The 893128-nt window shown below is 67.6% G+C and carries 869 protein-coding genes, 11 tRNA genes, 3 rRNA genes, 1 pseudogene, 1 riboswitch and 1 other annotated feature (2 of these 886 only partly in view); of the genes and pseudogenes, 435 read left to right on the top strand and 449 right to left on the bottom strand.

Annotated features, from left to right (window positions below; all coding sequences use genetic code 11):
* A protein-coding gene (locus ACW17W_RS04710; protein WP_492079584.1) for a M20/M25/M40 family metallo-hydrolase crosses the window boundary here: on the top strand, nucleotides 1-340 show its 3' portion. The gene continues 1625 nt to the left of window position 1, outside the view; 340 of the gene's 1965 nt are visible here — the last part of the coding sequence; its start codon lies off the left edge, out of view; its stop codon occupies nucleotides 338-340.
* Nucleotides 341-351: 11 nt separating this feature from the next.
* Here ACW17W_RS04710 and ACW17W_RS04705 read toward each other — a convergent pair whose 3' ends face one another.
* On the bottom strand, nucleotides 352-1272 hold the full coding sequence (locus tag ACW17W_RS04705) for a hypothetical protein (RefSeq protein ID WP_492079583.1): 921 nt from the start codon (nucleotides 1270-1272) through the stop codon (nucleotides 352-354).
* Between the two features lie 237 nt (nucleotides 1273-1509).
* On the opposite strand from ACW17W_RS04705, the gene recA reads away from it, so the two are divergent.
* The gene (gene recA, locus ACW17W_RS04700) at nucleotides 1510-2592 is read left to right on the top strand and encodes a recombinase RecA (protein WP_492079582.1); all 1083 of its coding nucleotides are present in this window, start codon (nucleotides 1510-1512) and stop codon (nucleotides 2590-2592) included.
* Nucleotides 2593-2876: 284 nt separating this feature from the next.
* On the opposite strand, the gene ACW17W_RS04695 is transcribed toward recA, so the two are convergent.
* Nucleotides 2877-3227 (bottom strand): thiol-disulfide oxidoreductase DCC family protein, encoded by a 351-nt coding sequence (locus ACW17W_RS04695; RefSeq protein ID WP_492079581.1) that lies wholly within the window; start codon nucleotides 3225-3227, stop codon nucleotides 2877-2879.
* 127 nt (nucleotides 3228-3354) lie between these two features.
* Between ACW17W_RS04695 and ACW17W_RS04690 the strand changes: the two genes are divergently transcribed.
* From ACW17W_RS04690 to ACW17W_RS04675, 4 genes are all read left to right on the top strand, one after another.
* On the top strand, nucleotides 3355-3585 hold the full coding sequence (locus tag ACW17W_RS04690; RefSeq protein ID WP_492079580.1) for a hypothetical protein: 231 nt from the start codon (nucleotides 3355-3357) through the stop codon (nucleotides 3583-3585).
* Nucleotides 3586-3641: 56 nt separating this feature from the next.
* Nucleotides 3642-4265 (top strand): hypothetical protein, encoded by a 624-nt coding sequence (locus tag ACW17W_RS04685; RefSeq protein ID WP_492079579.1) that lies wholly within the window; start codon nucleotides 3642-3644, stop codon nucleotides 4263-4265.
* 147 nt (nucleotides 4266-4412) lie between these two features.
* On the top strand, nucleotides 4413-7064 hold the full coding sequence (gene alaS / locus ACW17W_RS04680) for an alanine--tRNA ligase (protein ID WP_492079578.1): 2652 nt from the start codon (nucleotides 4413-4415) through the stop codon (nucleotides 7062-7064).
* A 262-nt stretch (nucleotides 7065-7326) separates the two neighbouring features.
* Nucleotides 7327-9126 carry a DUF885 domain-containing protein gene (locus tag ACW17W_RS04675; protein ID WP_492079577.1) on the top strand — a complete coding sequence of 600 codons (1800 nt, stop codon included), beginning with the start codon at nucleotides 7327-7329 and terminating at the stop codon, nucleotides 9124-9126.
* Nucleotides 9127-9131: 5 nt separating this feature from the next.
* Here ACW17W_RS04675 and ACW17W_RS04670 read toward each other — a convergent pair whose 3' ends face one another.
* From ACW17W_RS04670 to ACW17W_RS04660, 3 genes are all read right to left on the bottom strand, one after another.
* The gene (locus ACW17W_RS04670) at nucleotides 9132-9698 is read right to left on the bottom strand and encodes a DUF2939 domain-containing protein (RefSeq protein WP_492079576.1); all 567 of its coding nucleotides are present in this window, start codon (nucleotides 9696-9698) and stop codon (nucleotides 9132-9134) included.
* Between the two features lie 49 nt (nucleotides 9699-9747).
* Nucleotides 9748-10407 carry a DUF2939 domain-containing protein gene (locus tag ACW17W_RS04665; protein ID WP_492079575.1) on the bottom strand — a complete coding sequence of 220 codons (660 nt, stop codon included), beginning with the start codon at nucleotides 10405-10407 and terminating at the stop codon, nucleotides 9748-9750.
* A 184-nt stretch (nucleotides 10408-10591) separates the two neighbouring features.
* Nucleotides 10592-11812, bottom strand: coding sequence for an NADP-dependent isocitrate dehydrogenase (locus ACW17W_RS04660; RefSeq protein WP_492079574.1), 1221 nt, complete (start codon nucleotides 11810-11812; stop codon nucleotides 10592-10594).
* Nucleotides 11813-12001: 189 nt separating this feature from the next.
* On the opposite strand from ACW17W_RS04660, the gene ACW17W_RS04655 reads away from it, so the two are divergent.
* The 3 genes from ACW17W_RS04655 to ACW17W_RS04645 all read left to right on the top strand — a co-directional run bounded on the left by ACW17W_RS04655 (nucleotide 12002) and on the right by ACW17W_RS04645 (nucleotide 14259).
* On the top strand, nucleotides 12002-12136 hold the full coding sequence (locus ACW17W_RS04655; RefSeq protein WP_492079573.1) for a hypothetical protein: 135 nt from the start codon (nucleotides 12002-12004) through the stop codon (nucleotides 12134-12136).
* A gap of 85 nt (nucleotides 12137-12221) precedes the next feature.
* Nucleotides 12222-13355, top strand: a complete 1134-nt coding sequence (locus ACW17W_RS04650) for a DUF1176 domain-containing protein (RefSeq protein ID WP_492079572.1) — start codon at nucleotides 12222-12224, stop codon at nucleotides 13353-13355.
* Nucleotides 13348-14259, top strand: a complete 912-nt coding sequence (locus ACW17W_RS04645) for an NAD(P)/FAD-dependent oxidoreductase (protein ID WP_492079571.1) — start codon at nucleotides 13348-13350, stop codon at nucleotides 14257-14259. Before ACW17W_RS04650 ends, ACW17W_RS04645 begins: the two co-directional genes overlap by 8 nt.
* 21 nt (nucleotides 14260-14280) lie before the next feature.
* Here ACW17W_RS04645 and ACW17W_RS04640 read toward each other — a convergent pair whose 3' ends face one another.
* The gene (locus ACW17W_RS04640) at nucleotides 14281-14445 is read right to left on the bottom strand and encodes a hypothetical protein (RefSeq protein WP_492079570.1); all 165 of its coding nucleotides are present in this window, start codon (nucleotides 14443-14445) and stop codon (nucleotides 14281-14283) included.
* A gap of 98 nt (nucleotides 14446-14543) precedes the next feature.
* On the opposite strand from ACW17W_RS04640, the gene ACW17W_RS04635 reads away from it, so the two are divergent.
* Nucleotides 14544-15491: a LysR substrate-binding domain-containing protein gene (locus ACW17W_RS04635; RefSeq protein ID WP_492079569.1), complete on the top strand. Its 948-nt coding sequence runs from the start codon at nucleotides 14544-14546 to the stop codon at nucleotides 15489-15491.
* On the opposite strand, the gene ACW17W_RS04630 is transcribed toward ACW17W_RS04635, so the two are convergent.
* From ACW17W_RS04630 to fliQ, 6 genes are all read right to left on the bottom strand, one after another.
* Complete coding sequence (locus tag ACW17W_RS04630; protein WP_492079568.1) at nucleotides 15488-17287, bottom strand: DUF885 domain-containing protein; 1800 nt, start codon at nucleotides 17285-17287, stop codon at nucleotides 15488-15490. The genes ACW17W_RS04635 and ACW17W_RS04630 overlap by 4 nt on opposite strands.
* 88 nt (nucleotides 17288-17375) lie before the next feature.
* Nucleotides 17376-19226: a DUF885 domain-containing protein gene (locus ACW17W_RS04625; protein WP_492079567.1), complete on the bottom strand. Its 1851-nt coding sequence runs from the start codon at nucleotides 19224-19226 to the stop codon at nucleotides 17376-17378.
* Nucleotides 19227-19333: 107 nt separating this feature from the next.
* Nucleotides 19334-21433, bottom strand: a complete 2100-nt coding sequence (cckA, locus tag ACW17W_RS04620; protein ID WP_492079566.1) for a cell cycle histidine kinase CckA — start codon at nucleotides 21431-21433, stop codon at nucleotides 19334-19336.
* A gap of 57 nt (nucleotides 21434-21490) precedes the next feature.
* Nucleotides 21491-22579: a flagellar biosynthesis protein FlhB gene (gene flhB / locus ACW17W_RS04615; protein WP_492079565.1), complete on the bottom strand. Its 1089-nt coding sequence runs from the start codon at nucleotides 22577-22579 to the stop codon at nucleotides 21491-21493.
* Nucleotides 22572-23351, bottom strand: a complete 780-nt coding sequence (gene fliR / locus ACW17W_RS04610; RefSeq protein ID WP_492079564.1) for a flagellar biosynthetic protein FliR — start codon at nucleotides 23349-23351, stop codon at nucleotides 22572-22574. The genes flhB and fliR overlap by 8 nt, the downstream gene beginning before the upstream one ends.
* 9 nt (nucleotides 23352-23360) lie before the next feature.
* Nucleotides 23361-23624 (bottom strand): flagellar biosynthesis protein FliQ, encoded by a 264-nt coding sequence (fliQ, locus tag ACW17W_RS04605; protein WP_492079563.1) that lies wholly within the window; start codon nucleotides 23622-23624, stop codon nucleotides 23361-23363.
* A gap of 294 nt (nucleotides 23625-23918) precedes the next feature.
* On the opposite strand from fliQ, the gene ACW17W_RS04600 reads away from it, so the two are divergent.
* From ACW17W_RS04600 to ACW17W_RS04585, 4 genes are all read left to right on the top strand, one after another.
* A complete protein-coding gene (locus ACW17W_RS04600; protein WP_492079562.1) occupies nucleotides 23919-24773 on the top strand; it encodes a DUF6065 family protein in 855 nt (284 codons plus the stop codon).
* Nucleotides 24774-24836: 63 nt separating this feature from the next.
* On the top strand, nucleotides 24837-25424 hold the full coding sequence (gene folE, locus ACW17W_RS04595) for a GTP cyclohydrolase I FolE (RefSeq protein ID WP_492079561.1): 588 nt from the start codon (nucleotides 24837-24839) through the stop codon (nucleotides 25422-25424).
* 10 nt (nucleotides 25425-25434) lie between these two features.
* Nucleotides 25435-26292, top strand: coding sequence for a 2OG-Fe(II) oxygenase (locus ACW17W_RS04590; protein WP_492079560.1), 858 nt, complete (start codon nucleotides 25435-25437; stop codon nucleotides 26290-26292).
* Between the two features lie 59 nt (nucleotides 26293-26351).
* The gene (locus ACW17W_RS04585; protein WP_492079559.1) at nucleotides 26352-27503 is read left to right on the top strand and encodes an acyltransferase family protein; all 1152 of its coding nucleotides are present in this window, start codon (nucleotides 26352-26354) and stop codon (nucleotides 27501-27503) included.
* A 14-nt stretch (nucleotides 27504-27517) separates the two neighbouring features.
* Here the strand turns inward: ACW17W_RS04585 and fliE are convergent, their stop codons facing one another.
* From fliE to flgB, 3 genes are read right to left on the bottom strand one after another with little or no spacing between them, the layout of a single operon-like run.
* Nucleotides 27518-27817 carry a flagellar hook-basal body complex protein FliE gene (gene fliE / locus ACW17W_RS04580; RefSeq protein WP_492079558.1) on the bottom strand — a complete coding sequence of 100 codons (300 nt, stop codon included), beginning with the start codon at nucleotides 27815-27817 and terminating at the stop codon, nucleotides 27518-27520.
* An 11-nt stretch (nucleotides 27818-27828) separates the two neighbouring features.
* Nucleotides 27829-28215: a flagellar basal body rod protein FlgC gene (gene flgC, locus ACW17W_RS04575; protein ID WP_492080258.1), complete on the bottom strand. Its 387-nt coding sequence runs from the start codon at nucleotides 28213-28215 to the stop codon at nucleotides 27829-27831.
* A 46-nt stretch (nucleotides 28216-28261) separates the two neighbouring features.
* The gene (flgB, locus tag ACW17W_RS04570; RefSeq protein WP_492079557.1) at nucleotides 28262-28669 is read right to left on the bottom strand and encodes a flagellar basal body rod protein FlgB; all 408 of its coding nucleotides are present in this window, start codon (nucleotides 28667-28669) and stop codon (nucleotides 28262-28264) included.
* Nucleotides 28670-28804: 135 nt separating this feature from the next.
* Here flgB and ACW17W_RS04565 point away from each other — a divergent pair, with 135 nt between their 5' ends.
* From ACW17W_RS04565 to ACW17W_RS04555, 3 genes are all read left to right on the top strand, one after another.
* A complete protein-coding gene (locus tag ACW17W_RS04565) occupies nucleotides 28805-29080 on the top strand; it encodes a FliO/MopB family protein (protein ID WP_492079556.1) in 276 nt (91 codons plus the stop codon).
* The gene (gene fliP / locus ACW17W_RS04560; protein ID WP_492079555.1) at nucleotides 29077-29904 is read left to right on the top strand and encodes a flagellar type III secretion system pore protein FliP; all 828 of its coding nucleotides are present in this window, start codon (nucleotides 29077-29079) and stop codon (nucleotides 29902-29904) included. The genes ACW17W_RS04565 and fliP overlap by 4 nt, the downstream gene beginning before the upstream one ends.
* 118 nt (nucleotides 29905-30022) lie before the next feature.
* A complete protein-coding gene (locus ACW17W_RS04555) occupies nucleotides 30023-30301 on the top strand; it encodes an HU family DNA-binding protein (protein WP_492079554.1) in 279 nt (92 codons plus the stop codon).
* A 71-nt stretch (nucleotides 30302-30372) separates the two neighbouring features.
* Here ACW17W_RS04555 and ACW17W_RS04550 read toward each other — a convergent pair whose 3' ends face one another.
* On the bottom strand, nucleotides 30373-33183 hold the full coding sequence (locus tag ACW17W_RS04550; RefSeq protein ID WP_492079553.1) for a tetratricopeptide repeat protein: 2811 nt from the start codon (nucleotides 33181-33183) through the stop codon (nucleotides 30373-30375).
* 129 nt (nucleotides 33184-33312) lie between these two features.
* On the opposite strand from ACW17W_RS04550, the gene ACW17W_RS04545 reads away from it, so the two are divergent.
* Both ACW17W_RS04545 and ACW17W_RS04540 read left to right on the top strand, forming a co-directional pair.
* Nucleotides 33313-33690 carry a hypothetical protein gene (locus ACW17W_RS04545; RefSeq protein ID WP_492079552.1) on the top strand — a complete coding sequence of 126 codons (378 nt, stop codon included), beginning with the start codon at nucleotides 33313-33315 and terminating at the stop codon, nucleotides 33688-33690.
* Nucleotides 33691-33763: 73 nt separating this feature from the next.
* Nucleotides 33764-34174, top strand: coding sequence for a DUF983 domain-containing protein (locus tag ACW17W_RS04540; RefSeq protein ID WP_492079551.1), 411 nt, complete (start codon nucleotides 33764-33766; stop codon nucleotides 34172-34174).
* 157 nt (nucleotides 34175-34331) lie between these two features.
* Here ACW17W_RS04540 and rpmB read toward each other — a convergent pair whose 3' ends face one another.
* On the bottom strand, nucleotides 34332-34628 hold the full coding sequence (rpmB, locus tag ACW17W_RS04535; protein ID WP_492079550.1) for a 50S ribosomal protein L28: 297 nt from the start codon (nucleotides 34626-34628) through the stop codon (nucleotides 34332-34334).
* Nucleotides 34629-34851: 223 nt separating this feature from the next.
* Here rpmB and ACW17W_RS04530 point away from each other — a divergent pair, with 223 nt between their 5' ends.
* On the top strand, nucleotides 34852-35310 hold the full coding sequence (locus ACW17W_RS04530) for a DUF3617 domain-containing protein (protein WP_492079549.1): 459 nt from the start codon (nucleotides 34852-34854) through the stop codon (nucleotides 35308-35310).
* An 84-nt stretch (nucleotides 35311-35394) separates the two neighbouring features.
* Here the strand turns inward: ACW17W_RS04530 and ACW17W_RS04525 are convergent, their stop codons facing one another.
* Nucleotides 35395-35955, bottom strand: a complete 561-nt coding sequence (locus tag ACW17W_RS04525; RefSeq protein ID WP_492079548.1) for a CarD family transcriptional regulator — start codon at nucleotides 35953-35955, stop codon at nucleotides 35395-35397.
* Nucleotides 35956-36298: 343 nt separating this feature from the next.
* Complete coding sequence (gene fdxA, locus ACW17W_RS04520) at nucleotides 36299-36640, bottom strand: ferredoxin FdxA (RefSeq protein WP_492079547.1); 342 nt, start codon at nucleotides 36638-36640, stop codon at nucleotides 36299-36301.
* Nucleotides 36641-36824: 184 nt separating this feature from the next.
* Here fdxA and ACW17W_RS04515 point away from each other — a divergent pair, with 184 nt between their 5' ends.
* Complete coding sequence (locus ACW17W_RS04515) at nucleotides 36825-37457, top strand: YceI family protein (protein WP_492079546.1); 633 nt, start codon at nucleotides 36825-36827, stop codon at nucleotides 37455-37457.
* Here the strand turns inward: ACW17W_RS04515 and ACW17W_RS04510 are convergent.
* Genes ACW17W_RS04510 through ACW17W_RS04500 form a run of 3 tightly spaced genes read right to left on the bottom strand, consistent with a single transcriptional unit; the run spans nucleotide 37447 to nucleotide 40524 of the window.
* Nucleotides 37447-37722, bottom strand: coding sequence for an RNA-binding S4 domain-containing protein (locus tag ACW17W_RS04510; protein WP_492079545.1), 276 nt, complete (start codon nucleotides 37720-37722; stop codon nucleotides 37447-37449). The genes ACW17W_RS04515 and ACW17W_RS04510 overlap by 11 nt on opposite strands.
* A 12-nt stretch (nucleotides 37723-37734) precedes the next feature.
* A complete protein-coding gene (locus ACW17W_RS04505; protein ID WP_492079544.1) occupies nucleotides 37735-40239 on the bottom strand; it encodes a helicase-related protein in 2505 nt (834 codons plus the stop codon).
* A 57-nt stretch (nucleotides 40240-40296) separates the two neighbouring features.
* Nucleotides 40297-40524, bottom strand: a complete 228-nt coding sequence (locus ACW17W_RS04500) for a hypothetical protein (RefSeq protein WP_492079543.1) — start codon at nucleotides 40522-40524, stop codon at nucleotides 40297-40299.
* 322 nt (nucleotides 40525-40846) lie between these two features.
* Between ACW17W_RS04500 and ACW17W_RS04495 the strand changes: the two genes are divergently transcribed.
* A tRNA-Arg gene (locus tag ACW17W_RS04495) sits at nucleotides 40847-40923 on the top strand.
* A 315-nt stretch (nucleotides 40924-41238) separates the two neighbouring features.
* Here ACW17W_RS04495 and ACW17W_RS04490 read toward each other — a convergent pair.
* The 11 genes from ACW17W_RS04490 to ACW17W_RS04440 all read right to left on the bottom strand — a co-directional run bounded on the left by ACW17W_RS04490 (nucleotide 41239) and on the right by ACW17W_RS04440 (nucleotide 55132).
* Nucleotides 41239-41619 (bottom strand): hypothetical protein, encoded by a 381-nt coding sequence (locus ACW17W_RS04490; RefSeq protein ID WP_492079542.1) that lies wholly within the window; start codon nucleotides 41617-41619, stop codon nucleotides 41239-41241.
* 274 nt (nucleotides 41620-41893) lie between these two features.
* Nucleotides 41894-42964, bottom strand: a complete 1071-nt coding sequence (locus ACW17W_RS04485) for a branched-chain amino acid aminotransferase (protein WP_492079541.1) — start codon at nucleotides 42962-42964, stop codon at nucleotides 41894-41896.
* Between the two features lie 242 nt (nucleotides 42965-43206).
* Nucleotides 43207-45714: a S9 family peptidase gene (locus ACW17W_RS04480; protein ID WP_492079540.1), complete on the bottom strand. Its 2508-nt coding sequence runs from the start codon at nucleotides 45712-45714 to the stop codon at nucleotides 43207-43209.
* 101 nt (nucleotides 45715-45815) lie between these two features.
* The gene (locus tag ACW17W_RS04475; RefSeq protein ID WP_492079539.1) at nucleotides 45816-48170 is read right to left on the bottom strand and encodes a TonB-dependent receptor; all 2355 of its coding nucleotides are present in this window, start codon (nucleotides 48168-48170) and stop codon (nucleotides 45816-45818) included.
* A 144-nt stretch (nucleotides 48171-48314) separates the two neighbouring features.
* The gene (locus tag ACW17W_RS04470; RefSeq protein WP_492079538.1) at nucleotides 48315-49196 is read right to left on the bottom strand and encodes a hypothetical protein; all 882 of its coding nucleotides are present in this window, start codon (nucleotides 49194-49196) and stop codon (nucleotides 48315-48317) included.
* Nucleotides 49193-50143: a glycosyltransferase family 2 protein gene (locus ACW17W_RS04465; RefSeq protein WP_492079537.1), complete on the bottom strand. Its 951-nt coding sequence runs from the start codon at nucleotides 50141-50143 to the stop codon at nucleotides 49193-49195. Before ACW17W_RS04465 ends, ACW17W_RS04470 begins: the two co-directional genes overlap by 4 nt.
* 8 nt (nucleotides 50144-50151) lie before the next feature.
* Nucleotides 50152-51291 (bottom strand): GNAT family N-acetyltransferase, encoded by a 1140-nt coding sequence (locus tag ACW17W_RS04460; protein WP_492079536.1) that lies wholly within the window; start codon nucleotides 51289-51291, stop codon nucleotides 50152-50154.
* A gap of 98 nt (nucleotides 51292-51389) precedes the next feature.
* On the bottom strand, nucleotides 51390-51962 hold the full coding sequence (locus ACW17W_RS04455; RefSeq protein ID WP_492079535.1) for a hypothetical protein: 573 nt from the start codon (nucleotides 51960-51962) through the stop codon (nucleotides 51390-51392).
* A 13-nt stretch (nucleotides 51963-51975) separates the two neighbouring features.
* On the bottom strand, nucleotides 51976-53394 hold the full coding sequence (locus tag ACW17W_RS04450) for an MBOAT family O-acyltransferase (protein ID WP_492079534.1): 1419 nt from the start codon (nucleotides 53392-53394) through the stop codon (nucleotides 51976-51978).
* Nucleotides 53394-54230 (bottom strand): GDSL-type esterase/lipase family protein, encoded by an 837-nt coding sequence (locus tag ACW17W_RS04445; protein ID WP_492079533.1) that lies wholly within the window; start codon nucleotides 54228-54230, stop codon nucleotides 53394-53396. The genes ACW17W_RS04450 and ACW17W_RS04445 overlap by 1 nt, the downstream gene beginning before the upstream one ends.
* Entirely contained in the window at nucleotides 54227-55132 is a 906-nt protein-coding gene (locus ACW17W_RS04440; RefSeq protein ID WP_492079532.1) for an SGNH/GDSL hydrolase family protein, read from the bottom strand. The genes ACW17W_RS04445 and ACW17W_RS04440 overlap by 4 nt, the downstream gene beginning before the upstream one ends.
* Nucleotides 55133-55323: 191 nt before the next feature.
* Between ACW17W_RS04440 and ACW17W_RS04435 the strand changes: the two genes are divergently transcribed.
* The 4 genes from ACW17W_RS04435 to ACW17W_RS04420 all read left to right on the top strand — a co-directional run bounded on the left by ACW17W_RS04435 (nucleotide 55324) and on the right by ACW17W_RS04420 (nucleotide 58096).
* Entirely contained in the window at nucleotides 55324-56028 is a 705-nt protein-coding gene (locus tag ACW17W_RS04435) for a CoA transferase subunit A (protein WP_492079531.1), read from the top strand.
* Nucleotides 56029-56056: 28 nt separating this feature from the next.
* Nucleotides 56057-56431, top strand: coding sequence for a four helix bundle protein (locus ACW17W_RS04430; protein ID WP_492079530.1), 375 nt, complete (start codon nucleotides 56057-56059; stop codon nucleotides 56429-56431).
* Nucleotides 56432-56492: 61 nt separating this feature from the next.
* Complete coding sequence (locus ACW17W_RS04425) at nucleotides 56493-57146, top strand: 3-oxoacid CoA-transferase subunit B (RefSeq protein WP_492079529.1); 654 nt, start codon at nucleotides 56493-56495, stop codon at nucleotides 57144-57146.
* A 95-nt stretch (nucleotides 57147-57241) separates the two neighbouring features.
* Nucleotides 57242-58096 carry a toxic anion resistance protein gene (locus ACW17W_RS04420; protein ID WP_492079528.1) on the top strand — a complete coding sequence of 285 codons (855 nt, stop codon included), beginning with the start codon at nucleotides 57242-57244 and terminating at the stop codon, nucleotides 58094-58096.
* 1 nt (nucleotide 58097) lies between these two features.
* Here ACW17W_RS04420 and ACW17W_RS04415 read toward each other — a convergent pair whose 3' ends face one another.
* The 8 genes from ACW17W_RS04415 to flgK form a co-directional block, all read right to left on the bottom strand.
* The gene (locus ACW17W_RS04415) at nucleotides 58098-58736 is read right to left on the bottom strand and encodes an ABC-type transport auxiliary lipoprotein family protein (RefSeq protein WP_492079527.1); all 639 of its coding nucleotides are present in this window, start codon (nucleotides 58734-58736) and stop codon (nucleotides 58098-58100) included.
* A complete protein-coding gene (locus ACW17W_RS04410; RefSeq protein WP_492079526.1) occupies nucleotides 58733-59671 on the bottom strand; it encodes an MlaD family protein in 939 nt (312 codons plus the stop codon). The genes ACW17W_RS04415 and ACW17W_RS04410 overlap by 4 nt, the downstream gene beginning before the upstream one ends.
* Nucleotides 59672-59683: 12 nt before the next feature.
* The gene (locus tag ACW17W_RS04405) at nucleotides 59684-60433 is read right to left on the bottom strand and encodes an ABC transporter ATP-binding protein (RefSeq protein ID WP_492080257.1); all 750 of its coding nucleotides are present in this window, start codon (nucleotides 60431-60433) and stop codon (nucleotides 59684-59686) included.
* Nucleotides 60434-60516: 83 nt separating this feature from the next.
* The gene (locus ACW17W_RS04400) at nucleotides 60517-61632 is read right to left on the bottom strand and encodes an ABC transporter permease (RefSeq protein WP_492079525.1); all 1116 of its coding nucleotides are present in this window, start codon (nucleotides 61630-61632) and stop codon (nucleotides 60517-60519) included.
* Between the two features lie 88 nt (nucleotides 61633-61720).
* Nucleotides 61721-63208, bottom strand: coding sequence for a UdgX family uracil-DNA binding protein (locus tag ACW17W_RS04395; protein ID WP_492079524.1), 1488 nt, complete (start codon nucleotides 63206-63208; stop codon nucleotides 61721-61723).
* On the bottom strand, nucleotides 63208-64449 hold the full coding sequence (locus ACW17W_RS04390; protein WP_492079523.1) for a putative DNA modification/repair radical SAM protein: 1242 nt from the start codon (nucleotides 64447-64449) through the stop codon (nucleotides 63208-63210). Before ACW17W_RS04390 ends, ACW17W_RS04395 begins: the two co-directional genes overlap by 1 nt.
* Nucleotides 64450-64508: 59 nt before the next feature.
* Complete coding sequence (locus ACW17W_RS04385; protein WP_492079522.1) at nucleotides 64509-65438, bottom strand: flagellin; 930 nt, start codon at nucleotides 65436-65438, stop codon at nucleotides 64509-64511.
* Complete coding sequence (flgK, locus tag ACW17W_RS04380; protein WP_492079521.1) at nucleotides 65438-67561, bottom strand: flagellar hook-associated protein FlgK; 2124 nt, start codon at nucleotides 67559-67561, stop codon at nucleotides 65438-65440. Before flgK ends, ACW17W_RS04385 begins: the two co-directional genes overlap by 1 nt.
* A 425-nt stretch (nucleotides 67562-67986) precedes the next feature.
* Here flgK and ACW17W_RS04375 point away from each other — a divergent pair, with 425 nt between their 5' ends.
* From ACW17W_RS04375 to sciP, 4 genes are all read left to right on the top strand, one after another.
* A complete protein-coding gene (locus ACW17W_RS04375; protein WP_492079520.1) occupies nucleotides 67987-69771 on the top strand; it encodes a flagellar hook-length control protein FliK in 1785 nt (594 codons plus the stop codon).
* A gap of 3 nt (nucleotides 69772-69774) precedes the next feature.
* Nucleotides 69775-70440 (top strand): flagellar hook assembly protein FlgD, encoded by a 666-nt coding sequence (locus ACW17W_RS04370; protein ID WP_492079519.1) that lies wholly within the window; start codon nucleotides 69775-69777, stop codon nucleotides 70438-70440.
* Between the two features lie 29 nt (nucleotides 70441-70469).
* Nucleotides 70470-71942, top strand: coding sequence for a flagellar hook protein FlgE (gene flgE / locus ACW17W_RS04365; RefSeq protein WP_492079518.1), 1473 nt, complete (start codon nucleotides 70470-70472; stop codon nucleotides 71940-71942).
* Between the two features lie 173 nt (nucleotides 71943-72115).
* Complete coding sequence (gene sciP / locus ACW17W_RS04360) at nucleotides 72116-72400, top strand: CtrA inhibitor SciP (RefSeq protein WP_492079517.1); 285 nt, start codon at nucleotides 72116-72118, stop codon at nucleotides 72398-72400.
* A gap of 73 nt (nucleotides 72401-72473) precedes the next feature.
* On the opposite strand, the gene ACW17W_RS04355 is transcribed toward sciP, so the two are convergent.
* Nucleotides 72474-73124, bottom strand: coding sequence for a hypothetical protein (locus ACW17W_RS04355; protein WP_492079516.1), 651 nt, complete (start codon nucleotides 73122-73124; stop codon nucleotides 72474-72476).
* Between the two features lie 131 nt (nucleotides 73125-73255).
* Here ACW17W_RS04355 and mnmA point away from each other — a divergent pair, with 131 nt between their 5' ends.
* On the top strand, nucleotides 73256-74473 hold the full coding sequence (gene mnmA / locus ACW17W_RS04350; RefSeq protein ID WP_492080256.1) for a tRNA 2-thiouridine(34) synthase MnmA: 1218 nt from the start codon (nucleotides 73256-73258) through the stop codon (nucleotides 74471-74473).
* Nucleotides 74474-74480: 7 nt separating this feature from the next.
* Nucleotides 74481-75062, top strand: coding sequence for a hemerythrin domain-containing protein (locus tag ACW17W_RS04345; protein ID WP_492079515.1), 582 nt, complete (start codon nucleotides 74481-74483; stop codon nucleotides 75060-75062).
* Nucleotides 75063-75093: 31 nt separating this feature from the next.
* On the opposite strand, the gene ACW17W_RS04340 is transcribed toward ACW17W_RS04345, so the two are convergent.
* Nucleotides 75094-75585: a winged helix-turn-helix transcriptional regulator gene (locus ACW17W_RS04340; protein WP_492079514.1), complete on the bottom strand. Its 492-nt coding sequence runs from the start codon at nucleotides 75583-75585 to the stop codon at nucleotides 75094-75096.
* Nucleotides 75586-75761: 176 nt separating this feature from the next.
* Here ACW17W_RS04340 and ACW17W_RS04335 point away from each other — a divergent pair, with 176 nt between their 5' ends.
* The gene (locus ACW17W_RS04335) at nucleotides 75762-76619 is read left to right on the top strand and encodes an acyl-CoA thioesterase (protein ID WP_492079513.1); all 858 of its coding nucleotides are present in this window, start codon (nucleotides 75762-75764) and stop codon (nucleotides 76617-76619) included.
* A 65-nt stretch (nucleotides 76620-76684) separates the two neighbouring features.
* Nucleotides 76685-77872: a thiolase family protein gene (locus tag ACW17W_RS04330; protein WP_492079512.1), complete on the top strand. Its 1188-nt coding sequence runs from the start codon at nucleotides 76685-76687 to the stop codon at nucleotides 77870-77872.
* Between the two features lie 2 nt (nucleotides 77873-77874).
* Here the strand turns inward: ACW17W_RS04330 and ACW17W_RS04325 are convergent, their stop codons facing one another.
* Nucleotides 77875-79080: a TetR/AcrR family transcriptional regulator gene (locus tag ACW17W_RS04325; protein WP_492079511.1), complete on the bottom strand. Its 1206-nt coding sequence runs from the start codon at nucleotides 79078-79080 to the stop codon at nucleotides 77875-77877.
* 228 nt (nucleotides 79081-79308) lie between these two features.
* Between ACW17W_RS04325 and ACW17W_RS04320 the strand changes: the two genes are divergently transcribed.
* On the top strand, nucleotides 79309-81939 hold the full coding sequence (locus tag ACW17W_RS04320; RefSeq protein ID WP_492079510.1) for a TonB-dependent receptor: 2631 nt from the start codon (nucleotides 79309-79311) through the stop codon (nucleotides 81937-81939).
* 44 nt (nucleotides 81940-81983) lie between these two features.
* Nucleotides 81984-82850, top strand: a complete 867-nt coding sequence (locus ACW17W_RS04315; RefSeq protein ID WP_492080255.1) for a tyrosine-protein phosphatase — start codon at nucleotides 81984-81986, stop codon at nucleotides 82848-82850.
* A 17-nt stretch (nucleotides 82851-82867) separates the two neighbouring features.
* On the opposite strand, the gene zapA is transcribed toward ACW17W_RS04315, so the two are convergent.
* Both zapA and ACW17W_RS04305 read right to left on the bottom strand, forming a co-directional pair.
* Nucleotides 82868-83194 (bottom strand): cell division protein ZapA, encoded by a 327-nt coding sequence (zapA, locus tag ACW17W_RS04310; RefSeq protein ID WP_492079509.1) that lies wholly within the window; start codon nucleotides 83192-83194, stop codon nucleotides 82868-82870.
* Nucleotides 83194-83523, bottom strand: a complete 330-nt coding sequence (locus ACW17W_RS04305; protein ID WP_492079508.1) for a hypothetical protein — start codon at nucleotides 83521-83523, stop codon at nucleotides 83194-83196. The genes zapA and ACW17W_RS04305 overlap by 1 nt, the downstream gene beginning before the upstream one ends.
* Nucleotides 83524-83675: 152 nt before the next feature.
* Between ACW17W_RS04305 and tkt the strand changes: the two genes are divergently transcribed.
* Complete coding sequence (gene tkt, locus ACW17W_RS04300) at nucleotides 83676-85625, top strand: transketolase (RefSeq protein WP_492080254.1); 1950 nt, start codon at nucleotides 83676-83678, stop codon at nucleotides 85623-85625.
* Between the two features lie 178 nt (nucleotides 85626-85803).
* Nucleotides 85804-87000, top strand: coding sequence for a formate-dependent phosphoribosylglycinamide formyltransferase (gene purT, locus ACW17W_RS04295; RefSeq protein ID WP_492079507.1), 1197 nt, complete (start codon nucleotides 85804-85806; stop codon nucleotides 86998-87000).
* On the opposite strand, the gene ACW17W_RS04290 is transcribed toward purT, so the two are convergent.
* Together ACW17W_RS04290 and ACW17W_RS04285 are read right to left on the bottom strand one after the other, a co-directional pair.
* Nucleotides 86971-88329, bottom strand: coding sequence for a S41 family peptidase (locus ACW17W_RS04290; protein WP_492079506.1), 1359 nt, complete (start codon nucleotides 88327-88329; stop codon nucleotides 86971-86973). The genes purT and ACW17W_RS04290 overlap by 30 nt on opposite strands.
* A gap of 64 nt (nucleotides 88330-88393) precedes the next feature.
* Nucleotides 88394-89020, bottom strand: a complete 627-nt coding sequence (locus tag ACW17W_RS04285; protein ID WP_492079505.1) for an EF-hand domain-containing protein — start codon at nucleotides 89018-89020, stop codon at nucleotides 88394-88396.
* A 127-nt stretch (nucleotides 89021-89147) separates the two neighbouring features.
* Here ACW17W_RS04285 and ACW17W_RS04280 point away from each other — a divergent pair, with 127 nt between their 5' ends.
* The 7 genes from ACW17W_RS04280 to rpoH all read left to right on the top strand — a co-directional run bounded on the left by ACW17W_RS04280 (nucleotide 89148) and on the right by rpoH (nucleotide 97586).
* On the top strand, nucleotides 89148-89858 hold the full coding sequence (locus ACW17W_RS04280; protein WP_492079504.1) for a response regulator: 711 nt from the start codon (nucleotides 89148-89150) through the stop codon (nucleotides 89856-89858).
* Between the two features lie 41 nt (nucleotides 89859-89899).
* Nucleotides 89900-91435, top strand: a complete 1536-nt coding sequence (locus tag ACW17W_RS04275; protein ID WP_492079503.1) for an ATP-binding protein — start codon at nucleotides 89900-89902, stop codon at nucleotides 91433-91435.
* A 124-nt stretch (nucleotides 91436-91559) separates the two neighbouring features.
* Nucleotides 91560-92567 (top strand): type I glyceraldehyde-3-phosphate dehydrogenase, encoded by a 1008-nt coding sequence (gene gap, locus ACW17W_RS04270; RefSeq protein ID WP_492079502.1) that lies wholly within the window; start codon nucleotides 91560-91562, stop codon nucleotides 92565-92567.
* A gap of 189 nt (nucleotides 92568-92756) precedes the next feature.
* Nucleotides 92757-93953, top strand: a complete 1197-nt coding sequence (locus tag ACW17W_RS04265) for a phosphoglycerate kinase (protein ID WP_492079501.1) — start codon at nucleotides 92757-92759, stop codon at nucleotides 93951-93953.
* 355 nt (nucleotides 93954-94308) lie between these two features.
* Nucleotides 94309-95379 carry a class II fructose-bisphosphate aldolase gene (fba, locus tag ACW17W_RS04260; protein WP_492079500.1) on the top strand — a complete coding sequence of 357 codons (1071 nt, stop codon included), beginning with the start codon at nucleotides 94309-94311 and terminating at the stop codon, nucleotides 95377-95379.
* A 57-nt stretch (nucleotides 95380-95436) separates the two neighbouring features.
* Nucleotides 95437-96447 (top strand): RluA family pseudouridine synthase, encoded by a 1011-nt coding sequence (locus tag ACW17W_RS04255; RefSeq protein WP_492079499.1) that lies wholly within the window; start codon nucleotides 95437-95439, stop codon nucleotides 96445-96447.
* A gap of 251 nt (nucleotides 96448-96698) precedes the next feature.
* The gene (gene rpoH, locus ACW17W_RS04250) at nucleotides 96699-97586 is read left to right on the top strand and encodes an RNA polymerase sigma factor RpoH (RefSeq protein ID WP_492079498.1); all 888 of its coding nucleotides are present in this window, start codon (nucleotides 96699-96701) and stop codon (nucleotides 97584-97586) included.
* 49 nt (nucleotides 97587-97635) lie between these two features.
* On the opposite strand, the gene ACW17W_RS04245 is transcribed toward rpoH, so the two are convergent.
* From ACW17W_RS04245 to ACW17W_RS04210, 8 genes are all read right to left on the bottom strand, one after another.
* On the bottom strand, nucleotides 97636-98382 hold the full coding sequence (locus ACW17W_RS04245; protein WP_492079497.1) for a response regulator: 747 nt from the start codon (nucleotides 98380-98382) through the stop codon (nucleotides 97636-97638).
* Between the two features lie 156 nt (nucleotides 98383-98538).
* Nucleotides 98539-99834, bottom strand: coding sequence for an adenylosuccinate synthase (locus ACW17W_RS04240; protein ID WP_492079496.1), 1296 nt, complete (start codon nucleotides 99832-99834; stop codon nucleotides 98539-98541).
* A 72-nt stretch (nucleotides 99835-99906) separates the two neighbouring features.
* Entirely contained in the window at nucleotides 99907-101064 is a 1158-nt protein-coding gene (locus ACW17W_RS04235) for a phosphoserine transaminase (protein WP_492080253.1), read from the bottom strand.
* 16 nt (nucleotides 101065-101080) lie between these two features.
* Nucleotides 101081-102016, bottom strand: coding sequence for a DnaJ C-terminal domain-containing protein (locus tag ACW17W_RS04230; RefSeq protein WP_492079495.1), 936 nt, complete (start codon nucleotides 102014-102016; stop codon nucleotides 101081-101083).
* Nucleotides 102017-102137: 121 nt separating this feature from the next.
* Nucleotides 102138-105836 carry a baseplate multidomain protein megatron gene (locus ACW17W_RS04225; protein ID WP_492080252.1) on the bottom strand — a complete coding sequence of 1233 codons (3699 nt, stop codon included), beginning with the start codon at nucleotides 105834-105836 and terminating at the stop codon, nucleotides 102138-102140.
* Nucleotides 105751-106365, bottom strand: coding sequence for an NlpC/P60 family protein (locus tag ACW17W_RS04220; RefSeq protein WP_492079494.1), 615 nt, complete (start codon nucleotides 106363-106365; stop codon nucleotides 105751-105753). The genes ACW17W_RS04225 and ACW17W_RS04220 overlap by 86 nt, the downstream gene beginning before the upstream one ends.
* The gene (locus tag ACW17W_RS04215; protein WP_492079493.1) at nucleotides 106362-107012 is read right to left on the bottom strand and encodes a phage/gene transfer agent baseplate hub protein; all 651 of its coding nucleotides are present in this window, start codon (nucleotides 107010-107012) and stop codon (nucleotides 106362-106364) included. The genes ACW17W_RS04220 and ACW17W_RS04215 overlap by 4 nt, the downstream gene beginning before the upstream one ends.
* A 1-nt stretch (nucleotide 107013) precedes the next feature.
* On the bottom strand, nucleotides 107014-107634 hold the full coding sequence (locus ACW17W_RS04210; RefSeq protein ID WP_492079492.1) for a phage distal tail protein, Rcc01695 family: 621 nt from the start codon (nucleotides 107632-107634) through the stop codon (nucleotides 107014-107016).
* A gap of 88 nt (nucleotides 107635-107722) precedes the next feature.
* Between ACW17W_RS04210 and ACW17W_RS04205 the strand changes: the two genes are divergently transcribed.
* Nucleotides 107723-108409 carry a DUF805 domain-containing protein gene (locus ACW17W_RS04205; protein ID WP_492079491.1) on the top strand — a complete coding sequence of 229 codons (687 nt, stop codon included), beginning with the start codon at nucleotides 107723-107725 and terminating at the stop codon, nucleotides 108407-108409.
* Between the two features lie 4 nt (nucleotides 108410-108413).
* On the opposite strand, the gene ACW17W_RS04200 is transcribed toward ACW17W_RS04205, so the two are convergent.
* From ACW17W_RS04200 to ACW17W_RS04165, 8 genes are all read right to left on the bottom strand, one after another.
* The gene (locus tag ACW17W_RS04200; protein WP_492079490.1) at nucleotides 108414-108971 is read right to left on the bottom strand and encodes a phage tail tape measure protein; all 558 of its coding nucleotides are present in this window, start codon (nucleotides 108969-108971) and stop codon (nucleotides 108414-108416) included.
* Nucleotides 108964-109155, bottom strand: a complete 192-nt coding sequence (locus ACW17W_RS04195) for a phage tail assembly chaperone (protein WP_492079489.1) — start codon at nucleotides 109153-109155, stop codon at nucleotides 108964-108966. Before ACW17W_RS04195 ends, ACW17W_RS04200 begins: the two co-directional genes overlap by 8 nt.
* Nucleotides 109155-109448 (bottom strand): GTA-gp10 family protein, encoded by a 294-nt coding sequence (locus ACW17W_RS04190; RefSeq protein WP_492079488.1) that lies wholly within the window; start codon nucleotides 109446-109448, stop codon nucleotides 109155-109157. Before ACW17W_RS04190 ends, ACW17W_RS04195 begins: the two co-directional genes overlap by 1 nt.
* On the bottom strand, nucleotides 109445-109861 hold the full coding sequence (locus ACW17W_RS04185) for a phage major tail protein, TP901-1 family (protein ID WP_492080251.1): 417 nt from the start codon (nucleotides 109859-109861) through the stop codon (nucleotides 109445-109447). Before ACW17W_RS04185 ends, ACW17W_RS04190 begins: the two co-directional genes overlap by 4 nt.
* A gap of 46 nt (nucleotides 109862-109907) precedes the next feature.
* A complete protein-coding gene (locus ACW17W_RS04180; protein WP_492079487.1) occupies nucleotides 109908-110315 on the bottom strand; it encodes a DUF3168 domain-containing protein in 408 nt (135 codons plus the stop codon).
* Nucleotides 110312-110620, bottom strand: coding sequence for a head-tail adaptor protein (locus ACW17W_RS04175; protein ID WP_492079486.1), 309 nt, complete (start codon nucleotides 110618-110620; stop codon nucleotides 110312-110314). The genes ACW17W_RS04180 and ACW17W_RS04175 overlap by 4 nt, the downstream gene beginning before the upstream one ends.
* A complete protein-coding gene (locus ACW17W_RS04170; RefSeq protein WP_492079485.1) occupies nucleotides 110617-110883 on the bottom strand; it encodes a head-tail connector protein in 267 nt (88 codons plus the stop codon). Before ACW17W_RS04170 ends, ACW17W_RS04175 begins: the two co-directional genes overlap by 4 nt.
* A 150-nt stretch (nucleotides 110884-111033) precedes the next feature.
* Complete coding sequence (locus tag ACW17W_RS04165) at nucleotides 111034-112290, bottom strand: phage major capsid protein (protein ID WP_492079484.1); 1257 nt, start codon at nucleotides 112288-112290, stop codon at nucleotides 111034-111036.
* 99 nt (nucleotides 112291-112389) lie between these two features.
* On the opposite strand from ACW17W_RS04165, the gene ACW17W_RS04160 reads away from it, so the two are divergent.
* On the top strand, nucleotides 112390-113256 hold the full coding sequence (locus tag ACW17W_RS04160) for a hypothetical protein (protein WP_492079483.1): 867 nt from the start codon (nucleotides 112390-112392) through the stop codon (nucleotides 113254-113256).
* Here ACW17W_RS04160 and ACW17W_RS04155 read toward each other — a convergent pair.
* From ACW17W_RS04155 to ACW17W_RS04125, 7 genes are all read right to left on the bottom strand, one after another.
* Nucleotides 113237-113668: an HK97 family phage prohead protease gene (locus tag ACW17W_RS04155; RefSeq protein ID WP_492079482.1), complete on the bottom strand. Its 432-nt coding sequence runs from the start codon at nucleotides 113666-113668 to the stop codon at nucleotides 113237-113239. The two genes, ACW17W_RS04160 and ACW17W_RS04155, sit on opposite strands and share 20 nt — an antisense overlap.
* A gap of 47 nt (nucleotides 113669-113715) precedes the next feature.
* Nucleotides 113716-113943: a hypothetical protein gene (locus ACW17W_RS04150; protein WP_492079481.1), complete on the bottom strand. Its 228-nt coding sequence runs from the start codon at nucleotides 113941-113943 to the stop codon at nucleotides 113716-113718.
* Nucleotides 113940-115085: a phage portal protein gene (locus ACW17W_RS04145; RefSeq protein WP_492079480.1), complete on the bottom strand. Its 1146-nt coding sequence runs from the start codon at nucleotides 115083-115085 to the stop codon at nucleotides 113940-113942. Before ACW17W_RS04145 ends, ACW17W_RS04150 begins: the two co-directional genes overlap by 4 nt.
* 82 nt (nucleotides 115086-115167) lie before the next feature.
* Complete coding sequence (locus ACW17W_RS04140) at nucleotides 115168-116391, bottom strand: DNA-packaging protein (protein ID WP_492079479.1); 1224 nt, start codon at nucleotides 116389-116391, stop codon at nucleotides 115168-115170.
* Complete coding sequence (locus tag ACW17W_RS04135; protein ID WP_492079478.1) at nucleotides 116306-116635, bottom strand: hypothetical protein; 330 nt, start codon at nucleotides 116633-116635, stop codon at nucleotides 116306-116308. The genes ACW17W_RS04140 and ACW17W_RS04135 overlap by 86 nt, the downstream gene beginning before the upstream one ends.
* 222 nt (nucleotides 116636-116857) lie before the next feature.
* Complete coding sequence (locus ACW17W_RS04130) at nucleotides 116858-117277, bottom strand: YcgN family cysteine cluster protein (protein ID WP_492079477.1); 420 nt, start codon at nucleotides 117275-117277, stop codon at nucleotides 116858-116860.
* A 56-nt stretch (nucleotides 117278-117333) separates the two neighbouring features.
* Entirely contained in the window at nucleotides 117334-117693 is a 360-nt protein-coding gene (locus tag ACW17W_RS04125) for a type II toxin-antitoxin system HicB family antitoxin (RefSeq protein WP_492079476.1), read from the bottom strand.
* 72 nt (nucleotides 117694-117765) lie between these two features.
* On the opposite strand from ACW17W_RS04125, the gene ACW17W_RS04120 reads away from it, so the two are divergent.
* The 7 genes from ACW17W_RS04120 (at nucleotide 117766) to ACW17W_RS04090 (ending at nucleotide 125708) form a co-directional block, all read left to right on the top strand.
* Entirely contained in the window at nucleotides 117766-118140 is a 375-nt protein-coding gene (locus ACW17W_RS04120) for an endonuclease domain-containing protein (protein WP_492079475.1), read from the top strand.
* A gap of 119 nt (nucleotides 118141-118259) precedes the next feature.
* Entirely contained in the window at nucleotides 118260-120086 is a 1827-nt protein-coding gene (locus ACW17W_RS04115) for an ABC-F family ATP-binding cassette domain-containing protein (RefSeq protein WP_492079474.1), read from the top strand.
* A gap of 689 nt (nucleotides 120087-120775) precedes the next feature.
* Nucleotides 120776-121816, top strand: a complete 1041-nt coding sequence (locus tag ACW17W_RS04110) for an ABC transporter substrate-binding protein (protein WP_492079473.1) — start codon at nucleotides 120776-120778, stop codon at nucleotides 121814-121816.
* Nucleotides 121809-122570 carry an ABC transporter ATP-binding protein gene (locus ACW17W_RS04105; protein ID WP_492079472.1) on the top strand — a complete coding sequence of 254 codons (762 nt, stop codon included), beginning with the start codon at nucleotides 121809-121811 and terminating at the stop codon, nucleotides 122568-122570. Before ACW17W_RS04110 ends, ACW17W_RS04105 begins: the two co-directional genes overlap by 8 nt.
* Nucleotides 122567-123328 carry an ABC transporter permease gene (locus ACW17W_RS04100; protein ID WP_492079471.1) on the top strand — a complete coding sequence of 254 codons (762 nt, stop codon included), beginning with the start codon at nucleotides 122567-122569 and terminating at the stop codon, nucleotides 123326-123328. Before ACW17W_RS04105 ends, ACW17W_RS04100 begins: the two co-directional genes overlap by 4 nt.
* A gap of 203 nt (nucleotides 123329-123531) precedes the next feature.
* Nucleotides 123532-124578, top strand: a complete 1047-nt coding sequence (locus tag ACW17W_RS04095; RefSeq protein WP_492079470.1) for a hypothetical protein — start codon at nucleotides 123532-123534, stop codon at nucleotides 124576-124578.
* The gene (locus tag ACW17W_RS04090; protein WP_492079469.1) at nucleotides 124575-125708 is read left to right on the top strand and encodes a DUF2336 domain-containing protein; all 1134 of its coding nucleotides are present in this window, start codon (nucleotides 124575-124577) and stop codon (nucleotides 125706-125708) included. Before ACW17W_RS04095 ends, ACW17W_RS04090 begins: the two co-directional genes overlap by 4 nt.
* Nucleotides 125709-125798: 90 nt before the next feature.
* Here ACW17W_RS04090 and ACW17W_RS04085 read toward each other — a convergent pair whose 3' ends face one another.
* Both ACW17W_RS04085 and ACW17W_RS04080 read right to left on the bottom strand, forming a co-directional pair.
* On the bottom strand, nucleotides 125799-126200 hold the full coding sequence (locus tag ACW17W_RS04085) for a Ros/MucR family transcriptional regulator (protein WP_492079468.1): 402 nt from the start codon (nucleotides 126198-126200) through the stop codon (nucleotides 125799-125801).
* A 180-nt stretch (nucleotides 126201-126380) separates the two neighbouring features.
* Entirely contained in the window at nucleotides 126381-127619 is a 1239-nt protein-coding gene (locus tag ACW17W_RS04080; protein WP_492079467.1) for a DUF2336 domain-containing protein, read from the bottom strand.
* Between the two features lie 252 nt (nucleotides 127620-127871).
* On the opposite strand from ACW17W_RS04080, the gene ACW17W_RS04075 reads away from it, so the two are divergent.
* The 4 genes from ACW17W_RS04075 to mdoH all read left to right on the top strand — a co-directional run bounded on the left by ACW17W_RS04075 (nucleotide 127872) and on the right by mdoH (nucleotide 134131).
* On the top strand, nucleotides 127872-129095 hold the full coding sequence (locus tag ACW17W_RS04075; protein ID WP_492079466.1) for a class I SAM-dependent methyltransferase: 1224 nt from the start codon (nucleotides 127872-127874) through the stop codon (nucleotides 129093-129095).
* Between the two features lie 26 nt (nucleotides 129096-129121).
* Nucleotides 129122-130216, top strand: a complete 1095-nt coding sequence (locus ACW17W_RS04070; RefSeq protein WP_492079465.1) for a CaiB/BaiF CoA transferase family protein — start codon at nucleotides 129122-129124, stop codon at nucleotides 130214-130216.
* Nucleotides 130217-130271: 55 nt separating this feature from the next.
* Nucleotides 130272-132086, top strand: a complete 1815-nt coding sequence (locus tag ACW17W_RS04065) for an acyltransferase family protein (RefSeq protein WP_492079464.1) — start codon at nucleotides 130272-130274, stop codon at nucleotides 132084-132086.
* Nucleotides 132087-132208: 122 nt separating this feature from the next.
* On the top strand, nucleotides 132209-134131 hold the full coding sequence (gene mdoH, locus ACW17W_RS04060; RefSeq protein WP_492079463.1) for a glucans biosynthesis glucosyltransferase MdoH: 1923 nt from the start codon (nucleotides 132209-132211) through the stop codon (nucleotides 134129-134131).
* A 17-nt stretch (nucleotides 134132-134148) separates the two neighbouring features.
* Here mdoH and gcvA read toward each other — a convergent pair whose 3' ends face one another.
* Nucleotides 134149-135078 carry a transcriptional regulator GcvA gene (gene gcvA / locus ACW17W_RS04055; protein WP_492079462.1) on the bottom strand — a complete coding sequence of 310 codons (930 nt, stop codon included), beginning with the start codon at nucleotides 135076-135078 and terminating at the stop codon, nucleotides 134149-134151.
* A gap of 80 nt (nucleotides 135079-135158) precedes the next feature.
* On the opposite strand from gcvA, the gene ACW17W_RS04050 reads away from it, so the two are divergent.
* Nucleotides 135159-136166, top strand: a complete 1008-nt coding sequence (locus tag ACW17W_RS04050; protein WP_492079461.1) for a cysteine synthase A — start codon at nucleotides 135159-135161, stop codon at nucleotides 136164-136166.
* Between the two features lie 2 nt (nucleotides 136167-136168).
* On the opposite strand, the gene rlmJ is transcribed toward ACW17W_RS04050, so the two are convergent.
* Entirely contained in the window at nucleotides 136169-136993 is an 825-nt protein-coding gene (gene rlmJ, locus ACW17W_RS04045; RefSeq protein WP_492079460.1) for a 23S rRNA (adenine(2030)-N(6))-methyltransferase RlmJ, read from the bottom strand.
* Between the two features lie 143 nt (nucleotides 136994-137136).
* On the opposite strand from rlmJ, the gene ACW17W_RS04040 reads away from it, so the two are divergent.
* Nucleotides 137137-138174, top strand: coding sequence for a DNA topoisomerase IB (locus ACW17W_RS04040; protein ID WP_492079459.1), 1038 nt, complete (start codon nucleotides 137137-137139; stop codon nucleotides 138172-138174).
* Between the two features lie 23 nt (nucleotides 138175-138197).
* On the opposite strand, the gene tdh is transcribed toward ACW17W_RS04040, so the two are convergent.
* The 12 genes from tdh to ACW17W_RS03980 all read right to left on the bottom strand — a co-directional run bounded on the left by tdh (nucleotide 138198) and on the right by ACW17W_RS03980 (nucleotide 149840).
* Nucleotides 138198-139250 (bottom strand): L-threonine 3-dehydrogenase, encoded by a 1053-nt coding sequence (gene tdh / locus ACW17W_RS04035; protein ID WP_492079458.1) that lies wholly within the window; start codon nucleotides 139248-139250, stop codon nucleotides 138198-138200.
* Complete coding sequence (locus tag ACW17W_RS04030; RefSeq protein WP_492079457.1) at nucleotides 139247-140440, bottom strand: glycine C-acetyltransferase; 1194 nt, start codon at nucleotides 140438-140440, stop codon at nucleotides 139247-139249. Before ACW17W_RS04030 ends, tdh begins: the two co-directional genes overlap by 4 nt.
* A gap of 112 nt (nucleotides 140441-140552) precedes the next feature.
* Nucleotides 140553-141419, bottom strand: coding sequence for a DUF4232 domain-containing protein (locus ACW17W_RS04025; RefSeq protein WP_492079456.1), 867 nt, complete (start codon nucleotides 141417-141419; stop codon nucleotides 140553-140555).
* A 34-nt stretch (nucleotides 141420-141453) separates the two neighbouring features.
* Nucleotides 141454-142437: an oxygen-dependent tRNA uridine(34) hydroxylase TrhO gene (trhO, locus tag ACW17W_RS04020; RefSeq protein WP_492079455.1), complete on the bottom strand. Its 984-nt coding sequence runs from the start codon at nucleotides 142435-142437 to the stop codon at nucleotides 141454-141456.
* A 95-nt stretch (nucleotides 142438-142532) separates the two neighbouring features.
* Nucleotides 142533-142609, bottom strand: a tRNA-Met gene (locus ACW17W_RS04015).
* Nucleotides 142610-142710: 101 nt separating this feature from the next.
* A 5S ribosomal RNA gene (gene rrf / locus ACW17W_RS04010) occupies nucleotides 142711-142825 on the bottom strand.
* 73 nt (nucleotides 142826-142898) lie between these two features.
* Nucleotides 142899-145683, bottom strand: a 23S ribosomal RNA gene (locus tag ACW17W_RS04005).
* 221 nt (nucleotides 145684-145904) lie between these two features.
* Nucleotides 145905-145980: transfer RNA gene (locus ACW17W_RS04000), tRNA-Ala, on the bottom strand.
* An 87-nt stretch (nucleotides 145981-146067) separates the two neighbouring features.
* Nucleotides 146068-146145 (bottom strand) — tRNA-Ile (locus ACW17W_RS03995).
* Between the two features lie 176 nt (nucleotides 146146-146321).
* Nucleotides 146322-147782, bottom strand: a 16S ribosomal RNA gene (locus ACW17W_RS03990).
* The 16S, 23S and 5S rRNA genes sit together here with 3 tRNA genes alongside, the layout of an rRNA operon.
* Before the next feature lie 823 nt (nucleotides 147783-148605).
* On the bottom strand, nucleotides 148606-149031 hold the full coding sequence (locus ACW17W_RS03985; RefSeq protein ID WP_492079454.1) for a CBS domain-containing protein: 426 nt from the start codon (nucleotides 149029-149031) through the stop codon (nucleotides 148606-148608).
* 134 nt (nucleotides 149032-149165) lie between these two features.
* Nucleotides 149166-149840, bottom strand: a complete 675-nt coding sequence (locus ACW17W_RS03980; RefSeq protein ID WP_492079453.1) for a rhomboid family intramembrane serine protease — start codon at nucleotides 149838-149840, stop codon at nucleotides 149166-149168.
* Nucleotides 149841-149957: 117 nt separating this feature from the next.
* On the opposite strand from ACW17W_RS03980, the gene hfaA reads away from it, so the two are divergent.
* From hfaA to ACW17W_RS03960, 4 genes are all read left to right on the top strand, one after another.
* Entirely contained in the window at nucleotides 149958-150422 is a 465-nt protein-coding gene (gene hfaA, locus ACW17W_RS03975; RefSeq protein ID WP_492079452.1) for a holdfast anchoring protein HfaA, read from the top strand.
* Nucleotides 150423-150426: 4 nt separating this feature from the next.
* Nucleotides 150427-151428 (top strand): holdfast anchoring protein HfaB, encoded by a 1002-nt coding sequence (gene hfaB, locus ACW17W_RS03970; protein WP_492080250.1) that lies wholly within the window; start codon nucleotides 150427-150429, stop codon nucleotides 151426-151428.
* Nucleotides 151355-152608, top strand: a complete 1254-nt coding sequence (gene hfaD / locus ACW17W_RS03965; RefSeq protein WP_492079451.1) for a holdfast anchor protein HfaD — start codon at nucleotides 151355-151357, stop codon at nucleotides 152606-152608. Before hfaB ends, hfaD begins: the two co-directional genes overlap by 74 nt.
* Nucleotides 152609-152777: 169 nt before the next feature.
* Complete coding sequence (locus ACW17W_RS03960) at nucleotides 152778-155669, top strand: M16 family metallopeptidase (RefSeq protein WP_492079450.1); 2892 nt, start codon at nucleotides 152778-152780, stop codon at nucleotides 155667-155669.
* A gap of 157 nt (nucleotides 155670-155826) precedes the next feature.
* Here ACW17W_RS03960 and ACW17W_RS03955 read toward each other — a convergent pair whose 3' ends face one another.
* On the bottom strand, nucleotides 155827-156909 hold the full coding sequence (locus ACW17W_RS03955) for a hypothetical protein (RefSeq protein WP_492079449.1): 1083 nt from the start codon (nucleotides 156907-156909) through the stop codon (nucleotides 155827-155829).
* Nucleotides 156910-157012: 103 nt separating this feature from the next.
* Here ACW17W_RS03955 and ACW17W_RS03950 point away from each other — a divergent pair, with 103 nt between their 5' ends.
* Nucleotides 157013-157618, top strand: a complete 606-nt coding sequence (locus tag ACW17W_RS03950; protein ID WP_492079448.1) for a PAS domain-containing protein — start codon at nucleotides 157013-157015, stop codon at nucleotides 157616-157618.
* A gap of 21 nt (nucleotides 157619-157639) precedes the next feature.
* On the opposite strand, the gene ACW17W_RS03945 is transcribed toward ACW17W_RS03950, so the two are convergent.
* Nucleotides 157640-158167 (bottom strand): gamma carbonic anhydrase family protein, encoded by a 528-nt coding sequence (locus ACW17W_RS03945; RefSeq protein ID WP_492079447.1) that lies wholly within the window; start codon nucleotides 158165-158167, stop codon nucleotides 157640-157642.
* Between the two features lie 355 nt (nucleotides 158168-158522).
* On the opposite strand from ACW17W_RS03945, the gene ACW17W_RS03940 reads away from it, so the two are divergent.
* Nucleotides 158523-159293, top strand: coding sequence for a PhoH family protein (locus ACW17W_RS03940; protein WP_492079446.1), 771 nt, complete (start codon nucleotides 158523-158525; stop codon nucleotides 159291-159293).
* A 54-nt stretch (nucleotides 159294-159347) separates the two neighbouring features.
* Here the strand turns inward: ACW17W_RS03940 and ACW17W_RS03935 are convergent, their stop codons facing one another.
* The 3 genes from ACW17W_RS03935 to gyrA form a co-directional block, all read right to left on the bottom strand.
* Nucleotides 159348-160577 (bottom strand): cation:proton antiporter domain-containing protein, encoded by a 1230-nt coding sequence (locus tag ACW17W_RS03935; protein ID WP_492079445.1) that lies wholly within the window; start codon nucleotides 160575-160577, stop codon nucleotides 159348-159350.
* 130 nt (nucleotides 160578-160707) lie between these two features.
* Nucleotides 160708-161511: an aminotransferase class IV gene (locus tag ACW17W_RS03930; RefSeq protein WP_492079444.1), complete on the bottom strand. Its 804-nt coding sequence runs from the start codon at nucleotides 161509-161511 to the stop codon at nucleotides 160708-160710.
* Nucleotides 161512-161668: 157 nt separating this feature from the next.
* A complete protein-coding gene (gene gyrA, locus ACW17W_RS03925) occupies nucleotides 161669-164440 on the bottom strand; it encodes a DNA gyrase subunit A (protein WP_492079443.1) in 2772 nt (923 codons plus the stop codon).
* A gap of 237 nt (nucleotides 164441-164677) precedes the next feature.
* Here gyrA and ACW17W_RS03920 point away from each other — a divergent pair, with 237 nt between their 5' ends.
* Nucleotides 164678-165190, top strand: coding sequence for a superoxide dismutase family protein (locus tag ACW17W_RS03920; RefSeq protein ID WP_492080249.1), 513 nt, complete (start codon nucleotides 164678-164680; stop codon nucleotides 165188-165190).
* Between the two features lie 23 nt (nucleotides 165191-165213).
* Here the strand turns inward: ACW17W_RS03920 and ACW17W_RS03915 are convergent, their stop codons facing one another.
* The 17 genes from ACW17W_RS03915 to ACW17W_RS03835 form a co-directional block, all read right to left on the bottom strand.
* On the bottom strand, nucleotides 165214-166170 hold the full coding sequence (locus ACW17W_RS03915; RefSeq protein WP_492079442.1) for a DMT family transporter: 957 nt from the start codon (nucleotides 166168-166170) through the stop codon (nucleotides 165214-165216).
* Nucleotides 166171-166291: 121 nt separating this feature from the next.
* Nucleotides 166292-166789, bottom strand: a complete 498-nt coding sequence (gene ssb, locus ACW17W_RS03910; protein ID WP_492079441.1) for a single-stranded DNA-binding protein — start codon at nucleotides 166787-166789, stop codon at nucleotides 166292-166294.
* 144 nt (nucleotides 166790-166933) lie between these two features.
* Nucleotides 166934-167335: a hypothetical protein gene (locus ACW17W_RS03905; RefSeq protein WP_492079440.1), complete on the bottom strand. Its 402-nt coding sequence runs from the start codon at nucleotides 167333-167335 to the stop codon at nucleotides 166934-166936.
* 1 nt (nucleotide 167336) lies between these two features.
* On the bottom strand, nucleotides 167337-168020 hold the full coding sequence (locus ACW17W_RS03900) for a hypothetical protein (RefSeq protein ID WP_492079439.1): 684 nt from the start codon (nucleotides 168018-168020) through the stop codon (nucleotides 167337-167339).
* Nucleotides 168021-168092: 72 nt separating this feature from the next.
* Nucleotides 168093-170819, bottom strand: coding sequence for an NHL repeat-containing protein (locus ACW17W_RS03895; protein ID WP_492079438.1), 2727 nt, complete (start codon nucleotides 170817-170819; stop codon nucleotides 168093-168095).
* Nucleotides 170820-170889: 70 nt separating this feature from the next.
* On the bottom strand, nucleotides 170890-171735 hold the full coding sequence (locus ACW17W_RS03890) for a flagellin (protein WP_492079437.1): 846 nt from the start codon (nucleotides 171733-171735) through the stop codon (nucleotides 170890-170892).
* A 151-nt stretch (nucleotides 171736-171886) separates the two neighbouring features.
* Nucleotides 171887-172165 carry a flagellar protein FlaG gene (locus ACW17W_RS03885; RefSeq protein ID WP_492079436.1) on the bottom strand — a complete coding sequence of 93 codons (279 nt, stop codon included), beginning with the start codon at nucleotides 172163-172165 and terminating at the stop codon, nucleotides 171887-171889.
* A gap of 87 nt (nucleotides 172166-172252) precedes the next feature.
* Nucleotides 172253-172957, bottom strand: a complete 705-nt coding sequence (locus ACW17W_RS03880) for a flagellin (protein WP_492079435.1) — start codon at nucleotides 172955-172957, stop codon at nucleotides 172253-172255.
* A gap of 122 nt (nucleotides 172958-173079) precedes the next feature.
* Complete coding sequence (locus ACW17W_RS03875; protein WP_492079434.1) at nucleotides 173080-173775, bottom strand: flagellin; 696 nt, start codon at nucleotides 173773-173775, stop codon at nucleotides 173080-173082.
* A 119-nt stretch (nucleotides 173776-173894) separates the two neighbouring features.
* Nucleotides 173895-174602, bottom strand: a complete 708-nt coding sequence (locus ACW17W_RS03870; RefSeq protein WP_492079433.1) for a flagellin — start codon at nucleotides 174600-174602, stop codon at nucleotides 173895-173897.
* Nucleotides 174603-174822: 220 nt separating this feature from the next.
* Entirely contained in the window at nucleotides 174823-175050 is a 228-nt protein-coding gene (locus ACW17W_RS03865) for a hypothetical protein (RefSeq protein WP_492079432.1), read from the bottom strand.
* 7 nt (nucleotides 175051-175057) lie between these two features.
* On the bottom strand, nucleotides 175058-175486 hold the full coding sequence (locus ACW17W_RS03860) for a hypothetical protein (protein ID WP_492079431.1): 429 nt from the start codon (nucleotides 175484-175486) through the stop codon (nucleotides 175058-175060).
* Complete coding sequence (locus tag ACW17W_RS03855; RefSeq protein ID WP_492079430.1) at nucleotides 175483-175866, bottom strand: M15 family metallopeptidase; 384 nt, start codon at nucleotides 175864-175866, stop codon at nucleotides 175483-175485. The genes ACW17W_RS03860 and ACW17W_RS03855 overlap by 4 nt, the downstream gene beginning before the upstream one ends.
* Complete coding sequence (locus ACW17W_RS03850) at nucleotides 175863-176156, bottom strand: hypothetical protein (RefSeq protein WP_492079429.1); 294 nt, start codon at nucleotides 176154-176156, stop codon at nucleotides 175863-175865. Before ACW17W_RS03850 ends, ACW17W_RS03855 begins: the two co-directional genes overlap by 4 nt.
* Nucleotides 176153-176317, bottom strand: a complete 165-nt coding sequence (locus ACW17W_RS03845; RefSeq protein ID WP_492079428.1) for a hypothetical protein — start codon at nucleotides 176315-176317, stop codon at nucleotides 176153-176155. The genes ACW17W_RS03850 and ACW17W_RS03845 overlap by 4 nt, the downstream gene beginning before the upstream one ends.
* 3 nt (nucleotides 176318-176320) lie before the next feature.
* A complete protein-coding gene (locus ACW17W_RS03840; protein WP_492079427.1) occupies nucleotides 176321-177802 on the bottom strand; it encodes a DUF2793 domain-containing protein in 1482 nt (493 codons plus the stop codon).
* A 122-nt stretch (nucleotides 177803-177924) separates the two neighbouring features.
* Nucleotides 177925-178398 (bottom strand): DUF4112 domain-containing protein, encoded by a 474-nt coding sequence (locus ACW17W_RS03835; RefSeq protein ID WP_492079426.1) that lies wholly within the window; start codon nucleotides 178396-178398, stop codon nucleotides 177925-177927.
* A 69-nt stretch (nucleotides 178399-178467) separates the two neighbouring features.
* On the opposite strand from ACW17W_RS03835, the gene ACW17W_RS03830 reads away from it, so the two are divergent.
* Complete coding sequence (locus ACW17W_RS03830) at nucleotides 178468-179427, top strand: endonuclease/exonuclease/phosphatase family protein (RefSeq protein ID WP_492079425.1); 960 nt, start codon at nucleotides 178468-178470, stop codon at nucleotides 179425-179427.
* Here the strand turns inward: ACW17W_RS03830 and ACW17W_RS03825 are convergent.
* From ACW17W_RS03825 to ACW17W_RS03800, 6 genes are read right to left on the bottom strand one after another with little or no spacing between them, the layout of a single operon-like run.
* Entirely contained in the window at nucleotides 179402-180631 is a 1230-nt protein-coding gene (locus ACW17W_RS03825) for a CCA tRNA nucleotidyltransferase (protein WP_492079424.1), read from the bottom strand. The genes ACW17W_RS03830 and ACW17W_RS03825 overlap by 26 nt on opposite strands.
* Nucleotides 180628-181269 carry a CoA pyrophosphatase gene (locus ACW17W_RS03820; protein ID WP_492079423.1) on the bottom strand — a complete coding sequence of 214 codons (642 nt, stop codon included), beginning with the start codon at nucleotides 181267-181269 and terminating at the stop codon, nucleotides 180628-180630. The genes ACW17W_RS03825 and ACW17W_RS03820 overlap by 4 nt, the downstream gene beginning before the upstream one ends.
* Nucleotides 181266-181832, bottom strand: a complete 567-nt coding sequence (locus tag ACW17W_RS03815; protein WP_492079422.1) for a DUF1285 domain-containing protein — start codon at nucleotides 181830-181832, stop codon at nucleotides 181266-181268. The genes ACW17W_RS03820 and ACW17W_RS03815 overlap by 4 nt, the downstream gene beginning before the upstream one ends.
* A gap of 45 nt (nucleotides 181833-181877) precedes the next feature.
* A complete protein-coding gene (locus ACW17W_RS03810; protein WP_492079421.1) occupies nucleotides 181878-182378 on the bottom strand; it encodes a GNAT family N-acetyltransferase in 501 nt (166 codons plus the stop codon).
* A 60-nt stretch (nucleotides 182379-182438) separates the two neighbouring features.
* The gene (locus ACW17W_RS03805; protein WP_492079420.1) at nucleotides 182439-183215 is read right to left on the bottom strand and encodes an enoyl-CoA hydratase; all 777 of its coding nucleotides are present in this window, start codon (nucleotides 183213-183215) and stop codon (nucleotides 182439-182441) included.
* Nucleotides 183212-184336 (bottom strand): MBL fold metallo-hydrolase, encoded by a 1125-nt coding sequence (locus ACW17W_RS03800; protein WP_492079419.1) that lies wholly within the window; start codon nucleotides 184334-184336, stop codon nucleotides 183212-183214. Before ACW17W_RS03800 ends, ACW17W_RS03805 begins: the two co-directional genes overlap by 4 nt.
* A gap of 199 nt (nucleotides 184337-184535) precedes the next feature.
* On the opposite strand from ACW17W_RS03800, the gene ACW17W_RS03795 reads away from it, so the two are divergent.
* The 9 genes from ACW17W_RS03795 to ACW17W_RS03755 all read left to right on the top strand — a co-directional run bounded on the left by ACW17W_RS03795 (nucleotide 184536) and on the right by ACW17W_RS03755 (nucleotide 195525).
* Nucleotides 184536-185540, top strand: a complete 1005-nt coding sequence (locus ACW17W_RS03795) for a hypothetical protein (protein ID WP_492079418.1) — start codon at nucleotides 184536-184538, stop codon at nucleotides 185538-185540.
* Nucleotides 185541-185687: 147 nt separating this feature from the next.
* On the top strand, nucleotides 185688-186635 hold the full coding sequence (locus ACW17W_RS03790; RefSeq protein ID WP_492079417.1) for a hypothetical protein: 948 nt from the start codon (nucleotides 185688-185690) through the stop codon (nucleotides 186633-186635).
* 111 nt (nucleotides 186636-186746) lie between these two features.
* On the top strand, nucleotides 186747-187553 hold the full coding sequence (gene xth / locus ACW17W_RS03785) for an exodeoxyribonuclease III (RefSeq protein WP_492079416.1): 807 nt from the start codon (nucleotides 186747-186749) through the stop codon (nucleotides 187551-187553).
* A gap of 42 nt (nucleotides 187554-187595) precedes the next feature.
* Nucleotides 187596-188120 carry a hypothetical protein gene (locus tag ACW17W_RS03780; RefSeq protein WP_492079415.1) on the top strand — a complete coding sequence of 175 codons (525 nt, stop codon included), beginning with the start codon at nucleotides 187596-187598 and terminating at the stop codon, nucleotides 188118-188120.
* 221 nt (nucleotides 188121-188341) lie between these two features.
* Nucleotides 188342-189250, top strand: coding sequence for a cobalamin biosynthesis protein CbiG (locus ACW17W_RS03775; RefSeq protein WP_492079414.1), 909 nt, complete (start codon nucleotides 188342-188344; stop codon nucleotides 189248-189250).
* Between the two features lie 75 nt (nucleotides 189251-189325).
* On the top strand, nucleotides 189326-190036 hold the full coding sequence (locus ACW17W_RS03770; protein ID WP_492079413.1) for a DUF969 domain-containing protein: 711 nt from the start codon (nucleotides 189326-189328) through the stop codon (nucleotides 190034-190036).
* Complete coding sequence (locus ACW17W_RS03765; protein WP_492079412.1) at nucleotides 190033-191001, top strand: DUF979 domain-containing protein; 969 nt, start codon at nucleotides 190033-190035, stop codon at nucleotides 190999-191001. The genes ACW17W_RS03770 and ACW17W_RS03765 overlap by 4 nt, the downstream gene beginning before the upstream one ends.
* A 3-nt stretch (nucleotides 191002-191004) precedes the next feature.
* Entirely contained in the window at nucleotides 191005-192021 is a 1017-nt protein-coding gene (locus tag ACW17W_RS03760; protein WP_492079411.1) for a DUF2891 domain-containing protein, read from the top strand.
* Nucleotides 192022-192153: 132 nt separating this feature from the next.
* On the top strand, nucleotides 192154-195525 hold the full coding sequence (locus tag ACW17W_RS03755) for an amidohydrolase family protein (RefSeq protein ID WP_492079410.1): 3372 nt from the start codon (nucleotides 192154-192156) through the stop codon (nucleotides 195523-195525).
* A gap of 3 nt (nucleotides 195526-195528) precedes the next feature.
* Here the strand turns inward: ACW17W_RS03755 and ACW17W_RS03750 are convergent, their stop codons facing one another.
* Entirely contained in the window at nucleotides 195529-196272 is a 744-nt protein-coding gene (locus ACW17W_RS03750; RefSeq protein ID WP_492079409.1) for a LytR/AlgR family response regulator transcription factor, read from the bottom strand.
* A complete protein-coding gene (locus ACW17W_RS03745; RefSeq protein WP_492079408.1) occupies nucleotides 196269-197513 on the bottom strand; it encodes a sensor histidine kinase in 1245 nt (414 codons plus the stop codon). Before ACW17W_RS03745 ends, ACW17W_RS03750 begins: the two co-directional genes overlap by 4 nt.
* A 201-nt stretch (nucleotides 197514-197714) precedes the next feature.
* On the opposite strand from ACW17W_RS03745, the gene ACW17W_RS03740 reads away from it, so the two are divergent.
* The 4 genes from ACW17W_RS03740 to ACW17W_RS03725 are packed head-to-tail and all read left to right on the top strand — an operon-like array spanning nucleotide 197715 to nucleotide 200132.
* On the top strand, nucleotides 197715-198149 hold the full coding sequence (locus ACW17W_RS03740) for a DUF3592 domain-containing protein (protein WP_492079407.1): 435 nt from the start codon (nucleotides 197715-197717) through the stop codon (nucleotides 198147-198149).
* Between the two features lie 29 nt (nucleotides 198150-198178).
* Nucleotides 198179-198955, top strand: a complete 777-nt coding sequence (locus tag ACW17W_RS03735) for a ricin-type beta-trefoil lectin domain protein (protein ID WP_492079406.1) — start codon at nucleotides 198179-198181, stop codon at nucleotides 198953-198955.
* Nucleotides 198955-199545: a hypothetical protein gene (locus ACW17W_RS03730; RefSeq protein WP_492079405.1), complete on the top strand. Its 591-nt coding sequence runs from the start codon at nucleotides 198955-198957 to the stop codon at nucleotides 199543-199545. The genes ACW17W_RS03735 and ACW17W_RS03730 overlap by 1 nt, the downstream gene beginning before the upstream one ends.
* Nucleotides 199542-200132 carry a hypothetical protein gene (locus tag ACW17W_RS03725; protein WP_492079404.1) on the top strand — a complete coding sequence of 197 codons (591 nt, stop codon included), beginning with the start codon at nucleotides 199542-199544 and terminating at the stop codon, nucleotides 200130-200132. The genes ACW17W_RS03730 and ACW17W_RS03725 overlap by 4 nt, the downstream gene beginning before the upstream one ends.
* Here ACW17W_RS03725 and ACW17W_RS03720 read toward each other — a convergent pair.
* Entirely contained in the window at nucleotides 200129-201001 is an 873-nt protein-coding gene (locus tag ACW17W_RS03720) for a WecB/TagA/CpsF family glycosyltransferase (RefSeq protein ID WP_492079403.1), read from the bottom strand. The genes ACW17W_RS03725 and ACW17W_RS03720 overlap by 4 nt on opposite strands.
* Nucleotides 201002-201127: 126 nt before the next feature.
* On the opposite strand from ACW17W_RS03720, the gene ACW17W_RS03715 reads away from it, so the two are divergent.
* Together ACW17W_RS03715 and ACW17W_RS03710 are read left to right on the top strand one after the other, a co-directional pair.
* Nucleotides 201128-201880 (top strand): glutamine amidotransferase-related protein, encoded by a 753-nt coding sequence (locus ACW17W_RS03715; protein ID WP_492079402.1) that lies wholly within the window; start codon nucleotides 201128-201130, stop codon nucleotides 201878-201880.
* Nucleotides 201881-201910: 30 nt separating this feature from the next.
* Nucleotides 201911-202378 carry a hypothetical protein gene (locus tag ACW17W_RS03710; protein ID WP_492079401.1) on the top strand — a complete coding sequence of 156 codons (468 nt, stop codon included), beginning with the start codon at nucleotides 201911-201913 and terminating at the stop codon, nucleotides 202376-202378.
* A 7-nt stretch (nucleotides 202379-202385) separates the two neighbouring features.
* Here ACW17W_RS03710 and hemF read toward each other — a convergent pair whose 3' ends face one another.
* Nucleotides 202386-203264: an oxygen-dependent coproporphyrinogen oxidase gene (gene hemF / locus ACW17W_RS03705; protein WP_492079400.1), complete on the bottom strand. Its 879-nt coding sequence runs from the start codon at nucleotides 203262-203264 to the stop codon at nucleotides 202386-202388.
* A gap of 69 nt (nucleotides 203265-203333) precedes the next feature.
* Here hemF and ACW17W_RS03700 point away from each other — a divergent pair, with 69 nt between their 5' ends.
* The 4 genes from ACW17W_RS03700 to argF all read left to right on the top strand — a co-directional run bounded on the left by ACW17W_RS03700 (nucleotide 203334) and on the right by argF (nucleotide 208197).
* Nucleotides 203334-204632 carry a M20/M25/M40 family metallo-hydrolase gene (locus ACW17W_RS03700; protein WP_492079399.1) on the top strand — a complete coding sequence of 433 codons (1299 nt, stop codon included), beginning with the start codon at nucleotides 203334-203336 and terminating at the stop codon, nucleotides 204630-204632.
* Between the two features lie 63 nt (nucleotides 204633-204695).
* A complete protein-coding gene (locus tag ACW17W_RS03695; protein ID WP_492079398.1) occupies nucleotides 204696-205943 on the top strand; it encodes a dipeptidase in 1248 nt (415 codons plus the stop codon).
* 161 nt (nucleotides 205944-206104) lie between these two features.
* Complete coding sequence (locus ACW17W_RS03690) at nucleotides 206105-207280, top strand: aspartate aminotransferase family protein (RefSeq protein WP_492079397.1); 1176 nt, start codon at nucleotides 206105-206107, stop codon at nucleotides 207278-207280.
* Nucleotides 207277-208197, top strand: coding sequence for an ornithine carbamoyltransferase (gene argF / locus ACW17W_RS03685; RefSeq protein WP_492080248.1), 921 nt, complete (start codon nucleotides 207277-207279; stop codon nucleotides 208195-208197). Before ACW17W_RS03690 ends, argF begins: the two co-directional genes overlap by 4 nt.
* A gap of 108 nt (nucleotides 208198-208305) precedes the next feature.
* Here the strand turns inward: argF and ACW17W_RS03680 are convergent, their stop codons facing one another.
* Complete coding sequence (locus tag ACW17W_RS03680) at nucleotides 208306-208809, bottom strand: pyridoxamine 5'-phosphate oxidase family protein (protein WP_492079396.1); 504 nt, start codon at nucleotides 208807-208809, stop codon at nucleotides 208306-208308.
* 83 nt (nucleotides 208810-208892) lie between these two features.
* Complete coding sequence (locus ACW17W_RS03675; protein ID WP_492079395.1) at nucleotides 208893-209132, bottom strand: hypothetical protein; 240 nt, start codon at nucleotides 209130-209132, stop codon at nucleotides 208893-208895.
* Nucleotides 209133-209319: 187 nt separating this feature from the next.
* Between ACW17W_RS03675 and ACW17W_RS03670 the strand changes: the two genes are divergently transcribed.
* The 3 genes from ACW17W_RS03670 (at nucleotide 209320) to ACW17W_RS03660 (ending at nucleotide 214117) form a co-directional block, all read left to right on the top strand.
* The gene (locus ACW17W_RS03670; RefSeq protein WP_492079394.1) at nucleotides 209320-212196 is read left to right on the top strand and encodes an SEL1-like repeat protein; all 2877 of its coding nucleotides are present in this window, start codon (nucleotides 209320-209322) and stop codon (nucleotides 212194-212196) included.
* Nucleotides 212197-212378: 182 nt separating this feature from the next.
* A complete protein-coding gene (locus ACW17W_RS03665) occupies nucleotides 212379-213302 on the top strand; it encodes a sulfite exporter TauE/SafE family protein (protein WP_492079393.1) in 924 nt (307 codons plus the stop codon).
* Nucleotides 213302-214117 carry a TIGR02186 family protein gene (locus ACW17W_RS03660; protein ID WP_492079392.1) on the top strand — a complete coding sequence of 272 codons (816 nt, stop codon included), beginning with the start codon at nucleotides 213302-213304 and terminating at the stop codon, nucleotides 214115-214117. Before ACW17W_RS03665 ends, ACW17W_RS03660 begins: the two co-directional genes overlap by 1 nt.
* Before the next feature lie 214 nt (nucleotides 214118-214331).
* On the opposite strand, the gene ACW17W_RS03655 is transcribed toward ACW17W_RS03660, so the two are convergent.
* Nucleotides 214332-215573 (bottom strand): PQQ-dependent sugar dehydrogenase, encoded by a 1242-nt coding sequence (locus tag ACW17W_RS03655; RefSeq protein ID WP_492079391.1) that lies wholly within the window; start codon nucleotides 215571-215573, stop codon nucleotides 214332-214334.
* Nucleotides 215574-215752: 179 nt separating this feature from the next.
* On the opposite strand from ACW17W_RS03655, the gene ACW17W_RS03650 reads away from it, so the two are divergent.
* Nucleotides 215753-215829, top strand: a tRNA-Met gene (locus tag ACW17W_RS03650).
* Between the two features lie 313 nt (nucleotides 215830-216142).
* Here the strand turns inward: ACW17W_RS03650 and ACW17W_RS03645 are convergent.
* The 4 genes from ACW17W_RS03645 to ACW17W_RS03630 all read right to left on the bottom strand — a co-directional run bounded on the left by ACW17W_RS03645 (nucleotide 216143) and on the right by ACW17W_RS03630 (nucleotide 224253).
* Nucleotides 216143-216697, bottom strand: coding sequence for a hypothetical protein (locus tag ACW17W_RS03645; RefSeq protein WP_492079390.1), 555 nt, complete (start codon nucleotides 216695-216697; stop codon nucleotides 216143-216145).
* A 73-nt stretch (nucleotides 216698-216770) separates the two neighbouring features.
* Nucleotides 216771-218042, bottom strand: coding sequence for an ammonium transporter (locus ACW17W_RS03640; protein ID WP_492080247.1), 1272 nt, complete (start codon nucleotides 218040-218042; stop codon nucleotides 216771-216773).
* A 242-nt stretch (nucleotides 218043-218284) separates the two neighbouring features.
* Nucleotides 218285-222814, bottom strand: coding sequence for a glutamate synthase large subunit (gene gltB / locus ACW17W_RS03635; RefSeq protein ID WP_492079389.1), 4530 nt, complete (start codon nucleotides 222812-222814; stop codon nucleotides 218285-218287).
* Entirely contained in the window at nucleotides 222811-224253 is a 1443-nt protein-coding gene (locus ACW17W_RS03630) for an NAD(P)-dependent oxidoreductase (RefSeq protein ID WP_492079388.1), read from the bottom strand. Before ACW17W_RS03630 ends, gltB begins: the two co-directional genes overlap by 4 nt.
* A gap of 264 nt (nucleotides 224254-224517) precedes the next feature.
* On the opposite strand from ACW17W_RS03630, the gene ACW17W_RS03625 reads away from it, so the two are divergent.
* On the top strand, nucleotides 224518-227358 hold the full coding sequence (locus ACW17W_RS03625) for a M16 family metallopeptidase (protein WP_492079387.1): 2841 nt from the start codon (nucleotides 224518-224520) through the stop codon (nucleotides 227356-227358).
* Nucleotides 227359-227460: 102 nt separating this feature from the next.
* Here ACW17W_RS03625 and ACW17W_RS03620 read toward each other — a convergent pair whose 3' ends face one another.
* Genes ACW17W_RS03620 through ACW17W_RS03610 form a run of 3 tightly spaced genes read right to left on the bottom strand, consistent with a single transcriptional unit; the run spans nucleotide 227461 to nucleotide 233382 of the window.
* Entirely contained in the window at nucleotides 227461-228897 is a 1437-nt protein-coding gene (locus tag ACW17W_RS03620) for an efflux transporter outer membrane subunit (RefSeq protein WP_492079386.1), read from the bottom strand.
* Entirely contained in the window at nucleotides 228897-232172 is a 3276-nt protein-coding gene (locus ACW17W_RS03615; protein ID WP_492079385.1) for an efflux RND transporter permease subunit, read from the bottom strand. The genes ACW17W_RS03620 and ACW17W_RS03615 overlap by 1 nt, the downstream gene beginning before the upstream one ends.
* Nucleotides 232173-232176: 4 nt before the next feature.
* Nucleotides 232177-233382 (bottom strand): efflux RND transporter periplasmic adaptor subunit, encoded by a 1206-nt coding sequence (locus tag ACW17W_RS03610; RefSeq protein WP_492079384.1) that lies wholly within the window; start codon nucleotides 233380-233382, stop codon nucleotides 232177-232179.
* Between the two features lie 149 nt (nucleotides 233383-233531).
* Here ACW17W_RS03610 and ACW17W_RS03605 point away from each other — a divergent pair, with 149 nt between their 5' ends.
* The 11 genes from ACW17W_RS03605 to ACW17W_RS03555 all read left to right on the top strand — a co-directional run bounded on the left by ACW17W_RS03605 (nucleotide 233532) and on the right by ACW17W_RS03555 (nucleotide 244945).
* Nucleotides 233532-234110, top strand: a complete 579-nt coding sequence (locus ACW17W_RS03605) for a TetR/AcrR family transcriptional regulator (protein WP_492079383.1) — start codon at nucleotides 233532-233534, stop codon at nucleotides 234108-234110.
* A gap of 238 nt (nucleotides 234111-234348) precedes the next feature.
* Complete coding sequence (locus tag ACW17W_RS03600; protein ID WP_492079382.1) at nucleotides 234349-234510, top strand: hypothetical protein; 162 nt, start codon at nucleotides 234349-234351, stop codon at nucleotides 234508-234510.
* 107 nt (nucleotides 234511-234617) lie between these two features.
* Nucleotides 234618-236387 (top strand): dihydroxy-acid dehydratase, encoded by a 1770-nt coding sequence (gene ilvD / locus ACW17W_RS03595; protein WP_492079381.1) that lies wholly within the window; start codon nucleotides 234618-234620, stop codon nucleotides 236385-236387.
* Nucleotides 236388-236390: 3 nt separating this feature from the next.
* Entirely contained in the window at nucleotides 236391-237398 is a 1008-nt protein-coding gene (ilvC, locus tag ACW17W_RS03590; RefSeq protein ID WP_492079380.1) for a ketol-acid reductoisomerase, read from the top strand.
* 25 nt (nucleotides 237399-237423) lie between these two features.
* Complete coding sequence (gene ilvG, locus ACW17W_RS03585; protein WP_492079379.1) at nucleotides 237424-239136, top strand: acetolactate synthase 2 catalytic subunit; 1713 nt, start codon at nucleotides 237424-237426, stop codon at nucleotides 239134-239136.
* Nucleotides 239133-239387 (top strand): ACT domain-containing protein, encoded by a 255-nt coding sequence (locus tag ACW17W_RS03580; RefSeq protein WP_492079378.1) that lies wholly within the window; start codon nucleotides 239133-239135, stop codon nucleotides 239385-239387. Before ilvG ends, ACW17W_RS03580 begins: the two co-directional genes overlap by 4 nt.
* Complete coding sequence (leuC, locus tag ACW17W_RS03575) at nucleotides 239387-240823, top strand: 3-isopropylmalate dehydratase large subunit (RefSeq protein WP_492079377.1); 1437 nt, start codon at nucleotides 239387-239389, stop codon at nucleotides 240821-240823. Before ACW17W_RS03580 ends, leuC begins: the two co-directional genes overlap by 1 nt.
* Nucleotides 240816-241412, top strand: coding sequence for a 3-isopropylmalate dehydratase small subunit (leuD, locus tag ACW17W_RS03570; protein WP_492079376.1), 597 nt, complete (start codon nucleotides 240816-240818; stop codon nucleotides 241410-241412). The genes leuC and leuD overlap by 8 nt, the downstream gene beginning before the upstream one ends.
* Entirely contained in the window at nucleotides 241412-242515 is a 1104-nt protein-coding gene (gene leuB, locus ACW17W_RS03565) for a 3-isopropylmalate dehydrogenase (RefSeq protein ID WP_492079375.1), read from the top strand. The genes leuD and leuB overlap by 1 nt, the downstream gene beginning before the upstream one ends.
* 304 nt (nucleotides 242516-242819) lie before the next feature.
* The gene (locus ACW17W_RS03560; protein WP_492079374.1) at nucleotides 242820-244169 is read left to right on the top strand and encodes an ammonium transporter; all 1350 of its coding nucleotides are present in this window, start codon (nucleotides 242820-242822) and stop codon (nucleotides 244167-244169) included.
* Nucleotides 244170-244252: 83 nt separating this feature from the next.
* Nucleotides 244253-244945, top strand: coding sequence for a TorF family putative porin (locus ACW17W_RS03555; protein WP_492079373.1), 693 nt, complete (start codon nucleotides 244253-244255; stop codon nucleotides 244943-244945).
* Between the two features lie 132 nt (nucleotides 244946-245077).
* Here ACW17W_RS03555 and ACW17W_RS03550 read toward each other — a convergent pair whose 3' ends face one another.
* Genes ACW17W_RS03550 through ACW17W_RS03540 form a run of 3 tightly spaced genes read right to left on the bottom strand, consistent with a single transcriptional unit; the run spans nucleotide 245078 to nucleotide 246840 of the window.
* On the bottom strand, nucleotides 245078-245713 hold the full coding sequence (locus ACW17W_RS03550) for a DUF1190 domain-containing protein (protein ID WP_492079372.1): 636 nt from the start codon (nucleotides 245711-245713) through the stop codon (nucleotides 245078-245080).
* A 4-nt stretch (nucleotides 245714-245717) separates the two neighbouring features.
* Complete coding sequence (locus tag ACW17W_RS03545) at nucleotides 245718-246131, bottom strand: DUF350 domain-containing protein (protein ID WP_492079371.1); 414 nt, start codon at nucleotides 246129-246131, stop codon at nucleotides 245718-245720.
* A 49-nt stretch (nucleotides 246132-246180) separates the two neighbouring features.
* Complete coding sequence (locus tag ACW17W_RS03540; protein ID WP_492079370.1) at nucleotides 246181-246840, bottom strand: YjfK family protein; 660 nt, start codon at nucleotides 246838-246840, stop codon at nucleotides 246181-246183.
* Between the two features lie 157 nt (nucleotides 246841-246997).
* Here ACW17W_RS03540 and ACW17W_RS03535 point away from each other — a divergent pair, with 157 nt between their 5' ends.
* The 4 genes from ACW17W_RS03535 (at nucleotide 246998) to ACW17W_RS03520 (ending at nucleotide 252273) form a co-directional block, all read left to right on the top strand.
* Complete coding sequence (locus ACW17W_RS03535) at nucleotides 246998-247690, top strand: YjfI family protein (RefSeq protein ID WP_492079369.1); 693 nt, start codon at nucleotides 246998-247000, stop codon at nucleotides 247688-247690.
* 14 nt (nucleotides 247691-247704) lie between these two features.
* Entirely contained in the window at nucleotides 247705-248445 is a 741-nt protein-coding gene (locus ACW17W_RS03530; RefSeq protein WP_492079368.1) for a PspA/IM30 family protein, read from the top strand.
* Between the two features lie 207 nt (nucleotides 248446-248652).
* A complete protein-coding gene (locus tag ACW17W_RS03525; RefSeq protein ID WP_492079367.1) occupies nucleotides 248653-249846 on the top strand; it encodes a glutathionylspermidine synthase family protein in 1194 nt (397 codons plus the stop codon).
* Nucleotides 249847-249930: 84 nt separating this feature from the next.
* The gene (locus ACW17W_RS03520; protein ID WP_492080246.1) at nucleotides 249931-252273 is read left to right on the top strand and encodes a glycoside hydrolase family 3 N-terminal domain-containing protein; all 2343 of its coding nucleotides are present in this window, start codon (nucleotides 249931-249933) and stop codon (nucleotides 252271-252273) included.
* Nucleotides 252274-252282: 9 nt separating this feature from the next.
* Here the strand turns inward: ACW17W_RS03520 and ACW17W_RS03515 are convergent, their stop codons facing one another.
* Nucleotides 252283-253764, bottom strand: a complete 1482-nt coding sequence (locus ACW17W_RS03515; protein ID WP_492079366.1) for a SulP family inorganic anion transporter — start codon at nucleotides 253762-253764, stop codon at nucleotides 252283-252285.
* Between the two features lie 38 nt (nucleotides 253765-253802).
* Nucleotides 253803-253866: a sequence feature (sul1 is cis-regulatory element that is thought to sense ions involved in sulfur or methionine metabolism; They are found in Alphaproteobacteria), on the bottom strand.
* 166 nt (nucleotides 253867-254032) lie between these two features.
* Between ACW17W_RS03515 and ACW17W_RS03510 the strand changes: the two genes are divergently transcribed.
* Genes ACW17W_RS03510 through ACW17W_RS03500 form a run of 3 tightly spaced genes read left to right on the top strand, consistent with a single transcriptional unit; the run spans nucleotide 254033 to nucleotide 256790 of the window.
* Nucleotides 254033-255169, top strand: coding sequence for a beta-ketoacyl-ACP synthase III (locus tag ACW17W_RS03510; RefSeq protein WP_492079365.1), 1137 nt, complete (start codon nucleotides 254033-254035; stop codon nucleotides 255167-255169).
* Nucleotides 255169-255852, top strand: a complete 684-nt coding sequence (locus tag ACW17W_RS03505) for an iron-containing redox enzyme family protein (RefSeq protein ID WP_492079364.1) — start codon at nucleotides 255169-255171, stop codon at nucleotides 255850-255852. The genes ACW17W_RS03510 and ACW17W_RS03505 overlap by 1 nt, the downstream gene beginning before the upstream one ends.
* Complete coding sequence (locus ACW17W_RS03500) at nucleotides 255849-256790, top strand: DUF6999 family protein (RefSeq protein WP_492079363.1); 942 nt, start codon at nucleotides 255849-255851, stop codon at nucleotides 256788-256790. Before ACW17W_RS03505 ends, ACW17W_RS03500 begins: the two co-directional genes overlap by 4 nt.
* On the opposite strand, the gene ACW17W_RS03495 is transcribed toward ACW17W_RS03500, so the two are convergent.
* Entirely contained in the window at nucleotides 256787-258043 is a 1257-nt protein-coding gene (locus tag ACW17W_RS03495; RefSeq protein ID WP_492079362.1) for a TMEM43 family protein, read from the bottom strand. The two genes, ACW17W_RS03500 and ACW17W_RS03495, sit on opposite strands and share 4 nt — an antisense overlap.
* A 140-nt stretch (nucleotides 258044-258183) precedes the next feature.
* Between ACW17W_RS03495 and ACW17W_RS03490 the strand changes: the two genes are divergently transcribed.
* Nucleotides 258184-261981 (top strand): hydantoinase B/oxoprolinase family protein, encoded by a 3798-nt coding sequence (locus ACW17W_RS03490; RefSeq protein ID WP_492079361.1) that lies wholly within the window; start codon nucleotides 258184-258186, stop codon nucleotides 261979-261981.
* A gap of 15 nt (nucleotides 261982-261996) precedes the next feature.
* On the opposite strand, the gene ACW17W_RS03485 is transcribed toward ACW17W_RS03490, so the two are convergent.
* Nucleotides 261997-262446, bottom strand: coding sequence for a tRNA (cytidine(34)-2'-O)-methyltransferase (locus ACW17W_RS03485; RefSeq protein WP_492079360.1), 450 nt, complete (start codon nucleotides 262444-262446; stop codon nucleotides 261997-261999).
* A 194-nt stretch (nucleotides 262447-262640) separates the two neighbouring features.
* On the opposite strand from ACW17W_RS03485, the gene petA reads away from it, so the two are divergent.
* From petA to recQ, 5 genes are all read left to right on the top strand, one after another.
* Nucleotides 262641-263195 carry a ubiquinol-cytochrome c reductase iron-sulfur subunit gene (gene petA, locus ACW17W_RS03480; RefSeq protein ID WP_492079359.1) on the top strand — a complete coding sequence of 185 codons (555 nt, stop codon included), beginning with the start codon at nucleotides 262641-262643 and terminating at the stop codon, nucleotides 263193-263195.
* 14 nt (nucleotides 263196-263209) lie between these two features.
* Nucleotides 263210-264538, top strand: coding sequence for a cytochrome b (locus ACW17W_RS03475; protein WP_492079358.1), 1329 nt, complete (start codon nucleotides 263210-263212; stop codon nucleotides 264536-264538).
* A gap of 5 nt (nucleotides 264539-264543) precedes the next feature.
* Nucleotides 264544-265416, top strand: a complete 873-nt coding sequence (locus ACW17W_RS03470) for a cytochrome c1 (protein WP_492079357.1) — start codon at nucleotides 264544-264546, stop codon at nucleotides 265414-265416.
* Between the two features lie 117 nt (nucleotides 265417-265533).
* On the top strand, nucleotides 265534-267222 hold the full coding sequence (locus ACW17W_RS03465; RefSeq protein ID WP_492079356.1) for a M28 family metallopeptidase: 1689 nt from the start codon (nucleotides 265534-265536) through the stop codon (nucleotides 267220-267222).
* A gap of 95 nt (nucleotides 267223-267317) precedes the next feature.
* A complete protein-coding gene (gene recQ / locus ACW17W_RS03460; protein ID WP_492079355.1) occupies nucleotides 267318-269216 on the top strand; it encodes a DNA helicase RecQ in 1899 nt (632 codons plus the stop codon).
* A 28-nt stretch (nucleotides 269217-269244) separates the two neighbouring features.
* Here recQ and trhA (ACW17W_RS03455) read toward each other — a convergent pair whose 3' ends face one another.
* The 5 genes from trhA (ACW17W_RS03455) to ACW17W_RS03435 all read right to left on the bottom strand — a co-directional run bounded on the left by trhA (ACW17W_RS03455) (nucleotide 269245) and on the right by ACW17W_RS03435 (nucleotide 274405).
* Nucleotides 269245-269916, bottom strand: coding sequence for a PAQR family membrane homeostasis protein TrhA (gene trhA / locus ACW17W_RS03455; protein WP_492079354.1), 672 nt, complete (start codon nucleotides 269914-269916; stop codon nucleotides 269245-269247).
* Between the two features lie 77 nt (nucleotides 269917-269993).
* Nucleotides 269994-270752, bottom strand: coding sequence for an ABC transporter ATP-binding protein (locus ACW17W_RS03450; protein ID WP_492079353.1), 759 nt, complete (start codon nucleotides 270750-270752; stop codon nucleotides 269994-269996).
* Nucleotides 270749-271762, bottom strand: a complete 1014-nt coding sequence (locus ACW17W_RS03445) for a FecCD family ABC transporter permease (RefSeq protein ID WP_492079352.1) — start codon at nucleotides 271760-271762, stop codon at nucleotides 270749-270751. The genes ACW17W_RS03450 and ACW17W_RS03445 overlap by 4 nt, the downstream gene beginning before the upstream one ends.
* Nucleotides 271759-272709, bottom strand: coding sequence for a TroA family protein (locus ACW17W_RS03440; RefSeq protein ID WP_492079351.1), 951 nt, complete (start codon nucleotides 272707-272709; stop codon nucleotides 271759-271761). The genes ACW17W_RS03445 and ACW17W_RS03440 overlap by 4 nt, the downstream gene beginning before the upstream one ends.
* A 4-nt stretch (nucleotides 272710-272713) precedes the next feature.
* Entirely contained in the window at nucleotides 272714-274405 is a 1692-nt protein-coding gene (locus ACW17W_RS03435; protein ID WP_492079350.1) for a phosphatidylglycerol lysyltransferase domain-containing protein, read from the bottom strand.
* 131 nt (nucleotides 274406-274536) lie between these two features.
* On the opposite strand from ACW17W_RS03435, the gene ACW17W_RS03430 reads away from it, so the two are divergent.
* On the top strand, nucleotides 274537-275019 hold the full coding sequence (locus ACW17W_RS03430) for a superoxide dismutase (RefSeq protein WP_492079349.1): 483 nt from the start codon (nucleotides 274537-274539) through the stop codon (nucleotides 275017-275019).
* Between the two features lie 75 nt (nucleotides 275020-275094).
* Here ACW17W_RS03430 and ACW17W_RS03425 read toward each other — a convergent pair whose 3' ends face one another.
* Nucleotides 275095-275346: a GlsB/YeaQ/YmgE family stress response membrane protein gene (locus ACW17W_RS03425; RefSeq protein WP_492079348.1), complete on the bottom strand. Its 252-nt coding sequence runs from the start codon at nucleotides 275344-275346 to the stop codon at nucleotides 275095-275097.
* A 181-nt stretch (nucleotides 275347-275527) separates the two neighbouring features.
* Here ACW17W_RS03425 and ACW17W_RS03420 point away from each other — a divergent pair, with 181 nt between their 5' ends.
* On the top strand, nucleotides 275528-275911 hold the full coding sequence (locus ACW17W_RS03420) for a helix-turn-helix domain-containing protein (RefSeq protein WP_492079347.1): 384 nt from the start codon (nucleotides 275528-275530) through the stop codon (nucleotides 275909-275911).
* A 64-nt stretch (nucleotides 275912-275975) separates the two neighbouring features.
* Nucleotides 275976-276761 (top strand): histidinol-phosphatase, encoded by a 786-nt coding sequence (hisN, locus tag ACW17W_RS03415; protein ID WP_492079346.1) that lies wholly within the window; start codon nucleotides 275976-275978, stop codon nucleotides 276759-276761.
* Between the two features lie 62 nt (nucleotides 276762-276823).
* Here hisN and ACW17W_RS03410 read toward each other — a convergent pair whose 3' ends face one another.
* From ACW17W_RS03410 to ACW17W_RS03400, 3 genes are all read right to left on the bottom strand, one after another.
* Nucleotides 276824-277876, bottom strand: coding sequence for an alpha/beta hydrolase (locus ACW17W_RS03410; RefSeq protein WP_492079345.1), 1053 nt, complete (start codon nucleotides 277874-277876; stop codon nucleotides 276824-276826).
* The gene (locus ACW17W_RS03405; protein ID WP_492079344.1) at nucleotides 277873-278769 is read right to left on the bottom strand and encodes a class I SAM-dependent methyltransferase; all 897 of its coding nucleotides are present in this window, start codon (nucleotides 278767-278769) and stop codon (nucleotides 277873-277875) included. The genes ACW17W_RS03410 and ACW17W_RS03405 overlap by 4 nt, the downstream gene beginning before the upstream one ends.
* A 175-nt stretch (nucleotides 278770-278944) precedes the next feature.
* The gene (locus tag ACW17W_RS03400) at nucleotides 278945-279760 is read right to left on the bottom strand and encodes a class I SAM-dependent methyltransferase (RefSeq protein WP_492079343.1); all 816 of its coding nucleotides are present in this window, start codon (nucleotides 279758-279760) and stop codon (nucleotides 278945-278947) included.
* A gap of 253 nt (nucleotides 279761-280013) precedes the next feature.
* Between ACW17W_RS03400 and ACW17W_RS03395 the strand changes: the two genes are divergently transcribed.
* Nucleotides 280014-280478, top strand: coding sequence for an Hsp20 family protein (locus ACW17W_RS03395; RefSeq protein ID WP_492079342.1), 465 nt, complete (start codon nucleotides 280014-280016; stop codon nucleotides 280476-280478).
* A 55-nt stretch (nucleotides 280479-280533) separates the two neighbouring features.
* Here ACW17W_RS03395 and ACW17W_RS03390 read toward each other — a convergent pair whose 3' ends face one another.
* The 4 genes from ACW17W_RS03390 to ACW17W_RS03375 are packed head-to-tail and all read right to left on the bottom strand — an operon-like array spanning nucleotide 280534 to nucleotide 284452.
* On the bottom strand, nucleotides 280534-281784 hold the full coding sequence (locus ACW17W_RS03390) for a pentapeptide repeat-containing protein (protein WP_492079341.1): 1251 nt from the start codon (nucleotides 281782-281784) through the stop codon (nucleotides 280534-280536).
* Nucleotides 281781-283052 carry a pentapeptide repeat-containing protein gene (locus tag ACW17W_RS03385; protein ID WP_492079340.1) on the bottom strand — a complete coding sequence of 424 codons (1272 nt, stop codon included), beginning with the start codon at nucleotides 283050-283052 and terminating at the stop codon, nucleotides 281781-281783. The genes ACW17W_RS03390 and ACW17W_RS03385 overlap by 4 nt, the downstream gene beginning before the upstream one ends.
* A 60-nt stretch (nucleotides 283053-283112) precedes the next feature.
* Nucleotides 283113-283742, bottom strand: a complete 630-nt coding sequence (locus ACW17W_RS03380) for a bifunctional diaminohydroxyphosphoribosylaminopyrimidine deaminase/5-amino-6-(5-phosphoribosylamino)uracil reductase RibD (RefSeq protein ID WP_492079339.1) — start codon at nucleotides 283740-283742, stop codon at nucleotides 283113-283115.
* Nucleotides 283739-284452 carry a 2,3-bisphosphoglycerate-dependent phosphoglycerate mutase gene (locus tag ACW17W_RS03375; RefSeq protein ID WP_492079338.1) on the bottom strand — a complete coding sequence of 238 codons (714 nt, stop codon included), beginning with the start codon at nucleotides 284450-284452 and terminating at the stop codon, nucleotides 283739-283741. The genes ACW17W_RS03380 and ACW17W_RS03375 overlap by 4 nt, the downstream gene beginning before the upstream one ends.
* 278 nt (nucleotides 284453-284730) lie before the next feature.
* Here ACW17W_RS03375 and ACW17W_RS03370 point away from each other — a divergent pair, with 278 nt between their 5' ends.
* The 3 genes from ACW17W_RS03370 to ACW17W_RS03360 all read left to right on the top strand — a co-directional run bounded on the left by ACW17W_RS03370 (nucleotide 284731) and on the right by ACW17W_RS03360 (nucleotide 288434).
* Nucleotides 284731-286230, top strand: coding sequence for a phosphomannomutase/phosphoglucomutase (locus ACW17W_RS03370; RefSeq protein ID WP_492079337.1), 1500 nt, complete (start codon nucleotides 284731-284733; stop codon nucleotides 286228-286230).
* An 81-nt stretch (nucleotides 286231-286311) separates the two neighbouring features.
* Nucleotides 286312-287619 carry an FAD/NAD(P)-binding protein gene (locus ACW17W_RS03365; RefSeq protein WP_492079336.1) on the top strand — a complete coding sequence of 436 codons (1308 nt, stop codon included), beginning with the start codon at nucleotides 286312-286314 and terminating at the stop codon, nucleotides 287617-287619.
* A 251-nt stretch (nucleotides 287620-287870) separates the two neighbouring features.
* Nucleotides 287871-288434, top strand: coding sequence for a peptidase S14 (locus ACW17W_RS03360; RefSeq protein ID WP_492079335.1), 564 nt, complete (start codon nucleotides 287871-287873; stop codon nucleotides 288432-288434).
* 3 nt (nucleotides 288435-288437) lie between these two features.
* Here ACW17W_RS03360 and glmM read toward each other — a convergent pair whose 3' ends face one another.
* On the bottom strand, nucleotides 288438-289787 hold the full coding sequence (gene glmM, locus ACW17W_RS03355) for a phosphoglucosamine mutase (protein ID WP_492079334.1): 1350 nt from the start codon (nucleotides 289785-289787) through the stop codon (nucleotides 288438-288440).
* A 156-nt stretch (nucleotides 289788-289943) separates the two neighbouring features.
* Between glmM and glmS the strand changes: the two genes are divergently transcribed.
* From glmS to ACW17W_RS03335, 4 genes are all read left to right on the top strand, one after another.
* Nucleotides 289944-291761 carry a glutamine--fructose-6-phosphate transaminase (isomerizing) gene (glmS, locus tag ACW17W_RS03350; RefSeq protein ID WP_492079333.1) on the top strand — a complete coding sequence of 606 codons (1818 nt, stop codon included), beginning with the start codon at nucleotides 289944-289946 and terminating at the stop codon, nucleotides 291759-291761.
* Between the two features lie 84 nt (nucleotides 291762-291845).
* Complete coding sequence (locus tag ACW17W_RS03345) at nucleotides 291846-292724, top strand: UTP--glucose-1-phosphate uridylyltransferase (protein WP_492079332.1); 879 nt, start codon at nucleotides 291846-291848, stop codon at nucleotides 292722-292724.
* A 119-nt stretch (nucleotides 292725-292843) separates the two neighbouring features.
* Nucleotides 292844-294082: an argininosuccinate synthase gene (locus tag ACW17W_RS03340; protein WP_492079331.1), complete on the top strand. Its 1239-nt coding sequence runs from the start codon at nucleotides 292844-292846 to the stop codon at nucleotides 294080-294082.
* Between the two features lie 109 nt (nucleotides 294083-294191).
* Nucleotides 294192-294632: a hypothetical protein gene (locus tag ACW17W_RS03335; protein ID WP_492079330.1), complete on the top strand. Its 441-nt coding sequence runs from the start codon at nucleotides 294192-294194 to the stop codon at nucleotides 294630-294632.
* A gap of 80 nt (nucleotides 294633-294712) precedes the next feature.
* On the opposite strand, the gene ACW17W_RS03330 is transcribed toward ACW17W_RS03335, so the two are convergent.
* Nucleotides 294713-296002, bottom strand: a complete 1290-nt coding sequence (locus ACW17W_RS03330) for a PQQ-dependent sugar dehydrogenase (protein WP_492079329.1) — start codon at nucleotides 296000-296002, stop codon at nucleotides 294713-294715.
* 125 nt (nucleotides 296003-296127) lie between these two features.
* On the opposite strand from ACW17W_RS03330, the gene ACW17W_RS03325 reads away from it, so the two are divergent.
* The 3 genes from ACW17W_RS03325 (at nucleotide 296128) to ACW17W_RS03315 (ending at nucleotide 298117) form a co-directional block, all read left to right on the top strand.
* Nucleotides 296128-296745, top strand: a complete 618-nt coding sequence (locus ACW17W_RS03325) for a hypothetical protein (protein ID WP_492079328.1) — start codon at nucleotides 296128-296130, stop codon at nucleotides 296743-296745.
* Nucleotides 296746-296795: 50 nt separating this feature from the next.
* A complete protein-coding gene (locus ACW17W_RS03320) occupies nucleotides 296796-297440 on the top strand; it encodes a LysE family translocator (RefSeq protein WP_492079327.1) in 645 nt (214 codons plus the stop codon).
* A gap of 92 nt (nucleotides 297441-297532) precedes the next feature.
* Nucleotides 297533-298117 (top strand): CC0125/CC1285 family lipoprotein, encoded by a 585-nt coding sequence (locus ACW17W_RS03315; protein ID WP_492079326.1) that lies wholly within the window; start codon nucleotides 297533-297535, stop codon nucleotides 298115-298117.
* Nucleotides 298118-298160: 43 nt separating this feature from the next.
* Here ACW17W_RS03315 and ACW17W_RS03310 read toward each other — a convergent pair whose 3' ends face one another.
* The gene (locus ACW17W_RS03310; RefSeq protein WP_492079325.1) at nucleotides 298161-298901 is read right to left on the bottom strand and encodes a DUF6065 family protein; all 741 of its coding nucleotides are present in this window, start codon (nucleotides 298899-298901) and stop codon (nucleotides 298161-298163) included.
* 57 nt (nucleotides 298902-298958) lie between these two features.
* Here ACW17W_RS03310 and ACW17W_RS03305 point away from each other — a divergent pair, with 57 nt between their 5' ends.
* The gene (locus tag ACW17W_RS03305; protein WP_492079324.1) at nucleotides 298959-299483 is read left to right on the top strand and encodes a prolyl-tRNA synthetase associated domain-containing protein; all 525 of its coding nucleotides are present in this window, start codon (nucleotides 298959-298961) and stop codon (nucleotides 299481-299483) included.
* Nucleotides 299484-299657: 174 nt separating this feature from the next.
* Here the strand turns inward: ACW17W_RS03305 and ACW17W_RS03300 are convergent, their stop codons facing one another.
* Together ACW17W_RS03300 and ACW17W_RS03295 are read right to left on the bottom strand one after the other, a co-directional pair.
* Nucleotides 299658-301703, bottom strand: coding sequence for an OPT family oligopeptide transporter (locus ACW17W_RS03300; protein ID WP_492079323.1), 2046 nt, complete (start codon nucleotides 301701-301703; stop codon nucleotides 299658-299660).
* Between the two features lie 112 nt (nucleotides 301704-301815).
* Entirely contained in the window at nucleotides 301816-302643 is an 828-nt protein-coding gene (locus ACW17W_RS03295; RefSeq protein WP_492079322.1) for a phosphatase PAP2 family protein, read from the bottom strand.
* Between the two features lie 193 nt (nucleotides 302644-302836).
* Between ACW17W_RS03295 and mutM the strand changes: the two genes are divergently transcribed.
* From mutM to ACW17W_RS03270, 5 genes are all read left to right on the top strand, one after another.
* Nucleotides 302837-303700, top strand: coding sequence for a bifunctional DNA-formamidopyrimidine glycosylase/DNA-(apurinic or apyrimidinic site) lyase (gene mutM, locus ACW17W_RS03290; protein ID WP_492079321.1), 864 nt, complete (start codon nucleotides 302837-302839; stop codon nucleotides 303698-303700).
* 120 nt (nucleotides 303701-303820) lie between these two features.
* The gene (locus ACW17W_RS03285; protein WP_492079320.1) at nucleotides 303821-304375 is read left to right on the top strand and encodes a DUF1697 domain-containing protein; all 555 of its coding nucleotides are present in this window, start codon (nucleotides 303821-303823) and stop codon (nucleotides 304373-304375) included.
* Between the two features lie 99 nt (nucleotides 304376-304474).
* On the top strand, nucleotides 304475-304963 hold the full coding sequence (locus ACW17W_RS03280; RefSeq protein WP_492079319.1) for a hypothetical protein: 489 nt from the start codon (nucleotides 304475-304477) through the stop codon (nucleotides 304961-304963).
* Nucleotides 304963-305148, top strand: a complete 186-nt coding sequence (locus ACW17W_RS03275) for a hypothetical protein (protein WP_492079318.1) — start codon at nucleotides 304963-304965, stop codon at nucleotides 305146-305148. The genes ACW17W_RS03280 and ACW17W_RS03275 overlap by 1 nt, the downstream gene beginning before the upstream one ends.
* Nucleotides 305148-305390, top strand: a complete 243-nt coding sequence (locus ACW17W_RS03270) for a helix-turn-helix transcriptional regulator (RefSeq protein ID WP_492079317.1) — start codon at nucleotides 305148-305150, stop codon at nucleotides 305388-305390. Before ACW17W_RS03275 ends, ACW17W_RS03270 begins: the two co-directional genes overlap by 1 nt.
* Nucleotides 305391-305393: 3 nt before the next feature.
* Here the strand turns inward: ACW17W_RS03270 and ACW17W_RS03265 are convergent, their stop codons facing one another.
* The 3 genes from ACW17W_RS03265 to ACW17W_RS03255 form a co-directional block, all read right to left on the bottom strand.
* A complete protein-coding gene (locus ACW17W_RS03265) occupies nucleotides 305394-306383 on the bottom strand; it encodes an SDR family oxidoreductase (protein WP_492079316.1) in 990 nt (329 codons plus the stop codon).
* A gap of 132 nt (nucleotides 306384-306515) precedes the next feature.
* Nucleotides 306516-306872 (bottom strand): hypothetical protein, encoded by a 357-nt coding sequence (locus ACW17W_RS03260; RefSeq protein WP_492079315.1) that lies wholly within the window; start codon nucleotides 306870-306872, stop codon nucleotides 306516-306518.
* A gap of 119 nt (nucleotides 306873-306991) precedes the next feature.
* Complete coding sequence (locus tag ACW17W_RS03255) at nucleotides 306992-308851, bottom strand: monovalent cation:proton antiporter-2 (CPA2) family protein (RefSeq protein WP_492079314.1); 1860 nt, start codon at nucleotides 308849-308851, stop codon at nucleotides 306992-306994.
* 197 nt (nucleotides 308852-309048) lie between these two features.
* On the opposite strand from ACW17W_RS03255, the gene ACW17W_RS03250 reads away from it, so the two are divergent.
* Nucleotides 309049-310929, top strand: coding sequence for a vWA domain-containing protein (locus tag ACW17W_RS03250; protein WP_492079312.1), 1881 nt, complete (start codon nucleotides 309049-309051; stop codon nucleotides 310927-310929).
* An 82-nt stretch (nucleotides 310930-311011) separates the two neighbouring features.
* Here the strand turns inward: ACW17W_RS03250 and ACW17W_RS03245 are convergent, their stop codons facing one another.
* Nucleotides 311012-311392 carry a GIY-YIG nuclease family protein gene (locus tag ACW17W_RS03245; protein WP_492079310.1) on the bottom strand — a complete coding sequence of 127 codons (381 nt, stop codon included), beginning with the start codon at nucleotides 311390-311392 and terminating at the stop codon, nucleotides 311012-311014.
* 156 nt (nucleotides 311393-311548) lie between these two features.
* Between ACW17W_RS03245 and ACW17W_RS03240 the strand changes: the two genes are divergently transcribed.
* On the top strand, nucleotides 311549-312751 hold the full coding sequence (locus ACW17W_RS03240; RefSeq protein ID WP_492079309.1) for a winged helix-turn-helix domain-containing protein: 1203 nt from the start codon (nucleotides 311549-311551) through the stop codon (nucleotides 312749-312751).
* Between the two features lie 179 nt (nucleotides 312752-312930).
* Entirely contained in the window at nucleotides 312931-313989 is a 1059-nt protein-coding gene (locus ACW17W_RS03235) for a sensor histidine kinase (RefSeq protein WP_492079307.1), read from the top strand.
* On the opposite strand, the gene amaB is transcribed toward ACW17W_RS03235, so the two are convergent.
* Entirely contained in the window at nucleotides 313973-315490 is a 1518-nt protein-coding gene (gene amaB / locus ACW17W_RS03230; protein ID WP_492079305.1) for an L-piperidine-6-carboxylate dehydrogenase, read from the bottom strand. The genes ACW17W_RS03235 and amaB overlap by 17 nt on opposite strands.
* A 137-nt stretch (nucleotides 315491-315627) precedes the next feature.
* Between amaB and ACW17W_RS03225 the strand changes: the two genes are divergently transcribed.
* The 3 genes from ACW17W_RS03225 to ACW17W_RS03215 all read left to right on the top strand — a co-directional run bounded on the left by ACW17W_RS03225 (nucleotide 315628) and on the right by ACW17W_RS03215 (nucleotide 319298).
* The gene (locus ACW17W_RS03225) at nucleotides 315628-316041 is read left to right on the top strand and encodes a CBS domain-containing protein (RefSeq protein ID WP_492079303.1); all 414 of its coding nucleotides are present in this window, start codon (nucleotides 315628-315630) and stop codon (nucleotides 316039-316041) included.
* A 129-nt stretch (nucleotides 316042-316170) separates the two neighbouring features.
* Nucleotides 316171-316785 carry a hypothetical protein gene (locus ACW17W_RS03220; protein ID WP_492079301.1) on the top strand — a complete coding sequence of 205 codons (615 nt, stop codon included), beginning with the start codon at nucleotides 316171-316173 and terminating at the stop codon, nucleotides 316783-316785.
* Between the two features lie 104 nt (nucleotides 316786-316889).
* On the top strand, nucleotides 316890-319298 hold the full coding sequence (locus ACW17W_RS03215) for an ATP-binding protein (RefSeq protein ID WP_492079299.1): 2409 nt from the start codon (nucleotides 316890-316892) through the stop codon (nucleotides 319296-319298).
* A gap of 48 nt (nucleotides 319299-319346) precedes the next feature.
* Here ACW17W_RS03215 and ACW17W_RS03210 read toward each other — a convergent pair whose 3' ends face one another.
* The gene (locus tag ACW17W_RS03210; RefSeq protein ID WP_492079297.1) at nucleotides 319347-319826 is read right to left on the bottom strand and encodes a peptidase S1; all 480 of its coding nucleotides are present in this window, start codon (nucleotides 319824-319826) and stop codon (nucleotides 319347-319349) included.
* A 229-nt stretch (nucleotides 319827-320055) separates the two neighbouring features.
* Here ACW17W_RS03210 and ACW17W_RS03205 point away from each other — a divergent pair, with 229 nt between their 5' ends.
* The 7 genes from ACW17W_RS03205 to ACW17W_RS03175 all read left to right on the top strand — a co-directional run bounded on the left by ACW17W_RS03205 (nucleotide 320056) and on the right by ACW17W_RS03175 (nucleotide 328140).
* Nucleotides 320056-321855 (top strand): long-chain-acyl-CoA synthetase, encoded by a 1800-nt coding sequence (locus ACW17W_RS03205; protein WP_492079295.1) that lies wholly within the window; start codon nucleotides 320056-320058, stop codon nucleotides 321853-321855.
* 122 nt (nucleotides 321856-321977) lie between these two features.
* Nucleotides 321978-322847 (top strand): flagellar motor stator protein MotA, encoded by an 870-nt coding sequence (gene motA / locus ACW17W_RS03200; protein ID WP_492079293.1) that lies wholly within the window; start codon nucleotides 321978-321980, stop codon nucleotides 322845-322847.
* A 350-nt stretch (nucleotides 322848-323197) separates the two neighbouring features.
* Nucleotides 323198-323506: a hypothetical protein gene (locus ACW17W_RS03195; protein ID WP_492079291.1), complete on the top strand. Its 309-nt coding sequence runs from the start codon at nucleotides 323198-323200 to the stop codon at nucleotides 323504-323506.
* Nucleotides 323507-323608: 102 nt separating this feature from the next.
* Nucleotides 323609-325408 carry an FAD-dependent 5-carboxymethylaminomethyl-2-thiouridine(34) oxidoreductase MnmC1 gene (gene mnmC1, locus ACW17W_RS03190; protein ID WP_492079290.1) on the top strand — a complete coding sequence of 600 codons (1800 nt, stop codon included), beginning with the start codon at nucleotides 323609-323611 and terminating at the stop codon, nucleotides 325406-325408.
* 71 nt (nucleotides 325409-325479) lie between these two features.
* A complete protein-coding gene (locus ACW17W_RS03185) occupies nucleotides 325480-325893 on the top strand; it encodes a DUF6491 family protein (RefSeq protein ID WP_492079288.1) in 414 nt (137 codons plus the stop codon).
* Nucleotides 325894-326045: 152 nt separating this feature from the next.
* Nucleotides 326046-326714 carry an exopolysaccharide biosynthesis polyprenyl glycosylphosphotransferase gene (locus tag ACW17W_RS03180; RefSeq protein ID WP_492079286.1) on the top strand — a complete coding sequence of 223 codons (669 nt, stop codon included), beginning with the start codon at nucleotides 326046-326048 and terminating at the stop codon, nucleotides 326712-326714.
* A gap of 103 nt (nucleotides 326715-326817) precedes the next feature.
* Complete coding sequence (locus ACW17W_RS03175) at nucleotides 326818-328140, top strand: UDP-glucose dehydrogenase family protein (RefSeq protein WP_492079284.1); 1323 nt, start codon at nucleotides 326818-326820, stop codon at nucleotides 328138-328140.
* A gap of 82 nt (nucleotides 328141-328222) precedes the next feature.
* Here ACW17W_RS03175 and cpdR read toward each other — a convergent pair whose 3' ends face one another.
* Nucleotides 328223-328579 (bottom strand): cell cycle two-component system response regulator CpdR, encoded by a 357-nt coding sequence (cpdR, locus tag ACW17W_RS03170; RefSeq protein ID WP_492079282.1) that lies wholly within the window; start codon nucleotides 328577-328579, stop codon nucleotides 328223-328225.
* Nucleotides 328580-328702: 123 nt separating this feature from the next.
* Between cpdR and ACW17W_RS03165 the strand changes: the two genes are divergently transcribed.
* Nucleotides 328703-329578, top strand: a complete 876-nt coding sequence (locus tag ACW17W_RS03165; protein WP_492079280.1) for an N-formylglutamate amidohydrolase — start codon at nucleotides 328703-328705, stop codon at nucleotides 329576-329578.
* 304 nt (nucleotides 329579-329882) lie between these two features.
* On the opposite strand, the gene ACW17W_RS03160 is transcribed toward ACW17W_RS03165, so the two are convergent.
* Entirely contained in the window at nucleotides 329883-330578 is a 696-nt protein-coding gene (locus ACW17W_RS03160) for a DUF599 domain-containing protein (RefSeq protein ID WP_492079278.1), read from the bottom strand.
* A 134-nt stretch (nucleotides 330579-330712) separates the two neighbouring features.
* On the opposite strand from ACW17W_RS03160, the gene ppa reads away from it, so the two are divergent.
* The 3 genes from ppa to ACW17W_RS03145 are packed head-to-tail and all read left to right on the top strand — an operon-like array spanning nucleotide 330713 to nucleotide 334199.
* On the top strand, nucleotides 330713-331276 hold the full coding sequence (gene ppa, locus ACW17W_RS03155; RefSeq protein ID WP_492079276.1) for an inorganic diphosphatase: 564 nt from the start codon (nucleotides 330713-330715) through the stop codon (nucleotides 331274-331276).
* Between the two features lie 41 nt (nucleotides 331277-331317).
* Entirely contained in the window at nucleotides 331318-333213 is a 1896-nt protein-coding gene (gene cobT, locus ACW17W_RS03150; RefSeq protein ID WP_492079274.1) for a cobaltochelatase subunit CobT, read from the top strand.
* Nucleotides 333210-334199: an esterase-like activity of phytase family protein gene (locus ACW17W_RS03145; protein WP_492079272.1), complete on the top strand. Its 990-nt coding sequence runs from the start codon at nucleotides 333210-333212 to the stop codon at nucleotides 334197-334199. The genes cobT and ACW17W_RS03145 overlap by 4 nt, the downstream gene beginning before the upstream one ends.
* On the opposite strand, the gene ACW17W_RS03140 is transcribed toward ACW17W_RS03145, so the two are convergent.
* The 4 genes from ACW17W_RS03140 to ACW17W_RS03125 all read right to left on the bottom strand — a co-directional run bounded on the left by ACW17W_RS03140 (nucleotide 334186) and on the right by ACW17W_RS03125 (nucleotide 336328).
* Nucleotides 334186-334443 carry a hypothetical protein gene (locus tag ACW17W_RS03140; protein WP_492079270.1) on the bottom strand — a complete coding sequence of 86 codons (258 nt, stop codon included), beginning with the start codon at nucleotides 334441-334443 and terminating at the stop codon, nucleotides 334186-334188. The genes ACW17W_RS03145 and ACW17W_RS03140 overlap by 14 nt on opposite strands.
* 153 nt (nucleotides 334444-334596) lie before the next feature.
* Nucleotides 334597-335187, bottom strand: coding sequence for a demethoxyubiquinone hydroxylase family protein (locus ACW17W_RS03135; protein WP_492079268.1), 591 nt, complete (start codon nucleotides 335185-335187; stop codon nucleotides 334597-334599).
* On the bottom strand, nucleotides 335171-335707 hold the full coding sequence (locus ACW17W_RS03130; RefSeq protein WP_492079266.1) for a disulfide bond formation protein B: 537 nt from the start codon (nucleotides 335705-335707) through the stop codon (nucleotides 335171-335173). Before ACW17W_RS03130 ends, ACW17W_RS03135 begins: the two co-directional genes overlap by 17 nt.
* A gap of 45 nt (nucleotides 335708-335752) precedes the next feature.
* Nucleotides 335753-336328 (bottom strand): YqaA family protein, encoded by a 576-nt coding sequence (locus tag ACW17W_RS03125; RefSeq protein ID WP_492079264.1) that lies wholly within the window; start codon nucleotides 336326-336328, stop codon nucleotides 335753-335755.
* A gap of 171 nt (nucleotides 336329-336499) precedes the next feature.
* Here ACW17W_RS03125 and hppD point away from each other — a divergent pair, with 171 nt between their 5' ends.
* Nucleotides 336500-337600, top strand: coding sequence for a 4-hydroxyphenylpyruvate dioxygenase (hppD, locus tag ACW17W_RS03120; RefSeq protein WP_492079262.1), 1101 nt, complete (start codon nucleotides 336500-336502; stop codon nucleotides 337598-337600).
* Nucleotides 337601-337783 (top strand): hypothetical protein, encoded by a 183-nt coding sequence (locus ACW17W_RS03115; RefSeq protein ID WP_492079260.1) that lies wholly within the window; start codon nucleotides 337601-337603, stop codon nucleotides 337781-337783. It begins immediately after the preceding gene.
* 42 nt (nucleotides 337784-337825) lie between these two features.
* Here ACW17W_RS03115 and ACW17W_RS03110 read toward each other — a convergent pair whose 3' ends face one another.
* Entirely contained in the window at nucleotides 337826-338539 is a 714-nt protein-coding gene (locus tag ACW17W_RS03110) for a GNAT family N-acetyltransferase (RefSeq protein WP_492079258.1), read from the bottom strand.
* Here ACW17W_RS03110 and ACW17W_RS03105 point away from each other — a divergent pair.
* From ACW17W_RS03105 to ACW17W_RS03060, 10 genes are all read left to right on the top strand, one after another.
* Nucleotides 338525-339718 (top strand): isoaspartyl peptidase/L-asparaginase family protein, encoded by a 1194-nt coding sequence (locus ACW17W_RS03105; RefSeq protein WP_492079256.1) that lies wholly within the window; start codon nucleotides 338525-338527, stop codon nucleotides 339716-339718. The genes ACW17W_RS03110 and ACW17W_RS03105 overlap by 15 nt on opposite strands.
* Entirely contained in the window at nucleotides 339715-339987 is a 273-nt protein-coding gene (locus ACW17W_RS03100; RefSeq protein WP_492079254.1) for a hypothetical protein, read from the top strand. Before ACW17W_RS03105 ends, ACW17W_RS03100 begins: the two co-directional genes overlap by 4 nt.
* Nucleotides 339988-340099: 112 nt before the next feature.
* Entirely contained in the window at nucleotides 340100-340852 is a 753-nt protein-coding gene (locus ACW17W_RS03095) for a hypothetical protein (protein ID WP_492079252.1), read from the top strand.
* Between the two features lie 66 nt (nucleotides 340853-340918).
* Nucleotides 340919-341929 carry a fumarylacetoacetate hydrolase family protein gene (locus ACW17W_RS03090; protein WP_492079250.1) on the top strand — a complete coding sequence of 337 codons (1011 nt, stop codon included), beginning with the start codon at nucleotides 340919-340921 and terminating at the stop codon, nucleotides 341927-341929.
* Nucleotides 341930-341998: 69 nt separating this feature from the next.
* Nucleotides 341999-342535: a CcdC protein domain-containing protein gene (locus ACW17W_RS03085; protein ID WP_492079249.1), complete on the top strand. Its 537-nt coding sequence runs from the start codon at nucleotides 341999-342001 to the stop codon at nucleotides 342533-342535.
* Entirely contained in the window at nucleotides 342532-343371 is an 840-nt protein-coding gene (locus ACW17W_RS03080; protein ID WP_492079247.1) for a hypothetical protein, read from the top strand. The genes ACW17W_RS03085 and ACW17W_RS03080 overlap by 4 nt, the downstream gene beginning before the upstream one ends.
* A 74-nt stretch (nucleotides 343372-343445) precedes the next feature.
* Nucleotides 343446-343530 (top strand) — tRNA-Leu (locus tag ACW17W_RS03075).
* 96 nt (nucleotides 343531-343626) lie between these two features.
* Complete coding sequence (gene dusA / locus ACW17W_RS03070; protein WP_492080245.1) at nucleotides 343627-344616, top strand: tRNA dihydrouridine(20/20a) synthase DusA; 990 nt, start codon at nucleotides 343627-343629, stop codon at nucleotides 344614-344616.
* 74 nt (nucleotides 344617-344690) lie between these two features.
* Nucleotides 344691-345368, top strand: a complete 678-nt coding sequence (locus ACW17W_RS03065) for a hypothetical protein (protein WP_492079245.1) — start codon at nucleotides 344691-344693, stop codon at nucleotides 345366-345368.
* 22 nt (nucleotides 345369-345390) lie between these two features.
* Entirely contained in the window at nucleotides 345391-346215 is an 825-nt protein-coding gene (locus ACW17W_RS03060; RefSeq protein WP_492079243.1) for a sulfite exporter TauE/SafE family protein, read from the top strand.
* A gap of 52 nt (nucleotides 346216-346267) precedes the next feature.
* Here ACW17W_RS03060 and ACW17W_RS03055 read toward each other — a convergent pair whose 3' ends face one another.
* Nucleotides 346268-346819 (bottom strand): TIGR02281 family clan AA aspartic protease, encoded by a 552-nt coding sequence (locus ACW17W_RS03055; protein WP_492079241.1) that lies wholly within the window; start codon nucleotides 346817-346819, stop codon nucleotides 346268-346270.
* 87 nt (nucleotides 346820-346906) lie between these two features.
* Nucleotides 346907-347155 carry a DUF1289 domain-containing protein gene (locus ACW17W_RS03050; RefSeq protein ID WP_492079239.1) on the bottom strand — a complete coding sequence of 83 codons (249 nt, stop codon included), beginning with the start codon at nucleotides 347153-347155 and terminating at the stop codon, nucleotides 346907-346909.
* A 175-nt stretch (nucleotides 347156-347330) separates the two neighbouring features.
* Between ACW17W_RS03050 and ACW17W_RS03045 the strand changes: the two genes are divergently transcribed.
* Nucleotides 347331-347486, top strand: a complete 156-nt coding sequence (locus ACW17W_RS03045) for a hypothetical protein (RefSeq protein WP_492079237.1) — start codon at nucleotides 347331-347333, stop codon at nucleotides 347484-347486.
* Nucleotides 347487-347588: 102 nt separating this feature from the next.
* Nucleotides 347589-348404 carry a crotonase/enoyl-CoA hydratase family protein gene (locus ACW17W_RS03040; protein ID WP_492079235.1) on the top strand — a complete coding sequence of 272 codons (816 nt, stop codon included), beginning with the start codon at nucleotides 347589-347591 and terminating at the stop codon, nucleotides 348402-348404.
* An 8-nt stretch (nucleotides 348405-348412) separates the two neighbouring features.
* Here ACW17W_RS03040 and ACW17W_RS03035 read toward each other — a convergent pair whose 3' ends face one another.
* From ACW17W_RS03035 to ACW17W_RS02960, 16 genes are all read right to left on the bottom strand, one after another.
* Nucleotides 348413-348949 (bottom strand): periplasmic heavy metal sensor, encoded by a 537-nt coding sequence (locus ACW17W_RS03035; protein WP_492079233.1) that lies wholly within the window; start codon nucleotides 348947-348949, stop codon nucleotides 348413-348415.
* Nucleotides 348946-349383, bottom strand: a complete 438-nt coding sequence (locus ACW17W_RS03030; RefSeq protein WP_492079231.1) for a hypothetical protein — start codon at nucleotides 349381-349383, stop codon at nucleotides 348946-348948. The genes ACW17W_RS03035 and ACW17W_RS03030 overlap by 4 nt, the downstream gene beginning before the upstream one ends.
* A 2-nt stretch (nucleotides 349384-349385) precedes the next feature.
* Nucleotides 349386-349955 (bottom strand): RNA polymerase sigma factor, encoded by a 570-nt coding sequence (locus ACW17W_RS03025; RefSeq protein WP_492080244.1) that lies wholly within the window; start codon nucleotides 349953-349955, stop codon nucleotides 349386-349388.
* A gap of 65 nt (nucleotides 349956-350020) precedes the next feature.
* The gene (locus ACW17W_RS03020; RefSeq protein ID WP_492079229.1) at nucleotides 350021-350875 is read right to left on the bottom strand and encodes a hypothetical protein; all 855 of its coding nucleotides are present in this window, start codon (nucleotides 350873-350875) and stop codon (nucleotides 350021-350023) included.
* Between the two features lie 46 nt (nucleotides 350876-350921).
* A complete protein-coding gene (locus ACW17W_RS03015; RefSeq protein WP_492079227.1) occupies nucleotides 350922-353840 on the bottom strand; it encodes a bifunctional [glutamine synthetase] adenylyltransferase/[glutamine synthetase]-adenylyl-L-tyrosine phosphorylase in 2919 nt (972 codons plus the stop codon).
* Nucleotides 353837-355270 (bottom strand): sensor histidine kinase, encoded by a 1434-nt coding sequence (locus ACW17W_RS03010; protein ID WP_492079225.1) that lies wholly within the window; start codon nucleotides 355268-355270, stop codon nucleotides 353837-353839. The genes ACW17W_RS03015 and ACW17W_RS03010 overlap by 4 nt, the downstream gene beginning before the upstream one ends.
* A gap of 100 nt (nucleotides 355271-355370) precedes the next feature.
* Nucleotides 355371-356042 carry a response regulator transcription factor gene (locus tag ACW17W_RS03005; RefSeq protein WP_492079223.1) on the bottom strand — a complete coding sequence of 224 codons (672 nt, stop codon included), beginning with the start codon at nucleotides 356040-356042 and terminating at the stop codon, nucleotides 355371-355373.
* 96 nt (nucleotides 356043-356138) lie between these two features.
* Complete coding sequence (locus ACW17W_RS03000) at nucleotides 356139-357686, bottom strand: trypsin-like peptidase domain-containing protein (protein WP_492079221.1); 1548 nt, start codon at nucleotides 357684-357686, stop codon at nucleotides 356139-356141.
* A gap of 124 nt (nucleotides 357687-357810) precedes the next feature.
* The gene (locus ACW17W_RS02995; RefSeq protein WP_492079219.1) at nucleotides 357811-358308 is read right to left on the bottom strand and encodes a cytochrome c-type biogenesis protein; all 498 of its coding nucleotides are present in this window, start codon (nucleotides 358306-358308) and stop codon (nucleotides 357811-357813) included.
* 8 nt (nucleotides 358309-358316) lie between these two features.
* Entirely contained in the window at nucleotides 358317-360341 is a 2025-nt protein-coding gene (locus tag ACW17W_RS02990) for a heme lyase CcmF/NrfE family subunit (RefSeq protein ID WP_492079217.1), read from the bottom strand.
* Entirely contained in the window at nucleotides 360338-360829 is a 492-nt protein-coding gene (gene ccmE, locus ACW17W_RS02985) for a cytochrome c maturation protein CcmE (RefSeq protein WP_492079216.1), read from the bottom strand. Before ccmE ends, ACW17W_RS02990 begins: the two co-directional genes overlap by 4 nt.
* 70 nt (nucleotides 360830-360899) lie before the next feature.
* Nucleotides 360900-361769, bottom strand: a complete 870-nt coding sequence (gene ccmI, locus ACW17W_RS02980) for a c-type cytochrome biogenesis protein CcmI (protein ID WP_492079214.1) — start codon at nucleotides 361767-361769, stop codon at nucleotides 360900-360902.
* Nucleotides 361770-361857: 88 nt separating this feature from the next.
* Complete coding sequence (locus ACW17W_RS02975) at nucleotides 361858-363228, bottom strand: hypothetical protein (protein WP_492079212.1); 1371 nt, start codon at nucleotides 363226-363228, stop codon at nucleotides 361858-361860.
* A gap of 91 nt (nucleotides 363229-363319) precedes the next feature.
* Nucleotides 363320-364756: a sensor histidine kinase gene (locus tag ACW17W_RS02970; protein ID WP_492079210.1), complete on the bottom strand. Its 1437-nt coding sequence runs from the start codon at nucleotides 364754-364756 to the stop codon at nucleotides 363320-363322.
* Nucleotides 364753-365433 (bottom strand): response regulator transcription factor, encoded by a 681-nt coding sequence (locus tag ACW17W_RS02965; protein WP_492079208.1) that lies wholly within the window; start codon nucleotides 365431-365433, stop codon nucleotides 364753-364755. The genes ACW17W_RS02970 and ACW17W_RS02965 overlap by 4 nt, the downstream gene beginning before the upstream one ends.
* 1 nt (nucleotide 365434) lies before the next feature.
* Nucleotides 365435-365770: a hypothetical protein gene (locus tag ACW17W_RS02960; RefSeq protein ID WP_492079206.1), complete on the bottom strand. Its 336-nt coding sequence runs from the start codon at nucleotides 365768-365770 to the stop codon at nucleotides 365435-365437.
* Nucleotides 365771-365881: 111 nt separating this feature from the next.
* On the opposite strand from ACW17W_RS02960, the gene ACW17W_RS02955 reads away from it, so the two are divergent.
* Both ACW17W_RS02955 and ACW17W_RS02950 read left to right on the top strand, forming a co-directional pair.
* Nucleotides 365882-366037, top strand: a complete 156-nt coding sequence (locus ACW17W_RS02955; RefSeq protein WP_492079204.1) for a hypothetical protein — start codon at nucleotides 365882-365884, stop codon at nucleotides 366035-366037.
* A gap of 129 nt (nucleotides 366038-366166) precedes the next feature.
* Nucleotides 366167-366598: a hypothetical protein gene (locus tag ACW17W_RS02950; RefSeq protein ID WP_492079203.1), complete on the top strand. Its 432-nt coding sequence runs from the start codon at nucleotides 366167-366169 to the stop codon at nucleotides 366596-366598.
* Nucleotides 366599-366681: 83 nt separating this feature from the next.
* Here the strand turns inward: ACW17W_RS02950 and ACW17W_RS02945 are convergent, their stop codons facing one another.
* The 12 genes from ACW17W_RS02945 to tolB all read right to left on the bottom strand — a co-directional run bounded on the left by ACW17W_RS02945 (nucleotide 366682) and on the right by tolB (nucleotide 378553).
* Nucleotides 366682-367269 (bottom strand): nucleotidyltransferase family protein, encoded by a 588-nt coding sequence (locus ACW17W_RS02945; RefSeq protein ID WP_492079201.1) that lies wholly within the window; start codon nucleotides 367267-367269, stop codon nucleotides 366682-366684.
* Nucleotides 367266-368066, bottom strand: coding sequence for a bifunctional hydroxymethylpyrimidine kinase/phosphomethylpyrimidine kinase (thiD, locus tag ACW17W_RS02940; protein WP_492079199.1), 801 nt, complete (start codon nucleotides 368064-368066; stop codon nucleotides 367266-367268). The genes ACW17W_RS02945 and thiD overlap by 4 nt, the downstream gene beginning before the upstream one ends.
* Before the next feature lie 165 nt (nucleotides 368067-368231).
* Nucleotides 368232-369026: a dihydropteroate synthase gene (gene folP / locus ACW17W_RS02935; RefSeq protein ID WP_492080243.1), complete on the bottom strand. Its 795-nt coding sequence runs from the start codon at nucleotides 369024-369026 to the stop codon at nucleotides 368232-368234.
* Nucleotides 369027-369052: 26 nt separating this feature from the next.
* Nucleotides 369053-369652 (bottom strand): YdeI/OmpD-associated family protein, encoded by a 600-nt coding sequence (locus tag ACW17W_RS02930; RefSeq protein ID WP_492079197.1) that lies wholly within the window; start codon nucleotides 369650-369652, stop codon nucleotides 369053-369055.
* Nucleotides 369652-369954, bottom strand: a complete 303-nt coding sequence (locus ACW17W_RS02925; RefSeq protein WP_492079195.1) for a winged helix-turn-helix domain-containing protein — start codon at nucleotides 369952-369954, stop codon at nucleotides 369652-369654. The genes ACW17W_RS02930 and ACW17W_RS02925 overlap by 1 nt, the downstream gene beginning before the upstream one ends.
* A gap of 3 nt (nucleotides 369955-369957) precedes the next feature.
* Entirely contained in the window at nucleotides 369958-370602 is a 645-nt protein-coding gene (locus tag ACW17W_RS02920) for a hypothetical protein (RefSeq protein WP_492079193.1), read from the bottom strand.
* A gap of 251 nt (nucleotides 370603-370853) precedes the next feature.
* Nucleotides 370854-372872 carry an ATP-dependent zinc metalloprotease FtsH gene (ftsH, locus tag ACW17W_RS02915; protein WP_492079191.1) on the bottom strand — a complete coding sequence of 673 codons (2019 nt, stop codon included), beginning with the start codon at nucleotides 372870-372872 and terminating at the stop codon, nucleotides 370854-370856.
* A complete protein-coding gene (gene tilS / locus ACW17W_RS02910; protein ID WP_492079189.1) occupies nucleotides 372869-374206 on the bottom strand; it encodes a tRNA lysidine(34) synthetase TilS in 1338 nt (445 codons plus the stop codon). Before tilS ends, ftsH begins: the two co-directional genes overlap by 4 nt.
* A 74-nt stretch (nucleotides 374207-374280) precedes the next feature.
* Complete coding sequence (locus ACW17W_RS02905; RefSeq protein ID WP_492079187.1) at nucleotides 374281-375156, bottom strand: tetratricopeptide repeat protein; 876 nt, start codon at nucleotides 375154-375156, stop codon at nucleotides 374281-374283.
* Nucleotides 375157-375196: 40 nt separating this feature from the next.
* The gene (locus ACW17W_RS02900; RefSeq protein WP_492079185.1) at nucleotides 375197-376300 is read right to left on the bottom strand and encodes a DUF3667 domain-containing protein; all 1104 of its coding nucleotides are present in this window, start codon (nucleotides 376298-376300) and stop codon (nucleotides 375197-375199) included.
* A 138-nt stretch (nucleotides 376301-376438) separates the two neighbouring features.
* Nucleotides 376439-376990, bottom strand: coding sequence for a peptidoglycan-associated lipoprotein Pal (gene pal / locus ACW17W_RS02895; protein WP_492079183.1), 552 nt, complete (start codon nucleotides 376988-376990; stop codon nucleotides 376439-376441).
* Nucleotides 376991-377146: 156 nt separating this feature from the next.
* A complete protein-coding gene (gene tolB, locus ACW17W_RS02890; RefSeq protein WP_492079181.1) occupies nucleotides 377147-378553 on the bottom strand; it encodes a Tol-Pal system beta propeller repeat protein TolB in 1407 nt (468 codons plus the stop codon).
* A 140-nt stretch (nucleotides 378554-378693) separates the two neighbouring features.
* On the opposite strand from tolB, the gene ACW17W_RS02885 reads away from it, so the two are divergent.
* Nucleotides 378694-378921, top strand: coding sequence for a CopG family transcriptional regulator (locus ACW17W_RS02885; RefSeq protein WP_492079179.1), 228 nt, complete (start codon nucleotides 378694-378696; stop codon nucleotides 378919-378921).
* Nucleotides 378918-379352, top strand: coding sequence for a TA system VapC family ribonuclease toxin (locus tag ACW17W_RS02880; protein ID WP_492079177.1), 435 nt, complete (start codon nucleotides 378918-378920; stop codon nucleotides 379350-379352). Before ACW17W_RS02885 ends, ACW17W_RS02880 begins: the two co-directional genes overlap by 4 nt.
* Before the next feature lie 12 nt (nucleotides 379353-379364).
* Here the strand turns inward: ACW17W_RS02880 and ACW17W_RS02875 are convergent, their stop codons facing one another.
* From ACW17W_RS02875 to ACW17W_RS02855, 5 genes are all read right to left on the bottom strand, one after another.
* Nucleotides 379365-380186 carry a hypothetical protein gene (locus ACW17W_RS02875; protein WP_492079175.1) on the bottom strand — a complete coding sequence of 274 codons (822 nt, stop codon included), beginning with the start codon at nucleotides 380184-380186 and terminating at the stop codon, nucleotides 379365-379367.
* Between the two features lie 3 nt (nucleotides 380187-380189).
* Nucleotides 380190-380675 (bottom strand): ExbD/TolR family protein, encoded by a 486-nt coding sequence (locus tag ACW17W_RS02870; protein WP_492079173.1) that lies wholly within the window; start codon nucleotides 380673-380675, stop codon nucleotides 380190-380192.
* A 2-nt stretch (nucleotides 380676-380677) separates the two neighbouring features.
* Nucleotides 380678-381424 (bottom strand): protein TolQ, encoded by a 747-nt coding sequence (gene tolQ / locus ACW17W_RS02865; RefSeq protein ID WP_492080242.1) that lies wholly within the window; start codon nucleotides 381422-381424, stop codon nucleotides 380678-380680.
* A gap of 311 nt (nucleotides 381425-381735) precedes the next feature.
* Nucleotides 381736-382209 (bottom strand): YbgC/FadM family acyl-CoA thioesterase, encoded by a 474-nt coding sequence (locus tag ACW17W_RS02860; protein WP_492079172.1) that lies wholly within the window; start codon nucleotides 382207-382209, stop codon nucleotides 381736-381738.
* On the bottom strand, nucleotides 382209-382586 hold the full coding sequence (locus tag ACW17W_RS02855) for a hypothetical protein (protein ID WP_492079170.1): 378 nt from the start codon (nucleotides 382584-382586) through the stop codon (nucleotides 382209-382211). The genes ACW17W_RS02860 and ACW17W_RS02855 overlap by 1 nt, the downstream gene beginning before the upstream one ends.
* Before the next feature lie 129 nt (nucleotides 382587-382715).
* On the opposite strand from ACW17W_RS02855, the gene ACW17W_RS02850 reads away from it, so the two are divergent.
* Nucleotides 382716-384281 carry a serine hydrolase domain-containing protein gene (locus ACW17W_RS02850; RefSeq protein WP_492079168.1) on the top strand — a complete coding sequence of 522 codons (1566 nt, stop codon included), beginning with the start codon at nucleotides 382716-382718 and terminating at the stop codon, nucleotides 384279-384281.
* A gap of 368 nt (nucleotides 384282-384649) precedes the next feature.
* Here ACW17W_RS02850 and ACW17W_RS02845 read toward each other — a convergent pair.
* The 6 genes from ACW17W_RS02845 to ACW17W_RS02820 form a co-directional block, all read right to left on the bottom strand.
* Nucleotides 384650-385839, bottom strand: a protein-coding gene (locus tag ACW17W_RS02845; RefSeq protein ID WP_492076467.1) for an IS3 family transposase whose coding sequence is annotated in 2 segments (ribosomal slippage) — nucleotides 384650-385581 and nucleotides 385581-385839 — 1191 coding nt in all. Because the reading frame shifts where the segments join, the coding sequence is not laid out codon by codon here.
* Between the two features lie 60 nt (nucleotides 385840-385899).
* Complete coding sequence (gene ruvB / locus ACW17W_RS02840) at nucleotides 385900-386898, bottom strand: Holliday junction branch migration DNA helicase RuvB (protein ID WP_492079166.1); 999 nt, start codon at nucleotides 386896-386898, stop codon at nucleotides 385900-385902.
* Between the two features lie 163 nt (nucleotides 386899-387061).
* Nucleotides 387062-387679 (bottom strand): Holliday junction branch migration protein RuvA, encoded by a 618-nt coding sequence (gene ruvA, locus ACW17W_RS02835; protein WP_492079165.1) that lies wholly within the window; start codon nucleotides 387677-387679, stop codon nucleotides 387062-387064.
* Nucleotides 387680-387875: 196 nt separating this feature from the next.
* Nucleotides 387876-388400, bottom strand: a complete 525-nt coding sequence (gene ruvC, locus ACW17W_RS02830) for a crossover junction endodeoxyribonuclease RuvC (protein WP_492079163.1) — start codon at nucleotides 388398-388400, stop codon at nucleotides 387876-387878.
* A 27-nt stretch (nucleotides 388401-388427) separates the two neighbouring features.
* On the bottom strand, nucleotides 388428-389891 hold the full coding sequence (locus tag ACW17W_RS02825) for a hypothetical protein (RefSeq protein ID WP_492079161.1): 1464 nt from the start codon (nucleotides 389889-389891) through the stop codon (nucleotides 388428-388430).
* Between the two features lie 197 nt (nucleotides 389892-390088).
* Nucleotides 390089-390862, bottom strand: coding sequence for a YebC/PmpR family DNA-binding transcriptional regulator (locus ACW17W_RS02820; protein ID WP_492079159.1), 774 nt, complete (start codon nucleotides 390860-390862; stop codon nucleotides 390089-390091).
* Between the two features lie 249 nt (nucleotides 390863-391111).
* Between ACW17W_RS02820 and ACW17W_RS02815 the strand changes: the two genes are divergently transcribed.
* A complete protein-coding gene (locus tag ACW17W_RS02815; RefSeq protein WP_492079157.1) occupies nucleotides 391112-391348 on the top strand; it encodes a hypothetical protein in 237 nt (78 codons plus the stop codon).
* A 12-nt stretch (nucleotides 391349-391360) separates the two neighbouring features.
* On the opposite strand, the gene ACW17W_RS02810 is transcribed toward ACW17W_RS02815, so the two are convergent.
* Together ACW17W_RS02810 and ACW17W_RS02805 are read right to left on the bottom strand one after the other, a co-directional pair.
* Nucleotides 391361-392665 (bottom strand): acetamidase/formamidase family protein, encoded by a 1305-nt coding sequence (locus tag ACW17W_RS02810; RefSeq protein WP_492079155.1) that lies wholly within the window; start codon nucleotides 392663-392665, stop codon nucleotides 391361-391363.
* A gap of 321 nt (nucleotides 392666-392986) precedes the next feature.
* Nucleotides 392987-393421, bottom strand: a complete 435-nt coding sequence (locus tag ACW17W_RS02805) for an acyl-CoA thioesterase (protein ID WP_492079153.1) — start codon at nucleotides 393419-393421, stop codon at nucleotides 392987-392989.
* Between the two features lie 99 nt (nucleotides 393422-393520).
* Between ACW17W_RS02805 and ACW17W_RS02800 the strand changes: the two genes are divergently transcribed.
* On the top strand, nucleotides 393521-394678 hold the full coding sequence (locus ACW17W_RS02800; protein ID WP_492079151.1) for a zinc-dependent alcohol dehydrogenase family protein: 1158 nt from the start codon (nucleotides 393521-393523) through the stop codon (nucleotides 394676-394678).
* 226 nt (nucleotides 394679-394904) lie between these two features.
* Here the strand turns inward: ACW17W_RS02800 and ACW17W_RS02795 are convergent, their stop codons facing one another.
* The 5 genes from ACW17W_RS02795 to ACW17W_RS02775 are packed head-to-tail and all read right to left on the bottom strand — an operon-like array spanning nucleotide 394905 to nucleotide 398008.
* Nucleotides 394905-395540 carry a class I SAM-dependent methyltransferase gene (locus tag ACW17W_RS02795; protein WP_492079149.1) on the bottom strand — a complete coding sequence of 212 codons (636 nt, stop codon included), beginning with the start codon at nucleotides 395538-395540 and terminating at the stop codon, nucleotides 394905-394907.
* The gene (locus tag ACW17W_RS02790) at nucleotides 395537-395932 is read right to left on the bottom strand and encodes a type II toxin-antitoxin system VapC family toxin (protein WP_492079147.1); all 396 of its coding nucleotides are present in this window, start codon (nucleotides 395930-395932) and stop codon (nucleotides 395537-395539) included. Before ACW17W_RS02790 ends, ACW17W_RS02795 begins: the two co-directional genes overlap by 4 nt.
* Nucleotides 395929-396171, bottom strand: coding sequence for a type II toxin-antitoxin system Phd/YefM family antitoxin (locus ACW17W_RS02785; protein ID WP_492079145.1), 243 nt, complete (start codon nucleotides 396169-396171; stop codon nucleotides 395929-395931). Before ACW17W_RS02785 ends, ACW17W_RS02790 begins: the two co-directional genes overlap by 4 nt.
* A gap of 32 nt (nucleotides 396172-396203) precedes the next feature.
* Nucleotides 396204-397055, bottom strand: coding sequence for a ribokinase (locus tag ACW17W_RS02780; RefSeq protein WP_492079143.1), 852 nt, complete (start codon nucleotides 397053-397055; stop codon nucleotides 396204-396206).
* Nucleotides 397052-398008, bottom strand: coding sequence for a nucleoside hydrolase (locus tag ACW17W_RS02775; protein ID WP_492079142.1), 957 nt, complete (start codon nucleotides 398006-398008; stop codon nucleotides 397052-397054). The genes ACW17W_RS02780 and ACW17W_RS02775 overlap by 4 nt, the downstream gene beginning before the upstream one ends.
* A 140-nt stretch (nucleotides 398009-398148) precedes the next feature.
* Here ACW17W_RS02775 and ACW17W_RS02770 point away from each other — a divergent pair, with 140 nt between their 5' ends.
* The gene (locus ACW17W_RS02770) at nucleotides 398149-401013 is read left to right on the top strand and encodes a M16 family metallopeptidase (RefSeq protein WP_492079140.1); all 2865 of its coding nucleotides are present in this window, start codon (nucleotides 398149-398151) and stop codon (nucleotides 401011-401013) included.
* Nucleotides 401014-401164: 151 nt separating this feature from the next.
* Here the strand turns inward: ACW17W_RS02770 and cuyB are convergent, their stop codons facing one another.
* Nucleotides 401165-401824: a cysteate racemase gene (gene cuyB / locus ACW17W_RS02765; protein WP_492079138.1), complete on the bottom strand. Its 660-nt coding sequence runs from the start codon at nucleotides 401822-401824 to the stop codon at nucleotides 401165-401167.
* A gap of 119 nt (nucleotides 401825-401943) precedes the next feature.
* On the opposite strand from cuyB, the gene ACW17W_RS02760 reads away from it, so the two are divergent.
* Nucleotides 401944-402414, top strand: a complete 471-nt coding sequence (locus ACW17W_RS02760) for a type II toxin-antitoxin system PemK/MazF family toxin (protein ID WP_492079136.1) — start codon at nucleotides 401944-401946, stop codon at nucleotides 402412-402414.
* A gap of 151 nt (nucleotides 402415-402565) precedes the next feature.
* On the opposite strand, the gene ACW17W_RS02755 is transcribed toward ACW17W_RS02760, so the two are convergent.
* Nucleotides 402566-402994 carry a winged helix-turn-helix transcriptional regulator gene (locus ACW17W_RS02755; protein ID WP_492079134.1) on the bottom strand — a complete coding sequence of 143 codons (429 nt, stop codon included), beginning with the start codon at nucleotides 402992-402994 and terminating at the stop codon, nucleotides 402566-402568.
* 97 nt (nucleotides 402995-403091) lie between these two features.
* Between ACW17W_RS02755 and ACW17W_RS02750 the strand changes: the two genes are divergently transcribed.
* Entirely contained in the window at nucleotides 403092-403826 is a 735-nt protein-coding gene (locus ACW17W_RS02750; protein ID WP_492079132.1) for an SDR family NAD(P)-dependent oxidoreductase, read from the top strand.
* A gap of 184 nt (nucleotides 403827-404010) precedes the next feature.
* Entirely contained in the window at nucleotides 404011-404790 is a 780-nt protein-coding gene (locus ACW17W_RS02745; protein WP_492079130.1) for a hypothetical protein, read from the top strand.
* Here the strand turns inward: ACW17W_RS02745 and cuyA are convergent.
* Nucleotides 404787-405788 (bottom strand): D-cysteate sulfo-lyase, encoded by a 1002-nt coding sequence (cuyA, locus tag ACW17W_RS02740; RefSeq protein ID WP_492079129.1) that lies wholly within the window; start codon nucleotides 405786-405788, stop codon nucleotides 404787-404789. The genes ACW17W_RS02745 and cuyA overlap by 4 nt on opposite strands.
* 103 nt (nucleotides 405789-405891) lie before the next feature.
* A riboswitch (TPP riboswitch) is annotated at nucleotides 405892-406000 on the top strand.
* A gap of 80 nt (nucleotides 406001-406080) precedes the next feature.
* Between cuyA and thiC the strand changes: the two genes are divergently transcribed.
* Entirely contained in the window at nucleotides 406081-408084 is a 2004-nt protein-coding gene (gene thiC / locus ACW17W_RS02735) for a phosphomethylpyrimidine synthase ThiC (protein ID WP_492079127.1), read from the top strand.
* Between the two features lie 43 nt (nucleotides 408085-408127).
* On the opposite strand, the gene ACW17W_RS02730 is transcribed toward thiC, so the two are convergent.
* A complete protein-coding gene (locus tag ACW17W_RS02730) occupies nucleotides 408128-410392 on the bottom strand; it encodes a Rab family GTPase (RefSeq protein ID WP_492079125.1) in 2265 nt (754 codons plus the stop codon).
* A 924-nt stretch (nucleotides 410393-411316) separates the two neighbouring features.
* On the opposite strand from ACW17W_RS02730, the gene ACW17W_RS02725 reads away from it, so the two are divergent.
* From ACW17W_RS02725 to ACW17W_RS02715, 3 genes are all read left to right on the top strand, one after another.
* Nucleotides 411317-411823, top strand: coding sequence for an ATPase (locus tag ACW17W_RS02725; RefSeq protein ID WP_492079123.1), 507 nt, complete (start codon nucleotides 411317-411319; stop codon nucleotides 411821-411823).
* A complete protein-coding gene (locus ACW17W_RS02720) occupies nucleotides 411820-412017 on the top strand; it encodes a hypothetical protein (RefSeq protein ID WP_492079121.1) in 198 nt (65 codons plus the stop codon). The genes ACW17W_RS02725 and ACW17W_RS02720 overlap by 4 nt, the downstream gene beginning before the upstream one ends.
* A 172-nt stretch (nucleotides 412018-412189) precedes the next feature.
* On the top strand, nucleotides 412190-412690 hold the full coding sequence (locus ACW17W_RS02715) for a hypothetical protein (protein ID WP_492079119.1): 501 nt from the start codon (nucleotides 412190-412192) through the stop codon (nucleotides 412688-412690).
* Nucleotides 412691-412709: 19 nt separating this feature from the next.
* On the opposite strand, the gene ACW17W_RS02710 is transcribed toward ACW17W_RS02715, so the two are convergent.
* The gene (locus ACW17W_RS02710) at nucleotides 412710-413402 is read right to left on the bottom strand and encodes a DsbA family oxidoreductase (protein ID WP_492079117.1); all 693 of its coding nucleotides are present in this window, start codon (nucleotides 413400-413402) and stop codon (nucleotides 412710-412712) included.
* A gap of 352 nt (nucleotides 413403-413754) precedes the next feature.
* Here ACW17W_RS02710 and ACW17W_RS02705 point away from each other — a divergent pair, with 352 nt between their 5' ends.
* Nucleotides 413755-414132 (top strand): hypothetical protein, encoded by a 378-nt coding sequence (locus tag ACW17W_RS02705; RefSeq protein ID WP_492079115.1) that lies wholly within the window; start codon nucleotides 413755-413757, stop codon nucleotides 414130-414132.
* A gap of 22 nt (nucleotides 414133-414154) precedes the next feature.
* On the opposite strand, the gene ACW17W_RS02700 is transcribed toward ACW17W_RS02705, so the two are convergent.
* The 3 genes from ACW17W_RS02700 to ACW17W_RS02690 form a co-directional block, all read right to left on the bottom strand.
* Nucleotides 414155-414949, bottom strand: coding sequence for a hypothetical protein (locus ACW17W_RS02700; RefSeq protein WP_492079111.1), 795 nt, complete (start codon nucleotides 414947-414949; stop codon nucleotides 414155-414157).
* 478 nt (nucleotides 414950-415427) lie between these two features.
* Nucleotides 415428-416195, bottom strand: coding sequence for an ABC transporter permease (locus tag ACW17W_RS02695; RefSeq protein WP_492079109.1), 768 nt, complete (start codon nucleotides 416193-416195; stop codon nucleotides 415428-415430).
* The gene (locus tag ACW17W_RS02690; protein WP_492079106.1) at nucleotides 416195-417142 is read right to left on the bottom strand and encodes an ABC transporter ATP-binding protein; all 948 of its coding nucleotides are present in this window, start codon (nucleotides 417140-417142) and stop codon (nucleotides 416195-416197) included. Before ACW17W_RS02690 ends, ACW17W_RS02695 begins: the two co-directional genes overlap by 1 nt.
* Before the next feature lie 156 nt (nucleotides 417143-417298).
* Here ACW17W_RS02690 and ACW17W_RS02685 point away from each other — a divergent pair, with 156 nt between their 5' ends.
* Both ACW17W_RS02685 and ACW17W_RS02680 read left to right on the top strand, forming a co-directional pair.
* Nucleotides 417299-417889 carry a lipocalin family protein gene (locus ACW17W_RS02685; protein ID WP_492079104.1) on the top strand — a complete coding sequence of 197 codons (591 nt, stop codon included), beginning with the start codon at nucleotides 417299-417301 and terminating at the stop codon, nucleotides 417887-417889.
* 8 nt (nucleotides 417890-417897) lie between these two features.
* A complete protein-coding gene (locus tag ACW17W_RS02680) occupies nucleotides 417898-419217 on the top strand; it encodes a PQQ-dependent sugar dehydrogenase (protein ID WP_492079103.1) in 1320 nt (439 codons plus the stop codon).
* 65 nt (nucleotides 419218-419282) lie between these two features.
* On the opposite strand, the gene ACW17W_RS02675 is transcribed toward ACW17W_RS02680, so the two are convergent.
* The 3 genes from ACW17W_RS02675 to ACW17W_RS02665 are packed head-to-tail and all read right to left on the bottom strand — an operon-like array spanning nucleotide 419283 to nucleotide 422249.
* Complete coding sequence (locus ACW17W_RS02675; protein ID WP_492079101.1) at nucleotides 419283-420299, bottom strand: HlyD family secretion protein; 1017 nt, start codon at nucleotides 420297-420299, stop codon at nucleotides 419283-419285.
* A 22-nt stretch (nucleotides 420300-420321) separates the two neighbouring features.
* Nucleotides 420322-421080 (bottom strand): ABC transporter ATP-binding protein, encoded by a 759-nt coding sequence (locus tag ACW17W_RS02670; RefSeq protein WP_492079099.1) that lies wholly within the window; start codon nucleotides 421078-421080, stop codon nucleotides 420322-420324.
* On the bottom strand, nucleotides 421077-422249 hold the full coding sequence (locus ACW17W_RS02665) for an ABC transporter permease (protein ID WP_492079097.1): 1173 nt from the start codon (nucleotides 422247-422249) through the stop codon (nucleotides 421077-421079). The genes ACW17W_RS02670 and ACW17W_RS02665 overlap by 4 nt, the downstream gene beginning before the upstream one ends.
* Nucleotides 422250-422494: 245 nt before the next feature.
* Here ACW17W_RS02665 and ACW17W_RS02660 point away from each other — a divergent pair, with 245 nt between their 5' ends.
* The 3 genes from ACW17W_RS02660 to ACW17W_RS02650 all read left to right on the top strand — a co-directional run bounded on the left by ACW17W_RS02660 (nucleotide 422495) and on the right by ACW17W_RS02650 (nucleotide 427388).
* The gene (locus ACW17W_RS02660; RefSeq protein WP_492079095.1) at nucleotides 422495-424579 is read left to right on the top strand and encodes a S46 family peptidase; all 2085 of its coding nucleotides are present in this window, start codon (nucleotides 422495-422497) and stop codon (nucleotides 424577-424579) included.
* A 182-nt stretch (nucleotides 424580-424761) separates the two neighbouring features.
* Entirely contained in the window at nucleotides 424762-426864 is a 2103-nt protein-coding gene (locus ACW17W_RS02655) for a S46 family peptidase (RefSeq protein ID WP_492079093.1), read from the top strand.
* A complete protein-coding gene (locus tag ACW17W_RS02650) occupies nucleotides 426861-427388 on the top strand; it encodes a GNAT family N-acetyltransferase (protein ID WP_492079091.1) in 528 nt (175 codons plus the stop codon). Before ACW17W_RS02655 ends, ACW17W_RS02650 begins: the two co-directional genes overlap by 4 nt.
* Here the strand turns inward: ACW17W_RS02650 and pgsA are convergent.
* The 9 genes from pgsA to ACW17W_RS02605 form a co-directional block, all read right to left on the bottom strand.
* Nucleotides 427385-428041 carry a CDP-diacylglycerol--glycerol-3-phosphate 3-phosphatidyltransferase gene (pgsA, locus tag ACW17W_RS02645; RefSeq protein WP_492079089.1) on the bottom strand — a complete coding sequence of 219 codons (657 nt, stop codon included), beginning with the start codon at nucleotides 428039-428041 and terminating at the stop codon, nucleotides 427385-427387. The two genes, ACW17W_RS02650 and pgsA, sit on opposite strands and share 4 nt — an antisense overlap.
* A complete protein-coding gene (locus tag ACW17W_RS02640; RefSeq protein WP_492079087.1) occupies nucleotides 428038-428499 on the bottom strand; it encodes a PIN domain-containing protein in 462 nt (153 codons plus the stop codon). The genes pgsA and ACW17W_RS02640 overlap by 4 nt, the downstream gene beginning before the upstream one ends.
* A gap of 1 nt (nucleotide 428500) precedes the next feature.
* On the bottom strand, nucleotides 428501-428737 hold the full coding sequence (locus ACW17W_RS02635) for a type II toxin-antitoxin system Phd/YefM family antitoxin (protein ID WP_492079086.1): 237 nt from the start codon (nucleotides 428735-428737) through the stop codon (nucleotides 428501-428503).
* Nucleotides 428738-428785: 48 nt separating this feature from the next.
* Nucleotides 428786-429412: a carbonic anhydrase gene (locus ACW17W_RS02630; protein WP_492079084.1), complete on the bottom strand. Its 627-nt coding sequence runs from the start codon at nucleotides 429410-429412 to the stop codon at nucleotides 428786-428788.
* Between the two features lie 68 nt (nucleotides 429413-429480).
* Nucleotides 429481-429792: a YdeI/OmpD-associated family protein gene (locus ACW17W_RS02625; protein ID WP_492079082.1), complete on the bottom strand. Its 312-nt coding sequence runs from the start codon at nucleotides 429790-429792 to the stop codon at nucleotides 429481-429483.
* Nucleotides 429793-429828: 36 nt separating this feature from the next.
* Nucleotides 429829-431745 (bottom strand): excinuclease ABC subunit UvrC, encoded by a 1917-nt coding sequence (uvrC, locus tag ACW17W_RS02620; protein WP_492079081.1) that lies wholly within the window; start codon nucleotides 431743-431745, stop codon nucleotides 429829-429831.
* A 39-nt stretch (nucleotides 431746-431784) separates the two neighbouring features.
* Complete coding sequence (locus tag ACW17W_RS02615; protein ID WP_492079079.1) at nucleotides 431785-432231, bottom strand: DMT family transporter; 447 nt, start codon at nucleotides 432229-432231, stop codon at nucleotides 431785-431787.
* 28 nt (nucleotides 432232-432259) lie between these two features.
* Entirely contained in the window at nucleotides 432260-433162 is a 903-nt protein-coding gene (locus ACW17W_RS02610) for an alpha/beta hydrolase (RefSeq protein WP_492079077.1), read from the bottom strand.
* Between the two features lie 90 nt (nucleotides 433163-433252).
* On the bottom strand, nucleotides 433253-433726 hold the full coding sequence (locus ACW17W_RS02605) for an NUDIX domain-containing protein (protein ID WP_492079075.1): 474 nt from the start codon (nucleotides 433724-433726) through the stop codon (nucleotides 433253-433255).
* 88 nt (nucleotides 433727-433814) lie between these two features.
* Between ACW17W_RS02605 and ACW17W_RS02600 the strand changes: the two genes are divergently transcribed.
* The 9 genes from ACW17W_RS02600 to ACW17W_RS02560 all read left to right on the top strand — a co-directional run bounded on the left by ACW17W_RS02600 (nucleotide 433815) and on the right by ACW17W_RS02560 (nucleotide 438270).
* Nucleotides 433815-434222 (top strand): acyl-CoA thioesterase, encoded by a 408-nt coding sequence (locus ACW17W_RS02600; RefSeq protein ID WP_492079073.1) that lies wholly within the window; start codon nucleotides 433815-433817, stop codon nucleotides 434220-434222.
* A 9-nt stretch (nucleotides 434223-434231) separates the two neighbouring features.
* Nucleotides 434232-434366: a hypothetical protein gene (locus tag ACW17W_RS02595; RefSeq protein ID WP_492079071.1), complete on the top strand. Its 135-nt coding sequence runs from the start codon at nucleotides 434232-434234 to the stop codon at nucleotides 434364-434366.
* Nucleotides 434359-434784 (top strand): dihydroneopterin aldolase, encoded by a 426-nt coding sequence (locus ACW17W_RS02590; protein ID WP_492079069.1) that lies wholly within the window; start codon nucleotides 434359-434361, stop codon nucleotides 434782-434784. Before ACW17W_RS02595 ends, ACW17W_RS02590 begins: the two co-directional genes overlap by 8 nt.
* Nucleotides 434781-435542, top strand: coding sequence for an SDR family oxidoreductase (locus tag ACW17W_RS02585; protein WP_492079067.1), 762 nt, complete (start codon nucleotides 434781-434783; stop codon nucleotides 435540-435542). The genes ACW17W_RS02590 and ACW17W_RS02585 overlap by 4 nt, the downstream gene beginning before the upstream one ends.
* A 97-nt stretch (nucleotides 435543-435639) precedes the next feature.
* Nucleotides 435640-436182, top strand: a complete 543-nt coding sequence (locus ACW17W_RS02580) for a 6-pyruvoyl trahydropterin synthase family protein (protein WP_492079065.1) — start codon at nucleotides 435640-435642, stop codon at nucleotides 436180-436182.
* A gap of 11 nt (nucleotides 436183-436193) precedes the next feature.
* Entirely contained in the window at nucleotides 436194-436577 is a 384-nt protein-coding gene (folB, locus tag ACW17W_RS02575) for a dihydroneopterin aldolase (protein ID WP_492079063.1), read from the top strand.
* A gap of 173 nt (nucleotides 436578-436750) precedes the next feature.
* Entirely contained in the window at nucleotides 436751-437533 is a 783-nt protein-coding gene (locus tag ACW17W_RS02570; protein WP_492079061.1) for a hypothetical protein, read from the top strand.
* Nucleotides 437534-437551: 18 nt separating this feature from the next.
* A complete protein-coding gene (locus tag ACW17W_RS02565; protein WP_492079059.1) occupies nucleotides 437552-437956 on the top strand; it encodes a hypothetical protein in 405 nt (134 codons plus the stop codon).
* Nucleotides 437953-438270, top strand: a complete 318-nt coding sequence (locus ACW17W_RS02560; protein WP_492079057.1) for a GNAT family N-acetyltransferase — start codon at nucleotides 437953-437955, stop codon at nucleotides 438268-438270. The genes ACW17W_RS02565 and ACW17W_RS02560 overlap by 4 nt, the downstream gene beginning before the upstream one ends.
* Nucleotides 438271-438336: 66 nt before the next feature.
* Here ACW17W_RS02560 and ACW17W_RS02555 read toward each other — a convergent pair whose 3' ends face one another.
* Nucleotides 438337-438681, bottom strand: coding sequence for a hypothetical protein (locus ACW17W_RS02555; protein ID WP_492079055.1), 345 nt, complete (start codon nucleotides 438679-438681; stop codon nucleotides 438337-438339).
* Between the two features lie 119 nt (nucleotides 438682-438800).
* Here ACW17W_RS02555 and ACW17W_RS02550 point away from each other — a divergent pair, with 119 nt between their 5' ends.
* From ACW17W_RS02550 to ACW17W_RS02530, 5 genes are all read left to right on the top strand, one after another.
* Entirely contained in the window at nucleotides 438801-439565 is a 765-nt protein-coding gene (locus ACW17W_RS02550) for an electron transfer flavoprotein subunit beta/FixA family protein (RefSeq protein WP_492079053.1), read from the top strand.
* Nucleotides 439565-440494, top strand: a complete 930-nt coding sequence (locus ACW17W_RS02545) for an electron transfer flavoprotein subunit alpha/FixB family protein (protein ID WP_492079051.1) — start codon at nucleotides 439565-439567, stop codon at nucleotides 440492-440494. The genes ACW17W_RS02550 and ACW17W_RS02545 overlap by 1 nt, the downstream gene beginning before the upstream one ends.
* 164 nt (nucleotides 440495-440658) lie before the next feature.
* Nucleotides 440659-440955 (top strand): autorepressor SdpR family transcription factor, encoded by a 297-nt coding sequence (locus ACW17W_RS02540; protein ID WP_492079049.1) that lies wholly within the window; start codon nucleotides 440659-440661, stop codon nucleotides 440953-440955.
* Entirely contained in the window at nucleotides 440952-441326 is a 375-nt protein-coding gene (locus ACW17W_RS02535) for an ammonium transporter (protein ID WP_492079047.1), read from the top strand. The genes ACW17W_RS02540 and ACW17W_RS02535 overlap by 4 nt, the downstream gene beginning before the upstream one ends.
* An 8-nt stretch (nucleotides 441327-441334) precedes the next feature.
* Nucleotides 441335-441640: a DUF167 domain-containing protein gene (locus ACW17W_RS02530; protein ID WP_492079045.1), complete on the top strand. Its 306-nt coding sequence runs from the start codon at nucleotides 441335-441337 to the stop codon at nucleotides 441638-441640.
* Here the strand turns inward: ACW17W_RS02530 and ACW17W_RS02525 are convergent.
* Both ACW17W_RS02525 and ACW17W_RS02520 read right to left on the bottom strand, forming a co-directional pair.
* The gene (locus ACW17W_RS02525; RefSeq protein WP_492079043.1) at nucleotides 441628-442644 is read right to left on the bottom strand and encodes an NAD-dependent epimerase/dehydratase family protein; all 1017 of its coding nucleotides are present in this window, start codon (nucleotides 442642-442644) and stop codon (nucleotides 441628-441630) included. The genes ACW17W_RS02530 and ACW17W_RS02525 overlap by 13 nt on opposite strands.
* Nucleotides 442645-442724: 80 nt before the next feature.
* Nucleotides 442725-442799 (bottom strand) — tRNA-Val (locus ACW17W_RS02520).
* Nucleotides 442800-443053: 254 nt separating this feature from the next.
* Between ACW17W_RS02520 and ACW17W_RS02515 the strand changes: the two genes are divergently transcribed.
* Nucleotides 443054-443130 (top strand) — tRNA-Arg (locus ACW17W_RS02515).
* A 221-nt stretch (nucleotides 443131-443351) separates the two neighbouring features.
* On the opposite strand, the gene ACW17W_RS02510 is transcribed toward ACW17W_RS02515, so the two are convergent.
* On the bottom strand, nucleotides 443352-443666 hold the full coding sequence (locus ACW17W_RS02510) for a hypothetical protein (RefSeq protein ID WP_492079041.1): 315 nt from the start codon (nucleotides 443664-443666) through the stop codon (nucleotides 443352-443354).
* Nucleotides 443667-443754: 88 nt separating this feature from the next.
* Nucleotides 443755-444192, bottom strand: coding sequence for a helix-turn-helix domain-containing protein (locus ACW17W_RS02505; protein WP_492079039.1), 438 nt, complete (start codon nucleotides 444190-444192; stop codon nucleotides 443755-443757).
* Nucleotides 444193-444270: 78 nt separating this feature from the next.
* On the opposite strand from ACW17W_RS02505, the gene ACW17W_RS02500 reads away from it, so the two are divergent.
* From ACW17W_RS02500 to ACW17W_RS02475, 6 genes are all read left to right on the top strand, one after another.
* Complete coding sequence (locus ACW17W_RS02500) at nucleotides 444271-444531, top strand: helix-turn-helix domain-containing protein (RefSeq protein ID WP_492079037.1); 261 nt, start codon at nucleotides 444271-444273, stop codon at nucleotides 444529-444531.
* Between the two features lie 93 nt (nucleotides 444532-444624).
* Entirely contained in the window at nucleotides 444625-444825 is a 201-nt protein-coding gene (locus ACW17W_RS02495; RefSeq protein WP_492079035.1) for a hypothetical protein, read from the top strand.
* Nucleotides 444822-445394: a hypothetical protein gene (locus tag ACW17W_RS02490; protein WP_492079033.1), complete on the top strand. Its 573-nt coding sequence runs from the start codon at nucleotides 444822-444824 to the stop codon at nucleotides 445392-445394. Before ACW17W_RS02495 ends, ACW17W_RS02490 begins: the two co-directional genes overlap by 4 nt.
* 54 nt (nucleotides 445395-445448) lie before the next feature.
* On the top strand, nucleotides 445449-445688 hold the full coding sequence (locus tag ACW17W_RS02485; RefSeq protein WP_492079031.1) for a hypothetical protein: 240 nt from the start codon (nucleotides 445449-445451) through the stop codon (nucleotides 445686-445688).
* 640 nt (nucleotides 445689-446328) lie between these two features.
* Complete coding sequence (locus ACW17W_RS02480) at nucleotides 446329-447330, top strand: hypothetical protein (protein WP_492079029.1); 1002 nt, start codon at nucleotides 446329-446331, stop codon at nucleotides 447328-447330.
* 151 nt (nucleotides 447331-447481) lie between these two features.
* Entirely contained in the window at nucleotides 447482-448231 is a 750-nt protein-coding gene (locus tag ACW17W_RS02475) for an SOS response-associated peptidase family protein (protein WP_492079027.1), read from the top strand.
* Nucleotides 448232-448701: 470 nt separating this feature from the next.
* On the opposite strand, the gene ACW17W_RS02470 is transcribed toward ACW17W_RS02475, so the two are convergent.
* The 10 genes from ACW17W_RS02470 to ACW17W_RS02425 form a co-directional block, all read right to left on the bottom strand.
* The gene (locus ACW17W_RS02470) at nucleotides 448702-450021 is read right to left on the bottom strand and encodes a hypothetical protein (protein WP_492079025.1); all 1320 of its coding nucleotides are present in this window, start codon (nucleotides 450019-450021) and stop codon (nucleotides 448702-448704) included.
* 38 nt (nucleotides 450022-450059) lie between these two features.
* A complete protein-coding gene (locus tag ACW17W_RS02465; RefSeq protein ID WP_492079023.1) occupies nucleotides 450060-450659 on the bottom strand; it encodes a hypothetical protein in 600 nt (199 codons plus the stop codon).
* A gap of 653 nt (nucleotides 450660-451312) precedes the next feature.
* Nucleotides 451313-452239 carry a hypothetical protein gene (locus ACW17W_RS02460; RefSeq protein ID WP_492079022.1) on the bottom strand — a complete coding sequence of 309 codons (927 nt, stop codon included), beginning with the start codon at nucleotides 452237-452239 and terminating at the stop codon, nucleotides 451313-451315.
* On the bottom strand, nucleotides 452236-453156 hold the full coding sequence (locus ACW17W_RS02455; protein WP_492079020.1) for a hypothetical protein: 921 nt from the start codon (nucleotides 453154-453156) through the stop codon (nucleotides 452236-452238). The genes ACW17W_RS02460 and ACW17W_RS02455 overlap by 4 nt, the downstream gene beginning before the upstream one ends.
* 513 nt (nucleotides 453157-453669) lie before the next feature.
* Nucleotides 453670-454770: an endonuclease NucS domain-containing protein gene (locus tag ACW17W_RS02450; RefSeq protein WP_492079018.1), complete on the bottom strand. Its 1101-nt coding sequence runs from the start codon at nucleotides 454768-454770 to the stop codon at nucleotides 453670-453672.
* Nucleotides 454757-455551, bottom strand: coding sequence for a restriction endonuclease subunit S domain-containing protein (locus tag ACW17W_RS02445; protein WP_492079016.1), 795 nt, complete (start codon nucleotides 455549-455551; stop codon nucleotides 454757-454759). Before ACW17W_RS02445 ends, ACW17W_RS02450 begins: the two co-directional genes overlap by 14 nt.
* Nucleotides 455548-457005 carry a type I restriction-modification system subunit M gene (locus ACW17W_RS02440; protein WP_492079014.1) on the bottom strand — a complete coding sequence of 486 codons (1458 nt, stop codon included), beginning with the start codon at nucleotides 457003-457005 and terminating at the stop codon, nucleotides 455548-455550. The genes ACW17W_RS02445 and ACW17W_RS02440 overlap by 4 nt, the downstream gene beginning before the upstream one ends.
* A gap of 3 nt (nucleotides 457006-457008) precedes the next feature.
* The gene (hsdR, locus tag ACW17W_RS02435; protein WP_492080365.1) at nucleotides 457009-459459 is read right to left on the bottom strand and encodes an EcoAI/FtnUII family type I restriction enzme subunit R; all 2451 of its coding nucleotides are present in this window, start codon (nucleotides 459457-459459) and stop codon (nucleotides 457009-457011) included.
* A gap of 136 nt (nucleotides 459460-459595) precedes the next feature.
* On the bottom strand, nucleotides 459596-460147 hold the full coding sequence (locus ACW17W_RS02430) for a recombinase family protein (protein WP_492079012.1): 552 nt from the start codon (nucleotides 460145-460147) through the stop codon (nucleotides 459596-459598).
* A 125-nt stretch (nucleotides 460148-460272) separates the two neighbouring features.
* Complete coding sequence (locus tag ACW17W_RS02425) at nucleotides 460273-460713, bottom strand: hypothetical protein (RefSeq protein WP_492079010.1); 441 nt, start codon at nucleotides 460711-460713, stop codon at nucleotides 460273-460275.
* 131 nt (nucleotides 460714-460844) lie between these two features.
* On the opposite strand from ACW17W_RS02425, the gene ACW17W_RS02420 reads away from it, so the two are divergent.
* Nucleotides 460845-462008 (top strand): SIR2 family protein, encoded by a 1164-nt coding sequence (locus ACW17W_RS02420; RefSeq protein WP_492079008.1) that lies wholly within the window; start codon nucleotides 460845-460847, stop codon nucleotides 462006-462008.
* The gene (locus tag ACW17W_RS02415) at nucleotides 462005-463846 is read left to right on the top strand and encodes an ATP-binding protein (RefSeq protein WP_492079006.1); all 1842 of its coding nucleotides are present in this window, start codon (nucleotides 462005-462007) and stop codon (nucleotides 463844-463846) included. Before ACW17W_RS02420 ends, ACW17W_RS02415 begins: the two co-directional genes overlap by 4 nt.
* Before the next feature lie 34 nt (nucleotides 463847-463880).
* Here ACW17W_RS02415 and ACW17W_RS02410 read toward each other — a convergent pair whose 3' ends face one another.
* Nucleotides 463881-465653, bottom strand: a complete 1773-nt coding sequence (locus ACW17W_RS02410) for a site-specific integrase (protein WP_492079004.1) — start codon at nucleotides 465651-465653, stop codon at nucleotides 463881-463883.
* Between the two features lie 291 nt (nucleotides 465654-465944).
* On the opposite strand from ACW17W_RS02410, the gene ACW17W_RS02405 reads away from it, so the two are divergent.
* Nucleotides 465945-466742 (top strand): tryptophan 2,3-dioxygenase, encoded by a 798-nt coding sequence (locus ACW17W_RS02405; RefSeq protein ID WP_492079002.1) that lies wholly within the window; start codon nucleotides 465945-465947, stop codon nucleotides 466740-466742.
* 74 nt (nucleotides 466743-466816) lie between these two features.
* Entirely contained in the window at nucleotides 466817-467368 is a 552-nt protein-coding gene (locus tag ACW17W_RS02400; RefSeq protein WP_492079000.1) for a PA2169 family four-helix-bundle protein, read from the top strand.
* Between the two features lie 69 nt (nucleotides 467369-467437).
* On the opposite strand, the gene rplS is transcribed toward ACW17W_RS02400, so the two are convergent.
* The 5 genes from rplS to ACW17W_RS02375 form a co-directional block, all read right to left on the bottom strand.
* Entirely contained in the window at nucleotides 467438-467866 is a 429-nt protein-coding gene (rplS, locus tag ACW17W_RS02395; protein WP_492078998.1) for a 50S ribosomal protein L19, read from the bottom strand.
* Between the two features lie 4 nt (nucleotides 467867-467870).
* On the bottom strand, nucleotides 467871-468623 hold the full coding sequence (gene trmD / locus ACW17W_RS02390; protein WP_492078996.1) for a tRNA (guanosine(37)-N1)-methyltransferase TrmD: 753 nt from the start codon (nucleotides 468621-468623) through the stop codon (nucleotides 467871-467873).
* Between the two features lie 3 nt (nucleotides 468624-468626).
* On the bottom strand, nucleotides 468627-469304 hold the full coding sequence (locus ACW17W_RS02385) for an NYN domain-containing protein (protein WP_492078994.1): 678 nt from the start codon (nucleotides 469302-469304) through the stop codon (nucleotides 468627-468629).
* A 189-nt stretch (nucleotides 469305-469493) separates the two neighbouring features.
* Complete coding sequence (locus ACW17W_RS02380; protein WP_492078993.1) at nucleotides 469494-471332, bottom strand: DUF885 domain-containing protein; 1839 nt, start codon at nucleotides 471330-471332, stop codon at nucleotides 469494-469496.
* 72 nt (nucleotides 471333-471404) lie between these two features.
* Nucleotides 471405-473087, bottom strand: a complete 1683-nt coding sequence (locus ACW17W_RS02375; RefSeq protein WP_492078991.1) for a thiamine pyrophosphate-binding protein — start codon at nucleotides 473085-473087, stop codon at nucleotides 471405-471407.
* 222 nt (nucleotides 473088-473309) lie between these two features.
* On the opposite strand from ACW17W_RS02375, the gene ACW17W_RS02370 reads away from it, so the two are divergent.
* Complete coding sequence (locus tag ACW17W_RS02370) at nucleotides 473310-473714, top strand: YidB family protein (RefSeq protein WP_492078989.1); 405 nt, start codon at nucleotides 473310-473312, stop codon at nucleotides 473712-473714.
* 3 nt (nucleotides 473715-473717) lie between these two features.
* Here the strand turns inward: ACW17W_RS02370 and truA are convergent, their stop codons facing one another.
* The 7 genes from truA to ccmA all read right to left on the bottom strand — a co-directional run bounded on the left by truA (nucleotide 473718) and on the right by ccmA (nucleotide 478204).
* On the bottom strand, nucleotides 473718-474473 hold the full coding sequence (gene truA / locus ACW17W_RS02365) for a tRNA pseudouridine(38-40) synthase TruA (RefSeq protein WP_492078987.1): 756 nt from the start codon (nucleotides 474471-474473) through the stop codon (nucleotides 473718-473720).
* A complete protein-coding gene (fmt, locus tag ACW17W_RS02360; RefSeq protein WP_492078985.1) occupies nucleotides 474473-475402 on the bottom strand; it encodes a methionyl-tRNA formyltransferase in 930 nt (309 codons plus the stop codon). Before fmt ends, truA begins: the two co-directional genes overlap by 1 nt.
* Nucleotides 475403-475547: 145 nt before the next feature.
* Nucleotides 475548-475784, bottom strand: a complete 237-nt coding sequence (locus ACW17W_RS02355) for a hypothetical protein (RefSeq protein ID WP_492078983.1) — start codon at nucleotides 475782-475784, stop codon at nucleotides 475548-475550.
* Entirely contained in the window at nucleotides 475784-476365 is a 582-nt protein-coding gene (locus ACW17W_RS02350) for a peptide deformylase (RefSeq protein WP_492080364.1), read from the bottom strand. The genes ACW17W_RS02355 and ACW17W_RS02350 overlap by 1 nt, the downstream gene beginning before the upstream one ends.
* Before the next feature lie 52 nt (nucleotides 476366-476417).
* The gene (locus ACW17W_RS02345) at nucleotides 476418-476825 is read right to left on the bottom strand and encodes an acyl-CoA thioesterase (RefSeq protein WP_492078981.1); all 408 of its coding nucleotides are present in this window, start codon (nucleotides 476823-476825) and stop codon (nucleotides 476418-476420) included.
* 6 nt (nucleotides 476826-476831) lie between these two features.
* Nucleotides 476832-477500, bottom strand: a complete 669-nt coding sequence (gene ccmB, locus ACW17W_RS02340) for a heme exporter protein CcmB (protein WP_492080363.1) — start codon at nucleotides 477498-477500, stop codon at nucleotides 476832-476834.
* 80 nt (nucleotides 477501-477580) lie between these two features.
* Nucleotides 477581-478204 carry a heme ABC exporter ATP-binding protein CcmA gene (gene ccmA, locus ACW17W_RS02335; protein WP_492078979.1) on the bottom strand — a complete coding sequence of 208 codons (624 nt, stop codon included), beginning with the start codon at nucleotides 478202-478204 and terminating at the stop codon, nucleotides 477581-477583.
* 390 nt (nucleotides 478205-478594) lie between these two features.
* Here ccmA and acnA point away from each other — a divergent pair, with 390 nt between their 5' ends.
* Nucleotides 478595-481330, top strand: a complete 2736-nt coding sequence (gene acnA, locus ACW17W_RS02330) for an aconitate hydratase AcnA (RefSeq protein WP_492078977.1) — start codon at nucleotides 478595-478597, stop codon at nucleotides 481328-481330.
* Nucleotides 481331-481385: 55 nt separating this feature from the next.
* Here acnA and ACW17W_RS02325 read toward each other — a convergent pair whose 3' ends face one another.
* The 4 genes from ACW17W_RS02325 to katG form a co-directional block, all read right to left on the bottom strand.
* Nucleotides 481386-481919 carry a hypothetical protein gene (locus ACW17W_RS02325; RefSeq protein ID WP_492078975.1) on the bottom strand — a complete coding sequence of 178 codons (534 nt, stop codon included), beginning with the start codon at nucleotides 481917-481919 and terminating at the stop codon, nucleotides 481386-481388.
* Between the two features lie 208 nt (nucleotides 481920-482127).
* Nucleotides 482128-482904, bottom strand: a complete 777-nt coding sequence (locus ACW17W_RS02320; RefSeq protein WP_492078973.1) for an alpha/beta fold hydrolase — start codon at nucleotides 482902-482904, stop codon at nucleotides 482128-482130.
* Between the two features lie 72 nt (nucleotides 482905-482976).
* Nucleotides 482977-483876, bottom strand: coding sequence for a hydrogen peroxide-inducible genes activator (locus tag ACW17W_RS02315; RefSeq protein ID WP_492080362.1), 900 nt, complete (start codon nucleotides 483874-483876; stop codon nucleotides 482977-482979).
* 99 nt (nucleotides 483877-483975) lie between these two features.
* Entirely contained in the window at nucleotides 483976-486225 is a 2250-nt protein-coding gene (katG, locus tag ACW17W_RS02310) for a catalase/peroxidase HPI (RefSeq protein ID WP_492078971.1), read from the bottom strand.
* Nucleotides 486226-486485: 260 nt separating this feature from the next.
* Between katG and ACW17W_RS02305 the strand changes: the two genes are divergently transcribed.
* Nucleotides 486486-487040, top strand: a complete 555-nt coding sequence (locus ACW17W_RS02305) for a peroxiredoxin (protein ID WP_492078969.1) — start codon at nucleotides 486486-486488, stop codon at nucleotides 487038-487040.
* A 267-nt stretch (nucleotides 487041-487307) separates the two neighbouring features.
* Nucleotides 487308-487841: an alkylhydroperoxidase, AhpD family gene (ahpD, locus tag ACW17W_RS02300; RefSeq protein WP_492078967.1), complete on the top strand. Its 534-nt coding sequence runs from the start codon at nucleotides 487308-487310 to the stop codon at nucleotides 487839-487841.
* Between the two features lie 56 nt (nucleotides 487842-487897).
* On the opposite strand, the gene ACW17W_RS02295 is transcribed toward ahpD, so the two are convergent.
* Nucleotides 487898-488521, bottom strand: a complete 624-nt coding sequence (locus tag ACW17W_RS02295) for an SCO family protein (RefSeq protein ID WP_492078965.1) — start codon at nucleotides 488519-488521, stop codon at nucleotides 487898-487900.
* Between the two features lie 131 nt (nucleotides 488522-488652).
* Here ACW17W_RS02295 and ACW17W_RS02290 point away from each other — a divergent pair, with 131 nt between their 5' ends.
* Together ACW17W_RS02290 and ACW17W_RS02285 are read left to right on the top strand one after the other, a co-directional pair.
* Nucleotides 488653-490161, top strand: coding sequence for an ActS/PrrB/RegB family redox-sensitive histidine kinase (locus tag ACW17W_RS02290; RefSeq protein WP_492078963.1), 1509 nt, complete (start codon nucleotides 488653-488655; stop codon nucleotides 490159-490161).
* A 66-nt stretch (nucleotides 490162-490227) separates the two neighbouring features.
* Complete coding sequence (locus ACW17W_RS02285) at nucleotides 490228-490785, top strand: ActR/PrrA/RegA family redox response regulator transcription factor (protein ID WP_492078961.1); 558 nt, start codon at nucleotides 490228-490230, stop codon at nucleotides 490783-490785.
* Nucleotides 490786-490803: 18 nt separating this feature from the next.
* On the opposite strand, the gene mmcB is transcribed toward ACW17W_RS02285, so the two are convergent.
* The 3 genes from mmcB to thpR are packed head-to-tail and all read right to left on the bottom strand — an operon-like array spanning nucleotide 490804 to nucleotide 492385.
* Complete coding sequence (gene mmcB / locus ACW17W_RS02280) at nucleotides 490804-491247, bottom strand: DNA repair putative endonuclease MmcB (RefSeq protein ID WP_492078960.1); 444 nt, start codon at nucleotides 491245-491247, stop codon at nucleotides 490804-490806.
* Nucleotides 491248-491288: 41 nt separating this feature from the next.
* Nucleotides 491289-491846, bottom strand: coding sequence for a GNAT family N-acetyltransferase (locus ACW17W_RS02275; protein ID WP_492078958.1), 558 nt, complete (start codon nucleotides 491844-491846; stop codon nucleotides 491289-491291).
* The gene (gene thpR / locus ACW17W_RS02270; protein ID WP_492078956.1) at nucleotides 491846-492385 is read right to left on the bottom strand and encodes an RNA 2',3'-cyclic phosphodiesterase; all 540 of its coding nucleotides are present in this window, start codon (nucleotides 492383-492385) and stop codon (nucleotides 491846-491848) included. Before thpR ends, ACW17W_RS02275 begins: the two co-directional genes overlap by 1 nt.
* A gap of 125 nt (nucleotides 492386-492510) precedes the next feature.
* Here thpR and ACW17W_RS02265 point away from each other — a divergent pair, with 125 nt between their 5' ends.
* A complete protein-coding gene (locus tag ACW17W_RS02265) occupies nucleotides 492511-493260 on the top strand; it encodes a Bax inhibitor-1/YccA family protein (protein WP_492078954.1) in 750 nt (249 codons plus the stop codon).
* 57 nt (nucleotides 493261-493317) lie between these two features.
* Here ACW17W_RS02265 and ACW17W_RS02260 read toward each other — a convergent pair whose 3' ends face one another.
* The 4 genes from ACW17W_RS02260 to ACW17W_RS02245 all read right to left on the bottom strand — a co-directional run bounded on the left by ACW17W_RS02260 (nucleotide 493318) and on the right by ACW17W_RS02245 (nucleotide 497846).
* Nucleotides 493318-493674 carry a DUF2794 domain-containing protein gene (locus ACW17W_RS02260; protein WP_492078952.1) on the bottom strand — a complete coding sequence of 119 codons (357 nt, stop codon included), beginning with the start codon at nucleotides 493672-493674 and terminating at the stop codon, nucleotides 493318-493320.
* A 309-nt stretch (nucleotides 493675-493983) separates the two neighbouring features.
* On the bottom strand, nucleotides 493984-495429 hold the full coding sequence (locus ACW17W_RS02255) for a trypsin-like peptidase domain-containing protein (protein ID WP_492078951.1): 1446 nt from the start codon (nucleotides 495427-495429) through the stop codon (nucleotides 493984-493986).
* A gap of 52 nt (nucleotides 495430-495481) precedes the next feature.
* Nucleotides 495482-496930 (bottom strand): sensor histidine kinase, encoded by a 1449-nt coding sequence (locus ACW17W_RS02250; RefSeq protein WP_492078949.1) that lies wholly within the window; start codon nucleotides 496928-496930, stop codon nucleotides 495482-495484.
* Nucleotides 496931-497003: 73 nt separating this feature from the next.
* Nucleotides 497004-497846, bottom strand: a complete 843-nt coding sequence (locus tag ACW17W_RS02245; RefSeq protein ID WP_492078947.1) for a response regulator transcription factor — start codon at nucleotides 497844-497846, stop codon at nucleotides 497004-497006.
* Between the two features lie 128 nt (nucleotides 497847-497974).
* Here ACW17W_RS02245 and ACW17W_RS02240 point away from each other — a divergent pair, with 128 nt between their 5' ends.
* Nucleotides 497975-498751 (top strand): DUF3313 family protein, encoded by a 777-nt coding sequence (locus ACW17W_RS02240; RefSeq protein WP_492078945.1) that lies wholly within the window; start codon nucleotides 497975-497977, stop codon nucleotides 498749-498751.
* A gap of 26 nt (nucleotides 498752-498777) precedes the next feature.
* On the opposite strand, the gene ACW17W_RS02235 is transcribed toward ACW17W_RS02240, so the two are convergent.
* Nucleotides 498778-499968, bottom strand: a complete 1191-nt coding sequence (locus ACW17W_RS02235) for an acyl-CoA dehydrogenase (protein WP_492078943.1) — start codon at nucleotides 499966-499968, stop codon at nucleotides 498778-498780.
* Nucleotides 499969-500128: 160 nt separating this feature from the next.
* On the opposite strand from ACW17W_RS02235, the gene ACW17W_RS02230 reads away from it, so the two are divergent.
* Complete coding sequence (locus ACW17W_RS02230) at nucleotides 500129-501319, top strand: CaiB/BaiF CoA transferase family protein (RefSeq protein ID WP_492078941.1); 1191 nt, start codon at nucleotides 500129-500131, stop codon at nucleotides 501317-501319.
* Between the two features lie 48 nt (nucleotides 501320-501367).
* Here ACW17W_RS02230 and ACW17W_RS02225 read toward each other — a convergent pair whose 3' ends face one another.
* From ACW17W_RS02225 to ACW17W_RS02180, 10 genes are all read right to left on the bottom strand, one after another.
* On the bottom strand, nucleotides 501368-501748 hold the full coding sequence (locus tag ACW17W_RS02225; protein ID WP_492078939.1) for a hypothetical protein: 381 nt from the start codon (nucleotides 501746-501748) through the stop codon (nucleotides 501368-501370).
* Nucleotides 501749-501864: 116 nt separating this feature from the next.
* Entirely contained in the window at nucleotides 501865-503376 is a 1512-nt protein-coding gene (odhB, locus tag ACW17W_RS02220) for a 2-oxoglutarate dehydrogenase complex dihydrolipoyllysine-residue succinyltransferase (protein ID WP_492078936.1), read from the bottom strand.
* Between the two features lie 65 nt (nucleotides 503377-503441).
* The gene (locus ACW17W_RS02215) at nucleotides 503442-506462 is read right to left on the bottom strand and encodes a 2-oxoglutarate dehydrogenase E1 component (RefSeq protein WP_492078935.1); all 3021 of its coding nucleotides are present in this window, start codon (nucleotides 506460-506462) and stop codon (nucleotides 503442-503444) included.
* 218 nt (nucleotides 506463-506680) lie between these two features.
* Complete coding sequence (gene sucD, locus ACW17W_RS02210) at nucleotides 506681-507583, bottom strand: succinate--CoA ligase subunit alpha (RefSeq protein ID WP_492078933.1); 903 nt, start codon at nucleotides 507581-507583, stop codon at nucleotides 506681-506683.
* 18 nt (nucleotides 507584-507601) lie between these two features.
* Entirely contained in the window at nucleotides 507602-508027 is a 426-nt protein-coding gene (locus ACW17W_RS02205) for a PIN domain-containing protein (protein ID WP_492078931.1), read from the bottom strand.
* Nucleotides 508011-508274 (bottom strand): ribbon-helix-helix protein, CopG family, encoded by a 264-nt coding sequence (locus ACW17W_RS02200; protein WP_492078928.1) that lies wholly within the window; start codon nucleotides 508272-508274, stop codon nucleotides 508011-508013. Before ACW17W_RS02200 ends, ACW17W_RS02205 begins: the two co-directional genes overlap by 17 nt.
* 59 nt (nucleotides 508275-508333) lie before the next feature.
* Nucleotides 508334-508828 (bottom strand): hypothetical protein, encoded by a 495-nt coding sequence (locus ACW17W_RS02195; RefSeq protein ID WP_492078926.1) that lies wholly within the window; start codon nucleotides 508826-508828, stop codon nucleotides 508334-508336.
* Nucleotides 508829-508836: 8 nt separating this feature from the next.
* The gene (sucC, locus tag ACW17W_RS02190; protein WP_492078924.1) at nucleotides 508837-510027 is read right to left on the bottom strand and encodes an ADP-forming succinate--CoA ligase subunit beta; all 1191 of its coding nucleotides are present in this window, start codon (nucleotides 510025-510027) and stop codon (nucleotides 508837-508839) included.
* 129 nt (nucleotides 510028-510156) lie between these two features.
* Entirely contained in the window at nucleotides 510157-511710 is a 1554-nt protein-coding gene (locus ACW17W_RS02185; protein ID WP_492078922.1) for a spinster family MFS transporter, read from the bottom strand.
* A 114-nt stretch (nucleotides 511711-511824) separates the two neighbouring features.
* Nucleotides 511825-514035 carry a TonB-dependent receptor gene (locus ACW17W_RS02180; RefSeq protein WP_492078920.1) on the bottom strand — a complete coding sequence of 737 codons (2211 nt, stop codon included), beginning with the start codon at nucleotides 514033-514035 and terminating at the stop codon, nucleotides 511825-511827.
* 187 nt (nucleotides 514036-514222) lie between these two features.
* Here ACW17W_RS02180 and ACW17W_RS02175 point away from each other — a divergent pair, with 187 nt between their 5' ends.
* A complete protein-coding gene (locus ACW17W_RS02175) occupies nucleotides 514223-514954 on the top strand; it encodes a TetR/AcrR family transcriptional regulator (RefSeq protein WP_492078917.1) in 732 nt (243 codons plus the stop codon).
* A gap of 9 nt (nucleotides 514955-514963) precedes the next feature.
* On the opposite strand, the gene ACW17W_RS02170 is transcribed toward ACW17W_RS02175, so the two are convergent.
* Entirely contained in the window at nucleotides 514964-515626 is a 663-nt protein-coding gene (locus tag ACW17W_RS02170; protein WP_492078916.1) for a DUF2141 domain-containing protein, read from the bottom strand.
* A 78-nt stretch (nucleotides 515627-515704) separates the two neighbouring features.
* Here ACW17W_RS02170 and ACW17W_RS02165 point away from each other — a divergent pair, with 78 nt between their 5' ends.
* The gene (locus tag ACW17W_RS02165) at nucleotides 515705-516490 is read left to right on the top strand and encodes a LytTR family DNA-binding domain-containing protein (protein ID WP_492078914.1); all 786 of its coding nucleotides are present in this window, start codon (nucleotides 515705-515707) and stop codon (nucleotides 516488-516490) included.
* A 57-nt stretch (nucleotides 516491-516547) separates the two neighbouring features.
* Here the strand turns inward: ACW17W_RS02165 and ACW17W_RS02160 are convergent, their stop codons facing one another.
* The 4 genes from ACW17W_RS02160 to ACW17W_RS02145 all read right to left on the bottom strand — a co-directional run bounded on the left by ACW17W_RS02160 (nucleotide 516548) and on the right by ACW17W_RS02145 (nucleotide 519492).
* Complete coding sequence (locus ACW17W_RS02160) at nucleotides 516548-518017, bottom strand: carotenoid oxygenase family protein (RefSeq protein WP_492078912.1); 1470 nt, start codon at nucleotides 518015-518017, stop codon at nucleotides 516548-516550.
* 33 nt (nucleotides 518018-518050) lie between these two features.
* Nucleotides 518051-518482 (bottom strand): DUF2141 domain-containing protein, encoded by a 432-nt coding sequence (locus ACW17W_RS02155; RefSeq protein ID WP_492078910.1) that lies wholly within the window; start codon nucleotides 518480-518482, stop codon nucleotides 518051-518053.
* A gap of 421 nt (nucleotides 518483-518903) precedes the next feature.
* Nucleotides 518904-519140: a zinc-finger domain-containing protein gene (locus ACW17W_RS02150; RefSeq protein WP_492078909.1), complete on the bottom strand. Its 237-nt coding sequence runs from the start codon at nucleotides 519138-519140 to the stop codon at nucleotides 518904-518906.
* Between the two features lie 94 nt (nucleotides 519141-519234).
* Nucleotides 519235-519492, bottom strand: a complete 258-nt coding sequence (locus ACW17W_RS02145; RefSeq protein WP_492078907.1) for a hypothetical protein — start codon at nucleotides 519490-519492, stop codon at nucleotides 519235-519237.
* A gap of 179 nt (nucleotides 519493-519671) precedes the next feature.
* Between ACW17W_RS02145 and ACW17W_RS02140 the strand changes: the two genes are divergently transcribed.
* The gene (locus ACW17W_RS02140) at nucleotides 519672-520646 is read left to right on the top strand and encodes an ABC transporter ATP-binding protein (protein ID WP_492078905.1); all 975 of its coding nucleotides are present in this window, start codon (nucleotides 519672-519674) and stop codon (nucleotides 520644-520646) included.
* Nucleotides 520647-520724: 78 nt separating this feature from the next.
* Here the strand turns inward: ACW17W_RS02140 and ACW17W_RS02135 are convergent, their stop codons facing one another.
* Nucleotides 520725-521144, bottom strand: coding sequence for a Tat pathway signal protein (locus tag ACW17W_RS02135; RefSeq protein ID WP_492078903.1), 420 nt, complete (start codon nucleotides 521142-521144; stop codon nucleotides 520725-520727).
* Between the two features lie 59 nt (nucleotides 521145-521203).
* Complete coding sequence (bioB, locus tag ACW17W_RS02130; RefSeq protein ID WP_492078901.1) at nucleotides 521204-522277, bottom strand: biotin synthase BioB; 1074 nt, start codon at nucleotides 522275-522277, stop codon at nucleotides 521204-521206.
* 671 nt (nucleotides 522278-522948) lie between these two features.
* Between bioB and ahcY the strand changes: the two genes are divergently transcribed.
* Nucleotides 522949-524340 (top strand): adenosylhomocysteinase, encoded by a 1392-nt coding sequence (gene ahcY, locus ACW17W_RS02125; protein ID WP_492078899.1) that lies wholly within the window; start codon nucleotides 522949-522951, stop codon nucleotides 524338-524340.
* Nucleotides 524341-524418: 78 nt separating this feature from the next.
* On the opposite strand, the gene ACW17W_RS02120 is transcribed toward ahcY, so the two are convergent.
* Nucleotides 524419-525555 carry a hypothetical protein gene (locus ACW17W_RS02120; protein ID WP_492078898.1) on the bottom strand — a complete coding sequence of 379 codons (1137 nt, stop codon included), beginning with the start codon at nucleotides 525553-525555 and terminating at the stop codon, nucleotides 524419-524421.
* 70 nt (nucleotides 525556-525625) lie between these two features.
* On the opposite strand from ACW17W_RS02120, the gene ACW17W_RS02115 reads away from it, so the two are divergent.
* The 7 genes from ACW17W_RS02115 to recF all read left to right on the top strand — a co-directional run bounded on the left by ACW17W_RS02115 (nucleotide 525626) and on the right by recF (nucleotide 531844).
* Entirely contained in the window at nucleotides 525626-526144 is a 519-nt protein-coding gene (locus ACW17W_RS02115; protein ID WP_492078896.1) for a GNAT family N-acetyltransferase, read from the top strand.
* Between the two features lie 9 nt (nucleotides 526145-526153).
* Nucleotides 526154-526360, top strand: a complete 207-nt coding sequence (locus ACW17W_RS02110) for a twin transmembrane helix small protein (RefSeq protein ID WP_492078894.1) — start codon at nucleotides 526154-526156, stop codon at nucleotides 526358-526360.
* A 46-nt stretch (nucleotides 526361-526406) separates the two neighbouring features.
* Entirely contained in the window at nucleotides 526407-526979 is a 573-nt protein-coding gene (locus tag ACW17W_RS02105; protein WP_492078892.1) for a cob(I)yrinic acid a,c-diamide adenosyltransferase, read from the top strand.
* A gap of 124 nt (nucleotides 526980-527103) precedes the next feature.
* The gene (rpsT, locus tag ACW17W_RS02100; RefSeq protein ID WP_492078890.1) at nucleotides 527104-527373 is read left to right on the top strand and encodes a 30S ribosomal protein S20; all 270 of its coding nucleotides are present in this window, start codon (nucleotides 527104-527106) and stop codon (nucleotides 527371-527373) included.
* 496 nt (nucleotides 527374-527869) lie between these two features.
* Nucleotides 527870-529294: a chromosomal replication initiator protein DnaA gene (dnaA, locus tag ACW17W_RS02095; protein ID WP_492078888.1), complete on the top strand. Its 1425-nt coding sequence runs from the start codon at nucleotides 527870-527872 to the stop codon at nucleotides 529292-529294.
* Nucleotides 529295-529446: 152 nt separating this feature from the next.
* On the top strand, nucleotides 529447-530565 hold the full coding sequence (gene dnaN / locus ACW17W_RS02090; protein ID WP_492078886.1) for a DNA polymerase III subunit beta: 1119 nt from the start codon (nucleotides 529447-529449) through the stop codon (nucleotides 530563-530565).
* Between the two features lie 136 nt (nucleotides 530566-530701).
* Entirely contained in the window at nucleotides 530702-531844 is a 1143-nt protein-coding gene (gene recF, locus ACW17W_RS02085; protein WP_492078884.1) for a DNA replication/repair protein RecF, read from the top strand.
* A gap of 3 nt (nucleotides 531845-531847) precedes the next feature.
* Here recF and ACW17W_RS02080 read toward each other — a convergent pair whose 3' ends face one another.
* On the bottom strand, nucleotides 531848-532522 hold the full coding sequence (locus ACW17W_RS02080) for a hypothetical protein (protein WP_492078882.1): 675 nt from the start codon (nucleotides 532520-532522) through the stop codon (nucleotides 531848-531850).
* A gap of 148 nt (nucleotides 532523-532670) precedes the next feature.
* Between ACW17W_RS02080 and ACW17W_RS02075 the strand changes: the two genes are divergently transcribed.
* The 4 genes from ACW17W_RS02075 (at nucleotide 532671) to polA (ending at nucleotide 540223) form a co-directional block, all read left to right on the top strand.
* Nucleotides 532671-533111, top strand: coding sequence for a VOC family protein (locus tag ACW17W_RS02075; protein WP_492078880.1), 441 nt, complete (start codon nucleotides 532671-532673; stop codon nucleotides 533109-533111).
* Nucleotides 533108-533725 (top strand): DUF6655 family protein, encoded by a 618-nt coding sequence (locus tag ACW17W_RS02070; protein ID WP_492078878.1) that lies wholly within the window; start codon nucleotides 533108-533110, stop codon nucleotides 533723-533725. Before ACW17W_RS02075 ends, ACW17W_RS02070 begins: the two co-directional genes overlap by 4 nt.
* A gap of 156 nt (nucleotides 533726-533881) precedes the next feature.
* Nucleotides 533882-537205, top strand: coding sequence for an autotransporter domain-containing protein (locus ACW17W_RS02065; protein WP_492078876.1), 3324 nt, complete (start codon nucleotides 533882-533884; stop codon nucleotides 537203-537205).
* 114 nt (nucleotides 537206-537319) lie between these two features.
* Nucleotides 537320-540223: a DNA polymerase I gene (gene polA, locus ACW17W_RS02060; RefSeq protein WP_492078874.1), complete on the top strand. Its 2904-nt coding sequence runs from the start codon at nucleotides 537320-537322 to the stop codon at nucleotides 540221-540223.
* 276 nt (nucleotides 540224-540499) lie between these two features.
* Here polA and ACW17W_RS02055 read toward each other — a convergent pair whose 3' ends face one another.
* The gene (locus tag ACW17W_RS02055; protein WP_492078872.1) at nucleotides 540500-543598 is read right to left on the bottom strand and encodes a metallophosphoesterase family protein; all 3099 of its coding nucleotides are present in this window, start codon (nucleotides 543596-543598) and stop codon (nucleotides 540500-540502) included.
* 238 nt (nucleotides 543599-543836) lie between these two features.
* On the opposite strand from ACW17W_RS02055, the gene ACW17W_RS02050 reads away from it, so the two are divergent.
* From ACW17W_RS02050 to ACW17W_RS02020, 7 genes are all read left to right on the top strand, one after another.
* Nucleotides 543837-545921, top strand: coding sequence for a terminase large subunit domain-containing protein (locus ACW17W_RS02050; protein ID WP_492078870.1), 2085 nt, complete (start codon nucleotides 543837-543839; stop codon nucleotides 545919-545921).
* A gap of 88 nt (nucleotides 545922-546009) precedes the next feature.
* Nucleotides 546010-547803, top strand: coding sequence for an ATP-binding protein (locus tag ACW17W_RS02045; RefSeq protein WP_492078868.1), 1794 nt, complete (start codon nucleotides 546010-546012; stop codon nucleotides 547801-547803).
* Between the two features lie 50 nt (nucleotides 547804-547853).
* Complete coding sequence (locus ACW17W_RS02040; protein WP_492078866.1) at nucleotides 547854-549077, top strand: BaiN/RdsA family NAD(P)/FAD-dependent oxidoreductase; 1224 nt, start codon at nucleotides 547854-547856, stop codon at nucleotides 549075-549077.
* Between the two features lie 217 nt (nucleotides 549078-549294).
* Nucleotides 549295-550371: a DUF3800 domain-containing protein gene (locus ACW17W_RS02035; RefSeq protein WP_492078864.1), complete on the top strand. Its 1077-nt coding sequence runs from the start codon at nucleotides 549295-549297 to the stop codon at nucleotides 550369-550371.
* Between the two features lie 243 nt (nucleotides 550372-550614).
* Nucleotides 550615-551007: a hypothetical protein gene (locus ACW17W_RS02030; RefSeq protein ID WP_492078862.1), complete on the top strand. Its 393-nt coding sequence runs from the start codon at nucleotides 550615-550617 to the stop codon at nucleotides 551005-551007.
* 3 nt (nucleotides 551008-551010) lie between these two features.
* Nucleotides 551011-551610 carry a hypothetical protein gene (locus ACW17W_RS02025; RefSeq protein WP_492078861.1) on the top strand — a complete coding sequence of 200 codons (600 nt, stop codon included), beginning with the start codon at nucleotides 551011-551013 and terminating at the stop codon, nucleotides 551608-551610.
* Nucleotides 551607-551729, top strand: a complete 123-nt coding sequence (locus tag ACW17W_RS02020; protein WP_492078859.1) for a hypothetical protein — start codon at nucleotides 551607-551609, stop codon at nucleotides 551727-551729. The genes ACW17W_RS02025 and ACW17W_RS02020 overlap by 4 nt, the downstream gene beginning before the upstream one ends.
* Nucleotides 551730-551931: 202 nt before the next feature.
* Here ACW17W_RS02020 and ACW17W_RS02015 read toward each other — a convergent pair.
* The 4 genes and pseudogenes from ACW17W_RS02015 to ACW17W_RS02000 all read right to left on the bottom strand — a co-directional run.
* Nucleotides 551932-552567, bottom strand: a pseudogene (locus tag ACW17W_RS02015) (IS1595 family transposase); the annotation flags it as partial.
* Between the two features lie 145 nt (nucleotides 552568-552712).
* Nucleotides 552713-553570, bottom strand: coding sequence for a sterol desaturase family protein (locus ACW17W_RS02010; protein ID WP_492078857.1), 858 nt, complete (start codon nucleotides 553568-553570; stop codon nucleotides 552713-552715).
* A 1-nt stretch (nucleotide 553571) separates the two neighbouring features.
* Nucleotides 553572-554027, bottom strand: a complete 456-nt coding sequence (locus ACW17W_RS02005; protein ID WP_492078855.1) for an EF-hand domain-containing protein — start codon at nucleotides 554025-554027, stop codon at nucleotides 553572-553574.
* A 159-nt stretch (nucleotides 554028-554186) separates the two neighbouring features.
* Nucleotides 554187-554678, bottom strand: a complete 492-nt coding sequence (locus tag ACW17W_RS02000; protein WP_492078853.1) for a hypothetical protein — start codon at nucleotides 554676-554678, stop codon at nucleotides 554187-554189.
* Nucleotides 554679-554829: 151 nt separating this feature from the next.
* On the opposite strand from ACW17W_RS02000, the gene ACW17W_RS01995 reads away from it, so the two are divergent.
* The 3 genes from ACW17W_RS01995 to ku all read left to right on the top strand — a co-directional run bounded on the left by ACW17W_RS01995 (nucleotide 554830) and on the right by ku (nucleotide 557981).
* Complete coding sequence (locus ACW17W_RS01995; protein WP_492078851.1) at nucleotides 554830-555534, top strand: response regulator; 705 nt, start codon at nucleotides 554830-554832, stop codon at nucleotides 555532-555534.
* On the top strand, nucleotides 555534-556877 hold the full coding sequence (locus tag ACW17W_RS01990; protein WP_492078849.1) for a sensor histidine kinase: 1344 nt from the start codon (nucleotides 555534-555536) through the stop codon (nucleotides 556875-556877). The genes ACW17W_RS01995 and ACW17W_RS01990 overlap by 1 nt, the downstream gene beginning before the upstream one ends.
* Nucleotides 556878-557072: 195 nt before the next feature.
* Nucleotides 557073-557981, top strand: coding sequence for a non-homologous end joining protein Ku (gene ku, locus ACW17W_RS01985; RefSeq protein WP_492078847.1), 909 nt, complete (start codon nucleotides 557073-557075; stop codon nucleotides 557979-557981).
* A 24-nt stretch (nucleotides 557982-558005) separates the two neighbouring features.
* Here the strand turns inward: ku and ligD are convergent, their stop codons facing one another.
* Together ligD and ACW17W_RS01975 are read right to left on the bottom strand one after the other, a co-directional pair.
* Complete coding sequence (gene ligD, locus ACW17W_RS01980) at nucleotides 558006-560579, bottom strand: DNA ligase D (RefSeq protein WP_492078845.1); 2574 nt, start codon at nucleotides 560577-560579, stop codon at nucleotides 558006-558008.
* Between the two features lie 122 nt (nucleotides 560580-560701).
* Entirely contained in the window at nucleotides 560702-562414 is a 1713-nt protein-coding gene (locus ACW17W_RS01975; RefSeq protein WP_492078843.1) for a hypothetical protein, read from the bottom strand.
* Nucleotides 562415-562607: 193 nt separating this feature from the next.
* On the opposite strand from ACW17W_RS01975, the gene chvI reads away from it, so the two are divergent.
* The 11 genes from chvI to ACW17W_RS01920 all read left to right on the top strand — a co-directional run bounded on the left by chvI (nucleotide 562608) and on the right by ACW17W_RS01920 (nucleotide 570075).
* Nucleotides 562608-563312 carry a two-component response regulator ChvI gene (gene chvI / locus ACW17W_RS01970; RefSeq protein ID WP_492078841.1) on the top strand — a complete coding sequence of 235 codons (705 nt, stop codon included), beginning with the start codon at nucleotides 562608-562610 and terminating at the stop codon, nucleotides 563310-563312.
* Nucleotides 563281-565008 carry a two-component sensor histidine kinase ChvG gene (gene chvG, locus ACW17W_RS01965; protein WP_492078839.1) on the top strand — a complete coding sequence of 576 codons (1728 nt, stop codon included), beginning with the start codon at nucleotides 563281-563283 and terminating at the stop codon, nucleotides 565006-565008. Before chvI ends, chvG begins: the two co-directional genes overlap by 32 nt.
* Nucleotides 565005-565481, top strand: coding sequence for an HPr kinase/phosphorylase (locus tag ACW17W_RS01960; protein ID WP_492078837.1), 477 nt, complete (start codon nucleotides 565005-565007; stop codon nucleotides 565479-565481). The genes chvG and ACW17W_RS01960 overlap by 4 nt, the downstream gene beginning before the upstream one ends.
* Before the next feature lie 123 nt (nucleotides 565482-565604).
* Nucleotides 565605-566009, top strand: a complete 405-nt coding sequence (locus ACW17W_RS01955) for a PTS sugar transporter subunit IIA (protein WP_492078835.1) — start codon at nucleotides 565605-565607, stop codon at nucleotides 566007-566009.
* Entirely contained in the window at nucleotides 566009-566287 is a 279-nt protein-coding gene (locus ACW17W_RS01950) for an HPr family phosphocarrier protein (protein WP_492078833.1), read from the top strand. The genes ACW17W_RS01955 and ACW17W_RS01950 overlap by 1 nt, the downstream gene beginning before the upstream one ends.
* Before the next feature lie 6 nt (nucleotides 566288-566293).
* The gene (locus ACW17W_RS01945) at nucleotides 566294-566782 is read left to right on the top strand and encodes a nucleoside-triphosphatase (protein WP_492078831.1); all 489 of its coding nucleotides are present in this window, start codon (nucleotides 566294-566296) and stop codon (nucleotides 566780-566782) included.
* 74 nt (nucleotides 566783-566856) lie between these two features.
* Nucleotides 566857-567663 carry a cytochrome b/b6 domain-containing protein gene (locus ACW17W_RS01940; RefSeq protein ID WP_492078829.1) on the top strand — a complete coding sequence of 269 codons (807 nt, stop codon included), beginning with the start codon at nucleotides 566857-566859 and terminating at the stop codon, nucleotides 567661-567663.
* Nucleotides 567660-568433, top strand: a complete 774-nt coding sequence (locus ACW17W_RS01935; protein ID WP_492078827.1) for a molybdopterin-binding protein — start codon at nucleotides 567660-567662, stop codon at nucleotides 568431-568433. Before ACW17W_RS01940 ends, ACW17W_RS01935 begins: the two co-directional genes overlap by 4 nt.
* Nucleotides 568415-569173: a TonB family protein gene (locus ACW17W_RS01930; RefSeq protein ID WP_492078825.1), complete on the top strand. Its 759-nt coding sequence runs from the start codon at nucleotides 568415-568417 to the stop codon at nucleotides 569171-569173. Before ACW17W_RS01935 ends, ACW17W_RS01930 begins: the two co-directional genes overlap by 19 nt.
* A gap of 148 nt (nucleotides 569174-569321) precedes the next feature.
* A complete protein-coding gene (locus ACW17W_RS01925; RefSeq protein ID WP_492078823.1) occupies nucleotides 569322-569738 on the top strand; it encodes an Hsp20 family protein in 417 nt (138 codons plus the stop codon).
* Between the two features lie 76 nt (nucleotides 569739-569814).
* A complete protein-coding gene (locus tag ACW17W_RS01920; RefSeq protein ID WP_492078822.1) occupies nucleotides 569815-570075 on the top strand; it encodes a DUF1150 family protein in 261 nt (86 codons plus the stop codon).
* A gap of 24 nt (nucleotides 570076-570099) precedes the next feature.
* Here ACW17W_RS01920 and ACW17W_RS01915 read toward each other — a convergent pair whose 3' ends face one another.
* The 3 genes from ACW17W_RS01915 to rpoN all read right to left on the bottom strand — a co-directional run bounded on the left by ACW17W_RS01915 (nucleotide 570100) and on the right by rpoN (nucleotide 572991).
* Nucleotides 570100-570564 carry a PTS sugar transporter subunit IIA gene (locus tag ACW17W_RS01915; RefSeq protein ID WP_492078820.1) on the bottom strand — a complete coding sequence of 155 codons (465 nt, stop codon included), beginning with the start codon at nucleotides 570562-570564 and terminating at the stop codon, nucleotides 570100-570102.
* 86 nt (nucleotides 570565-570650) lie between these two features.
* Nucleotides 570651-571346 (bottom strand): ribosome hibernation-promoting factor, HPF/YfiA family, encoded by a 696-nt coding sequence (hpf, locus tag ACW17W_RS01910; RefSeq protein ID WP_492080361.1) that lies wholly within the window; start codon nucleotides 571344-571346, stop codon nucleotides 570651-570653.
* 106 nt (nucleotides 571347-571452) lie between these two features.
* Nucleotides 571453-572991, bottom strand: coding sequence for an RNA polymerase factor sigma-54 (rpoN, locus tag ACW17W_RS01905; RefSeq protein ID WP_492078818.1), 1539 nt, complete (start codon nucleotides 572989-572991; stop codon nucleotides 571453-571455).
* 168 nt (nucleotides 572992-573159) lie between these two features.
* On the opposite strand from rpoN, the gene ACW17W_RS01900 reads away from it, so the two are divergent.
* The 3 genes from ACW17W_RS01900 to ACW17W_RS01890 all read left to right on the top strand — a co-directional run bounded on the left by ACW17W_RS01900 (nucleotide 573160) and on the right by ACW17W_RS01890 (nucleotide 575194).
* Nucleotides 573160-573975 (top strand): DUF805 domain-containing protein, encoded by an 816-nt coding sequence (locus ACW17W_RS01900; protein ID WP_492078816.1) that lies wholly within the window; start codon nucleotides 573160-573162, stop codon nucleotides 573973-573975.
* A gap of 90 nt (nucleotides 573976-574065) precedes the next feature.
* A complete protein-coding gene (lepB, locus tag ACW17W_RS01895) occupies nucleotides 574066-574875 on the top strand; it encodes a signal peptidase I (protein WP_492078814.1) in 810 nt (269 codons plus the stop codon).
* 82 nt (nucleotides 574876-574957) lie between these two features.
* Complete coding sequence (locus tag ACW17W_RS01890; RefSeq protein ID WP_492078812.1) at nucleotides 574958-575194, top strand: DUF4287 domain-containing protein; 237 nt, start codon at nucleotides 574958-574960, stop codon at nucleotides 575192-575194.
* 4 nt (nucleotides 575195-575198) lie between these two features.
* On the opposite strand, the gene ACW17W_RS01885 is transcribed toward ACW17W_RS01890, so the two are convergent.
* From ACW17W_RS01885 to ACW17W_RS01865, 5 genes are read right to left on the bottom strand one after another with little or no spacing between them, the layout of a single operon-like run.
* Nucleotides 575199-575552, bottom strand: coding sequence for a hypothetical protein (locus ACW17W_RS01885; RefSeq protein WP_492078811.1), 354 nt, complete (start codon nucleotides 575550-575552; stop codon nucleotides 575199-575201).
* Nucleotides 575553-575570: 18 nt separating this feature from the next.
* On the bottom strand, nucleotides 575571-576365 hold the full coding sequence (gene lptB / locus ACW17W_RS01880; protein ID WP_492078809.1) for an LPS export ABC transporter ATP-binding protein: 795 nt from the start codon (nucleotides 576363-576365) through the stop codon (nucleotides 575571-575573).
* Nucleotides 576366-576396: 31 nt separating this feature from the next.
* Nucleotides 576397-576888, bottom strand: a complete 492-nt coding sequence (locus ACW17W_RS01875) for an LptA/OstA family protein (protein WP_492078807.1) — start codon at nucleotides 576886-576888, stop codon at nucleotides 576397-576399.
* Between the two features lie 32 nt (nucleotides 576889-576920).
* Nucleotides 576921-577610 (bottom strand): LPS export ABC transporter periplasmic protein LptC, encoded by a 690-nt coding sequence (lptC, locus tag ACW17W_RS01870; protein WP_492078805.1) that lies wholly within the window; start codon nucleotides 577608-577610, stop codon nucleotides 576921-576923.
* A 28-nt stretch (nucleotides 577611-577638) separates the two neighbouring features.
* Nucleotides 577639-578253 (bottom strand): ribonuclease D, encoded by a 615-nt coding sequence (locus ACW17W_RS01865; RefSeq protein ID WP_492078803.1) that lies wholly within the window; start codon nucleotides 578251-578253, stop codon nucleotides 577639-577641.
* 205 nt (nucleotides 578254-578458) lie between these two features.
* Here ACW17W_RS01865 and ACW17W_RS01860 point away from each other — a divergent pair.
* A tRNA-Leu gene (locus ACW17W_RS01860) sits at nucleotides 578459-578545 on the top strand.
* Nucleotides 578546-578670: 125 nt separating this feature from the next.
* Nucleotides 578671-579660, top strand: a complete 990-nt coding sequence (locus tag ACW17W_RS01855; RefSeq protein WP_492078801.1) for a complex I NDUFA9 subunit family protein — start codon at nucleotides 578671-578673, stop codon at nucleotides 579658-579660.
* Between the two features lie 18 nt (nucleotides 579661-579678).
* Here the strand turns inward: ACW17W_RS01855 and ACW17W_RS01850 are convergent, their stop codons facing one another.
* Entirely contained in the window at nucleotides 579679-580479 is an 801-nt protein-coding gene (locus ACW17W_RS01850; protein WP_492078799.1) for an undecaprenyl-diphosphate phosphatase, read from the bottom strand.
* A 113-nt stretch (nucleotides 580480-580592) separates the two neighbouring features.
* Here ACW17W_RS01850 and ACW17W_RS01845 point away from each other — a divergent pair, with 113 nt between their 5' ends.
* Genes ACW17W_RS01845 through queG form a run of 3 tightly spaced genes read left to right on the top strand, consistent with a single transcriptional unit; the run spans nucleotide 580593 to nucleotide 583546 of the window.
* The gene (locus ACW17W_RS01845; RefSeq protein WP_492078797.1) at nucleotides 580593-581636 is read left to right on the top strand and encodes a cation diffusion facilitator family transporter; all 1044 of its coding nucleotides are present in this window, start codon (nucleotides 580593-580595) and stop codon (nucleotides 581634-581636) included.
* Nucleotides 581637-581686: 50 nt separating this feature from the next.
* Nucleotides 581687-582370, top strand: a complete 684-nt coding sequence (gene fzlA, locus ACW17W_RS01840; protein WP_492078795.1) for an FtsZ-binding protein FzlA — start codon at nucleotides 581687-581689, stop codon at nucleotides 582368-582370.
* A gap of 36 nt (nucleotides 582371-582406) precedes the next feature.
* Nucleotides 582407-583546, top strand: a complete 1140-nt coding sequence (gene queG / locus ACW17W_RS01835) for a tRNA epoxyqueuosine(34) reductase QueG (RefSeq protein WP_492078793.1) — start codon at nucleotides 582407-582409, stop codon at nucleotides 583544-583546.
* Between the two features lie 13 nt (nucleotides 583547-583559).
* Here queG and bamJ read toward each other — a convergent pair whose 3' ends face one another.
* Together bamJ and ACW17W_RS01825 are read right to left on the bottom strand one after the other, a co-directional pair.
* Nucleotides 583560-584102, bottom strand: a complete 543-nt coding sequence (gene bamJ / locus ACW17W_RS01830) for a BamJ family beta-barrel-assembly machinery protein (protein ID WP_492078791.1) — start codon at nucleotides 584100-584102, stop codon at nucleotides 583560-583562.
* Nucleotides 584083-585285 carry a threonine ammonia-lyase gene (locus ACW17W_RS01825; protein ID WP_492078789.1) on the bottom strand — a complete coding sequence of 401 codons (1203 nt, stop codon included), beginning with the start codon at nucleotides 585283-585285 and terminating at the stop codon, nucleotides 584083-584085. Before ACW17W_RS01825 ends, bamJ begins: the two co-directional genes overlap by 20 nt.
* 192 nt (nucleotides 585286-585477) lie before the next feature.
* Between ACW17W_RS01825 and ACW17W_RS01820 the strand changes: the two genes are divergently transcribed.
* The gene (locus ACW17W_RS01820) at nucleotides 585478-585981 is read left to right on the top strand and encodes a hypothetical protein (protein WP_492078787.1); all 504 of its coding nucleotides are present in this window, start codon (nucleotides 585478-585480) and stop codon (nucleotides 585979-585981) included.
* A 130-nt stretch (nucleotides 585982-586111) separates the two neighbouring features.
* The gene (locus ACW17W_RS01815; protein WP_492078785.1) at nucleotides 586112-586309 is read left to right on the top strand and encodes a hypothetical protein; all 198 of its coding nucleotides are present in this window, start codon (nucleotides 586112-586114) and stop codon (nucleotides 586307-586309) included.
* Nucleotides 586310-586354: 45 nt separating this feature from the next.
* On the opposite strand, the gene ACW17W_RS01810 is transcribed toward ACW17W_RS01815, so the two are convergent.
* The 3 genes from ACW17W_RS01810 to rplU form a co-directional block, all read right to left on the bottom strand.
* A complete protein-coding gene (locus ACW17W_RS01810; RefSeq protein ID WP_492080360.1) occupies nucleotides 586355-586888 on the bottom strand; it encodes a GNAT family N-acetyltransferase in 534 nt (177 codons plus the stop codon).
* 168 nt (nucleotides 586889-587056) lie between these two features.
* Nucleotides 587057-587353, bottom strand: coding sequence for a 50S ribosomal protein L27 (rpmA, locus tag ACW17W_RS01805; RefSeq protein WP_492078783.1), 297 nt, complete (start codon nucleotides 587351-587353; stop codon nucleotides 587057-587059).
* A gap of 99 nt (nucleotides 587354-587452) precedes the next feature.
* Nucleotides 587453-587992: a 50S ribosomal protein L21 gene (gene rplU, locus ACW17W_RS01800; RefSeq protein WP_492078781.1), complete on the bottom strand. Its 540-nt coding sequence runs from the start codon at nucleotides 587990-587992 to the stop codon at nucleotides 587453-587455.
* A gap of 189 nt (nucleotides 587993-588181) precedes the next feature.
* On the opposite strand from rplU, the gene ACW17W_RS01795 reads away from it, so the two are divergent.
* The 10 genes from ACW17W_RS01795 to ACW17W_RS01750 all read left to right on the top strand — a co-directional run bounded on the left by ACW17W_RS01795 (nucleotide 588182) and on the right by ACW17W_RS01750 (nucleotide 598395).
* Nucleotides 588182-589513, top strand: a complete 1332-nt coding sequence (locus ACW17W_RS01795) for a class I SAM-dependent methyltransferase (protein WP_492078780.1) — start codon at nucleotides 588182-588184, stop codon at nucleotides 589511-589513.
* A 76-nt stretch (nucleotides 589514-589589) separates the two neighbouring features.
* Nucleotides 589590-590249, top strand: coding sequence for a hypothetical protein (locus tag ACW17W_RS01790; protein WP_492078778.1), 660 nt, complete (start codon nucleotides 589590-589592; stop codon nucleotides 590247-590249).
* Nucleotides 590250-590322: 73 nt separating this feature from the next.
* Nucleotides 590323-591294: a cation diffusion facilitator family transporter gene (locus ACW17W_RS01785; RefSeq protein ID WP_492078776.1), complete on the top strand. Its 972-nt coding sequence runs from the start codon at nucleotides 590323-590325 to the stop codon at nucleotides 591292-591294.
* A gap of 150 nt (nucleotides 591295-591444) precedes the next feature.
* Entirely contained in the window at nucleotides 591445-592545 is a 1101-nt protein-coding gene (locus tag ACW17W_RS01780) for a CobW family GTP-binding protein (protein WP_492078774.1), read from the top strand.
* Entirely contained in the window at nucleotides 592542-592748 is a 207-nt protein-coding gene (locus tag ACW17W_RS01775; RefSeq protein ID WP_492078772.1) for a DUF2093 domain-containing protein, read from the top strand. Before ACW17W_RS01780 ends, ACW17W_RS01775 begins: the two co-directional genes overlap by 4 nt.
* Nucleotides 592745-593713, top strand: coding sequence for a WD40 repeat domain-containing protein (locus ACW17W_RS01770; protein ID WP_492078770.1), 969 nt, complete (start codon nucleotides 592745-592747; stop codon nucleotides 593711-593713). The genes ACW17W_RS01775 and ACW17W_RS01770 overlap by 4 nt, the downstream gene beginning before the upstream one ends.
* Nucleotides 593714-593763: 50 nt before the next feature.
* Nucleotides 593764-593895: a hypothetical protein gene (locus tag ACW17W_RS01765; RefSeq protein WP_492078768.1), complete on the top strand. Its 132-nt coding sequence runs from the start codon at nucleotides 593764-593766 to the stop codon at nucleotides 593893-593895.
* Nucleotides 593892-594596 (top strand): monofunctional biosynthetic peptidoglycan transglycosylase, encoded by a 705-nt coding sequence (mtgA, locus tag ACW17W_RS01760; protein WP_492078766.1) that lies wholly within the window; start codon nucleotides 593892-593894, stop codon nucleotides 594594-594596. The genes ACW17W_RS01765 and mtgA overlap by 4 nt, the downstream gene beginning before the upstream one ends.
* 75 nt (nucleotides 594597-594671) lie before the next feature.
* Nucleotides 594672-596627, top strand: coding sequence for a M2 family metallopeptidase (locus tag ACW17W_RS01755; RefSeq protein WP_492078764.1), 1956 nt, complete (start codon nucleotides 594672-594674; stop codon nucleotides 596625-596627).
* Between the two features lie 148 nt (nucleotides 596628-596775).
* Nucleotides 596776-598395, top strand: a complete 1620-nt coding sequence (locus tag ACW17W_RS01750; protein ID WP_492078762.1) for a pilus assembly protein TadG-related protein — start codon at nucleotides 596776-596778, stop codon at nucleotides 598393-598395.
* 35 nt (nucleotides 598396-598430) lie between these two features.
* On the opposite strand, the gene ACW17W_RS01745 is transcribed toward ACW17W_RS01750, so the two are convergent.
* Nucleotides 598431-599342: an isopenicillin N synthase family dioxygenase gene (locus ACW17W_RS01745; protein ID WP_492080359.1), complete on the bottom strand. Its 912-nt coding sequence runs from the start codon at nucleotides 599340-599342 to the stop codon at nucleotides 598431-598433.
* 220 nt (nucleotides 599343-599562) lie between these two features.
* Here ACW17W_RS01745 and ACW17W_RS01740 point away from each other — a divergent pair, with 220 nt between their 5' ends.
* On the top strand, nucleotides 599563-600237 hold the full coding sequence (locus ACW17W_RS01740; RefSeq protein ID WP_492078760.1) for a YiaD family glycine zipper/OmpA-like lipoprotein: 675 nt from the start codon (nucleotides 599563-599565) through the stop codon (nucleotides 600235-600237).
* A gap of 160 nt (nucleotides 600238-600397) precedes the next feature.
* On the top strand, nucleotides 600398-600613 hold the full coding sequence (locus ACW17W_RS01735; protein ID WP_492078758.1) for a hypothetical protein: 216 nt from the start codon (nucleotides 600398-600400) through the stop codon (nucleotides 600611-600613).
* Nucleotides 600614-600839: 226 nt separating this feature from the next.
* Here ACW17W_RS01735 and ACW17W_RS01730 read toward each other — a convergent pair whose 3' ends face one another.
* Nucleotides 600840-602015, bottom strand: a complete 1176-nt coding sequence (locus tag ACW17W_RS01730; protein WP_492078756.1) for an OmpA family protein — start codon at nucleotides 602013-602015, stop codon at nucleotides 600840-600842.
* A 324-nt stretch (nucleotides 602016-602339) separates the two neighbouring features.
* On the opposite strand from ACW17W_RS01730, the gene argB reads away from it, so the two are divergent.
* Genes argB through dapD form a run of 3 tightly spaced genes read left to right on the top strand, consistent with a single transcriptional unit; the run spans nucleotide 602340 to nucleotide 604812 of the window.
* Entirely contained in the window at nucleotides 602340-603269 is a 930-nt protein-coding gene (argB, locus tag ACW17W_RS01725) for an acetylglutamate kinase (protein WP_492080358.1), read from the top strand.
* On the top strand, nucleotides 603266-603952 hold the full coding sequence (locus ACW17W_RS01720; protein ID WP_492078754.1) for a pyrimidine 5'-nucleotidase: 687 nt from the start codon (nucleotides 603266-603268) through the stop codon (nucleotides 603950-603952). The genes argB and ACW17W_RS01720 overlap by 4 nt, the downstream gene beginning before the upstream one ends.
* A 2-nt stretch (nucleotides 603953-603954) precedes the next feature.
* Nucleotides 603955-604812: a 2,3,4,5-tetrahydropyridine-2,6-dicarboxylate N-succinyltransferase gene (dapD, locus tag ACW17W_RS01715; RefSeq protein ID WP_492078752.1), complete on the top strand. Its 858-nt coding sequence runs from the start codon at nucleotides 603955-603957 to the stop codon at nucleotides 604810-604812.
* 25 nt (nucleotides 604813-604837) lie between these two features.
* On the opposite strand, the gene ACW17W_RS01710 is transcribed toward dapD, so the two are convergent.
* Both ACW17W_RS01710 and ACW17W_RS01705 read right to left on the bottom strand, forming a co-directional pair.
* Nucleotides 604838-605998 (bottom strand): hypothetical protein, encoded by a 1161-nt coding sequence (locus ACW17W_RS01710; RefSeq protein ID WP_492078750.1) that lies wholly within the window; start codon nucleotides 605996-605998, stop codon nucleotides 604838-604840.
* 155 nt (nucleotides 605999-606153) lie between these two features.
* A complete protein-coding gene (locus ACW17W_RS01705) occupies nucleotides 606154-607335 on the bottom strand; it encodes an acetyl-CoA C-acetyltransferase (protein ID WP_492078748.1) in 1182 nt (393 codons plus the stop codon).
* 237 nt (nucleotides 607336-607572) lie between these two features.
* On the opposite strand from ACW17W_RS01705, the gene trhA (ACW17W_RS01700) reads away from it, so the two are divergent.
* The 3 genes from trhA (ACW17W_RS01700) to ACW17W_RS01690 all read left to right on the top strand — a co-directional run bounded on the left by trhA (ACW17W_RS01700) (nucleotide 607573) and on the right by ACW17W_RS01690 (nucleotide 609487).
* Nucleotides 607573-608277: a PAQR family membrane homeostasis protein TrhA gene (trhA, locus tag ACW17W_RS01700; RefSeq protein ID WP_492078746.1), complete on the top strand. Its 705-nt coding sequence runs from the start codon at nucleotides 607573-607575 to the stop codon at nucleotides 608275-608277.
* Between the two features lie 95 nt (nucleotides 608278-608372).
* Nucleotides 608373-609068: a polyhydroxyalkanoate synthesis repressor PhaR gene (phaR, locus tag ACW17W_RS01695; protein WP_492078744.1), complete on the top strand. Its 696-nt coding sequence runs from the start codon at nucleotides 608373-608375 to the stop codon at nucleotides 609066-609068.
* On the top strand, nucleotides 609065-609487 hold the full coding sequence (locus ACW17W_RS01690; protein WP_492078742.1) for a hypothetical protein: 423 nt from the start codon (nucleotides 609065-609067) through the stop codon (nucleotides 609485-609487). The genes phaR and ACW17W_RS01690 overlap by 4 nt, the downstream gene beginning before the upstream one ends.
* A gap of 372 nt (nucleotides 609488-609859) precedes the next feature.
* Here the strand turns inward: ACW17W_RS01690 and ACW17W_RS01685 are convergent, their stop codons facing one another.
* Entirely contained in the window at nucleotides 609860-610360 is a 501-nt protein-coding gene (locus ACW17W_RS01685) for a hypothetical protein (RefSeq protein WP_492078741.1), read from the bottom strand.
* 179 nt (nucleotides 610361-610539) lie between these two features.
* Between ACW17W_RS01685 and hslU the strand changes: the two genes are divergently transcribed.
* From hslU to ACW17W_RS01665, 4 genes are all read left to right on the top strand, one after another.
* Entirely contained in the window at nucleotides 610540-611838 is a 1299-nt protein-coding gene (gene hslU / locus ACW17W_RS01680) for an ATP-dependent protease ATPase subunit HslU (protein WP_492078739.1), read from the top strand.
* Between the two features lie 211 nt (nucleotides 611839-612049).
* Nucleotides 612050-613216, top strand: coding sequence for a dual-specificity RNA methyltransferase RlmN (gene rlmN, locus ACW17W_RS01675; protein ID WP_492078737.1), 1167 nt, complete (start codon nucleotides 612050-612052; stop codon nucleotides 613214-613216).
* A gap of 162 nt (nucleotides 613217-613378) precedes the next feature.
* Nucleotides 613379-614584, top strand: coding sequence for a saccharopine dehydrogenase family protein (locus ACW17W_RS01670; protein ID WP_492078735.1), 1206 nt, complete (start codon nucleotides 613379-613381; stop codon nucleotides 614582-614584).
* Nucleotides 614584-615762 (top strand): carboxynorspermidine decarboxylase, encoded by a 1179-nt coding sequence (locus ACW17W_RS01665; RefSeq protein WP_492078733.1) that lies wholly within the window; start codon nucleotides 614584-614586, stop codon nucleotides 615760-615762. The genes ACW17W_RS01670 and ACW17W_RS01665 overlap by 1 nt, the downstream gene beginning before the upstream one ends.
* A 31-nt stretch (nucleotides 615763-615793) precedes the next feature.
* Here ACW17W_RS01665 and ACW17W_RS01660 read toward each other — a convergent pair whose 3' ends face one another.
* From ACW17W_RS01660 to ACW17W_RS01650, 3 genes are all read right to left on the bottom strand, one after another.
* Nucleotides 615794-616057: a hypothetical protein gene (locus tag ACW17W_RS01660; RefSeq protein ID WP_492078731.1), complete on the bottom strand. Its 264-nt coding sequence runs from the start codon at nucleotides 616055-616057 to the stop codon at nucleotides 615794-615796.
* Nucleotides 616058-616211: 154 nt separating this feature from the next.
* Complete coding sequence (gene argJ / locus ACW17W_RS01655) at nucleotides 616212-617642, bottom strand: bifunctional glutamate N-acetyltransferase/amino-acid acetyltransferase ArgJ (RefSeq protein ID WP_492078729.1); 1431 nt, start codon at nucleotides 617640-617642, stop codon at nucleotides 616212-616214.
* Nucleotides 617639-618661, bottom strand: coding sequence for a peptidylprolyl isomerase (locus ACW17W_RS01650; protein ID WP_492080357.1), 1023 nt, complete (start codon nucleotides 618659-618661; stop codon nucleotides 617639-617641). The genes argJ and ACW17W_RS01650 overlap by 4 nt, the downstream gene beginning before the upstream one ends.
* A 250-nt stretch (nucleotides 618662-618911) precedes the next feature.
* Here ACW17W_RS01650 and secA point away from each other — a divergent pair, with 250 nt between their 5' ends.
* Genes secA through ACW17W_RS01630 form a run of 4 tightly spaced genes read left to right on the top strand, consistent with a single transcriptional unit; the run spans nucleotide 618912 to nucleotide 623564 of the window.
* Nucleotides 618912-621767, top strand: coding sequence for a preprotein translocase subunit SecA (secA, locus tag ACW17W_RS01645; RefSeq protein ID WP_492078727.1), 2856 nt, complete (start codon nucleotides 618912-618914; stop codon nucleotides 621765-621767).
* A 56-nt stretch (nucleotides 621768-621823) separates the two neighbouring features.
* The gene (locus tag ACW17W_RS01640; RefSeq protein ID WP_492078725.1) at nucleotides 621824-622108 is read left to right on the top strand and encodes a ribbon-helix-helix domain-containing protein; all 285 of its coding nucleotides are present in this window, start codon (nucleotides 621824-621826) and stop codon (nucleotides 622106-622108) included.
* Nucleotides 622109-622110: 2 nt separating this feature from the next.
* The gene (locus tag ACW17W_RS01635) at nucleotides 622111-622395 is read left to right on the top strand and encodes a type II toxin-antitoxin system RelE/ParE family toxin (protein WP_492080356.1); all 285 of its coding nucleotides are present in this window, start codon (nucleotides 622111-622113) and stop codon (nucleotides 622393-622395) included.
* 5 nt (nucleotides 622396-622400) lie between these two features.
* On the top strand, nucleotides 622401-623564 hold the full coding sequence (locus ACW17W_RS01630; RefSeq protein WP_492078723.1) for an aminotransferase class V-fold PLP-dependent enzyme: 1164 nt from the start codon (nucleotides 622401-622403) through the stop codon (nucleotides 623562-623564).
* A gap of 3 nt (nucleotides 623565-623567) precedes the next feature.
* Here ACW17W_RS01630 and ACW17W_RS01625 read toward each other — a convergent pair whose 3' ends face one another.
* Nucleotides 623568-624539 (bottom strand): hypothetical protein, encoded by a 972-nt coding sequence (locus tag ACW17W_RS01625; RefSeq protein ID WP_492078721.1) that lies wholly within the window; start codon nucleotides 624537-624539, stop codon nucleotides 623568-623570.
* A gap of 173 nt (nucleotides 624540-624712) precedes the next feature.
* Between ACW17W_RS01625 and ACW17W_RS01620 the strand changes: the two genes are divergently transcribed.
* Nucleotides 624713-625708: an LLM class flavin-dependent oxidoreductase gene (locus ACW17W_RS01620; RefSeq protein WP_492080355.1), complete on the top strand. Its 996-nt coding sequence runs from the start codon at nucleotides 624713-624715 to the stop codon at nucleotides 625706-625708.
* A 26-nt stretch (nucleotides 625709-625734) separates the two neighbouring features.
* On the opposite strand, the gene ACW17W_RS01615 is transcribed toward ACW17W_RS01620, so the two are convergent.
* Together ACW17W_RS01615 and ACW17W_RS01610 are read right to left on the bottom strand one after the other, a co-directional pair.
* Nucleotides 625735-627000, bottom strand: a complete 1266-nt coding sequence (locus ACW17W_RS01615; RefSeq protein ID WP_492078720.1) for a glycosyltransferase family 4 protein — start codon at nucleotides 626998-627000, stop codon at nucleotides 625735-625737.
* 28 nt (nucleotides 627001-627028) lie between these two features.
* Nucleotides 627029-628024 (bottom strand): KpsF/GutQ family sugar-phosphate isomerase, encoded by a 996-nt coding sequence (locus ACW17W_RS01610; protein WP_492078718.1) that lies wholly within the window; start codon nucleotides 628022-628024, stop codon nucleotides 627029-627031.
* Nucleotides 628025-628234: 210 nt separating this feature from the next.
* Between ACW17W_RS01610 and otsB the strand changes: the two genes are divergently transcribed.
* The 3 genes from otsB (at nucleotide 628235) to ACW17W_RS01595 (ending at nucleotide 632327) form a co-directional block, all read left to right on the top strand.
* Nucleotides 628235-629011 (top strand): trehalose-phosphatase, encoded by a 777-nt coding sequence (gene otsB, locus ACW17W_RS01605; RefSeq protein ID WP_492078716.1) that lies wholly within the window; start codon nucleotides 628235-628237, stop codon nucleotides 629009-629011.
* Nucleotides 629008-630804 (top strand): glycoside hydrolase family 15 protein, encoded by a 1797-nt coding sequence (locus tag ACW17W_RS01600; RefSeq protein WP_492078714.1) that lies wholly within the window; start codon nucleotides 629008-629010, stop codon nucleotides 630802-630804. The genes otsB and ACW17W_RS01600 overlap by 4 nt, the downstream gene beginning before the upstream one ends.
* Before the next feature lie 77 nt (nucleotides 630805-630881).
* A complete protein-coding gene (locus ACW17W_RS01595; RefSeq protein WP_492078711.1) occupies nucleotides 630882-632327 on the top strand; it encodes an alpha,alpha-trehalose-phosphate synthase (UDP-forming) in 1446 nt (481 codons plus the stop codon).
* Between the two features lie 49 nt (nucleotides 632328-632376).
* On the opposite strand, the gene ACW17W_RS01590 is transcribed toward ACW17W_RS01595, so the two are convergent.
* Nucleotides 632377-632985, bottom strand: a complete 609-nt coding sequence (locus ACW17W_RS01590) for a glutathione S-transferase family protein (RefSeq protein WP_492078709.1) — start codon at nucleotides 632983-632985, stop codon at nucleotides 632377-632379.
* Nucleotides 632986-633163: 178 nt separating this feature from the next.
* Here ACW17W_RS01590 and ACW17W_RS01585 point away from each other — a divergent pair, with 178 nt between their 5' ends.
* The gene (locus tag ACW17W_RS01585) at nucleotides 633164-633937 is read left to right on the top strand and encodes a helix-turn-helix transcriptional regulator (RefSeq protein ID WP_492078707.1); all 774 of its coding nucleotides are present in this window, start codon (nucleotides 633164-633166) and stop codon (nucleotides 633935-633937) included.
* Nucleotides 633938-634018: 81 nt separating this feature from the next.
* Here the strand turns inward: ACW17W_RS01585 and ACW17W_RS01580 are convergent, their stop codons facing one another.
* Both ACW17W_RS01580 and ACW17W_RS01575 read right to left on the bottom strand, forming a co-directional pair.
* Complete coding sequence (locus ACW17W_RS01580) at nucleotides 634019-635221, bottom strand: acetyl-CoA C-acyltransferase (RefSeq protein ID WP_492078705.1); 1203 nt, start codon at nucleotides 635219-635221, stop codon at nucleotides 634019-634021.
* 222 nt (nucleotides 635222-635443) lie between these two features.
* A complete protein-coding gene (locus ACW17W_RS01575) occupies nucleotides 635444-636349 on the bottom strand; it encodes an SDR family NAD(P)-dependent oxidoreductase (protein ID WP_492078703.1) in 906 nt (301 codons plus the stop codon).
* 243 nt (nucleotides 636350-636592) lie between these two features.
* Between ACW17W_RS01575 and ACW17W_RS01570 the strand changes: the two genes are divergently transcribed.
* The 6 genes from ACW17W_RS01570 to aguB all read left to right on the top strand — a co-directional run bounded on the left by ACW17W_RS01570 (nucleotide 636593) and on the right by aguB (nucleotide 644570).
* Nucleotides 636593-637759, top strand: a complete 1167-nt coding sequence (locus ACW17W_RS01570; protein ID WP_492078701.1) for an OmpA family protein — start codon at nucleotides 636593-636595, stop codon at nucleotides 637757-637759.
* Nucleotides 637760-638135: 376 nt separating this feature from the next.
* Nucleotides 638136-639395, top strand: a complete 1260-nt coding sequence (locus ACW17W_RS01565; RefSeq protein ID WP_492078699.1) for a capsular polysaccharide export protein, LipB/KpsS family — start codon at nucleotides 638136-638138, stop codon at nucleotides 639393-639395.
* A gap of 189 nt (nucleotides 639396-639584) precedes the next feature.
* Nucleotides 639585-642071 carry a TonB-dependent receptor gene (locus ACW17W_RS01560; RefSeq protein ID WP_492078697.1) on the top strand — a complete coding sequence of 829 codons (2487 nt, stop codon included), beginning with the start codon at nucleotides 639585-639587 and terminating at the stop codon, nucleotides 642069-642071.
* A 145-nt stretch (nucleotides 642072-642216) separates the two neighbouring features.
* Nucleotides 642217-643200, top strand: coding sequence for an agmatine deiminase family protein (locus ACW17W_RS01555; RefSeq protein ID WP_492078695.1), 984 nt, complete (start codon nucleotides 642217-642219; stop codon nucleotides 643198-643200).
* 55 nt (nucleotides 643201-643255) lie between these two features.
* Nucleotides 643256-643633 carry a four helix bundle protein gene (locus ACW17W_RS01550; protein ID WP_492078693.1) on the top strand — a complete coding sequence of 126 codons (378 nt, stop codon included), beginning with the start codon at nucleotides 643256-643258 and terminating at the stop codon, nucleotides 643631-643633.
* Between the two features lie 34 nt (nucleotides 643634-643667).
* Nucleotides 643668-644570, top strand: coding sequence for an N-carbamoylputrescine amidase (gene aguB / locus ACW17W_RS01545; protein ID WP_492078691.1), 903 nt, complete (start codon nucleotides 643668-643670; stop codon nucleotides 644568-644570).
* Between the two features lie 16 nt (nucleotides 644571-644586).
* Here aguB and ACW17W_RS01540 read toward each other — a convergent pair whose 3' ends face one another.
* The 4 genes from ACW17W_RS01540 to ACW17W_RS01525 all read right to left on the bottom strand — a co-directional run bounded on the left by ACW17W_RS01540 (nucleotide 644587) and on the right by ACW17W_RS01525 (nucleotide 647425).
* Entirely contained in the window at nucleotides 644587-645540 is a 954-nt protein-coding gene (locus tag ACW17W_RS01540; RefSeq protein ID WP_492078689.1) for a right-handed parallel beta-helix repeat-containing protein, read from the bottom strand.
* A 10-nt stretch (nucleotides 645541-645550) separates the two neighbouring features.
* Entirely contained in the window at nucleotides 645551-646372 is an 822-nt protein-coding gene (locus tag ACW17W_RS01535) for a phosphatase PAP2 family protein (protein WP_492078688.1), read from the bottom strand.
* Between the two features lie 26 nt (nucleotides 646373-646398).
* Nucleotides 646399-646947, bottom strand: coding sequence for a hypothetical protein (locus ACW17W_RS01530; protein ID WP_492078686.1), 549 nt, complete (start codon nucleotides 646945-646947; stop codon nucleotides 646399-646401).
* Nucleotides 646948-647068: 121 nt separating this feature from the next.
* On the bottom strand, nucleotides 647069-647425 hold the full coding sequence (locus ACW17W_RS01525) for a ribonuclease (RefSeq protein WP_492078684.1): 357 nt from the start codon (nucleotides 647423-647425) through the stop codon (nucleotides 647069-647071).
* Nucleotides 647426-647757: 332 nt separating this feature from the next.
* Between ACW17W_RS01525 and ACW17W_RS01520 the strand changes: the two genes are divergently transcribed.
* Nucleotides 647758-648207, top strand: a complete 450-nt coding sequence (locus ACW17W_RS01520; protein ID WP_492078683.1) for a PadR family transcriptional regulator — start codon at nucleotides 647758-647760, stop codon at nucleotides 648205-648207.
* Between the two features lie 165 nt (nucleotides 648208-648372).
* Here ACW17W_RS01520 and ACW17W_RS01515 read toward each other — a convergent pair whose 3' ends face one another.
* Both ACW17W_RS01515 and ACW17W_RS01510 read right to left on the bottom strand, forming a co-directional pair.
* Complete coding sequence (locus tag ACW17W_RS01515) at nucleotides 648373-649425, bottom strand: 1,9-bis(guanidino)-5-aza-nonane synthase (protein WP_492078681.1); 1053 nt, start codon at nucleotides 649423-649425, stop codon at nucleotides 648373-648375.
* Nucleotides 649426-649541: 116 nt separating this feature from the next.
* Nucleotides 649542-650807, bottom strand: a complete 1266-nt coding sequence (locus ACW17W_RS01510) for a type III PLP-dependent enzyme (protein WP_492078679.1) — start codon at nucleotides 650805-650807, stop codon at nucleotides 649542-649544.
* Between the two features lie 290 nt (nucleotides 650808-651097).
* Between ACW17W_RS01510 and phnC the strand changes: the two genes are divergently transcribed.
* The 4 genes from phnC (at nucleotide 651098) to ACW17W_RS01490 (ending at nucleotide 654957) form a co-directional block, all read left to right on the top strand.
* Nucleotides 651098-651895, top strand: a complete 798-nt coding sequence (phnC, locus tag ACW17W_RS01505) for a phosphonate ABC transporter ATP-binding protein (protein WP_492078677.1) — start codon at nucleotides 651098-651100, stop codon at nucleotides 651893-651895.
* A complete protein-coding gene (gene phnD / locus ACW17W_RS01500; RefSeq protein WP_492078675.1) occupies nucleotides 651892-652902 on the top strand; it encodes a phosphate/phosphite/phosphonate ABC transporter substrate-binding protein in 1011 nt (336 codons plus the stop codon). The genes phnC and phnD overlap by 4 nt, the downstream gene beginning before the upstream one ends.
* A gap of 29 nt (nucleotides 652903-652931) precedes the next feature.
* On the top strand, nucleotides 652932-653807 hold the full coding sequence (gene phnE / locus ACW17W_RS01495; RefSeq protein ID WP_492080354.1) for a phosphonate ABC transporter, permease protein PhnE: 876 nt from the start codon (nucleotides 652932-652934) through the stop codon (nucleotides 653805-653807).
* 85 nt (nucleotides 653808-653892) lie between these two features.
* Entirely contained in the window at nucleotides 653893-654957 is a 1065-nt protein-coding gene (locus ACW17W_RS01490) for a substrate-binding domain-containing protein (RefSeq protein ID WP_492078673.1), read from the top strand.
* Nucleotides 654958-655099: 142 nt separating this feature from the next.
* Here the strand turns inward: ACW17W_RS01490 and ACW17W_RS01485 are convergent, their stop codons facing one another.
* The gene (locus ACW17W_RS01485; protein WP_492078671.1) at nucleotides 655100-656200 is read right to left on the bottom strand and encodes a glycosyltransferase family 4 protein; all 1101 of its coding nucleotides are present in this window, start codon (nucleotides 656198-656200) and stop codon (nucleotides 655100-655102) included.
* A 129-nt stretch (nucleotides 656201-656329) separates the two neighbouring features.
* Entirely contained in the window at nucleotides 656330-656791 is a 462-nt protein-coding gene (locus ACW17W_RS01480; protein ID WP_492078669.1) for an Lrp/AsnC ligand binding domain-containing protein, read from the bottom strand.
* Nucleotides 656792-656911: 120 nt separating this feature from the next.
* Here ACW17W_RS01480 and putA point away from each other — a divergent pair, with 120 nt between their 5' ends.
* Nucleotides 656912-660043 carry a bifunctional proline dehydrogenase/L-glutamate gamma-semialdehyde dehydrogenase PutA gene (gene putA / locus ACW17W_RS01475; protein ID WP_492078667.1) on the top strand — a complete coding sequence of 1044 codons (3132 nt, stop codon included), beginning with the start codon at nucleotides 656912-656914 and terminating at the stop codon, nucleotides 660041-660043.
* Here the strand turns inward: putA and ACW17W_RS01470 are convergent.
* Both ACW17W_RS01470 and ACW17W_RS01465 read right to left on the bottom strand, forming a co-directional pair.
* Nucleotides 659991-660245 carry a hypothetical protein gene (locus tag ACW17W_RS01470; RefSeq protein WP_492078665.1) on the bottom strand — a complete coding sequence of 85 codons (255 nt, stop codon included), beginning with the start codon at nucleotides 660243-660245 and terminating at the stop codon, nucleotides 659991-659993. The genes putA and ACW17W_RS01470 overlap by 53 nt on opposite strands.
* Nucleotides 660242-660811, bottom strand: coding sequence for a hypothetical protein (locus ACW17W_RS01465; protein ID WP_492078663.1), 570 nt, complete (start codon nucleotides 660809-660811; stop codon nucleotides 660242-660244). Before ACW17W_RS01465 ends, ACW17W_RS01470 begins: the two co-directional genes overlap by 4 nt.
* A gap of 86 nt (nucleotides 660812-660897) precedes the next feature.
* Between ACW17W_RS01465 and ACW17W_RS01460 the strand changes: the two genes are divergently transcribed.
* On the top strand, nucleotides 660898-662037 hold the full coding sequence (locus ACW17W_RS01460) for a winged helix-turn-helix domain-containing protein (RefSeq protein ID WP_492078661.1): 1140 nt from the start codon (nucleotides 660898-660900) through the stop codon (nucleotides 662035-662037).
* On the opposite strand, the gene ACW17W_RS01455 is transcribed toward ACW17W_RS01460, so the two are convergent.
* Genes ACW17W_RS01455 through ACW17W_RS01445 form a run of 3 tightly spaced genes read right to left on the bottom strand, consistent with a single transcriptional unit; the run spans nucleotide 662034 to nucleotide 665274 of the window.
* Complete coding sequence (locus ACW17W_RS01455) at nucleotides 662034-662948, bottom strand: hydroxymethylglutaryl-CoA lyase (RefSeq protein ID WP_492078659.1); 915 nt, start codon at nucleotides 662946-662948, stop codon at nucleotides 662034-662036. The two genes, ACW17W_RS01460 and ACW17W_RS01455, sit on opposite strands and share 4 nt — an antisense overlap.
* On the bottom strand, nucleotides 662945-664663 hold the full coding sequence (locus ACW17W_RS01450; RefSeq protein ID WP_492078657.1) for an ArnT family glycosyltransferase: 1719 nt from the start codon (nucleotides 664661-664663) through the stop codon (nucleotides 662945-662947). The genes ACW17W_RS01455 and ACW17W_RS01450 overlap by 4 nt, the downstream gene beginning before the upstream one ends.
* Nucleotides 664660-665274 (bottom strand): DUF2867 domain-containing protein, encoded by a 615-nt coding sequence (locus tag ACW17W_RS01445; RefSeq protein ID WP_492078655.1) that lies wholly within the window; start codon nucleotides 665272-665274, stop codon nucleotides 664660-664662. The genes ACW17W_RS01450 and ACW17W_RS01445 overlap by 4 nt, the downstream gene beginning before the upstream one ends.
* 89 nt (nucleotides 665275-665363) lie before the next feature.
* Here ACW17W_RS01445 and ACW17W_RS01440 point away from each other — a divergent pair, with 89 nt between their 5' ends.
* Together ACW17W_RS01440 and ACW17W_RS01435 are read left to right on the top strand one after the other, a co-directional pair.
* Complete coding sequence (locus tag ACW17W_RS01440; RefSeq protein WP_492078653.1) at nucleotides 665364-666107, top strand: glycosyltransferase family 2 protein; 744 nt, start codon at nucleotides 665364-665366, stop codon at nucleotides 666105-666107.
* A 224-nt stretch (nucleotides 666108-666331) separates the two neighbouring features.
* The gene (locus ACW17W_RS01435) at nucleotides 666332-666757 is read left to right on the top strand and encodes a hypothetical protein (RefSeq protein ID WP_492078652.1); all 426 of its coding nucleotides are present in this window, start codon (nucleotides 666332-666334) and stop codon (nucleotides 666755-666757) included.
* Between the two features lie 115 nt (nucleotides 666758-666872).
* On the opposite strand, the gene hslV is transcribed toward ACW17W_RS01435, so the two are convergent.
* Complete coding sequence (hslV, locus tag ACW17W_RS01430; protein ID WP_492078650.1) at nucleotides 666873-667445, bottom strand: ATP-dependent protease subunit HslV; 573 nt, start codon at nucleotides 667443-667445, stop codon at nucleotides 666873-666875.
* 145 nt (nucleotides 667446-667590) lie between these two features.
* On the opposite strand from hslV, the gene ACW17W_RS01425 reads away from it, so the two are divergent.
* Together ACW17W_RS01425 and ACW17W_RS01420 are read left to right on the top strand one after the other, a co-directional pair.
* On the top strand, nucleotides 667591-667995 hold the full coding sequence (locus ACW17W_RS01425; protein ID WP_492078648.1) for a BLUF domain-containing protein: 405 nt from the start codon (nucleotides 667591-667593) through the stop codon (nucleotides 667993-667995).
* A gap of 36 nt (nucleotides 667996-668031) precedes the next feature.
* Nucleotides 668032-668784: a HesA/MoeB/ThiF family protein gene (locus tag ACW17W_RS01420; RefSeq protein WP_492078646.1), complete on the top strand. Its 753-nt coding sequence runs from the start codon at nucleotides 668032-668034 to the stop codon at nucleotides 668782-668784.
* Nucleotides 668785-668878: 94 nt separating this feature from the next.
* Here the strand turns inward: ACW17W_RS01420 and ACW17W_RS01415 are convergent, their stop codons facing one another.
* Nucleotides 668879-669865 (bottom strand): 2-hydroxyacid dehydrogenase, encoded by a 987-nt coding sequence (locus ACW17W_RS01415; RefSeq protein ID WP_492078644.1) that lies wholly within the window; start codon nucleotides 669863-669865, stop codon nucleotides 668879-668881.
* A gap of 98 nt (nucleotides 669866-669963) precedes the next feature.
* On the opposite strand from ACW17W_RS01415, the gene ACW17W_RS01410 reads away from it, so the two are divergent.
* From ACW17W_RS01410 to ACW17W_RS01395, 4 genes are all read left to right on the top strand, one after another.
* On the top strand, nucleotides 669964-670524 hold the full coding sequence (locus tag ACW17W_RS01410) for an SH3 domain-containing protein (RefSeq protein WP_492078643.1): 561 nt from the start codon (nucleotides 669964-669966) through the stop codon (nucleotides 670522-670524).
* Between the two features lie 84 nt (nucleotides 670525-670608).
* Nucleotides 670609-671148, top strand: coding sequence for a 3-hydroxyacyl-[acyl-carrier-protein] dehydratase FabA (gene fabA, locus ACW17W_RS01405; protein ID WP_492078641.1), 540 nt, complete (start codon nucleotides 670609-670611; stop codon nucleotides 671146-671148).
* Nucleotides 671149-671233: 85 nt separating this feature from the next.
* Nucleotides 671234-672463, top strand: a complete 1230-nt coding sequence (gene fabB / locus ACW17W_RS01400) for a beta-ketoacyl-ACP synthase I (protein ID WP_492078639.1) — start codon at nucleotides 671234-671236, stop codon at nucleotides 672461-672463.
* 14 nt (nucleotides 672464-672477) lie between these two features.
* Nucleotides 672478-673230 carry a DUF3800 domain-containing protein gene (locus ACW17W_RS01395; protein WP_492078637.1) on the top strand — a complete coding sequence of 251 codons (753 nt, stop codon included), beginning with the start codon at nucleotides 672478-672480 and terminating at the stop codon, nucleotides 673228-673230.
* 179 nt (nucleotides 673231-673409) lie between these two features.
* Here the strand turns inward: ACW17W_RS01395 and ACW17W_RS01390 are convergent, their stop codons facing one another.
* Entirely contained in the window at nucleotides 673410-675008 is a 1599-nt protein-coding gene (locus ACW17W_RS01390; RefSeq protein WP_492078635.1) for a response regulator, read from the bottom strand.
* A gap of 227 nt (nucleotides 675009-675235) precedes the next feature.
* On the opposite strand from ACW17W_RS01390, the gene ACW17W_RS01385 reads away from it, so the two are divergent.
* Together ACW17W_RS01385 and ACW17W_RS01380 are read left to right on the top strand one after the other, a co-directional pair.
* Nucleotides 675236-676033, top strand: a complete 798-nt coding sequence (locus ACW17W_RS01385; RefSeq protein WP_492080353.1) for an enoyl-ACP reductase FabI — start codon at nucleotides 675236-675238, stop codon at nucleotides 676031-676033.
* A 136-nt stretch (nucleotides 676034-676169) separates the two neighbouring features.
* The gene (locus ACW17W_RS01380; RefSeq protein WP_492078633.1) at nucleotides 676170-677345 is read left to right on the top strand and encodes a benzoate/H(+) symporter BenE family transporter; all 1176 of its coding nucleotides are present in this window, start codon (nucleotides 676170-676172) and stop codon (nucleotides 677343-677345) included.
* 3 nt (nucleotides 677346-677348) lie between these two features.
* Here the strand turns inward: ACW17W_RS01380 and ACW17W_RS01375 are convergent, their stop codons facing one another.
* The gene (locus ACW17W_RS01375) at nucleotides 677349-678053 is read right to left on the bottom strand and encodes a glutathione binding-like protein (protein WP_492078632.1); all 705 of its coding nucleotides are present in this window, start codon (nucleotides 678051-678053) and stop codon (nucleotides 677349-677351) included.
* A gap of 159 nt (nucleotides 678054-678212) precedes the next feature.
* Here ACW17W_RS01375 and ACW17W_RS01370 point away from each other — a divergent pair, with 159 nt between their 5' ends.
* Entirely contained in the window at nucleotides 678213-678386 is a 174-nt protein-coding gene (locus ACW17W_RS01370; RefSeq protein WP_492078630.1) for a YegP family protein, read from the top strand.
* A 30-nt stretch (nucleotides 678387-678416) separates the two neighbouring features.
* On the opposite strand, the gene rimM is transcribed toward ACW17W_RS01370, so the two are convergent.
* The 5 genes from rimM to ACW17W_RS01345 all read right to left on the bottom strand — a co-directional run bounded on the left by rimM (nucleotide 678417) and on the right by ACW17W_RS01345 (nucleotide 682869).
* Entirely contained in the window at nucleotides 678417-678944 is a 528-nt protein-coding gene (gene rimM / locus ACW17W_RS01365) for a ribosome maturation factor RimM (RefSeq protein WP_492078628.1), read from the bottom strand.
* Between the two features lie 100 nt (nucleotides 678945-679044).
* Nucleotides 679045-679638, bottom strand: a complete 594-nt coding sequence (rpsP, locus tag ACW17W_RS01360) for a 30S ribosomal protein S16 (protein WP_492078626.1) — start codon at nucleotides 679636-679638, stop codon at nucleotides 679045-679047.
* Nucleotides 679639-679663: 25 nt separating this feature from the next.
* Nucleotides 679664-681217: a signal recognition particle protein gene (gene ffh / locus ACW17W_RS01355; RefSeq protein ID WP_492078624.1), complete on the bottom strand. Its 1554-nt coding sequence runs from the start codon at nucleotides 681215-681217 to the stop codon at nucleotides 679664-679666.
* A 219-nt stretch (nucleotides 681218-681436) separates the two neighbouring features.
* Nucleotides 681437-682489: a hypothetical protein gene (locus ACW17W_RS01350; RefSeq protein WP_492078622.1), complete on the bottom strand. Its 1053-nt coding sequence runs from the start codon at nucleotides 682487-682489 to the stop codon at nucleotides 681437-681439.
* A gap of 71 nt (nucleotides 682490-682560) precedes the next feature.
* On the bottom strand, nucleotides 682561-682869 hold the full coding sequence (locus ACW17W_RS01345; protein ID WP_492078620.1) for a PadR family transcriptional regulator: 309 nt from the start codon (nucleotides 682867-682869) through the stop codon (nucleotides 682561-682563).
* 242 nt (nucleotides 682870-683111) lie between these two features.
* Between ACW17W_RS01345 and ppc the strand changes: the two genes are divergently transcribed.
* From ppc to ACW17W_RS01330, 3 genes are all read left to right on the top strand, one after another.
* Nucleotides 683112-685835, top strand: a complete 2724-nt coding sequence (gene ppc, locus ACW17W_RS01340) for a phosphoenolpyruvate carboxylase (RefSeq protein ID WP_492078618.1) — start codon at nucleotides 683112-683114, stop codon at nucleotides 685833-685835.
* Nucleotides 685836-686059: 224 nt separating this feature from the next.
* The gene (locus ACW17W_RS01335) at nucleotides 686060-686371 is read left to right on the top strand and encodes a UrcA family protein (protein WP_492078616.1); all 312 of its coding nucleotides are present in this window, start codon (nucleotides 686060-686062) and stop codon (nucleotides 686369-686371) included.
* 255 nt (nucleotides 686372-686626) lie between these two features.
* Nucleotides 686627-686947, top strand: a complete 321-nt coding sequence (locus ACW17W_RS01330) for a UrcA family protein (protein ID WP_492078614.1) — start codon at nucleotides 686627-686629, stop codon at nucleotides 686945-686947.
* A gap of 87 nt (nucleotides 686948-687034) precedes the next feature.
* Here the strand turns inward: ACW17W_RS01330 and ACW17W_RS01325 are convergent, their stop codons facing one another.
* Nucleotides 687035-689233, bottom strand: coding sequence for a M3 family metallopeptidase (locus tag ACW17W_RS01325; protein WP_492078612.1), 2199 nt, complete (start codon nucleotides 689231-689233; stop codon nucleotides 687035-687037).
* Nucleotides 689234-689384: 151 nt separating this feature from the next.
* Between ACW17W_RS01325 and ACW17W_RS01320 the strand changes: the two genes are divergently transcribed.
* Entirely contained in the window at nucleotides 689385-690242 is an 858-nt protein-coding gene (locus ACW17W_RS01320; RefSeq protein WP_492078611.1) for a glutamate racemase, read from the top strand.
* Between the two features lie 17 nt (nucleotides 690243-690259).
* Here ACW17W_RS01320 and ACW17W_RS01315 read toward each other — a convergent pair whose 3' ends face one another.
* Nucleotides 690260-691999 carry a gamma-glutamyltransferase family protein gene (locus ACW17W_RS01315; RefSeq protein ID WP_492078609.1) on the bottom strand — a complete coding sequence of 580 codons (1740 nt, stop codon included), beginning with the start codon at nucleotides 691997-691999 and terminating at the stop codon, nucleotides 690260-690262.
* A gap of 51 nt (nucleotides 692000-692050) precedes the next feature.
* Nucleotides 692051-692254 (bottom strand): hypothetical protein, encoded by a 204-nt coding sequence (locus ACW17W_RS01310; protein WP_492078607.1) that lies wholly within the window; start codon nucleotides 692252-692254, stop codon nucleotides 692051-692053.
* 123 nt (nucleotides 692255-692377) lie between these two features.
* Between ACW17W_RS01310 and ACW17W_RS01305 the strand changes: the two genes are divergently transcribed.
* The gene (locus tag ACW17W_RS01305; RefSeq protein ID WP_492078606.1) at nucleotides 692378-692554 is read left to right on the top strand and encodes a hypothetical protein; all 177 of its coding nucleotides are present in this window, start codon (nucleotides 692378-692380) and stop codon (nucleotides 692552-692554) included.
* Here the strand turns inward: ACW17W_RS01305 and yihA are convergent.
* From yihA to rpmH, 4 genes are read right to left on the bottom strand one after another with little or no spacing between them, the layout of a single operon-like run.
* Complete coding sequence (gene yihA / locus ACW17W_RS01300; protein WP_492078604.1) at nucleotides 692551-693228, bottom strand: ribosome biogenesis GTP-binding protein YihA/YsxC; 678 nt, start codon at nucleotides 693226-693228, stop codon at nucleotides 692551-692553. The genes ACW17W_RS01305 and yihA overlap by 4 nt on opposite strands.
* Nucleotide 693229: 1 nt before the next feature.
* Nucleotides 693230-695062 carry a membrane protein insertase YidC gene (gene yidC / locus ACW17W_RS01295; RefSeq protein WP_492078600.1) on the bottom strand — a complete coding sequence of 611 codons (1833 nt, stop codon included), beginning with the start codon at nucleotides 695060-695062 and terminating at the stop codon, nucleotides 693230-693232.
* Nucleotides 695059-695481, bottom strand: a complete 423-nt coding sequence (gene rnpA / locus ACW17W_RS01290) for a ribonuclease P protein component (protein ID WP_492078598.1) — start codon at nucleotides 695479-695481, stop codon at nucleotides 695059-695061. The genes yidC and rnpA overlap by 4 nt, the downstream gene beginning before the upstream one ends.
* A gap of 55 nt (nucleotides 695482-695536) precedes the next feature.
* Complete coding sequence (rpmH, locus tag ACW17W_RS01285; RefSeq protein WP_013268133.1) at nucleotides 695537-695671, bottom strand: 50S ribosomal protein L34; 135 nt, start codon at nucleotides 695669-695671, stop codon at nucleotides 695537-695539.
* Nucleotides 695672-695775: 104 nt separating this feature from the next.
* Between rpmH and ACW17W_RS01280 the strand changes: the two genes are divergently transcribed.
* The 3 genes from ACW17W_RS01280 to ACW17W_RS01270 all read left to right on the top strand — a co-directional run bounded on the left by ACW17W_RS01280 (nucleotide 695776) and on the right by ACW17W_RS01270 (nucleotide 700547).
* Nucleotides 695776-696513 carry a TVP38/TMEM64 family protein gene (locus ACW17W_RS01280; protein ID WP_492078596.1) on the top strand — a complete coding sequence of 246 codons (738 nt, stop codon included), beginning with the start codon at nucleotides 695776-695778 and terminating at the stop codon, nucleotides 696511-696513.
* A 46-nt stretch (nucleotides 696514-696559) separates the two neighbouring features.
* Nucleotides 696560-698047: a sensor histidine kinase gene (locus ACW17W_RS01275; protein WP_492078594.1), complete on the top strand. Its 1488-nt coding sequence runs from the start codon at nucleotides 696560-696562 to the stop codon at nucleotides 698045-698047.
* A gap of 283 nt (nucleotides 698048-698330) precedes the next feature.
* The gene (locus ACW17W_RS01270; RefSeq protein ID WP_492078592.1) at nucleotides 698331-700547 is read left to right on the top strand and encodes an AGE family epimerase/isomerase; all 2217 of its coding nucleotides are present in this window, start codon (nucleotides 698331-698333) and stop codon (nucleotides 700545-700547) included.
* A gap of 22 nt (nucleotides 700548-700569) precedes the next feature.
* Here ACW17W_RS01270 and ACW17W_RS01265 read toward each other — a convergent pair whose 3' ends face one another.
* The 3 genes from ACW17W_RS01265 to ACW17W_RS01255 form a co-directional block, all read right to left on the bottom strand.
* Nucleotides 700570-700716, bottom strand: a complete 147-nt coding sequence (locus tag ACW17W_RS01265) for a hypothetical protein (RefSeq protein WP_492078590.1) — start codon at nucleotides 700714-700716, stop codon at nucleotides 700570-700572.
* 1088 nt (nucleotides 700717-701804) lie between these two features.
* The gene (locus ACW17W_RS01260; RefSeq protein WP_492078588.1) at nucleotides 701805-703094 is read right to left on the bottom strand and encodes a glycosyltransferase family 4 protein; all 1290 of its coding nucleotides are present in this window, start codon (nucleotides 703092-703094) and stop codon (nucleotides 701805-701807) included.
* Nucleotides 703095-703813: 719 nt separating this feature from the next.
* Nucleotides 703814-704989, bottom strand: a complete 1176-nt coding sequence (locus tag ACW17W_RS01255; protein ID WP_492078586.1) for a polysaccharide biosynthesis/export family protein — start codon at nucleotides 704987-704989, stop codon at nucleotides 703814-703816.
* A 335-nt stretch (nucleotides 704990-705324) separates the two neighbouring features.
* Here ACW17W_RS01255 and ACW17W_RS01250 point away from each other — a divergent pair, with 335 nt between their 5' ends.
* On the top strand, nucleotides 705325-705495 hold the full coding sequence (locus ACW17W_RS01250; RefSeq protein ID WP_492078584.1) for a hypothetical protein: 171 nt from the start codon (nucleotides 705325-705327) through the stop codon (nucleotides 705493-705495).
* 99 nt (nucleotides 705496-705594) lie between these two features.
* On the opposite strand, the gene ACW17W_RS01245 is transcribed toward ACW17W_RS01250, so the two are convergent.
* The gene (locus ACW17W_RS01245; RefSeq protein ID WP_492078582.1) at nucleotides 705595-706815 is read right to left on the bottom strand and encodes a class I SAM-dependent methyltransferase; all 1221 of its coding nucleotides are present in this window, start codon (nucleotides 706813-706815) and stop codon (nucleotides 705595-705597) included.
* A gap of 260 nt (nucleotides 706816-707075) precedes the next feature.
* Here ACW17W_RS01245 and ACW17W_RS01240 point away from each other — a divergent pair, with 260 nt between their 5' ends.
* The 4 genes from ACW17W_RS01240 to ACW17W_RS01225 all read left to right on the top strand — a co-directional run bounded on the left by ACW17W_RS01240 (nucleotide 707076) and on the right by ACW17W_RS01225 (nucleotide 712001).
* Entirely contained in the window at nucleotides 707076-708002 is a 927-nt protein-coding gene (locus ACW17W_RS01240) for a GDP-L-fucose synthase family protein (protein WP_492078580.1), read from the top strand.
* Between the two features lie 93 nt (nucleotides 708003-708095).
* Entirely contained in the window at nucleotides 708096-710261 is a 2166-nt protein-coding gene (locus ACW17W_RS01235) for a glycosyltransferase (RefSeq protein WP_492078577.1), read from the top strand.
* Nucleotides 710258-711415 carry a glycosyltransferase family 4 protein gene (locus ACW17W_RS01230; RefSeq protein WP_492078575.1) on the top strand — a complete coding sequence of 386 codons (1158 nt, stop codon included), beginning with the start codon at nucleotides 710258-710260 and terminating at the stop codon, nucleotides 711413-711415. The genes ACW17W_RS01235 and ACW17W_RS01230 overlap by 4 nt, the downstream gene beginning before the upstream one ends.
* 7 nt (nucleotides 711416-711422) lie before the next feature.
* Nucleotides 711423-712001 (top strand): NUDIX hydrolase, encoded by a 579-nt coding sequence (locus ACW17W_RS01225; protein WP_492078573.1) that lies wholly within the window; start codon nucleotides 711423-711425, stop codon nucleotides 711999-712001.
* Between the two features lie 19 nt (nucleotides 712002-712020).
* Here the strand turns inward: ACW17W_RS01225 and ACW17W_RS01220 are convergent, their stop codons facing one another.
* A complete protein-coding gene (locus ACW17W_RS01220; RefSeq protein ID WP_492078571.1) occupies nucleotides 712021-712827 on the bottom strand; it encodes a WcbI family polysaccharide biosynthesis putative acetyltransferase in 807 nt (268 codons plus the stop codon).
* Between the two features lie 86 nt (nucleotides 712828-712913).
* Here ACW17W_RS01220 and ACW17W_RS01215 point away from each other — a divergent pair, with 86 nt between their 5' ends.
* The 6 genes from ACW17W_RS01215 to ACW17W_RS01190 all read left to right on the top strand — a co-directional run bounded on the left by ACW17W_RS01215 (nucleotide 712914) and on the right by ACW17W_RS01190 (nucleotide 721211).
* The gene (locus tag ACW17W_RS01215) at nucleotides 712914-713669 is read left to right on the top strand and encodes a DUF6492 family protein (protein ID WP_492078569.1); all 756 of its coding nucleotides are present in this window, start codon (nucleotides 712914-712916) and stop codon (nucleotides 713667-713669) included.
* 171 nt (nucleotides 713670-713840) lie between these two features.
* Nucleotides 713841-717356 carry a coiled-coil domain-containing protein gene (locus ACW17W_RS01210; protein ID WP_492078567.1) on the top strand — a complete coding sequence of 1172 codons (3516 nt, stop codon included), beginning with the start codon at nucleotides 713841-713843 and terminating at the stop codon, nucleotides 717354-717356.
* A 305-nt stretch (nucleotides 717357-717661) separates the two neighbouring features.
* The gene (locus ACW17W_RS01205) at nucleotides 717662-718438 is read left to right on the top strand and encodes an ABC transporter permease (RefSeq protein WP_492078565.1); all 777 of its coding nucleotides are present in this window, start codon (nucleotides 717662-717664) and stop codon (nucleotides 718436-718438) included.
* Nucleotides 718439-718483: 45 nt separating this feature from the next.
* On the top strand, nucleotides 718484-719647 hold the full coding sequence (locus ACW17W_RS01200) for a KpsE/RkpR family capsule polysaccharide export protein (RefSeq protein ID WP_492078563.1): 1164 nt from the start codon (nucleotides 718484-718486) through the stop codon (nucleotides 719645-719647).
* Complete coding sequence (locus ACW17W_RS01195; RefSeq protein ID WP_492078561.1) at nucleotides 719644-720321, top strand: ABC transporter ATP-binding protein; 678 nt, start codon at nucleotides 719644-719646, stop codon at nucleotides 720319-720321. The genes ACW17W_RS01200 and ACW17W_RS01195 overlap by 4 nt, the downstream gene beginning before the upstream one ends.
* Nucleotides 720318-721211 carry a hypothetical protein gene (locus tag ACW17W_RS01190; RefSeq protein WP_492078559.1) on the top strand — a complete coding sequence of 298 codons (894 nt, stop codon included), beginning with the start codon at nucleotides 720318-720320 and terminating at the stop codon, nucleotides 721209-721211. The genes ACW17W_RS01195 and ACW17W_RS01190 overlap by 4 nt, the downstream gene beginning before the upstream one ends.
* 8 nt (nucleotides 721212-721219) lie before the next feature.
* On the opposite strand, the gene ACW17W_RS01185 is transcribed toward ACW17W_RS01190, so the two are convergent.
* The 3 genes from ACW17W_RS01185 to ACW17W_RS01175 all read right to left on the bottom strand — a co-directional run bounded on the left by ACW17W_RS01185 (nucleotide 721220) and on the right by ACW17W_RS01175 (nucleotide 723758).
* Nucleotides 721220-722401 (bottom strand): glycosyltransferase family 4 protein, encoded by a 1182-nt coding sequence (locus tag ACW17W_RS01185; protein WP_492078557.1) that lies wholly within the window; start codon nucleotides 722399-722401, stop codon nucleotides 721220-721222.
* A gap of 4 nt (nucleotides 722402-722405) precedes the next feature.
* Entirely contained in the window at nucleotides 722406-723287 is an 882-nt protein-coding gene (locus ACW17W_RS01180; RefSeq protein ID WP_492078555.1) for a hypothetical protein, read from the bottom strand.
* A gap of 309 nt (nucleotides 723288-723596) precedes the next feature.
* On the bottom strand, nucleotides 723597-723758 hold the full coding sequence (locus ACW17W_RS01175) for a hypothetical protein (RefSeq protein ID WP_492078553.1): 162 nt from the start codon (nucleotides 723756-723758) through the stop codon (nucleotides 723597-723599).
* Between the two features lie 87 nt (nucleotides 723759-723845).
* Between ACW17W_RS01175 and ACW17W_RS01170 the strand changes: the two genes are divergently transcribed.
* From ACW17W_RS01170 to ACW17W_RS01160, 3 genes are all read left to right on the top strand, one after another.
* Nucleotides 723846-725648: a hypothetical protein gene (locus ACW17W_RS01170; RefSeq protein WP_492078551.1), complete on the top strand. Its 1803-nt coding sequence runs from the start codon at nucleotides 723846-723848 to the stop codon at nucleotides 725646-725648.
* Between the two features lie 2 nt (nucleotides 725649-725650).
* On the top strand, nucleotides 725651-726823 hold the full coding sequence (locus tag ACW17W_RS01165) for a glycosyltransferase (protein WP_492078549.1): 1173 nt from the start codon (nucleotides 725651-725653) through the stop codon (nucleotides 726821-726823).
* Between the two features lie 93 nt (nucleotides 726824-726916).
* Nucleotides 726917-728146 carry a WcbI family polysaccharide biosynthesis putative acetyltransferase gene (locus ACW17W_RS01160; protein WP_492078547.1) on the top strand — a complete coding sequence of 410 codons (1230 nt, stop codon included), beginning with the start codon at nucleotides 726917-726919 and terminating at the stop codon, nucleotides 728144-728146.
* 15 nt (nucleotides 728147-728161) lie between these two features.
* On the opposite strand, the gene ACW17W_RS01155 is transcribed toward ACW17W_RS01160, so the two are convergent.
* Entirely contained in the window at nucleotides 728162-728902 is a 741-nt protein-coding gene (locus ACW17W_RS01155; protein ID WP_492078545.1) for a hypothetical protein, read from the bottom strand.
* Between the two features lie 28 nt (nucleotides 728903-728930).
* Between ACW17W_RS01155 and ACW17W_RS01150 the strand changes: the two genes are divergently transcribed.
* The 13 genes from ACW17W_RS01150 to arfB all read left to right on the top strand — a co-directional run bounded on the left by ACW17W_RS01150 (nucleotide 728931) and on the right by arfB (nucleotide 741629).
* A complete protein-coding gene (locus tag ACW17W_RS01150; protein WP_492078543.1) occupies nucleotides 728931-729899 on the top strand; it encodes a glycosyltransferase family 2 protein in 969 nt (322 codons plus the stop codon).
* On the top strand, nucleotides 729896-730510 hold the full coding sequence (locus ACW17W_RS01145) for a PI-PLC domain-containing protein (RefSeq protein ID WP_492078541.1): 615 nt from the start codon (nucleotides 729896-729898) through the stop codon (nucleotides 730508-730510). Before ACW17W_RS01150 ends, ACW17W_RS01145 begins: the two co-directional genes overlap by 4 nt.
* Nucleotides 730507-731136 (top strand): HAD family hydrolase, encoded by a 630-nt coding sequence (locus tag ACW17W_RS01140; protein ID WP_492078539.1) that lies wholly within the window; start codon nucleotides 730507-730509, stop codon nucleotides 731134-731136. The genes ACW17W_RS01145 and ACW17W_RS01140 overlap by 4 nt, the downstream gene beginning before the upstream one ends.
* Nucleotides 731133-731888 (top strand): glycosyltransferase family 2 protein, encoded by a 756-nt coding sequence (locus ACW17W_RS01135; RefSeq protein WP_492078537.1) that lies wholly within the window; start codon nucleotides 731133-731135, stop codon nucleotides 731886-731888. The genes ACW17W_RS01140 and ACW17W_RS01135 overlap by 4 nt, the downstream gene beginning before the upstream one ends.
* Nucleotides 731878-732210, top strand: a complete 333-nt coding sequence (locus ACW17W_RS01130) for a hypothetical protein (RefSeq protein ID WP_492078535.1) — start codon at nucleotides 731878-731880, stop codon at nucleotides 732208-732210. The genes ACW17W_RS01135 and ACW17W_RS01130 overlap by 11 nt, the downstream gene beginning before the upstream one ends.
* Nucleotides 732211-732274: 64 nt before the next feature.
* Nucleotides 732275-733261 (top strand): GDP-mannose 4,6-dehydratase, encoded by a 987-nt coding sequence (gene gmd / locus ACW17W_RS01125; RefSeq protein WP_492078533.1) that lies wholly within the window; start codon nucleotides 732275-732277, stop codon nucleotides 733259-733261.
* Nucleotides 733262-733345: 84 nt separating this feature from the next.
* Nucleotides 733346-734266, top strand: a complete 921-nt coding sequence (locus ACW17W_RS01120) for an NAD-dependent epimerase/dehydratase family protein (protein WP_492080352.1) — start codon at nucleotides 733346-733348, stop codon at nucleotides 734264-734266.
* A gap of 160 nt (nucleotides 734267-734426) precedes the next feature.
* Nucleotides 734427-736571, top strand: a complete 2145-nt coding sequence (locus tag ACW17W_RS01115; RefSeq protein ID WP_492078531.1) for a glycosyltransferase — start codon at nucleotides 734427-734429, stop codon at nucleotides 736569-736571.
* Nucleotides 736572-736608: 37 nt separating this feature from the next.
* A complete protein-coding gene (locus ACW17W_RS01110) occupies nucleotides 736609-737457 on the top strand; it encodes a CatB-related O-acetyltransferase (RefSeq protein WP_492078529.1) in 849 nt (282 codons plus the stop codon).
* A gap of 327 nt (nucleotides 737458-737784) precedes the next feature.
* A complete protein-coding gene (locus ACW17W_RS01105) occupies nucleotides 737785-739281 on the top strand; it encodes an amidohydrolase (protein ID WP_492078527.1) in 1497 nt (498 codons plus the stop codon).
* Nucleotides 739281-740648, top strand: coding sequence for an amidohydrolase family protein (locus ACW17W_RS01100; protein WP_492078525.1), 1368 nt, complete (start codon nucleotides 739281-739283; stop codon nucleotides 740646-740648). The genes ACW17W_RS01105 and ACW17W_RS01100 overlap by 1 nt, the downstream gene beginning before the upstream one ends.
* 124 nt (nucleotides 740649-740772) lie before the next feature.
* Nucleotides 740773-741234 carry a YaiI/YqxD family protein gene (locus ACW17W_RS01095; RefSeq protein WP_492078523.1) on the top strand — a complete coding sequence of 154 codons (462 nt, stop codon included), beginning with the start codon at nucleotides 740773-740775 and terminating at the stop codon, nucleotides 741232-741234.
* A complete protein-coding gene (gene arfB / locus ACW17W_RS01090; RefSeq protein ID WP_492078521.1) occupies nucleotides 741231-741629 on the top strand; it encodes an alternative ribosome rescue aminoacyl-tRNA hydrolase ArfB in 399 nt (132 codons plus the stop codon). The genes ACW17W_RS01095 and arfB overlap by 4 nt, the downstream gene beginning before the upstream one ends.
* A 6-nt stretch (nucleotides 741630-741635) precedes the next feature.
* Here arfB and ACW17W_RS01085 read toward each other — a convergent pair whose 3' ends face one another.
* Genes ACW17W_RS01085 through ACW17W_RS01075 form a run of 3 tightly spaced genes read right to left on the bottom strand, consistent with a single transcriptional unit; the run spans nucleotide 741636 to nucleotide 744580 of the window.
* Nucleotides 741636-742142 carry a hypothetical protein gene (locus ACW17W_RS01085; protein ID WP_492078519.1) on the bottom strand — a complete coding sequence of 169 codons (507 nt, stop codon included), beginning with the start codon at nucleotides 742140-742142 and terminating at the stop codon, nucleotides 741636-741638.
* Nucleotides 742143-742175: 33 nt separating this feature from the next.
* Nucleotides 742176-743792 carry a 2-polyprenylphenol 6-hydroxylase gene (gene ubiB, locus ACW17W_RS01080; protein ID WP_492078517.1) on the bottom strand — a complete coding sequence of 539 codons (1617 nt, stop codon included), beginning with the start codon at nucleotides 743790-743792 and terminating at the stop codon, nucleotides 742176-742178.
* Nucleotides 743780-744580 (bottom strand): class I SAM-dependent methyltransferase, encoded by an 801-nt coding sequence (locus ACW17W_RS01075; RefSeq protein ID WP_492078515.1) that lies wholly within the window; start codon nucleotides 744578-744580, stop codon nucleotides 743780-743782. The genes ubiB and ACW17W_RS01075 overlap by 13 nt, the downstream gene beginning before the upstream one ends.
* 106 nt (nucleotides 744581-744686) lie before the next feature.
* Between ACW17W_RS01075 and ACW17W_RS01070 the strand changes: the two genes are divergently transcribed.
* Together ACW17W_RS01070 and ACW17W_RS01065 are read left to right on the top strand one after the other, a co-directional pair.
* Nucleotides 744687-744989 carry a 4a-hydroxytetrahydrobiopterin dehydratase gene (locus ACW17W_RS01070; RefSeq protein WP_492078514.1) on the top strand — a complete coding sequence of 101 codons (303 nt, stop codon included), beginning with the start codon at nucleotides 744687-744689 and terminating at the stop codon, nucleotides 744987-744989.
* A complete protein-coding gene (locus ACW17W_RS01065) occupies nucleotides 744986-745771 on the top strand; it encodes an SDR family oxidoreductase (RefSeq protein WP_492078512.1) in 786 nt (261 codons plus the stop codon). Before ACW17W_RS01070 ends, ACW17W_RS01065 begins: the two co-directional genes overlap by 4 nt.
* Nucleotides 745772-745907: 136 nt before the next feature.
* Here the strand turns inward: ACW17W_RS01065 and ACW17W_RS01060 are convergent, their stop codons facing one another.
* The 4 genes from ACW17W_RS01060 to ACW17W_RS01045 all read right to left on the bottom strand — a co-directional run bounded on the left by ACW17W_RS01060 (nucleotide 745908) and on the right by ACW17W_RS01045 (nucleotide 749049).
* Nucleotides 745908-746378, bottom strand: coding sequence for a PaaI family thioesterase (locus tag ACW17W_RS01060; protein ID WP_492078510.1), 471 nt, complete (start codon nucleotides 746376-746378; stop codon nucleotides 745908-745910).
* A gap of 76 nt (nucleotides 746379-746454) precedes the next feature.
* A complete protein-coding gene (locus ACW17W_RS01055) occupies nucleotides 746455-747012 on the bottom strand; it encodes a DUF3035 domain-containing protein (RefSeq protein ID WP_492078509.1) in 558 nt (185 codons plus the stop codon).
* A 91-nt stretch (nucleotides 747013-747103) separates the two neighbouring features.
* A complete protein-coding gene (gene lspA / locus ACW17W_RS01050; RefSeq protein ID WP_492080351.1) occupies nucleotides 747104-747634 on the bottom strand; it encodes a signal peptidase II in 531 nt (176 codons plus the stop codon).
* A 71-nt stretch (nucleotides 747635-747705) separates the two neighbouring features.
* Nucleotides 747706-749049, bottom strand: coding sequence for a hypothetical protein (locus ACW17W_RS01045; RefSeq protein ID WP_492078507.1), 1344 nt, complete (start codon nucleotides 749047-749049; stop codon nucleotides 747706-747708).
* A 181-nt stretch (nucleotides 749050-749230) separates the two neighbouring features.
* Here ACW17W_RS01045 and ACW17W_RS01040 point away from each other — a divergent pair.
* The 3 genes from ACW17W_RS01040 to ACW17W_RS01030 all read left to right on the top strand — a co-directional run bounded on the left by ACW17W_RS01040 (nucleotide 749231) and on the right by ACW17W_RS01030 (nucleotide 751065).
* Nucleotides 749231-749307 (top strand) — tRNA-Arg (locus tag ACW17W_RS01040).
* Between the two features lie 85 nt (nucleotides 749308-749392).
* On the top strand, nucleotides 749393-749935 hold the full coding sequence (locus ACW17W_RS01035; RefSeq protein ID WP_492078505.1) for a hypothetical protein: 543 nt from the start codon (nucleotides 749393-749395) through the stop codon (nucleotides 749933-749935).
* 176 nt (nucleotides 749936-750111) lie between these two features.
* Nucleotides 750112-751065: a DUF808 domain-containing protein gene (locus ACW17W_RS01030; RefSeq protein WP_492078503.1), complete on the top strand. Its 954-nt coding sequence runs from the start codon at nucleotides 750112-750114 to the stop codon at nucleotides 751063-751065.
* A gap of 291 nt (nucleotides 751066-751356) precedes the next feature.
* Here ACW17W_RS01030 and ACW17W_RS01025 read toward each other — a convergent pair whose 3' ends face one another.
* The 6 genes from ACW17W_RS01025 to ACW17W_RS01000 form a co-directional block, all read right to left on the bottom strand.
* Complete coding sequence (locus tag ACW17W_RS01025) at nucleotides 751357-753123, bottom strand: CHAT domain-containing protein (RefSeq protein ID WP_492078501.1); 1767 nt, start codon at nucleotides 753121-753123, stop codon at nucleotides 751357-751359.
* Nucleotides 753124-753157: 34 nt separating this feature from the next.
* Nucleotides 753158-753808, bottom strand: a complete 651-nt coding sequence (locus tag ACW17W_RS01020; protein WP_492078499.1) for a hypothetical protein — start codon at nucleotides 753806-753808, stop codon at nucleotides 753158-753160.
* A 180-nt stretch (nucleotides 753809-753988) separates the two neighbouring features.
* A complete protein-coding gene (locus ACW17W_RS01015) occupies nucleotides 753989-754735 on the bottom strand; it encodes a DUF1223 domain-containing protein (protein WP_492078497.1) in 747 nt (248 codons plus the stop codon).
* Between the two features lie 158 nt (nucleotides 754736-754893).
* Nucleotides 754894-757071 carry a prolyl oligopeptidase family serine peptidase gene (locus tag ACW17W_RS01010; protein WP_492078495.1) on the bottom strand — a complete coding sequence of 726 codons (2178 nt, stop codon included), beginning with the start codon at nucleotides 757069-757071 and terminating at the stop codon, nucleotides 754894-754896.
* Between the two features lie 17 nt (nucleotides 757072-757088).
* On the bottom strand, nucleotides 757089-759275 hold the full coding sequence (locus ACW17W_RS01005; protein WP_492078493.1) for a prolyl oligopeptidase family serine peptidase: 2187 nt from the start codon (nucleotides 759273-759275) through the stop codon (nucleotides 757089-757091).
* A 101-nt stretch (nucleotides 759276-759376) separates the two neighbouring features.
* Nucleotides 759377-760207: a potassium channel family protein gene (locus ACW17W_RS01000; protein ID WP_492078490.1), complete on the bottom strand. Its 831-nt coding sequence runs from the start codon at nucleotides 760205-760207 to the stop codon at nucleotides 759377-759379.
* Nucleotides 760208-760323: 116 nt separating this feature from the next.
* Here ACW17W_RS01000 and dapF point away from each other — a divergent pair, with 116 nt between their 5' ends.
* Entirely contained in the window at nucleotides 760324-761175 is an 852-nt protein-coding gene (gene dapF / locus ACW17W_RS00995; RefSeq protein WP_492078488.1) for a diaminopimelate epimerase, read from the top strand.
* A 73-nt stretch (nucleotides 761176-761248) separates the two neighbouring features.
* Here dapF and ACW17W_RS00990 read toward each other — a convergent pair whose 3' ends face one another.
* Entirely contained in the window at nucleotides 761249-761632 is a 384-nt protein-coding gene (locus tag ACW17W_RS00990) for a hypothetical protein (protein ID WP_492078486.1), read from the bottom strand.
* 83 nt (nucleotides 761633-761715) lie between these two features.
* Complete coding sequence (gene rph, locus ACW17W_RS00985) at nucleotides 761716-762456, bottom strand: ribonuclease PH (RefSeq protein ID WP_492078484.1); 741 nt, start codon at nucleotides 762454-762456, stop codon at nucleotides 761716-761718.
* A 103-nt stretch (nucleotides 762457-762559) separates the two neighbouring features.
* Between rph and hrcA the strand changes: the two genes are divergently transcribed.
* Both hrcA and grpE read left to right on the top strand, forming a co-directional pair.
* Nucleotides 762560-763663 (top strand): heat-inducible transcriptional repressor HrcA, encoded by a 1104-nt coding sequence (hrcA, locus tag ACW17W_RS00980; protein WP_492078482.1) that lies wholly within the window; start codon nucleotides 762560-762562, stop codon nucleotides 763661-763663.
* Nucleotides 763664-763704: 41 nt separating this feature from the next.
* Nucleotides 763705-764301, top strand: coding sequence for a nucleotide exchange factor GrpE (grpE, locus tag ACW17W_RS00975; protein ID WP_492080350.1), 597 nt, complete (start codon nucleotides 763705-763707; stop codon nucleotides 764299-764301).
* On the opposite strand, the gene ACW17W_RS00970 is transcribed toward grpE, so the two are convergent.
* The 4 genes from ACW17W_RS00970 to ACW17W_RS00955 all read right to left on the bottom strand — a co-directional run bounded on the left by ACW17W_RS00970 (nucleotide 764298) and on the right by ACW17W_RS00955 (nucleotide 768728).
* Entirely contained in the window at nucleotides 764298-766319 is a 2022-nt protein-coding gene (locus ACW17W_RS00970; protein ID WP_492078480.1) for a S8 family peptidase, read from the bottom strand. The two genes, grpE and ACW17W_RS00970, sit on opposite strands and share 4 nt — an antisense overlap.
* Before the next feature lie 307 nt (nucleotides 766320-766626).
* Nucleotides 766627-767547 carry a dienelactone hydrolase family protein gene (locus tag ACW17W_RS00965; RefSeq protein ID WP_492078478.1) on the bottom strand — a complete coding sequence of 307 codons (921 nt, stop codon included), beginning with the start codon at nucleotides 767545-767547 and terminating at the stop codon, nucleotides 766627-766629.
* A gap of 66 nt (nucleotides 767548-767613) precedes the next feature.
* Entirely contained in the window at nucleotides 767614-768246 is a 633-nt protein-coding gene (locus ACW17W_RS00960; protein ID WP_492078476.1) for an alpha-ketoglutarate-dependent dioxygenase AlkB, read from the bottom strand.
* Between the two features lie 59 nt (nucleotides 768247-768305).
* Nucleotides 768306-768728, bottom strand: a complete 423-nt coding sequence (locus tag ACW17W_RS00955) for a hypothetical protein (protein WP_492078474.1) — start codon at nucleotides 768726-768728, stop codon at nucleotides 768306-768308.
* 363 nt (nucleotides 768729-769091) lie between these two features.
* Between ACW17W_RS00955 and dnaK the strand changes: the two genes are divergently transcribed.
* From dnaK to dapB, 3 genes are all read left to right on the top strand, one after another.
* Nucleotides 769092-770996 (top strand): molecular chaperone DnaK, encoded by a 1905-nt coding sequence (gene dnaK, locus ACW17W_RS00950; protein ID WP_492078472.1) that lies wholly within the window; start codon nucleotides 769092-769094, stop codon nucleotides 770994-770996.
* 174 nt (nucleotides 770997-771170) lie between these two features.
* Nucleotides 771171-772376, top strand: a complete 1206-nt coding sequence (gene dnaJ, locus ACW17W_RS00945; RefSeq protein WP_492078470.1) for a molecular chaperone DnaJ — start codon at nucleotides 771171-771173, stop codon at nucleotides 772374-772376.
* A gap of 22 nt (nucleotides 772377-772398) precedes the next feature.
* The gene (gene dapB, locus ACW17W_RS00940) at nucleotides 772399-773148 is read left to right on the top strand and encodes a 4-hydroxy-tetrahydrodipicolinate reductase (protein WP_492078468.1); all 750 of its coding nucleotides are present in this window, start codon (nucleotides 772399-772401) and stop codon (nucleotides 773146-773148) included.
* Between the two features lie 115 nt (nucleotides 773149-773263).
* Here the strand turns inward: dapB and dut are convergent, their stop codons facing one another.
* Together dut and coaBC are read right to left on the bottom strand one after the other, a co-directional pair.
* Nucleotides 773264-773713 carry a dUTP diphosphatase gene (dut, locus tag ACW17W_RS00935; RefSeq protein ID WP_492078466.1) on the bottom strand — a complete coding sequence of 150 codons (450 nt, stop codon included), beginning with the start codon at nucleotides 773711-773713 and terminating at the stop codon, nucleotides 773264-773266.
* 5 nt (nucleotides 773714-773718) lie between these two features.
* A complete protein-coding gene (coaBC, locus tag ACW17W_RS00930; RefSeq protein ID WP_492078464.1) occupies nucleotides 773719-774945 on the bottom strand; it encodes a bifunctional phosphopantothenoylcysteine decarboxylase/phosphopantothenate--cysteine ligase CoaBC in 1227 nt (408 codons plus the stop codon).
* Nucleotides 774946-775061: 116 nt separating this feature from the next.
* Between coaBC and ACW17W_RS00925 the strand changes: the two genes are divergently transcribed.
* Nucleotides 775062-775586: an S-type pyocin family protein gene (locus ACW17W_RS00925; protein WP_492078462.1), complete on the top strand. Its 525-nt coding sequence runs from the start codon at nucleotides 775062-775064 to the stop codon at nucleotides 775584-775586.
* 34 nt (nucleotides 775587-775620) lie between these two features.
* Here the strand turns inward: ACW17W_RS00925 and ACW17W_RS00920 are convergent, their stop codons facing one another.
* The 13 genes from ACW17W_RS00920 to ACW17W_RS00860 all read right to left on the bottom strand — a co-directional run bounded on the left by ACW17W_RS00920 (nucleotide 775621) and on the right by ACW17W_RS00860 (nucleotide 791157).
* Nucleotides 775621-776046 carry a helix-turn-helix domain-containing protein gene (locus ACW17W_RS00920; protein WP_492078460.1) on the bottom strand — a complete coding sequence of 142 codons (426 nt, stop codon included), beginning with the start codon at nucleotides 776044-776046 and terminating at the stop codon, nucleotides 775621-775623.
* 276 nt (nucleotides 776047-776322) lie between these two features.
* Complete coding sequence (gene lnt / locus ACW17W_RS00915; RefSeq protein WP_492078458.1) at nucleotides 776323-777996, bottom strand: apolipoprotein N-acyltransferase; 1674 nt, start codon at nucleotides 777994-777996, stop codon at nucleotides 776323-776325.
* Complete coding sequence (gene ybeY / locus ACW17W_RS00910; protein WP_492078457.1) at nucleotides 777986-778453, bottom strand: rRNA maturation RNase YbeY; 468 nt, start codon at nucleotides 778451-778453, stop codon at nucleotides 777986-777988. Before ybeY ends, lnt begins: the two co-directional genes overlap by 11 nt.
* 6 nt (nucleotides 778454-778459) lie before the next feature.
* Nucleotides 778460-779461 (bottom strand): PhoH family protein, encoded by a 1002-nt coding sequence (locus tag ACW17W_RS00905; RefSeq protein WP_492078455.1) that lies wholly within the window; start codon nucleotides 779459-779461, stop codon nucleotides 778460-778462.
* Nucleotides 779451-780854: a tRNA (N6-isopentenyl adenosine(37)-C2)-methylthiotransferase MiaB gene (gene miaB / locus ACW17W_RS00900; protein ID WP_492078453.1), complete on the bottom strand. Its 1404-nt coding sequence runs from the start codon at nucleotides 780852-780854 to the stop codon at nucleotides 779451-779453. Before miaB ends, ACW17W_RS00905 begins: the two co-directional genes overlap by 11 nt.
* Nucleotides 780855-780907: 53 nt before the next feature.
* Complete coding sequence (locus tag ACW17W_RS00895; protein ID WP_492078451.1) at nucleotides 780908-781393, bottom strand: Fur family transcriptional regulator; 486 nt, start codon at nucleotides 781391-781393, stop codon at nucleotides 780908-780910.
* Nucleotides 781394-781416: 23 nt separating this feature from the next.
* The gene (locus ACW17W_RS00890) at nucleotides 781417-781878 is read right to left on the bottom strand and encodes a GNAT family N-acetyltransferase (protein ID WP_492078449.1); all 462 of its coding nucleotides are present in this window, start codon (nucleotides 781876-781878) and stop codon (nucleotides 781417-781419) included.
* Entirely contained in the window at nucleotides 781875-782543 is a 669-nt protein-coding gene (gene tsaB / locus ACW17W_RS00885; RefSeq protein WP_492078448.1) for a tRNA (adenosine(37)-N6)-threonylcarbamoyltransferase complex dimerization subunit type 1 TsaB, read from the bottom strand. The genes ACW17W_RS00890 and tsaB overlap by 4 nt, the downstream gene beginning before the upstream one ends.
* A gap of 8 nt (nucleotides 782544-782551) precedes the next feature.
* Nucleotides 782552-783112 carry a NifU family protein gene (locus tag ACW17W_RS00880; RefSeq protein ID WP_492078446.1) on the bottom strand — a complete coding sequence of 187 codons (561 nt, stop codon included), beginning with the start codon at nucleotides 783110-783112 and terminating at the stop codon, nucleotides 782552-782554.
* A 44-nt stretch (nucleotides 783113-783156) separates the two neighbouring features.
* Nucleotides 783157-783624 carry a universal stress protein gene (locus ACW17W_RS00875; protein ID WP_492078444.1) on the bottom strand — a complete coding sequence of 156 codons (468 nt, stop codon included), beginning with the start codon at nucleotides 783622-783624 and terminating at the stop codon, nucleotides 783157-783159.
* Nucleotides 783625-783714: 90 nt separating this feature from the next.
* Nucleotides 783715-788616, bottom strand: a complete 4902-nt coding sequence (locus tag ACW17W_RS00870; RefSeq protein ID WP_492078442.1) for an NAD-glutamate dehydrogenase — start codon at nucleotides 788614-788616, stop codon at nucleotides 783715-783717.
* 199 nt (nucleotides 788617-788815) lie between these two features.
* Nucleotides 788816-789658 carry an outer membrane protein gene (locus tag ACW17W_RS00865; RefSeq protein WP_492078440.1) on the bottom strand — a complete coding sequence of 281 codons (843 nt, stop codon included), beginning with the start codon at nucleotides 789656-789658 and terminating at the stop codon, nucleotides 788816-788818.
* 350 nt (nucleotides 789659-790008) lie between these two features.
* Nucleotides 790009-791157 (bottom strand): AI-2E family transporter, encoded by a 1149-nt coding sequence (locus tag ACW17W_RS00860; RefSeq protein WP_492078438.1) that lies wholly within the window; start codon nucleotides 791155-791157, stop codon nucleotides 790009-790011.
* A gap of 138 nt (nucleotides 791158-791295) precedes the next feature.
* Here ACW17W_RS00860 and ACW17W_RS00855 point away from each other — a divergent pair, with 138 nt between their 5' ends.
* Genes ACW17W_RS00855 through ACW17W_RS00845 form a run of 3 tightly spaced genes read left to right on the top strand, consistent with a single transcriptional unit; the run spans nucleotide 791296 to nucleotide 793842 of the window.
* Nucleotides 791296-792849 carry a helicase HerA-like domain-containing protein gene (locus ACW17W_RS00855; RefSeq protein ID WP_492078436.1) on the top strand — a complete coding sequence of 518 codons (1554 nt, stop codon included), beginning with the start codon at nucleotides 791296-791298 and terminating at the stop codon, nucleotides 792847-792849.
* A complete protein-coding gene (locus tag ACW17W_RS00850) occupies nucleotides 792846-793409 on the top strand; it encodes a GNAT family N-acetyltransferase (RefSeq protein ID WP_492078434.1) in 564 nt (187 codons plus the stop codon). Before ACW17W_RS00855 ends, ACW17W_RS00850 begins: the two co-directional genes overlap by 4 nt.
* Nucleotides 793410-793428: 19 nt before the next feature.
* Nucleotides 793429-793842, top strand: coding sequence for a hypothetical protein (locus tag ACW17W_RS00845; protein ID WP_492078432.1), 414 nt, complete (start codon nucleotides 793429-793431; stop codon nucleotides 793840-793842).
* Here the strand turns inward: ACW17W_RS00845 and ACW17W_RS00840 are convergent.
* Both ACW17W_RS00840 and timA read right to left on the bottom strand, forming a co-directional pair.
* Entirely contained in the window at nucleotides 793839-795020 is a 1182-nt protein-coding gene (locus ACW17W_RS00840; protein ID WP_492078430.1) for an MltA domain-containing protein, read from the bottom strand. The genes ACW17W_RS00845 and ACW17W_RS00840 overlap by 4 nt on opposite strands.
* Nucleotides 795020-795640, bottom strand: a complete 621-nt coding sequence (timA, locus tag ACW17W_RS00835; protein ID WP_492080349.1) for a TIM44-related membrane protein TimA — start codon at nucleotides 795638-795640, stop codon at nucleotides 795020-795022. The genes ACW17W_RS00840 and timA overlap by 1 nt, the downstream gene beginning before the upstream one ends.
* Before the next feature lie 213 nt (nucleotides 795641-795853).
* On the opposite strand from timA, the gene secB reads away from it, so the two are divergent.
* Complete coding sequence (secB, locus tag ACW17W_RS00830) at nucleotides 795854-796360, top strand: protein-export chaperone SecB (protein ID WP_492078428.1); 507 nt, start codon at nucleotides 795854-795856, stop codon at nucleotides 796358-796360.
* Nucleotides 796361-796554: 194 nt separating this feature from the next.
* On the opposite strand, the gene dnaQ is transcribed toward secB, so the two are convergent.
* Genes dnaQ through ACW17W_RS00805 form a run of 5 tightly spaced genes read right to left on the bottom strand, consistent with a single transcriptional unit; the run spans nucleotide 796555 to nucleotide 800217 of the window.
* Complete coding sequence (gene dnaQ, locus ACW17W_RS00825; RefSeq protein ID WP_492078426.1) at nucleotides 796555-797280, bottom strand: DNA polymerase III subunit epsilon; 726 nt, start codon at nucleotides 797278-797280, stop codon at nucleotides 796555-796557.
* Between the two features lie 6 nt (nucleotides 797281-797286).
* Nucleotides 797287-797919: a dephospho-CoA kinase gene (coaE, locus tag ACW17W_RS00820; RefSeq protein WP_492078424.1), complete on the bottom strand. Its 633-nt coding sequence runs from the start codon at nucleotides 797917-797919 to the stop codon at nucleotides 797287-797289.
* Nucleotides 797916-798749 (bottom strand): shikimate dehydrogenase family protein, encoded by an 834-nt coding sequence (locus ACW17W_RS00815; RefSeq protein ID WP_492078422.1) that lies wholly within the window; start codon nucleotides 798747-798749, stop codon nucleotides 797916-797918. Before ACW17W_RS00815 ends, coaE begins: the two co-directional genes overlap by 4 nt.
* Nucleotides 798746-799291 carry a Maf family protein gene (locus tag ACW17W_RS00810; RefSeq protein WP_492080348.1) on the bottom strand — a complete coding sequence of 182 codons (546 nt, stop codon included), beginning with the start codon at nucleotides 799289-799291 and terminating at the stop codon, nucleotides 798746-798748. The genes ACW17W_RS00815 and ACW17W_RS00810 overlap by 4 nt, the downstream gene beginning before the upstream one ends.
* Before the next feature lie 56 nt (nucleotides 799292-799347).
* Complete coding sequence (locus ACW17W_RS00805) at nucleotides 799348-800217, bottom strand: pyruvate, water dikinase regulatory protein (protein WP_492078420.1); 870 nt, start codon at nucleotides 800215-800217, stop codon at nucleotides 799348-799350.
* 500 nt (nucleotides 800218-800717) lie between these two features.
* Between ACW17W_RS00805 and hemE the strand changes: the two genes are divergently transcribed.
* From hemE to ACW17W_RS00750, 11 genes are all read left to right on the top strand, one after another.
* Nucleotides 800718-801752 carry a uroporphyrinogen decarboxylase gene (gene hemE / locus ACW17W_RS00800; RefSeq protein WP_492078418.1) on the top strand — a complete coding sequence of 345 codons (1035 nt, stop codon included), beginning with the start codon at nucleotides 800718-800720 and terminating at the stop codon, nucleotides 801750-801752.
* Nucleotides 801749-802813 (top strand): ferrochelatase, encoded by a 1065-nt coding sequence (gene hemH / locus ACW17W_RS00795; RefSeq protein WP_492078416.1) that lies wholly within the window; start codon nucleotides 801749-801751, stop codon nucleotides 802811-802813. Before hemE ends, hemH begins: the two co-directional genes overlap by 4 nt.
* Nucleotides 802810-803280 carry a HemJ family protein gene (locus ACW17W_RS00790; RefSeq protein WP_492078414.1) on the top strand — a complete coding sequence of 157 codons (471 nt, stop codon included), beginning with the start codon at nucleotides 802810-802812 and terminating at the stop codon, nucleotides 803278-803280. Before hemH ends, ACW17W_RS00790 begins: the two co-directional genes overlap by 4 nt.
* A 308-nt stretch (nucleotides 803281-803588) precedes the next feature.
* Nucleotides 803589-805001 (top strand): transcription termination factor Rho, encoded by a 1413-nt coding sequence (gene rho / locus ACW17W_RS00785; protein ID WP_492078412.1) that lies wholly within the window; start codon nucleotides 803589-803591, stop codon nucleotides 804999-805001.
* Between the two features lie 68 nt (nucleotides 805002-805069).
* Nucleotides 805070-805306: a DUF6489 family protein gene (locus tag ACW17W_RS00780; RefSeq protein WP_492078410.1), complete on the top strand. Its 237-nt coding sequence runs from the start codon at nucleotides 805070-805072 to the stop codon at nucleotides 805304-805306.
* A gap of 79 nt (nucleotides 805307-805385) precedes the next feature.
* Nucleotides 805386-806690 carry a tRNA uridine-5-carboxymethylaminomethyl(34) synthesis GTPase MnmE gene (gene mnmE / locus ACW17W_RS00775; RefSeq protein ID WP_492078408.1) on the top strand — a complete coding sequence of 435 codons (1305 nt, stop codon included), beginning with the start codon at nucleotides 805386-805388 and terminating at the stop codon, nucleotides 806688-806690.
* Between the two features lie 78 nt (nucleotides 806691-806768).
* On the top strand, nucleotides 806769-808631 hold the full coding sequence (gene mnmG, locus ACW17W_RS00770; protein WP_492078406.1) for a tRNA uridine-5-carboxymethylaminomethyl(34) synthesis enzyme MnmG: 1863 nt from the start codon (nucleotides 806769-806771) through the stop codon (nucleotides 808629-808631).
* A complete protein-coding gene (gene rsmG / locus ACW17W_RS00765; protein ID WP_492078404.1) occupies nucleotides 808631-809242 on the top strand; it encodes a 16S rRNA (guanine(527)-N(7))-methyltransferase RsmG in 612 nt (203 codons plus the stop codon). Before mnmG ends, rsmG begins: the two co-directional genes overlap by 1 nt.
* Nucleotides 809235-810089: a ParA family protein gene (locus ACW17W_RS00760; protein ID WP_492078402.1), complete on the top strand. Its 855-nt coding sequence runs from the start codon at nucleotides 809235-809237 to the stop codon at nucleotides 810087-810089. Before rsmG ends, ACW17W_RS00760 begins: the two co-directional genes overlap by 8 nt.
* A 36-nt stretch (nucleotides 810090-810125) precedes the next feature.
* On the top strand, nucleotides 810126-811016 hold the full coding sequence (locus ACW17W_RS00755) for a ParB/RepB/Spo0J family partition protein (RefSeq protein WP_492078400.1): 891 nt from the start codon (nucleotides 810126-810128) through the stop codon (nucleotides 811014-811016).
* 26 nt (nucleotides 811017-811042) lie between these two features.
* Nucleotides 811043-811228 (top strand): hypothetical protein, encoded by a 186-nt coding sequence (locus tag ACW17W_RS00750; protein WP_492078398.1) that lies wholly within the window; start codon nucleotides 811043-811045, stop codon nucleotides 811226-811228.
* Between the two features lie 217 nt (nucleotides 811229-811445).
* Here the strand turns inward: ACW17W_RS00750 and holA are convergent, their stop codons facing one another.
* The 4 genes from holA to ACW17W_RS00730 form a co-directional block, all read right to left on the bottom strand.
* On the bottom strand, nucleotides 811446-812498 hold the full coding sequence (gene holA / locus ACW17W_RS00745) for a DNA polymerase III subunit delta (RefSeq protein ID WP_492078396.1): 1053 nt from the start codon (nucleotides 812496-812498) through the stop codon (nucleotides 811446-811448).
* A 17-nt stretch (nucleotides 812499-812515) separates the two neighbouring features.
* Nucleotides 812516-812998: an LPS assembly lipoprotein LptE gene (gene lptE, locus ACW17W_RS00740; protein ID WP_492078394.1), complete on the bottom strand. Its 483-nt coding sequence runs from the start codon at nucleotides 812996-812998 to the stop codon at nucleotides 812516-812518.
* On the bottom strand, nucleotides 812998-815586 hold the full coding sequence (gene leuS, locus ACW17W_RS00735; protein WP_492078392.1) for a leucine--tRNA ligase: 2589 nt from the start codon (nucleotides 815584-815586) through the stop codon (nucleotides 812998-813000). Before leuS ends, lptE begins: the two co-directional genes overlap by 1 nt.
* A gap of 173 nt (nucleotides 815587-815759) precedes the next feature.
* Nucleotides 815760-816215: a DUF3576 domain-containing protein gene (locus ACW17W_RS00730; RefSeq protein ID WP_492080347.1), complete on the bottom strand. Its 456-nt coding sequence runs from the start codon at nucleotides 816213-816215 to the stop codon at nucleotides 815760-815762.
* Between the two features lie 409 nt (nucleotides 816216-816624).
* On the opposite strand from ACW17W_RS00730, the gene ACW17W_RS00725 reads away from it, so the two are divergent.
* Nucleotides 816625-817020 (top strand): NtrZ family periplasmic regulatory protein, encoded by a 396-nt coding sequence (locus ACW17W_RS00725; protein WP_492078390.1) that lies wholly within the window; start codon nucleotides 816625-816627, stop codon nucleotides 817018-817020.
* On the opposite strand, the gene ACW17W_RS00720 is transcribed toward ACW17W_RS00725, so the two are convergent.
* Nucleotides 817021-817698, bottom strand: a complete 678-nt coding sequence (locus tag ACW17W_RS00720) for a thiamine phosphate synthase (protein ID WP_492078388.1) — start codon at nucleotides 817696-817698, stop codon at nucleotides 817021-817023. It lies immediately after the preceding gene.
* Between ACW17W_RS00720 and ACW17W_RS00715 the strand changes: the two genes are divergently transcribed.
* Both ACW17W_RS00715 and ACW17W_RS00710 read left to right on the top strand, forming a co-directional pair.
* Nucleotides 817697-818413: a YggS family pyridoxal phosphate-dependent enzyme gene (locus ACW17W_RS00715; RefSeq protein WP_492080346.1), complete on the top strand. Its 717-nt coding sequence runs from the start codon at nucleotides 817697-817699 to the stop codon at nucleotides 818411-818413. The genes ACW17W_RS00720 and ACW17W_RS00715 overlap by 2 nt on opposite strands.
* Before the next feature lie 61 nt (nucleotides 818414-818474).
* Nucleotides 818475-819161: a response regulator transcription factor gene (locus ACW17W_RS00710; RefSeq protein ID WP_492078386.1), complete on the top strand. Its 687-nt coding sequence runs from the start codon at nucleotides 818475-818477 to the stop codon at nucleotides 819159-819161.
* Nucleotides 819162-819227: 66 nt separating this feature from the next.
* On the opposite strand, the gene ACW17W_RS00705 is transcribed toward ACW17W_RS00710, so the two are convergent.
* Nucleotides 819228-820085, bottom strand: coding sequence for a hypothetical protein (locus ACW17W_RS00705; RefSeq protein ID WP_492078384.1), 858 nt, complete (start codon nucleotides 820083-820085; stop codon nucleotides 819228-819230).
* Nucleotides 820086-820175: 90 nt separating this feature from the next.
* Here ACW17W_RS00705 and ACW17W_RS00700 point away from each other — a divergent pair, with 90 nt between their 5' ends.
* Nucleotides 820176-821585, top strand: coding sequence for an SLC13 family permease (locus tag ACW17W_RS00700; RefSeq protein ID WP_492078382.1), 1410 nt, complete (start codon nucleotides 820176-820178; stop codon nucleotides 821583-821585).
* Nucleotides 821586-821593: 8 nt separating this feature from the next.
* Here the strand turns inward: ACW17W_RS00700 and ACW17W_RS00695 are convergent, their stop codons facing one another.
* The 6 genes from ACW17W_RS00695 to ACW17W_RS00670 form a co-directional block, all read right to left on the bottom strand.
* Nucleotides 821594-822388: an exodeoxyribonuclease III gene (locus tag ACW17W_RS00695; RefSeq protein WP_492078380.1), complete on the bottom strand. Its 795-nt coding sequence runs from the start codon at nucleotides 822386-822388 to the stop codon at nucleotides 821594-821596.
* Between the two features lie 298 nt (nucleotides 822389-822686).
* Nucleotides 822687-823322, bottom strand: a complete 636-nt coding sequence (locus tag ACW17W_RS00690) for a LolA family protein (RefSeq protein ID WP_492078377.1) — start codon at nucleotides 823320-823322, stop codon at nucleotides 822687-822689.
* 285 nt (nucleotides 823323-823607) lie between these two features.
* On the bottom strand, nucleotides 823608-826025 hold the full coding sequence (locus tag ACW17W_RS00685) for an FtsK/SpoIIIE family DNA translocase (RefSeq protein WP_492078375.1): 2418 nt from the start codon (nucleotides 826023-826025) through the stop codon (nucleotides 823608-823610).
* Between the two features lie 195 nt (nucleotides 826026-826220).
* Entirely contained in the window at nucleotides 826221-827009 is a 789-nt protein-coding gene (locus tag ACW17W_RS00680; protein ID WP_492078373.1) for a GIN domain-containing protein, read from the bottom strand.
* Nucleotides 827006-827635, bottom strand: coding sequence for a DUF1700 domain-containing protein (locus tag ACW17W_RS00675; protein WP_492078371.1), 630 nt, complete (start codon nucleotides 827633-827635; stop codon nucleotides 827006-827008). Before ACW17W_RS00675 ends, ACW17W_RS00680 begins: the two co-directional genes overlap by 4 nt.
* The gene (locus ACW17W_RS00670) at nucleotides 827632-828012 is read right to left on the bottom strand and encodes a PadR family transcriptional regulator (protein WP_492078369.1); all 381 of its coding nucleotides are present in this window, start codon (nucleotides 828010-828012) and stop codon (nucleotides 827632-827634) included. The genes ACW17W_RS00675 and ACW17W_RS00670 overlap by 4 nt, the downstream gene beginning before the upstream one ends.
* 244 nt (nucleotides 828013-828256) lie before the next feature.
* Between ACW17W_RS00670 and coxB the strand changes: the two genes are divergently transcribed.
* From coxB to ACW17W_RS00585, 17 genes are all read left to right on the top strand, one after another.
* Nucleotides 828257-829237 carry a cytochrome c oxidase subunit II gene (coxB, locus tag ACW17W_RS00665; protein ID WP_492078366.1) on the top strand — a complete coding sequence of 327 codons (981 nt, stop codon included), beginning with the start codon at nucleotides 828257-828259 and terminating at the stop codon, nucleotides 829235-829237.
* 19 nt (nucleotides 829238-829256) lie between these two features.
* On the top strand, nucleotides 829257-830942 hold the full coding sequence (gene ctaD, locus ACW17W_RS00660) for a cytochrome c oxidase subunit I (protein ID WP_492078364.1): 1686 nt from the start codon (nucleotides 829257-829259) through the stop codon (nucleotides 830940-830942).
* Between the two features lie 170 nt (nucleotides 830943-831112).
* Nucleotides 831113-832087 (top strand): heme o synthase, encoded by a 975-nt coding sequence (locus tag ACW17W_RS00655; protein ID WP_492078362.1) that lies wholly within the window; start codon nucleotides 831113-831115, stop codon nucleotides 832085-832087.
* 54 nt (nucleotides 832088-832141) lie between these two features.
* Nucleotides 832142-832381, top strand: coding sequence for a hypothetical protein (locus ACW17W_RS00650; protein ID WP_492078360.1), 240 nt, complete (start codon nucleotides 832142-832144; stop codon nucleotides 832379-832381).
* Nucleotides 832378-832941: a cytochrome c oxidase assembly protein gene (locus tag ACW17W_RS00645; protein WP_492078359.1), complete on the top strand. Its 564-nt coding sequence runs from the start codon at nucleotides 832378-832380 to the stop codon at nucleotides 832939-832941. Before ACW17W_RS00650 ends, ACW17W_RS00645 begins: the two co-directional genes overlap by 4 nt.
* Nucleotides 832942-833036: 95 nt before the next feature.
* Complete coding sequence (locus ACW17W_RS00640; RefSeq protein WP_492078357.1) at nucleotides 833037-833915, top strand: cytochrome c oxidase subunit 3; 879 nt, start codon at nucleotides 833037-833039, stop codon at nucleotides 833913-833915.
* A 5-nt stretch (nucleotides 833916-833920) separates the two neighbouring features.
* A complete protein-coding gene (locus ACW17W_RS00635; protein ID WP_492078355.1) occupies nucleotides 833921-834301 on the top strand; it encodes a DUF983 domain-containing protein in 381 nt (126 codons plus the stop codon).
* Nucleotides 834298-835014, top strand: coding sequence for an SURF1 family protein (locus tag ACW17W_RS00630; protein ID WP_492078353.1), 717 nt, complete (start codon nucleotides 834298-834300; stop codon nucleotides 835012-835014). The genes ACW17W_RS00635 and ACW17W_RS00630 overlap by 4 nt, the downstream gene beginning before the upstream one ends.
* Nucleotides 835015-835061: 47 nt before the next feature.
* Nucleotides 835062-836276 (top strand): M16 family metallopeptidase, encoded by a 1215-nt coding sequence (locus tag ACW17W_RS00625; protein ID WP_492078351.1) that lies wholly within the window; start codon nucleotides 835062-835064, stop codon nucleotides 836274-836276.
* Nucleotides 836277-836287: 11 nt separating this feature from the next.
* The gene (locus ACW17W_RS00620) at nucleotides 836288-836902 is read left to right on the top strand and encodes a GNAT family N-acetyltransferase (RefSeq protein ID WP_492078349.1); all 615 of its coding nucleotides are present in this window, start codon (nucleotides 836288-836290) and stop codon (nucleotides 836900-836902) included.
* Nucleotides 836903-836945: 43 nt separating this feature from the next.
* A complete protein-coding gene (locus tag ACW17W_RS00615) occupies nucleotides 836946-838595 on the top strand; it encodes a putative bifunctional diguanylate cyclase/phosphodiesterase (RefSeq protein ID WP_492080345.1) in 1650 nt (549 codons plus the stop codon).
* Nucleotides 838596-838662: 67 nt separating this feature from the next.
* Complete coding sequence (locus tag ACW17W_RS00610; RefSeq protein WP_492078347.1) at nucleotides 838663-838923, top strand: type II toxin-antitoxin system ParD family antitoxin; 261 nt, start codon at nucleotides 838663-838665, stop codon at nucleotides 838921-838923.
* A 70-nt stretch (nucleotides 838924-838993) separates the two neighbouring features.
* Nucleotides 838994-839245: a type II toxin-antitoxin system RelE/ParE family toxin gene (locus ACW17W_RS00605; protein WP_492078345.1), complete on the top strand. Its 252-nt coding sequence runs from the start codon at nucleotides 838994-838996 to the stop codon at nucleotides 839243-839245.
* On the top strand, nucleotides 839242-839991 hold the full coding sequence (locus ACW17W_RS00600; protein ID WP_492078343.1) for a DUF72 domain-containing protein: 750 nt from the start codon (nucleotides 839242-839244) through the stop codon (nucleotides 839989-839991). Before ACW17W_RS00605 ends, ACW17W_RS00600 begins: the two co-directional genes overlap by 4 nt.
* Before the next feature lie 73 nt (nucleotides 839992-840064).
* Nucleotides 840065-841135 carry an NAD(P)-dependent alcohol dehydrogenase gene (locus ACW17W_RS00595; RefSeq protein ID WP_492078341.1) on the top strand — a complete coding sequence of 357 codons (1071 nt, stop codon included), beginning with the start codon at nucleotides 840065-840067 and terminating at the stop codon, nucleotides 841133-841135.
* Nucleotides 841136-841224: 89 nt separating this feature from the next.
* Nucleotides 841225-841950 carry an acetoacetyl-CoA reductase gene (gene phbB / locus ACW17W_RS00590; RefSeq protein WP_492078339.1) on the top strand — a complete coding sequence of 242 codons (726 nt, stop codon included), beginning with the start codon at nucleotides 841225-841227 and terminating at the stop codon, nucleotides 841948-841950.
* A gap of 47 nt (nucleotides 841951-841997) precedes the next feature.
* Complete coding sequence (locus ACW17W_RS00585; RefSeq protein WP_492078337.1) at nucleotides 841998-842801, top strand: DUF4908 domain-containing protein; 804 nt, start codon at nucleotides 841998-842000, stop codon at nucleotides 842799-842801.
* A 45-nt stretch (nucleotides 842802-842846) separates the two neighbouring features.
* On the opposite strand, the gene gloB is transcribed toward ACW17W_RS00585, so the two are convergent.
* Entirely contained in the window at nucleotides 842847-843590 is a 744-nt protein-coding gene (gene gloB / locus ACW17W_RS00580) for a hydroxyacylglutathione hydrolase (RefSeq protein ID WP_492078335.1), read from the bottom strand.
* Nucleotides 843591-843640: 50 nt separating this feature from the next.
* Here gloB and ACW17W_RS00575 point away from each other — a divergent pair, with 50 nt between their 5' ends.
* The 5 genes from ACW17W_RS00575 to ACW17W_RS00555 all read left to right on the top strand — a co-directional run bounded on the left by ACW17W_RS00575 (nucleotide 843641) and on the right by ACW17W_RS00555 (nucleotide 848358).
* Nucleotides 843641-844426: a methyltransferase domain-containing protein gene (locus ACW17W_RS00575; RefSeq protein ID WP_492078333.1), complete on the top strand. Its 786-nt coding sequence runs from the start codon at nucleotides 843641-843643 to the stop codon at nucleotides 844424-844426.
* Between the two features lie 9 nt (nucleotides 844427-844435).
* Nucleotides 844436-844954 carry a SixA phosphatase family protein gene (locus ACW17W_RS00570; RefSeq protein WP_492078331.1) on the top strand — a complete coding sequence of 173 codons (519 nt, stop codon included), beginning with the start codon at nucleotides 844436-844438 and terminating at the stop codon, nucleotides 844952-844954.
* 3 nt (nucleotides 844955-844957) lie between these two features.
* Nucleotides 844958-845305, top strand: a complete 348-nt coding sequence (locus ACW17W_RS00565) for a DUF952 domain-containing protein (protein ID WP_492078329.1) — start codon at nucleotides 844958-844960, stop codon at nucleotides 845303-845305.
* Nucleotides 845302-846339 carry a quinone-dependent dihydroorotate dehydrogenase gene (locus ACW17W_RS00560; protein WP_492078327.1) on the top strand — a complete coding sequence of 346 codons (1038 nt, stop codon included), beginning with the start codon at nucleotides 845302-845304 and terminating at the stop codon, nucleotides 846337-846339. The genes ACW17W_RS00565 and ACW17W_RS00560 overlap by 4 nt, the downstream gene beginning before the upstream one ends.
* An 81-nt stretch (nucleotides 846340-846420) precedes the next feature.
* On the top strand, nucleotides 846421-848358 hold the full coding sequence (locus ACW17W_RS00555) for an ATP-binding protein (protein WP_492078325.1): 1938 nt from the start codon (nucleotides 846421-846423) through the stop codon (nucleotides 848356-848358).
* On the opposite strand, the gene ACW17W_RS00550 is transcribed toward ACW17W_RS00555, so the two are convergent.
* Together ACW17W_RS00550 and ACW17W_RS00545 are read right to left on the bottom strand one after the other, a co-directional pair.
* On the bottom strand, nucleotides 848335-848724 hold the full coding sequence (locus tag ACW17W_RS00550) for a very short patch repair endonuclease (RefSeq protein WP_492080344.1): 390 nt from the start codon (nucleotides 848722-848724) through the stop codon (nucleotides 848335-848337). The two genes, ACW17W_RS00555 and ACW17W_RS00550, sit on opposite strands and share 24 nt — an antisense overlap.
* A 100-nt stretch (nucleotides 848725-848824) precedes the next feature.
* Nucleotides 848825-849307, bottom strand: coding sequence for a peroxiredoxin (locus tag ACW17W_RS00545; RefSeq protein WP_492078323.1), 483 nt, complete (start codon nucleotides 849305-849307; stop codon nucleotides 848825-848827).
* A gap of 157 nt (nucleotides 849308-849464) precedes the next feature.
* Between ACW17W_RS00545 and ACW17W_RS00540 the strand changes: the two genes are divergently transcribed.
* On the top strand, nucleotides 849465-850034 hold the full coding sequence (locus tag ACW17W_RS00540) for a YqgE/AlgH family protein (protein ID WP_492078321.1): 570 nt from the start codon (nucleotides 849465-849467) through the stop codon (nucleotides 850032-850034).
* On the opposite strand, the gene ACW17W_RS00535 is transcribed toward ACW17W_RS00540, so the two are convergent.
* Nucleotides 850031-851815, bottom strand: a complete 1785-nt coding sequence (locus tag ACW17W_RS00535) for an amidohydrolase (protein WP_492078319.1) — start codon at nucleotides 851813-851815, stop codon at nucleotides 850031-850033. The genes ACW17W_RS00540 and ACW17W_RS00535 overlap by 4 nt on opposite strands.
* A gap of 81 nt (nucleotides 851816-851896) precedes the next feature.
* On the opposite strand from ACW17W_RS00535, the gene ACW17W_RS00530 reads away from it, so the two are divergent.
* The gene (locus ACW17W_RS00530) at nucleotides 851897-852328 is read left to right on the top strand and encodes a DUF488 domain-containing protein (RefSeq protein WP_492078317.1); all 432 of its coding nucleotides are present in this window, start codon (nucleotides 851897-851899) and stop codon (nucleotides 852326-852328) included.
* Between the two features lie 13 nt (nucleotides 852329-852341).
* Here ACW17W_RS00530 and ACW17W_RS00525 read toward each other — a convergent pair whose 3' ends face one another.
* From ACW17W_RS00525 to flbT, 4 genes are all read right to left on the bottom strand, one after another.
* Nucleotides 852342-854333: a M1 family metallopeptidase gene (locus ACW17W_RS00525; protein ID WP_492078315.1), complete on the bottom strand. Its 1992-nt coding sequence runs from the start codon at nucleotides 854331-854333 to the stop codon at nucleotides 852342-852344.
* Between the two features lie 71 nt (nucleotides 854334-854404).
* Entirely contained in the window at nucleotides 854405-855667 is a 1263-nt protein-coding gene (locus ACW17W_RS00520; RefSeq protein ID WP_492078313.1) for a multidrug effflux MFS transporter, read from the bottom strand.
* A 366-nt stretch (nucleotides 855668-856033) separates the two neighbouring features.
* A complete protein-coding gene (gene flaF / locus ACW17W_RS00515; protein ID WP_492078312.1) occupies nucleotides 856034-856378 on the bottom strand; it encodes a flagellar biosynthesis regulator FlaF in 345 nt (114 codons plus the stop codon).
* Nucleotides 856341-856763 carry a flagellar biosynthesis repressor FlbT gene (flbT, locus tag ACW17W_RS00510; RefSeq protein WP_492078310.1) on the bottom strand — a complete coding sequence of 141 codons (423 nt, stop codon included), beginning with the start codon at nucleotides 856761-856763 and terminating at the stop codon, nucleotides 856341-856343. The genes flaF and flbT overlap by 38 nt, the downstream gene beginning before the upstream one ends.
* Before the next feature lie 161 nt (nucleotides 856764-856924).
* On the opposite strand from flbT, the gene ACW17W_RS00505 reads away from it, so the two are divergent.
* The 9 genes from ACW17W_RS00505 (at nucleotide 856925) to ACW17W_RS00465 (ending at nucleotide 863476) form a co-directional block, all read left to right on the top strand.
* On the top strand, nucleotides 856925-857392 hold the full coding sequence (locus ACW17W_RS00505; RefSeq protein WP_492078308.1) for a hypothetical protein: 468 nt from the start codon (nucleotides 856925-856927) through the stop codon (nucleotides 857390-857392).
* Entirely contained in the window at nucleotides 857389-857586 is a 198-nt protein-coding gene (locus tag ACW17W_RS00500) for a hypothetical protein (protein WP_492078306.1), read from the top strand. Before ACW17W_RS00505 ends, ACW17W_RS00500 begins: the two co-directional genes overlap by 4 nt.
* Before the next feature lie 92 nt (nucleotides 857587-857678).
* The gene (locus tag ACW17W_RS00495) at nucleotides 857679-858551 is read left to right on the top strand and encodes an AAA family ATPase (RefSeq protein ID WP_492078304.1); all 873 of its coding nucleotides are present in this window, start codon (nucleotides 857679-857681) and stop codon (nucleotides 858549-858551) included.
* Nucleotides 858552-858672: 121 nt separating this feature from the next.
* A complete protein-coding gene (locus tag ACW17W_RS00490) occupies nucleotides 858673-859554 on the top strand; it encodes a methyltransferase type 11 (protein ID WP_492078302.1) in 882 nt (293 codons plus the stop codon).
* 155 nt (nucleotides 859555-859709) lie between these two features.
* Nucleotides 859710-860303, top strand: a complete 594-nt coding sequence (locus tag ACW17W_RS00485; RefSeq protein WP_492078300.1) for a YfbR-like 5'-deoxynucleotidase — start codon at nucleotides 859710-859712, stop codon at nucleotides 860301-860303.
* A 3-nt stretch (nucleotides 860304-860306) separates the two neighbouring features.
* Nucleotides 860307-861278, top strand: a complete 972-nt coding sequence (locus ACW17W_RS00480) for an NUDIX hydrolase (RefSeq protein ID WP_492078298.1) — start codon at nucleotides 860307-860309, stop codon at nucleotides 861276-861278.
* A 102-nt stretch (nucleotides 861279-861380) separates the two neighbouring features.
* Nucleotides 861381-861470: transfer RNA gene (locus ACW17W_RS00475), tRNA-Ser, on the top strand.
* Nucleotides 861471-861557: 87 nt separating this feature from the next.
* Nucleotides 861558-862226 (top strand): DUF6538 domain-containing protein, encoded by a 669-nt coding sequence (locus ACW17W_RS00470; protein WP_492078296.1) that lies wholly within the window; start codon nucleotides 861558-861560, stop codon nucleotides 862224-862226.
* 60 nt (nucleotides 862227-862286) lie between these two features.
* Nucleotides 862287-863476, top strand: a protein-coding gene (locus tag ACW17W_RS00465) for an IS3 family transposase (protein WP_492076467.1) whose coding sequence is annotated in 2 segments (ribosomal slippage) — nucleotides 862287-862545 and nucleotides 862545-863476 — 1191 coding nt in all. Because the reading frame shifts where the segments join, the coding sequence is not laid out codon by codon here.
* A gap of 15 nt (nucleotides 863477-863491) precedes the next feature.
* Here ACW17W_RS00465 and ACW17W_RS00460 read toward each other — a convergent pair.
* On the bottom strand, nucleotides 863492-864157 hold the full coding sequence (locus ACW17W_RS00460; protein ID WP_492078294.1) for a hypothetical protein: 666 nt from the start codon (nucleotides 864155-864157) through the stop codon (nucleotides 863492-863494).
* 189 nt (nucleotides 864158-864346) lie between these two features.
* Here ACW17W_RS00460 and ACW17W_RS00455 point away from each other — a divergent pair, with 189 nt between their 5' ends.
* The gene (locus tag ACW17W_RS00455; protein ID WP_492078292.1) at nucleotides 864347-865045 is read left to right on the top strand and encodes a hypothetical protein; all 699 of its coding nucleotides are present in this window, start codon (nucleotides 864347-864349) and stop codon (nucleotides 865043-865045) included.
* A 631-nt stretch (nucleotides 865046-865676) separates the two neighbouring features.
* The gene (locus tag ACW17W_RS00450) at nucleotides 865677-866759 is read left to right on the top strand and encodes a hypothetical protein (RefSeq protein ID WP_492078290.1); all 1083 of its coding nucleotides are present in this window, start codon (nucleotides 865677-865679) and stop codon (nucleotides 866757-866759) included.
* A 78-nt stretch (nucleotides 866760-866837) separates the two neighbouring features.
* Here the strand turns inward: ACW17W_RS00450 and ACW17W_RS00445 are convergent, their stop codons facing one another.
* Nucleotides 866838-867914, bottom strand: coding sequence for a phosphotransferase family protein (locus tag ACW17W_RS00445; RefSeq protein ID WP_492078288.1), 1077 nt, complete (start codon nucleotides 867912-867914; stop codon nucleotides 866838-866840).
* Nucleotides 867915-867940: 26 nt separating this feature from the next.
* On the bottom strand, nucleotides 867941-869455 hold the full coding sequence (gene glpK, locus ACW17W_RS00440) for a glycerol kinase GlpK (RefSeq protein ID WP_492078286.1): 1515 nt from the start codon (nucleotides 869453-869455) through the stop codon (nucleotides 867941-867943).
* 104 nt (nucleotides 869456-869559) lie between these two features.
* On the opposite strand from glpK, the gene ACW17W_RS00435 reads away from it, so the two are divergent.
* Nucleotides 869560-870549 (top strand): threonine ammonia-lyase, encoded by a 990-nt coding sequence (locus ACW17W_RS00435; protein WP_492078284.1) that lies wholly within the window; start codon nucleotides 869560-869562, stop codon nucleotides 870547-870549.
* Nucleotides 870550-870623: 74 nt separating this feature from the next.
* Nucleotides 870624-871079 carry a MaoC family dehydratase gene (locus tag ACW17W_RS00430; RefSeq protein ID WP_492078283.1) on the top strand — a complete coding sequence of 152 codons (456 nt, stop codon included), beginning with the start codon at nucleotides 870624-870626 and terminating at the stop codon, nucleotides 871077-871079.
* On the opposite strand, the gene mnmH is transcribed toward ACW17W_RS00430, so the two are convergent.
* The 4 genes from mnmH to ACW17W_RS00410 form a co-directional block, all read right to left on the bottom strand.
* Nucleotides 871069-872136: a tRNA 2-selenouridine(34) synthase MnmH gene (gene mnmH, locus ACW17W_RS00425; protein ID WP_492078281.1), complete on the bottom strand. Its 1068-nt coding sequence runs from the start codon at nucleotides 872134-872136 to the stop codon at nucleotides 871069-871071. The two genes, ACW17W_RS00430 and mnmH, sit on opposite strands and share 11 nt — an antisense overlap.
* Nucleotides 872136-873188, bottom strand: coding sequence for a selenide, water dikinase SelD (gene selD / locus ACW17W_RS00420; RefSeq protein ID WP_492078279.1), 1053 nt, complete (start codon nucleotides 873186-873188; stop codon nucleotides 872136-872138). Before selD ends, mnmH begins: the two co-directional genes overlap by 1 nt.
* 71 nt (nucleotides 873189-873259) lie before the next feature.
* Nucleotides 873260-874192: a Gfo/Idh/MocA family protein gene (locus ACW17W_RS00415; protein ID WP_492078277.1), complete on the bottom strand. Its 933-nt coding sequence runs from the start codon at nucleotides 874190-874192 to the stop codon at nucleotides 873260-873262.
* A gap of 5 nt (nucleotides 874193-874197) precedes the next feature.
* The gene (locus ACW17W_RS00410; RefSeq protein ID WP_492078275.1) at nucleotides 874198-875361 is read right to left on the bottom strand and encodes a DegT/DnrJ/EryC1/StrS family aminotransferase; all 1164 of its coding nucleotides are present in this window, start codon (nucleotides 875359-875361) and stop codon (nucleotides 874198-874200) included.
* A 163-nt stretch (nucleotides 875362-875524) separates the two neighbouring features.
* Here ACW17W_RS00410 and ACW17W_RS00405 point away from each other — a divergent pair, with 163 nt between their 5' ends.
* Nucleotides 875525-876046, top strand: coding sequence for a D-glycero-alpha-D-manno-heptose-1,7-bisphosphate 7-phosphatase (locus ACW17W_RS00405; protein WP_492078273.1), 522 nt, complete (start codon nucleotides 875525-875527; stop codon nucleotides 876044-876046).
* A gap of 110 nt (nucleotides 876047-876156) precedes the next feature.
* Entirely contained in the window at nucleotides 876157-877041 is an 885-nt protein-coding gene (locus ACW17W_RS00400; protein WP_492078271.1) for an alpha/beta fold hydrolase, read from the top strand.
* A 101-nt stretch (nucleotides 877042-877142) separates the two neighbouring features.
* On the opposite strand, the gene prfA is transcribed toward ACW17W_RS00400, so the two are convergent.
* Nucleotides 877143-878210 carry a peptide chain release factor 1 gene (gene prfA, locus ACW17W_RS00395; protein WP_492078269.1) on the bottom strand — a complete coding sequence of 356 codons (1068 nt, stop codon included), beginning with the start codon at nucleotides 878208-878210 and terminating at the stop codon, nucleotides 877143-877145.
* Between the two features lie 224 nt (nucleotides 878211-878434).
* On the opposite strand from prfA, the gene ACW17W_RS00390 reads away from it, so the two are divergent.
* Together ACW17W_RS00390 and ACW17W_RS00385 are read left to right on the top strand one after the other, a co-directional pair.
* On the top strand, nucleotides 878435-879043 hold the full coding sequence (locus tag ACW17W_RS00390) for a response regulator (protein WP_492078267.1): 609 nt from the start codon (nucleotides 878435-878437) through the stop codon (nucleotides 879041-879043).
* Between the two features lie 78 nt (nucleotides 879044-879121).
* Nucleotides 879122-879898 carry a sulfite exporter TauE/SafE family protein gene (locus ACW17W_RS00385; RefSeq protein WP_492078265.1) on the top strand — a complete coding sequence of 259 codons (777 nt, stop codon included), beginning with the start codon at nucleotides 879122-879124 and terminating at the stop codon, nucleotides 879896-879898.
* Between the two features lie 43 nt (nucleotides 879899-879941).
* Here the strand turns inward: ACW17W_RS00385 and ACW17W_RS00380 are convergent, their stop codons facing one another.
* Together ACW17W_RS00380 and ACW17W_RS00375 are read right to left on the bottom strand one after the other, a co-directional pair.
* The gene (locus tag ACW17W_RS00380; protein WP_492078263.1) at nucleotides 879942-880481 is read right to left on the bottom strand and encodes a hypothetical protein; all 540 of its coding nucleotides are present in this window, start codon (nucleotides 880479-880481) and stop codon (nucleotides 879942-879944) included.
* A complete protein-coding gene (locus ACW17W_RS00375; RefSeq protein ID WP_492080343.1) occupies nucleotides 880478-880747 on the bottom strand; it encodes a hypothetical protein in 270 nt (89 codons plus the stop codon). Before ACW17W_RS00375 ends, ACW17W_RS00380 begins: the two co-directional genes overlap by 4 nt.
* On the opposite strand from ACW17W_RS00375, the gene ACW17W_RS00370 reads away from it, so the two are divergent.
* A complete protein-coding gene (locus ACW17W_RS00370; protein ID WP_492080366.1) occupies nucleotides 880659-881009 on the top strand; it encodes a hypothetical protein in 351 nt (116 codons plus the stop codon). The genes ACW17W_RS00375 and ACW17W_RS00370 overlap by 89 nt on opposite strands.
* Here ACW17W_RS00370 and ispG read toward each other — a convergent pair.
* From ispG to ACW17W_RS00350, 4 genes are all read right to left on the bottom strand, one after another.
* A complete protein-coding gene (gene ispG / locus ACW17W_RS00365) occupies nucleotides 881006-882160 on the bottom strand; it encodes a flavodoxin-dependent (E)-4-hydroxy-3-methylbut-2-enyl-diphosphate synthase (RefSeq protein WP_492078261.1) in 1155 nt (384 codons plus the stop codon). The two genes, ACW17W_RS00370 and ispG, sit on opposite strands and share 4 nt — an antisense overlap.
* 124 nt (nucleotides 882161-882284) lie before the next feature.
* Nucleotides 882285-883301: a helix-turn-helix domain-containing protein gene (locus ACW17W_RS00360; protein ID WP_492078259.1), complete on the bottom strand. Its 1017-nt coding sequence runs from the start codon at nucleotides 883299-883301 to the stop codon at nucleotides 882285-882287.
* A 304-nt stretch (nucleotides 883302-883605) separates the two neighbouring features.
* Complete coding sequence (gene ptsP / locus ACW17W_RS00355) at nucleotides 883606-885813, bottom strand: phosphoenolpyruvate--protein phosphotransferase (protein WP_492080342.1); 2208 nt, start codon at nucleotides 885811-885813, stop codon at nucleotides 883606-883608.
* Nucleotides 885814-885939: 126 nt separating this feature from the next.
* Nucleotides 885940-887214, bottom strand: coding sequence for an aspartate kinase (locus tag ACW17W_RS00350; RefSeq protein ID WP_492078257.1), 1275 nt, complete (start codon nucleotides 887212-887214; stop codon nucleotides 885940-885942).
* 106 nt (nucleotides 887215-887320) lie between these two features.
* Here ACW17W_RS00350 and ACW17W_RS00345 point away from each other — a divergent pair, with 106 nt between their 5' ends.
* The 4 genes from ACW17W_RS00345 to ACW17W_RS00330 all read left to right on the top strand — a co-directional run bounded on the left by ACW17W_RS00345 (nucleotide 887321) and on the right by ACW17W_RS00330 (nucleotide 889407).
* Nucleotides 887321-887941 (top strand): hypothetical protein, encoded by a 621-nt coding sequence (locus ACW17W_RS00345; protein ID WP_492078255.1) that lies wholly within the window; start codon nucleotides 887321-887323, stop codon nucleotides 887939-887941.
* Nucleotides 887934-888305 (top strand): type II toxin-antitoxin system VapC family toxin, encoded by a 372-nt coding sequence (locus ACW17W_RS00340; RefSeq protein ID WP_492078253.1) that lies wholly within the window; start codon nucleotides 887934-887936, stop codon nucleotides 888303-888305. The genes ACW17W_RS00345 and ACW17W_RS00340 overlap by 8 nt, the downstream gene beginning before the upstream one ends.
* Nucleotides 888306-888317: 12 nt before the next feature.
* Nucleotides 888318-889091 (top strand): bifunctional 2-polyprenyl-6-hydroxyphenol methylase/3-demethylubiquinol 3-O-methyltransferase UbiG, encoded by a 774-nt coding sequence (ubiG, locus tag ACW17W_RS00335; protein ID WP_492078251.1) that lies wholly within the window; start codon nucleotides 888318-888320, stop codon nucleotides 889089-889091.
* Nucleotides 889092-889182: 91 nt separating this feature from the next.
* Nucleotides 889183-889407, top strand: coding sequence for a hypothetical protein (locus ACW17W_RS00330; protein WP_492078249.1), 225 nt, complete (start codon nucleotides 889183-889185; stop codon nucleotides 889405-889407).
* Between the two features lies 1 nt (nucleotide 889408).
* Here the strand turns inward: ACW17W_RS00330 and ACW17W_RS00325 are convergent, their stop codons facing one another.
* The 7 genes from ACW17W_RS00325 to ACW17W_RS00295 form a co-directional block, all read right to left on the bottom strand.
* Nucleotides 889409-889885 (bottom strand): GNAT family N-acetyltransferase, encoded by a 477-nt coding sequence (locus tag ACW17W_RS00325; RefSeq protein WP_492078247.1) that lies wholly within the window; start codon nucleotides 889883-889885, stop codon nucleotides 889409-889411.
* Nucleotides 889886-889896: 11 nt separating this feature from the next.
* Entirely contained in the window at nucleotides 889897-890385 is a 489-nt protein-coding gene (locus tag ACW17W_RS00320) for a DUF6265 family protein (protein ID WP_492078245.1), read from the bottom strand.
* A gap of 29 nt (nucleotides 890386-890414) precedes the next feature.
* Complete coding sequence (locus tag ACW17W_RS00315) at nucleotides 890415-891233, bottom strand: AraC family transcriptional regulator (RefSeq protein WP_492078243.1); 819 nt, start codon at nucleotides 891231-891233, stop codon at nucleotides 890415-890417.
* Between the two features lie 172 nt (nucleotides 891234-891405).
* On the bottom strand, nucleotides 891406-891840 hold the full coding sequence (locus tag ACW17W_RS00310; protein ID WP_492078242.1) for a DUF1178 family protein: 435 nt from the start codon (nucleotides 891838-891840) through the stop codon (nucleotides 891406-891408).
* Nucleotides 891837-892703 (bottom strand): carbon-nitrogen hydrolase family protein, encoded by an 867-nt coding sequence (locus ACW17W_RS00305; protein ID WP_492078240.1) that lies wholly within the window; start codon nucleotides 892701-892703, stop codon nucleotides 891837-891839. Before ACW17W_RS00305 ends, ACW17W_RS00310 begins: the two co-directional genes overlap by 4 nt.
* A 3-nt stretch (nucleotides 892704-892706) precedes the next feature.
* Nucleotides 892707-892964 (bottom strand): glutaredoxin 3, encoded by a 258-nt coding sequence (gene grxC / locus ACW17W_RS00300; protein WP_492078238.1) that lies wholly within the window; start codon nucleotides 892962-892964, stop codon nucleotides 892707-892709.
* 87 nt (nucleotides 892965-893051) lie between these two features.
* On the bottom strand, nucleotides 893052-893128 hold the 3' portion of the coding sequence (locus ACW17W_RS00295; protein WP_492080341.1) for a ComFC family protein. The gene runs 703 nt beyond the window's last position; the window shows 77 of its 780 coding nt (coding positions 704-780); its start codon lies off the right edge, out of view; its stop codon occupies nucleotides 893052-893054.

The raw sequence follows: 893128 nt of genomic DNA, 5'->3' as shown, positions 1-893128 counted from the left end.
GCCCGCCCTGCTCGCCGCTGCCGCCCTGGCCGCGTCCATGGTCATCAGCGCCCGGCTGGTCGGTCCGGTCGCCCTGATTGCGCCGGCGATCGCCACCGTTCTGGGCGGCGCATGGATCGTCTATCTGGCGCACCCGGTCTTCCTCGGCGTCGGCATGGATCTCCCGGGCGTGCTCGCCCCGCTGGCCCTGCTGGCGCTGGTGTTCGCCTATCCGTTGGGGCGGATCATTCCGGCGCCGCGCCTGCTGGCCGCGACCGCCTGTGCGGTATTGATCCTCGGGACCGGCGTGAGCCTGTGGGCGCAGGTCGCGGAGCCCGCGCCGCCGTCCTCGACGCAGTGAATCCAGCGGGTTCAGTCGCCCGGGCGGGCGTCCCGCTCCCGCGCCTTCCGCTCCATCCGGTTGATGATGTCCACGCTCTGCATTGAGGCGGAGCGCCGGTCGTCGCTGGCGTAGAGGGCCTGCACAAACGCCACGTCCTGTTCCGTCAGCACCGCCTCCGGATCGCGCAGCCCCTCCGGCCCGACCAGCGACAGCACGCCATCGCCCTGCCCTTCGCCCGGATCGCGACGATCCACCGCCACCGTATAGGCGAGATAGTCGATCAGGGGCTGACGCGGCGCCGCCTCCGCGACCCTGGTGTCGACGACGACCATGGCGCGATCGATCTGCGCGCCGGTGCTGAGATCGATGCGGGAATAGGGCAGGGACAGAATCGCGCCGCCGCCGCCGCCGGTCAGCATTGAGCGGCCAACGGGCGTGGGCGTCCCTCCCGACTCCCCGCCCGGCGCCCCGGTCATCATACTCATGGCGCCGGGCGCCAGGTCGCCGCCATAGGTGATGCGGTGCATCCAGCTCATCCTGCGGTCCGGATCAACGAACGCCGCCATGGATTCCGCATTGTTGCGAAACAGGCCGAAACGGTGCCGACGCGCCACCCCTTGTGAAAATTCCGCCGGCCGGTCGGTGATCGCAATCACCGCATTCGCGGTGCACCTCGGCCCCGCGACCGGCACGTCCAGAACCTTCAGGGTTGCGGCGATACCCGCCTCCAGAGCCCGTGCGTCCTCGCGGTCCGGGCCGATGACCCGAACGCAGACCGGCGAGGACCATCGCGCGATCTGCGCGACCTGCTGCCCGCTGCGCCGGGGCTGGATTGTCCCGGAGACATAGGCTCGAGCGGCGTCCCGCACGCCATGGACGACCACATCGTCCACGGTCGAGGGCGCAGCGCCCTCCTGCCCCGCCAAAAGCATCAACACGAGCAGGATCATGACGCCGCTCCATTCCGCCCCCCGAACCTGACACGCCCCGGCCGCCTCATCAACGTCCGGGGTCGGCCGGCCCGACCTACGCCAAAACCGGACGTATCGTGCGGACGGACGGCGTCAGACCCGAAAGAACATATTGGCAACCGGCCGAAACCATGTTCTAGTTCTGTTCACGGACAGCGGGACATTTCCCGGCCTGCCGGCGGGTCGACGGGAATCATGGCAAGGGACACGAACAAGATGGCATCGCAGGCGGCATTGAAATTGGTGGGCAAGGACGACGGCGACAAACAGCGCGCGCTCGAGGCGGCGATCGCCCAGATTGATCGCGCCTTCGGCAAGGGCTCGGTCATGAAGCTGGGCAAGGGCGGGGTGGTGGCGGAAATCCCGTCCGTCTCGACCGGATCGCTGGGCCTGGACATGGCGCTGGGCATCGGCGGCCTGCCGCGCGGTCGGGTGATCGAGGTGTTCGGTCCGGAGTCCTCGGGCAAGACCACCCTGGCCCTGCACACCGTGGCCGAGATCCAGAAGGCCGGCGGCACCGCCGCCTTCGTCGACGCCGAACATGCCCTCGATCCGGGCTACGCCCAGAAGCTGGGCGTCAATCTCGACGACCTGCTGGTGTCGCAGCCCGACACGGGTGAACAGGCGCTGGAGATCGTCGACACCCTGGTGCGCTCGGGGGCCGTGGACATCGTGGTGGTCGATTCCGTCGCCGCCCTGACGCCGCGCGCCGAGATCGAGGGCGAGATGGGCGACAGCCTGCCGGGCCTCCAGGCCCGCCTGATGTCCCAGGCCCTGCGCAAACTGACCGCCTCCATTTCCAAGTCGAACTGCATCGTCCTGTTCATCAACCAGATCCGTCACAAGATCGGCGTCATGTACGGTTCGCCGGAAACGACGACGGGCGGCAATGCGCTGAAATTCTACGCCTCGGTCCGCCTCGACATCCGCCGCACCGGCGCGATCAAGGACCGCGACGAGGTGGTCGGCAACACCACCCGGGTCAAGGTGGTCAAGAACAAGGTGGCCCCGCCGTTCCGGGAGGTCATCTTCGACATCATGTACGGCGAGGGCATCTCCAAACTGGGCGAGATCATCGACCTGGGCGTCAAGGCCGGGATCATCGAGAAGTCGGGCAGCTGGTTCAGCTATGACTCGACCCGGATCGGCCAGGGCCGCGAGAACGTGCGGACCTTCCTCAAGACCAATCCGGATATCGCCGCCTCGATCGAAAAGGCCGTGCGCGCCTCGACCAACAAGATCGCTGAAGAGCTGCTGGGCACGCCCGAGCCCGACGAGGGCCAGGACCTCGAAGGCTGATACCTCCGGACCAGGAAGTGCACGAAAGTGCACTTCCTTTTTAACGTCTCCCCTCGATCATCCTCCCCCGACCCGGGGGAATACCAGACACTCCGCCCGGCTGGTCCTCGCGACCCGCCACCGACCCTTGTGGGGATCGGCCGGGTGGAGCAGGGCCGTCCGGGGCAACCCGGGCGGCCCGACCCTGTCAGCCCACCCGTGATCGGCCCCTCATCGCCATCCCTCGGGATCGCCAGTCGCCGCCCGTCACCAGCTGCCTGCGTTCGCCGGACGCCCTTGCGGCTTCACGGTCCGCGCAGCGCCCGCTGCAGCCGGGGCCTGACCTTCAAAAACCCGATATAGAGATGTTCCAGCCCGGCCAGCACCAGCCGGTTGCGCGCCAGATGCCCGAACGGGGCCAGCAGGGGGATGGCCCGCCACATGGCGGCGAAGGCCTCGGCGCCGGACACCATCCGTCCGTTCTCGCGAGCATGAAACCGGGCCAGCAGCTCGGCCCGGTCGACGGGGCACGTCCCCTCTCCCGTCGCCACATCGGTGAACCGGATCGCGCCGCGCCGGTCCAGCCGCCGCAACAGATGGATCTCCCGCCTGCACAGCGGACAGTCGCCATCGAACCAGACTTCAAGCCTTGCCATCAAACCGTCCTACGCCTCCTGCTAGCCTGCGTCTCCACCCTGCGACGCCATGTCCGCACGGCTCCCCGGCCGAAACCGGCGAACCCTGCCACTGCGGGCCGACTGACCGTCCTGAAGGAAAGACCCCATGACCGACGACGACATCCAGACCCTGAGCCAGTTCAATCTCGCCGAGGCCGACGACGGCTATCTGCTGGAGATCGGGGGCGACGGCGGGGCCCTGGTGCGTCTCAAGGCCAGCGCCGAACAGATCGACGCCATCATCGAAGCCCTCGACGCCCTCCTGGCCGACGATGATGCGGCCGATGCCGTCGACGGCGAAACCAAGAGCGATGAAGCCGTGGCGGACAACGGGTAAATCAGCCCTGACCGGACCACGATCAACACCACACCCTGACCCGGGAAGCCGCAGTCATGACATTCGACAGCTACAGACCCTTCGCCGCCGCACTGATGGCTCTCGGGCTCCTGTCCACCCAGGCCGGGTGCATGACCCTGGCGGCCTACTCGCTGGCGCAGGAGGAGCGAAAGGCCGATGTCATGCGCCGGATCGATCCCGCCGCCCATGCCTGGGCCCTGGCCGACGCCGCCCCTGTCAGCGGCCGGGTCGCGGTCATTTCGGAGTATGAGCAACAGTACGGGACGCTCCGGCGTGTTCCCGCCCGCACCCTGACCTGTGCCGGCCACGAGGTCAGCCTGATACCCGATACGGAACAGATGCGCTGGCAGGTCGGGCGTCTCTATACCCTCAGGGTGGTCGACCGGGGCGACTGGGTCTGGCCGGCCATCCAGTTCAACTCATGGCCGACGGACTGGTCGCCCTATATCCGGTCCACCTCCTGCCGGGCTGACGGATCGTTCACCTTCCCGTCCGTTCCCGACGGCCGCTACCTGCTGATCACAGAGATCACCTCGCCCCAGCCGGCCGATCCCGGGTCCGGCGGCCAGATCCTGAAACCGGTCGTCGTCAGGACGGGGGTCCCCGTCGATGTGACGATGCGATCCGGCTACCTCAACGGGCCGCTCATCCCCCGCTAGAGAGCCCCCTGGCCCGCATCCCGCCATCGACGGCAGCGCAAACCCGCCCCGCTGCGCCGATCCGGTTCCAGCAATGATGCGTTCCGGGTCAAACCCCTATATGACGCCCGTTCGTCCATCGTCGCCCGATCGAAACCGAAGACCACCATGACCACCCTGAAGCAGATCCGTTCGACCTACCTCGATTTCTTCGCCGCCGACGGCCACGAGAAGGTCCAGTCCGCGCCCCTGGTGCCGCAGAACGATCCGACCCTGATGTTCGTCAATGCGGGCATGGTGCCGTTCAAGGACTATTTCACCGGCGCGGCCGTGCCGCCGTATCCACGCGCCACCAGCTCCCAGAAATGCGTCCGGGCCGGCGGCAAGCACAACGATCTGGACAATGTCGGCTACACCGCCCGGCACCTGACCTTCTTCGAAATGCTCGGCAACTTCTCCTTCGGCGACTATTTCAAGGACCACGCCATCGAGCGGGCCTGGGAACTGGTCACCCGGGATTTCGGCCTCGACCCGAAACGCCTGCTGGTCACCGTCTATATCGACGACGATGAGGCCGCCGCGATCTGGAAAAAGGTCACCGGCTTCTCTGACGACAAGATCATCCGCATCGCCGGGTCCGACAACTTCTGGGCCATGGGCGACTCGGGTCCCTGCGGCCCCTGCACCGAGATTTTCTGGGACTATGGCGACCACGTGCCCGGCGGCCCTCCCGGAAGCCCCGACGAGGACGGCGACCGCTATGTGGAGATCTGGAACAACGTCTTCATGCAGTACGAGAAGGAGAACGACCAGATCGTTCGCAACCTGCCCAAGCCCTCGGTCGACACCGGCATGGGTCTGGAGCGGATGACCTCGGTGCTTCAGGGCAAGAATTCGGTGTTCGACACCGACCTGTTCCAGACCCTGATCGCGGCCTCGGAAGACGCCACTTCCACCCGGTCGGACGGCGACCATGCCGCCAGCCACCGGGTCATCGCCGACCACCTGCGGTCCTCCTCCTTCCTCATCGCCGACGGGGTCACCCCGTCGAATGAAGGCCGCGGCTATGTCCTGCGCCGCATCATGCGCCGCGCCATGCGCCACGCCCACCTGCTGGGGGCCTCGGACCCGCTGATGCACCGTCTGGTCCCGACCCTGGTCTCGGAAATGGGCGAGGCCTACCCCGAGCTGAAGCGCGCCCGGCCCTTCATCGAGGACACGCTGAAACAGGAGGAGATCCGTTTCCGCACCACCCTCGGCCGCGGCATGGCCCTGTTCGACACGGCGGTTCAGGGCTTCCGCCCCGGCGACATGCTGGACGGCCAGACCGCCTTCACCCTGTCCGACACCTATGGCTTCCCGCTCGACCTGACCCAGGACGAGGCCCGCCGTCGCGGCTATTCGGTCAATATCGACGGCTTCGAGGCCGCCATGGCCGAACAGCGCCAGCGTTCGCGCGAACACTGGAAGGGCTCGGGCCAGACCGCCAACACCAACGAATGGCTGGCGATCCGCGACCGTCTGGGGCCGACCGTCTTCACCGGTTATGAGGCCATCGACGGCTCGGGCGAGGTCCTGGCCCTGATGAAGGACGGCGTCCCGGTCGATGCGGCCGCAACCGGCGACATCGTCGAGGTCCTGTTCGATGCGACCCCCTTCTATGCCGAAAGCGGCGGTCAGGCCGGCGACCACGGGACGCTCGAATGGCCCGGCGGCGCGGCCGAGGTCATCGACGTCAAGAAGCACGCGGGAGACCTGCACGTCCTGTCGGCCCAGATCACCACGGGCCGGCTCGAACTGGGCGCCCGCGCAGTCCAGTCGGTCGATGCCGAAAAGCGCCGCACCAGCCGCGCCAACCACTCGGCCGCCCACCTGCTGCATACGGCGCTGAAGAATGTGCTGGGCGCCGCCGTGGCCCAGAAGGGCCAGCTGGTCGATGCTGATCGCGCCCGTTTCGACTTCAGCCACAACGCCCCGGTCACCGAGGCCGAGCTGACCGCCATCGAGACCGAGGTCAATGCCGTCATCCGCCAGAACCTCCCGGCCGAAACGAAGCTGATGGCCCCGCAGGAGGCCATCGAGGCCGGCGCCATCGCCCTGTTCGGCGAGAAATATGGCGATGAGGTCCGCGTCCTGACGCTCGGCCGGTCGCTGGTCGAGGCCGGCAAACCCTATTCGGTCGAACTGTGCGGGGGCACCCATGTGGCCCGCACCGGCGACATCGCCCTGTTCAAGATCGTGCAGGAGACCGGCATCGCCGCCGGCGTCCGCCGGATCGAGGCCCTGACCGGCGAGGCCGCCCGCCAGTATCTGCTGGGCCAGGCCGGGATCGCCCGGTCCCTGGCCCAGTCGTTCAAGATCCAGCCCGCCGACCTGCCTGTCCGGGTCGAGGCCCTGACCGGCTCGGTCAAGGCCCTGGAGAAACAGGTCGCCGAGCTGAAGAAACAACTGGCCCTCGGCGGCGGCGGGGCATCGGCCAACGCCGCCCCGGAAGAGATCAACGGCGTCAAACTGATCGCCCGCGTCCTCGACGGCGTCGACGGCAAGGGGCTGCGCGGCGTGGCCGAGGAGTTCCGGACCCAGGTCGGCGCCGGCGTCGTCGCCCTGATCGGCGTCACCGACGGCAAGGCCGCCGTCACCGTCGCCGTGACCTCTGACGTCACCGACCGCGTCAACGCCGCCGACCTCGCCCGCGCCGCCGTTCTGGCGATGGGCGGTCAGGGCGCCGGCGGCAAACCCGACTTCGCCCAGGGCGGCGCCCCGGACGGGTCGAAGGCCGAGGCCGGTCTGGCCGCCATCCGGGCCGCTCTGGCCGGCTGATACTTCAACGCGCTTCCCTCTCCCGGCGGGAGAGGGCTTGAGCGCCCGGGAGCGAAGCGATCGGTCTTTGCGCGAAAGGGTGAGGGGTTACGGTGCTTACCGGCTGCCGCCTTATCCCCTCACCCGCCCGCGCCAGAACGGATTCTGACGCATCCGTGCGCGGCCTCCCTCTCCCTATGGGAGAGGGCACTATAAAGACGCCGCCATTGACGAACCCCGCCGCATCGGTCCCCATGCCGTCTCGAAACACACAGGGACTCGCATGAACCATCTGGCCGCCGCCGGCTTCGCCGCACTTCTGCTCAGCTCCGTGTCCGGCCTCGCCGTGGCGCAGACGGCCACCCCCGCGATGGCGACAGCCCCGACACCCGCTTCCAATGCGGCGCTGGCGACCCTGCTCACCGACTACGAAGCCTTCCTCAAGACCAATGACCCCATCAGCGCGGGGCTGGAGGGGGATCAGGCGGCCAAGTCGAAGCTGCCCGACATCAGCCGCGCGGCCGAGGTGGCGCGCAAGGCCCCGCTGGAGGCGCTGAAGGCGCGGGCGGAGGCCATTCCGACCGCCGGCCTCTCGTCCGGGGACAGCCTGAACCGCGCCTTCCTGATCTGGGTGCTGGACCGGTCGATCCGGGCCATAGAGTTCGACAGCGGCCGTCTGGCCTTCGATTCCGAAGGCGGGATCGGCCAGATGGCCAACTACCTCGCCTCCCTGACGCGGATCACCAACCGCGCCGACGCCGACGCCTGGATCGCCCGGCTGGAAGGCCTGCCCAAACTCTATGACGAGGGCCTGGCCAACGCCCGGCGCGGGCTGGAGACCGGCTTTACCCAGCCCCGGTCCGTGGTCGAGAGCATGCTGATCACCCTCGGCAATGAGGCGGCCTACACGGCCGACACCGAACCCCTCATGAAGCCGTTTGCCGCCCTGCCCGCCTCCATCCCGGCGGCGGACCAGACCGCCCTGCGGGCCCGCGCCGCCGCCATCGTCGCCGAACAGATCGCGCCCCGCCGCGCCGCCTGGCTGGCCTTCGTGCGTGACGACTACCTGCCCGCCGCCTCGGCCGTGGTCGGCATAGGCTCGCGTCCGGGCGGCAAGGCCTATTACGCCTTCCAGGCCCGCTCCTACACCACCACCGACCTGACCCCGGACCAGATCCACCAGATCGGACTCGACGAGGTCGCCCGCATCCGGGCCCGCATGGATGGGGAGATGAAGGCCTCGGGTTGGACCGGCGACTTCGCCGGCTTCCTCAACCACCTGCGCACCGACCCGAAATTCTACGCGACCTCGCGCGAGGACATGATGGAGAAGGCGTCGGAGATGGCCAAACGGGCCGACGGCGGCCTGCCGGCCCTGTTCCGCACCCTGCCCCGCCTGACCTACAATGTCCGGCCCGTGCCGTTAGACATCGAGGCCACCTATACGACCGGCCGCTATAACGGCGGTTCCCTCGCCGAGGGTGTCCCCGGCGGCTATATCGTCAACACGGGCAAGCTGGATCAGCGGCCATTGTACGAACTGCCGGCCCTGACCCTGCACGAGGCGGTCCCCGGCCACCACCTCCAGATCGCCCTGCAACAGGAGGCGGCGGAGGGCCCCTGGTTCCGCAGGAACGTCGACGTCACCGCCTTCACCGAGGGCTGGGGCCTGTACTCCGAATTCCTTGGCGAGGAGATGGGCTTCTATCGCACGCCGGAAGAGCGGTTCGGCCGCCTGTCTTATGAGATGTGGCGCGCCTGCCGGCTGGTCGCGGACACCGGCATGCACTGGATGGGCTGGACCACGGAACAGGCGCGCGCCTGTTTCACCGACAACTCGGCCCTCTCGCCGCACAATATCGAAACCGAGTTGCAGCGCTATATCGGCTGGCCGGGTCAGGCCCTGGCCTACAAGATCGGCGAGATCCGGCTGCGCGAAATCCGCACCCGGGCCGAGGCGGCCCTGGGCGACCGGTTCAACGTCCGCGACTTCCACGACGCCCTTCTGATCGACGGCCCCCTGCCGCTGGACCTTCTGGACCAGCGGATGAACGCCTGGATCGAGACGCAGAAGGCGAAGTAGGCGCGTCAGGCTCGGGGCGGCAACTCCACGCCTGACAGCTTCCAGTCAAACAACCCCCGGCGCGTCATCAGCAGGCGCAGGGGCTGTTCGGGCCGGTCCTCGCGGGTCAGGCGAATGACGAAGGTGTTCAGGTCGCGATAGCCATAGGCGCGGTGCAGCCGGCTGTCGGTCGGCTTCGGCCCCGGGTCGGACCCGCGCACCGCATCGCGCGCCACATCGCGCGTTTCTGGCCTCTGCCCCGTCCGCACCACCTCGGCCACGACGCGAGGGGTGACCAGGGCGTCGACGGCGCTGTCCATGAAACTGGGCGCCAGGATCATGCCGAGGCCGCCCAGCCCCGTGCCGAGATCGCCGGCCTTGTCGCGCAGTTCGTCGCGCATGGCGCCGCTCATCTCGGACTTCAGGCTCTGGCGCAGGGCCGGAAAATCGACCTTCCGCTCCAGCGCCGTCGCATCGCCCGCCTCTGCCGCCCGGACGAGCGACTGCACAGCCAGCACCGGAGATCCCAGGAAGGCGGCCGCAAGGACGACGACCGCGAGGAAGACGACGCCGGTCAATAGTTTGCGGCTCATAGGGGCTCCATTGGGGTCTGCACACTCAACGCATTCGAGGCCTGGCCGTTCACCCGCCCACGACCGCTGTTGTGCGGTCCGGCAGGCCGATATGCACCAGTCTCCACTCAAATGGTCCGCGCCGCTCGAAGGTGAAGACCGTTCCGGTCGCCGCCTGAGGATCGCGCACGTCGAGGCGCGCCCGGTTGACGCTCCAGTAGACCGGCCGGGGGCGGGATCGCCGCGTCTCTGGCGCAGCCGCGGCGCCCGCCAGACCGAACCGGGGCGAGGCCCGGCCATGGCCCAGAGACAGGGCCTCCAGCGCCGCCGGCGCCAGATAGGCCTCCACATCCGGTCCTGCGGGCGCGGCAGGCTGAACCGCCTGATCGAACTGGCGGCGAATGGCGCCGAGGGGGTCCTGAAGGATCGAAGGGGCCGGCGTCTGGGGTGCCGGACGGCTCGACAACTGCGGTCGAAGCGAGGCGCGAACGGCGTCATAGTCGATCAGCTGGGCCAGACCCTGCACATCCCCGGCCCCGGCCGCCGCCCGGATGCCATAGAAGGCCACAAGGGGCGCGGCGAAGAAGGCGACGACCGCGACCACCAGCCCGACCGTGATCACATTCAGGATCAGCCGCTTGACCGAGGGGCGTCGTCCCTCCGCCTCGCGCTCGACCCGCGCCTGCTGCCAGACGGTCGGACGGTCATCGGGGGCGGGCGGCGAGTTCAAGACAGGGGATCCGATCCAACGATACAGACAAGGCTACGGCGGATTTCGACAAGGGCAAGCGTGACCGCTTCGACAGGGCGCAAAAACGCCCGCCGGATCGCTCCGGCGGGCGTATTCGATCCAATTTGCGCGCGCTCAGACCGCGAGCGGCCGCGTCACGCGCATGGCGCCGGAAAGCCGGTTCTCAACCGATGTCGGGCAGGGCGGCCTTCAGGTTCTCGGCGACCTTGTCGAGGAAGCCCTCGGTGGTCAGCCACCCCTGTTGATCGCCGACCAGCAGCGCCAGGTCCTTGGTCATGAAGCCGGCCTCGACGGTCTCGACGACGACCCGTTCGAGGGTCTCGGCGAAGGTCATCAGCCCGGCGTTGTCGTCCAGCTTGGCGCGATGCTTGAAGCCGCTGGTCCAGGCGAAGATCGAGGCGATCGAGTTGGTCGAGGTGGCCTCGCCCTTCTGGTGCTGGCGATAGTGGCGCGTCACGGTGCCGTGAGCGGCCTCGGTCTCCATCACCTTGCCGTCCGGCGTCATCAGGACCGAGGTCATCAGACCCAGCGAGCCGAAGCCCTGGGCCACGACGTCGGACTGGACGTCGCCGTCGTAGTTCTTGCAGGCCCAGACGAAGCCGCCCGACCACTTGATCGCGGCCGCGACCATGTCGTCGATCAGCCGGTGCTCATAGGTCAGGCCGGCGGCCTTGAATTTGTCAGCGTATTCGGCGTCGAACACCTCCTGGAAGATGTCCTTGAAGCGGCCGTCATAGGCTTTCAGAATCGTGTTCTTGGTCGAGAGATAGACCGGGAAGTTGCGGTTCAGGCCGTAGCTGAACGAGGCGTGGGCGAAGTCGCGGATCGAGTCGTCCAGGTTGTACATCCCCATGGCGACGCCGGCCGACGGGAACTGGAACACCTCATGCTCGATGACCGTCCCGTCGTCGCCGGTGAAGGTCATCATCAGCTTGCCGGGGCCGGGAACGAGGAAGTCGGTGGCCTTGTACTGGTCGCCGAAGGCGTGACGGCCGACGATGATGGGCTGGGTCCAGCCGGGCACCAGACGGGGCACGTTCGAGCAGATGATCGGCTCACGGAAGACGACGCCACCCAGGATGTTGCGGATGGTGCCGTTCGGCGACTTCCACATCTTCTTCAGGCCGAACTCCTTCACCCGGGCCTCGTCCGGGGTGATGGTGGCGCATTTCACGCCGACGCCGTGCTTCTGGATCGCGTGGGCGGCGTCGATCGTCACCTGGTCGTCGGTGGCGTCGCGGTGTTCCATCCCCAGATCGTAGTAGTCCAGTTCGACGTCCACGAACGGGAAGACCAGCTTGTCCTTGATCCACTGCCAGATGATGCGGGTCATTTCGTCGCCGTCGATGTCGACGATGGGATTGGCGACCTTGATCTTGGCCATGCGATTTGCGCCTCTGACGTTTGGGAAAAGCAGGATTGCGGCGGGTATAGCGAGGCGCCGACGGCTGCGCAAAGGGTCAGGCGTCACGTCTTGGCCCTGCCCCGAAAAAGTCATCCGCCCACGACCGAACTTCGGCGATTGCAGCGGGTTTATTCGATCCCCGGGTTCGTGCGTTCGAAGGCGTGTTTGATGATCGATGAAATCGAGACCCTGACCCAGAGATGGATCCTCGCCTTCTGCGAGGCGCCGGTCCTGATCGATGTCGAGTTGATGCGACGCCTGCTGGATGAACATGACGCGCGCGATCCCCGGCTGTCATCATGACGTCGCTTGCAGCTCACGGACGCGAGGCACACTATCCTGGCCGTATTCGCCCTGGCTGAGTGGCGTACCAACGGGAGACAACGGGATGCGCTGGACAGGACAGGACCGCAGGCTGAAGACCGGTCGCGTCGCGCTCGCCGCGCTGGCGCTGGCGGCCTGCGGGCAGGAAGCGGCGGATGCCCGGACATCCGGGCAGGGCGCATCGCCCTCCGACGCCGGCGAGCTGGCGGCGGCGGCGGCGCCCGCCATGCCATCCGAGACGAAGACTTTCCGCGACTGGTTCGCCGTCTGCGACAATGGCAACGACTGTATGGCCTTCGGCCCTGCGGCCGGAGACGGAGCCACGGGCTGGGTGCGCGTCCATATGCCCGCAGGGCCAGAAGCGCGCCCTGACGTCATGGCGGGCTTCTGGCCGGCGGAGGGCGATCCCGCGACGACGTCCATCCGCGTCGCGATCGACGGGCGGATATTCGCCACGGCGACGCGCCAGCCGGACGAACCCGACGTGACCCTGTCCGACCCCCTCGCGGCGGTTACGGCCCTGACCGCAGGACGCGCCATGACCCTGACACTGGGAGAGGAGGTCCAGGCCATGAACCTGTCCGGCGCCTCGGCGGCCCTGCTGTGGATCGACGAGCGTCAGGGACGGCTGGACACGGTCACGGCCCTGGTCCGAAAGGGATCGAAGCCGGCGTCGGCTGTGCGTGCGACGCCCGCCCTGCCGCGGGTGACCGCCGCACCCGCCGTCTCCCAGACCGGGTTTGGCGATACCGGCCAGATCCTGCCCGCCGCGATCGAGGCGACAACGGAGGCGAAACAGTGCCGCGCCGACACCGACTTCTCCCCCGAGATCCAGAAGGAGGTCCAGTCCGCCAGGCTGGACGCGTCCACCGAACTCTGGGGCGTGCCCTGTTTCGTCGGCGCCTATAATTTCGGAACCCGCTACTTCCTGACCGGGCCGGGCGGCTCCAACCCTCGTCTGGTCAGTTTCAAGGGGACGGGCGAAGCCGAGGACGTCCTGACCAACGCCGGCTATTCGGCCGAGACCCGCACCCTCAGCCAGTTCGCCAAGGGACGGGGCATTGGCGACTGCGGCGTCGCCACGACCTGGACCTGGACCGGCCGCGAATTCACCCTCACCGAGGAAAGCGTCATGGGCGAATGCTGGGGCGCGGGGGCCGAACGCTGGCCGACGACCTGGCGCAGCCGCAGTGAGTGACCCGCGTGATCCCGACGTTCTGATCGTCGGCGCCGGACCTGCTGGCCTGACCGCAGCGACCTATCTCGGCCGTTTCCTGCGCCAGGTTGTCGTCGCCGACGGCGGAGAGACCCGCGCCGACTGGATCCCGCTCAGCCACAACATGCCCGGCTTCCCCGCCGGCATCAGCGGAACCCACATCGTCCGCCGCCTGCGCGAACAGGCCGAAGAGTATGGCGCTGTGATCGAGGCGGGGGCCGTGGAGACCCTGCGCGCCGTCGAGGGCGGTTTCGTCGCCTCGCTGAACGGCCGGGATCTGAACGTCAGGGCCGTGCTGCTGGCGACCGGGGTCGTCGACCATCATCCGGACCTGCCCGGGGTGGAGCGGGCCATCCAGCGCGCCCTCGTCCGCATCTGCCCGATCTGCGACGGCTATGAGGCGCGGGACAAGGCCGTGGCCATCATCGGCAAGGACGACATGGGGGTGCGCGAGGCCGCCTTCCTGCGCACCTACACTGATCGCGTCACCCTGATCCACGTCGGATCGCCGGGCGACCTGAGCGAACGCGAGGCGCTGACCCGGTTGGGCGTCGCCCTGGTCGAGACCCCGATCGACAACGTCGAACTCGAAGGCGACCGGGTCACGGCCCTGTCCTGGGGCGGCCGCAAGACGGCTTTCGATCTGGTCTATTCGGCCCTGGGCACGTCGCCGAACGCGTCCCTGGCCGAGCGCCTTGGCGCCTGCACCGGCGACGACGGCCGGATGGTGGTGGACTCCCATCAGCTGACCAGCATCCCGGGCCTCTACGCGGCCGGCGATGTCGTGCGGGGTCTGAACCAGATCGCCGTCGCCACCGCCGAGGCCGCGGTCGCGGCGACCGCCATTCACAACGAACTGCGCACCGAAGACGGGCAGACGGTCTGAGAAGGACGGGGGCGCGCGGTCTCAGGCCGAACCGTCGTCGCGCGCGCGCAGGCTCCAAGGCATGACCACCCGGTCGCGCGGGAGCAGGGACGCCACGATCACGGCGCGGGCCGCGCGGACCAGCGACGGCAGAAGGCTCACCCAGCCCCACATGACGTCCTTATGAGTGCGATGCGCCTCTTCCATGTCAGCCCCCTGTGTTTGCCGCCTGCGATGTTCGCAGAATGGGCTTGACCGCACAGGGCGGCAAACCGGATGATCGGATAGATACACAAGGCTTGCTTATGTCCGGACCGCGAACGAACGATCCCCTCTCCGGTGTGCCCCTGGCCTCGATCCGGGTGTTCGAGGCGGCTGCGCGCCTGAAGAGCTTCACCCGGGCGGCCGCCGAACTGGGCATGACCCAGGCGGCGGTGAGCTGGCAGATCAAGGCGCTGGAGACGAAGCTGGGCCTCAGCCTGTTTCGCCGCCTGCCGCGCGAGGTCGCCCTGACCGAGCCCGGCGAGCGACTGGCCCGCGCCGCGACAGAGGCCATGCTGTTGCTGCGCCGCGCCTTCGCCGACCTGACCGAGGCCGACCAGGGGGTTTTGTCGATCACCGCCCTGGCGACCCTGGCCAGCCAGTGGCTGGCGCCCCGGCTCGGCGCCTTTCAGGTGGCCAACGCCGGTCTGGCCGTGCGCGTCGACACCTCCAGCCAGTTGCTGGATCTTGAACGGGACAATTTCGATGTCGGCATCCGCGCCGGTTCGGGCGACTGGCCGGGGCTGGAGGCCGCGCGGTTGATGCCCGGGGTCTTCACCCCGCTCTGCACCCCGGAACTGGCCGCCTCTCTGGATCTGACCGCCCCGTCGCGCCTGATCGCGGCGCCCCGCATCGGCGACGAGAAGGAGTGGGCCGTCTGGTTCGCCGCTGCAGGGGTCGCAGATGTCGGTCATCCGTCGGTTCGGCTGCGGGCCGACTTCCAGGCGCTGGAGGTGGCGGCGGCCCTCGGCGGTCAGGGCGTCGCCCTCGCCTCTCCCATCCTCTATGCGCGGGAGATCGCGTCCGGGATGCTGGTCCAGCCCTTTCCAGACCTCGTCGAACTCAGCCTCGGCTACTGGATCGCCTGGCCCGCCGACCGGCGGCGATCGCCCAAGATCGCCCGCTTCCGCGACTGGCTCGTCGCCTCAGCCTCTGACGACGCCGCCATCCGCGCCGCCGAGGCCCGGCTGGCGCAACAGAGGGGCGGTTAGGCCTTCATCCGGGCTTCCAGCACCGCCAGCGGCAGGGAGCCGCTTTCCAGCACCCTGTCGTGGAAGGCGCGCAGGTCGAAGCCGGGCCGGGCCTCGGCCTCGGCCCGCAGGCGGGCGATCACGGTGTGGCCGACCTTGTAGGAACAGGCCTGACCCGGCCAGACGGTGTAGCGGTTGATCTCGCTGTTGGAGGCGTCCAACGGCTTGGCGCCCGAGGCGGCCATGTATTCGACGGCCTGCTCGCGGCTCCAGCGTTCCGAATGCAGGCCCGTATCGACCACCAGCCGCACGGCCCGGAACAGATACGACATCAGGAAGCCGGCCCGGCCCAGCGGGTTTCCGGCATAGGCGTCCAGATCGTTGGCCGCGACCGCCTCGGCATACAGGGCCCACCCCTCGTTATAGGCTGAGAAGCCGCCTGCCCGCCGCCAGTTCGGCAGGTCGCCCGACTCGCGTTGCAGCGCCACCTGCAGGTGATGCCCCGGCGAGGCCTCGTGATAGGTCAGGGTCGGCAGGGCGAAGCGCGGCCAGTTCCCGCTGTCGCGCAGGTTGATGTAATAGGCGCCCGGCCGCGACCCATCCAGAGGCGGCCCCTGGTAATAGCCGCCCGGCGCCCCTGACTGGATCGACATCGGCACACGGCGGATCTCGACGTGTGACTTCGGCAGGCGGCCGAAGACCTGCGGCAGTTTCGGCTCCAGCGCCGCCACCTGTTCGTTCAGCCAAGCCAGCAGCTCTTCCTTGCCCGCGTCGGTATTGGGGAAGAGCTGGGCGGGATCCTTGTTCAGCCCCTGGATGCGCTCGCCGACCGTGCCCCGGGTATAGCCCTGACTTTTGAGGATCGTATCGATCTCTGCGCTGATCTCTGCCACCTGTTCCTTGCCCAGGGCGTGGATCTCGGCGGCCGTCAGGGTCGTGGTGGTATTGGCCTTCAGCCCGTTGGCGTAGAAGGCCTCGCCCTCGGGCAGCCGCCACACCCCGGCCTCATGCCCCGCCCGGGGTCGGATCGCCTCCAGCGTCTCGAGCTGGCGGGCCAGCGCCGGCTTGACCTTGCCGTCGACGATGGCGGCGGCGCGGGCGTCATAGCCGGACAGGTTCAAGGCGGCGGTCTTGCGCGCCAGAGACCGGATCATGGCCAGATCGGCCGCGTTCGTATCATGCAGGGTCCGCACCTGCGGCAGCATCCGGTCGATGATGAAGTCGGGCGGGATGACGCCCAGACCGGCGTCCTCGCGCACCTTCTCCGTCTCCCCGTCCAGCACTCCCGCGAAGGCTTCCAGCCGCGACAGGAAGGCCTCGGCGCCCGCCGCATCCTCGACGCGGTGCTGGTTGTCGAGGAAGTCCGGCGTCTCGAAATAGGCGCCCGACAACTGGGTCACGACATAGGGCGAGGGCCGCCCCGGCCCGGAGCCATAGGCGAAACGGGCCGTCTCCGCCGAGGTCTCGCGGCCGAAGGCGGCGATGGCGTAGTTGAGTGCGCCCGCCTCGCTGAGCCCGGTCCGGTCGAAGATCTGCAAGGCGGCCCAACGGGCGATCGCCTTCTCGCGGTCCTTGCGGATCGCCTCGGGCCCCGCCTCACCCAGTTTCGACGACAGCCCCGCACGGGCGCCGCGATCCAGACCCAGATTGGTCGCGCGTTCCGGCGACTCGTCGATATCCGCCTCGAACCAGCCATCCAGCAGGGCATTGAGCCGCGTATCGGCGTCATCTTCCGCCCGGGCGAATCCCGGAGCGAGCGAGGGCGCGACGACCGCCGTCGCGGCGGCGGTCATTAACAGGCGGCGGCGGTCGATCATGGCGGTCTCCTCGCGGGCCCCACGCCCGCGCTCACAGTGGCCGGTCTTCAGGGTCGCGTCTTCAGTCCAAAGGCCGCAGCCGGCGAGGTCAGGCCTGGGCCCGCTCCCAGTCCGCCATGACCCCGCGCAGAACCTCCAGCGGCACGCCGCCGACGCCCAGCAGGGTGTCGTGGAAGCCCTTGATGTCGAACTTCGATCCCAGTCGGCGTTTCGCGCCCTCGCGGATATCGACGATGGTCGTATGGCCGACCTTGTAGCTGGCGGCCTGGCCGGGCCAGACGCAGTAGCGTTCGATCTCGGTAGTGACCGAGCTTTCCTGATCCCCGGTGGCGGCGACCATGAAGGCGATCGCCCGCTCGCGGCTCCAGCGTTTGTGGTGCAGGCCGGAATCGACAACCAGACGCGTGGCCCGGAACATCAGCGACTGCAGATAGCCGATCTGGCCCCACGGATCGCCCTCATAGACGCCCATCTCGTCCGCCAGCTGCTCGGAATAGAGGGCCCAGCCCTCGGAATAGGCCGAGAAGCCCATGATCTTCATGAGCATCGGCGTGTCGTCGTTCTCCTGCTGGAGGGCGATCTGATGGTGATGGCCCGGCGTCGCCTCATGATAGGTCAGGGTCGGCAGGGTCCATTTCGGCCACTCGGCCGTGTCGCGCAGATTGATGTAGTAGGCGCCGGGCCGCGATCCATCGAGCGCGGGCGAGTTGTAGTAGCCGCCGGGCGCCCCGGCCTCGATCGCCTTGGGCACGCGCCGGACCTCGACCAGCGACTTGGGGATACGGCCGAAGTACTCGGGCAGCCGGGCCTCCATCGCCACGATCTGGGTATTGAGATCGCGCAGCAGCTCTTCCTTGGCCTCGTCGGTGTTTGGATAGATGAAGCGCTGATCCTTGCCCATGGCGCCGATCCGCTCGCCCACCGTGCCCTGGGTCATGCCCTGGGCCTTCAGGATGACGTCCGCGCGGGCCGACAGTTCGGCCAGCTGGGCCAGACCCATCTCATGGACCTCGTCGCCCGTCATATTGGTCGTGGTGAAATAGCGAAGGCCGAAATTGTAATAGGCCTCGCCGTTCGGCAGCCTCCAGGCGCCGGCGTCATGGGTGGCGGTCGGCTGCACCGCCTTCAGCGCCTCGATCTGCCGGTTCAGGGCCGGCAGGACGTCAGCATTGACGATGCCGGTCGCCCGGCCCGCCCAGTCGCCGGCCAGCCCCTTCTCGCCCGCCCGGCGGACGATGGAGGCGACCAGGGTCAGCTGGTCGACCGGCGTCCCCGTAATCGCATTCATCTGGGTCAGGGTCTTGGCGATGATGAAGTCCGGCGGCACGGCCCCGGCGGAATACTCCGCCTTCATCCGCTCGGTTTCCTGATCAAGCGCCGTGCCGAAGGCCGACAGGCGCGACAGATAGGCCTCGGCGTCGTCGGCCGTTTCAATGGCGTGCTGGCTGTCGAGGAAGTCCGGAAGGCTCTGATAGGTCCCGCCAAGCTGGCTGACGGTATAGGGCGAGGGGAAGAAGCCGCCGCCGTAGGGGAAGTCATAGCCGGCCACGACGGTTTCGCCGAAATACTTCAGGGTATCGTAGTGGACGGCCGGGGCGCCGGTCAGGCCGGACCGGTCGATGGTCGCGAGCTTCGTCATGGAGGCGCGGAAGTCGGCCTTGTCGGCGTCGATCCTGGCCTGGGACCGGTCGTCCAGCTTCGACTTCATCGCCGCATTGGGACCCTTGTCGAAGCCGAGGCTCGTCAGGGTCTCGGGCGAGGTCATGACCATCTTCTGGAAGATGCTGTCCATCAGGGCGGTCAGCTGCCCCGCCGGACCTGCTGCGGGCGCGGCCGCCGTCTGGGCCAGACCGGCTGCGGGATGGGCCAGGGCCTGACCCGAGGCCGACAGGGCGGCGCCGGCAGCGGCGGTGAACAGAAGGCGGCGACGATCGATCATGGCGGGCTCCGGAAATGCAGGGACAATGGATCGCTCCGCCAGCCATACGGCAAGTGAATTCGGGGCCGCAAACCGTCAGAAGGCGTCACGCCTCGGGAAAACCGGCGTCAGAAGCCTGACGTCTCGATCCCGACCGCGTCCGGCTCGCGGTGCAGCTCCTGCTTGACCCGCTCGGCCAGGGTCTTGATGTCCAGCGGCTTGGGCAGGAACGACACCCCGACCTCGTCCTGCAGCAGGTCCGAGAAATCGCTCTCGGCATAGCCCGAGATGAACATAACCGGCGCGTCGCCCAGATACGGGCGGGCCTTCTTGAGCAGGGACGGCCCGTCCAACCCGGGCATGATGACGTCGGAAATCAGCATGTCGATCTTGCCGGCCCATTCCTCCGCCAGCTCCAGCGCCTGTTCGCCATCCTCGGCCTCGATCACCTCATAGCCGCGCTGACGCAGCAGTTTGGCCGCAATCACGCGCACCGAGGCCTCGTCCTCGACGAACAGGATGCGGCCTGCCCCGGACAGGTCCCGGGGCGCGGACTTGGCCTTGACCGCGATCGGCGCGGCCTCGACCAGTTCCTCGACCGTGGCGGCGGGCAGGAAGATGCGGAACGCCGCCCCCGCCCCGGTCAGGTTGGCGACCGTGATATGGCCGCCCGCCTGCTGGGCGATGCCATAGACCGTCGCCAGTCCCATGCCCGTGCCCTCGTTGACGGCCTTGGTGGTGAAGAAGGGCTCGAAAATCTTGTCCAGCAGCTCGGGCGGCACGCCGGGCCCTGTGTCGGACACCTCGATCAGGGCGCTGTCCCCCTCCGGCGCCGCCCGCCAGCCCAGGGTCTGGGCCTGGTCCCGGGTCAGCCGCCGGGTCTTGATGGTGACCACGCCCGCGCCCGGCTCGACCACCCCGCGCATGGCGTCGCGGGCGTTGACGGCCAGGTTCATCACCGCCGTCTCCAGCTGGCTCTTGTCGGCCAGAACCACCGGCAAATCGCGGCCGTAGTCGGTCTCCAGCCGGACGTCCTCGCGCAGCAGCCGGCGCAGCAGCACCGTGAACTCCGACACCAGCTCGCCCAGATCCAGCCGCTCGCGGCGAACCGTGGACTTGCGCGAGAAGGCCAGCAGCTTGCGCACCAGATCCGCCGCCCGGATCGCCGTCTGGCGGATCTCGTTCAGCCCCTCATAGGACGGATCGCCGACCGGATGGCGCTCCAGCAGGCCCGACAGCTGCATCTGGATGGCGGTCAGCAGGTTGTTGAAGTCGTGCGCCACCCCGCCCGCCAGCTGGCCGACGGCCTGCATCTTCTGGGCCTGCGAGAGTTGCAGCTCCATCGTCTTCTGGGCCGAGACGTCGAACAGCCAGACCCGTCTCCGGTCGCCTTCCGGCGCGACATAGAGGTGCAGCATCCGGTCGGGGAAGGCCCTGGGGACCAGATCGACCGGCCCGCTGGAGCCCGCCTCCATCGCCTTGCGCGCCGCCGTGACGCTGCCGGGATCGAACAGATGGCCGAAGGCGGCGTCGCGGGCGGCGTTGGGGCCGGTCAGCACGGCCAGCGCCGGGTTGGGCTCATCGGCCCGGCCGGCGAACAGATCCTCGCCCGCAATCACAGCCGAGCCGAACGGGGCCCCGGCGGCCATGGCCCGGCCTTCGCCATTGTCGGCCATCAGCGGGCGCGAGGACGGCGCCGCCGGGGACGTCAGGGCCGCCTCGGGCGCCTGTCGCACCAGGAACCGCCCCTCGCCCGCCTGACCGATCAGGACCTCGATCTCGCGTGCGCCCAGGGTGATGATGGCGCGGCCCTCGCCGCCCTTCCGCGCCTGGGCGAAGGCCATGTACAGCGCCTGCGCCGGCTTGCCCCGTGCCGTGCGCACATGGGGCAGGGTCGCGGTGGCGCCGTTCTGCCCGGCCCATGCGGCGTTGAAGGCCAGCACCTGCCCCCCGGCCCAGACCAGGGCCGCCGGCTCGGCCATGGCCTCCAGCATCTCCAGGGCCACGTCTCCGGCGGGACGGCGCGCGTCCACACGGCCGAAGGCGAACAGCCCGATCAGGGCTACGGCCGCCACCGTGACCAGCAGGACCAGCCCGGGCGTCGTCAGCGGACCCGCCCGGAAAGCCGGCCAGGCCAGGGCTCCGACCGCCACGGCGAAGCCCACGCCCATCACGACCAGTAACGGATCGAAGGCGCGACGCGACGGACTGTGAACGGCTCCGGTCATGCGACCTCACGGCGAATCAGTGCGCTGATCATATCCCCAAACGCCGTCGTTCTCGCCTCAGGAGAATCCGCGCCGCTTCCGCTTCTGCATGACGAAGCCGATGACCTTGGCGGCGGCCTCGAAATGTTCGCGCGGAATCGTCTCGTCGACATCGACGACGGCGTAGAGGGCGCGGGCCAGAGGCACGTTCTCGACGATCGGAACATCGTGTTCGCGCGCCACCTCGCGGATGCGCAGCGCGACCGCGTCGACGCCCTTGGCGACGCACAGGGGGGCGGCGTCGCCCTTGTCCGGCTCGTATCTCAGGGCCACCGAATAGTGGGTCGGGTTGGTGACGATGACGGTGGCCGTCGGGACGTTCTGCATCATCCGCTGACGGCTGCGCTGCATGCGGATCTGGCGCAGCTTGGCCTTGATGTGGGGGTCGCCCTCGGACTGTTTGTAGTCTTCCTTGACCTCCTCCTTGGTCATTCGCATCTTTTTGGCGAAGCGCAGCTTCTGCCAGATGAAGTCCCCGCCGGCGGTAAAGCCCATGAACACCAGGGTGGCCGCCAGCAGCGACACCGCCAGATCGCGCGCCAGGGGCAGGATGGCCAGGGGGCTCATGGCCGCCAGGTTCTCCATCTCCCGCGCATGGGGCTTGAGCACGAACCAGCAGATCACACCCACGGCGACCAGTTTCAAAAGGGTCTGGGCGAAATGCATCAGGCCGTCCGGCCCGAAGATGCGCTTGAACCCGTTCATGGGGTTCAGCGTCTCCCATTTCGGCTTCAGCTTCTCGGCCGAAAAGATCAGCCCCCCCACCTGACCGACATTGCCGCCCACCCCGCCGAGGATGGTGGCCATCATCACCGCCCCCAGAAAGGGAGCGGCCGCCCACAGGGCCCGCATGCCGATCTCGACCCCGGCGCCGGTTTCCAGCCCGCCGATCATGGTATGGGGCGCGGCGATGAAGGGCAGAAGCTCCTCCGCCATCCGGCCGCAGAACCAGCCGCCGCCGATCAGCAGCACGGCGGAGGCCCCCATCAGGCTCAGGGTCTGCCCGACGTCCGGGGACTTGGCGACATCGCCCTTCTTGCGGGCCTCGTCGAGTTTCCTGCCGGAGGCCTCTTCGGTTTTGGACTCGGGATCGGCGCCTTCAGCCACCGGCGCCTCCCGCCCCTGCCGCAAACACCCGCGCCAGAACGCGGTAGCGGTCGATAAATACTGTGCCCATCACCCCCAGCGACAGGGCGAAGACCGACAGCCCCAGAATGACGCTGAGCGGCGCGGCGGCGAAGAAGACCTGGAACGACGGCATGACCCGGGCCACCAGCCCCGACGCCAGGTTGAAGATCAGGGCGAAGACGATCACCGGCGCCGCCAGCTGCACGCCCAGGGCGAAGCTGTCGGCGACCGTCCGCACCGCCATCCGGGTGAAGTCGCCCATGATCAGCGGCTTCATCGGCGGGATCACCTCATATGATCCCACCAGGCCGGCGATGAACAGGTGATGGGTATTGGTCGCAAAGACCAGAACCGTCCCGAACAGCATCAGGAAGGCGGCGATGGTCGTGCCGGGCTGGGCCTGCAGCGGATTGGCCGTCTGGGCGAAGCTGAGCGTGGTCTGCAGCGAGACGATCTCGCCCGCCGTCGCCAGGGCCGACATGAAGATGCGCAGCATATAGCCGACCATCAGCCCCGTGACGGCCTCACGGATCACCCACCCGGCCATACCCCCGATGGTCGCCGGCAGGGGCGGCAGGCCCGGGGCCACGACGGGCCACAGCACCAGCGAAATCAGCAGGGCCAGCGACAGCCGGATGCGCGGCGGCACATAGGCCTCGCCGATCCCCGGCAAGGTCAGCAGCATGGCCCCGATCCGGGCGAAGATCAGACCGCCGGCCCAGACCTGATCGGCGGTCGCATAGGGTTCCATGCGCGGTCGCTACATCCCCGCGATGCGGGCCGCGATGGTCCGCATGAACCCGCCCAGAAGGGCGCCCATCAGCGGGAGGAACAGCAGCAGGGAGACGAAGATGGCGATGATCTTTGGGGCATAGACCAGGGTCTGTTCCTGGATCTGGGTCAGGGCCTGGAACAGGCCGATGCCGACGCCGACCACCAGACCGACCAGCAGGACCGGCGCACACAGCTGGATCGTCAGCCAGATGGCGTCGCGACCCACATCCAGAACTTCAGCGCCGTTCATCGTCAAACCCCACTCGATACCGGGCAGAAAATGCCGGGAGCGTGGTTAACGGGAGGTTAGGGAGCCGCCGATTGTGCAGACGAACCGCCGCCGTCGCGGGCCCGCATCGCACGCCAGCGGTCGGAGCTGGCCGGGTCGGTTCGACCCCGAACGCGGCCCCTGATCGCGGCTTGCAGCCTGCCGCCCATGCGCCGCCCGCCCGGGACCGCACACCCGGACGACAGGGCGGCCCGCCCTTACGAGCCGATACGGCCCATGCCATATTGCCGCGTCAACCGTCGGGAAGGGTCCGGGATGAGGAAGCGGCTCAAGGGGTCAGCGCCGGAGCGGCCGCGTGGCGCGCCCGCCCGGGCGGCGGAGACCGAGCTGGTCTGCTATGTGCGCGAGGGCTGGACCCCGCGCCTGGCCCCCGCCTCTCCGAAACGCGAATGGATGAGCGATACGCCGGAGAGTTTCGCCTACCGCTGCCTGCCCCTCGCCATCGCCAACACCCACGGCTGGGTCATGCTCAGCCCTTGCGGGTTCAAGGCGCGCTGGCACGGCGGCGTGGACGCCCGTTCGGTCGAGATTGTTCTGGATCCGGGCAGCGACCCGAAGAAGGGTCCGGTCTCCCTGTTCGGCAGCGGCGCCCTGACGTTCCATGCCGACGGCATCTTCCGCACGTCGGAAGGCTGGAACCTCTGGGTCAGCGGCCCGCCCAACGCCATGAAGGACGGAATCGCCCCGATGGGCGGAATCATCGAGACCGACTGGTCGCCCTACACCTTCACCATGAACTGGCGGTTCACCCGTCCCGACGTCTGGATCCGGTTCGAGGAGGATGAGCCGTTCTGCTTCTTCTTCCCCACCCCGCGCGGCGTGCTTGACGGGCTGAAGCCGGAGCTTCGTCCCATGGAGGACCAGCCCGAACTTCTCCAATCCTATGACGCCTGGCGCGACTCTCGCCTCGCCTTTCAGGAATGGGTCAGGAAAACCCGGCCCAAGGCCCCTGCCGACCAGTGGCAGAAACTCTACTATCGCGGCCTGCATCCAGAGGGTCACCCCGGTCCGGCCGACCATGAATCCAAACTGCGGCTGTCGCCGTTCCGCCAGACCGGATCGCGCCGCGTCTGTCCCGTCAAACATGAGGGCGGGCCAAAGCGCGGATGACCCCGCCTGCGGCGAAATGGTCGCCCCCTCCCCCTCACGCCTGCCGGCGGCTATATGCGCCCCATGACTGATCAATCCTACCCGCAAGTCTCCGCCGCCGAGGCCGAGGCCGCCGTCCGCACCCTGATCAAATGGGCCGGGGACAATCCGGACCGCGAGGGGCTGCTCGACACCCCGGGCCGTGTCGCGCGCAGCTACCGGGAGCTGTTCTCCGGCTATGAGACCGACCCCCGCGCCTATCTGGAGCGGACCTTCGAGGAGGTCGGCGGCTATGACCAGATGGTGGTGCTCAAGGACATCCGCTTCGTCTCCTTCTGCGAGCATCACATGCTCCCGGTCGTCGGCGTGGCCCATGTCGCCTATCTGCCGACCGACCGGGTCGTCGGCATCTCCAAACTGGCGCGGGTCGTGCGCGGCTTCGCCCGCCGCCTGCAGATCCAGGAAAAGATGACGGCCGAGATCGCCGGCGCCATCCAGGAGGTGCTGCGCCCCCATGGCGTCGGCGTGGTCGTCGAGGCCGAGCACAGCTGCATGACCCTGCGCGGCGTCAACGCCCCGGGGACGACCCTGACCACCTCCACCCTCCTGGGCCTTTTCAAGGACGACCCCCGCACCCGGGAGGAGTTCCTCAGCCTGACGCGGCGGCGCTGAGCCCGTCGTGATGGAGTCGGTCGATCCCTGCTGGCGTCCTGCCGACCTGGACCGACTGGCGGCAGGAGGCGACGCCGAAGCTGAACACCGGGCGGCCCTCCTGGCGGGCATCGGTCTGGGCCGCCCCCATGATCTCGCCACGGCCCTGCGGCGTCTCGGTCGTGCGGCTGAACGGGGGCACGCCGTGGCGCAGGGCAGTCTTGCGGTCCTCGAGGCCGAACCCGGCGGCCTCGAGGCGTGGCTGCATCCACCCGCCCCGCGCCTCGTCAGCGAACGGCCGCATGTGCTGGTCTGCGACGGCTTCGTCTCGCCCGCCGTCTGCGACTGGCTGATCGCCCGCGCGCGGCCGCATCTGGCGCCGGCGCGCGTCTATGATCTCGACACGGGCGAGGGCCGGGTCGAGGACGTTCGCTCCAACACCGCCCATGCCTTCGACCTGGCCGGCACCGACATGGTTCTGGTGCTGCTGCGCGAACGGATCGCGCGTCTGGCGGGCCTGCCGGCGACAGGTTTCGAGGCCAGTCAGGTGCTGCGCTACACACCGGGCCAGAAGTTCGACTGGCACGTCGACTTCCTCGATCCCGCCACGCCGGGCCATCGCGAGGATCTGGCCCGGCGCGGCCAGAGGATCGCCACCTGCCTCGTCTGGCTGGACCACGACCATGACGGCGGTGAGACCGCCTTCTCCGCCCCGGACCTGAAGCTGCGCGGCCGCAAGGGCGACGCCATCCTGTGGGCCAATGTCACGCCGGACGGCCGCCCGGACCCGCTCAGCCGCCACGCCGGCCTGCCGCCCGCGCGCGGCGAGAAATGGGTGCTGTCGCAATGGATGCGCCCGTTCGCGCCGCGGCGACCCGAGCGCGCCTGAAGCCTCGGGTCCAGCTTCGGCCCGGCCCTTGCGACCATAGGCTCGAAGGAGCCCTGCCGATGGCCTGGACCGCGATTTCGACCCGAAATGAGACACCGCCGATCGCACGCGGCGGGTGGCTGGACGCCCTGCGTTTCATCGTGGCCTCGTTGATCATCCTGCACCACTTCCAGGCGGCCGGCCCGGCCCCCCTGGCCGAACTGATCAATCCGGTGTTCGAGCGCGGCGGTTTCCTGCTGACCAACTTCTTCCTGATCGACAGCGGCTATGTGCTGATGCGGGTCTATGGCCGCTCGATCGGCGATGGACGGATGTCCGCCGGCGACTTCTTCGCCAAACGGTTCCTGCGCGTCTATCCCGCCCATCTGATCATGGGACTGTCCCTTGTCGCCTTCGTGGTGGGCGCAGGGGCCCTCGGTTTCGCCCCGCGCAATCCGGAATGGTTCGCCTGGGACCAGTTGCCGGCCCAGCTGACCCTGACCCAGGCCTTCGGCGTCCACGGCGGTCTGGGCTGGAACGCTCCCAGCTGGTCGGTGTCCGGCCTGATCGGCTGCTATCTGGCCTTCCCCTGGATCCTGCGCGGCCTCGCCCGTCCCGGCCCCTGGACGGTTCTGGTCGCCGTCGTCGGCCTGTATCTCCTGGCCAACGCCCTGACCCACGCCCTGCTGGACTTTCCGGTCTATCAGATGCCGATGAAGTTCGGCTTCTGGCGCGCCCTGCCCCTGTTCGTGCTGGGCATGGGTCTGGCGGTCTTCACCGAGAAGGTCTGGGTCGATCCGCGCCTGGCGGGATGGATCGGCGTCGGCGCCGCCCTGACCCTCGCCGTCGTCCAGTTTTTTGACAAACACGCCCTGCTGTCCCTGACCCTGATCAGCCTGATCCTCCTGGCCGCCGGCGCCGTGCCCGTCACCCGGCCGTCGAAGCTGGTCGAGCGCCTGTCGGTGGTGTCCTTCTCGATGTTCATCACCAATGAGCCGGTGCGCATCGTCTGGTTCGGCATCGTCAATGCCGTGGAGGCGCGGCTGCCCCTGCCGGTGTCCGTCCAGTGGGGTCTGTGGGCGCTGGGCGTCGCGGCCGCCTTCGCTTTCGCGTTCCTGTTCCACAGCCTGATCGACCAGCCGATGCAGGACCGGATCAAGGCATGGCTGAAATCGCGTCGCCGCCGCCCGGCCCCGGTCGAACGCGGCGCGGTGGTCTCACTGGAAGGCTGACGTCCCGGCCAGGATCAGATCGGCATCCGCATGATTTCCTGATAGGCGGCGATCACCTGGTCGCGAACGGCAATGACCGTCTCCAGCGAGGCCTCGGCGCTGGACACCGCCGTCACCACGTCGATCATACTGCCCTGGCCGCGAATGGCGCTGGTCATCTGGCCCTCGGCGGCCTTCGTCGTCTGGGTCATGTCGCCCATGACGTTCTGCAGCAGTTCGCCAAAGCCCGGCGCCGCCGTCGGGGTCGCCCCGCCGGCCGGCATCCCGCCGCCCTGGACCGCCGCATAGGCCTTTGCCGCCATCATGGGGTTCATGGATCAGCTCCTCAGCGCTTCAGGATGTCGAGGGTGCGCATCTCCATCGAGCGCGCCGTCTCGATGACGTTCAGATTGGCCTCATAGGCCCGTTGCGCCTCGCGCATGTCCATCGCCTCGATCAGGGTGTCGACGTTGGGGCGCAGCACATAGCCCTCGGCGTCGGCTGCCGGATGCGAAGGATCATAGTCGCGCTTGAAGGCGCTCTGGTCTGGCCGGACCTCGGCCAGGACCACCCCGGTGGCGCCGTCCACGTTGCGGGCCTCGAACACCGGGATCTGGCGGCGATAGGGCTCGCCGCCCGGCGTCTCGGCCGTCGACTGGGCGTTGGCGATGTTCTCGGCGATCACCCGCATGCGCGACTGCTGGGCCTTCAGGGCGCCTGCGGCCACGGCCATGGCGGTGTTCCGGGGCGGGACGGCGTCGGTCATCGATCAGCTTTCCTCAACCGCCCGGCTTCCGGGCGGCCATGCGGAGCATGGTCATGGATTTCTGGTACAGGCCGATGGCGGCGTCATAGGCCATGCGGCTCTCGGCCATCTTGAGCATCTGCTCCTCGACCACGACCGAATTGCCGTCCAGCGTCGTCTCGGAATCGGGCGCGGACCGGCTGGAGAAGCGGGCGACGCTGGCGTTGGCCGGTGCGATGTGCATCGCGCTGGTGCGGGTCATCTGCAGCCCGCCGCCGGTCCGCAGCGCCTCGGCGAAATCGGTCGGGGTCTTCAGATCCCGCGCGGCGTATCCCGGGGTATCGGCGTTGGCCACGTTCTGGGCGACCACCCGCTGACGGTCGTCCAGCCAGGCCAGACGGCCCTTGATCTGGCTCAGCAGCGGCAGGTCGGCATAGCCCACGGCGCACCTCCGTGCGGATGACCTCGCGGTCGATGGGCAGAAAATGCCGCCTGCATGGTTAATGAGTGATTATCTCAACGGCCCGTTAACCACGTTGACCGAAGTCTGGGGCCCTCACCCGGGGCCGGCCGACACATGAATTTCCTTGATCTCGCCCGCGCCATCTTCGGCCTTGCCTTCGTGCTCGGCCTGATCGGCCTCGCCGCCTGGGCCGCCCGCCGCTATGCGCCGCAACTGCTGGCCAAGCTCAGCGCCGAGCGCGGCGAGCGCCGGCTCAAGGTGGTCGAGACCCTGGTTCTGGATCCCGCGCGCCGTCTGGTGCTGGTCCGGATCGACGATGAGGAGCGGCTGATCCTGCTTGGCGAGGGTCGCGAACTGATCGAGCCCCGGCTGCCCGGAGGCGGCAAGTGACCCGCAGCCGCCCCGCCCTGTTCGGCCTGCCGACGCGCGATGAGCTGAAACGGGCGGCCCTGCTGTCGCTGATCACCACCCTGGTCTGTCTGGCCTGGCCGCTGGCGGCCATGGCCCAGGACGCGGTCCAGAACGCGCCGGGCGCCGGCGCCGCGATCAATGTCGATCTCGGCTCGGGCGCCGGCCTGACCGAGCGGGTGGTGCAGCTGGTCGGGCTGATGACCGTCCTGTCGCTGGCGCCGTCCATCGTCATCATGACCACCAGCTTCGTGCGGATCGTGGTGGTTCTGTCGCTGCTGCGGACCGCCCTCGGGATGCAGCAGTCGCCGCCGAACGCGGTTCTGATCGCCCTGGCCATGTTCCTGTCGGCCATCGTCATGGCCCCGACCTGGCAGGACGCCTATGATTCGGGCATCCGTCCCCTGATGGATCAGCAGATGGAACTGCCCCAGGCCTTCGACGCGGCGTCAGAACCTGTGAAAACTTTTATGCTGGCCCAGGTGGATCCGGACGACCTTGCGCTGTTCACAAGACTATCGCGGATCGAGGCCCCGGCCGACATGCAGGAGCTGCCGCTCAGGGTCGTCACGCCCGCCTTCATGATCAGCGAGCTGAAGACCGCATTCCAGATCGGATTTCTTCTTTTCGTTCCGTTCCTTGTGATCGATCTGGTGGTCGCCAGCGTGCTCATGTCCATGGGTATGATGATGCTGCCCCCGGTGGTGGTCTCCCTGCCCTTCAAGCTGATTTTCTTCGTGCTGGTGGACGGCTGGAGACTGGTCGCCGGCAGCCTGGTCCAGGGCTTCCAGACCCCGCCCGGATAGGGCTGTGTTCCCGCCCTGTGGGCGTTTCCGGCGAGGCGACGCTTGCCAACCCCATCGAAAAGCTGGTTGATCCCCCGGTCATCGTCCGGAATCGGGCGAGTTTTTGGAAACGACCCATATGACCACTCAAGCTGAACTCATCGCCGCCGTCGCCAAGGACGCGGGCGTGTCCCAGGCTGACGCCGGCCGCGTGCTGGAAGCCATCGTCAAGAACATCCATTCGTCGCTGATCGACGGCGGCGACGTTCGTATCTCGAACCTGGGTGTTTTCGACACCGCCGCCCGCGCCGAGCGCGAGGGCCGCAACCCGGCCACGGGCGCGACGATCAAGATCGCCGCCTCCAAGGCCGTGCGCTTCCGCGTGTCCAAGCCGCTGAAAGACGCCGTCAACAAGTAGGCGTCGCCCACGCCGGATCCCGGCGCAGGCGCACGGGCGGAAACGGTTCGGCCGTTTCCGCCCGTTTGCGTTCAGCCGCCGGTCTGTTTTCTGAAGTCCGCCTTCATCGCCGAGACCCAGCCGGCGAAGGTGTCGACCCGGGCTGTGAGGCCGGCCAGGTCCTGGGGGGCCGGGCCCTCCTCGCCGGCGCTGGCGGTATCCAGCGCAATCCGCATGGCCGCCGCGGACCGGGCGCGTTCGATGAACGGGCTGTAGTTCCGCGACAGTCGGGCCAGGGCCGCAGCGTCCTGGCCCAGCGAATAGCCGATGCCGGCGCGGATCACCCGGCTTTCCTCGTCGGCCGTCAGCGGCGTCGCCGTGTCCCTGAACCGGTCGCCCATCCGCTGTTCATAGATCTTCGCCGCCCCGGCCCAATTCTGCTGCTTCCACAACACCTCGGCCCTGACATCCTGCGCTGCGGGGCTGACGTCGCGATCCAGGGTTTCCAGCGCATGGTCAAACCGGCCGAGGTCCATCAGGGCCCGGGCCTCAAGCGCGCGGCGCTCGCTGTTCATCGCCGTCGGCAACAGGGTGGTGCGCGAGCCCCAGAGCGCCTGCAGGGCCTTCTCGGGCTGGCGGTCCATCAGATAGACGGTGGCCAGATCGGTCGCCACCTGGGCCTTGGCGACGCCCTCCAGCCGCTCGTCGACCTGGTGTTTGAGCAGTTCCGCCGCCGGGCCGAGCAGATCGACGTCGATCAGCCGCCGCGCCAGCTTGCGCACCATTTCCTCGCCATCGGCGCCGATGGGCGTCAGATCGCGGAAATCGAAGAACAGGCCGAGGGCCTGGACCGGCTGCATGCCGTCCGCGGCCCCCTCAAGAAACAGGGAGCGGAAGGCATTGGCGAGATCGGCCTGCAGTTCATTGGCGCCCGGCAAGGCGCTCATCCGCTTGCCCGCGCCGCGCAGAACCTCCAGAGCCTCGCGATAGCGGCCCTGTGACAGATAGAGGCCGCCGAGGGTGCGGATCACCGCCATTTCGGTGGCGTCCCCCCGCCAGCGCCATTTCAGATGTTCGAGCTCGGTCGCCGCCGCATCAGGCTTGATCTGCCCCTTGGCGAGTTGCAGCCTGACTGCGCCCAGTCTGGCGGGCGTGGCGATCCCGTCGAGGGGGGCCCGCGCCACCGCCTGATAGACCGCCAGGGCCCGGTCGCTCTGACCCTGAAGCTCGAAAAGCCGGGCCTGCACCAGCCGCGCCGTGAGTTGATCCTCAGCCGGCGCCGTCTGGCTGAAACTGTAGGTCAGCAGCGCATTGGCTGCCGTCAGATCGCCCAGCTCGAGCGCCGCCAGGGCATGGGCCGCGCCAAAGCGGGCGCGCCAGACGGCGGGAAACTGGTCGATAACCGAAGCGCCCGCAGCGAAGTCCTTTCGCGCCGCTTCCCAGTCGCCGCGCTGACTGGCCAGATACCCCTGCCAGACCTTCATGGAGGGATCGCCGGCCAGAGATCCCGCCGACAGGTCAGCCGCCGCCTCTTCGTGGCGACCGATGGCGGCCCGGGCCGCGCCGCGCAGCCCGCGAAGTTCCGGCTCGCCCTGGAGACTGGGCGTTTTCTGCACCATGGCGTTGATCACGCCGATCGCCTCGAACTCCAGACCCGAGGCGATCAGGAACCGGGCCAGGCCCATGCGCGCCTCGATCGGCGTCCGGGGATCGTCTGTGGCGAGGATGGTTTCCTGAACCGAGGCGTCCTGGAGAGCCTTGTAGCGCGAGGCGAAACCCTCGGGACCAGCGTCGGCCCATTCGGTCAGGATGAGTGCGGGATAGGGGGCCTTCCTCGGGGCCCCGTTTTCCGTCTGGGCGACATCCAGGGTCGCCGAGGGCGGCGACATGGTCAGCCCGGCCGGCCGGCTGACCACCACCCGGTCGCCCTCGGTGCGAATGGTCAGATCATCGGTCAGGGTTTCGACCGCCAGCCCCTGGGCGGTCGGCAGAAGGGTCGCATCGACGGTGCGCCGTTCCGACCCGAAGCCCTTTCCGGGCGCCCGGGCCGTGACGGCGGCAAACCGGTCGCCGACCATGGGATCGGTCAGCCAGATGGCCCGTGTCGCACCGGCCATGGTGGCGACCAGCGACGTCCGGGCCGTATCATCCCGCGCCACGCCGATCTCGGTGGCGGCCGGGGTCGGCTCGCCGCCCACGGTGACGGTCCAGTTGGCGCCCTGCCCCGAGGCAGAGACGGCCAGACCCTCGCGCGCCGTGATGCGCACCACCGTATAGTCGGGACCGACCGCCCAGCGCGCTTCTCCGACAGCCCCGGACGCCCGGCTGGTTTTTGGCAGGGACAGACGCGCGGCCGTATCGAAGACGATCCAGACGGCTCCCCCGCGCCGGAACACGGCGGCGCCGACCGGCGCGCCCCATTCAAAGCTGAAAACCGTCCTGGCGGCATCGGCGGTCGCTGTCACCGGGACCACCCCGCCAGCCGGCACAGCCGCCGTCGCGGCGGCCGCCGGGGCGGCATCGGTCGCATAGAGATTCAGCCAGACAGCGCCGTCGGCGACCCCGGTCCGGGCCTGGGCCTCTGGCTTCAGCGTAAGGACCAGTTCGGTGGCGCCCGGGACCGCGCGGGTCTCGACCTTTTCCACCCCCGGCGGCGGATCGTTTTTCAGCCGGCTGATATCAGGGGCGGCCGTGGAGCCTATGCGAACGATCACGGCCTGACCGTCGCGCCGGACGCGGGCGCGTGAACCGATGACGCCCGCGAACTCCAGGCGGGTGAAGCCGTTATTGGCGCCGACGTTGATCGTGACCGGATCCAGGGCCCGCGAGGCCTCCTGGGCCAGCACCGGGACAGCGCCCAGCAGCGGGGCGAACGCCACCGTCCCCATGGCGCCCAGCGCCACGGAGGCCCTCGCGAGTGATTTTCTCGAGGATGCGCCTGCCATCATCATCCACAATGCCCGGGCCGGCGTTTCAACCCCGTTAATGAAACCCGCCTGAACCAGGGCGGATGTCACTCATCGGAGACTGCGATGATCGCCACACTGTCCGCCCTTCCGTTTGCACTCGCCCTGCAGACGGCTCCGCTCCCCGCCACACCCGGGCCGACGGCCCTGTCCGGCGCCTGGAGCGTCGACCTCGGGGTCGACCCGGCGCAACCCTATCGAAAGCCCATGCGTCTGCGGCTCGCGGAGGACGGCCAGGTCACCGGGGACTTCTACGACAGCGAGATCCTCGGCGGGCGCTGGAAGGCCCAGAATGGCCGCCTCTGCGTGTCGTTCCGCACCACGGACGGCGCAGGCCCCTATCACACCGCCGCCTGTTTGAGGGGCGATCGGGTGGAGGGGCAGACCTGGGCGGAGCAGCGCAACTTCGTCTTCGTCTGGACGGCCGACCGGATGGCGGATTGAGGCGCGGGCGCGACAGCCCGCCCCTTGCAATCCCGGCGCTTGAGGCGGACACCGGCGGCCACAGGAGCCCCCCATGACCGAGCCGACCGCCTATCCGCCGCTCAGCACCCTTTCCACGGGCATCCGCTGCCGTTGTCCGCGCTGTGGCGAAGGCCCGCTGCTGAAGGGCTATCTGACCATCCGCGACCACTGCCCCGAGTGCGGCCTCGACTATGGCTTCGCCGAGCCCGCCGATGGTCCGGCCTTCTTCGTCATGTCCGGCGTCGGCGTCGTCGGCATGATCGCCTTCATGGCCTTCGAGTTCACCGTCCATCCGCCGGTCTGGGTGCATCTGGCCCTCACCTTCCCCCTGATCGTCGGCCTGTGTCTGGGCGTATTGCGCCCCTTCAAGGGCTGGCTGGTCGCCGAGCAATATGTCCACAAGGCCGCCCCGCCCGAGTGGCAGAGCATCGGCAAACACGGCGACGGATCGAACTGGCGCTGACCCTCGCGCCGGCACAGCGTCGGCAAGACAGGTCCGCCCGGCGGATTTGGTCCGGAGCTGATGTCTCCGGGAGACAGGTATCCAGGGTCTCGCCCGGCCAAGCAAAAAGGGCCGGGGTTGCCCCCGGCCCTCTTTATAGTCTGGGAAGATCCGAAGATCAGGCGGCGGCTTGCTCGGCCAGCCGGGCCTTGACCTGACGCTTGATCTTGCGCGCGGCGTCGGACAGCTGCTCGTCGCCAGCCTTGACGATATAGGCGTCCAGGCCGCCCTTGTAGTCGAGGGTGCGAAGGGCGGCGTTGGAGATCCGCAGGGTGTAGGACTGGCCCAGGGCCTCCGACGCCAGCTTGACCTTCTTCAGCGACGGCAGAAAGCGGCGCTTGGTCTTGACGTTCGAGTGGCTGACGCTGTGGCCAACCATCGGACCGATACCGGTCAGTTCGCAACGACGCGACATGTGACTATCCTCAAAGGCGGCGACCCGCAGCAGCAGCGGACGCAAGAAACGGAGACGCGCGGGACGACATCCCGCGCGAGAGGGGGCCGTATAGAGGAGAGTCCCTTCCCGCGTCAAGGCGGGATCGCCCTGACGCCCGGCCGTTCATCCTGTTCAGCCCCTGTTCAAATCCCGCCATATATAGCGCCCATAACCCGGATCGTCCGGAACGCAGAGACTGACCATGATCCGCCTCCCCCGCCTCGCCCTGATCGTCGCGCCGGCCGCACTCGGCCTGATGGTGCTGGCCGCCCCTGCCGGAGCCCGCCAGACGGCCTCCAATGCGCCGCCCGTCCTGCCCGGCTATTGGGAATACACCACCAGTGCCATCGGGGATCGCAAGACCGAGCAGAAATGCGTCCGGCCAAGCGAGATCAACCGCTTCTTCGGGGGGCTGTCGACGCGGCGGTGGACCTGCACCTATCCTGTGCGCGAGGTCAGCGACGGCCGCGCCCGGTTCGAGGGCAGTTGCCGCGACCGCAAGGACCGCCGGGTCAACGTCCGGCTGAACGGCACATACCGGCCCGAGAGCTTCACCTTCAACGGCGGCGCCCAGCTGGTGCGCGGCACCCCCTATATCCCCGCCTCGATCACGGCGCGCCGGATCAGCGCCGCCTGCCCGGCGAATGCGGAATATTTCTGAGCCCCGGGCTTGGGGCTTCCACGAACGGAAAAGGCCCGGGATCGCTCCCGGGCCTTCTTCGTATCCGGATCGATCCCTGAAGGATCAGGCCGCTTCGGCCTCGGCGTCTTCTTCCGCAGCCTCGGCCGCTGCAATGACAGCCTTCTTGGCGCTCAGCGACTTGGCCAGCAGCTCCAGGGCGGCGTCCTTGTCGATACGGTTCGAGGCCGCGACTTCGCGGGCCATCCGGTCCAGCGCCGATTCGTAAAGCTGACGTTCCGAATAGGATTGCTCGGGCTGGGTGTCGGCGCGGTAGAGGTCACGGACCACCTCGGCGATCGAAATCAGGTCGCCGGAGTTGATCTTGGCCTCATATTCCTGGGCGCGGCGCGACCACATGGTGCGCTTGATGCGGGCGCGGCCCTTCAGGGTCGTCAGGGCCTTGGTGACCACATCGTCGGCGGCCAGCGAGCGCAGGCCGGCGGTCTTGGCCTTTTTGGTCGGGACGCGCAGGGTCATCTTCTCGTGATCGAAGGTCACGACATAGACCTCCAGCGACATGCCCGCGACTTCCTGGGTCTCGACGGCCGCGACCTTGCCGACGCCATGCGCCGGATAGACGACAGCGTCGCCAACCTTGAATTCCAGACCGGTCTTGTTCGTCATGTCATTCCTTTCCCGGCTTCAGCGGCCGGGGGAAGCGAAGGCGCACTCGGCGACAACAGGTTTCGTCCGCCGGAACGCTGGGCGCGCCGTCGGAGACAATATCCTGGACGTCAAATGCGGAAACGGATCACCCAACCTCTGGCCGATCCCGCCTGCAATGGACGGGATTCTGTCGCAAACTCGGGCGGCGCACAGAATGTGCGGACCGCCCGATCCAATGTGGGGAACATATCACAAAAGCGCGGTATTTCAAAACGTCCGGGCACGAATGCCTTGCAAAATGGACTGCGTCCGCAATGCGGCGGGAAATTCCAGAGCTCCACAACGCGCGGAATTCAGGTTTTCAGGAGCCCTTTCCGGGCTTCGTGCTGAAGTATTTCTCGAACTTGCCGGTCTCGCGCTCAAACTGCTCGCGATCAGCGGGGGGCGTCCCCTTGACCGTGATGTTGGGCCAGACCCTGGCGTATTCGGCATTGACCTGCAGCCACTTGCCGTCGGGCTCGTCCTCAGTGTCGGGCACAATGGCGTCAACGGGGCATTCCGGCTCGCAGACGCCGCAGTCGATGCACTCATCCGGAGCAATCACGAGAAAATTCTCGCCCTCGTAGAAGCAGTCCACTGGACACACCTCCACACAGTCCATGAACTTACATTTCACGCAGGCATCGGTGACGATGTAGGTCATGGCGGCAGGGAACGCAGTCGGTTGGGAGGGTTGAGCCCGGGCAAATGACCCTCGCACGGGGTGCTGTCAACCGAACGGTTCTGAATGCGTTGAACAGCAGAACTGCGGCCTGCCGGGCGCGAGCCCTATTTGCATCAGTAGTGCTTACAGATACAAACCCCCATCCCCCACGGAGTTGAAATCCATGTCGTTCCGCAAACCGCTCACCCGCTACGTCCTTGTCAGCGCCGCCGCCCTCTCGCTGGTCGCCGGCGGGGTGGTCGCCCAGGCCGCCCTGACCAAGGTTCCGGCAGAGGTCACGGCCGGCGCCTATGACCTCGATTCCGGCCACGGCAAGATCACCTGGTCCGTCAATCACCTCGGGTTCTCGACCTACTACGGCCAGTTTGTGAACGTGAAGGCCGAACTGAAGCTCGACACCGCCAACCCGTCGGCCAGCACCCTGACCGCCACCATTCCGCTGACAGATGTGAACCCGGCGGACGACCGGCTGAAGGCCCACCTCCAGACCGCCGACTTCTTCGACACCGCCAACCACCCGACAGCGACCTTTGTCTCCCGTTCAGTGACCGTCGATGCCGACGACGCCAACGAGGCGACCGTGGTCGGGGACCTGACCCTGCGCGGCGTCACCAAACCCGTCACGATCGAAGTCGAGTTCAACCAGGCCGGTCCGTCGATGGGCGGCGTTTACAAGGCCGGATTTGACGGCGAGGCTGTGATCAAACGCTCGGACTTCGGCATCAACTACGCCCTGCCCGCTGTCTCGGACGAGGTGAAGCTCCACATCGAGGGCGAGTTCGTCCTCAAGAACTGATCGGCGAATACAGGGCGCGGGCCTCCTCCGGGGGTCCGCGCCGTTCGCCCAGGGCCTCGACCCGCACCGAGGTCACACGCCCCTCGATGACGAAGGTCAGGTCATCGCCGGGGTGGACGCTGCGGCTCGGCTTGTCCAGCCGCCACTGCCTGCCCTGATGGGTCAGCCGCACCGCGCCCCGTTCCACGAGATCGGCGGCCAGTGCCCGCGTCCTTACGAACCGCGCCCGCCAAAGCCAGACGTCGATGCGGCACGCCTCAGTCACCGGGCCGCGCCTTCAAGCCGTCGCCGATGCGCGCTTGCGCCCGGGCCGTTTGCGACGCGCAGGCGCGGAGGGCGGCGCTGTGAGCTCCGCCAGACGGGCGAACGGCGAATCGGTCATCGCCCGCTGCGGCCGTCCCTCGCGATCCGGCATCTGGGCGCGGGCCGTCTTCAGCCCTGCGAGGATCGATTTTGCCTGCTCCGTCGTCCAGCCCAGTTCCGTGAGGGCCGTGTCGGACAAGGCCCCCCTGCCGTCGCGCCTCAACTCGGCCGCCCGCTCCAGCGCCTCGACCGGGACCATCCAGCCCCCGGCCGGCCGCAGGCCGAGCGCCGACAGGGCGCGGGCGGACGGCGCCGTCTGTGGCAGGGGGGCCGGCCCCTCCCCCGTGGCGCGCAGAGACTCCCCGGCGGTGAAGGCCTGGGCCATCGCCTTTGCGCGCGGTTTGAGGACGCCGGGCAGCCAGACGGAATGGACGCCGACCCGCACGGCGAAGACCTTCAGCGTGCGCCGTTCGACCTGGCTGAGGGCGGCCAGGTCGCGCTCCACGTCGCGGCGGTCGATCACCCCGCCCGCCTCCAGCAGGCGGAAGGCGATGCCGCGCGGCAGGCCTTTCAGCCCGCCATTCTCGATGGCCTGTTTCAGCCGCCTCAGATCCCGCAGGGCCCGACCCGCCTCGGCCGCCAGCCAGGCCTCCAGCCGTCTCTGCGCCCGGTCACGGGCCGTCTGCGGGCCCAGATCGCCGATCAGCCGGACACGAGGGTTGAACGGCTGGTCATTGGCCACCCGGCCGGCGATGGCGCCCCGCCACAACACTTCGCCTTCAGGCGTCACGGCGAAGGCCGCATCCTCGTCGGCGGCGAGCCGGCCCAGCCGACGCGCCACCTCCGGTCCGACGGCGCGCAGGGCCGCCGTCTTCAGGGTCCGGTCAGCCAGCTTCGTGGAAAAGGGCGCCGAGCCGCCGGAATCCGGGGTGAACCGGACTCCGTCCAGCCGGCCGACCGTTTCACCGTCCACCGTCACCGCCCCGTCGGCCGCAACCTCGGCCGACGCGCCTTCCCGGTCGTTGAGCGAGCGCATCAGGGCGGTGGTCTTGCGATCGACGAACCGCGCGGTCAGCCGTTCGTGCAGCACGTCGGACAGCCGGTCCTCCAGCGCCCGGGTCTTCTCGCGCCAGCCCCTCGCCCCCTCGACCCAGTCGGGGCGGTTGGCGATATAGGACAGGGTCCGGACCCCCGACAGTCGCGCCGACAGCTGGTCGATCTGTCCGTCATCGCGATCCAGCTCGGCCAGGCGCGGCGCCATCCAGTCGTCCGTCAGCCGCCCCCGCTTTCCGGTCAGGGCCTGAAAGATGTCGCGCGACAGGCGGACATGCTCGTCCAGGGTCGTCTTCTGGAAGTCCGGCAGCTGACAGCAGTCCCACAGCCGCATGATCGTGCCGCGCGAGCGGCCGACCCGCTTGATCTCCTCGTCCTGCATGGCCCGGCGCAACAGGGTCTCGTCCAGCGCCGGCCGGGTCAGCCGAAGACCATGGACGCCGGGCGTCAGGGTCAGGGACCGCAGCAGATCGGGCAGGGTGTCGAAGTCCAGCCGGGCGTTCCTCCATTCGGCCGCCTCGACCGGATCGAACCGGTGCTCGACCACCTGTTCGACCAGATCGGGGTCCAGATCCTCGCACTCGCCCGTGACCCCGAAGGTGCCGTCACGCACATGCCGCCCGGCCCGGCCGGCGATCTGGCCGATCTCATGGGCGTGCAGCCAGCGGGTGCGGCGGCCGTCAAACTTTCTGACGCCGGCGAAGGCGACATGGTCGACCTCCATGTTCAGCCCCATGCCGATGGCGTCGGTCGCGACCAGAAAGTCCACCTCGCCGGACTGGAACAGGGCGACCTGGGCGTTGCGGGTGCGGGGGCTGAGACTGCCCATGACCACCGCCGCCCCGCCCCTCTGGCGCCGGATCAGTTCGGCGATGGCGTAGACCTGCTCCGTGCTGAACGCGACGACGGCCGAGCGACGCGGCAGGCGGGTGAGCTTCTTGGAGCCGGCGTAGGTCAGGGACGACAGCCGTTCCCGGGTGACCACCTCCAGATCCGGGATCAACCGGCGCATCAGGGGGGCCATGGTTCCGGCGCCGAGGAACATGGTCTCGAACCGGCCGCGCGCGTGCAGCAGGCGGCTGGTGAAGACGTGGCCGCGCTCGGGGTCGGCGACCAGCTGGATCTCGTCCACCGCCAGGAACTCGACCTCCCGCTCCAGCGGCATGGCCTCGACCGTACAGACCCAGTAGTGGGGCCGGTCGGGGATGATCTTCTCCTCGCCCGTGATCAGGGCCACGGCGGCGGCGCCGCGTCGCTTGACGATCCGCTCATAAATCTCGCGCGCAAGAAGCCGGAGCGGCAGGCCGATCATGCCCGAGGCGTGACCCAGCATCCGCTCGACCGCCAGATGGGTCTTGCCGGTATTGGTGGGGCCCAGAACCGCGACGACGCGCGAGGGAGCCAGACCTGTGGCGCGATCGCTCATGATGTCCGGAAGGTGGGGCCGGATTCGCCTGGCGGCAAGCGCAACCGGTCGCCGACGTCAGCGCAGGACCGGCGCGCACCTGTGCTGGGCGCCGGCTTCACAGGCGGCGACATCCGCCAGCCAGCCCTCGATCGCATCGTCATGGGCGTTTGCGGTCATGGCGTACCCGGCCGCCGGGGGGGAGAGGGGCGCGGCAGCGCTGCGGTCGCTTGAGGCCCCGGCGGACCCGATGGTCAGACCGGTCCAGAACAGGATGACCATGATGCCGGTCCCGATCCGCGCCATTTCCGCTCTACTCCACTCAATCGACAGCGCCGTTGTCCGGCCACAAACCGATAGCGCACGGGGTTGAGCAAGGTTCCGACGGACCGGGCGTTAACGTTGAAAGGCAGGGGGGCGGAACAGGGGCGAAACGAATCAGGACCGAATCGCCGACACGGCCCGATTCAGGCTTTGTTCCCTACAGCATATTGTATCTAAACGGGGATTAACCACAAGCGCGGCTGGAGGGCGGACGGGGCCGGGGTGGCGAATCCGGGGAAATATGACCTTCCGGCTCGCCGCCGCTTTACCTCGCGCCGTCTCTGACGCTACAGCCTGCGACAACGGTCCCGTAGCTCAGCCGGATAGAGCAAGGCTTTCCTAAAGCAGAGGTCGGGGGTTCGAGTCCCTCCGGGATCGCCACCTCCCCTGTTTTCCTGAATAATGTCAGTGGCCTGTGAGGGTTGACAGTCCAAGGTTTGACAGCGGCCGTTCTCGTTTCGGCCTCGATCAGCTTCTGCATGGCCTTGTCAGCGAGTCGGCTCTGGTCGGCGGCGCGGGTGTAGGTCTCGACCTCGGCCAGGCGGCGGCGCTGAACTCAGAGGCCGCGCTGGACGCCCACGACATAGCCCTGGAGACCTAGGGCGGGCAGGGCTGGGCAACAGTCGGCCGGCTTTGCCGCTGGGCGGTGGCGAACGGGGCGAAGATGCTCGTCGCGTGTCCGCCGCCCGATCCGGGCTAGGCGGCGTCTCGACTGGCCTTAGTCTCTCTTGCTAGCGCGGTTTGAGTGGGCTTGAGCCAAAGCCGAAATGACCAGGTGAAGGTCAGGAAAGCGAAGAGAGTGAGATTTCCCAAAAGAGCCCAGTGAAGGCCTATCGTTTTCGCCTGTATTAGGGGTGCAACTGGAGCGGAGCGCGTGTCGCCCAAGGCGATTTGCCAGCTGGCCTCCACGCCTGTGTCATGCGCAATCACGACTATGCTCGCCACGGCGCCCAGCGCCAATACGATTGCTGCCATTGGCTCGAAAGTTCGTGGGTGACTAAAGCCTAGCCAAGCAAGACCTCCCAAGGCGGCGACAATCATGCCCCCGACCAGATTGGCGATGATATCTGCCAGCATTCGCTGAGCCCTCCGCCTGCGATCCATTTCCGATCGCCCATGCCGCATGCCTACTACCGAATAGAGGCAGTGTTCCAGTCAAGGTGACAAAGGCCCGTCCCCTCCCCGGGGCGCCGCTTTTTGAATTCCCGGGTTTGACACTGGCCCGCATCGTCAATGGCAGCCTGACTCGATCGGTCGTGGGTTGCCCGTCTATCGGATCGGAATCTATCCGTTTGCCCCGCCCCTCCGGGATCGCCACCTCGACAGTCGCAAGACCCCTCAAAGGCCGCCTTCACCCCATGTCGATGACGTGGCGCCAGCCGTGGGGATCGGGCTCCAGGCCGCGCTGCAGGCCCGTGAGCCGGGCGCGCAGGCGTTGCGTCACCGGGCCGTCATTGCCGTCGGCGATCAGCCGGGTTCCGCCGGTAAAGCGTATCTCGCCGATGGCGGCGACGACGGCGGCGGTGCCGCAGGCGAAGACTTCTTTCAGCCGGCCCGAGGCGGCGTCGGCCTGCCAGTCGTCGAAACTGTAGGGCGCCTCCTCGATGGCGATGCCCTCGTCGCGGGCCAGGGTCAGGATCGAGTCGCGGGTGATGCCGGGCAGGATGGTGCCCAGCGGCGGGGTGCGCATGGAGCCGTCATCGAAGACGAAGAAGACGTTCATCCCGCCCAGCTCCTCGACCCAGCGATGTTCGGCGGCGTCGAGGAAGACGACCTGGTCGCAGCCGTTCTTCACCGCCTGGGCCTGGGCGACCAGGCTGGCGGCGTAGTTGCCGCCGCACTTGGCCGCGCCCGTGCCACCGGGGGCCGCGCGGGTGTAGTCGTCCGAGACCCAGACCTTCACCGGTTTGGCGCCGCCCTTGAAATAGGCGCCGGCCGGCGAGGCGATGACGCAGAACAGATATTCATTGGACGGCCGCACGCCGAGGAAGGCCTCGGTCGAGATCATGAAGGGCCGCAGATAGAGGCTTCCCTCCCCTTCCGGGATCCAGTCGCGATCGACGCGGACCAGGGCCTCGATGGCGCCGATGAACAGGTCTTCGGGGATGGTCGGCATGGCCAGACGCTCGGCCGAGTCGTTGAAGCGGCGGGCGTTCTCGGTGGGGCGGAACAGGGTCACCGCGTTGCCGGCCTTGTAGGCCTTCATCCCCTCGAAGATTTCCTGGGCGTAGTGCAGGACGCTGGCGGCCGGATCGATCTGGAAGGGTTTGCGCGCCTCGATCTTCGCATCGTGCCAGCCGTCGGCCGTGGTCCAGCGGATCGTCGCCATATGGTCGGTGAAGATCCGGCCGAAGCCGGGATCGAGCATCAGGCGCGCACGCTCGTCGGCGGGAGTCGGGTTGGTATGCGGCAGAATGTTCACGCGGGACTTCCTTCGGACGCGGCGTCGGTCGCCGCGGTTCTAACGCGGGCCGGCGGCGGAGGCGACTGCGGGGGATGATTTTTTGCGTGAAGCCTCACGGATCGCAGCGCTTGTCGCGCCCGGGCGACGGCAACTGCTCGGATGCACCACCACGCGCGCGTTCACGCGGATCGTCTTCCACCACCAAAGGCAGAAGAGGCGGCCCGATGGACCGCCCCTTCCCGCGCGATTGGCCCGACGACCTATTGCGCAGCCGGTGTACGCGGCGGGGCGTTCTTCACATACTGGTCCAGCCAGCGGATCGTTTCCCACAGGGTGTGACCGACGGATTCGCGGGCGCGATAGCCGTGGGCCTCCAGCGGCAGGACCACATAGCGCACGGTCGCGCCATTGCCCTTGAGCGCCGCATAGAAGCGCTCGGACTGGACCGGGAAGGTGCCCGAGTTGTCGTCCGCCTGGCCGTGGATCAGCAGGATCGGCTCATTGACCTTGTTGGCGTAGGTGAAAGGCGACATCTCCGTATAGGTGTCCAGCGCCTCCCAGTAGGTGCGTTGTTCGGCCTGGAAGCCGAACGGCGTCAGGGTCCGGTTATAGGCGCCCGACCGGGCGATGCCGGTGCGGAACAGGTCGGTGTGGGCCAGCAGGTTGGCGGTCATGAAGGCGCCGTAGGAGTGGCCGCCGACGGCCAGCCTTTCGGGATCGGCCACGCCCAGATCGACCACAGCCTTGACCGCCGCCTCGGCCGAGGCCCTGAGCTGTGCGATATAGGTGTCATTGGGTTCCGCGCCGTCACGGCCGATGATGGGCATGGTCGGATTGTCGAGCACCGCATAGCCCTGGGTCAGCAGGAACAGGTGGCTGGAGCCGCCGGGTCGCACAAACCGGTTGTCGGTGTCGACGACCTGGCCGGCCACGGCGGCGTCGGTGAACTCGGCCGGATAGGCCCACATGACCAGCGGCAGGGGACCGTCACGCGTCTTGTCGTAGCCCGCCGGCAGATAGAGGGTGCCCGATAGCTGGACCCCGTCTTCGCGCGCATAGGTGATCAGGCTGCGCTGGACGTCGGCCAGTTGCGGCGCCGGGTCGGGGAAGCTGGTCAGGGCCGTGGTGGCGCCGGAGGCCCGGTCGCGGATCTGGATGTTCGGGGGCGCCAATTTGGTCTCACGACGCGTGACGAGGCGACGGCCTTCCTCGTCCAGCGTGCCGACGATGGTCTCGTACTCGCCGGGCGCCGAGGTCCAGAGGCGCTCGGTTTCTCCGGACGACAGGTCCAGGGCGGCGAGGAAGGGATAGGAGCCCTGACGCGTGGCGCCGTCGCCTTCGGTCAGGATGCGACGACCGCCGTCGATGAACTGCATGACCGAACGGCCGCGCGCATTGGTCTCCATCAGGGGCGAACCCGGATCATTGTAGCGGTCCTGATAGTTGCGCTCGAGCAGGACGCGCCCCGTTCCCGGCTTCGACGGATCGACCAGATAGCGGGTCTCATGACGGGTGTTGAACCAGCGGCTGAACACCAGGGCCGTGTCGGCGTCGCCCCAGGCCACGCCGCCGAACCGTTCCGGAAGATCGATCAGGGTGGAGGGCGAACCGGTGAAGGGGGCGGCCAGGCTGAAGACGCGGTCGCGCACCGGGGCTTCACGACGAACGTCGCCGCCGTCCTGGGCCTCGACCCAGACCAGGGTCGCGTCCACGTCGTCACGCCACTGGACTGAACGCGGTCCGTTGGACACGGCATCGAAGGCCGAGGGAATGTCGTCGCGCAGCGGCAGGTCGGCGACGGGGTGCACGATGCGGCCCTGAAGGTCGGTGACAACGACCTCGGCCGGGAACAGGCCTGCGGGGACATTGTAGCTGTAGGGCCGCTTGACCCGGGTCTGGAGCAGGTATTTTCCGTCCGGCGAGGTCGAGGCGCCGAGGATGACCCCGGGCGCGCCGAGGCTGCGGGCCGCGCCGGACAGGGGAACGTGGGTCAGCTGGGCCGTGAAATAATGGTCGAACAGGGCTTCGTCGCCGGAATCGCGCAGCAGATCCTGATAGGTGCGGACCGGGGCCGAGCGGCCGATGGTCTGTTCCACGATGGGGCCGGTCGGGGCCGAGGTCACGTCCGGGGCGGCGCCGCGGCCGGCCGGCGTCATGCGCACGATCAGGCCCGAACTGTCCGGCAGCCAGCTGAAGCCGGAGCCTATGGCCGCATTGACCCGCGCCTCGGTCAGGTTGCGCGCCGTGCCGGCGGCGACGTCGACGACCCACAGCTCAAGCCCGGTCGGACGATCAAGCGTCAGGGCGATCTGGCGGCCGTCGGGCGACCAGGACGGCGACAGGAACCGGGCGCCCTCTGGCAGGGCGACACGACGGACGGCGCCGCCCTCGACCGGCTGCAGGCTGAGCCCGGTCAGCCATGCCGCGCGGCTGTTGGCCGGGCCGTTGTTGCGAGGGTTGATGCGATAGCCCGCCAGACGCAGCATGGGCTCGGCCAGTTCGGAAATCGGCGGCAGATTGGACCGGTCGAACAGGGCCAGAGACTTGCGATCCGGACTGATCGACGGCGCCGGAGTGGGCGCCGCGTCGAGGATGGCGGGGATCGGCGCGGGGGGGTGCTGATAGGCAGGGGCGGCATCGGCGGCAGCCGGAGACGACGCCTGGGACAGGGCCAGAGCACCAGCCTGTGCCGTCCCCGCGACCAGACCGGCGGCGAGCATGATGGACAGAAGGCCCGATCCGGCCCGAAGCGAACGACGAAGACGCATGACACTACCCCACGGCCCCTGCCCACGCGGCACGGCTGGCGAAGGCTAGAGCCGCCCGACCGCCAGGGTCAACACCACTCTTTCGACCGGCCGCCGGTACATCAGCGACGGATGCGGACCGTCAGTCCCACAGTCCGGGGGGCGCCGGGGAAGGCGCCCGTCGTCCCCGTCTGGAAGGGGGCGCCGAACGCCACCTGGACAATATCCTGGTCGAACAGGTTCGCGGCCCAGAGCTCGAGGCTCCAGTCACGATCAGAACCGGCCACGACGGCGCGTCCATTGACCGTCCAGTGCGCAGGCTGGACCTTGAACGGCTCAAGATCCGAGCCGGTGTTATAGTCCGAGCTGAATTTGGCCGCCAGCAGCAGCCGTCCGGTCAACGTCCCGGTCAACGGTCGCTCAAGTGACGCCGACAGGGTACCGGACCACAGGGGCGCGAACGAAAGCCTCGCCCCGGCAAGACGCGGCAGGCCCGCCACGGCCGCGTCTCCGTATTCCGTCTGGGCATAGACCACCCCGCCCTGCAGCCTGAAGCCGTCGAACGGTCGCGTGGTCGCCTCGACCTCCCCACCCCTGGCGGTAACCACCGGAATCGAGCGGACGAGGAAGGTCGTGCCGAGGAAGGTGTTGAGCTGGAAATCCTCATAGGCCTGATGGAAGGCCGTGATACCCAGTTGGAGTCGGCCGCCGAAAGGGGCCGAACGCAGTCCGGCCTCATAGGCCTCGACCGTTTCTGCCGGGAAGGCCAGGGACGCATCGGGAACAAGGCCGGTCTGGGTCCGGTCCAGATTGAACCCGCCACTCTTCAGACCCCGCGACCAGGACAGATAGGTCAGCAGGCCGGACACCGGGCGGTACTCGGCCCTGAGATTTCCGGACCATGCGGTATCGGTAAAGCCTTCGGTGTGACGGCGGTCATTGAAGGCCGGGTTGGACCAGGGCAGACAAAGGGTGCCGCTGACCACACCATGCGACAGGGCGGCCGCACAGGCTTGACCGTCATCGGTATTGTCCTGATCCGCCTCGAGCGTCTTTTCGATACGGGTCCACCGCAGGCCGGTGGTCACGGAGAGACGGTCGCTCAGGGCTGTGGTCTGCTGGCCGAAGAGGGCCAGGGTTTCGGCCGACTGGCGATAGACGTCCACCAGCCCCTGTCCGACCACGAAATTCGTGCCCGGGGCCCGTCCGGTCAAGGTCGAGATATGGTTCGGATCGCCCATCGGCAGGGCGGTCGTCCGCGACAATAGCCGCGAGACATAGGCCTCATAGCCAGACCCGTAGAACAGGCTGTCGCGACGCAACAATCGCTCGTGCGCCACATAGCCCCCGAGGCTGTAGTCGGCACGACCGCGCGATCCGTCCAGCCTCAATTCCTGGCTGAGCGTGTGGAAACGGTTGGACCATGAGCCATCGTCCGGCCTGTAAGCCAGATCGGCCGAGGAAAAGTCCCAGTCCTGGCCCAGAACCGCGCGCCAGCGGCGCGCCGCCGTGGTCGAGGTCAGCTTGCCCCAGGCCGTATCGGCCTCGATATGGAGGGCGACCCCGCTGTCGCTGATCCGGGTGCGGGTGTCGCGGTTAGACCAGGCGACCCTTGCCCAGGGATCGGCAATCGCGGCCACGCCCCCATCCGGAGAGAAGGCGGCCAGCAGGGCAGCGGCGGATCCGACGACGGTTTGCACACCGACACAGCAGCGCTCGTCTCGCTCGGTGACATCAGCCGTCAGACGCGCCACCAGACCCGTTGACGGGGTATAGAGCAGCTGCGCGCGAAGGGTTTCATAGGCTTCGGTCTGGTCCTCCCGTGCTGTCCGGGGCCCCTCCCCTGTAGTAACACGTGAAAAGCCGTCGCGGCGGCGCACGGCGAGGTTCAACCGCCCGGCCAGTCGGCCCTCGATCAGGGGGCCATTGAGCATGATCGAACCGCCGCGTGCGTCATAGTTTCCCACCGTCGCCTCGCCACCCGCCGAGCGCGTGAAGGTTGGCGGACGGGTCACGACATTGATGACGCCGGCCGAGGTGTTCTGGCCGAACAGGGTGTTCTGCGGCCCCCGGATCACCTCGATCCGCGCCAGTTCCCCAAGATCTCCGAGGGCCACCCCGTTGCGGGCGCGGAAGACCCCGTCGATCACCACGCCGACCGAGCTTTCCAGCCCGGGATTGTCGCCGACGGTCCCCACGCCCCGAATACGGGCGGTGGTGAAGGTCTGGTTCGAGGTCGAGGCGACCAGCAGGCCCGGAGCCACAACCGCCAGATCCTTGATATCGCGCACCCCTGCATCATCCAGCAGGGCGCCCGGCAGTACCGATACGGCGACGGGCGTCCCTTCCAGCCGGCCTGCGCGGCGCTGGGCTGTAACTACGATGGCGTCGACGGTGTCCGCCGGAGCGGCAGGCTCAACGGCCCCCGGCGGGAGCATCAGGGCATGGACGAGGGTCAGGCAGAACGGGAAGGACATTCAGGACATGCAGGCAGCGTCACCGGAAGCGGCGGCGCGATCGCCTTTCACGAAATCGCGCACATTTCCACACCGAATTTCGACCGAAGCCGCCTCCAGGAAAGATTATCGCTGGAAAGAGCGATGTAAGGCGAAAACTTGCCGCTACCCTTCCAGTCGAAAGGTCTCCGGCAGGGTTCTCTCGAAAGTTCGGGCCAGGCCCGAGGCCTTGGCGGCGCGCGCCAGGGCGATCTTGGCCAGGGCGGCCGGGTGGGGCGCGGCCTGGATGCGCGGTCGCAACCCCGACTTCCTCAGCAGGCCGTTGGCGTAAAGGACATTGGCGCGCATCAGGGCCGCCGGGGTCATGAATTCGATGCTCAGCGACACATTGAGCATGGGGCCGTTGACGATCCGGTGCGGCGCGTTCTGGCGCCAGGTGACCATCTTGCCGGGGGTCAGGTCGAACACCTCGGCGACCGCATCCATCGACGGGGCGAAGGCCATCTGTTCGGCGGTCTCGCGCAGGACGATACGCTCCAGCTGGGCGTCGCCGACGCAGGGTTCAGCCACTGGATAGACCCAGACCCGCTTCTCCCCCCGCAGCTGCCAGAGCGAAACCAGGGGAACGTCCAGATGGTAGAAGACCTGGGCGTTCGCCGAAGAGATCAGCATGCCGAGGTCGCGTTTGAAGCCGTTGAGGCCGGACCGCTCGCGCTTCTCGGCGAAGATCTCCTCCTCAAGGGCGGCGTATTCCGGCAGATGGTCGTTGGCGTGACGCAGGTTCAGCCAGATGCGGCCCTCCTGCGCCGCGCGCAGCAGTTGCTCGCCGGACAGGTCGCCGGGCGAGCCGCGCCGCCAGCTTTGCCAGTCGACCGGATCCTCGCCCATGGTGAACACGCCAAGCTTTTCGCGTGGATAGCGGTCGAGCAGCGAGATCAGGCCCGCGTCATCGAACATGGGCCGTTCGTGCAGCCTGTGTTCGAACGCCAGATTGGCGCGCGTCATCTGCGCCGCCTTTTCGGGGGTCCAGTCGGTGATGATGGTCATGGGGTGTCGCTTGCCGTCGTGTAGCTTCGGGACCGGGGTCCATAGAAGGCGATCTTCATCGGACCGCCCCAGAAGGTCTTGCCCAGACCGCGCGCCGCGCGATCCAGACGGTCGGCCGCGCCGGGCGCGCCGAGAAGGTACTGGACGACGCCCGGCACGCCATGGATCACCGACTGGACCACGCCGACGCCCATCCAGCCGATGACGCCGGCCCAGTCTGGCGGGGTGCGGGCGGCGCAGTGCGAGCTTGGGCCCTGGCCGTAGGCGAAGGCGCGGGACAGGGCGTATCCCAGGTTCAGCCGGGCCGGGACGGGGTCCTCGTGAACCCAGGCGTCGGCGGCCCAGGCAAACCGGGCGCCAGCGACCTGCATGCCGCCGAACAGCAGATCGTCCTCTCCGCCGATGAGGTTGCGGATCGGGTTGAAGGGCGTGACCGGATCCGGCAGGGCGGCGCGCCGGATCAGGCTGTTGCCGCAGCCGTAGTAGTTGGGGATGGGTCCTGACGCCTCCGGCCCCGTGCGGGAGAAGAACCGCTGCAGATAGGCGCGATGCCGGCCCACCGTGTCGGGGATGCGGCCCTGCACCGGGCCGAAGACGACATCGGCGCCGGTCGAGACCTGGACCTTCATCAGTTCCGCCAGCCAGCCGGCCGGGGCCTCCTCATCATCATCGAGAAAGGCGATCAGGGGGCCGTGCGCCGCCGCCACCCCGCTGTTGCGCGCGTGAGCCACGCCCGGACGCGGTTCGTGGACATAGACGACCGGCGCAACGGCTGTCGCCGCCATGGCCATCACCCCGGGTCGGGCTGTCGGATCGGCGTCATTGTCCACCACCACGACCTCGAAGCCGCCGGTCACCCCGGTCTGCGACAGGGCCGAGGCGAGCGCCGTCGCCAGCGGACCCGGGCGGCCGCGTGTCGGAATAACGATCGAGATCGCAGGCTTCACCGCCACCCTCAGTCCCCGGCCGTCAGGGAACGTCGTCGCGTCGCCGCGACCGCCTCCAGCAGGCCGTGCATCCGTCCCCGAACCGACGGATCGGTGGTGGCGATGTGGTCGAGCCGCCGACGGACCTTGTCGACTGCGCCCGAACGGCCCAGGGCGCCCAGGCTCCAGGCCGTTTCCCCGGCCCGGCTCAAGGCGCCCGGGACGCCCGGGGCCGACTGGAACCCGCTGGTCACCGTCTTCACCGTGGAGGTGAACGGCCGCTTGTAGTGGTCATGGCCGACGCCCAGATCATACACCTTCAGCCCCAGGGCCGGCATGGCGCGAATGGCCTGATCGAGGAAGGCGTTGCCCGGGGAATAGGCCGCGAGATCCGGGTCCATCGAGGCGATCCAGGGATGGTAGACGCCGCCCTGACGGATGCCGAAATGGCCGCCGACCAGACGATCTCCGGCATGAAGGGTCAGCATCAGCCCGGTCGTCGGACCCTCGGTCGTGCGGAACAGCTCCCTCATCAGGGCCCGGACCCAGACGGGCCGCAGGACGTCCTGGGCGCCGGTGCGGACGAACTGTTCGCTCTTCCAGCGCAGCAGCGTCTCGAAGGTCCCGGTGTCGCCGTCGGCGCGCAGGGCCGGCGCCCCCAGTTCGGCAAGGCGGTTCTGCAGGCGGCGGTAGTTCTTGAACTTCTTGGGACTGGCGGCGCGCACCCCCTCCAGATAGGCCTCGGCCGTCCCGTCCAGTTCGATGGAGAAGGCCTCGTGGTCCCGTCCGGTCGTCGGAAAGAGGCCGTAGGGATCGATCAGCCCGCTGTGGCGAAAGGCCTTGAGCCCCGCCAGGGCCACCACATTGTCATCCGGACCGAAGGCATCCCGGTGTGCGACCACCGCGTGGTAGTCGGAAAAGGGCGCCCCGATCGGGCGGCCAAACCCTCCCGGCCGCCGGTGATGGGCCAGAAAGCCGACGGCCCGGCCGTCACGCCGGAACACCGCCACATGGGCGTCCTCCCGCACCCGGCCCACGGCCATGGCGAATCCCGGTCCGAGCAGGGGACTGGCGAAGGCGGGCTGGTCGGACTGGATCGCCATCCACGCCGCGGCATCCGCCGGGCGCAGGGCCGCAGCAGGCAGGATTTCCACGAAAAGGGACCGCACAGCGCCGACCATATTGAAACACTTCAGAACGAACGCCCCCGGGGCTGCAATCCTTCAGCCAGGGTGCGACGAGACAGCGCAACATAACCGCCCAACCTCTACCGCAGGTTACCAATGCGGTCCTTCTGGGAAGAGGCGTCAGGAAACCGCGCGTCGCGGGCCGTACGCCAGCCGTCATGCACGATCTGGCGAGGACGGTCAGCCCCCAGTTCGGCGGTCTGTTCCGCCCAGACGTCGGCCAGGCGACGCACCGTCGTCACAACCCAGCCGGGCGGCTGTCGGTCCGCCCAGTCCTGGACCGCCGCAATGTTGAACAGGACGAGAAAGGCCGTGGACGTCAGGATCGAACGCCCGACCCAGCGCACCGTGCGCGCCGCCTCTCCGGCTTCGTCAGGTCTGTCTTCGGGCGGAAAGGCGAAGCGGCCCAGGGCGACCAGAGGCCGCGGGAGGGTCGGTCTGCGCGGCGACGACGCCGGGTGAGGCCCGGCGCCAGCCGGTGAATCTGTCGCGGGGTCCGCAAGAGCGTCCGTCGGTGACGCAGCCACTGATGCAGCCGCCGGCGGTTGCATCTCCTCACCCAGGGGCGGGAAGGGAGACGTCACCGGCCCGGGGATGAAGGGCCCGGTGGGAAAGGGGGCCGGGGCGTCGTCGTCTTCGGGAAACCCGCTCATCGCCGCCTCCGCCTCAGAACTGGAAATAGATAAAGGGCGCCACGCCGTCCGGACGCATGGCCTCGACCAGCAGAATCGCCGCTCCGGTCAGCAGGCCCAGGGTCAGGGACGGCGCCGGAGCCATGCGCCGGGCCAGGCCCTCGACGGCGCGCGGCGGCAGGGCGTGAAGGCACAGACCGCCCGCGACAAGGGCAAGACTCAGCGGGGTCAGCACGGCGATGGGCTGGACCCGGCCCAGACCCGCCAGCATGGCGGTGGCCAGATCGAAGCTCTCGGCGCGGAACAGGATCCAGCCGAGGCAGACGATGTGGAAGGTGACGAAGATCCCGATCCAGACCGGGACGCGATACGCCCCGCCGAGCGCCGCCCGCCCCAGTCGTTCGACCGCCAGGGCGCCGCCGTGCAGGGCCCCCCAGGCCACAAAGGTCCAGGCGGCGCCGTGCCACAGGCCGCCCAGCAGCATGGTGATGAGGACGTTCAGACAGGAGCGGACCAGGCCGTGACGACCGCCGCCCAGCGGGACATAGACATAGTCGCGCAGCCAGCTGGACAGGCTGATGTGCCAGCGCCGCCAGAAATCCTGCAGCGAGCGGGCGCGATACGGCTGGTCGAAATTCCGGGCGAACGAATAGCCCAGCAGGGCCGCCAGCCCAATCGCCATGTCGGAATAGGCCGAGAAGTCGCAATAGATCTGGACCGCATAGCCATAGACGGCGGCGGCGATATCCAGCGCCCCGTGGGCGGCAGGGTCCAGGAAGACCGGATCGACGAGGTTGGTCGCCAGTTCGGACGCGATCACCGTCTTCTTGAACAGGCCCCAGACGATCAGCAGCAGGCCGTGCACCGCCATTTCGCGGCTGAGCCGGGCCGGCCGCTCGAACTGCGGCAACAGGTCAGACGCGCGCACGATCGGCCCGGCGACCAGATGCGGAAAGAAGCTGAGCAGCAGCATCACATCCAGCAGGGACCGCGCCGGCGGCGTCTTTCCGCGCGCCACATCGACGATATAGCTGATGCCCTGGAAGGTGAAGAACGAGACGCCGACCGGCAGGACGATCTGCAGCAGAGGCAGGTCGCGGCCCCAGCCGAACCGGGTCAGAAGCTCGCCCGCCTGTTCGACGAAGAAGCCATAGTATTTGAACGTCGCCAGCACGGCCAGGTTGACGACGACGCCGAGCGCGATCCATCCCCCCGCCCCGATGCGGCGGCCGTCCTCGCCCGTCTCGCGCCGCGCGATCATCACGCCCACGGCCCAGTTCAGCACGGCCGAGGCGATCAGCAGGCCGACGAACCGCCAGTCCCACTGGGCGTAGAAGAACCAGCTGGCCAGCAGCAGGAACAGTTTGCGACGGCCGTTCTCGCGATCCAGCGACCAGGCCACGAAGAAGACGACCAGAAAGAAGACGCCGAAGGCGAGGGTCGGAAACAGCATCAGCGCGCCCCTGCCCTGCGGTCCGACCAGAGGCGGCCGGCGGTCATCAGGTCGTCGAACAGCAGGCCGGCGATCCAGTCGGCCCCGGACGGGCTGAAATGCACATGGTCGGCTCGCATCAGGCTTTCGCCGGCGATGTCGGGCAGGCTCAGGCGGTGGGCCGCGCAGGCGCCGCCCATACGCCCGCTCCAGTCCCAGTAGGCGGCGCCGGCGAACAAGGCCGCATCCCGCTGGGCCCGACGCACGGCGGCCAGCATAGGCGGCGCGCGCCAGCGACCCTCCACGTCGCCGGGACAGACCCCGCCGCCTTCGCTGCGCATCGCCTCGGGCGCACCGAGAACCAGGACGGCGGCGTGCGGCGAATACCGTCTCAGGTTCGCGATCCTGTCCTGCAGCTGTTGCGTCCAGGCGGGAATGTCCAGAGCGTCGTCGAACCCGTCATTGGTGCCATAGGCCAGGATGAACAGGGCCGCGTCACGCGCTTGATCCGGCGGCGTCAACAGGGCCGGATCGGCCAGAACGGCCCCGACCCGGCCGATGGCCATCACCCGGACGTCCCGGTCGGGAAAGGCGGCCCGCAGCCGTTCCTCAAGAGCGCCGGTGATCCATCCGGCCGCCGTATGACTGTCGCCGAACTGGACAATCCGGACGGGCGGCCCGCCGCGCGGATCCATCGTCCGGAAAAAGGGCGTCAGCGCCGCGGCCCCGCACAGGCCGCCAGGGCAGGTCACGCCAATGGGCGACGGCAGGGGGGTCCAGGGGCGGACCTGACCGGCGGCCGGGACCGCAGAGGCGGTCAGGCCCAGGACGCAGGCCGCCAGCGCCCGGGCCTTCATCCGGCCGCGCCGGCGGCGGCGGCCTGGATCCCCGCGTCGGTGCGGATGAGGCGGGCGACGGGTGCGGCGATCCTCAGATAGCCCGTCATCGACATGTGGATCCCGTCATTGGCCCGCAACAGCCGGCGCCGCCCCGAGGCGTCCGCCGGGGCGAAGGCGTCATACCGGCCTGAGGCGTCCGAAGTCAGGCCCGTCGTCGGCAGCCACGGGACCCCCAGGGCCGACATGCGCGCCTGAACCACCGCATTGATCTGTTCCGCCTTGGCATCGAAGGCCGGGCGCTTCATCCGGGGCAGGCCGACCCAATAGACCACGATGTCACGACTTCGCAGCAGGACCACCAGATCATCGACGCGCCGGGCATAGGCGGCCTTCCACTCGTCCGTGCCGAAGGCCAGGATGCGGCCGTCCAGGCTGATCGCCTGGGCGTCGTTCGTGCCGAACAGGATGACGGCCGCGTCGACGGGACGGCCGGCCCCGGCCTGGTCGGCGATCTGGCGTGTCGTCTGCGCCTGGACGTCCAGATAGTCATAGCGCGACAGACCCGTGGACACGGTGCTGAACCGCACGACCTCCACCCCCTCCACCGGTTTCAGATCGCGATAGAGGGCGGTCCAGACCCCGTCGGCCATGGAGTCGCCGAAAACCGCCACGGTCAACCGACCCCGGGCCATGCGCGCCTTCAGGGATGTGGGGGGCGTCAGGGCCGGGGACGCGGGCGCCGCGACGACGGGCGCGGAGAGACGGGTGGATCGAGACTCAGGCGACGCCGATGCCCGCGCGCCGGCGCCGAACATGAAAGTGGGGTGGCGCAGCCACGCGCGACCGTCGGGCGTCGCGGCGACCCCGATCAGCACCCCGGCCAGCAAGGCCGCCGTCAGTGTATTGATGTCCGCCTTCACGCCCGATGCGCCTCGCCCTCTCCCGGTCAACCGTCATAGCCGGTCCCGCCGCCGCCGCCACTGTCCGCGCGCCTTAAGCGAACTCGCGCACGGACCGGCTCTGGCCGTGATGTGGCTTGCCGCTGTAGCCTGTCACCGTTATGACTGGCCCCAAGCAATATTCATCAACAGATGAAATCCAGAGGACGCCCATGGGAAAGATTGTCGCTGACCCCGCCACTGCGCTGGAGGGGGTGGTTTTCGACGGCATGACCGTCATGTCCGGCGGCTTCGGCCTTTGCGGAATCCCGGAGAACCTGATCGCGGCCCTGCGGGACAGCGGCGTCAAGGGCCTGACGGTCATCTCCAACAACGCCGGGGTCGACGGCTTCGGCCTGGGCCAGCTGCTGGGCACGCGGCAGATATCCAAGATGATCTCGTCCTATGTCGGCGAGAACAAGGAGTTCGAGCGCCAGTATCTGGCCGGCGAACTGGAGCTGGAGTTCAACCCGCAAGGGACGCTCGCCGAACGCATCCGGGCCGGCGGCGCCGGCATCCCCGCTTTCTTCACCGCCACCGGCGTCGGCACCCTGGTCGCCGAAGGCAAGGAGGTCCGCGAGTTCGACGGTCGCAAATATGTCATGGAAACCGGGCTGGTGGCCGACCTGGCGATCATCAAGGCGTGGAAGGCCGACGAGCGCGGCAACCTCGTCTTCCGCAAGACGGCCCGCAACTTCAACCCGATGATGGCCACGGCCGGCAAGGTCACGGTCGTCGAGGTCGAGGAGATCGTCCCCGTCGGCTCGCTGGACCCCGACCACATCCATACGCCGGGCATCTACGTCGACCGCATCGTCCAGACCGTGTCCGAAAAGCGCATCGAACAGCGGACGGTGCGGCAACGGGAGGCCGTCTGACAGGGGTGTGGGGTGTGGGGTGTAGGGGGTGACCGAGAGGCTTTCCTCATACCGTGAGCTGACCGTCTGGCGCGACGGGATCGCGCTGGTGAAGGCCTGCTACCTCATCACCCGCACCTTTCCTAAGGACGAGCTATTTGGTCTGACGTCGCAGATCAGGCGCTCTTCAGTCTCCGTTCCCGCCAATATCGCCGAGGGATACGGCCGGGGCACTCGCAAGGATTATGTCAGGCACCTCATGATCGCGCAGGGATCGTTGAAGGAACTGGAGACGCACTTGATCATCGCCGCCGAAGTCGACTGTGCGGCGAAGAGTGACATCGAACCGGCACTAGCCCGCTGTGATAAAATCGGGCGCGGCCTCGGCGCCCTGATCCGCTCTCTCAGAGCGAAAGACGACTGAAGCTAATACTCCGCCTCACACCCCATACCCCACACCCCATCCCCCACACCCGGATCACTCCATGCCCCGCACCCGCGAACAACTGGCTGAACGCGCCGCCCAGGAGCTGCAGGACGGCTTCTACGTCAACCTGGGCATCGGCATCCCGACGCTGGTCGCCAACTACATTCCGGACGGCATGGAGGTCACCCTTCAGTCCGAGAACGGCATGCTCGGCATGGGCCCCTTCCCTTATGAGGACGAGGTCGACGCCGACCTGATCAACGCCGGGAAGCAGACGATCACGGCGATCCCGGAGTCGTCGTACTTCTCCAGCTCCGACAGCTTCGCCATGATCCGCGGCGGCCACATCAATCTGTCCATCCTGGGCGCGATGGAGGTGGCCCAGAATGGCGACATCGCCAACTGGATGATCCCCGGCAAGCTGGTGAAGGGGATGGGCGGCGCCATGGATCTGGTCGCGGGGGTCAAGCGAGTGGTCGTGGTCATGGAACACGCCAACAAGCACGGCCAGTCCAAGGTGCTGAAGACCTGCACCCTGCCCCTGACGGGCACAGGCGTGGTCAGCCGCATCATCACCGACCTGGCCACTTTCGACGTCAAGCCGGACGGGTCGGGGCTGGAGCTGATCGAGCTGGCCGACGGGGTGACGCTGGACGAGGTCGCAGCCAGGACCGAGGCCGACTATACCGTCGCGGCCTCGCTCATGGCCTGAGCGGACTCGCGCGGAACCCGAATCCGGGCCGTACCCCGGCGTCGTCACGGGCGATCCCCCTTGGCCTTGGGCGAGCGGCGGTTGATAAGCGCGGGATGTCCGTCGCCGCCGTCTATCGCGTTCTTCCGGGAGCGCCGCCTCATGAGCGGTCCCACCTGCTCAGACTGGCCACCGAAGCCCGGGATGGCGATGTCGGGACCTTCGGCGAGCCGTCGCGTCAGGCCCTCGGGGACGCAGTCGACCGCGTCCGGGCCGAGATGAGGGGTGGCGAGCTGACCGAGTGTCTGGCGGTGCTGGGACATTTGCGCAGTGGGCTGGAGGCTCTCGACCCGTCGCAGTTGTCAAAGCGTCGGGGACTGGCGGGCCTGTTCGACAGCCGCAAGCGCCGGCTTCGCGCCTTTCGCGCCCGCTTCGCCGAAACGACCCGAACCCTGTCGGAATCGCTGGACGACCTTCAGCTGAGGCGCGGCGCCATCGTCCGCCGCTCCGAGGCCGCAGAGCGGATGTGGAGCGAGCTTCGCACCGCGGTGCTGGAATTGGATGCCCATGTACTGGCCGCCGCTGCGGCGGGGGGAGAGGCCGGGGACAGTCCCCAGGCAGCCCGCGCCCGGGCGCTGGCGGCGACGCGCGATGCGGCGGTTCGCGTTCTGCCCCAGGTCCGGAGCGCCCAGAACGCCGACGCCGAGGCGGCTCGGCGGATCGGGGCGGTCTGCGACGCCCTGATGGAATGGCATATCGACTGGCGCGCCGCACTGGGCATGGACAGTCGCGACAGGCGCGGGCGCACACGGGCGCCGTCGGAGCGTTTGCGCCCGGACCGGACACGGCTGGACTCCGGCCGCGACACCACCCGCGCCATGCTGGAGGCGACGGCGCGGGAGCTGGAGTTCGCCCGCAAACGCCGGCAGGAGGCGGACGCCCGTATGGAGGCTGCGCGCCGGGCGATCTGACCTATGGGCGCGGGGCGGCTGTGTTCCCGGTCCAGTCCACCACCTGGGCATTGAGATCCGCCACGGCGGCATCGAAAGCAGCGACGATAGCGGATACGCGGTTTTCGGTTGCGGGCTGGACCACGGTGAAGGCGCGATCCTCGACCACCGAACGGTCCGGAAGGGCCGTCATCCGGCCGCGCGCCGTGATGACGACCTCGGGTATGGCGCCCGGCGCCGTGTAGCGCGCCTCGAAAGCCGTGATCTCAAGACCCAGGATCCGGTCCGCCGCGCCGACATCCCGGCCGCCGAGCAACCGGATGCGGCCTTGCCGCGCCGTGAAGGCGCCGCGCAGGCTGTCGTCCAGAAGGGTTTCGGCCGGAGAGATCCAGCGTGCGCCCTTGATGTAGGCCGCCTCGGTTCCGGTGACCCCGAGGATCCGGTCTCCGCGCGAGGCCTCCGGGAGGCTGATCCGGCGCAGGGCCACCGCCACAGGAGGCCCCGATGCCGGGACGGACATCCCGGCATCGGCGGGCGCAGTCCCGAACCGGTAGGTCTGGACGGGATCAGGGGTCGACAGCAGGGCGCAGCCGCCGAGCGCGAGGCTGACGACAAAGACAGCCGCCACGGCTTGGGCGGAACCGGGGAAACGACGGATCATGGCTGGACCTCCAGTTCACGGGACGGCGGACGGCCGATGAAATCGCGCGGGCTCGACCGGACGTCCTCGATCAGGCCCTGGAGCGAACGGGTCGCCTCGTTCAGCTCCTGGATGGTCTGGTTGAGCTGCGGCAGGCCGGTCGAGGCGAAGTCGCCGAGCGGCCGCTCAAGCCCGCTGACCGAGCGGTTCAGGGACGCAATGGTCGCCTGGGCTTCCTCCGTCGCCTTGTTGATATTGGCGATGGCCTGACGACCGTCGGTGTTGACCAGTCGACGGGCGTCGGCGCCGAGAGCCTCATACTCCACGACCGCCGCATTGGCGTTGGCGAGGGTCTCCTCAAGCTGTTGAAGCATGCCCTTGCGGGCCTCGAGCTCGGTCGTGACGGATTCGAAATTCTTCAGACTGGTCGAGAACGACCGGATGTTGTCGTCCGACATGACGCGGTTGATGCGGTTCAGGGCGTCCACGGTCTGGGCCAGGACGGTGCCGGAGCCGCTGAGCAGTTCGGCGATCGGCGAGGGCTGGCTCTGGATCACCGGCACGGCGCTGGCGGGGTACTGGGATTTCAGTAGGGCGGTGTCCGGATCGCCGGCGGTGATCTGGATGTAGTTCAGCCCTGTGATGCCCTGGGGCTCCAGCTGGGCGCGCGAGGTGACGCGCACAGGCGTGGTGCCGTTCAGCCGCACCCGGGCGATGACCTGATCACCCTTTTGCGGGTCGAGATTCAGGTCGGTGACCTCGCCGACGCGAATGCCGTTGAAGTGGACCTCGCCCCCCTCCGACAAGCCGCGCACAGGGCCGTAGAAGACGATGTCATAGACATCGTAGTCCTTGTTGAACTGCAGGCGGGCCAGCCAGATCGTGAACACCGCCAGCGCCAGCATGAGGGCGACGGTGGCGATGCCGACGGCGGCATAGTGGGCGTCTCGTTCCATCTGTCCGCCCTCCTAGGCGGCCTTGGTTGCAGCCCGGCCGCGGGGGCCGAGGAAATATTCGCGGATCCACGGATGATCGGAACGCTCGAGGTCCTGAACCGTGGCTTTCTCGACAACATGCTTGTCGGCCAGAACCGCGACCTTGTCGCAGATGGCGTAAAGACTATCGAGGTCGTGGGTGATCATGAAGACCGTCAGGCCCAGGTCGTCCGACAGGTCGCGGATCAGCTGATCGAAAGCCGCCGCCCCGATCGGGTCGAGGCCCGCCGTGGGTTCGTCAAGAAAGATGAGTTCCGGATCCAGCGCCAGGGCGCGGGCCAGTCCGACGCGTTTGCGCATTCCGCCCGAGAGTTCGGCCGGCTTCTGGTGGTGGCTCTCGGGCTTGAGGCCGACCATGGCGATCTTCATCTCGGCCAGTTCGCGGATGGTCTCGCGCGGCAGGCGTGTGTGCTCGACCAGGGGCGAGGCGACATTCTCCAGCACCGTCAGGGACGAGAACAGGGCGCCCTGCTGGAACAAGACGCCGGTGCGGCGTTCGATATCGGCGGCCTGTTCGGGCGTCAGATCGCCGGTATCGTGGCCGAACAGGCGGATCGTCCCGCCCTCGGGCTGTTTCAGACCGATAATCGAATTGAGCAGAACCGTCTTGCCGGTGCCCGAACCGCCCACCACTCCCAACACCTCGCCCCGCAGGACGTCGAGATCGAGGTCCTGATGGATGACCTGGTCTCCGAACTGGCTGAGCAGGCCCCGAACCTCGATGAGGACTTCAGCGGGCGGCGCCGGAGAGGCGGAAGCGGGCGCCGAGGCCGGCTTGCGTTTTCCCTTGACGGGCTGGACCGCTTTCACAGGTCCAGCTCCAGGAAAATCATGGCGAAGACGGCATCGAGGAAGATGATGGCGAAGATGGCCTGGACCACCGCGGCGGTCACCCGCCGGCCGAGGCTTTCGACATCGCCGGCGACCGACATGCCCTGGCGGCAGCCGATGGCGGCGATGACGACCGCAAAGACCGGCGCCTTGACCATGCCCACCATCAGGTGCGTGCCCATGTTGGGGTCCTCGCTGACCCGCTGCAGGAAGAAGGCGGGGCCGTAGGCCAGCTGGCTCCACGTCACCAGCATGCCGCCCAGAAAGCCGGCCAGCATGCCGATGAAGGTCAGCAGCGGCAGCATGACGACCATGGCCGCCAGTCGGGGAATGACCAGGGCCTGGAACGGATTGACGCCCATGACCTGCATGGCGTCCACCTCCTGGTTCATGCGCATTGACCCGATCTCGGCCGCAAAGGATGAGGCCGAGCGTCCCGCCAGCAGGATGGCGGTGATCAGCACCGCCAGCTCCCGCAGGGTCGCGACGGCCACCAGTTGCACGGTGAACACCCCGGCCCCGAACTGGGTCAGCAGATTGGCCCCGAGGAAGGCGATGACCGCGCCGATGAAGAAGTTGGTCACGGCCACGATCGGGATGGCGTCCAGTCCGGCGCGCTCGGCCTGACTGACCCATGCGGGCCACCGGATCGTCGAGGGCTTCCGCAGAGCCCCGCCGGCGGCCGTCATCAACCGCCCGAGGAAGGCCATCGACAGCACGATCTCGTGGCCGATATCGAAAACCCCCAGACCGATCTTGGCGAAGGCCCGGGTCAGGGCGTCGGGGCGTTTCGGCGGGGGGGCGCTGAGGCGCTCCAGGGTCTCGACCTTGGCGTAGATCCGTCCGGCTTCGGGGCGCGACGTCCAGGTATCCGCCGGCAAGGCCGAACTTGTCGCCTGGGCCAGGATCAGGGCGCCGGCCGTATCGAAACGGCCCAGCTCACTGACGTCGACCGCCGCGATCGATCGCCCACCGATACCGGTCTCGAGCTGGCGCACGGCCGCGCCGAGACCGGCGGTCGTCCAGTCGCCGGTCAGGCGCAGAACGGGGCCGCCCTCCCGGTCGTCGATCTGGAAATCCGCTGTCGTCATACGCCTCCAATAGCCGAGTTCGGGGCGATCGCCCACGTCCAACCGCTCTACGCAGACCAGAGCGACCCGGATCAACGCCGACGAACGGTCAAGGTTCGACGAGAGGCGACGATTCTGGTTGAATCATAGCCCTGGCCCGCTTCAGATCCGCGACAAAGGCCGCCTTTTCGCGCGCTCGCGCCTCGGGGTCCGGCAAACGAAGCAGATAGGCCGGATGCACCGTGATCACGGCCCGGGATCCATCCGCAAGCGGCAACGGTCGTCCGCGTTCCCGGGTCACGGCGACCTTGCGCGACAGAACGGAGAGCGCCGCTGTGGCGCCCAGGGCGACGATGACCCGCGGGCGGATTCGCGCCCGTTCGGCGTCCAGCCACCAGCGACAGGCCTGGACCTCGCCCGCCGTCGGCGTCTGGTGGATCCTGCGTTGGCCGCGGGCCTCGTGCTTGAAATGGCGAATGGCGTTGGTGACGAAGACGTCTGACCGGTCAATGCCGGCCTCGACCAGGGCGCCGTCCAGCATCTGACCGGCGGGGCCGACGAAGGGGCGACCGACGATATCCTCGTGATCGCCGGGCTGTTCGCCGACAATCATCAGGGAGGCATGTTCCGGCCCCTCGCCGCAGACGCCATGGGTGGCGTCGCGCCACAGCGGACATCGCCGGCACCCGTCCACCTGGTCGCGCAATTCCCCGGCAGTCACGGGCGCGGGGGCGGTCGCCGGCGTCGGGACCCGCGCCGCCGGCGCATGGGCGCGGGCCATGCGGGGGTTGGACGGCGTACTGTCTTTCACAGCCATGGCGACGGCGCGGTCCGCCGCCGCCGCGATCATGCCGGGGATCAGGGCCGCCTCGGGAAGGTTGGCCCAATAGCGTTTGGGCATCTCCGACGTCATCGCCTGAACCTTGAGACGGGCCGGGTTGAAGGTCGACGCGTAGTAGGTCTTCCAGAACCCCTCGACCTCGTCGTGCTGCGGCGCATCGTCCTGACGGGCGGGGGGACCGAAACGGAGCGCCTGGCCGTCCCAGAAGGCGGAACCGTCCGGGGTCAGGATCGACCAGCGCATGGTGGTGAACCGCGCGACGAAGAAGGGGGAGGTCCGCTCAAGCACCCGGTGTGCAGGCTCAAACCAGGCCACCCAGTTTTCCGGGTCATCGTCCACAGCCGCCTCGACGCGCCGAAAACGGACGAAGGCCTTCATCTTGTGCGATGCCCGGCTGACGTTCTTCGCCCGGCCCAGCGCATCCGCCACCCCGGGGTCGGAGACGATCCGCATCAGATCCGGCTCCTCACGCATGCGCCAGAGCAGGCGATACAGGAGATCAAACCGGTCTTCGGACCGATGCAGGACCACGCTTCGGGCGACCTCAACGAAGGCTCGCGACACCGCCAAGGGTGCATCCGCACTCGCAGCCCGGGCCGACGGCGCCGCCGCCGGGTCGAACAGACCCCCCTGGGTTTCGGAACCCGCAACGCGAAAGACCGCGTCCCGGGGGTGAACGTCAGACAGACGGAAGGCCCGGGCAGCCGCGCGCCATCCGTCGAAATCGGTCTGCGAGGCAAGGGTCGCCGTCGGCATCAGAACAGCGACAGTTGCGTCGGCTCCGGCGCGCGGACCAGCCGGCTCCTGAGATCGACGGCGTCGGTGAGGCCGCCCGGCGACCAGTCGAGCGCGGTGATGAAGGGGCGAACCTTGTCGATGCCGCGACACAGGCGGGCCACATCCTCGAGCCGGAGTTGGCGGTAGCGACGGACCTGAAGGATGCGATTGACCGACTTGACGCCGAGGCCGGGCGTGCGCAGCAAGGTCTCGCGATCAGCGCGGTTGACGTCGACCGGAAACCCGCCGCGATTGGCGAGGGCCCAGGCCAGTTTGGGATCGACGGCCAGATCCAGCATGCCGCCGGTGGCCGCGCCGGCGATCTCGGGCGCCGAGAAGCCGTAGAACCGCATCAGCCAGTCGGCCTGATAAAGCCGGTGCTCGCGCATCAACGGCGGCTTGATCAGCGGCAGGGCGGCGCTGGAATCCGGGATCGGGCTGAAGGCCGAATAATAGACGCGGCGCAGACCATAGCCTCCGTAAAGAGAGGCGCTGCGGTCCAGAATTTCGCTGTCGAGCGCTCCGTCCGCGCCGACGATCAACTGCGTACTCTGGCCCGCCGGGGCGAAGCGCGGCGGGCGGACCCGATCGGACTTCCGAGGTCTGGCCGCCTCCACCTTCAGCCGCACCTGGCCCATGGCCTTGCGGATGACGGCCGAGCTCTTCTGCGGGGCGAGCCGCGACAGGGCCTCGTCGCGCGGCAGTTCGATATTGGCCGACAGGCGGTCCGCATAGAGGCCGGCCTGCTCCACCAGAAGCGGATCGGCCTCAGGGATCAGCTTCAGGTGGATATAGCCGCGAAAATCGTGATCCTCCCGCAGGCTGCGGGCGACCCGGACAAGCGCCTCCATCGTGTAGTTGGAGGAGCGGATGATGCCCGATGACAGGAACAGACCCTCGATATAGTTCCGTCGATAGAAGTTCAGCGTCAGGTCGACGACCTCCTGAACCGAAAACCGCGCCCGCTCGACGTTCGACGACGCCCGGTTGATGCAATAGGCGCAGTCGTAGATGCAGAAGTTGGTCAACAGCACCTTCAACAGCGAGACGCAGCGACCGTCGGGAGTATAGGCGTGGCAGATGCCCATGCCCTCGGTCGAGCCGACGCCCTTGCCGCCCAACGAATTGCGCGCGCTTGTGCCTGACGAGGCGCAGGAGGCGTCGTATTTGGCGGCGTCGGCGAGCACCGCCAGCTTTCCGCGAAGATCCAGTTGAGCCATGTTCCCGTTATGTTCACTCAAACGGGAGAGGTCCAGCGTGGCCGGAAGAAAATCGTTGTTCAGCGCAGGTAGTTCAGCAGGGAGACTTCGCTGAGACGGCTGATGACCTGGGCCGAGGCCTGGATGGCGATCTCCGACAGTTTCAGGTCGGTGACAGCCTGGGCCAGATCGGCGTCGGTCCGCTTGCCGACAAGGGCGTCCAGGGCGTCGAACTGGGCGGTGTTGGAGGCGGTGATGGTCTCGACCTGTTTGGCCAGGGACCCGTTGTTGGCGACCACATTGACGACCTCGATCTTGGCGGCGTCGAGACGACCCAGTTGGGTGTTCAGAAACGTCTTCTGGGCTTCCGTGAGCCTTCCACTCAGGGGGCCGGTCGCCGGATCGTCATTGTAGGCCTGGATGTCGCGGAAAATCTGAAAGACCGTCGATCCCACGTCGTCGGCGAGAACGCCGGTCTGGATCGGCCCGGATTCCGAGAGCCGCGACATCGGCGCGAGCTGGTCATTGGCGAAAGTCGAGGCCACGTCAGGCGCAGCGGTCAGCGCCGCCAGGGTGCTCACCGACACCGGAGCCGTGTCCGTCCGGGAGCCGGCGAACAGATAGGCGCCCTGATGCCGGGCGTTCAGCGCGCCCTGGATAGCCTGGAACTGGTTGGCGATATCCTGAACCAGCGTCACGGAGGATTCGCTGGCGATGGCGTTGGCTACGGCTGTCCGCGCGTCTCCGACGGCGGCATCGACCTGGGTCAAGGCCAGATCCTGGGTCTCCAGCCGGGCGGTGACTCCCTCGCCGGCGGTAATGAAGCCCTGAATGCGCGCCTGGGCCGACTTGAAGGCGGTGAGGCTTTCCGATCCGCGGCCGAACCCGGCCAGGTCGGTGGCGTTTTTCTGCGTCGTGACCCGGTTCTGGGCGTCAGCCTGCTGGGTCTGGGCCGCCATCAGATTCAGCAGGGCCGACTGATAGCTGCCGGCGGTCGAGATGCGGGTCATCAGGTCATTCCCAGAAGGGTGTCGTACATTTCCTTGGCCGCCTGGATCATGCGCGCCGACGCATTGAACGCCTGCTGATAGGTGGTCATGGCAACCAGTTCCTCGTCCAGATTGACGCCTTCCTGGGCGCTCTGGCGAGCCCGGGCCTCGGTCTGGATGGCGGTGGCGCTTTCGGCCCGGGTTTTGGCGGCCGAGGCCCGGGCGCCGATGTCGCCGGACAGGTCCGAGGCATACCGGGCGATCGACATGAGGCCGCCGGCGGATCCGCCGCCGCCCTGGAAGTTCGCAGCATTCTGGCCCGCTGCCGCCAGACGTTCCGCGCCGCGTCCATCGCCCACGCCCAGGGCCGGCGTTCCGGCCGGCGCCGCGAGGTTCAACCGGGCCAGAGCCAGATGTTTCGGATTGGTCGTGATGTCGGACCTGACCGAGAAGCCGTCGGCGCGCGAGGCCCGGATCCCGGCCCCGATGCCGAAGAGTTCGCTGAGCGAGACGCCGGACGGCACCTGGGTGGTGTTGTCCTCGGTCACGGATACGGTCGCCGCCGGCTGGCTGTTGGCGGTGAAGGTCACGGCCCCGGTCGTCGCGTCCAGGGCGAAGACGCCATAGCGGCCAACACCGGTGATGGGGCTGTTCAGGGCGCCGAGCAATTCCGTCGCCGTGCCCGCGCCTCCCGGCACCGAAACGGTGACGTCCCGCAACCCCACGCCTTCGGCATCCGAAATGCGCAGCTTGATGGTCTCGCCGGCCGTGAACCCGTGGAGCGAGCTGGCGGTCAGCCCGACGTCATAGTTCGAGGTGCGATCGGTGACGATCAGGTCATTCAACCCGAAATAGTGTGAAAAGCCGCGCCCGGCCTTCGTGCCGGGGGTTGTGGCGTCATCGCCGATGGACACGCCGTTGGCGTTGCCGGTGGCGATGCTCAACCGGCCGTTCGTGAACGACGCGGTCGCCGCCCCGCCAAGCTGGGTATTCAGGGTCGACAGGAAGGTCGAGGGATCGGCTGCGACGCCGTTGATCGTCATGGTCGCGCCGGAGAAGACGATCTGTGCACTCGTGACGATCGCGCCGGTCGTCGGGTGGGTGACCGCGACGGTGGTCGTGCCATTGAAACCGGTCAGGGCCGTTTCCAGCGACTGGCCTACGTTGCGGCCTGTCAGGGTCGACGGGGCGGGAACCGCCGTATTGGCGTTGTGGGCGCGGTTGAGTTCGTCGGCCAGCCGCGTCATCAGCTCGCCGAGCCGCTCGGCGGCGGCCGGGGCCTCGACGTCGCGGAGTTCGATCAATCCCTTGATTTCGCCCGTCTTCAAGCCGTCGGTCAGGGACCGTTTCTGGCCGCCGGGCTCGGTGACCCAGACGTCGTCAAACGTGCTCTCGGCATTGACGGCGCCGGCCTGGCGATACTCCAGCGTCGCCGCGCCCGCCCCCGCCAGAAGCACCCCGGAACCGGTGCGGATCGACACCCCGCCGGGACCGCGCGGGGTGACGTTGATGTCCATGAGCGCGCCCAGCTGGCCGATCAAGGCGGCCTGGGTGGTCTCCACCCCGGTGGAATCGCCGCTGGTCGCGCGCGCCCGGGTGATCTCGACATTCAGCGCCTCGATCTGCTGCAGCAGATCGTTGGCCGACTGGACCGCCGTGCCAATGCGGCTGTCCGCGTCTTCGCGCACAGTCTGGATCTGGCCCGAAATACGCGAGGCTTCCTGGAAGACTGCCCCGGCCTTGTAGAGGGCCTCCTGACGAAGCGGCGACGACGAGGCGGCCTCCGAAAGGGCCGAAAAGGCGGTGAAGACCTCATCGATCCGCGAAAACAGACTGCTGTCGCCGCCCGGATCGCCGAACAGACTCTGGATCCGGTCGTAGAGTTCGTATTTCACGCCCTGGCGGCCGGCCTCGGCGCCGGCATCCAGACTTGCGGCGCGGAGGAACCGGTCGGTGGCCAGGCTGACCCGGCCGATATCGACGCCCGAGCCGATTCCCTGGGTGGTGTGGCTGACCTGTTCGGCGACCTTGCGGATATAGCCGGGCGTATTGACGTTGGCGACGTTGTCCGAAACCACGCGCAACTGCTGCTGCGCCGTCATCAACCCTGAATTGGCGATGTTGAAGATGGAGTTCAGCGACATGGGGCGCGCTCCTCATCCCCACGCGCCGCCGCCGGCTGGCCCGGCAAGACTTGCCCCCCCATTTGCGGTTTTTGCCCGGCCGTCTTCATACACCTTGCTGGCAAGGCGCTGAATTCAAAGGCTATCGCTGTGGCGGCTGCGTACATGCCGGATCACGGCGCAAGGGTCGGGCCAATCGAATGGCAGGCGCGGGGGGCGCATTGGAACCAAGGGTTCGCGCCCTGATCCCGCCGGGCAAAAAGATGGCGGCGGCACGGCAAAAAGCGCCTCCGCGCCTGACCCGCCGCCCATCGACGGATCATTTTTCATTCTTATTTTCATGCACTTAGGCTGGACTTCCCGGTTGGCCCGGCCCTTGCGACGAGGCCACCGAACCTTTTGGCGCAGCAGGCGCCGCCGAATATTCCGCCGGAACCGCCTGCGACATGACCGCCGTCTCCTCCCTTGCCGCGACTGCCGCCCTGCCTGTGTCCACAGGCGGGGTGGGCGGCGAAGCGACGGATGACGGGTCCTTCGCCGCCGTGCTGCAGCAGACTCGCGCGGTCGGGGAGGCCCAGCCCGACGGCGGGACGGCCAGAGCCCGGCCCGCGACGAAAGCACCGGCCAACGGAATTCCGACCGACAGGGCGCTGACCGACGGGGAGTCCGCCGAGGCGGCGCTGATCACGCCGGACGGACAGCCCCGGATCACCCTTCCGATGCCGGGCGCTGAAGAACCGACCCTGACGGGCGACGGGGCGGAGCGCGAAACGGCCGGGGAGCCAGACGTCGGGACGCCAGGCCGAGAGGAAAGCCCGGCAATGCTTCCGTCCATCTCCCAGGTCGCGGCGGTCCCTGCACCTGCGCCCGCAAGCCCCGCCGCCTCTGCGCCGGTCAATGAAACGCCCATCGTCGTTGCAGCGCCCGTCGCCGCAGAGACGCCTGTCGCCCGGGCCGCAGGGGTCGCCACAGACCCGGACCCTGAAGCCGTTCCCGCGTCTTCGCCTGTACCGGTTCCAGAAGCCCCTCCCGCGTCTTCGCCTGCACCGGTCACGACGGGACCGGCGATCGCCGCCGGGGCGGCCGATCGCGTGGCCGGGCCAGCGACGGCTGCCATTCAAACCGCCAGCCCCGCACCGGACGCCATGCCCGTCGAGGAGGGGCCATCCCCGTCGCCCGCCAGCGCCCCCGTCTCCGGGCAGGCGGCTGCAATCGCGCTCGCCGCCGTCGAAATCGCAACGGACGCCATCAAGGCGGGAGTTCCGACACCGGTCGCTGCCGCCATCGATGTCGCTGGCAAGCTCGCGGCAAATCTCCTGGCGCCGCCCGCAGGGCGCAAGGCCGGTCCGGAAGCGGCCCTGTCGAACGATCCTGCGGGCGCATCGACGTCGACTGCAGCGATAAAACCGGCCGTTCAGGCTTCGGTCTCGTCACCGCCGCCGACAGCCGCCCCGCCCCCCCCTTCTCCGCTTTCCGGCGCGGTCATCCGCGGAGAAACCCTTGCCGCGACCGGCTCCGGCCAGGTCGCCCCTGCGGATCCGGACGCCGGGTCTCCGGGCCTGTCGGCGCAGGTCGCCACGCAGATGGCCGCGCAATCCCAGGTCCCGGTCGCGGGCGCAGACGCCGCGAAGCCCGCTTCGCCCGCCTCGCCCATGCCAGATCTGACGCCCGGACCGAGCGAAATGGCGGACGCGCCCGAGGCGCTGTCGTCCCTGTCCCTGCAACCGGGCTCCACCGGCGGCCTGGTCTCTTCTGACGCTCCGACTGCCGCTCCGACGACCGGCCTGTCGTCCGTCGCGGTAGAGACCACGGCACAGCTGGCCGCCCAGATCGCGCGCCGGATTGAAGGCCGGTCGACCCGGTTTGAAATGGCTCTGACGCCCGACGACCTCGGTCGTGTCGACGTCAGTCTGGATATCGACGCTGACGGCGGCCTGACCGCGCGGCTGGCGTTCGACAACCCCCTGGCCGCCACCGAACTGCGGGGACGCGCCGACGAGTTGCGCCGCCAGTTGCAGGACGCCGGCTTCAACGTCGGCGCCGATTCCCTGAGCTTCTCGGAACGCGAGTCCGGTTCGTCCGGCGGGGGGTCGGACCGCCGTTTCGACCGCGACGCCGGCCGCGCCTTCGCGGGAGCCTCGCGCCTCATGGATGACCCGGGCATCGCCGATGCCGCACACGCCTGGATTCCACACTCACAGACGCCGCAAGGCGTTGATTTGAAAGTCTGACCCATGGTCGACGCCGTCTCCAACACCGCCGCTGCGACCAACACCAGCGCCGCGCGCGCGAGCCTGGGCTCGAATTTCGAAACCTTCCTGACGCTTCTGACCGCCCAGCTGAAAAACCAGGATCCGCTGTCGCCGCTGGATTCAAATGAGTTCACGGCCCAGCTGACGCAGATGACAGGGGTCGAGCAGCAGCTGCTGACCAATGACCTCCTGACCAGCCTGCTGGCGGCCCAGCAGAGCCAGGGCATGGGCGACGCCTCCAGCTATATCGGCAAGGATGTGACCGCCGTCTGGGCGGCGGACCGGCTGACCGATGGAAAGGCCAACTGGAGCTATGAACTCGGGGCGGCGGCCACCAAGGCCACGCTGCAGGTCGTGGACGGCTCCGGGAAGGTGGTCTGGACCGGCGATGCGCCGGAACTGGGCGAGGGCCAGCACGACTTCACCTGGGATGGCACGACCACCGCCGGAGGCAAGGCGGCCGACGGCGGCGTCTACAGCCTGAAGATCACCGCCGCCAACGCCGCCGGAACCGTGACCAGCCAGGTCCTGACCCAGGGCGAGGTGACCGGCGTCGAGCTCTATGACGGCCTCCCCTACCTGAATGTCGGCACCTCCATCGTCCCGCTGAGCGCCGTCATCGGCCTCAAACAGCACCTGAATTCCTGAACCCTTCCCCCTTCGTCGAGGACTGAAACATGAGCATCAACAGCGCCCTTCTCGCCGGCGTGTCCGGCCTGGCCGCCAACTCTGCGGCGATGGCGGCCATTTCCCAGAACATCGCCAATGTGAACACCGTCGGCTACAAGCGCGTGAGCGCCGAGTTCTCGACCCTGGTCAACAGCCAGGCCGGCAATGGCGGCTCTACCAGCGGGACGGGCTACTCCGCCGGCGGCGTCATCGCCTCGACCCGCAACTTCATCAGTCAACTGGGTCAGACGCAGCGCACGACCAACTCCACCGATCTGGCGATCGCCGGTCAGGGCTTCTTCGTCACCACGGAAAAGTCTGAAGGTCTGGATTCCGGCGACGCGCGGCTGTTCACCCGCGCCGGTGCGTTCCGGGTCGATGACCTTGGCTATCTGAAAAACACCGCGGGCCTGTACCTGCAAGGCTGGCCCGTCGACGCAGACGGCAACGTCTCCCTCGATCCGTCGGACCTGAACCGGCTTCGCTCGATCAACGTCGCCTCGGTGGGCGGCGCGGCCGAGGCGACCACCCGCGCCCAGTTGAACGCCAACCTCAAGTCCAGCCAGACGGTTTCGGTCGAGGCGGCAGCCGCCGGTACGGTTCCGGCCGGCGCCGGCGCCTATGATCCCGCCGCCAACTCCATGGCCCAGTACGACGCCGTCGCAGGCACCGGGGTGAAGCCCGATTTCAAGATGAACCTGCCGATCTCGGACTCCAAGGGCGGCCAGCGCAACCTGACGCTCAACCTGCTGAAGAGCTCCGTGCCGAACCAGTGGTACGCCGAGATCGTCTCGACGCCGGCCTCGGACGTTACGGCCGGCGCCCCGCTCGCCAACGGCCAGGTCAAGACCGGCATCATCGCCTTCACCCAGGACGGGCGTCTCGACGTGGCCGGCATGGCGGCCCTGGGCGCCAGCGCCCTGTTCACGGACGTCAATGACGCGACCCTGACCTTCGGCGCGTCCGATGCGGCGGCCCCGGGGGCCGGCGCGGCCAACTGGTCCGCCGGTCTGGGCATCGACGATCAGGTCATTACCCTGGACCTCAACGCCGCCGCCGGCGGTCTGACGCAGTATGACAGCGACTCCATCGTCCAGGCTGTGATCACCAATGGCACGCCCTTTGGCAGCCTGACCGGGGTAGAGATCGACGAGGAAGGCTTCGTCACCGCCAACTTCGACAACGGCGTCAGCCGCCGTATCGCCCAGGTGGCGATCGCCACCTTCCCCTCGACCGACAGCCTGACATCGGTGTCCGAGAACGCCTACCGGGTCAGCCGCGACTCCGGCACCTATAACCTCAAGGCGGCGGGGACCGGCGGCGCAGGTCTGATCGGGGCCTCGCAACTGGAGGCCTCCACTGTGGACCTGTCCGCCGAATTCACCGGCCTGATCACCACCCAGCGCGCCTATTCGGCCTCGTCAAAGATCATCACCACGGCCGACGAGATGCTGGCCGAACTGATTAACATAAAACGCTGATCGCCAATTAGTTAATCATTAGTAATCATGAATCGTCACTTCAGCATCCTTAGCCAAAGCTGTCAGGCGGCGGAGAAGTTTATCTTCTTCTTCACCACGACGCTTAAACGGCCTTTAGGCGCGACGGCCTATTGTTCACCAGACCAGTTTGGTGGGGAATGAGGCAAAAGCCCATGTTGCAAGATCGACGCCTGAACAGCAAAGGCGAACAATACGTGGTCGGACCGACAGGCACCCCGCTGACCCTGCGGGATCTTCCGCCGCCCAACACGGACCGCTGGGTCATCCGCCGCAAGGCGGAGGTCGTGGCGGCCGTCCGGGGCGGGCTCCTGAGCCTGGAAGACGCGCTTGAGAAATACCGTCTGACGGCCGAGGAGTTCCTCGCCTGGCAGAAGGCCATCGACAAATGGGGCATGCAGGGTCTGCGCACGACGCGGATCCAGACCTACCGCTCCTGAATCCCGGGCCCCGGGACGCAAAATGACGGCCCCGTCGCCAGGCGGGGCCGTTTTCAATTGCAGCGAAAGGCTCTCAGCCTGCGGTCGCGCGGTTGGCGCACAGGCCGGCGATTTCCCATCCGGCGACCAGCTGGAGGAGGTCCAGCAAATAGTTGTAGTCAGACTCCATCTGGTCGGCCGGCCAGGTGACCGGCGCAGAGTCCGGGCCTGCGGCAGCGGTCAATGTGGCGCCGGACGCCAGGGCGTCGAACCACCGGCGGTCCGTCCCCTCTTCAGGCTCCTCGTCCGGCTGGCCGCGAACGATGGTGAAGCGACCGCCCTCGATCGAACCGAAAGCGCCGCTCAGCCTCGTGTCCAGCGTCGTCGCCGGGTCAGGGGCGATCGACAGGGTAATGCGATCCACAGCCGGCCGGTGCGGTACAAATTCGGACACGATGGTCAGCACGACTTCCGGGGTTTCGGAGACACGCCATGTCAGCTCGCCCCGATAGCCGCGATCCGCGCCGCGCGAGGTGATCCGGCCGCGCCCCTGGCCGATCTCTCCATCCAGACCGCAGACCGGAATGGCCGCAGGCGACGCCGGAGCGGGCGTGACCGCGGGCCCCGGCGTCTGGGTCCGGATCATCACGCGCGGGCGCTCAGCCGCCGTCGATGTCGACGGGGCGATCAGGCCCGGAAAACCGGAAACCAGGGCGACCAGAGAAACGAACAGCCTGTTCGACAACAGGAATCCCACCTTGAAACACGAAACGCCGTCTGACCAGGCCGGCTGCAAATATCTGGCCGGGTCCGGCGGATTTGTCCATCAGACGTCGGCCCCTCGAAATCCCCCGACTCAACGCCTAGATTATGGCCATGACGCTTGTGGAGCCCCTCGCCTGCCCGATCCCGGACATCGCCCCGATGTCGTCGCCGGCCGACATGGACGCGGCGGTCGAGAGCGCGCGCCGGGCGGTCGGCCTGCCGGTCGGGTCGCGGGTGGTCGCGGCCATGTCGGGCGGGGTAGACTCCACCGTGGTTGCGGCCCTGCTGCACAAGGCCGGCTACGAGGTCGTCGGCGTGACGCTGCAGCTCTATGACCATGGTGCGGCGCTGAAGAAAAAGGGCGCCTGCTGCGCCGGTCAGGACATTCATGACGCCCGACTGGCCGCCGAGACCCTGGGCATTCCCCACTATGTGCTGGACTATGAAAGCCGGTTCCGGGATGCGGTGATCGACCAGTTCGCCGACGACTATCTGCGGGGCCGCACCCCGGTGCCCTGCATCCGCTGCAACCAGACGGTCAAGTTCCGCGACCTGCTGGATGTGGCCCGCGATCTGGGCGCCGCGGCCATGGCGACCGGGCACTATGTCCGTCGGGCGGTCGGCCCGACCGGCCGGCCGCAGATGAGAAAGGCGATCGATCCGTCGCGCGACCAGTCCTATTTCCTGTTCGCCACCACCCCGGACCAGCTCGACTATCTGCGCTTCCCGCTCGCGGATCTGGAGAAGCCCCAGGTGCGCGGCGTGGCCGCCGCCCTGGGTCTGAACATCGCCGCCAAGCCGGACAGCCAGGACATCTGTTTCGTGCCCTCGGGCGACTATCGCACCCTGATCGACCGGCTGCGGCCCGAAGGGCGGCAGGCGGGAAAGATCGTCCATACGGACGGGCGGGTTCTGGGCGACCACGACGGCATCACGGACTATACCATCGGCCAGCGCCGCGGGCTCAACGTCGCCGTGGGCGAGCCCCTGTTCGTCACGAAGCTGGAGCCCGAGACGCGCCGCGTCGTGGTCGGCCCGCGCGAGGCCTTGCTGACCGCGTCCCTGACGCTGGGCGAAACCAACTGGCTGGGCGACCAGCCGACCCTTGAGGACGCCGCCCGCGAAGGCGCGGCGGTGCTGGCCCGTGTGCGCTCGACCCGCCCGCCCTCCCCGGCCCGACTGACCCTCGAGGGCGACGTGGTCGGGGTGACGTTCCAGATCGGCGAGGAAGGCGTGGCGCCGGGTCAGGCCTGCGCCCTTTATGACCCCGCCGACCCCGACCGCCTGCTGGGCGGGGGCTTCATCACGGGCACCACCGCCGTTGCCTGAGACGCCTGTGGCCGACCCAGGCGGCGATCCGCTGCACCTGCATACGCGGGGCGGCCTGCCGGACGACATGCGGGTGCTTCTGGCCGACTACCCCCGGGCGCGCTGGGGCGAGCCGGGCCTGGCGGGGATGGCTCGCTTCTGGCTGGACATCCACGACGACTTCCGGCGCCACCATGCGCATATGGCGGCTGTCGCCGACCATTCGCGCGGGGATCAGACGGACCTGCGCGACCTGCATGGCCGGCTGATCCCCACGGTGCAGCAGTTCCTGCAGCATCTGGACGCCCACCACAGGATCGAGAGCGGTCAGTATTTCCCGGTCTTCCGCCGGGTCGAGCCCCGTATCGCCCATGGGGTGGACCTGCTCGACCGCGACCATGATGTCGTTCATGAGGACATCGACCGGCTGTTCAAGGCCGCCGTCGCCTTCCATCAGGGGATTCAGACCGGTGCGGCGGACACCCGCGACAGGGCGATGATGCTGGCGGACGTCATCGGGACTGCAGGTCCGCGGCTCCGGCGCCACCTCGACGACGAGGAGGAGATCGTCATCCCCCTTATCGCCACGCGAGGCGACGAGCTCGGCTGAGAGGCGACTGTCGGGCGCGACGACGCTGCCTTCAGGCCGCCTCGTCCTTGGGCATCACTTCACCCACGGTCGGGCAGTCGGCGGTGCGACGGGTCTCGATATCGCGCCGTTTGACGATCTCGCCGCAGCAGGAACAGGCCAGACGCGGTGAAAGCTCGGCTCCGCAGGTCGTGTGGCGGAAGCTGACGCCCGGGTCGACGTCGCAATACAGATGCTTCGATCCCCATCCATGCAGGGTGAGCAGCACGTCCGACAGGTCGCGCCCCTTCTGCGTCAGGACATACTCATTGCGCGGCGGACGTTCCGAGTACAGGCGCGGCTCCAGCACCCCGTGCTGGACCAGGCTTTTCAGCCGCGAGGCCAGGACGTTGCGGGCTACGCCCAGTTGCTCCTGCCACTGCTCGAAGCGGGTCGTTCCATTGAAGGCGTCGCGGATGACGAGCAGGGTCCACGGATCGCCGATGACCTCCAGGGTCGCGGCGATGGAACAGCTCTGTTTGGAATAGTCAGCGGTGCGGCCCATTCCGGGAAAGTGACCCGGCGTCAGGCTTTTGGCAAGTGGGTTGCCAAAGGGAACGGTCCGGGTCAGTCTTGTTTCGCAACGCATTGGGGCATTCCGGCCTCCGGGCGGCTGCATTCCTCGACTTGCGGGCAGGAGCCGGGCTTCCGCCCGCCTTCCTGTGACGGTATCGGACGCGGATGACGCTTCAGACCCTGAATGACGCCCTGACCCTGACCCCCGATGACGAGGGCCGGCTTTCCGCCGTGCTGACCGGGGACTTCTCCAACGGCCCGATCAGCGCGCCGCCCGAGAAGGGCTTTCCGTTCGGCGGGTTGATGGCGGCCCTCTGCGCGCGTGCGATGCGGCAGGGCCTGGGCCTGGCGGCGCCGCTGCGCAGCCTGTCCATCCAGTATCTGGCAGCGCCCGCCTATGGCCCGCCGGTGGCCCTGACGCCCCGGTTGCTGCGGGGCGGACGAACGATCGCCTATACGGCGCTGGAAGTGCTCCAGGGAGAGCGGCTGACCCATCACGCCCAGGCGACATGGGGAGACGACGACGACAGTGCGTCCGCCGTACCCGTCCTGACCGCGCCGCCCCCGCCGCTGGACAGTCTGGACCCGCGCCGGACCCTGTCCGGGCCCATGGCGCCGCGTTTTTCCCAACACGTCGAATACCGGTTCGAAACCGGGCCGAACCTGCTGGGCGGCAAATCGGGGCCAGAGGCGGTCGAACGTCTGTGGATGCGGACAACAGACGGCGCGCCGCTGGATGAGCTGCGTCTCTGCTATCTGATGGACGCCCTCTATCCGCCGGCCTGGACAGCCGCGACCTCCCCCCTGCGGATGGCGACCGTAGACCTGCGCTACGACATCCTGGCGGATCCGTCGCCGGAGACGGCGCCCGACGGATGGGCCTTTTTCGAGTTCCGGATGCTGGACCTCGGCAAGGGCTGGACGGTGGACGACCTGACCGTCTGGGGCGCGGACGGCACGGCCCTGGCCATCGGACGCCAGCGGCGCAAGGTTGCAGCGATCCGGGCCGCCGACCGAGGCTGACATCGACCGCTTGCATCCCCGGCCGCGAGCGCCGATCTGACACCCGAACAGCAAGGATCCTGCCCATGACCGCCCATGACCCTGTCGTCATCGTCGCCTTCGCCCGCACGCCCATGGGCGGCTTTCAGGGGGCGCTGTCCGGGGTGAAGGCTACGGATCTGGGCGCCACGGCCGTCCGGGCCGCCGTCGAGCGCGCGGGCGTGCCGCCGGAGAAGGTCGACCAGATCTATATGGGCTGCGTCCTCCCCGCCGGCCTCGGCCAGGCCCCGGCGCGGCAGGCGGCCATCGGCGCAGGTCTGGGCCTGCACGTCGAGGCGACGACCGTGAACAAGATGTGCGGATCGGGCCTTCAGGCCGTGATGATGGCCGCAGATTCGATCCGCGCCGGATCGGCCGACATCATCGTCGCGGGCGGCATGGAGTCGATGACCGGCGCCCCCTATCTGATGAACAAGCATCGCGGCGGCGCCCGTATCGGCCATGACGTTATCGTCGACAGCATGATGATGGACGGACTGGAAGACGCCTATTCTCCCGGCAAGCCGATGGGCGCCTTCGCCGAGGATGCGGCCCGGTCCTACCAGTTCACCCGCGAGGCCCAGGACGCCTATGCCGTCGAGAGCCTGACCCGCGCCTCGGCCGCCATCGCCTCCGGCGCCTTCGCCGCCGAGATCACGCCTGTCGAGGTCAAGACCCGCAAGGGCGTCGAGACCGTCTCCGTCGACGAACAGCCCGGCAAGGCCATGCCCGAGAAGATCCCGACGCTGAAGCCCGCCTTTGACAGGGACGGCACGATCACGGCCGCCTCTTCCGCCTCGATCTCGGACGGCGCCGCCGCCCTGGTGTTGACGCGAGAGAGCGTGGCGCGGGCGATGCATCTGCCGGTCATCGCCCGGATCGTCGGCCACGCCGCCCACGCCCATGAGCCGGGCCTGTTCACCACCGCCCCGGTGCCGGCCATTCAGAAGGCGTTGAAGAAGGCCGGCTGGAGCGTCGAGGACGTCGATCTGTGGGAGGTCAACGAGGCCTTCGCCGTGGTGCCGATGATCGCCATGCATGACCTGGGCATCGATCACGCGAAGCTGAATGTGAACGGCGGCGCCACGGCCCTGGGCCACCCGATCGGGGCCTCGGGCGCGCGGGTGCTGGCCACCCTGCTGGGCGCCTTGCAGGCGCGGGGCGGCACGAAGGGCGTAGCGTCCCTCTGCATCGGCGGCGGCGAGGCCGTGGCCCTGGCGGTCGAGCTGGCCTGAGGTCAGTCCGGCATTCCGGTCAGCCAGCGATACTGGTTGCGGCTGCGGCGCTCCAGTTCGGTCCGCCGCTCTGACCGTTCCCGCGCAAAGGACGCCCGGATGGCGCCAAAGCTCATGGTCGAGAGAATGTGGGCGTCGAGGCGGTCGACCGTCTCGGCGCCCGGCATGGCGGACAGGAGCCGCCAGGTCGTCTCCCCCCGCGCCACGCGGGCCGCAAGCAGCCCCTCCTGAAGCTGGGCGTCGCGCCCCCCGGCGCCAAGCAGTTCCACGATCGCCAGCATGGTCGGCTCTGGCGCGCCGTCGGGCGCGAAGGTCGAGGCGGCGAAGCCGCTGGCCACCGCCCCGACGCTGACCGAACCGGCCGTGAGGCTATCGAGAGACGGCTGGCGCAACAGGTCGGCCAACAACGCCTCGAACGCGCCCCGGACCAGGGCGGCGCGGGTTGGAAAGGGTCCTGTGACGGCCGCCAGCGACACGCCGGCCTCCTTCGCGACGGCCCGATGGGTCAGGCCCCCGAGTCCCTGCCGGCCCAGAATCGCCACCGCGCCCGGAAGCAGTCCGGCGCCGCGAGGATCGGCGGGCGGTGGCGAAGACCGGTTGCGAAGGGCCTGACGCCAGCCGTCCCAGCCCGCCGACACAGACAGGTCGGCGACGCGGGAGGAAAACCTGAGGCAGGTCTCGCTGAACCAGGCCCGTTGTTCGGGATGGGTCGACCGGTGATTGTGCAGGGTCGCCATACCGTCGGCGAAGTCGGCCGCAAGACCCGCGCGATCCCCGGACAGGCCGAAGGCGTGCAGAACCCGGGCCCAGAAGGCTTCCGCCGCCTCGCACTCCTGACGGGCCAGGGCCTGACGCAGAGGCGAGCGGGCGACGTCCAGACCCAGTTCGCGCAGGACTGACCGCACCGGCGCCTCCGCGCAGGCATAGTCCTCGAGAGCGACCGTCAACCAGGCCGGGAAGGCCTCCGCGGGGGCGGTGGCCGCCAGAACGGGCGCCCAGCGCTCGCGCCAGGCTGTCGCCCGCGCATGGGCGAGGCTGAACGTCGCCGTCAGCAGCCCGTCGCTGCCGCCGAAATGGTAGTTCACGCCCGACGCCTTGACGCCCGACAACTCACCCACCGCCCGGGACGTGACGCCGTGGGCGCCCGTCTCCGTCATGAGCGCAAAGGCGGCCTCGGTCAGGCGATTCTGGGCGGCGTGGCTGGACAAGTCCCGAGAATGCTCAGGATTCCGGAACGATGACAACCAGGCGGATCAAATTTGGACAATCGTTCGAATTTGGAATCAAAAAACCTCGGTCCAGACACCGTTGTACAAATAATGCTTATTATTTCGCTACTTAATATTGGTACACGGATTTGTCGCAGGAGAGTTGCAGAAAACATACGTTCGAATTGTAGGCAAGTCCAAGGCCCGGCCCGGGCAGGGGGAACAGCCATGAACTACCGACACCTCAATCGCAGCTCGACGCTGCTGGCGGGCGCCGCCCTGTCCATCATGTCGACCGCAGCCCTGGCGACACCGGTCTCGGCCCAGACCTCCGGGTCGCCCGAGGACCCGACGGCGGTCGACGAGATCGTGGTCACCGGCTCTCCCATCGTCGGCAGCCAGGCCGCCGCGATCCGGCGCCAGCGCAACGCCGACAACATCATCAATGTCATCGCTGCGGACACCGTCGGCCAGTTTCCCGACCAGAACGCGGCCGCCGCCCTTTCGCGCCTGCCGGCCGTCGCGGTCCAGCGCGACCAGGGCCAGGAACGTTACCTCCAGATCCGCGGCGCCCCGAACCGCTGGACCAGCGTGTCCATCGACGGCATCAATGTCATCGGCGTGGATGAGGGCGGCACCCAGCGCGCCTTCCGTTTCGACGCCGTCCCGGCCGTCATCCTGAGCGCGCTCGAGGTCAACAAGTCGCTGACGCCGGACCTGTCCGCCGAGGCCATTGTGGCCCGGGTCAACCTGCGCACCTTCAGCGCCTTCGATCACCGCGGCCTGAACGTCCAGGGCGACGTCGGCGCCGGCGAGATGGTTCTGGGCGGCGGCAAGCAGGAGCAGTATTCGCTGCGCGGTTCCTGGTCCGGCGAGAAGCTGGGCGTGATCGCGGCGGTCTCCCACTATCTGCGGGACCAGACCACCGACAACCGCGAAACCACCTATGACGCGGCCGGCCTGCCGACGGTGCTGGACTTCCGCAACTACGTCCTTGAACGGGAAAGCAACGGCGGAATCCTGGGTGCGGAATACCGGATCAACGACGATCACCGGCTGTTCGCCAAAACCCTCTACACCGAGTTCAACGACAATGAGGAGCGCAACCAGTATGTGTTCCAGATCGGGTCGGCGCTGGGCGGTACGCGGACAGCAACCTCGGGCGACCTGGTCGGCGTGCCCGTCCGGGGGACGGCCAACGACGGCTACTACGCCAACAACAACTGGATCAGCACCCTGGGCGGCGACCACCGGCTGGGCGGCTGGGACGTCGAATGGCGGCTGAACTACACCGAGACCGAGAACACCACCGACCTGCCGCTGGTGCTGTCGCAACAGGCCAGTTCGGCCCAGCGCTTCGCCCTCCGCTACGATCGTTCGGATGTGAACTTCCCGATCCTCTCGCTGGCGACCCAGGTCCCGGGCGCCACACCGGGCAGTTTTGTGCGGGGCGCGGATCTGGCGGCCCTCACCCCCTCGGCCTTCTCGCTGAACCTCGTCCTGCCCCTGGCCTCGGCCGTGGAATCCAATGCCCTGATCTACAAGGCCGACGCCCGTCGCGACGTCGTCTTCGGCGGCCGCGATGTCCAGCTGGCCTTCGGCGCCCAGTATGACGACCGCGAGGTCGAGGGCTCCATTCTGAGCGGATCGGCCCCGACCGTGGTGCTCACCGCCCTGCTGCCCCGCGTCGGCCGCAGCTTCACCTATGCCGACTATCTGACCGACCGTCGCTGGGACACCGGCTTCGCCAGCGGCCTGAACCTGTTCTATCTCGACAACAAGGCGATGCGCCGTGACGTCGAGGCAGGGCTGGATGCGCTGGGCGCGGCAGGCCTTTACAACCCCGCCAACAACATCAGCCCCGCCGATCGCTACACGATCAACGAAAAACTGCTGGCGGCCTATGGCTCGGCCAGGGTCCAGTTCGGGCCCGCCCAGGTCGTGGCCGGCCTGCGGGTCGAGCGCCTGGACCAGGACATCGACGGCTTCCTCCGTGTCGGGACGACCAACACCCCGCTGTCGGTCTCCAATGAGGACACCGACCTCTTCCCCAGCGTGAACCTGAAGGTCGACGTCAATGAGGACGTGGTCTTCCGACTGGCCTTCGCCACCGGCATTTCACGTCCCTCCTTCGGCACCATCCGCGCCGGCGCCGCCGTCAACGACATCTCGCGCACCATTTCCGGCGGCAATCCGACGCTGGAGCCGGAACGCACCCGGGGCGGCGACGTCTCTCTGGAACGCTATCTGCCGGGCCAGGGCGTCGTCTCGATCGGCGGCTTCTATCGCCAGGTCGACAACGTCCTGTACGACGCCAGCGCCCCGGTCACCGGAGACCTGTATGACGTCGCCGGCATTGATCGCACGGGCTATGTCTTCACCTCGACCCGCAACGGCGACGAGGGCCGGCTGTACGGGCTGGAACTGGCCTATTCGCAACAGTTCGTCTTCCTGCCCGGCTGGCTCTCGGGCTTCGGCTTCCAGGGCAACGTCACCCTGCTGGACGGCGAGTTCGAAACCGGAGACGGCCGTACCGCCGACTTCCCCGGCACGTCCAGGACCATCACCAACACCTCGATCTACTATGAGGACTTCGGCCTGTCGGCCCGGCTCAGCTATCAGTGGCGCGACGACTGGATCGACACCCTGAACAGCCTGGGCAGCGGCGAATACCGCAAGGGCTATGAAAGCCTGGACCTGTCGCTGCGCTATGCGGTCAACGACAACCTGTCGGTGTTCCTGGACGGCAACAACCTGACCGACGAGGTCTATATCGCCTATGAGGGCGATCTGGATCATCCCAGCGAGGTCGAACAGATCGGCCAGCGCTGGATGGCCGGCGTCCGGTTCAACTTCTGATGACCGCCCTTCCCCCATCCAGCCGGAGACTGACCGTGAATCGCATGTTCATCGCGGCTGCCGTCGCCCTCAGCCTGTCCTGTACCGGTCTGGCCGGCCAGGTCGCCGCACAGGTCCCCGCCCCGACCGGCGACAGCGCCGTCCTGGCTCCCCGCATCGTGCCGCTGGAAGGCGTACAGAATTTCCGCGACATCGGCGGCTATCGCACCACGGATGGCCGTCGGGTGAAATGGGGCCTGATCTTCCGTTCGGCGGAGCTGTCGCACCTGACCCCTGACGATCTGATCAAGGTCGCCGGACTGAACATCGAGAGCGTTCATGACCTGCGGTCGGTCGAGGAACGCCAGGCCGAGCCGACCGCCTGGACCGGGCCGGACGCCCCGCGCGTCGTGGCCCATGACTATGTGATGGACATGTCGGGCATGGGCGCGCTGTTCCGCGGAGCCCTCACCGCCGAGCGGGCGCGCGACGCCTTCGCCGCCATGTATCCGGGGATGCTGGAGATGCAGCGTCCCCAAGAAACCGCCCTGTTCGAGGACCTGCTGGAGGGCGAGGGCGCGACCTTGTACCACTGCACGGCGGGCAAGGACCGCACCGGCCTGGCCACGGCCCTGATCCTCTCGGCCCTGGGCGTGCCGCGCGAAACCATCCTTTATGACTATGAGCTGTCCAACCGCCATTTCACCGGCGGGGTCGGGGCGCGTGACGGCGAGGCCAATCAGGCGAACGCCGCCTTCGCCCAACTGCCGCCCGAGGTGATCGCCGTCTTCATGGGCGTGGACGCCCGCTATCTGCGCACCGTGTTCGACCAGATCGACAGCCAGTACGGATCGGTCGAGGCCTATCTGGACCAGAAGCTGGGCGTCGACGCAGCCGATCTCGCTCGGCTTCGCAGTCTCTACACCGAATAGACGCCCGGCGGCCGGCTTCAGATCGACTGGACGATCTTCTCGATCCGGGCGGCGACGGCGTTCAGGGCCTCGGCCACGCCGTCCGGCGCGGCCGGATGCAGGGCCGGCGGCGCAGGGGCGGGCTCGCCGCTCTGGAGCGCCAGCCGGGCCTCATGCAGTTGGTCGGCCAGCAGCAGGGCCGCCATCAGGAACAGCTTCAGGTCGCCGACCTGGCCTACGTCCTCGGCGACCGACCGCACGTGGGCGTCAATTTCCTTGGACAGGATGCGCACCCGCTCCTCCTGACCATCGGCGCAACCCACGGAATAGGGACGGCCGTTTACGTCCACAGTGACGGTGGCCATCAGTCTTCCCCATCCTCGGCATCGAGGTCGTCGCGATCGTCGACTTCGGGTTCGGCTTCGTCGCCATCCTCTCGAAGCATGGCGGCGCGCAGCTCCTCGATGGCGCGGCCAAGCGCATGGGAGGCGTCCTTCCCTGCCGCCTCCAGTTCGGCGATCCGACCCTGAAGTCCCGCCCCGGACACGCCGTCCACGGACGGAATCGCGAACAGGTCGTCGTCGTCCAGCGGACGCGCCGTCGCCGGCCGCGCCTTGAGGTCGTTCACCTTGCGCTCCAGCGCCGCCAGCGCCCGATCAATGCGGGCCCGTGCGGCCGTCGTGGCGTCTGCCATCCGTATTCCTCCAGATTTCATATAGAACCCGCCCGCGCGCCGGGGTAAAGCGGCGCCGCGCCATTTCAACATCTTCCGCCCCGAGGCCCCCCTTCATGACCGTCGCCAAGTCCGATTCCGCCAAGGCCCCCGTCAAGCCCGGCGTCAGGCAGATGGCCGATGCGATCCGCGTCCTGGCCATGGATGGCGTGGAGAAGGCGAAGAGCGGCCACCCCGGCATGCCGATGGGTATGGCCGATGTGGCGACGGTGCTGTTCTCGAAATTCCTCAAGTTTGATGCGTCGCGTCCCGACTGGGCCGACCGCGACCGCTTCATCCTGTCGGCGGGCCACGGCTCGATGCTGATCTACGCCCTGCTGCACCTGACCGGATACAAGGCCGCGACCAAGGAAGAACTGTCGAACTTCCGCCAGTGGGGCTCCAGGACCGCCGGCCACCCCGAATACGGCCACATGCCCGGCGTCGAGGTCACCACCGGCCCCCTGGGTCAGGGCCTGGCGACCTCCATCGGCTTCGCCCTGGCCGAGCGTCACCTCGCGGCCAAATACGGCGAGGACCTGGTCGATCACCGCACCTGGGTCATCGCCGGGGACGGCTGTCTGATGGAAGGCGTGTCGCAGGAGGCCATCGCCCTGGCCGGCCGCTACCAGTTGAGCAAGCTGACTGTCCTGTGGGACGACAACGAGATCACCATCGACGGCAAGGTGTCCCTGTCCGACGCCACCGACCAGAAGGGCCGCTTCAAGGCCGCCGGCTGGGCGGTCAAGGCCATCGACGGCCACGACGCCGACGCCATCAAGGCCGCGTTGAAATGGGCCACGAAACAGGACCGCCCGACCCTGATCGCCTGCAAGACCAGGATCGGTCGCGGCGCCGCGACCATGGAGGGCAGCCACAAGACCCACGGCGCCGCCCTGGGCGCCGCCGAGGTCGCCGCCACCCGGCTTGGCCTGTCGTGGACGCACGAGCCTTTCGAGATGCCGGAGACGATCCTGTCGGCCTGGCGCAAGGTCGGGCGTCGCGGCGCCAGGGACCGCAAGGCCTGGGAAGCCCGTCTCGCCGCCTCGAAGCAGGCGACCGACTTCACCCGCGCCATGAAGGGCGACCTGCCCGAGGGCGCCTTCGACGCCCTGAACGCCAGGATCGCCGAACTGATCGAGACCCGGCCGGCCCAGGCCACGCGCCAGTCGTCAGGTGCGGCGCTCGACCAGCTGTTCGCCGCCATCCCCGAGCTGGTCGGCGGCTCGGCCGACCTGACCGGTTCGAACAACACCTTCGTCGCCGGCACCCCCATCCTGGACGCGCCGTCCTATGAAGGCCGCTACGTCAACTGGGGCATCCGCGAGTTCGGCATGGCCGCGGCCATGAACGGCCTGGCCTTGCACGGCGGGATCATCCCCTACGGCGGCACCTTCATGGTCTTCTCGGACTACAGCCGCCCGGCCATCCGTCTGGGCGCCCTGATGGGGGTCCGCGCCATCCACGTCCTGACCCACGACTCCATCGGCCTGGGCGAGGACGGCCCCACCCACCAGCCGGTCGAACACCTGGCCGCCCTGCGCGCCATCCCCAACCTGCTGGTCTTCCGCCCCGCCGACACGGTCGAGGCCATGGAATGCTGGAAGATCGCGCTGGAGACCCGGACCTCGCCCTCGGCCATGGCCCTGTCGCGCCAGAAGACCCCGGCCGTCCGCACCGTCGCCTCGACCGAGAACCTCTCGGCCAAGGGCGCCTACGAGATCAAGCCCGCGTCGGCCGAGGCCAAGGCCACCCTGTTCGGCACCGGCACGGAACTGGCCCTGGCCCTGAAGGCCGCCGAAACCCTCGAGGCCGAAGGCGTCCCGACCCGCGTCGTCTCCGTCCCCTGTTTCGAACTGTTCGAACAACAGGACGCCGCCTACCGCGCCTCGGTCATCGGCCGCGGCACGATCCGCGTCGCCGTCGAGGCCGCCATCAAACAGGGCTGGGAAGGCTTCATCGGCGAGGACGGCGCCTTCATCGGCATGACCGGCTTCGGCGCCTCCGCCCCCGCCGAAGTCCTCTACGACAAGTTCGGCATCACCGCCGACGCGGTGGTCGCGGCGGTCAAGGCGCGGCTGTAGTCTTCGTCATCCTCCGGCAAGCCGCGAAGCGGCGCAGACCGGGGGACCCAGCGGCGCGCGAGAGCGCGAACCTGTCGCGCACGCTGGCCGTTGGTCTTGTTGAACCATTTCGCCTTCGGCGCCGCTGGGTCCCCCGGTCTCGCTGCGCTCGCCGGAGGATGACGAAAGGAACACGTCGATGAAACTCGGCACCCCCCTCTCCGACACCGCCGTCCGCGTCATGCTTCTCGGCTCGGGCGAACTGGGCAAGGAGGTCGCCATCGAGCTTCAGCGGCTGGGTGTCGAGGTGATCGCCGTCGATCGCTATCCCAACGCCCCCGCCATGCAGGTCGCCCACCGCAGCCACGTCATCCCGATGACCGACCCCCAGGTCCTGAACGGCGTCATCCTGGCCGAGGCCCCGCACATCATCGTGCCCGAGATCGAGGCCATCGCCACCGAGGTCCTGGCCGATATCGAGGCCGCCGGCCTGGCCGTGGTCATCCCCACCGCCCGCGCCGTCCAGCTGACCATGAACCGCGAGGGCATCCGCCGCCTGGCCGCCGAGGAACTGGGCCTGCCCACCAGCCCCTACGCCTTCGCGGGTTCGGCCGAGGAACTGGCCGCCGGCGCCGAGACCGTCGGCTACCCCTGTTTCGTCAAGCCGGTCATGTCCTCATCCGGCAAGGGGCAATCCTTCGTCGAAAGCCCCGATGAAATCGCCGACGCCTGGACCTATGCGCAGGACAGCGGCCGGGTCGCCGGCGCCCGCGTCATCGTCGAGGGCCGCATCGACTTCGATTTCGAGATCACGCTTCTGACCGTCCGCTCGCGCGCAGCCGACGGCTCGACCCGCAGGGACTTCTGCGCCCCCATCGGCCACCGCCAGGTCAAGGGCGACTATGTCGAGAGCTGGCAGCCCCAGGCCATGACCCCCGCCGCCCTCGCCGCCTCGCAAGACATCGCCGGCAAGGTCACGGACGCCCTGGGCGGTCTCGGCGTCTTCGGCGTCGAACTGTTCGTCAAGGGCGACCAGGTCTGGTTCTCGGAAGTGTCGCCCCGACCGCACGATACGGGACTGGTGACCCTGGTCAGCCAGAGCCAGAGCGAGTTCGCCCTGCACGCCCGCGCCATTCTCGGCCTGCCCGTCGACGTAAGTCAGGGCGAACCCTCGGCCAGCGCCGTCATCTATGGCGGCATGGACGCACAGGGGATTGCCTTTGAGGGCGTCGCCGAGGCCTTGTCCGTGCCGACTGCCGAGCTGCGGCTGTTCGGCAAGCCCGAGGCTTTTGAGCGCCGCCGGATGGGCGTGGCCCTGGCGCGCGGCGCAACGGTGGAAGAGGCCCGCGATCGCGCCCTCGACGCCTCAGGGCGCGTCCGGCCCGTTCGCAGTTAGGAGGCCTGCGGCTCCGCCGGTCGAGGACGGCGACGCCTGCAAGGCCAGGATCGCCGCATCCAGGGCCACGTCGCGGCCGATTCGACGATCCTCCGCGGTGGCGATGGCCGGGATATCGGGGGTGACGCCGCGCTTCTCCAGCCGGATTCCGCCGGCGGTGACGAAGTCGGCGCGGCTGAGCGTCAGACGGCCGCCGTCCGGCAAGGGTGCGTCCTGCGAGATCAGCACGGCCCCCGGGGTCTTTTCACCGACGACGATGGCGCGACCGGCTTCCTGAAGCGCCGCCGGGGTCAGTTCAGCGGCGCTGCGGCTGGCGCCGTCAACCAGAATCGCCAGGGCGTTGGGCGCGGGCGTCTTCAGATCGCCGCACCCCGGGCGGATCGTCATGGGGACGGGGCGGCCCGAGCGGGTGGTGCGCACCGCCCATCTGGACCGGTCCGGCAGGAAACAGGACAGGACGGCGTCGGCCTCCCGCAGCAGGCCGCCGGGGTTGGCCCTCAGATCGACGATGACCTCGGTCTCCGGAGACACCTCTGACAGGCGATCGCCCATCCAGTCGCCGAGGCCGGGCTCGAACCCCTCGACGCGCAGCACCAGCACGCCCGGCCGCGTGGCGTCGGCGGCGAACACCGGCGACGGCTCCATGATGCGCGGCACAACGGTCAAGGGCCGGACGACATCCGCCTCGTCGATAAAATCGAGGGTCAGGGCCTGGCCGTCGACCAGCACATGGTCCAGACTCCAGCCGTTCGGGGTCGTCTTCAGCCGCCAGCCGACCTCGACGCCCGCCGCCTCCGCCGGCGACCCGGCGCGGACGCGCTCTATCCGGTATTCGCCCTCCGTTTCGGCGTGGAGGGTCACGCCCAGAACCGCCCGGCGCGAGCGCGCCTCCTGCTGGCGGCGGACCATGGCCGGCGACAGGGCCCGGGCATGGCTGTCGTCGAGCAGACCCAGCATCCGGTCGAGGACGCGATACAGGCCGGCATCGTCAGCGGCGGCCAGGGCCTCGGGCCGGTGGACGTGGCGGGCGGCGGCCCAGTCCACACCGTGCAGTTGCGGGTCATAGTAGGCCCGCCGGACCTCCTCCCATACGCGGTCGAAGACGCGCTGGTTCATCTGTCGGCGGGCGGCCGGGATGTCGACGACGGCGGTTGGGGCGGTCACAGGGGCGGCGGCGGCCATTGCCGGGTCCGCCCGCGCCGGTCCCGGCTCCGCGACGCCGAGAATGACAAGGACAAGCGCGCCCGAGGCGGCCCGCCGGAACGCCTCGACCCAGCGGCTGCGGGGCGGAAGGGTGCAGGGTGTGGAGGCGTAACCCGGGACGGACATCAACCGCATAGTAGCGGAGTGGCGGCCGCACTCCAGCCCCAGCCTCCCTGAAGCGCGGTCCGGATCAGTCGCGGTCGCGCTCCACCCGGCGGGTGAAGACGTGAACATCGGCGCCCGGGCCATGTTCGCCGGCCTCGAGAGCGCCGGATCCGTCCTTGTCCATGCGACGGAAGGCGTCACGCAGCGGCGCCGTGAATTCCTCCTGCGAGACCTTGCCGTCCCCGTCCGTGTCGAGGTCGCCGGGACCGTCTCCCTCCGGTCCGGCGCCAAGGGCCAGAATGGCCGGCGGTCCGCCTTCGCCGCCGGGGCGACGAAGGGCGAAGTTCATAACCCCGCCAGGACCGCCCGGGCCATGACCGGCCATGAAGCCTGGCCCGCCGGGTCCTCCAAGGATCAGCCGCGCCGTCCTGCGGCCCTCATCCAGCTCATCCGTCGAGATGCGGCCATCGCCGTCCCTGTCCAGAATGCGAAAGGCCTCCTGGCTCGGACCGACATACTCCTCGCGGGATATGAAGCCGTCGCCGTCCCTGTCGAGGCGGGGCGGACCGACAGGAGGGCCGTCGGCCGATCCGCCCCGGGGACCGCCGAACTGGACGATCCGCACGTCGCGCCGGACCTGCGACGACGAGGGTGCGGCAGACGGCGTGGCCTGTCCGGACAGGACGGCGGCGAGGGTAAGGGCGACGATCATGCATTGTCCTCCGGGTTGTTTGTCGTCGCCCTCTTTCCATACGGGCCTTGCACCGGTGTTTCATGCGACCCCGCGATTGTTTCAGGCCTGAAATGACGGCGACGCGCGCTTGCGCCATAGGGCGATCATGACCCTCGATATCTCCGCCCGCATTCTGGTCGTCGACGATGATCCCGGCATTCGCGAGGTGCTGTGCGACTACCTCGGACAGCATGGCTATCAAGCCGCCGGCGCGGCCTCGGCCGCCGAGATGGATCGCGCGCTGGCGGCGGCGAGCATCGATCTGATCGTGCTGGACCTGATGATGCCCGGAGAGGACGGACTGTCGGTCGTGCGTCGTCTCGGCCGGACCGGGCCGCCGATCGTCATGCTGAGCGCCATGGGCGAGGATACCGACCGGATCGTCGGCCTTGAACTCGGCGCCGACGACTATCTGGCCAAGCCCTGTAATCCGCGAGAACTGCTGGCGCGGGTGCGCGCCGTGTTGCGACGCCCGCGCGAGGAGGGGCAGAACAGTTCATCCCCGACCCTGACGTTCGCGGGCTGGCGACTGGATCTCGTCCGGCGGGAACTGACGCGGCCGGACGGCGTGCAGGTCGGGTTGTCGAGCGGAGAGTTCGGCCTGTTGCGCGCCCTGGCCGAACGCGCCGGACGCATCCTGACCCGCGACCAGTTGCTGGAAGCGGCCCGCGGCTCGGACGCCGATGTCTTCGACCGCGCCATGGACGTACAGATCAGCCGCCTCAGAAAGAAGCTGGACGACGGGTCGGGACTGGAGATGATCCAGACGGTGCGCGGCGAGGGCTATATGTTCGACGCAAAGGTCACGCGCCGGTGAGCGCCTCCGGCTCAGCGGATCGCCCCGGAGGTCTGTCGTCCATGCCGGTCCTCGCGTCGGTCGCGGCGCTCGCCGCCCTGGCGGTGGTGATGACCCTGGCTGTGACCTTCCTGGTGGTGCTTCTGGCGCCCGAGCCCCGGCCCGCAGGCTACAGTCTGAGGGCTGCGGCCGAGGCCCTGCAAGGCCGGCCGGCCGAGACCAGCGACGGCCGCCCGCTGGTTCGCCGCGTTGCCGATACGCCGGTCGGCGTTCCGGCGGGGCAACAGACGGATCCGCTGGCTATCGCCCTCAGGACGGGGCTGGCGCAGAGGCTGGGGGTCGATCCCGGCGCAGTGCGCGTCCGCATCGACCGGCGACGCCCGCCCGGTTTCCGCCGGAGTCGGCGGGGACCGCCCCCGGGCATGGAGGGCGGCGTCCGGGATCCGGCCGGACCGTCTGCGACCGGCCGGGCCGATTTCGTCGTGATCCGGAGGCGCGATGATGGAGGGCGCGCGGCCGAATGGCGGCTGGAGGGCCGCGCCCCGCCGAACGGCCCGCCGCGCATCGTCGTGGCCGATACCGGTTCAACGGATGGGGGCAGCGCCCTGCTGACGGAAACGACGACACGCCAGTTCACCCTGCTGGCCGACCGGGTGACCTTCGACCCCTTTTCCGCCTCGCTTCGTCTCGCCAACGGCGACTGGGCGACGGTGGAGCCGCCGCGCGACCTGATCGCGCCGTGGCAGATGGGCATCCTGGTGTCGATGCTGCTGTCGATGCTGATCCTGGCGCCGATCGTCTGGCTTCTGGCGCAGCGGATCACCCGGCCGATCCGGGCCTTTGCCGATGCAGCAAAGCGGCTGGGCGCCGACCCCGAGGCGGATCCCCTGCCCGCGCGCGGCCCCTCCGAAGTGCGCACGGCCATCAGCGCCTTCAACGAAATGCAGGACGCGATCCGGGGCCATATCCGCAAGCGCACCCAGACGGTAGCCGCCATCGCCCATGACCTGCGCACCCCCCTGACGCGCCTGCGATTCCGGGCCGAACAGGCCCCTGCGGCCCTGCGCGACCGGATGGCGGACGACATCGAGGAGATGGACGCCCTGATCAGTCAGGCCATGGCCTATGTGCGCGGGGAACGGCCGCCCGAAAGGCTGGATGCTCTGGACCTGACGGCCCTGACCCAGGCCTGCGCCGCCGGGTTTGCCGAGACCGGCGAACCTGTCAGCTTCAAGGGACGGGTACGGCTGGACGTCGTCGGCGATCCGGCGGCCCTGAAGCGGGCCGTGGCCAATCTGATCGAGAATGCGGTGAAGTTCGGCGGCGCCGCCCGGGTCTCCACCGGCATCGTCGACGGACTGGCGACGGTCACGGTCGAGGACGACGGGCCGGGTCTGGCCGGGACGGAGCTCGAGGCCGTGCTGGAGCCCTTCGTGCGCGGCGAGCAGTCCCGCAATCGCGAGACGGGCGGCGCGGGTCTGGGTCTGGCCGTGGCCCGACAGGCGGCCCGCGCCTCGGGCGGTGATGTCGTGCTGTCCAACCGGCCCGAGGGCGGCCTGCGCGCCCGGCTGGGCCTGCCGCTGGCCCGTCGGGGTTAAGAGTGACGGTCGCTGCGGGTGACACAGTCGATCACCCGTTGTTACAACGTCGGGGTTGATCCGGAGGCGGCGGCGTTCCATTGAGACGCGCAACGAGAACACGCTGTTTCAGGAGAGCCCGCCCATGACCGTTCGCGTCGCCATCAATGGTTTCGGCCGTATCGGCCGCCTTGTCCTTCGTTCGATCGTCGAGCACGGCCGCACGGATATCGAGGTGGTGGCGATCAACGACCTGGGCCCGGTGGAGACCAACGCCCACCTGTTCCGTTATGACTCGGTGCACGGCCGCTTCCCCGGCACGGTGACGACGGGCGAGGACTGGATCGACGTCGGCACGGGCAAGATCAAGGTCACGGCCGAGCGCGACCCGGCCAACCTGCCCCACGCAGAGCTGAAGGTCGACATCGCCTTCGAATGCACGGGCATCTTCACCTCGAAGGACAAGGCGAGCGCCCACCTGAAGGCCGGCGCAAAACGCGTGCTGGTCTCGGCCCCCGCCGACAACGCCGACAAGACCATCGTCTACAAGGTCAACCACGAGACCCTGACCGCCGACGACATCATCGTCTCCAACGGCAGTTGCACGACCAACGCCCTGGCCCCCGTCGCCAAGGTCCTGCACGACCTGTTCGGCATCGAGCGCGGCTATATGACCACCATCCACTCCTACACCGGCGACCAGCCGACGCTGGATACGATGCACAAGGATCTGTACCGCGCCCGCGCCGCCGGCCTGTCGATGATCCCGACCTCGACCGGCGCCGCCAAGGCCCTGGGACTGGTTCTGCCGGCACTGAAGGGCAAGCTGGACGGCTCCTCGATCCGCGTCCCGACCCCCAACGTCTCGGTCGTGGACCTGAAGGTTGTCGCCGGTCGCGAAGTCACCGTCGAGGAAATCAACGTCGCGCTGCAGGCCGCCGCCGACGGCCCGATGAAGGGCGTGCTGGCTGTGACCACCGAGCCGCTGGTGTCGCACGACCTCAACCACATCGCCGCCTCGTCCACCGCCGCCCTGCCCCAGACCCAGGTCGTTGACGGGAAACTGGCCCGCGTCCTGACCTGGTACGACAACGAATGGGGCTTCGCCACGCGGATGAGCGACACGGCGATGGTGATGGCGAAACTGATGTAGAGGCTTGTTCCCTCTCCCGTGGGGAGAGGGCTTGAGCGCCCGAGAGCGAAGCGATCGGTTGCGCGAAAGGGTGAGGGGTTTCCCTCTCACCGGCTCGCACCGTAACCCCTCACCCTTTCGGTTTGCGGATCGCTCTCGCTCTCCGAACCTCAAGCCCTCTCCCTATGGGAGAGGGCACCGGAGATACAGATGACCTTCCGCACCCTCGACGACGCCGGCCCTCTCGCGGGAAAGACCGCCCTCGTGCGCGTGGACTTCAATGTGCCGATGGAGGACGGAAAGGTCACCGACGACACCCGTCTCCGCGTCGCCATCCCGACCATCAACAAGCTGCGCGACGCCGGCGCAAAGGTCGCCCTGCTGGCCCACTTCGACCGGCCAAAGGGCAAGGTCGTGCCGTCGATGAGCCTGAAGCCCGTCGTCGATGACCTCGAACATCTGCTGGGCGCCCCCGTCCGTTTCGCCGACGACTGCATCGGTGACGAGGCCAAGGCCGCCATCGCCGACCTGGATGCCGGCGGCGTGGTCCTGCTGGAAAACGTCCGCTTCCACGCCGGGGAGGAGGCCAACGACCCGGTCTTCGCCCGGAAACTGGCCGATCTCGGCGACCTCTATGTCAATGACGCCTTCTCGGCCGCCCACCGCGCCCATGCCTCAACCGAAGGGGTGGCCCATCATCTTCCCGCCTATGCCGGGGAATCGATGCGACGTGAGCTGGAGGCCCTGGATGCGGCCCTGGGCCATCCGCAGAAGCCGGTCATCGGCATCGTCGGCGGGGCCAAGGTCTCGACCAAGCTGGACCTGCTGAAGAACCTCGTCGGCCAGCTCGACCGGCTCGCCATCGGCGGCGGCATGGCCAACACCTTCCTGTTCGCCCAAGGGGTCGACATCGGCGGCTCCCTGGCCGAGCGGGACATGGCCGACACGGCGCAGGAGATCCTCGCCGAGGCCGGGGCGAAAGGCTGCGAAATCCTCCTGCCGGTCGACTTCGTCGTCGCCACCGAGGTCAAGCCCGGCGCCGCCTCTCGTTCCGTCGTGGCGGGTCAGCCCCTGTCGGCCGACGACAAGATCCTTGACGCCGGGCCGGCCACGGTCGCCCGTCTGCTGGAGGCCCTTACGGCGTCGAAGACCCTGATCTGGAACGGCCCCCTCGGCGTGTTCGAGGTGCCGCCGTTCGACGCGGCCACCGTCGCCGTGGCGCATCATGCCGCCGCCCTCGCCAGGGCCGGGGTGCTGGTCGCGGTCGGCGGCGGCGGCGACACGGTCTCGGCCCTGAACCATGCCGGCGTGGTCGAGGACATGACCTTTGTCTCCACCGCCGGCGGCGCCTTCCTGGAGTGGATGGAGGGCAAGCCCCTGCCGGGGGTCGAGGCCTTGAAAGCCTGATCTAGCCTCGCGTCCGCCCGCCGTTTTCGACGTTCGAGCAGTCGGAAGAGGCGCCAGTGGCGACGCTGCCGCAACGCGGGGCGCAACGGTCGGACCGACGACACAGATCGTCCGTGTCGCCAAGGTCGATCGACGAACAGGCGCCGAGCGCGGACAGGGCAAAAATCACGAGGAAGCGCTGCATTGGACGGCCTTGGATTGGGGAATCACACGAACCGTGTCGCCGCGCTGACGCCGCTGCGCGCCCATCCGTTTCTGACGCCGGCTGTGACATCAAGCCTGTAACATGACGTGACTTTGACCGGCCGCTCGTCTAAAGCCATCCGCAAAAGACAATCGGTTCAGGGGACTACACATGGCGCGCATCACGCTGCGACAGTTGCTCGATCACGCGGCAGAGAACGACTACGGACTGCCCGCCTACAATATCAACAATATGGAACAGGGTCTGGCGATCATGGAGGCGGCCGAGGCCGTCAATGCGCCGGTGATCATCCAGGCCTCGCGCGGCGCGCGGAACTACGCCAATGACATCGTCCTGGCCAAGCTGATCGACGCCCTGGCCGAACTGTATCCGCATATCCCGGTCTGCATGCACCAGGACCACGGCAACGGCCCGGCCACCTGCGCCACCGCCATCCAGTACGGCTTCACCTCGGTGATGATGGACGGGTCGCTGGAGGAGGACGCCAAGACCCCGGCCAGCTATGAATACAATGTCGAGGTCACCCGCCGCGTCACCGAAATGGCCCACGCCTGCGGCGTCTCCGTCGAGGGCGAACTGGGCGTGCTGGGCAGCCTGGAAACCGGCATGGGCGAGGCCGAGGATGGCCACGGCTTCGAAGGCAAGCTGGACCACTCGCAGCTGCTGACCGATCCCGATCAGGCCGTCGATTTTGTGCGGGCCACCCGGGTCGACGCCCTGGCTATCGCCATGGGCACCTCGCACGGCGCCTACAAATTCTCGAAGAAGCCGGATGGCGAGGTTCTGGCCATGAACGTCATTGAGGAAATCCACCGCCGCCTGCCGGACACCCATCTGGTCATGCACGGCTCGTCCTCGGTGCCTCAGGACCTGCAGGACATCATCAACCAGTACGGCGGCGAAATGCCCCAGACCTGGGGCGTGCCGGTCGAGGAAATCCTGCGCGGCATCAAGCACGGCGTGCGCAAGGTCAATATCGACACGGACAACCGCATGGCCATCACCGGCGCCATCCGTAAGGCCCTGATGGAGAACCCCCGGGAGTTCGATCCCCGCGCCTATCTGAAGCCCGCCAAGGAGGCCATGCGGAAGTTGTGCCAGGAACGCTATCAGCAGTTCGGCTGCGAAGGCCAGGCATCGAAGATCCGTCCCCTCTCCACCGCCCAGATGGCCAGACGCTATGCCTCGGGCGAACTGAATCCGCATTTCGGCCAGGCCTGATCCGGATCACCCGACACGCCCCTGTCGCTTGGCCGACAAACGCCCTAGGTCTGGCGCATGAGCGACGAGCCGGACATCGAGGATACGGACGACGAGGCGGGCGACCGCCTCGTCGTTTGCGTGTCAGCGGGCCTTGTCGGCATGCGGCTTGACAAGGCGCTGGCCGAGGTCGCGCCGGCCCTCTCGCGCGCCCGCATCCAGGCCCTGATCGAGGCCGGGGCGGTCACGCGCGATGGCCAGCCGGTCACGTCGAAATCGAGAGCCCTGATCGGCGGCTACGGGATCGCCGTGCCGCCGGTCGTCTCCGCCACGCCCCTGCCGCAGGCCATCCCCCTGACCGTTCTCTATGAGGACGCGGAGTTGATCGTGATCGACAAGGCCGCCGGCATGGCCGCCCACCCGGCCCCGGGCACGCCCGACGGCACCCTGGTCAATGCGCTTCTGGCCCACTGCGGCGACAGCCTGTCGGGCATCGGCGGGGTGGCCCGCCCCGGCATCGTCCACCGGCTGGACAAGGACACCTCCGGCGTCATGGTCGCCGCCAAGACCGACCGCGCCCATGCCGGCCTCTCGGCCCTGTTCGCGACCCACGACATCGAGCGCACCTATATCGCCTTGACGCGGGGGTCGCCGGCGCCCGAGCGGGGCCGGATCGAGACGCGCATCGGCCGATCCTCGTCCGACCGCAAGAAGATGGCGGTGCTGAAGGCCGGCGGGCGTGAAGCCGTCACCGACTATGTGGTCCAGCGCGTCTTCGGCACGCCCGCAAAGGCCGGCGCCGCGCCATTGGCCGCCCGCGTCGCCTGTACGCTGGAGACTGGCCGCACTCACCAGATCCGCGTGCACATGGCGTCCAGGGGGTCACCAATCCTCGGCGACGCGGTCTATGGCTCGGGCAGCCCGTCGGCCTCAGTGCGCGCCGCCCTTGTCCAGGCCGGACTGACGCGTCAGGCCCTTCACGCCTCGGTGCTCGGTTTCGTCCACCCCGTCACCCGCGAGCCCCTGCGCTTCGAAACCGCCCTGCCCCCCGACATGCAGGCGCTCGAAGTCCTCCTTGCCGAGCTCTGAGGCCATCAGGAGCGTGGTGCGACAAACAGGCGCTCCGGACGAGTAAGTCTTGAAACAGGACTGACCATGTGGCATACGCCTGCCGGCCGGTGCAAGTGGCGCCGAGGGCACGGTCACGCTTTCGTGCGACCCGCCGTCCCTAAAAAAGTCGGCAACTCATGGCTACTTGTTCGGTTGAGGGGACAGGCGACGGCGCACATTCGGTGGCCGCCGCCGAAGCGCCCGCTCGTATGATCGGTCGGAGGGACCATATGGCTGCCAACAATACGCTTGCGGTAATGTCGCCTGAACAGGGGCTGTCGCGTTATCTGACGGAAATCCGCAAGTTTCCGATGCTGACCAAGGATGAGGAATTCATGCTGGCCAAGCGTTGGTCCGAGCATGAAGATCCGGAAGCGGCGCATCGGCTCGTCACCTCGCACCTTCGCCTCGTGGCCAAGATCGCCATGGGCTATCGCGGCTACGGCCTGCCGATCGGGGAAGTGATCTCCGAAGGCAATGTCGGCCTGATGCAGGCGGTCAAGAAATTCGACCCGGACAAGGGCTTCCGTCTGGCCACCTACGCCATGTGGTGGATTCGCGCCTCGATCCAGGAGTACATCCTGCGCAGCTGGTCGCTCGTGAAGATGGGCACCACCGCCGCCCAGAAGAAGCTGTTCTTCAACCTCCGAAAGGCCAAGAGCCAGATCTCGGCCTTTGAGGAAGGCGATCTGCACCCCGAACACCTCTCGGCCATCGCCACCAAGCTGGGCGTGTCCGAGGAGGAGGTCACCAATATGAACCGCCGCCTCGGCGGCGACGCCTCGCTGAACGCGCCGATGCGCGTTGACGGAGAGAGCGAATGGCAGGACTGGCTGTCGGATGACACGGCCGTCTCACAGGAAACCCGCCTGGCCGACGACGAGGAGAAGTCGCTGCGCATGGGCCTGCTCCAGGAGGCCATGGCGGAGCTGACGGATCGCGAGAAACACATCCTGACCGAGCGCCGACTCAAGGACGATCCGGTCACTCTTGAGGAATTGGCCGGCCAGTATGGCGTGTCGCGCGAGCGGGTGCGTCAGATCGAGGTCCGGGCCTTCGAAAAGCTCCAGAAGGCCATGCGGGCCGCTGCGGAAGAGCGCAACCTGGTTGACGCCTGAGACTGGGGCCGCTTGCCGGACCGAAACGGCGACGCGTGTTCGCGCCGGGTCAGCTGGCGCGCGCGAGGGGTTCGGTCACGGGATCGGCCATAGCCAGCAGGGCGTTGACGGGCTCCACCAACAGGTGGCGCGTGACCCTCTCCAGCGATAGGCAGTTCAGAAGCCGTGTGGCGGCCGCCGCCATCTCGGCATTTGAGGTCCTGCCGCCCAGCGCCTTCAGCGTCTCGGCCTGACGGATTGCAGATCGGACCGCTTGCGGCGGATCGTTGTCGAACTGGGCCAGGGCCGAGGCCAGAATCCTCAGCGCCTGATCCTTGATTTCGGCCGGCCCGTCGGGCGACTGATCCTGTTTGCGCTTCTTGGGCCCGCTGTACTCGCCCGAGTTGAACCGACGCCGGTCCGGTCCGATATAGGCAACGCCTTCAATCCAGTTGCGCGGCTTCAGGGCGACGTTTTCCACCCGACGAAACAGATCGGCCGAGGTAAAGGGCTTGCGCAGAAATTCATGGATGCCAACGTCGCGGGCGCCGATGATGCTGCTGGCCGTAGCCTCGGCCGTCACCATGATGATCGGCACTCTGCGGCAGGCCAGGGTGGACTTGCGGATCCGGCGGGCCAAAGCCTCGCCGTTCAGGCTGGCGCCCGCCCTTTCGGTGAAGACCAGACCGGGCTCGACGTCGTGGACCGCCTGGTAGGCGCGGTTTCCATCGCCCTCGATTACCACCTCGCGCGCGCCGACGCCCTTCAGCAGGTCGCCAAGCAGCTTGGCTGACGCTGTGTTCGGATCTGCGATCACGACCCGATGAACGGTCGGAGCGATCCGCTGAAGCGTTTTGGCGTCTGCTGCGAACAATTGGGGCCCCCGTTTGAGGCTCCACCCTGTCACATCGGGAGTTAAAGTCGGGCTAAGCGCCGGGCGCCGGCCCTCATTTCCGGCGCCTTTCCGCCGGCCCTAGCCGAGAAACGGATCCCGGACCATGATGGTGTCGTCCCGTTCCGGGCTGGTGGACAGCAGGGCCACCGGCGCCCCGGTCAACTCCTCGATCCGCCGCACATATTTGATGGCGTTGGCGTTCAGATCGCGGAAGCTGCGGGCCGAAACCGTGCTCTCGCTCCAGCCCTCCATCTCCTCGAAGATCGGCCGCGCCGCCGCCTGGTCCTTCAGGCTGGACGGCAGATAGTCGAAAACGCGGTCGCCGATCTGGTAGCCGACACAGATCTTCAACGTCTTCAGGCCGTCCAGAACATCCAGCTTGGTCAGGGCGATGCCGTCGATGCCATTGATCGCCACCGACTGGCGCACCAGCACGGCGTCAAACCAGCCGCAGCGCCGCGCCCGGCCGGTATTGACCCCGACCTCGCGGCCGACGGTCGCCAGATGCTCGCCGATTTCATCGAACAGCTCGCAGGCGAACGGGCCTTCACCCACGCGGGTGGTATAGGCTTTCACGATGCCCAGCACATAGCCCGGCCCCTTGGGCCCCATGCCCGACCCCGCCGCCGCCTGCCCGGCCACGGTGTTGGAGGAGGTCACATAGGGATAGGTGCCATGGTCCACGTCCAGAAACGCGCCCTGGGCCCCCTCGAACAGAACCCGCTTGCCATCGCGCTTGGCCTGATCCAGCACCCGCCAGGCCGGCTGGACATAGGGCAGTATGCGCGGCGCGACCTCCAGCAGCTGCGCCAGCAGGGCGTCCGGGTCGATCGGCTCAAGCCCCAGACCCGCTCGCAGCGGATCATGGTGCGCCCGCAGACGGTCGATCTTGACCTTCAGGTCGTCTTCATTGGCCAGGTCGCAGACGCGGATCGCTCGACGCCCGACCTTGTCTTCATAGGCCGGACCGATGCCCCGACCCGTGGTCCCGATGCGGGCGCCCGGCGCGCTCGCCGCCGCCTCGCGCGCCACGTCCAGCGCCGGATGGATGGGAAGGATCAGACAGGCGTTGTCGGCCACGATCAATACCTCGGGCGTGATGTTCACGCCCTGGGCCTCGATCTTCTCGATCTCTCCGATCAGATGCCAGGGATCAACCACCACGCCATTGCCGATGATCGAGGGCTTGCCCTGCACCACGCCGCTCGGCAGGAGGGCGAGCTTGTAGACCTTGCCGTCCACGACCAGGGTGTGGCCGGCGTTATGGCCGCCCTGGAACCGCACGACCATATCCGCCCGGTTTGACAGCCAGTCGACAATCTTGCCCTTGCCCTCGTCGCCCCACTGGGCGCCGACCACCGCTACGTTCGCCAAGATCGTCTCTCCGCATATTGCGGGCGCAGCCTATAGACGGGGAATCATCCGGTGTCGTCCTGTTGCGCCGATTTATGCGAGCTCGGACACCGCCGTCTCGAACGCCCAGTCCAGCCACGGCGTCACCGCCTCGACATCAGCCGTCTCCACCGTCGCCCCGCACCATAACCTGAGCCCTGCCGGCGCCCGGCGATAGGATTCCACGTCGAACGCAGCGCCCTCAGCCTCCAGCAGCGCCTTGAGCCGGACGACGAAGTCGTATCGCCCCGCTTCGTCCAGCCCCGCCACGCGCGGATCGATGAACTTCAGACACACCGAGGTTGTGGAGCGCGTCTCCGGCGTTGCGGCCAGAAAGTCGATCCACGGGGTCCGCTCAACCCAGTCGGCCAGGACGGCGAAATTGGCGTCCGTCCTCGCGATCAGGGCGTCCAGCCCGCCCACGCGCGCGCCCCACGTCACAGCGTCGATCCAGTCTTCGATGGTCAGGACCGAAAAGGTATTGATCACCACGCCCCTGGCCAGCGCCCGGTCGAAACCCTTGTCGTCTGTGATCTTCAGCACCTTCGGGATCGCCCGGTCCGGTGTGAATCCGTCCAGACGGGCCACGGCGCGCGGCGACAGGCACATCACCCCGATCCCCGCCTCGCCGCCCAGCGCCTTCTGGAAGGAGAAGGCCACCACGTCCAGCTTCGACCAGTCCAGCGGCATCGAGAAGGCCGCAGAGGTCGCGTCGCAGATCACGATCCCTTCCCGGTCATCCGAAATGAAATCGGCGTTCGGCACGCGCACCCCGGCCGTCGTGCCGTTCCACGGAAACACCAGGTCCTTTTTCGGATCGACCCGCGTCAGGTCGGGCAGATCGCCCCAGGCCGCCGACAGAATTTCAGGATCCAGCTTCAGCCGGTCCTGCACCGCCGTCTGCCACTGTTTGCCGAAATTCTCGAACGCCATGACCTGGACGGGCCGCTCGCCCAGCATGCACCACAGGGCCGCCTCGATGGCCCCCGTCTGGGAGCCGGGCGTGTAGAGCATCTGGAAATTGTCGGGAACCTCAAGCAGGGCCCGGGTCAGATCCAGGGCATGGGCGAAGCGCTCCACGACCTCAGGCGCGCGAATACCCCGCCCCAGCAGGTCGGTCGGCAGATCGGCCAGAGAATACCCCGGCCGCTTTGCCGTCGGGCCGGCCGAAAACCAGGGGCGCTCAGGCTTCACGGCCGGTTTCTCAATCATGCTCATCGTTCGCCGCCTATCGCCCGGGCCGGTAGGGCCGTTTGGCGCGCCAGGTCTCGGCCACGGCCTTCAGCTGGTCGTCGACCGTATCGGGCAGGGTGACCACGAGCCGGGCCTTGAGATCCCCGCGCCGTCCGCCGGAATAGGCGCCACGCCCCTTCAACCTCAGGGTCTGGCCCGAGTTCGACCCGGCCGGAATGGTCACCGACACCGCCCCGTCCGGCGTCGGCGCCTGCACCTTGCCGCCGAGGACGGCGTCCGGCACCGAAATCGGCAGGTCCATGGTCAGGTCGGCTCCGTCGACCCTGAAGATCGGATGGGCGCCCAGCTTCAGCTCGATCAGCGCGTCGCCCGCCTCTGTCCGGCCGGGCGATCCCTGTCCTTTCAGCCGGATCGTCTGACCGTCCGCCGCACCCTTGGGAATGGTCACATCCAGTGTGCGTCCGTCCGAGAACTGGATCCGCCGCGTCGCCCCGCTGATGGCGTCTTCCAGGCTGATTTCCAGCGCGGCCCGCACGTCCGCGCCCTTGCCGCCGCTGAATGGGGACCGGCCCGCGCCGGAGCGTGCGCCTCCGCCGCCAAACCGACCGAACAGTTCGTCCAGATCAATGTCGTCGAAACTGGCCCGCCCTCCTGGTCCACCGGCGCCGCGCGCGGCGCCCCGGGTGAAATCAAAGCCGCTGAACCCGCCGGCGGATCCCCCCGGATTGAAGCCCGCATACTGCTCGCGCCCATCGGCGTCGATCTGGCCGGAATCGTATTTGGCGCGCTTTTCGACGTCGCCCAGCACGTCAAAGGCGGCGGTCACCCGCTTGAACCGTTCTTCGGCCGCAGCATTGCCCGGGTTGGTGTCGGGGTGCAGATCCTTGGCCAGTTTGCGGAAGGCTTTCTTGATCTCGTCCGCGCTCGCGCCCTTGGAAACGCCCAGTTCCTTATAGGGATCGCCCGCCACGTCAGATCCTGCTCCGCTTCAGGGCGCGCCCGGTCCGGAGGCTTTCGCATCCGGACCCGGAACTTCACCCGGTTCAATGTCCAGAGCCGTCAGTTAAGCCATGCGCGCCCCAACGCAATGGCTATCCGTCCGACAAGGCGATGACAGCCTCCACGCCCCAGCCTCCACGCGTGCTCGCCTGGGCCACGCCGATCCTGGCTTCCGCCCCCGCCCCCCCGGGAAAGTCCAGGGTTCGATCCGCATTCAGATACGTGGCGGCTTCGCCATCCACCTCAAACGTCCGCAAGGCAGCGCCGCCGGCCAGAACCCGCACCCGATAGCGCTTCGGATCAGGCTGAAGGTCTTCGTCACCCCAGCCGTCGCTGTCGAGTCGGGACCGGTCAATCCAGCTCAGCGCCAGACCTGCGCCGTCCTGTCGCGATCTCAGGTGCGCCGGCCGCCAGGGGCGCGCCCAGACGCCTTGGGCCGTCGTCGATGTCTCGGTCACCCCGGGACCTCCTGTCGGACCGCTCAGGGGTCCGGCGCGCCAGAGCTGCGGCAGGCGGAACTCACCGACCTGACCAGCCAGCCGCACAAGGGCCTCGTCGAGAAACACGACGGTCGCACCGGCTCCCAGGCCGGCTGCCATTTCCGTCTCCGTGCCCCGCTGTCCCCGCAGCAATCCGCCCAGACGCCAGCGGCCGCCGGTGAAGAGCGCCGCCTCGCGATACTGAACGATCTCCCAGCCCCCTTCCGTCTCGACCGCCACAGCGTTCGCCCCGCCCAGCACCGCGAGGTCCGTGCGGCTTTCGGGCGCGGCGCCCTCGACGGCGACGATCAGAACATTGACCCGATCCCACCGCCCGACGGGTCCGGGCGGCGTCTCCGCCTCCAGCCGCCCCACAGTCGCAGGACGCAGGGCCTGCCCCCTCAGGGTCAGCGCCTCCACCGAAGGTCCACCGCGGACCTGCATCGGGGTCCAGGGCTCCGCCGCGACCGCCGCCAGCAGCCGCCCGTCATCGGGCGCGGCCGGCAGCGGCGGCAGGTCGAGGATCTTCAGGAAGGGCGCGCCCGGGACCGGCGGCCCGGCCGGGCTCCGCCACTCGGGCGCCAGATCGACGCCGTCCCCATCCACGACCGGGGCAAGGGTCGCGACCACCCCCTCATCCACGGCCAGCCGCTCGATCCGCCAGACCTCGTCACGCCCCTCCACCCGGACCTGATCTCCGACCTCCAGCTTCAACGCCTCCAGCGGCCCCAGCCGCACCGTCAGCGCTTCGGCCGCCTCGACGTCCTTCAGCGTTCGCGTCGCCAGCCCGTGGGCCAGACGGGCCTCGCACACCGCCGGCAGATCGATGTCGATCCCGCCCCCGGGGCCGCCGCTGCCGCTGGCGCCAGCCTCCGCGCGCACGGCGACCGATCCGGTCTGATAGTCCGCCGTCTCGTCGATGAAGCGCACCCGCACCACGTCCGGCGTCTCGACCAGGGCGCGCGACCGGCCGAACGCGGCGCCCTCCTCGGCCAGCGCCATCGCCTCCAGCGCCAGGACGCAGACGGGCTGCCCTTCGCCGCCCAGCACCACCTTCCCGCCCTGTTCGGCCGCCGTCATGCCCAGGGCGCCCAGCAGCGGTTCGATCGCATCCCGCGTCCGCATGGGCCGATCGACGACATAGCCGGTCAGCACGCCCGACGAAGGCCCGATCCGGAACGCGTCCTCCCCGAGGCCGCCCCGCTTGAGGATTTCGGCCAGGATGAGGCCGCCCTCCCCGCTTGCACGTCCGTTCAGCCAGTGACCGCAACGCCAGGCGCCCGCGTCCGCCCAGACCGCAGCGGCCGACGGAAAGGCCGGAAAGGGCCGCGCGTCCCAGCACCAGGCGTCGGCTCCCGCCAGCATCGGACCGCCATAGAGGCTCGACACGGGATTGTTTCCGGCGGTGCTGAAGTGGCTCAGCACCGCTTCCAGGGTTCGCCTTTGCATCCGGTCGTCGCGTGCGCCTGTCGAATGCGGCGGCAGGGCGCTTTCGGCGCTCTTGGGGTCCTGGAACAGATTGGGTGCATTGGCCCCGCGGTCCACGGCGGCGCAGCCGAACTCCGTCAGCCGGATCGGCTTCATCCCGGGCAACCATCCCGTGGCCTCCGCCTGCCTCACCCCGCCGATCCGGTCGTGGTGAGCGTGCGACCACCAGCCGACCAGATCCTTGATGCGGAACACCCGGTCCTCGCCATAGGCGGTGTCGATGATGGGCGTCCGCACCTGCCCAGCCCGGTCCGCTTCGGTGGCATAGTACCAGTCAAAGCCCTCGCCGCCGGCGACCTGGCCCGCCAGATAGTCACGGTCGTCAGCCCCGCTCCAGTCCGCGGCATCAAGGCCGCCGCTGCCGGCGCGCCAGTCGCCCATCGGCGGATACCAGTCGATCCCGACGGAGTTGATGTCCGGATCGGCCCACAGCGGATCAAGGTGGAAGATCAGATCGCCAGAACCGTCGTCCGGCCGGTGCGACGCATACTCCGACCAGTCCGCCGCATAGGACAGGTCGACATCCGGCCCGACCACCGCCCGGCACTCGGCGGCCAGGGTCCGGTACTGGTCGACGGCGGGATGGCGGCCGGCCTCGTCCCGCGTCCATGTCAGGCCGCGCATCTCCGATCCGATCAGCAACCCGTCCGCCCCGGTCTCGGCGACCAGACCGGCATAGTGCAGGGCCAGCCGTCTCAGCCCCCAGTCCGAGGCGGTCCCGAACAGGCTGGCGATCTGGACCGTCGCCCCGGCGCCGTCCTCGCCCCGCAGCCGGCCGCGCCAGGGATAGGCCGCCTGCTCAGGCCCGCCATAGGGATCGTCCAGCCCATTGCCGGGCGCGATGTCCATGAAGACGAACGGATACAGGGTCACCGCCCACCCCCGCGCCTTCAGCGCCGCCACGGCCTGCCGCACGCTCTCGTCCGAAGGGGTGCCGCCATAGGCCGGCGCGCCCCCATGGCTGGAGATCAGATGGGCGCCCGTCCGGTCCAGCCCCGCGACCGACCAGGTCCGGGGCGTCGTCGCCTTGTCCCGACGTTCGACGCCCGGCTTCACCCGACAGTGTCCCGCCCTCAGGTCGTCGCCGAACCAGCCCACCACCAGACTGACCCGCTTCAGGTTCGGAAAGGCCATCTCCAGCTGGTCGATCGAGACCCTCAGATCGGCTTGGTCCCCGGTCTGGTGAACGTTCTCGACGGTGGATTGCGTCAGGCCGTCCCGCCGGAACACCGGCTCCGTCGCCAGTACGAACTCCCCGGCGCCGGGGATCAGGCACACGCCCTCCAGCTTCTCCTCCAGCACCCCGCCCTGCGGCCGCCGGAACACTTCAAAGCTCAGCTGCGGCGGGCGATTGCCATATCGGCCCAGCGCCAGATCCTCGAACACCACATAGGCCGAGCCGCGATAGGCCGGGGCAGCCCCTTCCACCGCTTCAATAAGCGGATCCGGCGTCTGATCCGGACCGCCGTGATGCACCCGCATGACCACGCCGGACAGGTCCATCGGCTGGCCGTCAGCCCAGACCCGGCCCACTCCGTCGATAGGACCTTCGCACAGGGCTACGGCGAAACTCAGCGAATAGGCGGTCTCGACCGTTCCTGGACCCGACTTGCCTCCGCCCTGTTCGTGGCGCTGCTCCCGAAACTGCGCGGCCCAGATGATTTGCCCCGTCACCCGCGCCCGGCCGAGGACGTAAGCCATCGGCGCGCCGTCGGCCGAAGACTGGAGTCTCAGCCCCTCAAGTCTGGGACCGCGCTGCCGGGCGGGGCCCAGACCGTTGATCGCCGCCCGGTCCAGCATTCCGCCCAGGGTCGAGCCGATCACGCGACCCACGTCCCCCGCCACGGCCTGCCCGACCGCACTCAGCACCACCTGGGCCATTCAACGGCTCCTTCTCATCCGGGTCTTCGCCGTCGCCCGGCCATGCAAAGGCCGCCGCCAGCCGCTTTCGCCACCATGGCCCCAGCCAGCTCTCGACCACCGCGCGGCCCCAATAGGCATGGACCATCCGCGCCTCGGCGGCGACGTTCGCCAGCGATCCGGCGCTCATCACACCGCAGTGTTTCGCCGCCGTCCCCGGCGCCATGCGGAACAGCAGCACATCCCCGGCCCGGGCGGTCTCGGGCGCGATCTCAACCAGCCAGCGCCGCAAGGCTTCCAGCAGCGTCTCCTCGCCGCCGGCCTCCGCCCAGTCTGGCGAATAGGGGGGAACAGGTTCGGGCTCGGGTCCGACAACCTCGCGCCAGACCCCGCGCACCAGCCCCAGACAGTCCGCGCCCTCGCCTCGAAGGCTGGCCTGATGTCGGTAGGGCGTGCCCAGCCACTCCCGCGCCCGCTCCGCCGCCGCCCTCACCGGCGGCTCGTCCCGTCATGCCGCCCGTTGGCCGCCGGATAGACGGTCAGGAAGTCGTCCCCCGGGATGTCCGGGAAGCCCTGGAAATTGATCGCATTGTCAAAGACGTCGCGACAGCTCGACCACTGCCTGTCGCAGCGGGCGTCCGGGAATGCCGTCAGATCCACCCGGCAGCGTCCGTCGCCCAGCACCGCATCGCACCCCCGGCCATAGGTCCGGCCCACGACCCGCTCCAGGGCCGCCATCGGTCCGTCCAACTCGGCCACGAAGGCCTCGCCGTCCCGGCGAATGCGCGCCATCGTCCCGACCCACAGCCGCACCCTCAGATCGGGACGCTCCCAGTCGACCCGCCAGATCTCGACCCGGGCCCCGTCGAACCGCCCGGCCAGGATATCCGCTTCCGAAATCAGGTCATCGACCGCCCCGCCGATCGTCATGTCGCCCGGCGCCAGGCCCGTCGCGGCATCGACCGCGCCGGCCACCCACCCGCCCCGGGCGCGACAGAGGACGCCCTCGACATTCAGATCCCGGTCGTGATCGGTGAAGCCCCACGCCACGCCGCTCCGGGGCCGCAGCAACCAGACATGACACAGGGTCGCCGCCCCGCCTTCGATTCGGGCGGCCATCGCCTCCGGAATATCGCGCATCTCAGACCCGCACCTCGATCAGGGGAATGGCGACCATCCGCCCCGCGCCAAAACTCTCCAGGGTGATCTCGATCCGGTCCGCATCGAACCGTACCGGCGTGTCGAACTCGAAGCCGGCGCTGACGCGTGAACCGGCGGCGGGGGCCGACGCCAGTTCGACCTCTCCGCTGACCGCGTCCACCGCGAATTCGCCGGCCGCCAGCGCCTCCCCGTCCACCGCCAGCCGGATCGTTCCAGCCACGGGCTTGCGGATTTCGCGGCTCAGATCTCCATAGGCCTTCACCAGCTGGAAGCGCGTCCTGGCGCCATCACCCTCGCCAAGGTCCTGGTCGCTGGCCGTGATCGCGGCAGCCGGTGCGCACGACTTGAAATCGGCGAAGTCGCGGAACCTGAATCCGCGCAGCCGTCCCCGCCGCGCCTCGAAGAAGGCCGTCAGCTCGGCCATATCGTCCAGCGACCTCAACCCGGCCCCGATCAGATATCGTCTGCGCCCTTGCGCCCAGGGCGTGGACCGTCGCTCATGGCCGGACCCAAGGGTGACGATCTCGGTCCGTCGCTCCACCCCGCCCGTAGATCCGAACGCAAGACGGGCCGGCAGCCGCGCCTCATCAAACGCCGTCATCTGTCATCTTTCCATGGGTTGTGAGATGCGCCGCGCTCGTCCACTCTCGCGCGGCGGCCCGGACGGCCGCATCACATCGGAGGGGCGCATGCGCGGTGAAATTATCAGTTTTGACGAAGCAACGGGCGCTGGCCTGATCAGCGGCGACGATGGTCTTCGTTACGCGTTCGACGCGGCGGATGTGCAAAGCGGCGCGGCCGCCCAGGCCCAGCGCGTCGACTTCGTGCCGGTCGACGGCCTGGCGACCCAGATCATGATCCTCGCGGCTGCGCCACAGCCGGCCGCCGCCCTGTCATCTGCGGGCGTGGCGTCGCCGGACGCCATCGACTGGCAGCACCTGATGCTTCAGTTCAACGGCCGAATCCGGCGCAGCCACTTCGGCATCGCCTGGTTGATCCTGTTCGGGGCCGGCTTCATTCTCGGTCTGATCCCGTTTATCGGAACCCTGATTTCCATCGCCCTCATCTGGCCGAACCTCGCCATCACGGTGAAGCGGCTCCACGATATGGGCAAGTCAGGCTGGTTCGCCGCCATTCCCTACGTTGCGACCGTCGTGGGTCTCGTCGCCGGCTTCATGCTCGTCGGCGCCTCGATCTTCGCCAATGCGGAAGCGTTCCAGAATGAAGACCCCGCCGCCATTCTCGCGGTCATGGGACCGGCCTTCGGCATCTTCGGAATCGTCGCCCTGATTGGCCTCGGCTTCCTGCTCTGGATCGGCCTGACGCCCGGCCAGCCCGGAACCAACCGCTTCGGCCCCAACCCCAAGGGCGAATAGTCCTCTACAGCCGGCGCGCGCCCAGGGTCACGGCGCGCGCCAGCATCTGGGCGATCTGGGCCTCCGAGCGCAGCAAGCCCTGCGGACCGCCTGACATCGACAGATTGACCGTCACCGAAGTCCCTGCGACGCCCGTGGAGTCGATAACCCCCGGGCTCGCGGGTCGAAACACCTCCGGTCCCCGCTCGCCGACCAGATAGGCGGCGCCGGAAACGACAGCCCCGCCCTCCGCCCTTGAGCCGCCGAACAGGCCGCTGACCGCCTCGGCGACGGCCGAGCCCAGACCGCCCGATCCGCCCTGCCTGCCGCCCGCGCCGGCCGTCACTGCCGCCAGCACCGCCCGCGCCAGTTCGGCCAGGGTCACCTCGCCGTCCGCAGCGGCCCGGGCCAGTGACCGGCTCAGGCTGTCGCCCGCCCGTCCGAACGCCGCCTCGATCGAAGCCGCCGTGCGTTCCGCCGGCTCCTTCAGGGACTCCAGGGCGGCCGCTGCCTCCGCGGCCCTTTCCGGCACGCCGTCCAGCCCGGCGCCCGCCGGATCGCCCCAACCGCCTGCCTCAGTCATCCGGCCACGCCTCCGCCATTCGTTCCAATTCCGCCCGGCCCAGAGACTCGCCCGGGCACGCACCCGGGTGCGGCCCCGTCAGCATCCGCCACTCCCTGAGCGACAGCCGCCAGAAGGCCTCGGGCGCCAGACCCATCGCCAGCGCCCGTCTCAACATCACGCCCCAGCCGTCATCGCCGGACATCAACCGGCCGCCGCAAAGGCCGCCGCCACCGCCTCGGCCGCCTCGCGCGGAAGGATGGTCGCGTCCGCCAGCCCCTCGGCCAGGTCGTCCTCGCCCCCGCCCCTCAGCAAGGCCGCCATGACGACCATCAGATCCGACGCCGACGGGGCCCGCATTCGCTCTGCCAGTTCGCCGACCCCGGCCAGACCCAGCCCGGCCTCTATCTCGGCGAGAGCGCCCAGGGTCAGACAGAGCCGCCTCGACCGCCCCGCCAGCACCGCCGACGCCTCGCCCCGGGCTGCGTTGGCCGTCACAGTGCGGTGAACCCGATCTCGCCGGCGCTGGCCAGGCTCAGGGCGAAGCTCGCCTCGCCTTCGTGCTCGCCGGCATACTCCAGCGCCGTCACCAGGAACGGCCCTTCCAGCACGCCGAAGTCCGGCACGATCAACCGCCATCGTCGCGCTTCCTGGGCAAAGAAGACCTCACGGATCGCAGCGTCCGAGGACGCGTCCCGAAACACCCCCTGCCCCGCCACGGCCGCCGACCGCACCCCTGCGCCGCCCAGCAGTTCGCGCCACCGGCCCGCGCTGTCGCCGTCGGTCACATCAATCGTCCGCGCGTTCAGGGCGATCGTCCGCGCTCTCAGCCCGGCGACCGTCGTAAACGCCTCCGGCGCCGCCCCGTCGCCGATCTTCAACAACAGGTCTTTTCCGCGTTGTGCGGCCATTGCATCGTCCTTCATGAAACCCTGCTCCCGGCGGGAGAGGGAGCGGTCAGGCGTCTTCCGTCACGGCGCGCACCCGCATAACGCCATAGGTCCGACGGACGTCCGAGGTCCGGAAGACGTCGGTAAAGGTCACGGCCAGACTGACCGTCCTCACCCCGTCCGCCTCGACCGTCGCGTCCGTCAGCGCCGCCCGTACGGCGGAACAGATGGCCCGCGCCTCCTCGGCGCCGCCGAAACGCGAGACGCAGGACAGGCTCAATCGATGTTCGACCCCGCACCCGTCGGCGCCCACCGGCCGGCTCTCGCCGCGCCCGATCAGCAGATAGGGAAACACCGCCTTCTCGGCCGGCTGATCCCCGATACGAGCCGGATCCCCCATCAGGGCTTTCAGCGTCGGATCGTCCGCCAGTCGGGCGATCAGTCCTTTCGTCAGGGCGTTCTCGTGTCCGCTCATCGCGCCGCCTCCAGTCCCAGGCGCGTCCATCCGAAGCGGCAGCTCTCCACCGTGCGTATCCGCCAGTCGCCGCCTTCGAAACGCAGCACGCGCCCCGCGCCTATTCGCTCGTCCTTCCGCGCCTCGACCGTCCGCCGCGCCGTGGCATGGTCGCCGCCCGCCACCACCCGCTCGCGCACGGACCCGCCCTGTGGCGACAGCCACGCCAGTCCCAGCGGCAGATAGGTCGTCGACCGCCCGCCATAGGGGGTTTCGGCTTCGACGGGCTCCAGCAGCTCGGCCAGTATCCTCGGCGGGCCGCTCACAGCCGCGCCGCCCGATACGGTGCGATCCAGGCCTCCACGGGCCTGATCGCCATCTCCGTCTCGCCCCGCTCATAGGCCCGGAGGGCCAGCATCAGGATCGCCAGCCGCAGCGGCGCGGCCGAGGTCGAGGTCAGGCTCAAGCCCGCCTCTCCCTCCACCCGCGCCCGGGCCGCGTCGATCAGGGTCTGGATCAGCCCGTCCTCGGCCTCATGGCCGACGCGCAGGAACAGCTTCGCTTCCGCCAGGGAGACGGGTGCGGTCATGGGGGTCTCGCTTTGCTCGAAAGTGGCGAGTGTCGAGTGACGAGTGGCGAGCGCCAATCTCATCCGTCGGACCGTCGCCGTTGGGCGCTCCGGCCAGCGACGAGCGGCGCTTCACTCGCCACTCGCCACTAACCACTCGTCACTCCGCCTCTAGGAGGCGGCGAATTTCATCACCTTGATGGCGTCGAAGTTCTGCACCCCGCCGCCGACCCGTTTCGTGGTGTAGAACAGCACATAGGGCTTGGCCGAATAGGGGTCCCTCAGCACCCGCACCCCGGCCCGGTCGACGATCAGATAGCCGCGCTGAAAGTCGCCGAAGGCAATCGCCGCGCTGTTGGCCGCGATGTCGGGCATGGTCTCGATCTCGGTGACCGGATAGCCCAGCAGGCTGGCCGTCTCGCCCGGTCGCGACGCCGGCGTCCAGATGTAGTTGCCGTCCGCGTCCTTGAATTTGCGCACCGTCGAGACCGTGCGCCGGTTCATCACGAACCGTCCGTTCGGCCGGTACTGGGCCCTGGGCGCATAGATCAGGTCGATCAGCCGGTCCGCCGGATTGGTCGAGGCGAAGGCTCCGGCCGCGCCCGAGGCGACATAGCCGATCTCGCCCCAGTCCTGATCGGCGTCGGCGACGATGTCATAGGCCAGGAAGCCCTTCGGCTTGTTGGTCCCGTCGCCGGTGACGAAGGCCGTGGTCTCCTGCGCCGCAAAGGCGTCCTCGACCTCGGCCGCCAGCCATTCGTCCAGATTGATCAGGGCGTCGTCCAGCAGGGTCTGGGTCGCGGCCGGACTCGCGTAGAGATCGGCCGCCGGAAACTCCAGCAGGGCCAGGGTCGCCGGGTCGGTCTCGGGCCGCGCCGCCGTCTCCGCCACCCAGCCCGAGGCCACGCCGGCTGTCGAGACCGGCTTTCTGAACACCCCGGCCGCCACCGTCCGGACCGTCGCGATCTCGCGCATCGGACTGACCGTCATCAGCCGCCGCTCGATCGCCCGTTCGGTCTCCGGCGGCACGACATAGCCGCCCGAGGTCGGCGCCGACGACAACCCCGCCTTCACCTCCAGCCCGAACGAGGCCCCCGTGCGGATATAGCCGTCGAACGCGGCCTTCTCCTCCCCATGAAATGGGGAGGAGGATCGCTGCGCTTGCAGCGATCCGGAGGGGGTCTCTCCACCCCCCAGCTGCGGCCTCCGCGCCTCCGACATCACCCGGTCCAGCCGGGCCTGCGCCTGACCCACCGCCTGGTCGATCCGCGCCACCTTCTCCTCCAGCAGGGCGTCGGCCGCGCTCTTCCTCTCGATCTCGTCCAGCCGGGCGTCATTCGCCCCTTTGAACGCCTCGAACGCCGCCATCATCTCATGCATGGCGGCGCGCGCCTCGGGGGTGCCCGAGGCCTGTTTGGTCTCTTTCATCATGTCTCCGGTTTGAGAAACCGCCCGTCGCGGTTAGGGTCGGGTCGTGCCTCAGCCCGCCCGAAATCTGTTGATCGTCACTGTTGACGGGGCGCTCCCATGAGCCGCCATATCGATACGCCCGGATCCTCGCCGCGCTTCACCGGCCTCGAGACCGCCGTCATGGCCGCCCTCGCCCATGACCAGCGCGCCGTGCTGCCGGGTCTCGCCGGCCAGTTCGCCAGGGCCCGTCCCGGCCGCCGCCGCAACACCGCCTTCGGCGCCTATACAGAGGTGGTTTTCGATCACCCCGTTACAGGCGCGTCACAGGGCGTTTCCGGCCGGTTTGGCGCAGTCCACGCCATGATCACCGGCCTGCCCGAGTCCATCGCCTTCCAGGTCGAGATGTATCGGGGCCGCGTCATCGCCCTGCATGCCGACAGCTATGGCCAGGACACCCGCGCCATCGACTTCGCCACCGCGCACGTCAGCGAGATCTTCACCGTCGACAGCGCCGGCCGCTCCATGCCTGTCACGCTCGAACAGCCGGGACCTGAAACCCTCAGGCCCGAGCCGACCATGCGTGAGGGTCTTCTACACTCAGCCCAGCGGCGACTGCAGGCCTTCGCGCCGCCGCCCGATCCTACCCCCCTCGTCAATGTCGGGCCTCTCCAGCGCGTTCAGGAGACGGAGCGTCCGGTCAATGCCTTCTCCGTCGCGGCCCGCGCTTTCGACCGCAACCCGGGGCGCCCGCCGATCGAGGAACCCGTCGCCGAGAACCGGCAGTCCCTCCTGTTCGGCCTCTGGGTCGCCCTCGGCGCGATCGCCATTCTCGCCACCCTGTTGTTCCGTGTCCCGCTCGCCTTCGCCCTCGCCGGCGCCTTCTTCCTCGGCCGTGCCGTCCAGAACCCCAAAGTCCTCGACGCCATAGCCGCCCTGCTGAAGAAGGCGCAGGACCAGCAGGCGCTCAACGGGACGAAACGCTGAACCTCGCCCCCGGCAGCATCGGAAACGTCACCAGCGACACTTCCCACAGCTCGACCCGGCTCAATACCCGCAGCCGTCCCTCGCGCCGCGCCGCCGCTGTGCGAAACCCGATCGACAGACCGTCCAGCGCGCCCGCCCGGCTCAACGCCCCGGCATAGCGGGCCTCGGCCGACCAGTCCTCGATCCGGCCGCGCACGAACAGGCCCCGGTCATCCTCGACCAGTTCGTCCCAGACGCCGACCACCGCGCGCGCCTCATGCTGATGCAGCATCCGCACCCCCGCCGCCCCGGTCCGCGCCAGGCTGTCGGCGAACGCGCCCTGCGCCACCACATCCCCGTTCAGATCCGCCACGCCCCACAGGGAGGCGTAGCCGTGAATGGACAGGGCCGAGGGGCGAGGGACGAGGGGCAAACTCGTTACGCCTTCTTCCTCGACCCTCAACCCTCGACCCTCAACCGTCATTTCCCCTCCAGCCGCCGCTCGATCCGCTCCACCGCGGCCCGGGTCGCCACCCCCTGCTCTTCCAGCCGCGCCAGTCGCTCGACCACCTGCCCTTGCGAACCTGCGCCCGTCTCCAGCGCCGCGATCCGCGCCGAGGCGGCCCCGGCCCAGATCAGGGCGGCGGCCGTCTGTACGATCAGGGCGGCGACCACCGCCGGCGGCATCCGTTTCCAGTCGTCGCTCATCCCTCGACCCCCGCCATCCGCCGCCGCTCCCCGTCGGTCAGGAAGGTCGCCGCACCCAGACGCGCCCACAGGGCGTCGCGCTCGGCCTGCAGGGCGGGAACCGTCTCCAGATCCGGCTCGATGCGGATGTCGCCGTACCTTTGACCCAGCCATCCGGTCAGGGCCCCGGCCGTCTTGCGCACCAGAGGGATCACCGTCGCCCGCCAGAAGGCGGCATTGGCCTCGCGATAGTTGGCATAGGTCGCGTCCCCGGGAATCCCCAGCAGCTGCGGCGGCACGCCAAAGGCCAGGGCGATCTCGCGCGCCGCCGCATGTTTCCCCTCGATGAAATTCATCTCCGCCGGCGACAGGCTCATCGGCTTCCAGTCCAGCCCGCCCTCCAGCAGCAACGGCCGCCCGGCGTTGGCGGGCCCGGAATGGGTCGCGCCCAGCTCGGATTTCAGCGTCTCGAACTGTTCGGCCGTCAACCGCTCCCCGTCCCGCGCCCCATAGACCAGAGCCCCCGACGGCCGCGCCGCATTGTTCAGCAGCGCCATGTTCCAGGCGCCAGAGGCATTGTGCACATCGATGGCGAAGGCCGCGGCCTCCAGCGGCGACAGGCCATAGTGGTCATCCGTCGGGTGAAACAGCTTCAGCTGCATCACCGGGGCCCAGCCGTCCGGCTCGCGCCCGATCCGCACGGTGCGCCCATCCACCGTATAGTCCCAGGCCTCGGCCCAGCCGCCCGGTCCCGGCACGATCTTCACCCGGTCCGGCCTCAGGCTCCACAGCTCCTGTGGCGCGGCTTCGTCCGGCGCACCGATCGCCTCGACATAGGCGTTGCCCGCCGTCTGCAGGGCGGCATAGACGCCCTCCAGCCACTCCGCGCCCGACTGTTCCGGATTGGGCCGGGCCAGCCGTTGCGCCACCGCGTGGTCGTCCGCCCGGACCCCGCCCTCGAACACCGTCATCCGGGTCGAGGCCGCCGCCTCCGCGATCATCCGCACGCAGCGATAGACCACCGGGTTTTTCGCAAACCCCTCGCTGGCCAGACTGGCATAGTCGCGCGGCGTCCAGCGCGGGCGTCCCGCCGACTGAAACGCGATCAGCGGCCCCGCCCGACTGGCCTTGGTCTCGGGCGTCGCCTCATCCCGTCGTCGCATCCACTGCATCCAGGCCACAGGTCATCCTTCCTCGCCCGGCGGACACCGGGACGGATCACGTCAATTCAATCTCGAAAACCGCTTACAGCTGGCGCACCTGGGGTGTTCCGCGCGCGTTCAGCAACAGATGCCCGACCGCCCAGACCAGGGCGTCCGCGCGGTCCGGACTGCGGCCACAGGTGGCGTCACCCATGCCCATCAGCTCCTCCTCCAGCTCGGGAAAGGCGGCGCAATGCACCACCCGTCCCTGCTCATACAGGGCGGCCACCGGCTCGGCCCGCATCCGTTTCGACGCCGTGGCGTGTACCGGCTTGATCCGCGCCCCGCACTTCGCCAGCTTCAACAGATGGGACACCATCTGGCCGCCCTGGTTGGTCTCGGCGATGACCCAGTCCGCCTCATGCACCGCCGCCAGATCGGCGACCCGCGCGGCCCATCGCATCGGCGCGCGCGCCCTCATGGTCTCGTCGGCCAGCACATAGGCCGTCCCCCCACGTCGCCCGACCACCACAATGCCGCAGGCATCGCCGGTCTCGGTCGTTGACGGATCCAGCCCGATGACGATCTGGTCCAGATGTTCCGGCGCGGTCCCCCGGGCCCTCTCAAGCATGGCCTGCGTCCACAACCCGCCCTCCATGTCCAGCACCTGACCCTCCACCTCCTGAGCCTCCAGCCGGGACCCGGCATAGAGGGTGCGCAGTCCCTCGCGGAAACCGGCCGACAGGTTGGCGTGGTTCTCCTGGGTCGCCGCCCGGGTCAGCACCACGGTCGGTTCAGCCATCAGCGATCTCAGCGCCGCCAGCGGTCTCGGCGTGGTCGTCACGACCAGACGCGGATCGTCGCCCAGTCTCAGACCCAGCCTCAGCATCGCCAGCGTCTCGCCCGGCTTTTTCCAGGCACAGAACTCGTCCGCCCAGGCATCGTGAAACTGCGGCCCCCTCAGCCGTTCCGGCTCGGCCGCCGAATAGACCTGGGCCACCGCCCCGTTCGGCCAGACCAGCCGCCGGCGCGAACTCTCATAGACCGGCCGGCGCGCCTCGGGGGCGATGGCCCGCAGGCCCGACGCCCCCTCGATCATCACCTCACGCACGTCGTGCAGGGTCGGCCCGACCAGGGCCAGCCGCCGTCCCGGCAGGGCTCTCTGCGTCAGCCATTCCGCGCCGGCGCGGGTCTTGCCGGCTCCCCGGCCGCCCAGAAACAGCCAGGTCGCCCAGGGTGTCTCAGGCGGTCTTTGCGATCTCCGCGACCACCCCCTCCAGTCCCTCTCGATCAGGTTCAACACGGCCACAGGCAGGGCAGACAGCAAGGTCCTCCTGCTCGAGGTCGGCAACGAGGCCAGCCATTCGGGAAATGAGCCTGTCCCTGAAAGCCTGCTCGGCGGCGGCGTCCTCGAGTCCGTCAACGCCCTTCAACCTCCCTGCGCTTCGTTCCAGGCCGCCGATGTCCGCGTGGGCCCTCACCGTCGCCGAAACCGCCTTGGCCCGACGCACCCGCTCCAGCGGCGTTTCGCCGACACCGTCCAGAAGCTCCTGTTTCAGGCTTGCGATCATGGCCTCCAGCGGATCGACCGCCGCGGGACCGGGCGTCAGGTCCGCCGCCGGTCCCCCTGCCGGGCCTCCTGTGGCCGCATCCCCATGTCTCGCCATTCGCAAACTATAGCGGACCAGCGCCCATAGGCGGGTTCATCGCCGCGAGAATCGGAATCCATCAAAGGAAACAACGGACGTCTTTGCTCGACCATCATAGCCCGCGTCGTCAGCCCAACAGACCGCCTAGACGCCGCGTTCGATGTCCCATTCCGGCGCCTCATAGCCGACGGCGTCCTCAGGCTTGTCCAGGTCCAGTTCCGAGATCGTCTGCCCCCGCACCGACACCCCGGCCGTATGCACGCTCTCCGGATCGCCCGACACCAGCGGATGCCAGTCGGCCAGCCCCCGCCCTTCATTCAGCCGGCGATAGCCGCACGACTTCGGCATCCAGTCCAGCGCCTCGATGTTCTGCGGCGTCAGCTTGATACAGTCCGGCACCTGCTTCTTGCGGTTCGGATAGTCGATGCAGGTGCAGCGGTCGGGATCGAACAGTCGGCAATGCACCTTGGTCGCGAACACCACTCCGGTGTCCTCGTCCTCGAACCGGATCAGGCAGCACAGGCCGCAGCCGTCGCAGACGCTCTCCCACTCCGCGCGGGTCATCTGCTCCAGCCGTTTGGTCTGCCAGAAGGGTTTGGCGGCCGGGGCCGTCGCGGCGGTCAGACCGCCACCGCCTTGGCCATGTCGGCGTCGGCCGCACGCCTCAGCGCATCCTCGGCCCAGGCATTCAGACTGCGTCCTGACAGTTCCGCCGCCTTCGCCACACGGGCATGCACCTCCGGATCGACCCGGAACATCACCTTGCCGGAATAGGGCTTGTCGGGCGACTTCCCGATCTTGGCGCAGGTCTCGATGTAATCGTCCACCGCCTCGCGGAACGCCGCCTTCAGTTCCGCGACCGTGTCGGCGTGAAAGCCGACACCATCGCGGATGCCAGCCAGCTTTCCGAAGAAGATCTCGTCATCCGCGTCGAACTCCACGGCCGCGGAATAGCCCTTGTAAGTCATCTGGTTCGTCACGTTGCATCCTCCACCGCAAAGCGGGGGAGGGGGACCGCGCGAAGCGTGGTGGAGGGGGCGGAAACGGGTAAGATGTTAATCATGAGAGCACCGGTTCTTACCCAAAAACGCGCAAGATGTCTCCGGCGCTCGATGACACCGCCGGAAGCGGCGATCTGGGTCCTTGTCCGCGCCCGTCTGCCGGGGCGGCCAAACTTTCGCCGCCAGCACGCTCTCGGTCCCTATATTCTCGACTTCTATTGCGCCGCTGCCCGCCTGTGCGTTGAGATCGACGGTCAGATCCATCTGGCTGACGGGCAGGTCAGGCATGATGCCCGCCGAACCGGCTGGCTGAATCAGCGAGGGATTGAGGTCATGCGTTTCCGGGCCGAAGATGTCCTGAGAAACGCCGATGAGGTCGCAGAAGAGATGTGGCTCCGGGCCCGACATCGTCTTCGAGGCGAATAGAGGCACCTTCCTATGGAAACCCGACGCCAAACCCCCTAGATCAGCCTCGCTTTCGCCCCCTCCACCAGGCTTCGCCCGGTCCCCCTCCCCCGCTGTGCGGGTGAGGATTTAGGTTCTACATGGCTCCCCGCTCCTCCCCCCGCCCGCCCCTCGTCGCCCTCAAGGACGTCCGCCTCCAGGACGGCCAGCGTCCCCTGTTCGACGGCGTTGATCTCGCCATTGAGCCGCGCACCCGTTCCTGCCTGGTCGGCCGCAACGGCGCTGGCAAATCCACCCTGATGAAGGTCGTGATGGGCCTGATCGAGCCGGACTCGGGCACCCGCTCGATCCAGGGGGCGGTGAAGTTCGCCTATGTGCCGCAAGAGCCGGTGATCGCCGGCGACACCCTGCTGGACTACGCCACCTCCAATGACGCGGAGTCCTGGACGGCCGAGTCCTGGCTGGAAACCTTCGGCATGGACCCGAACAAGTCCACCCGGGGCCTGTCCGGCGGCGAGATCCGTCGCGCCGCCCTGGCCAAGGCCTTCGCCGAGGAGCCCGACCTGCTCCTGCTGGACGAGCCGACCAACCACATGGACATTCTGGCGATCGAACTGCTGGAAAAGGAGATCATCGCGGCCCGTTGCGCCGCCCTCATCGTCTCCCACGACCGCGCCTTCCTGAACCGCGTCACCCAGTCCTGCCACTGGCTCGACAACCGTCAGGTCCGCACCCTGAACAAGGGCTTCGACGCCTTCGACGAATGGGCCACCAAGGTTCAGGAAGAAGAAGCGCTGGCCTTCCAGAAGCTGACCAGGACCATCGAACGCGAAACCGCGACCTTCTACAGCTCCATCACCGCCCGCCGCAGCCGCAACGAGGGGCGCGCCCGCTCGCTGGACGCCCTGCGCGCCCAACGCGCCGAACAGGCCCAGGATCGCCCGCGCGAGATGTATCTCGGCGTCGATTCCGGCGGGACATCCGGCAAGCTGGTGGCCGACCTCAAGGGCGTGACCAAATCCTTCGGCGACCGAATGGTGATCAAGCCCTTCACCAGCCGCATCCTCCGGGGCGACCGTCTGGCCATCGTCGGCCCCAACGGCGCGGGCAAGACCACCCTGGTCAAGATCATGCTCGGCGAACTCGCGCCCACCGATGGAACGGTCAAGCTCGGCGCCAGTCTCGAGACCGTCTATCTCGACCAGTCGCGCGACGGGCTGCGGTCCGACATGACCCTGTGGGACGCCCTGACCCCCGGCGGCGGCGACAGCATCCTGGTGCGCGGGATTTCCAAACATGTCGCCGCCTACGCCAAGGACTTCCTCTTCACCGAGGCCCAGCTGCGCCAGCCCATCTCGACCCTGTCGGGCGGCGAGCGCAACCGCCTGCTGCTGGCCCTGGCCCTGGCCAAACCCGCCAACATGCTGGTCCTCGACGAACCGACCAACGACCTCGACATGGACACGCTCGACAAGCTTGAGGAGCTTCTGGAGCAGTACGACGGGACCCTGATCCTGGTCAGCCACGACCGCGATTTCGTCGACCGCCTCGCCACCTCGACCATCGGCATGAACGGCCGCGGCGACATTGTCGAAACCCCCGGCGGCTGGACCGACTTCATCGGCCAGAACCCGGACTTCCTCAAACAGATCGCGGCCGGACGGGGTCCGACGCAGGCCGCACCAGCCCCGGCTCCGGCTCCGGTCGCCAAGGCCGCACCGACGCCCAAAGGCAAACTCTCCTTCAAGGATGCCCACCGCCTCAAGGAACTCGACGCCCTGATCCACGCCCTCCCCGACACGATCAAGTCGCATCAGGCCCGGCTCGATGACGTCAACTTCTACTCCCGCGACCCCGCCGGCTTCGCCTCGACCATGAAGGCGCTTGAGGCCGCCCAGCAGAAGCTCGCCGAAGCGGAAGAGGAATGGCTCGAACTGGAAGCCAAACGAGAAGCGCTGGCGGGATGACTGGCGCTACGGTTCGCATGTTGGAGCGAGTCAGTTGTCCACAGACTGTCGAACCAAGGCCGGATCGTGACAAATGCATGACATTGAAAGCATCCTTTTGTCATCGACCCGTTATCCACAGATCCGGACAAAAATCGTCCCCCGATTGATCCCCATTTACCGTGTCCGGACCCATTGCCGGATTCCGGATTCAGAGAGACCTTGATCACGCCGAGGGACACGGCGGCGCGGAAATCCGGGGAGACCCGGGGCTCAAGCGAACCGGTCCGGCTCTCTGACCCGGTCGGCCGAGATCATCTCCGGATGACGCAGGCAGCATCAGGCAGGGCCCAGGCTCCCGAACCGAACGCTTCGGCGCTCCGGTTCAGGGAGAACCAGGCCGGGATCGTTGGACGACGCGGGGTTTAGAGACCCGGCGAGACGCCATCGGACAGGAGCCGCCAGAATACAGCCGAAGGCCTCCGGGGTTCGCCTCGCAGGCGCTGGGGCCAGGGTTCTGAACCTCATGGCCAGGTCCAACCCGGACTTGGTGAAGGGACGAAGGCAACGGTTCGACCGGGCCTCCGTCCCTTCACTCAATTCCGGGCCCGGCAACCACCGGGAGCGGCGCACGCGCCAGAACGGAGGGGTTCTTTCCGCCCCGCGCGCTCTGCCTTCCCTTCGCCTTTCCAGACCTCTAGCCTCGGCCCATGTCGTGGGACCAGAATCGCCCCTTTTTTACCCGCCGTCGCGCCCTGATCGGTGCGGCCGCCGCTGCCGTTACGGGCGCCGCCCTCGCCGGCTGTGAGGACCGTTCCGCCCCGGTCGACGATCAGGGCCGTATCCGTCTGCGCTTCGCCACCGACTGGCGGGCCCAGGCCGAGCATGGCGGCTTTTATCAGGCCCTGGCCTCAGGGGCCTATGAGAAGCGCGGCCTCAACGTCCAGATCATCCAGGGCGGCCCCGCCGTCAATGTGCCCCAGCTGCTGGCCTCCGGCGCCGTCGAACTCGGCATGGGCTCCAACAGCTTCATCCCCCTGAATCTGGTTCAGGAGGGGGCCCCGGTAAAGGCCGTCGCCGCCTTCTTCCAGAAGGACCCCCAGGTCCTGATCGCCCATCCGGACCCGGCGCTCGAATCCATCGCCGACCTGACCGGCCGGCCGTTCTTGCTGTCCGACGCCGCCCGCACGGCATGGTGGCCATGGCTGAAGGCGAAATACGGCTTCACCGACGACCAGGTCCGCAAATACACCTTCAACCCCGCCCCCTTCCTGGCGGACCGCCGCGCCGTGCAACAGGGCTATGTCACCAGCGAGCCCTTCATCATTCGCCGCGAGGGAGGTTTCGAGCCGAAGGTCTTCCTTCTCGCCGACGACGGCTATGAGTCTTACGCCACCCTGGTCCTCGCTCCCGACGGCTTCGCCCGCGACAACGCCGCAGCGCTTCGTTCCTTCATCGCCGCCTCCGCCGAGGGCTGGCGCGACTATATGAATGGCGACCCGAGAGCGGCGAACGCCCTGATCAAACGCGACAATCCCGACATGACGGACGTCATCCTCGATCAGGCGCGCCAGGCCATGAACGCCAACGGCCTGGTTGAGGGCGGCGATGCGGCGCTCTACGGCCTGGGCGCCATGACCGCCGACCGCTGGCAGGCCTTTTTCCAGGCCGTCTCCGCGACCGGCGTCTATCCCGCCAATCTGAACTGGCGCGACGCCTTCACCACCGCCTATCTGCCGGGCCGTGGCTGAGGCTCCGATCGTCGTTCTGGACGGGGCGCGCGTCTGTTACGGCCCCGACCGCGCCATTGGCCCCTTTTCCCTGTCCATTGTCGCCGGGGAGATCACGGCCGTCGTCGGCGCCTCCGGGGCCGGAAAGTCCACGTTGCTGCGCCTGATCGCGGGCCTCGAAGCCGCTGCGGGGCGCGTCGAACGTCATATCCCGGCGGGCCGGACAGGGTTCGTGTTCCAGAGCCCGACCCTGATGCCCTGGGCCGACGCCCGGACCAATGTCGCCCTGCCGCTCGAACTCGCCGGCGTCGCGCCTGACGAGGCGCGCCGACGTGCGGGGCTCGTCCTCGCCGAGGTCGGTCTCGCCGACCACGCCGGCCTCTACCCTCACGCCCTGTCCGGCGGCATGGCCATGCGCGTGGCCCTTGCCCGCGCCGTCGTGACCGACCCGGCCCTCCTTCTGCTCGACGAACCCTTCGCCGCGCTCGACTCCGTCACCCGTCGTCGGCTGATGAACCGGATCCACCAGCTCTGGGTTGCCCGCCGCCCCTCCATCGTCTTCGTCACACATGATGTCGAGGAGGCCGTGTTTCTGGCCGGGCGAATCGTCATTCTCGGACCCGGGGGCCGCATCCTGAAGACCCGTCCCGCGCCGGGCCCGCTGCCGCGCCCCGTGGACTGGCGCGCCGCCCCGGCCTTCCGGGACATGGTTGAAACCGTCGCCGCCGATCTCGCCGCCGCCATGGATGACGCCGGCATGGAGCCGGCGGAATGAGCCGACTTTCGCGGCTTCTCGCGCCGGTGGTTCTGATCGCCGTCATTGTGGCTGGGTGGGCCGCCGCCTGTGTCGCCTTCGCCCTGCCCGCCTACCTGCTTCCCACTCCACAGGCGGTTGCGACGGCCTTCGTGCAGCGCGCCCCGGTGCTCACTGCTGCTGCGCTGCAAACCGTCTGGATGGCGATCCAGGCGCTGGTGCTGTCCAGCGTCCTCGGCGGGGGTCTGGCGGTGCTGCTCTCGCTCAGCCGAACGGCCGAGCGTGCGGCCCGCCCGCTGGCCATCGCCCTGCAGGTCACGCCCGTGGTGGCCATCGCTCCCCTCGTCCAGATCTGGGTCGGGCTGGACCGAGCGGATCTGGCCGTGGTTATTCTCGCCGCCTGCGTCGCCTTCTTCCCGATCTTTTCGGGTGTCCTGACCGGCCTCCGTTCCGCCGATCCGGATCTGGAGCGGCTGTTCGATCTGTATGGAGCGTCCCGGCTGCAGAGGCTGCGCCGGCTGCGACTGCCCTCGGCCCTGCCTTTCGCCCTCGAAGGTCTGCGGGTCGCGGCTGGGCTTGCAGTTGTAGGCGCCGTCGTCGCCGAGTTTGTCGCCGGCTCCGGCGCAACCCAGGGTCTGGCCTGGCGTCTTCTGGAAGCCGCCAATCGACTGCGGACGGCCGAGATGATCGCCGCCCTCATCTGGCTGGCGATCCTGGGCCTGACCCTCAATGGCTTGATTGCCCTCGCCAGCCGCTCCGTCGTTCGCCGCCGCATCTGACCTGCGGATACGTTAGGCCGCAGTTAAGGGCGTCCGTTTACACTCGCCACGTGCGCCAGATCAGGCGGGTCCGGCCGGCGCAGATGCCGGCTGAAACCAGACTCTGGTCCGGCGTTCGACAAGAGCCTGACCCCCGTTGTCGGCGAAATCGCGCTGCGGTTTGTCCTTCACGATCAGTCTCTGTGGGAGCAGGAGCAGGCAGTTTGCGTATCAAGGCGTTTCAACCTTCGGGTCGCGTGGTCGGGCTGGCCCTGACCGCCAGCCTTCTGGTCGGTTCCCCCGTGCTGGCGCAGGACGGCATGCGCTATCTGTCCTGGTCCGGAAAGCCCGCCAACATCGCCCCGCCGACTGCGCCGCAGATGCATCCGGTGGCGAACAACCGCTATCCGTCGATCGCGTCCGGCACAGGCCGCCCGTCGCGCTACAGTCCTTCCGTCGCCTCGGGCGGTCTGACCCCGGCCAACGCCTGGATGACCCCCCCGGTCGCTGCGCAGCCGCAGCCCGTCATGGCCGCGCCGCCTTCGACCAACGCGCCCCAAGCCTTTGCGCCCCAGACCTTTGCGCCCCGGACGGCGATGTCGGCCGCGCCGGTCCATGAGCAGCCGGCCTATTCTCCTCAGCCGATGCCGGGACCGCATTTCCAGCAACAACAACGCCAGTTGCAGCAGTCGCCTGCGGCCGCTGGCCCCGCCTGGACCCAACCCGGCTATGCGCCGCAGGTCTACAGCGCAGTGGAAAGCCGGCCGACGCCTCCCCTTCCGGCCCCGCAAGCGCCGCAACAGCCCTACGTCCAGCAACAGGCCTACGGCGGGGACCAGACGGTGACCGGTCCAGGCTGGGCCAGCCCCCAGCCGGTATCCGCCGGAGCGCCGGTCGCCGACCCTATGGCGCCGCGTCGTGACGCCCCGATCTTCCGCATCCAGGGAGCCCAGTCCCAGGCGCAGACCCAGACGCCGCCCGCCTCTGCGAACGCCGTTCAGGGGCCGACCGCAGGCCACGTCCAGCAGACGGTGTCGGCCGAGGGCCCGGCCCGCGGCGGCGCCCGCTACTATTCCGTCCACCGCGCCGCCGGCCATGAGCCGGATCCGACCGCCATGCCGGAAAGCGTCTATGCGGTCATCCCCGAGGGCGCCTTCCTCGACGCGGCCCGGACGGACCTGGCCGACCCCCCCGCCCTGCCCGTCCAGACCCGAACCATCAACGGCCGGGTTCAGGCCATCAACCAGGGCGACAACCCCAGCCTGCCATGACACAGACACCGGCCGCCCATCTCACCCCCTCCCGGGCCGCTCCGTCGACAGGGTCACGCCTGCCGGAACTGATCGCCATGGCCCAGGAGTCGTCGAGCGAAAGCCGTCGCGCCCTGCTGCGTGAACTGACGGATTCATTTTTTGGCGCCCCGACGCGGACTGACGACGAACAGGCGCTCTACGATGACGTCCTTTCCAGTCTTGCGACCGAGATGGAGGCCACTGTACGCAGCGAACTGTCCCGTCGCTTCGCCTCCGTCGCAGACGCCCCCAGAGGTCTGATCCGCCGGCTCGCCTCCGACGTGGCCGAGGTCGCCGCACCCGTGCTGGCGGCGTCGCCGGTTCTGGATGAAGCGGATCTGCTCGACATTGCCCGCTCACACGGTCAGGCGCACCTCCGCGCCATTTCCGGCCGTCGTGACGTCGGCGAAGCCCTGTCCGAGGTGATCGTTCAGCGAGGCGACGACGTCACACTGGGCGCCCTGCTTCGCAACGAAGACGCCCGGCTTTCCCATGCGACGGCCCGCACGGCAGTCGAACGCGCCAAGGCCAACCCGGCTCTTCACGAAGCCGCCGTGGAACGCCGGAGCCTGCCTCCGGAACTCCTCAACGAGATGTATTTCGTAGTCGAGGGTCGGTTGCGTCAACGCATCCATGAGCAGAACGCCCTTCTCGCTCCGGAGGTTGTCGAAGAGGCCCTCGCGGCGGCCTATGGCCGCGTCGCCGTCGAGGACGGCCTCCTGCCGCCTGACTACGCCCAGGCCCAGGCCCAGGTCGACGCCCTTGCGGCCAAGGGGCCGATCTCTGCCCAGGCGCTGGTGCGGCTGTTGCGTCAGAGCTCGCGGACGGCCTTTCTGATCGCCCTGTCACGGCTTGCCGCCATCGACATGCCCCTCGCCGCCCAGATCGTTGACCGACGCGAGATCGACGCCCTCGCAGTGCTCTGCAAGGCGGCCGACCTGGACCGTGCGCTCTTCATGACCCTGGTCGTGGTCATCCTCGGCGAGGGGGGCGATAACGCCCTGGGCCGCACCCAGGAATATGGTCACCTGTACGGCGACCTCACCCGGGATCAGGCGCTGCGCACCGTGCGCTTCTGGCGAATGCGTCGGGGCGTCCACGCAGGATAGGTCTGCCGGATCCCGAACATGCGAAAAAACCCGCCGCCTTGCGGCAGCGGGTCTTTCCAGTGGTACTGGCCGTTCTTGTTCGACCGAACCCTATTTTTTCGCGCGGGTCGTCCGGGCGGGTTTGCGCCCGCCCTGGCCCAGGCCCATCTGCTTGGCCAGTTCCGAACGCGCCTTGGCGTAGTTCGGGGCGACCATCGGATAGTCCTTGGGCAGGTTCCATTTGGCCCGGTAGTCTTCCGGGCTCATGTCATACTTGGTGCGCAGGTGCCGTTTCAACGACTTGAACTTGCGGCCATCTTCAAGACAGATCAGGAAGTCGGGGCTGATCGACTTGCGAACCGGCACAGCCGGCTCCTTGGGCTCCGGCGCCGCCTCGACCGGTCCGGTCGTCACCTGCGACAGTGCGGCGTGAATGCTGGCAATCAGGCCCGGCAGTTCGCTGGCGGAGACGCTGTTGTTCCCCACATAGGCCGACACGATGTCTGCCGTCATCTCCAGAAGTTCGCCTTTGTCGGCTGCAACCAAACTATCCAATGCTACGTCTCCTTCGCCGATCTTTCAAAGATCATGAGTGTGGGACTACGCAGTAGTTTTATTCGAGACGGGGAGCAATGAGAATGTCGTCCAGCATTTCGTGACGTCGCTGAAACTGGGGGATATCGGCGGGCCGTCTTACCGTTTGAAGTTGTCGGACAAGGCCATCATTGCCGCTCTCTCGGGCGCCGAGTATTCATCAAGGGCGCTTTCATCGCCATCACGGATGGCCTGCAGCAGTTCCGGCGTCAGGGCAGACGACAGAGACCAGTTCCAGTAACGCAACACCGTCTGCGCCCGGTCGACGGCCAGCATCTCATAGGTGACCAGCACGCGTTCCCACGCCGGATGGGGCAGACCGTCGGCGGTGACCTCGGGACGTCGCATCGAGCGCCACAGGTTCAGCAGGTCTGCCCGGGACAACCCCGTTCCCTTGCACAGGATGGCGAGCGGCTCGCCGCCCGTGTCGCCCATGATCTTGGCGCCAGTCAGCGGCTTGATGCCAGACAGATAGGCGATCTCGGCAGCAAGGTCGCGCGTCAGACCCTCCTGGGCCGCCACGGCGATCGCGTGTTCAAGACTGTCGTAGGGACTCTTCTCGATCGCGGCACGGTTACGCTGACGGCGTTCGATGAACTGCAGCGCCTTGCGCGATACCGGATCCTGCCAGCCCTCGGCGGCCGCCATGGCGAACACATCCTCGACCACCTCCTGCATCACCTCGCGAGAGACGGCAAACCGCTGCAGGATAATCCGCCGTTCCTCGGGGCCGCACCACCAGAACATGACATAGGCGCCCGACGGCCTCAGCTCCGGCCGTTTGAGCAAGGGGCCGCACAGATCGGGCGCCTCGCGACTCAGTCCGACGACGCTCTCAACCGCCGACTGGGACAGCCGGGCCGTCGCATTTCGCAGAACCTGATCGACCACAGCCGCTTCGCCGGACGCGATCAATTGCTCGCTTACGATCTCTGAAAGGCCTCGCCGCCGCGCGATCATCAGCCGGTGCTCGGGTCCGGCGTCTCGCGCACAGGCCGTCAGATCTGCGTCGTTCAGCGCCGTGCACTGTTCGATAAGCAGCCCTGCGATCTCCGGCGTATCGCGCAGCAGCATACGGGTCAGGGTGTTGGGAATCTCGCTGAGGGGCGCCAGACGTTCGGCCACGCGCCGACGCTCATGCGGACCGGCCAGCCTGAGCATTTCGAGGAGGAGATCGCCTGTCACCGCGCGCTCGAAGGCGTTGATGCGACTGGCTGGCAGCGACACAACGTCCGCCAGCCGCTTCAGTAAGGCGGCCCGGGCGCGCGGTACGGCCTGCCTCGAGCCCGCCTCCGATGGCGGTGCATCATTCTCGCTGACGACCGGGCGCTCTGACATGGTCTCACCCTATCAACTGCCGGTTAATCAGCCATGACGGCGATCCCGCCCTGGCTGCCGGTGAACACCGCTGCGGAACACATCAGTCACGGAACGGCTTGACGATGAACGCCACGACGACGAAGGCGTTGGCACGGCAGGGCCCGGCACACAGGTCTGGGCCGGGGATTGAATCGGGACGACATCGCATCCGACCCCGGCCGCCCGTCGTAACCGCGTCATACCGTCGTGAGGGCGTATCGGAGTTCAGTCATGTCAGCCCCCGTCATCGACGATGTGCCTTTCCCGAGCCTTCGCCCCCCCTCGCGGGCGGCGCGCCTTCTGTTCTGGGTTCTGGCCCGGATCGAGGCGGACTGGCGCGGCGCGGGTCTCGTGATCGAAACCCCCGAAGGCCGGGTCCAGCGTTTCGGTCCGGCCGCTGATCCCGCGCGGCTGATCATCCATGACTGGCGCATGGTCCGGCGCGGCCTCACCGGCGGAGACATCGGCCTCGCCGAGGGCTATGTGGCGGGCGAATGGGACACCCCGGATCTGGCCAAACTCCTCGCCGTGTTCGCCGACAATTTCGAACGTCTGGATCAGTTCGCCAACGGCAAACCCCTGATCCAGGCCTTCAACTGGCTGACCCACCGTCTGGGCCGCTTGAACACCCGGCGCGGGTCGAGAAAGAACATCGTCGCCCACTACGATCTGGGCAACGACTTCTACAGCCGCTGGCTGGACGGCTCGATGACCTATTCCTCGGCGTTCTGGACCTCGCCGGACCTTTCGCTCGAGGCGGCCCAGACGGCCAAATACGCCGCGCTCGCCGAAAGCATCGATCTTCAGCCCGGGCACCGGGTGCTGGAAATCGGCTGCGGCTGGGGCGGCTTCGCCGAATACGCGGCGCGCATGGGCTGCGAGGTCGTGGGCCTGACCTTGTCGCCGTCCCAGCGCGACTATGCCGTCGCCCGTCTGGAGGCGGCGGGACTCGCTGAGAAGGTCGACATCCGGCTCCGGGACTATCGCGACGAGACCGAAACGTTTGACCGCGTCGTCTCTATCGAGATGTTCGAGGCTGTCGGCGAGCGTTGGTGGCCGACCTTTTTCCGCGTGGTTCGCGAACGGCTCGGAGCCGGCGGTCAGGCGGGTCTGCAAATCATCACCATTCGTGACGACCTCTTCGAGGGTTACCGCCGTCGCGTCGACTTCATCCAGCGCTATGTCTTCCCCGGCGGCATGCTGCCCAGCCGCGCCCGCCTGGGCGAGGTCATCGCCGAACAGGGGCTGGTCACAGGCGCCGAACGCAGCCTGGGTCTCGACTATGCCCGCACCCTGAATCTATGGGGCCAGAACTATCGCGGAGCGCGCAGCGGCATGGACCAGACCTTCGACCGCCTCTGGCTGTTCTACCTGGCCTATTGCGAGGCGGGCTTCGCCACGCGCAGGACCGATGTGATCCAGATCCGCCTTTCGGTGGCGGCAGACGCTCGCTAACCTCCCCCCAAAAAAGGGGAGACGCCATGACCACCGTCCAGGGACCGCTCGCCGGACTGCGAATCGTCGAGTTCGACGCCATCGGCCCCGCGCCCATGGCGGCTATGATCCTGGCGGATCTGGGCGCGGACGTGGTGCGGATTGCCCGGGCGGGCGGCGGTTTCTGGGACAATACCGGCGGCGCCGTGCTGAACCGCAACCGGCCGCATCTGATCCTCGATCTCAAGTCTCCCGCGGATCGCGAACAGGCTCTGGATCTGGTCGCTTGCGCTGACGCCCTCATCGAGGGACTGCGTCCCGGTGTGATGGAGCGACTGGGTCTGGGCCCCGACGTCTGCCTCGAACGCAATCCGCGCCTCGCCTATGTCCGCATGACCGGTTGGGGCCAGACCGGGCCGCTCGCGGCCCGCGCGGGCCATGACCTCAACTACATCGCCCTCACCGGCGCCCTGCATGCCATGGGGGCGGCGGACCGGCCCCCGCCCGTGCCGTTGAATCTCGTCGGCGACTATGGAGGCGGCGCCATGTTCGCCGTTGCGGGCCTCCTCGCCGCCGTGACCTCGGCCCGCTCGACCGGGCAAGGCCAGGTCGTCGATGTCGCCATGACTGATGGCGCGGCTGTGCTGTCCAGCCTGTTCCATGCCCTGGCGTCCGGGGGCCTCTGGACCGGCGCAAGGGGATCCAACCTTCTGGACGGCGCGGCGCCCTTTTACCGCTGCTACCGGTGTTCGGATGGAGAGTTCGTCGCGGTCGGCGCTCTCGAGCCGCCCTTTTTCGCCGCGCTTGTCGCGGGCCTTGAGCTGGAGTTCGATCCCGCCGGCCAATACGATCGGGGCCGCTGGCCTGAACTGGCGACACGACTCGAAACGGCATTCGCCGCCGCGCCGCGCGATCACTGGACCACCATATTTGAGGGAACGGACGCCTGCGTCACCCCCGTCCTGTCCTTCGCCGAAGCCGCCGATCACCCGCACAACAAGGCCCGCGGGACCTTCATCGCGGTGGACGGCGTCACCCAGCCCGCCCCCGCCCCGAACCTGTCCATGACCCCCGGCCGGGTCGATCCTGATCGGCGGGGCGAGACCACATTCGGGGCAATACAGGACCGCTGGACCGTCTGACCCGGGCCCGCTTTGTCGCGTGGACTTCAGTTCGCGCCTGACGCATAGGGGCGCAGTGACCGCCGCCGCACCCCCTTCAACCCGCCGTCATGATCTGGACTGGATCCGGGTTGGCGCCTTCGGCCTGTTGATCCTCTATCACGTCGGGCTCGCCTACGGCCCCTATGACTGGCACCTGCACAGCCGGCATACGCTGGAGTGGATTCGCGAGGCGGTGCTGATCACCAACCCCTGGCGCCTGACCCTTCTGTTTCTCGTGTCCGGCGCCGCCGTGCGTTTCATGACCATCAATCGGACGGCCGCCGCAACGGCACGGATGCGCATCGCCCGCCTCGGCCCGCCATTGATCTTCGGCGTCGCTATCCTGGTGACCATCCAGTCGTGGATCGAGGCGATGGAGAAGGCGGACTGGACCGCCGGCTATCCCGCCTGGCTGGTCCATGAGTTCAGTCCGTCCGGACTGGCTGACGGCGTGCCCTTCAACCACCTGTGGTTCGTCATCTACATCGCCGCCTACAGCTTCGTGGTCGTCGCCCTGCTGCGGCGGCCTGACTGGATTGCGGCTATCGAGAGCCGCATCGGACGTGTCCTCGCCGGACCGCGCATCCTCTGGGTCCCGGCCCTCTATCTCGTCGCGGCCCGGGTCCTCCTCTATCCGTCATTCGGCCTGACCAACAACCTGATGTGGGACTGGTACAATCACGCCCAGTCCCTGGCCGCCTTCCTGTTCGGCTTTTTCGCAGCCCGTGACGCGAGTATCTGGCGCTCGCTGGAAAGATATCGCTGGGTCGGGTTGGGCGTCGGGCTGCTGGCCCTGCCTGTGATGATGCTTCAGGTCGCCCATCCCGGCGGCGGCGCCTTCTGGGGCGTTCCCCGGAATGTGGTCGTGGCCCTCGACCAGTGGGCGGTGATGACGGCCGTTCTCGGCTTCGCCAGCCTGCACCTCCGAAAGGCGTCAGGACCGGCGCTGGCCTATCTGAACGATGCGGTCTTCACCCTCTACCTTGCGCACCAGACCCTTCTCGTCATCGCCCTGTGGTGGGTGCGGCCGGCCGGCCTTCCGGTTTGGGTCGAGGCTCCGATCCTCACCGCCTTCACCCTCGGCGGCAGTCTGGTCATCTACGAGATCGTGCGCCGCACGCCGCTGTTGCGTCCGATCTGGGGCCTCAAACCCTTGCCGGGCCGCCCCACCTTCGGCCTGCCGCATCCCGGCCCGTTCCGCAGACGCAGACTGCTGCTGGCCCTCGGGGTGGCGGCGCCGGTGCTCGCCATACTGACTGTGGGTCTCGCCATCAGCGCCTATCCCGGCTTCGACAATTCGCGACAGTATCTGAGTGAGCTCGGCGGGGCCGGAGCCGCCATGCCGCTGATCTTCAACGGCGGAGTGTTTGTGGCGGGAATCCTGGCCGGGCTCGCCGGCGTCGGCCTCGGCTTGGCGCTGATGGCGATTACCCGCCATCGCATCGCCGGCATCCTGACGGCAGCCTGCTTCGTCCTCGCCGGAATCGGTCTGGCGGCCTCCTGCATCTACCCCTGGCCGGACCCGCGCCATGTCGAGGTCCTGTACCTGGCGCTCGGCATCCAGCTGGCGCCCCTGATCCTGCTTTGGGGGCTCTCGGCCAGTCGCGACACCCCCCGACTGAAACTGTTTCTGGCCGCCGTGTTCGTGATCATGGCCATCCTGACCGTGTTGACCCGGCATCTCGTCCTTCCCGGCACGGTGAACGACGCCAATGTGGGATGGTGGGAACGGGCCCATGCCCTTGTTCTGGTAGGCTGGACGGGCATAGCCGCATGGCTCCTGAGCCGCCGTCTCCGCGATATGGCCGGCGGCCAGCCCGAAGACGCCGGCAGCGCGGACGGGACCTAAAAAAACACGCGGTTATCACGATCGTGTGATTGATTTTCACGAAAATGCGTTCATGGTGCAATGCAGTAGCCTGGCGGCCTCCTCTCCGCACGCCCGGGCTCTTCGGGGACGTCACGAAAGCGATGAACAGACTGGTCCTTCGCAGTGAGGAATTTCTGGCCGGCGTCGAGACCTACGGGGTCTCCGACTGGCTGCCGGACGACGCTCCGCTGGCGATGCCCATCCAGTCGATCGACGAGACGGTCGTGGTGAACCATGTCGCGACGACGCCTCGCAATATCGCCGCACGGCGCTGGTTGCTGGTCGTAGCGACCCTGTGCCTGACCGCCCTGGCTGCGGTCACGCCGTTCATTCTCTACGCCCGCCATGGCTTCGACATGCTCGAGGCTATCGGTTTCGGCCTGTTCCTGATCCTGATCGGCTCCATTTCCTGCTGGTTCTCGAACGCCGCCATTGGCCTGTGGGTGCTGATGACCAACCGGGAGCAACGCGATCTCGACTTCGCGCCCCACCCGCCCGCGCCCCAGACCCGCACCGCGCTGCTGATGCCGCTCTACAACGAGGACGCCCACACCGCCCTGTCGCGCCTCGGCAAGATCGACGCCGGTCTGGCGCGTCTCGGGGTGTCGGACGCCTTCGACTTCTTCGTCCTGTCCGATACGAACAAGGCCCCGGCCTTGATGTCTGAACAGGGCGCCTTCGCCGGCTTCCGCCTGCGCGCCCACAGCCAGACCTTCTACCGGCACCGCGAGATCAACACCGAGAAGAAGGCCGGCAACATCACCGACTGGACGCGTCGGTTCGGCGGCGCCTATGACTTCATGGTGGTGCTTGACGCCGACTCCACCATGGCGGGCGAGACCCTGCTGCGTCTGGTGGACGCCATGGAGCGGCACCCCGGCGTTGGTCTGATCCAGACCGCTCCGACCATCGTCAAGGCCTCGACCCTGTTTGCCCGCGTCTCCCAGTTCAGCACCCGCCTGTACGGCCGCGTCGCCGCTGCGGGCCTGGCCTGGTGGACCGGCTCGGAAGGCAGCTATTGGGGCCATAACGCCATCCTGCGCACGCGCGCCTTTGCCGAGGCTTCGGGCCTGCCCCACCTCGAAGGCAAGGCGCCGTTCAACGGCCACATCCTGAGCCATGACGTGGTCGAGGCCGCCCTGTTGCGCCGCGCCGGCTGGGCCTGCCACGTCACCGCCGCGCTCGACGGATCGTGCGAGGAAACGCCGCCGACGCTGACCGACTTCATCCGTCGCGAACACCGCTGGTGCCAGGGCAACCTGCAACACATGGCCCTGCTGTTCTCGCCCGGCCTGTCCTTCGCCAACCGCACCCAGCTGTTCATGGGCGTCCTGGCCTATGTCGCCTCGGCGCTCTGGTTCTCGGCCCTCATCATCGGCCTGGCCATCGAGCTTCAGTATGCGCCTGACTGGTCGTCCTTCCTGTATTTCCTGAATCCCCAGTTCTCGCCCTTCATGCTGGCCTCCCTGCTGGCGGGCATGCTGCTGATGGGTCCCAAGGTCATGGGCGCGGCCCTGGTACTCTCGCGCCCGCGTGAGCGTCGGGCCTTCGGCGGCGGCCGCCGGATCGTCTCCGGCATGATCGCCGAGATCTGCCTGTCGGCGATTCTGGCCCCTATCCTTATGGTCGCCAACACGGTGTCGGTCCTGAAGATCATGTCCGGTCAGGACGCCGGCTGGCACGCCCAGCAGCGCGACGCCGACGGCATCACCTGGACTGACGCGTTCCGCTCCATGCGCTGGCAGATGATCGCGGGCGCCGCCTTCGTGGTCGCCCTGAGCCTCCGCCCTGACCTGGCCAGCTTCTTCATCCCGATCGTCGGTCCGCTCCTGTTGGCCGCCCCGATCGCCAAATGGACCTCGCAACGCGCCTCGGGCGTCGCCTTCGCCCGCCGCGGCTGGCTGGTGACCCCCTCCGGCGATGAGGAAAGCGCCACGCCGCTCGTCATTCACGGCCCGGCTCGCCCCAATCTGATGACCGACGACGCCCGCGTCCGCGCCCTGCGCGCCCTTCAGAACGCCTGATCCGGGGACAGGAGGACCTAGAGCCCTCCCATTGAATTCTCGTGATGCACCGCCTGCTGCTTCAGCCAGGCGACGAAGGTCCGTGTGCTGGACGACGCCGGGCGGTCTCGCGGCATGACCACGTGATAGGCGAACCCCACCGCCTCTGAGCCGTCTGCAAACGGCGCCACCAGACGCCCGGCCTCCAGGTCCGCCTGGGCCAGGGTGCGTTTGGCCAGCACCACGCCGCGACCGGCCACCGCCGCCTCGATCAACATGCCGGAATGGTTGAAGCGCGATCCGCGTCGGGCGTCCGGATGTTTGACCCCCCGGGCCTTCAGCCACATCGACCAGTCGGGACGGCTGGGGTCTCCATCATTGGACATGTCGTGCAACAGCGGATGACCGACCAGATCGGCGGGCTTGCGGATCGGCCTTTCGCCCGACAGCAGGCCCGGGGCGCACACCGGCAGCACCGTTTCGGTCATCAGCCGTTCGACGACATGGCCCGGATACTCGCCCGGCCCATAACGCACCGCCAGGTCGGCCTTGCCCTCTCCCAGAACCACCGGCTCCATGTCCGCCGAAATCCAGACCTCGACCTCGGAATGGGCTGCATGAAAGTCGTCCATACGCGGCATCAACCACTTCGACGCAAAAGCCGGGGCCACGCTGATCGAGACCTGACGCCGGCGGGGCGGCTCGCGCAACAGGGCCGAGGCATCCATCAGCCGCTCGAACCCCTCGCGCAGCAGGGGCGCCGACCCTCGCCCCAGGTCGGTCAATTGCAGTCCCTTGGCCTCCCGAAGGAACAGGGGACCGCCCACGATATCTTCCAGCAAGCGAATCTGCTGGCTGACGGCCCCGGGCGTCACCGACAGCTCCTCTGCGGCGCGGGAAAAATTCAGCGTCCGTGCGGCGCTTTCAAAGGCGCGCAAGGCGTTGAGGGGGAGAAGAGATCTGGCCATGCCGTTAGAAATCCTATCAGCCATGGAAAGACAAATCCTTTTAAGGTGCCTTGGCAAACGCTTTGACAAAGGCTGCCTTCGTGTCCTCCCCGACCCCTGCCGGTTCCGTCCTCGACCTGATCGGCGACACCCCCCTGCTCCGTCTGAACCGACTGTCTGACCAGACCGGATGTGAAATCCTCGGCAAGGCCGAATTCCTTAACCCGGGCGGCTCGATCAAGGATCGGGCGGCCCTGTCGATCGTGCGGACGGCCCGGGAGTCAGGCGCCCTGAAACCGGGCGGAACCATTGTCGAGGGCACGGCCGGCAACACCGGCATCGGACTGGCGCTGGTCGGGGCGGCGCTCGGCCATCCCGTCGTCATCGTCATGCCCCGCACCCAGTCCGAGGAAAAGAAACAGGCCGTGCGCGGCCTCGGCGCCCGGCTGATCGAGGTCGACGCCGCCCCCTTCTCCAGCCCCAACCATTTCGTCCACTATTCGGGGCGTCTGGCGGCCGAGTTGAACGACGAGCGGCCCGAGGGCGCCATCTGGTCCAACCAGTTCGACAACATCGCCAACCGCGAGGCCCACTACCGCACCACCGGCCCGGAGATCTGGGCCCAGACCGGCGGACGCATCGACGGTTTTGTCAGCGCCGTCGGCTCCGGCGGCACGCTTGTCGGGGTATCGGCCTTCCTGCGCGAACAGAATCCCGACGTCGCCATCGGCCTGGCCGATCCCGGCGGCGCGGCCCTCTACAACTGGTTCACCACCGGCGAGATGAAGGCCGAGGGTTCGTCCATCACCGAGGGAATCGGGGTGGCCCGGATCACGGGCAATCTGGAAGGCTTCCGGCCCGACCGCGTCTGGCGCGTCGAGGACGCCGAGTTCCTCCCGATCCTGTTTGACCTCGTCCAGTATGAAGGCCTGTCGCTGGGGGGTTCGGCCGGGGTGAACCTCGCCGGAGCCGTCCGGCTCGCCCGCGAACTCGGGCCCGGAAAAACCATCGTCACATGCCTGTGCGACCCGGGCGCCCGCTATGCGTCGAAACTGTTCAATGTCGAGTTCCTGAAGTCCAGGGGCCTGCCGGTCCCGACCTGGGCATAGGGCTACAGCCGCCAGACCTCGCCCTTCGCCCCGACGTCGCCAAGGGTGTCGGCCACCCAGCCACAGATCTCGGTCGCCACGGCTTGCGCGCCCGCGGGCGGGTTCAGCACGACCATGGCGCAGCCGTTCATCTTCATCGGATTGGTCAGCGGCCGCAGCCGCGCCTCGGCCACCAGCACATCGCCCGACAGTCGACGCAGGAAACCGTCAAAGGTCTCCAGATCCTTGAGCGGCGTCCAGATCGCCACCACCGCCGCCGGATCGGCGCGCGTCACCGCCATCGCTGTCTCCGCCGACCGAACATAGTCGTCGGGCTTCTCGAACGGCGGATCGATCAGCACCAGCGGCGCCTTGACGCCTGTCGCCGTCTCCCGCGCCTGGTCATAGCCGTCGCCCGCCTCGCCCCCGGCGTTCGCAAACCCGGTCAGGGCCTGATCCAGAAGTTCGACCACGGGCGGGTTCAGTTCAAACCCGCGATAGGCGTCCCCGGCCCGCAGCGACCGCGCCACCAGCAGCGGCGACCCCGGATAGAAACGCACTGCATCCCCGCCCGACGCGGAGGCCTCGCCATTCACCGCCCGCACCTCGTCGGCCAGGGCCTGGATCGCAGTCGGCAGCCCCCTGGTCGCCATCAGCCGCATTACCCCGGCCTCGGCCTCTCTGGACCGCACCGCATCGCCGGTCAGATCATACAGCCCGGCCCCCGCGTGGGTGTCGATCACCGTCACCGGCCCCGCCGCCTGACGCGCCTTCAGCAGCCACAGCACCAGGGCGTGCTTGACCAGATCGGCGAAATTTCCGGCATGAAAGCTGTGACGATAGTTCATCCCGCTCCGTCCCGCGCCGAACGATCCGGGTCAAGAGGAACCGGCGCGACCGACAGGCCGTTGCTGTCCGGTCACCGTCGGGACCTGCCCATGTCGTCTGCCCTTGCCGCCACCCTCGTCTCGCCGAACCGGGGGCGGGTCTGATGCCCGACGGGTCCGCACGCATCGCCTCCGATCTCGCCGCCTCCCTGCCCGAGGCCCCTGAAGGGCTCCGCTGGTGCAACGACGAGGGCCCCGGCATCTCGCGTCGGCCCGCCGGCAGGGGGTTCCGCTACATCGACGCCAAAGGCGCCGCAGTGAAGGATGCGAAGAGCCTCGACCGCATCCGGACGCTCGCCATTCCCCCGGCCTGGACCGACGTCTGGATCTGCCCTCTGATGCGCGGCCACATCCAGGCCACCGGCCGCGACCTGCGCGGGCGAAAGCAATACCGGTATCATGCCGACTGGAGCCGCCATGCGGCCGAGTCCAAGTTCGACCGCCTGCCCGCCTTCGCCCGCGCCCTGCCGAAACTCCACGCCCGCGTCGAGGCCGATCTGAACCGACGCGGCGCGACCCGCGAAAAGGTGCTCGCCACCGTGGTGCGCCTGCTGGAGTTGACCCTGATCCGCGTCGGCAACATCGAATACGCCCGCCAGAACCGCTCCTACGGCCTCACCACCCTGAACAAGCGCCACCTCGACATGGACGGCGCGGCCTTGCGCTTCGCCTTCCGGGGCAAGAGCGGCAAGGATCATGAGGTGACCGTCAAGGACCGGCGTCTGGCCGCTGTCGTCCGATCGTTGCGCGACCTGCCCGGTCAGCAGTTGTTCAAGTATCGCGACGCCGACGGCGACCTCTGCCCCGTCACCTCCGATGATGTGAACGCCTATATCCGCGAGGCCATGAGCGAGACCTTCTCGGCCAAGGACTTCCGCACCTGGGCCGCCACCGTCTCGACCGCGCGCGCCCTGAAGGATGCAGGCCTGCCCGACTCGCAAACGGCGGCGAAACGCGAGGTCAATCTGTGCATCCGGGCGGTGGCGGGATTGCTCGGCAACACGCCCACGGTCTGCCGCGCCTCCTACGTCCATCCGCGCGTGCTGGAGATGTACGCGGATGGTCGCCTCGGCGCCTTGCCGGGCTCTACGACAAAAGGATTCGAGATCGCCCTGATCCGGTCGCTTGCGGCAGACGCCTAGGACCCGGCGACCTCAGCCCCCCTTCAGGCCGCCTTGTCCCAGTTCAGCACCACCTTGCCGGACTGACCCGCCTTCATGGCCTCAAAGCCCTCGGCGAACCGCTCATAGCCCATGCGGTGGGTGATCAGCGGCTCCAGGTCCAGCCCGGCCTTCAGCAGGCCCAGCATCTTCCTCCAGGTCGTGAACATCTCGCGCCCATAGACGCCCTTGATGGTCAGGGCCTTCAGGATGATGGCGCCCCAGTCGGTCTCCATCGGCCTGGACGGAATGCCCAGCATGGCCATGCCGCCGCCCATGATCAGGGTGTCGACGCACTGTTTGAAGGCGATCGGCGAACCCGACATCTCCAGCGCCACGTCAAACCCGACCTTGAGGCCCAGCTCGTGCATGACGTCCTTCAGGTCCTCGCGCGTGGTGTTCACCGTCCGCACCCCGGGCGCCACCTTCTGCGCCAGCTCCAGACGGAAGTCGTTGATGTCGGTCAGCACCACGGTCCGCGCGCCGGCGTGACGCGCCACCGCCGCCGCCATCATGCCGATGGGGCCCGCGCCGGTGACCAGCACGTCCTCGCCCAGCAGGTCGAACTGCTGCGCCGTATGCACGGCATTGCCGAACGGATCGAGGATCGAGGCGACATCGTCCGACACGTCATCGGGCAGTTCGATGACGTTGAACGCCGGGGCCACCACGAACTCGGCGAAGGCCCCCTGACGGTTCACCCCGATGCCGCGCGTGTGCGGATCCAGATGGAAATGTCCCGCCCGCGCCGCCTCGGAATTCAGGTCGATCACATGCCCCTCGGCCGAGACCCGCTGGCCGATCTTCAGCGGCCGGTCCACGTCGGACCCCACTGCAACGATCTCGCCGCTGAATTCATGCCCCGTGATCATCGGCGTCGGCACATTCTTCTGGGACCACTCGTCCCAGTTCCAGATGTGGATATCGGTGCCGCACACCGCCGTCCGCTTGACCCGGATCAGCACGTCCTCGGGGCCGGCGACCGGGATCGGCGCGTCGATCAGCTCCAGCCCGGGAACGGGTCCGGTCTTCGCCAGGGCTTTCATGGTCTCGGTCATGCGATCACTCCTAGTTCTCTACCCGCCTGTTTGAACGCGGCGACCGTCTGATCGATGTGGTCAAAGGTGTGGGCCGCCGACATCTGCGTCCGGATTCGCGCCGCGCCGCGCGGCACGACGGGGAAGGAAAACCCGATCACATAGACGCCCAGCTCCAGCATCCGCGCCGCCAGATCCTGGGCCAGTTTGGCATCGCCCAGCATGACCGGAATGATCGGATGTTCGCCGGGCAACAGGTCGAACCCGGCATCCGTCATGGCCATGCGATAGCGATGGGCATTGGCCGAAAGCCGGGTGCGCAGCACGTCGCCCTCTTCGCCTTGCGCAATACGGATGGCCTCCATCGAGGCCCCGCAGATCGAGGGCGCCAGGGCATTGGAAAACAGATAGGGCCGCGCCCGCTGCTTCAGCAGCTGCACCACCGCCGAGGTGGCGCAGATGAACCCGCCCATCGCCCCGCCCAGCGCCTTGCCGAAGGTGCCGGTGACGAAGTCGACCTTGACCCCATGATGGGCGAACGATCCCTTGCCCTGTGGTCCCAGGAACCCCGTGGCGTGGCAGTCGTCGACCATGATCAGGGCGTCGTACCGGTCGGCGAGCACCCGGATTTCATCCAGTCTGGCGATATAGCCGTCCATCGAGAAGGCGCCGTCGGTGGCGATGATGATGTCGCGCGCCCCCGCCGCCCGGGCCTCCTTCAGCCGCGTCTCCAGCTCGTCCATGTCGGAGTTGGCGAAGCGGTAGCGTTTCGCCTTGCACAGCCGGACCCCGTCGATGATCGAGGCGTGGTTCAGACTATCGGAGACGATGGCGTCCTCCTCCCCGAACAGCGGCTCGAACAGGCCGCCGTTGGCGTCGAAGGCGGCGGCGAACAGGATGGCGTCCTCAAACCCCAGATAGTCGGCGATCGACCGCTCCAGCTCCTTGTGAATATCCAGCGTGCCGCAGATGAACCGCACAGAAGCTGTCCCGCCGCCGCGCCGGTCCGACGCCGCATTGGCCGCATCGACGATCCTCTGGTCCCCCGCCAGACCCAGGTAGTTGTTGGCGCAGAAGTTCAGGACCTTGCGCCCGCCGACCTCGATCACCGGCCCCTGCCGCGAGGCGATGACCCGTTCCGGCTTGGTCAGGCCCTGGGCGTCGATTTCGGACAGTTCACGGCTGACGCGGTCGTGGAAAGCGGTCGGCATGGGCCCTCGCGAGTGGCGGTTCAGGCGCGTCGGGTTACGCCGAATCCGCCGGCCACGCCACCCCGCCGCAACAGGGATACGCTGTCCGCGAGCCCGGCGTCGGCCTGAAGCCTCAGCGCGCCGGCGTCGTCTTCGGGATATAGAGCGGGCCGATCCTCACGCGCCCGCCGCACGGAGCCAGCGCCTGGGCGATGTCGAGAGGCGCCCCTCCGGTCCCGATCCGGACCTGGACCCGGGCCGCATCCGGACAAACCGTCTCGCCCCCGGCCTCGTTCGGCACGACGTTCCAGGCCATGTCGAACCAGGCGCCGCCTCCCGGCTCCAGAGTCGTCGGCACAGGCGCGGAATTGGCGTTGAAATAGTTGCCCGGATTCTGTTCGGCCGCGACCGATGGCAGCGGCGCGCCCGTCGAATCCAGCAGGCGGATCTCCGGATAGCCCGATACCATGCAGGCCACCGGTCCATTGTTGCGGACGGCGAAGGTCGTCACGCGATTGCCCATGCCGGCGTCGCCCCCGACGACGGTCAGCCCCAGTTGACCATTCGAACAGGGCGGGGGCGTCTCCGGCGCCGGCGCCGGTCGACGGCACTGTTCCACAGGCACGGCAACGGCGTCGGGGCCCGAGGTCAGTCGGCTCAGGGTGGCGATTTCGTCCCTGCCCTGTGTGGCCGTGCGCCATTCCAGCCCGGCTCCGACGTAACGGGCGCCGCTTGCAGAGGCGGTCGTGGTCAGACTCCGGCTCCTGCCTTCATAGGTCAATCGGGCCGTGGCGCCGTCAGGGTAGGCGACCTCAACGCTGCGACCACTGTCACAGAGATAGGCGACCCGAGGGCCGGCCATGGCGGGCGCCTGCGCGACGGGCCCGGCTGGGGGAGCCTCCGGAGCCGCCTCGGGCTCGGCTGAACAGGCCGTGACCATGGCGGCGGCCGTCGTCGCGAGGGCGGCGTAAACCCGGGCCGTGAGAATCGTCTGGCGCATCTGGATCTCCTGCCAGTTCAAACGCACGGCGGCGCTAACGGCTCCGCTTCCGGATTCGATCCATGGCATCCTGGCCGATATGGGCGATGCCCTTGCGATCGGCGATCGTCACCTGGCGCTGTCGCTCGGCATAGGCGGCGCGACGGTCCTCTGTCCGTTCATCCGCACAGCGGTCACAGGCCACGCCCTCGACAAATCGCGGCGACCGTCGCCCCGCCTCACTCACCGGCCTGCGGCAGGCGCGACACAGGCTGTGCGAGCCGGGCTTCAGACCGTGGCCGACCGCGACGCGCTCGTCGAAGACGAAACACTCGCCGTCCCACAGACTCCCGGCCTCGGGCACGGTCTCGAGGTAGCGCAGGATTCCGCCCTGCAGGTGATAGACATCCGGCACGCCCTCGGCCTTCAGCAGGGCGGTCGCCTTCTCGCAGCGAATGCCGCCGGTGCAGTACATGGCGACGCGCGTGGCGCCGCGCTCGGCCATCAGCGCCCGCCCCTCGGTTGCGAACCAGGCGGGAAAGTCCCGAAAGCTGGCGGTGTCGGGCTGGACGGCGTGGGCGAAGGCGCCGATCTCGCCCTCATAGCCATTGCGCGTGTCGATCACGAGCGTCCCGGGGTCGGAGATCAGGGCGTTCCAGTCCTGACCGGCCACATAGGCGCCGACGTCATTGACCGGGTCGATGTCGGGCCGGCCGAGGGTCACGATCTCGGCCTTGACGCGGACCTTCAGCCGGAGGAACGGCGGTTCGGCCGCGCGGGAGTATTTGACCTCCAGTTCGGCGAACCCGGGCCGGGAGCGGATGGCGGTCAACACCCGGGCGACGCCGGCGTCGGACCCCGCGATCGTTCCGTTTATTCCCTCGTGGGCGATCAAAAGGGTGCCGCGCACATCGACGTCCCGGGCGACGGCTTCAAGGGCGTCGCGCCAGGCCCTTGGCTCCGCGACCGGGGCGAACCGGTAAAGCGCCGCCACCTGGAAGGGGCCGTCGGGGTTTGCGGATGCGGGCGTTGCGGTCATCGGCCGGTTATAGCGGGTCTAGGGCTGATTGCCGCACGCGCGGTCCCGGACAGACGAAAAACCCGCCGACTTGCGTCAGGCGGGTTTTCAGATCTTGGGTGCGGGAGCAGGATTTGAACCTGCGACCTTCAGGTTATGAGCCTGACGAGCTACCGGGCTGCTCCATCCCGCGGCAAACGGTAGTGTGAAGGAAGACTGTTCGAGAGAACCAGGCGATGTCCGCGCAAAGGCTGGACAACCTGGATAATGCAAAACCCTCTATCCGCTTGGTAGACCCGGCGGCGACCTACTCTCCCGCGCCTTGAGACGAAGTACCATTGGCTCTGGAGGGCTTAACGACCGAGTTCGGAATGGGATCGGGTGGGGAACCTCCGACATAGCCACCAGGTCAACCAAGCGGATAGGGGGATTTGCGAGAAGACATTGTCGTATTCGAAAAATCGAATGAGTTTTGCTGAGAAACGATCAAACCGATCGGATTATTAGTACCAGTAAGCTTCATGGGTCGCCCCACTTCCACACCTGGCCTATCAACGTGGTAGTCTTCCACGATCCTCAGCGAAGCCTTGTTTTGAGGTTAGTTTCCCGCTTAGATGCTTTCAGCGGTTATCTATTCCATACTTAGCTACCCTGCTGCACAGCTGGCGCCATGACAGGTCCACCAGAGGTATGTCCATCCCGGTCCTCTCGTACTAGGGACAGATCCTCTCAAGCTTCGAACACCCACGGCAGATAGGGACCAAACTGTCTCACGACGTTCTGAACCCAGCTCACGTACCACTTTAATCGGCGAACAGCCGAACCCTTGGGACCTGCTCCAGCCCCAGGATGTGATGAGCCGACATCGAGGTGCCAAACTTTGCCGTCGATATGGACTCTTGGGCAAAATCAGCCTGTTATCCCTAGAGTACCTTTTATCCGTTGAGCGATGGCCCTTCCACGCGGGACCACCGGATCACTATGGCCGACTTTCGTCTCTGCTCGACTTGTCAGTCTCGCAGTCAGGCGGGCTTATGCCATTGCACTCGACGACCGATTTCCGACCGGTCTGAGCCCACCATCGCGCGCCTCCGTTACACTTTAGGAGGCGACCGCCCCAGTCAAACTACCCACCACGCCATGTCCCGGGACCGGATAACGGCCCTCGGTTAGACGTCAACGACAGTAAGGGTGGTATTTCAAGGATGGCTCCACCAGAGCTGGCGCCCCGGTTTCATAGCCTCCCACCTATCCTACACATACGGTCGCTAACGCCAAGGCGAAGCTATAGTAAAGGTTCATAGGGTCTTTCCGTCTGACCGCGGGAACCCCGCATCTTCACGGGGAATTCAATTTCACTGAGCCTATGCTGGAGACAGTGGGGAAGTCGTTACGCCATTCGTGCAGGTCGGAACTTACCCGACAAGGAATTTCGCTACCTTAGGACCGTTATAGTTACGGCCGCCGTTTACCTGGGCTTCAGTTCGTCGCTTTCACAACTCCCTTTAACCTTCAGGCACCGGGCAGGCGTCAGACCCTATACGTCGCATTGCTGCTTCGCAGAGCCCTGTGTTTTTGCTAAACAGTCGCTACCCCCTGGCTTGTGCCACTCTCACCTGGTTGCCCAAGGAGAGTCACGCTTATTCCGAAGTTACGCGTGCAATTTGCCGAGTTCCTTCAGCATAGTTCTCTCAAACGCCTTGGTATACTCTACCTGACCACCTGTGTCGGTTTCGGGTACGGTCTCTGCTGGAGTTATTTCCAGGGACAACGCCACCGCCGGGAGCAATCCAATAAGCCCCGACGACTTATGCCATCCGTCACTTCCAGCTGGTGCAGGAATATTTACCTGCTTCCCATCGACTACGCTTTTCAGCCTCGCCTTAGGGGCCGACTAACCCTGCGCAGATTAGCTTTACGCAGGAACCCTTGGTCTTTCGGCGGGAGTGTCTCTCACACTCCTATCGTTACTCATGTCAGCATTCTCACTTCCGATACCTCCAGCCAGGCTCACGCCTGACCTTCACCGGCTTACGGAACGCTCCGCTACCGCATGCACAAAGTGCACACCCATATCTTCGGCGACTGGCTTGAGCCCCGTTACATTTTCCGCGCAGGATCGCTTGATCAGTGAGCTGTTACGCTTTCTTTAAAGGATGGCTGCTTCTAAGCCAACCTCCTGATTGTCAAAGCAATCCCACATCGTTTCCCACTTAGCCAGTACTTGGGGGCCTTAGATGATGGTTAGGGTTGTTTCCCTTTTCACGACGGACGTTAGCACCCGCCGTGTGTCTGCCCGATAGTTCTCTTGGGTATTCGGAGTTTGGTTAGTATTGGTACCGCTCGCGCAGCCCGCAACCATCCAGTGCTCTACCCCCCAAGGAATTCGTCGGACGCTCTACCTAAATAGATTTCGCGGAGAACCAGCTATGTCTAGGTTTGATTGGCCTTTCACCCCTATCCACAAGTCATCCCAGAATTTTTCAACATTCACGGGTTCGGACCTCCAGTTGGTGTTACCCAACCTTCATCCTGCTCATGGATAGATCACCTAGTTTCGGGTCGTCATACGTCGAACTTAGCGCCCTATTCAGACTCGCTTTCGCTGCGCCTACACCTAACGGCTTAAGCTTGCTCGACACATGAAGTCGCTGACCCATTATACAAAAGGTACGCCGTCACCCCGCTTGGGGGCTCCGGCTGCTTGTAGGCTTCCGATTTCAGGATCTGTTTCACTCCCCTTGTCGGGGTGCTTTTCACCTTTCCCTCACGGTACTTGTTCACTATCGGTCGTAGAGGAGTACTTAGGCTTGGAGGGTGGTCCCCCCATGTTCAGACAGGATTTCACGTGTCCCGCCCTACTCGAGTCTCTTGCTATTTGACGCCTACGGGGCTTTCACCCGCTATGGCCGACCTTTCCAGATCGTTCGGCTTTATATCACAAGAGCACTGGCCTGGTCCCGGTTCGCTCGCCACTACTACGGGAGTCTCGGTTGATGTCCTTTCCTCCGGGTACTGAGATGTTTCAGTTCCCCGGGTTTGCTTAATGAACCCTATGTATTCAGGTCATTATACCTTTGAACGATCCGCCAATCCGTACCCTCCCGAGGGAGAGCAAAGTTGGAAGACCGTAAAGGTGGGTTTCCCCATTCGGAAATAACCGGATCAAAGGGTGCTAGCGCCTCCCCGGTTCTTATCGCAGCTTGCCACGTCCTTCATCGCCTCTCTACGCCAAGGCATCCGTCAGAAGCCCTTCAACGTTTGATCGTTTCTCAGCAAAACTCATGCAGGGATGATCCAGCCGACTGGAAAGAAATGCCGGCGGGTCCCTGCCTGATTTTTGTCAGACAATGTCTTCTCTCGAACGGATCCTGAAAGCCTATGAACAGGCCGGATCAATTCTTCCTTCACAATATCAATGCCGTCGGCTGCAAGGCAGCCGGGGCAATCTCTTGATGCGATCAACGAGGCCCAACATGGTGGGCGCCTGGTGGAGCCAGACGGATTCGAACCGACGACATCCTGCTTGCAAAGCAGGCGCTCTACCAACTGAGCTATGGCCCCGTTCTACAGGAGAACAGTGCGAAGCCCAGGAGAGCTGTCGGTTACGCGTCGTGCGCAGTCCAGCTGAGCTGGCCAGCCTGTAAGGGCTGGTAGGCCCGGGCAGACTCGAACTGCCGACCTTACGCTTATCAGGCGTACGCTCTAACCAGGCTGAGCTACGGGCCTATGGCCGCACGACAGCCTGAAACCAGGCTCGCGATCGCACACATCAACACGCCGGCCAGATGCCGAACGCCTCGATGTGCGAAATAGGAAAGAGAAACGGAGACGGCGGCGCCCCGCAGTTTATTGGAGTTCCAATAGACAGCCTCGTGAGAGACAGCCTGGAGGAACATCCTTAGAAAGGAGGTGATCCAGCCGCAGGTTCCCCTACGGCTACCTTGTTACGACTTCACCCCAGTCGCTGACCCTACCGTGGTCGACTGCCTCCTTGCGGTTAGCGCATCGCCTTCGGGTAGAACCAACTCCCATGGTGTGACGGGCGGTGTGTACAAGGCCCGGGAACGTATTCACCGCGGCATGCTGATCCGCGATTACTAGCGATTCCAACTTCATGCCCTCGAGTTGCAGAGGACAATCCGAACTGAGACGACTTTTAAGGATTAACCCTCTGTAGTCGCCATTGTAGCACGTGTGTAGCCCACCCTGTAAGGGCCATGAGGACTTGACGTCATCCCCACCTTCCTCCGGCTTAGCACCGGCAGTCCCATTAGAGTTCCCAACTAAATGATGGCAACTAATGGCGAGGGTTGCGCTCGTTGCGGGACTTAACCCAACATCTCACGACACGAGCTGACGACAGCCATGCAGCACCTGTGTCCTAGTCCCCGAAGGGAAAGCCAGATCTCTCTGGCGGTCCAGGCATGTCAAAAGGTGGTAAGGTTCTGCGCGTTGCTTCGAATTAAACCACATGCTCCACCGCTTGTGCGGGCCCCCGTCAATTCCTTTGAGTTTTAATCTTGCGACCGTACTCCCCAGGCGGATTGCTTAATGCGTTAGCTGCGTCACCGAGATGTAAACATCCCGACAACTAGCAATCATCGTTTACGGCGTGGACTACCAGGGTATCTAATCCTGTTTGCTCCCCACGCTTTCGAGCCTCAGCGTCAGTAATGAGCCAGTATGTCGCCTTCGCCACTGGTGTTCTTCCGAATATCTACGAATTTCACCTCTACACTCGGAGTTCCACATACCTCTCTCACACTCAAGACACCCAGTATCAAAGGCAATTCCGAGGTTGAGCCCCGGGATTTCACCCCTGACTTAAATGTCCGCCTACGCTCCCTTTACGCCCAGTAATTCCGAGCAACGCTAGCCCCCTTCGTATTACCGCGGCTGCTGGCACGAAGTTAGCCGGGGCTTCTTCTCCGGGTACCGTCATTATCGTCCCCGGTGAAAGAATTTTACAATCCTAAGACCTTCATCATTCACGCGGCATGGCTGCGTCAGGCTTTCGCCCATTGCGCAAGATTCCCCACTGCTGCCTCCCGTAGGAGTTTGGGCCGTGTCTCAGTCCCAATGTGGCTGATCATCCTCTCAGACCAGCTACTGATCGTAGCCTTGGTAGTCCATTACACTACCAACTAGCTAATCAGACGCGGGCCGCTCTAATGGCGATAAATCTTTCCCCCGAAGGGCACATTCGGTATTAGCACAAGTTTCCCTGAGTTATTCCGAACCAAAAGGCACGTTCCCACGTGTTACTCACCCGTCCGCCACTAACTCCGAAGAGTTCGTTCGACTTGCATGTGTTAGGCCTGCCGCCAGCGTTCGCTCTGAGCCAGGATCAAACTCTCAGGTTGAGTTGACTTCTGACCTAAGCTTAGACAGTCCGAAGACCGTCTGGCATTAGTTCTACGTATTCTTGACGAGAACCACTTCGGTCGACCCGAGGGCCAACCGACATGGTTGTATCTTTTCAAAAAGACCGCAGATGTCAGTGTCGATAAACAGTTCCGAAGAACTGTCGCTAGGACACCGCCGCCTGCGTTTCTCTTTCCAGATCAACGATTTCAAAGACCAGGACCGGAAGAACCGGACCCCACTGTTTTGCGCCGGTGGTCGGCGGAGGCGGCGATGTAGTCGCCTCGGTATTCCGTGTCAAGCGGTTCTTTTCAGAAGAACCTCTTTTCCGCGGCCCCATCCGGAGATGGGTGAGGCGCGGTGTTTAGCGCCTCATTTTCCTGCGTCAAGTGGTTCTTTTTAAAGAAGAACCTCTGTGTTCAGGTCCGCCCCGGAGGGCGGCGGAGGCGGCTTCCTAAAGAAGGCCGATCTCCGTGTCAACCGGGCTTTTCAGCCATTTTGCAGAGGAGAAAACCGAGGCTTTCAAGACCGCAAAAAATCGCCCGAGGGAGCCGGAGCCCTCCCCGTTTCGTTACCGAGGCGATTCGATTGGAGCGCGGAGACTATGTCGACTGCGTTACGAAAGCAAGAAGTTTTTGACTTCCTTCTTCCGGTGGGCCCCGGTGACTTTTCAGTCCCCGTGGGCCCGGCGGCCAGCCCGTCTCCGAGCGAGGCGGCGATATACGAACCGGCTTCCGAGTCCGCAAGCGGCTTTTTCGTGACCGGCGAAGATTCTCGCGGACTCCTGAAATCTCACCGCTGTGAGGGACGATATGGCGGCCTTCAGCCCGCAATATAGGTTCGCAGGCTCTCGGCCTCCTGGCGGGCCTCCTGGATATGGCATTTGACCACATCCCCAATGGAGATGACGCCGGCCAGACGATCGTCCCGCATCACCGGCAGGTGACGGATCCGGCGATCTGTCATCCGCTCCATCAGCATATCCGCCGTCTCGTTCAGCTGGGCGAACACCACCCTGGCCGTCATATGCTCGGAGACCGGGGCGTCGAGACCTTCGGCGCCGCGATCGGCGACGACACGCACCACATCACGCTCCGACAATATCCCGACGACCTGATCGCCGTCACATACGACCAGTGCGCCGACCCGGTGTCTTTGCAACTCGGCGCAGGCCTCTGTCAGGGTGATGGCGGGGCTGATCGTATAGACCGCGTCGCCCTTGCCCCGGATGATCTCGGATACAAGCATCTGTGTTCCTCTCCTGAGAATGGAGCGGACCACGCCGGGCCTCTGGTGGGCCGTTCGCGACCGCCGCAGCCACAGGATCACCCAGACCGGCCCGGGGCGCAAATCCTCTGTGCCCCGGGATCGCCGGGATCCGGTCAGGCGCGACCTTTGTGGCCGCCAAACCGCCGGGCCAGCGGACCGATCAACAGCAGGCCGGCCAGATAGCCGAAGGCATGCGCCTCCCAGGCGATGCCGACCGACCCGTCGCCGGGCGCCACCACCCCCGGCGCGATGTTCAGCAAACCCGTCACCAGATTGATGGTCAGCAGGGCCAGACTGGTCGTCACCACCAGCCGATCGGTCAACGGCCTCACCCTGCCCGGCGATCGCATCAGCCGCACAGCGCCGCCCAGCAGGCCAAAGGCGGCGCCCGACGCCCCCACCACCCCGACCGTGCTGTGAAGTTGCATCAGCCCAAGACCCAGCAACCCGACGACATGACACACAATATAATAGGCGAAAAACACCATGCCGCCCCGGAGGCCGGGAAACAGCCTCGCCACCGGCGATCCGACCGCCAGGATGAAGACCGCATTGAGCAGGGCGTGGCCCCAGTTTCCGTGCAGCAGCCCGGCCGTCAGAATCTCCGGCCACCAGCCTCCGTCGACCAGCATGAATGGCCGGAAGGCCCAGACCTCCCCCAAACCCGGCATCAGGGTCTGCAGAAAATACAGCACCGGAATCGAGGCCGCGATCAGGACGGGGGCCAGCGGGGCGTTGATCAGCCGTTCGCGCGGGGGTTGAAGCGGGCCGGGCGCGGAGGTGCTCATGGCGATCAAATGCGCACCGCTAACCACAATCTCAAGCGGTTCTTAATATCCATCTCCCATTTTGGCACGCGGGTTGCTTGTCGACCCGTGACTTGGGTTTGGGTTGGGAGTACCGCCATGACGTGTGCGAATTGGATGCAGAAGGCCGTCAAGGCCGCTGTTCCGGCCGGATTCTGCCTGACGGCGATGGCCTTCGCCGGCATGGCGCAGGCCCAGACGGCCGGCTCGACCGGCCTTGCCCAGTTCCAGGCCGGCTATGGCGGTTCGCGCTACACCACCGCCCAGTCCCAGACCGGGTCGACGCGCGACGCCAATGGCAACCGCCTGATCGTGGACGGCGTCATCCAGGCCGGGGCCTCAAGCTATTCCAGCCGCACCTCCGGCGTGTCCTCCTCCTATTCGGGATCGGGCTCGACCAGCGGCAACGGCACGAACATCGGCGGCGCCACCGCCATCGGCAACAGTCTGAACGTCGTGGTTCAGGGCAATCGCAACACCGTCATCGTCAACTCGCGACAGACCAACAACGGAAACATCACCGCCGGCACGGTGCTGAACGGGACGCTGGACCTCAATGATTAAACCCATGCATCTGGGCCGCATCGGCGCGGCGGCGGCACTGGCCGTCTCGACCCTGCTCGCCGGCTGCGGCGGCACGGGCGTCGCCGGCTCCAACGGCCTGTACGCCACGCCCATCGGCAATGCGCCGGTCACAGCCAATCCGACGCCCTATTCCACAGCCCTGTACTGCATGGCGGACTACGCCCGGCGCTACAACCTGCCCTCCCCCCGCATCGCGGTGGGCCGGATCAGCGACTACACCGGCACGATCGCCGCCGACGGCGGGCGTCAGGTGACCCAGGGCGGCTCGCTCATGGCCTATTCGGCCCTCGCCAAGGCCGGCGCCCATCTGGTGGAGCGCTACGACACCTCGATTTCGGAGTTGGAACTCCGCTACGCCAACAACAAGCTGATCGGCGATCAGGCGACGGGGGATCCGGCGGACCCCGGATATCGCCGCATCCTGGCCGGCCAGGTGCCGGGCTCGGATTTCTACCTTGTCGGCGGCATCACCGAGGTCAACTACAACATCCGCTCCGGCGGCTTCGACATCGGCCAGGGCGAGATCAACAGCGACCGTGGCGGCTCCACCCTGTTGCAACGCAAGGTGTTCGTCATGAACATCGCCCTGGACATGCGACTGGTCCAGACGACGACCATGGAAGTGGTCGACGTCATTTCCTACCAGAAGCAGGTCGTGGGCAAGGAAATCTCGGCCGGGGTCTTCGACTTCCTCGACGGCAATGTTTTCGACATCTCGGCCGGCACCGGCGGGATGGAGCCGGTTCAGCTGGCGGTGCGGGCGCTCATCGAACGCGCGACGCTTGAGATGATGGCCAACCTCTACGGCGCGCCCGGCCCCCAGATCTGCCTCGACTCTGCTCGCGACCCCCTGGGGCCCGTCGGCCCGACCGGCGGCTACTACCCCGCCTACGCCAATACGGATCAGAACAATGGCCAGACTCGCGCAGAACCCAATCGCTGGAATTCTGGTCGCGATCGCGACGTGCGGCGCAGCCGCTACTGAAGCCCTGGCCCAGGACGGCTCCAACGTCCTGAACAACCAGCTTCAACTTGGCGACGTCATCTCGGGCGTCACGCTCAACGTCGAGACGACCTCTGATCAGGTGACGGTGTCCAATGCCGCCACGGGAAACACCGTGTCCGGCGTGGTGGAGGGCGGTTCCGTCTCGTTCCGCAACATCCAGCACATGAACGGCGACGTTCGTGCGGTGACCACCCCCTCCCCGGGCGGCGGCGAGATCGGCGGCGTGGTCAACGCCACCACCCAGGCCAATGGAAACTACACGGCGGCCGGCGCCTATGGCGGCCAGATGGTCATCGATTCGGACCAGCGCGTCGGTCCCGGCGAGATCGAGGCCTCGACCCGCATTACCGGCGGCACGGTGCGCCTGCTGAACGGCGCCTATGTCAATGCGGCCGCCAACGGCAACGTCATGGCCCTGGGCGGCCAGAACACCCATGTCGCGGGCGCCGTGCACCAGTTGAACGAGGCCTCCGTACGCGCCTCGAACCTGGCCGAGACCCGCTACATCCCGGCCGAAGCCGTGTTCCAGAGCCAGGCCATCGGCAATGCGACCGCCTCGAACGGCACGGGCGCCTCCAGCCATGACCTCTATGTCGGCCAGCGGTCGACCGGCGGCGTCATAGTCGCCGACACCAGCGCCAATGCCGGCAATGCCTGGGATCTCAGCGGCCGCGCCGCCGCCACCGCCAACCAGGCCGTCATCGCCAATGCCGGCGGCTCGGTCGTGGCCCGCACGCAGCAGGAAAACTTCTCGGGGGTACAGTCGACCTCGGTTGTGACCAGCTATGACTATGGCGTCGCCCGCAGTTCCGCCCAGGGGGCTGGCAACGCCGTCTCGGTCGGCAACAACGACCTGTATCTCCAGCTCGACAATGACCAGATCAACTCGGGCGGGGTCGAGGTGCGCGCCAGCTTCGCCGGAACCAACGGCTATGACGCCTATGTCTCGGCCGAGGCGGTCGGCAACACGGTGACCGGATACGCCTGCGCCCAGTGCCAGGGCTCGATGGAGATCACCAACCGTCAGGTGAACGATGGCGCGGTCTCCGCCACCGCCAACACCGCCGTCTATGGTCAGGGCCGGGCGGTGATCACGGGTTCGAACGCCGTCGGCAACGCCGCGACCTTCTACGTCTCGCGGCCCGGCTCCGGGAACTAGGCGCCGGCCCGGGCGACAGCCTGCCGCAACACCGTTCCCGCGATTTCGCTGGAGGCGCGCGCCGCGCCTCTCTAGTGTCGTTGTCGGCTGCGATCCCGCAGCCGCGTCATCTCAGCCCCCGATCATGTCGGCCGAACGCGGCCTGGACGGGGCCTGACCGGAGCCCCGCATGAAGTCGCATCGTCGTCTGTTCGTCGCCGTCTCGGCCCTGGCCCTGACCACCGCCGCCGGCCTGCCGGCCATGGCCCGGGCCGAAGCGCCCGTAGCCGCAGCCGCCGTTCAGGATGCAGCGCCCTCCGCCCCCTGGGCCCAGGCGGCCAGCGACATTCCAGCCGACGCCGCCGTCCGGTTCGGTCAACTGTCCAATGGCATGCGGTACGCCCTGCTGAAGAACGCCACCCCTCCGGGCGCCGCCTCGATCCGTCTGCGCATCGATGCGGGATCGTTGATGGAGGAGGACAACCAGCTGGGTCTGGCCCACTTCATGGAGCATATGGCCTTCAACGGCACGACCAATGTGCCCGAGAACGAGATGCTGCGGATCCTGGAGCGGCTGGGTCTGGCTTTCGGCGCCGACACCAACGCCTCCACCGGCCTGGACCAGACGGTCTATATGCTGGAACTGCCCAACACCCGGGACGAGACGGTCGATCCCAGCCTGAACATCCTGCGTGAAATGATGTCCGCCGCCCTGATGGCGCCGGCCGCCATCGACGCCGAGCGCGGCGTGATCGAGGGCGAGCTTCGCACCCGCGACACCCCGGGTCTGCGCGTCGCCAAGGCCCAGCTTGCCCTGCTCGCGCCCGGCCAGCGCATGGCCAACCGCCTCCCCGGCGGCGATGTGAGCATCATCCGGACAGCCCCCCGCGACCGGTTTGTCTCCTTCTATGAGTCCTACTACCGGCCGGCCCGGGCCACCTTCATCATCGCCGGCGATTTCGACCTCGACGCCATGGAGGCCAAGGTCCGTCAGAACTTCGAATCCTGGACGCCCCGCGGCCCGGATGGCCCCGAACCCGATCTGGGGAGCGTCGCGCCGCGCCAGCCCGAGACGAAAATCCTTGTCGAGCCCGGCACGACCTCGTCCATCCAGATCAACTGGATCAAGGCGCCTGATCGCGACCCCGACACGGTCGCCGAGCGGGCGGCCTCCATTCGCCGCAGCCTGGGTCTGTCCATCCTGAACCGTCGCCTGGGCGAGATCGCCCGGGCCGACAATCCGCCGTTCAACGGCGCCGGCGGCAGCTATCAGTCGCTGTTCGACAGTCTGGACATCGGCGTCCTGTCGGTCGCCTTCAACCCCGGCGCGTGGAAGCCGGCTCTGGAAGCCGCCGAGCGGGAGCAGCGTCGCTTCGTCCAGTTCGGCATCACCGATGTCGAGCTGCAACGCGCCATCACCGACACCCGCACCGCGCTTCAGAACGCGGTCAACGCCGCCGCGACCCGCTCGACCCCCGCCCTGGCCAGCGCCCTGCTGAACTCGGTCAATGCCGACACGGTCTTCACCACGCCCCAGACGAATCTGGATCTCTTCAACCGGACGGTCGAGGGCCTGACGCCCGCCGTCGTCCAGGCCGAGGCGGCGACGGTCTTCGAGGGGCAGGGCCCGCTGGTTCTGTTTGTCAGTCCCGTCCCGGTCGAGGGGGGCGAGGTCGCCGTGACCGAGGCCCTCACCGCCTCGCGCGCCACGCCGGTGGCCGCCCGCGCGGCCGAGTCCGAACTGACCTGGCCCTACACCGACTTCGGCGCCGTGGGCGCGCCGTCCGCCACGGCCCGGATCGAGGATCTGGGCCTGACCACTGTCCGCTTCCCCAATGGCGTGCGCCTGAACATCAAGCCGACGACGTTCCGCGACGAACAGATCCTGATCAATGTCCAGACGGGCATCGGCGAGCGGGGCCTGCCGACGGACCGCGTCACCGCCATGGGTCTGGCCTCGGCCGTGATGGGCCCCGGAGGCCTCGGCAAGTTGACGGTCGACGAGCTGAACCGCGTTCTGTCCGGCCGGACCTATAGCCTCAACGCCGGCATGGGGGCTGACGCCTTCACCCTGTCGGGCGCGACCAAGCCGGAGGATTTGCAGCTGCAGATGCAGCTTCTGGCGGCGTCCCTCACCGATCCCGGCCTGCGCGCGGCGCCGTTCGAACAGATCAAGGGCATCTACCCCCAGGTCCTGGCCCAGATGTCGGCTACCCCGGCGGGCGTGTTCCAGCGCGACTCCGGCGTGCTGCTGGCGGGCGGCGACATGCGTGACGCCACGCCGTCGCTGGAACAGTTGTCGGCCATGACGATCGACGAAATCCGCGCCGGCGTTACTGCCGGGCGCGCCACAGGCCCCATCGACATCACCATCGTCGGCGATGTGGAGGTGGATGCCGCCATCGCCGCGGTCGCCTCGACCTTCGGCGCCCTGCCGGCTCGCGGCGAGGCGCCGGCCCCCCTGCCCGGTTCCGACCAGCGTCGCTTCCCGGCCCCGACGACCGAACCGGTCAAGCTGTTCCACACGGGCCCTGCTGAACAGGCCCTGGCCTATATCGCCTGGCCGACCACGGATCAGATCGGCGATCGCACAGAATCGCGTCAGCTGTCGGTTCTGGCCGACGTCCTGCAACTGCGCCTGAACGAGGAGATCCGGGAAAAGCTCAGCATCGCCTATTCCCCGGGCGCGGGCGCCTCGTCCTCGGACGTCTTCGAAAACTACGGCTCGATCTATGCGGTGGCCGAGACCGCGCCCGACAAGCTGGGCGCCTTCTTCGAGGCCATGGACCGGATCGCCGCAGACCTGCGCGATACGCCGGTCAGCGAGGATGAGCTGAACCGCGCCCGTCGCCCGGCCGTGGAGACCCTGCGCAAGAACATGGCCGACAACAGCTACTGGCTGGGCCAGCTCTCGGACGCCCAGAGAGATCCGGCCTCCCTGGACCAGACGCGCAACCACGTCGCCACCCTGGAAGCCGTCACCTCCGCCGATCTGCAACGGCTCGCGCGTGAATATCTGCGTGCGGACCGGGCCTGGCGGGCCGAGGTGGTCAAACAGCCGGACGCGACAGCCTCCAACTGAGAAAAAGGCCCCGGGGCTTTCGCTCCGGGGCCAGTCGTTCCTCAGGATCGCCGGCGATGACCGACGGCGTCCAATCTAGGGGTTCCGGCCTGTCGCCGGGCTGAACAGGTACGTTCGCCCCTCGTTCAGAAAACCCGGCCTTCAGCAGACCCGTGGGTCAGAACACCCGACCGCCCACGCCGCCGTCCAGCGTCAGGCTGGAGCTGACCGAGACCGCGCTCGCCGCCTGAACGACCTGTTCCTGGTATTCGGTGTAATATTCCTCACGCCACAGCGTCAGGATCTTCACCCCGGCGCCATAGCGACGGAGCAGGGACCGCTCATTGCAGTCACGCTCCGGCTTCTGGGCCGCGCAGATCATCTCACCGCCGCCGACGGCCATGCCGCCGCCCGCGACCTGTCCGCCGCCTTCGGTCCGCACGGTGACCCCGCCGGTCATGCCGCCCTGCTGGGCGTACATGCCGGAATAGGCCTCGGCGTACATGGCGCTGTATTGTTCGGTGGAATAGGCCGCCGCCTGGGCTGCGCCGCCGCCATGGCTGCGGCGGTACCACAGGCTCTCGCCCTTGCCGCACAACAGGGTCTGGCCGCGGTCGAAGTTGACCACGTCATTCAGGTAGTCGGCATAGGTGACCTGCAACCGCGAACCCGCAATGCAGCGATAGATCTCGCCCTCATAGCCGTCCGCGATCTCCCGGCCCGGCTGGACCTGGGAGGCGGGGTGCGGAATGTTGCGATCGTCGATACAGACCGCCTGGATCACCACCCGGCTGGCCATCCATCGCGACAGGGTCACAGGCACCTGGATGACCTGCGCCATGGCCGCGCTCTCGACATTCATCCCCTGGATGACCGTCGGATAGGGCTGGTCGACGTTGAAATAGGCGCCCCCGCCCCCCGAGACATAGACGTCGCCGGCGCCCCGCGCGCGGATGAGGGTCTCGCTCGAATTGAGGTTCGAGTTGGAGTTGGAGTTGGAATTGCCGTTGATATTGACGTTCAGATTGAAATTTCCGCCGCCGAAGCCGCCGCCGGGATAGTCCGGAGCGGGAGGAGGACGGCAGCAGGCGGACGGCGGTTCGGGCGGCGAAGGCGGCGCCGGCGGCGGGCTGCAGCAACTGGAAGGCGGCGGGGTCGGCGGGGCGCAGCCGGAGTTGCACTGCGCCAGGGCGGCGCCGCCCATGGAGAAGGCGGCCAGACCGATCGTCGCCGGCAACCAGGTCTTGGTTCGCACCTTCATGAGCCGGGCTCCCGAATCGTTCAAATCGGCGGTCCCGACAGAATGCGGACCGCTCCAATCCCGCACCCTCGGGCAAAACCCTTGAAAATCTGTTGCTGAAAGGGTGAACGGCCGATTCAACCTGCCGGCCATCGCGTCCGGCGCGCGACTTGCGGCGACCCTTCCGAAAGGGGGCGTCATGTTCCACTCCGGCACATCGGCCCTGATCGAGGCCTGGAGCGGCCTCGCCGGCGCCGGGCGCATCCCGGCGCGCGCCGGATTCGACCCGATGGCCCTGGGGGTGCTGGTCCCCCAGTTGTGGAGCGGCGAACGGCTGGATCACGGCCGGGTCCGGGTTCGTCTGGCCGGAGGCTGGATCGAGCGGCTTCACGGCCGTCCCCTCGGGGGCTCGGATTGGCTGATGCTGTGGCGCGCCGACAGTCGACCGATGGTTTCGGCCGCTGTGGCCCAGGCGTTCCGTGAGGCGCGTCCCGTGGTGCTGGCCGCTGGTTCGCCTTTGATGGCGGGCGGCCTTGAGATCGTTCTGACCCCGATGCGGAACGGATCGGGCGTCGCGGACCGGATCGTCGGCCTCTACCAGCCGCTCGACGCCGGAGATCGCAAGGCCGATTCGGTCGGCGAACTGGTCGCCCGCCTTTCGATAGCCGCCGGAGCTCCGGGCCGCCCGCCGCTCGCGCTCGCGGCCGTTGACGGGCGGCGGATCGCCTGAGGGTCCCGCCCGTCCTGGCTCTCAGACAGCGACCAGCCCGGTCACATACCGCTTCCAGTTCTGCACATAGTGGGCGGCGCTGGCCTCCAGCGCTGCGATCTGGCCCGGCTCCAGCGCCCGAACGACCTTCCCGGGCTGACCCATGACCAGCGATCCGTCGGGAATCACCTTCCCTTCGGGAATCAGGGCGTTGGCGCCGATCAGACAGTTCCGGCCGATCACCGCCCCGTTCAGGATCACCGCGCCGATGCCGATCAGGCTGTTGTCGCCGATGGTGCAGCCATGCAGCATGGCCTTGTGCCCGACCGTCACGTTCCGGCCGATGACCAGCGGGGAGCCGGCGTCGGCATGAAGGACGCTCAGATCCTGGATGTTGGAGTTTTCGCCGATGGTCAGGGTGTCGGTGTCCCCGCGCACCACGGCGCCGAACCAGACGCTTGATCCCGGGTGCATCACCACGTCGCCCAGAACCACGGCATTCGGCGCGATCCAGTGGTCGCCGTCTGCCGGCAACTGCGGCGTCACGCCTTGCAGGGAGTACACAGTCATCCGGTCGCCTTCGCGTGCTGAAGAATGGGCCTTTAAGCCTTCTTAAACCACGTTAGCATCAGATGGTTGAGTGATTCGGGACCGCTGAATTCGCGCCTCGAATCCCTTGCCGGATCGATTTCGGTCCGGCCACTGCCTGGGGGACGTGAGTGACGCGTTCGGAACGGCGGCGGGAGTTCCCGCCCATGGCTCGGTCGCCGCATGGCAGGCCCTCCGCCGATCCCGGTCGCGTCGTCGGCGCTCCCCTCCTTCCTTCCCCCGCCACCCGAGGCGATGCTTTTCCGGCATCGCCTTTTTTATTGCCCTGCGGCGACCGGAGCCTCCGGCCGCCGTCTCCCCACTGCCGGAGACAATCATGACCAAGCGTGCAGCCCTGAAGCGCCAGGTGCGTGAAGGCGTCCTCGATTCGCGTGAATTCATCCAGGACTCGAAAGTGCGGCGACTGCCGTCCCACAGCGGGACCGGCTGGTCGCCCCATCCCTCCAACGACGACCGCGAGCAGGGCTATCTGAAGACGCTGAAACCCAAGTCCGAGGGCCAGGCGGCGCTGCTGAGCGCCATCGACACGTCGAACCTCTGCGTGGCGCTGGGCCCGGCAGGCACCGGCAAGACCTATCTGGCCGTGGCCAAGGCGGTCGAGGCGCTGGAGGCCGGCAAGGTCGGACGAATCGTCCTGTCCCGCCCCGCCGTGGAGGCGGGCGAATCGATCGGCTTCCTGCCCGGAGCGATGGAGGACAAACTCGCTCCCTATCTTCGCCCCCTCTATGACGCCCTGTCGGACCGGCTGACGATGAAAAGGGTCGGGGCCCTGATGGCCGAGGGACTGATCGAGATCGCGCCGGTCGGCTATATGCGCGGCCGCACGCTGAACAACGCCTTCATCGTCATCGACGAGGCCCAGAACTGCACCTATGTGCAGCTGAAAATGCTGCTGACCCGGCTGGGCTGGCATTCGACCATGGTCGTCACCGGCGACCCCGGCCAGACCGACCTCCTGCCCTCGCTCTCCGGCCTGGCGGACATCGCCACGCGGCTGGAAGCGGTGCCGGAAATCGCGGTCGTTCGCCTGGCCGAACAGGACATCGTCCGCCATCCGCTGGTCGCGAGCATGATCGGGGTGCTGTAGCTCTCCGCCGACCGAGCGAACATAGAAAGGGCGGGACCTCGGTCCCGCCCTTTTTCACATCACCTCGGCAAGGGCCGCGGGCTGGTCTTTCGGCGGCTGTGGAGCATCGGGCGGGCTCAACCGGTCGATCAGTTTGAACACAAACGGATTGAGCGAGATCGACAACAGGGCGGCGGCCAGAATCAGGTCGTGGGTCTGCTGGCTCATCGCGCCGAGCGTCATGCTGAGCGCCGCCAGGATGAACGAGAACTCCCCGATCTGCGCCAGACTGGCCCCGACGGTGAGGCTGGTCCGGCGATCCAGCCTGAACGCGGTGGTGATGATCAGGGCCGCGACGGTCTTGCCGACGATGACAATGCCCAGGACCCCGATCACCGACAGGGGTTCACGCCACAGGATGCTGGGATCAAACAGCATGCCGACCGAGACGAAAAACAGAACCGCAAAGGCGTCTCGCAGCGGCAGCGACCGCTCCGCCGCATTGTGCCCCAGCGGCGTGCCGTTAAGCACAAGCCCGGCCAGGAAGGCGCCCAGGGCAAACGAGTGGAACAGCTGATAGGCGATCCAGGCGATACCGAGCGCGATGGCCAGAACGCCCAGGGTGAACAGCTCGCGCGACTTCGTATGGGCGATTCGCACCAGCACCCAGGGCAGCACCTTGCCGCCCACGAACAGCATGGCGATCACAAAGCCGATGACTTTCAGCAGGGTCCAGCCGATATTGAGGGCCAGGCCGCCCGCATCGACCGTCTGCCCGGCGGGGACGACGATCATCGGCAGCATCACCAGCGCGATGACGATCACCAGATCCTCGACGATCAGCCAGCCGACGGCGATCCGGCCGACCTCGCCCCTGTTCTGCTGTCGCTCCTCCAGCGCCCGCATCAACACCACGGTTGACGCCACCGACAGGGCGAATCCCATCAGCAAGGCCTCGACATCCGGCAGACCCATCGCGAATTTGCCCAGCGCCCAGCCGAGTCCGATCGCCGATGCGATCTGGACCAGCGCCCCGGGAACGGCGACCTTGCGAACCTTCATCAGGTCGGTCGGCGAGAAATGCAGCCCAACCCCGAACATCAGCAGGATGACGCCGATCTCCGCCAGCTGCGGCGCCAGGGTCGTATCCGCCACATAGCCGATCGTATGGGGCCCCACGACGATTCCCGCCACCAGATAGCCGACGAGAGGGGAGAGTTTCAGCCGATTGGCCAACATTCCGAACACAAAGGCCAGCACGAAACCGGCGACCAGGGTGGTGATCAGACTGTCGTCATGCGGCATCGGCGCTCCTTGTCAGGGCTCGTCGGAAATGAGGGGGAGCCAGACAGTTGGGGCCTGAAGCGCGGGATATCAAGGCGTCGCCTTGCCCCGGCCTCTGCCATTCCGTGCACGGAGAGCGCTTTGTAGTCGGTCAGATTGTCATTGAGGGGGCCCGGGACCAGGCCTCGGCCAGTCTCGCGATCATTGACGGATCGGCGCTAAACAACAGGCTATCGATAGCGGTGACCACGCAGGCGGGCGTGGTGCTGTTGCAGATGAAGGCGCCGTCGAAATCGTCGAGTTCAGCGACGCGAACCGGCCGTGTTTCCGAGGTCAGTCCGACGGCGCCAAGACCGTCCTCGATCAGGCCCTGGGTGACGCCGGCCAGCATCGGCGCCCGGGGCCAGGTCACCCTGTCATGCTTCACGAAGCCGATATTCCACGAACTGCCCTCGGAAATGACGCCGGCGGCGTCGACGAACAGGGCGTCATCGAAACCCGCTTCTCTGGCGACACGACGGGCATGGATCAGATCCAAGGTCGATGTGTGCTTGATCTCGGGCAGGTGGCGGGCATGAACCTGAACCGTCAACCGCAGGGACCGGGCCAGCGGCGAGGGCGGAGGTGAAACGACAGTCATGACCTTGGGCGCTCCACGCCAGGACGGCGTGCGGGGACGTATTTCCGGCGAGAACAGGCTGACGCGGAGCCAGCAAGCCTCATGACCGGCGACGGCCAGACGGATCAGATCGCGAAGACGCGCCTCATGCACCGGTGCGCCGAACAGTTCGACCGACGAGGCGTGGAGACGGGCGAGATGCCGGTCCAGTCCGCGGGCGCCGCCATTCTCGACACGAAACGAGGTGAAGGCGCCGTAGCTGACCATGGCGAGACAGGTCAGGTCTTCGGTGGAGGCCGGTTCGCCGTCGATAAGGAGGGGCGGGGTCGAGGTCATTTGCGTCCTATCCTTGTCCCACTCGGAAAGGGTGGCCGCGAAGCGGACGGATGAGGGGTTACGCCCTCAGCGGCCCGCACCGTAACCCCTCACCCTTTCGCGCAAGAACGACGGCTTCGTCGCCGTGCGCTCCAGCCCTCTCCCCCTGGGAGAGGGATCAGTCCTGTCCGCCCTCGGCCTCCACGCCGCTTTCATCCCCGTCCCCGCCCGGCGTTTCCGCCAGACGCTCGACCGAGACGACCTTCTCCCCCTCTGCGGTACGGAAGATCGTGACGCCCTGGCTGGACCGGCCGACGATACGGACCTGGCCCACACGCGTGCGGATCATCTGGCCATTGGACGTGACCAGCAGCAGGTCGTCCGTCTCCTCGACCGGGAAGGCCGCCGCCAGCCGGGTGCCGGCGCGACCGCCCAGGCCGTGGGCCGTCAGCCCCTGCCCGCCGCGACCGGTGCGGCGATACTCATAGGCCGAGGACCGCTTGCCGAAGCCGGTGTCGGTGACCGTCAGAATGAACTGCTCGGCCGCGCCCAGTTCGGCGATCCGTTCGACGGACAGGGCGGCCTCTGCAACCGCCTCGTCATCGGCCTCGACCGCCGTCGTGTCGTCCTCGTCACCGGCCGCGCGCCGCATGGCGTTGGCGTGTTTGACATAGGCGGCGCGCTCTTCAGGCGAGGCGTCGACCCGGCCCAGGACGGCCATGGAGATGACCTCGTCACCGGATTGCAAACGCACGCCGCGCACGCCGGTGGAATCCCGACCCTTGAACACCCGCACGTCGTCGGCCTTGAACCGGATCGCGCGGCCCAGAGCCGTGGTCAGCAGGACGTCGTCCTCGGCCGTGCACAGGGCGACACCGACCATATGGTCGCCGTCCTCCAGCTTCATCGCGATCTTGCCGGCGCGATTGACGGTGGCGAAGTCGCTGAGCTTGTTGCGCCGCACGTCGCCGGAGCGGGTGGCGAACATGATGTCGTAGTCGCCCCAGGTGGTCTCGTCCTCGGGCAGGGGCAGGACGTTCATGATGCTGTCGCCCGGCTCGATCGGCAGCAGGTTGACAAAGGCCTTGCCGCGCGAGGTCGGCGCGCCCAGCGGCAGACGCCAGACCTTCAGCTTGTAGGCCTTGCCGTTGGTGGCGAAGAACAGCACCGGCGTGTGGGTCGAGGCGGAGAAGACGCCGGTGATGGCGTCCTCGTCCTTCATCGTCATGCCCGACTTGCCCTTGCCGCCGCGATGCTGGGTCCGGTAGGCGTTCAGGGCGACGCGTTTGACATAGCCGCCGTGGGTCACGGTCACGACCATGTCCTCGCGCGGGATCAGGTCCTCGTCCTCCATCTCGGCGTCGCCTTCGCCGATCGTGGTCCGGCGCGGCACAGCGAACTGGTCCTTCACCGCGATCAGGTCCTCGCGGATGATGGCCAGAATATTGGCCCGGTCCGACAGGATGGTCAGATGGCCCTGGATGGTGTCGGCCAGCCCACGGGCCTCGGCGAAGATGTCGTCGCGACCGAGGCCGGTCAGGCGGCTCAGCGTCAGGGCCAGGATGGCGCGGGCCTGTTCGTCAGTCAGGTTCAGCTTGTCGCCGTCGATCAGCATCGAGCGCGGATCGGCGATCAGCTCGACCAGGGCGATCATGTCGCCGACAGGCCAGCTCTTGGCCTGCAGCCGTTCGCGCGCCTCGGCCGGATCGGCCGACGAACGGATGATGTGAATGACCTCGTCGATATTGGCCACGGCCACGGCCAGACCGACCAGGACGTGGCCGCGGTCGCGGGCCTTGGCCAGTTCGAACTTGACGCGGCGGACCACCACCTCCTCGCGGAATTCGAGGAAGGCTTCCAGAAGCTGGCGCAGGCCCATCTGCTCGGGCCGGCCGTGGTTCAGCGCCAGCATGTTGACGCCGAACGAGGATTGCAGCGCCGTATAGCGATAGAGCTGGTTCAGGATCACGTCGCCCGACGCATCCCGCTTCAGTTCGATCACCATCCGCATGCCCTGACGGTCGGATTCGTCGCGGACGTCGGAAATGCCCTCCAGACGCTTCTCGCGCACCATCTCGGCGATGCGTTCGATAAGGGTCTGTTTGTTCACCTGGAACGGCAGTTCGGTGATGACGATGGCCTCGCGATCCTTGCGGATCTCCTCGACCGAGGCCTTGCCGCGCACGATGACCGAGCCGCGACCGTCCCTCAGGGCGTTGCGTGGCGCGGTGCGCCCCATGATCTCGCCGCCGGTCGGGAAGTCCGGGCCCGGCACGATGTCCAGCAAGGCGTCGTCGGAGATGTTCTCGTCGTCGAGCAGGGCGACAGCCGCATCGACGATCTCGCCCAGATTGTGCGGCGGGATATTGGTCGCCATGCCGACGGCGATGCCGCCCGCGCCATTGACCAGCAGGTTCGGAATCCGGCTCGGCAGGACGACCGGCTCCAGCTCCTTCTCGTCATAGTTGGGCTGGAAATCGACCGTGTCCTTGTCGATATCGGCGAGCAGGGCCACCGCCGCCGGGGCCATTTTCGCCTCGGTGTATCGCATCGAGGCGGGCATATCGCCGTCAACCGAACCGAAATTGCCCTGGCCGTCGACCAGCATCAGCCCCATCGAGAAGGGCTGGGCCATGCGCACCAGGGCCATATAGACGGAGGCGTCGCCGTGCGGGTGGAAGCGACCGAGCACGTCACCGACCACGCGGGCGCATTTCGAATATGACCGGTCCGGCGTCATGTTCAGGTCGTGCATCGAATACAGGATGCGCCGGTGAACCGGCTTCAGCCCGTCGCGCGCGTCCGGCAGGGCGCGGCTGACGATCACGCTCATGGCGTAGTCGAGGTAGGAGCGCTTCAGCTCCTGCTCGATCGTGATGGTCGAAATGTCTGATCCGCCGCCGGCGCCCGGGGGGGGAACTGCGGCGTTGTCGTAGCTGTCGTCGGTCAAGGAAATCGGGCTTTAAATGGCCGGAATCGGAACGTGATCCGCTGTCCGGTTTTCTATCAGCTAGGACTGATTCAGGCAAAGATTGCCGGACCCTCGCCCCAACCCGGCTTAGGCCGTGACCAGATGAAAGGCCTTTGCCAAATGCGCGCTATCGCCCTCGCCTCCGCCGCCGCCCTGATCGCCGGCTGCGCCACGGCCCAGACACCCCCGCCCGCCGGCAGCCACAGCGGTCACGCCATGCCCGCACCGGCCCAGGCGGCGACAGCCGCCATGGCCGCCGCGCCCGCGCCGATCGGGACCGCCGCCCTCAAGACGGCGGACGGGTCTGACGCCGGCCGTGTCACCGCCTACAAGGGGCCGATGGGCCTGCTGTTCCGGGTCGAGGGCAAGGGCTGGCCCGCCGGCTGGCACGGCGTCCACCTGCATGCGGTCGGCCGTTGCGACAGCCCCGGCTTCACCTCGGCCGGCGCCCATGTGAACCATGCCGAAGGCGCGCGCCCGCATGGCCTGCTCAACACCGCAGGCGGGCCGGATCTGGGTGATCTGCAGAACATCCATGCCGCTGCGGACGGTACAGCGATGGCCGAGGTCTATCTGGCCGGCTCGGGCCTGGGCATGGGCGGCATGGACCTGATGGATGCCGACGGCCTGTCCTTCCTCGTCCACGCCAATCCCGACGACCATGTCAGCCAGCCGATCGGCGGCGCCGGCGCCCGCATCGCCTGTGGGGTGTTCGAGCCCGCTGCCTGAATACACGGCGACGAGGTGCGGCGTCAGGCCTTCGCCGCACCGGCCCTGAGACCGCGCTCGGCCAGGGCCACAAGGCCCACCCCCGCAAGGGCGATGGCCGAGCCGGTCAGGATCTGGGGCGTCAGGACGTCGCCCATGAAGGCCCAGCCGATCGCCATGGACACCACCGGTGTGGCCAGCAGATAGGGCGTCACCCGCCCGGCCTCCCGCCTCTGCACCAGCCAGAACATCAGGGTGGTCGCGACGACCGAAGACACGACACCGGCCCACAGCAGCGCCACCCAGACCAGAGGCGGCGCAGTGCGGATCGCCTCCGCCTGGCCGTGCTCAAACACGGCCGAGCCGAACGCCAGAAGAGGCAGGGTGCCGGCCGCCAGCAGCCCCTGCATCTTGACCGGCGGAATGGAGGTCGTCCGTCGCGCCACGACTGTGGTCAGGGCCCAGCAGGCGCCAGCGGCGATCGCCACCAGAATGGCGCGCCAGTCCTGCAGGGCATGGGCGTCCAGCATCATCCACCCCACGCCGGCAAAGGCCACGGCCATACCGGCCAGGGCGCCCCGCTTCAGCCGTTCGCCCAGGATCAGGAAGGCGAACAGGGCGGTAAAGGGGATCCATAGCTGGTTGGCCACAGTGACGGGACTGAGGTCCTGCGCCAGCCAGTAGGCGACATAGAGCAGGCCATACTGCAGCGCCCCGCCGACCAGGACGATGATCAGCAGACTGCGCCAGTCCGGGAAGGGCGGCCGGATGAAGACCGCCAGACAGGCTGTGGCGATGGCGAACCGGATCACCCCGACCAGCAGCGGAGTCATATGCTCCGTCGCCACCTTGGCGGCGGCGTTGTTCACGCCCCAGATGACGATAATGGCCAGGATGGCCCCGATCTCCAGCGGCCCGAGCGGATGGGAGCCAGGGGGACGGGAGACGGGGGAGTGGGAGCCGGGAGGCGCGGGTGTGGCGGGCGGGGAAGGATCGGTCACAGCCCTCCCATGACACATGCACCGGACAGGCGCGCGTCAAAGTCGGTGACCGTCTGTTTCCCGGCCGGCTTTCCGCAGCGGGTCTGGGCGGGTTCGAGCGTCCCGCTCAACGGATTGCGCTCTAGAACGGAATGTCGTCGTTCAGGTCGTAGCTTTCCTTCGGCCCGCTCGGCTTGTTGGCGCCGCCGGTCGAGAAGCCCGAGGAATAGTCGTCGTCGCCGCGACCGCCGCCGTAGCCCCCGCCCTGGGAGGCGCCGCCGCCCTCGGCGCGGCCGCCCAGCATGGTCAGCTCACCCTTGAACTTGCCGACGACGATTTCGGTCGAGTATTTCTCGACGCCGTCCTTGTCGGTCCATTTGCGGGTCTGGAGCGCGCCCTCGATATAGACGGTCGAGCCCTTCTTCACATAGTTGTCGACCACCTTGACGATGTTGTCGTTGAAGATGACGACCCGATGCCACTCGGTCTTTTCCTTGCGCTCGCCCGATGACTTGTCACGCCATTGCTCGGACGTGGCGATCGACAGATTGGCGATCCGGTCGCCGTTCGGCATGGACCGGATTTCCGGGTCGCGGCCCAGATTGCCGACCAGAATGACCTTGTTGACGCTGCCCGCCATGACGACCTCTTGACTATCAGGGCGCGGACCATCGCCGCGCCACGCGCGTCCCGCCTAGCGCGCCATGCGCCGGTTGGGACCACCGATTAACAAAATCTAGACGAAAGCTTGTGGATGTTCCAGCTTTGTTCCGATCGGCCGCGTTTATTTGGCGGCCGGAGCCCGTTCGATCGTGCCTGGAACCGCCAGCCGTCCGTCGCCCGTACGGGCCAGGGCGAAGAAACGTGTGCCGTCCAGTGACCGCGACTGCCAGACGCCGGCGCGGTCAATGAAGATGAACTGGCCCTGATAGGAGCCCACCACCTCGGACCGGCTGCCGCCCAGTCTCAGGAAGCGCACACGCATCTGCTCCAGCTGGGCGGCGCAATATTCGATCTGGGGCTGGTCGCGCGCCACAACGTTGAAGGCCGGGGCGTCGCTGGATCCCTCTTCAGGCAGGACGACATTGTAGCAGACCCCCTTGTCGAAGGGGGCCTTGACCTGGGGGGTGCAGGCCCCGAGGGCGGCGATACCGGCCAGCGACGCCGTCAAGATCAGTCTGCGCATTCTACAGCCCCGGGAACTGGCAGTTACGGTCCTGTTCGGCCAGGACACGGAAACGGTTGTTGTCGTTGGACTGTTCCACCCGACGCGGCACCAGCCGCAGGGTGATGTCGCCCCATCGGCCGTACTGGGCGTCGCCCGGCCGCGCGACGCAATAGCCGGCGTACAGGGCCTGGACGCAGGCGGCCTGGCTCATGCCATTGGACACGGTGCGCCATTCCGAACCGGTGTAGCGCAGGCAGGGCGTGCCCTGAACCGGTTGCGGGGCCGGCGTCGGGCGTGACGCTTCTGTCGACGGCTCGACCGGCTTGATCGCCTGATCGGGCACATTGCCTGTCGGCAGTTGAGGCGGAGGGGAGAAGGACGCCGTCGGCGCGGCGGCCAGCGCGCCGGTCTCGTCCAGTCCGACATCGAGGGCGTCGGTCGCGAGCCCGTTGCGGCGCGCGCAATCGGCAAGGGTGGCCATGCCGACGAACTGGCCGTCGACGAAACACCGCAGCTCGCGGGTCGGCTCCAGCGTCGGCGTCTCCGCGAGGTCGATGTTCAGCCCGCCCATGGCGGCCGGCGGCGCCTCGGTCGTCTTTTCATGACCGACGCCGCCGAAAATCAGGGCCAGCACAACGGCGGCGATGACGGCGAGGGCGGCGCCGAGCGCCAGTATGGTCCGGTTGTCCTTCGGAAAGCGCATTCAGGTCTCACGGGTGGCCGGTGGGTTCAATAACCCCTCCGGGGCGCCGCCCGTCAACCGCGAACCGTCGCCTCAGCCGCCCAGACGATCCAGCGCCGCCTGATAGTTGGCGATCTGCGAGGTGATATAGGCGGGCGCCGCGCCAGTCGCCCTCTTCGCCGCCGCGTCCGGATCAAGGGCGGCATAGGCGTTGCGGATGGTCCTCAGCGCGGTCGTCAGCTTTTCTTTTGCGGTCGCCACCGAACCCGCGTCATTCACGTTGAGGTTGGCGGCCAGATCAAGTCCGAACGTGGTCTTTCCGCCGTCTACCGATTTGGAGCCGATATAGCCGGCTGACAGCCCAAGCCCGGCAAGGGCGTCGCGGCCCGTCTCTCCCGCCGTCAGGACCGCCCCGACCTTCGGGTCGCGCGCCAGAATCGAAAGCCTCTGGACGCCGCCCGCCGCCGCGTCAGTCCGGCCCGCCACATCCTTGCCCGGCAGTTCAGTCTTGACTGTCACCGCCAGCCGCCCCTTCGACGCCGCCTGGATCTTGCGAGCCAGTGTCGCCAGCGTATCCGTAGCCGTAATGGACACTGCCGTTCCCCGACCTCCGTCGGCTCCGGAGACATAGAAGCGGTCGCCCGCGCGCAGGGCGGTCGCGGTCACCAGCAGTTGGGAATCGTTCTGGGCGATCTCGCCCTGTGGCAGGCCGAGACGATCCAGAACGCTGGCCCCGCCGGTGGCCACCGCCAGCGTGGAGGCCTTGGCCTGATCTTCGGTCCCGAACCATTTGCGCTCATATTCGACTGCGCCGGTCAGCGGGTCGAGCCGCGCCAGATAGGCCTTGGTCGGGTCTGTGTCCTTGGCGGCGATCCCCCGGTCGGAGACGCCGGTAATCCAGACCTTGCCGCCCTGGACCTTGACGTCGGCGGCGCTGTCGTCGCCGGCGCCGCCGTACCAGCTGACACGTTCATCGGAGGCGGCGGTCAGGTCGGCGGACAGGGCGGCGACGAACACATCTGCACCACCCGGCGCGGTATTGCTGGCGGTGACGCCCTCGCCCAGACCGGAGTTCTTTGATGTACCGGTCACAACGACCTTGCCGTTGGCGACCCCGATCCCGGCGATGTCTCCGGCGAGGACGCCAAGGTCCCGGGTGGCGGCCAGGGTCGGCGTTCCGGCGGAATCCAGGGTGAAGTGGCGTACGACGGCGCGGCCGTTCTCGACCCCTGCCGTATAGAGGTTGGAGCCGTCGACCGTCATGGCGTCGACGCGGTCCTCGGCGGCGGTCCCGAACTGGCTGACGCTCTGGGCCGTGACCAGGGTCCTGGAGCCCTCATAGGGGGTGAGGGTGGAAAAGGTCTGGAGATAGCCATCCCAGCCGCCCACGGCTGCGGCCCCGCTCATCGCCGACCGGGCGCGCCCGGCCACATAGACCTTGCCGCCATCGCCGAAGCTGACCGAGGCAGCCTCGTCGGCAGCCCGGGCCCCCCGCCTCTGCGACCACTGTTCCTCACCGGCGGCATTGAAGACGCTGACGAAACTGTCGGACAGCGTCGCTGACGCCATCCCGGTGGCTCCATCGAGCGCGCCGGTGACAGAGCCCGCAACGGCGACCTGACCATCCGCATTGACCGCCAGCGCATAGCCGCTGGCTGTCGAGGCGGCGCCAAGCGTGCGGGTCATCAGCAGACGGCCGGTGGTGTCGAACTTCATCAGGGCGACGTCCTGGACGCCCTTGATCGCCTGGTTGTCCACCGACGCCACATCAGCGACCATCCAGAGAGAGCCGTCGGGAGCCACGGCGCTGGCCCGGATCGCCTTGACGCCGGCCGGCAGGGCGTCCTGCGCCAGCCGCCCGTCAACCCAGGGTGTCTCGCCCACACCCGCGGTTGTCGGCATGGCGGCGGCCCCGCCGTCGCTCTGGAATTTCAGCAGCTCGGGATTGCCGGCCTTGCCGGTCGTCTGGACGACGTAGACGGCGTCGGACACCTCTGCGGCGGTGAAGCCGATCGTCTCGGACGGCGAGCCGCGAACCAGAAGCGACCATTTATCGGCCCCGGCCGGCAGGGTGGTCGTCTTGCCATTGGTCGTTACGGTTTTCGGCTCGACAACAACCCGCTGCTTCTCGATTCGGGTCAGGACGCCTTCGGCCTCCAGCTTGCCGTTAATATGAGCGATGACCGAGTCCATGGTGCGCGGCGTCGCGCCCATCTCCGTCAGGTCAATGGCGATGGTCTTCGTCGTGGTGGATGACCCCACGGCGGTCTTGACCGTGATGCTAAACCGCGTGTCCCCCTCGAAGGCCGTGACCGGGGTGTTGAGGTCGCCCTGGTGGATGGCTCCGGTGATCGACACGGCGCTGTCACGGGGGACGGCGGCGGTGGTCTTGCTGGAGGCGGCTGCAATTCCCTGGACCAGCCGCACGTCGGCCAGACCCGCGGTCTTCAGGTAGCTCCCCACCTCTGCCATCCCGGCGTCGAAGCGCTTGGACAGCAAGGCCTGTTCGGTCGTGGACAGGTTCTTGACGCTCGCCCGGTCGGCCAGGGCGCTGAGGGATTCGAGGCCCCGGTACAGGGCGAACAGCTTTTTGTAATCGCCCGAGCCGCCGCCAAGATCGAGCTTCGCCTTGGATTCGTCGACCAGGCGTCGCCCGGCCATGGCGGCCTGCAACAGGCTGTTGGTCGAGGGTTTGGCGACGGCTTCCGTGGACCAGGGAGGGGTTGGCTGGCGCTTGATCGCTGCAGCCGTCGACGTCGAGCCCGTCGAAAAGTTCGACGTCCCGCCGTAGAGTCCGAGCAGATAGCTGTTGTTGATCACAGAAGCCTCCGGTCGGAAGTCTAGGACCTCGAAGGCAACAGCGCGTTAACGCCCGGCCGTCATTCCACCATCAGCCCTTGAACAGGGACAGGATCATCTGCGGAGCCTGGTTGGCGATCGACAGGGCCTGGACGCCCAGCTGCTGCTGGACCTGAAGCGCCTGCAGTTTCGCGCTTTCCTTGGCCAGGTCGGCATCCACCAGATTGCCGACGCCGACCTCCAGCGCATCCACCAGTTTGGAAACGAAGCTGGTGTGCTTCTCGATCCGGGTTGCCTGGGCGCCCAGCTCGGCCATGCTGGTGTTGACGGTGGACAGGGCCGCCGTGACGGCCGCAAGCGCCGTCTGGGCCCCGGCCACCGTGCTCAGGTCGGGCGCTGGGTTTAGGCCGAGCGCCGTCAGCGACATGTTCTGGCGATCCAGATTGATCATCTGGGTGGCGTCCGCATTGGCCAGAAACTGCAACGGCGTCGCGATCGGGGTTACCCCGTCGTCATCGAAGCCATTGAGGATGTTCTTTCCGTCGAAGGTCGCGTTGTCGACAAAACTCTGTATCGAAAGCAGTTTTTGCTGAAAGTCGTTGTTGTAGGCAGTTCGCGAGGCGGCACTGCCGCCCGGCTCGGCCGCCGCCACCGCGATCTGTTTCAGCTCGGTCACGAGGTCCGATATGGATTGCCCCGCCGCCAGCGACACATCGGCGATGGAGGTGGCGCGGTTCAGGCTGTTGGTGACCGATTCATAGGACTTGGTCGCGGCCCGCTGGTTCTGGGCCACCGCCCAGACGGCGGCGTTATCCTGCGCGCCCTGCACCTTCAAGCCGGTCGAGACCCGGTTCTGCGTCGCCGTGAGGCGATCGCTGATGGAGTTCATGTTCTGCAGCGCGACCTGCGCCGACGCGTTCGTATTGATGCTGGCCATCGGGTCTTCGCCCCTCGTCGATTCGATACGGAATCTATGGGGTGAGTCGTATCCGTATGGTTAACGCCCGATAACCATGATCGCCGCGTCCGGATGGATCCGGCGCGGTGCAAAAAGGGTCTGGCGCTCCCGCGCAGCCCCTGGCCTGGTGTCAGGCGGTCGTGTTCGCCACGGTCCCCGCGACGTAGGCGGGATCCGCGACCAGCTTGACCAGTTCCTCGCGGGGGAACTGCCGGATGGTCTCGCCCGTCAGGCGGTCGACGGTCTTGTAGACAAAGCTGCCCCGTTTGGGCCCCTGTTCGATCACCAGACGCAGATCCGGAGCGGGATCGGGCTGCTGGCGAGGTTCATGGTGCCTGGGGCCGGCGCTGACGTTGAACGCGGGCGCGGGCGGAGGGACGGCGGTGATTGCATTGGCTTCCTTGGGCATATCTCCATGCGCCGCTATGGCGCCTCCCGGTTTGATGACCGGACGGTCGGGCGGAGCCTTGCGGCCCCGCCCTTACGTCTTGCGGTCTTAGCGGAACAGCGAGAGCAGGATGCCGCTCGACTGGTTCGCGATGGACAGCGCCTGCACGCCGAGCTGTTGCTTGGTCTGCAGGGCAGTCAGTTTGGCGCTTTCCTTGGCCAGGTCGGCGTCGACCAGATTGCCCGCACCGGCTTCAAGAGCGTCCTGAAGCTTGGTGTTGAACGAAATCTGGCGTTCCACAGACTTGGAGGAAGTGCCCAGGGTCTGGAGTGTCCCGGACCAGGCGTCGATCGCGGTCTGAACGCCACCCGAGACGGCCACGGCCGCCGGAGTGCCGGCTCCCGGCGCCGTCAGGGCTGCAGTACCGTCGAAGGTCGCCGCAGTCACGATGGTGCCGATTTCGGTCCGGAGCGCGTCATAGTCGGCCTGATAGGAGGCCGTGCCCGACCCGCCGGCCAGGATGGCGCCTTCCAGCGCCTTCATTTCCGTCAGGGCGGCCATGATCGAGTCGCCGGCGGCGAGGCCCACGTCGTTGATCGACTGGGTGCGCTGCAGGGTGTTGATCGTGGAGTCGAGAGCCTTGGCATTGGCTTTCTGGGTCGTGGCGATGGCCCAGATGGCGCCGTTGTCCTTGGCGCTGGAGACCTTCATGCCCGTGGTGACACGGTTTTGGGTCATCTCAAGGCTGCGGCTGGTGGCCGCGAGGCTTTGAGCGGCGACAGCAGCGCCGTAGTTCGTGTTGATGCTAGCCATTTTGGCTGCTCCTTTTGTTCACTTCGTGAGGGCCGACGCCGTTTTGGCGTCGGGAGCGTTTTGCTCGGGGATTCCAGACCATCAGGCGGGACCCGGGGGTCCCGCCATCAAGCCTGAAAGGTTTAGCGGAACAGCGAGAGCAGGATGCCGCTCGACTGGTTCGCGATGGACAGCGCCTGGACACCGAGCTGTTGCTTGGTCTGCAGGGCGGTCAGTTTGGCGCTTTCCTTGGCCAGGTCGGCGTCGACCAGATTGCCCGCACCGGCTTCAAGAGCGTCCTGAAGCTTGGTGTTGAACGAAATCTGGCGCTCCACCGACTTGGAGGAGGTGCCGATGGTCTGGAGAGTCGTAGACCAGGCGTCGATGGACGTCTGGACAGCGGCCGCCGTCTGCGCTGCGGGGTTGGCCGGAACGGAAGCGAAGGCCGCCGTGCCGTCAAAGGTCGCCGCCGCGGCAGAGGCGGTGATTTCGGCCGCCAGGGCGGTGAAATCGGCCTGATAGGCGGTGACGGTGCCGCCGGCCTCAATGGCCGCCGCCAGGGTCTTCATTTCCGTCAGGGCGGCCATGATCGAGTCGCCGGCGGCGAGGCCCACGTCGTTGATCGACTGGGTGCGCTGCAGGGTGTTGATCGTGGAGTCGAGAGCCTTGGCATTGGCTTTCTGGGTCGTGGCGATGGCCCAGATGGCGCCGTTGTCCTTGGCGCTGGAGACCTTCATGCCCGTGGTGACACGGTTTTGGGTCATCTCAAGGCTGCGGCTGGTGGCCGCGAGGCTTTGAGCGGCGACAGCAGCGCCGTAGTTCGTGTTGATGCTAGCCATTTTGGCTGCTCCTTCATTTAGTATGGCCGACGCCATTTTGGCTGCCGGGAGCGTTTTGCTCAGGTGGACCGGCCGGTCCGGCGAGACGCGCTATGGTCCCGCCGGATCGTCCGGAATTCTTATCCACGGAACAGCGAGAGCAGGATGCCGCTCGACTGGTTCGCGATGGACAGCGCCTGCACGCCGAGCTGTTGCTTGGTTTGCAGGGCGGTCAGTTTGGCGCTTTCCTTGGCCAGGTCGGCGTCGACCAGATTGCCGACCCCGGCCTCAAGAGCGTCCTGAAGCTTGGTGTTGAAGGTGACCTGGCGTTCCAGGGACTTGGCCGTGGTGCCGACGCCCTGAAGCGTGCCGGACCAGGCGTCGAGCACAGTCTGGACGTTGGCGGCGGTCGCGGCGGCGGCGGCGTTCAGGGTCGCGCCAGGGGCCGTCAGGGCCGCCGTACCGTCAAAGCTCGCGGCGGCCACGGCCGCGGTGATCTCGTTGGACAGGGCGGTATAGTCGGACTGATAGGCAGAGGTTGAGCCACCGGCCTCGATCGCGGCGGCGATGGCCTTCATCTCGGTCAGGGCGGCGATGATGGTGTCGCCGGCGGCCAGTCCGACATCGGCGATCGACTGCTGACGGCGCAAGCTGTTCAGCGTTGAATCCAACGCCATGGCATTGGCTTTTTGGGTGGTGGCGATGGCCCAGATGGCCCCGTTGTCCTTGGCCGACGCAACCTTGAGGCCGGTCGTGACACGGTTCTGGGTCTTGTCCAGCTGCAGGCTGGTGGCGGCAAGGGCCTGCGCAGCGACAGCGGCGCCGTAATTCGTGTTGATGCTAGCCATTTTGGCTGCTCCTTTGTTCACTTCGTGATGCCGACGCCATTTTGGCTGCCGGGAGCATTTTGCTCGCAGGGCCCCTCGCAAGACCCAGGCCAGGGCACGAAATCCAACCTGATTTTCAGATCATTGTTTTATAAGGTTTTATTTCTGAACACAGGGGCCTCCGGGCCCGGCATTTCTTGCCGAATCCTTTCAGACCCGGCGAAATTTGCCGGGCGCCCGGTCAATCTTGCCGGGCCGGCCTCGCCAACAGGCGTCTCCAGCCCGCCGGAGGGGGCTCCGCCGCCTTCCGCCAGCGATCCTGCAAGGCCCGCTCGGCCAGCAAGGTCTCGACCGCCAGACGTCGCGCAGCGTCGCAACTCACGATCTGGGCTCCGCGCGTCGCATAGGCGGCATCGAGATCGCCGCGCGACGGTCCCGGCGGCAACACCGCGAGGGCGCAGGGCTGCATCGCGACCTCAGCCAGGGTCAGACGGGGCGGCGCAACCGACGAGATCGGGGGCGATCCGGCACAATTCGCGATCATGGGCGTGCAGGCGAGCGGCGCGAGCCGGATCCAGAGGGACGGACGCATCATCGGCGGTTCCTGATTGTTGAATGACGGCAGCGGTGACGGCCCGGGCGGCGCTGACCGTCCGCTCACGCGCATCGAGACGACGCGCCTGATCCTGTGCGCCGAGAACCTCCAGTTCCCGCGCGGCGGCATTGGACTCGGCGACGGCGGCCCTCGCCTCGGCCCGGTCCAGTCTGCGAGCGGACAGCCCGAACGGATCCCAGCGGAACCCCGACCGCACCGCGACCAGCCCAACCCCCGCCACGGCGACCAGGATCAGGACAAGTCGCCCGACGGGCGTCAGGGAGGCGAGGGCGGCTCGCGCCCACCTCATGGCCACACCGCACGATCCAGCTCGAAATGCGGACCGTCCCGAAGCGTGCGCCAGTCTCCACCCCAGACGAGGGCCACCCCCTGGTCGCGTGCGGCGGTCTTGAACGCGGCGGCGATACGCGGATACAGGGGCCAGTCCCAGCGGATCTGCCCCTCGACGAGGGCGGCGACATCGACGGCGTGGCCGGTCAGATGCCTGGACCGCAGCGTTCGACTGGCCCCGGCCCGGACCAGGGCGGACTGCCGTTCAGGCGACCGCAGCCCCTCGGTGACCATGAAGTCCACCGGCGAGTGCAGGATCGCCGCCCTGACCACAGCGACCAGCGCCGGATGCACGCCCGAGAGCCGCTCGAGCGACCGTCTCGACAGGCGGAAGCTCATGACCGCCCTCCCGTGTTCAGACGCAGCCGCAGACTGGCCAGAAGCTCAACCAGCTGCTGGGCGGTCGGGGCCACGAGATAGAGCACCAGAATCAGGGCCTGCAGCGCCATCAGGCCCCGCGCCAGCGGTACGAGCGCTTCGGGAGGGGCCGAACGCACGGCCGCCGCCAGCAGCAGCCAAAGTCCGAAGGTGGCCCCGAAGACATAAAGGCGACGCCACAGCCAGCGCCCCTCGACAAGCGGCGGCGCCGCTTCCGCGTCCGGCACGGGCCTGGGTTGCGGCTGGGTCATCGATCGTCCTCCTCAAGGTCGTCCTGGTGAAAATGCGGATTGCGGTCGCGCGGGGCGCCCGTCTGGTCGCGGGCCGTCTCGCGGCTGAGGCGGCGCGGCATGTCCCAGACCTCAGGATCAAGCAGTTCCGGCGAATGGAGATCGAAGGCTTCCGGGGTCATGGTTCAGCCGATCGCCGTCAGTATGACCAGGCCGGGACCACCGTCGCCGCCGGCTCCCGAGCCTGTGACGCCCGCACCGCCGCCACCGCCGCCTGCGCCGACGTGGCCTGCGCCGCCGGGATGCCCGACTGAAGGCGAGGCTCCGCCGCCGCCGCCTCCTCCGCCGCCGCCCGCCGACAGGACATGGGCCGGAGGGCTCCCGGCCGTCCCGGCCGACCCGGCCCCCCCGGCTCCTCCCGCCGCCTGAGCGCCAAGGCTGGCCCCGGCGCCGCCTGCTCCGCCGTTCTGCGCCGTGCCGGCGGAGTCAAGCCCGCCGCCGCCGCCGCCTCCGCCTGCCGCTTCGGGGCGGTCCAGGGCAGCGCCCGGTCCGGCGTCCGTCGTTACCGCGCTGTAGCCGCCGCGATTGGCCGGGCCGGAACCGATGCCGCCCTCGCCGCCCGCGCCCTGCGTTCCCGTCCCGCCGTCGCCTCCCCGGCCGCCGCCGGCCCACAGGATCTGCACCCCGCCCCGCCGGACGACACTGGGCTGGCCGTCGGTCCCGGCGAGACCTGCGCCGGACAGGACGCCGGCCGCACCGGCCCCGCCCGCGCCGACGGTCACCTCCAGATCGCCCCCGAGATCCGCGATGACCCACGCCGTCTGCGTCACGCCCCCGGCGCCGGCTCCTCCGCCGCCATATCGGGCCGAGCCGCCGGCGCCGGCTGCGCCTGACCCTCCGCCGCCGCCGCCTCCGATCACCCGCGCCTCGACCCGGCGCGCCCATTCGGGCGGCGTCCAGGAGGCATCGGCGGTCAGCAGGGTCGTCTCGGCCCGGCCCGCGCCGGCGGCGAAGGTCGCCGCTCCGGTCGCCGCACTGATCCGCATCGCCTCGCGCCAGCTTCCGCCATCCGCGCTGACCTTGAGCGTCAGATCATCGTCGCCGATCAGCCCCAGTTCCGCCCGTCCGCTCCAGCCGCGCTGGAACAGCAGGGACAGCACGTTTCCCGCCGCCTCCTTGTTGAGGGCGAGTCTCAGGTCGCCGCCCTCCCCGCCGCCCGGCGCGGTCCACAACGCCTTGGTCACCCTCGCCGCGAACGGATTGCCGGCATCGGCCGTGGTGTTCAGACCGAAGCGGTTCAGCGCCTGAACCTCGCCCAGCCGCTCGCCGAGACGGATCCATGCGCCGCCGTGCCGGACGACGACCACGGACTCGTCGGCAATGAGCGCGATCATCCCCTCGGCCGGATCCTCCCGGGTCCATCCGCCCGTGTCCGCCCGGACCAGATCCCCGGCCGTCTGCTCCGCCCAGTGGGCGCCCATCGCGCCGGCGGGCAGGATGTAGAGATCGCCGTCGGCGGGCGCGGAGGGCTGGGCAGAGGTCGTGCGGCTGACGATGCGGGTCTGGACCAGCACGTCCAGCCGGGTCAGGGCCTCATTGACGGTGATGTGTTTCTGCATCTGGCCCGCGGCCAGACAGGGCAGCCCGAGGCGGGCGGTGGCGTCCATGTCGATCTCCGTTCGATTGCGGAGACCAGTCTGCGGGACGCAGCACCTAAGGCGGGGATAGCGGCTCGGCGACGGAGAATGTCCCGAAAAATCAGCGCCCCGACGCCTTCAACCGTCCGGGTTCAGTCGTGCAGATAAACAACCCGCCGCAGCCGGCGGTCGCCCTTTACCCGCTCCAGATGGCGGTCATGCTCGCCGGACGCCCGCGCCTCGGCCTCCGAGCTCTCGACCCAGTGCGTGGACTCAATGTCCTTTTGCAGCGCCTTCGCCGCCAGCAGGTGCCCCGGAAACAGCACGTCGACCAGGTCCGCAGGAATGAAGAAGGTTTCCCCGGTCAGGGTCGTGACCGTATCGATCCCCAGCCAGAGCGCCATCTGGGCCAGGGTCTTCGGCGTGGCCTTTGCTCGTGTCGCCTGGGTCAGCAGCCAGCCGGCCGCCCCCACAGTATAGAGGGCGCCGACCCCGGGCACGAAAGCCAGCAAACCATCCAGGCCGATGCCGAACGGACCGAGGCCGACAGCCCGGTCGGAGAGCTTCTTGACCCCCTCGACATTGGACCAGATTTTCTCGATATCCGCGATCGTCCGCCTGGCCATTCGCAGCTCCTGCGGGGGGCATCCCGTCCCCCTATCTGCACACGTCTCGTGTGAGAAAGACAAGTCCGCATGGCTGTCTACGGTCGTCTTCGGCGATTGACCGCCCTCGGCCTCACCGTCCTGCTCGGAGGTCCCCTCGTCATCGTCCTGGCGGCCCTCAGCGGATTCGGCCATCGCTGGGTCGACATCCTGGCACAGTTCACCGCCCCGGCCCTGATCGCTGCCATTCTGATCGGCCTGGCCGCGCTTGCGCTGCGGCTCTGGCCGGTTGCGGGGGCCAGCGGGGTGGTGCTTGGCCTCGCCCTGATCGCGGGCCTGCCCCAGTGGGCGCCGGCGCGCGGACAGCCGGAGCCCGGCGCACCGGTCGTGACCCTGTATTTCGCCAACCTCTATATGGGCAATGAAGACATCGTCGGGATCGCCAGCTCCATCGCGGAGGCCGACGCCGACATCGTGGTGCTGGTCGAGATGTCGGACGCCGCCGCCGACCGCATCGAGGACCTGCTCGCGGACTATCCGCACCGCGCCATCGAGGTCAGGCCTTCAGGACGCCTCGGCGACCGCATCACCATCGCCTCCCGTCGCCCCCTGACGCCGCACGCGCCGGTCAGGAGCGAAGCGCCCCATGTCGCCGCCACGGTCCAGACGTCTCTGGGCCCGATCGATATCCTGGGCGTCCACCTGACCCGCCCCTGGCCGTACCAGTTCCAGTGGGCCCAGATCCGTCAGGTGATGGACCTGACCGCCCTCGTCGGTGACACCGCCTATCCCCTGATCATGGCCGGGGATTTCAACAGCGTCTCCAGCGCCCGGATCGGGCGTCAGATCCGGACGGACATGGGTCTGACCCCGGCCCCCGGCTGGCCCGGCACCTGGCCGGCGCGGGTCCCCGCGCCGCTCGCCATCACCATCGACCAGATCTACCACAGCCCGAAGCTGGCGCTGCTGGACCGACGCCTGGGACGGCCCACCGGCTCGGATCACCGACCCGTCATCGTCCGGCTCACGAGGGCGGGGACACGAGCCTGATCGCGGCCTCGAGCCGGCCCGCATGACCCGTCGACGGAAAGTCGTCGGCGATCCAGCTCTCTTCAAAGGCCCGCAACACCGCGCCGGTTTCCGGTCCGGCCTCCAGACCGGCCGCTGCGGCCTGACGCCCGCCAACCGGCATCTTCGGGCGCACCCAGAGGTCCGCCAGATCCAGGGCCCGCCCGGCATCGGCGGCATCCATGGCGCCGGCGGCCCGGGCCCGGCGGACCCTGTCGGCAAAGGCCTGTCGCCCGATCCGGTACAACAGCGCCCGACAATCCCGGTCTGCCAGCCGGGCGGGCAGCCTCCCCACCGCCGCCACCAGCCGGTCCCGCAACGCATTGGACAGCCGCAACCGCAGCGCGGCCGCCCGAACCGCCTCCGCATCGGCGGGCAACAGGGCGGACAGGCGCAATGCGGCGTCGTCGCGGATCAGGGCCATCGCCTCAAACAGGGCCAGCGGCTCCGCTTCCGGCAGCACCTCGGCCATCACCCGGGCCCCCACCATGGCCCGAACGGCCGCGCGCGGGTCAGGCGCCGCCAGCAGCTTGAGCAGTTCCTTCGACACCCGCTCCGCCGACAGGCTGCGCACCCCGTCCGCCAGGCCGGCCGAGGCCTTCAGCCCCGTGGCATCCGGGTCGCCGCGTCCATACCAGGCGTGAAAGCGGAAGAACCGCAGGATCCGCAGGTAGTCCTCGCGGATGCGCGTCTCCGCCTCGCCGACAAACACGACCCGGCCGGCCTCGACATCGGCCAGCCCCTCGCCGGTCGGGTCGAAAATCGTCCCGTCCGCATTCGCATACAGGGCGTTCAAGCGGAAATCCCGCCGCGCCGCGTCCTCGGCCCAGTCGTCGGTGAAGGCAACCACCGCGCGCCGCCCGTCGGTTTCGACGTCCCGCCTCAGGGTCGTGATCTCATAGGGTTTCCCGCCCGAGACCGCTGTGACGGTGCCGTGCGCCAGTCCCGTCGGCACGACCTTCAGCCCCGCCGCCTTCAGCGCCTTCATCGACCGTTGCGGGTCCAGCGTCGTGGCCAGGTCCAGATCGTCGACCGGCTGTCCCAGCAGGGCGTTGCGCACGCAGCCGCCGACGAACCGGACGCATCCTTCGCCGCCCTCGGCCTCCAGCGCCGCGATCACGGCCCGGGTGGCCGGGCTGGTCAACCACGGTTCATCCGCCAGCGTCCGCGTGTTCGCCGCGGTCACGCCGCCGCCTCGCCAATCTCGCCGTACAGACGCACCCGCAAGCCCCGGATGATCCCCGCTGTCGCCCCCCAGATATAGCGGTCCTCCCAAGGCATGGCCCAGAACCACCGCCGGTCGCCATCCGCCATATCCAGAAAATCGCGCCGGTGATTGGCCGCATCCATCAGAAAGGCCCACGGGGTCTCGAAGATGTCGGCCACCTCCGCCTCGCTGGGCGTCACCATCGGCGGTTCAGCCAGCCAGCCGATGACGGGCGTGACCAGAAATCCGGTGCCGGTCTCATACGCGTCGCCCAGACCCAGAATCTCGACACGATCCGATTCAAGAGCGATCTCCTCATTCGCCTCGCGCAGGGCCGCCTGCACCGCCGTCTCTCCGGGATCCAGCCGCCCGCCCGGAAAGGCGATCTGGCCGGAGTGGCTCGTCAGGGTGTCGGCCCGCCGTGTCAGCAGAACCGACACGCCTTCCGGTCGCGCGATCAGGGGAGCCAGAACCGCCGCCGGCCGCAGTTCGCGCGGGCCAGGGTCAAAACCGGGATTCAGGTCGAGATCCGAGCGCACGGCAGCCTGACCGGGCCGCCAGTCAGCGACCGGCGTCAGCCGCTCGCGCAGCCTAGCCTTCAGCGTCCCGCCGTTCATTCGACCCCAAGCCCGGTGGGACCCAACGGAAACACCGCTTCGCCCGATCGCACGCAGAGGCGGCCCTCGATCACCACCGCCTTTTCCACCAGCTCATAGAAGACGGGGCGCGCAATCCGTGCCTCCAGCCCTCGCCGCACATGCAGCCGCGGCGCGGGTTCGCCGCTCGCCGGATCAGTCTCGACCATGATCGCATGGTCCGGCCCCGCCTCGACGACGTCCCCCACGTCCGTTGTAAATCGCAGCATCCCGCCATCGGTCTCGAGCGACACCGCCCGGAACGGCAGATCCTCCACGTCGATCTTCAGCTTCTCGACCGGGGTGACCAGATGATAGCCGTCCGGATCCAGCCTGAGCACTGTCGAGAACAGCCGCACCAGTTCCTTGCGGCCGATGGGTGAGCCCTCATGCAGCCAGGTCCCGTCGGCGCGGATGACGATGTCGATCTCGCCGCAATGTTCCGGATGCCACAGATGCACGGGCGGCAGCCCACGGCCCGGCGCCTGATTCACCGCTGCGGTGACCGCGTCCAGCCCGCTCGTCGATGTCGCTTGATCCGCCATGTCCCAGACTTAGGCGCGCCGGGGCCGTTCGTCACCCTGCCGACGTCAGCCCGCGAGGCCGACCGGCCCCTCGACCGTCCGGACGCCGGTCGCCAGCCACAGCACGCGCCGGCGATCCACCGGGCCCGGCAACACGGCGTCCAGCGCAGGCTGAAAGCCGAATCGTTCAAAATAGGCCCGGTCGCCGACCAGCAGCACCCCGCCCACGCCCGCCGTTCGCGCGTGATCGATGCAGGCCAGCACCAGATCGGCGCCCAGGCCTGCACTGCGCCGTCCCGCGTCGACGGCGATCGGTCCCAGGAACAGGGCCGCCGTCTCGCCGACCCTGACCGGCCAGAGACGCACCGAGCCGATGACGACTCCGTCGTCGTGGGCGACAAAGCCGGCGGCCGGGGTCGAGTCTTCGCGCAGCCGCTCGGCCGTCTTTGCGAACCGTCCGGGGCCGAAGGCGGCCATGACCAGGGCGTCCACGGCGGCGCGGTCCTCGCCGCGCTCCGGGGCGACGGCGGTGCGTGTCATCAGGGAAGGAACAGAGGCGACGGTCATGACGCGCGCCCCCTATCCGCTTTTCCCAACGGTTACGAGACCCCCGCGTCGTCCGCAGACCTAGCCGATGTTCGAAAAGTCCGGCGCCCGCTTCTGGCTGAAGGCCATGAAGGCCTCCATGGCCTCGGGGCTGGACAGCTGGGAGCCGAACGCCTGGCCTTCCCGCTGCATGTGGGTCCAGAGGGCCTCGGCGTCCCGCATCAGCCGTTTGGTCTTCTTCAGCGAATTGGGCGCCCGGGTCGCCAGCCTGACGGCCAGATCAAGGGCCACCGCATCCACCTCCGCGGCGGGAACGGCACGGTTGGCCAGCCCCCAGGCCAGGGCCGTACGGCCGTCGACCGCCTCGCCCAGGGCGAACAGCTCAAACGCTCGCTGATGGCCGATCGCCATCGGCAACAGGATCGAGGACGCCGCCTCCGGAGCCAGGGCCAGGTTCACGAACGGGGCCGAGAGCAGGGCGTCCTCGGCCACGACCACCAGATCGCAATGCAGCAACAGGGTCAGACCGATCCCGACGGCCCGCCCTTTCACCGCCGCCACCACCGGCTTGTCCAGATCGGCCAGGCCTTTCAGGAAGCGGAACACCGGCGCATCGATCATCTGGCCGCCGCCAGACTGGCCGATGGCGATGAAGTCAGCGATATCGTTGCCTGCGGAGAAACTGTCGCCTTCCCCCCGAAACAGCAGCACCTTCACCGCATCGTCCGCCCGGGCCTGCTCGGTTGCGGCCGCCATGGCCGAATACATGGACTGGGTGATGGCGTTCTTCTTGTCCGCCCGATTCAGGGTGACGGTCAGTACGCCGGCGTCGAGATGGCTGTTGATCAGGTCGCTCATTGTCCGTCCTCCGGGTCGATCATCGGGGTGTCGGCCAGACCCTCGCGGGGGTGGGCCCGTGTCGCCGTCCACCAGACCACGCCGTCAGCGTCGGTCTCGCGCCGGGCCAGGCCCTTTCCGGCCAGATAGTTCAGATGCGCCACGCTCTCGCCGGTCGCCATGCCGAGGACGCCATCGCCGATGGTCCGGGCAAACAGACAGGAGAAGACGTCCACTGCCCGCTTCGGCTCCATCAGGCTGCGCTCCAGCCGCTTCAACGACGCCTCATGACCCCGTCTCAAGGCCTGCAGCCGCTCGGTGACGCCCCGGAAGGGTTCGCCGTGGGCGGGCAGGATCAGGGTATCCGGGGGCAGCAGGGATTCCAGCCGGTCCAGCGACTGCATCCAGTCGTCGAGCGGGTCCTGAAACGGCTCTGTCGGCCAGACAGAGACATTGGACGAAATGCGCGGCAGGATCTGGTCGCCCGCCAGAAACACGCCGTCGGACGCGCGCCAGAGACAGACGTGCTCCGGACTGTGTCCGCTGCCCACGACTACCCGCCAGTCGTCGCCGCCGATACTGAGGACATCGCCTTCGCCGAGTCGGATATAGGACTGCGGAAGGGCCCACACCGCCTTGCCGAACCGCCCGAACTCGCGCTGGTAGGTTTCGATCTGCGCCTCGTTCCAGCCGCAGCCGCGGAAGAAGTCCAGACCTTCTTTCGGCGCGGATCGACCGGTATCGGCCAACAGCATCCGCCCCGTCACATACTCCAGCCGCGACATCAGCAGCGGCGCCTGGAAGCGTTCGCACAGCCAGCCGGCCAGACCCAGATGATCGGGATGCATATGGGTGCAGATCACCCGCCGGACCGGCCGTCCCTCCAGAGGGCCCGCCAGCGCCGCCTCCCAGCCGTCGCGCGACTCGCCGGTGTTCAATCCCGTGTCGACGATCGTCCACCCGTCTCCATCCCTGAGGGCATAGAGGTTGAGGTGGTTCAGGGCCGCGATCGGCAACGGCAGTCGCAGCCAGAGCACTCCCGGAGCCGCCTCGATCGCCTCACCCGGTGCAGGCGCGTCTCCGAGGGGGTAGGTCAGACCGCGTCCGCCGGCGGGCTCAACCGCTCCGTCGTTCGTTCGCATTGTCTTCAAACCGCCGTCCGCCAAGTCGGTCTCCAATCGCAACGATCCCAGATAGGCCGATCTTCGGCCGATCGTCCAGTCGCGATCCCCGCGCCAAATTCTGCGGCGAGGTCGACGGGGATCATAACGGGCCTTGACCCTGCCACGTCATTGCCGGATTGGCGGGGCTCAATCAGGTCAATCGACCGGGAGATCCTCTGTGCTGAAACGCCTGCTCACCCTCGCTGCCGGACTGGCGCTCATTGTCGCCTCGCCGGCCCTGGCTCAAGTCAATGGAGGCGGAGCCCGGGACCCCGCCCAGACACAGAATGGCGTAAGCGGCCAGGTCAATGAACGCAACGAGCGCGCCCAGCGTGAAAACCGCCGCCAGCAGCGTGCACCCCGCGCGCCCACGCCCGCAGAGATCAAGGCCAGGGCCGTAGAACTGGCGTCGACCCTGCAGCCCGGCTGCCAGGTTACCGAAGCCATCATGCGGGGAAACAGCGACCGGGGGCAGGCCATCTATGAAGCGGCCTGCGCAACCGGACCCGGTTTCCTTCTGGTCTCGGCTGCGGCCGAAGTTGCCAATCCCCCCGCTCCCGCCCTGCCGGCCACCGCGGCGGACTGCGTCGACCTCTTCGGCCAGGCAGACCTGGCCCGCCAGCGGGATCCGGCGGCCGATGTCGGTCTCCAATGCACGCTTCCGGCCAACCAGGATGTTCTGAAGGTCGTCTCGGCCTATGCAGCGGCGGCGGGCGTCCCCTGCACGGTCGATCAGGGATCGGCCACCGGCGTACGCAACAACCAGACCGTCTATGAAGTGGGTTGTGATGGCGTGGATGGTTACTGGGTCGAGCGCCAGGGCGCCGGCTGGACCTCGACGCCATGTATCCAGATAAAGTCCATGAACGGCGCCTGCCGCTACACCACCGTCGTTGAACAGGCCGCGACCCTCAAGGGTTGGCTGGCCAACAGCGAGGGCGCGGCCTGCGATGTGACCGAGGCCCGCTACATGGGCGCCAACGCCAATGGATCCTTCTTCGAAGCCAAATGCGCCGGCGCCGACGGCCTTATCGTCCGCTTCAATGCCGAAAAGGCCGTCCAGCAGGTCTATCCCTGCGCCACGGCTCAACGCATCGGCGGTGGCTGCAAGTTGACGGAGGCCCCGGCCCCTAACGCTCCTGTCGAGCCTGCTTCTGCCCCCGCGCCGGGTTCGCGCCGCTAAATGTGATCCCGCAACGCCTTGAGAGAGCCGTTGCGGACACGGTTATGCCTTGCCGTTTCGTTGTTCCCTGATCTAGCGTTCCGTCCTGGGTCAGTTCTGGATCAGGAGGGTGGCGTGCAGGCAAGGTTCATAACGATAGTCCTGGGGTTGACGATTTTGGTCGGCGCCTTCGGTTCAGCCGGCGAAGCGATTGCGCAGAACGGAGGCGATGGGCGCGGTACGCCTGGCGCCACGGCTGACGATCCGCTGCGCCCACGCAATCCGGGCCTGCCCGACGACCCGTATTCCACCACGATCACCCATACGGAGGCGACGCGTCTCGGCCGACTGCGTCGGCAGAACGGCGTGGTGGCCGCCATCGCGACCGACCAGCAGGCGATCATGCTCACCCAGAGCATGGCCAACACCCTGGCCCTGGACTGCAAGGTGGAACACGCCACATTGCGCGGTCTGAACCCCGACGCCCTGAGCGTCTACGAAATCGGCTGCCTTGAAGGCCCCGGTTACATCATCGCCGCAACGTCTCCGCGTCCGCAGGCCGCAGACTGCGTCGCCATTGCGGGTCGCGTCGCAAAGGCCCTCGCGGCGAACCCCTCTGCACCTCCGGGCGTGACCTGCACCCTGCCCGTCAACCAGAACGCCCAGGCCGTCGTCGCCTCCTACGCCCGCGCGGCCGGCGTCGACTGCGCGATCGACCAGGGCGCCTGGGTCGGCGAATCGACTGGCGGGAACTCCGTTTATGAAGTCGGTTGCGCCGGAGCCGGCGGCTATTGGGTCGAGCGTGTGGGCGGTCGCTGGACGGCCACCGACTGCGTCAAGGTCATGGCCCAGAACGCCAGTTGCGATTTCACCACGGCGGACGAACGCGCCGCGACCATCAAGGCATGGCTGGCCGCCAGCCCCGCCTCCGGTTGCGATGTCATCGACGCCCGCTACATGGGTGAAAACGCCAACGGGGCGTTCTACGAGGCCAAATGCGGCGCAGGCGAGGGCTATGTCGCGCGGCTCAACCAGGCCCGCGCCGTTCAGCAGGTCTATTCCTGCGCCGAGGCCGCGACGATCGGCGGCGGTTGCAAGCTCGCCGCCCGGCCCTGATCCCGTCCGGACACCCTGGCGCTCACGGCGACCTCGTCAGGGCAAGCCTCGGGACAATTTTTGGCTTCAGGTCGGCTCGACCTGAAGCCAAAATGGTCTAGCGTCCGTGGTATGCGTATCGCCACCTGGAATGTGAACTCCGTCAATGCCCGCCTGCCCACCGTTCTGGAGTGGCTGGAGGCGGCGAGTCCTGACGTCGTCTGCTTTCAGGAGATCAAGACGATCGACGAGAAGTTCCCGCGGGACGCGTTCGAGAGCCTCGGCTACAATGTCGAGATCCATGGCCAGAAGACCTACAACGGCGTGGCCATCCTCTCGAAACATCGGCTGTCCGACGTCCGGCGCGGTCTGCCCGGCGGCGAAACATCGGGGCTGAACGGCGAGGCCGACGATCAGGCCCGTTATATCGAGGCCCTCGTCGAGGCGCCCGTGCCGGTCCGGGTCGGCGGTCTCTACCTGCCCAACGGCAATCCGGTCGGGACGGAGAAGTTTCCGTACAAACTGGCCTGGTTCGAACGTCTGAACGCCCACGCCCGGGACCTCCTGAGGTTCGAGGAGCCCTTCGTCCTGTGCGGCGACTACAACGTCATTCCCGAGCCGGAGGACGCCCGCCATCCCGAAAACTGGCTCGGCGACGCCCTGTACCAGCCCGAGAGCCGCGCGGCATTTCGCGCGCTGAAATACCTCGGCCTCTCCGAGGCCGGCGAACTGGCCGGCCAGGCCCCGGGGACCTATACCTTCTGGGACTATCAGGCCGGCGCCTGGCCGAAAAACAACGGCATCCGCATCGACTTCCACCTGTTGTCGCCCCAGGCCGCCGACCGCTTCCGGGGCGTGGAAACCCACCGCGAGGCCCGGGACATGGACAAGCCGTCGGATCATGTGCCGGTCGTGATCGAGCTGGATCTGACCGCATGACGGCGCGCGACAGACGGACCGCCAGATGATGGGGGCCCGCTGATGGGGGAGGCCTTTCGCGTCATCCTGCTGATCGGGCTGGCCGCCGCCGCCCTGACGACCGGCGCCCTGACGCTCAGCTGGTGGATGGAGCCCGAACGCCGGCTGCGCCGCGCCATGCTGAAAAGCCTGGGCCGGATCGCCGAGACCGAGGCCTTCGCCCCGGCCGAGGGGCGCGCCGCCGGTCTCGACTTCACAGGCGGCCAGCTTGCCGTGTTGTGGGACCGGGGCGCCAACGGTCTGGTCTTCGCCTTCGATGAGATCGAGGGCGCCGAAATGATCGTCGACGGTCACGTCGTCGCCCGCGTCCGACGCGGCGAACCGAGGAAGGCGCTGGATATCATGGCCCCGGAAGCGACCGAGGTGACCCTTCGCCTGATGTTCCTCGACGCCCGCTGGCCCGAGTTCGAACTGGCGCTGTGGAACGCCCGCACCCTGTCGCAGGCGCCGTCCCACACCGCCTCACCCGCCGAAGCCCTGCGCCTCGGCCGCCGCTGGCTGTCGCACATTGAAGCCTTGATGCGTTAGGTCTGGCGCTGACCCGCCATGTGACGCTACCGAAGCGTCGCTCACTGCCTGAGCGCAATATCCCTCACGTCCTCTTTCGTGGGCGGCAAAGCCGCCAGGCCGCGTCGGGTCGGGATGTCCCGGAGGGCCGACGACCGCAGCCCAAGCATACTGGCGCGCCTGCCCGCCAGAGAGTAGAAGCCGCCATCCCTGTAGTTTTCGCCTTATTGAAGGAGGCCGTCTTGGCCCGCCTTTTCGACGCCTATGTGATCGCCGACTGGACCGCCGCCGAGGGCAAGAAACTGGGCGAGGGTTCGCTGTGGATCGGCGTGGCCAAACGCGACGTGCGTTTTCGCCTCTATACCGAGACCCATAATGTCGCGACCCGCGCCGAGGGCGAGGCCCTGCTGAACAGCCTGCTGGCGGATCACAGGAAGCGCGGCGATCGCGTCCTGCTCGGCTTCGATTTCACCCTTGGCTATCCCGCCGGCACGGCCGCGCGGCTGGGCCTGAAGGCTGGGCCCGCATGGTCGGCGACGTGGAAATTCATCGACGACAACCTCAAGGACAAGCCCGACAACACCAACAACCGCTATCAGGTGGCGGCCAAGATGAACCGGCTGATGACCGACCAGGCCTGGCCGTTCTGGGGCGCTCCCGCCAGTCAGGCCCAGCGCTGGCTGACCACGACCAAGCCTCCCGTTGGGTCCGGCGCCGACATCCCTGAACTGCGCGCCACCGAGCAGGCGCCGGTCGCGGGCAGGCATGCGCCCAGAAGCGTCTGGCAAATGCATGGCGCCGGCGCTGTCGGCGGCCAGACCCTGGTCGGGATTCCGGTCGCGCGGCGGTTGCTGGAAGCCCTCGGCCCGTCGGCCGCCGTCTGGCCGTTCAACACCGGCTGGCGCGCGCTGGACGCCGCCGATGTCGAGCCGCTCTCCGTGCTCGTCGCCGAGGTCTGGCCCGCCCTCTACGCCGCCAAACCCGCGCCCGGCGAGTTCAAGGATCAGGCGAGGGTCCGCCTGACGGCCGAACATTTCGCCAGTCTGGACGACCGGGGCGAACTGGGCGCCGCCTTTGGTCCGTCCAAAGGGACCGATGAGGCCCTGATCGCCCGCGTCACGGACGAGGAAGGCTGGATCCTGGGGGTCTGATTTCCCGGGCGGCCGACTGCCGCTTTCCGCACACCGCCACAGACGATAGCGTCCTCCCGAGGGGGAGAGTCGTTCATGCTTGTGCTTCTGGGGATTGCGGTTCTGGTGGCGGGTTTCCTGCTGCGGCTGAATCCGCTTCCGGTCATCCTGACGGCGGCCCTTGTGACCGGCCTCGCCGGCGGTCTCAGCCTGCCCGGCACGGTCGCCGCTTTCGGCAAGGCCTTCAACGACAACCGCTATATCTCCATCGTCTGGCTGGTTCTGCCGGTCATCGGGCTGCTGGAGCGATACGGGCTCCAGGAACAGGCGCGGCGGCTGATCTCGAAACTGCGCACCGTCACCACGGGCCGGCTTCTGGCCGCCTATCTTCTGGCGCGCCAGATCACCTCGGCCCTCGGTCAGACCAAGCTCGGCGGCCACCCCCAGATGGTCCGGCCGCTTGTCGCCCCGATGGCCGAGGCGGCCGCCGAGACACGGCATGGCGCCCTGCCGGACAAGACCCGCTTCCTGATCCGCGCCCATGCGGCCGGGGCCGACAACATCGGCCTGTTCTTCGGCGAGGACATTTTCATCGCCATCGCCTCGATCCTGCTGATCAAGGGGTTCCTCGAACAGAACGGCATCTTCGTCCAGCCTCTGGACCTGTCGGTCTGGGCCATCCCGACCGCCCTTCTCGCCTTCGCCATCCACGGGACGCGGCTGCTGCGGCTCGACCGCCGGATCGCGCGCGAGACCGAGGCGGCGAACCTCGCCCCGCCCGCCGCCGATCCGGAGGCCGGCCGATGATCACCCTGACCTGGGTCTATGGTCTGGCGGGCCTGACCTTCATCGCCTTTTCCGTCTTCAGCCTGACCGACCGGGAGAACCCGAAACGGCTCCGGAACGCGGCCTTCTGGGGTTTGATGGCGCTCAGCTTTCTCGCCGGCCAGTGGCTGGGGGATCTCGGCAACGGCATTCTGCTGATCGGCCTCGTCCTGCTGGCCGGTTTCGGCGGCCTGGGTCAGGGACGACCGGCCACCACCACGCCCGGGGAACGCGCCGCCTTCGCCGCCCGGTTCGGATCGAAACTGTTCATTCCGGCCCTGATCATCCCGGTCACCGCCCTGCTCGGTACGCTCGTTCTCGCCAGGATCGACATCGGGGGCACGCCGCTGTTCGATGCAAAGGACCCGACCCTGATCGCCCTCGGGCTTGGCGTGATCCTGGCCCTGATCACCGGTATGATCATGTTCCGCCCGCCCCTGACGGCCCCGCTTCAGGAAGGCCGTCGCCTGATGGACTCCGTCGGCTGGGCCGCCATCCTGCCCCAGATGCTGGCGGCCCTGGGCGCCGTCTTCGCCCTGGCGGGCGTCGGCGCTGTCATTGGCGGTCTGGTCTCGGACGTGGTGCCCATGACCGGCCCCCTGATTGCGGTGGTGGTTTACTGTCTCGGCATGGCCCTGTTCACCATCATCATGGGGAACGCCTTCGCCGCCTTCCCGGTGATCACCGCCGCCATCGGCCTGCCGTTCGTGATCCACCAGTTCGGGGGCAATCCGGCCATCGTCTGCGCCATCGGCATGCTGTCCGGCTTCTGCGGCACCCTGCTGACGCCGATGGCGGCCAACTTCAACGTCGTACCCGCCAACCTGCTGGACCTGCCCGACCGCAACGCCGCCTTCAACGGCGTGATCCGCGCCCAGGCCCCGACCGCCCTGCTGATCCTCGTCGGCAATATGGCCCTGATGTACTTCCTCGCCTTCCGGTTCTGAGCCATGCACGCCCTCACCGCCGACACCGCCTCGCTCTACGTCCGCACGGCCCTTGGCCACGTCACCCGCGAATGGCCCTACAAGATGGATCACGTCCTGACCGGGCCACAGGACGTCATCGCTCCGCGCACGGCCCACCCGATCTTCTTCGGCAGTTTCGACTGGCATTCCTGCGTCCACGGCTGGTGGACCCTGTTCACCCTGCTGCGCCTCCATCCCGCCAGCCCCGAGGCCGGGCGCATCATCGCCCTGGCCGACGACCTGTTTACCCCCGCCCATGTCGCGGCCGAGACCGACTATCTGGCCCGCCCCTCCAGCCGGGGCTTCGAACGGCCCTACGGCTGGGCCTGGCTGCTGATGCTGGCGGCGGAACTGTCCCGACACGACACCGACCATGGCCGCCGCTGGTCACGGACGCTACAGCCGCTCGCCGACGCCTTCGCCGACCGGTTCAAGGCATGGCTGCCGCTGGCGACCTATCCTGTCCGGGTCGGAACCCATTTCAACACGGCCTTCGCCCTCAGGCTGGCGCTCGACTACGCCCAGGCCGCCGATGACGCCCACCTCGCCGCCCTGTGCCGCGACCGCGCCCTGGCCTGGCATGGCGACGATCATGACTGCCCTGCCTGGGAGCCGTCGCAGGATGAGTTCCTCTCCTCCGCTCTCACCGAGGCCGCCCTGATGCGCCGTTTGCTGGACGGAGCCGACTTCACCGTCTGGTTCGACGCCTTCCTGCCCCGCATGTCCGAGGGCCATCCGGCGACCCTGTTCATCCCGGCCTCGGTCAGCGATCGCACCGACGGCAAGATCGCCCATCTGGACGGGCTGAACCTCAGCCGGGCCTGGTGCTGGCGCGAGATCGCCTCGGGCCTCGACCGGAGTCATCCCGCCCGCGCCCCCGCCTTCCGGGCGGCCGATGTTCATCTGGACGCCGCCCTGCCACAGGTCACCGGCGACTATATGGGCGAACACTGGCTGGCCAGCTTCGCCCTTCTGGCCCTGCTGGCCCCGGCCGCCTGAACCGCCGCCCGCGCCCTGCAGGCGCGATCTGTGTGCAGGACCCGGACAATCCGACCAGTGGGGCAAACCCGAGGGTGACGGACCGGAAACGCCGGGCTAGACCTCCCGCATACAGAATTTGGGGATCGGGCGATGAAGCGTTTCTGGCTGACCACTGTCGCAGCTCTGGCCGTCGGAGGCGCGGCTTTCGCCCAGACGCCGCCGCCCCAACCCCAGCCGACGCCGCCCGCCCCCACGCCTGAGCAACCCGCCCCCGAGCCGGTGACCCAGGCCGGCCCCGCCACGACCCCGCCGGCGCCCGCCGCTGCGCCCGAAAAGCCCAAATGGGATGTCCAGAACCCGCCCGGGCCCAACCAGACCATCAACCTCGACGTCACCGAGGGCACCTGGATGTCGCTGGACGTCAGCCCCGACGGACGCGAGATCGTCTTCGACATGCTCGGCGACATCTATGTCATGCCGATCGGCGGCGGAGAGGCGCGCAACATCGCCTCGGGCGTGGCCTGGGAGATGCAGCCCAAATGGTCGCCGGACGGCACGAAGATCGCCTTCACCTCCGACCGGGGCGGCGGAGACAACATCTGGGTCATGGACCGCGACGGTTCCAATCCGACCCAGGTGTCGAAGGAGACCTTCCGCCTCGTCACCCAGCCCGACTGGTCGCCGGACGGCGAGTTCATCGTCGGCCGCAAACACTTCACCTCGTCCCGCTCTCTCGGCGCCGGCGAGATGTGGCTGTGGCACCGCTCCGGCGGCTCGGGCGTACAGCTGACCGAGCGGCGCACCCAGCAGAAGGACACGGGCGAGCCGGCCTTCTCGCCCGACGGCCGCTATCTCTACTTCAGCGACGACGCCACGCCCGGCGGGACCTTTGAGTATTCCAAGGACCCCAACACCCAGATCTATGTCATCCAGAGACTGGATCGCCAGACGGGCGAGACCGAGACCTTCCTGTCCGGTCCCGGCGGTTCGATCCGCCCCACCCCCTCGCCGGACGGCAAGTCGATCGCCTTCATCCGCCGCGTCCGTTACAAGTCCGTCCTCTATGTCATGGACATCGCCTCGGGGCGGGAGACGCCGGTCTATGACGGGCTGGACCGCGATCTTCAGGAAACCTGGGCGATCCACGGCGTCTACCCCGCCATCAGCTGGACGCCGGACAATTCAGCCATCGTCTTCTGGGCCGGCGGCCAGATCCGCCGGGTCGATGTGGCCTCGAAAGCCGTCGCCGACATTCCCTTCCACATCGCCGACACCCGCCGCATCGAGCCCGCCGTCCGCTTCCCGGTCGAGGTCTCGCCCGAGCGGTTCGATGTGAAAATGATCCGCTGGGCCCAGGCCTCGCCCGACGGGTCGCGTGTCGTGTTCGAGGCCCTGGGCAACCTCTGGATCCGCGACCTGAACGGTGACGGCGAACCCGGCGCCCCGCGCCGTCTGACCCGCCAGTCCGACCATTTCGAGCTCTATCCGTCATGGTCCCGCGACGGCCGCTCCATCGTCTACACCACATGGTCGGACGAGGCCCTGGGCACGGTCCGCGTCGTGCCCGCATCGGGCGGCGAGGGCCGGGTCGTCACCCGCAATCCCGGCCACTATGTCGAGCCGACCTTCAGCCCTGACGGCCGCACGGTCGTCTATCGCGCCACCTCGGACGGCTTCCTGACCACGGGTCTGTGGGGTCGCGAGACGGGGATCTATCGTGTGCCGACGGCGGGAGGCGAGCCAACCCTGATCACCGGGGCCGGCAGCGCGCCCCGCTTCGGCGCCGCCAACGACCGCATCTTCTTCACCGGCCGCGAGGGCGCCAATCGCGCCCTGAAGTCCATCGACCTGAACGGCCATGAGCCCCGCACCCATCTGCAGGGCGAGAACGTCGCCGAATTCGCCATCAGCCCCGACGAGAAATGGGTCGCCTGGACCGAGCGGTTCAACGCCTATGTCGCGCCCTTCGTGTCTACCGGCCGGCCGGTCACCGTCTCGGCCAAGGGCGACGCCATCCCGCAGAGCCGCGTCACCCGCGACGCCGGCGAATGGCTGAACTGGTCCGGCGACAGCCGCCGTCTGACCTGGTCGCTCGGCCCGCAATTCTTCAGCCGCAGCCTCGACCAGTCCTTCAAATTCGTTGAAGGCGCCCCCGCCGAACTGCCCAAGCCGCCCGAGACCGGCGTCACCATCGGCTTCTCCGCCGAAACGGCCCGGCCGACCGGCCGCCTCGTCCTGACCGGCGCCCGCATCGTCACGATGAAGGGCGATGAGGTGGTGGAAAACGGCGTCATCGTCATCAATGACAACCGTATCGAGGCCATCGGCCCGGCCGCCTCCACCCCCGTGCCGACCGGCGCAACGGTGATGGACATGACCGGCAAGACCATCATTCCCGGCCTGATCGACGCCCACTGGCACGGTTCGATGGGCTCGGACGAGATCATCCCGCAACAGAGCTGGGTCAACTACGCCTCCCTGGCCTTCGGGGTGACGACGATCCACGATCCGTCCAACGACACCTCGGAGATCTTCGCCCATGCCGAACTGGCCCGGGCCGGACGGGTCGTCGCGCCGCGCATCTATTCGACCGGCACCATCCTGTACGGCGCCGCCACCCCCTTCACCGCCCAGGTCGACAGTCTGGACGACGCCCTGTCCAACCTGCGCCGCATGAAGGCCGTCGGGGCCATTTCGGTGAAGAGCTACAACCAGCCCCGCCGCGACCAGCGCCAGCAGATCATCGAGGCCGCGCGCGAGCTGGAGATCATGGTCGTGCCCGAGGGCGGCTCCCTCTATCAGCACAATATGTCGATGATCGTCGACGGCCACACCACGATCGAACACTCGATCCCCCTGGCCAACCTGTACGCAGACGTGCATCAGCTGTGGCGCCAGACCGAGGTGGCCTACACCCCGACCCTGGTCGTGGCCTATGGCGGCAACTGGGGCGAAAACTACTGGTATCAGGAGAGCAAGGTCTGGGACCAGCCGATCCTGCGCCAATATGTCCCCCGCCGCATCCTCGACGCCCGGGCCCGGCGTCCGGTCCATGTCGAGCCGGAGGAGCTGAACCACATCTCCATCGCCCGCGAGGCCCGTCGCCTGAACGACATCGGGGTGCTGACCAATATCGGCGCCCACGGCCAGCGCGAGGGCCTGGGCTCCCACTGGGACATCTGGGCCTTTGCCCAGGGCGGCATGACCCCGATGCAGGCCCTGCGCACGGGCACCATCAACCCGGCCCGATCGCTGGGCCTGGACCGGGATCTGGGCTCCCTGGAGCCCGGCAAACTGGCAGATCTGGTGGTGCTGGACCGCAATCCGCTGGAGAATATCCGCGACACCACCGCGATCAGCCACACCATGATCAACGGCCGGATCTACGACAGCGGGATGAACGAGGTCGGCCGCCGCGACCTGCCCCGCAAGCCGTTCTGGCACCAGTCATCGGACGGCGAGGGCCAGCCCGCCGGCGCCGCCTTCAGCGAGAGCGACAGCCACGGCCACGGCCCGGACTGAGTCTCAGTCCTGTATCGCGCCGCCGGCCTTCAGGGTCCAGCTGCGCACCAGACGGCGATAGGCGGGGCCGACCGGAAGGTCGGCCCCGTTGTCCAGTCGCAGCTTCAGGCTCTTGCCTGAATGGACGACGGTCTCGACGCGGGACGGCCTGACCATGCCCGAGCGGTGGATACGCACCAGTCCGTGCGGCGTCGCCAGGGCCTCCATCCGGGCCATGGTGATGCGGTGCATCCAGCTTCGCCCGTCCACATGCAGGAAGACATGGTCCCGGGCCGCCGTGATGTGCGACACCTCCGGCATCGGCACCCGGACCTGACCCTGCCGGACGGCGACCCAGACTGCGGGCCCAGCCGCTGGATCGGACGCTGGAACGCCAGCCTCCGTCACCCGCTTCAGCCGCCGCCGCACCCGGTCCAGCGCCTCGGCCAGCCTTTCCCGCCGGATCGGCTTGAGCAGATAGTCCGCGGCGTCGACATCGAAGGCATCGAGCGCCCGTCCGGAATGGGCGGTGGCGAAGATCACCGCCGGCCGAACGCGTCCGCGCAACAGCCCCGCAGCTTCCATCCCGTCCATACCGGGCATCTCGATGTCGATAATGAGCACGTCGGGGTCGAGGGCGGCGACCTGATCACCCGCCTGCCGCCCATCTGCCGCCTCGCCCACCACCTCCACCCCGGGCTGCCCCGCCAGCAGACAGCGCAGCAGGTCGCGCGCGAGGGGTTCGTCGTCGGCGAGCAGAACCCTCATGTCGCGGACCTGCGACGGCGCGCCGGCCTGACCGACTCCTCCGGCGCCAGACGCAGGGGCAGGCCGATCTCGGCGCGATAGCCGTCGTCCAGCGGCAGCACCGTCAACCAGGCGGCGTCGCCATAGGCCAGGGCCAGTCGCTGGCGAATATTGCTCAGTCCAATGCCGTGCCGGTCCTGGACATCGACCGGGGCTGGTCTCGAATTGGCCGCCCGGCCCCGATCGCCCGAAATGCGATTCTCGACCGTAAGCAACAGAACGCCGTCGCGCGCTGCGGCGGCTACCCGGATCGTCACTGGCCGCCGCGACGGCGCCACGCCGTATTTGACGGCATTTTCAACCAGGGGCTGAAGTATGAAGTTGGGCGCCAGCGCGTGATCGAGTCGGGACGGGATGTTCATTTCGATCTGCATACGCTCGCCGAAGCGCGCCGCCTCGATGCGTAGATAGGCGAGAACCGTCGCCGCCTCGTCCCTCAAGGGCGTCTCGGCTGCGGGGTCAGAGGCGATGGACGACCTGAGGAAGTCAGCCAGCAGATTGATCATCTCCTCCGCCGCCGCCTTGCGGCCCGACACCGTCAGACTGGCGATCCCGTTGAGGGTATTGAACAGGAAATGCGGATTCAGCTGCAGACGCAGCGCATTGGCCTCGGCCTTCAGGGTGGCGGCCTCGAAGGCGGCGGCGCGAGCCGCGTTCATCCTGGCGCTGTCATTGGCCCGCAGCGCCCAGATCAGCAGCACCGAGAAGGCGAAGGTCCAGACGTACAGGATGAGGGCAAAGGCAAAGCGCGCACTGGTCAGGTCCACCGCCCAGTCGCGCCAGACCGGCGCCACCGTGAGGGCCAACTGCCGATTGTAGACCATGTCCATCACGGTCTGGATGGCGCTGACGGCGAGCACTGCCGACGCCATCAACATCAGCCTGAGCGGCAGGTTCAGCGGCCGCGACCATCCGAGTAGCGAGATAAGGCCCAGACTCCAGCCGATGCTGGTCAGCATGGGCGGGATATAGTTCAGCAGCAGAAAGTTGAACGGGTCATTCCCCTGCATGGCATGCCCGGTGGCGGCCATCAGCACGGCGAATACCCATACCAGCACCACCAGCCGCACCGTCACCGACGTGACAGCGGGTTCGCGCACCGTCGTGAAATCGATCTCTCCGGAGCGGGCCATCCTGCCGGCCTTGCCGATACCGCCCGGGCGAAACCGAAGACCCAGCCGGATCGCCATCTGTCGCCGCATCGCCCCTCCCCGCCTGCCACTCGAAAGCCAGGACTCCACACTGAAGATCAATTTTCGTTCGGCCAACCCCGTTCGTCGCAACCGGAGACGGCTTCGTCGCGTGTGGCTTGGCGCGGCTCCGAAACAACCACAGGGTTTGTTGGCCATGAGAGGCGCCCACCCTCACGCCCGGGGAGCAGACGAACGATGCAAGACTGGCCCATGCTGCTATTCGCCGTCGCGCCAGGGGTGCTCGCGCCCATCCTGACCTTCTGGCTGGCCGCGCGAGCGGAGATGAAAATCCGCGAGGCGCGCCACTGGCCCATCGCCCGCGCCCGGGTCGTCGAGTCAAGGATCAACCGAAACTCCAAGGGCGGCCGCTGGGCCACCATCCGCTACGCCTACGAGGTGCGCGGCGCACAGCATCAGTCGACACGCCTGTCTTTCGTCCAGACCAACCTCACCGGTCCACAGGCAGACGCGGTTCTGGCCCGCTACCCGTCCGGCGCCGAGATCGAGGCCCGCTATGACCCGGACAGGCCTGACTACGCCGTCCTGGAACCCACCGGCGACGTTCGCACCCTGCGTTTCGCCGGCCTCTTCATCGGCGCGGCCTTCCTGCTCGTCGCCGTCATTCTTGTCTTCACCGGGGCCTGAGCGCAGCCCCCCTCGCACTGGAGGATATCATGTCGCATCGCCTCGCTATCGCCGTCGTCGCCGCCCTCGGCCTGACCGCCGCGGCCGGCGCCGCCCGGGCGCAGGTCACCGTCTCGGTCACCGGCGGAAGCCCGACCATCGCCAGCTACTACCAGATCGGCCACTGCCTCGACGTCGGCAACAGCAGCGTCATCATGTACGCCGCCTGCCAGTCGGGTCGCGGCGCCCAGGGCTGGCGGTTCGTCTCCGGCGCCTACGGCATGATCTCCCTTGGCAACCAGACCTGCCTGCAGTCGAACGGTCAGGGTGCGCCCCTGAGCGCCGCGACCTGCAACAACGGCCAGAACCAGCGCTGGGGCATCCAGTCCAACGGTGAGATGCGCAATGAACTGGGCGTCTGCGCCGACGTCGAAGGTGGAAATCGCGCGTCCGGCGCCCGTATCGTCGGGTGGAGCTGCCATGGCGGAATGAACCAGAAATGGTACACGGCCACCAGCGGCGGCACGGCCAGCTACAGGATCAGCGCCTCGACCCCGATGACCAGCCTCCCGCCCGGCCGCGCCCTGGCCAGTTCCCGGGGCGTCAGCAGCACCAATATCGTTGCAGGCGGCGCGGGCAACATCACCGTTTCCGGGGGCCGGATTGTCGCGGGCGGCGCCGGCAATATCGTCGCCGGGGGCGCCGGCAATATCATCGCCGCCTCCATCGTGGCGGGCGGAGCCGGAAACATCGTCGCGGGCGGGGCCGGCAACCTGATCGCCAACGACGGCGCATCGCTCCGCAGCATCGCGCCGGGAAGCTACTGATGGCCAGGGCTCCGCGTCTCGCGCTCGCGGCGGTTTCAGTGATCGGGATTCTGGGGCTGTCCGGTCGCACCCTGGCCCAGGACATTCCGGACGCCCCCATTCCGGCCGGGGCGCCGGCCGATCCCGTCATCCCGCCGGACGTCGCTCCGGTCGCTCCCGGCGCAGTTGCGGCCCCGGTCAATGTTCCTACGGTCCCTGCAGCGCCCCTGTACGCCGCCTATGACGAGGTGGAGGTCGAGGATCCGGTCGAGCCGGGTTTCTGGGACAGATGCACCGTGATCGAGGCGTTTCAGGGCGCCTATGAGGTCAGTTGCAACCATACGCGCTCGATCCGCCGCGACATCCATGTCAGGCCGGTGGGCGGCCAGCCCGTGACGCAGACGGCGGCCAGGCCCGTGACGGGCGAACCCTTCGCGCGCGGCTCGATCGTTCTCGCCTCGATCATGGGCCTGGCGGACCACTGGCAGCTGTGCATCGTCCAGAAAAACAACGTCGCCACCACCAATGGCTACGAGATCCAGTGCGCCGGTTCGAAATACAACGTCCTGCCGCGCTGGCTCCGCGTCGATCCCAAGGCGCCGGCGTCGTGACCCGCCGGCGAACGCCCTCGGCCCCGGGCCTGCGGATCGGTCTTATCCTGGCGGGCGGGGCGGCCGGCCTCGCCATCGTCGGGCTGCCCTCGCCGGTGTCGGCGCTTGACCGCTGCACCATCGGCCAGCGGGTGCTGAGCCCGGCAGGGCGTCCGGCGACGGTGGTGTCCCTGAACGGCACCGCCTGCGTCATCCGGGTCGATGGCCAGTCCTTCACCGATACCTACGCCCCCTTCATGCTGAGCGCCGCCCCGGGCGGCGCCCCCGCTGCGCCGACGCCCGCCCGCCCCGCAACGCCGACGCCCACGCGCCCGGTTGCGGGCTCCGGCCCTGCGGTCGGGTCCTGGCAGTGCGTCAGCGGGGCGGCGGGAAACCTGACCCTGCGCATCCTTCCCGGGGGGCGCTACGCCAACGCCCAGGGTGTGACAGGGGGCTACAGCTACGACGCCGCCAGCCGCCGCCTTCGTTTTAACGGCGGGCCGTGGGCGGGCTATGGCGGGAGAATGCTGGACGGCGGGCGACTGGGCCTTTCGGCCAATCCTGACGCCAGCTTCTATCAAATGACCTGCGACCGGCGAGGAAACTAGACGTCCGGCGCCTCGCGGCCGCGACGCCTTGCCGCCGCGACCAGATCGGCCCAGATCAGGTCGATCAGGCTCCAGGGCTCGATACAATAGCGGTGGAACAGTCGCTTCGGATCAGCCGTCAGCCGGTACAGCCATTCGATCCCCATTCGTCCCATCCAGCGCGGCGCAGTCTTCTGGGCGTCGGCCTCATAGTCAAAGGCGGCTCCGACAGAAAAGATGGCCGCCTGGGGCAGGGCGTCGATATTGGCGATGATCCACTCTTCCTGCCGCGGCATGCCCATGCCGACGAACAGGATATCCGGCTGGAAAGCCGCCACCCGGTCCAGCACTGCCTGATTGCCTTCAGAGCCCGTCGTGACGTCGAAATAGCCGTCCCGGGCCTCGATCACAGCGCGTGGATAGCGGGCGGTCAGGCGCTCGACGGCAACGCGGCACACCTCGGCCGTGCCCCCGACATACATGACCCGCCAGCCGTGCCGGTTGACCAGGCTCCAGAAATGGTCGCGCCAGTCCAGATAGGTGCAGCGGTGAAAGCCCCGGCTGTTCAGCCCCGTCAGTCGTGCAAAGGCCACCAGCGGGGTCGAGTCCAGCTCGATCAGGTCGGCCCGTTCGTAAAAGGCCCGCATCGGGGCCGAACGGCGCATCAGGGACAGGCTGTGCAGATTGTGGTTGGCGAACACCGTCTGGCGGCCTTCGGCGATCCACCGTTGCATATGGTGCAGCACTTCTTCGGGCCGGACCAGATCGACCGCCTGGCCCAGCAGGCGCACACGCTCCTGCGGCCGCCGCTCGCGCCGGAACGGCTGTCGCGTCTTGCCCCGCCGGTCGGCCGGCAGGGTCTGGATCCGGTCAGGGACGGTCTCGGCCATGGCCCGATCCTGCCGCGTCGGGTCTCAAGGTTGCGTGAGCGGACGCGGTTAACGTCGCCTGGACGCCGGATCGCCCTTTTCCCACGCCGCCTCTGTCGCCATACAGGGCGCCTGCCGGAGCCCGCCGTGAAGCCTGTCGCCATCCTTGAGACCGGAACCCCGCCGCCGGACCTGCGGGACTCGTTTGACGACTACCCGGCCCGGTTCCGCGCCCTGCTGGGCGAGGGCGTGGCCACGGTGCGGTTCGACGTCCAGGCCGGCCGCCTGCCTGACGACCCGACCGAATTCCGGGGCGCCATCGTCACCGGCTCTGCCGCCGGGGTCTATGACGACCTGCCGTGGATCGCCCCCCTTCTGGACTGGCTCAGGGACGCGCGCGGCAAGACCCGGCTGGTCGGCATCTGTTTCGGCCATCAGGCCCTGGCCCAGGCCTTTGGCGGCCTTGTCGAGAAGTCGCCGCGCGGCTGGGGCGTCGGCCTGCATCGCTATGAGGTCGGGGCCGACGAGCCATGGATGTATCCGCGCGCCGCCTCCATCGCGATCCCCGTCTCCCATCAGGATCAGGTCGTGCGCATCCCGGCCGACGCCCGCGTCATCGCGTCCAGCGACTTCACCCCCTATGCCGCCCTGGCGTGGGACGATCCCGCTCCGGGCGGTCAGCACGGCGCTGTCTCCTTCCAGTGCCATCCCGAGTTCCAGCCCGAATACGCGGCGGCGCTCATCGAGGCGCGGCGCGGCCACAGAATCCCTCATGACATCGCCGACGCGGCCCTTCAGACCCTGTCCCGGGCCAATGATCGCGCCGTCCTGACCGCGTGGATCCGCGCCTTCCTGATGCTGACCCCGCCGCCGGCCGAGGATCAGGGCAGCGGCATCTGACTTGCAGTTCCGACCGAGAGAGGTCTCCCGATGACACAGTTCGCCCGCTCCCGTCTGATCCTCGCCGCTCTCGGCGGCCTGACTGTCGGCGCCTGCGCCACGACGACAGGCCGCGGAACGCCGGTCGCGGCCATCCCGACCCGTCCGGCCTCGGCTGAGGATTGCGCGGTGATCTCGATGACGCTCGAGCTGTTCTCCCGGCCTGCGGACGGCTCCCCGCTCAAGGTGTCCGACGTCGCCCTGCCGGTCGCGCCGTCCTTCCGGCCCCAACGTCCCGAACAGGTCGGACACGAGGCCCTGTCCCTGCAGGGTTGCCGCGCCATCCAGGCCGAGTTCGTATCCACGGGCGCCCGCGTGGTCCTCAGCCGCCCTGAAATCCACGACGCCTCGGTCTTCGTTCGCTACCGGGAGGGGGACCAGACGCCTGTGTTCGCCGAGCTGGAACGTACGTCAGAGGGGCACTGGCGCCATATCGGCGCCTATCCCGCCGCCCACTGACACGCCCTCAGGGCCACTTCACCTCGGGCGGCATGGAGCTGAGGATCGACTCGACATTGCCGCCGGTCTTCAGGCCGAAGGTCGTGCCCCGGTCATACAGCAGGTTGAACTCCACATACCGCCCGCGCCGGATCAACTGTTCCTCCCGCTCCGCCGGCGTCCACGCCTCGCCCATCCGACCCGCCACGATGGCCGGATAGACCTCGGCGAACGCCGAGCCCACGTCCCGCGTGAAGGCGAAGTCCGCCGCGTGGTCGCCGGTGTCGAGGTGATCATAAAAAATGCCCCCCGTGCCGCGCGGCTCGTTCCGGTGCGGCAGCCAGAAATACTCGTCGCACCAGGCCTTGAACCGCTCATAGTAGCCGGCCCCGTGGGTGTCGCAGGCGCCCTTCATCGCCGCATGGAAGGCGATCGTATCGGCAGCCTCAGCATGCCGGTCGACGTCCAGCACGGGCGTCAGATCGCCGCCGCCCCCGAACCAGCTCTTCGTCGTGGCGATGAAGCGGGTGTTCATATGCACGGCCGGCACCCGGGGATTGCGCGGATGGCAGATCAGGCTGATCCCCGTCGCAAAAAAGCGCGGATCCTCGGCCGCGCCGGGGACCGACTTCGCATAGTCGGCCGGGAAGGTCCCGTGCACGGTCGAACAGTGGACCCCGACCTTTTCGAACAGCCGCCCGTGCATCATCCCCATGACCCCGCCGCCGCCCTCGCGTCTTTGCCAGGCGGTGCGCACAAACCGGCCCGGTTCGCCCGGATAGAGGTCGGCGGGCGCCGCGTCCTCCAGCGCCTCGAAGGCGGCGTGGATCCGGTCGCGCAGCTCCTCGAACCAGGCGCGGGTCTCGGTCTTCTGCACGGCAAGGGGGTCTGGGGTGATGTCGCTCATCCGCGCCTTCTAGACCGCCGCTGTCCGTGGGGCCATGATCCGTTCCATCCTTGAATGCAGGACCCGTCGATGCGCCTCGCCCTCCTCGCCGCCGTCGCGGCCGTCGTCTGTTCCTCGCCCGCGATCGCACAGACTTCAGACGCCGAACGTGTCATGGCCGCCACGGTGGTCGCCGACCACGACCGCCACATCGCCCTGATCGAGCGGATGGTGAACCAGAACTCCGGCACCCTGAACCTGGCAGGCGTCCGGGCCGTCGGCGAGATGGTCCGCCCCGAACTCGAGGCGCTCGGCTTTCAGGTCCGCTGGCTGGACATGAGCGCCACCGCGCGGGCGGGCCATCTGTTCGCCACCCACGCCGGGCCCGGCCGCAACGTCCTGCTGATCGGTCATCTGGATACGGTGTTCGAGCCCGACAGCCCGTTCCAGAGCTTCGTCCGCGACGGAAACACCGCCACCGGGCCGGGCGTCGGCGACGACAAGGGCGGGGTGGTGGTCATCCTCTCGGCCCTGCGCGCCATGCAGGCGGCGGGCACGCTGAAGGACGCCAATGTCACCGTCTTCCTGACCGGCGACGAGGAACGCACCGGCGCGCCCCTGTCGATCTCGCGCAAGGACCTGATCGAGGCGGGCAAGGCGGCCGACTTCGCCCTGGAGTTCGAGGGCCTGGCCATGGAGGGCGGCAAGGATTTCGGCACCGTCGCCCGCCGCAGCTCGACCAACTGGACCCTGACCGCCGGCGGCCGCACCGGCCATTCCAGCGGCGTGTTCAACGAGACCCTGGGCTTCGGGGCGATCTATGAACTAACCCGCATCCTCGACGCCTTCCGCCGCGATCTGCGCGAGCCGAACCTGACCTACAACGTCGGCGTCATGGCCGGGGGCACGCCCTCGACCCTCGACGCCGACGGCTTCCGCGTCACAGCCTCCGGCAAGACCAATATCGTGGCCGAGACCGCCGTCGCCCGCGGCGACCTGCGGGCCCTGACGCCGGAACAGGAGATGCGCGCCCGTGACCGGATGCAGGCCATCGTCGCCGACCACCTGCCGCGCACCACTGCCGACCTGGCTTTCGGCGACACCGGCTATCCGCCCATGGCCCCGACCGAGGGCAACCGCGACCTGCTGGCCCGGCTGAACGCGGTCAACCGCGACCTCGGCCTGCCCGAAATGGCCGAGTACGACCCCGCCCGGCGGGGCGCGGCCGACAGCGGCTTCGTCGCCGCCGATGTTCCGACCCTCGGCGGTCTCGGCATGGCCGGCAGCGGCGCCCATGCCGTCGGCGAATCGGTGGATCTCGACAGTCTGGTCCGCCAGGCCCAGCGCGCCGCCGTCCTGATCTCGCGCCTGAGCCTCGGCGAGCCCTAGTCGCCCCTTGTCATCGGGGCGGTCACGCCGTCAAAGTCCCCGATCCATCCCCCGGAGGTCGTCGTGATCCGTTCCTGCCTGCTCGCCGCATCCCTTCTGGCCCTCGCCCTGCCGGCCATGGCCCAGACGACGGCGACGGCCGACGAGACGCGCGCGCGCCGCATCCTCGACCGCACCCCCCTGATCGACGGTCACAACGACCTGCCCTGGGCCCTGCGTCAGACCTATGGCAATAATCCCCATGCCGTCGATCTGGCCACTGATCTCGAGGCCTCAACCCGCCTTCACACCGACATCCCCCGCCTGCGCGCCGGCGGCGTCGGGGCGCAGTTCTGGTCGGTCTATGTCCCCGCCAGCCTGGCGCCGACAGAGGCGGCGAAGGCGACCTTCGAGCAGATCGACACCGTCTATCGCCTCGTCGCCGCCTACCCGTCCGCCTTTGAGATCGCCACCACCGCCGACGACATCGTCCGCATCCACCGCGCCGGAAAGATCGCCAGCCTGATCGGCATGGAGGGCGGCTATTCGATCGACGACTCCCTCGGCCTGCTGCGCCAGTTCCATGAGGCGGGGGCCCGCTACATCACCCTGACCCATTCCAGGACGACCACATGGGCCGACAGCGCCACAGACGCGCCGAAATGGGGCGGGCTGTCGCCCTTCGGCGAAGAGGTGGTGCGCGAGATGAACCGCCTCGGCATGATGGTCGACCTCAGCCACGTCTCGGAAGAGACCATGCTGGACGCCATTCGCGTGTCCGACGCCCCGGTCATCTTCTCCCACTCCTCGGCCCGCGCCGTGACAGACCACCCGCGCGACGTGCCCGACAGCGTGCTGCGCCTGATGCCCGAGGACGGCGGTATCGTCATGGTCACCTTCGTGCCCGGCTTCGTCTCGGAGAAGGTGCGTCAGTGGGGCGCTGATCGCGCTGGCGAGGACGCCCGGCTGAAGGCGCTGAACCCCGGCGACCCGGCCGCTGTCGTCGCCGGTCTCAAGGCTTGGACCGACGCCCACCCGACCCCCACCGCCTCGATCTCAGACGTCGCCGACCACATCGATCACGTGCGCCAGGTCGCGGGCGTCGATCACGTCGGTCTCGGCGGCGACTTCGACGGCGTCGACAGCCTGCCGGTCGGTCTGGACGGCGTCGACACATACCCGGCCCTGCTGGCCGAACTGATGAAGCGCGGCTGGACCGAGGCCGACATCCGCAAACTGGCCGGCGAGAACATGCTGCGCGTCATGCGCGCCGTGGAGGCCGTCGCGAAGTCCAGGGCGGCGGATCGCCCGATCCTGGCCACGGTCGGCTGAACCTGTCCTCCCCGTGCGGAGCATGGGGAGGACAGCAGGCCTGCCCCGGTGTTGACTAACCCCCCTATCCGCCCGACAAGACGCGTCCCTTATCGGCTCCGTCGTCAACGGCGGGGCCGTGTGCGTTTTGGAGGTCCAGTCCCGTGTCCGTGAACCATCTGATGGGTGTCTATAATCGTGCTCCGCTGGAAGTGGATCGCGGCCGAGGCGCGCGTCTTTGGGCCAAGGACGGCACGGAATATCTGGACTGCGTCTCGGGCATCTCCACCAACGCCCTGGGCCACGCCAATCCGATCCTGGTCGAGGCGGTCAAGGCCCAGGCCGAGAAGCTTTGGCATGTCTCCAACATCTTCCGCATTCCGGACCAGGAAGCGCTGGCCGACAGGCTGTGCGCCCATTCCTTTGCCGACGCGGTCTTCTTCACCAACTCGGGCACCGAGGCGGTCGAGTGCGCCATCAAGACGGCCCGCCGCTATCATTTCCACAATGGGGCGCCCGAGCGGATCGACATCTACGGCTTCGACGGCTCGTTCCACGGCCGCACCTATGGCGCCATCAATGCGGCGGCCAACCCCGCCTATACCAACGGCTTCGGCCCGCCGATGGAGGGCTTCCACCAGCTGGTCTGGGGCGATCATGACGCACTGAAAGCGGCCATCGCCGCCCCGACCACCGCCGCGATCATCGTCGAACCGGTTCAGGGCGAGGGCGGATGCCGCGCCATTCCGGAACACTGCCTGCGCTCGCTGCGGGAACTGTGCGACGAGCATGGCGTCCTGATCATCTTCGATGAGGTCCAGTGCGGTATGGGCCGGACCGGCAAGCTCTGGGCTCACGAATGGGCGGGCATGGCGCCGGACATCATGGCCATCGCCAAGGCCCTGGGCGGCGGCTTCCCCGTCGGCGCCTGCCTGGCCAGCGAAAAGGCCGCCTCTGGCATGACCGTCGGCGTCCACGGCTCGACCTTCGGCGGCAACCCCCTGGCCATGGCCGTGGGCCTGGCGTCCTTTGGCGAACTGGTGAAGCCGGAGCTGATCCAGAACGTCAACGAGATCGCCGGCTATCTGAAGCAGCAGCTCGCCGGCCTGCAGGAACGCTTCCCGGACGTCATCGTCGATGTGCGTGGCAAGGGCCTGCTGATCGGGGTCAAGCTGGTCCCCAACAACCGCGACTTCATGGCCCTGGCCCGCGACACCCAGCAGCTGCTGGTGGCGGGCGGCGGCGACAACTGCGTCCGCATCCTGCCGCCGCTGAACCTGTCCATCGACGAGGCGCGAGAAGCCGTGCGCCGCTTCGAGGGCGCCTGCGAAACCGCGCGCAAACAGATGGCGGCCTGATTATGGTCCGGCACTTCCTCGACATTCACAGGCTGGACGCCGCCGACCTGCGGTCCATCCTCGACGACGCCCATGCCCGCAAGGCCGCCCGCAAGGGCTGGCCGCAGGGTCGGGCTGACGCCGACGCGCCGGGACAAGACCGTGTCCTGGCGATGATTTTCGAAAAGAACTCGACCCGCACCCGCTTCAGCTTCGACGCCGCCATTCGCCAGCTGGGCGGCGACTCGATCATCGCCACCGCCTCGGACATGCAGCTGGGCCGCGGCGAACCGGTCGAGGACACGGCCCGGGTCCTGTCGCGCATGGTCGACGCCGTGATGATCCGCGCCAACAATCACGAGGATGTCGAGCGGTTCGCCCGCGTCTCGACCGTGCCGGTCATCAATGGCCTGACCGACCGCTCGCATCCCTGCCAGATCCTGGCCGACCTCCAGACCATCGAGGAGCATCGCGGGCCGATTGCCGGCAAGACGATCGCCTGGATCGGCGACGGCAACAACGTCTGCCACAGCTTCATGCATGCGGCGCCGAAGTTCGGCTTCCACCTGAACGTCGCCTGTCCGGCGGAATACCATCCGGACCTGCGGGATCTCGCCGTCGGCGGAAACTGCGTCACCCTGACCAGCGATCCGCGCGAGGCGGTCAAGGGCGCCGACGTCGTGGTCACCGACACCTGGGTGTCCATGGGCGATCAGGACTATGAGGCGCGCCTCTCCGCCTTCGAATCCTATGGCGTGGACGAGGCCCTGATGGCCGGCGCCGACGCCGATGCGATCTTCCTCCACTGCCTCCCCGCCCACCGGGGCGAGGAGGTCAGCGACGCCGTCATCGACGGTCCGCGCTCGCTGGTGTGGGACGAGGCCGAAAACCGCATCCACGCCCAGAAGGCGGTCCTCGCCTGGTGTTTCGGGGGCTGATTCCGTGCAAGGCGTGATTGGTGGCTGGTGATTGGTGGGTGAGAAGCGGCAGGATCGCTCTGCCATCCGCTAGTCACTAATCACTAATCACTCGGCGCCACTCGCCAATCAGTTCAGATTGACGTCCGATACGCCGCCCGCGTCAGGGACGGTCTTCGTCAGGTTGGCCTTCAGCACCTGATAGCCAAAGCCGATCGCGCCCTTGTCGGACACCCAGACGCGGCCGTCCTGACCGTCGAAGCGGATCAGGGTCAGGTGGGCGTCATCCTTGCCGTCCGGATACCAGGCGGCGACCACGGGGTTCCAGTAGCGGTCGATCCGTTCGCGGTCGTTGTCGATCGACAGATCGCCGTGGATGCAGGCATGCACCTTCTGGTCCCTGGCCTGATAGGTGAACATGCCGCTTTGACCGCCGGTCGCCACATCGCGGGCGAAGTCGGTGTCATCCCGGGTGAAGAACCAGATGGTCCCGGTCTCGGGTTCGCCGAAGCCGGTCATTGGCTGGTTATGATAGCCGGGCTGGTCGAGGCCCAGCATGCCGGTGTTGGAATCCTTGAGGCTTTTCCAGAAGGCGTCTTCGGCCTCGGCGGGGGTCAGGGTCTTGTCGCTCACGGGCGTCTCCTGTTGAGGGGGCGCTCTTCAAGCGGGCGACGCGGGGGGACGTTCCATATGGCCAAGGCTGAAGCGCGAGCTCTTCAACCCGGGCGCCGGAACCCCAGCAGCGTCCCCACATGGATGATCAGCAGCACCGCGAACGCCGCAGCGAGCAGCATGATGAACCGCCAGGGCATCATTCGGGGTCCCGCCACCAGGTCTACGGGCCGGGCGCCGCGCCATCCGGCGAACGCCGCTGTCGTCAGGCTGGCCGCCAGCAGCGACAGGGTCAGGGTCATCGTCATGACCGCCCAGATGTCGACAGGAGGCCTGTCGCGCAAGGCCTGAAACCCTTGCCGTTTCGTTAATCTTCACACGGCATTAACCATGACGAAGCGAAGAACCTCGAAGGGGGACGGCTCATTTCCACAGGAAGTTGTCCGGCCCCCATATCTTGGGGTTAACGACAGATTTACACCCCGGATATGGCCAGTTAGCGTGATGCAGTATGGGTCGAGGAGCGAATCAGTGAGCGCAGCGCCGTGGAGCGTGAAGGGGATCGACCCCAAGGCTCGCGAAGTCGCCAAGGACCTGGCTCGCCGTTCGGGGATGACGCTCGGCGAGTGGCTGAACACCATGATCATGGACGATGTCGATGACGAGGAATCCGTCGTTCCCCTGAGTCGACGCAGCCACGCCTCTGATGCGTTCGAGCGCCGGGGCCGGTCGAGACGCCTTGATGACGTCTACAGCGGACCGGACGACACCCTTCAACGCGTCGCCGCCTCGGTTGACGCCATCGCCGCCCGGCTGGAAGCTGCGGAGCGTCGCTCCACCATCGCGATCCAGGGCGTCGACCAGGCCGTCAATGGTCTGGTCCGGCGGCTCGACGGTCAGGAGCATATCGGCCGCACCTACGGTCGACGCATTGACGACCTGTCCGAGGAACTGCGCGAGGGCCACCGCCGTCTGCGCCAGTTCGAACAGGACACCGGACCAAAGACGGCCGAGACCTTCGGCAAGGTCGAGGCCGGCCTCGGCGCGCTCGCCTCGCGCCTCTATGATATCGAGGAGCGCCAACGCACCAGCTTCAACGAGCTGCGCCAGCGTATGGAGGCCGCCGAGAAGGGGGCCGGGCCCGGACATGGCGCCGATCTGATGGCCCAGGCCTCGGCCCGGCTCGACCAGGCCCAGGCCCAGACCACGGCCGCCCTGCGCGGACTTGAACGCTCGTTCGCTGGCCTGGATCAACGGCTGCGCGCCGCTGAGGGCCGGGTCGAACCCCAGGGCGTCCGCGAGGCGGCGCGGTTCGAGAAACTGGCAGAGACCCTGACCCGTCAGGTTGAGGCCAATCGAACCGACATGATGCGGCGGCTTGACACCGCCGAACAGGAGAACCGGCTGGCCCGGATTGAAGCCGCAGTCGCGGCGGCCGGCGAACACATCAAGGCCGCCGAACAGCGCTCGGCCCGCGGCATCGAGACGATGGGACGCGAGGTTCTGCGGATCGCCCAGAACCTGAACGGCCGCGTCGAAACCCTGGACGGACGCATCAATCAGGTCGAGGCCGGGGCGGTCGACAAGATTTCAGCCGTGGGTCAGGCCATTGCCTCGGACCTTGGCCGGTCCCTGGGCGAGAAGCTCGACCGCGACATGGCGCGCCACACCCAGGCCATAGACCATCGCCTGACGCGCTCGGAGGATCAGCACGCCCTGGCGCTGGAGAAGCTTGGCGACGAGATCACCCGCATATCCGACCGCCTGTCGGACCGGATCGTCCAGTCCGAGCGCAAGTCGGCCCAGGCGCTGGACGACGTCGCCCGTCGCCTCGGCGACAGTTCGGATCGTATGGAACAGGCCTATGGCCGGGTGTCCGGCGAGATGGCCGAACGCCTGCGACTCAGCGAGGAACGCACCGCCGCCCTTATTGATCAGGCGCGCGAGGCCATGGAGCGACGCGCCGAACGCGCGGCGGAGGGCCGCCAGCCGGCCGCTGTCGCCGAGGTGGCGGCCCCGAACTCCGACCTCCGTCAGCCCGACTGGCGCTCGGCCGCCTTCCCCGATGAGAATTTCGACGGGGACGACCTGTGGGCGACGGCCGACGGCGCCGGCCCGGCCCCCTTCCCCGCCTTTGAGACGCCCCGGCCTGATGCAGCGCCCCGCGCCGTCGCCGCCACTGCGCCGGTCGATCGGCTGACCGACGATGTGGCGGCCGCATGGGAAACGCCCGTCGCCGACGCCCAGACACCTCCGGTGACGCACCCGGCCTTTGGCGGAGCCGATGTCGCGGACGCCCTGGCCGCCACCTCGGCCAACGCCCCCTTCGCGGCCCAGGCCTTTGCGACGCCGGGGCCCGCCGGAACCGGTCACGATCCGCTCGGCCCTGACTATATTGACGCCGCGTCCGACACCTTCGCTGACGATACCGAATTCGTTGACGCCCATGCCCTGCGTGCGGGGCTCACCGCCGGCGTCGCCACGGCCCGGGCCGAGTCGACCCGCAGCGCCATCGACGCCGCCCGCGCCGCCATGGCGAGCCCCGCCGAGGAGGAGGCGCCGGCGCGTGGCGCCTTCGGCCTGAAACGGGGCGGCAAGTCCAAGCTTCAGGAACGGCTGGACAAACAGGCCCGTCGCGAGACGTCGGTGGTGAAGAAGGCGCTGCTCGCCTCGGTCACGGCCACGGCTCTTGTGGGCGCGTTTTTCGTCACTGGCCGCCTGACCGGCGTGGATGCCTTCTCCGTTCCCGCCCTGGACCGCGCCCTCGGCCTCGGCGCGGCCGAGGCCCCGGCCACGCCGGTCGACGCCCGGGCGGTGAACGAGCCGCTGGCGGCTGTCGCCCTGACGGGCAGCGCCGGGCCGTCGCCCGAAGCCCAGGTCCTGTTCGACAAGGCGCTCGCCCAGATCGATGCGGGCGACAAGGCCGGCCTCGAGACCCTGACCCAGGCCGCCAACCTCGGTCTGCCCCTGGCCCAGCTCAAACTGGCCGACCTCTACCAGGCCGGTACGGGGGGCGCGACACGCAACCTGACCGAGGCCCGCGCATGGGCCCGTCGTGCGGCCGAAGCCGGGGATCCGCGCGGGATGCACGCCTTCGGCATGTATCTGTTCGATGCGGTCGGCGGCGCCCGCAACCGGCCCGAGGCCCTGAACTGGCTGCTGAAGGCGGCGGATCGCGGGCTCGTCGACAGCCAGTTCAATGTGGCCAAAATCTATGAGACGGGCGACGAGGGCATAGCCGCCAATCCGGCTGACGCCCTGAAATGGTATCTCATCGCGGCCAAGGCCGGTGACCAGCAGGCGCGGGCTGCGGCGGATCGTCTGGCCGCCAGGGTGCCGTCCGCCGGCCGGCAGGCCGCCCGGGACGCCGCCAACGCCTTCGTCGTGGACTCGGCGGCCGGCGCCTGATCGGGCCCACGCCCGCCACCCCCTTCACCCCGCGCGATGCGCGCACGGGGTGAAGGGGGTGGCCGGGGCGACCCCGTTTGGATATGAGCGGCCTTCGCCTGCGGGCGACCGGACGTCACCCCCGGGTCTGCCGTCCCGGTCTTTCGCCTCCTGTCTTTCGCCTCCAACCGAAGGCGCGTCCTTTGGATATCTATCTGCCGATCGCCGAGGTTTCGGTGAACTGGCCGCTCCTGGTGCTGCTGGGCGCGCTGGTCGGCTTCGTGTCCGGACTGTTCGGCATCGGCGGCGGCTTCCTGATGGCGCCGATCCTGGTGTTCCTCGGCATTCCCCCGACGGTGGCGGTGGCCAGCCAGGCCAGCCACGTGGTGGCGTCATCGACCTCGGGCGTCATTCGCTATTCCGGACAGGGCGCGGTCGACTTCCGCATGGGCGCGATCATGGCCCTGGGCGGCGCACTCGGCGCCTATGGCGGCGTCGAGGCCTTCCGCTATTTGCGACTGTTGGGTCAGGCCGACCTGGTGGTCTCGGTCTCCTACCTCGTCTTCCTCGGCTCCATCGGCGTCCTTATGCTGAACGAGAGCCTGACCGAAATCCTGCGCCGCCATCGCAATGAGCCGGCCCCGCACAAGGACCGGCGTCGGCCCCTGTTCCTCTACGGCCTGCCGTTCCGGATGCGTTTTCCGAAATCCGGCCTCTACATCAGCATCATCCCGCCGCTTGTCCTCGGCATCTTCGCCGGCGTGCTTTCGGCCATCATGGGGGTCGGCGGCGGCTTCATCCTGGTGCCGGCCATGCTCTATGTGCTCAAGATGCGCGCCGGGGTCGTGGTCGGAACCAGCCTGTTCCAGATCATCATCACGACCGGCATCACCACCGTGCTTCAGGCCGGCCGAAACCAGACGGTCGACATCGTGCTGTCGTCCCTGCTGCTGTTCGGCGGGGTGGTCGGGGCCCAGGTCGGGGCGCGTTTCGCCGGCCGGTTCCGCGCGGAGGAGTTGCGCGCCCTGCTCGGCCTGATCGTGCTGCTGGTCGGCATCCATATGGGGCTGGAACTGTTCGTCCGCCCCTCGGAGATCTTCCTCCTCGCGCCGGGAGTGTCGGACTGATGGTCCAGATCGCCCCGCCCCCCCCGCCGCCGCCTGTGGTCGAGACGCCGGCCCCCGACCTCTCACAGGCCACGGTACGCGATCTTCGCGTCGCCGCCGCCCTGACTGACGCCCAGGTCCGGGTCGATTCCGGCTTCACCGGCGCGTCGATCGTCCTGTACGGGGCGGTGTTCAATCCGACTGATGATCCGGCTGACGTCGTCATCGTCGTGCGCGGCCCCGACGCCCCGGTCCGTCTGGTCAAACGTACGCGGCATATGGGTGTCTGGCTGAACAGCCGGCCAGTGCTGTTCGAGGGCGCGCCGGGCTTCTACATGACCGCCTCGACGCGCCCGTTGAACCAGATCGCCGATTTCGGCCAGCTGCGGCGCCTCGGCCTGGGGGTCGACCACCTGCGGATCGCGGCCCCGGAAGAGGCGCGCACGGTGACCCGTTACGGCGTGCGGGACGTGGTCATCAGCCAGCTGGGCGATGACTATCTGGACTGGCGGCGCGCCGTGATCCGGTTGAAGGAGGCGGTCGCCCTCTACGACACCGACGCAGCCGGTGTGAAGTTCGTCGATCAGGGCCTGTTCCGCGCCCAGCTGACCCTGCCGGCCGTCGCGCCGACCGGTCGATACTATGCCGAGGTCTGGCTGTTCCAGAACGGGGAGCCGCGTTCGGTTTCCAACCTGACCCTCACCGTCGACAAGGTCGGTCTGGAGCGCGACATCTATGAGTTCGCCCACCGTCGGCCCTGGCTCTATGGCCTGCTGTGCGTGGTTCTGGCTGCGGCCACAGGCTATGCGGCCTCCCGGGTGTTCCGGCGCAGATAAATTTGGCGTTTGAGGACAAGGGTTTCCGCGTTGAAACCGATCGTTCAGACTTTGGCCCTAGTTCTGCGACATCCTGTCACAGGGCCGGAGCGTCTCCCCGCCGGCCCCGTCGTCTCGCGACAGGGCCTGGTGGCGGAGTGGATACGCGGTGGGCCCGAAAGCCCGCAAACCCTCCGTTCGACTCGGAGGCCAGGCCTCCAGGATCTGCGGCGCCTCAGCGCGCCAGACGAACCAGCTTGCCGTCAGACTCGTCCGTGATGGCCCAGACCGCACCGTCCGGCCCCACAGCGACATCGCGCACCCGTTCGCCCAGATCGGTCAGCACCCGCTCCTCGCCGATAACCCGATCATTGCGGATCACCAGCCGGGCAATGTGCTTTTCCTTCAGGGCGGCGACCAGCAGGTCGCCGTTCCAGCCCGGGAACATCGCCCCCGAATACAGGGTCGTGCCGCCCGGGGCGATCACCGGATCCCAGTAGTAGACCGGCTGCTCGATCCCTTCGCGCGCGGTCGTCCCCGCACTGATGGTGGCGCCCGAATATTCGACCCCATAGGCGACGTCAGGCCAGCCATGGTTGGCGCCCGGCCGGGTCAGGTTCACCTCGTCCCCGCCCCTGGCGCCGTGCTCGACGGTCCAGACCTTGCCATCGGCCGCGACCGTCACCCCCTGGACATTGCGATGACCCAGGCTCCAGATCTCGGGCAGGGCGCCCTGGCGGCCCACAAAGGGATTGTCCTGCGGGACCGAGCCGTCCGCATTGATGCGGATCACCTTGCCCATGTGCGAGCCCAGGTCCTGGGCCTGGGGACGCATCGGCCGGTCCGACCGCTCGCCGAGGGTCAGGAACAGCTTGCCGTCGGGCGCGAAGGCCAGGGCGCCGCCGAAATGCTTGTCGCCGTCATAGGCCGGCAGGGCCCGGAAAATGACCTGGACATCGTCCAGTCTCTGCCCGTCCTCCGACAGACGGCCGCTGGCGATCGAGGTGGCGTTGCCGCCCTCACGCGGTTCGGCATAGGTCCAGAACACCCTCCGGTCGGTCGCGAAAGCGGGGCTGACCGCCACGTCCAGCAAACCGCCCTGTCCGCGCGCCGATACGGCGGGCAGTCCCGAGACGGGCTCGCCCCTGGCGCCATCGGCCCCGATAATCCGCATCCGGCCCGGCCTCTCGGTCACCAGCCAGCGTCCGTCCGGCAGGAGCGCCAGACCCCAGGGATGGTCCAGACCCGAGGCGATCACCGTATGGGTCAAGGTCGCCTCCGTCCGCACGCCCGGCGCCCGGGTCTGCCCTTCGAACGCGGGGGTCTGGCCCACGCCCTGGGCGGGACGGGTCTCGAGCGGGGCCGCGGGTTGTCCCGGCGCGCCGCCTTCGCTCTGGCCATTGGCGCCGCAGGCGGCGGCCAGGACGAGGGCGGCGGAGGATACGGCGATCAGGCCGGTTCGCTTGGTGAGGGACATCGACAGGCTCCAGTCAGAAATGGGCGTTATCTCGGGTGACGAACGGCCGCCGGTCAGGGCTGTTCCGCTTCGGGGCTAGGTTGTCTCGCGACGGATTGAACGGCGGCCTTGAACCCGCCGTTCGACCACTATATAGCGACCCCTCTCGCGCGTAGGGCGGCTCTTTGACGCTCCCTCGGGGTTGGGTAGCTCAGATGGTTAGAGCGGTGGATTCATAACCCACAGGTCGGCGGTTCGATCCCGCCTCCAACCACCACTTTCTGTTAGAATTGCAAAGAGTTATTGGCCTGCGGGCCGCGCCTGGTTTACCGGCGATCAGAACAGACGGGGCAAGGACGCATTCCGGGGTCAAATCCGGATGCCTGGCTGACGGCGCCGCTCGGAAAAAGAGTCGGGAGAGTCGGGAGAGTCGGGATCGCGGGGCTGATGTCAAAGACCGGACATCAGGATAGCCGAACTGGCGGCCGCGTGGGTTGAATCGGTCGAGAAACGAAAACGTCCTTAATAAACAGGCGCTCGGACGCCTGTACCCTTATGGCCCGCCTCGTCGGGCGCGTCCCGGGACAGAGTCAGTTCGCCGTTTGCGCCCGCGCACAGCGCCTTTGATGGGCGATGCCCTTCAGGAAGCCGCGGCGCACCAGTCCGGCCCGGATCGCGGCCTGAACCTCGCGATCATGCGCCGCGGCGCCAGACAGCCGCCGGACCCAGGACCTGAGCGGAATGAAATCCGTCGCCGTATCCCGGACCATGTCCAGCGCCACGCCGGCGGCCTGATCGCCGGTCCCGGCGGCCTGTTCGGGTTGATCCACGTCCGGCCCCAGCGCCTCGTCCAGGGCGTCGATGCCGGCAATGACTGCTGAGCACGGGCGCAGTCCGGCGGTGGCATAGGGTGCGCCACGGGCCGCAATCAGAACCTCGGGCACCTCCTGCCGGCGCAGGTTCAGGTCGTCCAGCGGCGCCGTCGCCGCCTGTCCCACGCCGCTCTGGAAGGTCGCCGCACCCTGGGCCGCCTGGTTCCGGTTCAGTTCCAGGCCGGTCGGCATCATCGTGCCGCACGCCGCCAGCGACGACACGACCAGGGGCGCCCCGATCAGGAGGAAAAGCGAACGGGTCGAAATGATCATGGCGGCGCCCGGCAAGCGTGACTGTAGGTCACTCAAGCGCGCGGGCGACCCCATGGGTTCCGTCCGGCAGGGTTCAGTGCAGGGTTTCGCCGTGCAGACTGTAGTCGAGGCCCTCGACCTCCTGCTCCTTGCTGACCCTCAGACCGGTGGTGAAGCGACAGATCATCAGGACGATGAAGGTGCCCGCCGCGCTCCAGGCGATGACACCGGCCAGTCCGATGGCCTGTTTCCAGACCGACGCCCCTTCGGCCAGCGGGTTGACCGCCGCCGAGGCGAACAGGCCGGTCAACAGGGCGCCGACGATGCCGCCGATGCCGTGAATGCCCCAGGCGTCGAGGCTGTCGTCATATTTCAGCGCCCGCTTCAGCCAGACCGCCCCGGCATAGCAGGCCGGACCGCCGATCAGGCCGATGAAGAAGGCGCCCTTGGGATCGACGAAACCCGCCGCCGGGGTGATGGCCACCAGACCCGCCACAATGCCCGACAGCAGGCCCAGCAGGGTCGCCCGCCTGTTGTCGATCCACTCTATGGTCAGCCAGCCCAGAGCCGCCGTCGCCGCCGCCAGGATGGTGTTGAACGCCGCCGTCGCCGCCAGGCCATCCGCCGCCCCCGCCGAGCCTGCGTTGAAGCCCAGCCAGCCGACCAGCAGCAGGCCCGTGCCGATGGCCGTATAGGCGAGGTTGGACGGCGCCATATTGTCCCGCCCGAAGCCGTGACGCGGCTTCAGCACCAGACAGCAGACCAGCCCCGCGATCCCGGCATTGACGTGCACCACCGCCCCGCCGGCGAAGTCCAGGACGCCGAGCCCGCCCAGATAGCCGCCGCCCCAGACCTGATGGCAGATCGGCGCATAGACGATCAGATGCCACAGGCCGAAGAAGAGCATCGAGGCCGAGAACTTCATCCGTTCGGCGAAGGCCCCGGCGATCAGGGCCGGGGTGATGATGGCGAAGGTCATCTGGAAGGCGGCGAACAACAGTTCCGGAAGTCCGGGCAACAGGCTGTGCGCCGTCTGCGGCGTGACCCCGGTGAAGAAGGCGGCCTGCACCCCCCCGACGAAACCGTCGATCGCCTCCGGCCCCTTGCCGAACGACAGACTGTATCCGGCGATGAACCACAGCACGGTCACGAGGGCGAAGGCCGCCGTCGACTGGGCGATGACCGAGATGATGTTCTTCTTCCGGACCATGCCGCCATAGAACAGCGCCAGCCCGGGCAGGGTCATCATCAGCACCAGGGCCGTGGACGTCAGGATCCAGGCCGTGGCCCCCGTGTTCAGGTCCAGCGCCGCCTGATGATCCAGCAGGGCGGGCGCCTCCTGCGCAAGGGCCGGGCCGGCCATCATGGCGAACAACAGCAGGCTCAGTACCCCCGCCGTCACCCTGGGGCTTGCCCCGGGGGCCGGACCTCGAGAAGGGCCGTGCCTGTCCGCAGTCCCCCTTTCCTTACCCGCTTCCGGCCTCCCATCTCGCTGCACACGCGATCTTCGGGTCAAGCTCGAGGATGACGAGGGACAAGGGGCTTGAGCAAGCGGCTGGGTCATCGGCGGGGAGGCCTATCGACAGGGGTTATTTGACCGAACCCGGATCATGCAGGCTCCGCGAGGGATTGGGCAAGGGGTTCGCGTTCAGCGGCTTCGACCTTCGCCACGGTGGACGGCACGATCCGCACAAACCGGCCCAGACTGTCTGCCCAGTTCGACACCAGCTTCCGCGCCAGCGGCGATCCGGTCGCCGCGGCATGAGCCTGGACGAGGGCCAGCAGCCGTTCGCCCGCCGCCTCGGTCAAGGGGACGATCCCGGCCATGTCGCCGTTCAACGCGAGCTTCACCCGCGCTTCATCGGACAGGACGAACAGTTCGCCGCCCGACATGCCGGCCGCGAGGTTCCAGCCGACCGGCCCCAGCACCACGACCCGGCCGCCGGTCATATATTCGCAGCCGTGGGCGCCCAGTCCCTCAACCACGGCCTCGGCGCCCGAGTTGCGCACCGCAAACCGCTCGCCCGCCGACCCGGCCACAAACAGCCGGCCCGAGGTCGCGCCGTACAGGGTGGTGTTGCCCACCGCCGGCTGGTGCTCGCGCCATTCGATCGGCTTGACCACGATCTCGGCCCCGGACAGCCCCTTGCCGACATAGTCATTGGCCTCGCCGGTCAGCTCCAGCTTCAGCCCCTTCGCGCCGAAGGCGCCGAAGGATTGGCCGGCTGAGCCGGTCAGCTTCAGGGTCAGCACGCCCGCCGGGCCCGTCGGGCCCCAGCGGCGCACGATGGCCGAGGACAGGCCCGCCCCGATGGTCCGCATGACGTTGGAGATCGGATAGCTGAGCTCCGAGGTCTGGCCCCGGTCGAGGAAGGCCCAGGCGTCGTTCAGGACGCGGGCGTCCAGGGTTTCCGGAACCTCGGCGCGGCCCTTTTCGGCCCACAGCTTCTTCCCGGGCGCCTCGACCCGCACCAGCAGGGGGTTGAGGTCCAGATCATCCAGATGCGCCCCGCCGCGCCGCACCTGACGCAACAGGTCCGTCCGGCCGACGATCTCGTCCAGGGTCCGCGCACCCAGCACGGCCAGATACTCGCGCACCTCCTCGGCGATGAAGCTGAACAGGTTGACGACCTTGTCGGCCGTGCCCGTGAACTTCTCGCGCAGGCGCGGATCCTGGGAGCAGACCCCGACCGGACAGGTGTTGGAATGGCACTGGCGCACCATCAGACAGCCCATGGCGATCAGGCTGGCGGTGCCGATGTTGAATTCCTCGGCGCCCAGGATGGCGGCGATGACGATGTCGCGGCCGGTGCGCATCCCGCCGTCGGCGCGGACCACGACATGGCTGCGCAGGTTGTTCAGGCTGAGGACCTGATGGGTTTCGGCCAGGCCGATCTCCCACGGCAGGCCGGCGTGTTTGATCGACGACTGGGGCGAGGCGCCCGTGCCGCCGTTATGGCCGGCGATCAGGATGCAGTCGGCCTTGGCCTTGGCCACGCCCGAGGCGATGGCCCCGATGCCCGAGGCGCTGACCAGTTTCACCGTCACCCGGGCGTCCGGATTGATCGATTTCAGGTCATAGATCAGCTGGGCCAGGTCCTCGATCGAATAGATGTCGTGGTGCGGCGGCGGGCTGATCAGGGTCGTCCCCGGCACGGCGTGGCGCATCCGGGCGATGAATTCGGTGACCTTGAAGCCGGGCAGCTGGCCGCCCTCGCCGGGCTTGGCGCCCTGGGCCACCTTGATCTCGATCTCGCGGCACTGGTTCAGATATTCGGCGGTGACGCCGAACCGGCCGGACGCGATCTGCTTGACCGCCGAGTTCATATTGTCGCCGTCCGGACGCGTCGCATAACGCTCCGGATCCTCGCCCCCCTCGCCCGAAACCGAGCGGGCCCCGATGCGATTCATCGCCACGTTCAGGACGCCGTGGGCCTCGGGCGACAGGGCGCCCAGCGACATGCCGGGCGTCAGGAAACGCTTCCGGATATCCGAGACGCTCTCGACCTCATAGACGGGCACCGGGGTCAGGCCCTCGCGCCAGTCCAGCAGGTCGCGCGGGGCAAGGTCGGCCTGGTTCCGGACGGCTTCGGAGTACTGTTTGAAGCGCTTGTAGTCGCCGCGGTTGCAGGCGTCCTGCAGCAGGTGGATGGTGCGGGCGTCGTGGGCATGGGCCTCGCCGCCCGTCCGGATGCGGAAGAAGCCGCCGATCGAGGGCACGGGCGTCGCCTCGGTCCAGGCCGCCTGGTGCCGCCGCAATGACGCCTGCTCCAGCCCGGCCATGCCGATGCCGGAGATGCGCGACGGGGCGCCGGGGAAGAACTCGGCCGTCAGGGCCCGGGACAGGCCCAGGACCTCGAACTCGCAGCCGCCGCGATAGGCGGAGATGACGCTGATGCCCTTTCGCGCCAGGGTCTTCATCAGGCCGGCCTCGATCCCGGCCTTGTAGTTCAGACAGGCGTCGCGCAGCGACAGGCCCGGATAGGCGCCCCGGTCCAGACGCTCCTGGAACATCTCCTGCGCCAGCCACGGGTTCACCGCCGTGGCCCCGACCCCGACCAGGACCGCGAAGCCGTGGGGGTCCAGCACCTCGGCCGACCGCACCACGATCGACACGAAGGACCTCAGGCCCGTGTCCGTCAGCCGTCCGTGCACCGCCGCCGTCGCCAGAATCATCGGCGTCGACAGCCGCGTTTCAGACGCACGCTCGTCGGTCAGGACGATCAGGCCGGCGCCGCCGCGCACGGCCGCCTCGGCTTCGTCGCGGATACGGTCGATCGCCGCCCGCAGCGAGACCCCCGACAGGGCGCCCTCCTCCGGCAGCGGATAGGAACAGTCCAGCGTCACCGTCGACCCCGCGCCGACGACGTCCAGCATCCGCTCGTACATGCCGGTGGTCAGGACCGGGCTGTCGAGAACGAAGACGTTCGTCTGGGCCTCTTCCTCGGCGAGGATATTGCCCAGGTTCTTGAACCGGGTCTTCAGGCTCATGGCCCCGGCTTCACGCAGCGGATCGATCGGCGGGTTGGTGACCTGGGAGAAGTTCTGGCGGAAATAGTGGGCCAGGGGGCGCGGCAGGACGGACAGGACGGCCGGAGGGCTGTCGTCGCCCATCGACCCGACCGCCTCCTTGCCGTCGGTGATCAGGGGATCGAGCAGCATCTCGAGGTCTTCGCGGCTGTAGCCGGCGGCGATCTGGCGGCGGGTCAGGGCCTCGCCCGTCGCCGCGCGCGGCTCGGGTCCGGGGCCGATGACCGGCTCCAGATCGACCATATTGTCCAGCCAGTCGGCATAGGGGTGGGCGGCGGCGAGGGCGTCGATGGCCTCGCCCTCGTCCAGCAGGATCCCGGTCTTCAGGTCGGCGACGATCATCCGGCCCGGACCGATGGGCAGCCGCCGCGCGATCCGCGCCTCCGGCACCCCCGCCAGTCCGGCTTCGGACCCCGCCAGCAGGAGGCCGTCGTGGGTGACCATGGCGCGCAGGGGGCGCAGGCCGTTCCGGTCCTTGCCGCAGACGATATAGCGACCGTCGGTGGCGCAGATGGCGGCCGGTCCGTCCCACGGCTCCATCACCGCATTGCAATAGGCGTACAGGGCCTGGTGCTCGCGCTTCATCAGCCCGGCGTCCCGGGACCAGGCCTCGGGGATCAGCAGCGCCTTGGCCATCGGCGCGGGACGCCCGGCCCGGACCAGGACCTCGAACACATTGTCCAGCGCCGCAGAGTCCGATCCGCCCGCCTGGACCACCGGCTTGACCTCGCCGTCGCGATCGCCGAACGCCTGCGCCGCCATGCGGATCTCATGGCTCCGCATCCAGTTCAGATTGCCCTTCAGCGTGTTGATCTCGCCGTTGTGGGCCAGCATCCGGAACGGCTGGGCCAGCCGCCATTCCGGGAAGGTGTTGGTCGAATAGCGCTGGTGGAAGATGGCGTAGGCCGCCTCGAAGGTCGGATCCAGCAGGTCGGGATAGAGCTGGTCCAGCAGCTCGGCCCGCACCATTCCCTTGTAGATCAGCGACCGCGACGACAGCGAACAGATGTAGAAGCCCGGGATGGCCTCGGCCTGGACCGCCTTCTCGATGCGGCGGCGGCACAGATACAGTTCACGCTCCAGCGCCTCGCCGTCCTCCTCGCCCGCCAGATGGGCGGGGGCGGCCAGCATGATCTGCTCGATCTCGGGCCGGGTCGCGCCCGCCTTGGATCCAACCACCGACAGGTCGATCGGCGTCTGGCGCCAGCCATAGATATAGAAGCCGGCGCGCAGGACCTCGGTCTCGACGATGGCCCGGGCCCGGTCCTGGGCGCCCAGGTCGGTGCGGGGCAGGAAGATCTGGCCGATGGCGATGGGCCCGGCGCGCAGGGTCTGGCCGATGACGCGGACCTGTTCGGCGAAGAAGCCCTGGGGCGCCTCGACCATCAGTCCGGCGCCGTCGCCCGACAGGCCGTCGGGATCCACCGCACCGCGGTGGGCGACGTTCTTCAGAGACCTCACCGCCAGCTCGACGACCTCGCGGCGCGGCTTGCCATCCACGGCGCAGACCATGCCGACGCCGCAGGCGTCCTTTTCGGAAGCCGGATCATAGGCGTGGCCCGCGATCAGACGGGCGCGGTCGGATTGATACTGGTTCAGCCAGGTCATGCGGCCTGTTCCTCGGTACGCGTACGCAGATAGCGGTCGATTTCAGCGGCGGCGTCCTGGCCGTCGCGAACCGCCCAGACGACGAGCGAGGCGCCGCGCACGGCGTCCCCCGCGGCGAACACCCCGTCCAGACTGGTGGCGAAACCGGTCGTATTGACCTGCTGGCGGGTGACCACTGTGCCCCATTCGGTCAGGGCCAGTTCGGGATGGTGGTCGGCAAAGGCCTCGGGTTCGAAGCCCAGGGCCTCGATCACCATATCGGCCTGGAGGTCGAAGTCGCCCCCGGGCACGGGGATGATCTCGCGCCGCTTGCCGAACTCGGGCTCGCTCAGGGCCATGCGGGCGGCGCGGACCGAGGTGACCGATCCATCGCGCGACATCAGGGCCTTGGGCGCGCCCAGCCATTCGAAGACCACGCCCTCTTCCTCGGCGTTCTGCACCTCGCGGGCCGAGCCGGGCATATTGGCCTTGTCGCGGCGGTAGAGGCAGACGACAGAGTCCGCGCCCTGGCGGATGGCGGTGCGGACGCAGTCCATGGCGGTGTCCCCGCCCCCCACGACGACGACGCGACGGCCCTTCGCATTGTGCCAGCCTTCGCCCTCGGCATCGCCAAGGTCGCGGCGGTTCTGGTGGATCAGATAGTCCAGCGCCGCGATCGTGTCGGCGGGTCCGCCGCCGGGAACCGACAGGGCCCGGGCATTGTACACGCCCATGGCCAGCAGGACCGCGTCATGGCGTTCGCGCAGCTGATCCAGCGTCACGTCCCTGCCCACATCGCAGCCCGTGACGAACTGGACCCCGCCCTCGGCCAGACGGTCGAGCCGGCGCTGGACGATCCGCTTCTCCAGCTTGAAGCCGGGGATGCCGTACATCAGCAGCCCGCCGGCCCGGTCGTGCCGGTCATAGACGGTAACCTGATAGCCGGCCGAGCGCAGCCGGTCGGCGGCGGCCATCCCGGCCGGACCGGCGCCGACGATCCCGACCGACTGGCCGCGTTCATGCAGGGGCCGGATCGGCTCGACCCAGCCGTTGTCGAAGGCGGTGTCGGCGATGAAGGCCTCGACCGAGCCGATGGTCACCGCCTCCCAGCCGGACACATTCAGGGTGCAGGCGCCCTCGCACAGCCGGTCCTGAGGACAGATGCGGCCGCAGATCTCGGGCATGGTCGAGGTCTCGGACGATACCCGCCAGGCGTCGCGCAGCGCGTCCTCGGCGGCCAGGTTCAGCCAGTCCGGGATGTTGTTCTGCAAAGGGCAGGCGTCCTGGCAGAAGGGCACGCCACACGAGGTGCAACGACCGGCCTGGGTCTCGACATTGGCCGCCGTCGGCTTGACGATGATCTCGCCGAAGTCCTGCACGCGTTTCTCCGCCTCCGCCTTGGGCAGGCGGCGAGGTTGCACGACAAAGCCCTTGGCGGGCATGGATCCGGTCTTTTGCATGCGCGGCATAAAGCCTAATCGGCGCTTTTCAGCAAATGGTTTCCGGTAAAGCCGCGTTTCAGCGGGTTTTGCGCAGATTTTAACTACCAACACGCGCCAACGGGATCATTTTGTTCTTCGGCAGCAAGGCCTGACCTGCGAGTCGTTCGCGACTGCAACGCAAACATGACCAAAAGTTAAGACGAAGCGCCTTTGCCGAATGGCCCCCAGTCGCTACGCAAGAGATGCGGTCACAGGATCGCCACACTCAGACCGAGGTATTCCATGCGTTCGACCGCCCGTCGCCTTGCCCTTCTGGGAGGCGCCGCCGCCTCCGTCCTGATCGCCTCGTCCGCCCTTGCCGGGGATTTCGCCCCGGCCGTCACAACCTCGGCCGCCGCTCCTGCAGCTGTCGCCGCCATGCCGGTCCAGGCCCGGGGCGAACGCCTCGCCCCCCTGCCGGCCGTGGACATCCCGTTCACCCGCTTCGTCCTGCCCAACGGCCTGACCCTGATCGTGCATGAGGACCACAAGACCCCCGTCGTGGCGGTCAACATCTGGTATCATGTGGGGTCCAAGAACGAGCCGACTGCCCGGTCCGGCTTCGCCCACCTGTTCGAACATCTGATGTTCAACGGGTCGGAGAACTATAACAACGACTTCTTCAAGGGCACCGAACTGCTCGGCGCCACGGATCAGAACGGCACCACCAACAACGACCGCACCAACTATTTCCAGAACGTCCCGACCTCGGCGCTCGACTCCATGCTGTGGCTTGAGAGCGACCGGATGGGTCACCTCGTCGGCGCCATCGACCAGGCCCGGCTGGATGAGCAGCGCGGCGTCGTCCAGAACGAGAAGCGCCAGGGCGAGAACCAGCCCTACGGGCGCGTCTGGGACGCGATCACCGAAGCCACCTATCCCGCCGACCACCCGTATGGCCACACGGTCATCGGCTCGATGGACGATCTGAACGCGGCGGATCTCGACACCGTCAAGAATTTCTTCCGCGACTACTACGGGGCCGCCAACGCCACCATCGTCCTGGCCGGCGACATCACCCCTGAGGAAGCCCGCGCCAAGGTCGAGCAGTATTTCGGCGACATCCCGCCCGGACCTCCGGTGACCCACGCGGAATCGATGATCGCGAAGATGACCGGCGCCCAGACCGAAACCATGTACGACCGTGTGGGCCAGCCCCGCATGTACAAGGTCTGGAACACGCCCGAGGCCGGCGCCGCCGACAGCGACTACCTCGGTCTTTTGGCCCAGGCCCTGACCTCCGGCCGTAACTCGCGCCTCTACAAACGACTGGTGTTCGACGACCAGATCGCCACCCAGGTCGCCGCCTTCCAGTCCGAGGGCGAGATCGGCAGCCAGTTCCTCGTCATGGTCACCGCCAAGCCCGGTCAGGACATGGCTCGCATCGAGGCCATCGTCGACGAGGAAATGGCCAAATTGCTGCGTGACGGTCCCACGGCCGAGGAGCTGGAACGGGCCCGCACCAATGTCGGCGCCGGTCTGGTGCGCGGGCTGGAGCGGATCGGCGGCTTCGGCGGCAAGTCCGACCTTCTGGCCGAGAGCCAGGTCTTCCACGGCGACCCGGGCGCCTGGAAGGTCAGCTATGAACGGCTGCTGGCCGCCACTCCCGCCAATGTGACGGCTGCCGGCCGGGCCTGGCTGACGGACGGCAGCTACCGTCTGAACGTCCTGCCCTTCCCCGACTATGCCGCCGCCACTGCGGGCGTGGACCGGTCCGCCGGCGTACCGGCGCCGGGTGAAGTGCCCGCCGCCGTCTTCCCCGGCGTGCAACACGCCACCCTGTCAAACGGGCTGAAGGTGGTTCTGGCCTCGCGCTCCGGCGTGCCGACCGTCAATATGAACCTGATTGTCGGCGCCGGCTCTGCGGCGGACGCGACGGGCAAGCTGGGCCTCGCCTCGCTGGCTCCATCGGTCATGACCAACGGCACGGACGAACTCGACGCCCTGGAAATCAGCGACCGGCTGCAGCTGCTCGGCGCGACCCTGGGCGCTGGTTCGGCGGCCGACTACACCTCGGTGTCGATGTCGGCCCTGTCGTCGCGTCTGGCCCCGTCGCTGGACCTCTATGCCGACGTGATCCAGAACCCCGCCTTCCGGCCCGAGGACTTCAACCGCGCCCGGGCCCTGCAAATCGCCGGCATCCAGCAGTCGAACCGCACGCCAGGGGCCATCGCCAGCCGCGTCCTGTCGGCCAGCGTCTTCGGACCGGAGAACCCCTACGGTCGTCCGACCCAGGGCACCGAGGCGACCGTCGCCACACTGACCCCCGCTGACGCCGAAGCGTTCCACGCCGCCTGGTTCCGCCCTGACAACGCCACCCTGGTGGTTGTCGGCGACGTGTCCATGGCCGACCTGACCGCCCAGCTGGAACGCGCCCTGGCCGGCTGGAAGGCGCCCGCCAGTCCCCTGCCCGCCCGCGCCGAACGCCCGCTGCCGACCGCGTCCGCAACGCCGCGCATCCTGGTGGTCAACCGTCCCGGCCCGCAGGCGACCATCGTCGCCGGTCGCCTGACGGCTCCGTTCGACGCGGCCGTCGAGGCCGAGCAGGACGTCTTCAACACGGCCCTGGGCGGCGCCTTCACCAGCCGCATCAACATGAACCTGCGCGAGGACAAGCATTGGTCCTACGGCGCCGGCTCGGGCGTGCGCACCGGCCTCGGCCCGCGCATGTTCTCGGCCTCGGCCGGGGTTCAATCCGACAAGACCGTCGAGAGCCTGGCCGAGATCCGCAAGGAACTCGACGAGGTCACCGCCCGTCGCCCGCTGACCGAGACCGAGCTGAATGCGGTCAAGGCCAACATCGTCCAGGGCATGGCCGGCGGCTGGGAGACCAATGGCGCAGTCATGGGAGAACTGACCCAGATGGTCGTCTACGGCCTGCCGGAGAACTACTATGAAACCTACGCCGCCAATGTGCGCGCCACCACGACGGCAGACGCCGCCGAGGCCGCCCGCACCGTGGTCGGCACGGGTCCGACCAGCTGGGTCGTGGTCGGGGACGCGGCCGCGATCACCGACAAGCTGAAGGCCCTGAACCTCGGCGAGGTCGTGGTCGTCGACAACTACGGCAACCCGGTCCAGTAGGACCGGGCATCGCCCAGAACGACAAAGGCCCGGGAGCGATCCCGGGCCTTTCTTTTTGGGCCGCGGTCGTCGGCCCTGCGGGACCTCCCGACCCGACGCGGCCTATCCTGCCGCCCAACCTCCCGCCAGCGCCTTGAACAGGGCGATCTGGTAGGTGGTGACGAGGGCGTCCGAGGCCGCCAGCGTCGCATCCGCCGCCGCCAGGGTTCGCTCGGCGTCCAGCACGGCCAGGAAGCTGTCGGCGCCGGCGTTGAACCTCAGCCGGGACAGCCGGGTCGCTGTCGCCGCCTGGTCCCGCGCCTCGGTCAGGGCCGCACGGCGGTCCAGCTCGTTGGCATAGGCCGACAGGGCCGTCTCCGTCTCCTGCAAGGCCGTCAGCACCGTCTGGTCGAAGTCGGCCAGGACCGCCTCCGACAGGGCGCCGGTCCGGGCGATCCGGGCGCGGGCGACGGCGATATTGGGGAAGGACCAGCTGATCAGCGGCCCGACGCTGAACCGCAGATTGCCCTCATCGCCCAGACCATCCGCGTCCAGCGCCGTCGACCCGATAGATCCGCCCAGGCTGACGGTGGGGAACAGCGAAGCGGTCGCCACATTCACCCGCGCGGCGGCGGCCGCGAGGTTGCGCTCGGCCTGACGGACATCGGGACGTCGGGCCAGAAGGGCGGCGCCGTCGCCGACCGGGATCGGCTGGCTCAGCTGGGGCGGACGGGCGCACTGACGCGCCGCCTCCGAGGCTTCCGCCGGCGTGCGACCGGTCAGGGTCGAGAGCCGGAAAAGCGCCGCATCCCGCAGCGCCGTCAGCGACGGCAGGCCGGCGCGGGTCGAGGCGAGGGCCGAGCGGGCCCGCGCCACGTCCAGCCCGGTGCCGGCCCCGCCGTCGAGCAGGGTCCGGGTCAGACGCGCGGTATCCTGCTGCAGTTCGATGGTTCGTTCGGCGACCGTGATCTGGGCTTTCGCCGAACAGGCGTCGGCATAGGCCCGCGTCGTTTCGGCCGCGACGGTGACCCTGACAATGTCCAGCGCCGCCGCAGCGGCGTCCGCATCGGCGCGGGCGGCGCGGATCGAGGATCCGACCCGGCCGAACAGGTCAATCTCGTAGGCGACATCCAGCCCGGCGGAATAGCTGTCGACCTCATCCTGGGTCACGCCGTCGGAACCCGGCACGGTTGCGGCCGAAGCCCGGCTGCGCTGGCCCGAAGCAGACAGGGCGGTAGTGGGCAGACGCCCGGCACGGCTTTCGGACAGCGAGGCCCGCACCGCCCGCAGATTGGCCTCGGCCGCCTCCAGCTGGTTGTTCTCGGCGAAGGCCTGGGCGATCAGCTGGTCGAGGACCGGGTCGTTGTACAGCCGCCACCAGTCGTTCCGCGCCTCGGCGGTCGAGACCGCCCCGCTGGCGGCCGCCGGGACGGCCCCGACCAGCGCGCCCGTCGCCGTCGACGGCAGGGCCGCGTCAGGCGCCCGGGGACCAACGGCGCAGGCCGAAAGCAGGGCGGCGGCCGAGACCACTGTCATCAGGGAAAAGGCTCGAACGGACATCAGGCGTCTCCGGCACGGACCGCCGGGGCGAGCCCGTCATCTTCGGTCGGCGAATAGGTGGTGGGCGTGGGCGGCGACTTCTCGGGTTCATGCGGGATGCGCGCGGCCAGGCCCCGGCAGATCACATAAAAGACCGGGGTGAACAGCAGGCCGAAGACGGTCACGCCGATCATGCCGAAGAAGACGGCGGCCCCCAGCGAACGCCGCATCTCGGCGCCCGGTCCCTCGGCCAGGACCAGAGGCAGCACACCCAGAATGAAGGCGAAAGACGTCATCAGGATCGGCCGCAGACGGGTCCGCGCAGCCTGGACGGCGGCGTCCCAGCGGTTGAGCCCGTGCTCGTCCTCGCCCTGTTTGGCGAACTCGACGATCAGGATGGCGTTCTTGGCCGCAAGCGCCACCAGCACCACCAGCCCGACCTGGACCAGGATGTTGTTGTCCAGACCCAGGGCGTTGACCCCCAGCATGGCCGCCAGCACGCACATCGGCACGATCAGGATAACCGCCAGCGGCAGGGTGAAGGCCTCGTACTGGGCCGCCAGCACCAGGAAGACCAGCAGCACCGACATCGCGAAGATGAGCGTGGCCCCGCCTGATGCGGATTTCTCCTGCAGCGCCAGGCCGGTCCATTCATAGGAGAAGCCCTGCGGCAGGGTCGCCCCGGCCATGCCCTCCATGGTCGCGAGCGCCTGACCGGACGACACGCCCGGCGCCGCCTGGCCCTGAAGCTCGGCCGCCGGGAACAGGTTGTAGCGCACCACCCGCGCCGGACCGGAATCCTGACGCAGATTGGCGACGGAGCCGATCGGCACCATGGCGCCGGTGTTTGACGGCACCTTCAGATTGGCGATGTCGGCCATGTCGTCGCGATAGGCGGGCTCGGCTTGGGCGGTCACCCGGAAGGTGCGGCCCAGCATGTTGAAGTCATTGATGTAGGACGAGCCCAGATAGATGCCGAGCGTGTTGAACACCTCCGACGGCTGGACGCCCATCATCAGGGCCCGGTCGCGATCCACATCGGCGGCCACGCGCGGCGACCCCGTATTGTAGGTCGAGAAGACCTGCTGGACCTCGGTCGGCGCCTGTGCGGCCGCGCCCATCATGGCGAATGTGGCCCCCTCCAGCGCCTTGTAGCCGGCGCCGGAACGGTCCTGGATCATCATGCTGAAGCCATTGCCATTGCCCAGACCCTGAACGGCGGGGGGGGCGATGACGAAGATGCTGGCCTCCTCGATGCCGCCGGTGGCCTGGGTGATGGCCCCGGCCAGCGCCGTCGCCGCCTGTTCCTTCGTGCGATCCTCAAAGGCGTCGAGACGCACGAACAGGGTTGCGGCGTTGGAGCCGAACGAGAAGCTGGAGCCGTCGAGGCCGGCGAAAGCCACGGTGCCGTCCACCCCCTCGGTGCTCTCGATGATCTGGCGCGCCCGCAGCATGACCTGCTCGGTGCGCTCGAGCGACGCGCCGGCCGGCAACTGGACCACGCCGATCAGGAAGCCCTGATCCTGTTCGGGAATAAAGCCGGCGGGCGTCTCCACCAGCCGCCAGGCCGTCATGGCCAGAAGCCCGACATAGACGACCAGCATCAGCACGACCAGACGGACCAGTTTCGCGGTCAGGCGGCCGTACCGGTCCGCCAGCCAGTCGAAGCCCTCGTTGAACTTGCGACCGGCCCAGCCGACGTAGTGGAAGGCGCGCCGGATGAACCAGACAATGGAGCCCCACAAGCCGGGCTTGCGGAGGATCACGGCATGATGGTCGTGCGGCCTGTGCGGCTTCAGCAGCAGGGCGGCCATGGCCGGCGACAGGGTCAGGGACACGAACAGGGAGATCACCGAGGCCGCCGCAATGGTCACGGCGAACTGGCGATAGAAGATGCCCGGAATGCCCGGTACGAACATGGTGGGCACGAACACGGCGATCAGCACCAGACCGATGGCGATCAGGGCGCCGGACACCTCCTGCATGGACCGATAGGCGGCGTCGCGGGGCGACAGGCCCTCGCGGATGTACCGCTCGACGTTCTCGACCACGACGATGGCGTCATCGACCACAATGCCGACCGCCAGAACCAGGGCGAACAGCGACAGGGAGTTGATCGAATAGCCGAGCGCCAGCTGCACGGCGAAGGTGCCGACCAGGGCGATGGGAATGGCCACGATCGGGATCAGGGCCGCACGCCAGGTCTGCAGAAAGACCATGACCACCAGAACCACCAGGATCACGGCCTCGATCAGGGTATGCTGCACCGACTCGACCGAGGAGGCGACGAACTCGGTCGGATTGTAGGGCACCGACACCGCCATGCCCCGGGGCGCCTCGGCCTTGATCTTCTCGATCTCCGCCAGGACGCGTTCAGCCGTGCCGAGGGCGTTGGCGCCGGGCTGCTGGACGATGGCGATGCCGACGCCGCGCTCGCCGTCGAAATAGCCGCGGATGCCGTAGTCCTGGGCGCCAAGTTCGACGCGGGCGATGTCGCTGATGCGGGTGACCCGTCCCTCGGCGTCCGTCTTGATGACGACCTTGGCGAACTCCTGCGGATCGGTCAGACGACCCTGGACCTGGACCGGCTGGGCGAAGGCGGCGCCGTTGGTGGCGAAGGGGGGCTGGCCCAGCGAACCGGCTGCGGCCTGGACGTTCTGGGCCTGAAGGGCGGCCACGATCTGGCTGGCTGACAGGCCCCGCGCGGCGGCCTTGGCAGGGTCGATCCAGATCCGCATGGAATAGTTGCCGCCGCCGAACACCTGGACGGAGCCGACGCCGTCGATCCGCAGCAACCGGTCGCGCAGGGTCGAGTTGGCGTAGTTGCCGACATAGTCCGTATCCAGAGAGCCGTCCGGCGAGGTCAGGCCGAGGATCATCAGGAAGCCGGTCTCGGCCTTGTTGACCGTCACCCCGACCTGACGCACGGCGGCGGGCAGCCGGGGCTCGGCGAGCGCCACCCGGTTCTGGACCAGCACCTGGGCCGAATCCAGATCCGTCCCCGGCTGGAAGGTGACGGTGATCGCCACCACCCCGTCCGAGGTGGAGGACGAGGTCAGATACAGCATCCCCTCGACGCCGTTGACCTCCTGCTCGATCGGAGCAGCGACGGTCTCGGCCAGGGTCTCGGCGGAGGCGCCGGCATAGGCCGTATTTATCGTGATCGTCGGCGGCGCGATCTCCGGATACTGCGACAGGGGCAGCAGCGGATAGGCGAACACCCCGATCAGGGTGATGAACACCGCCAGCACGGCCGCGAAGATCGGCCGGTCGATGAAGAAGCGTGAGATGTTCATGAGATCAGTCGCCGCTCACCAGGGCGGCGGCCGAGGTGCCGGTCGCCGCAGGCGTGGAATAGGTGACGGGCGCATTGGCCGACTGCGGCGTGCGGGTGATCGTCCCGTTGACGGGCTTCACCTTCTGGCCGGGCATCTGCACCCGCTGGGCGCCGTTGATGATAATGCGATCGCGGGCGGTGACGCCCGACCGGATCACGCGCAGGCCGTCGACCAGCGGACCCAGAACCACCGCGCGCGGCGTCACCGAGCCGTCGGCGGCCACGACCGAGACCGTTCGGCGGGCGCCGTCGGTGCCGATGGCCGAATCCGGAACCAGCAGGGCGTCATAGGCGCCGGCGCCGGCGACGCGAGCCTGGCCGAACATGCCCGGCTTCAGGAAGCCGTCGCCGTTCGGCACCACGGCGCGCAGGCGAATGGTGCCCGATGCGGCGTCGATCGCGTTGTCGGTGAAGTCCAGCGTCGCCGTGCGGCTGAAATCGCTCTCGTCCTGAAGGCGGATGCGAACCGGAGCGGCCGAACCGGCGCGAACCTGACGCTGATATTTCAGCAGGGTGGCTTCCGAGCCGTCGAAGACGAAATAGATCGGGGCGGAGGAGACGATGGTGGTCAGGATGTCTCCGGCCGAGGACCCGCCGCCGACCAGATTGCCCGGATCGACGCGACGATCCGACACCCGGCCCGAGACAGGCGCGGTCACACGGGTGAACTCAACGTCCAGCTGGCGGGCGCGGATCGTCGCCTGGGCGGCGGCGATATTGGCCTCGGCCGTCTTCAATGCGCCGGTGTTGGCGTCCACCTCGGCCTGGCTGACAGCCTGGGCGGCCAGCAAGCCTTGCGAACGGGTCAGGTTGGCGCGGGCCAGGGTCACCTGGGCCTCGGCCTGGGCGAGGGCGGCGCGGGCGGCGGCCAGCTGGGCCTGGGCCGGACGGGGGTCGAGGGTGAACAGCAACTGGCCGCGGCGAACGAAGTCCCCGTCGCGGAAATGCACCGCCTGGACATAGCCGCCAACCCGGGCGCGCACATCGACCGTCTGGGTCGCCTCGAACCGGCCGGTGAAGTCGTCCCAGTCAATGACCCGTTCGGCCAGTGGATTGGCCACCGTCACCGGCGCCGCCGGGGGCGGGCCCTGGGCCTCCCCCTTGCTGGAACAGCCGTAGAGGCCGCCCGTCACCATGACGGACAGTGCAAGAATTTTCAGCCGGCGCATGCGCGCGTCTCCAGGTCCGGGGAATTGCATTTCGGCCTGCGAGACCGGGGGAGGGCTGACGCAGGTCAACAGCTGATGACATTAGACGCCCGGCGACGCTTGTCAACAGGCGATGACATAGCCATAAGAGGCGTGGGGGAATTATTGGAGTGACGAAGGTCATGCTGGCGCCATGCCAAAGACCGCGTAATGCGGCTGCGACGCGAGAAGCCATTCTCAAGGCGGCGAACCGACGCTTTTCGGCCGAGAGCTACGACCAGGTCGGCATGCGCGACGTGGCGCGCGACGTCGGCGTCGATCCGGCCCTGATCTCCCGCTATTTCGGCTCCAAGGAAGATCTGTTCGTTTCGGTGCTTGAGGACTGCGGCAATGGCTCCTCCATCACCGAGGGTCCGCGCGAGACCTTCGGCGAACGGATCGCCCACGACCTCGTCTATGGCCCCAAGAAGGAGGGGAAGCTGGAGTGGTTGTTGATCATGCTGCGGTCCATCGCCTCGCCAAAGGCCGCCGAGATCGTCCAGCGCAACAGCCGTGAGCGCTTCTACCAGCCCTTCACCGACTGGGTCGGCGGCCCTGACGCCGAGATCAAGGCCCGTCTGGCCGGCGGCATGATGATGGGGCTGGCCATCAGCCGCGACATCACCGGCGGCTTTGGCATGACCGAAGAGCAGTGCGACCAGATGTGCAAACGGCTGGCCTCGACCCTGCAGGACCTCATCGACAACTGACCGCGGCGCCCGCCCCGCGCCAAAAAGACGGCGATGGTGCGTGAAACAGCGCCCGGGACGGACAGAATCCCTCGCGGCGCAGCATTTTGCCCAACGGAATTTTTCCAAAACATCAAAACGCGGAATGTTTTTGCGTCACAGACGGCGCAATCCGGCATTCCTTGGAATATTTCTCCTTTCGGTCGCTTGTGCCGTTCCCGAGGTTAAGGCTATATGCGGGGGCAATCAGGAGCGGGCCGTGCCGCAAGCCTATCGTCATAACCCCCGGAAGCCGTCGGCCATCGCCGTCGCGGCGGTCCGCGAGCGAAGCCCGGCGGCCCCCGTCGCGGCCCTGACCACCCTTATTCTCAGCGTACTTCTCACCCTCCTCGCCCCGGCGGGATGGATGCCGCTGACCTGACAAACACCGCAGGTTCGAACGCACCCACCCGCTCCCCCTTCGGAAGCGGGTTTTTTCTTGCACCTGAAATCACCCCTCCAGACCGCCTGCCAGAAGAGCCCGACACAGTGACTGACCAAGCGTCCCCCGCAAAAACGCCCGTAGACGATCCCGGCCCGGCCAATCGCCGCAGCCGCACGATCACCGCCGGCCCCGGCCGGGCGGCGGCGCGTTCCTATCTGCGCGCGGCGGGGATGCAGGACGCCGACTTCGACAAGCCGATGATCGCCATCGTCAACACCTGGTCGACGGTCACCCCCTGCAATATGCATCTGGACCGTCTTGCCAGGGACGTCCGGGCGGGAATCATCGCCGCGGGCGGCTGGCCCGTCGACTTCAATACGATCGTCGTTACCGACGGCATCTCCATGGGGTCGCCGGGCATGAAGGCCTCGCTGATCTCACGCGAGGTCGTGGCCGACTCCATCGAACTGGCGGTTCAGGGGCACCAGCTGGACGGCGTGATCTGCATCGTCGGCTGCGACAAGACCATTCCGGCCGCCGCCATGGCCCTGGCGCGAATGGATATCCCCGGCCTGGTGTATTACGGCGGCACCATCCTGCCGGGCGTCCTGCCGTCGCCGCAGGGCGACAGGGAGGTCTCGGTCCAGGAGGTGTTCGAGGCCATCGGCGCCCATGCGGCCGGGACCCTGGATGATGAAGGCCTGAAGGCGGTCGAGAGCGCCGTCTGTCCCGGCGCGGGCGCCTGCGGCGGCCAGTTCACCGCCAACACCATGGCCATGGCCCTGTCGGTCATGGGCCTGTCGCCCATGGGCGCCAACGACGTCCCCGCCGTCGACCCGGCCAAGGCGGCCGAGGGCGAACGCTGCGGCCGGCTGATTGTCGAGCGGGTCTTCGCCGGCGACACGGCGCGCAAATACATCACCCGCGCCAGCCTGAAGAACGCCGCCGTCGCCGTCTCGGCCTCGGGCGGGTCGACCAATGCCGTCATGCACCTGACGGCCATCGCGGCCGAGGCCGGCGTCGATTTCGGCGTCGAGGACTGCCACCAGGCCTGCGTCGAGGCGCCGGTCATCTGCGACCTGAAGCCCGGCGGCCGCTTCCTGGCTTCCCACCTGTTCGCCGCCGGCGGCACGCGACTGGTGACCCAGCGCATGGCCGCGGCCGGCAAGATCGCAAACACGCCGACGGTCACCGGCCGAAGCCTGTTCGCCGAAGCCGCCGAAGCGGAGGAAGCCCCCGGCCAGCAGGTCGTCGCCACCTTCGACGCTCCGGTCATGGCGCGCGGCTCCTATGCCGTCATCTATGGCGACGTCGCCCCCGAGGGCGCCGTCATCAAACTGACCGGCCACAAGGTCGACAGGTTCGAGGGTCCGGCCTGCGTCTTCGACAGCGAGGAAGACGCCTTCCACGCCGTCCAGGATGGATCGGTCGGCGAAGGCGACGTCATCATCATCCGCTATGAGGGGCCGAAAGGCGGCCCCGGCATGCGCGAGATGCTGCAGGTCACCGCCGCCCTGAAAGGCCGCAGGATCGAGAACGTCGCCCTGCTGACCGACGGCCGTTTCTCGGGCGCCAGCTACGGCTTCGTCGCCGGCCACGTCTCACCGGAAGCGGCGGCGGGCGGCCCCGTCGCCCTGATCCGCGACGGCGACCGCATCACCATCGACGTCACCAACCGCCGCATCGATGTGGACGCCGACCTGGCGGCCCGTCGCGCCGCCCATGTCCCCCCGCCCCTGAACCCGGCCGTCGGGGTCTTTGCCAAATACCGCGCCTCGGTGGCCTCGGCCGCCCAGGGCGCCGTGACCATTCCCAACCCTCCCCCGGCCCAGACTCCCCGGTCCGTCGCCGCCAAATCCCATGAGAAGGCCTGAACCATGCAGATCTACACCAATGACGACATCCGTCCGGGCGTCATCGCCGGCCAGCGCATCGCCATCATCGGCTATGGCTCGCAGGGCCGCGCCCACGCGCAGAACCTGAAGGACTCCGGCCACGACGTCGTCGCCGGCGTCCGCGAAGGCGGCAAGGGCTGGAAACACGCCCAGGCCGACGGCGTCCCGACCGCCGAGCCGGCCGAGGCCGTCAAGGGCGCCGACATCATCGCCATCCTGACCCCCGACATGATCCAGGCCGAGGTCTACAGGACCGTCATCGAGCCGAACGCCAAACAGGGTTCGGCCCTGCTGTTCGCCCACGGCTTCTCGATCATCTACGGCCGCATCACCCCGCGCGAGGACATGGATGTCATCCTGGTCGCGCCCAAGGGCCCGGGAGATCTGGTCCGCCGTGAGTTCCAGCGCGGCCGCGGCGTCCCCTCCCTGTTCGCCATCGAGAAGGACGTCACGGGCAAGGCCCGCGACCGCGCCATGGGCTATGCCAAGGGCAACGGCGGCGCCACCGGCGGCCTGCTGGAAACCACCTTCCGTGAAGAGACCGAGACCGATCTGTTCGGCGAACAGGCCGTCCTGTGCGGCGGCGCCAAGGAGCTGGTCATCTCGGGCTTCAACACCCTGGTCGAGGCCGGCTACCAGCCCGAGATCGCCTATTTCGAATGCCTGCACGAGCTGAAGCTGATCGTCGACCTGTTCTACGAGGGCGGCATCACCAAGATGAACGAGTTCATCTCCGAGACCGCCAAATGGGGTTCGGTCGTCTCGGGTCCGCGCGTCATCAACAATGAGACCCGCGCCCGCATGAAGGAGATCCTGACGGAGATCCAGGACGGCACCTTCGCCCGCGAGTGGATCGCCGAGAATGAAGCCGGCAAGGGCGCCTATGACGCCCTGGTCAAGGCCGACAGCGACCAGACCATCGAGGCCGTCGGCGCCTCGCTGCGCGAACGGATGGCCTGGCTGCAGGCGCCGAAATCCGAAGCCGCCTGAGCCGGACTGAACCAGAGCAAGCATGATGAGCGCCGCCGCAACCGCATTGAAGCCCTCCGCCGAGACCGCGCCCCAGTCGGGCGCGCGGCTGGTGGTCTCCACGCTTGAAAAGCTGGGGGTCGAGGTGCTGTTCGGCTATCCCGGCGGCGCCATCATGCCGATCTATGACGCCCTGGCCGGGTCGTCCCTGCGCCACTACCTGTGCCGCCACGAACAGGGCGCCGCCTTCGCCGCCGACAGCTATGCCCGCGTCTCCGGCAAGGTCGGGGTCTGTATGGCCACCTCCGGTCCGGGGGCGACCAATCTGGTCACCGGCATCGCCAACGCCATGCTGGATTCCGTCCCCATGGTCTGCATCACCGGCAATGTCGCCCAGGGCGTGATGGGGATGGACGCCTTCCAGGAGGTCGACATCCTGGGCGTCACCCTGCCGATCGTGAAACACTCCTATCTGGTCCGTCGCGCCGCCGACATTCCGGCGGTGATCGAGGAGGCCTTCCATCTGGCCCGGTCGGGTCGACCCGGACCGGTCCTGATCGACCTGCCCAAGGACGTCCAGTTCGAGCTGACCAGCGAGGCGCGCGCCTTCCACGTCCCGAACCACGCGGTCATCGCAGAAGCCGCGGTCATCGCCGAGGCCGAGGCCGCGATTCGCGCCGCCCGTCGCCCCGTCCTCTATATCGGCGGCGGGGCCAAGATTTCCGGGGCCGTCGATGCGGTGCGCGCCTTCGCGGCCATGACAGGCATCCCTCAGGTCTCGACGCTGAACGCCCTGGGCACCATCCCGACGGGCCAGGACAATTTTCTGGGCATGCTGGGCATGCACGGCGCCCGCTGCGCCAACGAGGCGGTGCAGGAAAGCGACCTGCTGATCGTCGTCGGCGCCCGTTTCGACGACCGCGCCACCGGCAAGCTGAACGAGTTCGCCCCCCACGCCGGGGTCGTCCATTTCGATATCGACCCGTCGGAGATCGGCAAGCTGCGCAAGGTTGCGGTCGGGGTCGTCGGCGATCTCAGGCCCAATCTGGAGGCGCTGAACGCGCGCCTGTCGACCGGCGCCGCCATCGAGGTGTCGGAATGGGCCGACCGGTGGCGGGCGCAGTCCGTGGCCCAGGCGTTCGACTATAACGCCCCCGGCGAAGGCGTCTTCGCCCCCCAGCTGCTGAACGAACTGTCGAGGAAGGCCGGCCCCGGCTTCATCGCCGCCTGTGACGTCGGCCAGCACCAGATGTGGGTTGCGCAGTACTGCGAGTTCTCGCGCCCGCAGGCGCACATCACCTCGGGCGGCCTCGGTTCGATGGGCTTTGGCCTGCCCGCCGGCATCGGCGCCAAACTGGCCGAGCCGGACGCCTGTGTCGTCACCATCACCGGCGACGGCGGGGTGATGATGAACATCCAGGAGCTGGCGACCGTCAACCGGTTCAGGATCCCGCTGAAGATCATCCTGCTGGACAACTCGCGTCTGGGCATGGTGCGTCAGTGGCAGGAGTTCTTCTTCGAGCGGAACTTCTCCGAGGTCGACCTGTCCGACAACCCCGACTTCGTGAAGGTGGCCGAGGCCTTCGGCATCCCGGCCTTCCGTATCGACCGCCGCGATCAGGTTTCGGACGGCATCGACCGGCTGCTGGCCGCCGAGGGGCCGATCCTGATGCACGTCATCATCGATCCGAACGACAACGTCTGGCCGCTGGTGCCGCCGGGCAAGAACAACGCCGAAATGCTGGAGGGCGCACGATGACCGACACCGTTCACATCCTGATCGACCGGGCCGACGGCGCGCTTCAGCGTCTGATCGGTCTGGTGGAGCGCCGGGGCTTCTACATCGACGCCATCACCATGGCGCCGGAGGGCGCGGCCCTGAACATCGCCCTGACCGTCCGCGGTCGGGACACGGGTCGTTCGATCGACAATCTGGGCCTGCAGATCGACCGCCTGGTGGGGGCGCGCCGCATCTCGAACGACGCCGCCTTTCGCTCCGAGGCCGCCTGATGACTGAAGGCGTCCCGGGCGCGTCACGTCCGAAAACCCTGTACGAAAAGGTCTGGGAGCGTCACCTCGCCGTCGACGAGACGGAGGCGACGCCGGCTGTCCTCTATATCGACCTGCATCTGGTCCATGAGGTCACCAGCCCCCAGGCCTTCAGCGAGATCGAGGCGCGCGGGCTGAAGGTCCGTCGTCCCGACCGCACCTTCGCCACCCTGGACCATTCGACCCCGACCCTGCCCGCCGTCGACGGCGAGCGGCCCTATGTGACGCCCGCGGCCAGGTCCCAGGTCGCGACGCTGGAGGCCAACTGCGCCCGCCACGGCGTCGAACTGGCCGGCTGGGGCTCGGACCAGCGCGGCGTCGTCCACGTCATGGGGCCTGAACAGGGCCTGACCCATCCCGGCATGACCGTGGTCTGCGGCGACAGCCACACCGCCACCCACGGCGCCTTCGGGGCCCTGGCCTTCGGCATCGGCACCTCCGAGGTCGGCCACGTCCTGGCCACCCAGTGCCTGCTGCAGCGTAGGGCGAAAACCCTGCGCGTCACCGTCGACGGCCAGCTGCAGCCCGGCGTCTCGGGCAAGGATGTCGCCCTGGCCGTCATCGCCGCGATCGGCTTCGGCGGCGGCACGGGCCATGTCATCGAATACGCCGGCGAGGCCGTCCGTTCGCTGGACATGGAAGGGCGGATGACCCTGTGCAACATGTCGATCGAGGCGGGCGCCCGCGCGGGGATGATCGCCCCGGACGAAAAGACCGTCGAATGGCTGCGCGGCCGTCGCCATGCGCCGAAGGGCGAGGCCTGGGAGGCGGCCGCCGCCGACTGGCTGACCCTGGCCACCGATCCTGGCGCGACCTTCGATACGGAGGTCCGGCTGGACGGCTCGGCGATCCGTCCCATGGCCACCTGGGGCACCACCCCTGACGCCGGGGTCCCCATCGGCGAGGTCGTGCCCCAGCCCCGATCCGACAGCGACCGCAAGGCCATCGCCTATATGGGCTTTACGGCCGGCGAGACGACCACGACCCAGCCGGTCGACGTCGTCTTCATCGGCTCCTGCACCAATGGCCGCCTGCCCGACCTGCGCGCCGCCGCCGGGGTCCTGCGCGGCCACAAGGTCAAGCCGGGCCTGCGCATGCTGGTCGTGCCGGGCTCCGAGGCCGTCCGCCGCGACGCGGAGGCGGAAGGACTGGACCAGGTCTTCATCGCGGCGGGGGCCGAGTGGCGTCTTCCGGGCTGTTCGATGTGCATCGCCATGAATGGCGATTTCGTCGGACCGGGACAGCTGGCCGTCTCGACTTCCAACCGCAATTTCGAGGGCCGGCAGGGCAAGGGCTCCCGGACCATCCTCGCCAGCCCGGCCACCGCCGCCGCCAGCGCGATCGCCGGCGTCCTGACCGACCCGCGGGTCTATCTGAGGGAGACGGCCGATGTCTGAGATCGAGCCCATCCGGACGCTGATGTCGAAAACCGTCATCCTCAGCCAGGCCAATATCGACACCGACCAGATCATTCCCGCGCGCTTCCTGACCACGACCACGCGCGACGGTCTGGGCAAGGCCGCCTTCTATGACTGGCGCTATGAGGCCGATGGTTCGCTGAAGCCCGAGGCGATCCTCAACCGCATCGACCCGACCGAACACCGCATCCTGCTGGCGGGCCGCAACTTTGGCTGCGGTTCGTCGCGCGAACATGCGCCCTGGGCCCTGGCCGACTACGGCTTCCGGGCGGTGATATCGACCGAGATCGCCGACATTTTCACGTCCAACGCCCTGAAGAACGGCCTGCTGCCCGTGGTGGTCGATCAGGCCGTCTGGGACGATCTGGCCGCCCATCCCGACCAGCCGGTCACCATCGACCTCGAGGCCAATGAGATCCGGCGCGGCAATGCCCATCCCGTTGCGTTCAAGGTCGAGGCCTTCGCCCGCCAATGCCTGCTGGACGGGGTCGACACCCTGGGCTGGCTGGAATCGAGACTGCCCGACATCGAAGCTTTCGAGCGCGCCAGAGAAGCGGAAACCGCCTGATGACCAGCACCAAGACCTATCGCATCGTCCTGCTGCCCGGCGACGGCGTCGGGCCTGAAGTCACCGCCTGTGCGCGCGCGGTTCTGGAGGTGATCGGCGACTTCTACAGCCACCGCTTCGAGTTCTCGGAACATCTGATCGGCGGGGCCGGCATCGACGCCGTCGGGGATCCCCTGCCACAGGCCACCCTCGACGCCTGCCTGGCCTCGGACGGCGTGTTGCTCGGCGCCGTCGGCGGGCCGAAGTGGGACGGCGCCCCGCGTCGCCCGGAGGAGGGCCTGCTGACCATCCGCAAGGCCATGGGCCTGTTCGCCAACCTGCGCCCGCTCCAGGTGTCCCCGGTCATGGCCCACCGCTCGCCGCTGAAGAAGGAGATCGTCGAGGGCGTTGACCTGATCGTCTTCCGCGAGCTGACCGGCGGCGTCTATTTCGGCGACAAGGGCAGGAAGGACGACGGTTCAGCCTATGACGTCTGTTCCTATTCCGTCGCGGAGATCGAACGCATCGCCCGCGCCGGCTTCCGCACCGCCCTGCAACGCCGGGGCAAGGTCACCTCGGTCGACAAGGCCAATGTCATGGAGACCAGCCGCCTGTGGCGCGAGGTCGTCACCCGGATCCATGCCGAGGAGTTTCCGCAGGTCGAGCTGAAACACGCCCTGGTCGACTCCATGGCCATGCATCTGATCCAGAAGCCGCGCGACTATGACGTCATCCTGACCGAGAACATGTTCGGCGACATCCTGTCCGACGAGATCTCGGTTCTGGGCGGCTCCATCGGCCTGCTGCCCTCCGCGTCGCTCGGCTCGGGCGGCCCCGGACTGTTCGAGCCGATCCATGGATCCGCCCCGGACATCGCCGGCCAGGACCTGGCCAATCCGGCCGGGACCATCCTCTCGGCCGCCATGCTGCTGCGGCACGGCCTGGGTCTCGAGGACGAGGCCAACTCCATCGAGGCGGCGGTGGCCGCCGTTCTCGCGGCCGGAGCCACCACCGCCGACCTGGGCGGCGAACTGGGCACCCGCGCCGCCTCCGAGGCGATCATCGACGCCATCCGCGCCATCCACTGGGCCGCCGCCCATCGCGTACAGATGCACTGGGGCTGATCTTCGGCCGACATCGCCCGGCGATTCAGCCGCAATGCCCCACATCTAAGGGTGTGGCGCCCCTGTGCGGCCGTGAGGACACGAATCGTGCGCGAAAGGCCAAGCTTTTCATCGCGCCGTGATTTTGCGCTCGCGAAAATGTGAATTTGTCCGTGAGCCAGTGATTCCGGTGATTATGACCTTTACCTCTCGGTCATCTTCGCAACAGGGGCATGAAAATTGCGCCGGAGGCCCCGCTTCCCCCTTGCATATCGCGAAAGCGTGATGGCTACTTCGCAACTGCGAGATCGCATGAGGGGAAAACATGTCACACCTATTGAAACGCGTAACACCGGGCGGCCTTGCCCTGGCCGCGCTGACCGTCGGGCTGTTCGCCGCCGGTGCAGCCTCGGCCCAGGAGGCTGCACCGGCCTTGCTCGGCCACCAGGCTGCGCTTGAACTCGACGCCGCCGGCACGGCCTGGCTCGGCACCTCGACCGCCCTGGTGTTGCTGATGACCCTGCCGGGCCTGGCCCTGTTCTATGGCGGCATGGTGCGCCGCAAGAACGTCATCGCCACCATCACCCAATCCGTCGGCGTCTTCGCCGTCGTCACCCTTGTGTGGTTCATCGCCGGCTATTCGATCGCCTTCGGCGCCAATCCGAACGCGGGGCTCCAGCCCTATGTCGGCAGCCTCGAGATGCTGTTCCTCAATGGCGTCAGCCTCCAGACGGCCAACAGCCTGCTGCCGGGCATTCCCGAGTTCCTGTTCATCTCCTTCCAGATGACCTTCGCCATCATCACCCCGGCCCTGATCACCGGCGCCTTCGCCGAACGGTTCAAGTACTCGGCCCTGCTGCTGTTCACGGCCCTGTGGTCGCTGTTCATCTACTCGCCCATCTGTCACTGGGTCTGGGGCGGCGGTTTCCTGGGTTCGGCCGGTGTGCTGGACTTCGCCGGTGGCGCCGTCGTTCACGTCAACTCAGGCGTCGCCGGCCTGGTCTGCGCCCTCTTCCTGGGCCGTCGCAAAGGCTACGGCACCGAGTCCATCACGCCTCACAACCCTGTCCTGACCATGATCGGCGCCTCCCTGCTGCTGGTGGGCTGGATCGGCTTCAACGCCGGTTCGGCCGGCGCAGCCAACGATCTGATGGCCGTGGCCCTGCTCAACACCGTCCTGGCCGCCGCTGCCGGCGCCCTGACCTGGAAGCTGATCGAGGTCATCGAGAAGAAGAAGGTTTCCCTGATCGGCATGCTGTCCGGCATCGTCGCCGGTCTGGTCGCCATCACCCCGGCCGCCGGCTTCGTCGATCCCAAGGGCGCGGTCATCATCGGCCTGCTGGCCGGACCGGTCTGCTACATCTCGTCCGTCTGGATCAAGAAGCTGCTGCGCTACGATGACAGCCTGGACGCCTTCGGCATTCACGGCGCGGGCGGCCTGCTGGGCGCCCTGCTGACCGGCGTGTTCGCCTCGACCGCGATCAACAGCCTGTCGGAAGGCGCCAATGTCGTCGATCAGGCCATCGGCCTGGTCTGGACCATCGCCTACAGCGCCGTCGGCACCCTGGTGATCCTGCTGATCTGCAAGTTCACCACCGGACTGCGCGTCTCTGAAGCCGAAGAGGCCGAAGGTCTCGACACCGTGCTGCACGGCGAAGCCCTGGATCACAGCTGATCCGTCAACGACCACCGGCCGGACGCGACCTCCCTCGCGTCCGGCCACTCTCGACCCACAACAACAATCATCGGGGATACCAAATGAAACTCACCACCGCCTGCGCAGCCGCCGCCCTGGCCCTGGGCCTGTCCGCCGCAGCCTCCGCCGCCTCGGCCCAGGACGTCGATGTGGCCTTCAACGCCGCCGTGACGTCCGACTACGTCTTCCGCGGCTTCAGCCAGACCGCCGAGGATCCGGCCCTGCAGGGCGGCGTCGATGTGACCATCGGCAGCTTCTATGCCGGCGCCTGGGCCTCCAACGTGGATTTCGGCGACAACACTGACGTCGAGATCGACGTCTATGGCGGTTTCCGGGGCGAAGCGGCCGGCTTCTCCTGGGACGGCGGAATCGTCTTCTACGGCTACGCGCCCGGTGCCAACTCCGACTATGACTATGTCGAGTTGAAGGCTGCCGCGTCGCGCGCCATCGGCCCGGTCACGGCCGGCGCCGCCATCTACTTCTCGCCGGACTTCTTCGGCGTTGACGACGAGGCGACCTATGTCGAGGTCAACGCCGCGTGGTCGCCGATCGAAAACCTGACCGTCTCGGGCGCCCTCGGCCAGCAGTGGCTCAATGTCAGCGACGACTATGTCACGTGGAATCTGGGCGCGACCTATGCCTTCGCCGGGACGCCGCTCGCCGCCGACCTGCGCTATCACGACACGGACGTCGACACCCCGTCCATCCCGATCAGCGACGGTCGCATCGTCGCCACCCTGAAGGCGGCCTTCTAGAGCCAGATCGGGAACAACCGCCGCCTTCCTGGCGACGAGTGGTAAAAAGCAAGGCGCCGCCCGTGGAGTGAGACACGGGCGGCGTTTTCAATTTCAGGTCAGAATTCCACCTCTGGCCAGGCTCCGGATGGATCAGCCGCCGTAGCTGCGTCCGCCGCCGCCGAAGCCGCCGCGCGAGACCACGGTTGTCCGGCTCTGCACCCGGCTCGGCGCCTGTCGCGTCGCGGGAACGTCGTCGCGTCCGCGCGCCACATTCCGGCCCGTGCGATAGTCACGGCCCAGATAACCGCCGGCCCCGTTGGAATACTGGCCGTCGCGGTCGCGATACAGGGCGCCGCCGCCGCGATAGCCTCCGCCATTCAACATCTGGCCGACGATGAAACCGGTCAACAGGGGGGTGAAGAAGGAACCACCGCCCGAGTTGGCGTTGTTCGGCTGGCACTGGGACGGCCCCCACTGGCCCTCGCACTCCTCACGCGTGGCGTAGCGTGGCGCGGTCTTCTCCGCATCCGCCCGGGCATTGGCGTAGCCGGCGTCGCATTCGGAGTCCGGGATATCGTTCGCCGTCCTGCATTCGTCCAGCGAGGTATAGGCCAGAGACGGCGCGGTCTCCGGGGCCGCCACCTGCGGTGCGCCGCAGGCCGCGAGGGTGAAGGTGGCCGTGGCCATCAGACTGGTCACATGCATGACCCGCGAGCGCATCATCCGGCGCATCGCGGTCGACTGCGGCAGGTCGGCCTCCGGGGCCTTCTTGGTCAGGTCGGTCATGGGATCAGGCCGTCATACAGGCGGCGTTGAGCAGGCCGGCGCAGATCGAGATCGCCGCCAGATAGAGGGCCGGCGCCATCTCGCCCGCCTCGATCCGCGCCTTGAGGTCGCGCAGCGCCAGCCGGCTGACCACGAGGAAGACGAGAATCTGTATGCCGCCGGCCAGCAGCGCCCAGGCCGCGAACTCCGGCAGGCTGACGGTCTGCGACAGGGCCGAGGCCAGCGGCAGGACATAGCCCAGAAGGGCGCCGCCCAGTGTGATCGCGGCCGCCGTGTTCCCGGCCCGGATCAGGGTGTGCTCATGATAGGGCGTGATCCACTGATAGATCAGCTTGAACGCAATGGTGAAGGCCGCCGCCGCCGCAAAGGCCATCAGGAAGGCCGTGGCCCCGTGCTGAAATCCGTAAAGATCGAACATTCTCGTCTCCTTCCCCGGCGCTTGAAGCGCAGGATAAAACAGGCGCCGGTCAGGCGTTGAATTCGGCCATTTCCAGCGGAATGCCAACCATGATTTCGTGGCTCGTGTCGCCCGCCTTGCCGGCGGCGTCCTGCGGCTGCATCTCCAGCGCCAGCATCAGCTCGCGTCCACCGGCCAGATCCCGCGCATACAGCATGCAGGTCTGGAAGATCTTCGAATACGGCGTCGTCGCGGCGCGATCGTCCCAGATCGTCTCCCACAGGGTCACCGGGGGCTGGATCGCATCGCTCTCGGCGAACCAGTAGCGCGGATAGTCCGGCAGATCCTCGGCGCCGCCCCTGAACACCGGTTCCGACAGCCGGTCGCGCCAGATCCGCCGCTCCCGCTCGCCCGGGGGATAGGCCGAGGTCCACGGGGTGAACAGGCTGAAGTCATAGGCCTCCCGCCCCTCGGCGTCATCGCTCATGGCCTGCAGCATGACGTGGTCGTCGGTATAGAAGCGATGCACATGCTGACCGCTGTCCAGGGCGATCGAGCCCTGGGCCGAGATGTTCAGCACGTCGCGATCCAGGGTGAAGACCGTCTCATCACCCAGCCGGCGCCAGGCCAGGGGATCCAGCGACACGGTTCGCCCGATCGTGATGTTGCGCACCTCGGCCAGCCGGTTGGCCGGGGCCGGATCACTTCCGCCGAACAGACGCTTGAACATGGCCGATCTCTAGCCCCGAAACCGCGTCGTCGCGAGCGTCACGGCGGCCGCAATCGCGGATTTTCGCCTGGCATACTGATGTCGCGCATAACGCATAGGCCGAACCTCACACGCCGCTTGCCTATCGTCAAGCGTTCATGTTACGCGTTACATGTACATGACGAAAGACGACAACATCTCGCCTGCCCCCGGTTCGGATCGCATCCGCGCCTGGCGAAAGGCCCGCCGCGACGCCGGCATGGTCAAGCTCGAGCTCTGGGTGCCCCGGGCCGTGCGCGACGATGTCCGGGCCGCCGTCCGCGCCATTGTGACCGACTCGACGCGCGGCCCGACCTTGGCCGCCCGCCCGCGACGCCCTACTTCACAAGCCATCACCCCCGGAGAGCCCCATCAGATGGATGCCGTGATCGAAACCCCCTGGACCGTGTCCGCCATTCGCGATGCGCTGGAAGCCTCCGCCCTGGTCCGCGAGGGCGAAATGACCCTGCGTGTGGTCGAGGGCGCCGACCCGGTGCTTCTCGCGACCATGCATGAATACGGCGACCTGCCGGTCTATCTGTCGGTCGGCGGCGCCCAGATCGTCGCCTCCGTCCTGCTCTGGCCCGTCGCCGAACAGGCCGACGCCGCCGCCTTCAACGAATTCCTGCTGAAGGCCCAGCGCGTGGTGCCCCTGTCCAACTTCGCCATCACCACGGTGGGCGATCAGGACGTCTATGAACTGATGGGCGAACTGTCTTCCAAGACGACGCTCCAGACCATATTGATCGAACTGCGCACCCTGGCCGAGAACGCCATCGACGCGACCGAACTGCGCCAGACCTTCGGCGCGCCCTCCGCCGACGCCGCCTGATCCGGAGACCAGACATGTCCATGCTCGCCAAACTCTCCGCCCTGTTCCGCGGCACCGCCCATGAGGCCGGCCAGTCGCTGGTCGACGCCAATGCGCTGAAGATCCTCGATCAGGAAATCCGCGACGCCGACACCAACCAGGGCAAGGCCCGCGACGACCTCGCCGGGCTCGTCGCCCGCCGCCGCATGGCGGAAAACGAGATGCAGAGCTTCGGCGACCAGATCGCCAAATACGAATCCTCCGCCCGCTCGGCCCTGGCCCAGGGCAAGACCGACCTGGCCCGCGAGGTCGCCCAGCGCATCGCCGAGCTGGAGACGGAAATCGGCACGCGCGGCCCCCTGATCGAGGGGATGAAACAGGCCGAGGCGCGCCTGCGTCAGGCCATCGCCGCCACCGACCAGAAGATCGAGACGCTCAAGCGCGAGGTCGACATCGTCAAGGTCAACGATTCGGTCCAGCGCGCCCAGACCTCGGTCGCCCTCCAGTCCCAGGGCGCCCATTCGCGCATCGGCTCCGCCGCCGACAGCCTGGCCCGGATCAAACAGAAACAGGCGGTGCAGGAAGAGAAGCTGCGCGTCGGTCAGGAGCTGGAGGACCGCCGCACCGGCGCCGACCTCGACGCCAAGCTCAAGGAAGCCGGCATCCTGCCCGGCCATTCCTCCGCCGACGACATCCTCGCCCGCCTCTCGGCGCCGAACACGACAATCGTCACGCCGCAGATCGAGATGAAGTCGGCGGACAAGGACCCGGCGTAACGTCTGTCCTCCCCGTTCGCCTGGCGAACGGGGAGGTGGCGCGGCGCCCTTGCGCCGTGACGGAGGGGGCGACCGGGTGTCGCCCGTAACTCCGGCTACGTCCCGCCGCTCACTCCAGCCACCGGGCCGCCCCCTCCGTCTCGTCGGCTGATCGCCGCCGATCCACCTCCCCATCGCTGCGCGACAGGGAGGACAAAGGAAACCGCCATGGAACGCATCACCCTCGACCCCCGCCCCGACTGGCAGGACACCGCCCGCGAGGTCGGCTTTACCTGGAGCCATGAAACGGGCGCGACCTATTGGGACGAGACCGCCGCCTACGCCTTCACCCTGCAGGAGATCGAGGAGGGGATCGAGGCGCCCACCGCCGCGCTTCAGGACCTGTGCCTGGCCCTGGTCGACGAGGTGGTCCAGTCCGAACGGCTGATGGAGCGGCTCGAGATCCCCGAGCCGATGCGCGACTATGTGGCCGACAGCTGGAAGCGCAACGACCCGTCCCTTTACGGCCGGTTCGACTTCGCCTTCGACGGCCTTCAGGACGGGTCGCGCGGCCCGGCCAAGCTCTACGAATACAATGCCGACACCCCGACCAGCGTCTATGAGACGGCGGTCTTCCAGTGGCTGTGGCTGGAGCAACAGATCGAGGCCGGCGTCCTGCCCGCCGACGCCGACCAGTTCAACAGCCTGCACGAGCAGCTGGTCGACCGGTTCCGGGCGATCTTCCCGCCCAATGAGTCGGGAGAGCGCGGCTTTGTCCACTTCACCTCGGACCCCGATTTCGTCGAGGATCGACAGACCGTGCGCTTCCTTGAGGATCTGGCGAAACAGGCCGGGCTCGACCCCCAGTTCGTGGCCATCGGCGACATCGGGCTGAATGCCGACGGTCGTTTCGTTGATCACGAGAATTTCCTGATCGGCGCCCTGTTCAAACTCTATCCATGGGAACAGATGCTGCGCGACGACTACGCCCGCCCCCTGCCCGATGCCGGAGTGACCGTGCTGGAGCCGGCGTGGAAATCCATCCTGTCCAACAAGGGCATCCTGCCCCTGCTGTGGGAACGCCATGCCGGCCACCCCAACCTGCTGGAATCGTATTTCGACGACGACCCGGCCGCAGCCTCCCTCGGAACCTCCTACGTCCGCAAGCCCCTGTTCTCCCGCGAGGGCGCCAATGTGGAGATGACGCTGGACGGCGCCGCCCAGCCGGTGCTCGACGGCGGCTATGGCGAAGGGCGCCATATCCGGCAGGCCCTGCACGCCCCGCCCGTGTTCGGCGGCAACCACGTGATCATCGGCTCCTGGCTGGTCGGAAACGAGCCGGCCGGCATCGGATTGCGCGAGGATTCGGGGCCGATCACGCGCAATACCTCGCGCTTCCTTCCCCATTTCATCCACGACTGAGGCAGGGTTCCCTGCGGCTTTTCGTCGGCTTCGCGATTGCGAGTCTGGCGTAACCGGTTACATTCCGACTAGAAGTTCGTCATGATGATCGCTTCGACCGCCGCCATGACGTATTCAGCCTCCCAGATGTCCCGCCGGTCCGCCATGTCCAAGCTCGCCTCCCTCGCCGCACTGGGCGCCGGTCTCTTCTCGGTCCCGTCCGGCGCGCGCGCCCAGACGGCGGGCCCGACGCCGCCGGCCGGTCTGGACCACGCGGCCCGCATCGAATGGCTGATCGGCCAGATGACCCTGGTCGAGAAGGCGGGACAGCTTAACCTGCTGGGCGACCCGTTCCGCTTCCGGCCCCAGAACGTCAATCCGCTGGATGGTCAGGGCGATCCCGGCCGGGTGGCCCGACTGATTCGCTCGGGCGAACTGGGCAATCTGTTCAACGGCGTCGGCGCCGAGGCCGGCCGGCGCATCCAGCGCATCGCGGTAGAGGAGACCCGTCTCAAGATCCCGCTGCTGTTCGCCGCCGACATCATCCACGGCCTCTACACCGTCTTCCCGGTTCCGCTCGCCGAGGCCGCCGCCTTCGACGCCGACCTGGCCCGCCGCACCGCCCGCGCCGCTGCGCTCGAGGGCGCCGTGTCCGGCATTCACCAGAACTACGCCCCGATGATCGACGTGGCCCGCGACCAGCGCTGGGGCCGGGTGGTCGAGGGCGGGGGCGAGGACGTCCTGCTCAACCAGATTCTGGCCGAGGCCCGGGTGCGCGGCATCCAGGGCGACCATGGCCTGAACCACCCCGACGCCCTCGTCGCCACGCCCAAACATTTCATCGCCTATTCGGCGGCCCAGGGCGGGATGGAATACAACACCACCGATATGTCGGAGGCGACGCTGCGCGGGGTGTTCCTGCCGCCCTTCCAGACGGCGGTGAACGCCGGGGCCATGTCGGTGATGAGCGCCTTCAACGACCTGAACGGCGTGCCCACCTCGGGCAATCACCACATGCTGACCGAGGTTCTGCGCGACGAGCTGGATTTCGCCGGCTTCGTCGTTTCCGACTACACCTCCGAACAGGAGTTGATCGCCCACGGCTTCGCCGAGGACGGCCGTGACGCCGCCCGCATCGCCATCCTGGCCGGCGTCGACATGAGCATGGTCTCGGGCCTGTATCTTGAGCACCTGCCCGATCTGGTGGAAAAGGGCGATGTGCCCCTGGCCCGTCTCGACGAGGCGGTGCGCCGCGTCCTGACCGTCAAGGCCGCGCTGGGCCTGTTCGACGACCCCTATCGCGGCATGGACCCCGTGCGGGAAAAGGCCATCTGCGGCTCCCGCGCCCACTATGACCTGGCCCGCGAGGCCGGGGCCAAGTCCATCGTCCTGCTCAGGAACGACGGCGACCTGCTGCCGCTCAAACGCGAAGGCCAGAAGATCGCCCTGATCGGCCCCTTCGCCGACGACGTCGACAATGTCTTCGGTCCCTGGACCATCTGGGGCGACGAAAAGCACCGCATCTCGCTGGAGACCGGTTTCCGCGCCGCCATGACCGACCCGCAAGGTCTCGCGATCGCCCGCGGCTCCGACATCGAGGGCCCTCTGGCCGGAGGGATCGAGGCGGCGGTCGCCGCAGCCGAACGCGCGGATGTGGTCGTCCTGGCCATCGGCGAGGGCAGCCGCATGTCGGGCGAGGCCCAGGCCCGCACCGAGATCACCCTGCCGCCGGCGCAACAGGCCCTGGCCGAGGCCGTGGCCGCCACCGGCAAGCCCGTCGTCGTCCTGCTCCGGAACGGCCGGGCGCTGGAACTGTCGGGCGCCGTCAAGGACGCCCCGGCCATCGTCGTGTCGTGGTTCCTGGGCTCGGAGATGGGCCACAGCGTCGCCGATGTCCTGTTCGGCGCCCACTCCCCGTCCGGCCGCCTGCCGGTCAGCTTCCCGCACAAGTCGGGCCAGCAACCCTTCTCCTACGATCACAAGACCACCGGCCGACCCGCCGACCCGACCAAGGCCGTCGAGGAATATACGGCCCGCTATCGCGAGACGACCAACACCGCCCTCTATCCCTTCGGCCACGGCCTGACCTATGGCCGCCTCGCCTATTCGAGCCCGACCCTGTCGTCCGCCACAATGGCCTGGGACGGCGAGATCACTGCCTCCGTCGCTGTGTCAAACACAGGCCCTGTGGATGTGGTGGAGACCGTCCAGCTCTATGTCCGCGACCGCGTCGCCAGCCTGACCCAGCCCGGCCAGCGCCTGCGCGACTTCCGCAAGGTCGCCATCAAGGCCGGAGAGACCGTGACGGTCGCCTTCACCTTGAAACGCAGCCAGCTTGAGTTCATCGGCGCGAACGGGACCCTGACCGTTGAACCCGGCGCCTTTGACCTCTGGCTCGTCCCCTCGGCCCAGACCGGAACGCCGACGCGGTTCACCCTCACGCGATAGAACCTTCGGTCAGTGGGCGGCGGCCTGCGGCAGGTGATCCTTGTCGTGGCGGCCGACCCGGTCGATCAGGGTCTGCCCCGCCTGGTTCATGCCGATGACCGTGACCTCGGCGCCCTGACGGCGATAGCGGAAGACCACCTTGTCCACCGCCGCCACACCGGTCAGGTCCCACAGGTGCGCGCCGGTCATGTCGATCTCGACGCGGGTGGGGTGGCCGTGGTGTTCGAAGGCGGCGGCGAAGACATCGGCCGAGGCGAAGAACAGCTGACCGGTGACGCGGTAGCGCAGGACGCCCGCCTCCGGCGTCGGGATCTCCTCGACCACCACGGTCTTGCCGACCTTGCGCATGAAGAAGATGGCCGACAGGACCACGCCCAGCACCACCCCCTTCGACAGGTCATGGGTCAGGACGACGGTGGCGGTGGTGGCGACCATGACGATGGAGGACTGGACCGGGGTGGAGCGCAGCTTCAGCACCGAACCCCAGTCGAAGGTGCCGACCGAGACCATGATCATCACCGCCACCAGGGCCGCCATCGGGATGCGGGCGACCCAGTCCTGCAGCACCAGAATGAGGAACAGCAGGAACAGCCCGGCCCACAGGGTGGACAACCGGCCGCGCGCGCCACTGGTCACATTGATGATCGACTGGCCGATCATGGCGCAGCCGGCCATGCCGCCGAACAGGGACGAGGCGATGTTGGCGATGCCCTGACCGCGCGTCTCGCGATCCTTGTCCGACGGCGTGTCGGTGATGTCGTCCAGCAGGTTGGCGGTCAGCAGGCTCTCCAGCAGACCGACGAACGCCAGGGTCGCAGCGATCGGCCCGATGATGACCAGCGTCTCCCACGTCAGCGGCACGACCGGGATGTGGAACATCGGCAGGGTCGAGGGCATCTGACCCATGTCGCCGACGGTGCGGACATCCAGCCCGCTCCAGATCACGAAACCGCTCAGCAGGACGATGGCCACCAGCGGCGACGGCACGGCCTTCGTCAGGCGCGGCAGGCCGTAGATGATGATCAGGGCCGCCCCGACGAGGGCGAAGGTCTGCCAGTTGGCCCCGATCAGCTCGGGCATCTGGGCCAGGAAGATCAGGATGGCCAGTGAGTTGACGAAGCCGGTCATGACGCTGCGCGACACGAACCTGATGTACCGGCCCAGCCGGAACAGGCCGATGACGATCTGGAACACCCCGCACAGCAGGGAGGCGGCGAACAGATACTCGAGGCCGTGGTCGCGCACGAGGGTGACCATCAAGAGGGCCATGGCCCCGGTGGCCGCAGAGATCATCGCCGGCCGGCCGCCGACGAAGGCGATGGTCACGGCGATGATAAAGCTGGCGTACAGGCCCACCGCCGGATCGACCCCGGCGATGATGGAAAAGGCGATGGCCTCGGGGATCAGGGCCAGGGCCACAACGGTCCCGGCCAGCAGGTCGCGGCGAGGGTTGGCGAGCCATTGCTCGCGCGCGGAGGCGATGATGGACATGGGGTTCTTCGTGCGGGTGAGCCGCATCCCGCGGCTCGGGTTTCCTGACGGATCGGCGGTCAGGATAGCCACCCCCCTCCTGCGAACAGGGGCGGGTCCGATGTTTGACGCGCCCTCTTGCCCGCTGGGGCCGGGGGACACAAGGGCCGGCGTCCTTCGCCGAGGCCGCGAATGGACGCCAGACGGTTCCGCAGCCGCCGCTGGGCAAGATCGCCTGCGGATCGCCCGGACCGGTGAGTCGTCGCGAATCCTCTGCTAGACCCACCCCATGACCGCCCTTCGCGACGTCTTCATCACCGGCGCCGGCGCCTTCCTCCCGGGCGACCCGGTCGGCGTCGAGGCGATGGAGGACCATATCGGCCGCATCCATGGCCGCCCCTCCGCCGTTGGTCGCCGCGCCCTGCGCTGGAACGGCGTCGAGACCCGCCACTATGCCCTGACGCCGGACGGGACGCCGTTTCAGTCCAACGCCTCCATGGCGGCGAACGCTGTCCGGGCGGCCCTGGATGACGCGGGCCTCGGCCCCGACGACCTCGACCATCTGGCGACGGCGACGACCCAGGGCGACTATCTCGTCCCCGGCCACGCCTCGGCGGTCCATGCCGAACTGGCCTGTGGGCCGCTGGAGCTCGCCTCCTACCAGTCGGTCTGCGCCTCGGCCCTGATGGCGGCCAAGGGCGCCTGGCTGCAGGTCCGGGCGGGTGAGGCCCGGGTCGCCGCCGCCTCGGGCAGCGAGTTCTCGTCGCGCTGGTTCCGCCCCGGATTCTACGAGGGCACGGCCCTGGTCGACGACAAGGGGCGCGCCCGCATGGAGGCCGACTTCCTGCGCTTTACCCTGTCCGATGGCGCCGGCGCCGTGGTCATGGAGCCCCGCCCCCGGCCCGACGGACTGTCCCTGAAAATCGAGTGGATCGACCTGACCTCGCTGGCCGGCCGGTTCGACCCCTGTATGTGGGCCGGCTCCACCTTCGCCGACCGGGCGGACATGCTGAGCGCTTGGAGCCACGCCGGACCGCTGCCCGCCCACGCCTCGGGCGCGGTCGCCCTGTTGCAGGATTTCGAGCTTCTGAAGGTCGTCATCCGCGCCTGGATCGGCGTCTGGATGGACAAGGTGGATCAGGACCGCATCGACCCCGCCCGCGTCGACCACCTGCTGTGTCACTATTCGGCCCGGTCGCTGCGCCAGGACATCGTCTCGATCCTGGAGACCACCGGCGCCATGATCCCCGAGACGAAATGGTTCAGCAATCTGGCGACCGTCGGCAATGTGGGCTCCGCCTCGATCTGGGTCATGCTGGAGGCGTTCATGAAAAGCGGGCGGGCGAAGCGCGGCGAACGCCTCCTGCTCATCGTTCCCGAGAGCGGCCGCGCCATGGTCGGTTTCATGATGCTGGAGGTGGTGTAATGGCCGATGGACCCCCGCCCCACGATCAGGTCGCCGACACCCTGCGCAAACTGACCGTCGTCTTCACCGGGTTCGAACAGCGGCTGGAGGCCACGCCGCTGATCCGCAAATTGACGCGCGGCCGGTTCGAGATCGCCGACTACCACGCCTTCCTCATCAACCTCAGGCAACAGGTGAAGGACGGCGCCCTGTGGATGAGCCGCGCGGCCTCCCACATCGGCGAGGACCATCTGGAGCTGCGCTCGACCCTGATGCGCCATGCGGTGACCGAACACCGCGACTTCCGCCTGCTGGAGGCCGACTTCGTCGCAGCCGGCGGACAGCTCGACGCTATTCGCTCGGCCCCGAAGAACATCGGGTCCGAGGCTCTCTCGGCCTGGATGTTCCATCAGGCGTCGCAACCCGACCCCTTCGGCCTGCTGGGCGCCATGTTCGTGATCGAGGGGCTGGGATCGATCAAGGCCGCGCCCTGGGGCCGGCTGGTGAAGGCGAGGCTGAACCTGCCCGACGAGGCGGTTCGATTCCTGCTCTATCACGGCGAGAACGACGTCGAACATATGCAGGAGTTCCAGCAGATGCTGGCCATGGTCCTGCCTGACGAGGCCGTGGCCGAACGCATCGTCACCACCGCCCGCGTCACCGCCCGCCTCTATGCGCTGCAGATCGAGGAGATCACGGCATGACGTCCGCCTCGTCCCCCGGTCTCGCCGATCCGTTCGATCCGGCGCGCCACGATCCGGCGGATCCGGACCCGTGGCTGGCCCTGTACCTGGATCACAGCCTGCCGATCGACGAGGGCGCCAAGCGCGCCCTCCTGCTCGGCGCCCGCTCGTGGTCGCGGCGCTGGCTGTTTCCCGTCGCCCGGCCGGTGGTGCTCCTGTTCTTCTGTCTGGTGAAGGTGCTGCGCGCCCTCTCGCCTCGCCACCCCAATCTGAACGGCCTGCTGCACCGGACCATCCACTGGGGCCTGCGCACCTTCGCCACGCCCGAGGCCAACACCGTCATCCTGCGCCACTTTCACGTCGGCACGGAACTGACCGCCTTCGTGCGGATGAACTCCGGCGTCGCCGACAAGGTGCCGTCGCGTCCCCTGCGCCCCACCCGGCTCAGGGACATCGAGAACAACCTGTTCCTCGAACACGACCTGAACATCTTCAACTTCATCATCGAGCTGAACACCGCCCTGCGCGCCGAGGGACGGGATCTGACGCCGCCCCGCGACATCGACTTCTCGATGATCTCGGACGAATTCGTCCCGTTCGAGCCGTTTCCGCGCAAGGCCCTCAACCGCATCGACGTCCAGACGGCGGTGGAGTTCTATACCCCGGTCTATGCCCTGATGCTGCCGCGCGACGACTTTGTGCGCGCCTCCAACTCGCTGCAGCTGGACGAGGTCATGGCCATCTATATCGGCCGTATCCTCGGCTCCGACTACCACATGAGCTTCGTCAAGAACGGCCACCCTCTGGTCGCCCTGTCCACGCTCCAGTCCGGCTACCGGCTGATGATGCACGGTCTGGACTCAGAGGCCATGCATGGATGGCTGCGCGTCCTGAAACACCGCCAGGCGGCGGGCCTGCCGCTTGATCCCCGCAATACGGTGGGCGCCGCCCCGGGTTAGGCCGCCGGGGCTGATGCGGCCTCGGCCGCGACCGTCTTCCGGGCCCGTCCGCGTCCGAACCGATAGACCACGAAGGCGATGCCGCAGCCGACGATCAGGATGCCCGCCGTCAGCAGCGGCCGGAAGGTGAACCAGGCCAGGGCGATCGTGATCGTCCCCACCGTCAGCCCCAGCACAAAGCCGATCAGACCCGTCCCCATCCTCACGATCGTGCCGGCCAGGGGCAGGACGTCGGCCAGAACGCCCAGCGGCGCCAGGATCATGCCGAAGCCCGCGATCAGCACCATCAGGCCGATGCCGCGCACGATCCAGGTGAGGATCCTGTTGGCGTTCTGGGCGCCTTCGAACATCTCGGCCGCCGGCACGTCGCCGCTGGCGACCAGCAGGAATTCCTCGCCGTTCCGGGCCCGGTATGGCGCGAAACCCTCGCCGGTCTGACGGGCCACGACGCTGGTCTCGGCGGCCGGCGTCAGGGCGTAGGTTACCCGCAGATCGCCGATGGCGGGGCCCGCCGGCACGACGGCCGCCGCCTGGCCGGCGCCGGCGGCGTCGCCGGCTTCGGCGTCGGCCAGCGGCCGGTCCGAGAGCACGATCCGGTTCTGCACGATGGCCACATGCCGCCGCAGGCTCCCTGCCGCCTCGCGAACGGCCGGCAGGAGATCCGGCGACAGGGTCAGGTCCGCAGCGCCGTCGATCTGGCCGACGATGTCCTCTCCCAGACTGAAGGCGCCGAGCGTCGCATCCTCGGCCAGAAAGTCGGCGGCCTCGACATCGAACTCGGGATTGCGGTGACCGTTCGGCTCCGCAAACCCGTCCGAATTCTCGGCGGCGCCCGACCAGACCGGGGCGTAGCTATAGGTGGTCACCGTCTCCTCGCCGCCGCCCAGTTTGGTGCGGGTCTCGCTCTTCGAGGTCTCGCGCCACTGATACATCTCGACCTGACGGGCCAGGCGCACGCCGGTCCCGCTGACGCCGAAGGCCGGATCGGTCAGGGGGGCGGTCACCGCGACCGGACCCGAGACATGGACCAGCTTCTGGTCATTGGCCGGATCGACGGCTTCGGACCCGATGCTGGTGACGGTCGCCGCGCCTTCCGCCAGGCCCCGTGCGGTCTTGACCGCCCGGCCTTCATTCCAGAACAGCACCCCCACGCAGACGAAAATCAGCACGATCCCGATCAGCACGCCGCTGAAGGCGCCGCCGATACGCGAGAACCACGAGGTGCTGGTGGTGCGTGTGACCTGATCGTTCATTCTGTTCCCCCCCGGAACGCGACGCCCCTGACGGGCTGGCTTGGCGAACACCGTATCATGTCCACCGTGTCGTCATAAACGGCGACGCCTGGCCTGTCCCTGCCACTTGTATGGCAGGGGAAGGCGCGTCAAATCCCCCCATGACCGAACCCGCCACGCACCCTGCCCAGCCCGGCTGGCGCTTCTGGATCGACAGGGGCGGCACCTTCACCGACATCGTGGCGCGGGATCCGTCGGGAGAGGTCCGCACCGCCAAGCTTCTGTCCAGCAACCCCGAACACTATGCTGATGCGGCGGTCGAGGGGGTGCGACGTCTGACCGGATCGGGTCCGGGGCCCCTGCCTTCCGGTCTGGTCGAGGCGGTCCGCATGGGCACGACGGTCGCCACCAACGCCCTGCTGGAGCGCAAGGGCGAGCCGACCCTGCTGGCCATCACAGCGGGCTTCGGCGACGCCCTGCGCATCGGCTGGCAGAGCCGGCCCGACATTTTCGCCCGCCATGTCGTTCCGGTCCCGCCCCTGCATGACGCAGTCCTCGAGATCGAGGAACGGCTGGCCGTCGACGGCGACGTCGTCACCCCCCTGAACGCGGACAAGGCCCGCGCCGACCTGACCGCCGCCCGGGCTGCGGGGATCAAGGCCGTCGCCATCGTCCTGATGCACGGCTGGCGCTTCACCGACCACGAAATCCGACTGGCCGAGATCGCCGCGGCGGTCGGGTTCGAACAGATCTCCGTCAGTCACGAGGTCGGCGCCCTGATCAAGCTGATCGGGCGCGGCGACACGACAGTGGCCGACGCCTATCTGTCGCCTGTCCTGCGCGCCTATGTCGACCGGGTCGGGGCGGATCTGGGCGAGGCGACGCCCCTGCTGTTCATGCAGTCGAACGGCGGCCTGACCTCCGCCCACGCCTTCCGGGGCAAGGACGCCATCCTGTCCGGGCCGGCGGGCGGCGTGGTTGGCATGGCCGCCACCGCCCGCGACGCCGGCTTCGACCAGGTCATCGGCTTCGACATGGGCGGCACCTCCACCGACGTTTCCCACTATGCCGGCGAGTATGAGCGCACCTCGGACAGTGTCGTCGCCGGGGTCCGGCTGCGCGCCCCGATGCTGGCCATCGAGACGGTGGCGGCAGGGGGCGGCTCCATCTGCCGCTTCGACGGATCGCGCCTGAGGGTCGGTCCCGAAAGCGCCGGCGCCGTGCCGGGCCCCGCCGCCTACCGGCGCGGCGGCCCCCTGACGGTGACCGACTGCAACGTCCGGCTCGGCAAGTTGCACCCCGACCATTTCCCGCCGGTTTTCGGGCAGAAGGCGGATCAGCCGCTGGACGCCGATGCGGTCCACGCCGCTTTCGATGCCCTGGCGGCCGAGGTCACGGCCGTCACCGGCCGACCCGCGGACCCCCTCGACCTCGCCGAGGGCTTCATCGCCATCGCCGTCCAGCATATGGCCGAGGCGATCAAGACCATCTCCATCCAGCGCGGCCACGACGCTGCCCGCCACGTCCTCAACGCCTTCGGCGGCGCCGGAGGCCAGCACGCCTGCCTCGTCGCCGACGCCCTGGGCATGACCACCGTCATGCTGCATCCGCTGGCGGGCGTCCTCTCGGCCTATGGCATGGGTCTGGCGGATGTCCGGGCCCTGCGTCAGGAAACGGTCGGGGTCGCGCTTGACGACGGGCCGGTCGCCGCCCTGTCCGCCCGGGTCGAGGCCCTGACCCGGGCGGCCCTGGCCGGTCTCAGCGGACAGGGACCGGACGACATCGTCTCCACCGTCGCCCGCGCCGAGATCAAATACGCCGGGTCCGACACCGCCCTGATGGTTCCGTTCGGCGCGGCCGGCGCCATGCGCCGCGACTTCCAGACCGTTCACCGCCAGAGGTTCGGCTTCGTCGCCGGGCACGACCTGATCATCGATACCCTTCAGGTCGAGGCCATCGCCTCGCCTCGCGTGTCATGGGATGGCGCGACAGACCAGACGGCCCGAACGCCCGGACCTGCATCCGCCCATGCGGTGGAGGCGGAAAGCCGGGTCCGCGTCCGCATGGCCGGGGCCGACCACGACGCCCCCGTCTTCCGTCGCGAGACCCTGGCGCCCGGCGCCCGCATCGACGGCCCGGCCCTGATCTTCGAGGGCACAGGCGCCACGGTGGTTGAGCCCGGCTGGCGGGCCGAGGTCGATCCGGCCCTGACCCTGATCCTGACCCGCATCCGGCCGCTCGCGCCCCGCAAGGCCGTCGGCACGGAAGCCGACCCCATCCTGCTGGAGGTGTTCAACGCCCGCTTCATGGCCGCCGCCGAACAGATGGGCGAGGCCCTGCGCGCCACCGCATACTCTGTGAACATCAAGGAGCGGCTGGACTTCTCCTGCGCCGTCTTCGATGCGGGCGGCGCCCTGATCGCCAACGCCCCGCACATCCCGGTCCATCTCGGCTCGATGGGCGAGAGCATCGCCGCCGTGGTCCGGTCGCGCGGTGACGCAAGAGACGGTCGCGGCCTGCGGCGCGGCGACATCTATATGCTGAACGCCCCCTACAACGGCGGCACCCACCTGCCCGACATCACCGTCATCCTGCCGGTCTTCCTGGACGAGGACGCGGCGCCGGCCTTCTTCGTCGCCGCGCGCGGTCACCACGCCGACGTCGGCGGCCTGACCCCCGGCTCCATGCCCGCGACCTCCCGCACCGTCGAGGACGAGGGCGTCCTGATCGACGATGTGCTGCTGATCGACGAAGGCCGGCTGCTCGAGGAGCAGACCCGCGCCCTGTTCGCCTCGGGCCGCTGGCCCGCCCGCAACATCGACATGAACCTGGCCGATCTGAAGGCCCAGGTGGCGGCCTGCACCCGGGGCGCCGAGGAGCTTCATCTCATGGTCGCCGAGTTCGGCCGCCCGGTGGTCGAGGCCTATATGGGCCACGTCCAGTCGAACGCGGAGGAAGCGGTCCGCAGGGCCATCTCCGCCCTGAAGCCCGGGATGTTCGCCTGGGAGATGGATTCCGGCGCCCTCATCCGCGTTCGCATCGACGTCGACGCAGAGGCCCGCACCGCCGTGGTCGATTTCACCGGGACCAGCGCCCAGCTGGAGAGCAACTTCAACGCCCCCCTGTCGATCACCCGGGCGGCGACCCTCTATGTCTTCCGCACCCTGGTCGACGACGCGATTCCGCTGAACGAGGGCTGTCTGAGGCCGATCAGCCTGATCGTGCCGGAGGGGTCGATGCTGAACCCCCGCTATCCGGCCGCCGTGGTCGCCGGCAACGTCGAGACCTCACAGGCCGTCGTGGATACGCTCTACGGCGCCCTCGGCGTGCTCGCCGCCAGCCAGGGCACGATGAACAACTTCACCTTCGGCGACGCGACCCGACAGTACTACGAGACGATCGCCGGGGGCTCGGGCGCGGGGCCTGGTTTCAACGGCGGTTCGGCCGTCCAGACCCATATGACCAACAGCCGCCTGACTGACCCCGAGGTGCTGGAGACCCGCTTTCCCGTCCGGCTGGAGGAATTCTCGATCCGCCGCGACTCGGGCGGCGCCGGGCGGTGGCGAGGCGGCGACGGGACGGTGCGGCGGATGCGGTTTCTGGAGCCGATGACGGCCGCCATCCTGTCCAATCGCCGCCGCATCCCGCCCTTCGGCGTCGACGGGGGCGAGCCGGGCGCGGTCGGCCAGAACCGGATCGAACGCGTAGACGGGCAGATTGAGCAACTCGGCTCCACAGCCGGGACCGCCATGAACCCCGGCGACGTCTTCGTCATCGAGACCCCGGGCGGCGGGGGCTACGGGCGGACCAGCCCCCCCGAGTCCGTCACCCTCGGGCCTGACCCGAGGGCCGGACGTTCCGCCAACCATGCAGAGATGCAGGCGCGCGATGGCAGGACCGGCCTCATGTCAGGCGCAAAGCCCCTGACGGTCCGATCCCCGGGTCGAGCCCGGGGATGACGGAGAGGAGGAAGGCTACGAAAGCCCCTCCACCTGCCTCAGCCCCTCCCACAGGGCGATGCCGGCGCTGACCGACAGGTTCAGCGACCGCGTCTCGGGCCGAATCGGGATGAAGACCCGGGCGTCCGCCGCCGCATGGACGACATCGGGAACCCCGGCCGTCTCGCGACCGAACAGCAGCATATCGTCGCGCTCGAAACGGAAGGCGTCGAGGGTTTGGGCCCCCCGGGTCGTGAACAGCACCAGCCGTCCCGGACCCCGGTCCCGCTGGAACGCGTCCCAGTCGGAATGCCGCCGCATATGGCCCAGAGGCCCGTAGTCCAGCGCCGCCCGTTTCATGGCCCGGTCGCCGAAATCGAACCCGACCGGCTCGATCACGTGCAATTCCACGCCAAAACACGCGCCCAGACGGATACAGGCGCCGACGTTCTGAGGAATGTCCGGTTGAAAAAGGGCGAGCCGCATTCTAAGGCCCTCATACGCGCGACCCGGGGGTTTGTCGCGGCCTGAATTGCGAGTGTTTCGCAAGTGACTTCCGTCGCTTGGGAAAGTCCCGCAACTGACCGGCCGGATGTCCTTCGGGGGCTGCGAGAGCGAGACCCAACCGACGCGGCGACCCGGCTTCCCGGGGTCGGGGCGCGGACATTCAGAGGTGAGACTTGGCCGAACCGGTCGTGACAGCAGATGTGGGCCATGGGCCCGAGGGCGATCCCAACCGCCGCGACTTCATCCACATCGCGGCCGGCGCTGCGGCGGTCGGCGCAGGCGTCATGGTGGCATGGCCCCTGATCAACCAGATGAACCCCGCCGCCGACACCCTGGCTTTGTCGACGCTCGAGTTCGACACCTCCAAGGTCCAGGAAGGCCAGCAGGTCGTCATCACCTGGCAGGGCAAGCCGGTCTTCGTGCGCAACCGCACGGCCGCCGAGGTGGCCCGGGCCAAGGCCGACGACAACGCCTCCGGTCTGAAAGAACCCCAGACCGACGCCGAGCGGACCAAGCCCGGACACGAGAACATGCTGGTGGTCATCGGCTCCTGCACCCACCTGGGTTGCATTCCGACCTTCGGCACCGGTGATTTCGGCGGCTGGTTCTGCCCGTGCCACGGCTCCCACTACGATGTGGCCGGCCGTATCCGCAAAGGCCCCGCGCCCCTGAACCTCGTCGTGCCCGAGTACGAGTTCACGGCCGGCTCCACCATCAAGATCGGCTGAGGGCGACGACAGCGATGAGCGAACACGAATCCACCTACGTCCCGAAGACCGGCATCGAGAAGTGGCTCGATACGCGTCTTCCGATCATCCGTTTCGGCGCCGACTACATGTCGCTGCCGACGCCGCGTAACCTGAACTACTGGTACACCTTCGGCGCGATCCTGATGGTCTGCCTGGTCATCCAGATCATCACCGGCATCGTGCTGGCCATGCACTATACGCCCAACACGGGCCTGGCCTTCGCCTCGGTCGAGCGCATCATGCGCGACGTCAACGGCGGCTGGCTGATCCGCTATGTCCACGCCAACGGCGCCTCGATGTTCTTCATCGCCGTCTATGTCCACATGCTGCGCGGCCTCTACTACGGCTCGTACAAGGCGCCGCGCGAGATGATCTGGATCCTGGGCTGTGTGATCTTCTTCCTGATGATCGCCACGGCCTTCCTCGGCTACGTCCTGCCCTGGGGCCAGATGTCCTACTGGGGCGCCGAGGTCATCACCAATCTGATCGGGGCCATCCCGGTCATCGGCGAGCCCGTCCTGATCTGGCTGCGCGGCGGCCCGGCCATCGACAATGCGACGCTGAACCGCTTCTTCTCGCTGCACTACCTGCTGCCGTTCGTGATCTTCGGCGTGGTCGTGCTGCACCTGTGGGCCCTGCACACCGCCGGTCAGAACAATCCGGTCGGCATCCTGATCCCCAAGGACCGGACGGCCAAGGACACCCTGCCCTTCCACCCCTACTATACGGTCAAGGACGGCTTCGCCCTTCTGGTCTTCATGATGATGTTCGCCCTGTTCGTCTTCTTCATGCCGAACGCCCTGGGCCACGCCGACAACTACATCCCGGCCAATCCGCTGCAGACTCCGGCCCACATCGTGCCCGAATGGTACATGCTGCCCTTCTACGCCATCCTGCGCGCCATCCCTGACAAGTTCGGCGGCGTGGTGGCCATGTTCGGCGCCATCGGCGTGCTGTTCGTCCTGCCCTGGCTGGATACGTCCAAGGTCCGGTCGATGCGCTATCGTCCGACCATGAAGGTGTTCTTCGTGATCTTCGTCATCGTCGGCCTCGGCCTCGGCTGGTGCGGGGGTCAACTGCCCGACGCTCCGGTCATCGGTTCGTTCAAGACCTTCAACCTGATCGACGGCGACCTGAACTCCTTCCTGTGGCTGACCCGCTTCCTGACGGCCTACTATTTCGCCTTCTTCTTCATCATCATGCCGCTGGTGGGGCTGAAGGAAACGCCGTTGCCGATCCCGGCCACCATCTCCGACCCGGTCCTGACCGGCGCCGCTGCGATCCCGCAGGCGGCCCCCGCCCAAGCCGAAAAGAAGGGCTGAGCGCGATGACGCTTTCCATCTCCAAGACCCTCAAACGCTCGGTCGTCGCCATTGCGGCCGTCGCCGGCCTGGCCTTTGCCGCCTCCCCGGCCCTGGCCTCCGGCGGCGCCCACAAGCTGAAGGACGGCGGTTTCTCGTTCGACGGTCCCTTCGGCACCTTCGACCAGGGCCAGCTGCAGCGCGGCTACAAGGTCTATCGCGAGGTCTGCGCCGCCTGCCACTCGATGAACCTGCTGCATTTCCGCGACCTGGGCATCAAGGGCGGGCCCTTCTACGACGAGCACGCCGCTAACCCGGCCGAGAACCGCTTCGTCAAGGCGATCGCGGCCGAGTTCCAGATCGGTGATATCGACACAGAGACGGGCGAGACCTTGCAACGGCCCGGCATCGCGGCCGACAAGTTCCCGGCGCCCTATCCCAACGCCACGGCCGGCGCGGCGGCCAACGGCGGCGCCAACCCGCCCGACCTGTCGGTCATGGCCAAGGCCCGTCACGGCGGGGCCGACTACATCTACTCCCTGCTGACGGGCTATGACACGCCGCCCGCCGAGTTGAAGATGACCTCGACCCAGCACTACAACGCCTATATGGCCGGCGATCTGACGCCCTTCATGCCGGCCGGGGCCCACGTTCCGCCGGGCGGCTTCATCGCCATGCCCAACCCGCTGGCCAGCGACGGCCTCGTCACCTACGACGACGGAAACCAGGCCACGCGCAGCCAGATGGCCAAGGACGTTTCCGCCTTCATCGCCTGGGCGTCCGAGCCGCACGCCGTTGAGCGCAAACAGGCCGGTTTTGGCGTCCTGCTGTTCCTCGCCCTGTTCGCCGGTCTGACCTACGCCAGCTACCGCCGCATCTGGGCCGGCATCGCCCACTAGGCGCGACACCGGGTCACAGACCATCAGCCCGCTCCGGTCCGCCGGGGCGGGCTTTTTCTTTGCTCCCGCCGTCGATCAGCCTTTAGGGTCGCGACAGTGTCCGTCTCCGGAGTCCCCATGCGCATCGTCCCGTCCCACGCCGTCCTCGCCGCCGCCCTGATGCTCGCCGGTCCCGCCCTGGCCCAGAGCCCGAGCCCGAGCCCGGCCTTCAGCGCCGAACGCCTGTCCGAGGACATCCGCATCCTGTCGGCCGATGATTTCGAGGGACGCGGCATCGCCACTCCGGCGGAGCAGAAGGTCATCGACTATCTCTCCAAAGGCTATGCGGCGGCCGGCTTCGAGGCCGGCGGCGACCCGCAGGCCGACGGATCGCGCCTGTGGACCCAGGCCGTCGGACTGAACCGCTTCCAGGTCTCCAACGCCCGCGCCGGCCTCAAGGTCGGCGACTGGACCCAGCCCCTGACGCAGGGCGAGCAGATCGTCATCTCCACCCGCCTGCCCGGCCAGACCGACGCGACCCATGTCATGCTGAAGGACACGCCGCTGGTCTTCGTCGGCTACGGCATCGATGCGCCCGAGCGGCAGTGGGACGACTTCAAGGACGTCGACGTCCGCGGCAAGATCCTCGTCGTTCTGGTCAATGACGCCGACTTTGAAGACCCTTCGCTCGACACCTTCGGCGGCGCCGCCATGACCTACTACGGCCGCTGGACCTACAAGTACGAGGAGGCCGCCCGTCAGGGCGCCGCCGGGGTGCTGATCGTCCACGAGGACCGCCCCGCCTCCTATGGCTGGGGCACGGTCAGGAACTCCTGGACCGCGCCCCAGTTCGACATCGTCCGCGCCGATCCGGCGAAGGAGCGCGTGCCGGTCGAGGCCTGGATCCAGCGCGACGTCGCCGTCCAGTTGTTCCAGCAGGCGGGTCTGGATTTCGAGGCCCTGAAGCGTCAGGCCCGCAGCCGCGACTTCCGCCCCGTCGAACTGCCGGGGGCGACCTTCTCGGGCATGTATGACCTGGCCTCCAGCAGGATCGAGACCCACAATGTCGTCGCCCGCCTGCCGGGGGCGACCCGGCCGGACGAGACCGTCCTGTTCACCGGCCACTGGGACCACATCGGGGTCGGGACGCCCGACGCCAATGGCGACGCCATCTTCAACGGGGCGGTCGACAACGCCTCGGGCACCGCCGGCCTGCTGGAACTGGCCCGCGCCTTCGCCGCCGCCCCGCGCACCGCCCGCTCGATCGTCATGATCTCCTTCACCGGCGAGGAAAGCGGCCTGCTGGGTTCGGAGTTTTACGCCGCCAACCCCCTCTATCCGCTGGCGACCACGGCGGGCGGCGTGAATATGGACTCGGCCAACATCTATGGCCGGACGACCGGCTTCAGCATCGTCGGCTTCGGACATTCCGAACTGGACGAGCGGACCAGCGCCGCGGTCGAGGCCCAGGGCCGGGTCGTCACCCCCGACGGCGGCGCCCCGGCCGGGATCTATTTCCGCTCGGACCACTTCCCGCTGGCCAAGCGCGGCGTGCCGATGGCTTACGGCGCCTCGGCCGGCGACTTCCGCGACGAGCCTCTGGCGGCCCGCAACGCCGCCCGCGACGACTACCGAGCCCGCCGCTACCATCAGGCCGACGACGAATGGTCGGCCGACTGGGACTACAGCGGCCAGATCGAGGATCTGACGGTCTATTATCAGGTCGGCCGCGCCCTCGCCGACAGCCGCGACTGGCCCGAATGGAAGCCCGGCTCCGAGTTCGGCCCCGCCCGAGCCCCGACCGCCGACCAGCGCAAGGGGGACTGAGGTCAAGGTCTCCTCCCCATTCGCCAGGCGGCGAACAGGGAGGAGACGCGTCAGCCGCTCTGGCCTCCCGCCCGCATCGGTGACACAACCCGCCGATGCCTCCCGACTCGTTCGCAATCGCTGCAAACCCCGCCCCCGGGCTGGACCAGGCGCGCGCGATCCTGTCCCGCCTCTGGGGCCACGCCGACTTTCGGGGCCTGCAGTCACAGGTCGTCGCAGAGATCATGGCCGGGCGCGACGTCCTGGCCGTCCTGCCCACCGGCGGCGGCAAGTCGGTCTGCTACCAGATCCCCGCCATCCTGCGCCCCGGCCTCGGCCTGGTCGTCTCCCCCCTGATCGCCCTGATGGCCGATCAGGTCGAGGCGCTGAAGCAGCTCGGCGTGCGGGCCGCCCGGCTCGATTCCGGCCTGTCGATGGACGAGAGGTCCGCGGTGTTTCGCGCCGCGCGCGAGGGCGAACTGGACCTGCTCTATGTCTCGCCCGAAGGCCTGGCCCAGCCGCATCTGATCGACCGGTTGCATGAGCTGCCGCTCAGCCTGATCGCCATCGACGAGGCCCACTGCGTTTCCCAGTGGGGGCACGACTTCCGGCCCGACTACCGGACGCTCGGACGCCTGTCCGAGCTGTTCCCTGGCGTGCCCCGCATCGCCGTCACGGCCACCGCCGACGCCCGGACGCGTGAGGACATCGTTCGCTCCCTGCGGCTGGAGAGCGCCGCCGTCTTCGTCGACAGTTTCGCCCGGCCGAACCTGCAGCTTTCGGCCGTCCGCAAGGAGAGCGCCTCGCGCGCCCGGACCGACGCCGCCGTCATCGAACTGGTGCGCCAGCGACGGGGCAAGTCGGGCGTGGTCTATTGCGGCAGCCGCGACGGCTGCGAACGCGTCGCCGACGCCCTGTCCGCCGCCGGGGTCAACGCCATCGCCTATCACGCCGGCATGGACGCCCGGGCCCGCGACCGCCGCCTCGAACGCTTCCTCGCCGAGGACGGGGCGGTGATGGTGGCGACCATCGCCTTCGGCATGGGGGTCGACAAGGCCGACGTCCGCTTCGTCATCCACGCCGATCCGCCCGGATCGCTGGAGGCCTACTGGCAGGAGATCGGCCGGGCCGGCCGCGACGGCGAACCGGCCGAGGGGATCACCCTGTACGGCCCCTCCGACATCGCCTGGTCCCTGCGCCGGCTCGAGGGCCGCCCCATGGCCGAGGAGGTCAAGGCCGTCCAGACCGCCAAGGTCCGCCGCCTGTTCGCCATGCTGGACGGGGCCGTCTGTCGCCCCCAGGCCGTCCGCCGGTATTTCGGGGAGATCGACGCCGATGTCTGCGGCGTCTGCGACGTGTGCAGCGATCCCCCGCCCCTCTATGACGCCACGGTCCCGGCCCAGAAGGCCCTGGCCGCCGTCCAGCGTCTGGGTGGCCAGTTTGGCCGGGGCCGGGTCGTCGACCACCTGCTGGGCAAGACGAAGGAGGTCCAGCCGTGGGAGACCGCCCTGTCCACCTGGGGCATCGGCAAGGACACCTCGCCCAACGGCTGGCGCGACATCATCGACCACCTTCTGTTTGAGGGCCTGCTGCTGGAGGACCCCAACGACGGCAAGCCCCTGGTCGGTCTGGGCGACGCCGAGGCCGTACGCGCTGTCTATCGGGGGATGCGCCCCATCGAGGTCCGCCGCGTCCCCGCCGGCTTCGACGCCTCGACCCGGTCAGGCAATCCGAGGAACCGCGCCCGCAACGACCGCAACGCCGCCGTCGAGGCGCTGGACGCCGACGTCCGCGCCCGGTTCGATGTCCTGCGCAACTGGCGCCGCGACCGGGCCAGCGAGCAGCATGTCCCGCCCTATGTGATCTTTCAGGACAAGACCCTGCTGGAAATCGCCCTGGCCGAGCCCGGTTCGCTGGAGGCGCTGGGCCGTATCTCCGGCGTGGGCCAGTCGAAACTGGACCGCTATGGCAAGGGCGTTCTGGAGGCCCTCGCCGCCGGTCGCGACGCCCAATAGCCCCTGGACGTTTGCGGGCCTCCGCCGATCAGTGCGCCCCGGCGGTCAGAACGACCCCGACCAGAATCGCCGCCCAGTGGACCCCGGCGGCGGCGACGACATGGCCGTGCCAGATGGCGCGGAAATACTTCAGCCGCTTCTGCACATAGAACAGAACGCCGGTCGTATAGACCAGCCCGCCGATGGCCAGCAGCAGCATCGCCACCCAGGACACACTGGCCAGCATCGGCTTGATGGCGATCAGCACCAGCCAGCCCAGCGCCAGATAGAGGACGATCCAGAATTTGCGTCCCAGCCCCGGCAGGAACAGCTTCCCGAGCGCCCCCAGCCCGCCGATGGTCCAGACCGCCGTGGTCATGGCCCAGGACCAGACCCCGTCCAGGTTGTGGGTGGTGAAGGGGGTGTAGGACCCCGCGATCATCAGGAAGATGCCGGCGTGGTCCAGCCGGCGCAGCACCGGCTGCCACTCGGGTTTTGCGAAGTTGTAGGCGGTCGAGAAGCCGAGCATGGCCAGCAGGCCCGCCGCATAGACCATCAGACCGGCGATCAATCCGACATCGCCGCGCGACACCGCCAGACCCAGCAATACGCCGCCGCCGAACAGGGCCAGCACCAGTCCGGTCAGATGCACGATCAGGTCGGCGATGCGGGCGCCGGGAGTGGGATAGTGGCGGGAAAGGTCGATCCCTGGAATGTTCATCGGAGCAGTCCGGACGCAACGGCGAAGTCGTGAAGCCTAGTCTAGCCTCGTGACCTGATCATGTCACCGGGGCGCCCCTACGGCATCGTCGGGGACGGCTGGCCGCAGCAGGGGCAGACCGCGACAGGCCTCCCGAAGACCGCTTCCAGCCGCCCGGGCGTCAGGCCCTCGCGGGGGTCCAGCTCCACCGGCGGCCGGGCCAGCAGCAACAGCCTGTCGGCGCGCGCGGCGAGGCTCAGGTCGTGGGTGGCGATGACGACGATCCGGCCGGCGGGGGCGCGGGCCGACGATGAGGCGAGATCGAACAGGGCCTCGGCCACGCGCGCTGAATGGACGGGATCGAGCAGGGCGGTCGGCTCGTCGACCAGACAGACGGCGGCGTCCTGGACCGTCAGTCGCGCCATCAGGACCAGTTGCTGCTGGCCGCTGGACAGGGTGTCGAAGGACCGGTAGGCCAGCCCCTCCAGACCCAGTCGATCCAGGACCTCAAGCGCGGCCGCCCGGTCGGCGGCCGAAAGGGCGAGGGCCCACCGGCGGCGGGCGGCCCGGCCCAGCGCCACCATCGTGAGCACCTCCAGCCCGCTCTGGACGGACCCCGGGGGCGGCAACCAGGCCACCGGGCCGGGACTGTAGAGTCGACCGGCCCGCGGACGGCGCAGACCCGCCAGCACGCGCAACAGGCTGGACTTGCCCGCTCCGTTCGGCCCCACGATGGCGAGGCTGCGGCCGGGCGCGACCTCCAGCGAGACGGGTCCGAGACGGAACGCCCCCTCCCCCGCCACAAGACCCTCCAGACGCAGCGCCTCCCCCCCGGCCCCGGTCAATCCGGCGCTCATGTCCGGTCCCGCGAGGTCAGGACGAACAGGACCAGAAAAGCGGGCGCGCCGAGGGCGGCGGCGATCAGGCCGACGGGCAGTTCTGCGGGTCCGGCCAGCATCGTCAGCCGGTCGATCAGCAGGGCCGCCACAGCGCCGGTCAACAGACTGACCGGCAGCAGCCTGCCCGCCGACGGGCCGACCATCAGCCGGGCGGCGTGGGGCGCCAGAAGGCCGATCCACCCCACCACGCCCGCGATCGACACCGCCGCCGAGGTCAACAGCGCCGCCGCCGCGACCCCGACCAGCCTCAGCGGTCCGGCGGGCAGGCCGAGGGCGCGCGCCTGATCGTCTCCCAGCGACAGGGCGTCGAGGCGGAAGCCGAGCCCGAACAGGATCGCCAGGCCCAGACCGGCGGGCGTTAGGGCGATCAGGGCCTCGCGTCCGTCGGCCCGCGAGAAGGCCCCCAGCAGCCAGTAGGTGACGCCCGGAAGCTGGCTGTAGGGATCGGCGAGGATCACCACCAGGGCCAGTCCCGCCGAGGCCAGGGCCCCGACCACGATCCCGCACAGCACCAGGGCCAGACGCGGGTCGGCCGCGCGGGCCATCGCCGCACAGCCCACGGCCAGCCCCGCCGCAGCCAGACCGCCCGCGAACGCCGCGGCCTGCACCATGAGGGCCGCCGCCCCGGCCAGCAGGGCGATCGCCGCGCCCAGCCCGGCCCCGGACGACACGCCCAGCAGGTCCGGCGCCGCCAGAGGATTGCGGAACAGGGTCTGGAAGGCCGCGCCCGAGACGGCCAGACCCCCGCCGACGATCAGGGCGGTCAGGACGCGCGGGCCGCGCAGACCCAGGGCCAGTGCGGCGGTCTCCGACCCCCGGCCGAACAGGGCGGCGACCAGATCGGGCACGCTGACTTCCAGCGGCCCGGTGGCCAGGGACGCCAGAGACAGGGCTGCCGTGGCCAGCGCCAGTCCCGCCGCGACACCCGCAAACCGGACCTGGCCCCCGGAGGCGCGGGCGGCGCTCATGCGATCCGTCGCGGGGTCAGGGCGGCCATCTGCGCCCGGTCCGGCGTTCGCCCGAACAGCAGGGCGACCAGTTCGGCCAGACGCTGCGGGCTGGCGCCCGACAGGGCCGCACACCCCATCAGCCGATTGATCGACGGCGGCCGGTCTATCCAGCCGAACGGCCGGTCGGGCATCAGCAACAGGTCCCGACGACGCCCGTCACGCCGCCGGCGCCAGACCGGGTCCTGCGCGGCCGCCCCGGCGAAGCCGCTATCGAGGGTGACCACGATCTCGGGGTCCCAGGCCGCGACCTGTTCGCGCGACACCCGGCCCAGTTCGCCCCCTCCGACCGCGACATTGGTCCAGCCGGCGCCCGTCATGACCTGGACCGCCAGGGCGTCGCCGAAGGCGGTCTCCAGACCGTCGCCGCCGCGCGCATAATAGAACCTCGGGCCGGACCCGGGCGGACGGCGCCATCCGGACAGGACGGTGCGCGCCTGATCCGCCAGCCGCGCTCCGCGCTCGACTGCGCCGAGCAGTCGTCCGGCCTCGGCGAGGGCGTCCGGCGTCCGCTCCAGGGCGCCGTCGATCAGGCGATAGTCGACCGACAGCCGCCGCCGCACCTGTTCCGCCATGGCCCGGTAGGCGGGGTCGAGGTCGCCATAGTCGAGAACCAGGGACGGCTCCAGCGCCGCCACCGCCTCCAGACCCGCCGGCCGCCCTCCGGACGCCAGGGCGCCCGTCTCGGCCAGGGTCGCCGCTCCGGGGCCCATCAGATCCAGCGCGACGGATGCTGGCCGGCGGGGCCAGCCGATCAGCCGCCCGGGGGCCAGGGCCCAGATCAGGAGGGCCGCAGGCTGGCCCGCCGCGAAGACGTCGCGATGCGGCGACGCGGCGGTCCGGGGCGCACAGGCCGCCAGGGCGAAGCCGGCCCCGGCCAGGATCAGGCTCCGACGTTCCAGCCCCATCGCCTCAACCCGCCCTGCGCCGCTTGCCGAGACCCAGCAGGCCGGGCCAACCGCCGGAGGTCAGCAGGGCGACGTCAAGCAGGGCCAGAGGCAGGGGGCTGGACGCCGGGGCGGCGATGAAGCGGGCGCGCCATTCGGGAAAGAACTTGGCCTTGTAGGCGCGCAGGCCCTGGAAGCCGTAGAGGGCGCCGCCCTCCTCGAACACCAGGGCGCCGACGCGGGCGAAGACCGGCGCCAGACGGCGATCTTCCAGACCGGCGAGGGGCGCCATGCCCAGATCGAAGTCGCTGTAGCCCTGGGCGCCCGCCCACTGGATGGCGCGGATGAACAGATAGTCCATGACGCCGTGCGGGGCGTCCGGCGTATGGCGCATCAGGTCGACGGCGATCTCGCCCGGCTGACCCGCGCCCGGCAGGAGATTGGCGAAGGCGACGATTCGCGAAGGTCCGCCGTCGGCCGACACCCGCACCACGGCCAGGGGCGTCAGGTCCAGATAGTCCAGATCGAACCGGCCCATGGAGAAGGCCTTTTCGTCGCCGGTGTGCCCGGCCAGCCAGGCGTCCGAGACGGCGCGCAGCGGTTCCGCCAGGGCCGTGGCCGAGCCGGGCGGCAGGACCTCGAACGAGGCCCCCTCCCGCTCCGCCCGGTTGACGGCGGTCCGCAGGTTCTGTCGCGCCTTGCCCTCCAGGGTGAAGTCCTCGACCGGCACCACGGCCGTCTCCCCGACCTTGCGCACCGCCAGCCCCAGGGTGGCGATATCGCCCAGAAGCTCTTCGCTGATCGAATAGAAGACCGCCGCCCCGCCCCATGAATCCGCCAGCTCGGCAAAGGCCCACAACAGATCGCACCGTTCCGAAACCAGACCGACCGGCTCGCCCATGGCGATCCATCGCCGGCCCCGCACCCGGTAGGCGAGGAAGCTGGCGCCCGACGGACTGAACAACAGGGCCTTGTCGCCCAGCGCCGCCAGCCAGGCCTCGGGGGTCGCCCGGTCAGCCGCCGCCAGGGCCTCCAGCGCCCGCGCGCGGTCTTCGGGACTGGCCGGACGGTGTCGCCCGGCGCCGGGGGCCGAGAGCAGCGACACCGCCGCTACCGCCAGGGCGAGAATGGACAGAACGGCCGCCGCCCGGATGAAGCCTGATGCCTCCCGGTCGGTCAGCAGGCTCCACCACAGCTCGTCGGTGTATTCGACGTCCCGCCAGGCAAAGAACCCCAGCCACAGCGCCGCCGCCACCGAACAGACCAGCAGGGCCAGCCAGCCGGGCCGCAGGGGCTCCAGCAGGCGCGAGCGCCTGTTGAAGGCGAACCGGCAGGGAATGAGCAGGGCGGCGACAAAGGCCAGCACGCCGGCCTCCTCCCAGTCCAGTCCTTTCAGCAAGGAGAAGACGGCCCCGGCGATGAGCGTAACCAGGGCGGCCCAGTAGGCCCCCTGACGCCGGCGCCACAGACCGGCCGACAACAGCAACAGCAGAAAACCGACCACGCTGGCCGCGAAATGGGACAGGTCGATCAACAGCGGCGTGACCGAACCCGCCAGGGTCCTGAGCCGGTATCCGAACGCCGGGGTCACGGCGGAGACGGTCATTGCCGCCCCGACGGCGAACACAGCCACGGCGAAGATTTGCGGCGTCGCCTCAGCCGCCAGCGCCGCGAGGCGCAGCGCCACGCCGCGTGTTTTGACCTTGGGGATGCTCATTGTGGCCGCCGATAGCATGAATCGGGCAATCGGGGCGGCTCCGGGGTCATTTCTGGGCGCGCGAAACAATCGAAAATGGGGGGTGTTGTTTTGTCAGGCGGCGCCCCGGCCGTCCCGAAATGGAAACGATCATGTTTGCAAGAACTGCCTTTCTGACCGGCGCCGCCGTGCTTGTTCTCGGTTCCGCCCCGGCCTTCGCCCAGGACGCCATGACCCAGACGCCGCCCCCGGCCTCGCAAGCCGGCCAGCCTGCGGCCGCCGCCCCCGCTCCGGGCACAATGCAGATCCAGCCCGGCTCCGAGGTCAAGGGCTCGGACGGCATGGTGCTGGGCAAGCTCGAGGGCGTTCACACCGTCGATGGCGCCCAGGAACTGAAGGTTCGCGGCTCGGACGGCGTTCTGCGCGGCGTGCCGCTGGGCGGATTGAAGCCGGACGGCGCGGGCATTGCGGTCGCCTGGACCAGGCCCGAGTTTGAAGCCGCAGCCCCGATCAGCGAACCGGCGCCTGCTCCCGACGCCGTCACACCGCCGGCGACCGATGGCGCAATGACGGACGGCACTGACGCCGATGCTCCGTCCGAGCCCGCCTCGCCCCCGGTTTCGCCCCAGGCCTGACTGCCGGACGCGATCTGACGCCACAAAAAAGGGGCGGCCCGACGGGCCGCCCCTTTCGTCTGTTCGCCGAAGCGATCAGCGCCTTTTGACGAGACCCAGAAGGAACAGCAGCAGGCAGGCGCCGCCGAAGGCCACGATCAACGTCACCAGGTTGAAACCGCCGACGGGAATGCCGAGAAGATTGCCGGCGATAAAGCCGCCCAGCAGGGCGCCGACGACGCCGACGATAAGATTTGTCACCAGGCCGTGATTGCGACCCATGACTTTTTCAGCCAGCCAGCCGGCGACGATGCCGATGACGATCCAGCCAATGATACCGAGACCCATTTTCTATTCTCCAGAAGCTCAAGCTCTGGGCAAAGAATGCTGTAGAGAGCGGGTGGTTGCGACAACCTTTGCATTTGTTGATGATGGCTCGCGCGACAGGCGAATGCGGCACGGGGCTTGCGGCGATCAGGGCGAGCCGTTCCATTTCGGGACGGCCCGCCATTTGAGGGGAACTGGGGCCATGGCCACCGACATCGATCTCCACCTGGGTCGCCGCCTGCGCCGCCGTCGCCGGCTGCTGGGCCTGACCCAGCAACAGCTCGCGCTTCAGGTCGGGATCCGCTTTCAGCAGATCCAGAAATATGAATGCGGCGCCAACCGCATCTCGGCCGCCCGCCTGTGGCAACTGGCCGAGGCGCTGGAATCCCCGGTCAACTATTTCTATGACGGCCTGACCGAGGCGATGGAGCGCAGCGAGGGCGCCAACGGCGGGGCCGGTGAAATGTTCTCCCGCAAGGAGACCATGGACCTCATCCAGGCCTATTATCAGCTGGGCGAGCGTCCGCGACGCCGTCTGCTGGATCTGGCCAAGTCGCTGCACGGCGACGGCGACGTCGCCAACTGATCCACCCCGGATCGTCTGACGATCTGGATGGCTCCACGGCGGGGCGTGTAGTATCCCGCCGTCCATGACCGAATACGAAGCCTTTGCCGTCGAACTGGCCCATGCCGCCGCCGCCGTCACCCTGCCGTTTTTCCGGGGGGTCTACGCCGAGGAGGACAAGGGCGGCGCGGCGGGCTTCGATCCGGTCACCCAGGCCGACCGGGAGGCCGAGGCGGCGATCCGGCGCCTGATCTCCGCACGCTATCCCGACCACGGCGTCGTCGGCGAGGAATATGGCGAGGACCGGCCGGACGCCGAACAGGTCTGGGTGCTGGACCCGATCGACGGCACCCGCGCCTTCATCGCCGGCCTGCCGTTGTGGACGACCCTGATCGCCCTGCGTCGCGGGGGCCGGCCCGAGGTTGGCGTCATCGCCCAGCCCTATCTCGACGAGATTTTTCTCGGCGGCCCGTCGGGCGCCGTGCTGATCGGCCGGGGCGAAACACGCCCCATCAGGGTCCGCGCCTGCAACACCCTGACGGATGCGGTCATCTCCACCACCGATCCCGACATCTTCACCGGTTCCGAACGGGGGGCCTGGACCCAGGTCAGGGCGACCGCCCGTCTCGCCCGGCTCGGGTGCGACGCCTATGCCTATGCCATGCTCGCGGCCGGTCGCATCGACCTGGTGGTCGAGGCTGGTCTGAAACCGTGGGACTGGTCCGCCCTTGTTCCCGTCATTGAGGCCGCCGGCGGGGCGGTGACCAACTGGCGCGGCGAGGCGCCGGACGACACGGGCCAGATTCTGGCCGTCGGCGATGTCGCCATCCGCGAACAGGCGCTTGTGACCCTGCGACGAGCCGCCCTCTAGACCAATACTGGAGCGACATCCGGGCCGCGCTGGACGGCGTCCAACGCGACCGGTTTCTGTTTTCAGGCGGTCTGCTGGTCCCGTTCGTCCGGCGCCGCGGGAACGGCCGCCGCGCCCTTGCCGATCGGGGCCAGATCCTCGATCGGGGAGACATAGTCCGCCAGGGCGTCGAACTCCGCCAGGAAGACGGCGCGCTTGTCGTCCGTCTCCATGATCACCTCGTGTTTGGCGTCCTGTACCTCGACATAGCGTCCCCGGCCAAGGCGACGGGCAGCCCATCGATTGGTCTGTTTCCACACCCGGTCATCATCCCCCGCCTGCACGATAGTCGTCGGAATCTTGACAGATTTCAGGGCCTTGACCTTGAGCGAACGTTCACCGGCGTCGAGGGCGAAATTCAGCCACCCCCAGGTCGGCCCCCCGACCGCCAGGTGCGGACAGGCATAGAGCTGCTGACGCCACAGTTCATAGCGGCTCTCGTCCGTGGTCAGGGCGTCCTTCTCGAAGGTGTGATCGAAGGGGTCGTCCGGATTGTCGAGCAGAAACTCGCCGGCCCGGCCATGACGAATGTTCCACCGCACAGCCAATTTGACGGACCACATCGATCGGTTGTCGGTCTTGATCCGCAGCATCGGCCCGGACAGCAGGGCGCCGGAAAACCGGGTTTCCCCGGCCTCCAGCGTCAACAGGTTCAGGGCGGCGCCCATCGAGTGGCCGACCATGACCCAGGGGCGGGGCGCCCGCGCCTCATAGGCGTCCATCAGCCGGGCGTAGTCGTCCAGAAACTCCTCGACCGCCCGGGCATGGCCCTTCAGCCGGTCCGGCAACAACCGCGCCGACAGGCCCTGACCCCGCCAGTCGTGAGCCAGAACGCACCAGCCGCGGGCGAGGAAATTGCCGATGAGCTCGAAATATTTCTCGATCGGTTCGGTGCGGCCGGGGCTGAGCACCACCGTGCCGCGCGGGCGGGCTGCCCCCGTGGGGGTCCAGAAGGCCGCGCGCAGACGCAGACCGCCGGCGCCCCGGAACCAGTCGCCCTGGCCGCCCGGCGGCGAGGCGGCGCCCGGAACTCCCATCAGGGGGGCATTGGCGGCAAAGGCGGCGGCGCGGTTCACTCGGGCTTCCTGAACTTCAAGGTCATGCGATCGCTCTCGCCGATCGCGTCATAGCGGCTGCGGTCGAAAGCGGGATTCGGGGCTTCTCCGCGCGGGGCCGTCAAACTCTGCGGGGGCAGGGTCTCGACGCCGAACGGATGATCCCTGGTATCTGTTTCGTTCGCGTTGATTTCCGAGGCGGCCTCAAAAACAAAACCGGCCTCGGCCGCCAGCTGGCGCACGAAGGCCTCCTGTACATAGCCGTTGGCGGCGGCCGGGTCCTGGTCCTCTTCCGGCGCCAGGCGATGTTGCTCGACGCCCAGCACCCCGCCGGGGCGAAGGGCGGCGAAGGCGTCCCTGAAGGCCTTTTCGACGATCCCCGCCGCCATCCATGCATGGATGCTGCGCATGAACAGGACCAGATCGGCCGAGCCGGCCGGCGCCACGGGGCCTGTCCCCATGCCGAAGGCGCTGAATTTCATCTCGCCATACAACTTCTTGTCCGCCGTGAACCGCTGCTCGTAGGCGGCCATCAGAGACGCCTGGTCCTTGTCGGCGCCCGGCCCCGTCGGGAAGCCGGCGGCATAGTAGACTCCGCCCCCGCGCGCCAGATAGGGCGCCAGGATCTCGGTGTACCACCCACTGCCGGGCCAGAATTCGACAACCGTCATTCTGGGCTGCAGATCGAAGAAACGCAGGGTCTCCATCGGATGCCGCCAGACGTCCCGGGGACGATCCGCCGCGCGCCAGGAGCCCTCGACCGCCCATTCCAGTGATCCCTCGGGCGGACCGGTCGGCAGTTCGGGTTCCGCCTCGGGCGCAGGCTTCGGCTTCCGGTCGCACGCGGCCAGACCTGAGGACAGGGCGGCCGAGGCGACCGCGCCGATCAACAGCGCGCGGCGCGACGCGATCATGCTTCAGCCCTCACAGACCGGTCCTGTGCGCGATCATGCATTCAGATCTCCCGGGGGGGACGGGTTCGTGCACCCAATGTCCAAGGTTCGGACTTAGCCATGTTCGTTCCGGGGGTCAAAGCCGGGATAGGGCCCCGCGTTCAGGTCGCGTGATCCAAAGGCTGGGGCCCACAAACTACAACGGCTTTCGGAACCGCAGGGTCATGCGGTCGCTCTCGCCGATGGCGTCGAAGGCGGCGCGCTGCTCGGGCGTCAGGGTGCCGGAACCGTCGCGGGCGGCCGACTGGCGCACCGGCGGGAGGGTCCAGACCCCGAACGGATGATCGCGGTCGTCCTTCGGGTTGGCATTGATCTCGGTGCGCGCCTCCAGCACGAAACCGGCGGCCTGGGCCGCGTGGATGACGTAGCTTTCCGAGACATAGCCCGTCGCGCCGGTCGCCGAGGCATTCAGCCCCTCAGGTCCGCGATGCTGTTCAACCGCCAGGACGCCGCCGGGCTTCAACACCGTATAGAAGGCCGTCATCAGGGCAGGCGTCGACCCCTGACGCGCCCAGTTGTGGAAGGCCCGTGCGACGACGACCATGTCGGCCGATTCCGCCTCGGCGCCCATGGTCTCGGCAGGGCTCGGCGCGCCGATCCAGCGGCCGGCGGTCGCGGCCAGATAGGGTTTCAGGATATTGCTCCACCAGCCCGCCTGACCGGGCTGGACCTCCACCACCGTCAGGCCGGGCGTCAGCCCCCAGAAGGTCAGGGTCTCATAGGGATGGCGGGCGGCGTCGCGCGCCCGGTCGGCCTCGGGTCGGGCCGTGGAGGCGATGGCCGCCTGGAGCGCCGCATCCTCCTCGACCACCGGCGGCGCCATGGCGGCGCGGCGGGCGGCCTGCTGCGCCGGGGTTTCCATTGGCGCCATGCCCTCCTGGGCCAGGGCGAAGGCGGGCGCCGATATCAGCAGGGCTGTGGCGACGGCGGGCAGTATCAGGCGGCGAGCCATGGGCGATGTCTCCGGTTGAGCCTCTTCCCTAGCCGGGAGCCGGCGCAGAAAGAAGGCCGTCGTCGTCGCACCCCGCGCCTCTTGCACGTCGAAAACGACTTCCCACATCGCGTTTGAGGGCGCCGGTCACCGGGTCTTCACAGACCGGCGGGGCCGATATCCGGACCGCTGATCTGATCCCCACCGCCGTTCCGGGCGCCCGGATTCCCCGGGCAGGGACGGCTTCAAACTTGCTGATCGTCAGGAGATTGACATGCGTACCATCGACTTCACCCCCCTCTACCGTTCGGCCGTCGGCTTCGACCGTATGGCCTCCCTGCTGGAAAGCGCCGCGCGCACCGGTCAGGAGAACGGCTGGCCGCCTTATAATATCGAGACGACGGGCGAGAACGCCTACCGGATCGAGATCGCCGTCGCCGGCTTCCGCCCCGAGGAACTGACGCTGGAGGTCAAGGAAAACCTGCTCACCGTCACCGGCCGGAAGGTCGCCAATGACGACGGAGTCCAGAAGACCTATCTGCATCGCGGCCTGGCCGAGCGCGACTTCGAGCGCCGCTTCCAGTTGGCCGACTATGTGATTGTCACCGAGGCGAACCTCGACAACGGCCTGTTGTCCATCAGCCTGAAGCGCGAACTGCCCGAGGCGCTCAAGCCCCGGCGCATCGAGATCGCTTCGGGTCGGGCCGCCCTGATCGATAGCGAGGCCGTCGCGGCCTGATGGATCCTGCCTCGGCATGACGGAAAGGGCGGCCCGCGCAGGGTCGCCCTTTTTTTCAGGCGGCGAGCGAGGACGGCAGGCCTGTGATGTGGTCGAGACGGGCGCCCTCGAGACTGGCCTCCTGCAGATTGGCGTCTGTCAGGATCGCCCCGGACAGGTCCGCCCCGTCCAGAACGGCCTTGCTGAGATCGGCCCCCGCGAGGCGCGCATAGCGCAGCCGCGCGCCGGCGAGAGATGACGGCATCGAGCGCCCGGCGCCCAGCGGCAGGGCGCCCAGACGGACACCGCTCATATCGGCCTGGTTCAGCAGGGCGCCGGTCAATCGGGCCCCGCGCAGGTCGGCGCCGCGCAGATCTGAGCCGCGCAGGTCGGCCCCTGCCAACTGGGCCCCCTGAAGCGCCATGCCGCGCAGGTTCATTCCGACCATACAGGCTCCACGCGCGCTGAGGGCCGGCATGGACAGACCCTCAAGCCGCGCCGCCAAAGGCCGCAGATCCTCATTGTCGAACTTGGCGGTCTCCCCCAGAACGCCACCGCTCTCCGCCCAGGCGTTGGCGTCCAGCGCCATCTGGTAGAGGACGTCGGCGCGCGCCAGGGCCTCGGCCGTCGGGGCGCGCAGGACGCCCGACAGGTCGGTCCGGTCCAGCCTGGCGCCTTCCATGACCACGCCCGACAAGTCCGCGCCGATCAACCGCGCACCGGCGAAATTGGTCCCGCCCACCTCGGCGCCCTCCAGCATGGCGCCGGACAGGTCCGCGTCCTTGAAGTTCGCGCCGGTCAGCCGGGCGCCTCGCAGACTGCAGTCGGTGAAGTCGGCCTTGTGCGCGCTCACACCGTCGAAACGGGAACCGTTGAGCGTCGCCCCTGCAAAGGTGGCGCCGTCGGCGAGCCCCAACCGGGTCTCGTGCTTGATCTGGGCCAGCCCGCGCGTGGGGTGCGGGATGGCGATGACGCCTTCGCGGAAATCGGCCTGGGTCAGGTCCGCGCGGCTCAGGTCCGAGCCCTGGAGACAGGCGCCGCGAATATCCGCCCGGCGCAGACAGGCCCCCGTCAGATCGGCCCCGCGCAGGTCGCAGCCGAACAGGATCGCCCGCTCCAGCCGTGCGCCCCGGAGGTTTGCCCCTTCCATGGAAGACCCGGTGAAATCAGCGTCATCGAGGACCCGGCCGGACAGGTCCAGGCCGTTCAGGTCCATGAACTTCAGGGCCAGACGACGGCCGCCGGCTCGCCCCTCGACGAACCGAAGATGGGCCGTGATGAACAGCTCAAGGTCGCCCTGACCCAGTCGGCGGCGCGCGTGTGTCATATCGGACCTGCTCCATCATCCAGCCCGAGAGTCCCCGCAAGGCTGGCCATCGTCAGATCGATATGGCGCGTCAGGGCCCCGTGCATCCGGGCGCGACTCAGATCGGCGCGCGCCAGGACGGCATGCCTCAGGTCCGCGCCGGTGAAATCCACCCCCCTCAGGTTTGCACCGGTGAGATCGCATGGCAGAAGCCGGTCGCCGGTGATGATCAACGGGCCCAGCTGGGCTTCGCGTAGATCTGCCCCGTTCAGACGGGCGCCCGTCAGGCGGGCGCCTCTCAGGTCGGCGCGCCGGAGACGGGTCGAACGCAGGTCTGCCCCGTCCAGCCGGGCGCCCTGGAGTTGAACCCCCTCCATGTCGAGACCGTAGAAGACAGCGTTTCGCGCCGACAGCGCCGTCAGATTGAGCCCGGAGATCGTCTTCAAACCGCGCAGGTCGACGCCGTCGAAAACCGAAGGCCGCCCCTCGGCGCCCAGGGTTTCGCACCAGACGGCATGGTCGTGCAGCATGCCGGCGGCGGGCAGACTGTCGACGGGCTCTCCGCTGGAGCGGGCGTCGGTGAGCGCCCCGTCCATATCGGCGCCGTCGGTGCGCCACTGGGTGGCGGTGACCCCGACCAGAATCGCGTCGCGCAGGTCGGCGCCCGACAGGTCCGCACCCGACAGGTCGGCTCCGGCCAGATCGGCGCCGCGGAAATTGGCCTGTTTGAGGTTGGCCCGGACCAGCTTGCAGTCCTTCATCACGGCGTCGGAGAAATCGGCCGACACGGCCATCACGCCGGAGAGCCGGGATCGTTGCAGGTTGGCCCCGGCAAGGCAGGCGCCCCCGGCCACGGTCTCCTGACGATGGCGCGGCTCCACGACCCGGAACCCGGCGTGGCTGTCAGCCGTGGCCATCGTGCCCTCACGGAGATCGGCCTCGAAGAGATCGGCCCCCGACAGGTCCGCGCCGCGCAGACAGGCGCCCCTGAGATCAGCGCGGCGCAGGCTGGCCTCGGCCAGGACCGCGTCCTGAAGATCAGCTCCGAAGAATATCGCGTTGTCGAGCCTGGCTCCGGACAGATCGCAGCCATTCAGACGGGCGGCGGCGAAATCGGCGTCCGCCAGGTTACGGCCGCGCAGACTGAGGCCCGAAAGGTCCATCCAGGCAAAGACCGCCCGGGCCCCGCCGGGTCTGGCTTGCCACAGACGATCATGGCGAACGCAGACGTCGTCCAGCTCGCGCTGGCCGATACGTCTGTATCGCACGTCCTCTGCCACGGCTCTCATGGGACTCAGTGTGAAGCAACGCGCTTAATGAAGCCTTGCCACAGCGGGCTGGCGCGGGCCTCAGCCTGACAGCAGCCCCTGCTGACCCAGGGCTTCGGCCAGTTCGCCCGGACCGGTCCACAGCCGGGTGTATCCGGCCTCTCCGAGACGGGTCAGTTCAGCCACCAGATCCGCACGCGGTGACGCCGCGAACCGGCCGTCGAAGCCCTTGCCGTCCGCGCTGATGCGCACCATCGGACGGCCGGTTTCAAGGCGGTGCAGAAAGCCTTCGCACAGCACGCGCGCTTCCTCGCCCAGCAGTCCGGTCTCGACGACCAGCCCTGCCTGCCGCAACCGCTCGGTGCCCCGTCCGGACGCGAACGGCGACGGATCAAGACAGGCGACGACGACCCGCGCCACCCCCGCCGCCGCCAGAAAATGGGCGCAGGACGCCCGACCCGACGAGCGGGCCCCGCACGGCTCCAGCGTCACATAGGCCGTCGCCCCCTCAACCTCAGGGCCTGCCGCCGGCACGGCCTGCTCCTCGGCATGGGGACGCCCCCCGGGCGAGGTGGCGGCCTCCGACAGAACCGTCCCGTCCTTGACGATGACGCACCCGACCGCCGGATTGGGCCAGGTCTCGCCCATCCGGGCCAGCGCCAGGTCGATCGCCCGGCGCATGAAAACGGTGTCGGTGCGGGCGTCGCTCATGCGACCGCCGGGAGCGCCTCGGCCCGCCCCTTGTCCAGATAACGGGCGGCGGTCGGTTTCAGCGCGGCATCCAGATCGATCTCCAGCGGATTGCCGGTGGGGATCTCGACCCCGACGATGCGGTCATCCGGCACGTCGAACAGGTGTTTGACGATCGCCCGCAGAGAGTTGCCGTGGGCTGCAATCAGGACATCCTCGCCCGCCATCAGGCGAGGCGCGATGGCCGCATTCCAGTAGGGCAGGACGCGATCCAGAGTGGTCTTCAGACTTTCCGTGTCAGGAATATCCTGCCCCGCGTACCGGGCGTCGCCGTGGAAATCCCATTCCGAGCCCCGCTCCATCGGCGGCGGCGGAATATCATAGCTGCGGCGCCAGACCTTGACCTGGTCCTCGCCGTGGATGCGCGCGGTTTCGGCCTTGTCCAGCCCGGTCAGCCCCCCATAGTGGCGCTCGTTCAGCCGCCAGTCCTCGATCACCGGAACGTCCGTCAGCCCGGCCGACTGCAGCGCCAGCGCGCCCGTACGCTTGGCCCGGGTCAGGACCGAGGTGAACATGACCGCCGGCCTGAAGCCCTCGGCGGCGATCAGTTCGCCGCCGCGTCGCGCCTGCGCCTCGCCCTCGGCCGTCAGGTCGACATCGACCCAGCCGGTGAAACGGTTTTCCAGATTCCACTGGCTCTGGCCGTGGCGGAGCAGGATCAGACGGGGCATGGCGATCTCCGGAAATCAGCCCTCTGGCCTAGGGCGACCGCGGGCAGGGGTCAACCGCCCGCCACCCAGAGGCGAATATGGATCAAGGGGGCTCGGGGCGCCGTCCATCGCCTCGGCGACCGTCGTTTCGGCGTCTGTTGTGGCCCTGTCATCGCACGTCTATAGGATGTCGCCATGTCGGATCGGCTTTTTCTCGTCATGGCGGCGCTCGCTGCAATCCTTATGACATCGCTCGCCCTGGTCTGGCCCCAACCCTTCTGAAATCTCTGGACATCTTCATGCTCAAGCCCCGCCAGGATCTCACGCCGAACTCGGCGGAGTTCGAGAATGTTCCCTTCGTCAAGCCGACCGGCTTCCGCGAATATGATGCGCGCTGGATCCTCGACAAGGAGATCAACCTGCTGGGCATCCAGGCCCTGGGGCTGGGGCTGGCCACCTATGTGCACGAGGTCGGCGTCAAGCCGCGCATCGTCGTGGGCCATGACTACCGCTCCTATTCGCTGATGGTGAAACAGGCCCTGATCCTGGGCCTGCTGGAAGGCGGGATGGAGGTTCTGGACATCGGCCTGGCCCTGTCGCCGATGGCCTATTTCGGCCAGTTCGCCCTGGAGGCGCCCTGCGTGGCCATGGTCACCGCCTCGCACAACGAAAACGGCTGGACCGGCGTGAAGATGGGCGCCAATCCGCCCGTGACCTTCGGGCCCGACGAAATGACGCGGCTGAAGGCCATCGTCCTCGGCGGCGAGGGCGTGGCGCGCCCCGGCGGTCGTCTGGAGCGGGTCGAGAATTTCCGTGAGACATACCTCAAGGAAGTGGTGGGCGACATCAGGCTGAGTCGCCCACTGAAGGTCATCGCCGCCTGCGGCAACGGCACGGCCGGCGCCTTTGCCCCCGACGCCCTGCGCATGATGGGCGCGGAGGTGATCGAGATGGACTGCGACCTCGACTACACCTTCCCCAAATACAATCCGAACCCGGAAGATCACGAAATGCTGGTCTCGATGGCCGAACGGCTGCGCGAGACCGGCGCCGATCTGGCCCTCGGCTTCGATGGCGACGGCGACCGTTGCGGCGTGGTCGACAACACCGGCGAGGAGATCTTCGCCGACAAGATCGGCCTGTTGCTGGCCCGCGACCTGTCGGCCCTTTACCCGGACGCCACCTTCGTCGTCGATGTGAAGTCGACCGGCCTGTACAAGACCGACGAGGTGCTGAAGGCCAATGGCGCCACCACCGTCTACTGGAAGACCGGCCACTCCTACATCAAGCGCAAGACCGCCGAACTGGGCGCCCTTGCCGGGTTCGAGAAGTCGGGCCACTTCTTCCTGGCGAACCCGATCGGCCGCGGATACGACGACGGCCTGGTCGCCGCCGCCGCCGTGCTGCAGATGATGGACCGCAATCCGGGCAAGGCTCTGTCTGAACTCAAGACGGCCCTTCCGGACGCCTGGACCAGCCTGACCATGTCGCCCCATTGCGGGGACGAGGTCAAATACGGGGTGCTGGAAAAGATCGTCGCCGAATACGAAAAACTGGCGGCCGAAGGCGGTTCGATTCTGGGACGCAAGATCGTCGAGGTCATCACGGTCAACGGCGCGCGCGTCCATCTGGAAGACGGCTCCTGGGTTCTGGTCCGCGCCTCGTCGAACAAGCCGGAGCTGGTCGTGGTGGTCGAATCCATGCGCTCTGCGGACGATATGCGCGCCCTGTTCCGCGAGGAGGTCAAGCCCCGCCTTGCGGCCCACCCCGAGGTCGGCGCCTACAACCAGGAAATCTGACCCGGCGGCCTCCTCCACGCCGCATCGCGCCGGGGAGGAGGCCGTTTGACCCGGCGGTCGAGCTGGCCCAAGGTCTGGCCTGTGACCCCTTGCCTTCCTGTGCTCATTGTCGGCGGCGGCTTCTCCGGCGCCATGCTGGCTGCGCGGCTGGCGGAGCAGGGACAGGCTTCGGTCCTCATCGACCGCACCGGCGATTTCGGCCTCGGCGTCGCCTATTCCACGCCGTTCGAGGGCCATCTGCTGAACGTCCGCTCGGCGCGGATGAGCGCCGTCAAGAGCCGGCCGGGCGATTTCGTCGACTGGCTTGTGACGCACCGGCCCGATCTGGCCGACCCCGACGACTTCGCCCCCCGCCGCGTCTACGGCCAGTATGTCCGCGACCGGCTGGCGACGGTCGAGGCCGCCTGTCCCGGCCTGATTGAGACGTGCATCGGCGAGGTGGGGTTCATCGGGGCGGACGGGGTGATTCTGGTCGACGGCGCCCGGATCAACGGCCGCGCCGTGGTGCTGGCCACCGGCAATCCGGCCCCCGCCGCGACGTCGGGCCAGGACGGCGGCCGCATCATCTCCAATCCCTGGGCCCCGGGCGCGCTGGAGGAGATCGGACCAGACGACGCGGTTCTGATCGTCGGCACGGGCCTGACCATGGTCGACATGCTCCAGCTGCTGGTCGCGCGCGGTTGGCGCGGGCGGGCGACGGCCCTGTCCCGTCGCGGCCTGACGCCCCGCGCCCACGGCGACCAGCCGGACGCCCCGGCGGCCCTGCCCCCGGATGCGCTGGCCGGCCCCGTGTCGAAACGGCTGGCCGCCGTTCGGGCGCTGGTCCGGGAGGGACGGTGGCGCGAGGTGATGGAGGCCTATCGACCGATCACCGCCCGGCTCTGGGCGGAGACTGGCATAGCGGAGCGGGCGCGGATGGTCCGCCACCTGCGCCCGTGGTGGGACGTGCACCGCCACCGGATCGCGCCGCGCATCGCCCGGGCGCTGGAGGCCCTGTCCGGCGAGGGCCGTCTGACGGTGGTCGCGGGGCGGCTGGGGCGGGTGACGCAGACGGCTGACGGCGTCACGGCCTGCTGGACGCCGCGCGGCGGCGGATCGGCCGGTCCCCTGCGCGCCGACTGGCTGATCGACTGCACCGGCCCGGCCCATTCGGCCGCGACCGACCCGCTGACCGCTCCGCTGATCGCCTCGGGCCGCGCCCGGATGGACCCGCTTGGCCTCGGGCTGGACCTCGATACGGACGGACGCGTTCTGCATACGGATGGTGTGGCGGACACCGCCCTGTTCGTCCTCGGCCCGCCCGCCCGCGCCGCTTTCTGGGAGACCATCGCCGTGCCGGATATCCGCCGACGGATCGAGGATGTGGCGATTGCGCTGACGCCGTCCTAGTCCGCCGGGCCGTCGGTCGCGTCAGCCCCGGGAGGGTCGGCTTCGGGCGAGGCGCTGGTGATCTCGCCGACCAGCGTCACCCCTTAGACGGCCAGGGCGCGCGCCAGCCGTTCCTTGCGTTCGAATTCCCGCTCTGCGTTCAGAATGGCGGTCTTGCGTTCGCTTTCGATCATGATCTCCGGATATCCCTCCTGCTCAAAGATCAGCAAGCGTGGCCGGAACCCCGCGCCGCATGATGCGCTGTTTCGCCCATGCCCGATCTCTTGCCGCCCGATTTCAGGAACCCGGCCATCCTCCTAGCTGGCGACGTCGATTACGCGATGTACGAGCGTTTTCGCGGCCAGTTGGCCGAGGCCCCGGCCGAGGGGTTGATCGTCATCGAACTGACGACGCTGGGGGGCGACCCCGAAGTGGCGCGGATGATGGGAGAGGACGTTCGTTTCCGGTCGGAGCAGGAACCCCTGCGGCGGTTCGTCTTCCTGGGCAAGACGGCGGTCTATTCGGCCGGCGTGACCTTCATGGGCTTTTTCACGCGAGAGAACCGTTATCTGACACGCGGCACGCGGCTGATGATCCACGAGCGCAAGATGGACAAGACGCTGCACGTGGTCGGCCCGCTGACGTCCAGTCTCGCCTCTGTACAGGCGCTCGTTCACGAGATTGAGCAATCGATCCTGATCCAGAACGAGGGCTTCGAGACCCTGATCGCCGGATCGTCGGTGACGCTGGACCACCTGCTGCAGAGGGCGCCCTCGAACTGGTACGTCGAGGCCCGCGAGGCGGCCGAACTCGGCCTGGTCCAGGCCGTGCTCTGATCCCTACCCCGCCGCCTTGACCGCCCCGGCCACGTCCTCGACCACCCGTTTGACCAGGGCCGCGTCGTCGCCCTCGGCCATGACGCGGATCAGTTTTTCGGTGCCGGACGGGCGGACCAGCAGGCGGCCGGTTCCGTCCAGCGCCGCCTCGGCCTCGGCCATGGCGGCCTTGACCGTCGCATCGGCCAGGGGGGCGGCGGAGGTGAAGCGGACATTCTTGAGCAACTGGGGCACAGGGTCGAACTGGCGGGCCAGTTCGCTCATCGGCTTGCCGGTGTCGACCAGCACGGCCAGCACCTGCAGCGCCGCCATCAGGCCGTCGCCGGTCGTGGCGAAGTCGTGCAGGATGATGTGGCCCGACTGTTCGCCGCCGATATTGAAGCCGCCCTCGCGCATCCGCTCCATGACGTAGCGGTCGCCGACCTTCGTCCGCTCCAGCGAAAGGCCTTCGGCCCTGAGCCGACGCTCCAGCCCCAGGTTGGACATCACCGTGGCCACCACCCCGCCGCCGTTCAGCCGGCCGCGCTTGTGGAAATCCAGCCCGATCAGGGCCATCAGCTGGTCGCCGTCGACCACCCGCCCGGTCTCGTCGCAGACGATCAGCCGGTCGGCGTCCCCGTCCAGGGCGATGCCTATGTCGGCCCGGTAGCGTTTCACCGCCGCCGACAGGGTTTCGGGATGGGTCGAGCCGCAATCGGCGTTGATATTGGTCCCGTTCGGCTCCACGCCGACAGGGAAGACCTCGGCCCCCAGCTCATAGAGGGTGGTCGGAGCGACCTTGTAGCCGGCGCCATTGGCGCAATCGATGGCGACGCGCAGCCCCTTGAGACTGAGACGTTTGGGGAAGGCCTGTTTGGCGATCTCGATATAGCGGGGCGGGGCGTCGTCGATCCGCTTGACCCGGCCCAGACGATTGGACGGGGCCAGACCCTCATCCAGGTCTGCGTCCATCATCGCCTCGATCTTCAGCTCCAGCTCGTCGGACAGCTTGTAGCCGTCGGGGCCGAACAGCTTGATGCCGTTGTCGGCATAGTCGTTATGGCTGGCCGAGATCATGACGCCCAGGTCGGCGCGCATCGACCGGGTCATCATCGCCACGCCCGGCGTCGGCAGGGGGCCGAAGGTGCGCACGTCCATCCCGACCGAGGCGAAGCCCGCCACCAGCGCCGGTTCGATCATATAGCCGCTCAGCCGCGTGTCCTTGCCGATCACCACCAGATGGCGTCGGTCGTCGCCGGTGTTGAACAGCCGGCCCGCCGCCAGCCCGACGCGCAGGGCCACCTCGGCCGTCATCGGATAGGCGTTGGCCCGGCCGCGAATGCCGTCGGTGCCGAAATATTTGCGCTCGCCCATGGCCGCTCCCGTCGTTCCCAGGCTCCGACATAGGGCGGAAATCTTGAGAAACCGCTTTTTAGGTGTCGCCGGACTAAACCCTACCTAGAACACGCGGATCGAGGCGTCACCCCGGAGGGGTCGTTCGGTCCTTCCCACTCGCGTCAGGAGCTTCCCATGTGCGGCATCATCGGCATCGTCGGGGTGAAACCTGTCGCGGACCGTCTGGTCGAAAGCCTGAAGCGGCTGGAATACCGGGGCTATGACAGCGCCGGCATCGCCGCCCGCGTCCCCGGCGGCCTCGACCGCCGTCGCGCCCCCGGCAAGCTGCGCGAGCTGGAAAAGGTGCTGGAGGCCGATCCGCTGGTCGCCACCGTCGGCATCGGCCACACCCGCTGGGCCACCCACGGCGCCCCCACCAAGCGCAACGCCCACCCGCACATCGCCGGGCGTGCAGCCGTGGTTCACAACGGCATCATCGAGAATTTCGCCGAGCTGAAGGCCGAGCTGATCGCCGCCGGCCGGGTTTTCTCGTCCGACACCGATTCGGAGGTTGTGGCCCATCTGCTCGATTCGAACCTGGCCGACGGACTGGCCCCGCTGGACGCCTTCCGCGCCACCCTCGACCGGCTGTCGGGCGCCTATGCCCTGTGCGTTCTGGTCGACGGCCCGGAAGAGATCATCCTGGCCGCGCGCAACGGCCCGCCCCTGGCGGTGGGCTATGGCGAGGGCGAGATGTTCATCGGCTCGGACGGCCTGGCGCTGGGCCCCTTCACCAACCGCGTCGCCTATCTGAACGACGGCGACCACGTCATCGCCAACCACGCCGGGGCCCAGGTGTTCGACGCCACGGGCGCCGAGGTGAAGCGCCCCATCACCATCGTGCCCGCCTCGGCCGTCCTGATGGAGAAGGGCAATTATCGCCACTTCATGGAGAAGGAGATCCACGACCAGCCCGAGGGGTGCCAGCGCACCATCGCGGCCTATGTGGACACGTTGACGGACCGCACCCGGGTCGAGGGCGTGGACTTCGCCGCCATCGACCGCATCCAGATCGTCGCCTGCGGCACCTCCTGGATCGCCGGCATGATCGGCCGCTACCTGATCGAACAACTGGCCGACCTGCCGGTGGACGTCGAGATCGCCTCGGAGTTCCGCTACCGCCGGCCGGCCCTGCGGCCCAACACCCTGGCCATCGCCATGAGCCAGTCGGGCGAGACCGCCGACACCCTGGCCGCCTTCCGCCACTGCGCCCAGGCCGGGATGAAGACCGCCGCCGTGGTCAACGCCACAGAATCGACCATCGCCCGCGAGGCCGATGTGGTCTGGCCGATCCATTGCGGTCCGGAGATCGGCGTGGCCTCAACCAAGGCCTTCACCGCCCAGGTCTCGGTCATGATCGCCCTGGCCGTGGCCGCCGCCCGGGCGCGCGGCCGCATCGACGAGGCCGAGGAGATGCGGCTGGTCCGCGTGTTGCTGGAAGCGCCGCGACTGATCGCCGAGGCCATCGGTCTGGAAGGCGCCATCAAGGAGATCGCCGCCGAGATCGCCAAGGCTCGCGACGTCCTCTATCTCGGCCGCGGCCCGATGTCGGCCCTCGCCCTGGAAGGCGCGCTCAAGCTGAAGGAAATCAGCTATATCCATGCCGAGGGCTATGCCGCCGGCGAGTTGAAGCACGGCCCTATCGCCCTGGTCGACGAGGCCACGCCCGTCATCATCCTGGCCCCGTTCGACGCCTGGTTCGAGAAGTCCGCCTCCAATATGAGCGAGGTCATGGCCCGGGGCGGCCAGGTGGTCTTCATCACCGATCCGGAAGGCGCCAAACACGCCCCGGAAGGCGCGCGGGTCGTGGTCACAGCGCCCGCCTCGGACCCTCTGATCTCGACGCTCGTGATGTCCGCGCCCATACAGTTGCTGGCCTATCATGTGGCGGTGCTGAAGGGCGCCGACGTGGACCAGCCGCGCAACCTCGCCAAGTCCGTCACGGTGGAATAGGGGCAACCCGATACGGCAAAGGACGTTTGGAGCCCGGGCGGATTGCGCCTAAAGACAGGCGACAAAGGTCGTCCAGGATTCCGAATGCCCCTCATGCCCGCCCGCCTCCGCAAGGCCGTCCTGCCCGTCGCCGGCCTGGGAACCCGCGTCCTGCCGGGCACCAAGACCACGCCCAAGGAACTGCTGAACGTCGTCGACCGGCCGATCCTGTCGTACATCGTCGAGGAGGCCCGCGAGGCCGGGATCGAGCATATCGTCTTCGTCACCGGCCGTTCGAAAGAGGCCATCGAGGACTATTTCGACCACCAGATCGAGCTGGAGGCCCAGTTGCTCGCCAAGGGCAAGCTCGACATCCTCGAAATGATGAACGCCGAGCTCGCCCGCCCCGGCGAAATGAGCTTCACCCGCCAGATGCAGCCCCAGGGGCTGGGACACGCCGTCTGGTGCGCCCGCGACATCATCGGCCATGAACCCTTCGCCGTGATCCTGCCTGACGTCATCGTCGACGCCCCCCAGGGCGCGCTGAAACAGCTGGCCGCCGTCTATGCCGAGACCGGCGGCAACATCATCGGCGTCGAGTCCGTCCCTGATGACCAGACCCACAAATACGGCATCGTCGATCCGGTCAGCCGGGACGGCAATCGCATCGCGATGAAGGGGATGGTCGAGAAGCCGGCCCCCGGCACGGCGCCCTCCACCCTGTCGATCTCGGGCCGTTACATCCTGCAGCCGGAGATCTTCGACCTCCTCGCCACCCAGGGGCGCGGCGCCGGCAATGAGATCCAGCTGACCGACGCCATGGCCCGGCTGATGGCCGACCAGAGCTTCACCGCAGTCGAATATGAGGGCGTCACCCACGACTGCGGCGACAAGATCGGCCTGTTGCGGGCCAATGTCGCCCTGGCCCTGAAACGCCCCGACCTCGGGGCCGCCGCCCGCACGGCGATTTCAGCCCTGCTCTGAGCGCATCTCCCGCCTGAGGGAGGCCCAATGAGCGTCGCCTTATTCCCGCTCTTGCATCGCAGGGCCTGAGGCCGTTTAAGCGCGCGCAAACGCGACAACACCGCTCCCCGAGGTTCCCCATGTCCAATGCCGCCGACAAGCCCGTCAAGAAGGTCGTCCTCGCCTATTCCGGCGGGCTGGACACCTCGATCATCCTGAAGTGGCTGCAGACCGAATATAACGCCGAGGTGGTCACCTTCACAGCCGACCTGGGCCAGGGCGAGGAGCTTGGCCCGGCGCGCGAGAAGGCGCTGAAACTGGGCATCAAGCCCGAGAACATCTTCATCGACGACCTGCGCGAGGAGTTCGTGCGCGACTTCGTCTTCCCGATGTTCCGCGCCAACGCCCAATATGAAGGCGACTATCTGCTGGGCACCTCCATCGCCCGCCCGCTGATCTCCAAGCGCCAGATCGAGATCGCCCGTCAGGTCGGCGCCGACGCCGTCTGTCACGGCGCGACCGGCAAGGGCAACGACCAGGTCCGGTTCGAGCTGGGCTATTACGCCCTGGAGCCCGACATCCGCGTCATCGCTCCCTGGCGCGAGTGGGAGTTCCGCAGCCGCGAGGCCCTGCTGGACTTCGCCGAGAAGAACCAGATCCCGATCGCCAAGGACAAGCGCGGCGAGGCGCCGTTCAGCGTCGACGCCAACCTTCTGCACTCGTCGTCCGAGGGCAAGGTGCTGGAAGACCCTGCGGTCGAGGCCCCCGAGTTCGTTCACCAGCGCACTATTTCGCCCGAGGACGCGCCGGATGTGGCGACGGTCATCGAGATCGGTTTCGAGAAGGGCGACGCCATCTCGATCAACGGCGAGGCCATGAGCCCCGCCACGATCCTGACCGCCCTGAACCAGTACGGCCACGACAACGGCATCGGCCGTCTGGACCTGGTCGAGAACCGTTTCGTCGGCATGAAGTCGCGCGGCGTCTATGAGACCCCGGGCGGGACCATCCTGATCGCGGCCCACCGCGGCATCGAGAGCATCACCCTGGACGGCGGCTCCATGCACCTGAAGGACCAGCTGATGCCGAAATACGCCGAGCTGATCTACAACGGCTTCTGGTTCTCGCCCGAGCGCGAGATGCTTCAGGCCGCCATCGACCATTCGCAGGCCAAGGTCACGGGGACGGTCAAGGTCAAGCTCTACAAGGGCAATGTCTCGGTCATCGGCCGCGAGAGCCCCTACAGCCTCTACGACCAGGACCTGGTCACCTTCGAGGAAGGCGTCCAGGCCTATGACCACAAGGACGCCGCCGGCTTCATCAAGCTGAACGCCCTGCGCCTGCGGGTGCTGGCGAAACGGGACGCGCGGGAGAGCTGACCTGCACCCGGGCTGTGAAACACCGATCACGCGCATGTGACGGCGGGGCGATGTGCGACCGGTGTTTTATCTGCAAGTGTCGCCGATACTATTTGCAGAAGGGTTCGACATGCGCCTCCTGATCCTCGCCTCCGCCCTGGTCCTGGCCACTCCGGCCGCAGCTCTTTCGGCCGATGGAACATTCCTTTCCGGCGGTTTCGGCCAGCCGGCGGCGAGCGCCGAAGTCGGTTTCGCGGACGCCACCCGGGCGTTCAGCGCCGAGGTGGACCTCATGAACAGCGAGTTGCAAAACGCCTTCTCGGAACGCCAGAGACAGAGGGTCATCGCCCGCTTCAAGCCCCGGGTTGACGCCTATGCCGAGCTGGTCGCCCAAAAGGCCGTCGCCGAGGGGCAGGCCGCCTTGGCTGAGCGCCTGTCGTCTCGTGTCCGCGCCCTGCCCGAAACCCTGGCCGAGCAGGCCCGCAACGCGCAGCTGGTCCGGGAAACCGCCAGCGTCCGCTCGAGCAGTCGCGCCTTCGTGAACCACCAGAACTCGGCTCGCCCGCAATAGTCCTGACCTTCGTATCTCTTCCCCCCAGACGGAAACGCTGAAGCCGCGCGTCCAGCCCCGGCGACGTGCTCCAGCCCGTCTCAAGGTGCGGCGCGCGCGATCCTGAGGATTGCCGCCGCCCGGTCGTCGGCCACCCAGATCGATCCGTCCGGCGCCACCGCCATGCCGACCGGCGAGCCTTGCGGGCGGCGGCCCGACGCTGCGTTCCAGCCGGGCGTCAGGATGCGGGCGCGCGGGGCGGGCGCCTCGGCCGGATAGGGCATGGAGCCGCGTGGATAGATGGCGTAGCGGGCGCGGACATCGGTCAACGGCGCCCCCTGCCCGTCGGTCTCGATGGCGGCGATGCGTCCGGCGGCGCGACGGTGGCCGTGCCAGGTCATCAGCATCCGCCCCCGCAGCTCCGGGAACATGGGCCCGTCATAGTAGAGCATGTCCAGAGGCGCGGCATGGGGCGGCAGCAGGGAGACCGGCGATTGCCGTCGGCCGCACCGGGCCTCGGCCGCCGTCCAGCCCGCCATCGCCGTCGCCCTGTCGGTGCAATACGGCCAGCCATAGTCGGCGCCGGGCGTCAGCCGGTTGATCTCGTCGAACGGCCGTTCGGGCGTGTTCAGGTCGACCGAATTCTCGCCTTGGTAGATTGCGCCCGACCGGTGGCGGACCATGGCCACCGAGTTGCGCAGACCCGTGGCGTACGGCGTCCATTCGCGGCTCCACCGGCCGTTCCCGAGATAGGGATAGCGGCGGACCATGGCCTGTTCCGCCCGCTCGGCGCACTGACCGCGCGCGTTGCGATTGGGCCGCCCCCGCGCATCCAGACAGCGGTCCGACGGCGCCCCGACATTGACCAGCAGGGCCCCGTCCCCGTCGAAGACGAAGGCCGACAGGGGGTGGCGATTCTCGTGCAGCCGGTTGTCAGGCAGCCCCTCGACCACCGCCGTCGCCGCGTTCGGCCGGTCAGGGTCCAGCACGAAGATCCGGCTCATCTCGGCGACATAGATCCGCCCGTCCGGTCCGCGCGCCATCGTGTGCGGCATCGACAGGCCGGAGACCATCCGGGTCCAGCCGACCGCGCCGTCCGCCCCGATCCGCATCCGCCAGATCGCCCCGCGCCCGGCGTCCCAGCTGCCAAGATCGGCGACCAGCCAGTCGGTGTCCGACAGGGCCAGAAGGGTGCGCGGCATGCGCGGCCCCTCGGTCCCCGCCCTCTGCCAGACCCGGCCCGTACAGTATCCGGCGGCCATCTCGACCTGGACGCGCGGCCGCCCGCCGCACTCGCCCTGGACGGCATAGGGGCGCGCGCCGGGCTGGGCCGAAACCGGGGCGGCGAACAATCCGCCGGTCAGGGCGACAAGGGCGAAAACACGGCGCATGGCTGGACGATAGACCGGGGTCCGCACGCTGCACAGGGTCGTCCGCCCGGCCCCTTACCGCGATTTCACTTGAGCAGCGGGGCGGTTGGGGAGACGTTTCGCGCGCCCCTTCCGGAGAGATCGTCATGATCCGCGTCGCCAGCCTCGCCGCCGCCTTCGCCCTGCTGCCGTTCTCGGCGACCCTGGCCCAGACGCCCGTTCATGCCCCCGCCCCGGCTCAGGCCCCCGCCCCGCCCCAGGCTCCGGCCGCCGCTGAAGCCGCGTTCGAGGCGTCGATCGAGGCGTCCATGGCGGCCGCCGCCGCCGCCTTTGAGGCGCGGATGGAGGGCTTCGGCAAGCGGGCAGAGGCCATCGCCGAAGCGCAAGGCCTGACCGAGGCCCAGCGCGAAAGCCGCATGGCCGCCCTGTGGAGCGAGTACCAGCCGGAAGTCGCCGTCTTCACCGCCGCCATCGCCCAGCACGCCGGCTCTATCGCCGCCGCCGCCCTGGCCGACGTCGACGTCGACATCGACCTGAAAACCATCGTTGACGAGGCCCTGACCAGCCCGGAGGTGCAGCAGGCCATGGTCGGGGCCCAGGGCATGGCCGCCAACGGCGCCTGGGCCCAGGCCGATCCGGAACAGATGGTCACCTATGGTCTGATGGCCCAGTACGGACTGGATCAGGCCCTGGACGCGGTCGAGGCTGACGCCGAGGCCGAGGCGGCGGACGCGGACCAGCCCCCGGCCCCTCCCGCTCCCTGATCACCCTGCCGGTCTTGACCTGAACCCCGGCGCAGCCGAAACGCCGCGCCATGCCGTCCCTGCCCGTCGATCCCCATCTGTACCTCGCCTTTCTCGGCGTCATGGCGGTGATGGCGGTGACGCCCGGCCCGGCCAATCTCTTCGCCGTCGCGACGGGGATGGAGCGCGGCAAGCGGGCGGCGATGGCCGCCATGGTCGGGATGAACGCCGCCACCCTGGTCTGGTTCGCCGCGGCGGCCCTGGGCCTTGGCGCCCTCGTCATCGCCTTTCCACAGGTCTTCCGATGGGTAACCGTAGGCGGGGCCCTCTATGTCGCCTGGCTGGGCCTCAAGGCCCTGTTCGGCGCCGTTCGCCACCCGGACCAACCGAAGCCAGCCGATGCAGCGGCGGGACCGGGGGCCGGAACCAGCGCCATCGGCAGCGGCTTCATGGTCCAGATCGCCAATCCCAAGGCCATCCTGTTCTTCACCGCCGTCCTGCCCCCCTTCCTGGATGTACAGCGCCCGGTCGCGCCGCAACTGGCCCTGTTCGCCATCGCCACCATCGGCATGGATGTGCTGTCGATGAGCGCCTATGGCCTTGGCGGCGCCGCCCTGGCCCGCCGGATGTCGCAACCCCGGTTCCGGCGCGGTTTCGGCATCGCCGTGGGCGCCATGTTGCTGCTTGCATCCGTGCTGATCGTCTCCAGATTATAGGGACTTGGGTTGAGACCTGCGGCGGCCGGGGGCGGTCCTTGTTCAGGTCCCGTTCAGCCCGAAAGCGCCATGCTGGCGCAAAGGAGACTACCATGATCCACAAAGCCTCAAGAGGCCGGGCCGCCAGGGCCGTGTTGATCGCCGCCGCAGCCGCCGTAACCCTGTCGGCCTGTGCGACACAGGCCATCTATCGCCCCGTCGGCGTCGACGGCGCCCGGACTGGCTATGCCGAGCAACGGATTGACGCGGACCGCTTCCGGGTCAGTTTCCAGGGCAATTCCCTCACGTCGCGTGAGCGGGTTGAGACCGGACTGTTGTTGCGCGCCGCCGAACTGACGCGCGACAGCGGCTATGACTGGTTCGCCACCACCAACCGCGCCACCGATGTGGACACTCGCTACCGCGTCGATCGCGATCCTTTCGGCTATTCGCCCTTTTCGCCCTATTCGCGCTACTGGGGCCCGTCGTGGCGCTTCTACAACCGCGGCTACTGGGGTCCGTGGAACGACCCCTTCTGGGGTCCGCGCGATTTCGACCTTCGCCAGACCGAACGGTTCGAGGCCACGGCCGAGATCATTATGGGGCGGGGCGTCAAGCCGGCCGGCGATCCCAATGCCTTCACCGCCATGGAGGTGATCCAGAACCTTGGCCCGAGCTTCGCTGCCCCTGCAGCCTGACCGGGTCGCAGCCGGCGTCTGATGGCCCCGAAGCCGCCCCGGATCAGCCGATCCGGGGCGATTTCATGCGGCGCTTGTTGACGTGGCTGGCGGGCGCCGGACCCATCTCCTCGGGCAGTTCGCCCTTGAAATAGAACCTCTGCCAGGCCTCCTTGGCCGCGTCCGGATCGCCTGACGCCAGCCGCGTATTGAAGTCCGTGCGCTGGCGGTTCCAGGCCTCGAACTGGCCCTTCATCACCGGATTGGACTCCAGCGTCCGGATCACCGGCTGGAATTCCTCCGCCTTCTTCTGCTCGACCAGGCTGATGAAACAGAAGGGTTCGCCCTTCTCGAACCGGATCCGGCCCGGCCGGGTGAAGATCCAGTTCATGGTGAAGGGGAAGGGCAGCCAGTCCGTCTCGATCAGCCCGACCAGAGCCTGGATGCCGTCCTTCACATGGTTGGGCGAGCCGGAACATTGCAGCCCCCACCCCGGCGGGGTGCGGAACAGATACTGCGGATGCATGGTCAGGACCCCGCGCGAGAAGTGCGAGGTCACGAAATACTTCAGCTTGGGCTGGGGCCGGTCGGGCGTGATGACGATGTCTTCCTGACGCGGGCCGCCGTTCCACTCGGCCTTGAAGCCGAACGGGCACAGGATTTCCCACCCCGTGGTGTTGGCCATGTTCAGCGGCAGGCAGCGATAGGGGTGGCGGCTGGCGAAGGCGTCCATCCAGTCCCGCGACTGGCGCCCGGGCACCAGATCGCAGGGGGTGTCGTCCATCGGATAGCATTCGAGTTCCAAGGCCGGGCTCCGCAAGGTAACGACTGATCTCTGCCCTCTTCCCTAGCCTCTGAACCGATGACCGCTCAACCTGCCTTTGATCGCGCCCCCTTTGATCGGGACCGCCTGCTGGACTGGATGGCGGACAGGGGGATCGCTCAAACGACGCACGACCACCCGGCGGTGTTCCGCGTCGAGGAGGGGCTGGAGCTCAAGGCCGCCCTGCCCGGCGTCCACACCAAGAACCTGTTCCTCAAGGACGCCAAGGGCCGCCTCTGGCTGATCTCGGCGGCCCAGGACACGGTGATCGACCTGAAGCGGGCGCACGTGCCGATGGGCGCCGGCCGACTGTCGTTCGGCAACGAGACCCTGATGTTCGAGACGCTCGGGGTGCGGCCCGGCTCGGTGACGGCGCTGGGGCTGATCAACGACGCGGACAGCCGCGTCACCTTCGTGCTGGACCACCGCCTGCACGAGGCGGAGATCGTCAACTTTCACCCCCTGACGAACACGGCCACGACAGCCCTGACGCAGGACGCTTTCCGGCGGTTCCTGACCCTGCTGGACCGTGAACCGGTCGTGGTGGATTTCGCCCATTTATGATCCCTCTCCCCGAGGGAGAGGGAGGCCGCGCACGGCGGCGCAGCCGTCGTTCTGGCGCGGCCGGGTGAGGGGTCACGGTTTCAACGACCGGGCGCCGTACCCCCTCACCCTTTCGGCTGGCGCATCGCTAGACTCTGCGAGCCTCAAGCCCTCTCCCGCCGGGAGAGGGACGGCTTAGACCTTCGCCGACACGCTCCGGATCCAGCTGTACAGCGCAAGGGCGATGGCCGCGAAGGCGACGACGCCCAGCAGCATCGCCGGCCAGGCCATGCCGTCCGGGATCAGGCCGAAGGGGGCCTCGTTGCTGGTGGCGACGATGATGCCGGCGTTGAACACCCCGAACAGGCTCTCGCCCACGATCAGGCCCGAGGCCAGCAGCACCCCCATCCGCCGCCCGACATCGGCGAACCGGGTCGACCTGATGGCCCGGTCATACAGCCAGCCCCCGAGGGCGCCGACGACCAGCATCATGGTCACGGCGGCAGGCAGGTAGAAGCCGATGCCGACGGCCAGGGGCGGCAGTTTGATCCGGCCCTTCGAGGTCTTCGACAGGACGATATCGAGGATGATGATCAGCACCCCGATCACGGCGCCGACGGCGATCAGGTCCCAGCGCAGTTCGCCGGAGATCACCCCCCGGGCCAGGGCCGAGATCAGGGTGGCCTGGGGGGCGGCCAGCGGCTCGTCGGCGATGCCCCTGGGTCCGCCCTCGAAGCCGAAGGCGGCGTTCAGCTGGCTGAGAACGAAGGGAATGATCAGGGCGCCGGCGACGACCCCGACCAGCAGGGCGGCCTGTTGCCGCCAGGGCGTGGCCTCGACCAGCTGTCCGGTCTTGAGATCCTGAAGATTGTCATTGGCGATGACGGCGACGGCGAAGACCACCGCCGTGACCATCAGGGCATAGGCGACGAAGGCCGGGTCGGCCGGCACGCCCGTCACAGCCATGACCGCCAGCATCAGCAGCGACGCCACCACAATGGCCAGAATGCCGACGCCCGACACCGGACTGTTGGACGAGCCGATCAGCCCGGCCATATAGCCGCAGATGGCCGCCACGGCGAAGCCGATGACCACCACATAGACCAGACCGCCGATGACGAGCGCCGGGGCGCTGGCCGCAAGGGCCGGCGTCCCCCGGGTGAACAGGGTCAACAGGATCGCGATGCCCACAAGGGCCGCGAGCGACAGCAGACCCACCGTCCGGATCGGGATGTCCTGTTCGGTCAGGTCCAGCACCTGGCCCGAGGCGCGCTTCGCCTGGGCCGCCAGGGCCGAGGTCAGGCCGCCGACCAGCGGACCGATCAGCTTGATCAGGGTCCAGATGGCGGCCACGCCGATCACGCCCGCCCCCATGAACCGGACCTCGTTGCGCCACACGGTGACGGCCAGTTCCTCGGCAGGCGAGCCCTGCAGGGTCGCGCCGAGCGACTGGACGCCGAAGCCCGACAGCCAGCCGACGAAATCGGGCGAGGTCAGCATCGGCACCACCACCAGCCAGGCGATCACCAGACCGAACAGCTGGGCCAGACCCACCGTCAGGCCGATCAGATGGCCGGCGCCCAGCAGGGCGAACTGCAGGCCGAAACCGACGCCCGTCGCGCCTCCGCCCATCAGGGCCGGCAGTTTCAGAAAGGCCGCCGCCTCGGCCGCGAACACCCGCGCCGCCGCCAGCCAGGAATAGGCCGCCGCCACCACGGCGCCGACGACCACGACCCACAGTCCGGCCTTGTTCTCGCGAATCGCCGCCTCGGTCTGGTCGACGCCGGGCGACCCGACCTTCAGCACCTCGGCCGCCGCCACGCCTTCGGGGTAGGGCAGGCCGGCATTCACGACCAGGGCCCGGCGCAACGGGATGGAGAAGGTCACCCCCAGCACCCCGCCGAGGATGCAGATCATCACCGACTCCCAGAACGGGAAGTCCAGCCACCAGCCGACCATGACCAGACCGGGCAGGACGAAGATGATCGAGCTCATGGCCCCGCCGACCGAGGCGACGGTCTGGACGGTCATGTTTTCCCAGATGGTCGACCCCTTGAAGGCCCTGAGGATGGCCATGGAGATGACCGCCGCCGGTATGGCCGAGGCGAAGGTCAGCCCGACCTTCAGGCCCAGATAGGTATTGGCGGCGGTGAAGATCGCGGCCAGGACGCAGCCCAGGATCAGGGCGCGTATGGTCAGCTCCACCCGCTTGGCGGGGCCGGGTTTCGGCGTATCGGTCATCGGGTTCCCTCTCAGGCTGCGGAGGTAAGCCGGAAACAGGCGCCGGGTCCAGCGCCCTGAGGGCGGTCACCCGCTGAAAACCCTGCCGAAAGGGCCGGGCGGAACATGCGGCTCAGAAGACGGGCAGGGTCGATCCACCCCGGACCGTGAGCCGTCGCGTCCGTCGCGCCCGCCCGGCTGCGGGGGTGGTGACCATCAACCGCCAGGCGACGGCGGCGATCAGGCCCGTCAGGCACCAGGACAGGACCACGTCCGACAGGAAATGCCCGCCGAACGCCACCCGGTTCAGCGACAGCATCAGGGCATAGGGCAGCAGTGGCAGGGCGACGAGCGCGCGCCAGGGCGCCGGGACCAGCAGCAGGGCCGTCGCCATCCAGGCCGCCGAGGCGCCCTCGCCCGAGGTGAAGGAACAGTTGTCGGCGCAGGCCTGGCTCAGGGTCCAGGCCGGGGTGAACAGGTCGGTCCCGCCGAAATCGACGACATCGACCGGCCGCGCCCGCCCCCAGAGGGCCTTGAGCACCCCATTGACCAGCAGACCGGGACCGAGGGCGAACACCGCCAGCAGACACAGCGGCCGGCGCACACAGGCCGGCGCCGCGCCTCCGCCACGCAGGGCCGCCGTCAGACCGCTCGCCAGACGGACCAGGACCGCCAGCATCAGCCCCGCCATGACCCATGTCGAGCTTTTGCGCAGGGCGCGCAGGGCCGGATCGGCGGCGGCGACGAAGCCTTCGTCCGGCCGGTGAAAGGCGGCGCTGACCGCCAGATCGATGGCCGGGAACAGCATGAAGACCGCCGACGCCGCCAGGGTCAGGAGGGCCGTCGCGGCCACGGGATCGGTCAGACGCCGGCGCAGGCCCAGACCCTGCAAGGACAGGCGTTCGATGCGCCACTCGATCCGGGGGCGCAGCGGCGTCCCGGTTGAAAACGTCCCGTCCATCCCTTCCCCCCGGAAATTGGCGGCTGGATCGTCCACTGCCCTCGGGCGAACACAGATCGGCGACGAAGTTGCAACGGATCGGTGGAATTACCGCAACGGTTGCAAGGCAGATCATCTGTGACCGGTTCATGTCCGCCCGCGCCTTCGACCCCGCCCCTCTCGCCACCCGACGGCCCGCGCCCTACATGGGACCATGCCCGAACTTCCCGAGGTCGAAACCGTCCGGCGCGGCCTGGAGCCCGTGCTGACCGGCGCGCGCCTGACGCGGGTGCGCCAGAACCGGCCCGACCTGCGCTTTCCCTTTCCCGAGCGCTTCGTCGAGCGACTGGAGGGGGCGGTGGTCGAACGCATCGACCGCCGCGCCAAATATCTGCTGATGCGGCTGTCGACCGGCGAGACCTGGGTAACGCACTTGGGCATGACCGGCCGATTTACCGTCGATGGCGAACAACTCGGCGAGTTCGAGGAGGCGGCCCCCATCGCCGGCAAGCATGAGCATATGAGCCTGTGCGCTGTGCGTGATGGGCGCGCCACGCGCGTGGGCTACGCCGACGCCCGTCGCTTCGGCTTCATGGGGCTGATCCCGACCGACGCGGTCGAGGCCCATCCGTGGTTCGCGGATCTGGGTCCAGAGCCGCTCGGCAACGGCTTTTCCGGCGTCCATCTGGCCGAGGCCTGGGCCGGGAAGAAGCAGAATGTGAAGGTCAGCCTGCTGGACCAGAGGACCGTCGCGGGTCTGGGCAATATCTATGTCTGCGAGGCCCTGTACCGCGCCCGCATCTCGCCCCTGATCGCGGCGGGCAAGGTCACGAAGCCGAGGCTGGAGACCCTGGCCTCGGTCGTGCGCGACGTGCTGAACGACGCCATCGCGGCGGGCGGCTCGACCCTGCGCGACTTCGCCAACGCCGAGGGTGGGCAGGGCTATTTCCAGCACCGCTTCGACGTCTATGGCCGCGAGGGGCAACCGTGTCTCGGCGAGGGCTGCACTGGCGTCGTCAAACGCATCGTCCAGGGCGGCCGCTCGACCTTCTATTGCCCGGGGTGTCAGAAACGATGAAGGCGTGCCGCATGGTTAGGGGTTAGCGACTTCCCGACTCCCAATCGCTAATCACCACTCACTAATCACTCGTCACCCTCGCCACTCGCCACTCGCCACTCGCCACTCGCCACTCAAAGAATGACCGACCACCGCATCATCCTGTTTCGCGGCATGAACACCGGCGGCGTCCGCGCACCCGTCGGCGAGCAGCGCGCAATGGCAGAGGCCATGGGGTTGAAGAACCCGCGCACACTCGCGGCGAGCGGCAATCTGGTGGTCGAGACCGGCATGGCGAGCGCCGCGCTGGAAACGGCCATCGAGCAGGAGATGGAGAAACGCTTCGGCCTGAAGATCGCCGCCATGGCCCGCACGCCCACAGAATGGTCCCGATTGATCGCCGCCAACCCCTTCCCGACGGAGGCCGCCGCCCATCCGGCGAAGGTCGTCGCCATGGTCATGAAGGCCGGGATCAATCCCGGCGCCCTGAACGCCTGCCGCGACCTCGCCTCGGGCGGCGAGGCGGTCGAAGCCATCACGCTCGAGAGCGAGGGCGATGTCCTCTATTTCTGGTTCCCCAACGGCCAGGGCGACAGCGGCATCTTCAAGAAGGCGACCCCGAAAGTGCTGGGTATGGGCACAGGCCGCAACTGGAACACGGTGCTGAAGCTGGGCGAGATGGCAGGGGTCGGTTGAATTAATGTCGACCCAAATCGACTTGATGTAAAAAATACTGGACATAACGTCCAGTGAATGCGACACGACGGTGTCGTTCAACGCCGCCGGGCCTGCATCATGACCTTTCGCGAGAAACATCTCTGGATCAGCATCGTCGCCACCGTCGGCGTCTGGGGCTGGTATTTCTGGTTCGTGATCCGGCGTCTGCTGGACGGACAGTTGGGCGACGATCACTTCACCGGCGATCTCGGCATGGCCTTCGCGGCCTGTCTGGTCATTGTGGTCGTGATCGAGGTGGTGCTGACCTTCATCGCCACGGTCACGACGCCGAAGATCCAGCGCAAGACGCGGGACGAGCGCGAAATCCTCGCCTCACTCAAGGCCAGCCATGTGGCCCTGATGGGGCTGATCGCCCTGGTCATGAGCGTCGCCATCGTCGCGTATTTCGCCGGGCTGATCGACGACAACCTGGTCGGCGGTCGCGACGTCTTCCACGTCAGCGGCAATCTGATGGTGCTGCTGGCCAATGTGCTGCTGGCCTGTGTGGTGCTGGCCGAACTGCTCCGCGCCGCCGTCACCCTGGTCCTGCTGCGGGGGCTGCGCTGATGGGGGCCGATAGGAAGACAGGCGGGTTCGGCGGATGCATTCTCTACGCGATCCGCGCCCTGACCGGCGCGGGGCTCGGCCTTGGACTGATCGTGTCGCTGGCCCTGAGCCTTAATCTCGGGCAGGCGGGCTGCCGACTGATCCTCGACGACAGCCCCCTGCCCGCGCGTCTGGAGCGGGTCTGATGGCGCCACCGAAGGCCTTCGGGCTGGGCAAGGCCCCGCCGCCGATCAGAAATCGCATCCGCGAACTGCGTTTCCACGCCGGAGAGATGACCCAGGCGGCGCTGGCGGAGAAGATCGGCATGACGCGCCAGACCATCGTCGCCATCGAGCAGGGCAAATATTCCCCCAGTCTCGAGGCCGCCTTCCGCATCGCCGTCGTCTTCGGCGTCGAGATCGGCGAGGTGTTCCAGTGGGAGGGGTGACTTCTACCCCCCGCCATACCCGCCGATGATCGGCAGGATCTCGCCGGTGATGAAGCTCGACATCTGGGGCGAGGCGAGGAAGACATAGGCGGGAGCGATCTCCTCGGGCTGGGCCGGGCGTTTCATCACGGTGTCAGCGCCGAACTGCGCGACGTCCGGGGCCGACTTGTCGGCGGGGTTGAGCGGGGTCCAGACCGGGCCGGGCGCCACCACATTCACCCGGATGCCGCGCGGCGCCAGATGGGTCCCCAGCGCCCGGGCGAAGGCGTGGATGCCGCCCTTGGTCATCGAATAGTCGAGCAGGGCCTTGCTGCCCATGATGCCGGTGACCGAGCCGGTCATGACGATGGCGCCGCCGGACTTCATATGCGGCACGGCCGCCTGGGTCAGGTTGAAGTAACCATAGAGGTTGGTCTTCAGCGTCCGGTCGAAATGGTCATAGCTGATGTCCTCGAACGCCTCGACATGCTCCTGAAACGCAGCGTTAGGCACGACGACGTCGATCCGGCCGAAGGCCTTCAGCGTCTCGGCCACGGCCATCTTCGAGAACTCGGGATCGGCGACGTCGCCCTTCAGCACGATGGCGCGGCGGCCCTCCGCCTCGACGGCCCTGCGGGTGTCCTCCGCGTCATTGTCCTCGTCCAGATGACAGATGGCGACGTCGCAGCCCTCGCGCGCGAACAGCACCGCCACCGACCGGCCGATGCCGGAATCCGCGCCGGTGATCAGGGCCGCCAACCCCTCCAGCTTGCCGGACCCCTTCCAGAAGGGGGCGTCGTACATCGGGGCGGGGTCAAGCGCCGCCTCGTCGCCGGGTTTTGTCTGGTGCTGTTGCGGAAACGGCGGTTCGGGATAGGTCCGTGCGCCCGCCTGAACGGCGCCGCCTTGCCCGCCATCGTCGCCGGACGCGGCGTCCTTGCGGTCGATGGGGGCCTGGATATCGCGCTGGTCGTCGGCGACGGCCTCGGCGGCGCGGCTGAATCGGTCGTCCATGGGGCGGGCTCCGGAATAGAGGGGGTCTCCCTGCAAAAACCGCGAGCCCCGCCGTCGTTCCGTATGGCGGAGCCTGTGTCCGCCCCGGCTCAGTCCATCTGGCTCAGTCCGCCCGGGCTCAATCCATCTGGCTCAGTCCATCCGGCTCAGGATCATGCGCAGGGTCTCAGCCCTGGACGGCAGGTCGGCCGAGAGGCGCGAGGCGATTTCGCGCGCACCGACCGGATAGGCGTCACCGCCCTCGGCAATGGCCTTCGCCGCCGCCGCTGTCTGGACCAGCAGCCGGTCCAGGGCCTCGACCTCCTCCACCGCCAGGGCCCGGGCCTCGGCCTGCAATCGCCTGACCCGGTCCGCCGTGGTCTCGGGCGCCCGCATCAGGTCATAGACGGCGCTGGATCCGGATATGGGGGCGGCTGGAGGAGTCGCCGCCTCCGACGCCGGAACGGGCGGGACGAGATGCAGATCGGGTTTCTTGGTCGAGCGTGCCATGGGGCCTCCTTCCCAAGCCAATGCCGTTCACCTGTCGCCGTTCCGTCAAAGGGCGACGGCGTCTGTGGATAGGCTGCGGCTGTGTTCCCCCTGCATCAGTGGGGATGCTGCCGCACGGATCAAAGGCCGGCGTCCGCCGCCTCCAGCGCCGCCCCGGCCTCGTCCGGCGTGTCGTTGAGGACCTGACCGGGCCGGCGCGGCCTGACATAGGGTTCGGGCGTCGGGGTCACGGCATTGCCGCGCATCAGGCTGCGTCCCGCCTGAAGCCCCCCCGTCAGCTGCAGGGTCAACCGCTCCTCGTCGCGACGCCGCACATCCTCGATCGTCTCGGCCGCCTGATCGGCGTCGACGCCCAGATCCTTGAGCACATGGTCGGCGAAGGCGAGGGCGGACTCAAAGGTCTCGCGGATCTGGAATTCGACCCCGGCCTCGATCAGCCGCAGCGAATGGCCCCGGTCGAAGGCCCGCACGAAAAGCTTGGTCAGGGGAAACTCGGACCGCACCAGTTCCACGATCCGGTCGGCCGCCTCGGGCTTGTCGACGCAGACCAGGATGGTCTCGGCCGTCGCCGCCCCCGAGGCCCGCAGCACGTCCAGCCGGGTGGCGTCGCCATAATAGACCTTGAAGCCGAAATTGGCGGCGGCCTGGACCATCTCCACATCGTTGTCGACGATGGAGACGTCGATGTCGCGGGCCAGCAGGGGCTGGGACACGACCTGGGCGAAACGGCCGAAGCCGAGAATCAGCACCCTTTCGCGCAGCCCCTCGGGCCGTTCGACCCCGTCCAGCCCCTCCACCGACACCACCTCGGGCTTCAGCAGGAACCGCCGCACCACCAGGGTCACCAGCGGCGTCAGCACCATGGACAGGATGACGATGGCCGACAGGACGGCGGCGGTGCGGGGATCGAACAGTCCCGCCGCCGTCGCCCCGGCATAGAGGACGAAGGCGAACTCGCCCCCTTGCGCAAACAGGGAGGCCCGCTCCAGCGCCTCGCGATGGCCCGAGCGGAACAGGCGGGCGATGGCATAGATGCCGATCCCCTTGACCGCCATGAACAGCAGCACCCCGCCGATCACCCACCGCCATTCGGCCATGACCACCGACAGGTTCAGCGACATGCCGACACTGAGGAAGAACAGGCCCAGAAGCAGCGACCGGAACGGGTCGACGTCGGCCTCCAGCTGGTGCCGGAAGCTGGAATCCGACAGCAGGACCCCGGCCAGAAACGCCCCCATGGCCATCGACAGGCCGCCGAGGGCCATGGCCTGGGCGGCCCCGAACACGACCAGCAGGGCGGCGCCCAGCATGACCTCGCGTCCGCCGTACTTGGCCAGCAGGCCAAAGGCCGGGTTGATCGCGAACCGGCCGGCGAGGAAGACTCCGGCGATGGCGGCGACGGCGAGGGCGATGGTCTGCCACAGGGGCGGCCCGTCCGCCGCCGAGCCCAGGGCCGACCCCATCACCGCGACGATGGCCAGAAGCGGCACGATGGCGAGGTCTTCCAGCAGCAGGACGGAGACCGCCCGCTGTCCGGACGGAGTATTGATCTCGTTCCTCTCGTCCAGCATCTGCATGATGACGGCCGTGGACGAGAGGACAAAGCCCATGGCCCCGACGAAGGCGATCGGCGCCGCAACGCCGAAACTCATCGCCGCCGCCGTCAGCAACAGGCCGCAGGCGATCACCTGGGCCGCGCCGAGGCCGAAGATCTCCTTCCTCAGCCCCCACAGCTTGGCCGGCCGCATCTCCAGCCCGATGATGAACAGGAACAGCACCACGCCCAGTTCGGCGACGTGCAATATGGCCTCGGCGTTCTGGATCAGGCCGAAGCCGAAGGGGCCGATGGCCAGACCGGCGGCCAGATAGCCCAGTACGGCGCCCAGCCCCAGCCGTTTGAACAGCGGCACCGCCAGCACCCCGGCCGCCAGCAGCACGACCCCGTGCCCCAGATTCATCGCGCCTGCCGCGTCCGCCATGCCGTCACCGCCCCGTGCCGTCCCGTGTCGAGTTGCGATAGTGGGGGCTGCCGTTCGCATTTGCGAGCCCGAGCCGATGGATTGCGCGCGCCACGGTCCACACACATCCGGCCCTGTCCGGATTTGTCGCCCTCTCGCCACAGTTCCGCCGAACACGACCCCGCCAATGGCCTTAACGACATCGCCGGGAGGATCAGATGCGCACATCCCATCGCCAGGGCCGCACAGGAATGGCCGTCGTCGCCGGCCTGTCGATGATCGGGGCGTCCCAGCCCCCGGCTCGCCCCGACACCCCGGCCCCGTCCGGACGGGTCACCGACGGCGAGGCCACCCCGGCCGCCTGTGCGCCCCTCGGCTTCGACCTGACGCGGGGCCAGGAGCCGTCGCCGACGGGCGTGGCCATGGCGATGCCCCGCGCGCCGCAATACGCCCCTCCGCCGCCGGTCACCCTGCCGATCTCGCCGACCCGGAAAGAGGACCGTGTCGAGTATCAGGGCCCGCCCGTCATCGCTCCCGCCCCGCCCCCGCCGCCGGCGCCGCCGGCCCCGCCGCGTCCCGCAGTCGTCGAGAACAATGTCGTCGTCACCGGCAGCCGGGTCAGGCCGGGCCCGGTCGCGGGCGTTCCCGCCCTCAGCAACTCGATTGTTCCGCCCGCCGCCGATACCGAACGCTATCCCGACGCGACCCCCAATCCGGTGAAGCGCACGGCGACCGACCCCGTCTCGACCTTCTCTATCGATGTCGACACCGCCGCCTATGCCAATGTCCGCCGCTTCCTGGGCGAGGGGACGCCGCCGCCCCGCGACGCCGTACGGGTCGAGGAGCTGATCAACTATTTCGACTATGGCTACGCCGCCCCGACCTCGGCGTCCGAACCCTTCGCCGTCTCGACGACGGTCGCCGCCGCGCCCTGGGCCCCCGGACGGGAAGTGGTCCACATCGGTCTGCAGGGCTATGAGCTTCCGGCCGGTCAGCGCCGCCCGCTGAACCTGACCTTCCTCGTCGACGTCTCGGGATCGATGGGCAGCCCGGACAAGCTGGGTCTGGCGAAACAGGCCATGAACCTGGCCATCGACCGGCTGCGGCCCCAGGACACCCTGGCCGTGACCTACTACGCCGAGGGCGCCGGCACGACCCTGGCCCCCACCCCCGGCACCGACAAGCTGAGGATGCGCTGTGCGGTCGCCAGCCTGTATGCCTCCGGCGGCACCGCCGGGGCCACCGGCATGACCAACGCCTATGACCAGGCCCAGGCCTCCTTCGCCCGCGACAAGGTCAACCGCATCCTGATGTTCACCGATGGCGACTTCAACGTCGGCGTCACCGACAACAAGCGGCTGGAAGACTATGTCGCCGAAAAGCGCGGCACAGGCATCTATCTGTCGGTCTACGGCTTCGGGCGCGGCAACTACCAGGACGAACGGATGCAGGCCATCAGCCAGGCCGGCAATGGCACGGCGGCCTATATCAACGACCTGCAGGAGGCCCGTCGTGCGTTCGGCCCCCGCTTCGACCGGGGCGCCTTCCCCATCGCCGACGACGTCAAGATCCAGGTCGAGTTCAACCCGGCCCGGGTCGCCGAATACCGGCTGATCGGCTATGAGACCCGCCTCCTGAACGAGGCGGATTTCAACAACGACCGCGTCGATGCCGGCGAGGTCGGCTCGGGCGCCAGCGTCACGGCCCTGTATGAGATCACTCCCGTCGGCGGTCCGACCCAGCTGGGTGAGCGGCGCTACGGCTCCGGCCGGCCCGAAGCCGCCGTGGCTGCACGGGGTGATGAACTCGGCTTTATCCAGATCCGCTACAAACTGCCGGGTCAGCCGACCTCGCGCCTGATCCAGCAGCCGATCCGCAGCGCCGCCGGCGCACCGCCGGAGGCCACCCGCTGGGCCCTCGCCGTCGCCGCCTTCGGCCAGAAGCTGCGCGGCGATCCGTGGATGGCGGCCGACCATGACTGGTCCCGGGTGCTGGAACAGGCGCAAGGGTCGCGCGGCGAAGACCCCTGGGGCGACCGCGCCGGGTTCGTCCAGCTGATCCGCGCCGCCGAGGGATTGCCGGAGCGGCGGACGCCGTAAGGGGCAATCCTGCTCCATTCCGTCACCCTCGGGCTTGACCCGAGGGCCCGATGCAAGGGCGGGGTCCGGCGTTTGACGAAGCCTATTCGCGCGGTAGCGTCCTCAGGAATTTCGCCACCCCATCCTCCCCGTCATCCTCGGGCTTGACCCGAGGATCGGGCGCCGTGCCGCACAATGCCGGGTAGAGGTCGGCCCAGTCGGGATTGCGCTTTTCGACCAGCTCCAGTTTCCAGACGCGGTTCCAGTGCTTCAACGCCTTCTCGCGTTTGATGGCGGCGATCATCCAGTCATGCGGCTCATACCAGACGAGGAGGTTGCACTGATGGTCCTTGGTAAAGCCGGGGATCAGACCCTCACGATGCTGGTGCGCACGCTCATAGAGATTTGAGGTCGCGCCGACATAGACGACGCCAAGGGGGCGGCTGGCCATGATGTAGGTGGCGATGAACGGGCGTCTGTCCATCTGCACAGTCAGCGGACCGTCCGGCCCTCGGGTCAAGCCCGAGGGTGACGGGTGTTCGTTTAAGGCTAGCGCTAGCTGTCTTGCGATCGGCGGAATCCGGCCCCCCTGTCCTTCAAGCCCGATGGCGCCCGGCCAGCTTCCCGCTAGTCTCGCCGGGTGACCGACGCCCTCTCCGCCAGGACCGCCCGCCGCATCGCCCTGTCGGCACAGGGGTTCGGACGCGCCCGGCCCGCAGCGCCCGGCCGCAGTCATGTGCGCGACACGGCGCGGCGTCTGGGCGTGATCCAGATCGACAGCGTCAATGTGGTGACCCGGACCCATTATCTGCCGGGCTTCTCACGGCTGGGCGACTATCCGCGAGACGCGCTGGAGGCCGAGGCCTGGGGGCCGCGCCGCAGCCTGTTCGAATACTGGGGCCATGAGGCGTCGCTGCTGCCGCTGGAGAGCCAGCCCCTGTTCCGCTGGCGAATGGAACGGGCGCAGGCCGGAGAAACCTGGACCGGCATCGCCCGCTTCGGCCGCGAACGACGCGACTATATCGATGAGGTCCTGAAAGAGATCGAACGTCGCGGTCCGGTCACCGGCGGCGACTTCGCCACAGGTCCGCGCGGCGCCCCCGGCTGGTGGGAGTGGTCGGATGGCAAGCGGGCGCTGGAGTGGCTGTTCTGGGCCGGCTTGATCACCACCAGGACCCGGAACGGCTTCGAGCGCGTCTATGACCTGACCGAACGCGCCCTGCCCGCCCACATCGTCGACCGGCCGACCCCGACCGAGGCCGAGGCCCAGCGCGCCCTGATCCGCATCGCCGCCCGGGCCATGGGCGTGGCCACCGAGGTCGACCTGCGGGACTATTTCCGCATGCCGGTCGCCGACACGAAGGCCCGGATCGCCGATCTGGTCGAGGCGGGCGAACTGATGCCCGTGACCGTCAGGGGCTGGCGCAACCCCGCCTTCCTGTCCCCCGGCGCCCGCATCCCGAGGAAGGTGGCGGGTCAGGCCCTGCTGTCGCCGTTCGACAATCTGATCTGGCATCGCGACCGCACCGAGCGGCTGTTCGGCGTCCGGGTGCGGCTGGAGATCTATGTCCCCGCCCACAGGCGCGCCCACGGCTACTACGTCCTGCCCTTCCTCGAGGACGAGGCGATCACCGCCCGCGTCGACCTGAAGTCCGACCGCAAGTCGGGAGTTCTGCGGGTCCAGGCGGCGTGGCGGGAACCGGATGCAACGGCGGAGACGCCCATACGGCTGGCGGCGGAGCTTCACCGCATGGCGGGATGGCTGGGACTGCAGCGGGTCGAGGTGGTGCAGAAAGGCGACCTGGCGGGGGCTTTGGGCGACGTCCTGCCGGTGACGCGGTGAAGGCGCCTACGCCCGCCCCGATTGACCACCTGACGCTGCCCGACAATGATGGATGCAGGCGGGATCACAGGCCGGAGGTCGGACGCCCTTCCGGCGCCTGTCGCCGGGCGTCTGGACTTCCCGGCCTCCGCGCCTGATAGCAACAGGGATCAACCGCGCTGAGCGCCTGCGAGGCCAGAATGCCCAGAGATCATTTTCGCAGCACTGGATGGCGGGGATATGCCCTGGCGGTCGCGGCCTGGGGCCTCGCCTTCGCACTGCGCTATGGACTGGCGGACTGGTTCCCCCCGGGATTTCCCTATCTGACCTTTTTTCCGGCGGTGGTCCTGGTCGCCTATTACGCAGGGCTACGCCCGGCGATTATGACAGCCACTCTGTCGGGTCTGGCCGCCTGGTGGTTCTGGATCGGCCCGTCGGGCTTCGACCTCGGCGTCGCCACGGCGGTCGCCCTGGGCTTCTACGTCTTCGTGGTCGCCGTCGACATCTTCTTCATCGTGGGCATGGACGGCGCAACCCGGCGGCTGGCCCAGGAAGTCGAGCGCAACGCCGCGCTCGCCCGCAGCCGGGACGTTCTGATGCGGGAGGTGCAACACCGCGTCTCCAACAACATCCAGGTGGTGAGCGCGCTGCTGAGCCTGGAGGCCCGCAGCGCCACAGACCCCGGCGCCCGCAAGGCCCTGCAGGACGCCTCGGCCCGCACCGCCCTGATCGCCAGCATCCAGCGCAGTCTCGCGAGCGCGGACGCACGCCCCGCCGCCTTCGAGGATCTGGCGCACGCCATCGTCGGCGATGCGCTCAAGGCGGCCGGGCGCCATGATGTGACCGTCTCGATCACCAGCGACGGCGCAGTCCTGTCGGCCGAGGAGGGCACGCCCGTCGTCCTGATCATGCTGGAATGCGTCAACAACGCGCTCGAGCACGCCTTCGAGGGCCGCTCGGGCGACATCCGTATCCGACTGGCCGATGAAGGCGCCCTGCGCATCCTTGAGGTGACGGACAATGGCTCCGGACTGCCGGATGCGCCCTCCGGCGCGCCGGACAGTCTGGGCCTGCGCATCATCACCGCCCTGGCCCGGCAACTGGGCGGAGGCTTCACCCTGCGCCCCGCCCATCCAGGTGCGGCGGCCCGTCTGACCTGGCCCCGACCGGCGACAGACGCCCAGGCCTCGCCTCTGGCGGACGAGCCGTCCCGGATATCCCCGGGGGTCGGCGCCGCCGCCCTCACACCTCGAACCTGACCCCCTGCGCCAGCGGCAGGTCGCGAGAGAAGTTCACCGTCTGGGTCTGGCGGCGCATATAGGCCTTCCAGCTGTCGGAGCCGGATTCGCGGCCGCCGCCGGTCTCCTTCTCCCCGCCGAAGGCGCCGCCGATCTCGGCGCCGCTCGGGCCGATGTTGACATTGGCGATGCCGCAGTCCGAGCCCCAGGCGGACAGGAAGCTTTCGGCCTCGCGCACGCTGTCGGTGAAGACGCAGGAGCTCAGCCCCTGCGGCGCGTCGTTCTGCATGGCCACCGCCGCGTCGAAGTCGGACCAGGTCAGGACATAAAGGATCGGCGCGAAGGTCTCGGTCATGACCACCTCGCCCTGGGCCGGCATGCGCACGATGGCGGGGCGGACATAGACGCCGCCTGACGCATCCGACGCCCGGCCGCCGCCGGTCACCACCGTCCCGCCCTGTTCGACCGCCCGGTCCAGCGCCCGGTCGAACGCCTGTCCCGCCGCTTCATCGATCAGCGGCCCGACCAAAACCCCATCCGTGCGCGGATCGCCGATCGGCAGGGTCTCGTAGGCGGCCTTCAGCCGGTCCACCAGACCATCCGCCACGCTCTCATGCACCAGCAGCCGGCGCAGGGTGGTGCACCTCTGGCCCGCCGTTCCCACCGCCGAGAAGGCGATGGCCCGCACCGCCATGTCGAGGTCGGCGCTCGGGGTCACGATCATGGCGTTGTTGCCGCCCAGTTCCAGCAGGCTTCGGCCCAGACGCGCCGCCACGGTCGTCGCCACGGCCTTGCCCATCCGCGTCGAGCCTGTGGCCGAGACCAGCGGAATGCGCGGATCGGCGGCCAGGGCCTCGCCGACCGCCCGGCCGCCGATCAGCAGCTGCGCCAGTCCGTCGGGCGCGTCCGCGCCGAACCGCGCCAGCGCCCGGTCAAATACCGCCTGGACGCCCAGGGCCGTCAGCGGCGTCTTCTCCGACGGCTTCCAGATCACCGGATCGCCGCACACGAGGGCCAGGGCCGCATTCCAGGCCCAGACGGCGACGGGGAAGTTGAAGGCGGTGACGATGGCGACCGGCCCCAGCGGCTGCCAGGTCTCGCGCATATGGTGGCCGGGTCGCTCGCTGGGCAGGGTCAGGCCGTTCAGCTGGCGCGACAGGCCGACGGCGAAGTCGCAGATGTCGATCATCTCCTGCACCTCGCCCAGACCCTCGGAGACGATCTTGCCCGCCTCCAGCGTCACCAGCCGCGCGATGTCGTCTTTTGACGCGCGCAACTCCTCGCCCAGCAGCCGGACCAGCTCGCCCCGGCGCGGGGCCGGGACGCGGCGCCAGTCGGCGAAGGCTGCAACCGAGGCGGCGATGACGGTCTCGACCCCGTCCGGATCGACCTCGACAAGCGTCCCGGCGACCGAGCCGTCGATCGGCGAACGCGCCTCGATCGTCCCGGCATCCGACCACCCCGAGGTCGAGGCGCCCAGCCGGTCCAGAATCGCCCGCGCTTCACTGGCCGCCGTGGTCATGGTCGTTCTCCGCATGATGAGGCGTGGCCATAGCCTCCTGCCGGTGAGAGGACCAGTGGCGCAAGGACCAGCGGCGTTCCGGAACCGTCACCGTTCCCGCCGGTTCTGGACATGAGCTTTTCACAGGAGACGCCGTCTTGAAAATCCGCGACCTCATGAGCCGTGACGTCCAGGTCGCCCTGCCCGGCGACACCGTCGAGGCCGCCGCCGCCCGCATGGGCGCCGGCGATTTCGGCTTCATGCCGGTGGCCGAGGGCGATCGTCTGGTCGGAACCCTGACCGATCGCGACATCGCGGTGCGCGTCATCGGCGCCGGCAAGGCGTCCTCGACCCCCGTCTCGGAGGCCATGACGGCCGAGGTCGTGACGGTCCTCGACACCGACGATCTCAAGGTGGCCCTGGACGCCATGTCGGACGCCCGCATCCGTCGGCTGCCGGTGGTCGACAAACATGGCCGGCTGGTCGGCGTCGTCTCCCTCGGCGACCTGTCTACCCGGGTGAAGGAAAAATACGCCGGCGAGGCGCTGGAGACGATCTCCCGCCCCGGCTGAGCGCCGCGCCCCGCCATCGACCCCGATTCCGGCGCCTCCTGGCCGCGTCAGGGTTTCGTTCACCGCGTTCGCCAATCCGATCGTAACCGTGTCACGCCTAGGGTCGCGGTCGAAATCGAGGGGGCCTGAATGGCGCGCGCACAGTTCCAGAAGGGACAGAGGGTCTGGGTCGAGAGCGTCGGCGCCTGGGCCGAGGTGGAAAAGATCAACGCCATCTGGGCCAAGGGCTTCGATGAGCCGGTCCGCATCACCTATGACATCGGACTGGGGCGCGATTTCCAGGCCGTTGAACTGATGACGCCGGTGGAGGATACGGTCGAACCGGACCTCAGCGCCTGGCGGATGCTGCGCGCGCGCAACAAGTGGCAGGCGGCCGAGGATGTTCCTCATCACCCCTTCCCGGGCACCTATCCGGTCGTCGTCACGGACGCGGCCGACTGGGGCGGCTGGCGCGTACCCGGCGCAGAGTACGACCGGAACCCCGAACGCATCGAATTCCAGGCCCGGCTGATTACCGCTGCGCCGCAGTTGATGGCCCTGGTCGAGGCCATGGCGGCCTCGGTCGAGGCCGCACCGGACGAGGCCTCTCCCGCCGGCCGGGCGCTCGCCGGTCGCGCTGCGGCCCTGCTGAGATCCATCCGGGAGGTTCTGGCGCCGGCCGCGGACCAGTCCGCTGTCGCCCGTCGCGCCCGCGGAGAGGATCTTGTCGTTGTGGCAGACGGGACTCGCTCCCGGGCCGCGTGACGCACGGCGCAGACGGACTCTCGACAGGAATCCGCGACGCAGCCTAGATTCGGCGTCGTTGTCGAATCGTTTTGGGGGTGGCCTTGCGGGGCATGGAGCGCCGCGTGCAGGGGAAGGGCCGACGCGCTTCGGATGAGGCGTCGTCACGCCTCGTCACCGGAACCCGGATCGCCGTCCTGCTTCTGACCCTGGCCGTGGCCGTCTATGTCCTTCTGGTGGCGCGGGAAACCGCCCGCCCCGAGCGCGAGATCGAACAGCTTCAGTCCCGCGCCCTGTCCCATGACGCCCGCTGGCTGGCGGCCTCCCTCGAGGATCGGCTGGCCGCCGCCGGCGCCGCCCTCCAGACCGCCTCCGTGGCCCTGACCGCCCGCCCAGACCGGCGGCTGGACGCTCTGGAGGCCGCCCGTCGCGTCGATCCCGGCCTGGCGATTGCGGTCATGTCCGCCGGCGGCGAGGTCCGTGCCGTGCTCGGCTCGCCCGCCGAGCCCTTCGCCGCAGCGACAGCGACGCCCGGCGATCAGCCCGGACTGGACGCGGCCGGAGCGGCGATCATCCTGTCCCGCGCCGCCGGGGACCAGCGCGTGACGGCGCGCATCCCCCTGACCGGACCGGCCGGGGTCGACGGCGTCGACCTGTTCGCCGCCTCACCGACAGGCCGGGTCTCGACCCGCGCGGGAACGACCGCCCCGGCCGTCGATTTCGCCGCCCTGCAGCAGGCGGCGACACAGTCCGGCCCGACGACCGTCGACGACCTCCAGGTCTCGGCAGCGGCTGTCGGGGAGACCGGTCTGGTCGTGGCGGCCTGGCGGCCCGCGCGGGGCGGGGCGCCCGCCTTCCTGTCCGACCTCTGGGTGCTGCTGACGCCCGCCGCCCTCGGGCTGATCGTCATCGCCCTGATCACCGCCCAGTACTGGCGTCAGTCCCGGGCGCGGCGCCAGTGGGCCGAGACCGAACACCGCTTCCAGGTCGCCGTCGAGGCTGCGCGTTGCGGCGTCTGGGAATGGGATCTCAAGGGCGAGGAGGTGGTGCTGTCGGACTATATGGCGGCGCTGCTCGGCCTGCCGTCAGGCGGGACCCTGCCGTCCTCTGCGGTCATCGACCGGGTTCATCCGCGCTACCGGGACGCCTTCGAACACGCCCTCAGCCAGGCGGCCGCCTTCGGCGCCTTTGAAAGCACCTTCCCCGTGGTCGCGGACGAGGGCGGCGTTCGCTGGATCGACGCCCGGGGCCAGGCCGGCGGCGAACGGGACGAACACGGCTACCCGGGCATTATGGGGGTGGCGCTGGACATCACCGAGGCGCGCCGGGCCAAGGCCCATGCCCAGGCGGCGGAAAGCCGTCTGCGGGACGGGATCGAGAGCGTCTCGGACGCCTTTGCGCTGTTTGACCGGAACGGCCGGCTGATCCTGTCCAACCAGGCGTTCTCCGACGCCTTCGGCCTGGCCCCGGAGGCAGTCAGGCGCGGCGCGGCCAAGGATGAGCTGAACCGGATCGCCGGCCTGGCCATCAAGGCGGACCACCCCTCGACGACGGCCGGCATCCGGGAACTCGAGCTCAATGACGGCCGCTGGCTGATGATCGCCGAACGGTTCACCTCCGATGGGGGCACGGTGGTCACCGCGACCGACCTCACCGTGATCCGGCGGCAGGAGGCCCAGACCCGCCAGGCCGCGGACAGCCTGCGCGCCATGGTCACCCGGCTGGAGGCCAGCCAGGCCGAGCTCAGCCTCCTGGCCAGGAAATATGAGGTCGCCATGACCCGCGCCGAGGCGGCCAACCAGGCCAAGTCGGAATTCCTGGCCAATATGTCCCATGAGCTGCGGACGCCGCTGAACGCCATCAACGGCTTCTCCGAAATCATGGCCGCCGAGATGTTCGGCCCCGTCGGCGACCCTCGTTACAAGGGCTACGCCAATGACATCCTCAAGTCCGGACAGCATCTGCTCAGCCTGATCAACGACATCCTGGACATGGCCAAGATCGAGGCCGGCAAGATGACGGTCCACTATGAAAAGGTGTCGCTGCGGGAGATCTGCACCGACGCCGCTCGCCTGATGCGCGGCAAGGCCGACGAGGCGGGCCTGACGCTGGTGATCGACGCCCCGGACCTGCCCGATATCGACGCCGATCACCGCGGCATGAAACAGGTGATGCTGAACCTGATCTCCAACGCCGTGAAGTTCACCCCGGAGGGCGGATCGATCACCGTCTCCACCTCGGCCCCGGCGCCGGGCCGCCAGCGGGTGGCCGTGACAGACACCGGCATCGGCATCGCCGCCGAGGACCTCGGCCGTCTGGCCCGGCCCTTCGAACAGGTCGAGGGCCAGCACTCCAAGACCACCCAGGGCACCGGTCTGGGTCTCGCCCTGACCAAGGCCCTCATCGAAATCCACCACGGCGCGATGGTGATCGACAGCGAGCCCGGCCGCGGCACCACCGTCAGCTTCGAGGTGCCGGTGAACAAGCCCGCCGCCGCAGGCCCCGGGGATGCGGACATCGCCCGGGCGGCCTGACGCCCGCCGCCTCCGGAACCATGGCGGCGGAGCGACGGCTTCCCCGGATCAGAAGCTGGACACTTCCGAAATCCCCAGGACGGCCTTCTTGATCTCGCCTTCGGAATAGGTGCCGAGCCAGATTTCATACCGCCCTGTGTCGGGCGTCAGCTCGACCGACGGATTGGAGTCCTCGCCCGAATCGTCATCGCAGTACCATTTGCCATCGGGGCCGTTGACCACCAGGGTCGTGTCGGCGTTGGACAGGGCCGAGATCTTGATGGTCAGGCCGCTTGTGCTCTCGGAATCCCAGAACAGCCGCACGTCCGGGGCTTCGCTGATGAAGCCCTTGCAGTCCTCGAACTTGTCAGAGGCGTCCAGATCGCCGCCGGCCATGACGCTGAGCAGGGCGGGATCGGGGGTGAAGCCGGGCTCCAGATGAAACTCGCCATAGGTCGGGTCGGCGTCGAAATCCTGGGCGGCGGCCGGCCCCGCCGTCGTCAGGGCGAGAACGGCGAGTGCGGGCATGGCGAAGGCGGCGATACGCATGGGTCGGTCTTTCCTCTGGCGGCCTGTCCGGAAGACCCGTCGCCGCTGCCGGCCGATTAGACGGCCAAGCTTGCGCGGGATCAAGCCGCCGGACCTTCCCTTGCGGCGCCGGGACTCCGGCGACACGACCGCCCGACAACCGACCGATCCGGCCCGGCTCCGGTTGACCCCGGTGAATCGGTTGTTCATCAAAGCTTTTGAACCACAATCATCAGGAGCGGCCGCGACCATGGGTCTCGCAGCGAAAATCCGGCGTGACCTTCATTTCTTCGGCAGTCTTCGCCGGCTGCTGGGCCGCATCAAACCGATCACGCTCGACAGTCCCGTCCTGCTCTGTGACGACTTCGAGGAGGCCGTGGACCGGTTCGGCGAGAACATCGCCATCGAGGATGAACAGCGCAGCCTGACCTATCGCGAGCTCGACGCCCTCGCCAACCGCTACGCCCACTGGGCGCGGAGCCGGAACCTGAGGCGTTCCGATGTCGTGGGCCTGTTCATGTCCAACCGGGCCGACTACCTGGCGGCCTGGATCGGTTTTTCCAAGGTCGGCGTGCCGACGGCCCTGCTGAACACCAATCTGACCGGCCAGGCCCTCGCCCACTGCCTGAACATCGTCAACGTCGCCCAGGTGGTGTCGGACGAGGAATGCTGGGGTCGCGTCGAGGAAGCGCGGCCCTTTGCGTCACGCAGCCTGATGCTCTGGGTCCTGGGCCTCAAGCCGGCCGAGGAGACCAGCGACCGTCGCAACCTCGACAACGCCGTGCGCAGCGGCTCGTCGGTGCGGCCGCCGGCCGCCGCAAGGGCGGGCCTGACCAATCGCGATACCTGTGTCTTCATCTACACCTCGGGGACGACCGGCCTGCCCAAGGCGGCGCGCGTGCCGCATTCGCGCGCACGGACCTATATGCGGGCCTTCGCCGGCTGCACCCGCTCGACGCAGGAAGACCGCATCTACAATGTGCTGCCGCTCTATCATTCGACCGGCGGCCTGGTCGGCGTCGGCGCCGCCCTGCTGAACGGGGCGCGACTGATCATCCGCCGACGGTTTTCGGCCTCATCCTTCTCGCGCGATGTGCGCGACACCGGGGCCACCATGTTCGTCTATATCGGCGAGCTGTGCCGCTATCTGGTCAACAGCCCGCCGCATGAGGACGACGGCGTCAACAAGCTGCGCCTCGCCTTCGGCAACGGACTGCGGCCCGACGTCTGGCCCGATTTCCAGAAACGGTTCAAAATCCCGCAGATCCTCGAGTTCTATGGCTCGACCGAGGGCAACGTCTCGCTGTTCAACTTTGACGGCAAGCCCGGCGCCATCGGCCGCGTGCCGAAACTGCTGAAGAAGCAGATCAACATTCGCCTGATCCGGTTCGACGTGAACACCGAGGAGCCGGTGCGCGGCGCCAATGGCCTGTGTGAGGAGTGCCGTCCGGGAGAGATCGGCGAGGCCATAGGCCTGATCTCGGCCGACCCGAAACACGACTTCTCCGGCTATGCCGACAAGGCCGCCTCGCAGAAGAAGACCCTCAGCGACGTTTTCGTGCGGGGGGATCGCTATTTCCGGACCGGCGATCTGATGCGCCAGGATGCCGAGGGCTATTTCTATTTCATCGACCGCGTTGGCGACACCTTCCGGTGGAAGGGCGAGAACGTCTCCACGTCCGAGGTCGAACAGAGGCTGACCGATGCGCCCGCCGTGCGCGAGGTCATCTCCTATGGGGTTCCCGTGCCCCATGCCGACGGAAAGGCCGGGATGGTTGCGGTGACTGTGGACGGGAAGTTCCAGCCCCGGGCCTTCGCCGACTGGGCCGACGCCGAACTGCCGACCTATGCCCGCCCGGTCTTCGTCCGCATCACCCGGGCGATGGAAACGACCGGCACCTTCAAATACCGCAAGGTGGACCTGGTCACCGAAGGGTTCGACCCGCAAAAGGTCCAGGGGCCGCTCTATATCCGCGGCGGCCGGAACGGCTATCAGAAGCTGACACCAGCGATCCATGCCCAGATCCTCAACGGTGATCTGCGGCTGTAGCGTCGAACGGACGGGTCGGACGCCATTCCGGATGACCCGGATCCGGGCCGCCCCGGCGGAAACGCGGCCTTAATCATTAATCCCCATGTTCGGCGCATTCTCCTCGCGCGACCGGACCGACCATGTTTCAGATTATCGGCATCGTGCTGCTGTTCGGCCTCGTCTTCGGCAGCTTCGCCATGGCGGGCGGCAAGTTCGACGTGATCATTCACGCCGCCCCGCACGAGCTGATGGCCATCCTCGGCGCGGGCATCGCCGCCTTCCTGATCGCCAACAGCATCCCGGTCATCAAGTCGTCCCTGGGGGGCTTCGGCAAATGTTTCGCCGGACCCAAGTGGAAGAAGGGCGACTACAAGGATCTGCTGTCGCTGCTGTTCCTGCTGACCAAGACAATGAAGTCCAAGGGCGTCATCGCCCTGGAAAGCCATATCGAAAAGCCGGGCGAGTCCACGATCTTCCAGAAATTCCCGAAGATCATGAAGGACCATTTCGCCACCGACTTCATCTGCGACACCCTGCGGATGATGACGATGAACCTGGAGGATCCTCACCAGATCGAGGACGCCATGGAAAAGCAGCTGGAAAAGCACCATCACGAGGCGGCCCATGCGCCCCATGCGCTCCAGAACCTGGCTGACGGCCTCCCGGCCCTCGGCATCGTCGCGGCCGTGCTGGGCATCATCAAGACCATGGGCGCCATCGAAGAGCCGCCTGCAGTCCTCGGCGGCATGATCGGGTCCGCCCTGGTCGGCACCTTCCTCGGCGTCTTCCTGGCCTATGGGCTGGTCGGCCCCTTCGCCTCGCGCCTGCAGTCGATCGTCGACGAGGAGGCCGCCTTCTACAAGATCATCCAGTCGGTGCTGGTCGCCCACCTGCACGGCAATGCGGCGCAAATTTCCTGTGAGATCGGCCGGGGCGACGTGCCCTCCACCTGCCAGCCGTCCTTCAGTGAGATGGAAGAACACCTGTCCACCGTCGGCGCCGACGCCTGATCCCGCGGGCCGCCCCTCCCGGAGTCCGACCGTGGCGCCCCGCCGAGTTCCCGCCCCGCTCGCCCTCGGCCTGGTTCTCGGCCTGACGATCCTGTCGGCCGGCTGCGACGACCACGCGCACACGACCCCGACGCCGTCGAAGCCCGCTGAGCGCGCCGCCGCCGGGCCGTCGCCATCCGACCGACCTGACCCTGATGCGCCTCCCCCCGGCTCACAGGCTGCGGAGGCGATTGGAGCCCCCGACGGAGCGCCTGTGACGCCCCCGTGAGAGGCCTTGCAGTTTCGCTCACGATCCCGTTATCTCTCCATGCGGGTCGTCAAGAGCCCGCTGCACAGGAAGGAAGTCCACCATGACCATCCGCCAGATGATCGCCGCCTCGGCTGTCGCCGCCGCTGCCTTCGCCATCGCCGCCTGCACCCCCGCCGCCGAGGAAAAGGCCGCCGACACGGCGACCGCAGCCTCCGAAACAGCCACGGACGCCGCCGCCACCGCTGACGCCGCCGCGACCGAGGCCGCCGCCGCTGCAGGCGAGGCCGGCGCCGCCGCCTCCATGGCCGCCGAAAAGGCCGGCGAAGCCTCCACCAGCGCCATGGCTCCGGCCGCTGGCGCCATGGCCCCCGCCGAGGCCCCGGCCCACGCACCCGCCGAGAAGCACTGAGACCTGACGTTCCGCCCTTTCGGGGGACGGACGGGAGGGGGTCGTCTCCGGACGGCCCCCTTTTTCGTTCCCGGTCCCGGCCTGCGGCTGTAGGACAGGATCATGTCCGCCGACGCCGCCCCGCCCCCGTTCCAGACCTCCGCCGCATCGCTGGAATGGACCGAGGCCGGCGAACCGCGCTCGACCCGGTTCAATGACGTCTATTTTTCCCGCGACGATGGCCTTGCCGAAAGCCGGGCGGTCTTCCTTGACGGCTGCGGCCTGCCCGACGCCTGGCGGGATCGCCGGACCTTCGTGGTCGCCGAACTGGGTCTCGGCACCGGGCTGAACGTGCTCGCCCTGCTCGATCTGTGGCGAAGGACCCGGCCGCAAGGCGGGCGACTGCACATCTTCTCCATCGAGGCCTATCCGATGCAGGCGGCCGAAGCCCGGCGCGCCCTCGTCGCCTGGCCCGAACTGGCCGACCTCGCGGCCGTCATGCTGGACCGCTGGCCGGACTGGACGCCGGGATTTCACCGCATCGACCTGCCCGGGCTGGACGCCGTTCTGGATGTGGCCGTCGGCGACGCGGGCCGGGCTCTGGATCAGTGGCGGGGCCGGGCCGACGCCTGGTTCATGGACGGGTTTTCTCCCGCCCTGAACCCGGAGATGTGGTCTGACGCTGTGCTGGACGGCGTTGCCGCCCGCTCGGCTCCGGGCGCCCGTCTGGCCACCTTCGCCGTCGCAGGGGCCGTGAGACGGGGGCTTTCGGAACGGGGGTTCGCGGTCGAGAAACGTCCCGGCCATGGTCGCAAGCGCGAGCGGCTGCAGGCCCGGTTCGCCGGCGATCCCGCTTCCGCAGAGGCGCCTCTATCGGTAGCGGTCGTGGGCGCGGGAATCGCCGGAGCCTCGGTCGCCCGGGCGCTGACAGAACTCGGCCTCCCGGTCATTGTACTGGATCAGGACCGGCCGGGCGCCGGCGGATCCGGATTTCCGGCCGGTCTGGTCACGCCCCGCCTCGACGCCGGAGACCCCGTGATCGCCGGCTTCCACGCCCAGGCCCTGTCCAGGGCGACGACCCTCTATGATTCGATCGACGACGCCGTCACGGCCCGGGGCGTGCTTCAGCTGGTCCAGGCCGACCGTGACGCCGCCCGGTTCGCCCGCATCGCCGACCAGCCGATCTGGCCGTCCGGTTCCATGCAGGTGGTCGAACCCGGCTCCGCCGCCGACCGCCTCGGCGAGCCCGGCCCGACCGGCCTGATGATGCGCAATGCCCTGGCCATCCGTCCGGCGACGGCGCTCGAGGCCTTTCTGGGCGGGGCGGAGGTCCGCATCGGCCAGGTCGCGCGCGTTGAGCCCTCCGATACCGGCTGGCGCACCCTTGATGCCGACGGCGCCGTCCTGTCGGATACCGACGCCCTCGTCCTGACCGCCGGATGGGGTCTGGCCGCCCTCGCGCCCGAACTCGGCCTCAGGCCCGTGCGGGGCCAGGCCGACTGGGTCGAGGGTACGCCCTCGCCCGGCGCGACGGCCTGGGGCGGCTATCTGGCGCCGACCGGGGACGGCTTCCTGTTCGGCGCCACCCACGACCGCGACCAGACCTCGACCGGCACCCGGGCGGCCGACAGCCAGCGCAATCGCCAGACCCTGGCGGCGCGGCTGCCGCAGCGCGCCGGGATGATCGCCGATCTGGCAACCAGGAGCCGGGCCGCCGTGCGCGCCACCACCGCCGACCGCCTGCCGGTCTGTGGCCCGGCGCCCGGCCGGGCGGGCCTGTTCGTCCTGGGAGGGCTGGGGTCGCGCGGGCTCTGCGTCGCCCCCCTGCTGGGCGAGCATCTGGCCGCCCTGATCGCAGACCGGCCGTCCCCCCTTGCAGCGGATTTCGCCGATCGCCTCACCCCCGCCCGGCTTTCGCGCTGAAGCGGCTTGCCGTCGCCGCCGGTTGGGAGGACAGTGACCCCGGGGGCTGTTCGCCATGTCAGGAACCGCCAATGCATGTCTCCTCCCGCGTCATTGTCCTCGCATCTGCGGCGGCGCTGATGTCCGCCTGCGCGCCGACAACGCCCCCGGGCGCCGGCTCCGCCTCTGTCGCGGCGGCGCCCGAACGGCGCTGCTTCCAGCCCTCGCAGATCCGGAATTTCCGGGCCGATCGCCAGACCGTCTATCTGAAGGTGGGACAGAAGGCGGTCTATCAGCTGGACGCCGCCGGAGCCTGCCGGGATCTGGATTCCTCGTTCCAGCTGGCGGTCGCGCCGATCGCCGGGGTCTCCTCCCTCTGCGTCGGCGACATGGTCGCCCTGGTCACGCCCGGCTCGGCCGCTCCCGTCGAGGTCTGCCGCGCCCGGATGGTCTGGCAACTGACCGATGAGCAGATCGCGGCCCTGCCCTCGCGCCTGCGACCCTGACGCTGTCCATCGGCCGCCCCGTGAAGCCCGGCCCGGCCGGCGCCCCGTTTCCGTCTCGCCTTGTGCGAGAACGGGGTTGCGCCCCTGCAGCCCCTGATTATTAACGCGCGATTAACCACGACGCGCGTGCGGGCAGGACGGGGGAAGACGGTATGTTTGGTAGCTGGTCGGTCGATCCGGCAAGCGCGTCAACGCCCGCCTTCCGTCCCTGCGTCAGCCCGGCCCGCCCCCACCCGGCGCGGCTCAAGCGGGCGCTGGATATGGCCGGAGCCCTGCTGGCCCTGATCTTTCTGGCGCCGGCCCTGCTTGTCATCGCCCTGGCGGTCCGCCTGACCTCGGCGGGACCGGTCCTGTTCCGGCAGCGCCGCACGGGGCTGAACGGCCGGGTCTTCACCATTTACAAGTTCCGCACCATGACGGTCACCGAGGACGGCGACGCCGTGACCCATGCCCGACGCGGCGACAGCCGGGTCACGCCGGTCGGCGCCCTGCTGCGCCAGTCCAGCCTCGATGAGCTGCCGCAACTGTTCAATGTCGTGCGCGGCGAGATGTCGATCGTGGGGCCGCGGCCGCACGCCCTCGCCCACGACGCCCACTATGGCGCCCTGCTGCCCGGCTATGCCGAACGGTTCAGCGTCCGGCCCGGCCTGACCGGCTATGCCCAGATCAAGGGGCTCAGGGGCGAGATCCGGCAGCTGGACTGTATGGCCCGGCGGGTGGAGGCCGACGCCGCCTATGCGCGCAACTGGTCGCTGGCCGGGGATCTGCGCATCGTGCTGAAGACCGTGCCCCTGCTGCTTTCGCGCGAAAACGCCTACTGATCCCCGGCGATTGCGTCGGCCGGCCCTTGCGCCGGATCGCCTGAAGCGGCAAGCCGCCCCTTCAACCCATGGCGGCGGCGGTCGCCGCAAAATCGAGGTTCGCATGCGTGTCGCCATGATCGGAACGGGCTATGTCGGCCTCGTCTCCGGAGCCTGTTTCGCCGATTTCGGCCATGTGGTCACCTGTATCGACAAGGACGCCTCCAAGATCGCGCGGCTGGAACAGGGCGAGATCCCCATCTTCGAGCCCGGTCTCGAGGCCCTGGTTGAAACCAATGTGCGCGGCGGCCGGCTGTCCTTCACCCTGGACGGCGCCGAGGCCATCCGGAACGCCGATGCCGTCTTCATCGGCGTGGGCACCCCCTCGCGGCGCGGCGACGGCCATGCCGACCTGACCTATGTCCACGCCGCCGCCGCCGAGATCGCCGACCTGATCCAGGGCTTCACCGTGGTCGTGACCAAGTCCACCGTGCCGGTGGGCACGGGCGACGAGATCGAGCGGATCATTCGCGAACGCCGTCCCGACGCCGAGTTCGCCGTCGTCTCAAACCCCGAGTTCCTGCGCGAGGGCGCGGCCATCGAGGACTTCAAACGGCCCGACCGGGTGGTCATCGGCGTCAACGACATGGACGGCCCCGTGGGCGCCCGGGCAAAGGCGGTCATGGCCGAAATCTATCGCCCGCTGAATCTCAACGAGAGCCCGCTGCTGTTCACCGAGCGGCGCACCTCGGAGCTGATCAAATATGCGGCCAATGCCTTCCTGGCGATGAAGATCACCTTCATCAACGAGATGGCCGACCTGTGCGAAAAGGTCGGCGCCGATGTCCAGCAGGTGGCGCGCGGTATTGGTCTGGACAAGCGGATCGGCGGAAAATTCCTGCACGCCGGCCCGGGCTATGGCGGCTCCTGCTTCCCCAAGGACACCCTGGCCCTGGTCCGCACCGCGACCGACGCCGGCAGTCCGGTGCGGCTCATCGAGACCACGGTCGCCGTCAATGATGCGCGCAAGGCCGGTCTGGCCGACCGTGTGCGCAAGACCCTGGGCGCGGACCTGAAGGGTCGGACCGTCGCCCTGCTGGGCCTGACGTTCAAACCCAATACCGACGACATGCGCGACGCCCCGTCGCTGGACCTGGCCCCGGCCCTGATCGCGGCCGGCGCCACAGTGCGCGCCTATGATCCGGAAGGCATGCATGAGGCCGCCGCCCTGATGCCGGATGTGATCATGACAGCCGGCCCCTATGAGGCGGTCCGGGCGGCGGACGTGGTCGTCATCGTCACAGAATGGGACCAGTTCCGGGCGCTGGATCTGGACCGGATCAAGCTCCTGATGACGCGCCCGGTCATGGTCGATCTGAGAAACGTCTATCGCCCGGAAGACATGCGGGCGCGCGGCTTTGTCTATTCGGGGATCGGCCGGCCCTAGGGTCCGGTGATCCCGCCGATCCTTCGCCTCCGGGCCTGACCCGGATTGCGGAGAAAAATCTGGGAGCCCGACCCCGGGCGTGTCAGGCCGCGATCATCCGGTCGACCTCATTGACGAGGTCGCGCAGGTGGACGGGCTTGGACAGCACCTTGGCCTGGGGCGAGGACTGGGCCGCCGTCAGGGCGACCGCGGCGAAGCCGGTGATGAACATGATGCGCAGGCCCGGAATGCGGGCCGCCGCGACACGCGCGACCTCGATCCCGTCGGCGCCGGGCATGACGATGTCGGTCAGCAGAAGGTCGTACGGCCCGTGTTCGAGGGCGTCGATGGCGTCGTCGCCGTTCTCGCAGTCGACGACCTGATGGCCGGCCTTCTCCAGAGCCCGCGTCAGGAAGCCCCTCAGCGAGGCGTCGTCTTCAGCCAGCAGAATGCGCGCCATGGATGGTCCCCGTCGTTTCGAGCGGCAAGGTTAGCGGCAGAAGGGTAAACTCCCCATGAAAAAGGCCGATCCCGGACGACGCCCGGCTGTGGACAGCGGGGGTAAACCGTTTATGCGCGAAGGATGAGTTCGACCGACCGGGCGCCTGAAACCATATTCGATATCCGGCTCCCGGCCGGAGCAGCCGGGCCGTTCGTCTTTGCCTCCCCGCATTCGGGCGAACTCTGTCCTGCCGATATGAACGCCGCCCCCGGCCTGGATCCGGCCTCGCTGCGCAGCGCCGAGGATACGGGGGTCGACCAGTTGCTGGCCGCCGCCGCCGCCGATCTTGGCGCCCCCCTGATCACGGCCCGGCTCAGCCGGGCCTATGTCGATCTCAACCGGGCCCCGGGCGATCTCGACCCCGTCCTGATCGCCGACGCGCCGCCGGACGCGGGCCAGGGACCGTCGGCGGCCAAGGTCGCGGCGGGTTTCGGCGTCATCCCCCGCAGGACCGGCGACGGCGCCGATCTTTATGACCGGCGTCTGGACATGGCCGAGGTGCGGGCGCGTCTCGAGAGGTCGCACGCCCCCTATCATGCGGCCCTGGCCGGACTGATGCAGGCGGCCCGGGGCCGGTATGGCGCGGCGGTGCTGATCGACTGGCATTCCATGCCCTCGGGAGTCCTGGCCGGCGACCGGCATGTGCGCGGCCCGGATGTGGTGCTCGGCGACCGGCACGGCACGGCCTGCGACGCCCGTCTGACGCGGCGCCTGCGCACCCTGTTCGAGGCCTCGGGATGGGTGGTGGCGCTCAACCGCCCCTATGCCGGCGGCTATACGACCCGGACCTGGGGCCGACCCGCCGAGGGTTTTCACGCCATCCAGGTTGAACTGGGCCGGGCCCTGTATCTGGACGAGGCCACCCGACGCCCCTCGTCGGGGCATGGGCGTTGTATGGGGGTCATCGACCGGGTCGCCACGGCCCTGCGCCAGGACGGCTGGCCGGCCCCTGCGTGATCGGCGGAGGGGCCGCCTGAAAGCGGGCGCCGGCGAACTCGCGCCCGGAGCAAAAAAAAGCCGCGCCCGAGGGCGCGGCATAAAAGTCTATAGGGAGGAAACGCCCAGGAAGGGCAAGACGCCCGAAGGCGTCGAAGATCAATCTAGGTTGCGATGCACCATGGGTCAAGGGGCGATTTATGACCCGTCATCACGCCTTGTTACGTCATTGTAAGCGGTTTCAGGAGTCGGAAACCGCCTCCAACGGTCAAAGTATGCCCCGGACACCCCGCCCGTTATGTTGCAGGTGCGAAGGCGCGCGGCCTCAGTCGCGGGCGGGACGCTCAAGCAGGCGATGGGCGGCGCGGATCGCTCCGGCTGCGGGCGAGCCCGTCTGGCGCCAGACCAGCAGGGCGAAGGCTGACGCAACGCCCGCCGCCAGCCAGAAGGGACCGAACAGCCAGGCCCCGGCCGCGAGCGCGAAATAGTAGCCACGCACCCCCTGGCTGAACGAGGCCAGCGCCGGATTGAGCACCGCCGCCGTCGCCGCCCCGAAGGCGTCCAGATCCCGGTCTTCGGTCAGCCGCTCCGAGGCCCCGATCAGGGCGAGCGCATAGTTCATCTGACGAATCGACCAGATGAAATCCAGCAGGCCGCGCGCCAGACAGGCCAGCACCAGCGCCAGCTTGGCTTCCAGAACCGGGGCCGGCACCGCTTCGGCGCCGACCGCCGCGAAGCTCTTCAGCGCCGTCTCCCCGCCGAACAGAACGCCGCCCACCGCGGCGATCAACAGCAGGTTGGAAGAGGCGAAAAAGGAGCCGGAGTTGATCGAATGGCCCAGCAACTGGCTGTCCAGAAGCTTCACCTCACGCCGGGTCATCGCCAGCATCCAGGCCTGGCGGATCGAGAGCATGTCGCGGTTCAACGCCCCGAAGCGGCGCGACAACAGGCGAAGCAGCGGATCGTAGCCCAGCCAGCACAGGAAGAAGAGGGCCAACGCCGCCCAGTCCAGTGTCGTCATCTCCGGCTCTTCATCCTGGCGCCCGCATCGGACCTTGGTCGATACCCCTATAAGGCATCCCCGCTTGCTCAAACACCGCTCCGGGCTTATTGAGCCGGACTTTCATTTCGCAACCGCACAATTCCGAGCTCGCCATGAACCTCGACGCCATTCCGGTCGGTCCCAACGCCCCCTGGGACATCAATGTGATCGTCGAGATTCCGCAGGGCGGCCTGCCGGTGAAATACGAGATGGACAAGGCCTCCGGCGCCCTGTTCGTCGACCGCTTCCTGCATACGGCCATGTACTATCCGGGCAACTACGGCTTCATCCCCCACACCCTTTCGGACGATGGCGACCCCTGCGACGTGATCGTGCTGAACCCGACGCCGGTCGTGCCGGGCTGCGTCATCCGCTCGCGCCCCATCGGCGTGCTGAAGATGGAAGACGAGGCGGGCGGCGACGAAAAGATCCTCGCGGTCCCCGTCGACAAGCTGAACCCCTACTACACCGAGATCGCCAGCTATCGTCAGCTGCCGGTCATCCTGATCGAGCAGATCGAGCATTTCTTCACCCGCTACAAGGATCTGGAGAAGGGCAAGTCGGTCACCGTCAAGGGCTGGGGCGACGCCGGAGAGGCCGCCGAACTGATCGCCATCGGCATGAAGGCGCATCAGGACAAGCAGGCCAAATCCGCCAAGGCCGCCAACGCGGCCTGAAGCCCTTCCGTCGGGACGCCCGGCGAGGTAGCTGAGTATCCATGGCCGCCGCTACCGACAGTCCCGCCGAAGTGTTCAAGCGCGCCCTCGCCCATGCGGCGCGGGCGTTGGCGGAACAGCCCGAGCTGGAGGTCGCCTTCGGTTCGGACGGCCCGCGCCTTTCGAACGGCCTCCTGACCCTGCCGCATCCGCCGCGCGACCCCTCCGGTCCCGAGAGCGCCGCCCTGCGCGGCCAGGCCGACCGCATGGCCCTGCGCCTCGCCCACCACGACGACCGGCTGGACGCCCGCTTCCGCCCGGCGGACGCCGCCGCCGCCGAGGTCCATGACGCCGCCGAACAGGCCCGGATCGAGGCCGTCGGTTCGCGGGTGCTCGCGGGCGTGCGCGCCAATATGGACGCCGCCCTGCTGACCCGGCTGGAGCGGATGGGCGCCCTGCGCGCCGACGCGGAACGGGTGCCCATGGCCGAGGCCGTCGGCCTGCTGTTGCGCGAGCGCCTGACCGGGCGCCGTGCGCCCGACGGCGCCGCCGCCATGCTGGACCTCGTCCGCGACCAGATCGAGGGCAAGGCGGGCGGCCCGCTGGACCGGCTGGCCGGCGCCGCAGACGACCAGACGGCCTTCGCCCGCGCCCTCCGCGATGTTCTGACCGCGCTGGATCTCGATCCCGGCGACGGCACGGCCGACGACACGTCCGAAGAGGCCGGAGAGGACGACCCCTCGCCCCGGGAACCCGACGCCCCCGAGGACCAGCAGGACGAAGAGGAGGACGACGGCGGCGGCGAGGGCGGCCAGTCGATGGAGGGCGATTCCCCTGATTCCGACAGCGATCAGGACAGCGAGGCCCGCCCCGACGGCGCCCCGGCCCAGCAGGACGGCGACATGTCCGACGACGGGCCCGAACTGTCCGAAGGCGACCTGCCCAACCGGCAACAGACCCAGGACGACGGCCGGGGCGTGGACGCCTATCGCGTCTTCACCACCGCCTTCGACGAGACCATCGACGCCGCCGACCTGTGCGATCCCAACGAGCTGGAGCGGCTGCGCTCCCTGCTGGACCAGCAGCTGACGGCCCTGTCCTCCATCGTCGCCCGTCTGGCCAACAAGCTGCAGCGGCGGCTGATGGCCCAGCAGAACCGCACCTGGACCTTCGACCTTGAGGAAGGCGTGCTGGACACGGCCCGCCTGACCCGGGTCATCACCGATCCGACCAGTCCCCTGTCGTTCAAGATGGAGAGCGACAGCCCGTTCCGCGACACGGTCGTGACCCTGCTGCTCGACAACTCCGGCTCCATGCGCGGGCGGCCGATCATGGTCGCCGCCGTCTGCGCCGACATCCTGGCGCGGACGCTGGAGCGGTGCGGGGTCAAGGTCGAGATTCTCGGCTTCACCACCCGGGCCTGGAAGGGCGGCCAGTCGCGCGAGGCCTGGATCTCGGCTGGAAAGCCGGCCAATCCGGGACGGCTGAACGACCTGCGCCACATCATCTACAAGTCCGCCGACGCCCCCTGGCGACGGGCGAAGAAGAACCTCGGCCTGATGATGCGCGAGGGGCTGCTGAAGGAGAACATCGACGGCGAGGCCCTGACCTGGGCCCACGACCGACTCGTCGCCCGGCCCGAGGCCCGGCGCATCCTGATGGTCATTTCCGACGGCTCGCCGGTCGACGATTCCACCCAGTCGGCCAACGCCGCCCTCTATCTGGACAAACACCTGCGTCAGGTGATCGAACGGATCGAGACCCAGAGCCCGGTCGAACTGATCGCCATCGGCATCGGCCACGATGTGACCCGCTGGTATCGCCGCGCCGTCACCATCGTCGACGTCGAGCAACTGGCCGGCGCCATGATCGAGAAACTGGCCGAACTGTTCGACAACGACCCGAAACCGGCCGCCGGTCGTGAACGCCTTCGCCCGGCGCGTCGGAGGGCGGCATGAAACGGTTGACCCGCCTCGCCGCTGTCGGGGCCCTGCTGGCCCTGTCGGCCTGCGCCGGCATGGGCGGCGGTCCGGTCCCCTATGTCGCCGCCGTGGACGGCTGGATCGCCGCCGAGACCGCTGTCCGGCCGGTCGGCCTCGGCCTGGGCGGCGCCGATCTGGCCGATGGCGTCCGGTTCGCCGGGGGTGTGGAGCTGGCCGCTCCCGCCGGATCCCCGCTGCACGGCCTGTCGGACCTGAAACTGACCGGAGGCGACGGCGGCTTCGTCACAGTGTCCGACTCCGGCGATCTGGTGCGCGGCCGGATCCGGCTGGACGCGACGGGACGGCTGGAGGGCGTCGACGCCCTGTCGTATCGCCGGCTCACCCTGACCGACGGCCAGCCGATCGACGCCAAACCCATGGGCGACGCCGAGGGTCTGGCCGTCCTGCCCGACGGTCGGCTGCTGATCAGTTTCGAGCGCAACCACAGGATCTGGAGCTACGGCCGCCTGCCGTCCCTGAGCGCCCGTCCCGTCGCCGTCCGGCGTCCCGACGCCGTCTTCGCCGGGAATGACGGCATGGAGGGGCTGGCCGCCTCTCCGTCCGGCTGGATCGTCGCCGGTGAAGGCGGCGGCGTCTGGGACTGCGCCGCCCGGGCCTGCCGGACGATCACGCCGCCGCCCGCGACGCCCCTGTCCGACGCCGGTTACCGCATCACCGGCATGGATCGCGATCCGTCAGGGGACGGATGGTTCGTGGTCGAGCGCGCCTTCAGCCTGGCCGCCGGCCCCCGCGCCCGCATCCGCCGCATGACCCGCGACGGCGCCCTCGGCCCCGTGTTGATCGAGCTGAAACTGCCCGGCACGACCGACAATTTCGAGGGCGTCGCCGCCGAGGCCCGGGGCGGCGGGACGCGGCTCTATATCCTGTCCGACGATAACGCCAATCCGCTGCAACGCACCCTGTTGCTGGCGTTCGACCTTGCGGCCGTCAATCGTCGATGACGACCGTGCGGCAGCGCCTTTGCGGAAACCGCTGGCCCGCCACCTCGACATAGCGGCAGACCTCACGGGTCCGGGGTTCCGGTTCCGCCTCCGGCTCGGCCTCGGCGGACGGCGCCGGCGGGGCGGGCGGGGCGGGCGGGGCCTCGGCGGCGGGAGGGGGCGGCGTCAGGGCGACCCGCGTCACCGGCTGGGCCGGGGCCTGGGTCTGCAGGGCGGCCGCGAGGGCCAGCAGGGCGATAATCATGGCTGTGGTCCCTGGGGAAAAGGAAGACAGCCAAAGAATGACTCATCGCTTCGCACTTGCAACATATTTGTTGCACTTGCTCAGAACCCGTCCGTGGGCGTGGGCCGGATCGGGTCGGGCGGCCTGTGACCGGGCGCCAGGGCCTGCGGGAGCCTAGACCCGCTCGCTCACCTTGATCGCCGCCCGGCAGCCCGCCTTGATCACCGCGCTGAGCAGTCGGTGCGCGGGGGCCTCTCGCGCGCCCTGGGCCACGGCATGGTCGTGGTGGGCCAGTTCCTCGTCGCGGAAGCGGGCCAGTTCGGCCGACAGGGCCGGATCGCGGTCGGCCGTCTCGGCGACCTGATCGGCATAGTGTTCCTCGATCACGCTCTCCACCGCCTCGGTGCAGGCGTGGGCGGCCTTCTCGCCCATCAGGGCCGTGCCGGCGCCGAGGGCCTGGGCCGCCAGCCGCCAGACCGGCAGCATCAGGGTGGGCCGCATCCGGTGTTCGGTCAGCAGGGCCTCGAACCGCGCCAGATGAACGGCCTCCTGACCTTCCATCTCCTCCATATCGGCGGCGATGGCCTCATGCCCCGGACGACCGGCGAAGACAGCGCGCTGGGCGCGATAGATCTGCACCGCCGCATATTCGCCGGCATGGTCCACGCGCAGGATCTCGCCCCGGCGACGACGGCTGGCGCCCAGGCCCGGTCGCGCCAGCGGCGGTCGGGGGGAGCGGGGGGCGAACTCAGGCTCTGGGGGCACGGGCGTCTTTCGGGCGTTTGGCCGCAATCAGGCTGAAGAGGGCCAGACCGGCCGAAATCAACGCATTCCACCCTGCCATCGAAATTCCCATCATGGACCAGGGGATATCGCCGCATGAGACGATCTTCGGCGCCGGCCCCTCGCCCAGGGCCAGGGCCGTCAGGCTGGACAGGTCGGCCGGGCCGCCCGCCGCCGAGCAACTGGCCGGCAGGGCCCACCACTTCAGCTCGCCCCCGGCATGGAAGGCGGCCGTGACCGCCCCGGTCAGGAAGATCACGAACAGCAGGAATGAGGCGATACGCGGCGTCCCCCGGCTGGCCCGGCTGATCACGGCCCACAGGGTGGCCACGGCCGAGACGGCCACGGCGCCCCAGAACACCTCGCGCTGCTTCAGACACAGGTTACAGGGCGCCATGCCCCCGAAGGTCTGGAACGCATGGGCTGCGCCCAGCATCGCCAGCGACGCGGCGAGGGCGAAGGCGGTCCACCAGCGGGTGAGGAGACGGTAAAGCTCGATCATCGTCGCTGTTCCTACTCCCCGCCGCCGCATCCGACAAACCGCGTCCTACAGGAACTTCAGTGCGGCGATGATGGCGCCCAGAAGGACGAGGCCGATGACGGTGAACAGGGCCAGACGCTTCTCGATCACCGTCAGCATGGCCGGCCCCCAGGTCTTGAGCACAAAGGCCACCAGAAAGAACCGCGCGCCCCGCGTAATGGCGCACAGCAGGACGAACAGCGGCAGGTTGAAGGCGAAGATGCCCGAGGCGATGGTGATCAGCTTGAACGGGATCGGCGTCAGTCCCTTGACCAGGATCACCCAGGCGCCGTGTTGCTGGAACAGGGCCTTGGACGCCTCGAAGGTGTCGGCCTTGCCCAGCACCGTCAGCAGCCACATCCCCACGGGCTCGAGGAAGAAGCCGATCGCATAGCCCAGCAACGCCCCCAGCACCGAGGCGGCGGTGCAGACCGCTGCATAGAAATAGGCCCGGTCCGGCCGCGCCAGCACCATCGGCGCCAGCATGACGTCGGGCGGGATCGGGAAGAAAGAGCTTTCGGTGAACGACACCACCGCCATGACGCGCGTGGCGTTCGGCTTGCGGGCCTGGACGAAGACCCAGTCATACAGTTTGCGAAGCATGGCGATCCCTGGAACGACCGTCTCCCTAGCAAGGCGGGCGCCGGGGAGCCAGCGGCGCCGGCGCCGCACAGGCGCGGCGCCCGGGCCACGGTTGTCCCGCCCCGCCTTCACCACTAGGTTCCCCGCCAATCGCGGCGACCCGCCGCCTGTTCACTCAAGGGAGCCGCCCGCATGTCTGATGCGACTACCCCCCACACTGCCGCCGCCATCGACCTCGACAACCCGCTGGGCGTCGACGGTTTCGAATTCGTCGAATTCACGGGACCCGAGCCCGAGGCCATGATCGCCCGGCTGGAGCTGATGGGCTTCACCCGCACCCACGTCAGCCCGGTGACCGGCGCCATCCGGCTGAAACAGGGCGACATCACCATGCTGGTCAACGCGACGCCCGAAGGCCAGGCGGCCGACTTCGCCCGCGACCACGGCCCCTCGGCCAATGGCATGGCCTTCCGCGTCGCCGACGCCCGTACGGCCTATGAGGGCGCCCTCGCCCGTGGGGCCGTGAAGGCCGAAAACGGCGCCGGCGCCCTGGGCGCGGACTATCCTTACGTGCTGCAGGGCATCGGCGGCTCCCTGCTCTATGTCGTCGACCAGTATGGCGAGGCCGGCTCCCTGTATGACCAGTGGGACGAGATCGAGGGCTGGGAAGAGGCCGAGCGCAAGAACTCCATGGGGCTGGAGGTTCTGGACCACCTGACCCACAACGTCCGGCGCGGCCAGATGCGGACCTGGTCCGGCTTCTACAACTCGATCTTCAACTTCGAGGAACAGAAGTATTTCGACATCAAGGGCAAGGCGACCGGCCTGTTCTCGCAAGCCATGATCGCGCCCGACCGGGCGATCCGCATCCCCCTGAACGAAAGCCAGGACGACAATTCCCAGATCGAGGAATTCCTGCGCCGCTACAACGGCGAGGGCATCCAGCACATCGCCCTGACCACCGAGAACATCTTCGAGACGGTCGAGGCCATGCGCGCGCGCGGCGTCGAGTTCCAGGACACGATCGAGACCTATTTCGAACTGATCGACAAACGCCTGCCCAACCATGGCGAGGACGTGGAGCGGATGCGCAGGAACCGCATCCTGATCGACGGTTCGGACGAGGAGGGCCTGTTGTTACAGATCTTCACCCAGGACACCTTCGGCCCGATCTTCTTCGAGATCATCCAGCGCAAGGGCAATGAAGGGTTCGGCAACGGCAATTTCCAGGCCCTGTTCGACTCCATCGAGCTGGACCAGATCCGTCGCGGCGTCATCAAGGTTGACGCCTGAATGAGGCTGCGGCCCCCGAGCTGGCTGCCCTTCCTCGGCCCGGTCCTTGCGGCCGGCGCCGGGGGCGGGGTCGGCTACTGGCTGGAAATCGGCTTCTGGCCGACCCTCGCCGTCGCCCTGGTCTGCGGCTTCGCCCCGATCATCGCCTACCGCCTGTGGAAGCGACTGCACCACAGGCGGTGAGGTCCGTGCGGAGGCGGGCGGAAAGCGCTTCCCCCGATCGGCTCAGGGTTCCGACCCTGACGCTCCCATGATCTTCTCGAACTGGAACGCATCCCCGTCTCCGGGAAGATCGTCCTGCGCCCCGGGATGATGGGGATCGGGGTGATATCTGTTGAAAAACTCGATGATCCGGAAGCCGCACTTGTTGACGTAGAAGTGGATGTTTCGCTTCTCGAAATACGGGGTGTGCGTCTGCCAGGCGATCGTCTCGGGAAAGCGCTCCTCGATGACGCGCCAGGCCTTGAGGCCCAGCCCCCGCCCCTCCTCGCCGATCTTCAGAAAAAACAGGTCGAGAGAGTTACGATGGGTCACGGGGTCGATCGTGACGACGGCGCCGCCGACCTTCCGGCCATCGCACATGATGCGCAGAACCACGGCGCCAGGCGCCGTGACGGCGGCGTCCAACACTTCGTCCGAGGGAATCGGCTCATCCGGCCGGTTGCCGAACTCATCGACGACCGCCACGGCGAACGCGGCCTGCAACTCGGCCTTGAAGATCGCGAACTCGGCGGGATCGGAGTCGGCAAGAGTGACGGTTTCGCTGGTCATCGGGGAGCCATACACGGCACGGGCCTGCAAATGGAGCCCGCCGGGGGCCGAGGCGGACGCACGGCGAGAGCCTGATTTCGACGGTTTTCCAACACCCCTGCCAAACCGGGCTATACTCCCGTCTGCGTTTCCCGAGGCGAAAGAGGTATGTCCATGTTCTCCAGCCAATGCGCACACATCCGCCGCGCGCTCCTCGCCGTTTTCGCGGTTTTCGGACTCTCGAACCCCGTATTGGCCCAGACCCCCGAGGCCCCCGGCTGGTCTCTCGCCATCCATGGCGGCGCCGGAACCATCGAGCGAGACCGCATGACCCCGGCCCAGGACGCCGCCTATCGCGCGGCCCTGACCAGGGCGCTGGAGGCCGGGTCGGCCGTGCTAGCCTCGGGCGGATCGGCCCTCGACGCCGTTCAGGCGGCGGTTCAACGGATGGAGGACGACCCCCTGTTCAATGCCGGGCGGGGCGCGGTCTTCACCGCCGCCGGTCGCAACGAACTGGACGCCGCCATCATGAACGGCGCCGACCTGACGGCGGGCGCCGTGGCCGGCCTGACCACCACCCGCCACCCGATCGCCGCCGCCCGCGCGGTGATGGAAAGGTCGCCCCACGTCATGCTGATCGGCCCCGGCGCAGACGCCTTCTCGGCCGCACAGGGTCTGGAGCAGGTCGAGCCGGCCTTCTTCTTCACCGAACGTCGCTGGCAGGGTCTGGTCGAGGCCCTGACGGCCAAGACCTTGCCCCTCCCTGCCCGCCCCGCCGGCGCCCCGCCCGCCGACGCGACGCCGATGGCCGCCAACGACGCCTCCGCCCCGCCCCTGAACGAGCGCAAGTTCGGCACCGTCGGCGCCGTCGCCCTGGACAGTCAGGGCCGGCTCGCCGCCGCCACATCCACCGGCGGCATGACCGCCAAACAATGGGGCCGCGTCGGCGACGTCCCGGTCATCGGCGCCGGCACCTATGCGTCGAACGCCGACGGCTGCGCCGTCTCGGCCACCGGCGACGGCGAATATTTCATCCGCGCCACAGTGGCGCGCGACATCTGCGCCCGGATCGCAGCGCTGAACGAGACCCGCACCGCCCGGCTGCGTCAGGGCGCCGACGCCGCGGTCGCCCGCAGCGGCGACCCGAACGCCATCGGCGTCGTGCACGAGCTTCTGCCCCAGACCGTGGCCGCCAGGGCGGAAATCGCCGACGCCGACAACCTCGGCGGCAAGGGCGGCGTCATCGTCATGGGCCTCGACGGCCTCGCCGCCTTCGCCATGTCCACCTCCGGCATGTACCGCGGCCGGGTCTCGTCCGACCAGCCGACCCCCAACGTCGCCATCTACGCCGACGAGGAGAACAGGTGACCGCCCCCGTGAGCCCTGACGAACTCACCGCCATGGCCGAGGAGGAACTGGCCGCCGCCATCGCCCTCAGCTGGCCCGAAATCCGGCGGATCACCCCATGGGGCGACAGTTTCGAGGGCTTCGCGCCCTCGGGCCGCACGGTCGAGGTCGAGCGCCGCTACCTGTGGGCCGTAGAACCCGAGGGCGCCGTGGTGGTCGAGGTGGAGGTGCGTGACGCCGCCGCCCGCACCGGGGCCGAGGCCCGCGCCATCCTCGCTCCGCCGCATTGAACGTCGGAGGAGAACCTCTCCCCCGATTTCGTCGAACCGGGTTCGATTTTTCATTGCCAAGCCCGCCCGGTCCGCCATCATGTCCGCGACCGCGTGCTGCGCCGGGCCGCCCATGACTGCCTATCCCACAGACTTCTATTCCGCGCCCCAGGACGCGGGGTTTGCTCCCGAGCAGGCGGGCGAAGTCGTGTCCGGCGGCCTTGATCCGGTCGGCGCCGTGTGGCTGCTGCTCGCCCTCGCGGCCGTGGCGGGGCTGGCCTTCGTCCTCGGCTGGATCACGGCTGGCCGGTCGCGCGAGGCCGAGGCCGACCGCGCCTGCGCCGACATCCACGCCGCCGTCCTGAAATCCGCCACCGCCGCCCTGGGCGCCGGCAGTCGGCAGCTGATCGAGCGGGCCGACGCCCTGAAGTCCGTAATCGACGCGCGACTGGGCCCCCTGATGGTGGTGGGCGGCGCCCTGGCCGGTCCGGTCAAGGCCCTGACCCTGGCGCTGGAGGGCAGGGCGAACGAACCGGCGCACAGTGCGAAGGCGGCTCATGGCGCGGCGGGCCACGCGGCGGGCGATCAGGGTCCCGGCCATGGCCCCTGCGCACCCGCCGCCGTGACCCAGATCTTCGTCGGGGCCCCGGTGTCCGTGACGCCGCCTCACGGCGATGCCGCCCATCACGTTGACACCGGCCACCATGCCGCCAAAGAGCCTGGGCCTGAGCCTGAGCCCCGCCTGTCCGCCCCGGAACAGATCGAGGCCGTCAGCCGCGCCGTCCGCGCCTTTCACGACCACTGGAGCCGCTCGGACCTGCGGATCGCCGAGCTCCGGGCCGCGCGACGGGCGCTGGATCGAACGCCCTTCGCAGTCTCCGCCTGATCGTGGGCGAAGGCCGGCCGCCCTGGCCGCCTTTGCCCGGGCGGAAAAGGCGGCTAACCTCCGGTCATGAAACTCGCCTCGCTCAAACACGGCCGCGACGGTCGCCTCGTCATCGTTTCGAACGACCTGCACTGGTTCACCGACGCCTTCCTGATCGCCCCGACGCTACAGGCCGCGCTGGACGACTGGGAGCGGTGCGAACCCCGCCTGCGCGCCTTGGCCGAGAGTCTGGAGCATGAGGCCGTGCCGCGCGGCCGCTTCCGCGAGCATGAGGCCGCCGCCCCCCTGCCCCGCGCCTATCAGTGGGCCGACGGCTCGGCCTATGTGAACCATGTCGAACTGGTGCGGAAGGCGCGCGGCGCCGAGATGCCCGCCAGCTTCTGGAGCGACCCCCTGATGTACCAGGGCGGCTCCGACGGCTTCCTTGGGCCCCGCGATGCGATCCCCCTGGCCGACGAGAGCTGGGGCTGCGATCTGGAGGCCGAGATCGTCGTCGTCACCGGCGACGTGCCCCAGGGCGTCACCCGTGAACAGGCGCTGGACCACGTCCGGCTGGTCGGTCTGGTCAATGACGTCAGCTTGCGCAACCTCATCCCCGGCGAACTGGCCAAGGGCTTCGGCTTCGTCCAGTCCAAACCCGCCAGCGCCCTGTCGCCCGTCCTGGTCACACCCGATGCCCTGGGCGACCGCTGGAAGGACGGCAAACTGCACGGCGAACTGTCGGTCCAGCTGAACGGCCGGGACTTCGGCAAGGCGGATGCCGGCGTGGACATGACCTTCGACTTCGGGACCCTGATCGCCCATCTGGCGAAGACCCGCGCCCTGGGCGCCGGATCAGTGATCGGGTCGGGCACCGTCTCCAACCGCGACGCCGACGGCGGTCCGGGCAAGCCGGTGTCCGATGGCGGCCTCGGCTATTCCTGCATCGCCGAGGTGCGAACGGTCGAGACGATCCTGCGCGGCGCCGCCGAAACCCCCTTCCTCAAACATGGCGACACCGTCCGGATCGAGATGCTGGACGACACGAATCACTCGATCTTCGGCGCCATCGAACAGACGGTGGAACCGCTTTCCTGACGATCGAAGCCGTCATAGGCTGCTTCCGGCGGGCGAGGGTCGTCCGCCGCACACCCGGGGACTTCTGCCTTGGCGCCTGAACATCTGATCCCGCTTATGGTCATCCCGGTCGTGCTGGTTCTGGCCGTGCTGAAAGGCCGGAAGACGCGCGAGCTGAAGCCGCAGCGGCTCTGGATCCTCCCCACCCTTCTCACCGCCCTGATCCTGTTCGGCATGTGGGGAATGACGATGAACCCCGATGTCGGCCCTGTCGCCTTCGGGCCGGCGGAATGGGCCATGCTGGCCACGGGTCTGGCGCTGGGTTGCATCGCCGGCTGGTGGCGCGGCAAGACCGTCACCATCGAAAAGGAACCGGACGGCAAGCTGATGGCCCGGACCTCGCCTCTGGGCGTCATCATTCTTCTTGCCGTCTTCGCCGGCCGCAGAGGACTGGAGGCCCTGCTCGAAGGCCACGCCGCCCAATGGCATCTGAACCTCATGGCCCTGACCGACGCCTTCATGCTGCTGGCCGTCGGCCTGATCGTGTTCCAGCGCGTCGAAATCTTCATCCGCGCCCGCCGCATCCAGTCCGGCGGCACGGACAGCCATGTGGAGTTGGCGGCATGAGACGCGCCACAGGCCTATCCCTCGCCATCCTTCTCATTGGCACGCCCGCCCTCGCCCAGACCGGCGCCGACTGGGACATGCGACGCGACGAACGAGCGAAGCTGAAGGTCGCCTTCACCGCCTTCGACAATGGTCTCGCCATCGGGGCCCGTTGCACGGACGGGGTTTATGAGGTCGCCATCGCCGGCCTGCCCCCTGCCCCGGGCGACCTGGATTCGCGGATGCTCCGCATCGGCTTCGATGCCAGGCCGCCCGGCGAACAGACCTGGTTCGTCGCCTCGGATCGAGGCACAGCGATCAGCAGCCTTCCGGCGCCCTTCGCGAGAGCCTTGAGAAATGGCGGCCGGATGGACGTCATCGTGCCGGGAGCGGGCGAAGGCGGCCGCAACATTCGCTATGTCATTGAACTCCCGGCATCGGCCATGGCGATCGACGAGACGCTGGGCGCCTGCGGTCGGCCGCTGGAAGATCCACGCGACGCCCTGCTGCCGGATGCGCCGGGCGATGGAACCGTGCGCGGACGGGAGTGGGCCCGTGCGCCGAGGCCGGTCTACCCCGCGACCGACTTTGGTTCGGGGTTCGCCACCCTCAGCTGTATCGGCCGCGCATCCGGACTTGTCGAAGAATGTGTCGTCGAGGCCGAATACCCGCCCCGGCAAGGCTTCGGCCGGGCCGCCGTACGCGCGGTCGAGCGGGCGCGTCTGCAGCCCATGACCGATGCGATCGACTCGCTGGTGACCTTCACAACCACCTTCTATGTCGAGGGTCTGCAGCCCGGCCGGCGTCAGGAGACCCCGACCGGTTCCCGGCTTCGCGTGCCCAGTCCGGATGGCTGATCGAAGGGACTGGCGCTCGCCCCCGGCCCTGCGCTAAACGCATCCGGTCCGGCCCGCCGGACCCTCCGACGCATGCGGGCGTGGTGGAACTGGTAGACGCGCCGGACTCAAAATCCGGTTCCGAAAGGAGTGTCGGTTCGAGCCCGACCGCCCGCACCATCGGCTTCTCGGGTCAGATGTTCGACGCCGCGAGCGGTTTCGGCTATGAGCGCGCCGGTGACCCCTCCGCCTCCACACAGATTTTCAGTGGCCCCGATGATGGACTGGACCGACCGGCATTGCCGGGCGTTCCACCGGGCCCTGTCGTCTCGCGCCCTGCTCTACACCGAGATGGTCACCGCCCCGGCGGTGATCCATGGCGACCGGGAGCGGCTGCTGGGCTTTGACGCGGTCGAGCATCCGGTGGCCCTGCAACTGGGCGGGTCGGACCCGGCGCAGCTGGCCGAGGCGGCGCGCATCGGGGCGGCGTTCGGCTATGACGAGATCAACCTCAACGTCGGCTGTCCGTCCGACCGGGTCCAGTCGGGCCGTTTCGGCGCCTGTCTGATGCGCGAGCCTGAGCTGGTGGCCGACTGTATGGCCGCGATCCGCGAGGCGGTCGACGTGCCCGCCACCGTCAAATGCCGGATCGGGGTGGACGACCAGGACCCGCAACAGAGCCTGTTCGCCACGGTCGACGCCTCGGCCGCCGTCGGGATCACCACCTTCATCGTCCATGCCCGCAAGGCCTGGCTGAAGGGCCTGTCGCCGAAGGAGAACCGCGACGTCCCGCCGCTGGACTATGGTCTGGTGCGCCGGCTGAAGCGCGAGCGGCCGCATCTGACGATCTCGATCAATGGCGGAATCGCCGACCTGGACCAGGCCGAAGCCCTGCTGGCGCCGGATCCCGACGGCGTCCGACTGGACGGCGTCATGCTGGGTCGCGCCGCCTATCATGAGCCGGCCCTGCTGGGTCAGGTGGACCGCCGGCTGTTCGGCGCGGCGACGCCAGACGTCGATCCGTTCGACGCCATCGCACGCTACCGGCCCTATCTGGCGGCCCGGCTGGACGAGGGCGTGGGGCTGGCGGCCATGGCGCGGCACATGCTGGGCCTGATGCACGGCCGGCCCGGGGCGCGCGCCTTCCGTCGTATCCTGACTGTCGAGTCAATCCGGCCGGGCGCCGGTCTGGAGGTTCTGAACCGGGCTGTGGAGGCCGTCCACGAAGCCGCCGCGCGCCGCATCCGGGACGATCAGGCGGCCTGAACGCCGGCTCCGGCCGCAAGCCTTCATTAAGCCTGTTGGGAGAAGGTGCGTCTGTCCCTTCCGGAGCCGCCTTCATGACCCGCCTGCTTCTCGCCACGGCCGCCGCCTGTTGCACCCTGGCCGCCTGGCCCGCCCTGGCCCAGACGGCGGGAGACCCGGCCGTCGCGGTCGGCGGCCAGATCGGCACGACAGGCGTCGGGATCGAGGCCCAGTTCGCGCTCGGGCCCATCTTCGTCCTGCGCGGGGGTCTGGACACCCTCGGCTATGATCTGGACGAAACCTATGACGGCGTGGACTACGCCGGCCGCCTGGATTTCGACACGGCCGGCGCCTTCGTGGACCTGCATCCCCTGGCGAACGGCTTCTTTGTCTCGGGCGGAGCCTATATCGGCCAGCGCAATATCGGCCTGAACGCCACCCCGACCGCGCCGGTGAATATCGGCGGCCAGACCTTCACCCCGGCCCAGGTCGGGACCTTGACCGGCGAGATCCGCCTGCAGGACGTCGCCCCCTTCGCCGGCCTGGGCTTCGACAACACCTTCACCCGCCGTTCGCGCTGGGGCTTTCGCGCCCTGGCGGGGGTGGCGTGGAGCGACAAGCCGGAGGTCGACCTGACCTCGACCGGCGGAACCCTGTCGAACGACCCGAATTTTCGCGCACGGCTGGCGGAAGAACGCGCCTCCCTGCAGTCAGACGTCGAGGACTACGGCTTCTATCCGGTCCTTCAGCTGGGTCTGAACTACAAGTTCTGATCCACGCCCGGTAAGGACGGGCATGCTCAACCTGCCCCTGAACGAAATCCTCAGCCTCATGGCCGCCGTCATCGCTGCGGGGCTGTTCGGAGGGCTGATCGCCGGGCTGTTCGGCGTCGGCGGCGGGACGGTGATCGTGCCGGCCCTGTTCTATGCCTTCGCCACCCTGCACCTGGGCGGAGAGAGCAATCTGCACGTCGCGGTGGGCACCTCGCTGATGACCATTGTCGCCACCTCCTGGCGGTCGCTGAAGGCCCACAGGTCGCACGGCGCCGTGGACGAGGCGGTGCTGAAAGCCTGGACGCCCTGGGTCGGGGCGGGCGCCCTGGCCGGGGCGGCCGTGGCCGGCTTCACCTCCATGGGCGGACTGGCCATCGTCTACGGCGTCTGCCTGGCCGTCGTCGCCGCCCAGATGGGGCTGCTCCCCGAGCGATTCACCCTGGCGCGCGATCTGCCGACCGGCTGGGCGAGACGGGCGGTCGGCGGCCTGATCGGCGGCCTCTCGGCCATGATGGGGGTCGGCGGCGGCAGCTTCGGCGGGATGATGATGACCCTGTGCGGCCGCCCGATCCATCAGGCGGTGGCCACGGCGTCAGGCTTCGGCATCGCCATCGGCGCGGCGGCCATGGTCGGGTTCGTGATCTTCGGCTGGGGCGCCCCGGGACGGCCGCCACTGTCGCTCGGCTATGTGAACGTACCGGCCGCCGTGGTTATGGGGGTGCTGACGACCCTCGTGGCGCCCTGGGGGGCGCGACTGGCCCACAGTCTGGACAAGCGGGTGCTGAGAAAGGCCTTCGCCGTCTATCTGCTGGTCACTGCCGGTCTGGTGGTGATCAAGGCTCTGTAGGCGCGAACCGGTCAGGACCTCAGGGTCAGGACCTCAGGGTCAGGGCCTCAGGTCAGGGCCTCAGGGTCAGGGCGGCCGGGGTGGCCTCGAATGCCGCCAGCCGACCCAGATAGCTCATGCCCAGCAACGACTGGGAAAGGCCCTCCTCAACGACGAGGGCCTCGACCCCGTCCACCCGCGCGCCGGCCACAGAGACTGAGGCCAGGGTGACCTTCGCCGCCCGGGCCGGACCAGAGGCGGTGTTGACCGTACTGGTGAAATCCTCATGCGTGAGTTTCAGCCCCAGTCTCAGGGCGTCCTCGCGCGTCAGGGCGACAACGCTGGCCCCGGTGTCGACCAGGACCCGCACAGCGCGGCCGTCGATCTTCGCCTCGGCCCAGTAGTGGCCATCGGCGGCGCGCACAACCTGGCCGGGGCGGCCGGGTCTGGCTTCAGCCACAGGATGGTCCGCCTCGACAGGCGCCCCGGACACGGAATCGGCCGCGACGGCGGCGACGGCCGACGCGCCCCGACCCCCGCCGTGGTTCAGCCACAGGCCGAGGCTGAGCGCGCAGGTGGTGGCCACGACCACGATGCCGGCGGATTTCAGGTCGAAAACGCTCATTCTGGATCACGCGGGGAGGACAGTGACGCTTCTGCGGTCACAACCATCCTGCACGGACAGGGTTTGATTGGGGTGAAGCGAGAGGGTTTACGCCGGGTTACCGCCTGGCTTCGCTCCCAGCCGGACGGGGTCGATACGCCCGCGACGTTCCGGCAACTCCGCCATGATCGCGGCCCGCGCCGCCTCGGTCAGAGCGCTCCACCCGCCGATTTCGGCCAGGGTTCGAAAGCAGCCGAGGCACAGGCCCGACCCGCCATCGACGATACAGACCTGGATACAGGGCGTCGCCACAGGTCGGGGCGGGCCCTCCGCCGCCTCGGTCGGCGCCGGACCCATTCGGGGCGAAGGTTCATCACAGTTAGGCAACAACTGCTCCGCTAACGGACTAAAAACTTGCAGTTTGCGTCATCCTGTGCGATACAGGCTGCGACGCGAAACGACTAAGAGGGTGCAAACCCCTGCAAGCACGACGTGTCTCTTTTCATCGTTCAACGAAAGGAGACATCACAAGATGAACGATAAGGACCGTAACCTCCAGCACGCCATGACGTCCTTCGCCTACTGGGGCGGCATGCTGGTGACCACCAACCGACAGGCGCGCGCGAATGATCGCGTCGTCAGTCACCCGTCCAGCTTCGTGCCGATCGAGATCAAACGACCGCGCTGACCCCCTGCGCTGATCTCAACTGAACCCCGCCTGACATTCAGGCTTGCACGTCAGAGCCCCGGCCCCGAAAAGGCCGGGGCTTTACATTGTCGGGGGTGTCTCATGACGGGTCTGATCACGCAGCAACGGGTGGAACAGCCGGGCGGCGGCGCGGTCGTCGTCTGGATCTTCAACCGGCCCGACCGGTTGAACGCCCTCCCCGACCTGACGGACGGCGATGAGGTCGCGGCCCTGTGCGAGGCGGTCAACGCCGATCTGTCGGTGCGCTGCGTCGTGCTGACCGGGGCCGGGCGCGCCTTTTCGGCCGGGGGCGACCTGACCGCCATGCGCGACCGGCGCGACCTGTTCGAGGGGTCCGGCGCCGCCATCCGTGAACGCTATCGCCGTGTCGTCCACCGGATCGTCCGGTCGCTCTACGGGCTGGAGGTTCCGCTGGTGGCGGCCGTCAACGGCCCTGCCATGGGTCTGGGCTGCGACATCGCCGGCCTCGCCGATCTTCGCATCGCTTCCGACCGCGCCAGTTTCGGCGTGCCCTTCCTGAAGCTGGGCATCATTCCCGGCGACGGGGGCTCGTGGCTTCTGCCCCGCAATGTCGGCTATGTCCGCGCCGCCGAAATGCTGTTCACGGCCCGGACGGTGGATGCGGCGACCGCGCTGGACTGGGGTCTGGTCAACCAGGTCGTCAACCACGACGACCTGATGCCGGCGGTGCTGGAGATGGCCGGCCGTGTCGCCGCCCAGCCGCCGCGCGCCCTGCGCATGTCCAAGGCCCTGTTGCGTCAGGGACGTGAGGCGAGCTTCGACCAGGTGCTGGAGATGTCGGCGGCCATGCAGGCCCTCGCCCATCTGACGGACGACCATCTGGAGGGCGTCAATGCCGTGCTGGACAAGCGCCCGGGCGTCTTCACCGGCGACTGATCGCGGAATCAGCCGCCCCGCGCCGCTTCGCCTGCGCCTGTATCCGGGCCCGTATCGGGTCGCGCGCCGCGGCCCTGACGGGGTCGATCCTCGCGCCCGCCCCGGCGGTTCAGGATTCGGCTGAGCGCCGTCCGGTCGGCGGGGCCCAGCGTGCCGAGCAAGGCCACGGCATCGGCTTCCAGCCGGGCGCGACCGCGCAGTTCGGCGGCGCGCGACCGATCCAGGGCGGCGGTGACGGCGGGGGCGTCCAGGGTCGGGGACCCGGCGAGATCGACCGCCTGGCGACGGGCGGCGCGGGCGGCCTCGAAATCCGGCCTGGCGGCCAGGGCCGAGGCGCGCATCGAGGCCCGCACCCGGTCGCGCACGGCGGGATCCATATCGGCCAGAACCTCGCGCAGCGGACCGCGCTGGGCCGGCGCCCGCATCTCCGCGACCCTGGCCTCGTGGCGTTTGATCCCCGTCCAGACGGTGACCCCGGCCGCCACGGCGAACAGGTTGACGGCCACCGATACGGCCAGGGCGATGGCGAGCAGGCGGGAATTCATCCCGCCATCTCGCTGTCGTCCAGCGTCGATTGCGACGCCTGATACAGCACCGCGTCGGCGCTCGCGTCGGCGCTGATCTGGGCGCTGAGCACGATCCCCGCCGCCACGCCGGCGCAGGCGGCCGCCGCCCATCCGGCCCCGAAGACCAGGGCCAGACGGTCGCGCCACAGCCTCATCCGGCGCGGCGTCAGGCCCGCGGACGCGGCCGAGGCCAGCACCCGGTCCCTCAGGGCCATCGACACGGCCGGCTGGGGCGAGGCCCACAGCCGATGATCCAGGTCGCGCGCCGCCTCGACAGCCGCAGCCCAATCCGGCGCATCCTGATCCGGACTGGCCGCCAGCAGGGCGCGGCCCGCCTCGCGCTCGGCCTCTGGCCAGCGACGGGGATCGGCGCCATAGGCGGCGACCAGTTGTTGGAGCCTTTCGGCGTTCATACTCATCCTCGATCAGCCCCCCGATCGTCGGCCAGGTCGGCCAGTGAAATCCGCAAGGCCCGACGGCCCCGCGACAACAGACTTTCCAGCGCCTCGACGCTGACCGCCATCAGCGACGCCGCCTCGATATTGGTCAGCTCCTGATAATGACACAACACGATCGCCTCGCGCTGGCGATCGGGCAGGCGGGCAAGCGCTGCATCCACCCGCACCCCGGTCTCGGCCGATAGCAGGCCCTGATCCGGGGCGGGCCCGTCGTCGACCCGCTCGGGCGGCGTCTCGGTGGGAACCTCGCGCCGCCGCCTGAGCCGGTCGTAGCAGAGGTTCAGGGCCACCCGGTGCAGCCAGGTGTCGAACTTCGCCTTGCCGGGCGTCCATTTCGGGGCCTGACGCCAGGCCCGCAGCATGGCTTCCTGGGCCACGTCCTCGGCCTCGACCGGATCGGACAGCATCCGTCTGGCCAGGGCCAGGATGCGCGGCAGCTTGCGCGCCACCATCGCCTGGATGGCCGCCGCGTCGCCCTGGCCGACACGTCGGACCAGATCCTCGTCGGGGTCGACGATACGCGCCAATACGACCACTCGCCTCGCCTGCCATCCGGAACGGCCTGTCGTCAGTGACCCGGCCTGACACGACACTACTCCGAAGCGGGGGTCGCAGGCGACGCCGGGATTTGAGCGGTCGGCGTCGAATTCGCACCGGCCGGAGCCTCCCGCCTCATACGCCGGGCCTCGCCCCGTCCGCCCTGACGCGGGCCCTGGCCGGCGCCGCGCGCCTCGCGACGTTCACGCATCGCGCCTCGAGCCGCCTGGAGTTCGGTCCGGACCAGAAAGCCGTCCTCGTCCGCGTCCAGGCGATCAAAGGCCGCTTCCGCCTTCACCCGCGCCTCGGCCAGGACGACGGGTGTTGCCGCCCGGGCCCCGCCGGCCTGCAGGCCCGGACGGCCGCCGGCCCGCGCCATGCCCGCCTGGATGTTGCCGGCCTGAACGTTGCCGGCCTGTGCCATGCCTTGTCCCATTCCAGCCTGTCCCGGACCGCCCTGGCGCCCGGCGTGACGGGCGCCGCCGTGACGCCCCTGATGGCGACCGGGCCCGGCGGCGCGCCCGGGTCGGCCCTGTTCCGCAGCGGCGTCGAACTCCGCCCGGCTGATGACCCCGTCCTTGTTCGCGTCCAGTCGCTCGAAGCGACGGGTCGTGCGCGTCGCGGCCCTCGCCTCCCGCGAGGCGGTGCGTTCGGCGACCGTCACCGTGCCGTCCCGGTCGGCGTCCATGGCCGTCAGCGGCGCCAGTCGGGCATTGACGAACTCGGCCTTCGACAGGCGACCGTCACGGTCGGCATCGGCGCGCATCAGACCGCCTGCACCGCCACGGGCCGGTGAGGCCGGCCCGGCCATCGGGGTTGCGGTCCGGGCCGCCGTCTGGGCCGAGGCGACGCCTGACGACAGGGTCAGACAGGCGACCGCAAGGCCGCTGAGAAGCTTCAATCGGGTCATGGTCGTCTCCACCACAGGGGCGCGGGGTCCGCGCCGTTCAGGGGGTTCAACGCGAACCGGCCGTCTCTCCGTCGCCGGACGTCCTGTCATCATCGCCGACAGGCGGCAGCACGGCGTCAAAGGCCGCGCGGGCGGCGATCCGATCAGCCGTCAGCCGCGCCACCAGGGCGTCGAAATCGGGGGATCCGGCGGCCAGGGCCAGACGCTGGCGGAACGGCCCGGGCTCATCCTCCGGCTCGGGGCGGTCGTCGAAGGCGCAGGCGAACAGCTGACCCAGCCTCTGCTGCAAACGCCAGGCGTCGGCCAGCACCGGGTCGCCGGCCAGCTGCTCCAGCGTATAGGGGGTCAGGGCCTCGCCTGCCGCAGCCGCCTGCAGTTGACGGAACTGGCCGACGAACTCCGCATCCACCAGCCCGCCCGGCGAGAGTTTCAGATCCCAGAAGCCGGAGGGCCGCCGCTCCCGGTCCATCAGGTCGCGCATGGCCCGCACGTCATGGGCGACATCGACGCCCGGACGCGGCCGCCTCAACGCCGCCTCGATCGAGGCCTGCACCCGGTGTCCGAAAGCCGGGTCGCTGGCCCAGGCCACACGCGCGCGCGTCAGGGCCATGAACTCCCAGGTCGCCGCCTCTTCCAGATAGTAGGCGTCAAAGGTCGACAGCCGCACCGACACCGGCCCCTTGGAGCCGGACGGCCGCAGCCGCATGTCGACCTCATACAGGCCGCCCTCCGCCGTATGGGCCGACAGGGCCGAGATCAGCCTCTGGGTGAAGCGGATGTTGAAGACATCGGCGGACCAGCCCTTGATGGTCGACACCGCCTCGGGCGGGGCCTCATAGACGGTCATCAGATCCAGGTCGGACCCGGCGGTCATCTCCCCCGACCCGGCCTTGCCCAGGGCGATCACCGCCGAGGCGCCGGGGAAGGCGCCCCCCAGCCGCACGGTTTCGGTCAGGGCCGCATCGGCCAGCACCTTCATCACCGCATCGGCCAGGTTGGTGAAGGCCTGTCCGGCCGTCTCGGGCCCGACCCGGCCGCTCAGGGTCTGGATGCCGATGCGGAATTGCTGTTCACGGTGCAGGCGGCGGACGGCGTTCATCGCCCCCTCGAAATCGCCGGCCGCGGCCGCCTCCTCCGCCATCTGGTCGAACAGGCCGGTGGAGGGACCGAGCCGGGCATGGAACCGGGCGTCCAGCATCGAATCCAGCGCCGCCGGATAGCGGCCCAGCGTCCGCGCCAGCCGGGGGGCGAAGGCCATGACCCCGACGATCATCTCGAACAGTTCGGGCTGGTTCAGGAACAGGGCCTGGACCTGCACCCCCGAGTTCATCCCGGCGAAGAAGGTGGCGAACCGGGTGAAGGCCGCGTCGGCCGCCCCGGTCCGGGCGACCGCCTCCAGCAGTTTCGGGGCCAGCCGGGTGAACAGCTCGCGCCCACGGGAGGTCCGGGTCGCAGGAATATGGCCGTGGTGCCAGCCCCGGATCGTGTCGGCGACCGAGGCCGGCTCGGCAAAGCCCATCCGCTTCAGGGTTTCGATCGTCTCCGGATCGTTCTCCACCCCGGTGAAGACCAGACTGCCCCAGGACGAGGACAGGTCCTCCTCCCCCTCGAACAGCTCGCCATAGCGGCGGTTGACCCCGATCAGCAGGGCCTGGACCTGGTTGTCAAAGACGGCCAGATCCCCCTCGCCCGACAGGGCTGCGACAGCTGCCCGGCGCGCCCCGTCCAACGGCAGGGTGTGGGTCTGTTCATCGTCCAGCATCTGGACCCGGTGTTCCAGCGCCCTCAGGCGGCGATATCCGGCGCACAGCTCATCGGCGACATGCGGCGGAACATGGTCGGCGGCGACCAGGGCGGCGAGGGCGGCCTCGGTGCGCGGACTGCGCAGGGACGGGTCGCGCCCGCCCAGGATCAACTGCTGGGTCTGGGCATAGAATTCGATCTCGCGGATGCCGCCCCGTCCCAGCTTCAGATTGGCCCCCATGGCGACCATGCCGACGCCGGTCTTGTGGGCGTGGATCTGGCGCTTGATCGACTGGATATCGAGCACGGCCTGATAGTCGAGACTGCGCCGCCAGATGAAGGGGGTCAGGTCCTCAAGGAACGCCTCCCCCGCCGCGATATCGCCGCAGACCGCCCGCGCCTTGATGAAGGCCGCCCGCTCCCAGTTCTGGCCGACGGATTCATAATAGGCCAGGGCCATGGGCACAGCCACGACCGGCGGGGTCGAGGAGGGGTCGGGCCGCAGCCGCAGGTCCACCCGGAAGACATAGCCGTCGGCGGTCCGCTCCTGCATCAGCACCGACAGCGACTGGGCCAGCCGGTCGACAAACCCCTGTATCTCCACCCCGTCGGCGAGGGCGGGCGCCAGCCGGTCGGGGTCGTAGAAGAAGGAGATGTCGATGTCGGAGGAATAGTTCAGCTCAAACGCGCCGTGTTTCCCCATGGCCAGGACGAACAGGCCGGGGACGGGCCCCGCCGGATCATCGGCCGCAGAGATCAGCCGTCCCCGCGCCCGCAGGTCATGGGCCACGGCCCTCAGCGCCGCCTGGGTTGAGGCGTCGGCAAAGGCTGACAGGGCGTGGGTCACCGCCGTCAGGTCCCAGACCCCGCCGAGATCGGCGAGGGCCGTCAGCAGATGCAGTTCGCCCTTCAGACGGCGCAGCGGCGCCTTGGCCGCCTCGGCCCCGCCCTCCAGCGCCTCCGTCGCCGACAGGATGGCCAGCAACCGCCCCTCCGGCGCCCCGGACAGGATGTCGCGAAGCTGATCGGGCCGCCGCCGCGCGAGGCTGAACAGATAGGGCGAGGCAGAGAAGACGGGCTCCAGGGCGGGCCAGGCGGCGTCCAGCACCGGCCGCCAGCCGCCGTCTCTCGCGGCCTCCCCCAGCCGTTCCAGCGCCCGCGCCGCCGCCTCCGCATCGACCACGGGCCCGCAGGGGCGCAACTGTTCCCCGAGCGGGCTCACGCCGTCGTCGTCGCGGGCGGGATGACCAGGGCCACGCGCAGGCCGGGCCCGAATCCGCCATAGGCCCCGGGCCCCTCATCCAGCTGGATACGGCCCTGATGCGCCTCCAGCACGGCCGAGACCAGCGACAGGCCGAGACCGGACCCGGCTTCCGACCGGCTGTTGTCCAGACGCACAAAGCGCTGGATGACCCGCTCGCGATCCTCGTCCGGGACGCCCGGGCCGGTATCGGTGATCGAATATTCGATCTCGCCCGACGACCGCCGCCGCGCCCGCAGCATCACCGCCCCGCCGGACGGGGTATATTTGATGGCGTTGTCGATGACGTTCGCCAGGGCCTGGGCGAGGAAGGGCGGATTGCCCTCGATCATCAGCCCCTTTTCGATCTCGGCCGAGAACTCCAGCCCCTTGTCCTCGGCGGCGGGCTCATACAGTTCGGCCATGTCCGCGGCCAGGTCGGCGGCGTCGAACACCACCGGATCGGGCGCCCCGCCCGACTGCAGCCGGGCGATGGCCAGCACCGTATTGAAGGTCTTCAGCAGGTTGTCAGCCTCTTCAAGGGCGGTCGACAGGGCGTCGACACCCGTCACCCGACCCGCCTCGGCGTCGATCAGGGCGACCTCCAGCCGCGCCCGCATCCGGGTCAGGGGCGAGCGCAGGTCGTGGGCGATGGCGTCGCCGGCGTGGCGGATCGAGGCCATCGAGGCCTCCAGCCGGTCCAGCATCCCGTTCAGACCCCGGCCCAGTTCCTCCAGTTCGTCACCGCCCTCCACAGGGCCCCGCGCGGGCTGCCGGAGCGGTACGCGCGCCTTCAGATCGCCCTCCTGAACGGCCGAGACCACGGCGTTCAACCGGCCCATCGACCGTTCCAGATTGCGGCTGACGATCAGCCCTCCGGTGGCGCCCAGCAGCAGCACCATCCCCATGGCCATCCACAGGGCCTGGGTCAGCCGGCCCAGATAGGCTTCAGTGTCGCCCAGATCCTGACCGACGAACAGCCGTTCGCCGCCCGACAGTTTCATCTCGACGCCGAAACCCTGACGCCGCTCGACCGTGCCGTCTTCGGCGGTGTCGGTGAAGGTGAAAGTGTCCCACACAGCCCGCTCGCCGACGTCCCGGTCCAGCGGAGAGTCCGACAGGCTGGTGGTGATGACCTGTCCGTCCCGCCCGACCAGCACATACAGATAGTGGCCGCCCCTGACGACCCGCTCGACAAGGGCGCCATTGAGGGCGTCAGGCCCGCGCGTCCGATAGATGGCCGTCAGGCTGGCGACCTCGGTCTCGACATCCGTCCGCGCCCGCGCCCGCGCCTCCTCGGCCGAGGCGATATAGACATAGGCCAGGATCGCCGCCGCCGCCGCCGCGAACAGGGCCAGGAACAGCAGCGTCAGCCGGAACGGCGTGCGACGAAAGAGGGAGGGGAGGCGCATGGTCCTGGTGACTAGTGAGTCGTGAGTAGTGAGTAGTGCATTTCAATCATCCAGCCGCCCGACACACCCCTGCACACTACTCACTACTCACCAATCACTCCTAAGCCTCCAGCCGGTACCCCGCGCCCCGCACCGTCTGCAGCATGGCCTTGTCGAAGCCCTTGTCGATCTTGGAGCGCAGGCGGCTGATGTGGACGTCGATGACATTGGTCTGGGGGTCGAAATGGTATTCCCAGACCTTCTCCAGCAGCATGGTGCGGGTCACCGACTGGCCGGCGTGGCGCATCAGGAACTCCAGCAGCTGGAATTCGCGCGGTTGCAGGTCGATCTCGGTCGTTCCCCGGAACACGGTGCGGGCGATCAGGTTCATCTCCAGATCCCCGACCTTGAGCACGGTCTGGACCCCGCCGGTCTCGCGACGGCGGGCCAGGGCCTCGACCCGGGCGATCAGTTCGGCAAAGGCGTAGGGTTTGACCAGATAGTCGTCGCCCCCGGCCTTCAGACCCGTGATCCGATCCTCGACCTCGCCCAGCGCCGACAGGAACAGAACCGGCGTCTGGTCGCCGTCCTTCCTCAGGGTCTCGACCATGCCGATGCCGTCCAGGCGCGGCATCATCCGGTCCACCACATAGACGTCATAGCCCCCGCGCTGGGCCTCCAGCAGACCATAGGCGCCGTCCACGGCATGGGCCGCCTGATGCCCGGCCTCGGTCAGGCCGCGCAGCATCGCCGCCGCCGCGTCCGCATCGTCCTCGACCACCAGAATCTTCATGGCTCACTCCCCCCGACACCCAAGGCCCAAAACCCTGCCCGGAATCAAAATCGCCGCCGATGATTGCACATCGGCGGCGATCTGGTGAGTTAGGGATTATTCAGCTTTGGAAAGCTCCAGGGCGACCGTCTGCGTCCCTATGGAGGTCCAGACAAACAGGAGGATGCTTGCGCGACCGGCTCTACGGGCGGCGGCGACCTCTTCAGTCAGGTCTGCCGCCGAGCCAATCACCTTGAAGTTCGCACGGGTGATGACGGCGCCCACGGGTATCCGCAGTTGCGCCGCTATTGAATTCGGAGCGACGCGAGAAATCACAACGCCCGTCACGGTGTCGGCGATCCCGAAACGCTGCCGGACAGCCGGCGTGATCGTTCCGACCGTCATGCCTTCGATAGTCGTGCCCGAAGCAGAAGGCGCCCCCGGCGTCGCGGGGCCGGAACCGTCCCGTTGAGCGTTCAACTCCTCCTCCGGCGGACGAATGCCCGCCCGGATGTTCAAGGTCTGACGACGGCCGTCGCGGATGACCTCGAGCCGAATCATGTCGCCGGGCTTGGCGCGCCCGACCTGACGCGTCAGCTCTGTACCGTTGCTGACGGCAACGCCATTCACGGCGACGGCAATGTCATTGGCCCGCACCCCGGCTGTCGCGGCAGGACCATCCTCGTTGACGCTTTCGATGAGCGCCCCCTTGAAATCTTCCGGCTGGCCGAGGGCCTCCCACATTTCGGGGGTCAGACTGCGGATACCAATGCCGACATAGCCACGCTGGACTCGCTCGCCGCGCATCAACTGATCGACGACGGGCTTGGCGACCGAAGCCGGGATGGCGAACCCGATGCCCACCGAGGCGCCCGTCGGCGAAATAATCGCCGAGTTCACGCCGATCACGCGACCGTAGATGTCAAAGGTCGGACCGCCGGAGTTGCCCCGGTTGATGGCCGCGTCGATCTGGAGATAGTCGGTATAGGGCGTGGAAGCGTCGAGGTTGTTGCGACCCTTGGCCGAAATAATGCCGGCCGTGGCCGTGCCTCCGAGCCCGAACGGATTTCCGACCGCCACGACCCAGTCGCCGACGCGCGGCTCAGCCTCTTCCTCGAAGCTCACGAATTTGAAGTCATCGCCCTCAACCTTGATGACCGCCAGATCAGAATTCTGATCCCGCCCGATGAGTTTGGCGTCCAGTTTTCGTCCGTCGTTCAGCACGACCTTGATCGAGGTGGCGTTCGCCACAACGTGGTTGTTGGTGACGATGAAGCCGTCCTTGGAAATGAAGAAGCCGGAGCCCGCGCCTGCCGCCGTTTCCGGCTCGGCGTCCGGATCGGGCTCTGCGCCCTGCGGGTTCGGGATGACGAAGCCCGGGAAGCCGGGGATCTGGATGCCGCCGCCCGTCGGGCGTTCAACGGGCGTCTCGACCTCGATCTGGACCACGGCCGGGGCGACCTGTTGCACGATGTCGGCGAAGCTGAGCGGGGCGCCCTGCGGCGGGGCGAAGGCGAGGCCCGAGGCCCCGGCCGACGGCACCAGCTGGCCGGGGCGGGTCTCGGCCTGGGCGGTGGGCCAGCTGATGACCCCGCCCGCAGTCGCGCCTGCGGCGATGATCAGGCCGGCGGCGGCCCCCAGAATGAACTCCTTGCGCTTCAGCATCGTCGTCCTTGAAACCCTGTGATGATCCGCCGGGCGGACCGTTCATCTGTTGATATAGGCCCTTGGGCGGATTGGCCAACCGGCGTCCGTCAAGGCCCCGGGAAAACCTTGATCGCCCCGGACGTTAGTCGTGGGGCGGGTTTGCGTCAGGATCGGGGCGAACCGCTTCATCCGCCAGCAGGGCGTCCAGCCGCGCCTGCTCGTCCGGCGTCAGGGCCGCCGCCGGCTCCGCCCGCCGCCGGGCGCGCCACAGCATGACCAGACCCCCGATCAGCACCAGGGCGAACGGGCCGAACCACAGCAGTCCCGTCGTCCAGCGGACCGGCGGGGTGAACAGGATATAGTCGCCCCAGCGGCGCACCAGATCCTCGCGCACCGCCGCGTCCGAGGCGCCCGAGGCGATCTCCTCGCGCACCAGCCGGCGCATGTCGGCGGCGATCCCGGCCGGGGAGTCGGCGATCGATTCGTGCTGGCAGACGACGCAGCGGACCTCGTCGAACAGCGCCTGGGCCCGCGCCTCCTGCGCCGCGTCCGCCAGCGGCCGGTCGGGGGCCGCCGCCGGTTCGGCGAGGGCTGTGGTCGAAAGCAGAGCGATGAAAAGGGCGGCGACCGCCGCGATCAACCGGCCTCTCATGCCTTCACCCTGCGCCGCGCGCCCACGCCCAGCCGCAACCGCCGGTCCAGCAGGGACAAAAGCCCTCCCAGGGCCATGATGGCGGGGCCGAGGAAGATCAGCCGCGCCCAGGGGTTCCAGTACAGACGCACGGCCCAGGCCGGGGCGCCGTTCGCACCTGTCCGCCGCTCGCCCAGCACCACATAGACGTCATCCAGCCCCCGGAAATCCAGCCCGACCTCGGTCGTGGTCTGGCCTCCGGTCGGGAAGAAGCGCCGCTCGGCCGTGACGGTCCGGGGCGCGGCCCCGTCATTGCGCATCACCGTCAGGGTCCCGCGCTCGGCCAGATAGTTGGGGCCCTCGACGATCCTGACCTCATCCAGCCGCGCGACCCAGCCTCCGGCCGAGACCGTGCCGCCCGTCGACAGGGCCGCCGCCGCCTCGGCCTTGAAGGCCGTCTCGGCCACCGCGCCCAGGACGAAGACGCCCAGGCCGGCATGGGCCAGGGTCATGCCCCAGGCCGCCAGAGGCAGGCCCCGGGCCCGACGCAAGGTCTCTGCGGCCGGGGCCCGGAACAGCCGGGTCCGCTCGGCCCACTCCGCCAGGGCCCCGAGGACAAGCCAGGCCCCCATGGCCAGGCCGGCGCCGGCCAGGGCCTTCTTCGGATCGAACATCAGCCAGCCGAGGAAGCCGCAGCCGATCGCCAGCGCCCCCGCCAGCGCCAGCCTCTGGCCTGCGCCCTTCAGGTCGCCCCGCTTCCACGCCAGCAGCGGCCCGGCCGGCAGGATCAGGAAGGCGCAGGCCATCAGGGGCGTGAAGGTCAGGTTGAAATAGGGAGGACCGACCGAAATGGTCGACCCGTTCACCGCCTGCAGGATCAGCGGATACAGGGTCCCCAGCAGCACCGTCGCCGTCGCCGCCGTCAGAAACAGGTTGTTCAGCACCAGTCCGCCCTCGCGGCTGACGGGGGCGAAGACGATGCCGCCCTTCAGCTGCGGCACGCGCCAGGCGAACAGGACGAAGGCGGACCCGGCCGTCACCGCCAGAATGGCCAGAAGGGTCAGACCCCGCTCCGGGTCCACCGCAAAGGCGTGGACGCTGGTCAGCACGCCCGAACGCACGAGGAAGGCGCCCAGCATCGACAGGGTGAAGGCCAGCAGGGCCAGGAACACCGTCCAGCCCGCCAGACCGCCGCGCCGCTCGGTGACGATGGCCGAATGCAGCAGGGCCGCCCCCGCCAGCCAGGGCATGAAGCTGGCGTTCTCGACCGGGTCCCAGAACCACCAGCCGCCCCAGCCCAGCTCATAGTAGGCCCAGAAGGCCCCGAGGGTGATGCCCAGGGTCAGCAGAACCCAGGACGCCAGGGCCCAGGGCCTGACCCAGCGCCCCCAGGCCGGCCAGAACCCCTGCCCCAGTCCGGCCAGGACCCGGCCCTCGATCAGGGCCGCCACGGCCAGGGAAAAGGTCACCGAGAAGCCGACATAGCCCGCGTAAAGCAGCGGCGGATGCACCGCCAGCGCCGGGTCCTGCAGCAGGGGGTTCAGCGACGCGCCCTGGAACGGCGCCGGGTCCAGCCGGGCGAACGGGTTGGAGGTGAAGACTGTGAAGGCGAGAAACAGGGCCGACAGACCGCCCTGCACCGCCACGGCCGAGGCCTTGAGCCCGAATGGCAGGCCATCGCCGCCGCCCTGACCGCCGGTCCGCGCCCGGGCGAGGATGGCCCCGAAGCCGGTCATGACCAGACACCACAGCAGCAGCGATCCCTCATGACTGCCCCAGGCGGCCGCCAGCTTGTACAGCATCGGCTTGTCGGTGTGGCTGTTGGCGGCGACATTGGCGACCGAGAAGTCAGAGGTCGCGAAGGCGTACACCAGGGCGCAGAAGGCCACCGTCACCGCCAGAGCCGCGCCGATCGAGGCGCCCTGACCGCCCCCGGCCAGCACGGGGCTGGACAGCCGGCGGCCGACGCCGGACAGCACGGCCTGCAACACTGACAACACCAGGGCCAGCAGCAGGGCGAAGGCCCCGATCTCGACGATCACAGCGTCGCCCGGGCGCTACGTTCGGCTCGCGGAGCCTCGCCCTCCGGCCGCCATTCGCCCTTGGCCTTCAGCCGGTCGGCGACCTCTTTCGGCATATAGGTCTCGTCGTGTTTGGCCAGGACCTGCCGCGCGACGAAGCTGCGGTCGGGCTGGAAGCTGCCCTCGGCCACGATCCCCTGCCCCTCGCGGAACAGATCCGGCAGATCGCCGCGGAAGATCACGCGGGTCGTCGCGGCATTGTCCGTGACGGTAAAGGCCACCTCGGCCCCGTCATGAACGACGCTGCCGGCCTCGACCAGCCCGCCCAGCCGGACCGACCGCCCTGCCGGGGCCTTGTCCGCCGTCGCCTCGGACGGGGAGAAGAAATAGGTGACGTTGTCGTTCATCGCCCACAGGGACAGGCCGGTGGCGAGCGCCAGCACGGGCGCCACGGCGGCGACGATCCACAGGCGGCGACGCGCCTTCGGTGATCGGGGGAGCCAGCTCATCAGCAGAAATGTCCGCAGGCGGAAAGGATGGGCCGGGCATATACCGCCCGGATCGCACTGGTCCAAGCGGTCATCGTGCGGCGCCCCCGTCCGCCGGTCGGGACGCCCCCGCCGCCAGCCGTCGCTCCAGATCGAGACGACGCGGATCGGCCGGATCCAGCGCCCCGATGAGGGGCGTCCACAGGGTCCGCGTCACATCGGTCTCGCCCCGTTTCAGCGCCGCCTCTCCAAGGAAATACAGGGCCCCCAGCTGGCCCGGATCGCGTTTCAGGGCCTCGCGAAAGGCAGCCTCGGCGTCCAGGCCGACCTCGCCCTCCTGGGCCCTCACGAGGCTTTCGCCCAGTCGCGCCCAGCTGCGCGCGTCCTCCGGATCGAGGGCCAGGGCCCGCCGGAAGGCCGAGGCCGCTCCCGCCGGATCCCCGGCCTGGAACCGGGCCGAACCCAGCATCGTCCACATCCGCTGGTCCGCCGGCGCGGCCCGGACCTCGCGCTCCAGCACGGCGGCCACCTGGACCGGCTCCAGCGGATCCGTCGATTGCGCCCAGGCCTCGACCCGGGCGGCATAGGGCTGGTCGGGGAACCCCGGCGCGGCGAGCAGATAGTACAGACCCAGGGTGGCGGCGACGGCGATGACCACCCCGATCAGAATGGCCCGCCGGTCGTTCCGCCCGGCGCGAGGCGGGGTCGCGGCTGCGACCGGGCGATCCAGCCAGCGTCGCCCGGCTTCGGCCCGCGCCCCGGCCCATTCGGCCTCGGCCAGCAGGCCGTCGGACTTCAGCCGGTCGAGGGCGGCCATCTCGCGGCGGGCGGCCTCGGCGGCGGGGTCGAAGGCGGCCTCCGGGCCAGAGGCGGCGACATCCGCGCCGCGCCGCGCCCCGCCCAGCACCAGCAGGGCGGCCAGGCTGGTGGCGAGGGCGGCCAGGATCCAGAACATCAGCATGGCCGCGCTCTAGACCATTTCCGGGCCGCGCGCGATCACATCCGGCGTCGCAGGCGCAAGCCTTGCGGCGCCGCTGTGGGCGATCGGCTCAGGCGGCCTGGGACGGACGGTTCTGCGACGGGGCCAGGGCGGCGATACGCCGGCGCACGGTGCGCGCTTCCGTCTCGGCCTCAATCCGCTCCAGCAGGTCGGCCACATGGCCGGCGCGCTCCGCGCCGAGGGCCGGATCGGGCGCGTCGCCGCTGTTCAGGAGCTCGATCGTCTGCTCGGCGTATTCAAGCAGTTCCAGGGTCATTTCCTTCACCACGACCTGGCGAAGGCTCTCGCAACCGAACCGGCTGGCGGTGGGTCTTGCGACGGCGACCAGATCGGCGAACTGGCGCGCCTCATCGACAACTGGCGCCGCCACAGCGATGTCGAGCCGGGGCAGTTTCCGGGTCATCCTGCCGGCCGTCTGGGTCGGTCGCCGGGGCAGGACCCGCATCATCGCCGGGGCCGCCGCCTTCAGCCGCTTGTCCATCATGTCGCTGATGGCGCTTCGGGCGGTCCCGGCCCGTTGCGCCCATTCGCCCTTGGGATCGGCATGCACCACCAGGTCCATCGTCTCGAGGACGCCGGCGCACCAGGACAGGTCCCGGCCCAGCGGTCCGGTCGGGTCGCCGGTGCGGAAGGCCGCGATCCGGCCCGCCCTCAATTCAAGCCCGTCCAGCACCCGGTCGATGACCACGGCCATCTCGGAGAGCTTCATCATGGATTCCTGCCCGCCCACGCCGATGGCGTGCACCACAAGCCGCAGGATCCGGCAGGCTTCGTCCAGGTGGGCGACCATGATGTCCATCAGCCGGCGCGCGCCGTCGACGTCCATTTCGGCGGCGTCGCGCGCCGCCAGCTTCAGCTCGACCAGCCGATCCTCATCGGGACGCATGATCCAGTCCGACAGGCCGCGGGTGGCGCGGTGCGCCAGAACCCCCATGTCGCAGCACAGCGCCAGTTCGACCAGGGCGGCCTCCCGTGCGGCCGCCTCGGCCGGGGAGGCGCCGTCGGCCGGCGGCCAGATGAGATCGGGCTGTTCGCGGACGGCGGCGGCGGCAGCGCTGTAGAGGCGCGAACGCGCCATCGCCCGACGGCTGGCGTCCTCGTCGACGACACTGTCCAGCCGGGTCAGCAACGCCGGCGTTCGCTCCGCCGCAGCGCGCCACAGCCGAGGCAGCACCGCGTCTGGAAACGTCAGGGCCTGAAGTCCGTCGCGCCGCGGCCGGAACAGGGGAATGATCGCGTCAAAGGCCTGGGTGCGACGACGGCGATCCACGCCCACCGTCTCCAGCATGTCTTCCAGGTCGCGGGCCCGCTCGCCCGGCATACGCGCGACCGTGGTCAGGATGATGTCCAGCGCTTGATCCGGCACCGCTTCGATGACCTGGGCCAGCGCCGTTCTGGATGCGACCGTCAATCCGGCCATGCCTATCGCTCCGATCCGTCACCCACATGACGAAGAAAACCAGTCTGCCCCGAAACGGTTAATGAAAGCGTCACGCCCCCCCGCATCCGGGCTAACCCCCGGCGGCGGGGAGCTCAAGCACCACCTTCAACCCCCCCATATCGCTCGCGGCCAGGGTCATCCGCCCGCCATAGGCGCGGGTCAGGTCGTCGACGATCGACAGTCCCAGCCCCGACCCCGGCGCCGCCTCGTCCATGCGCGCACCGCGTTTCAGGGCGTCCTCGCGCTGGTCTTCCCTCAGACCCTGACCGTCGTCCTCCACCACCACGACCATCTGGCCCAGGCCGTTGGCGCCGGCCGAGATTCGCACCCGGCGCCGGCACCATTTGCAGCCGTTCTCGATCAGATTGCCCAGGATCTCCTGCAGGTCCTGGCGCTCGCCCAGGAAGGCCAGGTCGTCGGGCGCGCGCCAGTCGATCTCCGCCTCCTTCGACTGGAAGACCCGTTCCAGCATCACCGCCAATTCGTCCAGCACCTCGGCCACCGGCGTGGTCTCGCCCAGACCGTGGGCGGCGCGGGCGGCGGCGCGGGCGCGGCGCAGATGGTGATCGACCTGGCCCTTCATCACCTCGGTCTGGCGTCGCACCAGCTCCGGCAGCGGGCCCTCGGCAGTTCCCGCCTCCGCCAGCATGACCGAGATCGGCGTCTTCAGCGCATGGGCCAGGTTTCCGACATGCGTCCTCTGGCGCTCCACCACCTCCTGGTTGTGGTCCAGCAGCCGGTTGACCTGATCGGCCAGCGGCTGGATCTCGATCGGATAGGCCTGTTCGATCCGCGCCGCCTTGCCCTTGCGGACATTGGCGATCTCGGTGCGCAGGTCGAACAGCGGGCGCAGTCCGATCCGGACCTGGGTAAAGACCGCCGCCACCAGTCCCAGGCCCAGCAGACCCATGGCGATCCAGGTCAGGCGGGCGAACTGGCGGGTGTCCGCGTCGATGTTCGACCGGTTGATCGCGGCCAGGAAGATCACCGGGTGATCATAGCGCGGGATCGACTTCATACTGGCCGCCACGCGCAGCGGCTCCCTTGCCGAGGGGCCGACCGCGTTGAAGCTGATGACATCGCCGAAGGCGCCGTCCAGACGGCCGGCCAGATCCGGCGGCACCTCAAGTTCGGAATTCCACAGCGAGTCCGACCGGGCCAGGGTGGTCAGCCGGCCATCCGCCTCGGGACGCAGGACAGCCCAGTATTTTCCGGACAGCAGCCGCAGCGTCTGCGCGTCCTGGATCTGGGGAATGGGTTCATCGGCCGGGGTGCGGCTGGCGGCGACGACGATCTCATTGACCGTATCGGTCAGCACATTGCCGAGCCGGCGCAGGGCCGAGTCCTGAAACGCCTGGGTCAGGGTCAGGGCGGCGACGATCAGCGCCAGCACGATCCAGGCCGAGGCCAGCCAGATGAGCCGGCGGGTCAGGGACCGGCCGGGCCGCCCGAACCACCGTCCCCAGCGGGCGCGTGGGGGCCGGTCGACACGCGGCTCCGTCGTCACGCCGCCTCGGTTTCGCCGGCCAGGGGCGTCAACCGGTAGCCGAGGCCGCGGACGGTCTCGATCCGGTCCGGTCCGACCTTCTTGCGCACCCGGCCGATGAAGACCTCGATCGTGTTGGAATCCCGATCAAAGTCCTGATCGTACAGATGCTCGACCAATTCGGTGCGGCTGATCACCCGGCCCTGGTGCATGATCATATAGTGCAGCAGCCGGTATTCCAGCGAGGTCAGGCGCAGGGGTTCGCCGTTGACCGTCGCCCGGGCCGCACGGGGATCCAGCCTCAGACCACCGCAAGACAGGGTCGCCGAGGCCACCCCGGCCGATCGCCGCAGCAGGGCCCTCAGCCGGGCCAGCAGCTCCTCGGTATGGAAGGGTTTGGTCAGATAGTCGTCAGCCCCGGCGTCAAAGCCCGACACCTTGTCCGACCATGCGCCCCGGGCGGTCAGGATCAGCACCGGCGTGGTCTTGCCGTCCCGCCGCCAGCGCTCCAGCACCGAGACCCCGTCGATGCGCGGCAGGCCGAGGTCCAGCACCACCACATCATAGGGTTCGGTGTCGCCGAGGAAATGCGCCTCCTCGCCGTCGGCGGCGTGGTCCACGGCGTATCCCGCGTCGCCCAGGGCGTTTTTCAGCTGACGCGACAGGTCGGCGTCATCCTCGACGAGCAAAACACGCATATCAGTTGGGCCTGCGGGGACGTTGATCGTTGTCGCTGTTGCTCTGGCGGCCCCGGCCGGTCTGGCCGTCGACCACGACTTCTCGCACCCGGCCGCCATTTTCGACCAGGACGCTGTAGTTGCCGTCACGGCGCGGCTGGGTGTCGATCGGGCGGCCGTACTGGCCGGCGCTGCGGCGCGCCTCATCCGGGCTGACGCGCGGAGGGGGCCGCTGCGGTTCCGACGACTCGCTTTCACGCTCGCGGCGGCGGTCCTGCGCCTCCGCCCCCGTCGCCAGGGGGGCGGCGAAGGCCAGGGTCGCGACAGCGACGATCAGAGGGGCGAACTTGCGAGACATGGCGTTCGATCTAGGCGCTGTCGCCTGAACAGGGGCTGAATGATCCGTATAGGTCAGGACGGGCCCTGCGACAAACCGGGACGCGGCTCTCCGGACGGCCGGAGCCCGTCCGTGGCGGCCATACATCAGGGGACGCCGGTCCGGGTCGCCGGGCCGGCTGCCGCCCCCCGTATCCGGACGGCGCATAAGGCCTCGAAAATCCGGCCGGATTCCGCTCGCGACGTGACCGACGGGCGCGACCGGACCAAGGGCGCCGCCTGCCGCTGATCATGACGCATTTCTCATCTTGATGAATGGAACCTGATCGCCGCCGTTCAGATCGGGCTCAGCCGGCGGGTGGTTATCTGCCGTCATCGCTGGCCACCCGGTCCGCGACCGAACCCAAGGAACGATACGATGAAAAAATTTGTCATCCCCGCCCTGGTCCTGGCTGCTGCTTCGGTCGCAGTCCCGGCCGCCGCCCAGTCCTACGGCCCCGGCCATGGACCGACACGCTATGCCCCGGCCCAGTACGCCCCCGGCCAGTACAGCCCCGGCCACGGCCCGGCGCGCCCCCCGGTGGTCGAGAACTACCGCAACTGGCAGTCGATCAACGACCGCAAATACAACCTCGACCGCCGCATCGACCAGGGCCTGCGCGACCGCTCCCTGTCGCGTCGTGAGGCCACCCGCCTCAAGGCCGAGCTGAACAGCCTGGTCCGGCTGGAGCGCACCTATCTGCGCGGCGGTCTGAGCCGTTCGGAGCGGATCGATCTGGACCGTCGCTATGACCGTCTGTCGGCCCAGGTCCGCAGCGAACGTCGCGACCGCGACAACCGTCGCCACTAGGCGGTCCGGGCCTGACGCGGGCCCGGACGCCGGGAGGCAGGCCTGAACAGGGGGCGCAATCCGCAAGGGTTGCGCCCCTTTCGCTACTCGATCACCGTCAGCTCCGGCCAGCGCGACCGGGCCGAGGCGATGACCTTGTCCCATCCCGAAGCCCGGGGCCGGTTCGGGTTGGGCCGGATGGCCATGTCGAACACATCGGCCAGACCAAACGGCGCAGCGACGGTCAGGCGGTCGTCCGCCTCCAGCCGCACCCCGACAGCAAAGGTCGGGGCCACGAACCGGCCCAGGGCCTCGTCGGTATGGGTCAGGGCCTCATAGGGTTCGTTGAAATGGTCGGGAAACCACAGATGCACCCGCGCCTGATTGCGCACCTCGACCAGCGACCGCAGGGGCTCGTCAAACGCGGCGGCGGCGCGTTTGATGAACACGTCCTCGGCGTCCCACGAGGTATCCGGGTCGAAATAGCCGATGTCGTAATCCTTGACGCCATGGCCGACCGGCCGACCGGTCTGCCCGTTCCAGACCGCCTGATAGACCGCCCCGGAGAACAGCCGCCAGTCGGGCAGGTCCAGATCCCGCACCGTGGCCAGCACCTGCATCAGCACCGGATCGGCGCGCAGGATCCCGACCAGCTGCGCCTCGCGTTCGGCCTCGCGTGACGCCGCGGTCATCGACGCAACCTCCAGCCGTGGTCCAGCGGCCCGTGGCCCTGCCCCAGCCCCGGCGCCCGGCGGATGGCCTCGGCGACATAGGCCCAGGCCTCGGCCACGGCGACCTCCAGCGTCTGTCCCTGCGCGATCCCGGCGGCGCAGGCGCTGGCCAGGGTACAGCCCGTGCCGTGGGTGCTGGTGGTCTCGATCCGCTCCCCCTCCAGCAGGGTCTCTCCGGCCTGGGTCAGCAGCAGATCGGTCACCGTCGCCCCGGTTCCGACATGACCGCCCTTCATCAGCACGGCCCGGGCGCCGAGCGTCAGCAACGCCTCCCCCGCCCGCCTCTGGCCGTCCAGATCGGCGACGGCGATCCCGGTCAGGGCCTCGGCCTCCGGGGCATTGGGCGTCAACAGGGTCGCGCGCGGGACCATCAGCGACCGCACGGCGCCGACGGCGACCTCGGCCAGCAGCGGATGGCCGCCCTTGGCGATCATCACCGGATCGACCACCGCCGGCGCCGCATGGCTGTCCAGAATGGCCGCCACCCGCTCGACCACCTCGACCGTGCCCAGCATGCCGGTCTTGAAGGCGTCGGCGCCGATATCGTCCAGCACGGCCCGCGCCTGCTGCTCGATCACCTCCAGCGGCAGGGGGTGGACGCCGTGGACGCCCAGGGTGTTCTGGATGGTGATGGCGGTGATGGCGGTGGCTGCGAACCCGCCCATGGCCGTCACGGCCTTGATGTCGGCCTGTATCCCCGCCCCGCCCCCGGAATCCGAGCCGGCGATGATCAGGACGCGTCCGCGATGAAGGGTCATCCGTCGCAAATGGCTGACTCACCGGCGACGGGCAAGATGCATTTCTTGTCCCGTCACCCTCGGGCTTGACCCGGGGGCCGGACGTTGGGGCCTTCACCCGACACAATGCAGGCTGAGCGTCCGATCCTCGGGTCAAGCCCGAGGATGACGGAGAAGAGGGAGGCTTTATTGCCGTCCAGCCTCCCGCAGCGCCGCCTGCACCTTCAGCGCCTGCACGGTCTCGCGCACGTCATGGACCCGGACCATGGCCGCTCCACGCCGCGCGCCTTCCAACGCCAGGGCCAGCGACCCGCCCAGACGGTCGCCGGGGTCGGTCGCGGTCGGGTCCACCGCCTGAATCACCCGCTTGCGGCTGGCCGCATAGAGGACCGGAAAGCCCAGCGCGACCAGCGTCTCCAACCCCGCCGTCAGGGCCAGGTTGTGCGCCAGCGTCTTGCCGAAGCCGATGCCGGGATCGAGCCAGATCTTCTCGCGCGCCACCCCCGCCGCCATCGCCGCTTCGGCCCGTTCGGCCAGATGATCCCGCACCTCCGCGACCACGTCGTCATAGCGGGGGTCGGCCTGCATGGTGCGCGGCTCGCCCTTCATATGCATCAGCACGACCTCACAGCCGAGCTCCGCCGCGACTGCGGCGCTGTCGGGGGAACAGGTCAGGGCGGAAACATCGTTCCACATGGTCGCCCCGGCCGCGACGGCGGCGCGCGCCACGTCCGGCTTCATGGTGTCGACGCTGATCCGGCCGTTCCAGCGGGCGCGCAGGCCCTCGATCACGGGAACGACGCGGGCGATCTCCTCGGCCTCCCCGACCGGATCGGCGCCTGGCCGTGTGCTCTCGCCCCCGATGTCGAGCACATCCGCCCCCTCGGCGACCAGCCGCATCCCGTGCGCTGTCGCCGCCTCGACCGACCCCAGCCGCCCGCCGTCGGAGAAACTGTCCGGCGTGACATTGACGATGCCCATGACGAGCGGCCTGCGCTGAGGGGGGGTCACGCCGTCCTCCCCTGCGGATAGGGCGTCTCGCCCCGCGCCAGCATGGCGACCAGGTCGGCGATCTTCTTTCTCCGGCCCGCCTCGGTTTTCAGCGCATTGGTGCGGTGGATCAGGGCGAAGCGGTTCTGGCTGGTCAGGACGGCGAACAGGGCCGCTGCCTTCGGGTCCGCGTTGATCGCCGTCTGCAGATCCTCCGGGACCTCGGCGCCCTTGACCCGATAGGTCTTCTCCCACCGGCCATCCGCCTTCGCCGCCTCGACATGTTTCAGCCCCGACGGCTGCATGATCCCCCCGGCGATCAGCCGTTCGGCGTGGGCGACATTGATCTGGCTCCAGCTGCTTTTCGGCCCGCGTGGAGTGAACCGCTGCAGGAAGCTGACCTCATCCAGCGACTTCCGCATCCCGTCGATCCAGCCCCAGGCCAGGGCGACGGGGATGGCGTCCTTCCAGGTGACGCTGGGCGTGCCCGACTGTACCTTGAACACTCGAATCCAGACCTCAGGCTCGCGGTCGTGGTTGCGGCTCAGCCAGTCGTGGAAGGCCGCTTCGTCGGCAAAAGTCCGCATCCGCTCCGGGTCGACAATCACCGGCGCCATCAGCCCCGCCCTCCGATCAATCCGCCCAGCGCCTGCAGATAGGCGGCAAAGGCCTCGCGCCCTTCCGGCGTGATCGAGACCCGGGTCAGGGGTTTGTTGTTCTGGAAGCTCTTCCTGATGGCGACATAGCCCGCCTTTTCCAGAGTCTTCAGATGCACCGACAGATTGCCCTGGGTCGCCTCCAGCACCGTCTTCAGTTCGGTGAAGTCGGCGACCTCAACGTCGGCCAGATAGACCATCACCCCCAGCCGCATGCGGCCGTGGATGACCTCGTCGATCCGTCCGAGATCGGCCACCCCCATCGGTCAGGCCGCCTTCGACCCGGCGCGGGCATCCCGGTACATCACCCAGCCCGGCAGGGCGAACAGCAGGAACAGGGCGACCGTGCAGACGCCCAGATAGGCCAGAGGTTCGCGCACCAGCAGGCCCAGGGTCGCCGCCGTGACCCAGCCGCCCAGGGCCGTGGCCAGCATCCAGAGCTTCTTCTTCAGCATCCATGCCACGTACCATGCCGCCGCCTGCAGGGCGAAGACGACGGCGGCGTAATAGAGCCAGATGGCGAAGTCGTTGTCCCGGATCGCCCCTGCGCCGAAGACGATGATGACCGCCGTATTGGCCATGCCGGTGGCGCTGAACACGGCGTTCATCGAGCGCGAGGCCAGCGGGCCGCGATGGATTGAACCCTGTTTGCGATCTCGCAGGATGGCCCAGGTCAGGACCGCCAGGAAGGCGGCGGTAAACCCGATCACGATGATCAGATTGGCAAGCTCCGGCAGGCGGATCAGGCCGAAGGCCTGGCCGAGATGGAACAGGCACTGGGCGCCGTAGATCAGGCCTCCGGCGAGATAGCAGACCGCCAGTGTCAGCGAGGGACGGCCTCCGCCCTCGACGATGGCGCGCATGAAGGCGAGGTCTTCCTCGGGCGAATGCGGGCGGGGCTTTGCGGCCATGACGACATCCCTGAATCCGGCAGCCTCTCGGTGGGAGGGGCGTGGGTTGCAACATGGATGGAGAACGTGCGCGGCGCCCGCGCCCCCATCGGCGATACAGACAATGTATATCAGACTTGTTTGAATTACAAACCTGAAATTGCAGCCCGTGTGGCGACAGTCGTCTCGCCCTCGTCCGGCGAGGGCGGGCGGCGTGAAAAAGGCGGCTCCGATATCGGGGCCGCCTTTTTGTTGCATCGATCTGACGACGCTCAGTGGACTGTGACGACGTCCGTCCCGTCCGACACAGGGGTCACCGGCACGGAGACCGAAGGCCCGGCGTTGGGGAAGTTGTTCTCGTCACGGTTCGGGGCCGCGCCCTTCTCCAGCAGGTCCTTGATCTCCTGACCCGACAGGGTCTCGTATTCCAGCAGGGCCTGGGCCAGTTTTTCCAGATCGCCGGACTTGGACTTCAGGATCTTGCGGGCCTCGTTCCAGCCCGAGGTGACCAGTTTCTTGACCTCGGAATCGATCAGCCGGGCGGTCTCTTCACTGATGTTCTGGCTGCGGGCGACCGAGTGGCCGAGGAAGACCTCCTGCTCGTTCTCGCCATAGGACACCGTGCCCAGCACGTCGGAGAAGCCCCACTGGGTCACCATCCGGCGGGCCAGCTTGGTCGCCTGCTGGATGTCGGAACTGGCGCCCGAGGTGATGTTGTCCTTGCCGAAGATCAGCTCCTCGGCCACGCGGCCGCCGGCCATGATGGCGATGCGATCGACCATCTGGCGGTATTTCATCGAATAGCGGTCGCCTTCCGGCAGCTGCATGACCATGCCCAGGGCCTGGCCGCGCGGGACGATGGTCGCCTTGTGCACCGGATCGGCCATCTTGACGTTCAGGGCGACGATGGCGTGGCCGCCCTCGTGATAGGCGGTCAGGCGGCGCTCTTCCTCGTTCATGGCCATGGACTTGCGCTCAGAGCCCATCATGACCTTGTCCTTGGCGTCCTCGAAGTCGCGGTGGGTGACCATCCGACGGTCCTTGCGCGCCGCCGTCAGGGCCGCTTCGTTGACGAGGTTGGCCAGGTCGGCGCCCGAGAAGCCGGGCGTGCCGCGCGCGATCGTCTTGACGTTGACGTCCGGCCCCAGCGGCACATCCTTCATATGGACGCGCAGAATGTGTTCGCGGCCCGAGACATCCGGGTTGGGGACCACGACCTGACGGTCGAAACGGCCGGGACGCAGCAGGGCGGGGTCCAGCACGTCGGGACGGTTGGTGGCGGCGATCAGGATGATGTTCTCGGACGCCTCAAAGCCGTCCATCTCGACCAGCAACTGGTTCAGCGTCTGTTCGCGCTCGTCATTGCCGCCGCCCAGGCCGGCGCCGCGATGACGGCCGACCGCGTCGATCTCGTCGATGAAGATGATGCAGGGGGCGTTCTTCTTGGCCTGTTCGAACATGTCGCGCACGCGGCTGGCGCCGACGCCGACGAACATCTCGACGAAGTCCGAGCCCGAGATGGAGAAGAAGGGCACCCCCGCCTCCCCGGCCACGGCGCGGGCCAGCAGGGTCTTGCCGGTGCCGGGAGGGCCGACCAGCAGGGCGCCCTTGGGGATCTTGCCGCCCAGACGCTGGAATTTCGAGGGTTCCTTCAGGAAGTCGACCACCTCCTGCAGCTCTTCCTTGGCCTCGTCGACGCCGGCGACGTCGTCAAAGGTCTTGCGGCCCTTGTGTTCGGTCAGCAGCTTGGCCTTGGACTTGCCAAAGCCCATGGCCCCGCGCGCCCCGCCCTGCATCTGGCGCATGAAGAAGATCCACACCGCCACGATCAGCAGCACCGGCAGCACCAGCCCCAGCAGGGCCATGAAGATCGACTGGCGGCTGGTCTTGATCTGGACCCGGGCGCCCGACTGTTCGACCTGGTCGATGGTCGACTGGGTCGGGGTCGGCATGATGGCGACGAACTTGCCGCCGTCGCGATAGACGCCCTCCAGCCGGTCGCCATGGGCGACGACGGACTGGATCGACCGGGCCGCGATGGCCTGTTTCAGCTGGGAATAGTCGATCTCTTCACGGCGGCCGGCGGCGGCGGCCGGGGTGGCCGCAGCGGGATTGGCGCCCGCCGGGTTGGTCCCGGCGGGGGCGCCCGGCGCGGCGGCGCCGACAGCGGCGGGCGCGGCCTTGTCAGCCATGGTCGGCAGGATCGGCGCCCCGTTCTGGCTGACCACGGCATAGAAGCCGGCCAGGCCCAGGGCGATGACCGCCAGGATCGCAATGGTACGCAGGTTCATCTTGGTTTCCGGTCCTGCGGCGCGCGCGTCTGCGGCGCCGGTTCGTCTGTTGCGACTGAAAATAGGTCAGTCATCGGGGTTTCGCCATGCACGCGATCAAACAGACCCGTTTCATGCGTCGTTTCGCCCGGAAAGGCGATGCCGAAACCCGACAGGGTCAGGTTCAGCCGGCGCGACGACAGGAAACGGGCCTCGAGCCCCGTCCGTGCAAGAACCGGGGCATCGTCGGCGTCCCGGATCAGGACAGGGTTCTCCTGATCCAGGGCGATTCCCCCGTCCCGCACGCCCACGGCCGCCGCGCCTCGCGCCCAGGCCGGCAGGACGGCCAGCGCCGCCCGATCGGCGTCCGGCAAGCGATCCAGCCGCCCGTCTGCGGCGGTGATGCGCCAGCCGGGCTCGGCCGCCACGACCTCAATCCGCCCGTCCCAGACGCCGGGAACGCCCGGCGTCAGGTCCAGGGGGGCGACGGACCGACGGCGAATCTCTCCGGGCTCGCGGCCGATCATCACCCGCTCGCCGGCCGCCTCGATCCGGCCGCCCGACAGGGTGGCGGTAAAGTCCTCGCCCGAGACCAGCCGGCGCGCCAGCGCGGCCAGCCGTTCGCCGCGCGGCGGGGCTGACCCTCCAGCGGCGCAGACCAGCGCCGCCGCCAGTATCTGCGGCGCCAGGCCGCGACCGGTTTCGAACCCCGCCCCGAAAGGCAGGGCCCTCAGGGGGGGCGGGTCCGCCGCCATCCCGGCGGCATCGGCCGGCAGGGGTCCGGCGCCGCCCAGGGCCTGACGCGCCCGCGTTCGGCCGAACCGGATGTCGGCATTGGCCGGATCGTCGATCCAGTCGATCCCGGCCGCGCGCAGCCATAGCCTCAACGCCTCGCGACGCTCGCCCAGCAGGGGCCGCAGCAGCATCAGGCCGCGCCCCTCAGGCCAGGCGGGCGACGGCGACCAATCCCGCAACCGGCCCAGCGTCGATCCGCCCTCCTCGACCGGTCGGGCCCGCATCCAGTCCGCCTCGGCCACGTCATCGGCCGTATGTCCGGTCAGGATCACTTTCGCCCCGACCTCACGCGCCGCCTCCGCGATCAGGGCGTGACGCGCCGTCCGCGCCGCCGCCGTCAGTCCGGTGCGGGGTTTGTCGCCGGTCCACAGGCACTCCCTCCAGTCGGCGCCGAAGAGGCGCGCAGCCCGGGCGCAGCGGCGGCTCCAGTCGGGGCTGTCGGGGTTCAGGCCGTGATCGACGGTCACGGCGACCAGCCGGCGACCGTGATCGGCGGCCCAGCCGGCCGCAAGGGCCAGCAGGGCCATGGAGTCGCCGCCGCCGGACAGGGCGACCAGCACCGGCGCGGACAGGGAGGTCGACAGCCGCGCCTCCAGCCGGGCCCGAACCCGGTCCGTCAGCGCCGGGTCAGGCGTCAGGCGCAGCGCGCCTGCGCCCCGACCTGGGACGCCACGCCCTTCAGCGCCGCCGAGGCCGAGGCCGCATAGCGCCGGTTGAACTCCGCCAGGGCTGCGCAGGCCTGGGCATTGCGGCGGGTGGCGACCAGCGACCGGGCCAGCCGCAGGGTGACTTCCCCGGCCCATGACGTGGTCGGCCAGTCGCGCAGGGCGGCGGCATAGGCCTGAACGGCGCCCGCATGATCGTCTCCGGCCCGGCGCGCGTCGCCGAGACGATAGCTGGCCTCCCGGCCTTGCGGAGCGTCCGGCCAGGCGGCGGCGACGGCTTCCAGCGCCTCGACCCCCGCCTCGCGATCCGTCGTGACCAGACGCATGGCGGCGGCCAGATCCCCGGCGGCGTCGCCCGTGGGACTGGCGGGCGCCTGGGCGGCCTGTTCGGCGGCGGCGGCCTGGGCGGCGGCGAGGGCGGCGGCGGCGTCCTCCAGGGATTTGATCCGGGTCTCGGCGCGCGTCAGCCCGGTCCGAAGCGAGGCGGCCTCGCGCCCCCGCTCATCCAGCTGGAAGGTCAGCCGCTCATTGTCGGCGTTCATCCGCTGGACCGTCTGCTCCAGATCCGACAGCCGGCGATCCATGCCCGAGACCAGGGTCTGCAGCTGGATGACCTCGGGGTCCGGCTCGACCAGAACCGGCTGACCCGCTGCGTTCCTCTGGGTCAGGGCGCGTTCGAGGCGACGCACATTGCGGTCCAGGGTGTCCAGGCGGCGCACATCCCACTGGACGGCCGGCAGGGGCGCGACCTGGGACACAGCGACGCCGCCCAGCAGGCTGAGGCCGACCCCTGCCAGCAGCAGGGTCCGGGCGCGGCGCGGAAGTTTGGGCAGGTTGATCGTCATGACCCTACAGCTTTCACCGATTTGAGGCCGCCGCAAGGCGTCAGGCGCCCAGGCCCAGCAGGATCACCGCCACAATGAACAGGGTGATGACGATCAGGCAGAAGTTCAGCAGCAGGAAGGTCCGCCACAGGGCCGAAAACACGGACAGGCCATAGGTTCCCTTCAGCTGGGCGAACATGTGCACGGGCACGGACAGGGCCAGAAGGACGCCGATCAGGCCCGCCAACCATCCGTCCCATCGACCCACCACGCTGATGACCATGGTCAGCATGGCGATAAAGGTCAGGGAATACAGCACAAAGACGCCGTGGTCGTACCAGGTGAATCCCCGCTTCCAGGCGAACATCAGCCAGACGAACGGGATCGACAGCGGGACCAGCAGGAAGGCGAATTTGTAGAGGGTCTGCTGGACCTTGTAGAGGGCGAATTCGGGGTTCGCGAGCTTGTGCAGAACCTTCTCCTTCATCTTCTTGTCGCCCACCCCGATGGTGACCTTGCCGTTGCGGGCCGCGTCCGCGATCTGGGCCTGCCAGCTTCCCGCCTCCAGCCCGTCTTCACGGGGACCGGCGGTCCGGGCCTTCTCCAGGGCCTCCAGGTTGGCCTGCGCGCCTCTGACGGCCGCCTCGGCCCCGGTGATCATGCCCTCGGCCCCGGGCATGTCGGGGTGGGTCTCGGCCCGGATCTCCGCGAGGGCGGCCTCCGCCTCGACCACGCCCGCCCTTGCAGCGGTGATCCGTTCCTCCAGCGGCGCCTGCTGCACCTCCAGCCCCCCGCCGAAGCTCAGCAGGAAGAACATGACGAAGACGGTGAACAGGAACATCGCCAGCGGCGACACATAGCGGGTCCGTTTGCCCTCGATCCATTCGCGCGTCAGACGGCCGGGATTGAAGGCCAGCAGAGGCAGGGTGCGCCAGATGCGGGCGTCGAAATGCATCACCCCGTGCAGCAGCTCCTCGCCCAGGTGCAGCAGGGTGCGGTGAACATGGGTCGGTTGACCGCAGTTGGCGCAGAAGTTTCCGCCCGTTTCAGCGCCGCAGTCCGAACAGACGCCGGCATGGGTCTCTCCGGCATGACCGGCCGGTTTCTCGATCGCGCCCGCGATCAGCCCGCCGGACACCGCTCCGCCGGCCGCTTCGATATCCATTCTGGGATCCCCGCCCGTTGAGCGCCGACCATGACCGTGCGTCCGTCATCCGGTCAAGCCGCGTCGGGAAGCGGACAGACAAAAGGCGCCGACCCTGCCGGATCGACGCCTCCTGCCCGCTCTGGCGTCAGCCCCGGCTCAGTAGGCGCCGGAGACGATCGCGGTGTGGCCGTTGCGGTTGCGGGCCCAGGACTCCTCGGTGGATCCGGGGGAGATCGGCCGCTCCTTGCCGTAGCTGATGGTGTCGATCCGGCCGGCCGGCACGCCCCGGTTGACCAGATAGGTGCGGATCGATTCGGCGCGCCGGGCGCCCAGGGCCAGATTGTATTCCCGGGTGCCGCGTTCGTCGGCATTGCCCTCGATCCGGACGTTGATCTGGGGATAGCGGGCCAGCCAGGCGGCCTGGGCGTCCAGACGCGGATAGGCCTCGGGGTTCACCTGGTAGGAATCGAGGTCGAAATAGACCCGGTCGCCGACATTGACGACGAAGTCCTGTTCCGAGCCCGGGCGAACCGCCCCGGCCGGGGCGCCGGTCACGCCGCCCCCCGGTCCCGGATAGACCGGCCCGGTCGAGGGGGCCGTCGGGGTGTTCGGCACCGCCGGCTCCACGGCGCGCTTGGGGGTGCAGGCCGCCATTCCGGCGGCGACAAGGCCTACGGCGGCCAGCTTGATCAGGGTGGATGTCGTCATCGAGGTCGTCTCCTGTCTGGCCCGCGCCGGCGGGGGCGGCGGCGGCTGCCGCATGTATAAGCTTAGCCTTGATGTCTCGGGTGGCGAAATGGTGGCCTTGCGTCTGGCGATAACGCACTGTTGAGCTTTTCGGCTCCGTACGTCACCGAATTCGCCCTATGAGGGACAACTGTCCGGCCCCTGGTTCAGCCCGAGGTTGGTCGGGGCGGCATCCAGCAGGGGCGACCAGGCCGGGTCCGAGCCGCGGCCCTGATAGGCCGACTGGGCGATGACCCGTCCCGACAGGTCCACCATCCACAGGTTGGTCGAGCCGCCGCGCGTCTGGCGTGCGAACATCAGATAGCGGCCGTTGGGCGCCCAGGACGGGCCTTCCTCGAAATAGGAGGTCGACAGCTGGCGCTCGCCCGACCCGTCCGTGTTCATCACCCCGATCGAAAACCGGCCGCCGGACGACCTGGTGAAGGCGATCATGTCGCCGCGCGGGCTCCAGGCCGGGGCCGTATAGCTGCCGCCGCCCCGGCTGATCGGCCTCTGGCCCGAGCCGTCGGCATCCATCACATACAGGCGCGGCGTCCCGGACCGGTCCGAGTTAAACACGATCTGGCGCCCGTCCGGACTGAACGAGGGCGAGGTGTCGATGCCGGGGTCAGAGGTCAGGCGCGACAGCTGGCGCGTCCTCAGGTTCATCACATAGACATCGGCATTGCCGCCGCGAATGATCGAAAAGGCCACCTTCGACCCGTCGGCCGAATAGCGGGGGGCCACGGCCTGACCGTCGAACTCGCCCAGGCTTTCGCGCCGTCCGGTCGAGAGGTTGTACAGATAGATGCGGCTGTAGTCCTTGCCCAGCGCCATATAGACGATCTCGTCCGGGCTGGACGAGAAGCGCGGCGTCAGGATGATCTCCTCGCCCTGGGTCAGGAAGACCGGATTGTAGCCGTCCTGGTCGACGATGGCCAGACGGCTCAGCCGGTTCAGCTCGGTGCCGCTCTCGGCCACATACAGGATGCGGGTGTCAAAGAAGCCGCTCTCCCCGGTCATCCGCTGATAGACGACATCGGCGATCTTGTGCGCGATCCGGCGCGACTGTTCGGCCGTGGCGGTGAACTGGTAGCTGACCAGCTGGCACTGGCGGTAGGGGTCATACAGGCGGAAGCCCACGTCATTGCGGCCGTCCGGGCGCTGGGTGACCGAGCCGTACAGCACGGCCTGGGCCCCGATCTGGGTCCACTGCGGAAAATCTGGCGCATTGGCCAGGGTCAGGCCGGTCTCGATGAAGCTGGCGGGATTGATCGGTTCGAAAAAGCCCGACCGCCTCAGATCGGTCGTCACGACGCTGGAGATCTGCGACCCGCCGGCGCCGCTGAACGGGGCGATGGCGATCTGGAACGGCCGCAGCACGCCCTGGTCGATCTCGACCTCGATCGGTCCCTGCTGGCCGCCCGCCGGCTGACCTCCGGGCTGGGCGACCGGCGGGGTCTGGGCGAGAGCCGACATCGAGACCATGGCCGCCGCGCCGATCGCGAGGGCCGCCGCCGTCGAAAGGAGAAGATTCAGACGCATGAAGGGCTCCGGTCGTGAAGGGCGTGTCGCCCGGCCCTTATCGCCAGACCAGGCGCCAAACGCCAGCATGGTTGTCATTGGGGCGACTTTGGGACCGACGGCCGTTTGATGCCCGATGCGTGATGCGGTATGTTCGCAACATGCGGACCACCGTAACCATCGACGACGACGTTCTGGAACGCGCCCGCGCCATCGCACAACTCGAGGACCGGAGTCTGGGTCAGGTTCTGTCGTCCCTCGCACGCAAATCGCTAGATCTTCCGGTGACCCGCGCGCGCGAGCGTAACGGCTTCCTGCTGCTGCCGGATCGCGGCGGGCCGCCCGTCACCATGGAAATGGTCAACCGCCTGCGTGACGAACTGCCGTGACCTTCCTGCTGGACGTCAACGTCCTGATCGCGCTCCTTGATCCCGATCATTCCGCACATGAGGCCGCCCAGGCGTGGTTCGAGACGGATCGCAACCACAGTTGGGCCACCTGTCCCATCACCCAGAACGGCCTCATCAGAATCGTCGGATCGCCCCGATACCCGCGCGCCGCCAGCATCAGGGACGCCTCGGCCTCGCTCCTGCGGGCCACCCAAAGAGCGGACCACGTCTTCTGGCCCGACGACGTCAGCCTCGTCGGCTCGGACTGGATCGACATGGGAGCCGTCACATCCCACGGCCAGATTACCGACAGCTATCTGCTGGCCCTGGCCGCCAGCAAGGGCGGCCGACTGGCGACCTTCGACCGCCGCCTGTCCACCCGCGCCGTCCGCGATGGAGCCCAGGCGCTTCATCTCATTCCCGTCGCCTGAAACCAGCCGTCGCTACTGATTCCGGCAGGCCTGCTCGACATTGAAGGTCGGATTGAATTCGGCGCCGCCGAAGCCGGCCGGCACATCGAACGGCGCGGTCTGGCGGATGGCGCGCAGGGCGCCGTCGGCCGTGGCGCGGTAGATGGGGTCCGAGCGCCCGTCCAGCAGGCGCGGTCCCGAGGTGATCCGCCCGTCCGCCGAGACCGTCAGGTTGACCCGGATCCTCAGCTCGCGCGCCCCCGGCGTGTCGCACGGCAGCTGCCAGTTGGGGATGACCTGACGCATGATCGCCTGGATCTGTGGTCCGGTGGCCTGGGCCGCCTGGCCCGCCCCCTGCTGGCCGGTCGAGGGACGGCCCGGATTGGGGCGCGGCCGGGGCGGGCCGGCCAGGGCGTCCAGATCGAGGGACGGCGTATTGCGCTTCGCGGCCGGAGACGGCGGCGTCGGACGCGGCGGCGTGGGCCGCGCGGGCGTCGGCCGGGGCGGGGTCGGGCGGGCCGGCGCAGGCGGGGTCGGCCGCAGCGGCGTCGGACGCGGCGACGGCGTGGGTCGCGGCGCGGGCGGCGGCGGGGTCGGGGCCGGCGGCGTCGGGGTCGGGGGCGTCGGATCCGGCGGGGTCTCGACCGGGGCCGCGGCGCCGTCCTCGGTGACCCGCTCCTCTGCCGGATTGTCGGCCGGCGCCGCCGCGATCTCGACGCTGGAAATGATGGACACCGGCACCGAGGAGGGCGTCGGCGTCAGCACCTCATCCGTGGGCCAGGCCACGAACAGCAGGCCGGCCGCCCCCGCATGCAACAGGATCGAGGCCAGGATCGCCGGTGACGGACGCCGCACCCCCTATTCCCCCCCGGCCGCCGTCTCGGGCGCCACGGCGGCCTCAGGCGCCGTATCGGTGATCAGGTTCAGCTTGGTGAAGCCGCCGGCCGACAGCCGCGCCATGACCCGGGCCACGGCCTGATAGGGGGCGCGGCCGTCCGCGCGCACGAAGATCGGCTTTTCGCCCAGGCCGGTCTCGCCCGCCTGGACCCCGACCCGGTCCAGCAGGGAGTCCCAGGCGACCTCGTCCTTGTCGATGAAGATGGCGCCCGACTGGTCGATGGAGACGGTGACCGGCTCATTGTCGGTCGGCACGGCGCCCGCCTCGGTCTTGGGCAGCTCGACCGGGACGCCGGTGGTCAGCAGCGGCGCCGAGATCATGAAGATGATCAGCAGCACCAGCATCACATCCACCAGAGGGGTGACGTTGATCTCGCTCAACGGCCGTTTCCGGGCCCGTCTCCGGCCCCGCACATGGCCCTGGCCTGCGCCTCCGCCCATGGCCATGCTCAGTCGTCCCGGCGGGTGTCGGGGCGCAGGTCCGAGGCGGGGCGCGAGGCGCTGGGCGCGCCCAGCCGCCGCGCCACGGCCGCCTGCAGATCATCGGCGAAGCTCTCCAGCCGCCCCGAGAACTTGCCCGCGTCGATCGAGAACTTGTTGTAGCCGATATAGGCGGGGATGGCCGCCGCCAGGCCGATGGCCGTGGCGAACAGGGCCTCAGAGATCGCCGGCGCCACCGTGGTCAGATTGGTGTTGCCGGCCGAGGCGATGGCCCCGAACGCCCGCATGATGCCCCAGACCGTGCCGAACAGGCCGATGAACGGCGAGGCCGTCGCCACCACCGACAGCACGCCCAGACCGTTCTCGATCCTCTGGCCTTCGCGGGCGATGATGGAGTCCAGCGACCGGTCGATGCGGGCGATCAGCAGATTGCCCTGTTGTTCGGTCAGCGGTCCCCGTGCCCGGGTCTCGCGCCAGTCGTTCAGGGCGGTGACCAGCATGCGCGGCAGGGCATGGTCGGGGTGCGGCCCGGCCTCGGCCGCCACATCCTCCAGCGAACGGCCGGACGACAGCGCCTTTTCGAACGCCTCGGCCTGACTGTTCAGGGCGGCGAACCTCAGCGCCTTGTCGATGATGACGCCCCAGGACCAGATCGAGGCGATCGCCAGTCCGATCATGATGCCCTTCACCACCCAGTCCGCCGCCATGAACAGGGCGACGGGGTTCAGCATCGATTCTGCGGCGGCGGGCTCGATCATGGGGCCTCTCAGGGTGCGGATTCGCGTCGGGCCAGCATGCCGGGCCCCGTGACGATAGTAAGGCCGTCAAAGCCCGCCCCGCACGCCCCCGTCAAGCCGATGCGCGCGAGGGGCGTGATTTGGCGCCCCTGACACCCCTTCCGTCGCCGCTGCACCGTACGGAGAGCCCGGCCCGCGCCTCACCCTGCGTTCGAATTGACCGCCAGCCCCCCTCCGACCAGAAGGATCGGCAGAAGAGAGACGGTGATCACGGCGCCGGCCCTCATGCCTTCGGATGGCATGTCTGTTCCCCGTTCCGGTTTCGCCGGTCAGCCTGACGGGGCATCGCCGGCCGTGGGCGCCAGCCAGGGCCGCACCCCGTCCATCAGCGCCTTCGTCGGGCGGGCGGGGCGGCCGTCCAGATGGATGCAGACCGCCGTCACCTCGGCCCGGCACAGCACCTCGCCGGCGCGCTCGACGCTCTGGCGGATCATCAGCCTCGGCCCCTTCACCGCATCATAGGCGGTGCGCACGATCAGGGCGTCGTCGATCCGGGCGGGCTTGAGAAATTTCAGCGCCATCCCGGCGACAACGAAGGCGATCGGCCGATCCCCCTCCATCAGGGCGGCGTGGCCCGACGTCGTCAGACGCAGAAAATCCGACCGGCCGCGCTCGAAATACCGCACATAGTTGGCGTGATAGACCAGACCGGTGAAGTCCGTGTCCTCGTAATAGACCCGGACCGGCAGGATATGTTCCCGTCCGATGAACCGACCGGAACTCGGCAGATCAGGCCCGGACATCAGTGATAGACCGGATTGACGGCCGGCTCCGGCAGGTTCGGACAGTCGCGCGCCTTCATGGCGGCGAACTCGGCGGCCAGCGGGTCGGTCTCGAACAGGATGCGATTGGGGCGTGAGATAAAGGCGATGGCCCCCGGCCGCCCCCTGAACCCCGCATAGCCGCACATCACCCGGCCCGATCCGGCCGTGGCGTAACGGACCTCGGCCCCGCGCCCCATCTGCGTCCGCACCTGCTGGTTCATCCGCTCCCCCGGGGCCTCGGGCTCCAGGGTCCAGCGACCGCCCTGGCTGACGGCATAGGCGCTCACCGCCCCCAGTCCGAGAACCAGGACGCCCATCATCATGATCAGCCGCTGCACGTTCAGGCGTCTGGCCACCTGATCCTCCCCGTCCGGCCGGGATCATGCCGGGCTTCGTCGCGACAGGGAACCCCGTCCGGGCGGATGCCGGGTGCTGGCGCGCGCAGCGGCGCCATGTTTAGCTCGCCCCGTTCAGGGGAGCTCATCATGCGACGTCCACACTCCGCCGCCGTGTTTCCAGCCGCAGCCGTGCTGCTGGCCGCAGCCCTGACCACAACGCCCCTGGCGGCCCAGACGCGCACCGTGACAGAGGCCGCCGCCCCTGAAAACGCCGGTTTAACCACCACGCTGACAGAGATCGACGCCGCCTTCGACCGCTGGCAGGCCGGGGCGCACGTCCCCGGCTATGTCTATGGCGTGGTCCTCGATGGCCGGCTGATCCACCTCCACGCCTCGGGCGTGAAGACGGTGGACGGCGCCCCGGTCGGCCCCGACACCCTGTTCCGCATCGCCTCCATGTCCAAGGCCTTCACCGCCCTGGCCATCCTCAGGCTGCGCGACGACGGCCGGCTGTCACTGGACGATCTGGCCGAGACCCATGTCCCCGAACTGGCCAACCTGACCTATCCCACCGCCGATTCGCCGCGCATCCGCGTGCGCGACCTGCTCAGCCATCTCGGCGGCTTCGTCACCGACGACCCCTGGGGCGACCGGCAACAGGTCATGACCGAGGCGGAATTCACCGCCTTCCTCGAAGGCGGCCTGCCCTTCACCCGCACGCCCCAGACCGCGTTCGAATATTCCAACCTGGGCTACGCCCTGCTCGGCCGGATCGTGGCCAACGCCTCCGGTCGTCCGTACAATGACTATATCGAACAGGAGATCATGCGCCCGCTCGGCATGACCTCCACCGGCTATGACGTCTTCGCCTCCGATCCGGACCGACGCGCCCTCGGCTACCGCTGGGAGAACGACGTCTGGACCCGCGAGCCCGATATGGCCCACGGCGTCTTCGGCGCCATGGGCGGGGTCCAGACCTCGGCCGAGGACTATGCGAAATGGATCGCCTTCCTGCTGTCGGCCTGGCCGGCGCGCGACGATCCGGATGCCGGCCCCGTCCGCCGCTCCACGGTCCGCGAGATGGCCCAGGGGCTGAACTTCGTCTCGGCCCGCTCGCGCACCGGATCGGACGGCAAGCCCTGCGCGGTGGCCACCGCCTATGGCAAGGGACTGACCTCGGGGACCGACTGCGAACTGGGCGCCTATCTGACCCACGGCGGCGGCTATCCGGGTTATGGCTCCAACATGATCCTGGCGCCCGACCGGGGCCTCGGCGTCTTCAGCTTCGCCAACCGCACCTATGCCGGAACCGGGGGCGCGACGTTCGACGCGGCGGTCAAACTGGCGGTCGCGGGCCTCGCCCCGGCCCGGGCCCTGCCCGCCTCCCCCGCCCTGACCTCGGCCTACGAGGCCCTCGGCGAGATCTGGATGGCCGGCGATGTCGCCGTGGCCGAAGACCGGCTGGCGATGAACTTTCTTATGGACCGCTCGGTCGAGAACTGGCGCACGGTGCTGACGACGCTGAAGGCCGACGCCGGCGCCTGCGCCCCGGACGCACCCTTCACCGCCACGGGCGCCCTGTCGGCCAATTTCGCCTGGACCTGCCTGAACGGCCGCATTGACGGGCGGTTGCTGCTGGCCCCGACCACGCCGCCCACGATCCAAGCGCTCAATTTCCGCTACACCCCGAGGCCGGACGAGGCGGTGCAGTAGCACGACAAATCGAGGCAGCGCCTAATCGTGCCAAATCACTTCCGCAGCTAGATATTCACTGAACACGATCCGTACGGTTGTGTTGTTTCCGCTTCCGTCGGCTACGTAACGATACCGTCCAGCCTGTATGGAGACCCAACCAAAATTATCATCAGAGGGGAACTTGTGTATCCGGCGATGTAAGGCACGGGACCCAACTTCCGGCCAACCCGGATAACGTGGCGGTGTTTCGAACGCTTTCCGCGCTTCTAGATCCAAAATGTGTAGCGGCACTATGTTGATTAGCGGGTCAGCATCGTCGGGCCAGTCGGTAAGTTCAAACGCAGCGTGCCCGCGAGCGAGCTTTTCAATGACGTGACCCCCGTTTCTCATCCAGCCATAACGAGAGTCCTTGGTTGATCTGAGCCGGGGTTGGTGGGGTTGGCAAGAGGCCGGTCTGCGCAGCTTTCAACTCGCGCAGCAGGCCGGCCGATCTGTCCGGTGAGCGCATCGGCGTAGGCCTGCGGCGTCAGCCACCCCAGCTTCGAGTGAGGCCGGGTTTCGTTGTAGTCGCGCCGCCAGGCTTCCAGCACGACCCGGGCATGCGGCAGGGAGCGGAACAGCGTCTCGTTCAACAGCTCGTCGCGTAGGCGGCCGTTGAAGCTCTCGTTGAAGCCGTTCTGCTGGGGCTTGCCCGGCGCGATGTAATGCCAGCCGACCGCCGCATCGTCAGCCCAGGCCAGTATGGCGTTCGAGGTTAACTCCGTGCCGTTGTCGCTGACGATGGTCTCCGGACGCCCGCGCTGCTGGATGATGATGTCTAGCTCACGCGCGACCCGTGCGCCCGACAGCGAGGTATCGGCCACCAGCGCCAGGCACTCGCGGGTGCAGTTGTCGATCACCGTCAGGATGCGGAAGCGCCTGCCGTCGGTGAGCTGGTCGGACACGAAGTCTAGCGACCAGCGTTGGTTGGCAACCAACGGCGTTTCCAGCGGACGTCGCGTGCCCATGGCCCGCTTTCGGCCGCCGCGCCTGCGCACCGTCAACCTCTCCTCCCGATAGATCCTCTGGACCCGCTTGCGGTTCACCGCATGGCCCTCGCGTCGAAGCATCACGTGCAGACGTCGATAGCCGAACCTCCGGCGCTCCTGCGCCAAGGCCTTCAATCGATCCCGCAGGACGCCGTCATCCGGCCGCGTGGCCTGATACCGCACGCTTGCCCGATCGGTGCCCAGCACCCGGCACGCCCGCCGCTCGCTCATCTCGTAGAACGACTGCAGATGCGCCGCCGCTTCTCGATGCGCAGCGGGCGTCACCACTTTTTTCCAAGCAGGTCCTTCAGCGCGACGTTGTCGAGCATCGCGTCCGCCAGCATCCGCTTCAGCTTGGTGTTCTCGTCCTCCAGCGCCTTCAGACGCCGGGCCTCCGACACGTCCATGCCGCCGAACTTGGCCTTCCACTTGTAGAAGGTCGCCGAGCTGACACCGTGACGCCGGCAGACCTCTGCCGTCGCAACGCCCGCCTCCTGCTCACGCAGGATCCCGATGATCTGCTCTTCCGTGAACCGTGATCGCTTCATCTGTCCGTCCTTTCGAGGGGCGGACTCTAGCTATTCCTGGAGGAGTTTCAGGGGGTCACGTCACGGGGGTTCCGCCAGACCGAGGTGACTATAGGCCCGCGCACAGGCCATCCGTCCCCGCGGCGTGCGCTGGATGAAGCCCTGCTGGAGCAGATAGGGCTCGATCACGTCCTCGACCGCGTCGCGCGCCTCGGCGATCGCCGCCGCCAGGGTGTCCATCCCCACCGGCCCGCCGCCATAGTTCTCGATCAGGGCCTTCAGGAAACGCCGGTCGTTGGCGTCCAGCCCGACCTCGTCGATCTCGAGTCGCGCCAGGGCCCGCGCCGCCGCCAGCCGGTCGATGGTCGCCGCCCCCTCAGCAGAGGCAAAATCGCGCACCCGGCGCAGCAGTCGCCCGGCCACGCGCGGCGTGCCCCGCGACCGCGCCGCGATCTCGCGCGCGCCCTCCTCGGTGATCGCCGCCCCCATCTTGCGGGCCGTGCCCATCACCACCCGGGTCAGTTCCTCGGCGGTATAGAATTCCAGCCTCAGCGGAATGCCGAACCGGTCCCGCAACGGCGTGGCCAGCAGCCCCGCCCGGGTCGTCGCCCCGACCAGGGTGAAGGGCGCCAGATCGATCCTGACCGACCGCGCCGACGGCCCCTCGCCGATGATCAGGTCCAGCACATGGTCCTCCATGGCCGGATACAGGATCTCCTCCACCGTCGGGGCCAGCCGGTGAATCTCGTCGATGAACAGGACGTCGCGCGGTTCCAGATTGGTCAGGATCGCCGCCAGATCGCCTGCCTTGGCCAGGATCGGGCCGGAGGTGGCCCGGAAGCCCACGCCCAGCTCGCGCGCCACGATCTGGGCCAGGGTCGTCTTGCCCAGCCCGGGCGGGCCGAACAGCAGCACATGGTCCAGGGATTCGCCGCGCCCCCGCGCCGCGTCGATGAAGACCTTCAGATTGCCCTTGGCCTGCTCCTGCCCGACGAAGTCCGACAGGGTCTGGGGCCGCAGCGCCCGGTCATAGGTTTCGCCGGGGGCGGGGACAGGCGAGATGATGCGGTCGTCGGTCATGGCGCACTCGAGTGGCGAGTGGCGAGCGGCGAGTGGCGAGGAAAGTCGCTCAGCTTGAGAAAGGCGTCCGTCGATCTCGCCGACGAGGATGCGACAGGAGAGGCGTCTTCTCGCCACTCGCCACTCGCCACTCGCCACTCATCAGCCACTCGCCACTTCCTTGTCACCGCCCCAACTCCTGCAAGGCCGCCCGGATGACCGCCGACAGCTCGGCCCCCTCGCCCAGCCGGATCAGGGCCTGATCCACGGCCCGGCGCGCATTCACCTCGGCCACGCCCAGACCCAGCAGGGCCGAGACGGCCTCGCCGGTGATCGACGGCGGCGGCGGCGCGATCTCGACATGGACCCCCGACGCCGAAGGGGTGAACGACACATCGCCCAGCGGCTTGCCCTTCAGCTCGGTGACGATCCGCAGCGCCAGTTTCGGCCCCACCCCATTGGCCCGGCCGATCGCGGCCTTGTCGTCACGCGCCACCGCCCCCGCCAGTTCGCCGGGCGGCAGGACATCCAGCACCGACAGCGCCGCCTTGGGTCCCACCCCCTGGATCCCGGTCAGGGTGGTGAAGGCCCGCCGCTCGTCGCGGCTCAGGAAGCCGTACAGCCGCGGCCCGTTCTCGGCCGACCACGAACTCTCGATATACAGGGTCGCCTCGTCGCCCGGCGCCGGCAGCCGTTGCAGCGTCCGCGCGCCACAGGCCACCACATAGCCCACCCCGGCGCAGTCGATCAGGCAATGCCCCTCCTCGACCTCGGCCAGCACCCCGCGCAATCTTCCGATCATGAGCCTGTCCTCCCTGTCGGCGTAGCCGATGGGGAGGTGGCGCGGCGCGGCTTCGCGCCGTGACGGAGGGGGCGAGACGGCGTCGACAGCATGCGAGGCCTCCTCGACGGAGTCGCCCCCTCCGTCTCGCCGGCTTCGCCGTCGATCCACCTCCCCATTCGCTGCGCGAACAGGGAGGACGAAGGAAAGCCCCCCCTCACGCCGCCCCCCGCAGCGCCGTCAGCAAGGCCCGCTTGCGCATCTGGGCATGGGTGATGGCCACGGCCAGCGCATCGGCCGCGTCGGCGGTGACATCTCCGGCGGCCGGCAGCAGCCGCTTCACCATGAAGGCGATCTGGGCCTTGTCGGCATGGCCGGCGCCGACCACGGCCTTCTTGATCAGGTTCGGCGAATATTCCGCCACCGACAGCCCGTGCCGCGCCGGGGCCAGCATCACCGCCGCCCGCGCATGACCCAGCTTCAGGGTAGAGGACGGGTTTACGTTGACAAACACCTCCTCGATCGCCGCCTCGTCGCAGGAATAGGCGGCGCAGATCTCGCCGACGGCCTCAAGCAGATGCAGCAGCCGCTCACTGAACGGCGCTGTCTCCGGCGGCGTCACCACCCCGTGGGCGATCCAGCGCAGGCGCGACCCTTCCGCCGCCACCACGCCCCAGCCGGTGCGGCGCAGGCCGGGATCAAGCCCCAGAATCCGGACAGGGTGAGTCGCTGCGTTCGTCATTCGTTCCCGTCATGCCCGAAACAAGGTTTACGGACAATGACCGGAGCAGGCTTCCGCGGAAAGGGACGCCGCGGCGCGCCAGGCCATCATCACCTGGGCCTGGTACAGAAATGACCAGTCATTGAGCGAGCGGCGCATCTCGGCGCTGTCGCCGGTTTCGATGGCGCGACTGCGAAACGCATCGGCCGCCAGCGCCACCTGTCGATAGGTCGCGGCCCGGCCCCCGGACGCATAGGCCAGCCGGGCCTGGATCAGGGCCGCCATCCCGCGCATCTGCGGCGACACCCGGTGACCGGCCGCCGCCGCCGCCGTCAGTCGGTCCAGAAGAACCCCGGCCTCGGTCGTCCGTCCGGCCTGGATCAGTTGATAGGCGGCCACGATCAGGCGCGAATGCACCGTCGAATGGCCCTCGCCCAGATCGGCGGCGGCCATCTCCAGCGCCTCCAGGATCAGGGCCAGTCCTTCGGCGAAACGCGGCTCGCCGGGGGTGCTGGTAAAGGTCAGCAACTCGCCCAGGCCGTCGATCGCCCGCGCCCGGCCAATCCGGCTCCGGTCGTCCGCCCCCCGACGACGCTCCATGACGTGCCGGTACAGCGCCTCCGCCTCCGCCGTGCGCGGATCCTCGAGGAGCCGCCCGGACGCCAGGGCCAGGGTGTCCGCCAGATCATAGTCGGCGTCGAGCGTCAGGCTGTCGGCCTCCCCGAGCCGCTCGCGCCTCAACCGCGCCAGGTCGCGCGCCGGTTCAATCGCGGCCTCGAACGCCTCGCGCGAACGGGCGAGAGCCGCAGCATCGGCCAGGGCCTGCTCCTGTTCCCCGGCGGACATCGCGCCCGCCTCGCCGCCCAGCCCGGCCATACGGATCCGCACGCCGCGCTCGTCGGCGGACCGGTCGAGGGCGGCATAGGCCCGCGCCAGGGCGTCGCCGACGACCCGGGCGCTGGCCAGATCACCGGCCTCCACATTGTAGTCCAGCGACGCCTCCATCCAGGGCACGGCCTCGGCGAACCGGCCCTGCCGCATGGCCGCCGTGGCGAGGGCCAGCCTCAGCCGTTCGGTGTGCAGGCTGTCCGGCCCGAACCGGCGCAGGGCCAGCGCCAGTCCCGGATCGGCGACCGCCACGGCCCGGGCGTCCCGGCCCAGGGCGCTCAGACTCTCGGCCCGGCGGCTCTGGATGATCACGTCCTCGCTGGACCCCTTGCCGGTCAACCGACGCACCACCGGCGACAGCGCCGCCCAGTGGCCCTCGGCCTCCTCATGCCGGCCGGCCGAGCCGAGGGCGTCGGCGAGGGCGAACCGGGCGGTGAGCGCCGCCGCCGTCTCGGCCCCGCCGGCGGCCGCCATCTCCCAGGTCGCCTGGGCCCGGGCGACCGGATCGCCCGCCTTATCAGGTTCGGGCCCGGCCTCCGCCTGACCGTCCAGCCCCCGGCCTGCCGCCGCCGCTTCGGCAGGGGCCATGACCATCAGACAGAGGCCGGCGCACAGGACAGACATTCCCGCCAAAGCCCCTGACCCTGGCCTGACCCGGCGGGGGTCGGGCTGGCCGGTCAGTCGGGGAAGGGCGCGGACCGTCATCATGCCGCGACCATCATCGCGCCCTGTCCGTTCCGCAAGTCTCCGAACCTGACACGGCGAAAGTCACAGCCCGGGCGACCGACCTCTCCGACGCCGGGGGATCGAGCCGCCCGTCGTCACCCCGCGTATTTCGCCAGATCCTCGTCGGAGATGTCCTCGTTGGAATAGACCGACGACACATCGTCCTCGGCGTCCAGCGCATCCAGCAGCTTCATCAGGGTGCCGACGGCCTCGCCGGTGACGGCGACTTCCGTCTGGGGTTTCCAGACGATGGCGGTCGACTTGGCGTCGCCCAGGGTCTTCGACAGGGCCTCGGCCACCTCGTTCAGATCCTCGAACGCCGTCCAGATCGTATGGCCGGGCGCATCCTCATAGATGTCGGGCTTGACCAGATCGCTCTCGACGTCCTGGGCGCCGGCCTCGATGGCGGCCTCCATGACCTCGTCCTCGGTGCCGGCCTCGGCCTTGTAGATGATCTGGCCGACCTTGTCCCACATGAAGGCGACCGAGTTCATCTCGCTCAGCGCGCCGCCGTTCTTCTTGAAGGCCGCGCCGATGTTCGACGCCGCGCGGTTGCGATTGTCCGTCAGGGCCTCGACGATGATGCCGACGCCGCCGGGGCCCCGGCCCTCGTAGCGGACCTCTTCCATCGTATCGACGTCGCCGCCCGAGGCCTTGTTGATGGCCCGCTGGATCACGTCCTTGGGCAGGCTTTCGGCCTTGGCGTTGTTGACCGCCAGACGCAGGCGCGGGTTCAGGGCCGGGTCGGGCATGCCCGCCTTGGCCGCCACGGTGATGTCGCGCGACAGTTTGGAAAACAGTTTGGACCGCACCGCATCGGCGCGCCCCTTCCGGTGCATGATGTTCTTGAACTTGGAATGGCCGGCCATGAGGTATCTCTTCAAGGGGCGCCCGGGTTCGGCTCACGGAGCCTCGCGGATCGGGTGCGGGTCGTCGCTGTCGAGGGCGACGCGGCCGTTTTCGGGCGGGCGCGTCACGAAGTTGAGCCGCCGCCTCTAGCATCGGCGCCGTCGCCGGTCGAGAAGGACGGGGCTCCGGTCGCCCGCGATCTGCAATCCCCTATCGGAACCGGCGCCGCTTCGGCGTATTGTGACGAAAAGCCTTCAGGGAGCCTTGCCATGACCAACGACCACGACCTGCCCGGCGAGGACCAGACCGCCTTCTACGACGCCGAGGGTCACGACGACCTCGGCGCCTTCGGCGACTATGAGGAGGCGGACATCGTGGAATGGTACGAGGCGCGGCCCGTCACCCTGTCGACCGCCGCCGCCACCGGCTCGATCCTGGGCGCCTTCGCCCTGGGGGCCCTGACCGCCGTCGCCATCCTCGCCCTGACCCGCCACTACGACGACTGAGATCTGACGACTCTAGGGCGTCGCCGTCTTCGTCGGCAGACCGGTCAGCCGCGCCTTGTCGAGGCTCAGCGCCATGCCCGCATTGCGTCCCGCCAGCGTAACCACCCGGTACTGCGCCGCCGTGCCCAGGATCAACGAGGCCTCGGTCGGGGTCAGTCCATAGTCCTGGGCCAGCCACTGGATCATGCCGGTCGTCGCCTGTTTCAGGGCATCGTCCAGCGATCCGTCCTGACCGATCGTGGTGATCCGGTCCTCCGTCTCGACCCGGGGTCCGCTCATCGGCCGGCCGGGCAGCAACCGGACGCTGAACTCGACATCAAGCGACGTCTCCAGCGCCCATTGCGTCGTTTCCCCGTCGCCTTGCAGGGCGTGGCCGTCGCCCAGATACAGCAGGGCGCCGGGCTGATAGACCGGCAGATAGATCGTCGCCCCCTCGCCGAGCCCGTTGAAATCGATATTGCCGCCGAACCGCCCGGTATCCCCCGCCGAGAACGGCTGGAAGCCGAAGTCGGGCGCGACACCCAGTCCGCCCAGCATCGGCCGCACGGGCACGACATAGTCCCTCAGCCGCTCGGGCGGGGTCTCGAGCCGCGCCGTCCCCGCCGCCCGGTCCAGCCGCCAGCGCACCCGCTCGCTGCGACCCGCGCCATTGGCCGCCATCCCGGGCGTCAGGGCGCGGCCGACAAGCCCGCTCAGACTGTCGGCCCAGTCGCGGTTCAGCGACAGTTTGCGGATCCGGACTGCCAGCACCTGCCCCGGCTCCGCCCCCAGAACGAAGAACGGACCCGTCTGCGGATTGCCGTAGAGGGCCCGTGTCACACCCGCGGCGTCCACCCCGCCGGAGTCAATCGTCTGTGTACTAATTATCTCGTCCGGACGAATGAACAGCACGGGTTCGCGCTCGGCCGTGAAGGCGTTGGACCAGCTGTCCGGGGCGTACGCCCGCCGCCCCGGTGGACCGGCCTGAACCTCGGGCAGGCGTCGGCCGGTCACCGCATGCCGCTGGCGCGCGGCGTCGTCATTGGTGTCGGGAAAATCCGCCTCGCCGGTCAGCCGGCCGTCGACGAGGGTCGCCTCGAGCCGCAACAGATCGCCCTCGCCCGTCGTCGAAACGGTCAGTCTTCCGGCTTCCAGTCGGCCCACCAGCGACCGGTCGCCGAGCCGCCCGGTGACCGACCCGTCGGGCGCGGCGTCCAGCACGGCCATCCGCCGCTCGACATTGCCCCATCGGTCGATGGAAAGCAGCCAGGTCTCGGGCTCCGCCTGGGCGCTTCCGGCGGCCAGAAGCCCGATCAGACACAATACCGTTCCGCGCATAGATCCAGCCTCGCCAACAACCAGACGCTACGCCTGTAGCGCAACCGGACTGCAAGCAAGTGAAGCTTTGTCCATGAAGGCGCGGGTGACGACCTGCCCCCCATTGGCCTGAGGTTCGTACCAAACCAAATTCGTCATCCTCGCCCTTGTGGCGAGGATCCAGAAACACCGTCGTTTGTGGGGGCCACGGATGGGCCGAGCCGACGGCGCGAACCTTGGACAGACCGCGAGTCTGGATCCTCGCCACAAGGGCGAGGATGACGATCATGGAGAGTCGTCACATTCGCGGGCCGGTTGCCGCCCGCCTGCATTGAGACGAACCTAGTCCGCCTTCAGATTCTCGACCACGGCCCGCAGCTTGCCCGAGATCGGCTTGGGCCGACGGGTTTCCCGGTCGACATAGACGTGGACGAAATGGCCGATGGCGGCCGGGGTCGTGGTGCCCCGACGGAAGACGGCGAAGCCATAGCTGACACTGGAATTGCCGATACGGTCGACCTTGATCCCGACCTCGATCACATCGGGAAAGGCCAGGGACGAGGTGTAGCGGCAGCCCGAATCGACCACCAGGCCGATGGACTCGTCCAGGGCGTCGGCGATCAGCAGATGGGCGTTCACCGCCGAGTCGACGAACTCATAGAATTTGGCGTTGTTGATATGGCCGTACTGGTCGTTGTCGGCCCAGCGGGTCGAGACCATGTGGAAGGCCTTGTAGGTGTTGCGTTCGGCCAGCTTGCCTTCTTCACGGGCGGGCATTGTTTTTGTTTCCTCCTGAATTTGAACCCCGAAACTCGAGCTTGGCCTCCGTTGCGTCAAGCGACTATCGAGGGGTGTCGATGACGAAGGGGTGACCGGATGAGCCTTGATGCTGGCAGGTTGACGACCCGCGCCGCCGTCCTGCGCGCCATGGGCGCCGGCCATCCCTATGCCGACAGCCGGCCGCTCTCGATCGAGATCGTCGAACTGGCGCCTCCCGGCCCCGGCGAGGTTCTGGTCGCCATCAAGGCGGCGGGCCTGTGCCACTCCGACCTCAGCGTCATCAACGGTGACCGGCCCCGCCCCCTGCCCATGGCCCTGGGGCATGAGGCCGCAGGCGTGGTCGAGGCCCTGGGGGAGGGCGTCGCCGACCTCGCCATCGGCGACCACGTCGCGATGGTCTTCATGCCGTCGTGCGGCCATTGCAGCCCCTGCGCCGAGGGCCGGCCGGCCCTGTGCGAACCCGGCGCCGCCGCCAACGGCCGGGGCGAACTGCTGGGCGGCGGCCGCCGGATCTTCCGCGAGGGCGAGAGCCTGAACCACCACCTCGGCTGTTCGGCCTTCGCCGACCGCGCCGTCGTGTCGCGTCGCTCCCTGGTCAGGATCGATCCGGACCTCAGCTTCGGGGAGGCCGCCCTGTTCGGCTGCGCCGTCCTGACCGGCGTCGGCGCCGTGGTGAACACCGCACAGGTCCGCGCCGGCCAGTCGGTCGTCGTCGTCGGCCTGGGCGGCGTCGGTCTGGCCAGCGTCCTCGGCGCCCTGGCCAGCGGCGCCTCGCCGGTCATCGCCGTCGACCTGTCGGAGGACAAACTGGCCCTGGCCCGCTCGCTCGGCCCAGGACCTGGAGTGGTCCAGACCGTCAACGCCGCCGATCCTGACGCCGTCGATCAGGTCCGCGCCCTGACGAACGGCGGCGCCGACGTCGCGATCGAGATGGCCGGCTCGGTCCGCGCGCTGGAGGCCGCCTGGAAGATGACCCGTCGCGGCGGCCTGACCGTCACCGCCGGCCTGCCGCCCCCCGACGCCGCCCTGCCGGTCAATGTCGTGTCGCTGGTGGGCGAGGAGCGCACGCTGAAGGGCTCCTACATCGGGACCTGTGTGCCCAGCCGCGACATCCCCCGCTACGTCGCCCTCTACCGACAGGGCCGCCTGCCCGTGGACCGGCTGATGAGCGGAACCATCCCTCTGGAGGACATCAATACCGGCTTCGACCGCCTCCACGCCGGCGAGGTCGTCCGGCTGGTGGTGACGTTCTAGATCGTCCCTTCCCGTCATTCCAGGTCGGACCAGCCGAACCCGGAACCCACCACGACTCCCAAACTCCGTCATCCTCGGGCTTGACCCGAGGATCGGATGCCCCAGGTCCCATACGACGACGCGAGGCGATGACTGTGCGACCTCGTCACTGGACAAGACCCTGGATCGTCCGGCCCTCGGGTCAAGCCCGAGGGTGACGGTTGGGCGGTGACGGCGAAGAGCTACCTCAACGCAGGACGAACACCCCCCCGCCGTCCGCCTCCCCGCCGAAATCCCTGTCCGGCGCCGCGCCCACCTGTTCCAGCGCCCCGACCGGCAGGGTCTTCCGCCCCGGATCGCCGATCAATACCTCAAGCCCCGCGGCCCGGCATCGCTGCAGAAAGCCCAGCGTCCGCGCCGCCAGCGCCGCCTCATAGAACAGGTCTCCGGCCAGAACGACGTCGACCCCCTCCGGCGCCGGCCCGTCCAGCAGATCAATGGCGACGGCCTTCACCTCGACCCCGTTCAGGGCGGCGTTAAGCTCCACCGCTGCCGCCGCGCGCGGATCGACATCCACGGCCAGGACCGAAGCCGCCCCGGCCTTCATCGCCGCGATGGCGACCAAACCCGACCCCGAGCCCAGATCCAGCACCCTCCGCCCGGCGACGACCCCCGGCCGCTCCAGCAGATGCCGCGCCAGCGCCAGCCCCCCGCCCCAGACGAAGGCCCAGTAGGGCTCCGCCGCCGCCTCCCCGAACCGCCGTCCCAGCCCGCTGGACGGCCCCGCCAGATGCAGGCGAATTTCGGGGATGCCGGGCGCGGCCTGCGGCATCATCCGACCACGGATAAATGCGGTCAGATCGTCGGCTTCGTCTTCGTTCACACCGCCAGAACCAGATCGCCATAGGCCGCCATCGCGGCGTCATGGGTGACCAGATGCATCGGCTCGGTCACCGCCTGGGCGATCCGCAAGCGGTCGAAAGGATCGGTATGATGAGCCGGCAGGGTCTCGACCGCCAGGGTATGCGCCGCCGTAATCGCCAGTGAGCGGAAGTTCGAGGCCTCGAACCAGCCCTGGGCCTCAGCGGCCGAGACCGGCATGGCGTTCGGCCCGGTGCGTCCGAGCGCATATTTGATGGCGATCTCCCACAGGACCACAGCGCTGATAAAGACCTCAGCGTCATCGGCCGTGATCAGGTCACGGGCGCGGGACGTCAGACGCGCATCGTCCGTGATGGCCCACAGGGCGATGTGGGTGTCGAGCAGCAGCCTCACGAGGCGGAGAACAACAGGGCCGCCGCCTCGTCATCGGCGCCGGGATCCGCCGGCGCACTGAACCGGCCGCGCGCGACGCCGATCTTCGGGCGGGGCGCGGCGACCGGGGCCAGGCTGACCAGACGCGCCGCCGGCTTGCCGTTTCGGGCGATCAGGATTTCGGCCTCCGCGCCGCTCTCCACTGCCTCCACCAGTTGGGACAGGCGGGTCTTGGCGTCGAGCATGTTGACGGTGGTCATGTCGCCCACTCCGGTGTGCTGACCAAGGTTAGCTAAGGCGTCCCGGAAATCAAGGCCTCGACCTCGGCCCGCGTCGGCAGGGAGGGCTGGGCCCCCGCCCGCGACGCCGCCGCCGCCCCGGCTGCGCAGGCGAACTCCAGCGCCGCCTGCGGCTCCATCCCTTCCAGCAGGGCGACGACAATGGCCCCGACAAAGGCGTCCCCGGCTCCGGTGGCGTCGACCGCGACGACGGTCGGCGGCGTGGCCCAGGCCATCTTGACCCCGCGATGGTACATGACCGCGCCCCTCGCCCCCTCGGTCACCACGACACGGCCGCCGCCGTGGTGCAGCATCTCGCCATAGAAGGCCGCCTCGACCTCATTGACCACAATCAGGTCGGCGCGGCGCAGCAGGGCGTCCGACACCGGGGCGGCGGGGGCCAGGTTTATGCAGACGAAGCCCCGCGCCCGTCCCACCGCCGTCTCGACCGTCTCGATCGGCAGCTCCAGCTGAACGATCAGCGGCGCCTCGATCCGGGGCGGCAGGTGGCCGGGGGCGAGGCGGTGATTGGCCCCCGCCGCGACCACGATCTGGTTTTCGCCCGAGGGATCGACGGCGATCAGGGCCACCCCGGTCGGGGCCTCCTCGTCGGTCTCGACCCGCGAGGTATCGACGCCATGCTCGTCCAGCAGCGCCAAAGCCTCGTCGGCCATGCCGTCGTTGCCGACCCGGCCGGTCAGACAGACCCCGGCGCCCAGTTTCCGCGCCGCCAGGGCCTGGTTGGCGCCCTTGCCCCCCGGATAGCGCGCCAGGGTCGCTCCCGTCACCGTCTCGCCCGGCGCCGGCAGGGACGGGGCCGAGGCGACGAGGTCCAGATTGATCGAACCGACGACGGTGATGTTCACGCGGCCGCCGCCTTCAGCCGTTCAGCGATCAGGGCCATGACGGCCGGGCCGTCCGCCGTGATCGTCCAGCGATGCCGCGCCGTCTCGGGGTCGACGCGGAACTCCACCGCCGTATGGCCGCGCGTCAGGTCCGAGCCCGTCTCGACCTCGATCCGGCAGGGCCGGGTCCCGAACAGCTCGGGCCGCAACAGCCAGGCCACGGTGCAGGGATCATGCAGCGGCGCCGCCTCGCCCCCGACCACCTCCCGTTCGATCCGTTGCGAAAACCGCATCATCGCCGCCGTCGCCCGGGCCGCCTCGCTGTTGATCGCCTCGACCTCTGCGATCGCGGCCCCGGTCACCCGCACCTGATGGGTCGCGTCCAGCCCCAGGGCGATGACCTCGCAGCCCGAGCCGAACACCGCCGCCGCCGCGTCCGGGTCGGCCCAGATGTTGAACTCGGCGGAGGCGGTGATATTGCCGCCCTCGGACCGCGCCCCGCCCATGACGACGACCGGCCCCAGCCAGTCGGCCAGCCGTCGCTCGCGCCTCAGGGCCAGGGCCAGATTGGTCATCGGCCCCATCACGGCCACGGCCACCGATCCCTGCGGCCGGGCCATGACCAGATCGACGATGGCGTTGGCGGCCGGTCCGTCGCCGATGATGCCCCTCGGCTCGAACGGCGCCAGATCGCCCAGACCTTCCGCCCCGTGAAAATCAGACGCGTCCGACGGCGGGCGGACCAGCGGCCGCTCGGCCCCGCCGAACACCGGCACGTCCTCGCGCCCGGCGATCTGGCGCATCATCCGGGCGTTTCTCTGGGTCTTCGCCCCGGCGACATTGCCGCCCACCGTGGTCACCGCCAGCAGCTCCAGCTCCGGCGCGGCGAAGGCCAGCAACAAACCCACGGCGTCGTCCACCCCGGGGTCGCAATCGATGATGAGGGCCTGTTTGCGCATCAGGTCTTGGGTCATCGGGCCAGCTTTGAACCGCGCCGGGCCTGCGGGCAAGATGTTGCGAGACAGCGCCTCGCCGCCCCTTCCTGTCCGCGCCTTAACTTGCGTCCCGCCCCGGCTTCCCTATCGTGACGCCGCACATTCCCGGGGAAACCAACATGTTCCAGCGTCATCTCCTGACCGGCGTCGCCGCCTGCGCCCTGTTCGCCGCCGCCCCCGTGCTGGCGTCCGAAGCGACGGCCGCAGCCGCGCCCGCCCCGGCCGCTGCCCCGGCCGCCGCTCCCTCCCTCCTGCCGCATGAGACGTACCGGCTCCCCAACGGCCTGACGGTGATCTTCAACATCGACCGGTCCGATCCGGTCGTCGCCGTGGCCCTGACCGCGCATGTCGGCTCGGCGCGCGAGACGCCCGGCCGCACCGGCTTCGCCCATATGTTCGAACATCTGTTCTTCCTCGATTCCGAGAACCTCGGCCCGGGCGGTCTGGACCGGATGAGCGCGCGGATCGGCGGATCGGGCGCCAACGGCTTCACCTCCAACGACATCACCGTCTATCTCCAGACCGTCCCCAATGACGCCCTCGAGAAGATGATCTGGGCCGAGGCGGACAAGCTGGGCTATTTCATCAACACCGTCACCGACGCCGTCCTGACCAAGGAAAAGGAGGTCGTCAAAAACGAGAAACGCCAGTCCGTCGACAACGCCCCCTATGGCCAGACGGGGCCTGTGATCGCCGGGGCCCTCTATCCGGCGGACCACCCCTACAGCTGGTCGGTGATCGGCTCCATGGCCGACCTGAACGCCGCGACCCTGGACGATGTGAAGGCCTTCTACGGCCGCTGGTACACGCCCGACAACGCCAGCCTGATCATCTCCGGCGACTTCGACCCGGCCCAGGCCCGCGTCTGGATCGAGAAATATTTCGGCGAGATCGCCCGCGGCCCCGGCGTCCCGACCGAGCAGGCCCGTCCGGCCAGGCTGACGGAAACGAAACGGCTGCTGCACGAGGACAACTTCGCCCAGCTGCCCGAACTGACCCTGACCTGGCCGGGCGTCGAGCGGAACAACCCGGACGGCGCCGCCCTCGACGTGTTGATGGCGGTCCTGACCGACGGCAAGGAGGCGCCGCTCAACGCGGTCCTGATCGACGAGAAAAAACTGACCTCCGAGGTCGGCGCCCGGTCCGGCAATGACCTGCTGGCCGGCGAGATCCAGATCTCGGTCCGCGCCTTCGACGGCGTTGATCTGGACGCCGTCCAGACCGCCCTCGACGAAGGGTTCAAACGCTTCGAGGCCGAGGGCGTCAGCCCCGGGGTCCTGGCCCGCATCAAGACCTCGGCCGAGGCCGGCTTCTATGGCGCCATCGAGAGCGTGCTGGGCAAGACCCAGACCCTGGCCTTCTACGACCGGGCGGGCGGCTCCATCGACGCCGACCTCGCCCGGCTTCGCGCCGTCACGGCCGATGACGTGATGCGCGTCTACCGCCAGTACGTGGCGGGCCGGCCCCATATCGCCACCTCCTTCACGCCGAAAGGCCAGCCGGAACTGGCGCTGGAAGGGTCGACGGTCGCCGATGTCGTGGAAGAGCCCATCGTCGCCGGCGCCGAGCCCGCCGTGAACCAGCGCGCCGACGACAAACCCTATACCCGCACCGCCTCCAGCTTCGACCGCACGGTCGAGCCCCCGGCCGGTCCCGCACCCATGGTCGCGCCGCCGACGATCTGGACCGCCGCCCTGCCCGACGGGATGCAGGTCTCGGGCGTCGTCAACACCGAGCTGCCTCTGGCCACCTTCCAGCTGTCCATCGAGGGCGGACGGCTGTTCGACGATCCGAACAAGCCCGGCGCGGCGGCCCTGCTGGCCCGGATGTTCGACCGGGGCACGGCGACGAAGACCCCCGCCGAGCTGGAGAACGCCTTCAAGGCCCTGGGCGCCTCCGTCTCGGTCTCGGCCGGCGACGAACGGTTCGTCATCTCGGGCCGGACCCTGGACCGCAACCTGGCCCCCACCCTCGCCCTGGTCGAGGAGATGCTGCTGCATCCCCGCTGGGACGCGGCCGAACTCGAACTGGCCCGCGCCGCCACACTCTCCGACATCCAGGACCAGACGTCCCAGCCCACGGCCATCGCAGCCCTGCTCTTCGACCGGATCGCGTACGGCCCCGACCACATCCTGTCACGCAATGCCCTGGGCACGGAGGCCTCGGTCGCGGCCCTGACCATGGACGACCTCAAGGCCTTCCAGACCGCCAACCTCGCCCCCGGCCTGGCCCATTTCCGTATCGTCTCGCCATCGGACCAGACGGCGGTGACGGCGGCCCTGTCCAGCCTCGGCCGGAACTGGACGGCCCGCGCCGCGGTGGTCCCGACCTGGCCCACGCCCGCCGCCCCGACCGCGTCAAAGGTCTATTTCCATGACGTGCCCGGCGCCAAACAGTCGGTCATCGTCTTCGGCGGCCCGGCCCTGCGCCGCACCGATCCGGACTTCTATCCGGCCAGTGTGATGAACTACCGCCTCGGCGGCGGCGGCTTCGCCTCGCGCCTGACCCAGCAGCTGCGCGAGGGTCAGGGCTATACCTATGGCGTCCGTTCCGGCTTCTCGGGCGACGAGCGGTTCGGCGACTTCACCCTGTCCAGCTCGGTCCGCTCGAACGTCACGCTGGAGGCCTCGACCCTGGCCCGCGACATCATGAGGGACTATGGCGCGACCTTCACGGCCGGGGATCTCGACGTCACCCGCAGCGCCATGAGCAAGAGCCGCGCCCGGTCGTTCGAAACCGCCGGCGCCAAGCTGGGCGTCCTCGCCAACATCGGCGAACTGGGCCTGCCCGCCGACTATCTGACGCGCGAGGCGGCCGTCATCGACACCATGACCGTGGACCAGATCAAGGCCCTCGCCGACCGCTACATCGACACCGACGCCATGATCTATGTCGTGGTCGGCGACGCGGCGACGCAAGGAGAACGGCTCAAGGCCCTCGGCTACGGCGAGCCGGTGAGGGTCAACGGGGGGACGGGGCAGTAAACGCCCCCAGAAAAATCCGTCACCCTCGGGCTTGACCCGAGGGCCGGACGTTGGACCTGAAGACAGAGGACGCGCCTCGCGATGAGGCCCCGTTCCTGTCGCCGATGCGCGAATGATCCGACCCTCGGGTCAAGCCCGAGGGTGACGGCCGTTAGAGACACGCCTCCACGCACGCCCGCGCCAGCACCTCGGCCGAGTCCGCGAAGGCCACACTGACATCCCCCGCCGCCAGCAACAGCGGAACCTCGGTGCATCCGGCGATCACCGCCTCCACCCCGCGCGCGACCAGAGCGGCCGCCAGCCCGGCCATGGCGGCCCGCGCCTCCGCCCCGGTCGCCCCCGCCTTCACCCCCTGGATCAAGGCCAGCAGCCGCGCCCGGTCCCCGCCCTCGGGCAGGACCACGGCCGCCCCCGCCGCCTCCAGCGCCGCGCGATACAGGGCCTCCCCGCCCGGCGTCGCCAGCACGCCCACGGTGCGCGCGCCGCCCTGCAGCGCGACCTTCGTCGTCTCGGCGATCATGTCCACGAAGGGCAGTCCCACGGCCCGGATGCCGGCGGCCGTCGCATGGGCGGTGTTGCACGGCATGGCCAGGACCTCCGCGCCCATGGATTTCAGCTGCTCGGCCATCCGGCCCAGCTCCGCCGTCGCCGCCTCCGGCTCGGCCATCCGGTCCGGCACGCGCGGATTCAGGTCCATCAGCACCCGGATGTGGTCCGCGTCCCGCCCCGCCGGCGTCGCCGCCTGCAGCTTCATCAGAAAGTCCGTCGTCGCCGCCGGCCCCATCCCGCCCAGAACACCCAGAAATTTCATGATCCGTGACCTCTGACACGCGTGGTGGATGCTGAACCCGTCTTGTAAGGCGAAGCTTGCCCGCTCAACATCCCCGCATGACGAGGCCGCCTCGAAGGACATTAACTGCGACGCCCGCCATGCGGAATGCCGCCGCCGATCGACCGCCGCCGCAACCCGCAGCGAGGCCGAAGTCGAACCTGACACGCGACACGAGGACGGGCGAGGTTTACTGGTGCGACTTTAGCCCGATGAACTGGACCCCGGAATTCGACTACCAGCATCTGGTTGTGATCGTGAGGGGCGGCAAGATCGCCAACGACATTCACGTCGTCTTGCCGCTCACAAAGTCGGACAACTCTGAAAATCCTCATGGCTACAGGTTGCTACATAATCCGAACCCCGGTTCCGCAGACGTGTCCTGGGCGGTTTGCAATCAGGTCTATTCCGTCGCGTCAGAGCGACTGCAGCCTTTGCGAGACGCCAAGGGCAATCGTCTGACCGCAGAAAAACTACATCGTGACGATCTTCGCGAAATCAGCCTCCGCAGGCGCAGAGCCCTGGGTACATTTCTCGGCTTGGGTATCGAGACGCCGAAGACTGAAACTTGAAACCACGGGACGCTGGATGTATATATGTCTCACGGTTTCGGCCGTTGGACCGCGCGCGGTCCCCGCCCCGCAAGGGGCTAAAAGCAATAGCCAATTCGCTCGCCGGATTGGCTATTGTTCTTTTTGAACTCTCCCTCGACTTCGCCTCGCCTCAGGCCGCGCGTTTGCCGTGCGTGGCCTCGCGGCGAGCGAACACTCGCGTGACCTCTTCCATATTCTCCGTCCCCCAGGCGCAAAGCGGCACGAGGGCCCGGGCCAGGCTGATCCCCAGCGGCGTCAGGCTGTAGTCGACCCGCGGCGGAATCTCCCTGTAGTCGGTCCGCTTCACCAGACCGTCGGCCTCCAGCTCCTTGAGCTGCTGGATCAGCATCTTGTCGCTGACGTCGCGGATCGCGCGGCGCAGTTCGCCATAGCGGGTCGGCCCGTCCTGGGCGAGGAAGTAGAGGATCAGCGGCTTCCACTTGCCCGCGATGACCCGCAGCGTTGCATCCAGCCCGCAGGTGAAACCCGGCAGGGTCGGGGTGCAGGTCTCGGTCGGGGCCTCGACGGACTGCGACGGGGAATTGGGCGCATCGGACATCGGATCTGAACTTTCCTTGGCACTTACCAAAAGGTGCATACTTGTCCTTAGGTAGGCGGCTCGCCAGCTCGGTGCAACTCAATGAGAGGAGCACATCATGAGCAGACTACAGGGTAAAACGGCCGTCATCACCGGCGGCGGCACCGGCATCGGCCTGGGCGCCGCCCGGCGGTTCGTCGAGGAGGGGGCGGTGGTCTATCTGTTCGGCCGTCGACAGGCCCAGCTTGACGCCGCCGTGGCCGAACTGGGCGCCGACGCCCGGGCCATCGCGGGATCGATCACCAACCCCGCCGACCTGGACCGCCTCTATGCCACGGTGAAGGCCGAACGCGGCGGGCTCGACATCCTGTTCGCCAATGCGGGGACCGGGGGCTTCGCGCCGCTCGGCGAGATCACGCCGGAGCACTACGACCAGACCTTCGACATCAATGTGAAGGGCACGGTCTTCACGGTGCAGAAGGCCCTGCCCCTGATGTCCGATGGCGGCTCGATCATCCTGACCGGGTCCAGCACCGGCGTCATGGGCACCCCGGCCTTCAGCATCTACAGCGCCACCAAGGCGGCGATCCGCAATCTGGCGCGCAGCTGGGCTTTGGACCTCAAGGGGACCGGCATCCGCGTCAATGTCCTGTCGCCGGGGCCCACCACGACCGAACTGGCGCAGGAGGTTCTCGGCGACGAGGGGCTGGCGGCCATGGGCGCCTCGACGGTGCTGGGCCGGATGGGCCACCCGTCCGAGATCGGCGCCGTCGCCGCCTTCCTGGCCTCGTCGGACAGCAGCTTCATGACCGGGGGCGAGGTCTTCGTCGACGGCGGCCTGGCCCAGGTCTGAAGCCCGGCGGGGGCTCCGGCGACGACCGGAGCCCCTTGCCCGCCCCCGCCCCGGGGAGACGCCGTCACAAGGGCGGCCTCGCGGAGAGGCCAGCCCGATTCATTACTCAAATTTCATTGCTATTCGAGATTGCAGCGTCTGTCGCGGGCGATAGGGTTCCCCCCGGGACATCGGGGGCGGGGTCATGACAACATCGAATATGGCGCGCACGCCGGGCGGCGAGCGCATGTTTCCAGGGCTTGCCATCGCCATGGCCGTGGTTGTCGTGGCCGGGTTTTCGCTCCAGCTGGCGACGGGGCGCTCCAGCTTCAACGCGCCGCTGCTGGTCCATGCCCACGCCGTCGTCTTCATGGGCTGGCTGGCGATCTTTCTCGCCCAGAATCTGCTGATCGCCACGGGTCAGGTGCGCTGGCACCGGCCGCTGGGGTGGCTGGCGACCGTCTGGCTGGCGCCCATGCTGGTGCTGGGCTGGCTGGTCACCGAGGCCATGGTGCGTCAGGGCCACGTCCCCTTCTTCTTCAGGCCCCTTCAGTTTCTGATCTTCGATCCCCTGTCGCTCGTCACCTTTGTCGGGCTGACGATTGCGGCGATCACGCTTCGCCGGTCGACGGACTGGCACCGGCGTCTGCACTATTCCGCCATGGCCATCCTGATGGGGCCGGGCGTCGGCCGGCTGCTGCCCATGCCGCTGCTGACCCCATGGGCGTGGGAAGCGACCGCCGTCGTCACCCTGCTGTTTCCCGTCATCGGCATGATCGTCGATCTGAGGAAAAGCGGCCGGATCCACCCGGCCTGGGTCTGGGGTCTGGGGGTCCAGGCGGCCATGATCGTCGCGATCGAGGTCCTCACCTTCTCGCCGCTGGGAACCGCCTTCTATGACGCGGTCGTGGCCGGCTCGCCCGGCGCCGCCGTCGCCCCGCTGGACTTCCCGCCGCCGCCCGGTCCTCCGCCCCCGGCCGTCTAGGCCAGCATCGCGTCCAGTTCGCCCTGATAGCCGGACAGCCCCTGGGCCCCGCCGGTGTGCAGGAAGACCACGGTCTCCCCCTCGAACCGACCGGCCTTCGCCAGGGCGATCAGCCCCTTCATCGCCTTGCCCGTATAGACGGGGTCCAGCACCAGTCCGTCGGTCCGCGCGGCCAGCACCAGGGCGTCGACCACCGCCTGATCGATCAGTCCGTAGCCGGCTCCCACATAGTCGCAGTCGGCTGTGACCATCGCCTCCGTCACCGCATCGGGCCGGCCCAGCAGGGCGGCGGTCTCGCGGGCCAGCTTCAGGACATTGGCCTCCTGCCGGTCCTTCGGCGCCCGCACCCCGATGCCCAGCACCGGAATGTCGGCGCCCATGACCGCCAGACCGGCCACCAGCCCCGCATGGGTGCCGGCGCTGCCGGTCGCTGTCACGATCCGGTCGATCGGCAGGTCCAGCTCATCGGCCTGGACCACGATCTCGCGGGCGCAGTCGACATAGCCCAGGGCCCCCACGGGGTTGGAGCCGCCGCCGGGAATGACATAGGGCCGCCCGCCGCGCGCCCGCACGGCGTCCGCCGTCGCCTCCAGCTCGGCGGCCATGTCCGACCCGCCCGGAACGGTGCGGATCGTCGCCCCGAACAGCCGGTCCAGCAGGACATTGCCGTTGCGGGTATAGTCGACCGCCGTCGACCCGGTGCGCGCCTCAAGGATGATCTCGCACCCCAGCCCGTGGGCCGCCGCAGCCGCTGCCGTCTGGCGCACATGGTTGGACTGCACCGCCCCCTGGGTCACCAGGGTATCGGCCCCCTGTTCCATCGCCTCGCCCAGCAGGAACTCCAGCTTGCGCGTCTTGTTGCCCCCGCCGGCCAGCCCCGTGCAGTCGTCCCGCTTGATCCAGATCTCCACCCCCAAGGCCTCGCTGAGCCGGGGCGCCGGCTCCAGCGGCGTCGGCAGATGGGCGAGGCGCACACGGGGGAAACGGGCGAGATGCATGGTTTGGGGCCTTTCGGTTCAGACCCGGACCCTAGGTCGTCCCCGCGTCAATGCGAAGACCGCGTCAGTGCATTGAGCCGCCGACGCAATCGTCATAGGGTGTCTCTGTTCTCCCGGGGGCGGCGCCTGAGCCGCTGAGATAGGCGTAAGCGCCTGACCGGCCGAACCTGATCCGGGTCATGCCGGCGAAGGGATGAGTACGCTTCGGGACCACGCCACAGTCCCGTCGTCATCCCCGCGAAAGCGGGGACGCCCCGAGCCGGCGCGACCCTCTGCAAGCACAGAGGCCGCCATGAACGTTCACGTCACCCCCGCCGAGCCACCCCACGAGCCCAACGTCGAGCTCGCGCTGAAGGACGCCCGCGATCAGGTGATGAAGGAGACCGGGACCATCCCGACCGGCGAACGCGCCGGGTCGCGCAAGGTCTATGTCGCCGGCGAACTCTACCCCGACATCCGCGTCCCCTTCCGCGAGGTCGCCGTCCATCCGTCGGCCAATGAGCCGCCGGTGACCATCTATGACTCCTCCGGCCCCTACACCGACCCGACCGTCGCCATCGACATCAAGAAGGGCCTGCCCCTGGTCAAGTCCAGCTGGCAGCTGGATCGCGGCGACATAGCCCCCGTCCTGAACCCGCGCGAGGTCAAGCCGGAAGACAACGGCCACGCCTCCGGCCGCCACCTCGCCCCCCGCTTCGACACCTCGCACCACCGCGTGTTCAAGGGCGTCGAGGGCCGCCCCGTGACCCAGTACGAATACGCCCGGGCCGGGATCATCACGCCGGAGATGGAATATGTGGCGATCCGGGAGAACCTGCGCCGCGAGGGTGTGGGGGATGGGGTGTGGGGTGTGGCCGGTGGCCAGCACGTCACCCTGGCCGACGGCTCGACCGTCCCGCTCCCCCACACCCCACACCCCACACCCCACACCCCCGCGCGAGACGGCGAATCCTTCGGCGCCGCCATCCCCGACTTCGTCACGCCCGAGTTCGTGCGTCAGGAGATCGCCCGCGGCCGCGCCATCATCCCGCACAACATCAACCACCCCGAGGTCGAGCCGATGATCATCGGCCGCAACTTCCTGGTGAAGATCAACGCCAACATCGGCAACTCGGCCGTCCTGTCGTCCGTCGACGACGAGGTCGACAAACTGGTCTGGGCCACCCGCTGGGGGGCCGACAACGTCATGGACCTGTCGACGGGCCGCAACATCCACAACATCCGCGACTGGATCATCCGCAACTCCAGCGTCCCCATCGGCACCGTGCCCATCTATCAGGCGCTGGAGAAGGTGAACGGGATCGCCGAGGACCTGACCTGGGAGGTGTTCCGCGACACCCTGATCGAACAGGCCGAACAGGGCGTCGACTATTTCACCATCCACGCCGGCGTCCGCCTGCCCTTCGTGCCCATGACGGCCAAACGCGTCACCGGCATCGTCTCACGCGGCGGCTCCATCATGGCCAAATGGTGCCTCAGCCATCACCGCGAGAGCTTCCTCTACGAGCATTTCGAGGACATCTGCGACATCATGCGGGCCTATGATGTGTCGTTCAGCCTCGGCGACGGCCTGCGCCCCGGCTCCATCGCCGACGCCAATGACGAGGCCCAGTTCGCCGAGCTGCGCACGTTGGGGGAGCTCACCAAAATCGCCTGGGCCAGGGGCTGCCAGGTCATGATCGAGGGCCCCGGCCATGTGCCGATGCACAAGATCAAGGCCAATATGGATGAGCAGCTGAAACACTGCCACGAGGCGCCCTTCTATACGCTGGGGCCACTGACCACCGACATCGCCCCCGGCTATGACCACATCACCAGCGCCATCGGGGCGGCCATGATCGGCTGGTTCGGCACGGCCATGCTCTGCTACGTCACGCCCAAGGAGCATCTGGGCCTGCCCGACCGTCAGGACGTCAAGGACGGCGTCATCACCTACAAGATCGCCGCCCACGCCGCCGACCTGGCCAAGGGCCACCCCGCCGCCCGGCTACACGACGACGCCCTGTCCCGCGCCCGGTTCGAGTTCCGCTGGGAGGACCAGTTCAACCTCGGCCTCGACCCCGAAACCGCCCGCAAATACCACGACGCCACCCTGCCGAAAGAGGCCCACAAGACCGCCCACTTCTGCTCCATGTGCGGCCCGAAATTCTGCAGCATGAAGATCAGCCAGGACATCCGCCGGGATGCGGCCGCGCAGAACGACGCGGGGGCGAGTTTGGCGGAGGCGGAGGCCGGGATGGCGGAGATGAGCGCGAAGTTCCGGGCGGGGGGCGGGGCCATCGAGGTGAAGGTCTGAAAGTGCGGGTGATCGGTACTATCCCGATCACCCGCCGGCAAAATCAGTTGACGGATTTCACCTCACCTCCAGTCTCGCGAATGGCTTCTGAGACGAGAGATCGAACAGTATTTAAGAAGACTGCGGCCTTCGGCGGCATCGATGGACCCGGGATCGGTGCCGCATCTCTGAAGGTGGCGTCGATCAATTCAGCACGCTCAAATGTCGAGCCGCGCCCCCGGAAATCATAGGCCCGCTGCCATTGCGGCTGCTGGTCGTCCATTATGCGCTCTCGGGCAAGATCATGCAGGGCAGTGAATACACCCTGCCTAACGGACGCGAGAGCTTCTTGCGCTTCTTCCTCGTCCACGGGGTCTCTGGTCCAAGAGGTCGGGCTGTCCAAAAACCTAGAAACCTGTGTTTGAAGTTCTCGGATGAGGTCCGCCACAGGCGCAAGACTATTGTAGTGGTCTTGACCGATGATAATACGCCGGTTCAGCGCCTTGATCCTCGTCCAGTGCTCCTTCGACACACCGGCCCTTACGGCCAAGCCCAGACGCGTTGACCATCGATCGTGGAACTTGTTCGTCGCTGCCTGAACGGCAAAATCCAAGCCGATCAGGTTGTAAATCGGCGAAACGCTTGGCGCAGGTGCTGGTTTGATCGCGTCAGCGCACCGCTGGATTAGGCGATCTAGTTCGCGGATTACTCCTTGAGGCAGCTTGCTGCTCTTCAATTGCAAGCCACCAAGCATATAGGAGTCGGCGTCGAGGGCTTTGACTAGTGAGTTTGCAACCGCTCCGCCCACAACTTCACGCAGGGACATTACGCCGTTGCGGACAGACGCCAGCACATGCTCCTTCTTGGCCGACGGTGTTGGCAAGTTATCACCTTTGACTTGGTCAAAATGGGTGAAGACGACTGCCAATTTTCCGTAGTGACCGCTGGTGCCGACAGCGGAAAGCACGGCTAAAGGAGAAGCCTGAACCGGTTGTTCGGCGTTGTCCACGAGCAGGATCAAATCTGCCTCGGCAAACCGGCGAGTGATCTGCGTCGTAACGCTCGCCGAACTGTCTGGTGTGTGACCGAGTCCCTGCCCGTCAAGCAGAACGAGAGCGGGTCGGCTAGAATCAAAAGTCGGGTAAAGCGGGCCTTTGACTCTCACACCATCTACGAGCGGAGTGAGCAGCCGCCCAAACGACGGCGCATAGTTGCTGGAAAACCAGCGAACTTGCTCAATGAATTCGGCACGATCGGAGGTCGTGAATGTCCACGTTTCTGGCCAGCCCGACTTGCGGCGTTCGAACGATCCCGCTGTTACCAAATCCATTCGTGACTGAATGTCATCAGTTACATCATGTATTAGCTCGGAAAACGATACATTTTGATACAGTTCCGATTCAAGAAGATCTAAGAACGAGTCGCGGTCGTCTGGCGACGCCTTGTCGTAATCAATGTCCAAGGTCGTCATAAGATTAATAGCCGTTTGGGCGACAAGGGCTCGAATGCGGCTCACATATCGCTCCAGCCGCTCTTGATTTCCCTGCACTTCCGAAGACGGAACCGCATCCGGGTCTTCGATTTTGACATCATCGGATTCGACATCGCCGCCGAAATCCCAGTCATCCTCGGAAACGTCGCCCTGCTTCGCCCCCTTTCTCCACGACCCAAGCGTGTAGCCAAGCCGGAAGCGCTGGTCAGGATGGTTTAGAAAGCGATCAGCGACCCGTTCGTCCGTCGCCTTGTCGAGCACAGCAGTGGTGGCGTTGATAACGCATTCTTCAATGGCGACCCGCGTTTCCGCTTCTGAGAAGAATGTCACAACGGCTTCGTAGTCGCCTTCAGCCAGGATCAGTTCAGTCTCGGCGATCGTAGTCTTGGCGGTCGAGGTAGAAGGAAAACGATCCTCCTCGGGGTCGGAACCGATCAGGTGGCGAACAAGCGAGGTTTTTCCTGCACCGGTCGTTCCAACGAACAATACTTTCGAATACCCTTCCGCTTTGCCCGGCAAGGCAATGATGCTTTCTCGAATGGCCCGGTTGTCAATACTTGCAGGCTCAATATCGTCATAAAATGCATCGACTACTCGGGCGTCGAATCGCTTCGAAGCTTCGACGCGTCGGGCTGGGGTCCACCACTGATCGTCAGCGAGAATTTCGTTCATCTGCTGGACAAGGACATCTGCCTCTTCGGATGAGGTGGTATTCAACCCACGTCGCATCTTCAGCCCTGGCTTTTTGCGGGCGTCGCGGCGCATGGGGTGGCGAAAGCTGATGCTCCACCCAGGTCGACCCTGAGCTTGAGAGCGTGAAGCGAGATAGACGGCCATGGGAAGAGCTCCTTGTTGTTCCGCGTTGTACCAATGCGTCCAGCGGGAGCGAATGTCAACCCGTCTGGAACAACGTGGAACAACATCATGTTTCAGACGCATTTGTCGTGGTGGTCGCGGTGCAGGCAGATTGCGTGATGCCCACCCTCGTCCTCCTCACCGGGCCGAACGGGGCCGGAGAGCCCCCTTCAACCACCGCTTCCTGCCTCACCGTGCCGAGGCGTTCCGGTTCGTGACCCCGGACAACGCGCCGCGCAAGGCGGCCTGACCCGTCTCCTCCCTGTCGCGCAGCGATGGGGAGGTGGATGCGAGCGCTTGCGAGCAGACGGAGGGGTTCTTCACGCCCCACCGACCCTGCCCGCTTCAAGACCCCCTCCGTCACGACGCGAAGCCGCGCCGCGCCACCTCCCCATTCGCTACGCGAACAGGGAGGAGAAGGATCAGCCCCCCGGCCATCCCCCGCAACGCCTCCTCAAACACCCCCGCCGGCTGCCCCGCCCGGGATCCGTCCCGTCCCCTCCACCACCCCGGCGGGCACGCTGTTGATGCCGGGCGAGACCCACAGGGCCTCCGCCGCCTTCCGCTCCCCTCTCCCGGCGGGTGGAGGGTGTATCTGTCCCTCCTCTTTCGTCATCCTCCGGCAAGCCGCGCCTTCGCGGCGCAGACCGGGGGACCCGGCGGCCTGCGCGAGCAGGACCCTGTCGCGCACGCGGCGCTTCCAACATCCTGCCTGAACAGATCGCCTTCGGCGCCTCCCCCGGTCCGATCTTCGATCGGCCGGAGGATGACGATGGGTCCCCCGGTCTCCCCCCGCCTTCGCGGGGGTCGCCGGAGGATGACGAAAGAAGATGGACCGTGATCTCGCTCAAGGGCGCGCGCCAACACAACGTTTGACCGATTAGAATACAGCCGTAAGCTGCCCCCATGCCCACCTTCGTCCTCCTCGCCGGACCGAACGGAGCCGGGAAGACCACCTTCATCAACGACTTCCTCCGGCAGCGGGCGGAGGCGTTCCGGTTCGTGAACCCGGACGAGGTGGCGCGTGGGCTGCCGCCCGGGCCACAGCGGGATCTGGTGGCCGGGCGGCTGGTGATCCAACGGCTTGATGAGCTGTTCGCCGACCGGGTCGATGTGGTGCTGGAGACAACGCTCGCCACCCGTTCCCACGCCGTGCGCATCCGCCGATGGAAGGCTGCGGGCTATCGCGTCGAACTGATCTATCTGCGCGTGCCCTCGGCCGACTTTTCCGTCGCGCGCGTGGCCCGGCGCGTCGAGCGCGGCGGCCATGGCATACCGGAAGACACTCTGCGGCGGCGCTTCCTGCTCAGCCTCGAATACCTGGAGACCGTCTACAAACCGATCGTCGATAGCTGGGAGGTCTTCGCGAGTAGCGACGAGGGCCTGTCTCTGCTAGAAAGGAGCTCGTCATGAACCGCATCTTCGACACCGAAACCGTCCTGAAGGCCGGGCGCGCCGCCGCCCATACGGCCCAGCACGGCACGCGCGAAGAGAAGTCCGGCAAGTTCCTGCCGCCCCCCGGCTGGAAGGGTCGCCTGATCACCGGCGCCCCCGGCGAACTCGACGACCTGAAGCCGAAGTCCCCGCGCAAGCCGAAGGCGGCGTAAGACAGCACCGGCCCCCGTCATCCCGGAAGCCGCAACGCGGCTATCCCGGATGGGCGCCCGAAACTTTTTCCCATCCCCCGAAAACACGCCCTCCGCCCGCGATTTCAACCACTTGCGGAGGGCCCGGAGCGGCTGAACCCGCCTCAGGATCGGGCGGGCGCACACTCGCGCCATGACCGGATCCGATACGCCCGCCTTTCGCCCTGCCCGTCTCATCGCCCCGCCCGAGGTCTGGGCGGCGGTGCGCGAGGACTATCTGGCCGGGGTTCCGGCGACCGAATGCTGTCGCCGCCACGGCGTCGGCCTGACCACCCTGCGCAAACGGGCCGGGCTGGAGCGCTGGCGACGGGTCGACCAGCCGTGGACGCCGCCCGACCGGCTGGATCCCTGGGACGAGGGGGTGGAGCTGGAGGACCGGGTCGACGGCGATCTGGACCGGGTCGAGATCGGCGCCCTGGCCTGGGTGGCCCACCGGCGGATGATGCGGGCCGTGCTGCGCGGCGACGCCGCCGAGGCGCTGCGCTGGCGTCGCGTGCGTCTGGCCATGGATGAGGAGGAGGCCGAGATGGCCCGATGGCTGGAACGCGACGAGGCCCGCGCCTTCCAGCGGGGCGACCCCGCCGACGCCCCGCACCCCGACGATGCGACCGATGCGACCGATGCGACCGGCTGAGACGGTGTTTTCGCCGTCCCTAGCGGACGGCGGCGATCTTTCTCAGGGCGTCCTCGAACACGGCCGCCGGCTGGCCGCCCGAGATCAGATATTTGCCCTCGATCACCACGGCGGGGACGGAGGCGACGCCGCGCTGGCGCCACAGGGCCTCCTCGGCCCGGACGGCGTCCGTATAGCGGCCCGAGGCCAGGACCTCGGCCGCCCCGGCCCGGTCCAGGCCGGCGGCCTGGGCGGCGGCGGTCAGGACGCCGGCGTCGGTCAGGTTGCGGTTGTCGGTGAAATGGGCGGTGAACAGGGCCTGTTTCAGCGCCTTCTGGGCCCCGGCCGAGACCGTGCCGGCCCAGTGCAGCAGCCGGTGGGCGTCAAAGGTGTTCCAGATCCGGCTGTCTTCGGTCATCCGCATGTCGAAGCCGACCTCGGCCGCCCGTTCGGTGATCATGGCCCGGTTGGCCTTCGACTGTTCGGGGGTGGAGCCGTATTTGCGGCCGATATGGTCGACGATGTTCTCGCCCTCGACCGCCATCTGCGGGTTCAGCTCGAACGGCTGGAAGGCGATCTCGGCGGCGATCCCCTCGGCCTTCAGGGTTTCCAGCGCCGTCTCCAGCCCGCCCAGGCCGACGGCGCACCAGGGGCAGACCACATCGGAGACGAAGTCGATCTTCAGGGTCGTCAGGGGCTGCAGGGTCTGCGGTGTCTCGGCGGGCGCGGTCATGGCGGGTTCCGGCAAGGGGAGCGGGATGGGTTGCATATGGGCCCGCCGGGCGGCGGCGCCAGTGCGGATGCGACAGCGGACGCGGGCGTCTGCCAGAACGCTGTTGCGCCAGCCGTCCGCCCCGGCCTAGGGTGGCGGGGCGGGCGTGGGGCCCGCCTCGGGTGGGGGGCTGATCGTGTTCATCGACCGTCGCCGGCGCTGGATCGGCCTGATCGCCGCAGCCCTGTTTTCCGTGATGGCCTGGAGCTCGCTCGTGGCCCTGGGCGCCGCCCTGATCGTCTGAACCGATCCTTAACGACCCGGGCGCACCCTCGGGTCCAGGAGGGCTGCATCGCCCGGAGGCTCGCGACCGATGTCGACCATCATGACCAACTCCACCCGCCGCTCGCGCGATCATTTCGAGCCGCAGGACACCGATCCGCACGAACAGCGCCGTCTGCGCGGCCAGCTGGAGCAGATCGACTACACCGCCTTCATCTCCAACCGCGAGATCATCGGCCCGGCCCTGGCCCAGGTCGACGCCAGCACCTTTCAGCGACTGGCCGTGGCCGTGGCGACGGCCCGCACCCGCTGGGTCGCCGAGGCGCTGCGGCTGTCGGAATCGGGCTCGCCGGCCACCCCGGACCAGATCGCCCGCCTGACCACGGCCCGCACCGCCTATGAGGAGCTGGCCGAGGCCTATGAGGCGCTGCGCCGCATGGTCGAGCGCAACTATCTGACCCTGGGCTGAGGCCCCCGGCCGGGCGCCCGGCTCAGTCGGGGTCCAGCGGCTGGGGCCGGGTCGAGATCGGGGCGTCCGGATCGCTGGACGACGGCCGCGCGGCGGTCGGCGCCGGACCTGACGGCGGAACCGTGACGACCGGCGGCGACGCCGGGGCGGGGGCGGAGGCTGTGGGCGCGCTCTGGACCGGGGCGCTTTGAACGGGGGCGCTCTCGACGGGGGCCGTCGTCAGGGGCGCCGTTCGGATCGCCGGCGTCGCGGGCCTCGCCCCGGGTCGCGAGGCCGGGGCGGGGGCGGGAGCCGGGGTCTGGGTCGGGGAAGGCGCAGGCGTCGCACCGGGCGGGGTCGCACCGGGCGGGGTCGCCGGACCGGAACGGGCGTCCGGCGCCGGCTCTGAAGCGGGGTCCGCGACCGGCGCCGCAACCTGTGCGGGGGCGGCCGGGGTGGGGAGACGGTCCGTCTCCAGCCCGGGCCGCAGCGCCAGCCACAGGACGAAGGCGACGGCCAGCAGCAAGACGCCGCCGGCGATGATCCAGCGCCCGCCGGGGCCCCGCCGCGCCGCCGCCTGCGGGGCCGGTTCGGGGGGCGGCCCGGGGGCCGGAGCCGGGGCGGGTTCGGGCGTCGGGGCGAGGGCCGGGCGCGGCGGCGCCGTCGGGGTCTGCAATGGGACCCCGGTCGGGATCGGGGTCGGGCGGGCGGTCGGCGCGGGGCTCGAGACCGGGTTCGGGACAGGCGCGGGCGTCGCCCCGGGCCTCAGCTGCGGGATCAGCGACCCGCTCAGGATGCTCCCGCCGATCGGGCGCGATCCCGGCAGGGGGGCGGACATCGGCCGGGGGACCGGTCGGGGCGTCGGCGCAGGCGCCGGTACAGGCCTCGGCCCCGGCCGGACCGCGCCGGCGGTCGGCAGGGGGCCGACGCGGAACACGGTCGGCGGCGGACGCCCCCACTGGATCGGCGCCCGCCCGACCGACGGCCTTTGCGCGACGGCCGCCGGTGCGGGAGCAGGGGCCGGTACGGGGGTCGGAGCGGGGGTCGCGTCCAAAGCGGCCGGTTCGTCCGCCACAGGCTTCGGCTTCGGCGCGGCCCGACGGCGGGCCTTCGCCGGCGTCTGCGCCTCCTCGGGTCCGGAAGCCGTAGCGGCGTCCGCCCGGGGGTCTGGGTCTGCAGGTTTTCGCGCCACTGGGGCTCCGTGAATTTGGGTCGGGGTCCGGGATCGGGGTCACGCCTGCCTGGGCGAGGGACGCCACACTAGCCGGGCCTCAGCCTTCCTCGCCAGTGGGTCGCTTTGATGGCGGCGTGTCGCCTCAGCTCTTCAGCCGGTAGCCGGTCCTGAAGATCCAGCTCACCAGCAGCATGCAGACGCCGAGGAATCCGAGGGTGGCCAGGACACTGATCCCCACCCCGACATCGCCCGCGCCATAGAAGGTCCATCGGAAACCGGAGATCAGATAGACGACAGGGTTGAACAGGCTGATCGTGCGCCACACCCCGGGCAGCATGTCGATCGAATAGAAGGCCCCGCCGAGGAAGGTCAGCGGCGTCACGATCAGCATCGGGATGGCCTGAAGTTGCTCGAACCCGTCGGCCCAGACGCCGATGACGAAGCCGAACAGGCTGAAGGTCGTGGCGATCAGCACCAGAAACAGCAGCATCCAGACCGGATGCAGCACCTGCAACGGCGTGAACAGGGCGGCCGTCGCCAGGATGATCAGGGCCAGCACCACTGACTTGGTCGCCGCCGCCCCGACATAGGCGATCACGATCTCCAGCGGCGACACGGGCGCCGACAGGATCTCGTATATCGTGCCCGTGAACTTGGGGAAATAGATGCCGAAGGAGGCGTTGAAGATCGACTGGGTGAACAGGCTGAGCATGATCAGGCCGGGCACGATGAAGGCGCCGTACTGTACGCCGTCAACCTCGGTCATGCGGCTGCCGATGGCCGAGCCGAAGACCACGAAATACAGGGCCGTGGTGATCACCGGCGTGACCACGCTCTGCCACAGGGTGCGCAGGGCGCGCGCCATCTCGAAACGATAGATGGCCCAGACGCCGCGAGGATTGAAGGTCATCAGGCGGCGTCCCCGTCTTGCGTCTTGTCGCGATGCACCAGGCTGACGAAGATGTCCTCCAGCGAGCTCTGGCGGGTGTTCAGATCCTTGAAGCCGATACCCTGCTGTTCCAGCCGCCGGATCAGGGACGGCACCCCGGTGTCCTCGGCATTGGCGTCGAAGACATATTCCAGCTCGTGTCCCTCGCCCTTCAACCCGACCTTCCAATCCGCCAGTTCGTCGGGGACGCGGGTCATGACCTCGGTCAAATTCAGGGTCAGGGTCTTCTTGCCCAGCTTCTTCATCAGGGCCGCCGTGCGCTCGACCAGGATCAGTTCCCCGCCCAGGATCACCCCCACCCGGTCGGCCATCTCCTCGGCCTCCTCGATATAGTGGGTGGTCAGGATGATGGTGACGCCCCGATCCCGCAGCCGTCGCACAAGTTCCCACATATCGCGCCGCAGCTCGACGTCGACCCCGGCGGTGGGCTCGTCAAGGAACAGGATGTCGGGCTCATGGCTCAGGGCCTTGGCGATCATGACACGCCGTTTCATCCCGCCCGACAGGGTGCGCAGCTTGGCGTCCTTCTTGTCCCACAGGCTGAGATCACGCAGCAGCTGTTCGATGAAGGCCGCGTCAGGCGCCTTTCCGAACAGGCCCCGGCTGAAGGTGACCGTGGCCCAGACGCTTTCGAAGGCGTCGGTGGTCAGTTCCTGCGGCACCAAACCAATACTCTTCCGCGCCGATCGATAGTCGGTCTGGATGTCATGACCGTCGGCGGTGATCTTGCCGGTTGTGGGCGTGACGATGCCGCAGACGATGGAGATCAGCGTCGTCTTGCCCGCCCCGTTGGGGCCCAGCAGGGCGAAGATCTCGCCCTTCTCGATGGTCAGGTCCACGCGCTTCAGCGCCTGATGGCCGGACTTGTAGGTCTTGGTCAGACCCTCAATGGCGATCGCCGTCGTCATTTCCGCATGCTCTCCCCGTCCCCGGGGCAGGCCCGCGCCTGCGCAATATGGCCCGCCGGAGGCCACGCTCAAGGGCGTTGATGAAATGAGGCGGCAAACCGAACCGGCGGAACCGGCGTAGCATGGAAAGGTTCTGTCCACGTCCGGAGCGCCACCATGTCGTCCTTACGCCTTTTCGCCGTCGCCGGCCTTCTGTCGACCAGCCTGCTGGGCGGCTGCGTCACGGCCCCGTCCCCTGATCAGTACCGGGCGCCGGCCCCCGCGAAATCCATCGACGCCGCCCGCCTCTACGACGGCCTGTGGCTGGAGATCGGACGCACGCCCATGCGGCTGACCGATGGATGCGTTGCGGGAACCACGACCTATCGACTGGAAAGTCCGGAGCGACTGGACCTGCGCGACACCTGCCGGTCGGATACGCCCGAGGGCAAGGAGAAGGCCATCGGCGCCTCGGCCGTGATCCTCGACCCGGGCGCCAATGCGAAATTTCGCGCCCGCTATTTCGGGGGTCTTGTCACCTGGGACTACTGGATTCTGGATCGTGCGGACGACTACAGCTGGTTTATTTCGGCCGATCCGACCTTCGACCGGCTCTGGATCTACACCCGGGCCGCGCCGGATGCGGCGACGCTGGACTGGCTGAAGGCGCGGGTCACGGCCCTGGGCTATGATGTCTCCCGGCTGGAGTTTCCCGCCCCGCTGGCCACCGCCGATGTCGCCGCCACCGCAGCCCGCCTGAACGAATGAGAACCTCCATGCCCCCCAAAACGCCAGCCCTGACCGCCGTCTCGCTCGCCGTCCTGCTGGCCGCCTGCGGCAGCGGCGAGGCCCTGCCCCCCTCTGCCGGCTTTGGACCCGATCCACGGCTGCCGGCGCCGAAGAGCGGTCTGTTTCCAACTGTGAAGGTCGCCCCGGCCGTCGGTTGGGCGACGGGAGAAACCCCGACAGCGGCTCAGGGTCTGAGGGTTCAGGCCTTCGCCTCCGGTCTCGACCATCCGCGCTGGCTGTATCGCCTGCCCAATGGCGACATCCTGGTGGCCGAGACCAATGCCCCGCCGAAGCCGAAAGAGAAGTCGGGCGGCGTGCGCGGCTTCTTCCAGGGCCTGTTCATGAAGAAGGCCGGGGCGGTGACCGAAAGCGCCAACCGGATCACCCTGTTGCGCGACGCCGACGGCGACGGCGTGGCGGAGTTGAAAACCCCCTTCCTGACCGGTCTGTATTCGCCGTTTGGCATGGCGCTGGTCGGGGACCGGCTGTTCGTGGCGAACGCCAACGCCGTGGTCGCCTTCCCCTATCAGACCGGCCAGACCCGCATCGACGCTACGCCGGTCCAGATCACCGACCTGCCCGCCGGCCGCAACCATCACTGGACCAAGAGCCTGGTCGCCTCGCCGGACGGGTCGCGCCTGTATGTGGGCGTCGGGTCCAACTCCAATGTCGCGGAGAACGGACTGGCCGAGGAGGCCGAGCGGGCGGCCGTACTGGAGATCGACCCGGCGACCGGCGCGCGCCGCATCCATGCCTCCGGCCTGCGCAATCCGGTCGGCATGGCCTGGAACCCGCAGAGCGGCAAGCTGTGGGTCGCGGTCAACGAACGCGACGAGATCGGAAATGATCTGGTCCCGGACTATATGACGTCGATCACCCCGGGGGCCTTCTACGGCTGGCCCTGGAGCTACTACGGCCAGACGGTGGACCAGAGGGTCAAGCCCGCCAATCCGGAACGGGTCGCCGCCGCCATCCGTCCCGACTACGCGCTGGGGGCGCACACTGCCTCCCTCGGCCTGACCTTCTATGACGGCGACCTCGTCCCGGCGTGGCGGGAGGGGGCCATTGTCGGCCAGCACGGCTCATGGAACCGTAACCCGCCGAACGGCTACAAGGTGATCCTCGTACCCTTCGCGGCCGGCCGGCCGGCCGGTCCGCCCCAGGACATCCTGACCGGCTTCCTGAACGCCGATGGCGAGGCGCGAGGTCGTCCGGTCGGGGTCCAGACCGATGCGCGCGGCGCGCTTCTGGTGGCCGATGACGTGGGCAATGTGATCTGGCGCGTATCGCCGACGCCAGCGCGCTGAGGACATGAACAAGCCCGGACGCTCGCGCGTCCGGGCCTCAAATGCTCAAGTCGAGTGAGGAAGCGTCAGCCGCCTTGGGTCGGAGAGCGCATCGCCCGGTTGGCCGGAACACCCGTAGAGACGGTGCGCGGAGCCCCGGCCGTTTCGCCCGGCTTCATGAACTTGACCAGCACCCGCTGGCCGATCAGCAGGGGCGCGTCACCGGCGGAAACGACCACCTCGACCACCCGCTCGTCGGTCCGCTGTGACGGGTCGTCGGAGGCCAGTTTGCGGGCGCCAAAGACGGCGGCGCGGCGCAGCACCTCGCCGACATAGACCTTGGACGGATCGCCTTCCGGGGTGATCTCGACCTTCTGGCCGGCGGTGACGTTGGGAATGTCGCTCTCGACAATCTCGGCGCGGGCGATGCGCGGGGCGTCAGGCTCCAGATCGAACATGTTGGACACGTTCAGGGTCGAGGCGCCGGCGCCCGGATTGGCGTAGCGGCGGACGATGCGGCCGTCGGCGGGCGCCCGGATCACGGTCAGCTCCTGATCGTATTCGGCGCTGGCCAGCTGGGCGCGGGCGGTCTGGACGGCGGCCTGCTGCGAGCCCATACGGGCGCGGGCGCTGGCGATCGAGTCGCGGGCCTGGTCGACGCGCTGGGCGGCGACGAAGTTGGTGGCGACCAGCTTCTGGAGGCGGTCGTACTCACGCTCCGCTGTGCGGATGTCGACCTGGATCTGGGCCAACTGGGCCTCGGCCTGATTGACGGAGGCGCGGGCGGTCTGGACCGACAGCCGGGCCTCGTCGTCCTCCTGACGGGCCAGAATCTGGCCGGCCGAGACGCGATCGCCCTCCTGCACCAGCACCTCGCGCACCACCCCGCCGCGACGCGCCGCGACCTGGATGATGCCGCCCTCGATATCCACCTTGCCGTTGGCGATGGCCGCATAGGGGCTGGCCGGCTTGGTCGCCTCCTGTTTGGCCGCATCAGCCTTCTTGGCGGCGTTCTGCTTGCTCACGACGAAGAAGCCGCCCCCCAGCAGGATCACCAACAGCAGGCCGATCCAGGTCCGCTTCAACTTCAGAAAACCGGGCATTGTCTCGTGTCCTTCAGACAGGTCAGTGCGACGCCAGACGGGCGTCGGGATTGGGACTGCGGCGCTCATCCGAAATGATGACGCCGTCTTCGATCTTGACGACCCGGTCGGCCCATTCCTCAAGCCGGGGGTCGTGGGTGACGCAGATGACGGCAGCGCCGTGTTCGGTCGCGGCCCGCCGCAACAGGCGGATGACGATCTGGCCGTTCTCGCCGTCCAGGGCCGAGGTCGGTTCGTCGGCGAACAGGATCTTGGGGTCCTTGGCCAGGGCGCGGGCGATGGCGACGCGCTGCTTCTCGCCGCCCGACAGGATGGCCGGCCGCTGGTGCAGGCGATGGGCCAGCCCCACCTCGGTCAGGGCCTCGGTGGCCCGCCGGTTGGCCTGGCCGGAACTCAGCCCCTGGAACTTCAGCACCGTGGTCACCTGTTGCAGGGCCGTCAGGGCCGGGAACAGGTTGAAGCCCTGGAAGATGAAGCCGCAGTGGGCGAGACGGAACCGGTCGATCCGGCCCGACGACAGCTTCCACAGGTCGTCCACGTCCAGCGCGTCGACCCGGCCCTCCTCGGGGCGCAACAGGCCCGACAGGGCGGCGATCAGGGTCGACTTTCCCGAGCCCGACGGGCCCATGACCATGGTCAGGTCACCGTGGCGCGCGTCGAAATCGACGCCTTTCAGCACTTCGACGAAGCTCTTGCCCGACTTGAACCGCTTGACCAGACCCCTGGCCTCGATCGCATAGTCGCCGTGCTTGCCGTGAACCTTCGTATGTTGGGCGTTCATCGCAGCAGGTCCGCCGGTTGGCTGTTCTTGAGGATGCCCAGCGACAGCAGGCCCGACACCATGGAGATCAGGATCAGGCCGCCGCCGACGACGACAAGGAGCATCGGCGGCAGGGCGATGATGACCGCATTGGCCAGGGCCAGAAGCGACACCAGCCAGGTCAGCAGGATCGCCGCCGCCACCCCGACGCAACCGACCCAGAAGCTCAGCTCCATGACGATCCGGTTCAGCGACCCCATGCCGACGCCCAGTGCCCTGAGGGAGGCGAACTCCTTGATATTGGCCATGATTGCGCCGCGCAGGGTCTGCCAGGTGATGGCCACGCCGATGATAATGCCCAGCACCACGCAGCCGCCGATGATGATGACGAGAATACCCTCCTCGAACATGGCGCTGGCGTTGGCGTCGGCCAGTTCCTGACGGGTCCAGGCCTTCCACTGGCCATTGCCCTGGGCATTGAGCTGGGCGGCGACGATCGCGGCCCGCGCGGGATCGCGCACCTTGACCATCAGCGGTCCGACGCGCGGCCCGGTGTCGGCCTGACCCAGCATCCGCAGGGTGTCTCGCGACATGATGATGGTCGACTGCATCATGTTCGGATAGCCGCGCAGCACCGCCGCCACCGTCACCGTCTGACCATTGTAGAGGGCCTTGTCGCCCAGCTTCACGCCCAGAGGCTTCAGCGCCGTCTCATCGATGGCCACCGTATAGGGCTGACGCAGGGCGTCGATCAGCTCCTGGGAATAGTCGGTCGGAATGGTCACCGCGCCCGGCGTCGTGTCGATGACGAAGGACTGGACGAACTGCTGGCGCGGCGCCCCCTGTTTGGCGCGATCCGCCTGGCTCATGGTCGGGTCGACGGTCTTGATCGACTGGAAGCTGCCGCCGGCGCCGTCCAGCGGCTGAACCTCGACCACCTCGGGGTTGTTGTAGACTTGGGGAATGAAGCGGCGCGGCACGCCGGACGGGCCGCCGATCAGGGACTTGGCGCCCGGCTGCATGACAATGACATCGGCGCTGGAGCGCTCGATGGTGGCCGTGAAACCCTTGCCGATGCCGATAAAGACGCCGGTCATGGCCAGAACCAGCAGGCCGGACAGGGCCAGGGCCATGACGGCGGCCATGTAGCGCCGCCACTCGAACAGCAGTGTGGAAAGAGCGAGAGACATGAAGGAAAGTTTCAACCCCGAATACGCCGCTATCTGACGGCGCCCGGCCCTGCGGCCAAGTTAAATCGGGGTAAGGCTGCGGCGGTCGCCCGCTCTTGACCCGGGTCGCCAACGGCGCGAGGAAAACGGCATGAGGGATGCGACGGCGCCGGCAAGACGACTTGCGCACAGCCGCCCCCGCCCGCTAGCTATATTATAACAGATGGGGGCGACATCCAGCCTCCACCCCCTCGGGAGATATGTTCATGTCGCTTCGCTTCACCGCCGCCCTTTTCGCCATCGGGGGCTCCATAGCCGTGCTTTCGGCCGCCGCGGCCGCCCCGGCCCGGGCCGACGAGGGGATGTGGACCTTTGACAACTTCCCGATCGCCACGGTGAACGCGAAATACGGCACGTCGATCGATCAGGCCTGGCTTGACCGGGTGCGCAACGCCGCCGTCCGCCTGCAGGGCTGCTCGGCCTCCCTGGTCTCGGGCGAGGGCCTGGTCCTGACCAACCACCACTGCGTCATCGGCTGCGTCCAGGACCTGTCGGACGCGCAGAACGACTACGTCAAGAACGGCTGGATGCCCGCGACGCGCGAGGACGAGAAACAGTGTCCCGGCCAGACGGCCGAGATCCTGACCGACATCACCGACGTCACCGACCGGGTCCTGGCCGCCGGCGCCGGCACGGAGGGCGCGGCCTTCGTTCAGGCCCGCGGCGCGGAAATCACGAAGATCCAGGACGAGACCTGCGGCGATGACCGCAAGCTGACCTGCCAGGTCATCAGCTTCTATCGCGGCGGCCAGTACAAACTGTACAAGTTCCGCAAATACGAGGACGTCCGGCTGGCCTTCGCCCCCGAGTTCCAGGCGGCCTTCTTCGGCGGCGATCCTGACAATTTCAACTTCCCCCGCTACGCCCTCGATGCCGGCTTCCTGCGCCTCTATGAGGACGGCAAGCCGGTCACGACCCCCAACCACCTGACCTGGAACGCCGAGGCTCCGAAAGAGGGCGATGCCGTCTTCGTCGCCGGCAACCCCGGCTCGACCTCGCGCCTTCTGACGATGTCCCAGCTGGAGCGTCTGCGCGACCAGCAACTGCCGATCAGCCTGATCCAGGGCTCGGAGCTGCGCGGGCGGATTCAGGAGTATGCGACCACGTCGGAGGAGGCCAAACGGGTCTCGGTCGACCCCCTGTTCGGTCTCGAGAACAGCTTCAAGGTCTGGTACGGTCAGCAAGGCGCCCTGACTGATCCTGCCTTCATGGCGAAGAAGCGCGAGGAAGAAGCCGAGCTGCGCGCCCGGGTCGCCGCCGACCCCGCCGTGGCCGCCCGCATCGGCGACCCCTGGGGTGAACTGGACGCGGTCCAGTCTGCAGCCCGCGACCTGTTCCTGCCCTATCGCCAGCTGGAAGCCTCGGCCGGCGGCGGTTCGACCCTCTACAGCTACGCCCGCGCCATCGTCCGTACGGCCAAGGAACGCGCCCGGCCCGTCGCCGAACGCCGCGCCGGCTATACCGACGCCGCCATTACCCAGACCGGCCGTCGCCTGGCCGCGGTCACGCCGATCGACAACGGACTGGAGGAGCTCTACCTCACCCACTGGCTGCTCAAGACCCGCGAATACCTGACCGTCGACAATGCCGACGTGAAGGCGATGCTGGGCAAGGAGGCCCCGGCCGACATCGCCGATCGTCTGGTGGCCGGAACGAAACTGGGCGACCCTGCCGAACGCGCCCGCCTGTTCGCCATGACGCCGGAAGAGCTGGCCGCCTCGGGCGACCCGATGATCGCCTTCGTCATGGCCAATGACAACGCCGCCCAGGCCATCCGCACCCAGTGGGACGCCGCCGTCAACGCCCCGACCGGCAAGGCCGCCGAAAAGATCGCCCAGGCCCGCTTCGCCGCCTATGGCTCCAACCTGTACCCCGACGCGACCTTCTCGCTGCGCCTGTCCTATGGCGCGGTCGAGGGCTGGACCTATCGCGGCGTCACCGTGCCGCCCTTCACCTATATGGGCGGGCTGTACGAACGGGCGACGGGTGCCGAGCCCTTCAACGCCGCGGCGCGTTTCGTCGAGGCCGAGAGCCGGATCAACAAGGACGTCGTCTATGACTTCGTCTCGACCAACGACATCATCGGCGGCAACTCGGGCTCGCCCGTGATCAATGCCAGGGGGGAAGTGATCGGCGCCGCCTTCGACGGCAACATCCACTCTCTGGGCGGATCCTACGGCTATGACGGCACGCTGAACCGCACGGTGACCGTCTCGACCGCCGCCATCACCGAGGCCCTGCGCAACGTCTACCAGCAGCCCCACCTGCTGGAAGAACTGGGCGTCCGGTAAACCAACTCTCCTCCCTGTTCGCCTCCTGGCGAATGGGGAGGGGGACCACGAAGTGGTGGAGGGGTTTTTTCCACGCCACGACTTGAAGACGATCAATCGCCTCAAGAACCCCTCCGTCTCGGCGCAAGTGCGCCGATCCACCTCCCCATCGCTTCGCGACAGGGAGGAGACAGGAGTTTTCCATGCGTCACCCCGCCCTCGCCGCCTCCGCCGCCGTCCTGGCCCTCGCCGCCGCCTCATCGGCCAGCGCGGAAGAAGGCATGTGGACCTTTGACAACTTCCCCATCGCCCGGGCCAACCAGACCCTGGGGACGGCGATCGATCAGGCCTTCCTCGACCGGGTGCGGCTGTCCTCGGTGAAGTTCGGCGGCTGTTCGGCCGGGATCGTCTCGGCCGAGGGGCTGGTGATGACCAACAACCACTGCGTCGCCACCTGCGTGGCCAATCTGTCGACGCCGCAGACGAACTACGCCGAAACGGGTTTCACGCCGAAGACGCGTGAGGAAGAGCTGAAATGCCCCGGCGGATCGGCCGAGATCCTGACCGATATCGCCGACGTGACCGAGCGGATGCACAAGGCCGGCGAGGGTCTCTCGGGCGTCGCATTCACCCGCGCCCGCGACGCCGAGGCCGGGCGGATCGAACAGGAGGCCTGCGCCAATCCGGATGGAAGCAGCGCCGCCGACAAACGCTGCCAGGTCGTCAGCCTGTATCGCGGCGGCCAGTTCAAACTCTATACCTACAAAAAGTACGCCGACGTCCGCCTGGCCTGGGCGCCCGAGGACCGGGCCGCGACCTTCGGCGGCGATCTGGACAACTTCTCCTTCCCGCGCTTCGCCATCGATGCGGCCTTCATCCGCCTGTACGAGAACGGCGCCCCGGCCGCGACCCCGAGCCACTTCCGCTGGAACGCCGACAAACCGGTCGAGGGCCAGCCGGTCTTCGTCTCCGGCAGTCCCGGCGCCACCCAGCGGCTGTTGACCCAGGACCAGCTGGCGACCGTGCGCGACGTCGTCCTGCCGATGGACCAGCTGATCGCCTCCGAACTGCGCGGCCGGCTGATCCGGTTCTCACAGGAGAGCGATCAGAACGCCTTCATCGCCATGGACCCCATCGTGGGTCTGGAGAACACCTACAAGCGCGGTCTCGGCCGCATGCGGGCCCTGACCGATGCCGCCTTCATGGCCCGGCGCGAGGCGTCTGAAGGCGAATTCCGCGGCCGGATCCTCAACAGCGCCGACCTGTCGGCCCGGGTCGGCAATCCCTGGCGCGACCTGTCGGACGTTCAACCGCCCTTGCGCGAACTCTATCCCGCCATGGCCCTGCTGGAGGGCGGGACCGGGATCGGCACAACCCCGGTCGCGGGGGGATCGCAACTGTTCCTCTGGGCCCGGGCCCTGGTGCGCGGCGCGCAGGAACGTCAGAAGCCCACGGCCGAACGTCTGCCCGAATTCGCCGACAGCCGGCTGTCGGCGACGCAGACCGCCCTGTTCGCCGAACGGCCCGTCTATCCGGCGCTGGATCAGGTGCGGCTGGAGTGGTGGCTGTCCAAGACCCGCGAATGGCTGACGGTCGACGATCCGCGCGTGCGCGTCCTGCTCGGCGCCGAGAGCCCCGAACAACGGTCTGCACGTCTGGTCGCCGGAACGAAACTGGCCGATCCGGCTGTGCGCCGCGCTTTGTGGGAGGGCGGTCTCGCCGCCGTCGAGGCGTCCGACGATCCGCTGATCCAGTATCTGCTGACCCTTCAGGAGCCGACCCGCGCGATCCGCACCGAGTGGGAGGAAAAGGTCCAGGCCCCGACCGACCGCGCCTCCGAGGCCCTCGCCGCCGCCCGGTTCGCCGCCTATGGCGATGCCGTCTATCCCGACGCCACCGGCACCCTGCGTCTGACCTACGGCAAGATCGAGGGGACCGACGTCCCGGGCCAGCGCTTCGGCGCCTTCACCACCTTCGCCGGCCTGTGGGACCGGGCCACGGGCGCGGCGCCGTTCGACGTGGCGCCGAAACTGCTGGCGGCCCGGGATCGGATCGCGCCCGACACCGTGCTGAACATGGCCGTCTCGTCCGACACCATCGGCGGCTCCTCGGGCTCCCCGGTCGTGACCGCGAACGGAGACATTCTGGGGGCTAATTTCGACTCCACCGTCCTGACCCAGCGCAATGCCTATGGCTATGACCGCAACGTCAACCGCAGCGTCATCGTCGCGACCGGGGCGGTGACCGCCGCCCTGCGCGACGTCTATGGCATGACCGGCCTCTTGACCGAGCTGGGCGTGCGGTGAGCGAGGCGGGCTTTCGCGCCGCAACCGCCGAGGACATTGCCGCCCTGCGCCGTTTGATCGAGAGCGGCTATCGGGGTGACAGCGCCAGGGCCGGCTGGACCCACGAGGCCGATCTGCTGGGCGGCGCCCGGACCAGCGAGGCGGAACTGGCGGACATTCTCGCCGATCCCGATCAGGTCATGCTGATGGCCGAAGACGGCGGCGAGGCCGTCGGCTGTGTGCGGTTAATGCGTCAGGCCGACGGCTCGACCTATCTCGGCATGCTGACCGTCTCCCCCGCCCGGCAGGCCGGGGGAGACGGGCGGCGGCTGCTGGCCGCGGCCGAGGCCGAGGCCATCGCGCGCTTCGACGCCTCGAGCATGGAGATGACGGTCATCTCGATCCGGTCCGAACTGATCGCCTGGTATGAACGGCGGGGCTATGTCCTCACTGGCGAACGTCGCCCCTTTCCCGCCGAGGCGCACGACTTCGGCGACCTGCCGAAGCGCGATCTTGAGTTTGTTGTGCTCGGGAAGCGGCTCTAGAGCGGGTCCAGCCGGCTGACCGGCGTCTGTTCCATCTGGCGGCGCGCCTTGGAGAAATACTGCCAGCCGGTCCAGATCGTGGCAAAGGCGGCGGCCCAGATCAGCAGGTCGGCGAAGGTCTGGAACCAGGTCAGATATTCGAAGTCCCAGCCGAAGCCGTCCCAGTTGCGGGCCAGCAGCTGGGCGGCCAAAGCCACCATCTGCAGGGTCGTCTTCCACTTGGCCAGCAGGGTGACCTCCAGCTTGACCTCCCCGGCCGTCGTCTCGCGCAGGGCCGAGACGGCGAACTCGCGAAACAGGATCAGACCGCAAGGGATCGCGATCTGCGGCACCGAACCCGAGGTCAGCACCCCCAGAATGGCGCCGGTCACCAGCACCTTGTCGGCGATGGGGTCGAGGATCGCGCCCCAGCGGGTCGTCGCGTTCCAGCGCCGCGCCAGATAGCCGTCGACCCAGTCGGTCGAGGCGGCGATGACGAAAATCCAGAAGGCGGTCCGGTACAGGGAGAACTGATCGTCCGGGCTCAGATAGGCCGACAGGAAGGGAATGCCGCCCGTCGCCCCCGCCAGGATCAGGAACATCACCACCCCGGCCAGCAGGCGGATGCCCGTCAGGATGTTGGGGATAGGGTTGGCCTTGGGCATGGCGGTCATTCGGGCGTTCCGGACAGGGTGTCGAGCATAGAAGCCAGCAGGGGGTGAAGCCGTCCCGCGAAGGGATTGGCGACGGTCACGCCGCGATAGACGAAACCGTCCTGCATGTCCTCCGAAAGCAGCAACCGGCAACCCGCCGAGCACGCAATCACAAGAATGATCGCGTCCCATATTTGCATGTCGTGGCCTCCCGCCAAGGCCAGGGCGTCATCGAAATCCTCGGCCGACGGGGGCAGAAACAGGGTGGCTCCGCGCCACAGACGCACGCGGTCGAGCGCCACAGCCCGGGCGCATCCATATTTCCGGGTCAGAACATTGTAGAGTTCGCCGGCCACCTGTGCAGGCATGACGACCTGCCCATCCAGGCCGCGCAACCATCTCATGGCGATCGCGGCCTTGCCCGGATCATCACCGCCCTCGGCATAGGCAAAGACATTGGTGTCGACCGCGACCAGCACCTCAGTCGTAGCCGTCGTCGCGCGTCACCTTGCCCAGATTCAGAACCGGCCGTTTGGCCAGATCGTCGAGCAGCTCGCGCATAGCTGCGGCGCGACGCTTTCGTTCCGTTTCCTTCGTGTCGTCCGAAGGAACGATATGGGCCATGACCCTGCCGTGCCGGGTCACGGCGACCGTCTCGCCCTGTTCGACATGGCGAAGCAGCTCGGAGAAGTTCCGATTGGCCTCGGAGGCGGTCACGACGCGGTCCATCAGTAGAGAGTAGTGGATTTCACTACTTTCGCCAAATCACACCAGCGGTTCGAATCGGCCCGGCCCCTTCAGCGCCCGCAGGATGCCGTCGGCGATGCCGAAATGCAGGCCGGTCAGTTCCAGCGCCCCGGCCGCCTCGCGCTCGGCGATCCACGGGAAGGTGCGCAGGTTGTCGAGCGACAGACGGACCACCGCCTCCTCGGCTGCGCCCTCGACCTGATCCGGTTCGACGGCCTCGGCCACCCGTCGCACGATCGGCGACCCTTGCGCCACCCAGGGGGCGACGAAGTCGCGGCAGCTGTCCGGCGCGCCGGTCAGCATGGCGTTCACCCCGCCGCAGTGGGCGTGGCCCATGACCACGATGCGTGAGACGCCCAACACCTTGACCCCGAACTCCAGGGCTGCCGAAACCCCGTGCAGCTGGCCATCGGGTTCATAGGGCGGCACCAGATTGGCGACGTTCCTGACCACGAACAGCTGGCCGGGCGCCGTGTCGAAGATCAGGGCCGGATCGGCCCGGCTGTCGGAACAGGCGACCACCAGCGTATGCGGCCTCTGCCCGTCCGACGCGAGCGCCTCATATTCTGCGCGCGCCTCGGGCCAGTGATCCCGGCGGAAGCGGCGATAGCCCGTGAGCAGGGGGTCGGGTGAATCGTGGGACATGCGGGCCTTATAGGCAATCCGGGGCCGTCGGGGGAGAGGCCCCGCGCCGGGTGCGGCGCCACGCCCGCCTATGGCCCCGGGCGGCGCTTGCCGTCGATCAGGACGGCCTGCTGCCAGGGGCCTGGCGCCTTGTCGGTGCGATGGATGCAGCCTGCCCAGCAGCAGGGGCGGGTCCTGCCCTCAAGCAGTTCCTCGCGCGTCCGTCCAATGCGTCGCTCCCGGGTTTTCGCCTGTTTGGCGTCCTCGACCCAGCAGATGAACTCGTTGCGCCCCAGCGGCGTCAGACCCTGCCACAGGGCCAGCACCTCAGGGTCCGACCGGAGGGCGGACTCCATGTCCGCTCCGGCCCGATGGACCGTGCCCTGTGCCAGATCGCTCACCCGACGTCTCCCGGTCAATGGCGCCTGGCGGCCATCCTAGCGCCGGGTCTCCGGATGGAAGAAGCCGTAAATCCGTTCGGCCAAAGCGCGATTGATGCCCTCGACCTTTTCCAGATCGACCACAGCGGCCCGGCCCACCCCCTTGGCTGAACCGAAGGCGTGCAGCAGCGCCTTCTTGCGGCCGGGGCCCACCCCCTCAATCTCGTCGAGCGGGTTCTTCTTGATGTCCATCGAGCGGCGCTTTGCGTGGGCGCCGTTGGCGAACCGGTGCGCCTCGTCGCGCAGCCTCTGCAGATAGTACAGCGCCGGCGACTTCAGCGGCAGCATGAAGGGCGGCTTGCCCGGCATGAAGAACTTCTCCAGCCCGGCGTCCCGGTCCGGCCCCTTGGCCACGCCCACGACCGCGATGTCGTCGATGCCCAGATCGGCCATGACCGCCAGCACCTCGGCCAGCTGACCCGCGCCGCCGTCGATCAGCAACAGGTCCGGCCTCACCACCGCTTCGTCGCCCTCCTCGTCCTTGATCAGCCGGGCGAAACGACGGCGCATGACCTCGCGCATCATGCCGTAGTCGTCCCCGGGAATCAGGTCCTCGCCGCGGATGTTGAACTTGCGGTACTGCGACTTCTGGAACCCCTCGGATCCGGCCACAATCATGCCGCCGACCGCATTGGTTCCCTGGATATGGGCGTTGTCATAGACCTCGATCCGCTCGGGCCGGGCGTCCAGACCGAAGGCCTCGACCACCTCGTCGAGGATCCTGCCCTGGGCCGATCCCTCCGCCATCCGCCGGCCCAGGGCCTCGCGCGCATTGGTCAGGGCATGGTCGATCAGGGCCGCCTTGTCGCCGCGCAGGGGCCGGTCGATGGTCACCACCCGGCGTCCGTCGTCGACCTTGGCCTTCATCGAGAAGGCCTCCTCCAGCAGTTCCTTCTCGTGCGGCCGCACGTTGGACAGGATCAGGCGCGGGACGGGCTTGTCCTCATAGAACTGGCCGAGGAAGGCCGAGAGGATTTCAGGATCGGTGTCCGACCGGTCGACGCGCGGGAAATAAGCCCGACCGCCCCAGTTCTGGCCCGCACGATAGAAGAAGACCTGCACACAGGCCTGCCCGCCCTCCGAGAACAGGGCGAAGACGTCGGCCTCGGCCACCCCCTCGGCGCTGACCGAATTCTCCATGGTGATGGCCGACAGGGCGCGGATGCGGTCCCGGACCCGCGCCGCCTGTTCGAAATCCATATCGTCCGACGCCGCCTGCATCTCTGTCGACAGCCGGCCGATGACGGCCCGCGACTTGCCGCGCAAAAACTGTTCGGCCTCGGTGACCAGTTCGCCGTAGTCCTCCAGCGAGATCAGCCCGGTGCAGGGCGCCGAGCAGCGTTTGATCTGGTGCAGCATGCAGGGCCGGGTCCGGCTCTCATAGACGCTGTCCGAACACGACCGCAGCAGAAACGCCTTCTGTAGCGTGCCCAGGGTCCGGTTGACCGCCCAGGTCGAGGCGAAAGGCCCGAAATAGTCGCCCGGCGTCGTGTGGGCGCCGCGGTGTTTCCTGACCTGGGGCGCACGATGGTCACGGCGGATCATCAGTTCGGCGAACGACTTGTCGTCACGCAGAACCACATTGAAGCGCGGCTTCAGCTTCTTGATGAAGTTGGATTCCAGCAGCAGGGCCTCGGTCTCGGACGCCGTGACCACCAGCTCCATCGACCGCGTCAGGGACACCATCAGGCCGATGCGCTGGGTGTGGAACCGACCCTGTGCATACTGCAGGATGCGCTTTTTGATCGACCGCGCCTTGCCGACGTAGAGGCAGGTCCCGTCCTCGCCATACATGCGATAGACCCCGGGCTTGTCGGGGGCGCGCCGGGCCTCGTCCGCAATCAGGGCGGCGGCCGTGAGCCCCCCCGCTTCACGAGCCCTGTCGTCGGGAATCGATTCGTCCGCCTCGTCCATTGCCTGCAATATAGGACGTCCGGAGCCGGGGACGAGGCGTCATCCCCGGCGGGCGAGGACCACGCCCGCGAACACCAGCACCACGCCGGCCGCCTTGCCGAGGCTCAGCGGTTGCTTCGGCACGCCGAAGGCCCCGGTCTGGTCCAGCAGCAGACTGACCGCCAGCTGGCCGGCGACCATCAGGGTGATGGTCAGGGCGGCGCCGTAGCGCGGCACCGACCAGGCCGCCGCGATCACGAAGACACAGCCATAGAGGCCGCCCATCCAGGCCCAGGCCGGCAGGCCGCGCATCGCCGCCCCGTCAGGCCGGACCTGGATCGCCGCCGCCGCCAGGCCCAGCGCCACCGTGCCGACGGCGAAGGAGATGAAGGCGGCGTTCACCGGCGAGCCTACGGCCCCCATCAGCCGCGCATTGGTGGGCGCCTGCAGGGCCGTGGCGCCGCCTGCCAGAATGATGAGACCGAGAGTCAGCCATGAGGGGTTCATTCCGCCCGGTTAGCATGGGCCTGCGGTCTCAGCGAGATGGCGGGACGCTGTGCTGGGCCATGAAGCGCGCGGCGCGCTCGCCCTCAGCATCGCCGGCCGCGCCAAACTCGACATTGATGTCGCGATGGCTGTCGTCGGGTGCGACGACAACCTCCGCCTGCCCTCCCGCGTTTCGCAGGGCGGCGGCGAGGCCTTCGCTCTGGCCCCTGGAATCATCCCTGCTGGCGATATGGAAGATCAGATAGGGCGGACAGGCGACGCCGGGCTGGACCCGCAGGGTCGGCGACAGCGCCGCAGCCTGATCCCCGAAGGCCTCGCTGTACAGATGACCCAGAAGCCGGCCCGCGATACCGCCGCCGCGGTCGCCTGTGGCGTCATAGCCCGCGCCATCCAGCAGGATGACGCCGGCCAGATCGGACGGCCTCATCCCCTGCCCGGCCAGATAGACCGGATCGGCGCCGACGAGGGCGGCCAGATGGGCGCCGGCGGAATGGCCCATCAGGAACAACGGTCGGCCCGGGTGACGGCGCTTCAGGACGGCGACGGCGGCCGCCGCATCCTGCGCCTGTTCGCGCGGCGTCACCTGCGGCACGAGGCGATAGCCGATCGAGGCCAGGGTCAGGCCATGACGTCGGGCGTACTCCGGCAGGCGGTGCACCATCGACCTGTCGCCCTTCGACCACCCGCCCCCATGAATGAAGGCCAGCACCGGCCCGGTTGCGAGGCCGTCCGTGTAGAGATCAACGGCCTGTTTCGGATCTGCGCCGGTCGAGACCGTGGTGTACGGGGCGTCCGACACCCCGTTTCCGCCCAGGCCCCGCTGACGGCGACGCCGCGGAAGGCGCGACCCGTCCCGGGCGGCGGCGCTTCCGGCGACAAGGGCTGCGGCCAGGCCGGCCGTCAGGGCGGCGCGGCGATTCAGGTCACGCATAACAGATCTCCAGCAGGCCCACCCGAGACTTGCACGTCAAGCCTGAGCATATCCGTCGCGGCCAGCCGGCTTCAGATCAAGCGCCTCTCGTCACCATGCCGGATCGACCGGCGCTCCCCCGAAGATCTCGCCCAACCGGGCCCGGGTCGAACGATGGGCGTCGGCGGGCAGATCCGCCGGGTCGAACCAGCCGATCTCGGCGATTTCGCCATGGCTGGTGCGGGCGGTCAGGGTGAAGTCATCCACGGCGAAGACCAGCACATGGTCGCCGCGAAAGAACCGCTCATTGGAGTGAACCGAGATCAGTCGCGCCGGGCCCTGGGCGACCACCCCGGCCTCCTCGCGCAACTCGCGCAGGACCGCAGCCTGTGTCGTCTCGCCGCGATCCACACCACCGCCCGGCAGCCACCAGCCGGCCAGATAGGTGTGTTTGACCAGCAGCACCCGCCCTTCATCGTCTGTCGCCACCCCGCGCACCCCAAGGGTCATCCCCCGGGTCATCCGCGAAAAGGCGAAGAACAACGGACGGGTGAGGGGCTCGATACGGATGCGCCATGGGGTCATGGCCGGACAGTGGCAGACTCGCGGACCGATGCGAACCGGGCCGGTTTGAATTGACCCCCGCCACGCCGCCTTTGTACTCTGTTTCCCTATGGCCAGAGCCGATTTCCCCTTCGCCCACCGCTTTCGCGTGCGCCACGCCGAGGTCGATTCGTATGCGATGGTGTTCAACTCGCGCTATCTGGAATACGCCGATGCGGTCGCGACCGAGTTCCTGCGCAGCCGTGCGCTGATCGGCGAGGGCCGGTCCCCGTTCAAGGCTCATGTCGCCCATGCGGCAGTGACGTTTGAAACACCCATTCGCCTGGATGAAGAGATTGACGGCCTGGTGAAGGTTCACCGGGTCGGCCGATCGAGCATGGTCATGCGGATCGAACTGCATGGCGCCGACAGGGAGGATCGCCGCGCGTTGATCGAGCTGGTCTATGTCCATGTCGATCTGGCGACGGGAGGGGCGTCGCCCTGGTCCGACGGCATGCGACGTGGTCTCATGGCCTGACGGCGCGGGTTGAACATACGGCCCCGGCCCGGTAAGGCCCGGGCCATTCAAAGGAGCATCGCCATGCTGGCTCTCTATATCATCCTGGGCTTCGTCGCCGTCCTCGGCGCCATCAACTGGCTTGAGTTCGGCCGGATTGACTGACCCCTTTCCGACACCGGATCGAGCGGGCGGGCCGAAGGTCGACAGCGCGCGCGCCCTGCTGGTCGGCGTTGCGGTCGATGTGCGCTGCGGCCTGCATCCCTGGGAGCGCCACCCCGAGCGCCCCAACCGCCTGATCGTCGATGTCGAGATGACGTCCGACTGGCCTGTCCCGACGCACGCCGCCGATGGCGCGCCCCTCGCCGGCTATGTCGACTATGACCGGGTGAGGGACCGGATCCTGTCATGGCGCGACCGGGACCATGTGGACCTGCTGGAAACGCTGCTGAACGAGCTGACGGGCTTCATCTTCGAGGACGCGGCCGTAACCGCCTGTCGGGTGCGTATCGTCAAACCCGACATATTCGCCGAGACGGCGGCGGCGGGCGTCGAGGTGACGCGCTACAGGCCGCAGGCGTGACCCGGGCTCCGGTCATCCTGATTACCGGGGCCGCCCGGCGGGTGGGCGCCGGACTCGCCCGACGACTGGCTGCGGCGGGCCAACGGATCGCCCTGCACTATCGGAGCGGGCAGGACGAGGCCGAGGGTCTGGCCGCAACCCTCCGCGCCGAAGGGGCCGACTGCGTCGCCTTTCAGGCCGATCTGACCGACGCCGCCGCGCGACCGGTCCTGATCGCCGATGTCATCACCGCCTTCGGCCGGCTGGACGTGCTGGTCAACAACGCCTCCACCTTCGCCTATGACACCCTTCAGACCCTGACCGACGAGAGCTGGCGCACCCATATCGACGCCAATCTGACGGCGCCGGTGATGCTGACCCGCGATTTCGCACAGGCCGTCGGCCCGGACCGGGACGGCGTGGTCATCAACATCCTCGACCAGAAGGTTCTGGCCCCCAACCCGGACTTCTTTTCCTACACGGCCGGGAAGGCCGGGCTGGCGGGACTGACCGAGACCCTGGCCCTGGCCCTCGCGCCGCGCATCCGGGTGATGGGGATCGCCCCGGGACTGCTGCTGCCCAGCGGCGCCCAGACCCAGGCCGATTTCGAGCGCGCCTGGGTGGATACCCCGCTCGGCCGCGGCGCAACGCTCGACGATATCGCCCGAACCCTGCGCTACATCGTCGACACCCCGGCCCTTACCGGCCGGATTCTGGCGGTCGACGGGGGCGAGAGCCTTGTCCGCCGGGCCCGCGACGTCGCCTTCGACGGGGTCTGAACCATGGCTCGCCTTTACTTCGCCGCGTCGCTGATGTTCATGCACCGCGCCCGGCCGACAGGGCTGTTCGCCCGACCGGCCATGGAGTCCGATCGCCGTGCCTGACATCCGCTTCACCCGCCGTTTCTCGATGGCGCACCGGTTGCTGACCGATGCGAGTTCGAAATGCGCCGTGCCGCACGGGCACAACGAGTTCGTGCACGTGACCCTGCGGACCGACAGGGAGATCGATTTCGGCGGGACCAACTATGTCGCCTCCTTTGAACGGCTGAAGACGCGCTGGCACGGCTTCATCGACCGTGCGGTGGATCACGCGTTTCAGCTGAATGCGGCGGATCCCCTGCTGGCCTGGTTTCTGGAGAATGAACCGGCGCGGACGCCGCGACTGATGGTGTTCGACGGCGACCCGACCACCGAGGCCCTGGCCATCGCGTTGCGGCGCAAGCTGGACGCCATACTTCTGGACGAGGCCTCCGCCTTCCGCTGTGCGGGACTGACGCTTGAGGAGACCCCGACCAATGCCGTCGTCGTCGGCGAAACCCTGACCGGGGCCGAGCGCGGCTGGATGGCGGGTCTGTGGGTCGACCGGGCCGACGAGACGGTCAATGAACTGACGACAGCAGCCGGGACGCCCGCGTGATGGACGGCGACGTGACCGTTTCCCGTGTTGCGACCGCCGCATTGCGGGTCGAGGCCCTGACCGTCTTTGTGCGGGGTCTGGAGATTCAGGCCGGGATCGGCGTCTATGACCATGAACACGGCCGGTTGCAGCCGCTGATCGTTGACGTGGCGCTCGAGCTCAATCCCGCACCTGTCGAGAGCCTGGGTGATACCGTGAACTATGAGGACGTGGCCCGCGCCGCGCGCCACATCGCCGCCGGCGGCCACATCGGGCTGGTGGAGACGTTCGCCGAACGTCTGGCCGCCGCCTGTCTGGAGGATGTGCGGGTCCGACGCGCCACCGTGCGGGTTGAAAAACCGACCGCGCTGGACGGCGCGCGCGCCGCCGGTTGCGAAGTGGTTCTGGCGCGCTGAATCCGTAAACGGGTCTGGCCCGGGCGGTTGCGCTCGTCCGTCGCCCCGGCCATTGTCGCGCGGTATGAATCTGGACCTCGTCCGGGCCGGGTCATTCTGATCCGAACCTCCGAAGGTCTGGCGAAAAAGCAGGGCCGGACGCACCGAGCGTCCGAGAAGCCCGGAGAGTCCCGATGGCCGAACCCGGCGAGTCCCCCGTTTCTGATCCCCTGACGCCCGGCCCGGGCGAGGCGTCTCCGGACCTCGCGCCGGGAACCAGGCCGGGGCCTGCCGCGTCGCGCGCCCGGCATGGCCCCGACGACCATGCCCACGACGACCTGGTCGGCTTCACCTCTCCTGCCTCACTCGCCGGTGCGCCGCGCCGGGCGGCCCCGCCGGAACCCGACATCTCCGACGTCCGGAATGACGAGCCTGAACAGGTCGGCCTGTTCGATCCGCCCGTGATGCGCGCGACCCCATTGCGTCCTGCACGGTCGACACAGCCGTCCGCCCACACGCCGCCCTTCCCCGATCACGACGTCCCCGCCCCTCCATCAGATCTGCGGCCGCCGGCCGGCTCGACGCGGCCGGCCTTCGGACGTTCCGGCGGGATCAAGCCCGCGCCGGGCGAAAGCGCCGAGGGGGCGATGGGACTGTTCACCATCTATGCCCTGATCCTGTTCGCCGTACCGACCCTGGGGCTGGCCGCCGCCATCGCCCTGGTCGCGGTGACCGTGCGTCCCCTGCCGCAACAGCCGCTGGCCCGCAGTCATTTCGAATTCCAGAAACGCAGCCTCTGGATCGCCGCCATCGTCGCCGTCATCGGCGTTCTTCTGATCCCGGTGAGCTTTCTGGGCGTCCTTGCGTTGTTCTTTGTGGCCGTGTGGCTGCTGGCGCGCGGCGTCTGGGGGCTTCTGCTCCTGGTGCGGGGCGAAAGTATCGTCCGCCCGCGCCAGTGGCTGATCGCCGCCCGCTGAACGAAAAAGGCTGAACCGATGAGTGACCTGCCGCCACGCCTGGATTCCGGTTCGGGCCCCGCAATCACCGGCCTGCACGGGGACAGCCAGGGCAAGCCCGCCGCCCTGATGGCCTGGGGCCTGTATATCCTGTCGATTCCCAGCGCCAGCCTGCTGGTTATCGTCGGCCTGATCGTGGCCTATGCCGGACGGGACGGGGCTGCGGGGATCGCCCGCGCCCATATCGACGCCCAGATCCAGCTGTTCTGGTCCGTCGTCTGGTGGACGATCGGCCTGTGGGTGCTGGCCATTGTCAGCTTCGTCACCGTGATCCCGTTTCCGGTGGGACTGGTCTGCCTTCTGGGACTGTTCCTGCTCCACGTCTGGTTCACGATCAAATCCATCCTTGGACTCATCAATCTGATGTCGGACAAGGCCCCGTGAGCTCGGCGCCCGTGAACCCGGATGCCGTTGGCGGGTTTCGCGACGAACCCGCCGCCCGCCGCTTTGTGGAGGAGTTCCCGGCGGCGGATGGATCGCAGCAGCCGGTCTGGGCCGACTACGCCGCCCAGGGCCAGGGTCGCGCCATCCTCCATGTCGAGGCGGACGAGGCCCTGCGCGGCTCAGGGGCGGCCGGGCGGTTCATGCAGCATCTGGCCGATCACGCCCGCGCTCAGGGCCTGAGGCTGACGCCGGTCTGCGGCTATGCGGTCGTCTGGTTCCGCCGCCATCCCGATCAGGCGGACGTTCTGGCCTGAGATCCATCGTTGCGATCCCGGGTGATGTCCGGACGCGAAGGTCGCGCGGTCCGACGGCCGGGGCGGTCAGAGGCCCGGACGCGTCTTTTCCAGCCGCTTGCCCTGTTCGACCGTATCGGCCGCAAGCGCGGCTTCGCGGCGTTTCGCCTCAGTCTCCGCCTGGATCACGTCACGAATGTTGGCGTCAGACGCCTCGGCCCGACTGACGCCCGGCGCCCGTCCGGTGATCCGGGGGATGTAGACGGGTGTGACGCAGCGCCTCTCCTCGGCGAAATACCACTGGCCGGATTGGGCGCACCTGCGGTCCGGGTCCAGCCAGAAATGCTGAAAGACCAGAGTCCCCCCGGTGATGACGGCGAACAGGCTGACGAACAGTATGCCCAGCCGTTTCATGGTCAGAAAGCGGTTCATGCTTTTCTCCGACGCCGGCCCCGAAACCGGGGGGCAGGTTCACGTTACGTTACGTTGACAGGCGGTCCGGCCCGTTCCATTCCCTGCGCCGACATTTCGACGAAGGTATGGATCACACCATGAAAGTTCTCGTCCCCGTCAAACGGGTGATCGACTACAACGTCAAGGCCCGCGTCAAGGCGGACCAGACCGGCGTCGATCTGGCCAATGTGAAAATGAGCATGAACCCCTTCGACGAAATCGCCGTCGAGGAGGCCGTTCGCCTCAAGGAAGGCAAGGAGCACCACGCGGCAGGCACGGCGACCGAGATCGTCGTCGTCTCCATTGGCGTGACCCAGGCCCAGGAAACCATCCGCACCGCCCTGGCCATGGGCGCCGACCGCGGCCTGCTGATCCAGTCGGATGCCGACCTGGAACCCCTGGCCGTCGCCAAACTGCTCAAGGCCGTGGTCGACGAGGAAAAACCGGATCTGGTGCTGATGGGCAAACAGTCCATCGACGGCGACAACAACGCCGTCGGCCAGATGCTCGCCGCCCTGCTTGACTGGCCCCAGGCCACCTTCGCGGCCAAGATCGCGATCGCCGACGGCAAGGCTGTCGTCACCCGCGAGGTCGACGGCGGCATCCAGACCCTGTCGGCCCCGCTGCCCGCCGTGGTCACCGTGGACCTGCGTCTCAACACCCCGCGCTACGCCTCCCTGCCGAACATCATGAAGGCCAAGAAGAAGGAGATCGCCGTCAAGGCGGTCGCCGACTACGGCGTCGACACATCGCCGCGCCTGACCGTGGTCAAGGTCACCGCCCCGGCCCAGCGTTCGGCCGGGATCAAGGTGGCCGACGCCGCCGAACTCGTCTCCAAACTCAAGACCGCGGGAGCCCTGTAATGGCCGTCCTCGTCATTGCCGACCGCGACGGTTCGACCGTCCGCGACACCACCCACAAGACCGTGACCGCCGCACTGGCCCTCTCGCCGGACGTCGACGTTCTGGTCGTGGGTCAGGGGGCCCAGGCCGCCGCCGCCGCCGCCGCGACCATCGCCGGCGTCCGCAAGGTGCTGCTGGCCGAGAGCGGCGAGCTCGGACACACGGTCGCCGAGGCCGTGACTGCGACCGTCGTCGGCCTGGCCGCCGGCTACGACGCGATCCTGTCGCCCGCCTCGATGGACGGCAAGAACTTCATGCCGCGCATTGCCGCCAGGCTGGATGTCGCCCCGATCTCCGACATCGTCGAGGTCGTCTCGGCCGATACCTTCGTGCGCCCGATCTACGCCGGCAACGCCCTGGAAACCGTCCAGTCGTCGGACGCCAAAAAAGTCATCACCGTCCGCCCGACCGCCTTCGCGGCGGCGGCGGAAGGCGGACCGGCCCCGATCGAGAGCGTCACAGGCTCTGACGCCGGCAAGGCGGCCTTCGTCAGCGAGGAGATGGTCAAGTCGGACCGTCCCGAACTGGGCGCGGCGAAGATCGTCGTCTCCGGCGGTCGCGCCCTCGGCTCGGCCGAGGAATTCCACGCCGTCATGGATCCGCTGGCCGACAAGCTGGGCGCCGCCGTGGGCGCCTCGCGCGCCGCCGTCGACGCCGGCTATGCCCCCAACGACTATCAGGTCGGGCAAACCGGCAAGGTCGTGGCCCCGGCCCTCTACATCGCCATCGGCATCTCGGGCGCCATCCAGCACCTGGCCGGGATGAAGGACTCCAAGATCATCGTCGCCATCAACAAGGACGCCGACGCCCCGATCTTCCAGGTCGCCGACTATGGCGTCGTGGGCGACTACAAGACCGTGGTGCCGGAGCTGATGGCCGCCCTGGGGTAGGCTTCAGACCCTTGTCATCCCGGAAGCGGCAAAGCGGCGATCCGGGATGACAAGGGCGAAGCACCAGCTGACAGGCGGGCGCGGCACCGAATGGTCCGCGCCCTTTTTCATGCCTCGGGACCAGACCTATTGACTCATTTCGATGTTTAGCTAATAATCGCATCATGAGCAGCGTCTTCAGGGCCCTTTCCGATCCGACCCGCCGCCGGGTGCTTCAGCTCCTGCGCAAGGGGCCGATGACCGCCGGCGAGCTCAGTGACCGGTTCGACGTCTCGAAGCCGACCATGTCGGCCCATTTCGCCGTGCTGAAGGAGGCCGATCTGGTCCATGCCGAGAAGGCCGGGAAGTCCATCATCTATCATCTGAAGCTCTCGGTGCTTGAAGACGCGCTGCTGGGCTTCGTCCATTCGTTCGGCCTCGACGCGGAGGCGCCGGAGCCCAAAGAGGAGACTGCGAAATGAAAAAGGACCTGATCAACAGCTTCGCCTGGGGCGGCGGCATCCTCGCCCTGGCGCTGGCTTCGACCCTCGCCCGCAACCTCGGCCATATCGACCAGGAGACCACCCTGCGGATCGTCCTGGGAGCCACCGGCCTGATGGTCGCGTCTTTCGGCAACCGCATTCCCAAGGCCTTCGTCCCTGGCGCAGGCGCTCGCAAGGCCCAGCGCGTGACCGGTTGGTCCATGGTCCTCAGCGGTCTCGTCTATGCCGGGGCCTTCGTGTTCGCGCCGATCGGGCAGGCCGTGCTGGTCGGTGGCGGGGCCATAATCCTCGGGTTGGCCGTTGCCATCGGCTACTGCCTGTCGCTGAGGACCCGGGTCCGGGTCGTCTGAGGCGATCCATGGCCCGCCTCGCCGTCAAATTGACCCCCGCCGCCTCGGCCGACCGGATCGACGGCTGGGGCGTCGACGCCGGGGGCCGTCCGGTGCTGAAGGTGCGGGTGCGCGCCCGGCCGGTGGAGGGAGAGGCCAACGCCGCCCTGATCCGCCTCCTCGTCCGGACGCTGGACCTGCCGCGCTCCGCTGTCGAACTGGCGCGCGGCGGCCAGTCGCGCACCAAGATGATCGTGATCGACGGTCTGGATCAGGCCGCACTGGACCGGCGCCTGGCCGACCTGCCGGGCCTGCGCGACGATCAGACCCCGTAGTAGCCCCGGTACCAGTCCACGAACCGGGCGACCCCCTCGCTCACCGGCGTGGACGGCCGGTAGTCGATCAGGGCCTCCAGCAGCTCCGCCGAGGCCCAGGTGGCCGGCACGTCGCCGTCCTGCATGGGCAGGAAGGTCTTCCGCGCCTCCATGCCCAGTGCAGCCTCGAGCGCCGCGACATAGTCCATAAGACCGCTGGGCGACCCGCCGCCGATATTGACCAGCCGATACGGCGCCACGGGCGACAGGGTGTCGTCGGGGATCACCGCCTCACCCGCCCGCTCGTCGGGCCGGGACGGCGGCTGGTCCGCCAGCCGCACGATGGCCTCGACCAGATCGTCGATGAAGGTGAAGTCGCGCGACATCCGGCCCTCGCCATAGATCTCGATCGCCTGCTGATCGAACATGGCCCGCGTGAACTTGAACAGGGCCATGTCCGGCCGGCCCCACGGTCCATAGACGGTGAAGAAGCGGAAGGCGGTCGTCGGCGCCCCGAACAGATGGGCGTAGGAATGCGCCATCAGCTCGTTGGAGGCCTTGGTCGCCGCATACAGGGTCATGGGATGGACGGCGGTGTCCGTCTCCCGGAACGGCATGGCGGTGTTGGCGCCATAGGCCGAACTGGTCGAGGCCAGCAGCAGATGGGCCGGCGGCGCCCGGCGCGCGGCCTCCAGCACATTCGCCGTCCCGACCAGATTGGCCGACACATAGGTCTCGGGATGGTCGATGCTGTAGCGCACCCCCGCCTGGGCGGCGAGGTGGATCACCACATCCGGCCGTGCGGCCGTCCAGGCGCGCGTCAGGGCCGCCGCATCCTCCAGCGCGGCCCGGTGCACCGTAAAGGCCGGAAACGCCTCCAGCACCGTATTCCGGGCCTCTTTCAGCGACGGATCATAATAGGCGGAGAAACTGTCATAGCCCGTGACGGCATGGCCCGCCTCAAGCAGGCGCCGTGACAGATGAAAGCCGATGAAACCGGCCGATCCCGTGATCAGATAGCGCATGTCTTTCCCGTCGCCCAGAATCGCAGAGCCGGCGTTCCAGCCTGCCGCGTCGAAACGAATGCGTCATTTCGGGAGAGGAATGGTGGACGCGACAGGGATTGAACCTGTGACCCCCTCGATGTCAACGAGGTGCTCTCCCGCTGAGCTACGCATCCGCCAAGACGGTTCCGGGCTGACCGCGAACGGGGTCCGGAACGGGAAGGACGGGTCTATAGCCCGCCCGCCGCCTGCCCCGCAAGATCAAATCCTCGATCTTTTTGACCGGCGCGGGCCCCGGGGCCTGATCCGCCTCCCCTGTCCGCGGCCTCCCGCCGACCCCTCCCGGATTATCTTGTCATAAACCGCCGCAGACCGCTTGCACCCCGCCCGTTCACCCGCTAGACAGCCGCCCTCGCCGAAAGGCCTGTGCGCGCCCGTAGCTCAGCTGGATAGAGCATCAGACTACGAATCTGAGGGTCGGACGTTCGAATCGTTCCGGGCGCGCCATTTTCTCTTTTTTATTTGAAATCAATGCTCTTGCCCCAAAAGGGCGAGCGATTGACAACGTTATTTACAACGAAAATCGGGCAGCCGAACTTTGCTCGCCAACGCAGTGTGACAGGCAGCAGCAGGCGTGCCTTGCTGTCCCCACGTTGCTGCGCTGTCGATCCTGTCCGTTTTGCCAGCCAGCACCCTTGTGACTGCGGCGGCCGATACCTGGCCCCAACTTACGCAGGGGGCTTTGGAGCGTTGTGCGGAGCAGCTGCCGTAAACCACTTGAGGTCCGGATCCAGGGTGTTGCCGACCAGCTTCCACCTTCCGACCTCCGGGCCGGCTGGCGTATCCAAGTCTTCGAGGGCGCGCAGACCCTCCTCAAGCACCCACTCGACACCGAGAACGGCGAATGTGGTCGCGTCATTCCGGGTGCGCTCGGCCAGCAAGCCGAACGAGAACATGATCGCGTCCTGTTCCTGGCTACCGACGATGGGCTGAAAGCCAGCGAGTTCCTCACCACGAACGGTGATCAGGCAGTAGGTCGTCATTTGTCGCTCCTCGGACTGTTGATCTGAGGATTCTAGTCGATCGCGAGCGGTCCGGTTTTGGCAAAAGACCGGGCGATGGTGGCGATTGTCAGTCTTGGCGGCAGATATTGCTCACGTTTTTCAGAACGTCATCTTCGAAATGCGGGTCAGCGTTTCGTGTCGCCAGTCTCACCGCCTGTATGAGCTTTGCTTCGTTGCGAGATACGGTTCGCATCTGAATAAGCTCAACCAGGTTGGCGGAAATATCTTCATCACGGGCGCGTTGCTGTTGCAACCACAGGACGTAGAGCTGCACGACTTCTACATTCAGCAGATCTGCGACCGCTTCCAGGCGACTTAGCGGAACCGCAGTATGACCCGTTCGCCACATACTGACCATGTTGGGGGATGCGACGCCGAGGCGGTCAGCAGCCTCGTAGTTGCGGAGGCCCAGCGCATCCCATCGTGCATCAATGAACTCTGACAAGGGCGTTGGGGTTTTGCCGCCGATTGTCCGTCCACCCCCACGCCGCCCGTCGTTCGCCATCGAATATCTCCTTGCCCCCATGATGGGTGCGATTCACCCGACCTCTAGCCAATGCCTTTCGATTGGGAAAGGCGGCGAATGCAGCGTGTCTGGGTCACGTCGTCATCCTACGAGATGGCTATCGCCCTCCTGATAGAGACGCGCTCAATGTCCGGTCTTTCCCAGCGGGATCTCGCTGACCGGCTTGGAAAGCCTAGATCCTTCATCTCGAAGATCGAGACCCGCGAGCGCCGGCTCGATTTCGTGGAGTTCGTCGCCTACTCGCGCGCCTTGGGCCTCGAACCTGCGGATCTGATGGTGAAGGTGGCACAGCGCGTCGGGCCTGATGTGATCTTCTAATCGGCCGTCCACAGGCTTTCTCAGGGAGAGTGTTCCTTATTTGTTCTCGTTTCGCTATCGAGCTTTTTGGGTCGATGGAAACGGAGAGCAGAGATGCACGAGAACACAGCGGACCCACACACGAACAACCTGCGCGACCTGGCCGTAGCGCTGATGCAGCCGGGCTCCGATTGGCGCGCCGGCATCGGGGCCCTGATACGTGAGGTCGAGACGATCGAGCCGGGGTTCATACAGAAAATCGCGGCCATTGATCAGCTCCAGCGACTTGGGTTGTCGGTCCGGGAAACGTGGTGACCCGCCACAAGGGCATGTCCACAAAGGTTGATCTGACTCCCGCCGATCTGGACCAGCTGTCTGGGCTGCACGACCGATTGAAGCGGCTGCATGAGGCGATGCATCCGTTGGCGGACGTGACGCCAGCACTGCTGGCCGCGTCCGCGACATTGACGGCGGCCCGTTGCGCCCTGGCTGGCGACACGGACTGGCTTCGCTCTACGGGTGCCCACAAGGGCCATATCGGGGCCGATGGGCTGGCGGAGCTTGAATCGATCTGGATGGCCATGGTGCGGCTGAATGGGACGCTCGGCGCCCGGTCACCGGCTTCACATCCCATGTTCGTGGCGGCGCTCACAGTGAAGGCCGCGCTGGCAGAGTGCTCGGGTGACGCCCGGTCCTGGTCTTTCGGGTCGATCGAGCTGAGCGAAGCCCTCGCGCGACGTCGTAAGCAGACGATCCAGCCGAGCGGCTCCATGTTCCAGGGGTTCGGAAGCCGAGGCGTCGACACGCAGAGGCGCGACGATCTCTCGTTGAATGAGGTCGCCGACTCCACAAGCAACCCCATCCGTGAAAAACTCCGACCCTGACGGATAAGAACCCTTCTTGAACTGGTGTCTGAACCCACACAGGACGGTTGAGCCATGCCGACGCGCAAGACCACGATCCGATCTCAATCCGGCGTCCGGCTGGAAATGATCGAGCAACTGGACCGCAACCTGGCCGTCGAGAGGCGGGAGTATCGGTTGCGCACCCTGCGCCTCGGTCAGCCGCGACTGTTCGGAGACGAGCGCACGGCCGAGGACGCTTTCGACCTGGAGGTCATCGCATCCCTCACCGATCCCGTCGTTCAGGAGATGGAAAGGCGCGGGCTTGTCGACTGAGGTGGATGACCGTTTTCGGCGCTGAAGCCTATGGCTGCACCCGACCCGCTGCGGACATCAGCCCTCCACCAATCGGGACGAGGGTGAGGGGACGTCCGCATTTCGGATTGTCCTTGCGCTTCGTACGAGGCGGCCGGTCGTTTGGGGTTAGTCGAACCCGAATCTTTTACCGCGATAGATACGGACGCCGTGTCGCCTATCCGGATGTTCTTGAAAGCGAGTCGCAATGCCGCCGGAGTCGGTTGACCTAGACGGGGCTGCCATGCACACAAGGGCGTCCTGCCGATCCCGCGCGCTCCGATGGGCCTGCATGACCGGTCGAAATGTGGTCACACGGATCGACGAAGATTTAACGTCTGAGCGGCTATCTCAAGACGTCCTGCACTAGCGAGGCGGTTGTCGGTCATCCGGCCAGCCACCATCTGCTGAGGGAACATCAAGGTGCCGAAGCCGTTGCTTCGGCCAATAGGAGACAATGATGCGTTCGACTGAAACCATCTGATCGCAGGTCGCGAAAAGCCCGGGCAAATCGCCCGACAGAGGCCCCGCATCGCACTAGCGACGCGGGGTTCTTTGTTTTTGGTTGCAGACCGGCGTTTTGAACGACTTATTGGTGTTCTGAGCCAAAGCCGGGGGGCTGATGTCACGACACTCACGACTGTTTCCACGCTGGATCAGCCAGGCGGCGTTCATCGCCGTCCTGTCTGCGGGCACATTCTCTTGGATTCAGTTCCTCTATCCGCCGGTCGCCACCTTTGCGGGGTCCAACGACCTCTGGGCGGTCGTCGGGCAACTGCTTTTGCCGATCAACACCATCTACCCAGGGATGATATTCGGCGGATGGCTGTTCCTCTTCGTCAGCCTTAGCCCGATCATCCTGCTTGGGGGGGCTTGGCGATGGGTGATGACTTACATCGACCGATCGCAGGTCGCGATCTCCGTCTTGGAGACCGACGTCACCCTGTCGTTTGACAGCCCCCTTATGACCAGCGCCACATTGTATCGACGACAGCTGATCCACGCCAACCAGCCGGAGGTCAGGGCGTATCGCGCGACCATTTCGACGACTGGAGAGAAGGGCGAACTGGAGGCCGATTCCTTCACGGCTGTCTCCGAGGTCGCCGGCGAGCTGATCACCAAGGAGGTTCTTCTCACCGGCACGCCGAAGAGCAAAGAGATGATCGAGATATATAAGCGCGCCTTGCCGGTGAACCCGATCCTCACCTATCTGCCTAACCTTCACGCCTATGCGCTGCGCGGCCTGTTCAAGCGCAGCATCGTCGAGCGCAGGACCCGTCTTTGTCAGAAGCACGAGTATGACGGCCCCGAGCCGAGCCTGTCTCTCTCGGCGGATCGGTTTCCGGTCGCAAACGTGACTATCAACATTGCATTCGCGAGCGAAACAGCTCCGAAGCCCCGCAATATCCGGGCCTTCCTGATCAAGGACAACATCGCCGACGAAGTAGATGTCATTCCGGATTATTCTGCTCCCGGACTCACGATCTATCGGGTCCATCGCTCGACGCTGAGGCAGGCCGAGCTTCGGGTCACATGGCGAAACAGGCAGCTGCGGAAATACGAGCTGAAGATGGGCTTCGCGACCTCGCAATCGGCCCCGCCCAAGGCAAAGAAGAAGCCCTGAGAGTGCCGCAGGCGGCTGGTCTGGGTCGAGCGCCGCAATGGAATCTGAGGCCCGTGGAACTACCGCATCCGGTAACCACCCCTAGCAGGCCTTCCGGACGTCCGTTTTCCGGCGACTCCACAAACTTCGACCGCCATGCGACCGTCTGTCCATGTGTAACAACTACAAAATCACCAGCCACCAGCTGGCGATCCGTCAACTGGCAGACGCCATGGCCGGTGACATCGGCAACGGCGGGCCGGACGACGTCTATCCGGACTATTCAGCGCCGATCGTGCGGATGAACGCTAATGGCGAACGCGAACTGGCGATGGCGCGCTGGGGGATGCCCATGTCGAAACAGGTTCTGTTTCAGGCGGCGACGAAGCGCGCCGACAAGCTGCGCGCCAAGGGCACGGAGTTCGACTTCAACGACCTGTTGCGCATGGAGCCGGACAGCGGCGTCACCAACATTCGCAACACCATGAACGCGGCCGGGAAACCCAACGCCCACTGGCGACCGTGGCTGGAGGTGCCGAACCGCTGCCTCGTCCCCTTCAACACCTTCAGCGAGCCCGACCAGGACCACACGGGCAGCAAGAAGAAGATCTGGTTCGCCATGGCGGAGGACCAACCCCTGACCTTCTTCGCGGGGATCTGGACGCCTCACGCCAGCGTCCGGAAGATCAAGACGGGCTGGGAGGAGTTTGACGCCTTCGGCTTTTTGACCACGGAGTCAGCCGAGCCGGTAAAGACTTACCACGCCAAGGCCATGCCGGTGATCCTGAGGACCCACGAAGAGCGCGATGTCTGGATGCGGGCGCCGTGGGATGAAGCCAGGGCGCTGCAGCGGCCGTTGCCGGATGGGATGCTGTCGGTCGTTTCTGGGGGCGAGGACGATATAAGGGCACGCTTAATCTAAGCGCCCGGCACACACAGGCCGGCCTGTTGGATCGCGCCCAAGTCAGTTCCAGGTGTCAAATCTTATACCGGGCTCGAATCCTCTGCTGGCGTGACCGCCCCATCCTGCAAATGCCCCGACCAAGTCGCGCTTCTGCCGAACAGTCCATTTTTAGTGCCCGACCCTTGCACAGGAATGATCTGAAATGGCCGGGGTATAAGTTCTTCTGTTTTAGGAGGTCGGGCACCAAAGGCACCCTTATGCCTATGGCGCTCCCAGCTCTCGGACTTCGCATTTACAAGTGAGGAGTTGGCCTTCCGCACCCTCCCCTGGCCCACCCGACTATTGATCTCGTCTACACCACGCCCCGGACAACCTAGGTCGCGGGCTGACATGGACGCTGAGTGCATCAGGATCGACAGCCTAGTCTAATCCAAGACGTCCCCGATCATTGTCGATAGAGCTAAAGCTAGACTAGTTGTTCAGCCTTCCTACAGAAGGATGCCGGGGTCTATGCCGGGATCTCTGTCCTCGCGCAGCGTCTGGAAGCGCGCAGGACAGGCATTTGGCGCCCCTATCCGGTTCATCCACGCGGGCTGGATGACATAGCCGCAAATGCCTGTTTGACCGGAAATATTGTCGGCCATGCAGTTTAAGGTCGGATTTGCACGCTCAAAAAACTCATAGAGGTAGGGGTCCGGGTAAAACTCGGTGAACACCTGATCCTTGTGAACGCTGCCCGGTCGGTAATGCGTTTCGATAGGGCGACGCATACTGTCCAGGTAAATGGTCTCCATGCGGACATATTGACTGACGCTCGGCCACGCGCTCGCTCGGTTAGGCCGAACCTTCGTGATTGCAAGATACAGTTCGCGGCCGCTGCCGAGTTGGCAACGTGCGCGACCAGCAAAGCTGTCGCCCAGTTCTGTGCAAAGTTCCTTGGTGATCCCAGCTGGCTGACCCGTTTTGGGGGTTCGGATAAGGCGATAGCGAAAGCCAGATCGCGCCGCATCAAAGCGCGTCCGGAACCCGGACTGATTGCCAAGCCAGCACGAAAGGCTGCCGTAGGCCGAAATCACCGCTGCCAAGTCGTCAGAGGTCATCGTCTCCTGAGCCGTCTCAACTGCGTCGGCAATCGCTCCATTTCGCGCCGTTCCAGACAATACGAACTGGAAATCCCCCAGCAGTCGCTGATTTGGATGAATCGCTCCCAGCAGGTTTCCCAATGCGGTCAGAACGGTTCCAACGAATCTACCGAGAAAACTGTCGGGGCTCACACCGAAAATACTATCGATATCGATGTCGTGGGAAATGCGACGAGCATTCAAAATCGGCCTCCCGTTGACGTCGTCGACGCGGACGCCAATGACGAAGTTGCCGCTTGCCGACGCTACATCAGTGGCGAAGGATCCGCCGCAAACCCTTTTTTTGTAGCTGACATTGATGCGTAGTCGCACTTCAGAGGGCGTAACCGACGTGACTTCGGGCCTGCTGATCTTGGTCTTAGAGCAACCGTTCCTTGAATAGCTTTGTGCAATGCTGTCGATGCGGTCTAATACTGATCGAACATTAAAAGTTACCGTCGAAACCACCTCGAAGGTTCCGGCCGGTGCTTCCGAGGGAATATCATAACGCAAGGCCATAACCGAGCCATTTGCCCCGGAAAGGCCGCCATTGATTTCCCCGACCTCGCTGATCGTTCGCAGGCTTTGAGTGTTGAAAGGATTAAGAACTACGTAAGCGGAAGAGCCTTCCGCACTGGTGGTATACCAAGTCGACGCTAAAGTTGGGACGGCGCTGGCTTGTGCCACGATCGCCGCCGCGATCGCCGCGATGCACCGGCTCCACCTCATTGGGGACGATAGGCACGAACGGCTGAACAGCCGCGCGGTGTGCTTATTGCAATGCCGACGATGTTCACTCGTCCCGTAAGCGGGAAGTAGGACAGGTCTCGGATGTAACCCCCGAAATCTTCATTAAGTCCCGAGATGTCGGCTCGCGAACTTGGATTCAAAACGCCCTCTCGAAAAGAGAGTGTGAAGGCCCTCTCGGCGTCATTGAACAGGACTGGACGGCTCGGAAGTTCTGCGAAGAGGTCCTGTTGGCCCTTGGTGGCCAACACCACCTTGTCAATATCCAGTTGGACATCGAAGCCGCTGGACAGCAAAGCGAGTTTTGTTTCGACATCCATCCGGGTCGCCAGAGCGGCCGTCGCAACGCTCTCGATTCTACACGGCGTAGGGCCGGAGTTGATAATCTCAGATTCAGTGTAACGGGTGTCTTCACGCTGGCAGAAGTCGCGTTCAGTGCTCAAGCCATATGCCTGCATGAAACTCGCCTTGCTTATAACACCCGTTCCATTCTGTTGGCCCGCCTCAAGCAGCTGGATAAGCGGGCTTGCAATCGTTGGGTCTCCGGTGAGGTCGAGGCAGTTTTCTGTCCCCGCCATGCATTGTTCCACGCAGTAGTCGGGACCCTTGAGAGCGGCATCCCGAAGAACGGTTCTCTGCGGTGCGCTCGCTCTTTGCGCGCGAACCTCCCCGACGATCACATACGAGTTGATCGTTGTGCAGGCTGGCCCGATCGTGCTTGACGTGCGGTCGCAGCCGAGGTCACGGGAAGAGCCTGGGCCAAGCGAGTATCCAAACACAGTAGAGATAGGATTGCCGACTGGATTGCCGTTTGCGTCGACCCTGGTGGAAGTGGCCTTGACCTGGGCTTCGACTGCGGACCGCCCAGCATTTGTGACGCGGTAAAACAACGAAACAGGAAGACCGGCAGAGCAGGGGCATTGCCCAGGAGTCGTTGAGAAGCCCCTGACCGCAGAATCGTATTTTGGGGGAGTGGGGTAACCCGGCCTTGGCTTGTCACAGCTAGAGAGCGCAATCAACGAGCACGCAACCGCAACACGATGTATCTTCATTGCGGCCCTCCCAGCTCGCACTGTTATGCGAAACAGAGCGTGTGTCTAGTGGGACCAACACTATGCTTCTGCCGTGGAGGGGTTGGACAAAAGCAGCATGGTGCGTCTGGTATGCTATCCACGGACTCCGTCTTTTCGACAGTAGGGGGGGGCTTCGGCATCCTCCCCGTTCCATCCACCTACCGATCTCCCCTCTCCGGAGACCAAACGCGAAACAACCTCGGCTGCTGACGCTCAAGAAGGGCGAGCGCATCGGGATCAGTAGGTTTCTCCAATCCGTAGCGACCCCGGTCACTGTCGAGAGCGAGGTGGATCAGTCCCCAAGCGCCGGCCTGGCTAAATCGCTTCTGGATCATGTCGGTGATGGCGAAGCGGGTGATCGGAGCGATCCGCTGTCCTTCCATCCTGCGACGCGAGTTGTCCGCGAAGATCTGCTCGACAGCTCGTGCGACCAGGCTGCGAGCGCGCAGCATTTCGTCATCCGAGTTGCGGCGGGAGAGGAACATGTCGAAGGGGTGAGCAGTGACGAGTTCCGGATCGTCGGGATCACCCTGAAGATTCCATGGCGTCCGGTGGATCAGGAACTTCACTGCCTTTCGCGCAGCGTCGTCGGAGACCATTTGATCCAGACCGGCGTAGCTCCAAAAGCGTTCACGTTCGAAGGGATCTCGACATCCGGCGACATAGTCCAGCGCGTCCCGTTCCCACTCCGCAATCGACTGATCGAAATGCGCGGTCAGTTCAGCCCGGATGGCGAACTCGACACGTCGTTTCAAACCCTCCAGAAAAACGCTCGCTGAGGGCCCTTCACTGCTTTCTGGTATCTGGAGACTCAGCTTGCGAAGTTGGGCGCTGGTGAGGCTCCTGGAGGCATCTACGACCCTTTGCGCGACCCAGCCTCGGGCTTGGGCCTGTGGGGAGGCTGACGGGGTTCCAGAGAGCGCTTCCGTGAAGTCAGGACTGTGATCCACCTCGATGGTGATGGGCCGGAGGTGTGCGATCTTAAGGTCCCAGCTGGCGATGCGGAACATGTGGTTGAGGGCTTCCCATGCGACTCGGGATGGGATTTTCGGCGAGAGTGTTTCTCCCGGGCTGATGGTGATCATTGTGGCGTCGCCGGCACCTTTCCAGCGCGGCAACGCTGCTGCTCCAGAAGGTCGCGGAACGGCGCTTCATTCATGCAGGATGGTGTGAGCAGAGCGGACCGCTCAGTCTCCATCACAAGGTCGATCAGCCCCCAGGATCCATGCGCATCAATACGTTCGCGGAGCTGGGCCTCGACGACGACCAAGGGAGCAATACCGTCAACACTCACCTCGTCAGACACCATCGCAGCGGCCAGGCTGGCCTCTATGGCGCGGAGGACCAGGCTGCGAGCGCGGCAACGTCCCTCCGGGTGATGGCGGGCCGCGCGAACTTCTCTAAGCTTACGTGGCTCGGCAACGACGACGTCGCCTTCGGACCAACTCCGGATGCCGATCTCCATGGACTGGAAGACGTATTTGAACCCCCGCTCAAGGTCCTTTGCACCAAGTTGCTGATTGACGCCGAAGTAGGCGCCAACGGAATGACTTTCCTCCCCGGGAAGCGCGGCAATCGCTCGCTCGACGTTGTCGGCCCAGGCGCTGGCGTTCTCGTTGTAACGAGCGTGAAGTTCGTCCCGGACGCGATGCGTGATGAAGGTATTGAGGGCGGCAACCACACGCGCTTTGGTGGCGGGGCATTCGGCCAGGTCTTTGGGCGTGACATCGAACTGCTTCAGATGCCGCGCCTCCAAGGTAGAGGCGATCTCCATAACCCGGAGCGCAACCGCGCCCCGGGCCTTGGATCCGTAATCAAAGCGAGTGGCCTCGTCCAGAAACGTCTGGAACCGGGCGTCGAAATCGAGGTCGAAAGTGACTGGTGAGAGATTGTCTACGGTGATCGTCCAAGGCGTTTCCTTGGTGACGGCGGCGAAGGCTTTCCATGCCGCAGGCATGGAAATGGCGGCCGGCATCCAGGCGCCGACGGAATCGGAAAACATGATTTGGGTGGAGGGATAGAGAAGACTTGTGACCGGCGCTCACGAGGGTCCGGCTGAGGTAGGCATGCAACTGAATACGATGAACATCATACGATGTTTTCGTCTCCGAGTCCATCACCCTGAACAAGCGTGAAGAGCGGAAGATGCCGGAAGCGCGCCGTAGGCGCAGCGGGAGGTATCGCTCCGGTCTTCACGCCTCGCGGCGCCGTAGGCGTCGCTCGTCTTTTCGTTTCTTTATGTTATAGATATAACAATAGTATCTAATATATGTAGTATGTTCTTAAGAACCGCGGGCCTGAGCGCGCGCGATAACATATTTTATCAATAAAGCAAGACGGCCGATGTAGGCATTCTTCCGCATTTCCCGCTCGCTTTTAGGGTGCCATCTCCGGGCCTAAGAGGCGCGCACAACTCCTGCCGGGTTTTGGGGGTGCGGGTGTCATCAAGGCGCGCCCCGTCGTCGCTCCAGAGGCTTCTAGCGGCGTTCGTTCCACGCCCAGATGGGTGGTTTCACTACCCCTCGGTTCCCGGCCACCGCTCTTTCAGTCGTTCAACAGTGGTCCGCCATTTGGGCGTGGTCGGCTTGCAGACGGTGTTCTGGTTTCCGAACAGGCCGATCTCGTTGACGGCTTGCTCCAGCGGGACCGTGTGGATCCAGCGCACCGGCACGAAATACTCGCTGCGCTCCGGGTCGTCTGCGACCGCGCGGTGATAGTCGCCCTCGGTCAGGACATCGAGCGCCGGGCGTTCGCCGTCAGGAGTCTCCAAGCTGAACTCGGCCGCCGGCTGCGGGCGTCCCGTCACCTCCCCCATGCCGACAAAGCCTTGGCCCGGGGACTTCACCCAGATGCGATCACCGACGTTCAGCAGGTTGAGCGTGTTGCTATACCAGGAGCCTCCGCCGGCGCTGATGAAGCCGTAGCGACGGGCTTCCTCCCACGAGCGTCGGTTGTCGCCCAGACCGTAGGAGGCATAGAACTCCCCGTTCCACGGCTCGCTCTCGCGAAGGCCCCGCGCCTTGGGAGCGGCTGCGGCGCTGACCTGGGTGTGGACCGGGTCCAGCAGCCAAGCGCGGCTGAGGAGCTGCTGGTCGCCGTGGTCGAAGACCTGAAAGCACAGCACGTTGATGGCGATGTCGCGCTTGTTCAAATAGGCGACAATCCGCTCGCTGCTGTCGTCAAGAGAGGCGGCGACGATGACGATCTGGTGGCTGTCGTTCAGCGTCTCCTCGTCAAGCGGCTGACCGAACCGCGCCTGGAAATCCGCTGCGAGATCGCGTCCGGGAGCGAAGCGGCGGTAGATGGCGTCGATGTCCTGGGCTTCCAGTTCCTCGACCCAGACAGCGTAGTCGATGGCCTGGGCGACAACCTCGCGCGGTGTGCGATCGCGTTTCAGTTCGATCAGGACGAGGGCCCCGTCGGGTGCCACGGCGAGAAGGTCGATGAAGCCGCCGGACGCAGTGCGCTCCTGCCGACCGATCAGCATCCATTCGTCGGACAGGATCCGGGGGGAGGCGACGATCATTTCCTCAAGGGCCCGTTCACTGGGCAGGCGTCCTTCGACGAGTTGCCGGGGAGTGCCACCGACGGTCCAGATGGCATTACGGATGGGCATCAGCGGGGTCCGACGCTGCTGTGTGGGCCAGCGCTTGCTTCATTAATGCATCCATCAGCCTGCGGCGGATAGTTGCGGCGTTAGCCAGACCAGTTTCGAGCCGATCGCACAGAGCCATGAAATCATCGATCTTGGAGACCACCGCAGTGGCCACGAGCGGGACCGGAACTTCGGCGAGCTTTCCCAGTGTCAGTGTTACGTTTGCCGTGCCGATCATCCTGGACACCAAGAGTTCGTCCTTGAAAGCCGACAGATACTCAAACAAAAATCTCGCGGAGATGACGTTGGGATCACGCGGAAAGATGGCTGCGAGGATAGTGCCGAGGGCAAACTGTCCCTCTTGGTAGTGAAGTCGCTGAAGGCTGGCCTTCCCGTGCCCCGCAGACGACACCAATGGGACGATCGCCGCTTGCCCGTCGAAATCGAAATGATCGCATGATTGGCGATGTTCGGCTGTGACCACGAGGGGGTGAGGGCCCGGCAATGCCGCCTGGATGCCGGTTCGCCCTTTCTCAATCCGGGCAACAGCACCCAAGCGGACAAAGCGCTCTGGCATACCGAGCGAGGCTGGAAGGTCTTCCGCAGCAACTGACCATTGGTCCGCTTTTGCCCCGGGGGCTTCGCGCATCGAGGTTACAAGGGCTTGGAAATCGGCGTCCTCCACTCCGCCACCCAACTTGCCGCCGACTGCCAGACCGACAGCAAGTCGGCGTAACCCCCGGATCGACTCAGGGCCGTCACCGTTGAGGCCGACGATTTGGTCAACTTGTTCGGGGCTCATTGTGCCATTGCCTCGGTCAAGATTGCCTTCAACTGGCGCCGCGTCTGCGTAACTTCGGCCTCTGCTGCCGCTAGTAGAGCGAATAAATCTTTTGGATCATCATGGTCGTCGACAGCGGCGTGGGGGTTTTTGATATCGAGATTGTAGCCGCGCGCTTTGACTTCCTCCGCGCTAACCCGCCACGCCTGCGGTGTTTCTTGGCGTCCTTGCCGATCAGCCCCTCCCCACCAGTCGATACAGCCCTGAAGATGCTCCACCCGGATCGGCTTGGTCATCGAATAGGCTTTCTGACCCGCCGGCACTTGGTGCTCATAGAACCAGATGTCCCGGGTCGGTTCACCCTTCTCGAAGAACAGCAAGTTGGTGCCGATTGAGGCATAGGGACGGAAGACGCTGTTGGGCAGGCGGACGATGGTGTGCAGGTTGCACTCCTCCATCAGCGCCTCCTTCAGCCGCGTTTTCACCCCCTCGCCGAACAGTGAGCCGTCGGGCAGGACCACGGCGGCGCGCCCGGCCGGTTTCAGCAGGCGGATGATCAGGGCGAGGAACAGGTCGGCAGTTTCGCGAGTCTGGAAATGCTTGGGAAAGTTGCTCTCGATCCCGTCCTCTTCCTTTCCGCCGAACGGGGGGTTGGTCAGGACGATGTCTACACGGTCTGACTGGCCATAGCTGATGTAGGGCCGCGCCAAGGTGTTGTCGTGGCGGATGAAGCTGGGATCCTCGACGCTGTGCAGCAGCATGTTGGTAGTTGCCAGCATGTGCGGCAGGGGCTTCTTCTCGACCGCCCGCAGCGCGCCCTGCATTTCCTGCTCGTCCTCGGGCCGCTTCACATAGCGATCGCGCATGTGCCGGATCGAGCAGGTCAGGAAGCCGCCGGTGCCGCAGGCCGGGTCGAACAGGATTTCGCCGGGCTTGGGGTCGATGCGGTCCACCATGAAGGCGGTCACGGCGCGGGGGGTGTAATACTCCCCGGAGTTGCCGGCGTTCTGGAGGTCGTTCAGCAGCTGTTCGTAGACGTCGCCGAAATGCTGGCGTTCGGCCAGGTCGTTGAAATCGACCTCGTTGATCTTGTTGACCACCTGCCGCAGCAGCTGACCCGACTTCATGTAGTTGTAGGCATCCTCGAACACGCCCCGGACCACGCGGGCACGATCTCCCGGCTGGCCGCTGAGCGGCAGGCCCTTCAGCTTCGGGAACAGGGTGTCGTTGACGAAGTCGATCAGCGCCTCGCCGGTCATTCCCTCAGGGTCGGCGGCCCAAGCGGACCAGCGCAGGTGATCGGGGATGGGCGAGCTGTAGTCGTCGCGGAGCAGCTCCAGTTCCTGGTCCTGGTCGTCGATGATCTTGAGGAAGAACATCCAGCAGAGCTGACCCACCCGCTGCGCGTCGCCGTCGACGCCGACATCCTTGCGCATGATGTCCTGGATGGATTTGACGAGGGTGCGGACTGACATGAACTAGGCGGACTTCCCATAAAGTTCGGACTGAAGGTCGTGGACGGCGCGTTCATAGCCCGGTCGCCCGCCGAACGCTTTCACCAACTGCAAGGCCGTTCCCATCCGGTCGAAGGGGGCGATCTTCAGCATCTGGACATCGTCCAGGTTCAGCAGTCCCTCGTCTTCGTATTTGGTCAGGAGGGCTTCCAGCACCGCGCGCGCTTGCGGTCCGTATCGCGTGAACACATCACGTTTGCGGACGCTGTCAGCGCGCTCCTGGCGCGTCAGGGCGGGTTGATCGAAGGCGACGTGGCAGATCAGGTCGAAGGGGTCGAGGTTCTTGCCGGCGAGGTCGCTCAACACCTCAAGGGGAAGTCCTTCGTCGGCCAGTTCGTCGATGATCGCCTGCTTGCGGTCGACCTCGTTCCAGCGCCGCAGGAAGGCGTCGAGCGACACGTATCGTTTGCGAAGTGTGTTGCGGGTGAAGTCGCGCAGGCTCTCGGTGACCAGCTTGCCGTTGGCGTCGAGATACTCGATCCGTTCGGAGATTACCGACACGGCGATCCCGTCGACATAGACCTTCTTCTGCTTCTCGCCGAAGCCGTCCTGGAGCGTGATGTCGGCCCTGTCGACAATTGTCTCATCCGGTCCCGGAACCGAGGGAACGGCGTCGCCTCCGTCTTCGCTGATGAGCACATCGTCGGGGGGCGTTATCGGATCAAACTCCCCCGGCTCATAGATATGGACTGGCTCGCCATCGAAATCCGGGTCAGCGAAGTGATTGGTCGCGCCCCGGAAATCCATCAGGGTGAAATAGTATTTGCGGGTGTCCTCGTGGACCCGGGTGCCCCGACCAACGATTTGCTTAAACTCGGTCATGGAACCCACCGCACGGTCCAGCACGATCAGCCGGCAGGTCTGGGCATCCACCCCCGTCGAGAGCAGGCGCGAGGTCGTGACGAGGACCGGGTAGCGTGACTCCGGATCGATGAAGTTGCCTAGCTGGGCCTGGCCTTCGGTGTCGCTGCCGGTGATGCGCATGACGTATTTAGCGTTCTGGTCGACCAGGTCCGTGTTCTCGTTGATGAGAGCCCGACGCATGCGATCGGCGTGCTCTTCGTCGACACAGAAGAGCATGGTCTTCTGGAACCGGTCACCGCTTTCCTTGAGGAACTCCGTGACCCGGCACGCGACCAGTTTGGTGCGCTCATCCAGCACCAGGGTGCGGTCGAAGTCCTTGGTGTTGTAGATGCGGTCTTCGATCTCCTCACCGTCGCGATCGGTCGCGCCCTGCTCCGGGCGGTAGCCTTCGACGTCCCGGTCGATGTGGACCTTGATGACCTTGTAGGGGGCGAGGAAGCCGTCGCTGATCCCCTGCTTCAGGGAGTAGGTGTAGACCGGCTCGCCGAAGTAGGCGCTGTTCGAGGCGTATTCGGTTTCCTTGGGCGTTGCGGTCAGGCCGATCTGGGTCGCCGAGGAGAAGTGGTCGAGGATTTCCCGCCACGCAGCGTCAGCGGCCGCGCTGCCGCGATGGCACTCGTCCACCACGATGAGGTCGAAGAAGTCGGGCGAGAACTCCCGGTAGAGCTTCTTCGCATCCTCGGGACCGGTGATCGCCTGGTAGAGGCCAAGGTAGATTTCATAGGCGGTGTCGATGCGCCGTTTGCGGTCCAGCGCCAGCGGCACATCGACTTCTGTGCCGTCCGCTCGCTCGATGGTCTTCGACTTGGTCGACAGCTTCGCCATGGCCGGTCCGAAGGGCCGGAAGTCGTTCACCATCGTCTGGTCGACGAGGATATTGCGGTCAGCGAGAAACAGGATCCGCTTCTTCCGCTTCGCCTTCCACAGCCGCCAGATGATCTGGAAAGCGGTGTAGGTCTTGCCCGTGCCCGTCGCCATCACGAGCAGGACGCGGTCCTTGCCCTTGGCTATGGCCTCGATCGCCGCGTTCACCGCATTGACCTGATAATATCGCGGCGCCTTGCCGCTGCCGTCGTCGAAATAGTCCTGGAGCACCACCTGCTCGGCTTCGGGTGTCAGGTTCTTCCAGGCCGAATAGCGCGCCCAAAGGTCCGCAGGAGAGGGGAAGTCGGCGAGCGAAAGGGTCGTTTCCCGTTCGGCACTGACACCGGTCCGGTCATGATAGACGAAGCCGTCGCCGTTCGACGAGAAGACGTAGGGAATGTCCAAGGTCTCGGCATAGGCCAGCGCCTGCTGGATGCCGTCACCAACGCTGTGCTTGTTGTCCTTCGCCTCGATCAGCGCGATCGGCAGGTTCGGCTTGTAATAGAGAACGTAGTCCGCGCGCTTGGCCTTGCCCCGGGTGACCAGCTTGCCGCGCACGATGATGCGGCCCTTGGTGAAGCTGACCTCTTCGCGGATTTGAGTCAGGAGGTCCCACCCCGCACCGGTGAGGGCCGGGGTGATGAACTTCGAGCAGATGTCGCGCTCACTCATCGAGGAGCGCGTCATTGCAACGCAAAGCGCAAAGCCAATGTCATTCAGCGCTCCCCTTTCAACTGCCACAACAGAGCAAGATCAACGGTGCGCCGCAAGGACAGCTGAGTGTCGCTTGGGCTGAGCCATCGAGTGAAGGAATCATCGCGGCTCAGCCAGTCACTGCGAATGCCCGATAAACAGTCGCACGGCCAATCCCCAGCTGGGTCGCAATAGCCGTCGCACCCATCCCAGACGCCCGTAAACGGATGATTTCTGAGGGGTCGATTGATTTGGGCCGGCCTCTGTATCGACCCTCTGCTTTCGCCTTCTGGATGCCCTCCATCTGGCGTTCTCGGCGCAGGTCAGCCTCGAACTCCGCGACAGCCGCCAGCATGTTTAGCATCAGGCGACCGCCCGATGTGGTGGTGTCGATGGCACCTTGCTGGATCGCCTTGAACTCAACCCCTTTTGCCATCAGTCGATCGACGACGTCCCGGAGGTCAGACATAGATCGAGCCAGACGGTCGAGCCGGGTGACAACGAAAGTATCTCCCTCTCGGACGTAGTCGAGGGCCGCTGCCAACTGGACGCGACCCTGTTGGCTTGTGCCGCTGACCTTCTCCTCGAAAAGCTTGGTGCAGCCGGCGTCCCTGAGTTGGGCGGCCTGGATCTCCAGTGACTGACCCGTCGAGCTGACCCGTCCGTATCCGATGATCGCCAAGCGCGTCTCCTGTCTCATTTGGTCCTAGACCAATACAGCAGACTGTCTCGGAAGTCGGGCTTTAACCCAAACGGGACACACTTTCCCGTCTCACGGCTACGTCTCGCCGGGTATACCTCTTTGAGTCAGCTCGTTGCGCTCTCACGAATGTCGATCCCCCGGTAGACGATTTGCTCGTCACCGAAGATCGTCTCGGGCTTAACGTCCAGTTCGGTTATGAACGCTGCCCAGAGGTCTTGGGTAAGAAGGATCATGTCCTCTCCCTGGGCGATGGCAGCGTCGACGGCATCATCAACTGCGGCGAAAACTTCCGACGGGGGTTCGGGATCTAGGGTCGGGGTCGGCGGCACGTCCAAGTCGGGACAGGGAATGAGGGCGTCAACAGCAACGGCAAAGGCTTTCAAGCTTGGGGGAGAAGCCAATGTGTGACCGGGCTGCCAAGGATGACCACCGCCGCGACTGAAATAGTAGACTTTCCCCGCCCTGACTGCCCAAACCCGGCGCTGCTGCTTGTTGGCGGTCTCGTAGCACTTTCCGACCGCAATCTGACTGATCTGAATGGGCATCGGCTTCCCTCCCGTTTTGTGTTTCATCCGCCAATCGGCGGCTGCTGGCAAGGGATCGGCAGCAGCTCAGTAGCAGGTCTGGCTTCGCGCACCGACACATGCGAACAATCTCAAAAGAGCCGGGGCCATAGATGGAAGACGATGTCATTGAGCAGCTGGACAAGCTGCTGGGGTCCACTTCGGTTTCTTGGCTGTTCGGCGCAGGCGTCAGCAAAAATGCTGGCGTCCCTTTGATGGGACCTCTCACGGACCGAGTGATCGAGATTGCCTCTGAGGGTCACCGACCACTGTTGGAGGGGATACTGGCGGCGCTCCCGACTGGAGCGCACATCGAACACATCCTGAGCCACCTTGCAGACCACATCGCCATCGCCGAACGCTCGAGAGATCGATCGGTCATGTTACTCGGCATGGTCCGGACGGTGGCAGAGCTTTGCACCCTCTATGACGCTACCCTGCAATCGATAGCAAAGACCGTCAGATGGGGCTATAAGCCCGCCACTCACGATTTGCCCGAGGTTGTTGGCGACATCGGCCAACCGATTATCGCCATTGATGAACACCTTCGGTTTGCGAACGCGCTGTTTTACAGATCTCAAGCAGGTGTCATCGAACGTCGGCGACCGGTGCACATTTTCACTACCAACTACGACACGTTAGTCGAGGATGGCCTCGGACTTGCCTGCGTTTCCTATTGGGATGGGTTCACGGGCGGCGCGGTGGCATACAGGAGTCATCGTTTCGGCTCCAACCAGATCCCTACTGACTGCCGAGCATATGTCGTGAAGCTGCACGGATCGGTGGACTGGCACGTCGACGAGAGCGGCAAGGTCTGGCGAGTTCGGGATGGCGATAGCTATCCGCAAGCCGCCAAGAGAGTGCTGATCTATCCTCAGTCGTCAAAATATCTCGCGACTCAACGAGATCCGTTCGCAGCACAGTTTGAGCTGTTTCGTCGCCAGATCGGATCGAGCGGCGGGCATGTGCTTGTGACATGCGGTTACTCTTTTGGAGACGAGCACATCAACGACGAGATTCAGGCGTCGATGGCGCGCGCGGAAAACGATACCGCGCTGATCGCTCTAGTCCGGGAAGGCGACGGCCTCCCAGCGTGCTTAGATGAATGGCGCGCGGGATCCCGTGGGCGAAATATTTACGTCGTGACCGAGAGGGGCATCTACGTCGGTTCTGAAGGGCCATTTCACCCGCCCACCGAAGGAGGTGAACACAACTGGTGGACATTCGGCGGTCTTGCGACAGCGTTGGCCGACGGACTTGCGGAGGCGTCGAAATGACAGCGTTCTCACCAGTTGCCGAACTCAAGATAGGCCATGTTGTAGAGGTGTCGGGGACCACCGCTCGTGTTGAGTTGTCCGGCGACGTGGCCGAACTCAATCGGACACATTCGGGTCGCGTCTACGACATCGGTCAGATCGGGAGCGTCGTCAAAATACACTTCGGCAGGCGTTTGATATTCGGTTTCGTCACGCTTCTTAGGATGAGGTCCGAAGAACTCGCCGAGAGTGGAAAACCCATTCCCCCTGACGCAGATCAACGGGTGATGGAGATAGACCTCTTCGCTGAGGGGGTTTGGAGTTCAGCTGGTAAGACGCTCGCCTTTCAGCGGGGCATATCGACTTATCCGCTGCCAAGGCAAAGCGTCTACATACTCACACGGGAAGAAACGTCGCTCCTATACGAAGCGGCAGAAACCAAAATCGAAGCTGGAACGTGTAACCCACTCGTCAGCTTTGCCCGATATGTGGGATCTGATGCGGCGGTCTGTCGTGCGAACATAGACAGAATGTTCGCGACACACTGCGCCGTCCTCGGGTCCACGGGTTCTGGAAAATCCGGTGCAGTGGCGGCCTTGCTTCATAGTGTGCTCGAACATACGCCGCGCCAGGAGACACGGTTCAACCCCCGGATCACCATCATCGATCCTCATGGCGAATACAGCAGCGCGTTTGGGGCGTCATGCACGACCTATCGCGCATACGATTCGCTCGGCGGGGACCGAGATCCGGGACAGCGGGTCAAGTTGCCCTACTGGTTGATGTCCGCCGACGAGTTTCGACACTTGTTAATAGGGAAGACCGAGTTCGAGGCCACTTCTCAGAACAACATCGTCTACAAGGCCCTGACGCACGCGCGCTTGGTAGGTGCAAATCTGGCCTCACCCACCTTTGCTTCTTATGGAGAAGACGATCTGGCGGACGGTTTGGCGCTGGACGACTCGCGACCCGCCCCAGGCGTCGATCCCGACCAACTTGTTCAGTTTGATCGGGACAAGCCGCGACCGTTTTCACTCACTGAGTTCGCCAACCATATTGAGTTTGCCCAAGGGGCAAGGGTGGTGGGGGGCAAAAACCAGAAACTCTCAGAAACGGACTTCACGAAGAACGGGTTCAAGTCGGTTCTGGATAAGTTGCGCGTGCTGCGCCGGGATCCTCGCATCGCATTCCTGATGTCGGAACATGGAGCAGATAGCCCGACCCTCGCACAGGTGATTGCCCAGTTCGTAGGCGACTCGGGCGAGGTCTCCACGAGCCTTCGGATCATCGACATATCGGGCCTGCCCAACGAAGTCGCAGGCCCCTTAACTGCGATGCTGGCGCGCCTGCTTTTCCTCTACAAAATCCACCAGACTGCTGATGAGCGAAAGGCTGACCCGCTCTTACTGGTTTGCGAGGAAGCTCATCGCTACGTGCCAGATCGAGGCGAGGCAGAATACGCGGTGGCGCAAGCCGCAATCCGGAGGATCGCTCGGGAAGGTAGAAAATATGGTCTGGGCCTGATGTTAGTCAGCCAACGACCATCAGACATTGAGAGCACTGTAATCGCACAATGTGGGACTTGGCTCGTCCTACGCCTCACGAACTCAGCCGATCAGCAGCACGTTGCGCGATTCCTACCTGACGGCCTCAGCGGCATGGTCAGGGCTTTGCCATCTCTGGGCCAGCAAGAAGCACTGTTTGTGGGGGAAGGAGCAGCGCTCCCGGCACGCATCCGCATCCGAAATCTCGAAAAGGCTCAGCTACCGCAGTCCGGCAGCGTTGCCTTCGCCGAAGGCTGGGAGACGCCTCGCAAAACAACCGATCAAATCGGCCCGGTCGTTGCAAGGATGGTGTAATCGCCGCACAGGCAACCAGCGGTGGATCTATAACTCATGCCTTGGTCGGCAGCGCCACTAAAAGGTGGCTCAGATCGACCCCCTCAAAAGCGACGAGCTCAAGCTCTCGAGACAGCATGCGTAGCTGAGCCGTTCGCTTCGTCAGATCGTCGGGAATGTTCTGGGTATATATCTGCACGCTGCTCTTGAGGTCGCGGCCAGTCAGGCGACGGCGAACCTCATCCGAGCCGATCATGGCCGCCGCTTCTTGCTCGAATGTATTTCGGAAACATTTGATCGAGCCGCCATTTTCCCGGGCGTCCGCGTCTGCCAGGATCGTGCGGTTGAGCTGGCGCATGATGGGGCTATTCGACAGCGCCTTCTTTTGCCGTGTTCCGGTGACCGACTCATTAAAATACTGCTGAACGGCCAGAGAGAAGAACTGACCTTCAGGCCGAGCGAGTTGGGCATTGGCGAAATCCAGAAAGCCCATTTCGATCAGCTTGGAGTGAACCGGCACCATCCGCTTTGACTGGGGGTTCTTCAGCCTGCGTGTCGTGTTCGCCCGTATGAGGAAGTGGGGAAACTCGTGGTCCACGACGACATCGTCGACCTGAAGGCCCACGATCTCGGATGATCTCGCTCCCGTAAACAGCAACGTGAGCGGGATCCAGAACCTGTCGTCGCGAACGAGCACCGGCCCGGGCTTTTGGAGTCCTTTGGGCAGGATCCCTTCGCTGCATCCTGCGAAGAGGGGCTGACTGAAGATTCGGTTCAGCTCCTCTGTTGTGAAGGCCCGCCCAGTATCCTCCTCCGGCGGGACAATCGCGCGAACTCCGGCACCAGTGGCGGCGTCGATGTCTGCTCGACGTTCTGCGAAGTCCAAGACCGTTCTCAGTCCTGACAGGTGCTTGTTGACCGTTTTCGGACTCAATGTGTCGGCTACCAGTTCGCCGGATGCGAGCGCCTGGATCTGCTGCTTGCCCGAGAGGCTTCGCCACTTGCCGGGTATTGCGTTGATGTCCGGCAGCTTCAGCAGGTCATCGTGGAAGGTCCAAACGTGCCGCTTGGTGATTGAGCCGATGGGCAGGTCTCCCACCAGTTCGCCAAACAGCCGGACGGCTCTGTCCTTCCCGGACAGCATGCGTTCGCCCTTCGGCGACTTCGTCTGAAGCTGCGCGGGCATATAAATCTGCCTGAAATACTCGCTCAGCGGCAGAGCAGAGTTACCGTCGGGGTCGGTGTATAGCGGCATGGGCGAGCGCCCACTTCTCGCTGTGGGCAGGGAAGAAGGCGGTCTGCCGGAGGCTATGTCGTTGATCGCGATCTGGGCTTCGACAAGCTTGGATGCACAGCGGTCCACCACAGCTACGAAGGCAGGCGAGTCGTCGGGCAGCTTGCCTATTGATGAATAGTATTTTTCTGCCGCCCAGCTCGCGACGGCGCGCCGTTCGGCCGGGTCCTCCGACAGAAGCGCGCCTGCCCAGGTGTTGCGTGCCTGCGACGAGCGTTCGCGGCTCGCCTCCGCTTGATGCGGCAAACCCATTTTCAGCGCGTCTCGCGCCTGAATGGTCTTCTCACCTTCCCACTGCCGCAGTTCGTTATCGAACAAGGACGCGAGGTAGCCCTCCAGGTCGGGTGCAGCCTGCGCCGCTCGGACCGCCGCGATGTCCGAGCGGAACTTCGTCCTCAGCGCGTCCGCCTTGGCGTTGGCGAGCCGGACATCGGAGGTCCCCAACGAACGGAACAAGTAGGCTTTCGCCCCACTTCCCGTCTTCCCGAAAGCGGGAGCAACGTCCGCATCCAAGGGAAAGCGCAGTTCGAGCATACCCCCCGACCGCCGCTGGACGTATTGGCCCAGCTTCTCGTTTCCGGGTTCCCGTTTCCGTCCCAACGCGCACCACACTCAGCAAAAAAGCAACACGATTTACAACGCCAATCGCAACCGTCAAGTTCGTAACTATCCGTTCGGTATAAGTTTTTTCGTATTCAGTCGGTTGTAGCCGCGTTGCAGTCACGGTTGATCTCATCGTTCCGGGCGCGCCATTTTCTCTTTCATGGCCATAGGTATGGGCGGCGACCGGTTGCGTCGTTCGCCGCATCGGGGCGATAGAGCGGCATGACCGACGCTTCAGACATGACCTACGCCCGTTATCTGGGACTGGACCGGCTGTTGTCGGCCCAGCACCCGGTCAGCGACGAGCACGACGAGATGCTGTTCGTCGTCATCCACCAGACCAAGGAGCTTTGGCTCAAACAGATCCTGCACGAGGTGGCCCTGGCCCAGGCCCTGGTGCGGGCGGGGGATCTCGCAGCCTCCTACAAGTCTCTGGCGCGGGTCAGCCGCATCCAGGCGGTGATGACCCAGAGCTGGGACATCCTGGCCACCATGACCCCGGCGGACTATCTGCGCTTCCGCGCCGTGCTGGGGACCAGTTCGGGCTTCCAGAGCGACCAGTTCCGGCGGTTCGAGGCCATGCTGGGCCTCAAGGACGCCCGGTTCCTGAAATTTCAGGAGGACCGGCCCGAGGCCCATGCGGCGCTTCAGTCCGCGATCGATGCGCCCAGCCTCTATGACGACGCCCTGCATCAGATGGCCCTGGCCGGCCTGCCGGTGCCGGCCGAGGTGCTGGCGCGCGACGTCAGCCAGCCCTGGCGGCCCTCCCCCGGGGTCGAGGCGGCCTGGCTGGAGGTGTACCGCGACACCGAGCGCTGGTGGACCTTCTATCAGCTGGCCGAGAAGCTGGTCGATCTGGACGACGCCCTGCTGACCTGGCGGCACAAACATGTGGTGACCATCGAACGGATCATCGGCCGCCGCCCCGGCACGGGCGGCACCGAGGGCGCCGCCTATCTGATGACGACACTGGAGAAGCGCTGCTTCCCGGAACTGTGGTCGCTTCGCACGAAGCTTTGATTTCACGGTCCCGATCTTGCCGCAACCTCCGGTCAGCGTGGCCGTTCAGAGGGGCGTAGATACGGAGAAGTCCCATGCCCGACGACCACGGCGGCATCATCGATACATCGGCTCCAGAGACGTCGGACGACGTCGCGTCGAACCGCAGCGCCAACAGGCATGATATCCATGTGCTGAACGGTCTGCTCGTCGCCACGACCGACAGCGCCGAACGGTTGGCCCGGGTCACCGGCGACAGTGAAAGCCAGGGCCATCGCGATCTCTTCGCCGGTCTCGCGGACGAGCGCCGGGAGATGGTGCGGACTCTGGAGACGACAATCGTCGGCCTCGGCGGCCAGCCCGACAGCGGCGGCTCCATCCTGGCCAAGACCCAGAGGGCGGTGATGGATGTGCGCCACGCCCTGCTCGGCGACGAGGCCAGTCTCGCTCACGCAGCCGACGACGGCGAGGCGGCTCTGGACCGGAAGTATGAGGCGGCCCTGGCCGATCCGAAGCTGGCGGCGACGACGCGCGAAATCATCCGCCGTCTCCACGCCAGCCTCCATACCGAGCGTGAGGACGTACATGCCCTCAGACGCAGTCTGGACAGTCAGAGGGACGCGGATTCACCGCTGTTCCCCAGTTGATCCAAACCCGAAAATAAAAAGGCCCCGGTGTCGTCACCGGGGCCTTTCGCCGTCTGGAAGCCGTATGGCTTAACCTTCGTCAGCCGGAGTCTCGGCGGTTCCGGTGACCGGAACCACGGCGCCCTTGGCCGGACGAACGGTCTGGCGCTCGGCGATCCGGGCCGACTTGCCGCGACGGTCGCGCAGATAATAGAGCTTGGCGCGCCGGACGACGCCGCGACGCTTGACCTCGATGGACTCGATGTTCGGCGACAGGATGGGGAATTTGCGTTCGACGCCTTCGCCGAAGCTGATCTTGCGGACGGTGAAGGTCTCGTTGACGCTGCCGCCGTCACGGGCGATGCAGACGCCTTCAAAGGCCTGAACGCGCTCGCGCTCGCCTTCCTTGATCTTCACCATGACGCGCAGGGTGTCGCCGGGCTGGAAATTCGGGATGTCGCGGACCGCGATCAACCGGGCTTTTTCTTCGGCTTCAAGCGTCTGAAGGATGTTGGCCATGTCTCTATTCTCCTCGGGCTTTGGCGCCCTTTAGCTGTGATTTGGCGGGATCAGATCCCGCAGTCTGGTTTGCGAGATGCGCCGCCCAGAGGTCCGGACGCCGTTCCCGCGTGGTCTCTTCCCTCTGGCTTTCCCGCCATTGAGCGATCTTCTTGTGATCGCCCGACAGGAGCACCTCGGGTATCTCGAGCCCCTCGAACGTCCGCGGTCGCGTGTACTGCGGATGCTCCAGAAGCCCGTCCTCGAAACTCTCGGACGACAGGCTCATCGCCTGGCCCAGAACGCCGGGGATCAGTCGTACGCACGCCTCGATCGCCACCATGGCCGCCGCCTCGCCGCCGGCGAGCACCGCGTCCCCGACGGAGACCTCCTCGAACCCCCGGGCGTCGAGCACCCGCTGGTCCACCCCCTCAAAACGGCCGCACAGCACGACGATGCCGTCCGCCTTGGCCCATTCCTTCACCCGCGCCTGGGTCAGGGGCCGACCCCGTGCGCTCATGTACAAAAGCGGCCGGGGCGGGCCGGAAAGGCTGTCGAGAGCCCGGGCCACCACGTCCGCCTTCAGCACCTGTCCCGGGCCGCCGCCCGCAGGGGTGTCGTCCAGGAAGCCGCGCGTATCTGTGGAAAAGGCCCGAATGTCAACCGTATCAAGGCTCCACAGGCCCTTCTCGCGCCAGGCCGTGCCGATCAGCGAGACGCCGAGCGGCCCCGGAAAGGCCTCCGGAAACATGGTCAGGACGGTTGCGGTGAAGGGCATAACTCACCAGCCAGCCGGCTTGGTGATAGCGCCTACGGCATCGTGCAACACGGCAGGGAATTGCGACGACGCCAGCAGGTGCGGCCGAATATCGCGTTTGAAATTCACCAGTCTCTTTAATTCCGCGCTGCCTTGCGGGCGGGGCGGGATCAGGCCGACGACGATACCACCGTCCGTCTGGGCCATCTTGATCGGGGTCAAGAGATCGGAGTCATTTGAAACTACCACTGCGCTGGGAATGACGCCTTTCAAGGCGTCACGAAGCAAATGGACCGCCAGATTGACATCGGATCCCTTCTCTTCGGTTTTGTGCACCCATTCCATCATGATCGCGCCACCCGGCCTGCGCCTTACAACCAGCTTTCCGCCCTGCCGCAGAGGACGGCCTGTCGCATCGCACTCCAGAACCGGTGCCCGAACGGGCGAAGCCAGGAACGTCCCGAAATGCACATGGACGCGTGGCAAAGTCGCCAACGCTCTCAGATAGGTTGCCTGTCGAACTGCGACATCGGGATCACTTGGCCGAGGGTCCACGCGCGCCGTGAAATAGTGAATGGCCTCGACTTGGTTTCTAGGAAGAACCTGATCGAACAACGCCTCGAGATTCAGCCACTTATGTGGCGTACCCTTCAGGCAGCCATAGTAGAGGTTGAAACCGTCGACGTAGACATTCGTCCGCATTCGCTTGCCAGAAAATGCAACGGCGGACCCTTGCAGGCCCGCCGTGCGTCCGGTCGCCGAAGCAGCCGGAGGGGTGATCGCCGCATAAATGCGGCCGATTGCACAAAGGTCAATGGCTCGTCGGAAAATTCGATGTCGTGAGTCTTTCTCGCAACATCGTTCTCGACACACTCCTGTACCTTTAAAACCCTATTCCAGCGTCCCGCCGCCTGCCGCGATCCAGGCGACGACCTGATCCTCCAGCACGTCCAGCGGCACCGATCCGGCACCCAGCACGACGGCGTGGTAGTCCTTGATGTCGAACCGGTCGCCGAGCGCCGCCTCGGCGCGGGCGCGGAGTTCGTCGATCTTCAGCTCCCCGATCTTGTAGCTGGTGGCCTGGCCGGGATTGGTGATGTAGCGCTCGACCTCCTTGACCATGTCGCGCTCGCTGAGCAGCGAGTTCTGCCGGAAATAGGCGATGGCGTCCTCGCGGCTCCAGCGTTTGGCGTGCAGGCCCGTGTCGGTGACCAGACGCACCGCCCGCCACAGCTCGGTCGAGAGCCGGCCGAAGTCGGAATAGGGGTCCTGATAGAAGCCCATCTCCTTGCCCAGCTGTTCCGCATACAGCCCCCAGCCCTCGGCATAGGCGCCGTAGCCGCCGAAGCGGCGGAAACGCGGCAGGCCCTCGATCTCCTGGGCCCAGGCGATCTGGAAATGGTGGCCCGGCGCGCCCTCATGATAGCTGATGCCCTCGATCTGGGGCTTCAGCACCTGGGTCATGTCCGACAGGTTGACGTAGTAGATGCCGGGCCGCGACCCGTCGGGCGCCGGCGAGTTGTAGAAGGCGATCGAGGCCGTCGCCTCGCGGAACGGCTCGACGGCGCGAACCTCCAGCGCGGCCTTTGGCAGGTTGGAGAACCACTGCGGCGCCACCGCCATGACCTGGGCGATGAAGCCGCGGGCGTCGGTCAGATACTGTTCCTTGCCTTCAGGCGTATTCGGGTACTGGAATCGCGGATCGGTCTTCAGGAAGACGAAGAACTCCTGCAGCGAGCCGGTGAAGCCGACCTGTCCCTTGATCAGCTCCATCTCGGCCTGGATGCGCGCCACCTCGTCGAGGCCGATCTGGTGGATCTGGTCGGCGGTCAGGTCGGTCGTGGTCGAGAGCTGGAGCCGGGCGTTGTAGTAGGCCTCGCCCTCGGGCAGCCGCCAGACGCCGCCGTCGCTGTCGGCCAGAGGCTGAACCTCGGCCAGGGCGGTCAGCACCCCGTCGAAACCGCGCTTGAACGGGCCGGTCAGGGCGGCGCGGCCCGAGGCCAGCAGTCGGTCCTTCGTCGCCTGATCCGCATCCAGCGCGCCCACCTTTTTCTGGAAATCGGCCCAGACCGGATTGTCGGCCCCGTCGTCGAACGGGGCGCCCGTGATGACCGCGCGGGTGTTGTCGATCGAGGGCTGGAACACGAAGCGGGGCGAGACCACCCCCGCCTCGGCCCGGGCCCTCAGGGTCGCAGCCACCTGACCCATTTGGCGTTCGGCCTCCGTCAGGCGCGCCACATAGGCCTCGGCGTCCGACACGCTGGAGACGCGGTGGTTGTTGATCATGAAGACCGGCAGGGAGGTCGTCGGATTGCCGTTGGCCGCGAACTGGAAGCCCCAGTCCCGCCACCGGTTCGACAACCGCGCCTGATCGACCCCGTATTCGAACAGCCGCCAGGACAGTTTCGCCTGCGGCCCCAGCCTGGCCGGGTCGAAGCCGGCCTTCATTTCGGCCAGTTGCGCCTCCTGCAAGGCCAGGCTTCGGGCGGCGGCGGCGTCGGACACGTCGTCCAGCCTGTCATAGTCGGTCTTCAGCCCCAGGGACGTCATCTGCTGCGGGCTGAGGGCGATCCGGGCCTGGAAGGCGCGTTCGAAGAAGGCGTCGAGCCGGGCGTCCTCGGTCTCTGCCGGCGCGGCGGTCGCGGGCGGTGCGGCGGTCCGGGCCGAGACCGGCAGGGCGACGGCGCCGAGCGCCAGAAGGGCGACGGACGAGATCAGGAAACGGCGCATGGGACCCCACTACGAAAACAGGGGCGCACCTTTCCCCGGCCACCGGCCCCGCGCAAGGCGAAAGGCCGCGGCCTATCCGCCGCGCAGCTGGGTGATGGTCCGCCCGGGGGCGATGTCCTCGGCCGAGGTGATCAGGTGGACGATGGCCGGAACGCCGTCCTCGTTCGCCGCCCGTCGGGCCGAGGCCAGGGCGGCGGGGAAGTCCTCCGTCCGCTCGCAGCGCACGCCAAAGGCGCCGAAGGCCTCGGCGTATTTGACGAAATCGGGGTTCTTCAGGTCGGTGCCGACCACCCGACCCGGATACTCCCGCTCCTGATGCATGCGGATGGTGCCATAGGCGCCGTTGTCGACAATGACCGTCACCGTGGCCAGACCGTACTGGACGGCGGTGGCCAGCTCCTGCCCGGTCATCAGATATTCGCCGTCGCCGGCGATGCAGATGACCTCCCGGTCGGGATGGAGGGCCTTGGCGGCCACGGCGGCGGGATAGCCATAGCCCATGGCGCCCGAGGTGGGGGCCAGCTGGGTGCGGCAGGCGCGGTGGCGATAGAAGCGGTGCAGCCAGGCGGCGAAATTGCCCGCGCCATTGGTCACCACCGCATCGGCCGGCAGGGCCTCGGCCAGATGGGCCATGCAGACCCCCATATTGACGGCGCCCGTGACCTCGCCGGGGGTGGAGAAGGCCAGCCAGTCAGCATGACCCTGTACGGCCTCTTCGGTCCATGTCCGGCCGGGCGCGAGGGTGGACAGGGCGAGAGCCGCCAGACTGTTGTCCGCACAGGCGCTGGCCAGGGTCGGCCAGACCCGCCCCAGTTCCTCGGGCCCCGGATGGATGTGGATCAGGGTCCGGGCGGTGTGCGCCCGGTCGAACAGGGTATAGCCCTGGGTCGGGTTCTCGCCGAGCCGGGCCCCGATGGCGATCACCAGATCCGCGTCGCGCGCCCTCTGGATCAGCTTCGGATTGCAGCCCAGGCCCAGGTCGCCGACATAGTTGGGGCGGTCATTCGACAGGATGTCCTTGCGCCGGAACGACAGGCTGACCGGCAGGCCCAGACGCTCGGCCCAGTCGCCGATGGCCGCCGCCGCCCCCTCCGTCCAGCCCGAACCGCCCAGCACCAGCAACGGCCGCTCGGCTTTCGACAGTCGGTCGGCGACATCGGAGACGAATTCCGACGACAGAGCCGCATGCGCCGGTCTCACAGCGCCCAGCGGCGCCGCCCCCCCGTCATGATGCAGCACGTCCTCGGGCAGGGCGATGACCACCGGCCCCATCCGCCCCTGAAGCGCCGTGGCGAAGGCGCGCTCGAGGATCTCGGTCGTGCGATCGCCGCTTTCCAGCTCCGTGGCCCATTTGGCCAGTCCGCCGAAGACCTCGCGGTAGTCGATCTCCTGAAAGGCGCCGCGGCCCCGGTCGGCCAGACCCACCTGACCGACGAACAGGATCATCGGGGTCGAATCCTGATGCGCCGTATGCACGCCGATCGAGGCATGGGTCGCGCCGGGCGCCCGGGTGACCATGCAGATCCCCGGCTTTCCGGTCAGCTTGCCATAGGCCTCGGCCATATTGGCGGCGCCCGCCTCATGCCGGCAGGTGATGACCTGGATCCGGTCGGTGACGTCGGCGAGGGCATCCAGAACCGCCAGATAGCTCTCGCCCGGGACGCAGAAGACGTGGCTGACGTCATTGGCGACCAGGACATCGACAAGGCGCTGGGCGGCGGTGCGGCCGGAATCCGGCGAGGGGATCTGGGTCATCCGGACGGACTAGCAGATCGACGTCGGCCTTGGCCATGCAACCCTGTGGTCATGCCCGACCCCGGGCGCCGTGGCGGCACGGACCTGAACCCTGGGTCCGCGCTCGGGGAACGGCCTCCGGACCCGCCCCCGGGAACGTAAACAATCGTCACCGCCCCCTGCCTGTCGTGATCCTGTCGTGATCAAAGGTGAAGCTTGCAGAGCATTTTGAGGAGATCGGACATGGGACTTCTGGACAGCGTCACCGGCGCGCTCGGTGAACAGGCGGGCGGAGGTCTGGCCGATCTGCTGAAGGGACAGGGCGGCGTCGGCGGCCTGGTCGAGAAGTTCGGCCAGAACGGCCTCGGCGATCTGGCGGCCTCATGGGTCGGCAAGGGCGGCAACCTGCCGATCTCGGCCGCGCAGATCGCCCAGGTGATCGGCCACGGTCCGATCGCCGACTTCGCCCGGTCGGTCGGCATCTCGCCGGAACAGGCGTCGGAAACCATCGCCGGCCTCCTGCCGGAAGCCATCGACCGCCTGACCCCGGGCGGCGAGGTCGCGGGCAGCGACGACCTGCTGGGTCAGTTGACCGGCAATCTGCCGGGCGGCCTCGGCGACATGATCGGCGGCTTCCTGAAACGATAGGGCTCAGCCCGGGTCGGCCTCGGGATAGTCGACGCCGGTCAGATACAGGCCTGTGGGCGGGGCGACCGGTCCACAGGCCTTTCTGTCCCTGGCCGCCAGCGCCCCGGCCACATCGTCCGGCGTCCATCGGCCCAGCCCGACCTCGACCAGGGTGCCGGTCATCGACCGCACCTGACGATGCAGGAAGGCGCGGGCCTCGAACACCAGATGCACCTCTTGCCCCACCCGCTTGACACAGGCGACGTCCAGCGTGCGTAGCGGCGACTTCGCCTGACAGGCCAGGTCGCGGAAGGTGGTGAAGTCGTGATGGCCCAGAAGCCGGTCGGCCCCGGCCTGCATCGCCTCGACGTCCAGCGACCGCTTCACATGCCACACCTGACCGCCCAGCAGGGCCGGCGGCCCGGGCCGGTTGAGAATGCGAAAGAGGTATTTCCGCCCCTCGGCCGAAAAACGGGCGTGCCAGTCGTCGGACACGACAACTGCGTCCAGCACGCTCACCGCCTCGTTCAGCAGATGGGCGTTCAGGGCGTTCATGACGGTGGAGGCCGGCCAGTCACGCTCCAGATCGACATGGACGACCTGACCCGTGGCGTGGACGCCGGAGTCGGTGCGGCCGGCGGCGGCGATCCGCACCGTCTGGCCGCAGAAGGCCTTGACCGCCGTCTCGACCGCGCCCTGAACCGTCGGCAGCCCGTCCTGGGCCTGAAACCCGGCATAGGGTCCGCCGTCGTATTCAAGGGTCAGGCGGTAGCGGGGCATCAGCCGAGCATCGTCCCGGACGTGATCGCGAACCCCTTGAGGAACTCCGACGCCGCCTGAACGGCCCGGCCCTCGCGCTGGACGCGGGTCAGACGCACGCAGCCGTCTCCGCACGCCACCAGCAGGTCGTCGTCCAGCACCTCGCCGGGCGCGCCGGTTCCGTTCAGGCTGAGGCGAGACATGAGGACCTTGATCCGGACGGCGGTTCCATCCGGGGCCGGCGCCGCGCACCAGGCGCCGGGGAAGGGCGACAGGCCGCGGATATGGGCGTCGACCTCGGCCGCCGGGCGGGTCCAGTCGATACGGGCCTCCGCAGGCGTGATCTTCCTCGCATAGGTCGGCTCGCCCGTCTGGGGCGTTTCGGTCACCCCGCCGCGTTCGATGGCGCCCAGCGCCCGCGTCCAGAGCGAGGCCCCGGTCGTCGCCATCCGTTCGGACAGGCTGGCGGCGGTGTCGTCCCCATGGACAGGCAGGACCTCGGACAACAGGATGGCCCCCTCGTCCAGGCCCTCGGACATGCGCATGATCTGGACCCCGGTCTGGCGATCCCCGGCCATGATGGCGCGCTGGATCGGCGCCGCCCCGCGCCAGCGCGGCAGCAGCGAGCCGTGCAGGTTGAAGCATCCCAGACGCGGCGCCTCCAGCACCTCCGCCTTCAGGATCTGGCCATAGGCGACGACACAGGCGGCATCGAGGTCCAGCGACTGAAAGTCGGCGATGGCCTCGGGCGACTTCATCGAAGCCGGGGTGAAGACCGGAAGCCCCATGGACTCGGCAAAGGCGTGAACCGGCGACGGCGTCAACTTCTGGCCCCGCCCGCGCGGCTTCGGCGGCTGGGAATAGACGGCGACGATCTCGTGGCCCGAGGCGATCAGCTCGGCCAGCGACGGCACGGCGAACTCGGGCGTGCCCATGAAGGCGAGGCGCATTCTTTTCCTTCTGCCGCCTGAGGGCGGCGGCGCTATGTTCGCAACGCGGTTGCTCACGACCTGAGCGTCATAATTACAGCCGTTTCGCGCTCAAGCAGCGAGGCTCCGCGAGCCGAGCGTCAGCGCTGGGCGCAAAGCGCCCTCGCTAAGAGGGATCGTACCAGCGCGAGGCCACGCCGCCGCCCTCGTCCCACTCGCCGCCGGCATCCAGGGCGTCATCGAAATCCAGCAGGCGGTCGATGATCAGGCCCGCGATCAGCCCGACCAGGGTGACGCCGACGACGACGCCCACGCTGCCGATGCCGATCTTCTCGGATCGGGTCAGACGGCGACGGCCGGAAGGGTCGATGATTGTGGTCTTGCGGTGACGGGTCCGGGCCATCAGGCGTCCTCCCTCGCGCGCATGATCTTCTTGACCTTGGTCACCGCCCGGTCGCGGCGCAGGCGCGACAGGTGGTCGATAAACAGGACGCCGTTCAGGTGGTCGAGTTCGTGCTGGAAACAGACGGCGTAAAGGCCCTCGATCTCTTCCTCGATCCGCTCGCCCTCGCGGTTCAGATAGGCGACGCGGACCCGGGCCGGTCGTTCGACCTCGTCGTAATATTCGGGGATCGAGAGGCAGCCCTCCTCGTAGCAGAACTGCTCGTCGGAGGCCCACAGCACCTCGGGATTGGCGAAGAAGCGCGGATTCGGCCGACGCGCGGCCTCCTCTTCGGATTCAGGCGCACCGGCCGCCTCGCCTTCCGGCGCGGGCCCATCGCCCAGATCCATGACCACCACGCGGCGCAGGTCGCCGATCTGGACCGCCGCCAGACCGATGCCCGGGGCGTCGTACATGGTGTCCAGCATGTCGTCCATCAGGGCGCGGACGCTGTCGTCCACGGCCGCCACGGGGGTCGAGACCCGCTTCAGGATCGCCAGATCGGCGGCGTTGTCGATGGTGAGGATGCGCTGGACGGCCATCGCCATCAGGTAGGCCCCGGGGCCCTCCGGGTCAAGATTTCGGGGCTTCCGGTCAGCCCCGACCCGGCAGGGGGCGGGGTTTGCGATCGTCGCCGATGGCCACATAGGTGAAGACGCCCTCGGTGACCCGGCTGATCTCGTGCGCCGCGCGGGGCCGTTTCCACGCCTCGACATGGACCCGCACCGAGGTCCGGCCCACGTGCAGCACATTGGCGTAGAGCGACACCTCGTCGCCGACCTGGACCGGTTGGTGAAACACCATGGCGTCAACCGCGACCGTGGCGCAGCGGCCGCAGGCCAGGTCAAAGGCCGGGGACGCGCCTGCGAGGTCCATCTGGGCCAGCAGCCAGCCGCCGAAGATGTCGCCCTCGGGATTGGTGTCGGCCGGCATGGCGATGACACGGCCGACGAGTTGACCGGTTGGGGCGGCGGCGGCGGCGGTTTGGGAAATATCGGTCATCAGGAGTCAGTCCAGAGCATTGCGAACGGCCGCCGCCCCCGCAAACGGGGCGATGACGGCGGCGAAGAGCACATAGGCGGCCAGCAGGGCGAGGGCCGGCAGGGGGCTGTCATCCTGGGCGGCGCGGACGAGGGCGCCCGAGCCGAACACCACCGGCGGGATGAAGAGGGGCAGGACGACCACGGCGATCAGCAGGCCGCCCCGTTTCGCCCCAAGGGCCAGGGCCGCGCCCAGGGCCCCGGTGAAGGCGAAGCCGAGCCCCCCGATCGCCGCCGAAGCGGCCGTCAACAGCAGCAGGGCCGGCGGCTGGCCCAGGGTGAGGGCGGCCAGCGGCGCGGTCAGGGCCAGGGGCAGGCCGACGGCGACCCACTGGCCCAGCGCCTTCAGGATGAAGACCGCCTCGAGCGACAGATGCCCGCCCGCCAGCAGGTCCAGCGCCCCGTCCTCCAGATCGCGCTCGAACAGCCGCTCCAGCGACAGCAGCGAGGCCAGGGCCAGGGCCAGCCAGGCCACGCCCGCCGCCACCGGCCTGAGGGTGGCCGGATCGCCGCCCGCCGCCAGCGGCAGGATGGCGGTCAGACAGGCGAAGAAGCCACAGGCCAGCAGCGGTCCGCCGCCCCCGCCCCAGGCCAGGGACAGCTCGCGCTCGAACAGCACCCGGGTCGCGCCGCGCATCCCCGGCGCATGCGGTTCGGATCCGCCGGGCTCGGGCGCCTGCGGGTTGCGATCGTCCCACGAAGGGCGTTTCGCGCCGCTCATGCGAACCGCCCCAGATCCAGCGGCCGGGTGGGGACCGGCAGGGGATCATGGACGGCGGCGAGGATCAGGCCGTCGGCGTCAAGGTGGCGTTTCATGGCGTTGGCGAAGGCCTCGCGCCAGCGCGTATCCAGCGGCCCCAGCGGCTCGTCCAGCAACCACAGGGCGCGCGGTGATCCGACCAGCCGTCCCAGCGCCAGCCGCCGCCTCTGGCCCGCCGACAGCTTGCGGACCTCGAGGTCCAGCAGCGGTCTAAGCCCGAAGGCGGCGACGGCGTCGTCAAACCCGTCCTGGGTGTGGCCCAGCCAGTCGCACTGGAAGGCCAGCTCATGACGGGCGGTGCGAGCGCCTTTCAGTCCGTCCAGATGGCCGATCAGATGGGTTTCCCGCGAACGCGCATGGCCCGGATCGATCCGGTTGCGGTCGCCGTCGTGGAAGACCACCTCGCCCGCCTTCGGCCGGATCAATCCCGCCACCGCGCGCAACAGCGACGTCTTGCCCGCTCCGTTCGCCCCGGTCAGGGCCACGGCCTCACCGGCCTTCAGTTCGAAATCAAGCCCGTGAAACAGGGTGCGTTCGCCGCGCGACAGCGAGAGTCCGGACAGGGCGACGGCATGGATCAAGATTTGTCCTCCCTGTTCGCGAAGCGAATGGGGAGGTGGCGCGGCGCGCCTTCGCGGCGTGACGGAGGGGGCGACCGAGCTTCAAGACCAAACGCCCTGTCTGGCCTCGCATCGCAGATAGAGTCGCCCCCTCCGTCTCGTCGGCCAAGCGGCCTCCGATCCACCTCCCCATTCGCCAAGTGGCGAATGGGGAGGACAAGATTTTTGCGACCTGTTCTCAATGTCCCCACACGCGGCGCGGGTACATGGACGCCACACGCCAGCGGGGCTATAGCGGCCGTCGCCGCAGCAGGCTTTCGCCGCGCGCGCCGTGGACCTGTGAGCCGCGGCGTCTGTCGCGCGAGGGCGCAACCGGATTGTCGGGCGGCGTACACCAGAGGAAGATACTCCATGCCGTCGATTGACAGCCTCAAGACCCGCCAGGACCTTTCCGTCGGGCGCAAGAAATACGCCTATTACAGCCTTCCCGCCGCCGAGGAAGCCGGTCTGGCCGGGATTTCCCGCCTGCCGCGCTCGATGAAGGTGCTGCTGGAGAACCTTCTGCGCAACGAGGACGGCGTCTCGGTCACCGAAGCCGACCTGAAGGCCGTCGCCGCCTGGATCGACAACAAGGGTTCGGTTGAGCACGAGATCGCCTTCCGCCCCGCCCGGGTGCTGATGCAGGACTTCACCGGCGTGCCCGCCGTGGTCGACCTGGCCGCCATGCGCGATGCGATGGCCGCGCTCGGCGCCGACGCCGCCAGGATCAATCCTCTGGTCCCCGTCGATCTGGTCATCGACCACTCGGTCATGGTCGACAATTTCGGCACCGCCGCCGCCTTCGGCCAGAACGTCGAGCGCGAATATGAGCGCAACATCGAGCGCTACAACTTCCTGCGCTGGGGCTCCTCGGCCTTCAACAACTTCCGCGTCGTGCCCCCCGGCACGGGCATCTGCCACCAGGTCAACCTCGAGAACCTGGCCCAGACCGTCTGGACGATCGACGAAGGCAAGAAGACCGTCGCCTATCCCGACACCGTCGTCGGCACCGACAGCCACACCACCATGATCAACGGCCTGGCCGTCCTGGGCTGGGGCGTGGGCGGCATCGAGGCCGAGGCGGCCATGCTGGGCCAGCCGATCCCGATGCTGATCCCCGAGGTCATCGGCTTCAAACTGACCGGCAAACTGCCGGAAGGCACGACCGCCACCGACCTGGTCCTGACCGTCACCCAGATGCTGCGCAAGAAGGGCGTGGTCGGCAAGTTCGTCGAATTCTTCGGCGACGCCCTGCCGAACATGACCATCGAGGATCAGGCCACCATCGCCAACATGGCTCCGGAATACGGCGCCACCTGCGGCTTCTTCCCCGTCTCGGCCGCGACCATCGGCTATCTGGCCGCCACGGGCCGCGACAAGGCGCGCGTCGCCCTGGTCGAGGCCTATGCCAAGGCCCAGGGCCTGTGGATCGACGAGACCTCGGAAGACCCGGTCTTCACCGATGTGCTGGAACTGGACCTGGCCACGGTCGTGCCGTCGCTGGCCGGTCCGAAGCGTCCGCAGGACAAGGTCGCCCTGGATGTCGCCGCCCCCGAGTTTGAAGGCCAGCTGACCGGCGCCTTCGGCCGCCCGGCCGATGCGCCGCGCTATGCGGTCGAGGGCCATGACTTCACCGTCGGCGACGGCGATGTGGTCATCGCCGCCATCACCTCCTGCACAAACACCTCCAACCCGTCGGTGCTGATCGCCGCCGGTCTGGTGGCGCGCAAGGCCCATGCCCTGGGCCTGACCGTCAAGCCCTGGGTCAAGACTTCCCTGGCTCCCGGATCGCAGGTGGTCACCGACTATCTGACCGATGCCGGCCTCCAGAAGGATCTGGATGCGATGGGCTTCAACCTGGTCGGCTATGGCTGCACCACCTGCATCGGCAACTCTGGCCCGCTGGACCCGGCGATCTCGAGGACGATCAACGACAACGCCGTCGTCGCCACCTCGGTCCTGTCGGGCAACCGCAACTTCGAGGGCCGGGTGAACCCGGACGTCCAGGCCAACTACCTGGCCTCGCCGCCGCTGGTCGTGGCCTATGCCATCGCCGGCTCGATGCGGATCGACATCACGAAGGACCCGATCGGCCAGGACAAGAAGGGCAATGACGTCTTCCTGAAGGACATCTGGCCGACCTCGGCCGAGATCGCCAAGATCCAGAAGAAGTCGGTCACCCCGGCCATGTTCGCCAAACGCTATGCCGACGTCTTCAAGGGCGACGAGCACTGGCAGGCGATCCAGGTCACCGGCGGCCAGACCTATCAGTGGGACGACAGCTCGACCTATGTCGCCAACCCGCCCTATTTCGAGGGCCTGTCGATGGATCCGACCCCGGTCACTGACGTGGTCGAGGGCCGCGTCCTGGCCATCTTCGGCGACTCGATCACCACCGACCACATCTCCCCGGCCGGTTCGATCAAGAAGACCTCGCCCGCCGGCGTCTATCTGACCAACCGCGGCGTGGAGGCCCTCGACTTCAACTCCTACGGCGCCCGTCGCGGCCACCATGAAGTGATGATGCGCGGCACCTTCGCCAACATCCGCATCCGCAACAGGATCACGCCGGACATCGAGGGCGGGGTGACCAAGCACTTCCCGTCGCAGGACACGATGTCGATCTATGACGCGGCCATGCGCTATCAGTCGGAAGGCCGGCCGCTGGTCGTCTTCGCCGGCAAGGAATACGGCACCGGCTCGTCGCGCGACTGGGCGGCCAAGGGCACGCGCCTGCTGGGCGTCCGCGCCGTCATCGCCGAAAGCTATGAGCGGATCCACCGCTCCAACCTGGTCGGGATGGGCGTCGTGCCGCTGCAGTTCAAGGCCGACGGCTGGCAGAAGCTTGGCCTGACCGGCGAGGAGATCGTCACCATCCGCGGCCTGTCCGACGTCAACGTCGGCAAGCTGCGTCCGCGTCAGGACCTGTGGGTCGAGCTGTTCCGTCCGTCGGACGGCAAGATGGCCCGTTTCCCGGTCCGCTGCCGCATCGATAACCAGACCGAGCTGGACTATTTCAAGGCTGGCGGCGTCATGCCCTACGTCCTGCGCAACCTCGCCGGCGGCGCAGCCAACACGCCGGAGCCGGAAGCCGTCGCGGCCGAATAGTCGCTTCGTCAAATCCGAAAGAGGCCCGGCGGATCGCTTCGCCGGGCCTTTTTTGTCAGTCCGGCGTGGCGTTGTGCGGTCCGGCCCGGCGTGGATTGCGGCCGAAGGCCTCGGTGCAGAGCGCCCGACCCCAGGCCTCCGACACGATCATCTGACGGTCGCCGAACAGGGCGGGGAGCACGCCGCCCGAGGGGGCGGCGACCTCGATCGGGTAGCGGCCCACGACCGCATTTCCGCGCGCAGGATCCACAAACTCGGCGGTCGCGGCCAGGGCATGGGCGCCGTGGCCGGCAAAGGCCGCTTCCAGGCGGCCGTCGCGGCGCAGGTCGTCGACGTGGATGCGCAGATTCAGGGGGGTCTGGCCCGTCGCGCAACCGTCCAGTTCCTCACGGACCTCCTCGACGAAGGTGTCGCTGAAATCGTCGTGGGCCCGCAGCCATCCGCTCGACAGGGTGATGGTTCCGATCCGCGCGGTCTCCATGGCGCGGGCCGACAGGCGCAGGGGCTCCGCCGGGCCTGGCGACGCGACAGGCGCGCAGGCGGGCAGGGTGAGGGCGGCGATGAATGCGGCGGCGGTGAAATGCTTCATGGGACGTCTTCCTTCCTTGCGTCCGGTAAAGCTTGGCCGCGGTGAACGCCGGATGAACGCCGTTCCCCGCGATATTAAACCCTGGTAAGGATCGCGCAGCGGCGGGCCATCTGTGTCAATCCTGCTGCCGTCTGCCGTGAAAACGGACCCCTTCCGCCCGGGCGGAGCGGCCCGCCGGGGACCCGCCATCCCGGCTGCAGGGCCGGCCTCAGTCCCCGGCCCGGACCAGCCGGACGATTTCGTCCACCACCCGCCGGGTGTCGTCGCGGTGGATATAGTGGCCCGAGGTGGGGGCCTCGACCCGGCGGGCGTTCGAGAACCGGCTGGCGAATTCATCCGCATAGGTCCGCCACAGGCCCCGCATCCGCGCATCCTCCCCGAACGAGCCCCTCCCGGCGGTCAGGACGACGACAGGAATGTCGCGCAGGGCCGAGAGGTCCGCCAGTTCCGCTTCGGTCTCCTCCAGCCCGGCCAGTTCCGCCCGTTCGGCCGGCGGCATGGCCAGCGTCAACAGGCGCGGGATCTCGCAGAGTCTCAGACCTTCCTCCCGACATCGGCGGTTGAAGCCGGGCAGCCGGGGATCGATGAAGACCATGCCGGCCACCTGTTCGGGATGGTCCAGGGCGAAGCTGAGGATGTAGTGGGCGCCGATCGAATGGCCGACCAGGACATAGGGCGGTCGGGCGCCGTCGGCGCGCAGCTGCGCATCCAGCCGGGCGGAGATCTCACGGCCGGTGCGGCGGCCGTCCGCGTCCGAGGCCCAGCTCAGGGCGCCGCCCGCATAGCCGGCGCGGCTCCAGGCGAAGACCGTCGTGTCGTCCGGCAATGCCGACCGCAGGGCGCGCCAGCTTGAAGCCCCGTCGCCCAGCCCGGCCTCCAGCACCACGGTCGGGGCGGGGCGGGGCGGGGTCGGGGACGGCTCCCGGGCGGCCGCCGTGCCGGCCGCCAGAATCGAGATCAGGAGACACGTCAGTATCCGGGGCATGGACCATTCCCTTGGCGGCGTTTTCGCCGCCAGCCTGGCGCCGATCCATGACAGGACGGCTTTGACTATGCGTCAATCCAGCTGCATGGCGTCCGCGAGAAGCCGGGCCTCGGCGGCGCGGCTGGAGCCGGTGCGCCAGGCGACGACGATCTCGCGTGAGGGGGCCGGGCCGCCGCCGCGCGGGGCGATGCGCCGAACGACCACGGACGGATTGTCGGCCAGACCCGCCTTGACCGCCATCTCCGGCAGGAAGGAGACGCCCAGCCCCGACCCGACCATCTGGATCAGGGTGTGCAGGCTGGTGGCGGCGAAGACGTCGTCACCCCGGGGCGCCTCGATCTCGAAGGCGGCCAGGGCATGGTCGCGCAGGCAGTGGCCGTCCTCCAGCAGGATCAGATCTTCGGCGCGCAGGGCGCCGGGCTGGATGGCGCCGGGGGCGGCCAGCACATGGTCGGCCGGGGCGGCGGCCAGGATCTCGTCGTCGCCGATCCGCGCATGTTCGATGCCCGCGCTGGCATACGGCAGGGCGATGACGGCGGCATCCAGCTGTCCCGCCTTCAGACCTGCAATCAGGCGCGGCGTCAGGTCCTCGCGGATGAACAGCCGCAGCGCTGGATAGGCCGTCTTGAGATCCGGCAGGGCGGCGGGCAGCAGAAAGGGGGCGACGGTCGGGATAACGCCCAGCCTGAACCGGCCCGACAGGGGCTTGCCCGCATTGCGCGCCGCCTCGACCAGATCCTCTGTGCGGGCCAGGACGTCGCCGGCCCGTTTGACCGCTTCCGCGCCGACGGCGGTCAGTTGAACATTGCCGCGCGTCCGCTCGACGACAGGGGCGCCGAGGATCTTCTCCAGCTCCTGAACCCCGGCCGACAGGGCCGGCTGGCTGACATGCGCCGCCTCCGCCGCGCGGCTGAACGAGGCGTGTTCAGCCAGAAGCTTGAGATACTGGAGCTGGCGCAGGGTCGGGAGCATACGCCCGACATAGGCGGTCGCTATGTCGAAAGCCACACGCATCAATACGCCCTATGAAGATCCCTTCGCGACCCGGGGGCCGCGAAGGGATACTCGCCGTCAGACCGCCGCCGTGCCGAACTCTTCATTCAGGGTGACGTCGAACCGGTCGGCGTTCATCACCTTGGTCCATGCGGCGACGAAGTCGCGCACGAACTTCTCGCCGGCATCGGCAGAGGCATAGACCTCGGACAGGGCGCGCAGCTGGGAGTTCGAGCCGAACACAAGATCGGTGCGGGTCGCCGTCCACAGCTGTTCGCCGGTCAGCCGGTCCGTGCCGACGAAGACCTCGTCCGCGTGGTCATCGACCTGTTTCCACGCCGTGCGCATGTCCATCAGATTGACGAAGAAGTCATTCGTCAGCTGACCCGGACGGTCGGTCAACACCCCGTGGGTCGCGCCGCCATGGTTGGCGCCCAGCACCCGCAGGCCGCCCACCAGCACCGTCATCTCCGGAGCGGTCAGACCCAGCAGCTGCGACCGGTCGATGAGCAGTTCCTCGGTCGGCACATTGAACCGCACCTGCAGATAGTTGCGGAAGCCGTCCGCCCTGGGCTCCAGCACGGCGAAGCCCTCGACGTCGGTCTGGTCCTGGCTGGCGTCGGTCCGGCCCGGGGTGAACGGAACCTCGATCACGTGACCGGCCGCCCGGGCCGCCTTCTCGACGCCCACCGAGCCCCCCAGCACGATCAGATCGGCGATGGAGACGATACGCTCGCCGTCAAAATCGCCCTTGATGGCCTCATAGATCTCCAGCACATGGGCCAGCTTTTCAGGCTGGTTGACGTGCCAGGACCGCTGCGGCTCGAGCCGCAGCCGGCCGCCGTTGGCCCCGCCGCGGTGGTCGGACCCGCGATAGGTCGCCGCCGCCGCCCATGCGGTCGAGACCAGATCGGCCACGGTCAGGCTCGAGGCCGCGATCTGCTCCCGCAGCGCACTGATGTCGTCGGCGGTCAGGTCCGGTCCGGTCCGGGCCGGAATCGGGTCCTGCCAGATCAGGTCCTCGGCCGGCACTTCCGGCCCCAGGTAGCGGACCCTGGGTCCCATGTCGCGGTGGCACAGCTTGAACCAGGCCCGGGCGAAGGCGTCGCCGAAATAGTCCGGATCGCCGCGGAACCGCTCCATCACCCTGCGGTAACCGGGGTCGACCTTCATCGCCATGTCGGCGGTGGTCATCATCGTCGGCACCCGCTTGCCCGGCGTATGGGCGGCGGGGGCGAGGGTTTCCGGCGGATTGCCGACCGGCTGCCACTGTTTGGCGCCGGCAGGGCTGCGGACCAGTTCGTACTCATGATCCAGCAGCATGTCGAAATAGGTCATGTCCCACTGGATCGGCGTGGGGGTCCAGGCGCCCTCGATGCCCGAGGTGATGGTGTCGTCGCCCATCCCGCTCTCGTGACCCGAGGTCCAGCCCATGCCCTGCTGGGCGATGTCGGCCCCCTCGGGCGAGACGCCCACCTTGGACGCGTCGCCGGCCCCGTGCGCCTTGCCGAAGGTGTGGCCGCCCACCGTCAGGGCCACCGTCTCCTCGTCGTTCATCCCCATTCGGGCGAAGGTCTCGCGGATGTCGCGCGCCGACTGCAGGGCGTCCGCCACGCCGCCGGGCCCCTCGGGGTTGACATAGATCAGACCCATCTGGATGGCCGCCAGCGGCGCCTCCAGCGCCATCTCCTTGTCGGGCTGGATGCGGGTCTCATTGCCCTCTTCGCCGACCCACTTCTCTTCCGTGCCCCAGTAGACGTCCTTTTCGGGCTCCCAGACGTCAGCGCGGCCGCCGCCGAAGCCGAAGGTCGGTCCGCCCATGCTTTCGATGGCGACATTGCCGGCCAGGATCATCAGATCGGCCCAGGACAGGCTGGCCCCGTATTTCTGCTTGATCGGCCACAGCAGGCGCCGGGCCTTGTCCAGGTTGCCGTTGTCCGGCCAGCTGTTCAGCGGGGCGAACCGCTGCTGACCCGCCCCCGCGCCGCCGCGCCCGTCGCCGGTGCGATAGGTGCCGGCCGAGTGCCAGGCCATGCGGATGAAGAAGGGGCCGTAGTGGCCATAGTCCGCCGGCCACCAGGGCTGGCTGTCGGTCATCAAGGCGGTCAGATCGCGTTTGACCGCCGCATAGTCCAGGGACTTGAAAGCCCTGGCATAGTTGAAGCTGTCGCCCATCGGGTCGCCGGTCCGCCCCTGCTGGTGCAGGATGTCCACGGCGAGGTGGTTCGGCCACCAGTCGCGGTTGGTCCGGCCGAGAAGGGACCGCAGCGCGGCCTTTTCCTTCTTCGGATCGTTGAGAGGGGTGGGTCCGCCAGCGTTTCCGTCCATGGTTTCCTCCTTGTGTCAGTGTTGGAGCCAGCCTAGGCCGGAAGCGCGACAAAAGGAAAATCGATAAAGTTTCTTCTTGAAAGCAACAAAATCTATGAAAACCACGCCCGCAGAATTTTGGTTCGCCATAGATTGAATCTATTCGCAGATGCGAAATGATCGATTTGACTTCGCGCATGCGAGGGACCATCTGGGGGCCAGCAGCGTCCTCCCCGTTCGCCGCATCGTCTAAACTGTCTTATCTCTCAAGGAGCACCCTCATGCTGGGCGTCGGTCAAAAACTGCCTGATTTCAAGATCATCGGCGTCAAGCCGGGTTTCAACAGCCACGAAGAGAACGGCGTCTCGGCTTTTGAGCCCCTGACCCAGGACAGCTTCGAGGGCAAGTGGAAGGTCATCTTCTTCTATCCGAAGGACTTCACCTTCGTCTGCCCGACCGAAATCGCCGCCTTCGCCAAGCTGGGCAAGGATTTCGAGGACCGCGACACCATCGTCCTGGGCGGCTCGACCGACAACGAGTTCGTCAAGCTGGCCTGGCGTCGTGACCACGCCGACCTGTCGAAGCTCCCGATCTGGCAGTTCGCCGACAACGGCGGCAAGCTGGCCCGCGACCTGGGCGTGCTGAACGAGGAAGAAGGCGTCGCCCTGCGCGCCACCTTCGTCGTCGATCCCCACAACGTCGTGCAGCACGTCTACGTCACCAACCTGAACGTCGGCCGCGCGCCGGAAGACACCCTGCGGGTTGTCGACGCCCTGCAGACCGACGAACTGTGCGCCTGCAACCGCCCGGTCGGCGGCGACGTGCTCGCAGCGTAAGAAGAAGTGGCGAGTGGTTGGTGGCGAGTGGCGAGTGATCGTCCCGCCGCCAGCCGCTCGCCGTCTTTTCCCGGTGAGCGTGGCTCTGAGCGACCAAGGCAGGCCACTCGCCACTCGCCGTTCTTGCAAGAGCGCTATCGCTCGGCCTGCGAGGCCTCGCTGCTTGAGCGCGCGTCGGCGCCCTCCAATATGAATCCTGCCCTGCGGCTCAAGCAGCGAGCGACCGCGTCGCGAGCGTCAGCCGCGTTTCCGAAGGAAACCCGAACCATGTCCATCGACGCCCTGCGCGAACTTTTGCCGGCCTATGCCAAGGACATCTCGCTGAACCTGTCCTCCCTGGCCAATGAGACCCTGCTGAATGACCAGCAGAAATGGGGGACCTTCCTGGCCTCGGCCCACGCCATCGGCACGCCCGCCGTGGTCCGCGCCATAGAGTCCCAGGCCGCGACCGTGCTGACGCCCGAGGCGATGAACGCCGCCAAGGCCGCCGCCGCCATCATGGGCATGAACAACATCTACTACCGGTCGCTGCACCTGATGCACAATCCGGAGTACCAGACCCTGCCGGCCCGCCTGCGGATGAACATCCTGGCCAATCCGGGCGTCGAGAAGATCGACTTTGAACTGTGGTCCACCGCCGTCTCGGCCATCAATGGCTGCGGCGCCTGTCTGGACGCCCACGAGAGCGAGCTGAAGAAGCACGCCATGCCCGCGACCCAGATCCAGGCCGCCCTCCGTATTGCGGCCGTCGTCCACGCGGCCAGCCGGATCATCGCCTCCGAGGCCGCCCTCGCGGGTTGAGGCCTGGATTGAGTTTGCGTCTTCGAAGGGCCCGGTCGCCAGATCGGGCCCTTCTGCTATCCGCGCGCCATGACCCGCCGGATCAGCTGGGCCGAGCGTTCCGGGCCAAGGTCGTGGGCGAAGGACGAGCGGAAGCGGCCGTCCGGCCCCATCAGATAGATCGTCAGCGAATGGTTCATCGTATAGGTCTCGCCCTCCCCGACCTTCTCGTAATAGGCGCGATAGGCCTTTGCCGCTGACGCCACCTGTTCCGGCGTCCCGGTCAGGCCGATGACGCCGGGCGGAAAGCCGTCGGACGACAGATAGTCCTTCAGCGCCTGCGGCGTGTCCCGGGCCGGATCGACGCTGACGAAGACGATCTGAAGATCGTTCGCCGCATCGCCGAGCTCGGTCCGGGTCGCCGCGAGGGTCGCAAGGGTCGTGGGGCAATAGTCGGGGCAGTAGGTGAAGCCGAAGAAGACCAGACTCCATCGGCCGTTGAGGATCGTCTGATCGACCGCCTGCCCGTCCTGGTTCGTCAGGGTGAAGGGACCGCCGACGGCCGGCTGGCCGCTCGACTGTTCCGCCCCGGGTGCGCCCCGGGGATCCCGTCCGCCGACAACGGCGATGGTCGCCGCCGCAATTCCGGCTGCCAGGATCACGCAGGCGGCGGCGAAGAGCAGGATCGAGCGACGGGGCATGGCGGTTCCTTGGCGACGCCGGGAGCGACATCACGGGCGCCGACAGGGCGCCCGGACCGGTCTATAGGACGGTCGGACCGGCGAATGAAGCCGCTGCGACATCACGACAGGCGGCTGCGGCCGGAGATCGAATGAACGACGTTTCCGGGCCCGCGGGCGGCGACAAGGCCCCGACCTACAGGGCAGAACGGGGCCATTGGCGCGACCTGCCCCGTCGCGGCCGCGGGCTTTCGCTGCGAACCCTGATCATCCTGCGCTGGCTGGCGTTGCTGGGCCAGACGGCCACGGTCCTGATCGCCCACGACCTGCTGCATTTCCCCATGCCGCTGATGGAATGCATGATCGCCATCGCGGTCGGGGCCCTGGTCAACCTGGCCTCCCTGTTCCAGCTCCGTCGCGCCGACAGCCGCCTTCCGGACGGCCGGCTGACGGCCCTGCACCTTGGGTTCGACATCCTTCAGCTGTCGACCCTTCTGGCCCTGACCGGCGGACTGGAGAACCCCTTCTGCCTCCTGCTGGTCGCGCCGGTGACGGTTGCGGCGGCCTCGCTGCCGGGCCGTCAGGCCATCCGCCTGGGCCTGATGGTGCTGGCGGCCACGGCGGTGCTGTCCTTCTGGTCCCTGCCCCTGCCGTGGATTTCGGGCACAGAGCTGGTCCTGCCCGGCCTCTACCGGCTCGGACTGGGCATGGCCCTGGTCACCGGAGTGGTCTTCACCGCCGCCTATGCATGGCGGGTGGCGGCCGATGCGGAAAAGCTGGAACTGGCGCTGGCGACCACCCAGGACGTGCTGCAGCGCGAGCAGAGGCTGGCGGCCCTGGGCGGGCTGGCGGCGGCGGCGGCGCACGAACTGGGCACGCCGCTCGCCACCATCCAGGTCGTGGCCAAGGAAATGTTGCGCGAGGCCCGGCCGGGCAGTCCGGTCGCCGAGGACGCCGCCCTGCTGCTGCAACAGGCGGATCGTTGCCGGGGCATACTCACTCGCCTGTCGCAACGCCCCGAGGACGGCGACGCCCTCTATTCGGAGATCGGCCTGAAGGCTCTGCTCCAGGAGGTGGTCGAGCCCCATCTCGGATTCGACCTCGACATCGCGACCGTCGTGGTGGTTCCGGACGGGCGCGACGAGCCCCTGGTCCGACGCCTGCCCGAGGTGGTTCACGGCCTGTCGGCCCTGGTCGAGAACGCCGCCGATTTCGCCAACAGCCGGGTGCGGGTGACCGCCTCCGTCGACGCCGGGGAGATCGAGATCGAGGTGCTGGACGACGGACCGGGCTTCGCCGCCGACATCCTGCCCCGGTTGGGCGAGCCCTATGTCACCAGCCGTCCGCACGGCAAGGCGCGACAGGCCCTGGCGGCGCAGATCCGGGCCGCCGCGACGGCGTCGCGCAAACCATCCCGGGGAACCCGGCGGCGCAGCCCGGCGCCGGCGGAACCGGCGCCCGCCCTGTCCGTCGCCCCGAGCCAGGGCGGCATGGGTCTGGGCTTCTTCATCGCCCGCACCCTGCTCGAGCGAACCGGCGGCAAGGTCACCGTCACGGCCGGCGATGGCCCGGCGGGGGCAGCGCGCGGGGCCCGGGTTTCGATCCGCTGGCCACGGACCGCCCTCGAGTTGTCGCCAGCGACAGATCGCCGCGCGCCTTGACCCTCATCATCCGCAGGCCGACTTGGCCCGTACTGCACACACAAACAGGGGCTTTGGGCAGATAGAATGACCACGATCGAGGACCGTATCGCCGCCTTGCCCGACCGCAGCCTGTTGCTGCTGGACGACGACCAGGCCCTTCGCACCCGACTGGGCCGGGCGCTGGAGTCACGTGGATTCACCGTGACGACCGCAGGGTCGGTGTTGGAGGCCGGTGAAGCCCTCCGCGCGGCGGCCCCGGCCTATGCGGTGCTGGACATGCGTCTGGACGACGGCAACGGACTGAAGGTTGTGGAGGCGATCCGCGAGAAGCGCGAGGACGCCCGCATCGTCATGCTGACGGGCTATGGGGCCATCGCCACCGCCGTGGCGGCGGTCAAGGCCGGGGCGGTCGACTATCTGTCCAAGCCGGCCGACGCCGATGACGTGGTCAAGGCCCTGCTCGCCGTCGGCGACGCCGCCCCGGAACCGCCCGAAAACCCCATGAGCGCCGACCGGGTGCGGTGGGAGCATATCCAGCGCGTCTATGAACTGTGCGAACACAACGTCTCGGAGACCGCGCGCCGCCTCGGCATGCACCGCCGGACCTTGCAGCGCATCCTTGCCAAGCGGGCCCCGCGATAGGCGGCCAAGGGCGCCAGGTTAATCACGGATCGCCCGCATCGCCCCCAGTCGTGCGAAGGCCAGGATCAGGGCCTTGCGGCGAGCGGGGGCGAGGGGCTGGACCGGGGCCTCCCGCAGCACCGCTCCGCCGAATCCATCGGCGACGATCAGACCGGGCGCATCCGGCAGGATGTCCTGCGGAAACTCCGGCGCCACGGCGAAGAAAAAGGCATCGCAGAACGGGCCGTATTCCGGCCATTTGCCATCGACGCGATAGTCGTCGACCCCCGACTTGACCTCGCAGATGACGATGTCGCCCTTCTTGCCCAGGGCCATGACGTCGGCGCGGCGCCCGTTGGGCAGGCAGACCTCAAGCAGCGGGGCATAGCCCATGTCCGCCAGCAGCCTCGCCGCACCTGTCGTGACCGACCGCGTGGTTTCGGGGCGACTGAAGACCAGTTCCAGATGGACGGCGGCGGACATGCCGCCATTATGTTCCGGGTCCGTTCCGGTTTCAACCGCCGTCAGTCGGCGGTGAGCGCCAACCGGTTCACGGCCCATTCCGCCTTGGTCTGGCCCCACAGGTCCACCGCGTGATCCTGAAACGGCGGCGGCAGGACGCCGGGGCCGCGATGGGTCGAGCCCAGCCGCCGGGCGACGGCGGCGGAGGCGTGGTTCTCGCCGTCGATGCAGTGGATCACGTCTGTCCAGCCCAGGCGGTCAAAGGCGTAGTCCATCGTCGCGACCGCCGCCTCGACGGCATAGCCCTTGCCCGTGGCGTCGCGATGCAGGCTCCAGCCGACTTCATGGCCCGGCCAGCCATAGGGATGCAGCGGCCCGATCCGGCCCAGCCAGAGGCCGGACGATCTCTCGATCACCGAGAACATCCCCTCGCCCTGCAAGGCCCACATGCCGGCGATGGAGGCGATGGAGCGCCAGACCTCGTGCTTGGACTGCACCCCGCCGATGAAGCGGGTCGTCTCCGGGTCGCTCATGAAATCCGCCCAGCGCGGAAAATCCTCCGGCGCAGGCGGACGCAGGATCAGGCGATCCGTTTCGATCGTGGGGCCGAGGTCGGACATCACAACAGATACTCCCGCTCCAGTTCGTAGTGGCTGCCGTCGTCGGTCAGCATGCTGGACCAGAGTCCGAAGCGGTCGACCCGGATCGGCGGCGAGTGCAGCAGGTTGTGACCCGTGATCCAGGCCCCGATCCGGTCCGGATTGGTCTGGGTCTTGAGATAGGCAAGGGTCACATGCGGGCGATAGACGCGCGGCTCCAGACGCACCCCCGCCCTTTCCGCTGCAGCGCGGCAGCGTCCCGCCAGAACGTTGAGCCTCTCGTTTGGCTCAAGCCCCGCCCAGAGGGTGTGGCTGCGGTGATCATCGCCGAAGGCGCCCACCCCCTTCAGAGCGATCTCGAACGGACCGCCGCCCGTCGCCCGGGTCAGTTCGGCCGCCAGGTCTTCGGCACGGCGTTCATCCACCTCACCGTAGAAGGCCAGGGTCACATGCAGGGCCTCCGGCGGTCGCCAGCGCGCACCCGGCAGGCCGCTCTGGCGCCGTTTCAGGGTCTCGGCGACGTCCCACGGGATCGGCAATGCGGCGAACAGGCGAAGCATGCGACCCTTGGTAGCGGCAGGAACCATGGCCCGGAAGCCCGGTTCTTCTTGCGGGACGGCCCCTCCCGCACGATATTGGGACTGAAGACCGGAGAGACCTCCGGCGAATGGAGACGAGTTTCGCCATGAGCGATTTCAACAACGGCTTTGCGCGCCCCCTGCCGCAAACCGCCGACATGTCGGTGGACGCCGGCCTGCGCAGCTTCATGCTGGGCGTTTACAACAAACTGGCCCTGGGTCTGGTGGTCGCCGGCGCCCTTGCCTTCGTCACGGGCAACTATCCGCCCGTGCAGCAACTGTTGTACGTGGTCGACGCCACCGGTCGTCTGGCCGGGCTGACGGTCCTGGGTCTGGTGATCCAGTTCCTGCCGCTGGCGCTGATCTTCGGCTCGATGTTCTTCATGAAGAACCCGTCGGCCAAGGGCGTGAACCTGCTTTACTGGGCTGTGGTCGCCTCGATCGGCGCGGGCATGGGCGTCCTGTTCCTGCGCTATACGGGCGGCTCGCTCGCCTCGACCTTCTTCGTCACGGCGGCGGCCTTCGGCGGCCTCAGCCTGTTCGGTTACACGACGAAAAAGGACATGACCGCCATGGGCAGCTTCCTGATCATGGGCGTGATCGGCCTGGTCGTCGCCTCGATCGTGAACATGTTCCTGCAGTCCGGCACCTTCTACCTGATCATCTCGGGACTGGGCGTGCTGATCTTCTCGGGCCTGATCGCCTACGACACCCAGCGTCTCAAGATGACCTACTACGCCCTGGGCGGCGACCAGAACGCCATGGGCGTGGCCACCGGCTACGGCGCGCTCAGCCTGTTCATCAACTTCATCAACCTGTTCCAGTTCCTGCTGGCCTTCATGGGCGGCCGTCGCTGAGGCCGTCCCTGCCAAAACAATCTGATGGGGCCCCGGTGGAAACACCGGGGCCTTTTTCTATTCCACAATCTGGAAGCGTCGACTGTCGAAGACCCTCAACACCTGGTCCAGCTCGCGGCCGCGTTTCAGAACCTGGCCGCCCTCGCCGATGACGGCCCATTGGCCCTGACGCGTTTGCAGGGCCGGGCGCTTTTCGATGCGATACAGGGGGGCGTCGCCCGAGCGGCGGAAAATGGCGAACTCGGCGAGGTCCTTTTGGCCGACCATGGCGTAGTCGCGCCATTCCCCGGCGGCGACCATACGACCATAGACCCTCAGGATCAGGTCCAGCTCCCGGCGTTGGAAAAAGACAGGACCGGGGCCGGGGCCGCCGTCCGGATCGGCGGAACCCCCGCGGGTGAAATCAGCGCTCATGAGACTGAAGTTAGGCCGGGTAAATCGCCCGCGCCACTGCAGTGACAGGTCCGATACACCGCCAGGGCCCCGGACACGAAATGGCCCCCTTTCGGTCCTTCGTCCGCCCGCTTGGACGGCGAAAACCTGAGTGTCGGCCAGTCGGAGTTCGGAAGCGTCCCGGAACCTGAACAGCCCCCCCAGCCCCCCTGGATGTTTCCAGTAAACGGGCTTCGACGGGCCGGCGCTTCCTCCAAGCGAAACGCCCGCCTGCCACTCCCCCCTCCCGGCACGGCGGGCGTTTTGTCGTCTGGCCCCGAAATTCTTCCGTCAGGGTTCAGGCACCGGGTCAGCGCCGGTCGTCGTCGCGGCCCGAGCCGCTGAACCGGGGGTGATCGCAATGACCTCCTCGCCGCGCCTCACCGTCAGGATGTGGGCGGCGACATCCTCGCCGAGCGCGGCCGCCATCCCGGCCAGATCCGCGACCGCCAGATCATTCACCGCCGTCACGACATCGCCGGCCCGCAGGTCGCTCTGGGCGGCCGGAGACCCGCCCTCGACCGAGTCGACGCGAACGCCCGCACCGCCGTGACCCAGGCTGAACTGGGCGCCCCAGGCCAGGACGGAATCACGGCCGACGACGACGCGCGGCGTCTCCATCGGCGCGACCGTCATGGCCGCCGTGGTCTCGCGTCCGTCCCGCAGATAGACAACCGAGAGACGCGTCCCCGGAGGGGCGATGCCGACCGTGGCCAGGACCGAGCCGGCATTGGCCACAGGCCGGTTCTGGACGCGCAGGATGATGTCCCGGCGACGCAGGCCTGCAGCCTCGGCCGGCGAACCCGGGGCCACGTCCTCCACCACCGCACCGCGCACGATATGCAGGCCGAAGTCGCGCGCCCTGCGGGCGTTCAGCGACCCCAGCACGGCCCCGATACGGCCGCGCGTGACCGAACCGTTTTCGCGGATATGGTTGACGACAAACATCATGATCCGCGTCGGCACCGCGAAGGCGATGCCGTCGTTGCCGCCTCGCCCTCCCAGACCCAGCGGGTCCGACCCGCCGGACAGGATTGAGGTATTGATGCCGATCAGGCGGCCGCGACTGTCCAGCAGGGGCCCGCCGGAATTGCCCGAATTCACCGCCGCGTCGGTCTGGATATAGTCCTCGACCGCATCCCCCAGACCGGACCGGCCCAGACCGGAAATGACCCCCATGGTCAGGGTCTGGTCCAGCCCCAGAGGATAGCCGACGGCGAATGCCAGATCGCCGGTCCGCAGCGTATCGGAATCCACCGTCTCGACCTGTGAGAGGCCCGACGCCTGAATCCTCAGAACCGCGATGTCGGTGGCCTTGTCGGTGCCGATCAGCACCGCATCGAACAGCCGGCCGTCGGTCATGTCGATCGTATATTTGCCGCCGCCCTCGACCACATGGTTGTTGGTGACGATGATGCCCTCGCGGGCGTCGATGATGACCCCCGATCCGGATTGCAGGGGTTTGGCCGCATTCTCGTCCGAGCTCGGACCGCGCGAGGACCCCAGGGTCGTGACCTGGACCACCGCCGGAAGCGACCGTTCCAGGCCGGCGGCGAAGGTGAAGACGCCGCGCCGCTCGTCATAGGGCAGGGGCAGAACCGGCGCGGCGGCAGTCGGACGCGAAGCCTGTCGCACCGGCGCGGCCTGCACCGGGATCGAGAGCGCCGCCAGCCCGAGGACCACCACAAGCGGGGCGACCGGGACAGCCCGGTTCGACAAGGAGAAGACGCGCGACATCGACAATTCCCGTGCATCGCCGCGAGAGTTGCGCCGACGTTCCGACCAGACCCTAGCGCGGGAAATGCGCGGTGACGATGGCCCCCGGTTGCGCGTCATCAATCGTCATTTCCCCCCCGTGGCGACGCAGCACAGCGCGCACGAAGCTCAGGCCCAGCCCATGGCTTTCGCGGCCGTCCGCCTCCGCCGCCGCGGCTCTCAGCGCGGGGTCGGACAGCAGTCGGGGATCCAGGCCCGGCCCGTGATCGCGCACCGAAAGACCGGCGCCGGCCTCGCTTGCGAAGGCGCGCACCACGATGGTCCCGCCTTCCGGCGAGAATTTCACGGCATTGTCCATCAGATTGGCCGCCATCCTCTGCAGCAGGGACGGAACCCCGAGGACGGCGGCGGCCTCGTCGGCGACCACCTCGATCGTCACCGACCGGTCCGCCGCCAGCGGTTCATAGAGGTCGGCGACCGCCCGGGCCAGATGGTCCAGCCTGACCGTCTCGAAACGCCAGGCCTCCCCTTCGCGCAGGACCATCGCCTCGGTCATCTGACGGGTCAGCTGACGCAGGTCGCGGGCCGCCTCCCGTCCCAGCCGGCTGCGGGCCTTCAGATCGTCGGTCTCGGCCAGTTGCTCCAGTCGCGCGGTCGCGCGGGCCAGGGGCGTTCGAAAATCGTGGGCCAGCTGGTCGCTGGAGTCGCGGAGCCAGGTCATCAGTTCTTCCAGCCGGTCCAGGGTGCGGTTGGCCTGAACCGTCAGTTCGGTGAGTTCCGGCGCCACCCCGACCTCGGTGGCGCGACGCGAAAAGTCGCCGACGGCCGCCCGGTCCAGCGCCTGGCTGACCTCGGCGATGGCGTGGACCAGTCGACGTCGCGACCAGGTCGAGGCGGCCAGACCGGAGACGAGAATCACCAGTCCGGTCGTGATGACCGCCAGTACAGCCCAGCCCCAGGCCTTGCCCGACCGGTCCACGACCCGCCCCACCGAGACCTCCAGCGACCCAAAGGGCCGACGCACGACCACCGCCTCGACCGCGCGTCCGGGACACAGGGCTCCAGGCGGCAGGGTTACGGCATAGATGTCCGGCCCCAGGCGCGACAGGCGTATGCGTCGCGCACTCTCCAGGGCCGCCAGCCCCGCCGGCTTGCCGACCGGGGCCCGGATATAGCGGACGCCCGCCCCGCCCCGCCCCGTCCGGCAGGTCTCCTCCAGCGACACCGCATCGCGGCCGGGTCCGCTCTGGAGCGCCGCCAGCAGGCTGGACAGATAGAAGGCATCGCCCTCCGTGACCGCCTCGACGCCGAGGCTGGATTCCTCGCCCAGTTTCAGGGTGACGGCGGCGAAATCGTCCAGGGCCGCCAGGGCCGCCTGCTGACGCTGGTCCGTGCGCACCGCCAGACCGGTGACCAGAAGCGAACCCGAAAGGGCGGCCGCGGCCAGAACAGCGATGGCGGCCAGCAACTGGGTCGAGGTTCGCCGGCCCAGCCAGTCGCGCAAACCGTCGGCGAAGCTCATTCGCCAGCGCCTCATGAAAAGCCGTCGCGCGGCCGACGTCCGGCCAGGGAGGCCTCGGGGCCCGGGCTTCGCATCACACGTCCAGATCGCGGAAAATCAGGCTCTGGCTCCGGGCCGAGACGATCAGCGGGTGCAGGTCCTCGCCGATCTCGGGCGCCTGCTCCTTCAACCGGCGGCGCAAGGCGCTGATGCGGGCGTCGATGATGTTGACGAAATTGTCGGGCAGGAATTTCCATTCCACCCAGCAGCGGTCCCAGAGCATGGTCTTGGTCACCGGCTGGCCACGCGCCTGCATCAGTTCGGCGACGATGGAGAACTCCAGCGGCGACAGGTCGATCAACCGCGAGCCGTTTGATCCGTCGGCCCGTGTCGTCTCCAGTTTCAGGGTCCGGGCGCCCTGCGACAGGCGGAAGGGACCGTTCAGGATATCGGCGCCATGGGGGCGGGCATGGCGGGGGTGCCGGCGCAACTGGGCGGCGATCCGGGCCAGAAGTTCCTCGTCCCCCACAGGCTTGGCCAGATAGTCATCGGCCCCGCCCAGCAGCCCTTCGACCTTCTGCCCCTCGCCCCCAAGGGCGGTCAGCATCAGGGCAGGCGCCTGGCACGAAGGCCCGGAACCGGCGCGCAGCCGTTTCAGCATCGACAGCCCGTCCAGTCCGCGCGTCATGCGGTCCAGGATCAGGACGTCATAGGCCTGGGCGGCAGCGGAGGCGAGCGCCGTCTCGCCCGCATCAAAGCGGTCGACGGCGCCGAACCCCGCCCTCATCAATCGCTCGGCGACGTGTTCGGCCAGGCTTGGGTCGTCCTCCAGCAACAGGACGCGACGCCCCTCGAACATGCCGGCCAGCGCCGCAAACGGGTCATCGACGTTGACGCTCGATCCGGACGCGGGGTCCGGCGCAATCTCGGTGTTCACGGCAAGCCCTCCGGCCGTCAGGATACGATCCTGCGCCCGAATGACAATGCGGGAGCCATCTGATGCTATCTGACGTTCGTAGGGGCAGGCGGCGCACCGCGCGGCCGCAGAACCTCCGGGGAATGACGATGAAGCGGATCTTGATGCTGGTGTTTTCGAGCGCCGGCCTGGCGGCCTGCCAGACGGCGCCCGGCGCCGACAGCGGTTTTCTCAGTGAATACGGCGGCCTCTCGACCCGTACAGACACCCTGCGCGCCTCCATCCGCGAGCGGCGGGACGACGCGGCCGTGACTGCGATCGACCGGGTCTTTCTGGAGCCGGCCGTCATGGTCATCGGCGCCGACAGCACTCTGGCCCCGGCCGAGCGGGCCCTGGTGCTGCGCGAGGTGGACCGGCAGGTCTGTTATGAGGTCAGCGAGCGCTTCACCCTGGCGACAACGCCGCAAGGGGCGGCGCGGCTGCGCGTCGGCGTCACCGGGGTGAGGCCGACAGGCCAGGCGGCGTCCGGTGTCTCGGCCGTCGCCAACGCCTTCATTCCGGGACCCGGCACCTTCCGCGTCCCGGGCACGACCGGCGGGCTGGCGGCCGAGATGGAGCTTCTGGAGCCGGGCGGACGTCCGGTCGCGGCCCTGGCCTGGGCCCGCAACGCCAATGTGGTGGGGACGGACACCCCGTCCCTGTCGCGCGTGGGCGACGCCCTGCAGATGGCCGAACCGTTCGGCGATGCGGTCGGCGACGCCATTTCCGAGCCGAAGCGGCCCGTTCGCCCGATCTCCGACCCCGACCCCTGCGCCGGCTTCGGTCCCCGCACCCAGCCGGCCGGCTTCCTGACCCGACTGGTCACCGGCCTCTATGTCCCCGAGGTCAACACGGGATCGAAGCCGGACGAGCCGAAGCGCGACTGAGGCGATGGCGTGCTGTCGCGCCCTGGCTAAAAGGCGCTCTCCCCGGTGATCGCCCGCCCGAGGATCAGGGCGTGGACGTCGTGGGCGCCTTCATAGGTGTTGACCGTCTCGAGGTTCATGGCGTGGCGCATCACGTGCAGCTCGCCGGTGATGCCGGCGCCGCCGTGCATGTCGCGGGCCTCGCGGGCGATGGCCAGGGCCTTGCCGCAGTTGTTGCGCTTCATCATCGAGATGGTCTCGGGGACCCAGGCGCCCTGATCCAGCAGACGGCCCAGGGCCAGGGCGCCCTCGAAGCCGAGGAAGATCTCGGTCTGCATGTCGGCCAGCTTCTTCTGCACCAGCTGGCGTGACGACAGCGGCCGGCCGAACAGCATCCGCTCGCCGACATAGTCGCGCGTGGCGTGGAAACAGAACTCCGCCGCCCCCATGGCGCCCCAGGCGATGCCGTAACGCGCCTTGTTCAGACACGAGAACGGCCCGCGCAGCCCCTTGACCCCCGGCAGCAGATTGGCCTCGGGCACGAAGACGTCGTTCAGCCCGATGTCGCCGGTGATCGAGGCGCGCAGCGACAGTTTGTCGCCGATCTTGCCGGTGGTGAAGCCTTCGAACCCGCGCTCGACGATGAAGCCCCGGATGGTCCCGTCCAGCTTCGCCCAGACAATCGCCAGGTCCGAGATCGGCGAGTTGGTGATCCAGTATTTGCCGCCGTTCAGCGTATAGCCCCCATCGACGGCGACCGCGCTGGTCTTCATCGAGGCCGGATCCGACCCGCCGTCCGCCTCCGTCAGGCCGAAACAGCCAACCAGTTCGCCGGCCGCCATCCGGGGCAGGAACCGCATCTTCTGCTCCTCCGAGCCGAAGGCGTAGATCGGATACATGGCCAGGGACGACTGCACCGACATGGCCGAGCGATAGCCGCTGTCCACCGCCTCGATCTCGCGCGCGATCAGCCCATAGGCGACGTGGCTGACGCCCGAGCCGCCATACTGTTCCGGCAGGGTGGCCCCCAGGAAACCCATCTGGCCCATCTCGGTCATGATGGCGCGGTCGAAGGTTTCGTCCCGGAAGGCGGCGACGACGCGGGGCAGCAGCTGCTCGCGGGCATAGGTGCGCGCCGCGTCCTGGATGGCCCGTTCGTCCTCGGTCAACCGGCCGTTGAGGTCGAAGGGATCATCCCATCTAAAGGTCTGTGCGGTGGTGGCGGCGCCGTCAGCCATGCGTTCTTCCCGATTGTGGCGGGACCGGTCCCGGGTCGTGACACAATGCGACGACCGGCCCCCGTTCCGGACGCGGTTTAGGACAGATCCACGCCCACCGGTAGGGGCGGGGAGATACAGCCCGGCTTCTCGGGCCGGTGCAGACGCGTTAGTCAGGCGCATGACCCAGTCTCCCGGCCCCCTTTCGGGCGTTCGCGTCCTCGACCTCAGCCGCGTCCTGGCCGGACCCTGGGCGACCCAGACCCTGGCCGATCTGGGCGCCGAGGTGATCAAGATCGAGCGGCCGGGCGTCGGCGATGACACCCGCCAGTGGGGCCCGCCCTTCACCACCCGGACCGACGGATCAGCGGGCGACGCCGCCTATTTCATGGCGGCCAACCGGGGCAAGAAATCGGTCGAGCTGGATATCGCCACCCCGGAAGGGGCCGCGACGGTGCGCCGGCTGGCCGCCACCTGCGACGTGGTGGTGGAGAATTTCAAGACCGGAGGGCTGGCGAAATACGGCCTCGACCACGCCGCCCTCGCGGCCATCCGTCCAGGTCTGGTCTATTGCTCGATCACCGGCTTCGGTCAGGACGGGCCGGACGCCGGGCGGCCCGGCTACGACTATATGATCCAGGCCATGGGCGGGCTGATGTCCATCACGGGCGAGGCGGACGGATCGCCGGGCGCCGGCCCCATGAAGGTCGGGGTGGCCGTGGTCGACCTCTTCACCGGCATGACGGCCGCCAACGCCATTCTCGCGGCCCTGCTGCATGCCCGGGCGACCGGCGAGGGCCAGCATATCGATATCGCCCTGTTCGACGTCGCCGCCAGCATACTGGCCAATCAGGCGTCGAACTGGTTCGTCTCGGGCGAGGCGCCTGGCCGCATGGGCAATGCCCATCCAAATCTCGTTCCCTATCAGCCCTTTCCGTGCACAGACGGTTCGGTCGTCGTGGCCGTCGGCAATGATCGCCAGTATCGCGCCCTGTGTCAGGCCCTGGACGCCGGGGGGATGGGCGAGGATCCCCGCTTCGTCACCAATGGCGCCCGCATCGCCCACCGCGACATCCTGACGGCCGACCTCTCGGCCCTGACAATGCGGTTCGACATGCAGGGATTGATGACTGCTCTGGAAGGCGCCGGCGTGCCCTGCGGGCCGGTCAATACGATCGACAAGGTGTTCGAGGAGCCCCAGGCCATTCACCGGAAACTGGTCGTCGAACAGCCGCGCCCCGACCTCGCCGAGGCCGTTCGCACCGTCGCCTCCCCCATCCGGCTGTCGAAAACCCCCGTCGCCTACGACCGCCCGCCTCCGGCCCTGGGCGCGGACACGGCCGGAGTGCTGGCGGCGCTGGACGACCTTTGAGCGTCTGCAGACATCCGCAGCGCGCCGCGTCCGACCCCCTCGATTTCGCTAGTCCAGGACTCCCCGTGTCCAGAACCAGAGCACCAGGGCGCTGGCGAAGGTATAGAGGATGAAGGCGTTGACGGTCGCCGGACGGCCATAGTCCTCGGTTCGCGACGCCCAGAGCAGATAGACGGCCTGGGACAGCCAGCACAGTCCGAAGACGATCACCGCCCAGCGACTGAGAAAGATCAGGGCCAGGCCTGAGCCGGTGGTCAGAAAGGCCCCGGCGAACATCCATCCGCCCGCGATCCGGTCCTCCTGCGCCGTCGGCTTCAGACTGATCCGGGAGAGGGCCTGATCCAGCAGCAGATTCATCCGCGCCTGCCGCAGGGCGAACAGCCCGCCGACCAGATAGAAGCCGCCAATGAGGAATGCGATCCAGTGCATGGCGTCAGACCGCCACAGACAGGAGACGAAAGAACCTTCCGAAACCTGTCAACCGCCAGCACGAAAAACGGCGGCTCCGTCGGGAGCCGCCGTCGATCAGATCGGGCCGGTCAGGATCAGAGATCCAGAAGCGCGCGTTGCGGGTCTTCCAGCAGTTCCTTGACGCGGACGAGGAAGGTCACGGCCTCCTTGCCGTCGACGATGCGGTGATCGTAGCTCAGGGCCAGGTACATCATCGGGCGGATCTTGACCTCGCCGTTTACAGCCATCGGGCGCTGGACGATGTTGTGCATGCCCAGGATGCCCGACTGGGGCGCGTTCAGGATCGGCGTCGACATCAGCGAGCCATAGGTGCCGCCGTTGGTGATGGTGAAGGTGCCGCCCTGCAGCTGGTCCAGCGTCAGGTCGCCGTCGCGCGCGGCCTTGCCCAGGGCGCCGATGCCCTTTTCGATGCCCGCCAGCGACAGCGTATCCGCATCGCGCAGGACCGGAACCACCAGACCCTTTTCGGTGCCGACGGCGACGCCGATATCATAGTGGTTCTTGTAGATGATGTCCGTGCCGTCGATCTCGGCGTTGACGGCCGGGATCTCCTTCAGGGCCGCGACGACCGCCTTGGTGAAGAAGGACATGAAGCCCAGCTTCACGCCGTGGCGCTTCTCGAAGACATCCTTGTAGGCCGACCGCAGCGCCATGACATTGGTCATGTCCACCTCGTTGAAGGTGGTCAGCTGGGCGGCGGTGTTCTGCGATTCCTTCAGGCGGCGGGCGATGGTCTGACGCAGGCGCGTCATCTTCACCCGTTCCTCACGCGGCTGGTCGGCCCGCGGGGCGGCCGCAGCCGCAGGGGCGGCGGCCGGGGCCGGGGCGGCGGCGCCGATGGCGGCCAGGGCGTCGCCCTTGGTGATATTGCCCTTCGGACCCGTGGCGGCGATCGCCTTGGGATCCAGATTGTTTTCCGTTACCACGCGCTGCACGGCGGGCGACAGGGTGTCGCTCTTCGCGACCTGGGCCGAACCCGCGTTGGCGCTGGCGGCGCTGGCGGGAGCGGCGGCGGCCGGGGCGGGGGCCGCAGCGGCGCCCGAGCCCGAGATCGAGCCGATGACCTGACCCGGCGTGACCGTCGCGCCTTCGTCGACCGAGATGGTCAGGACGCCGTCGGCGGGGGAGACGACCTCGAGGGCGACCTTGTCGGTCTCGATCTCGACCAGGACCTCGTCCTTCTTGACCGTGTCCCCGGATTTTCTCGACCATTTGCCGACCGCGCCTTCTGCGACGCTCTCGCCCATGACGGGGATGGTGATGTCGACAGGGGCGGCCGCGACCGCCGGCGCAGCGGCGGCGGGGGCCGGCGCGGCGGGGGCCGGGGCTGCGGCCGGCTTCGATCCTGCGGCGCCTTCACTGACCGAACCCAGGATCGCGCCCGGGGTTACGGTGTCGCCCTCGCCGAACTTGATATCGGCCAATGTGCCGTCGGCCGGGGCCACCACTTCCAGCGAGACCTTGTCGGTTTCCAGCTCGACCAGAACCTCGTCCTTCTTGACGGTCTCGCCGACCTTCTTGCTCCACCTGGCGATGGTCGCCTCGGAAACGGATTCACCAAGGGCAGGGGTCAGGATATCGGCCATGTCGGGGTCCGGGCTTTCGTGGGTCGGTCTAATCTAGGAGGTCAGGCGGGCGTTGTCAGGACGTCTCAGGCGAAAGCTTCGGTGGTGAAGGCTTCCAGTTCCCTGAGGTGGCGGCTCATCAGGCCGGCGGCGGTCGAGGCGGAACCCGGACGGCCGACATAGCGCGCGCGCTTCGACTTCAGGTTGAGCTTCTCGAGCGTCAGTTCCAGCCAGGGATCGACGAAGGTCCAGCCGCCCATGTTCTTGGGCTCTTCCTGGCACCAGACCAGTTCGGCATTGGGGAACCGGCTCAGTTCGGTCGACAGGGACTTGATCGGCCAAGGATAGAACTGTTCCAGCCGCAGGATGTAGACGTCGTCGGCGCCCTTCTCCCCGGCCTTGGCCTTCTTCTCGCGGGCGTCCAGCAGGTCGTAGTAGACCTTGCCCGAGCACAGCACGACGCGGCGGATATCCTTGTCGGCCCTGATCTTGATCCCGGCGACGTCGGGACGGGTCTGGGCGTCGTCGTGCAGCACGCGGTGGAAGGATGAACCCTCGGCCAGATCCTTGAGGCTGGACACCGCCTTCTTGTGACGCAGCAGCGATTTGGGCGTCATCAGGATCAACGGCTTGCGGAACGACCGATGCATCTGGCGGCGCAGGATGTGGAAATAGTTGGCCGGGGTCGTGCAGTTGGCGACCTGCATATTGTCCTCGGCGCATTGCTGCAGGAAGCGCTCCAGCCGGGCCGAGGAGTGTTCCGGGCCCTGGCCCTCATAGCCGTGGGGCAACAGCATGGTCAGGCCGCTCATGCGCAGCCATTTGCGTTCGCCCGACGAGATGAACTGGTCGATCACCACCTGGGCGCCGTTCACGAAGTCGCCGAACTGGGCCTCCCAGAGCACGAGCGTGTTCGGATCCGTGAGCGAATAGCCGTATTCGAAACCGAGGACCGCTTCCTCCGACAGGGCCGAGTCGATCACCTCGAACTGGGCCTGGCCCTCGCTCAGATTGTTGAGCGGGATATAGCGATCTTCCGTGGTCTGATCGATGATGCCCGAATGGCGCTGGGAGAAGGTGCCGCGGACCGAGTCCTGGCCCGACAGACGCACCGGATAGCCCTCGTCTACCAGTGAGGCGAAGGCCAGGCTCTCGGCCGTGGCCCAGTCCAGGTTCTCGCCACTGTCGATGGCCTCGCGCCGCCCGTCGATGACGCGCTTCAGCGTCTTGTGCATGTCGATCGAGTTGGGAACCGTGGTCAGCCGGTGCCCGAGGTCCTTCAGCTTCTCGAGCGGGACAGCCGTCTCGCCGCGCGACTCTTCCTTCGGCGCCGCCAGACCCTGCCACTGGCCGTCCAGCCAGTCGGCCTTTTCAGCCTTGAACGTCTTGCCGGCCTCGAACTGCTCGTCCAGCCAGGCCTCGAAGCGGGCGATTTCCGCATCCACCTCGGCCTGGGTCAGGACGCCCTCCTCGACCAGACGCTTCGAATAGATCTCGCGCGTCGAGGGCTGGGCCCGGATCTTCGAATACATCACCGGCTGGGTGAAGGTCGGGTCGTCGCCCTCATTGTGACCGAAGCGGCGGTAGCAGAACATGTCCACCACCACGTCCTTCTTGAACTTCTGGCGGTATTCGGTGGCCACCTTGGCGGCGAACACCACAGCCTCCGGGTCGTCGCCATTGACGTGGAAGATCGGCGCCTGGACCATCAGAGCCACATCCGACGGATAGGGCGACGAGCGCGAGTTCCGCGGGCTGGTCGTGAAGCCGATCTGGTTGTTGATGACGAAATGCATCGTCCCGCCGGTGCGATAGCCCTTCAGACCCATGAGGGCGAAGCACTCGGCCACCACGCCCTGGCCGGCGAAGGCGGCGTCGCCGTGGATCAGCAGGGGCACGACCTTGGACCGGTCCAGCGCCCACTCGGACTCCGGCTTGCCGGCATTGGCCTCGCGGATGTCGAACGCCTGTTTGGCCCGCGCCTTGCCCAGCACCACCGGGTTGACGATCTCGAGGTGCGACGGATTGGCCGTGAGCGACAGGTGGACGTGGTTGCCGTCGAACTCGCGGTTCGAGCTGGCGCCCATGTGGTATTTGACGTCGCCCGAACCCTCGATGTCCGAGGGGACAGCGGAGCCGCCCTGGAACTCGTGGAAGATGACCTTGTAGGGCTTGCCCATGACGGCGGCGAGCACGTTCAGACGGCCGCGGTGGGCCATGCCCAGCACGATTTCATCGACGCCCAGGTTGCCGCCCCGCTTGATCACCTGTTCCAGCGCCGGGACCATGGCCTCGCCGCCATCCAGACCGAACCGCTTGGTGCCGGGGAAGCGTTTGTGGAGGAAGCGTTCGAAGCCCTCGGCCTCGATCAGCTTGTTCAGGATGGCGATCTTGCCCTGTCTGGTGAAGGCATTGGCCTCGAACTTGTCGGGCCCCTCGAACCGCTGCTGCAGCCAGGACTTTTCCTCCGGCTCGGCGATATGCATGTACTGGATGCCGATATTGCCGCAGTAGGTGCGCCTCAGCAGGTCCAGCACCTGACGGATCGTGCCGGTCTGGAGGCCCAGGACGCCATCAAGGAAGATCGGCCGGTCAAGATCCGCCGCCGCAAAGCCATAGAACTCCGGCGTCAGCTCGGGATTCTCGACGGGCTGTTCGATGCCCAGGGGGTCAAGCGTGGCCTGCAGATGGCCCCGCACCCGATAGGCGCGGATCAGCATCAGGGCGCGGATGGAATCATGGGCGGCGGCGCGGATGACCTCGGCGCTGACATCGGCGGGAGCGACAGGGGCCGGTGCTGCGGTCGGCGCAGCCTTGCCGGCGGCCTTCGGGTCCGGCTTCGGAGCTGGCCAGCGGCCATCGAAGACGCCCGTCTCCTCGGTGGGTTCGGCGGCGCCCTTGCGTCCCCACCCGCCGGCATTGGCCGAGGCGGCGACCGACGCCGCATTGTCCTTCAACTGATCGAAAAAGGCGCGCCATTCGGCGGAGACAGAGCCCGGGTCGGTGGCCCACTTCTCGTGCAGCCCTTCGATGAAGGCGGCATTCGAGCCGTAGAGGAAGCTGGTCTCGGCAAAGACCTGATTCAGCCGACCGGCATCGTCCGCCATTGTTCTCGTCGTCCCGATTATCGCTTGCGCCTGCCCGGTCACAATCATGTGAAGGCGACCGTCATATAGGCCCTCTTTCCCAACGGGTCATGACCGAAACGGGGCCTCGCGCAAGAAATTGGTCGAATAACCGGACAAAAAAAGGCCCCGGCGCAAACCGGGGCCTCTTCAGGCGGCATCGGGCGCATGGGTTCATGCCGAACCCATGCTGAATCCCCCTAGCCCTTCAGCACTTCCACCAGGGTCTTGCCCAGGCGGGCCGGCGATTCCGACATGCGGATGCCGGCGGCTTCCATCGCCGCGATCTTGGATTCCGCATCGCCCTTGCCGCCCGAGACGACGGCGCCGGCGTGGCCCATGGTGCGGCCCTTGGGCGCCGTACGACCGGCGATGAAGCCGGCCATCGGCTTCTTGCGGCCCTTCTTCGCCTCGTCGATCAGGAACTGGGCGGCGTCTTCCTCGGCGCCGCCGCCGATCTCGCCGATCATGATGATCGAGGTCGTCTCGTCGTCGGCCAGGAACATCTCCAGCATGTCGATGAACTCGGTGCCCTTGACCGGGTCGCCGCCGATGCCGACGGCCGTGGTCTGGCCCAGGCCCTCGTTGGTCGTCTGGAACACGGCCTCATAGGTCAGGGTGCCCGAACGCGACACGATGCCGACCGAGCCCTTCTTGAAGATCGAGCCCGGCATGATGCCGATCTTGCACTCGTCCGGGGTCAGGATGCCCGGGCAGTTCGGACCCAGCAGGCGCGACTTCGAGCCTTCCAGGCGGCGCTTGACGTTGACCATGTCCAGCACCGGGATGCCCTCGGTGATGCAGGTGATGAAGGGGATTTCGGCGTCGATGGCCTCGATGATGGCGGCGGCGGCGCCCGACGGCGGGACATAGATCACCGAGGCGTCGGCGCCCGTGGCGTCCTTGGCTTCGGCGACCGAGGCGTAGATGGGCAGGGTTTCGCCGTGCGAACCCGTCCAGTTCGTGCCGCCCTTGGTCGGGTGGACGCCGGCGACCATCTGGGTGCCGTGATAGGCCAGGGCCTGTTCGGTGTGGAAGCCGCCGGTCTTGCCGGTCAGGCCCTGGACGATGATCTTGGTGTTCTTGTCGACGAGGATGGACATGGGGTCTCGTTTCTTTGGCTAGGCGGAGAGGAAGGGGTTTTCGACGCGGACCGACCCGTAGGTCTGACCGTGATTGAGGTCTTCGGAATAGAGGACTTTCGCCCCGAGCCGCTCGGCGGCGGCGATGATGGCCCCGTCCCAGTAGGACAGCTGATAGCGGCGGGCGTGGTCGATGCCCGCCACCACGACGTCAGGCGTGATCGGCTGGCAGGGTTTCAGCGCGATAACACGGATCCACTCGCGGGCCTTTTCGGCCGAGAGCGGCGGCGCGCCCTTGCGCGTGGCGTTGTTGTAGAACTCCGCGAGGACCTGGCCGGATGTGCAGTAGTCCTCGGTCAACACGATTTCGCGCGCCCGATCCCACCGATGACCGGCATGGTCGCGACCGAGGGCGGCGTAAAGCAGGATGTTGGTGTCGAGAAAGACCTCAGAACTCGCGATCAAACCGAGGTTCCCCGCTGTAGGTCTCTTCCCGCGTCGGGGGCCGCCAACCCTCACCTCCACGGCCTTCGGACTCGTCGATCAGCTTCAACAGCGCCTCGCGGGCCTCGTCCTTGGAGGTTTCCTGCTCGATCAGTCGTGTCAGGAAGCCGCGCACCATCTCGTTGACGCTGGTCCGCTTCATGGCGGCCAGCACCCGCACCTTGTCGAGCAGGTCGTCGTCGATGGCGAGGGTCAGGTTGCGGGTCACCGGCCACTATTTACACGGGTTATGTGGAGCACACAATCCGTGCGGTCGGCGAACAGGGGTCAGTGGCCCTCAGCCGGCGACTTCGCGAACCTGATGATGACGGCTTCGCGATAGACTTCGTAATGAAGCGTCAAAGGTCGATCTCCAGTCCCCGTCCAGGAACGCGCTTCAAGGACGTGAGGCATATCTTCGGTGGCCGCGGACGACATGTGAAGCTCCTGCGCCAGATGATCGACCTCGGCGCGCCAACCTTCCGTCGGCCGGGGACTCAGGACGCCGCAGTCCGTAGCCTCTGATGAAGACGGCTTGCCCTCCATAACGATCTGCACGCCCCGATCCTCAAAGCCGCTCATCCAGTCTGACGGGCTGGGCTGGCCGGACCTGACGACGGGGATCAGCGGCTCGAAACCGCTATCCGCAAAATCGCGCTGAAAGGCCTCGCGGTTCATTTCCGTTGCGATGCAGGCATCGCGCAGTCGCTGGACTTGCGTCTGGGCGATCGCATGATCAACGGGAATCGCTGCGGCCCCGAGAACGGCCAGGGCCAGCAGCATGCCCCGCATCACCCCACCGCCGCCACGATCTTCTGGGCGGCGTCGTCGAGGTCGTCGGCGGCCTGGATGGTCAGGCCCGACTCGTTCAGGATTTTCTTGCCCAGCTCGGCATTGGTGCCTTCCAGACGCACGACCAGCGGCACCTTCAGGCCCACTTCCTTCACCGCCGCGACCACGCCCTCGGCGATGACATCGCACTTCATGATGCCGCCGAAGATGTTGACCAGGATGCCCTGGACGTTCGGGTCGGCGGTGATGATCTTGAAGGCCGCCGCGACCTTGTCCTTGCCGGCGCCGCCGCCGACGTCGCAGAAGTTGGCCGGCTCCTTGCCGTACAGCTTGATGATGTCCATCGTCGCCATGGCCAGGCCGGCGCCATTGACCATGCAGCCGATGTTGCCGTCCAGCGAGACATAGGCGAGGTCCCACTTGGAGGCCTCGATCTCCTTGGCGTCTTCCTCGGTCTCGTCGCGCAGTTCCTTTATGTCGTCGTGGCGGAACAGGGCGTTGCCGTCGAAGCTGACCTTGGCGTCCAGCACGCGCAGGCGGCCGTTCTTCATCACGATCAGCGGATTGACCTCCAGCATGGCCATGTCGGTCTCGACAAAGGCCTTGTACAGGATCGGGAACAGCGACTTGCCGTCCTCGGCCGCTTCGCCGGTCAGGCCGTAGGCGGCGTTGATGGCGGCGGCGTCGGCCTCGGTCACGCCCGCAGCCGGGTCGATGACGATGGTCTGGATCTTCTCTGGCGTGTCGTGGGCGACGGCCTCGATGTCCATGCCGCCCTCGGTGGAGACGACGAAGGCGATGCGGCCGTACTGGCGATCGACCAGCAGCGAGCAATACAGTTCACGGTCGATGTCGGCGCCGTCCTCGATATAGAGGCGGTTCACCTGTTTGCCGGCCTCGCCCGTCTGGGCGGTGACCAGGGTGTTGCCCAGCATTTCCTTGGCGTGGGCGACGGCCTCTTCGACCGAGAAGGCCAGGCGAACGCCGCCCTTGGCGTCAGCGGGCAGTTCCTTGAACTTGCCCTTGCCGCGTCCGCCGGCATGGATCTGGGACTTCACGACATACAGGGGGCCCGGCAGGGATTTGGCGGCGGCCTCGACCTGATCGACCGAGGTGACGGCGACGCCTTCGGCGACCGGTGCGCCGAAACCCTTGAGAACCTGTTTGGCCTGGTATTCGTGAATGTTCATGGACGCCGCCCCTGGGGAAGATTTGCCGCGCTTATAGGCGCGCGGCGTTCGCAGGTGCAACCGGGTCTTTGGTCGGTGCGACGTGTTTCCGGGCCCGGCCGGGGCGGCCGGGCCGGCCGGTATCGCGCCTCAGTCCACCCAGTCCCGCTTGAGCGTCCGTGAGGCCCCGATCAGCAGGAGCGCCGCCAGCAGATAGAAGCCCATCCCCGTATAGATGGCCCAGCGCAGGCTTTCGTCCCCGAACGTCGGCCTCAGCAGGTCCGCCATCCAGCCGAAATAGAAGAATCCGACGGCGATCCCCAGCAGGTTGTTGACCAGAAGGAACAGGGCCGAGGCGGTCGACCGCATCGGGGCCGGGACCAGATGCTGGATCGAGGCGGTGATCGGTCCCAGCCAGGCCAGGTTCAGCCCCGTGGGCACCAGGAAGATCAGGAAGGCCAGGGTCAGGGCCAGCGGCGAGTTCAGCACGGCCTGGCCGGGCACGAACAGGCCGATCAGCCAGGTCGAGTTCATGGCCAGGATGAAACAGGGCGCCGAGATCAGGAAGGCGATGGCCGGGACCAGCGGATAGGCCCCCTTGCCGCGCTTCGCCATCTTGTCGGCGATCATGCCGCCCAGCCAGATCCCGGCCAGACCCCCGATCAGGGCGATACCCGAGTAATACCAGCTGGTCTGGGCCAGGGTCAGTCCGAAGCTGCGCATGAAGAACAGCGGCAGCCAGCCCGCGACGCCGTAGCCGCAGACCGAGGACGAGGCGGCGCCCAGGGCCAGCAGCCAGAAGCTGGGTTTGGGGATCACCACCGAGGCGGTGGCCCGGGCGACATAGAGGGAGATGCCGATGACGAGGGCCAGCATGCCTCCGAAGACGAACAGCATGGTCTTGCCGGCCAGGGCCACGCCCATGGCGCCAAGGGCGGCGCCCGCCAGACAGACGGCGCCCAGACCCAGCATGATGAAGGCGGCGGCGCGGCCGGGGCCCTGGGCGGCGCGGTCGATCAGGGCCTGGGCCTCGGCGCTGACCGGCGCGGCCGGGGCGACGGCCGCCCGGACCGCATCGGTTCCGCCGCGTTTGGGATCGCGCACCGTCAGCCTCAGCAGGGGTGCGACCAGCAGGCCCAGCAGGCCGACGACGATAAAGGCCGTGCGCCAGCCCCAGGTCGCCGCCAGCAGGCCCCCGACCAGGGTGCCCGCCGCCATGCCCAGCGGAATCCCGAAGGCGAAGGCCGCCAGGGCCCGCGCCCGTTGATCGGGCGGGAAATAGTCGGCGATCAGCGAATAGGCCGGGGCGACCCCGCCCGCCTCGCCCACGCCCACGCCCATGCGGCAAAGGAACAGCTGGCCGAACGACCCCGCCATGCCGCACAGGGCAGTGAAGCCGGACCAGACCGCCAGGGCGCCGGTCATGATCCAGACCCGGCTGAACCGGTCCGCCAGCCAGGCCAGGGGAATGGCCAGGGTCGAATAGACCGAGGCGAAGGCGATGCCGCCCAGCAGGCCGAACTGGCTGTCCGACATGCCGAATTCTTCTTTCAGCGGCGCGGCCAGAATGCCGATGATCTGCCGGTCCAGAAAGTTCAGCATATAGATCAGGATCAGCACCGCCAGGACGTAGAAGCGGTAGCCGGGGCGCTCGGTGCGCGGGGCGGACTCTCCGGTAGGGGCCGGTTCGGCGGTCATGCGCATTCCCTCTTGCACGGCGCTGTCCGGCCGCTTTCAGGCGAGGCTATACGCCTCTAACCAATGCGAAAAGGGCGGCGTCCAAAGACGCCGCCCTTCGCGTTCAGGATCGCGGAGCGATCAACGACGCCAGGTCAGGCGCGCGGTGATCGTGCGCGGCGGGCCATAGAAGGCGTCGATCGAGTTGTTGAAGGTCGCCCCGGCGAAGTTGTAGCCGCCGACCTTGTAGCGCTCGTCGGTCAGATTCTTGCCGAACAGGCCCACTTCCCAGGTCCTGTCGGGCGAGGACCAGACGGCCGAGAGATCGACCAGTGTGTAGGCGCCCTGGTCCAGCACCGGATCGGGCGCGTCGAACAGGTGGTAGTCCGACCGGTAGGAGGCCGACGGCGTGACGCGCAACTCGCCGCCCGCGACGTCGCCGGTCCAGGTCAGGCCGAAGTAGCCGGACCATTCCGGAGAATTCTGCGGTTCGCGGGTGTTGGAGATATCCACCGGCGTGCCGGTCACCAGGGTGATGAACTGGTCAAACTCGTTCTTGAGGTATCCGAGGGACAGGTTGGCCGTCAGACTTTCGGTCAGATAGGCCGAACCCTCCAGCTCGAAGCCATAGATGGTCGAGGCGCCGGCGTTGTCGACGACCGAGGCGATGCCGACGGCGGGAGCCGTGGCGACCTGCTGTGTCGTGATCTGCTGGTCCTTGTAGTCCGAATAGAAGACCGCCGAGGCGAAGCTCATCCGCCGGTCGAAGGCCGACCCCTTCAGGCCCAGTTCATAGGTCGTGACCGTTTCCGGATCATAGCCATTGACCGTCTGCGGCACGAGGAAGGCGTCGCCGCGCATGTCCCAGCCGCCGGACTTGAAGCCCTCGCTGATGGACGCATAGCCGGTCAGCTCCTCGGTCAGATCGTAGGACAGGCTGACGCGCGGGGTGAACTTCTCGAAGGTCTCGGACGCCGTATAGTTGGTCCGGGTTTGCAGGATCGGCCGCGCCGTACCGCCCAGAATCGGCGACTTGGTCGCACCGAGGTAGAAGAAGCGCTGGACCTGGGCGTCCTTGTCATCGCGGGTGTAGCGACCGCCGATCGAGCCGTGCAGCCGGTCGGTGAAGTCGTAGCTCACATCGGCGAAGGCCGAGAACGACGTGGTGTCGACGGAGCCCGCGGCCGCAATGACGACGCCCAGGTTTCCGGCGATGGTGTCGAACGCGCCCGATGAGGTGCCGTCCAGGTAGAACAGGCCGGCCACGGCGGACAGGCGTTCGCCCGTGTACAGCAGCTGCAGTTCCTGGGTGAACTGGTCGTCCGAATAGACGGCAGGGACATCCAGCGTCGGCAGCGGCGTCTGGTCGAAATCGATGACGGTCGCCGTGTCGCCGGAGCGATAGGCCGTGATGGATTTCAGCGTGATGGTGTCCGACAGGGCGTATTCGCCGGTCAGGGACATGCCTTCGGTGACGACGTTCTGCTCACCGGTCAGGCCCGCCTGGGTGTCGTAGGGGTCCGCAGGCGGCGTGAAGCCGCCGGTCGTGGAGTTCACCTCGCGGTGGCCATGGCGGGGCGCCGAGTCGTCGTCGACACGGTCATAGGCCAGACGGAAGAACAGGCTGTCCGACGGCGTCCATTCGGCGCTGAACCGGTAGGCGGTGACGTCCTTGTTGTAGTGTTCCTGACCTGTGGTCAGGTTCTTGCCGAAGCCGTCGCGCGTATAGCGGGCCACCGCGCCGCCGACCGCGAAGGTCTCGGAGAGCGGCAGGGCCACGGACGCGAGGCCGTTGATTTCACGATACGAACCCAGATCGGCGCGCAGCATCGCCTCAGGCTCGTTGCCGATCCGCTTGGTCACATATTTGATCGCGCCGCCGATGGTGTTGCGGCCGTACAGCGTGCCCTGGGGTCCACGCAGGACCTCGATCCGGCTGATGTCGAAGACGTCCAGCACGGCGCCCTGGGGGCGGGCCACATAGACGTCGTCGATATAGAGGCCGACGCCAGGCTCGAAGCCCCAGAGCGGATCCTGCTGACCGACGCCGCGGATGAAGGAAATCAGGGTCGAGTTGGAGCCGCGTGCGATCTGGACCGTGGCGTTGGGCGTCTGCTGCTGCAGGGCGGTGATGTCGGTGGCGCCCGTCTGTTCCAGACGTTCGGCGCTCAGGGCCGAGACGGCGACCGGAACGTCCTTCAGCTGTTCGTCGCGACGGCGCGCGGTGACGACCACGTCGTCGACGGTCGCCGCCTGGTCAGGCGACATCTGGCCGTCCTGGGCCATGGCCCCGGTCGACACGGCGCTCCACGCCGCGCCGGCCAGCAGCGCGCTCTTGATGACTCGGTTCATTGGGTAGCCCCCGTTCCTGTTGTTTCCAGCGAGACGCTTTTATTCAGCGTTCAATGATTTTCCTGAAACTGACGTCGAAAGCGGCGTCTGTCAAACGGCCACGTCCCCGAATCGTCACACGGCGCGGGTCTGTGGCGCCGATGCACAGGTCGTTGCGCAAACCGTTCGCCCGTGACTAGCTTGCCGCATGACCAAGCCACACCCCGCACCGGCCGGACCCGGACCTGAACCGGTTGTCGCGCCGGCCCGTCGCGGCCGTCCGCCCAAGACCCGGCAAGGGGCGGCGCCCGACACGCGCGAGACTATTCTGGACGCCGCAGAAGACCTGTTCTCCAAACACGGCTTTTATGGCGTGACGATCCGCGAGGTGGCGCGCGAGGCCGGGGTGGATACCGCCCTGGTCCACTATTATTTCGGGGCCAAGCGCGGCCTGTTCGACGCGGTCTTCACCCGCCGGGCCGAGGTCTGGAACAATGAGCGCGTGGACGCCATCAACCGCTACGCCGCCCGTGAAGGCGCGGCCATGACGCTGGAGGGCCTGCTTGAGGCCTTCCTGCGCCCGCCGTTCGAATGGTCGGCGAAGGGCGGGCCGGGCTGGAAACACTATGCGGCCCTGGTGGCCCAGACCAACGCCAACCCCACCTTCGGCGGCGAGACCATGGCGCGCTACTTCGACCCGGCCATCCGTCGGCTGATCGATCTGATCGGTCAGGTCCTGCCCGGGGCCCGCGACGTCGACCTGTACTGGGGCTATCACAACCTGTCGGGGGCCCTGACCCTGACCTTGGGGGAGACCGGGCGACTGGACCGTCTGTCGGGCGGGCTGTGCCGATCCGGGGATCTGGAAAGCGCCTGCGACTATATGGTGCGTTTCGCCGCCGCCGGCTTCCGGTCCGTCTGCGGCCCGGCTGTCGACTGAGGGGCGGCCTCAGCCCCCGCGCAGGACGATTCTCTGGGTCACCCCGGATCCGCCGATCTCGAAGGCGGCGTCATCGAACCTCGGCAGGCCGAACCGGGCGCGGGCGGCGCGTGAATAGCCGAGCGGCTCGGTCGACCCGCCGAACCGGGTGCGGGTCGGCTTGCCGTCCCCGTCCACATCCTGCCAGGCGATGATCGCATAGCGGCCGGACGGCAGGTTCAGGACGAAGGCCCGGGTGACCGGCCCGTCCCGGTTCAGGGTGAGGCGCCGAACCGGGTTCTCGCCCTTCCGGAAGGTCTCCGCGTCCCGATAGATGGCCACGGACACCGGCGCATCCGGACGCGTCGATTCAATCTCGATCAGCAGCGAGGTCTGGGCGTTGCGGGGGGCGGCGGGTCGGGTGGTCGCCGAAGACACGGCGGCGGCGGCGGCCGGCGACAGGGTCGTGGCCAACGGCGGGCCCGCCGTTGCGGCTTCGCCGTCCGGGACGCTCGCGTCCGGGGCGGGCGCGGACACCGTGGCGGAGGCGGCCCCCGCCCGCGGCGTCGCAGGGATCGGAGGCCCCCCGGTCTGCTGGGCCATGACGGCGCCGGACCCCGACGCGCCGAGGATCAGGCCCAGACCCAGTCTCAGGGACAAAAGTCCGGCTCTTGCGGCAAGGACGGTCTTCATTCCGGTTCGGTTTCGTGGTCTCAGGACGACAGTGTCATAAACCATGACGACGAAGCGCCGCCGATTGCAATGCAGACGATGCCGATTCCCCCGGGGCGCGAGCCCCACCGCCCCACATCCGGCAGGTCGCTTCCGCGCCCGAGCCGCGGCGTCGTCATCGCCATCCTCGCCGGGGTGGTTCTGGCCCTGACCGGGGCCTTCGGCACAGGCGGCGCGCCCCTGTGGCTGAGGCTGGCGTACTGGACGCCGATGATGCTGGCGGGCGGCGTCTGGGCCCATATGAGCGGGCTGGCCCTGGACCGCGTCATCGCCCTCGACGAAAGGCCCTGGCTGGCTGTGGCCCTGCTGTCGCTGACCGCGACCGGGCCGATCGTGCTGATGGTCTGGGGCCTGACCGGCTGGATCCTGGGCGGCCGGCCGTATCCCCTCGCCGCCCTGCCCCTGTTCATCGGGCCTGTCCTGATCATCACGGCCACGCTGAGCGCCATCAATGTGTTCATCGCGCGAACCCATCCGGTCCAGACCCATGCCGCTGCGGGCGACGCCCCGCCCTCCCGCTTCCCCGACCGCCTGCCGATGAAGTTGAAGGGCGCCGCCATTCGCGCCGTCCAGGCCGAGGACCACTATCTGCGCGTCCATACCGACCGGGGCTCCGACCTGATCCTGATGCGGATGTCCGATGCCCTGGAGGAGCTGGAAGGACTGGAGGGCGCCCAGACCCACCGCAGCTGGTGGGTCGCCCGCAGGGCGGTGACCGATGTGGCGCGCGGCGACGGCCGGGCCACCCTCGCCGTCGAGGGCGGACTCAGCGTCCCCGTCAGCCGCCGCTATGCCCGGGCCCTGCGTGAGGCCGGCTGGTACTAGGGCCGATCCATGAAGGGTCTGCCTGTCCCGCCGGGCAAGGCAGACCCCTTGCCGCGATCACCCTTTCCACGACCCGTGAAACGCCGCCGGCAGGGCCACATCCGCCCGCCAGGTGGCCACCGGCCCGTCCTCGATCCGGGCCAGATCCAGCACGTGCAGCTCGGTCACCCCGGCCTTCAGATTGATCGACGGCCCGACCAGCCAGGCCTCGGCCTCGGCCGTGGCGCCGGCCCTGGGCACATAGATCATCTCGTCGACCACATGATCCATGCCGAAGGTGAAGCTGCGGGTGCGGCCGCTTTCCCAGTCGGTGACGGCGACGGCGTCGGCCAGCGGCCGGCCCTTCGTGTCCCCCGTGGTGTGGACGCTGTAGCGGCGCCGCTCGCCCGCCCGGCGCGCATCGCCCCGCGGGAACTCCGCCACCACTCCGGTCCGGTCGAGCCTTCCCTTGCCGTCGGGGGTCAGCACCACCAGAGCCAGCTCGGCCGGGTCGCCGCCCAGGGGCACGCCGTTCAGGATCTCGTGGGCGCCGGTGGCGGCGAACCTCATGTCCCTGTGGGCGCAGACGTCGAAGCGGATCGTGCCGTCCGCCTCTTCCCAGGCGTCGCCCAGATGGAAGAAGCCGAAGGTCGGCAGATCGAAAACCCGGCTCTTCGTCAGATCGGCCTTGTCGACGACCAGCACCTGGGTCCCGGCGTCCTGACGCCATTCGAACCCCGCCGAAAAGGGCATGACGTCACGCGTCTTGACCCAGGGCTGCAGCACGATGACCAGATGCCGGGCCGTGGCGGTGAAGTCATGGACATAGCTGGCGCGCGGCAGACGGATGACCTGGGCATCCTCCAGCGCCCCGGTCGGCGACAGCCGCCAGACGATGGCCTGGGCCCCGCCCATGCCCAGGTTCCAGATTCGCCCGTCCGGCTCGATGCGCGGATGGGCGAGGAAGGGCATGTTTTTCAGCTCGGGGCTGAGGGTGACCAGCCCCCGGGTCTCCAGCGTTGATCCATCCATCGCCATGGGCGAGCCGCCCTCCCACAGGGCCCAGACATCATCGCCCACCGGGATCACCGAGGTGTTGGCCGGGCTGGCGTCGTCGGCCGACTGGATTTCGGCGCGCGGGTCTGCGTTGGTGCCGAAGCCCGGCATGACCATGGCGCCCAGTTGCGTCTCCTGACGGCGTTTGGCGGTGTCGGCGAAGCGGGCGGCGAGGCTGGCCCGACCGTCCTCGATGTGGAAGCGGCGGATCAGGCCGTCGCCGTCGAACCAGTGCTGGGCCGAGCCGCCCGGACGCCGGAACTTCGCCGGACCGTTGCGATAGAGGCTGCCGGACAGCCCCGCCGGCGCCCGGCCATGCACCAGCGTCAGGGCGCGCGGTGCAACGTCGGCCTCGACATCCGCTGTGGCCAGCGCCCAGCCGGTGGCGGCGTTCAGGGCGCGGGCGGCGAAGGCGATGTCAGGGGTGGCGATGACGGACCCGGCGGAGACGGCGAGGGCTCCGCCCAGAAAGGTGCGGCGTGAGGCGTGCATGGCGTGAAGCTCCGGAACGTGCAGCGGATCGGATCAGCGAATGGCGATGGTCTGGGCGACCGCGCCGGAGGCGGCGAACCGCGCCCGCTCCCAGGACGCCGGGCCCATATTGCCGCGCGCATTGTTGGAGAAGGCGAAGGGCTCGGTCGGCATGCCAAACGGATTGGTGTTCATCCGGCCGTTTCCGTCGACATCGTGGAAGGCCTTCACGGCATAGTCGCCGGCGGGCAGGTCGGCGAAGACCGCCTCAAGCTGGCCGGCGGCCACATCGACCTGCACCGCCCTGACCGGCGCGCCGCCGTCATAGGCGGCAGCCGAGTCATAGAGGGCCACCATCACCTTGCCGGTCGGGGCGCCGGTCTCGAAGGCGAAGCGCAGGGTCGTGGAGGCGGGGGCGGTCTGGGCGGCGGCGGCCGTGGTCGACAGGACAATGACGGCGGCGGCGGCGAAGAGGGCGGTGCGCATGGCGGGCTTCCTTGACGAGGGAGACCCGACGACCGGGCTCCGATGCCAGGACCCTGATCCGCGCCCTGCCCCGCCGCCACCGCATCTACGGCGACGACCGCGCGTCTTTCGCCAATGACCGCGCCTGTTCACTCGCGATGCGTGGATGAACAGGCGCAGGAAGTCCTGTCCATACACCGTCACCCTCGGGCTTGACCCGACGGACGGACGTGAAGATCGCAATGCGTGGATGTTGCCGGGCGGCGTCCAGGCCATGCCTGGCGCGAACCCCTGTCCCCGGCCCTCGGGTCAAGCCCGAGGGCGGCGGCGGAGAGAGGACGCCTGAAATTCTGCGAACGCCGATGTCGGCGCTGGAATCAAGGCGCCCAGGCCGTGAGCGACCGCGTCGCGAACGTAGGGCGTCGCGTCAGCGACCCAGGGCTCAGTGCGCCTCTGGCGGCCGCGCGGCGGGATCGAGGTATTCACTCTCGGCATGGGCGTGGGCCGAAAGGACAAAACGGCGGTCGCAATAGCCGCATTCGACGAAGTCGTCCTCGCCCATATCCATATAGACCAGCGGATGGCCCAGGACGCCGCCGCCGTCGCAGGCCACGCGCTTGGTCGAGACGACAATCTCTTCCGGCGGGGGAACGGAGGCGGCAATCGGGGTCGAGGACATGGATCGGTCCGGAAGGGAGGGGATAGGACGCCGCATCCCTAAACCAATTCCCGTCGCGACTGTATCGCCGCCTTCCGATTTTTCATCGACGCCGTCAGCCCTCGATGGCGCGGTTGCGGCGGAACAGGCGATCGAACATCGCCTTGCGGCCCTTGAACAGGCTCCAGCCCAGGCAGCCGGCCGCGACCCACAGGCCGATTTCTCCCGCCACGGCGGCCGGCGCCCCGAACATCAGGGCCTGCTTCAGCGTCAGATGATCCAGTTTGGAGGCGACGATAAGGGCGGCGAAGGCGCCATAGCCCAGGAGGCAGACAGCGAAGGCCGTCCAGCCGATGAGGCGCGCGCGGGTCATACAGGGTTCTCCGTAAAGGGTGCTCGTCACTATGGAAAGCACGCTAGACATAGATCACCACCATGTCAAGCGTCATTGACCAAATGGAAAGCGCGCATGTCTGAACCGACATCACCGCGCCCTTGGCTCTGCGACCGGCGATGCCTAACTAGGCGCAATCCTCCCTTCGAAAGCCGCCCATGAGCTCGACTGACGCCCTGCCCGCCAACGCCATCGAGGTCCGGGGGCTGGCCAAGACCTATGCGGGCACAAAGAAGGCTCCGCCGAAGACCGCCCTGAACGGCGTCGATCTGGTCGTGCCGCGCGGCTCCATGTTCGGCCTTCTCGGGCCGAACGGCGCCGGCAAGTCGACCCTGATCAATATTCTGGCGGGGGTGGTGAACAAGACCGGCGGGACCGCCGCCATCTGGGGGCGCGACATCGACGCCGATCCGCGCGGCGCCCGGGCGGCCCTGGGCGTCGTGCCCCAGGAAATCGTCGCCGACGTCTTCTTCAGTCCGCGCGAGTCCCTGGAGGTCCAGGCCGGCTTCTACGGCGTGCCGGCAAACGAGCGTCGCTCCGATGAGCTGCTGGCTGCGCTCGGCCTGTCCGACAAGGCCAATGCCTATGTCCGCGCCCTGTCAGGCGGCATGAAGCGCCGACTGATGGTGGCCAAGGCCCTGGTCCACAATCCGCCGGTCCTGATCCTCGACGAGCCGACCGCCGGGGTCGATGTCGAACTGCGCCGCCAGCTGTGGGACTACGTCCGAAAGATCAATGCCGAGGGCGTGACCATCCTCCTGACCACCCACTATCTGGAGGAGGCCCAGGAGCTGTGCGACACCATCGCCATCATGAACCGGGGCGAGGTGGTGGCCTGTGAGCCGACGCCGCAACTGCTGCGCCGGCTGGACACCCGCAATGTGGTGGTCACCCCCGAGGGCGTACTGGACAATCTGCCGGTGCTGGAGGGTTTCGAGGCTGCGGCCCGACCCAACGGCGCCTTTGTCGTCACCTATCGCAAGGGCCAGTCATCGGTCGAACATGTTCTGGCCGCCGTGCGCGCCGCGGGCGTGACCATCGCCGACATCACGACCGAGGATCCGGATCTGGAGGACGTCTTCCTGGCCCTGACCTATGGCGATCCCGACGCAGCGGATCCGGTCCGGGACTAGGGCGACACCGGTTGAGTCGGACGCAGTCCGACCCGGCCCGGACGTCGCTCCCGCATCCGGCCCCGGGAGCCAACCGCACTACAGTACGGTGACCGACCCCAGCAGAAGCACCGCCCCGCCCTTGCCCAGCGTCCGCGCCGTCGCGCGCTGAAGCTGGCGGTGCAGGGCCTCCACGTCCGGCGCCCGGCCCGGCGGCAGGCCCGACGCCATGCGCTGCACCACCTCGTTATAGGCAGAGCGCAGGCGCGGCGTGTCGGCGGCGGCCCGGGCGCGCAGGGTCTCGTCCTGGACATCAATCCCGGTCTCGACCGTCATGACGCCGCGCCGGCCGTCCGGACGGATCACGGTCGCCGTCACCGTGGGAAAGCGAATGTAGCTGTTCTGCGGGACGGCGCTCTTGCCGCCCGAGGATGAGGCTTCAGCAGAGCCGGCCGCAGCGGCGGCGGCCAGGGCGGCCCCGGCGGCGGGAACGAGGGCGAAGAGAGCGCGACGGTTCATGCCGACACCCTGACACAGGTCGCTTAAGGCCCGGTTACGCCGTTCTCACACGCCCGGGGTCAGGCCGGGCCGATATCGGGAACGGTCTGGACGCGGCACGGAACGGCCGGTCTCGCGTCGTGGGTCGGGCTCGACGCCATCGCCCTCAGGTCCAGCAGGGCGAACAGTCGGGCGTCCTCATCCTGTTCCGGGTTGGGCGTGGTCAGCAGCTTGCCGCCGACGAAGATGGAGTTGGCGCCGGCGAGGAAGCACAGGGCCTGCATCTCCGGGCTCATGGTCTCGCGTCCGGCCGACAGGCGGACCATGGCGCGGGGGCAGACGAGGCGGGCGACCGCGACGGTGCGGACGAACTCGATCGGGTCGATCTCGCCGGTCTTGAGAACGCGCTCGCCCAGCGGCGTGCCGGTGACGGGGACGAGGGCGTTGACCGGCAGGCTGTCGGGATGGACCGGCAGGGTGGCCAGCGCATGCAGCAGGCCGGCGCGATCCCGACGGCTCTCGCCCATGCCGACGATGCCGCCGCAGCAGGTCGACATGCCGGCGTCGCGGACGTGCTCCAGCGTGTCGAGGCGGTCCTGGTACGTCCGGGTCGTGACCACCTCGGCATAGTACTCCGGGCCGGTGTCGAGGTTGTGGTTGTAGTAGTCGAGGCCGGCGGCCTTGAGCTGCCTCGCCTGGTCGGCGGTGAGCATGCCGAGCGTGGCGCAGGTCTCCAGACCCAGGGCCTTCACCCCCGAGATCATGGCGGCGAGTTTGGGCGTGTCGCGATCCTTCAGCTCACGCCAGGCGGCGCCCATGCAGAAACGCGAGGCGCCCCCGGCTTTCGCGGCCATGGCCTCGGCGAGGACGGCCGTCGTATCCATCAGCTTTTCGGCCTTCAGGCCGGTATCGAAGCTGGCCGATTGTGAGCAGTAGCCGCAGTTCTCGGCGCAGCCGCCGGTCTTGATCGACAGCAGTTGGGACTTCTGCACCTCCGACGGATCGAACCAGCGGCGGTGAACGGTCGCGGCCTCGAACACCAGTTCCATGAAGGGTCGGGCGAACAGGCTCTCGACCTCGTCCAGCGTCCAGTCGTGACGGGGAATGCTGAGGTCGCGGGGGCGGGTGCGGATCGGGGATGCGTCGTCGGCCATGCGATTTTCTACTCGCGGGTAGGGCGGTCGTCCAGAGGCGACGAGGTCGCCCTGTCCGGCCTCTCCCGCGTGCGAAAAGGACTGTCTGACGGGCTCAACCCGGCGGGTTCACGCCTCCCGATCATTGATTTTCAAGACCTTTTACAAATCTCGCAGCCTTGATCCCGCCTCGGCAGGCGGCGGGCCTATGATGGCGTGTCCCGTCGCAGGGAGGCTCGCTCGGCCGGCGAACCGAAGCGGCGGCGGGAACGGAGGGAGTGGGCGCGACCCGAAAGGGGACGCGAAGTCGAGCCGGGTGCAAGGCCGGACGGCTCAGGGGCGGGGAGGAGTACCCGTCCGGTCCAGCAGGGGGTCGTCGGTCCCCGCTGCCCATGGCGCGCAGACGGGCCACACGTGAACAGCGTGTCCCAGGGCCTCGGCGCAGTCGAAAACCGTCCGTGCGGAGCGACGTGCGTGTGCCGAAACAGTCAATTCTTACGGTCTCCGGGCATGCGCCTGGCGCTCCGCCCATGCCTCCCGACCGCCTCAGCGATCCGTCGCGTGAGGGGCCCTGGCCTGCCTGTCGTCGATTGGACCGGAGCACACATATAAAGACATCCTTATATGTTTATTGCCCGTTAAGCCGTCACCCGGTATACTGATTGTCAAATCACCCCGATCAGGAGCCTCCCTTGGCCGACTATATCGTCCGCGACATTTCGCTTGCCCCCTTCGGCAACAAGGAAATCGCCATCGCCGAAACTGAAATGCCGGGGCTGATGGCCCTGCGCGAGGAGTTCGGCGCGCAACAGATCCTCAAGGGCGCCCGCATCGCCGGCAGCCTGCACATGACCATCCAGACCGCCGTCCTGATTCAGACGCTGGAAGCCCTGGGCGCTGACGTCCGCTGGGCCTCGTGCAACATCTTCTCGACCCAGGACCACGCCGCGGCCGCCATCGCCGCCAACGGCACCCCGGTGTTCGCCACCAAAGGCGAGACCCTGGAAGAGTACTGGGACTACGCCCACAAGATCTTCGAATGGGCCGACGGCGGCTATCCGAACCTGATCCTCGACGACGGCGGCGACGCCACCCTGCTGTGCGTGCTGGGGCCGAAGGCCGAAAAAGACCTGTCCCTGCTGGCCAACCCGCAGAACGAGGAAGAGGAAGCCCTCTACAAGGTCATGAAGCGCTACATCGCCGAGAAGCCCGGCTTCTATTCGGCCATCCGCGACGCCATCGGCGGCGTGTCGGAAGAAACCACCACCGGCGTCCACCGCCTGTACGAGATGGCGAAAAAGGGCGACCTGCCCTTCCCCGCCATCAACGTCAACGACAGCGTCACCAAGTCCAAGTTCGACAACCTGTACGGCTGCCGTGAGAGCCTCGTCGACGCCATCCGCCGCGGCACCGACGTCATGCTGTCGGGCAAGGTCGCCGTGGTCTGCGGCTATGGCGACGTGGGCAAGGGCTCGGCCGCCTCGCTGCGCCAGGGCGGCGCCCGGGTGAAGGTCACCGAAGTCGATCCGATCTGCGCCCTGCAGGCGGCGATGGAAGGCTATGAGGTCGTCACCGTCGAGGACGTGGCCGGCGAGGCCGACATCTTCGTCACCGCCACCGGCAACAAGGACGTCCTGACCGTCGACCACATGCGGGCGATGAAGAACAACGCCATCGTCTGCAACATCGGTCACTTCGACTCGGAGATCCAGGTCGCCGGGCTGAAGAACTTCAAGTGGGACGAGATCAAGCCGCAGGTCCACCACGTCGAGTTTCCGGACGGCAAGAAGATCATCCTGCTGTCGGAAGGCCGTCTGGTGAACCTGGGCAATGCCACGGGCCACCCGTCGTTCGTGATGAGCGCCAGCTTCACCAACCAGACCCTGGCCCAGATCGAACTCTGGACCAACGCCAAATCCTACGAGAACCAGGTCTACACCCTGCCCAAGCATCTCGACGAAAAGGTCGCCATGCTGCACCTGGCCAAGCTGGGGGCGAAGCTGACGACCCTGTCGAAAGAACAGGCCGACTATATCTCGGTCCCGACCGAAGGCCCGTTCAAGCCGGACCACTACCGCTACTGATCGTCGGGATCCGCCGCGACGAGAAAGGCCCCGGAGCGATCCGGGGCCTTTTGTCACTGGCGCTGGCCCATGGCCGGCTCAGGCGGCCAGGGAGACCCGGTCGACCACGGGTTCGGGCGCAGGGTCGTCGCGACCGGCCAGGCCCGCCTCGAAGTCCATCAGAACGTCCATCAGCTCCTCGGCCGTCGTCAGGGGCGCATTGGGCCCGAAGCGGAAGCCCCAGTAGCTGACGATGTGCTGCAGGACGCCCAGTTCCTCGCCGAGGGTTCGGAACGTCGCCGGCGCTTCCAGCAGGAAGTCCCGGAAGGCGTTGGGATTGGCCCGCTCCGTCAGCGCGGAATAGGCCTCATCATAGATTTTCAGCTTGGTCGAAACCGAGCGGCAGGCCGCAAGGATGCGTCGACGCAGAGACTCGCGGCTGTGGGCCAGATAGTCTCGCACGTTCGGGGTGATCGGCCCGTAGGGCTTCACCTTGGTGACGGCGTCAGCGACCCTGAGGGCGTCCGGAAGGATTTCGCCCAGACACCACTTGTAGTAGAGGAAGCCTTTCCAGCAGAACACGCCTTCGTGGTACTGCTCGGGCGCCAGATTCAGCGTGATCCCGAGGGCCTCCATCCGGTCGCCGGGGTCGTTGGACAGGATCTTGGAGGCGAATTTCTGCGCCGATCCCGACGCCGCCACCCCGCCGCCCACCGTCAGATTGACCAGTGGACCGATCTCGCGCTCCACGAACAACATCATCTTGTTCAGGTCGCTCTCGCTGATGCCGAAGTAGCAGGGCGCCGGATCGTGACCATGACGGCGCAGTTGCTCGCGCAACAGGAACGGATCCAGAGACGGCAGTTCGTCGATCAGTCGCATCAATTCCATGTCGGGATGGTCCGGTCCGATCCCGAACGCCCCCTTCAGCATCCGCTCAAAGGTGATCTCGTTGACAAAGAAATAGCGCCCCCCCGCCTTCAGGTCGGTGATGTCGATCGGCAGGACGATCTTGGTCGCGATGTGGCGGCGGCCGCGGAACAGATCCAGTTCGTCGCGACGGATGCGATGCTTGATCACCAGCGACTGGTTCAGGGCCCGCGTCAGGAACAGCGGACGGGTGATCCAGTCTTCCGACAGCACGTGCTCGCGCGAAACGCGCAGAAGGTTGAGCAGCCGCGCCGTGGAGGCCGACTTTTCAAGGTGATTCAGGTTTCGAAAGGAGCGATCAGTCACGGCTTGACCATGAAGGCCAATGATGAGGATTCCCCTTGCTGACAGGGTGAACGAATCGTAGCTGCAGGGCATGACCTCCCCCGACCTTCGCATCGTGGCCTGGCGCGACGACCTGGCGCGGGATTTCCACGATATCAACGCCGAATGGATCCGGACGATGTTCGTCCTGGAACCCACCGACCGTGAGGTTCTGGAAAATCCGCGCCACCGCATCATTGAGCCCGGTGGCGACATCCTGTTCGTCGAGGCCCCCGGCCTGGGCGTGATCGGCGCCTGCGCCTTGCAGAAGACCGGGGAGGGCCGGTTCGAACTGACCAAGATGGGCGTTCGCGAGGCGGCGCGCGGCCGCAAGGCGGGCGAGTTCCTGCTGCGCGCCATGATCCGCCGTGCTTCCGAGATGGGGGCCGACACCCTCTACCTCCTGACCAACGCTCGCTGCGTCGAAGCTATCCACCTCTATGAGAAGGTCGGTTTCGTCCACGATGCCGGGATCATGCAGGACCACGGCGGTCGCTATGGACGTTGTGACGTAGCCATGCGCTATTCGGGCGCGCCGATGGCGCTTTCCCACCCGCACGCCGGGGACTAGAAGACTGTCATGGACATGTTCTTCAACATCATGATCCCGGTGGCCGTAGGGGCGGTGGCTATCGCCCTGGGGTTCGGAATCTACTCCCTGTATCGCGGCGGCGACTATGCCCGGTCGAACTCCAACAAGCTGATGCGGCTTCGTGTGGCCCTGCAGGCGGCGGCGATCATCCTGCTTCTGGCGGGCCTGTGGTGGAAGTCGACCCATGCCGGCTAGGGCGAGGCCAGAGAGCGGCTGCCCCTGCGGCCGGGCCTGACGCCGTATGGTGGTCCTGAATCGCATCTATACCCGCACGGGGGACGACGGCTCCACCGGACTGGCCACAGGTCAGCGGGTGCCCAAGTCTGATGCCCGGGTCGAGGCCTATGGGGCGGTGGATGAGCTGAACGCCGTGATCGGCCTGGCCAGACTGTATTCCGGCCAGAATGACCGCATCGACGCCATGCTGGCCCGCATCCAGAACGAATTGTTCGACCTGGGCGCCGATCTGGCCACCCCGCTGGAGCCGGCGCCGGCCTGGGAAGCCCTGCGCATCGTCGCCTCCCAGATCGAACGGCTGGAAGCCGAGATCGACTGGATGAACGAGAGCCTGAAACCGCTGGACAGTTTCATCCTTCCCGGCGGCTCGCCCCTGTCCGTCCATCTGCATATGGCCCGCACCGTCGCGCGCCGCGCCGAGCGCGAGGCCATTCGTCTGGTCGAGAGCGGAGAGGCGGTCACGCCCGAGGCCCTGCGCTATCTCAACCGGCTGTCGGACCATCTGTTCGTCGCCGCCCGGCGGGCCAACGCCAACGGGGCTGGAGACGTCAAATGGAAGCCGGGGGCCACCCGTTGAAATCGTCGCCGGATTTGTCCGCCTTCGCCTTGATCCCCCGGGAGCTTTCCGCTATAGCCGCGCGCTCTTGAGATTTCCGCCCGCAGACGCTGTCTGTCGCGGCACGCACCCGTAAGGTTTATCGATGGCCAACAATGCCGGCGCCCGCAAGGCGATCCGTAAGATCGCCGCCCGCACCGAAGTCAACAAGGCGCGCCGTACGCGCGTCCGCACCTTCCTGCGCAAGTTTCAGGAAGCCGTGACAGCGGGTGACGCCGGCGTCGCCAGGAACGCCTTCGTCGAGGCGCAGTCCGAGCTGATGCGGGCTGTCTCCAAGGGTGTGGTTCACAAGAACACCGGCTCGCGCAAGGTCAGCCGTCTGGCGGCCCAGCTGAAGAAGATGTCGGCCGCCTGATCCAGGGCGTCCGACATGGACCGTCGCGGTCCTGTCACATTAAAATTGAGCGATTTCAACGGCGAGTGAGCACAAGCTCTCTCGCCGTTTCGCCGTGTGCGGATAAGTCTTTATGCGACCTGCGACCGGGAATGAGCATCGCTTTTCGGAGGAAATCGGCATTTCCTCAAGCGTGATCCAGCTTTAGCTGAGTCAACCAATTTAACTTCGAATCGGCGCACGAATCAGCGTTGACCCATCCCGCCCCGAGCGTAAGTTTTGGCCTCTAACGCACTTCCATCCCCACACGGATGAAGACGGCGGGCGGAGAGTTTTTTCGCGCGCCGGCGGGAGACGTCTGATCAAACGGCCTGTCCAGGCCCCGCAGAAGCCATGCTTCGCGGGCGGGGCGAAGCTGTCTTCCGATCTGACGCCGACCGCAGGGATGAAGGTGCGTCTCTTGGGTCTGGTTGATGAGGTTTTGGCGGGCATGAACGGGGGCATTGCGATAGCGGGCATGACCGATCCGGACCGGATCTGGACCGAGGCGGCGGGACGACTGCGAGCAGAGATTGGCGAGGGGCCGTTCAGCTCCTATATCGCCCCGTCCGCCGTGCGGACCGACGGGTCGGGCCGGCTGATCCTGGTGACCCCGACCGCCTATGCCCGCGACTGGGTGCGCAAGAACGCCCTGAACCGCATGAATGAGCTGTGGCTGGGCCTGGACGGGCTGTCGCGTCGCCTGGAGGTCCGTTGCCGGGCCGAGCTGGGCTCGGCGCCCACGTCCGCCTCACTGGCCGCAGCCGCAGCATCCGCCCCGGCCCTGACACCAGTTTCGCCGATGGGCGTCGCGCCGGTCGCCACGGTGGGCCCCGTCGCTGACGGCGCCCGGGCCGTGCGCGCCGCCGGCCTGCAGGAGCGGCTGACCTTCGACAGTTTCGTCGAGGGCCAGGGCAACGCCTTCGCCCTGGCCATCGCCCGCCAGACCGCCGCCTGGGCTGACGGCCATTTCAACCCGATCTTCTTCTGCGGCCCCTATGGCTACGGCAAGACCCACCTGCTCAACGCCATCGCCTGGGAAGCCCAGCGCCTGAAGCCCGACGCCAGGGTAGTCTATCTGACCGCCGAACGCTTCCTGTCGACCTTCGTGCGCGCCATGCAGGACCGGTCGACCGCCGCCTTCAAGGAAAGCCTGCGCTCCGCCGACATGCTGCTGCTGGACGACGTCCAGTTCGTCGGCGGCAAGGCCTCCACCCAGGAGGAGTTGCTCTCCACCCTCACCGCCCTGATCGAGGACGGGAAGCGGATTGTCCTGTCGGCTGATCGCGCCCCCACCGCCCTGTCGGAAGTCGAGCCCCGGTTGCGCAGCCATCTGGCCGCCGGCCTGACCTGCCCGGTCGAGCCCGCCGACCGGGCGCTCAAGATCGCCGTGGCCGAAAATCGCCTGTCGGCCTTTGCCCGGATGGGCGTCGTCACGGGACAGGCCCCGCGCGAGGTGCTGGAGCATCTGGTCGACCGCACGCCCGGCTCGATGCGAGAGCTGGAGGGCGCCATCAACACCCTGGCGGCCGCGGCCGGTCCGCGTCTGGCCTCCCTTGGGGTGGACGAGGCGCAGGGCCTGCTCGGCTCGGCCCTGCGCGGCGGGCCCGAACGCAGGATCACCGTCGACGAGATTCAGAAGACGGTCGCCGAACATTTCAACATGAAACAGGCGGACCTGCTCAGCGAACGTCGCACCCGCGCTATCGCCCGGCCGCGCCAGATCGCCATGTATCTGTGCAAACAGCATACGACCCGGTCGTATCCGGACATCGGCCGTCGCTTCGGCGGGCGTGACCACACCACGGTCCTGCACGGGGTCCGCAAGATCGAGGAACTGATGCCCGCCGACGACCAGATCGCCCGGGATGTCGAGACCCTGACCCGCAAGCTGCGGGGCTGACGCCGGGACGTGGCGAGCGGCGCCCCCCGGCCCTGGGTGCTCTCGCCACTAACCGCGCGGCCCTTCCTTGCCCCGCGCGCCCAATACGCTAGTGTCCAGGGCTGTTTATCGCGACGCCCGATTCATCGTCGCGCTCCGGGCGATATGACCACATGCAACTGACCATCGAACGATCCGCCCTCCTCAAGGCCTTGGGCCACGTCCAGAGCGTGGTGGAGCGTCGGAACACCATTCCGATCCTGTCCAACGTCCTGCTCTCGGCCGGCCGCGACCGGCTGGCGTTCGCCGCCACCGATCTGGACATGGAGATGGTCGACGAGGCCGACGCCACGGTCCAGGTCGAGGGCCAGATCACGGCCCCTGCCCACACCCTGTACGAGATCGTCCGAAAGCTGCCCGACGGCGCCGAGGTGGCCCTGACCTACAACGGCGACGATCCCCGCCTGACGGTTCAGGCCGGCCGTTCGAAATTCAACCTGCCGGTCCTGCCGGCGGGCGACTTCCCGGTCATGTCTGCCGACACCTCGGGTGTGCGGTTCAGCCTGATGAAAGAAGACCTGGCCCGGCTGATCGACAAGACCCGGTTCGCCGTCTCGACCGAGGAAACCCGTTACTATCTGAACGGCCTGTACCTGCACACGGTAGCCGAGAACGGCGTGCCCCTGCTGCGCGCCGTGGCGACCGACGGCCACCGTCTGGCCCTGGCCGAGACCCCGGCGCCCGAGGGCGCAGCGGGCGGCCCCGGCGTCATCGTGCCGCGCAAGACGATTGACCAGGTCCGCCGCCTGCTCGACGACGGCTCCGGCCCTGTCGAGATCCAGGTCAGCCCGCAGAAGATCCGCTTCGAGTTCGGCCAGGCCAGCCTGACCTCCAAGGTCATCGACGGCGCCTTCCCCGACTATATGCGCGTCATACCCAAGGGGAACGACAAACAGGCCGACATCGACAAGGCCGTCTTCGCCTCGGCCGTCGACCGCGTCGCCACCATCTCGGCCGAGAAGAGCCGGTCGGTGAAACTGGCGTTCGAGCTGGACCGCGTCACCCTGACGGTGCGCAATATGGAGGCCGGACAGGGGGTCGAGGAGGTCGAGATCGGCTATTCCGACGAACCGTTCGAGATCGGCTTCAACGCCCGCTATCTGCTGGACGTCGCCGGCCAGATCACCGGCGAGAACGCCGCCTTCCGCTTCGCCGACCCGGCCAGCCCGACACTGGTCCTCGATCCGGGCGATCCGGGCGTGCAATATGTGCTGATGCCGTTGAGGGTATAGGTTTGGTGGCGAGTGGTTAGTGGCGAGTGGCGAGCTTTTTTGCCCCTCCTGCTGACTGGACCGGCGCGCGATGGTTCAGCTTTTGGCTGACGTCCCCCTTGTGCTCGCCACTCGCCACTAACCACTCGCCACTCCCTTGATCACCTCCCTCGCGCTCACCGACTTCCGCTCCTACGCGGCCGCGACCCTGTCCGTGGGGCCGGGGGCAACGGTGCTGCATGGGCCGAACGGGGCGGGGAAGACCAATCTGCTGGAGGCGCTCAGCCTGTTCACCCCGGGCAAGGGGCTGCGGGGGGCGACGGCGGCGGAGATGGGGCGGCGTGAGCCGGGCGAGGCGGCGGGGCGGCCCTGGGCGGTGACCCTGACGCTTGATGGCGGGGACGATGACGCCATTCGCCTCGGCACCGGCGTCCAGCCTGGTTCCAGCCGCCGCATCGTCCGCATCGACGGCGAGACGGCCCAGCCGGGGCGGTTGCTGGAGTATCTGCGGCCCGTCTGGGCCACGCCTGAACAGGACCGGCTGTTCTCCGACGCCCGGGCCGAGCGGCTGAAATTCTTCGACCGGCTGGTCTTCGCCGCCCGCCCGGCCCATGCGGCGACGGTCGCGACCTATGAGAAGGCACTGCGCGAGCGGTTGCGGCTGCTGCTCGACGGGGCGGAAGGCCGCGAGGCCGATCCCCTTTGGCTGGACGCCCTCGAAATCCGGCTGGGCGAGGCGGGGGCCCGGGCGGCCATGGCCCGCGCCTCGGCCCTCATCGACCTTCAGTCCGGCATCGACGCCCGCGACGACCGCCCCTTCCCCCAGGCCGATCTGGGACTGGATGGCCCCGCCGAACGGATGGCCGCAGGGGGCGCGGACGAAGACGCCATCGCCGCCGCGATCCGCACCGGCCTCGCCGCCTCACGCACCCGCGACGCCGCCGCCGGCCGGTCCCTGTATGGCCCGCACCGCACCGACCTGACCGCCCTGCACCGCCAGAAGAACCGCCCCGCCGCCGAGGGCTCATCGGGCGAACAGAAGGCGCTGGTGCTGAATCTGATCCTCGCCCAGATCACGCGCCTTAAGGCCGGCGCCGACGGCGATGCGGCCCCGCCGGTCCTGCTGCTCGACGAGGCCCCCGCCCACCTCGACGCGGCCCGCCGCGCCGCCCTGTTCGACGAGATCGAGGCTCTCTGCTTGCAGGCCTTCCTGACCGGCACCGAACGCGCCCTGTTCGACGGCCTGACCGGCCGGGCCGCCTTCGTCCGGGTCGAGGGCGGCGGTCTGCTGATTGAGTAGGTTTCAGTCCTCGGCGAGGACGATGACCCGGTCCTCGGGCAGATAGTCCAACGCCTCGGCCTTGTTCGGATTGACCACGACCCCGCCCATGTTGCGGTTGTCGTCGCCGTCTCCGTCACGCTTCCTGCGATAGCCGATGGCCGTCTCGCCGCGCAGTCGGGCCGCCTCGGACAGGATGTCGAAAATCGAGGGCGACCAGTTCAGGATGACCGTGTGGTCGGTCTCCAGCACCCGCGACCGGCCCTTGCGGAGGCCGTCCAGCGCGGAATCCAGTCCGGCTGAAATGATCGAGATCAGGGCCGAAAACACCAGAATGCCCATCAGGGTGACGAACAGGGTCAGCAGGCGGAACGTCCAGCCCGTGTCTCCGCCCATCGTCCTGGCGTCCATGGTCCGCATCAGCGATTGCCAGGCCGCCTCGACGAAGTTGAAGCCTCCGTCGGGACCGATACGGCTGAAGGCGAGAACGGCGGCGGCGAAGACAATGACGCACAGGGTCACGAGGGCCAGCCAGCCGACAAGGGCAATCGGGCCGGCCGCCATCGACTTGTCGAACCCGTAACGCAGCCGCTCGCCCAGACCGACATCGCCCAGTTGCGGGCCTTTCAGCGTGGTCGGCTTCGACGCTGCGGCGCCCCGGACGACACGCGCCGCATTTGCACGAGTAAGCGAACCCATGCTCTTTCGATATTCCCCGCCGCACCCTTACGGCCAAGCTCGGACTAAGGCCTTTTCCTGAACAAGGTCAACGCCCAGGTGATCCGGCTCGGCGCCTGCGCTATAGAGCCTCCCTTGTCTCGATCCAGACCCGATCCGGAACCGGAATATGCGATATCTCCACACCATGGTCCGCGTGACCGATCTCGACGCCTCCCTGGGCTTCTGGTGCAACCTGCTGGGTCTGGAGGAGGTGCGCCGCACCGAGAGCGAGGCTGGCCGCTTCACCCTGGTCTTTCTGGCCGCACCGAGGGACCTGGACAGATCGTCTGCCGAGCGGTCGCCCGAGGTCGAACTGACGTACAACTGGGATCCCGAGGTCTATACCGGCGGGCGCAATTTCGGCCATCTGGCCTACAAGGTCGATGATGTCTATGCGGCCTGCCAGCGGCTGATGGACGGCGGTGTGGTGATCAACCGGCCACCGCGCGACGGCAATATGGCCTTTGTCCGTTCGCCCGACGGCATCTCCATCGAACTGTTGCAGGAGGGGCCGCCCCTGGCCCCTGCCGAGCCCTGGGCCTCCATGCCCAATACGGGCGTCTGGTGAGGGCCGCGGCGACCGCGGCGCTGCTGGCTGCGGGACTGATCGTCTCGGCCTGCGCCTCCTCGACCGAAACCAACACCGGCCGCACGGCGACCGAGCAGTTGCTGCTGGCCCGGGCCTCTGACCGGGCCGTCGAGGGCCTGATCCTGCCGCTGCCCATCGGGACGCGGATTTTTGTCGATGACGCCTATTTCCGTAACGAGGGCGCCGCCTACGCCATTTCCACCATTCGTGCAGCCCTGTCGGAGGCCGGCTTCGCCCTCGCCAACAACCGCACCGACGCCGACGCCGTGTTCGAGTTGCGCTCCGGCGCCATGGGGCTGGAACAGATGCGCCGCGTGGTCGGCCTGCCGGACATGCGAGTGCCGATCAACGAGACTTTCAATGTGGTCTCCATCCCGGAGCTGTCGGTCTACAGCCGGCGCGACCGGATCGGCGTGGCCGAGTTTTCGGGCTTTCTCTATGACGGGAAGACCGGGGCCCCGCTGGGCGCCGTCACCCCGATGATCGGCAAATATCGCATTCGCAGTCACAAGCTGCTGATGATCATCGCCTGGGGCCAGCAACAGGCCGTTCCCGGCGAACGCGACCCCGGCGACAGCTGGCGTGAGTTCTGAGATTCTCGGACGCCCGGAAACGGGTGTTCCTGCACCAGCCAGGAAGCTTGTTGCGCAACTGACACAATGCGTTCGGTAACGGGCGTCATTCGGGCTTTTGTGTGGCGATCAGGCCCTGTACATGGGGTTATCGGTGTTTGTAACGAGAGTCTCCTGATGACCTATTCGCGCATGTCCGGCCGTCGGCCGCACTGGATGACCGCCTGTTCAATGGGAGGTCTCGTCGTTGCGGCGGCCCTGACCGCTTCGCCAGTCCTGGCTCACGTGCCAAACAACGGTCTGAACCGGAACGCCCCCCCGACGCTGGCCGGCGCCAATGACGTCAACGGCATCGGCATCATCTACGCTGACTATGGCGCAGCCGGCGGCGGCGTCTGCACGGGGACGCTCATCAACCCCCGCATGGTGCTGTTTGCCGCCCACTGCGTGAACACCGCTCCGGCCTCCAGCTACGGCGCCGCTTCGGGTGGCACGCCGATCGCAGTGGGGTTCAAGGGCGATGCGCGCGCCGGCCTGATCGCCTGGCTCAGCAGCCGTCAAAGCAGCGTGGCCAACCAGACCTACAACATCAATCAGATCCTCTACAATCCGCTGTCCCTGAACGAGCCTGCGGGGAACTTCTACGAAGCGGATATCGCCCTCGGCGTACTGGACGCCCCTACGCGCGGCGTTCCGACCTGGGCCATGCTGTTCAGTCCCCTGACCGGGACAGAGAACCTGCACGTTACCGTTGGGGGATACGGCCGCTCGGGCACCGGGACGACCGGACAGTCCGCCGGGATCGATTTCCGTCGTCGGGCAGGCGAGAATATGATCGGGGCCCTGTCCTCCATTGACGACATCAATCTGTGGCTCTTCGGCAACGGAAGTCAGCGCGGACTGGGTCAGAACCTCTATATGGTCGATTTCGACGATCCGGCCCGCACCAATATCTACGATTTCAACATCTTCGGAAATGACGTCGCCCTCCCCAACGAGGGCCTCACTGCACAGGGCGACTCGGGCAGCGCCCTGATCCTGGACCGCGCATTTGCGACGCCGGTGATCGCCGGCGTCCTGTCACTCGGCACCCGCTACTTCGGCGCCCAGCCGGCAGCCAGCTACGGCACGACGGCCGGCTATCAGCCTCTGTATCTGTTCTGGGACTATATCGTCGCCAACAACCCGTACAAATATCTGGCTTCGGCCGCCGGCGACGCCGACTGGTTCGACGCCGCACATTGGAACCAGACGATCGATCCCAACTACAAGATCATCGTCAACGGCCAACTGGTCACCGGCCTGCCCTCGACCCCGGCGGCCGGCGTGGGCGGCAAGGGCAATGAGTTCGGCTCGATCTGTTTCCGGACCGACTGCGCCAAGGCCGGAGATCTGGCGCGCGCCAATGAAAGCATCGGCTTCGACGGATCTTCGGGTGTCGATCCCGCCACCGCAGGCGAATCGACTGGCGGGGCCGCATTGGTCGGCCGGGATGCCCTGCTGCAGGGGCTGGACGATGCTGTGGAAGCATCCGTGACCGGCGAGTCCTACACCCGGATCGCAGACGCTGGACCGATCACGTCGATCGACACCCCCTCAGTTGCGCCCGCACCCAACAATGCGGCGGCATCGGCGGCCAATGGCAACAGGGCCAGCTATTATGACGTCACCCTGGCGGCCGCAGGACGTACGAGGCTGAACGCCGCGGCGACCATCGATCGCCTCACCGTCGGCGGATCGGGCGCCATCCTCGACATCGGCGCCGCCGGCTCGCTGACCTCGCTGATCGATACCACTGTGACGGCGGGACACATCAATGTGGACGGTAGTCTGAGCACCTGGGAAATGCTGGTGATGGGCGGACTCATCAGCGGGCGCGGCCAGATCAACGCCTCGGCCCTGTCTTCCATCCTCGGCTCCATCGCCCCCGGCGGCCAGGGCGCGGTAGGCAATCTGACCCTGAACGGCGATCTGATCCTGACCTCAGGCTCGCGTCTGTTCATCGACATCTCGGGCGCTTCGGCCGACAAACTTGTCGTCCAGGCCAACGCCTCGCGCGGCGCTACAGGCGGCGCCTCAGTCGGCGGTCTGCTGAACCTGAACTTCCTGACGGCCCCGAATTTCGGCCAGACCTATACGGTTCTGACGGCGGAAGGCGGCGTCTCGGGTCAATTCACGGCGACCAATGACCTGCCCGGCGTCCTCTATCCGTTCATCAACTACACCTCTAATGCCGTGAGCGTCCGGATCGCTGCAGAATCGTTCAGCCGCTTCATCGACGCGGGCTCGCCGACCCAGGTCGAGGTTGGGGGCCTGCTGGACAATGCGCGCTCGGCGACCGGCTATGCCGCTCTGAGCGGCGTCTACAATGCCGTCGACTCTCTGGAAGGCGCGGCCTTGGGCGGCGCTCTGGAAAGCCTGGCCCCCTATTCGGCCTGGTCTGCCGGCAGTCTGTCAGTCATTCAGACCGAGACCCTGCAATCTGTCATCAGCGGTCGGATCTCGACGCCGCGCACGGGAACGCAGGCGCCTCGCGGTCTGGCCCTGATCGGCAACGGAGTTGAAGTAGCGGCCCTGGATGCCGCGCCCTTCGCCACTTCGGCCGCCGCGGCTTCGGCCCAATCCGAACGCTCCCGCTGGATGGGCGACTGGAAACAGGGCATGGCCGGCTTCATCGCCGCCGGTGCAACGCGCGGCGAGGCCAGCCAGCTCAGGGGCAGCGTGATCGCTGGACAAAAGGATGACATCGAGACCTGGTACCTCGCCGGCGGCCTGGAACGCACCGTCGATCGCCTGACGCTGGGTGCAGCGCTGGGGTATTCGCAGGGCACCGCCGACTATGTCGGCGGCCTGAGCAACACCGATACCAGCCAGTTCAGCGTTTCGGGCTATGGCTCCTGGCAGCTCGGCGATACCGGCTTTGTCGGCGGCCATTTGGGCTGGTCTGCTCTGAGCCACGAAACGGAGCGTCGTGTGGCCCTGGGCGCCGCGACCTATCGCTCAGAGGCAGACTTTGACGGAGACGCCCTGTTCGGCGGCGCCGAGGTGGGCGTCCATACCCGCGCCGGCGGTCTGGGCATGACGCCCAGCTTCGGCTTCAACGCCTATCGCGTGTCGGTCGATGACCATGTCGAGACCGGCTCCATCGCCGCCATGACGGTCAAGGGCCGCGAAATCGACTCCGTCCAGGGCTTCATGGGCGTGAAGTTCGACGGCGAGACTACGGTCGGATCCCTGACGGTGCGCCCCTCGCTCGGGGTTCGCATTGTCGCCGAGATGACGGATGGCGACGATGCCGTCCGCGCCGCTTTCGCCGCCACTGGCGGCATGCCGGCGACCTTCGTCGGACTGAGCCGCGACAAAGGCTGGGGCGAGGTTTCCGGCGGGGTGCAGATCTCGAATGGCGGCCGCACCAGTTTGTCGCTTGAGGCCGCTTCGATGTTCGAGCGCGAAGACGTCGACTATCAAAGCTATCGCGCCACAGTGTCGATCAAGTTCTGATTCGCGACACCCACTTCATCTGCAAGAACAGCAGTCCCGGCGGAGCAATCCGCCGGGGCTTTTGTATGCTCCAGACGTCATGACGTGAGCTGACAAGCCGCCTATGCTGCAGGAATGACCGACGCCGCCGATACACCGCCCCATGCCCCGATCCGTCTGTGGCTGATCGACGCCTCGGCCTATATCTTCCGCGCGTATCACGCCTTGCCGCCCCTGACGCGCAAATCCGACGGGCTGCCGGTCGGGGCGGTGCAGGGCTATTGCAACATGCTCTGGAAGCTGTTGCGGGACATGAAGGGGGCGGATGGGCCGACGCATCTGGCGGCGATCTTTGATCATTCGGAGAAGACGTTCAGGAACGCGCTGTACGCCGATTACAAGGCCAATCGGCCGCCGGCGCCGGAGGATCTGGTGCCACAGTTCGCGCTGGTGAGGCGGGCGACGGCGGCGTTCGGCGTCCACTGTGTGGAGCTGGCGGGGTATGAGGCGGATGATCTGATCGCGACGTACGCGTGCAAGGCGCGGGATGCGGGGGGCGAGGCGGTCATCGTGTCGTCCGACAAGGACCTGATGCAGCTGATCGGCGACGGCGTCGTCATGTACGACCCGATGAAGGACCGGCGCCTCGCCGAGGAGGCGGTGTTCGAGAAGTTCGGCGTCACCCCCGACAAGGTCATCGAGGTCCAGGCCCTGATCGGCGACAGCGTCGACAATGTGCCCGGCGCCCCCGGCATCGGCCCCAAGACGGCGGCCCAGCTGATCCTCGAATACGGCGATCTGGACACCCTGCTGGCCCGCGCCCATGAGATCAAACAGCCCAAACGGCGCGAGACCCTGATCGAATACGCCGACCAGATCCGCCTCTCCCGCGAACTGGTCACCCTGACCTGCGACGCCCCGGCGCCCGAGCCGATCGACGACTTCAAGGTCCGCGACCCGGACCCGGAGACCCTGTCGGCCTTTCTGGAGGAGATGGAGTTCCGCTCCCTGGCCCGCCGCGTCGGCGGCGGCGGGTCGATGGACGCCGCCGACCCGACCGGCCCCTCGATCCTGTCCCGCCCTCGACCACTGGTCCCGGCCGCCCCCGTCGCCAGCCCCCGCTACGCCCCGAAAGCCGTCTCCACCGAGGTCGAGGCCCAGAGCGTCGACCACGACGCCTATGTCTGTATCCAGACGCTGGAGGCGCTGGACGCCTTCATCGCCCGCGCCCGCGCCGCCGGGGTCGTCGGCTTCGACACCGAGACCGACGCCCTGTCGGCCACCCATGCGGGCCTGTGCGGCGTGTCCCTGGCCATCGGGCCCAATGACGCCTGCTATGTGCCGCTGACGCATGAGCACGCCCCGGCCGAGGGCGCCGGCGGCCTGGACTTCGGCGCACCCGCCGAGGCCCCTGCGGCCCTGACCCAGATCGACAAGCCCACGGCCCTGGCCCGGCTGAAGCTCCTGCTGGAAGACCCGTCGGTGCTGAAGGTGGTCCAGAACGGCAAATACGACCTGGCCGTCATGGCCCGGCGCGGCGTCCGGGTGGCGCCGATCGACGACACCATGCTGATCTCCTATGTGCTTGAGGGCGGTCTGCACGGCCACGGCATGGACGAACTCAGCCGCCTGCATCTGGGCCACGACCCGATCCCGTTCAAACAGGTCGCGGGTACGGGCAAAAAGCAGAAGTCGTTCAAACACGTCGAGCTGAAACCCGCCACCGCCTATGCCGCCGAGGACGCCGACGTCACCCTGCGCCTGTGGCGCATCCTCAAACCCCGGCTGGCGCGCGAGGGTCTGGCCACGGTCTATGAGACGCTGGAGCGCGGCATGCCCGGGATCCTGGCCGATATGGAGACCGCCGGCATCCGCGTCGACCCCGCCCGCCTGACCCGCCTGTCCAGTGAGTTCGGCCTGCGCATGGCCGAGCTGGAGGCCGAGGCCGAAAAACTGGCCGGCCGCCCGTTCAATCCCGGCAGCCCCAAACAGATCGGCGACATTCTGTTCGGCGAGATGAACCTGCCCGGTGGCAAGAAGACCGCCACCGGCCAGTGGGGCACCGACGCCAGCGTGCTGGAAGAACTGGCCCTGACCCACGACCTGCCGCGCGTCCTGCTGGACTGGCGGCAACTGTCCAAGCTGAAGGGCACCTATACCGACGCCCTGTCGGCCGCCGCCGCCCCCGCCACCCACCGCGTCCACACCAGCTATCAACTGGCCGCCGCCACCACCGGCCGCCTGGCCTCGTCCGACCCGAACCTTCAGAACATCCCGATCCGCACCGAGACCGGCCGCCAGATCCGTCAGGCCTTCATCGCCGCCCCCGGCAACGTCCTGATTTCAGCCGACTATTCCCAGATCGAGCTGCGCCTGCTGGCCCATATCGGCGACATCCCCGAGCTGAAATCCGCCTTCAAACGCGGCCTCGACATCCATGCGGCCACGGCCAGCGAGATGTTCGGCGTCCCCGTCGAGGGCATGCCGGCCGAGACCCGCCGCCGCGCCAAGGCGATCAATTTCGGCATCGTCTATGGCATCAGCGCCTTCGGACTGGCCGCCCAGCTGGGCATCGATCAGGGCGAGGCCGGGGCCTATATCAAGACCTATTTCGAACGCTTCCCCGGCATCCGCACCTATATGGACCGCACCCGCGCCGAGGTGAAACAGGCCGGCTACGTCTCCACCCTGTTCGGCCGCCGCATCCACATCCCGGCCATCCACTCCAAATCGGGCGCCGAACGCCAGTTCGGCGAACGCGCCGCCATCAACGCCCCCATCCAGGGCGCCGCCGCCGACATCATCCGCCGCGCCATGATGCGCATGCCCGGGGCGCTGGCGGCGGCCGGATTGTCAGACGTGACCATGCTGCTCCAGGTCCACGACGAACTGGTGTTCGAATGCCCCGAGGGTCTGGCCGAGCGCGCCATCCCGGTGATCCGGTCGGTGATGGAACGGGCGGACGAACCGGCGGTCAAACTGACCGTGCCCCTGGTGGTGGAGGCCAAGGCGGCGCTGAACTGGGACGAGGCGCATTGATCCCTTTGTGGCGCTTCGCGCCGCGCTAACGCTCGGCTCGCGGAGCCTCGCTGCTTGAGCGCAGATCCTTCCTCCCCCATCGGGGGAGGGGGACCGCGAAGCGGTGGAGGGGGCCGGCGGCGCAACGGGGATTTGAGTTCGGTCGCCGCCTCGCCGTCCCGCCCACCTTCATCCTCACTAAAACCGCCGCACGTCGTCCAGACGCGGATCGAGCATGCCACGCGACCGATAGACGTCCGAGCGGTTGATACGGAACGACCGCCGGGATGATACAGACTAGCCCTTCTCGTCCGGCCGAAATCCAAAATTGCCGTCTGTGAAGTGCTTATTGGCCTCAAGGTGCGCGAGCATGCTCGTGACTGCTTTTGCCCCAACCACTTCTTTGCGGTGAGTCCGCTTCGCTTCGATATGAGCAATTAATCGCTTCATTAGCTCGCGATCTCGAACTGACGATATATCTGTTTTGTAGTTGCTCATTAAAGAGCAGAGCATCGCCCACAGGTAGAACGAGTTTTTTCCCGCCTTCTCGATCATCCCAACTATAACCTTATCCCAGCCCGGCCCCTTTGAGCTAACAACGCAGTTAAAATTGAGAAATTCTAGGAATGTCATGCTGTTGTGGGTCGCGTCGCGAGCTTTAAATACCGCAGAGAGCTTTGCCGTTCCTAGGTCGCTTGCTGTTCTAGATGCGACAGAGGAGCAAAGTGCGTCAATTATTGTCATCTTGGCTTCCGCACTTCCACGGTCCGACTCAGCTACAGCACGGTCAAAATCGATAAATGCGATCCCGCCCCATGTAAAATAACGCCGCTCCGCTAAGTGGTCGGCAAAAAGTGCGCCAACTTGGAAAGCGGTGAGGTGAGTCTTGAGTATAAGATCGTAGGCATCCAGCTTAAGATGACCTCCGATATCGTCACTATTCCGGAGAGCATCCGTCAGGACATTTGCTGTTATAAATATGACGTTCTCCAAGTCGTTAAACTTAGAGAATCGAACTTGCTGATCAACGGTACGAGATTCAGAAAACACCGATGTTCTTAACAGGTCTATTTGCTGGCTATCATGCGGCCCGCGTTCGATTTCTTCCGCAATCGGCTTCCATAGTTCCTCATCTTCTTTTCCGCTGTCTGGCCAGTACGCGTTCTCGAGCGGATCAAAGTTCAGCCTAACGTAAGTATCAGCAAACTCCTTCATTTTTTCGTCAAGAGAGGATGTTAGTTTTTGAACCACTATCGTGTTGTCGGAACTCAAACCAGTTACGACGTCAATCACCGGCCCAAGTCGAAGATATTCTTCGATATCAATAAAATTCATCAATAGCTTAGGACGGATTGATAGCTGCCTGCCCAAGAAAAATGTAAAATAGAAGCTATATCGAAAGAATAGAGATCGTCCATGACGTCCGATAATTCGCGACTCTTCAAGCTCGGCTAAAAACGCCCGCTCGTCAAATTCGGTCAGCGTATCAATTTTGTGTGCTGCTATAAAGGTATACCAGTACGTGTCATCGAATGAATGTCTCTGGTCAACGTATAGCTGAAACACAAACGCCGACAGCACGTCCATTCTATTCTTTACGTTAAACGACTCTTTGTATACGTCGCTAGGCTTCCTGATAGAATCTTGTATGTACCGAGATACAATATCTACTCTGTTCAAGGGATTGAAAGCCCCCTCCTTTTGGAGAACCTTCAAATACATTAGAACATTTGATGGTGTTAGTGGTATGCACAGAGCCAAAAGATCGTCGTATACCTTTGTGACTATCGCAGATACTGAAGCGTCGCCCTGATTGTGAAACACGATATTGGCCGCGCGCCGCACTTCCTCTCGCCCTATTCCCCAGAGGTACGTATAAGTGAATCCGCGGTCGACGATATCAAGATCCATTGGGCGGGTCGGCATTAACCCACGATCTACCGTGACTATAATAAATTTTCTAAACCATGTCGTCGACATGATCTCTTTTAAAAGTCGTTCATCCCGTTCGAAGTCAAAGTGATCTAAAATTAGTACGGATGCGCCTTCGACCTTGGCATCGGCAGGGAATTCAGTTTCAAGCTTCTTTCGGTAGTTCGGTATTGACCTAGCATCCTTGCGGAAAATGTTTCGCTGCCCGGCTGATAGGAGCTCGTGTTCCAGATGCTTGCAGAGAACGGAGCCGCCATACTCGGGGCGAGTTTCAATCACGTATGATCCGTCAGATGCTATTATTTCCTGAGTGGATACGCGCCGAGCAGCACCCGCGTCGCGGAAAGCCTGCTCCTGAGGAAGAGTCATAATGCGAGGCTCAATAAATACCGGAGTCTCCTCCACGGCGAAAAGTTCCGCCTCGAACGATCTACGGGCGTCATCGGCAGAAACGACCAGGGATTGAGGCTTACTGACGGCTATGGCTGGCGGGGCACCCCGTGAATTTTCTATTCCCGGCCTAAGAGGCAGCGTTCCAGTGTAGTCTGGGCTAGAGTAAATGCTTGTGTCTAGAGTCCATTTGGGCATCGGACTTTCAACAAAGTGAATCGGAAATATAGATAATTTTCCGGAATCGACGCGAACGATCATCGCCCTGTTGGGCCATTTCGTGGTTTGGTATGTCGCCCCGGCGCAAAGATGTATAGAGTTTCCTATCAATCCGGAAACGTGCTCGACATCTGTTTGGTGAAGATGTCCAGTTAGAATGCAATTGAATCGAGTTCTAAATCCGGCCTTGATAGATTGAACTTCATCGGCAGAAAGCCAATCAAACGGATGATGCATAACGGCAATACGAACAATATTATTGTTGTCGCTATCTGGGATGCGATCAAGAGACCGACGCCCGATCCAAAGTTTGCCGGAGTCATCATCTCCATAGCAAAATGTCGACGAATTTATTAGCGTAATACTAAATGATTGATTCTTAATGTTGATTTCGATTGTATCAAAAATCGTATTATTAAGAGAGAATGATCTTATGTCTTTAAAGTATTCGTCATACCAGATTTTATATGATCTCATTCGTTCTTTTAGATGCAAGCATTCTGTATTAGGGTCGAAATAGCCGTCGGATTCGGCATTGCTGGACAGAGTCCTTGCCAAGCCCGCCCCGCTATCCCGATCGATGTCGTGGTTTCCGGGGACAACAAATAGTTTGTCGCGCGTCAGACCAAGTCTGCCCAAGAGTGAGTCAAAAAACTCAGTGGCATGCTTATATTCAGAGAGCTTGCCATGGTTTGCGATGTCGCCAGACGCGATAACAAAATCTGGCTTACCTGCGCGCGACGTCAGGTCCGGCAGAGATGCGAGGAGGCCCGACAGGACGAGGTCACGATCATATCGTTCTCGACCGTCGAAATGAAAATCGGAAATGTGAAGCCAAGTCGGTGACTGATTCATGCCCAAGTCTTGCTCTCGATTCTTCTATGCATTGACCGTGAATGGCGAAGTGCCGAAGCACAAGGTCCTCCTAGAGGAACGCCATTCTCAGTTCCCGCCTGCGCGGGGATGACAGGGCGTCGGGAAACGGACGCGAACCCCCGGAACACAGGACCCCCCACCCCAATCCCTTCAACGCCTTAGCCGTTTCTCGCCCGCCTGAACCCGCCCTGGTTCGCGCCGCATCTACAATGCGCGCATGCCGAACAAACGCCCGGGGAAGTCGCTGCTGGAGGACGAGGTCTGGATCGTCCTGCTGGAGCGCTATGTGCGGGGCGAGACCTCGACGGCCCTGGGGCGCGAGTTCGGGGTCAGCGTCTCGGCCATCGCCTGGCAGGCGCGGAACCGGGGGTATCGCAAGATGGACCGGCCCGACGCCGTCTATCGCTGGCATCGGCCGCCGCCGATCGCGGCCCATGAGGACCGGGCCGGGAACCTGGCCTTTGATCTGGACCCCTCTGATCCCGGGGGCTCGGCCGAGCGTGCCCTGGCCAAGGCCGTCGTGGCGGCGGGCGAGGGGCGGATCGAGGACTGTCTGAAACTGAGCGAGGCGGCGCGGTCGGTGGTGCGGACGGCGCGGGTGATGGGGGGATTGGGCGGCGGTGGGGCGGTGCAGAGCCCCTCCACCCCTTCGGGGTCCCCCTCCCCATGGCATGGGGAGGAGACGGCGCTGGACCCGGCGATGTGGGCGGATCCGGTGTTGCGGGGGGCTCAGACGGCCCCGGAGCGGTGCGCCGACGGGGGGGACTGGACGACCTGGCTGTTTCTGGGCGGGCGCGGGGCGGGCAAGACCCTGGCGGGGGCGATGTGGCTGTCGGATCAGGCGGAGGCGTTGGGAGAGGGCGGCCGGCTGGCGTTGATCGGGCCGACGCTGCACGACGTGCGCGAGGTGATGATCGAGGGGGCGTCGGGGATCCTGACCCTGCCGCGATGGGGGGACCCGAAATGGGGCGGGCGGCGGCCGGTGTTCGAGCCGTCGCGGCGGCGGCTGATCTTTCCCAACGGGGCGATGGCCTATGCCTTCTCGGCCGAGGACCCGGACTCCTTGCGGGGGCCGCAGTTTTCGGCGGCCTGGGCGGATGAATTCTGTGCGTGGCGCGGGGGCGGGGAGACGCTGGCCCTGTTGCGGATGGGGTTGCGGCTGGGGGGACCGCCCTCCTCTCCCTTCCCCCTTGAGGGGGGAAGGGTCGGGGATGGGGGTGGAGGCACGATGGCGCCGGCTGATGTTGCCGCAGCGAACGGCGGAGTCTCGGGGGGTGATTTTTCAAAGCCGGGGGCTTCACCCCCACCCCGGCCCTCCCCGTTGGCGGAGGGGGAGGGAGAAGGAAGAGGACCGGTGATCGGGGCTCAAGCAGCGAGCGACCGCGTCGCGAGCGGTAGCCCTCCAAGATTGATGATCTCCACGACGCCCCGGCCGACGGCGGCCTTGCGGCGGTTGCGGCTGGAGCCCGGGGTGGTGGAGACCCATGCGGGGACGCGGGACAATGCGGCCCATCTGGCGGCCGGGTTTCTGGAGGGGCTGGAGCGGCTGTACGGCGGCACCCGACGCGCGGCCCAGGAGATCGAGGGGCGGGTGGTGGAGCAGTCGGGGGCGCTGTTTACGGCGGAGATGATGATGGCCGCGAGGGGGGAGGGTCGAGGGGCGAGGTGTGAGGGAGACGCGGGGGGCGAGGGAGACGCGGGGGGCGGCCTGTCCTCGACCCTCGCCCCTCCCCCCTCGACCCTCGACCGCGTGGTGGTGGCGGTGGATCCGACGGCGAGCCTGGGCGGGGACGCCTGCGGCATCGTGGTCGCGGGCCGTTCCCGCCCGGGCGGGAAGGACGAGGCGCCGACGGTCCATGTGCTGGCCGACCGGACGGTGGCGGGGGTCTCGCCGGACGGCTGGGGGCGGCGGGCGGCAAGGGCGGCGGAGGACTATGGCGCCGTCTGTATCGTCGCCGAGGTCAACCAGGGCGGGGACATGGTGCGGGCCGTGCTGAGGGCCTCGGGCTGTTCCGTGCGGGTGCGCGAGGTGCGGGCGACGAAGGGCAAGCGGGTGCGGGCCGAGCCGGTGGCGGCCCTGTATGAACAGGGGCGGGTGCGGCACGCGGCGGGGCTGGAGGCGCTGGAGGAGGAGCTGATGGCCATGGGCGGGGAGGACGAGGGGAGCCTCGACCGGGCCGACGCCCTGGTCTGGGCCGTCACCGACCTGATGATCGACCGGGCGGCGGGGCGCGAGGGGCCCCGGCTGCGGACGGTCGGGCCGGGGGTGGCGCCGTCGGGCATCAGCGGGCGGATCCGGTAGGGCCGGGGCGGGCTGAGCCTGACCCGCGTTCACCCAATCTTTTCTTCCCCGGGGGCAGGATTGGCGGGCGTTTCCGGGGGCCTGTGTCGTGTTTGCATTTCTCGCCGCCGATCTGGCCCTGAGCGCGCGGGAGCGGGTGCGCCAGACCCTGGTGCGGACCCTGCTGGCCCTGCTGGTGGGCTGGACCCTGCACCGGTCGGGGCATGGGGGGCTGGTGGCCGGCTGGATCGCCCTGAGCGCCTTCGTCCAGGCGCTGGAGTTCACCGCCATGGCCCCGTTCCGGCAGGGCGGGCCCGCGCCGACCTCGGCCGCCCGGGTCGCGCCGGCCCTGGTCGCCGTCGTCCTTATGTCCTGCGCCTATGCCGGGATGGCGGCCCTGTTGTGGTGGATCGGGACGCCGGCCCTGATCACCGTGGGCGCCCTGACCCTGTGCGGCGGGCTGTTGAACAATGTCGCCTCCGGGCGGGGGTCGAGGACCCTGTTCCTGCTGGGGGCGGGCCCCTATCTGGCGGCGCTGGCGGCCCTGACGGTGCTGCCAGCCGACAACGCCACGCCAGACCACCTGCCGCTGATGATCCTGGCGGTCCTGCTGTTCGCCTTTGGCATCTTCAGCGCCTGGAGCCGGACACACCAGGCCCAGCTGGCCGAGTCGGAGCTGCTGGAACAGGCCCGGACCCGGCTGGAGCAGGCCGAGGCGGCGATGGCCGACCGCGCCGCCATGGCCGCCATCGTCAGCCACGAACTGCGCACCCCGGTCAGCGCCATCCTGGCCGGCGCCCACGTCATCCGCCACGGCGGCCGGCCGCAGCAGACGCCCGAGACGGCCGACCTGATCATCGACGCCGGGCGGCTGATGACGCGGATGCTCAACGACCTGCTGGACCATTCCAAGATCGAGGCCCGGGGCATGGGCGTGGAGACGCGCGACTTCGACCTGGCCGCCCTGATCGCCGACACCGCACGGTTCTGGGCCCCCCAGGCCGAGGACAAGGGGCTGGTCTTCCGGGTCTCGGGACCGGGCGAGGCGGCGCTGTGGCTGCGCGGCGACCCGTTCCGCCTGCGCCAGATCCTGAACAACCTGCTGTCCAACGCCTTCAAGTTCACCGCCGAGGGCATGGTCGCCCTGGAGGTCGCGGTCGAGGGCGCCGCCGCCGATGCCGACGCCCCGCGCCGGGTGCGGCTGACGGTCCGCGACCAGGGCGCAGGCATCTCGCCGGCGGCCATGGAGAATCTGTTCACCCCCTTCGCCCAGGGCTCGTCGGAGGTGGCGCGCACCTATGGCGGCACGGGTCTGGGCCTGACGGTCAGCCGCGAACTGGCCCGGCTGATGGGCGGCGAACTGACCGCCGCCAGCGCTGAAGGCCGCGGCGCCGCCTTTACCCTGGACGTCGCCCTCGCCCCCGGACAGCCGGTCGAGACCCGCGACGACTTCGACGCCCCGGCCCCGGTCCTCAGCCGCCGGCTGCGGGTGCTGGCGGTCGACGACCACGAGATCAACCGCCGCACCCTGTCGCTGGTGCTGCAGCCGCTGGACGTCGCCCTCACCGTGGCCATCGACGGTCATGAAGCCCTGGGACGGCTGGCCGGTCAGGCCTTTGACGTGGTGCTGATGGACGTCAACATGCCCGGCATCGACGGCAATGAGACGACCCGCCGGCTGCGCGCCTCGGACGGCCCCAATGCCGCGACCCCGGTGATCGGCTTCAGCGCCGGGACCGAGCCGGCCCAGATCGCCGCCTGTCGCGCGGCGGGGATGACCGACTGGCTGCCCAAGCCGCTGGAGCCGCGCCGCCTGTACGAGGCGCTGGAGCGGGCGGTGCGGACCGGGCCGCCCGAACCCCCTTTCGACCCCCCTGCCGAACCGCAGCGACAGAACGCCTGAGGCCCGACACAGCCCCCTGACGCGGGCGACAGGGCCTGCTAACAGCCCCCATGGCCATTCAGACCCTTGACGTCCTGATCGTCGGCGCCGGCGCGGCCGGAATGATGTGCGCCATCGAGGCCGGGCGGCGCGGGCGGCGGGTTCTGGTCGTCGACCATGCCCGGGCGCCCGGCGAGAAGATCCGCATCTCGGGCGGCGGCCGCTGCAACTTCACCAATCTGGAGGGCGACCGCACCGACCGCTTCCTGGGCGAGAACCCGCGCTTCGCCGCCTCGGCCTTGAAACGGTTCGGACCCCGCGACTTCATCGCCCGCGTCGACCGGGCGGGCATCGCCTGGCACGAGAAAACCCAGAATGGAGGGTCATTGGGTCAGCTGTTCTGCGACGACAGCGCCAGACAGATCGTCCGCATGCTGACCGACGACATGCGGGCCGCCGGCGCCGCCCTGAAGCTGAACACGGCGGTCCGGTCGATCGAGCGGGACGGCGACGGCTGGCGGGCCACGCTGGATGACGGCGCCGAGGTCCGGGCGGCCTCTCTGGTCGTCGCCTCGGGCGGCAAGTCGATCCCGAAAATGGGCGCCACGGGCTGGGCCTATGATCTGGCGCGCCGGTTCGACCTGCGCGTGGTCGACACCCGGCCGGGTCTGGTGCCCCTGACCTTCGAGCCCGGGTTTCTGGAGCAGCATGCGGGTCTGGCCGGGGTGGCGGTGGAGGCCATCGCCAAGACGACCCCTGCGAAAGCCGGGAGCGCCGCCTTCCGCGAGGCCCTGTTGTTCACCCACCGGGGGCTGAGCGGCCCGGCCATCCTGCAGATCAGCTCCTACTGGCGCGAGGGCGAGGCGGTGGAGCTGGCCCTGGCCCCCGACGCCCGGGTCTATGATCTGTTGAAGGCGGCCAAGGAGGCCAATGGCAAACAGGCGGTGCAGACGGCCCTGGGCCAGATCGTCCCCCGCCGTCTGGCCGACGCCGTGCTGGCGCGCGAGGGGCTGGAGCCGCGCAAACTGGCGGAACTGCCCGACAGGGCCCTGCGGGCCCTGGACGCCGCGATCAACCAGTGGAGCGTCAAGCCGGTCGGGTCCGAGGGCTATCGCACCGCCGAGGTCACCCTGGGCGGGGTCGACACGGCGGCCCTGGACCAGCAGACGATGCAGGCCCGCACCGTCCCCGGCCTGTTCTTCATCGGCGAGGCCGTCGACATCACCGGCTGGCTGGGCGGCTATAATTTCCAGTGGGCCTGGAGCTCCGGCTGGGCGGCGGGGCAGGCATGCTGAGGGGGTGGGTTAAGGGGTGAGATACGTCAGAGGCGGACATTGAATTTTCACCGGAAAGCGGACTTTAAGAACCAGCATTGCGAGATCACAGTCGATAACAACGGACGCCCAGATCATCTGGAAATGCATCAGTTCGCATAGACCGGCGTTCCGTGACTGGCGGCGCGCCCTCCGGGTGCCTATCTCAAACGACCCTCAGCCGCCCACTTAGCCCCACATGACCACGCCGCTCTACTTCGATGAATCCGGATACACGGGCCGCCAGCTGATGGATCCGCTTCAGCGGCATTTCGTGCTGGCTTCCAGCCGCATTTCAGATGAAACGGCCAAGGCGTTGATGCAGCGGAGCTTCCCTGACTATCAGGGCGACGAGTTCAAGTTCGAGAAGATTTGGAACCGTCCACGTTCGCGTCGGCGCCTGCCAGAGTTCGTTCGTGCGGTCGGCGCCCACGCCGACGACCTCTACGTCTGGCAAATCGATAAGCGGTTCTCGCTGCTGATCAAGATGCTGGAATATCTAGTCGAGCCGGACCTCTATGAAGCGGGCTTCGACTGGTATTGCGGCTTTGGCTATCGCGTGTCGAACCACTTCCAGTTCGGCCTGACGCATGTGGCGCGCAAGGGGCTATATGAGGACACCATGGCCGCCTACTACGCTTTCGCGCGCAGGCCCACGGATGAGGGGCTGGGCATCCTGGCCAAGGCCTTGGTCTCGTTGGGCCGGCGCGCGCCCAAGGATATTCAGCCCGTTTTCAACGCTTGCGGCATTGGCGTCGCCAACTTCCACCATCACCATGACATGGGGACTTTCAAGGACACCCTGGAGGTCTATGTCACTAGCATGCTCAACGCGGTCGGCTATTGGGCCCAGCGCGGCTTCACCGATCTGGAACTAAATCACGACGAGTCGAGCGCCTTCTTCCGGCAATCCGAATTGTGGGCCTCCCTGACGTCGCCCACCGTCGCCGCGCAACTCCATCCTGTGCTCAACGGACCGCCGATTGCCTTCCCCCTGCCCGTCGTCGCGACGATCTCAAGGAAGTCCGAGGAGAGCCCCGGGGTCCAGCTGTGCGATCTCGTCGCCGGTCTGTCCGTCAAGCTGTTCACCCGGGAAGTGCAGTCGGACGAGGCCTTGGTCGAGGCCCTGAAATCCGGCGGCTTCGGCGAGATCACGACCAACGGCGTCACGCCGGGCACCGACTTCCCCGAGGGGCCGCCGCCCCGGCGGGTCGGCAAGGACGCAGTCGATCAAATGGTGGACCTCATCCACTCGGGTCAGTCCTCGAGCCGATAGACCAGAACTCTGATGGGGAACACGCCGGTGCGCCCGTCCATGGAGCCCGGTCCGACCTGGATCAGCGTCCTGTCGCGCGATCGCCACGCATCGCAAGAGCTCGCGCACCACATGATCGAAAAGTGGGAAGCGCATTGAAGTTCGACGTAGGATATCTGGCTGGAGCCGGCATGTATCCCCTTGCGACATGTAACGCCATGATGGGGCTTTTGTGTAAGTTGCGGCCGCTACAGGAGACGCGGCATGTCAGACGAAACCCCCATCGCCCACCCAGAGGTCGGCAGCACGATTCAGGTGGGGATCGTTCGAGACTCGGATTTCCAATACCTGACTGCCGACAACACAATCATCACGCATATTCCGACCGGAAATTATCTCGAGTTGCATGCCTTGGCGACACAGAGCGCCTTGCTCCAGCAGCAGATCGAGGTGACCGAAGGTTTTGGAAATGGGGGCGCTGTGGGCAAGCCTGTGTCGGTAATGGCTGCTGCCCAGCAGGTTCACATAGGCACGTTGCGCATCACCTCGAATGCAGCGGTCGATCTTGTTATCGCCCTTATCACTCACCTGAAGGGTCAGTCGCTGACAGACATCGACGCGATGAAGACGCGTGTCGATGCCGTCTTTGCGGATTGACGAATGCAAGACCCGTCCAAAGTAACCTACAGGGTAGCGGCCGCGCTCAAGAGCGCATCTCTGCTGCCGTTGGGGGCGGTGGCGGCATCGGGCGCGATACCTGCCGCCAGCACGGTCGTCGCCTCACAAGGCACGCAAGCCAGCCATATATTGCCCAAGGTGATGCCGGTGACTGACGCATATTCAAAATCCGAAATGGACGCGAAGCTTGCCCTTCAGGAGGAGAAAGCCGGTCGTGCCAATGACGGCATTTCCTCGCAGCTGAAATTGGTTCTGGCGGGCCTCACGGACATCAAAGCCGACGTGAAGGATCTGAAGGCCGAATATAGCCGCGACTTCTCTCGGCTAAGCGGGGATGTCAAAGAAGACTACAAACACACCCGCACGGCGATCTGGAGCTTCGCCCTGGGGGCGGGCGCAATCGTTATCGGCATCATCGCCTTGGCGTATACACAGGCCGGAAACATGACGACCGCGAACGGAAATGTTCTGTCTGCTTTTGGGGCAGGAAACGATTCTGCAAATGCCACCTATGAGGCTCGTGAGGCTGCTCGCCCCGCCCCGAAGTTTGACGCTCAAACGGGAAAACCAATCCCGCAATGACCGACCCTGACACCCGTTTCGACGCCCTTCTAGATGCCATGCTCAACAAGCCGCCTCTGGACGCAGCGGAGCCAGAACCAGACGATAGCGACGACCTGCGCGATCCCGAGGCCGACTAGGGCCGCGACGTGATGATCTTTGTGACGTCGCGGCCCATCGCCTTACGCAACTAGTGGAAAGTCGAACGGCAGTTCGTCCGCCACGGGCGCATCGCTGTGGCGCTTGCCTGTGATGGTCTCTGACACGCGGCCCTGATTGTAGTTCAAGTAGGCTGCGACGACGTGCTGATAGAAGCCACGCCTAGCCTTGGCCAAGGAATGGCAGAGCGGCGAAGGAATGCTCCGCACCTGACGTGATGTGGGTGCCGGGTTTGATATTGGCTTTCAGGGTCGGCAGGACGTTGGCGCTGTGGCGGTTCTGCATGACGCGGGTGATGACGTCGCCGCCACGTTCGACCATGCCCAGAACGATGATATTGTCGTCTTCGCCCTTGCGATCCTTGCCACCGACTAAGGCTTGGTCGATCTCAACGCCATCGCTGTCGGGCCCGCCCAGAGCGTCGTCACCGTCCACATAGCCCATGTAGTCTCGGATCAGGCCGCACATGCGCCAAGCCGTCTTGTAGGTGACGCCGATGGTGCGCTGGACTTCCTTGGCGCTCACGCCGTTCCGCGATGCGCAGAACAGGAACATGACGTGGAACCAGTCGCGCAGGCTGGTGCGGGTCTTCTCAAAGGGCGTCCCGGCGGTCGGATAGACCTGATAGCCGCAATGCTCGCACTCATAGCAACGGCGCGCCTTCACCCGGTAGCAGCGGGCCTCGCGCTCGCATTTGGCGCAGACGTGCCGTTGGCCGAAGCGGGTGCGCATCAGGTGCTCAAGGCAGGCGTCTTCAGTCGGGAACCGCTCTTGAAACCGGCGGAGGGTCGGACCATTGGGCGCGGGCTTCGTTTCCATGAACCCAATATGCCCGAAACCGGGTTACATGTCCAAAGGGGATACACGCCCGTCCGGCCGGCGGTCTCACGCCCCGTCCTGATCGGCAGGCGCGGGTGACGTCCGGACCTGCGGCGGCCCTGGCGCGGGCCGGACGGACTGGCCGTCAGGACCTCGCATCGGGCGCTGCATGGGGGGCGCGCACGGGCCGGACGCCGGGATATCCGGCCGCAATCCCCAGAGCCTTGAGCGGCGACCCCGCCCGACGCATCGCCGTCAGCAGCCGGCCCCACTCATGGAAGGCGATGACGAAGGGATTGTTCGACCGCACCGGATCAACCAGTCCATAGCGACAGGGATCGTCCGTCGTCTCGCGGGCATAGGTGCCGAACAGTCGATCAAACACGATCAGCACCCCGCCGAAATTCCTGTCGATATAGGCAGGGTTGGAGGCGTGATGCACACGGTGGGCCGAGGGCGTGTTGAAGATCCATTCCAGCGGCCCGAGCCAGGGCGGCAGCTCGCTGTGCAAATAGTACTGGAACCGCAGATTGACGGCGATGACCGCAGCGACGGCGGCCGGGTGCCAGCCCAGCAGCGGCAGGGGAAGAAAGAACAGCCACAGGCCCGAGAGCCAGCCCGTCCAGCCGAGCCGGAATGCGGCCGGCAGGGTGAATTCCTCGGCCGAATGGTGGACACTGTGGGTGGCCCAGAGCCAGCGCACCTCATGGCTCATCCGGTGTTGCCAGTAGTAGAGGAACTCCGACGCCAGAAACAGCAGGCCCCACGACCAGGCCGCGTCCAGCGGCATGCGCAGGGGGCTGGCCGTCCAGGCGGCGGTATAGACCGCCGTGATCCCGATGCCGGCCAGGCCGTTGACCATGACCTGGCCGACCGCGACGCCCAGGGTCCCCTTCAGGGCCGGGAGGTCATAGCTGCGGCCCGAGCGTCGTCTCCACCAGGCCTCCAGGCCCGCGAAGGCGAACGCGACCAGGGCGAAGACGAGGGCATGTTCGCCGCGCATGTCAGCCCCCCAGACCCATGGCCCGGACAAACCCGGCCATCTCTGCCCGATGGATGCGGCCGTCCCGGTCAAGGTCCGCCAGGGCGAACCGCTCGCCGGACACGAGGCGATACTCATGGATGTCGACGGCCCGGTCGTTGTTGCGGTCCATCGCCCGCAGGCGTTGAATTTGCTCGCGGTCCGGGCGTCGGGCCGGGCGGCCGCCCATGTCCGGCGCCGCCGCACGCACCTCTGACGCGGTCAAACGGCCGTCGCCATTGCCGTCCATGCGGCGGAAGAGCGCCTCCCGGGCGGCTTCAAATTCGAAGCGGGACAGGTGGTTGTCGTTGTTCAGGTCGGCATGACCGAACATGGCGCCCGCGACGTCGGCCGGAGAGGCCCTGACCATGGCGGGAAGGGCGGCGACAAGCGCCAGGACGGACAGGGCGGACGCCTTTGTCAGCAGATGAATGTTCACGGACGGTCTCCTTGCTGGCCGGGACAGTGGACGGGGGAAGATGGACGGGGGGAAGATGGACGGGGAGGTCCCGGCCGCCGGGGGGGAAGGCGGCGGCCGGGACCACAGGCGGCGGCCGGGGGGCAGGCTGCCGTCCTGAGGGGGCTGGATGCGGGGCGATCAGTAGGGACGGGTCACCGTCGAACTGCGGGTGGCGCCGCTGTTGGTCTGACCCGAGCGCGACACGGTCGCGCCGCTCTCATCATGGGAGACCGTGCCCTCCCGGGCGTAGCCGTATCCGTTGGATGTCTGGACGGAGGACGAACGGGTGCAGCTGGCGTCGGCGCAGCTCACGTCGCTGTTGCGGGTCTGGGTATTGCCCGCCGGGCCGACGCGGACGGCGGTGGTGGCGTAGCCGTCGTCCGTCGCCACGGTCGTCCGGGCCCGTGAGGAGGAATAGGCCTGGCCGTCGACCGAACCGGAGTGGGTCACGGTCGCCGAGCCCTGGCTGCGGGTGGCCTGGGTGTTGCGGGCGGCGCTGTGGTTGGGGCCGCTGGCGGTGACGCTGCGGCTGCGGGACTGGGCGTCGGCGTCCGAAGCGCTGGCGGCCACACCGGCGAAGGCCAGCAGGCCGGCCGACACAGCAACGGCGAAGGTGCGATGGATGATCATTTGGGGTCTCCCTGGTGAAGTCCGGCCTGTTCCGGACATCCGCACTATGGAGGACCGCCTGTCCGCAGGTATTTCGGGGCGGCGCCGCTGTGTAACAGCGTGTATCAATGACTGGCGAACCGTCACGCTCTGGGTCATTGCTCTGCTCAAGATGACCCGGCCGACGATCCATGTGGTGGAAGACGACCCCGAGATCCGCGATCTCGTGCAGGCGCTTCTCCTGCGCGAGGGTATGGACTGTGTGACCTTCCGCGACGCCGCCCGGTTCTGGCCGGCCTGGGACAAACGCCAGCCGGATCTGGTGGTGCTCGACCTCATGATGCCCGGCGAGGACGGATTGTCGATCTGCCGGCGGATCCAGGGCCGGGCGCCGGTCATCATCGCCTCGGCGCGCGGCGAACCGATGGACCGGATCATCGGGCTGGAGGTCGGGGCCGACGACTATATCGCCAAGCCGTTCGAGCCTCGCGAACTGGTGGCCCGGATCAGGGCCCTGTTGCGGCGACAGACCCGTTCCAGCGGCGTATCCGCCGCCCGTCGCCTGGCGTTCGGGACCTGGCTGATCGATCTATCGGCGCGGGCCCTGTACGCGCAGGGAGGCGCTTCGGTCGAATTGACGGCCGGGGAGTTTGATCTCCTGGCGGCGCTGGTGCGTCGGCCGCATCAGGTCATGTCCCGCGACGACATCATGGACCTTTTGAAGGGACGGCAGGCCGACGCCTACGACCGGTCGATCGACATCCAGATGTCGCGACTCCGCCGCAAGCTGGGCGATGATCCGCGCTCGCCGACGCTGATCCGCACTGTACGGAACGCCGGCTATCTGTTCGCTGCGGATGTCGAGGATCGATCCTGATGGCCCGGAGATCGCTCCGGCTTCGCTCACCCCGGCTGGGGCTGTCCAACCGGTTGACCCTGACCGTCGTGGTTCTGGTGGTCCTGACCCAGGGCGTCAGCCTGGTCGGCTATGTGAGATTCCAGCAATCGGACGTCGGCGCCTGGCGCCTGCCCGTTCCGGTGCGGATATCGGCCGCCGCCTCGGCCCTGGACCGCACCCCCGTCGACCGGAGGGATGAACTGCTGGTCGCCCTGAACGGCGACACCACCCGATTCTCGATCTCCGACGGGGCGCCGCCCGGCTACCGCGAGCGTCCGGGCCCCTTTCCGGACCTGTTCGAGAGTTACGGCGCGGCCCTGCGGGGACGGGATGTTCATGTCCTGGTCGTCGAAGGCCAGCGGCCTCTGGCGCGCCTCCGGGACAGGTCCAGTCCCGCCTATGCAATTTCTGTCGCCCTGGCGGACGGTCAGAGGCTGGTGGTGGAACCCAGTCTGATCCAGCGGCGGCGCGGCGTGGCCCTGGCGACGCTTGTGGTCAATCTGGCGGTCGGCCTGGTCTGCGCCCTTCTGGTCTGGCGGACGGTCCGCCGGGGGACGCGGGACCTCGAGGCCATAGCCCAGGCCTCCGACCGCTTCGCCCAGGATCTGGCCTCACCGGAGATGGACGAAACCGGTACGCCGGAAGCCCGACGCGTGGCCTCCGCGTTCAACCGGATGCGCGAACGGATCCGCGACCTGATGAGCCAGCGGATGCGTATGCTGGCGGCCGCAGCCCACGACCTCAAGACCCTGCTGACACGGCTGCGTCTTCGCACGGCCCTGATCGACGACCCCGGACAGAGATCACGCGCGGACCGTGACATCGCCTTGATGGCGGCCCTGATCGAGGACGTCATTCTGGTGGCGCGCGGCGAGGAGCAGCCGATAGCGCTGTCCTGTGTCGACGTCGGCGCCCTGCTTGACGAAATCGTCGATGAACGCCGCGCCCTCGGGCAGGACGTCAGCCTCGATGCCCCGGCCACCACGATGATCGAGGCCGACCCCCTGGCGCTGCGGCGGATCGTTGAAAACCTGACCGAGAATGCCGTGACATACGCCGGGTCGGCCCATCTGTCGTTCACCGGGGATGCGGAGGGCTGGATCCTGAAGGTCGTGGATAGAGGCCCCGGGCTCGGCGACTTCATCAGCCAGGCGTTCGAGCCGTTCTCTCGCGGCGAGAGTTCTCGCAACCGCGAGACGGGCGGAGCCGGACTCGGCCTGTCCATCGCCAGGTCGCTCGCGAAACGCATGAAGGCTGAAATCCAGCTTGCCCCCACCCCGGGGGGCGGACTCACGGTGACCGTGCGGGGCCCCGAAGGCTGATCGAAGGCGGCGCAGACCAAGGCCGTCCGGCCTGTCCTTCATCGCCGACGTCGTGGACATCACCGTCCGGCCGGGCGGCCAGGATTTCCAGTGGGCCTGGCGTTCGGGCCGGGCCGCCGGCCAGGCGTGTCGAGGAGACTCTCCGGCCGAACAGAATTCGGTCTCGCGCATTGTGACGGGCGAGGAGCATGTTCAATGGCCGCAAGACCCACCTGGCAGGGACATCTGAAACTGTCTCTGGTCACCTGTCCGGTGGCGCTGTTCAGCGCAACCACCAGCACGAATGACGTCCGGTTTCATCTGATCAATCCGGAAACCAACAACCGCATCCGCATGGTGCCGACCGACCCGGATACAGGTCCGGTCGAACGCAGCGACCTCGTGCGCGGCTATGAGGTGTCCCGGGACGAATACGTCCTGTTCGATGACGCCGATTTCGACGCGGTCCGGCTGGAAAGCACCCGCACGATCTCGATCGACAAGTTCGTCGACGAGGCCGACATCGACAGGCTGTTCTGGGACGACCCCTTCTTCGTGGTCCCTGAAAAGGGCGTGGGGGTGGAGGCGTTCGCCGTGATCCGCGACGCCATGAAGAAACAGGGAAAGGTGGCGCTGGGACAGCTGGTGCTGCGCGGCAAGGAACGCCAGTTGGCGCTGGAAGTGAGGGGCAAGGGGCTGGTCGCCTATACGCTGCGGGCCCATGACGAGGTCCGCGACGCCGACGACTATTTCGATGATATCCCCACGGTGAAGGCCGACGCCGGCATGGTCGAGATCGCCGCGCGCATCATCGACCAGAAGCAGGCCGATTTTGATCCGAAGGATTTCAACGACCGGTATGACGACGCCCTGCGCGAGATGATCAAGGCCAAGACCAGCGGAGGCGGGGGAACGGTCGATGTGACCGAGCCCGACGACACCAATGTCATCGACCTGATGGCCGCCCTGAGGCGGAGCCTGAAGGGGTCGGCGAAGACCCCGGCTACCAGGTCGGCGAAGACGACGTCGACGGCCAAGGCCCCCCAAAAGGCCGCTGCGGCTAAAAAAACGCCGCCGAAGACGGCCGGGAAACCCGCCGCCGGGCGAAAGAAGAGCGCCGCCTGACGTCCGCACGCAGTGCACCCGGCCTCAGCGGGCCGGGGACGGAATCCCCATGGCCTTCAGGGCGCGCCTGACGCTGACAGCCGACCGGCGGAAGTCGGCCCAGGGGTCCGGAGCCTTCAGCAGGTCCGGCCAGGTCCAGAGGTTGAACTGAGAGGGGTCGAGTCCCGGCTTCACCTGTTCCCACGCCAGCGGCAGGGCGATGCCGGCGCCGGGTCGGGCGCGCGGCGACCAGGGGGCCACCGCCGTCGCCATACGCCCGTTGCGGAGATAGTCGATGAAGATCTTCCCGCTCCGCGCCTTCCTGGCGAGAGAGGTGGTGAAGCGATCGGGCGTATCGGCGCGGATCGTCTCGGCCAACGCCCTGGCGAAGGCCTTGTTCTGGTCCCATGAAATACGGCTGCGGGTATCGGTGCGGATCGGCGCCACGACATGCAGGCCCTTGCCGCCCGTCGTCTTCACGAAGGCGGGAAGTCCCAGATCGTTCAGGCGGACCTTCACCGCCAGGGCCGCAGCGATGACGTCGGCGAAGTCCAGGCCCTGATCAGGATCGAGGTCGAAGGTGATCTGGTCGGGCGTCTCCGGATCGCCGGGCGCGCAACCCCAGGGATGCAGCTCCAGCCCCCCCGACTGGGCGATGGCGACCAGACCGCCGACGTCGACAGCCGCGACATAGGGGGTCCGCGCCCTGACGTCGATCAGGCTGAGCCGGGGGCTGGACCCGGCCATAGCGTGGCGCTGGAAGAAGGTCTCGCCGCCGATACCGTCAGGCGCGCGAATGATCGAGGTCGGACGATCGGCGACATGGGGCAGGATCCGGCCGGACGCCGCCTCATAGTAGCGCGCCAGATCGGCCTTCGAGATCGCCGGACGATCCCCCACGTCCGGCCACAGGATTTTGTCGGGACTGGACAGGGTGACGCCGGCCACCGTCACCCGCGCCGCTCTGGAGCGCGTCCCCGGCCCGCGCGATGCGGGCCCGGGAGCGGCCGTGGACGGGGCCTGCGGGCGGGCGGTGACCTCGGCTGCGGTCTTGTCCTCCCGCAGGCCCTTGAACGCTGCCTGCCGCAGGGACCCCGACGCCGTATAGCCGCCGTGTTCGATCTCGGCGACCAGCACAGGCTTCACCCAGTGAATGTCCTTTCCCGTCGCCGGCGCCCCGGGGCCGGCAAACGGGCTGACATCCGAAGCCTGGGCCTTGAGGGCGGCCATCAGGGCCCGGGTCCCCGCCTCGCCATAGCCGGTCCCGACCCGGCCCAGCGCGCGAAGCCCGCCGTTTTCGCGGACCCCGACCAGCAGGGACTTGAACCGGGTCCCGCCTTCGGACGCCCAGCCGCCGATCACGACCTCGTCCCGGCCCCGGCATTTCGACTTGACCCAGCTGGACGACCGGCCCGCGTGGTAGGGGGCGTCCAGCCGTTTTGAGATCACGCCTTCCAGATCCATCCGGCACGCGCTTTCAAGCACCGCCTGTCCGGTCGAGCCGAAATGCTCAACGTACCGCAAACACCCGCCGGGGGCGCCGACCCGGTCGACCAGGGCCTGAAGCCGCGCCTTGCGGTGCGACAGAGGCAGGGAACGCAGGTCCTCGCCCCCCTCGAACAGCAGGTCGAAAGCGAAATAGACGAGGTCCTCCGTCCTTTCGTCCGAAATCGCCGCCTGGAGTCTGGCGAAGTCGGGACTGTCGTCATCATCCAGCGCACAGAGCTCGCCGTCGATCACGGCGTCCGGCCATGTCGCCGCCCTGGCCGCCAGACCGGGAAACCGGTCGCTCCAGTCGAGGCCGTTTCGCGTACGCAGGACGGCGGCACCGCCGCCGACCCCGATCTGGATGCGGTAGCCGTCGAACTTGATCTCATGAACCCAGCCCGGAACACCGGGTGGGTGGTCGGCCGCCTTGCACAGCTGGATCGGAACAAAGCCCGGCGGACGATCGACCGCCGCAGGTCTTGCGACGCGGGGCCGGGGGGCGGCCTTTCGCCGGGCGGGTCTGGAGGTCGTCCATTGGGCCGTCCCCCCGGCGATTTCCGCCAGCGACCGTCCGGTCGTCACCGAGGCGTCGATCTCCGCCAGGGCGTCGCCCTCGCCGGCGATCGCATGGTCGTCCTTTTCCTTGATCAGAAGCCAGTTCTGACGCTTCGAGGGCTTGCCGCGATCGGACTTCAGCCGGACCAGCGCCCAACCGCCCTTGAGCCGTTCGCCGTCCAGAACCATCTTGACGGACCCTCGCGCAAAATCCGCCTCGAGGGTCTCGGGATGCCGGGGAGCCCAGGTCCCTGTGTCCCACATCTGTACGGCGCCCGCGCCATAGTTGCCGGCGGGGATCGTGCCTTCGAAATCCCCGTACTCCAGCGGGTGGTCCTCGACCTCAACGGCCAGCCGCTTCACTCCGGGATCGCGCGACGGCGCCCTGGTCACCGCCCATGACTTGAGCACGCCATCATGTTCGATACGGAAGTCATAGTGCAGGCGCGTCGCCGCATGCCGCTGGACGAGGTAGCGCAGCGCCCGGGTTCCGGGGCTGCGGCCCTTGCGGCCCTCGGGCTCAGGCGTCTCGTCGAACCGACGTTTCGCCGCGTAACGGGTCAGGTCTCCGCGCATCCCATCATAATACGCAGGGGTGCGGACCGTTGCAGACGGGCCTGGTCGCCGCCTCCAGCCGCGTCGCCTCGACCCACCGTCTCAGCCGCAACCCGGGTGGACGCACGTCATGACGTCGAAGCCTAGGCCGCCAGTCCGGCCGTCTGCAGCAGGCCCCTGATTTCCGAGAGGGCGGCGGGGGCGTCGGCCAGGGCGGTGCGGGCGTCGGGAGTGCGCATCAGCTTGAGCACCTCGGCCTTTGCGCGATCGGCGACGGGGCCCGTGGGGCCGGTCTGGCCGGCGGCCAGGCGCAGCAAGGCGGTGATCCGGTGCGGGGCCGGGGCGCCGGCGCGGGCCATCTGGACGACCAGCCGGGCGTCGGTCTCGATCAGACCGCCCAGGCCGCCGATGGCGGTCGTCAGCCGCTCCTGATCGGGCTCGGACAGGGCGCAGGCGCGGATGGACCGCTGGAGACCGGCCAGGACCGCCAGCTTCTGCACCGGATGGACGCCGGGCGCGCGCATCTCCGCCTCGAACCGGATGGCGGTCAGGCTGGCGTCCAGCCACCGCGCGGCGGAGCGTTTGTTGGCCGCCCCGGTGACGTTCTCGCACAGCCGGATCAGGGTCTCGATCTCCTGGAGCGCCGTATCGCGACCGGCCGTGCAGGCCGCGACGAAATCGGCGGTGACGAGGGCCTTCGACCGTTCGATGAAGGCGGCCTGGACCTCCTCCACGGTCAACAGCCGTCCGGCCGTCGCCGTCAGGGCCCCGGCCAGGGCCCGCAGGATGCCGATCTCGCCCAGGGCGTCGCCGGGCCGGAGCCGACGCGGCCCCATCAGTTCGCGCAGCACCAGCCGGCCGAGCGCCCGGGCCAGGGCGGGAAACCGGCCGGCGGAGAGCGAGGCGGCCAGCCGGGCGGCCGGACCCTCGACCGCCGGGATCATCGCATCCATACGCGGCTCGATGCGCAGAAGGGCCTCGATCTCTGCCGGCGCCGACATGCGCACGACGGCGGCGAGGCTCGCGCCCTGGTCCAGGTCCGGGCCCAGAATCTCGGCAAGGCCGGTGCGGGCGCCCAGCATGTCGCACAGGATCTGCTCGATCTGGCCGAACACGAGGGCCTGGCCGGGCCCTTCGGCCGGCGCCTGGTCGACCATGTCCATCAGGATGCCCAGCCGCTCGCGCGCGCCGCGACCGGCCGAGGCGGCGCGGCACAGGACCCCGCCCATGATAAAGGCGCGGTCGGCCCGGCCCTCCAGACCCTCGGCGATCCGGGCCAGGGGCTCGGCGCCGACGTCGGGAAAATGGTTGCGGCGACCGGCGGTCAGCAGGCGCGTCACCGTCGCCTCCGCCAGCCGCTGATAGTGGCGGATCAGGTCGTGGGTCGACTGGCCGGTGGTCTGGCTTTCGGGAATGGCGACCTTCTGGATGGCGTGTTGCAGCTCGACGCCCGAGGCGTCGAGCTTCTCGGCCAGATCCGGCCGGTGCAGCAGTTCATAGGCGGTGACGCGGTTGCGTTTCAGCCAGTCTTCCAGAACCTCGGAGAGTTTCTCACGGGCGATGGGGGCATAGAGGTCGGCGGGGGCGTTGCAGGTGGGCTGGCCGTCGGCGGTGTCGACCCCGCGTTTGCGCTTCGGCTCGGGGGCGCCGCGCGTCAGGATGGTGACGCTGTGGAAGGCCATGGTGTCCGGATCCAGGGTCTCCTTGGTCACCCGCACCGAGGCCGCCAGCTGGTGGCGCAGGGTCTCCTCGGCCGTGGCGATCGCCGCCGTACGATCCTCGGTCGCCATGGCCAGGGTCCAGGACGACATGGGGGTCTTGCGGACGAAGATTTCGTAGTGGATCGGACCGGCCATACGCCCGATCATGCACGACAGGGCTTAAGGCGAGGTTTGCAGGGAAACCCTGATCGGACCGCCGCCCCTTGGCCCCACGGCCTCATCGCCCTAATGTCAACGCGTTCCACGGCGAACGGTTACGCTTGTCATGCGTTATGACGGCGAAGACGAGAGCGGCCGACGGCGGTCGCCGGATTACGAGGAGGGCCGGTTGGCCAACATCACCCTGGTCGATGACGACGAGAATATCGTCGCCTCGGTTTCCCTGGCGCTGGAAAGCCACGGCCACAAGGTCACGGCCTGGCATGACGGCGTGTCGGGACTGGAGGCGCTGGAGAACCAGCCGCCGGACCTGGCCATCCTGGACGTCAAGATGCCCCGGATGGACGGGATGGAGGTGCTGCGCCGCCTGCGCCAGACCTCGCAGATCCCGGTCATCATGCTGACGTCCAAGGACGAGGAGATCGACGAGATCCTCGGCTTCAACCTGGGCGCCGACGACTATATCCACAAGCCGTTCTCGCAGCGGCTGCTGATCGAGCGGGTCAAGGCCCTGCTGCGGCGCACGGGCGCCGACGGCGGCGAGCCCGAGCCCTCGGCCGAAATCTCGGGCAAGGCGATCCGGCGCGGCAAGCTGGTCATGGACCCGGCGCGCCACGAAAGCACCTGGGACGGCCGGCCGGTGAAGCTGACGGTGACCGAGTTCCTGCTGCTGCAGGCCCTGGCCCAGCGCCCCGGCTTCGTGAAGAGCCGGGACAACCTGATGGACGCCGCCTATGACGACCAGGTCTATGTCGACGACCGCACCATCGACAGCCATGTGAAGCGGATGCGCAAGAAGTTCCGGGTCGTCGATCCCGAGTTCGACGCGATCGAGACCCTGTATGGCGTCGGCTATCGATACCGCGAAAGCTGAGCGTTCGGCGTCGCCGGGCCGGGATCATGCGCGGCTGGAGCTGACGCGCAAGCTGAACCGCTTCGGCGGCTCCCGGCTGGGCGGGCTGATCTTCGCCCTGAACCTGATCAGCCTGCTGATCCTGCTGGGCGGCGCCCTGGCGCTGAATGAATGGGACCGGGGCCTGGTCGAGGCGCGGCAGGACTCCCTGGTCGGCCAGGCCGAGCTGCTGGCCAATGTTCTGGCCGACAAGGAATATACGGTCGGGGAGCCGACGCCGCAGTTCAACCCCGTGGCCGTGCCCCAGCTGCTGCTCGACCGGTTCATTCCGGAGGGCCAGCGCGCGCGCCTCTATGACGCCGATGGCGTGATGTTCGTGGATTCCGTGGGTCTGGAGCCCGGCGCCATCGATCTGAAGCCGTTCGCCGATTCCTTTGCGGTGACGGAGGTCATTCCGGGCGCCCCCCTGCCGCCCGCCCGGCCTGCGGGGACGCCGGTCCGGGCGACGCCGGCGGCGGAGGAGGCCAGGGCCAGCGATCGTCAGCTGCGGGCCCGCCGGGAACTGGTCGAGGAGGTCAACGCCGCCCTGGCCGGCCAGACCCAGAAGACCCTGCGTCAGGATGAGGACGGACGCCGGGTGGTGTCCGTCTCCATCCCCGTGCGCCACGTCAACCAGATCCTGGGCGTGCTGACGCTGGAGGCCGGCGACGTCGACCAGATCCTGGCCGCGCAGCGACGGGCCCTGATCCCCTTCGCCCTGGTGGCGCTGGCGGTAAATCTGCTGGCCTCGGTGCTGCTGCATCTGTTTGTGGCGCGGCCGATCATGCGGCTGTCGGCGGCGGCGGACCAGGTGCGGATGCAGCGCGCCCGCGCCATCTCCCTGCCCGATCTGGAGGGCCGCCGCGACGAGATCGGGGATCTGGCCAAGTCGCTGGAGACCATGACCGAGACCCTGTCGGACCGGATGGACGCCATCGAACGGTTCGCCGCCGACGTCAGCCATGAGATCAAGAACCCCCTCACCTCCATCCGCTCGGCGCTGGAAACGCTGGAACTGGTCAGGGAGCCGGCCCAGCGCGAGCGTCTGACCACCTTGTTGCAGGCTGACGTCAAACGGCTGGACCGGTTGATCACCGACATCTCCAACGCCTCGCGTCTGGATGCCGAACTGTCGCGCGAACGCCCCCGGCCCATCGATCTGAACAGCCTGATCAGCGACATCGCCGGGGTCTATGAGACCAGCCTCAAGCCCGGTCAGGCGCGCGTCGTCCTGACCCCCGTGGCCGACGACATCCGGGTGCTGGGCCGTGACGGCCCCCTGGGTCAGGTGTTCCGCAACCTGATCGACAACGCCCGTTCGTTCAGCCCCGAAAACGGCGCCGTACGGATCACAGCGGCCCGCTCGGGGGTCGATCCCCATACGGCGCTCGTGACGGTCGAGGACGACGGCCCCGGCATCCCGGCCGAGAATCTGGAGACGGTGTTCAAGCGGTTCTACACGTCGCGGCCCCGGGGGCAGGGGATGGGCGGCACCGCCTTCGGCGCGAATTCCGGCCTCGGCCTGTCCATCGTGCGCCAGATCGTCGAGGCCCACGGCGGCCGGGTCCATGCCGAGAACCGCATCAAGGACGGAGCCGTCGCCGGCGCCCGGTTTGTGGTCGAATTGCCCACCACCCATCTGGCCGTGGTCCGCCGCCCTCCCCCCGGCATCGAGTGACCCCGCCCATCCATGCGACCTCCGTCGCCTGCAGAATGTCGGGCGGCTGGGCCGGCGTCCTGCTGACCGGCCCCTCGGGCGCGGGCAAGAGCGACATGGCCCTGCGGTTGATCGCGCGGGGCTGGCGGCTGGTGGCCGACGACTACAGCCGGGTCTGGGCGTCTGGCGGCGCCGTCTGGGCCGCGCCTCCCGAGACCCTGCCCGCCGGCCTGGCGGGCCATATCGAGGCGCGCGGACTGGGCATCATCAAGGCCGGGCCGGGCCGGCCCCTCGTGCGTATCCATCTGGTCGCCGCCTGCGGCCGGGAGGCCGTCGAGCGCCTGCCCGAGCCCGAGTTTGAGGTCGTCGCCGGCCTTCCCCTGCCCCGGCTGGCGCTGGATATCCGGCCCGCCTCGGCCACCCGAATTCTCGAGCATGCGCTGGAGCGGACGCTGGAGAGGAAGGCGGCTGGCCGGAGGGCCTGCGTCGTGTGACGCGAGGCCGCTTTCAACCTGTCCGGTATTCCTTTATTCAGGCCCCCTTGCTGTCCGCGCCGGGCTTCCTCCCCGGCCCGAAACGCGGACGCGGAAACGGGGCGCTGACTTGGTGAAGCCTTCATGATCGGGCTGGTGATCGTCACCCACGGCGGCCTGGCGTCCGAATTTCTGGCGGCCATGGAGCATGTGGTCGGCCCCCAGCGCGGGGTCGCGGCCATCTGCATCGGCCCCGAGGACGATATGGAGCGCCGCCGTCGCGACATCGTCGACGCCGCCGCCGCCGTGGATGACGGCTCCGGCGTGATCCTGCTGACCGACATGTTCGGCGGCACCCCGTCCAACCTCGCCATTTCGGTGATGGAACAGACCCATGCCGAGGTCATCGCGGGGTTGAACCTGCCCATGCTGATCAAGCTGGCCAGCGTGCGCCAGCGCGAGACGCTGGAGGCCTGTGTGGCCCACGCCCAGGACGCCGGGCGCAAATATATCTCTGTCGCATCGTGGGTTCTGGCCGGAGACAAGTGATGAGCGCGCCCGTCAGGGTCGAGGCCCGGATCTGCAACGCCCGGGGTCTGCATGCCCGCGCCTCGGCCAAGTTCGTCAAACTGGCCTCCGCCTTCGAGAGCGAGATCCAGGTCACCCGCGAGGGGGTGACCGTCGATGCCCGTTCGATCATGGGGCTGTTGATGCTGGGCGCCGGCATCGGCTCGACGGTGGACATCGCCGCCGAGGGCCCCGATGCCAACGAGGCGATCGCCGCCCTGCTGGATCTGGTCGCCCGCAAATTCGACGAGGACGCCTGAGCCGCCATGGCGGAGACCCCGCCCCGGTTGCGCCTGATTGTCGGCCCCGTCGGATCGGGCAAGACGACACGGGCGGGCGACCGGGTGAGGGACCAGACCCTGGACGGCCGCACCATCGTCGGGGTTCTGGCGCGCAAGACCCCCGCGGGACGGGTTTTTCACGATCTGGCGACCGGCGAGGAGACGCCGATCGAACACCCCGATCCGGATGAGGCGACCGTCGCCGTCGGTCGGTTCCTGTTCCGGCGGGCGGCCTTCGACTGGGCGATCACACGGATCGAGGCGGGTCTGGCCGCCGGCTGCGACGCTGTGGTGATCGACGAGGTGGGGCCGCTGGAATTGCGGGGCGAGGGATTCGCCGCCCTGCTGGACCGGCTGGCGACCCTGCCTGTCGAACGGGTGCTGCTGGTGCGCGACGAACTGGTCGAGGCGGTCATCGCCCGGTTCGGCGCGGATGTCGGCGCGGCCGAAATGGTCCGCGAGGAGGCGCCCTGAATCGCCATCCCCCGAAACCGGCGATTGCGCCCCGACGTAGGGGGTGAGACGCTGGCCCTCCATCGGAACCGCCCATGACCGACCCTTCCCCCGGATTGACAGAGGCTCCGCCGACGGGCCGGCCCACCGGCCCCGAGCAGCGTCCCGACCGGGCGCTGGGCGATGGCCGGATCGCCGTCTGGCGTCATCCCGCCGTGGTCCGGATCACCCACTGGATCAATGTCGGCGCCGTGGTGGTGCTGTTGATGAGCGGGATCAACATCCTGATGGCCCATCCGCATCTGTACTGGGGGCTGAAATCGACCTTCGCCGATCCCTGGTGGAGCGTGCCGCGCGCGCCCGGGTTTCTGATGCTGCCCTCGTATCGCAACCTGGCCGAGGCCCGGACCTGGCATTTCTTCTTCGCCTGGGTCTTCGTCTTCAACGGTCTGGCCTATCTGGCCTGGGGCGCCGCGACGGGCCGGTTCCGGCGCCGGCTGTGGCCGACCCGCGCCGATCGGGCCGGGTTCTGGACCTCGGTCAGGGACCATGCCCGGTTCCGCTTCGCCCATGACGAGGAGGCGCGCGCCTACAATGTCATTCAGAAGCTGACCTATCTGGCCATGGTCTGGATCGTCCTGCCGCTGATGCTGGTGACGGGCCTGTCGATGTCGCCGGGGTTCAACGCCATCGGCGGACTGTTGCTGGAGCTGATGGGCGGACGCCAGTCGGCCCGGACACTGCATTTCCTGTCCGCCGGCCTGATCGTCGGCTTTGTCGTCATCCATGTCGGACTGGTGATCTGGACGGGGCTGTTCAACAACATGCGGGCCATGGTCACGGGCTGGTTCGTGATCCGGCCGTCGCCAGACTCCGCAGCGCCCGGGGAGGATCAGCCATGAGCCGCTTCCTGCTGGACCGTCGCAAATGGCTGGCCGGGGCCCTGGCCACGGCCAGCGTGGGCCTGATGTCGGCCTGTGACCGGGTCACCTCGCCCGTGGTGTTGCAGGCCCTGCGTATGGCCGAGGGCCTGACCCGCCGGGCCCAGAGACTGATCGTGCCCCGCGAGGCCCTGGCGCCGGAGTATTCGCGCGCCGACATCTCGCCCGACTTCCGGCCCAACGGCTCGATCAATCCCGCGGCGGCCGACTATGTCGCCCTGCGCGACGGCGGGTTCGCGGACTACCGGCTGGAGATCGGCGGCCTGGTCGAACGGCCCCTGTCCCTGTCGCTGGCCGAGCTGCGGGCCCGGCCGTCACGGACCCAGATCACCAAACACGACTGCGTCGAGGGCTGGACCTCCATCGCCGAATGGACCGGGGTGCGGCTGGAAACCCTGCTGGACGAGGCCGGGTTGAGGCCGGAGGCGCGCTATATCGTCTTCCACTGTTTCGACGCCCTGGACCAGGCCGAGGACGGGGTGCGCTATTATGAGTCCATCGATCTGGTCGACGCGCGTCATCCGCAGACGATCCTGGCCTGGGCCATGAACGGCCGGACCCTGCCGGTGCCCCACGGGGCGCCCCTGAGGCTGCGGGTGGAGCGGCAACTGGGCTATAAACACGCCAAATACATCCGCCGTATCGAGGCCGTCGAACGCTTCGACCACATCGGCGGGGGCAAGGGCGGCTATTGGGAAGATCAGGGGTACGAATGGTACGCGGGAATCTGATGGCGGCGGCGCTGCTGGCGCTGGCTCTCGGCGGGTGCGCCACGGTGGTCCCGGCCTCCTGGCGCAGCGTGCCCGACGGCGAGGCCATGGCCGACGCCTATCCGGGGTTCGCCGCCGACGCCGGGGTCGAGGGGCGGGCCAGTCTGGTCTGTATCGCCGACGCAGCGGGCCGGCTGGGCGACTGCAAGGTGGACGAGGTCCGGCCCGCAGGCCTCGGCTTCGATGCGGCCGCCCTGTCGCTGACCCGGCGGTTCGAGGCGGTTCCGAAGACCCGGAACGGGACGCCCGTGCCGTCCGAGGTGTCGTTCCGCATCGTCTTCGCCCTGCCTCCGCTCGAACCGGTCGCGCCCTGGACCGGTCCCGAGCCCTCGGACGCGCATCTGGCCGTGGCCCGGGAGGTCGCCCCCCGTTTCGTCCCCGGCCTGAGGCAGGGGCCCGAGGCGATCAGTCTGGACGGGCTGGACGCCGACCGGGTCGAGGCGGTTCAGGCGATGATCGACCGGGTCGAACGCGAGTTCCGTCCCGACGCCGTCGAGGCCACGGCCCGGGCCATGGCCCGCACCGTTCCGCCGCAGACCCTGCAACTCCTGATGGTCGGTCAACGCCGCCCGCCGCGCCCGAACATGACAGACGCCGAACTGGCCAGCGCCGGAGACCGGGTCCTTGAGGTCCAGTTGCGCGCCAACGCCCGTCTCAACGCCCTTTATTGCGCGGCCTACGACTGTGACGACGGACGCTGAGGCAGCCCAGGGCCTGGCCGCGTCGACGGTGCGGATACGCCGTCATGGATTGAACCGCGCAGGATACGGCCTATCTATCGGTCACGGTCCGCGTCTCGCCGCTCACGGGGGACAGGCGGGCCGCAGTCGCTGGATTCTGGACTGAGCTATGACGACACGCACCCTCCTGTTCGACAGTCCATTTTTGCTGGGCTTCGACCAGACCCGCGCCCTGATCGACCGCGCCGCCAAGGCCGCTGCGGAAAGCTATCCGCCATACAATGTCGAACAGCGCGGCGAACGCGACGTGCGCATCACCCTGGCCGTGGCCGGCTTTACGCCTGACGACCTGTCGATCACCCTGGAAGGCCGTCAGATGACCATTGCCGGCAAGCGCGAGCCGTCCGGCGAGGATCAGGCCTTTCTGCACCGGGGCATCGCAGCGCGGGGCTTCATGCGCAGCTTTGTTCTGGCGGACGGGCTGGAGGTCTCGGGCGCGCAGCTTGAACACGGGCTTCTGCACGTCGACCTGACCCGGCCCGAAGGCGCCCAGGTGGTCCGGCGCATCCCCATTACGGCCGGCTGAGCCGGTTCCAGACCCTGAAAGACGCGCCGGGAGCCGGACAGGCCTCAAGGCGTTTCCCCATTGAAGGAGGCGCCCCATGACGCCCACGACCAAGTTGAGCCCCAAGGATTTCGCCGGTCTCGGCGCGCCGGACCTTGTCTATGTGCGCGAGATCAGCGCCGCCGACATCCTGTCCGATGTCCTGACGGAAGAGGCCGAGCGTCTGGATATCGATCCGGACCAGACCCTGTATGCCGTGCACGGGGCCGACGGCGAGCGGCTGGCCGTAATGCTGGATCGCGAGACCGCCTTCGCCGCCGCCGTCGCCCATGAACTGGAGCCGGTCTCGGTCCATTGACCGGGCGGGAAGGTCGCGAGAGCCTCAGGCGGCCGTGGCCGCCTCGTCACGGACGAAGAGGGCCCTGATCGCATCGACCGTGCGGGCCTGACGCAGTTTTTCGCGCAGTTCGGGCGCTCTCAGGGCGCGGGATACCGCCGCCAGGGCGCGCAGATGCTCGGCGCCGGCTCGCGGCGGGGCGAACAGGGCGAACACGAGGTCCACCGGCCGGTCATCCATCGCATCGAACGCCACGGGCGTTTCCAGCCTGAGGAAGACCCCCCGCACAGTCTCAAGCCCCTCGACGCGGGCATGGGGGGCGGCGACGCCGGACCCGAGGCCGGTGGAGCCCAGAGCCTCCCGTTCCAGCAGGGATTCCAGCAAACGCGCCTCGTTCAGGCCAAGCGCGGCGGCGGCGGCCTCGGCGACCATGTTCATGAGCTGACGCTTCGACGAAGCGCCGCTGCGCAGGACGATGCCGTCCCCCGCCAGCAAATCACCGATGTCCATCGATTCCTGACCTTACCCTCAAGGCCCCGACGGGGCGGCCGCGCGTCTAGCCGCTTCCGCCCCTTTCGGAAAGACCTGATCGATGTTCAGGCGTTCGGCGACGCCGAAGCCGGGGTTTGAGCCTCCGCCTGGCCGTTCGCCTTGCCGTGGCCATTGGCCGGGATCGTCCGCTCCGGATCAATCCAGCCGACATTGCCGTCGGGACGGCGATAGACCACCGACAGACCGCCGTGGGCGGCGTTCCGGAACAGGACCAGGGGATAGCCGGTCATGTCCAGTTCGGCCACGGCGCGCCCGACCGTGATGGTGCGGATCTCTGACTGGGTCTCGGCGATGACCATGCCGACGGGCGGCGGACCATCCGCCCCCCCGGCCTCGCCGAACACATCGTCCTCGACGATGTCGGGGTTTCTCAGAACAATGCTGCGCGCCACGTCGGCGGCGGCCATCTCGGTCTTTTCGGGCGACAGGCCCTTGGGACCGATGTGATGATCCTTGAGCCGGCGCTTGTAGCGGCGGACGCGCTTCTCAAGCTTGTCGAGACTGTCGGTGAACGCCGAATGGGCGTCCCCGCCGTGGCCGGTGGTCACAAGGCTCTGGCCCGAGGCGAGGCGGACCCAACAGTCCACCTTGAAGCCATAGCCGTCCTTGGACACCACGACCTCGGCGTCCTGACCGCCGCGTTCGAAGTATTTTCCGACGCCTTCCTGGAGTTCCTGGGAGATGCGCGAGCCTAACGCTTCGCCGACATCCACTTGCTTGCCGCTGATCTGGACTTGCATGCCCATAGAACGCGACGGTCTGCGTTTGGTGTCAATCACTATCACCGTTTTGTGGTGAAGGTTGGCGGGGAAAATTCCTCCTGTCGCTGAGGATTCAGCGATCCGGTCAGCCCGCTTTCAGCATCCGGCGGCGCTGCACCGAGGAGGGGATCCTGAGCGCCTCGCGATATTTCGCCACGGTGCGGCGAGCGATGTCGATGCCGGCCTCATTGAGCAGTTCGACGATCCGGTCGTCGGACAGGATGTCGCCGTCGCGCACCTCGTGGTCGATCATCGACCGGATCCGGTGCCGCACCGCCTCGGCCGAATGGGTCGAGGCCCCGTCCATCGACTGGATGGCGGCGGTGAAGAAGAATTTCAGCTCGAAAACCCCGCGCGGGGTCGAGACGTATTTGTTCGAGGTCACCCGGCTGACGGTGGATTCGTGCATGCCGATGGCGTCGGCCACCGTCTTCAGGTTCAGCGGCCGCAGGAATTCGACCCCGAAGGCCAGGAAGGCGTCCTGCTGGCGCACGATCTCGGAGCCGACCTTGAGGATGGTCCGGGCCCGCTGGTCCAGCGACTTGACCAGCCAGTTGGCCTGGGCGGCGCAGTCGGCGACATAGGCCTTTTCCGTCTCCGACCGGGCGCCGGCGGCCACGGTCGCATGATAGCGTTTGTCGACCAGAAGACGCGGCAGGGTGTCGGCGTTCAGCTCGACCTTCCAGCCCCCGGCCGGATCAGGCCGGAGGTGGACGTCGGGAATCACGGTCTGGGCCGGCTCGCCGCCGAAGCCCGCGCCGGGGCGCGGCGTCAGGGCCTTCAGCTCGCCGATCATTTCCGACAGGTCCTCGGCGTCCACGCCGCAGACCTGTCGCAGGGCCGGCAGGTCGCGCCGGGCCAGAAGCTCCAGATGGTCCAGCAGGGCCGCCATGGCCGGATCGAACCGGTTGCGCTCGACCAGTTGCAGCCTCAGGCACTCCGGCACCGACCGCGCCATGATGCCGGTCGGCTCGAACCCGTGACAGACCGCCAGCACGGCCTCGACCCGGTCGATGCCGCAGCCCAGCCGGTCGGCGACCTCTTCCAGATCGCCGCGCAGATAGCCGCCCTCGTCGACCATATCGATGAGGGTCAGGGCGACGGCGTGATCGCCCGCGCTGAACCCGGCCGAGGAGGCCTGGGCCTGGAGGTGTTCCCACAGGGTCGGTTCGCGATGGTCGGGACGCTCGCCGCCCTCGCCCTCGGAAAAACTCCCGCCGCCCTTGCCTACGCTCGACCAGTCGCTGAGCCCGGGCTGGGCCTCGTCGGTCATCCGGTCAGAGGCGCGCTCGCCGGGCGAGGCGTCGCCGAACACGTCGCCGTCGTGGGCGTCGATATTGTGGCTGCGCTCGGCGGCCTCGTGGTCAGAGAAGCTCAGTTCGGCCCCGTCGGCGCTGACCGTTGCGACAGGTGCGGCCTCGCCGTCAGCGCCCGCTGCGGGCTCGTCGCGCTGGAGCAGCGGATTGCGCTCCATCTCCCCCTCGACGAAGGCGTCGAGTTCCTGGTTCGACAGTTGCAGCAGCTTGATCGCCTGCTGCAGCTGGGGCGTGATGACCAGCCCCTGGCCCTGCCTGATCTCCAGCCTCTGACCGACCACGTCGTCCTCGCCCCCCGCCGGCCCCATCGGCCCCCGAACCCAGTGGCCCGGAACTTGCTGTGGGGCAGAATGGCGGGCAGCGGTTAACGCCGCTCTAAGCCGGCCCGTCGGAAAGGCTTAACCACGCTGGTTGGGGCGAAATTCACGCTCCATGGTCAGACTGTCCGCATTCATTCCCTGACCCGGCGCCACACCATGCTGATGTTCCGCCCGCTGCTGCGCTATGCCGATTTCAGGGGTCGCTCCAGTCGGGGCGAATACTGGCTGTTCGCGATCCTGCAGGGGGTCTGGTACGCCCTGCTTCTCGGGCTGGGCGGGGTCGCCATAGGCAATGGCGAACCCGGTCAGACGCCCCCCGGCGTGACAGTCGCTTTCGGCCTGGTCGGCATGAGCATCGTCGCCCTGATCGTGCCCAACTATGCGGTCCTGACGCGCCGGCTGCACGACAGCGGACGCGGCGCTGTCTGGCTGTGCCTCATGCTGCCGTCGGTCCTCAGCGCGATGATGACGATCGGCACGATCATGACGGCGGTCAGCGCCGTCGGCATGGGCGCCAGCCGTGAGGCCTTCGTGGGTACGGCCCTGGCCGGTCTGGGGGCCGCAGGGCTGCTGGGCCTGATCGGCATGGTCGGCCAGATGGTGATGTTCGTCCTCACCCTGCTGCCGGGCGCCCACGGGCCCAATCGTTTCGGCCCGGATCCACGGGACCCGACCGCCGTGACCGGCGATCCTTCGGCGGGCGGCGGACTTTCCGGCTATGACGAGAGCCACCTTGAGGAACTGTTCGCCCAGGCCAGACGCGAACAGGGTCTCTCCGCGCCAGCCGGGGTGTCCCCCTGCACGTCGGTCTTTGACTTCACCCCCGGCGGCACCGGCCCGATGATGCGGGTCGATCCGGCGCCGGCAGGCCTCACAGCCGCCGCGCCCGCCCGGCCGAACGCGGCCCCGGCCAACGCCGGCTGGGACGCGGGCGTCGCCCCGGCCCGCACCTTCGGTCGTCGCCGGGCCTGATCGCCGGATCCGCCTGTCCGGACGCGTTTGCACCCTGTCCGGACACGAAGTCGCTTTATCGGCAAGGCGAAATCCGGCCTGTTGCCGGTCATGACAGACCTCGTCCCTTCCGACCCCGCGCCCGAAACGCCCGCTCCCGAAACGCCAGACCGGCCCTCCCTGCTGCACGAGACGCTGGACCTGGTTCGCACCATCGGCGCCGGCCTTCTGGCCGCCCTGTGTCTGCATGCCGTCCTGTTCCAGCCCTTCACCATTCCGTCGTCCTCGATGGAGCCCGGACTGGTGACCGGCGACTATATCGTGGTGTCGAAATACCCGTACGGCTGGAGCGCGGCCTCGATCCCGTTCAGTCCGAAGGCGTCCCATGGCCGTCTGTTCGGCCGCGATCCGGCGCGGGGGGATGTGGTGGTCTTCCGCCTGCCGCGCGATCCGAACCAGACCTGGATCAAGCGGGTCATCGGCCTGCCGGGCGATACGGTTCAGGTGAAGGGCGGTCAGGTGGTCGTGAACGGCGAGGCCTTCGTCCAGACCCCGCTGGGCCTGACCCCCGATCACGACAATCCCTCGCGGATCGTCATGCAGGCCCGGGAGACCCAGCCGTCGCCCGACGGCAGGCCGGGCCGCACCTATCTGACCTATGACGGCGGCGGGGACCTGCCGGGCGACGACACATCGCCGATGGTGGTGCCCGCCGGCCGGTATCTGGTCATGGGCGACAATCGCGACAATTCGCTGGACGGCCGCTTCCCGCCAGATATCGGCGTCGGCCTGCTGCCCGCCGGGAACCTGGTGGGTCGCGCCGAATGGGTGCTGGCCTCATGGGAGCCCGGGGCGTCGCTGCTGAAGCCCTGGACCTGGGTGAGGCTCCAGCCGGGGCGGTTCCTGCGGCGGATTCGCTGAACGGCCGCCCGGTTCCGCCGACCCGCTTGCCAAACGCGTGTCCGGTCTTTCCAGTACCCCTGCGCACCAGGGGAACGCACTGATGACTGAAACGCCCGTCCGGGGTCCTGCGTCCTATTTCCCTTCGATCGAGAAGACCTATGGGCGACCGATCGCCGAATGGAAGGCGGTGGTCCGCGCCGCCGGTCCGGCCCGCCATATGGATCTGGTCGCCCGACTGAAGACGGCGTTCGGCATGGGCCATGGCCACGCCAACGCCATCGTCGTCCATACCCTGGCCGCGGATGACCCGAAGTCGCGCGAGGGCGAAATCGGTTAAGCCTTCAAGGCCGCCCCTGGAACTCCTCAAAGCTCACGACCCCGTCGCCGTCCCGGTCCAGACCGGCGAAGGCGGCGCGGTCGTCCGTGGCGTGAACCGCCCGGGACGCCGATTGGGCCAGAGACGGCGCGGCCGCCGCCCCCACCGCCAGCCCGGCGCCGAGGGCGACCGCGACGGTCCAGCCAGAACCGTGTCGGCGCTTTGTCGGCCGTGAGACGCCCGAAGCGATAAAGTCCCGCACGGCCTCGCTGGCGGTCAGCCCTTCCGTGCGACAGCGCGCCATGAAGGTCTGCTTCTCTTCATGGGACAGCCGGATCTCCAGCGTCTCGGTCTTCTTGGGCTGACGACTGGCGGACATGGCGGTCTCCCCTTCAGGTCAGGCGTACATTTCGCCGAGATAGACGCGGCGGACTTCCGGATCATGGATGGCGGCCTCGGCCGTGCCCTCGAACAGCACCGCCCCGTTCGACATGATCGAGACATGGTCGATGATGTCCAGGGTCTCGCGCACATTGTGGTCGGTGATCAGGACCCCGATCCCCTGTCCGGCCAGATAGCGGATGACCTGACGGATGTCGGCGATGGCGAGGGGGTCGATGCCGGCGAACGGCTCATCCAGCAGCATGAAGGCCGGCTTGCCCGCCAGGGCCCGGGCGATCTCGACGCGCCGCCGCTCGCCGCCCGACAGACCGGCGGCCGGGGCATGGCGCAGATGATCGATGCGCAGCTCTTCCAGCAGCCGGGTCGTCTCCGCGGCCACCGCGGCCTGACCCTTTTCGTGCAGTTCGACCACGGCCATGACGTTCTGCTCGACGGTCATGCCGCGAAAGATCGAGGCCTCCTGCGCCAGATAGCCCAGACCCATGCGGGCGCGCTGGTACATGGGCTGGCCGGTGATGTCCTCGCCATCCAGCCAGATTGAGCCGCTGTCGGCCGGGATCAGGCCGGTGATCATGTAGAAACAGGTGGTCTTGCCGGCGCCGTTCGGGCCCAGCAGGCCGGCGACCTCGCCCCTCTGGACGGTCAGGGAGACGTCGCGCACCACCTGACGGGCGCCGAAGCTGCGGGCGATGTTGCGGACCCTCAGGCCCTTGTCGTCCGGACGAACGGACGCCGCGGCCGGTTCGGCCGGGTCGTTCACATTGAGGGCCGAGAGTTCCTTGCGCGCCACGTGATATCCTGTCCGAAACCGGGCCGAGGCCTCAGTTGCCGCCGCCCTGGGGATAGAACACGCCCTGGATCCGCCCGCCCGAGGTCGAGGCCATGCTGGCGGCGCCGCTGTCGACATTATAGGTCAGGCGCGACCCGGTCAGGACGTTCTTGCCCTGGGTCAGGATGACGTCGCCGGTCACCACGATCGTGGCGGTCGAGACCGTATAGACCGCCCGGTCGCCCCGGATCGTCTCATTGGGCGTGACGTAGTAGACGCCGCCGGCCGCCGTCACCGTGTTGATCTGATCACCTGAACCGCGCGCGCCCTCGATGGCGTCGGCGCGCAGCCGGTTCGGCCCCTGGGTGATCTCGACCTGGTCGCGCAGCGAGAAGCCGGTCGGCGTGTATTCGCCGGTGTTGGCGCCGACCATGATGGGTTGTCGGCTGACATTGGCGCGGCCCGCCCCCGTCTGCGCCACCGCCCCGCCCACGACGGCGAACAGCGACAGGGCGGCGGCGGCCGCGAGGACGGATCGTTTCATCGACATCTCATTCACCCGCATCATTCGGCCCCTCAATTGTCGGCTGGGCCCGTGTTGAACACGCCCCTGATCTTGTTTCCGGGCGCGCCGTTGAACACCACCCGCTCGCCCTGATCATGGATGGCATAGGACGAAGCCGAAATTACGCCAAGTGGGCCGGAGCCGTTTACACCCTTTGAACCGGTCACGATTCCCGTCGCCGTATCCACCACCGCCTCGGGCGTGCTGAGGACGAAGCCGGACCCCCCGTCGGAAATCTTCACATTGGGTCCGATCGTGACGGTGCGCTTCGCCTCATCATAGACGCCGGCGTCGGCCGTCAGCTCGGTGACCTTCCGCCCGCCGAGGTTGAGCTTCAGCGCCGGGCCGACCAGACGGAAGCGGCCGGTCTGAGGGTCGCGCACCGCCCCCTTGGCGCCGATCTGGAAGGACCGCCCCCGGGCGTCCTGACCATGGAACATCAGGGCGTCGAAACGGACCTCGCGGCTCTGGGCGGCCTTGCGTTCCACCCCCGACATGACCGTGCGGAACACCGTCCAGGTCAGGGCGCCGCCAGCCAGCACCAGAATCAGGATCGGCAGGAGACGCCGGTACAGGGCCACCCGACGCGACCGCGCCCGCCATTTCGCCCCGGCCGCGGCCAGACGCGCCTCGTCGGCCGCACGGCGCGCGTCCGCCGCATCGGAGGGGCTGTCAGAAGAAGGCGGCGGAAGGTCGGTCATCGGCCCAGATCAAGTTCACAGCCTGTTCTCAACTATGGGCGAAAATGTCCATCTCTTCCCAGCCTTCAAGGTCGAGCCTCGACCGGGTCGGCAGGAAGTCGAAACAGGCCTGGGCCAGTCCGGCGCGGCCCTCGCGCGCCAGCATCAGGTCCAGCCGCGCCCGCACCTGATGCAGATACAGGACGTCGGAGGCCGCATAGTCCAGCTGGGCCTGGCTGAGTTCCGCCGCGCCCCAGTCGGACGATTGCTGCGCCTTGGACAGGTCGACCCCGACGCATTCGCGCACCACATCCTTCAGCCCGTGCCGGTCGGTATAGGTGCGGGCCAGTTTCGAGGCGATCTTGGTGCAATAGACGGGCGTCGTCTCGACCCCCAGCCAGAGCTGCATCATGGCGATGTCGAACCGGCCGAAGTGAAAGATCTTCAGCACGGCCGGATCGGCCATCAGGGCCTTCAGGTTCGGACAGTCATAGGCGGGCCGGTTCAGCCGTACGACATGGGCGTCGCCCCGGCCGTCCGACAGCTGGACCACGCACAGCGGGTCGCGGTGATAGCGCAGGCCCATGGTTTCGGAATCGACGGCGACCTCGGAACCGAGGTCGAGGCCGTCGGGCAGGTCGCCCTGGTGCAGATATACGGTCATGGCCCCGTCTATACACATTTTCTGGCGCTATGCTCGGCTCGCGGAGCCTCGCGCCCTGAGCGCTGGTTTCCGGCGCCATGCCAGGCCCGGAACGCGGTCACAAAAACATGCGAATCCCTGTTGACCGTATCCGGGCTCTGCCTTAGAGGTCCGCGCCTTCCGGACGAAGACGCCTCCGCATATGTATGGAGACGGCGCAGTCTGGGCCCAGATGGCGGAATTGGTAGACGCGCTGGCTTCAGGTGCCAGTGGCCGAAAGGCCGTGGAGGTTCGAGTCCTCTTCTGGGCACCATCTTTCTGAAACCCCGCTGCGTTCCGACGCAGCGGGGTTTTTGATTCCGGCCTCGTCAGGTCTCGCGCCCTTCCGTCCCGGCTGCGCTTGGTCTAATCGGACCCTGCATCGCCAAGGAGCCGTCCATGTCTGCGTTCACCCCCGGCCTCGTCACCGTCTTCGGCGGCTCCGGCTTTGTCGGAACCCAGGCCGTGCGCGCCCTCGCGAAGGCCGGCTGGCGGGTGCGGGTGGCGGTGCGCAATCCGAACCTGGCGCCCGAGCTTCGTCCGCTCGGCGATCCCGGCCAGATCCAGCTGATGCGCTGCGATGTGACCTCCAGGGCCGATATCGACGCCGCCCTGAAGGGCGCCGATGCGGCGGTCAATCTGGTCGGCATCCTGTATGAGGGCGGCAAGCGCAGTTTCCGGGCCCTGCATGTCGACGCTGCGGTCCACATCGCCGAGGCCGCGCGCGATCTGGGCGTCGGCCGTCTGGTCCAGATCTCCGCCATCGGGGCGGACGCGAACGGCGCCGCCGACTATGCCCGCACCAAGGGCCAGGCCGAGGCGGGCGTCCGCGCCGTCCGCCCCGACGCCGTCATCCTGCGCCCGTCGATCGTCTTCGGCGCCGGTGACGGCTTCCTGAACCGGTTCGCCTCCATGGCGACCATGGCGCCCGCCCTGCCCCTGATCGGCGGGGGAGAGACGAAGTTCCAGCCCGTCTATGTCGGCGACGTCGCCGAGGCCATCGCCCGCGCCGTCACCCGGGCGGATGCGGCTGGCCGCACCTTCGAACTGGGCGGCCCCGAGGTCTGGAGCTTCAAGGCCATCCTGCAGTACATCCTGCGCGAGACCGGCCGCGACCGGATGCTGGCGCCCCTGCCCTTCTTCGCGGCGAAGATTCTGGGCGGCTTCATGCAGATGACCCGGTTCGTCGGCATGGCCCCGCCCCTGACGCGCGATCAGGTGGTGATGCTGGAGACCGACAATGTCGTGGCCCCCGGGGCCGAGGGTCTGGCCGAGCTGGGCATGGAGCCGACGGGTCTGGAGGCCATCGCCCCGTCCTACCTGTGGCGCTACCGCAAGGGCGGCCAGTTCGCCGAGGGGCCGGCGGCGGCGGAACTCTCTGCCGCCTGACCCTGTCCTGCGGGTTTTTCAGAAGCCCGCGTAGAGCAGACCCAGGCCGACCACGCCCACCGAGATCCGCCACCAGGCGAAGGGGGCGAAGCCGTTGCGGGACACGAAGTCGAGCAGCAGCCGCACCACCGCCAGGGCGGTCAGGAAGGCCGCGAGAAAGCCGATGGCGATCAGGCCCGCGTCGCTGAAATCCAGCTGGTTCCAGCTCTTGTACAGGTCATAGGCGACGGCGGCGCCCATGGTCGGCAGGGCGAGGAAGAAGCTGAACTCCGCCGCCGACCGCTTGTCCGTGCCCAGCAGCAGGCCGCCCGCGATCGTCGCGCCCGAGCGTGACACCCCGGGGATCATGGCCAGGCACTGGAACAGGCCGACAAGGAAGTAGACCCGCATCGGATAGAGATCCGCGTCCAGATAGACGGGAACCTTCTTCATCCGGTCCAGCCACAGCAGCAGCACCCCGCCGACGATCAGGGCGTAGCAGATGAGGGCGGGCGTCTCGAACAGCACGGTCTTGATGAAGCCATAGGCCAGAAAGCCGATGACCACAGCCGGGGCAAAGGCGACCATCAGACCGATCAGGAACCGTCGCGCCGCCGGGTCGAAGGGCCAGCGCGTCGCCAGGGTCCACAGGCGGCGGAAATAGACGCTGATGATGGCCAGCAGGGCGCCCAGCTGGATGACGATCTCGAACGTCTTGCCCGTGCTCTCGAAGCCGAGGAAATGGCCGAGCAGCAGCATATGGCCCGTGGAGGAGACCGGGATGAACTCGGTCAGACCCTCAACCAGCCCCAGGATGATCGCCGCCAGCCAGTCCGCCATGTCCGCTCCCCGTTCGATGCCGGCCCCTCCCTTAGCCAGCCCCGCCCGGATAGGCGAGCGTCGGACGGCGGGTTTCATTTGGCGATCGCGCGGCATTGGGCGAAAAGGCCCCGATGACCGCCCCCGTCGATCCCGTCCCTGTCGACCCCGTCCCTTCCCGGAACGCCCCGCCTGCAGGACCGGAGGAGACGCCGCCGCGCGTCGACGCCGCAAGGATCGCCCGGGACGTCACCCGGCTGTCGGTCGGCGCGGCCGTCCTGCTGATCGCCCTCAAGGCCTTCGCCTACGGCGCCTCGGGCTCGGTTTCGATCCTCGCCTCCCTGACCGATTCGGCGCTGGATCTGGCGGCGTCCCTGGCCACCTTCTATGCGGTGCGCTGGGCCGCCGCCCCGGCTGACGCCGACCATCGCTATGGTCGTGGCAAGGCCGAGGCCATGTCGGCCCTCGTCCAGTCCGGCCTGATCCTCGCCTCCGCCGTCTTCATCGGCTGGGAGGCCGTCCAGCGCGTGTTCGACCCCAGGCCGGTGGAGTCCGGCGGATGGGCCGTCGCGGTCATCCTGCTGTCAATCGTCATCACCGCCGGTCTGGTCCAGCTGCAGGGACGGGCCCTGAGACAGGCCCCGTCCCTCGCGGTCGAGGGCGACCGCAGTCACTACGCCGCCGATCTCGCCGCCAGTGTCGTGGTCCTGATCGGCGTTGTCTCGGGCGCCTGGCTGAAGGCGCCTGGGCTGGACGCCGCCGCCGGACTGGTGGTCGCCATCTGGTTGTTCTGGGGCGCCCTGGGTCTGGCGCGTCAGGCGGCGGACCAGCTTCTGGACCGCGCCGCGCCAGAGGCCGTCGGCGCCGCCGTGACCTCCGCTGTGCTGTCTGACCCGCGAATCAGCGGCCTGCACGCCCTGCGCACCCGCATGACCGGCGCGGCGACCCATATCCAGATGCACATCGACCTCGATCCGCGCCTGACCCTGGAAGAGGCGCATGCCATCGTCGTGGCGGCCGAGGCGCGCATCCACGCCGCCGTCCCCGGTGCGGACGTCATCATCCATCCGGACCCCCGCGAACGGATGATGGCGGTTCCGGCCTCGCCTGCCGACGTCGCCCCGGACGTCGCCGCAGACCCGGGATCCCCACCGATTCCGGGCGGTCCCTGGGGCTGAACCGGTTGAGGTAAACGCCGCCTTAAGAGGTTGGGCGCAGGAACGGCGGGATGTCCGGACCCGTGCTGTTTCACTTCCCGTTCGACCCCGCCTCGCGCACCGTGCGTCTGGCGCTGGGCGAAGCGCGGATCGAGGTCGAGGAGGCGGTCGTGCGCCCGTGGGAGCCCGACTGTCCCCTGATCGACCTGAACCCCTCGGCCATGCCCCCGGTGCTGCAGATCGAACAGGGCCGTCATCGCCTGACCCTGTGCGAGCTCTCCGCCATTCTCGGCTGGATCGAGGACCAGCAGAAATCGCCCCTGCTGCTGCCCGCCGACCCGGCCGAACGGGCCGAGACGCGGCGCCTGACGGCCTGGTTCGAGCGCCGCTTCAATGACGAGGTCAATGCCGTCCTGCTGCATGAACGGCTGGAGAAACCCCTGATGCGGCTGGGGCCGCCCGAGGCCCGGGCCCTGCGCGACGGCCGCGCGGCGCTGAAGGAGCATCTGCTGATGCTGGAGGGCCTGGCCGGATCGCGTGACCGACTGGCGGGCCGGCACCTGAGCCAGGCCGATCTGGTCGCCGCCGGCCATCTGTCGGTGCTGGACTATTTCGGCGAGATCGCCTGGGCGACCTGGCCGTCGCTCAAGGACTGGTATGTAAAGATCAAGTCGCGCCCCAGCTTCCGGCCCCTGCTGACCGACCGGTTCCAGGGTCTGGCCGCCGTCCCCCACTATGCGGATCTGGATTTCTGATTTCGCCGCGTCGCCCGGTGTGGGACACCCGCCTCCATGGCCGCTGATCCCCGCGACTTCATCCGCAAGACGGCCGCCGAACTCGGCTTCGACGTCTGCCGCTTCGCCTCGGCCTCGGAGCCGTGGAGCGCGGGCGAGCGGCTGGCCCATTTCGTTGAGGCCGGGCGGCATGGCGAGATGGGCTGGATGGAGACGACGCTGGAGCGCCGCGCCCATCCGACCGCCATGTGGCCGGGCGCCCGCACCGCCATCGTCCTGGGCCTCAACTATGGGCCCGACGGCGATCCCCTGCCGCAGCTGACCGACCGGTCGAACGGCTATATTTCGGTCTATGCGCGGGGCGACGACTATCACGAGGTCATCAAGGGTCGGCTGAAACAGCTGGCCGGTCAGGTCTCGGCCCGCCAGCAGGCGCGGGGCGTCGATCCCGAGGTCAAGGTCTTCGTCGACACAGCCCCCCTGATGGAAAAACCTCTGGCCCAGCGCGCGGGACTGGGCTGGCAGGGCAAACACACCAATCTGCTGAGCCGGACCGAGGGCAATTGGCTGTTCCTGGGGGTGATCCTGTCCGCCGCCGACTATGAGCCGGACGAGGCCGAGACCGAACACTGCGGCTCCTGCACCGCCTGTCTCGACGCCTGTCCGACGAAGGCCTTCCCCGCTCCGTTCCAGCTCGATGCGCGGCGGTGCCTGTCCTATCTGACGATCGAGTTCGCCGGGCCGTGGCCGGAGGAATTCCGGGTGGCGACCGGCTCGCGCATCTACGGCTGCGACGACTGTCTGGCGGTCTGTCCGTGGAACAAGTTCGCCGGGATGGCGCGCGAAATCCGTCTGGCCCCACGCCCGGCGCTGGAAAGCCCGCCGTTGGCCGAACTGGCGGCCCTGGACGACGCGGCCTTTCGCGCCCTGTTCTCGAAGAGCCCGATCAAGCGCATCGGCCGCGACCGGTTCATCCGAAACGTCCTCTACGCCATCGGCAACAGCGGGGATCCCGCGCTGGTCGGCAGCGCTCGTCGCCTGCTTGACGATCCGGCGCCCCTCGTGCGCGGGGCGGCGGTCTGGGCGTTGAAGAGGCTGGTGGCGGAGGGCGATTTCCGGGCCCTGTCCGCGCAAGGCATGGCCGGCGAAACCGACGCCTCCGTGATCGACGAATGGCGCGCCTCTGGGGCCAGGTGAGGCCGAACCGCCGTCAGCCGTTGGCCGAGCCCACGCCCCGGACCTCGCCGCCCGCCACCGGCAGCATGTCCAGAAGCCTGATGCGGAAGATCAACAGGGAATTGGGCGGGATCTCGCCCCCGTCCTGTTCGCCGTATCCGAGCGCCGGCGGCACATAGAGCAGCCATTCCTCGCCCACCTTCATCTTCTGCAAGGCCTCGGTCCAGCCGGGGACGACCTGTTCGGGCGTGGTGGCATAGGGCACGCCCTTCTGGAACGAGCTGTCGAACACCGTGCCGTCGATCAGGGCGCCCTCATAGTCCACACGCACCAGATCGTTGCGATCGGGACTGGGCGCGCCTGCGGGCGCCGCCGTCACCACCTTGTACTGCAGGCCCGACGGCAGGGTGACGACCCCGGCCTCCTTGCCGTTCTTCGCCAGGAATTCCTCGGCCGCCTTTGCATTGTCGGCCCGTTCGGTCGACGACGTCCCGGCGCCGCGGTTGCAGGCCGCGACCGCCAGAACGGCCATCGCCAGCGCGGCGACGACCGCAGATCTACCCCATGCGAAGCGCATAGCCCTTGTCCTTCAAAGCCTGTCCGATCTCGTCGGCGTGGGCGCTATCGCGTGTTTCGACCATGATGTCGAACTCGGCGCCCTTGGCCGGGACGTCGAGCGCCAGACGGTTGTGGACGACATCGATGATGTTGCCGCCCAGCCCCCCGATCACCGCCGCCATGGCCGACAACATGCCCGGCCGGTCGTCGCCGAGGATGCGATAGACGATCAGTCTCCGCTCCCGGACCATCTCGCGGTTCAGAACCACGGCCAGCATCCGGGCGTCGATATTGCCGCCGCACAGGACCAGTCCGACCTTGCGTCCGGCAAATCGCGCGGGGTGCCGGAGCAGGGCCGCCAGACCGCCCGCGCCGGCGCCCTCGGCCACCGTCTTCTCGCAGGTGGCGTACAGGGCGACCGCCTTTTCGAAATCCTCCTCGTCGCAGACCATGACATCCTCGACCAGGGGGTCGGCCAGGGCGAAGGTGATGTCGCCCACGGCCTTGATGGCGATGCCCTCGGCGATGGTCGCCCCGCCGCATTTCGGCGTGGCGCCGGCGCGCCGGGCCGAGAAGGACGGGTACATGGCCGCCTCGACGCCGAAGACTTGGATCTCCGGCTTCATGGCGCGGGCCGCGATGGCGCAGCCGGCGATCAGACCGCCGCCGCCGATGGGGATGATCAGACTGTCCAGCTGGGGCGCATCCTCCAGAAACTCGATGGCGCAGACGCCCTGGCCGGCGACGATGCCGGCGTCATCGAAGGCCGAGATGAAGATTGAGCCCTCTTCCCGCTCCAGCCGGCGCGCCTCTTCGGTCGACCCGGTGAAATCGGCGCCGTGGATGACGACCGTGGCGCCGTGACTGCGGGTGCCGTCGATCTTGGTGAAGGGCGTCCCCTCGGGCATCACGATGGTGACCGGCACCCCCAGGCGGCCGCCGTGATAGGCCAGGGCCTGGGCGTGATTGCCGGCCGAGGCCGCCACCACGCCGCGCCGTCGCTCTTCCGGGCTCAACAGCAGCAGGCGGTTCAGCGCCCCGCGCTCCTTGAAACTGCCGGTGAAATGCAGGTTGTCGTATTTCACCCAGACCTCGGCGCCGGTCAGTTGCGACAGGCGGCGGGAATGTCGCACCGGGGTACGGTCGACCTGACCCATGATGCGGGCGCGGGCCGCCTCGATATCGGCGAAGACGACAGTCATGCAAAACTCCTGGACCGGTCGGCCGATCTGACGTCGGCTGTTCTGGCGGTTGTGGCGCCCGCGCGTCGTCGCCGCAACGGGGACGGCGACACCCGGACGCGGGGCGCCCCGCCTTGACCTGTCACATCCCCGGCGTATGTCTCCCGGGGCCGGTCCGGGCACACGGATCGCACAGCTTCAAGGGAGGTCGTCATGTCCATTCGCTCCATCCTCGCTGTCGCCGCTCTCGCCGCGACCACCGCCGCCTGCGCCTCGGTCAACGCCCCGTCCTATGGCCCGCCGCCGTCTTCCGCCTACAGCGCCGAGGCGTTCGGCTGGTCGACCCTTCAGGGTCAGGCGGCCATCGACGGCCGCGTCGTCTTCCAGCGGGACGGCGTCGCCTATGGCTGCACCGGCTCCGTCGCCCTGACGCCCGACACCCCCTACACCCGCGCGCGGTTCCGCACCCTGTACGGCTCGATCGAGTCCGCCGCCCTGCCCGAGGCTGTGGTGCGGGCCCGCACCGTGGCCGACCCGAACGCCGACTATCGCGCCTATGTGCGCGCCGGCACCTGCACCGATAACCGGTTCATGCTCAACGGGCTGCCGGATGGCGGCTGGTTCATCATTGTTCCGGTCAGCGCCGGCGGCGAACGCATCGTGCTGATGCGACGCGTCGAGACGCGCGGCGGCCGGATGATCGCCGTCACCCTCTAGGGCGGCGGCCTCCCGCCGGGTCCGCGAACAGCGGCTGCCGGATCACGACTTCGTCGCCGAGCGCCGTTCGCCTTCTTTCGGCCTCACCGCCCCTGCCTGACAGGTTTCTGTCACAGTAGGGGAGGCGTCCTTGTCCCAGCATAATATCAGCGGCTCAGAGGCCTTCAAACGCGGACCCTTCGTCCTGATCCGAACCCTGCCGTCGGGCGGGCGCCGACGCAGACGGGCGCGTATGGTCGCGGCCTTCGCCGCCGGGGTCGCAGCCGCCACACTGGGCGCCTTCGCCGCCGCCTTCATCGCCTTTGGACCCGGGCTGGCCGGGGGGTGAGACCAGGCGGCAGGCCGCGACGGGTCGACGACCGCAGTCCGGGCGTCAGGCCAGCCAGACCATCATCCGCTTGGCCGCCCGCGCCCCGCGCGCATCGCTGAACGGCTGGCGCACCTCTCCGGTGTAGAGGAAGCCGGCCTTCTCCAGTACGCGGCCCGAGGCCGGGTTGTCGGCGAAATGGCCGGCGATCAGGGCCCGGCGCTTCCAGCGCTTGCCGGCCCAGACCAGGGCGCCTTCCAGCGCCTCGGTCGCGAAACCCCGGCCCCAGAACTCGCGGCCGATCCAGTAGCCGGTCTCGGGCGCCGGATCGCCGCTCTCATGCAGGCCGATGACCCCGACAGGGCCCAGATCCTCGTGCTCGATGACGAAGGCTGCGGCCCGGGTCGGATCCTGGGCCGCGACATGAATCACAAAGGCCTCGGCATCGGCCAGGCTGAACGGGTGCGGCATGCGCTGGGTCATGCGCGCCACCTCCAGATCGTTGGCGAGGGCGGCGATGCGGGGGATGTCCTGGGCTCCGGGCGAGCGCAGGATCAGACGCCGGGTCTCGATGACCGGCTGGGTTTCGATGATGCACATGGACGCGACCTCGTTCACGGGTCCGCCTCCTTGGAGGGCTCGGGCGGACTTCGAGGCGGGGAAACGCAAACGGGGAGCCTGGTGATCCAGACTCCCCGCGGAATATTTCCCTCGGTCCGGATCGGCTGCTTCCTGAAGGAGCAACACGACCGGGCGATGTCGGTCGTGTTACTCGGCGGCCATGGTTGCGGCCGGGGCCTGGGCGTCGTCATTGGCCGGGATGATCGACACGTAACAACGGCCGTTGGCTTTCTTGGCGAATTTCACCGAACCATGCTCAAGGGCAAAGAGGGTGTGGTCGCGGCCAAGGCCGACGTTTACGCCGGGGTGGAAGGTGGTGCCGCGCTGGCGCACCAGGATGTTGCCGGCCAGCACGCGCTCGCCGCCGAACTTCTTCACGCCAAGGCGTTTCGACTCGGAGTCGCGACCGTTACGCGACGAACCACCGGATTTCTTGTGAGCCATAACTCGCTCCTGTCTCTGTGCGTCTGGCCGGTCAGAACCGGTCCGTCGGCGTTTGTGTCGTCACGCCCGAAAGCGCAATGCCCGAAGGCGTGAATGGTCTCAGGCTTCGTCGCCGGCGGCTTCAGCCTTGGGCGCGGCCTTCTTCTTCGCCGGGGCCTTGGCGGGGGCCGAACCCTCAACCACCACGGCGTCGACGTGGGCGCCGTCGTGATCGACGACGACCGTCTCGGCGGTCACAGCGTTGCGGACGGCCAGGTTGCGGGCGCGCAGGTTGATCTCGGCCCTGGTGGTCAGGTCGACCGCGCCGTCCCATTTGGCGGACTCGCCGGCGCCTTCGATGCCGGTGATGCGCAGAACCGTTTCCTGCTGGCGGTGGCCGTTGGTGCGGCGGTAGCCCTGACGACGGGTCTTCTTGAAGATCTTGACCTTCTCACCCTTGCGGGTCTCGACCAGGGTCGCCGCGACGGTCGCGCCGTCGATCAGTGGGGCGCCCAGGGTCACGCCCTTGTCGCCGCCCAGCATCAGCACGTCGCCGAACGACACATTGGCGCCGGCGTCGCCCGCCAGTTTTTCCACGACGATCGTGTCGCCCGGTTGGACCCGGTACTGCTTGCCGCCGGTCTTGATCACCGCGTACATGTTGAAGCCTCGGCGTAAACGCAAAAAAGGAAGCGCCCGACGGGAGACCGGCGGGCGAAGAGCGGCGACATATACGGATGGGGCCGTCCGAGTCAACGCCGAAGGCAGCCGTGGCCTGAAATCACTCCGGTCTCTAGCCCGCATCGCCGCGCCCGTGCAAAAGAACAGACGAACCACTCGGAATCTACAATGAACACCACGACTGACAGGCAGATCGCGGCCGCGCGTCTGATCATCGCCCACGTGGCCGAACATTTTCGCGCGGATCTCAGTGTCCGGCTGTGGAACGGTGAGGTCCTGCCGCTCGGCCCCGATGCCCGCCAGGATATCCAGATCACGATCTCGGGCCCCGGAGTATTGCGGCGGCTGCTGCTCAAGCCGGGCATAATGACCCTGTTCGAACTTTGTGCGGCCGGTGATCTGGGCGTCGTTGGCGGCAGCCCGCTGGAAGCCGCCGACCGCTGGGATCACGGCAGGGCGATTCACCTGCCCAAACGCGTCGACAAGGTGTTTCTGGCCAGACAGGCCATCCCGTTCCTGTTCGGATCCAGCCGGGTCGCCCGCCCCTATGACGAGACGGCGGCATATGACGCCCGGGGCGAGGACGGCATCGGCGCCGGCTACAAGAGCCGCAAGGACAAGGATTTCATCTCGTTCCACTATGATGTCGGCAACGACTTCTATGCCCTCTTCCTCGATCCCGAGATGGTCTATTCCAGCGCCTATTACCTTGCGCCGGACAGCCGTCTGGAAGACGCCCAGACCGAGAAGCTGGACCGGATCTGCCGCAAGCTCAGGCTGAAGCCCGGCCAGAAGCTGCTGGATGTCGGCTGTGGCTGGGGCGGCCTGTCCTGCTGGGCGGCGAAACACTACGGCGTCACCGTCCATGGCGTGACCCTGTCGGAAGAGCAGCTGAAGTTCGCCCGCGAGAAGATCGAGCGCGAGGGCCTGTCGGACCAGATCACCCTTGAGCTCAAGGACTATCGCGATCTGGCCATGAGCGGCGAGTTCGACGCCATCTCCCAGGTCGAGATGTTCGAACATGTCGGGTTCGCCAACCATGACCGGCATTTTCTGGAGATGAAGCGGCTGCTGAAGCCGGGCGGCCTCTATTTCCACCAGGCGTCGGTGCGGCGCGGGACGTCGGACCACAACCAGATCGCACCGACGACCCAGTCCACGAAAACCATCGCCCGCTTCATCTTCCCGGGTGGCGAACTCGACACCATAGGCATGACGGTCACCAATCTGGGCCGGCTGGGCTTCGAGGTTCTGGACGTGGAAGATATGCGCGAGCATTTCCAGTTGACCACCCGGGAATGGTCAAGGCGCCTCTATGACCGTCTCCCCGAGGCCATCGCCCAGGTCGGGCCCGAGCGGGCCCAGTTGTGGCTGATCTTCTTTGCCCTCTGCGCCAAGGCCTTCGAGCGCGGCGCCGCACTGGTCTACCAGACCGTCGCCCAGAAGCGCCGCCCGGGGCCGAGCGGCCTGCCGCTGGACCGGGCATCGCTCTATCGCTGACGACAGGGGACAGCCGGCCATCCCTGCCGCAAAATCCTGCTCGACTGTTATAAAGTAACGCGCTATGGGGTCGGCGATGTCGCCGTCCGATCTCGATCAACCGGTTCTGCTGTCGCTTCTGGGCGGGGGCTTCGTGGCCGCCTTCCTGCATGCGGTCCTGCCGACCCACTGGCTGCCGTTTGTGCTGGTCGGGCGGGCGCAGGGCTGGGGCATGGGTCGGACCCTGGCCGCCGCCGCCGCCGCCGGGATCGCCCATATCGTCTCGACCGCCGCCGTCGGGGGGCTGATCGTGGCGGCGGGGCTGGCCCTGGAGCGCTGGGTCGAGGGCCTGTTGCCGCATCTGTCGGCGGTGCTGCTGTTCCTGTTCGGCGCCTTCTATCTGAGCCGGGCCCTGCTCAGACGCCCGGCCATGGCGGGTGGCCCGGATCTGGAGGTCCCCGAACCCCGGGTCTCGGATGCGGCGGCCTTCGGCGGGCTGGCGGCCATGATGGCCCTGTCGCCGGGGGAGGTTCTGTTGCCCCTCTATCTCTCGTCGGCCACCGAGGGCCTGCATGTCCTGGCCCTGCTGACCCTCGTCTTCGCCCTCGGCACCGTGGGCGGGATGGTGCTGCTGACCGCCGTGGCGCGGGCGGGCTTTTCCATCCTGCGACTGGAGCGCTGGGCGCGCTATGAAGGCGCGGTCCTTGGCGTCGCCCTGATCGCCCTCGGCCTGCTGGTCGTCACCCAGCAGCATTAGGTTATACATTTACATTCAAAGGTTTAGACCCGTCCCGATTTGACGGGGCGGCCGCCGGGGACTAAGGCGCGACATGGCCCACGACCACCCTGACCATGATCACGCGCACGACGACCATGATCACGGTCACGCGCATCCGCACGGGCGGGGCCATTCCCATGGCCATGCCGGCCACAGCCACGGGCCGGTAGACACGGGCGACTGGCGCTATCTGGTCGCCCTGCTCGTCAATCTGGGCTTCGTCGCCATCGAATTCGGCGCCGGCTGGTTCGCCCAGTCCACGGCCCTGATGGCCGACGCCGGGCACAACCTGTCCGACGTCTTTGGTCTGGCCATGGCCGGTTTCGCGACCTGGCTGGCGCGGCGCAGCACCGGCAGCCAGCGCACCTATGGCTATCGCAAGGCCACCGTTCTGGCGGCCCTGGCCAACGCCATCCTGCTGATCGTCGCCTGCGGCTGGATCGCCGCCGAGGCCGTACGCCGCCTCGCCGATCCGCCCCCCGTGGCCGAGGGCGTCGTCATGATCACGGCCGGCATCGGCTTCGTCATCAATCTGGGCACCGCCCTGCTGTTCCTGAAGGACCAGCACGCCGACCTCAATGTGCGCGGCGCCTATCTGCACATGATGGCGGATGCGGGCGTGTCGATCGGCGTGGTCATCGCCGGGGCCGTGGTCCTGTTCACCGGCTGGACCGTGATCGACCCGCTGGTCAGCCTGGTGATCGTCGCCGTGATCCTGATAGGCACCTGGGGCCTGTTGCGCGATTCCGTCGATCTGGCGCTGGACGCGGCCCCGCGCGGGGTCGAGGTCGAGGCGATCAAGGCCGCCTTGCTTGGCCTGCCCGGCGTCACGGCCCTGCATGACCTGCACGTCTGGGGCCTGTCCACCACCGAGACCGCCCTGACCGCCCATCTGGTCCACGACCGCGCGGACGCCGACGCCCTGCTGGCCGAGGCGCAGGGACTGGCCCGCACCCGATTTTCCATCCGCCACACGACCTTGCAGCTCGAATCCGGCGTGGCGCTCGACTGCGCGGACTGCTGACGGGGGTATCGAGTGAAGAGTGCTGGTGAGTCGTGAGCAGGACCGCTGTGAGCCGCATCCGCCTCTACTCACGACTCACCAGCACTCTTCACTGACCGATCACCGCCGCCCCGACTGGCGCACGGCCCGCCTCGCCCCTAAGTGTGCGCCATGACCGACATCGTCTCTTCCAAGATCCCCGTCACCGTCCTCACCGGCTATCTCGGCGCCGGCAAGACGACCCTGCTGAACCGGATCCTCACCGAGGATCACGGCAAGCGCTATGCCGTCATCGTCAACGAGTTCGGCGAGATCGGCATCGACAACGATCTGGTGGTGGGCGCCGACGAGGACGTGTTCGAGATGAACAACGGTTGCGTCTGCTGCACGGTGCGCGGCGATCTGATCCGCGTCGTCGCCGGCCTGATGAAACGGCAACGCCCGGGCAAGCCCGCCTTCGACGCCATCATCGTCGAGACGACGGGTCTCGCCGACCCCGGCCCGGTGGCCCAGACCTTCTTCGTCGACGAGGACGTCAAGGCGAAGACGCAGCTGGACAGCGTCACGGCCCTGGTCGACGCCAGACACGTCATGGCCCGGCTGGACGACTCGAAGGAGGCCCGCGAACAGGTGGCCTTCGCCGACCGCATCATCCTGAACAAGATCGATCTGGCCACGCCGGAGGAGCTGGCGGAGGTCGAGCGCCGGCTGCGCAAGCTCAATCCGCTGGCCCCCATTACCCGGGCCGAACGCGCCAATGTCCCGCTGGATCAGGTGCTGGGTCTGGGCGGTTTCGATCTGGAGCGGATTCTCGACATCAACCCGCAGTTCGCCAACCCGGCGCACGGCGACGAAGGCCACGTCCACGACGAACACTGCGGCCACGACCATAACGACCATGCGCACGATCACGACCATGACCATGCGCATGACCATCATGATCACGCCCATGGCGCGCGCGGCCATGCCCACCAGGATGACATCAAGGGCGTCTCCCTGTCCCTGGACCGGCCGATGGACGGGGCGAAATTCACTGCATGGCTCGACCGTCTGCTGGGCGAGCAGGGCCAGAACATCCTCCGCGCCAAGGGGATTATCGACGTCCAGGGCGAGGACCGCCGTCTGGTCTTCCAGGCCGTGCACATGATCCTGGAAGGCGACCTGCAACGCGAATGGGGCGCCATCGAGCGCCGCTGGAGCCGCGCCGTCTTCATCGGCCGCGACCTCGACGAGGCCGCCCTGAAGGCCGGGTTCGAGGCCTGCGCGGCTTGAACCCGCCGCCCGCCCCCTCACGCCTCGCCGTCCTTCGCTACAACAGCGCCGATTTCGAGGTGCTGAAATCCGGCGACCACGTGTTGTGCGCCGTTACAGGCCGGCCGATTCCGCTGGAAGCGCTGAACTACTGGAGCGTGGAGCTTCAGGAGGCCTATGTGTCGGCCGCCCCCATGACACAGCGGTGGCTGGAGACCCGATGAAGACCTTTGATTTCGATGCCCAGGCGACGGCCGCCCTGTTCGACGCCGACGGCGCGGTCTTCGCCCTCGGCGACGGCTCGGTGCGTTTCGAGGACGGTCACTATACCGAGGTTCATGACGGCGCCGTCCTGTGCGCGGCCCTGCATCCTTCCGGCCAGGGCGTCGTGACCGGCGGCGACGACGGGCAGGTCGTCTGGAGCCGCAAGGGCGAGGCGGGTCTGCTGGCCCGTTCCGCCAAAGCTCAGTGGATCGACGCCATCGACGCCTCGCCGGAATCGAAGCTGATCGCCTTCTCCGCCGGCAAGACCCTGTCGGTCATCGACGCCACGGACGTCGCTTTCCGCCGCGATTTTGAGCACGAACGCACGGTCTCCGGCGTGGCTTTCGACCCCAAGGGTCGGCGGATCGCCTGTTCGACCTATGGCGGGGCGGCCCTCTGGTATGCCCGCATCGCCCAGCAGAAGCCGGTCGTGCTGAAATGGGCCGGCTCCCACACCGGCATCGCCTTCTCGCCCGACGGCGCCTTCGTCGTCTCCACGATGCAGGACAGCCAGTTGCACGGCTGGCGACTGAAAGACGCCAAGGACATGCGGATGGGCGGCTATCCGTCCAAGATCCGGTCGCTGGCCTTCCTGTCGGGCGGCCAGCTGATGGCGACCTCGGGCGCCCAGGGCGCGGTGCTCTGGCCCTTCATCGGGGCCAATGGGCCAATGGGCCGCGAGGCCACGGAAATCGGCTATGACGAGAACGCCCTGGTCAATCTGGTCGCCGCCCGGGTGACGCACGGGCGTCTGGCGGCGGGCCTGACCGACGGCCGTGTCTGGGTCGCCGACCCGGCGGGCCAGGGGCTGAACTTCGTCAAGGCCGAACGCGGCCCGTCCATCGTCGCCCTGGCCCTGTCGCCTGACGCCACACGCGTCGCCTGGGCCGACGAGGACGGCGCGGCGGGCGTAGCGGAAGTTTAACAGCCCTGCCCTAGGCTCGCCCCCACCGTTTACGGGAGCGCGCCGGGCGCATGGGCAAATATCGCAATGACTCGCCGGGCGGGAACGTCGGCTATGGATGTCTGATGGCGGCGATCCTATTGGTCGTTCCCGCCGCCAGCTTCGTCGTGATCTTCCTGTGGAACGTGAACGCCCCCCATTGACCGCCTCTCCCAGGACGCCCGGCAAGGCCCGGCGTTGGCGGCCCCTGCTGTGGCTGCTGTTGATCGTGGCTCTGATCCCGCCCGCAGGGGTGCTGATCCACGCGGTAATCCCGCCGCCCGTGACCATCCTGATGCTTCAACGGGCCGCCGCCGGGGACGGGCTCGACTACCGGTGGCGTGGGCTGAACGACATGTCGCCCAACCTCGTCCATGCGGCCATCGCCTCGGAGGACGCGCGCTTCTGTTCCCACAGCGGCTTCGACATGGAAGCGATCCAGAAGGCGCTGGATCACAACGACGGCGGCGGACGCCTGCGCGGCGGATCGACCATCAGCCAGCAGACCGCCAAGAATGTCTTCCTCTGGCCGGGCCGCAGCTGGCTGAGAAAGGGGCTGGAGGCCGGCTATACCGTCCTGATCGAGACCGTCTGGTCCAAACGCCGGATCATGGAAGTCTATCTCAACGTCGCCGAGATGGGGCCGGGCGTCTACGGCGCCGAGGCCGGGGCGCGCCACTGGTTCGGCGTCTCCGCCCGCGACCTGACCCCGCAACAGGCGGCCCGGCTCATCGCCATCCTGCCCAGCCCGCGCCGCTACAAGGCCGCCCCGCCCGGCCCCTACGTCCGCCGTCGCGCCGCCCGGGTCCAGGCCAACGCCCGTATCGTCAGGAATGACGGCCTGGCCAGCTGCGTCGTCGGCTGAGGGCATCCACCGAACGGCGGCGCTTGACGCAAGCTGCCGCCTGACCTCCCATGCCTCCCTGTCCGGAGCATTCCCATGAAGCGTCATCTGTTGTCCGCCGTCGCCGTCTGGGCACTCGGCCTGTCCCTGACCGGCTGCCTGGGGAATGGATACTTCGACACGCGGTCGACAGGCGGGTCTGCTGATGCGTCGGCCGGAGCCGCCTATGCGCCGACGGGCGCCCCGCCTCCCGCCCGATATCAGGCCGGCCCCTTCACGGCAGATGCGCTGCGAACCCGCGCATCGGGCGCCGCCCTGACGGCCGAAGACGCCGCCGCCTTCATCGCGTCGGCCGAGACCACCATGACCGAACTTCTGGAGCGGGCCGCCCGCATCCAGTGGACGCGGGCCACCAACATCACCTTTGACACCATGTGGCTGGAATCGAAGGTCAACGCCGAGTTCACCGAGACCCAGGTCCGGCTGGCCAACCAGGCCGCCGCCTTCAATGAGGTCGAGGTCCCCGACGACGTGCGGCGCAAGCTGAACCTGCTGAAGCTGGCGATCGTCCTGCCGGCCCCGACGCGTGCGGGCGCCGCGACCGAGCTGGCCGACATCACCACCCGGCTGGACTCGACCTATGCCACCGGCAAGTTCGAGTTCAAGGGCAGGACGATCACCCTGGACGAGGCCAGTATCCTGATCGCCGGAAGCCGGGATCCGGCCGAGACCCGGGCCCTCTATGAGGGCTGGCGAACCATATCTCCGGTGATGAAGGGCGACTACGCCCGCATGGTCGAGATCGCCAACGAGGGCAGCCGCGACCTGGGTTTCGCCGACACCGGCGCCCTGTGGCGGTCAGGCTATGACATGGCGCCGGGCGCCTTCGCCGCCGAGACGGACCGGCTGTGGGCCCAGGTGAAGCCCTTCTACGAGAACCTGCACTGCTACGTCCGCGCCCGGCTGAACGAGGCATACGGCGACGCGGTCCAGCCCGCGACCGGCCCGATCCGCGCCGACCTGCTGGGCAATATGTGGTCCCAGCAGTGGGGCAATATCTATGACGTTGTGGCGCCCAGGACCGGCGGGACGTCCAGCTACGACCTGACCGACCTCCTGACCACGGCCGGATATGACGCCACCCGGATGGTGAAGACCGGAGAGGGCTTCTACACCTCCCTCGGTATCGCCCCCCTGCCCGAGACCTTCTGGGAACGGTCGCAGATCACCCGTCCGCGCGACCGCGAGGTCGTTTGCCACGCCTCGGCCTGGGACATCGACAATCTGGACGACATCCGCATCAAGATGTGCACCCAGGTGAACGGCGACGACTTCTACACCGTGCACCACGAACTGGGGCACAATGTCTATCAGCGGGCCTACAAGGCCCAGCCGATCCTGTTCCGCAACGGGGCCAACGACGGCTTCCACGAGGCGATCGGCGACTTCGTCGGCCTGTCGGCCCTGACGCCGACGTATCTGAACCAGATCGGCCTGCTGAAGTCCGTACCGGGCGAGGCCGAGGACATCCCGTTCCTGCTCAAGATGGCGCTGGACAAGATCGCCTTCCTGCCCTTTGGCCTGATGGTCGATCGCTGGCGCTGGGATGTGTTCAGCGGCAAAACCGCCCCGGACCAGTACAACGCCGCCTGGACGGCCGACATGCTGAACTATCAGGGTCTGGTCCCGCCCGGACCGCGGCCGGCCGGGGCCTTCGACCCCGGAGCCAAATACCATGTCCCGGGAAACACGCCCTACACCCGCTATTTCCTCGCCCATATCTACCAGTTCCAGTTTCAGCGCGCGGCCTGCAAACAGGCGGGCTGGACCGGCCCCCTGCACCGGTGCTCGGTCTACGGAAACACCGAGGTCGGCGCGCGCTTCAACGCCATGCTGGAGATGGGCCAGTCCCGGCCCTGGCCTGAGGCCATGCAGGCCTTCACCGGCGAGAGCGGCAATGACGCCTCGGCCGTCGCCGACTATTTCGCGCCCCTGGACGCCTGGCTGACGGAGCAGAACCGCGGCAAACCCTGCGGCTGGTCTGCCGGCTGAGGTCGATGCGTCAACCGGGGCTTAACCATGCCCCTTGGACCTTCGCTTAACCGCTTGCCTCTAGAACAGAGGCCTGCTGCGGGCATTCTGGCCCGCCCTTGGCGTTTTTGGGTGGTCTATGCGGGATCGAAACTGGATGCGGAGCGGCGTGGCGCGACTGGTTGCGCATGCGCGCGTATTCGGCGCCGAGACGCGGGGAAATGTGGCGATGATCTTCGCCCTGACCCTGCCGGTCCTGGTCATGATCACCATGGGCGGGGTCGACATCAATCGCGCCGCCACCGTACGGACGAACCTGCAGGACGCGCTGGACTCGGCCGCCCTCTCCGCTGCGCGATCCTCCCACACGACGGATGCCGACCTGACTGAACTGGGGACGCGCGTGCTCCGTGCGAACCTTCAGGCCTATCCGGAAATCACCCTGAACAGCGCCACATTCTCGTTGAACGAGGATCAGGTGGTGGTCAGCGACGCCACCGTTAACGTCAAGACCCTGGTCGCCGGCATCGTGCTCCCGCCCTATGGCCGGCTGCTGAATGACTATGTGCCCGTCTCGGCCCACTCCGAGGTCAACCGGTCGTCGAAGAATCTGGAAGTGTCGATGGTGCTGGACGTGACCGGCTCGATGGACGACGGCGATCTGGCCGACCTGCAGTCCGCCGCCAAGAGCCTGGTCGATATCGTCGTCAAGGACCAGCAGTCGCCCTACACCTCCCGCATGGCGATCGTCCCCTATTCGATGGGCGTGAACCTGGGCGCCCAGGCGGTCAACGCACGCGGCGCGATCGCCGGCGGCAAGGCCATCACCCGCGCCACGCGAAGCTGCTCAAAGTCCTGGGGGGTAACGACCTGCACGATTGTCATCACCGCCCATGGACACGGATACGCCGTGGGCGAACGGGTCGTGATCAATGGGCTGAACGGGATGAACGGCGCCCTGAACAGCCCGGTGAACACCGCCTGGACCATCACAGCCCGCACGACCAATACCTTCACCTTCAAGACCGGTTCGGTCACCGGATCCTACAGCTCCGGCGGCACGGCCTACTGCACGGCGACCGGCTGTGAATACAAGGCCTTCACCAATATGGACGGCGGCGCCTCGGTGCAGCGCATCAGCACCTGCGTCACCGAGCGCACGGGCGCCCAGGCCTATACGGACGCCTCGCCGACGTCGGCCCCCGTCGGCCTGAACTATCCGATGAACGAGACCGGCAACAACTGTCTCGCGCCCACGATCCAGCCCCTGACAAGCAACCGCACCACCTTGAAGAACCTCGTCGACGGTCTGACCGCCGTGGGTTCGACCGCCGGCCATATCGGCACGGCCTGGGGCTGGTATACGCTGGCGCCGGACTTCAACAGTCTGTGGCCCGGAGCCTCTGCGGCCAATCCCTATGCGCCGACCGAAACCATGAAGGCCGTGGTGCTGATGACCGACGGCGACTTCAACACGCCGTATCGGGACGGGGTCATCGCCGGCGACGCCCTGAACGGTTCGGGCGGCAACGCCAACAAGATCAATCTGGCGGCGACCAACGGCGCCTCCGCGGCCCAGGCCCAGCAGTTGTGCGCGGCGATGAAGGCCCGCGGCGTCATTGTCTATACCGTCGGCTTCTCGGTGGCGGCTGACAGCGCCGCAGCGACCCTGATGACCAGTTGCGCCTCGTCGCCCGGCAAGGCCTTCCTCGCCAACAGCGGGACGGAACTGCTGAGCGCCTTCCAGGCCATCGGCCGCGACATCACCCGGCTCAGGATCAGCCGCTAGGGCGACATCGGCGGGGGGCCGGACGGAGGGCGGCGTCAGAGCAGCCGGATTTCCTTCAGCCGCTCGGTCAGGAAGTCCTCGGCCTGGATGGCGCGGCCGGCGTACCGATCGGGATTGTCGGGCGTGATCGTGGACGGCAGGGTCTCGATCACGAAATCCGGGTTGAAGTGCAGGAAGAAGGGCGTCGAGTAGCGGGCGAAGCCGCGACGCTCTGGCGCCGGATTGACCACCCGATGCGTCGTCGACGGCAGGACGTGGTTGGTCAGACGTTGCAGCATGTCGCCGATATTGACCACCAGCGCCCCCGGCGGCGGCGCGATGTCCAGCCATTGGCCGTCCGCGTCCCGGAGCTGGAGCCCGGCCTCCTCGGCGCCGAGCAGGAGGGTGATGACATTGATGTCTTCGTGCGCCCCCGCCCGCACCCCCGGGGCATCGGCGGGGACCGGAGGATAGTGCAGCATGCGCAGGATGGAGTTGCCCATCTCGACCTTGTCGTCGAAATAGTCGTCGCCAAGGTTCAGATACCGCGCGATGGCCCGCAGGATCCGTCGGCCCAGGGCATCGAGAGCCTCGAACATGCCATAGAGGTGTGGCCGGAAACCCTCGATCTCGGTCGGCCACAGGTTGTCACGCATGTACCGGCGATAGGGATGGGCCTCGGGCAGCTCGCGGCCGACGTGCCAGAACTCCTTCAGGTCGACGGCCTGTGCGCCCTTGGCCGCCTCGACCCCGAAGGGCGTCAGACCCCGCGCCCCGCCCGTTCCCGGACGATGGTAGGCGCGCTTTGTCTCTTCCGGCAGGGCGAAGAGGGCCCTGGCGTCGGAAATTGCGGCGTCGATCACGGCTTCGTCCAGCCCATGGTCGGCGATGACGGCGAAGCCGTATTGTCTGAAGGAGGCGCCAAGGTCGTCGCTGAATCCCTGGAAGTCGACGTCATAGCGCGACATGGATACGGGTTGGACGCCGCGAACGGCGGAGGGGAGCAGGTTGTCGGTCACGGTCAGGCCTTGCACATCATCGATCTGGAGCCTGGATACGCCCAAATCCCCGAAATTGGCAGATCGGCGTCCTGAACCGGCGCCTGTTCATCGGGGCGTCATACGGGAACCTTCACAATGGGCCCACGTTTCTGCACTCCGGAACGAACGCATTCCAAGGATCGAACCCATGCGCGCCAACATTTTCGTCATCGGTACCAGCGTCGCCGCCCTGCTCGGCGCGACGGCCTGCACCACGGTGGACCCCTACAGCTCCGCGCCCCGTCGCAACAATACCGCGACCGGAGCCCTCGCCGGCGCCCTGGGCGGCGCCGTTCTCGGCTATCTGACGAACACCTCCAACGGCGAACAGGGCCGCAAGAACGCCCTGATCGGGGCTGGCGTTGGCGCCCTCGGCGGCGCGGCGGTGGGCCAGTATATGGATCGTCAGCAACGCGCGATGGAGGCTGAACTCAGTGGCTCGGGGGTTGGTGTGGCCCGCCAGGGCGATACGCTCGTCCTGCGCATGCCGTCGGATGTCACCTTCGCCACCAACCAGTCGAACATCGAGCCGCGCTTCGACGGCACTCTCGCAGATGTGGCGCGCGTGCTGGGCCAGTATGACCAGTCGCTCGTCGATATCGTCGGCCACACCGACTCCAGCGGCGGCGACGTCATCAACCAGCCGCTGTCGGAGCGCCGGGCCATTTCGGTGGCGGACGCCCTGATCCGCAACGGCGTTCAGCGGGAACGGCTCTATGTGGCGGGCGCCAGCTCCCGCAGTCCGGTCGCGCCCAACGACACGCCGGCCGGTCGGGCCCAGAATCGCAGGGTCGAGATCGTGATTCGGCCCTTCACGGGCTGAGGACAGGCCCCCTCTAGACGGGCCAGCGGCCCGGACCAGAGAGATCAGAATCGGCGCGCTTTCGCAGAAGGCGCGCCGTTTTTCTGTTCCGGACAAGCCCCGGGTTGCGGATTGCGCGACGTCATGCAGAACTGACCGCCTGACCGGGGCGGAGCGGCATATGGACGGCGAGGAGCGCGATTTCCTGCGCGGGCTGGGCCTGGCGGCCATCGCCCTGGCCTCGGCTGTCCTGACCGCGACCGTCGTCATCGGAGCGGGGTCCGGATGGGTGTCCGCCCGCCCGTCCGCGCCGTCCACGGTGGTCGAACCGTCCCTTGTCCCCACCCGCGGCCCGGCCTTGGTCGTCGGATGGCCTGCCGAGCGCGCAGGGCGGTAGAGGCGGCGCGCTGAGCCGTCTGTCTGGCCCGCGCGAATCGTTTCCGGCTCAAACCGCGCCGTTGGGCGCGGTGCGTGAAGGGGAGAGATCGTCCAGCCGCTAGGTCAAACGGAATCCGCTCTTCCCACTCCCGACAGCAAACCGCCGGCCCTGCGGTGAGCAGGGCCGGCGGAAGGACGTATCGGCATCAGGCTGTCGGGGGAGCCGTGAGGCTCCCCCTTCAGGATCAGAAGTTGATGTCGATGGTGGCGCGACGGTTGAGCGGCTCGCGCACGCCGTCGGCGGTGGCGCGGGCCAGGTCGGTTTCGCCCTTGCCGTCCAGCGAGATCACGCCGCCGGCGACGCCCTGGGCCACGAGGGCGTCAGCGGTGGTGCGGGCGCGGCGGTTGGACAGGCCGACGTTATAGGCGGCCGAACCGGAGGTGTCGGCGTGGCCGACGACCAGGACGCGGGTCGGTTGACCGGTGCGGGCGTAGGCGGCGGCCTGGTTGATGATCGACTGGGCTTCAGCCGTGAGGTTGGAGCGATCCCAGTCGAAATAGACCACGAACTGACGGGCGGCCGGCTTCTGGACCGGCGGCGGGGTCACCGGGCGCGGCGGCATGGGAGCCGGCATCGGCGGCGGGGGCGGCGCCATGACCGGCGGCGGCGGCGGCGGGGGAGCGACCGGCTCGGCGCCGAAGGCGTAGCGCAGGCCCAGGGTCACGGTGTGGCTGTGGTCGTAGTCGCCCTCGAACTCGCCCTGGTTGTAGGACGCCACGCCGGCGAAGGAGTTGAACGAGGCGTCGCCCGTCAGATAGCGGTAGGTCAGGTCGACATTGGCGCGGTCGCCGATGGCCCAGGCCACGCCGGCGATCGCCTGGGCGGCGAAGCTGGTGGAGCTGTCATCGACGGCGAAGCCGACGTTGCGGTTGTTGCGCAGGGCGCCGATCAGGTCGGTGTTGACGCGGTTCACACCGGCGCCGAGGCCGACGAACGGACGCAGGCCCCAGAACTCGGTGCCGAAGTCATAGATGACATTGGCCATCAGGGTCGTCGAGGTGATGTCGCCTTCGGGCGAGACACAGGGACCGACGGCGGGGCTGATGTTGCAGACGCCGTTGTTGCCGGTGACGGCGCGCACGCGCGAGACGTCGCCGCCACGGTAGCCGCCCTCAAGCTCAACGCGCCAGTTCGGGTTGAACCGGTAGCCCAGACGGGCGAACGCCGCCCAGCTGTCGTTGATGCCGAAGTTCCAGTTGTTGCCGGTCAGTTGCGACTCGGCGTTAATGGCGCCGGTCTTGTTGTGATAGCCGGCGTCGACCGCGCCGTACCAGCCGTCGGGCTCGGCCGAGGCCGCGCCAGCGGACAGGGCGAGCGCAACAGCCGCCCCGGAAGTCATGATGAAAGTCTTGATACGCATGGGTAGTGAGCCCTCCGCAAGCGAAAATGAAGATGCGGCGGTCTCACCGCCTCACGGTCCTCCTAACAGTGAAGCCGGGACGGGTCGAGGCACAAACCGCCTCGGCCTCAACCGGTTTTCTGACGACCGTGGCGTTGAAGCTACACGAGAAAATGGGCGAACGCCAGTACGGGATGGTGGAGGAATGCGCGACGTCGCGGTCGCTCATCCGCGCCCGGACGTTTACGCTCAGCCGCCGGCCGCCGCAGACCGCGTCCTCACAGGGCCAAAGCGGTCGGTTTCGCCGTGACAGGGACCAGCATCGCCGCTATCAGCCCGCCCGTGATGGAAGAGACAGAACGCCAGTCCGAGGAACGCAGCTGGGAGACGGCGAAGACGCTCGCCGAGGCCCTGCCCTATATACAGGTTTATGACCGCGAGACCGTGGTCATCAAATACGGCGGCCACGCCATGGGCGAAACCGCCGTGGCGCGCCAGTTCGCCGCCGATGTCGTCCTGTTGAAACTGATGGGCGTCAATCCGGTCGTGGTGCACGGCGGCGGCCCACAGATCAGCGCCATGCTGGACAAGGCCGGGGTGAAGTCGAACTTCGTCGACGGCCTGCGCGTCACCGACGCCGACACCATGGCGGTCGCCGAGATGGTCCTGTCCGGCGCGGTCAACAAGGAGATCGCCCACTGGATCACCATGGCCGGCAAGGAGGCGGATGTCCGCGGCGTCGGCCTGTCGGGCAAGGACGCCGGCCTGCTGACCGTCGCCCGGACCAAACGCACCCGCCGCGACCCCGACAGTATGCTGGAGCATGAGGTCGATCTGGGCTTCGTCGGCGAACCGACCCGGGTGGATCCCAAGCTGATCGCAGGACTGATCGCCTCCGAGACCGAGGACTGGGTGCCGGTGATCGCCCCGATCGGCGTGACCGAAGACGGCCAGACCTTCAACGTCAATGCCGACACGGTCGCCGGCGCCCTGGCCGGATCCTTGAAGGCCAAGCGGATGCTGCTCCTGACCGACGTGCCCGGAGTGAAGGGCGCGAACGGCGAGATCATCCGTCAGATGACCGTGGCCGAGGCGGCGAAATTGATCGAGGACGGCGTTGCGACCGGCGGCATGATCCCCAAGCTGGAGACGGCCATGGCCGCGGTCCGCGACGGTGTCGAGGCCGTGGTGATCCTGGACGGCCGGCGGTCGCACGCCATGCTGGTGGAGTTGTTCACCGAATTCGGCGCCGGCACCCTGGTGAAGGCCAGGTGAGTTTGACCCGGACCGAGTCCGGCGTCGCGGACGCTCTCGCCCATGTCCGCAACTGGGTGTTCGACATGGACGACACCCTGTATCCGCCCGAGCAGGATGTGCTGGGGCTGGTGCAGGCGCGGATCAACGCCTTTGTGGTCGACGCGGTCGGCCTGCCGCCCGACGAGGCGATGGTGCTGCAGAAGTCGTTCCTGCACGAATACGGCACCAGCCTGGCCGGGTTGATGGCCAACTATGCGATCGATCCGGCGAAATTCCTGCACGAGGTGCATGATGTGCCGCTGGACGGGCTGGAGCCCAATCCCCGGCTGGCGGCGGTGCTGAAACGGCTGCCCGGTCGCTGTTTCGTCTTCACCAACGGCGCCCGCTATCATGCCAGTCGCGTGCTGGAGCGGATCGGCATTACCGACTGTTTCGAGGGTGTCTTCGCCATTGAGGACGCCGATCTCGTGCCAAAGCCGGCGCCCGCGACCTTCCGCCGGATGCTGGGCCGCTTTGACATCGACCCGCACAGGGCCGCCTTCTTCGAGGACACGCCGAAGAACCTGGAGCCGGCCAGGGCCCTGGGCATGGCGACGGTGCTGATCGGCGACGGCCGCGGCCGGCCGATCGGCGATCATGTCGATCTGCGCGCCCCTGATCTGCTCGACTTCCTGACTGACCTCTATCCGCCGGAGACCTGACCATGACCGACCTGTCGCATCTGGAATCCGTCATCGAAACCGCCTGGGAGGATCGGGCCCATGTCTTGGCCTCGACCCACGGCGATGTCCGCCATGCGGTGGAGACGGCGCTGGCCCTGCTGGACTCCGGCCAGGCGCGCGTCGCCTCGCGCGGCGAGGACGGGGTCTGGACCACGCATCAGTGGCTGAAGAAGGCGGTGCTGCTGTCGTTCCGCCTGAACGACAACCAGATCATGCGGGCCGGGGATCGGGGGCCGACCAGCCATGCGCCAGGGGTCGGGCCCTGGTGGGACAAGGCGCCCAACAAGTTCGGCGACTGGACGGCGGCCGACTATCAGACGGCCGGCTTCCGCTCCGTCCCCGGCGCGATCGTGCGACAGGGCGCCTATGTGGCGAAGAACGTCGTCCTGATGCCCTCATTCGTGAACATCGGCGCCTATGTCGATGAAGGCTCCATGGTCGACGCCTGGGCCACGGTCGGCTCCTGCGCCCAGATCGGCAGGAACGTCCATCTGTCGGGCGGCGCCGGCATCGGCGGGGTGCTGGAGCCGCTGCAGGCCAATCCCACCATCATCGAGGACGGCTGTTTCATCGGCGCCCGCGCCGAGGTGGCCGAGGGGGTTATCGTCCGCGAGGGCGCGGTGCTGGCCATGGGCGTCTATCTGTCGGGCTCGACGAAGATCGTCGACCGGGCGACCGGCGAGGTGTTCCGCGGCGAGGTGCCGGCCTACAGCGTCGTGGTGCCAGGCGCCCTGCCTGACCCGAACGGCGGCCCGTCGCTGTACTGCGCCGTGATCGTCAAACGCGTCGACGCCCAGACGCGGGCGAAGACGGGGGTGAATGAGCTGCTGAGGGACTAAGGATCAGGCCGCAATCGTCCCGGGGCTAGATGGCGGGTGTCTCGGCTGCAGGCGGCGACAGGCGGATGACAATCCGCCCCGTCGCTGCGTCGACGCCGAAGACCAGTTCTGTCGCCGATGCGGCTGCGGCGACCTCCTGAATCAGGCTCGCCGTGTAGGACTGGTTCTCCACCAGTCCCTGCAGGGTCGCCAATTCGTTGTCGAACGTCCCCAGCAGTGCGGCGTCCACCCGTCGCGCCCGCTCCCTGACCTCGCCGGACATGGCGACCGGCTTTGCAACCGTCGCCGGAGCCGGAGGCAGCCTCACGGGTCCCAGTTTCTGGTCCAGGCCTGAAAAGGCCTGCGCCGTCTTGATGGTGTTGAGGGCGGCCTGGGCGTTTTCTCCCGTAAGGACGCTGTCCAACGTCCTCAGAGGGGACGCAATGATGGCCCCGATGGTCTCCACCGGCGAATACCGAAGGTCACGATCACGCTTGAGAATATCGTGATCCAGAGCCAGGACCTCACGCGCGAACTGACGTGCCTGTCTGTCCACCGCGAAATCCAAGGCGGACTTATAGGTCTCGGTCTGCGACTTCGCGAGTCCCAGCGTGTCGCAAAGGGCCAGGAGCCGCTCCGCCTCGCGCTCAAACGCATCGCGATCACTTCCGGCGGTCTTGCCGCGAATAGCAGTCAGCAGTCCCTCGACCGCCGTTCGGCGGGTGGAGGCGCAGTCCGTCGTTCGCGCCGCCAACGCGTCGTTCAACTCACCAAGCAGCACATACCGCCGGCTCATCAGCGCCAGAGCCTGCGCCCCGCCGTGAAACAGATCGCGAGTGGGTTCATTGGCGTGGATCTGGCTGGCAACGGCGGGGGCGAAGGTGGCGTAGGCCCAGACTCTCTGTGACGTCGTGCCCGCGCCGGTGGCCAGCGCCGATCCGAGGGCCCCCACGAACACCAGACCGGCCTCCGTGTCGACGATGATCTGCTGACGCCGCGCCCGCCTTTCATAGAAGTACGACAGGTCGGCCACATTGGCCCGCACTCCGTCCAAAGTCGTGGACGAAGACAGTTCGTCCTCAGCGAGCGCCCGCAAGGCGCACTCCCTCGGCCCCAGAGTCCCATCGTCGAAACGGCGCAGCCAGTTGGTATCTCCGGCGGCTGTGTCACAGACGACCGCAGTCCCGGCGTTAGCCGGCACAGTCATCAGCGTTCCGCCAAGGGCTACGGCAAGGCCGCACGCGATCAGATGCTTCAAGACGCTCCCCTCTTCACCGGGAAGCAGTGTTAACACTTAAGGTGGTCTTGTACACCATCGTTACGCGACATCTCCGCGCGCGATGAGCGCCTTGGGCTGGAGGCCTATGGCCGCTCCACACACATCGCCACGCCCATCCCGCCGCCGATGCAGAGGGTGGCGAGGCCCCTCTTCGCGCCGGACCGCTTCATCTCGTGCAGCAGGGTGGTCAGGATGCGGGCGCCCGAGGCGCCGATGGGATGGCCGATGGCGATGGCGCCGCCGTTGACGTTCACCTTCGCCGGGTCGAGGCCGAGCTCCTTGAGCACGCACAGGGACTGGGCGGCGAAGGCCTCGTTGGACTCGACCAGATCCAGATCGGCGACGGTCCAGCCGGCCTTCTCCAGCGCCTTTTTCGAGGCGGGGATAGGGCCCGTGCCCATGATCGACGGATCCACGCCGGCCGTGGCCCAGGACACGATACGCGCCAGCGGCTCCAGCCCGCGCGCCTTCGCCTCATCCGCCGACATCAGCACCAGGGCGGCGGCGCCGTCATTCAGGCCCGAGGCGTTGGCGGCGGTGACCGAACCCGTCTTCACGAAGGCCGGCTTGAGCTTCTCCATGGCCTCCAGGGTTGCGCCATGACGGATGTATTCGTCCTGATCGACGACGACATCGCCCTTGCGGGTCGGGATGGTCACCGGGACGATCTCGTCGACGAATTTGCCCGCCTTCTGGGCCGCCTCGGCCTTGTTCTGGCTGGCGACGGCGAACCGGTCCTGGTCCTCGCGGCTGATCTGGTTCTGGTCGGCGATGTTCTCGGCCGTTTGACCCATGTGATAGCCGTTGAAGGCGTCCCACAGCCCGTCCCTGATCATGGTGTCGGTGAAGGCCAGGTCGCCCATCTTCTGGCCGTTCCTCAGGTGGGCGGCGTGGGGGGCCAGGCTCATGGATTCCTGACCGCCGGCGACGATCATCTTCGCATCGCCCAGGGCGATCTGCTGATAGCCGAGGGCCACGGCGCGCAGGCCCGAACCGCAGATCTGGTTCAGGCTCCAGGCCGGGGTTTCCTTCGGCAGGCCGGCGCCCATTGACGCCTGGCGGGCCGGGCCCTGTCCGGCGGCGGCCTGGAGCACATGGCCGAGGATCACTTCATCGACGTCGGCCGGGGCGACCTCGGCCCGCTCCAGCGCCGCCCTGATGGCGATCTCGCCCAGTTTGGCGGCGGGCAGGCTGGACAGGGCGCCCATGAAGGAGCCGACCGGGGTGCGGGCGGCGGAGACGATAACGACCTCGGTCTGGCTCATGGGAGAAACTCGATGCTGGCGAAGACGGACGCGTGAACTGGATGCAGGCGGGGAGCGTGGTATTTCGGCCGCATCCTTAGGCGCAGATCGCCCGGCGCGAAAGGATTCACCGAATTCTCATCACCCTGAGTTGAACTGGCGGGAACGAACGACAGCACGTCGTCGCTGGGTTGATGGTTGGAACAGGGCGGACCGGCGCATTCGGCGCCGCCTGCCCGCTCGGGAGGATGCGCGCCCATGCGTCTCAAGACACTCTTCGCCCACGTGCGCACGCCGGACGCGCTGGACATGGTCGAACATTACCAGACCCGCGCGGAACGGCTGGCGGATCTGTGGGTCCACCTGACCGGCCTGTCGCTGGCCGCGGCGGGCGGGATCGTGCTGGCCGTACTGGCCGCCGTCCACGGCGGCGTCGAGGCGGCGGCGGCCACGGCGGTCTATGCCGTCTGTCTGATCGCCATGCTGGCCTGTTCGACGGTCTACAACTGCACCCGCCCGTCGCCGGCCCGGCCGGTTCTGCGCCGCATGGACGAGGCGGCCATCTTCCTGATGATCGCCGGCTCCTATACGCCCTTCACCACCCAGAGGTTCGAGGGCGTGTGGTCGGTCGGCTTCACGGCCGGGGTCTGGGCCATCGCCCTGGCCGGGGTGGCCGCCAAGATGGTGGCGCCGCGCCTGTCGGACCGCTTCTGGAGCGCGGTCTACGCCCTGTTCGGCTGGCTGGCGGTGGTGGCGCTCAAGCCGATGCTGGATACCGTCCACCCCCTGGCCCTGACCCTGCTGGTGACCGGCGGACTGATCTATACCTCGGGCGTGTTTGTCTTCATCCGGCCGTCGCTCCGGTTCCGCCGCGCGATCTGGCACGGCTTTGTCGTGGCGGGCGCGTGCCTGCACTGGGCCGCGATCCTGTTCGGGGTGGTGTTGATCCCGGCGGCGGCCTGAGGTCGTCCGGTCGGGCGGGCGACGCGGACGCAACAAGGCTCTGGCGCGCTTCGCCGCAGTGCGGAATACTGACGAAAACCGAGGGAGCTACCGTCTTGGCCGACGACCATCCGCAGAACACCGCAACCAGCGGCGGCAAGGCGAAGCCCGGCGAGGTCGTCGTCATCAAGAAATACGCCAACCGGCGCCTCTACAACACCTCGACCAGCGCCTATGTCACGCTTGAGGATCTGGCGCGGATGGTGCGCGAGGGGACCGAGTTCGTCGTCTTCGACGCCCGCACCAATGAAGAGCTGACCCGTCAGATCCTGACCCAGATCATCTTCGAGGAAGAGAGCCGGGGCGAGGCCCTGCTGCCCGTCCAGTTTCTTCGCCAGTTGATCGGCTTCTACGGCGGCCAGATGCAGGGCGTGCTGCCCGGCTATCTTGAAATGTCGCTCGAGAGCTTCTCGCGCCAGCAGGAGGAGTTCCGCAGCCAGATGACGCGCGCCTTCGGTGCGACGCCGGCCGCCGGACTGGGAACGGGTCTGGGCGCCGGACTGGGGGGCGCCCTGGGCGCCGGCTTCATGGAGGAGGCCGTCAAACAGAACATGGCCATGTTTGAAAGGGCCCTGAAGATGTTCCCGGCGTTCGGCTATGGCGCGGCCGGCGCCGATCCCGCGCCCGAGCCGGCGACATCTGCCGCTCCCGCCGCCGATCCCCTGGGCGAAATGCGCGCCCAGATGGAGGAGATGCGGGCCCGGATCGACCAGCTGGCCAACCCGGGAACGGACAGGGGTTCCGGGACGTGAGCGACCCTGTCGGTCCCGTGGGCGCTGCCGGCCGGGCCGGCGTCGCCCCGTCCGTGCCCGACGCCCGCGATGCGCTGGAGGCGGAGCGCCGCGCCGTCGACCGGCGCAAGGCCGACCGACGCTCGCCCTCCCGGCGCAAATCGAAATCGGCCGGGGACGAACCCTCGACCGGTCGCGAGCTGGTTCCGGTCGGAGACCGCATCACCCACGATCCGGCCCCGCCACAGTCTCCTTCCCGACCCGCGGCGGCCGAGGCCGCCTTCGCCGCACAGATTATGGGGCAGGACGGCCAGAAGCGCGGGCTTCGCGGCGGCGCCCCCGTTCTGGACGCCGCCCGATCCACCTATCTGAACGCCGAATTCACCGGCGAAAAGGACCGCCGCCCCCCCGCCGGGGCGAAGAAGACGACCGAGATCTGAGGCTGCTATCTATGTGGCACAAAGATTGCTTGCCCAATTGACGCAGCAACCTTAGCCCACAGGTTATTCATGTCCCAACTGACAAGCCATTGCTTCCGAGCACTAGACATCGCGGTTGTCGCGATCATATTTTTTGCACTCCTATAGCCACTCTCTACCTTGGCGCACTACCGGGTCTAAGCTTCGCCCGAAGCGCCCAGAGTTCGTCGATAAGTTGGTCAATTTCAGCGCGTTTTCTCGCAAGTTGGTTGCGTGGAATTCGCGCCTCCAACTGCCCTCTATAAATTGCCGCGTAGGATCGAAACTGCGCATCGGAAAAATGGACGCAAGCATCTTTTTTATTAGTTTCAAGAAAATTCATATCCTGCCCAGTCAGCCAGCCAACGTTTCTATAGTCACAGCACGCTCGAATATAAACGTGCAATTTTCTGACAAGGCCTGAACATCGTCGGGAGTGATAGGAAGCCCTGCAGCGATTATTGACTCCGCTAGACGGTTAAGTGCTGCAATATTTTCACGCAGAAGGGCCAATGATTTAAGCTCAGTTTCATCAAGAGCATCAATGGTGTCGAATCCGCTAAACACAGCAGGCTCGGTTATAGGAAAAGATCCCGCCAAAGTAAGAGCGCTTTTTGCGGCGGCGGCAACGACAACATCAGAAAGGGTGCGCTCGACCGTTGTTGACAAACGCTTGCACTCAAACGAAAGCGCTTTTCTTACAGCAGTTTTGCGTTTTTTGTTTTTCGAGCCTTCTTGGTAATTGGAAAGCGCGGCCTGAACTCCTGCACCGATCGGCCCCCCGATTATCGCGCCTAAAGCTCCAGATAAGAGATTCGACAGATCAATCGGATTTGCTGGCGGATCTATAGCCATTTTCAACCCCCTGAACGATTCGAGATGTTCGGCTGGAAAGCAGCGTTCGGTCAATAAGGTTAATTTGAGATTTCATTGTTGATGCGTCGCGCAGAGTTTGATGATTTGGCAGCCGGAAACTGACCATCGTTTCGGATTTGGGGGTTTCGGAGGTAAGGGGCAAAACCCATCTGAACGCCATGACCGATCTGTCCCCCCGCGAAATCGTCTCCGAACTCGACCGCTATATTGTCGGTCAGCATGACGCCAAACGCGCCGTGGCCGTGGCCCTGCGCAACCGTTGGCGTCGCAAGCGCGTCCCGGCCGACCTGCGCGACGAGGTGACGCCCAAGAACATCCTGATGATCGGCCCGACGGGCGTCGGCAAGACCGAGATCGCCCGGCGGCTGGCCAAATTGGCCGGCTCGCCCTTCCTCAAGGTCGAGGCGACCAAATTCACCGAGGTCGGCTATGTCGGCCGCGACGTCGACCAGATCATGCGCGACCTGGTCGAGGCGGCGATCATCATGGTGCGCGAGCAGAAGCGCACGGGCGTCCGCGCCAGGGCGGAACAGGCCGCCGAGGACCGTATTCTGGACGGGCTGGTCGGGCCGGGCGCCCATGCCGCGACCCGCGACAGTTTCCGCAAGAAGCTGCGTGCGGGAGAGATGGACGACAAGGAGGTCGAGCTGCAACTGGCCGACGCCGGCCCCGCCCTGCCCGGGCTGGATCTGCCGGGCGGCAATGTCGGCATGATCAACCTGACCGAAATGCTGGGCAAGATGGGCGGCGGGCGCACGAAATCGGTGCGCCTGTCGGTAAAGGACGCCTGGACGCCCCTGATCGCCGAGGAGGGCGACAAGCTGCTGGATCAGGACAGTCTGACCCGCGAGGCCGTGACCCTGGCCGAACAGGAGGGAATCGTCTTCCTCGACGAGATCGACAAGGTGGCCGGCCGTCAGGACAAGGGCGGCGCGGATGTCAGCCGCGAGGGCGTACAGCGCGACCTGTTGCCCCTGATCGAGGGCACCACCGTCTCGACCAAATACGGACCGGTGAAGACCGACCATGTGCTGTTCATCGCCTCGGGCGCCTTCCATGTCGCCAAACCGAGCGACCTGCTGCCCGAGCTCCAGGGCCGGCTGCCGATCCGCGTCGAGCTGAAGGCCCTGACGCGCGACGACTTCGTGCGCATCCTGACCGAGCCCGAGGCCAATCTGATCCGCCAGAACCAGGCCCTTCTGGCCACCGAGGACGTGACCCTGGTCTTCACCGACGAGGCGGTCGGGGCCATGGCCGATGCGGCGGTGGCGGCCAATGGCGCAGTCGAGAACATCGGCGCCCGGCGTCTGGTCACCGTCATCGAACGGGTGCTGGAGGAGACCTCCTTCAAGGCCTCCGACCTCGGCGGCCAGACCCTGACCTTCGACGCCGAACAGGTGCGCGAGAAGGTCGGCGATCTGGCGAAGAACGCGGACCTCAGCCGGTATATATTGTGATTTCCCTCTCCCGGCGGGAGAGGGCTTGAGGCTCGCAGAGCGCAGCGATGCGCCAGCCGAAAGGGTGAGGGGCGGCCCTCACCGATCAGCGCCCGGCCCCTCACCCTTTCGCGCCAGAACGTCGGCTTCGCCGCCGTGCGCTCAAGCCCTCTCCCGCCGGGAGAGGGTTTTGTGCTAGAAGCCCGCTTTCCTCCTTTCAGGATCTCCGCCCTTGAGCATCACGCTCGACCTCTCGCGCGCCAGCGCCTCCGTCGCCGCAGCCCCCGTCAACCTCAGTGGTCTGACGCGCACGGGTCTGCGCGAGGCCCTGCTCGCGGCCGAGATCTGCCCGCCGGAAAAGGCGAAGATGCGGGCGTCGCAGGTGTGGCGCTGGATCCATCATTATGGCGTCACCGACTTCGCCCTGATGAGCGATATCGGCAAGGACGTCCGGGCGAAACTGGCCGAGACCTTCACCCTGGCCCGCCCCGAGATCGTCGAGCGCCAGGTGTCCAAGGACGGCACGCGCAAATATCTGATCCGCACGGCGCCCGGAATCGAGATCGAGGCAGTCTATATCCCCGATGTCGGCCGTGCGGGCGCATTGTGCGTCTCGTCCCAGGTCGGCTGCACCCTGAACTGCACCTTCTGCCACACCGGCACCCAGAAGCTGGTCCGCAACCTGACCGCCGCCGAGATCGTGGCCCAGGTCCAGGTGGCGCGCGACGATCTGGAGGAATGGCCGTCCCCGAAAGAGGACCGTCGCCTCTCCAACATCGTCTTCATGGGCATGGGCGAGCCGCTCTACAATCTGGACGCGGTGTCCGACGCCATCGACATCATCTCCGACAATGAGGGCATCGCCCTGTCACGCCGCCGGATCACGGTCTCGACCAGTGGCGTCGTGCCCCAACTGGACGAGCTGGGGAACCGCACCGCCGCCATGCTGGCGATCAGCCTGCACGCCACCAACGACCCGCTGCGCGACGTCCTGGTGCCGCTGAACAAGAAGTATGATCTCGAGACCCTGATGGCCGGCATCCGCGCCTATCCGGGCCTGTCCAACGCGCGGCGGGTGACCTTCGAATACGTCATGCTGAAGGGCGTCAACGACAGCCCGGCCGAGGCCCGCGCCCTCGTGAAAATGATCGAGGGCATCCCGGCCAAGGTGAACCTGATCCCCTTCAACCCCTGGCCCGGCACGGACTATCAGTGCTCGGACTGGAAGACGATCGAGGTCTTCGCCGCCATCCTGAACAAGGCCGGCTATGCCAGCCCGATCCGGACTCCGCGCGGCCGGGATATCCTGGCCGCCTGCGGCCAGCTGAAGTCGGAAAGCGAAAAGGTCCGGGCGAGCGCGCTCAGGAAGGCGGAACAGACGACGGTCGAGGCGGCGTGATTCCCTGTCCTTTCGGCGTCGAATTTGCACCTTCATCGTCTGCAGGGACAAAGGTTTGTCGCTAACGGCGGTTACGGAAACCGATGCCGCCGTGCTAAGAGCCGCGCCCTTCGGGTGGGCGGCGTCGTCGCCGGGCGTTTCCAGTCTTCAGGAGTGCGTGAAATGAGCAGGGTTCTGGTTATCGGCGCCGGCGGCGTCGGGTCCGTTGCGGTCCACAAGATGGCGATGAACGCCGACATCTTTTCGCATATCACCCTGGCGTCGCGCACGAAGTCCAAGTGCGACGCCATCGCCGCCTCGGTGAAGGACCGCACAGGCGTCCTCATCGAGACGGCGGCCATCGACGCCGACGACGTGGCGGCGACCACGGCCCTGATCCGCGCGGTCCGGCCCGCCCTCGTGGTCAATCTGGCCCTGCCCTATCAGGACCTGAACATCATGGACGCGTGTCTGGCGGCCGGGGTGAATTATATGGACACGGCCAACTATGAGCCGCGCGAGGAAGCGAAGTTTGAATACAGGTGGCAGTGGGCCTATCAGGACCGCTTCCGGGACGCCGGTCTGATGGCCCTGCTGGGCTCGGGCTTCGACCCCGGCGTGACCTCGGTCTTCACGACATACACGAAGAAGCACCTGCTGGATTCGATCGAGACGCTCGACATCCTGGACTGCAACGGCGGCGACACCGGCCTGCCGTTCGCGACCAACTTCAACCCCGAGATCAATCTGCGGGAAGTGACCGCCCCGTCGCGTCACTGGGAAAACGGCCAGTGGATCGAGGGCCCGGCCCTGAGCCGCAAACAGGTCTTCGACTTTGAAGGCGTAGGTCAGAAGAACATGTACCTCATGTATCATGAGGAACTGGAGTCGCTGGCCAAATTCTATCCGGAAATCAATCGCATCCGCTTCTGGATGACCTTCGGCGACTCCTATCTCAAGCACCTGGAAGTGCTGGAGAATATCGGCATGACCTCGATCGAGCCGATGATGTTCCAGGGCCGCGAGGTCATCCCGATCGAGTTCCTGAAGGCCCTTCTGCCAGAACCATCGTCCCTCGGTCCCCTGACCAGGGGCAAGACCAACATTGGCACGATCGCGACCGGCCTGAAGGACGGCGTCCGGAAGACCGTCTACGTCAACAACATCTGCGACCACGAAGAGGCCTATGCCGAGACCGGCAACCAGGCCGTCAGCTACACCACCGGCGTGCCCGCCATGATCGGCGCGGCCCTGATGCTGACCGGCCGGTGGCAGGGCGCGGGCGTGTTCAACATGGAGCAGCTGGACCCCGACCCGTTCATGGACATGCTGAATGCCCACGGCCTGCCGTGGAAGGTTCAGGACCTGAACGCCCCGCTCGACTTCTGATGGCCATGCAAACCCAGGCGGGCGATCCCGGCGCCTTTTCCCGGTTTGACCTGAACCGCGTCCCCTCGCCGGCCTTCGTCGTGGACGAGGCGGCGGTGCGGCGCAATCTCGCGGTCCTGAAGGATGTCGGCGAACGGGGCGGGGCCCGGGTGCTGCTGGCGCTGAAAGCCTTCTCCATGTGGTCGCTGGCCGATGTCGTCGGGGCGTATCTGGACGGAGTCTGCGCCTCGGGACTGTGGGAGGCGCGGCTGGCGCGTGAATTCTATTCCGGCGAACTGACCACCTATTCGCCGGCCTACAAGGCCGCAGACCTGCCCGAAATCCTGCGGCTGTCCGACCATGTCATCTTTAACTCGCCAGACCAGATCGCCCGCTTCGCCGATGTGATCGCGGCGGCGCGGGCAGAGGGCGAGACCTTCGATATCGGGCTGCGGCTGAACCCGGAGCATTCCGAAGCCGAGGTCGCCAAATACGACCCCTGCCAGCGGGGTTCGCGTCTGGGCTTCCCGGTGTCGCAGCTCAGGTCGGAGCATCTGGACGGTGTCGACGGCCTGCATATCCACGCCCTGTGCGAACAGGGGTTCGCGCCGCTGCAGCGGATCTGGGCCTCGCTGGAACCACGGATCGAGCAGGCGCTGGGTTCGCTGAAATGGGTCAATCTGGGCGGCGGCCACCACGTCACCCGGGCCGACTATGACATCGAGGCCCTGATCGGCTTCCTGCGCGAGGTGACACAGCGCCACGGCGTACAGCTCTATCTGGAACCCGGCGAGGCCATCGCCCTCGACGCCGGGATTCTGGTCGGCGAGGTGCTGGATGTCATCGACAATGGCCTGCCGGTCGCCATCACCGACCTGTCGGCGACCTGCCATATGCCGGATGTCATCGAGGCCCCCTATCGGCCGGCCATGCTGAACGAGGCCGAGGCGGGCGTGACCGTGCGTCTGGGCGGACCCTCCTGCCTGGCCGGGGACATCATCGGCGACTATGTCTTCGTTGAACGCCCGGCGCCGGGCACGCGCCTCGCCTTCCTCGACCAGGCCCACTATTCGATGGTCAAGACCAATACCTTCAACGGCGTTCCCCTGCCGGCCATCGTGCTGTGGAACAGCGAGACAGATGATCTGAGGCTCGTGAAGGAATTCAACTGGACGGAATTCCGGGACCGGCTGTCCTGAGCTGCGATCAGCCCGCCCTGCGGCGGGAGGCTCAGGATCGTTCGTCGAAATCCATGGCGCGCGCGACGGCGATCAAAGGTTGGTCTTCGCCGCCGCCCTGGCGGTGCTCGACCACCACAATATCGCCGGGTTGAAAACTCCACGCCTCATCGACCGGGACGGGCTCGTCGGCGAGACGGTAGGTGGTTTCGCCCAGACGTTCCGCCTTCACCGGGCGCCAGACGTCGGTTCCTTCGTCCAGCAGGCGGACGTGAACTGTACTGCTTTCAGTAGATGAAGCCATCACCGCCGACATGGATCACGTCTCCCGAGACGTCGTCGATCACTACGGATCGGCCCGTTACCGGATGAATATAGCGTGTCGCAGGGGTTCCTGTCTCGCTATTGAAGGCCGGGCGATAATCTGGCGTGCGAGCCGGGCCGGTGATTTCACCATGCCCGGCGGCTCCTCACGACCGATAGTCCCCGTTGATCTCGATGTAGCCCTTGGTCAGATCGCAGGTCCAGACGGTGGCCGAGGCGCGGCCGGAGCCGACATCGACGGTGATGTCGATCTCGGGCTTCTTCATATAGGCGGTCATCTTCGCCTCGTCGTAGGTCGGGGACGGGGCGCCGTCTATGGCGGCTTCATGCGGGCCGAACCAGATGGCGAGACGGTCGCGATCGACCGGCTCCTCGGTCTTGCCGACGGCCATGACGACCCGGCCCCAGTTGGCGTCCTGACCGGCGATGGCGGTTTTCACCAGGGGGCTGTCGGCGATCGACTTGGCCAGTTTGCGGGCCGAGGCGGGGCTGGCGGCGCCGTTGACGGTGACGCGCACGAACTTCGTCGCCCCCTCGCCGTCGCGGACCAGCTGATGGGCCAGATCCAGCATGACCCTGTCCAGGGCCGCCGAGAACCCCTTCAGCCGTCGGTCGCCGACCCGACCGATGCGCGGGGCGGTCGAGGCGCCCGTGGCGAACAACAGGCAGGTGTCATTGGTCGAGGTGTCGCCATCGACGGTCACCGAGTTGAAGGTCGACCGGACGTGGACGCCGAGCAGGGCGCGCAGCACGCTGGGGTGGATGGAGGCGTCGGTGACGATGAAGGCCAGCATGGTGGCCATGTCCGGGGCGATCATCCCCGACCCCTTGGCGATGCCGGCGATGCGAACCCTCTCGCCGTCGATCTCGCATTCGGCATACGAGCCCTTGGGGAAGGTGTCGGTGGTCATGATGCCGCGCCCGGCGGCGGCCCACTGTTCGGTCGGGGGAATGTCGGCGTCCAGCGAGGCCTCGATGGCGGACAGCTGGCCGGCGATCTTGCGGTCGTCCAGCACCACGCCGATCACCCCCGTAGAGGCCAGCATGACGTCACGCTGGCGGCAGCCGAAACGTTTGGCGACCTCGGACGCCGTGCGGCGGGCCGCGTCGGCCCCGGCCTTGCCGGTGAAGGCATTGGCGCAGCCGGCATTGACGACCAGGGCCCGCACGTCCTTGCCGCCGTCCCCGGCGTCAAGGTGACGGCGGCACCAGTCCACGGGGGCCGAGCCGATCTTGTGCCGGGTCAGGACCCCGGCGCAGGTCGTGCCGCGGGCGAAGCGGAACACCACAAGATCATCGCGCTCGTGCTTGTAGAAGCCGGCCCGGGCCGTGGCGATCTCCACCCCGCCGATGGGTGGAATGGTCGGGAAGGGCACGGCCAGGGGGGAAATCTTGAGCCCCGGCTTGCCGGGCGTGGCGGGAGGCGGGGCGGGGCGGGGCGCCGCGACCGGCGCGGTCGCCGCCTGGATCGAGCCCTTGATGACGGCGGCGGTCTTTTCGAAGGCGCGCTCGATCGACTGTCCGGCCGAGGGGCGGGCCGCGGGTTTGCCGGAGGGGCTGTCGGGCGTCTTGCTCATGATGTCGGACCTGGAGAGGTTTGACCGGGCGCCGCCCGTGTTCCGGTCTGCGCAGGGGTCTGTGCCGGGGCCGGAGACGGGGCCGGGGACGGGGCCGAAGTCGTCGGGACCGGGGCGACGGGCGCCGCCGAGGCGGGCTCCTGCGGACGGGCGACGCCCTCTTCCGACAGGAGGACGTCGACCCTGGCCTTGCCGCGGAGTTGCTCCAGCAGCTGGCGCACGCCTTCATAGGTCAGGTAGCGCACGATCTGGGGGCGGGCCTGATCCAGGGTCGGCGGGCTTTCCTTGCGCCGATCCTCGACCCGCAGCACGGCCCAGCCGCCCTCCGTCTGGAACGGGCCGACGGTCGATCCCGCCGCCGCGCCCCGCAGGGCGTTGGCGTAGGTCTCGGGCATGACGTCCAGGGTCGAATAGCCGAGGTCGCCGCCCGAGAAACGGGTGGCCTCGTCGACCGAGCGTTCCGTAGCCACGGCGCTGAAGCCAGCGCCCTGGGCCAGGATGCCGATGACCGCATCGGCCTCGGGACGGGTGCGCGACAGGATCAGCCGGACGCGGATCTCCTCTGACGTGCGGGCGAGGCGCAGCTGCTCCTGATAGAGGGTCTGCACCGCCTGGTCATTGATGCGGCCATTGACCTCGTTCTCGACCAGCATGTCGCCGAGAATCCGCTCCTTGGTCGCCTGCAGCCGGCGCTGGGCCAGGGGCGAATTGTCCAGTCCACGCCGCTCGGCCTCGCGCGCCAGCAGCTTCTGGTCGATCACCTCGTCCAGCACCCGGCGAAACAGATCCGAGGTGACGTCCAGCGGCTCGCCCTCGCCGACCAGGCCCTGGGCGACCGCCTCGCGTTTGACGTCGGAGGCCCAGACCGTCTGGTTCTGGACCCGGGCTACGGCCGTGTCTCCGGGCTCGGGCGGCCGGTCGCTGGTCCGGTCCCCGCCACAGGCGGCCGCCAGGCTCACGACGGCGCAGATCAGGATCAGGCGCGCGAGGCGGGGCGTTCTGGACGTCCGGACAGGGATCAATTGCAGCCTCCGCGCGTCCCACGGGAAAAACCCCTCGCGTTGACAGGGATAGGGTCGGTGCTTAAGTCCCGCCTGCGCTCAAGTCGAGGGGTTTTCACCCGTCTGCGCGGCCCCTGCGCGCGCCCGAGCGGCGCGCCGGTCCGCTCGACGGCGAAACCCCTTTGCAGCGCGTGAAACGCCGCCCTCCGGTCCAGACGCCGGACCCCACGCCCAGAGCCCTCCCGCTCGACCGCCTTCGGATTGTTTGATGCTCGGCTTCGCCAAGAAATTTTTCGGCTCTTCCAACGACCGCAAGGTCAAGGAGTTCATGAGCCGCGTCCAGAAGATCAACGCCCTGGAGGACAGGTTCGCCGCCTTCTCCGACGACGAACTGCGGATGATGACCCAGACGTTCCGCGACCGTCTTGAAGCGGGCGCGACCCTGGACAAGGTGCTGGACGAGGCCTTCGCCGTGGTGCGCGAGGCGTCCAAGCGGACCCTGGGCCAGCGCCAGTACGACGTCCAGCTGGCCGGCGGCATGATCCTGCACGAAGGCGGCATCGCCGAGATGCGCACCGGCGAGGGCAAGACCCTGGTCGCCGTGGCCCCCGTCTATCTGAACGCGCTTGAGGGCAAGGGCGTCCACGTCATCACCGTCAACGACTACCTGGCCCGACGCGACGCCGACCAGATGGGCAAGGTCTATCGCTTCCTCGGCATGGAGGTCGGGGTCATCGTCAACGGCCTGTCCTCGGGCCAGCGCCAGATGTCCTACAATGCCGACATCACCTATGGCACCAACAACGAGTTCGGCTTCGACTACCTGCGCGACAACCTGGTCTATGACCGGTCCGAGATGGTGCAGCGGCCGCACAACTTCGCCATCGTCGATGAGGTCGACTCGATCCTGATTGACGAGGCGCGCACGCCCCTGATCATCTCGGGTCCGACCGAGGACCGGTCGGACCTGTACAAGATCGTCGACGGCCTGGTGAAGACCCTGATCCAGGACCCCTCGACGTTCGACCTCGACGAGAAGCAGAAACAGGCCCTGCTGACCGAGGAAGGCTCCGAGAAGATCGAGGAGATGATGGAGTCCGGCGGCTATTTCGCCGAGGACACGACCGGCCTGTACGACGCCGCCAACATCAGCCTGGTGCACCACATCAACCAGGCCCTGCGCGCCAACACCCTGTACCAGCGCGACAAGGACTACATCATCAAGGCCGGCGAGATCGTCCTGATCGATGAGTTCACCGGCCGGATGATGACCGGACGCCGCCTGTCCGAAGGCCTCCACCAGGCCATCGAGGCCAAGGAGGACGTCAAGATCATGCCCGAGAACCAGACCCTGGCCTCGGTGACGATCCAGAACTATTTCCGCCTCTACGAGAAACTCTCGGGGATGACCGGGACGGCCGCGACCGAGGCCCAGGAGTTCATGGACATCTACAAGATGGACGTGCTCGAGGTGCCGACCAACCGCCCCGTCGTCCGCATCGACCATGACGACGAGGTGTTCCGCACCGAGGCCGAGAAGAATCAGGCGATCGCCCGCCAGATCGCCGAATGCCACGTCAAGGGCCAGCCGATCCTGGTCGGGACGGTCTCGATCGAGAAGTCCGAGACCCTGTCGACCCTGCTCGACACCTATGAGTACAGGACCGAGGTCTCGCGGACCCTGAAGCCGGAGTTCGTCGGCAAGGACAAGGAGGCGGCCAAGGTCGGCGACGCGGCGTATGACATCGTCTGGAAGACCGAGTTCAAGGGCATCCCCCACTCCGTCCTGAACGCCCGCCAGCATGAGCAGGAGGCCTATATCGTGGCCGACGCCGGCCTGCCCGGCACGGTGACCATCGCCACCAACATGGCCGGGCGCGGCACCGACATCCAGCTGGGCGGCAACCTCGACATGCGGCTGCAGCGCTGGCAGCTGGAAGAGCGCAATATGGCGCGCGAGGTCACCCCCGAGGCCCTCGCGGCCAAGACCGCCGAGTTCAAGGCCGAGATCGAGGTCAAGCGCCAGCAGGCCCTGGCCGCCGGCGGCCTGTTCGTCCTGGGCACCGAACGCCACGAAAGCCGCCGGATCGACAACCAGCTGCGCGGCCGCACCGGCCGTCAGGGCGACCCCGGCGTCTCGAAATTCTTCCTGTCCTGCCAGGACGACCTGCTGCGTATCTTCGCCGGCGACCGGCTGGACGCCATCATGCGCAACTTCGGCGTGGCCGAGGGCGAGGCCATCTCCCACCCCTGGCTGAACCGCGCCGTCGAGACCGCCCAGAAGCGCGTCGAGAGCCGCAACTACGACATCCGCAAGAACCTTCTGAAGTACGACGACGTCGTCAACGACCAGCGCAAGGCGGTGTTTGAACAGCGCCAGGAGTTCATGGACTCCTCGGACCTGTCCGAACTGGTGGGCGAGTTCCGTCAGGACGTGGTTTCGGATCTGGTCGAGCGATATATGCCGCCCAAGGCCTATGCCGAACAGTGGGACATCGACAGCCTCGACGAAAAGGTGAAGTCGATCCTCGGCCTGGAGCTGCCGCTGCACGACTGGGCCGCCGAGGAGGGCGTGTCCAACGAGGAGGTCGAGGAGCGCATCCAGGCCGCCGCCGAGGCCCGCGCCGTGGAACGCATCACCCTGATCGGCGAGAGCCAGATGCGCGGCATCGAACGCCAGTTCATGATGCAGCAGATCGACATGAACTGGCGCGAACACCTGGTTCACCTCGACCACCTGCGCGGCGTCATCGGCCTGCGCGGCTATGGCCAGCGCGATCCGCTGAACGAATACAAGACCGAGGCCTTCTCCCTGTTCGAGAACCTGCTTCACGAACTGCGCCAGAACGTCACCCGCTGGCTGATGACGGTCGAGTTCCGCTTCGAGGCGCCGCCCGAGTTCGACATGCCCGAGTTCCAGGAAATCCATCTGAACCCCGGCACCGGCGAAAACGAGATGCTGAACACGTCCGCCCAGAACCCGGAAGGCCAGTTCCAGGGCGACGACCGGTCGCGCCTGCCTGTCGAGCTTCTGCCCGAAGGCTGGCAGCGCACCTCGCGCAACGCCGACTGCCCCTGCGGCTCGGGCCGCAAGTTCAAACACTGCCACGGCAGCCTGGTCTAGGCCTGACTTGCACGGCGCACAGGTTTGGTCGATCCTCAGGCTGATCGGAGCTCGCGATGGGTCGCTACGAACGGATTTCAGCCGAGGTGACGGACGAGATGGCCGCCGTCATGCGCGAAGCCGTAGCGACGGGTCGCTATGCCTCGGCTGATGAAGTGATACGCGACGCCATGACGGGCTGGATGGTGTCGGGCAGGGCCCCGCAACTTCGCGATGACCAGCTGAAACAGATGCTCGAGGCCGGTCGCGACAGCGGTCCGGGGACACCGGCCGAGGACGTGTTTGATCGGCTGATCGGCCGGTGCATGGCCCAGGCCGAGGCGGCGGAAGATCCGGCTTGAAAGTGGTCTTCTCTCGCGAGAGCGAGACGGATCTCGACGAGATCGCCGCTGAAATCGGGAAGGACGGCCCGCGCACCGCCGCGAACTATCTGCTCAGCCTGAAAAGCGCCTGTCTGACGCTTTCGGAGCACCCATTCCGGTTTCCGGTCGTGGCGCACCTTGGCGATGACTATCGTCGGTTCGTCCACCGACCCTATGCGGTCTTCTATTTGATCACGGACGACCATGTACGCATCATCCGGATCGTGCACGGTGCCCGACTGGCCTCATTTGATCAGTTTCTCTGAGTAGCATGTCTCATAAGCCCCTCTTCTCGCGCGCCCTTTCGCTGGCCCCCGGCCGGCTGCATTTCGCGGCGCACAGCCATCACCTGTGGCCCGATGTGTCGCACGAGGCGCAGATGCGCGCCTGGGATGACGCGATGCGTCATGCCGACCGCAAATGGGATCTGATCTTCGGCGAGGTCATTCCCGAGGCCCAGGCCCATGTGGCCGCCGAACTGGGGCTCCCCTCGCCGGACAGCGTCGTCTTCGCGCCCAACACCCATGACCTGCTGCTGCGCCTCGTCTCCGGCGTGGCCCGCAAACCGGTCCGCATCCTGTCCACCGATGGCGAATTCCACTCCTTCCGCCGTCAGGCCGAGCGGTGGGAAGAGGCCGGCGAGGCGGTTGTCGAACGCATCCCGCTCAGCCCGTTCGAGTCCTTCGACGAGCGGTTCATGGCGGCGGCCCGGGCGGGGACCTTCGACCTGATCCTGATCAGCCAGGTCTTTTTCCGCACCGGCGGGGTGTTCGACCGGCTGGAGGACCTGGCGGCCCTGGCCGATCCGGCGGGCCCCTGGGTGGTGATCGACGGCTATCACGGCTTCATGGCCGTACCGACCAACCTGTCCGCTGTCGCCGGCAGGGTCTTTTATCTGGCGGGCGGCTACAAATACGCCATGTCGGGCGAGGGCGGCTGTTTCCTCCATGCCCCGCCGGGCTTCTGTCCGCGGCCGGTCGTCACCGGCTGGTTCGCCGAGTTCGGAGACCTGGAAGGCCCGCCGGGCGGGGTCGGCTATCGCACCGACGGCGGCCGCTTCTGGGGCGCCACCTTCGACGCCTCGGCCCTGTACCGTTTCAACGCCGTGCGGCGGAGGCTGGACGAGGCGGGGCTGGCCACGGCCGACATCTCGGACCATGCGGGAGGCCTAAAGGCGCGATTTGCCGACGCCCTGGCCAGCGCAGCCTGCGGACCGGTCAGTACGGCCGAAACGCTGAATCCGCTGACGGCTCCGGGCCCCCATGCGCGGTTCCTCGCCCTGCGCCACCCGAACGCCGCCCGCTGGCGCGCCGCCCTGCTGGAGCGCCACGTGGTCACCGACGTCCGCGACGACGTGATCCGTTTCGGCTTCGGCCTGTATCAGGACGAGGCGGACGTGGATGGCCTGATCGCCGCCTGTCGCGATCTGGACTGAACCTCAATAGAAGCGGGTGTCTTCTTCCTGCGGCGGCCTGGGCGTCGACGGGCGGGGCGTCGACGGGCGGGGGGCAGGCCGGGCCGGCGCGATGCGCGGCGCCGGGCGCTCCAGTCGGGTCGAAGGCGCGGGGGCGCCGGAGAGGGGGGCACCTGAGGGGGACGATCCCGGGGGCGGCGCCTCCGCAGCCCCTGTGGACGGCGGTATGGCCGGAAGGTTCGGATAGGGCAGGCTCTGGTCAGGCGCAGGCAGGGCCGGAGCCGGGACTGCGGCGTCTTCCAGCGGATCCGGCCCGGCCAGCCCTCCGACCCCGCTGTCCGGACCAATGGCGTCGGGCGCGCCGAGGTCATCGCGAATGAAAGCCCAGGACCGGCGGTCCGAACAGGCGCAGGCCTTCAGGAACCCTTCCCGGTCGCGCCAGATAACCAGCGGCCAGTCCGGACGCACCCCCGCCTGACGCAGCAACTCGCCCAGCCTTTCGGTGAACTGCCGACTGGCCTCGACCACGGCGCTGCGGGCCAGATTGCCGTCGGCAGCGGCCAGACCCTCGGCCGTCCAGCTTTTCTCCGGTGTCGCAATCCAGCGCTGATACAGGCTCCAGTCACGGTTCAGCCACAGCTCGGCGATGGCGGCCCGCTCGGCTGCCGTCGACTGCGCCGCACCCTCGCGGTCCGGCCGGGCGAACATCAGAACCCGGACGTCGCCCCCCCCGGCCTGAAGTTTGGCGGCCTCTTCCTGCAGATAGGCCAGGGTCGGGGCGCTGGCGCGATAGCCGACGATATAGACCGGCTGGTCGCCTCCCCCGGCCGATACCCATGAGGCCTGATCGAGCAGCCGCTGGATCTCCGCCTGGTTGCGATGGATCGTCACCGGCTGAAAGCGGGCGTAGAAATGGTTGTAGGCCCAGACCCCGGCCACGGCCAGGACGAGGCCGATCGCGGCGGCGAGGCCGGACCAGATCAGAAAACGACGCATGCGGGGGATGGCTCCACCTTCGACAAGGCTTCAACATAGACCGCAACCGGTCGTTCCGTCGCCCCCGGACTCCGGACGCGCGAGCGCGTCGTGCAGTGATGTCGCCGGGGTCCGGGGTACGGATTGCGGGATCGGACCTTTGGAGGAGCGTCCGGCCACCCCATATGGCCGGGATGACACGGCTCTCCATTCTTGACCTCGCCCCGGTGCCCGAAGGCTCGGATGTCTCACAGGCTCTGGCCAACACGATCGACCTGGCCCGTCACGCGGAACGGCTGGGCTACCATCGCTACTGGCTGGCCGAACATCACAACATGGCCGGCATCGCCTCGGCTGCGACCTCGGTCGTGATCGGCGCTGTCGCCGCAGCGACGAACACAATCCGCGTCGGCGCCGGGGGCGTCATGCTGCCCAACCACGCCCCGCTGGTGATCGCCGAACAGTTCGGCACCCTCAACGCCCTGTATCCCGGCCGTATCGATCTGGGGCTGGGACGGGCCCCGGGATCGGACATGGCGACCGCGCGGGCCCTGCGTCGTACGCTTCAGGGCGACGTCGACGAATTCCCCAATGATGTGGTGGAGCTGATGCAGTGGTTCGCCCCGGCGACCGATGGCCAGAGAATTCGCGCCAATCCGGGCGAGGGTCAGGATGTGCCGATCTGGATCCTCGGCTCCTCGACCTACGGGGCCCGGCTGGCCGCGCACCTGGGTCTGCCCTATGCCTTCGCCAGCCATTTCGCCCCGGCCGATCTGGATCGGGCGCTGGAGGTCTATCGCTCGACCTTCCGTCCGTCCGAACGACTGGCGGCGCCCCGGGTGATGCTGGGCTGCAATGTCTTCGCCGCCGCGACGGATGATGAGGCGGCGCTTCTGTTCAGTTCCCTGCAGCAGGCCTTCGTCAATCTGCGCTCGGGACGCCCGGGCAAGTTGCCGCCGCCGGTGGAGCACTATGAGGCCGGTCTGGATGCAGGCGCGCGCGGCATGATCGGGCAGGCCCTGTCTTGCTCGGCCGTCGGTTCGGCGGAGACGGTCAAGGCCCGGATCGACGCCCTGGTGGCTGACACCGGCGCGGACGAACTGATGGTCACCAGCCAGATCTGGGATCATGCGGCCCGGGCGCGATCGCTGGAGATCCTCGCCGGCGCGATGGGGCTGACGCCGGCCTGAACCAAAGCCGTCGTTTTCGGTCCGACCTAGCCGACAAGCGCCTGGAGGCCGAGGCGTCGCTCGACCTCGGCGAAATGGTCGGGCCAGGTGGGGGCCTGGTAGGGCGGGGCGACCGGAGGCTTCAGGGTCGCCCGCTCCAGCGCCGCCAGCCAGCCCAGCCCATCCAGTGGATCGATCAGCTCGGCGCCCGGCACCAGTTCCCGGTGCGCGGGGATGTCCGAGGCGATCAGCGGCACGCCCAGGGCGCAGGCTTCCACCGCCGGAAGGTCGAATCCCTCGACCAGCGAGGGCGCCAATACGGCCCGGGCGTTCGACATCAACTCCGCCAGGGCCTCATCGCCCAGCCCCGTCACCTGATGCACCACGCCGCGAAGATTGGGCGAGCGCTCCAGATGATCCAGAACCGCTTCATTTTCCCAGCCATAGCGGCCGACCAGAACCAGCTGCGGCGTCTTCTCGCCCATCTGCTCCTGAAGCCGCCGCCACACGGTCAGCAGGAAGGCCAGGTTCTTGCGGGCCTCGATCGTGCCGACGTGAACGAAATAGGGGCGCTGGGTGCCGGGGCCCGGCGCGCCGGTGAATCCCGGCTCCAGCCCCAGATGAAGGATGTCCACCGGCGGTGACGAAAGACCCTCGTTGCGGGCGAAGCGCGCCAGTTCGAAGGCGGTGTATTCCGAGTTCACAAGGATGCGCGCGGCGTATTTCAGGGCGGTCATAACCCGGACGCGATGCTTGTCGCCGTCGCCGGGGCGGCAGAACTCCGGGTGGGTGATCGGGATCAGATCATGCAGCAGCACCACGCTGGGCACCCCGCCTCGCGCCAGACAGGACAGGATGTCCGGCGTGTTCAGACTGGTATGTCCGACATTGAAATAGGCCCGTCCGGGGGGCACGGCGGACAGGGGGCGCGACCGGACAAACTGGCGCAGCACGCGAAGCCGGCGACCGCGTTTGCGATCCGGCTCCGCAGGATCCGGCGGCGGGCTCATGATCGATCGCGCCAGCGGCTGGTCGGCGCTCAGAGCCCTGAACAGCTGCGCCTCGGCTTCATCCGTCCGGCCAAGAGCCGGCCCGTTCCAGCGTTTTCGCAGATGGCGGACGTTCTTTTCGAACCAGTCGGGATCGACCACCACCAGCCGGTCATGGCGGCTGCGGACGGGGATCATCCGGACATCGGACCGCTGCAACAACCATTCGGCATAGGCCAGACACACCCGGTCCACGCCGGTTGGGGCACTGCGCTCGCTGCGGCTGATCAGGCGACTGGCGTCGAACAGGATGTCGGTCGTCATACGGTTACGCTCCAGTCCGAAATCTGTATCACGCGATATAACCGGCCTGCATCAGTTCTGCGACATGGACGATGGCGACGGGTTTCTGGTCCTCCACAACGAAGACGGTGGCGATCTTGTTTGCGGTCAGCAGGTCGACGACATCGCTCATCCTCTGGTCCGGGCCGGCGGTGATCGGCGTCCGGCTCATGATGTCGGCCGCCGAGATCGTGGCGATGTCGCGCGAGAAAGCCCGCCGCACGTCACCGTCAGTGATCATTCCCGCCATGTTGCCGTCCCTGTCCAGCACAGCGACGGCGCCCTTGCGCCCTTCAGTGATGGCCGAAACGATTTCGGCGAAGGCCGCGTCTTCCGTCACGCTGGCCGGCGGGGAATAGACGTCCCCCATCCATTCGCGGACGCTCTGAAGGCTCATGCCCAGCGAACCGCCCGGGTGATGCAGGCCGAAGTCCCGGGCCGTAAAGGCGCGACGGTCCATCAGCACCATGGCCAGGGCGTCGCCGAGCGCCAGGGTCATCAGGGTCGAGGTTGTGGGCGCCAGGCCATTGGGGCAGGCCTCGGCCACATGGGGCATGACCAGGGACACCTCCGACATGCGCGCCAGAAGGCTGTTGGCCTTCTGGGTCATGCCGATCACCGGAATGCCGTTGCGCTGGCAGAAGATCAGCGGATCGCGCAGCTCCCGGCTTTCGCCCGAGGCGGAGATGGCCAGCAGGGTCGTGTCATGGCGCAACATGCCCAGATCGCCATGGCTCATCTCGGCGGGATGGACAAAGAAGGCGTTGGTCCCGGTCGAGGCGAGGGTGGCGGCGATCTTCCCGCCAATGTGGCCGGATTTGCCCATGCCGGTGACGACCACATAGCCGGGGCGCGACAGGATAACGTCACACGCGCGGGCCACCGAGGCGTCTATGGTCCGCTCCAGCGCCTGCAAGGCCTCGATGTTCAGCTGGATCACCGATCTCGCCCGGTCCGTCATGGTCGCGACCTGATCGGGGCTAGAGGGCTGAATATCTGGAAACATGGTCGGTCCTGGACGGCCGGTCCCTTCCGAAGGCGGGTCCGGTCCTGAGTGGGTTCAGGAATTGCCCCATTCCCGTGCGCGATACAATGCCGGGCGCCGCCGCAAGCCTCGCGAAGATTCACCGCCAACCTTTGCCGTGTTCGCGCGTTTGGAACCAGGGGCGTCCAAAACAGCCGTGGAGTCGATATGCCGGCCAGTGTCGGAACCAGAGTGATCGATGTGAATCCGTTCAGCCGTCTGGCGGCGCCGGATGTCCCGCGCGGACGGGTGGCGCTGTTTCTCGACATCGACGGCGTCCTGGCTCCTCTCGCCCCGACGCCCGACGCCGTGACGGCCGATCCGCGCCGGACCGCTGCAATCGCCCGGCTGGTGAAGGCGCTCGGCGGCCGTGTCGCCATTGTCAGCGGCCGGACGCTGGATGAGATCGACCGCATCACCGGCGATGCCTGCCCGGCCGCAGCCGGTGTGCATGGACTGGTGCGCCGACGGGCCAATGGAGAGCAACAGTCGTTCGCGCCGTCGCCAGGCGTGGCTGCGGCGGCGGAAGAGTTGACCGTCTTCGCGGCCGCCCGCCCGGGCCTGCTGGTCGAGAAGAAGGGGGTGGCGGTCGGCGTCCACTACCGGCAGTCGCCGCAGTATGAGGCCGAGATCCTGGCCCTCGCCGACAATCTGGCCCTGCGGCACGGGTTATCGGTCCAGCCGGGGGTTCTTGTGGTCGAGTTGAAGACCCCGGGCGCCGACAAGGGCGCCGCCGTGACCGCCTTCATGGCCGAGGCGCCGTTCGCGGGGGCCCTGCCGGTCATGCTGGGCGATGACCTGACCGACGAGCATGGCTTCATCGCCGCCGAGGCCCTGGGGGGCTATGGCGTTCTGGTCGGGTCGCCCCGCGCCACCGCCGCCCGGTTCGGCCTGCCTGACCCCGACGCCGTTCTGGACTGGCTGGACCAGGTCTCCGCCGCCTTCGAACCCGGGACATCCCGATCATGACGCCTGCCCTCGCGCCCTCCGTCGACCTGGCCCCCATCGGCAACTGCTCGATCAGCGCCCTGATCGATCGCCACGGCCGCCACGTCTGGGCCTGCGCCCCCCGCGTCGACGGCGACCCGGTCTTTTCGGCCCTGATGGACGGGGAGACGCCCGCTCACGGCTTCTGGTCCATAGAGCTGGAGGGCATGATCCAGGCCGACCAGGCCTATGTCCGGAACACGCCCGTCCTTCGCACCGTGCTGACGGCTGCGGACGGCGCCTCGATCGAGATCATCGATTTCGCTCCGCGTCACCTGAAGCACTCGCGAACCTACCGGCCGCTCGCCTTCGGCCGGATCATCCGGCCGCTGAACGGCTCGCCGCGCATCACGGTGCGGCTGCGTCCGGCCGCCGACTGGGGCGCGCGTCGGGCCGAGGCCACATCGGGCTCGAACCATATCCGCTATCTGTGCAGCGACGTCGTCCTGCGTCTGACCACCGACTGCCCGGTGTCCCATGTGCTGAGCGAGCGGACGTTCCGGCTGGAGCATGCCCTGACCTTCTTCCTCGGGCCGGACGAGGGCTATGACCAGGAGGTCGGGCCGGGCGTCCAGGCGACGCTGGACCGGACCATCGCCTACTGGAAGAACTGGGTCCGCACCCTCTACATCCCGCTCGACTATCAGGAGGCGGTGATCCGCTCGGCGATTACCCTCAAGCTCTGCGCCCACGAAGAGACCGGCGCGATCGTTGCGGCCATGACCACCTCGGTGCCCGAGTTTCCTGAAAGCGGCCGTAACTGGGACTATCGCTACTGCTGGATCCGCGACGCCTACTATACGGTCCGCGCCCTGAACCGGCTGGGCGCTGTGGACATGCTGGAGAACTATCTCGTCTATCTCCGGAATCTGGTGGACGATGCAAAGGGCGGCCACGTCCAGCCCGTCTATGGCGTGGGACTGGAGCCCGGCATCGGCGAGCGGATAGTGGACACCGTCGAAGGCTATCGCGGCATGAAGCCCGTGCGCGTCGGCAATCAGGCCCACGAGCATCTGCAACACGACGTCTACGGCCAGATCGTCCTGCCCCTGGTCCAGAGCTTCTACGACACCCGGCTGATCCGTCCCGGGACGGTCGACGACTTCCATGCTCTGGAAGCCGTCGGTGAACGCGCCTTCGCCATGCACGACCAGACCGACGCGGGACTGTGGGAGTTCCGCACGATCGCCCGGGTCCACACCTATTCCTCGGTCATGTGCTGGGCCGCCTGCGACCGACTGGCCAAGGCCGCCGACCATCTGGGCCTCGGCGAGCGCGCAACCCTGTGGCGGGATCGCAGCGATATCATCCGTGAACGGATCGAACGCGAAACCTATCTGCCGGAAGAGGGCCGGTTCGCCGCCAGTTTCGGCGGGCGGGAACTGGACGCCTCCCTCCTGCAGCTCGTCGACCTGGGCTTCCTCGACGCCCGAGACCCGCGTCAGGTCGCCACCTTTGACGCCATCGAGCGCGACCTGAAAAAGGGACCCTTCCTCTTCCGCTATGTCGAGCCCGATGATTTCGGCGAGCCAGAAACGGCATTCAACTTCTGCACCTTCTGGTTCATCGAGGCCCTGTGCCAGAACGGCCGTACAGAAGAGGCGCGGACGATTTTCGAGGAAATGCTGTCGCACCGGACCCATGCGGGCCTGCTCAGTGAGGATCTGGCGCTGGAGACCAATGAACTGTGGGGCAACTATCCCCAGACCTACTCCCTGGTCGGCATCATCAACTGCGCCATCCTGCTCAGCCGCTCCTGGACGGACGTGCGTTAAGGCGCGAGGAGGCCCGCTGACAGGCGGATCACGAAGTTGCGTTGCATCCAATGTGAAGCTGCGGCGTTTGATGAACCATGTCCCGCCTCATTGTCGTCTCAAACCGGGTGTCCGCGCCGATCGATCCCGCCGCAGGTTCCGCAGGCGGGCTCGCCATGGCCCTGTCTGCCGCGCTCAAGACCTATGACGGCCTGTGGTTCGGCTGGTCGGGTGAAACCACCGAACGCTTCACCGGCGAGTTGAAGACCGAGAACCGCGCCGGGGTCCAGGTGGCGCTCGTCGACCTGGAGGCCCAGGACGTCGAGGAATATTACAACGGCTACGCCAACAAGACCCTGTGGCCCCTGTTTCACCACCGCGTCGATCTGACGGCCTATGAGCGCTCCTACGGCGAGGGCTATGAGCGGGTGAACCAGAGGTTCGCGGAGGTGCTGGCGCCCCTGATCGAGCCCGACGACATCATCTGGGTGCACGACTACCACCTGATTCCGATTGCGCGGGACCTGCGTCGTCTGGGGATCACCAACCGGATCGGCTTCTTCCTGCACACGCCCTGGCCGGTGCGGCAGCTGCTGGTGACCCTGCCGCATCACCGGCGGCTGGTGGAATCAATGTTCGCCTACGACCTGATCGGTTTCCACACCGAAGAGTGGCTCGACCTGTTCCGCGACTATGTCGTGTCCGAGGCCCGGGGCGAGCTGGATGGCGAGGGCGGGCTGGAGTGTTTCGGGCGCCGCGTCCAGACCGGCGTCTTTCCGATCGGGATCGATGTGGACGGCTTTGTCGAGGCTCGCGACTCCCCGCTCGGCCTGCGCACCTATGACCGGATGGCGGCCTCGGCGGCCTTCCGGTCGATGATGGTGGGGGTCGACCGTCTCGACTACTCCAAGGGGCTGGAGGAGCGGATGGTGGGCTACGAACAGTTCCTGCAGGACAATCCCGACATGCGCGGCGACGTCTTCCTGGTCCAGGTCACCCCGATCAGCCGCGACGAGGTCGACACCTATCAGGACATTCGCGCGCGGCTGGACGCCCTGGCGGGCCGGATCAACGGCGAATTCGCCGACATGGACTGGCAGCCGATCCGCTATCTGAACCGCAGCTATCGTCGGGACCAGCTGGCGGGCATCTATCGCGCCGCCCGCGCTTGTCTGGTCACCCCGCTTCGCGACGGCATGAATCTGGTGGCCAAGGAATATGTGGCCGCGCAGAACCCCGAGGATCCGGGCGTCCTGATCCTGTCCCGTTTCGCCGGGGCGGCGGAACAGATGGGCGAGGCCCTGCTGGTCAATCCGTTCAGCCGCGAGGAGCTGTCGGAGGCGATCAAGAGGGCCCTGACCATGCCGCTGGAGGAACGCATCCGGAAGTGGACGGCCCTGATGAAGGTGGTGCGCGACACCGATGTCGGAATCTGGCGCGACGCCTATGTCACGGCCCTGCGCGGGGTTCCCGTTGGCGACGACGCCGATGCGCCCTTCCATCAGGACCCCGCGCACCACGAGGGGCACGCCGACGCGGCGTGACCGCCGGGGGTGGTCTGCATCAGGCGGCCGCCCATCGACCGGTCACACGTCAGGCGGCGCGCGTCAGGGCGATGTCGCCGTCACGCGTGGCGGCGCGAACCCTGGCCGGGCGGGCGTTCAGGCGTCCGATATAGCGGTCGAAGACCGGGCTGTCCGGCAGATACTCCCGGCCCCAGCCCAGGGCGCTGCCCACGATGACATCGGCGACGGTGAACCGGTCCCCCATGAGCCACGGCCCTTCCCACAGCGCCTCGATCAGCCGGTTGGTCGCCTGTTCATAGCGGCGTTGCGCCATCGGGTCGGTCTCCGTCGCGCCGCTGATCCGGCCCCACAGGGCCGGCTCCATCTCGCCAGCCGCCCAGAACATCCAGCTCAGCAGGACGCCGCGCTCCGGTGATCCTTGCGGAAAACCCAGACCCGCCTCGGGATAGAGCCCGGCCAGATAGACGGCGATGGCGCCGGACTCGGTGATCAGGGCCCCGTTATGCAACAGGGCCGGGACCTTGCCGTCCGGATGCGGATTGTGCGGATCCCGGGCGCCCGACCCGTCGTGGCGTACGATGTCGCAGTAGTGGATATCGACCTCGGCCCCCAGCTCCTCAATCAGCCAGACCAGACGCGAGGAGCGCGACTGCGGGGCGTGAAACAACGTCAGCATGGTGAAATTCCCTCATGGGTTTCCGGGGCGGCCGCCCGGCCGGCACCCGGCGCCGAGCCCTCCCCGACGACATGGATTGACTACTGCCACCCTGCTGCCAGCATGCTGTCAGCAGTGAAGGTTCAGAGGATGTCCTCAAGCAGCGACGCTCCGCGAGCCGAGCGTAGGGCAAACAAGAATGAGACGCGCCGACCGCCTGTTCCAGATCGTCCAGCTGCTGCGTCGCAGTTCGCGACCGCTGACGGCCGAGGCGATCGCGGTCGAGCTGGAGACTTCCAAACGCAGCGTCTATCGCGACATCGCCGCCCTGATGGGCCAGCGGGTGCCGATCCGGGGCGAGGCGGGGGTCGGCTATGTTTTGGAGCGCGGCTTCGACATGCCGCCGCTGATGTTGACGTCGGACGAGATCGAGGCGGCGGTCCTGGGCGCCCAGTGGGTGGCCGGAAGGGGCGATCCGGCCCTGGCCCGCGCCGCCCGCGATCTGGTCGCCAAGATCGCTGCAACCGTGCCCGAGCGTCTGAGGCCGGTGGTGCTGGAGCCTGCGGTGTCGTCCGCACCCGTCTGGAAGCCGGCGGAGGCGGATCGGCTGGACATGGCCCAGGTCCGCGCCTGGATCCATGCGGGGCGCAAGCTGACGCTCGACTATTCGGACGAACAGGGCCGGCGCAGCCGCCGCACCATCTGGCCGTTCCTGATCGGCTATCGCGAGACGACGCGGCTGCTGGTCGGCTGGTGCGAGACCCGCGCCGACTTCCGCACCTTCCGCACCGACCGGGTGGTGGAGGCGGAGTTTCTGGACGACCGATACCCCGACCGCCCGGCCCGCCTCCGCGCGCGCTGGCAGGCGAAGAAGGACGAGGAGCACCGGCGGTATGTGGAGGCGGGCGAGAATGCCCACGAAAAATCCTCCCCCATCGGGGGAGGGGGACCGCGAAGCGGTGGAGGGGGCTGACCCAGACACCGCGTCTGGATCGGGCCCCCTCCGTCTCTCCGCTTCGCTTCGAGCCACCTCCCCCATCGGGGGAGGATCAGATCAGTAGATCTCGAACAGGCCCGCCGCGCCCATGCCGCCGCCGATGCACATGGTGACGACGCCGTATTTTGCCCCGCGCCGCTTGCCCTCGATCAGGACGTGGCCGGTCATCCGGGCGCCCGACATGCCGTAGGGGTGGCCGATGGAGATGGCGCCGCCCGAGACGTTCAGCCGGTCGTCGGGAATGCCCAGTACGTCCTGGCAGTGCAGGACCTGCACGGCGAAGGCCTCGTTCAGCTCCCAGATGCCGATGTCGTCGACCGTCAGACCATGGCGGCGCAGCAGGATCGGCACCGCATGGACCGGGCCGATGCCCATCTCATCGGGCTCGCAGCCGGCCACCGCCATGCCGCGATAGGCGCCCAGCGGCTGCAGGGCCCGTTTCACCGCCTCGCCGGCCTCCATGACCACACAGGCCGACGCGCCGTCCGACAGCTGGGACGCGTTGCCGGCGGTGATATATTCGCCCTGCTGGATCGCCTCGCCAGAGCCGAAGACCGGCTTCAGGGACATCAGCCCCTCCAGCGTGGTTTCGGGACGATTTCCCTCGTCCTTCGACAGGGTCACTTCCTTCGCTGACGCCTGACCCGTGGCCTTGTCCATGACCTGCATGGTGGTGGTCATCGGCACGATCTCGGCGTCGAACCGGCCGGCTTCCTGGGCGGCGGCCGTCCGCTGCTGGGAGCGCAGGGCGTATTCATCCTGGCGGTCGCGCGAGACGCCATAGCGACGCGCCACGACCTCGGCCGTCTCCAGCATTGACATATACATATGGGGAACCCGTTTCAGGAGCTCCTCGTCCTTGCCGCGATACAGGTTCATATACTGGTTCTGGACCAGGGAGACCGATTCCAGCCCCCCGCCGACCGCCATCTTCTGCTGGTCGAAGACCACCTGCTTGGCCGCCGTGGCGATGCCCATGAGGCCCGAGGCGCACTGACGGTCCAGGCTCATACCCGGGACGGACACCGGCAGACCGGCCGCCAGCGCGGCCTGACGCGCCACATTGGTGCCCGTCGACCCCTGTTGCAGGGCGGCGCCCATGATCACGTCCTCGATCTCGGCCGGATCGACCCCGGCGCGCTCGACCGCATGCCGGATGGCGTGGGCGCCGAGCTGCTGGGCCTGGGTGTCGTTGAACGCCCCGCGATAGGCCCGCCCGATCGGGGTCCGGGCGGTTGAGACGATGACGGCTTCACGCATGGCATTCTTCCTTGGGGCGCTAACGCTCGGCTCGCATCCTTCCGGATTTTGGGCCTCGCTGCTTGAGCGCATTTCCTGATGCGGGCTGCGATGTCTTCGCGCGCTTACCCGAGATTGACTTTACAGACATGTCGTGACGTCAACGCAAGGCCCGGCCACGCCCTGCGCCTCAAGTCGCGAGGCTCCGCGAGCCGGGCATAGGCGCCGCGCCGTGAGGCGCGACTAAGAGTGCGCTTGCTGAACCTTGCCCAGTTCGATGATGCCCTGGGCCATGCCGCTTTCAGGCACGACCTCGCCCGCGCGATCCGAAATCGCCTCGAACTGCGCCGCGACCTGTTCGGGCGCGTCCGCCCCGACAATCCGTACGCCCTGCGTCAGCGTCACATAGGCGCGCTCGAAGCCGCCGGCGCCGGCGGCGAGGATGCAACGCGTCGGGGCGTCCTCGGACACAAGATACAGCAGGCCCGGAGACACCAGCTCCGGCCCCAGCGCCTCCAGAGGCAGGGCGGCGCCCAGATCCTCGGTCATGCGCGTGTGGGCCGTCGGAGCCAGACAGTTGACCCGGATGTCGTTCTTGGCGCCCTCGATCGACAGCGTCTGCATGAAGCCGACCAGCGCCATCTTGGCGGCGCCGTAGTTGGACTGGCCGAAATTGCCAAAGAGTCCCGACGAGGATGTGGTCATGACGATCCGGCCGTAGTTGCGCTCGCGCATGCCGTCCCAGACCGCCTTGGTGCAGTTGACCGCGCCCATCAGGTGGACGTCCATCACGAACTGGAAGTCCTCCAGCGTCATCTTGGCAAAGGTCTTGTCGCGCAGAACGCCGGCGTTGTTGACGAGGATGTCCACCCGACCCCAGGTCGCGATCGCCTGATCGACCATCTCCTGGACAGCGGCGGCGTCGGTGACGGAGGCGCCGTTGGCGAAGGCCTCGCCGCCCGCCGCCCGGATTTCCTCAACCACCGCCTCGGCTGCAGCGGACGATCCGCCCGAACCGTCGCGGGCCGCGCCCAGATCATTGATGACGACCCGGGCTCCGCGCGCCGCCAGGGCGAGGGCGTGTTCGCGGCCCAGCCCGCCGCCGGCACCGGTCACAATGGCCACCCTACCGTCAAATCGAAGCGTCATGGCTCTTCTCCCTATAGCGCGTCGCGCTTGCCCAACCCCGTCTGTGTAAAAGGTCTTCCGCCGCGTAAGGCAAATTCACGGACCGGGGTCGTTCGTCCTATGTGTTGAAATGGCGCCACAGTCGCCACATTCGTGGTGAAAGGCAGGAACCCCCGTGGTCGGCGCCCGTTCGGCTGTCAGGCGCAATTCTGAACCCGACGGGAACAGGCTGCGGACATACGAAACCAAGGAAATGAGGACAGAATGAAGTTGAAGCTTCTCGCAAGCGTCGCGGTCGCCGGTCTGGCGATCGCAGGGGCCGCGTCGGCCGAGCCGAACGGCTGGTATGGCGCCGTTGACGCCGGCTACCACCACATGTCGGATCCGATTAACGCCGAGTCGCAACTGACCGGCAACAACTGGAATTTCGAAGTGAACGACGGCTGGGCCGCGTTCGCCCGCATGGGCTACCGGTTCAACCCGAACTGGCGCGTTGAGCTTGAGGGCGGCTATCGCTCCGGCGACGTCGCCACCATTCGCGCCGTCACCGGCAACAACGGCGTCTGCAACATCAGCCCCGCCGTCGGTCCCTGCGTCTCGCCCGAAGGCGACATCACCTCGACGACCCTGATGGCCAATGTCATCTATGACTTCGGCACCGAGTTCTGGGGCCTGCGTCCGTTCGTCGGCCTCGGCGCCGGTGTGAACCGCGTCAACACCGACCTGATCGGCGCCCTGCGCAACAACCGCAACGTCGGCTTCGCCGTCGATGACAGCTCCACCAGCTTCGCCGCCCAGGCGATCGCCGGCGTGGCCTGGGCCATCGGCGACCGCGCCAATGTCGACCTGACCTACCGCTATCTGACGGGCGACGCCTCGTTCAACTCCTTCGCCGGCGTGGCGTCCTACAACCAGGGCGAGTTCGAGGGCGACTACGACCACAGCCACACCGTGACCCTGGGCCTGCGCTACGCCTTCGGCGCCGAGCCGGTCGCTCCCCCGCCGCCGCCGCCGCCGGTCATGGCGCCGCCCCCGCCGCCGATGCCGGCTCCCATGCCGCCGCGCCCGGTGACCCCGCCGCCGGTCCAGAAGCCGGCCGCCCGTCAGTTCGTGGTCTATTTCGACTGGGATCGCTCCAACCTCACGGCTGAAGCCCAGTCGATCATCAACCAGGCCGCCGCCTACGCCCGCACCGGTCAACCGACCCGCGTCCTGGTCGTCGGCCACGCCGACACCTCCGGTTCGGCCGCCTATAACGTCGGCCTGTCCAACCGCCGCGCCCGCACCACCGCTGACGCCCTCGTGGCCCAGGGCGTCGCCGGCGGCGTGATCTCGCTGGACGGCAAGGGCGAAACCGACCTGGCCCGCGCCACCGCCGACGGCGTGCGCGAGCCGCTCAACCGTCGCGCCACCATCGACATCAACTTCTGATCCTGAAGGGGGAGCCTCACGGCTCCCCCGACAGCCTGATGCCGATACGTCCTTCCGCCGGCCCTGCTCACCGCAGGGCCGGCGGTTTGCTGTCGGGAGTGGGAAGAGACGGGCCAAGTACGGGCCGATACCATGACGGAGATTGGCCTGCAGAAACGGCAGCCGGGGCGCCGGGCCCCAAGGGCGCGCCGATGGAACGGCAGCGGCTGGCTCCGCTCGCACCCCAGGCGTTTCGCTAGATGCGCGAATCTCATTGTTCCACTCTACCCGGTGGAATTGTTCGGGAATTCAGCTTCGACTTCTGGCCGCTTGCCAGACGGCGGTCCGGCCCTCTAGTGAAGATACAGGACCGTGCGGCGCAGGAAGTTCCAGAGTTTTGCTCGCCACCCTTGACCCCTCTGAACCTGAAGAGGCCGCAGGTCTGACAGACCTCCGGGCGGCCGGCGATCTTGCCGGGCGACGCTTCCTGATTGTCACCGCGCCTTTCGGCCCGTTTGGCCGGGTCCTGACAGAAACGCTTGAGGCGGCCGGCGCCCGGGTCAGCCGCGTCCTGCTGAATGCCGGTGACGAGCTTTATTGGCGCCGCGCCGGCGGTCTGCGCTTCAAACAGTCCGCCGCCGTATGGGAGCGGCATTTCCTGGCGCTGGCCGGCGACTATACGGATGTCGTCATCTTCGGCGAGGGCGGTCCGTACAATCAGGCCGCAATCCGGAACAGGGGGGCCTACGCCGCCCGCCTCTGGGTGCTGGAGAACGGCTATTTCCGTCCCGACTGGATCACGATCGAGCGCAACGGCGTCAACGCCTCCAGCAACCTGCCGTCTGACCGGCGGGCCTATGACGTCGATCCGCCGGCGCTCCCGGAGGTGCGCACGGTCGGCCGCATCCTGCCCTACCATGTCCTGAACATTACCCTGCACCACCTGATCCAGGTGCCTGGCCGGTGGCTGTATCCCCGGTTCGTCGCCCCCTATACCCAGGCGCCCTGGCTACAGTGCGCGGGCCATATCCGGCGCTATTTCGGCCTGGCCTTCCAGCCGCGCAGCCGGACCGACGCGGAACGGATCGCCGCCCGCGGCCCCTTCTTCATCGCCTGCCTCCAGCGCGACGGCGACGCCCAGTTGCTGCGCTATTCCGCCTATCCGGACAATGCCGCCTTCCTGGCCGAGGTGATGTCCAGCTTCGCCGCCCACGCGCCGGGGGAGGCCCGGCTGGTGGTCAAGAACCACCCTCTCGATCCGGGCCTGACCGATCTGGGCCACATCACGCGCGGCCTCGCCGTCGAGCGCGGCCTGTCCGAACGGGTCGATTTCATCGACGGCGGAAACATGGCCCAGCTGTGCCGCCTGTCACGGGGCATGGTCGTGAACAACTCCAGCGCCGCCTTGTCGGCTCTGGGCTTCCGCACCCCGGTCAAGGTTCTCGGCAAGGCCTTCTTTGATTTCGAGGGCCTGACCGACCAGAAGCCCCTGAATGCCTTCTGGTCAAACCCGACCGCGCCCGACACAGGGCTGTTCACCCGATTCAGGGCCCACGTCATCGCCCGGTGCCAGATCAACGGCAACTATCACGAGCCGCGCGCCATGGGGCCGACAGCCCGGGCCCTGGCGCGTCGTTTCGCCTCTCCGGACGCCTGAAGCGGCACGGCGCGTCCCGGAAACAGGACTGTGGCGCCCGGGTCACCCTTTGTGGTCGTCACACGTCTGTCACATAACTGTCGTCCGAGGTTCTGACAGCGGCCCTAGATGGGGCGAGATATCGACGGGCCAGGTTCGGCCCGGCCTTGGGCGTTCGCCCACTCACCATCTGGGGATACAGATACAATGATGAACCGCAAACGCGTGTTCTGGGCGACGACCGCCCTGTTTACCGGCCTGCTCGCCTCGGGCTCGGCCTTCGCCCAATCCACCGGCACGGAAGCGACTGAAGTCGAAGCCGTCGTCGTCACCGGCTCGCGCGGACCGGCCAATGTCGGCGGCCTCGCCACCGCCGAGACCATCGCCAAGACCCGCAACACCATCGGTCAGGAGTTCATCTCCACCCAGCAGGCCGGCCAGACCATCCTGCAGACCCTGAACCTGACGCCGGGCCTCAGCTTCACCAACGCCGACCCCTACGGCTCCTCGGGCGGCAACATCCGCCTGCGCGGCTTCGACGGCAACCGCGTGTCCCTGACCTTCGACGGCATTCCGCTGAACGACACCGGCAACTACGCCACCTACACCAACCAGCAGCTGGACCCCGAACTGATCGAGCGCGCCTCGGTCAACACCGGCTCGACCGACGTCGACAGCCCCACGGCCTCGGCCACCGGCGGCACCATCAACTATGTCACCCGTCGTCCGGCTGCGGACTTCGGCGGCTGGATCCAGGGTTCGGGCGGCGACTTCAACTATCGCCGCATCATGGGCCTGGTCGACACCGGTGAAGTCGGTCCCTGGGGCACGATGGCCTGGTTCGCCGCCTCCTACCAGAAGTACGACAAGTTCAAGGGCATCGGCGAACTCGAGAAGAAACAGTTCAACGCCCGCATCTGGCAGCCTCTGGGCGACAACGGCGACTTCATCGCCCTGTCGGGTCACTACAACGAGAACCGCAACAACAACTACAACGGCCCGAACCTCGGCACCGCCACCGGCTCGCTGCTGAGCGACGTCGAAACCAGCCCGTTCGGCTGGAATGTCGATTACACCCGCACCTACACAGCGCCGACGTTCCGCAACGGCACCGCCGACAATGACACCAACGGCACCGGCTACTGGGGTCTGCGGATCAACCCGTCGAACACCGGCAACATCCGCGGCAACTCGCGCTTCACCCTGATGGACGGCCTGGTCCTGACGGTCGACCCCTCGTTCCAGTATGTCCTGGCCAACGGCGGCACCCAGCAGGCCGTCCTGTCGGAAACCGACGCCCTGCTGCGCGCCGGCCGCACCACCGGCGGCGTGGATCTGAACGGCGACGGCGACACCCTGGATCGCGTCCGCGTCATGACGCCGTCCAACACCAACACCCACCGCTATGGCGTCAACTCCTCGCTGATCTGGGACCTGAACGACAACCACCGTCTGCGCGCCGCCTATGCGCTGGACTGGGGTCGTCACCGTCAATCGGGCCACTACGGCCGCGTTGACTTCTCGAACCCCTCGGCTCCGGTGTTCGTCGATGTGTTCGGCGGCCTGAACGACGAGGACAACCGCGTCGTCAATCTGGATGGCTTCGCCCTGCGCTCGCGTGACCGCAAGTCGATCGCCCAGCTGAACCAGTTCTCGCTGGAATATCGCGGTCGCTTCCTGAACGAGGCCCTGACGGTCAACCTCGGTGTTCGGGCGCCCTTCTTCAAGCGCGAACTGAACCAGTACTGCTACACGCGGAATGCTTCGTCGAACGTGCTCTGCACCTCGGAAAACCCGAACGCGACCCTCGCCAACGGCAATGTCACCTTCGCCAGCCAAGGCACGACCCAGTACATCGCGCCCTTCTCGCGTGAGGTCGAGTATGACGACATCCTGCCGAACATCAGCGCCAACTATCGCTTCGGCGAAGGTCACTCGGTCTACGGCAGCTACAACGAGTCTCTGTCGGCGCCGCGTACCGACAGCCTGTATGCGACCACCCGCTTCGCCGACGGTTCGCTGGGCAACCCGACCGTTCAGCCGGAAACCTCGAAAAACCTGGACTTCGGCTATCGCTATACGGCCTCGACCGTCGTTCTGCAGGCCTCGACCTTCTACAACCAGTTCGACAACCGCATCGTCTCGACCTTCGATGAAGACCTCGGTCAGTTCGTCGACCGGAACGTGGGCGCGGTGGAAACGACCGGCTTCGAAGCCTCGCTGGGCTGGGAACCGATCGCCAACCTGAACCTCTATGCCTCGGCGACCTTCACCGACAGCGAGCTTCAGGACAACTATGTCTACAACTCTGCCGGCGCTGTGCTGCAGACCAAGGGCAAGAAGCAGGTCGAGACGCCTGAGCAGATGTTCGCCCTGCGCGCTTCGTACAGGTTCAACGAGGTGTTCTCGGCCGGCATCCAGGGCAAGTACACTGGCGAGCGCTGGGTCACGGACGTCAACGACCTGAAGGTTGACGACTACACGATCATCGACGCCGACGTTCGCTTCGACTTCGCGGCCTTCGGTCTGGATGGGACCTATATGCAGATCAACGTCACCAACCTGACGGACGAAGACTACTACGCCAACCTCGGCACCCGCGCCTCGGCGACCCCGGGCCAACTGGGCTACAGCCGTCCGTTCGCCGGCGTCGGCGCTCCGCGCACGGTGATGGCCTCGATCCGCTACAGCTTCTAAACGCCGTACAATCGAAACGACTGGAGGCGGTCCCGCGAGGGGCCGCCTCTTTTCGTTTGCGCCCGACCGGTTGAAGTGGCGGGGCCCGATGTCTATCTGGTCGCGCTCCGCCCCGCCCCGGGTTCTCTCCCAAGGACGCCCTCGCATGACCGACGCCATCCCCGCCGAATGGGCGCCGCACCGGGCGATGTGGGTCGGCTGGCCCAGCCATGCCGAACTGTGGGAGGACCATCTCGAACAGGCCCGGGCCGAGGTCGAGGCCCTGGTTCGCGCCCTGGCCGGTCCGGGCCGCGAACACGTCAAGCTGATGGTGGGCCATGAAGAGGCCCTGGCCGATGCCCGCGCCCGCTTCGCGGACGTCGTTGGCGTCACCGTGGTGCCCGGCCGGTTCGGCGATATCTGGTTGAGGGACACCGGACCGATCTTCGGCCGGGGTTCGACGACCGCCGCAGCCTTCGGCTTCAATGGCTGGGGGGGGAAATACGTCTATCCCCATGACACGGAGGTCGCCGACCAGATCGGCGCCGAGACCGGCGTACCCCTGATCCGCAATGATTTCATCCTTGAGGGCGGCTCGCTCGACCACAATGGAGAAGGCGCGATCCTGACCACCCGCCAATGCGTCCTGAACCCCAACCGCAACCCCGGCTGGACCGAGGCGTCGGCGGAAACGGCGCTGAAGTCGGCGCTCGGCGCGACCTCGGTCGTCTGGCTGGGCGACGGCCTGTTGAACGACCATACCGACGGCCATGTCGACAATCTGGCGCGGTTCGTGTCGCCTGACACGGTCGCCGCGCCGATCGCCTTCGGCCGCAAGGACCCGAACGCCGACGCCTATGACGCCGCCGCCGCCGCCATCGCTGCGGCAGGCTTCACCCCGTTGCGCATCCCCTCCCCCGGCCTGGTGCTGGACGAGGACGAACGGCCGATCCCCGCCAGCCATATGAATTTCCTGATCGCCAACGGCGCTGTGATCGTCCCGACCTACGGCGACGCGACGGCGGCGCGTCTGGCCTGCGAAGGCCTGGCGACCGTCTTTACGGACCGCGACATCATCCCCCTGCCCTCCACCGCCATCCTGACCGGCGGCGGGTCGTTCCACTGCATTTCCCAGCAGGAGCCTGCGTGAAGTGATTGGTGGATAGTGGTTGGTGGCTGCAGGGTGACAAGAACCGGGAACGTCAATGACCGAAGGCGTCAGAAGCTACCGCGATCTTCAGGTCTGGAAGTCCGCAATAGACTGGACCGAGGCCGTCTATGAGGCCACCGCGCACTGGCCGGCGGATGAACGGTTCGGGCTGATCAGTCAGGTGCGTCGAGCGGCGATTTCTGTCCCTTCGAACATCGCCGAAGGCGCGGCGCGCCGCAGCACAGGCGAGTTCGTGCAGTTTCTCGGGATGGCCAGAGGCTCCCTGGCAGAGGTCGAGACCCAGCTTATTCTCGCCGGACGCTTTGGATACACTGCCAGGAATGACATCGCGGCGCTCTTGGGCGGCGCAGAACAGATCAGCCGAATGCTTGTCGCCCTGATCGCCTCGCTGAAACGAAGGCAAAACGCATGACCCCGCAATCACTAGTCACTAATCACTAATCACCATGACCCGCACCATCGCACACTCGCCACTCGCCACTTCGAGAACCATCACCGTCGCCGCCCTCCAGACCTCCTACGGGACGGACATGCAGGCCAACATCGACAAGACCATCGCCCTGATCCGCGAGGCGGCGTCGCAGGGCGCCCAGGTCATCCTGCCCTCGGAGCTGTTTCAGGGACCGTATTTCTGCGTCTCCCAGGAGGAGCACTGGTTCGCCACAGCCTACGCCTGGCGCGAGCATCCGGCCGTGGTTCAGCTTCAGCCGGTCGCCCGGGAGCTGGGCGTGGCCATCCCCGTCTCGATATTCGAGCGCGAGGGGCCGCATTATTTCAACTCGCTGGTCATGCTCGACGCCGACGGCGAGGCCCTGGGCGTCTATCGCAAGAGCCACATCCCCGACGGCCCGGGCTATCAGGAGAAATACTACTTCCGGCCCGGCGACACCGGTTTCAAGGTCTGGTCGACGCGGTTCGGCCGGATCGGCGTCGGCATCTGCTGGGACCAATGGTACCCGGAGAGCGCGCGGGCGATGATGCTTCAGGGCGCGGACGTCCTGATGTATCCCACCGCGATCGGTTCGGAGCCGCATGACGCCGAACTGGACACGGCCGAGCCCTGGCGGCGAGCCATGCAGGGGCATGCCGTGTCAAACGTCGTTCCGGTCGTGGCCGCCAACCGGATCGGCCACGAGACCGTGACCCCGGCGGGCCAGACCTTCTACGGCCATTCCTTCATCGCCGATCACCGGGGTGATCTGGTCGAGACGCTGGATCGGCAGGAGGGTGTCGTCGTCCACACCTTCGACCTGGACTTCATCGACCGCTACCGCGCCGCCTGGGGCTTTTTCCGTGACCGCCGGCCGGAGCTGTACGGGTCTCTGGCGTCTCCCCGACCTGCGATCTGAGGACGGGCGCGCCGCCCTAGCGTTCGATCCGGTTGCGCTCGACGAGGTTTCGTTCGGCCCGGTCGCCGTCGTCAGCGCTGGAGCCGAACGGATAGCCCTTGTCGGCGTCGCAATACTTTCGCCGGCCCTCGCGCGCGCCGACCACGACCAGTTGCGGCCGCAGCCAGCTGGCGCCGGTGAAGACATTGTCGGTGATGCGATTGTCCGAGGGGGTCTGGTGCCGGATCACCCCGTCCTCTCCGCAGTTGCGATAGAGGAAGATCCCGCCCCTGCCCCTGAGGTTGAAACGATTGCCGCTGACCCGGTTGAAGGCCGACCCGTCAACGGCCACCTGTTCGCGCGCCGTAGCGATGTCAAAGACATTGCCCTGCAGTACATTCCCCTGGCTTTCGGCATCCAGATAGACGGCCACGGACACGGAACGCCCGGAAAATCGCGAGTCATTCAGGGTCACCCCCGTCACCCCTGGCCCGATGTAGAGCGGGATGGAGCCGGTCGCCTGAACGCTCAGCCGCGCCAGCTCGATCCTGGCCGGGGCCGCCGCCCGGGCCGCCGCCGGGTGGCCCGGGGTCCGTGAGGAAGCGCGCAGGTCGGCCATGGATCCCCCGGCGCCCATACCCCAGATTCGGATCGCGCCGTGGACGGTGCAGTGGCGCACGAAGACGTCCGTCGGCCGGCTGAAATTCCCGCCCTCAGCCCGGGACCAGATCGCCACGGTAGGCTGCCGGGTGGTCACCGGGAACCCGGGTCGCCCCAGGGCCCCGCCACCGCAGTCAATCCCGGCGCCGGACGCCCCGGCGCCCTGGATCAGGACCGGCCGCGTCACCCGACCCCCGTTCAGCATGGCGCGGCAGGTCAGGGGATATGGCGTCGTTTCTGTGGCCGTCAGGGCGCGCATTTCCACAGCATTGCACGGCCTTGCCCCCGGCGACGCCGTCTCCAGGGCAAGGACGAGAAGGGCGGCGATCACGGATGGCGCTTCATGGCAGGGAGAGGGGCTGGGGCAGGGGCTGGGCCAGGGTTGCGGCCTCGGCCGCGCAGCCGCTGTTGGTCAGGCCTGTCGCGCGCACCCTGGCCAGTTCATCCCGCGCGGCGACCAGATCGGCCCGGAAGACCGGGTCGGCGACGGTCTCCTGTCCGACAGCCCGGCCGAGGGCGGTTCCGGCAGCGACATCGGCATCATAGTGCATGCCGCAGACGGCGCGGCTGACGCCGATCTGGCGGCCGATTTCGCGCGCCCGGTCTGCCCGGGACGGATCCAGCTCGGCCATGACCTCGCCATAGGCGGCCCCCACCGCAGCGCTGCCGGACGGATAGGAGGGACTGGCCCGCCCCGCCGGCGTCACCCGCTGGCAGGCGGCACGTGAGGGATCCACACCGGTCGGGCGAGGCCGGAAGGCGCGCGCCTTGACCCGCTCCGCCGCTCCGTCGGCATCGTGCAGAACCTTCTGAAGGATGGCGGTCAGCCGGGGCGTGGCGGCCGGCTGGAACCGCACCCCGAGGGCGCAGTCAAAATGCTGGCGGGCCAGTTCGGGGCGGAGTTCGGCGTGGGCCGTGGCCAGGAGCCAGCGATCGCCGCCTTCCAGCACCCGATAGCGGTCCGACGCCGCACGATCCGCCGCCTGTTCGGGCGACCCGTCGGCGGCCGGAGCCGGCACTGTGTCGGCCAGGGCGACGAGGCGCGACCCGGTCAGATAACCGCCGCTCGCCGCTGCCGACGTCATGGCCGTTGTCACCGGAGCGCCGAAGGGCGTGGTCGAACAGGCGGCGAACATCAGGGCCGCCAGCCCGACAGGGGCCATCCCGACAACCCGCGCGCCAGACCTTGTCACGACCCCGGGGTCCAGGTCACCTGGGCCGAGGTCCGGCCGGTGTCGAGGGGGTGGGCCACGACGGTCAGACTGCCGCCGCCGGACGTCAGGGTCGCGCTGTAGGCGCGGGTCTCGCCATTGCTCATGGCCATGATCCGGGTCATGCCCGCCGCCTCGGCGCGCCGTTGATAGAAGTCCACAATGGCGTCGGGCGAGGCGTCGCTGGTGAACACAATCCCTCCGCCGGCGCCGCCGGGCGCCGAGGTCGCCAAAGGCGTGGTCTCGACCGTCGCGCCCGGATAGATCACCGCAAACCCCGGAGCGCCTTCGATCGGCTCGCCGGAAGCGACGGGCGGCGCCGGGTCCGGGGCCTCCGGAGACGCCGTCGCGGCGGGCGAAGTCGACGCCGGCACGGCCGGGTCCCCCGCCGATCGCCCGGCGTCGGGATCGGGATGGCGTTCCACAGACCCGGACTGCGGTCCCGGGTCCGGGACGCCGTCGCGGTCACAGGACGCCAGACCCGCCGTCGTCGCCATCAGGGCGATCACCGCCAGCCGTCTCGTCATTCGCCGCACCGTTCAGGATCACAAAAACGTGCGGATACCGTGGCCCATCGTTGCGGCGGGGACAAGGCGGCCCTCCGGGATTGATTTGAAGGCGGCGGCGATGCGGTTTCGCACACAGGGCTCAGCCGGTGGCGGCGTCGGTGCTGCGGCTGTCGGACCCCTCGCCCGGTTCAACGCCTGTATTCTTGACGTCGGAGGGATCCACCGATGCGGGCGTCCGGGGCGGGGCCGAGGCCTGGCCTTCCCGCGCCAGAGCCTCGTCGATCACGGTCTGGTCGGGATCGATCTCGGATCCGGCCGCCGAGCCCCCGCGCAGGGAGCCGGCGCGGGTGTCGGAGCCGACGCCGGACCCCGACAGGGCCTCGATCAGGGCGTCGCGCTCGTGACCGAGGTCCGGCTTTTCGCCCATGGCCGCAGCCTCGCGCGCTTCATCGTTCGGCCCGGAAGGGGCATCGGAAACCTGATCAGGGTCATTCATGGGGTCGCTCCTGTCGCAAGGGGGATGTGCAGGAGTCAAAGCTCTGCCGACGCAGCAGGTTCCTCTTGATATAAGATATATCTTTCGAGCCTTGCTATTTCGTTCGCAAGATATATCTTCGCGGCATGAAGCACGAAGGACATTCACTCATGTATGGATTTTTCAACACAGACAGAGCCGGCGACGCGCATCCCTGCGGCCGGCGAGGTGGGGCGCACTGCGGGCCCGGCGAGCACGGGCCGGGCCATCGGGGTCACGGACCCTGGGGCGGACGGGCCGGGGGCCGGGGGCGCGGCGAGGGCCGGGGCGAGGGCGGCGGCCGTCGCGGCCGCATGTTCGGGCCTGGCGACCTGAGGCTGGTGCTGCTGTCCCTGATCGAACAGGAGCCGCGCCATGGCTATGACCTGATCAAGGCCATCGAGGCCCTGTTTGGCGGTGGGTACGCCCCCTCGCCGGGGGTGGTTTATCCGACCCTGTCGATGCTGTCGGACGAAGGCCTGATCGCCGGCGCCGAGGATGCAGGGGGCAAGCGCGTCTTCTCCCTGACCGACGCCGGCAAGGCCTGGCTGGACGAGAACCGCGCTGCCGTCGACGGCGTCATGCAACGCATGGCCCTGGCGGCGCGCCGCGTCTCGGGCGAACAAACCCCCGAGGTGGTGCGCGAGGCCTTCATGACCCTGCGTCAGGCGGTGGTGATGAAGCCCGGCGGCTGGTCCGACCCGGAGACCGCCAAGGTCGTCGAGACCCTGATGAAGGCGGTCCGCGAGATCAGCGAGGGCTAGGCCGCGTCTCCCCCCTGTTCGCCGCCTGGCGAATGGGGAGGTGGCGGCGAGCCCTTGCGAGCTGACGGAGGGGTTCTGCGTTCATCAAGACCCCCTCCGTCTCCTTCGCTTCGCTACGGATCCACCTCCCCATCCTTTGGACGGGGAGGATACAGCTACGGCGTCCTACTTGCCGAACAGATTGTTCCAGCGGCGCTTGTCGCGGTTCTTCCAGGCGCCGCGGTGATACGCATCCGAGCCGATCAGGGGCACGACCGTGGTGGCCTCGGCGAAGACCATCTGTTCGTGGGTGGTCTGGACCTTGCCCCACGACGCCGCCTCTTTCAGCGTCGAGGAGGAACAGGCGCCGTCGCGGACGTCGGCGACGGTGATCTGGACCGCATAGCGGTGCATCTCGGCCTCGACGCCGAGGATCTCGGCGCAGACGACGGTGTCCTGGGCGAAATTCTTGGGCACGCCGCCGCCGACCATGAACAGGCCGGTGACGCCGGCGGCGATCTTGATGTCGGTCAGTTCGCGGAAGTCGGCGATAGCGTCCAGCATCAGATAGGGCAGACCGGCCGCGGCGCGTTCCTTCTGGTGCTTGACCAGACCGAAGCCGGCCGATGAGTCGACGAAGGCCGGGCAGAAGATCGGCACGCCTTCTTCATAGGCGGTCTGGATCAGCGAGCCGGGCTTCCTGGCGTTGCCCTCGCTCAGCCACTTGCCCATTTCCCAGATGAACTCGCGGCTGGAATAGCCGCGCGGCTCCAGCCGGTTGGCGATCTCCAGGATGGTGTGGTCGCACGCCTGGAGCTCTTCCTCGTCGATATAGGTGTCGTAGATCCGGTCGATGTAGTTCTCGCGCAGGACGTTGTCGTCCACCTCGCCGGCGGCCTGGTAGTGTTTGAAGCCCAGGGCCTCGAAGAAATCCATGTCGACGATCGAGGCGCCCGTGGCGACCACGGCGTCGACCATGCCGAACTTCACCATGTCGCGGTACACATGCATGCAGCCGCCGGCCGAGGTCGAGCCGGCCAGGATCAGCCAGGGCGAGCAGTCCCTGTCCTCGATGGCCATGGAGAAGATGTCGGCGGCGCGGGCGGTGTCGCGGCTCGAGAACGACATCTTGCGCATGGCGTCGACGATCGGGCGGGCGTCAAAGGAAGTGATGTCGACGTGCTCAACAGTGTTCTGGAGCAGCTGCGCCTTCTGATTGGTCTGAACGGGAGCGTTCATTGCAAGGGTTTCCCTTTGGTTTGAGCGCCCGTCGAAGACAATGCAGCGGCCCGGACGGAGCGACGGGCCGCTGCTTTATTGAACGCGTTAGCGACGCTTTCGCGTCAGCTCAACGATTACCGCCGCGCCTTCTTGCGCTGGCCGGCCTTGCCCTTGGGCCGCGACAGCCGCACGACCTTGCGCGCCTGCTCTTCCGCCGTGGTGCGCACGGTCGGGATCGAGCGGGGAGCCAGACCATAGAGGGAGGCCATGGGGGCGTCCCCGACCGCAGCCAGCTCATGCTCGCCATAGCCGTTGAAGCCCGTCGACATGGCCACGCCATAGGCGCCCAGCATGCCGATCTCGATGAAGTCGCCCTCACGGATGTCGGCCGGAAGCCAGAACGGACCCGGCATATGGTCGATCGAGTCGCAGGTCGGTCCATAGAACTGGAACGGCTTGAGATCGGCCGAGGCCTCGCCGTCCCGGACCAGTTTGGTCGGGAAGGGCCAGCGCGAATGGGTCGCGTCGAACAGCGCGCCGTAGGAGCCGTCGTTCAGATACAGGGCGTCGCCCTTGCGCAGGTCCACGCGGCACAGCACCGAGGACGATTCCGCCACCAGCGCCCGACCCGGCTCGCACCACAGCTCGGTCGTTTCCGAGACAGGCATCTCGTTGAAGCCGCGATGGATGGCGTCGGCGTATTCGCTCATGTCCGGCGGGACCATGCCCGGATAGACCGAGGGGAAGCCGCCGCCGACGTCCACGACATCGACGATCACGCCGGCGCGCGAGATGGCGCGGCCGACCTGGGACATTGCCGCCTGATAGGCGGTCGGACGCATGCACTGCGAACCGACGTGGAAGGACACCCCCATCAACCCGTCCCTGACCGCCCTACGGGTGGCCAGCAGCAGGGCCGGGGCCTGGTCGACGGAGACGCCGAACTTGCCGGACAGGGTATAGGCCGCGCCCTCGGCCGAGACGGCCATGCGCACGATCAGATTCAGGTCCGGGGCCCCGCCCGTCGCATCGAGGATCTTGTTCAGCTCATCCACGCAGTCGAGCGAGAAGGTCCGGACGCCATGATCGAAATAGGCGCGGGTGATGGCCGTGCGGCTCTTCACCGGATGCATGAAGGCCAGGCGCGCGTCGGCGCTGACCGAGCGCACCAGCTCGATTTCCGCAAGAGACGCCACATCAAAACCGGTCACGCCCGCCTCGACCAGGGTCTCGATGACCCAGCGCGAGGGATTGGCCTTCACAGCATAGAAGACGTCAGCCTTTAGATTGTCCTGGAACCAGCGCGCCGCTACGGAGACCGCCGCCGGACGCACGAGTGCGACAGGACGTTCGGGGGACCGCTCGCGGACCAGGTCCAGGGGAAATGTATACGTGCGCAATTCACGTAAACCCCTGTGATTGTTAAACCCAGCCGGCGTTAGCAGCGCAAACGTATAGACCTACGGGGTCCGCCGGAAGCCGCGATGTAGGGTCACGGGACTGTCATGTAAAGCGGTTTTTTTGCGGCGCTTCGCGGGTTCGGGGTTGGTTTGTCCGCACCCTGAGCGGTTACGCTGTCGCCACGTGCCCGCACTGGACGCAAACGTCCCCCCCGTGTCATTAAGACTTGCTCCATGCGCGCCTTTCGCGTCATGCGGCGCCTCCGCTATCAGCCGCCATCAGCGAGCCCATGAGTTCATCCTCCTCCGCCGTCGCAAGCGTCCGCGACGTGTCGAAGACCTTCGGCGCCCGCAAGGCGCTGGACGGCGTCTGCGTCGACGTCGCCGCCGGCGAAATGGTCGCCCTGATCGGGCCGTCCGGCTCCGGCAAGTCGACCTTGCTGCGCTCGATCTCGGGCCTGCAGTCGATCGACGGCGGCAAGGGGACCATCCAGGTCTTCGGCCAGACCGTGCAGAAGAACGGCCGCCTGACCGGCGAGGTCCGCGCCGCGCGGGTCAAGCTGGGCATGATCTTCCAGCAGTTCAATCTGGTCGGTCGGCTGAGCCTGTTCTCCAACGTCATGCTGGGCGCCCTGGGCCGTCTGCCGGGATGGCGCGGCCTGCTCGGGGCCTGGCCCCGGGCGGACAAGGAACGGGCCATGGCCGCCCTGCACCGGGTCGGGGTGTCCGACTACGCGGCCCAGCGGGCCAATACCCTGTCCGGCGGCCAGCAACAGCGCGGCGCCATCGCCCGCGCCATCGTCCAGGGCGCCAAAGCCATCCTGGCCGACGAACCTGTCGCCTCGCTGGACCCCGTCTCCGCCCGCAAGGTGATGGAACTGCTGGTCGAGTTGAACCAGCGCGATGGTCTGGGCGTGATCGTGACCCTGCACCAGGTCGACTACGCCATCCGCTACTGCAAGCGGGTGGTGGCGCTGAAGGCCGGCCGGATCGTCTATGACGGCCCGTCCAGCGGCCTGGACACCAAGACCCTCATCGACATCTACGGTCCCGAGTTCGAGGACGCCTTCTGGGAAGCCAAGGCATGACCCGTTTCAATCGTCGCACCGCGCTCGCCCTGTCGGGGGTCGCCGCCGCCCTGTCGCTTCTGGGCCTGTCGGCCTGTGGCGGCGGAGAGCAGACGAAGGCCGGCGGCGTACCGTCTGAAATCACCTTCTCGATCCTGTCGGCCGAGGGTCAGGCCTCGTCCGGCCCGCTCTGGCAGCCCCTGCTGGACGACATGAGCAAGGCCATCGGCGTGCCGGTGAAGCCCTTCTTCGCGGGCAACTACAATGTCCTGATCGAGGCCATGCGGTTCAACCAGACCCAGGTCGCCTGGTTCTCGGCCAAACCCGCCCTCGAGGCCGTGGACCGCGCCGAGGGCGAGGTCATCGCCCGTATCGTCGATCCGGAGGGTCGCGACAGCTACACCTCGACCCTGATCGTCAAGAAGGGGTCGGGCATCACCCTCGACAAGGTGCTTGCCTGCGGCAAGCAGTACAATTTCGGCATCGGCGACGCCCAGTCCACCTCGGGCACCCTCGCGCCCATGACCTTCCTGTTCAATCCGCGCAATGTCGTCCCGGCCCAGTGCTTCAAGGTCGTGCGTTCGGCCAACCATCAGGCCAACGCCATCGCCGTCGCGACCGATCAGGTCGACGTCGCCACCTCGAACTCGGTCAACACCATCTTCATGAAGCGCGAGAACCCGGGTCTCGCGGCCCAACTGGAGGACATCTGGGTCTCGCCGCCGATCCCCGAGAGCGGCATCGTCCTCCGCGAGGATCTCGACCCGGCGCTCAAGGAGAAGATCCGCGCCTTCTTCCTGTCCTACGGCCAGGGCGAGGGCCCCGAGGCCGACCGCCAGCGCCGGGTTCTGGCCGGGCTGAACTATTCGATGTTCCGCGCTGCGGACGATTCCTACCTCGATCCCGTGCGCGAGATGGTCGCCGACCAGAAGCTGAACGATGCGAAGGCCAAGGGCGACGCTGCAGCGGTGGCGGCGGCCACGCGTGAGCTGACCGCCCTGCGCGCCAGGCGCGAGGTCCGTCCGTGACCACCCCTTCCGATCCGAAGATCGCCGACATGACCGCTGCGGGCGGCGCCCCGGTCGCCGACGCGATACCCCGGCCGCCGGTCAAGTCACTGTCGGCCTGGATGTTCGACCTGATGCTGTGGGGCGGTCTGGCACTGATCCTCCTCCTGAGCTTCGGCCGGGTGGATATGCAGAACCTGCCCAAACTGTTCTCCGGATCCGAGAGCATCCGCCTTTACGGGGCGGAGTTGCTCAAGCCTGAATGGTCGGCCATCTTCCCCACCGGCGACAACGCTTGGCACGCCTTCACCCGCATCTTCAGCGAGCCCTCGGCCAGCCTGGCCGGCCAGATGTGGCTGACGGTCCAGATCGCCCTCTGGGGCACCTTCATGGCCGTCTTTATCGCCCTGCCCATGGGGCTGATGGCCTCGCGCAACATCGCGCCCGGCTGGATGGTGTTCATCGTTCGCCGGATCATGGACCTGCTCCGGTCGATCCCGGATCTGGTCATCGCCACCCTGTTCATCGTCGCCGTGGGCCTTGGCCCCCTGGCCGGCGTCCTGGCCCTCGCCCTCAACACCGGCGGGGTTCTGGCCAAGCTGTTTTCCGAGGCCGTGGAATCCATCGACAAGGGGCCGGTGGAGGGCGTTCGCGCCACCGGCGCCGGCAAGCTGCACGAGATCGGCTGGGGCGTCCTGCCCCAGGTCGCGCCGCTCTGGACCTCATTCGCCCTCTATCGGTTTGAGTCCAACAGCCGGGCCGCCACCGTCCTGGGCCTGATCGGGGCAGGCGGCATCGGCCAGACCCTGTTCGAGAGCATCCAGGGCTTCCAGTATGGACGGGTCGCCGCCATCGCCATTGTCATTGTGGTGGCGGTCACCCTGATCGACACCCTGTCGCAGGTCATGCGCAAACGCCTGCTCTGACCGGTCGCCTGGCCCCTGCCGGGGAAAAGCGTCACAAATCTCTGGTCTAGAGCGACGTGAGTTTGTCGCCCTTCAGGGATGTCCCATGATCCGTTCTCCGCTCGTTGCGGTCGCCGCCGTCACGGTCCTGGCCCTGTCCGTCGCCGGCTGCAGCCGGGACGGCGGCGGCCAGCGCACGGGCGTGTGGTCGGCCGGATCGTCGACGGTCTTCCCCTTCGCCACCCGCGTCGCCGAGAATTTCGGCCGCAACAATCCGGGCATGTCCTCGCCCCGCGTCGAGGCCCTGGGCACCGGCGGCGGCATCAAGGCCTTCTGTCAGGGCCTCGGCCCGACCACCCCCGATATCGCCAACGCCTCGCGGCCGCTGAAGAAGTCGGAGTTCGACGAGTGCGTGAAGAACGGCGTGACCGACATCATCGAGCTGCAGATCGGCTATGACGGCATCGTCGTGGCCACGGCGCGGACCGGCAACAGTTTCAACTTCGAACTGAACGACCTCTATGAGGGCCTGGCCCGCGAGGTTCCCGACGCCTCGGGCAAGTTCATCCTGAACCCGCAACGCACCTGGCGCGACGTCAACCCGGGCCTGCCGGACCAGCGCATCCAGGTCTATGGGCCGCCTCCGACCTCGGGCACCCGCGACGCCTTCCTGGAACTGGGCATGGCCCCGGGCGCCAAACTGGTCCCGGCCGCCGCCGCCCTCGCCAAGTCCGACGAGGACCGGTTCGAGACCATCGCCCACACGGTGCGCGAGGACGGCGCCTGGGTCGATTCGGGCGAGAACGACAACGCCATTCTGCAGACCCTGAGCCGCACCCCCGGGTCGCTGGGCGTGTTCGGCTTTTCCTTCCTCGAGCAGAACATGGACACGGTGAAGGCCGAGAGCATCGACGGCATCATGCCCTCGGTCGAGACCATCGCCGACGGCTCCTATCCCCTGGCCCGCAGCCTCTACATCTATGTCAAGAAGGCCCACATCGGCGTGATCCCGGGCCTGAGGCAGTACATCCAGGAATTCATGTCCGACGCCTCGGCCGGGCGCGGCGGCTATCTGCAGGATCGCGGCCTGATCCCCCTGCGCGAGGACGAACTGCGCGCCCAGCGCCTGATCGCCGCAAACCTGACGGCCATGGCGCCGCCGGCGAAATAGGGGCTGCGACTGCCGCGGCGGCGGCACTCACAGATCGACCTCACGGACGCGTTGTCTGGCCCCTGAACGGAAGCAGACGGCAACTGTGATGCATTGAGCGAAATCCGGATTCAGAGGCGATCGCACCTCGACCGGTTTCGCCCTAGGCTGCGACCTTGCGGCGGACGCGGGCGATACGGCGAAGGCGGCGCCAGAAACGGCCGCGCTGGGGCTCCGGATAGGGTTCCAGATTCTCGACGAACTGTTCGGCCGAGGCGCGCCAGCTGAATTTTTCGGCATAGGCCCGCACCAGGGCGCGGTCGCACTCCAGCGCCTTCAGACAGGCCGTCTTCAGATCCTCGTCGATGGCGCCGGCGTTGGAGCCGGGGATGATGTCGATAGGGCCGTGGGCCGGATAGGCGGCGACCGGGGTGCCGGTGGCCATGGCCTCGAGGATGACCAGTCCGAAGGTGTCGGTCCAGCTGGGGAAGACGAAGACGTCCGCGTCGCGGAAACAACGCGCCAGCTCCTCGCCGAAACGGGCGCCGAGGAATTTGGCCTCTGGATAACGGGCCTCCAGGTCGGCGCGGGCCGGTCCGTCGCCGACCACAATCTTGGTTCCCGGCAGGTCGGTGGACAGGAAGGCCTCGATGTTTTTCTCGACGGCCACCCGGCCGACGTTGAGGAAGAAGGGCCGGGGCCAGTTCTTTCCGGGATCGTTCGGCCCGCCCAGTTCGTCATAGATGCGCGGCAGGTCGGGATGGAACTGTTCGGTATCCACGCCGCGCGACCAGGGCGAGACATTCCTGAAACCGTGCTCGACCAGTTCGTCGCGCAGGGTCGGGGTCGCCACCATCAGCCGTCCGGAAGGCTTGTGGAACCATTTCATGTAGGCGTAGCCGACCTGGACCGGGATCGGGAACCGGGCCGAGACATATTCGGGGAATTTGGTGTGGTAGCTGGTCGTGAACGGCAGTTTCCACTCCACGCAGATGCGCCGCATGGCGATGCCGATCGGGCCCTCCGTGGCGATATGCACGGCCTCGGGTTCGAACGCCCGCAACATCTCGCGGATCTCTTCCTCAGCGCCAAGGGCCAGCCGGATCTCGGGATAGGTGGGGCAGGGAATGGTCTTGAACAGGCTGGGTTCGATGACCTCGACCTCGTGTCCCATCGCGCGACATTCGGCGATCGTCCGGGTCAGGGTGCGGACGACGCCATTGACCTGGGGCTCCCAGGCGTCGGTGGCCAGAACGATGCGCATGTGGGCCGGGAGGCTCCGCCGTTATCCAGCCCGCACCTTTAGACGGTCAGGATGACGATGGCGAGACGCTGTCACAATCACCTTTTCGCGTAGTGGCCGGCGTTCTGACCGGAAGCGTCGCCGAAACCGTCACAGGGGCAGCACCGTCGTCGACTTCACCTCTTCGAGAACCGCATAGGTCCGCGTCTCGCGCACGCCCGGCATCCTGACCAGGATGTCGCCGAGGAAGGCGCGATAGGCGTCCATGTCCGCGACCCGGGCCTTGATCAGATAGTCGAAGCCGCCGGCCACCATATGGCATTCCAGAATCTCGGCCTGGCGGCGTACGGCCGTGGCGAAGGCCTCGAACACATCCCCGGTCGTCCGGTCCAGCAGGACCTCGACGAAGATCAGCAGGTCGCGCCCCACAAGGGCCGGATCGATCATGGCCGCATAGCCGGTGATCACCCCCCGCTCGCGCAGACGCCTGACCCGTTCGAAACAGGCGGCGGCGGAGAGGTTGCATCTCCGGGCCAGTTCAGCGTTGGATATGCGGGCGTCCTCCTGCAAGACCCGCAGCAGGCGCCGGTCAGTGGCGTCGATCTCGATCATCGGAATAACCGGCCCCTCACCGAACAAGCTTCGCCTGAGACGTACATCATAGAAAGCACCTTCGGCCAGACGGTCGTTATAGGGCGATGATCCCCCGGCCGATCACACAGGCTCGCCACCATGACGTCCTCGACCTTCGACCCTGCCGCCGTCTCCGGGTGGGACACACTGGACCACGGCAAGTTCGCCGATGAGCGCGAGGCCGTCGCCGCCAACCTCGCCCGCCTTCCGTTTGACGCCGCCGGCCGCGCCGCCGTGGTCGCCGAGGCCGTCGAACTGGTCGAATACGCGCGCCGGTCCCGGAAGAAGCAGGGCGTGGTCGAGAGCTTCCTGCAGGAGTTCAGCCTGGGCACCCGCGAGGGTCTGGCCCTGATGTGTCTGGCCGAGGCCCTGCTGCGCACACCGGACGAGGACACCCGCGACCGGCTGATCGCCGAAAAGATCGGCTCGGCCGACTGGGCTTCGCACCTGGGCAACTCCGACAGTCTGTTCGTCAATGCCTCCACCTGGGGCCTGATGCTGACCGGCAAGCTGGTCGATGCCGACGAAGAGGCCAAGACCGACCTGCCCGGCTTCCTGAGGCGGATCGCCGGTCGCCTGGGCGAGCCGGTCATCCGTCAGGCGGTGGCGACGGCGGTGCGCATCATGGGCGAGCAGTTCGTGGTCGGCCGCACCATCGACGCCGCCCTCAAACGCTCGAACCGCGAAGGCTGGCTGTGCAGTTTTGACATGCTGGGCGAGGGCGCCCGCACCGCCGTCGACGCCGAGCGCTATGAACATATCTATGCCGGAGCCATCGCCGCCGTCGGCAAGACGGCCAGGGGCCAGGGGCCAGAGGCCGGCCATGGCGTCTCGGTGAAGCTGTCGGCCCTGTGCCCCCGCTATGAGGCGACGCATGAGGCCAGGGTCTGGGACGAGCTCTATCCCCGCATCCTGCGTCTGGCCCTGATCGCGGCCCGGTACGACATCAACTTCACCATCGACGCGGAGGAGGCCGACCGCCTCGCCCTTTCGCTGAAGCTGCTGGACCGGTTGGCGCACGAGCCGGCCCTGCGCGACTGGACTGGCCTCGGACTGGCGGTCCAGGCCTATCAGAAGCGGGCCCACGAGGTCATCGTCCGCGTCGCCGACCTGGCTCGCCGCGCCCACCGCCGCCTGATGGTCCGTCTGGTCAAGGGCGCCTATTGGGACACCGAGATCAAGCGGGCCCAGGTCATGGGGCGGCCCGACTATCCGGTCTTCACCACCAAGGCCGCGACCGACCTGAACTACCTGGTCTGCGCCCGGGCCATGATCGACGCGGCGCCGGACCTGTACGCCCAGTTCGCCACCCACAACGCCCATTCGCTGGCCGCCGTCCACCGGATGGCGCGTGACGCCAACGGGGGACAGGGGGTGAAGATCGAGTTCCAGCGCCTGCACGGCATGGGCGAGGCCCTCTATGACGCTGCGGCCGAGACCTTCGGCCCCGTCACCGTCCGCGCCTATGCCCCCGTCGGCGGCCATGAGGAGTTGCTGCCCTATCTGGTGCGTCGCCTGCTGGAGAACGGCGCCAACTCCTCGTTCGTCCACGCCCTGCTGGACGAGCGGGTGCCCGCCTCCGCCGTCGCCGGCGACCCCATAACTGCGGTCGAGCTCGCCCCCGACCGCCACGCCAAAATCCCCCCGCCCAAGGATATCTATATGGACCGCCAGAATGCCCTGGGTCGCGACTATTCGCAGGCCGCCGACCGCGCCCGCCACGCCGAGGCGCTGGAACGGGTTGATCGTGAACGCTTCGCCTCCGGCCCCATCGTCGGCGGCGCCCTGAAGGCCGGAATCCAGCCGCAAGAGGTGCTCAGCCCTTGGGACGGCCGCGTCCTGGGTCATGTGTCCGAGGCGGGCCCGGCCGATATCGAGACCGCCGCCGACCGGGCCGCCGTCGCGCAGCTGCACTGGGACCGGGTCGGCGGCGCCGGTCGCGCCCCCGTGCTGCGGGCCATGGCCGAGGCGCTGGAGGCCGACATGGACCGGCTGGTCGCCCTGCTGGCCCGGGAAGCGGGCAAGACCCTGAACGACGGCGTGGCCGAGGTGCGCGAGGCCGCCGACTTCCTGCGCTACTATGCGGTGCTGGCCGAGAAGCAGTTCGGGGGGCCGGAAATCCTGAAAGGCCCGGTCGGGGAGATCAACCAGCTGGTCCTGCACGGACGCGGCGTCTTCGCCTGCATCAGCCCGTGGAACTTCCCTCTCGCCATCTTCACCGGCCAGATCGCCGCCGCCCTCGCCGCCGGCAATGCCGTCCTGGCCAAGCCCGCCGAACAGACGCCCCTGATCGCCGCCGAGGCGGTACGCCTGTTCCACAGGGCGGGCCTGCATCCCGACCTGCTGGCCCTCGTTCCGGGCCGGGGCGAGACCGTCGGCGCGGCCCTCGTCAGCCACCCCGGGATCGACGGCGTGGCCTTCACCGGCGGCACGGACACGGCCTCGGCCATCAACCGCAGCCTGGCCGCCCGGCCGGGCGCCATCATTCCCTTCATCGCCGAGACCGGCGGCCTGAACGGCATGTTCGTGGACACCACCGCCCTGAAGGAACAGGTGATCGACGACGTCATCAACTCCGCCTTCGGCAGCGCCGGCCAGCGCTGCTCGGCCCTGCGCATCCTCTATGCGCCGAAGGATTCGGCCGACGCCCTGATTGAAGGGCTGAAGGGGGCGCTGGAGGCCCAGGTGGTCGGCGACCCCGCCGATCCGGCCACGGACATCGGCCCGGTCATCGACGCGGAGAGCAAGGCGATGCTGGAGGCCCACGTCGAACGCCTGTCGCGGGAGGCGACGGTGATCGTGCGCGCGATCGTGCCCGATGAAGCAAAAGGCCACGTCTTCGCCCCGACGATCGCCGAGATCCCGACCCCCGACTTCCTCCAACGCGAGGTCTTCGGCCCGGTGCTGCACGTCTATCGCTATGATCCGAAGGATCTGAAGACCGTCGCCGGCAAGCTGGCCTCACGCGGCTATGGCCTGACCCTGGGGGTGCATAGCCGGATCGAGGCCTTCGCCGCCGAGGTGATCGACCTGGTCCCGGCCGGCAATGTCTATATCAACCGCTCGATCACCGGCGCGGTCGTGGGCGTCCAGCCCTTCGGCGGCGAGGGCCTGTCCGGCACCGGCCCCAAGGCCGGCGGGCCCCACAGCCTGATCCGTTTCGCGGCGGAGAAGGCGATCAGTAACAACATCTCCGCCCAGGGCGGGGACCCGGCGCTGCTGAATCTGTAGGGCCTGGCCAGGGGCGCGGCCTCAGCCTCGCCTCCACAGCCTTCCAGAGCCGCGCCTCGTCCGCACGTCCCTCGGCCTCGGCCTGCCGGGCCAGTTCGATGGCCCGCGCATGGCCGCGCCAGTTGAGGTTCCAGGCCAGGTCGTTGGTGCGGCGCCAGACTTCTTCGGCCCAGGAGTCCTCGGCGATATCGGCCGCGCTCATGACCGGGCCTGCGCGTTCAGGGCCGAACAGCCGAACAGAAAGGCGGCGAGGGCCCATGCCAGCACCCAGACGCCCGGCAGGAAGGCGTCCGTATCGCGTGTCACGGCATAGCCGATCGCCACCGTGACCGTCTGCACCGCCGCCATGGCCCACAGAGTCCGGCTCATGCCCTTTGCTCTGAACCCGGCGATGAACGAACCCGTCGCCCCGACCAGCAGCGGCAGGAGGAACAGCAGGTTGATCAGGTCGTCTTCGGACCCCACCAGACCGACCGCGCCCTGGACCCAGAGCATGACGAAGGCCGCCCCCGCCGCGACCACGACGGCGCCGCGATAGAGTCCGTCGCCCGTCAGCCGGACCACCAGCTCGAAGGCGCCGACCAGTGAGGCCAGCAGCACCCCGGCCACGGCGACGTCGAAGCCCGTCCACTGGACCTCGGCGGTGAACCGCATGGCGATCAGGGGCAACAGCAGGACCAGCCCCGCGCCGGTCCAGGCGGCGATCCGCCAGCCGATGAGGCCGCCCTTTCGATCCGTCAGAACGGGACTGTTTTCGGTGTTCGTCATTGCCTAGGCTCCTCACAGGTTCGAGCCTGATCCGTGCGCCATCGGGCGGTGAGCGGCATGAGGGCGGTGTGAGGGGCTGCTGAAAAATGACGACGGACGCCGCTCCCGGCCACGCACCCGCTTCCCCTGCCGCCCCCTGTTGCTTTGACGGCTTCGTGCTGGATCCGCGGGATCGTCGGCTGAGCCGCGACGGCGTCACGGTCGAGCTCAGCGGCCGCTATCTCGACGCCCTGATCCTGCTGACCGGCGAGGCGGGCCGGCTGGTCTCCAAGGACCGGTTCATGGCCGAGGTCTGGAAGGGCGTCCCGGTCACCGACGAGGCCCTGACCCAGTGCATCCGGTCGTTGCGCAAGACGCTGGGCGACGATGCAGCCCGCCCGCGCTTCATCGAGACCACGCCCCGGCACGGCTACCGCTTTATCGCCCGGGTCGAGCCGATCGGGGCCGGGCCTGTTCCGATGGCTCCGCAGCCGCCGACGGCGGCGCCGACCGCCGCCTCGACCGAGGCTGCGACCCCGCCCGACTGGCGGCGCTTCCGGGTGCGCAGCGCAGCGGCGATGATCGGCGGCGGCGGGGCGGGTCTGGTCGGCGGACTGATCTATGGACTGGTCGCCGCCTCGGGGGTGCAGGGCTCGGGCATGGGAACCTCGTCGGTTCTGGTCATGACCGGCCTGACGCTCTGGGTCGGTCTGGTCGGCGGGGCGGGCGTGGGCGCCGGGATCGCGGCCGCCAGTCTGACGTCGCAGATGCCCGGTCCGGGAAGCATCGTCGGCGGCGCCCTGGGCGGTCTGGTCGTCGGCGGACTGGTCAAGCTGATCGGCGTCGACGCCTTCGCCCTGTTGCTGGGCCAGTCGCCGGGCGCCATCACCGGGGCCGGCGAAGGCGCAGCGCTCGGCGGGGCCATCGGTCTGGGCCTGTGGCTCGGCGGCCTCGGTTCGGATCGTCTGAGGGCCCGGCGTGGCGCGGCCATCGCCGGCCTGTGCGGCGGGGCGGCGGGCGGCGCCATCGCCCTCATGGGCGGGCGGCTGATGGCGGGCAGCCTCGACCAGCTGGCCGCCCGCTTCCCGAACTCCCGCCTGCAGATGGACGCCTTCGGCGCCCTGTTCGGCGAACCCGGCTTCGGCCCCGTCACCCGCACGGTCAGCGCCGGCCTCGAAGGCGTGCTTTTCGCCGCCTGTGTCGTGGGCGCGATGATCCTGGCCGGCAGGGGGCTGGAAAAGGCCTAGGCTTTCGGCCAGCCCCCCGCCCGGCTGAGCGCGCTGGGGGCCGGGCGGCCGATCTTTTCGCCGATCCAGCGGGCGGTTCCGATCAGGGCGTCGAGATCGTAGCCGGTCGAGAACCCGGCGCGTTCGAGCATATAGACCAGGTCCTCGGTGGCGATATTGCCCGTGGCGCCGGGCGCGAACGGACAGCCGCCGATGCCGCCGACCGAGGCGTCCAGCACGTCCACCCCCGCCTCGACGCCGGCATGGGCATTGGCCAGGCCCGTGTTGCGGGTGTCGTGGAAATGCAGTCTCAGGACGGCGTCGGGGGCCGCCTTCCGCGCCGCCTCGACCTTGCGCGTCACGGCCCAGGGATCGCCGGCGCCGATGGTGTCGGCCAGGCCGATCTCATCCACGCCCAGGGCGGCGATCCGGCCGACGAGATCGGCGACCTGATCGACCGACACCTCGCCATCAAACGGGCAACCCCAGACGCAGCTGATCGTCACGGACAGTGTCGGCGCGGCCTCTCCCGGGGACGCATTGTGCCGTCGGGCGACGATGTCCTCCAGCATGGCCTGCTGTCCCGCCAGATCGAGGCCCTGGTTCTTCAGGCCGAAGCCGTCGGTGGCGGCAACCGAGACATTGACCTCATCCACCGTCGTGGTCAGGGCCCGGTCATAGCCCCGTGCGTTCAGCACCAGTCCGATACGGCTGCGCCCCGCGTCGGACGGCAGGGCCGCCATCACCGCTTCGGCGCCGGCCATCTGGGGCACGTATTTCGGATGGACGAAGCTGACGGCTTCGATCCGCCGGGCGCCCGCCGTCTCCAGCCGCCGAACCAGGTCGACGCGGACGTCGGCATCAAGGACGACCTTTTCGTTCTGCAACCCGTCGCGCGGACCGACCTCGACGATCTGGATCGGCCGACTCACTCGCCGGCTCCAGCGGGCAGCGGCGTCCGGGCCACGGGGTCGGCTCGGCCGTCGGGCGCGCCGGGACGCACCGGGGCATAGACAGTCAGGGTCACATCGTCCCCGGTCGAATAGTTGTGGCCCCGCACGGTCTCGACCGGCCTGGCCGGAACCCCGGCCCGGGCCATCAGGACGGCGAAGGCGTCGGCGTCGCCGCGTTCGACGATGGCCGGCCGACCCTCGCCCAGCGCCCTGACCGCCCCCGCTGCATCGGTCAGTTCGGTGTCGCGCCCGGTCAGGAAGACGAAGCTGGGCTCATGGAAGCCGGTGATGGCCACGGGGCCCGGCGTCAGACCCTGACGGGGCGAAAGGCCGGCGCGGTCCAGCGCCTTCGTAAGCTGGGGCGCGATGGCCAGCGGGCGCAGCTGGCGGATCGTGCCGGCCAGACCGGCATGGGCGACGGCGCCGAAAACAACGGCCACCAGCAGCCCGGTGATCGCCGCCCGGTTGAGCAGCAGGAAGGCCCCCCCTGCGCCCGCCACGGCGGCGAACACCACCGTCAGGGTCGCCCAGGTCTGGGCTGTCGAACTGCCGAAGGCGGTCAGCCCGTAGACGGTGATGCCGCAGATGGCGACGGCCGCCACGACCGACAGGACGGCGCCGGTCAGGCGCGAAACCTTGCCGATCGGACGCACGGCGGCGGCGGCGGCCAGCAGGGCCAGCCCCCCGAAGGTCGGCAGGGTGTAGTGGGCCAGTTTGGTGGGGGCCAGTTCGAAGATCAGCCAGGCGGGAACCACCCAGCAGATCATGAAGCGGATCGCCGGCTCGGCCCGCCGGCTCCAGCCCGCCGACAGGGCGGCCGGCAGCAGCAGGGTGGACGGAAACAGCAGCAGGGGGGCGATCACCGTATAGAGGCCGATGAAGCCGCCATGGCTCTCATGGGCGCCCACCACCTTGTTGCCGAGGTCCCCCATGATCGCTTCCCGCCAGAAGCCGCCGTCGGTGGCGATGGTGATGGCGATGGCCCAGGGGCCGACGATCAGGGCGGTCAGCGGCAGGCCCCAGCCCCAGCCCAGCCGTTTCAGCCATCGAATGTCGCGGTCCCAGACCGACAGGGCCAGCATGGCCGGGACGATGACGATCAGACCGATGGGGCCCTTGATCAGGATCGACAGGCCCAGGCCGAGCCAGAACATCAGCTTGTGCGGTCGCCGCGGCGCCTCCCCGGCTTTCGAGGCCATATAGATCCGCGCCAGTCCCGCCATGGACAGGGTGACCGCCCCGCACAGCATGGCGTCGGTCTTGGCGATCCCGGCCTCACTGGACAACAGGAAGCCTGTGCCCAGAATGAGCCCGGCCAGCAAACCGGCGCGATTTCCGAACAGGGCGGCGCCCGCCCAGGCCGCACAGGCCGCCGCCAGCATGGCGCCCAGCAGGGAAGGCAGCCGATAGGGGGCGATGTCACGGTTCTCGACCTGCGAGGTCAGGGAGACCGCCGCCGCCTGCAGCCAGTAGATTCCCACCGGCTTCTTCCACCGCGGCTCGTCCTGGAAACGGATATCGATGAAATCGCCGCTCTCCAGCATCTGGGACGTGGCCTGGGCGTAGCGGCTTTCGTCCCGGTCCAGCGGCGGCAGAAGCAGCAGGCCCGGCAGGGCCGTCAACAGTGTCAGCAGGGCCGCAAGCAGCGGTCCGCGCCAGCCGGCGACAAGGTGATCCAGATCAGGACGGTTCATTCCACAGTCGTATCACGCCCGCCTCCGTCGCCGGAAGCGCCCGTGTGAACGACAGGGTCCCGACCACCATCGGCCCGGCCCCGGGCCCCTCCGGACCCGGACAAGGGTCCGGAACGGACACCCGGCTGCATCCGGGCGACCCCGGCGTGAAGCCCGGACAGCATCCGGCGTATGATCAGCCTGTGGAAAGGCAGGACCGCCGCCAGATACAGACGGCCGCCCAGGTTGCGCCGACGCACCAGTGTGACGAGGGTGACGCGACCTCGATCCGGTCCCGATGTCGTCGTGGTGAGCACGAGCCGGAAATCCAGATGCCGGTCGTCAAGGCCCAGGACCATCTGGGTCTCCGTCTCCGAAACGACCGGGAAGCCGCCCTCTCCCACCGACAGGCGGACCGACCTCAGTCCGACCCAGGCCGCCAGCCCGTTCCGCACGGCCAGCAGATCGGGGATCCAGCGCGGGGCCGCGTCCAGCATTCGCCCGAGAACCTGTCGGGGCGTCAGGCCCGCAGGGATCTCTGCGCCATAGGCATCGCCCCAGTCGGCGCCGGAGAGAACCGGGTGCGGACGCGGATCGGGAAGGGCCACAGGCCGGGCGGACGAGAGGGTCATGGGCCTGAAATACGCCTGTTTCGCCAAACCGCCATGAGGCGCCGCGCCGCGCCGTTTCCCGACGCCCCGCCCTGCGCTATCAAGACCGGATGAACCCTGCCCAGGCCGATGCCGCCCTGCCCGAAATCTCCATCGTCGTCCCGGTCCATGATGAGGCCGGCGCCGCCGTACCCCTGGCCCGCGAGATCGCCACGGCCTTCGCCGGCCGGTCGCATGAGATGATCTTCGTCGACGACGCCAGCCGCGACGCGACCCTGGCCGAGCTGCGGGCCGCCATGGTCGACCTCCCGACCTTGCGGGTGCTCGCCCATTCCTCCAATGCCGGTCAGAGCCGGGCGGTGCGGACCGGGGTGCTGCATGCGCGCGGCCCCATCGTGGTGACCCTGGACGGGGACGGGCAGAACCCGCCGCACGATGCCCCGCGCCTCGCCGACGCCCTGATCGCGGCCCCGGCCAGCGTCGCCCTGGTCGGCGGGGTGCGCGCCCGGCGTCAGGACACGGGGGCCAAGAAATGGGCCTCGTTATGGGCCAACCGGATCCGCAAGCGGTTGCTGGGCGACGACGCCGACGACACAGGCTGCGGGCTCAAGGCCTTTCGCCGCGACGCCTTCCTGGCCCTGCCCTATTTCGATCACATCCACCGCTACCTGCCGGCCCTGATGATCCGGGAGGGCTATCAGAACCTCTATCTGGACGTCGACCATCGCCATCGCGAGACCGGGCGGTCGAAATACACCAACTGGGGACGGCTGATGGCCTCCGTCTCTGACCTTCTCGGCGTCATGTGGCTGAAGACGCGGTCGCGCAGGCCCGGCCCGGTCAGCGAATTCTGAGGCATTGGCCTCATGCCGTCACCGCCCGGCGCGAGCCGCTTTTACGCTCAGGTCGCGGGCCGGAGTTTATCCTCGGTGTTGCGACCGCCGGCCCCGGGGGCGAGGCGAGTATGGCGGGCGATGAAGCCGTCTTCGCCTGAAAGGCGAGGGAGCGTAGCGGTCGTGCGGGAAGCGGGTTATCGTAAACGCGGTTTCCACGCGGGGACCGCCAGAAGGACTGCGCCATGCTGATCGCCCTGCCGCTGCTGCTCATCCCGGTGGTGCTGTATAATATCGTGGTGCTGTGGGGCGCCTCGGGCCAGGGCGGTCTGGCCGCCGCCGACCAGATCCTGCGCGATCCGGTCTTCACCCTGCCGATGACCTCGGGCGCCAACTGGAGCGTCGGCGTCGGGGACCTGATCCTGTTCCTGGCCCTGATCCTGCTGTTTTTCGAGCTGCTGAAATCGACCTCGAGCCAGAAGGTGGCGATCGTCAATCACGCCCTGTCGCTGGTGGTCTTCGTCGTCTGTCTGGTCGAATTCCTGCTGATCCGCGGCTTCGCCACCTCGACCTTCTTCCTGATCCTGGCGATGGTCATGCTGGACGTGCTGGCCGGCTTCATCGTCACCATCATCGCCGCCCGACGGGATATGGATTTCGGCGGCGCCTGAACGCGAGTGGTTGGTGGCTAGTGGTCAGTGGTTGGTGACTGCCGGATCGACGAGCGACCTGGACGGCCGGGAAAGTCGTTAGTCAACAATCACTGACCACCAACCACCAACCACCCTAGCCCAGACTTTCCACCGTCAGATTCCCGTTGGTATAGACGCAGATGCTCGCTGCGATCGCCATCGACTTCCTCGCGATGGCCTCGGCGTCGAGGTCGGAGTGGTCCATCAGGGCCAGGGCCGCCGACAGGGCGTAGTTGCCGCCTGACCCGACCGCCGCCACCCCGTGCTCCGGCTCCAGCACGTCGCCCACCCCGGTCACCGTGAAGATCGACGAGGCGTCGGCCACCAGCAGCATGGCCTCCAGCCGGCGCAGGTAACGATCGGTGCGCCAGTCCTTGGCCAGGTCGACGCAGGCGCGGGCCAGCTGGTCCGGATACTGCTCCAGCTTGGCCTCCAGCCGTTCGATCAGGGTGAAGGCGTCGGCCGTCGCCCCGGCGAAACCGGCCAGCACCTTGCCGCCGGCCAGAAGCCGCACCTTGCGCGCGGCCCCCTTGACGATGGTCGGTCCCATCGAGACCTGGCCGTCGCCGGCGATGACGGTCCGGCCGTCCTTTCGCACCGCCAGAATGGTGGTGCCGTGCCAGCCGGGAGAGGGCGCCGTATCGGCGGAAAATCGGGAATGTTCCATGGGCTGCACATGGCGTCAGGATCGGCGCGCATCAAGCTGGGCAATACGATTCCACGAATACGATGGATTCGCCACATAATCGCCCCATGTAACCGCTAACATTCATCATTAACTTCCGTCACAACCGATAAGAGTGGAGATCACGATGCTTCAGCGCGCGATCTATGTCAGCGACGCCAGGGGCGAGGCCGGCTCCAGCCTGCAGTCTCTCGCCGAAATTCTGGGGGTTTCCGACGCCAACAACCGGCGGGATCACGTGACCGGAGCCCTCGCCTATCATCATGGCCAGTTCCTCCAGGTCATTGAGGGCAAGCGCGTCGATGTGGACCGACTGATTCGTCGGCTGAAAGCTGACCCGCGCCATTCGAATCTCCGCTTCCTCGTCGAGGATGCCGTGGATGAGCGCCACTATGGCGACACGCCCATGCACCGCGTCACCCTGAATGAGGGCGCGCGCGACATCCTGGGGGCCGGCGCCCTGTCCGATCTTGACGCCGCCGCCGCCGAGGCCCTGCTGCGGATCGCCGCGAGCAATACGATCGCCGCCTGACCTGACTTCCGGCCGACGACCGCCTAGAGAGGCGGCATGGCCCTGTTTTCCGATGCCGAAGTCGAACGCTATGCCCGCCACCTGGTGCTGTCCGAGATCGGCGGCCCGGGACAGCAGAGGCTGGCGGCCGCCCGCGTCCTGATCGTCGGGGCGGGCGGGGTCGGCGGTCCTGCGGCCCTCTATCTGGCGGCGGCCGGGGTCGGGACGATCGGCCTGGTCGATGACGACACGGTCGCCCTGTCAAACCTCCAGCGCCAGATCCTGTTCTCCGACGCCGACATCGGCGCGCCCAAGGTCGCGGCCGCTGCGGCCCGGCTGCACCAGACCAATCCCCATGTCGCCATCGAGCCGCACGCGGTCCGGTTGACGGCCGAAAACGCCGCCGCCCTGATCGCCGCCCACGACGTGATCATCGACGGCACGGACGATTTCGCCACCCGGTTCGCGGTCAACGCCGCCTGCGTGGCCGTTGGAAAACCCCTCGTCTCCGCCGCCCTCGGCCGCTGGACCGGACAGGTCGCGGTATTCGAGGGCCGCCCCTGCTACCAGTGCCTGGTCCCCGAGGCGCCGCCCGACGCCGAAACCTGCGCCCGCGTCGGCGTCGTCGGCGCCCTGACCGGCGTCATCGGCGCCATGGCGGCGATGGAGGCGATCAAGCTGATCACCGGAGCCGGGCAACCCCTGACCGGCCGGCTGATGCTGTACGACGGCCTGGCGGGAACCAGCCGGACGGCAAGGGTGGCGGCTGACCCGGCCTGTACGGTCTGCGGCGGCGAGGTGAATAGTTAGCAGAGAGAACTGGCGAAACGTCGACGTCGCTCACACTCACTACTCACTACTCACTACTCACTACTCACTACTCACTTTTCACCCCTCCCGACCCCTACAGCATCGCCGGGATCACCCGGTCCGGCGGGCGGTGCTGGTTCTGGAAGGTCATGACGTTCAGGATCACCCGGTCGCCCATGTCCTGACGCGCCTCAAGGGTCGCCGAGCCGAGATGGGGCAGAAGGACGACATTCGGGTGGCCCAGCAGGCCGGGATGGATGTCGGGCTCGTTCTCAAACACATCCAGACCGACGCCGGCCAGACCGCGCCGGGCCACCACCTCCGACAGGGCCGCCTCGTCGATCAGCTCGCCACGGGCGGTGTTGATCAGGACGGCGTGGGGCTGGAGCCGCGCCAGACGGCCGGCGTTCAACAGGTGATGGGTGTCCTTCGTCGCCGGACAGTTCAGGGAGATGACGTCCATCCGGGCCAGCATCTCGTCCAGATCGTCCCACCAGGTCGCCCCCAGTTCCTCCGCGATCCGTTCGGAGACGGGTTTGCGGTTGTGATAGTGGACCTGCATCCCGAAGGCTTTCGCCCGGCGCGCCAGGGCCTGGCCGATCCGGCCCATGCCGACGATGCCCAGCCGCTTGCCCCACAATTTGCGCCCGCACATCCAGGTCGGGGTCCAGCCCTGGAACTCGCCGCGTTCGACGATGTTCGCGCCTTCGACAATGCGGCGGCTGACGGCCAGGATCAGGGCCATGCCCAGGTCGGCCGTGTCCTCGGTCAGGACGCCCGGCGTATTGGTGACGATGATCCCGCGCGCCACGGCCGCGTCGATGTCGATGTGATCGACGCCGGCGCCGAAATTGGCGATCATCTTCAGCTGCTCGCCCGCGCCGTTGATCAGGCCGGCGTCAATTTCGTCGGTGATGGTGGGGACCAGAACCTCGGCCCGTTGCACCGCGGCCTCAAGGGCTGCGCGGTCCATCGCCTGGTCCTTCAGGTTCAGCTCGGCGTCGAACAGTTCGCGCATCCGCGTCTCGACGGCGTCCGGCAGCCGTCTGGTTAACACGACCTTAAGCTTGCGGGTGGACATCTGGGCCTCGGGATTCACGCGGGCGTCTGTGCGACAGACGGCCCGGTTGCGACGGGTCGTTACGGGTGTCTAGCAAAGCTGCGTCCGGGTTCCAAAGGATGAAGGGCCGCAGCGGTGTCGCGCGCGTCCTTGTCGCCGCCGCAGCCCTGCTGCTCGGGGCCGCCTCCCAGCCCGCGGCGGTCATGCCCGACGGGCGGCCGACCCCGACCCGCCAGCCCGTGCCGCGCTGGCTGTCGCTGAAATCATCCGAGGTGCGCGCCCGCACCGGGCCCGGCCTCGACTACCGGATCCTGTGGGAATACCGCGCCGCGGGCCTGCCGGTTCAGGTCATCGCCGAGACGCGAGAATGGCGAAAGATCTGCGACCCCGAAGGCGCGGTGGCCTGGGTCCACCGCAGCGTGGTCTCCAGCCGACGCACCGTCTTCAACCCCTCGACGCAGGAACTGCCCCTTCGGGCGACCCGGTCAGAGACGGCGTCGGTGCGGGCCCGCCTGTCGCCCCGCGCCGTGATCTCACTGGACGAATGCGAGGACGGCTGGTGCAACCTGGGCGGCCGCAAGGTCCACGGCTGGGCCCCCGAAGCGGCCCTGTTCGGCGTCCAGCCCCGCGCCCTGTGCGACGCCTCCCGCCCCGCCGGACCCGCCCTCGGCCGCCGCTGACCCAGGCCCGAACCGACAACAGGCCGGTTGAGCCCGGGCGGGCGCTGGTGTAACCCGGCCGCAACAGTGTTTGCGGAGCCTGCATTGAGCCAGTCGAAATTCCCCTCGTCGTTCGATCACGCCGCCCTTCTGGCCTCGGGCCGGGGCGAGCTGTTCGGCCCGGGCAACGCCCAGCTTCCGGCGCCGCCCATGCTGATGTTCGACCGGATCACACAGATCAACGGCGACGGCGGGGCGCACGGCAAGGGCTATGTCGAGGCCGAGCTCGACATCAATCCGGACCTCTGGTTCTTCCAGTGCCACTTCATCGGCGATCCGGTCATGCCGGGTTGCCTCGGCCTCGACGCCATGTGGCAGCTGGTCGGCTTCTATCTGGGCTGGATCGGCGGTCCGGGCCGCGGCCGCGCCCTGGGCGTCGGCGAGGTCAAGTTCACGGGCCAGGTCACCCCGGATATCCGCAAGGTCGTCTACAAGATCGATCTGAAGCGCGTCATCAACCGCAAGCTGGTCATGGGCATCGCCGACGGCGTGCTGGAGGCCGACGGAGAGGTGATCTACACCTGCTCCGACATGCGGGTCGGGCTGTTTGGCGCGAATCAACCCTCCGAAACGGCCGCCGGATAGGCTACAGCCTCCTCGAACACCGCGACCAACGCGGGACAAGCAAGGCGCGGCGTCCGTGCGGACGCCAAGGATAAAGGAAACAGCCATGCGGCGTGTCGTCGTCACCGGCCTGGGCATCGTCTCTTCCATCGGCACGGGCGTGGGCGAGGTCCTCTCCTCGCTCCGTGAGGCCCGTTCCGGCGTCGTCGCGGCTCCGGACCATATCAAGCACGGATTCCGCTCGCAGGTCTGGGCGCCGCCGTCTCTGGGCGTCACCGCCGAGGACTGGGCCCCGCTGGTGGATCGCCGGGCGGCGCGCTTCCTCGCCAATGGCACGGCCTGGGCCCACATCGCCTTCGAGGAGGCGCTGAAGGATTCCGGCCTGACGGCGGAGGAGATCCAGGACGAGCGGATCGGCCTGATCGTCGGCGAGGGCGGACCCTCGACCCAGGTCATCCTCCAGGCCGCCCAGACCACGATGGAGCGCGGCTCGCCCAAGCGGATCGGCCCCTTCGCCGTGCCCAAGGCCATGGCGTCCGGCCCCTCGGCGGTATTGTCGACCTGGTTCCAGATGAAGGGGATCAACTATTCGATCTCCTCGGCCTGCGCGACCTCGGCCCACTGCATCGGCGCGGGCGCCGAACAGATCGCCTGGGGCAAGCAGGATGTGGTCTTCGCCGGCGGCTGCGAGGACATCGACTGGTCCATGTCCAACATGTTCGACGCCATGGGCGCCATGTCGTCCGACTTTAACGAAACGCCCTCGATCGCCTCCCGCGCCTATGACGCCAATCGCGACGGCTTCGTCATCGCCGGCGGGGCCGGGATCGTGGTGCTGGAGGAGTATGAGCGGGCCAGGGCGCGGGGCGCGACCATCTATGGCGAGCTCGTCGGCTATGGCGCCAACGCCGACGGCCACGACATGGTCGCGCCTTCGGGCGAGGGCGCCGAGCGTTGCATGAAACTGGCCATGGAGATGGCCGGAAACCGGCGCATCGACTATCTGAATCCGCACGGCACCTCGACCCCGGTCGGCGACGCCAAGGAGATGGGGGCGGTGCGCAGTGTCTTCGGCGCCGACATGCCGCTGATCTCCTCGACCAAGTCCCTGACCGGCCACTCCCTGGGGGCCGCAGGCGTCTGGGAGGCGATCTATTCGATCCTGATGCTCAACCACGGCTTCGCCGCCGAGAGCGCCCATATCGAGACCCTGGATCCCGCCTTCGAGGGCATGCCGATCCTGCGGGAGCGCAAGGATGTCGAACTGACCACCGTCATGTCCAACTCCTTCGGCTTCGGCGGCACCAACGGGACGCTGGTGATCTCGAAGGTCTAGAATACCCGAGGTAAATGGACGAAGATGGCCGCATGGATCGGCCGTTCTCGGATTATCTGATCTTTGCGGACGAAAGCGGCGACCACGGCTTGGCGACGTTCGAAGCGTCTTACCCCGTATTTGTCCTAGCCTTCGTCATAGTGCGTAAGGATCACTACGTTTCATCTATCGTGCCCGCGATACAGCAACTCAAGCTCGATTATTTCGGCCACGATCAAGTGATTCTCCATGAACGCGACATTCGTCGCCAGGCGCCGCCTTTCGGCTTCTTGAGAAAGGACGCAGCGATACGCGCCGAATTCCTTGAGCGGCTCAATACTGTTATTTCGACCGTCGATTTCGAGATCGTCAGCACGGCAATACATAAGGATCGCCTCAAGAGAAGATATGCTGCGCCGTGGAATCCTTACGACATCGCCCTGTTGTTCTGCATGGAAAAAGCCATGGAGAGACTTGTCGCACTGGGGCAGGAAGAACGTACCCAGCACGTTGTGTTTGAAAGCCGAGGCGGGCCAGAGGACAACAATCTCGAACTTTCGTTCAGGCGTATCGCAAGCAATTCGGGGGGGTGGGGAATGAGGCAGACCGACTTCTCACGCTGCCAATGGGAACCCATCATGGCCCCAAAAAGCTGCAACTCATCCGGACTCCAGTTGGCGGACTTGGTGGCGAGGCCGATCGGGCTTCAAAGCCTGCGGCCTCTACAGGCGAACAGGGCGTTCGACATTTTGAAGACGAAACTCAAGCTTCTGAAATCATTCCCTTAAAGCAGAAGGGCCTCCGAGATTACCCGGAAGCCCAACGCCGACCGAGAGAAGCCCAGTCCATTTGAATCTTACTATAATGACCTTCTTTTCAGTGTCAATGATGTTCTTCTTTTGTTCTTATTGACAGGAATCGCTTTCGGAGTCCGTCCGCAACGATCGTGGTCTCGTTCCTCAATGACTTAGGCCGCCGCCCTGACCTCGACGTCGTCAGCCTCGGTCAGGGCCAGACGGATCGCCGCCAGCAGGGCCGACGGATCAATCGGCTTGCACACCACCCCGTCCATGCCGGCCGCGCGATAGCGGCGGGCGTCGCGTTCGGCCGCATTGGCCGTCAGGGCGATGATCGGCATGTCCCCGCCGGGCAGGGTGCGGATCAGGCGGGTGGCCTCCAGCCCGTCCATCCCGGGCATCTGGATATCCATCAGCACCAGGTCGAAAGGCCCGGCCTCGACCGCCTCCACAGCCTCCCGCCCGCCATCCACGGTTTCGCAGGTGCAGCCAAAGGTCTCCAGCAACTTGGACGCCACGAACCGGTTGGTCGCATTGTCGTCGACGACAAGGACGTGAAGGGTGTCGTGCGGCGTCGGCGGGGGCGAGAGGATCGGCTGGGGGGCGCTGGCCTCGGCCGCGGGCAAGATCAGCGAGAAGGCGAATCGCGCACCGCCTTCCGGCGTGGCCGACACGGTGATGGCCCCGCCCATGGCGTCGACGATCTGGCGACAGATGGCCAGTCCCAGACCCGCCCCGGCGCCCTCGCGACGGGCGCCGCCCGTGTTGAAGGGGTCGAAAATGTGCGGCGCCATCTCCGCCGGCACGCCCGGTCCCGTGTCCTCCACAGCGCCGGAAATCCGTATCGCAGCCCCCTCGGCGCGGGCCGAGATTCGCATGACGACGCCGCCCTCGGTGGTGAATTTCAGCGCATTGCCGACCAGGTTGTTGAACAGCTGCTTGATGCGCACCCGATCGCCGATCACCCAGCCGTCGTCCTCCAGATCACTGTCCAGAACCAGCCTCAGTCCCTTTTCCTCGGCCCGGGCGCGCCACAGCGTCTCCACGTCGCGGGCGAGGGCGGCGAGGCTGAGCGGCTCGGCGTCCAGCTGGGTGACTCCCGCCTCGGCGCGCGACATGTCCAGGGCGTCGGTCAGCAAACCCAGCAGGGATTCGCCGGAGTCGAGGATCGCCCCGACATACGGACGCAGGGCCTCCTGCGTCAGCTTCCGCTCCAGCAACCGGGCCACGCCCAGAACGCCGTTCAGCGGGGTGCGGATTTCATGGCTCATCACCGCCAGAAACTCGGACCGGGCGCGGCTGGAGGCCCGGGCCTCGGCCTCGGCGACCGACAGGCTGCGGGCCAGTTCGGCCATCTGGTCGGCGCGCTTCAGGTTGATGGCGCTGGCCGCCCTCAGGATCTCCAGCACGCTGCCGGCGCCGACATAGCGTCCGTCGCGCGTGGCGATAAAGCCGCCTAAAAGGGCGCCGGCGTCGGCGGAATCCGCCATCACAAAGAAGGCGTCGGCCGGCTCATTCTCGTCGGCCACGACGGGATTGTGGTTCATCAAGCCCGAAATCGGTCGCCCGGCATAGAGTTCGCGTCCGAAGGCGGCCGCCATCTTCAGGAACAGGGCGTTGCGTTCGATCAGGCCAATGGGCCGCCCCTCCGCATCGACCACGGCGATGACCATCAGATTGGGATCGGCCTGAAACCGGTCGAACGCCAGTCCTCCGGGCGTATCGCCCGTGATCGGCTCGATGGGTTTCACATAGTCGCCGATCCGCATGTCTGCTCCCGCAAGCCGACGACACCTTCACCGCAAGCCCTTAACAGGCGGTAGGCTGAATGTGAAAAATCCGGTATGTTTTCAATACATAACATCTGGTCACGGAACGTTATTCAACGCCCGGCCGCGCCGGCGCGAGGGCGATGCTTCCTTGGACGCCGCCGCCCTGCTAACCCTCGGGGCAAATCATCTGGAGACATCTCATGGCATCCGAATCCGCCTGGAACATGCCGACCGGCGAACTGATGAAGGGCAAGAAGGGCCTGATCATGGGGGTGGCGAACGCCAACTCCATCGCCTGGGGCATCGCCTCCCAGCTGGCGGCCCAGGGCGCCGAACTGGCCTTCACCTATCTGGGCGAGGGGCTTGAGCGTCGGGTGCGTCCCCTGGCCGAGAGCGTCGGCGCCAGGCTGCTGATCCAGGCCGACGTCACCGACGACGCCTCCATGGACGCCGCCTTCGCCGAGCTGGAAAAAGAGTTCGGCACGATCGACTTCGTCGTCCACTCGGTCGCCTTCGCCAACAAGGACGAGCTGAAGGGGTCGTTCATCGACAACACCAGCCGCGACAGCTTCCTGCTGGCCATGAACATCTCGGCCTTCAGCTTCGTGGACGTGGCCAAGCGCGCGTCGAAACTGATGCCGAACGGCGGATCGATGATCACCATGACCTACCTCGGCTCGGAACGCGCCATCCCCAACTACAACACCATGGGCGTGGCCAAGGCGGCGCTGGAGGCGGCGACCCGCTATATCGCCCGCGACCTGGGCCCTAGGGGCATCCGCGTCAACGCCATCTCGGCCGGGGCCATGCGCACCCTGTCGCTGGCCGGCATCTCGGGCGGCCGCGGCATGATCAGCCAGGGCCGCGCCATGTCGGCGATGAAGGAGGACACCTCCATGGAGGGCGTCGCCGGCGCCGCCCTGTGGCTGGTTTCCGACCTCGGCCTCTCCACCACCGGCGAAGTCGTCCATGTCGACGCCGGCTTCCACATGATGGGTCTGGCGGGCGACGAGGAGGGCTGACGCAAGGCAGGTTCGAGGGATGAGGGAACAGGGACGAGGCCGACGTTCCTTGATCAGGACCGCCGGCTAACGATGGGGCGTCCGCCCTATTCCCTCAAACCTCATACCTCGCCCCTCATTCCTCGCCGGCGCCTATATGAACCCCTCTCGCCTCCCGCCTCCCTCCGCCTTCACCGCCGCCGCCGTGGGGGTCATCATCGGCTTCGGCGGCACGGTGGCCCTGGTGGTGCAGGCGGGGCAGGCCCTAGGAGCCAGCCCGGTCCAGATCGTCTCCATGGTCACGGGCCTGTGCCTCGGCATCGGCCTGCCGGGCCTGTGGCTGAGCCTGAGGCTGCGCATCCCCGTCATTCTCGCCTGGTCAACGCCGGGCGCGGCCCTGCTGGCGGCTTCCACCCTCGGCCATGACTGGTCCACGGCCGTCGGCGCCTTCATCGCCGCCGGCCTGTTGATGGTGCTGACGGGACTGGTCCCGGTGCTGGGCCGGCTGGCGGCCCGTATTCCGCCCGCCATCGCCTCGGCCATGCTGGCGGGGGTGCTGGCGCCCTTTGTCATCAGGCTCTTCCTGGTCTTCCCCTCCGACATGGCTCTGGCGGCGGGACTGGTGGCGGTCTTCCTGATCGCCCGCAGACTGGCGCCGACCTGGGCCCTGCCGCTGGTGCTGGCCGGCGCCTTCGCCGCCCTCGCGCTCCGGGGCCAGATCGCCCTGCCGCCCGGAACCGGTCTGTTCGGAACCCTCGCGCCCGTCGTTCCCCATTTCGAGCTCAGGGCCGCGATCAGCCTGGCCCTGCCGCTGTTCCTCGTCACCCTCGTGTCCCAGAACCTGCCCGGCCTCGTGGTGCTGAAGACCTCGGGCTATGAGCCCCGGCCCGGTCCCCTGCTTCTGGCCACAGGCGCGGCCACGACCGTGCTGGCGCCGTTCGGCGTCTTCGGAATCAATCTTGCGGCTATCGTCGCGGCCATCTGCACCGGGCCGGACGCCCACCCCCAGGCTGACCGCCGCTGGATCGTCGGCGTCCTCTACGGCGGCCTCTATCTGGTGGTGGCGGTGTTCGCCGCCCCGGTCGCCGGCCTGTTCGCCGCCATGCCGGCCGGCGCCCTGGCCCTGATCACCGGCCTCGCCCTCATCGGCCCCCTGACCGGTGCGCTGAACACCATGCTGGCGCAACCGGACGACCGCGAGGCGGCGGTCCTGACCTTCGCCGCCACCGCCTCGGGTCTGGCCCTGTTGGGGATCGGATCGGCCTTCTGGGGGCTGACCGTCGGCTTCCTCGCCCTTCTGGCCCGACGCCTGCCGGGCCTGCGTCGCGCCTGAACCCTATCCGCGGGCCGGAATCTGCAGCCCTCGCTGCACCGCCGGGCGGGCCAGCCCCCGCTGCAGCCACGCCTCCACCGCCTCGAAGTCGTCATAGCCGACGATCTCGGCCGCCTCATAGAAGCCGATCAGATTGCGCACCCAGCCGAGGGTGGCGACGTCGGCGATGGAATAGTCCTCGCCCATGAGCCAGTCGCGGTCCTTGAGCCGCCCGTCCAGAACCCCCAGCAGGCGACGGCTCTCGGCGACGTAGCGATCACGCGGTCGCCTGTCCTCATAGTCCTTGCCGGCAAATTTGTGGAAGAAACCGAGCTGGCCGAACATCGGGCCGATCGCGGCCATCTGGAACATGACCCACTGGATCGTTTCGTATCGGGCCGCCGGGTCGGCCGAGAGCAGCTTACCCGTCTTGTCGGCAAGATAGATCAGGATGGCCCCCGACTCGAACAGGGCCAGCGGCTTGCCGCCCGGGCCGTCCGGATCGAGGATGGCCGGGATCTTGCCGTTGGGGTTCAGCGACAGATAGTCGGCCGTCCAGGTCTGGTCCTTCATGATGTCGACCAGATGCGCCTCGTACGGCAGGCCGATCTCCTCCAGCATGATGGAGGCCTTCACCCCGTTGGGCGTGTTCAGCGAATAGAGCTGCAGACGGTCGGGGTGTTTCGGCGGAAACTGGCGTGTGATCGGAAAGGCGGACAGGTCGGTCATGGCGTCCCTCGGGGTGTGGGCCCGCATGTCGGCAGGCGCACATGGCCGCGCAAGACGCCGCACCGCCCGGACCGGGTCATTTCCCGGTTGACGGGAACGGGCGATCTGCCAGCTTGGCCATAGTCCGATCCCTGCCGGACGTATCCAGGAGGCCGCCCCGTGGCGCACAAGTTCGAAGTCTATCAGGACAAGGCGGGCGAATTCCGCGTCCGATTCAAATACAATTCCGAAACGATCTTCTCGACCGAGGGCTATTCCGACAAGTCGGGCGCCAAACGGGCCATCGAGTCGATCAAGAAATATGTCGTCGACGCCCCGACTGAAGAGGTCTGAGGCCGCGACAAAGGCCGGGAGCCCTGACAGTCAGTCGGGCTCCCGTTCGCCGATCTCCTCGGGCCGCACGACCCGCAGCCAGCCCTCGGCGATGTGCAGCTCCGGCGCGGCGTCATGCGTGAACGGCAGATACCAAGTCTGCCCCCCGGCCGCAGGCGCGATCTCCAGCATGTCGTCGGCGCCGAAATTCTGGACCGCCCGGACGGTCCCCAGCACGACATCGGCCGGATCGCGGGCCTCCAGGCCGATCAGGTCGGTCAGGTAGAATTCGTCCTCGTCCGGCTCGGGCAGGGCGTCGCGCGGCACGAACAGCTTCAGCCCGCGCAGGGCGTCCGCCTCCTCCTTGGTCGCGATCTCCTTCGCGCGTCCGACGAGGCCGACCTTGTCCGGCCGCGCCGAGGTCAGGGTCAGGCCGACGGATCCGTCGGCCCTCAGCAGGACGCCGTACTCGAGCAGGGTCATGGGATCCGCAGTGTATGCCGCCACCCGCACCTCTCCGCGCACGCCGAAGCCGCCAGATATCTGAGCAACCAGAACGAGTTTGGTATCAGCAGCCATCTCGAGATCCCTTCATCCCCGCCCATAACAGAAAAGCAGCGCCCGCAAGGGCGCTGCTTTCCATGAACCGATCCGACCGAAACCGGCGGTGTGGAGAGCCTCAGCCCTCGGTCTTTTCGTCTTCAGCAGCAGGAGCCTCTTCGGCGGCGCCTTCAGCCGGAGCCTCCTCGACGGCAACCTCGGCAGAGCCTTCGGCTTCGGCGGCGGGCTCTTCAGCGGCGACCTCTTCCACAGCCGGGGCGTTCTTCGCGGCTTCGGCGGCGGCGGCGGCCTCTTCCCGGGCGCGCTCGGCGGCTTCGGCAGCCTCGATCTTGGCGGCGGCTTCGGCCTCGGCGCGGTCGGCTTCGCGCTGGGCGCGCTCGGCCAGACGTTCCTGGGCCTTCTTGCCCGGAGCGCCCTTGTTCGGGTTGTTGGACTGGGTCCAAGCGACCTTGCCGACCAGAACCTCGTCGGTGCTCTGCGAGATAAAGCGGGCGACGCGGTCGGTCGGCTGGGCGCCCTTGCCGAGCCATTCAGCGATACGCTCGGCCTTCAGCACGATGCGCGGCGTGGCGCCGTCCTTGGGCAGCATCGGGTTGTAGGAGCCGACCTTCTCGATGAACTTGCCGTCGCGCGGGGCGTGCGAGTCGGCGACGACGATGTGGTAGTAGGGGCGCTTCTTGGCGCCGCCGCGGGACAGACGAATCTTCAGCATTTTCAGTCTCTTTCTTTAAGCCGGATTATTTCTTGGGTGGGAAGCCCGGCAGGCCGGGCAGGCCTCCCGGAAGTTGTCCGCCTCCAAGCCCGGCGAGCCGGTCCTGGATGGCTTTCAGTTCGTCCGCCGAGGGTTCCGGGGCCTTGCCACCCAGGGCCTTCAGGCGATTGAGATCAGGGCCGCCGAGCCCGGGCATGCCGCCCATGCCCCCGGAGCCGCCACCGCCGCCGCCGAGACCGCCGAGCATGGCCGCCATCTGCTGCATCTTGCGGGGGCCGCCCTTCGCCATCGACTTGACCATGTCAGCCATCTGGCGATGCTGTTTCAGCAGGCGGTTGATCTCCTGGACCTCCACCCCTGCCCCGGCGGCGATCCGCTTCTTGCGGCTGGCATTGAGCAGGTCGGGCTTCTTGCGTTCGATCTTCGTCATCGACGAGATGATGGCTTCCTGACGCAGGATCATCCGGTCGTTGACGCCGCTCTCGGCCATCTGGTTCTTCATCTTGGCGACACCGGGCAGCATGCCCATGATGCCCTGAAGACCGCCCATCTTCTTCATCTGCTGCAGCTGGGCGGCGAGGTCGTTGAGGTCGAACTGGCCCTTGGCCAGTTTGCGGGCCATGGCCTCGGCCTTGGACTGGTCGAGCTCCTGGGACGCCTTCTCGACCAGGGCGACGATGTCGCCCTGGCCCAGGATGCGGCCGGCGACGCGACGGGCGTCGAACACGTCCAGCGCATCGACCTTTTCGCCGGCGCCGAGATATTTGATCGGCAGGCCGGTGACGGCCCGCATCGACAGCATGGCCCCGCCGCGACCGTCGCCGTCGGCGCGGGTCAGGACCAGGCCGGTCAGGGGCAGACGCTCGTGGAAGGCCTTGGCCGTCCGCACCGCGTCCTGACCCGTCAGGCTGTCGGCGACCAGCAGGGTCTCGACCGGACTGGCGATCGCGGCGACCTCGGCCACTTCGGCCATGAGGGCCTCATCGAGGGTGATGCGGCCGGCGGTGTCGAGGATCAGGACGTCGAAGCCCTGCAGCTTCGCCGAGGTCAGGGCCCGCCGGGTGATCTGGACCGCGCTCTCGCCCTCGACGATCGGCAGGGTCGCGACCTCGATCTGTTTGCCCAGCTGGGCCAGCTGTTCCATCGCGGCCGGACGACGCGTGTCCAGCGAGGCCATCATGACCTTCTTGCGATCGAACTTCGTCAGGCGCAGCGCCAGTTTGGCCGAGGTCGTGGTCTTGCCCGAGCCCTGAAGGCCGGCCATCAGGACCACGGCGGGCGGAGTGGCGTTGGTGTTGAGCGGGACGGGCTCCTCGCCGCCCAGCATCTCGATCAGGCCGTCGTAGACGATCTTGACCACCTGGTCGGCCGGGCGGACCGAGCGGATCACCGCCTCGCCGGTGGCGCGTTCAGTGGCGAAGGCGATGAAGTCCTTGACCACCGGCAGGGCGACGTCGGCCTCCAGCAGGGCCACGCGCACCTCGCGCATCGCCTCCGCCACGTCCTTTTCGGACAGGGCGCCGCGACCGGTGATCCGGTCAAAGACGCCTGACAGCCGCTCGTTCAGAGCCTCGAACATTCACTACCTCTTGGCCCGCGGTCCCGTGACCGGAGCATTCAGACCGACCCACGAACCGGCTCCATACGACAACGGCCCCCGGCGACGCTCACGTCGGCGGAGGGTTCTCGCCTGCCTCGTTCCACCGAAATGGAGGTCGTGCAGGTGGAGACGCAGGTTCAATTGCGTCGGAAGCGGCGGCTTATGAGGCAAAGACGGTAGTTTGTCGACTCCCGCCGATCAGACTGCACCGAAGCGCAATTCGCCGGTCGCTGTGTCGACAGGACGGGAGCCGGCCTTTTCACCGGCCTCAACGATCCGTCCGCTGCGGTGCGGCAGCCCAAGCGCCGCCAGCAGGTAGCCGACGATGGCGCTTCCGCCATAGGCGACCAGCGGGGTCGGGTAGTCGGCAACGACGGCCGCAACGATGATCGCCAGCCAGGTCGCGCCGAAAGCGGCGTAGGTTGCGCTGCCGCTTCCATGACGTCCCAGGCCCAGCCATGCGGGCAGAAGCAGAACCGCAGCACCGCCCCAGACCGCGAGGGCAGACAGGGGGCCGACGGCAAGGGCGGTACGGAAGACCCGATCGACGAACGGCGTGGCCGGCACCCCGTCCGGCTGTAGCGCGGCGGCGACCATGGCCACGATCGCGGCGCCCAGAACCATGATCGCCAGTCGCTCGCGTTTCATCAGGACGACGGCGCCGATCCCCGCGACCAGGGCGGCCGCCATCGCCCTGTCCGGCTGGCAGGCCATCGCGACAGCGGCGAGAGCCGCGCCGGCGGCGGTCAGGACATCGCGCGACCGGGCAAAACTGACGATCAGCAACGGCAGGAGGATCAGGCTCGGTTGAAGCACGACACCACCGAAGGCGACCCACCGACGGACACCCGACGCCTCACTCCCGAGCCCCGCTGTCGCCAACAGGGCCAGTCCCGCCGCCAGGGCCAGCACGCCGGCGGCGGGTCGGGCCAGCGGCGCCCGCCGCATGAGGGGCAGGACCACGATCAGTCCCGCGACAAGCGCCGCGGCGTTCATCGTCAGCATCCGACCGGGCGCGCCCGCCATCTCCAGATAGGCAAGCCCCATGACCGTCGCCGCCATGGCGCAGGCGATCGCCACGCCGCGTCCAGACCATCCATCCATCCTTGTCATCGCCCGTCCTCCTTCGGAATTTGTCAGCGCCTCACGCACCGCCTCAGCCGTCGCCGACCTGAGCGCCCAGATCGCGCAACCGAGCGCGAAGATGAGCGCCGGTCCCGGCCGTTCGATCTCGGCGGCTTCGCGCGCCATGCCCTCGGCCCATCCGGAGAGGCGGGAGGGTGCCAGCCTCGTGCAGAGTCGGACGATCCGCTCCGCCATCTTCATGCCGGTCTGGCTCTATGCCGGGGCTGGATCTCGGGCGCTGGGGCCGGCGGGTTTGCCATGGCGAGCTCTCTGCCTGCGGGCGTCAGTCGGTATGCGTGGCGTGGCGGTCGTCCCGACCCGGCTTCCAGCCACACCGCCTCAAGGCAACCCTGAGCCTCCAGCCGGATCAGCAGGGGATAGAGGGTGCCGGACTTTACGCCCGTCCGGCGACAGAGATCATAGCCGTGTGACCAGTCTGCTCCGGCCTCATTGAGGACGGAGAGCACGGATCGGGCGACGTCGGACAGGGCTCTGGCGCGGACCATATGCATTATGTCTACCTAGATAGATTTAATGTCAATCGTCGGTGTTTTAAGCTCCAAATTCCGCGGCTCTGCGGAGGGGCCGAAAACCCCGCGCTTTCAGGGTCAGAAGCCACCGGGCCCATTTGGGCGACTGTCACTCAAATTCATTCCATGTTTCCCGCCCTCGGGGTCGCGTTGAAGATCGTTTTGACCTCAAGGTGGAGCGAATCCCTGACGGCCCTGCACAAGAAGCGAGACGAACCATGTCGCCTGCCTCCGACGACCGCCTGCGCGAAGAGGTCCGCCTGCTGGGCGCCCAGCTCGGCGAGGTCATTCGCGACGAGGGCGGCCAGGCCCTCTATGACAAGATCGAGGCCGTGCGTCAGGCCTCGGTCGCCTATCACCGCGACCCGGCCTCCCATCCGGCCAAACGGCTGGAGCGTCTGCTGACAGAACTGGACCTGGACGAGGCCGTCGGTCTGGCCCACGGGTTCGCGGTCTTTTCGCTCCTGGCCAATATCGCCGAGGACCGGGCGGGCAAGCGCCGCGCCCGGACCCAGACCCTCGCGGCCCTGAGCCCCGAACATGCCCGTCCCGACACCATGGAGGGCGCCCTGGCCCGTCTGGCGGCGGCCGGCAGGACCCCGGAGGATGCGCGCGCCCTGCTGGCCGAGGCCCTGATCTCGCCGGTCCTGACCGCTCACCCGTCCGAGGTGCGGCGCAAGAGCGTCATTGACCGGATCGCCGCGGTCTCCGACCTGCTGGACGCCTGCGATGCGCCGGGATCCGACAGCATGCCCGCCTGTTCGCCCGAGGCCTTCCGGCGGGGCCTGCGTCGTCAGACGGTGATCCTGTGGTCCACGCGTCTGGTGCGCGGCGCCGGTCTGGTCGTCCAGGACGAGATCGACACGGTCGTCTCCTTCCTCGAGCGCATCTTCCTCAAGGTGGCCCCGGAGCAACTGGCCGACTGGCGACGACGGCTGGACGCGCCGGACCTCCAGCCCTTCATCCGCATCGGCGCCTGGGTGGGCGGCGACCGCGACGGAAATCCGAACGTCAATGGCGAGACCCTGTCGGCGGCCATGGCCACGGCGGCGCGGGCGGTGCTGCGGTTCTATCTGGACGAGGTCAACGCCCTGGGCTCCGAGCTCAGCCTGTCGGCGTCCCTGGCGTCGGTCACGCCGGAACTGGCGGCACTGGCCGGGGCCTCGGACGACGATTCCCCGCATCGGGCCGATGAACCCTATCGCCGCGCCCTGACCGAAATTTACGCCCGGCTGGCCGCGACCCATCAGGCCCTGACCGGCCATCCGGCGCCCCGACCCGCCCGCTTCGCGGCCACCGCCTATTCCGGGCCGGACGCGTTCCGCGCCGAACTGGCCATTCTGCAGTCCAGCCTGATCGCCAGCCACGGAGAGGCCTTCACCGACGACAATCTGGCGCGATTGATCACGGCCGTGGACATCTTCGGCTTCCACATGGCCACCCTCGACCTGCGCCAGAACTCCGACGTGCATGAGCGGGTCGTGGGCGAGCTATTCCGGGTGGCCGGGGTCGAGGCCGACTATTCGGCCCTCGACGAGGAGGGTCGCATCGCCCTCCTGTCCGGCGAACTGGCCTCGGGCCGGCTGCTGTTCAATCCCTATGGCGCCTACAGCGAGGAGACGCTGAAGGAGCGATCGATCCTTCAGGCCGCCGCCGTGGCCCTGGACCGTTTCGGGCCGCAGGCGATCCGGACCCATATCGTCTCCAAGACCGATGCGGCCTCCGACCTTCTGGAGGTCTATCTGCTGCTCAAGGAGGTCGGCCTCTACCGACCCGATGCGCCGGGCGAGTGCCCGATCCAGGCCGCGCCCCTGTTCGAGACCATCGACGACCTGCGCGCCGCCAGACCGACCCTCGAGCGGCTGCTGAAGGAGCCCGCCGCCATGGCCGTGGCCCGGGCGCGCGGCGTGCAGGAGGTGATGATCGGCTATTCGGACTCCAACAAGGACGGCTCCTACCTGACCTCGACCTGGGAGCTGCACGAGGCCTCGCGCGCCCTGCTCGACGTGACCGAAGCAGCCGGGCTGCGGCTCCAGCTGTTCCATGGCCGGGGCGGCGCCGTCGGACGCGGCGGTGGCTCCAGCTTCGCCGGGGTGGTGTCCCAGCCCACCGGAACGGTGGCCGGCCGCATCCGCATCACCGAGCAGGGCGAGGTCATCGCCAACAAATACGGCGAGCCCGATGTCGCCCGCCGCAATCTGGACGCCCTGACCGCCGGGACCCTGATCGCCTCCCTGGCGCCTCCGCCCGACGACGAACTGACCGCCCGCCACGGCACGACCGCCTCGGCCCTGTCGCAGGCCTCGATGGCCGCCTATCGCAAGCTGGTCTATGAGACCGACGGCTTCGTGGACTATTTCCGCGCCGCCACGCCCATTGCCGAATTGTCGGAGCTGAAGATCGGCTCGCGCCCAGCCTCGCGCACCGCGTCCACCGCCATCGAGGACCTGCGCGCCATCCCCTGGGTGTTCAGCTGGTCCCAGAGCCGGGTCATGCTGCCCGGCTGGTTCGGCTTCGGCTCGGCGGCCCAGGCTGCTGATCTGGACGAGATGAAGGTCATGGCGCGCGACTGGCCCTTCTTCCGCACCCTGATCCAGAACATGGAGATGATCATGGCCAAGGCCGACATGACCATCGCCCGGCGCTACGCGACCCTGGTTCCCGACCCGGCCCTGGCCGTGCGCATTCATGGCGAGATCAACGCCGAGTTCGAGCGCACCCGCGACGCCGTGCTGGCTATCACCGGTCAGGACCGGCTGCTGGGCGGCCAGCCCGAGCTGGACCGGCTGATCCGGCTGCGCATGCCCTATGTCGAGCCCCTGAACCATGTGCAGATCGAACTGATCCGGCGTCGTCGTGCGGGGGATGACGATCCCCGGGTCCGCGAAGGCATCCTGCTGGCCGTCAACGGCGTGGCGGCGGGACTGAGAAACAGCGGCTAGACCGGCTTTGTCGCGACGGACGGCGCATGACCGTCCGGTGTCGAATTCTCCGGGTCCGGATGGGTCCCGGCGGCTGAAGAAAATGTCATGACTTCAATGTCATGACCTCGAATTAAAGCTTGGCCTTACCTTTGCCGCCGAAGGGCCGGTGTGCCGCTCCAGAGAGGGTCCAGAAGGGCTTTCGTCGCCGCCAAGAGCGACAAACCCCCTCAGGAAACCCTGCCATGAAATTGATCCTCGCCGCCGCCCTCTCCGCCGCCGCCATCGCGGGTGCGGCCTCCGCCCAGACCTCCGGCGGTTCGGCCGTTCGCATCCCGTTCGGCGATCTTGACCTGTCCACCCCTGCCGGCGCCGCCGCCTTTGAAGCCCGCATCGCTGATGCCTCGCGCTCGATGTGCCGCAACGCCACCCGACCCGCCAGCCGCCTGAACGACACCCCCCATTGCGTCGCTGCGGTTCGCGCCGAGGCCGTGGCGCAGCTGCCGAAGCCGGCCCGGGCGCAGTACGCCGCCAGTCGCCCCTCGATCACCCTGTAGATCCGGTTGGCGCCCGCCCCCCGCCAAGCCCCGCCGGCTCGTTCCGGTCGGGGCTTTCGCCGCTCCGCCCCGAACGCACAAGCCTCGGCATGTTCTTGCGTTGTGTGAGGCTTGTTGAGGTTATGAAATGCCCACAACAGCCCAGCGTCAGCAAAATGTGATCCAACCATCACGAGATGGCGGCGCCCGCGTCACCGATCCGGCCTAGTCAGCCCCCCGTCGCTCCTCCCCGCGACGATCAACTGGATGCCGGTCATGCAAAAGATCGCCCTCGCCCTCTGCCTCGCCTTCGCCGCCGCCGCCGCCGCCCCGGTCGCGGCACAGAACAGCCAACATCGCGTCCGGATCGACGATCTGGATCTCGCCACCCTCCAGGGGGCCGCCGTCTTCGACGCCCGCGTCCAGCGCATCGCCCGCAACGCCTGCGCGGGTCGTCCCGCCCTGGCCGGGGTGCAATGCCGCACCGCCGTGACGCGCGAGTTCCACAACGCCCTGCCCGACGCCCGCCGCGACGACTATGCCCGCGCCCGTTCGGGGACCCGCATCCTGGCCTGGGTTCCCAACGTCGCCGTCTAGACCTCGTCTCGCCGAAGACGAAAACGCCCGGGACCTGGGGTCCCGGGCGTCTCTCTCTTAGAAAATCCGCGCCAGTGACCGCTCCGGTCAGTTCACGGGAAAGCCGCGAACGCGCAGCAGGGCGGCCACGTCCGGGTCGCGGCCGCGGAAGGCGCGGTAGGCCTCGCCGCGATCGGTGGTGTTGCCGGGCGCCAGGATCTGGCTCTTGAAACGGCCGGCGATGTCCGGATTGAAGACGTCGCCCGACTGCTCAAAATAGGCCCAGGTATCGGCGTCCATCACCTCGGACCACAGGTACGAATAATAGCCGGCTGAATAGGCGTCCGAGGTGAACAGGTGATTGAACTGCGGCAGGCGGTGCCGCATCACGATCTCCTTGGGCATGCCCAGACGCGCCAGTGAGGCCTTCTCGAAGGCGTCGATGTCGGTGGGCGGCACGGCCTGGGTATGCAGGTCCATGTCGACGATGGCCGAGGACAGATAGCTGACCGTGGCATAGCCCTGGTTGAAGGTGTTCGAGGCCTGGATCTTGTCGACCAGGGTCTGGGGCATGGCGGCGCCGGTCTGGTAGTGTTTCAGATAGCCGTCCAGGATGGGCCGGCTCAGCACCCAGTGCTCGTGCACCTGCGACGGATATTCGACGAAGTCGCGCGGGGTATTGCCGAACGACGGATAGGTCACCACCGACGACAGATAGTGCAGGGCGTGGCCAAACTCGTGGAACAGGGTCTCGGCGTCGTCCAGCGAGATCAGCACCGGCTCGCCCGGCTCGGGCTTGGTGAAATTGTTGTTGTTCGACACCAGGATCGCTTCCGATCCGCCCAGTTGCGAGAACGACCTGTAGCTGGTCATCCAGGCGCCGGACCGTTTGCCCGCCCGGGCGTAGTCGTCGGTGTAGTAGAGACCGACCAGCCGGTTCGTCGGCTTCTCGTGGACCTCATAGACCTCGACGTCGGGCTCAAAGACCGGCACGGCGCCTTTGGCCAGCTTCTTGAAGGTGAAGCCGTACAGCCGCTCGGCCATGGCGAAGGAGCCGGCGCGGACGGCGTTGAGCTCGAAATAGGGCTTCAGCTCATTCTGATCGAGGTCGTACTTGGCCTTACGGACCTTCTCGGCGAAGTAGAGGTAGTCCCACGGCTCGATGTCGAACCCGGCGATCGCCTTCATGTCGGCGACCTCTTCGGCGACGCGAGCCTTGGCCGGCGCCCAGACGCGGTCCATCAGTCCCTTGGCCGCCGCCGGGGTCCTGGCCATGGTGTCCTGCATCCGCAGTTCGGCATGGTTGCGATAGCCCAGCAGTTTGGCGCGCTGGTCGCGCAGCTTGACGATCTCGGCGATGGTCGCATTGGTGTCGTTGGCGTCGCCATTGTCGCCGCGGTTGACGAACTTCTTCCACACCTGTTCGCGCAGGGCCCGGTCGTCGGCGAACGTCAGGAACGGATCCACCGCAGAACGGGTGTTCAGGATCGCCCAGCCCGTCAGGTTGCGGCTGCGCGCGGCCGAGGCGGCGGCGGCCTTGTTCGACGCCGGCAGTCCGGCGGCGCCGGCCTCATTGGCGATCACGGTCCAGCTGTTCTCGTCGGCCACGACCTTCTGGCCGAAGCGGGTGAAGGCGTTGGACAGGGCGGTGTTGATCCGGCCCAGTTCGGCCTTGCCGGCCGCATCCAGATTGGCGCCCGACCGGATGAAGGCGTCGCGCGCACGTTCGGCCAGACGCTTCTGCTGGGGGTTCAGCCCCATGGCGTCGGCATTGTCGGCGACCGTCTTTACGCGCTGGAACAGTTTCTCGTTGAAGCTGATCTCATCGAAGAAGGCCGAGGTCAGGGGCGACAGTTCGGTGTCCAGGGCGTCATATTCATCGCCGCCGATATTGCCCGTCATGACGCTGTAGATATTGAAGGCGCGGTCCAGCGGCTGGCCCCACAGCTCCTGGGCCGCCATGGTGTTGGCGAAGGTCGGGGGCTCGGGGTTGTTGGCCACCGCCGCCACGTCGGCGCGGGCCAGTTCCATGGCTTCCAGCATGGCTTCGCGCAGTTTGGCCGGGGTCACCTTGTCCCACGGCGGCACGCCGTCATAGGCGCCGGTCCAGGGTTGCAGCAGTTCGGCGCGCGGCGTCTGGGTCGGCAGGACGGCCCGGGCCATCCGGGCCTCCTCGGCCAGGGACAGGGCGGCGCCGCCAGCAGGGGTTGCGGAGGGGACGGCGCCCGGGGTGGCGGCGCCGGTGGTCGAACAGGCCGTGAGAGCCATCAGGCTGCCGCCTGCGATGAGAAGCTGGCGTCTGTGCATCGGATACTCCGGGTAAATGCCATGATTGTCCCCATCCCTAGGCCCATGTCGCACGGCCGTCACATGAACGCCCCGTAATATTCCACATCCCGGGCGGGCGGGAGAAATTTCCGTCTCCGCTGCATCGCAGAAATGGGCTAAAGCCCCCGGCATGGCGATTGGCGTATTCGACTCCGGCGTGGGGGGACTGACGGTCCACCGCGAACTCGTGACCCGTTTTCCGGAGCGGGATTTTGTCTATTTCGCCGATCAGGCCAATGCCCCCATCGGGGGCAAGACCGGCGAACAGATCGTCGACCTGACCCGGAAGGGCTGCGAAACCCTGTTCGACGCCGGCGCCAGCGTGGTCGTACTGGCCTGCAATACCGCCTCTGCGGTCGCCCTTCGTCGTTTGCAACAGACGTGGATCCCCGCTCAGCAGGCTCGCTACGGCCGGCCGGTCAATGTGCTGGGCATCATCGTCCCGACCATCGAGGCGGCGACCGGCCTGCCCTGGACCTATGAGGCCGACCGCTCGGCCCGCGACGACAAGATCGAGGCCATCGACATTCTGGGCGTCTTCTCGACCGCCGCCACCGCGCTCAGCCGGGTCTATGAGATCGAGATCGACAAGCGACGCGAGGATCTGGCGGTGTTCTCCGAGCCCTGCCCCGGGCTTGCGGGCCTGATCGAACTGGGCGCGACGGCCGAAGAACTGAAGGTGGTGGTCGACGAGCATGTCGACGCCCTGCGTCGCCGCATCGGTCGCCACCCCGATACAGCCATCCTGGGCTGCACCCACTACGAGATCATCGCCGACGTCTTCGCCGCGGCCCTTCCCGTCGGTACGCGACTGATCAACCAGCCGACGGCCGTGGCGGACGCGCTGGAACGCTATTTCGCGCGCCATCCCGACTACGACCTGGGCGCCAGCGGACGACGCGACTTTCTGACCTCCGGCCGCCCCGGACCGCAGTCGGACATGGTCAGCCGGTTCTGGGGCGCGCCCCTGACCTTCGAGGCCGCCTGAGCGTTCCGGACGCTGTATCAGTGGGTGCGGGCCTGGCCCTCGCGCCGGTCATCGGCCCCGCCGTCCCAGCCCCAACGGCCCCCGGCGTCACGGCGCCACAGGCCGCCGTGCAGCCCGGAGTTTTCCGACGCATTGGGCTGGATGCGTACGCCGCCTTGCGCCATCGCGTCGCGTAGCCCAGGGCTGAAGCGTTCGGTATCGGCCCCGAATCCGTCGCCCTTGGCCACCAGATTGGGCAGGTCGAACGCGGCCTGCACCGGCAGGTCCCAGACCAGCGTCCCGATCAGGGCCTTGGCGTTATAGGCCAGGATGGACGACCCGCCCGGCGAGCCCATGGCCCCGACCAGCCGACCCTCTGCGTCCAGGATTATGGCGGGCGACATGGAGCTGCGCGGCCGCTTGCCCGCCGCCACGGCGTTGGCCGCCGGCTCGCCATCGGCGCGCGTCGGCGAGAAGGAAAAGTCGGTCAGCTGGTTGTTCAGGAAGAAGCCGGCCGCCATTCGGCCCGACCCGAAAATGCTCTCGACCGTGGTGGTCATGCTGACGGCATTGCCCCGGGCGTCGACGATGACGAAGTGGCTGGTGCCGGCAGGCTCACGGGTGGCGTCAGGGGCCCGGAACACGCCCCCGGGTGGAGTGCCAGCCGCCGCCGCCCCGGTCAGGCCGGCGGCCAGGGACGCGCGTTCGGCCACATAGGTCTCGTCCAGCAATCCCTGAACCGGTACGCCGACGAAGGCGGGATCACCGACATAGCGGTCCCGGTCTGCGTACATCAGTCTCTGCAACCGGGCGAAGGCGATCCAGGCGGCGGAGCTGTCCGGCCCCCAGGCCAGATCGGGCGCATAGTCCGACATCTCGAGCAGTTGCAGCACCGACACCCCGCTGGACGGCGGCGGCGGCACACAGACGACATAGACCCGGAACGGTCGGCACAGGGCGCCGCGCTCAATCGGCGCATAGGCGGCCAGATCCTCAAGCGTCAGTCCGCCGGGACGGCTGTCGGCCTGGACGGCGGCGACGATCTCCCCGGCGATCCGCCCGTGATACAGGGCGCGCGCGCCGTCACGGGCGAGGGTGGCAACCGTCTCGGCATAGGCCGGGTTCTTCAGCACATCTCCGGCGACATAGCGGGTCCCGTCGGCCTTGGTGAAATAGGCTGTCGCCCAACGGCTCCCGGCCTGGGGCGCTGCACTGGCGATCATTCGCGCCAGACGCGGGCTGACCACAAAACCGTCCCGGGCCAGCCGTTCAGCGTCGCCGAACAACTCGCCCCAGGCCAGTGCGCCGTGATCCTTCTGCGCCTCGCCGAGCAGGGCCACCGCGCCCGGCACGCCGGTGGAGCGACCGCTGAGCACGGCCTGCATGAAGGGCAGGGGACGGCCGTTCTCATAGAACAGCTCGGGCGTCGCGGCCGCCGGCGCCGTCTCGCGACCGTCATAGGCGGTGATCTCGCGGGTGGCGGCGTCATAGACCATCATGAAGGCCCCGCCGCCCAGGCCCGACGACTGGGGCTCGACCAGACCGAGCACCGCCTGGACGGCCACGGCCGCATCGACCGCCGAACCGCCACGCGCCAGAACGTTCAGTCCGGCCTGGACGGCGAGCGGATTGGCGGCCGCCACGAACGGGCCGCGCGCCGGGGGGGCGCCAGCGAGCGGAGAGGGAACGACCGCGCCTTCGGAAGCCGGCGAGGAAGCGGTCGCACACCCTCCCAGGGCCAGAAGCAGTGCGGCGAGACAGGCGAGGGGGGTTCTCATGTCAGACCTGATAGCAGGAGCGGGATTGCGGCGTCACCGCCAGAAACCGCCTCAGTCGTCCCCGAGCGCCTCGAAGACCGACTCGGCCTCGTCGAAGGTGTCGTAGGTCAGGGTCTCGGGCGGATTGACGATGACGAAGCGGCTGATGGAGCGGCCCGCCGCGTCCGACTCGTCCTGTTGCCACATGGCGCGGTCTATCCGCGCCTGCAACAGCGTCCAGACGCCCGGTCCCGGTGGCGGTGTCGGTTTTTCCATGACGTCCATCCCCCTGCTGCGCCAGCATACGGCCGACTGACCTGACGGCAAGCGCTCACCGATCACAGCCGGTTGACCCGCCGGCCCTTCGAGCGTTCCCATGACGCCGGGAGAAGATCCGCCATGAAGCACTTTCCAGCACTCTGCGGCGCCGGACTGGGCGCCTTCGCCGAGGCGGTCGACGGCGTCATGCAGGACCAGTACAGCCGGCTGATCCACTATATCGACCATGGCGAACCGCCGACGGCGCCTTTTGTCGCCCCGTCGCCCCAGGGCCCCGGTCCGGGGTGGACGCCCTAGAGTCCGGCGCCTGTCGTCCGCATGATCTCGGCGCGCAGTTCGGGCATGCCGTCGCCCTTCTCGGCCGAGGTCAGGGCCACGGCAGGGAAGGCGGCCGGACGTTTGGAGATGGCCTTCAGCGTCTTCTCGCGCATGGCCTCGCCCTCGCCCTTCTTGATCTTGTCGGCCTTGGTCAGGACGATCTGGTAGGAGACCGCCGCCAGATCCAGCGCATCCAGGGCCTCGTCGTCGACCGATTTCAGGCCGTGGCGGCTGTCGATCAGCAGATAGACGCGCTTCAGGGTGACCCGCCCGCGCAGATAGTCGCGGCCCAGATCCTGGAACTTTTTCACGGTCGTTTTCGACGCCTTGGCCCAGCCGTAGCCGGGCAGATCGACCAGCCGCAGCTTGCCGTCCAGATCGAAGAAATTGACCTCGCGCGTCCGGCCCGGCTCATTGGAGGCGCGGGCCAGTTTGTGCATCCCGACCAGGCCGTTGATCAGGCTCGACTTTCCGACATTGGACCGGCCGGCAAACGCGATCTCGGGCAGGTCCGGCTCTGGCAGTTGCTCGATTTTGGCGGCGCCCATGACGAAGGTCGCCTGACGCGCAAACAGCACCCTTGCGGCTTCCAGTTCGTCTTCGTCAAAGCCGGCAGCAGAGACCGGCGCGGGTTCAGGCGGGACCTCGGTCACATCAGGTCTTCTTGCCGAAGCGGCCGAGGAAGTCGTCGATCGGGTTCTCGGCCTTGAAGCGGTGCATGATGAAATACTGCTGGCCGATGGAGAGGATGTTGTTCCAGGCCCAGTAGACCAGCAGGCCCGCCGGGAAGGACGCCATGATGAAGGTGAACAGGATCGGCATCAGCTGGAAGATCTGGCGCTGGATCGGATCGGGCGCCGGCGGGTTCATCGCCGTCTGCAGCCACATGGTGAAGCCATAGATGATGGCCAGGACGCTGAGGCCGAGGGTGAAACCGCCGCCCGCGCCGCCGGCCAGGAACTGGCCGATCAGGGGCGCCGTCGCCGGATCCCAGGGGATCAGGCCGAACAGGTTCCAGATATTGGTCGGGTCGCGATCCGACAGGTCGCGGATCCAGCCGAAGAAGGGGGCGTGGCGCATCTCGATGGTGACATAGAGCACCTTGTAGAGGGCATAGAAGACCGGGATCTGGACCAGGATGGGCAGGCAGCCCGCCAGCGGATTGATCTTCTCCCGCTGATAAAGGGCCATCGTCTCCTTCTGCTGGGCGGCCGGATCGTCCTTATGGGCCTTCTTGATCTCCTCCATCTGGGGCTGGAGCTTGCGCATCTTCGACAGGCTCTCGTAGCTCTTGTTCGCCAGCGGGAACATCACGAGCTTGATCGTCAGGGTCAGCAGCAGGATGGCCACCCCGAAATTGCCGACCAGACCGTAGAAGAACTCGACCAGCAGGAAGATCGGGCGCGTCAGGAAGAACAGGAAGCCCCAGTCGATCGCATAGATGAAGCGGGGCAGGTCCAGCGCCTTCTCATAGCCGGCCAGGATCTCGTTGCGCTTGGCGCCGGCGAACAGCCGCTGCGTCTCGGTGGCCGTGGCGCCCGGCTGGATGGTGCGGGTCTGGCCCAGGAACTGGGCGGAATGGACATTGTATCGGTCCGCGTCGGTGACGCGGAACTCGGCCTGGATCGTCTCTGACTGGGTCGGGACCAGAACGGCCATCCAGTATTTGTCGGTGACGCCCAGCCAGCCGCCGGTAGACTCAAACTTCTCCAGCGGCTTCTTGGCCCAGTCCTTGTACTTCAGCTGGGTCGTGGCGAAGCCGTCGCCCCTGGAGAAGGTGCCGATGCCGCCTTCGTGCAGGATCTGGTTCTTGCCCAGATCGGTGGGCACGCCCTGACGTTCGACCCGGCCATAGGGGGCCAGGGTAATCGCCTGGGTCCCCAGATTGGCGACGGTGTCCGTGACGGTGAACAGATACTGGTCGTCGATCGAGATCAGGCGGGTGAACCGCAGGCCCTGACCATTGTCCCAGGTCAGGGTGACCGGGGTCGAGGGCGTCAGGGTGGCGCCCGACGTCATGCGCCAGACGGTGTTGGGACCCGGCACACCGCCGGGGACGTTCTGGCCCACCCAGCCGAACTGGGCGAAATAGGCGTGCTCCATGCCCTGGGGCCGGAACAGTTCGACGAAGGGCGAGTTCGCCTTGATCGTCTCGCGATAGGTGGTCAGGTACAGATCATCGATCCGCCCGCCCTGCAGCGAAAGCGAGCCCTTCACCCTGGCGTTCTGGATCGGCACCCGCGGCACCGAGCCCATGGCGCGCGTCCGGTCGGTGACGAAGACCGCCTCGGGGGCGGCGCCCGGCATGGCGCCGGGCCCGGCGAGCGAGGCTCCGGGTCTGGCCTGCTGCGCCGCGGCCTGTTGCGCCGCAAGCTCGGCCTTGCGCCTCTCGCCCTGGGGCTGAAGCACGAAGAACTGATAGGCGATCAGGATCACCGCCATGCACACGACGAAGATGATCGTGTTTCGGGTATTGTCGGGTTTCATGCGGGTCCGTCGTCCTGGGCAGGAATTTTGCGGGCGTTCTGGGGCTCGCTCCGGGGTCCGGCGTCCGCGCCCTGCGGGGTCGCCAGCCTTGTAAGCGCCGATTTGACATCGTCAAGCAGACGATCCCATTCGCGCCCGGCCGTGCCCATGCGGGCGATCAGCACATAGTCGCTGCCGGGACGGCCATGGAGAGGGATCAGGGCCCGCGCCGCCTCGCGCAGCCGGCGTTTGGCGCGGTTGCGCACGACCGCCCCGCCGACCTTGCGGGTGGCGGTGAAGCCGACGCCGATATGGGTCTGGCCGTCATGGCGCTCCAGTCGCTGGACGACCACCGCGCCGCGCGCCTGCGAAACGCCTTTCGCGGCCGCCAGAAACTGGGGCCGCGAGGTCAGGCGTTCGATCTTCAGGGTTTCCGTCATACGCCCGGAACCGGACGCATCAGGCGGCAAGAGTGAAAGCGCAAGGCCCGGAGGCTTAGGCCGTCAACTTCTTGCGGCCCTTGGCGCGGCGCCGCGCAACGATCTTTTGACCGTTCTTGGTGGCCATCCGCGAACGGAAGCCGTGACGGCGCTTGCGCACTAAACGCGACGGCTGATAGGTCCGCTTCACGGTCGGCTCCTCGGGTTGAAGGGTGCGGCGGACATGGACGCGTCCGTCTCGGGAAGGGCGGGCGTATAAGGGCGGGGGCTTCGCCTGTCAACGCTGGAGCGCATATGAACCGCATCAGGCGCTTCGGTCCCCTGATCCTCCTGGTCGCCCTGGTCGCCCTGGTCTTCGGCATGGGGTGGAACCGCTACCTGTCGCTGGACACCCTGCGCGAGCACGGCGGGGCGCTTCGGGCCTTTGCCGCCGACCATGCCATACTGTCCGTGCTGCTGTTGATGGCCGTCTTCGCCCTGCTCACGGCCAGCGTCGTGCCGGGGGTGTTTTTCGTCACCATCACCGCCGGCTATCTGTTCGGGCCCTGGGTCGGAGGGATCTCCACCTCCATCGCCGCCACCCTGGGGGCGCTGATGGTCTATGGCGTGGCGCGCTCGGCCCTGGGTCGATCCATGCGCGAGGCCGCCGACCGCAAGGGCGGGGTGATGGCCCGGGTCTGCGCCGCCATCGACCGCGATACCTTCTGGTATGTGCTGGCCTCGCGTCTGGCCGTGGTCGTGCCCTTTCACATGATCAATATCGCCGCCGGCGTCATGGGGGCGCGGCTGGCGCCCTATTCCATCGCCACAGTGATCGGCCTGCTGCCGGCCCACATCATCTACTGCTGGATCGGGGCCCGGCTGAACCGACTTCTGGTCACCGACCCGGACCCGGACGTCCAGTCCCTGTTCAACCAGTTCTGGGCGCCCATGGCCGGGGTCTTCGTTCTCGCCGTCATCCTGCCCTTCGCCCTGAAGACCGTCCAGGCGGCCTGGATGCGGCGAAACGCGGCGAAAGGCGCGGACGATTGACCCACTGCGCATTGATCGGCCGGCCAAAGCTTGCGATGCCAGCATCATGACGTCTGTCCCGGCCCGTATCGACGCGATCCGCCGCCGCCTGACCTCTGTTGTTCCGGCGTCCGCAGGCCTCAGGCCGCCTGCGCCGGACGGGCTGTCGGCGCGCCTGCTGATCCTGACCGCCGCCTTCACCGTGGCCGTCTGGGCCCTCATCATGGCCCCCAGCGCGGCCTCCTTCCACGAGCGCTGGCTGATGGACCGGCTGCAGGCCGCCGAACTGGCCTCGGTCGGGGTCGAGGCCCTGCCCTATAATGCGGTCGACGACGACACGGCCGAACAGCTGCTCCGCATCGGCGGGGTCTCGGCCGTCGCGATCAGCGACCAGGGCGTACTGCGCCAGTTGCTGCGCGCGCCGGTGCTGCCCCGGGCTCCAGACTTCATCGACCTGAGGCGGCCCAGTATCGGCGCCCGGTTGCTCGACCCGGTCCGTACCCTGACGGGCGAGCCCGACCGCTCTATCCGGGTCCGGGCCCGGCCGCGCTATCGTTCGGGAGACTTTATCGACGTGGTGGCGCCCGCCGAGCCGCTGAAGCTGGAGCTCCGCGCCTTCCTGTTGAACGGCCTGCTGGTCTCGGCCCTGATCTCGATCACCGCCGGAGGCCTGCTTTACGCCGGCCTGTCCTATCTGGTGCTACAGCCCCTGCGCCGGGTGACCCGCTCCATCGAAGGCTTCGCCGCCGATCCCGGAACCATCGCCCCGACCCCGTCCGACCGCCATGACGAAATCGGCCGGGTCGAGCGCGAGCTGGCGCGGATGCAGGACGAGGTTCGCCAGTCCCTGCGCGCCCGGTCCCGGCTGGTAGCGCTCGGCGAGGCGGTGGCCAAGATCAATCACGACCTGCGAAACATGCTGACCTCGGCCCAGATGGCCTCGGAGCGACTGGCCGATTCCGCCGATCCCCAGGTGGCCAAGGCCATGCCGCGACTGGAACGGGCCCTCAGCCGCGCCGCCGCCCTGACCCGCAATGTCCTCGACTACGGCAAGTCGGAAGAGCCGCCGCCTGTCCTGACCCCTATTCCGCTGGCGACCGCCGCCGCCAACGCCGCCGAGGACGCCGGGCTCGAGTCCGCCGGCGTACGGCTGGTGCGGGCCATCCCGGCGCGCTTCGTGGTCACCGCTGACAGCGACCAGCTGCACCGCATCCTCGTCAATCTGATGCGCAACGCCCGTCAGGCCATCGAGGCCGACACGACGCGGGGTCCGCGCAGGGGGCGGGGCGTGGTCCGCATCTCCGCCGGGACCGACGGCGAGACCGCAGTGATCCTGATCGCCGATGACGGACCAGGTATTCCGCCACGTCTTTCGGAGCGACTATTCGAACCCTTCGTCAGCGGCAAGGCGTCTGAAGGTACTGGCTTGGGTCTGACCATCTCGCGCGAACTGGCTGCCAATCATGGCGGCGAGTTGCGGCTGATCGAAACGGGCCCGGGCGGCACTACCTTCGAAATCCGGCTGCCGCTCCCGCTCTCTGTTCTGAACCCATAAAGCTAGCCGCCACTCCGTCTCGCTCAAATCGTATCGCGCCATGCCAAGGCTCCTTCCGGAATCCTTGAATCAGCGAGATCACTTCACCGCAAGCTTTATGGGTTCAGAACCCAGGCCCGCCACGCCGTTTTTGCATAGCCCAAGCGCTGCAAGCTTATCTGAAGATTGGATGAAGTCACTGAGTTGTAGCCCGGATGTGGCAAGTTTGCGGGGCCTGACCTAGCGTTGCTATTTTGGGTGCTTATAACTTCCCTCTCCTTCACTCTCGCCTATAAGTCGGTGCATGACCCTCTATCCTATTATCATGTGCGGCGGTGCCGGTACGCGTCTGTGGCCTGCGTCACGTCCTTCACGACCGAAGCAGTTCATCGCGCTGGCCGGAAATCGGTCGCTGTTTCAGGATACTGTGGACCGGGTCCACGACCTGACGGGCGATGACGGAAGGGTTGTGGTGATTGCGGGGATCTCCCACCGCGAGGCGATCGAGACCCAGCTCGCGGAAATCGGCGTCAGCGGGCAGATCCTGCTCGAGCCCGAGGCCCGGGATTCAGCGGCGGCCATGGCGGCGGCCGCCCTGTGGGTGCACCAGCGCGATCCAGACGGAATCATCGTCTTCGTCGCCTCGGATCACTATATCCCGGACGATGCTGCCTTCCGCAGCGCGGTGACCGAAGCCGCTTGTGCAGCGGCCCAGGGGCGGATTGTGACCCTGGGCGTCAAGCCGACCGAAGCCTCCTCCGCCTATGGCTACATCAAACCGGAAGGGCGGGGACTATCGGCCGTGGCCTCCTTCCACGAAAAGCCCGAACCCGAGGCCGCCCGCGCCTTCATCGAAGCCGGCTATCTGTGGAACAGCGGCAATTTCATCGTCTCGGCCACGACCCTGATCGAGGAACTGGTTACCCACGCGCCGACGGTTCTGGCGGCCGCTTCCTCGGCCTTCGCCGAGGAAGCGGCGAGCGCTCCGGTCGTGGTGCTCGGCGAAGGCTTCCGCAGCGCGCCGAAAATCTCCATCGACTATGCGGTCATGGAGCCCACCCAGAGAGCCTCGGTTCTGGAAGTCGATTTCGCCTGGTCCGACCTCGGCGCCTGGGACGCCATCGCGGCCAGCGGCGAGGGCGGGGTAGGCATCCATATCTTCGAGGACGCCGAACGGATTCTGGCGCGGGCGCCTGACGGCAAGCTTGTCGCAGCCTTGGGCGTCAGCGACTTGGCCATTATCGTCGAGGAGGACGCCGTTCTGGTATGCGACTTGGCGCGCTCTCAGGAGGTCAAGCGGCTGGTGGAGCGGATGAAGGTTATCTCGCCGCGTCACCTGGACTTCCGGAAAGACGGGCCAGAGAGCCTGGAGGCCGGTGCACGGCGGTTCGCCGACTGGCTGCGGCTGCGCGCCCTGCCGATTTGGGCGACCCTAGGATTGGGCGCTGACGGCGGCTTCAGCGAAACCCTCACCCTAGACGGACAGGCTCCCGGGGGGAACCGCCGCGCCCGGGTCCAGACCCGTCAGATTTTCGTCTACGCCCAGGCCGGCTCCATGGGCTGGAAGGGCCCTTGGAAACCGATCATCGTCTCCGCCCTAGGGCGTCTGCGAGCCGCTTATCTGCGCCCCGACGGCAAGACGCGCGCCCTGATCGGTGCCGACTGGAGCGTCGTCGACGAGACGGCAATGCTCTACGATCAGGCTTTCGTCCTGTTCGCTCTGGCCGCCGCAAAACAGGCCGGGATAGGGGACTCGGAGCTGGAGGCCGACGCGGTCAAGCTGCGCGAGCAGCTGCTGTCCGAGGCGATGCCCAACGGCGCCATGCGCGAGTTCGACGACCATCCGTTCCAGTCCAACGCCCATATGCACCTGTTCGAGGCTAGCTTGGCCTGGGAGACCCTGAGCGAGGACCCGGCCTGGGCCGCCATGGCCGACCGGATCGCCGGCTTGGCGATGGACGTCTTCATCGACCGCGAAGGCGGCTTTCTGCGCGAATTCTTCAACGCGAACTGGGCACCCGCCGAGGGCAAGGACGGCCAGCTTTTCGAACCGGGCCATCAGTTCGAATGGGCTTGGCTGTTGGCCCGCTATGGCCAGCAGCGCAGCGATGCCCGTGCGACTGCCGCCGCCCGCGCCCTTTATGCCAATGGAACACGGGGCATCGGCCAGCGTCCGCCCGTGGCAATGGACGCCATGAACGACGACATGACCATCCGCAGCCACCGGGCGCGGCTGTGGCCCCAGACCGAATGGCTGAAATCCTCGCTGATCCTCGCCGAACAGAGCGACGACGGTGAGCGTACCGCCTATCTGGAAGACGCCGCGATCGCCCTGCGGGCCCTGTGGCTATATCTGACCGAAAACGGCCTGTGGCGCGACAAGCGGTTCGCGGACGGGACCTTCCTGGATGAGCCGGCTCCGGCGAGCACATTCTATCACATCATCGCCGCCTTCGATCAGCTGAGCCGGACCCATGCGGCGCTCGACCTAGGCGGCGGACAGAAGCTGACGCTGGGTTGATGCGCCCCGCCGGGCCTCAGGATCAGTGGATTTTGGCCTGGCCTTCGCGCCGGTCCTCGGCCCCGCCGTCCCTGCACAGCGCCCCGTCGGCGGCGCGCCACAACGGGGCGCTGTGCAGGCCCGAGTTCTCGAACGCTTTCGGCTGGATGTGGATGACCGTCGAATCCATGCCGTCGAGCAGGACCAGGCTGAACCGCTCGGTGTCCGCGCCGAAGCCGCCACTCTTGACCGCCGGATTGGCATGGCGAAGGCCACTTGGGCCGGAAGGCTAAGACTAAACTCCCGATCAGCCTCTTGGCGATATGAGCTAGGATGGACCAGCTTCCGGCCGGTCCCTCGGCACTGACCAGATTGCACTGCGCGCGTCGAACAGGGCTAGGACGCCCGGGCGAGGATCGGCCTGGCCCATGTAGAGGCATCACGCCCTGCGGGGATGGTGGAGGCAGCAGCCTATCCAAACGCAGGTCGGGGCGGGTCAGCATCCGGGTGTGCAGCCAGTCGAGCGCCGCCACGGCGCCCAAGCGAAGACGACGACCAACTGAGCGGCGCGAGCGACAGCACGCCGCCGGTCGGCATGAGGTAGAGCAGATTGATCAGCGTGCTACACAACAGGACCATGAGCAGATGGGTGCGACAAGCCCGGATGGCCGCTGCCAAGGAGCAGCGCCCGGTATACAGGCAGAAACCGGTTGAACACGAGAACTCCGCTCCTGTTCCTGTTCTAAGCGCACCTTGTATTCTCGGATAGACGCGATATGCGGCGCGATCGAAAGCCATGAGCGGCACTCCGTGCTGATGGTCGGGAGACCGTTGGTGGAGACCGGCCGATGTCGTCAGCTGTTTTCACCTGATCGTCCTGCGGGCGCTCGTCGGCGACGGTTTCGCTAGCGGCTGTGGCGGATTAGAGACGTCCATACCGTGTTTCTTCCAATGCTCCCCCGGGCGCTCAGGCCGTCCTGCCGATCAAGGACGTCGTCTGGTTCTGGCGCGTGGCGCCGCCCATGGGCGCCGGTGCCTGCCTGATTGCACTGAATCATCAGGCTGTTGACGAGGCCTGTGGTGTCTATATTGAAAGTGGTCGTTGTCGGGCCTAGTGGCCGCTCACGACTGGCTGCCCGTCCCGGCCGGCTTCGAGCAGCGTGACGCTACTGCGGCCTCGATCGTCCGGTTTCGGCGGACAGGTGTGGACGCCTTCGTGGCCGGCTCTCGCATAGAGCGCGCGCCCTGCAGTTGAATCTCTGCGTTGGGCTTCGTCTCTCAGGTCAATCCCAGCCGATCGTAGACCCCCTTTACCCGTTCCTGGTAGGCGCTGACCGAGAATTTCGCCGCCTGCGCCGTTCCTATCACGACCAGTCCGTCGCGAAGGCCCTCGTCCTGATCCAGCGCCACGATGCCGGCGCGGATGGCGTCGACGTCGTACGGGTCGACCAGAACAGCCGCGTCGCCCGCGACTTCCGGCAGGGATCCGGCGGTCGAGGTCAGGACGGCCGTGCCCATGGTCATTGCCTCCAGAACTGGAAGACCGAACCCTTCGTACAAGGACGGGAACAGCAGGGCTTTTGCCCCTCGAACCAGGCTGGCCAAAACTCCGGCAGGGAGATATCTTAACTTCAGAAGGCGCTTTCTGGCCGATCCCCCGCCTTGCTGAACCTGATCCAGCAAGGCCACCTCGGGCTGGAACAGCCAGCCATCACCGCCGGCGATGACCAAGGGTGTATCGACGCCCGACGCCAACCAGGCCTCGACGGTCCGACCCAGGTTCTTGCGCGGTTCGATCGTGCCGTAGTGGAGGAAATAGCCTTTCCAATCCAGACCGAAGGCGCTTTCAAGCTCCCGGGCGATATCGGCGTCCGGGCGCTCCATATGGCCCTTCGGAAGATCGATGGCGTGGTAGGTGTTGGTGATCCTGTCCCCCTCGACGCCTAGCATGGCCATGATGTCGTCCTTGGCGGACTCGGACCCTACGATGATGTGGTCCGCGCGGGTGGCGATAGCCCGGCAAACCCTGAGGTACTGGGTCTTGTCGCTCAGCGAGAGATGTGGAAGAATCAGCGGTATTAGATCATGCATCGTATAGATGTTCACCGCCCCCCTACCGTGGAACGGCATGATCGAAGTCCAATGGCATACATCCGGACGTGAAATATCGGCGGACGACTTGAACTTGACTTCGGTCAGTTTCCCCGTCTTCACGAACGATTTGTGGCCCGTGCGATACAGGTCCTGACTGGCCCAGAAAATATCGGCCTTGGGCGGCACAGCGCCGTCCTGTGGCCAGATCACATGCTCACGTCTGACAGGCCAGGCAGGCAGTCCCAAGCGCGCCCGCGCCATCCGGATTTGTTGTTTCCAAGCAGTGGGCCTGCCGCCGTTCGAGGCCGGTCCCACTAGGGCGATCTCGTTCAGAAGGCTCTCGCGCGAGACCGGCGATTGCGGCCCGTACAGGACCTGTGTGTCCATGCCGAGCGCCGACAGGGTGGTTAGCAGGTTCCGGCCATAGGTCGCGATGCCGGAGCCTTCAGCCAGGGAAAGGTCGCGCCCGTCCACGCAGGCGGTAAACTTGGACATACGTGATGCTCTGAACTTCGAAGGGTCGGGGACATTTACCGGCCCCCGGGCGTCTAGCAAGCAAGTGAAGGACGTTTTCCGGTTGTCACCCAGCCGAGCGCCCGCACTATCGGCCCGAACCCGAGAACTTTCCTGCACGCCGAGGCTTTCCAAGCTTCAAGGGTCCGCCCCGGCTCCGGGTGAGCAGCATTTTGATCAACTGCGATTCCGATCCCAGTCGCAGCGCTGTTTCGATTTCATCGGCCCGTGATGTCGCTACGTTCCCGTTCAGAGTCGATCTCAGGCCCCGGCATGCGGTCATCAGTTCCAAAGCTTGCGCAGGTTCGCCGATCCACCGACCGCCGTCAGGTCCACGTCGACCAGACCATCGGAGCGCCACGCCTTGCCCAAGCCTATACCCCTAGCGAGGGGCAGGGGCCAACACTCCTCAGCGCTCAAGGTCTCGGCGACGAATTTTCGCGTCCGCTTACGGGTAGACCGCGCGCCCTGTCCAATCCGGGCCGGAAGGACGTGGGCGCGACAAATCGCGAGGGCAGCGGCCTCGATCTCATCCAATAGCGCATGCACCGCCAGGCGCACGGCGCGGTTCCCCGCGCATTGACCAAGAGCTCTCGACAAATACCGGTGAAGCGGCCGTGCGACCTTCGCGGCTTGCCAGCAGACGTCAGGCCAAACCCAACGGTCCAAGCGTCATGGCCTTAGTTGGTGCTCAGCGTGCTGGTGACTGACACGTCATAGACGACGCGCGTAAACGTCTGGACCAAGGTAAAGAACTTGCTCAGTTCCGCCGAACCTGAACGCGGGACATAGAAGATGTCGCCGGCTTGGATCTCGAAATTGTTGGCGATGAACAGACCTTCCGCCTCTTCGAGATTCAGGCGGTAGACGACCGGCACGCCCCGCACGGTGGCGGGCTGGTTCAGTCCCAGGGTCTGGGCGACCTCAGGGCGTTCGAAGCGGAAGATCAAGACCGACCGGGCGTTGGCGGAATTCGTGTCCAGACCGCCCACCTTGCTGATCGCGCCGGCGAGGCTCAGCGGACCGGCACCCATCTCCACTTGGGTAACCGCACCCAAGGCGCCGAAGGTGCTGAAGTGGCGGGGCATGTAGACTAGATTGATCTGGTCGCCGCGGGCCAGCCGGATGTTCTCGTCGAAGTCGGTGGTCACAACCGACAGGGGGGCGCTGTAGAGCTGGCCGTTGCGGCGAATAGTAACGGTCACGTCTTCCGGTGCACGCGGCACCCCGCCCCGGTCAGCGATCACATCAACGATCCGGTTGGCGTTGGACGTCAGGGGTGCTCGACCGGGCTGGCGAACCTCGCCCAGGACAGTCACGGTGTTGTAGCTGTTCTGCTCCATGGCCACGATGACTTGGGGGTTGCCGACCTTGCCCAGCAGGGCTCGGCGGATGGCCGCTCCGGCTTCCGTCGTGGTCATCCCTGCGACGCGTACCTGTCCGGCGAAAGGAATGGTCACCGTACCGTTCGAGTCGACAGGCACGCCCGGGAGGTTCTGCGAGCTGGACCGCACGGCGGTCGAGTTCGAGCCGCCGCCACCCGAACCGAAGAGGCTGCCGCCGGGATCGAAGATCGAGACGGCCAGCACGTCGCCAGGACCGATCTGGCCGCCGGGCGCGTCCGAGGCGCCGCCGGCGAGACTGCCCAGAAACTGGCGCGGCTGCGACTTGATCCGTTCGCTGGTCGCGAAGTCCAGATCGACGATAACATAGCTGCCGGCCTCGCCAGTCCTGGACGCGCCCTTCTCAACAGCCCTGCCCGTGGGCCCGTCCCGCGGCAGGGTAGAGCACCCACCCAGGATGGCGACGACCAGCAGGACCGACAGGGTTCTCGTCAGGGCGTTGGGCAAGGACATGGTGCGCTGGTTAAAGGTTTTTTGAGACGCGAACCAGTCCCCGATCGATGATTTTTGCCCCTCGCGCGAAGCCGCCGCCGAGCTGCAGCGTCCGGTTTGCCGTAGGCGGCGATGAGGAATAGGGTTCAATACCAACGGCCAAGATCGACTCAACCTCGGTCAGTGCACGCTGCTCGGCGGCCGGCGCAAATGGGGGCCCCGGCGCACGCCATAGGGCCGTCGCACGGCAGTCGGACGACCAAGGCCATTTGTTGGTGAACGAGGCGGGCAAGCCGCGCATCATGCTGCTTCGCCCGGCCAAGCCACTGACATTGTCGCCGTCCACGATCGATCGCGTGAACCGATACCCCTTTGAGGCCGCAGCTCACAGGCTCAGGAACGCCGTCGCCAACGCCTTCTGCCGCCTCAAGGGCTTCCGCGCCGTCGCCACCCGATACGACGAGATCATGAGGACCTATCTCGCCGTACTCTGCATCGTCGTCGCAATAACCCTCTGGATCAAATGAGTCCGAACCTTAGAAAATCTCCGGTCGAGTTGGTGGCGTTATGAGCCGATATCCGAAGGCGTCAGGCCAACGCGCGTGACCATCGGCGTTACGGCATGCTCACGCGAAGGTGACCGTTTCTAGGTGCAGGCTCAAGCGACGCGGATCACCGTTTCCAAGTTCCTCGTCAGGAACCCAGACTTCGGAACTCAGATCGATTCGCATCCTGTCGGCCAGACGTTCGATCGTGATCAAGGTCGCCCCCATGGGGGCCTCACCCGAGAACAGAACTTTGTCGCCATGGCTCAGTCGCGCGGATATCGTCCGTAGCCGGAAGTTTTGAAATACAAGATCGGCGCGCGTGGCCTCACGCGGGAACACTAGATCCAGAGAGCCCTCGCCGCCGAAGATGCCGAACTGCGGATCGCAGCTAAAACCGGTCGCCGTGGTGGACCGGATGAAGTCGGCGCCCGAGCGCGCGCCCAACTGAAGGGGCCGAGCGACCACCGTGAAACCGATCAGGGGGTCGGCGTCCACCACGACCTGGGTGGAGAGACCCGCGCGCAGGAAGCACTCGGTGAGGAAACCCTCCGACCACCCACTCTCGAACCAGCCGAACTTGTGAATGCAGTAGACGGAGAAGGCGTCCAGCCGCAGCCCCCAGTGGGCCCACCAGATGGCGTTGATAGGCTCTCCCGCCAAGACGATCCTTCCAGTCTCGCCGAGAGACCGCGCCAAGCTCTCGATCAAGGTCCAAGGCCGCACGGCGTGGTGCAGACACTCATAGAACAGCACGGCGTCAGCGGCAGCCGGCTGGTAGGAGTCGAACGGCGACTGGACAGCCGAAATGTCCCAGCCCGAGCGCGCCGCTCGCTGGTTCACCAGGCTTACGAAATCGGGATTGATATCGACCGCCCGAACGCTCAGCCCCAGATAGGCGGCCAGTTCCGACGACAGGCCCCAGCCGCACCCCATGTCGATGAGTCGGCCGCCGCGCGGTATCTCCGCCAAGCGCAAGGCCTTGGACAGCCGTTCAATGTGCAAGGCTAAGCCAGATGGCTGCGGGTGGTTGTAGGGGTTCACCGCCGCGACATGCTCGGCGATATTCAGGGCCGTCATCTCGGTTTCGACCTGGTTCAGCTCACGACCGGCTATCTCGCGATAGAGGGCGATCTGCTCGGCGACATAGGCCTCGCTGAACGGATCCAGAGATTGATCGACCTGATATGTAGGCTGATAGTTGAAGTCGGCCCAGTATGCGTCGCAAGCTGGCGACCCGGGCCCCCCGATTTCATCGCTCCGCGAAACGAACGCGCCGAGCGAGGTTGCATCTACCAGCATTCAACACCTTCACGCCAGAAGCGCCCATCTTGCCCCGACGCCGCCACGGCGATCTGGAAACCCAAACCAGATTAGCCGCCCCCCGCACCCCACTACAAGGCGACAGTTCGCGACACCGTCGCCACCGAACTCGCCACATTTCCGGATAGGGGGTCAGCCAGACGTGGTGAAGGAATTGCGCTACGGTTTCAACGTCGCATGTGGCTTGGATATGCGCAACCTCTATGGTAGCTGCAGGCGACGCCAAGGGGAATTATGTCATGCAGGAAGCCATCTGGGTGGCCGGGCATCGTGGGATGGTCGGTAGCGCAATCGTGCGAAATCTCCAGGCGCAGGGCCGTCGCGTCCTGACCGTCGACCGCAAGGATCTAGACCTTCGCAACCAGAAGGCCGTCGAGAACTGGATGCAGCAGCATCAACCGTCTTCGGTCATCTTCGCTGCGGCCAAGGTCGGCGGAATTCTGGCCAACGACAGCCTGCCCGCAGACTTTTTGTACGATAACCTCTGCATACAGACGAATACCATCAACGCCGCCCACTTGGCCGGAGTGAACCGGTTCGTCTTCCTGGGTTCGTCGTGTATCTATCCGAAATTCGCTGAACAACCGATCATGGAAAGCAGTCTGTTGACCGGTCCCTTGGAGCCGACCAACGAGTGGTATGCGATCGCTAAGATCGCCGGAATCAAACTGTGCCAAGCCTATATGAAACAATACGGCCGCCAGTATGTGTCGGTGATGCCGTGCAATTTGTATGGCCCGGGTGACAATTTCGACCTTAAGAGCAGCCACGTCATGCCGGCCCTGATCCGGAAAATCTTGGCTGCCAAGGAACAGGGCCTGCCCAATGTCGAAGTCTGGGGCACAGGCACGCCGCTGCGCGAGTTCCTCCACGTGGACGATATGGCCGCTGGTGCGGTCCACTGCCACGACAACTATTTCGACTTCGAGCACATTAACTGCGGAAGCGAGCAGGAAGTCACCATCCGCGGCTTGGCGGAGACCATCGCCGAAGCAGTCGGCTATGAGGGCGGCATAGTCTTCGACGCCACCAAGCCCGACGGCACGCCTCGTAAGGTGATGGACTCAAGCCGCTTGCGCGCCCAGGGCTGGGAACCCAAGATCGGACTGCTGGACGGAATCCGCACGACGATCGACTGGTTCACAAAGACCTACCCCCAAGGCTGAAACGGATCGGAATGGGCTAGCGTTCCGGCAGCCATTCGTCGCAACGACCGCCGCCTTGGGGGCGGCATCAAGAACCGAAAGAACGCAGAAACGATGACACCCACCGAGATTGCCGCCGATCCGAACACGCAGCGTCTCGGTGCCGGTGTAAGCGACCGTCTGGTCTTTAATGGGATCTACGAGGCCTTACTGGAGCGTGAGGTCGGCGAGGATATTCTCAGCCTTTATCTGCGCACCCTTGATAGCGGCTGGCCGGCGGCCGCGATCATCGCCTCGATCGCAAGCTGCGAGGAGGCCGAGGCCGTCCGTGAGCGAAATCTGCGCGGCAACCCTCCAATCCCGCCATGGGAGCGTCCGACCTTCCTCGACCCGGCAGCGTTCGCTGACCTTGACGTCGCCAACTTCTTCTCCCTGCTGTATGATGCCGTCCTCGAACGAACTGCGTCCGAGACGGAGCTGGGTCACTACCGGACCGAGCTCGAACGGGGTACGCCCCTTCCCCATCTGATCGCCTCGGTTGTGGAGAGCGAGGAAGCGCGAGCGCTCCGGGACCGGCGGGTCCAATCGGAAGCGGCGACATTGGCCGAGGTCGGGCCTGTCGTCGCTCCGGTCGAGCCTGACGCGGTCGAGCCCGAGGTCGTCGGTCAGATCGAACGGCCAGTGATCGTCCGGTCCCACGAGGCCTACAGTATCCGCACGGACGATGTGCTCGCCACGATCGCCCAAGTCTACCGGGCGGCCGGCCGCGAACCACCGGCGCTCGACGAAGCCTTGGGGCGGCTCGAACAGTTCCGCTGCGGCGCCGATCTGTCGGCGGTCGTCGCCGATGTGGCCCACGCCCCCGCCGTCGCTCCCGAGGCAGCATCGGCCGCTGCAGCGACGCTGGAGCCTCGCGATCACGTCGAATACGTGATCCGCATTCTTTACCAGGACATTCTCAAGCGGCCGCCCGCGCCCCAAGAGATCGCCATCTGGTACGACATGTTCCAGAACAGCGGCCTGCTTTCCAACGTCGTGATCGCCATCGCCGAAAGTGGCGAGGCCCAGAACGTCCGGCGCGGCGCCGCCCGCTCTGATGTCTCGCCCGGCGTCCTGGTCCAGATGGCATATGAGATCATTCTGGGGCGCGGAGCCTCGGCGTTCGAGGTCGACCATTTCCGGGACCGCATGGAACGCTCGGGCCTGTCGGTCGAATCCCTCACGGCCAGCTTCTTCCAGGACTCGATGAACCGTCGCCTCGCCGTCGAGGTCCCCAATACAGAAAACGACCCTAGCCAAGCCTATCTTTTCGGCTCCGAAGGCGTGGTCGATGCGGAGGTCTGGGACACCCGGCCCCGGCTCAAGGCCCGCGAGGCAGCCCTCCCCGCCAATCTGTTCCGCATGAAGCGGACCAAGGCCCCGGTCGTCAGCATCATCACCAGCCTCTATCGCGGCGGCGACTATATCGAGTCCTTCCTCGAAAACATCACGGGCCAGACGATCTTCAAGGATCACTGCGAACTTATCATCATCGACGCCAACTCGCCCGAGAACGAGCGCCAGGTGATCGAAAGCTACGTCGAACGGTTCCCCAACATAGTTTATCGCCGGTTCGAAAGCCGAATCGGCATCTATGAGGCTTGGAACATCGGCTGCGCCCTAGCCAAGGGCCGTTTCCTGACCAACGCCAACCTGGACGACTGTCGCCGAGCGGACTCGCTGGAACTTCAGGCCTCGGTGCTAGATTCCCTGCCATTCGTCGACGTGACCTACCAAGACGTTCTCTATTCCTTCCAGCCCAACATCGGCTTCGAGGAGATCGAGGCGCACGGCCTGCGAGCCAAACTGCCGATAGTCAGCCACTACAATCTGATGGAGTTCAACAGCCCGCATAACGGGCCGATGTGGCGAAAAACCCTTCACTCCGAAGTCGGGGTTTTTAACGAGAGCTACAAATCGGCGGCAGATTTCGATTTCTGGCTGCGCTGCCTGATCAAGGGCAAGACCTTCTACAAGCTCAACGAACCCCATGTGGCCTATTACGTGAACCCCCAAGGTCTTTCGACCCGAGCTGATACCCGTGGTGTTGTCGAGGCCAATGCCATTTCGCGCAACCTCTATCGCCAGATTGTGTCTCCCCTTCTGACCTTGAGCGACGCCGACTTTTTGGAGAAGGTGGGGCGGGTTCCCGCCGAGGTCGCTAAAAGCCACAGACGTTATGACATCCTGCAGGCGGCGTTGTGCGCGCACGGTGCCGGCCAGATGGGAGCCGCAGCATGAAGCTTCTGATAGATGGCGTCTTCTTCCAGCTGGCCAGTTCCGGCATCGCGCGGGTGTGGCAATCGATCCTTCCCCTGTTGATTGCCGACAGCCGGCTGGAGGTCCTGATCCTCGACCGGGGCGGGATTCCGGACATCCCGGGCCTGAAGCGGATTCCCTTCCCCGCCTACAAGGACCACTACACGGCCGACGACAGCATCCTGATCCAGAAAGTGTGCGACTTCTACGAGGTCGATGTCTTCACCTCCACTTACTACACAACGCCGCTGACCACCCCGATGTTCCTGATGGTCTACGACATGATCCCGGAGCTGTTCGACTTCGATCTGTCGCATCGTCACTGGCAGGAGAAGGCCACCGCCATCTCCTACGCCCGATCAACGATTTCGATTTCGGACAATACGCGCACGGACCTGATCCGGCTCTATCCGCACACGGCCAACAATGCCGAGATGGCCCTGCTCGGCTACGACACGGCCGTGTTCAAGCCGGCGACCGACGCGGCGGTCGAGGCCCTGCGCGACGCCGTCGGTTTCGACCGCCCCTATGTAGTGATGGTCGGATCGCGCGAGCAGCACTTGGGCTATAAGAACACCAAGCTGTTTTTCGAGGCCGTCGCCGCGACTAAGCGCAACGACTTCGACATTCTGTGCATCGGAGGTGAGCCAGATATCAATCCGGCCAGCCTTGCCCTGTTGCCCCCTGGAATGAAGATCCAGCGGATCGTCGCCACCAATGAGGAGCTGGCCGCAGCCTATACCGGCGCCCTGGCGTTGGTCTATCCGTCGCTCTATGAAGGTTTCGGGCTGCCGGTGCTGGAGGCCATGGCCTGCGGTTGCCCGGTCATCACTACCAAACGCGGATCTCTCGGCGAGGTGGCGGGCGACGCCTGCATTACCGTGGAAGGCTCCTCGACGCCCGAGATGGTGGCCGCCCTGGGCTCGGTGCAGGTCGAGGCCAAGCGCGCCGCGCTTCGGCGCAAGGGGCTGGATCGGGCCGCCACCTTCTCTTGGAACGACATGGCCCAGGCCGTATACAAGGCGACCGAAACGCTGCACCAAACCGGCAAGACCGACGCATATGCGGCCTTCGCCCAACGCTGGGCTGAGTTGCGCACCATGCAGGCAGAGGTCGACGTGGACCGTTGGGGTTGAGCCCCGGATGACGACCCCCGCAGTGAAGGCGGAAGTCGTTCGCGACGTCGAGATTGTGGGGGGCTGGGTCAAGGTGCGGCGCACCGAGGTTCGCATGCCAGACGGTGCCGTGGTCGAACGCCATATCGAGGATCACGGCCCGGGGGTCGCCGTCTTGCCCTACGACCCCGTGCGCAAGTTGGCCATGGTCATCTCCCAACCCCGCGTTCCGGTGCTCTTGGCAGGCGGCGGTGACATCATCGAGACCATCGCCGGCCGGCTGGATGGCAGCGATCCGGCCGAGCGCATCCTGCAGGAGGCGATGGAGGAGGGCGGCGTCCGGCTGACCACGCTGGAACTGGTGGTCCATGCCTGGACCATACCGTCGATCTCCACCGAGCGGCTACACCTCTATCTGGCCCCCTATGGGGCGGCCGACCGGTCCGGCACCGGCGGAGGCGCGACCGAGGAGCACGAGAACATCACCGTGCGGGAGCTCAGCCTGGCCGACCTGGCCGCCGCAGCGGCCTCGGGCGCCTTGCCGGACGCCAAGACCCTGATCCTGGTCCAGGCGCTGCAAATCAGAAGGCCCGACCTGTTCGTCTGATCCCCGGGGAGGCCTGCACTCAGGCCATAGCCTCCACCGCCGCCCGATCCGCGGCCCAATTAGCCATGTGCATCCGCAGCAGATGGCGGAAGTAGTGTTCCGCGCCTTCGTCGGGCTGCGCCTGATAGGTCAGACCCAGTTCCCGGTGCGCATAGCGATCAACCGGAATTCGACCCGGCAGCCCGGTGATGTTGGGGTCGAAATCGGCGGCTTCAAGCATTCTGGGCGCGTCCCAAAGCCGTGGGGCGACCTGATTGATGATCTCCACGATCACCGGGGTGGTCGGATGGTTCTGGGTCAGGAAGAGTTCATGGCTGCGGAAATTATCCAAGATGAAACGCGCCAGGCGGACGTCGGTCTCGGCCTCGCGGCTCGCCAGAATGCCCACCGTGTTTTCGACGCGCTCGGCAAAACGGAAGTCGAGCCGGTCCTCGTCATAGGCGGCGAAGACATCTTCCTCTCCGGCCCCAGCTGCCAGAAGGGGGTCGATAACGGAGCCGTTCAGCACCCGCCCCCCCTCTTCCAGCATCGGCCAGAGGCCGTCGTTGTAGACATAGGGGAAGGAAATCAACTGACAGTCCGGACGCAGGGCACCAATCAAATTGTCGGCGTCCGACGAGGTCGACAGGAAGCCGTGCTGTTCGCCGATCGGCTGATAGATGAAGACGTCCGCCTTCCTGATGTCGGCCAAGAAGGTGTCCACAGGAATCTCGCCCGACAACGCCAGCCAGTTCTCGACATGGCGGATCGACAGACCACCCATCAACATCGGCAAGAAGGTCTTGAAGGCCTGCCCTTGGCAATTCGCGTAAACGAAGATTTTCATGGTGCCGTCAGATTGGATGGAAGGGGTTTGTCCTCTATGGACGAGAGGGTATTGTAAACGCCCCCGCAAGCAAGGCCTCTGTCCCCATGAAGCGTTTTGGCACCCACGGAATCCTGATCCGCACCTATGAGAAGGATGCCGCCCGACTGGGTTTCTGCCTCGCCTCAATCGCCCGCTTCTGCTCCGGCTTCGACGACGTCGTTGTCGTCTGTCAGGAAAAGGCGGCTGACATCATCCGCCCCGTGGTGAACGCATCCTCCATAGGCAGGCTGAAGATCTGCCCTACCTACGAGAACGACTATATCGGCCAACAGATCACCAAGCTGCGGGCCACGGACTACATGGACACCGACTACGTCTTCCACGTGGATAGCGACTGCGTATTCTTCGAACATTTCGAACCGCAATACTATTTCTTCGAAGACAAGCCCGTTATGTATTACAAGGACTACGACTGGTTCTACCGCCAAAAGCATCTGAACCCGTGGCAATTCATCACGTCTCGCCTGATGAAACGTCAGGTTGACTACGAATTCATGGCCTTGTTTCCGCTGATCTACCCAAAGGAGTTTTACCAGGATTTGGAAAACTGGTTTGTGGCCACCAATGGCTATACCTACGAAGAACTCGAGTCCAATTTGATCATCCCCAACCAAGTTTCGGAATTCAACCTGATGGGCGCCTTCAGTTATTACGAGGCCCACGAAAAATACCATACTTTCCTCGACTGGGGTGAGAACCCGATCAAACATTACCTCAAACAATACTGCACAGACGCCTGGGTCGATCGCGAGATCAGCGAGGCTGAGTATGAGGAAATTCGCAAAACGATCGGCCAGTAGACGTCAGCGGCCTTGCCGCGAATCGCTACCGGGATCTGCGCACCGACCGCCATCGCGCCAGACATCGCGTGCGGGTGCCTTGCGCGGTATCGGCTACGCTCGATAAACTTGGCCTCAAGTCGACGTCAGAGGCCCCGTCGCGATCCCGAGTCCAGCTGGAAGGGCATTTCCATGACCAAGGCCGTTCGATCCCCGCCGACCAAGGCGCCGGCCCCGAAGCCCGTCAAGACAGCGCCAAAAGCCTTGGCCAAGGGCGCGGCCGGAACCTCCGCGAAGGGGGCGCCGGTACCGCGCCGGAGTGCCTCCGGACCGTCGCCCGTCTTCCTCCATTCGGGATTTCGGACCTCCAGCACCTGGCTATGGAAGCATTTTCGCGAGCACCCCGCCTTCCGCGCCTACTATGAGATCTTCCACGAGGCACTGGGCGGCCTCCGCATGGACGCCGCCCGCAGCGTCCAGAGCGATCAATGGCGGTCGCGCCATCCATCCAGCGCGCCCTATTTTCTCGAGTTCATTCCGCTTATGGATCCGGCTGGCGGAATTCGCGGCTTCAACGACGAGCCCGCGCTGGCGGCCGGGTTCTTTCCCGACGGCGGCCTCGACGGGGACCTGCCCTCCGGCGAGGTGAAATACGTCGCGAGTTTGATCGCCAACGCCCAGAACGCGGGCCGCATCCCCGTCCTCACCTGCACCCGAACCTTGGGGCGCGCCGGCGCCTTGAAGCGCCGGTTTGGCGGGACCCACGTGCTGATTCACCGCAATCTGTTCCACCAGTGGAACTCGTTCTCAGGCCAGCACCGGACCGGCAATCTCTATTTCCTGGAATATCTGTTCCTTGTCATCGCGAGATCCCGCGACGACGCGTTCATGGACCTGCTCAAGACATTCGCGCCTGCGGACATCGGGACCGATTTCCAGATGGCGATCGAAAGTCGCTACGACGACGCCTTCGCCATCTTCGTCGCTTGGCACGTCTATATGACCCTGCACGCGTCGCGGTCGGCCGACATCGTCATTGATGTGACGCGGCTTGCTGCCGACGACGCCTATCGCCTAGCGACCGAAGCCCGTATTCACGGGGCGACAGGTCGGACGCTCGACCTGAGCGACGCAACCACTCATGTCGATGCGCCTTGGCGGCCGATCCAAAATCCTGAAACGACGAAATTGACCGTCCGCCTTCTAGTCGACAGCGCCTATGCTGCCCTCGGCGCGACCGTGGCCGAACAGGCGTTCGGCGAGCAAATGGTCGCCTCGGCCTGGGCCGAGCATCGGGCCCATGCTACCTATACCCAAGCCTATTTCGAGGCTGCGGATGCCGCGCCGCGCCGACTGGCCCAGCGCCCTCCGTCCGGAGCGCTCAGCTATTCCGCGACCACGGTGGCGTTCGAGCTCGAGGCTCAGCCGCCGCAGGAAGAAATCGAAGCCCTGCGGTCGGATCTGGAGTACGCGCGCGAGGCCTTGGTCACGCAGGAGGCCAGGTTCGCCGAGGCGGAAGAGCGGCGCACAGCCCTCAACCGCGCCAATGTAGCGGAGGAACGGGACGCCCTCCTCGCTGAAACAGGGGCGGAGATCGACCGCCTGACGACCGCGCTCGAGGCCGCGCAATCCGCGAGCGATCAAGCGGCCGCTTCGGTCGCAGCCCTGCGCGAGACCCACGAAGTCCGCATCGCCGAGCAGGCAGCCGAACTGGCCGACATCAGGATCGCCCTCGAACTCCAAGCCACGGCCCACGCCGCAGCCTTGGCCGCGCGAACGGCTGAACTGGAGCAGTTGCGGATAGGGTTTGAAAGCACCGAGGCGGCGACCGCGGAGCTGCGTCTCGCTCATACCTCGGTGACCGAGCAATGGGTCGAGGCGAACGGCCGGGTCGAGGGCCTGATCGACGAACTAACTGCGACCCGGGCCATGCTGGACGCACATCAAGAGAATAGCGAGCGGGAAGCCTCGCGTGTGCGCGCCACCGTGTACAACGCATTGGCTGACGCCGAATACGAAAAGGAGCTCCGCTTGGCAGCCGTGGCCCGCGAGGCCGAACTGGCTGAAGCCCTGTCGACCGCCCAGGCCGAAACAGCCGCCGCCCGGGACGAGGCCAGGGCGGCACAGGCCGAGATGGCCAAAGCCCTGTCGACCGCCCAGGCCGAAACAGCCGCTGCCCGGGACGAGGCCAGGGCGGCACAGGCCAAACTGGCCGAGGCCCTGTCGACCGCCCAGGCCGAAACAGCCGCCGCCCGGGACGAGGCCAGGGCGGCACAGGCCGAGATGGCCAAAGCCCTGTCGACGGCCCAGGCCGAAACAGCCGCTGCCCGGGACGAGGCCAGGGCGGCACAGGCCGAGATGGCCAAAGCCCTGTCGACGGCCCAGGCCGAAACAGCCGCTGCCCGGGACGAGGCCAGGGCGGCACAGGCCAAACTGGCCGAGGCCCTGTCGACCGCCCAGGCCGAAACAGCCGCCGCCCGGGACGAGGCCAGGGCGGCACAGGCCGAAATGGCCAAAGCCCTGTCAACCACCCAGGCCGAGACGACCGCCGTCCGGGACGAGGCGAGGGCGGCAAAGGCCGAGATGGCCAAAGCCCTGTCGACCGCCCAGGCCGAAACAGCCGCCGCCCGGGACGAGGCCAGGGCGGCACAGGCCGAGATGGCCGAGGCCCTGTCGACCGCCCAGGCCGAAACAGCCGCTGCCCGGGACGAGGCCAGGGCGGCACAGGCCGAAATGGCCAAAGCCCTGTCAATCGCCCAGGCCGAGACGACCGCCGTCCGGGACGAGGCCAGGGCGGCACAGGCCAAACTGGCCGAGGCCCTGTCGACCGCCCAGGCCGAAACAGCCGCCGCCCGGGACGAGGCCAAAGCGGCACAGGCGGAGACGACCGCCGTCCGGGACGAGGCCAGGACGACGCTGAGAGCCCTCAAGGTCCAGGTCGACGCCAATTCGAGGATGGAGCGCGACCGCGCCCGGATCATGTTCGCCTTCGACGCGGCACGTGTCCGCGAAAACGAACTCGAGGCCGAGGCTGCCCGGATGGCGGCGCGCAACGCCGAACTCGTGAGCGAGCTCGAGGGCGCAAGGTTAACCCTAGACTATGAGCGGATCGCCCGCGAGACGGCCTCGGCCGAAACAGTCGAGGCGCGACGCGCCCTCGCCTATCTGGAGATCGCCCACGGGGCCGTTCAGGGCGATCTGGAGCGCGCCAGGACCACAGAGGAAGGAACGACCGTCGAACTCTCCGCGGCCCGCGCCGAGACAGCTCGGCGAGGAGAACAGGCGCAGAACCTGGCCCGCGATCTTGCGGCTGCATCCCAAGATCTGGACCGCCTGCGCCAAACCCAGGAAGAGACCGCCACTGCGCGGGACGACCTTCAGATTCGCATGGACGGGGCGGTGCGGGAAAATACGCGGCTGGCGCGCCTCGCAGAGACCCGCTCGGAAGAGCTGGATGTTGCGACCCGCGCCCTGATGGACAGCGAGGAAAGCCTCGCAGCCGCCCTAAGGCAGCTCACGGGATCGGCGGTGCGCGAGGCCGGACTGGACGCGGCCCTGGTGCAGGCCGAAAGCCAGCGCGACACCGCAGTCGCCAAACGGGACGACTTCGAACAGAGCCTCGTGGATCGTGAGGCCGAACTGGCCTCCATCAAGGAAGGTGTCACTTGGCGCGCGGCGTCGACCCTCAGGCGGCTGGGCGTCGGCTAGGGTCCAATGCACGTGCGCACCGTCCTGAAGACACCACTCGATATGTTCGCGCCCGAGGCGGCCAACCCTGCCGCTAGGAAATGCTGGATGTGGTTTTGGATTGCTGCTAGTTCCTGCCGGAAAGCTGAAAGGCCGCGTAGCGAATTCCGGTTTTTCGAGAATTATCACCAACATAAGCGCCTGAGGCGGACAGTTTCGCACGAGCGGTTCAACTTTGGTCGCCAATGTTTCCTGACCCGGAATCATCGGTGCGATGGCATAGGGATCGCAGTCTGGCCGACACGGGAAGGGCAGAGCTTAAGCTTATGGTACTGAAGACAATTTCCAAGCACTTTCGCATCATCGGCGCACTGATGATGCGGGAAACCAGCACGCGCTTCGGCCGTGAGGGGCTCGGCTTCGCGTGGCTTGTGCTGGAGCCGCTGTCCTTCTGTTTCGGCGTCATCCTGCTGTGGACGGCGACCAAGCCTGAATACGAGCACGGAATCCGCGTCTCGGCCTTCACCATGACTGGCTATATGTGCGTGTTGTTGCTGCGCCACCAGGTCACCTACACGGTCAGCGCCATACCGGCGAACATGGGCCTATTGCACCATCGGCTGATTACACCCGTTCACATCATCCTGGCCCGCAACCTGCTCGAGCTCGGCGGCGCAACCATCGCCTTCCTCGTCGTTTACACCGTGCTCTTGTGTCTGGGTCAGGTGTCCCTTCCGCATGACTACATCCTGCTATACTCCGGCTGGATCCTGCTGGCTTGGATCGGCATGGGGACAGGCTTGGTCCTTGCCGGCGCGGCAATGCGATTCGAGGTGATGGAGCGACTGATCACCTTGCTCATGTATGTTCTGGTTCCGCTTTCCGGCGCCTTCTTCATGATCGCCTGGGTGCCCGCGCACGTCGCCGAGATCTATCTCTACATGCCGTTCCCCCACCCCATCGAAATGCTTCGCGCCGGCGTGTTCGGAGAGTTCGTGCCGACGACCTATCACACCTATTACGCCTTCATGTTCGGGGCCGCGCTGAACTTCGTCGGCTTCATCCTTATCGCTATCTCGCGAGACCGCCTCGATGTGGAATAGCCCAACCCAACGCCCGCTTGGCGGCGCACCAGACAGATACACGTCATGAGCGATCCAAAGCTGAACTACATCGGGCCCGTTCCCGAGGCCCTCACCTACCAGCGGACGGCCAAGCCGTTCTGGCGCAAGGTGCCGCTCGCATTCGTGATAGTCGTGATCGTGCCCAGCCTTCTCGCGGCCCTGTATTTCTTCCTGATCGCCTCGGATCGTTATGTATCGGAGGCGCGGTTCATCGTGCGGATGCCGCAGCAGACCCAGCCCTCCAGCCTGGGCGTCGCGCTCCAGGGCGTGGGCCTGTCCACGGGCTCGTCGGACGCCTTCGCGGTGCACGAATATGTCGACAGCCGCGACGGCCTCCGTGATCTGTCGCGGCGGGTCGACGTCAGGGCCATCCTGGAGGGAAGAGGTGCCGACATCTTCTCGCGCTATCCCGCACCTTGGCAGACCCCAACCGAAGAAGACACCTTCCACGCCTATCAGAAGCGGATCGTGGTGGGATACGATTCCACGACGGGCATCAGCACCCTGCGAACCGAAGCTTTCAGTCCCCAAGACGCACGGGCCATGGCCGAAGGCCTGCTCGAGGGCGGCGAAGAGTTGATCAACCGGATGAACGCGCGGGCCTCCACCGACGCCGTCGCCAATGCCTTGGCGGCCGTAGAACAGGCCCGCACCAAGCTGACCAAGGCGCAGAATGAAATCACCGAATTCCGCAACCAAGAGAAGTTCATCGACCCGGCCCGCACGGCAACCGAAAGCGGCGCACTGATCGGCGGCCTGCTGGAAACCGTTGCCGGTCTGCGGGCCGAACGGGCCCAGATCGCCAACCAGGCACCGCAGAGTCCGCAACTGCCGGGCATCGACGGCCGGATCGCCGCCTATGAAAACCAGATCGCTGCGGAACGAACCAAGATCGTCGGCGATTCCGGGTCGTTGGCTCCCAAGATTGCGGACTATGAGAACTTGGTTCTGGCCCGTGATTTCGCCGACCGCGAACTGGCTCAGGCCACCGCGGCCGCCCTCGCGGCCCAGCAGGACGCCAGCCGGCAGAGACTGTATCTCGACCGGGTCGTAAATCCGGATCTAGCCGACAAGTCGACCCAACCACGTCGCCTGATGAGCTTCCTGACCGTCCTTTTCACCACCCTGATGCTCTATGGCGTGGGCTGGCTGATCTGGGCCGGGATCAAGGAGCATCAGCAGACGTGAAGGACTTGGTCCCCGACAACATCGGCCTGCGCGTCCAAGGGGTCGGCAAGACCTATCCGACGGGTCACAGCGCCGTGTTCCGCGATCTCAGCTTCGATCTTCCGCGCGATGGCCGGTTGGCGATTCTCGGTCGAAACGGCCAGGGCAAGTCCACGCTGATCAAGATTCTCGGCGGCGTGCTCGCCCCTTCCGGCGGGCGGATCGACTGGACGATGACGGCGTCTTGGCCCATCGGCCTGGGCGGTGGGTTCCAGGGCAGCTTGACCGGCATCGACAACATGCGATTCTTGGCGCGGCTCTACAACCGCAACTACCGGGAGATCTATGAGCGAGTCGAAGACTTCGCCGAACTGGGGGCTTCACTCAAACTGCCGGTCAAACACTATTCGTCGGGCATGCGGGCACGGCTGGCCTTCGGCCTGTCGCTAGCAATCGAGTTCGACTGCTATCTAATCGACGAACTGGTGGCGGTTGGCGACGCCCGCTTCCAGGAAAAATGCCAGCGCGAACTGTTCCAGCACCGGGCCGGCCGCGCCTTCATGATGGCGTCTCACGACACCAATCTGATTGCCCAGCACTGCTCCCGCGCCCTCATCATCGAGAGCGGCAAGGCCAAAATGTTCGATGACATCGAGGAGGCCGTCGACATCTATACTTGGCTGCGTGCCGCATGAGCACGCATCGCCTCTGCTTGGTGCACCTGCCCTCTTCCCAAGGGAGCGCATGGCGCGATGCTGTCAACGCCGCTGCGGCTGCGGCCAACTGGCGTATCGTCGAATTCGGTCCGGACCAGACCCCGCCGGACGACGCGCAGAACACCCTGATCAATGTTTCCGAGGCCCGTCTCGGCGACGTATGCACGCCTTCGCAGCGGATGATCATCGCCGATGATCCGGACCGGGCGAGCCAAGCCTTCGAGGCCCTGCACGCCTTGGACCGGGATACGGCGACGCGGATCGTCGCGGCACAGTACGCCCGGGCGTCGGAAATGGCCGCTGCGGGCTGGCCCGTCGCCGACGGTCGCCTGCGGAACCTGGACCTTCCGGGATTGGGGATGATAACCCGCGAAGGCCCGCCGCCGGTTCGCGGGGCCGAAGGGCCTCTGGCCTTCTATCGCACTGTGCCCCCGACACCGGGCGTTTCGGTGAGCTGGCCGGCGGACATCATCCTGAGCAGCGAGTCGAGCGCTCCGGGGCGGTCCCTGTCGGACCTCACCGGCCGTCGCCGCCTGTTGCGATACGGCCCCTTTCTGGAACTCAGCCCCGGTCGCTGGACCGTGGATGTGGATTTCGCCCTGAGAATTGATCGCGCCAAGGTCGAGCTCAGGTTCGAATGGGGCACCCAGCATGACGTCGACGTTTCAACCCATCTGCTCACCACTTCCGGGCTCTATGCCCTGACCCTATCGAAGGTCTGGACCGAACCCGCCGTCGTCGAACTGCGCATCTGGCTGGATCGGTCGGCGTTCGATGGAGAGCTCGAGCTCACCGGATGCCGCGTCAGCTTCTCCCCGCTGGACCTCGAGCCGCCGGCGGCGCTGTCGGAGCCCGACGCCGCCGCCTGAGGCCTTGCTCACTCCAAGGGGAGGCCGCCGGCGTGGGCGTCTGTGTCCGGCGCTGCAGGCGGGTTGGCCAGACTACGGATGCGCCCGGCGATCCGCTCCCCGAATCGTTCGCGGGTGAAACCCTCCACATAGGTCGAGGCCGCCAGGTCGAAAGCCTCGACCGACATTGACCCACGACCCAGCGCCAGCTGTCGCTCGCCCTCAGTGCCGATGACGTCAATCACGCCTTTCAAAGCTCCCGCCAAGGCTTCGGGCGTGTCTTCCGGCGCCAGGGCGCCAAGCCCGTCTGCGATATAACGCAGGTTGCTGATCGCATAGCTGACGGGCACGCAGCCGGCGGCCAACCCCTCGATCACCGGGACGCAAAAGCCTTCGTGGCGCGAGCCGGTGACCATCACATGGGCGCGGTGGTACGCGGCGGCCATTTCGGTGTCGGACACGGCGCCGACGAAGTCGACACTGTTGCCCATGTCCAGATCGCCCAGAAGGGCGTGAAGACCTTCGACATAGTCGGGGTCGGAGAAGCGCAGATTGCCAATCAGCCGCAGCACGAAAGGCGTCGTCGAAATCCTCCGTAGCCGGTCCGCCGCCTGGATCAGCTCGTGTACCCCCTTGGACTGGAAGAACCGCCCGACATAGAGCAGCTCCACAGGCGCGCGGGGCTTGTCCGCAAGACGCGCCCGGGCCGGGAAGTCGACCCCGAGCGGGACCACCGAGACCCGAGATCCGCCCTGGCTGTTGCGCGCCAATTCCTCGGCATTCTCACGACTGTCCGCCCAGAGGGCGTCTGCCCCGATGAAGGCCTGAATCTGGACGAAGGACTTCTCGATCACCGGCCAGTGCTTCTCGGGCATCAGCCGCTTGGGCGTGACGTTGTGGAACCGCACGACCTGTTTGCCATGGCCGTTGCCCAGCAGCACCGCATCGAAGAACGGATGGTAGACGGCGAAAACGTAGACGATAACGTCGGCGCGCAGGAAGTCAGGGTCAAGAAGTAGGTCGGCCAAGCTCTCGACCTTGCGTCCCTTCACTTCTTCATAATCGTTCTCTGTCCAGAGGCCCGTGACCCTCATGTCCGGACGGGCCGCGAGCTGGACATAGGTCTCGCGCGCCGCCGCGCCGACCGCGTCACCCCGAAAGAACCACGGGCAGACGACAACGACCTGGAGGCGTCGATCCGCCGCGCCCATCCCTTCAGGACTTCGCCGCAGGTCGGCGGCCCTGGAGCGTGAAGCCCAGGCTCGCCTTGCCGCGATTGATCCGGATCTCGCGAAGCCCGGCCGCGGTGGCGGCGGCCTTGAGTGCTTCCACGGAAGGGCCGGCAGGGGACACTAGAGGCGGGGCAGCCGCCAACCGGGCGCGAGCATCGTCGAATGTCAGACTGCCGTCGGAAAGGGCGCCGACCATTTCCAGCATGTCGAAGCGGTGAAGCATGAGCCGTCCGCCGGCTTCCAACAGGCCGAACCATTGCCCCATCAGCGCCCTTGTCTCGACGTCGTCGGCACCGAGAGCATAGCCGGGCTCTATGAGAATCTCCCTAGCCCTTCCCTGCCCGAAGGGCAGCCCGGCGTTAGGGGACACAACATCGACGCCCGGCGCGGGGGCGCGAGCGACGACGATCGACCCGGGTTTCGGCGCATCCCCGGCGATGAACTGCAACGTGAGTTCACCGGCCAGGGCTTCGGCGACAGCGCCCATCGACAGGATTCGAGCTCCGCCCTCGTTAGGGCCGGCAGACACGGGCGGATCCAGACGGGCCTTGAGGTCGAGCAGGCTCAGATCGAGCCGTGCCGTCAACCGGTCCAAATCCTCGCGCAGGCAGTCGATGCGCGCATGGACGCGGTCCGCGCCACGCGCCTCGGCGAGGGCCAGGGTGACACTGTTAAGAAGGCCCGGCAAATGCTGGTTCCAACCGGCCTGCAGCCGCTCTACCCGACCTTCCAGGGAAGTCAGGCGAGCGTGATCGATATGGGACGGGGTAGGAGCCGCCGGTCGGCCGGCCAGCAGGGCTTTGGCGACCTCCCGCTCCTGACGCTTCAGCCGCCAAGGTCGGGTCATCCTGGCGAAGCCCTTCATGGAGAAATCTTCGCGCAGTGGACGGGTGACGCGAGCGAATCGCCGTTTCATGCTTTCGGCCACAACAATCCACCCGTTCCGCCTGCCGGATCGGCAGCATCCGGCACCTCGTTGCTAGACGATGCCGTCCGCAGAGGTCAATGCGCCTCCAGACTCTGGAACGGTTCCGGGGTGACAGCTTCAGGATGAGTCCGCCGCACGGCCGCACTTGACCATTCAGCCCGGGTTCCGCAGGACAGGTTCGCCGTCGAGACGGCTTCGGAGACGGCCGACGTGCAGCCTATCGTTCCTGAGATTCAGAAAGCCCTTTCAGGTGACGTGCTGTGGGCGGGATCGCTGCCACCGCGCGCTGACATGGTCGACGGCAGCGCCTTGTTCGATCCGCGCGGAGATTTCCGCCTGCCGCCGTACTCGCATCAGGCCTTCGATGTCGCTTATCTTGTCGAGCGGGATCTGGGCCAGGTCAAGCAATGGCCCCTAGTCCTCGACGAGGCATTGCGCGCTCTCCGACCTGGGGGGATTCTGGTTGTACGGGCCGATCAGTCTGCTTTCCTCAGCGTGTTCCAGTTTGCCAACTTCATCGAACGCTGGACGGGCGGCGCCTACGAACTCGTCGACCAGACGCTGTCCGACATGCAATTCGTCATCAGCCTGCGACTAGGTCACGCAGCGCCCCGCTTGGCGTCCGCCGCCGACTTCTCGTTCGCGATCATTACGGACGGACGACGGCCCCAAGCAGTCAAGACCTTTGTCCGCAGCGTCCTGAGGGCCGATCATCACGGGGGAACGTCGAGCGAGATCCTGGTCTGTGGCCCGGACTCCATCCTGACCGACCTAGGACCGCTGGCCAAACGTATCGTCCATGTTCCCCAGTCCGACCGCTTCGCCCGCGCCGGCTGGATCACCCAAAAGAAGAACGCCTTGGTGGCGCGCGCAACGCGCGAAAACGTCCTGATAGCCCACGACCGCTATTCGGTCCCCGACGACTTCCTGTTGCGCATGGCTGATTTTGGCGGCGACTTCGGTGTTGTCGTGCCGCATCAGGTGACCACCGAGGGTTTCAGCTTGCCCGACTGGGTCATGCTGTCCGACGATTTGAACTGGACCACACCCGGCTGGATGGAGTTCGGAGACTATCACCCCTTCGCCTATGTCAACGGCGGGGTGATCATCGCCAAGACCCGCCTTCTGGCCGCGGTCCGCTGGAGCGAACTGCTACTCTGGGGCCAGGCGGAGGACGTCGATCTGTCACGACGTCTGGACCAGGCCGGGATCGTGGCGCGTCCCTGCCGGTGGGTGCGACTCGCCAGCGAGCCGCCACGCAAGGGCTTCATCGAAGGTTTCGAACGTCTGCCTTGGCTGGAAGACGCCTATGCTCAGACCGAGGGTCACGACTGGGGTGGCGAGACCCCCGTCGGCCCCATGGGCCTGGCCTTAGCCGAGCCGCGACGAAAGTTGGCAGGAAACGCATCTATCGAGATGGAGGCCGAACTCGACCTGACCGGGGGGACTCCGCCCTCGGCCTTCATCGCCCGAGGCTTGATCCTGCCCCGGGAGTGGCGCCCGGCCGGTCCCGGCCTCAGGTGGTCGGGCGCGGAAATGCCGGTCTTCAGCTTCCGCCTGCCGGTGCTGGAGGACGACGTCTCCCTGCGGATCGGCTTCGCCACGGCCAGCGATCTGGCCGGGATTCTCGGCCTGCGCGTCAATGCAGTCGACCGCCCGTTCGAGGTTCTCAACGACCGGACGCTCCAAGTCCGCCTGCCCCATCTCGACGCCACCGACAGCCACCTGTTCCACGTTTGGCTGGTGCGCGCGCCTGCCGCCCCCGACGCCCCATCAGACGGGTCGACCCCGGCGTCGGCCCGGCCGCGCTCCCCTCTGACCCTGGCGTCTATGCGGGTCAGTCGTCGGCACGACGATTTCGCCTATCGCCCCGGAAAACAGATTGCCTTCGCCTCGGACGGCAACGGCAAGCTGGTCATGGGGCGCGGCTGGCAGACGCAGGAGAGCTGGGGCGTCTGGGCCGCCGACCGTTCGGCTGAATTGATCTTCCATCTGGCCGAACCACCCCGGCGACGCCTCAGGATGATGGCGACCATCCAGACGGTGGCCGGCCCCGCACTGCCCGACCAGGTGGTCAGCGTCCATATGGGCGACAAGGAACTGGGCCGCTGGACCCTGTCGCCGCTGCGCTCGCGCCGCGAAGTCCGCTTCGCCCTGCCCCGCCGGATCGACGGCCCCGAAGTCCGCCTCACCTTCCGCTCGAAACGGCTGATCGCCCACGCCGCCCGGCCAGAGGGAGCGGATAGCCGCCTTCTTGGGGTCGGCTTGGTCAAATGCGTGCTCGTGGACGGTCGGTGACCATGTCGAAAACTGCTATCCTAGTGGTCGACCGCGACTTCCTGACGGAACATGTCGGGGTGCGGCGAGTGACCTTTCACTATTGGCGTCAGCTGCAGCGAGCCGGCTATTCCGTTGCCCTCGGCACGCCGGACGACGGTCGGATTCTGCGCGGACCCACTCTGTCGCTCGACCAAACGTCTGCCATGGTTGGCGACCGTCGGGAGGACGCCCCGGACTGGGTGTCCACCTCCGGCCTGCCGCTGCCGGACCGGTTCGCCGGGCCGCGCGCGCCCAACGCCTTTCGCTGGACCCAGAACGCCGTGCGGATCGAGGATTTCGACGTCTCGGTCCTGACCAATCCCTGGCTGTGCCGTCAGGGCATGCCCGACGTTCCCTTCACCGTCGGCATCGTTCACGACATGGTGCCCAATCTCGTCGCCTGCGGCGCCCTGAATCTGGGGGCGGTGATAGATGTCTACGCGTTCGCCCACGCCCACGACCTCGGCTATCGGGCCTATATCCGCAATGCCACCCAGATCCTCTGCGTCAGCCAGAGCAGCGTACGTGACTTCGTTGCTTTCTATCGGCTGGAGGAAGCGGAGCGGGACAAGGTGCGCGCCGCCATACCGTTTGCTCCCGACGCCGTTGCCCGAGTGAAGGTCGACATCGGCCGGGAGGGCGAACGCGCGCGGCTTCTGCTGGTCAATGTTCTGGATATCCGCAAGAATTTCGGCGGTGCCCGCGCCAGCCTAGAACTGGCGACGCAGACAGTGGGCGGGTTCGACATCGACATCGTCGGCCGCGAGCGCGTGCCGTTGAAGCAGGTCGCCCGCTTCTTCGACGCCCTGGCCATCGCCGGATGCCGGGTGCGCTGGTTCCGCCAGGCGTCAGACGACTGTCTGGACCGGCTCTACACCGAGACCGACGCCCTGTTGTTCCCCTCCTTCTACGAGGGCCTGGGCCTGCCGATCCTGGAGGCCCAAAATCACGGCGTGCCGGTGATTTCGTCCAACCTCTCCTCTTGCCCGGAGATTAATCTGAACCCGGCGCTGTGCGTGGGCCCATCGGATCACACCGCTATGGCCGACCGGATTTCGGGCGTTCTGGACGGGTCGCGGCCCGTCCTGTCAGGTCAGCCGCTGAAGGCAGCCTTGATCGACAGCCTCGCATCCCGTGACCAGTTGTCGTTCTGAGACGCCGGGCCCCTTCGGGTGCCGGCTTGACAGGCCCCCGGTGCAGGATCGAAAGGTCGCCCGGATGCGATCCCCGCGTTTCGGATGAAGAGCTTGAAAATCTACGTGCACGGCAACTGTCAGGCGCCCACGCTCGGCGATCTGCTGGCCGAAACCTGCGGTCCTTCGGTGGAGGTGGTCACGCGCCAAGTGTTCAGCATCGACTTGGACACCGAAGTCGAGGACTATCGCCGCGACGTCGCCACTGCGGACGTCATTCTAGCCCAGCCCGTGGGTGAGAATTATCGCGGCACAGAGATTCTCTCGACCCAATGGATTAGAGCAAACGCCCGCTCAGATGCGAAAATCCTGACGTTCCCAGTCGTCTATCACCGGGGCCAGTTGCCGCAGTGCTTCGCGATGACTGCCTGGCACAACGGCCGCTTGGCCTACCACGACGCCCATGCTCTGGACTATTTCCTGCGGGGCAAGGAGTCCGAAAGGTTCGTGGACGACACCAGTACGTCCGACTTCCTGCCCGCCGGACTGGTGTACGCCGAACTGTCCCAGACCACCCTGGAACTGATGCGCAGAGAACACGCCGCCGCGACCGACCTCCGCGTATCCGAGGTGATCGCCGGGCGGCTAGCGACCGAACAGCCCCTGCATACGGTGAACCATCCCACCCGCGCGGTTATGTGCGAACTAGCGGATCAGGCGCTCGACAAGCTGGGGCGTCCGGAACGCGCGCGGCTAGAGGGCGTCGATATGCTCGGCGGGTTCGTCATGCCACCCTACCTGTCGACCCTCATGGCGCTGGGCCACACTGGCGCAGGCGTCTGGCTGGATGAGGTCCGGGTCGATGGACGGGTCGAAACCCGGCGCGATTTCTTCCGCGAGGTATTCGCGATCTACAAGTCGATCGGCCCCGAAGCCATTGCGGCGGGCGTGGCGTTGGACTTGGAGATCAACGCCTATCTGGAGCGCTATCGCCGGGCCAGAGCGGTAGAGGTAACCCATGATGAGCGGCCGCTTGTCGAAGCCCTGTACAAGGTGTTCAACAACCGCTCCCCCAGCTCCGACGAGGTCTTCCACCATCTGCAGAATCTGCGCCGGCACGGGCCCGAGGTGGTCCTCGCCGTCTTCGTCAACTCAGCCGAATTCGCCCAGGCCGGCGGCGTCGAAGGGTTCCGCGTCCGCAACGGTTTGGAGATCGACGGCCCGCCGGCGATCTCCCCGCCCGAACGCACTCGCCAGCCCGAGGTCGTGCCACAGACGCCTCAGCCTAAGCCTGTCGGCTGGAAGCGGGCCAGAAAGAGCCTGCTGTCGCTGGTGAACAGATAGGGGCAAGCGTCCCGCTCAGACCGAATCAATCGCCTGCACCGGCGAATTGTCCAGCGGTGCGACAGGCTCGATATCGGCGACCGCAGGCACAGCAAAGGCTTCGGTTGAGGCGACTTCAGGCGCGGGTAGCGTAGGCTCGTAGGGCGATCCGCGCACAGGATCCAGTTCCCACAGGGTGGTCTGGACCTGGCGCGCGGTGATCCCGGATCGGGTCAACATCGATTGGAGGATATCTTCCGGAATGACGGCGGTGGAGAACAACTCCCGCAGATCTTCCAGCGACCGATAGGTCCAAGAGTCGAGCATGACCCGGGGTCCCGCAATGGAGAACTGGTCGTTGACGAATGCCTGGCCCTCTTCGCGGCAATGAATGGTAGTGTAGAGATCGGGGCGCGACAGCCATTCCGGCAGGAACGGACCCAAGGCTATGTTCAGGTCGGACCTGGTGTGGACGATAAAGTCATAGTCCCCGGTCAGGTTGACGGCGTTCAGCGCCAGCCGCGCCAAAAAATACTGATAGAATGTGTTGCGCACTCCGAACCGCTCGTCGGCCAGCGTCGTCAGGCCGATTATTTCCACGACTTCCTCTTCAGTAGGAGGCTGAATCATCAGGATGTCATCAAACCGCTCACCGAACACGATGTCGTCTATGCCGTTGAACGGCTGATTCCAGGTTGCCAGGAACACCCGCGTCTCGAGCCCGGCGGTGGTGAATTCGCCACGAAGATTGTCGATCCTGCGGGCGAGATGCTCCATCGGCGTCCTAAGCGGACCTCGGCAGACAATGGCGACAACAGGCGGTTTGGACACGGGGCTCTCGGGCTGCGGCGCACTCTATGTTTACGGCTTGCCCCGTGTTGGCAAGCCGTCTCTGGCGATTTCGCCACGTACCGACATTCGCGCCGACGGGCCGACCGACCATCGGCAATTTACAAACTGGGCGGTACGGCCTAGACCCCGGTCCGGCGGTCGCCTCAACGTTCAACAGCGGAAACCGATGGGCCTTCTATCGATCATCATACCGATGGCGGGACGCGGCAGCCGCTTCAGCTCCGTCGGCTATAAGGACCCCAAACCGCTGATCCCGGTTGGTGAATCTCCGATGATCAAGGTCGTCATCGACAATCTGACTCCCTCGCGGCCGCACCGGTTCATCTTCATCTGCCAAGCCGAACACGTCGCCGCCTACGGGTTGCGCAGCCGGCTTCAGGCTTGGGCGCCAGGCTGTGAGATCGTCGAGATCGACGGCGTGACCGAAGGCGCGGCATGCACGGTCCTAAAGGCCCGCGATCTAATCAGCGCCGACCCGATCATGATCGCAAACAGCGACCAGTACGTCGACATCTCGATCGACGACTATCTGGCGGCCCAGAACGGCGTCGACGGCCTGATCATGACCATGCGCGCGGACGACCCGAAATGGTCGTTCGTCGGCCTTGACGCGACCGGCCTACGGGTCACTCGGGTCGTCGAAAAGGAGGTCATCTCCAACGAGGCCACCGTTGGCATCTACAATTTCAGCTCAGGCGCTGATTTTGTCCGCGCGGCGGACGAGATGATCGCGGCGGATCGTCGCGTTAACGGAGAATTTTACGTGGCTCCGGTCTACAATGAACTGATCGCCGAGGGCCAACAGGTCGCAATCTACAACATTGGAGCCGAGGCAGGAGGCATGTACGGACTGGGCACGCCGGCTGATCTGGAGCTGTTCCTGTCGCTGGAAGTCTCGGCCCCCCTGCGGGCCTTTGCATGATCATCCTGAGCCATCGGGGCTTCTGGCGCACACCGGACGAAAAGAACCGGCCCGTAGCTTTCGAGCGGACCGTCGCGGAGGGCTTCGGGACCGAGACCGACGTCCGCGACTTGGTCGGCGATCTGGTCGTGTCGCATGATCCCGCAGTGATTGGGGCGCAGCCCTGGTCTGAGGTTCTGGATCTGTTCGACGGCACGGGCCTGCCCTTGGCGGTGAATGTCAAGGCCGACGGTCTGTCGGGAGCCCTAGCCCAAGCCTTCGCCAGCCGGGTCATCGACTGGTTCGCCTTCGACATGTCGGGGCCGGAAACCCTGCGCTATGCGACGGCCGGCCTGCCCTTCCTGACGCGGCACAGCGACATCGAGACCACCCCGATCTTGTACGACCAAGCGGCAGGGGTCTGGCTGGACTCCTTCGGACCGATCTGGTTCGATCGCTCGGTGATCGACGCGCATCTGGCCGCCGGAAAGCGGGTCTGCATCGTCTCTCCCGAACTACATGGCCGCGACCCGGATACACTTTGGCCGCTGCTCGAGAGCTTTTCGGGCACCGAAGGACACCTCATGCTCTGCACCGACCTGCCCGACCTCGCCCGGAGTCGTTTCGAATGATCAAGGCTGTCATCTTCGACATGGATGGCGTCCTGATCGACGCCAAGGACTGGCACTACGACGCCCTCAACCGCGCCTTGCGGCTGTTCGGTCTCGAGATCAGCCTAGCGGACCATTTGACGACTTTCGATGGCCTGCCGACGCGTCGCAAGCTTGAGCTGCTGACCATCACCGAACGGTTTCCGCTAGAGCTGCACGGGTTCGTAAACGAGTTGAAGCAGAACTACACGATGGAGATCGTCCACTCGCTGTGCAAGCCAACCTTCGCGCACGAATACGCCCTGTCGACCCTCGCCCGGCGCGGGCTGAAGCTGGGGGTCGCCTCCAATTCGGTGCGCAACAGCGTAGAGACCATGATGCGCAAGTCCGGCTTGGACGCCTATCTGCAACTGATGCTGTCCAACGAGGACGTCGCCCGGCCCAAGCCCGACCCGGATATCTACAGCCTCGCCATGGACCGGCTGGGCGTGGCCCCGGAAGAGACTTTGGTCGTAGAGGACAACGATCACGGCATCCGGGCCGCGCGGGCGTCGGGTGCCCACGTCCTAGTGGTCAGGGGAGTCGAGGACGTCAACCTGTCCAATATCGACGCCCGCATTCTGGAGATCGAGGAGCGGGGCGCATGAATATCCTGATCTTGGCCGCCGGGGGCGGTGGGGGGGGTGAGCAGGCCGCTCCGGACGCCCCGGCCGGCTATCCGATCTGGCTTTCGGAGATCGACGGCAAGCTGCTGCTGGAACGACAAGTCGACGCCCTGCGCCTCGAGGAAGGGTCGAAATTCATCTTCGCGTTTCGCGGCACCGACATTGACGCTCAGCACGTCGACGACATCGCCCGCCAGCTCGCCCCCGACGCGGCCGTAGTCGAGGTACGCCGGCGAACGGCCGGCGCCGCCTGTACGGCACTTCTGGCGATCGGCCACCTCAACCCGGACGAGGAACTAATTATTGTCAGTGCGACGGATCATATAGAGGTCGATTATGACGCCGTGGTCGCCGACTTCCGGGCGCGGCAAGCCGACGCCGGCATCTTGACCTTCGATTCCCTGCATCCGCGCTATTCGTTCGTGACCACAGACGCCGACGGTTGGGTGCTGGAGGCGGCGGAGAAGCGCCCGATCAGCCGACAGGCCAATGCCGGATTCTACTGGTATGCGCGCGCCCGCGATTTCATCGACAGCGTCCAGCGGATGATCCTGAAGGACGCGCACCTGAACGGCGTCTTCTACATAAGTCCGTCGTTGAACGAAATGGTCTTGCTGAACAAGCGGATCGCTGTCACGGCCATCGATCCGCAGCTCTATCACCCACTGAAGGACCAGCGTCAGGTTCTCAGTCTCGACTACCAGATCGACGAGAGGAAGCGCCATGCGTCATGACCGCCTCGAAGAAATGACCAAAGGTTGGTTTGTGGGCGATTTCAACCCGCATGTGTTGCGATCAGCGGATTGCGAAGTCGCAATTAAACACTACAGGGCTGGTGACCACGAAGCAGCGCATTTTCACAAGGTAGCCACCGAGATAACGGCTATCGTCAGCGGATCGGTGCGTATGCTAGGCAAGGAGTGGTCGGCGGGGGACATCCTGACGATCGAGTCTGGCGAGACCACCGACTTCCTCGCTTTGACCGACTGCGTCACCGTGGTGGTCAAGGTGCCGTCCGCGCCAAATGACAAGTTCGTGGCGACGGTGCAGTCCTGAGCCGCCACTACAACCCGAGACGGGGTCGCCGACCCCGGACTACAAAACGAAGGATCTTGACTCGATGACGAAGAAATGCGCGGTGATCACCGGCATCACCGGCCAGGACGGCGCCTATCTGGCGCAGCTTCTGCTTTCCAAGGGTTATAGAGTGGTGGGCGTGGTTCGCCGCTCCAGCCATTTCGGAGTCGCGACGCACCGTCTGGACTGGCTAGGCATTACGGATCAGGTCGAGCTGGTCGACGGCGACCTGCTCGACTTGGGCGGCATGTGCCGCATAGTCCGCGAGTACAAGCCCGTCGAAGTCTACAACTTGGCGGCCCAGTCCTTCGTCAAGACCTCTTGGGCCCAGCCGAGCCTGACTGCCCAAGCGACGGGCGTCGGAGTGGTCAACATGCTGGAAGCGGTCCGTCTCGAAGCGCCTGACGCCCGTTTCTATCAAGCCTCATCCTCGGAAATGTACGGCCTGATTCAAGAAGCCGAACAGAGCGAGACCACCCCCTTCTATCCGCGCTCGCCCTATGCCGTGGCCAAGTTGATGGGCCACTGGATGACTGTGAACTACCGCGAGAGCTTCGGCATGTTTGCCTGCTCGGGCATCCTGTTCAATCACGAGTCCCCTCTGCGCGGCCTGGAGTTCGTGACCCGCAAAGTCACGGACGCCGTCGCCCAGATCAAGCTGGGCAAGCTGACCGAACTGCCCATGGGCAACATCGACGCCAAGCGCGACTGGGGCCATGCCCGCGACTACGTGCGCGGCATGTGGATGATGCTGCAGCATGACACGCCCGACGATTATGTCGTCGCCACCGGCCGCACCGTAACCGTTCGCGAGATGATCAACGTTGCTTTCGATCACGTCGGTCTCAAGCCCGACGACTATGTCCGGATCGATCCACAGTTCTTCCGTCCCGCCGAGGTCGACGTCCTGCTGGGCGATCCGGCAAAGGCCAAACGCATTCTAGGCTGGGAGGCGAGCACGACCATGGAAGAGATGATTCGCGAAATGGTTGACGCGGACCTCGCCCGGCATTCATCCCGCACCGCCTGACCCTTGTCCCGCCACCCGCTGCGTCGCGTATTCTAGGGAACCGCAGTCTTGTTTTCTGAGATCAATCCGGCTCCCGCCGTGGTCATGATCACGGGCAGCACGGGCTTCGTCGGCCGTCGGCTCAGCCGACGGCTGAGCGAGGCCCTACCGGCCAGCTCACGACTGGTCGCGGCGGGGCATTCCGGGGTGCCCAATGAGCAAGGCTTGTCCGGGATCCAGATCGACCTCGAGAACGACGCCTCGATCGACGCTGCCGTCGCTGAGGTCCGACCGGACCTCGTTATCCATCTGGCCGCTCGGGCCTCCGTCGGTCAGGCGATCAAGACGGCCGGCACGACTTGGGCGGTGAATTTCGGGGGCAGTTTCTCCTTGGCGCGGGCTATGGCGGCCCATACACCCAACGCCACACTGCTCTATGCCAGTTCCTCCGAGGTGTACGGCGGCGCCTTCGGGGATATCCCGGTTTCGGAGGACGTCGTTCCGGAGCCTCTGACGGCCTACGCCCGTTCAAAGTTGGCGTCGGAAATGATGTTCGCTGACGTGCTGGATAGTTGCAAACTCATCGTCGCCCGCCCCTCGAACCAGGGCGGGGCGGGCCAGGATCCTCGGTTCGTCCTGCCGTCCTTCGCCGAACAGATTCGCTCGGGAGCCACCGAAATCCGCGTTGGCAACCTGTCCGCAAAACGCGACTTCCTGCACGTGGACGACGCGATTGATGCCTACATGGAACTGATCTTCGCGGCCGGGATCCTACCCGACCGCTCGGTCTTCAACATCGCGTCGGGGGTTCCCAGGGTGATTTCGGACCTCCTGAATCGGATGCTGGAACTGTCCGGCAACCACGCCTCTGTCATCGTCGATCCGGCGCGCCTGCGCCCCCTCGACATCCCGATGGCGTGCGTCGACGCCAAGCGTCTTTCCAATGCCACCGGCTGGCGGCCGAAGCGCAGTCTGGACCAGATTTTGCTCGACGTTCTGGCCGACACCGACGCCCGTTCCGACTGATGACGGAAACGCCCGTTTCGTTTGCCGGGTGAGCGACAAATAGGTTAGTGGATCTCCATCGTCCGACCGGACGCATCCCCTTTATTCCTTCCGCCGGGCGCGTCCAGGTTCACGGATGGATGACGCGGCTGACGACTCGGGCGGCAAAAGGAAACGCGGAATGTTTGGTCAGCAGAAGTCAGCCAAGCTCGTTGACAGGCTCTTGGAGGCTCGGGCCTATTTCGACACGGATCGGCCGGTTGAGGGCTTCACATCCCTAAGTCAGTACGTGAAGGAGCAGGGAGATTCGGCTGCGGCCCTCATCACCGTCGGCGACTTGGCCCTGACCGCGCGACGCCCCGTCGAAGCGGGCCAGTTCTTCGCCCGGGCACTGTCCATCGAGCCCGCAAACGCTCTCCTTCTCGCCAAAATGGGCGACGTTGCCAAAGCTGAGGGCCGCCACTCCGACGCCCTGACCCTGTATATCCGGGCGCACAATCTGGACCCCCACAGCGAAAGCGGCGGGCGTGCCCATTCGATCTTGGCTGATGCGGACCGCCTGCTGGCAAATGAACTTCCCGACGGGGCGGTGCTGTTCTCGATCCAGGATTTGTTCGGCTATCTGAAGGCCCACCCGACGATGTCGGGCATCCAGAGGGTTCAAGCCGGCATCGCCGCCGACTGCATCGCCCAGAACCGGCCCAATACCCATTTTATTGTCAACGATCTGCACGGCAACATCGAGCGCAGCGTTTTTTGGAAGATCCGGCCAGACGATCTGGCCGACATGATTGCTTATGCCTCGGGCGCGAATGTTGACCACGCCCGTCTGCGAGAGAAGCTCGACCGCTGCGAGTCCAATGCCACTGCCGTCTATCCAGGCCACGGCACGACGATCATCCTGCTGGGTTGTTTCTGGAGCCACGGCAACACTGCCGACCGATTCATCGCGGCCAAACGCGCCGGCGCCCGCATCGGGGCCTATATCTACGACATCATCCCAATTTCTCACCCCGAGTTCTGCGACGCCGGCTTGGTGCGCGACTTCTCGCGCTCGGTGAGCGAGCTATGCCGGATTGTAGACTTCGTCCTGACCATCTCTGTCAGCACCAAGGACACCCTGCTGGAGTTCATGTCCAAGCGGAGCGACAGGACGTTCCCGGCCGCCGCCGTTCCTTTGGCGCACTCCTTGACCGCCCGCTCGCCCGGCAGCCAGTGGCCGGCCAAGCTCAACGCCCTGAAGGGCAGACACTACGTCGCCTACGTCTCGACGATCGAGGGGCGCAAGAACCACGCCTATGTCGTCAGCGCTTGGCGCCAATTAGCTCTCGAAGGGGTGGAGACACCGCACCTCATCTTCGTCGGTCGCCATGGCTGGCGCATCGACGGCCTGATGGACTTGCTCGACGGCACCGACAATCTGGACGGCAAGGTGCAGTTCGTTCACGATCTGACGGATTCCGAACTCAACGCTGTCTACGAGCACTGCCAGTTCACGGTCTTCACCAGCTATGTCGAAGGCTGGGGCCTGCCGGTGGGCGAAAGCCTGATGCACGGCAAGCCGTGCGTCGCCTCAAACAGCTCCTCCATTCCAGAGGTCGGCGGAGACTTCGTCGACTACGTCGATCCCCTTAATCTGCGCGAAGGGATCGAGACCTTCCGCAAGATGATCGTCGACGTCGACTATCTAGAGGCCCGTCGCCTCAACATCGTCGAGAATTTCGTCCCCCGCTCCTGGGAGGAAGTCACAGCCGACATGATGTCGCGCATCGCTGAATTCAGCCAGTCGCCCGTCACCCCCGTCGGCAGTGTCTCGATCCCGGAGGGCTATCTGTTTCAGCCAAGTTCTCTTATTGGCGGAGGCTTCTCCATCCAAGAGTATATGCATTCGCCGTTCCGCCTTCTAATCGCCGACCAGTTCTACGATCCGGAGAACCACGGAGCCTGGATGAAGGGCCGATTCAGTGAGATCGTCTTCAAGACCGACCTGCCACGAGATGAGGAGATCACCGTCTTCATCCAGATGCACTGCGCCCCGTGGCATGGCGAAACTGGGGTGACCATCTCTGTCGGTGGCGGCGATCCGAAGAAAGTATTTAAGGCCAGCACCGTATCGTTGGCGGGCGGACGAATGATCCGCCTGTTCGGCAAGGTCGGCGTCGATGGTCTGTGCAGCGTCTCCATCACCGTCGACGGCGTCTATGAGGTGCCGAGCGTCGACGTCCGGGACTTCGTCGTCGGCCTGAAGGCGCTGGGCTATACAGGCTCGTCCAACCTGCGCGCGCGCATGGACCTCCGCGACGCCATAGAGTTCGACACACTCTAGAATCCCACAGGGGCCTGCCAAGGCCTAGAGACGATCCATGGGCATCACCCGCATCCTGACCCACCAAGACCTGGCGGCGCTGCGCCGGAACCGGATATTCATGACTCCCGACGGCTCGGAGCGTCTGACCGTCGGCCAGGTCGTGTCGTTCAACCCCGAGGTCGTGCTCGAGAAATACACCGGGCTCTTCTCTGGCGTGATCTTCTGCAGCATGGGCGCCTTTTCCTACAGCTGGTCGCATCTTAACCCGCTGGACATGGATCTGAAGATCGGCCGCTACTGCTGCATCGCCGGAAATGTCACAGTGTTTCCCGGCAACCATCCCATGCAGTTCCTGACTACTTCCTCCTGGACCGGAGACATGGAGCTGGCGCCCTTTCGAGCCGCGATCAAGGATTTCGGCGATACGGGCTTCACGCCGCGTTACTCACCGGTTCCTCTTGCCCCCGCCCCGGCCATCGGCCACGACGTCTGGATCGGTCAGGACGCCACCTTGGCCCGGGGCATCACCCTGGGGCAGGGTTGCGCGGTCGGCACGGGTGCCGTGGTGACAAAATCGGTGCCGCCATATGCCGTGGTGGCAGGCAACCCCGCTCGCATCATCCGCATGCGCTTTCCCGACCCGACGATCGAGGCCTTGCTCGCCAGCGAATGGTGGCGCTACGCATTCCCGGACTTCGGCGCTATGCGTTTCGACGAGCCAGAGCGCTTCCTGGGAGAACTGGGCGAACGCGTCGCCGCCCGGACAATCAGGCCCTTCGAGAGCGGCATTGCGGTCACGGAACTGTTTTCCTCTCCGGCGGAGTCCGAAATGCCGCCCGCGCCCGCGCGCAAGAGCGCTAAGACCCGCGCTCTCAGCGCGCTCGGCCTGAAGAAACGGGTCTGAATCCCTTGGGGAACTATCCGTTTCAGGTCGGGTGCTAAAATGGTCGACGCGACAAAGATTGAACCTATGACCCCCTTGATGTCATCGTATTGCTATCTATGAGCCACACACTATGCGACCGCTTTCTAGGTCAAGTGGCGACTAGCCCGGCGTCTGCTCCCGACGTCACACCAGAACGCCCAGGTTACATATATTCAGAAGGAACAAGCCGGGCCCCATGTCCGGATGCTGAAACGCTTTGACGCCGGCGGGCATAGCCGGTTCTATGCTGCGGTTCAGTGACGGGGCTGCCAGGGGGCGGTCCCGGGGAATAGAACAGGGGTTCAGATGATCGATCGCCGTCTGCGGGACGTCAGCCTTGCGGCCTTGGCCTGCGCCGTCATGGCGCTCGGGGCCTGCGCCACCACCGGATCCGACGCGCCGGGCGCGGACGACACCGCACCGGCCGCAACGACGTCGAACAGGCCGAAAACCCTGGCCGTCGGCCTCGACGCCTCGGCCAATCCTGATCCCTTCCCCTCGACCTACCGGCCCCTGCCCTCGACCAACGCCGCCATCGTCGGGGCGACCGTCTTCGACGGCGCGGGCCGCAAGATCGAGAACGGGGTGGTGGTCATCACCGACGGCCGGGTCTCGGCCGTGGGCGGGGCCGAGACACCGGTGCCGGCGGGCTATACGGTCGTGGATGCGCGCGGCCGGTTCGTGACGCCGGGCGTGATCGACGTCCACTCCCACCTCGGCGTCTATCCCTCGCCGGGGGTGATGGGCATGAGCGACGGCAATGAGGCGACCAGTCCGAATACCGCCCAGGTCTGGGCCGAACATTCCATCTGGCCCCAGGACCCGGGCTTCAACACCGCCCGCGCCGGCGGGGTGACCACCCTGGGCATCCTGCCCGGCTCGGCCAATCTGTTCGGCGGACGCGGCGTGACGGTCAGGAACGTCCCCTCCCTGACCATGCAGGGGATGAAGTTCCCGGGCGCGCCGCACACGCTGAAGATGGCCTGCGGCGAGAACCCCAGCCGCGTCTACGGGTCGCGCAACCAGAGCCCGGCCACGGGCATGGGCAATGTGGCCGGCTACCGCGCCGCCTTCATCGCCGCCCGTGACTACAAGGCCAGATGGGACAAATGGCGCGAGACCGGTCAGGGCGACCCGCCGACGCGCAACCTCCAGAACGAAACCCTCGCCGGGGTGCTGGATGGCTCCATCCTGATCGAGAACCACTGCTACCGCGCGGACGAGATGGCGGTGATGCTCGATATCGCCAAAGAATTTGGCTACCGGATCACCACCTTCCACCACGCCATCGAGGCCTACAAACTGGCGCCCGCCCTGGCCGAGAACGGCGTCTGCGCCGCCATGTGGAGCGGCTGGTGGGGCTTCAAGATGGAGGGTCTGGACGCCATCGAGGCCAATGCCGCCCTGGTGGACGCCCCGGCCAATTCCTGCGCCGTGATCCATTCCGACGATCCGGAACTGACCCAGCGCCTCAATCAGGAGGCCGCCGTCGCCCTGGCCGCCGGTCGCGAGGCCGGGCTGAACATCCCGGAGGAGCGGGCTATCAGCTGGTTCACCCTGAACGCCGCCCGGGCCATCGGCATCGACAAGGAGACCGGCTCCCTGGAGGTCGGCAAACGCGCCGACATCGTGATCTGGAGCGCCAGCCCCCTTTCGGTCTATGCCCGCGCCGATCAGGTCTTCATCGACGGCGGCAAGGCCTTTGACCGGTTCGATCCCGCCTATCAGCCCACGTCCGACTTCGAACTGGGTCAGCCCGGCTACGGCCTGACCGCCGCCAACGTCGCCGAGGGAGCCCGCTGATGTCGCGCCAAATCTTCAAGGCCGCGACTGTCGCCGCCCTTCTCGCCTTCACCGCCGCGCCCGCCATGGCGCAGGATCTCGTGGCCATTGTCGGCGGCAAGGTGCTGACCGGATCATCCGTCATCGAGAACGGGACCGTCGTCATGCGTGACGGCCGCATCGTCTCGGTCGGAACCGGGGCGGCGCCGGCCGGCGCCCGGATCATCGACGCGACCGGCAAGACGGTTTCTCCGGGCCTGGTCGTGGTCGATGCCGGTCTCGGCGCGTCGGAGGTCTCTTCCGTCAATGGCTCCAACGACCTGTCCAACGGCTCCAACGCAATCAGCGCCTCCTTCGATGTCTCCTATGGTCTGGACCCCTGGTCCTTCACCCTGCCGGTGGCCCGTCTCGGCGGCATCACCCGGGCCGTGGTCGTGCCGGCCCATGCGGGCGGCGGCGGCGGCTTCTCGAGCCATCAGGACGACGGCGACCACGACTTCGCCGGCGTCGGCGGCGGCGGACTGCAGTCTCCCGGCCTGTTCGCGGGCCAGGCCGCCGTGGTCCATCTGGGCCAGGGCACGGACATTCTGGTCAAGGCCCGCGTGGCCATGGTCGCCCCCTTCGGCGAGGCCGGGGCCGGCATCGCCGGCGGGGCGCGCGGCGCCCAGTTCACCCAGTTCAGGGAGACCCTCGCCGAGGTCCGCCTGTATGCCCGCAACAAGGCCGCCTATGACCGGGCCGGCCTGCGCGATCTCAGCCTGTCGCGCGCCGATCTGGAGGCCCTGATCCCCGTGGCCGAGGGCCGCATGCCCCTGATCGTCACCGTCCACCGGGCGGCCGACATTCTTCAGGTGCTGCGCCTGGGTCAGGAGGAAGGCGTCAAACTGATTCTCGATGGCGCCGAGGAGGGCTGGCTGGTCGCCGGCCAGATCGCGGCGGCCAGGGTCCCGGTTCTGGTCAACGCCATCGCCAACCTGCCCAGTGATTTCGAGCGTCGCGCCGCCCGGATGGAGAATGCCGCCGCCCTGAACGCCGCCGGGGTGCTGATCGCCATCAAGGGCAATGAAGGCTCGGTCCACCGCGCCCGTGAGGCCCGCTACAACGCCGGCAATGCGGTCTCGCACGGCCTGCCGTACGCCGCCGCCATCGCCGCACTGACGGTCAATCCGGCTCGCATCTTCGGCGCCGAGGGCCAGTACGGACAGCTGACCGCCGGCGCGGCCGCCGACGTGGTGGTCTGGACCGGCGACCCGCTGGAGCCGCTCAGCCGCCCCGCCGCCATCTTCGTCAATGGCCGCGAACAGCCCCTGACCAGCCGCCAGACCGAACTGCGCGACCGCTATCTGAACGGCGGCCGCGGCGCCATGCCGGTGGCTTACGGGCAGTAGGGGGCAGGGATGAGGTTTGAGAGACGAGGTTCGAGGGACTAAGGGGGTATGGGGACAGCAGGCGAAAGGCCCTCGCCCCTTGCCCCTGATCCCTCAAACCTCGTGCCTCGAACCTCATCCCTTCATGACCGCCACCCGCCTTTTCATCGACGCCGACGCCTGCCCGGTGAAGGACGAGGTCTATCGTGTGGCCGAGCGCTATGGCCTCAAGGTCTTCGTGGTGTCCAACAGCTGGATCAACACCCGCCGCGACGCCTTCATCGAACAGGTGGTGGTGGACGCCGGCCCTGACGTGGCCGACGACTGGATCGCCGAACGGGCCGGACCGGGCGACGTGGTCATCACCTCGGACATTCCCCTGGCCGATCGCTGCCTGAAGGCCGGCGCCCAGGCGTTGAAATCTAACGGCCAGGCCTTCAGCCCGGACTCTATCGGCTCGGCCCTGGCCGGGCGGATGGTGGGAGAGCATATGCGGTCGATGGGGCTGCCCACGTCCGGCCCGCCGCCGTTCGGCCCGGCCGACCGGTCGCGCTTCCTGCAGGCGCTCGACACCGCCGTCGTCCGGGCGCGGAAGGTCGTGCGGTGATCATTCCGGAGAGCGAGCTGGAGTTCCGCTTCTTCCGCGCGGGCGGTCCCGGCGGCCAGAACGTCAACAAGGTCTCGACGGCGGTGCAGATGCGGTTCGACGCGCGCAACTCGCCGTCGTTGACCGAGCCCGTCCGGGCCCGGCTGATGAAGCTGGCGGGCAGTCGCCTGACCCTGGACGGAGTCATCCTGATCACCGCCGTCCGCTACCGCACCCAGGAGCGCAACCGGGCCGACGCCATCGAGCGGCTCCAGGGCCTGATCGACAAGGCCCTGATCGCCCCGACATACCGCGTGCCGACCCGACCGACCCGGGCGTCGAAGGAACGGCGGCTCGTGGCCAAGTCCAAACGCGGCGACATCAAATCGGGCCGGGGCAAGCCGGGCCTGGACTGAACCGGCTCAGGCGCCCGGAGCGGAGGCCGGACGGAACAGCAGGGCGATGATCCTGCCCTCGGCGTCCTGGGCGATGATCCATTGGGTGATCTGGTTTTCGAACCCGACCAGGAACAGGTCGGCGCCGTTCTCGACCCCGACATGGGCCATCGACTGCAGGGCGCCGAAACTCTGGATCAGCGGGGTAATGGCCGACGACTGTTCGCGAACCTTGCCCGCGAGGTCCTCGGACATGTCGCTGTAGTTGGGCGATCCGGCCTGCATCGCGGCAATGGTGGTCTTCAGCATCGCCTCGGCGGCGGCGGCGCGGACAGGATCGACCGGTTCGGCCCCGGCGGGAGGTCCGGTCGGGGCCGGCGGCGGCGGCGTCTGGGCGCGGGCCGCCGCCCGGGGCGGGTCAAAGGTATTGGGCAGACGGGCCGCCGCCGCCGGTTCCTGAACGGTCAGGGCCTCGGCCGCCAACGGCGTCGCCAGGGCGGCCATGAGCATCAGGGTCGACAGGGTGCGGGTCATCGGCGGTCTCCAGTCCGGGCCGCAGCCCGTCGGTCAGCCGTGGATGGCCGACCAAAGCGACAGAACAAGGGCGCCGATCGAGGCGCAGGTGGCGATGATGACACAAATCGCCAGCCAGCGCGGTGTTCCGTATGTCCGGACCACCACCGGCTCGGACCGGGGCGGATCCTGCACCAGCCGCGACACCGCCCGCGCCCCGCTGATCAGCTCCCGCACCGCATCCCGCACCTGGGCCCGGGGGCCGAGTTCGCGCAGGATCCAGCGTTCGACCACGGGCTGGGCGGCGGCCCACAGGTCGTGATCGGGGTTCAGCCGCCGGGCCACCCCCTCGACCGAGACCATGGTCTTCTGCAGCAGGATCAGCTCGGGCCTCAGATGCATATCGAACAGGGCGGTGATCTCGAACAGCTGGCCCAGCAGCCGGCCCATCGAGACCTTGGACGCCTGTTTCCCGATTACCGGCTCGCCGACCGCGCGCAGGGCCTGGGCGAAGGCGTCGACCGAATGGTTCGGCGGCACATAGCCGGCCTCGAAATGCACTCGTGCGATGCGCGGATAGTCGCGATTGAGGAAGCCCCACAGGATTTCGGCCAGATAGCGCCGCTCGCCCTCGCCCAGCCGGCCGACGATGCCGAAATCGACCGCCGTCAGTTCGGCCGGGGCCGAGGCGAACAGATTCCCCTCATGCAGGTCGGCATGGAACACCCCGTGGTCCAGGGCCTGGGACAGGAAGGCGCGCACGGCGTTGTCGGCCAGGGCGTCCTTGTCCAGCCCGGGCTGTTCGATACAGGCCGGATCGGTCATGGCGACCCCCTGGGCCCACTCCAGCGTCAGGACGCGCTTGCCGACCCCGTCCCAGACCACCGCGGGGGCACGCATATGCCCCCCGCCGTCGGCGACGGATTTCTCCATCACCTCCTTCATCTCGGAGGCGGCGGCGGCCTCCAGACGCAGATCCAGCTCCATCTGCATGGAGCGGGCCACGGTCTCTACGAACGCAGCCGGCTCCAGCCGCCGCGCAGCCGGCGCCAGACGGTCCACCCAGCGGGCGCCCAGACGCATGGAGTCCAGTCCCTGGGCCACCCGGCGTTCGACCCCGGGGCGCAGGACCTTGACCGCCACCTTGCGCCCGTCGGCCAGCCAGGCGGGGTGGGCCTGGGCCAGTGAGGCCGCCGCCACCGCCTCGCCGAAATCAACAAACAGACTCTCGGTCGATCGACCGAGCGAGCGCTGGATCTCGCGCCGCGCCTGTTCGATCGGGAAGGGCGGCAGACGGTCCTTCAACCGGCCCAGATCGGTGGCGAACTCGGCGCCGAAGATGTCGGCCCGGGTGGCCAGCACCTGACCCAGTTTGATCGCCACGGGCCCCAGATGTTCGAAGGCCCGGCCCAGTCTCTGGCCCGGGCGCCCGTCGCGGCCTTCCCGACCGGCGAACAGGTGCAGAAAATGCGCGATCGGCCGGGCCCAGCCGGGCAGCAGGGGCGTGATCTCGCGCGGCGCCAGGGCGTCATGCCGCGCCAGAACGAACAGCCAGCCCAGCAGCCGCCAGGCCGCACCGATCGGGTCACGGACGGGAACGGCCTTCGGCGGTTCCGGCGCGGTCCGGTATGTCCGCGCGCGCGACGTCTGGAGGTCGGTCAGATCGCCCACCCGAAATGGATCGCCGCCACGCCGCCCGACAGGTTCGTCACCGTCACATTGCGGAAACCGGCGGCCTCGATCAGCCCCTTGAAGGCCGCCTGGTCCGGGAAGCGACGGATGCTCTCGACCAGATACTGATAACTGTCGCGGTCCTTCGCCACCCACTGGCCGATGGCCGGAATGGCGTTGAACGACCAGGCGTCATAGGCCTTGCGAATGACCCCGGTGGTCGGGCGCGAGAACTCCAGACACAGGAACCGGCCGCCGGGCTTCAGCACGCGCCGCGCCTCGGCCAGGGCCTGATCGATATGGGCCACGTTGCGGATGCCGAAACTGATCGAATAGGCGTCGACCGAGGCGTCGGGCAGGGGCAGGTTCATGGCGTCCCCGACCGACCAGCTGACCTCGGGCTCGCCCGTCCCCTTCTCATTGTCCTTGTGCAGCCCGGCCAGCACCATCTCGGCATTATAGTCCATGACGATGACCGAGGCGTCGGCGCCGCCCCGCCGTTCCTGCGCCCGACGCGCCATCCGGGCATAGCGCCGCGCCATGTCGCCGGTGCCGCCGGCGACATCGAGAATGATCTCGCCCGGACGCGGGTTCAGCTTCGCCGCCGCCGCGTCCTTCCACAGCCGGTGGACGCCCGCGCTCATCAGGTCGTTCATCAGGTCATAGTTGGACGCCACGCTGTCGAACACGCCGCGCACCAGCTGCACCTTCTCACGATCGTCCACGTCGCGGAAACCGAAGGAGGAGGCGTGGGCCTCGGGCCGGGAATGGGGAGCGGCGGATGTCATGTCCGGGGTTTAGCCCCTCTGGCGCGCCGCGTCACCGGGGGCGATGGCCGCATCCTTGTGGCCGCCTCCCGTTCGCGCTACGCCGGACCCCCAGGGAGATCGCCTCATGACGCAAGCTGTTGTTGACGTTGCGGAAACGCTCAAAGCCCTGCCGCTCTGGAGCGTCGCGCCCGGCGAGCGGCCCGCGATTCTGCGCAAGCTGGCGTTCGCCGATTTCAACGCCGCCTTCGGCTTCATGACCCGGGTCGCCCTGATGGCCGACCGGATGGATCATCACCCCGAATGGTCGAACGTCTACAATCGCGTCGAGGTTCTGCTGACGACGCATGACGCCGGCGGCGTCACCGCACTGGATATCAAGATGGCCCGTTTCATCGACGAGGCCGCACAAACCCTGGGAGGGACATGATGGCGGGAAGACTGAACGGAAAAGCCGCCCTGATCACCGGCGCGGCCGGCGGTCTGGGCGAGGCGATGGCGCACCGCATGGCGGGCGAGGGAGCGAAACTGGCCCTGACCGACATCGACGGCGGCCGTGTCGAGGCCCTGGCCGCCGCCGTCAACGCCCGCCATCCCGGCGCCGCCTTCGCCTTCGCCCATGACGTGGCCTCGGAGGATCAATGGACCGCCGTCATTGCGGCCGCGGTCGAGGCCATGGGCAGCCTGTCGGTGCTGGTCAACAACGCCGGTGTCGGCGGCCCCCTGGCCTTCGTCGAGGACGACACGGCCGAGAACTGGCAACGTCAGTACGAGATCAATCTGCGCTCGGTGATGTTCGGCTGCAAATACGCCATGCCCCATCTTCGGGCCGCGGCGCCGGCTTCCATCATCAACATCTCGTCGATCGCGGGCCTTGCCGGGGCGCCCGGCATGGGCGCCTACAACGCCACCAAGGCGGGCGTCTGGATGTACACCAAGACCATTGCCCTGGAGGCCGCCAAACAGGACTGGAACGTCCGGGTCAACTCGGTCCATCCGGTCTTCATCAAGACCGCCATCCTCGATCCCTTCGTGGCCATGGCCCACGGCGATGAGGCCAAGGCCCACGAGCGGCTGGCGCGCGGCATTCCCCTGAAACGCATCGGAGAGCCCGATGATGTCGCCTGGGCCGTGATCTATCTGGCCTCGGACGAGTCGAAATTCGTCACGGGATCCGAGTTCAAGATCGACGGCGGCATGACCGCGCAATGATCGCCTTGATACGTCGTCACCCTCGGGCTTGACCCGAGGGCCGGACAATCAACCGCTCGCGCGCGGATATCGACGCACAGATCGCGCAACACCCGATCCTTGGGTCAAGCCCGAGGATGACGGAGGTGATTGTCTCTCATTTGGGTTCCATCACCAGACAGGTCGAGGTGGCCGTGGCGTAGAGCGTCCCGTCTGTCCCGCGTAGTTCAGCTTGGGAGAAGGCCGCCCTGCGCCCCATCTGCACAATGGTCCCGACGGCCTGAACCGGGATGTCCGCCTTCAGCGCCTTGTGGAAGACGGTCTTCAGCTCCAGCGTCGTATAGTTCCAGCCGGGCTTGAGCATTGTGTGGACCGCACAGCCGCACGCCGAGTCCAGCAGGGTCGCCATCCAGCCGCCATGAACCGTACCGAGGGGATTATAGACGGCCCGGGTCGGCAGGCCGTCGAATACGACCCGGCCCTCCTTGATCTCCACCAGTTCGAAGCCGACGGTTCGGGCGATGGGCGCCATGGGCGTGCGCCCTTCGAGGCCCAACCGAAGCTGCTCGAGTCCCGACAATGTGGCAAAGTCGAGCGTCAGGGCGCCAGTGGGAGCGGTGTCGGCCATGGTCAATCCTTGGGAACAGTCAGTTCACATTAAGGACGGACTCAATTTTGGCAAGCGATGCCGAAGGCGCCCGGGCCTAGAGACCCGGCAGTTTCACGCCGCGCGCGCGGGGCTGGATGACAATGCCCTGACGGCCGGTCAGGGCCTCCAGCCGGGCGGCCTCGCTGGCCGGGTCGATGACCAGCGGCCCGGCGGCCGTCTGGGTCGTGGTCGCGCCCTGGCTGGCCGCATCGTCGCGGCGCCAGAACAGGATGCGGTTGGCCCAGCTTTCTTCCTTGTGCGCCAGACCGCCGAACTCGTCGTCCACGACATAGCGGGCCAGGGGATCAGCGCGATCGGCGCCGGCGGCGGCGGCCAGGGCCTGTTCGCCGGGGGTGCGCGTGATCGACTGGCGCTGGCCCAGCAGGATCTGGCGGGCGGCGCTTTCGGGGGCCAGCTCCTGCGGACGCGGCTGGCCCGGGTTCGGCGGACGCAGGCCGTATTCCGGCGGAACGCTGAGCGGCGCCGAGGCCACGGTCACGAACTCGTCGGGCACGACCTTGGTCAGGCCGATCGCCTGACGGGTGCTCTGGCAGGCGCCGAGCGAAAGGGCCGAGACGGCCGCGACGGCGAGAAGGGCGGGGCGAAGACGCATCGGGAAACTCGACTCCGGCGGCGCCTGACGAAGGCGCGCCCAGGGAAACGGGATCTGAAACCTGTTCAGATGATACTCTGAAAGCGGGTGATTACGACTTTTCGTGGGCCGCGCCAACCGCGCCGGCCTTCCGTTCGGACAGCAGGCTGTCCAGGATCAGCAGAACCACGCCCACGCTGATGGCGCTGTCGGCGACATTGAACACCCACGGAAACACGCCGGTGCCGCCGAAATCGAGGAAATCCACCACATAGCCGAAACGGATCCGGTCGATGGCGTTGCCGATCGCCCCGCCGATGACGAGGCCGATGGCCGTGACCAGCAGTCGACGGTCCGCCTTGGTGGCCCACCAGGCCAGGCCCGCCGCCACCACCACGGAAAACACGCTCAGGAACCAGCGGGCGCCGCCGTCGCCGAACAGGCCGAAACTGACGCCCTGGTTGCGGACCATGGTCAGGTCGAACACGCCGGGAAGGACCTCGGCGAACCGATAGCCCGCCGGAATGTCGCGGATCGAGTCGAACGGGGCCATCGCGGCCACGCCGGCCTTGGTCAGCTGGTCGAAAACGATGATGACCAGGGCGAAGCCATAGGCGGCCCACGCCATGCGGGGAATGGCCATGCGGGGGATTTGGGTGCGGTTCGTCATGCGGCGGTCTCGTTAGCAGTCCCGGACCGTCTCGCGAACCCCCCTCAGGGTTGGGCGGCCGCCGCCAGATCCACCGGCAGGGTCTGGCTGGCCAGCAGTCGCTGCATCGTCGCCCAGTGATCCGGACCCTGCCCCTCGACCCAGGCCTGCACCAGATCCCGGCCCAGGCCGTAGTTGATGATGTAGGAGCGGTATGTGTCGATGAACCGCAGCCGCTGCGCCGCCTTGTCGATCGGCGTCAGACTGTAGGTCGACAGGCGGGTGATCGTCTCCTCTCGCCCGACCCGACCGGCCAGCCAGTCGTCGGCGATGGTGTATTCCGCCCGCGCCAGCTGCCGCATCAGCCCGAGAAGCTCGGCCTTGCGCACCACATCGGCGGGCGCCAGACCCGCCATCGGCATCAGCACGTCCCGCTCGAAGACCTGGGCCTCGTCGCCCGGAAAGGCCAGGTCTATGCCATAGTTGGCGCTGCCCTCGGCGATCAGGGACATGGGCGAGAACAGCGGATAGACGCTCATCTCCATCCAGCCCTTCTCCCGCACAAAGGTCTGTTCCAGCAGGGCGTTGTAGACGTGGTGGCCGGGATAGCCCTCGTGGCACCCCAGATCGATCGCCCGTTCCGTATAGATCGGGAAGTCGGCATTGATCTCGATCTTCGAGGCCGCCCCGCCGAGGTAGTAGTTATAGCCCGACCAGGGCTTGTCCCCGACCAGGGTCAGGGTGAAGCGCTCGCTCGCCGGCAGGGCGATATGGCGCACCGTCCGCGCCCGGCATTCGGCCATCGCGGCGTGCATCACCGGCTCCAGCCGGTCCCTTGGAATGACAAAGGCCTGCCGGAAGGCGGTCACCCGATCCAGCAGGGATCCGGGTCCGGGCACCAGGGCGTCGATGCGCGCCAGCACGGCGTCATAGTCGGACAGGGGTTTCAGCTCCGGCCGGATGCCGAACAGGGCCTCGGCCTCGTCGGCGAACGCCATGGTCTCACCCGACAGCATCCCGAGTCGCGCCGAGGCTGCGGCCAGATGGGCCGCCAGATAGCGGCCCCTCTGCACCGAGGCCGCGTCCATGCCCTCCGCCTCGAGCACCGCCAGCCGCACCGTCAGCGCCGCCGCCCGCTCGGCCAGTTGCGGCAGGTCCCCCGGCGCCGCCTTCGCCGCCGCCTGCCACTCGGCCGGCCCATAGTAGGCGTCGACATAGCCGGGCTCGCGCTCGCCGATCTCCAGCGTCAGGGCGACATAGTCGCGGGCGATGGCGTCCAGCGTGTCGGCCTGCGCCCCCCCGGGCGACAGGACTGGAGGCGGCGCGACCAGATCCGGCGCGAGGCCCGCCCCCGTCCCCGCCGTACAGCTCGCCAGCATCAAGCCAAGGCACAACAGCAGACGGCGCATGGGCTCTTCTCACAGGCTTCAGGAGCCGCCACGCTATCCTGCGGCCGTCCCCCCTGTCACGCCCGTCGTGCCGGCCCGGCCGCGCGTCTGGCTCGCCCGACACGATCCTGACGCTCGTTTGGGGATTGAGACCGGCCCCGGCCTGCTGTATGGCCCTTCGTCCGGCGCATCGCGCCCGGACGCACCCGTAGCTCAGCTGGATAGAGTACTGCCCTCCGAAGGCAGGGGTCAGAGGTTCGAATCCTCTCGGGTGCGCCATTTTCCTCCCTGCATATCCGTCATTGACGCACAGCCTCCGCCTCGGTGCTGGCCGTGCGCGCGGTTGGGCGGTAATCATGGCGGCATGACCTCACTGCGCTGGAAATGGCCGGGCCGGCGCAAGCGGGCGTCGGACGCCGTGCTCGACGATCCGCCGTCGGCGCTGGAGATCGATCCGGCCGAAACGTCCCTGAGGGGTCTGCTGTCGGAAATCGAGACGGTCGCCTGCGCCGTCTATGTCCGCCACGGCCTGCCCGATGCGCCGGGGCAATACGCCCGATCGGCGAAGGCCGGCCAATGGCGCTACCTGGCTGACAATCTGACGGCCGAGGAGCGGTGGGCCCTGATCCTGGCGCAAAAGCCCGGCTCGGGATGGCGGTTCGCGTCGTTGCCGGACCTCGGAGACCAGGGCGACAGTCCTGCGGAGCTTCGGCAGGCCTCGCGCGTCCTGAGGGCCTGCCACGACCTGCGCGCCCGCCTGACACAGGGCGTATCGCCGGACGCGGCACTGGAGATGGCGATTCGCCTGGGCGCCGACTGGCGTCAGCTTGAATCCGGGTCGGTCCCGCCGAAACCGGCCGCGAAAAAGCGCACCCGCTCCCGCCCGAAAGCCCCGCCCGAGCCTTGAGGGCGGCCACAAGCCGGCCTTTGCGGCTCCCACAATGCCTCATCGTCCCGGGCAGCGGCGGTTGACGTCATGTCGTCGGTCACGACACCCCTCTTGACCCGCGTCCTCGAATGCCGATCAAGGGCGGAGCCCCCGGGCGCCGCCCGCCGCACCGTTTCCCTTCAGAAAGCCGCTCCATGTCCTCCGGATTGATCGCCCTCATCGACGATGTGGCCGCTATCGCCAAGCTGGCGGCGGCTTCGCTGGACGACATGGGCGCGGCCGCCGGCAAGGCGGGCTCCAAGGCCGTGGGGGTGGTGGTCGACGACGCCGCGGTCACCCCGCGCTATGTCACGGGCCTCAGTCCCCAGCGCGAACTGCCGATCATCGGCAGAATCGCCCTCGGGTCCCTGCGCAACAAATTCCTGATCCTGCTGCCGGCGGCCCTGCTGCTGACCAGTTTCGCCCCCTGGATCATCACGCCGCTGCTGATGTGCGGCGGGGCCTATCTGGCCTTCGAGGGCGCCGAAAAGCTGATGGCGGCCTTCGGCATGGGGCATCACGGCCCCGAGGTCGAGGCCGGGCCGGTCGATGAGGATCCCGCCCATATCGAGAAGACCACCGTCGCCGGCGCGGTCCGCACCGACCTGATCCTCTCGGCCGAGATCATGGCCATCGCCCTGGCCGACGTCGCCGGCGAGCCCCTGCTGACCCAGGCCGTCGTGCTCGCCATCGTCGGCCTCGCCATCACCATCGGCGTCTACGGCGTCGTCGCCCTGATCGTGAAGATGGACGACATCGGCCTGCACCTGGCGCAGGGCCGGCATGCTGCGCTCAAGGGGCTGGGCCGGGGTCTGGTCAAGGCCATGCCCGTGGTCATGTCGGGACTGACCGTGATCGGGACGGCGGCCATGTTGTGGGTCGGGGGCGGCATCCTGGTCCACGGCGCGCATGAACTGGGCCTGCACTGGCCGTCGGAGCCGATCGAACATATGGCCCATGCCGTGGGCGCCGCCCTGCCGCTGGGCGGCGTCGCCGCCTGGCTGGTCACGGCCCTGGCCTCCGCCATCGTCGGCGGGCTGATCGGGGCGCTGATCGCCGGCGTCGTCTCTCTGGCGGGCAAATTGCGCGGCAAACCCGCTGTTCACTGAAGCGAAATCGGCCGGGACGGGCGCGGTCCTGCCCCGCTTTCCCCGGCCTTGCGGCGACGGCGCAGGAATTCGGCGAAAAACCCTTCGGCTCCGCTTGGTGGCGGAGGCCGACGCAGGCGACAGTGACGCCATGCTGGTTCAGATCTTCAACGGCCGCGGGCGCCGGGCCCGGATGCTTCGCCCGTCACGCGGCGGCTGGGCGTTTCGCCTGTTCATGCACTGGTTCGCCGGCCGTCGCTGACGGCGCCGGCCCCTGCGCGGTTCAGCCCTCTGAAAGCCGGGCCTCCCCGCTCACCCCGGCTCGCCCACCAGGGTAAAGGGCGCCCAGAAGGCCGGATGGCGCCAGTCGCGATTGCCCCGCACGGCCCGCATGCCGTGTTGCAGGGCGCGGGCCCGATCGCCGATGTCCGCTCCCGGATTGTCGAGGGCGGCGAAGGTGTCGGAGATCAGCTCGGTGGTCGCCGCATCCGACACCTCCCAGTGCGACACCAGCACCGACCGCGCCCCGGCGTAGAAGAAGGCCCGGGCCAGGCCTGACAACCCCTCGCCCCCCGGCCGGCCGTCAGACGCCGCCGTGTTGCAGGCGGACAGGACCACAAACTCGGCGTCCAGCCTCAGCTGCGCCGCCTCGGAGGCGCTCAGATAGCCGTCGTCGGCCTCGGTCGCCTCCTCCGGCGGGGTCAGGACCAGGCCGGGTTCGGCGAAGGAGGATCCGGCCATCAGGCCGTGGGTGGAGAAGACCACGAACCGGGCCTGCGACAGGGCCGCCGAGTCCGGGCCGCGCACAGCCGTCTCGGTCGCCGCCGCCCCCGTCCGGACCAGGGCCGAGGGGTAGCGCAGTTTCAGGGCGTCCAGCTCCTTCTTGGATCCGGGCAGATACGGCAGGGCCTTCAGCTTGGCGACGTCGGCCAGCTGCCCCTCGCCGGCGATGGACTCCGCCGAGGGCGCGCCGCGCGAGCCCGACTGCGGGGCGCCGGTCAGGATCGGGGCGCCGAAGGCGGCCATGCTGAAGCGTCGGTCGGCGTCCGCAGAGGCCCGCGCCGGGGCGGGGCCGCCGGCCCGGGGCGGACAGCCTGGGCTCCGGTGGCGCGCCTCGACCACCAGATAGCAGCGCAGCGATTTCAGGCTCGACACCGACGGCAGGGTGGCCAGGGCATAGCGGTCGATCAGCCAGGGCACGTCGTCCAGCGCATTCGGGGCTGTGTCCGCGCCTGCGGGCGGCGCCGTCGCCAGAACCGCCAGCGGCAGGCTGGTCAGGGCGCCCGTCGTCACCGTGATCAGGGTGGTCTTGCCCTCGAACACCACCTCGACCGGCTTGATCAGTTCGGCATACAGCCGCCAGGCCCCCGCGCGATCAAAGGCGGGGGTCGGGCGGCCGGTCAGCAGGGCCGGGTCCATCCAGTCCTCATCCTCGGGGCCGCTGCGCGCGCCGGCGGTGGTCAGGGAGGCCCGCAGCGCCTCGACGGCGCGGGTCACCTCCGCCTCGGTCAGACCCTCGGCCCGCGCCCACTCGATCCGGTCCTTCGACACGCCCCAGACATAGGTGGCCTCGGGGTTGACCAGAACCAGCAACAGGCCTTCACCGGGTTTGAGCAGGCCCTGGGTTTCGGCCACCGACAGGGCCCGGGGACTGGTCAGTTCGGAATAGGCGGGGAAACGCGACTCGATGTCGGCGTCGACGATCTTCAGCCGGTCGACCACCGCCTCATAGTCAGTGCGCACGTCGGTCCGGCGCGTCCGCCCGTCGGCGTCGGCGGCCGCATACAGCCGCTCCAGCTCCCGTTCCAGGGTGTCGCGTCGGCCGATCAGGGTCTCGCGCTCCTCGGCCAGCCGCCCCAGGGCGTCGTCGCCCTGGGCGAACCGCGCCGACACCTTGGCCAGGGCGTCGGCGGCGTCGGAGGCGATCGCCCATTGCGCCGCCTCAAAGGCTTCGGCGCGCAGGGACGCAGGCGTATCGGCCGGCGCCGGACCGGGAGCGCCCGGACTTTGGGCAAACGTCGACCCGGCTATCGCCAGGGCGGCGGCCAGTCCCGTCAGTCCCGAAATCAGGCGCGTCACGGCGTCTCCCTCTCCCGCCCTGTGGTCGGACGTATCAGTTGCTCAGAATCTGCACCTTGGTCCAGACCGAACCGCGATTGACGATATCAATCCGGATCTTGCCCGGCCGGACCCGCGCCACGGTGCAGACCGGATAGTGGTCGCCTTGGCCGTCCTGGCAGATCAGGGCGCCGGCGGCGTCGCGGACCGACAGGTCGATGTTGGTGTCGCCGTCGCCGATGGCCGCGACCCGCAGCACCTCGCCGGTGCGCGCCTCCAGCTCGAAGCCGTACGTCTCGCGCGCCTTGATCTCGCGCACCGTGAAGATCGGGCCGCGTCCGAACGGCGACGAGCGGACGCCGCGCGTGGTGTTTCTTACCCGGGCGATGGCGTCCAGAACGCCCTGGTTGCCCGCCGCCAGCCCCTCGGCCTCGGTCAGCAGGGCGTCCGGCGTCAGAAAGGCGTCACCCGCCGCCTCGGTGGAGGGTCGCAGCGGAGCCTCGGCCAGCATCCGGGAGGCCATGATCAACGGCCCGGGCTCGCCCCGGCGGCGGCCCCAGTCGGCCAGGCGGGCGGCGGTGACGATCTGGGTGATGGCCTCGGCCTCGGGCGAGGCCGCGGCGGAATCCGCAGGACCGGGCGTCGCCTGCGACGCAGCGGCGCAGGCTCCGGCGGTCACGGCCAGCAACGCGCCGACCGACGCCATCCAGCGCCCCGCACGTCTGATTCCGTTCCGCTTCACCCGCCGTCTCCCCATCCGCCGGACGCATCGCACCGCCTCACCCGCCATGCAGCGGGAGGCGAACGCTTGAGGTCCGGAGGACCATTGTGACCGGCCCGGCCGAAAGCGCAAACTGACCGAACGTGACTCAACGGCGCCGTCGGATCAGAGGGCGGCGGCGCTCAGGATGCGACGATCGGCGCGCGCCTGGACCAGCACGGCCACCCCCTCGCCTGCCGGAGCCCGGTCCGGCAGGGCATAGAGGGCCGGCCGGCCGGACCAGGGCCCGAGTTTTCTCAGGCTGCGCACCACATTGACGTGCCGCACCGACTGGCCGCGATTGTCGCCGAGATTGACCGTCACGGTCTGGGCCCCGGGCGTATAGGTTACGGCCCAGACATCGGCGCCCCCCGCCGGTACCCGGCCCGAACCGACCCCGACCCGATCGCCGGTCTCACGGAACTCGATGTCGGGCGGAGAACGCCGATCGGCAGCGGCGGCGTCCACCGCCTCCTGCACCGCCGGCCCGACCCCGCCCGGAATCTGGCGCCGCCCGTCGATCACCACCTGCGGCGTATAGACGTTGCGCAGCCGCATCGCCGTCCGATAGGCGTTCTGGCGCTGGGCGAACTCCGGGCGGGCGAAGGTGTCAGGCCAGCCCAGATAGTCCCAGTAGTCGACCGCATAGGTCAGGGCGATCACCCCGGGTTCTTCCGACAGGGTCTCGATCACCCGGTTGGCCTCGGGACAGCCCGGACAGCCCTGGGCGGTGAACAGCTCGACCACGACCGGCTCACGGGCCGGAACGGCCCGGGGCGCCGCATGCGGACGCGACGGCTGCGCCGCCAGACTGACCGGGCCGGCCAGCAGGATCGCCGCCGCGCCGGGAATGAACAGACCCCTGAACCTCATACGCCGGACCCTAGCGCCGCCGGCCGAGCGCCGCCCGTCATATCTGCGTGAGAATCGCCGATCCGGGGCTGCCGGCTGACCGCGCCACGGCGGTCAGCCCTGAGCATCAGGCTCAGACAGCGAGGCTCCGCCAGCTGCGGCGTTGGCGCCCCCGCCCCTCAATCCATCAGCTGCTGCATCAGATAGGTGTAGTGGCGGGCCCAGCGACGGGCGTTGGCGACCGGATCGGCGTCGTTGGAATGTCCGCCGGCCGTCTCCTCATAGTACAGCCGGTCATAGCCCATCGCGCCCAGCCGGGCGGCGAACTTCCTCGCATGGCCCGGATGCACCCGGTCGTCCCGGGTGTTGGTGGTGATATACATACGCGGGTAGTTCGCCCCCTCGCGCAGGTTCTGGTAGCCGGAATAGCGGGCGATGAAGGCCGCCTCGGCAGGGATGCGCGGGTCGCCGTATTCGCCGATCCAGGAGGCGCCGGCCGGCAGGTCCGGATAGCGCAGCATGTCCACCAGAGGGCTTTCGATCACCACCGCCCGGAACAGCTCCGGATGCTGGGTCACCGACACCGAGGTCAGCACCCCGCCGTTCGACCGGCCATAGATGCCCAGACGCCGGGCCGAGGCGATGCCGCGTTCGTTCAGGTCGCGGGCCACGGCGGCGAAGTCGTCAAACGCCCGCTGGCGGTTTTCCTTCAGCGCCGCCTGGTGCCAGGCCGGGCCGAACTCGCCGCCGCCGCGGATATTGGCCACCACATAGGCCCCGCCCTTCTCCAGCCACAGCTTGCCCAGTTCGGGTTTGTAGGCGGGCGGGAAACCGATCTGGAAGCCGCCGTAGCCGAACATCAGGGTCGGGGTCGATCCGTCCATCGGCGCCGCCGCCGGCCGTACGACGAAATAGGGAACCTTCGTTCCGTCCGCCGAGGTCGCCTCGAACTGCTCCACCACATGGGTGGCGGCGTCGAACCGCGAGGGGGCGGTCCTGACCACATGGGCGCTGTTGGCCCGCAGGTCGACCAGGGCCAGGGTGGAGGGCGTCAGAAAGCCCTCGAAATTATAGAACAGCCGGCCTGACTTGCGGCTGGCAGAGCCCAGATGGACAGCGGCGTTCCCGGCGGCGGGCAGGACCGTCCGCACCCAGGGCGAGGAGCCGTTGGAGGTGAAGGCCACGATATGGCCGACGACATTGTCATAGACGGTCGCCGCCACCCGGTCGTCGAACACCCGGACCTCGTCGATCGACTGGCGGGCGGTCGGGCTGACGATCACATCGGCCTCGGTCGACAGACGGATGTCGCCGTTCGGGCTGCGGGGACGCAGGGTGTTCAGACTGACCGCCATCAGCGACCCGGCCCGCCGCTCGCCATTGCCGTACAAGAGTCCCGTGCGGGTCCAGGCCTCGTCGAGGGTGAAGACCAGACGCCCCCCCATGACGCCGTGAATGGAGACACGCTCGGGGATGGCCAGCCTGACCAGACGTGTCCCGTCCAGCCACCAGGTCTCGCTGCGGAAGGTATCCAGCGGACGGGTGAAGATCACCGCCTGCACCGCCCCGTTTCCATCGCGATAGACGCCCGGGCTCACGCCATAGCCGCCGTCGGCCGCCGCGCCCCGGAAAAGCTCGACCGCCGCCTCCAACGTCGCGCCGCGCTTCAGCGCCTTGACGATATAGGGGTAGCCGGACTCGGTCAGGCTTCCGGCCCCGAAGTCGGTGGCGACCAGCAGGGTGTCGCGATCCAGCCATTCGATCCGGTGCTTGCCCTCGGGCAGGACGAAGCCGCCGTCCACGAACTGTTTCATGGTCGTGTCGAACTCGCGCACCACGACCGCGTCCTTGCCGCCGTCGGACAGATTGATCAGGCAGCGGGTCTCGTCGGGGGCCAGACAGTCGGCGCCCTTGAACACCCAGTCCCGCCCTTCCGCCTTCGACAGGGCGTCGATGTCCAGCAGGGTCTCCCAGTCCGGCGTCGCGGACCGATAGCTGTCCAGGGTCGTGCGCCGCCAGACGCCCTTCGGATTGGCCGCGTCCTGCCAGAAATTACCGATGCCGTCACCGAGGAAGCTGGGCCCCGGGATCCGGTCCGTCGCCGTCAGGATGGCCTCCGCCTCAACCCGCAGCCCTTCGTAGCGGGGGTCGCCGGTCAGGGCCTTGAGACTCTTCTCGTTCTCGGCGGCGACAAAGGCCATCGCCTCGGCGCCCTCGACCTGTTCCAGCACCAGGTGGTCGTCGGCGGCCCGCACCCCGGCCGGCGACAGGTCCGTCGGCATATGCGGCGGGGTGGTCTGGGCCAGGGCGGTGGAGGCCATCAGGCTGAGGGCGGCGCTCACGATCAGGGACTTCATGGTCAGACTTTCCGCTTCTACGGCTGCGCCGGCGAATCCATCAGGCGACGCGACAGATAGGTGTATTCCAGGGCCAGACGGCGGGCGGTCTCCCGCAGGTTCGCCCCCGCCGCATGGCCGCCGTCGGTGTTCTCATAGAACAGCACCGGATAGCCGAGCTCCTCCAGCCGCGCCGCCGCCTTGCGGGCGTGGCCCGGGTGGACCCGGTCGTCCTTGGTCGAGGTGTGGATGAAGACCTCGGGATAGGGCTGGCCGGCCGCCAGCCGCTGATAGGGCGAATACTGTTCGATCCAGGCCCGCTGTTCCGGAATGTCCGGGTCGCCGTATTCGCCGATCCAGCTGGCGCCCGCCAGCAGCCTGTGGAAACGCAGCATGTCGAACAGGGGCACCTGGATGACCGCAGCATTGATCAGGTCCGGTCGCTGGGTCAGCATCGCCCCCATGAACAGCCCGCCCTGGGAGCCGCCCATGACGCCCAGTTTCGGCTGGCTGGTGATCCCCCGCGCGATCAGGTCCAGCGCCACGGCCTGGAAGTCCTCGTGCGCCCGCTGGCGATTCTGTTGCAGGGCCGCCTCGTGCCAGCGCGGACCGAACTCGCCGCCGCCGCGCGTATTGGCGATGACATAGACCCCGCCCCGTTCCAGCCACAGCTTGCCTACTGTCGCCGAATAGCCGGGCAGGAGGGAGTTTTCGAACCCGCCATAGCCATACAACAGCGTAGGATTGGACCCGTCGTTCGGCGCGGCCTCACGGTGGACGACGAAATAGGGGATCTTCGTCCCGTCCGCCGAGGTCGCCTCCAGCTGGTCGACCTTCAGCCCTGCGGCGTCGAACTTGGCCGGCAGGGACTTGACCTGGTTCACCGTCCCGGACGCCGCGTCGGCCAGCCACAGGCTGGACGGGTTCAGATAGCCGGCCACGCTGACGAAGACCTTGTCGTCCCGTTCCGAGGTCGAACCGACGCCGACAGTGACGTTCTGCGGCAGTTCCAGCCGCGTCCGGCTCCAGTCAGCGGGATCATAGACATAGACCGAGCCCCGCACATTCTCGAACAGGGCGACGACCAGCCGGTTGCGGGTCATGTTCAGACCCTCGATGGCCTCGCGCTCGCCGGGACGGATGACCAGTTCGGCCGTCGTCTTCGCATCCTCCAGCCAGGCGTCCAGCGGCCAGGCGATCACGTCGCCGGTCCTGAACGCCTGTCCCGACGGGGCCGTCCAGTCCTGTTTCAGGCTGACCAGCATCTTGCCGGCCAGCAGGCCGTTGATGTTCGACTTGGGCGGCAGCTCCAGCTTCGTCGTCGAGCCGTCGGCATTCAGCCGGAAGACCTCGCTCTCATAGAAGTTGATCGCCCGGTTGATCAGGGTCGCCTTGATGGCCCCGTCGGCGTCGCGAAGGGTGAAGGAACTGACCGACACGTCCGACGTCTGGCCCTCGAACACCTGCACGGCCTGTTCCTGGCTCTGGCCGCGCTTCATCAGCCGCACCGTGCGCGGATAGCCGGAATCAGTCAGGGATCCGGCCCCGAAATCGCGCTCGATCAACAGGGTGTCCGCGTCGATCCAGGTCACCCCGCCCTTGGACTCCGTCAGGGTGAAGCCGCCCTCGACGAAGGTCTTCGACACGCTGTCGAACTCACGAATCGTCACCGCGTCCTTGCCGCCGTTCGACAGACTGACCAGGCACAGCCGCTCCTCGGGCTGCAGGCAGTCGACCCCCTTGTAGACCCAGTTGGCGTTCTCGGCCGTCGACAGGGCGTCGATGTCCAGCACTGTCTCCCACTGCGGCTCGGCGGTGCGATAGGAGTCCAGCGTCGTGCGGCGCCAGACGCCGCGCACGTGCTGCGCGTCCTGCCAGAAATTGTCGATCGTCCCGTCGCGGTTGAAGCCGGGCGAGGGAATCCGGTCGCGCGACTGGACGATATCCAGCGCCGCCTGATGCAGGCCTTCATAGCGCGGGTCGCCCTGCAGCACGCCCAGCGAGGTCGTGTTGTGGGCCCTGACCCAGTCCATGGCCCGTTCGCCCTCGACCTCTTCCAGCCAGATATAGGGGTCGGTCGCATCCGAGGTCGCGAACCCGGCGGCCGGGGCAGAGGCCGGGGCAGCGGCGGCAGGCGAGGCGGGAGACGCGGTCTGGGCCATGGCGGCGGTCGTCAGTCCTGAGGCGAGAAGCAAAGCGGCGGCCGAAACCAGCGGGCGGATCATGAAACTCTCCGGGAAATGGGCGGCGGCACCTTGGCCGTCCCGTCCCGCCCCGACAAGCCGCCCGACCTTACCGATTTGTCACATACCGCCGGGCGGCGCGCTCAGTCCTCGTCGGGAATACACATCAGATTACCGCAGGCCTTGCAGTGGACGGCGTCTGGATCGTGGGTCTGCAGGCCGCAGGCCTCGCAAGGATGGCGCACCTTGTGCGGCTTGATCAGGGCCTGGGCCAGCCGGAGGAACAGGGTGATGCCGCTCAGCATGATGGCGATGGACAGCAGCTTGCCCAGCGATCCGGGCAGGGTCACGTCGCCGAAGCCGGTCGTGGTCAGGGTCGCCACGGTGAAATACAGGGCGTCGACATAGCCGGCGATGCCGTCATGACCGAGGAAGGTCGCATAGACGAAGCCGGTCACGACGAAGACGAAGGTCACCAGCCCTGACAGGGCCCGGACAATCCCCTCAACCCGGGTGTCGTCGTACCTGTGGCCGACCGTGCGCCAGAAGAAGTCCGAGTTCAGCAGGGTCCACAGCCGCAGCAGCCGCAGGAAGCCCAGATTGGCCAGCCAGGCCGGGAACAGCAGGGTGGCCAGGATGAACAGGTCCAGCCAGACGATCGGCCGTTTCAGCCAGTCCCGGATGTCGGTCCAGGCCCAGGCCCGCGCCGCGAGGTCCGCCGCCAGAACCGCCGCGATCAGATAGTCGACGACATAGAAGGCCCAGCCCTCCTCCTTCAGGATCGGGGCGGCGATGAAGAAGGCCACGATCAACAGGTCGACCGCGATCACCATCAGCCGGAACCGGACGGCCGGGGGCTGGGTCCCGTGATACAGATATCTCAGCCGCGCCCGCAGCCTCAGGCCCTCGGCCTTGTCGGGGGTCTTTTCCGGGGGCGCCGGGGTTTTCCGGGCGAAGACGGACGGGGTGGCCATGCGGCAGCGATAGAGGCAAATGGCGCCGGATGCGACCCTGTCCGGGGTCTCGGTCCGGGCGGGCCCGGATGCGCTGCGCTCGCATGGAGAGGGTTCGCCGTCTATATGTGCCCGCGATGACCCAATCTCCAGGCTCCCGGGCCTTCGTCAAGATGAACGGCGCCGGCAACGACTTCGTCGTGGTCCATGCGCTCGACCGGCCGTTCACGCCGACGCCGGATCAGGTGCGCGCCCTGGCGAACCGTCAGACGGGTCAGGGCTTCGACCAGTTGATCGCCATCGAACCCTCGACCACCGGGGGCGACGCCTTCATGCGGGTGTGGAACGCCGACGGCGGGGTGGTCGAGACCTGCGGCAACGCCTTGCGCTGCGTCGGCTGGATGTTGATGCAGGCTGACGGTTCGGACCATGTCGCCATCGACACCCTGGGCGGGCCGACGGTCGCCCGCGCCGCCGGCGACCACCGGGTTACGGTGGATATGGGCAGGCCGAAACTCGAATGGACCGAAGTTCCATTGGCCGAGGAGATGGACACCCGCAACATCGAGCTTCAGCTCGGCCCGATCGACGCACCCGTCCTGCACACGCCGGGCGCCGTCTCCATAGGCAATCCCCATGTCGTCTTCTTCACCGACCATACGCCCACCGACGCCTTCGTCACCGCCAACGGCTCCCTGATCGAGCACCACCCCCTGTTCCCCGAGGGGGTCAACGTCGGCTTCGCCCATGTCATCGCCCGCGATCACATCCGCCTGCGCGTCTGGGAGCGGGGCGCCGGCCTGACCCGCGCCTGCGGCACCGGCGCCTGCGCCGCCCTCGTCGCCTGCGCCCGCCGGGGCCTGACCGACCGCGCCGCCCGCGTCGAGGTCGACGGCGGCGACCTGTTCATCGAATGGGACGCGGCCGACGACCACGTCCTCATGACCGGCCCCGTCGAGGTCGAACGGACTGGCGTGCTGGAGATCTGACCCCGCCTGACCGCCTCGCGACCTGTCCACCCCGTTCGCCGGAGCGAAGGGAGAGGGAGGGTTGCGACGGGTTTCACCCCGCGCATTCTCCCGGCCGCGTTTCGTCCGGCCCGTACTGGTTGCACGACCGGTCGATCTCGCCCTGGATCAGGTCACAGGGGTTGGCGGCGTTGCAGGGCGGCCGGGTGGCCGGGCTGACGGCGATGCAGCGCTCGACCAGCCGGGCCGAGGCCCGCTCGCCGATCGCCTGACGGCAGGGCGTCTCTGAAATTTCGACCTGCGCGGGCGGGACCGGCGCGCGTGGCGGCCGGGCCTCCGCCGGAGCAGAGGGCGCCGCCGCCGGAGAGGGGGGCGCTGACGGCGCCTCCGGCCTGGGACTGCAGGCCATCAACGCTCCGGACAGGAGCAGGCCCGCCATCGCCGTCGTCTTCAAGGATCGCATCTTCAGGGATCGCATCCGCCCGCCTCCTGAGTTTCGCCGCATGATGCGCCGTTGAGCGCGGCCCGCAAGCCGCCCGTTCCGGGCGACGGTCGGGACGATCAGCCCTTCAGCGCCGCCTCGACCGCCGCCCGTTGTTTGACGAACAGTTCGGCGCAACCGGCCTCGGCCAGCTGGAACAGGCGGTCGAACTCGCCCCGGCTGAAGCCGCGCTTCTCGCCCGTCGCCTGAATCTCGACGATGGTCCCCGAACCGGTCAGGACGAAATTGCCGTCGGCCTCGGCATTGGAATCCTCTTCGTAGTCGAGGTCGGCGACCGGCTCGTCATTGAAGATGCCGCACGAAATGGCCGCCACCTGATCGAGGATCGGATCGGCCGCCAGCACGCCCTCAGCCCGCAGATAGCCGAAGGCCGAGGCCATCGCGACCCAGGCCCCGGTGATCGAGGCGGTGCGGGTGCCGCCGTCGGCCTGGATGACGTCGCAGTCGATCAGCACCTGACGTTCGCCCAGGGCCTTCAGATCGACCACGGCCCGCAGCGAGCGGCCGATCAGTCGCTGGATCTCCTGCGTCCGGCCCGACTGTTTGCCCGCCGCCGCCTCGCGCCGTCCGCGCGTATGGGTGGCGCGCGGCAGCATGCCGTATTCGGCCGTCACCCAGCCCTGACCCGAGTTGCGCATCCAGCCCGGGACCTTTTCCTCCACCGAGGCCGTGACCAGAACCCTGGTATGGCCGAACGAGACCAGGCAGGAGCCCTCGGCATAGCGGTTGACGCCGGTCTCCAGGGTCACGGTGCGGAGCTGTTCGGGGGTGCGGCCGGAGGGTCTGGCGGAGGCGGTCATCGGATCGTCCTGGAAAGGGGTGGCGGCCGTGCTTATCGTGTATGAAGGCGGGCGCGTCCATCGCGCATGACCCCGCAATCGCGCCTCCGGCCCCGGATCGACCTTGACCCCGCCCTTCGTCTCCACCCCCTTCCCCGGACAGAACTACGCCGGCCTGACAGGGCTGGACCAGCGGGCCCGGGACATCTTTCGCCGCATCGTCGAAAGCTATCTGGAGACGGGAGAGCCCGTCGGGTCCCGGACCCTGTCGATGACGGGAATTTCCCTGTCCCCGGCCTCGATCCGCAACACCATGCAGGACCTGACGATGGCGGGCCTGCTGGCCTCGCCCCACACCTCCTCGGGCCGGATCCCCACCCATGCCGGCCTGCGCCTGTTCGTCGACGGCCTGCTCGAGATCGGCGATCTGGGCGAGGAGGAACGGCGCGAGATCGACGCCCGGCTGGCGGTCCGTTCGGGCCGCGGCGGCGGCTTCGAGGAGGCCCTGAACGAGGCCTCGGCCCTGTTGTCCGGTCTCGCGGGCGGGGCGGGCATCGTCGCCAGCCCGGTGCGGGACGCCGGGGTCAAACACGTCGAATTCGTCGCCTTGGGCCAGGGTCAGGCCCTGGCGGTGCTGGTCGCCGACGACGGCACGATCGAGAACCGGCTCATGCCCCTGGCCGCAGGCGTCACCCCCTCGACGCTGCAGGAGGCCTCCAACTTCCTCAACGCCCGGCTCAAGGGCCGCCCCCTGGCCGAGGCCCGCACCGAGATGCGCGCCGAACTGGACGCCGCCCGGCTGGAGCTCAACGCCGCCGCCGCCCGCCTCGTCGAGGACGGCATGGCCGCCTGGTCCGGCGGCGCCGAGCGCGAGCGCGCCCTGATCGTGCGCGGCCGCGCCAACCTGCTGCAGGACCCCGAGACCGCCGCCGATCTCGACCGGGTGCGCATCCTGTTCGACGATCTGGAGCAGAAGGAACAGCTGATCGGCCTGCTGGACGGGGTCCGCTCGGCCCAGGGCGTCCGCATCTTCATCGGGGCGGAAACACGGTTGTTTTCACTTTCGGGTTCCGCCGTGATCGCAGCGCCCTATATGAACGGCCGACAAAGGGTCCTGGGCGCCATCGGCGTGATCGGCCCTGCGCGATTGAACTACGCCCGCATCATACCGTTGGTGGACTACACCGCCCGGGTGCTGGGGCGAATGCTGGACGGAAACGACACGTGAGCGACACCCAAAACAACCCGACCCAGGCTGAACTCGACGCCATCGAGGCCGAGGCCGACGCCATTCTCGATGCAGACGCAGGCGCCGCAGCCGACGGCGACCTCGCCCCCCTCGATCAGGTCATCGCCGAGCGCGACGAGTGGAAGGACCGCGCCCTGCGCGCCATCGCCGAGGTCGAGAATGTGAAACGCCGGGCCGAGACCCAGTCGAACGACGCCCGCGCCTATGCGATCCAGCGGTTCGCCAAGGACCTGCTCGGCGTGGCCGACAATCTGGAGCGGGGCATCCAGGCCGCGCCCCGGGACGTCGGCGATGCCGCCGCCGCCCTGGTCACCGGCATGGAGCTGACCCAGAAGTCGCTGCTGACGGCTTTTGAGTCCAACAATCTGCGCCGCGTGGCCCCCGAGGCGGGCGAGGCCTTCGACCCGCACGTCCATCAGGCCATGATGGAGCAGCCGTCCGAGACGGTGCAGGGCGGGCAGGTCATCCAGACGCTGCAGGCCGGCTATGCCCTGTTCGGCCGGACAATCCGCCCGGCCATGGTGGTGGTCGCCGCCAAGGGCTCCGGCGCGAGGGCTGCGGCCGCCGCCTACGCCCCGGCCGAAACCACCGGCGACGCCTACGACGGCAAGGCCTAAAACCCTCTCCGCCAGGCGCCGATCAGGGCGAACTCCGGATCGGCGCCGGTCACATGCCTCGGCTCACGGCTGATCACCCCCTGCAGGGTGAAGACCGATCCATCGCCAAACCGGCGTTCCGTGGCCATGGTGAAATCGATCTGCCGTCCCGACGGCCGGGCGTCAAAGCGTCGCATGGAGAAGGTCGGGGCGTCGAAATACTCGGCGGGGATGTCCGCCAGCAGGGCGCTGAAGGCTCCCCCTTCCAGCCGCAGGGGCTGTGACAAGCCGAACGTCAGCCGGTGGCAGCCGAGCAGACCGCTCCAGATCCCCCGCCGGGCCGCAGCCGGACAGTCGACATCCCAGGCCAGCCGCCACGAACGGCTGACCAGGTCGCCGTCACTGGACAGGAACCGGCCCAGAACCCGGGTCTCCCCCTGCCCCACCTCGCCGCTGAGGCGACCCATACCGAACGTCCAATCCCCGGAAAAGGCGTAGAACACCGTCTGTGACGGCAGGGCCAGGTCCGAGCGCGACGGCATATATCCGCCGAGGGGAGCCAGGCTTTCGTCGAGGGCGCCAAGGCCGATCCCGAACCCGCCTTCGCGGCCGCGCCAGACCAGGCTGGCCCGGCCATAGGTCGAGGCGTCGCGTTCGACGGTGCGCAACAGGGCCCGCCGGTCGCCGCCCCCGGCCTCGGCCGCAAGGGCGAAGCCTGAGCCCAGATCGACAACGCCCTGCATGGCCCGATCGGCCTGGGCCAGGGCGGCGAAGCCATCACCAGCCCCGGCATGGAACGGCGAATCGGCCCCGCCCTGGCCCTGCCAGGCCGAGAAGGACGTCCGCCCGGCCTGGATCCCGACCATGACCTCCTGACGCGGTTCATCGCCCCGCCAGGGGGAGTCGGTCAGACCCCGACGGGGCACGACCGTCTCGGGCAGTTCGACCGGCTGTGTCGCGATCAGCGACAGTCGGGCGCCGCCGGGACCCGCCATATCGGTCTGGACCCGGCGGCGGGGATCGACCGATCCGGGCTGCCAGGACCGGCTGGGAGCCATCGGATAGGCCCCGCCGAGATTGATGCGAAACAGCCGGTCGTATTCGTCATGGCCGATCGTCTCGAGGGCCGTCTGGGTGCGGAAGGCGTCGCCGAACGCCGAGCCGACGAAGGACCCCGGCTCGCTGGTCGGGATCAGGCTTGCACCCGACGTTGTCGGGACGGACGTTGCGCCAACCGGTGCGAAGGCCCCGGCGAGGTCCAGCAGGCCCCGGCCGTAGACGAGGTCGGTCCCGGCATCCCCCGCCTCCCGCGCGGTTCTCAGCAGGATTTCGACAGCGCTGCGGCCATTCAGGTTGGGGAAGGCCTGCAGAAGCAACGCCAGGGCCCCGGAGACGTGCGGCGCCGAGAAGGAGGTGCCGCTGATCCGCCAGCAGGACGTCCCGTCGCAGGCGGTGATGACATCCTTGCCCGGGGCCGAGATGTAGGCGTTGGCGGCAACCCCGGCCTTGTTGGAAAAATCGGCCAGAACATTGGCGGCGTCATGGGCGCCGACGGCGATGATGGACCCGGCAAAGCGCGGGTCAGTGGCGTAGCGGGCAGGCCATTCCGGGCTGTCGCCGCTCTCATTACCCGCCGAGGCGACAATCACAGCGCCGGAATTCACCGCCCTGAGGAGCGCAGCCTCAAACGACGCGCCCATGCTGGTACTGCCGCCGAGCGACATGTTGATCACCTTGGCGCCATTCGCGACGGCGTAGTCCAGGGCCCGAACCAGGTCCGACGACTTGAAGCAGGTTTCGTCATCCGGATCCGTGCAGTCCGACACCTCTGCACGAATTGACAGGATCGTGGAATTGTAGGCGACGCCGACGGTGCCGAGGCTGTTGAAGTTGGCGGCGATAATCGTGGCGGAATAGGTCCCGTGCCGGTCTGCCCCCTCGGGCGTGTTCCGGCCGACAATCACATCGGTGGACAGGGGTGAGATGCGGCCAACCAGGTCGGCCTGGCCAAATTGTATGCCCGTGTCGATGACAGCCACCGTCTGTCCCGCTCCCGTGGCCCCGCTGTCATAGGCGACCGAGGCCTTGATGTTGGCCAGGCCAAAGTTGCGCAGATATTCGCTCGACGTCGCCGAAGGCCCGGGCGCTGGCGGCGGAGGCGGCGGAGGCGGCGGTGGGGGAGGTGGCGGTGGTGGAGGGGGGGTGGGGACGGGATCCGGGGTTGTCGTCCCTCCGCCCGAACCTCCGCCCCCCCCACAGGCTGCCAGCGGAGTGAAAAGAAGCATGACCCCGAGGGCCAGAAGGCGAACACCACGCACCATGAATCCCTTCCCGTATGAGGGGAGCCTAGACCTTGAGGCGCGAATCGAACAGCGCCAGCAAGCGGCTCCAACCGTCGGCGGCATCCGCCGCGCTATAGCTGGCGCGGTAGTCGGCGTGGAAGCCATGCTGGGCGCCGGGGTAGACATGGATCGAACTGGCCGTTGCGACCGGCGTATCCGCCCGGGTCAGGGCGGCCCTCATGGCCTCGACGGCCGTCAGGGGAATGCCCTGGTCCCGCTCCCCGTAAAGGCCCAGAACGGGCGCCTTCAGATCATCGGCCAGATCAACGGGCCAGGGCGCGCCGGCCGCGACCTGTTCCGGCGCAGCCGTGGCCGAGGGCGCCAGCTGTCCATACCAGGCGACGCCGACGTCGATGGCGGCGAACCGGGCGCAGGCCTGCCAGACCACCTTGCCGCCCCAGCAGAACCCGGTGATCCCGACCTTCCGGTCATCGGCCCACAGCTGGCCGCCGGCCCAGTCCAGGGTTGCGGCGATGTCGCCCATGACCTGCTCGTATTTCGCGGCCCCGACGATCTCGCGGATCCGGGCCATCTCGCCCATCGTCAGGGGCGCGGGATCGGCGACCCGTACAAAGAAGGCCGGCGCAATGGCTGCATAGCCTGCCTTGGCCAGTCGGCGGCAGATGTCCTGGATATAGGCGTGGATGCCGAAGATCTCGGAGGCCACGATGACCACCGGAAAGGGTCCCTCCCCGGCCGGACGCGCGACATAGGCGGGCAGGTCGAAGCCGTCCGGGGCCGGGTAGCGGACGTCGGCCACCTCGATCCCTGTCGTGTCGGTGATCACAGGCTCGGCCGACTGGGCCAGGGCCGCCGTCGCATAGCGGGTGAAAAACACCCCGCCTGCCGCCGCCGTGGCGAGGGACCGGCGGGAGAGGTTCAGGTCACCCGGGGCATTGCCTTCGGGGCGGGTCAGGACGGTCATCACGGTCTCCATCAACAGTCTGTGCGACAGGTGAGGACAGTGGTCCGGCCGGGGATCAGCGTCGAGTCACGATCCCGAGGGCGGCCCTGCCCGGCGCAGCGTCAGGTTCAGCCGGCCACCGTCGGCCAGCAGGCCTGAGGATCCACCCAGGATCCGGTCGATCCCGTGCCGCGCCAGTCTCGCTGGTCCGGTCAGGGCGCAGATGTCTCCGGACGCCAGCTTAAGGCTTGTTCCGCGGCCGCCGTCCGCCGGAGCCACGCGGAATACCGCTGTGTCGCCCAGCGAGATCGACAGGACCGGCGCTGTCAGATCCGCCTCGTCGCGATCCTGATGCAGACCCATCCGGGCGTCGACCTCATAGCGATTGACCAGACAGGCGTCGGGCGGCGTCGGCCAGCCGGTGAGTCGGGTCCACAGCTCGACCAGCCGCACCGGTATCGCCGGCCAGGGCGCCCCGGTTTCCGGATGCCCCGCCTGATAGCGATATCCGCTGCGATCCGAGACCCAGCCCAGACTGCCGAAATTGGTCATCTGCACCGAAAAGGGCCGCCCGCCCGGCGTGACCGGCCGGTACAGGGGGGCGGCCTCCAGCGCGGCCATGACCTCGTCCGCCAGCGCCCTCTGGCTGGACGCGTCAAGGGCTCCCGGCCAGAGCCGGAAGCCCTCCACCCCCGTGTCAATCTCGCGGACCACAGCCATCAGGACAGTGTAGACCCGCTGGCCGCCCGCTCAAGCACAGCGGCGGCCGCGCCCGGCGATCAGCGCGTATAGTAGTAGTCGGCGATCTGGCAGACGTTGATGTTCATCCGGGTCAGGGTCTGGCCGTTGGTGAACTCCGCCTTGAAATCATAGATGCAGGCGCCCGAGCCGTCGTCGATGTTGATGGTCCAGCTGCGGCCCGCCGGCAGGGTGTCGGCGCCCAGGATGTCTTCCTCCCAGTCGCTGGTGCGCGAATCCGAGGCGTAGAAGCGCAGCATGGTCCAGCCGGTCTGGTTGTGGATGCGGACGCGGCGGTTGTAGCGGTCGCGCGACTGGGCGATGCGGGTGACGGATGAACCCTTGTCGGGCTGGATGACCTCGCGGGCGGCGTCCGGCGCGGGTCCGGCGGCGGAAAGGCCCAGCCCCATGCCGGCCAGGGCGGCGGTGATCAGGACCCGGCGTGCGGTCGTGGCGAAATTCATGACAATGCCCCTCGAAAATTGCGGACGCATCAGGCGCCCGGCGATGACGTCAGCCTAGATCGCAGCCGCCGCCTTTGCCTCTGACGCGCCCTGACGGGGCCTGACCCGAATCTGACGGACCGGCCGCGCGATTCCGCACCCCCTGATTCGCGATCAGCCCTTGCGGCGCTTCGCGACTTTCCCATATCCGCACGCAGCCGGAGAAACCCCGAGACTTGCGGGGCTTTTAGCCGGACAACACCCAACCCCCGGCGGCGAACCCCTCAATGCCGGGCCCAGACTTGAAAACGGGGACGGTCACGCGCGGCGCTTCGCTTCACAAGGCCGCCGCATCGCCCGCCAGACGGAGAGACATTAAAGCTCATGGCCAAGATCATCGGCATCGACCTCGGCACGACCAACTCGTGCGTTGCGGTCATGGAAGGCAAGAATCCCAAGGTCGTGGAAAACGCCGAGGGCAATCGCACCACGCCGTCCGTCGTCGCCATCCAGGATGGCGGCGAGACCCTGGTCGGCCAGCCGGCCAAGCGCCAGGCGGTCACCAACCCGGCCAATACCTTCTTCGCGATCAAGCGGCTGATCGGCCGCAACTTCGACGACCCCGTCGTCGCGAAGGACAAGGGCATGGTGCCCTATGAGATCGTCAAGGGTCCGAACGGCGACGCCTGGGTGCGCGCCAACGGCAAGGACTATTCCCCCCAGCAGATCTCCGCCTTCACCCTGACCAAGATGAAGGAGGCCGCCGAAGCCTACCTCGGCGAGAAGGTGACGCAGGCCGTCATCACCGTGCCCGCCTATTTCAACGACAGCCAGCGCCAGGCGACCAAGGACGCCGGCAAGATCGCCGGGCTGGAAGTCCTGCGCATCATCAACGAACCGACGGCGGCCGCCCTGGCCTATGGCCTGGACAAGAACGACGGCCAGAAGATCGCCGTCTATGACCTGGGCGGCGGCACCTTCGACGTCTCGATTCTCGAGATCGGCGACGGCGTCTTCGAGGTGAAGTCCACCAACGGCGACACCTTCCTGGGCGGCGAGGACTTCGACGTGCGTCTGGCCGACTATCTGGCCGACGAGTTCAAGAAGGAACAGGGCGTCGACCTGCGTCAGGACAAGCTGGCCCTGCAGCGCCTGCGCGAAGAGGCGGAAAAGGCCAAGAAGGAGCTGTCCTCGACGGCCCAGTACGAGGTCAACCTGCCGTTCATCACCATGAACGCCTCGGGTCCCCTGCACCTGAACATCAAGCTGTCGCGCGCCAAGCTGGAAGCCCTGGTCGACGACCTGATCCAGCGCACCATCGAGCCCTGCGCCAAGGCGCTGAAGGACGCGGGCCTGAAGGCCTCGGATATCGACGAGGTGGTGCTGGTCGGCGGCATGACCCGCATGCCCAAGGTCGTGGAGGCCGTGAAGGCCTTCTTCGGCAAGGAGCCGCACAAGGGCGTCAACCCTGACGAGGTGGTCGCCCTCGGCGCCGCCGTCCAGGCCGGGGTGCTGCAAGGCGACGTCAAGGACGTGCTGCTGCTGGACGTCACGCCGCTGACCCTGGGGATCGAGACCCTGAACGGCGTCTTCACCCCGCTGATCGAACGCAACACCACCATCCCGACCAAGAAGTCCCAGGTCTTCTCTACCGCTGACGACAACCAGTCGGCCGTGACCATCCGGGTCTTCCAGGGCGAGCGTCCGATGGCGCAGGACAACAAGATCCTGGGACAGTTCGACCTGGCCGGCATCCCGCCCGCGCCGCGCGGCGTGCCGCAGATCGAGGTCGCCTTCGACATCGACGCCAACGGCATCGTCCACGTCACCGCCAAGGACAAGGCGACCAACAAGGAGCAGTCGATCCGCATCCAGGCCAATGGCGGGCTTTCGGACGCGGACATCGAGAAGATGGTCAAGGAAGCCGAGGCCAACGCCGAAGCCGACAAGGCCAAGAAGGAACTCGTTGAGGCCCAGAACGCCGCCGACAGCCTGATCCACTCGACCGAAAAGGCCATGGCCGAACACGGTGACAAGGTCGGGGCCGACGAGAAGACCGCCATCGAGACCGGTCTGACCGAGCTCAAGGCCGCGCGTGACGGAACCGACCCCGAGGACATCCGGACCAAGACCAACACACTGGTCCAGGCCTCGATGAAACTGGGCGAGGCCATGTATGCGGCCCAGGCCGGCTCGGGCGAGGATGACGCCACCGCGACCGCCGACGATGGCGTGGTCGACGCCGAATTCGAGGAAGTCCCGGACGCGGACGACAAAAAGAACGCCTGACGGGCACAGGGGTTGAAAACGGGCGGCCCCGCTTGTCTGACGACGGGCGGGGCCGTTGCATAAGGTTGCAACATCAGACCCGTTCCCCATGTCGGACGGGTCAGGCCTTTCGATCCGCGTCCGGACAAGAGACGCGATCGCTGCGGGCCATGGGATTCAGGGGACCAACGCCAGATGGCGCGTGACTACTACGAGGTTCTGGGGGTCGAGCGGACCATCGACGCCAATGGCCTGAAATCGGCCTATCGCAAGCTGGCGATGATCCATCACCCGGACCGGAACGGCGGCTCGGACGAGTCGATGGCGAAATTCAAGGAAATCTCCGAGGCCTATACGGTCCTGTCGGATGACCAGAAGCGCGCCGCCTATGACCGGTTCGGACATGACGGCGTCAATGGCGGCGGCCAGGGGCCGTTCGGCGGGGGCCAGGGCTTCCACGACGTCAACGACATTTTCTCCCAGGTGTTCGGGGACGCCTTCGGCGACGTCTTCGGCGGTCGGGGCGGCGGCGGGGCGCGGCCACAGGGACCCCGGCGGGGTTCCGACCTGCGCTACGATCTCGAGATCACGCTGGAACAGGCCTACAAGGGCGCGGAGGTGGATGTGTCCATCCCCTCGACCGCCACCTGCGACACCTGCGACGGCTCCGGGGCAAAGCCGGGCGCAAAGGCTTCAACCTGTTCAACCTGCGCCGGCCAGGGCCGGGTGCGTCAGGCCAACGGGTTCTTTCAGGTCGAACGCACCTGTCCCACCTGTGGCGGCGCGGGATCGCGCATCGCCCCGGCCGACGTCTGCACCAGCTGTCACGGCCACGGTCAGGTCCGCAAGACCCGCACCCTCAATCTCAAGGTTCCCGCCGGCGTCGACGACGGCTCGCGCATCCGGCTGACCGGCGAGGGCGATGCGGGGACCCGCGGCGGCCCGCGCGGCGACCTCTATGTCTTCCTGTCGGTCAGCCCGCATGAACTGTTCGAGCGCGACAACCTGGACCTGCTGGTCACCGTGCCCGTGCCGATGACCGTGGCCGCCCTGGGCGGCGAGGTCGATGCGCCCTGCCTGACGTCCGAGGCCTGTGACGGGCGCTGCAAGGCCGCCGTGGAGGTGCCGGCCGGGGCCCAGACCGGCAAGACGGTGCGGATCAAGGGCAAGGGCATGCCCCATCTGAACGGGCGCCAGCGCGGCGATCTGGTCGTCGAACTGTTCGTGGAGACTCCCACCGATCTGACCCCGCGGCAGAGGGAACTGATGCAGGAGCTTGCCCTGTCGTTCGGCGAGAGCCAGAATCCCCGCAATTCGAGCTTTGCCGGAAAGGCCCGTCGCTTCTGGGCCGACATCCTGGGCGAGGACGGGGGCAAGTCGTCCCGGGAGACTGCCGTATGAGCCGCTGTTTGAGCCTTCACGCATGACCGCCATCTTCCACGCCGGGATATCCGGCGCCCGGGGTCGGATGGGCCGTGCGGTGGACCAGGTTCTGGATGCCCGCAACGACGTGGTCGTCGCCGCCCGGTTTGACTGGGGCGAGACCCCCGACCTCAGCCTCTGCGACGTGATCATCGACTTCTCGACGCCCGAGGCCTCGGTGGCCCTGGCCCGACAGGCCGCGGAACGGGGCGGACCGGCTCTGGTGATCGGTTCGACCGGCTTTACGGCCGAACAGGAGACCGAGATCCTGACGGCCTCCGAACGCGTGGCCATCGTCCGCAGCGGCAATTTTTCGCTGGGCGTCAATATCCTGATCGGACTGGTCGAACATGCGGCCCAGAGGCTGGACGCGCGCGACTGGGACATCGAGGTCGTCGAGGCGCATCACAGGCTCAAGATCGACGCCCCGTCCGGCACGGCCCTGATGCTGGGCGAGGCCGCCGCCTCGGGCCGAAACGCCGACCTCGGCGACCTGCGGTCCCCGCCCTATGACGGCATCACCGGCGAGCGTGTGCCGGGCAAGATCGGCTTTTCATCGATCCGGGCCGGCGGCATCGTCGGCGACCATTCGGTGCTGTTCGCCTCGACGGACGAGACCCTGACCCTCAGCCATTCGGCCATTGACCGGTCGCTGTTTGCGCGAGGGGCCGTGGCCGCCGCCGCCTGGGTCCGCACCCGCCGCCCCGGCCTCTACGACATGCAGGACGTGCTGGGGTTCCGGCAGGCATAGTTCCCGGGGCCGCTTCGCGCCTCTCTATGTTCGCGACACGGTCGCTCGCGCCTTGAGCGCAGGCTATCCGTTGGGGCTCGCACGGGCGACCCGACTGCAACGACCCTGTGGCCCCTTACCGCCCCGTCGATCCAAACCCGCCCGCGCCGCGCGCCGTGTCGTCCAGGGTCTCGACCTCGGTGATGACGGCCGAGGCATGTGCGGCGATGACCATTTGCGCGATGCGTTCGCCGCGACGGATGACGAAGGGCTCCTGACCCAGATTGACGAGGATGACCCCGACCTCGCCCCGATAGTCGCTGTCGATCGTGCCCGGCGAATTCAGGCAGGTGATCCCGTGTTTGAGCGCCAGACCCGAACGGGGCCGCACCTGGGCCTCCCAGCCCGGCTCGAGGGCGATCTTCAGCCCTGTCGGAATCAGCCCCCGCGCACCGGGTGCGAGCGTGACCGGCGCGTCTTCGGACACGGCGGCGCGCAGATCCATCCCGGCTGATCCGGTCGTCTCATAGGCCGGAAGCGCCAGACCCCCGGAATGGGGCAGGCGCTGGATGCGAAGCGTCGTCATGCGTCTCAGGCTTTCGTCAGATGGTCGGCGATGCGGGCGGCCAGGGCCCGGGCGATGTCGGCCTTGGTCTGGCGCGGCCAGGCCTCGGCGCCGTCGCGGGTGACCAGAAGCACCGTATTGCCGTCCGAGCCGAAGACGTCGGCCGACACGTCATTGGCGACGATCCAGTCACAGCCCTTGCGCGACAGTTTGGAGCGGGCGTTGGCCTCCAGATCCGACGTTTCTGCGGCGAAGCCGATCACCAGAGCGGGGCGGTTCGGCCCCGGCGCCGCGATGCCGGCGAGGATGTCGGGGTTCTCGATCAGGGCGAGCGTGGGCGGCCCTCCCGGCCCCTTCTTGATCTTGCCGCCGGCGACCGTGTCGACCCGCCAGTCCGCGACGGCGGCGCTGAGCACGGCGACATCCACCGGGAGGGCGGCTTGCGTCGCCGCCTGCATCTCGACCGCACTCTCGACATCGATACGGGTCACCCCGAGAGGCGTGGACAGGGCGGTCGGGCCGGACACCAGGGTCACCCCGGCCCCCAGCTCGGCCAGGGCCGCGGCGATGGCATAGCCCTGTTTGCCGCTGGACCGGTTGGTCAGGCCGCGCACCGGGTCGATAGCCTCGAACGTTGGCCCGGCGGTGACCACCGCCCTGCGGCCCGCCAGTGGCCGTCCGTCCGGACCGGCCAGAAGATTGAGGATGGCGTCGAGGATCGCCGTCGGCTCGGCCATCCGGCCGGGTCCGTACTCGCCGCAGGCCATCTCCCCGTCGTCAGGCCCGACCATGGCCATGCCGTGGAAACCGCCGAACCCCCTGAGCCGCGCAACATTGGCCTGAACTGCGGGATGCAGCCACATGCGGACATTCATGGCCGGGGCCATCAGCACCTTCTTGTCCGTCGCCAGCAGGGCGGTGGAGGCCAGGTCATCGGCCAGACCGTTGGCCGCCTTGGCGATCAGCCCCGCCGTCGCCGGCGCCACGACGACCAGATCGGCCCAGCGCGACAGTTCGATATGACCCATGGCCGTCTCTTCATCCGGCATGAACAGGGTCTGGCGCACCGGATGGCCGGTCAGGGCCGCCAGCGACAGGGGGGTGATGAACTCCGCCCCTGCCGGGGTCAGGACAGCCTGGACCTCGCCCCCTGCCTTGCGGATCAACCGCACCAGTTCCAGCGCCTTGTAGGCCGCGATGCCGCCGCCCACGATCAGCAGGATTTTGCGCGATGTCAGTGAAGGGACGATCATGTCGCTTCCTACCCTTCCCCACGTCGCACGTCGACACGCCGCAGCGGCCAGAAAAAGAACATTGCAAGAACATTAATGATATGTCTAACTCCGTTCGTGGAACAAGGGAGGGCGATATGCCGGACCACAGGACGATCGCCGCCGGTGCGGCGCTGCTCGCGGGCCTGACCGGGCTTACGGGATGCGACAACGGACCCTCGGCGGTTCAGACGCGGGATCGGGCCGCAGTCGAGGCCCCGCTCGTGGCTGTGGCGCTGGATGACGCGGCCGCCGCCACGGGCGGTGATGGCGAGGTCGCGAAAAAGACCGTGGTGACGGCCAACCGGCGCGAAACGGTCGACGCCAAGGTGACGCGACTGTTCGAGCGGAATGGATCCGCCTTCGGTGCCCGGACGGCCGAGGACTATCTGACCCGGCTGCAGGCCTTCACCCGCAATCCACCCGCAGACGTCGACACGGTGGAACGCCCGAACGGCGACACCCTCTACTATCAGGCCTCGACCAACACCTTTGCCGTGGTGGCGCGCGATGGCACGCCGCGCACCATGTTCAAGCCCGACGATGGCGTACGCTATTGGGCCGAGCAGAAGGCGAAGGCGCCGACCTTCGGCCGTCGCCAGACGTCTTCGAACGCCGGCTAGCCACGGATCGCCGGAAAGCGGCCTGCCGGGCGACTCAGGCGGGTGTGGCGTCCGCCTCATCCGGCCGGTTGATCATTTCGCGTAGAAGGTCCAGCGCCAGCTTCTGTTGCCGGCTGGACAGACGGGGAGCGAGGCGTGAAATCTCGATCGAATAACGTGTCGACGGGTAGTCGTGATCGAAAGCCGGGGCGGGGTCTTCGGCGACGCCGGGCACGCCCGTCGCCAGTCCCTGGAAGAAATAGCCGATATCGACCTTGAAGAAGCGGGCAATGTCCCAGAGTTTTGACGCCGAAATGCGGTTGGCGCCCTTTTCGTACTTCTGGATCTGCTGGAAGGTCAGGCCAAGAGCGCGCCCGAGATCGCTCTGGTTATAGCCCAGACCGATCCTCTTCTCACTGACCCGACGCCCGACATGCCGGTCGACCGGATGCGGACCCTCTTCCTTTGCGCCTTTAGCCATTGGTCGTCGCCGTCCCCACGATCAGCTAGATCAGTAAAAAGCCGCCAGCGGCGGCATGCTCGTACCTGTCAAAAAGGCTTGATCGCTTTAGACAATCGAGCGCCGGATCCGGGATCTGACATTGTGCTGCGGCGATTTCCGCTTCGAGGCCGAAGCGACAGGCATGACCGTTTTCGTACCCCGCTCAAGCTTTGTCAAAGCCAGATTTCACGGGGTTTCGGGCTATTGCCGCCCTCCGACTTCCCACCGGAACAGAACCGCGATGAGAACGGGCCGTCACACCCCTGGTGACCCTGGGGCCCCACCCTTTGCCAACGGCCTTGCGGGCAGGGATCGAAACCATCGCCCGGGCCCGGCTGACCGGCTCCAGAACGGGCCTCCGGCAAGCAACCCCACGCCGAGCAGGACCGCCAGCATCAGATCGCCAAACCGTCCATACAGCGTCCTGGGGGCAGGCCTTGGCAGGACGGCGTCGATGACCCCGCTCTCTCCGGACCCCAGCCGTTGGCCCGGCACCACCCGGCCCCAGGGATCAATCATCGCCGATACCCCGGTCGGCGTGGCGCGCGCCACTGGAAGACCGGTCTCAATGGCCCGGTATGAGGCGAGGTTGAGATGCTGCAGCGGGCCCGACGTCGCCCCGAACCAGGCGTCGTTGGAGACATTGACGATCCACTCGGGCCGCAATGCCCCGCCCGGGGTAAAGCCCGGATACAGGCTTTCGTAGCAGATCAGGGGTTGGGCCGACGGCCGCCCCGGGAGGACGATTGGCGAAGGCCGGGGACCGGCGCTGAAGTCGGCCGGCATGTGGACCAGGCTGCGGACGCCGATCGCGCCCATCAGCCCGCCCAGAGGCAGATATTCGCCGAAGGGCACAAGGCGGTGCTTGTCATAGACCGACGCGATCCTGAGACCGGGCCCGCCCTCGTCGCTGAGCGCGAACAGACTGTTGAAATAGCGGTCCTCGCCGCCCTGCGTCGCCGGGGGTTCGCCGCGCGCCAGCCCCAGCAGCAGGAGCTGGCCCGGTTGCACAGCGGCGGAAATGGCCGCCGCCTCCGGTGATCCCGGAGCAAAGACCGTATTGGCGCTGGCCGGCAGGGCGCCTTCGGGCCAGACGATGATGTCGGGGCGTCGACCTCCGACCATCACGGGGGGCAGGGCCGTCAGCCGGACATAGCGGTCGACGATCGATTGATAGGCCTCCGGCGTCCATTTGGACTCCTGGGCGATATCGGCCTGGACCAGCCGGACCACCGTGTCCGTGTTCTGAACCCTGGCCGTGGCCAACCGCACCGAACCGAAGGCGAACAATCCCGCCAGCACGACCACGCCGGTCAGGGCGGTCGCGATCCGGACCCGTCGCCCCCCCGCGCCGAACAGGGCCCCCATGGCGGCGCAACCCGCGACCGTAACGAGACCCAGGCCATAGACGCCGACGACGGAGGCGAACTGGGACGGGGCGGATCCGGCCTTCCAGGCCGAGCCGGCCGGATTCCACGGAAAACCGGTCAGCACATGGCCGCGCAACCACTCCAGCAGACAGAAGAGGGCGGCGAACAGCAGGACCCGTCGCACTCCGGCCGGCGCGAACCGCCGGTACAGGCCCGTCGTCGCCCCCCAGAACAGGCCCAGACCCGCCGGCAGGAGGCTGGCGGCGAACGGCGCCATCCAGGCCTGGGCCGGATTGACCAGAAAGGCTTCCGCCACCCACCAGCAGCCGATCAGGAAATAGGCGAACCCGGCCAGCCATCCCATCCAGAAGGCGCCGCGCACCGTTCCTGACCGCTCGGCCAGTAGCATCAGCAGGGGATAGGCCAGCAGCCCCGGCAACAGGCCGAACGGCGGATGGGCCAGGGCTGCCCCGGCTCCGGCCATCAAGGCCGCCCCCACCCGCACCCGGGGGTTTCGGGTCCAGTCGCGGACTGCAGGCGCTGTCGGCTCAACCGTCATGGGGCAGCTCATAGGGATCGGACACGCCGAGGCCCGCCAGAATGGCGCGCTCCTCAGCCTCCATCGCCTCGGCCTCCTCCTCGTCCTCATGGTCGCGGCCGAGCAGGTGAAGCACGCCATGGACGACCAGATGGGTCAGATGGCTGGACAGGGTCTTGCCCTGATCCGCCGCCTCGGCGGAACACACCCCGAAGGCGAGGATGATGTCGCCCAGGGGCGTCCCATGGCCGCCCGGCATGGGCGGGGCAGGGAAGGACAGGACGTTGGTCGGCCGGTCCTTGCCGCGGAACCGGCCATTGAGGTCGCGGACCGTCCCGTCGTCCGCCAGAAGGATGACGACATCGCCCTGCGAACCATCGATCGCCAGGACGGCGGAGGCGGCGCGGGTCACGATCGCCTCTACTTCCGGCCCCGCCTGCCGCCAGGCCTCATCGGCGATCTCGATCTCGACGGCCATGGCGGATCAGGCCGCCGGATCTTCGAGGTCGGGCTCGGCTTGAGCCCGGGGCTTTTCACGCGCGGAATCAGCATCATAGGCGCGCACGATCCGCTCGACCATGGCGTGGCGCACCACGTCCTGGGCCTCGAACTCCAGCACCCCGACCCCCTTCACGTCGCGCAGGATGCGCAGGGCGTGGGCCAGGCCGCTGTCGCGCGGGTTCAACAGGTCGATCTGCGACGGGTCGCCGGTGACCACCATCCGGGCCCCCTCCCCCAGCCGGGTCAGCACCATCTTCATCTGCAGGCGCGAGGTGTTCTGGGCCTCGTCGACGATAATGAAGGCGTGGCTCAGCGTCCGGCCGCGCATGAAGGCGATGGGCGCGGCCTCGATCTCTCCCTTGTCGCGCCGACGCTGGACATCCTCGGCGCCGAGAATGTCGTTCAGCGCCTCCCAGATCGGGGCCAGATAGGGATCGACCTTCTCGTTCAGGTCGCCCGGCAGGAATCCCAGCTTCTCGCCCGCCTCGACCGCGGGGCGGGTGATGACCAGCCTGTCGACCTGACCCCGGCGCAGCAGGGAGGCGCCGTAGGCCGCCGCCAGAAACGTCTTGCCTGTCCCGGCCGGCCCGACCCCGAAGCTGAGCTCGTGATTCGCCAGGGTCTCAAGATAACGGGCCTGGGCGTTGGTCTTGGGCACGATGGCGCCGCGCTTGCCGATGGGCAGGGCCATGGGATCGACCCGACCCCGGGAGCCCGGGCCGCCGCTGCGGGTCTGGCCGATGGCGGCGCGGACGTCGGCCTCGTTGACCTCCGCCCCGCGTTCCGCCCGGTCCGCCAGGTCCTGAATGACCTGTCTGGCGTTGGCGCGGTCGCGGGCGCCGCCGTTGATCGACACGCCGCCGCCGGGGGCCTCGACCAGCACCTTGAAGGCGTCCTCGATCAGGGCGACGTGGCGGCTGTTGGGACCGATGACCGCCCGAAGCGCCGCATCCTCCATGGCCAGAAACTCGGATTCACGCGCCAAGGAGTTTTCCCGTCAAACTGTTCTGTTGCCCCGAGAGGATCTGCACGGGAACGATCTGGCCGATCAGATGATCCGCATCGTCGACATGCACGGACTGCAGATAGGGTGATCGTCCTATGGCCTGACGGCGGACGCCGTGTCGACCGGCCTTCTGGAACAGGACGTTCAGCGTCCGCCCCGCCTGGGCGGCGTTGAAGTCGGTCTGCTGCTCCAGAAGCAGGGCCTGCAGGACATGCAGCCGGTCGCGCGACACGTCGGCCGGAACCTGGGCCGCCATGGACGCCGCAGGCGTGCCGGGACGCGGCGAATACATGAAGGCGAAGGCCATGGCGTAGTTCACCCGCCGGACCAGATCGAGCGTATCCTCGACGTCGCGATCCGTCTCGCCCGGAAAGCCGACGATGAAATCCCCCGACATGGCCATATCGGGGCGCACCGCGCGGATCCGGTCGATCAGGTCGATATAGGACTGGCGGCCATGTTTCCGGTTCATCAGCCTCAGGATGCGATCCGACCCCGACTGAACCGGCAGATGCAGATAGGGCATCAGCGCCTCCAGATCGCCGAAGGCCGCGATCAGGTCGTCGGACATGTCGTTGGGGTGGCTGGTCGTGAAGCGGATGCGGTCCAGCCCGGGGATCTCCGCCAGGGCGTAGGCCAGACGCGCCAGGGATGACGGCTGCCCGTCGGCCCCCGCTCCGTTGTAGGCGTTGACGTTCTGTCCCAGCAGGGTGACCTCGCGGACACCCTGATCGGCCAGGGCCCGGGCCTCGGTCAGGATGGAGGCCATCGGCCGCGACCATTCCGCTCCGCGCGTATAGGGCACCACGCAGAAGGTGCAGAACTTGTCGCACCCCTCCTGCACCGTCAGGAAGGCCGTCGGCCCGTCAACGCCGCGCGCCGCGCCTTCGGCGGCCAGGGCGTCGAACTTCTCGTCGGCGGCGAAATCGGCGCCGATCCGCTCGCCGCGCGCCCGGGCCGTACGGGTCAGCAGCTCCGGCAACTGGTGATAGGCCTGGGGGCCGACGACCAGATCGACGGCGGGCTGACGGCGCATGATTTCCTCGCCCTCGGCCTGGGCGACACAACCGGCCACAGCGATGGTCATGGGCCCCTGCCCTGCGGCCGCGCGGGCGAGTTTCATCGCCTTCAGCTTGCCCAGCTCGGAATAGATCTTCTCGGCCGCCTTTTCGCGGATGTGGCAGGTGTTCAGGATCACGAAGTCCGCATCCCGGGGACTGTCGGTCGTGGCGTAGCCCAGCGGGCGCAGGACATCGGCCATGCGTCCGGAATCATAGACATTCATCTGGCAGCCGTAGGTCTTGATGAACAGGCGCCGGGTCGCGGCGCCCGCCGCATCCGTCACCGGCGGCGACGCAAGGGTCTCGGTCATGCGGCCAATCTAGTGCGACGGAACGGCCGGCGCCATGCTGGCCGCGGCAACATTCAGGCCGGATCGATGTCGGCCGGATTGATCCGCGCCGCGTGACGTTTGAAGATCAACCCCTCGCGCTTCGACGGTTCGGCGCCGTCGATCGGCTTGCCGTAGAGCTCCAGCTTGTGGCCGACCAGTTCAAAGCCCAGCCGTTCGGCGATCTCGGTCTTCAGGCGTTCGATCTCGGCGTCGAAAAATTCAATCACCTCGCCCGACCGGGTGTCGATCAGGTGGTCGTGGTGATCATCGCCCGCCTCTTCATAGCGGCTGCGGCCATCGCCGAAGTCGTGCTTCTCGACGACGCCAGCCTCCTCGAACAGACGCACGGTCCGGTAGACTGTGGCGATCGAGATATGGGGGTCGATGGCCGAGGCGCGGCGGTACAGCTCCTCGACGTCCGGATGATCCTCGGCGTTCGACAGAACGCGCGCAATGACGCGCCGCTGTTCGGTCATGCGCATGCCGCGGTCGGCGCAGAGTTTTTCAATCCGGTCCATGGTCGGGCAGGATAGGCGGCGGATCACGCGGAGGGAAGCCCGGTGAACGCCTTAGCCAGAACCCGCGCGTCGACGGCCGGGGCGCCGGGACGGGCATAGTAGCCGCGACGTCGACCGGCCTCCGCAAAGCCCGCATGGTCGTACAGAGCCCGGGCCGCGACGTTGTCCTCCGCCACCTCCAGAAACAGCCGTGTCGCGCCGCCTTGCGCCGCCCTTGCGGCGGCCGCCTCGACCAGCTGTCGCCCCAGACCCTTTCGCCGCCGGGCCGGCGCGGTCGCCAGCGTCAGGATCTCGGCCTCATCGGCCACGACCCGGCACAGGATGAAGCCCCCCCCGGGGACCCCGAGGCCAAAGACGCCCGGCTGCAACAGAAGATCACCCATGGCCCGCGCGTCCCAGGGCGCCTCGAAGGCCAGGGCGTGCAAGGCCGCGAGCGACGGGGCGTCATCCGGCGCCAGGGTCGCGATGTCGCCCCCTGCGTTCATGCGACGACGGGTCGATCTCGGGCCTGACCCGGCAGTCGGGTCGGCGGGGTGGCGTCCGGAGCCCTGAGATAGAGGGGGCGCGGCAAGGCCGTTTCCGGATCAGCCGCGATCGTCAGGGCGGCGAGAGCCGCAGCGGACGGCGCCGTCGGTTCCAGAATTGGCGCGTCGTCCGGCGCGATCAGGCGCGACCCGCTGCCGATCCAGGCCCAGTCGCGTCCGGCCGCCTCGAGATGAAGACGCGCCGCCTCGATGTCCCACGGTCCCGGTTGGTCGGCGGGGACGCCGTCGACGAAGGTCTGCAGATAAACCTGACCCCGTCGGGCGTCGATCACAGCGACGACAGGACCGGCCCGGTCCGGCGCAGAGGCGGCGAGGGCGTGAAGGGTGGAGAGCCCCACCACCGGCCGGCCCAGGGCGGCGCCCAGCCCCTGGGCGAAGGACAGGCCGACCCTAAGACCGGTGAAGGACCCGGGGCCGACGGTCACGCCGATCCGGTCGATGGCGTCGAAACCACCCGCCTGTTCGGCCACAGCCCGAACCAGAACGCCGATCCGCTCCTGATGTCCGCGCGTCATGGGTTCGGACCGTTCGGCCAGCGGCCGGTCGTCGTCGAAGACCGCCGCCGTACAGGCGTCCAGCGCCGTATCCAGGACCAGGACCCGCATCGCGTGGATCAGATCACCTGCTCGACGCGGGTCACCTCGGGGACATAGTGGCGCATCATCTGCTCCACCCCCTGTTTCAGGGTGGCGGAGGACGAGGGGCAGCCGGCGCAGGCGCCGCGCATGCGCAGCGACAGGACGCCGCTTTCCTCATCGAAGGCGTCGAACAGGATATCGCCCCCGTCCTGGGCCACGGCCGGGCGGATGCGGCTGTCCAGCAGGGCCTTGATCTCGGCGACGACCTCGCTGTCGTCGCCGACGTCGGCCTCGGGCGGGACGCCGAGGTCGCGCAGCAGGGGCTGGCCGGAGGTGAAGGCGTCCATGAGGGCCGCGAGGATCGGCGGCTTCATCTCTCCCCATTCGGGTCCCTGGGCCTCGCGGGTCACCGCAACATAGTCGGCGCCGAAGAAGACGCCGGTGACGCCTTCCAGTTCGAACAGGGCTTCAGCCAGCGGCGAGGCGGTCGCCTCATCGATGGTGCGGAACTCGCGCGCTCCTGCCGGGGCGACGTCGCGCCCGGGCAGGAATTTCAGCACGGTCGGGTTGGGGGTGGGTTCGGTCTGGATGAACATGGGGTGCAGATGCGCCTGCCGACCCGGGCGTTCAAGACCCCGGTTCAGGCCAGGTCCTCGATGTCCGCGTCGGACAGTTCGCCAGGGACGATGGTCACCGGCAGTTTGCGGCCCCCGAAGGCCGCGCCCTGTTTCAGCACGGCCGAGACCAGCGGACCGGGGGAACGACCGCCGCCGGCCGAGGCGAGGACGAGAATCTTGATCTCGGGATCCTGACCCACGACCTTGCGGATCGCGGCCTGGGCATCGCCTTCCTCTATCATGAAGACCGGCTGGGCGCCCGAGCGTTCGATGACCTGCTCGCCCAGCCGGGCCAGCAGGATCTCGGCCTCGGCGCGTTGCTGGCGCTGGATTTCCTCGCGCACCCCGGCCCAGTGTTCATCGGAACTGTCGGGCGTGACCCGCAGCAGGACCACGCGGCCCCCGGTCGAACGGGCGCGCCGCGCAGCGTAGCGCAGGGCGGCGTCGAACTCGGGACTGTCGTCGACGACGACGAGGAATTTTCTGGGCACGGGCGACCTTCAGCTTGTCCACCGGGACGAACGGCGAGGCAGTTGAGCGCGTTTGGGGCGGAACGACAATCGCCGTTCCGCCCCGGACGATCAGCGCACCGTGGCCGTCACGCTGCGAATGGCGCCATTGGCGATGGTCAGTTTGGCGAAGGTCCAGCCGGCGCCCGAGGCCTCGATCTCGTCCACCGAGGCGCGCAGCGCCTGAACCACGGCCTGACGCGGACCGATCCAGGCGTCGACGGCGGTCTCGGCCGCCGCCTCGCTGGCGCCCACGGAGGGGTCAGAGACCCGCGCCACAGCCAGGGTCAAGCCGGTCTGTTCCAGCATCAGATCCTCGATCAGCCGGCGCACCGCCAGCCGGTCGAAATGATCCGCCGACGGGATCGAGCCCGCCGCCGCGCGCAGGCGATCGAAGTCGAAGGCCGCGCCGACCTGGTGATAGAGCCGGGCCATGGCGGCGACGGGCCAGCTCGTCTCGCGCGCCAGATCGCCGATGTCCGCCGCCGCCACCAGCGGCCGCAACAGGGAGATGCTGCGGGCCAGATCCTCCGGCGCGCCGAGGGCGGCGAAGGTCTGGACCCGCCGCTCCAGCCGGCCCTGCTCGAAGCGGGACAGGACCGCCGCCCCTTCGGTCTGGAGACCGTCGGCCGCCGGACGGTAGAGGTCGATCAGACCCTGGACCGTGGCCCCGTCCCGCGCCGCCCGACGGGCCAGCCAGAAGGTTTGACGGCGCAGCACGACCGCGATTTCGTTGTAGAGGGCCGTCTGGGCCTCGGCCGAGATCGCCAGATCGAGGGCCGAGACCGCATCCCAGGCCTCGTCCAGCCGGAACACGCGCCGCGCCGCCTCGAAGGCCAGCACCAGGGCGGAGGTGTCGCATTCCGCCGATTCGCGCAGCCGGTCCGGGAAGCTGGGCCCGGCCATGTTGACGATTTCATTGGCCAGCACCGTCGCCACGATCTCGCGCCGCAGCCGGTGCCCCTTCATCTGCGCCTCGTACGTCGCCAGCGGTCCGGGGAAATAGCGGACAAGGGTCTCCTCGAAGAAGGGATCCTCGGGCGCGCGCGAGGCGACGATGTCGTCGGACAGTTCCAGCTTGCCATAGGCCATCAGCACGGCCAGTTCGGGCCGGGTCAGGGCCTGACCCGTCGCCTTCATCTCATTGACGCGCTGGTCATCGGGCAGGCCCTCGACCTTGCGGTCCAGCTTGCCGCGCGAGACCAGGGTCTGCATGAACCGCTGCTGGGCATCCAGAGCCCCGAGCCCTTCCGATTGCTGCAGGGTCAGGGCGAGGGTCTGGTCATAGTTGTGGGCCAGCACCTTCAGCCCCACCTCTTCGGTCATGGAGGCCAGAAGCGCGGTGCGCTCCGGGGCAGGAAGTAGCCCGTTGGTTACCGCCGACCCGACCAGGATCTTGATATTGACCTCATGATCGGACGTATCCACGCCGGCCGAGTTGTCGATAGCGTCGGTGTTGATGCGTCCGCCGTTCCGGGCGAAGGCGATCCGGCCGGCCTGGGTGAAGCCGAGGTTGGCCCCCTCCCCCACCACCTTGACGCGCAGCTCGTCGCCATTGATGCGCAGGGCGTCGCTGGCCTTGTCCCCGACCTGGGCGTCCGTTTCGTGGGCGGCCTTCACATAGGTGCCGATGCCGCCGAGATAGAGCAGCTCCACGGGCGCCTTGAGAATGGCCCGCATCAGCCCGACCGGATCGAGGGCGTCTTCCGTGATGTCCAGCGCCGCCTTGATCTGGGGCGTCAGGGCGATTGACTTGGCCGAGCGGGAAAAGACGCCGCCGCCCTCGGAGATCAGGGCCTTGTCATAGTCCTGCCAGGACGAGCGCGGCAGGTCGAACAGACGTTTGCGCTCGTCCCATGACCGGGCGGCGTCCGGCGACGGATCGATGAAGATGTCGCGGTGGTCGAAGGCGGCGACCAGTTGCGTGGCCTTCGACAGCAGGATGCCGTTGCCGAACACATCGCCGGACATGTCGCCCACGCCCACGGCGGTGAAGGGTTCGGTCTGGATGTCCTTGCCCAGTTCACGGAAGTGACGCTTGACCGCCTCCCACGCCCCGCGCGCCGTGATGCCCATGGCCTTGTGGTCGTAACCGATGGAGCCGCCGGAGGCGAAGGCGTCGCCCAGCCAGAAGCCATAGTCGGCCGAGACGCCATTGGCGATGTCGGAGAAGGTGGCCGTGCCCTTGTCGGCCGCCACGACCAGATAGGGGTCATCGCCTTCCCAGGCGACGACATGGGCGGGATGGACCACCGCGCCGTCGGCGCCGATGTTGTCGGTGATGTCCAGAAGCCCGGACAGGAAGGTGCGATAGGCGCGAATGGCCTCGGCCTGCTGGGCGTCGCGATCGCCGCCGGCCCGGACCAGGGCCGCCAGATTTTTCGGGAAAAAGCCGCCCTTGGAGCCGACCGGGACGATCACGGCGTTCTTCACCTGCTGCGCCTTGACCAGACCCAGAACCTCGGTGCGGAAGTCGTCGCGACGATCCGACCAGCGCAGGCCGCCCCGGGCCACGGGGCCGAAGCGCAGGTGGACGCCCTCAATATGCGGCGCCCAGACGAAGATCTCCCGATGGGGTTTGGGCAGGGGCAGGTCGTCGAGTTCGCGCGAGGCGATCTTGATCGAGATATGCGGCCGGGCCGGGCCGTCGGCGTCGGTCTGATAGAAGTTGGTGCGTTTGATCGCCCCGATCAGCAGGAACAGGCGGCGCAGGACGCGATCGTGATCCAGACTCCGGACGGCCTGCAGATCCTCCAGAATACCGGATGACAGGGCATCCATGGCGGATTGACGCGACGCCGGATCGCCGCCCGCCGCAGGATCGAACTTCGCCGCGAACAGGGCCAGAAGGGCGCGTGCGATATCGGGATATTCCCGCAGGGCCTCTTCCTGAATCGCCTGGCTGGGATCCAGACCGGTCTGCTGGCGATAGCGGCAGAGGGTGCGGATCAGGGCGGCCTGACGCCAGTCCACGCCCAGTTCCAGCACCAGACGGTTGAAGCCGTCGCTCTCGGTCCGCCCGTTCCAGACCGCAGCGAAACCGTCCTCGAACGGATCGCGCACGTCGCTGAAGCTCAGGGCCGCCCCGCGCGGATCCTCCAGCAGAAATTCATGGACGTGGATCCCGGGCTCGCCCGGAGCCCGGATCGCATGACCCCATTCCTCCAGCGTCTTCAGACCCATGTCGGCCAGAATGGGCAGGACATCGGACAGGGGCACGGCCGCGCCGCGCCGGTAGAGCTTGAAGCGGAACTGCAGCGGGCTGTCTTCGGCCGAGCGGAAGGCGCGGACGGCGACGGGTTCGCCGCCGCCACGTTCGCCGGTGCCGTTCAGCTGGTCGATCTGTTGCAGGTCAGCGACGGCCTCGACCGCATCATAGCGGTCGCGATAGCCGGCGCCGAAGGCCTCGGCCCATTTGGCGCTGAGGGCGCCGATCTGGATATCCTCCACACCGGACTGGCGGGCGGCGCTCTCGAACCGGTCCACCCAGCCTCGCCCGGCCTCTGTGATGGCCGCCTCCAGGGCGACAGGATCCGGGGTGGGGTGGTCGCCGGGGGTGACGCCGATGATGTAGTGGACCCGCACGAGGGGGGCGTCGGACAGCTGGGGATACCAGGCCGACAACCGGCCGCCCCAGGCCGTGGCCAGAATTCGGCCGATCCGTTCGCGCACCGCCGCCTCGAACCGCTCGCGGGGGATGAAGACCAGAACCGAGACGAACCGGTCGAACGGGTCCTTGCGGGTGAAGGTCTTGATCCGCGGCCGGTCGTAGAGGTGCAGAATGCCCAGGGCGATGGGCAGCAGGGCGTCCCCGGAAATCTGGAAGAGCTCGTCCCTGGGATAGTTCTCCAGAATGTTCTTGAGCCGCTTTTCGTTGTGGCTGCCGGGCGCCTTGCCCGCCAGGACGAGGGCGTTGGCGACCTTGCGGCGGACCAGCGGCACCTCGTGCGCGGTCTTGTCATAGGCCTCGGCAGTGAACAGGCCGACAAACCGGGTTTCGCCTGCGGGACGGCCATCGTCGCCATACCGTTTGATCCCGACATAATCCATATAGGCGCGGCGGTGGACGCGGGAGCGGATATTGGCCTTGGCGACCGTGACCGGTTCGGACAGGTCCATCTGGCGTTTCATCTGGATCGTCAGGACAGCCGGCTCGGACGATCGGCGCAGCACCGCCCGGTTGGGGTCGCGCAGGACGCCCAGGCCCTCGCCCGACAGACCCAGGGGCTCATCGGCGCGATACCCGCCTTCGGCCGTGCGGGGGAAGTCATAGTCCCGGGCGCCGAGGAAGACGAAATGGTCGGCATTGAGCCAGCGCAGGAAGGCCAGGTTCTCTGCAACGACCTCGGGCGGGGCGACGCCCGCGTGGGCTTCCAGATCCGCGATGGTGCGTTCCATCAGGGCCGTCATGGCGGCGTGGTCGGTCACGGCGGCCTGGACATCGCCGAGGGCCATGTCCAGCTCCGCCTTCAGGGCGGCGCGGCGTTCGGCCGGCAACGGGTCGATGACGACGATGATCATCGACTCGCGACCGCCGCCGGACGGATCCGGAAGGCGGCGGCCGTCGTCAGCCCGGGCGGTGACAACCACGGGATGGAACATGGCTCGGACCGAGACCCCGGCGTCCGCCAGTTCGCCCATCACACTGTCCACAAGGAAGGGCCGGTCGTCCTGGACAATCGCCACGGCGTCATAGCCGGTGGCCCGGCCGTCAGCGCCCGTGGCGGGCTGCACGCTCACCAGCGGGGCGTCGCCCGCCTGGCGAACCGCGCCGTCTCGCCACACCCGCGCCAGCAGGGCCGCGAGATCCTGGCCGTCCAGTTCGGGGGTTTCATCGGCCGCATAGTCTTCGTGAGCCTGGGCCAGGTAGGAGGCCGCAAGCGGTCCGCCCCCGTCGCCGGTCGCCTTCTCGAATGCCCGCGTCAGCGCCTCCAGGGATATCGCCTGAGGGACGGTGCGGAGGTCGCCGGACATAGGCAGGGTCTCTTGAAGACGCGGTCGGAGGACCGCCGGATTGGATCACAGACTAGGCTGTTGTCGCGCCGGATCAATGAAGGGCTGATTACCCCCGGCCGACGACCGTCGAAAGCCGCAAACGACACGGCCGGACCCGCTTTCGCCGGCCCGACCGTACTTATCGACGATAAGTTGGCACCCGTGCGGGTGCGACGGATCAGAAGCGGTAGCTCATTCCGAGATTGACCGCATGCAGGCCGAATTTCGAATTGCTGCGGATCATGTCGGTGCCGGTGGTGTTCGGCGCCAGGACGAAGGGGTTGGCGGCCGGCGCCGATCCGCGACCGACACGGATCAGGTGATCGCCGGCGTCGAGCGAGGTGTAGAGGTATTCGCCCGTCAGGCTGAGGTTCGGCGCCAGACGATATTCGACGCCCCCGCCCAGCTGATAGCCGTCCGCCTTGTCATCATCCACCGAGGCGGTGAAGGTGTTGGCGGTGTTGGACGAGAAGAAGCGGTTCTCGACCTTGCCCGAGGCATAGCCGCCGGTCACATAGCCGAGGGCCGGGCCCCAGGCGTAGCCGAGGCGGGCGCGGACGGCCGCCAGGGACTCCAGCTTGCGCACGAAGGTGTAGTTGGCCGGGGTGGTGCTGAAACCGGTGACGGCGTCGGACTGGGCGCCCATGCTGTAGTCGGCGACAGCCCCGATGACGAAGGCGCCGATCTGGTAGTCATAGCCGGCGCGAACGCCGCCGACCGAGCCCTGGGCATCGTCCTGGCAGCCCTGGGGCTGGGAGTTGCCGTTGGCGCGGCCGCCGCAATAGCCGGGGCTGAAGGCGTCGCCGCCGGCCGCCAGGCTGACCGGGTCGCCGAAGTTTCCATCCAGATTGCGGTCGAAGCGCAGGCGCTCGTCATCCTGACCGTTCTCCTGGGTGGCGCCGCCGTAGAGGCCGATATAGGGGCCCGTCCAGTCAGCAGCCGACTGGGCCAGGGCCGGAGCGGCCCCCAGTGCAGCGAAAAGGGCGGCGGTCGAGGCGAGGGCGAGGGCGGTTCTGGTCATGGAGGGTCCTGGAAACAGTGGGCAGTCGGAGGGAGGAAGGGTCGACAATTCGAGACGACCTAACGGCCCTGCTACGGGCCTGGCTCCATGGCGGATCGCCCTGGCGGCTCTTTGTCGCTCAACGGAACCCTTGTTCTGAAAGGGATTTCGCGCGCGAGCGACGGGCTGCCCATGAGAGGAGGGTCGGTCTGAACGGCTGAAACAGACAGGGCCGCCTGACGGGGGGAGTCAGACGGCCCTGCTTTTGCAAACCGGCGCGGAGGGGAAGGGCGCCGGCGCTCGCGCCACGGTCCGGGAGGGGAGGGAAGACCGCAGCGCTCGGGTTCAAGATGGGAAGGTTCGAGCGGCCTTCAAGGGGCGTCGGTCTTGTCCCCGGCGGCGGCCTTGCGCGACGCATTGACGCGCCTTTTCCGGGCCGGCGCCCCGGGGTCCGGCTCATCCGCAAAGGGCGCGCCGTCGCCGGACAGCAGCACCGCCATCCAGCGAGAGCCCTTGAACTCGGCCAGGATCGCCATGGCCATGACCGCCAGAGGCGTGGACAGGAACATGCCGACGACGCCCCACATCTTGCCGAACAGGGCCAGGGACAGCAGGACGGCGACCGGATCGATGTTCTGGTTGTCGCCCTGCATCCGGGGCTGGACCATATTGCCGACGATGAACAGGATGATCTGCAGCCCGACCAGCAGGATCGCCGCCGGCCAGTAGCTCTCGAACTGGACGAGGGCGAACAGGGGCGGCGCCAGTCCCCCGACGGCGCCGCCCAGCACCGGGATAAAGCCGACGACGAAGATGACGAAGGTCCAGAACTCGGCGTTCTGCAGGCCCACCGCCTTCATCAGGATCCAGGCGGCCACACAGATCATGGCGCCGGTCACCGACTGGACCCAGATATAGCCCTCGACCCCGCCGCGCACCCGCTGGAAGACCTGAAGCGCCTCGTCTCGCTGGCCGCCATCGGGGAACATGGCCACCAGCTTGCGGCGGAAACTGCCCTGCGAGGCGAGAAGAAAGCCGAGATAGACCAGGACGAAGAAGGCTCCGGACGCCACGCCCTGGGCCTGGACCGCGATAGAGCCGATATAGCGGGAGATGTTGACGGCCTCGATCAGGTCCTGGGCGGTCGGCGGCGCCGGGATCCGGAACAGGCCGTAGACGTCTGTGATGATCTGGTCGATGCGCGGCCCGATACTGGTCGCGACCCCCGAGGCCTGGCCGAAGAAGCCCGCCGCGCCATTGATGATGATGGCGATCGATCCGGCGAAGATCAGGACGACGACGGTCAGGGAGGCGAGGCCGGCCCAGCGGCGGGGCAGGGGGGTCTTGTCCTCGATCGTCCGCTTCACCCCGTCGATGACGATCATCAGGAAGATGGCCATGGCCAGGGGCGTCAGGATGTCCGACAGCCACACCAGGGCGGCGGCGGTGACGACCACGGCGACCAGCACCAGGGCATTGCGGGCGACGATGGGGGTGGCGACGGCGACGGGGGATTTCATGGACCGGTTTTCGGGGGCGACGGGGCCGCCGTCAATCGACAGAATCCGGCAAGGCTTGCCGCCCGAACCGGGCCGGGCCTGTCGCATCGATTGAAAATTCGCTCTAGACGGAGAGCTCGACCATTCGCGAGACGCCCCATGCCTGACGCCGCCGCCCCCGGCCTGTTTATCGGCCAGACCACCGACAGCGGCGCACCGCTGGCCGAGGCCCTGCTCTACGGCCGCGCCAACCGTCATGGCGTGATCGCGGGCGCGACCGGCACGGGCAAGACCGTGACCCTGCAGATCCTGGCCCAGGGCTTTTCCGAAGCCGGGGTTCCGGTGTTCTGCGCCGATGTGAAGGGCGATCTGTCCGGCATCAGCCAGCCGGGCAGCCCCAATGAAAAACTGCTGGCGCGGGCCGCCTCGATGAACCTGACGTTGCAACCCAGGGGGGCGCCCGTCGTGTTCTGGGATCTGTACGGCCAGAAGGGCCACCCGGTCCGGGCCACGGTCAGCGAGATCGGCCCCCTGCTGCTGGCGCGGATGCTGGATCTGAACGACGTCCAGGAGGGCGTCCTGTCGGTCGCCTTCCATGTGGCGGACAAGGAAGGCCTGTTGCTGCTGGACATCGACGACCTGAGGTCGCTGCTGGCCTATGTCGGCGAGAACGCGCAGCGCATTGGCCGCGAGGTCGGCAATGTCGCCCCGGCCTCCATCGCCTCGATCCAGCGCGCCCTGCTGCAGATGGAGCAACAGGGCGGAGACGCCTTCTTCGGCGAGCCCGCCCTGAAGCTGGAAGACATGATTCGCGTCGGTCTGGACGGCCGGGGCCAGGTCAATGTTCTGGACGCCACCCGGTTGATGAACAGCCCGCGGCTGTACGGCGCCTTCCTGCTGTGGCTGATGTCGGAGCTGTTCGAACAGTTGCCCGAGATCGGCGACCCCGAAAAGCCGCGTCTGGTCTTCTTCTTCGACGAGGCCCACCTGCTGTTCAACGACGCGCCCAAGCCGCTGCTGGAGAAGGTCGAGCAGGTGGTGCGCCTGATCCGCTCCAAGGGCGTCGGCGTCTATTTCATCACCCAGAACCCCGCCGATATTCCCGACAGCGTCCTGGCCCAGCTGGGTAATCGCATCCAGCATGGACTGCGAGCCTATACCCCGGCCGAACAGAAGGGACTGAAGGCGGCGGCCCAGAGCTTCCGTGTCAATCCCGCCTTCAACACCATCGACGCCATTCAGGGCCTCGGCACCGGCGAGGCCGTCGTCTCCCTGCTGGATGAAAAGGGGGCGCCCCGCGTCTGCGCCCGGACGATGATCCGGCCGCCGGACTCACGTCTCGGCCCGGCGACCGAGGCCGAGCGCGCCGCTGTCCTGGCGGCCAGCCCCGTGCGCGGCGTCTATGACACCACGATCGACCGTGAGTCGGCCGAGGAGGTGCTGGCCGCCCGCCACGCCGTCGCGGACAGGGCCGAGGCCGAGGCCGAAGCCGAAGCCGCCGCGGCGGCCGAAAAGGCCCGGGTCGCCGCCGACAAGGCCGCCGCCCGTCAGCCGTCCTCGTCGCGCTCCGCCCCGCGCGCCGCGCCGCGCCCCCGGGCCAGCACCCGTCAGACGCCGATGGAGGCCCTGACGAAGTCGGTGCTGAGAACCGCCGGATCGACCATCACGCGGGAGCTGCTGCGCGGCATTCTGGGCGGGCTGAAACGGCGGTGACGGCGGGATTCCCGGTCGGGTTCAATGCCGCACCCGTTCTGGAGGGCGAGCATGTCCGGTTGCGGCCGCTGACGGTCGACGATCGCGCGGCCCTTGCCGCCATCGCCTCCGATCCCCTGATCTGGGAACAGCATCCGGCCCACGACCGCTGGAAGCCCCAGGTGTTCGACGCCTTCCTCGACGAGGCCCTGACCGAGGGCGGGGGTCTGGTGGTCGAGGACCGCGCGACCGGCGCGGTCATCGGCTCATCCCGCTATTCCACGCGTCGGGCCGACCCGGGAGAAGTCGAGATCGGCTGGACCTTTCTGGCGCGGGCGTGGTGGGGCGGCCTGCGCAATCCCGAGATGAAGCGGCTGATGCTGGACCATGCCTTTACCGCCTTTGACGCCGCGATCTTCATGATCGGGGCGGAGAACCGGAGGTCACGCACCGCCATCGAGCGGGTCGGCGCAGACCTGACGGGACGGATCGATGTCGCCACGCTCGGAAACCGGCGGATCGAACACCTGATCTACCGGATCGAACGGAACGGCGGGGGTAGAGTCCATGGGCGGGGTTGAGCGCTGGATAGACAGTGTCTTGTGGTTTCCGGCTCTGTTTCCGGTGGGGGCGATTGTCGCCTCGGTGATCTGGAGACGGGTCCGGGGCAAGGCGATCTTCGCCCCGAAGCCAACCGACGCGATCTTCATCGAGCGGTGGACATCAGGCGGGGATCGAAGGGGCTTTCGGGCCATCGGCGCCGCGCGCAACTGCCTGACGGTCGCAGTCACACGAACTGAACTGATCGTGGCGCCCCATTTTCCCTTCACCCTGATGTTCATGCCCGAGGTCTGGGGGCTGGACCAGCGGCGCGCCCTCGGGCGGATAAGAAGCGTGACGGCCAGGCGCAGCCTGTCGGGATCCGGCATCGATGTCGTTTTTGACGACGGCTGCGGGATGTTCCTCAGGCTGAGAAGACCGGAGGCCTTCATGCGCGCGCTGGGACGCGCCTAACCCTTGGGAACCAGCCGCCACATCCTGAGGGGGTGGCGCACCGAACCCGCCTCCGATCCGGCTGCGTCGCCCCGACCCATGTAGAAGTCGGCGCGGACCGGTCCGCGAATGGCCGAGCCCGTATCCAGCGCCATGACCAGACCGCGATAGGAGGTTCTGGCGCCGGGCAGGTCCCCGGCGTCGGCGTCAATCCAGACCAGATCCCCATAGGTCCAGCGCGAGGGATCGACGGCGATGGCGCGGCGCGGCGGCAGGGGCACGCCCGCAGCCCCGGCCGGATGACCGCCGTCATCGGGATCCAGGGCGAAGAAGATATAGCGCGGGTTAAGGGCCATCACCGCCTGGGCCTCCGGTCCGCGATGGGCGGCCAGCCAGGCCCGGATGGCGTCCCCCGAGGTCCCGTTGGCCGGCAACAGGCCGCGCTCGGCCATGGGCCGGGCGATGCCGACGAACGGCCGGCCATTGTCGGCGGCATAGGCGACACGCGCCGTCCCGCCATCCGGGAAGGTCAGGTATCCGGAGCCCTGGATCTGGAGGAAAAAGAGGTCTTCGGCCCGCATCCAGGCCAGGGGGCCATAGGTCCCGGGCGTCGCCAGGGCCTGGGCCTCGATGGCGGCGCGTTCGGCATAGGGGCCCGTCAGGCCGTCGGCGCGGGTCTGAACCACTGTGGCTCCTTTCCCGGGACCGGCCTGGCGCACGAGATCGCCCGGTTTCGGCAGGACCGGCATGTCGAATTCGGCATCCGGCGCACGGCGCGCCGGATACTCCGGCGCGAAATAGGAGGTCATCAGACCCGGCCGACCGTCGACCGTGCGGGCCTGGACGACAGTGAAGCCGGTTTCGAAGAAATTCCGCGCCAGGTCCGGGGTCAGGGGACGGGAGGTCTGTTGCAACAGCCGCGCCCGGTCGCACTGGGTCCGGGCCGCCGGATCGCGGGCCACGCCGCATCCGGAGAGCCAGGCCTCAAAGGCCGCAACATGATCCTCGGCCGCCCAGCCGGACAGGCGAGCCGGGCTGTCAGCAGGCATCGGCCCCGGCGGATAGGGGATTTCGGTCGGCGCCGGAGCGGCGGGAACGGGCGGCGGGAGGTTCGGCGTCGGGCCCGGCGTGGAGCAGGCGGCCAGCAGCAGGGCTGCGCCGACCAGCAGGCCCGCGACCCGGCCTTTATTTTCAGACATCAGGCTGTCGCGGGTTCGACCCGGGCCAGAACCCAGTTGGGGTCGGCGGCGCCCAGGGTCCGCTCGAACGTCCAGTTCTCGGCCGTGCGGCGTTCCTCGATCCGGGGCTCGCCCGTGTCTCCGCCGGCGGTGTTGAGGATGCGGCTGCGAATTTCGGCGAGGAAGCGAACCCTTGCCACCGCGCGGTCGCCTTCGGCCGTGGCGCTTTCCAGATCGGCGCGGGGCGGATGGAGGAACTCGACCTGTTCGGTCTCGGCCCGGGTTTCACGCGCGGCGATGCCGGTCTCGAAGGAGTCCATCACGGCGGGCGAAAGCAGGGGTTTGAGCGCCGCCCGGTCGCCCGAGGCATAGCCTCGCACGATGGTCTCATAGGCCTGACGCGCGCCCTCGAGGAATTTCGCCGGGTCAAAGGCCGGGTCGCGCGCCTTCAGCGAGGCGATCGCCGCCATCAGGCCGGCGTCCAGCGACGGACGCGGCGGCGCGCCGTCGACGGGCGGCGGCAGGGCGCGGGCGTCCTCCTGGGGCTGGCGACCCACGCGCTTGCCCAGCACATTATAGAGCATGAACAGCACCACGGCGGCCACGGCGGCGAGGAAGACGACCTGAAACTGGATCGGGATCTGCAAGGCGATGTCCTGGGCGGGTGCGATGGAAGGCGTCGGACACGGCGCGTCCGGCGGCGAGGATTAGGGACTGATATAGGTTGAGGCAAGGCGCTGCGCACCCCGTAGGCCCGCGCCGTTGCCGCAGGGGCTCGGGTCGTGCTAGTCGCCGCGCCTTCGACCCGGGCCTGGCGGCGCCGGCGTCCCACCTCAGCCACGGCCGAAACGCGCATGACCGACGTATCTCCTGTTTCCGACGACGCCAATGTTCCCGCCCAGGATGGCGCGCCCGGCGGCTTCCGCATTCTGGCGCAATATGTTCGCGACCTGTCTTTTGAAAATCCCAAGGCGCCCGAAAGCCTGCGGGTCGAGGGCAAGCCGGCCATCGACATGAATGTCGAGCTGAACGCCCAGGGCCGGCCCGATGGCCTGTTCGAGGTCGAGATGCGTCTGTCGGTCAAGGCGACCACCGAACAGACGTCGGTCTTCCAGGTCGAGCTGGTCTATGGCGGCCTGTTCCAGCTGACCAATGTCCAGCCGCAGGACATCGAGCCCCTGCTGCTGATCGAATGCCCGCGCTATCTGTTCCCCTTCGCTCGCGAGATCATTTCGCGCGCCACGGCGGACGGCGGCTTCTATCCGCCCTTCATGATCGATCCGATCGACTTCACCGGCATCTATCTGTCGCGCCAGGCGCAGATGGCGGCCAATGGCGACGCCCGGCCCGGCCAGGCATGAGGCCTGGCCGCTGACGCGGCGCGCTAACGCTCGGCTCGCGGAGCCTCGCTGCTTGAGCGCTGATTCTTGCGCTACGCTCGCGACGCGGTCGCTCGCTGCTTGAGCGCAGGATGCCGATCTTTGATGTGAGCGTGCGCGAAAGCGCCTGGTCGCGTCGGGTCGGGAGGTCCCGGAGGGCCGACGACCGCGGCTCGCTAGGATGCGGTCGTTTCCGTGTTCAGACCATAGGCCTGCCACAGGGAACGGTCCTTCAGCGTCACGGCGAGGAAGGCCAGATGGCGCTCGCGTTCGGCGTGCGTCGAGCGCGCCGCCAGCGGCACGGGACGCGCCGCCCGGCCGCCGCCCGGCGTGGTGGCTGACACAGCACGCGCGGGCTCGCGGCGGCTGGACAGGTCCAGCACCCTCTCCTTGCCGCCCCGGAGTTCCAGATAGACCTCTGCCAGCAGCCGGGCGTCGATCAGGGCGCCGTGCAGGGTGCGCTCGACCAGCGACACCTTGAACCGCTTGCACAGCGCGTCCAGCGAGTTGGCCATGCCCGGAAACCGCGCCTGGGCCAGTTTCAGGGTATCGATCCAGCGCGCCTCGCCGGTGATCGGCTGGCCGCAGTTCTGAAGCTCGAAGTCGACGAAGTTGCGGTCGAAGTTTGCATTGTGGGCGATCAGGGGGGCGTCGCCGATGAACTCCATCAGATCGGGGACGATCTCGTGGAATTTCGGGGCGTCCCTGACCTTGTCGTCGGTAATCCCGTGCACGCGGATGGCGTCGGCCGGGATCGATCGCTCGGGATTGACGAAACGGTGGAAGGTCCGGCCCGTGGGCAACAGGTCATGGATCTCGATACAGCCGACCTCGATCAGCCGGTCGCCCGTCTTTGGATCAAAGCCGGTGGTTTCGGTGTCGAGGACGATTTCGCGGGCCATTGGGCCTTAATGCGACGGTTCGGCGGGGTGCGGAAGGGGGCGGGTCCAGCCGGGGGACAGGACGGTGTGGACGATCCGGCGCACCTCGCCCCGTGCGGCCTCCAGACCGTGTCCGGTGTCGATGACGAAATCAGCCCGGCGGCGCTTTTCGGCGTCGGGCGTCTGGCGGGCCAGAATGGCCTCGAACCGGCCAAGGGTCATGCCGGGCCGGGCCAGAACCCGCGCCGCCTGGATGTCTGCATCCGCCGTGACCACGACCACAGCGTCCACCGCCCGGTCGCCGCCGGTCTCGAACAGCAGGGGGATGTCCAGAACGACCAGTTTCACCCCGCCCCGGCGCGCCGCCTCCAGATCGTCGATCCGTCCCTGGGCCACCAGCGGATGGACAATCGTCTCCAGTCTGCGGAAGGCCGTGTCGTCGCGGCCCAGGGCCTCGGCCAGCCGGGTCCGGTCCACGGCGCCGTCGATGACTACGCCCGGAAAGGCCGCGTCGACCGGTGCGACGGCGGCGCCGCCACGGGCATAGAGGGCGTGGACCGCGTCATCGGCGTTCCAGATCACGGCCCCTTCGTCGGCGAACATCTGCGCCGTCGTCGACTTGCCCATGCCGATGGAGCCGGTGAGGCCGAGAAGGATCATCCGGCCTCTCCCAGCACCGAGAGGCACAGGGGTCGAACGTCATGGTCCGGGAGCGGCTGGTCGAAGATGGCTTCGAATGACGGCCCGGCCTGGCCGACCAGCATGGCCAGACCGTCCACGGTCGTCAGTCCACGCGCCCGCGCTGCGGCGAGGAAGGGCGTGAGCAGCGGGCGATAGGTCATGTCCATGATGACCGTCGCCGGATCCACCCGGGCTAGGTCGACCTCCGGCTGGACACTGAGGGCGTTGACGATCAGAGCCGAGCCTTCCAGGGCCGTCTCCCCGGCCGGCCAGGCCTCGACCCCCGGTCCCAGATCCGCCGCCAGGGCCTCGGCCCGCGCCGGAGTGCGATTGACCACCCGGACCGTCGCGCCCGCTCCGGCCAGGGCCGCGGCGGCCGCCCGGGCGGCCCCACCGGCGCCGAGGATCGTCACGACGGCGTCCTGAAGCGACAGGGCGGGGGCCTGTTCCGTCAGCGCTCTCAGCAGGCCGAGGCCGTCGGTGCTGTCGGCATGGACCCGGCCATCGCGGAACGTCAGAAGGTTGGACGAGGAAGACAGACGGGCCGTGTCGCTGGTCGTATCGGCCAGGGCGAAGGCCTGTTCCTTGAACGGGGCGGTGACGTTGAGGCCGCGAAGCAGGCCGGCGCGTCCGGCCGCGACCAGGGTTTCGAAGGCGGCCTCGTCCGGCGGCGCAAAGGCGACATAGGCGGCGTCCAGGCCCGCCGCCTCGATCCAGTCGTTGTGGATGACCGGGCTCAGGGAGTGGGCGACCGGCCGGCCGACAATGGCGCCGACCTTCACGGCCCCGGTGATGCGGGCCGCCGTCATGCCGCGAGCACTCCGGCGCGGCGTAGTTCGGCCAGGACCGGCCACAGCGGAAGGCCCAGGACGGTGAAATAGTCGCCCTCCATCGCCTCGAACAATTGTGATCCTCGACCCTCGAGCCGGTAGGCGCCGACACAGGACAACAGGCCCTCGCCCTCGGCGGCCAGGTAGGCGTCGAGGAAGCCGTCGGAAAAGTCGCGCATCCGCATCGTGGCCGTATCGAGTCCCGACCAGACCACCTGTCCATCATGGGCGAGGGCCGCGCCAGAATGCAGCCTGTGCATCCGCCCCCGCATCTGGGCCAGCCGGGCCCGGGCCTCGGCCAGTGATCCGGCCTTGGACACCAGACCGCCGTCAAGGCTCAGGGTCTGGTCGGCGCCCAGCACCCAGGCGTCGGGCGCGCGCCGCGACACCGCCAGGGCCTTGGCAGAGGCCAGTTCGACAGCCAGGGCTTCAGGCGTGGCCTCCGTCAGCGCGACCTTGAGGGCGTCCTCGTCGACACCGGCGTCCTCCAGCGTGAATTCGACCCCGGCATCGGCCAGCATCGTCCGGCGCGCAGCGCTGCGGGAGGCGAGGATGAGCCGTTCGTCCGTCTGCCGGCTCACCATGTCGTTCCGATCCTGTGGGTGCGGCGCTCGCTGAGCAGGTTGGTGATGGCGGCGGCGGTCTCCTCGACCGAGCGCCGGGTCACATCGATGGTCGGCCAGCCGCGGCGCTCGAAGGCCCGGCGGGCCTTGACCGTCTCCTCACGCACCAGATCATGGTCGACATAGTCGGAGGTATGGCTGGCGTTCAGTCCGTCCAGCCGGTTGCGGCGGATCTGGACCAACCGGTCCGGCGACACTGTCAGGCCGATGACCAGGGGGTTTTTCAGCCCGACCAGACGTTCGCCGTCCTCCTGTCCGGGCACAAGCGGCACATTGGCGGCCCGGATGCCGCGGTGGGCCAGATAGATGCAGGTCGGGGTCTTCGATGTCCGGCTGACGCCGCACAGGACGACGTCGGCGCCTTCCAGCTGTTCCGCCGTGCCCTGGCCATCGTCATGCGCCATGGCGAAGTCCAGGGCGCTCATCCGGTTGAAATAGTCATGGTCGAGGGCGTGCTGGGCCCCGACACGCGTCGACAGGGCCGCACCCAGATAGCGGGACAGGGCCCCGACCAGCGGATCCAGGGCGCCGATATTGGGCATGTCCAGCCTGCGACAGCCGTCCTCCAGCTGGGCGCGAAGTTCGCGATCCACCAGGGTGTGCAACACGACCCCCGGGGCCATGGCGACCTCGGACAGGACCCGCTCCATCTGCTTCTCGGAGCGCACGAGGGCGTAGATGTGTTCGATGGGTATGACCCCGTCGAACCGGGCGGTCACCGCCTTGGCCATGGCGTTGAGGGTCTCGCCGGTCGAGTCGGAGACCAGATGCACATGGAAATAGGTGGCCAGGCGGGAGGGGCCTGCGGGGCGGACGGGACTCATCGTTTGGCGGTCTTCATGACAGCGGACTCATCGACGGGTTCCTGTGGACGGGCATGGGGACAGGCGGGAATACCTGGTCCTGCCCGGGGCGCCAAAACCTATAGCGGCCGATGACGACGACGGCGAGCGGGGATGGCCGGGCGCCGTCCGGCAGTCCGGAGCCGCTTGGTCCCCCGATGGGAAACGGTGATGCCGGCCGCTGTGGAAATACTTAATGAAAGGTAAACGGCGCCGGTCGTCATCCCCGTCTGACGTGACCCGCAAAGCCCCGTCCGTTAAGGATTGGTTAAGACTTTTCCACTGTGTCTACAGGCTATCCGCCAGGTTGAAAGTGCGCGTCAGAGACCCTTGGGCATCCGGTTTTGTTCACGGCGCCGTCTGGCGATTGTCCCCGTGGTCCACGGTCCCTCTGCCTGTCTCTATTTTTCAAATTCTGATTGATCAGGAGAAGGAAGGGTCACGGGGTTGAGGGAAAGTCCGGGGGGACGTACAGGCAAGCCATGACGACCCCCTTGCTTCTCGATGTCCTCGCAGGAAAGACCCCGACCCGGCCTCCGGTCTGGTTCATGCGTCAGGCCGGACGCTATCTGCCGGAATACAGGGCTCTGCGGGCCCGGGCGCCGGACTTCATCGCCTTCTGTCTGAACCCCGGAATGGCGGCCGAGGCGACGCTTCAGCCCATGCGGCGGTTCGGCTTCGACGCCGCGATCGTCTTTGCCGACATTCTGTTGATCCCCCAGGCCCTGGGCCAGGACGTCTGGTTCGAGGCCGGGGAAGGGCCAAGGCTCGGCGAGATGCCGCCGGTCGAACGCATGGCCGAGCGGGCCGCCCGTGCGGGCGAGCACCTGCATCAGATCGGTCAGACCCTGTCGCTTGTGCGGGCTGAGCTGGAGCCGGAGCGGGCCCTGATCGGCTTTGCGGGCGCGCCCTGGACGGTGGCGACCTATATGCTGGACGGCGGCAGGAACACGATCGGCAAGGGAGAGCGGGCCAGCGCCCGGTCCTATGCCTACAGCGACCCTGAGACCGTCGACGGCCTGCTGGCGGTTCTGGTTGAGGCCACGGCCCGGTATCTGAAGATGCAGGCCGACGCCGGCGCCCAGGTGCTGAAGATCTTCGAGAGTTGGGCCGAGGGTCTCCCCGACGACCTGTTTGAACGGCTGGTTCTCAATCCGCACAAGGCCCTGGTCGCGCGGACCCGGGAACTGGGCGTGACGGTTCCCCTGATCGGCTTCCCGCGCGGGTCGGCCATTCATGCGGTGCGCTATGCCGCCGAGGTCGATGTCCAGGCCGTGGCGCTCGACACCGCCTGTCCGCTGGCGACGGGTCGAGAGGTCCAGAAGATCAAGCCCGTCCAGGGCGCGCTGGATCCGCTGCTGCTGCGCGCAGGCGGCAAGGCTCTGGACGCGCGAGTCGATCAGATGATGGAGGCCTGGGGTCAGGGACCGTGGATCTTCAACCTCGGCCACGGCATCCTGCCTGATGTGCCGATCGCCCATGTCGAACAGGTGTTGAAGAGGATCGGCGCCCAATGACCGGATCAGGCAGACGGATTGCGGTGGTTCTGTTCAATCTCGGCGGGCCCGACGATGCGGCCTCGGTCAGGCCGTTCCTGTTCAATCTGTTCAATGATCCGGCGATTATCGGCCTGCCCGCGCCGTTCCGGGGCTGGCTGGCGCGGTTGATCTCCAGCCGGCGCGAGGCCTCGGCCCAGGCCAACTATGCGATGATGGATCACGGCGGCGGCTCGCCCCTGCTGCCCGAAACGCGCAAACAGGCCGAGGCGCTGACCCGGGCGCTGGTGACGCAGCTGCCGGGCGATGACGTCCGGGTCTTTATCGCCATGCGCTACTGGGACCCGCTGACGGAGCAGGCCGCTGCCGATGTCGCGGCCTTTGCGCCGGATGAACTGGTCCTGCTGCCGCTCTATCCGCAGTTCTCGACCACCACGACCCAATCCTCGCTGAAGGCGTGGAATGAGGTCTATCGCGGTCCGGGCGTCAGCCGGACGATCTGCTGTTATCCGCAGGCCGGCGGCTGGCTCGAGGCCCAGGCCACGGCCATCGCCGCGAAACTGGCCGAGGTCGGGGATGCGCCGGTCCGCCTGCTGTTCTCGGCCCACGGGATCCCCGAGAAGCTGATCGCGCAGAAGGGCGATCCCTACCAGGAACAGGTCGAGGCGACGGTCGCAGCCGTCATGGCCCGCCTCAAGGCGCGCGGGATCGAGGTCGACCACGCCCTCTGTTACCAGAGCCGGGTCGGGCCGCTGAAATGGCTGGGACCGTCGACGCCGGAGGCGATCGAGACCGCCGGGCGTGACGGGGTGGGGATCGTCATCACCCCGATCGCCTTCGTGTCCGAACATATCGAAACCCTGGTCGAGCTGGATATCGAATACGGCGAACTGGCCCATGCCCATGGCGTCTCCCCCTATCTCAGGGCGCCGGCCGTCGGAACGGATCCGGATTTCATTGACGGTCTGGCCACCGCCACCCTGAAGGCGCTCGGGCGGACCGGGGTTGCGCCGGAAGGGCCGGGCTGCGGCCGACCCTGGGGCGCCTGTCCCCATCTTCACCCGGAAAGGGCGGCGGCATGAACTGGTATGATCTGGCGCGAGGCCTGCACATTCTGGCGGTCATCGCCTGGATGGCGGGCTTGCTGTTCCTGCCCCGTCTCTATGCCTATGACGCCGAACAGGCAGGGAAGCCCGAGCCGCTGCGGACAGAGATGCAGACCCTGTTGCGTCTTTGGCAGACGCGACTGCTGCGCATCATCGTCAATCCGGCGATGATCCTGGCCCTGGTCTTCGGTCTCTGGCTGTTCTGGTTGAGAAGCGGAGAGGGCGCCGACTGGACCTTCGCCCGGCAGCCGTGGATGGTTGTCAAACTGGTCGGCGTCCTTCTCCTGTTCGGCTGGCACGGTTTCCTGTCGGCCCAGAGGAAGAAAATCGCCGCCGGGACGTCGAAATATTCGGGCCGGTTCTGGCGCATGACCAATGAGGTCCCCTTCATCCTCGCCATCGTCATGGTCCTGTCGGTGACGACGGAGTGGGCATTCCTTTAGGGCGCTACCGCTCGCCGCGCGGCGGCTCGCTGCTTGAGCGCAAGGCGCCCTTTGTGCGGTTCAGGTGGCTCGTGTAGCCGTGACGACTGTCTGGCGCCGCTTGACCCGACCGACCGTTTCGTGGTTTCGCTGCGCGTGAACCGTATCGGCTCCCTGATCGGGTGTGCCGGGCGGTCCCTCTCTTCTGCGACGCTCGCCGGTTCGACCTGCGGGATCCCGTCGTCCTCCCAGCTGGTCCCCGGACCGACATTCCAGATTTTTCCGCCCGCCTGGCCTTCGCCCGGCGGCGATGACGCTGATCGAATCCCATGACCGACACCACTGACATCCCCGAAGTCGAAACCGTCACTGCCGATCCGGTCGAGGCCGACCGTCAGGAGCGGGCGGCCGCCGACCTGCCCATGGTCGATCAGGAGGCCGAGGGCGATGACGAGGACGGCGAATCGGTCGTCCCGTCCGGCCGCATCACCCTGCAGGAGCTGAACGACAAGACGCCGGCCGACCTGGTCGCCTTCGCCGAACAGCTGGAGATCGAGAATGCCGGCAACCTGCGGAAGCAGGATCTGCTGTTCGCCATCCTCAAGGCCCTGGCCGACGAAGAGGTCGAGATCATCGCCTCGGGCGTACTGGAAATCCTGCCGGACGGCTTTGGCTTCCTGCGCAGTCCGGACGCCAACTATCTTCCGGGACCGGACGATATCTATGTGTCGCCCTCGCAGATCCGTCGCTTCGGCCTGAGAAATGGCGATACGGTTCACGGGGCGGTGCGGGGCCCGCGGGAAGGCGAGCGGTACTTCGCCTTGCTCAAGGTCGACACCATCAATTTCGAGGATCCGGAAACGGTCTCGACCAAGGTCCTGTTCGACAACCTGACGCCCCTCTATCCCGAAGAGCGGCTGCACATGGAAATCCAGGATCCGACGCTCAAGGATCGGTCGGGCCGGGTCATCGACATCGTCGCTCCCCTCGGCAAGGGCCAGCGTTGCCTGATCGTGGCGCCGCCCCGCGTCGGCAAGACGGTGATGCTGCAGAACATTGCCAAGTCGATCGAGAAGAACCATCCCGAGGTCTTCCTGATCGTCCTGCTGATCGACGAACGGCCTGAAGAGGTCACTGACATGCAGCGGACCGTGAAGGGCGAGGTCGTGGCCTCGACCTTCGATGAGCCCGCCAGCCGCCACGTCGCCGTGGCCGAGATGGTGATCGAGAAGGCCAAACGTCTGGTCGAGCACAAGCGCGACGTCGTCATCCTGCTGGACTCCGTCACCCGTCTGGGCCGGGCCTATAACGCCACCGTGCCTTCGTCAGGCAAGGTCCTGACCGGCGGTGTGGACGCCAACGCCTTGCAGCGGCCCAAGCGATTCTTCGGTGCGGCGCGGAACGTGGAACAGGGCGGCTCCCTGACCATCATCGCCACCGCCCTGATCGACACCGGGTCGCGGATGGACGAGGTGATCTTCGAAGAGTTCAAGGGCACCGGCAACTCCGAGATCGTGCTGGACCGAAAGGTCGCCGACAAGCGGATCTTCCCGGCCATCGACGTACTGAAGTCCGGCACCCGCAAGGAAGAGCTGATCACGCCGAAGGATCAGCTGACCAAGACCTATGTGTTGCGCCGGATCCTGAACCCGATGGGTCCTCAGGACGCGATCGAATTCCTCCTCGACAAGCTGCGCCAGTCCAAGAACAACGCCGACTTCTTCCAGTCCATGAACACCTGATCGCCGAACGTGGTCATACCGGGAATGTTTCACATGAAACACCGGTAGGGCTGGCGGAGGAGCCGACCATGAAGATGAACATCGAGATCGATTGCACCCCGGCCGAGGCCCGGGCCTTCCTCGGCCTGCCGGACGTCAGCGGGCTGAACGACCATCTTGTGGCCGAGATGAAAAGCCGGATGGACGCGAATGTCTCCGCCATGCAGCCGGAAGAGCTGATGAAGTCCTGGACCAGTTTCGGCCTGTCGGCCCAGGACCAGTTCCGTCGCCTGATGGAGGCGGCGGTCACGACCGCCAAGCCTTGATCTCCTCCCCGCGCGAAGCGGGGGGAGGCGGCCTTTACCGCTTTCCGGTCCTCCTTCCCACTTCATAGGGCGGACATCCATGACCACCATCTTCGCCCTCGCCACCCCGCCCGGTCGGGGCGCTATCGCCATTTTACGGCTGTCTGGACCCGATGTGCCGGCAGCCCTGACGGCTCTGGGCGCAGGCGGATTGAGACCGCGGCTGGCGGCGCTGCGAAACCTGACCCATGCCGGAGTGGTCCTCGATCAGGCCCTGGCGCTCAACTTCCCGGCGCCGCACTCCTACACCGGGGAGGATTGCGCCGAACTACATCTGCATGGCGGGCGGGCGGTGGTCGAGGCGGTGACCGGGGCCCTTCTGGCGCTGGGGCTCGTTGCCGCCGCGCCCGGCGAGTTTACCCGGCGCGCGTTTGAAAACGGCCGGATGGACCTGGCGCAGGCCGAGGCGGTGGCGGATTTGATCGACGCCGAGACCACAGCCCAGGCCGGACAGGCGCTCGGCCAGCTGGGCGGGGCCCTGTCGGCAACCTATGACGGGTTCCGGCGCGACCTGCTCAAGGCTCTGGCCCTCGTCGAGGCCGAGATCGATTTCCCGGACGAGTACCTTCCCGACCATCTGGCCCGGACGGCCGGCCCCGTCCTGGACGGACTGATCGCCGGGATGCGAGCGGCCCTGTCGGACGCAGAGCGCGGCCGCAGGGTCCGCGAGGGGTACAGGATCGTGCTGATCGGCGAGACCAATGCCGGCAAGTCTTCCCTGTTCAATGCGCTCGTTTCACGTGAAGCCGCCATTGTCACGCCGGTGGCCGGCACGACGCGGGATGTGCTGGACGCCGAGCTGATCATCGGCGGCTATGCGGTGACCCTGTCGGATACGGCGGGGCTTCGGGACAGTGACGACCCGATCGAGGCCGAGGGGGTCCGGCGCGCCCGCGGCCGGGCCGAGGCGGCCGACCTGCGGCTGTGGGTTCGCGCCCCCGGTGATCCGGACGGCGATGCGGCCGCCTTCGTAAAGCCGGACGATATCCGGGTCTGGACCAAGGCGGACCTCCCGGGCGCTGATACGACGGCGGAGCCCGACGCGGTCGTCGTCAGCACGACGACGGGGCGGGGGCTTGGGGATCTGCAAGGGCGGATCGCAGCCCGGCTGGCCGATGACCTGTCCGGCGGTGACTTCCCCGCTGTGACGCGCGAACGCCATCGGCGACGGCTGACGGAGGCTGTCGGGGCGGTTCAGTCCGGTCGCGCGGCTCTCGGCGTCTCCCCGGAGATGGCGGCCGATGATCTGCGGCGCGCGGCAGAGGCCCTGGCCAGGGTTACCGGGGCGATCGGCGTGGAGGATGTCCTGGGCGAGGTCTTCTCGACCTTCTGCATCGGCAAATAGCGTGTTTCACGTGAAAGGCGATGCGCCCCGGCCTCTGCCGCGTGGCGTCCCGGCGGCCTTTGCCCTATATGGCCGCCCATGAACTCCGATCGTTTCGATGTGATCATCATCGGCGGCGGCCACGCGGGATGCGAGGCCGCAGCAGTCTCCGCGCGCGCCGGCGCCCGCACGCTCCTCCTGACCCAGAAGCTTGAGACCATCGGGGAGATGAGCTGCAACCCGGCCATCGGGGGCCTCGGCAAAGGCCACCTGGTCCGGGAGATCGACGCCCTGGACGGGGTCATGGGCCGGCTCGGGGACCTGTCCGGCATCCAGTTCCGGCTGCTCAACCGCTCCAAGGGGGCCGCCGTGCGCGGACCGCGCAGCCAGATCGATCGTCGGCTGTACCGCGAAGCCATGCAGGCCGAGCTGGCGCAGACCCCAAACCTGACCCTCAGGGCCGGGACGGCCGAACGGCTGATCCTCGATGGCGCCCGCGTCGTCGGCGTCGAGACCGGGGCGGGGGAGGCGCTGGCCGCTGGCGCCGTCGTCCTGACCACGGGCACCTTCCTCAACGGCGTGATCCACCGGGGCGATGAGCGGATCCCGGCGGGACGTCATGGCGAGTCGCCGTCGACGGGTCTGGCCGCCGACCTGCATAACGCCGGCCTGAAGATGGGCCGGCTCAAGACCGGCACCCCCGCCCGGCTCGACGGACGCACCATCAGCTGGGACAGGCTGGAGATGCAGGCGGCCGACGAGAGCCCTGTCCCGTTCAGCTTCCTGACCGACCGTATCGAGGTGCCCCAGATCGCCTGCGGCATCACCCACACGACCGAAGACACCCACCGGATCATCGCCGCCAATCTGGGCGAAAGCGCCGTCTATGGCGGACATCTGACGGGCCGGGGGCCGCGCTACTGTCCCTCGATCGAGGACAAGGTCGTGCGCTTCGCCGACAAGACCTCGCATCAGGTGTTTCTGGAGCCCGAGGGTCTGGATGATCCGACGGTCTATCCGAACGGGATCTCGACCTCGGTGTCGGACGCGACCCAGATGGCCTTCCTGCGCACCATGCCGGGGCTGGAGGCCGTGGAGGTGTTCCGCTTCGGCTATGCCATCGAATATGACTATGTCGACCCGCGCGAACTGACCCCGGCGCTGGAGGTCAAGGCGCGGCCCGGCCTCTATCTGGCCGGACAGATCAACGGCACCACGGGCTATGAGGAGGCCGCCGCCCAGGGGCTGATGGCCGGCCTCAATGCCGCCCGGGCCGCCGGTGGGTCCGACCCCCTGATCCTCGGGCGAGACCAGGCCTATATCGGGGTGATGATCGACGATCTGGTCACCAGGGGGGTGACCGAGCCCTATCGGATGTTCACCAGTCGCGCCGAGTATCGGCTGAGCCTCAGGGCCGACAATGCCGATCTGCGGCTGACGCCGCTCGGCATTACGGCCGGTATTGTCGGGTCCACCCGTCGGACCGCCTTCGAGGCGAAGTCCGCCGCCCTGGCCGACGCCATGACGCTGGTCCGGGACACACGCTACACGCCCGGGGAAGCCAACGCCCTGGGACTTTCGGTCAACGCCGATGGACAGCGTCGTTCGATCCGCGATCTTCTGGCCTTCCCCGGCGTGGACCTGGGCGCATTCGAGGCCGCCCATCCCGTCATCCGGTCCTGGCCGGGTCCTGTGCGCGAACAGGTCGAGATCGACGCGGGCTATGCCGGTTATCTGGACCGTCAGGCCTCGGACGCCGAAGCCCTGCGTCGCGAGGAGGCCCTGGCCCTGCCGGTCGACCTCGACTATGCGGCCATCGGCGGTCTGTCCAACGAGGTGCGGGAGAAGCTCTCTATGGTTCAGCCCCGGACCCTGGGCCAGGCCGGCCGGATCGAGGGCATGACGCCGGGGGCCCTGACCGCGCTGCTCTCCCACGTGAAAAAGCAGCCGGTCGCCGCCTGATGACCGCTGAGGAATTCCAGCGCCTGACCGGCGCCGCCCCCGAACGTATGGCCGAGCTTGAACGGTTCCTCGCCGATCTGACCGAGGCCAATGCGGTGATGAACCTGGTCGGGCCCGAAAGCCTGCCGGACTTCTGGAACCGGCATGCGTGGGATTCCGCCCAGCTGCTGGACCTGGCGCCCGAGGCGCTCACCTGGGCCGATCTGGGCGCTGGGGCCGGGTTCCCCGGCGTGGTGCTGGCGATCCTGCTGAAGGGAAGGCCCGGGGCCCATGTCTGGTTGATCGACAGCCTGGGAAAGCGGTGCCGGTTCCTGGAGTATCTGGTCAAGGACCTGGATCTGCCGGCGACGGTGATCAATGGCCGGGCGGAGGAACAGCGGCTTGAGGTTGATATCGTCACGGCTCGTGCGGTCGCGCCGCTGCACAAACTTCTGGGTTATGCACAGCCCTGTTTCCAGCGCGGTGCACAAGGTCTGTTTCTCAAGGGAGAGAAGGCGCAAGCCGAGTTGCAGGAGGCGCGGAAGGTCTGGCATGTGCAGGGCGACCTCTCCGTCTCCCGCAGCGACCCGCGCGGCCGTATCCTTTCTGTCAGGAGCCTTCGACGTGGCTGATCGCCCGGACAAGAAACCGTCTGCCCCGAACGCGGCTCCTCGCAGCACGCGCGTCCTGGCCGTGTCCAACCAGAAGGGCGGGGTGGGCAAGACCACGACCGCCATCAACCTCGGCACCGCCCTGGCGGCGATCGGCGAACGCGTGCTGATCGTGGATATGGACCCCCAGGGCAATGCCTCCACAGGTCTGGGTGTTCCACGTGAAACACGCCGGATCACCATCTATGACGTGGTGGTGGACGGCCGCTCGATCCATGACGCGGCGGTCCAGACCTCGGTGCCTGGTCTCGATATCGTCCCCGCCGACGCCGACATGTCGGGGGTCGAAATCGAACTGAGTCAGGCTGACCGCCGATCCTACCGACTGCGCGACGCCCTGCAGCAGCAGGGTCAGAGCGGCCATACACGGTATGACTATGTCCTGATCGACTGCCCGCCGTCGCTGAACCTGCTGACCCTCAACGCCATGGCGGCGGCCGACGGCGTTCTGGTGCCGCTGCAGTGCGAGTTCTTCGCCCTGGAGGGGCTGACGCAGCTGATGAAGACCATCGAGATGGTGCGGCACAGTCTGAACCCGGCGCTCGAGATCCAGGGTCTGGTTCTGACCATGTATGATCGACGAAACGCCCTGTCGGGCCAGGTCGCCAGCGATGTGCGCAGCCATTTCGGCGCCAAGGTCTATGACGCCGTCATTCCCCGCAATGTGCGGGTGTCGGAGGCGCCGTCCTTCGGCAAGCCTGTGCTGATCTACGACCTCAAATGCACCGGCAGTCAGGCCTATCTGCGCCTGGCGCGGGAGGTGGTCGGTCGCGAGCGCCTGAAGCGCGCCGAGATGGCGGCGGCGTGACCGCCCCCTCCTTCAATACCCAGGGATACGACTTGAATGGCTGCTGATCGTCAACGCGGACTGGGCCGGGGCCTGTCAGCCCTGATGGGCGAAAACGCGGCCGAGCCCGTTCCCGTCAAGGGCGGCGCCCTGCCTGGCGGCGTCCTTCTGGCGCCGGTCGAAAGCCTCAAGCCCAATCCGGACCAGCCGCGCAAGATCTTCACCCGGGCGGATCTCGAGGAGCTGACGGCCTCTATCCGCGACAAGGGCATCCTTCAGCCGATTCTGGTGCGGGCCCAGCCGGGCGAGGAGGGCGTCTGGCAGATCATCGCGGGCGAGCGCCGTTGGCGCGCCGCCCAGGCCGCGCGCCTGACCGACGTCCCGATCATTGTGCGCGAGATGGACGACGTCGAGGTGCTCGAGGTTGCCATTATCGAGAACGTCCAGCGCGCCGACCTGAACCCCGTCGAAGAGGCCAATGCCTATGCGGTGCTGATGGAGCGGTTCGGCCGCACCCAGGACGCCCTGGCCGGGGTCGTCGGCAAGAGCCGGAGCCATGTCGCCAACACCCTGCGCCTGTTGCAACTGCCGGCGTCAGTGCTGGAGCATGTGACCGAAGGGCGGATGTCCGCCGGCCACGCCCGCGCCCTGATCACGGCCCGGGATCCCGAAGCCCTGGCCGGAATGGTGGTGTCCCAGGGTCTGAATGTGCGCCAGACCGAGGCCCTGGCCCGCAAATCCCAGGAACCGAGTCGCCCGATCGGTCCCGGGGTGAAGAGCGCGCGCAGCGATGCCTCGGCGGATACGGCGGCCCTGGAGCAGGATCTGGCCGACGCCCTTGGCCTCAAGGTCGCGCTCAGTGACCGGGGCGGGAAGGGGGAACTGACCCTGTCGTACGGGTCCCTGGAACAGCTGGACGACCTGTGTCGACGCCTGATGCGCGCCTGACGCCGCATCTGTGCTAGGCTGACTCCATGACCGACAAGACCGAAACCGCTGCAGAAGCCCTGAAACGCGTCCTGGCCGCCAAGAAGGGCGGGGCCGGGGGCGGGTCCGGCAAGGCCGCGTTCAAGCCGGGGCAGCATCCGGAGAAGGCTGCGGCCGCACGTAGCACCGCGATGGCCAAACCCGCCTTCCGAAAAGCGTCCAAGCGCGGTTAGGCCGGCTGTCCCCTCCACAAAACGGGGAGGGGGACCGCTCCCGGGTCTGGCCGGGGCGAGCCCGAGGACAGGCGCCGCAGTGGGGGGCTCCAGGTGATCCCGGCGGCTGTGATGAGGAATGAAGCCCACCCTGACGGTCCAGGCGCGTCGCGCCGGTCGACGAATCGCGAGCGAACCGTCTCCACCCGGTCGCCTCGCGACAGGGAAGGGATTGAAGCTACAGGCCCAGACGCCGCGCCCGAGCCGCGATTTCCAGCAGCAGCCGTTCGGCGATCAGGGCTTCGGGCATGCCGGTGGTGCGCGTGGCCAGATCGGCGGTGTTGACGCTGTCCATCACCCGGTCGAGGTCCTCCAGTCGCCATGCCCGCGCCTGACGCAGCATCTCGGCCTCCTGTTTCCAGAACACGCCGGCCGCCTTGGCGGCTTCCTTCGATCCGGCCCCGGCAGACTGCAGAATGCTGATCCGACGAAGCTTTCCGAGATGTATGGAGGCCTGACGCACCGCCAGCACGGCGGATTCCCCCTCGGCCAGCGCCCGCCTGAGCCCGGCCTGGGCCGGTGCGGGCTTGCCGCCGAAAGCCTGAAGGGCCGCATCCTGTAGCGACGCGTCCGGCTCGACGCCGAGGTGGGCCTCCAGCTGGTCGACGTCCAGCTGGCGGCCCGATCCCGGGCCGATGTAGAGAATCAGCCGCTCGATCTCCTGACGCATCAGGCCGCGCTCGCGGGGCAGGCGGCTGACGAACCGGTCCAGGGCGTCGGTGCTCAGCGACACCTTCTCGGCCGACAGGGCCTCCCGGGTCATCCGGGCCACGTCGCCGGTCTCGTCCTCGTAGCAGACAATACCGATGGCGGCCTTATGGGTCTCGGCGGCCTTGCGCAGCGCCGAATCGCGACCCAGGGCGCCTGCCTCGACCACCAGCATGGCGTCAGGATTGTAGCCGTCGTCCGCATGGACCTTGAGGGCGGCGGCTACAGCCTTGTCGACCGAGGCCTTGTCCGACCCCAGCCGGATCCGCACCAGCCGCCGGCCGCCGATCATAGACAGGGCCGTCAGGGCCTCTTCCAGCCGGCTCTCGTCGCCATCGATGTCGCTGTCGGTCAGCAGGGTGACGTTGAAGGGGTCGTTGAGATCCGGCGTGATCGCCTTGCACAGAATCCCGGCGCGCTCGGCGACGCCCGACCGGTCCTTGCCATGGATGACCACAGCCCGGACAGCGGCGTCCGGGCGCGCCAGAAAGCGATCGATCTCGGGGCGTTTGGCCAGGATCACGCGCGATCCGCCATGGGCTAGCGCCCGGCCAGGGCCTGGAGGAGGTCCAGACGGATCAGACGCGCCAGTTCGGCGGCGGCCCGGTCCTCGCCGTCCTGCTGGGCGGCGATGGCGGCATAGGGCTGGTCGGCCGAGCCATAGGTGGTGGTGACCGTGCCGGTTCCCGTCAAGGGCGAGCCGCCGGATGCCGGCGTCAGGGTCCAGGCGGCCTTGACCGTCAGCTCATATCGGGTGGCGGTGTCATCGATGCGGCGGCCCAGGGGGCGGCGGCTCTGTTCCACCGCCGTGGTCAGGCGATACAGCGGCGTCGCGGTGCGATTGAACGCCAGGGCGTCCTCCAGCTGTTCCCGCAGACGATAGCCGAGCCGGTCGTCCTGGGCCGTGACGGCAATGCGCGACAGGGGCATGCCGGCGCCGCCGTCGCCGTACATCGGGGTGAAGCCGCAGGCCGAAAGGCCCAGCGCCGCCCCGATGCAGCCGAGGCCCAGCAAGCGGCGCATCAGCCCGCCACCAGATTGACGATACGGTCGGGCACGACGATCACCTTGCGGACGGACTGACCATTGGCGGCAAGGTAGGCCTGAACCGCTTCGCTGGCGAGGGCCTCGGCCTCCACCACCTTCGGATCAGCGCCGCGCGGCATGATAATTTCGCCGCGGCGTTTGCCGTTGATCTGGATCGGCAGGACGAGTTCGTCATCGGCGGCCAGGGCCGGGTCATAGACGGGCCAGGGCGCATCCAGAACCATGCCCTCTTCCCCCAGCCGGGCCCAGCCTTCCTCGGCAAGGTGGGGGGTGAAGGGGGCGATCAGGCGGGCCAGGGCCGAGAGGGCCTGACGCTTCGTCTCGCCGCCGGCCGTCCTCGCATCCCGGATCGTGGCGAGGAAGGCGTAGAGCTTGGCGATGGCCGAGTTGAAGCGGAAGCCCTCCACACCTTCGGACACGGCCTTGATGGCCTTGTGGGTCTCGCGGATCAGGGCGGCGTCGGCGGCGGAATCGCCGGCGGCTGTGGGGTCGAAGCCGTCGAACTCGGTCCAGACCCGCTGGACGAAGCGGCTGGCGCCCTCGACGCCCCCCGGGGTCCACTGGACGTCGCGCTCGGGCGGGCTGTCGGACAGGACGAACAGCCGGCCGGCGTCGACGCCGTGGCTGTCGAGGATTTCCTGGGGCGCCACCACGTTCTTCTTCGACTTCGACATCTTCTCGATGTCGCCGATGATCAGGGTCTCGCCGGTGGACAGCTGACGCGCGCTGCGCACGCCGGCCTCGTGGGCCAGGTCGACGTCGGTCGGCTCGACCCACTGGCCGTCGGCCCGGCGGTAGGTCTCATGGACCACCATCCCCTGGGTGAACAGGCCGGCGAAGGGCTCCTTGACCGACAGCATGCCGGCGTCGGACAGGGCGCGGGTGATGAAGCGGGCGTAGAGCAGGTGCAGCACCGCATGCTCCACCCCGCCGATATACTGGTCCACGGCCAGCCAGTGGTCGGCGGCGACGGTGTTGATCGGCTCGGCCGCCGTCGGGTCGGTGAAGCGGGCGAAATACCAGCTGGAGTCGACGAAGGTGTCGAGGGTGTCGGTCTCGCGCAGCGCATCGGTGTCGCAGACCGGACATCTGACGTGCTTCCAGGTCGGGTGCCGCTCCAGCGGATTGCCCGGCGTGTCGAAGGTCACGTCATCCGGCAGGACGACCGGCAGTTGGTCGGCGGGAACCGGCTCCGGCCCGCATTTGGGGCAGTGGATGATGGGGATCGGGCAGCCCCAGTAGCGCTGGCGGCTGACGCCCCAGTCGCGCAGGCGATAGATGGTCGCCCCCTTGCCCTGGTCGGCCGCCTCGATCCGCCGGATCGCCTCGGCCTTGGCGGCCTCGATCGACAGGCCGTTCAGGAAGTCGGAGTTGAAGATGCGGCCCGAACCGACATAGGCCTCGGTTCCGACCTCGAAATCCGCATCTGCCCCGTCGGGCTGCACCACCGGGACCACCGCAAGGTCGTATTTGCGCGCGAAATCCAGATCGCGCTGGTCGTGGGCCGGACATCCGAAAATCGCGCCCGAGCCATAGGTCGACAGCACGAAATTCGCCGCCCAGACGGGCAGGGTCTTGTCCGCGTCGAAGGGGTGACGGACCCGGAGGCCCAGATCGACCCCCAGTTTCTCGGCCTTTTCGATATCGGCTTCGCTGGTTCCGGTTCGGGCGCAGGTCCTGACGAAGGCGGCCACGTCCGGCCGGTGCTCGGCGATCGCCTTCGTCAGCGGATGATCGGGAGCCAGGGCCAGGAAACTGGCCCCGAACAGGGTGTCGGGGCGGGTGGTATAGACCTCGATGGGATCGCGGGCGTGGTTGGACTCTCCGTCCGGCGAGGCCGGCAAGAAGGCGGGCGCCTCGGCGATATCCCACCACAGGGTCGCGCCACTGCTGCGGCCGATCCAGTTCTCCTGCATCAGCCTGACCTTCTCCGGCCAGCGGTCCAGCGTCTTCAGGCCCTCGATCAGGTCGTCGGCATAGTCGGTGATGCGCAGGAACCACTGGTTCAGCTTGCGTTTTTCGACCAGGGCGCCCGAGCGCCAGCCGCGGCCGTCGATCACCTGTTCATTGGCCAGAACGGTGTTGTCGACCGGGTCCCAGTTGACCGTGCCGTCCTTGCGATAGACCAGGCCGCGCCGGTACAGCTCCAGGAACCAGGCCTGCTGCTTGCCGTAGTATTCCGGGTCGCAGGTGGCGAACTCCCGGCTCCAGTCCAGCGACAGGCCCAGAAGTTTCAGCTGGGCGCGCATCGAGGCGATATTGTCGTAGGTCCAGCCCTTGGGATGGATGCCGCGCTCCATGGCGGCGTTCTCGGCCGGCATGCCGAAGGCGTCCCAGCCCATGGGGTGTAGGACGTCGAAGCCCTGGGCGCGCTTGTGACGCGCGACCACGTCGCCCATCACATAGTTGCGGGCGTGCCCCATATGGATGTTCCCCGACGGATAGGGAAACATTTCAAGGACATAGTATTTGGGGCGACCGGTATCCTTCGTGACGAAGGCGTTGGCGTCCGACCAGCGTTGCTGCTGGCGAGGTTCGGCGGTCTTGGGGTCGTAACGGGCCACGGGAATCCTGGAAGCGTAAGAGCGGCGACGCCCTCGCGCTCACATAGCCCGAAGGACGCGGCCGCCAAAGAAAAACACCGGCGCCTCACTCGATCGGGCTGGCCCGGACGCGCGCACAACTACGCTCAAAGAGCGAGCCGCCGCGCGGCGAGCGATAGCGCCCCTCAGTCAGGTCAGTTGGCGTTGGCGAGGTTGAGCTGGCGCGCCTTGGTCAGGATGGCGTTTTCCAGATCGGTCTCGGTCTGGGCCGCGACGGCGCCCGGCGCCCAGGCGCCGTCAGCGCCCTTGATCTCCTTGGTGACCGTGACGTTCAGGGCATCGGCGCGAAGGCGGGTGTCCAGAATGAAGACCGTCGCCTTGAACCGCTCGTTCGGCGCCTGCGGGTCGGTGTACCAGTCATAGTTGATCACGCCGCCGAACGGATCGGCAGTCAGCAAGGGCATGAAGCCCAGCGTATCCAGGCTGGCGCGCCACAGGAAGCCGTTCACGCCGATGGTCCGGGGCGAGGTCGCCGCCGTCGGCTTGTCGCGACCCATGAAGGGCAGTCCGCCACAGGCCGACAGCATCAGGCCGGTCGCGATGGCGGCGATCGCGCCGGTGCGAACGTTCGCAGCCCGGGTCGCAATCATGGGGGCCATCGCAGTCTTGGGGGCCATCAAGGAACTCTCCATATCAAGGGGCGGTCACAGTCAAAGCCCTGGCATTTGCGCCGGGCGCGACTGTTCCGGAACGAGATCCGGCAAGCGACGCCGAAGTCTTGCTCTATAACACGCTGAAAAGGGGCGATGACAAGGCGAACCGGTCGGCCCCGGCGTCCCGGACTGAAACATCACGCCCGATCATTGCCCTGTTCCCGTGATGTGTGCGCCACAGACGCCCTCCATAGTCCGGGGAACAGGCAGGTTCGGGCGGTGTTGCGTTGACCGGGGACGGGCGAGGTGTCTAATCGCGTCGTTCACGGCGAAAACGTCGGCTCCCCGGCGGCGACGTCGGGACAATAGGGTGCCGGGCCCACGGTCCGGCAATCAAGGGTTGGAAATGCGTTCTGGCGTTGTTCTTGCGGGACTGGCGGGAGTGGTTCTTCTCTCGACGGCTGGTCATGCTGCGGCCCAGGCCGGGCTGCGCACCCGCGCGCCCGCCGTGTCGCTCGCCGAAGCCCAGGCCGCCCAGCGCAGCCAGCCGGCGCCGCAGCGTCGCGGCCTGCGCTGGAACGAGAATGGCCGCTGGGGACTGAACTTCAACATGAATCAGCCCGTCGGTCGCGAGACCCGTTGGGGAGATGTCGAGGCCGGCGCCTACTACAGCGTCAATCCGCGGCTCAGCGTCGGCGCCTCCGCAGGACTGGGCGCGCCGGAGCAGGATCCAGCCCGCGCTCCGGAGACCGACCGCCGGTCGCAACCGCGCATCCGGCTGGAATCCATCTTTAAATTCTGATCAGCCGCCGAAGGCGCGTTTGAAGGCCTCGACGCCGGCGATGCCGCACACGCCGGTCGCAGCCAGAGACCCGACATTGGACGCATCGATCCCGCCGAGGGCATAGACCGGCAGGACCGTGCGCGCTGCGGCCTCCGTCAGCCCGTCGGGACCCATTGCAGCCCGGGAGGTCGACGGGCTGTTAGTGGGAAAGGCCGGCGACAGCACAAGGGCGTCCAGCCCGGCGGCTGAGGCTGTGTCTGGCGCGGGACCGGCATGGGCGGCGGCGGTAATCAGCCAGTCCGGCCGGCGCACCCGGAGGTCCGCGGCCATGGCCTGCGCCCGTTCCGGCAGATGAACGCCATCAGCCTCAACAGCGTCCGCCAGGTCGGCGTCCAGCCCGATCAGCAGCCGTACGCCGCGACCGGCGGTGACCTCCCGCAAACGGCGGGCCGTCCGTCCGGCCTCCGGGTCCCCGAAATGGCGGTAGACCACGGCGGCGCCTGGGGGCAGATGCGCCGCCGTGGTCCAGGGGCGGGGTGTTCGCTCCGGATCGGTGAAGAACAGCAGCGGCGGCAGGGCGGGCAAGCCGTCCAGCGGGCTGACACCGGAGGCGGCGCGGGCTAGAGCAAGCGCGGCGGCCCAGAGGGTCCGCCCCCCCTCCGAAAGTCCAACCGGGTAACTGTCCGTGACTGTCATCCACGCCTCATCGTCCGGTTTCGACCTCGCGTCCATACGAACGCGGTTCGAGGCGGTGCGTGCGCGGATCGATGCTGCGGCCCGGGCGGTTGGCCGCGACCCCGAGAGCGTGGTCCTGACCGCCGTGTCCAAGACCCAGCCGCCCGAGGCCATCGACGCCGCCCTGGGCCTCGCCCAGCGGGTGTTCGGCGAGAACCGGGTGCAGGAGGCGCAGGGCCGCTGGGCCGATCGGGATCCGGCCGGCCGGGGGCTTGAACTGCGGCTGATCGGCCCGCTCCAGTCCAACAAGGCCGGAGACGCCGTCGCCCTGTTCGACGTCATCGAGACCCTGGACCGCGACAGGCTGGCGCGAGCCCTGGCCGAGGCCGTGCAGAAGGCGGGTCGCTGTCCGCGGCTGCTCGTCCAGGTCAATACCGGGGCCGAACCCCAGAAGGCCGGGGTCCTGCCGGAACAGGCCGACGCCCTGATCGCCCGGATGCGGGCCGACTACGGGCTGATCGTCGAGGGCCTGATGGCCATTCCCCCGGCGGACCAGGCGCCGGATGACCACTTCGCCCTGATCGCCGGGATGGCTGAACGCAACGGCCTTGAGGTCCTGTCGATGGGAATGAGCGGCGATTTCGAGACAGCGATTCGCTATGGCGCCACCCATGTTCGTGTGGGATCGGCGCTTTTCGGGGAGCGGACGGTCGATCCGGGGGTTCAGAAGGCTTGATTGCACTGGTTTTTCCGCGTCGCCCTTGGCGCGGAGGCCAAGCCTCGCCATTGTTACTGACATGCCCACGCCCAAGACGCTCCTGATCATCGACGACGACGACGACCTGCGCGAGGCGCTGGCGGAACAGCTGGCCCTCCACGAGGAGTTCCGCACGGTCCAGGCGGCGACGGCCACCGAGGGCGTGCGTCTGGGCCGCGAGATCCGTGCGGATCTAATATTGCTCGATGTCGATCTGCCCGACATGGACGGCCGCGAGGCCTGCCGGCTGTTGCGCAAGGACGGGGTCTCGACCCCGGTCATCATGCTGACGGCCCAGGACTCAGACGCCGATACGGTGCTGGGTCTGGACTCGGGCGCCAATGACTATGTCACCAAGCCTTTCCGGTTCGCCGTGCTGCTGGCCCGCATCCGCGCCCATCTGCGCAGCCATGAACAGTCCGAAGACGCCGTCTTCGCCGTCGGCCCCTATGCCTTCCGCCCGGCGGGCAAGGTTCTGGTCGACGAGCGCGGCAAGAAGATCCGGTTGACGGAAAAAGAGACCAATATTCTGAAATACCTGTATCGCGCCGGAGCCAAGCCCGTGTCGCGCGAGGAACTGCTGACCGAGGTCTGGGGCTATAACGCCGGGGTCACGACCCATACGCTGGAAACCCACATCTATCGCCTGCGCCAGAAGATCGAGCCGGAGCCGGGTCAGGCGCGGCTGCTGCTGACGGATGCGGGCGGGTATAGGCTGCAGCCCTGAGAATCCGGGCCCCGCAGCCTGGACCGGGTTCAGACCGGCCGGGTCCCGCATGGGCGACCAGATCCTTCAGTTGGGCCGCCATTCGCTGAGAATACCACCTGCTGCGTCCTCGAAAGCGACGCGATCCAGGCGGGCGGCGACGACGCAAACCGGCCTTTGATCCGGCGAGTCTGATCGGCATCGGATGGCGCGGCCTTCTGGAAAGGCGATCGCCCGGCCCTCGAGCACCAGCCTGTATCCGCCCGACGGCAGGGCGGCCGGCTGGCCCTCCTCGCCCCGGACCGTGAACGTATAGGCCCTGCCGTTACGACGGCTGAGCCGCGATCCGCCGGTGTCAAAAACGGCTGCCAGACCCACGGTCTCCGGCGAGCGGGTCGCCGGAGACGCCGGCCCACCCTCGATCGGCGCCGTCGCCGGACGGGCGGGGCAATCGTCGGTCCGGATCCACGACCTCTGAAGCCAGAAACCCTCGACCGACTCCCAGGTGTCTGCGCCGTCGACCGTCAACGGGGCTTCGGTCCAGTCGGCCGGGGCGAGGGAGAGCTGCAGGGTCTTGCGATCGTCTCCGAAGGCGGCGCTGGTCCGGCCTTCGCCTCCGGACGCCGCCGCCGCCAGCGATGGCATGCCTGTCGCCGGACAGGCGAAGGCCTGACGAATGACCAGCCTTCGTCCGGCGAGGGTGTCGTCCCCTCCGGGAGACTGGCCTCGCGCATAGGCCGAGGCGGCGACATCCACAGCGGCCAGAAGTTCGGCCCGGTCGATCTGGCGCGGCGGGGCCATGACCACTGTCGGCGGAGCGACGGCTGGTTCGGGGGTCGCCGTCGCGGGCGGCTCGGGCCGGTTACAGCCGGACAGGGCGAGGATCAGACCGGACGCCGCGAGCGCGACGACCGACGGGCGAGGCGACACAATCGGTTCGAGCATGCAACCACCCTAGCACGAAGATAGCTCTCGTGGGGTCGTCGGGCTGCAAAAAGGTTGACGAGGCGCGGTGGAGGAAGGCAGCAGGGGGCCATGACATTCGATCAGATCGCCGCCCTGGCGGTTCTCGTCGCCGTGGTGGGCGCGCTGATCCACGGCCGGATCCGGTCCGACGTAGTCGCCCTGACCGGCGCCGCCGTGCTGCTGCTGCTCGGGGTCGTTCGGCCCGTGGAGGTGCAGGGCGCCTTCGCCAGCCCGGCTGTCATTGCCCTGGCCGGGTTGTTCGTCATCGCCTATGCCATCGAACTGTCCGGCCTGCTTGGCCTGTTGATCCGTCAGGCGACGGCCCTGGCGGCGAGGGTGGGCGCCACGGGCATCTGGGTCGTCATCGCCCTGTGCGGCTCGGTGGGCGGCTTCCTCAACAACACCCCGGTCGTCGTTCTGGCGGCCCCGGTGATCCGCGACGTGGCGCAATCGCTGCATCTGTCGCCCAAACGCTTCCTGATGCCGCTCAGCCATGTGACCGTTCTGGGCGGTCTGCTGACCCTGATCGGGACCTCGACCAACCTGCTGGTCAACGACATGGCGCGAAACGCCGGCCAGCCGGTGTTCAGCCTTTTCGAGATCACCCCCGTCGGCCTGTGTATCGCGGCCGTCGGCGGACTGTGGCTCTATTTCGTCGGCGCCCGCCAGCTGGGCCGCGCCGTCGCCGCCGACGAGGCCCAGAAGGCGCGGCTGGCCGAGATGGAGGCCGCCCGCCGACAGGCTGCGGAAGACGCGGCCCGCGAACGGCGTCGTCTCCTGCCCTTCGGCCTGCCCAGACTGGGTGAGGCGCGCAACCAGTCCGACGGATCAGGCGACGCCCACCTGGGCGATGTCGAGCTCTACGGAGCGGCGGATCGCCCCTTCAACCTGAAGCCGGCGCTGATGTCTCTGGGCGTCTTCGGACTGGTCATCGCAGCAGCGGCCCTGGGCTGGGCGCCGATCGCGGCGGCGGCCTTCGCCGGGGCGGTCGCCCTGATCCTGCTGCGCGTCATCACGCCGGAAGAGGCCTATGCCGGGTTGAGGCCGGAGATCCTGCTGCTGATCGCGGGCATGGTGGTGGTGGGAACCGCCATCGAGGTCACCGGACTGGCTGCGGCCGGGGCGGACCGGCTGATTGATGTCATCCGCCCCCTGGGGCCCCTGGGGGCGCTGATCGTCCTCTATGGCGTGACCCTGTTCGCCACTGAACTGCTGTCCAATGCGACGGTGGCGGTGCTGATCACGCCGATCGCCGTGGCCCTGGCCGAGAGTCTGGGCGTGGATCCGCGCCCGTTTCTGGTCGGCGTCATGATGGCCGCCTCGGCGGCCTTTGCGACGCCCTTCGGCTATCAGACCAATGTGCTGGTCTTCAACATGGGCGGCTACAGCTACATGGATTTCGTCAGGGTCGGGGTGCCGCTGAACCTGATCACCTGGGCGGCCGCCATGGTGGCGATCCCGATCTTCTTCCCGTTCTGATCGCGGCGTCAGACGTCCAGATCGACCGTGATCGGGCAGTGGTCGCTGGGCTGGTTCCATTCGCGGACCGTGTCGTGGATGGTCGCGCTGCCCGGCACGACGGCGGGCGTCAGGCCCGGCGAGGTCCAGATGTGGTCCAGGCGCAGGCCCCGGTTCGACTTGCGGAAGTCCTCGGCGCGATAACTCCACCAGGACGCCAGCTTCTGCGGCTCCGGATATGCGGCCCGGACCACGTCGTGAAAACCGCCCGCCGCCTGCAGCCGGTTCAGGGTCTCGACCTCCACCGGGGTGTGGCTGACGATCTTCGACATATAGCGGTGATTCCAGACGTCGAATTCGGAGGGGGCGATGTTGAAATCGCCGCACATCAGCAATCTCGACGCGCGGTCCTGAGCGGCGACGGTCGCCGTCAGCTGTTCATAGAAGTCCATCTTGTGATCGAATTTCGGGTTCAGCTCGCGGTCGGGTACGTCGCCGCCGGCCGGTATGTAGAAATTCTGCACATCGATCCCGGCGATCCGGGCCGAGACGCAGCGGGCATGGCCCAGTCTGCAGGCCTGGAAGGTGTCGGAGTGGTCCATCGGCAGACGTGAGGCGATGGCCACGCCGTGCCATCCCTTCTGGCCCGCCACCTTCAGGTGGGGCATGCCCATCTCGACGAAGGCGTTTCGGGGGAACTGGTCCTCAAGGCATTTGATCTCCTGTAAACACAGGACGTCGACGTTCGCCTCAGCCACGAAGCGTGCGACCTGGTCGATGCGCAGGCGGACAGAGTTGATGTTCCAGGTGGCGAGTCTCAGCATGGTGGGGTTCTAGCGCAGGAAAGGCCTCAAGCCATGGCCGATCCGGGCGAAAGTTGCGTTCAGTTCGCCAGGCTCCGCGAGCCGCGCATGGCGCGGCGCGAAGCGCCCGAAAAAAACGCCCGGCGACCAGCGCCGGGCGTTCGAAGTTTTCTCTCTCACACGCCGCTATCGGGAGGGGATGACGTCCGACGCGGAAAGGCGGCCGCCGCCGCCCTGTGTTCTAAGTGTCACTCCCTCGAAAAAAAGTCAAATGAGAGATTTGATAAAGATATGTGTCGGACGAACCACGCTCATTGAGTCAGTTGCGGCGGGGCCGCTGTGTCGGATCGGCCAGACGGAACAGGGCCGCGTTCAGATTCGAGGCCGGGGTCAGGGTGGTCAGCTGCGTCCGGGTCCCGCTGCCCTGGGCGTCAACAATACTCCACTCCATCAGACGTACGGGACTGCCGCCGAACACCAGGGTGACGGCGCCGTCATTGGGGCGACGCTGGTCGCGGGCGGTGATCGCATAGCCGCCTCCGGGCGAACGGGTGACGCGGTCGATGCGGACGCCCTGATCCAGTCGGACATTGCGGGCCAGGAAGGTGGACAGGGGCGTCTGGCCCAGAGGGACCTGACGGAAGACGTTCAGGCGCGGATCGTAGCGTTTGACGTTGTAGCCGTCCGACACGACCAGAAGACCGGCCGGGCTGGTGTATTCGAACCGCATCCTGCCGGGACGCTGCAGCCAGAACCGGCCCTCGCGGCGCTGACCGCCCGAGCCGATCTCCACAAAGGTCCCCTGATAGGAGGTCAGGGCCTGCAGATAGCCCTGGGCGCGGGCCAGGGTGGCGCGGTCCTCGGCCGACAGACTGGCCTGGGCATGGGCGGGCAGGGCGGCGAGGCCCGCGATGGCGGCGAGGCCGAGGCCGAGGTCGCGGCGTGAGATGGTCATGTGGTCGTCTCCCGTTCGGGATGGATTTGGAGTGGTCGCCGTTATGGCCGTCGGGCCGGGCCGCCTTGTGACCCAAGCCAGACCATATTCCGGCGCTGCGATGAAGGTGCGTTCATCGTGAGCCGTAAATAACGCCAGCGGCCCGGATCGGCTCCGTCTTGATTCCGCCTGACCGCCTTGCGGTCTGTCCTCCCCTTTCGCCTGGGCAAATGGGGAGGAGAGGTTCAGACTGGCCGCTCTCTTCATCGCCGAAGGGGGGGCGGGCGCCGAAGGCGTCAGGAGGAGTCACCCCATGGGCGGCGGGCCCGCCAGCACATCGCGCTTGCCCGCATGGTTGGCGGGCGAGACAACGCCTTCCTGTTCCATCCGCTCGATCAGGGAGGCGGCGCGGTTGTAGCCGATCTGCAGCCGGCGCTGGACGTAGGAGGTCGAGGCCTTGCGGTCGCGGGTGACCACGGCCACCGCGCGGTCGTAGAGGTCGTCGCCCGATCCCCCGCCGCCCTCGTCGAAGGCGTTGTCGCCGTCGCCGTCCGGATCGTCGGTGATCAGGTCCAGATAGTCGGGCTCGGCCTGGGCCTTCAGGTGGTTGCAGACGTCCTCGACCTCCTTGTCGTCGACGAAGGGCCCGTGCAGGCGGGTGATGCGCCCGCCGCCAGCCATGTAGAGCATGTCGCCCTGGCCCAGCAGCTGTTCGCCGCCCTGTTCGCCGAGGATGGTGCGGCTGTCGATCTTGGAGGTGACCTGGAAGCTGATCCGGGTCGGGAAATTGGCCTTGATGGTGCCGGTGATGACGTCGACCGACGGGCGCTGCGTCGCCATGATCAGGTGGATGCCGGCGGCGCGGGCCATCTGGGCCAGACGCTGGACGGCGCCCTCGACGTCCTTGCCGGCGACCAGCATCAGGTCGGCCATCTCGTCCATGACCACGACCAGGTAGGGCATGGGTTCGGGGCGGATCTTCTCGGATTCATAGACGGGCCGGCCCTGTTCGTCGAATCCGGTCTGGACGGTGCGCTCGAAATGCTCGCCCTTGGCCTGGGCCTCGCGCGCCCGCTCGTTATAGCTGGCGACGTTGCGGACGCCGAGCTTGGACATCCGGCGATAGCGGTCCTCCATCTCCTTGACCGTCCATTTCAGGGCGACCACGGCCTTCTTCGGATCGGTGACGACCGGCGCCAGCAGATGGGGGATGCCGTCATAGACGCTGAGCTCCAGCATCTTGGGGTCGATCATGATGAAGCGGCATTCGGCCGGGCTCAGCCGGTAGAGGATCGACAGGATCATGGCGTTGACCCCGACCGACTTGCCCGAGCCGGTGGTGCCGGCGATCAGCAGGTGGGGCATGCGGGCCAGATCGGCGACATAGGGCTCGCCGCCGATGGTCTCGCCCAGGGCCAGCGGCAGGAGATGCGACGGCTTGGCGTATTCGGCCGAGGCCAGAAGATCGCGCAGATAGACGGTCTCGCGCTTGAGGTTGGGCAATTCGATGCCGATGGCGTTGCGGCCCTGGACCACCGAGATCCGGCAGGCGCGGGCCGACATGGAGCGGGCGATGTCGTCGGCCAGGGCCACGACCCGGCCGTGCTTGACCCCGGCGGCGGGGACCAGCTCGTACAGGGTGACCACGGGGCCGGGACGGATCTGGTCGATGACCCCGCGGACGCCGAATTCCTGCAGCACGCCCTCCAGCATCTTGGCGTTCTGTTTCAGGGCGGTTTCGTCGATGGCGCCGGTGCGGGCCAGGGGCTTGGTCAGCATGCCCAGCGGCGGCAGGTCGAAGGCGCCCTCGGGGCGGGTGAATTCGAACGAGGCCTGATCGTCCTCGAACGCCTTCTTTGATTTGGCGGGTTTGGGGGCCGCAACCCGGGGCTCGGCGGCGGCTGTGACGCGCCCGGGCGTCTCGACCGGCGGGGCCGGGGGCGCCAGAGGCATGTCGGTCGCGGAGTCGTCCCACGGCGGAGGGGCCGCGGCCTCGTCGACGATGTCCCCGGGCATGACCAGAGGCGCTGCGACGCGTGGCGGGCGGGGTGCGCGGGGTCGTTTCGGCTCCACCGGGGCCGCCTCGGCGAGGGGCGGCGAGGAGCGGCGCATATGACCGGCCCAGGCCATCCCGTCCGACAGGTCCCGCAGCCTCAGGCCGATTGCATAGCCGCAGGCCCACAGGCCGAGGGCCAGAAAGGTCAGGCCGCCGATGAGTCCGGCGCCCGGCAGGCCGAGGGCCGCGATTCCGGCCGTGACCAGGCCGCTGAGGCCGTCGCCCCACAGGCCGCCGAGGCCGACCGCGAGGGGCCAGGCGGCCGGGGCGGCGAGGCTGGACAGGGCGGCCGACAGGGCCAGAACCCCGCAGGCGGCGGCCAGGCCTTTCAACGTGGTGGGCTTGAGCCTTTGCTGGAGCGCATCACCGATGGCGATGGCCAGGCCGAAGGCGATGATCAGGGCGGCGGCGGGCCAGGCGGCCAGTCCAAGCGACTGCAGAACCAGATCGGCGAACAGGGCGCCGCCGTCGCCCAGCCAGTTGGTGGCGGGCGCCGAGGTCGCGGCGTTCAGACTGGGGTCCGCCGGGTTCCACGACACCAGGGATGCGACCAGCAGCAGGGCCAGCAGGGCCTGAAGCACGCCGCGGAATCGCACCATGAAGGGGGCGTCCCAGATCACCCGGGCGCTCTCCCAGGCGCGATTGCCGATAATCAGGACGGCGGACATGGGGTTTCTTTCTGATCCGGGGTCGAACGGCCGCCCGTCGGAGACACGGGCGGCGGAGGCCGGCGCCTGCAGGACGGACCCGCCGTTTTCACCCCGACAGGGTTAAGGGGCTGTTTACCTCGCAAGAAAACGCCCCCTTCCGCGAGAAAGGGGGCGCAGGTTTGCGGTCCGGCGTCAGGCCCCGGCTTTCCGGCTTCAGTCCTGATGGATGTCGCCCGATCCGGTGGTGGCCTGACGCAGGGTCGCCGGACGTGTGGCGAGGTCGATGTCGCCCGATCCGGAGGCGGTCAGGTCTGCGGTCTGGCTGGGGGCGATACGCACGTCGCCGCTGCCGCTGAGCGACACCCGGGCGTCCGCCACCGGCAGGCTCTCCAGATCGACGTCGCCGGAGCCGGTGCTGATCAGGGTCAGGGCCCTGGCGCGGCCTTCGCCCGTCACATCGCCCGAGCCGGTGATGTCCAGCGACAGCTCAGGCTGGTCAAAGCGGCGGAGGGTCAGGTCCGAAGATCCGTTCAGCACGAAGCGGCGCACGGCCGGGGCGGTCACCACGATACGGACCTCGTCGTCGCGCACCCAGATGCCGCGCCCGTCCTGATGACGCCCGAACACAATGCGCTCGTGGCGGGGGCCGGCGGGACGGTCGGCGGTCAGACGGTCGCCCTCCAGCCGGATCAGGGCGACCCGGTCGGCCGGGCCGGTGATGGTGATGCCCGGCGTATCGCCCTGGACGTAGTCGACGTCATCCGAAAGGTCGATGACCAGCTGCTCGCCGCCGGCCCAGTCCAGGGTGCGGGTGGTGTCGACGGGCCGGGTCCCGTCGTCGCGGACGATGGACAGGGTGTCGCCGTCGCCGTTGCTGTCATACAGGGTCCAGTTCCAGCCATGGGCGGCCATGTCGCGTCCGCCGATGGCCAGGGCGCCGGCGGCCGAGCCGAGCGCCAGCACGAAGGCGGCGCCGGAGATGATGAGAAGGGTGCGGATCATGCCGGGTCTCCCGTGGCCTGGGTGGGGGCGTAGGACGGAGCGACGGGGGCCGGGGCGGCCGCCATCTGGGGTTCGAGGGCCGGCTTCAGCAGCCGGTAGTGAAGGCGGGCGAACCAGACCAGGCCGTTGACCAGCAGGACGGTGAAGACCGCCAGCAGGGCGCCGGCCGACACCGCGCCGGCCATCAGGCTGAGGCCTGCCAGGAAGGCGGCGAGGCCGCCGCCCGGGAAGCCGGCGAAGGGACCGGCCACCATCACGCCGCCGCCGGCGATGAACAGGGCGATGACCGCGACCAGGACTCCGAACAGGGCCCCGACCACGCCCATCAGGATGGGTAGCAGGATCAGGATATCGATGGCGCCCAGTCCCAGCACGGCGAAGACGGCGCCGGCTGCGGCCGACGGCGTCTGTTCCTGACGCCAGCGCTGCACCCCGGCCTCGGCCTTCAGCTCGCGGGCCAGACGGTCGGGATCGCCCAGGGCCTCGGCCGTGGCGGCCTCGGTGCGGCCGGCGCGCGCGGCGTCGTCGAAGTGGGTCTCATAGTCATTGAGGATGTCGTGGGCGACGGCGGTCGGCAGGCCGACCAGTCCGCGCTTCAGGCGGGCGAGAAAATCGGCGCGCGTCATTGGGCGTCTCCAGCGGGAACGAGGGTGTCGGCGGTTGGGTCCGCCGAGGTTTGGGGTGCGGCGAGGACGGCGTCCACGGCGGCGGTGAACGCCTTCCAGTCGGCCGTCTGGCCGGACAGGGCGGAACGCCCCGCATCGGACAGCCGATAGTATTTGCGCGACGGTCCGGACGGGCTCTCGACCAGATAGGTCTCGACCAGTCCGTCCGTCTGCATGCGACGCATCAACGGGTAGATGGTGCCTTCGCCCATGTCGATCGCATCCGACAGACGGCTGGCGATCTCGTAGGCGTAGCTGTCGCCACGGTTGAGGAGGGCCAGGACGCAGAGTCCCAGCACTCCCTTCTTCAGTTGAATCTCTATGGTTTCGGGCGCCATGGGGCCTCCTTTTGATGAAGGCAGACTACGGCAAGGTACTGAGTGGTGCAAGGTAGCTGGTCAAACATGACAGCGATTTAATCGACGCGCCATTCGCCCCCGATTGCCGGATGCGCCTATCCGTCGCTTGGCAAGCGCCGATACAGCCGATATGGACCGCCTGAACACCGTGCTTTGCAGGACGGGCGGGGAGTGCGACTGGCTCGCAACGACCTGACGCCTTTGGCTTTAAGAGGAATTCCGAATGGAACTGGGCAGACGAGCCCTGAAAGCCGCCGGGGGTCTGATGACCGGCGCCGCTTTCGCCATCCTGTTCGCCACGCCGACGTGGGCGCAGGAACTGTTGGGTCAGCCGACGCCAGGCGGCATCGGCCTGCAGCAAAGCGCCTCGCCGCTGAAGCATGAGGCGACCTGGTTCCACAACGTCATCCTGATGCCGATCATCACCGCCATCTGCGTGCTGGTGCTGGGTCTGCTGGTGTGGATCGTCGTGCGCTACAACAAGAAGCGCAATCCGGTTCCGGCGCGCTGGAGCCACAACACCGCCATCGAGATCGTCTGGACCGTGATGCCGGTCGTGGTCCTGCTGGTGATCTCGCTGTTCTCGTTCCGGCTGCTGTTCGCCTACAACAACATGCCGACCCCGGACCTGACCATCAAGGCGACCGGCAACCAGTGGAACTGGGCCTATGAATATCCCGACCAGGGGATAGCCGAATATATCTCGAACATGCTGCCCGAGGACGAGGCGAAGGCGCGGGGCGTGCCGTTCCGTCTGGCGGCCGATGAGCCGATCGTCGTTCCCGTGGGCAAGACGGTCCAGGTTCTGGTCACCGCCGCCGACGTGATCCACGCCTTCGCCCTGCCCGCCTTCGGTCTCAAGACCGACGCCATTCCGGGCCGCACCAACCACACCTGGTTCAAGGCCGAACGCGTCGGAACCTATTACGGCCAGTGTTCGGAATTGTGCGGCGTCGACCACGCCTTCATGCCGATCGAGATCAAGGTTGTGACCGAGGCCGAGTTCGCCGCCTGGGTCGCCTCCAGGGGCGGCTCAATGACCAAGGCCGCCGATGAGGCCACGGCCGCCGCTGCCGCCGCCGCCCTGGCGGCGCCGGTCGCTGTCGAGGCGCCCGCCGCTGACGCCGCCACCGCCCCTGCTACCGCTGCGGCTCCTGCCGCGCCCGCCTCCGCTGCGCCCGCCGCAGCGCCGGCCGCCCCGTAATCGCGAGCCCGAAGAGATCATGGCTACCGACATCACCGCAGACGCCCGCGCCGCCGACCATGGTCACCACCATGACGCCGCGCACGACCACAAGCCGGGCTTCTTTACCCGCTGGTTCTTCTCGACCAATCACAAGGACATCGGCACCCTGTACCTGCTGTTCGCCATCATGGCGGGCATCGTGGGCGGGGCCCTGTCCGGCCTGATCCGCTGGGAACTGGCCGAGCCGGGCATCCAGATCTTCCGCGCCGGATCCGGCGTCGATCTGATCGGCCTCGTTGAACAGTCCAAGCACGGCTACAATGTCGTGGTCACCGGCCACGCCCTGATCATGATCTTCTTCATGGTCATGCCGGCGATGATCGGCGGCTTCGGCAACTGGTTCGTTCCGATCATGATCGGCGCGCCGGACATGGCCTTCCCGCGGATGAACAATGTGTCGTTCTGGCTGCTGGTCGCCGCCTGGGTGCTGTTGATCATGTCGTTGTTCGTCGATGGCGGACCGGGCAAGGGCTTCGGCGGCGGCTGGACCATCTATCCGCCGCTCTCGACCACGGGCCACACCGGCCCGGCCATGGACCTGGCGATCTTCTCCCTGCACATCGCCGGCGCCTCGTCGATCCTCGGCGCGGTGAACTTCATCACCACCATCTTCAACATGCGCGCTCCGGGCATGACCCTGCACCGCATGCCGCTGTTCGCCTGGTCGGTGCTGATCACCGCCTTCCTGCTGCTGCTGTCGCTGCCCGTTCTCGCCGGCGCCATCACCATGCTGCTGGCCGACCGCAACTTCGGCACCAGCTTCTTTGATCCGGCCGGCGGCGGCGACCCCGTCATGTTCCAGCACCTGTTCTGGTTCTTCGGCCACCCCGAGGTCTACATCCTGATCCTGCCAGGCTTCGGCATCATCTCGCACATCGTCTCGACCTTCAGCCGCAAGCCGGTGTTCGGCTACCTCGCCATGGCCTACGCCATGGTCGCCATTGGCTTCGTCGGCTTCGTCGTGTGGGCGCACCACATGTACACGGTCGGCATGAACGTGAACCTGCGCGCCTATTTCGTGGCCGCGACCATGATCATCGCCGTGCCTACGGGCGTGAAGATCTTCAGCTGGATCGCCACGATGTGGGGCGGGTCGATCAGCTTCAAGACGCCCATGCTGTGGGCCATCGGCTTCATCTTCCTGTTCACCGTCGGCGGGGTGACCGGCGTGGTCCTGTCCAACGCCGGCATCGACTACAGCCTGCACGACACCTATTATGTGGTGGCCCACTTCCACTATGTGCTGTCGCTGGGCGCCGTCTTCGCCATCTTCGCGGGCTTCTACTACTGGTTCGAGAAGATGTTCGGCGTGAAGTACAACGAGTTCCTCGGCTGCCTGCACTTCTGGATCATGTTCGTGGGGGTGAACCTGGTGTTCTTCCCGCAGCACTTCCTGGGCCTGCAGGGCATGCCGCGCCGCTATATCGACTACCCGGACGCCTACACCCTGTGGAACCAGGTGTCGTCGATCGGCTATGTGGTGACCATCGTCGGCGTCGGCGTCTTCCTCGTGATGCTGCTGGAGGCCGCCATCCGTCGTCGTCCTGGCGTGGCCAATCCGTGGGGCGAAGGCGCCACCACCCTGGAGTGGACCCTGTCCTCGCCGCCGCCGCATCACCAGTTCAACGAGCTGCCGGTCGTCAAGTCCGACGACAGCCACTGAGTTCCATCCGCTCCCTTGCGTCACCCGCCGACCGGATCGGGGGGCCGGGCCAGGGGCGGCGAGAAAAGCAAATCGGGGCCCCGGACGTTCGTGCGTCCGGGGTTCCTTTCTTCCCGGACGACGCCCGATTCCCGGGGTCCCGCCCGGGGATGACGGTGGACTAGATTCTGATGGCTCAATCCGACGCCGCTCCCGTCGTGACAACCGCCCAGCCGGAAGATTACTTCCAGCTGCTGAAGCCGCGCGTGATGTCTCTGGTGGTCTTCACCGGAGCGACGGGGCTGGTCGTGGCGCCCGGCTCGATCAATCCGTTCGTGGCCGCCATCGCCATCCTGTGCATCGCTGTGGGGGCCGGGGCGGCGGGCGCCCTGAACATGGCGCTGGAGGGCGAGACGGACGCCCTGATGCGACGCACAAGGGGCCGTCCTGTGGCGGCGGGCCGGGTGCCCAAGGGCGACGCCATGGCCTTTGGCGCCGTGCTCAGCCTGTTTTCGGTCATGCTGCTGGGGATGAACGCCAACTGGCTGGCGGCTGGACTGCTGGCGCTGACCATCGCCTACTATGCCGGCTTCTACACCCTGATGCTCAAGCGGCGGACGCCCCAGAACATCGTCATCGGCGGGGCGGCCGGGGCCCTGCCCCCGGTGATCGGCTGGGCAGCGGCGACGGGCGCGGCGCCCTGGCAGGCCTGGCTGCTGTTCGCCATCATCTTTCTCTGGACCCCGCCGCACAGCTGGGCCCTGGCCCTGTATTCGGCCGGAGACTACGCCAAGGCGGGCATTCCCATGATGCCGGTGGCGCGGGGCGCGAAGTCCACGCGTCTGCAGATTCTGGTCTATTCCCTGATCTTCGTGCCGGTGGCGGTTCTTCCCGCCTTCGTCGGCATGGGCGGCGGCGTCTATCTGGCGGTCTCGGGCGTCGGCGGCCTGGTGTTTCTGGCCATGGCGTTGAGACTGTTCCGATCGCGGGCCGGCGACGAGCCCGACAAGGCCGAGGCCGTGGGGCGAGAGGCCGCATTGTATGACGTTCGCGCCGAGGCCAAACCGGCGCGCAATCTTTTCGCCTTTTCCATCCTGTATCTGATGGGACTGTTCGCGGCCCTGCTGGTCGAACACCTGACCGGCATGACGGCGTTCCGTCTCTAGCCCCGGGGATCTCTCCCGCGGCCCTGCTTTAGAAGGTTTCCCATGGAACCGACCATGACTGACGGCCCTGTCTATATCCGGCTGACCCCGACGGAGCTGGCCGCGCGCAAGCGCCGCAATGTCTTCATCGCCCTGGCGCTGGTGGCCTTCATGGTCCTGCTGTTCACCACCACCTTCCTGCGGATGCTGCATAACCAGAAGGTCGGCCGCGAAGCCCGGGCCGCCGCCGCCTCGGCGCCCCAGGTGCCGCAGGGGGCGCCGTCCCCTGCCCCCGGCATGGGGCAGGGCCAATGAAACGCCAGAATCTGATCGCCATCGCCTGCGGCGCAACCGTCCTGTTCATGACGGGGGCCGCCTTCGCCGCCGTGCCGCTGTACAAGCTGTTCTGTCAGGTCACCGGCTTCGACGGCACGGTGATGCGGGCCGACAAGGCCCCCGAGACCATCCTCGACTCGACCGTCATGATCCGGTTCGACACCAATGTGCGGGATCTGCCGATGGTGTTCCGCGCCGAACAGACCAGCCAGAGGGTGCGGATCGGCGAGACCGGAATGGCCTGGTTCGATGTGACCAACACCTCGGACAGGCCGATCAAGGCGCGAGCGGGTTATAACGTCGTGCCGGAATACACGGGCCCCTATTTCCAGAAGCTGCAGTGTTTCTGCTTCGACGAACAGATCATCGAGGCGGGCCAGACGCGGAAATTCCCGGTCCAGTATTTCGTCGCACCCGAACTGGCCACTGACGCCGAGGCCAAGGGGGCCACAGAGATCACCCTCAGCTATACCTTCTATCCAGCAAAGGACGGGGTTCCGGACGGAACCCGCGATCCGGGCCGGGCCGCCGGGGCCTGATTGAGGCCATTTTTTGAGCGACCGCCCGCTCGACCTGAGCAGAAAATGGGCTATAGCCCATCCGAAGACTCTCTCGACCGTTGCAAGAGACCCTGATGGCCGACAATCACGCCGCTCCGAAACACGACTACCATCTGGTGGATCCCAGTCCCTGGCCCCTGTTCTGCTCGGCCACGGCCGTGGTGATGATGGTGGGCGCGGTCGCCTGGATGAAGGGCGTCTTCGGCCTTGAGGCCGGCACCAGCTGGCTGTTCCTGCTCGGCCTCGCCCTGACGGTGCTCGGCATGGGTCTGTGGTGGGCCGATGTCGTCAAGGAAGCCAACAAGGGCGACCATACGCCGGTCGTGGCCATCGGCCTTCGCTACGGCATGGTGCTGTTCATCGCCTCGGAGATCATGTTCTTCGCCGGCTTCTTCTGGATGTTCTTCGACATGGTCCTGTTCGACCAGTCGCGTCAGCACATCCCCGAGGTCGGCGCCTGGGCCGATACGGCCAAGGCCTGGTCGGCCTGGCCGCCCAAGGGGGTCGAGACGCTCAGCGCCTGGCATCTGCCCCTGCTGAACACCGTGACCCTTCTGCTGTCGGGCTGCACCGTCACCTGGGCGCACCACGCCCTGCAACAGGGCGACCGCAAGGGGGCCAAGATGGCCCTGGCCCTGACCATCGTCCTCGGCGTCTTCTTCACCTGCGTCCAGGTCTATGAATATGCCGAGATCCTCCACGAGAACCTCTTCTTCAACGAGGAAGCCGCCAACTCGGGCCTCTATGGTTCGATCTTCTTCATGGCCACGGGCTTCCACGGCTTCCACGTTCTGGTCGGCACCATCTTCCTGGCGGTCTGCCTGATCCGCCTGCTGAACGGCGCCTTCACCCCGAAACAGCATTTCGGCTTTGAGGCCGCCGCCTGGTACTGGCATTTCGTCGACGTCGTCTGGCTGTTCCTGTTCGCCTTCGTCTACGTCGCCTTCGGCTGAGCCGGTTGGATCCATCTCCGGATGACATTGCGCCGGCCCGGATCGACCCGATCCGGGCCGGTCTGCTTTGCCGCTGTCCGCACTGCGGCCTTGGCCCCCTGTTTCAGGGATTCCTGAAGGTCCGGCCGACCTGCGACGTCTGCGGCTATGATCTGGCCTCCATCGAGACCGGCGACGGGGCGGCGACCTTCATCATGCAGATCGCGGGCTTCCTCGTCGGTTTTTCCGCCCTGTTCGTGGAGATCGTCTGGCATCCGCCGATCTGGCTGCATCTGGTCGTCTGGCTGCCGCTGGTCATCGCCCTGGCTCTGGGCCTGATGCGGCCCGGAAAGGGGCTGATGACGGCGTTGCAGTACCGCAGCCGCAGGGAAGGCCCCCGGCCATGAGACGTGCGCCCCGTCCGTCCTTTCCCTGGGTCCTGACCCTCGTCACGGCCCCGGCCCTGGCCGCCCTGCTGGCCCTCGGCGTCTGGCAGGTGCAGCGGCTGGGCTGGAAGGAGGGACTGATCGCGGCTGCCGAAGACGCCGCCGGTCGCCCGCCCGCGCCCCTGTCCGAGGTCCTCGCCGCGTCCGAGCCGGAGTTCCGTCGCGCCCTTGTGGTCTGTCCCGGCCTCGCCACAGCCCGCTATGTCGAGCTGCAGTCCATCGCCGACGGAGAGGTCGGATCGCGCCTGATCTCCGTCTGCCGCGCCCCGGGTCTGGCCGAGGTCTTCCTGATCGACCGGGGCTTTATCGCCGACACCGCCCCCGAGCGGCCTCGCGTGGCCGCGTCCAGCCTGCCCCTGTCTCTCCTGGTCGAGCTCCGCCGGACGCCCGCGCCCGGTCCGATGTCGCCGGCATCGTCCCAGGGACGGTTCTACGCCCGCGACAGCGCCGCCATCGCCCGGGCCCTCGGCGCCGGCGACGTGTCGGAATTCACCCTCTTTGCCCTGGCCTCGACCAATCCGGAGATCGGGGCGCTCCAGGCCTCGGCACCGCCCGCCGCCTTCGCCAACAACCACCTCGGCTATGCCCTGACCTGGTTCGGTCTGGCGATCGCCCTGGTCGGCTTCTATGTGGCCCTGCTCCGTCGCCGGATGAAGAAAGACCCTGTTCCCTGACCTCGCTGCACACCCTTGCCAACGGCGTCCGCATCGTCTGCGACCCCATGCCCGGCCTGCGGACCCTGGCCGTGACCGTCGCCGTACGCGGCGGCGCGCGTTGGGAGACAGAGGCGCAGTCCGGCTGGTCCCATCTGCTGGAACATCTGGTGTTCAAGGGGGCCGGCGACATGGGCGCCCGCGACATCGTCGAGCGGATCGAGGCCGAGGGCGGATCGATCAATGCCGCGACCGGCTATGAGCGCACCAGCTTCGATATCCGCGCCCTCGACGGCTCCCTGCCCCTGGCCATGCAGGTCCTGTCGGACCTGGTCCTGCGTCCGACCCTCGACCGGGCAGAGATCGAGCGGGAAAAGGATGTGGTGGCCCAGGAGATCGCCGAGGCCTTCGACACGCCCGACGACCACGTCTTCGAAATGGCCCAGACCCGGGCCTTCACCGGCCAGCCGCTGGGACGTCCGATCCTGGGATCGGTCGACAGTCTGAAGCCCGTCACGCGCGAAGCCATTTCGGACTGGCGCGGCCGGCTCTATTCGCCCGACCGGATGGTCATCTCGGTGTCGGGCGCCGTGGACGAGGACGCCCTGCTCGCCCTTTCGGAGCGCTGGTTCGGCGGCGCGGTCGCGGCGGTGTCGGAGCCGCCTGAGCCCGCCCGGTTTACCGGCGGCCATGCGCGACTTGCGCGACGCATCGAACAGGCCAATCTGGTCTTCGAACTGCCTGGCCTGTCGGCCGCCGATCCCGATTTCGCCGCCCTGCGCCTGTTCACGGAGATTCTCGGCGGCGGCATGGCGTCGCGTCTGTTCCAGAGCGCCCGCGAGGAACGGGGGCTGGCCTATGCCATCGACGCCTGGCACGAGGCGCATGAGGATACCGGGGTCCTCGGCGTCTATGCGGGCGCCTCGGCCGACCGGGCGGTCGAACTGGCCGAGCTCGTGGCCGAACAGACTCTCGCCCTTGCCAGCGACGGACCGACCGAGGCCGAGCTGTCGCGCGCCCGCGCGGTGTTGCGGGCCGGACTGTGGATGTCGGACGAGAGCCCCGCCAGTCGTTCCGGCCGGCTGGCGACGCAGACCCTGGTCCACGGCGCCCCGGAGGCGACCGAGGCCAGCGTGGCCCGGCTGGAGGCGACCGACGCCGACGACCTGAGACGTGCGGCCGCCCGGGTTCTGGCGCCCGCACGGGCGGCGACGGCGGTTCTGGGGCCACGGTCTGCCGGTCCGGCCGGCGCGGCCTTTGCGGCGCGGCTGTCTGCGGGTTAGTCTGCAGCGCCATGGCGCTGCTGGACTGGATGACTGATACGGCCGGTCCCGTGATCCGGGGCGACGGCGTCGTTCTGCGCCCCCCGCGCGGCGCCGACTATCCGTCCTGGGCCGATCTGCGCGAGGGCTCGCGCGACTATCTTCAGCCCTGGGAGCCGTCCTGGCCGGAGGACGACCTGTCCCGAACCGCCTTCCGACGGCGGCTGACGGTCTATGCGCGCGAGATGGAGCTGGGCAACGCCTGGCCGTTTTTCATCTTCGACGCGACGGGCCGCACGCTGGTCGGGGCGGTCACCCTGTCCAATATCCGGCGCGGCGTGGCGGAGACGGGAACGCTCGGGTACTGGATCGGCCGTCCGTTCGCGGGACGCGGCCATGCCACGGCGGCGGTGCGCGCCGTGACCGCCCATGCCCTGACCGCCCTGAGGCTGCATCGTCTGGAGGCCTCCTGCCTGCCGTTCAACGCCGCGTCCCGTCGGGTGCTGGAAAAATCGGGGTTCCGGCTGGAGGGAGAGGCGCGGGCTTATCTTAAAATTAACGGTGAATGGGCAGACCATCTTCTGTTCGGCCTGTTGTCTGAGGATTTCGACAGGTCCGATCCGCACCGTTCCCCAGGAAGCCTGTGATTTGACCCCGACGCGATCCAGAAATCTGGCCTGGGACGCGACAATGGCGATCGAGGCGCTTGCGGCCGCAGAGTCGGCCCTGTGGGTCTGGACCCCGGCCGAAGACTCCCTGCGTCTGACCGGCGCGACCCGCGCCCTCGGTCTTGGGCCGCTGGCGCCCGAATGTTCGGGCGCCGCCTTCGTCGCCGTCACCCTGCCCCAGGACCGGGGTCTGGCCGAATCCCTGCTCAGGCCGCGCGCCGAGGGCGCCGAAGTGGTCCTGCGGTTGCGGATGCGCGGGTCCGAAACCTGCCTCTGGCGGGGGGTTTGGCTGGAAGACGGTCTGCGCGCCGCCGGCATTGTGGCGCTGGAGAACCGGCTGGCCGGGTCGGAGAAGGACGTGCTGACCGGCCTGCTGGACCGGCGGGGGTTCCTGGCCCGGGCCGCAGAGGGCCTGACGGCGCCGGGCGAGTATGAGCTGGTCGTCGCGGATGTGGACCGGCTGCGGCGCCTGAACGAGGCGCTGGGTCATGACCGGGCTGATCTGGTCCTGTCGGCGCTGGGATCGCGGCTGTCGGCCGCCTTCCTGCCGGCCGAGGCGCCCGCGCGCATCGGCGAGGACGAGTTTGCGGTCCTGATCCCGCGGCGGCCCGGCAGCGGCGCCGACGGCATGCCGGGCGGCGCCGACCGGGTGCGAGAGGCCCTGCAACAGCCGCTGCGCATCGCCGGCTTCGACATCTATCCGACCCTGTCCATCGGGTCCGTGACATGCGAGGGCGGCCCCGACGCCGCCGACCCTGCGGAACTCCTGCGCCGGGTCGAGCTGGCCGTCAGCCAGGCCAAGACCGCCGGGCGCGGCGGTCAGGCCGCCTATGGCCGGGCCCTCGAGAGCGACAGCCTGTCGCGTCTCGCGCTGGAGGCGGATCTGCGCAATGCCTTCGTGCGCGGCGAGATCGGCCCCTTCTACCAGCCGATCGTCAATCTGAACTCCGGCGCCGTGGCCGGGTTCGAGGCCCTGGCCCGCTGGCGCCACCCGAAGCGCGGTCTGGTCCCGCCCGACGAATTCCTCGGCCTGACCGAAGAAATGGGGCTGATGCACGAACTGGGTCTGATGATGATGACCCAGTCGGCGCGCCAGCTGGCCGAATGGCTGCGCCGCCACCCCCGGGCGGGGCGGTTGTTCTGCAGCGTCAACCTGTCGGTCGGCGAGATCGAGCGGCCCCATCTGGTCGAGGATGTCGAGCGGATCATCAGGGAGGCCGGCCTGCCGCGCGGCGCGCTGAAGCTTGAGGTCACCGAAGGCGACATCATGCGCGACACCGAGGCCTCGGGCCGGGTGCTGCGCCAGCTCAGGGATGTCGGGGCTTCGCTGGCGCTCGACGATTTCGGAACCGGTTTCAGCTCGCTCAGCTATCTGGCGCGCCTGCCGTTCGATACGCTGAAGATCGACCGCTATTTCGTTCTGACGATGGACAAGGACGAGGGCTCGGCCAAGATCGTCAAGTCCGTGGTCAATCTGGGCCGCGATCTGGCCCTGGAGGTTGTCGCCGAGGGCGTCGAGAACGCCCATCTGGCGGCCCTGCTGCTGGCCGATCAGTGCCACTATGGTCAGGGCTTCGGCTACGCCCCCGCCCTGCCGCCGCAGGAGGCCGAGGTCTATCTGAACGAATCTCTGGCCGACGGGACGGCGCCGATCAAGCAAAGGTCGGCGTGAAGGAAGGCGCCTGTCGTGCCGGGGTTCCCGCCTTGACAAACCTTGCCATCAGGGTGAGGCTGACGTCATGGCCACGATGAACATTTCGCTTCCCGATCAGATGAAGGCCTGGGTCGAGGCCCAGACCGCCGACGGTCGCTATGCCAACACCAGCGACTACGTCCGCGACCTCATCCGTCGTGAACAGATCAAGGCCCAGAAGATCGCGCACTGGAATGTTCTGATCGAAGAGGCTTACGCTTCAGGCATCTCTGACCAGACTGCAGAGGAAATCTTCGCTGAAGCCCGCCAGGAAGCTCTGGCGCGCATGGCCTCGCGCGCAGCCTGAGTTGGCGCGTCTGCGGCTCACCGTCGCGGCCCGACAGGATCTCAGGTCTATCCACATTCAAGGCGAGGAGATGTTCGGCCTGAAACAGGCGGACGCCTACGCTGCGGGACTGGTCCGTGCGTTGCGTGTTGTCGCCGACTATCCTTCAGCGGCGCGCTTCAGGATGGACATCGCTCGTCCCGTGCGGGTGAGCCCATACAGGTCGCATGTGATCCTCTATGCCGTGGAAGAGGACGATGTCGTGATCCTGCGCGTTCGTCATGCCGGCGAAGACTGGATCAACAATCCGCACGAGCCGCCGAGTTTCGAGGACGAACCATGACCCACTCCATCCTCGTCGGCATCGGCGGCTGGACCTATGAGCCTTGGCGAGGCGTCTTCTATCCGGCCGATCTGGTCCAGAAGCGCGAGCTGGAGTTCGCCTCGCGCGCCCTGACCTCGATCGAGATCAACGGCACCTACTATTCGACCTTCAAGCCCGACAGCTGGATGAAGTGGCGCGACGAGACGCCCGACGGGTTCGTCTTTGCCGTCAAGGCCAGCCGCTATTGCACCAATCGCAAGGTGCTGAGTGACGGCAAGGAGAGCTTCGCCCGGTTCCTCGATCAGGGACTGACGGCGCTGGGCGACAAGCTGGGGCCGATCAACTGGCAGTTCATGGCCACCAAGAAGTTCGACCCCGAGGATTTCGAAGGCTTCCTGAAGCTGTTGCCGCATGAAAAGGACGGGCTGCGCCTTCGCCATGCCATCGAGGTCAGGAACCCGACCTTCGACACCCCGGAATTTTACGAGCTGGCGGCGAAATACGGTGTCGCCATCGTCTATGCCGTCGACGACGAGGCGCCGACCTGGCCCCGGATCGATCAGCCCACCGCCGACTTCGCCTACGCCCGGCTGATGTCGAGCCGCGAGGACGAACCGACGGGCATGACCTCGGCCGAACTTGACGCCGTCGCCGACCAGGCCCGGGCCTGGGCGAAGCGGGGCGACGTCTTCGCCTATTTCATCTCGGGCGCGAAGCTGCGCAATCCGGCTGCAGCCCAGGCCTTGATCGAAAAGCTGAAATAGCAACCCTCCGGCTTGCGGCGGGGCCGCCGCCCCCACATCTGAACGACGCCCCCGTATCCCCAAGGACATCGCCATGCCCATCGCCACCCGCGCCTTCGCCGCTACGGATTCGTCTTCGCCGCTGACGCCCTACAGCTTCACCCGGCGTGATCCCCTGCCGGACGATGTGGCCATCGACATCCATTTCGCGGGCATCTGTCACTCCGACCTGCACATTGTGAAGAATGATCTGGGCAACAGCGTCTATCCGCTGGTCCCGGGACATGAAATCGCGGGGCTGGTGACGGCCGTGGGCGAGAACGTCACCCGCTTCAAGGTCGGCGACCGGGTCGGTGTCGGCTGTATGGTCGACAGCTGCCGCGTCTGCGCCCCCTGCCGGGCCGGGGACGAGCAATATTGCGTGCCGGGCATGACCGGCACCTATGGCGCGCCGGACAAGCATGCGGACAAGTCGGGCGAGCGGATCACCCAGGGCGGATATGCCGACCGGATCGTGGTGGATCAGGCCTTCGTCGTCACCATCCCCGACAGCATTCCGCTGGATGCGGCCGCCCCCCTGCTCTGCGCGGGGATCACCACCTATTCGCCGCTGCGCCACTGGAACACCAAACCGGGTTCGAAGGTCGCCGTCATCGGTCTGGGTGGTCTGGGTCACATGGCGGTCAAACAGGCGGCGGCGATGGGCGCCGAGGTCACCGTCCTGTCGACCTCGGATCGCAAGATGGCCGATGCCGAGCGGATGGGGGCGAAACACTTCCTGATCAACACCGACAGGGCGGCGATGAAGGCGGCGGCCGAGAGCTTCGACCTGATCATCAACACCGTCTCCGCGACGCACGAGATCGCCGGTCATCTGCAGCTTCTGGCCCATGACGGGACCATGGTCATGCTGGGCCTGACGACCGAGGCCCTGCCCGTCTTCGCCATGCCCCTGCTGTGGCGTCGCCGCTCCGTCGCCGGCTCCCTGATCGGCGGCATCCGCGAGACCCAGGAGATGCTCGACTTCTGCGCCGAGCACGGCATCGCCTCGGATATCGAGGTGATCGCCCCGTCGCAGATCAACGAGGCCTATGCGCGGCTGGAGAAGTCCGACGTCCGCTACCGCTTCGTCATCGACATCTCACAACTGGGTCAGGCGGCGTAACATCCGCTATTCGCAGGCACATTGTCGGGCTAGACCTTGACCGAAGGCTCCGCGTCGAGACGGGGCCCGGACGGGACAAGGAAACGGAAATGACGCGCGTGGCATTTGTGACCGGCGGAACCCGGGGAATCGGCAAGGCGATCGTTCAGAGGCTGAGGGACGACGGCATGGCCGTCGCGGCCGGCTACTCCGGCAATACCGAGGCGGCCGAGGCGACGGCGCGCGAACTGGGCGTCATGGTGGTCAAGGGCAATGTCGGGTCGTTCGACGACTGCGCCCGCGCTGTGGCCGAGGTCGAGGCGGCTCTGGGCCCCGTCGACATCCTGATCAACAACGCCGGCATCACCCGCGACGGCTTTTTCCACAAGATGAGCCATGACCAGTGGTCCGAGGTGATCCGCGTCAATATGGACAGCGTCTTCAACATGACCCGGCAGGTGATCAACGGGATGCGGGACCGCGGTCATGGCCGGATCGTCAACATCTCCTCGATCAACGGTCAGAAGGGGCAGATCGGCCAGGCCAACTATTCGGCCGCCAAGGCGGGGATGATCGGCTTCACCAAGGCCCTCGCCCTGGAGAATGCGCGCAAGGGGGTGACGGTCAACTGTATCGCCCCTGGCTATATCGACACCGAGATGGTGGGCGCCATGGACCAGAAGGTGCTGGATTCCATCATCGCCCAGATCCCCGTGGGTCGGCTCGGCAAGGGCGAGGAAATCGCCGACATGGTGTCCTGGCTGTGCGGCGAACGTGCCGGATATGTCACAGGCTGCACCCTCAGCCTGAACGGCGGGCAATATCTGGTCGGTTGACGCCGGTTCGCCCAAAATCCGCCGGGGTGGACGGCAATTCTGATCTCATGAATTCGAGCTTCCGGGTCGAGAGGGCGGGGACGCTGCTTTCGCCGACGGCGACTTTTGTCGTCTCGGCGGGGGCGCTGGTCTTTGCGATGTCCTGGCTTCCCGTGCCGGCGGCGGCCTTTACGGGACAGTTGCGCAGCAACGCCCAGGCGGAGCAGTCGCGGGGCCTGAATGCGCGGCCCCGTCGCGCCCTGCCGCCGACGGGCCGCTATGTCGCCGAGAGCGGCGAGAGTTTCGTCTTCGACCGTTCGGGGACCCGGCCCCTGTTCCGCTTCGAGAGCCGCAATGAGACCTGGGCCCTGCGACCGACGCCGGCCCCGCGCGGCGATATCATCTATCGCAATGACGCCGGCGACCAGATCCTGCGCGTCACGCCGGACGGCGGCATGACCCTGTACTCCGTTCGGGCCCCGGGGGGCAGTCCGGCCTCGGTCAGCGGCTCGGCCACGGCCCTCGCAGCGCCCGTCATGGGCCCCATCGCCCTTGCCAATCTGATGATCCAGCGCAGCGCCCTGCTGAGCCGGAGTCTGGGCCGCACCGTGGTGGTTCAACTGGACGGCGAGGCGGATGAGGCGCTCTGCGTCGACGCGCTTCTGGTGACGACCGACGCCGTCATCCGGATGGCCGCCTCTGCCGCCCTGCGTCCGCGTCTGGCGAACCTGCGATCCGTCACCATCATCGAGGGCCGTTTGGCGGGGGTGACGTTCGAGCGGGGCGACCTGCGCGTTACGGTGCGGCCGGGCCAGGGTCTGACGGGCCGCCCCTCGTCAGCCGTCATCATCCGGGCCGTGGCCAGCGACTGAGCCCGGGTTGAAAGCGCCGATCCCGGGGCTGTGCTCCGGCTTGTTTCAGCCCTTGAACGCATCCTTGGCGGCGCGGCGAACGGCGAAATCGGCGGCATCGGCGGACCGCAGGAAAGGGTTGAAGGCCTTTTCGACCGAAAGACGGGTCGGTTCGGTCGGCTCGCCGCGTTCGCGCCGGGCGAAGATGTCCGCCGCGTGAGCCGCCATTTCCGGGCGGTCATCCAGCGTCAGGGCGAAGCGGGCATTCGCGGCCGTATATTCATGGGCGCCGTACAGCACGGTCTGGTCCGGCCAGGCCGCGAGGGTCTGAAGGCTGGCCCACATCTGATCCGGCGTCCCCTCGAACAACCGGCCGCAGCCCAGCGGGAACAGGGTGTCGCCCACAAAGGCGATGTCGTCGGCCGCCGACCGGAACACGACATGCCCCAGGGTGTGTCCGGGCGTATGGATCACCTCGAACCGCGTCTCGCCCAGCCTGACCTCGTCGCCACCGGCGATGACCCGATCCAGGGGCGCCAAGCGTCGAACCTCTTCCGGCCCCGCGATCTCGCATGCCGTGGCGGCCTGGAGCGCGGCATTGCCCTGGGTGTGGTCCGGGTGCCAGTGGGTGTTGAGGATCAGGTCCAGCCGGCCCCAGCCCAGGGTTTCCAGCTCGGCCAGAATACGCTCATCGTCCGGCGTATCGATCGCCGCGACATGACCGGTGGCCTCATCGCGAACCAGAAAACCGTAGTTGTCCGAAAGGCAGGAAAAGAGGTGGACGGTCAATCGGGCGGCGGAGGGCGTCATGGGCGGTCCCTTGGGCGACAGGCGACGACTTCCTCCATATACTGCGCGCGATGCGACACGGCATAGAGGAACTTCGCGCCTTTTACGGTGAACCGACCGGGGTCCTGGTGCGGCGATTGATCGCGCGCCGTCTGGACGACGCATGGGGGGAGGCGATCAACTGCGACGTGCTGGGCATCGGCTATCCGACGCCCTGGCTGGACGCCTTCGTCGGAGCCAGACGCGTGGTCGCCGCCATGCCCGGGGGACAGGGCGTTGAAACCTGGCCCGCTGCGGGCCGAAACCGGACCGTTCTGGTCGATGACCGGCGCCTGCCGTTCCTCGCCGGCGCCTTTGACCGAATTCTGCTGATCCATGCCCTGGAAGAGGCTGACGATCCGGCGGTCCTGCTGAACGAGGCCGTCAGGGCGATGGCTCCGACCGGCCGGATCATCCTGGCGGCGGCGGCGCGCGGGGGACTATGGGCGCGGGCCGAAGCGACCCCGTTCGGCCATGGCCGTCCCTTCACACGGGGCCAGATGGAGCGGCTGGTCCGGCAGGCCGGCCTGGAGCCGACGGCCTGGTCCCAGACCCTGTACACCCCGCCGTGGGGGCCGTTGCTGGGTCTGGCGGATGGTATCGAGCGGATCGGGGGACTGGTCGCCCCGGGCGCCGCCGGGGTCATTTTGCTGGAAGCCTCGCGTCAGGCCTATGCCCGGATCCGTCCGTCCGGGGCGGCGCAGCGGGCGCAGGCCGCGCCCGAACTGGCACCGTTGCCGGCCGGTCGTACGGCCGATCGCCTGCGCCCGGGTATAGAATCGCCCGGGCCACTGGCGAGGCGACGAGAACCTCAGTAAAGCCCGGCCATGCACCGACTGATCCTGATGCGACACGCCCAGGCCGAGCGCGCCGCGCCCTCGGGTCTCGACCGCGACCGCGCCCTTGCTCCGCAGGGCCGGGAAGAGGCCGCGCAGGTCGGCCGCATGCTGTTTGACAAGGGTCTGCGCCCCGACCTGGCCCTCGTCTCCACCTCTGCTCGCACACGCGAGACCTGGGAGTTGATCCAGGAGGCGTTCGGCGACGTGGAGGTGCGGCTTGAGCCGGCCCTGTACAATGCGCCCTGCGATGTGTTGCGCGCCCATGTCGAGCGCGCCGAGGACGAGGCGGGCTGTCTGCTGGTCCTGGCGCACAACCCCGGCATCCATATGCTGGCCCATGAGTATCTGGTCGAAAGCGCCGCCGCGCCCTCGATTCTGGACCGGATGGCGGGCGGCTTCCCCACGGCTGCGGCGGCGGTGTTCGAGGTCGATGTCGCCGGACGCTGCGCCTATGACGGCTGGTTCACGCCCCGGATGGCCGGCGGCGTGTTCCGTGCGGGGGACTGAGCCGTGGCCGCCGGAGACGCCTTCAAGATCGTGGCCGCCGCCGAATGGGAACGGGCCGAGGCCCTGGGCGCCTACGAGGGATCAGAGGTCGATATCGCTGATGGCTACATCCATCTCTCGACCGTCGACCAACTGGCCGGGACCGCGGCGCGCCACTATGCGGGCCGGTCGGGGCTGCTGCTTCTGACCGTCGATCTGGCCCGGGTGGACGGGGTGGTGTGGGAGCCTTCGCGCGGCGGGGCCCTGTTTCCGCATATCTACGGCGCCTTGCCGGTCCCGGCGGTGACGGCCCGCCGGACGCTGTCCGTCGCTGCCGACGGGGTCATGACCCTGGGTCCCGTGCTGACATGAGCGGCCTGTCGGATCTCGGCGCGGTGCTGCTTCGTCGCATGGAGCCCGAGACGGCGCATCGTCTGGCGATCCGGGCGCTGGCGACCCTTCCCCTGCCGAGGCCGGCGGCGGATGACCCCGTTCTTCGCACGACGCTGGCCGGTCTCGACCTGCCCAATCCGGTCGGACTGGCGGCAGGACTGGACAAGAACGCCGAGGCCCTGGGCGGCCTGTCCCGGCTGGGCTTCGGCTTCATCGAGTGCGGCTCGGTCACGCCCCTGCCCCAGGCCGGAAATCCGCGCCCGCGCCTGTTCCGGCTCAGCGAGGACCGGGCGATCATCAACCGCATGGGCTTCAACAACGACGGGCTGGAGGCGTTCGCCGCACACCTCGACCGGCGTCCGGCCGGGATCGTCACCGGGGCCAATCTCGGCGCCAACAAGGACACCGAGGACCGAGCGGCCGACTATGTCACGGGGCTGAGACGGCTCGCAGGTCGCGCCGACTATTTCACCATCAACATCTCCTCGCCCAACACCCCCGGCCTGCGTGCCCTACAGGGGCGGGCGGCGCTCGACGACCTGCTGGGCCGGGTCGCGGAGGCGAGAACGGGGCCTCAGCCCGTTTTCCTCAAGATCGCGCCGGATCTGACCGAGGCCGAGATCGTGCTGATCGTGGAGGCGGCCCACGCGCACGGCATCGACGCCCTGATTGTGTCCAACACCACCCTGGAACGGCCGGCCGGTCTGGCCTCGTCCCTGGCCGGTGAGGCCGGAGGCTTGTCCGGCGCCCCGCTTCGCGACCTCGCGCTCAAGGCCCTGACCCATGCCGCTGTCGCTGCAGAAGGCCGGTTGCCGTTGATCGCCGTCGGGGGCATCGCCTCGGGCGCCGACGTCTGGGCCCGGATCCGCGCAGGGGCGTCTGCGATCCAGATCTATTCGGCCCTGATCTATGAAGGCCCCGGCCTGGTCGCCCGTCTCAAGCGCGATCTGGCCGCCAGGCTTCGCGCCGAGGGGTTTTCCACCGTTTCGGACGCGGTCGCTGCCCGCCGTTGACGGGGCGTTAGTCTAACTTCTGCATGATCGGCCCTGTCGCGGGGCCCTTGAGACGAGCCCTTGATCGACACAGGGAGCCGTATGCCGAACACCGTCGAAAGGCCAGATACCGACTGGAGCGGCGCCATCCGGAGCCGCCGGGAGACGACTGTTCAGCGTATGGGTGTCGGTGTCGCCACGGCGATGATCGTCAGTCCCATCCTCGGGGCGGGATTCAGCATCGGCTGGTGTCTGGCCTATGTCCTGCTCCAGCTTCTCGAGATCCGCGTTTTCCGGCCGATGTTCTCGGCCACGCCGGGTCCGATGAGCCTGGGCCGCAGCATTGCCGGCTGTCTTGTCCTGACCGCCAATGCCGCGCTGTACTGTGCGCCCGCCGTTCCTCTGTGGATGGCCGGCGGGGCCATGGGCGGGTTGGCCGCCACGGTCATGCTGTGCGCCGCCATCCTCTATTCCACGATCAACGCCTCGCCGTCGCTGCGCGTGCTGGTCTGCACGGTGACGCCCGAGTTCCTGTTCCTCGCCGCCACGCCCCTGCTCATGGCGGGACTGGGGGCGTCAAAACCCCTGGTGGCGACGGTGGCGGCGGCTGTTGTCGTGTTTGCGATCTACTGCCTGATCGGCTGGCAGAGGCTGACCGCCTTCCGCCGCCGGGAACACCGCAATCGACTGGCCGCCGACCAGAAACAACGGAAGGCGGAGCGCGATGCGGAGCGCCGCGCGGCCTATCTCGCCGCGGTCGCCCATGACCTGCGCACCCCGATCGGAGCCATCCTGACGGGAGCGGCCGAACTGGACCGCAACGTTATGGACGGCGGGGCCCGGACCCAGGCGGCCCTGATCACCGACGCCGGCCTGATGATGAAGGCCCTGCTCGACGACCTGCTGGACCATTCGCGACTGGAGGCCGGCGGCATGTCGGTCGAGGCGGCGGATTTCAACCTCCGCGCCGTTCTGGCCCAGACCATGCGGCTGTGGTCGGGTCCGATCCGGGCCAAGGGCCTGGCCTTCCGTATCGAGGGCGCCAGCCACATGCCGGCCATGGTGCGCGGCGACGCCATGCGCCTGCGGCAGGTTCTGAACAACCTCATCTCGAACGCGATGAAGTTCACCGACAGCGGGGCGATCACCCTGCGTCTGAATTCCTGGATCGACGAACCGCATGGTCATGCGGTCCTGATCGAGGTCGCCGACACCGGGCCCGGCATGAAGGCGACGCAGTTGGCGCGCCTGTTCACGCCCTTCGACCAGACCGAGGAAGGCGTCAGCGCCCGGCATGGCGGATCCGGCCTCGGCCTGGCGATCAGCCGGAATCTCGTAGAGCTGATGGGCGGTCGTCTGGTGGCGCGCAGCCAGCCCGGCGAGGGCGCGACCTTCACCGTTGCGGTGGTCTTCCCGGCCGCCGTCGACGCCACGGTCCGCCCCACTGTTCTGGATGCAGAGACGCGCGCCGACGTGGCGCGCGCGCTGGGCCGGGTTGTCCGGGTCGAGCCTCAGCCTGCGGAGGTCCAGCCGACCCCTGAGACGGTCGGGCCGGTGTCCGGCCGTCTTGCCGAAGCAGCCGACGAAGGCGGCGCCCTTGAGGATGAGGGCCGCCCCCTGCGCGCCCTCGTGGTCGACGATCATGACATCAACCGACGCGCCATCGAACTGATCCTGGCCCCGCTCGGCTGCGAGACCGCCAGCGCCGCCAATGGCCTGGCCGCCTTGGACCTGTGTGCGTCCCAGGCCTTCGATGTGATCTTCATGGATGTGCGTATGCCGGAGCTCGACGGCCGCGAGACGACGCGGCGGCTGCGCGCAGGAACCGGTCCGAACGTCGATGTCCCGGTGATCGCCGTGACCGCCGATACCGGCGAGGACGACATCGCCGCCTGTATGGCGGCCGGCATGACCTATTTCGTGTCCAAGCCCCTGACCCCGACCGCCCTCCTCGGCGCGCTGGAGTATGTGCTGTCGGATCCGTCGGGCGCGGACCGGTCGAACGATGATCCGGTCTCAGTCGAGGTTGTGGCCGCCTGACTGGCGGATGCGTTTCACCAGATCGTCGGCGAAGCCTGCGGCCTTCATTTCGCATTCCCAGACCGCGACGACGGTCCAGCCGGCGCCCGCCAGCGCATGGCCGACCCGGACGTCCCGCGCCCGGTTTCGTGCGATCTTCGCGATCCAGTAGTCGGCATTCGACCGGGGCTGGCGGGCGCCGCGCGCGCAGTCATGGCCGTGCCAGAAACAGCCATGGACGAACAGGGCGATGCGACGGCCCTTCATCACGACGTCAGGCCGGCCGGGCAGGCCGCAGCCGCCCAGCCGATATCCGATGCCTGCCTCGCGCAGGATACGGCGCACCTTCAGCTCCGGCGCCGTATCCCGGTCGCGAACGCGCCGCATGACGGCGCTGCGCTTCTGGGGCGTGAAGACGTCAGCGGTCAAGGGATTCCCCTGCGCTCACCCCGCGAGCGACCGCGTCATGAGCGCTCGCGCACCCGGCCTAGAGCTGCGCCAGCAGGTGTTCGGCGGACGAAACCTTGAACTCGCCGCCCTGTTCGATGTTGAGCTCGGCGACCACGCCGTCCTTGACCAGCATGGAATAACGCTGCGACCGCTCGCCCATGCCGAAGCCTGTGGCGTCCAGGGTCAGGCCCAGGGCGCGGGTCAGGTCGCCCGATCCGTCCGCGAGGAACAGGATGTCATCGGCCCCTTCGGTCGTCTTCTTCCAGGCGCCCATGACGAAGGCGTCATTGACCGACAGGCAGGCGATCGTGTCGACGCCCTTCGCCTTCAGCGCGGCGCCATTGTCGACATATCCCGGCAGGTGACGGGCCGAGCAGGTCGGGGTGAAGGCGCCGGGGACGGCGAACAGGGCCACGGTCTTGCCGGCGAAGACCTCATCGGTCGTGACCGGACGGGGGCCGTCCGCAGTGGCCGCGCCAAGGGTGGCGGCCGGAATCTTGTCGCCGATCTGGATGGTCATGACGGTCTTCCTGAGGTTGGTGTCTATCACAGCGCAGATAGGCGCAGGCGGTTCAACCGCCAAGGGCCTTCTCAAGGCCCGGTGCACGGAGGCGGCACACGGAATTGCGACCCGGCGACGCCTTGCCAAGTCCAGCGCCGACGCGGATCATCCTCGGATGAACCCGTTTCAATCCCTCGTGGGCCGGTTGCTGGTGGCCATGCCCGGCATCGGCGACCCCCGCTTCGAACACGCGGTGATCCTCGTCTGCGTGCATGAGCCGGAGCATGCGATGGGCCTTCGTCTGGACCAGCCGACGCCGTCGGTCGATCTGAAGGCCGTTCTGGCCAAACTTGAGATCGAGGCGCCCGACAGCGCCGAGGGCCGGCCGGTGATGGCGGGCGGTCCGGTGGATCGCGAGCGCGGCTTTGTCCTGCACACCGACGACTGGATGAGCGCCGACGCCAGCCTGGCCTTCACCGAGGGTCTGGCGATGACGGCGACCCGCGACGCGCTTCTGGCCATGACCGACAGCCTGGCCGGTCCGCGCCGGTCGGCCCTGCATCTGGGCTATGCCGGATGGGGCGAGGGCCAGCTGGAGGAAGAACTGGGCGACAATGTCTGGCTGACGGCCGACCCGGATCTCGATGTCATCTTCGACGGCGACCACGGATCAAAATGGAGTCGGGCGCTGAAGGGGCTGGGCGTGGAGGCGGCCTGGCTGTCGGCCCAGTCGGGACGGGCCTAGGCCGGGAAGTAGATGACGTCGCAGGTCTTGTCTGCGCGCATGAATACGTTGACGTCCAATGCGCCAAGCAGACGTTCGCACTCTGCCCTGTCGCCCAGATGTCTGGTCATGCCCTGGTTCATGGGCCGCTCGTAAACAACCTTTCCATCCACCACCGTCAGCACCGCGCGGCCCTTCGGAATATCCGCCGCCGGGACCGTCATCAGGTCGATGTCGAAGGCGGTGAAATCGGCGCGTTTGCCGACCTCGATCGTGCCGAGCTCTGCCTCACGGAAGCTGGCCCAGGCCGGCCAGAGGGTGAACATCTTCAGGGCGGCAGCGCGCGAAACGGCCTGCATGGGACGCCAGTCGGGGCCCTGGAAGCCGTTCAGGTCGCGACGGGCGACGGCGGCGTAGAATTCGATCAGCGGGTCGCCGCGCTCGACCGGGGCGTCAGAGCCGCCGACGACCGGCAGGTCCAGGTCGACAAAATCATGCCAGGCATAGGCCCCGTCCAGCCGGGCGTCGCCCAGGCGCGCCGGTGCGAAATGCAGGTCGCCGATGGCATGGCTGGGCTGCATCGACGGGATGACGCCCATGCCTGCGAACCGCATCTCGTCGCGCGGCCGGACGATCTGGGCGTGTTCGATGCGCCACCGGGGGTCGCGGACCTTGCGCTGGTCCGGCTGGACCTCGGCCATGGCGTCCAGATACCAGTCCAGAACCTCGGAATTGCCCCGATCGCCGATGGCGTGGGTGGCGATCTGTATGCCGGTGCGAAGCGCCTCCTCATACAGGGGAACGACGTCGGCGGCGGTGGTCTGCATCAGGCCGCGGGTCTCGTGGGCGTCGGCATAGGGGTCGAACAGGGCCGCCCCGCGCGAACCCAGCGCGCCATCGGCATAGAATTTGACCGCCCGGGTAATGATCCGGCCGTCGGCCACGCTGCGCGGACCGGACGCCATCAGGGCGCGAGCCCCATCCGGGGTGATGCTGTTGTATATGCGCAAAGGGGCCTCTCCGGCCTCGGCCATGGCCTCCAGCAGGGGGATGTCGGCCCAGGGCGCGCTCATGAAATGCACCCCCGTCCAGCCATAGGCGGCCTCGACCCGGAAGCCCGCGCGATAGGCGTGTCTCAGGGCCTCCGGATCGGCCTGCGGCATCAGGGGCTCGACCAGGCTCATGGCGGCGTCGACGAAGAAGCCGTTGGGCCGGCCATCGGGGGTCCTGTCGATCCGTCCCCCCTCGGGGGTGGGCGTGGCGGCGTCGATCCTGGCGGCGGCGAGGGCGGCGGACGAGACGGTGACGGCATGACCGTCGGCCCGGGTCAGAAGGACGATCCGGCCAGGGGCGGCGGCGTCGAGGTCTGCGGCGTCGAGGAAGCGGGCCTCGGGCCAGCGGGTCTCGATCCAGCCCCGGCCGACGATAACACCCTGCGGGTGGGCGGCGGCCCAGTCGGACAGCCGCGCCATGGCCTGGGCCGCCGAGGTCGAGCCCTCGAGGTTCAGGGTCAGCTCGCGCCAGCCGATCCCGTCCAGATGGGCGTGACCATCGGTGAAGCCGGGAAACAGGGTCGCGCCCTTCAGGTCGACGACGCGGACGCCGGGGACTGCCGGGGCCTCGGCCTCGTCGCCGACAAAGGCGATCCGGCCATCGCGCACCACCACGACCTCAGCGGGCGCGGCGCCGTCGACGCCCGTATGGATCGTTCCCCCCTTCAGGACGAGATCCTGCGCCACGGCGGGGGACGCCGCCAGCGCGGCGGCGGCGATGAGAAAGGCCAGGCGGCGGGACGGTGTCATTTGTGGATCTCCGGTCAGTCGCTGTCTGGGTGGCCGGACGCCGCCGTGGCGTCAAGCGGGCGGGGCGCCCATATGGGACGAATGCAACTGTTCACTATTGGATACGAGCAGGCGACACAGGCCGATGTGATCGCCCGACTGAGGGCCGCCGGGGTCGAGCGACTGGTCGATGTGCGGGCGATTGCGGCGTCTCGTCGCGCCGGATTCTCCAAGACCCTGCTGGCCGCCAGTCTGAACGAGGCGGGCATCGACTATGTGCACCTGCGGGCCCTCGGAACGCCAAAGGCCGGGCGGGATGCGGCGCGCAAGGGCCGGACCGCCGAGATGCGCGAGATCTTCGCCGGCCATATGGCCGAACCGGCCGCCCTGATCGCCCTGGACGATCTGAAGCGGCTGGCCGCCGAAAAGCCGACGGCCCTGCTGTGCTACGAGGCCGATCACGCCGGTTGCCATCGCGCCGTCCTCGCCGAACGGCTGGCCGCCGAGGACGGGTTTGATGTTCGCAATCTCTGACGGCTGACGGCCGTCAGGCTCCCGCCGGCCGGCCCACGAGGGCGTCGACCGAGTTGGTCGTCACCGCGTGATAGCCGGGTCTGGCCCGGGCGTAGATGCGGGTGGCGATCGGCCGGCCCCAGTCTCCCTCGGCCCACAGGCTGTCGAACAGCGGCAGGACGAATTTCCGTCGGCCCATGGAGGTCAGGAACCGCTCCAGCGCCGGAACCGCAGGTTGGTAACGGTGGGCGACGGCGACCTGCAGCCAGGAGAACAGCACCTCGGCATTGCCCTGGGCGTTGAGGTTCAGGGTGCGCTGGAGGTCGTCGAGCTGTTGCGTCGTCAGCCAGTCGGCGCCGTCGCGCAGATTGGCGGGACGCCAGTTCATGAAGCGCTGACGCTGCTGGGTGTTCCATCCGGCCCACGGGATGGCCGCAGCCGGGCCGCGATCGGCGAAGAAGGCTTTCGCCGCAGCATCGACGGCGGTGAAGGCGTTGGAGGTCGGGGCGACCGCGTTGGACGGAAGGCCCGGCTGGTCGATCCACTGGGTCATCATCAACCGCTGTTCCAGTGCGGCGTCGCCCTTGATCAGGTTGGCGCGGATGTCCTGCAGGAACAGGTCGGTGGTCATGGGGCGGAAGGCGTTGCGCTCGAAATAGCCTTTCAGCCAGGCGTCGAAGGCCGCACGACCGACGATCCGTTCGATGGTCTCGAGGAAGGCGGCGCCTTTTTCATAGGCGATGTCGGTCATGCCCTCGTCCGGGTCGCGGCCCTTGAGGTCGAGGCGCAGCCGGGTGTCGGCGGCGGGCAGGGCCTTCAGCTCGGCCTGGAGCGAATCCCAGCCCAGAACCCGCTCCTGCTGGGCGCGATCATTGCCGTAGACGGCCTCCATGATCCGGTTCTGGAAATAGGTGGTGAAGCCCTCGTTCAGCCAGAAATCGTTCCATGTGGCATTGGTCACCAGATTGCCGGACCAGGAGTGGGCCAACTCGTGGGCGACCAGGCTGACCAGCGACCTGTCGCCCGCCACAACGGTCGGGGTGGCGAAGGTCAGGCGCGGGTTCTCCATCCCGCCGAAGGGGAAGGACGGCGGCAGGATCAGCAGGTCATAGCGGCCCCAGCCATAGGGGCCGTACAGTCCCTCGGCGGCGGTGACCATCTGGCCGACCTCGGCGAACTCGGCCTTCGCGGCGGCGAGGCGGCTCGGCTCGGTCCAGACCCCCGTGCGGCCGTCTTCGGACGCGAACGCCAGATCGCCGACGCCGATAGCGATCAGATAGGGCGGCACCGGATGGGTCATGCGGAAGCGCCACGCCTTCTGGCCCTCGCCGGCGCTCTCGCCCTCGGGCGTCAGCATCTCGGCGCTCATCACGGCCTTGAGCGTGTCCGGGGTCACGATCCGGGCCGAGTAGGTCTGGCGGATGCCGGGGCTGTCCTGGGTCGGGATCCAGGTCCGGGTCAGGATGGCCTGACCCTGGCTGAACAGGAAGGGCAGCTTGCCGCCGGCCGTCTGGGCCGGGGCCAGCCATTGCAGGGCCGGGGCCGTTGGCCGGGTGGAATAGTCGATGACGATCTTCTGGATCTGGCCGGCGACGAAGGCGGGGGTGGCGATGGTCAGGGCCTGACCCAGAACCGGATCGGCGGCGCCCAGCTGGAACGGCAGGGCGGTTCCCTTGTCGTCCCGGACGGCGCGGATATCGAGATCGCGCACATCGAGAATGATCTCTGTGGCGCCGGTCTCGCCGGTGGCGTCGAGGGTCGCCGTGCCCGACAGGGTCTTCGCCTCGAAGTCGGCCACAAGGTCAAGGGCGACATGTTTGACCCGGGCGATCTGCGGCCGGGCGTAGGAGTGGGCGTCCGTCACATAGGTGATCGCCGCTGTGGCCGAGGCGGGCAGGGGCGGCATGTCGGATTTCGGCTCGCCGCTGATCATCTGGCCGCAGGCGGCGAGGGCCCCCAGCGAGACGGTCGCGGCCAGCAAGGCGGCGAGGGTCGAGGGGCGGGGGAAAAGGCGGCGAGGGGACATCGAACGCTCCGGACACTCAGCAGGTCGGGGCGAGACAGCACTCAGCCGCCGCAGAAATCAAGAGCCGGGCCTCAGCCGGCGGGCGTCGCGGCCAGCCGGTTGCGGGCGACAAACAGACGCCCGTGTTCGGCGAACAGGACCGCGCCAAGGGCCAGGAGGCCCAGACCGGTGACGCCGATGACCATGGGCCCCGCCGAGCCATTGAACTGCTGGCCGATGCCAAAGCCCGCCAGCGAGCCGATCAGGGTCGAGATGAAGCCCTGGACCGAAGACGCCGTGCCGGCGATATGGCCCATCGGCTCCATGGCCATCGATCCGAAATTGCCGGCCAGAAGGCCGAAGCAGAACATGGTCCCGGCCTGGAGCAGGGCGAAGGTCCAGATCGTCTCGTGTCCAGTCAGCACCACGAGGGTGTGCACGGCGCCGAAGGCGATAAAGCCCAGCAGGGCGGAGTGTCCGATCAGGCGCGAGCCCAGCCGCTCGACCAGTCTCGCATTCAGCACCGACGCCACGGCAATGCCGCCGGCGATCAGGGCGAAGACGCTGGTGAACAGGTGCGGCGCGTTGAAGACGTCAAAAAAGATCTGCTGGGACGAATTGATGAAGCCGAACAGGGCGCCCGTGATCGCCGTCATGGCCAGGGTGTAGCCCATGCCGATGCGGCTGGTGAGCACCTGTCGGAACGCGCTGAGGATGCGGGACGGCTGGATCGGCAGGCGATCATCCGGGTGCAGGGTCTCGGGCAGGCGCAGGAGGGTCCAGATCATCAGCGCCACGCCGGCGAAGGCGAGGACGCCGAAAATCTCGCGCCAGTCCCCGAACAGCAGGATCAGCTGGCCCAGAGACGGGGCGATGATCGGCACCCCGAGGAAGACGAGGAAGCTCAGCGACATGACCCGGGCCATGGTCCGTCCCTCATACCGGTCCCGGACGATCGATACGGCCAGGACGCGGGTCGCGGCCGACCCCAGCCCCTGACCGACGCGCGCCAGGATCAGGGTCTCGAACGTCGGGGCCAGGACCGCCAGAAGGCTGAACAGGATATAGACGCCGATGCCGAGCATCAGGATCGGCTTGCGGCCGAAGCGGTCGGCGAGCGGGCCATAGATGATCTGGGCGGCCCCGAACCCCAGCAGATAGGCGGTGACCACCCACTGGCGGCTGTTTTCATTGACCACCCCCAGGGCCTCGCCGATGTCCGGAAGCGCCGGCAGCATGGAATCGATGGCAAGGGCGTTGAGCGCCATCATCAGGGCGATCATGCAGACGAATTCGGGAAAACCCGGACCGCGCGTCGCCGGATCCGGCGCAGGGGCTGTTGTCGGGGAGGACATGGCGGCCAGATGCCCCCTGGAGCGGCGGATCGCAACCTTGGCGGCGACAAATAATGTTGCAGCGCAATATAGAACGGCAGGGCGGGCCGGTTGCGACAAAGGGCCGCCGGATGGCTCCGACGGCCCTCATTGCCTGACCGCGAACGGCAGACCGCAACCTCAGCCTGAAAGGATCAGGCCAGGACCTCTCCGAGGCCCAGGCTCGCGGACACCGTACGCGATGGATGACAATGAGACACTGGATCACCTCCTTTCGACTGTTCAACAGGGAGGCGGACGTTGGATCGGATCCCGCCGGGGCGGAAGCCCTGCTCTCGATCTCGTGATGGCGGATCCGCGCAGCGCGGCGAGCCGGGCGCCGGAAAACTACGCCGCCAGACCCTGCATGATCGAGCGATTGATATCGATCAGGGTTTCGAAATCCTCTTCACCCTTCATCACCAGTGACGAGTGGCGGTTGATGAACAGGCTGAGCGAGATGATCTGGGCGCGCATGGGCATGGCCATGGCGTTGTCCGGATCCTGGCAGGCCGTCGCCAGGGTGGACCACAGGCGCCGGTTCCAGTCGATGGCGTCGATACGCGTCTTGATGTCCGACGGATCGACGGTCGCCGCGTGCATCAGGGCCCGGGTGACCTGGCCGAACAGGCGGTATTCGGTTTCGCGGGCCGATTCAGTCCGCGTCGCCGCCTGTTTGTATGCGTGAAGCATGCCCCAGCCTTTGCTCTTCGTATTCAACCAGTTTCCGCGCGCCCATCAGGGCCTTGTAGTATTCGCGGGAGACAACGTGTTTGGAGACCCCGACGCACTCGGCCAGGATCGCGGGATTGGAAATCGCGCCCATGAACTCGCTGAGCCGCAGCACGAACTCGTCGTACATCCTGGGCGCGGCGTTCTCGTCGAGATACATCATCATGACGGGGAAATAGATGCGGCTGGCGGGTGTGGTCACCTCCTCCACCTGCATGATGTCCTTCTCGCGAAGGACGGACGCCTTGTTCTGCAGCAGAAGGACGCCGCGACGGTCGCCGTTCTGGACGACAGCGCCGTTCAGGACGAATTTCTCGCCGGGCTTCAATGACAGCTTCAGGGCCATGGGGCGGTCCTCCATCGGTGCCCGCCGCACATCCATACGGGAACGGGACTGACGCACCCTAAACGGTCATGGTTAACCATGTCTTGTGGCGCGCGGCGGCGAGACGCGAGGGAACGGGCGGCGTCCGGGTGTCGTTTCACTTCCACAACAGGGAGGCGACCATGCCGGACCAGGATCTTTCGCGCGACGGCCAGGACGGCGCCGAGGTCTTTGACGAGACCCACATCGACGACGAGGGGGAGGGCGACCTGCTGCTCGACGAGGCGGGCGGCGTGCTCGACGTCACCCAGGCCGATGGCGACGCCGACGAGGACGCGTTCGACGAGGACGATATCGATCTCGACGACGAACTGGGTGCTTCCGGCATCGCGGCCGAGGCGGACGCCCTGCTGGGCGTCGACGGCGAGCGGATCAGCCGGCTGGACGACGGGACCGATGCCGTGTCCGGCGATGACGAGGTCGAGCTGGTCTATGCCGGCTTGATGGAAAACACCCGGGGCGCCCAGGCCAGCGCGGCCCACTGGGAAGCCAGAACCCTGTCGGACGACGACATCGCCGGCCTGGGCTACGGGCCGGAGGGCGACGAGTCGCCTTCGCCCGACACATCCTCACAGGAGATCAACCGATGACCGACAGCGACATCCGCCGCGACCAGGACACCGACACCCCCTTCGCGAGGCGCGCCGAAAAAGTCGACGGCAAGCCGGATCAGCTCGAAGCCTGTGAAAAGAATGCCGAAAGCCGGCAGGAGGCGCTGGTCGACGAGGGGGTCGAGGAGACCTTCCCCGCCAGCGACCCCGTATCCGCCAAACGGATCACCTGAGCGGCGACGGCGGTCTTCTGATCGTTGGCAAGTGATGCAGACCTCGTTAGGGATTTCGGTGCGTTGTAATGCGCAACCAACCGGAGCCCTGGATGACGCGGTCGACCGAACGGTTCGAGGGAACCTCGAACTATATCGCTACTGACGATCTGAAGATCGCCGTCAACGCCGCTGTGGCGCTGGAACGCCCCCTGTTGATCAAGGGCGAGCCCGGCACCGGCAAGACGGTGCTGGCCTATGAAATGGCCAGGGCCCTCGATGCGCCGCTGATCACCTGGCACGTCAAGTCGACGACCAAGGCGCACAATGGACTGTATGAATATGACGCGGTCAGCCGCCTGCGCGACAGCCAGCTGGGCGACGCCCGGGTTCATGACGTCCGCAACTATCTGAAAAAGGGCAAGCTGTGGGAGGCCTTTACCTCTCCGGTGCGCCCCGTCCTGCTGATCGACGAGATCGACAAGGCCGATATCGAATTCCCCAACGACCTGCTCCAGGAGCTGGACCGGATGGAATTCTATGTCCAGGAAATCGACGAGACCATCCGGGCCGAGATCCGGCCGGTGGTGGTGATCACCTCCAACAATGAGAAGGAGCTGCCCGACGCCTTCCTGCGCCGCTGCTTCTTCCACTACATCCGCTTCCCCGACGACGAGACGATGAAGGCCATCGTCGAGGTCCATTTCCCGGGCATCAAGCCGCGTCTGGTCGCCGAGGCGCTGAAGACATTCTACGGCATCCGCGACACGCCGGGCCTGAAGAAGAAGCCCTCGACCTCGGAACTTCTGGACTGGCTGAAACTGCTGCTGGTCGAGGATATCGACGCCGAGACCCTGAGGGAGAAGTCGCCCAACAAGCTGATCCCTCCCCTGCACGGCGCCCTGCTGAAGAATGAGCAGGACGTTCATCTGTTTGAACGTCTGGCCTTTCTGAGCCGCCGCGAGGGGGCCCGGCCCGGCGGCTGACCCTGATGCGCGACCGGGCCTTGCGGACACTTTTCCGGACGGGTTTCGTCATGTCGGTTACCGCGATTTCACTGGAAACCCTTTCTGTTCGGCGCAGGATGACAGGTAACGAGGATACGTCATGTTTCGCCTGTTCCTGATCTCTGCTGTGTCTGTCGTCGCCCTGACCGGTTGCGACGACGGCGGCGTGCGCATTTCCAGCCGCACGGTCAGCGACGAGGCCGGCGTCATGAAGGTGGTCGACGCCCTGCAATGCCCGGAGACCATGGGGCGCCTGATTCGCAAGGGTTCGGCCAGCGGCGATGGTCTGGTCTGCAACTATACCGGTCCGCGGGGGGCCGAGGTCTCGCTGCATCTGGTGAGTCTGGACGGCGCCTCGATCAACGAGGTTCTGGCGGGGTTCGAGGCGCGGCTGGCGGCCTCCCTGCCCGAGGCGGCGGCGCGGGTGCGCGCCGAGGCGGCCAGGGCCGATGCCGACGCCGCCCGGGCCGAGGCGGAGCGGGCGGGCGTGGAGGCGGATCGCGCCCTTGTCGAGGCGGATTCGGCCCGGGTCGAGGCCGACGCTGCGCGGGACGAGGCGCAGGGCGCCGCCCAGGTCTCGGCCCCGGGGGTGCGTATTGTCGCCAATGACGACAAGGCCAGCGTGCGTCTGCCCGGCCTGCGCATCGAGGCGAACGGCGACAACGCCAATGTCCAGATCGGCGGCATGCATATCAAGGCCAACGACGGACAGGGCGTCCAGACCCGCACCGCCTCCGTCAGCGTCAACGCCAGCGAACAGGCCACCGAGGTGCGGGCCACGGCGCCCGGCGAGGCGCTGAGGGCCCACTACATCCTCACCGACGGCGAGCCCCGACCAGGGGGCTGGGCCCTGGTCGGATATGAGGCCCGCGGTCCGCGCGGGGGACCGATCGTCGTGGCCACGGTCCGCGCCAAGGAGGGCGACCGGGAGCGTATTTTCGATGACGCGCGCGACCTGGTCACCCTGAACGTCGGCCGCTAAAACACCGTCCGGCCCTTGATCCCCGGAAGCGGATGCGTCACCTGACGCTGCCGTCATCCGAAGGTTGCCCTGACTTGGACGAGCTCGCCGCACCCAGATCGGGTCCGACCGGACCCCGAACCGCCAGATCGCCGGCGCCGCGCGCCTGGCAGCGTATGCTGTCGGGCCGCCGGCTGGATCTGCTGGACCCGTCCCCGTTCGACATCGAGATCGAGGACATCGCCCACGGCCTGGCCCGGGTGGCGCGCTGGAACGGCCAGACGATTGGCGAACACGCCTTCTCCGTGGCCCAGCACAGCTGCGTGGTCGAGGAGATCGCGGTCCATATCAAGCCGGACCTGGAGCCGCGCTGGCGGCTGGCGGCCTTGCTGCATGACGCCTCGGAATACGTCATCGGCGACATGATCTCGCCGTTCAAATCGGCGCTGGGCATGAACTACAAGGCCTTCGAGGCGCGTCTGGAGCACGCCATCCATGTGCGGTTCGGCCTGCCGCCGAAATCGCCCGTGGCGGTCAAGACCCTGATCAAGAAGGCCGACCGGGCCTGCGCCTATTTCGAAGCGACCCAACTGGCCGGGTTCGGCCGGACAGAGTCGCTGAAACTGTTCGGCACACCCCCGCCCGGATACGATCTGGTCATCGACCCCCTGCCCGCCGCCGTCGCCCAGGAGCGTTATCTGGAGCGTTTCCGGATCCTGGGTCAGGCGGTCGGGATCCTGACCCCCGCCGACGCCTGGCACACGGAATAGGCGATGTCATACGGGGGCGAACAGGGTGTGCGGATCGGCCTGTCCGCGGTGGTCATGGCGCTGCGCGACCGATCCCTGTGCGTCCTGACCACCCGGGCGGGCGAGGCCCTGACTCCTGAGTCCCTGGCCCCGGAGTCCCTGGCCCCGGAGTCCCTGGCCCTGCCGTTCGGCCCGTTCGACCCGGCGCGGGACCGCACCTTCGAGCGGTCGCTGCGGGCCTTCGTCGCCGCCCAGACCGCCTTCCACCCCGGCTTTGTGGAACAGCTCTACACCTTCGGCGATGCGGGCCGGGACGCGCCGCGCGCCACCCCGGGGCCGGACCGATTGCGCGAGGTCTCGGTCGGCTATCTGGCCCTGACGCGCGAAACCGGCGGGCCGCAGACCGAATGGACCCCGGTGTTCGATATCTTCCCGTGGGAGGACCGGCGCAGGGGGGCCGGCAGTCCGACCGACCTGACGGCGGCCCTCGGGGCCTGGGCGGCGGACGATCCGGCGCGGACCGGCCGGGTGAACAGTCTGTTCGCCCTCGGCGACGAGATGCGCTGGAACGAGGAGCGGGTGCTGGAGCGCTATGAGCTGCTCTATGAGGCCGGCCTGGTCGAGGAGGTGGCGCGGGACCAGAACCTCACCTCCAGCTTCACCGGCCCCGGCCGCACCATGGCCTCGGATCACCGCCGCATCCTGGCCACGGCCCTGGGGCGGCTGCGGGGCAAGCTGAAATACCGGCCTGTGCTGTTCGAGCTGACCGCCGAGACCTTCACCCTGTCGGGCCTGCAGGCGGCGGCCGAGGCGGTGGCCGGCCTGTCGCTGCACAAGCAGAATTTCCGTCGCGGGGTAGAGCGCACAGGTCTGGTCGAACCGACCGGCCTGATGTCGGCGGCCACCGGCGGCCGCCCGGCGGAGCTGTTCCGCTTCACCGGCGCCGACCCCCGGGGCGGTCAGGCTCCCGGCCTCGCCCTGCCGGCCCTGCGCTGAAGCCTTCCGGGGACGTGCAAAAAGCACGGCCGGCGGCTTGCGGCGGAGGCCCGCTTTCATTAGAGAGGCCGCTCGCTCGACCAAGCGTACTTACGGCCCCGCGGAGAGGTGGCAGAGTGGTCGAATGTACCGCACTCGAAATGCGGCGTGCCTGGAAGGGTACCGTGGGTTCGAATCCCACCCTCTCCGCCATTCGTCCCAGTAATCAATAAGATCAAGCACTAAACCAAAAGGTCTAGTGGTTTTGACTGATGGCACAACATCTGGTACATTCTATGTATGAGGCTGGCTAAAATACCAGAATATATTCAAGTAAGGTCGGGTATTTACTACGTCAGAATCTCAGTCGCTCAAGAGCTGCGGGCTATAGTCGGCAAGAACGAACTAAAGAAGTCCCTAAATACTAAATATTCTTTTGAGGCGGCGAGGCTGGCAGCTCCCGTAATCGCCCATTTTCAGCGCCAGATCGACAGAGCAAGGGCTCAGTGCACCCCGGTGCACACGGCGACTATCTCGGAGATGGCGATTGATGATGCCCGCACCTTTGCGCGCCGCCGTGTCGATCAGATGCAGACCCTTCCTGATCAGTATAGGACACGGGGCCGCCAGTTTCTTGGAGGGGGAGCAGGCGAGCGGAACCACCGGCTCGCTGAGAACAAAGAGCTCCTTCGCTTCTATGAGGAGGCAGAAGCGGGAGACCATTGGAGTAGGTGGCGCATAGCTCTCGGGCGATCCACCCTACGGGCGTACGAGCGTGAGCACAGCGTTCGTATTGAACCACTCTCCATCGCGCACGCCGTCCTAAGCGATTTTGGAGCCCAGACGGAGATCGAACATGTTCGGCGCGCGATCCACCGAGATGAAAACCATCACGCCACTACACCCGCGCCAAACAGCTCTTTGGCGCTAGCAATTGAGGAGAGCGGCACGTCTCTCAGTCGCCTTTGACGTGACCCCCTGAAACTCCTCCAGGAATAGCTAGAGTCCGCCCCTCGAAAGGACGGACAGATGAAGCGATCACGGTTCACGGAAGAGCAGATCATCGGGATCCTGCGTGAGCAGGAGGCGGGCGTTGCGACGGCAGAGGTCTGCCGGCGTCACGGTGTCAGCTCGGCGACCTTCTACAAGTGGAAGGCCAAGTTCGGCGGCATGGACGTGTCGGAGGCCCGGCGTCTGAAGGCGCTGGAGGACGAGAACACCAAGCTGAAGCGGATGCTGGCGGACGCGATGCTCGACAACGTCGCGCTGAAGGACCTGCTTGGAAAAAAGTGGTGACGCCCGCTGCGCATCGAGAAGCGGCGGCGCATCTGCAGTCGTTCTACGAGATGAGCGAGCGGCGGGCGTGCCGGGTGCTGGGCACCGATCGGGCAAGCGTGCGGTATCAGGCCACGCGGCCGGATGACGGCGTCCTGCGGGATCGATTGAAGGCCTTGGCGCAGGAGCGCCGGAGGTTCGGCTATCGACGTCTGCACGTGATGCTTCGACGCGAGGGCCATGCGGTGAACCGCAAGCGGGTCCAGAGGATCTATCGGGAGGAGAGGTTGACGGTGCGCAGGCGCGGCGGCCGAAAGCGGGCCATGGGCACGCGACGTCCGCTGGAAACGCCGTTGGTTGCCAACCAACGCTGGTCGTTAGACTTCGTGTCCGACCAGCTCACCGACGGCAGGCGCTTCCGCATCCTGACGGTGATCGACAACTGCACCCGCGAGTGCCTGGCGCTGGTGGCCGATACCTCGCTGTCGGGCGCACGGGTCGCGCGTGAGCTAGACATCATCATCCAGCAGCGCGGGCGTCCGGAGACCATCGTCAGCGACAACGGCACGGAGTTAACCTCGAACGCCATACTGGCCTGGGCTGACGATGCGGCGGTCGGCTGGCATTACATCGCGCCGGGCAAGCCCCAGCAGAACGGCTTCAACGAGAGCTTCAACGGCCGCCTACGCGACGAGCTGTTGAACGAGACGCTGTTCCGCTCCCTGCCGCATGCCCGGGTCGTGCTGGAAGCCTGGCGGCGCGACTACAACGAAACCCGGCCTCACTCGAAGCTGGGGTGGCTGACGCCGCAGGCCTACGCCGATGCGCTCACCGGACAGATCGGCCGGCCTGCTGCGCGAGTTGAAAGCTGCGCAGACCGGCCTCTTGCCAACCCAACCAACCCCGGCTCAGATCAACCCAGGACTCTCGTTATGGCTGGATGAGAAACGGGGGTCACGTCAGACCGTGAACATCGTGCCACCCGGAACAGCTGTTCCCGCTGACAAATTCATCGTCGAGAACGACTGCCGCTCATACTCGCGTCTGATTTTGGCGCTCAAAGCCGGTCGATACGGCTTAACGGCCTCCAGTTCTGAGGCCACGCCGCGAAAGCTGAGATAGTAGATGCGATCGAAAGTGGACCCGCCCACAAAATGGCGCAACCTCTCCGCCGCAAGGTCAACACAAAAGGCATTTCCATGATACGACCAATGCGTGGTGTACACGAGCAAATCGATAGGAAGCCTGTCAACGTAACCTTTACTGTTCTTTTTCTCAACTAGCTCGAAAAATGCTTCACCCCACGATTTGTAGTGGATTTCAGCGCTGTCACCGTCGTCGCGGTATGGCGGGACAGTAAGTATCAACTCCGTAAGTTCAATTTTAGCCTGTCGGCCATCCATCTCCCAAAGGAAATCAAGATCGTTCTCCGGCAACTGGGAAAACGTAACGGTCTGACCAGTCGAGCTTTGGCTGACCAACTCCTGAAACACGTCTGCCACCTCCGCCTCAAGAAGGTTCTTTTCCTTTGGTGTTAGGTGCCTCTCGAAGGCTCGCTTGTCAGTCTTCGGCCCGATTTCGTGTCTTAGAGCCCCATCTTTGCCAACCGGCTTTTCCCGCGCCATCAATACCTCGAAGGTAGTGGGCAAAGTGCCCCGGACATAACTATACCGGTCGGCCACCCGCTATGAAAAGCCGCAACAGCTAGCCCAGCATCCTCGTCGCCGTACGATCCGAATTTCGATCAGAGACTTTGTCGTCTGCGCCAAATAATTCTGTTTCATAGCCCATAAATCAACACCGAACGACGCAGCATGGACGATCTAAAAACGATAGTGCGGGGGCCCTTAGCACCCACAATTCGCGACCTTTGGGATTCAATTGAAGAAGCCACGGGCCTTTCGATCAACGTCCGTCTGATCCGAGAAAATGAAGCACCTGACCCAGCCGTCAGAGCTGGCCTAGACCCGCAAGTGGATCGCGCGACGCTGTTGGTGAAAGAAGCTGGCAACACTCCTGACGCATCGATCCTGCATGAACTACTTCACCTGCAACGCTATTGGATTGATGCGGTACCTCAGATGGTTGGCATCGACCCTCGGGCGAAGGGCGTAGTCAACCTGCGAGAAAACAGCCTTGAGCATCTCGTGATTGTCCCGAAGCAGGCGGAGTTGGGATTTGCCGACCAGGAATTTTGGGACGAAGGTGCTCGTCAAGAATGGGAAGACCATGAGTGGCCAACTCATCCCCTCGCAATTCGCCGCAAGGCGTTTATGGGATGGCTTCGCACCCACATTGTATGTTCTCCAGATGTAGTATCGGTAGCTAGTGCAAATCTCGACAAGTTGGGACTGTTTGACCAAGCCCAAGACTTCAAAAATCACGCAGTTAGCCTTCTAGACGATAAGCCTCGGCTTGTAGCTTTTGTGCTAGAAGCATTCGAAATTGACCACCGAAAAATAAGACTATTCTACTTCCGCGACGGGGGGAGGATCGAAACTATCCCAAGGTGACTTGGGCCATCGGATGATGGGGCCAACGGCTGGGAGAGCGATGAATAACGAACATCAGGCTGCCGACGAAATGGTATTCGGTCGTTACAGTGCGGCATCTACGCGGTCGATAGCCTTGAGGGGATGAATTGATCCAGGGTCCCGAGCGAACACGATCTCCTGGCTTGCAGGGTGCGCCTCGATCGGAGCTCAACCAACACCGCGCAACGACGCATAGACGGTGCTCACGACTTGGCGCTGAGGGTCGCGCCTAATGGAAATATCAGTGGACCACATGGTACAACGGCTTAACCAGCGAGGTACACAGATGTTTTTCAACGTATTGTTTTACAAGAAGTTATTCTGGCGATGACGTAGTCCCACCCTCTCCGCCACCGGCCCCTGCACAATTGCCCAAGGCAGCCGTATCCGGGAAGAACCGGGGCTTTTCGATCCAGAGCTGAAGACCCTTGTCGCTGCGGGCATATCAGGGCCGCATTGCCGAACGGCTTCGACAGCCGGCGTCTTCCCGGATGAAGATGGATGGGAGCGCTGATGGAGCCGCGTACCCGGCGCGGCCACCCACCGATCTCGGCGCCCGGGCGCAGGAGGCGGATCGTTTTCCATCCCGTTTCCCGACAATCAGGTCTAGATGATTCGCTCGGGGGGGCGGGCTCGGAAGATCACCGCAGGCGCGTGGTTTTCAGAGGTTCTATATACTTATGTTGATTGGGCAGGATTGTCAGATGGGTTCGTCACGATCGGCGATATTCCGGTTGGTGCGATATTGATGTCTGTGAATGTCCCGGCGCTAAATTGTGTTGTTTCTTGGTTGAACATACAATTCAGTCTGTCATATGTCGATTCCAGCAGGATGTGGCTGGACGATGATTTGGTTTCCAGTCTCATTGTAAGCAGCGTATTCAGCGGTAATATTGATCATATTGACCGGAAACCTGAAGATACGCGTTGCTATCTGATGCCTGGCAGCGTGCCTGACAACCTGCGTCGCGCGGTTAACGCGATGAGTGCTGCAGAGGCGGTCGGCATCCCTCGTGAGACGGCTCGCACGAAGATCGTGGCCCTGACGCAGAAGGGCTTCTTGAAGGCAACGAATGAAGGCGTGATCTTGAGTTCGGACGCCATCGTGTCCGGACCGCTCATGGCTGTGCTGCCGGCCTATCTGTCGGCAATTGACAAATTCATAAATGGGCTGGCGCTGATCAATGCCCATGGTCTGCGGCAGCAGAGCGGTTTGGTCGAGCCCGCCTGGTCGGTCAGTGGAGCGGCAATTCGACTTGGAACATCGCACGTCCTGCGGACTATCAACTCTGTCCAGGCCATCTCCCCGGAGCAGCCGTTCATGACGAAATACGTGCTGGTGGCGATAGCCTACATGGTTGGTCTTGACCTGAGGATCGGCCAGGTCCCTGCAGCACGTGTCGTCGAGGAGCTTTCCGTCCTTGAACCCGGCTTGATCCCTGTCAGTGGAGTAGCGGTAGCCCGCTTTACGAATTTGCCTGAAGAGACGGTCAGAAGACATATCCGGGCTCTGGTCTCGTCCGGCATGCTCGTAAGGCTGGCGTCGGGATATGACGTCAATCTCGCCAATGAGGTCTTCGTCGGTCGTTGGATGGGTTTTCAGGGCCGCGTGAACATCAGTGTTCAGCAGTTGCTGCGAAAGATGGCCTCCTCGGGCCTGATCGCCAGCGATCGTGGAAACCCAAAGGCTTGAGCATGCGGGCGTCGGCTCGCTTTTTCGGCTGAAACCCTGATGTCAAAGCCCCGTCGACCCTGTTGGCCGAGGCGTTGCTCAGGCCCCGGCCTTTCTGGCAAAGCCCCAGGCGGCGGCGGACAGGGGCTCGACCTGGGCGGCCATGGTCACGGCGTGGGCGCTGGCGGCGGTGCCGTCGCGGACCCGGCCGCCGATGCCCTGGCAGATGGCCGCGAGGCGGAACAGGTTGTAGGCCATCAGCCAGTCGAGATTGGTCGGGGCCGGGACCCCGGCCTTTTCGGCATAGCGGGCGACGGTCTCCTCGACCGAGGGAATGCCCAGGGCCTTCAGGTCCGCGCCGTTGACGCCGTTCTTCTGGCTGGCGGGCAGGACCCAGCCGATCAGCAGATAGGAGAAGTCGGCCATCGGATCGCCGAGGGTGGACAGCTCCCAGTCCAGCACGGCCTTCACGCGCGGGCTGTCGTTGTCGATCATCAGATTGTCGAGGCGGAAGTCGCCGTGGACGACCCGGGCCGGCCCCTCGGGCGGCAGGCTCTCGGGCAGGAAGGCGATCAGCCGGTCCATGTCGGGGATCGGATGGGTCTCTGACGCCGCATATTGTTTGGTCCAGCGGCCGACCTGACGGGCGAAATAATTGCCCGGCCGGCCGTAGTCGCCGAGGCCGATCTGCTCCGGATCGAAGGCGTGCAACTGGGCCAGCGTATCTGTCTGGGCCTCATAGATGGCGCGGCGCTCGGCGGGTTCGAGACCCGGCAGTTTCAGATCCCAGAGCACCCGGCCCTCGACCTTCTCCATGACGTAGAACATCGAGCCGATGACGCCGTCGTCCTCGCACAGGGCATGGGCCCGGGCGACCGGAAACCCTTGCGCGCCCAAGGCCGAGATGACGCGGAACTCGCGGTCCACCGCATGGGCCGAGGCCAGCAGCTGGCCCGGCGGCTTGCGGCGCAGCACATAGGCGGCCCCGGGCGTGGTCAGCTCATAGGTCGGATTGGACTGGCCGCCCTTGAACTGGCGGATCGTCAGGGGGCCGACGTAGCCCTCCACATGGTCGGCCAGCCAGGCCTCAAGCCGGGGCTGGTCGAGGGCGTAGCGGGGATCGACCTCGCGCGTGCCGCCGAACGCGGCCTGGGCGTCCTGATCAATGTCGGTCATGGTTGGTCTCCCCGGGGCGTGGCGCTTCAGGCGCTCTGATCTGCCGCAATAATGGCGGCGCGAACGGCGCCGCGCCAGCCCTTCAGCAGGGCGTCGCGCTGATCGTCCGACATGCGGGGCGTCCAGACGGCCGGGGCCTCGGTGGAGCGGGGCGTCAGGTCGGCAATCAGGCCGACGCCCAGGGCCGCCAGCCGCGCCGCGCCGAGGGCGGTCATCTCCTGAAACGCCGGGCGTTCGACCGGCAGGCCGCAGATGTCGGCGACGAACTGCATGGCGAAGGCGTTGGCGGTGACCCCGCCATCGACCCGGAGCGCCGACAGGGCCGGGGCGCCGTCAGCGGCAAGGGCGTCCAGCAGATCCCGGGTCTGATAGGCGAGACTCTCCAGAGCGGCGCGGACGAAATGCGCCGCGCCCGCGTCCCGGGTCAGGCCGGTGATGGTCCCGCGCGCGTCCGGATTCCACCAGGGGGCGCCGAGGCCGGTGAAGGCCGGGACCAGATAGACGCCGCCATGGTCGGGCAGGGACTGGGCCATGGCCTCGGACTGGCGGGACTCGGAGATCAGCCCCGGCCCGTCCCTCAGCCACTGGATCGCCGACCCGGCCGAGAAGATCGACCCCTCCAGGGCATAGGCCCTGGAACCGGCGGCCGTCTGACCGCCCGCGCTGTAGCCGAGCGTGCCCAGCAGCCGGCTGGTCGAGGCGACCGGTTCGGCGCCGACATTGGCGACGAGGAAGGCGCCCGTGCCATAGGTGATCTTGGCGTCGCCGGGGTTCAGGGCGCCGTGGCCGACGAGGGCGGCCTGCTGGTCGCCGGCCGATCCGGCGATGGGCAGGGCGAGGCCGAACAGGGCCGGGTCGCTGTGGCCCGAGACCTCCGCACAGCCGACGATGCGCGGCAGGACGTTGCGGGGAACCTGGAACAGGGCGCACAGGTCGTCGCGCCACTGCATCGTCTTCAGGTCCATCAGAGAGGTGCGGCTGGCGTTGGTGGCGTCGGTGACGTGGCTCCGGCCGCCGGTCAGCTTCCAGATCAGCCAGCTTTCGATCGTGCCCAGCTTCACCTCGCCGCTTTCGGCCCGGTCGCGGGCGCCGGGGACGGCGTCGAGCAGCCAGGCGAATTTGGCGGCCGAGAAATAGGGGTCGAGAATCAGGCCGGTCGCCGCCTGGACCATCGCCTCGTGGCCCTCGGCGGCGAGGCGGGCGGTGACGTCGGCGGTGCGCCGGTCCTGCCAGACTATGGCCCGGTGCAGGGGCTCGCCGGTCGCCGCATCCCAGATCACCGCCGTCTCGCGCTGGTTGGTGATGCCGATGGCGGCGAACCGGCCGACGCCGCCGGCCTTGCTGATCACCTCGCGGCAGGTCTGGAGGGTGGCGCTCCAGATCTCGGCGGCGTCATGCTCGACCCAGCCCGACGCCGGGAAATGCTGCGCCAGCTCGATCTGGCTGACGGCGACGGGATGCAGGGCGTCGGTCCCGTCGAGTTCGAAGGCGATGGCGCGGCTTGAGGTCGTGCCCTGATCGATGGCGAGGATGAGGCTCATGGGAGTGATTAGTGACTGGTGATCAGTGATTAGGGCGCTGCGTCTGAACGGCGGCCGCACCCTCGCTTGTCTACTCACTATTCACCAGTCACTAATCACTCCAAATGACCCACACCGCCTCCTTCACCGGCGTCCAGGACGCCGCCCGCCAGATCGCCGGCGCCGCCGTCCGGACGCCCCTGCTGGAGAGCCCCGCCCTGAACGAAAGACTCGGCGGCCGGGTGCTGATGAAGGCCGAGACGATGCAGGTGGCCGGGGCGTTCAAATTCCGGGGCGCCTGGAACCGGATCAGCCGTTTCACGGCCGATGAAAGGGCGCGCGGCGTCGTGGCCTATTCGTCGGGCAACCACGCCCAGGCGGTGGCGGCGGCGGCGCGGATGACCGGGACCCGCGCCGTCATCGTCATGCCCGCCGACAGTCCGAAGGTGAAGGTCGAGGGGGTCATCGCCTTCGGCGGCGAGGTCCGGTTCTATGACCGCTATACCGAAAGCCGCGAGGCCATCGGCGAGGAGATCGCCTCGACCCGCGGCTCGGTGCTGGTCCGGCCGTTCGACGACCCCTTCGTCATCGAGGGTCAGGGCACGGTCGGGCTGGAGATCATCGAGCAGGCGAAGTCGGTCGGCGCGGAACTCGATCAACTGCTGTGCGGCGCCTCCGGCGGCGGACTGATCGCGGGGATCAATCTGTCGATGGCCGCCCTGTCGCCCGACACGCGGGTGATCGGGGTCGAGCCTGAGGCCTATAACGACACCCAGCTGTCGATGGCGGCGGGCCAGCGCCTGACCCATGCCCCCGTCGCCCGGCCCACGATCTGCGACGCCCTGATGACCGACCGGCCGGGGGAGTTGACCTTCCCGATCAACCGGCGGCTGGCGGCGGTGGTCACCGTGTCCGACGCCGAGGTCGCCGAGGCGGTGCGCTACGCCTTCCGTACCCTGAAACTGGTGGTGGAGCCGGGCGGGGCGGTGTCCCTGGCGGCGCTTCTGGCCGGAAAGGTCGAGACCCAGGGGCGGACCACGGCGGTGGTCCTGTCCGGCGGCAATGTCGATCCCGGCCTGTTCGCCGACATCATCGAGGGCCGTTTCGCCGGCTGACGGGCGGTGCGATTTCCGGCTGGCGTGACGCATCGGAAGGCGGATAGCCTCCGGCAAAACCAGAGGAGACGACCATGACCAAGCCCAGCGACCTGCCTGCCCTGATCGGTCAGGAGGTCGGTCTGTCGAAATGGATCGAGATCGACCAGGCGCGGATCAACGCCTTCGCCGACTGCACCGAGGACTGGCAATTCATCCACGTCGATCCCGAGGCGGCGAAACAGGCCCCCTTCGGCGGGACCATCGCCCACGGGTTTCTGACGCTCAGCCTGATGTCGGCCATGACCTATGACGCCGTGCCGCCCCTGGAAGGCGTGACCATGGGGGTCAACTACGGCTTCGACAAACTTCGCTTCATCGCTCCCGTCCCGGTGAACTCAAAGGTGCGCGGGCGATTCCGGCTTCTGTCGGCGGAAGACAAGGGCGGCGGCCGCTGGCTGATCAAACACGAGGTCACCGTCGAGATCGACGGCTCCGACAAGCCCGCCCTGATCGCGGAATGGCTGGGGATGCAGTTCGTCAATCCCTGACGGCGGCCTCGATCGCCCGTTGAAGCGCGGCGAGTGCAGGATCGAGATCCTCGGCGAAGACCGGAGCAGCCAGGGTGGCGACGGGCGGCCGGAACCGCGCGGCCGCGCTGCGATAGGCCGGGTCATAGTGGGCGTCGAGCAGGTCGGACGTCAGGTCGGGCAGATCGCCGGACCCTGCCAGGGCGCGCCAGCGGGCGATGGCCCTGCGTCCGTGGCGCAGGGGCAGGCGGGCCAGTATCGCGTCCAGCCCGTCCGGGTCGGCGGCGATGCTGGCATAGGCGGACAGGCTGTAGGCCGCGCGTTTTTCCAGTGGCGCCTCAAGCGCGATGCGGGGCGCCGCCTTCATCGCCGCCCATAGCCGCGCCGGGACGACGCAGGCCCCGATCCGGCTGGACTCAGCCTCCACCACCACCGGGCGTGAAGGGTGCAGGTCTTCGAGCGCGACGGCCAGCCGGCTCTCGAACAATTTCTGCGGCGGCTGGGGCGTGCCGGTGACTCCGAACAAGGATCCACGATGGGCCGCCAGCCCCTCCAGATCCAGCACCTGGACGCCGCGTTCGGCCAGCTGGGTCAGGGTCTCGGTCTTGCCCGAGCCGGTCGGCCCGTCCAGCAGGACCAGCCGATGGGACAGGGGGGTGGAGGTCTCATGCAGCGTCGCCAGCACATGCCGCCGCCAGGTCTGGTAGCCGCCCTGCAGCCGGGTGACGGGCCAGCCGACCTGATCCATGACGGTGACCATGGCGCCCGACCTCTGGCCGCCGCGCCAGCAGTAGACCAGCGGCCTGAACCCGCCGCTGCGGTCCGAGAGCGGCCCTTCCAGATGGTCGGCGATGTTCCGCGCCACGAGGGCGGCGCCCTGCCGCCGGGCGAGGAATTTCGAGGTCTGGACGTAGAGGGTTCCGATCTCGGCCCGTTCGGCGTCGTCGAGGACCGGAAGGTTGAGGGCGCCCGGAATATGGTCTTCGGCGAATTCGGACGGGCTGCGCACATCGATGATCGCGTCATATCCGGCGCGGGCGGCCGGGCTCAGATCGACCGTGGAGCGGATCCCCGCCATCAGGGCTGGACGGCGAGGACGGGCGGGCCCGCGACCACGCGGCCGATTTCGGTCGCTTGTTCGAAGCCGTCCCGACGGGCGAGATCGAGAACCTTCCCGGCCTCGTCCCCGGCGACGGCGATCAGCAGGCCGCCGCTGGTCTGGGGGTCGGTCAGGAGATCGCGCAGCCACGCCGGGCTGTCGGCCGGCAGGCGCACATCGTCGCCGTAGCTGGTCCAGTTGCGCGCGGAGGCGCCGGTAAACCGGCCCGCCTCTGCCAGGGCGCGAACCTCGTCGAGCAGGGGCAGGGCCGCCGCCTCAATCTGGATCGTCACCCCCCCGCCCCGGGCCATTTCCAGCGCATGACCGGCAAGGCCGAAGCCGGTCACGTCGGTCACGGCATGGACGCCCGCCACATCGGGCAGCAGGGCGCCCAGGGTGTTGAGGCGTGTCGTGGAGGCGATCAGGGCGGCATAGCCGGCGTCCGGGAGGTCGCCCCGTTTGAAGGCCCCGCCCAGAACCCCGACGCCCAGCCCCTTGGTCAGGATCAACCGGTCTCCCGGCCGGGCGCCGCGATTGGTCAGCACCCGGTCGGGGTCGACCAGTCCGAGGGCCACAAGGCCATAGATGGGCTCGACGGAATCGATGGAATGGCCCCCCGCGACCGGGATCCCCGCCCCGGCGCAAATGGCCGCCCCGCCCGCCAGCACCCGGCCGATGGTTGCATCCGACAGCCGGCCGATCGGCATGCCGAGGATGGCCAGGGCCAGAATGGGCCGCCCTCCCATTGCGTATACATCGGACAGGGCGTTGGCGGCGGCGATCCGGCCGAAGTCGAACGGATCATCGACCATGGGCATGAAGAAGTCGGTCGTCGCGATGAGGGCCTGATGATCGTTCAGTCGCCACACCGCCGCATCGTCCGAGGTTTCCGTCCCGACCATGAGGTTGGCGAAGGGGGCGGCGGCCGGCATGGCGGCGAGGATGTTGCGCAGCCGCTCTGGCGACATCTTGCAACCGCAGCCGCCGCCGTGGGCGAGCGTGGTCAGAGGGGGTTCGGCGGCATCGGACATTCAGCAGCCATAACGGATCGGCGCGTGAAGTTCATGTCCCAGTTTGAATTCTGGCCCTGCCTGCGACCGGCCTACCCCTCGCCCAGGCACCTCAGGGCGACCTCGAGGTTGCGCAGGCCGTCCTCGCCGGTCACGGCGGGGGTCTCGCCGGTGGTGATGGCGCGGGCGAAGGCCTCCAGCTCGGCCTTCAGCGGCTCGTTGGGCCAGCTCATGACCCCGCGTGTCGAATAGGAGCCGTCCGGCTGCTGGCCGAAATATTCGGTGACCTGACGCGTCATCAGGTCGGCGACGACGAACTTTGTCCTTGTGGCGACCTGCAGGGTGCGGGTCTTGTAGGGCGTCACCCAGTTGGTGGTGATGTGGGCGATGACCCCGTTCTCCAGCCGGAACTGCAGCAGGGCCGTGTCCTCGCGCTCGGCGCGGGTGCGGGCCAGCTGCGGCTGGACCTCGACGATCTCGGACCCCGTCAGGTGGCGGATGATGTCGATGTCGTGCACGGCCAGGTCGATGACCACCCCGACCTCGCCCATGCGCGGCGGAAAGGGGCCGACGCGGGTGATCTGGATGGAGATGACCTCCTCGCCGGCGATCGCCCGTTTGACCGCCTCGACCGCCGGATTGAAGCGTTCGACCTGACCGACCATCAGGACGCGATCATGGGCTCTGGCGGCGTCGATCATGCGGTTGGCGTCGGCCACGGTGGCGGCGATGGGTTTTTCCACCAGCACATGGACCCCGGCCTCCAGCAGGGCGACGCCGACGTCGGCGTGGAAGCGGTTCGGGGTGGCCACAACAGCGGCGTCGAGGCCGGCGGCGACGAAGTCCGCAGCGGAGGTATAGGCGGCCGCGCCGTAAACCTCGGCCACGCCCTCTGCGGTGGCGGCATCGGGATCGAAGACGGCGGTCAGGGCGAACTCGCGCATGCCGGCGGCGACGCGCGCATGGTTGCGGCCCATGACGCCGACGCCGGCGACGCCGATCTTGAGCGGATTGAGGTTCGGCATGGCGATCAACCCTTGAAGCTGGCGACGGCGGCGATGACGCGATCCTGCGTCGCCTCGTCGAGATCCGCGTGCATGGGCAGGCTGATCACGGTGTCCTTCAGCCGCTCGGTGACCGGCAGGCTGCCCGGCCCGGCCGAAAACCGCGCATAGGCCGGCTGCAGGTGCATGGGCACCGGATAGTAGACGGCAGTGGGCACGCCGGCCGCCCTGAGGTGGGCGGCCAGGCCGTCGCGGTCGGAATGCTGGATGGTGTACTGGGCCCAGTTGGAGACATTGCCGACCGGAAGATGCGGCACAGCGTCGACGTGGGGCGCCAGCTTTTCGTTGTAACGGGCCGCGACCCGCATCCGGACCTCGATCTCTTCCGGGAAGACCTTCAGCTTCTCGATCAGAACAGCGGCCTGGATGGTGTCGAGGCGGCTGTTCATGCCGATGCGCATGGCCAGGTATTTGGGGTCGTGATCGAAGGTCTGGCCGTCCTTCAGGTCCTTGGCCACCACCTTGCCGTGGACCCGCAGCGAGTCCATCTCCTGGGCCAGATCCTCGTCGTCGGTCAGCACCGCCCCGCCGTCGCCGTAGCAACCCAGAGGCTTGGCCGGGAAAAAGCTGGTGGTCGTGACGTCGGCCCATTTGATCGGGTGCTCGCCGTCCAGGGTGCAGCCGAACCCCTGGGCCGAGTCCGAGATCAGCTTCAGCCCATAGGTGTCGCAAATGGCCCGGATGGCCGGATAGTCGGCGGGCTGGCCGAAAAGATCGACGGCGATGACCACGCGGGGCCTCAGCCGGCCCTCATCCAGCGTGGCCTTGATCGCCGCCTCCAGATGGGCAGGGTCCATGTTGAAGGTGCCGGGGTCGACATCGACGAAGACCGGCGTGGCGCCCAGCCAGGGCACGACCTCGGCCGTGGCGGTAAAGGTGAAGCTGGGGCAGAAGACGGCGTCGCCGGTGCGCACGCCCCAGGCGATCAGCGGCAGGATCAGGGCGTCCGTGCCGTTGGCGCAGCCCAGGGCGTGTTTCGCCCGGCCGAAGGCGGCCAGATCGGCCTCGAACTGGCGAACCTGGGGGCCCATGACCCAGGCGCCGCCGACCACAGCCTCCTGAACGGCGGCCTCGATACGGCCGCCGAGGCGAAGCCGCTGGGCCTGCAGGTCGATGAAGGGCATGGACATTGGAACGGGCTCCCTGTGGGACGACGCCTCACGGACGCGCGCCGGGACCGGAGGCGATGCCCCGGCGAATGCGGCCTCCTAACAATGACAGTTCCTGACAGCAAATCCATCGGGGTCACTTCGCGTTGCGTCTTGCAACGGCGGCCGATACAGCGATGCCGCCATGTCTCCTCCCCCCCCTCTCATGCCTGCGGTGTTTCTGGATCGCGACGGCGTTCTGAACCTGGATGTCGGCTATCCGCATCTGGAGGCGCATCTGAGCCTGACTCCCGGGGCGGCCGAGGCGGTGCAGCAGTTGAACCGGCACGGCTTCTTCACCGTGATCGTGACCAACCAGTCCGGCGTGGCGCGCGGCATGTTCACCGTGGAACAGATGGAGGCCTTCAACGCCCTTCTGGTGCGGCGTCTGGCGGCCAGGGGGGCGGTGATCGGGGCTGTCTATGCCTGCCCCTATCACGATACAGGAACCGATCCCCGCTGGCTCCATCCCGACCATCCGGACCGCAAGCCCAACCCGGGCATGATCCTGCGCGCCGCCGCGGACCATGGCCTGGATCTGGAGCGGTCCTTCATGATCGGCGACCGCGAGAGCGACATGGAGGCGGCGCGCCGCGCGGGCATCCCGGGCTTCCTGTTTGGAGGCCCGGACCTGAACGCCTTCGTTTCCGATCTGATGGGCGTCTGAGTCACCGCGCCGCAGCGCTCGCCGGGCGTCACGACCAGCGAAGACGACCGTCGCGTTTCATCGCGTGATGAATTAGCCTCGGATCCACAAACGGGAGCGGAGGATCAAGGATGACGGGCATCTCGGGCGCATATGCCGAACGACACTGGACGACGCCGGACAACCTGACGCTGTTTGCGCGCGACCATGCGCCGGCCGCCGGTCCGGCGCGACTGCCGGTGATCGCCATTCACGGCCTGACGCGCAACAGCGCCGACTTTTCCGGCATCGCCCCCCTGATCGCCCTGAGCGGGCGCAGGGTGCTGGCGGTTGACGTGCGGGGCCGCGGTCGTTCGGACCGGGCGACCGATCCGATGACCTATACGCCCGAGGTCTATGCCAGGGACGTCCTCGCCCTGATGCATCAGACCGGGATCGAGCGCGCCGTCTTCATGGGAACCTCCATGGGCGGGCTGATCACCATGGTCCTGGCGGGTCAGGCGTCGAAAAGGGTTGCGGCCGCGATCCTGAACGACATCGGCCCCGAGGTTTCGCCCGAGGGGCTGATGCGGATCGCCGCCTATTCCGGCCAGCCGGTCGACACCCCGACCTGGGCCGAGGCTGCGGACTATGCGAGGCAGATCAACGCCGTCGCCTTCCCCCACTATACAGACGCCGACTGGGAGGCCTTCGCCCGACGCATTTTCCGTGAAGGGACCGAGGGAGCGCCGGTGCTGGACTATGATCCCGACATCGCCGTCCCCATCCGGGCGGCGGGCGCCAGGGCCCTCGTGCCCAGTCTGTGGCCGATGTTCCGGTCCCTGGCGCGCAAACGGCCCACCCTGCTGATCCGGGGCGGAACCTCGGACCTGTTGGGCGCCGCCATAGCCGACAGGATGAGGAAGGCGGCGCCCGGCATGGACTATGCCGAGGTCCCTGACATCGGCCACGCCCCGATGCTGGACGAACCCGAGGCGAAGAACGCCATCTTCGAGTTTCTGGCCGGGGTGGAGTGAGCGGGGTGATTGGTGACTAGTGACTAGTGATTAGTGAGCGGGGAGCGCCGGTTTGCGGACGCGCCTCGCCAATCACTAGTCACCAATCACTCGTCGCCGCTTCACCCGAACTCCGCCTCCAGATCGGCCAGCCGCGCGGCCTGGTCCTCATTGATCAGGGCGTTCAGCAGGGGATCGATATCGCCCTCAAGGATCTGCGGCAGGCTGTGCAGGGTCAGGCCGATGCGGTGGTCGGTCACCCGCCCCTGCGGATAGTTGTAGGTGCGGATGCGTTCGGACCGGTCGCCCGAGCCGACCTGGGATTTCCGGGCGTCGGAGCGGGCGTTGTCCTTGGCCTGACGCTGCATGTCATACAGGCGCACGCGCAGGTTCTTCATCGCCTTGTCGCGGTTGACGTGCTGCGACTTCTCCGAGGACGTCACCACGATGCCGGACGGGAAGTGGGTGATCCGCACGGCGGAATCGGTCTTGTTGACGTGCTGGCCGCCCGAGCCGGAGGCGCGGAAGGTGTCGATGCGAATGTCCTTGTCCTGGATGTCGATCTCGACATCCTCGACCTCGGGCAGGACCGCGACCGTGGCGGCCGAGGTATGGATCCGGCCCTGGGTCTCTGTGGCCGGGACCCGCTGGACGCGGTGGACGCCGCTTTCGAACTTCAGCCGGCCGAACACGCCGTCGCCGGTGACGGTGGCGATGATCTCCTTGTAGCCCCCGGCCTCGCCCTCGGTCGCCGAGTCCAGCTCGACCCGCCAGCCGCGGGTCGAGGCGTAGCGCGAATACATGCGGAACAGGTCGCCGGCGAAGATGGCGGCCTCGTCCCCCCCGGTGCCGGCGCGGACTTCCAGCACCGCCGAGGCGTTTTCGTCGGCGTCGCGCGGAGCCAGCAACAGGGCGACGTCGCGCTCCATGTCCGGCAGACGGGCGTTCAGCGTCTCCAGCTCGTCGGCGACCATGGCGGCCATGTCCGGATCAGCGGCCATGGACTGGAGGTCGTCGATCTCGACCCGCGCCCTGGCCAGGGCCATGACGGCGTCGGCGACCGGCTTCATCTCGGCGTGCTCCTTCGACAGGCGCACGATCTCCTGACCGTCTGTGGCCGCGCCCATCCGCGCCTCCACCTGATGGAAGCGATCGAGCACCTGATCGAGCCGGGCCTGGGGCAGTCGCAAACGAGATCTCGCATATGGCGTAGGGAAGCGGGGCTCATACCCCGTCCCGCCTGCGGCTGTCGATGCGCACACGCCATCCGCCTTGACGCAGGAAACGGCGCCTCGCGATCGGGGGACCCGGCCCTGACCCGGTTGTGATCCCGGGTCACGATGGCGTCAGCCCCCCTGACGTCTGGCGCGGCTTGTCCCTATGTGGCGAAAATCAGTCACGAGCGGAGCCTCTGATGTTCGACCGCCTTCCCGATGTCGCGCGTATGGAATCCGAGACCGATCTGGCGCGCCTCTGCCGCCAGTACGACGGCCTGCTGACCGAGGGCCGGGGCCTGTCCGACGCGGCGGCCAGCGAACTGACCGCCATGGCCGGCATCTATGATCTGGACGCCGACCGGCCGCATGAGGCGGTCTGGCGTGATCTGCGGGCCGTTCTGGTGCGCCAGACCGGCGTCGATCCCGACGCCCGGATCCCAGGCTCGGTTGCCGACCTGACCCTGCTGGTCGTTGAGGACGACCCGCAGGCCGCCCGGGATCTGACCGAGGCCCTGACGGAGGCCGGTCATCGGGTCATCGGCCCGTTCCATGACGGCGATGCAGCCGAGGCGGCGGCCGGGCTGCATGCGCTGGATGGCGCCCTGCTGGACATCAATCTGTCGGGCGCCACCGATGGCGCCATGCTGGCGGAGCGGCTGAAGACGCGCTGGGGCGTCCCCGTGATCTTCCTCTCCGGCGACATCGGCGCGTCCGCCCGCCATGCCGGCCTGGCCGAAGCGATCGTCGCCAAACCCTATGGCCGAAAGGACGTTCTGGAGGCGCTCGCGCGTCTCCCAGTGGTGTAAGAATTCCTCGCTTGGCGCGCGGTTGCCGCTACCGCTAAGCCTGCGCGCCGTCGCGGCCGGGCTTGAATCCAGGACTTCATGGACACCTTCGTTCTGTTTCTCTTCGTCGGCCTTCTGGCCCAGACGGTGGATGGCGCCCTGGGCATGGCCTATGGGGTGATCTCCTCGTCGGTGCTTCTGGCCTTCGGCGTCCCGCCCGCCACCGCCTCGGCCAGCGTTCATGCCGCCGAGGTGTTCACCACGGCGGCCTCGGCGAGCAGTCACGCCTGGCATCGCAACGTCGAATGGCGGTTGTTCATCCCGCTGGCGGTCGCCGGGGTGATCGGGGGCGTCCTGGGCGCCTATGTGCTGAGCGGCATCAGGGGCAACGTTATCAAGCCGTTCGTGGTGACCTATCTGGCTGTGATGGGCGTCTGGATCCTTTGGCGCGCGGGTCATGAGCCCCGGGCCCGGCGCCTGCCGGCCTGGCTGATGGCGCCGGTGGGGATCGTGGGCGGATTTCTCGACGCCGTCGGCGGGGGGGGCTGGGGGCCGACCGTGTCCTCGGCCATGGTCGGCGCCGGTCAGGATCCGCGCCGCGCCATCGGCACGGTCAATACGGCCGAGTTCTTCCTGACCGTGGCGGTCTCGGCGACCTTCGTCTGGGCGCTGGTGACGGGCCACTGGCAGGAGGCCGGCGCCCTGGAGCACCATTTCTCGGCCGTGGCGGGCCTGGTCGTCGGCGGTCTGATCGCCGCCCCCTTCGCCGGACTGATCGTCAAACGGGTGCCGCGCAAGGTTCTGGCCTATGGCGTCGGCGTCTTGCTCGTCGTGCTGGCGGCCTTCCAGGGCGCGCAGCTGGCGGGGCTGGTCTGAGGCGAAAAAGGCGACGGGAGACATCCTCCCGTCGCCCTTGGCGTCAAGGCTGGAGATGGGCCCTGAAGCGGACCAGAAACGCCTGGATGTTTTCGCGAATGGACGCCTCATTGGCCATCCGGAGACGCTCGACGCCCACGATGCTGTCGCCCATGGTCGCCGTCCCTGTGGCCGCCACGGTCTCGTCGAATACGACGGCGCCGGAACGGTCCAGAACGCTGTAACGGACGCGACTGACGACCGAGAAGCTGAACCCGGCCATCGGACGTTGCAAATCCACCATGGTCGCCGTCAGGCCCCAGGGGCCGTCCGCCCTGAAGTAGCCGGAGGTCTGGAGCGAACTCTCCAGGGCCGTCCTGAACTCTGCGTTCGAGACGTTGGAGATCCACAGCGGATTGGTCTCGCCCCCGCCCTGGACCGCGGTGACCCGCACCGACTGATACCCCGGCGCGCCGGGACGAACCGCTTCAAAAGTCGAGGGGAGCACGGACATGGCTTCCGGACGGGCGCCCGACGCGCAGGCGCCCAGCGCCAGCAGTCCGATCGCCGCCGCCGTCGCGCCGAGACGACGCATGGCCGTCATGGGCGGGGCTCCAGGGTAACGATCAGAGGATTGGGGCGCAGGTCGTTCAGGGCGCCGCTGCTGGCGTCAACCCCGGCTCCGATGATGCCGCCGACCAGAAGGTTGCCGGCAAGGGCCGCTCCGCCGCCGCCGGACATGGAGGACTCCACCGGATGGGTCTGCTCGACATAGCCGTCCTTGGCGATCGTCACCGTGAAGCCGGACTTGCGGGCCATCCGGAAGGTGCAGGGAGTCGACGGGCAGGTGAAGCCGTTGGAGGTTGTCACGGAAGCGCCCGGCGGGGTGCTTTCGACCTTGAATTCCTGGGTCGTTCCGCGCGTCATCGTGGCGCAGGCCGTGAGCGAGGTCGCCGCGCAGGCAAGCGCAGTAGCGCGCGCGCAAAAGCGCGCAGTGGTCGATATCATGGAAGCCCCCGTAGAGTACTGGATCGCCGCATCCGACGACGCGCGCACCCTCGTTTCGACCCGGAAAGCCGTCAATATCAAATCAGCGATAGCGGCCGAAAAGACGGCCCTTGGCCGGGGCTAGGCGGTTGGTCGTCCGGCCTCAGCCGCCGCCCGGGCCGCGTCGAGTTCCGCGGCCTTTTCCTCGACCCGGGCGACGATCTCATCGATCATGCCGGCGTTGGCCTGTTTGCCGGCGATCTTGCCGTTCAGATACAGCATCCCGGACCCCGCGCCGCCGCCGGTGAAGCCGACGTCGGTATAGAGGGCCTCGCCCGGGCCGTTGACGACGCAGCCGATGATCGACAGCGACATCGGCGTGGTCACATGGGCCAGCTTCTCTTCCAGTACGCCCACGGTCTCGATGACGTTGAAGCCCTGACGGGCGCAGGACGGGCAGGCGATGATGTTGACGCCCCGGTGGCGCAGGCCCAGCGACTTGAGGATGTCGAACCCGACCTTGATCTCCTCGACCGGATCGGCGGCCAGCGACACCCGGATGGTGTCGCCGATCCCGGCCCACAGCATGGAGCCCATGCCGATGGCCGACTTGATCGTGCCGGTCCGCAGCGGCCCCGCCTCGGTCACCCCCAGATGCAGGGGGCAGTCGATGGCCTCGGCCAGTTGCTGGTAGGCGGCGACGGTCAGGAAGGGGTCCGACGCCTTCACCGAGATCTTGAACTCGTGAAAGTCGTGGTCCTGCAGGATGCGGGCGTGGTTCAGGGCGCTCTCGACCATGGCGTCGGGACAGGGCTCGCCGTATTTCTCCAGCAGTTCGCGCTCCAGGGACCCGGCATTGACCCCGATCCGCATGGAACAGCCGTGGTCGCGGGCGGCCTGGACCACGTCGCGCACCCTTTGGGCATTGCCGATATTGCCGGGGTTGATGCGCAGACAGGCGGCGCCCGCCTCGGCGGCCTCGATGCCGCGCCTGTAGTGGAAATGGATGTCGGCCACGAGCGGGACCCGGGCCTCGCGCGCAATCTGGCGGAAGGCGGCGGTTGAGTCCTCGTCGGGGCAGGAGACGCGGACGATATCGGCGCCGGCCTCTTCCAGCTGGCGGATCTGGTCGATCGTCGCCGCCGCGTCCGAGGTCGGGGTATTGGTCATGGACTGGACGCTGATCGGGGCGTCGCCGCCCACGGCCACCTTGCCCACCATGATCTGGCGGCTCTTGCGGCGCTCGATGTGGCGCCAGGGCCGGATGTGGCCGATGTCGTGTCCGGGATCGCTCATGTCAGACGCAAGATAGGCGCTTCGTCGCGACATGGCCATGACGGGCGGTGATTGGGGATCAGGGACCGGAGATCCGGACGGCGACTCTTGCGCCGCGATGACGACCGCCTTGCGGCCCCTGCCCCTAGGGAACGACGGCGTTGATGGACTGTTCCGTCTGCGCCGCGGCCTGACGCGCCGCGACCTGGGCGGCGGCGGCGCGGGCTGCGACCTGGGCTGCGGTCTGGCGGGCCATGGCCTCGGCCCGCGCGTTCAACTGGGTCATGGGCGTGAGGACGCCGCCGAGCGCCCCGCCGTGCTCGCCATTGATATAGACGTCAAAGGCGGCGGGATCCGACACGTCGACCGTCGCGGCGAGCCCCGTCGGCGCCCGCCAGGCCTCGCCGGCGGCCAGCTGGCGCGCGAACAGGACGCGGCCGTCCGCCATACGCACCACAAGGGCGCTGGCCTTCCTGGCCTGGAGCACCACCTGGGAGGCCGTGGCGGCGGCGCCGTAGATGGCCCCGCGCGGATTGAAGGCGGCCTGCACCGGGGCGGCGGCGATGGCGGCGGCCGCCGCCTGCTCCTCTGTCCGGGCGCCCGTCAGCTGCGCTTCAAGACCCGGGGTGACGTAAAGCTCGGGGGTCGTCTGATCCGGGGGGGCGGCGGCGGGGCCCGAAATCTGCAGCGGCGTTCCTGTCTGGCCGGGCACAGCGCCCAGGCTCCAGCTCTCGGGCACGGCGGCGATGTCGGAGGGTTGCGGCGCCCGCATCAGGCTGACGCGCTGGAACACATTCCAGCCGATCACCGCCACGCCGACCACGGCGATCGCCATCAGAACGGGCTGGGAACGGCGGCGCACATCCTGGAAGGCGACGCCGACGGGCGGCTGCAAGGGCGCCGACAGATCGGGGCTTTCGCGCTTGAACCGTTCGACGGCCAGCTGTTCGTCCAGACCGAGAGCCCCGGCATAGGCCCGGACATAGCCGATGGCGAAGACGCGGGACGGCAGGGCGGAGAAGTCGCCCTCCTCGATCGCGGTCAGGTAACGGGTATGGACCTTGGTGTCGACCGACAGCTCGACAAGGGACCGGCCCGAGGCCTTTCGGGTGGCGCGAAGCCCGGCGCCCAGAGTCGGCGCATCAACGATGGCGGACGTCATGTCCTTCCAGTCCGGATGCGATCGAAACTCATCGGGGACAGTCCCCGTATCCAGCGCCATGAAGGCAGACCCCAAAACCGACGCCCGGCATGCGCCACGGACGTCCTGTACAAACCCTGTTGCGGTTCAACGGCGACGCTAGCACGTCGACGCCACCGCCTGCGCCCTTCCCCGAGGCCGCTTCTGAACCGCGCTTGTGGATAATCCATTTTCGTTGACCGATCAACGCTCTGCTAAATTTGCGGGCCGATTCACCGTGGGGGAGAATCGCCGTCCGAAACTCGCTCGCCGGGCGCGCCCTTTCTCAGATGACGACGTTCAGCTTTCGGGCCAGGCTTTCGAGTTCGTTGCGGATCGATCCGGCCGAACTGCCCAGCAGATTGCCCACCCCGCGACGGGCGGCCGCGAGATCGACCGACAGGATCATGCGTTTGACCGGCCCGACGCCGCCGGCCGGGGCCGACAGCCGGGTAAAGCCCAGGGCGATCAGGGCGAAGGCCTCGAGCGGACGCCCCGCCAGCTCCCCGCACACCGAGACAGGCGTACCCGTCTCGGCGCAGGCGGTCTGGATGGTCTGCAGGGCCCGGAGCGCCGGCGGGGACAGGGGGTCATAGCGGTCCGAGACCAGAGGATTGGTCCGGTCGGCGGCGTACATATACTGGAACAGATCATTGGACCCGACCGAGACGAAGTCGGTCAGGGGCAGGAGGGCGTCGAGGTGCCACAGCAGGGAGGGGCATTCGATCATGGCCCCGACCCGCAGCAGGGCGGGCAGGGGCCGGCCCCGCCGCCGGGCCCAGTTGCACTCGACCTCGACCAGCTCCCGGGCGGCGCGGAACTCGTCCACCGTGGCGATCATCGGGAACATCACCCGCAGTTCGCGCCCCGCCCCGGCGGCCAGAAGGGCCCGCAGTTGCAGGCGCAGCAGGGACGGCCGGTCCAGACCCAGACGGATGGCGCGGCGGCCCAGAGCCGGATTCTCCTCCCGCTCGGTGGTTTCCATATAGGGCAGGACCTTGTCGCCGCCGATGTCCAGGGTCCGGAAGGTCACCGGCCGGTCGCCGGCGGCGTCCAGCACCAGTTTGTAGAGGGCTGTCTGGCTGGTCAGGCGCGGCAGTTCCTCGGCCACCATGAACTGGAACTCGGTGCGGAACAGACCGATGCCCTCGGCCCCGGTCTCGTTCATGTTCTCCAGATCGACCGCCAGCCCGGCATTGGTCAGGATGGTGATCCTCTGGCCGTCCTTCGTCACGGCCGGGACGTCGCGCAGTCTGGCGAATTCGGCCTGGCGCTGGCTGCGGACGGCCATGCGGGACCGGGCCGAGTCCAGCATGTCCGGCCGGGGCCTGAGGTGGGCTTCTCCGCTCTCGCCGTCGACGATGACGATATCGCCTTCCGACAGGCGGTCGCGCAGCCCGGTCAGACGCCCGACGCAGGGGATGCCCAGGGCCCGGGCGACGATGGCGGCATGGCTGGCGGCCGAGCCCTCTTCCAGCAACAGGCCCCGCAGGCTCTCGCGCGGATACTCCAGCAGATCGGCGGGACCCAGGTTGCGCGCCACCAGAATGGCGTCGTCGGGCATGATCCGGCGACCCGGGTTCTCGCCCGCCAGAACGCGGAGCAGCCGGTTGGCCAGATCCTCGAAGTCGTGGAGCCGCTCGCGGATATAGGGGTCGCGGGCCTTGGCGAACCGGGCGCGATGTTCGTTCCTGACCCGGTCGACCGCCGCGTCGGCGGTCAGACCCGAACGCACCGCCTCGATCAGCGACCGGTTCCAGCCCCGGTCGTCGGCGAACATGCGATAGGTTTCCAGCACCTCGAACGACTGGCCCGACAGCTTGCCCTGGCCGCCGTCCAGCATGGCGTCGATCCCGGCCTTCAGCTCGGACAGGGCCCGGTTGAGGCGGATCTCTTCCTCCACCGGGTCGTTCGACAGCAGTTTCTCGGGCGCCAGCGGCGCCTCGTGCAGGATGACCTGTCCGAACGCCAGGCCCTCGGCGAATTTCTGGCCCTTGATCCGTTCCGGGCGGTGCGGGGCCACCTCGACGTCGCGCAGCTCTTCCTGATCCAGCAGCTCGCCGGAGGCCACGGTCTCGGCCAGGACCATGGCGATGGTCTGGATGTCCTCGACCTCATCCTCGTCATAGCGGCGCTCGGCCCGGTTCTGGACGACCAGAACGCCGATGGCCCGGCCCCCGCGCAGCAGCGGGGCGCCGAGGAAGGCGTGATAGGGGTCTTCCCCCGTCTCCGGCCGGTAGGCGAAGGACGGATGCGACGGCGCGTCGGACAGGCTGATCGGCTGGGCCATCCGGGCCACCTCTCCGACCAGGCCCTCGCCCGGCCGCATCCGGGTATTGTGCACGGCCTCGCGGTTCAGGCCCTCGGTGGCGAACAGTTCCAGCTCGCCCGAGCCGCGCCGCAGATAGATGGAACAGACCTCGGCCACCATAGACTGGGCGATGATGCGCACGACCCGATCCAGCCGCGCCTGCGCCGGTCCTCCGCCGGCCATGGCCTCGCGGATCTGGCGCAGGAGGTTACGCGGCCCCCTCGTCGTCAATCCGCCAACCGGCAATGGCCTCTCCCGTCCGTCAGTCCAGATCGGCTCGCCCTCAACGGGCGCGCGTGATGACAACCCCTATAGCGCGTCCAGGCCGTAAGCCGAATGCAGGGCGCGAACGGCCAGTTCGGCATAGGCGTCCTCGATCAGGACGCTGATCTTGATCTCGGAGGTCGAGATGGCCTGGAACTTGACCCCCTTGTCGGCCAGGGCCCGGAACATGGTCTGGGCGACGCCCGCATGACTGCGCATGCCCACGCCGATGACCGAGACCTTGGCCACGTCGGCGTCGATGCGGATCTCCTCGAACCGGATCTCCTGCTGTGCGGCGCGCATCAGGTCGGCGGCGCGATCGGCGTCGCGCCGGCCGGTGGTGAAGGTCAGGTTGACCGCCCCCTCGGTGCGCGCCTGGGACTGGACGATCATGTCGACATTGACATTGGCCTCGGCCAGCCGGGTGAAGACGTCGGCCGGGGCGTCGGTGCGGTCGGACAGGCCCAGAAGGGTGATCCGGGCCTCGTCGCGGCTCATGGTCACGCCGGACACGATGCGTTTTTCCACGATTTCCTCCTCGTCACAGATCAGGGTTCCGGCATTGACCGGCAGATTTCCGTTCTCGTCGGGTTCGACGAAGCTGGACAGGACGCGAAGCGGCACCCGTTTGGCCATGGCCAGCTCGACCGACCGGGTCTGCAGCACCTTGGCGCCCAGCGAGGCCATCTCCAGCATCTCTTCATAGGAGACGCGGTTCAGCTTTCGGGCCTTGCCCTCGATGCGCGGGTCGGTGGTGTAGACCCCGTCCACATCGGTATAGATGTCGCACGGGCAGTCCAGCGCCGCCGCCACCGCCACCGCCGAGGTGTCGGAGCCGCCCCGGCCCAGGGTGGTGATGCGGCCGCCCCGGGTCACGCCCTGGAAGCCCGGGACCACGGCGATCTCGCCCCGGTCCATCGCGGCGCCCAGAACCTCGCCCGGCACCTCCTCGATACGGGCCCGGCCATGGGCGTCGTCGGTGAGGATGGGAATCTGCCAGCCCATCCAGCTTCGGGCGTTCAGTCCCATGTTGCGCAGGGTCAGGGCCAGCAGGCCCGACGTCACCTGTTCGCCGGAGGCGACCACAACGTCGTATTCATCGTCCGACAGGGGCAATCCGGGCGCGGCCGCCCCGACCCCGTCGGTCCAGGCGACCAGCTCATTGGTCTTGCCCGCCATGGCCGAGACCACGACCGCCACCTGTTTCCCGGTCGCCGCCTCAGCCGCAATGATGCGGGCGGCGCGACGAATCCGTTCGAGGTCGCCCATCGAGGTGCCGCCGAATTTCATCACCAGCCGCGTATTCCCAGGTCGCGCCATCGCGTCAGAACGTCTCCACAAGCCTATCCCGGGCTTCTAGCCATCCATTGCGAGCTTCACAACGAAAGCCTTGCTCCGGGCGGTTCGGCAAAGTAAGTCACGAACCATGACGAACGGACAATCCATCAGTGACCAGATCCGCGCCCTGGCAGCGTCGGGCCGGTCGCGTGCCGAGATCGCCCGCCTTGTGGACCGTTCGTATCAACAGGTCCGACAGGTTCTCGTGGCTGATGAGGCGCGTCGTCGGCGAACGGCCCCGGTTCCTGACCGGGGCGCGGTTCAGTCGCAAATGGATGCCGTGCCGATCGGCGATGTTGGAGGAAACAAGTCAGCCGCGATCCGGCGATACGCCGACCATGGCTTCAGACAGGCTGACATCGCCCGCAAGGTCGGTGTTCGCGACCAGTTCGTTTCAAATGTGCTGCGGGCGCGTCGCGACGGCGGACGAACGTCTCCCGCCGGCGTGGCGGAGACGGGCGCGCGCTTCGATGAGGAGGCGAGCTTGACGCCGGTTCGGTTGGTGGTGGACGCCGAGGGTCGACTGGCCTTGCCGCCGGTTTGGGGCCTTCAGGCCGGCGCTGTGTTCGTGGCGAGAAACTTCGCCGGCGACATTGTGTTGATGGACGCTCGTCGGGCCTCGGAGCAGGCGCGCGTGGGTCGTGAAAGCGAGGCGGACGCGCTGATTGCGGAGCGGCGTCTGGAGGCCATGCGCGAATTCGATGACTAGGCATGTCATCGACGCATCTGCGGCCCTGGTGCACATTCTCGACGAGGCGGGCGGAGATGTGGTCGCGCCCCATCTGGCGAACGGCCTGATGAGCGCCGTAAACCTGTCGGAGGTGATCGCACGGCTGGTCCGCAGGGGTCTTGATCCGATGCGCGCCTACTATCTGGGATGCGAGATCGCGCCGTTTGACGCGGGTCTTGCGGATGCGGCGGGTCGACTTGCGCCCGCCACATCCGCTTTCGGGCTGTCGCTGGGTGATCGCGCTTGTCTGGCCCTGGCCATGCGGGAGACTTTGCCGGTCCTCACGGCGGATCGAATTTGGTCGGAGTTATCCCTTGGAGTTGACGTGATCACGGTCCGCTGACAGGTGGGAGTCATGTCTGTCCGCGAAATCGCCGCCGGCCCCTCGATCGACCCGGCTGACGTGGCCCGTTTCTCGGCCCAGGCGGCCGAGTGGTGGGATGCGAAGGGTCCGTTCGCCCCCTTGCACCGGTTCAATCCGGCACGGCTGACCTTTGTCCGGGACCGGGCGGCGGAGCGGTTCGGGCGGAACACCCGCGAGCGTTCGCCCTTCGCCGGGTTGAGCCTGATCGACATCGGCTGCGGCGGCGGCCTGATCGCCGAACCCATGCGCCGGCTGGGGTTTGAGGTCACCGCCATCGACGCCTCCTCCGAAAACATCGGCACCGCCCGCGCCCATGCCGAACTGTCGGGGCTGGATATCGCCTATCGGGCCGCCACCGTGGAACAGATGGTCGAGGCGATGCAGAACGGGACCGGCGCGGGGCCGTTCGATGTGGTCCTGACCATGGAGGTGATCGAGCACGTCGCCGATCCCGAGGCCTTCGTGCGCGCCTGTTCGCAACTGATCGCGCCCGGCGGGATGATGGTGGTGGCCACCCTCAATCGCACCCTGAAGGGGCTGCTGCTGGGCAAGGTCGCCGCCGAATATGTGCTGCGCTGGGTCCCGGCGGGGACGCATGACTGGCGCCAGTTCCTCAAGCCCGACGAAATCCGCGCCATGCTGGCGGACGAGCCGGTCGAGGTGGAAGGGCCGTTCGGTCTCAGCCTCGATCCCCTGACGGGCGTCTGGTCGGAGGGGGATGCGGACATCAACTATATGATGATCGCCACCCGTGCGGCGGCATAGCTTACCGCGAATTCATCCAGATTTCAGCCTTGTAACGGGACGCACGTCGTTCGGGATGGGATGGGTCGGGCCTCGAAATGGAGAGACCCGAATGAAACGCCTTCTGATCCTGGCTGTCGCTGCGGCCGCCGCCCTGACCGCCTCCGCCTGTGTCACCGTCATCGACGCCGATGGTGACGACGACCTGGCCTGGCACGGCGAGAACGCCCAGCCGTTCGACAGCGCCCGCGATGAGTGCCGCGCCTCGACCGGCAAGGGCCAGCACTCCGACGCCTTCCGCGACTGTATGGCCGGCAAGGGCTGGACGCGGAGCTGAGCTAGAGCGGCCGCGCCATGTAACGGGCGTCCGGGCCATAGCTGAGCAGTTTGGCGCGGATGGCGGGGCTGTCGACGACGTCGAAGCCGAGCCGCCCCCAGAAGGCGGCCGCATCATTGACGGCCACCAGGGCGATCATCGGCCAGCCTTGCGACCGGGCCTCCACCGCCAGTCTCTCGACGATGGGGCGGCTGAAGCCGCCGCCCCGCGCGTCGGGATGCAGGGCCAGGTCGTGGAGGTAGATCCGGTCGGCGTCGGTCGGCAGGGCCTCGATCACGGTGTTCAGGGCCGGGGCGCTCTCGCCCTTCCAGGGATAGGCGAACAGATAGCCCCGAACGCCGCCGTCCGGGTCGGCGAGGCTGAAACTGCCGGACGGACAGAGGCTCAGCCGGTTCTCGAAACAGTTTCGTCCCTCGAAATGATCCGGGAACGACAACCGCGCCACCTCAACGACGCCGTTGAGGTCGGCGGGCGTCATCGCCCGCCAGCTCAGGCGGGGCAGCGGGTGTTCAGGGGCTGACTTCTGAAATGCCATTCGACGCTGCGCGCCTGACCCTCGATCACGCCGTCGATCCGGGCCTTCAGGGCATCGCCGTCGCGCTCATAGCGGATGTGGTGCGGGAAGTCGTTGTCGAGGTTGGAGAAGACGACATGGGCCCCTCCCGCGGCGGTCTGGCCGCTGTCGGACAGGACGAAGACGGTCGGCGGGGCGCCGGAGGGCTGGGCGACATAGGCGAAACCCTGCGGCGTGGCGGTGATCTGCGACGCCTCGAACCCGGCCTGGCCCGAGCGGGACACCGTGAGGTTCCAGCCGACCCTCAGGCCCCCGCGCGCGTCGCTCCAGGCCTCGGCGACCTCGCGGCCGCCGGAGCAGTCCAGCCAGTAGCCCGACATCCACGACAGGTCAGGCGCGGCGGCGGGCGCGGCCATGGGCGCCGTGTGCACAAGAGCGGCGGCGGCGACGGTCAGGATCGGCATGGATGTTCCCCTCTGTTCGGAAACCAGCCCTACGCCGGATGCGGCGGCGCCGGCTTGTAGGTTTCCGACGCGATGGCGCGGGCCAGTTCGACCTGGTCCCGGGCCCATTCGGTGGCCGTGCAGCCGAGGAAGCGGCGGAAATCCCGCGCCATCTGGGGCTGGTCGAAATAGCCGGCCCCCAGTCCCGCCTCCAGCCAGCCCGCATCGGGATCGTCCGGGGCGACGTGGTCGAAGACGCGCCGGAACCGCGCCACCGAACGCAGGGAGCGGGGCGATACCCCGACCCGGTCGAGGAAGCGGCGCTGCAGGGCGCGCTGTTCGGCCGGCGTGCGCGACGTGGAGGGCGCGCCGGCGACGATGGCCTCGACCTCGGCGCGGACGACGGGATCGACCGTCCAGCCGTCGCGCAGTCTCAGGGCGTCCAGTGCATCGGTCATCAGCCGACACTGCGCCTCGGGATCGCCCGGCGCAGGCTTCAGATGACCGATCCGGTCGACGACGTCGAGGCGCTGGTCCGTCGCCCTCGACAGCGTGTCGCCCAGCCAGTCGCGGGCGCCGTCGGGATGGAACCGGACGGCGACCAGTTCCACCGGCCCGAGCGGCCGTATCGCGATGGGCCGGGTCATCTGGCCGGCGAAGATCGCGCGGGGTTGCAGCCGCCATGTCCCGTCCGGCTCCTGTTCCTCATAGGGGGCGCCGATGTCGAGGATCAGTTCGGGGCAGCCGTCCGGTGCGATGCGCTGGATTGTTTCCGACGGTTGGGGCGCCGCATAGGTCCAGACGACCTTGACCCAGGGCTTGAGCGACGACGGCGGCGGAAACTCGGCGTAGCGTTCTTGTGTCGGCAACGGATTTCCCATTCATCCGGCTCCCCGTCATCCTCGGACTTGATCCGAGGATCGGACGTTCCGGGTCTGATGAGAAGTCGTGTCACACGGTGCTTGCCTCACCGCGACTCACGAGCGGAGGACAATCCGATCCTCGGATCAAGTCCGGGGATGACGGCTATGAGGGAAAGCCTCAGTTCGCCTTGGACGGGTCTGGCGGCAGGTCGGGCAGGGGGGCGCAGGGGACGCCGTCCTCTTTCAGCTTTTTCACCTCGGCGGGGGAGGCCTCGCCATAGATCTCGCGTTTCTCGGATCGGCCCTCGTGGATGTCCCGGGCCTCGCGGGCGAAGGCGTCGCCGACATAGTCGAAATTCTGCTCGACATGGGCGCGCACCTCGCGGGCGGCCTGCAGCATCAGGGTCTGCATCTTCTGACGCATGTCTTCGGGGGCGGCGGATTTGCGCGTGCCCGAGACGGCCGGGGCCATGATCTGTTTCTCGACGGACCGCGAGCCGCAGAAGGGGCATTCGACCAGGCCGCGCGCCGCCTGATCGTCATAGTCGGCCGAGGCGCTGAACCAGGCCTCGAATTCATGGGCGACGTCGCAGCGCAGGGCGTACCGGATCATGTCGCGGCCACCGGCTTCGGTGCGGCGAAGGCCCGGTCATGGGTCAGGGCCGGGATGGAGGCGCGGGCGCGGGCCACGGCCTCCAGATCAAGTGTGGCGTGCAGGACGTCGGGCTGGTCGTGATCCAGTTTCGCAATGACCTCGCCCCAGGGATCGACGACCAGCGACCGGCCCCAGGTCTTGCGGCCATCCTCATGAATCCCGCCCTGGGCCGGGGCGAGGACGAAGGCGCCGGTCTCGATAGCGCGGGCGCGCAACAGGGTCTCCCAGTGGGCCTCCCCGGTCGGCACGGTGAAGGCGGCCGGGACCGAGATCATGACCGCCCCCGCCTGGGCCAGGGCCCGGTGCAGATAGGGGAAACGCAGGTCGTAGCAGATGGTCAGGCCCAGCCCGCCCCAGGGGGTTTCGGCCACCACCGCGGCGTCACCGGGCCGGACGGTCGCACTCTCGCGGTAGTGCTCGCCATTGGCCAGGCTGACGTCAAAGACGTGCATCTTGTCATACGACGCGACCACCGCGCCCGTGGCGTCGATCAGCAGGGACCGGTTGGCGGCGCGGGCGTCCCCGGCATGGCCGGAGGCGACGATGGCCGAGCCGATCAGGATCCAGACGCCGAGTTCGGCGGCCAGACGGCGAAGGCCCAGCACCGCCGCGTCCTGATCCTGATCGACAATAACAGCCTCGCGCCGGTCGCGGCGCTGCTCCAGCACGTTCGATCCCTCGGGCGTCAGGATGAACTTCGCCCCTTCCGCCGCCGCCCGGCGCACCAGGGGCTCCAGCCCGGCCAGGGCGGCGCGCGGGTCGGCCGGGGTCCGGGTCTGGATCAGGGCGATCGCCAAGGACGATGCGGAGAGGGCGGCCACGGATCAGGCCGCCAGAAGCGGGTCCAGCCCGCCCTGGCGGTCCAGGGCGTGCATGTCATCGGAGCCGCCGATGTGTTTTCCGTCGATGAAGATCTGGGGGAAGGTGGCCGCGCCGCCGGACTTCTGAACCATCTCGGCCTTCTTCTCCGGATCGTTCGAGGCGACGATCTCGGTATAGTCCGCGCCCTTTTTTTTCAGCAGGCTCATGGCCGCAAAGCAGTAGGGGCAACCGGGTTTGGTGTAGATGACGATGTCGGCCATGGGGTCTCCGGGGGATGGGGTCGAAACAGGGTCTGGCGGGCGCGCGGCCCGACAGGGCCGGTTTCGGTCAGGGTACGAACGTAAGCCCTATCTAGTGAGTTCTCGCGCGGTTCGCACCCTCGCGATGACCGCCAGATCGACAGCGCGGGCGCCCGCCTCGATCA

The organism is Brevundimonas sp. FV1ye29L (genome assembly GCF_058681095.1).
The sequence above is the reverse complement of the archived record's forward strand: the minus strand, read 5'-3'. Positions and strand labels throughout refer to the sequence as shown.

Excerpts from the sequence above, each read along its gene's own strand:
- ACW17W_RS03475 (WP_492079358.1), top strand. The coding sequence starts at position 263,210 with ATGAGCGAACACGAATCCACCTACGTCCCGAAGACCGGCATCGAGAAG.
- ACW17W_RS01755 (WP_492078764.1), top strand. The coding sequence starts at position 594,672 with ATGAAGCGTCATCTGTTGTCCGCCGTCGCCGTCTGGGCACTCGGCCTG.
- ACW17W_RS01420 (WP_492078646.1), top strand. The coding sequence starts at position 668,032 with ATGGCCCTGTTTTCCGATGCCGAAGTCGAACGCTATGCCCGCCACCTG.
- gloB (WP_492078335.1), bottom strand. The coding sequence starts at position 843,590 with ATGACGCCCTCCGCCGCCCGATTGACCGTCCACCTCTTTTCCTGCCTT.
- ACW17W_RS00685 (WP_492078375.1), bottom strand. The coding sequence starts at position 826,025 with ATGTCCGCCGTCCTGATTATCGGCAATCGCGCCTGGGAGAGCGCCCGG.
- ACW17W_RS01955 (WP_492078835.1), top strand. The coding sequence starts at position 565,605 with ATGATCGGGCTGGTGATCGTCACCCACGGCGGCCTGGCGTCCGAATTT.
- ACW17W_RS03560 (WP_492079374.1), top strand. The coding sequence starts at position 242,820 with ATGTCACACCTATTGAAACGCGTAACACCGGGCGGCCTTGCCCTGGCC.
- ACW17W_RS04625 (WP_492079567.1), bottom strand. The coding sequence starts at position 19,226 with ATGATCGATCGTCGCCGCCTTCTGTTCACCGCCGCTGCCGGCGCCGCC.
- ACW17W_RS03845 (WP_492079428.1), bottom strand. The coding sequence starts at position 176,317 with ATGACCCCGGAAGCCTTCGATCTCCATTCGCCGGAACTGCTTGATCCT.
- ACW17W_RS03660 (WP_492079392.1), top strand. The coding sequence starts at position 213,302 with ATGGTCCAGATCGCCCCGCCCCCCCCGCCGCCGCCTGTGGTCGAGACG.
- ACW17W_RS01930 (WP_492078825.1), top strand. The coding sequence starts at position 568,415 with ATGGTACGCGGGAATCTGATGGCGGCGGCGCTGCTGGCGCTGGCTCTC.
- ACW17W_RS02750 (WP_492079132.1), top strand. The coding sequence starts at position 403,092 with ATGAGCAGACTACAGGGTAAAACGGCCGTCATCACCGGCGGCGGCACC.
- ssb (WP_492079441.1), bottom strand. The coding sequence starts at position 166,789 with ATGGCGGGCAGCGTCAACAAGGTCATTCTGGTCGGCAATCTGGGCCGC.
- ACW17W_RS04455 (WP_492079535.1), bottom strand. The coding sequence starts at position 51,962 with ATGAGCGGGTTTCCCGAAGACGACGACGCCCCGGCCCCCTTTCCCACC.
- ACW17W_RS03765 (WP_492079412.1), top strand. The coding sequence starts at position 190,033 with ATGATCACCCTGACCTGGGTCTATGGTCTGGCGGGCCTGACCTTCATC.
- ACW17W_RS03285 (WP_492079320.1), top strand. The coding sequence starts at position 303,821 with ATGACCGACCACCGCATCATCCTGTTTCGCGGCATGAACACCGGCGGC.
- ACW17W_RS04490 (WP_492079542.1), bottom strand. The coding sequence starts at position 41,619 with ATGCTGGCAGATATCATCGCCAATCTGGTCGGGGGCATGATTGTCGCC.
- ACW17W_RS03735 (WP_492079406.1), top strand. The coding sequence starts at position 198,179 with ATGTCGCATCGCCTCGCTATCGCCGTCGTCGCCGCCCTCGGCCTGACC.
- ACW17W_RS04415 (WP_492079527.1), bottom strand. The coding sequence starts at position 58,736 with ATGATCCGTCGTTTCCCCGGTTCCGCCCAAGCCGTGGCGGCTGTCTTT.
- dapF (WP_492078488.1), top strand. The coding sequence starts at position 760,324 with ATGACCCAATCTCCAGGCTCCCGGGCCTTCGTCAAGATGAACGGCGCC.
- ACW17W_RS02480 (WP_492079029.1), top strand. The coding sequence starts at position 446,329 with ATGTCACGACACTCACGACTGTTTCCACGCTGGATCAGCCAGGCGGCG.
- ACW17W_RS01140 (WP_492078539.1), top strand. The coding sequence starts at position 730,507 with ATGATCAAGGCTGTCATCTTCGACATGGATGGCGTCCTGATCGACGCC.
- ACW17W_RS02065 (WP_492078876.1), top strand. The coding sequence starts at position 533,882 with ATGACCTATTCGCGCATGTCCGGCCGTCGGCCGCACTGGATGACCGCC.
- ACW17W_RS01620 (WP_492080355.1), top strand. The coding sequence starts at position 624,713 with ATGACACGGCTCTCCATTCTTGACCTCGCCCCGGTGCCCGAAGGCTCG.
- ACW17W_RS04290 (WP_492079506.1), bottom strand. The coding sequence starts at position 88,329 with ATGTCCGTCCCGGGTTACGCCTCCACACCCTGCACCCTTCCGCCCCGC.
- ACW17W_RS03520 (WP_492080246.1), top strand. The coding sequence starts at position 249,931 with ATGATCGCTTCGACCGCCGCCATGACGTATTCAGCCTCCCAGATGTCC.
- trhA (WP_492078746.1), top strand. The coding sequence starts at position 607,573 with ATGCGTCTCAAGACACTCTTCGCCCACGTGCGCACGCCGGACGCGCTG.
- ACW17W_RS02825 (WP_492079161.1), bottom strand. The coding sequence starts at position 389,891 with ATGTCTGTCCTGTGCGCCGGCCTCTGTCTGATGGTCATGGCCCCTGCC.
- ACW17W_RS01270 (WP_492078592.1), top strand. The coding sequence starts at position 698,331 with ATGACCCTCTATCCTATTATCATGTGCGGCGGTGCCGGTACGCGTCTG.
- ACW17W_RS00810 (WP_492080348.1), bottom strand. The coding sequence starts at position 799,291 with ATGCTGGCCGATGCCGGGGTCGAATTCACGCTGGAGGACGCCGGTGTC.
- ACW17W_RS02305 (WP_492078969.1), top strand. The coding sequence starts at position 486,486 with ATGCTGGGCGTCGGTCAAAAACTGCCTGATTTCAAGATCATCGGCGTC.
- ACW17W_RS03330 (WP_492079329.1), bottom strand. The coding sequence starts at position 296,002 with ATGCGCCGTGTTTTCGCCCTTGTCGCCCTGACCGGCGGATTGTTCGCC.
- selD (WP_492078279.1), bottom strand. The coding sequence starts at position 873,188 with ATGTCCGATGCCGCCGAACCCCCTCTGACCACGCTCGCCCACGGCGGC.
- ACW17W_RS04210 (WP_492079492.1), bottom strand. The coding sequence starts at position 107,634 with ATGACGGCGTTTGATGAGGCGCGGCTGCCGGCCCGTCTTGCGTTCGGA.
- ACW17W_RS00700 (WP_492078382.1), top strand. The coding sequence starts at position 820,176 with ATGACATTCGATCAGATCGCCGCCCTGGCGGTTCTCGTCGCCGTGGTG.
- ACW17W_RS01740 (WP_492078760.1), top strand. The coding sequence starts at position 599,563 with ATGCGCGCCAACATTTTCGTCATCGGTACCAGCGTCGCCGCCCTGCTC.
- ACW17W_RS02415 (WP_492079006.1), top strand. The coding sequence starts at position 462,005 with ATGACAGCGTTCTCACCAGTTGCCGAACTCAAGATAGGCCATGTTGTA.
- ACW17W_RS02075 (WP_492078880.1), top strand. The coding sequence starts at position 532,671 with ATGCGATATCTCCACACCATGGTCCGCGTGACCGATCTCGACGCCTCC.
- ACW17W_RS03855 (WP_492079430.1), bottom strand. The coding sequence starts at position 175,866 with ATGAGCTTCCGCCTGTCGAGACGGTCGCTCGAGCGGCTCTCGGGCGTG.
- ACW17W_RS00595 (WP_492078341.1), top strand. The coding sequence starts at position 840,065 with ATGCCCATCGCCACCCGCGCCTTCGCCGCTACGGATTCGTCTTCGCCG.
- ACW17W_RS03890 (WP_492079437.1), bottom strand. The coding sequence starts at position 171,735 with ATGGCCAGCATCAATACGAACGCGTCGGCGCAGGTCGCGCTGCAGAAC.
- ACW17W_RS03830 (WP_492079425.1), top strand. The coding sequence starts at position 178,468 with ATGGCTGTCTACGGTCGTCTTCGGCGATTGACCGCCCTCGGCCTCACC.
- rimM (WP_492078628.1), bottom strand. The coding sequence starts at position 678,944 with ATGGCTGCTGATACCAAACTCGTTCTGGTTGCTCAGATATCTGGCGGC.
- ACW17W_RS02660 (WP_492079095.1), top strand. The coding sequence starts at position 422,495 with ATGTCGCTTCGCTTCACCGCCGCCCTTTTCGCCATCGGGGGCTCCATA.
- ACW17W_RS01825 (WP_492078789.1), bottom strand. The coding sequence starts at position 585,285 with ATGACTGTCGTCTTCGCCGATATCGAGGCGGCCCGCGCCCGCATCATG.
- ACW17W_RS04340 (WP_492079514.1), bottom strand. The coding sequence starts at position 75,585 with ATGGGCCGCACCGCTGACTATTCCAAACAGAGCTGTTCCATCGCCGCG.
- ACW17W_RS02295 (WP_492078965.1), bottom strand. The coding sequence starts at position 488,521 with ATGCCCCGTCGCTCGATCCTGCTCTTCGCCGCCGCCTGCGTGATCCTG.
- ACW17W_RS02675 (WP_492079101.1), bottom strand. The coding sequence starts at position 420,299 with ATGCCCGGTTTTCTGAAGTTGAAGCGGACCTGGATCGGCCTGCTGTTG.
- rpmB (WP_492079550.1), bottom strand. The coding sequence starts at position 34,628 with ATGTCGCGTCGTTGCGAACTGACCGGTATCGGTCCGATGGTTGGCCAC.
- ACW17W_RS04390 (WP_492079523.1), bottom strand. The coding sequence starts at position 64,449 with ATGGCTCAACTGGATCTTCGCGGAAAGCTGGCGGTGCTCGCCGACGCC.
- ACW17W_RS04395 (WP_492079524.1), bottom strand. The coding sequence starts at position 63,208 with ATGCCGACGGCGACCCTTGCCTCGCAGACCGATTTCGACGGATGGCGC.
- putA (WP_492078667.1), top strand. The coding sequence starts at position 656,912 with ATGACGTCCTCGACCTTCGACCCTGCCGCCGTCTCCGGGTGGGACACA.
- ACW17W_RS02550 (WP_492079053.1), top strand. The coding sequence starts at position 438,801 with ATGAAAGTTCTCGTCCCCGTCAAACGGGTGATCGACTACAACGTCAAG.
- phnC (WP_492078677.1), top strand. The coding sequence starts at position 651,098 with ATGAGTTCATCCTCCTCCGCCGTCGCAAGCGTCCGCGACGTGTCGAAG.
- ACW17W_RS00955 (WP_492078474.1), bottom strand. The coding sequence starts at position 768,728 with ATGAATTTCGCCACGACCGCACGCCGGGTCCTGATCACCGCCGCCCTG.
- coxB (WP_492078366.1), top strand. The coding sequence starts at position 828,257 with ATGGAACTGGGCAGACGAGCCCTGAAAGCCGCCGGGGGTCTGATGACC.
- ACW17W_RS03730 (WP_492079405.1), top strand. The coding sequence starts at position 198,955 with ATGGCCAGGGCTCCGCGTCTCGCGCTCGCGGCGGTTTCAGTGATCGGG.
- ACW17W_RS02605 (WP_492079075.1), bottom strand. The coding sequence starts at position 433,726 with ATGACCCCATGGCGCATCCGTATCGAGCCCCTCACCCGTCCGTTGTTC.
- ACW17W_RS00430 (WP_492078283.1), top strand. The coding sequence starts at position 870,624 with ATGACCAAGCCCAGCGACCTGCCTGCCCTGATCGGTCAGGAGGTCGGT.
- ACW17W_RS00520 (WP_492078313.1), bottom strand. The coding sequence starts at position 855,667 with ATGTCCTCCCCGACAACAGCCCCTGCGCCGGATCCGGCGACGCGCGGT.
- ACW17W_RS03760 (WP_492079411.1), top strand. The coding sequence starts at position 191,005 with ATGCACGCCCTCACCGCCGACACCGCCTCGCTCTACGTCCGCACGGCC.
- ACW17W_RS02945 (WP_492079201.1), bottom strand. The coding sequence starts at position 367,269 with ATGACCGCGGCGTCACGCGAGGCCGAACGCGAGGCGCAGCTGGTCGGG.
- ACW17W_RS01180 (WP_492078555.1), bottom strand. The coding sequence starts at position 723,287 with ATGAAGGGCTTCGCCAGGATGACCCGACCTTGGCGGCTGAAGCGTCAG.
- ACW17W_RS03615 (WP_492079385.1), bottom strand. The coding sequence starts at position 232,172 with ATGAACATCTCACGCTTCTTCATCGACCGGCCGATCTTCGCGGCCGTG.
- ACW17W_RS01235 (WP_492078577.1), top strand. The coding sequence starts at position 708,096 with ATGACACCCACCGAGATTGCCGCCGATCCGAACACGCAGCGTCTCGGT.
- glmS (WP_492079333.1), top strand. The coding sequence starts at position 289,944 with ATGTGCGGCATCATCGGCATCGTCGGGGTGAAACCTGTCGCGGACCGT.
- ACW17W_RS01850 (WP_492078799.1), bottom strand. The coding sequence starts at position 580,479 with ATGGCGGACTGGCTGGCGGCGATCATCCTGGGGCTGGTTGAGGGTCTG.
- xth (WP_492079416.1), top strand. The coding sequence starts at position 186,747 with ATGCGTATCGCCACCTGGAATGTGAACTCCGTCAATGCCCGCCTGCCC.
- ACW17W_RS04540 (WP_492079551.1), top strand. The coding sequence starts at position 33,764 with ATGACCGAGCCGACCGCCTATCCGCCGCTCAGCACCCTTTCCACGGGC.
- ACW17W_RS04545 (WP_492079552.1), top strand. The coding sequence starts at position 33,313 with ATGATCGCCACACTGTCCGCCCTTCCGTTTGCACTCGCCCTGCAGACG.
- ACW17W_RS04185 (WP_492080251.1), bottom strand. The coding sequence starts at position 109,861 with ATGGCCGCACAACGCGGAAAAGACCTGTTGTTGAAGATCGGCGACGGG.
- ACW17W_RS02275 (WP_492078958.1), bottom strand. The coding sequence starts at position 491,846 with ATGTCCGACCTCGGCCCCACGATCGAAACGGATCGCCTGATCCTGCGT.
- ACW17W_RS01095 (WP_492078523.1), top strand. The coding sequence starts at position 740,773 with ATGACCGCCACCCGCCTTTTCATCGACGCCGACGCCTGCCCGGTGAAG.
- ACW17W_RS04070 (WP_492079465.1), top strand. The coding sequence starts at position 129,122 with ATGACCACCGTCCAGGGACCGCTCGCCGGACTGCGAATCGTCGAGTTC.
- folP (WP_492080243.1), bottom strand. The coding sequence starts at position 369,026 with ATGGGCATCGTCAATGTCACGCCGGACAGTTTCTCCGACGGCGGGCGG.
- ACW17W_RS03220 (WP_492079301.1), top strand. The coding sequence starts at position 316,171 with ATGGCGCGCGCACAGTTCCAGAAGGGACAGAGGGTCTGGGTCGAGAGC.
- ACW17W_RS03245 (WP_492079310.1), bottom strand. The coding sequence starts at position 311,392 with ATGGACAGACGCCCGTTCATCGCCACCTACATCATGGCCAGCCGCCCC.
- ACW17W_RS02540 (WP_492079049.1), top strand. The coding sequence starts at position 440,659 with ATGAGCAGCGTCTTCAGGGCCCTTTCCGATCCGACCCGCCGCCGGGTG.
- ACW17W_RS02950 (WP_492079203.1), top strand. The coding sequence starts at position 366,167 with ATGAAAAAATTTGTCATCCCCGCCCTGGTCCTGGCTGCTGCTTCGGTC.
- gcvA (WP_492079462.1), bottom strand. The coding sequence starts at position 135,078 with ATGGCCAGATCTCTTCTCCCCCTCAACGCCTTGCGCGCCTTTGAAAGC.
- ACW17W_RS03000 (WP_492079221.1), bottom strand. The coding sequence starts at position 357,686 with ATGCTGAAGCGCAAGGAGTTCATTCTGGGGGCCGCCGCCGGCCTGATC.
- ACW17W_RS02800 (WP_492079151.1), top strand. The coding sequence starts at position 393,521 with ATGAGCCTTGATGCTGGCAGGTTGACGACCCGCGCCGCCGTCCTGCGC.
- ppc (WP_492078618.1), top strand. The coding sequence starts at position 683,112 with ATGTCGCCTGCCTCCGACGACCGCCTGCGCGAAGAGGTCCGCCTGCTG.
- ACW17W_RS00855 (WP_492078436.1), top strand. The coding sequence starts at position 791,296 with ATGCCTGACGCCGCCGCCCCCGGCCTGTTTATCGGCCAGACCACCGAC.
- ACW17W_RS03850 (WP_492079429.1), bottom strand. The coding sequence starts at position 176,156 with ATGACCCAGCCGCAACCCAGGCCCGTGCCGGACGCGGAAGCGGCGCCG.
- ACW17W_RS03525 (WP_492079367.1), top strand. The coding sequence starts at position 248,653 with ATGGAACGCATCACCCTCGACCCCCGCCCCGACTGGCAGGACACCGCC.
- dut (WP_492078466.1), bottom strand. The coding sequence starts at position 773,713 with ATGACGACGCTTCGCATCCAGCGCCTGCCCCATTCCGGGGGTCTGGCG.
- hfaA (WP_492079452.1), top strand. The coding sequence starts at position 149,958 with ATGACGTGTGCGAATTGGATGCAGAAGGCCGTCAAGGCCGCTGTTCCG.
- ACW17W_RS04635 (WP_492079569.1), top strand. The coding sequence starts at position 14,544 with ATGTCCGGACCGCGAACGAACGATCCCCTCTCCGGTGTGCCCCTGGCC.
- ACW17W_RS00385 (WP_492078265.1), top strand. The coding sequence starts at position 879,122 with ATGGACACCTTCGTTCTGTTTCTCTTCGTCGGCCTTCTGGCCCAGACG.
- ACW17W_RS03185 (WP_492079288.1), top strand. The coding sequence starts at position 325,480 with ATGCATGTCTCCTCCCGCGTCATTGTCCTCGCATCTGCGGCGGCGCTG.
- ACW17W_RS03430 (WP_492079349.1), top strand. The coding sequence starts at position 274,537 with ATGTTTGCAAGAACTGCCTTTCTGACCGGCGCCGCCGTGCTTGTTCTC.
- ACW17W_RS02965 (WP_492079208.1), bottom strand. The coding sequence starts at position 365,433 with ATGCGTGTTTTGCTCGTCGAGGATGACGCCGACCTGTCGCGTCAGCTG.
- ACW17W_RS04335 (WP_492079513.1), top strand. The coding sequence starts at position 75,762 with ATGACGCTTCAGACCCTGAATGACGCCCTGACCCTGACCCCCGATGAC.
- recQ (WP_492079355.1), top strand. The coding sequence starts at position 267,318 with ATGCCTCCCGACTCGTTCGCAATCGCTGCAAACCCCGCCCCCGGGCTG.
- rph (WP_492078484.1), bottom strand. The coding sequence starts at position 762,456 with ATGACCGCCTCCGCCAGACCCTCCGGCCGCACCCCCGAACAGCTCCGC.
- mnmG (WP_492078406.1), top strand. The coding sequence starts at position 806,769 with ATGAACTCCGATCGTTTCGATGTGATCATCATCGGCGGCGGCCACGCG.
- ACW17W_RS04075 (WP_492079466.1), top strand. The coding sequence starts at position 127,872 with ATGTCAGCCCCCGTCATCGACGATGTGCCTTTCCCGAGCCTTCGCCCC.
- ACW17W_RS02445 (WP_492079016.1), bottom strand. The coding sequence starts at position 455,551 with ATGAGCCCCGAACAAGTTGACCAAATCGTCGGCCTCAACGGTGACGGC.
- ACW17W_RS01375 (WP_492078632.1), bottom strand. The coding sequence starts at position 678,053 with ATGACCGACCTGTCCGCCTTTCCGATCACACGCCAGTTTCCGCCGAAA.
- ACW17W_RS03375 (WP_492079338.1), bottom strand. The coding sequence starts at position 284,452 with ATGCCCCGTCTGATCCTGCTCCGCCACGGCCAGAGCCAGTGGAATCTG.
- ruvC (WP_492079163.1), bottom strand. The coding sequence starts at position 388,400 with ATGACGAACGCAGCGACTCACCCTGTCCGGATTCTGGGGCTTGATCCC.
- ACW17W_RS00990 (WP_492078486.1), bottom strand. The coding sequence starts at position 761,632 with ATGCGATCCCTGAAGATGCGATCCTTGAAGACGACGGCGATGGCGGGC.
- flgC (WP_492080258.1), bottom strand. The coding sequence starts at position 28,215 with ATGGCCGTGGCCGCAGGCGCCCTGAAGGCCCAGCAGTCGCGCATGCGG.
- cckA (WP_492079566.1), bottom strand. The coding sequence starts at position 21,433 with ATGACCGGAGCCGTTCACAGTCCGTCGCGTCGCGCCTTCGATCCGTTA.
- ACW17W_RS02510 (WP_492079041.1), bottom strand. The coding sequence starts at position 443,666 with ATGACGACCTACTGCCTGATCACCGTTCGTGGTGAGGAACTCGCTGGC.
- ACW17W_RS01705 (WP_492078748.1), bottom strand. The coding sequence starts at position 607,335 with ATGAGCCAGACCGAGGTCGTTATCGTCTCCGCCGCCCGCACCCCGGTC.
- phbB (WP_492078339.1), top strand. The coding sequence starts at position 841,225 with ATGACGCGCGTGGCATTTGTGACCGGCGGAACCCGGGGAATCGGCAAG.
- ACW17W_RS01470 (WP_492078665.1), bottom strand. The coding sequence starts at position 660,245 with ATGAGCGCGGCCGATATCGCCGAGGACTCCTGGGCCGAAGAAGTCTGG.
- ACW17W_RS03490 (WP_492079361.1), top strand. The coding sequence starts at position 258,184 with ATGACCGAACCCGCCACGCACCCTGCCCAGCCCGGCTGGCGCTTCTGG.
- ruvA (WP_492079165.1), bottom strand. The coding sequence starts at position 387,679 with ATGATCGGAAGATTGCGCGGGGTGCTGGCCGAGGTCGAGGAGGGGCAT.
- ACW17W_RS01535 (WP_492078688.1), bottom strand. The coding sequence starts at position 646,372 with ATGGCCCCTGTCGGGCTGGCGGCCCTGATGTTCGCCGCCTGTTCGACC.
- ACW17W_RS04630 (WP_492079568.1), bottom strand. The coding sequence starts at position 17,287 with ATGATCGACCGCCGCCGCCTGTTAATGACCGCCGCCGCGACGGCGGTC.
- purT (WP_492079507.1), top strand. The coding sequence starts at position 85,804 with ATGAAACTCGGCACCCCCCTCTCCGACACCGCCGTCCGCGTCATGCTT.
- ACW17W_RS03960 (WP_492079450.1), top strand. The coding sequence starts at position 152,778 with ATGAAGTCGCATCGTCGTCTGTTCGTCGCCGTCTCGGCCCTGGCCCTG.
- ACW17W_RS00895 (WP_492078451.1), bottom strand. The coding sequence starts at position 781,393 with ATGGACCGGATTGAAAAACTCTGCGCCGACCGCGGCATGCGCATGACC.
- acnA (WP_492078977.1), top strand. The coding sequence starts at position 478,595 with ATGCCGTCGATTGACAGCCTCAAGACCCGCCAGGACCTTTCCGTCGGG.
- ACW17W_RS00445 (WP_492078288.1), bottom strand. The coding sequence starts at position 867,914 with ATGACCGACATTGATCAGGACGCCCAGGCCGCGTTCGGCGGCACGCGC.
- ACW17W_RS00645 (WP_492078359.1), top strand. The coding sequence starts at position 832,378 with ATGAAACGCCAGAATCTGATCGCCATCGCCTGCGGCGCAACCGTCCTG.
- ACW17W_RS01600 (WP_492078714.1), top strand. The coding sequence starts at position 629,008 with ATGACGCCTGCCCTCGCGCCCTCCGTCGACCTGGCCCCCATCGGCAAC.
- ACW17W_RS03280 (WP_492079319.1), top strand. The coding sequence starts at position 304,475 with ATGACCTTTCGCGAGAAACATCTCTGGATCAGCATCGTCGCCACCGTC.
- ACW17W_RS02265 (WP_492078954.1), top strand. The coding sequence starts at position 492,511 with ATGAGCGATTTCAACAACGGCTTTGCGCGCCCCCTGCCGCAAACCGCC.
- ACW17W_RS02025 (WP_492078861.1), top strand. The coding sequence starts at position 551,011 with ATGCAAGACCCGTCCAAAGTAACCTACAGGGTAGCGGCCGCGCTCAAG.
- ACW17W_RS00575 (WP_492078333.1), top strand. The coding sequence starts at position 843,641 with ATGCGACACGGCATAGAGGAACTTCGCGCCTTTTACGGTGAACCGACC.
- ACW17W_RS02685 (WP_492079104.1), top strand. The coding sequence starts at position 417,299 with ATGTCGTCCTTACGCCTTTTCGCCGTCGCCGGCCTTCTGTCGACCAGC.
- ftsH (WP_492079191.1), bottom strand. The coding sequence starts at position 372,872 with ATGAACCTGCGTACCATTGCGATCCTGGCGGTCATCGCCCTGGGCCTG.
- ACW17W_RS04115 (WP_492079474.1), top strand. The coding sequence starts at position 118,260 with ATGGCTCCCCGCTCCTCCCCCCGCCCGCCCCTCGTCGCCCTCAAGGAC.
- ACW17W_RS00790 (WP_492078414.1), top strand. The coding sequence starts at position 802,810 with ATGAACTGGTATGATCTGGCGCGAGGCCTGCACATTCTGGCGGTCATC.
- ACW17W_RS04120 (WP_492079475.1), top strand. The coding sequence starts at position 117,766 with ATGTTAATCATGAGAGCACCGGTTCTTACCCAAAAACGCGCAAGATGT.
- ACW17W_RS01610 (WP_492078718.1), bottom strand. The coding sequence starts at position 628,024 with ATGTTTCCAGATATTCAGCCCTCTAGCCCCGATCAGGTCGCGACCATG.
- ACW17W_RS02905 (WP_492079187.1), bottom strand. The coding sequence starts at position 375,156 with ATGACGATCAACCTGCCCAAACTTCCGCGCCGCGCCCGGACCCTGCTG.
- ACW17W_RS02455 (WP_492079020.1), bottom strand. The coding sequence starts at position 453,156 with ATGTTTTCCGATTCCGTCGGCGCCTGGATGCCGGCCGCCATTTCCATG.
- ACW17W_RS04025 (WP_492079456.1), bottom strand. The coding sequence starts at position 141,419 with ATGCGCCAGACGATTCTCACGGCCCGGGTTTACGCCGCCCTCGCGACG.
- ACW17W_RS00460 (WP_492078294.1), bottom strand. The coding sequence starts at position 864,157 with ATGGCGCGGGAAAAGCCGGTTGGCAAAGATGGGGCTCTAAGACACGAA.
- ACW17W_RS01010 (WP_492078495.1), bottom strand. The coding sequence starts at position 757,071 with ATGAAGTCCCTGATCGTGAGCGCCGCCCTCAGCCTGATGGCCTCCACC.
- ACW17W_RS02225 (WP_492078939.1), bottom strand. The coding sequence starts at position 501,748 with ATGCACTGGATCGCATTCCTCATTGGCGGCTTCTATCTGGTCGGCGGG.
- ACW17W_RS02420 (WP_492079008.1), top strand. The coding sequence starts at position 460,845 with ATGGAAGACGATGTCATTGAGCAGCTGGACAAGCTGCTGGGGTCCACT.
- ilvC (WP_492079380.1), top strand. The coding sequence starts at position 236,391 with ATGCAGATCTACACCAATGACGACATCCGTCCGGGCGTCATCGCCGGC.
- ACW17W_RS00755 (WP_492078400.1), top strand. The coding sequence starts at position 810,126 with ATGGCTGCTGATCGTCAACGCGGACTGGGCCGGGGCCTGTCAGCCCTG.
- ACW17W_RS02380 (WP_492078993.1), bottom strand. The coding sequence starts at position 471,332 with ATGCGCCGTTTCCTGATCTCGTCCGTCGCCCTTCTGGCGCTCGGCGCC.
- cuyB (WP_492079138.1), bottom strand. The coding sequence starts at position 401,824 with ATGAAATTTCTGGGTGTTCTGGGCGGGATGGGGCCGGCGGCGACGACG.
- ACW17W_RS04375 (WP_492079520.1), top strand. The coding sequence starts at position 67,987 with ATGACCGCCGTCTCCTCCCTTGCCGCGACTGCCGCCCTGCCTGTGTCC.
- ACW17W_RS03945 (WP_492079447.1), bottom strand. The coding sequence starts at position 158,167 with ATGACTGTGTACTCCCTGCAAGGCGTGACGCCGCAGTTGCCGGCAGAC.
- ACW17W_RS01595 (WP_492078711.1), top strand. The coding sequence starts at position 630,882 with ATGTCCCGCCTCATTGTCGTCTCAAACCGGGTGTCCGCGCCGATCGAT.
- dnaN (WP_492078886.1), top strand. The coding sequence starts at position 529,447 with ATGCAACTGACCATCGAACGATCCGCCCTCCTCAAGGCCTTGGGCCAC.
- fdxA (WP_492079547.1), bottom strand. The coding sequence starts at position 36,640 with ATGACCTACATCGTCACCGATGCCTGCGTGAAATGTAAGTTCATGGAC.
- ACW17W_RS00880 (WP_492078446.1), bottom strand. The coding sequence starts at position 783,112 with ATGTTCATCCAGACCGAACCCACCCCCAACCCGACCGTGCTGAAATTC.
- ACW17W_RS01665 (WP_492078733.1), top strand. The coding sequence starts at position 614,584 with ATGGCCATGCAAACCCAGGCGGGCGATCCCGGCGCCTTTTCCCGGTTT.
- ACW17W_RS01765 (WP_492078768.1), top strand. The coding sequence starts at position 593,764 with ATGGGCAAATATCGCAATGACTCGCCGGGCGGGAACGTCGGCTATGGA.
- ACW17W_RS04650 (WP_492079572.1), top strand. The coding sequence starts at position 12,222 with ATGCGCTGGACAGGACAGGACCGCAGGCTGAAGACCGGTCGCGTCGCG.
- ACW17W_RS03345 (WP_492079332.1), top strand. The coding sequence starts at position 291,846 with ATGCCCCTCATGCCCGCCCGCCTCCGCAAGGCCGTCCTGCCCGTCGCC.
- trhA (WP_492079354.1), bottom strand. The coding sequence starts at position 269,916 with ATGAACATTCCAGGGATCGACCTTTCCCGCCACTATCCCACTCCCGGC.
- ACW17W_RS01875 (WP_492078807.1), bottom strand. The coding sequence starts at position 576,888 with ATGAAACGATCCGTCCTCGCGGCCGCCGCCGCCCTGTCGCTGTTCGCC.
- ACW17W_RS03860 (WP_492079431.1), bottom strand. The coding sequence starts at position 175,486 with ATGAGGTGGGCGCGAGCCGCCCTCGCCTCCCTGACGCCCGTCGGGCGA.
- ACW17W_RS04100 (WP_492079471.1), top strand. The coding sequence starts at position 122,567 with ATGAGCCGACTTTCGCGGCTTCTCGCGCCGGTGGTTCTGATCGCCGTC.
- ACW17W_RS02315 (WP_492080362.1), bottom strand. The coding sequence starts at position 483,876 with ATGCTCCCGACCCTGCGCCAGCTCCAGTATCTCAAGCTTCTGGCTGAA.
- ACW17W_RS01560 (WP_492078697.1), top strand. The coding sequence starts at position 639,585 with ATGAACCGCAAACGCGTGTTCTGGGCGACGACCGCCCTGTTTACCGGC.
- ACW17W_RS04450 (WP_492079534.1), bottom strand. The coding sequence starts at position 53,394 with ATGCTGTTTCCGACCCTCGCCTTCGGCGTCTTCTTTCTGGTCGTCTTC.
- ACW17W_RS02320 (WP_492078973.1), bottom strand. The coding sequence starts at position 482,904 with ATGCCCCGGATACTGACGTGTCTCCTGATCTCGATTCTGGCGGCCGGC.
- ACW17W_RS01145 (WP_492078541.1), top strand. The coding sequence starts at position 729,896 with ATGATCATCCTGAGCCATCGGGGCTTCTGGCGCACACCGGACGAAAAG.
- hfaD (WP_492079451.1), top strand. The coding sequence starts at position 151,355 with ATGGCCAGACTCGCGCAGAACCCAATCGCTGGAATTCTGGTCGCGATC.
- ahpD (WP_492078967.1), top strand. The coding sequence starts at position 487,308 with ATGTCCATCGACGCCCTGCGCGAACTTTTGCCGGCCTATGCCAAGGAC.
- ACW17W_RS01485 (WP_492078671.1), bottom strand. The coding sequence starts at position 656,200 with ATGCGCATCGTTCTGGCCACCGACGCCTGGGAGCCCCAGGTCAATGGC.
- ACW17W_RS02600 (WP_492079073.1), top strand. The coding sequence starts at position 433,815 with ATGGCCAGAGCCGATTTCCCCTTCGCCCACCGCTTTCGCGTGCGCCAC.
- ACW17W_RS03955 (WP_492079449.1), bottom strand. The coding sequence starts at position 156,909 with ATGAAGGTGCGAACCAAGACCTGGTTGCCGGCGACGATCGGTCTGGCC.
- ACW17W_RS02695 (WP_492079109.1), bottom strand. The coding sequence starts at position 416,195 with ATGACCTTCAATCCTCGCGGCGTCTGGGCCATCTATCGTTTCGAGATG.
- mutM (WP_492079321.1), top strand. The coding sequence starts at position 302,837 with ATGCCCGAACTTCCCGAGGTCGAAACCGTCCGGCGCGGCCTGGAGCCC.
- ACW17W_RS02680 (WP_492079103.1), top strand. The coding sequence starts at position 417,898 with ATGCCCCCCAAAACGCCAGCCCTGACCGCCGTCTCGCTCGCCGTCCTG.
- ACW17W_RS04265 (WP_492079501.1), top strand. The coding sequence starts at position 92,757 with ATGACCTTCCGCACCCTCGACGACGCCGGCCCTCTCGCGGGAAAGACC.
- ACW17W_RS02135 (WP_492078903.1), bottom strand. The coding sequence starts at position 521,144 with ATGAACCGTCGCGCTCTCTTCGCCCTCGTTCCCGCCGCCGGGGCCGCC.
- ACW17W_RS01810 (WP_492080360.1), bottom strand. The coding sequence starts at position 586,888 with ATGTGCATCATCGAAACCCAGCCGGTCATCGAGACCCGGCGTCTGATC.
- ACW17W_RS04255 (WP_492079499.1), top strand. The coding sequence starts at position 95,437 with ATGAGCGACGAGCCGGACATCGAGGATACGGACGACGAGGCGGGCGAC.
- ACW17W_RS01525 (WP_492078684.1), bottom strand. The coding sequence starts at position 647,425 with ATGAATGACCCTGATCAGGTTTCCGATGCCCCTTCCGGGCCGAACGAT.
- ACW17W_RS00680 (WP_492078373.1), bottom strand. The coding sequence starts at position 827,009 with ATGATCCGCACCCTTCTCATCATCTCCGGCGCCGCCTTCGTGCTGGCG.
- ACW17W_RS03390 (WP_492079341.1), bottom strand. The coding sequence starts at position 281,784 with ATGACACACGCGCGCCGCCGACTGGGTCAGGGCGACCTTGAGCTGTTC.
- ACW17W_RS01935 (WP_492078827.1), top strand. The coding sequence starts at position 567,660 with ATGAGCCGCTTCCTGCTGGACCGTCGCAAATGGCTGGCCGGGGCCCTG.
- ACW17W_RS04600 (WP_492079562.1), top strand. The coding sequence starts at position 23,919 with ATGAGGAAGCGGCTCAAGGGGTCAGCGCCGGAGCGGCCGCGTGGCGCG.
- ACW17W_RS02235 (WP_492078943.1), bottom strand. The coding sequence starts at position 499,968 with ATGGCTGACGGCGCCGCCACCACCGCACAGACCTTTAGATGGGATGAT.
- ACW17W_RS04705 (WP_492079583.1), bottom strand. The coding sequence starts at position 1,272 with ATGATCCTGCTCGTGTTGATGCTTTTGGCGGGGCAGGAGGGCGCTGCG.
- ACW17W_RS02185 (WP_492078922.1), bottom strand. The coding sequence starts at position 511,710 with ATGCGCATGACCGCCGAACCGGCCCCTACCGGAGAGTCCGCCCCGCGC.
- ACW17W_RS03535 (WP_492079369.1), top strand. The coding sequence starts at position 246,998 with ATGACGAAAGACGACAACATCTCGCCTGCCCCCGGTTCGGATCGCATC.
- ACW17W_RS04505 (WP_492079544.1), bottom strand. The coding sequence starts at position 40,239 with ATGAGCGATCGCGCCACAGGTCTGGCTCCCTCGCGCGTCGTCGCGGTT.
- ACW17W_RS00505 (WP_492078308.1), top strand. The coding sequence starts at position 856,925 with ATGCCGGACCAGGATCTTTCGCGCGACGGCCAGGACGGCGCCGAGGTC.
- ccmB (WP_492080363.1), bottom strand. The coding sequence starts at position 477,500 with ATGCGCGGCGCGACCCGGGTGCTGTTCGAGCGCGAGCTGTCCCTGGCC.
- ACW17W_RS01055 (WP_492078509.1), bottom strand. The coding sequence starts at position 747,012 with ATGCGTCTTCGCCCCGCCCTTCTCGCCGTCGCGGCCGTCTCGGCCCTT.
- ACW17W_RS02720 (WP_492079121.1), top strand. The coding sequence starts at position 411,820 with ATGAACCGCATCTTCGACACCGAAACCGTCCTGAAGGCCGGGCGCGCC.
- ACW17W_RS00870 (WP_492078442.1), bottom strand. The coding sequence starts at position 788,616 with ATGTCCGGCGACCTCCGCACCGTCCCTCAGGCGATATCCCTGGAGGCG.
- ACW17W_RS04030 (WP_492079457.1), bottom strand. The coding sequence starts at position 140,440 with ATGCCGACCGCTTTCCACGACCGCGTCAGCCGTGAACTGTCCGAAATC.
- tolB (WP_492079181.1), bottom strand. The coding sequence starts at position 378,553 with ATGCGTCTGAATCTTCTCCTTTCGACGGCGGCGGCCCTCGCGATCGGC.
- ccmI (WP_492079214.1), bottom strand. The coding sequence starts at position 361,769 with ATGCTGATGTTCTGGATCCTGGCCGCCCTCGCCACCAGCCTGGCCGCC.
- ACW17W_RS02755 (WP_492079134.1), bottom strand. The coding sequence starts at position 402,994 with ATGTCCGATGCGCCCAATTCCCCGTCGCAGTCCGTCGAGGCCCCGACC.
- ACW17W_RS03080 (WP_492079247.1), top strand. The coding sequence starts at position 342,532 with ATGAGACGCGCCACAGGCCTATCCCTCGCCATCCTTCTCATTGGCACG.
- ACW17W_RS03065 (WP_492079245.1), top strand. The coding sequence starts at position 344,691 with ATGACCCGCCTGCTTCTCGCCACGGCCGCCGCCTGTTGCACCCTGGCC.
- ACW17W_RS03805 (WP_492079420.1), bottom strand. The coding sequence starts at position 183,215 with ATGAGCGACCTGATCAACAGCCATCTCGACGCCGGCGTACTGACCGTC.
- ACW17W_RS00615 (WP_492080345.1), top strand. The coding sequence starts at position 836,946 with ATGGCGATCGAGGCGCTTGCGGCCGCAGAGTCGGCCCTGTGGGTCTGG.
- ACW17W_RS00405 (WP_492078273.1), top strand. The coding sequence starts at position 875,525 with ATGTCTCCTCCCCCCCCTCTCATGCCTGCGGTGTTTCTGGATCGCGAC.
- ACW17W_RS03770 (WP_492079413.1), top strand. The coding sequence starts at position 189,326 with ATGCTTGTGCTTCTGGGGATTGCGGTTCTGGTGGCGGGTTTCCTGCTG.
- ACW17W_RS04475 (WP_492079539.1), bottom strand. The coding sequence starts at position 48,170 with ATGTCCTTCCCGTTCTGCCTGACCCTCGTCCATGCCCTGATGCTCCCG.
- ACW17W_RS00535 (WP_492078319.1), bottom strand. The coding sequence starts at position 851,815 with ATGACACCGTCCCGCCGCCTGGCCTTTCTCATCGCCGCCGCCGCGCTG.
- ACW17W_RS02545 (WP_492079051.1), top strand. The coding sequence starts at position 439,565 with ATGGCCGTCCTCGTCATTGCCGACCGCGACGGTTCGACCGTCCGCGAC.
- ACW17W_RS01190 (WP_492078559.1), top strand. The coding sequence starts at position 720,318 with ATGAGCACGCATCGCCTCTGCTTGGTGCACCTGCCCTCTTCCCAAGGG.
- ACW17W_RS03640 (WP_492080247.1), bottom strand. The coding sequence starts at position 218,042 with ATGATGGCCGGCCCGGCCCTTGCGCAGGAGGCGCCCGCCCTGCTGGAT.
- ACW17W_RS04515 (WP_492079546.1), top strand. The coding sequence starts at position 36,825 with ATGTCGTTCCGCAAACCGCTCACCCGCTACGTCCTTGTCAGCGCCGCC.
- ACW17W_RS03450 (WP_492079353.1), bottom strand. The coding sequence starts at position 270,752 with ATGAGCGCCGGATTGACCGGGGCCGGGGGGGAGGCGCTGCGTCTGGAG.
- ACW17W_RS01265 (WP_492078590.1), bottom strand. The coding sequence starts at position 700,716 with ATGGATTCGACGGTCATCCACATCCAGCCGAAAGCGTTCGAGAACTCG.
- ACW17W_RS03370 (WP_492079337.1), top strand. The coding sequence starts at position 284,731 with ATGCTCAAGCCCCGCCAGGATCTCACGCCGAACTCGGCGGAGTTCGAG.
- ACW17W_RS03400 (WP_492079343.1), bottom strand. The coding sequence starts at position 279,760 with ATGGCTCGCCGCCTGATACTGCCCGCCGTCGCCACAGCCCTGCTGATA.
- ACW17W_RS02105 (WP_492078892.1), top strand. The coding sequence starts at position 526,407 with ATGGTGGTCCTGAATCGCATCTATACCCGCACGGGGGACGACGGCTCC.
- ACW17W_RS01185 (WP_492078557.1), bottom strand. The coding sequence starts at position 722,401 with ATGGGCGCGGCGGATCGACGCCTCCAGGTCGTTGTCGTCTGCCCGTGG.
- ACW17W_RS00780 (WP_492078410.1), top strand. The coding sequence starts at position 805,070 with ATGAAGATGAACATCGAGATCGATTGCACCCCGGCCGAGGCCCGGGCC.
- ccmE (WP_492079216.1), bottom strand. The coding sequence starts at position 360,829 with ATGAGCTGGCTCCCCCGATCACCGAAGGCGCGTCGCCGCCTGTGGATC.
- ACW17W_RS01575 (WP_492078703.1), bottom strand. The coding sequence starts at position 636,349 with ATGACGCTTCGATTTGACGGTAGGGTGGCCATTGTGACCGGTGCCGGC.
- ACW17W_RS01210 (WP_492078567.1), top strand. The coding sequence starts at position 713,841 with ATGACCAAGGCCGTTCGATCCCCGCCGACCAAGGCGCCGGCCCCGAAG.
- ACW17W_RS01580 (WP_492078705.1), bottom strand. The coding sequence starts at position 635,221 with ATGCGTGAAGCCGTCATCGTCTCAACCGCCCGGACCCCGATCGGGCGG.
- ACW17W_RS01015 (WP_492078497.1), bottom strand. The coding sequence starts at position 754,735 with ATGAGGTTCAGGGGTCTGTTCATTCCCGGCGCGGCGGCGATCCTGCTG.
- ACW17W_RS03205 (WP_492079295.1), top strand. The coding sequence starts at position 320,056 with ATGGGTCTCGCAGCGAAAATCCGGCGTGACCTTCATTTCTTCGGCAGT.
- ACW17W_RS01710 (WP_492078750.1), bottom strand. The coding sequence starts at position 605,998 with ATGACTGTGCCGGCTAACGCCGGGACTGCGGTCGTCTGTGACACAGCC.
- lptE (WP_492078394.1), bottom strand. The coding sequence starts at position 812,998 with ATGCGCCGCTTGCTGGGCCTCGGCTGCATCGGGGCGGCGCTGGGCCTT.
- ACW17W_RS03305 (WP_492079324.1), top strand. The coding sequence starts at position 298,959 with ATGACCGCTCAACCTGCCTTTGATCGCGCCCCCTTTGATCGGGACCGC.
- katG (WP_492078971.1), bottom strand. The coding sequence starts at position 486,225 with ATGGACGGAAACGCTGGCGGACCCACCCCTCTCAACGATCCGAAGAAG.
- ACW17W_RS03090 (WP_492079250.1), top strand. The coding sequence starts at position 340,919 with ATGAAACTCGCCTCGCTCAAACACGGCCGCGACGGTCGCCTCGTCATC.
- ACW17W_RS03690 (WP_492079397.1), top strand. The coding sequence starts at position 206,105 with ATGGGTGTCTATAATCGTGCTCCGCTGGAAGTGGATCGCGGCCGAGGC.
- coaBC (WP_492078464.1), bottom strand. The coding sequence starts at position 774,945 with ATGATCGTCCCTTCACTGACATCGCGCAAAATCCTGCTGATCGTGGGC.
- ACW17W_RS02535 (WP_492079047.1), top strand. The coding sequence starts at position 440,952 with ATGAAAAAGGACCTGATCAACAGCTTCGCCTGGGGCGGCGGCATCCTC.
- ACW17W_RS04410 (WP_492079526.1), bottom strand. The coding sequence starts at position 59,671 with ATGGAACGAGACGCCCACTATGCCGCCGTCGGCATCGCCACCGTCGCC.
- ACW17W_RS02710 (WP_492079117.1), bottom strand. The coding sequence starts at position 413,402 with ATGACCGCGCCCGCCGAGACACCGCAGACCCTGCAGCCCCTGACGACC.
- leuB (WP_492079375.1), top strand. The coding sequence starts at position 241,412 with ATGACCAGCACCAAGACCTATCGCATCGTCCTGCTGCCCGGCGACGGC.
- ACW17W_RS04435 (WP_492079531.1), top strand. The coding sequence starts at position 55,324 with ATGGGAAAGATTGTCGCTGACCCCGCCACTGCGCTGGAGGGGGTGGTT.
- ffh (WP_492078624.1), bottom strand. The coding sequence starts at position 681,217 with ATGTTCGAGGCTCTGAACGAGCGGCTGTCAGGCGTCTTTGACCGGATC.
- ACW17W_RS03755 (WP_492079410.1), top strand. The coding sequence starts at position 192,154 with ATGAAGCGTTTCTGGCTGACCACTGTCGCAGCTCTGGCCGTCGGAGGC.
- ACW17W_RS04110 (WP_492079473.1), top strand. The coding sequence starts at position 120,776 with ATGTCGTGGGACCAGAATCGCCCCTTTTTTACCCGCCGTCGCGCCCTG.
- ACW17W_RS02350 (WP_492080364.1), bottom strand. The coding sequence starts at position 476,365 with ATGGCCGTCCAGCGCATCCTCACCATCGACAACGCCGCCGATCTGGCG.
- ACW17W_RS03115 (WP_492079260.1), top strand. The coding sequence starts at position 337,601 with ATGAGGCTGCGGCCCCCGAGCTGGCTGCCCTTCCTCGGCCCGGTCCTT.
- ACW17W_RS01310 (WP_492078607.1), bottom strand. The coding sequence starts at position 692,254 with ATGGAAAAACCGACACCGCCACCGGGACCGGGCGTCTGGACGCTGTTG.
- amaB (WP_492079305.1), bottom strand. The coding sequence starts at position 315,490 with ATGACCACGGCGGCCAGTGAAGCGCGGGCGATTCTGGACCGGCTGGGC.
- ACW17W_RS02570 (WP_492079061.1), top strand. The coding sequence starts at position 436,751 with ATGGCCGAACCCGGCGAGTCCCCCGTTTCTGATCCCCTGACGCCCGGC.
- ACW17W_RS02655 (WP_492079093.1), top strand. The coding sequence starts at position 424,762 with ATGCGTCACCCCGCCCTCGCCGCCTCCGCCGCCGTCCTGGCCCTCGCC.
- ACW17W_RS02760 (WP_492079136.1), top strand. The coding sequence starts at position 401,944 with ATGCGGAATGCCGCCGCCGATCGACCGCCGCCGCAACCCGCAGCGAGG.
- mnmA (WP_492080256.1), top strand. The coding sequence starts at position 73,256 with ATGACGCTTGTGGAGCCCCTCGCCTGCCCGATCCCGGACATCGCCCCG.
- ACW17W_RS02230 (WP_492078941.1), top strand. The coding sequence starts at position 500,129 with ATGACCCAGTCTCCCGGCCCCCTTTCGGGCGTTCGCGTCCTCGACCTC.
- ACW17W_RS02150 (WP_492078909.1), bottom strand. The coding sequence starts at position 519,140 with ATGTCCTCGACCCCGATTGCCGCCTCCGTTCCCCCGCCGGAAGAGATT.
- ACW17W_RS03655 (WP_492079391.1), bottom strand. The coding sequence starts at position 215,573 with ATGTCCCTCACCAAGCGAACCGGCCTGATCGCCGTATCCTCCGCCGCC.
- ACW17W_RS01865 (WP_492078803.1), bottom strand. The coding sequence starts at position 578,253 with ATGACCGTATATCTGCACCAGGGCGACCTGCCCGACGGCCTCGACCTC.
- ACW17W_RS01130 (WP_492078535.1), top strand. The coding sequence starts at position 731,878 with ATGCGTCATGACCGCCTCGAAGAAATGACCAAAGGTTGGTTTGTGGGC.
- ACW17W_RS00675 (WP_492078371.1), bottom strand. The coding sequence starts at position 827,635 with ATGACGCGCGCCGATTTTCTCGCCCGCCTGAAGCGCGGACTGGTCGGC.
- ACW17W_RS01165 (WP_492078549.1), top strand. The coding sequence starts at position 725,651 with ATGTCGAAAACTGCTATCCTAGTGGTCGACCGCGACTTCCTGACGGAA.
- ACW17W_RS02020 (WP_492078859.1), top strand. The coding sequence starts at position 551,607 with ATGACCGACCCTGACACCCGTTTCGACGCCCTTCTAGATGCCATGCTC.
- fliR (WP_492079564.1), bottom strand. The coding sequence starts at position 23,351 with ATGGAACCCTATGCGACCGCCGATCAGGTCTGGGCCGGCGGTCTGATC.
- truA (WP_492078987.1), bottom strand. The coding sequence starts at position 474,473 with ATGCCCCGCTACCGCCTGACCCTTGAATACGACGGCGGACCCTATGCC.
- ACW17W_RS03175 (WP_492079284.1), top strand. The coding sequence starts at position 326,818 with ATGCGTGTCGCCATGATCGGAACGGGCTATGTCGGCCTCGTCTCCGGA.
- ACW17W_RS03500 (WP_492079363.1), top strand. The coding sequence starts at position 255,849 with ATGACGTCCGCCTCGTCCCCCGGTCTCGCCGATCCGTTCGATCCGGCG.
- argB (WP_492080358.1), top strand. The coding sequence starts at position 602,340 with ATGGAAGAGACAGAACGCCAGTCCGAGGAACGCAGCTGGGAGACGGCG.
- ACW17W_RS03105 (WP_492079256.1), top strand. The coding sequence starts at position 338,525 with ATGTTCTCCAGCCAATGCGCACACATCCGCCGCGCGCTCCTCGCCGTT.
- ACW17W_RS03340 (WP_492079331.1), top strand. The coding sequence starts at position 292,844 with ATGTCCAATGCCGCCGACAAGCCCGTCAAGAAGGTCGTCCTCGCCTAT.
- ACW17W_RS01570 (WP_492078701.1), top strand. The coding sequence starts at position 636,593 with ATGAAGTTGAAGCTTCTCGCAAGCGTCGCGGTCGCCGGTCTGGCGATC.
- hsdR (WP_492080365.1), bottom strand. The coding sequence starts at position 459,459 with ATGACGCGCTCCTCGATGAGTGAGCGCGACATCTGCTCGAAGTTCATC.
- ACW17W_RS03645 (WP_492079390.1), bottom strand. The coding sequence starts at position 216,697 with ATGATCATTTCGACCCGTTCGCTTTTCCTCCTGATCGGGGCGCCCCTG.
- ACW17W_RS04480 (WP_492079540.1), bottom strand. The coding sequence starts at position 45,714 with ATGCGTCTTCGTCGTTCGCTTCGGGCCGGATCGGGCCTTCTGTCCATC.
- ACW17W_RS01945 (WP_492078831.1), top strand. The coding sequence starts at position 566,294 with ATGGCGGAGACCCCGCCCCGGTTGCGCCTGATTGTCGGCCCCGTCGGA.
- fzlA (WP_492078795.1), top strand. The coding sequence starts at position 581,687 with ATGTCCGGACCCGTGCTGTTTCACTTCCCGTTCGACCCCGCCTCGCGC.
- hslU (WP_492078739.1), top strand. The coding sequence starts at position 610,540 with ATGACCGATCTGTCCCCCCGCGAAATCGTCTCCGAACTCGACCGCTAT.
- ACW17W_RS04160 (WP_492079483.1), top strand. The coding sequence starts at position 112,390 with ATGAGCCGCCATATCGATACGCCCGGATCCTCGCCGCGCTTCACCGGC.
- ACW17W_RS01995 (WP_492078851.1), top strand. The coding sequence starts at position 554,830 with ATGACCCGGCCGACGATCCATGTGGTGGAAGACGACCCCGAGATCCGC.
- ACW17W_RS00500 (WP_492078306.1), top strand. The coding sequence starts at position 857,389 with ATGACCGACAGCGACATCCGCCGCGACCAGGACACCGACACCCCCTTC.
- ACW17W_RS00655 (WP_492078362.1), top strand. The coding sequence starts at position 831,113 with ATGGCTCAATCCGACGCCGCTCCCGTCGTGACAACCGCCCAGCCGGAA.
- ACW17W_RS01925 (WP_492078823.1), top strand. The coding sequence starts at position 569,322 with ATGACGACACGCACCCTCCTGTTCGACAGTCCATTTTTGCTGGGCTTC.
- ACW17W_RS02810 (WP_492079155.1), bottom strand. The coding sequence starts at position 392,665 with ATGCGCGGAACGGTATTGTGTCTGATCGGGCTTCTGGCCGCCGGAAGC.
- ACW17W_RS03610 (WP_492079384.1), bottom strand. The coding sequence starts at position 233,382 with ATGCGCCGGCTGAAAATTCTTGCACTGTCCGTCATGGTGACGGGCGGC.
- ACW17W_RS02960 (WP_492079206.1), bottom strand. The coding sequence starts at position 365,770 with ATGTCTCGCAAGTTCGCCCCTCTGATCGTCGCTGTCGCGACCCTGGCC.
- ACW17W_RS04685 (WP_492079579.1), top strand. The coding sequence starts at position 3,642 with ATGACATTCGACAGCTACAGACCCTTCGCCGCCGCACTGATGGCTCTC.
- ACW17W_RS02165 (WP_492078914.1), top strand. The coding sequence starts at position 515,705 with ATGCCGATTCCCCCGGGGCGCGAGCCCCACCGCCCCACATCCGGCAGG.
- ACW17W_RS01585 (WP_492078707.1), top strand. The coding sequence starts at position 633,164 with ATGAGACGCGCCGACCGCCTGTTCCAGATCGTCCAGCTGCTGCGTCGC.
- ACW17W_RS03395 (WP_492079342.1), top strand. The coding sequence starts at position 280,014 with ATGCGTACCATCGACTTCACCCCCCTCTACCGTTCGGCCGTCGGCTTC.
- ACW17W_RS01215 (WP_492078569.1), top strand. The coding sequence starts at position 712,914 with ATGAAGCGTTTTGGCACCCACGGAATCCTGATCCGCACCTATGAGAAG.
- ACW17W_RS02010 (WP_492078857.1), bottom strand. The coding sequence starts at position 553,570 with ATGCGCGGCGAACATGCCCTCGTCTTCGCCCTGGTCGCGTTCGCCTTC.
- ptsP (WP_492080342.1), bottom strand. The coding sequence starts at position 885,813 with ATGGCCGGCGGAGGACCGGCGCAGGCGCGGCTGGATCGGGTCGTGCGC.
- ACW17W_RS00750 (WP_492078398.1), top strand. The coding sequence starts at position 811,043 with ATGACCGACAAGACCGAAACCGCTGCAGAAGCCCTGAAACGCGTCCTG.
- ispG (WP_492078261.1), bottom strand. The coding sequence starts at position 882,160 with ATGAGCGATCCCGGACACGACATCGGCCACATCCGGCCCTGGCGCCAC.
- ACW17W_RS01950 (WP_492078833.1), top strand. The coding sequence starts at position 566,009 with ATGAGCGCGCCCGTCAGGGTCGAGGCCCGGATCTGCAACGCCCGGGGT.
- ACW17W_RS03060 (WP_492079243.1), top strand. The coding sequence starts at position 345,391 with ATGCTCAACCTGCCCCTGAACGAAATCCTCAGCCTCATGGCCGCCGTC.
- ACW17W_RS02860 (WP_492079172.1), bottom strand. The coding sequence starts at position 382,209 with ATGTCCGGGCCTGATCTGCCGAGTTCCGGTCGGTTCATCGGACGGGAA.
- ACW17W_RS00670 (WP_492078369.1), bottom strand. The coding sequence starts at position 828,012 with ATGGCGCCCGAAACCATAGAGATTCAACTGAAGAAGGGAGTGCTGGGA.
- ACW17W_RS03900 (WP_492079439.1), bottom strand. The coding sequence starts at position 168,020 with ATGCGCTTTCCGAAGGACAACCGGACCATACTGGCGCTCGGCGCCGCC.
- ACW17W_RS03335 (WP_492079330.1), top strand. The coding sequence starts at position 294,192 with ATGCGCCTCCTGATCCTCGCCTCCGCCCTGGTCCTGGCCACTCCGGCC.
- ACW17W_RS02465 (WP_492079023.1), bottom strand. The coding sequence starts at position 450,659 with ATGGCGGGGACAGAAAACTGCCTCGACCTCACCGGAGACCCAACGATT.
- ACW17W_RS03315 (WP_492079326.1), top strand. The coding sequence starts at position 297,533 with ATGATCCACAAAGCCTCAAGAGGCCGGGCCGCCAGGGCCGTGTTGATC.
- ACW17W_RS03195 (WP_492079291.1), top strand. The coding sequence starts at position 323,198 with ATGACCATCCGCCAGATGATCGCCGCCTCGGCTGTCGCCGCCGCTGCC.
- ACW17W_RS01045 (WP_492078507.1), bottom strand. The coding sequence starts at position 749,049 with ATGCGCCGTCTGCTGTTGTGCCTTGGCTTGATGCTGGCGAGCTGTACG.
- ACW17W_RS02345 (WP_492078981.1), bottom strand. The coding sequence starts at position 476,825 with ATGACCGATATTTCCCAAACCGCCGCCGCCGCCGCCCCAACCGGTCAA.
- ACW17W_RS01005 (WP_492078493.1), bottom strand. The coding sequence starts at position 759,275 with ATGATCCGCCCGCTGGTTTCGGCCGCCGCTTTGCTTCTCGCCTCAGGA.
- zapA (WP_492079509.1), bottom strand. The coding sequence starts at position 83,194 with ATGGCCACCGTCACTGTGGACGTAAACGGCCGTCCCTATTCCGTGGGT.
- ACW17W_RS01515 (WP_492078681.1), bottom strand. The coding sequence starts at position 649,425 with ATGAACGCTCCCGTTCAGACCAATCAGAAGGCGCAGCTGCTCCAGAAC.
- tkt (WP_492080254.1), top strand. The coding sequence starts at position 83,676 with ATGGCCGATGCGATCCGCGTCCTGGCCATGGATGGCGTGGAGAAGGCG.
- ACW17W_RS02370 (WP_492078989.1), top strand. The coding sequence starts at position 473,310 with ATGGGACTTCTGGACAGCGTCACCGGCGCGCTCGGTGAACAGGCGGGC.
- gltB (WP_492079389.1), bottom strand. The coding sequence starts at position 222,814 with ATGACCTGGCTGAACCAGTATCAATCCGACCGCGCCCGTCTGATCGCG.
- leuD (WP_492079376.1), top strand. The coding sequence starts at position 240,816 with ATGTCTGAGATCGAGCCCATCCGGACGCTGATGTCGAAAACCGTCATC.
- ACW17W_RS01395 (WP_492078637.1), top strand. The coding sequence starts at position 672,478 with ATGGACGAAGATGGCCGCATGGATCGGCCGTTCTCGGATTATCTGATC.
- ACW17W_RS04275 (WP_492079503.1), top strand. The coding sequence starts at position 89,900 with ATGCCGGTCCTCGCGTCGGTCGCGGCGCTCGCCGCCCTGGCGGTGGTG.
- ACW17W_RS01640 (WP_492078725.1), top strand. The coding sequence starts at position 621,824 with ATGGGTCGCTACGAACGGATTTCAGCCGAGGTGACGGACGAGATGGCC.
- ACW17W_RS03710 (WP_492079401.1), top strand. The coding sequence starts at position 201,911 with ATGACACAGTTCGCCCGCTCCCGTCTGATCCTCGCCGCTCTCGGCGGC.
- ACW17W_RS04555 (WP_492079554.1), top strand. The coding sequence starts at position 30,023 with ATGACCACTCAAGCTGAACTCATCGCCGCCGTCGCCAAGGACGCGGGC.
- ACW17W_RS01245 (WP_492078582.1), bottom strand. The coding sequence starts at position 706,815 with ATGCTGGTAGATGCAACCTCGCTCGGCGCGTTCGTTTCGCGGAGCGAT.
- ACW17W_RS00710 (WP_492078386.1), top strand. The coding sequence starts at position 818,475 with ATGCCCACGCCCAAGACGCTCCTGATCATCGACGACGACGACGACCTG.
- thiC (WP_492079127.1), top strand. The coding sequence starts at position 406,081 with ATGAACGTTCACGTCACCCCCGCCGAGCCACCCCACGAGCCCAACGTC.
- ACW17W_RS03260 (WP_492079315.1), bottom strand. The coding sequence starts at position 306,872 with ATGGCACGCTCGACCAAGAAACCCGATCTGCATCTCGTCCCGCCCGTT.
- sucD (WP_492078933.1), bottom strand. The coding sequence starts at position 507,583 with ATGTCCATCCTCGTCGACAAGAACACCAAGATCATCGTCCAGGGCCTG.
- ACW17W_RS01885 (WP_492078811.1), bottom strand. The coding sequence starts at position 575,552 with ATGTCCGCCAGTCGTCAGCCCAAGAAGACCGAGACGCTGGAGATCCGG.
- ACW17W_RS04195 (WP_492079489.1), bottom strand. The coding sequence starts at position 109,155 with ATGTCCGGCGATGACGGCTGGGGCGTGATGTTGAGACGGGCGCTGGCG.
- ACW17W_RS04525 (WP_492079548.1), bottom strand. The coding sequence starts at position 35,955 with ATGACGAACAAGACCGGTCTGGAATTCAAGGTTGGCGACGCTGTCGTC.
- ACW17W_RS00345 (WP_492078255.1), top strand. The coding sequence starts at position 887,321 with ATGACGAACGGACAATCCATCAGTGACCAGATCCGCGCCCTGGCAGCG.
- ACW17W_RS01915 (WP_492078820.1), bottom strand. The coding sequence starts at position 570,564 with ATGGACATCGGTGATTTGCTGGCGGGGGACGGCATCGTCCTGCGCAGC.
- secA (WP_492078727.1), top strand. The coding sequence starts at position 618,912 with ATGCTCGGCTTCGCCAAGAAATTTTTCGGCTCTTCCAACGACCGCAAG.
- motA (WP_492079293.1), top strand. The coding sequence starts at position 321,978 with ATGTTTCAGATTATCGGCATCGTGCTGCTGTTCGGCCTCGTCTTCGGC.
- ACW17W_RS03620 (WP_492079386.1), bottom strand. The coding sequence starts at position 228,897 with ATGTCCGTTCGAGCCTTTTCCCTGATGACAGTGGTCTCGGCCGCCGCC.
- ACW17W_RS02555 (WP_492079055.1), bottom strand. The coding sequence starts at position 438,681 with ATGAACCGCTTTCTGACCATGAAACGGCTGGGCATACTGTTCGTCAGC.
- ACW17W_RS03180 (WP_492079286.1), top strand. The coding sequence starts at position 326,046 with ATGTTTGGTAGCTGGTCGGTCGATCCGGCAAGCGCGTCAACGCCCGCC.
- ACW17W_RS00620 (WP_492078349.1), top strand. The coding sequence starts at position 836,288 with ATGGCGCTGCTGGACTGGATGACTGATACGGCCGGTCCCGTGATCCGG.
- ACW17W_RS02240 (WP_492078945.1), top strand. The coding sequence starts at position 497,975 with ATGAAGCGGATCTTGATGCTGGTGTTTTCGAGCGCCGGCCTGGCGGCC.
- rplS (WP_492078998.1), bottom strand. The coding sequence starts at position 467,866 with ATGGCCAACATCCTTCAGACGCTTGAAGCCGAAGAAAAAGCCCGGTTG.
- ACW17W_RS02485 (WP_492079031.1), top strand. The coding sequence starts at position 445,449 with ATGCCGACGCGCAAGACCACGATCCGATCTCAATCCGGCGTCCGGCTG.
- ACW17W_RS03020 (WP_492079229.1), bottom strand. The coding sequence starts at position 350,875 with ATGACCCGATTGAAGCTTCTCAGCGGCCTTGCGGTCGCCTGTCTGACC.
- ACW17W_RS02285 (WP_492078961.1), top strand. The coding sequence starts at position 490,228 with ATGACCACGATCGAGGACCGTATCGCCGCCTTGCCCGACCGCAGCCTG.
- ACW17W_RS02030 (WP_492078862.1), top strand. The coding sequence starts at position 550,615 with ATGTCAGACGAAACCCCCATCGCCCACCCAGAGGTCGGCAGCACGATT.
- flaF (WP_492078312.1), bottom strand. The coding sequence starts at position 856,378 with ATGCTTCACGCATACAAACAGGCGGCGACGCGGACTGAATCGGCCCGC.
- cuyA (WP_492079129.1), bottom strand. The coding sequence starts at position 405,788 with ATGCATCTCGCCCGTTTCCCCCGTGTGCGCCTCGCCCATCTGCCGACG.
- ACW17W_RS04315 (WP_492080255.1), top strand. The coding sequence starts at position 81,984 with ATGTTCATCGCGGCTGCCGTCGCCCTCAGCCTGTCCTGTACCGGTCTG.
- ACW17W_RS01795 (WP_492078780.1), top strand. The coding sequence starts at position 588,182 with ATGAACACCACGACTGACAGGCAGATCGCGGCCGCGCGTCTGATCATC.
- lnt (WP_492078458.1), bottom strand. The coding sequence starts at position 777,996 with ATGACGGTTGAGCCGACAGCGCCTGCAGTCCGCGACTGGACCCGAAAC.
- ACW17W_RS03095 (WP_492079252.1), top strand. The coding sequence starts at position 340,100 with ATGACTGCCTATCCCACAGACTTCTATTCCGCGCCCCAGGACGCGGGG.
- ACW17W_RS02050 (WP_492078870.1), top strand. The coding sequence starts at position 543,837 with ATGCCGAACAAACGCCCGGGGAAGTCGCTGCTGGAGGACGAGGTCTGG.
- coaE (WP_492078424.1), bottom strand. The coding sequence starts at position 797,919 with ATGATCCTTCTCGGCCTCACCGGCTCCATCGGCATGGGCAAGTCGACG.
- ACW17W_RS01085 (WP_492078519.1), bottom strand. The coding sequence starts at position 742,142 with ATGACCCGCACCCTGTCGACCCTGATGCTCATGGCCGCCCTGGCGACG.
- ACW17W_RS02850 (WP_492079168.1), top strand. The coding sequence starts at position 382,716 with ATGCGACGTCCACACTCCGCCGCCGTGTTTCCAGCCGCAGCCGTGCTG.
- lspA (WP_492080351.1), bottom strand. The coding sequence starts at position 747,634 with ATGGCCATTCCCCGCATGGCGTGGGCCGCCTATGGCTTCGCCCTGGTC.
- ACW17W_RS02375 (WP_492078991.1), bottom strand. The coding sequence starts at position 473,087 with ATGACCCAGATCCCCTCGCCGGATTCCGGCCGCACCGCCGCCCAGCGC.
- dapB (WP_492078468.1), top strand. The coding sequence starts at position 772,399 with ATGACCGCCATCTTCCACGCCGGGATATCCGGCGCCCGGGGTCGGATG.
- ACW17W_RS01660 (WP_492078731.1), bottom strand. The coding sequence starts at position 616,057 with ATGTCGGCGGTGATGGCTTCATCTACTGAAAGCAGTACAGTTCACGTC.
- ACW17W_RS01410 (WP_492078643.1), top strand. The coding sequence starts at position 669,964 with ATGAAGGGCCGCAGCGGTGTCGCGCGCGTCCTTGTCGCCGCCGCAGCC.
- aguB (WP_492078691.1), top strand. The coding sequence starts at position 643,668 with ATGACCCGCACCATCGCACACTCGCCACTCGCCACTTCGAGAACCATC.
- ACW17W_RS02035 (WP_492078864.1), top strand. The coding sequence starts at position 549,295 with ATGACCACGCCGCTCTACTTCGATGAATCCGGATACACGGGCCGCCAG.
- mnmC1 (WP_492079290.1), top strand. The coding sequence starts at position 323,609 with ATGTCCGCCGACGCCGCCCCGCCCCCGTTCCAGACCTCCGCCGCATCG.
- ACW17W_RS03700 (WP_492079399.1), top strand. The coding sequence starts at position 203,334 with ATGCGCCTCGCCCTCCTCGCCGCCGTCGCGGCCGTCGTCTGTTCCTCG.
- ACW17W_RS04425 (WP_492079529.1), top strand. The coding sequence starts at position 56,493 with ATGCCCCGCACCCGCGAACAACTGGCTGAACGCGCCGCCCAGGAGCTG.
- ACW17W_RS00730 (WP_492080347.1), bottom strand. The coding sequence starts at position 816,215 with ATGATTGCGACCCGGGCTGCGAACGTTCGCACCGGCGCGATCGCCGCC.
- ACW17W_RS01820 (WP_492078787.1), top strand. The coding sequence starts at position 585,478 with ATGTCCATTCGCTCCATCCTCGCTGTCGCCGCTCTCGCCGCGACCACC.
- ACW17W_RS02195 (WP_492078926.1), bottom strand. The coding sequence starts at position 508,828 with ATGCTGCTGGCCCTGGCCGTTCTCGGGGCCGCAGCGATTCCCGTTGAT.
- ACW17W_RS04280 (WP_492079504.1), top strand. The coding sequence starts at position 89,148 with ATGACCCTCGATATCTCCGCCCGCATTCTGGTCGTCGACGATGATCCC.
- ACW17W_RS03165 (WP_492079280.1), top strand. The coding sequence starts at position 328,703 with ATGAGTTCGACCGACCGGGCGCCTGAAACCATATTCGATATCCGGCTC.
- ACW17W_RS01890 (WP_492078812.1), top strand. The coding sequence starts at position 574,958 with ATGACTGAAACGCCCGTCCGGGGTCCTGCGTCCTATTTCCCTTCGATC.
- mnmE (WP_492078408.1), top strand. The coding sequence starts at position 805,386 with ATGACCACCATCTTCGCCCTCGCCACCCCGCCCGGTCGGGGCGCTATC.
- ACW17W_RS04145 (WP_492079480.1), bottom strand. The coding sequence starts at position 115,085 with ATGCGACGACGGGATGAGGCGACGCCCGAGACCAAGGCCAGTCGGGCG.
- dnaJ (WP_492078470.1), top strand. The coding sequence starts at position 771,171 with ATGGCGCGTGACTACTACGAGGTTCTGGGGGTCGAGCGGACCATCGAC.
- ACW17W_RS03130 (WP_492079266.1), bottom strand. The coding sequence starts at position 335,707 with ATGATCGAGCTTTACCGTCTCCTCACCCGCTGGTGGACCGCCTTCGCC.
- ACW17W_RS04085 (WP_492079468.1), bottom strand. The coding sequence starts at position 126,200 with ATGACGGCAGACATCGTGTCGGCCTATGTGGGGAACAACAGCGTCTCC.
- ACW17W_RS01465 (WP_492078663.1), bottom strand. The coding sequence starts at position 660,811 with ATGACGAACACCGAAAACAGTCCCGTTCTGACGGATCGAAAGGGCGGC.
- ACW17W_RS02055 (WP_492078872.1), bottom strand. The coding sequence starts at position 543,598 with ATGAATCAGTCACCGACTTGGCTTCACATTTCCGATTTTCATTTCGAC.
- rsmG (WP_492078404.1), top strand. The coding sequence starts at position 808,631 with ATGACCGCTGAGGAATTCCAGCGCCTGACCGGCGCCGCCCCCGAACGT.
- fliE (WP_492079558.1), bottom strand. The coding sequence starts at position 27,817 with ATGAACCCCATGATGGCGGCAAAGGCCTATGCGGCGGTCCAGGGCGGC.
- ACW17W_RS02775 (WP_492079142.1), bottom strand. The coding sequence starts at position 398,008 with ATGACCCAAGACCTGATGCGCAAACAGGCCCTCATCATCGATTGCGAC.
- ACW17W_RS01440 (WP_492078653.1), top strand. The coding sequence starts at position 665,364 with ATGAACCCTGCCCAGGCCGATGCCGCCCTGCCCGAAATCTCCATCGTC.
- ACW17W_RS00360 (WP_492078259.1), bottom strand. The coding sequence starts at position 883,301 with ATGACGTCCGCCATCGTTGATGCGCCGACTCTGGGCGCCGGGCTTCGC.
- ACW17W_RS01730 (WP_492078756.1), bottom strand. The coding sequence starts at position 602,015 with ATGCGTATCAAGACTTTCATCATGACTTCCGGGGCGGCTGTTGCGCTC.
- bioB (WP_492078901.1), bottom strand. The coding sequence starts at position 522,277 with ATGGCCGACGACGCATCCCCGATCCGCACCCGCCCCCGCGACCTCAGC.
- ACW17W_RS02930 (WP_492079197.1), bottom strand. The coding sequence starts at position 369,652 with ATGGCGCCGGTGATTGTCGACCCGGAGCGGATGCGGACTTTTGCCGAC.
- ACW17W_RS04215 (WP_492079493.1), bottom strand. The coding sequence starts at position 107,012 with ATGCGCGATATTCCGGAGGCGATGGCCGCCCGAATCGAAGGCGGGGCG.
- ACW17W_RS00605 (WP_492078345.1), top strand. The coding sequence starts at position 838,994 with ATGTTCGGCCTGAAACAGGCGGACGCCTACGCTGCGGGACTGGTCCGT.
- ACW17W_RS03880 (WP_492079435.1), bottom strand. The coding sequence starts at position 172,957 with ATGGCTAGCATCAACACGAACTACGGCGCTGCTGTCGCCGCTCAAAGC.
- ACW17W_RS01075 (WP_492078515.1), bottom strand. The coding sequence starts at position 744,580 with ATGACATCCGCCGCTCCCCATTCCCGGCCCGAGGCCCACGCCTCCTCC.
- ACW17W_RS01625 (WP_492078721.1), bottom strand. The coding sequence starts at position 624,539 with ATGCGTCGTTTTCTGATCTGGTCCGGCCTCGCCGCCGCGATCGGCCTC.
- ACW17W_RS01100 (WP_492078525.1), top strand. The coding sequence starts at position 739,281 with ATGTCGCGCCAAATCTTCAAGGCCGCGACTGTCGCCGCCCTTCTCGCC.
- ACW17W_RS02325 (WP_492078975.1), bottom strand. The coding sequence starts at position 481,919 with ATGAAGCATTTCACCGCCGCCGCATTCATCGCCGCCCTCACCCTGCCC.
- sciP (WP_492079517.1), top strand. The coding sequence starts at position 72,116 with ATGTTGCAAGATCGACGCCTGAACAGCAAAGGCGAACAATACGTGGTC.
- ACW17W_RS02425 (WP_492079010.1), bottom strand. The coding sequence starts at position 460,713 with ATGCCCATTCAGATCAGTCAGATTGCGGTCGGAAAGTGCTACGAGACC.
- ACW17W_RS02525 (WP_492079043.1), bottom strand. The coding sequence starts at position 442,644 with ATGCGCTATCTGATCACGGGATCGGCCGGTTTCATCGGCTTTCATCTG.
- ACW17W_RS01345 (WP_492078620.1), bottom strand. The coding sequence starts at position 682,869 with ATGGTCCGCGCCAGAGCCCTGTCCGACGTCGCCCGATCCGTGCTCTCC.
- ACW17W_RS02385 (WP_492078994.1), bottom strand. The coding sequence starts at position 469,304 with ATGCGGACGAATGTCTACGTCGACGGTTTCAACCTCTACTATGGCTGC.
- cpdR (WP_492079282.1), bottom strand. The coding sequence starts at position 328,579 with ATGGCGCGCATTCTGCTGGCTGAAGACGACGCCTCGCTGAGGGGCTTC.
- ACW17W_RS00480 (WP_492078298.1), top strand. The coding sequence starts at position 860,307 with ATGTCATACGGGGGCGAACAGGGTGTGCGGATCGGCCTGTCCGCGGTG.
- ilvG (WP_492079379.1), top strand. The coding sequence starts at position 237,424 with ATGAGCGCCGCCGCAACCGCATTGAAGCCCTCCGCCGAGACCGCGCCC.
- ACW17W_RS03885 (WP_492079436.1), bottom strand. The coding sequence starts at position 172,165 with ATGCCCAAGGAAGCCAATGCAATCACCGCCGTCCCTCCGCCCGCGCCC.
- hemH (WP_492078416.1), top strand. The coding sequence starts at position 801,749 with ATGACCGGATCAGGCAGACGGATTGCGGTGGTTCTGTTCAATCTCGGC.
- ACW17W_RS00415 (WP_492078277.1), bottom strand. The coding sequence starts at position 874,192 with ATGCCGAACCTCAATCCGCTCAAGATCGGCGTCGCCGGCGTCGGCGTC.
- ACW17W_RS00310 (WP_492078242.1), bottom strand. The coding sequence starts at position 891,840 with ATGATCCGGTACGCCCTGCGCTGCGACGTCGCCCATGAATTCGAGGCC.
- ACW17W_RS03835 (WP_492079426.1), bottom strand. The coding sequence starts at position 178,398 with ATGGCCAGGCGGACGATCGCGGATATCGAGAAAATCTGGTCCAATGTC.
- ACW17W_RS02505 (WP_492079039.1), bottom strand. The coding sequence starts at position 444,192 with ATGGCGAACGACGGGCGGCGTGGGGGTGGACGGACAATCGGCGGCAAA.
- ACW17W_RS01205 (WP_492078565.1), top strand. The coding sequence starts at position 717,662 with ATGGTACTGAAGACAATTTCCAAGCACTTTCGCATCATCGGCGCACTG.
- ACW17W_RS02080 (WP_492078882.1), bottom strand. The coding sequence starts at position 532,522 with ATGGGTTCGCTTACTCGTGCAAATGCGGCGCGTGTCGTCCGGGGCGCC.
- ACW17W_RS00545 (WP_492078323.1), bottom strand. The coding sequence starts at position 849,307 with ATGACCATCCAGATCGGCGACAAGATTCCGGCCGCCACCCTTGGCGCG.
- ACW17W_RS03420 (WP_492079347.1), top strand. The coding sequence starts at position 275,528 with ATGGCCACCGACATCGATCTCCACCTGGGTCGCCGCCTGCGCCGCCGT.
- ACW17W_RS03265 (WP_492079316.1), bottom strand. The coding sequence starts at position 306,383 with ATGGACGACCGATTCAGCCGCGCCGCCGAGGCCGTCGCCGACGACCAG.
- ACW17W_RS04090 (WP_492079469.1), top strand. The coding sequence starts at position 124,575 with ATGACACAGACACCGGCCGCCCATCTCACCCCCTCCCGGGCCGCTCCG.
- ACW17W_RS01275 (WP_492078594.1), top strand. The coding sequence starts at position 696,560 with ATGACGTCTGTCCCGGCCCGTATCGACGCGATCCGCCGCCGCCTGACC.
- ACW17W_RS03005 (WP_492079223.1), bottom strand. The coding sequence starts at position 356,042 with ATGAAGATTCTGGTGGTCGAGGACGATGCGGACGCGGCGGCGGCGATG.
- ACW17W_RS01000 (WP_492078490.1), bottom strand. The coding sequence starts at position 760,207 with ATGGCCACCCCGTCCGTCTTCGCCCGGAAAACCCCGGCGCCCCCGGAA.
- ACW17W_RS00525 (WP_492078315.1), bottom strand. The coding sequence starts at position 854,333 with ATGTCCCCTCGCCGCCTTTTCCCCCGCCCCTCGACCCTCGCCGCCTTG.
- ACW17W_RS01900 (WP_492078816.1), top strand. The coding sequence starts at position 573,160 with ATGCTGATGTTCCGCCCGCTGCTGCGCTATGCCGATTTCAGGGGTCGC.
- ACW17W_RS02975 (WP_492079212.1), bottom strand. The coding sequence starts at position 363,228 with ATGGCCGGATTGACGGTCGCATCCAGAACGGCGCTGGCCCAGGTCATC.
- ACW17W_RS04170 (WP_492079485.1), bottom strand. The coding sequence starts at position 110,883 with ATGACCGCACCCGTCTCCCTGGCGGAAGCGAAGCTGTTCCTGCGCGTC.
- lptC (WP_492078805.1), bottom strand. The coding sequence starts at position 577,610 with ATGACCGACCTTCCGCCGCCTTCTTCTGACAGCCCCTCCGATGCGGCG.
- ACW17W_RS00495 (WP_492078304.1), top strand. The coding sequence starts at position 857,679 with ATGACGCGGTCGACCGAACGGTTCGAGGGAACCTCGAACTATATCGCT.
- ACW17W_RS03630 (WP_492079388.1), bottom strand. The coding sequence starts at position 224,253 with ATGCAAAAGACCGGATCCATGCCCGCCAAGGGCTTTGTCGTGCAACCT.
- thiD (WP_492079199.1), bottom strand. The coding sequence starts at position 368,066 with ATGACCCTTCATCGCGGACGCGTCCTGATCATCGCCGGCTCGGATTCC.
- ligD (WP_492078845.1), bottom strand. The coding sequence starts at position 560,579 with ATGCGCGGAGACCTGACCCGTTACGCGGCGAAACGTCGGTTCGACGAG.
- ACW17W_RS03930 (WP_492079444.1), bottom strand. The coding sequence starts at position 161,511 with ATGACCTCGACCCCGCCCCTCCTTATCGACGGCGAACCGGCCTCCACC.
- ACW17W_RS01460 (WP_492078661.1), top strand. The coding sequence starts at position 660,898 with ATGACGACGGACGCCGCTCCCGGCCACGCACCCGCTTCCCCTGCCGCC.
- gap (WP_492079502.1), top strand. The coding sequence starts at position 91,560 with ATGACCGTTCGCGTCGCCATCAATGGTTTCGGCCGTATCGGCCGCCTT.
- ACW17W_RS03160 (WP_492079278.1), bottom strand. The coding sequence starts at position 330,578 with ATGACGACACTGGACTGGGCGGCGTTGGCCCTCTTCTTCCTGTGCTGG.
- ACW17W_RS02690 (WP_492079106.1), bottom strand. The coding sequence starts at position 417,142 with ATGACGACGGCGATCGCCATTGAGGGTCTGACCAAGACCTACAAGTCC.
- ACW17W_RS03405 (WP_492079344.1), bottom strand. The coding sequence starts at position 278,769 with ATGATCGCGTCGCGCCGCGCGCTGTTGATCGGCGCGGTCGCCTCGGCC.
- ACW17W_RS02770 (WP_492079140.1), top strand. The coding sequence starts at position 398,149 with ATGTTCCAGCGTCATCTCCTGACCGGCGTCGCCGCCTGCGCCCTGTTC.
- ACW17W_RS00625 (WP_492078351.1), top strand. The coding sequence starts at position 835,062 with ATGCCCGGCCTGCGGACCCTGGCCGTGACCGTCGCCGTACGCGGCGGC.
- queG (WP_492078793.1), top strand. The coding sequence starts at position 582,407 with ATGGCCGCTGATCCCCGCGACTTCATCCGCAAGACGGCCGCCGAACTC.
- ACW17W_RS01325 (WP_492078612.1), bottom strand. The coding sequence starts at position 689,233 with ATGCACAGACGCCAGCTTCTCATCGCAGGCGGCAGCCTGATGGCTCTC.
- ACW17W_RS02670 (WP_492079099.1), bottom strand. The coding sequence starts at position 421,080 with ATGAACGCCCAACATACGAAGGTTCACGGCAAGCACGGCGACTATGCG.
- ACW17W_RS02175 (WP_492078917.1), top strand. The coding sequence starts at position 514,223 with ATGACCAAGCCACACCCCGCACCGGCCGGACCCGGACCTGAACCGGTT.
- ACW17W_RS01155 (WP_492078545.1), bottom strand. The coding sequence starts at position 728,902 with ATGGAGCATCTCGCCCGCAGGATCGACAATCTTCGTGGCGAATTCACC.
- ACW17W_RS04585 (WP_492079559.1), top strand. The coding sequence starts at position 26,352 with ATGGCCTGGACCGCGATTTCGACCCGAAATGAGACACCGCCGATCGCA.
- tdh (WP_492079458.1), bottom strand. The coding sequence starts at position 139,250 with ATGACCGAGACCATGAAAGCCCTGGCGAAGACCGGACCCGTTCCCGGG.
- fliQ (WP_492079563.1), bottom strand. The coding sequence starts at position 23,624 with ATGAACGGCGCTGAAGTTCTGGATGTGGGTCGCGACGCCATCTGGCTG.
- ACW17W_RS02040 (WP_492078866.1), top strand. The coding sequence starts at position 547,854 with ATGGCCATTCAGACCCTTGACGTCCTGATCGTCGGCGCCGGCGCGGCC.
- ACW17W_RS01255 (WP_492078586.1), bottom strand. The coding sequence starts at position 704,989 with ATGTCCTTGCCCAACGCCCTGACGAGAACCCTGTCGGTCCTGCTGGTC.
- rho (WP_492078412.1), top strand. The coding sequence starts at position 803,589 with ATGACCGACACCACTGACATCCCCGAAGTCGAAACCGTCACTGCCGAT.
- ACW17W_RS04165 (WP_492079484.1), bottom strand. The coding sequence starts at position 112,290 with ATGAAAGAGACCAAACAGGCCTCGGGCACCCCCGAGGCGCGCGCCGCC.
- ACW17W_RS01230 (WP_492078575.1), top strand. The coding sequence starts at position 710,258 with ATGAAGCTTCTGATAGATGGCGTCTTCTTCCAGCTGGCCAGTTCCGGC.
- ACW17W_RS02745 (WP_492079130.1), top strand. The coding sequence starts at position 404,011 with ATGACAACATCGAATATGGCGCGCACGCCGGGCGGCGAGCGCATGTTT.
- ACW17W_RS00925 (WP_492078462.1), top strand. The coding sequence starts at position 775,062 with ATGCCGGACCACAGGACGATCGCCGCCGGTGCGGCGCTGCTCGCGGGC.
- ACW17W_RS02180 (WP_492078920.1), bottom strand. The coding sequence starts at position 514,035 with ATGAACCGAGTCATCAAGAGCGCGCTGCTGGCCGGCGCGGCGTGGAGC.
- thpR (WP_492078956.1), bottom strand. The coding sequence starts at position 492,385 with ATGCTTCGCCTGTTCGCCGCATTGCCGATCCCGTGGGACGTCGCCGAG.
- hisN (WP_492079346.1), top strand. The coding sequence starts at position 275,976 with ATGACCGAATACGAAGCCTTTGCCGTCGAACTGGCCCATGCCGCCGCC.
- ACW17W_RS03035 (WP_492079233.1), bottom strand. The coding sequence starts at position 348,949 with ATGAATTCCCGCCTGCTCGCCATCGCCCTGGCCGTATCGGTGGCCGTC.
- ACW17W_RS03275 (WP_492079318.1), top strand. The coding sequence starts at position 304,963 with ATGGGGGCCGATAGGAAGACAGGCGGGTTCGGCGGATGCATTCTCTAC.
- trhO (WP_492079455.1), bottom strand. The coding sequence starts at position 142,437 with ATGACCGCAACGCCCGCATCCGCAAACCCCGACGGCCCCTTCCAGGTG.
- ctaD (WP_492078364.1), top strand. The coding sequence starts at position 829,257 with ATGGCTACCGACATCACCGCAGACGCCCGCGCCGCCGACCATGGTCAC.
- ACW17W_RS00490 (WP_492078302.1), top strand. The coding sequence starts at position 858,673 with ATGTTTCGCCTGTTCCTGATCTCTGCTGTGTCTGTCGTCGCCCTGACC.
- ACW17W_RS02565 (WP_492079059.1), top strand. The coding sequence starts at position 437,552 with ATGAGTGACCTGCCGCCACGCCTGGATTCCGGTTCGGGCCCCGCAATC.
- hemF (WP_492079400.1), bottom strand. The coding sequence starts at position 203,264 with ATGAGCGACATCACCCCAGACCCCCTTGCCGTGCAGAAGACCGAGACC.
- ACW17W_RS03385 (WP_492079340.1), bottom strand. The coding sequence starts at position 283,052 with ATGAGAGCCGTGGCAGAGGACGTGCGATACAGACGTATCGGCCAGCGC.
- ACW17W_RS03810 (WP_492079421.1), bottom strand. The coding sequence starts at position 182,378 with ATGACCGTCGCCTCTGTTCCTTCCCTGATGACACGCACCGCCGTCGCC.
- fmt (WP_492078985.1), bottom strand. The coding sequence starts at position 475,402 with ATGCGCCTCGCCTTCATGGGCACGCCCGAGTTCGCCGTGCCGTCGCTG.
- ACW17W_RS00325 (WP_492078247.1), bottom strand. The coding sequence starts at position 889,885 with ATGACGCCCGCCGACCTCAACGGCGTCGTTGAGGTGGCGCGGTTGTCG.
- ACW17W_RS02615 (WP_492079079.1), bottom strand. The coding sequence starts at position 432,231 with ATGAACCCCTCATGGCTGACTCTCGGTCTCATCATTCTGGCAGGCGGC.
- ACW17W_RS00840 (WP_492078430.1), bottom strand. The coding sequence starts at position 795,020 with ATGTCTGAAAATAAAGGCCGGGTCGCGGGCCTGCTGGTCGGCGCAGCC.
- ACW17W_RS03435 (WP_492079350.1), bottom strand. The coding sequence starts at position 274,405 with ATGAGCATCCCCAAGGTCAAAACACGCGGCGTGGCGCTGCGCCTCGCG.
- ACW17W_RS01920 (WP_492078822.1), top strand. The coding sequence starts at position 569,815 with ATGACGCCCACGACCAAGTTGAGCCCCAAGGATTTCGCCGGTCTCGGC.
- phnE (WP_492080354.1), top strand. The coding sequence starts at position 652,932 with ATGACCGCTGCGGGCGGCGCCCCGGTCGCCGACGCGATACCCCGGCCG.
- hfaB (WP_492080250.1), top strand. The coding sequence starts at position 150,427 with ATGCATCTGGGCCGCATCGGCGCGGCGGCGGCACTGGCCGTCTCGACC.
- flgK (WP_492079521.1), bottom strand. The coding sequence starts at position 67,561 with ATGTCGCTGAACTCCATCTTCAACATCGCCAATTCAGGGTTGATGACG.
- ACW17W_RS00555 (WP_492078325.1), top strand. The coding sequence starts at position 846,421 with ATGCCGAACACCGTCGAAAGGCCAGATACCGACTGGAGCGGCGCCATC.
- ACW17W_RS00600 (WP_492078343.1), top strand. The coding sequence starts at position 839,242 with ATGACCCACTCCATCCTCGTCGGCATCGGCGGCTGGACCTATGAGCCT.
- bamJ (WP_492078791.1), bottom strand. The coding sequence starts at position 584,102 with ATGCGCTTCGCATGGGGTAGATCTGCGGTCGTCGCCGCGCTGGCGATG.
- mdoH (WP_492079463.1), top strand. The coding sequence starts at position 132,209 with ATGAACAGACTGGTCCTTCGCAGTGAGGAATTTCTGGCCGGCGTCGAG.
- ACW17W_RS02925 (WP_492079195.1), bottom strand. The coding sequence starts at position 369,954 with ATGGGGGTGGCCGATCTCGGACGGATCGACGAGGTCATCCACGGCCGC.
- ACW17W_RS02110 (WP_492078894.1), top strand. The coding sequence starts at position 526,154 with ATGGACATGTTCTTCAACATCATGATCCCGGTGGCCGTAGGGGCGGTG.
- ACW17W_RS04080 (WP_492079467.1), bottom strand. The coding sequence starts at position 127,619 with ATGTCAGAGCGCCCGGTCGTCAGCGAGAATGATGCACCGCCATCGGAG.
- ACW17W_RS03870 (WP_492079433.1), bottom strand. The coding sequence starts at position 174,602 with ATGGCTAGCATCAACACGAATTACGGCGCCGCTGTCGCTGCGCAGGCC.
- argJ (WP_492078729.1), bottom strand. The coding sequence starts at position 617,642 with ATGAGCAAGACGCCCGACAGCCCCTCCGGCAAACCCGCGGCCCGCCCC.
- rpoN (WP_492078818.1), bottom strand. The coding sequence starts at position 572,991 with ATGGGGCCGGCGGGGGGCGAGGACGACGTGGTCGGTCAGAGGCTGGAG.
- ACW17W_RS03745 (WP_492079408.1), bottom strand. The coding sequence starts at position 197,513 with ATGCGGCGACAGATGGCGATCCGGCTGGGTCTTCGGTTTCGCCCGGGC.
- ACW17W_RS01975 (WP_492078843.1), bottom strand. The coding sequence starts at position 562,414 with ATGGCCGGTCCGATCCACTACGAAATCTTCGTCCGCAAGACCCCCATG.
- ACW17W_RS03555 (WP_492079373.1), top strand. The coding sequence starts at position 244,253 with ATGAAACTCACCACCGCCTGCGCAGCCGCCGCCCTGGCCCTGGGCCTG.
- ACW17W_RS01845 (WP_492078797.1), top strand. The coding sequence starts at position 580,593 with ATGACCGCCCCCGTCGATCCCGTCCCTGTCGACCCCGTCCCTTCCCGG.
- mmcB (WP_492078960.1), bottom strand. The coding sequence starts at position 491,247 with ATGTCCGCCGCCGTCCATCTGGAACTGGTCTTCAGTCGCCCCGAAACC.
- ACW17W_RS03800 (WP_492079419.1), bottom strand. The coding sequence starts at position 184,336 with ATGCGAACGAACGACGGAGCGGTTGAGCCCGCCGGCGGACGCGGTCTG.
- ACW17W_RS02145 (WP_492078907.1), bottom strand. The coding sequence starts at position 519,492 with ATGACCCGCGCGCGCCTCATCGGCTGGACGGCCTTCGCTGTCTGCCTC.
- pal (WP_492079183.1), bottom strand. The coding sequence starts at position 376,990 with ATGACGACATCCACCCTGATCAAGCTGGCCGCCGTAGGCCTTGTCGCC.
- ACW17W_RS01200 (WP_492078563.1), top strand. The coding sequence starts at position 718,484 with ATGAGCGATCCAAAGCTGAACTACATCGGGCCCGTTCCCGAGGCCCTC.
- ACW17W_RS04305 (WP_492079508.1), bottom strand. The coding sequence starts at position 83,523 with ATGGCAGACGCCACGACGGCCGCACGGGCCCGCATTGATCGGGCGCTG.
- ACW17W_RS00720 (WP_492078388.1), bottom strand. The coding sequence starts at position 817,698 with ATGACAGTCACGGACAGTTACCCGGTTGGACTTTCGGAGGGGGGGCGG.
- ACW17W_RS03050 (WP_492079239.1), bottom strand. The coding sequence starts at position 347,155 with ATGGGTCCGGCGCCGACCGAGGCGGCGGAGGGCCCGCCCCGACCTGTG.
- dnaQ (WP_492078426.1), bottom strand. The coding sequence starts at position 797,280 with ATGGCCCGCGAAATCGTCCTCGACACCGAAACCACCGGCTTTGATCCA.
- ACW17W_RS02870 (WP_492079173.1), bottom strand. The coding sequence starts at position 380,675 with ATGGCCATGGGCGGAGGCGCAGGCCAGGGCCATGTGCGGGGCCGGAGA.
- ACW17W_RS02170 (WP_492078916.1), bottom strand. The coding sequence starts at position 515,626 with ATGAAGACCGTCCTTGCCGCAAGAGCCGGACTTTTGTCCCTGAGACTG.
- ACW17W_RS00350 (WP_492078257.1), bottom strand. The coding sequence starts at position 887,214 with ATGGCGCGACCTGGGAATACGCGGCTGGTGATGAAATTCGGCGGCACC.
- ACW17W_RS01630 (WP_492078723.1), top strand. The coding sequence starts at position 622,401 with ATGTCTCATAAGCCCCTCTTCTCGCGCGCCCTTTCGCTGGCCCCCGGC.
- ACW17W_RS02460 (WP_492079022.1), bottom strand. The coding sequence starts at position 452,239 with ATGATCACCATCAGCCCGGGAGAAACACTCTCGCCGAAAATCCCATCC.
- ACW17W_RS03720 (WP_492079403.1), bottom strand. The coding sequence starts at position 201,001 with ATGGCCGAGACCGTCCCTGACCGGATCCAGACCCTGCCGGCCGACCGG.
- ACW17W_RS02700 (WP_492079111.1), bottom strand. The coding sequence starts at position 414,949 with ATGTCCGCCCCCCTGCCGGGATCGCGCCCGATCGGCGGGAGCATCCTG.
- ACW17W_RS01115 (WP_492078531.1), top strand. The coding sequence starts at position 734,427 with ATGTTTGGTCAGCAGAAGTCAGCCAAGCTCGTTGACAGGCTCTTGGAG.
- ACW17W_RS02885 (WP_492079179.1), top strand. The coding sequence starts at position 378,694 with ATGCGGACCACCGTAACCATCGACGACGACGTTCTGGAACGCGCCCGC.
- ACW17W_RS01550 (WP_492078693.1), top strand. The coding sequence starts at position 643,256 with ATGACCGAAGGCGTCAGAAGCTACCGCGATCTTCAGGTCTGGAAGTCC.
- ACW17W_RS03125 (WP_492079264.1), bottom strand. The coding sequence starts at position 336,328 with ATGCTTCGCAAACTGTATGACTGGGTCTTCGTCCAGGCCCGCAAGCCG.
- ACW17W_RS03750 (WP_492079409.1), bottom strand. The coding sequence starts at position 196,272 with ATGAGGGTTCTGCTCGCCGACGACGAACCCCTCGCGCGCGACCTGCTG.
- ACW17W_RS03055 (WP_492079241.1), bottom strand. The coding sequence starts at position 346,819 with ATGAGCGTTTTCGACCTGAAATCCGCCGGCATCGTGGTCGTGGCCACC.
- ACW17W_RS03485 (WP_492079360.1), bottom strand. The coding sequence starts at position 262,446 with ATGCGGCTCGCCCTTTTTCAACCGGACATTCCTCAGAACGTCGGCGCC.
- ACW17W_RS03815 (WP_492079422.1), bottom strand. The coding sequence starts at position 181,832 with ATGGCGGATCAAGCGACATCGACGAGCGGGCTGGACGCGGTCACCGCA.
- ACW17W_RS00920 (WP_492078460.1), bottom strand. The coding sequence starts at position 776,046 with ATGGCTAAAGGCGCAAAGGAAGAGGGTCCGCATCCGGTCGACCGGCAT.
- ACW17W_RS04655 (WP_492079573.1), top strand. The coding sequence starts at position 12,002 with ATGATCGATGAAATCGAGACCCTGACCCAGAGATGGATCCTCGCCTTC.
- ACW17W_RS03325 (WP_492079328.1), top strand. The coding sequence starts at position 296,128 with ATGATCCGCGTCGCCAGCCTCGCCGCCGCCTTCGCCCTGCTGCCGTTC.
- fabB (WP_492078639.1), top strand. The coding sequence starts at position 671,234 with ATGCGGCGTGTCGTCGTCACCGGCCTGGGCATCGTCTCTTCCATCGGC.
- ACW17W_RS02355 (WP_492078983.1), bottom strand. The coding sequence starts at position 475,784 with ATGGCCCGGACCCGTCACCGCAAGACCACAATCATCGACCCTTCCGGC.
- ACW17W_RS01670 (WP_492078735.1), top strand. The coding sequence starts at position 613,379 with ATGAGCAGGGTTCTGGTTATCGGCGCCGGCGGCGTCGGGTCCGTTGCG.
- ACW17W_RS01735 (WP_492078758.1), top strand. The coding sequence starts at position 600,398 with ATGGACGGCGAGGAGCGCGATTTCCTGCGCGGGCTGGGCCTGGCGGCC.
- ACW17W_RS00435 (WP_492078284.1), top strand. The coding sequence starts at position 869,560 with ATGACCCACACCGCCTCCTTCACCGGCGTCCAGGACGCCGCCCGCCAG.
- ACW17W_RS00805 (WP_492078420.1), bottom strand. The coding sequence starts at position 800,217 with ATGAGTCCCGTCCGCCCCGCAGGCCCCTCCCGCCTGGCCACCTATTTC.
- flbT (WP_492078310.1), bottom strand. The coding sequence starts at position 856,763 with ATGGCCCTGAAGCTGTCATTGAAGCCCGGCGAGAAATTCGTCCTGAAC.
- hemE (WP_492078418.1), top strand. The coding sequence starts at position 800,718 with ATGACGACCCCCTTGCTTCTCGATGTCCTCGCAGGAAAGACCCCGACC.
- ACW17W_RS01320 (WP_492078611.1), top strand. The coding sequence starts at position 689,385 with ATGGCGATTGGCGTATTCGACTCCGGCGTGGGGGGACTGACGGTCCAC.
- grxC (WP_492078238.1), bottom strand. The coding sequence starts at position 892,964 with ATGGCCGACATCGTCATCTACACCAAACCCGGTTGCCCCTACTGCTTT.
- ACW17W_RS03250 (WP_492079312.1), top strand. The coding sequence starts at position 309,049 with ATGCGCACATCCCATCGCCAGGGCCGCACAGGAATGGCCGTCGTCGCC.
- ACW17W_RS03940 (WP_492079446.1), top strand. The coding sequence starts at position 158,523 with ATGACCAAGCGTGCAGCCCTGAAGCGCCAGGTGCGTGAAGGCGTCCTC.
- ACW17W_RS03875 (WP_492079434.1), bottom strand. The coding sequence starts at position 173,775 with ATGGCTAGCATCAACACGAACTACGGCGCTGCTGTCGCCGCTCAAAGC.
- folE (WP_492079561.1), top strand. The coding sequence starts at position 24,837 with ATGACTGATCAATCCTACCCGCAAGTCTCCGCCGCCGAGGCCGAGGCC.
- ACW17W_RS00390 (WP_492078267.1), top strand. The coding sequence starts at position 878,435 with ATGTTCGACCGCCTTCCCGATGTCGCGCGTATGGAATCCGAGACCGAT.
- polA (WP_492078874.1), top strand. The coding sequence starts at position 537,320 with ATGACCGACGCCGCCGATACACCGCCCCATGCCCCGATCCGTCTGTGG.
- ACW17W_RS00400 (WP_492078271.1), top strand. The coding sequence starts at position 876,157 with ATGACGGGCATCTCGGGCGCATATGCCGAACGACACTGGACGACGCCG.
- rplU (WP_492078781.1), bottom strand. The coding sequence starts at position 587,992 with ATGTACGCGGTGATCAAGACCGGCGGCAAGCAGTACCGGGTCCAACCG.
- ACW17W_RS02140 (WP_492078905.1), top strand. The coding sequence starts at position 519,672 with ATGAGCTCGACTGACGCCCTGCCCGCCAACGCCATCGAGGTCCGGGGG.
- ACW17W_RS02115 (WP_492078896.1), top strand. The coding sequence starts at position 525,626 with ATGACCTCCCCCGACCTTCGCATCGTGGCCTGGCGCGACGACCTGGCG.
- ACW17W_RS03495 (WP_492079362.1), bottom strand. The coding sequence starts at position 258,043 with ATGAACGATCAGGTCACACGCACCACCAGCACCTCGTGGTTCTCGCGT.
- ACW17W_RS01615 (WP_492078720.1), bottom strand. The coding sequence starts at position 627,000 with ATGACGACCGACATCCTGTTCGACGCCAGTCGCCTGATCAGCCGCAGC.
- ACW17W_RS03545 (WP_492079371.1), bottom strand. The coding sequence starts at position 246,131 with ATGTTCGATCTTTACGGATTTCAGCACGGGGCCACGGCCTTCCTGATG.
- ACW17W_RS02400 (WP_492079000.1), top strand. The coding sequence starts at position 466,817 with ATGCCCGACGACCACGGCGGCATCATCGATACATCGGCTCCAGAGACG.
- ACW17W_RS01415 (WP_492078644.1), bottom strand. The coding sequence starts at position 669,865 with ATGTCCACCCGCAAGCTTAAGGTCGTGTTAACCAGACGGCTGCCGGAC.
- ACW17W_RS02705 (WP_492079115.1), top strand. The coding sequence starts at position 413,755 with ATGTCGACCATCATGACCAACTCCACCCGCCGCTCGCGCGATCATTTC.
- ACW17W_RS04660 (WP_492079574.1), bottom strand. The coding sequence starts at position 11,812 with ATGGCCAAGATCAAGGTCGCCAATCCCATCGTCGACATCGACGGCGAC.
- ACW17W_RS04040 (WP_492079459.1), top strand. The coding sequence starts at position 137,137 with ATGCCCGACGGGTCCGCACGCATCGCCTCCGATCTCGCCGCCTCCCTG.
- ACW17W_RS02450 (WP_492079018.1), bottom strand. The coding sequence starts at position 454,770 with ATGCCCATCCGTAATGCCATCTGGACCGTCGGTGGCACTCCCCGGCAA.
- ACW17W_RS04500 (WP_492079543.1), bottom strand. The coding sequence starts at position 40,524 with ATGGCGCGGATCGGGACCGGCATCATGGTCATCCTGTTCTGGACCGGT.
- ACW17W_RS04180 (WP_492079487.1), bottom strand. The coding sequence starts at position 110,315 with ATGAGCGGACACGAGAACGCCCTGACGAAAGGACTGATCGCCCGACTG.
- ACW17W_RS03360 (WP_492079335.1), top strand. The coding sequence starts at position 287,871 with ATGCCCGATCTCTTGCCGCCCGATTTCAGGAACCCGGCCATCCTCCTA.
- ACW17W_RS01425 (WP_492078648.1), top strand. The coding sequence starts at position 667,591 with ATGCTTCAGCGCGCGATCTATGTCAGCGACGCCAGGGGCGAGGCCGGC.
- ACW17W_RS01030 (WP_492078503.1), top strand. The coding sequence starts at position 750,112 with ATGTCCTCCGGATTGATCGCCCTCATCGACGATGTGGCCGCTATCGCC.
- ruvB (WP_492079166.1), bottom strand. The coding sequence starts at position 386,898 with ATGACCGACGACCGCATCATCTCGCCTGTCCCCGCCCCCGGCGAAACC.
- ACW17W_RS00485 (WP_492078300.1), top strand. The coding sequence starts at position 859,710 with ATGCTGTCGGGCCGCCGGCTGGATCTGCTGGACCCGTCCCCGTTCGAC.
- ACW17W_RS03145 (WP_492079272.1), top strand. The coding sequence starts at position 333,210 with ATGAAACGGTTGACCCGCCTCGCCGCTGTCGGGGCCCTGCTGGCCCTG.
- ACW17W_RS00585 (WP_492078337.1), top strand. The coding sequence starts at position 841,998 with ATGAATTCGAGCTTCCGGGTCGAGAGGGCGGGGACGCTGCTTTCGCCG.
- ACW17W_RS00455 (WP_492078292.1), top strand. The coding sequence starts at position 864,347 with ATGGACGATCTAAAAACGATAGTGCGGGGGCCCTTAGCACCCACAATT.
- tsaB (WP_492078448.1), bottom strand. The coding sequence starts at position 782,543 with ATGCGGGTCCTGGTCCTGGATACGGCGCTGGACGCCTGTACGGCGGCG.
- ACW17W_RS02290 (WP_492078963.1), top strand. The coding sequence starts at position 488,653 with ATGAACGACGTTTCCGGGCCCGCGGGCGGCGACAAGGCCCCGACCTAC.
- cobT (WP_492079274.1), top strand. The coding sequence starts at position 331,318 with ATGGCCGCCGCTACCGACAGTCCCGCCGAAGTGTTCAAGCGCGCCCTC.
- dnaK (WP_492078472.1), top strand. The coding sequence starts at position 769,092 with ATGGCCAAGATCATCGGCATCGACCTCGGCACGACCAACTCGTGCGTT.
- ACW17W_RS01435 (WP_492078652.1), top strand. The coding sequence starts at position 666,332 with ATGCTGATCGCCCTGCCGCTGCTGCTCATCCCGGTGGTGCTGTATAAT.
- ACW17W_RS03905 (WP_492079440.1), bottom strand. The coding sequence starts at position 167,335 with ATGCGCAGACTGATCTTGACGGCGTCGCTGGCCGGTATCGCCGCCCTC.
- ACW17W_RS01020 (WP_492078499.1), bottom strand. The coding sequence starts at position 753,808 with ATGGCGTCGGTCGGCGCGTTGCTGGCCGTGACCGCCGGAGCCTGCGCC.
- ACW17W_RS00725 (WP_492078390.1), top strand. The coding sequence starts at position 816,625 with ATGCGTTCTGGCGTTGTTCTTGCGGGACTGGCGGGAGTGGTTCTTCTC.
- ACW17W_RS01380 (WP_492078633.1), top strand. The coding sequence starts at position 676,170 with ATGAACCCCTCTCGCCTCCCGCCTCCCTCCGCCTTCACCGCCGCCGCC.
- secB (WP_492078428.1), top strand. The coding sequence starts at position 795,854 with ATGACCGACGTATCTCCTGTTTCCGACGACGCCAATGTTCCCGCCCAG.
- ACW17W_RS00560 (WP_492078327.1), top strand. The coding sequence starts at position 845,302 with ATGAGCGGCCTGTCGGATCTCGGCGCGGTGCTGCTTCGTCGCATGGAG.
- ACW17W_RS03440 (WP_492079351.1), bottom strand. The coding sequence starts at position 272,709 with ATGGGGCTGGAACGTCGGAGCCTGATCCTGGCCGGGGCCGGCTTCGCC.
- sucC (WP_492078924.1), bottom strand. The coding sequence starts at position 510,027 with ATGAACATTCACGAATACCAGGCCAAACAGGTTCTCAAGGGTTTCGGC.
- ppa (WP_492079276.1), top strand. The coding sequence starts at position 330,713 with ATGAACCTCGACGCCATTCCGGTCGGTCCCAACGCCCCCTGGGACATC.
- ACW17W_RS04590 (WP_492079560.1), top strand. The coding sequence starts at position 25,435 with ATGGAGTCGGTCGATCCCTGCTGGCGTCCTGCCGACCTGGACCGACTG.
- ACW17W_RS02495 (WP_492079035.1), top strand. The coding sequence starts at position 444,625 with ATGCACGAGAACACAGCGGACCCACACACGAACAACCTGCGCGACCTG.
- ACW17W_RS03625 (WP_492079387.1), top strand. The coding sequence starts at position 224,518 with ATGCGTTCGACCGCCCGTCGCCTTGCCCTTCTGGGAGGCGCCGCCGCC.
- ACW17W_RS01450 (WP_492078657.1), bottom strand. The coding sequence starts at position 664,663 with ATGAACCGTCCTGATCTGGATCACCTTGTCGCCGGCTGGCGCGGACCG.
- glmM (WP_492079334.1), bottom strand. The coding sequence starts at position 289,787 with ATGGGCGAGCGCAAATATTTCGGCACCGACGGCATTCGCGGCCGGGCC.
- ACW17W_RS03515 (WP_492079366.1), bottom strand. The coding sequence starts at position 253,764 with ATGTCCATCATCGCCTCCGCGCGCGAGCAATGGCTCGCCAACCCTCGC.
- ACW17W_RS01035 (WP_492078505.1), top strand. The coding sequence starts at position 749,393 with ATGACCTCACTGCGCTGGAAATGGCCGGGCCGGCGCAAGCGGGCGTCG.
- ACW17W_RS00410 (WP_492078275.1), bottom strand. The coding sequence starts at position 875,361 with ATGTCCATGCCCTTCATCGACCTGCAGGCCCAGCGGCTTCGCCTCGGC.
- dapD (WP_492078752.1), top strand. The coding sequence starts at position 603,955 with ATGACCGACCTGTCGCATCTGGAATCCGTCATCGAAACCGCCTGGGAG.
- ACW17W_RS03465 (WP_492079356.1), top strand. The coding sequence starts at position 265,534 with ATGCGCATCGTCCCGTCCCACGCCGTCCTCGCCGCCGCCCTGATGCTC.
- ACW17W_RS00530 (WP_492078317.1), top strand. The coding sequence starts at position 851,897 with ATGCAACTGTTCACTATTGGATACGAGCAGGCGACACAGGCCGATGTG.
- ACW17W_RS01480 (WP_492078669.1), bottom strand. The coding sequence starts at position 656,791 with ATGATCGAGATCGACGCCACTGACCGGCGCCTGCTGCGGGTCTTGCAG.
- ACW17W_RS03865 (WP_492079432.1), bottom strand. The coding sequence starts at position 175,050 with ATGCAGCCCTGCGCCCTCGCGGTGTTGCCGCCGGGACCGTCGCGCGGC.
- ACW17W_RS01065 (WP_492078512.1), top strand. The coding sequence starts at position 744,986 with ATGATGGCGGGAAGACTGAACGGAAAAGCCGCCCTGATCACCGGCGCG.
- recA (WP_492079582.1), top strand. The coding sequence starts at position 1,510 with ATGGCATCGCAGGCGGCATTGAAATTGGTGGGCAAGGACGACGGCGAC.
- ACW17W_RS03270 (WP_492079317.1), top strand. The coding sequence starts at position 305,148 with ATGGCGCCACCGAAGGCCTTCGGGCTGGGCAAGGCCCCGCCGCCGATC.
- ACW17W_RS01490 (WP_492078673.1), top strand. The coding sequence starts at position 653,893 with ATGATCCGTTCTCCGCTCGTTGCGGTCGCCGCCGTCACGGTCCTGGCC.
- ACW17W_RS01685 (WP_492078741.1), bottom strand. The coding sequence starts at position 610,360 with ATGGCTATAGATCCGCCAGCAAATCCGATTGATCTGTCGAATCTCTTA.
- ACW17W_RS01590 (WP_492078709.1), bottom strand. The coding sequence starts at position 632,985 with ATGCTGACGTTGTTTCACGCCCCGCAGTCGCGCTCCTCGCGTCTGGTC.
- ACW17W_RS03010 (WP_492079225.1), bottom strand. The coding sequence starts at position 355,270 with ATGCGCCTCCCCTCCCTCTTTCGTCGCACGCCGTTCCGGCTGACGCTG.
- ACW17W_RS03740 (WP_492079407.1), top strand. The coding sequence starts at position 197,715 with ATGCTGCTATTCGCCGTCGCGCCAGGGGTGCTCGCGCCCATCCTGACC.
- ACW17W_RS03920 (WP_492080249.1), top strand. The coding sequence starts at position 164,678 with ATGCCCGCACCGGCCCAGGCGGCGACAGCCGCCATGGCCGCCGCGCCC.
- ACW17W_RS02630 (WP_492079084.1), bottom strand. The coding sequence starts at position 429,412 with ATGTCCCACGATTCACCCGACCCCCTGCTCACGGGCTATCGCCGCTTC.
- ACW17W_RS00470 (WP_492078296.1), top strand. The coding sequence starts at position 861,558 with ATGAGGCTGGCTAAAATACCAGAATATATTCAAGTAAGGTCGGGTATT.
- ACW17W_RS01220 (WP_492078571.1), bottom strand. The coding sequence starts at position 712,827 with ATGAAAATCTTCGTTTACGCGAATTGCCAAGGGCAGGCCTTCAAGACC.
- dusA (WP_492080245.1), top strand. The coding sequence starts at position 343,627 with ATGATGGACTGGACCGACCGGCATTGCCGGGCGTTCCACCGGGCCCTG.
- ACW17W_RS00320 (WP_492078245.1), bottom strand. The coding sequence starts at position 890,385 with ATGCCGATCCTGACCGTCGCCGCCGCCGCTCTTGTGCACACGGCGCCC.
- ACW17W_RS01280 (WP_492078596.1), top strand. The coding sequence starts at position 695,776 with ATGAACCGCATCAGGCGCTTCGGTCCCCTGATCCTCCTGGTCGCCCTG.
- ACW17W_RS01990 (WP_492078849.1), top strand. The coding sequence starts at position 555,534 with ATGGCCCGGAGATCGCTCCGGCTTCGCTCACCCCGGCTGGGGCTGTCC.
- ACW17W_RS00540 (WP_492078321.1), top strand. The coding sequence starts at position 849,465 with ATGAACCCGTTTCAATCCCTCGTGGGCCGGTTGCTGGTGGCCATGCCC.
- ACW17W_RS01940 (WP_492078829.1), top strand. The coding sequence starts at position 566,857 with ATGACCGACCCTTCCCCCGGATTGACAGAGGCTCCGCCGACGGGCCGG.
- ACW17W_RS03550 (WP_492079372.1), bottom strand. The coding sequence starts at position 245,713 with ATGACCGACCTGACCAAGAAGGCCCCGGAGGCCGACCTGCCGCAGTCG.
- ACW17W_RS03295 (WP_492079322.1), bottom strand. The coding sequence starts at position 302,643 with ATGGACGGGACGTTTTCAACCGGGACGCCGCTGCGCCCCCGGATCGAG.
- ACW17W_RS02250 (WP_492078949.1), bottom strand. The coding sequence starts at position 496,930 with ATGAGCTTCGCCGACGGTTTGCGCGACTGGCTGGGCCGGCGAACCTCG.
- hpf (WP_492080361.1), bottom strand. The coding sequence starts at position 571,346 with ATGCAAGTCCAGATCAGCGGCAAGCAAGTGGATGTCGGCGAAGCGTTA.
- ACW17W_RS04420 (WP_492079528.1), top strand. The coding sequence starts at position 57,242 with ATGTCCGTCGCCGCCGTCTATCGCGTTCTTCCGGGAGCGCCGCCTCAT.
- glpK (WP_492078286.1), bottom strand. The coding sequence starts at position 869,455 with ATGAGCCTCATCCTCGCCATCGATCAGGGCACGACCTCAAGCCGCGCC.
- ACW17W_RS02785 (WP_492079145.1), bottom strand. The coding sequence starts at position 396,171 with ATGACCACCGTCAACATGCTCGACGCCAAGACCCGCCTGTCCCAACTG.
- mnmH (WP_492078281.1), bottom strand. The coding sequence starts at position 872,136 with ATGGCGGGGATCCGCTCCACGGTCGATCTGAGCCCGGCCGCCCGCGCC.
- gmd (WP_492078533.1), top strand. The coding sequence starts at position 732,275 with ATGACGAAGAAATGCGCGGTGATCACCGGCATCACCGGCCAGGACGGC.
- lepB (WP_492078814.1), top strand. The coding sequence starts at position 574,066 with ATGACAGACCTCGTCCCTTCCGACCCCGCGCCCGAAACGCCCGCTCCC.
- ACW17W_RS04320 (WP_492079510.1), top strand. The coding sequence starts at position 79,309 with ATGAACTACCGACACCTCAATCGCAGCTCGACGCTGCTGGCGGGCGCC.
- ACW17W_RS00965 (WP_492078478.1), bottom strand. The coding sequence starts at position 767,547 with ATGACCGTCCTGACCCGCCCCGAAGGCAATGCCCCGGGTGACCTGAAC.
- uvrC (WP_492079081.1), bottom strand. The coding sequence starts at position 431,745 with ATGGACGAGGCGGACGAATCGATTCCCGACGACAGGGCTCGTGAAGCG.
- miaB (WP_492078453.1), bottom strand. The coding sequence starts at position 780,854 with ATGACCGAGACCCTTGCGTCGCCGCCGGTGACGGATGCGGCGGGCGCC.
- ACW17W_RS00630 (WP_492078353.1), top strand. The coding sequence starts at position 834,298 with ATGAGACGTGCGCCCCGTCCGTCCTTTCCCTGGGTCCTGACCCTCGTC.
- ACW17W_RS04670 (WP_492079576.1), bottom strand. The coding sequence starts at position 9,698 with ATGAGCCGCAAACTATTGACCGGCGTCGTCTTCCTCGCGGTCGTCGTC.
- ACW17W_RS01790 (WP_492078778.1), top strand. The coding sequence starts at position 589,590 with ATGTCGCCGTCCGATCTCGATCAACCGGTTCTGCTGTCGCTTCTGGGC.
- ACW17W_RS03210 (WP_492079297.1), bottom strand. The coding sequence starts at position 319,826 with ATGCGTATCGCCGCCTTCGCCATGCCCGCACTCGCCGTTCTCGCCCTG.
- ACW17W_RS02475 (WP_492079027.1), top strand. The coding sequence starts at position 447,482 with ATGTGTAACAACTACAAAATCACCAGCCACCAGCTGGCGATCCGTCAA.
- ACW17W_RS02820 (WP_492079159.1), bottom strand. The coding sequence starts at position 390,862 with ATGGCCGGCCATTCCAAGTTCAAGAACATCATGCACCGGAAGGGGCGC.
- ACW17W_RS03840 (WP_492079427.1), bottom strand. The coding sequence starts at position 177,802 with ATGGACGCCACCGCCCGCCTCGGGCTGCCCTGTCTGGCCGCGGGCCAG.
- ACW17W_RS01105 (WP_492078527.1), top strand. The coding sequence starts at position 737,785 with ATGATCGATCGCCGTCTGCGGGACGTCAGCCTTGCGGCCTTGGCCTGC.
- ACW17W_RS00550 (WP_492080344.1), bottom strand. The coding sequence starts at position 848,724 with ATGCGGCGCGTTCGCGACCGGGATACGGCGCCGGAGCTGAAGGTGCGC.
- ACW17W_RS00690 (WP_492078377.1), bottom strand. The coding sequence starts at position 823,322 with ATGACCATCTCACGCCGCGACCTCGGCCTCGGCCTCGCCGCCATCGCG.
- ACW17W_RS01135 (WP_492078537.1), top strand. The coding sequence starts at position 731,133 with ATGAATATCCTGATCTTGGCCGCCGGGGGCGGTGGGGGGGGTGAGCAG.
- ACW17W_RS01305 (WP_492078606.1), top strand. The coding sequence starts at position 692,378 with ATGAAGCACTTTCCAGCACTCTGCGGCGCCGGACTGGGCGCCTTCGCC.
- ACW17W_RS00570 (WP_492078331.1), top strand. The coding sequence starts at position 844,436 with ATGCACCGACTGATCCTGATGCGACACGCCCAGGCCGAGCGCGCCGCG.
- rlmJ (WP_492079460.1), bottom strand. The coding sequence starts at position 136,993 with ATGAACTATCGTCACAGCTTTCATGCCGGAAATTTCGCCGATCTGGTC.
- ACW17W_RS04565 (WP_492079556.1), top strand. The coding sequence starts at position 28,805 with ATGAATTTCCTTGATCTCGCCCGCGCCATCTTCGGCCTTGCCTTCGTG.
- ACW17W_RS00450 (WP_492078290.1), top strand. The coding sequence starts at position 865,677 with ATGATTCGCTCGGGGGGGCGGGCTCGGAAGATCACCGCAGGCGCGTGG.
- ACW17W_RS01445 (WP_492078655.1), bottom strand. The coding sequence starts at position 665,274 with ATGACCCTCTCGTCCGCCCGGCCTGTGGCCCTTCCCGATCCGCGTCCG.
- ACW17W_RS02715 (WP_492079119.1), top strand. The coding sequence starts at position 412,190 with ATGACCGGATCCGATACGCCCGCCTTTCGCCCTGCCCGTCTCATCGCC.
- ACW17W_RS03505 (WP_492079364.1), top strand. The coding sequence starts at position 255,169 with ATGGCCGATGGACCCCCGCCCCACGATCAGGTCGCCGACACCCTGCGC.
- hppD (WP_492079262.1), top strand. The coding sequence starts at position 336,500 with ATGTCTGATGCGACTACCCCCCACACTGCCGCCGCCATCGACCTCGAC.
- pgsA (WP_492079089.1), bottom strand. The coding sequence starts at position 428,041 with ATGACCGCCATGCCCAAGGCCAACCCTATCCCCAACATCCTGACGGGC.
- ACW17W_RS01385 (WP_492080353.1), top strand. The coding sequence starts at position 675,236 with ATGCCGACCGGCGAACTGATGAAGGGCAAGAAGGGCCTGATCATGGGG.
- ACW17W_RS03255 (WP_492079314.1), bottom strand. The coding sequence starts at position 308,851 with ATGGCGGACGCGGCAGGCGCGATGAATCTGGGGCACGGGGTCGTGCTG.
- rpsP (WP_492078626.1), bottom strand. The coding sequence starts at position 679,638 with ATGCTGAAGATTCGTCTGTCCCGCGGCGGCGCCAAGAAGCGCCCCTAC.
- ACW17W_RS03510 (WP_492079365.1), top strand. The coding sequence starts at position 254,033 with ATGACCGCCCTTCGCGACGTCTTCATCACCGGCGCCGGCGCCTTCCTC.
- leuC (WP_492079377.1), top strand. The coding sequence starts at position 239,387 with ATGACTGAAGGCGTCCCGGGCGCGTCACGTCCGAAAACCCTGTACGAA.
- dnaA (WP_492078888.1), top strand. The coding sequence starts at position 527,870 with ATGACCGATCCGGACCGGATCTGGACCGAGGCGGCGGGACGACTGCGA.
- ACW17W_RS01150 (WP_492078543.1), top strand. The coding sequence starts at position 728,931 with ATGGCGACAACAGGCGGTTTGGACACGGGGCTCTCGGGCTGCGGCGCA.
- flgE (WP_492079518.1), top strand. The coding sequence starts at position 70,470 with ATGAGCATCAACAGCGCCCTTCTCGCCGGCGTGTCCGGCCTGGCCGCC.
- ku (WP_492078847.1), top strand. The coding sequence starts at position 557,073 with ATGGCCGCAAGACCCACCTGGCAGGGACATCTGAAACTGTCTCTGGTC.
- ACW17W_RS04530 (WP_492079549.1), top strand. The coding sequence starts at position 34,852 with ATGATCCGCCTCCCCCGCCTCGCCCTGATCGTCGCGCCGGCCGCACTC.
- ACW17W_RS03040 (WP_492079235.1), top strand. The coding sequence starts at position 347,589 with ATGACGGGTCTGATCACGCAGCAACGGGTGGAACAGCCGGGCGGCGGC.
- ACW17W_RS01745 (WP_492080359.1), bottom strand. The coding sequence starts at position 599,342 with ATGTCGCGCTATGACGTCGACTTCCAGGGATTCAGCGACGACCTTGGC.
- ACW17W_RS03235 (WP_492079307.1), top strand. The coding sequence starts at position 312,931 with ATGCCCAGAGATCATTTTCGCAGCACTGGATGGCGGGGATATGCCCTG.
- rpoH (WP_492079498.1), top strand. The coding sequence starts at position 96,699 with ATGGCTGCCAACAATACGCTTGCGGTAATGTCGCCTGAACAGGGGCTG.
- ACW17W_RS01335 (WP_492078616.1), top strand. The coding sequence starts at position 686,060 with ATGAAATTGATCCTCGCCGCCGCCCTCTCCGCCGCCGCCATCGCGGGT.
- chvG (WP_492078839.1), top strand. The coding sequence starts at position 563,281 with ATGGCGTCGGCTATCGATACCGCGAAAGCTGAGCGTTCGGCGTCGCCG.
- ACW17W_RS01780 (WP_492078774.1), top strand. The coding sequence starts at position 591,445 with ATGACCGACATCGTCTCTTCCAAGATCCCCGTCACCGTCCTCACCGGC.
- ACW17W_RS03140 (WP_492079270.1), bottom strand. The coding sequence starts at position 334,443 with ATGATTATCGCCCTGCTGGCCCTCGCGGCCGCCCTGCAGACCCAGGCC.
- ACW17W_RS04695 (WP_492079581.1), bottom strand. The coding sequence starts at position 3,227 with ATGGCAAGGCTTGAAGTCTGGTTCGATGGCGACTGTCCGCTGTGCAGG.
- ACW17W_RS04470 (WP_492079538.1), bottom strand. The coding sequence starts at position 49,196 with ATGACCATCATCACCGACTGGACCCCCGAAAAGGCGGCGCAGATGACG.
- ACW17W_RS00815 (WP_492078422.1), bottom strand. The coding sequence starts at position 798,749 with ATGACGGCGGCCCGCATCACCGGGGCCGTGAAGGTCGGCGCCATTGTC.
- ACW17W_RS01225 (WP_492078573.1), top strand. The coding sequence starts at position 711,423 with ATGACGACCCCCGCAGTGAAGGCGGAAGTCGTTCGCGACGTCGAGATT.
- ACW17W_RS03470 (WP_492079357.1), top strand. The coding sequence starts at position 264,544 with ATGACGCTTTCCATCTCCAAGACCCTCAAACGCTCGGTCGTCGCCATT.
- ACW17W_RS04690 (WP_492079580.1), top strand. The coding sequence starts at position 3,355 with ATGACCGACGACGACATCCAGACCCTGAGCCAGTTCAATCTCGCCGAG.
- ACW17W_RS02405 (WP_492079002.1), top strand. The coding sequence starts at position 465,945 with ATGACCGACGCTTCAGACATGACCTACGCCCGTTATCTGGGACTGGAC.
- yidC (WP_492078600.1), bottom strand. The coding sequence starts at position 695,062 with ATGAAACCCGACAATACCCGAAACACGATCATCTTCGTCGTGTGCATG.
- ybeY (WP_492078457.1), bottom strand. The coding sequence starts at position 778,453 with ATGGCCGTCGAGATCGAGATCGCCGATGAGGCCTGGCGGCAGGCGGGG.
- ACW17W_RS00705 (WP_492078384.1), bottom strand. The coding sequence starts at position 820,085 with ATGCTCGAACCGATTGTGTCGCCTCGCCCGTCGGTCGTCGCGCTCGCG.
- ACW17W_RS04400 (WP_492079525.1), bottom strand. The coding sequence starts at position 61,632 with ATGACGACAGCGGATTTCCAGATCGACGACCGGGAGGGCGGCCCCGTT.
- ACW17W_RS01390 (WP_492078635.1), bottom strand. The coding sequence starts at position 675,008 with ATGCGGATCGGCGACTATGTGAAACCCATCGAGCCGATCACGGGCGAT.
- ACW17W_RS03935 (WP_492079445.1), bottom strand. The coding sequence starts at position 160,577 with ATGCCGCATGACGACAGTCTGATCACCACCCTGGTCGCCGGTTTCGTG.
- ACW17W_RS02260 (WP_492078952.1), bottom strand. The coding sequence starts at position 493,674 with ATGAGCGCTGATTTCACCCGCGGGGGTTCCGCCGATCCGGACGGCGGC.
- ACW17W_RS01350 (WP_492078622.1), bottom strand. The coding sequence starts at position 682,489 with ATGGCGCGCGAAGCCGCCGAGATCGAACGGCCGGGACCGGCGCTCATC.
- ACW17W_RS02155 (WP_492078910.1), bottom strand. The coding sequence starts at position 518,482 with ATGCGCACCGCCCTCTTCGCCGCCGCCGCCGTCATTGTCCTGTCGACC.
- ACW17W_RS02440 (WP_492079014.1), bottom strand. The coding sequence starts at position 457,005 with ATGTCAGTCCGCACCCTCGTCAAATCCATCCAGGACATCATGCGCAAG.
- ACW17W_RS03300 (WP_492079323.1), bottom strand. The coding sequence starts at position 301,703 with ATGACCGATACGCCGAAACCCGGCCCCGCCAAGCGGGTGGAGCTGACC.
- rnpA (WP_492078598.1), bottom strand. The coding sequence starts at position 695,481 with ATGACGGAAACCCTGAAGATCGAACGCCTGACCTCGCGGCCCCAGTTT.
- ACW17W_RS02530 (WP_492079045.1), top strand. The coding sequence starts at position 441,335 with ATGGCCCGCCTCGCCGTCAAATTGACCCCCGCCGCCTCGGCCGACCGG.
- ACW17W_RS03445 (WP_492079352.1), bottom strand. The coding sequence starts at position 271,762 with ATGAGCGCCGCCCGCGCCTCCGGGGGCCAGGTCCGGTTTGCGGGTGTC.
- ACW17W_RS02255 (WP_492078951.1), bottom strand. The coding sequence starts at position 495,429 with ATGTCGCGCGTCTTCTCCTTGTCGAACCGGGCTGTCCCGGTCGCCCCG.
- ACW17W_RS02730 (WP_492079125.1), bottom strand. The coding sequence starts at position 410,392 with ATGGCCGTCTATCTCGCTTCACGCTCTCAAGCTCAGGGTCGACCTGGG.
- odhB (WP_492078936.1), bottom strand. The coding sequence starts at position 503,376 with ATGGCCGATATCCTGACCCCTGCCCTTGGTGAATCCGTTTCCGAGGCG.
- ACW17W_RS04370 (WP_492079519.1), top strand. The coding sequence starts at position 69,775 with ATGGTCGACGCCGTCTCCAACACCGCCGCTGCGACCAACACCAGCGCC.
- fba (WP_492079500.1), top strand. The coding sequence starts at position 94,309 with ATGGCGCGCATCACGCTGCGACAGTTGCTCGATCACGCGGCAGAGAAC.
- ACW17W_RS03425 (WP_492079348.1), bottom strand. The coding sequence starts at position 275,346 with ATGGGTCTCGGTATCATTGGCTGGATCGTCATCGGCATCGTCGCCGGC.
- ACW17W_RS01855 (WP_492078801.1), top strand. The coding sequence starts at position 578,671 with ATGTCTGCGTTCACCCCCGGCCTCGTCACCGTCTTCGGCGGCTCCGGC.
- ACW17W_RS01315 (WP_492078609.1), bottom strand. The coding sequence starts at position 691,999 with ATGAGAACCCCCCTCGCCTGTCTCGCCGCACTGCTTCTGGCCCTGGGA.
- ACW17W_RS00890 (WP_492078449.1), bottom strand. The coding sequence starts at position 781,878 with ATGAACGCAGGGGGCGACATCGCGACCCTGGCGCCGGATGACGCCCCG.
- ACW17W_RS02805 (WP_492079153.1), bottom strand. The coding sequence starts at position 393,421 with ATGCCCGCCCGTGAAGAAGGCAAGCTGGCCGAACGCAACACCTACAAG.
- ACW17W_RS02725 (WP_492079123.1), top strand. The coding sequence starts at position 411,317 with ATGCCCACCTTCGTCCTCCTCGCCGGACCGAACGGAGCCGGGAAGACC.
- ACW17W_RS02000 (WP_492078853.1), bottom strand. The coding sequence starts at position 554,678 with ATGATCATCCATCGCACCTTCGCCGTTGCTGTGTCGGCCGGCCTGCTG.
- ACW17W_RS03320 (WP_492079327.1), top strand. The coding sequence starts at position 296,796 with ATGCCGTCCCTGCCCGTCGATCCCCATCTGTACCTCGCCTTTCTCGGC.
- ACW17W_RS00610 (WP_492078347.1), top strand. The coding sequence starts at position 838,663 with ATGGCCACGATGAACATTTCGCTTCCCGATCAGATGAAGGCCTGGGTC.
- ACW17W_RS02500 (WP_492079037.1), top strand. The coding sequence starts at position 444,271 with ATGCAGCGTGTCTGGGTCACGTCGTCATCCTACGAGATGGCTATCGCC.
- ACW17W_RS01120 (WP_492080352.1), top strand. The coding sequence starts at position 733,346 with ATGATCACGGGCAGCACGGGCTTCGTCGGCCGTCGGCTCAGCCGACGG.
- ACW17W_RS03780 (WP_492079415.1), top strand. The coding sequence starts at position 187,596 with ATGGGGGAGGCCTTTCGCGTCATCCTGCTGATCGGGCTGGCCGCCGCC.
- ACW17W_RS04150 (WP_492079481.1), bottom strand. The coding sequence starts at position 113,943 with ATGAGCGACGACTGGAAACGGATGCCGCCGGCGGTGGTCGCCGCCCTG.
- ACW17W_RS00640 (WP_492078357.1), top strand. The coding sequence starts at position 833,037 with ATGGCCGACAATCACGCCGCTCCGAAACACGACTACCATCTGGTGGAT.
- ACW17W_RS01330 (WP_492078614.1), top strand. The coding sequence starts at position 686,627 with ATGCAAAAGATCGCCCTCGCCCTCTGCCTCGCCTTCGCCGCCGCCGCC.
- ACW17W_RS02410 (WP_492079004.1), bottom strand. The coding sequence starts at position 465,653 with ATGCTCGAACTGCGCTTTCCCTTGGATGCGGACGTTGCTCCCGCTTTC.
- ACW17W_RS01240 (WP_492078580.1), top strand. The coding sequence starts at position 707,076 with ATGCAGGAAGCCATCTGGGTGGCCGGGCATCGTGGGATGGTCGGTAGC.
- trmD (WP_492078996.1), bottom strand. The coding sequence starts at position 468,623 with ATGCCCTTCACCGCAACCGTCCTGACCATGTTTCCGGAGGCCTTTCCG.
- ACW17W_RS00960 (WP_492078476.1), bottom strand. The coding sequence starts at position 768,246 with ATGGCTGTGGTCCGCGAGATTGACACGGGGGTGGAGGGCTTCCGGCTC.
- ACW17W_RS04285 (WP_492079505.1), bottom strand. The coding sequence starts at position 89,020 with ATGATCGTCGCCCTTACCCTCGCCGCCGTCCTGTCCGGACAGGCCACG.
- ACW17W_RS03030 (WP_492079231.1), bottom strand. The coding sequence starts at position 349,383 with ATGAACGCCGAAAGGCTCCAACAACTGGTCGCCGCCTATGGCGCCGAT.
- ACW17W_RS02610 (WP_492079077.1), bottom strand. The coding sequence starts at position 433,162 with ATGCGTGACCTGAATCGCCGCGCCGCCCTGACGGCCGGCCTGGCCGCA.
- phnD (WP_492078675.1), top strand. The coding sequence starts at position 651,892 with ATGACCCGTTTCAATCGTCGCACCGCGCTCGCCCTGTCGGGGGTCGCC.
- ACW17W_RS00860 (WP_492078438.1), bottom strand. The coding sequence starts at position 791,157 with ATGAAATCCCCCGTCGCCGTCGCCACCCCCATCGTCGCCCGCAATGCC.
- ACW17W_RS04135 (WP_492079478.1), bottom strand. The coding sequence starts at position 116,635 with ATGATCGCAAGCCTGAAACAGGAGCTTCTGGACGGTGTCGGCGAAACG.
- ACW17W_RS01530 (WP_492078686.1), bottom strand. The coding sequence starts at position 646,947 with ATGACGAGACGGCTGGCGGTGATCGCCCTGATGGCGACGACGGCGGGT.
- ubiG (WP_492078251.1), top strand. The coding sequence starts at position 888,318 with ATGTCTGTCCGCGAAATCGCCGCCGGCCCCTCGATCGACCCGGCTGAC.
- rpsT (WP_492078890.1), top strand. The coding sequence starts at position 527,104 with ATGGCCAACAATGCCGGCGCCCGCAAGGCGATCCGTAAGATCGCCGCC.
- ACW17W_RS01785 (WP_492078776.1), top strand. The coding sequence starts at position 590,323 with ATGGCCCACGACCACCCTGACCATGATCACGCGCACGACGACCATGAT.
- ACW17W_RS04200 (WP_492079490.1), bottom strand. The coding sequence starts at position 108,971 with ATGACTGAGGCAGGCGGTTGGGGCGATCCGGCGGGCGCCGGGCTGGAC.
- ACW17W_RS04205 (WP_492079491.1), top strand. The coding sequence starts at position 107,723 with ATGCGCGGTGAAATTATCAGTTTTGACGAAGCAACGGGCGCTGGCCTG.
- rpmA (WP_492078783.1), bottom strand. The coding sequence starts at position 587,353 with ATGGCTCACAAGAAATCCGGTGGTTCGTCGCGTAACGGTCGCGACTCC.
- ACW17W_RS04130 (WP_492079477.1), bottom strand. The coding sequence starts at position 117,277 with ATGACCCGCGCGGAGTGGGAGAGCGTCTGCGACGGCTGCGGCCTGTGC.
- ACW17W_RS03530 (WP_492079368.1), top strand. The coding sequence starts at position 247,705 with ATGTCCATGCTCGCCAAACTCTCCGCCCTGTTCCGCGGCACCGCCCAT.
- ACW17W_RS03985 (WP_492079454.1), bottom strand. The coding sequence starts at position 149,031 with ATGCTTGTATCCGAGATCATCCGGGGCAAGGGCGACGCGGTCTATACG.
- ACW17W_RS02665 (WP_492079097.1), bottom strand. The coding sequence starts at position 422,249 with ATGTCTCTCGCTCTTTCCACACTGCTGTTCGAGTGGCGGCGCTACATG.
- ACW17W_RS02920 (WP_492079193.1), bottom strand. The coding sequence starts at position 370,602 with ATGGCCGCAAAGCCCCGCCCGCATTCGCCCGAGGAAGACCTCGCCTTC.
- ACW17W_RS01770 (WP_492078770.1), top strand. The coding sequence starts at position 592,745 with ATGAAGACCTTTGATTTCGATGCCCAGGCGACGGCCGCCCTGTTCGAC.
- ACW17W_RS04675 (WP_492079577.1), top strand. The coding sequence starts at position 7,327 with ATGAACCATCTGGCCGCCGCCGGCTTCGCCGCACTTCTGCTCAGCTCC.
- ACW17W_RS00330 (WP_492078249.1), top strand. The coding sequence starts at position 889,183 with ATGAAACGCCTTCTGATCCTGGCTGTCGCTGCGGCCGCCGCCCTGACC.
- ACW17W_RS03045 (WP_492079237.1), top strand. The coding sequence starts at position 347,331 with ATGAACGATAAGGACCGTAACCTCCAGCACGCCATGACGTCCTTCGCC.
- ACW17W_RS01060 (WP_492078510.1), bottom strand. The coding sequence starts at position 746,378 with ATGGCCGACACCGCTCCCACTGGCGCCCTGACGCTCGACTTTGCCACA.
- ACW17W_RS03580 (WP_492079378.1), top strand. The coding sequence starts at position 239,133 with ATGACCGACACCGTTCACATCCTGATCGACCGGGCCGACGGCGCGCTT.
- ACW17W_RS04385 (WP_492079522.1), bottom strand. The coding sequence starts at position 65,438 with ATGACCCGCATCTCGACCGCCGGCAGCTATCAGTCGGCCCTGCTGAAT.
- ACW17W_RS03380 (WP_492079339.1), bottom strand. The coding sequence starts at position 283,742 with ATGAGCGACGCCCGCACCGACACCGTTTTCATGCGCCGGGCGATCGAC.
- ACW17W_RS02160 (WP_492078912.1), bottom strand. The coding sequence starts at position 518,017 with ATGCACGCCTCACGCCGCACCTTTCTGGGCGGAGCCCTCGCCGTCTCC.
- alaS (WP_492079578.1), top strand. The coding sequence starts at position 4,413 with ATGACCACCCTGAAGCAGATCCGTTCGACCTACCTCGATTTCTTCGCC.
- ACW17W_RS04235 (WP_492080253.1), bottom strand. The coding sequence starts at position 101,064 with ATGATTGAGAAACCGGCCGTGAAGCCTGAGCGCCCCTGGTTTTCGGCC.
- ACW17W_RS01110 (WP_492078529.1), top strand. The coding sequence starts at position 736,609 with ATGGGCATCACCCGCATCCTGACCCACCAAGACCTGGCGGCGCTGCGC.
- ACW17W_RS02900 (WP_492079185.1), bottom strand. The coding sequence starts at position 376,300 with ATGGATATCGAAGCGGCCGGCGGAGCGGTGTCCGGCGGGCTGATCGCG.
- ACW17W_RS03980 (WP_492079453.1), bottom strand. The coding sequence starts at position 149,840 with ATGAGCACCTCCGCGCCCGGCCCGCTTCAACCCCCGCGCGAACGGCTG.
- ACW17W_RS04330 (WP_492079512.1), top strand. The coding sequence starts at position 76,685 with ATGACCGCCCATGACCCTGTCGTCATCGTCGCCTTCGCCCGCACGCCC.
- ACW17W_RS01555 (WP_492078695.1), top strand. The coding sequence starts at position 642,217 with ATGACCGACGCCATCCCCGCCGAATGGGCGCCGCACCGGGCGATGTGG.
- ACW17W_RS00650 (WP_492078360.1), top strand. The coding sequence starts at position 832,142 with ATGACTGACGGCCCTGTCTATATCCGGCTGACCCCGACGGAGCTGGCC.
- hslV (WP_492078650.1), bottom strand. The coding sequence starts at position 667,445 with ATGGAACATTCCCGATTTTCCGCCGATACGGCGCCCTCTCCCGGCTGG.
- ACW17W_RS00865 (WP_492078440.1), bottom strand. The coding sequence starts at position 789,658 with ATGACCAGAACCGCCCTCGCCCTCGCCTCGACCGCCGCCCTTTTCGCT.
- ACW17W_RS00380 (WP_492078263.1), bottom strand. The coding sequence starts at position 880,481 with ATGACGGCCATGCGTCGTCTCGGCGCGACGGCGGCGGCGATCGGACTG.
- ACW17W_RS03820 (WP_492079423.1), bottom strand. The coding sequence starts at position 181,269 with ATGAACGGCGGGACGCTGAAGGCTAGGCTGCGCGAGCGGCTGACGCCG.
- ACW17W_RS02815 (WP_492079157.1), top strand. The coding sequence starts at position 391,112 with ATGACCAACGACCACGACCTGCCCGGCGAGGACCAGACCGCCTTCTAC.
- ACW17W_RS00695 (WP_492078380.1), bottom strand. The coding sequence starts at position 822,388 with ATGCTGAGACTCGCCACCTGGAACATCAACTCTGTCCGCCTGCGCATC.
- ACW17W_RS04445 (WP_492079533.1), bottom strand. The coding sequence starts at position 54,230 with ATGAAGGCCCGGGCGCTGGCGGCCTGCGTCCTGGGCCTGACCGCCTCT.
- ACW17W_RS01070 (WP_492078514.1), top strand. The coding sequence starts at position 744,687 with ATGACGCAAGCTGTTGTTGACGTTGCGGAAACGCTCAAAGCCCTGCCG.
- ACW17W_RS03540 (WP_492079370.1), bottom strand. The coding sequence starts at position 246,840 with ATGTTCAAGCGTCTGTTCGGCGGAAGTGATCCGGCCCCGGCCAACCGG.
- ACW17W_RS02215 (WP_492078935.1), bottom strand. The coding sequence starts at position 506,462 with ATGGCGGACGATGCCGGTCGGCTGAATCAGGTCTTTGCCGAGACCAGC.
- ACW17W_RS01520 (WP_492078683.1), top strand. The coding sequence starts at position 647,758 with ATGTTCGGGCCTGGCGACCTGAGGCTGGTGCTGCTGTCCCTGATCGAA.
- ACW17W_RS00340 (WP_492078253.1), top strand. The coding sequence starts at position 887,934 with ATGACTAGGCATGTCATCGACGCATCTGCGGCCCTGGTGCACATTCTC.
- ACW17W_RS04640 (WP_492079570.1), bottom strand. The coding sequence starts at position 14,445 with ATGGAAGAGGCGCATCGCACTCATAAGGACGTCATGTGGGGCTGGGTG.